Source organism: Delftia sp. DLF01 (assembly GCF_014852125.1).
In the GTDB taxonomy this organism is placed as follows: domain Bacteria; phylum Pseudomonadota; class Gammaproteobacteria; order Burkholderiales; family Burkholderiaceae_C; genus Comamonas; species Comamonas acidovorans.
On the sequence record NZ_JACVAZ010000002.1, the window covers coordinates 394,058 to 1,302,268 of the forward strand.

General features: G+C 67.9%; 833 protein-coding genes, 3 tRNA genes, 1 other RNA gene and 1 pseudogene (1 of these 838 running past the window's edge). 356 read left to right on the forward strand and 482 right to left on the reverse strand.

All coding sequences use genetic code 11. The annotated features are described in order from the left end of the window. Nucleotides 1-8 precede the first annotated feature (8 nt). Nucleotides 9-506: an outer membrane protein assembly factor BamE gene (gene bamE / locus IB269_RS10180; protein WP_012203765.1), complete on the reverse strand. Its 498-nt coding sequence runs from the start codon at nt 504-506 to the stop codon at nt 9-11. A gap of 46 nt (nt 507-552) precedes the next feature. Between bamE and IB269_RS10185 the strand changes: the two genes are divergently transcribed. The 10 genes from IB269_RS10185 (at nt 553) to IB269_RS10230 (ending at nt 7,600) form a co-directional block, all read left to right on the forward strand. Next, a complete protein-coding gene (locus tag IB269_RS10185) occupies nt 553-756 on the forward strand; it encodes a DUF3460 family protein (protein ID WP_012203764.1) in 204 nt (67 codons plus the stop codon). A gap of 75 nt (nt 757-831) precedes the next feature. Next, nucleotides 832-1,698: a segregation and condensation protein A gene (locus IB269_RS10190; protein WP_013803906.1), complete on the forward strand. Its 867-nt coding sequence runs from the start codon at nt 832-834 to the stop codon at nt 1,696-1,698. 59 nt (nt 1,699-1,757) lie between these two features. Further along, on the forward strand, nt 1,758-2,396 hold the full coding sequence (gene queE, locus IB269_RS10195; protein ID WP_192367094.1) for a 7-carboxy-7-deazaguanine synthase: 639 nt from the start codon (nt 1,758-1,760) through the stop codon (nt 2,394-2,396). Between the two features lie 8 nt (nt 2,397-2,404). Beyond that, nucleotides 2,405-2,770, forward strand: coding sequence for a 6-pyruvoyl trahydropterin synthase family protein (locus tag IB269_RS10200; RefSeq protein WP_012203761.1), 366 nt, complete (start codon nt 2,405-2,407; stop codon nt 2,768-2,770). A gap of 142 nt (nt 2,771-2,912) precedes the next feature. After that, nucleotides 2,913-3,293: an aspartate 1-decarboxylase gene (gene panD / locus IB269_RS10205; RefSeq protein ID WP_012203760.1), complete on the forward strand. Its 381-nt coding sequence runs from the start codon at nt 2,913-2,915 to the stop codon at nt 3,291-3,293. A gap of 27 nt (nt 3,294-3,320) precedes the next feature. Then, the gene (gene bioA / locus IB269_RS10210; RefSeq protein ID WP_192367095.1) at nt 3,321-4,643 is read left to right on the forward strand and encodes an adenosylmethionine--8-amino-7-oxononanoate transaminase; all 1,323 of its coding nucleotides are present in this window, start codon (nt 3,321-3,323) and stop codon (nt 4,641-4,643) included. Then, nucleotides 4,640-5,341 (forward strand): dethiobiotin synthase, encoded by a 702-nt coding sequence (bioD, locus tag IB269_RS10215; protein WP_192367096.1) that lies wholly within the window; start codon nt 4,640-4,642, stop codon nt 5,339-5,341. Before bioA ends, bioD begins: the two co-directional genes overlap by 4 nt. Further along, nucleotides 5,338-6,555: an 8-amino-7-oxononanoate synthase gene (bioF, locus tag IB269_RS10220; protein ID WP_013803911.1), complete on the forward strand. Its 1,218-nt coding sequence runs from the start codon at nt 5,338-5,340 to the stop codon at nt 6,553-6,555. Before bioD ends, bioF begins: the two co-directional genes overlap by 4 nt. Before the next feature lie 31 nt (nt 6,556-6,586). Beyond that, the gene (locus IB269_RS10225) at nt 6,587-6,946 is read left to right on the forward strand and encodes a 5-carboxymethyl-2-hydroxymuconate Delta-isomerase (protein ID WP_012203756.1); all 360 of its coding nucleotides are present in this window, start codon (nt 6,587-6,589) and stop codon (nt 6,944-6,946) included. A 15-nt stretch (nt 6,947-6,961) separates the two neighbouring features. Continuing rightward, nucleotides 6,962-7,600 (forward strand): tRNA-uridine aminocarboxypropyltransferase, encoded by a 639-nt coding sequence (locus tag IB269_RS10230; protein ID WP_192367097.1) that lies wholly within the window; start codon nt 6,962-6,964, stop codon nt 7,598-7,600. Nucleotides 7,601-7,647: 47 nt separating this feature from the next. On the opposite strand, the gene IB269_RS10235 is transcribed toward IB269_RS10230, so the two are convergent. From IB269_RS10235 to IB269_RS10255, 5 genes are all read right to left on the reverse strand, one after another. Beyond that, on the reverse strand, nt 7,648-8,631 hold the full coding sequence (locus IB269_RS10235; protein ID WP_192367098.1) for a Bug family tripartite tricarboxylate transporter substrate binding protein: 984 nt from the start codon (nt 8,629-8,631) through the stop codon (nt 7,648-7,650). A 138-nt stretch (nt 8,632-8,769) separates the two neighbouring features. Further along, nucleotides 8,770-9,390 (reverse strand): aminotransferase class IV, encoded by a 621-nt coding sequence (locus IB269_RS10240; protein WP_225614079.1) that lies wholly within the window; start codon nt 9,388-9,390, stop codon nt 8,770-8,772. 29 nt (nt 9,391-9,419) lie between these two features. Then, entirely contained in the window at nt 9,420-10,613 is a 1,194-nt protein-coding gene (pabB, locus tag IB269_RS10245; protein ID WP_192367100.1) for an aminodeoxychorismate synthase component I, read from the reverse strand. 189 nt (nt 10,614-10,802) lie between these two features. Continuing rightward, a complete protein-coding gene (locus IB269_RS10250; protein WP_013803916.1) occupies nt 10,803-11,114 on the reverse strand; it encodes a DUF4148 domain-containing protein in 312 nt (103 codons plus the stop codon). A gap of 221 nt (nt 11,115-11,335) precedes the next feature. After that, nucleotides 11,336-12,061, reverse strand: a complete 726-nt coding sequence (locus IB269_RS10255; RefSeq protein WP_043781030.1) for a Crp/Fnr family transcriptional regulator — start codon at nt 12,059-12,061, stop codon at nt 11,336-11,338. 165 nt (nt 12,062-12,226) lie between these two features. On the opposite strand from IB269_RS10255, the gene IB269_RS10260 reads away from it, so the two are divergent. The 5 genes from IB269_RS10260 (at nt 12,227) to IB269_RS10280 (ending at nt 14,936) form a co-directional block, all read left to right on the forward strand. Next, nucleotides 12,227-12,421 (forward strand): hypothetical protein, encoded by a 195-nt coding sequence (locus IB269_RS10260; protein WP_225614080.1) that lies wholly within the window; start codon nt 12,227-12,229, stop codon nt 12,419-12,421. Between the two features lie 26 nt (nt 12,422-12,447). Continuing rightward, nucleotides 12,448-12,783, forward strand: coding sequence for a hypothetical protein (locus IB269_RS10265; RefSeq protein WP_225614081.1), 336 nt, complete (start codon nt 12,448-12,450; stop codon nt 12,781-12,783). A gap of 87 nt (nt 12,784-12,870) precedes the next feature. Next, entirely contained in the window at nt 12,871-13,752 is an 882-nt protein-coding gene (gene panB, locus IB269_RS10270; RefSeq protein ID WP_012203749.1) for a 3-methyl-2-oxobutanoate hydroxymethyltransferase, read from the forward strand. 74 nt (nt 13,753-13,826) lie between these two features. Then, the gene (panC, locus tag IB269_RS10275; RefSeq protein ID WP_192367101.1) at nt 13,827-14,678 is read left to right on the forward strand and encodes a pantoate--beta-alanine ligase; all 852 of its coding nucleotides are present in this window, start codon (nt 13,827-13,829) and stop codon (nt 14,676-14,678) included. 45 nt (nt 14,679-14,723) lie between these two features. Beyond that, complete coding sequence (locus IB269_RS10280) at nt 14,724-14,936, forward strand: DUF3079 domain-containing protein (protein WP_013803920.1); 213 nt, start codon at nt 14,724-14,726, stop codon at nt 14,934-14,936. A 22-nt stretch (nt 14,937-14,958) separates the two neighbouring features. On the opposite strand, the gene IB269_RS10285 is transcribed toward IB269_RS10280, so the two are convergent. Continuing rightward, complete coding sequence (locus IB269_RS10285) at nt 14,959-15,888, reverse strand: LysR family transcriptional regulator (protein WP_013803921.1); 930 nt, start codon at nt 15,886-15,888, stop codon at nt 14,959-14,961. A 102-nt stretch (nt 15,889-15,990) separates the two neighbouring features. Between IB269_RS10285 and lysA the strand changes: the two genes are divergently transcribed. Next, nucleotides 15,991-17,244, forward strand: a complete 1,254-nt coding sequence (lysA, locus tag IB269_RS10290; protein WP_016454154.1) for a diaminopimelate decarboxylase — start codon at nt 15,991-15,993, stop codon at nt 17,242-17,244. A 178-nt stretch (nt 17,245-17,422) separates the two neighbouring features. Here the strand turns inward: lysA and IB269_RS10295 are convergent, their stop codons facing one another. From IB269_RS10295 to IB269_RS10310, 4 genes are all read right to left on the reverse strand, one after another. Then, entirely contained in the window at nt 17,423-18,433 is a 1,011-nt protein-coding gene (locus tag IB269_RS10295) for an NAD(P)H-dependent glycerol-3-phosphate dehydrogenase (protein ID WP_013803923.1), read from the reverse strand. A gap of 120 nt (nt 18,434-18,553) precedes the next feature. Further along, nucleotides 18,554-19,009, reverse strand: a complete 456-nt coding sequence (gene secB / locus IB269_RS10300) for a protein-export chaperone SecB (RefSeq protein ID WP_013803924.1) — start codon at nt 19,007-19,009, stop codon at nt 18,554-18,556. 129 nt (nt 19,010-19,138) lie between these two features. Then, on the reverse strand, nt 19,139-19,396 hold the full coding sequence (grxC, locus tag IB269_RS10305; protein ID WP_034390758.1) for a glutaredoxin 3: 258 nt from the start codon (nt 19,394-19,396) through the stop codon (nt 19,139-19,141). An 88-nt stretch (nt 19,397-19,484) separates the two neighbouring features. After that, nucleotides 19,485-19,892 (reverse strand): rhodanese-like domain-containing protein, encoded by a 408-nt coding sequence (locus tag IB269_RS10310; protein WP_013803926.1) that lies wholly within the window; start codon nt 19,890-19,892, stop codon nt 19,485-19,487. Nucleotides 19,893-19,990: 98 nt separating this feature from the next. Between IB269_RS10310 and gpmA the strand changes: the two genes are divergently transcribed. From gpmA to IB269_RS10330, 4 genes are all read left to right on the forward strand, one after another. Beyond that, on the forward strand, nt 19,991-20,734 hold the full coding sequence (gene gpmA / locus IB269_RS10315) for a 2,3-diphosphoglycerate-dependent phosphoglycerate mutase (protein ID WP_034390756.1): 744 nt from the start codon (nt 19,991-19,993) through the stop codon (nt 20,732-20,734). Between the two features lie 121 nt (nt 20,735-20,855). Continuing rightward, complete coding sequence (locus IB269_RS10320) at nt 20,856-22,292, forward strand: S41 family peptidase (RefSeq protein ID WP_192367102.1); 1,437 nt, start codon at nt 20,856-20,858, stop codon at nt 22,290-22,292. 76 nt (nt 22,293-22,368) lie between these two features. Then, a complete protein-coding gene (locus IB269_RS10325; protein WP_012203738.1) occupies nt 22,369-23,121 on the forward strand; it encodes a HesA/MoeB/ThiF family protein in 753 nt (250 codons plus the stop codon). 119 nt (nt 23,122-23,240) lie between these two features. After that, on the forward strand, nt 23,241-23,639 hold the full coding sequence (locus IB269_RS10330; RefSeq protein ID WP_013803928.1) for a response regulator: 399 nt from the start codon (nt 23,241-23,243) through the stop codon (nt 23,637-23,639). A gap of 88 nt (nt 23,640-23,727) precedes the next feature. On the opposite strand, the gene IB269_RS10335 is transcribed toward IB269_RS10330, so the two are convergent. After that, nucleotides 23,728-24,360: a response regulator transcription factor gene (locus tag IB269_RS10335; RefSeq protein ID WP_012203736.1), complete on the reverse strand. Its 633-nt coding sequence runs from the start codon at nt 24,358-24,360 to the stop codon at nt 23,728-23,730. A gap of 143 nt (nt 24,361-24,503) precedes the next feature. Here IB269_RS10335 and IB269_RS10340 point away from each other — a divergent pair, with 143 nt between their 5' ends. The 5 genes from IB269_RS10340 (at nt 24,504) to IB269_RS10360 (ending at nt 28,593) form a co-directional block, all read left to right on the forward strand. After that, the gene (locus IB269_RS10340) at nt 24,504-25,883 is read left to right on the forward strand and encodes a CHASE3 domain-containing protein (RefSeq protein ID WP_013803929.1); all 1,380 of its coding nucleotides are present in this window, start codon (nt 24,504-24,506) and stop codon (nt 25,881-25,883) included. Between the two features lie 360 nt (nt 25,884-26,243). After that, the gene (locus IB269_RS10345; protein WP_013803930.1) at nt 26,244-26,405 is read left to right on the forward strand and encodes a DUF1328 domain-containing protein; all 162 of its coding nucleotides are present in this window, start codon (nt 26,244-26,246) and stop codon (nt 26,403-26,405) included. A 111-nt stretch (nt 26,406-26,516) separates the two neighbouring features. Further along, nucleotides 26,517-26,906 carry a hypothetical protein gene (locus IB269_RS10350; protein WP_013803931.1) on the forward strand — a complete coding sequence of 130 codons (390 nt, stop codon included), beginning with the start codon at nt 26,517-26,519 and terminating at the stop codon, nt 26,904-26,906. A gap of 72 nt (nt 26,907-26,978) precedes the next feature. Then, nucleotides 26,979-27,299, forward strand: a complete 321-nt coding sequence (locus tag IB269_RS10355; protein ID WP_013803932.1) for a BON domain-containing protein — start codon at nt 26,979-26,981, stop codon at nt 27,297-27,299. A gap of 172 nt (nt 27,300-27,471) precedes the next feature. Further along, on the forward strand, nt 27,472-28,593 hold the full coding sequence (locus IB269_RS10360) for a putative zinc-binding metallopeptidase (RefSeq protein WP_192367103.1): 1,122 nt from the start codon (nt 27,472-27,474) through the stop codon (nt 28,591-28,593). 91 nt (nt 28,594-28,684) lie between these two features. On the opposite strand, the gene coaD is transcribed toward IB269_RS10360, so the two are convergent. The 4 genes from coaD to IB269_RS10380 all read right to left on the reverse strand — a co-directional run bounded on the left by coaD (nt 28,685) and on the right by IB269_RS10380 (nt 32,890). Continuing rightward, nucleotides 28,685-29,185, reverse strand: coding sequence for a pantetheine-phosphate adenylyltransferase (gene coaD / locus IB269_RS10365; protein WP_013803934.1), 501 nt, complete (start codon nt 29,183-29,185; stop codon nt 28,685-28,687). A 131-nt stretch (nt 29,186-29,316) separates the two neighbouring features. Further along, the gene (gene rsmD, locus IB269_RS10370; RefSeq protein ID WP_012203729.1) at nt 29,317-30,027 is read right to left on the reverse strand and encodes a 16S rRNA (guanine(966)-N(2))-methyltransferase RsmD; all 711 of its coding nucleotides are present in this window, start codon (nt 30,025-30,027) and stop codon (nt 29,317-29,319) included. Further along, nucleotides 30,024-31,385, reverse strand: a complete 1,362-nt coding sequence (locus IB269_RS10375) for a M16 family metallopeptidase (protein WP_141829973.1) — start codon at nt 31,383-31,385, stop codon at nt 30,024-30,026. The genes rsmD and IB269_RS10375 overlap by 4 nt, the downstream gene beginning before the upstream one ends. 26 nt (nt 31,386-31,411) lie before the next feature. Further along, nucleotides 31,412-32,890 carry a M16 family metallopeptidase gene (locus IB269_RS10380; RefSeq protein ID WP_192367104.1) on the reverse strand — a complete coding sequence of 493 codons (1,479 nt, stop codon included), beginning with the start codon at nt 32,888-32,890 and terminating at the stop codon, nt 31,412-31,414. Nucleotides 32,891-32,918: 28 nt separating this feature from the next. Here IB269_RS10380 and ftsY point away from each other — a divergent pair, with 28 nt between their 5' ends. Both ftsY and IB269_RS10390 read left to right on the forward strand, forming a co-directional pair. Next, nucleotides 32,919-34,139 carry a signal recognition particle-docking protein FtsY gene (ftsY, locus tag IB269_RS10385; protein ID WP_013803937.1) on the forward strand — a complete coding sequence of 407 codons (1,221 nt, stop codon included), beginning with the start codon at nt 32,919-32,921 and terminating at the stop codon, nt 34,137-34,139. 238 nt (nt 34,140-34,377) lie between these two features. Continuing rightward, nucleotides 34,378-35,367, forward strand: a complete 990-nt coding sequence (locus IB269_RS10390; protein ID WP_192367105.1) for a Bug family tripartite tricarboxylate transporter substrate binding protein — start codon at nt 34,378-34,380, stop codon at nt 35,365-35,367. Here IB269_RS10390 and cutA read toward each other — a convergent pair. The 11 genes from cutA to IB269_RS10445 all read right to left on the reverse strand — a co-directional run bounded on the left by cutA (nt 35,354) and on the right by IB269_RS10445 (nt 46,539). Then, nucleotides 35,354-35,752 (reverse strand): divalent-cation tolerance protein CutA, encoded by a 399-nt coding sequence (cutA, locus tag IB269_RS10395; protein WP_013803939.1) that lies wholly within the window; start codon nt 35,750-35,752, stop codon nt 35,354-35,356. The two genes, IB269_RS10390 and cutA, sit on opposite strands and share 14 nt — an antisense overlap. A 52-nt stretch (nt 35,753-35,804) precedes the next feature. Continuing rightward, nucleotides 35,805-36,830 (reverse strand): 2-dehydropantoate 2-reductase, encoded by a 1,026-nt coding sequence (locus IB269_RS10400; protein WP_192367106.1) that lies wholly within the window; start codon nt 36,828-36,830, stop codon nt 35,805-35,807. 18 nt (nt 36,831-36,848) lie between these two features. Further along, entirely contained in the window at nt 36,849-37,607 is a 759-nt protein-coding gene (locus IB269_RS10405; protein ID WP_026062083.1) for a class II aldolase/adducin family protein, read from the reverse strand. Between the two features lie 31 nt (nt 37,608-37,638). Next, nucleotides 37,639-38,184, reverse strand: coding sequence for a MarR family winged helix-turn-helix transcriptional regulator (locus tag IB269_RS10410; RefSeq protein ID WP_225614082.1), 546 nt, complete (start codon nt 38,182-38,184; stop codon nt 37,639-37,641). A gap of 154 nt (nt 38,185-38,338) precedes the next feature. Continuing rightward, complete coding sequence (gene yfaE, locus IB269_RS10415) at nt 38,339-38,647, reverse strand: class I ribonucleotide reductase maintenance protein YfaE (protein ID WP_097203338.1); 309 nt, start codon at nt 38,645-38,647, stop codon at nt 38,339-38,341. Beyond that, the gene (gene nrdB, locus IB269_RS10420) at nt 38,644-39,777 is read right to left on the reverse strand and encodes a class Ia ribonucleoside-diphosphate reductase subunit beta (protein ID WP_192367107.1); all 1,134 of its coding nucleotides are present in this window, start codon (nt 39,775-39,777) and stop codon (nt 38,644-38,646) included. The genes yfaE and nrdB overlap by 4 nt, the downstream gene beginning before the upstream one ends. A 14-nt stretch (nt 39,778-39,791) precedes the next feature. Next, complete coding sequence (nrdA, locus tag IB269_RS10425; RefSeq protein ID WP_192367108.1) at nt 39,792-42,071, reverse strand: class 1a ribonucleoside-diphosphate reductase subunit alpha; 2,280 nt, start codon at nt 42,069-42,071, stop codon at nt 39,792-39,794. A 507-nt stretch (nt 42,072-42,578) separates the two neighbouring features. Continuing rightward, nucleotides 42,579-43,814, reverse strand: a complete 1,236-nt coding sequence (locus tag IB269_RS10430) for a dienelactone hydrolase family protein (RefSeq protein WP_192367109.1) — start codon at nt 43,812-43,814, stop codon at nt 42,579-42,581. A 59-nt stretch (nt 43,815-43,873) separates the two neighbouring features. Continuing rightward, nucleotides 43,874-44,401, reverse strand: a complete 528-nt coding sequence (locus tag IB269_RS10435; RefSeq protein ID WP_096915392.1) for a flavin reductase family protein — start codon at nt 44,399-44,401, stop codon at nt 43,874-43,876. Nucleotides 44,402-44,415: 14 nt separating this feature from the next. Further along, complete coding sequence (locus IB269_RS10440) at nt 44,416-45,711, reverse strand: styrene monooxygenase/indole monooxygenase family protein (protein ID WP_192367110.1); 1,296 nt, start codon at nt 45,709-45,711, stop codon at nt 44,416-44,418. A gap of 36 nt (nt 45,712-45,747) precedes the next feature. Further along, nucleotides 45,748-46,539, reverse strand: coding sequence for an SDR family oxidoreductase (locus tag IB269_RS10445; RefSeq protein WP_012203717.1), 792 nt, complete (start codon nt 46,537-46,539; stop codon nt 45,748-45,750). A gap of 192 nt (nt 46,540-46,731) precedes the next feature. Here IB269_RS10445 and IB269_RS10450 point away from each other — a divergent pair, with 192 nt between their 5' ends. Then, the gene (locus IB269_RS10450; protein WP_016454133.1) at nt 46,732-47,739 is read left to right on the forward strand and encodes an AraC family transcriptional regulator; all 1,008 of its coding nucleotides are present in this window, start codon (nt 46,732-46,734) and stop codon (nt 47,737-47,739) included. Nucleotides 47,740-47,757: 18 nt separating this feature from the next. Here the strand turns inward: IB269_RS10450 and IB269_RS10455 are convergent, their stop codons facing one another. The 4 genes from IB269_RS10455 to IB269_RS10470 all read right to left on the reverse strand — a co-directional run bounded on the left by IB269_RS10455 (nt 47,758) and on the right by IB269_RS10470 (nt 50,665). Further along, on the reverse strand, nt 47,758-48,528 hold the full coding sequence (locus tag IB269_RS10455) for an SDR family oxidoreductase (RefSeq protein ID WP_013803947.1): 771 nt from the start codon (nt 48,526-48,528) through the stop codon (nt 47,758-47,760). 138 nt (nt 48,529-48,666) lie between these two features. Next, nucleotides 48,667-49,470, reverse strand: a complete 804-nt coding sequence (gene hpaH, locus IB269_RS10460; protein WP_026062081.1) for a 2-oxo-hept-4-ene-1,7-dioate hydratase — start codon at nt 49,468-49,470, stop codon at nt 48,667-48,669. A 10-nt stretch (nt 49,471-49,480) separates the two neighbouring features. Then, on the reverse strand, nt 49,481-50,167 hold the full coding sequence (locus tag IB269_RS10465) for a flavin reductase family protein (RefSeq protein ID WP_192367111.1): 687 nt from the start codon (nt 50,165-50,167) through the stop codon (nt 49,481-49,483). Nucleotides 50,168-50,206: 39 nt separating this feature from the next. Further along, nucleotides 50,207-50,665, reverse strand: a complete 459-nt coding sequence (locus IB269_RS10470) for a VOC family protein (RefSeq protein ID WP_012203712.1) — start codon at nt 50,663-50,665, stop codon at nt 50,207-50,209. Between the two features lie 152 nt (nt 50,666-50,817). On the opposite strand from IB269_RS10470, the gene IB269_RS10475 reads away from it, so the two are divergent. The 24 genes from IB269_RS10475 to acs all read left to right on the forward strand — a co-directional run bounded on the left by IB269_RS10475 (nt 50,818) and on the right by acs (nt 76,697). Continuing rightward, nucleotides 50,818-51,390 (forward strand): MarR family winged helix-turn-helix transcriptional regulator, encoded by a 573-nt coding sequence (locus tag IB269_RS10475; RefSeq protein ID WP_192367112.1) that lies wholly within the window; start codon nt 50,818-50,820, stop codon nt 51,388-51,390. A 267-nt stretch (nt 51,391-51,657) separates the two neighbouring features. Further along, on the forward strand, nt 51,658-52,473 hold the full coding sequence (locus IB269_RS10480) for a MetQ/NlpA family ABC transporter substrate-binding protein (RefSeq protein WP_016449091.1): 816 nt from the start codon (nt 51,658-51,660) through the stop codon (nt 52,471-52,473). A 47-nt stretch (nt 52,474-52,520) separates the two neighbouring features. Then, nucleotides 52,521-53,327 (forward strand): MetQ/NlpA family ABC transporter substrate-binding protein, encoded by an 807-nt coding sequence (locus IB269_RS10485; RefSeq protein WP_192367113.1) that lies wholly within the window; start codon nt 52,521-52,523, stop codon nt 53,325-53,327. A gap of 23 nt (nt 53,328-53,350) precedes the next feature. Then, complete coding sequence (locus IB269_RS10490; RefSeq protein ID WP_192367114.1) at nt 53,351-54,523, forward strand: methionine ABC transporter ATP-binding protein; 1,173 nt, start codon at nt 53,351-53,353, stop codon at nt 54,521-54,523. Next, nucleotides 54,495-55,157 carry a methionine ABC transporter permease gene (locus tag IB269_RS10495; RefSeq protein ID WP_012203707.1) on the forward strand — a complete coding sequence of 221 codons (663 nt, stop codon included), beginning with the start codon at nt 54,495-54,497 and terminating at the stop codon, nt 55,155-55,157. The genes IB269_RS10490 and IB269_RS10495 overlap by 29 nt, the downstream gene beginning before the upstream one ends. A gap of 83 nt (nt 55,158-55,240) precedes the next feature. Then, nucleotides 55,241-56,533 carry an SfnB family sulfur acquisition oxidoreductase gene (locus IB269_RS10500; RefSeq protein ID WP_192367115.1) on the forward strand — a complete coding sequence of 431 codons (1,293 nt, stop codon included), beginning with the start codon at nt 55,241-55,243 and terminating at the stop codon, nt 56,531-56,533. 5 nt (nt 56,534-56,538) lie between these two features. Beyond that, nucleotides 56,539-57,816, forward strand: coding sequence for an SfnB family sulfur acquisition oxidoreductase (locus IB269_RS10505; protein ID WP_192367116.1), 1,278 nt, complete (start codon nt 56,539-56,541; stop codon nt 57,814-57,816). 25 nt (nt 57,817-57,841) lie between these two features. Beyond that, a complete protein-coding gene (locus IB269_RS10510) occupies nt 57,842-58,666 on the forward strand; it encodes a MetQ/NlpA family ABC transporter substrate-binding protein (RefSeq protein ID WP_012203704.1) in 825 nt (274 codons plus the stop codon). Between the two features lie 25 nt (nt 58,667-58,691). After that, on the forward strand, nt 58,692-60,056 hold the full coding sequence (locus IB269_RS10515; RefSeq protein ID WP_192367117.1) for an LLM class flavin-dependent oxidoreductase: 1,365 nt from the start codon (nt 58,692-58,694) through the stop codon (nt 60,054-60,056). Between the two features lie 88 nt (nt 60,057-60,144). Then, on the forward strand, nt 60,145-61,455 hold the full coding sequence (locus tag IB269_RS10520) for an acyl-CoA dehydrogenase family protein (protein ID WP_192367118.1): 1,311 nt from the start codon (nt 60,145-60,147) through the stop codon (nt 61,453-61,455). 271 nt (nt 61,456-61,726) lie between these two features. Beyond that, complete coding sequence (msuE, locus tag IB269_RS10525; RefSeq protein ID WP_192367119.1) at nt 61,727-62,356, forward strand: FMN reductase; 630 nt, start codon at nt 61,727-61,729, stop codon at nt 62,354-62,356. After that, nucleotides 62,353-63,534 (forward strand): acyl-CoA dehydrogenase family protein, encoded by a 1,182-nt coding sequence (locus IB269_RS10530; protein ID WP_192367120.1) that lies wholly within the window; start codon nt 62,353-62,355, stop codon nt 63,532-63,534. The genes msuE and IB269_RS10530 overlap by 4 nt, the downstream gene beginning before the upstream one ends. Before the next feature lie 9 nt (nt 63,535-63,543). Continuing rightward, nucleotides 63,544-64,710, forward strand: coding sequence for a sigma-54 interaction domain-containing protein (locus IB269_RS10535; RefSeq protein ID WP_123692861.1), 1,167 nt, complete (start codon nt 63,544-63,546; stop codon nt 64,708-64,710). Continuing rightward, on the forward strand, nt 64,707-65,861 hold the full coding sequence (ssuD, locus tag IB269_RS10540; RefSeq protein ID WP_012203698.1) for an FMNH2-dependent alkanesulfonate monooxygenase: 1,155 nt from the start codon (nt 64,707-64,709) through the stop codon (nt 65,859-65,861). The genes IB269_RS10535 and ssuD overlap by 4 nt, the downstream gene beginning before the upstream one ends. A gap of 101 nt (nt 65,862-65,962) precedes the next feature. Beyond that, nucleotides 65,963-66,877 carry a LysR family transcriptional regulator gene (locus IB269_RS10545; RefSeq protein ID WP_012203697.1) on the forward strand — a complete coding sequence of 305 codons (915 nt, stop codon included), beginning with the start codon at nt 65,963-65,965 and terminating at the stop codon, nt 66,875-66,877. 167 nt (nt 66,878-67,044) lie between these two features. After that, nucleotides 67,045-68,418: an SLC13 family permease gene (locus IB269_RS10550; protein ID WP_192367121.1), complete on the forward strand. Its 1,374-nt coding sequence runs from the start codon at nt 67,045-67,047 to the stop codon at nt 68,416-68,418. A gap of 65 nt (nt 68,419-68,483) precedes the next feature. Beyond that, complete coding sequence (mdcA, locus tag IB269_RS10555) at nt 68,484-70,166, forward strand: malonate decarboxylase subunit alpha (protein WP_192367122.1); 1,683 nt, start codon at nt 68,484-68,486, stop codon at nt 70,164-70,166. Nucleotides 70,167-70,176: 10 nt separating this feature from the next. Next, complete coding sequence (gene mdcC, locus IB269_RS10560) at nt 70,177-70,509, forward strand: malonate decarboxylase acyl carrier protein (RefSeq protein ID WP_012203694.1); 333 nt, start codon at nt 70,177-70,179, stop codon at nt 70,507-70,509. Next, nucleotides 70,506-71,423: a biotin-independent malonate decarboxylase subunit beta gene (locus tag IB269_RS10565; protein WP_012203693.1), complete on the forward strand. Its 918-nt coding sequence runs from the start codon at nt 70,506-70,508 to the stop codon at nt 71,421-71,423. The genes mdcC and IB269_RS10565 overlap by 4 nt, the downstream gene beginning before the upstream one ends. A 5-nt stretch (nt 71,424-71,428) precedes the next feature. Beyond that, nucleotides 71,429-72,130, forward strand: a complete 702-nt coding sequence (locus IB269_RS10570; protein WP_097203377.1) for a biotin-independent malonate decarboxylase subunit gamma — start codon at nt 71,429-71,431, stop codon at nt 72,128-72,130. A gap of 14 nt (nt 72,131-72,144) precedes the next feature. Further along, nucleotides 72,145-72,843, forward strand: a complete 699-nt coding sequence (gene mdcG, locus IB269_RS10575) for a malonate decarboxylase holo-[acyl-carrier-protein] synthase (RefSeq protein WP_225614083.1) — start codon at nt 72,145-72,147, stop codon at nt 72,841-72,843. Further along, the gene (gene mdcB / locus IB269_RS10580; protein ID WP_192367124.1) at nt 72,840-73,700 is read left to right on the forward strand and encodes a triphosphoribosyl-dephospho-CoA synthase MdcB; all 861 of its coding nucleotides are present in this window, start codon (nt 72,840-72,842) and stop codon (nt 73,698-73,700) included. The genes mdcG and mdcB overlap by 4 nt, the downstream gene beginning before the upstream one ends. Continuing rightward, on the forward strand, nt 73,697-74,608 hold the full coding sequence (locus tag IB269_RS10585; RefSeq protein WP_192367125.1) for an acyltransferase domain-containing protein: 912 nt from the start codon (nt 73,697-73,699) through the stop codon (nt 74,606-74,608). The genes mdcB and IB269_RS10585 overlap by 4 nt, the downstream gene beginning before the upstream one ends. 106 nt (nt 74,609-74,714) lie before the next feature. Continuing rightward, a complete protein-coding gene (gene acs / locus IB269_RS10590; RefSeq protein WP_192367126.1) occupies nt 74,715-76,697 on the forward strand; it encodes an acetate--CoA ligase in 1,983 nt (660 codons plus the stop codon). Nucleotides 76,698-76,732: 35 nt separating this feature from the next. On the opposite strand, the gene IB269_RS10595 is transcribed toward acs, so the two are convergent. From IB269_RS10595 to IB269_RS10610, 4 genes are all read right to left on the reverse strand, one after another. Further along, nucleotides 76,733-78,070 carry an MmgE/PrpD family protein gene (locus tag IB269_RS10595; RefSeq protein WP_192367127.1) on the reverse strand — a complete coding sequence of 446 codons (1,338 nt, stop codon included), beginning with the start codon at nt 78,068-78,070 and terminating at the stop codon, nt 76,733-76,735. Nucleotides 78,071-78,141: 71 nt separating this feature from the next. Then, nucleotides 78,142-80,244 (reverse strand): acetate--CoA ligase family protein, encoded by a 2,103-nt coding sequence (locus IB269_RS10600; RefSeq protein ID WP_192367128.1) that lies wholly within the window; start codon nt 80,242-80,244, stop codon nt 78,142-78,144. Between the two features lie 4 nt (nt 80,245-80,248). Then, nucleotides 80,249-81,040, reverse strand: coding sequence for an enoyl-CoA hydratase/isomerase family protein (locus tag IB269_RS10605; protein ID WP_192367129.1), 792 nt, complete (start codon nt 81,038-81,040; stop codon nt 80,249-80,251). Nucleotides 81,041-81,073: 33 nt separating this feature from the next. Continuing rightward, nucleotides 81,074-82,051, reverse strand: a complete 978-nt coding sequence (locus IB269_RS10610) for a tripartite tricarboxylate transporter substrate binding protein (protein ID WP_192367130.1) — start codon at nt 82,049-82,051, stop codon at nt 81,074-81,076. 276 nt (nt 82,052-82,327) lie between these two features. Here IB269_RS10610 and IB269_RS10615 point away from each other — a divergent pair, with 276 nt between their 5' ends. From IB269_RS10615 to IB269_RS10660, 10 genes are all read left to right on the forward strand, one after another. Further along, complete coding sequence (locus IB269_RS10615; RefSeq protein ID WP_034390686.1) at nt 82,328-83,116, forward strand: IclR family transcriptional regulator; 789 nt, start codon at nt 82,328-82,330, stop codon at nt 83,114-83,116. 186 nt (nt 83,117-83,302) lie between these two features. Further along, nucleotides 83,303-84,247 carry an RNA polymerase sigma factor RpoH gene (rpoH, locus tag IB269_RS10620; protein ID WP_012203622.1) on the forward strand — a complete coding sequence of 315 codons (945 nt, stop codon included), beginning with the start codon at nt 83,303-83,305 and terminating at the stop codon, nt 84,245-84,247. A gap of 97 nt (nt 84,248-84,344) precedes the next feature. After that, nucleotides 84,345-85,337 carry a Bug family tripartite tricarboxylate transporter substrate binding protein gene (locus tag IB269_RS10625; RefSeq protein WP_034390683.1) on the forward strand — a complete coding sequence of 331 codons (993 nt, stop codon included), beginning with the start codon at nt 84,345-84,347 and terminating at the stop codon, nt 85,335-85,337. 19 nt (nt 85,338-85,356) lie between these two features. Continuing rightward, nucleotides 85,357-86,103: a sterol desaturase family protein gene (locus IB269_RS10630; protein ID WP_192367131.1), complete on the forward strand. Its 747-nt coding sequence runs from the start codon at nt 85,357-85,359 to the stop codon at nt 86,101-86,103. Further along, the gene (locus tag IB269_RS10635) at nt 86,100-87,035 is read left to right on the forward strand and encodes a fatty acid desaturase (RefSeq protein WP_192367132.1); all 936 of its coding nucleotides are present in this window, start codon (nt 86,100-86,102) and stop codon (nt 87,033-87,035) included. Before IB269_RS10630 ends, IB269_RS10635 begins: the two co-directional genes overlap by 4 nt. Before the next feature lie 15 nt (nt 87,036-87,050). After that, nucleotides 87,051-89,012, forward strand: coding sequence for a 3-oxoacyl-[acyl-carrier-protein] synthase III C-terminal domain-containing protein (locus IB269_RS10640; RefSeq protein ID WP_192367133.1), 1,962 nt, complete (start codon nt 87,051-87,053; stop codon nt 89,010-89,012). Continuing rightward, a complete protein-coding gene (locus IB269_RS10645) occupies nt 89,012-89,998 on the forward strand; it encodes a DUF6999 family protein (RefSeq protein ID WP_192367134.1) in 987 nt (328 codons plus the stop codon). The genes IB269_RS10640 and IB269_RS10645 overlap by 1 nt, the downstream gene beginning before the upstream one ends. A gap of 235 nt (nt 89,999-90,233) precedes the next feature. Then, entirely contained in the window at nt 90,234-90,917 is a 684-nt protein-coding gene (locus tag IB269_RS10650) for a Crp/Fnr family transcriptional regulator (RefSeq protein ID WP_192367135.1), read from the forward strand. A 47-nt stretch (nt 90,918-90,964) separates the two neighbouring features. Next, nucleotides 90,965-91,261: a type II toxin-antitoxin system RelE/ParE family toxin gene (locus tag IB269_RS10655; protein WP_192367136.1), complete on the forward strand. Its 297-nt coding sequence runs from the start codon at nt 90,965-90,967 to the stop codon at nt 91,259-91,261. Then, a complete protein-coding gene (locus tag IB269_RS10660) occupies nt 91,258-91,566 on the forward strand; it encodes an addiction module antidote protein (protein WP_063327131.1) in 309 nt (102 codons plus the stop codon). Before IB269_RS10655 ends, IB269_RS10660 begins: the two co-directional genes overlap by 4 nt. A gap of 16 nt (nt 91,567-91,582) precedes the next feature. On the opposite strand, the gene IB269_RS10665 is transcribed toward IB269_RS10660, so the two are convergent. From IB269_RS10665 to IB269_RS10685, 5 genes are all read right to left on the reverse strand, one after another. Then, on the reverse strand, nt 91,583-93,340 hold the full coding sequence (locus IB269_RS10665; protein WP_192367137.1) for a GGDEF domain-containing phosphodiesterase: 1,758 nt from the start codon (nt 93,338-93,340) through the stop codon (nt 91,583-91,585). After that, complete coding sequence (locus IB269_RS10670; protein ID WP_192367138.1) at nt 93,337-94,914, reverse strand: methyl-accepting chemotaxis protein; 1,578 nt, start codon at nt 94,912-94,914, stop codon at nt 93,337-93,339. The genes IB269_RS10665 and IB269_RS10670 overlap by 4 nt, the downstream gene beginning before the upstream one ends. A gap of 161 nt (nt 94,915-95,075) precedes the next feature. Then, complete coding sequence (locus IB269_RS10675; protein WP_034390671.1) at nt 95,076-95,690, reverse strand: SCO family protein; 615 nt, start codon at nt 95,688-95,690, stop codon at nt 95,076-95,078. A gap of 210 nt (nt 95,691-95,900) precedes the next feature. Further along, nucleotides 95,901-96,590 (reverse strand): SCO family protein, encoded by a 690-nt coding sequence (locus IB269_RS10680; RefSeq protein ID WP_192367139.1) that lies wholly within the window; start codon nt 96,588-96,590, stop codon nt 95,901-95,903. Next, on the reverse strand, nt 96,577-97,350 hold the full coding sequence (locus tag IB269_RS10685; protein WP_192367140.1) for an SURF1 family protein: 774 nt from the start codon (nt 97,348-97,350) through the stop codon (nt 96,577-96,579). Before IB269_RS10685 ends, IB269_RS10680 begins: the two co-directional genes overlap by 14 nt. Nucleotides 97,351-97,379: 29 nt before the next feature. On the opposite strand from IB269_RS10685, the gene IB269_RS10690 reads away from it, so the two are divergent. After that, a complete protein-coding gene (locus IB269_RS10690) occupies nt 97,380-97,622 on the forward strand; it encodes a twin transmembrane helix small protein (RefSeq protein WP_088166203.1) in 243 nt (80 codons plus the stop codon). 70 nt (nt 97,623-97,692) lie between these two features. On the opposite strand, the gene IB269_RS10695 is transcribed toward IB269_RS10690, so the two are convergent. The 7 genes from IB269_RS10695 to IB269_RS10720 form a co-directional block, all read right to left on the reverse strand. Further along, entirely contained in the window at nt 97,693-98,574 is an 882-nt protein-coding gene (locus tag IB269_RS10695) for a cytochrome c oxidase subunit 3 (protein WP_012203607.1), read from the reverse strand. Nucleotides 98,575-98,644: 70 nt separating this feature from the next. Further along, nucleotides 98,645-98,857, reverse strand: a complete 213-nt coding sequence (locus IB269_RS10700; protein WP_013803984.1) for a DUF2970 domain-containing protein — start codon at nt 98,855-98,857, stop codon at nt 98,645-98,647. After that, complete coding sequence (locus IB269_RS10705) at nt 98,854-99,474, reverse strand: cytochrome c oxidase assembly protein (protein ID WP_013803985.1); 621 nt, start codon at nt 99,472-99,474, stop codon at nt 98,854-98,856. The genes IB269_RS10700 and IB269_RS10705 overlap by 4 nt, the downstream gene beginning before the upstream one ends. A gap of 24 nt (nt 99,475-99,498) precedes the next feature. Continuing rightward, nucleotides 99,499-99,606, reverse strand: coding sequence for a cytochrome oxidase small assembly protein (locus IB269_RS29040; RefSeq protein ID WP_012203604.1), 108 nt, complete (start codon nt 99,604-99,606; stop codon nt 99,499-99,501). Nucleotides 99,607-99,629: 23 nt separating this feature from the next. Then, nucleotides 99,630-101,300 (reverse strand): cytochrome c oxidase subunit I, encoded by a 1,671-nt coding sequence (gene ctaD, locus IB269_RS10710; protein WP_012203603.1) that lies wholly within the window; start codon nt 101,298-101,300, stop codon nt 99,630-99,632. 35 nt (nt 101,301-101,335) lie between these two features. Then, nucleotides 101,336-102,517, reverse strand: coding sequence for a cytochrome c oxidase subunit II (coxB, locus tag IB269_RS10715; protein WP_013803986.1), 1,182 nt, complete (start codon nt 102,515-102,517; stop codon nt 101,336-101,338). A 664-nt stretch (nt 102,518-103,181) separates the two neighbouring features. Continuing rightward, nucleotides 103,182-104,084 (reverse strand): biotin synthase, encoded by a 903-nt coding sequence (locus IB269_RS10720; RefSeq protein ID WP_192367141.1) that lies wholly within the window; start codon nt 104,082-104,084, stop codon nt 103,182-103,184. An 89-nt stretch (nt 104,085-104,173) separates the two neighbouring features. Between IB269_RS10720 and IB269_RS10725 the strand changes: the two genes are divergently transcribed. From IB269_RS10725 to IB269_RS10735, 3 genes are all read left to right on the forward strand, one after another. Continuing rightward, entirely contained in the window at nt 104,174-104,908 is a 735-nt protein-coding gene (locus tag IB269_RS10725) for a ComF family protein (protein WP_013803988.1), read from the forward strand. 52 nt (nt 104,909-104,960) lie between these two features. Further along, nucleotides 104,961-105,458, forward strand: coding sequence for a tRNA (uridine(34)/cytosine(34)/5-carboxymethylaminomethyluridine(34)-2'-O)-methyltransferase TrmL (trmL, locus tag IB269_RS10730; protein WP_192367142.1), 498 nt, complete (start codon nt 104,961-104,963; stop codon nt 105,456-105,458). 183 nt (nt 105,459-105,641) lie between these two features. Further along, nucleotides 105,642-105,947 (forward strand): DUF4148 domain-containing protein, encoded by a 306-nt coding sequence (locus IB269_RS10735; protein WP_013803990.1) that lies wholly within the window; start codon nt 105,642-105,644, stop codon nt 105,945-105,947. A gap of 153 nt (nt 105,948-106,100) precedes the next feature. On the opposite strand, the gene IB269_RS10740 is transcribed toward IB269_RS10735, so the two are convergent. Together IB269_RS10740 and IB269_RS10745 are read right to left on the reverse strand one after the other, a co-directional pair. Further along, nucleotides 106,101-106,565 (reverse strand): MaoC family dehydratase, encoded by a 465-nt coding sequence (locus tag IB269_RS10740; RefSeq protein ID WP_034390662.1) that lies wholly within the window; start codon nt 106,563-106,565, stop codon nt 106,101-106,103. A 76-nt stretch (nt 106,566-106,641) separates the two neighbouring features. Continuing rightward, nucleotides 106,642-107,271 carry a LysE family transporter gene (locus IB269_RS10745; protein WP_012203595.1) on the reverse strand — a complete coding sequence of 210 codons (630 nt, stop codon included), beginning with the start codon at nt 107,269-107,271 and terminating at the stop codon, nt 106,642-106,644. Nucleotides 107,272-107,568: 297 nt separating this feature from the next. On the opposite strand from IB269_RS10745, the gene kefC reads away from it, so the two are divergent. Then, nucleotides 107,569-109,434, forward strand: a complete 1,866-nt coding sequence (kefC, locus tag IB269_RS10750) for a glutathione-regulated potassium-efflux system protein KefC (RefSeq protein WP_192367143.1) — start codon at nt 107,569-107,571, stop codon at nt 109,432-109,434. 10 nt (nt 109,435-109,444) lie between these two features. Here kefC and IB269_RS10755 read toward each other — a convergent pair whose 3' ends face one another. Beyond that, a complete protein-coding gene (locus IB269_RS10755) occupies nt 109,445-110,335 on the reverse strand; it encodes a LysR family transcriptional regulator (protein ID WP_192367144.1) in 891 nt (296 codons plus the stop codon). A gap of 106 nt (nt 110,336-110,441) precedes the next feature. On the opposite strand from IB269_RS10755, the gene IB269_RS10760 reads away from it, so the two are divergent. Then, entirely contained in the window at nt 110,442-111,041 is a 600-nt protein-coding gene (locus IB269_RS10760) for a short chain dehydrogenase (RefSeq protein ID WP_013803994.1), read from the forward strand. 78 nt (nt 111,042-111,119) lie between these two features. Further along, a complete protein-coding gene (locus IB269_RS10765; protein ID WP_012203591.1) occupies nt 111,120-111,578 on the forward strand; it encodes a DUF1841 family protein in 459 nt (152 codons plus the stop codon). A 69-nt stretch (nt 111,579-111,647) separates the two neighbouring features. Here the strand turns inward: IB269_RS10765 and IB269_RS10770 are convergent, their stop codons facing one another. After that, nucleotides 111,648-112,322 carry a c-type cytochrome gene (locus IB269_RS10770; RefSeq protein ID WP_012203590.1) on the reverse strand — a complete coding sequence of 225 codons (675 nt, stop codon included), beginning with the start codon at nt 112,320-112,322 and terminating at the stop codon, nt 111,648-111,650. Between the two features lie 116 nt (nt 112,323-112,438). Between IB269_RS10770 and IB269_RS10775 the strand changes: the two genes are divergently transcribed. The 6 genes from IB269_RS10775 (at nt 112,439) to IB269_RS10800 (ending at nt 121,660) form a co-directional block, all read left to right on the forward strand. Then, nucleotides 112,439-113,293, forward strand: a complete 855-nt coding sequence (locus IB269_RS10775) for an AAA family ATPase (RefSeq protein ID WP_012203589.1) — start codon at nt 112,439-112,441, stop codon at nt 113,291-113,293. Between the two features lie 11 nt (nt 113,294-113,304). Further along, nucleotides 113,305-114,015: a GNAT family N-acetyltransferase gene (locus tag IB269_RS10780; RefSeq protein WP_192367145.1), complete on the forward strand. Its 711-nt coding sequence runs from the start codon at nt 113,305-113,307 to the stop codon at nt 114,013-114,015. A gap of 31 nt (nt 114,016-114,046) precedes the next feature. After that, nucleotides 114,047-115,234 carry a vWA domain-containing protein gene (locus IB269_RS10785; RefSeq protein WP_012203587.1) on the forward strand — a complete coding sequence of 396 codons (1,188 nt, stop codon included), beginning with the start codon at nt 114,047-114,049 and terminating at the stop codon, nt 115,232-115,234. Nucleotides 115,235-115,310: 76 nt separating this feature from the next. Beyond that, nucleotides 115,311-117,161, forward strand: a complete 1,851-nt coding sequence (locus tag IB269_RS10790; protein WP_043824435.1) for an autotransporter assembly complex protein TamA — start codon at nt 115,311-115,313, stop codon at nt 117,159-117,161. A 2-nt stretch (nt 117,162-117,163) separates the two neighbouring features. Beyond that, a complete protein-coding gene (locus IB269_RS10795) occupies nt 117,164-121,507 on the forward strand; it encodes a translocation/assembly module TamB domain-containing protein (RefSeq protein WP_192367146.1) in 4,344 nt (1,447 codons plus the stop codon). A 78-nt stretch (nt 121,508-121,585) separates the two neighbouring features. Continuing rightward, nucleotides 121,586-121,660 (forward strand) — tRNA-Arg (locus IB269_RS10800). Between the two features lie 162 nt (nt 121,661-121,822). Here the strand turns inward: IB269_RS10800 and IB269_RS10805 are convergent. Both IB269_RS10805 and IB269_RS10810 read right to left on the reverse strand, forming a co-directional pair. Continuing rightward, the gene (locus IB269_RS10805) at nt 121,823-122,092 is read right to left on the reverse strand and encodes a hypothetical protein (protein WP_192367147.1); all 270 of its coding nucleotides are present in this window, start codon (nt 122,090-122,092) and stop codon (nt 121,823-121,825) included. A gap of 504 nt (nt 122,093-122,596) precedes the next feature. Continuing rightward, the gene (locus tag IB269_RS10810; protein WP_318652151.1) at nt 122,597-123,319 is read right to left on the reverse strand and encodes an SOS response-associated peptidase family protein; all 723 of its coding nucleotides are present in this window, start codon (nt 123,317-123,319) and stop codon (nt 122,597-122,599) included. Nucleotides 123,320-123,974: 655 nt separating this feature from the next. Here IB269_RS10810 and IB269_RS10815 point away from each other — a divergent pair. Next, complete coding sequence (locus IB269_RS10815; protein ID WP_192367148.1) at nt 123,975-125,222, forward strand: Ig-like domain-containing protein; 1,248 nt, start codon at nt 123,975-123,977, stop codon at nt 125,220-125,222. A gap of 323 nt (nt 125,223-125,545) precedes the next feature. Here IB269_RS10815 and IB269_RS10820 read toward each other — a convergent pair whose 3' ends face one another. Next, entirely contained in the window at nt 125,546-126,088 is a 543-nt protein-coding gene (locus tag IB269_RS10820) for a helix-turn-helix domain-containing protein (RefSeq protein ID WP_192367149.1), read from the reverse strand. A gap of 133 nt (nt 126,089-126,221) precedes the next feature. Here IB269_RS10820 and IB269_RS10825 point away from each other — a divergent pair, with 133 nt between their 5' ends. The 3 genes from IB269_RS10825 to IB269_RS10835 all read left to right on the forward strand — a co-directional run bounded on the left by IB269_RS10825 (nt 126,222) and on the right by IB269_RS10835 (nt 127,850). Continuing rightward, a complete protein-coding gene (locus IB269_RS10825; protein WP_192367150.1) occupies nt 126,222-126,902 on the forward strand; it encodes a hypothetical protein in 681 nt (226 codons plus the stop codon). A 78-nt stretch (nt 126,903-126,980) separates the two neighbouring features. Then, nucleotides 126,981-127,604, forward strand: coding sequence for a glutathione transferase (gene yfcF, locus IB269_RS10830; RefSeq protein WP_192367151.1), 624 nt, complete (start codon nt 126,981-126,983; stop codon nt 127,602-127,604). A 21-nt stretch (nt 127,605-127,625) separates the two neighbouring features. Then, nucleotides 127,626-127,850, forward strand: a complete 225-nt coding sequence (locus IB269_RS10835) for a hypothetical protein (protein ID WP_012203534.1) — start codon at nt 127,626-127,628, stop codon at nt 127,848-127,850. A gap of 33 nt (nt 127,851-127,883) precedes the next feature. Here the strand turns inward: IB269_RS10835 and IB269_RS10840 are convergent, their stop codons facing one another. Beyond that, nucleotides 127,884-128,417: a DUF2939 domain-containing protein gene (locus IB269_RS10840; protein WP_046987310.1), complete on the reverse strand. Its 534-nt coding sequence runs from the start codon at nt 128,415-128,417 to the stop codon at nt 127,884-127,886. 476 nt (nt 128,418-128,893) lie between these two features. Between IB269_RS10840 and IB269_RS10845 the strand changes: the two genes are divergently transcribed. Next, nucleotides 128,894-130,501 (forward strand): methyl-accepting chemotaxis protein, encoded by a 1,608-nt coding sequence (locus IB269_RS10845; protein ID WP_097203441.1) that lies wholly within the window; start codon nt 128,894-128,896, stop codon nt 130,499-130,501. A gap of 102 nt (nt 130,502-130,603) precedes the next feature. On the opposite strand, the gene IB269_RS10850 is transcribed toward IB269_RS10845, so the two are convergent. The 11 genes from IB269_RS10850 to IB269_RS10900 all read right to left on the reverse strand — a co-directional run bounded on the left by IB269_RS10850 (nt 130,604) and on the right by IB269_RS10900 (nt 143,937). Next, nucleotides 130,604-131,635, reverse strand: coding sequence for a sensor domain-containing diguanylate cyclase (locus IB269_RS10850; protein ID WP_192367152.1), 1,032 nt, complete (start codon nt 131,633-131,635; stop codon nt 130,604-130,606). A 170-nt stretch (nt 131,636-131,805) separates the two neighbouring features. Next, entirely contained in the window at nt 131,806-133,278 is a 1,473-nt protein-coding gene (locus IB269_RS10855) for an ATP-binding protein (RefSeq protein WP_192367153.1), read from the reverse strand. Then, the gene (locus tag IB269_RS10860; RefSeq protein ID WP_099734577.1) at nt 133,275-133,949 is read right to left on the reverse strand and encodes a response regulator transcription factor; all 675 of its coding nucleotides are present in this window, start codon (nt 133,947-133,949) and stop codon (nt 133,275-133,277) included. Before IB269_RS10860 ends, IB269_RS10855 begins: the two co-directional genes overlap by 4 nt. 60 nt (nt 133,950-134,009) lie before the next feature. Further along, entirely contained in the window at nt 134,010-134,414 is a 405-nt protein-coding gene (locus IB269_RS10865; protein ID WP_012203525.1) for a hypothetical protein, read from the reverse strand. A gap of 36 nt (nt 134,415-134,450) precedes the next feature. Continuing rightward, the gene (locus tag IB269_RS10870) at nt 134,451-135,938 is read right to left on the reverse strand and encodes an ATP-binding cassette domain-containing protein (protein ID WP_192367154.1); all 1,488 of its coding nucleotides are present in this window, start codon (nt 135,936-135,938) and stop codon (nt 134,451-134,453) included. Nucleotides 135,939-136,246: 308 nt separating this feature from the next. Further along, nucleotides 136,247-137,809 (reverse strand): Do family serine endopeptidase, encoded by a 1,563-nt coding sequence (locus tag IB269_RS10875; protein WP_096915297.1) that lies wholly within the window; start codon nt 137,807-137,809, stop codon nt 136,247-136,249. Nucleotides 137,810-137,904: 95 nt separating this feature from the next. Beyond that, on the reverse strand, nt 137,905-138,273 hold the full coding sequence (gene arsC, locus IB269_RS10880; RefSeq protein WP_192367155.1) for an arsenate reductase (glutaredoxin): 369 nt from the start codon (nt 138,271-138,273) through the stop codon (nt 137,905-137,907). Between the two features lie 31 nt (nt 138,274-138,304). Further along, nucleotides 138,305-139,621 carry a nucleobase:cation symporter-2 family protein gene (locus IB269_RS10885; RefSeq protein WP_012203521.1) on the reverse strand — a complete coding sequence of 439 codons (1,317 nt, stop codon included), beginning with the start codon at nt 139,619-139,621 and terminating at the stop codon, nt 138,305-138,307. Between the two features lie 206 nt (nt 139,622-139,827). Further along, nucleotides 139,828-141,213, reverse strand: coding sequence for an 8-oxoguanine deaminase (locus IB269_RS10890; RefSeq protein WP_013804017.1), 1,386 nt, complete (start codon nt 141,211-141,213; stop codon nt 139,828-139,830). 111 nt (nt 141,214-141,324) lie between these two features. Continuing rightward, nucleotides 141,325-142,233, reverse strand: a complete 909-nt coding sequence (locus IB269_RS10895; protein ID WP_012203519.1) for a LysR family transcriptional regulator — start codon at nt 142,231-142,233, stop codon at nt 141,325-141,327. 57 nt (nt 142,234-142,290) lie between these two features. After that, the gene (locus tag IB269_RS10900; protein WP_192367156.1) at nt 142,291-143,937 is read right to left on the reverse strand and encodes an ABC transporter permease; all 1,647 of its coding nucleotides are present in this window, start codon (nt 143,935-143,937) and stop codon (nt 142,291-142,293) included. 212 nt (nt 143,938-144,149) lie between these two features. Between IB269_RS10900 and IB269_RS10905 the strand changes: the two genes are divergently transcribed. The 4 genes from IB269_RS10905 to IB269_RS10920 all read left to right on the forward strand — a co-directional run bounded on the left by IB269_RS10905 (nt 144,150) and on the right by IB269_RS10920 (nt 147,783). After that, nucleotides 144,150-145,247: an ABC transporter ATP-binding protein gene (locus IB269_RS10905; RefSeq protein WP_013804019.1), complete on the forward strand. Its 1,098-nt coding sequence runs from the start codon at nt 144,150-144,152 to the stop codon at nt 145,245-145,247. 97 nt (nt 145,248-145,344) lie between these two features. After that, a complete protein-coding gene (locus IB269_RS10910; protein ID WP_192367157.1) occupies nt 145,345-146,730 on the forward strand; it encodes a SpoIIE family protein phosphatase in 1,386 nt (461 codons plus the stop codon). Continuing rightward, nucleotides 146,727-147,359 carry a DUF6272 family protein gene (locus tag IB269_RS10915; RefSeq protein ID WP_192367158.1) on the forward strand — a complete coding sequence of 211 codons (633 nt, stop codon included), beginning with the start codon at nt 146,727-146,729 and terminating at the stop codon, nt 147,357-147,359. The genes IB269_RS10910 and IB269_RS10915 overlap by 4 nt, the downstream gene beginning before the upstream one ends. Before the next feature lie 37 nt (nt 147,360-147,396). Further along, nucleotides 147,397-147,783 carry a DUF1987 domain-containing protein gene (locus IB269_RS10920; RefSeq protein WP_012203514.1) on the forward strand — a complete coding sequence of 129 codons (387 nt, stop codon included), beginning with the start codon at nt 147,397-147,399 and terminating at the stop codon, nt 147,781-147,783. Nucleotides 147,784-147,795: 12 nt separating this feature from the next. Here IB269_RS10920 and IB269_RS10925 read toward each other — a convergent pair whose 3' ends face one another. The 7 genes from IB269_RS10925 to IB269_RS10955 all read right to left on the reverse strand — a co-directional run bounded on the left by IB269_RS10925 (nt 147,796) and on the right by IB269_RS10955 (nt 153,260). Then, complete coding sequence (locus IB269_RS10925; RefSeq protein WP_192367159.1) at nt 147,796-148,272, reverse strand: GNAT family N-acetyltransferase; 477 nt, start codon at nt 148,270-148,272, stop codon at nt 147,796-147,798. 14 nt (nt 148,273-148,286) lie between these two features. Continuing rightward, nucleotides 148,287-149,036 (reverse strand): lysophospholipid acyltransferase family protein, encoded by a 750-nt coding sequence (locus tag IB269_RS10930; protein ID WP_043824190.1) that lies wholly within the window; start codon nt 149,034-149,036, stop codon nt 148,287-148,289. Nucleotides 149,037-149,200: 164 nt separating this feature from the next. Continuing rightward, nucleotides 149,201-150,496, reverse strand: a complete 1,296-nt coding sequence (locus IB269_RS10935) for a dihydroorotase (protein WP_043824192.1) — start codon at nt 150,494-150,496, stop codon at nt 149,201-149,203. Nucleotides 150,497-150,725: 229 nt separating this feature from the next. Further along, complete coding sequence (locus tag IB269_RS10940; RefSeq protein ID WP_012203510.1) at nt 150,726-151,688, reverse strand: aspartate carbamoyltransferase catalytic subunit; 963 nt, start codon at nt 151,686-151,688, stop codon at nt 150,726-150,728. 2 nt (nt 151,689-151,690) lie between these two features. After that, nucleotides 151,691-152,209 (reverse strand): bifunctional pyr operon transcriptional regulator/uracil phosphoribosyltransferase PyrR, encoded by a 519-nt coding sequence (gene pyrR / locus IB269_RS10945; protein WP_013804027.1) that lies wholly within the window; start codon nt 152,207-152,209, stop codon nt 151,691-151,693. Beyond that, entirely contained in the window at nt 152,206-152,664 is a 459-nt protein-coding gene (gene ruvX, locus IB269_RS10950) for a Holliday junction resolvase RuvX (RefSeq protein ID WP_012203508.1), read from the reverse strand. The genes pyrR and ruvX overlap by 4 nt, the downstream gene beginning before the upstream one ends. Then, nucleotides 152,661-153,260 carry a YqgE/AlgH family protein gene (locus IB269_RS10955; RefSeq protein WP_012203507.1) on the reverse strand — a complete coding sequence of 200 codons (600 nt, stop codon included), beginning with the start codon at nt 153,258-153,260 and terminating at the stop codon, nt 152,661-152,663. The genes ruvX and IB269_RS10955 overlap by 4 nt, the downstream gene beginning before the upstream one ends. 24 nt (nt 153,261-153,284) lie before the next feature. Between IB269_RS10955 and IB269_RS10960 the strand changes: the two genes are divergently transcribed. After that, a complete protein-coding gene (locus IB269_RS10960; protein ID WP_192367160.1) occupies nt 153,285-154,778 on the forward strand; it encodes a cryptochrome/photolyase family protein in 1,494 nt (497 codons plus the stop codon). Between the two features lie 15 nt (nt 154,779-154,793). Here IB269_RS10960 and IB269_RS10965 read toward each other — a convergent pair whose 3' ends face one another. The 8 genes from IB269_RS10965 to IB269_RS11000 form a co-directional block, all read right to left on the reverse strand. Then, entirely contained in the window at nt 154,794-155,186 is a 393-nt protein-coding gene (locus tag IB269_RS10965; protein WP_043824195.1) for a type II toxin-antitoxin system RelE/ParE family toxin, read from the reverse strand. Nucleotides 155,187-155,218: 32 nt separating this feature from the next. Further along, nucleotides 155,219-155,521 (reverse strand): type II toxin-antitoxin system Phd/YefM family antitoxin, encoded by a 303-nt coding sequence (locus IB269_RS10970; protein ID WP_043824197.1) that lies wholly within the window; start codon nt 155,519-155,521, stop codon nt 155,219-155,221. A 128-nt stretch (nt 155,522-155,649) separates the two neighbouring features. Continuing rightward, complete coding sequence (locus tag IB269_RS10975) at nt 155,650-162,042, reverse strand: Hpt domain-containing protein (RefSeq protein WP_192367161.1); 6,393 nt, start codon at nt 162,040-162,042, stop codon at nt 155,650-155,652. Nucleotides 162,043-162,092: 50 nt separating this feature from the next. Beyond that, nucleotides 162,093-164,342 (reverse strand): methyl-accepting chemotaxis protein, encoded by a 2,250-nt coding sequence (locus IB269_RS10980; protein ID WP_012203504.1) that lies wholly within the window; start codon nt 164,340-164,342, stop codon nt 162,093-162,095. An 18-nt stretch (nt 164,343-164,360) separates the two neighbouring features. Further along, nucleotides 164,361-164,888 carry a chemotaxis protein CheW gene (locus IB269_RS10985; protein WP_012203503.1) on the reverse strand — a complete coding sequence of 176 codons (528 nt, stop codon included), beginning with the start codon at nt 164,886-164,888 and terminating at the stop codon, nt 164,361-164,363. Between the two features lie 15 nt (nt 164,889-164,903). Then, a complete protein-coding gene (locus IB269_RS10990; RefSeq protein WP_013804030.1) occupies nt 164,904-165,269 on the reverse strand; it encodes a response regulator in 366 nt (121 codons plus the stop codon). Beyond that, nucleotides 165,269-165,667, reverse strand: a complete 399-nt coding sequence (locus IB269_RS10995; protein WP_012203501.1) for a response regulator — start codon at nt 165,665-165,667, stop codon at nt 165,269-165,271. Before IB269_RS10995 ends, IB269_RS10990 begins: the two co-directional genes overlap by 1 nt. A gap of 47 nt (nt 165,668-165,714) precedes the next feature. Further along, the gene (locus tag IB269_RS11000) at nt 165,715-165,867 is read right to left on the reverse strand and encodes a rubredoxin (RefSeq protein WP_013804031.1); all 153 of its coding nucleotides are present in this window, start codon (nt 165,865-165,867) and stop codon (nt 165,715-165,717) included. A 115-nt stretch (nt 165,868-165,982) separates the two neighbouring features. Here IB269_RS11000 and thiD point away from each other — a divergent pair, with 115 nt between their 5' ends. Together thiD and hemL are read left to right on the forward strand one after the other, a co-directional pair. Beyond that, on the forward strand, nt 165,983-166,939 hold the full coding sequence (thiD, locus tag IB269_RS11005; protein WP_141830131.1) for a bifunctional hydroxymethylpyrimidine kinase/phosphomethylpyrimidine kinase: 957 nt from the start codon (nt 165,983-165,985) through the stop codon (nt 166,937-166,939). 65 nt (nt 166,940-167,004) lie between these two features. After that, entirely contained in the window at nt 167,005-168,321 is a 1,317-nt protein-coding gene (hemL, locus tag IB269_RS11010; RefSeq protein ID WP_373681038.1) for a glutamate-1-semialdehyde 2,1-aminomutase, read from the forward strand. A 71-nt stretch (nt 168,322-168,392) separates the two neighbouring features. Here the strand turns inward: hemL and IB269_RS11015 are convergent, their stop codons facing one another. The 7 genes from IB269_RS11015 to IB269_RS11045 all read right to left on the reverse strand — a co-directional run bounded on the left by IB269_RS11015 (nt 168,393) and on the right by IB269_RS11045 (nt 174,119). Next, entirely contained in the window at nt 168,393-168,791 is a 399-nt protein-coding gene (locus IB269_RS11015; protein WP_043824200.1) for a hypothetical protein, read from the reverse strand. Between the two features lie 497 nt (nt 168,792-169,288). Then, the gene (locus IB269_RS11020) at nt 169,289-169,894 is read right to left on the reverse strand and encodes a DNA-3-methyladenine glycosylase I (RefSeq protein ID WP_192367162.1); all 606 of its coding nucleotides are present in this window, start codon (nt 169,892-169,894) and stop codon (nt 169,289-169,291) included. Nucleotides 169,895-169,896: 2 nt separating this feature from the next. Then, the gene (locus IB269_RS11025) at nt 169,897-170,418 is read right to left on the reverse strand and encodes a c-type cytochrome (RefSeq protein ID WP_192367163.1); all 522 of its coding nucleotides are present in this window, start codon (nt 170,416-170,418) and stop codon (nt 169,897-169,899) included. After that, nucleotides 170,418-172,016, reverse strand: a complete 1,599-nt coding sequence (gene purH, locus IB269_RS11030; protein ID WP_192367164.1) for a bifunctional phosphoribosylaminoimidazolecarboxamide formyltransferase/IMP cyclohydrolase — start codon at nt 172,014-172,016, stop codon at nt 170,418-170,420. The genes IB269_RS11025 and purH overlap by 1 nt, the downstream gene beginning before the upstream one ends. 44 nt (nt 172,017-172,060) lie before the next feature. Next, entirely contained in the window at nt 172,061-172,294 is a 234-nt protein-coding gene (locus IB269_RS11035; protein ID WP_013804037.1) for a Fis family transcriptional regulator, read from the reverse strand. After that, on the reverse strand, nt 172,291-173,361 hold the full coding sequence (dusB, locus tag IB269_RS11040) for a tRNA dihydrouridine synthase DusB (protein ID WP_013804038.1): 1,071 nt from the start codon (nt 173,359-173,361) through the stop codon (nt 172,291-172,293). The genes IB269_RS11035 and dusB overlap by 4 nt, the downstream gene beginning before the upstream one ends. Before the next feature lie 143 nt (nt 173,362-173,504). Beyond that, complete coding sequence (locus IB269_RS11045; RefSeq protein WP_192367165.1) at nt 173,505-174,119, reverse strand: hypothetical protein; 615 nt, start codon at nt 174,117-174,119, stop codon at nt 173,505-173,507. A 106-nt stretch (nt 174,120-174,225) separates the two neighbouring features. Between IB269_RS11045 and IB269_RS11050 the strand changes: the two genes are divergently transcribed. Next, nucleotides 174,226-174,750, forward strand: a complete 525-nt coding sequence (locus IB269_RS11050) for a YqaA family protein (protein WP_013804040.1) — start codon at nt 174,226-174,228, stop codon at nt 174,748-174,750. 40 nt (nt 174,751-174,790) lie between these two features. Here IB269_RS11050 and IB269_RS11055 read toward each other — a convergent pair whose 3' ends face one another. Continuing rightward, nucleotides 174,791-175,714 carry a LysR family transcriptional regulator gene (locus IB269_RS11055; protein WP_192367166.1) on the reverse strand — a complete coding sequence of 308 codons (924 nt, stop codon included), beginning with the start codon at nt 175,712-175,714 and terminating at the stop codon, nt 174,791-174,793. Nucleotides 175,715-175,816: 102 nt separating this feature from the next. Here IB269_RS11055 and IB269_RS11060 point away from each other — a divergent pair, with 102 nt between their 5' ends. The 6 genes from IB269_RS11060 to IB269_RS11085 all read left to right on the forward strand — a co-directional run bounded on the left by IB269_RS11060 (nt 175,817) and on the right by IB269_RS11085 (nt 181,742). Continuing rightward, nucleotides 175,817-176,521, forward strand: coding sequence for a pirin family protein (locus IB269_RS11060; RefSeq protein ID WP_012203489.1), 705 nt, complete (start codon nt 175,817-175,819; stop codon nt 176,519-176,521). 69 nt (nt 176,522-176,590) lie between these two features. Next, nucleotides 176,591-177,289, forward strand: a complete 699-nt coding sequence (locus tag IB269_RS11065; protein WP_192367167.1) for a hydrolase — start codon at nt 176,591-176,593, stop codon at nt 177,287-177,289. Between the two features lie 39 nt (nt 177,290-177,328). Then, nucleotides 177,329-177,601, forward strand: coding sequence for a XapX domain-containing protein (locus IB269_RS11070; RefSeq protein WP_012203487.1), 273 nt, complete (start codon nt 177,329-177,331; stop codon nt 177,599-177,601). 124 nt (nt 177,602-177,725) lie between these two features. Continuing rightward, nucleotides 177,726-179,624 (forward strand): amidohydrolase, encoded by a 1,899-nt coding sequence (locus tag IB269_RS11075; RefSeq protein WP_225614086.1) that lies wholly within the window; start codon nt 177,726-177,728, stop codon nt 179,622-179,624. A gap of 23 nt (nt 179,625-179,647) precedes the next feature. Continuing rightward, on the forward strand, nt 179,648-180,091 hold the full coding sequence (locus IB269_RS11080; protein WP_174549386.1) for a DoxX family protein: 444 nt from the start codon (nt 179,648-179,650) through the stop codon (nt 180,089-180,091). Beyond that, entirely contained in the window at nt 180,081-181,742 is a 1,662-nt protein-coding gene (locus tag IB269_RS11085; RefSeq protein ID WP_192367169.1) for an MFS transporter, read from the forward strand. The genes IB269_RS11080 and IB269_RS11085 overlap by 11 nt, the downstream gene beginning before the upstream one ends. Nucleotides 181,743-181,792: 50 nt before the next feature. Here the strand turns inward: IB269_RS11085 and IB269_RS11090 are convergent, their stop codons facing one another. The 9 genes from IB269_RS11090 to mdlC form a co-directional block, all read right to left on the reverse strand. Continuing rightward, nucleotides 181,793-182,431, reverse strand: a complete 639-nt coding sequence (locus IB269_RS11090; RefSeq protein WP_192367170.1) for a response regulator transcription factor — start codon at nt 182,429-182,431, stop codon at nt 181,793-181,795. Then, nucleotides 182,424-183,524, reverse strand: a complete 1,101-nt coding sequence (locus tag IB269_RS11095; RefSeq protein ID WP_192367171.1) for a sensor histidine kinase — start codon at nt 183,522-183,524, stop codon at nt 182,424-182,426. The genes IB269_RS11090 and IB269_RS11095 overlap by 8 nt, the downstream gene beginning before the upstream one ends. 203 nt (nt 183,525-183,727) lie before the next feature. After that, nucleotides 183,728-185,047 (reverse strand): TolC family protein, encoded by a 1,320-nt coding sequence (locus IB269_RS11100; RefSeq protein WP_192367172.1) that lies wholly within the window; start codon nt 185,045-185,047, stop codon nt 183,728-183,730. Nucleotides 185,048-185,058: 11 nt separating this feature from the next. Beyond that, nucleotides 185,059-188,232 carry an efflux RND transporter permease subunit gene (locus IB269_RS11105; RefSeq protein WP_192367173.1) on the reverse strand — a complete coding sequence of 1,058 codons (3,174 nt, stop codon included), beginning with the start codon at nt 188,230-188,232 and terminating at the stop codon, nt 185,059-185,061. Continuing rightward, nucleotides 188,229-189,440 (reverse strand): efflux RND transporter periplasmic adaptor subunit, encoded by a 1,212-nt coding sequence (locus tag IB269_RS11110; protein ID WP_192367174.1) that lies wholly within the window; start codon nt 189,438-189,440, stop codon nt 188,229-188,231. Before IB269_RS11110 ends, IB269_RS11105 begins: the two co-directional genes overlap by 4 nt. 445 nt (nt 189,441-189,885) lie before the next feature. Continuing rightward, nucleotides 189,886-190,884 (reverse strand): Bug family tripartite tricarboxylate transporter substrate binding protein, encoded by a 999-nt coding sequence (locus IB269_RS11115; protein WP_192367175.1) that lies wholly within the window; start codon nt 190,882-190,884, stop codon nt 189,886-189,888. 78 nt (nt 190,885-190,962) lie between these two features. After that, on the reverse strand, nt 190,963-191,937 hold the full coding sequence (locus tag IB269_RS11120; RefSeq protein ID WP_192367176.1) for a Bug family tripartite tricarboxylate transporter substrate binding protein: 975 nt from the start codon (nt 191,935-191,937) through the stop codon (nt 190,963-190,965). Between the two features lie 42 nt (nt 191,938-191,979). Further along, a complete protein-coding gene (locus IB269_RS11125; RefSeq protein WP_180318037.1) occupies nt 191,980-192,918 on the reverse strand; it encodes a ketopantoate reductase family protein in 939 nt (312 codons plus the stop codon). Nucleotides 192,919-192,946: 28 nt separating this feature from the next. Beyond that, nucleotides 192,947-194,494: a benzoylformate decarboxylase gene (gene mdlC / locus IB269_RS11130; protein ID WP_412523745.1), complete on the reverse strand. Its 1,548-nt coding sequence runs from the start codon at nt 194,492-194,494 to the stop codon at nt 192,947-192,949. A 229-nt stretch (nt 194,495-194,723) separates the two neighbouring features. On the opposite strand from mdlC, the gene IB269_RS11135 reads away from it, so the two are divergent. Then, complete coding sequence (locus IB269_RS11135) at nt 194,724-195,653, forward strand: LysR family transcriptional regulator (RefSeq protein WP_016453174.1); 930 nt, start codon at nt 194,724-194,726, stop codon at nt 195,651-195,653. Nucleotides 195,654-195,810: 157 nt separating this feature from the next. Beyond that, nucleotides 195,811-196,593 (forward strand): 3-hydroxybutyrate dehydrogenase, encoded by a 783-nt coding sequence (locus tag IB269_RS11140; RefSeq protein WP_097203509.1) that lies wholly within the window; start codon nt 195,811-195,813, stop codon nt 196,591-196,593. Nucleotides 196,594-196,620: 27 nt separating this feature from the next. Here the strand turns inward: IB269_RS11140 and IB269_RS11145 are convergent, their stop codons facing one another. The 8 genes from IB269_RS11145 to IB269_RS11180 form a co-directional block, all read right to left on the reverse strand. After that, nucleotides 196,621-197,625: a tripartite tricarboxylate transporter substrate-binding protein gene (locus IB269_RS11145; RefSeq protein WP_097203512.1), complete on the reverse strand. Its 1,005-nt coding sequence runs from the start codon at nt 197,623-197,625 to the stop codon at nt 196,621-196,623. Nucleotides 197,626-197,819: 194 nt separating this feature from the next. After that, nucleotides 197,820-198,701, reverse strand: coding sequence for a carboxylating nicotinate-nucleotide diphosphorylase (nadC, locus tag IB269_RS11150; RefSeq protein WP_192367178.1), 882 nt, complete (start codon nt 198,699-198,701; stop codon nt 197,820-197,822). A gap of 124 nt (nt 198,702-198,825) precedes the next feature. After that, the gene (locus IB269_RS11155; protein ID WP_034390572.1) at nt 198,826-199,776 is read right to left on the reverse strand and encodes an NUDIX hydrolase; all 951 of its coding nucleotides are present in this window, start codon (nt 199,774-199,776) and stop codon (nt 198,826-198,828) included. 198 nt (nt 199,777-199,974) lie between these two features. Continuing rightward, complete coding sequence (locus tag IB269_RS11160; protein WP_096915243.1) at nt 199,975-201,123, reverse strand: PDDEXK nuclease domain-containing protein; 1,149 nt, start codon at nt 201,121-201,123, stop codon at nt 199,975-199,977. 431 nt (nt 201,124-201,554) lie between these two features. Beyond that, nucleotides 201,555-202,433, reverse strand: coding sequence for an SMI1/KNR4 family protein (locus IB269_RS11165; protein ID WP_412523746.1), 879 nt, complete (start codon nt 202,431-202,433; stop codon nt 201,555-201,557). A 5-nt stretch (nt 202,434-202,438) separates the two neighbouring features. Continuing rightward, nucleotides 202,439-202,981 (reverse strand): CbrC family protein, encoded by a 543-nt coding sequence (locus IB269_RS11170; protein ID WP_192367179.1) that lies wholly within the window; start codon nt 202,979-202,981, stop codon nt 202,439-202,441. A gap of 160 nt (nt 202,982-203,141) precedes the next feature. After that, nucleotides 203,142-204,236, reverse strand: coding sequence for a redox-regulated ATPase YchF (gene ychF, locus IB269_RS11175; RefSeq protein ID WP_012203464.1), 1,095 nt, complete (start codon nt 204,234-204,236; stop codon nt 203,142-203,144). A 69-nt stretch (nt 204,237-204,305) separates the two neighbouring features. Further along, complete coding sequence (locus tag IB269_RS11180; RefSeq protein WP_180318044.1) at nt 204,306-205,172, reverse strand: MOSC domain-containing protein; 867 nt, start codon at nt 205,170-205,172, stop codon at nt 204,306-204,308. 174 nt (nt 205,173-205,346) lie between these two features. On the opposite strand from IB269_RS11180, the gene IB269_RS11185 reads away from it, so the two are divergent. From IB269_RS11185 to IB269_RS11205, 5 genes are all read left to right on the forward strand, one after another. Further along, on the forward strand, nt 205,347-206,492 hold the full coding sequence (locus IB269_RS11185) for an FAD-dependent monooxygenase (protein ID WP_172642969.1): 1,146 nt from the start codon (nt 205,347-205,349) through the stop codon (nt 206,490-206,492). A gap of 146 nt (nt 206,493-206,638) precedes the next feature. After that, nucleotides 206,639-207,355, forward strand: a complete 717-nt coding sequence (locus IB269_RS11190; protein ID WP_034390564.1) for a DsbC family protein — start codon at nt 206,639-206,641, stop codon at nt 207,353-207,355. A 130-nt stretch (nt 207,356-207,485) separates the two neighbouring features. After that, on the forward strand, nt 207,486-209,411 hold the full coding sequence (locus IB269_RS11195; protein ID WP_192367180.1) for a M61 family metallopeptidase: 1,926 nt from the start codon (nt 207,486-207,488) through the stop codon (nt 209,409-209,411). A 74-nt stretch (nt 209,412-209,485) separates the two neighbouring features. After that, entirely contained in the window at nt 209,486-210,265 is a 780-nt protein-coding gene (locus tag IB269_RS11200; RefSeq protein WP_012203459.1) for an enoyl-CoA hydratase, read from the forward strand. 129 nt (nt 210,266-210,394) lie between these two features. Further along, nucleotides 210,395-210,471: transfer RNA gene (locus tag IB269_RS11205), tRNA-Met, on the forward strand. Between the two features lie 94 nt (nt 210,472-210,565). Here the strand turns inward: IB269_RS11205 and IB269_RS11210 are convergent. The 4 genes from IB269_RS11210 to IB269_RS11225 form a co-directional block, all read right to left on the reverse strand. Further along, the gene (locus IB269_RS11210) at nt 210,566-211,768 is read right to left on the reverse strand and encodes a DUF1513 domain-containing protein (RefSeq protein WP_192367181.1); all 1,203 of its coding nucleotides are present in this window, start codon (nt 211,766-211,768) and stop codon (nt 210,566-210,568) included. After that, nucleotides 211,752-212,837, reverse strand: a complete 1,086-nt coding sequence (locus IB269_RS11215; protein ID WP_192367182.1) for an imelysin family protein — start codon at nt 212,835-212,837, stop codon at nt 211,752-211,754. Before IB269_RS11215 ends, IB269_RS11210 begins: the two co-directional genes overlap by 17 nt. Next, on the reverse strand, nt 212,837-214,348 hold the full coding sequence (locus IB269_RS11220) for a di-heme oxidoredictase family protein (protein ID WP_192367183.1): 1,512 nt from the start codon (nt 214,346-214,348) through the stop codon (nt 212,837-212,839). Before IB269_RS11220 ends, IB269_RS11215 begins: the two co-directional genes overlap by 1 nt. Before the next feature lie 104 nt (nt 214,349-214,452). Continuing rightward, nucleotides 214,453-215,649, reverse strand: coding sequence for an imelysin family protein (locus IB269_RS11225; protein WP_013804069.1), 1,197 nt, complete (start codon nt 215,647-215,649; stop codon nt 214,453-214,455). 727 nt (nt 215,650-216,376) lie between these two features. On the opposite strand from IB269_RS11225, the gene IB269_RS11230 reads away from it, so the two are divergent. Further along, a complete protein-coding gene (locus IB269_RS11230; protein WP_224986381.1) occupies nt 216,377-217,534 on the forward strand; it encodes an MFS transporter in 1,158 nt (385 codons plus the stop codon). 94 nt (nt 217,535-217,628) lie between these two features. Here IB269_RS11230 and IB269_RS11235 read toward each other — a convergent pair whose 3' ends face one another. From IB269_RS11235 to IB269_RS11245, 3 genes are all read right to left on the reverse strand, one after another. Then, nucleotides 217,629-218,039, reverse strand: coding sequence for a hypothetical protein (locus IB269_RS11235; RefSeq protein ID WP_043824879.1), 411 nt, complete (start codon nt 218,037-218,039; stop codon nt 217,629-217,631). 98 nt (nt 218,040-218,137) lie between these two features. Next, nucleotides 218,138-218,413, reverse strand: a complete 276-nt coding sequence (locus IB269_RS11240; RefSeq protein ID WP_192367184.1) for a hypothetical protein — start codon at nt 218,411-218,413, stop codon at nt 218,138-218,140. 190 nt (nt 218,414-218,603) lie between these two features. After that, the gene (locus IB269_RS11245; protein ID WP_192367185.1) at nt 218,604-219,431 is read right to left on the reverse strand and encodes a TOBE domain-containing protein; all 828 of its coding nucleotides are present in this window, start codon (nt 219,429-219,431) and stop codon (nt 218,604-218,606) included. 103 nt (nt 219,432-219,534) lie between these two features. Here IB269_RS11245 and modA point away from each other — a divergent pair, with 103 nt between their 5' ends. From modA to IB269_RS11290, 9 genes are all read left to right on the forward strand, one after another. Further along, nucleotides 219,535-220,296 (forward strand): molybdate ABC transporter substrate-binding protein, encoded by a 762-nt coding sequence (gene modA / locus IB269_RS11250; RefSeq protein WP_192367186.1) that lies wholly within the window; start codon nt 219,535-219,537, stop codon nt 220,294-220,296. A 151-nt stretch (nt 220,297-220,447) separates the two neighbouring features. Then, the gene (gene modB, locus IB269_RS11255; protein ID WP_013804076.1) at nt 220,448-221,128 is read left to right on the forward strand and encodes a molybdate ABC transporter permease subunit; all 681 of its coding nucleotides are present in this window, start codon (nt 220,448-220,450) and stop codon (nt 221,126-221,128) included. Next, nucleotides 221,125-222,255: a molybdenum ABC transporter ATP-binding protein gene (gene modC, locus IB269_RS11260; RefSeq protein WP_192367187.1), complete on the forward strand. Its 1,131-nt coding sequence runs from the start codon at nt 221,125-221,127 to the stop codon at nt 222,253-222,255. The genes modB and modC overlap by 4 nt, the downstream gene beginning before the upstream one ends. Before the next feature lie 52 nt (nt 222,256-222,307). Next, nucleotides 222,308-223,240 (forward strand): formate dehydrogenase accessory sulfurtransferase FdhD, encoded by a 933-nt coding sequence (gene fdhD / locus IB269_RS11265; protein ID WP_192367188.1) that lies wholly within the window; start codon nt 222,308-222,310, stop codon nt 223,238-223,240. A 73-nt stretch (nt 223,241-223,313) separates the two neighbouring features. After that, complete coding sequence (locus tag IB269_RS11270) at nt 223,314-223,712, forward strand: hypothetical protein (RefSeq protein WP_043783237.1); 399 nt, start codon at nt 223,314-223,316, stop codon at nt 223,710-223,712. A gap of 167 nt (nt 223,713-223,879) precedes the next feature. After that, a complete protein-coding gene (miaB, locus tag IB269_RS11275; RefSeq protein WP_012203445.1) occupies nt 223,880-225,208 on the forward strand; it encodes a tRNA (N6-isopentenyl adenosine(37)-C2)-methylthiotransferase MiaB in 1,329 nt (442 codons plus the stop codon). A 203-nt stretch (nt 225,209-225,411) separates the two neighbouring features. Then, on the forward strand, nt 225,412-227,700 hold the full coding sequence (locus IB269_RS11280; RefSeq protein WP_192367189.1) for a tetratricopeptide repeat protein: 2,289 nt from the start codon (nt 225,412-225,414) through the stop codon (nt 227,698-227,700). Next, entirely contained in the window at nt 227,697-228,944 is a 1,248-nt protein-coding gene (locus IB269_RS11285) for a hypothetical protein (RefSeq protein ID WP_192367530.1), read from the forward strand. The genes IB269_RS11280 and IB269_RS11285 overlap by 4 nt, the downstream gene beginning before the upstream one ends. Continuing rightward, complete coding sequence (locus IB269_RS11290; protein ID WP_034390537.1) at nt 228,941-229,615, forward strand: DUF1266 domain-containing protein; 675 nt, start codon at nt 228,941-228,943, stop codon at nt 229,613-229,615. Before IB269_RS11285 ends, IB269_RS11290 begins: the two co-directional genes overlap by 4 nt. Before the next feature lie 39 nt (nt 229,616-229,654). Here the strand turns inward: IB269_RS11290 and IB269_RS11295 are convergent, their stop codons facing one another. The 3 genes from IB269_RS11295 to ffh all read right to left on the reverse strand — a co-directional run bounded on the left by IB269_RS11295 (nt 229,655) and on the right by ffh (nt 232,195). Next, nucleotides 229,655-230,059, reverse strand: coding sequence for a helix-turn-helix domain-containing protein (locus IB269_RS11295; protein WP_192367190.1), 405 nt, complete (start codon nt 230,057-230,059; stop codon nt 229,655-229,657). Nucleotides 230,060-230,139: 80 nt separating this feature from the next. Further along, the gene (locus IB269_RS11300; protein ID WP_013804083.1) at nt 230,140-230,694 is read right to left on the reverse strand and encodes a C40 family peptidase; all 555 of its coding nucleotides are present in this window, start codon (nt 230,692-230,694) and stop codon (nt 230,140-230,142) included. Nucleotides 230,695-230,800: 106 nt separating this feature from the next. Continuing rightward, nucleotides 230,801-232,195 carry a signal recognition particle protein gene (gene ffh, locus IB269_RS11305; protein WP_012203439.1) on the reverse strand — a complete coding sequence of 465 codons (1,395 nt, stop codon included), beginning with the start codon at nt 232,193-232,195 and terminating at the stop codon, nt 230,801-230,803. 257 nt (nt 232,196-232,452) lie between these two features. On the opposite strand from ffh, the gene IB269_RS11310 reads away from it, so the two are divergent. From IB269_RS11310 to IB269_RS11355, 10 genes are all read left to right on the forward strand, one after another. Continuing rightward, entirely contained in the window at nt 232,453-236,388 is a 3,936-nt protein-coding gene (locus IB269_RS11310) for a response regulator (protein WP_192367191.1), read from the forward strand. Beyond that, nucleotides 236,381-237,307, forward strand: a complete 927-nt coding sequence (locus IB269_RS11315) for a diguanylate cyclase domain-containing protein (protein ID WP_192367192.1) — start codon at nt 236,381-236,383, stop codon at nt 237,305-237,307. Before IB269_RS11310 ends, IB269_RS11315 begins: the two co-directional genes overlap by 8 nt. An 83-nt stretch (nt 237,308-237,390) precedes the next feature. After that, nucleotides 237,391-238,206 (forward strand): inner membrane protein YpjD, encoded by an 816-nt coding sequence (locus IB269_RS11320; protein WP_012203436.1) that lies wholly within the window; start codon nt 237,391-237,393, stop codon nt 238,204-238,206. Continuing rightward, nucleotides 238,203-238,463: a PP0621 family protein gene (locus tag IB269_RS11325; protein WP_012203435.1), complete on the forward strand. Its 261-nt coding sequence runs from the start codon at nt 238,203-238,205 to the stop codon at nt 238,461-238,463. Before IB269_RS11320 ends, IB269_RS11325 begins: the two co-directional genes overlap by 4 nt. A 2-nt stretch (nt 238,464-238,465) precedes the next feature. Next, nucleotides 238,466-240,220 (forward strand): sensor histidine kinase, encoded by a 1,755-nt coding sequence (locus IB269_RS11330; protein WP_192367193.1) that lies wholly within the window; start codon nt 238,466-238,468, stop codon nt 240,218-240,220. After that, entirely contained in the window at nt 240,220-241,758 is a 1,539-nt protein-coding gene (locus tag IB269_RS11335) for a sigma-54-dependent transcriptional regulator (protein ID WP_192367194.1), read from the forward strand. Before IB269_RS11330 ends, IB269_RS11335 begins: the two co-directional genes overlap by 1 nt. Continuing rightward, nucleotides 241,745-242,380, forward strand: coding sequence for a 1,6-anhydro-N-acetylmuramyl-L-alanine amidase AmpD (ampD, locus tag IB269_RS11340; protein ID WP_192367195.1), 636 nt, complete (start codon nt 241,745-241,747; stop codon nt 242,378-242,380). Before IB269_RS11335 ends, ampD begins: the two co-directional genes overlap by 14 nt. A 529-nt stretch (nt 242,381-242,909) precedes the next feature. Continuing rightward, the gene (locus IB269_RS11345; RefSeq protein WP_013804092.1) at nt 242,910-245,831 is read left to right on the forward strand and encodes a ribonucleoside-diphosphate reductase subunit alpha; all 2,922 of its coding nucleotides are present in this window, start codon (nt 242,910-242,912) and stop codon (nt 245,829-245,831) included. Between the two features lie 206 nt (nt 245,832-246,037). Then, nucleotides 246,038-247,129 carry a ribonucleotide-diphosphate reductase subunit beta gene (locus IB269_RS11350; RefSeq protein ID WP_012203430.1) on the forward strand — a complete coding sequence of 364 codons (1,092 nt, stop codon included), beginning with the start codon at nt 246,038-246,040 and terminating at the stop codon, nt 247,127-247,129. Nucleotides 247,130-247,306: 177 nt separating this feature from the next. Further along, complete coding sequence (locus tag IB269_RS11355) at nt 247,307-248,287, forward strand: hypothetical protein (protein WP_063328011.1); 981 nt, start codon at nt 247,307-247,309, stop codon at nt 248,285-248,287. 97 nt (nt 248,288-248,384) lie between these two features. Here IB269_RS11355 and IB269_RS11360 read toward each other — a convergent pair whose 3' ends face one another. From IB269_RS11360 to IB269_RS11390, 7 genes are all read right to left on the reverse strand, one after another. Then, a complete protein-coding gene (locus IB269_RS11360) occupies nt 248,385-249,287 on the reverse strand; it encodes a carbohydrate kinase family protein (RefSeq protein ID WP_012203428.1) in 903 nt (300 codons plus the stop codon). Between the two features lie 35 nt (nt 249,288-249,322). Beyond that, nucleotides 249,323-250,714, reverse strand: coding sequence for a zinc-ribbon and DUF3426 domain-containing protein (locus tag IB269_RS11365; protein WP_192367196.1), 1,392 nt, complete (start codon nt 250,712-250,714; stop codon nt 249,323-249,325). A 75-nt stretch (nt 250,715-250,789) separates the two neighbouring features. Then, nucleotides 250,790-251,680: a 50S ribosomal protein L11 methyltransferase gene (prmA, locus tag IB269_RS11370; RefSeq protein WP_012203426.1), complete on the reverse strand. Its 891-nt coding sequence runs from the start codon at nt 251,678-251,680 to the stop codon at nt 250,790-250,792. An 84-nt stretch (nt 251,681-251,764) separates the two neighbouring features. Further along, nucleotides 251,765-253,129, reverse strand: a complete 1,365-nt coding sequence (accC, locus tag IB269_RS11375) for an acetyl-CoA carboxylase biotin carboxylase subunit (RefSeq protein WP_012203425.1) — start codon at nt 253,127-253,129, stop codon at nt 251,765-251,767. Nucleotides 253,130-253,261: 132 nt separating this feature from the next. Further along, on the reverse strand, nt 253,262-253,726 hold the full coding sequence (gene accB, locus IB269_RS11380; protein WP_012203424.1) for an acetyl-CoA carboxylase biotin carboxyl carrier protein: 465 nt from the start codon (nt 253,724-253,726) through the stop codon (nt 253,262-253,264). A 145-nt stretch (nt 253,727-253,871) separates the two neighbouring features. Continuing rightward, nucleotides 253,872-254,372, reverse strand: coding sequence for a TlpA family protein disulfide reductase (locus tag IB269_RS11385; RefSeq protein WP_034390512.1), 501 nt, complete (start codon nt 254,370-254,372; stop codon nt 253,872-253,874). A 46-nt stretch (nt 254,373-254,418) separates the two neighbouring features. Continuing rightward, nucleotides 254,419-255,027, reverse strand: coding sequence for a hypothetical protein (locus tag IB269_RS11390; RefSeq protein WP_013804096.1), 609 nt, complete (start codon nt 255,025-255,027; stop codon nt 254,419-254,421). A 244-nt stretch (nt 255,028-255,271) separates the two neighbouring features. Here IB269_RS11390 and mpl point away from each other — a divergent pair, with 244 nt between their 5' ends. Beyond that, a complete protein-coding gene (gene mpl, locus IB269_RS11395) occupies nt 255,272-256,711 on the forward strand; it encodes a UDP-N-acetylmuramate:L-alanyl-gamma-D-glutamyl-meso-diaminopimelate ligase (protein WP_192367197.1) in 1,440 nt (479 codons plus the stop codon). 74 nt (nt 256,712-256,785) lie between these two features. On the opposite strand, the gene IB269_RS11400 is transcribed toward mpl, so the two are convergent. Further along, nucleotides 256,786-257,103 (reverse strand): hypothetical protein, encoded by a 318-nt coding sequence (locus IB269_RS11400; protein ID WP_012203420.1) that lies wholly within the window; start codon nt 257,101-257,103, stop codon nt 256,786-256,788. 259 nt (nt 257,104-257,362) lie between these two features. Between IB269_RS11400 and IB269_RS11405 the strand changes: the two genes are divergently transcribed. Beyond that, complete coding sequence (locus IB269_RS11405; protein WP_097203576.1) at nt 257,363-257,731, forward strand: YqcC family protein; 369 nt, start codon at nt 257,363-257,365, stop codon at nt 257,729-257,731. Nucleotides 257,732-257,789: 58 nt separating this feature from the next. Here the strand turns inward: IB269_RS11405 and IB269_RS11410 are convergent, their stop codons facing one another. From IB269_RS11410 to rodA, 4 genes are all read right to left on the reverse strand, one after another. Then, the gene (locus IB269_RS11410; RefSeq protein ID WP_012203418.1) at nt 257,790-258,947 is read right to left on the reverse strand and encodes a 3-deoxy-7-phosphoheptulonate synthase; all 1,158 of its coding nucleotides are present in this window, start codon (nt 258,945-258,947) and stop codon (nt 257,790-257,792) included. Between the two features lie 440 nt (nt 258,948-259,387). Beyond that, nucleotides 259,388-260,008: a hypothetical protein gene (locus tag IB269_RS11415; RefSeq protein ID WP_013804100.1), complete on the reverse strand. Its 621-nt coding sequence runs from the start codon at nt 260,006-260,008 to the stop codon at nt 259,388-259,390. A gap of 93 nt (nt 260,009-260,101) precedes the next feature. Then, nucleotides 260,102-261,562 (reverse strand): metalloprotease TldD, encoded by a 1,461-nt coding sequence (gene tldD, locus IB269_RS11420; RefSeq protein WP_012203417.1) that lies wholly within the window; start codon nt 261,560-261,562, stop codon nt 260,102-260,104. A 352-nt stretch (nt 261,563-261,914) separates the two neighbouring features. Next, on the reverse strand, nt 261,915-263,084 hold the full coding sequence (gene rodA, locus IB269_RS11425; protein WP_013804102.1) for a rod shape-determining protein RodA: 1,170 nt from the start codon (nt 263,082-263,084) through the stop codon (nt 261,915-261,917). A 212-nt stretch (nt 263,085-263,296) separates the two neighbouring features. On the opposite strand from rodA, the gene IB269_RS11430 reads away from it, so the two are divergent. From IB269_RS11430 to ruvC, 6 genes are read left to right on the forward strand one after another with little or no spacing between them, the layout of a single operon-like run. Beyond that, complete coding sequence (locus IB269_RS11430) at nt 263,297-263,881, forward strand: YqiA/YcfP family alpha/beta fold hydrolase (RefSeq protein ID WP_012203415.1); 585 nt, start codon at nt 263,297-263,299, stop codon at nt 263,879-263,881. A 55-nt stretch (nt 263,882-263,936) separates the two neighbouring features. After that, complete coding sequence (locus IB269_RS11435) at nt 263,937-266,015, forward strand: ribonuclease catalytic domain-containing protein (protein ID WP_012203414.1); 2,079 nt, start codon at nt 263,937-263,939, stop codon at nt 266,013-266,015. A gap of 36 nt (nt 266,016-266,051) precedes the next feature. Beyond that, complete coding sequence (locus IB269_RS11440) at nt 266,052-266,915, forward strand: energy transducer TonB (protein WP_012203413.1); 864 nt, start codon at nt 266,052-266,054, stop codon at nt 266,913-266,915. Nucleotides 266,916-266,953: 38 nt separating this feature from the next. Continuing rightward, nucleotides 266,954-267,823: a shikimate dehydrogenase gene (gene aroE / locus IB269_RS11445; RefSeq protein WP_192367198.1), complete on the forward strand. Its 870-nt coding sequence runs from the start codon at nt 266,954-266,956 to the stop codon at nt 267,821-267,823. A 7-nt stretch (nt 267,824-267,830) separates the two neighbouring features. Next, nucleotides 267,831-268,547 carry a monofunctional biosynthetic peptidoglycan transglycosylase gene (gene mtgA, locus IB269_RS11450; RefSeq protein WP_012203411.1) on the forward strand — a complete coding sequence of 239 codons (717 nt, stop codon included), beginning with the start codon at nt 267,831-267,833 and terminating at the stop codon, nt 268,545-268,547. A 17-nt stretch (nt 268,548-268,564) separates the two neighbouring features. After that, the gene (ruvC, locus tag IB269_RS11455) at nt 268,565-269,113 is read left to right on the forward strand and encodes a crossover junction endodeoxyribonuclease RuvC (RefSeq protein ID WP_012203410.1); all 549 of its coding nucleotides are present in this window, start codon (nt 268,565-268,567) and stop codon (nt 269,111-269,113) included. Here ruvC and IB269_RS11460 read toward each other — a convergent pair. The 27 genes from IB269_RS11460 to dapF form a co-directional block, all read right to left on the reverse strand. After that, nucleotides 269,089-270,018: an alpha/beta fold hydrolase gene (locus IB269_RS11460; protein ID WP_012203409.1), complete on the reverse strand. Its 930-nt coding sequence runs from the start codon at nt 270,016-270,018 to the stop codon at nt 269,089-269,091. The genes ruvC and IB269_RS11460 overlap by 25 nt on opposite strands. A 6-nt stretch (nt 270,019-270,024) precedes the next feature. After that, a complete protein-coding gene (locus IB269_RS11465) occupies nt 270,025-271,332 on the reverse strand; it encodes a coproporphyrinogen-III oxidase family protein (protein WP_192367531.1) in 1,308 nt (435 codons plus the stop codon). Nucleotides 271,333-271,727: 395 nt separating this feature from the next. Then, complete coding sequence (locus IB269_RS11470; RefSeq protein ID WP_012203407.1) at nt 271,728-271,904, reverse strand: hypothetical protein; 177 nt, start codon at nt 271,902-271,904, stop codon at nt 271,728-271,730. Nucleotides 271,905-271,917: 13 nt separating this feature from the next. Then, a complete protein-coding gene (gene lpxC / locus IB269_RS11475) occupies nt 271,918-272,841 on the reverse strand; it encodes a UDP-3-O-acyl-N-acetylglucosamine deacetylase (protein ID WP_012203406.1) in 924 nt (307 codons plus the stop codon). A 93-nt stretch (nt 272,842-272,934) separates the two neighbouring features. Next, nucleotides 272,935-274,173 (reverse strand): cell division protein FtsZ, encoded by a 1,239-nt coding sequence (gene ftsZ / locus IB269_RS11480; RefSeq protein ID WP_012203405.1) that lies wholly within the window; start codon nt 274,171-274,173, stop codon nt 272,935-272,937. 119 nt (nt 274,174-274,292) lie between these two features. Beyond that, on the reverse strand, nt 274,293-275,522 hold the full coding sequence (ftsA, locus tag IB269_RS11485) for a cell division protein FtsA (protein WP_012203404.1): 1,230 nt from the start codon (nt 275,520-275,522) through the stop codon (nt 274,293-274,295). Between the two features lie 84 nt (nt 275,523-275,606). Next, the gene (locus IB269_RS11490) at nt 275,607-276,407 is read right to left on the reverse strand and encodes a cell division protein FtsQ/DivIB (RefSeq protein WP_013804104.1); all 801 of its coding nucleotides are present in this window, start codon (nt 276,405-276,407) and stop codon (nt 275,607-275,609) included. Beyond that, a complete protein-coding gene (locus IB269_RS11495; RefSeq protein ID WP_192367199.1) occupies nt 276,404-277,384 on the reverse strand; it encodes a D-alanine--D-alanine ligase in 981 nt (326 codons plus the stop codon). The genes IB269_RS11490 and IB269_RS11495 overlap by 4 nt, the downstream gene beginning before the upstream one ends. Further along, nucleotides 277,381-278,814 (reverse strand): UDP-N-acetylmuramate--L-alanine ligase, encoded by a 1,434-nt coding sequence (gene murC / locus IB269_RS11500; protein ID WP_013804106.1) that lies wholly within the window; start codon nt 278,812-278,814, stop codon nt 277,381-277,383. The genes IB269_RS11495 and murC overlap by 4 nt, the downstream gene beginning before the upstream one ends. Further along, a complete protein-coding gene (gene murG / locus IB269_RS11505) occupies nt 278,811-279,905 on the reverse strand; it encodes an undecaprenyldiphospho-muramoylpentapeptide beta-N-acetylglucosaminyltransferase (RefSeq protein ID WP_012203400.1) in 1,095 nt (364 codons plus the stop codon). The genes murC and murG overlap by 4 nt, the downstream gene beginning before the upstream one ends. Beyond that, nucleotides 279,902-281,167 (reverse strand): putative lipid II flippase FtsW, encoded by a 1,266-nt coding sequence (ftsW, locus tag IB269_RS11510; protein WP_012203399.1) that lies wholly within the window; start codon nt 281,165-281,167, stop codon nt 279,902-279,904. Before ftsW ends, murG begins: the two co-directional genes overlap by 4 nt. Beyond that, nucleotides 281,164-283,116, reverse strand: coding sequence for a UDP-N-acetylmuramoyl-L-alanine--D-glutamate ligase (murD, locus tag IB269_RS11515; protein WP_192367200.1), 1,953 nt, complete (start codon nt 283,114-283,116; stop codon nt 281,164-281,166). Before murD ends, ftsW begins: the two co-directional genes overlap by 4 nt. A 4-nt stretch (nt 283,117-283,120) precedes the next feature. After that, the gene (gene mraY, locus IB269_RS11520) at nt 283,121-284,299 is read right to left on the reverse strand and encodes a phospho-N-acetylmuramoyl-pentapeptide-transferase (RefSeq protein ID WP_012203397.1); all 1,179 of its coding nucleotides are present in this window, start codon (nt 284,297-284,299) and stop codon (nt 283,121-283,123) included. After that, nucleotides 284,290-285,705: a UDP-N-acetylmuramoyl-tripeptide--D-alanyl-D-alanine ligase gene (locus IB269_RS11525; RefSeq protein ID WP_192367201.1), complete on the reverse strand. Its 1,416-nt coding sequence runs from the start codon at nt 285,703-285,705 to the stop codon at nt 284,290-284,292. The genes mraY and IB269_RS11525 overlap by 10 nt, the downstream gene beginning before the upstream one ends. Further along, nucleotides 285,702-287,231 (reverse strand): UDP-N-acetylmuramoyl-L-alanyl-D-glutamate--2,6-diaminopimelate ligase, encoded by a 1,530-nt coding sequence (locus tag IB269_RS11530; RefSeq protein WP_192367202.1) that lies wholly within the window; start codon nt 287,229-287,231, stop codon nt 285,702-285,704. The genes IB269_RS11525 and IB269_RS11530 overlap by 4 nt, the downstream gene beginning before the upstream one ends. Continuing rightward, nucleotides 287,228-288,976 carry a peptidoglycan D,D-transpeptidase FtsI family protein gene (locus IB269_RS11535; protein ID WP_192367203.1) on the reverse strand — a complete coding sequence of 583 codons (1,749 nt, stop codon included), beginning with the start codon at nt 288,974-288,976 and terminating at the stop codon, nt 287,228-287,230. The genes IB269_RS11530 and IB269_RS11535 overlap by 4 nt, the downstream gene beginning before the upstream one ends. Continuing rightward, complete coding sequence (gene ftsL / locus IB269_RS11540; RefSeq protein WP_012203393.1) at nt 288,973-289,257, reverse strand: cell division protein FtsL; 285 nt, start codon at nt 289,255-289,257, stop codon at nt 288,973-288,975. Before ftsL ends, IB269_RS11535 begins: the two co-directional genes overlap by 4 nt. 37 nt (nt 289,258-289,294) lie before the next feature. Then, nucleotides 289,295-290,224: a 16S rRNA (cytosine(1402)-N(4))-methyltransferase RsmH gene (rsmH, locus tag IB269_RS11545; RefSeq protein ID WP_012203392.1), complete on the reverse strand. Its 930-nt coding sequence runs from the start codon at nt 290,222-290,224 to the stop codon at nt 289,295-289,297. A gap of 15 nt (nt 290,225-290,239) precedes the next feature. After that, entirely contained in the window at nt 290,240-290,668 is a 429-nt protein-coding gene (gene mraZ, locus IB269_RS11550; protein WP_012203391.1) for a division/cell wall cluster transcriptional repressor MraZ, read from the reverse strand. Nucleotides 290,669-291,036: 368 nt separating this feature from the next. Beyond that, nucleotides 291,037-292,356 (reverse strand): ATP-dependent protease ATPase subunit HslU, encoded by a 1,320-nt coding sequence (gene hslU, locus IB269_RS11555; protein ID WP_170962086.1) that lies wholly within the window; start codon nt 292,354-292,356, stop codon nt 291,037-291,039. Nucleotides 292,357-292,473: 117 nt separating this feature from the next. Next, complete coding sequence (gene hslV / locus IB269_RS11560) at nt 292,474-293,019, reverse strand: ATP-dependent protease subunit HslV (protein ID WP_012203389.1); 546 nt, start codon at nt 293,017-293,019, stop codon at nt 292,474-292,476. Between the two features lie 124 nt (nt 293,020-293,143). After that, nucleotides 293,144-294,925 carry an STAS domain-containing protein gene (locus IB269_RS11565; RefSeq protein WP_192367204.1) on the reverse strand — a complete coding sequence of 594 codons (1,782 nt, stop codon included), beginning with the start codon at nt 294,923-294,925 and terminating at the stop codon, nt 293,144-293,146. Nucleotides 294,926-294,970: 45 nt separating this feature from the next. Further along, nucleotides 294,971-295,465 carry an RNA polymerase-binding protein DksA gene (gene dksA, locus IB269_RS11570; protein WP_012203387.1) on the reverse strand — a complete coding sequence of 165 codons (495 nt, stop codon included), beginning with the start codon at nt 295,463-295,465 and terminating at the stop codon, nt 294,971-294,973. A 531-nt stretch (nt 295,466-295,996) separates the two neighbouring features. Further along, on the reverse strand, nt 295,997-297,112 hold the full coding sequence (locus IB269_RS11575) for a CobW family GTP-binding protein (protein WP_013804115.1): 1,116 nt from the start codon (nt 297,110-297,112) through the stop codon (nt 295,997-295,999). Nucleotides 297,113-297,246: 134 nt separating this feature from the next. Further along, entirely contained in the window at nt 297,247-298,338 is a 1,092-nt protein-coding gene (locus IB269_RS11580) for a tyrosine recombinase XerC (protein ID WP_192367205.1), read from the reverse strand. A gap of 14 nt (nt 298,339-298,352) precedes the next feature. After that, entirely contained in the window at nt 298,353-299,066 is a 714-nt protein-coding gene (locus IB269_RS11585) for a DUF484 family protein (RefSeq protein ID WP_012203384.1), read from the reverse strand. Beyond that, a complete protein-coding gene (gene dapF, locus IB269_RS11590; protein WP_013804117.1) occupies nt 299,063-299,923 on the reverse strand; it encodes a diaminopimelate epimerase in 861 nt (286 codons plus the stop codon). The genes IB269_RS11585 and dapF overlap by 4 nt, the downstream gene beginning before the upstream one ends. A gap of 115 nt (nt 299,924-300,038) precedes the next feature. Here dapF and IB269_RS11595 point away from each other — a divergent pair, with 115 nt between their 5' ends. The 4 genes from IB269_RS11595 (at nt 300,039) to IB269_RS11610 (ending at nt 306,557) form a co-directional block, all read left to right on the forward strand. Further along, entirely contained in the window at nt 300,039-301,709 is a 1,671-nt protein-coding gene (locus tag IB269_RS11595; RefSeq protein ID WP_192367206.1) for an MBL fold metallo-hydrolase, read from the forward strand. 63 nt (nt 301,710-301,772) lie between these two features. Beyond that, on the forward strand, nt 301,773-302,516 hold the full coding sequence (locus IB269_RS11600) for a pseudouridine synthase (RefSeq protein WP_012203381.1): 744 nt from the start codon (nt 301,773-301,775) through the stop codon (nt 302,514-302,516). 95 nt (nt 302,517-302,611) lie between these two features. Further along, nucleotides 302,612-303,934 (forward strand): sigma-70 family RNA polymerase sigma factor, encoded by a 1,323-nt coding sequence (locus IB269_RS11605; RefSeq protein WP_192367207.1) that lies wholly within the window; start codon nt 302,612-302,614, stop codon nt 303,932-303,934. Nucleotides 303,935-304,088: 154 nt separating this feature from the next. Beyond that, nucleotides 304,089-306,557 (forward strand): TonB-dependent siderophore receptor, encoded by a 2,469-nt coding sequence (locus IB269_RS11610; protein WP_192367208.1) that lies wholly within the window; start codon nt 304,089-304,091, stop codon nt 306,555-306,557. Between the two features lie 44 nt (nt 306,558-306,601). Here IB269_RS11610 and rnpB read toward each other — a convergent pair. Together rnpB and IB269_RS11620 are read right to left on the reverse strand one after the other, a co-directional pair. Further along, an RNA gene (gene rnpB / locus IB269_RS11615) (RNase P RNA component class A) lies at nt 306,602-307,034 on the reverse strand. A 56-nt stretch (nt 307,035-307,090) separates the two neighbouring features. Next, nucleotides 307,091-307,885: an AraC family transcriptional regulator gene (locus IB269_RS11620; RefSeq protein WP_043780839.1), complete on the reverse strand. Its 795-nt coding sequence runs from the start codon at nt 307,883-307,885 to the stop codon at nt 307,091-307,093. A 96-nt stretch (nt 307,886-307,981) separates the two neighbouring features. Here IB269_RS11620 and IB269_RS11625 point away from each other — a divergent pair, with 96 nt between their 5' ends. The 4 genes from IB269_RS11625 (at nt 307,982) to IB269_RS11640 (ending at nt 312,661) form a co-directional block, all read left to right on the forward strand. Continuing rightward, nucleotides 307,982-308,881 (forward strand): DMT family transporter, encoded by a 900-nt coding sequence (locus tag IB269_RS11625; protein ID WP_012203377.1) that lies wholly within the window; start codon nt 307,982-307,984, stop codon nt 308,879-308,881. A 274-nt stretch (nt 308,882-309,155) separates the two neighbouring features. Continuing rightward, nucleotides 309,156-310,475, forward strand: a complete 1,320-nt coding sequence (locus IB269_RS11630; RefSeq protein ID WP_034390465.1) for an MFS transporter — start codon at nt 309,156-309,158, stop codon at nt 310,473-310,475. Between the two features lie 87 nt (nt 310,476-310,562). Beyond that, nucleotides 310,563-311,240: a DUF2848 domain-containing protein gene (locus IB269_RS11635; RefSeq protein WP_192367209.1), complete on the forward strand. Its 678-nt coding sequence runs from the start codon at nt 310,563-310,565 to the stop codon at nt 311,238-311,240. Nucleotides 311,241-311,290: 50 nt separating this feature from the next. Beyond that, a complete protein-coding gene (locus tag IB269_RS11640; RefSeq protein WP_192367210.1) occupies nt 311,291-312,661 on the forward strand; it encodes an amidase in 1,371 nt (456 codons plus the stop codon). Nucleotides 312,662-312,681: 20 nt separating this feature from the next. On the opposite strand, the gene IB269_RS11645 is transcribed toward IB269_RS11640, so the two are convergent. After that, on the reverse strand, nt 312,682-313,617 hold the full coding sequence (locus IB269_RS11645) for a LysR family transcriptional regulator (protein WP_043822010.1): 936 nt from the start codon (nt 313,615-313,617) through the stop codon (nt 312,682-312,684). Between the two features lie 141 nt (nt 313,618-313,758). Between IB269_RS11645 and cysK the strand changes: the two genes are divergently transcribed. Both cysK and IB269_RS11655 read left to right on the forward strand, forming a co-directional pair. Further along, nucleotides 313,759-314,676 carry a cysteine synthase A gene (gene cysK / locus IB269_RS11650; protein ID WP_043822008.1) on the forward strand — a complete coding sequence of 306 codons (918 nt, stop codon included), beginning with the start codon at nt 313,759-313,761 and terminating at the stop codon, nt 314,674-314,676. A gap of 313 nt (nt 314,677-314,989) precedes the next feature. Continuing rightward, on the forward strand, nt 314,990-316,846 hold the full coding sequence (locus IB269_RS11655; protein ID WP_192367211.1) for an ABC transporter ATP-binding protein: 1,857 nt from the start codon (nt 314,990-314,992) through the stop codon (nt 316,844-316,846). On the opposite strand, the gene IB269_RS11660 is transcribed toward IB269_RS11655, so the two are convergent. Further along, nucleotides 316,843-317,589 (reverse strand): GntR family transcriptional regulator, encoded by a 747-nt coding sequence (locus IB269_RS11660; RefSeq protein WP_016448060.1) that lies wholly within the window; start codon nt 317,587-317,589, stop codon nt 316,843-316,845. The two genes, IB269_RS11655 and IB269_RS11660, sit on opposite strands and share 4 nt — an antisense overlap. Nucleotides 317,590-317,686: 97 nt before the next feature. Between IB269_RS11660 and pcaB the strand changes: the two genes are divergently transcribed. The 3 genes from pcaB to IB269_RS11675 are packed head-to-tail and all read left to right on the forward strand — an operon-like array spanning nt 317,687 to nt 321,544. Then, on the forward strand, nt 317,687-319,069 hold the full coding sequence (pcaB, locus tag IB269_RS11665; protein WP_192367212.1) for a 3-carboxy-cis,cis-muconate cycloisomerase: 1,383 nt from the start codon (nt 317,687-317,689) through the stop codon (nt 319,067-319,069). Nucleotides 319,070-319,113: 44 nt separating this feature from the next. Continuing rightward, entirely contained in the window at nt 319,114-320,106 is a 993-nt protein-coding gene (locus IB269_RS11670) for a tripartite tricarboxylate transporter substrate-binding protein (RefSeq protein ID WP_012203368.1), read from the forward strand. A 4-nt stretch (nt 320,107-320,110) separates the two neighbouring features. Then, the gene (locus IB269_RS11675) at nt 320,111-321,544 is read left to right on the forward strand and encodes a class II fumarate hydratase (protein ID WP_192367213.1); all 1,434 of its coding nucleotides are present in this window, start codon (nt 320,111-320,113) and stop codon (nt 321,542-321,544) included. Nucleotides 321,545-321,549: 5 nt separating this feature from the next. Here the strand turns inward: IB269_RS11675 and IB269_RS11680 are convergent, their stop codons facing one another. Beyond that, nucleotides 321,550-322,506 carry a tripartite tricarboxylate transporter substrate binding protein gene (locus tag IB269_RS11680; RefSeq protein WP_012203366.1) on the reverse strand — a complete coding sequence of 319 codons (957 nt, stop codon included), beginning with the start codon at nt 322,504-322,506 and terminating at the stop codon, nt 321,550-321,552. A gap of 1,091 nt (nt 322,507-323,597) precedes the next feature. After that, nucleotides 323,598-325,586 carry a gamma-glutamyltransferase gene (ggt, locus tag IB269_RS11685; protein ID WP_071954395.1) on the reverse strand — a complete coding sequence of 663 codons (1,989 nt, stop codon included), beginning with the start codon at nt 325,584-325,586 and terminating at the stop codon, nt 323,598-323,600. Nucleotides 325,587-325,917: 331 nt separating this feature from the next. Here ggt and IB269_RS11690 point away from each other — a divergent pair, with 331 nt between their 5' ends. Further along, a complete protein-coding gene (locus IB269_RS11690) occupies nt 325,918-327,702 on the forward strand; it encodes an NAD(P)/FAD-dependent oxidoreductase (protein WP_192367214.1) in 1,785 nt (594 codons plus the stop codon). Further along, nucleotides 327,699-328,268, forward strand: coding sequence for a VUT family protein (locus tag IB269_RS11695; protein WP_016454772.1), 570 nt, complete (start codon nt 327,699-327,701; stop codon nt 328,266-328,268). Before IB269_RS11690 ends, IB269_RS11695 begins: the two co-directional genes overlap by 4 nt. 155 nt (nt 328,269-328,423) lie before the next feature. Here the strand turns inward: IB269_RS11695 and IB269_RS11700 are convergent, their stop codons facing one another. After that, nucleotides 328,424-329,800, reverse strand: coding sequence for an amidohydrolase (locus IB269_RS11700; RefSeq protein ID WP_192367215.1), 1,377 nt, complete (start codon nt 329,798-329,800; stop codon nt 328,424-328,426). Between the two features lie 96 nt (nt 329,801-329,896). Between IB269_RS11700 and IB269_RS11705 the strand changes: the two genes are divergently transcribed. Both IB269_RS11705 and IB269_RS11710 read left to right on the forward strand, forming a co-directional pair. Beyond that, the gene (locus tag IB269_RS11705; protein WP_192367216.1) at nt 329,897-330,916 is read left to right on the forward strand and encodes a GlxA family transcriptional regulator; all 1,020 of its coding nucleotides are present in this window, start codon (nt 329,897-329,899) and stop codon (nt 330,914-330,916) included. A gap of 522 nt (nt 330,917-331,438) precedes the next feature. Next, nucleotides 331,439-331,708 carry a hypothetical protein gene (locus IB269_RS11710; protein ID WP_192367217.1) on the forward strand — a complete coding sequence of 90 codons (270 nt, stop codon included), beginning with the start codon at nt 331,439-331,441 and terminating at the stop codon, nt 331,706-331,708. A gap of 429 nt (nt 331,709-332,137) precedes the next feature. Here the strand turns inward: IB269_RS11710 and IB269_RS11715 are convergent, their stop codons facing one another. The 16 genes from IB269_RS11715 to IB269_RS11790 form a co-directional block, all read right to left on the reverse strand. Continuing rightward, nucleotides 332,138-333,133, reverse strand: coding sequence for a tripartite tricarboxylate transporter substrate binding protein (locus IB269_RS11715; RefSeq protein ID WP_043823801.1), 996 nt, complete (start codon nt 333,131-333,133; stop codon nt 332,138-332,140). Nucleotides 333,134-333,202: 69 nt separating this feature from the next. Beyond that, on the reverse strand, nt 333,203-334,132 hold the full coding sequence (locus IB269_RS11720; protein ID WP_192367218.1) for a 2-hydroxyacid dehydrogenase: 930 nt from the start codon (nt 334,130-334,132) through the stop codon (nt 333,203-333,205). An 8-nt stretch (nt 334,133-334,140) separates the two neighbouring features. Continuing rightward, nucleotides 334,141-334,911 carry a class II aldolase/adducin family protein gene (locus tag IB269_RS11725; protein ID WP_012203336.1) on the reverse strand — a complete coding sequence of 257 codons (771 nt, stop codon included), beginning with the start codon at nt 334,909-334,911 and terminating at the stop codon, nt 334,141-334,143. Between the two features lie 71 nt (nt 334,912-334,982). Then, nucleotides 334,983-336,527: a class I adenylate-forming enzyme family protein gene (locus IB269_RS11730; protein WP_192367219.1), complete on the reverse strand. Its 1,545-nt coding sequence runs from the start codon at nt 336,525-336,527 to the stop codon at nt 334,983-334,985. Nucleotides 336,528-336,613: 86 nt separating this feature from the next. Further along, on the reverse strand, nt 336,614-337,600 hold the full coding sequence (locus IB269_RS11735; RefSeq protein WP_012203334.1) for a tripartite tricarboxylate transporter substrate binding protein: 987 nt from the start codon (nt 337,598-337,600) through the stop codon (nt 336,614-336,616). 125 nt (nt 337,601-337,725) lie between these two features. Continuing rightward, a complete protein-coding gene (locus IB269_RS11740; RefSeq protein ID WP_034390428.1) occupies nt 337,726-338,658 on the reverse strand; it encodes an electron transfer flavoprotein subunit alpha/FixB family protein in 933 nt (310 codons plus the stop codon). A gap of 14 nt (nt 338,659-338,672) precedes the next feature. Next, complete coding sequence (locus IB269_RS11745) at nt 338,673-339,422, reverse strand: electron transfer flavoprotein subunit beta/FixA family protein (protein ID WP_012203332.1); 750 nt, start codon at nt 339,420-339,422, stop codon at nt 338,673-338,675. Between the two features lie 122 nt (nt 339,423-339,544). Continuing rightward, nucleotides 339,545-340,519, reverse strand: a complete 975-nt coding sequence (locus IB269_RS11750; RefSeq protein ID WP_192367220.1) for an NAD(P)H-dependent flavin oxidoreductase — start codon at nt 340,517-340,519, stop codon at nt 339,545-339,547. A gap of 7 nt (nt 340,520-340,526) precedes the next feature. After that, nucleotides 340,527-341,540: a Bug family tripartite tricarboxylate transporter substrate binding protein gene (locus IB269_RS11755; RefSeq protein ID WP_034390425.1), complete on the reverse strand. Its 1,014-nt coding sequence runs from the start codon at nt 341,538-341,540 to the stop codon at nt 340,527-340,529. 65 nt (nt 341,541-341,605) lie between these two features. Continuing rightward, entirely contained in the window at nt 341,606-342,625 is a 1,020-nt protein-coding gene (locus tag IB269_RS11760; protein ID WP_013804145.1) for a Bug family tripartite tricarboxylate transporter substrate binding protein, read from the reverse strand. 118 nt (nt 342,626-342,743) lie between these two features. Then, nucleotides 342,744-344,000 (reverse strand): CaiB/BaiF CoA transferase family protein, encoded by a 1,257-nt coding sequence (locus IB269_RS11765; protein WP_192367221.1) that lies wholly within the window; start codon nt 343,998-344,000, stop codon nt 342,744-342,746. A gap of 42 nt (nt 344,001-344,042) precedes the next feature. Next, complete coding sequence (locus tag IB269_RS11770) at nt 344,043-344,843, reverse strand: oxepin-CoA hydrolase, alternative type (RefSeq protein WP_047326166.1); 801 nt, start codon at nt 344,841-344,843, stop codon at nt 344,043-344,045. Nucleotides 344,844-344,859: 16 nt separating this feature from the next. Next, complete coding sequence (locus tag IB269_RS11775; protein ID WP_192367222.1) at nt 344,860-345,996, reverse strand: acyl-CoA dehydrogenase family protein; 1,137 nt, start codon at nt 345,994-345,996, stop codon at nt 344,860-344,862. A gap of 20 nt (nt 345,997-346,016) precedes the next feature. Beyond that, the gene (locus IB269_RS11780; protein WP_013804149.1) at nt 346,017-347,213 is read right to left on the reverse strand and encodes an acyl-CoA dehydrogenase family protein; all 1,197 of its coding nucleotides are present in this window, start codon (nt 347,211-347,213) and stop codon (nt 346,017-346,019) included. Between the two features lie 166 nt (nt 347,214-347,379). Then, the gene (locus tag IB269_RS11785) at nt 347,380-348,561 is read right to left on the reverse strand and encodes an acetyl-CoA C-acyltransferase (RefSeq protein ID WP_192367223.1); all 1,182 of its coding nucleotides are present in this window, start codon (nt 348,559-348,561) and stop codon (nt 347,380-347,382) included. Nucleotides 348,562-348,668: 107 nt separating this feature from the next. Further along, a complete protein-coding gene (locus IB269_RS11790) occupies nt 348,669-350,786 on the reverse strand; it encodes a 3-hydroxyacyl-CoA dehydrogenase NAD-binding domain-containing protein (RefSeq protein WP_192367224.1) in 2,118 nt (705 codons plus the stop codon). A 275-nt stretch (nt 350,787-351,061) separates the two neighbouring features. On the opposite strand from IB269_RS11790, the gene IB269_RS11795 reads away from it, so the two are divergent. Continuing rightward, nucleotides 351,062-351,973 carry a LysR family transcriptional regulator gene (locus IB269_RS11795; protein ID WP_013804152.1) on the forward strand — a complete coding sequence of 304 codons (912 nt, stop codon included), beginning with the start codon at nt 351,062-351,064 and terminating at the stop codon, nt 351,971-351,973. A gap of 1 nt (nt 351,974) precedes the next feature. Here IB269_RS11795 and IB269_RS11800 read toward each other — a convergent pair whose 3' ends face one another. From IB269_RS11800 to IB269_RS11850, 11 genes are all read right to left on the reverse strand, one after another. Further along, a complete protein-coding gene (locus tag IB269_RS11800) occupies nt 351,975-352,334 on the reverse strand; it encodes a YXWGXW repeat-containing protein (protein ID WP_013804153.1) in 360 nt (119 codons plus the stop codon). Between the two features lie 128 nt (nt 352,335-352,462). Beyond that, nucleotides 352,463-352,888 (reverse strand): type II toxin-antitoxin system VapC family toxin, encoded by a 426-nt coding sequence (locus tag IB269_RS11805; RefSeq protein ID WP_097203650.1) that lies wholly within the window; start codon nt 352,886-352,888, stop codon nt 352,463-352,465. Continuing rightward, entirely contained in the window at nt 352,888-353,145 is a 258-nt protein-coding gene (locus IB269_RS11810) for a type II toxin-antitoxin system Phd/YefM family antitoxin (RefSeq protein ID WP_180318095.1), read from the reverse strand. Before IB269_RS11810 ends, IB269_RS11805 begins: the two co-directional genes overlap by 1 nt. Before the next feature lie 154 nt (nt 353,146-353,299). Beyond that, nucleotides 353,300-354,178, reverse strand: a complete 879-nt coding sequence (htpX, locus tag IB269_RS11815; protein WP_013804154.1) for a protease HtpX — start codon at nt 354,176-354,178, stop codon at nt 353,300-353,302. An 83-nt stretch (nt 354,179-354,261) separates the two neighbouring features. After that, the gene (locus tag IB269_RS11820; protein WP_192367225.1) at nt 354,262-355,071 is read right to left on the reverse strand and encodes a DUF3025 domain-containing protein; all 810 of its coding nucleotides are present in this window, start codon (nt 355,069-355,071) and stop codon (nt 354,262-354,264) included. Next, a complete protein-coding gene (locus IB269_RS11825) occupies nt 355,068-355,979 on the reverse strand; it encodes an NYN domain-containing protein (RefSeq protein WP_012203316.1) in 912 nt (303 codons plus the stop codon). The genes IB269_RS11820 and IB269_RS11825 overlap by 4 nt, the downstream gene beginning before the upstream one ends. 33 nt (nt 355,980-356,012) lie before the next feature. Continuing rightward, nucleotides 356,013-357,053 (reverse strand): dihydroorotase, encoded by a 1,041-nt coding sequence (gene pyrC / locus IB269_RS11830; protein ID WP_043819970.1) that lies wholly within the window; start codon nt 357,051-357,053, stop codon nt 356,013-356,015. A 72-nt stretch (nt 357,054-357,125) separates the two neighbouring features. Then, the gene (locus tag IB269_RS11835; RefSeq protein WP_192367226.1) at nt 357,126-358,385 is read right to left on the reverse strand and encodes an alpha-hydroxy acid oxidase; all 1,260 of its coding nucleotides are present in this window, start codon (nt 358,383-358,385) and stop codon (nt 357,126-357,128) included. A gap of 2 nt (nt 358,386-358,387) precedes the next feature. Next, nucleotides 358,388-359,371 (reverse strand): Bug family tripartite tricarboxylate transporter substrate binding protein, encoded by a 984-nt coding sequence (locus IB269_RS11840; protein WP_065347864.1) that lies wholly within the window; start codon nt 359,369-359,371, stop codon nt 358,388-358,390. A 60-nt stretch (nt 359,372-359,431) separates the two neighbouring features. Continuing rightward, nucleotides 359,432-360,127, reverse strand: coding sequence for an RraA family protein (locus tag IB269_RS11845; protein WP_012203312.1), 696 nt, complete (start codon nt 360,125-360,127; stop codon nt 359,432-359,434). A gap of 23 nt (nt 360,128-360,150) precedes the next feature. Beyond that, the gene (locus IB269_RS11850) at nt 360,151-361,140 is read right to left on the reverse strand and encodes a hydroxyacid dehydrogenase (protein WP_192367227.1); all 990 of its coding nucleotides are present in this window, start codon (nt 361,138-361,140) and stop codon (nt 360,151-360,153) included. Between the two features lie 100 nt (nt 361,141-361,240). Here IB269_RS11850 and IB269_RS11855 point away from each other — a divergent pair, with 100 nt between their 5' ends. Next, complete coding sequence (locus IB269_RS11855) at nt 361,241-362,170, forward strand: LysR family transcriptional regulator (protein ID WP_013804160.1); 930 nt, start codon at nt 361,241-361,243, stop codon at nt 362,168-362,170. Nucleotides 362,171-362,186: 16 nt separating this feature from the next. Here the strand turns inward: IB269_RS11855 and IB269_RS11860 are convergent, their stop codons facing one another. Beyond that, complete coding sequence (locus IB269_RS11860) at nt 362,187-362,924, reverse strand: Crp/Fnr family transcriptional regulator (RefSeq protein ID WP_013804161.1); 738 nt, start codon at nt 362,922-362,924, stop codon at nt 362,187-362,189. A 153-nt stretch (nt 362,925-363,077) separates the two neighbouring features. On the opposite strand from IB269_RS11860, the gene IB269_RS11865 reads away from it, so the two are divergent. The 7 genes from IB269_RS11865 (at nt 363,078) to IB269_RS11895 (ending at nt 372,395) form a co-directional block, all read left to right on the forward strand. Next, a complete protein-coding gene (locus IB269_RS11865) occupies nt 363,078-364,142 on the forward strand; it encodes a porin (RefSeq protein WP_043819955.1) in 1,065 nt (354 codons plus the stop codon). 9 nt (nt 364,143-364,151) lie between these two features. Beyond that, the gene (locus tag IB269_RS11870) at nt 364,152-366,296 is read left to right on the forward strand and encodes an acetate--CoA ligase family protein (RefSeq protein ID WP_192367228.1); all 2,145 of its coding nucleotides are present in this window, start codon (nt 364,152-364,154) and stop codon (nt 366,294-366,296) included. Then, on the forward strand, nt 366,293-367,315 hold the full coding sequence (locus IB269_RS11875) for a Bug family tripartite tricarboxylate transporter substrate binding protein (protein ID WP_192367229.1): 1,023 nt from the start codon (nt 366,293-366,295) through the stop codon (nt 367,313-367,315). Before IB269_RS11870 ends, IB269_RS11875 begins: the two co-directional genes overlap by 4 nt. A gap of 25 nt (nt 367,316-367,340) precedes the next feature. Further along, a complete protein-coding gene (locus IB269_RS11880; protein ID WP_192367230.1) occupies nt 367,341-368,726 on the forward strand; it encodes a DUF1254 domain-containing protein in 1,386 nt (461 codons plus the stop codon). An 8-nt stretch (nt 368,727-368,734) separates the two neighbouring features. Next, the gene (locus IB269_RS11885; protein WP_192367231.1) at nt 368,735-370,084 is read left to right on the forward strand and encodes a DUF1254 domain-containing protein; all 1,350 of its coding nucleotides are present in this window, start codon (nt 368,735-368,737) and stop codon (nt 370,082-370,084) included. Beyond that, the gene (locus tag IB269_RS11890) at nt 370,081-371,334 is read left to right on the forward strand and encodes an alkyl sulfatase dimerization domain-containing protein (RefSeq protein ID WP_192367232.1); all 1,254 of its coding nucleotides are present in this window, start codon (nt 370,081-370,083) and stop codon (nt 371,332-371,334) included. Before IB269_RS11885 ends, IB269_RS11890 begins: the two co-directional genes overlap by 4 nt. 71 nt (nt 371,335-371,405) lie before the next feature. Next, nucleotides 371,406-372,395 carry a Bug family tripartite tricarboxylate transporter substrate binding protein gene (locus IB269_RS11895; RefSeq protein ID WP_192367233.1) on the forward strand — a complete coding sequence of 330 codons (990 nt, stop codon included), beginning with the start codon at nt 371,406-371,408 and terminating at the stop codon, nt 372,393-372,395. Between the two features lie 24 nt (nt 372,396-372,419). Here IB269_RS11895 and IB269_RS11900 read toward each other — a convergent pair whose 3' ends face one another. From IB269_RS11900 to IB269_RS11910, 3 genes are all read right to left on the reverse strand, one after another. Further along, nucleotides 372,420-373,448 (reverse strand): Bug family tripartite tricarboxylate transporter substrate binding protein, encoded by a 1,029-nt coding sequence (locus IB269_RS11900; RefSeq protein ID WP_192367234.1) that lies wholly within the window; start codon nt 373,446-373,448, stop codon nt 372,420-372,422. A 76-nt stretch (nt 373,449-373,524) separates the two neighbouring features. Next, nucleotides 373,525-374,541: a Bug family tripartite tricarboxylate transporter substrate binding protein gene (locus IB269_RS11905; protein WP_099734665.1), complete on the reverse strand. Its 1,017-nt coding sequence runs from the start codon at nt 374,539-374,541 to the stop codon at nt 373,525-373,527. A 14-nt stretch (nt 374,542-374,555) separates the two neighbouring features. After that, nucleotides 374,556-375,740 carry a M20 family metallopeptidase gene (locus IB269_RS11910; protein ID WP_192367235.1) on the reverse strand — a complete coding sequence of 395 codons (1,185 nt, stop codon included), beginning with the start codon at nt 375,738-375,740 and terminating at the stop codon, nt 374,556-374,558. A 77-nt stretch (nt 375,741-375,817) separates the two neighbouring features. Between IB269_RS11910 and IB269_RS11915 the strand changes: the two genes are divergently transcribed. After that, nucleotides 375,818-376,762, forward strand: a complete 945-nt coding sequence (locus tag IB269_RS11915; RefSeq protein WP_192367236.1) for a MurR/RpiR family transcriptional regulator — start codon at nt 375,818-375,820, stop codon at nt 376,760-376,762. Between the two features lie 55 nt (nt 376,763-376,817). Here the strand turns inward: IB269_RS11915 and IB269_RS11920 are convergent, their stop codons facing one another. The 5 genes from IB269_RS11920 to IB269_RS11940 all read right to left on the reverse strand — a co-directional run bounded on the left by IB269_RS11920 (nt 376,818) and on the right by IB269_RS11940 (nt 381,398). Beyond that, complete coding sequence (locus tag IB269_RS11920; protein WP_012203297.1) at nt 376,818-377,555, reverse strand: amino acid ABC transporter ATP-binding protein; 738 nt, start codon at nt 377,553-377,555, stop codon at nt 376,818-376,820. A gap of 25 nt (nt 377,556-377,580) precedes the next feature. Next, nucleotides 377,581-378,252: an amino acid ABC transporter permease gene (locus IB269_RS11925; protein ID WP_012203296.1), complete on the reverse strand. Its 672-nt coding sequence runs from the start codon at nt 378,250-378,252 to the stop codon at nt 377,581-377,583. A gap of 1 nt (nt 378,253) precedes the next feature. Then, nucleotides 378,254-379,006: an amino acid ABC transporter permease gene (locus IB269_RS11930; RefSeq protein WP_043819928.1), complete on the reverse strand. Its 753-nt coding sequence runs from the start codon at nt 379,004-379,006 to the stop codon at nt 378,254-378,256. 112 nt (nt 379,007-379,118) lie between these two features. After that, on the reverse strand, nt 379,119-380,018 hold the full coding sequence (locus IB269_RS11935) for a transporter substrate-binding domain-containing protein (protein ID WP_063327262.1): 900 nt from the start codon (nt 380,016-380,018) through the stop codon (nt 379,119-379,121). A 444-nt stretch (nt 380,019-380,462) separates the two neighbouring features. After that, on the reverse strand, nt 380,463-381,398 hold the full coding sequence (locus IB269_RS11940; RefSeq protein WP_170962088.1) for a LysR substrate-binding domain-containing protein: 936 nt from the start codon (nt 381,396-381,398) through the stop codon (nt 380,463-380,465). Nucleotides 381,399-381,604: 206 nt separating this feature from the next. Here IB269_RS11940 and IB269_RS11945 point away from each other — a divergent pair, with 206 nt between their 5' ends. From IB269_RS11945 to IB269_RS11955, 3 genes are read left to right on the forward strand one after another with little or no spacing between them, the layout of a single operon-like run. Continuing rightward, on the forward strand, nt 381,605-382,150 hold the full coding sequence (locus IB269_RS11945; protein ID WP_192367237.1) for a TRAP transporter small permease: 546 nt from the start codon (nt 381,605-381,607) through the stop codon (nt 382,148-382,150). Next, nucleotides 382,147-383,445: a TRAP transporter large permease gene (locus tag IB269_RS11950; RefSeq protein ID WP_043819923.1), complete on the forward strand. Its 1,299-nt coding sequence runs from the start codon at nt 382,147-382,149 to the stop codon at nt 383,443-383,445. The genes IB269_RS11945 and IB269_RS11950 overlap by 4 nt, the downstream gene beginning before the upstream one ends. Before the next feature lie 32 nt (nt 383,446-383,477). Next, a complete protein-coding gene (locus IB269_RS11955) occupies nt 383,478-384,521 on the forward strand; it encodes a DctP family TRAP transporter solute-binding subunit (protein WP_012203290.1) in 1,044 nt (347 codons plus the stop codon). 156 nt (nt 384,522-384,677) lie between these two features. Here the strand turns inward: IB269_RS11955 and IB269_RS11960 are convergent, their stop codons facing one another. Next, entirely contained in the window at nt 384,678-385,334 is a 657-nt protein-coding gene (locus tag IB269_RS11960) for a TetR/AcrR family transcriptional regulator (RefSeq protein ID WP_192367238.1), read from the reverse strand. Between the two features lie 116 nt (nt 385,335-385,450). On the opposite strand from IB269_RS11960, the gene IB269_RS11965 reads away from it, so the two are divergent. Continuing rightward, complete coding sequence (locus IB269_RS11965) at nt 385,451-385,882, forward strand: hypothetical protein (protein WP_318652152.1); 432 nt, start codon at nt 385,451-385,453, stop codon at nt 385,880-385,882. A 16-nt stretch (nt 385,883-385,898) separates the two neighbouring features. Here IB269_RS11965 and IB269_RS11970 read toward each other — a convergent pair whose 3' ends face one another. From IB269_RS11970 to IB269_RS12000, 7 genes are all read right to left on the reverse strand, one after another. Continuing rightward, a complete protein-coding gene (locus tag IB269_RS11970) occupies nt 385,899-386,846 on the reverse strand; it encodes a 2-hydroxyacid dehydrogenase (RefSeq protein WP_012203287.1) in 948 nt (315 codons plus the stop codon). A 106-nt stretch (nt 386,847-386,952) separates the two neighbouring features. Beyond that, on the reverse strand, nt 386,953-387,915 hold the full coding sequence (locus tag IB269_RS11975) for a PDR/VanB family oxidoreductase (RefSeq protein WP_192367239.1): 963 nt from the start codon (nt 387,913-387,915) through the stop codon (nt 386,953-386,955). Nucleotides 387,916-387,947: 32 nt separating this feature from the next. Continuing rightward, the gene (locus IB269_RS11980; RefSeq protein ID WP_192367240.1) at nt 387,948-389,048 is read right to left on the reverse strand and encodes an aromatic ring-hydroxylating dioxygenase subunit alpha; all 1,101 of its coding nucleotides are present in this window, start codon (nt 389,046-389,048) and stop codon (nt 387,948-387,950) included. A 30-nt stretch (nt 389,049-389,078) separates the two neighbouring features. Next, a complete protein-coding gene (locus tag IB269_RS11985) occupies nt 389,079-390,431 on the reverse strand; it encodes an MFS transporter (RefSeq protein WP_192367241.1) in 1,353 nt (450 codons plus the stop codon). Nucleotides 390,432-390,689: 258 nt separating this feature from the next. Further along, nucleotides 390,690-391,163 carry a MarR family winged helix-turn-helix transcriptional regulator gene (locus IB269_RS11990; protein ID WP_047326188.1) on the reverse strand — a complete coding sequence of 158 codons (474 nt, stop codon included), beginning with the start codon at nt 391,161-391,163 and terminating at the stop codon, nt 390,690-390,692. Between the two features lie 98 nt (nt 391,164-391,261). Then, the gene (locus IB269_RS11995) at nt 391,262-392,353 is read right to left on the reverse strand and encodes an aromatic ring-hydroxylating oxygenase subunit alpha (protein ID WP_013804187.1); all 1,092 of its coding nucleotides are present in this window, start codon (nt 392,351-392,353) and stop codon (nt 391,262-391,264) included. Nucleotides 392,354-392,468: 115 nt separating this feature from the next. After that, nucleotides 392,469-393,227 carry a GntR family transcriptional regulator gene (locus IB269_RS12000; RefSeq protein WP_012203281.1) on the reverse strand — a complete coding sequence of 253 codons (759 nt, stop codon included), beginning with the start codon at nt 393,225-393,227 and terminating at the stop codon, nt 392,469-392,471. Between the two features lie 230 nt (nt 393,228-393,457). Between IB269_RS12000 and IB269_RS12005 the strand changes: the two genes are divergently transcribed. Next, entirely contained in the window at nt 393,458-395,350 is a 1,893-nt protein-coding gene (locus IB269_RS12005; protein ID WP_192367242.1) for an alpha/beta hydrolase family protein, read from the forward strand. Nucleotides 395,351-395,402: 52 nt separating this feature from the next. On the opposite strand, the gene IB269_RS12010 is transcribed toward IB269_RS12005, so the two are convergent. Continuing rightward, the gene (locus tag IB269_RS12010; protein WP_192367243.1) at nt 395,403-397,229 is read right to left on the reverse strand and encodes an ABCB family ABC transporter ATP-binding protein/permease; all 1,827 of its coding nucleotides are present in this window, start codon (nt 397,227-397,229) and stop codon (nt 395,403-395,405) included. 41 nt (nt 397,230-397,270) lie between these two features. Between IB269_RS12010 and IB269_RS12015 the strand changes: the two genes are divergently transcribed. Continuing rightward, the gene (locus IB269_RS12015; protein ID WP_013804190.1) at nt 397,271-397,747 is read left to right on the forward strand and encodes an acyl-CoA thioesterase; all 477 of its coding nucleotides are present in this window, start codon (nt 397,271-397,273) and stop codon (nt 397,745-397,747) included. Between the two features lie 75 nt (nt 397,748-397,822). On the opposite strand, the gene IB269_RS12020 is transcribed toward IB269_RS12015, so the two are convergent. After that, nucleotides 397,823-398,488 carry a bactofilin family protein gene (locus IB269_RS12020; protein ID WP_012203277.1) on the reverse strand — a complete coding sequence of 222 codons (666 nt, stop codon included), beginning with the start codon at nt 398,486-398,488 and terminating at the stop codon, nt 397,823-397,825. Nucleotides 398,489-398,706: 218 nt separating this feature from the next. Between IB269_RS12020 and IB269_RS12025 the strand changes: the two genes are divergently transcribed. Both IB269_RS12025 and IB269_RS12030 read left to right on the forward strand, forming a co-directional pair. Next, nucleotides 398,707-399,174 carry a MarR family winged helix-turn-helix transcriptional regulator gene (locus IB269_RS12025; RefSeq protein ID WP_013804191.1) on the forward strand — a complete coding sequence of 156 codons (468 nt, stop codon included), beginning with the start codon at nt 398,707-398,709 and terminating at the stop codon, nt 399,172-399,174. Continuing rightward, on the forward strand, nt 399,171-400,550 hold the full coding sequence (locus IB269_RS12030; protein ID WP_043819903.1) for an MATE family efflux transporter: 1,380 nt from the start codon (nt 399,171-399,173) through the stop codon (nt 400,548-400,550). Before IB269_RS12025 ends, IB269_RS12030 begins: the two co-directional genes overlap by 4 nt. A 41-nt stretch (nt 400,551-400,591) precedes the next feature. Here IB269_RS12030 and IB269_RS12035 read toward each other — a convergent pair whose 3' ends face one another. From IB269_RS12035 to IB269_RS12105, 15 genes are all read right to left on the reverse strand, one after another. Continuing rightward, entirely contained in the window at nt 400,592-401,083 is a 492-nt protein-coding gene (locus IB269_RS12035) for a thioesterase family protein (RefSeq protein ID WP_043819902.1), read from the reverse strand. Continuing rightward, a complete protein-coding gene (locus IB269_RS12040; protein WP_013804194.1) occupies nt 401,077-401,871 on the reverse strand; it encodes an enoyl-CoA hydratase in 795 nt (264 codons plus the stop codon). Before IB269_RS12040 ends, IB269_RS12035 begins: the two co-directional genes overlap by 7 nt. Before the next feature lie 16 nt (nt 401,872-401,887). Continuing rightward, a complete protein-coding gene (locus IB269_RS12045; RefSeq protein ID WP_192367244.1) occupies nt 401,888-402,718 on the reverse strand; it encodes an acyl-CoA thioesterase in 831 nt (276 codons plus the stop codon). Nucleotides 402,719-402,755: 37 nt separating this feature from the next. Next, the gene (locus IB269_RS12050) at nt 402,756-403,658 is read right to left on the reverse strand and encodes an alpha/beta fold hydrolase (RefSeq protein ID WP_016451807.1); all 903 of its coding nucleotides are present in this window, start codon (nt 403,656-403,658) and stop codon (nt 402,756-402,758) included. Nucleotides 403,659-403,836: 178 nt separating this feature from the next. After that, entirely contained in the window at nt 403,837-405,033 is a 1,197-nt protein-coding gene (locus IB269_RS12055; RefSeq protein WP_043789926.1) for an acetyl-CoA C-acyltransferase, read from the reverse strand. Between the two features lie 23 nt (nt 405,034-405,056). Continuing rightward, the gene (locus IB269_RS12060; protein WP_012203269.1) at nt 405,057-407,459 is read right to left on the reverse strand and encodes a 3-hydroxyacyl-CoA dehydrogenase/enoyl-CoA hydratase family protein; all 2,403 of its coding nucleotides are present in this window, start codon (nt 407,457-407,459) and stop codon (nt 405,057-405,059) included. A 54-nt stretch (nt 407,460-407,513) separates the two neighbouring features. Next, on the reverse strand, nt 407,514-407,954 hold the full coding sequence (locus tag IB269_RS12065) for a DUF2147 domain-containing protein (protein ID WP_012203268.1): 441 nt from the start codon (nt 407,952-407,954) through the stop codon (nt 407,514-407,516). Between the two features lie 80 nt (nt 407,955-408,034). Next, entirely contained in the window at nt 408,035-409,840 is a 1,806-nt protein-coding gene (locus IB269_RS12070) for an acyl-CoA dehydrogenase C-terminal domain-containing protein (RefSeq protein ID WP_012203267.1), read from the reverse strand. A 63-nt stretch (nt 409,841-409,903) separates the two neighbouring features. Beyond that, entirely contained in the window at nt 409,904-410,611 is a 708-nt protein-coding gene (locus IB269_RS12075; RefSeq protein ID WP_013804200.1) for a TetR/AcrR family transcriptional regulator, read from the reverse strand. A 186-nt stretch (nt 410,612-410,797) separates the two neighbouring features. After that, nucleotides 410,798-411,493 (reverse strand): nucleoid occlusion factor SlmA, encoded by a 696-nt coding sequence (gene slmA / locus IB269_RS12080; protein ID WP_012203254.1) that lies wholly within the window; start codon nt 411,491-411,493, stop codon nt 410,798-410,800. A gap of 82 nt (nt 411,494-411,575) precedes the next feature. Next, complete coding sequence (locus tag IB269_RS12085; protein ID WP_123694099.1) at nt 411,576-413,063, reverse strand: sensor histidine kinase; 1,488 nt, start codon at nt 413,061-413,063, stop codon at nt 411,576-411,578. A 37-nt stretch (nt 413,064-413,100) separates the two neighbouring features. Next, the gene (locus IB269_RS12090) at nt 413,101-413,820 is read right to left on the reverse strand and encodes a response regulator transcription factor (RefSeq protein WP_012203252.1); all 720 of its coding nucleotides are present in this window, start codon (nt 413,818-413,820) and stop codon (nt 413,101-413,103) included. Nucleotides 413,821-413,941: 121 nt separating this feature from the next. Beyond that, complete coding sequence (gene argB, locus IB269_RS12095; RefSeq protein ID WP_012203251.1) at nt 413,942-414,832, reverse strand: acetylglutamate kinase; 891 nt, start codon at nt 414,830-414,832, stop codon at nt 413,942-413,944. A gap of 109 nt (nt 414,833-414,941) precedes the next feature. Next, nucleotides 414,942-416,045, reverse strand: coding sequence for a glycosyltransferase family 4 protein (locus IB269_RS12100; protein ID WP_081816121.1), 1,104 nt, complete (start codon nt 416,043-416,045; stop codon nt 414,942-414,944). A 5-nt stretch (nt 416,046-416,050) separates the two neighbouring features. Continuing rightward, the gene (locus tag IB269_RS12105; RefSeq protein WP_043819891.1) at nt 416,051-416,824 is read right to left on the reverse strand and encodes a glycosyltransferase family 2 protein; all 774 of its coding nucleotides are present in this window, start codon (nt 416,822-416,824) and stop codon (nt 416,051-416,053) included. 344 nt (nt 416,825-417,168) lie between these two features. On the opposite strand from IB269_RS12105, the gene IB269_RS12110 reads away from it, so the two are divergent. Then, nucleotides 417,169-420,960: a methyltransferase domain-containing protein gene (locus tag IB269_RS12110; protein WP_192367245.1), complete on the forward strand. Its 3,792-nt coding sequence runs from the start codon at nt 417,169-417,171 to the stop codon at nt 420,958-420,960. Here IB269_RS12110 and IB269_RS12115 read toward each other — a convergent pair. The 21 genes from IB269_RS12115 to IB269_RS12215 all read right to left on the reverse strand — a co-directional run bounded on the left by IB269_RS12115 (nt 420,883) and on the right by IB269_RS12215 (nt 442,234). Next, nucleotides 420,883-422,025 (reverse strand): acyltransferase family protein, encoded by a 1,143-nt coding sequence (locus IB269_RS12115; RefSeq protein ID WP_192367246.1) that lies wholly within the window; start codon nt 422,023-422,025, stop codon nt 420,883-420,885. The genes IB269_RS12110 and IB269_RS12115 overlap by 78 nt on opposite strands. 11 nt (nt 422,026-422,036) lie before the next feature. Continuing rightward, nucleotides 422,037-423,080, reverse strand: coding sequence for an acyltransferase family protein (locus IB269_RS12120; protein ID WP_192367247.1), 1,044 nt, complete (start codon nt 423,078-423,080; stop codon nt 422,037-422,039). A 7-nt stretch (nt 423,081-423,087) separates the two neighbouring features. Beyond that, entirely contained in the window at nt 423,088-423,948 is an 861-nt protein-coding gene (locus tag IB269_RS12125) for a class I SAM-dependent methyltransferase (RefSeq protein WP_192367248.1), read from the reverse strand. 31 nt (nt 423,949-423,979) lie between these two features. Continuing rightward, nucleotides 423,980-424,876, reverse strand: a complete 897-nt coding sequence (locus IB269_RS12130) for a class I SAM-dependent methyltransferase (RefSeq protein WP_192367249.1) — start codon at nt 424,874-424,876, stop codon at nt 423,980-423,982. A gap of 54 nt (nt 424,877-424,930) precedes the next feature. Further along, nucleotides 424,931-426,211, reverse strand: a complete 1,281-nt coding sequence (locus tag IB269_RS12135; protein WP_192367250.1) for an ABC transporter ATP-binding protein — start codon at nt 426,209-426,211, stop codon at nt 424,931-424,933. Then, on the reverse strand, nt 426,208-427,008 hold the full coding sequence (locus tag IB269_RS12140) for an ABC transporter permease (RefSeq protein ID WP_192367251.1): 801 nt from the start codon (nt 427,006-427,008) through the stop codon (nt 426,208-426,210). The genes IB269_RS12135 and IB269_RS12140 overlap by 4 nt, the downstream gene beginning before the upstream one ends. A gap of 219 nt (nt 427,009-427,227) precedes the next feature. Then, nucleotides 427,228-428,178: a peptidylprolyl isomerase gene (locus tag IB269_RS12145; protein WP_225614090.1), complete on the reverse strand. Its 951-nt coding sequence runs from the start codon at nt 428,176-428,178 to the stop codon at nt 427,228-427,230. 85 nt (nt 428,179-428,263) lie between these two features. Continuing rightward, nucleotides 428,264-429,778, reverse strand: coding sequence for a cell surface protein (locus IB269_RS12150; RefSeq protein WP_192367252.1), 1,515 nt, complete (start codon nt 429,776-429,778; stop codon nt 428,264-428,266). A gap of 284 nt (nt 429,779-430,062) precedes the next feature. Further along, entirely contained in the window at nt 430,063-430,491 is a 429-nt protein-coding gene (locus IB269_RS12155; RefSeq protein WP_192367253.1) for a hypothetical protein, read from the reverse strand. Nucleotides 430,492-430,558: 67 nt separating this feature from the next. After that, a complete protein-coding gene (gene gspD / locus IB269_RS12160; protein WP_192367254.1) occupies nt 430,559-433,015 on the reverse strand; it encodes a type II secretion system secretin GspD in 2,457 nt (818 codons plus the stop codon). Between the two features lie 20 nt (nt 433,016-433,035). Next, nucleotides 433,036-433,698, reverse strand: a complete 663-nt coding sequence (locus tag IB269_RS12165) for a hypothetical protein (RefSeq protein ID WP_192367255.1) — start codon at nt 433,696-433,698, stop codon at nt 433,036-433,038. Continuing rightward, nucleotides 433,695-434,288, reverse strand: coding sequence for a type II secretion system protein GspM (gspM, locus tag IB269_RS12170; RefSeq protein ID WP_192367256.1), 594 nt, complete (start codon nt 434,286-434,288; stop codon nt 433,695-433,697). The genes IB269_RS12165 and gspM overlap by 4 nt, the downstream gene beginning before the upstream one ends. Then, on the reverse strand, nt 434,285-435,394 hold the full coding sequence (locus IB269_RS12175; RefSeq protein ID WP_192367257.1) for a PilN domain-containing protein: 1,110 nt from the start codon (nt 435,392-435,394) through the stop codon (nt 434,285-434,287). The genes gspM and IB269_RS12175 overlap by 4 nt, the downstream gene beginning before the upstream one ends. A 125-nt stretch (nt 435,395-435,519) precedes the next feature. Beyond that, nucleotides 435,520-436,248, reverse strand: a complete 729-nt coding sequence (locus tag IB269_RS12180) for a helix-hairpin-helix domain-containing protein (RefSeq protein WP_225614091.1) — start codon at nt 436,246-436,248, stop codon at nt 435,520-435,522. Between the two features lie 38 nt (nt 436,249-436,286). After that, nucleotides 436,287-436,958 carry a prepilin-type N-terminal cleavage/methylation domain-containing protein gene (locus tag IB269_RS12185; RefSeq protein WP_192367258.1) on the reverse strand — a complete coding sequence of 224 codons (672 nt, stop codon included), beginning with the start codon at nt 436,956-436,958 and terminating at the stop codon, nt 436,287-436,289. Further along, nucleotides 436,958-437,362: a type II secretion system protein gene (locus tag IB269_RS12190; RefSeq protein WP_225614092.1), complete on the reverse strand. Its 405-nt coding sequence runs from the start codon at nt 437,360-437,362 to the stop codon at nt 436,958-436,960. The genes IB269_RS12185 and IB269_RS12190 overlap by 1 nt, the downstream gene beginning before the upstream one ends. Beyond that, complete coding sequence (locus tag IB269_RS12195) at nt 437,362-437,808, reverse strand: GspH/FimT family pseudopilin (protein WP_192367260.1); 447 nt, start codon at nt 437,806-437,808, stop codon at nt 437,362-437,364. The genes IB269_RS12190 and IB269_RS12195 overlap by 1 nt, the downstream gene beginning before the upstream one ends. Before the next feature lie 52 nt (nt 437,809-437,860). Beyond that, a complete protein-coding gene (gene gspG / locus IB269_RS12200; protein WP_043819862.1) occupies nt 437,861-438,301 on the reverse strand; it encodes a type II secretion system major pseudopilin GspG in 441 nt (146 codons plus the stop codon). A gap of 32 nt (nt 438,302-438,333) precedes the next feature. Continuing rightward, nucleotides 438,334-439,551, reverse strand: a complete 1,218-nt coding sequence (locus IB269_RS12205) for a type II secretion system F family protein (protein ID WP_192367261.1) — start codon at nt 439,549-439,551, stop codon at nt 438,334-438,336. Then, a complete protein-coding gene (gene gspE, locus IB269_RS12210; RefSeq protein WP_043819858.1) occupies nt 439,544-441,250 on the reverse strand; it encodes a type II secretion system ATPase GspE in 1,707 nt (568 codons plus the stop codon). Before gspE ends, IB269_RS12205 begins: the two co-directional genes overlap by 8 nt. Nucleotides 441,251-441,421: 171 nt before the next feature. Then, nucleotides 441,422-442,234 (reverse strand): type III pantothenate kinase, encoded by an 813-nt coding sequence (locus IB269_RS12215; protein ID WP_034390266.1) that lies wholly within the window; start codon nt 442,232-442,234, stop codon nt 441,422-441,424. 185 nt (nt 442,235-442,419) lie between these two features. Between IB269_RS12215 and lysM the strand changes: the two genes are divergently transcribed. Continuing rightward, a complete protein-coding gene (gene lysM, locus IB269_RS12220) occupies nt 442,420-442,890 on the forward strand; it encodes a peptidoglycan-binding protein LysM (RefSeq protein WP_013804236.1) in 471 nt (156 codons plus the stop codon). 60 nt (nt 442,891-442,950) lie between these two features. Here lysM and IB269_RS12225 read toward each other — a convergent pair whose 3' ends face one another. Further along, nucleotides 442,951-443,709: an Asp/Glu racemase gene (locus tag IB269_RS12225; RefSeq protein WP_318652153.1), complete on the reverse strand. Its 759-nt coding sequence runs from the start codon at nt 443,707-443,709 to the stop codon at nt 442,951-442,953. Nucleotides 443,710-443,861: 152 nt separating this feature from the next. Further along, nucleotides 443,862-444,836 carry a Bug family tripartite tricarboxylate transporter substrate binding protein gene (locus IB269_RS12230; protein WP_123694138.1) on the reverse strand — a complete coding sequence of 325 codons (975 nt, stop codon included), beginning with the start codon at nt 444,834-444,836 and terminating at the stop codon, nt 443,862-443,864. Between the two features lie 105 nt (nt 444,837-444,941). Between IB269_RS12230 and IB269_RS12235 the strand changes: the two genes are divergently transcribed. After that, complete coding sequence (locus tag IB269_RS12235) at nt 444,942-445,877, forward strand: LysR family transcriptional regulator (RefSeq protein ID WP_192367262.1); 936 nt, start codon at nt 444,942-444,944, stop codon at nt 445,875-445,877. 22 nt (nt 445,878-445,899) lie between these two features. Here the strand turns inward: IB269_RS12235 and IB269_RS12240 are convergent, their stop codons facing one another. The 6 genes from IB269_RS12240 to glyQ form a co-directional block, all read right to left on the reverse strand. Continuing rightward, nucleotides 445,900-446,340 carry a rhodanese-like domain-containing protein gene (locus tag IB269_RS12240; RefSeq protein ID WP_123694140.1) on the reverse strand — a complete coding sequence of 147 codons (441 nt, stop codon included), beginning with the start codon at nt 446,338-446,340 and terminating at the stop codon, nt 445,900-445,902. Between the two features lie 90 nt (nt 446,341-446,430). Further along, the gene (locus IB269_RS12245) at nt 446,431-447,366 is read right to left on the reverse strand and encodes a M48 family metallopeptidase (RefSeq protein WP_192367263.1); all 936 of its coding nucleotides are present in this window, start codon (nt 447,364-447,366) and stop codon (nt 446,431-446,433) included. A 16-nt stretch (nt 447,367-447,382) separates the two neighbouring features. Next, entirely contained in the window at nt 447,383-448,123 is a 741-nt protein-coding gene (locus IB269_RS12250; RefSeq protein ID WP_013804242.1) for a lysophospholipid acyltransferase family protein, read from the reverse strand. 150 nt (nt 448,124-448,273) lie between these two features. Then, a complete protein-coding gene (locus IB269_RS12255) occupies nt 448,274-448,843 on the reverse strand; it encodes a D-glycero-alpha-D-manno-heptose-1,7-bisphosphate 7-phosphatase (RefSeq protein ID WP_013804243.1) in 570 nt (189 codons plus the stop codon). A gap of 152 nt (nt 448,844-448,995) precedes the next feature. After that, nucleotides 448,996-451,107 carry a glycine--tRNA ligase subunit beta gene (gene glyS, locus IB269_RS12260; RefSeq protein ID WP_192367264.1) on the reverse strand — a complete coding sequence of 704 codons (2,112 nt, stop codon included), beginning with the start codon at nt 451,105-451,107 and terminating at the stop codon, nt 448,996-448,998. A 34-nt stretch (nt 451,108-451,141) separates the two neighbouring features. Continuing rightward, a complete protein-coding gene (gene glyQ, locus IB269_RS12265) occupies nt 451,142-452,080 on the reverse strand; it encodes a glycine--tRNA ligase subunit alpha (RefSeq protein ID WP_012203218.1) in 939 nt (312 codons plus the stop codon). Nucleotides 452,081-452,438: 358 nt separating this feature from the next. On the opposite strand from glyQ, the gene IB269_RS12270 reads away from it, so the two are divergent. Both IB269_RS12270 and IB269_RS12275 read left to right on the forward strand, forming a co-directional pair. Further along, nucleotides 452,439-453,554: an SPFH and helix-turn-helix domain-containing protein gene (locus tag IB269_RS12270; protein ID WP_192367265.1), complete on the forward strand. Its 1,116-nt coding sequence runs from the start codon at nt 452,439-452,441 to the stop codon at nt 453,552-453,554. A 73-nt stretch (nt 453,555-453,627) separates the two neighbouring features. Continuing rightward, nucleotides 453,628-454,803: a zinc ribbon domain-containing protein gene (locus IB269_RS12275; RefSeq protein WP_318652154.1), complete on the forward strand. Its 1,176-nt coding sequence runs from the start codon at nt 453,628-453,630 to the stop codon at nt 454,801-454,803. A 16-nt stretch (nt 454,804-454,819) separates the two neighbouring features. Here IB269_RS12275 and IB269_RS12280 read toward each other — a convergent pair whose 3' ends face one another. The 6 genes from IB269_RS12280 to IB269_RS12305 form a co-directional block, all read right to left on the reverse strand. Next, on the reverse strand, nt 454,820-455,935 hold the full coding sequence (locus IB269_RS12280; protein WP_192367266.1) for a TIGR03364 family FAD-dependent oxidoreductase: 1,116 nt from the start codon (nt 455,933-455,935) through the stop codon (nt 454,820-454,822). A 32-nt stretch (nt 455,936-455,967) separates the two neighbouring features. Further along, nucleotides 455,968-457,734, reverse strand: a complete 1,767-nt coding sequence (locus tag IB269_RS12285) for a putative 2-aminoethylphosphonate ABC transporter permease subunit (RefSeq protein ID WP_192367267.1) — start codon at nt 457,732-457,734, stop codon at nt 455,968-455,970. Then, entirely contained in the window at nt 457,731-458,804 is a 1,074-nt protein-coding gene (locus IB269_RS12290) for an ABC transporter ATP-binding protein (RefSeq protein ID WP_192367268.1), read from the reverse strand. The genes IB269_RS12285 and IB269_RS12290 overlap by 4 nt, the downstream gene beginning before the upstream one ends. 14 nt (nt 458,805-458,818) lie before the next feature. After that, nucleotides 458,819-459,862 (reverse strand): putative 2-aminoethylphosphonate ABC transporter substrate-binding protein, encoded by a 1,044-nt coding sequence (locus tag IB269_RS12295; RefSeq protein WP_192367269.1) that lies wholly within the window; start codon nt 459,860-459,862, stop codon nt 458,819-458,821. 162 nt (nt 459,863-460,024) lie between these two features. Next, a complete protein-coding gene (locus IB269_RS12300) occupies nt 460,025-460,774 on the reverse strand; it encodes a GntR family transcriptional regulator (RefSeq protein WP_192367270.1) in 750 nt (249 codons plus the stop codon). Nucleotides 460,775-460,784: 10 nt separating this feature from the next. After that, nucleotides 460,785-462,236: an NCS1 family nucleobase:cation symporter-1 gene (locus tag IB269_RS12305; protein WP_065345363.1), complete on the reverse strand. Its 1,452-nt coding sequence runs from the start codon at nt 462,234-462,236 to the stop codon at nt 460,785-460,787. Between the two features lie 213 nt (nt 462,237-462,449). Here IB269_RS12305 and IB269_RS12310 point away from each other — a divergent pair, with 213 nt between their 5' ends. Further along, entirely contained in the window at nt 462,450-463,331 is an 882-nt protein-coding gene (locus tag IB269_RS12310; RefSeq protein ID WP_192367271.1) for a LysR substrate-binding domain-containing protein, read from the forward strand. 6 nt (nt 463,332-463,337) lie between these two features. Here IB269_RS12310 and rfbC read toward each other — a convergent pair whose 3' ends face one another. The 10 genes from rfbC to IB269_RS12360 form a co-directional block, all read right to left on the reverse strand. Continuing rightward, complete coding sequence (gene rfbC, locus IB269_RS12315; RefSeq protein WP_192367272.1) at nt 463,338-463,886, reverse strand: dTDP-4-dehydrorhamnose 3,5-epimerase; 549 nt, start codon at nt 463,884-463,886, stop codon at nt 463,338-463,340. Continuing rightward, nucleotides 463,883-464,773, reverse strand: coding sequence for a glucose-1-phosphate thymidylyltransferase RfbA (rfbA, locus tag IB269_RS12320; protein ID WP_088166014.1), 891 nt, complete (start codon nt 464,771-464,773; stop codon nt 463,883-463,885). Before rfbA ends, rfbC begins: the two co-directional genes overlap by 4 nt. A gap of 41 nt (nt 464,774-464,814) precedes the next feature. Beyond that, complete coding sequence (rfbD, locus tag IB269_RS12325; protein ID WP_192367273.1) at nt 464,815-465,717, reverse strand: dTDP-4-dehydrorhamnose reductase; 903 nt, start codon at nt 465,715-465,717, stop codon at nt 464,815-464,817. Then, a complete protein-coding gene (gene rfbB / locus IB269_RS12330; protein ID WP_192367274.1) occupies nt 465,714-466,784 on the reverse strand; it encodes a dTDP-glucose 4,6-dehydratase in 1,071 nt (356 codons plus the stop codon). The genes rfbD and rfbB overlap by 4 nt, the downstream gene beginning before the upstream one ends. A 164-nt stretch (nt 466,785-466,948) precedes the next feature. Then, on the reverse strand, nt 466,949-468,172 hold the full coding sequence (gene fabB, locus IB269_RS12335) for a beta-ketoacyl-ACP synthase I (RefSeq protein WP_012203204.1): 1,224 nt from the start codon (nt 468,170-468,172) through the stop codon (nt 466,949-466,951). Beyond that, nucleotides 468,169-468,693 (reverse strand): bifunctional 3-hydroxydecanoyl-ACP dehydratase/trans-2-decenoyl-ACP isomerase, encoded by a 525-nt coding sequence (gene fabA, locus IB269_RS12340; protein ID WP_012203203.1) that lies wholly within the window; start codon nt 468,691-468,693, stop codon nt 468,169-468,171. The genes fabB and fabA overlap by 4 nt, the downstream gene beginning before the upstream one ends. 178 nt (nt 468,694-468,871) lie before the next feature. Next, a complete protein-coding gene (gene lnt, locus IB269_RS12345; RefSeq protein ID WP_192367275.1) occupies nt 468,872-470,524 on the reverse strand; it encodes an apolipoprotein N-acyltransferase in 1,653 nt (550 codons plus the stop codon). Between the two features lie 73 nt (nt 470,525-470,597). Continuing rightward, nucleotides 470,598-471,479: an HlyC/CorC family transporter gene (locus IB269_RS12350; RefSeq protein WP_013804259.1), complete on the reverse strand. Its 882-nt coding sequence runs from the start codon at nt 471,477-471,479 to the stop codon at nt 470,598-470,600. A gap of 105 nt (nt 471,480-471,584) precedes the next feature. Continuing rightward, complete coding sequence (locus IB269_RS12355; RefSeq protein WP_013804260.1) at nt 471,585-472,310, reverse strand: GNAT family N-acetyltransferase; 726 nt, start codon at nt 472,308-472,310, stop codon at nt 471,585-471,587. Nucleotides 472,311-472,447: 137 nt separating this feature from the next. Then, nucleotides 472,448-472,930: an Lrp/AsnC family transcriptional regulator gene (locus IB269_RS12360; RefSeq protein WP_012203199.1), complete on the reverse strand. Its 483-nt coding sequence runs from the start codon at nt 472,928-472,930 to the stop codon at nt 472,448-472,450. Nucleotides 472,931-473,305: 375 nt separating this feature from the next. On the opposite strand from IB269_RS12360, the gene IB269_RS12365 reads away from it, so the two are divergent. Together IB269_RS12365 and phhA are read left to right on the forward strand one after the other, a co-directional pair. Continuing rightward, nucleotides 473,306-474,388, forward strand: a complete 1,083-nt coding sequence (locus IB269_RS12365; RefSeq protein WP_225614093.1) for a Bug family tripartite tricarboxylate transporter substrate binding protein — start codon at nt 473,306-473,308, stop codon at nt 474,386-474,388. Nucleotides 474,389-474,452: 64 nt separating this feature from the next. Next, the gene (gene phhA / locus IB269_RS12370; RefSeq protein ID WP_063327318.1) at nt 474,453-475,349 is read left to right on the forward strand and encodes a phenylalanine 4-monooxygenase; all 897 of its coding nucleotides are present in this window, start codon (nt 474,453-474,455) and stop codon (nt 475,347-475,349) included. On the opposite strand, the gene IB269_RS12375 is transcribed toward phhA, so the two are convergent. Beyond that, entirely contained in the window at nt 475,298-476,296 is a 999-nt protein-coding gene (locus tag IB269_RS12375; RefSeq protein ID WP_192367276.1) for an esterase/lipase family protein, read from the reverse strand. The two genes, phhA and IB269_RS12375, sit on opposite strands and share 52 nt — an antisense overlap. A gap of 170 nt (nt 476,297-476,466) precedes the next feature. Here IB269_RS12375 and IB269_RS12380 point away from each other — a divergent pair, with 170 nt between their 5' ends. From IB269_RS12380 to IB269_RS12395, 4 genes are all read left to right on the forward strand, one after another. Next, nucleotides 476,467-478,167: an AMP-binding protein gene (locus IB269_RS12380; RefSeq protein ID WP_034390222.1), complete on the forward strand. Its 1,701-nt coding sequence runs from the start codon at nt 476,467-476,469 to the stop codon at nt 478,165-478,167. 86 nt (nt 478,168-478,253) lie between these two features. Continuing rightward, entirely contained in the window at nt 478,254-479,225 is a 972-nt protein-coding gene (locus tag IB269_RS12385; protein ID WP_013804265.1) for an MBL fold metallo-hydrolase, read from the forward strand. A 237-nt stretch (nt 479,226-479,462) separates the two neighbouring features. Then, nucleotides 479,463-481,763, forward strand: coding sequence for a catecholate siderophore receptor Fiu (locus tag IB269_RS12390; protein ID WP_192367277.1), 2,301 nt, complete (start codon nt 479,463-479,465; stop codon nt 481,761-481,763). A 79-nt stretch (nt 481,764-481,842) separates the two neighbouring features. Beyond that, complete coding sequence (locus IB269_RS12395) at nt 481,843-482,523, forward strand: Fe2+-dependent dioxygenase (RefSeq protein WP_192367278.1); 681 nt, start codon at nt 481,843-481,845, stop codon at nt 482,521-482,523. Nucleotides 482,524-482,537: 14 nt separating this feature from the next. Here the strand turns inward: IB269_RS12395 and IB269_RS12400 are convergent, their stop codons facing one another. Together IB269_RS12400 and IB269_RS12405 are read right to left on the reverse strand one after the other, a co-directional pair. Then, entirely contained in the window at nt 482,538-483,101 is a 564-nt protein-coding gene (locus IB269_RS12400; protein WP_088166004.1) for a DUF4124 domain-containing protein, read from the reverse strand. Nucleotides 483,102-483,209: 108 nt separating this feature from the next. Then, complete coding sequence (locus IB269_RS12405) at nt 483,210-485,189, reverse strand: lytic transglycosylase domain-containing protein (RefSeq protein ID WP_192367279.1); 1,980 nt, start codon at nt 485,187-485,189, stop codon at nt 483,210-483,212. A gap of 15 nt (nt 485,190-485,204) precedes the next feature. Between IB269_RS12405 and IB269_RS12410 the strand changes: the two genes are divergently transcribed. Beyond that, nucleotides 485,205-485,777 (forward strand): 5-formyltetrahydrofolate cyclo-ligase, encoded by a 573-nt coding sequence (locus IB269_RS12410; protein ID WP_012203191.1) that lies wholly within the window; start codon nt 485,205-485,207, stop codon nt 485,775-485,777. Nucleotides 485,778-485,930: 153 nt separating this feature from the next. Here IB269_RS12410 and queC read toward each other — a convergent pair whose 3' ends face one another. After that, complete coding sequence (gene queC / locus IB269_RS12415; RefSeq protein WP_192367280.1) at nt 485,931-486,680, reverse strand: 7-cyano-7-deazaguanine synthase QueC; 750 nt, start codon at nt 486,678-486,680, stop codon at nt 485,931-485,933. 97 nt (nt 486,681-486,777) lie between these two features. Between queC and IB269_RS12420 the strand changes: the two genes are divergently transcribed. Further along, the gene (locus tag IB269_RS12420) at nt 486,778-487,467 is read left to right on the forward strand and encodes a glutathione S-transferase family protein (protein WP_097203783.1); all 690 of its coding nucleotides are present in this window, start codon (nt 486,778-486,780) and stop codon (nt 487,465-487,467) included. A 43-nt stretch (nt 487,468-487,510) separates the two neighbouring features. Here IB269_RS12420 and IB269_RS12425 read toward each other — a convergent pair whose 3' ends face one another. Continuing rightward, nucleotides 487,511-489,052 carry a M20/M25/M40 family metallo-hydrolase gene (locus IB269_RS12425; protein ID WP_192367281.1) on the reverse strand — a complete coding sequence of 514 codons (1,542 nt, stop codon included), beginning with the start codon at nt 489,050-489,052 and terminating at the stop codon, nt 487,511-487,513. A gap of 94 nt (nt 489,053-489,146) precedes the next feature. On the opposite strand from IB269_RS12425, the gene IB269_RS12430 reads away from it, so the two are divergent. Then, entirely contained in the window at nt 489,147-490,400 is a 1,254-nt protein-coding gene (locus tag IB269_RS12430) for a multifunctional CCA addition/repair protein (RefSeq protein ID WP_192367282.1), read from the forward strand. A 25-nt stretch (nt 490,401-490,425) separates the two neighbouring features. On the opposite strand, the gene IB269_RS12435 is transcribed toward IB269_RS12430, so the two are convergent. Continuing rightward, nucleotides 490,426-492,378 (reverse strand): sensor histidine kinase, encoded by a 1,953-nt coding sequence (locus IB269_RS12435; protein WP_192367283.1) that lies wholly within the window; start codon nt 492,376-492,378, stop codon nt 490,426-490,428. 68 nt (nt 492,379-492,446) lie between these two features. Between IB269_RS12435 and IB269_RS12440 the strand changes: the two genes are divergently transcribed. After that, nucleotides 492,447-493,130: a response regulator transcription factor gene (locus IB269_RS12440; RefSeq protein WP_192367284.1), complete on the forward strand. Its 684-nt coding sequence runs from the start codon at nt 492,447-492,449 to the stop codon at nt 493,128-493,130. 42 nt (nt 493,131-493,172) lie between these two features. On the opposite strand, the gene trxC is transcribed toward IB269_RS12440, so the two are convergent. Beyond that, nucleotides 493,173-493,607, reverse strand: a complete 435-nt coding sequence (gene trxC, locus IB269_RS12445) for a thioredoxin TrxC (RefSeq protein WP_063327330.1) — start codon at nt 493,605-493,607, stop codon at nt 493,173-493,175. Between the two features lie 74 nt (nt 493,608-493,681). Next, on the reverse strand, nt 493,682-493,876 hold the full coding sequence (locus IB269_RS12450; protein ID WP_012203183.1) for a DUF2905 domain-containing protein: 195 nt from the start codon (nt 493,874-493,876) through the stop codon (nt 493,682-493,684). A 145-nt stretch (nt 493,877-494,021) separates the two neighbouring features. On the opposite strand from IB269_RS12450, the gene IB269_RS12455 reads away from it, so the two are divergent. Continuing rightward, a complete protein-coding gene (locus tag IB269_RS12455; protein WP_034398130.1) occupies nt 494,022-494,918 on the forward strand; it encodes a hypothetical protein in 897 nt (298 codons plus the stop codon). A gap of 27 nt (nt 494,919-494,945) precedes the next feature. Here IB269_RS12455 and IB269_RS12460 read toward each other — a convergent pair whose 3' ends face one another. Then, nucleotides 494,946-495,959, reverse strand: coding sequence for a class I SAM-dependent methyltransferase (locus IB269_RS12460; protein ID WP_012203181.1), 1,014 nt, complete (start codon nt 495,957-495,959; stop codon nt 494,946-494,948). A gap of 116 nt (nt 495,960-496,075) precedes the next feature. On the opposite strand from IB269_RS12460, the gene IB269_RS12465 reads away from it, so the two are divergent. From IB269_RS12465 to IB269_RS12490, 6 genes are all read left to right on the forward strand, one after another. Then, entirely contained in the window at nt 496,076-496,861 is a 786-nt protein-coding gene (locus IB269_RS12465; protein ID WP_012203180.1) for an SDR family oxidoreductase, read from the forward strand. 42 nt (nt 496,862-496,903) lie between these two features. Beyond that, nucleotides 496,904-497,275, forward strand: coding sequence for a dihydroneopterin aldolase (locus tag IB269_RS12470; RefSeq protein WP_013804281.1), 372 nt, complete (start codon nt 496,904-496,906; stop codon nt 497,273-497,275). Next, a complete protein-coding gene (gene ttcA / locus IB269_RS12475) occupies nt 497,269-498,261 on the forward strand; it encodes a tRNA 2-thiocytidine(32) synthetase TtcA (protein ID WP_043825704.1) in 993 nt (330 codons plus the stop codon). The genes IB269_RS12470 and ttcA overlap by 7 nt, the downstream gene beginning before the upstream one ends. A gap of 77 nt (nt 498,262-498,338) precedes the next feature. After that, nucleotides 498,339-499,034 (forward strand): DUF4136 domain-containing protein, encoded by a 696-nt coding sequence (locus IB269_RS12480; protein WP_065345344.1) that lies wholly within the window; start codon nt 498,339-498,341, stop codon nt 499,032-499,034. A 146-nt stretch (nt 499,035-499,180) separates the two neighbouring features. Further along, nucleotides 499,181-499,540 carry a type II toxin-antitoxin system RelE/ParE family toxin gene (locus IB269_RS12485; protein WP_034367349.1) on the forward strand — a complete coding sequence of 120 codons (360 nt, stop codon included), beginning with the start codon at nt 499,181-499,183 and terminating at the stop codon, nt 499,538-499,540. Continuing rightward, nucleotides 499,537-499,860, forward strand: coding sequence for a DNA-binding protein (locus tag IB269_RS12490; RefSeq protein WP_012203174.1), 324 nt, complete (start codon nt 499,537-499,539; stop codon nt 499,858-499,860). Before IB269_RS12485 ends, IB269_RS12490 begins: the two co-directional genes overlap by 4 nt. 27 nt (nt 499,861-499,887) lie before the next feature. On the opposite strand, the gene IB269_RS12495 is transcribed toward IB269_RS12490, so the two are convergent. The 4 genes from IB269_RS12495 to IB269_RS12510 are packed head-to-tail and all read right to left on the reverse strand — an operon-like array spanning nt 499,888 to nt 505,111. Then, complete coding sequence (locus tag IB269_RS12495; RefSeq protein ID WP_192367285.1) at nt 499,888-501,615, reverse strand: dipeptide ABC transporter ATP-binding protein; 1,728 nt, start codon at nt 501,613-501,615, stop codon at nt 499,888-499,890. Then, nucleotides 501,612-502,550, reverse strand: a complete 939-nt coding sequence (locus IB269_RS12500) for an ABC transporter permease (RefSeq protein WP_012203172.1) — start codon at nt 502,548-502,550, stop codon at nt 501,612-501,614. Before IB269_RS12500 ends, IB269_RS12495 begins: the two co-directional genes overlap by 4 nt. Beyond that, entirely contained in the window at nt 502,547-503,512 is a 966-nt protein-coding gene (locus tag IB269_RS12505) for an ABC transporter permease (protein ID WP_012203171.1), read from the reverse strand. The genes IB269_RS12500 and IB269_RS12505 overlap by 4 nt, the downstream gene beginning before the upstream one ends. A gap of 6 nt (nt 503,513-503,518) precedes the next feature. Next, nucleotides 503,519-505,111 carry an ABC transporter substrate-binding protein gene (locus IB269_RS12510; protein WP_099734726.1) on the reverse strand — a complete coding sequence of 531 codons (1,593 nt, stop codon included), beginning with the start codon at nt 505,109-505,111 and terminating at the stop codon, nt 503,519-503,521. Between the two features lie 355 nt (nt 505,112-505,466). Here IB269_RS12510 and IB269_RS12515 point away from each other — a divergent pair, with 355 nt between their 5' ends. Continuing rightward, nucleotides 505,467-505,958, forward strand: a complete 492-nt coding sequence (locus tag IB269_RS12515; protein ID WP_192367286.1) for a DUF2501 domain-containing protein — start codon at nt 505,467-505,469, stop codon at nt 505,956-505,958. Nucleotides 505,959-506,174: 216 nt separating this feature from the next. Next, nucleotides 506,175-506,816 carry a histidine phosphatase family protein gene (locus tag IB269_RS12520; protein ID WP_192367287.1) on the forward strand — a complete coding sequence of 214 codons (642 nt, stop codon included), beginning with the start codon at nt 506,175-506,177 and terminating at the stop codon, nt 506,814-506,816. Nucleotides 506,817-506,866: 50 nt separating this feature from the next. Here the strand turns inward: IB269_RS12520 and IB269_RS12525 are convergent, their stop codons facing one another. The 5 genes from IB269_RS12525 to IB269_RS12545 all read right to left on the reverse strand — a co-directional run bounded on the left by IB269_RS12525 (nt 506,867) and on the right by IB269_RS12545 (nt 512,626). Beyond that, a complete protein-coding gene (locus IB269_RS12525; RefSeq protein WP_192367288.1) occupies nt 506,867-508,321 on the reverse strand; it encodes a CsgG/HfaB family protein in 1,455 nt (484 codons plus the stop codon). Between the two features lie 26 nt (nt 508,322-508,347). After that, on the reverse strand, nt 508,348-509,010 hold the full coding sequence (locus tag IB269_RS12530; protein WP_192367289.1) for a hypothetical protein: 663 nt from the start codon (nt 509,008-509,010) through the stop codon (nt 508,348-508,350). A gap of 138 nt (nt 509,011-509,148) precedes the next feature. Beyond that, the gene (locus tag IB269_RS12535) at nt 509,149-510,288 is read right to left on the reverse strand and encodes a hypothetical protein (RefSeq protein WP_192367290.1); all 1,140 of its coding nucleotides are present in this window, start codon (nt 510,286-510,288) and stop codon (nt 509,149-509,151) included. Continuing rightward, nucleotides 510,279-511,433 carry a hypothetical protein gene (locus IB269_RS12540; protein WP_225614094.1) on the reverse strand — a complete coding sequence of 385 codons (1,155 nt, stop codon included), beginning with the start codon at nt 511,431-511,433 and terminating at the stop codon, nt 510,279-510,281. Before IB269_RS12540 ends, IB269_RS12535 begins: the two co-directional genes overlap by 10 nt. Nucleotides 511,434-511,621: 188 nt before the next feature. Beyond that, on the reverse strand, nt 511,622-512,626 hold the full coding sequence (locus tag IB269_RS12545; RefSeq protein ID WP_043825721.1) for a Bug family tripartite tricarboxylate transporter substrate binding protein: 1,005 nt from the start codon (nt 512,624-512,626) through the stop codon (nt 511,622-511,624). A 239-nt stretch (nt 512,627-512,865) separates the two neighbouring features. Between IB269_RS12545 and IB269_RS12550 the strand changes: the two genes are divergently transcribed. The 5 genes from IB269_RS12550 (at nt 512,866) to IB269_RS12570 (ending at nt 519,392) form a co-directional block, all read left to right on the forward strand. After that, entirely contained in the window at nt 512,866-514,746 is a 1,881-nt protein-coding gene (locus IB269_RS12550) for a lysoplasmalogenase family protein (protein ID WP_192367537.1), read from the forward strand. A 251-nt stretch (nt 514,747-514,997) separates the two neighbouring features. After that, the gene (locus IB269_RS12555) at nt 514,998-515,234 is read left to right on the forward strand and encodes a hypothetical protein (protein ID WP_012203161.1); all 237 of its coding nucleotides are present in this window, start codon (nt 514,998-515,000) and stop codon (nt 515,232-515,234) included. A 212-nt stretch (nt 515,235-515,446) separates the two neighbouring features. Continuing rightward, nucleotides 515,447-515,857 (forward strand): hypothetical protein, encoded by a 411-nt coding sequence (locus IB269_RS12560; protein WP_192367292.1) that lies wholly within the window; start codon nt 515,447-515,449, stop codon nt 515,855-515,857. An 18-nt stretch (nt 515,858-515,875) separates the two neighbouring features. Beyond that, nucleotides 515,876-518,635 carry a magnesium-translocating P-type ATPase gene (gene mgtA, locus IB269_RS12565; RefSeq protein WP_192367293.1) on the forward strand — a complete coding sequence of 920 codons (2,760 nt, stop codon included), beginning with the start codon at nt 515,876-515,878 and terminating at the stop codon, nt 518,633-518,635. 40 nt (nt 518,636-518,675) lie between these two features. Then, nucleotides 518,676-519,392, forward strand: coding sequence for an MgtC/SapB family protein (locus IB269_RS12570; protein ID WP_012203158.1), 717 nt, complete (start codon nt 518,676-518,678; stop codon nt 519,390-519,392). Nucleotides 519,393-519,399: 7 nt separating this feature from the next. Here the strand turns inward: IB269_RS12570 and ruvB are convergent, their stop codons facing one another. Both ruvB and ruvA read right to left on the reverse strand, forming a co-directional pair. Beyond that, a complete protein-coding gene (ruvB, locus tag IB269_RS12575; protein WP_063327342.1) occupies nt 519,400-520,485 on the reverse strand; it encodes a Holliday junction branch migration DNA helicase RuvB in 1,086 nt (361 codons plus the stop codon). A gap of 7 nt (nt 520,486-520,492) precedes the next feature. Then, nucleotides 520,493-521,065, reverse strand: a complete 573-nt coding sequence (gene ruvA / locus IB269_RS12580; RefSeq protein WP_012203156.1) for a Holliday junction branch migration protein RuvA — start codon at nt 521,063-521,065, stop codon at nt 520,493-520,495. 125 nt (nt 521,066-521,190) lie between these two features. On the opposite strand from ruvA, the gene IB269_RS12585 reads away from it, so the two are divergent. Continuing rightward, entirely contained in the window at nt 521,191-522,162 is a 972-nt protein-coding gene (locus tag IB269_RS12585; RefSeq protein WP_012203155.1) for a PhoH family protein, read from the forward strand. 76 nt (nt 522,163-522,238) lie between these two features. Next, nucleotides 522,239-522,697: an rRNA maturation RNase YbeY gene (gene ybeY, locus IB269_RS12590; protein ID WP_012203154.1), complete on the forward strand. Its 459-nt coding sequence runs from the start codon at nt 522,239-522,241 to the stop codon at nt 522,695-522,697. 14 nt (nt 522,698-522,711) lie between these two features. Here ybeY and IB269_RS12595 read toward each other — a convergent pair whose 3' ends face one another. Genes IB269_RS12595 through IB269_RS12605 form a run of 3 tightly spaced genes read right to left on the reverse strand, consistent with a single transcriptional unit; the run spans nt 522,712 to nt 525,990 of the window. Further along, nucleotides 522,712-523,698: an MDR family oxidoreductase gene (locus IB269_RS12595; protein ID WP_013804297.1), complete on the reverse strand. Its 987-nt coding sequence runs from the start codon at nt 523,696-523,698 to the stop codon at nt 522,712-522,714. Nucleotides 523,699-523,739: 41 nt separating this feature from the next. Next, nucleotides 523,740-524,996, reverse strand: a complete 1,257-nt coding sequence (locus tag IB269_RS12600; protein ID WP_192367294.1) for a CaiB/BaiF CoA transferase family protein — start codon at nt 524,994-524,996, stop codon at nt 523,740-523,742. Nucleotides 524,997-525,018: 22 nt separating this feature from the next. Beyond that, nucleotides 525,019-525,990 (reverse strand): tripartite tricarboxylate transporter substrate binding protein, encoded by a 972-nt coding sequence (locus tag IB269_RS12605; protein WP_013804299.1) that lies wholly within the window; start codon nt 525,988-525,990, stop codon nt 525,019-525,021. A 118-nt stretch (nt 525,991-526,108) separates the two neighbouring features. Between IB269_RS12605 and IB269_RS12610 the strand changes: the two genes are divergently transcribed. Continuing rightward, a complete protein-coding gene (locus IB269_RS12610; protein WP_192367295.1) occupies nt 526,109-527,053 on the forward strand; it encodes a LysR family transcriptional regulator in 945 nt (314 codons plus the stop codon). A gap of 190 nt (nt 527,054-527,243) precedes the next feature. After that, on the forward strand, nt 527,244-528,002 hold the full coding sequence (locus tag IB269_RS12615; RefSeq protein WP_192367296.1) for a sulfite exporter TauE/SafE family protein: 759 nt from the start codon (nt 527,244-527,246) through the stop codon (nt 528,000-528,002). Nucleotides 528,003-528,012: 10 nt separating this feature from the next. Here the strand turns inward: IB269_RS12615 and IB269_RS12620 are convergent, their stop codons facing one another. Further along, nucleotides 528,013-528,378, reverse strand: a complete 366-nt coding sequence (locus tag IB269_RS12620) for an Arc family DNA-binding protein (RefSeq protein WP_099734738.1) — start codon at nt 528,376-528,378, stop codon at nt 528,013-528,015. A gap of 156 nt (nt 528,379-528,534) precedes the next feature. Between IB269_RS12620 and IB269_RS12625 the strand changes: the two genes are divergently transcribed. Next, complete coding sequence (locus tag IB269_RS12625) at nt 528,535-528,900, forward strand: hypothetical protein (protein ID WP_225614095.1); 366 nt, start codon at nt 528,535-528,537, stop codon at nt 528,898-528,900. 126 nt (nt 528,901-529,026) lie between these two features. On the opposite strand, the gene IB269_RS12630 is transcribed toward IB269_RS12625, so the two are convergent. The 3 genes from IB269_RS12630 to IB269_RS12640 all read right to left on the reverse strand — a co-directional run bounded on the left by IB269_RS12630 (nt 529,027) and on the right by IB269_RS12640 (nt 532,426). Continuing rightward, nucleotides 529,027-530,850 carry a dipeptidase gene (locus IB269_RS12630; RefSeq protein ID WP_192367298.1) on the reverse strand — a complete coding sequence of 608 codons (1,824 nt, stop codon included), beginning with the start codon at nt 530,848-530,850 and terminating at the stop codon, nt 529,027-529,029. Nucleotides 530,851-530,972: 122 nt separating this feature from the next. Beyond that, complete coding sequence (gene dtd / locus IB269_RS12635; protein WP_192367299.1) at nt 530,973-531,443, reverse strand: D-aminoacyl-tRNA deacylase; 471 nt, start codon at nt 531,441-531,443, stop codon at nt 530,973-530,975. Continuing rightward, nucleotides 531,440-532,426, reverse strand: a complete 987-nt coding sequence (locus IB269_RS12640) for a cation diffusion facilitator family transporter (RefSeq protein WP_192367300.1) — start codon at nt 532,424-532,426, stop codon at nt 531,440-531,442. The genes dtd and IB269_RS12640 overlap by 4 nt, the downstream gene beginning before the upstream one ends. Before the next feature lie 73 nt (nt 532,427-532,499). On the opposite strand from IB269_RS12640, the gene IB269_RS12645 reads away from it, so the two are divergent. The 6 genes from IB269_RS12645 to IB269_RS12670 all read left to right on the forward strand — a co-directional run bounded on the left by IB269_RS12645 (nt 532,500) and on the right by IB269_RS12670 (nt 540,449). Beyond that, nucleotides 532,500-534,065, forward strand: a complete 1,566-nt coding sequence (locus IB269_RS12645) for a sensor histidine kinase (RefSeq protein ID WP_192367301.1) — start codon at nt 532,500-532,502, stop codon at nt 534,063-534,065. Further along, entirely contained in the window at nt 534,062-534,703 is a 642-nt protein-coding gene (locus tag IB269_RS12650) for a response regulator transcription factor (RefSeq protein ID WP_013804314.1), read from the forward strand. Before IB269_RS12645 ends, IB269_RS12650 begins: the two co-directional genes overlap by 4 nt. A gap of 160 nt (nt 534,704-534,863) precedes the next feature. Beyond that, nucleotides 534,864-535,367, forward strand: a complete 504-nt coding sequence (locus IB269_RS12655) for a GlcG/HbpS family heme-binding protein (RefSeq protein WP_192367302.1) — start codon at nt 534,864-534,866, stop codon at nt 535,365-535,367. Between the two features lie 172 nt (nt 535,368-535,539). Next, nucleotides 535,540-537,618: a putative bifunctional diguanylate cyclase/phosphodiesterase gene (locus IB269_RS12660; RefSeq protein WP_192367303.1), complete on the forward strand. Its 2,079-nt coding sequence runs from the start codon at nt 535,540-535,542 to the stop codon at nt 537,616-537,618. A 3-nt stretch (nt 537,619-537,621) separates the two neighbouring features. Then, a complete protein-coding gene (locus IB269_RS12665) occupies nt 537,622-539,118 on the forward strand; it encodes an AMP nucleosidase (RefSeq protein WP_012203132.1) in 1,497 nt (498 codons plus the stop codon). A gap of 98 nt (nt 539,119-539,216) precedes the next feature. Beyond that, complete coding sequence (locus tag IB269_RS12670) at nt 539,217-540,449, forward strand: GGDEF domain-containing protein (protein WP_225614096.1); 1,233 nt, start codon at nt 539,217-539,219, stop codon at nt 540,447-540,449. On the opposite strand, the gene IB269_RS12675 is transcribed toward IB269_RS12670, so the two are convergent. After that, entirely contained in the window at nt 540,446-542,038 is a 1,593-nt protein-coding gene (locus IB269_RS12675) for a GMC family oxidoreductase (protein ID WP_192367304.1), read from the reverse strand. The genes IB269_RS12670 and IB269_RS12675 overlap by 4 nt on opposite strands. Before the next feature lie 156 nt (nt 542,039-542,194). On the opposite strand from IB269_RS12675, the gene IB269_RS12680 reads away from it, so the two are divergent. Beyond that, nucleotides 542,195-543,043 (forward strand): 3-hydroxybutyryl-CoA dehydrogenase, encoded by an 849-nt coding sequence (locus tag IB269_RS12680; protein ID WP_013804319.1) that lies wholly within the window; start codon nt 542,195-542,197, stop codon nt 543,041-543,043. A 75-nt stretch (nt 543,044-543,118) separates the two neighbouring features. Here IB269_RS12680 and IB269_RS12685 read toward each other — a convergent pair whose 3' ends face one another. Together IB269_RS12685 and IB269_RS12690 are read right to left on the reverse strand one after the other, a co-directional pair. Continuing rightward, entirely contained in the window at nt 543,119-544,447 is a 1,329-nt protein-coding gene (locus IB269_RS12685; protein WP_192367305.1) for a HipA domain-containing protein, read from the reverse strand. Continuing rightward, nucleotides 544,444-544,848: a helix-turn-helix domain-containing protein gene (locus IB269_RS12690; RefSeq protein ID WP_016446553.1), complete on the reverse strand. Its 405-nt coding sequence runs from the start codon at nt 544,846-544,848 to the stop codon at nt 544,444-544,446. The genes IB269_RS12685 and IB269_RS12690 overlap by 4 nt, the downstream gene beginning before the upstream one ends. 213 nt (nt 544,849-545,061) lie before the next feature. On the opposite strand from IB269_RS12690, the gene IB269_RS12695 reads away from it, so the two are divergent. The 3 genes from IB269_RS12695 to IB269_RS12705 all read left to right on the forward strand — a co-directional run bounded on the left by IB269_RS12695 (nt 545,062) and on the right by IB269_RS12705 (nt 546,919). Continuing rightward, entirely contained in the window at nt 545,062-545,877 is an 816-nt protein-coding gene (locus tag IB269_RS12695) for a crotonase/enoyl-CoA hydratase family protein (RefSeq protein ID WP_012203128.1), read from the forward strand. A 93-nt stretch (nt 545,878-545,970) separates the two neighbouring features. After that, nucleotides 545,971-546,438 carry a MarR family winged helix-turn-helix transcriptional regulator gene (locus IB269_RS12700; protein ID WP_012203127.1) on the forward strand — a complete coding sequence of 156 codons (468 nt, stop codon included), beginning with the start codon at nt 545,971-545,973 and terminating at the stop codon, nt 546,436-546,438. A gap of 64 nt (nt 546,439-546,502) precedes the next feature. After that, a complete protein-coding gene (locus tag IB269_RS12705; protein ID WP_012203126.1) occupies nt 546,503-546,919 on the forward strand; it encodes an organic hydroperoxide resistance protein in 417 nt (138 codons plus the stop codon). On the opposite strand, the gene IB269_RS12710 is transcribed toward IB269_RS12705, so the two are convergent. Continuing rightward, nucleotides 546,920-547,729 carry a 2'-5' RNA ligase family protein gene (locus tag IB269_RS12710; protein ID WP_192367306.1) on the reverse strand — a complete coding sequence of 270 codons (810 nt, stop codon included), beginning with the start codon at nt 547,727-547,729 and terminating at the stop codon, nt 546,920-546,922. It lies immediately after the preceding gene. On the opposite strand from IB269_RS12710, the gene IB269_RS12715 reads away from it, so the two are divergent. Further along, nucleotides 547,728-548,792 carry a serine/threonine protein kinase gene (locus tag IB269_RS12715; protein ID WP_099753011.1) on the forward strand — a complete coding sequence of 355 codons (1,065 nt, stop codon included), beginning with the start codon at nt 547,728-547,730 and terminating at the stop codon, nt 548,790-548,792. The two genes, IB269_RS12710 and IB269_RS12715, sit on opposite strands and share 2 nt — an antisense overlap. A 116-nt stretch (nt 548,793-548,908) precedes the next feature. Continuing rightward, nucleotides 548,909-549,859, forward strand: a complete 951-nt coding sequence (locus tag IB269_RS12720) for a diguanylate cyclase (RefSeq protein ID WP_013804322.1) — start codon at nt 548,909-548,911, stop codon at nt 549,857-549,859. A gap of 48 nt (nt 549,860-549,907) precedes the next feature. Here the strand turns inward: IB269_RS12720 and IB269_RS12725 are convergent, their stop codons facing one another. Then, nucleotides 549,908-550,375 (reverse strand): hypothetical protein, encoded by a 468-nt coding sequence (locus tag IB269_RS12725; protein WP_071954279.1) that lies wholly within the window; start codon nt 550,373-550,375, stop codon nt 549,908-549,910. Nucleotides 550,376-550,695: 320 nt separating this feature from the next. On the opposite strand from IB269_RS12725, the gene IB269_RS12730 reads away from it, so the two are divergent. Beyond that, nucleotides 550,696-551,865 carry an MFS transporter gene (locus IB269_RS12730; protein WP_034390128.1) on the forward strand — a complete coding sequence of 390 codons (1,170 nt, stop codon included), beginning with the start codon at nt 550,696-550,698 and terminating at the stop codon, nt 551,863-551,865. A 23-nt stretch (nt 551,866-551,888) separates the two neighbouring features. Here the strand turns inward: IB269_RS12730 and soxR are convergent, their stop codons facing one another. Then, nucleotides 551,889-552,359: a redox-sensitive transcriptional activator SoxR gene (gene soxR / locus IB269_RS12735; protein ID WP_192367307.1), complete on the reverse strand. Its 471-nt coding sequence runs from the start codon at nt 552,357-552,359 to the stop codon at nt 551,889-551,891. Between the two features lie 129 nt (nt 552,360-552,488). Between soxR and IB269_RS12740 the strand changes: the two genes are divergently transcribed. The 7 genes from IB269_RS12740 (at nt 552,489) to ureC (ending at nt 558,563) form a co-directional block, all read left to right on the forward strand. Further along, on the forward strand, nt 552,489-553,016 hold the full coding sequence (locus tag IB269_RS12740) for a RidA family protein (protein ID WP_043825763.1): 528 nt from the start codon (nt 552,489-552,491) through the stop codon (nt 553,014-553,016). A 46-nt stretch (nt 553,017-553,062) separates the two neighbouring features. After that, nucleotides 553,063-554,301, forward strand: a complete 1,239-nt coding sequence (locus IB269_RS12745) for an MFS transporter (RefSeq protein ID WP_192367308.1) — start codon at nt 553,063-553,065, stop codon at nt 554,299-554,301. A 199-nt stretch (nt 554,302-554,500) separates the two neighbouring features. Next, nucleotides 554,501-555,418, forward strand: a complete 918-nt coding sequence (locus tag IB269_RS12750; RefSeq protein ID WP_192367309.1) for an urease accessory protein UreD — start codon at nt 554,501-554,503, stop codon at nt 555,416-555,418. Between the two features lie 17 nt (nt 555,419-555,435). Further along, nucleotides 555,436-555,738, forward strand: a complete 303-nt coding sequence (locus IB269_RS12755; protein WP_012203116.1) for an urease subunit gamma — start codon at nt 555,436-555,438, stop codon at nt 555,736-555,738. A gap of 11 nt (nt 555,739-555,749) precedes the next feature. Continuing rightward, nucleotides 555,750-556,361, forward strand: coding sequence for a HupE/UreJ family protein (locus IB269_RS12760; protein ID WP_034390122.1), 612 nt, complete (start codon nt 555,750-555,752; stop codon nt 556,359-556,361). A 27-nt stretch (nt 556,362-556,388) separates the two neighbouring features. Further along, a complete protein-coding gene (locus IB269_RS12765; protein WP_175403235.1) occupies nt 556,389-556,694 on the forward strand; it encodes an urease subunit beta in 306 nt (101 codons plus the stop codon). Nucleotides 556,695-556,859: 165 nt separating this feature from the next. After that, nucleotides 556,860-558,563 carry an urease subunit alpha gene (gene ureC / locus IB269_RS12770; RefSeq protein ID WP_192367310.1) on the forward strand — a complete coding sequence of 568 codons (1,704 nt, stop codon included), beginning with the start codon at nt 556,860-556,862 and terminating at the stop codon, nt 558,561-558,563. Between the two features lie 29 nt (nt 558,564-558,592). On the opposite strand, the gene IB269_RS12775 is transcribed toward ureC, so the two are convergent. Then, a complete protein-coding gene (locus IB269_RS12775; protein ID WP_192367311.1) occupies nt 558,593-558,799 on the reverse strand; it encodes a hypothetical protein in 207 nt (68 codons plus the stop codon). Between the two features lie 66 nt (nt 558,800-558,865). Here IB269_RS12775 and ureE point away from each other — a divergent pair, with 66 nt between their 5' ends. The 3 genes from ureE to ureG are packed head-to-tail and all read left to right on the forward strand — an operon-like array spanning nt 558,866 to nt 560,905. Beyond that, a complete protein-coding gene (gene ureE / locus IB269_RS12780; protein WP_192367312.1) occupies nt 558,866-559,534 on the forward strand; it encodes an urease accessory protein UreE in 669 nt (222 codons plus the stop codon). Next, complete coding sequence (locus tag IB269_RS12785) at nt 559,527-560,243, forward strand: urease accessory protein UreF (RefSeq protein ID WP_192367538.1); 717 nt, start codon at nt 559,527-559,529, stop codon at nt 560,241-560,243. The genes ureE and IB269_RS12785 overlap by 8 nt, the downstream gene beginning before the upstream one ends. Before the next feature lie 20 nt (nt 560,244-560,263). Further along, complete coding sequence (ureG, locus tag IB269_RS12790; protein WP_012203110.1) at nt 560,264-560,905, forward strand: urease accessory protein UreG; 642 nt, start codon at nt 560,264-560,266, stop codon at nt 560,903-560,905. A 37-nt stretch (nt 560,906-560,942) separates the two neighbouring features. Here the strand turns inward: ureG and IB269_RS12795 are convergent, their stop codons facing one another. The 4 genes from IB269_RS12795 to htpG form a co-directional block, all read right to left on the reverse strand. Continuing rightward, on the reverse strand, nt 560,943-561,695 hold the full coding sequence (locus IB269_RS12795; RefSeq protein ID WP_192367313.1) for an exosortase H-associated membrane protein: 753 nt from the start codon (nt 561,693-561,695) through the stop codon (nt 560,943-560,945). Nucleotides 561,696-561,705: 10 nt separating this feature from the next. Beyond that, complete coding sequence (gene xrtH, locus IB269_RS12800) at nt 561,706-562,257, reverse strand: exosortase H (RefSeq protein WP_063327363.1); 552 nt, start codon at nt 562,255-562,257, stop codon at nt 561,706-561,708. A 149-nt stretch (nt 562,258-562,406) separates the two neighbouring features. Beyond that, nucleotides 562,407-566,015: a DUF11 domain-containing protein gene (locus IB269_RS12805; protein WP_192367314.1), complete on the reverse strand. Its 3,609-nt coding sequence runs from the start codon at nt 566,013-566,015 to the stop codon at nt 562,407-562,409. Nucleotides 566,016-566,380: 365 nt separating this feature from the next. Continuing rightward, on the reverse strand, nt 566,381-568,333 hold the full coding sequence (gene htpG / locus IB269_RS12810) for a molecular chaperone HtpG (RefSeq protein ID WP_012203106.1): 1,953 nt from the start codon (nt 568,331-568,333) through the stop codon (nt 566,381-566,383). A gap of 243 nt (nt 568,334-568,576) precedes the next feature. On the opposite strand from htpG, the gene aqpZ reads away from it, so the two are divergent. The 3 genes from aqpZ (at nt 568,577) to IB269_RS12825 (ending at nt 572,535) form a co-directional block, all read left to right on the forward strand. After that, nucleotides 568,577-569,281, forward strand: a complete 705-nt coding sequence (gene aqpZ, locus IB269_RS12815) for an aquaporin Z (protein ID WP_192367315.1) — start codon at nt 568,577-568,579, stop codon at nt 569,279-569,281. Between the two features lie 215 nt (nt 569,282-569,496). Beyond that, complete coding sequence (locus tag IB269_RS12820; protein ID WP_192367316.1) at nt 569,497-571,722, forward strand: TonB-dependent receptor; 2,226 nt, start codon at nt 569,497-569,499, stop codon at nt 571,720-571,722. A 132-nt stretch (nt 571,723-571,854) separates the two neighbouring features. Beyond that, nucleotides 571,855-572,535, forward strand: coding sequence for a Fe2+-dependent dioxygenase (locus IB269_RS12825; protein ID WP_012203103.1), 681 nt, complete (start codon nt 571,855-571,857; stop codon nt 572,533-572,535). Nucleotides 572,536-572,559: 24 nt separating this feature from the next. On the opposite strand, the gene IB269_RS12830 is transcribed toward IB269_RS12825, so the two are convergent. The 4 genes from IB269_RS12830 to IB269_RS29045 form a co-directional block, all read right to left on the reverse strand. Next, entirely contained in the window at nt 572,560-574,971 is a 2,412-nt protein-coding gene (locus IB269_RS12830) for a TonB-dependent siderophore receptor (protein ID WP_192367317.1), read from the reverse strand. A gap of 118 nt (nt 574,972-575,089) precedes the next feature. Next, entirely contained in the window at nt 575,090-576,160 is a 1,071-nt protein-coding gene (locus IB269_RS12835; protein WP_192367318.1) for a FecR domain-containing protein, read from the reverse strand. After that, the gene (locus tag IB269_RS12840) at nt 576,160-576,657 is read right to left on the reverse strand and encodes a sigma-70 family RNA polymerase sigma factor (RefSeq protein WP_013804342.1); all 498 of its coding nucleotides are present in this window, start codon (nt 576,655-576,657) and stop codon (nt 576,160-576,162) included. Before IB269_RS12840 ends, IB269_RS12835 begins: the two co-directional genes overlap by 1 nt. A 195-nt stretch (nt 576,658-576,852) precedes the next feature. Next, on the reverse strand, nt 576,853-578,436 hold the full coding sequence (locus tag IB269_RS29045; protein ID WP_225614097.1) for a pseudouridine synthase: 1,584 nt from the start codon (nt 578,434-578,436) through the stop codon (nt 576,853-576,855). A gap of 545 nt (nt 578,437-578,981) precedes the next feature. Here IB269_RS29045 and IB269_RS12850 point away from each other — a divergent pair. Next, nucleotides 578,982-579,521: a hypothetical protein gene (locus IB269_RS12850; protein ID WP_013804344.1), complete on the forward strand. Its 540-nt coding sequence runs from the start codon at nt 578,982-578,984 to the stop codon at nt 579,519-579,521. A gap of 17 nt (nt 579,522-579,538) precedes the next feature. Here the strand turns inward: IB269_RS12850 and IB269_RS12855 are convergent, their stop codons facing one another. After that, a complete protein-coding gene (locus tag IB269_RS12855) occupies nt 579,539-580,405 on the reverse strand; it encodes an IclR family transcriptional regulator (protein WP_088165955.1) in 867 nt (288 codons plus the stop codon). A 57-nt stretch (nt 580,406-580,462) separates the two neighbouring features. On the opposite strand from IB269_RS12855, the gene IB269_RS12860 reads away from it, so the two are divergent. The 3 genes from IB269_RS12860 to IB269_RS12870 are packed head-to-tail and all read left to right on the forward strand — an operon-like array spanning nt 580,463 to nt 583,862. Next, entirely contained in the window at nt 580,463-581,632 is a 1,170-nt protein-coding gene (locus IB269_RS12860; protein ID WP_180318188.1) for an acyl-CoA dehydrogenase family protein, read from the forward strand. A 14-nt stretch (nt 581,633-581,646) separates the two neighbouring features. After that, complete coding sequence (locus tag IB269_RS12865) at nt 581,647-582,654, forward strand: Bug family tripartite tricarboxylate transporter substrate binding protein (RefSeq protein ID WP_192367319.1); 1,008 nt, start codon at nt 581,647-581,649, stop codon at nt 582,652-582,654. After that, entirely contained in the window at nt 582,654-583,862 is a 1,209-nt protein-coding gene (locus IB269_RS12870; protein WP_192367320.1) for a CaiB/BaiF CoA transferase family protein, read from the forward strand. Before IB269_RS12865 ends, IB269_RS12870 begins: the two co-directional genes overlap by 1 nt. Before the next feature lie 28 nt (nt 583,863-583,890). Here IB269_RS12870 and IB269_RS12875 read toward each other — a convergent pair whose 3' ends face one another. Then, entirely contained in the window at nt 583,891-584,619 is a 729-nt protein-coding gene (locus IB269_RS12875) for a Crp/Fnr family transcriptional regulator (RefSeq protein WP_012203091.1), read from the reverse strand. Between the two features lie 319 nt (nt 584,620-584,938). Between IB269_RS12875 and IB269_RS12880 the strand changes: the two genes are divergently transcribed. The 8 genes from IB269_RS12880 to IB269_RS12915 all read left to right on the forward strand — a co-directional run bounded on the left by IB269_RS12880 (nt 584,939) and on the right by IB269_RS12915 (nt 594,637). Then, on the forward strand, nt 584,939-586,876 hold the full coding sequence (locus tag IB269_RS12880) for an AMP-dependent synthetase/ligase (RefSeq protein ID WP_013804349.1): 1,938 nt from the start codon (nt 584,939-584,941) through the stop codon (nt 586,874-586,876). 14 nt (nt 586,877-586,890) lie between these two features. Then, nucleotides 586,891-587,676, forward strand: a complete 786-nt coding sequence (locus IB269_RS12885; RefSeq protein WP_012203089.1) for an ABC transporter ATP-binding protein — start codon at nt 586,891-586,893, stop codon at nt 587,674-587,676. Between the two features lie 10 nt (nt 587,677-587,686). After that, a complete protein-coding gene (locus IB269_RS12890) occupies nt 587,687-588,616 on the forward strand; it encodes a branched-chain amino acid ABC transporter permease (RefSeq protein WP_012203088.1) in 930 nt (309 codons plus the stop codon). A gap of 21 nt (nt 588,617-588,637) precedes the next feature. Then, nucleotides 588,638-589,702 (forward strand): branched-chain amino acid ABC transporter permease, encoded by a 1,065-nt coding sequence (locus IB269_RS12895; protein WP_012203087.1) that lies wholly within the window; start codon nt 588,638-588,640, stop codon nt 589,700-589,702. Nucleotides 589,703-589,781: 79 nt separating this feature from the next. After that, nucleotides 589,782-591,098: an ABC transporter substrate-binding protein gene (locus tag IB269_RS12900; RefSeq protein ID WP_012203086.1), complete on the forward strand. Its 1,317-nt coding sequence runs from the start codon at nt 589,782-589,784 to the stop codon at nt 591,096-591,098. A 173-nt stretch (nt 591,099-591,271) separates the two neighbouring features. Further along, entirely contained in the window at nt 591,272-592,105 is an 834-nt protein-coding gene (locus tag IB269_RS12905) for an ABC transporter ATP-binding protein (protein WP_016446597.1), read from the forward strand. Between the two features lie 53 nt (nt 592,106-592,158). After that, nucleotides 592,159-593,406 carry a phenylacetate--CoA ligase family protein gene (locus IB269_RS12910; RefSeq protein WP_012203084.1) on the forward strand — a complete coding sequence of 416 codons (1,248 nt, stop codon included), beginning with the start codon at nt 592,159-592,161 and terminating at the stop codon, nt 593,404-593,406. A gap of 241 nt (nt 593,407-593,647) precedes the next feature. Further along, nucleotides 593,648-594,637, forward strand: a complete 990-nt coding sequence (locus IB269_RS12915; protein WP_012203083.1) for a tripartite tricarboxylate transporter substrate-binding protein — start codon at nt 593,648-593,650, stop codon at nt 594,635-594,637. A 109-nt stretch (nt 594,638-594,746) separates the two neighbouring features. Here IB269_RS12915 and IB269_RS12920 read toward each other — a convergent pair whose 3' ends face one another. Together IB269_RS12920 and IB269_RS12925 are read right to left on the reverse strand one after the other, a co-directional pair. Beyond that, a complete protein-coding gene (locus IB269_RS12920) occupies nt 594,747-595,262 on the reverse strand; it encodes a hypothetical protein (protein ID WP_016446600.1) in 516 nt (171 codons plus the stop codon). Nucleotides 595,263-595,326: 64 nt separating this feature from the next. Beyond that, a complete protein-coding gene (locus IB269_RS12925) occupies nt 595,327-596,229 on the reverse strand; it encodes a LysR family transcriptional regulator (protein WP_192367321.1) in 903 nt (300 codons plus the stop codon). Between the two features lie 136 nt (nt 596,230-596,365). On the opposite strand from IB269_RS12925, the gene IB269_RS12930 reads away from it, so the two are divergent. Continuing rightward, the gene (locus IB269_RS12930; protein ID WP_192367322.1) at nt 596,366-597,349 is read left to right on the forward strand and encodes an aldo/keto reductase; all 984 of its coding nucleotides are present in this window, start codon (nt 596,366-596,368) and stop codon (nt 597,347-597,349) included. Nucleotides 597,350-597,371: 22 nt separating this feature from the next. Here IB269_RS12930 and IB269_RS12935 read toward each other — a convergent pair whose 3' ends face one another. From IB269_RS12935 to IB269_RS12945, 3 genes are read right to left on the reverse strand one after another with little or no spacing between them, the layout of a single operon-like run. Beyond that, nucleotides 597,372-597,701 (reverse strand): DUF1840 domain-containing protein, encoded by a 330-nt coding sequence (locus IB269_RS12935; protein ID WP_013804357.1) that lies wholly within the window; start codon nt 597,699-597,701, stop codon nt 597,372-597,374. 33 nt (nt 597,702-597,734) lie between these two features. After that, nucleotides 597,735-599,063 carry a class I SAM-dependent methyltransferase gene (locus IB269_RS12940; RefSeq protein WP_013804358.1) on the reverse strand — a complete coding sequence of 443 codons (1,329 nt, stop codon included), beginning with the start codon at nt 599,061-599,063 and terminating at the stop codon, nt 597,735-597,737. Between the two features lie 24 nt (nt 599,064-599,087). Then, on the reverse strand, nt 599,088-599,696 hold the full coding sequence (locus IB269_RS12945; RefSeq protein ID WP_192367323.1) for a hypothetical protein: 609 nt from the start codon (nt 599,694-599,696) through the stop codon (nt 599,088-599,090). 22 nt (nt 599,697-599,718) lie between these two features. Between IB269_RS12945 and IB269_RS12950 the strand changes: the two genes are divergently transcribed. Next, on the forward strand, nt 599,719-600,990 hold the full coding sequence (locus IB269_RS12950; protein WP_192367539.1) for an aminopeptidase: 1,272 nt from the start codon (nt 599,719-599,721) through the stop codon (nt 600,988-600,990). Here IB269_RS12950 and IB269_RS12955 read toward each other — a convergent pair. Further along, nucleotides 600,942-602,369 (reverse strand): ATP-binding protein, encoded by a 1,428-nt coding sequence (locus IB269_RS12955; RefSeq protein ID WP_123694264.1) that lies wholly within the window; start codon nt 602,367-602,369, stop codon nt 600,942-600,944. The genes IB269_RS12950 and IB269_RS12955 overlap by 49 nt on opposite strands. Beyond that, nucleotides 602,362-603,036, reverse strand: coding sequence for a response regulator transcription factor (locus IB269_RS12960; RefSeq protein ID WP_013804362.1), 675 nt, complete (start codon nt 603,034-603,036; stop codon nt 602,362-602,364). The genes IB269_RS12955 and IB269_RS12960 overlap by 8 nt, the downstream gene beginning before the upstream one ends. Nucleotides 603,037-603,171: 135 nt before the next feature. Between IB269_RS12960 and IB269_RS12965 the strand changes: the two genes are divergently transcribed. Next, nucleotides 603,172-604,938 carry a phosphoethanolamine transferase gene (locus IB269_RS12965; RefSeq protein WP_192367324.1) on the forward strand — a complete coding sequence of 589 codons (1,767 nt, stop codon included), beginning with the start codon at nt 603,172-603,174 and terminating at the stop codon, nt 604,936-604,938. A 24-nt stretch (nt 604,939-604,962) separates the two neighbouring features. Here the strand turns inward: IB269_RS12965 and IB269_RS12970 are convergent, their stop codons facing one another. The 6 genes from IB269_RS12970 to IB269_RS12995 form a co-directional block, all read right to left on the reverse strand. After that, on the reverse strand, nt 604,963-605,496 hold the full coding sequence (locus IB269_RS12970) for a nucleoside deaminase (RefSeq protein ID WP_192367325.1): 534 nt from the start codon (nt 605,494-605,496) through the stop codon (nt 604,963-604,965). A gap of 14 nt (nt 605,497-605,510) precedes the next feature. Continuing rightward, complete coding sequence (locus IB269_RS12975) at nt 605,511-606,278, reverse strand: ABC transporter permease (RefSeq protein ID WP_012203071.1); 768 nt, start codon at nt 606,276-606,278, stop codon at nt 605,511-605,513. Between the two features lie 16 nt (nt 606,279-606,294). Continuing rightward, nucleotides 606,295-607,137 carry an ABC transporter ATP-binding protein gene (locus IB269_RS12980; RefSeq protein ID WP_012203070.1) on the reverse strand — a complete coding sequence of 281 codons (843 nt, stop codon included), beginning with the start codon at nt 607,135-607,137 and terminating at the stop codon, nt 606,295-606,297. A 69-nt stretch (nt 607,138-607,206) separates the two neighbouring features. Further along, on the reverse strand, nt 607,207-608,244 hold the full coding sequence (locus IB269_RS12985; RefSeq protein WP_043825805.1) for an ABC transporter substrate-binding protein: 1,038 nt from the start codon (nt 608,242-608,244) through the stop codon (nt 607,207-607,209). Nucleotides 608,245-608,298: 54 nt separating this feature from the next. Continuing rightward, nucleotides 608,299-608,814: a nucleoside deaminase gene (locus IB269_RS12990; protein WP_012203068.1), complete on the reverse strand. Its 516-nt coding sequence runs from the start codon at nt 608,812-608,814 to the stop codon at nt 608,299-608,301. 10 nt (nt 608,815-608,824) lie between these two features. Further along, nucleotides 608,825-609,853 (reverse strand): ABC transporter substrate-binding protein, encoded by a 1,029-nt coding sequence (locus IB269_RS12995; protein WP_043780730.1) that lies wholly within the window; start codon nt 609,851-609,853, stop codon nt 608,825-608,827. Nucleotides 609,854-610,450: 597 nt separating this feature from the next. Here IB269_RS12995 and IB269_RS13000 point away from each other — a divergent pair. After that, nucleotides 610,451-611,473 carry an isopenicillin N synthase family dioxygenase gene (locus IB269_RS13000; RefSeq protein ID WP_192367326.1) on the forward strand — a complete coding sequence of 341 codons (1,023 nt, stop codon included), beginning with the start codon at nt 610,451-610,453 and terminating at the stop codon, nt 611,471-611,473. 82 nt (nt 611,474-611,555) lie between these two features. Here IB269_RS13000 and IB269_RS13005 read toward each other — a convergent pair whose 3' ends face one another. From IB269_RS13005 to IB269_RS13020, 4 genes are all read right to left on the reverse strand, one after another. Beyond that, nucleotides 611,556-611,810, reverse strand: coding sequence for an acyl-CoA-binding protein (locus tag IB269_RS13005; RefSeq protein ID WP_012203065.1), 255 nt, complete (start codon nt 611,808-611,810; stop codon nt 611,556-611,558). Between the two features lie 115 nt (nt 611,811-611,925). Further along, nucleotides 611,926-612,705 (reverse strand): ABC transporter ATP-binding protein, encoded by a 780-nt coding sequence (locus IB269_RS13010; protein ID WP_192367327.1) that lies wholly within the window; start codon nt 612,703-612,705, stop codon nt 611,926-611,928. A 61-nt stretch (nt 612,706-612,766) separates the two neighbouring features. Then, the gene (locus IB269_RS13015) at nt 612,767-613,975 is read right to left on the reverse strand and encodes a M20 aminoacylase family protein (RefSeq protein WP_192367328.1); all 1,209 of its coding nucleotides are present in this window, start codon (nt 613,973-613,975) and stop codon (nt 612,767-612,769) included. A gap of 26 nt (nt 613,976-614,001) precedes the next feature. Next, entirely contained in the window at nt 614,002-615,159 is a 1,158-nt protein-coding gene (locus IB269_RS13020) for an ABC transporter substrate-binding protein (RefSeq protein WP_012203062.1), read from the reverse strand. 198 nt (nt 615,160-615,357) lie between these two features. Here IB269_RS13020 and IB269_RS13025 point away from each other — a divergent pair, with 198 nt between their 5' ends. After that, on the forward strand, nt 615,358-617,436 hold the full coding sequence (locus tag IB269_RS13025; RefSeq protein WP_192367329.1) for a molybdopterin-dependent oxidoreductase: 2,079 nt from the start codon (nt 615,358-615,360) through the stop codon (nt 617,434-617,436). 90 nt (nt 617,437-617,526) lie between these two features. Then, nucleotides 617,527-619,302 carry an ABC1 kinase family protein gene (locus IB269_RS13030; protein ID WP_192367330.1) on the forward strand — a complete coding sequence of 592 codons (1,776 nt, stop codon included), beginning with the start codon at nt 617,527-617,529 and terminating at the stop codon, nt 619,300-619,302. Between the two features lie 209 nt (nt 619,303-619,511). Here IB269_RS13030 and IB269_RS13035 read toward each other — a convergent pair whose 3' ends face one another. From IB269_RS13035 to IB269_RS13045, 3 genes are all read right to left on the reverse strand, one after another. Next, entirely contained in the window at nt 619,512-620,486 is a 975-nt protein-coding gene (locus IB269_RS13035; RefSeq protein ID WP_192367331.1) for a Bug family tripartite tricarboxylate transporter substrate binding protein, read from the reverse strand. Nucleotides 620,487-620,567: 81 nt separating this feature from the next. Next, on the reverse strand, nt 620,568-621,581 hold the full coding sequence (locus IB269_RS13040; protein ID WP_192367332.1) for a TraB/GumN family protein: 1,014 nt from the start codon (nt 621,579-621,581) through the stop codon (nt 620,568-620,570). Next, on the reverse strand, nt 621,578-622,600 hold the full coding sequence (locus tag IB269_RS13045) for a fumarylacetoacetate hydrolase family protein (RefSeq protein ID WP_034390060.1): 1,023 nt from the start codon (nt 622,598-622,600) through the stop codon (nt 621,578-621,580). Before IB269_RS13045 ends, IB269_RS13040 begins: the two co-directional genes overlap by 4 nt. A gap of 126 nt (nt 622,601-622,726) precedes the next feature. Here IB269_RS13045 and IB269_RS13050 point away from each other — a divergent pair, with 126 nt between their 5' ends. The 8 genes from IB269_RS13050 to IB269_RS13085 all read left to right on the forward strand — a co-directional run bounded on the left by IB269_RS13050 (nt 622,727) and on the right by IB269_RS13085 (nt 632,369). Beyond that, nucleotides 622,727-623,506 carry an IclR family transcriptional regulator gene (locus tag IB269_RS13050; RefSeq protein ID WP_012203056.1) on the forward strand — a complete coding sequence of 260 codons (780 nt, stop codon included), beginning with the start codon at nt 622,727-622,729 and terminating at the stop codon, nt 623,504-623,506. 167 nt (nt 623,507-623,673) lie between these two features. Then, nucleotides 623,674-624,834, forward strand: a complete 1,161-nt coding sequence (locus tag IB269_RS13055; RefSeq protein ID WP_192367333.1) for a DUF3108 domain-containing protein — start codon at nt 623,674-623,676, stop codon at nt 624,832-624,834. Between the two features lie 205 nt (nt 624,835-625,039). Further along, nucleotides 625,040-625,333 (forward strand): DUF3567 domain-containing protein, encoded by a 294-nt coding sequence (locus IB269_RS13060; RefSeq protein WP_012203054.1) that lies wholly within the window; start codon nt 625,040-625,042, stop codon nt 625,331-625,333. A gap of 241 nt (nt 625,334-625,574) precedes the next feature. Further along, nucleotides 625,575-627,023 (forward strand): MFS transporter, encoded by a 1,449-nt coding sequence (locus IB269_RS13065; RefSeq protein ID WP_192367334.1) that lies wholly within the window; start codon nt 625,575-625,577, stop codon nt 627,021-627,023. 13 nt (nt 627,024-627,036) lie between these two features. Beyond that, on the forward strand, nt 627,037-628,578 hold the full coding sequence (locus IB269_RS13070; protein ID WP_192367335.1) for an FGGY family carbohydrate kinase: 1,542 nt from the start codon (nt 627,037-627,039) through the stop codon (nt 628,576-628,578). Beyond that, nucleotides 628,575-630,257 (forward strand): glycerol-3-phosphate dehydrogenase/oxidase, encoded by a 1,683-nt coding sequence (locus IB269_RS13075; protein ID WP_088165927.1) that lies wholly within the window; start codon nt 628,575-628,577, stop codon nt 630,255-630,257. Before IB269_RS13070 ends, IB269_RS13075 begins: the two co-directional genes overlap by 4 nt. Beyond that, nucleotides 630,251-631,801, forward strand: coding sequence for an FAD-binding oxidoreductase (locus tag IB269_RS13080; protein ID WP_012203050.1), 1,551 nt, complete (start codon nt 630,251-630,253; stop codon nt 631,799-631,801). The genes IB269_RS13075 and IB269_RS13080 overlap by 7 nt, the downstream gene beginning before the upstream one ends. Nucleotide 631,802: 1 nt before the next feature. Continuing rightward, nucleotides 631,803-632,369 carry a glycerol-3-phosphate responsive antiterminator gene (locus tag IB269_RS13085; protein WP_034390045.1) on the forward strand — a complete coding sequence of 189 codons (567 nt, stop codon included), beginning with the start codon at nt 631,803-631,805 and terminating at the stop codon, nt 632,367-632,369. An 8-nt stretch (nt 632,370-632,377) separates the two neighbouring features. Here IB269_RS13085 and IB269_RS13090 read toward each other — a convergent pair whose 3' ends face one another. The 12 genes from IB269_RS13090 to IB269_RS13145 form a co-directional block, all read right to left on the reverse strand. Next, a complete protein-coding gene (locus IB269_RS13090) occupies nt 632,378-633,472 on the reverse strand; it encodes an AbrB family transcriptional regulator (protein ID WP_043820322.1) in 1,095 nt (364 codons plus the stop codon). A gap of 71 nt (nt 633,473-633,543) precedes the next feature. Continuing rightward, a complete protein-coding gene (locus tag IB269_RS13095) occupies nt 633,544-634,122 on the reverse strand; it encodes a hemerythrin domain-containing protein (protein ID WP_192367336.1) in 579 nt (192 codons plus the stop codon). Then, complete coding sequence (locus IB269_RS13100; RefSeq protein WP_192367337.1) at nt 634,119-636,563, reverse strand: adenosylcobalamin-dependent ribonucleoside-diphosphate reductase; 2,445 nt, start codon at nt 636,561-636,563, stop codon at nt 634,119-634,121. The genes IB269_RS13095 and IB269_RS13100 overlap by 4 nt, the downstream gene beginning before the upstream one ends. Nucleotides 636,564-636,618: 55 nt before the next feature. After that, complete coding sequence (locus IB269_RS13105) at nt 636,619-637,296, reverse strand: carbonic anhydrase (RefSeq protein ID WP_192367338.1); 678 nt, start codon at nt 637,294-637,296, stop codon at nt 636,619-636,621. A gap of 14 nt (nt 637,297-637,310) precedes the next feature. Further along, entirely contained in the window at nt 637,311-638,132 is an 822-nt protein-coding gene (locus IB269_RS13110; RefSeq protein WP_192367339.1) for a peptidylprolyl isomerase, read from the reverse strand. 97 nt (nt 638,133-638,229) lie between these two features. After that, nucleotides 638,230-638,967: a respiratory nitrate reductase subunit gamma gene (narI, locus tag IB269_RS13115; protein WP_192367340.1), complete on the reverse strand. Its 738-nt coding sequence runs from the start codon at nt 638,965-638,967 to the stop codon at nt 638,230-638,232. Continuing rightward, a complete protein-coding gene (narJ, locus tag IB269_RS13120; RefSeq protein ID WP_047326399.1) occupies nt 638,964-639,677 on the reverse strand; it encodes a nitrate reductase molybdenum cofactor assembly chaperone in 714 nt (237 codons plus the stop codon). The genes narI and narJ overlap by 4 nt, the downstream gene beginning before the upstream one ends. 11 nt (nt 639,678-639,688) lie before the next feature. Further along, on the reverse strand, nt 639,689-641,230 hold the full coding sequence (narH, locus tag IB269_RS13125; RefSeq protein WP_013804387.1) for a nitrate reductase subunit beta: 1,542 nt from the start codon (nt 641,228-641,230) through the stop codon (nt 639,689-639,691). 18 nt (nt 641,231-641,248) lie between these two features. After that, nucleotides 641,249-645,103 carry a nitrate reductase subunit alpha gene (locus tag IB269_RS13130; protein WP_192367341.1) on the reverse strand — a complete coding sequence of 1,285 codons (3,855 nt, stop codon included), beginning with the start codon at nt 645,101-645,103 and terminating at the stop codon, nt 641,249-641,251. Nucleotides 645,104-645,150: 47 nt separating this feature from the next. Then, nucleotides 645,151-646,611, reverse strand: coding sequence for an MFS transporter (locus tag IB269_RS13135; RefSeq protein ID WP_012203039.1), 1,461 nt, complete (start codon nt 646,609-646,611; stop codon nt 645,151-645,153). A 16-nt stretch (nt 646,612-646,627) separates the two neighbouring features. Continuing rightward, on the reverse strand, nt 646,628-647,950 hold the full coding sequence (locus tag IB269_RS13140) for an MFS transporter (RefSeq protein ID WP_012203038.1): 1,323 nt from the start codon (nt 647,948-647,950) through the stop codon (nt 646,628-646,630). Nucleotides 647,951-648,106: 156 nt separating this feature from the next. Continuing rightward, on the reverse strand, nt 648,107-649,069 hold the full coding sequence (locus IB269_RS13145) for a helix-turn-helix transcriptional regulator (RefSeq protein WP_192367342.1): 963 nt from the start codon (nt 649,067-649,069) through the stop codon (nt 648,107-648,109). A gap of 130 nt (nt 649,070-649,199) precedes the next feature. Here IB269_RS13145 and IB269_RS13150 point away from each other — a divergent pair, with 130 nt between their 5' ends. From IB269_RS13150 to IB269_RS13160, 3 genes are read left to right on the forward strand one after another with little or no spacing between them, the layout of a single operon-like run. Then, entirely contained in the window at nt 649,200-651,194 is a 1,995-nt protein-coding gene (locus IB269_RS13150) for a TonB-dependent receptor (protein WP_192367343.1), read from the forward strand. Nucleotides 651,195-651,220: 26 nt separating this feature from the next. After that, nucleotides 651,221-652,288: a class I SAM-dependent methyltransferase gene (locus tag IB269_RS13155; RefSeq protein ID WP_192367344.1), complete on the forward strand. Its 1,068-nt coding sequence runs from the start codon at nt 651,221-651,223 to the stop codon at nt 652,286-652,288. Further along, nucleotides 652,285-653,526, forward strand: a complete 1,242-nt coding sequence (locus IB269_RS13160) for an MFS transporter (RefSeq protein WP_063327400.1) — start codon at nt 652,285-652,287, stop codon at nt 653,524-653,526. The genes IB269_RS13155 and IB269_RS13160 overlap by 4 nt, the downstream gene beginning before the upstream one ends. A gap of 4 nt (nt 653,527-653,530) precedes the next feature. Here the strand turns inward: IB269_RS13160 and IB269_RS13165 are convergent, their stop codons facing one another. Together IB269_RS13165 and IB269_RS13170 are read right to left on the reverse strand one after the other, a co-directional pair. Continuing rightward, complete coding sequence (locus tag IB269_RS13165) at nt 653,531-654,202, reverse strand: response regulator (protein ID WP_012203037.1); 672 nt, start codon at nt 654,200-654,202, stop codon at nt 653,531-653,533. 28 nt (nt 654,203-654,230) lie between these two features. Further along, on the reverse strand, nt 654,231-656,129 hold the full coding sequence (locus tag IB269_RS13170) for a type IV pili methyl-accepting chemotaxis transducer N-terminal domain-containing protein (RefSeq protein ID WP_192367345.1): 1,899 nt from the start codon (nt 656,127-656,129) through the stop codon (nt 654,231-654,233). A gap of 161 nt (nt 656,130-656,290) precedes the next feature. Here IB269_RS13170 and IB269_RS13175 point away from each other — a divergent pair, with 161 nt between their 5' ends. Next, nucleotides 656,291-657,166, forward strand: a complete 876-nt coding sequence (locus IB269_RS13175) for a ChaN family lipoprotein (protein ID WP_063327401.1) — start codon at nt 656,291-656,293, stop codon at nt 657,164-657,166. 51 nt (nt 657,167-657,217) lie between these two features. Here the strand turns inward: IB269_RS13175 and IB269_RS13180 are convergent, their stop codons facing one another. Continuing rightward, the gene (locus tag IB269_RS13180; protein WP_012203034.1) at nt 657,218-657,475 is read right to left on the reverse strand and encodes a DUF3297 family protein; all 258 of its coding nucleotides are present in this window, start codon (nt 657,473-657,475) and stop codon (nt 657,218-657,220) included. A 121-nt stretch (nt 657,476-657,596) separates the two neighbouring features. Between IB269_RS13180 and IB269_RS13185 the strand changes: the two genes are divergently transcribed. Further along, nucleotides 657,597-658,901 (forward strand): DUF445 domain-containing protein, encoded by a 1,305-nt coding sequence (locus IB269_RS13185; RefSeq protein ID WP_080736788.1) that lies wholly within the window; start codon nt 657,597-657,599, stop codon nt 658,899-658,901. Nucleotides 658,902-659,067: 166 nt separating this feature from the next. Here IB269_RS13185 and IB269_RS13190 read toward each other — a convergent pair whose 3' ends face one another. After that, nucleotides 659,068-659,235 (reverse strand): hypothetical protein, encoded by a 168-nt coding sequence (locus IB269_RS13190; RefSeq protein ID WP_192367346.1) that lies wholly within the window; start codon nt 659,233-659,235, stop codon nt 659,068-659,070. Between IB269_RS13190 and IB269_RS13195 the strand changes: the two genes are divergently transcribed. After that, nucleotides 659,234-661,261: a ligand-gated channel protein gene (locus IB269_RS13195; protein WP_160851602.1), complete on the forward strand. Its 2,028-nt coding sequence runs from the start codon at nt 659,234-659,236 to the stop codon at nt 661,259-661,261. The two genes, IB269_RS13190 and IB269_RS13195, sit on opposite strands and share 2 nt — an antisense overlap. Nucleotides 661,262-661,382: 121 nt before the next feature. Continuing rightward, nucleotides 661,383-662,327 (forward strand): siderophore ABC transporter substrate-binding protein, encoded by a 945-nt coding sequence (locus IB269_RS13200; protein WP_192367347.1) that lies wholly within the window; start codon nt 661,383-661,385, stop codon nt 662,325-662,327. Here IB269_RS13200 and IB269_RS13205 read toward each other — a convergent pair. Both IB269_RS13205 and IB269_RS13210 read right to left on the reverse strand, forming a co-directional pair. After that, nucleotides 662,303-663,304, reverse strand: a complete 1,002-nt coding sequence (locus tag IB269_RS13205; protein ID WP_192367348.1) for an arsenic resistance protein — start codon at nt 663,302-663,304, stop codon at nt 662,303-662,305. The two genes, IB269_RS13200 and IB269_RS13205, sit on opposite strands and share 25 nt — an antisense overlap. Before the next feature lie 113 nt (nt 663,305-663,417). Beyond that, nucleotides 663,418-665,100 carry a sigma-54 interaction domain-containing protein gene (locus IB269_RS13210; RefSeq protein WP_192367349.1) on the reverse strand — a complete coding sequence of 561 codons (1,683 nt, stop codon included), beginning with the start codon at nt 665,098-665,100 and terminating at the stop codon, nt 663,418-663,420. Nucleotides 665,101-665,322: 222 nt separating this feature from the next. Between IB269_RS13210 and IB269_RS13215 the strand changes: the two genes are divergently transcribed. The 6 genes from IB269_RS13215 to IB269_RS13240 are packed head-to-tail and all read left to right on the forward strand — an operon-like array spanning nt 665,323 to nt 672,071. Then, nucleotides 665,323-666,870: an acyl-CoA carboxylase subunit beta gene (locus IB269_RS13215; protein WP_012203030.1), complete on the forward strand. Its 1,548-nt coding sequence runs from the start codon at nt 665,323-665,325 to the stop codon at nt 666,868-666,870. A 28-nt stretch (nt 666,871-666,898) separates the two neighbouring features. Then, the gene (locus IB269_RS13220) at nt 666,899-667,924 is read left to right on the forward strand and encodes a tripartite tricarboxylate transporter substrate binding protein (RefSeq protein ID WP_192367350.1); all 1,026 of its coding nucleotides are present in this window, start codon (nt 666,899-666,901) and stop codon (nt 667,922-667,924) included. Nucleotides 667,925-667,934: 10 nt separating this feature from the next. Beyond that, a complete protein-coding gene (locus tag IB269_RS13225) occupies nt 667,935-670,043 on the forward strand; it encodes an acetate--CoA ligase family protein (RefSeq protein WP_192367351.1) in 2,109 nt (702 codons plus the stop codon). Beyond that, nucleotides 670,040-671,401: an acetyl/propionyl/methylcrotonyl-CoA carboxylase subunit alpha gene (locus IB269_RS13230; RefSeq protein ID WP_192367352.1), complete on the forward strand. Its 1,362-nt coding sequence runs from the start codon at nt 670,040-670,042 to the stop codon at nt 671,399-671,401. The genes IB269_RS13225 and IB269_RS13230 overlap by 4 nt, the downstream gene beginning before the upstream one ends. Nucleotides 671,402-671,412: 11 nt before the next feature. Beyond that, complete coding sequence (locus IB269_RS13235; protein WP_192367353.1) at nt 671,413-671,637, forward strand: acetyl-CoA carboxylase biotin carboxyl carrier protein subunit; 225 nt, start codon at nt 671,413-671,415, stop codon at nt 671,635-671,637. Continuing rightward, nucleotides 671,634-672,071, forward strand: a complete 438-nt coding sequence (locus IB269_RS13240; protein WP_192367354.1) for a PaaI family thioesterase — start codon at nt 671,634-671,636, stop codon at nt 672,069-672,071. Before IB269_RS13235 ends, IB269_RS13240 begins: the two co-directional genes overlap by 4 nt. Nucleotides 672,072-672,078: 7 nt before the next feature. Here IB269_RS13240 and IB269_RS13245 read toward each other — a convergent pair whose 3' ends face one another. The 3 genes from IB269_RS13245 to IB269_RS13255 are packed head-to-tail and all read right to left on the reverse strand — an operon-like array spanning nt 672,079 to nt 674,611. Then, the gene (locus IB269_RS13245; RefSeq protein WP_013804407.1) at nt 672,079-672,507 is read right to left on the reverse strand and encodes a hypothetical protein; all 429 of its coding nucleotides are present in this window, start codon (nt 672,505-672,507) and stop codon (nt 672,079-672,081) included. Nucleotides 672,508-672,542: 35 nt separating this feature from the next. Beyond that, the gene (locus IB269_RS13250; protein WP_063327408.1) at nt 672,543-673,925 is read right to left on the reverse strand and encodes a heavy metal sensor histidine kinase; all 1,383 of its coding nucleotides are present in this window, start codon (nt 673,923-673,925) and stop codon (nt 672,543-672,545) included. Beyond that, nucleotides 673,922-674,611, reverse strand: a complete 690-nt coding sequence (locus IB269_RS13255) for a heavy metal response regulator transcription factor (protein ID WP_169807217.1) — start codon at nt 674,609-674,611, stop codon at nt 673,922-673,924. Before IB269_RS13255 ends, IB269_RS13250 begins: the two co-directional genes overlap by 4 nt. 164 nt (nt 674,612-674,775) lie before the next feature. On the opposite strand from IB269_RS13255, the gene IB269_RS13260 reads away from it, so the two are divergent. The 7 genes from IB269_RS13260 (at nt 674,776) to IB269_RS13290 (ending at nt 684,315) form a co-directional block, all read left to right on the forward strand. Then, on the forward strand, nt 674,776-675,180 hold the full coding sequence (locus IB269_RS13260; protein WP_192367540.1) for a hypothetical protein: 405 nt from the start codon (nt 674,776-674,778) through the stop codon (nt 675,178-675,180). 167 nt (nt 675,181-675,347) lie between these two features. Then, nucleotides 675,348-676,682, forward strand: coding sequence for a TolC family protein (locus IB269_RS13265; RefSeq protein WP_192367355.1), 1,335 nt, complete (start codon nt 675,348-675,350; stop codon nt 676,680-676,682). 30 nt (nt 676,683-676,712) lie between these two features. Beyond that, complete coding sequence (locus IB269_RS13270; RefSeq protein ID WP_100566222.1) at nt 676,713-678,089, forward strand: efflux RND transporter periplasmic adaptor subunit; 1,377 nt, start codon at nt 676,713-676,715, stop codon at nt 678,087-678,089. Nucleotides 678,090-678,112: 23 nt separating this feature from the next. Beyond that, complete coding sequence (locus tag IB269_RS13275) at nt 678,113-681,286, forward strand: efflux RND transporter permease subunit (RefSeq protein ID WP_192367356.1); 3,174 nt, start codon at nt 678,113-678,115, stop codon at nt 681,284-681,286. Between the two features lie 219 nt (nt 681,287-681,505). Next, nucleotides 681,506-683,029 (forward strand): purine-cytosine permease family protein, encoded by a 1,524-nt coding sequence (locus tag IB269_RS13280; RefSeq protein ID WP_192367357.1) that lies wholly within the window; start codon nt 681,506-681,508, stop codon nt 683,027-683,029. Beyond that, nucleotides 683,026-683,778, forward strand: a complete 753-nt coding sequence (locus IB269_RS13285) for a carbon-nitrogen hydrolase family protein (protein WP_043820377.1) — start codon at nt 683,026-683,028, stop codon at nt 683,776-683,778. The genes IB269_RS13280 and IB269_RS13285 overlap by 4 nt, the downstream gene beginning before the upstream one ends. Before the next feature lie 186 nt (nt 683,779-683,964). Next, nucleotides 683,965-684,315 carry a DUF4148 domain-containing protein gene (locus tag IB269_RS13290; protein WP_012203017.1) on the forward strand — a complete coding sequence of 117 codons (351 nt, stop codon included), beginning with the start codon at nt 683,965-683,967 and terminating at the stop codon, nt 684,313-684,315. A 62-nt stretch (nt 684,316-684,377) separates the two neighbouring features. Here the strand turns inward: IB269_RS13290 and IB269_RS13295 are convergent, their stop codons facing one another. Further along, the gene (locus IB269_RS13295) at nt 684,378-684,800 is read right to left on the reverse strand and encodes a hypothetical protein (RefSeq protein WP_013804415.1); all 423 of its coding nucleotides are present in this window, start codon (nt 684,798-684,800) and stop codon (nt 684,378-684,380) included. Between the two features lie 118 nt (nt 684,801-684,918). On the opposite strand from IB269_RS13295, the gene IB269_RS13300 reads away from it, so the two are divergent. Then, on the forward strand, nt 684,919-685,941 hold the full coding sequence (locus IB269_RS13300) for a hypothetical protein (RefSeq protein WP_192367358.1): 1,023 nt from the start codon (nt 684,919-684,921) through the stop codon (nt 685,939-685,941). A 90-nt stretch (nt 685,942-686,031) separates the two neighbouring features. Here the strand turns inward: IB269_RS13300 and IB269_RS13305 are convergent, their stop codons facing one another. From IB269_RS13305 to purU, 3 genes are all read right to left on the reverse strand, one after another. Beyond that, nucleotides 686,032-687,543: an FAD-linked oxidase C-terminal domain-containing protein gene (locus tag IB269_RS13305; protein ID WP_192367541.1), complete on the reverse strand. Its 1,512-nt coding sequence runs from the start codon at nt 687,541-687,543 to the stop codon at nt 686,032-686,034. A 142-nt stretch (nt 687,544-687,685) separates the two neighbouring features. Beyond that, nucleotides 687,686-688,609, reverse strand: a complete 924-nt coding sequence (locus IB269_RS13310) for a LysR substrate-binding domain-containing protein (RefSeq protein WP_012203013.1) — start codon at nt 688,607-688,609, stop codon at nt 687,686-687,688. Nucleotides 688,610-688,628: 19 nt separating this feature from the next. Continuing rightward, a complete protein-coding gene (purU, locus tag IB269_RS13315) occupies nt 688,629-689,477 on the reverse strand; it encodes a formyltetrahydrofolate deformylase (RefSeq protein WP_013804418.1) in 849 nt (282 codons plus the stop codon). 73 nt (nt 689,478-689,550) lie between these two features. On the opposite strand from purU, the gene IB269_RS13320 reads away from it, so the two are divergent. Continuing rightward, nucleotides 689,551-691,506 carry a putative bifunctional diguanylate cyclase/phosphodiesterase gene (locus tag IB269_RS13320; RefSeq protein WP_013804419.1) on the forward strand — a complete coding sequence of 652 codons (1,956 nt, stop codon included), beginning with the start codon at nt 689,551-689,553 and terminating at the stop codon, nt 691,504-691,506. A 79-nt stretch (nt 691,507-691,585) separates the two neighbouring features. On the opposite strand, the gene hmpA is transcribed toward IB269_RS13320, so the two are convergent. Continuing rightward, the gene (gene hmpA / locus IB269_RS13325) at nt 691,586-692,812 is read right to left on the reverse strand and encodes an NO-inducible flavohemoprotein (protein WP_192367359.1); all 1,227 of its coding nucleotides are present in this window, start codon (nt 692,810-692,812) and stop codon (nt 691,586-691,588) included. A 120-nt stretch (nt 692,813-692,932) separates the two neighbouring features. On the opposite strand from hmpA, the gene norR reads away from it, so the two are divergent. After that, on the forward strand, nt 692,933-694,516 hold the full coding sequence (norR, locus tag IB269_RS13330; protein WP_192367360.1) for a nitric oxide reductase transcriptional regulator NorR: 1,584 nt from the start codon (nt 692,933-692,935) through the stop codon (nt 694,514-694,516). Here norR and IB269_RS13335 read toward each other — a convergent pair. From IB269_RS13335 to IB269_RS13355, 5 genes are all read right to left on the reverse strand, one after another. Continuing rightward, a complete protein-coding gene (locus IB269_RS13335) occupies nt 694,500-695,420 on the reverse strand; it encodes a DMT family transporter (protein ID WP_013804422.1) in 921 nt (306 codons plus the stop codon). The genes norR and IB269_RS13335 overlap by 17 nt on opposite strands. Before the next feature lie 88 nt (nt 695,421-695,508). Further along, on the reverse strand, nt 695,509-695,928 hold the full coding sequence (locus tag IB269_RS13340) for an FKBP-type peptidyl-prolyl cis-trans isomerase (RefSeq protein WP_016446675.1): 420 nt from the start codon (nt 695,926-695,928) through the stop codon (nt 695,509-695,511). Between the two features lie 33 nt (nt 695,929-695,961). After that, nucleotides 695,962-697,104, reverse strand: coding sequence for a pyridoxal-phosphate-dependent aminotransferase family protein (locus tag IB269_RS13345; RefSeq protein ID WP_192367361.1), 1,143 nt, complete (start codon nt 697,102-697,104; stop codon nt 695,962-695,964). A gap of 100 nt (nt 697,105-697,204) precedes the next feature. After that, complete coding sequence (locus tag IB269_RS13350) at nt 697,205-700,498, reverse strand: carboxyl transferase domain-containing protein (protein WP_192367362.1); 3,294 nt, start codon at nt 700,496-700,498, stop codon at nt 697,205-697,207. Nucleotides 700,499-700,514: 16 nt separating this feature from the next. Further along, nucleotides 700,515-702,110, reverse strand: a complete 1,596-nt coding sequence (locus IB269_RS13355) for an AMP-binding protein (protein WP_192367363.1) — start codon at nt 702,108-702,110, stop codon at nt 700,515-700,517. Between the two features lie 159 nt (nt 702,111-702,269). On the opposite strand from IB269_RS13355, the gene IB269_RS13360 reads away from it, so the two are divergent. Then, on the forward strand, nt 702,270-702,992 hold the full coding sequence (locus IB269_RS13360; RefSeq protein ID WP_013804427.1) for a TetR/AcrR family transcriptional regulator: 723 nt from the start codon (nt 702,270-702,272) through the stop codon (nt 702,990-702,992). Nucleotides 702,993-703,018: 26 nt separating this feature from the next. Next, a complete protein-coding gene (locus IB269_RS13365) occupies nt 703,019-704,287 on the forward strand; it encodes a branched-chain amino acid ABC transporter substrate-binding protein (protein WP_192367364.1) in 1,269 nt (422 codons plus the stop codon). A 38-nt stretch (nt 704,288-704,325) separates the two neighbouring features. Here IB269_RS13365 and IB269_RS13370 read toward each other — a convergent pair whose 3' ends face one another. Further along, nucleotides 704,326-705,051, reverse strand: a complete 726-nt coding sequence (locus IB269_RS13370; RefSeq protein WP_192367365.1) for a YggS family pyridoxal phosphate-dependent enzyme — start codon at nt 705,049-705,051, stop codon at nt 704,326-704,328. Between the two features lie 37 nt (nt 705,052-705,088). Here IB269_RS13370 and IB269_RS13375 point away from each other — a divergent pair, with 37 nt between their 5' ends. The 4 genes from IB269_RS13375 to IB269_RS13390 all read left to right on the forward strand — a co-directional run bounded on the left by IB269_RS13375 (nt 705,089) and on the right by IB269_RS13390 (nt 709,091). Beyond that, on the forward strand, nt 705,089-706,132 hold the full coding sequence (locus IB269_RS13375) for a type IV pilus twitching motility protein PilT (RefSeq protein ID WP_012202999.1): 1,044 nt from the start codon (nt 705,089-705,091) through the stop codon (nt 706,130-706,132). 31 nt (nt 706,133-706,163) lie between these two features. After that, nucleotides 706,164-706,796 carry a cyclic nucleotide-binding domain-containing protein gene (locus tag IB269_RS13380; RefSeq protein WP_012202998.1) on the forward strand — a complete coding sequence of 211 codons (633 nt, stop codon included), beginning with the start codon at nt 706,164-706,166 and terminating at the stop codon, nt 706,794-706,796. A gap of 121 nt (nt 706,797-706,917) precedes the next feature. Then, entirely contained in the window at nt 706,918-708,054 is a 1,137-nt protein-coding gene (locus tag IB269_RS13385; protein WP_012202997.1) for a PilT/PilU family type 4a pilus ATPase, read from the forward strand. 125 nt (nt 708,055-708,179) lie between these two features. Beyond that, a complete protein-coding gene (locus IB269_RS13390; RefSeq protein ID WP_013804430.1) occupies nt 708,180-709,091 on the forward strand; it encodes an NAD(P)-dependent oxidoreductase in 912 nt (303 codons plus the stop codon). Between the two features lie 199 nt (nt 709,092-709,290). On the opposite strand, the gene IB269_RS13395 is transcribed toward IB269_RS13390, so the two are convergent. From IB269_RS13395 to IB269_RS13405, 3 genes are all read right to left on the reverse strand, one after another. Beyond that, on the reverse strand, nt 709,291-710,022 hold the full coding sequence (locus IB269_RS13395; protein WP_063327425.1) for a BON domain-containing protein: 732 nt from the start codon (nt 710,020-710,022) through the stop codon (nt 709,291-709,293). Further along, nucleotides 710,019-710,627 (reverse strand): SIS domain-containing protein, encoded by a 609-nt coding sequence (locus tag IB269_RS13400; RefSeq protein WP_012202994.1) that lies wholly within the window; start codon nt 710,625-710,627, stop codon nt 710,019-710,021. The genes IB269_RS13395 and IB269_RS13400 overlap by 4 nt, the downstream gene beginning before the upstream one ends. A gap of 73 nt (nt 710,628-710,700) precedes the next feature. Then, nucleotides 710,701-711,117 carry a YraN family protein gene (locus IB269_RS13405; RefSeq protein ID WP_043820402.1) on the reverse strand — a complete coding sequence of 139 codons (417 nt, stop codon included), beginning with the start codon at nt 711,115-711,117 and terminating at the stop codon, nt 710,701-710,703. Here IB269_RS13405 and rsmI point away from each other — a divergent pair. After that, nucleotides 711,117-712,058, forward strand: coding sequence for a 16S rRNA (cytidine(1402)-2'-O)-methyltransferase (gene rsmI, locus IB269_RS13410; protein ID WP_192367366.1), 942 nt, complete (start codon nt 711,117-711,119; stop codon nt 712,056-712,058). The two genes, IB269_RS13405 and rsmI, sit on opposite strands and share 1 nt — an antisense overlap. Here rsmI and IB269_RS13415 read toward each other — a convergent pair whose 3' ends face one another. From IB269_RS13415 to IB269_RS13425, 3 genes are all read right to left on the reverse strand, one after another. Continuing rightward, the gene (locus IB269_RS13415) at nt 712,059-713,315 is read right to left on the reverse strand and encodes an Hsp70 family protein (RefSeq protein WP_043783186.1); all 1,257 of its coding nucleotides are present in this window, start codon (nt 713,313-713,315) and stop codon (nt 712,059-712,061) included. It abuts the gene before it with no gap. A 116-nt stretch (nt 713,316-713,431) separates the two neighbouring features. Next, nucleotides 713,432-714,256 carry a VOC family protein gene (locus tag IB269_RS13420; protein WP_192367367.1) on the reverse strand — a complete coding sequence of 275 codons (825 nt, stop codon included), beginning with the start codon at nt 714,254-714,256 and terminating at the stop codon, nt 713,432-713,434. Between the two features lie 25 nt (nt 714,257-714,281). After that, a complete protein-coding gene (locus tag IB269_RS13425) occupies nt 714,282-714,833 on the reverse strand; it encodes an OsmC family protein (RefSeq protein WP_013804436.1) in 552 nt (183 codons plus the stop codon). A gap of 252 nt (nt 714,834-715,085) precedes the next feature. Between IB269_RS13425 and IB269_RS13430 the strand changes: the two genes are divergently transcribed. From IB269_RS13430 to IB269_RS13460, 7 genes are read left to right on the forward strand one after another with little or no spacing between them, the layout of a single operon-like run. Beyond that, a complete protein-coding gene (locus IB269_RS13430) occupies nt 715,086-716,759 on the forward strand; it encodes a TIGR04028 family ABC transporter substrate-binding protein (protein ID WP_192367368.1) in 1,674 nt (557 codons plus the stop codon). Nucleotides 716,760-716,787: 28 nt separating this feature from the next. Beyond that, a complete protein-coding gene (locus tag IB269_RS13435; RefSeq protein ID WP_043820406.1) occupies nt 716,788-717,735 on the forward strand; it encodes an ABC transporter permease in 948 nt (315 codons plus the stop codon). Continuing rightward, nucleotides 717,732-718,688, forward strand: a complete 957-nt coding sequence (locus IB269_RS13440; protein WP_192367369.1) for an ABC transporter permease — start codon at nt 717,732-717,734, stop codon at nt 718,686-718,688. The genes IB269_RS13435 and IB269_RS13440 overlap by 4 nt, the downstream gene beginning before the upstream one ends. Beyond that, nucleotides 718,685-720,376 (forward strand): dipeptide ABC transporter ATP-binding protein, encoded by a 1,692-nt coding sequence (locus IB269_RS13445; RefSeq protein ID WP_192367370.1) that lies wholly within the window; start codon nt 718,685-718,687, stop codon nt 720,374-720,376. Before IB269_RS13440 ends, IB269_RS13445 begins: the two co-directional genes overlap by 4 nt. Next, entirely contained in the window at nt 720,357-721,487 is a 1,131-nt protein-coding gene (locus tag IB269_RS13450; protein ID WP_192367371.1) for a putative FMN-dependent luciferase-like monooxygenase, read from the forward strand. The genes IB269_RS13445 and IB269_RS13450 overlap by 20 nt, the downstream gene beginning before the upstream one ends. Then, entirely contained in the window at nt 721,484-722,179 is a 696-nt protein-coding gene (locus IB269_RS13455; protein WP_123694350.1) for a CMD domain protein, read from the forward strand. Before IB269_RS13450 ends, IB269_RS13455 begins: the two co-directional genes overlap by 4 nt. After that, nucleotides 722,176-722,763: an alkylhydroperoxidase domain protein gene (locus IB269_RS13460; RefSeq protein WP_013804442.1), complete on the forward strand. Its 588-nt coding sequence runs from the start codon at nt 722,176-722,178 to the stop codon at nt 722,761-722,763. The genes IB269_RS13455 and IB269_RS13460 overlap by 4 nt, the downstream gene beginning before the upstream one ends. A gap of 12 nt (nt 722,764-722,775) precedes the next feature. Here IB269_RS13460 and IB269_RS13465 read toward each other — a convergent pair whose 3' ends face one another. After that, nucleotides 722,776-724,281: a DASS family sodium-coupled anion symporter gene (locus IB269_RS13465; RefSeq protein WP_034389959.1), complete on the reverse strand. Its 1,506-nt coding sequence runs from the start codon at nt 724,279-724,281 to the stop codon at nt 722,776-722,778. 294 nt (nt 724,282-724,575) lie between these two features. Between IB269_RS13465 and IB269_RS13470 the strand changes: the two genes are divergently transcribed. Next, nucleotides 724,576-724,893 carry a hypothetical protein gene (locus tag IB269_RS13470; protein WP_012202980.1) on the forward strand — a complete coding sequence of 106 codons (318 nt, stop codon included), beginning with the start codon at nt 724,576-724,578 and terminating at the stop codon, nt 724,891-724,893. Nucleotides 724,894-724,975: 82 nt separating this feature from the next. Here IB269_RS13470 and IB269_RS13475 read toward each other — a convergent pair. The 25 genes from IB269_RS13475 to IB269_RS13600 all read right to left on the reverse strand — a co-directional run bounded on the left by IB269_RS13475 (nt 724,976) and on the right by IB269_RS13600 (nt 742,876). Beyond that, nucleotides 724,976-725,052, reverse strand: a tRNA-Met gene (locus IB269_RS13475). Between the two features lie 21 nt (nt 725,053-725,073). Further along, nucleotides 725,074-725,466: a 50S ribosomal protein L17 gene (gene rplQ / locus IB269_RS13480; RefSeq protein ID WP_012202979.1), complete on the reverse strand. Its 393-nt coding sequence runs from the start codon at nt 725,464-725,466 to the stop codon at nt 725,074-725,076. A gap of 186 nt (nt 725,467-725,652) precedes the next feature. Continuing rightward, nucleotides 725,653-726,651 (reverse strand): DNA-directed RNA polymerase subunit alpha, encoded by a 999-nt coding sequence (locus IB269_RS13485; protein WP_012202978.1) that lies wholly within the window; start codon nt 726,649-726,651, stop codon nt 725,653-725,655. Between the two features lie 112 nt (nt 726,652-726,763). Then, nucleotides 726,764-727,387 (reverse strand): 30S ribosomal protein S4, encoded by a 624-nt coding sequence (rpsD, locus tag IB269_RS13490; RefSeq protein WP_012202977.1) that lies wholly within the window; start codon nt 727,385-727,387, stop codon nt 726,764-726,766. Between the two features lie 90 nt (nt 727,388-727,477). Further along, nucleotides 727,478-727,882, reverse strand: coding sequence for a 30S ribosomal protein S11 (rpsK, locus tag IB269_RS13495; protein ID WP_012202976.1), 405 nt, complete (start codon nt 727,880-727,882; stop codon nt 727,478-727,480). Between the two features lie 18 nt (nt 727,883-727,900). Next, complete coding sequence (rpsM, locus tag IB269_RS13500; RefSeq protein ID WP_012202975.1) at nt 727,901-728,266, reverse strand: 30S ribosomal protein S13; 366 nt, start codon at nt 728,264-728,266, stop codon at nt 727,901-727,903. Nucleotides 728,267-728,288: 22 nt separating this feature from the next. Next, nucleotides 728,289-728,402, reverse strand: a complete 114-nt coding sequence (gene rpmJ / locus IB269_RS13505) for a 50S ribosomal protein L36 (protein WP_003050535.1) — start codon at nt 728,400-728,402, stop codon at nt 728,289-728,291. Nucleotides 728,403-728,534: 132 nt separating this feature from the next. Next, nucleotides 728,535-729,854, reverse strand: a complete 1,320-nt coding sequence (gene secY, locus IB269_RS13510) for a preprotein translocase subunit SecY (protein ID WP_012202974.1) — start codon at nt 729,852-729,854, stop codon at nt 728,535-728,537. Nucleotides 729,855-729,878: 24 nt separating this feature from the next. Continuing rightward, the gene (rplO, locus tag IB269_RS13515; RefSeq protein ID WP_012202973.1) at nt 729,879-730,310 is read right to left on the reverse strand and encodes a 50S ribosomal protein L15; all 432 of its coding nucleotides are present in this window, start codon (nt 730,308-730,310) and stop codon (nt 729,879-729,881) included. Between the two features lie 11 nt (nt 730,311-730,321). Next, nucleotides 730,322-730,504, reverse strand: a complete 183-nt coding sequence (gene rpmD / locus IB269_RS13520; protein WP_012202972.1) for a 50S ribosomal protein L30 — start codon at nt 730,502-730,504, stop codon at nt 730,322-730,324. A gap of 14 nt (nt 730,505-730,518) precedes the next feature. Next, nucleotides 730,519-731,040: a 30S ribosomal protein S5 gene (rpsE, locus tag IB269_RS13525; RefSeq protein WP_012202971.1), complete on the reverse strand. Its 522-nt coding sequence runs from the start codon at nt 731,038-731,040 to the stop codon at nt 730,519-730,521. Nucleotides 731,041-731,055: 15 nt separating this feature from the next. Continuing rightward, nucleotides 731,056-731,421, reverse strand: a complete 366-nt coding sequence (rplR, locus tag IB269_RS13530; RefSeq protein ID WP_012202970.1) for a 50S ribosomal protein L18 — start codon at nt 731,419-731,421, stop codon at nt 731,056-731,058. Nucleotides 731,422-731,432: 11 nt separating this feature from the next. Then, nucleotides 731,433-731,966 (reverse strand): 50S ribosomal protein L6, encoded by a 534-nt coding sequence (rplF, locus tag IB269_RS13535; protein WP_013804444.1) that lies wholly within the window; start codon nt 731,964-731,966, stop codon nt 731,433-731,435. Nucleotides 731,967-731,990: 24 nt separating this feature from the next. Beyond that, complete coding sequence (rpsH, locus tag IB269_RS13540; RefSeq protein WP_012202968.1) at nt 731,991-732,386, reverse strand: 30S ribosomal protein S8; 396 nt, start codon at nt 732,384-732,386, stop codon at nt 731,991-731,993. 20 nt (nt 732,387-732,406) lie between these two features. Further along, nucleotides 732,407-732,712, reverse strand: coding sequence for a 30S ribosomal protein S14 (rpsN, locus tag IB269_RS13545; RefSeq protein ID WP_012202967.1), 306 nt, complete (start codon nt 732,710-732,712; stop codon nt 732,407-732,409). 8 nt (nt 732,713-732,720) lie between these two features. Then, nucleotides 732,721-733,260 carry a 50S ribosomal protein L5 gene (gene rplE, locus IB269_RS13550; protein ID WP_012202966.1) on the reverse strand — a complete coding sequence of 180 codons (540 nt, stop codon included), beginning with the start codon at nt 733,258-733,260 and terminating at the stop codon, nt 732,721-732,723. A gap of 10 nt (nt 733,261-733,270) precedes the next feature. Further along, nucleotides 733,271-733,591: a 50S ribosomal protein L24 gene (gene rplX, locus IB269_RS13555; protein WP_012202965.1), complete on the reverse strand. Its 321-nt coding sequence runs from the start codon at nt 733,589-733,591 to the stop codon at nt 733,271-733,273. 10 nt (nt 733,592-733,601) lie between these two features. Further along, nucleotides 733,602-733,970: a 50S ribosomal protein L14 gene (gene rplN / locus IB269_RS13560; RefSeq protein ID WP_012202964.1), complete on the reverse strand. Its 369-nt coding sequence runs from the start codon at nt 733,968-733,970 to the stop codon at nt 733,602-733,604. Between the two features lie 687 nt (nt 733,971-734,657). After that, a complete protein-coding gene (locus IB269_RS13570) occupies nt 734,658-736,247 on the reverse strand; it encodes a glycerol-3-phosphate dehydrogenase/oxidase (protein ID WP_012202963.1) in 1,590 nt (529 codons plus the stop codon). 359 nt (nt 736,248-736,606) lie between these two features. Continuing rightward, entirely contained in the window at nt 736,607-738,340 is a 1,734-nt protein-coding gene (locus IB269_RS13575) for an ABC transporter substrate-binding protein (protein ID WP_012202962.1), read from the reverse strand. A 100-nt stretch (nt 738,341-738,440) separates the two neighbouring features. Beyond that, nucleotides 738,441-738,749 carry a DUF2160 domain-containing protein gene (locus IB269_RS13580; protein ID WP_043820414.1) on the reverse strand — a complete coding sequence of 103 codons (309 nt, stop codon included), beginning with the start codon at nt 738,747-738,749 and terminating at the stop codon, nt 738,441-738,443. Between the two features lie 182 nt (nt 738,750-738,931). Then, on the reverse strand, nt 738,932-739,747 hold the full coding sequence (locus IB269_RS13585; protein WP_013804448.1) for a carbohydrate ABC transporter permease: 816 nt from the start codon (nt 739,745-739,747) through the stop codon (nt 738,932-738,934). Nucleotides 739,748-739,822: 75 nt separating this feature from the next. Continuing rightward, the gene (locus IB269_RS13590) at nt 739,823-740,716 is read right to left on the reverse strand and encodes a carbohydrate ABC transporter permease (RefSeq protein WP_192367372.1); all 894 of its coding nucleotides are present in this window, start codon (nt 740,714-740,716) and stop codon (nt 739,823-739,825) included. Then, a complete protein-coding gene (locus IB269_RS13595) occupies nt 740,713-741,795 on the reverse strand; it encodes an ABC transporter ATP-binding protein (protein ID WP_192367373.1) in 1,083 nt (360 codons plus the stop codon). Before IB269_RS13595 ends, IB269_RS13590 begins: the two co-directional genes overlap by 4 nt. Nucleotide 741,796: 1 nt before the next feature. After that, nucleotides 741,797-742,876: an ABC transporter ATP-binding protein gene (locus tag IB269_RS13600; protein WP_192367374.1), complete on the reverse strand. Its 1,080-nt coding sequence runs from the start codon at nt 742,874-742,876 to the stop codon at nt 741,797-741,799. 270 nt (nt 742,877-743,146) lie between these two features. Between IB269_RS13600 and IB269_RS13605 the strand changes: the two genes are divergently transcribed. The 3 genes from IB269_RS13605 to IB269_RS13615 all read left to right on the forward strand — a co-directional run bounded on the left by IB269_RS13605 (nt 743,147) and on the right by IB269_RS13615 (nt 746,655). Further along, nucleotides 743,147-743,911, forward strand: coding sequence for a DeoR/GlpR family DNA-binding transcription regulator (locus IB269_RS13605; protein WP_012202956.1), 765 nt, complete (start codon nt 743,147-743,149; stop codon nt 743,909-743,911). 73 nt (nt 743,912-743,984) lie between these two features. Further along, a complete protein-coding gene (gene glpK, locus IB269_RS13610; protein WP_012202955.1) occupies nt 743,985-745,481 on the forward strand; it encodes a glycerol kinase GlpK in 1,497 nt (498 codons plus the stop codon). After that, on the forward strand, nt 745,450-746,655 hold the full coding sequence (locus IB269_RS13615) for an esterase-like activity of phytase family protein (protein ID WP_192367375.1): 1,206 nt from the start codon (nt 745,450-745,452) through the stop codon (nt 746,653-746,655). Before glpK ends, IB269_RS13615 begins: the two co-directional genes overlap by 32 nt. Nucleotides 746,656-746,662: 7 nt before the next feature. On the opposite strand, the gene IB269_RS13620 is transcribed toward IB269_RS13615, so the two are convergent. Next, nucleotides 746,663-747,358, reverse strand: a complete 696-nt coding sequence (locus IB269_RS13620; RefSeq protein WP_065345993.1) for a GntR family transcriptional regulator — start codon at nt 747,356-747,358, stop codon at nt 746,663-746,665. 96 nt (nt 747,359-747,454) lie between these two features. Here IB269_RS13620 and IB269_RS13625 point away from each other — a divergent pair, with 96 nt between their 5' ends. The 4 genes from IB269_RS13625 to proC all read left to right on the forward strand — a co-directional run bounded on the left by IB269_RS13625 (nt 747,455) and on the right by proC (nt 751,901). After that, nucleotides 747,455-749,152, forward strand: coding sequence for a thiamine pyrophosphate-binding protein (locus IB269_RS13625; RefSeq protein WP_071954198.1), 1,698 nt, complete (start codon nt 747,455-747,457; stop codon nt 749,150-749,152). A gap of 65 nt (nt 749,153-749,217) precedes the next feature. Then, the gene (locus IB269_RS13630; RefSeq protein ID WP_034389944.1) at nt 749,218-750,198 is read left to right on the forward strand and encodes a tripartite tricarboxylate transporter substrate binding protein; all 981 of its coding nucleotides are present in this window, start codon (nt 749,218-749,220) and stop codon (nt 750,196-750,198) included. A 39-nt stretch (nt 750,199-750,237) separates the two neighbouring features. After that, nucleotides 750,238-751,029 carry a VOC family protein gene (locus tag IB269_RS13635; RefSeq protein WP_192367376.1) on the forward strand — a complete coding sequence of 264 codons (792 nt, stop codon included), beginning with the start codon at nt 750,238-750,240 and terminating at the stop codon, nt 751,027-751,029. Nucleotides 751,030-751,061: 32 nt separating this feature from the next. Further along, nucleotides 751,062-751,901: a pyrroline-5-carboxylate reductase gene (proC, locus tag IB269_RS13640; protein ID WP_065345968.1), complete on the forward strand. Its 840-nt coding sequence runs from the start codon at nt 751,062-751,064 to the stop codon at nt 751,899-751,901. Between the two features lie 74 nt (nt 751,902-751,975). Here proC and ubiA read toward each other — a convergent pair whose 3' ends face one another. The 6 genes from ubiA to recG form a co-directional block, all read right to left on the reverse strand. Beyond that, nucleotides 751,976-752,845 carry a 4-hydroxybenzoate octaprenyltransferase gene (gene ubiA / locus IB269_RS13645; RefSeq protein WP_192367542.1) on the reverse strand — a complete coding sequence of 290 codons (870 nt, stop codon included), beginning with the start codon at nt 752,843-752,845 and terminating at the stop codon, nt 751,976-751,978. 126 nt (nt 752,846-752,971) lie between these two features. Beyond that, nucleotides 752,972-753,769 carry a phosphatase PAP2 family protein gene (locus IB269_RS13650; protein WP_012202947.1) on the reverse strand — a complete coding sequence of 266 codons (798 nt, stop codon included), beginning with the start codon at nt 753,767-753,769 and terminating at the stop codon, nt 752,972-752,974. 59 nt (nt 753,770-753,828) lie between these two features. Next, the gene (locus IB269_RS13655) at nt 753,829-754,434 is read right to left on the reverse strand and encodes a Dps family protein (RefSeq protein ID WP_043822499.1); all 606 of its coding nucleotides are present in this window, start codon (nt 754,432-754,434) and stop codon (nt 753,829-753,831) included. A gap of 120 nt (nt 754,435-754,554) precedes the next feature. Beyond that, nucleotides 754,555-755,520: a LysR substrate-binding domain-containing protein gene (locus tag IB269_RS13660; protein ID WP_013804463.1), complete on the reverse strand. Its 966-nt coding sequence runs from the start codon at nt 755,518-755,520 to the stop codon at nt 754,555-754,557. 226 nt (nt 755,521-755,746) lie between these two features. Next, nucleotides 755,747-756,520, reverse strand: coding sequence for an MHYT domain-containing protein (locus IB269_RS13665; RefSeq protein ID WP_192367377.1), 774 nt, complete (start codon nt 756,518-756,520; stop codon nt 755,747-755,749). A 335-nt stretch (nt 756,521-756,855) separates the two neighbouring features. Continuing rightward, nucleotides 756,856-759,090 carry an ATP-dependent DNA helicase RecG gene (recG, locus tag IB269_RS13670; RefSeq protein ID WP_192367378.1) on the reverse strand — a complete coding sequence of 745 codons (2,235 nt, stop codon included), beginning with the start codon at nt 759,088-759,090 and terminating at the stop codon, nt 756,856-756,858. 194 nt (nt 759,091-759,284) lie between these two features. Between recG and IB269_RS13675 the strand changes: the two genes are divergently transcribed. Together IB269_RS13675 and queA are read left to right on the forward strand one after the other, a co-directional pair. After that, entirely contained in the window at nt 759,285-760,544 is a 1,260-nt protein-coding gene (locus IB269_RS13675) for an HD-GYP domain-containing protein (RefSeq protein WP_192367379.1), read from the forward strand. Between the two features lie 97 nt (nt 760,545-760,641). Further along, nucleotides 760,642-761,742 (forward strand): tRNA preQ1(34) S-adenosylmethionine ribosyltransferase-isomerase QueA, encoded by a 1,101-nt coding sequence (gene queA / locus IB269_RS13680; protein WP_034389929.1) that lies wholly within the window; start codon nt 760,642-760,644, stop codon nt 761,740-761,742. Between the two features lie 182 nt (nt 761,743-761,924). On the opposite strand, the gene IB269_RS13685 is transcribed toward queA, so the two are convergent. The 9 genes from IB269_RS13685 to hpf form a co-directional block, all read right to left on the reverse strand. Continuing rightward, nucleotides 761,925-762,683, reverse strand: a complete 759-nt coding sequence (locus tag IB269_RS13685) for an ABC transporter ATP-binding protein (protein ID WP_034389926.1) — start codon at nt 762,681-762,683, stop codon at nt 761,925-761,927. After that, on the reverse strand, nt 762,680-763,678 hold the full coding sequence (locus tag IB269_RS13690) for an iron chelate uptake ABC transporter family permease subunit (RefSeq protein ID WP_012202939.1): 999 nt from the start codon (nt 763,676-763,678) through the stop codon (nt 762,680-762,682). Before IB269_RS13690 ends, IB269_RS13685 begins: the two co-directional genes overlap by 4 nt. After that, nucleotides 763,675-764,658 (reverse strand): ABC transporter permease, encoded by a 984-nt coding sequence (locus IB269_RS13695; RefSeq protein WP_192367380.1) that lies wholly within the window; start codon nt 764,656-764,658, stop codon nt 763,675-763,677. The genes IB269_RS13690 and IB269_RS13695 overlap by 4 nt, the downstream gene beginning before the upstream one ends. Nucleotides 764,659-764,704: 46 nt before the next feature. Then, nucleotides 764,705-765,715, reverse strand: coding sequence for a siderophore ABC transporter substrate-binding protein (locus IB269_RS13700; protein WP_192367381.1), 1,011 nt, complete (start codon nt 765,713-765,715; stop codon nt 764,705-764,707). Nucleotides 765,716-765,729: 14 nt separating this feature from the next. Next, nucleotides 765,730-767,496 (reverse strand): enterochelin esterase domain-containing protein, encoded by a 1,767-nt coding sequence (locus IB269_RS13705; protein ID WP_192367382.1) that lies wholly within the window; start codon nt 767,494-767,496, stop codon nt 765,730-765,732. A gap of 4 nt (nt 767,497-767,500) precedes the next feature. Next, nucleotides 767,501-769,690, reverse strand: coding sequence for a TonB-dependent receptor (locus tag IB269_RS13710; protein WP_192367383.1), 2,190 nt, complete (start codon nt 769,688-769,690; stop codon nt 767,501-767,503). 240 nt (nt 769,691-769,930) lie between these two features. Further along, nucleotides 769,931-770,887 (reverse strand): HPr(Ser) kinase/phosphatase, encoded by a 957-nt coding sequence (gene hprK, locus IB269_RS13715; protein ID WP_013804473.1) that lies wholly within the window; start codon nt 770,885-770,887, stop codon nt 769,931-769,933. A 40-nt stretch (nt 770,888-770,927) separates the two neighbouring features. Next, on the reverse strand, nt 770,928-771,401 hold the full coding sequence (locus IB269_RS13720) for a PTS sugar transporter subunit IIA (protein WP_013804474.1): 474 nt from the start codon (nt 771,399-771,401) through the stop codon (nt 770,928-770,930). Nucleotides 771,402-771,556: 155 nt separating this feature from the next. Beyond that, nucleotides 771,557-771,916, reverse strand: a complete 360-nt coding sequence (gene hpf / locus IB269_RS13725) for a ribosome hibernation-promoting factor, HPF/YfiA family (RefSeq protein WP_012202932.1) — start codon at nt 771,914-771,916, stop codon at nt 771,557-771,559. A 364-nt stretch (nt 771,917-772,280) separates the two neighbouring features. Here hpf and IB269_RS13730 point away from each other — a divergent pair, with 364 nt between their 5' ends. Then, nucleotides 772,281-773,204, forward strand: a complete 924-nt coding sequence (locus IB269_RS13730; protein WP_012202931.1) for a phosphoribosylaminoimidazolesuccinocarboxamide synthase — start codon at nt 772,281-772,283, stop codon at nt 773,202-773,204. A gap of 159 nt (nt 773,205-773,363) precedes the next feature. Further along, the gene (locus tag IB269_RS13735; RefSeq protein ID WP_192367384.1) at nt 773,364-773,948 is read left to right on the forward strand and encodes a DJ-1/PfpI family protein; all 585 of its coding nucleotides are present in this window, start codon (nt 773,364-773,366) and stop codon (nt 773,946-773,948) included. Between the two features lie 29 nt (nt 773,949-773,977). Here the strand turns inward: IB269_RS13735 and IB269_RS13740 are convergent, their stop codons facing one another. Continuing rightward, nucleotides 773,978-774,838, reverse strand: a complete 861-nt coding sequence (locus IB269_RS13740; protein WP_097204024.1) for a DMT family transporter — start codon at nt 774,836-774,838, stop codon at nt 773,978-773,980. Between the two features lie 94 nt (nt 774,839-774,932). On the opposite strand from IB269_RS13740, the gene IB269_RS13745 reads away from it, so the two are divergent. Next, nucleotides 774,933-775,829: a LysR family transcriptional regulator gene (locus IB269_RS13745; protein ID WP_097204025.1), complete on the forward strand. Its 897-nt coding sequence runs from the start codon at nt 774,933-774,935 to the stop codon at nt 775,827-775,829. A gap of 9 nt (nt 775,830-775,838) precedes the next feature. Here the strand turns inward: IB269_RS13745 and IB269_RS13750 are convergent, their stop codons facing one another. Next, a complete protein-coding gene (locus tag IB269_RS13750; protein ID WP_096914745.1) occupies nt 775,839-776,750 on the reverse strand; it encodes a LysR substrate-binding domain-containing protein in 912 nt (303 codons plus the stop codon). A 96-nt stretch (nt 776,751-776,846) separates the two neighbouring features. Here IB269_RS13750 and IB269_RS13755 point away from each other — a divergent pair, with 96 nt between their 5' ends. Next, nucleotides 776,847-777,653: an aminotransferase class IV family protein gene (locus tag IB269_RS13755; RefSeq protein ID WP_192367385.1), complete on the forward strand. Its 807-nt coding sequence runs from the start codon at nt 776,847-776,849 to the stop codon at nt 777,651-777,653. Between the two features lie 64 nt (nt 777,654-777,717). Here the strand turns inward: IB269_RS13755 and trxA are convergent, their stop codons facing one another. Further along, a complete protein-coding gene (trxA, locus tag IB269_RS13760; protein WP_012202925.1) occupies nt 777,718-778,674 on the reverse strand; it encodes a thioredoxin in 957 nt (318 codons plus the stop codon). Nucleotides 778,675-779,015: 341 nt separating this feature from the next. Here trxA and IB269_RS13765 point away from each other — a divergent pair. The 5 genes and pseudogenes from IB269_RS13765 to IB269_RS13785 all read left to right on the forward strand — a co-directional run. Then, a pseudogene (locus IB269_RS13765) lies at nt 779,016-779,936 on the forward strand (ABC transporter ATP-binding protein); the annotation flags it as partial. After that, the gene (locus IB269_RS13770) at nt 779,933-781,321 is read left to right on the forward strand and encodes a hypothetical protein (RefSeq protein WP_192367387.1); all 1,389 of its coding nucleotides are present in this window, start codon (nt 779,933-779,935) and stop codon (nt 781,319-781,321) included. The pseudogene IB269_RS13765 and the gene IB269_RS13770, both read left to right, overlap by 4 nt. A gap of 83 nt (nt 781,322-781,404) precedes the next feature. Further along, entirely contained in the window at nt 781,405-781,902 is a 498-nt protein-coding gene (gene purE / locus IB269_RS13775; protein WP_012202922.1) for a 5-(carboxyamino)imidazole ribonucleotide mutase, read from the forward strand. Further along, complete coding sequence (locus tag IB269_RS13780) at nt 781,899-783,062, forward strand: 5-(carboxyamino)imidazole ribonucleotide synthase (RefSeq protein WP_013804484.1); 1,164 nt, start codon at nt 781,899-781,901, stop codon at nt 783,060-783,062. The genes purE and IB269_RS13780 overlap by 4 nt, the downstream gene beginning before the upstream one ends. A gap of 11 nt (nt 783,063-783,073) precedes the next feature. Further along, nucleotides 783,074-784,072 carry an L-threonylcarbamoyladenylate synthase gene (locus IB269_RS13785; RefSeq protein ID WP_123694376.1) on the forward strand — a complete coding sequence of 333 codons (999 nt, stop codon included), beginning with the start codon at nt 783,074-783,076 and terminating at the stop codon, nt 784,070-784,072. A gap of 15 nt (nt 784,073-784,087) precedes the next feature. Here the strand turns inward: IB269_RS13785 and IB269_RS13790 are convergent, their stop codons facing one another. After that, complete coding sequence (locus IB269_RS13790) at nt 784,088-784,984, reverse strand: MurR/RpiR family transcriptional regulator (protein ID WP_034389901.1); 897 nt, start codon at nt 784,982-784,984, stop codon at nt 784,088-784,090. 100 nt (nt 784,985-785,084) lie between these two features. Here IB269_RS13790 and IB269_RS13795 point away from each other — a divergent pair, with 100 nt between their 5' ends. From IB269_RS13795 to IB269_RS13810, 4 genes are read left to right on the forward strand one after another with little or no spacing between them, the layout of a single operon-like run. After that, nucleotides 785,085-787,058 carry a bifunctional 5-dehydro-2-deoxygluconokinase/5-dehydro-2-deoxyphosphogluconate aldolase gene (locus IB269_RS13795; protein ID WP_192367388.1) on the forward strand — a complete coding sequence of 658 codons (1,974 nt, stop codon included), beginning with the start codon at nt 785,085-785,087 and terminating at the stop codon, nt 787,056-787,058. Continuing rightward, a complete protein-coding gene (gene iolB / locus IB269_RS13800) occupies nt 787,055-787,858 on the forward strand; it encodes a 5-deoxy-glucuronate isomerase (RefSeq protein WP_192367389.1) in 804 nt (267 codons plus the stop codon). The genes IB269_RS13795 and iolB overlap by 4 nt, the downstream gene beginning before the upstream one ends. A 44-nt stretch (nt 787,859-787,902) precedes the next feature. Beyond that, entirely contained in the window at nt 787,903-788,922 is a 1,020-nt protein-coding gene (locus tag IB269_RS13805) for a Bug family tripartite tricarboxylate transporter substrate binding protein (protein WP_192367390.1), read from the forward strand. Nucleotides 788,923-788,964: 42 nt separating this feature from the next. Continuing rightward, the gene (locus IB269_RS13810; RefSeq protein ID WP_034389895.1) at nt 788,965-789,945 is read left to right on the forward strand and encodes a Bug family tripartite tricarboxylate transporter substrate binding protein; all 981 of its coding nucleotides are present in this window, start codon (nt 788,965-788,967) and stop codon (nt 789,943-789,945) included. Nucleotides 789,946-789,955: 10 nt separating this feature from the next. Here IB269_RS13810 and IB269_RS13815 read toward each other — a convergent pair whose 3' ends face one another. Continuing rightward, entirely contained in the window at nt 789,956-790,930 is a 975-nt protein-coding gene (locus IB269_RS13815) for a LysR family transcriptional regulator (RefSeq protein ID WP_034398090.1), read from the reverse strand. An 82-nt stretch (nt 790,931-791,012) separates the two neighbouring features. Between IB269_RS13815 and IB269_RS13820 the strand changes: the two genes are divergently transcribed. Continuing rightward, nucleotides 791,013-792,551, forward strand: a complete 1,539-nt coding sequence (locus IB269_RS13820; RefSeq protein ID WP_013804491.1) for a CoA-acylating methylmalonate-semialdehyde dehydrogenase — start codon at nt 791,013-791,015, stop codon at nt 792,549-792,551. 64 nt (nt 792,552-792,615) lie between these two features. Here IB269_RS13820 and IB269_RS13825 read toward each other — a convergent pair whose 3' ends face one another. From IB269_RS13825 to dacB, 3 genes are all read right to left on the reverse strand, one after another. After that, on the reverse strand, nt 792,616-793,287 hold the full coding sequence (locus IB269_RS13825) for an OmpW/AlkL family protein (protein ID WP_013804492.1): 672 nt from the start codon (nt 793,285-793,287) through the stop codon (nt 792,616-792,618). 31 nt (nt 793,288-793,318) lie between these two features. Further along, a complete protein-coding gene (locus IB269_RS13830) occupies nt 793,319-794,452 on the reverse strand; it encodes an SGNH/GDSL hydrolase family protein (RefSeq protein WP_192367391.1) in 1,134 nt (377 codons plus the stop codon). A 252-nt stretch (nt 794,453-794,704) separates the two neighbouring features. Then, nucleotides 794,705-796,264 carry a D-alanyl-D-alanine carboxypeptidase/D-alanyl-D-alanine-endopeptidase gene (dacB, locus tag IB269_RS13835; RefSeq protein ID WP_192367392.1) on the reverse strand — a complete coding sequence of 520 codons (1,560 nt, stop codon included), beginning with the start codon at nt 796,262-796,264 and terminating at the stop codon, nt 794,705-794,707. A gap of 78 nt (nt 796,265-796,342) precedes the next feature. On the opposite strand from dacB, the gene tsaB reads away from it, so the two are divergent. From tsaB to corA, 4 genes are all read left to right on the forward strand, one after another. After that, a complete protein-coding gene (gene tsaB, locus IB269_RS13840; protein WP_034398089.1) occupies nt 796,343-797,083 on the forward strand; it encodes a tRNA (adenosine(37)-N6)-threonylcarbamoyltransferase complex dimerization subunit type 1 TsaB in 741 nt (246 codons plus the stop codon). Further along, the gene (gene rimI, locus IB269_RS13845) at nt 797,080-797,604 is read left to right on the forward strand and encodes a ribosomal protein S18-alanine N-acetyltransferase (protein ID WP_013804496.1); all 525 of its coding nucleotides are present in this window, start codon (nt 797,080-797,082) and stop codon (nt 797,602-797,604) included. Before tsaB ends, rimI begins: the two co-directional genes overlap by 4 nt. Further along, the gene (locus IB269_RS13850) at nt 797,595-798,530 is read left to right on the forward strand and encodes a uracil-DNA glycosylase family protein (RefSeq protein WP_192367393.1); all 936 of its coding nucleotides are present in this window, start codon (nt 797,595-797,597) and stop codon (nt 798,528-798,530) included. The genes rimI and IB269_RS13850 overlap by 10 nt, the downstream gene beginning before the upstream one ends. A 173-nt stretch (nt 798,531-798,703) precedes the next feature. Beyond that, a complete protein-coding gene (gene corA, locus IB269_RS13855) occupies nt 798,704-799,690 on the forward strand; it encodes a magnesium/cobalt transporter CorA (protein ID WP_013804498.1) in 987 nt (328 codons plus the stop codon). A 34-nt stretch (nt 799,691-799,724) separates the two neighbouring features. Here corA and IB269_RS13860 read toward each other — a convergent pair whose 3' ends face one another. Genes IB269_RS13860 through IB269_RS13870 form a run of 3 tightly spaced genes read right to left on the reverse strand, consistent with a single transcriptional unit; the run spans nt 799,725 to nt 801,955 of the window. Then, nucleotides 799,725-800,120, reverse strand: coding sequence for a RidA family protein (locus tag IB269_RS13860; RefSeq protein WP_043822535.1), 396 nt, complete (start codon nt 800,118-800,120; stop codon nt 799,725-799,727). Further along, nucleotides 800,110-801,252: a DSD1 family PLP-dependent enzyme gene (locus IB269_RS13865; RefSeq protein ID WP_192367394.1), complete on the reverse strand. Its 1,143-nt coding sequence runs from the start codon at nt 801,250-801,252 to the stop codon at nt 800,110-800,112. The genes IB269_RS13860 and IB269_RS13865 overlap by 11 nt, the downstream gene beginning before the upstream one ends. A 28-nt stretch (nt 801,253-801,280) precedes the next feature. Continuing rightward, on the reverse strand, nt 801,281-801,955 hold the full coding sequence (locus IB269_RS13870) for an HAD family hydrolase (protein WP_192367395.1): 675 nt from the start codon (nt 801,953-801,955) through the stop codon (nt 801,281-801,283). 72 nt (nt 801,956-802,027) lie between these two features. On the opposite strand from IB269_RS13870, the gene IB269_RS13875 reads away from it, so the two are divergent. Further along, nucleotides 802,028-802,936, forward strand: coding sequence for a LysR family transcriptional regulator (locus IB269_RS13875; RefSeq protein WP_192367396.1), 909 nt, complete (start codon nt 802,028-802,030; stop codon nt 802,934-802,936). 6 nt (nt 802,937-802,942) lie between these two features. On the opposite strand, the gene IB269_RS13880 is transcribed toward IB269_RS13875, so the two are convergent. From IB269_RS13880 to IB269_RS13935, 12 genes are all read right to left on the reverse strand, one after another. Further along, entirely contained in the window at nt 802,943-804,238 is a 1,296-nt protein-coding gene (locus IB269_RS13880) for an MFS transporter (RefSeq protein WP_071954170.1), read from the reverse strand. Between the two features lie 29 nt (nt 804,239-804,267). Beyond that, nucleotides 804,268-805,335, reverse strand: a complete 1,068-nt coding sequence (locus IB269_RS13885) for a porin (RefSeq protein WP_013804504.1) — start codon at nt 805,333-805,335, stop codon at nt 804,268-804,270. A 77-nt stretch (nt 805,336-805,412) separates the two neighbouring features. Then, nucleotides 805,413-806,372 (reverse strand): PDR/VanB family oxidoreductase, encoded by a 960-nt coding sequence (locus tag IB269_RS13890; RefSeq protein WP_192367397.1) that lies wholly within the window; start codon nt 806,370-806,372, stop codon nt 805,413-805,415. Beyond that, on the reverse strand, nt 806,369-807,394 hold the full coding sequence (locus IB269_RS13895) for an aromatic ring-hydroxylating oxygenase subunit alpha (RefSeq protein WP_012202896.1): 1,026 nt from the start codon (nt 807,392-807,394) through the stop codon (nt 806,369-806,371). Before IB269_RS13895 ends, IB269_RS13890 begins: the two co-directional genes overlap by 4 nt. A gap of 24 nt (nt 807,395-807,418) precedes the next feature. Further along, complete coding sequence (locus tag IB269_RS13900) at nt 807,419-807,640, reverse strand: recombinase-like helix-turn-helix domain-containing protein (RefSeq protein WP_012202895.1); 222 nt, start codon at nt 807,638-807,640, stop codon at nt 807,419-807,421. 184 nt (nt 807,641-807,824) lie between these two features. Beyond that, nucleotides 807,825-808,802, reverse strand: a complete 978-nt coding sequence (locus IB269_RS13905) for a Bug family tripartite tricarboxylate transporter substrate binding protein (protein WP_013804505.1) — start codon at nt 808,800-808,802, stop codon at nt 807,825-807,827. Between the two features lie 52 nt (nt 808,803-808,854). Continuing rightward, nucleotides 808,855-809,817, reverse strand: coding sequence for a VOC family protein (locus tag IB269_RS13910; RefSeq protein ID WP_192367398.1), 963 nt, complete (start codon nt 809,815-809,817; stop codon nt 808,855-808,857). Nucleotides 809,818-809,828: 11 nt separating this feature from the next. After that, nucleotides 809,829-811,304: an aldehyde dehydrogenase gene (locus tag IB269_RS13915; RefSeq protein ID WP_034389880.1), complete on the reverse strand. Its 1,476-nt coding sequence runs from the start codon at nt 811,302-811,304 to the stop codon at nt 809,829-809,831. Nucleotides 811,305-811,339: 35 nt separating this feature from the next. Continuing rightward, nucleotides 811,340-813,046 (reverse strand): thiamine pyrophosphate-binding protein, encoded by a 1,707-nt coding sequence (locus IB269_RS13920; RefSeq protein WP_043825870.1) that lies wholly within the window; start codon nt 813,044-813,046, stop codon nt 811,340-811,342. A 34-nt stretch (nt 813,047-813,080) separates the two neighbouring features. Next, on the reverse strand, nt 813,081-813,878 hold the full coding sequence (locus tag IB269_RS13925) for an SDR family oxidoreductase (protein WP_012202890.1): 798 nt from the start codon (nt 813,876-813,878) through the stop codon (nt 813,081-813,083). Next, nucleotides 813,871-814,764 carry an IclR family transcriptional regulator gene (locus IB269_RS13930; protein WP_192367399.1) on the reverse strand — a complete coding sequence of 298 codons (894 nt, stop codon included), beginning with the start codon at nt 814,762-814,764 and terminating at the stop codon, nt 813,871-813,873. Before IB269_RS13930 ends, IB269_RS13925 begins: the two co-directional genes overlap by 8 nt. Nucleotides 814,765-814,775: 11 nt before the next feature. Beyond that, nucleotides 814,776-815,546: an SDR family oxidoreductase gene (locus IB269_RS13935; RefSeq protein ID WP_012202888.1), complete on the reverse strand. Its 771-nt coding sequence runs from the start codon at nt 815,544-815,546 to the stop codon at nt 814,776-814,778. A gap of 808 nt (nt 815,547-816,354) precedes the next feature. Between IB269_RS13935 and IB269_RS13940 the strand changes: the two genes are divergently transcribed. Beyond that, the gene (locus IB269_RS13940) at nt 816,355-816,630 is read left to right on the forward strand and encodes a hypothetical protein (protein WP_012202887.1); all 276 of its coding nucleotides are present in this window, start codon (nt 816,355-816,357) and stop codon (nt 816,628-816,630) included. 367 nt (nt 816,631-816,997) lie between these two features. On the opposite strand, the gene IB269_RS13945 is transcribed toward IB269_RS13940, so the two are convergent. The 9 genes from IB269_RS13945 to IB269_RS13985 form a co-directional block, all read right to left on the reverse strand. Beyond that, the gene (locus IB269_RS13945; protein ID WP_192367400.1) at nt 816,998-817,753 is read right to left on the reverse strand and encodes a 5'-methylthioadenosine/adenosylhomocysteine nucleosidase; all 756 of its coding nucleotides are present in this window, start codon (nt 817,751-817,753) and stop codon (nt 816,998-817,000) included. Nucleotides 817,754-817,864: 111 nt separating this feature from the next. Beyond that, nucleotides 817,865-818,662 carry an aspartate dehydrogenase gene (locus IB269_RS13950; protein ID WP_192367401.1) on the reverse strand — a complete coding sequence of 266 codons (798 nt, stop codon included), beginning with the start codon at nt 818,660-818,662 and terminating at the stop codon, nt 817,865-817,867. 54 nt (nt 818,663-818,716) lie between these two features. Further along, nucleotides 818,717-819,523 (reverse strand): IclR family transcriptional regulator, encoded by an 807-nt coding sequence (locus IB269_RS13955; protein WP_012202883.1) that lies wholly within the window; start codon nt 819,521-819,523, stop codon nt 818,717-818,719. Between the two features lie 22 nt (nt 819,524-819,545). Further along, nucleotides 819,546-820,400 (reverse strand): alpha/beta fold hydrolase, encoded by an 855-nt coding sequence (locus IB269_RS13960; RefSeq protein WP_192367402.1) that lies wholly within the window; start codon nt 820,398-820,400, stop codon nt 819,546-819,548. A 149-nt stretch (nt 820,401-820,549) separates the two neighbouring features. Continuing rightward, nucleotides 820,550-821,080, reverse strand: a complete 531-nt coding sequence (locus IB269_RS13965) for a cupin domain-containing protein (RefSeq protein ID WP_012202881.1) — start codon at nt 821,078-821,080, stop codon at nt 820,550-820,552. 200 nt (nt 821,081-821,280) lie between these two features. Then, nucleotides 821,281-822,477 carry an MFS transporter gene (locus IB269_RS13970; protein WP_192367543.1) on the reverse strand — a complete coding sequence of 399 codons (1,197 nt, stop codon included), beginning with the start codon at nt 822,475-822,477 and terminating at the stop codon, nt 821,281-821,283. A 22-nt stretch (nt 822,478-822,499) separates the two neighbouring features. Then, on the reverse strand, nt 822,500-823,384 hold the full coding sequence (locus tag IB269_RS13975) for an NAD(P)-dependent oxidoreductase (RefSeq protein ID WP_192367403.1): 885 nt from the start codon (nt 823,382-823,384) through the stop codon (nt 822,500-822,502). Nucleotides 823,385-823,520: 136 nt separating this feature from the next. Next, nucleotides 823,521-824,111 carry a TetR/AcrR family transcriptional regulator gene (locus IB269_RS13980; RefSeq protein ID WP_013804518.1) on the reverse strand — a complete coding sequence of 197 codons (591 nt, stop codon included), beginning with the start codon at nt 824,109-824,111 and terminating at the stop codon, nt 823,521-823,523. A gap of 81 nt (nt 824,112-824,192) precedes the next feature. Further along, the gene (locus tag IB269_RS13985) at nt 824,193-824,684 is read right to left on the reverse strand and encodes an Lrp/AsnC family transcriptional regulator (RefSeq protein WP_016449824.1); all 492 of its coding nucleotides are present in this window, start codon (nt 824,682-824,684) and stop codon (nt 824,193-824,195) included. Nucleotides 824,685-824,827: 143 nt separating this feature from the next. Between IB269_RS13985 and IB269_RS13990 the strand changes: the two genes are divergently transcribed. Next, entirely contained in the window at nt 824,828-826,273 is a 1,446-nt protein-coding gene (locus IB269_RS13990) for an L-lactate permease (RefSeq protein ID WP_192367404.1), read from the forward strand. A gap of 68 nt (nt 826,274-826,341) precedes the next feature. Here the strand turns inward: IB269_RS13990 and IB269_RS13995 are convergent, their stop codons facing one another. Both IB269_RS13995 and dkgB read right to left on the reverse strand, forming a co-directional pair. Continuing rightward, the gene (locus IB269_RS13995) at nt 826,342-828,021 is read right to left on the reverse strand and encodes a long-chain-fatty-acid--CoA ligase (RefSeq protein WP_192367405.1); all 1,680 of its coding nucleotides are present in this window, start codon (nt 828,019-828,021) and stop codon (nt 826,342-826,344) included. Nucleotides 828,022-828,177: 156 nt separating this feature from the next. Beyond that, nucleotides 828,178-828,999: a 2,5-didehydrogluconate reductase DkgB gene (dkgB, locus tag IB269_RS14000; protein WP_099751626.1), complete on the reverse strand. Its 822-nt coding sequence runs from the start codon at nt 828,997-828,999 to the stop codon at nt 828,178-828,180. 141 nt (nt 829,000-829,140) lie between these two features. Between dkgB and IB269_RS14005 the strand changes: the two genes are divergently transcribed. The 3 genes from IB269_RS14005 (at nt 829,141) to IB269_RS14015 (ending at nt 832,407) form a co-directional block, all read left to right on the forward strand. After that, entirely contained in the window at nt 829,141-830,034 is an 894-nt protein-coding gene (locus IB269_RS14005; protein ID WP_192367406.1) for a LysR family transcriptional regulator, read from the forward strand. Between the two features lie 142 nt (nt 830,035-830,176). Next, the gene (locus IB269_RS14010; protein ID WP_192367407.1) at nt 830,177-831,430 is read left to right on the forward strand and encodes a M20 aminoacylase family protein; all 1,254 of its coding nucleotides are present in this window, start codon (nt 830,177-830,179) and stop codon (nt 831,428-831,430) included. Continuing rightward, nucleotides 831,427-832,407, forward strand: a complete 981-nt coding sequence (locus tag IB269_RS14015; RefSeq protein ID WP_192367408.1) for a tripartite tricarboxylate transporter substrate binding protein — start codon at nt 831,427-831,429, stop codon at nt 832,405-832,407. The genes IB269_RS14010 and IB269_RS14015 overlap by 4 nt, the downstream gene beginning before the upstream one ends. A 28-nt stretch (nt 832,408-832,435) precedes the next feature. Here IB269_RS14015 and IB269_RS14020 read toward each other — a convergent pair whose 3' ends face one another. The 3 genes from IB269_RS14020 to tkt all read right to left on the reverse strand — a co-directional run bounded on the left by IB269_RS14020 (nt 832,436) and on the right by tkt (nt 836,103). Beyond that, nucleotides 832,436-832,795 (reverse strand): tRNA-binding protein, encoded by a 360-nt coding sequence (locus tag IB269_RS14020; protein ID WP_026062619.1) that lies wholly within the window; start codon nt 832,793-832,795, stop codon nt 832,436-832,438. A gap of 151 nt (nt 832,796-832,946) precedes the next feature. Then, nucleotides 832,947-833,948, reverse strand: coding sequence for a type I glyceraldehyde-3-phosphate dehydrogenase (gap, locus tag IB269_RS14025; protein ID WP_012202871.1), 1,002 nt, complete (start codon nt 833,946-833,948; stop codon nt 832,947-832,949). Nucleotides 833,949-834,057: 109 nt separating this feature from the next. Further along, on the reverse strand, nt 834,058-836,103 hold the full coding sequence (tkt, locus tag IB269_RS14030; RefSeq protein ID WP_192367409.1) for a transketolase: 2,046 nt from the start codon (nt 836,101-836,103) through the stop codon (nt 834,058-834,060). A gap of 117 nt (nt 836,104-836,220) precedes the next feature. Between tkt and IB269_RS14035 the strand changes: the two genes are divergently transcribed. Both IB269_RS14035 and IB269_RS14040 read left to right on the forward strand, forming a co-directional pair. Beyond that, nucleotides 836,221-837,006: a nucleotidyltransferase family protein gene (locus tag IB269_RS14035; RefSeq protein ID WP_192367410.1), complete on the forward strand. Its 786-nt coding sequence runs from the start codon at nt 836,221-836,223 to the stop codon at nt 837,004-837,006. Between the two features lie 132 nt (nt 837,007-837,138). After that, on the forward strand, nt 837,139-837,975 hold the full coding sequence (locus IB269_RS14040) for a sulfite exporter TauE/SafE family protein (protein WP_192367411.1): 837 nt from the start codon (nt 837,139-837,141) through the stop codon (nt 837,973-837,975). Between the two features lie 57 nt (nt 837,976-838,032). On the opposite strand, the gene fba is transcribed toward IB269_RS14040, so the two are convergent. From fba to IB269_RS14055, 3 genes are all read right to left on the reverse strand, one after another. Further along, nucleotides 838,033-839,097: a class II fructose-bisphosphate aldolase gene (gene fba, locus IB269_RS14045; RefSeq protein ID WP_013804528.1), complete on the reverse strand. Its 1,065-nt coding sequence runs from the start codon at nt 839,095-839,097 to the stop codon at nt 838,033-838,035. 129 nt (nt 839,098-839,226) lie between these two features. After that, entirely contained in the window at nt 839,227-840,612 is a 1,386-nt protein-coding gene (locus IB269_RS14050) for a two-component sensor histidine kinase (protein WP_043825424.1), read from the reverse strand. After that, nucleotides 840,609-841,307 carry a response regulator transcription factor gene (locus tag IB269_RS14055; RefSeq protein ID WP_071957025.1) on the reverse strand — a complete coding sequence of 233 codons (699 nt, stop codon included), beginning with the start codon at nt 841,305-841,307 and terminating at the stop codon, nt 840,609-840,611. Before IB269_RS14055 ends, IB269_RS14050 begins: the two co-directional genes overlap by 4 nt. A 93-nt stretch (nt 841,308-841,400) precedes the next feature. Here IB269_RS14055 and IB269_RS14060 point away from each other — a divergent pair, with 93 nt between their 5' ends. Together IB269_RS14060 and IB269_RS14065 are read left to right on the forward strand one after the other, a co-directional pair. Beyond that, on the forward strand, nt 841,401-842,177 hold the full coding sequence (locus tag IB269_RS14060; protein WP_192367412.1) for a phosphatase PAP2 family protein: 777 nt from the start codon (nt 841,401-841,403) through the stop codon (nt 842,175-842,177). A gap of 12 nt (nt 842,178-842,189) precedes the next feature. Further along, nucleotides 842,190-842,759: a phosphatase PAP2 family protein gene (locus IB269_RS14065; protein ID WP_063327483.1), complete on the forward strand. Its 570-nt coding sequence runs from the start codon at nt 842,190-842,192 to the stop codon at nt 842,757-842,759. A gap of 75 nt (nt 842,760-842,834) precedes the next feature. Here IB269_RS14065 and pyk read toward each other — a convergent pair whose 3' ends face one another. Further along, the gene (gene pyk, locus IB269_RS14070; RefSeq protein WP_012202862.1) at nt 842,835-844,271 is read right to left on the reverse strand and encodes a pyruvate kinase; all 1,437 of its coding nucleotides are present in this window, start codon (nt 844,269-844,271) and stop codon (nt 842,835-842,837) included. Nucleotides 844,272-844,644: 373 nt separating this feature from the next. Here pyk and IB269_RS14075 point away from each other — a divergent pair, with 373 nt between their 5' ends. The 3 genes from IB269_RS14075 (at nt 844,645) to IB269_RS14085 (ending at nt 848,743) form a co-directional block, all read left to right on the forward strand. After that, nucleotides 844,645-845,628 carry a cyclase family protein gene (locus tag IB269_RS14075; protein ID WP_192367413.1) on the forward strand — a complete coding sequence of 328 codons (984 nt, stop codon included), beginning with the start codon at nt 844,645-844,647 and terminating at the stop codon, nt 845,626-845,628. Continuing rightward, the gene (locus IB269_RS14080; RefSeq protein WP_192367414.1) at nt 845,625-847,286 is read left to right on the forward strand and encodes an AMP-binding protein; all 1,662 of its coding nucleotides are present in this window, start codon (nt 845,625-845,627) and stop codon (nt 847,284-847,286) included. The genes IB269_RS14075 and IB269_RS14080 overlap by 4 nt, the downstream gene beginning before the upstream one ends. Before the next feature lie 191 nt (nt 847,287-847,477). Further along, complete coding sequence (locus IB269_RS14085) at nt 847,478-848,743, forward strand: TIGR03118 family protein (protein ID WP_012202859.1); 1,266 nt, start codon at nt 847,478-847,480, stop codon at nt 848,741-848,743. Between the two features lie 2 nt (nt 848,744-848,745). On the opposite strand, the gene IB269_RS14090 is transcribed toward IB269_RS14085, so the two are convergent. The 4 genes from IB269_RS14090 to IB269_RS14105 all read right to left on the reverse strand — a co-directional run bounded on the left by IB269_RS14090 (nt 848,746) and on the right by IB269_RS14105 (nt 851,915). Next, a complete protein-coding gene (locus IB269_RS14090) occupies nt 848,746-849,564 on the reverse strand; it encodes a hypothetical protein (protein WP_012202858.1) in 819 nt (272 codons plus the stop codon). Continuing rightward, on the reverse strand, nt 849,557-850,939 hold the full coding sequence (locus tag IB269_RS14095; protein ID WP_097204092.1) for an aminopeptidase P N-terminal domain-containing protein: 1,383 nt from the start codon (nt 850,937-850,939) through the stop codon (nt 849,557-849,559). The genes IB269_RS14090 and IB269_RS14095 overlap by 8 nt, the downstream gene beginning before the upstream one ends. A 100-nt stretch (nt 850,940-851,039) precedes the next feature. Next, complete coding sequence (locus tag IB269_RS14100) at nt 851,040-851,570, reverse strand: rhodanese family protein (RefSeq protein ID WP_088165822.1); 531 nt, start codon at nt 851,568-851,570, stop codon at nt 851,040-851,042. Between the two features lie 27 nt (nt 851,571-851,597). Further along, nucleotides 851,598-851,915: an ArsR/SmtB family transcription factor gene (locus IB269_RS14105; RefSeq protein WP_192367415.1), complete on the reverse strand. Its 318-nt coding sequence runs from the start codon at nt 851,913-851,915 to the stop codon at nt 851,598-851,600. 85 nt (nt 851,916-852,000) lie between these two features. Here IB269_RS14105 and IB269_RS14110 point away from each other — a divergent pair, with 85 nt between their 5' ends. Both IB269_RS14110 and IB269_RS14115 read left to right on the forward strand, forming a co-directional pair. Next, complete coding sequence (locus IB269_RS14110) at nt 852,001-852,897, forward strand: MBL fold metallo-hydrolase (RefSeq protein ID WP_192367416.1); 897 nt, start codon at nt 852,001-852,003, stop codon at nt 852,895-852,897. 55 nt (nt 852,898-852,952) lie between these two features. Continuing rightward, nucleotides 852,953-853,363: an OsmC family protein gene (locus tag IB269_RS14115; protein ID WP_065346860.1), complete on the forward strand. Its 411-nt coding sequence runs from the start codon at nt 852,953-852,955 to the stop codon at nt 853,361-853,363. A gap of 82 nt (nt 853,364-853,445) precedes the next feature. On the opposite strand, the gene IB269_RS14120 is transcribed toward IB269_RS14115, so the two are convergent. Next, nucleotides 853,446-853,742, reverse strand: coding sequence for a hypothetical protein (locus IB269_RS14120; RefSeq protein WP_012202852.1), 297 nt, complete (start codon nt 853,740-853,742; stop codon nt 853,446-853,448). 191 nt (nt 853,743-853,933) lie between these two features. Here IB269_RS14120 and IB269_RS14125 point away from each other — a divergent pair, with 191 nt between their 5' ends. After that, nucleotides 853,934-854,875 (forward strand): pirin family protein, encoded by a 942-nt coding sequence (locus IB269_RS14125; protein ID WP_192367417.1) that lies wholly within the window; start codon nt 853,934-853,936, stop codon nt 854,873-854,875. Between the two features lie 99 nt (nt 854,876-854,974). Here the strand turns inward: IB269_RS14125 and IB269_RS14130 are convergent, their stop codons facing one another. Continuing rightward, nucleotides 854,975-855,355 (reverse strand): HPF/RaiA family ribosome-associated protein, encoded by a 381-nt coding sequence (locus IB269_RS14130; RefSeq protein ID WP_012202850.1) that lies wholly within the window; start codon nt 855,353-855,355, stop codon nt 854,975-854,977. Nucleotides 855,356-855,727: 372 nt separating this feature from the next. Here IB269_RS14130 and IB269_RS14135 point away from each other — a divergent pair, with 372 nt between their 5' ends. Continuing rightward, entirely contained in the window at nt 855,728-856,609 is an 882-nt protein-coding gene (locus IB269_RS14135) for a gamma-glutamyl-gamma-aminobutyrate hydrolase family protein (protein ID WP_012202849.1), read from the forward strand. Here IB269_RS14135 and IB269_RS14140 read toward each other — a convergent pair. Next, nucleotides 856,511-857,530 (reverse strand): LysR family transcriptional regulator, encoded by a 1,020-nt coding sequence (locus IB269_RS14140; protein ID WP_192367418.1) that lies wholly within the window; start codon nt 857,528-857,530, stop codon nt 856,511-856,513. The genes IB269_RS14135 and IB269_RS14140 overlap by 99 nt on opposite strands. A 76-nt stretch (nt 857,531-857,606) precedes the next feature. Here IB269_RS14140 and IB269_RS14145 point away from each other — a divergent pair, with 76 nt between their 5' ends. Together IB269_RS14145 and IB269_RS14150 are read left to right on the forward strand one after the other, a co-directional pair. Next, nucleotides 857,607-857,948 (forward strand): protocatechuate 4,5-dioxygenase subunit alpha, encoded by a 342-nt coding sequence (locus tag IB269_RS14145; protein WP_012202847.1) that lies wholly within the window; start codon nt 857,607-857,609, stop codon nt 857,946-857,948. Between the two features lie 47 nt (nt 857,949-857,995). Further along, on the forward strand, nt 857,996-858,841 hold the full coding sequence (locus IB269_RS14150; protein WP_192367419.1) for a class III extradiol dioxygenase family protein: 846 nt from the start codon (nt 857,996-857,998) through the stop codon (nt 858,839-858,841). An 87-nt stretch (nt 858,842-858,928) separates the two neighbouring features. On the opposite strand, the gene IB269_RS14155 is transcribed toward IB269_RS14150, so the two are convergent. Continuing rightward, on the reverse strand, nt 858,929-859,399 hold the full coding sequence (locus tag IB269_RS14155) for an FKBP-type peptidyl-prolyl cis-trans isomerase (RefSeq protein WP_192367420.1): 471 nt from the start codon (nt 859,397-859,399) through the stop codon (nt 858,929-858,931). A 111-nt stretch (nt 859,400-859,510) separates the two neighbouring features. Next, complete coding sequence (locus IB269_RS14160; protein ID WP_192367421.1) at nt 859,511-860,413, reverse strand: LysR family transcriptional regulator; 903 nt, start codon at nt 860,411-860,413, stop codon at nt 859,511-859,513. A gap of 101 nt (nt 860,414-860,514) precedes the next feature. On the opposite strand from IB269_RS14160, the gene IB269_RS14165 reads away from it, so the two are divergent. The 3 genes from IB269_RS14165 to IB269_RS14175 are packed head-to-tail and all read left to right on the forward strand — an operon-like array spanning nt 860,515 to nt 863,387. Beyond that, entirely contained in the window at nt 860,515-861,531 is a 1,017-nt protein-coding gene (locus IB269_RS14165; protein WP_192367422.1) for a Bug family tripartite tricarboxylate transporter substrate binding protein, read from the forward strand. Between the two features lie 16 nt (nt 861,532-861,547). Continuing rightward, nucleotides 861,548-862,918: a lyase family protein gene (locus IB269_RS14170; RefSeq protein WP_192367423.1), complete on the forward strand. Its 1,371-nt coding sequence runs from the start codon at nt 861,548-861,550 to the stop codon at nt 862,916-862,918. A gap of 16 nt (nt 862,919-862,934) precedes the next feature. Further along, nucleotides 862,935-863,387: a carboxymuconolactone decarboxylase family protein gene (locus IB269_RS14175; protein ID WP_013804545.1), complete on the forward strand. Its 453-nt coding sequence runs from the start codon at nt 862,935-862,937 to the stop codon at nt 863,385-863,387. A 16-nt stretch (nt 863,388-863,403) separates the two neighbouring features. Here the strand turns inward: IB269_RS14175 and IB269_RS14180 are convergent, their stop codons facing one another. Further along, nucleotides 863,404-864,450 carry a pirin family protein gene (locus tag IB269_RS14180; protein WP_192367424.1) on the reverse strand — a complete coding sequence of 349 codons (1,047 nt, stop codon included), beginning with the start codon at nt 864,448-864,450 and terminating at the stop codon, nt 863,404-863,406. Between the two features lie 132 nt (nt 864,451-864,582). Further along, nucleotides 864,583-865,305, reverse strand: coding sequence for a glutathione S-transferase C-terminal domain-containing protein (locus tag IB269_RS14185; protein ID WP_071954138.1), 723 nt, complete (start codon nt 865,303-865,305; stop codon nt 864,583-864,585). 142 nt (nt 865,306-865,447) lie between these two features. On the opposite strand from IB269_RS14185, the gene IB269_RS14190 reads away from it, so the two are divergent. Beyond that, the gene (locus IB269_RS14190) at nt 865,448-866,434 is read left to right on the forward strand and encodes a Bug family tripartite tricarboxylate transporter substrate binding protein (RefSeq protein ID WP_013804548.1); all 987 of its coding nucleotides are present in this window, start codon (nt 865,448-865,450) and stop codon (nt 866,432-866,434) included. A 39-nt stretch (nt 866,435-866,473) separates the two neighbouring features. Here the strand turns inward: IB269_RS14190 and IB269_RS14195 are convergent, their stop codons facing one another. Then, on the reverse strand, nt 866,474-867,022 hold the full coding sequence (locus IB269_RS14195; RefSeq protein WP_013804549.1) for a DUF1439 domain-containing protein: 549 nt from the start codon (nt 867,020-867,022) through the stop codon (nt 866,474-866,476). A 294-nt stretch (nt 867,023-867,316) separates the two neighbouring features. Here IB269_RS14195 and IB269_RS14200 point away from each other — a divergent pair, with 294 nt between their 5' ends. From IB269_RS14200 to IB269_RS14210, 3 genes are all read left to right on the forward strand, one after another. Then, nucleotides 867,317-868,390, forward strand: a complete 1,074-nt coding sequence (locus tag IB269_RS14200; protein ID WP_192367425.1) for a porin — start codon at nt 867,317-867,319, stop codon at nt 868,388-868,390. A 280-nt stretch (nt 868,391-868,670) separates the two neighbouring features. Further along, a complete protein-coding gene (gene yjjJ / locus IB269_RS14205; RefSeq protein ID WP_192367426.1) occupies nt 868,671-870,041 on the forward strand; it encodes a type II toxin-antitoxin system HipA family toxin YjjJ in 1,371 nt (456 codons plus the stop codon). A 200-nt stretch (nt 870,042-870,241) separates the two neighbouring features. Beyond that, a complete protein-coding gene (locus IB269_RS14210) occupies nt 870,242-870,889 on the forward strand; it encodes a DUF924 family protein (protein WP_013804552.1) in 648 nt (215 codons plus the stop codon). 81 nt (nt 870,890-870,970) lie between these two features. Here IB269_RS14210 and IB269_RS14215 read toward each other — a convergent pair whose 3' ends face one another. The 4 genes from IB269_RS14215 to IB269_RS14230 all read right to left on the reverse strand — a co-directional run bounded on the left by IB269_RS14215 (nt 870,971) and on the right by IB269_RS14230 (nt 874,584). After that, nucleotides 870,971-872,119, reverse strand: a complete 1,149-nt coding sequence (locus tag IB269_RS14215) for an acyltransferase family protein (RefSeq protein ID WP_013804553.1) — start codon at nt 872,117-872,119, stop codon at nt 870,971-870,973. A gap of 510 nt (nt 872,120-872,629) precedes the next feature. After that, nucleotides 872,630-873,487, reverse strand: coding sequence for a tRNA-uridine aminocarboxypropyltransferase (locus tag IB269_RS14220; RefSeq protein WP_192367427.1), 858 nt, complete (start codon nt 873,485-873,487; stop codon nt 872,630-872,632). Nucleotides 873,488-873,495: 8 nt separating this feature from the next. Further along, nucleotides 873,496-874,107, reverse strand: a complete 612-nt coding sequence (locus IB269_RS14225; RefSeq protein ID WP_013804555.1) for a class I SAM-dependent DNA methyltransferase — start codon at nt 874,105-874,107, stop codon at nt 873,496-873,498. Nucleotides 874,108-874,197: 90 nt separating this feature from the next. Continuing rightward, complete coding sequence (locus tag IB269_RS14230) at nt 874,198-874,584, reverse strand: VOC family protein (protein ID WP_047326371.1); 387 nt, start codon at nt 874,582-874,584, stop codon at nt 874,198-874,200. 139 nt (nt 874,585-874,723) lie between these two features. Between IB269_RS14230 and sbcD the strand changes: the two genes are divergently transcribed. The 4 genes from sbcD to IB269_RS14250 all read left to right on the forward strand — a co-directional run bounded on the left by sbcD (nt 874,724) and on the right by IB269_RS14250 (nt 881,320). Beyond that, nucleotides 874,724-876,001 carry an exonuclease subunit SbcD gene (sbcD, locus tag IB269_RS14235; protein ID WP_065346845.1) on the forward strand — a complete coding sequence of 426 codons (1,278 nt, stop codon included), beginning with the start codon at nt 874,724-874,726 and terminating at the stop codon, nt 875,999-876,001. Continuing rightward, the gene (locus IB269_RS14240; RefSeq protein WP_192367428.1) at nt 875,998-879,483 is read left to right on the forward strand and encodes an AAA family ATPase; all 3,486 of its coding nucleotides are present in this window, start codon (nt 875,998-876,000) and stop codon (nt 879,481-879,483) included. The genes sbcD and IB269_RS14240 overlap by 4 nt, the downstream gene beginning before the upstream one ends. Nucleotides 879,484-879,565: 82 nt before the next feature. Then, complete coding sequence (locus tag IB269_RS14245; protein WP_192367429.1) at nt 879,566-880,504, forward strand: GSU2403 family nucleotidyltransferase fold protein; 939 nt, start codon at nt 879,566-879,568, stop codon at nt 880,502-880,504. Nucleotides 880,505-880,711: 207 nt separating this feature from the next. Further along, nucleotides 880,712-881,320, forward strand: coding sequence for a hypothetical protein (locus IB269_RS14250; RefSeq protein ID WP_192367430.1), 609 nt, complete (start codon nt 880,712-880,714; stop codon nt 881,318-881,320). 102 nt (nt 881,321-881,422) lie between these two features. Here IB269_RS14250 and IB269_RS14255 read toward each other — a convergent pair whose 3' ends face one another. From IB269_RS14255 to IB269_RS14265, 3 genes are all read right to left on the reverse strand, one after another. After that, nucleotides 881,423-881,881, reverse strand: a complete 459-nt coding sequence (locus IB269_RS14255; RefSeq protein WP_012202823.1) for an RDD family protein — start codon at nt 881,879-881,881, stop codon at nt 881,423-881,425. 113 nt (nt 881,882-881,994) lie between these two features. Next, nucleotides 881,995-883,059: an asparaginase gene (locus IB269_RS14260; protein ID WP_192367431.1), complete on the reverse strand. Its 1,065-nt coding sequence runs from the start codon at nt 883,057-883,059 to the stop codon at nt 881,995-881,997. Nucleotides 883,060-883,180: 121 nt separating this feature from the next. Further along, entirely contained in the window at nt 883,181-883,687 is a 507-nt protein-coding gene (locus IB269_RS14265; protein WP_180318300.1) for a glutathione peroxidase, read from the reverse strand. 231 nt (nt 883,688-883,918) lie between these two features. On the opposite strand from IB269_RS14265, the gene IB269_RS14270 reads away from it, so the two are divergent. Together IB269_RS14270 and IB269_RS14275 are read left to right on the forward strand one after the other, a co-directional pair. Beyond that, a complete protein-coding gene (locus IB269_RS14270; RefSeq protein WP_013804567.1) occupies nt 883,919-884,488 on the forward strand; it encodes a ferritin-like domain-containing protein in 570 nt (189 codons plus the stop codon). 163 nt (nt 884,489-884,651) lie between these two features. Then, nucleotides 884,652-887,177 (forward strand): penicillin-binding protein 1A, encoded by a 2,526-nt coding sequence (locus tag IB269_RS14275; protein ID WP_192367432.1) that lies wholly within the window; start codon nt 884,652-884,654, stop codon nt 887,175-887,177. Nucleotides 887,178-887,874: 697 nt separating this feature from the next. Here the strand turns inward: IB269_RS14275 and IB269_RS14280 are convergent. Then, nucleotides 887,875-888,654, reverse strand: a complete 780-nt coding sequence (locus tag IB269_RS14280) for a tyrosine-protein phosphatase (protein ID WP_043825450.1) — start codon at nt 888,652-888,654, stop codon at nt 887,875-887,877. 114 nt (nt 888,655-888,768) lie between these two features. Further along, complete coding sequence (locus tag IB269_RS14285) at nt 888,769-891,693, reverse strand: DNA topoisomerase III (RefSeq protein ID WP_043825380.1); 2,925 nt, start codon at nt 891,691-891,693, stop codon at nt 888,769-888,771. A 127-nt stretch (nt 891,694-891,820) separates the two neighbouring features. Here IB269_RS14285 and IB269_RS14290 point away from each other — a divergent pair, with 127 nt between their 5' ends. From IB269_RS14290 to IB269_RS14300, 3 genes are read left to right on the forward strand one after another with little or no spacing between them, the layout of a single operon-like run. After that, nucleotides 891,821-892,495 (forward strand): SET domain-containing protein, encoded by a 675-nt coding sequence (locus tag IB269_RS14290; protein ID WP_192367544.1) that lies wholly within the window; start codon nt 891,821-891,823, stop codon nt 892,493-892,495. Next, nucleotides 892,492-893,322 carry a biotin--[acetyl-CoA-carboxylase] ligase gene (locus IB269_RS14295; protein WP_192367433.1) on the forward strand — a complete coding sequence of 277 codons (831 nt, stop codon included), beginning with the start codon at nt 892,492-892,494 and terminating at the stop codon, nt 893,320-893,322. The genes IB269_RS14290 and IB269_RS14295 overlap by 4 nt, the downstream gene beginning before the upstream one ends. Nucleotides 893,323-893,357: 35 nt before the next feature. Next, nucleotides 893,358-894,113, forward strand: coding sequence for an SPOR domain-containing protein (locus IB269_RS14300; protein ID WP_192367434.1), 756 nt, complete (start codon nt 893,358-893,360; stop codon nt 894,111-894,113). A 75-nt stretch (nt 894,114-894,188) separates the two neighbouring features. Here the strand turns inward: IB269_RS14300 and IB269_RS14305 are convergent, their stop codons facing one another. Together IB269_RS14305 and IB269_RS14310 are read right to left on the reverse strand one after the other, a co-directional pair. Continuing rightward, nucleotides 894,189-895,121 carry an N-formylglutamate amidohydrolase gene (locus IB269_RS14305; RefSeq protein ID WP_034389801.1) on the reverse strand — a complete coding sequence of 311 codons (933 nt, stop codon included), beginning with the start codon at nt 895,119-895,121 and terminating at the stop codon, nt 894,189-894,191. Between the two features lie 176 nt (nt 895,122-895,297). Next, the gene (locus tag IB269_RS14310) at nt 895,298-896,266 is read right to left on the reverse strand and encodes a Bug family tripartite tricarboxylate transporter substrate binding protein (protein ID WP_012202811.1); all 969 of its coding nucleotides are present in this window, start codon (nt 896,264-896,266) and stop codon (nt 895,298-895,300) included. 109 nt (nt 896,267-896,375) lie between these two features. Here IB269_RS14310 and IB269_RS14315 point away from each other — a divergent pair, with 109 nt between their 5' ends. Then, nucleotides 896,376-897,386 (forward strand): LysR substrate-binding domain-containing protein, encoded by a 1,011-nt coding sequence (locus IB269_RS14315; protein ID WP_043825374.1) that lies wholly within the window; start codon nt 896,376-896,378, stop codon nt 897,384-897,386. On the opposite strand, the gene IB269_RS14320 is transcribed toward IB269_RS14315, so the two are convergent. The 3 genes from IB269_RS14320 to IB269_RS14330 all read right to left on the reverse strand — a co-directional run bounded on the left by IB269_RS14320 (nt 897,343) and on the right by IB269_RS14330 (nt 900,214). Beyond that, on the reverse strand, nt 897,343-898,845 hold the full coding sequence (locus IB269_RS14320; protein ID WP_065347270.1) for a sensor histidine kinase: 1,503 nt from the start codon (nt 898,843-898,845) through the stop codon (nt 897,343-897,345). The genes IB269_RS14315 and IB269_RS14320 overlap by 44 nt on opposite strands. Nucleotides 898,846-898,939: 94 nt before the next feature. Beyond that, complete coding sequence (locus tag IB269_RS14325; protein WP_012202808.1) at nt 898,940-899,614, reverse strand: response regulator transcription factor; 675 nt, start codon at nt 899,612-899,614, stop codon at nt 898,940-898,942. Nucleotides 899,615-899,713: 99 nt separating this feature from the next. Beyond that, on the reverse strand, nt 899,714-900,214 hold the full coding sequence (locus IB269_RS14330; RefSeq protein ID WP_012202807.1) for a MarR family winged helix-turn-helix transcriptional regulator: 501 nt from the start codon (nt 900,212-900,214) through the stop codon (nt 899,714-899,716). Nucleotides 900,215-900,361: 147 nt separating this feature from the next. Between IB269_RS14330 and recA the strand changes: the two genes are divergently transcribed. Next, nucleotides 900,362-901,465 carry a recombinase RecA gene (recA, locus tag IB269_RS14335; RefSeq protein WP_012202806.1) on the forward strand — a complete coding sequence of 368 codons (1,104 nt, stop codon included), beginning with the start codon at nt 900,362-900,364 and terminating at the stop codon, nt 901,463-901,465. 202 nt (nt 901,466-901,667) lie between these two features. Continuing rightward, complete coding sequence (gene recX / locus IB269_RS14340) at nt 901,668-902,144, forward strand: recombination regulator RecX (RefSeq protein WP_063327512.1); 477 nt, start codon at nt 901,668-901,670, stop codon at nt 902,142-902,144. Here recX and yddG read toward each other — a convergent pair. The 3 genes from yddG to argC are packed head-to-tail and all read right to left on the reverse strand — an operon-like array spanning nt 902,141 to nt 905,893. Further along, nucleotides 902,141-903,061, reverse strand: a complete 921-nt coding sequence (gene yddG, locus IB269_RS14345; protein ID WP_097205448.1) for an aromatic amino acid DMT transporter YddG — start codon at nt 903,059-903,061, stop codon at nt 902,141-902,143. The genes recX and yddG overlap by 4 nt on opposite strands. Nucleotides 903,062-903,083: 22 nt before the next feature. Beyond that, a complete protein-coding gene (locus IB269_RS14350) occupies nt 903,084-904,964 on the reverse strand; it encodes a hypothetical protein (protein WP_192367435.1) in 1,881 nt (626 codons plus the stop codon). Beyond that, nucleotides 904,961-905,893 (reverse strand): N-acetyl-gamma-glutamyl-phosphate reductase, encoded by a 933-nt coding sequence (argC, locus tag IB269_RS14355; protein ID WP_013804581.1) that lies wholly within the window; start codon nt 905,891-905,893, stop codon nt 904,961-904,963. The genes IB269_RS14350 and argC overlap by 4 nt, the downstream gene beginning before the upstream one ends. 436 nt (nt 905,894-906,329) lie before the next feature. Between argC and sucC the strand changes: the two genes are divergently transcribed. After that, nucleotides 906,330-907,490 (forward strand): ADP-forming succinate--CoA ligase subunit beta, encoded by a 1,161-nt coding sequence (gene sucC / locus IB269_RS14360; RefSeq protein ID WP_012202801.1) that lies wholly within the window; start codon nt 906,330-906,332, stop codon nt 907,488-907,490. 20 nt (nt 907,491-907,510) lie between these two features. Continuing rightward, a protein-coding gene (sucD, locus tag IB269_RS14365) for a succinate--CoA ligase subunit alpha (protein WP_012202800.1) crosses the window boundary here: on the forward strand, nt 907,511-908,211 show its 5' portion. 193 nt of this gene lie beyond the right edge of the window; the window shows 701 of its 894 coding nt (coding positions 1-701); its start codon is at nt 907,511-907,513; its stop codon lies beyond the right edge, outside the window.

Here is a 908,211-nt window from a genome sequence, read left to right on the forward strand (position 1 = left end):
GCCTGCTGTCAGGCGCCGCCGTGCAGTTTCTCGCGGCCCGCGCTGCGCAGCACGCGTCCGTCGGGCCCGAAGGTCACGGTGAACTCCATGTCGCGCGTGGGGGGATCGATGTAGTTCCAGTCCCAGTCGGTTTCCTGCTTGAGCTGGTAGGGCGTGATCTTGGCGGGCTTGCCCAGCATGCGGCGCACCTGCTCCTCGTCCATGCCGGGGCGGATCTTCTCGAAGTTGTGCGGCGCCAGCACCTGGCGCAGCGCGCTCATGCGTCCATCGGTGCCGATGGTGATCATGTAGTTGCGGCTGCCGGCGGGCTGGCGGTTGTACTCGAAGGTGCGCGAGCCGTCCGGCTCCGTCCAGATGCGTTCGGGCTCGCCAAAGCGGGCGCGGACGTCGGCCTCGGTGGACAGGCCTTCTTCGAGTTCCTTGATGTTTTGGGGATCGCAGCCGGGCAGCGAGAGCATGCCCATCACGGCGACGGCAACCCCCAGAAGACGGGAGACTAGGTTCATCGGCGGTGTCCCGGTAAAATCACGCGATTCAAGAGGTTATCAGACTATGTCATTCTTTCGCCGCCCCGACTATCGCTCCGACGCCACCAACTTCATCAACGATCTGAAGAAGCAAAAGCCCGAGCTGCCCAGCCAGCAACTGGCCGGCCGCTCTCTGCTGTGGGACAAGGACGTGAACCACGAAGTCTGGGAAGACCTGCGCGCCGGCCGCGTGGACCAAAAGCCCTACGTCTACCAGACGAACTCCTGATTGCCCATGCGATGAAAAATCAGCCTGTTCCCACCGTGCACCCTGCGCATGCGGCATTCGCCCAGGCAGCAAGGCATGGCCGAGGCTGAATCCGCGCTGGCGCCTGCGGGCGCCTCCGCCACATCCCCCCCTCCTGGCGACGGCACTCCGGTCGTGATCGACCAGGTGGCTTTGGCGCGCCTGTACGGCGAGCCGCTGTTCGCCCTGCCGCAGGACCTGTACATCCCGCCCGATGCGCTGGAGGTCTTCCTCGAAGCCTTTGAAGGGCCGCTGGACCTGTTGCTGTACCTGATCCGCAAGCAGAACTTCAACATCCTCGACATTCCCATGCTGGACGTGACGCGCCAGTACATGCGCTATGTCGACGAGATCCGCAGCCGCAACCTCGAGCTGGCGGCAGAGTACCTGCTGATGGCGGCCATGCTCATCGAGATCAAGTCGCGCATGCTGCTGCCGCCCAAGAAGCAGGAAGGCGGCGAAGAGGCCGAGGACCCGCGCGCCGAGCTGGTGCGTCGGCTGCTCGAGTACGAGCAGATCAAGCTCGCTGCCCACCAGCTCGGCCAGGTGCCGCACTACGGACGCGACTTCCTCAGGGCCCAGATCCACATCGAGCAGAACCTGCAGCCGCGCTTTCCCGATGTGGACGTGGCCGAGCTGCAATCGGCCTGGCGCGACATTCTCAAGCGCGCCAAGCTCGTGCAAAGCCACAAGATCACGCGCGAGGAACTCTCGGTGCGCGAGTACATGAGCCAGGTGCTCAAGGCCCTGCAGGGCCGGCGCTTCGTCGAGTTCGAGACCCTGTTCCAGCCCGAGAAAGGCTCGACCGTGCTGGTCGTGACCTTCATCGCCCTGCTGGAGCTGGCCAAGGAAACGCTGATCGAGATCACCCAGGCCGAAGCCTTTGCGCCCATCTACGTGCGCCTGGCCTATACGCCCGTCTAGCGGGCACGGACACAGGCACGCGCACACCGACAGGCCGGCTCCACCGGCCTCCATGCACCATGACTTACAGCGTCAAAGAAATCTTCTACACCCTGCAGGGCGAGGGCGGCCAGGCCGGCACGCCGGCCATCTTCTGCCGCTTTGCAGGCTGCAACCTCTGGACCGGCCGCGAGCAGGACCGCGCCAGCGCCATCTGCCAGTTCTGCGATACCGACTTCGTGGGCACCGACGGCACGCTGGGCGGCAAGTTCGCCACGGCCGACGCCCTGGCCGAACGCATCCTGTCCCAATGGCCAGCCGGCGACAGCCAGCACCGCATGGTGGTGCTGACCGGGGGAGAGCCCCTGCTGCAGGTGGACGAGCCCCTGATCGCCGCCCTGCATGCGCGCGGCTTTCGCATTTCCGTGGAAAGCAACGGCACCGTGGCCGCGCCCGAGGGAATCGACTGGCTGTGCATCAGCCCCAAGGCCGGCGCCGAATGGGTGCAGCGCAGCGGCCAGGAGCTCAAGCTGGTCTGGCCGCAGCCCGGCTTCGATCTGCAGGCCATCGAGGCCGGCACCCGTTTCGACCGCTATTTCCTGCAGCCCATGGACAACGTCCTGCAGGCCGACAACACGGCCGCCTGCATAGCGCAATGCCTGCAGCGCCCGGCCTGGCGCCTGAGCCTGCAGACCCACAAGCTCACCGGCATCCGCTGATTTTTGCCATGCAGTTCACCGTTCACCAGCGCTTTTTCTTCGATGCCGCCCACACGCTGGAGCGCGCCATCGAGACCGAGAGCAGCCGCCGCATCCACGGCCACACCTACTATGCCGAAGTCAGCGTCACCGGCCCGCGCAATCCGGACAACGGCATGGTGATCGACCTGGGCTACCTGCGCTCGCGCCTGAAGACCCTGGGCGACGCGCTGGACCACCGCTTTCTCGACGAAATCCCCGGCCTGGGCAAGCCCACGCTGGAAAACCTGTGCCTGTTCATTGCCGATTCCCTGGCCGACCTGCAGCCCGCTCCCAGCCGCATCCGCGTATGGCGCGACAGCATCGGCGATGGCTGCGTGCTCGACCTGAACTGAAGCCAGGCCCCGCAGCGGCGCCGCTGCCGTTGAACAACTTCACGGCCTTCATGGGATTTGTCCTTCGCATATAGACTTGGTGGCTTTTTTTGCCAGCCAAGGCCCCATCAAGACCGCGCAAAGCGCCCCTCGAGAGACAAACATGTTCCGCACCCTGCTCAAATCCAAGATCCACCGCGTCAAGACCACGCAATGCGAGCTGCACTATGAAGGCTCCTGCGCCATCGACGAGGACCTGCTGGACGCCGCCAACATCGTCGAGAACGAGCAGGTGCACATCTGGAACATCGACAACGGCGAACGCTTCGTCACCTATGCCATCAAGGGCCAGCGCGGCAGCGGCATGATCTCGGTCAACGGCTCGGCCGCGCGCCGTGCCGCCGTGGGCGACCTGCTGATCATTGCCTCCTTCGCCCAGGTACATGAGACCGACGTGGCCACGCACCAGCCGCAGCTGGTCTTCGTGGACGATGCCAACCGCCAGGTCGAACTGCGCCACCACGTTCCCACGCAGCAGCTGTGAGCTGCGCTGCGGTGTGACAATCGCGCGATGACTCAATCGCTTGCCGCCCGCAGCCTTGCGGCTGTGTGGCACCCCTGCACCCAGATGAAGCGGCACGAGGCCGCGCCCCCCATCGCCATCGCGCGCGCCCAGGGGCCCTGGCTCCACGACACCGAAGGGCGCCGCTACCTGGATGGCGTCAGCTCCTGGTGGGTCAACCTCTTCGGCCACAGCCATCCGCACATCCAGGCCGCGCTCACCGACCAGCTCGCCCGGCTTGACCATGTGATGCTGGCCGGCTTCACGCACGCGCCCGTGGTGGAGCTGTCCGAACGGCTGGCCACGCTCACCGGCCTGGGCCATGCCTTCTACGGCAGCGACGGCGCATCGGCCACCGAGATCGCCCTCAAGATGAGCGCCCATTACTGGCGCAACCTGGGCCGCCCCGCCAAGAGCCGCTTTGCCGGCCTGGCCGGCGGCTACCACGGCGAAACCGTGGGCGCGCTGGCCGTGACCGACATTCCCCTCTTCCGCGAAGCCTATGCGCCCCTGGTGCGCCTGGCCGACACCGTGCCCAGCCCCGATGCACGTGGCGCGCAAGGCGGCGAAAGCCCGGTCGATGTGGCACGGCGCGCCGCCGAAGGCCTGCGCCAGTGGCTGGAGCAGCACCACGAGACCACGGCCGCCCTCATCGTCGAGCCGCTGGTGCAGTGCGCGGCCGGCATGGCCATGCACGACCCCGAATACCTGCGCCTGGCGCGCGCCCTGTGCGACCGCTACGAGGTGCACCTGGTGGTGGACGAGATCGCCGTGGGATTTGGCCGCACGGGCAGCATGTTCGCCCACCAGCAGGCCGGCATACGGCCGGATTTCATCTGCCTGTCCAAGGGCCTGACGGGCGGCACGCTGGCCCTGTCGGCCGTGCTGACCACCGAGACCGTCTACGCCGCCTTCTACGACGATTCCGTGGCGCGTGGCTTTCTGCACTCGCACTCGTACACCGGCAACCCGCTGGCCTGCCGTGCGGCCCTGGCCACGCTGGAGCTGTTCGAGCAGACCGATGCCATCAACGCCAACCTCGCGCTGGCGCAAAGGCTTGACGGCGCCTTCGCCCCTTTGAACCAGCACGCCCGCGTGCGCCACGCACGGCGCCAGGGAATGATCTGGGCCTGGGATGTGCAGACCTCCCTGCCCGACTTCTCGCGCCGCTACAGCGCAGCCGCACTGGAGCGCGGGCTGCTGCTGCGCCCTATCAGCAACACCCTCTACGCCATGCCGCCCTATTTGCTGGACGAAGAGGCCATGCAGCACCTGGCGGCCAGCGCGCTGGCCGCCCTTGAAGACACCCTGGCCCAGGAGAACCATTCGTGAACGCCCACCGCACCATTGGCTGCTTTGTCACCGGCACCGACACGGGCGTGGGCAAGACCCTGGCCTCCTGCGGGCTGCTGCATGCGCTGGCCCGCCACCATGCCCGCGTGGTGGGCATGAAGGCCGTGGCCGCAGGCGCCGAGCCCGACGGCCAGGGCGGCTGGGCCAACGAGGACACGCTGGCGCTGCGCGCCGCCTCCACCCTGGCCGTGCCGCCCGAACTCGACAACCCCGTGCTGCTGCCCGATCCCATGTCGCCGCACATCGCCGCGCAGCGCGCGGGCCGCTCCATAGAGATCGCACACATCGTGGACAGCTACCGGCGCCTGGCCGAACAGGCCGACGCCGTGGTGGTGGAAGGCGCGGGCGGCTTTCTCGTGCCGCTGTCCGACCAGCTCTCGGGCGCCGACCTGGCCTGCGCGCTGGACCTGCCCGTGGTCATGGTCGTGGGCCTGCGGCTGGGCTGCCTGAACCACGCCGCCCTCACGGCCGAGGCCATCCGCGCGCGCGGACTGCGCCTGGCCGGCTGGATTGCCAGCCGCGTGGCTCCCGCCATGCTGGTGCCCGAGGAAAACATGGCCTGGCTGCGCCAGCACCTGGACCGGCAACTGCAGGCACCGCTGCTGGCCGACATCCCCTTCCAGCAGCACCCCGACCCGCGCGCCACCACCTATACCCTGCCGGAGCAATGGCAATGAGCGGCTCCTGGCTGGACGACATCCCCGCGCGCATCGCCGAGCTCGACGCGGCCCACCTGCGCCGGCGCCGCCGCGCCACGGCGCCGCTGCAGGGCGCCGCCAGCGGCGCCCACATGGAGGTGGACGGCCACCCCATGCTGGCCTTTTGCAGCAACGACTACCTGGGCCTGGCAGGACACCCCACCCTGGTGCGCGCCGCCTGCGCGGGCGCCCAGGCCTTTGGCGTGGGCTCGGGCGGCTCGCCCCTGGTCAGCGGCCACAGCACGGCCAACGCCGCGCTGGAGGAACAACTGGCGCACTTCGTGCAACTGCCGCGCGCGCTCTACTTCTATGCGGGCTACGCCACCAATGCCGGCATCGTGCCGGCCCTGGTGGGCGCGGGCGATGCCCTGTTCTCCGATGCGCTCAACCACGCCTGCCTGATCGACGGCGCCCGCCTGTCGCGCGCCCAGGTCCACCGCTATGCCCATGCCGACCTGACCGATCTGGCCGCGCAACTGGCCGCCAGCACGGCCCGGCGCAAGCTGGTCATCAGCGATGCCGTGTTCAGCATGGACGGCAACGTGGCCGACATCCGCGGACTGCTGGCGCTGTGCGAGCAGTACGACGCGCTGCTGCTGCTCGACGACGCGCATGGCTTCGGCGTGCTCGGCCCACAAGGCCGGGGCAGCCTGGCCGAGGCGGGACTGACGGGCGCAAACGCCTCGCCGCGCGTGCTCTACATGGCCACGCTGGGCAAGGCCGCTGGCGTGGCCGGTGCCTTTGTCGCGGGCAGCGACATGCTGGTCGAATGGCTGCTGCAAAAGACGCGCAGCTACATCTTCGCCACGGCCGCGCCGCCCATGCTGGCCAGCGCGCTGCAGGCCAGCGTGGCCCTGATCGAGGCCGAGGACGAGCGCCGCGAGGCCCTGGCCGAACGCATTGCCGAGCTGCGCGCCGGCCTCACGCCGCTGCTGGCGCGCACGGGCTGGCAGCTGCTGCCCTCGCGCACCGCCGTGCAGGCCCTGGTCATAGGCTCCAACGCCACGGCCCTGGCCGTGATGGAGGGCCTGCGCGAGCGCGGCCTGTGGGTGCCCGCCATCCGCCCGCCCACCGTGCCCGAAGGCACCGCGCGGCTGCGCATTGCGCTGTCGGCCTCCCACACGCGCATCGACGTACAGCTGCTGCTGACGGCGCTGGACGAGGTTTCGCGCCTGGCCCCACCCCTCCCCTGAATCCCTCTTCACCACCGGAACGGAGACATCCATGCCCCATCTCTATGTCGAATACACCGACAACCTCGCCGGCCTGCCCGGCCAGCAACTGCTGACCGAACTCAACGCCTTCGTCTGCGGCCACCCCAGCATCCTGGACGAGGCCGACGTCAAGGCCCGCCTGCTGCCGGTCAGCCAGTTCGAGATCGGCTCGGCACCGGCCAACCGCGGCTTCGTCCACGTGCAGCTGCGCCTGCTGGCGGGCCGTACCGACACGGCCAAGAAGGAACTGTCCGAAGGCATTGCCGCGGTGCTGCGCCGCCTCACGCCCCAGCCGGCCGGCATGATGGTCCAGCTCAGCGTGGAAATCGCCGACATGGACAAGCCCAGCTACTACAAGGGTCGCCTGTAAGGCAGGCGCCGGGCCTTGTCCGCCGTGAGCACCCGCGCACGCTGCGCGCAATGCCTGCGCCCTGAGCGCACCTGCCTGTGCCCCCTGGTGCAGCCGGTGCCGCATGCGGTGCAGCTGCTGGTGCTCCAGCATCCCGAGGAAGAACTGCAGGCCAAGGGCACGGGCCGGCTGCTGCACCTGTGCCTGCCCGCCAGCCGCCTGGCGGTGGGCGAAGCCTTCGAGCCAGCGCAGTTGCAGGCACTGCTGCACGCGCCCTGGCAGGCGGGCGACGCCCCGAGACAGGCCGTACTGCTCTATCCGGAAACACCGCACAGCGACCAGTTGGGCCTGGCCAGGCAAGCGCCCTGGCCGCAGCCCGCGCCATGCCCCGAGGACCTGCGCCTGGTGGTGCTGGACGCCACCTGGCGCAAGAGCCGCAAGATGCTCTACCTCAACCCCGGCCTGCAGGCCCTGCCGCGCCTGGCACTGCAGGGCGACCTTCCCGCCTCGCGCTACGGCGCCCTGCGCAAGGCCCATGCGCCGGGCCAGCTGTCCACGCTGGAGGCAGCGGCCTGCGCGCTGCAACGGCTGGCGCCTACCGGCCCGTCGCTGCAGCCGCTGCGCGATGCGTTCGAGGGGCTGCTGTCCCTGCATGCCCTGCACAGGCCCGAATGAAAAACGCCTCGGGGAGCGAGGCGTTTTTCATGGCAGCAGGCCGTGCTTCAGTTTTCCGGCGTGATCCTGGCGAACTTGACCAGTTCGGCGTACTTGCCCATGTCGGTACGGATGATCTGGGCCAGGTTTTCGTCGCCCGTGGGGGCAATGATGCCCGCCCCTTCCAGGCGCGCGCGCATCGCCGGATCGGCCAGGCCCGCCTTCAAGGCCTTCTGCAGGCTGGCCACCACATCGGCAGGCAGGTCCTTGGGTCCCGCCAGCCCGAACCAGCCGCTCAGCGCATAGCCCTTGAGCGCCGCGTTCTCGCCCAGTGCGGGCACATCCTTCATCATGGCGATGCGGTGGGCCGTGGTCACGCCCAGGGCCTTGATCTTGCCGCTCTGGATGAACGGAGCCGCCACCGAGGGAGAGACGATGGCGAAATCCAGGTTGCCGCCGGCCAGGTCGCTGGTCATCGCGGCCGATCCCTTGTAAGGCACATGGACGATGTCCACCCCGGCAATCTTCTTGATCAGCTCGCCCGAGAAATGCGGCGTGGACCCGATGCCCGGGCTGCCGTAGCTGTACTTGCCGGGATGGGCCTTGGCCAGGGCGATGAACTCGTCGATGGTCTTGGCCGGCATCTTGGTGCCGGCCACCCACAGGTTGGGCAGCACGCCGGTCAGCGCGATGCCGGTCAGGTCCGTGGCCGGGTCGTACTTCTGCGCGGCATTGACGAACTTCGTGCCCGCCAATTCGTTGCTGGAGCCTGCGAGCAGGGTATAGCCGTCGGCCTTGGCACCGACCACGCGCTGCGCGGCCACCACGCCGGCGGCACCGGGCACGTTGTCGACCACGACGGTCGCATTGAGGTGCTTGGCCAGGATGTCACCCACCACGCGCCCCACCAGGTCGACCGAGCCGCCTGCCGCGTAGCCGACGACGATGCGAATGGGCTTGTTGGGATAGGTGGTCTGGGCGCACAGTGGGCCCGCCGCCAGGACAGCCGCGGCGCCGATCAGCGCGCGGCGGGAAATACGGAATTCATGCATGGATCGATCTCAGGGGAGATAGGCATCAGCCAACAATCAAAATGATATTGCTCAACAATATTCAGCGATTGTCTGACATTACCTTGTGAAATCCATCCCTGAAAACCATGAGTTCCACCCGTGGCCCTAGCCTGCAATTCAGCGCAGAACTGCCGGCAGCCAACCGCGCAGGCTGTTGACGAAGGCCCAGCCCTGCACGCGCGGCAGATCGTCCAGCCGCACCGGGTGCTCCACCACGCGACCCTCGTCCAGCGCCACCGCGCGGCCCACGCCGGGCAGCAGGCCACTGGACAGCGGCGGGGTCACCCAGCGGCCCGCCAGCAGCACGGCGATGTTGCCGCGCGTGCCCTCGGTGATCTCGCCGTCCTCGTTGTGGAGCACGGTGTCGAACACCGAGGCATCGGTGGGCTGCAGGCTGTCGTAGTGCGCGCGGCGCGAGGTCTTGAAACGCACCCAGTCGCCACGCGCCACCGCATTGGCGATGGGCCGGTCGGCCAGCGCCAGCCGAACAGGCGTGGCGGAAGGCGGCAGCGGCGCCGCCTGGGTCTGTATCCGCCCCGTGGCATCCAGCGCCAGGCGCACGCGCCAGTGGCCGCTGGCGTGCGCCTGGCGCAGCTGCTGCAGTGCCTGCTCCAGCACGGCATCCGTGCAGGGCCGCCCGAAATGCCGCGCCGCGTCCTGCATGCGCGTCACATGGCGCTGCAGGTGGATGAAACCGCCATCCCGCAGGGCCAGGGTTTCCAGAATGTCGAAATCCAAGTCCGTATCCGCCATGGCTGCACGCCCTTTCACACCTTGTCCAGAAAAGCCCTCTTGTGGCGCCATTCCTGCCATTCGGCAGGCGCCTCGGCGCCCGAGGTGATGCCGCTGCCGATGCCGTAGCGCAGTTCCGTGCCACGCGCCACCACCGTGCGTATGGGCACATTGAAGGTGGCGTGCACGCGCCCCGCTGCGATGCCGGGCCGCACCACGCCCACGGCGCCGCAGTACACGCCGCGCGGACCCGGTTCCAGTTCGTGGATGAGCCGCATGGCCTGGCGCTTGGGCGCACCCGTGATGGAGCCGCAGGGAAACAGCGCCGCAAACACGTCCGCCAGGCCCGTGCCGGGCCGCGTGCGCGCCTGCACATCGGACGTCATCTGCCACACGGTGGGCAGGGGTTCGGCATGGAACAGGCGCGGCACCTGGACGCTGAAAGGCTCGGCAATGCGCGAGACATCGTTGCGCAGCAGGTCCACGATCATCACGTTCTCGGCCCGCTCCTTGGGCGAGGACCGCATGGCCTGGACATTCGCCTCGTCCTGTGCAGGCGTGGCGCCACGCGGCGCCGTGCCCTTCATGGGGCGCGTGAGGATGCGCTCGCCATCCCAGTCGAAGAACAGCTCGGGCGAGACGGACAGCACCTGCTCGTCGCCGCTGTCCATGCAGGCCACGTAGCCGCCGGGCTGGGCACGGCGCAGCGCGGCGAACAGCGATGGAATGTCGCCCAGCAGCCGGCCCATGAACTGGGCCGTGTAATTGATCTGATAGCAGTCACCGGCCGCAATCGCCTCGTGGATGCGCGCAATGGCGGCATCGAAATCCGCGCGCTCCAGGCCGGGCTGCCATTGCACCTGAGATTGCACCTGAGATTGCACCTGAGATTGCACCTGAGATTGCACCTGAGGGCCGGTATCGACTGCGTCCGCGTCTTCAGGCCAGGGCCGGGGGCCGTCGAAGACGGCAAACCAGGCCAGCGGCTCGCCTGGCGGCGTGGCATGCAAGGCGCCCGCGTAGGCCGCGTCAAACGCCGCCGCCGCCTCGTAGCGCACCCAGCCCAGGCACCACAGGCCGGCCTGGGCGGCCTGCTGCACGGCGTCAAGCACACCGCGCACCTGCTCGGGCGCATGGGCTGCCAGGCTGCGCAGCGGCGGCCCGAAGCCATGGCGCAGCCGGGCGGCCGAACCGTCATGGGGGTTGGGAAAATCGATCAGAAACTTCACAAAACGGTCGTCAACGCATGCTGTACTTGCATCAGCAGCTTCGCTATCGATAGCAGCCACTGACACGGGGCCGCCCAGTGTAGAGCGCGGGAAACAAAAAAGCGCCCCGAAGGGCGCCAAACCAAGCATCCCGAAAGGACGCTTTCCACCAACAGGCCCGGCACCATGCCGGACCCATATCCATTCACATCACTTCTGCGTGACGGTGTGCTGGCCTTCCAGGCGGGCCACGGCCTCGCGGTAGGCGGGGCCGCTGCGCAGTTGCTGGTAACGGGCCAGGCCGCGCTGGTATTCGGCCGAGTTGTAGCTGATGTCGCGGTCTGCCGAAGGCGAGGGCAGGTAGGTCATGCCCGCCTGGTGCCACATTTCGAGGTCGGCCAGCACTTCGGCACGGCTCAGGCCTGCGGTGGCGGAGGACGATGGGGAAACGGCTTCTTGGGCCATTGCAGTGCCGGCGAGGCCCAGGGTCAGGGCGGCCAGTGCAGCGGAGAGGGTACGCATGTCAGATCCTTTCAAAAGGCCGCTCGGCATTCATTTCCTCACGGCATGGACGTACTATGCGGCGCTGCAGCATTCTTCGTCTGTGCGTTTTCTCACGTGTTTTCGCATCCGGCCCGGGCGGCCCGCTGCCCTTTCACCCGTGCTCCCCTCGACAGAAGGCGAATTCACGCGTTCCTGAAACAGTGTTTTTCGCGGCTTGAAACAGCCGCGGCAGACAAGGCTCAGCGCGCTTCCTCGAGCAGCACGCGCAGGCCTTCGACATGGCAGATGCGCAGGTTGCGGCCTTCACGCCGCAGCAGGCCCAGGCGCACCAGGCGCGACATCTCGCGCGCCACTTCCTCGCGGCTGGAGCCCAGCATCAGGGCCAGGTCGGTCTGCCGGGGTGCGGGCGCCAGCAGGGCCTGCCCCTGGTCGATGCCCGCGCGCTCGGCACGTTCCAGCAACTGGGTATGCAGGCGGCTGCGCACCGACAGCGTTCCCAGATCCACCATGCGGCGCGCCAGCGCCACGGCCAGATCGCTGAGCCGGCCGATGAAGGCGCGCAGGACCTGGGGCTCGTTCATGAGCAGGGCTTCCACATCCTCATGGGCCAGCGAGGCAATCAGGCTGGGGACGCCTGCCTCGACCACCAGAGGCATGGCCGTGCAGCCCACCTGCTGCTGCGGCAGGCCGCCGAAGAACACGCCCTGGGCAATCTCGCCCAGCGTGAGCCCGCGCCCGTTGGGGGCATAGCTGCTGACGCGCAAGCCGCCCTGCACGAGCATGTAGAGACGCTGATCGGTGTACGCGCCCTCCAGCGTCTGGTGCAGCGCCAGATGCTGCCAGCGGCACTGCGCCGCCAGTTCGGCCAGTCGCTCGTCGGTCAGGCTTTGCAGCACATGGACCTGGCGCAGGCCCTGCCAGGCCACGGCGGGAAGAAGCGGAGATGTCTGTAAGGAACCGGACATGGTGCAACACCGTTGAAGCGCATCCGCAGGGCCTGTGCGGGCCCTGTCGTCCGTCGCGGGAAGTACAGCATAGCGGGATCGCATAGACTCGTCGCGCGCCGGGAATCGCACTGTCCGGCTCCCCGGATGGCCGCACCGCGCAGCACAGAAAAAAGGGAGGGCTTCATGGAATCGAGCATCGAATCGGCACGACTACCCGCGCGCCCGCAGGCCACCGTAGCGGCCTGGGCGCAATCCGTGGAACAGGCGATCGCCAGCCAGCAATGGCATGGCGCGTGGCGTGCACTCATAGACGCCGCCCTGCCGGCCGAAACCGCCGTGCAGCAGAGCCTGCTGACTGCGCTGGATGCCTGGTCCTGACCTTGCTTGGCAGCGTGCTGGCCGGGATGCTGGGAATCACCAGCCTCTATGTGCTGGGGCTGTTTCCGGCCGCGCTGATATCGGTCGCCTGGCTGCGCATCCGTGTGCTCAAGCGCCCCTGGGCCGGCGCGGTGCTGCTGGCCCTGGGCATGTCGCTGGCCCTGATATGGCTCGCCGCCGCCTGGTCCAAGTGGTCCGCACTGCTGTTGCCCCAACCCGCCGGCAGCGCAGGCCCCTGGACGGATACCCAGCACTGGCTGGACCTGCTGATGGGCGCGCCTGCCGTGGCAGCCAGCACGGCCATGCTCGTGGCCCTGCTGTCTCCGCTGTGGCGCCGATGGCGTGGCCTGCCCGAAAGGTGACGGAAAAGCAAAGGACAGCTCAGGGACAGGTGACCCCCGCGCGCATCGCATAGACTCGCGGCAATTCCATCCCCCTCCGAGCGCCCCATGACCCAAGCACCCGTCACCGCCGGCACGCCCTACGGCACCATCCCTCCCGCCTCGCCGCTGCCCCAGCGCCGCCCCGTGAGCCTTCCGCGCCTGGCGCAGATGCGCGAGGCCGGCGAGAAGATCACCATGGTCACCGCCTATGACGCCACCTTCGCGGCCGTGGCCGATGCGGCCGGCGTGGAGTGCATTTTGGTGGGCGATTCGCTGGGCATGGTCTGCCAGGGCCTGCACAGCACCGTGGGCGTGTCGCTGCAGGACATGTGCTACCACACGGCCAGCGTGGCGCGCGGTCTGCACCGCGTGCAGGGCACGGCCTGGCTGATCGCCGACATGCCCTATGGCAGCTACGCCGAAAGCCGCGAGCAGGCCATGCGCAGCGCCTGCGAGCTGATGCAGGCCGGCGCCCATATGGTCAAGCTCGAAGGCGGCGGCTGGACCGCGCCCACCGTGCAGTTCCTGGTCGAGCGCGGCGTGCCCGTCTGCGCCCACCTGGGCCTGACGCCGCAGACCGTGCATGCGCTGGGCGGCTACCGCGTCCAGGGCAAGAGCGACGAGGGAGCGGCCACGCTGCGCCGCCATGCGCTGGAGCTGCAGGATGCAGGAGCCTCCATGCTGGTGCTGGAGATGGTGCCGGCACAGCTGTCGCGCGAACTCACGGCCGAGCTGCCGCACTGCCACACCATCGGCATCGGCGCGGGCAGCGGCACGGCCGGCCAGGTCCTGGTGCTGCACGACATGCTGGGCGTGAACCTGGGCAAGATGGCCCGCTTCGTGCACAACTTCATGGCGGATGCGGGCAGCGTCAAGGGCGCCTTCGAGGCCTATGTGCATGCCGTGAAGAACGGCAGCTTCCCCGACGACAGCAAGCACGCCTGGTAGTCCGGCAGGCTGCACGATCCGTTTTTCCGCTTCCCGCTTCCCGTTCCCCCGTTTTCCCGTTTTCCCGTTTTCCCATGCAAATCGTCCACTCCATCGCCGACCTGCGCGCCATCCTGTCGAGCAAGGGCCGCCCCGCCTTCGTGCCCACCATGGGCAATCTGCACGACGGCCACCTGTCCCTGGTGCGCGCCGCGCGCCAGCACGGCGACATTGCCGTGGCCAGCATCTTCGTGAACCGCCTGCAGTTCCTGCCGCACGAGGATTTCGACAGCTATCCGCGCACCTGGGAGGCCGACTGCGCCAAGCTGGAGGCCGAAGGCTGCGACCTGCTGTTCGCCCCGCGCGAAGCCGATCTCTACCCCGAGCCGCAGACCTTCAAGATCCAGCCCGATGCGCAGCTGGCCGACATCCTCGAAGGCCATTTCCGCCCCGGCTTCTTCACGGGCGTATGCACCGTGGTGATGAAGCTGTTCTCGGCCGTATTCTTCGCCAGCGGCGGCGGAACGGCCGTGTTCGGCAAAAAGGACTACCAGCAGTTGATGGTGATCCGCCGCATGGTCGAGCAGTTCGCCCTGCCCGTGAACATCGTGGCCGGCGACACGGCGCGCGCCGACGACGGCCTGGCGCTGAGTTCGCGCAACGGCTACCTGAGCGACGACGAGCGGCAGCAGGCCATGGCGCTGTCGCTGGCGCTCAAGCAACTGGCCGATGCCGCGCGTGCGGGCCAGGCGCCGCTGGCCGAACTGGAAGCCTGGGCCATGCAATCCCTGGCCGCCCAGGGCTGGGAGCCCGACTACCTGACCGTGCGCCTGCGCCGTGACCTGCAGCCCCCCGCCGAGGCCGCGCAACTGGCCGGGGCGCCACTGGTGGCCCTGGGCGCCGCACGCCTGGGCAAGACGCGCCTGATCGACAACCTGGAATTCTGATCCAGCGCAAAATCCTGGCGGCCATGGCGGTCCAAGCTGGATGCCATGGCCAAGAAATTCCCCATCCACCCCGCCCATCCCGAGCGCACCTGCTGGGGGTGTGACCGCTACTGCGCCCGCGACGAGCTGGCCTGCGGCAACGGATCGGACCGCACACAGCACCCGGTGGAGATCTTTGGCGACGACTGGATGGAGTGGGGCCTGCCACCCGAGCCCGCTGCAGACAAGGCTCCCGGCCTGGACAGCGCGGCGCGCTGATACCGCACCCCGCCCTCTGCCCTCAGCCGACCGCGGCCACCTCGGCGGCGAGCGCGTCCACCAGCCACTGCACCTCGGCCACGGCCGGCCGGTGCAGCGGCAGCAGCGCATGGACCTGGAAGGGAATGGAAAACGCCAGCGGCCGCACCACCAGCTGCGGCCCGGCGCAGGCACGCGCCGTCAGCGGATTGACGATGGCCACGCCCAGGCCATGCTGGACCATGGCGCAGACCGCCACGGCGCTGTGGGTTTCCAGGTGCAGCTGGCGCTGCACGCCGGCCTGCTCGAACACGGCATCGATCTGCTGCCGATAGGGATCGTCGCGCGCCAGGCTGACAAAGCTTTCCCCGGCAAAGTCAGCCACCTCCAGCACCGGCCTTGCGGCCAGCGCATGGCCTGCGGGCAGCACGGCCACCTCGTCCATGGCGGGCAGCGCAAGGGCGCGCGTGCCCGGAGGCGCCTCGGCCAGCTCGGCCAGGCCCAGGTCGTAGCGCTGGGCGGCCATCCACTCCTGCAGCAGCGGCGCCTCCTGCGTGGCCACGCTGACGGCCACGGGGCCGTGCTCCGCATGCAGGCGCGCCAGCGCTGCGGGCAGCAGCGCATGGCTGAGGGCGGGCAGGCACAGCACGTTGATACGCGCCTGGTGCGGTCGGCCCAGGGCCAGCGCATGCTCCACCACCCGGTCCAGACCCTGCCAGCTGCGCTGCACCTCGGCCCACAGCGAGAGGGCGCGTGCCGTGGGCCGCAGCCGGCCCTGGGCACGCTCGAACAGGGCATAGCCCAGCAGGCTCTCCATCCGCGCCAATTCGCGGCTGACGGTGGGCTGGGAGCTGAACAGCATCTGCGCCGCCGCCGTGGCGCTGCCGCTGAGCATGAGCGCGCGAAACACCTCCAGGTGGCGATGGGAGATGCGGGGCTCGGGGGACGTGTGCGGCAGCGCGGGGTCTTGCATGGCCAAAGCATATCCAAATCAAATAGACACCATAAGAACAAGCATTGGACTGAATGACCCCCATCCGCCATCATGCGCGGCAGTTCCCCTGAAAGAGACACCATGTCCAATCCCTTCTCGCCCGCCCAGCTCTGGGCCCTGGCCGACCAGCACGGCACGCCGCTGTGGGTCTATGACGCCGCCACCATCCGCGCACGCATCGCCCAGCTCAAGGCCTTCGACACCATCCGCTTTGCGCAGAAGGCCTGCTCCAACATCCACATCCTGCGGCTGATGCGCGAGCAGGGCGTGAAGGTGGATGCGGTATCGCGCGGCGAAATCCTGCGCGCGCTGGCCGCCGGCTACGCGGCCGGCCATGGCGACGACCTGCACAGCGACATCGTGTTCACCGCCGACGTGATGGACGAGGCCACGCTGGCCTGCGTGGCCGAGCACAAGGTGCCCGTGAACGCCGGCTCCATCGACATGCTGCACCAGCTGGCCCAGGCCTCGCCCGGCCATCCCGTGTGGCTGCGCATCAACCCCGGCTTCGGCCACGGCCACAGCAACAAGACCAACACGGGCGGCGAGCACAGCAAGCACGGCATCTGGCACAGCGACCTGCTGGCGGCGCTGCAGGCCATCCGCGACGGCGGCCTGAAGCTGGCCGGCCTGCACATGCACATCGGCTCGGGCGTGGACTACGGCCACCTGCAGCAGGTCTGCGGCGCCATGGTCGAGCTGGTGCGCGCCACCCGCCAGGCAGGCCATGACCTGCAGGCCATCTCGGCCGGCGGCGGCCTGTCCATTCCCTACCGCGATGGCGACGCCACCATCGACACCGCCCACTACCACGGCCTGTGGGATGCGGCACGCAAGGACGCCGAGGCCATCGTGGGCCATGCGCTGGGCCTGGAGATCGAGCCGGGCCGCTTCCTGGTGGCCGAGTCGGGCGTGCTGCTGGGCCAGGTGCGCGCCACCAAGAACGCGGGCAGCAACCATTTCGTGCTGGTCGACACGGGCTTCAACGAGCTGATGCGCCCTTCCATGTACGGCAGCTGGCACGGCATGGAAGTGCTGCGCCGCGACGGCCAGGCCATGCCCCTGCGCGATGCCGTGGTCGCCGGTCCGCTGTGCGAATCGGGCGACGTTTTCACCCAGGGCGACGGCGGCGTGGTGCTGCCGCGCGCGCTGGCCGGCGCCTCGGTGGGCGACCTGCTGGTCATCCATGACACGGGGGCGTATGGCAGCTCCATGTCCAGCAACTACAACACGCGCCCGCTGGCCGCCGAGGTGCTGGTCGATGGCGACAGCACCCGCCTGATCCGCCGCCGCCAGACGGTGGAGGAACTGCTGGGTCTGGAGCTGGGCCTGTAACTGGGCATGTAGCGCGCCAGGCGCCAGGATTTCTGACGCAAAAAAGCCCCGGGGCCTTCCAGCTCCGGGGCTTTTTCATCGCCGGGCCGCCCCAAGATGAAAAAGCGCCCCCTCGGGGGGCAGCGGACCTTGCGCAGCAAGGGGAGCGTGGGGGCCATTTTTCATGAAGGTGCCGGACTCACTCGCCGCGCGGATCGCGCGCCATCAGGTGCTGCACGGCCTCGGCCGCCTGCAGCCGGCCGTCCAGCAGCTCGACCACGGTTTCGGTGATCGGCATCTCCACATTCAACAGCCGCGCGCGCGCCAGCACGGTGCGTGCGCTGTACACGCCCTCGGCCACATGGCCCAGCGAAGCCACGGCCTGCTCCAGCGTGCGGCCCTGGGCCAGCAGCAGGCCCACCTTGCGGTTGCGCGACAGGTCGCCCGTGGCCGTCAGCACCAGATCGCCCAGGCCCGACAGGCCCATGAAGGTCTCGGTGCGCGCGCCCAGGGCCAGGCCCAGTCGCGTCATCTCGGCCAGGCCGCGCGTGATCAGCGCAGCGCGGGCGTTCAGGCCCAGCTGCAGGCCGTCGCACAGGCCGGTGGCAATGGCCAGCACGTTCTTCACGGCGCCGCCCACTTCCACGCCCACGATGTCGGCATTGGCATAGACGCGCATGGCGCCGCCGTGGAAGGCGGCCACCAGGGCGTCATTGACCTGGGCATGGCGGCTGGCCGCCACCAGGGCCGTGGGCTGGTGGCGTGCCACCTCGGCCGCGAAGCTGGGGCCGCTGAGCACGCCGCACAGCAGATCGGGCGCCACCTCGGCGCAGACCTCGTGGGCCATCAGTCCATGGGCCGCGGCCGAAGCGCCTGCGGGCACGGCCTCGAAGCCCTTGCACAGCCAGGCCACGGGTGCGGGCACATGCTGCAGCCGGCCCAGCCATTCGCGCAGGGCAGCCATGGGCGTGCCGATCACGATCAGGTCGGCGGCCGCCAGATGGCCGTCGATCTCGCCATGCACCACCTGCAGCGCGGCAGGCAGTGCCACGCCCGGCAGGTAGCGTGCGTTCTCGCCGCTGCCGTGCATGGCCTGCGCCTGGGCGGCGTCGCGCGCCCAAAGGGTCACGACACGCCCGTCACCGCGCGAGGCCGCGCTCATCGCCAGCGCCGTGCCCCAGGCGCCTGCGCCAATCACCACTATGTTCATATCTGCTCGACGTTGAAGAAGCGACGTTGATGAAAAAAAGAGGCCCTCGGGCCTCTTTTCTTGTACCACAGCGATGCGACGCGCCTGGGCGCAAATCACATCGTCCGGGAATGGACCGGCTTACTGCGGCAGCGAGTTGCCGTCCGCCTGGGCGGCTGCCTGCTGCTGCTCGTACATGGCCTGGAAGTTGATCTCGGCCAGGTGCACGGGCGGGAAGCCGGCGCGCGTGACCACGTCAGCCACGTTGCCGCGCAGGTAGGGATAGATGATCTGGGGGCAGGCAATGCCGATCACGCCACCCATCTGGTCTTCGGGCACGTTGCGGATCTCGAAGATGCCGGCCTGCTTGGCCTCGACCAGGAAAACGGTCTTGTCCTGGATCTTGGTCTGCACGGTGGCGGTCACGGCCACTTCGTAGATGCCTTCGGCCACGGGAGTCGCCTCGACGCCAAGCTGGATGTCCACGCTGGGCTGCTCCTGCTCCAGCAGGATGGCGGGCGAATTGGGCTGCTCCAGCGACAGGTCCTTGAGGTAGACGCGCTGGATCTGGAAGACGGGAGTGTCCTGTTCGGCCATGGAATCAGTCTTTCTGGGCAAAAAACCCTGGTGCGGTGACCAGGGCATCAAAAAAATCACCAACAAAATGCCCGCTGCCAAGAGCTTGCGCAGCGGGCACCTGGGCCAGCATTATGCAGTGCCCGTGTTTCAGCTTTGCAGCAGAGGCACCAGACCGCCGTCGGCATCCAGCGCCATCAGGTCGTCGCAGCCGCCCACATGGTGGTCGCCGATGAAGATCTGGGGCACCGTGCGGCGGCCCGTGCTCTGCATCATCACGTCGCGCGCGGCCGGATCGGTGTCGATGCGGATCTCTTCGATCTGCTCCACGCCCTTGGACTTGAGGATCTGCTTGGCCCGGATGCAATAGGGGCAGACAGCGGTGGTGTACATCTTCACGGCTTGCATGTGCGTCTTTCTTCGAGTTTGCGGCGTGCCGGCGGCTGGCGTCCGGGGCGCGGAGCAGCGGCTTCCATCGCCGTCAGATGGGGGCGCCTCAGGCCTTTTCAACCGGCATGCCGGCATCGCGCCAGGCCTTCAGGCCACCGGCCAGGGCCTGGGCCTTTTCGTAGCCCAGCTTCTTCGCAATGCCTTCGGCACGGGAGGCGCGGTTGCCCTTGGTGCAGATCAGCACCAGCGGCAGCGCCTTGTTCTTCACGGTGGTGGGCAGCTTTTCCTCGAACTGGCTCAGCGGCACATTCTTGGCGCCGTTGGCATGGGCGGCCGCGTACTCTTCGGGCTCGCAGACATCGATGACAACGGCCTTTTGGCGGTTGATCAGTTGCACGGCCTGCGCCGCCGTCAGCGAGCCGCCGCCTGCGCCGCGCACCAGGGGCAGCAGCAGCATCACGCCGGAAGCCAGCGCGATCAGGATCAAATACCAGTTATCGATGATGAATTTCACGTCATTCCTTGGGTTGGCAAACCTGTCAATTCTAGAATGCTGGCTTTTGCCCCCGCGACAGCCCAGCTTTGTCGCATCGAGAGACTTAGAAAGCCGCCATGTACAAGCTCGTGCTGATCCGCCACGGTGAATCCACCTGGAACCTCGAAAACCGCTTCACCGGCTGGACCGATGTGGACCTGACCGCCACCGGCGTCGAACAGGCCAAGAACGCCGGCCGCCTGCTCAAGGCCGAGGGCTATGACTTCGACCTGGCCTACACCAGCGTGCTCAAGCGCGCCACGCGCACGCTGTGGCACACGCTGGACGAAATGGACCGCACCTGGCTGCCCGTGCAGCACAGCTGGCGCCTGAACGAGCGCCACTACGGCGGCCTGCAGGGCCTGAACAAGGCGGACATGGCCAAGCAATACGGCGATGCCCAGGTGCTGGTGTGGCGCCGCAGCTACGACACGCCCCCGCCGGCCCTGGAGCCGCAAGACCCGCGCAGCGAGCGCAGCGACGTGCGCTACGCACAGCTGGACCCCAGCCAGGTGCCGCTGACCGAATGCCTGAAGGACACGGTGGCCCGCGTACTGCCGTTCTGGAACGAGTCCATCGCGCCCGCCATCCTGTCCGGCAAGCGCGTCGTGGTCGCGGCCCACGGCAACTCCATCCGCGCGCTGATCAAATACCTGGACGGCATCTCGGATGACGCCATCGTCGGCGTCAACGTGCCCAATGGCATTCCGCTGGTCTATGAGCTGGATGCCGATCTCAAGCCCATTCGCCACTATTACCTGGGCGATGCAGAAGCTGCCGCCAAGGCTGCAGCCGCCGTGGCCGCACAGGGCAAGGCCTGAGCCGGGCCCGCTTGAGGTGAGCGCCTGCTGCGGAAATTGCGCTTGCTGCGCCGTTTTTAGGGAACCACGCGGGCGCTTGCCTTTCCAAGCGGGTGTATATTGACGCGGTTAAAGGGGTGATATGGGCCAGAAAATCAAAATTGCCGGCTGGGTTTCCGTAGGCGTAATCGCCGGAGCACTGACCACGGTTTCCTTGCAGACCGTGGCCCGCGGTGCCATGACCCCGCTGCCGCTGGAGGAAATCCAGCAGCTGTCCGCCGTCTTCGGCCTGATCAAGACCGACTATGTCGAGTCGGTCGATGACAAGAAGCTGATCACCGATGCCATCTCCGGCATGGTGTCCAGCCTCGATCCGCATTCGCAGTACTTCGACAAGAAGTCCTACAAGGAATTCCGCGAGGGCACCTCGGGCCGCTTCGTCGGCGTGGGCATCGAGATCACGCAGGAAGACGGCCTGATCAAGGTCGTCTCGCCCATCGAAGGCTCCCCCGCCTTCCGCGCCGGCCTCAAGACGGGCGACCTGATCACCAAGATCGACGACACGGCCGTCAAGGGCCTGTCGCTCAACGACGCCGTCAAGCGCATGCGCGGCGAGCCCAACACCAAGGTGCAGCTGACCATCCTGCGCAAGGATGAAAGCCGCAGCTTCCCCGTGACCATCACGCGCGAGGAAATCAAGACGCAGTCCGTCAAGGGCAAGGTGATCGAGCCCGGCTACGGCTGGATCCGCCTGAGCCAATTCCAGGAACGCACGGTGGACGACTTCGTGCGCAAGGTCGAGGAACTGTACAAGCAGGACCCCAACATGAAGGGCCTGGTGCTGGACCTGCGCAACGACCCGGGCGGCCTGCTGGACGCTGCCGTCGCCATCTCGGCAGCCTTCCTGCCGCCGGATGTGACCGTGGTCTCCACCAACGGCCAACTGGCCGAGAGCAAGGAAACCTACAAGGCATCCCCCAGCTTCTATGCCCGCCGCGGCATGGGTGACCCGCTGCAGCGCCTGCCCGCCTCGCTCAAGAAGCTGCCGCTGGTGGTCCTGGTCAACGAAGGCTCGGCCTCGGCCAGCGAGATCGTGGCCGGCGCACTGCAGGACCACAAGCGCGCCGTCATCATGGGCAGCCAGACCTTCGGCAAGGGCTCCGTGCAGACCGTGCGCCCACTGGGCCCCGACACGGGCCTGAAGCTGACCACGGCGCGCTATTACACGCCCAGCGGCAAGTCCATCCAGGCCAAGGGCATCGTGCCCGACGTGATGGTGGATGAGACGCCCGAAGGCGACCTGTTCGCCGCCCTGCGCATGCGCGAGGCCGACCTGGAAAAGCACCTGTCCAGCGGACAGGGTGCCGAGGTCAAGGACGAGGTGCGCGAGAAGGCCCGCGAGGAAGCACGCAAGCGCCTGGAAGAGGAAGCCAAGAAGCCGCCGGCCGAGCGCCGCCTGCCTGAGTTCGGCACCGAAAAGGACTTCCAGCTGCAGCAGGCGCTCAACCGCCTCAAGGGCCAGCCCGTCATGGTCAGCAAGACCCTGACCGAGCGCGAGCCCGAGAAGAAGGAAAACTGACAGCGCGGCGCGGACCGGGTCCGCGCCTGCACCAAGCCGGGCCTTGCGCCCGGCTTTTTCACGTCTGGAGACGCGAATGAACGACGATCAACTGCTGCGCTACTCGCGCCACATCCTTCTCGACGAAATCGGCATTGAAGGCCAGGAGCGCATCCTGGCAGCGCATGTGCTCATCATCGGCGCAGGCGGCCTGGGCGCGCCCGCCGCGCTGTACCTGGGCTCGGCCGGCATAGGCCGCATCACCCTGGTGGACGACGATGCGGTGGACATGACCAACCTGCAGCGCCAGATCGCCCACACCACGGACCGCGTGGGCCAGCCCAAGGTGGAATCCATACGCACGGCCGTGCATGCCATCAACCCCGGCATCCGCATCGACTGCCGCCAGCAGCGCGCCGACGACGCGCTGCTCGACGAGCTCGTGCCCCAGGCCAGCCTGGTGCTGGACTGCACGGACAACTACCGCACGCGCCACATGATCAACGCGGCCTGCGTGCGGCACAAGGTGCCCCTGGTGGCGGGGGCGGCCATCCGGCTGGACGGCCAGCTCATGGTCATGGACCCGCGCGACGAGAACTGCGCCTGCTATGCCTGCGTGTTCCCGCCCGATGCGCAGTTCGAGGAAGTGCAGTGCTCGACCATGGGCGTCTTCGCGCCCGTGGTGGGCGTCATGGGCACGCTGCAGGCGGCGGAAGCCCTCAAGCTGATCGCGGGATTTGGCACGCCTGCAACAAACCGCCTGACCATGTTCGACAGCCGCAGCCTGGATTGGAGTAGCATGCAAACCACTCGTGTACCGGAATGTCCCGTTTGCGGTAACAAGGCGTAGGAATCGGCTGACCCCGACGCCGATCCCCCACTGGCACAATCGCCCGCTGTCGCGCAGGACAATGGAGGCCGGGCTCCACCGGACTCCGATTGCCATCCGCGTCCCTATTGGATACAGCCGTGAAATTGCGCACCTATCTTGTTGAAGACAACCCTACGATCCGCGAGAACCTGATCGCCACGCTCGAAGAACTGGCCGATGTCGAGGCCGTGGGCATCGCGGAGACGGAGAGCGCGGGGACGGACTGGCTTCAGCAGAACCCCGACGCATGGGATCTCGCCATCGTCGACCTGTTCCTGCGCCAGGGCAGCGGCCTGGGTGTGCTCACCGCCTGCCGCGAGCGCCAGCCGCACCAGAAGATCGTGGTGCTCAGCAACTATGCCACCCCCGACATCCGCAGCCGCTGTGCCCAGCTCGGCGTGGATGCCGTCTTCGACAAGTCCAATGAAATCGACGCACTCATGGACTATTGCATGAATATCGATGCGGCGTCACTCAACCAACTCAAAACAGCCTGAACCCAAAGCACTGCATTTGATTTTTCACCAAAGAAAAAGGCTGCACGACTTGATAATCGTGCAGCCCGTATTTTCTATTGACTGAAAATCAATCGATCAGCCTGTTCTTCAGTGCGTAATACGTCAGATCGCTGTTGGACGACAATCCCATTTTCTCCATGAGTCGCGTGCGATAGGTGCTGACCGTCTTTACGCTCAGTGAAAGCGACTTTGCAATATCACCTGCGGTTTCGCCACGCGCGAGCTTGAGGAAGACCTGGAACTCACGCTCGGACAGCTGCTCATGCGCTGGCGCGTCATCCTTGCGGTTGAGCTGCTGGGCCAGCAGGTCGGCCACGGCAGGCGTCAGGTAGCGGCGGCCCAGGGCCACGGTGCGGATCGCTTCGGCAATCTCCTGGGGATCGCATTCCTTGTTCAGGTAGCCGCTGGCGCCTTGGCGGATCAGGTTGATCGCGTAGTGCTCCTCGGGATAGCCGCTCAGGATCAGGATGCCCATGTCCGGCGCCTTGGCGCGCAGCATGGCCAGCGCGTCGATACCGCTTTGGCCCGGCATGGACAGGTCCATCAACAGCACGTCGATCTCGTGGGCACGCACCAGATCGATGGCCTCGCGGCCATTGGCGGCCTCACCGACTACACGCAGGTCCACGTGTTCCGAGAGAAACTGACGCAGGCCCGAGCGCACAATTGCATGGTCGTCCACAATGCCAATTCTGATCATGAATACCTCTTTTTCGGGGGACCAGCGGGATCGCTGGTCGTGCAAACAATATATGGTAACGGCCGGCGCAGGAACTGCCCCGGCAGCCGATAACACGAATTATGCAGAATATCGGCGAAGATCTTGTAGGTGAGAGGATGCTTATGCGTTGGATAAATTTCCGAAGAATTGCGATCAGCCTGGCATTCGCCATCGTCGCGGCCGTGCTGCTGGTGAGCATTAACGAGGCCAGCTACAAGCGCTCCACCAAGGCGCTGGAGGCCATGACCCAGACCCAGAACACCCGCTCGGAGATCAGCCAGCTGCTGCGGCTGATGCTGGATGCGGAGACCGGCCTGCGCGGCTACCTGCTCACGGGCGAGGAGCGCTACCTGGAGCCCTACAGCAAGGCGATCACGGCCATCAACTACAACATGGACGAGCTGCGCCAGATCTTCATCTACGACCCGCAGGAGCTGGCGATCTTCACGCCGCTGGCGCGCCAGGTCGAACGCAAGATGAGCGAGATGGAACTCAGCCTGCGCCTGTACCGCCAGGGCAACGAGGAGGCCTGGCGCTTCGTCATGTTCACCGACGTGGGCATGGAGAACATGGACGCCATCCGCGACTACACGGGCAAGCTGCTGTCAGGCATAGACCAGCGCTCGGCCAAGAACCTGCAGGACATCGAGCACACGCTGTCGCTGTCACGCATAGGCATCGCCACGGTCACGGCCCTGGGCGTGCTGGGCTTCTTCATGTACCTGCGCCAGGCCCACGCGCTGCAGCAGGCCCACCAGCGCGAGCAGGAGATCCAGCGCGACGAGCGCAACCGCCTCGAAGCCCTGGTGCGCGAGCGCACGGCCACGCTGACGGAGCTGGCCAACCACTTGCAGCAGGTGCGCGAGGACGAGCGCGGACACCTGGCGCGCGAACTGCACGACGAACTGGGCTCGCTGCTGACGGCGGCCAAGCTCGACGTGGCGCGCCTCAAATCCAAGATCGACCTCAGCGCACCGGACGTGGGCGAACGCGTCAGCCATCTGGTGGAGACGCTCAACAGCGGCATCGCCCTCAAGCGCCGCATCATCGAGGACCTGCGCCCCTCCTCCCTGTCCAACCTGGGCCTGACGACGGCGCTGGAAATCCTGGCGCGCGAGTTCGGCGAGCGCAGCGGCATCGAAGTCACGGCCAACCTGGAGCAGGTGGAACTGCCGGAATCCACCCAGCTCACGGTCTACCGCATCGTCCAGGAGTCGCTGACCAACATCGGCAAATATGCCAAGGCCAGCCATGTCCTGGTCTCCGTGCACAACTATCCGACCTATGTGACGGTGCAGATCCAGGACGACGGCGAAGGCTTCGAGACCTCGGCCATGCGCCCCAACTCCCACGGGCTGGCCGGCATGCGCCACCGCGTGGAGGCCGCAGGCGGCCGTCTGACCGTCTCGTCCGAACTGGGCAAGGGTACGGCAATCTCCGCCGTCATCCCGCTGGCGCCGATCTCCACGGACAAAAGCGCCGGTACGGTCGCCACCGCCTGAAGCGGCAGCATCCGCCATGCAAAAGCCCCTGCGCGCCAACGCGCCAGGGGTTTTTTTCATCGCCGGGCCGCCCCAAGATGAAAAGCAGCCCCCTCGGGGGGCAGCGGACCTTGCGCAGCAAGGGTAGCGTGGGGGCCATTTTCCATGCGCGCTCCTGAATGGCTGCAGCCGGCGGCGGCTGCAAACCCTGTGCAGCCGGAGCATTCCTACACCACCCCCCCGCCTAACCCTGACGCCATGCCACGCCGGCCACCGTCAGATACACCTTTGGCGGCTCAGTACAGTCGAACCCATGCAAACAGCACTTGGCCCATCCGCCCCGTGCCGTTTCTTGGAAACGAACAACCCAAGGAGTTTTACATGCTGCACTACGCCATCGTGTTCTTCGTCATCGCCCTGGTAGCCGCCATATTCGGTTTTGGTGGTATTGCGGCAGGTGCTGTAGGCATCGCCAAGATCCTGTTCTATATTTTCGTGATCATGGCTGTCGTCACCTTTGTGATGAGCCTGATCAAGAAGTAGCGGCGGCGCCGCCTTCAGCCCCCTGCCAGCCCAAGCCCGCTTACCTCGGGCAGCCAGCCCGGCAGCCCGACCGCCTTTCGCATTCATGCCAGTTTTGAGGAGATAGAACCAATGAGCCAAGCCGAGAAAGCCGTGAACAAAGCCGCCGATACCGCCAAGGACGTTGCCCAGGATGTCGCGGATGCCGCCAAGGAAGCCGTCAACACCACACGCCGCACTGCAGCGAATGCGCTGGACAAGGCCGAGGAAGGTGTCCAGTCCATCGAGCGTGAACTGAACCCCGTCATCGATGACCTCGCGGCACGCGCCCAGGAACTGGCCACACGCGGCATCAACTTCTGCGCCGACAGCTCCGACCGCGCCCGCCGCCAGCTGCAATCGGCCACGGAAGCCACCACGCGCTACGTCATCGAGCAGCCTGGCCGCTCCATCCTGCTGGCTGCAGCCACGGGCGCTGCCCTGGCCACCGCGTTCTTCATGAGTTCCCGCTCGCGCAAGTGAGCTGCCGCCGAGTCCCCTGAGTTCCCTCGAGTCCCGTTACTCTCAATCTTCTTGTCCAGGAAAGAACTGATCATGCAAAAGTACACCCGTGCCATCGCTTTCGCTCTCGTCGCCGGTGCCACCGTGCTCGGTACCACCGCCTGCTCCGTGGCCCGCGACCAGCAGTCCGTGGGTTCGTATGTGGATGACGCCGGCATCACCACTGCGGTGAAGGCCAAGATGGCAGAAGACAAGAGTGTCTCGGCCACTTCCATCAGCGTCGAGACCCTGAACGGCACGGTGCAGCTGTCGGGCTTTGCCAAGTCCGAATCGGAAAAGGCCCGCGCCGCCGAGATCGCCCGCACCACCAAGAACGTGCGTGAAGTGCGCAACAGCATCGTGGTTCGTCCCTGATGCAGGCCCCTGCGGGGGCTGATCCAAGTACAAGGCCGGAGACTTCCGGCCTTTTTTCATCCAGGGCTCCAACTGCCGCACGGTCCGCCGCGAGGATTGCCGACCATTGCAGCCGACGGCAGGTACGACCCCTTTCCACCGTGCGCCGGACATACGGCGTAAAGTGACCGACATGCGAGTCTTCAACTGCGATGCCTGTGGCCACCCGGTCTTCTTCGACAGCGTTCAATGCGTGCACTGCGGCGCCACCCTGGCCTTCCTGCCCGAGCGACTGCATGTGGCCTGCCTGCGCCCGGTTTCCGGCACGCGGGACAGCGTACTGTGGGAGAGCCTGTCCTCGCTGACGAGCGGCAAGCCGCCAGGCCGGCTCTACAAGATGTGCAGCCACCGGGGTCCCGTGGGACAGTGCAACTTCGCCCTGCCCGCAGACGATCCCCATGCGCTGTGCGAGTCCTGCCGCCAGACACGCTGGCTGCCCGATCTGTCAGACCCGTCCAATGCGCTGCGCTGGACCCGGATCGAGGCCGCCAAGCGCCAGCTGTTCTACACGCTGGCCCGCCTGGGCCTGGGTCCCCGGCCTGGAGAGGATGGGCCGCGCTTCGAGTTGCTGGCCGACCTGCCGGGGCAGGCGCCCGTGATGACCGGCCATGCCAACGGCACCATCACGCTGAACGTGGTGGAGGCCGACGATGCCGAGCGTGCCCGGCGCCGCCAGGCCCTGCACGAGCCCTATCGGACGCTGGTGGGCCATCTGCGCCATGAATCCGGCCACTTCTTCTGGGACAGGCTGGTGGTGGGCGCGGGCCGCATCGAGGAATTCCGCCGCCTGTTCGGCGACGAGCGCCAGGACTATGGCCAGGCCCTGCAGAACTACTATGCGCGCGACCCGATGGATGAGCAGTGGCGCGACAACTTCGTCAGCGCCTATGCCACCTCCCACCCGTGGGAAGACTGGGCCGAAAGCTGGGCCCATTACCTGCACATGGTGGATCTGCTGGAGACTGCGGCCAGCTATGGCACCTGCATCACCATGCCTGGAGGCTCAGGGACAAGTACAGGCTCGGGCACGCAGCCTGCGCTGTGCGTGCAGGACCCTTTCGCGGTCCATGCACGGCCGGACTTCGGCACCATGCTGGACCAGTGGGTGCCGCTGACGCTGCTGACCAACAGCCTCAACCGCAGCCTGGGCCATGGCGATGCCTATCCGTTCGCCCTTTCGGCCGGGGCCAGGCGCAAGCTGGAATTCGTGCACGCCGCCGTGAATGCGAGCGCCACGCGGCAGGCTGCCTTCTAAGAAGGAACTTCGAGAGGGCCCTGGCCGCCCTTGCCGAGCCTCAGGACAGCCAGGCGGTCAGGGCATCAAGGCGCGCGATCGGCTCGTGCGATCACGAACCGCGATTGGCCTGCACCTTCTGCAGAAGGCGGGTACGCACGCTGGGAGAGACGAACTTGTCGATCTCGCCATCCAGCGTGGCGATCTCGCGCACGAAGGTGCTGCTGATGAACTGGTAGCGGTCGCTGGGCGTGAGGAAGACGGTCTCCACCTCGGGCATCAGCGTGCGGTTCATGCCGGCGAGCTGGAACTCGTAGTCGAAGTCGGTGACCGCACGCAGGCCGCGCACCATGGCCTTGCCGCCGCGCTCGACCACGAAGTCGCGCAGCAGGCCATGAAAGCTCTCGACCTGGACGTGGGGATAGATGGACACGGCCTCGCGCACCATCTGCATGCGCTCCTCAAGATTGAACATGGTCTTCTTGTGGTGGCCCGCCGCCACGGCGACGATGACGTGGCTGAACAGCTGGGTCGCGCGGCGCACCACGTCTTCATGACCCAGCGTGATCGGATCGAAAGTTCCGGGATAGACGGCAATCACGTCGTGGCTCATGGCGGTCGCTTTCATTGGCTGCGCGTGCCCTGTCCGGCACGGATGGCGCATTATGCATTGCGCTGCAGCATGGCCGGTCGGCTGTGCGACAGCCGCGCTCCTGCCAGGGAACGCGGCCGCCGCAGCGCCCTTTACTCGTCCTGCGGTGCCTTGCGCAGCAGGTGGGCGTGAACGGCGCCCGCCTTCAGATGGCGGAACAGCTGCAGGCCACCGGCCTCGGCCAATTGCTCCTCGGTCCAGGCCTGGGGCGCCTCCAGATAGACATAGCCCGTGGCGGACACCGCCTGCGCGGCGGCCTTCAGCGCAGGCTCGAACAGATCGGCATGGTCGAAGGGCGGATCGATCAGCACCAGGTCCAGCGTGCCCGGCGCCACCTGGCGCAGGCAGCCGATGCCATCGCCGCGCAGCACGCGCACGGACTGGGCGTCCAGGCGCTCGCGCAGGCGCTGCAACTGCTGGACCAGGGTGGCGTCCTGCTCGTTCATCAGCACATTGGTCGCGCCACGCGATGCGGCCTCGAAGCCCAGCGCGCCAGTGCCCGCGAAGGCATCCAGGCAATGCCAGCCCGTCAGGTCCTGGCCCAGCCAGTTGAACAGGGTCTCGCGCACGCGATCCGGCGTGGGCCGCAGGCCCGGGTGCTGCGCCACGGGCAGCCGCGTGCGGCGCCATTGGCCGCCGATGATGCGGACCTCGCCCGCGCCCACCGGCGCCGGCCGTCCGGCCTTCGCCTTGGCGGCAGCAGGTGCTGCGGCAGCTGCCTTGGGTGCTGCGGCCTCGGCCGTGGCCTTTTCCAGCCAGCGCTTGCCGGCAGGGGTATGAATTTTGATGCTGTTGCGGCTCATTGTTTGCCTCCCACGACGACGGTCACCATGCGCTCGGGCTGCAGCATGCGCTGCATGGCCTCGCGCACATCACGCACGGTGAGCGCCTGCACGCGCTCGGTCCAGTGCTCCAGGTAGTCCAGCGGCAAGCCGTTCCAGGCGATGTTGGACACATTGCCCAGCAGCTTGCGGTTGCTGTCGATGCGCAGCGCAAAGCCGCCGATCAGATTGTCCTTTGCGGCCTTGAGCTCCTTCTCGGTCGGGCCTTCGGCCACGAAGCGGCGCAGCGTGTCCTGCGACACCTTCAGGGCCTCGGCTGCCTGGTCAGGACGCGTCTGCAGGGCGATCGTGAAGGCGCCTGCGTCCAGGCCCGGCGAGAAATCGCTGTAGACGCTGTAGCTCAGGCCACGCTTTTCGCGCACTTCCTCGGTCAGCCGCGAGGTGAAGCCGCCGCCACCCAGGATGTGATTGCCCACCAGCACGGCCATGAAGTCCGGGCTGTTGCGTGCAATGCCGGGCTGGGCGATCAGCACCTGCGCCTGGGCCGAGGCGAAGGGGATGTTCTCGTTGACTGGCGCCTTGAGCGCCTGCACCTTGGGCACGTCGGGCAGGGGCGCGCAGGCACTGGCGTCCTGGCCCTGCGCCGCCTGCAGCGGAGCCAGCAGTTGCTGCACCAGCTGGTCGGCCTGCTCGCGGCTGACCGCACCGACGATGCTGACCTTGGCGCGGCAGGCCGCGATCAGGCGGCGGTGGAAGGACTGCATGTCGGACAGGTCGATGTGCGCGAGGCTCTCGCCCGTGGCGCGTGCGCCGTAGGGATGGGTGCCGAACACGCCCTGGCTCAGGGCCTTGCCGGCCACCGTGCCGGGGCGCGTGTCCGATTCCTTGATGGCCGCAGTCCAGCGCTCACGCTCGCGCAGCCACACGTCCTGCGGCCAGCTGGGGTTGGCGATCTGGCGCGCCGCCAGCGCCACGGCGCGCTGCAGCAGCGCAGGCTCGGTCAGGGAGCGCAGCCCGTAGCTGAAGCTGTCGCGGCCCGCCTGCGCGCCAAAGCTGGCACCCAGATCGGCCCAGGCCTGGCCCAGGCCGTTCTCGTCCAGCGCAGGCGCATCGCCCTGGGCGGTCACGCCCTTGGAGGCCATCAGCGCCACGGCGCTGGCCAGGCCGACCTGGTTGGCGGGATCGCGCCGGCTGCCGGCATCGAAGTCCATCTGCACATCGACCATGGGAATGCCCGGGCTGTCCACCAGCCAGACCTGCGCCCCGCTGGGCTGGGTCCAGTGCTGGATGGGCAGCAGGGCCCATGCGGACGTGGCACCAAAGCCCATGCCCACGCCTGCCAGCACCGTGCTGGCCACCATTTTTTTCATGTTCTTCATCTTCACTCCAGCGTGCTTCGGGGGCATCAATGCAGGGGTCCGCCGATGCCGGCACCCGCATCGGGGCGACGGGGCTTGCCGCCTTCGGGCAGGGGTTGCGGCACCAGGGTGCCCACCGTGAGCTGGTCATCGCCAAAGTACTTGGCAGCCACACGCTTGACGTCATCGGGCGTGATGGTGCGCAGCTGGGTCAGCAGTTGGTCTTCCGCATCCAGCGGCATGCCCTGTATCCAGTAATTGCCCAGGCTCTGGGCCTGGCCCATGACCGAATCGCGCTCATAGACATTGGAGGCCATCCACTGCGTCTTCACGCGCTCCAGCTCGGCGGGCTCCACGCCATCCTTGGCGACCTTGGCCACTTCGGCGCGCAACGCCGCCTCGACCTCGGCGGCGGTCTTGCCCGTGGCGGGCACGCCCGTCAGCATGAACAGGCCGGGGCCACGGCCCATGAGGGACATGGAGCTGCCCGCGCCGTCGGCCACGCGGCCTTCGCCCTGGACCAGGGCCCGCTCCAGGCGGGCGCCGTCATAGCCGTCCAGCACGGCCGACAGAACCAGCAGCGCCAGCGCATCCCGGTCATCGGCCTGCAGGTCGCTGACGCGCGTCAGGGAGGGCGCGCGGAAGGCCAGGGCCACCAGGGCCTGCTCGGCCGGCTGCTTGACCTCGATGCGGCGGATGCCGATCTGCGCGGGCTCGGTGCGCGGCTTGCGCACCGGCAGGGCGCGTGCGGAAATGCTGCCGTAGTACTTCTCGGCCCACGCGCGGACCTTGGCCACGTCCACATCGCCGGCAATGACGATGGTGGCATTGCCGGGCACATACCAGCGGCCATGAAAGTCGCGCACGTCGCCGGGCGTCAGCGCGTCCAGGTCGCTCATCCAGCCGATCACGGGGCGGTGGTAGGGCGAGGCCACGAAGGTCGCCGCCATCAGCTGCTCCATGAGCACGGCGCGCGGCTGGTCCTCGGTGCGCATGCGGCGCTCTTCCTTGATGACCTCGATCTCTTTCTTGAACTCGCTGTCGGGCCAGTGGTTGTTGGCGAAGCGGTCGGATTCGAGCTTCATCACGTCTTCCAGGCGGCTGGACGGAATCTGCTGGTAGTAGCCCGTGTAGTCGCGGCTGGTGAAGGCGTTCTCCTGGCCGCCCAGCGCGGCCACGCGGCGCGAGAACTCGCCGGGAGCCACCTTGCGCGATCCCTTGAACATCATGTGTTCGAGCGCGTGGGCCACGCCCGAGGTGCCATCGACCTCGTCCACGGAGCCCACGCGCACCCAGACCATGTGCACGGCCGTGGGCGCGCGCCGGTCGGGCTGCACGATGAGCTGCATGCCGTTCTTCAAGGTGAATTGCTGTGCCGAAGTGGCGGTGCGCGTGCCCCCGGCGGCCTGGCTGGCCACCGTCTGCAGCAGCGATGAAGGGATGGAAGAGGATGCATCCGGGGCTGCCAAAGCAGCCCCGGTGCCCATGCAGGCCATTAAGCCCAGGAGGGTGAGTGCATGTTTCATAGAATGCTGTGATTCTAAGAACCTGCCGATGTTCAGTTTTTTCAAGAAAAAGCCCACCCCCTCCGCCGCCGAGATTTCCCCGACGGACAGCAGCGCCGCGCCTGAAAAGGCCGGCATTCCCGCAACCCCACCGCAGGACAGCCCCCCTGCCCTGCCACCGGCCGCGCCAGCAGCGCCGGCCGCCGACACCGGCAGTGCCTGGTGGCGCAAGCCCTTTGGCGGCGGCAAGGGCGATGCCGCGCCGCCCGAGACCCCGCCTGCCCCAGCTGCTGCACCCGCGTCCACCATCGCGCCTGCGGACTTCATTGCCGCGCCCGAGCCCACGGCCAAGCCCGAGGCCGAAGGTGCCAGCCGCCAGAACTGGATGCAGCGCCTCAAGACCGGCCTGCGCAAGACCGGCAGCAGCATTGCCACGGTCTTCACGGGCACGCAGATCAACGATGCGCTGTACGAGGAACTGGAAGACGCCCTGCTGATGGCCGACACCGGCGTCAAGGCCACCGAGCACCTGCTCGCCGACCTGCGCCGCCGCGTCAAGGAGGCCAAGGCCACCGACCCCGCCGCCGTCAAGGCGCTGCTGGCCGATGCCCTGGCCGACCTGCTGCGCCCGCTGGAAAAGCCGCTGGTCATCGGCGAGCACCAGCCCACCGTGATCATGGTGGCTGGCGTCAACGGCGCGGGCAAGACCACCTCCATCGGCAAGCTGACCCGTCACCTGGCCGACGAAGGCCAGAGCGTGCTGCTGGCCGCCGCCGACACCTTCCGCGCCGCCGCGCGCGAGCAGCTTGGCGTCTGGGCCAACCGCAACACGGTGGAGATCGTCAGCCAGGAAGGGGGCGATCCTGCGGCCGTGAGCTTTGACGCCGTCACCGCCGGCCGCGCGCGCAAGAAGGATGTGGTGCTGGTGGACACGGCAGGCCGCCTGCCCACCCAGCTGCACCTGATGGAAGAGCTGCGCAAGATCCGCCGCGTGGTCAGCAAGGCCGACGCCACGGCGCCCCATGAGGTGCTGCTGGTCATCGACGGCAACACCGGCCAGAACGCGCTGGCCCAGGTGCGCGCCTTCGACGATGCGCTGCAGCTCACGGGCCTGATCGTCACCAAGCTCGACGGCACGGCCAAGGGCGGCGTGCTGGCCGCCATTGCCCAGGAACGGCCGATCCCCGTGTACTTCATCGGCGTGGGTGAAAAGGTCGAGGACCTGGAGACCTTCAACGCCCGGGAATTCGCGCAGGCGCTGCTGTCCTGAGGCCACCCGGCACACCACCACCCGAAGGAGCGCGCTGCGCTCCTTTTTTCATGGGCATGCGAGCGCAGCGAAGGCCCAGGCATGCAGGCAAGGGTTTTCCCTTGATTCGAATCAAGCCGCAGGTTTTATGCTTTGCATTGATTTATAAGAAGAACGTTGTTTTATACAAGAAACAACTGATAGCCCTCAGGCATTTCTTTTGCTTGTACCTGCCTTGCCTTGTTCCCCGGAGTTCCCCATGAAAGCCCCCACCTTGCTCGGCGCTGCCGCCCTGCTGGCAGCAGCCGCATGCCAGAGCGCCCTGGCCCAGGATGCCGCCGCGCAGCAGCAACTGGCCGCCAAGCCTTTCACCATCGTCGCGCCCTTTCCGCCCGGAGGCCCGGTCGATGCGCTGGCCCGCCTGCTGTCCACGGGATTGGCCGAGCGCTACAAGCAGACCTCGGTGGTGGAGAACAAGCCCGGGGCCAACGGCAATATCGGCATCGACATGGTCAGGCGTGCCGCGGCGGACGGCCATACGCTGCTGGTCGTGCCCCAGGGCAACCTGACCATCAATCCCACGCTGCTGGCCAGGCCCGGCTACAGCGTGGAGGCGGACTTTGCGCCCGTGGCCTCGCTGGCCAAGGCGGCCAATGTGATCGCCGTGCACCCTGGCGTGCCCGCCAAAACGGTGCAGGAGCTGGTGGCCCTGTCCAAAGCCAGGCCGGCCACCATCAGCTATGCCTCGCCCGGCGTGGGCTCCAGCCTGCATCTGGCCGGCGAGCTGTTCAAGCAGCAGACCGGCGCCGACATCCTGCACGTGGCCTACAAGGGCACGGCGCCCGGCCTCAACGATGTGCTGGGCGGCACGGTGCCAATGATCGTGGGCAATGTGCCCGCACTGCTGCCGCATGTGCAGTCGGGCAAGCTGCGCGCGCTGGCCGTGACCGACCCGGCCCGCAGCAAGTACCTGCCTGATGTGCCCACGCTGGCCCAGGCGGGCGTGCCGGGCATTGCCATCTCGTCCTGGTACGGCGTGATGGCGCCAAAGAAGACGCCGCCGGCCGTGCTCAAGCAGCTGGAGAAGGATATTCAGGAGATCTTCAACACGCCGGCCGTGGTCAGGCAGCTGGATCTGCAGGGGATCGAGCCGTGGGTGGTCACGGGCAGCGCCTTCGGCGAGCTGATCCGCAAGGAGACAGCGACCTGGGTGCCCGTGATCAAGGCCGCCAACGTCACGCCGCAGTGATGCGGGGCGCGGCGGCCATGTCTGCAGTGTCCGCCACGTCCCGGGTCGAGACCTGGGAGCGCAGCCACTGCGCATAGTCGGCCATGCAGCGCTCGGTGCGCATGGTGATCTGCGGCACGCTGTAGCTGTGCCCGGCGCGCAGCAGCCGGGCCAGGCGCTCCAGCACGTCGGGCAGGGTCTTGCAGACCAGCCGCCACTCGGGCGTGGCGTGCATCTCGCCCTCCCACACGTAGTGCGAGGTGATGGGCTCCACCTGCACGCAGGCCGCAGCCTGCTGCTGCACCAGGCTGCGCGCCAGATGGGCGGCCTCCTCGGCGCTGGGGACGGTGGTGGCCACCACGCACAGCGTGGACCAGGGCGAGGCGGGGTTCTTGGCGGAAGTCATGGAGGCGTAGTCTACGGTTGCGCGCTGCAGGCCGGTACGGGCCTTTGCGGCGTCAAGCCATCAGCCCCTTTTGCCGCGCCTGCAGCCGCGCCAGGCCCAGCAGCGCATCCGTGAAGGGCGTATCCACGCCGCACAGCTGGCCCATTTCGCGCACCGCGCCCACCAGGGCGTCGAGCTCCACGGGCTTGCCCGCTTCCACGTCCTGCAGCATGGAGGTCTTGAAGGCGCCCAGCTTGAGCGTGACCGCATGGCGGTCTTCGGGCGATTCGTTGATGGGCAGGCCGATGCGCGCGCCGATCTCCTTGGCCTCCAGCATCACGCGCGTGATCAGGCCGCGCACCAGCTCGTCGCCCAGGATGCGGTCCGAGGTGGCGCCCGTCAGCGCGCTGACGGGGTTGACGGTCATGTTGCCCCAGAGCTTGTACCAGGCGTCGCGCTGGATGTTGTCGGAGACCTTGGCCTCGATGCCGCCACGCTGCAGCAGTTGGGCCAGTGCCGCCAGGCGCGGCGTGGGCGGCTGGCCGGGCCCTGTGGCCAGGGGCTCGCCCAGGATGAGGCTGTTGCCGAAGTGGCGGCGCACCGCGCCGGGCGCATCGTTGGAGCAGCTGGCATGGACCACCGAACCCAGCACCTGGCCCAGCGGGATGGCTTGCGCAATGCGGCCTTCAGGGTCCACGGCTTTCAGCTGCCTGCCGCGCACGCTGGCATCGACACCGCCGTGCAGAAACCACCAGGGCACGCCGTTCATGGCCGTGAGCACCACGGTCTGCGGGCCGATCAGCGGGGCAATGCGCTCAGCGACATCGGGCATGCCCGGCGCCTTGACGGAGATGATGACCAGGTCCTGCACGCCCAGGGCGGCCGGGTCCTGTTCGGCGCGCAGCGCGAAGTGCTCGCGCTGCTCGCCGTGCACCAGGGTCAGGCCCTGGGTGCGCAGGGCCTGCAGCGCGGCGCCGCGCGCCACGGCGCTGAGCTGGCAGCCGGCGCGGGCCAGGGCCGCGCCCATCCAGCCGCCGATGGCACCGGCGCCGAAGATGCAGGCCTTGTCGAATGAAATGCTTGTCTGTTCCATGGTCATGCGCGGGAAGCTCCGGGTTCAAAGATCGAGATAGCTGCTGTCGCGCCGGTTCACGCGGCGCACCAGGTGGTCGAACACATCGCGGGCACCGCCGTGGCTGGCGTTGAAGGTCAGCGAGTCCTCGTTGCAGCGCTGGGCCATGGCGTCGGAGACCATGCGCGGCGCGCCCATGGACAGGGTGGCCATCTGCACGTCGCAGGCGCGCTGCAGCGTCCACAGCACCACGAAGGCCTGGGGCAGGTCGCTGCCCCAACTGAGCAGGCCATGGTTGCGCAGGATCACGGCCTTGCGGTGGCCGATGCTGGCCAGCAGGCGCGGCCCTTCGTCGGCATGGATGGTGATGCCCTCGAAGTCATGGTAGGCCACCATGCCGTGCAGCTGGGCGCTGTAGAAGTTGCTTTGCGACAGGCCCTGCTCCAGGCAGGCCACGCCCATGCCCGAGGTGGTGTGCGTGTGCATCACGCAGTGGGCGCCCGGCAGTCCGTCGTGGATGGCCGCATGCACCACGAAGCCGGCCGGGTTGACCGGATGCCGCGAGCCGTCCAGCACCTCGCCGCGCACGTTGATGCGTACCAGGTTGCTGGCCGTGACCTCTTCGTAGTGCAGGCCGAAGGGGTTGATCAGGAACTGCTTTTCACCGCCCGTCACGCTGTCGGGCAGGCGCACCGTGATGTGGTTGTAGATCAGTTCGTCCCAGCCCAGCATGGCAAAGACGCGGTAGCAGGCGGCCAGTTCGATGCGGGCGGCCCGCTCATCAGGGTGCATGGAGCAATTCATGGTGTGGGTTCTGAGGTGGGTCGTGGGGAAATCAGGCATCCAGCCCCTGGTCCAGCGCCTGGGAAGCACGGCCCAGCTTGTCCAGGATGCGGTCCAGCATGGCGCGCTCATCGGCCGTCAGGGCATTGAGCAGGGCCGCCTGGTAGGGGCGTGCGCGGGACAGCACCTCGTCGAAGAGCGCCTGCCCTGCCTCGCTCAGCTGCAGCAGGTGGCGCCGCGCGTGCTGCGGATCGGCGCGGCGCAGCACCCAGCCCCGGTCGATCAGCGGCTGCAGCGCGCGGCTGATCTGGGCCTTGTCCATCAGGCTCAGGCGCGACAGCGCGCTGGCGTGCAGCTCGCCATGGCGCTGGATCTGGCCCATGAGCCGCCACTCGGTCAGCCCCACGGGCGATGCTGGTGCGATGTAGTGGCGCGTCACCTGGGTCTGCAGCGCATTGGACAGCGCGCCCAGGCGGAAGGTGATGAAGTCCTCCAGCGCCAGCGTCTGGGGGCAGACCGGAGCACCACCATGCTGCGCACCACCATGAACAGGGCCTGCGGTATCGGAGCACAGAGGAGGTGGTGCATTTTTTGGCATGGTGCGGGAGGCTGCGACACGGCGTGGGGAGATGGGCGGATTGTGTTTTCATTGTTGACATATCAACAATGATGAAAACCCTGAGCCACTCTCCCGCCGGAAGGTACCTGTCGCCCTGCGCGTCCGGCACTGTCCCGCCCCTGCTCGCAAGGTGTCAGTCGTGAATGCAGATCACTTGCTGCAGGCAAGGCCCGTTGGAACAGGGAGGCTGCCGCAGCCGGCATTCGATGGAGACCGGTCCGGCTGCCACGCAGCAGCATGGCAGTATCTCGCCCTGCCCCACGAAAGCGAGCGGCGCCTGCCGGTAGACGACACAGCCGGCCTGCAGGGGAAGGCGGCAGGCGCCGCAATAGCCGCTGCGGCACTGGTACTGGACATCGTGTCCGGTCCGCTCCAGCCCCTGCAGCAAGGTCTCGCCTTCGTTCAGGCGAAAGCTGGACTCGCTGGTAGTGACCAGGCTCACAGTTCGATCTCCAGCAACTCGGCCGCCGAGACCTCGGCATTGATCTGGCCCACCAGATAGGAGCTGAGCTCGACCTCTTGAGGAGCCACCTGCACCGTGTCGGAAGCCAGCCAGGTATTGATCCATGGCAGCGGGTTGTGCCTGATGCGCTCGAACGCGGGCTGCAGTCCCACGGCCGCCATGCGCAAGTTGGTCATGTACTCCACGTACTGCCCCAGGATGTCGGCGTTCAGGCCGATCATGGAGCCATCACGGAACAGGTATTGGGCCCATTGCTTTTCTTGCAGCGCAGCCTGCCTGAACATGTCGGTGCACTGCGCTTGAGCCTCCTTCGCCACCTGGGCAAATTCGGGATCGTCCTGGCCCGAGCGCATGATGTTGAGCAGGTGCTGGGTACCCGTCAGATGCAGGGCCTCGTCCCGCGCGATGAGGCGGATGATCTTGGCATTGCCTTCCATGAGCTTGCGCTCGGCAAACGCGAACGAGCATGCAAAGCTCACGTAAAAACGGATGGCCTCGAGAATGTTGACGTTCATGAGGCACAGGTACAGCTTCCTCTTGAGTTCGTAGGCGCTGATGCTTCGCGTGCCGCCATTGACCCGATGCTCGCCCTCCCCCAGTTGCGCATACAGCATGCCGTCGTGGATGAGATCGTCGTAGTAGGACGCGATGTCGCTGGCCCTCAACTGGATATCCTCGTTGCGCACGATGTCGTCGAAGATGTCACCGGGGTCGTTGACGATGTTGCGGATGATGTGGGTGTAGGAGCGCGAGTGGATGGTCTCGGAAAACGCCCAGGTCTCTATCCAGGTCTCCAGTTCGGGCAGCGACACCAGTGGCAGCAAAGCCACATTGGGACTGCGGCCCTGGATGGAGTCCAACAGGGTCTGGTACTTAAGGTTGCTGATGAAGATGTGCTTTTCATGCTCCGGCAGGTTCTGGAAATCGATACGGTCCTGCGAAATATCCACCTCCTCGGGCCGCCAGAAGAATGACAGCTGCTTTTCGATCAGCTTCTCGAAGATGGGGTACTTCTGCTGGTCATAGCGGGCCACGTTGACGGGCTGACCAAGGAACATGGGTTCCTTAAGCTGATCGTTGCCGGCCTTGGAAAATATGCTGTAGCTCATGTGCGGCGCCTTCCTCAGATCCTGCAGGCGCCGCCTGCGCAGCCGTCGTCCCCGACCTGGGCCTGTGCGTCATCCGCGCCATCGCGGGTGTTGTGGTAGTAAAGCGTCTTGACGCCGTACTTGAAGGCCTGCAGCAGGTCCTTGAGCAGCTGTGTCATGGGCACCCGCCCGCCTTCAAAGCGCTGGGGGTCGTAGTTGGTGTTGGCCGAAATCGCCTGATCCACGAACTTCTGCATCACCCCCACCAGTCGAAGATAGCCGTCGTTGCCAGGCAGCTGCCACAGCAGTTCGTAGCGGTCGCGCAGTCTTCCCAGTTCGGGCACGACCTGGCGCAGCACGCCATCCTTGGATTGCTTGATGGACACCAGCCCGCGCGGTGGCTCGATGCCGTTGGTCGCATTGGCGATCTGGCTCGAGGTCTCCGAAGGCATGAGAGCCGTCAGCGTGGAGTTGCGCAATCCGTGAGCGCCGATCTCGGCGCGCAGTGCCTCCCAGTCCAGGTGCAGGGGCTCGCTGCAAATGCCGTCGATGTCCTGCTTGTAGGTATCGATGGGCAGCAGGCCGGCTGCATAGGTGGTGTCGCCAAAGGCCTGGCAGGGTCCCTGCTCGCGCGCGAGTTGCACCGACGCCTTGAGCAGGTGGTACTGGATGGCTTCGAACGTCCGGTGGGTCAGGGCCAATGCCGCAGGGTCCGAATAGCGTGTGCCGTTCTTCGCCAGATAGTAGGCATAGTTGATCACGCCAACGCCCAGCGCACGGCGCTTTTCCGTGGCACTGCGGGCCGCGGCCACTGGGTAGTCCTGGTAGTCGAGCAGCGCATCGAGCGCGCGTACGACCAGGTGGGAGAGGTCCGCCAATTCGTCGAGCGAATCGATGGCGCCAAGATTGAAGGCCGACAGCGTACACAGTGCGATTTCGCCCTGGGGATCGTGAAGATCCTGCAGCGGTGTGGTGGGCAGCGCGATTTCCATGCACAGGTTGGACTGGCGTACCGGTGCCTTGGACGGGTCGAAGGGGCTGTGCGTATTGCAGTGGTCCACGTTCTGGATATAGATGCGTCCCGTGCTCGCGCGTTCCTGCATCATCAGCGAGAACAGATCGACGGCGGGCAGGCTGCGCTTGCGGATGGCCGGATCCTGCTCGTAGCGCAGGTAAAGGCGCTCGAATTCATCCTGGTCGGCAAAGAAGGCGTCGTACAGGCCGGGCACGTCATGCGGCGAGAACAGCGTGATCTGCCGGCCCTTGACCAAGCGCTGGTAGAGCAGCCGGTTGATCTGCACGCCGTAGTCGAGATGGCGGACGCGGTTGTCCTCGACGCCGCGGTTGTTCTTGAGCACCAGCAGCGACTCGACTTCCAGGTGCCACAGCGGATAGAACAAGGTGGCGGAGCCCCCGCGCACGCCACCCTGCGAGCAGGACTTCACCGCAGCCTGGAACATCTTGAAAAACGGCAAGCAGCCCGTATGCTGCGCCTCGCCGCCCCGTATCTCGCTACCCAGAGCACGCATGCGTCCCGCGTTGATGCCTATGCCCGCACGCTGGGACACGTACTTGACGATGGCGCTGTTCGTGGCGTTGACGCTGTCCAGGCTGTCATCGCATTCGATCAGTACACAGGAGCTGAACTGGCGCATGGGCGTGCGCACGCCCGCCATGATGGGCGTGGGCAGAGATATCTTGAAACGCGACACCGCATCGTAGAACCGCGTGACATAGCCTAGCCTGGTGGTCGATGGATAGCGGGCGAACAGGCACATCGACACCAGCATGTAAAGGAATTGGGGGCTTTCGTAGATGTGCCGGCTCACACGGTTTTGCAGCAGGTACTTGCCTTCGAGCTGCTTGACGGCGGCATAGGAGAAATCCAGATCACGCCCGTGCTCGATCCGAGCATCCAGCGCGTCGAACTCGGCACGGCTGTAGTCCGCCAGCAAATTCCTGTCGTACTTTCCCAGTGCTGTCAGACGCTGTACATGGGCATGCAAGTGTGGCGGGTCGAATTGGCCAAAAGCCATCTTGCGCAAATGGAAGATGGCCAGGCGCGCTGCGAGAAATTGGTAATCAGGTGCTTCCTCGGAAATCAAGTCTGCAGCCGACTTGATAATGGTCTCATGGATTTCCGCAGTACGGATGCCGTTGTAGAGCTGGATTTTCGTCTGCAGTTCGACCTGCAAAGCAGATACGTTCGAGAGGCCTTCAGCGGCCCATCCCACGACTCTCTGGATTTTTTCAAGATCAATGTTTTCGATACGGCCATCACGCTTGGTGACAGTGATCGTCTGAGGATTCTTCATTCTGGATTTTCCATGGATGCAGGTGCGCCATACGACACGGTACGCAGGGGCTCAAGGGCGGCTTGGCCTAGCCACCGCCCGATCTGCGGACCCTTTGCCGAACTGCCCGAATCCTAGCACCAAACACTACATGTAGTGTTTTTCAAGACATCAAACACCATAGGTAGTGTTCATCGAACAACCCAAGCTCTATCAAGCGCCCTCATCAAGATCCATTTAACCCGGGCAAAATACCAGCAACATGTCAGAAAACTGCAAATCATCACACAACCCATGGTTTTGCTTGACATCGGACTACCACTCAATATCAGAGAATTGAAGACAAAATCCTTGGTAGATGGGTTTCAAAAAAACTACTGTCAATAGCCTGCATTTCTGTGAATTCTTGACATCTGAAAAAACAACCAATAGATAACAAAAAAAGGCCACCAAGGTGGCCTTTTTTTTATTAATCATCTACTCCCCATTAGCAGTGCAAAAATACCTTTTCACACATTCACGGAGAAATCAACGGGCGAGCAGCGTATTCGATGGCAGTGTCTCATCCAGCAGCTTGCGGGCCGTCTCCACGCCCGCCACGGGCAGCAGCGCCGGGTCCAGCAGGCCCACCTGCACCAGCACGCTGGCCTGGTCCCAGTAGATGTGCTCGTGGTAGAGCTTGTCGCCCCGGAACTTGACCACGGCCAGCAGCGGGATCTCCACGCGCCGCCCCGTGGGACGCACGCCGGGCAACATCCACGGGATCTCGGTGGTGTGCGTGAAGCAGAACAGCATCTCGTCCACCACCTGCGAGGCCCCCACCGTGCGTGAAATCGGCGTCAGCGACGTGTCGGGCGGATTGCTGTTGACGAAGTGGTTCGTATAGAACGCGTGCAGGTTGCTGAAGCCCACGCCGCCGGTCATGGTGGGGATGTGGTTAACATAGGGCTCGGCCACCATGGTGGCCATGGTGTCGTCCACGTTGCGCGTGGCGAACTCGTACTCGCAGTGCTTGTCCCACAGCGCGGCCAGGTCGAAATGCGGGCCGATGGCGGACTTGAGCGTGGCAATGCTGCGTTCGTGCGCCATCAGGGCCGAGGCGCGGTGGAAATGGTCGCCGCCCTTGCGCGCAAAGGCATGGTCCACGCCCGGATAGACATGCACGGCCACGCCGGGACGCCCGCCCAGCGCCTGGACGATGCGCTGGCGCGCCTCGGGCGGGCAGAAGGCGTCGAGCTCGGCCACATGCAGGGTGAGCGGGCAGCGGATGCGCTCGGCCTCGTCCAGCGCCGCCTCGATGCCCACGCCGTAGTAGCCGACCACCGCATCGGCATCGGTGCGGCAGGCGGCCAGGTAGGCCAGCTTGCCGCCCAGGCAAAAGCCCAGCACGCCGGCCTTGCCGTCCGTGACCTCGGGGCGCTGGCGCAAGGCGTTCAGGCAGGCCTGGATGTCCTGCACGCCCAGGGCCTCGTCGAATCCCTTGTAGAAACCGAAAGCGCGCTCCCAGTCCGCCGGCGTGTAGCCCAGCTCCACATCGGGCTGCTGGCGCCAGAACAGGTCGGGCACCAGCACCACGTAACCTTCTTCGGCGTAGTAGTCGGCCACCTCGCGCATGGTGGCGTTGACGCCGAAGATCTCCTGCGCCAGCACCAGGCCGGGGCCGCTGCCCGAGGCCGGCACGGCCAGGTAGGCGTTGAAGCTGCCGCTGCCGTCCAGCGCGTTGATGCGCACATGGCGGCTGGCCGGGGGTTCTTTCTGCTGCATGGGGTTGTCTCCGTTTCAAAGGGTGGGGAAAGCTGCGGTGCCGCTTTTTTCATGACCCGTCATACGCATTCGGGGTGCCGCACCGTCACCTGATAGTAGCCCGCGTGAAAGGCCAGGGGCTCGCCGTCGAAGCGTTCGCAGCGCTCGACCTGGCCGATGAAGATGAGGTGGTCGCCGCCATCGTATTGCCGGACGTTGCGGCAGACGAAGCGGGCCAGCACGCCATCGATCAGGGGCACGCCGGCCGGGCCTTCCGCGCAGTCCAGGCCGACGAACTTGTCTTGCTGCGGCGTGGAAAAGCGCCGCGACAGAAGGTGCTGGCCCGCAGCCAGCACGTGGATGGCGAAGTGGCTGGCGCCCTGGAAATCGCAGACGCTGGGCGCCTGGCGCGCCAGGCTCCACAGCACCAGCGGCGGGTCCAGCGAGACCGAGGAGAACGAGTTGGCCGTCATGCCCACGCGCCGCCCGTCCGGCGCGCGCGTGGTGATGACGGTCACGCCCGTGGTGAACTGGCCGAAGGCCTTGCGCAGCTCGCGCGGATCGAAGGAGCAGGCCGGGGCGGCGGCCGGGGTGTCGCATGTGCTCATGGCGGCCTCTGCGGCTAGGCGGGGACGGCTGCCATGGCGGCGATGGCCGCGCAGCTGTCGATGTAGTGGTCCGCCTCGCCCGCGTCCGCGAACCAGGGGAAGAAGGTGCGCGGATCGTCGAAGCCGTTGGCAAAGGCGCTGGCCAGCGGTGCCAGCGTGCCCGCGCTGGCCAGCAGCTTGAGCACATGGGGTGGCGGTGGCGCCAGCAGCATGTTGGTCCACTGCGTGACCCATTGCGCATAGCCGAACCAGTAGCGGTCGAAGGTCTGCTGCATCCAGGCGGCGTCGAATGCGCCATTTCCGTCACGATTTCCGTCACCATTGCCGCGCGCCAGGATGCTGCGCAGATAGGTGTCGGCGCACTTGGCCGCGTTGTTGGAGCCCTGGCCCGTGATGGGGTCGTTGAGCACCACCACGTCGCCCATGCCCAGCACCTTGCGCCCCGACGGCAGCGTGGCCACGGGCTTGCGTACCGTGGGGGCGAAGCGGCCCGCGAGGATGCCGTTGTCATCGGTCAGCGCAATGTCGCGGCAGCGCTCGGCCTCCCAGGGCACGAAGGTGTCGAGGATCCAGCGGCTGCGCTCCAGGTGCTGCTCCGGTGTCTTCACATCGCCCCAGCAGTCCATGGGGCCGCCGGGCACGCCCTCGAACACCATGATCTCGCAGGGCCCCGTGGTCGTCAGCGCCGGGAACACGAAATACTCGCCCACGCCCGGCAGCAGGTTGAAGGACACGGCGGAGAACGGCTCGCGCGGCCTCATGCCCGTCACATAGGTCAGCGCCAGCGCGCGCTGGGGCTGGTCGAAGCGCGAGCGGTGGGCATCGCGCTCGAACAGCCTCGATATCTCGCCCTTGCCGCTGGCGACCAGGGTCAGGTCATGGCTGCGCGTGCATTCCTCCAGCTCGGCGATGCCCGCGTCCTTGAGCACCAGCTCGCCGCCCTGGCGGCGGAAGTCGTCCATCCATGCGGGGATCTTCAGGCGCTGGTCCACGGACTGCGCGCCCGCGTTCAGACGCGCCGCCCAGTCGATGGCCTTGTCGACCGATTTCCCGCCGTGCTGCGCCGGCTGTGGCACGCACAGGCCGATGCCCTCGACCACCGGGCATTCGCGCGACCAGTGGTCCAGGCCCAGGCCGCGCTCTATCTGCAGCGCGCTGTCGAACATGCACTGGCTGGACATGACCCGGCCCTGGGCGATGTCCTGCGCCGTGCGGTTGCTCAGTATCGTGACCTGATGGCCCGCGGCCAGCAGGCCCAGGCCCAGTTGCAGGCCCGACTGGCCGGCTCCGACGATGGCGATTTTCTTCATGGCTGTCTCCTTGCGGCTCCGTGTCCGTACTGCGTACTAGTCCATCAATTGGGGAATGGCGGCCACGGCGCGCTCGGGCCCCATGGCGCCGTAGCCGCCGTCCACCGCGTAGTCGGCCCCGGTCACGAAGCTGGCATGGTCCGAGCACAGGAACAGCACCACCTGCGCCACCTCGTGCGGATCGCCCACGCGGCCCAGCAGGTGAAAGGGCGCGGCCACGCGGTCGGTCTTGGCGCGGTCGCCGCCACTGAGCCGGTCCATCACCGCCGACCAGGTCCAGCCCGGGCAGACGCTGTTGACGCGGATGCCATCGGCCGCCAGGTCCATGGCCATGCTGCGCGTGAGCTGCTTCATGGCCGCCTTGCTGGCCGGGTAGAGCCAGCGCCCCGTCTGCGCCGCTTCCGAAGAGATGCTGGTGAAATTCACCACGGCCCCGCCACCGGCGGCCACCATGTGCGGGTGCACGGCCTGCAGCATGGCCACGGCGCTGGCGACGTTCACGTTGAACGAGGCCAGCCAGTCGGCACGCGGCGACTGCAGGCCTTCGTCTACATACGAGCAGGCCAGGTTGACCAGGATGTGCACGCCGCCGTGCCGGCTGCATGCCTGCTGCACGCAGGCGGCGACCTGCGCGTCGTCGGTGATGTCGGTGCGCACGAAAAGCGCGCCCTCGCCCAGCGCATCGGCCAGCACCTGGCCGTTGTCGGCATCGATGTCGGCAATGACCACCTTCACGCCGGCCGCGTGCAGCGCACGCACCACGCCGGCGCCTATCAGGGTGGAGCCGCCGGTGACGATGGCGCTTTTGCCTTCGAGTCCCTTGAACATGACGCTTGTTCTCCCGTGTGGATGCCAGGCCGGGCTGGCCTGTGCAGCACACGTTACGGGGGGCCGGGCCGCGCAGGCATCCGGCAAGCGCAGGCGCTGTCCCTGGCGCGCAGAAATTGGCTCCCAGGGAATGGTCCGAATTGTGGGAGCGGGTGGTTTTTGCTACGTTCTGCCCAGCCTATGGAACACGCCATGCACACACCGCTGCCGCTGCAGCGCTACCGGCTTTTCGAGAGCCACGACATGGACGAGGCCCGCGAAAGCGTGGCGCGCGTCTTCTGTCCGCATGGCCTGGGCATGCTGCGCCCGCGCGCCGAGCTGGACGCCTGCCACCACAGCGCGCCGCTTTCCCGCAACGTCAGCCTGAACTATGTGCAGTACGGTCCCGGCGTGCACATCGAGCCCGGCTACCTGCGGGACTTCTTCCTGCTGCAGATTCCCCTGCGCGGCAGTGCCGAGATCCGCTGCGGCGCGCAGCAGGTGGATGCCACGCCGCGCCTGGCCTCCCTGCCCTCGCCGACCGAGCCGCTGTCCATGCGCTGGGCCGACGACAGCCCGCACCTGATCGTGCGCATGGCCCGCCCGGCCCTGGTGGCGCGGCTGGAGGCGCTGCTGCAGGCGCCCGCAGGCCGGCCCCTGGTGTTCGATCTGGGCGTGCCGCTGGACCAGCCGGCGCTGGCACCGCTGGTGCATTTCATCGACTGCCTGCGGCACACGCTGGATGCGGGCAACGCCCTGCAGGCCACGCAGGCACTGGCCCAGCATGCGGAGGAATACCTGCTGACCAGCCTGCTGATGTCGGCCACGCACAGCCACAGCCGCGCACTGGCCGGGGACAGCCGGCGCAGCCTGCTGCCGCGCGGCGTGCGCAAGGCCCAGGAGTACATGCAGGCCCATGCCGACCAGCCCCTGTCGCTGGCCGATGTCTGCCGCGAGGCCGGCTGCAGCGCGCGCACGCTGCAGGCCGCCTTCCGCCAGCACGCGGGCATGGGGCCCATGGATTTCCTGCGCCAGCTGCGGCTGGACCGGGTGCGCGCCGAACTCCAGGCAGCCAAGGGCCCGGGCGTCGCAGCCGGCTCCGGCGTGCGCGACGTGGCGCAGAAATACGGCTTCCTGCACCTGGGCCACTTCGCGGCCCAGTACCGCAGCCGCTTCGGCGAGCTCCCGTCCGAGACGGCGAGCCGCCGCGTGCAGGCCTGAGGGCCTGACTTTGCCGGTTCAGCCCCGGCCCACGAAGGGCATCTTGGTGGCCATCACCGTGTGGAACAGCACATTGGCCTCCAGCGGCAGGCTGGCCATGTAGAGCACGGACTGGCCCACCACATCCGCGTCGATCAGCGGCTCCACCGCGATCTCGCCATTGGCCTGGGGCACGCCCTTGGCCATGCGCGATGCCAGCTCGGTCATGGCATTGCCGATATCGATCTGGCCCACGGCGATGTCGTAGGCACGGCCGTCGAGCGCAGCGGTCTTGGTCAGGCCCATGACGGCATGCTTGGTGGCCGTGTAAGCGCTGGAATTGGGGCGCGGCGCATGCGCGGAGATGGAGCCGTTGTTGATGATGCGGCCTCCGCGCGGCGACTGGTCGCGCATGGTGCGAAACGCCTGCTGCAGGCAATAGAACATGCCGTTGAGGTTGACATCGACCACCTCGCGCCACTGCTCGGGCGTCCAGTCCAGGAAGGAGCCGGGCGGATTGCCCCGGCCGGCGTTGTTGAACAGCAGGTCCACGCGACCGAAGCGCTGCACCGTGCGCGCGAACAGCTGCTCCACGGCAGCCGGGTCGCTGACATCGGTGGCGATGCCCAGCATGCGCTCGCCCGCGCCGTACTTTGCCTGGGCCTCGGCGCAGGTCTCATCCAGCGGCGCCTGGCGGCGGCCCGCCACCACCACCTGGTAGCCCGCGCCCGCCAGGGCCAGCGCCACGGCCTTGCCCACGCCGGTTCCTCCGCCCGTGACCACGGCCGTCTTTGCGTTCTTCATCTCCATTGCTTGTCCATCCTGTAGTGCATGTATTGCAGCCGCCGCCCGCGCACCGGTGGCGGGCGGCGCCGCTGCATTGTCGGCGACGCGCGGGGCCTGCGGACTGTGCCGCAGGCGACACCATCGCCGCACTGCGAACGAAGCTCAGGCAAAGCGCCAGGCAATGGAGCCCAGCGGCCCGTAGTCCACATGGAAGCTGTCGCCGGCCTGGGCCGTGACGGGCCGCGTGAACGAGCCGGCCAGCACCACCTGGCCTGCGTCCAGCTGCTCATCCCATTGCGCGAGCCGGTTGGCCAGCCAGGCCACCCCCGTGGCCGGATGGTTGAGCACGGCGGCCGCCACGCCGGACTCCTCGATCACGCCGTTGCGCTGCAGCAGCGCCGACACCCAGCGCAGGTCCACCGCGTCGGGGCGCACGGGCCGCCCGCCCATGACGATGCCGGCATTGGCCGCGTTGTCGGCGATGGTGTCGCGCACCGTGCGCATGGCCTGGGTATCGCGGTCCTTTTGCTCGATGCGGGCGTCGATGATTTCCACGGCGGGCACCACCCAGTCGGTGGCGGCCAGCACATCGCACAGGGTGACGCCCGGCCCCTTGAGCGTGCGGCCCAGCACGAAGGCCAGCTCCACCTCCACGCGCGGAGCGATGAAGCGTGCAAAGGGAATGTCGCCGCCGGGCTCGAAGAACATGTCGTCCAGCAGGGTGCCGTAGTCGGGCTCGGTGATCTGCACGGCCTGCTGCATGGCACGCGAGGTCAGGCCGATCTTGTGGCCCCTGACCGTGCGGCCCTCGGCGCGCTTGAGCCGCATCCAGGCGCGCGAGATGGCGTAGCCGTCCTGCACCGTCATGTCCGGATGGCGGCGGGAAAAGTGCCGGACCTGCACCCGGCTTTTTTCGCTGGCGTGCAGCTCGGCCGCCAGGCTGTCTATGGTGTGTTGCGCAAGCATGGGCGGCCCTTCAGCGTGCGGCCGTGCCATCGTCGGCCCAGGCCAGGTAGCTGTCGGACACGCCCTGGCGCTGCATGGCATCCCACTGCGCCACCGAGGGCGTGGGCATCTGGAAGGCATCGCCCACGCGGCCATACCAGCCGGGGTTCTGCAACCGCGCGATCAGCTCCATGGGCGCGGGGTCGAAGTACATGAGCTCGCCATCGACCACGGCCGCGTCCATGACATGGGCGGCCAGCACGTCGGCCAGCACCAGGCTGCGCACGCCGTCGATGTCGATGAGCTGGCGCACGCGGCACTCGAAGGACGCAGGGCTGTCCACGATGCGCGGCGCCTTCACCCGCCGTGCATCGCCCAGGACCAGGCCGGCCTGGGCCGACTCGTCCACCTGCGCGCCGAACTCTATGGCCGTCACCGCCATGCGGCGCGCCAGCGGCTCGGACACCAGGTTCACCACGAACTCGCCCGTGGCCGCGATGTTGCGCGCCGTGTCCTTGAGCACGCCCTGGCGCGAGCCTATGCACACGCACAGCAGCGGCGGATCGCCCGACATGGCGTTGAAGAAGGAGAACGGCGCGACGTTGACCGTGCCGTCCCCGTCCACCGAGCTGATCCAGGCGATGGGACGGGGCAGAACCAGGGAGTGAAGGATGTTGCTGCGCTGCTCGCTGTTGAGCGATTGCATTTCAAAGTACATGGGATTCCGGAGGGGAAGGGAAAAAGGGAGGGCGTCGCGTCACTCGTTGCCGGCGCGCGCCGCGTCCTGCTCGGCCTGGGCGATGCCCGGGGCGCGCGCATTGGACTGGTGCAGTTCCACCAGGTTGCCGGCCGGGTCGCGCAGGAACAGCTGCTTGAGGCTGGGCGATGCCACGTTGTCCAGCGTGAAGTAATCGACGCCGCGCGCCTGCAGCTCCTGCTCGGCGCCGAGGATGTCGTCCACGGCCAGCGCGATGTGGTTGGACACGGGGTCCTTGCCAGGGCCCTGCGCATAGCGCGACGGCCCCTCGCTGCCGAGGATGTGCAACTGGCTGCCGTTAGGCAGGTTGATCCAGGAGCCGTAGATGCCGGGGATCTTCCAGCGCGCGGCGTCCTGGGGCAGGTTCAGCACTTCGCGGTAGAAGTCGAGCATGGCGTCGGCCTGGGCGTGGTTGACGCCGAATCCGACATGGTGGAGTTCCAGAACTTTGATGGGCATGGGATGTCCTTGCAGATTTGTGTGCCGCCAAATAATACGCTTAACGTACTATACACAAAGCGTAATATATGAAAGCCGTAAAATCAACCGCCCTTTCTTCTCCCGGCTTCAACCCGGCTTCAACCCGGTTTCACCCGCTTCCATCCACTCCCATGAGTCCGCGCAAGACCGCTGCCGCACCGGCCCCCGATTCCACCCCCCTCGCCAACGCCCCCGAAGCGCTGCGCCCGCACCTGGCCCTGATGGCCCAGACCGCGCAGCCCGGCACCGACACGCCGGCCGCCGGCCTGGGCCTGCTGCTGCTGTGGCTGGCCGATGATGTGGAGCAGCGCGCCAACGCATCGCTGCAGGCGTTCGGCCTGTCCGAGAGCAAGCTCGACGTGCTCATGATCTTCGGCCTGGCCGAGCGCGGGCTGCTGGGCGACACGGTGGTCACACCGTCCTATATCGCCAGCTACGTCGGCGTGACGCGCTCGTCGGTGACGGGCCTGCTGGACTGGCTGGAAAAGCGCTCGCTGCTGGCGCGCAGCCTCAGCCAGGAAGACCGCCGCAGCTTCGACCTGGCGCTCACCGATCAGGGCCGCGAGGTGCTGGCCCGCGCGCTGCCGGCCTTCTGGCGCATGTGCGAGTCCCTGGTCGACTACCTGGACGAGGGCGAGCGTGCCAGCCTGCAGTCCATCCTCTTCAAGGCCTGGACGAGGATGAAGGCGCAGCAGGGCGCTTGATCCTGGGAGCGCGGCAGGCCGCCCTGGCTGCTGCAAGCCTGCGCAGCCGGCACGGTGCCATATTTCGCGCGGGCATAAGCTCAATCTTGCTTGTGCAAAATTTCCTTTGCGATCAATGCCTTGCGCCGCGCATGGCTCGCTATAAGGAAATGTGAATTCCGTCGTGGTGCGCGCCGGGGCCGGGTGTTGCAATGCCTTCAGAGGCCATGCCGGCAGGCGCCATGTGGGCGCCGGCGCCGGGCCTGGCCGAGCTGGAGGAACCACGCCTTGCCCACGCGCAGAAACACATTGCTCTGGTCGCTCGCCGCCACGCTGGCGCTGCCCGGCCTTGCGGCCGCCGCCGCGCTGAAGATAGGCGTCACGCCCGGCTCGCTGGCCGACTCCGTGGAGGTCGCCGCCAAGGAGGCGCGCGCCCAGGGGCTGGACGTGCAGGTCATCGAGTTCACCGACTGGACCACGCCCAACACGGCACTGGCGGCCGGCGACATCGACCTCAACTACTTCCAGCACCAGGCCTTCCTGGACAACGCCATCCGCGAGCGCGGCTATGCCTTCACCAGCGTGGCCACGGGCCTGCTGCCCAACATCGGCCTGTACTCGCTCAAGACCCAGCGCTTTGCCGACCTGAAGGAGGGAGCGCGCGTCGGCGTGGCCAACGATCCCGTCAACCAGGGGCGCGGCCTGCTGCTGCTGGAGAAGGCCGGCCTGATCCAGCTGCGCGAAGGCAAGGGCCCGCGCGCGGGGCTGGACGACATCGTGTCCAACCCGCGCAGGCTGCGCTTTGTCGAGATCGAAGGGCCGCAGCTGGTGCGCGCGCTGGACGATGTGGACCTGGCCCAGGGCTACCCGGCCCACTTCGTCAACGCCGGGCGGCCGCAGGTGGCCGGCAATGCGCTGCTGTATTCGGGCATTGACGACCTGTACTACGCCATCCGCTTCGTCTCGCGCCAGGACAACGCCCGGGACCCGCGCATTGCGCAGTTCGTGCGCATCTACCAGACCTCGGGCGCCGTGCAGGCGCAGATCCACAAGTCATTCGCCGCCAACGACAGGCTGTACAGCCTGCCGTGGCGCAAGCCGTGACGCGGCCCCTTCCTGCCTTTTTCGAACCTTTTTTTCCGGAGATCCCGATGAAGCTTTCCCGTGCCCTGATCGCCCCGCTGGCCGCCCTGGCCCTGTTCTCCGCCCACGCTGCCGACAAGCTGCGCATCGGCGTGGTGCCCGGCGCCTACGCCGACTCGGTGGCCGTGGCCGCCAAGGAGGCCAAGGCCCAGGGCATCGATGTGCAGGTGGTGGAGTTCACCGACTGGACCACGCCCAACGTGGCCGTGGACTCGGGCGACCTGGACATCAACTACTTCCAGCACCAGCCCTTCCTGGACAACGCCATCCAGAAGAACGGCTACAAGCTGGCCAGCGCGGGCACGGGCATCCTGGCCAACGTGGGCCTGTACTCGCTCAAGCACAAGGCCATCGCCCAGGTGCCGCAGGGCGGCAAGGTGGGCATTGCCAACGACCCCGTGAACCAGGGGCGCGGCCTGCTGCTGCTGCAGAAGGTGGGGCTGATCAAGCTCAAGCCCGGCGTGGGCTACCTGGGCAGCCTGGACGACATCGTCGAGAACCCCAAGAAGCTCAGCTTCGTCGAGGTCGAGGGGCCTCAGCTGGTGCGCATCACGGGCGACGTGGACCTCGCCCAGGGCTACCCGCACTTCATCGTGGCGGCCAAGGCCTTCGATCCGTCCAGCGGGCTTGCGTATTCGGGCATCGAGGATGCGCGCTTTTCCATCCAGTTCGTGGTCAAGGCCAGCCGCACGCAGGACCCCGTGGTGCAGAAGTTCATCCGCATCTACCAGAACTCCGATGCGGTGAAGGCCGAGGCCCAGCGCGCCTTCTCCAACGACAAGCGCCTGTACAACCTGGCCTGGGTCAAGCCCTGAGCGGCACGGGGAGGACTTCAGCCATGTCAACCAGCATTGCAGCCAGGCAGCCCCTGGCGGACAGGCCGGCCCACGAGGCGGGCAGGCGCTCATCGGCAGCGGCCGGCACCACGCGGGAATCCATCCGTGGACCCGGCGCCGTGGCCTTCAGCGGCGTGGCCAAGACCTACCAGTCTTCGGCCGGGCCCGTACAGGCGCTGGACGCGATCAGCCTGGAGATCGCGCCGGGCAGCATCTTCGGCATCATCGGGCGCAGCGGCGCGGGCAAGTCCAGCCTGCTGCGCACCATCAACCGGCTGGAGCAGCCCAGCAGCGGCCAGGTGCGGGTCGACGGCGTGGACATCGGCACGCTGGACGAGGCGCAACTGGTGCAGCTGCGCCGGCGCATCGGCATGATCTTCCAGCACTTCAACCTGCTGTCGGCCAAGACGGTGCATGACAACGTGGCCCTGCCCCTGCAGGTGGCGGGCCTGCCGCGCGCACGCATCAATGCGCGGGTCAATGAGCTGCTGGCCCTGGTGGGCCTGCAGGAGAAGGCTGGCACCTATCCGAGCCGGCTGTCTGGCGGGCAAAAGCAGCGCGTGGGCATTGCCCGCGCCCTGGCCACCGACCCCGAGATCCTGCTGTGCGACGAGGCCACCTCGGCCCTGGACCCCGAGACCACGCAGTCCATCCTGGAGCTGCTGCGCACCATCAACCGCAAGCTGGGCATCACCATCGTCCTGATCACGCACGAGATGAGCGTGATCCGCGAGATCGCCGACCGCGTGCTGGTGCTGGAGCAGGGCCGCATCGCCGAGCTGGGCGAGGTCTGGAAGGTCTTCGGCAACCCGCAGCACCCGGCCACGCGCGCCCTGCTGGCACCGCTGCAGCACGGCCTGCCCGACGACCTGCGCCAGCGCCTGCTGAGCACCGCGCCCGCAGGCCGCCACGAACGCATCCTGCAGCTGACCTACCGCGGCGAGGACGGGCTGGAGCCCGACTTCCCGCGCATCGCCCAGGCCCTGGGCGGCCGGGTGCGCCTGCTGCATGGCGGCGTGGACCGCATCCAGGGCCATGCCCAGGGGCAGCTGCTGATCGCGCTGGGCGGCGGCACGGCCACGCATGACTGGCACACACTGACGCAGGGCCCGGCGGCCATTGCGCATGACATCAAGGATCTCGGATATGTCGCTGAATCTGTCCATTCCCATTGAGCGCTACGGCAACGCGCTGGCCGACACGCTGATGATGGTCGGCGTCTCGGGCGGCATCGCGCTGGCGGCGGGCATTCCGCTGGCGGTGCTGCTCATCGTCACCGCGCCCGGCGGCTTCCTGGCCTCGCCGCGCACGCACCGCGCGCTGGGCAGCGTGATCAACGGCTTCCGTGCCACGCCCTTCATCGTGCTGCTGGTGGCGCTGATCCCGTTCACGCGGCTGGTGACGGGCACCACCATCGGCGTGTGGGCGGCCATCGTGCCGCTGGCCATCAGCGCCACGCCGTTCTTCGCGCGCATCGTCGAGGTCAGCCTGCGCGAGGTCGATCCCGGCCTCATCGAAGCCGCCCAGGCCATGGGCTGCCGCAAGTGGGACATCGTGCGCCACGTCTACCTGCCCGAGGCCCTGCCCGGCATCGTGGGCGGCTTCACCATCACCCTGGTGGCGCTGATCAGCTCCTCGGCCATGGCCGGCGCCGTGGGCGCGGGCGGCCTGGGCGACCTGGCCATCCGCTACGGCTACCAGCGCTTCGACACCCAGGTGATGCTGCTGGTGATTGCCGTGCTGATCGCGCTGGTCACCGTGGTCCAGGTGCTGGGCGACCGCTACGTGCGCCGGCTGCGCAGCCGCTGACGCTGAAAACAGGCACCACGCCTTTCCCTCCGGGGCCGCCGCCTGGCGGCCCTCTCCCCACCGACTCAGCAACGAGGCACGGAATGACCACACCGGATGCCCTGGGCGCAGCCTTGCCCGGCAACACACACCACACCCCGGGCGGGGCGCTGCGGCGCCTGCCCCTGCCGCCCTCCACCCCGCACCGCATCACCAGCGAGGCCGAGGCTCTGCAGGCCGCCCAGGCCCTGGCCGATGAATGGCGCGTGGACGCAGCCGCCCGCGACCATGAGCGGCGCCTGCCCTGGCAGGAAATCGAGCGCCACACGGCCAGCGGGCTGGGCGCCATCACCGTGCCCCGCGCCTACGGCGGCCTGGGCGCCTCGTACGAGACGCTGGCCCAGGTCTTCGTCACGCTGTGCGCGGCCGACCCTTCGCTGGGCCAGATTCCGCAGAACCATTTCGCCGTGCTGCAGAACCTGCGGGACATGGGCAGCGAGCCCCAGAAGCGCCGCTGGTTCGCCGACGTGCTGGCCGGCCACCGCCTGGGCAATGCCGGGCCGGAGCGCAAGGGGCGCGCGGCCCATGTGCTGGAGGCCACGGCGCGCCTGTCGCGCGATGCCGATGGCGGCCTGCGCGTCAGCGGCACGCGCTTTTACTCCACGGGCTCGGCCTTCGCGCACTGGGTGCCGTTTCGCGCCCAGGACGAGGAAGGCCGCATCGTGCAGGTCTGGGTGCGGCGCGATGCGCCAGGCGTGACCGTGTTCGACGACTGGGACTCCTTCGGCCAGCGCACCACGGCCAGCGGCAGCGTGCAGCTGGACCAGGTGCAGGTACAGCCCGAGGACGTGGTGCCTGCCTGGCAGTTCGAGGCCACGCCCTCGCTGTCCGGCCCGGTGTCGCAGCTGATCCAGGCCTCCATCGACGCGGGCATTGCCCTGGGCGCGCTGCGCGACGCGGTGGACTTCGTGCGCGACAAGAGCCGGCCCTGGATGGACTCCGGCGTGGCGCGCGCCAGCGACGATCCCCACCTCATCCACGAGGTCGGCCAGCTGCAGATCGAGGTGGACGCGGCCCATGCCGTGCTGCTGGAGGCCGCGCGCACGCTGGATACGCTTGCTGCAACGGCTGGTGGCGCGGTGGACGAGCAGGCCAGCGCCCAGGCCTCGGTGGCCGTGGCCGAGGCCAAGATCCTCACCACCGAGGCCGCGCTGCAGGCCGGCGAGCACCTGTTCGCGCTGGCCGGCTCCTCGGCCAGCCGCGCTGCCCACCGCCTGGACCGCCACTGGCGCAACGCCCGCGTGCACACGCTGCACGACCCCGTGCGCTGGAAATACCACCTGCTGGGCAACTACCTGCTCAACGGCGCCCTGCCGCGCCGCCACCAGTGGAACTGACCGCCATGACACAGACATCGACCCAAGAGCTGCAGGCCCTGGCCTCCACACCGGGCAGCCAGCCCGCTCCCGCAGCGCCTCCCGCCCGGCCCGCCCACATCATCGGCAGCGAGGCCGAGGCGCTGGAGGCGGCCCGCAGTTTTGCCGCCCTCATCGCCCCCGGCGCCCTGGCGCGCGACCGCGACCGCCTGCTGCCCTGGCAGGAGGTGGAGCAGTTCAGCCAGAGCGGCCTGTGGGGCATCACCATTCCCCGGGAGTACGGCGGCGCGGGCGTGTCCACGGCCACGCTGACGCGGGCCATTGCCCTGATTGCGGCGGCCGATGGCAACTTCGGCCACATTCCGCAGAACCACTACTACTCGCTGGAAGTGCTGCGCGTGGGCGGATCGCCCGCGCAAAAGGCCTTCTTCTATGACCGTGTGCTGCGCGGCGAGCGCCTGGGCAATGCGCTGGCCGAGATCGGCCACCGCGACTTCCAGCGCCGCACCCGGCTGCTGCGCGAGAGCGGCGGCTGGTTAGTGCAGGGGCGCAAGTTCTATTGCACGGGCGCCCTGTTCGCGCACTGGATTCCCACCCTGGTCAGCGCGCAGGAAGAGGCGCCGGGGCAGGGCGAGCGCATGTATCTGGTCTTCATCCCGCGCGATGCGGCCGGCGTCACCGTCACCGACGACTGGGACGGCTTCGGCCAGCGCGTGACGGGCAGCGGCTCCGTGCAGTTCGATCGCGTGCGCGTGGAGCCCGAATGGGTGGTGCCCTTCACCAGTTCCTTCGAGCGGCCCACCACCATCGGCCCCTTCGCCCAGATCATCCATGCCGCCCTGGACGCGGGCATTGGCCACGGCGCGCTGCAGGCCGCCCTGCCCTTCATCCGCGAGCATGCGCGGCCCTGGGTGGACGCGGGCGTGGCCAGCGCCACGCAGGACCCGCTGCTGCTGCAGCAACTGGGCAATGTCCACGTGCGCCTGCGCGCCGCCGATGCCCTGGTGGCCCGCGCGGCCCTGGCCGTGGACGCCGCCCAGCGCGCGCCCACGGACGACAGCGTGGCCGCCGCCTCGGTGGCCGTGGCCCAGGCCAAGGCGCTGAGCACCAGCGCCAGCCTGCTGGCGGGCAGCAAGCTGTTCGAGCTGGCGGGCACGGCTTCCACCCTGGCGGGACAGGGCCTGGACCGCTTCTGGCGCAACGCGCGCACCCACACCCTGCACGACCCCGTGCGCTGGAAATACCACGCCGTGGGCAACTACGTGCTCAACGGCATACGCCCGCCGCGCCATGGCGCGCTCTGACCTTTACCAACGACACAGGAATGCAATGATGACAACGACCTCCCCCACACTCTGGCCCCGGCTGGCCGCCTTCCTGGGCGCTGCCCTGCTCGCGGGCAGCGCCCTGGCCGCGCCCCTGAAGATCGGCGTGGTGCCGGGCATCTTCGCGGACTCGGTGGAAGCCGCCGCCAAGGAGGCCAAGAAGCAGGGCCTGGACGTGCAGGTGGTGGAATTCACCGACTGGGCCACGCCCAACGTGGCGCTGGACGCGGGCGACATCGACCTCAACTACTACCAGAACAGCAACTACCTGGCCAATGCAGCGCGCAGCAAGGGCTTCAAGTTCACCAGCGTGCAGGCGGGCATCCTGTCCTATCTGGGCCTGTACTCCACGCGCCACAAATCCCTGGCCGACCTGCCCACGGGCGCCAAGGTGGCCATTGCCAGCGACCCCGTCAACGTGGGCCGCGGCCTGCGCCTGCTGCAGCACGCGGGCCTGATCACGCTGCGCCCCGACACCGGGCTGCTGGGCACCCAGGCGGACATCGTCTCCAACCCCAGGAAGCTGCAGTTCGTGGAGATCGAGGGCCCGCAGCTGGCGCGCACCACGCCCGACGTGGACCTGGCCCAGGGCTTTCCGTATTTCATCATCGCCTCCAAGGCCTTCGATGCCAGCAAGGGCCTGGCGTACACCAGCTACGAGGACGACTCCTGGGCCATCCAGTTCGTGGCCCGCAGCGACCGCGCGGCCGACCCGCGCATCGCCCGCTTCCTGGACATCTACAAAAACTCCGACGTGGTGCGCAAGACCATCCACGCCTTCTACCTGAACGACCAGAAGCTCTACCGCCTGGCCTGGTTGAAGAACTGACGCAACGGACTGCAGGACCCGCCCCATGACGCAAGCCAAGCGCCACATCCACGTCAACGCCTTCAACATGAACTGCGTGGGCCACATACACCACGGCCTGTGGACCCATCCGCGCGACCGCTCCACCGAGTACGGCTCGCTGGCCTACTGGACCCACATCGCCAGGGTGCTGGAGGAAGGCCTGTTCGACGGCATCTTCATCGCCGACGTGGTCGGCTACTACGACGTCTACCAGGGCGGCGTGGACCTGACCCTGCGCGAAGGCATACAGCTGCCCGTCAACAACCCCTGGCTGCTGGTCTCGGCCATGGCGGCGGTGACGCGGCACATCGGCTTCGGCCTCACGGCCACCGTGGGCGCGCACCAGCCCTATACCTTCGCGCGCGACGTGACCACGCTGGACCAGCTGACCAACGGCCGCATCGGCTGGAACATCGTCACCGGCTATGTGGACAGCGGCGCGCGCGGACTGGGCCAGAACGGCCTGGCCGAGCACGACAGCCGCTACGACCGCGCCGACGACTTCCTGGAGCTTTCCTACAAGCTCTGGGAAGGCAGCTGGGAAGAGGGCGCCGTGATCGCCGACAAGGCGCGGCGCATCCACGCCCTGCCCGGCAAGGTGCACCCGGTGGTGCACGAGGGGCCGTTCTACCGCGCCAACGCCATCCACATGAGCGCGCCCTCGCCCCAGCGCACGCCCGTGCTGTTCCAGGCCGGCACCTCGCCGCGCGGGCTGCGCTTTGCGGGCCGGCATGCCGAGGGCATCTTCATCGGCGCGCGCACGCCCGAGGCCGCGCGCGAGGCCTCGCGCCAGCTGCGCCAGGCCGCCGTGGACGCGGGCCGTCGTCCCGAGGACATCAAGATCTACGCCGGCGTGGCCGTGGTGCCCGGCCGCACCGAGGCCGAGGCGCGCGAGAAATACGCCGACTACCTGGCCCACGCCAGCGCGGAAAGCGGGCTGGCCCACTTTGCCGCCAGCACCGGCGTGGACTTTGCGCAGTACGGGCTGGACGACCCCATCTCCTTCGGCAACACCAACGCCATCCAGTCGGCGGCCCAGGCCGCGCAGAAGCAGGGCTGGACCACGCGGCGCAAGCTGCTGGAGCAGTTCACGCTGGGCAGCCGCTACGCCACCATCGTGGGCGACCCGTCCCATGTGGCCGACGAGCTGGAGCGCTGGATCGACGTGGGCGAGATCGACGGCTTCAACCTGACCCGCATCGTCGCGCCCGAGACCTGGGAAGACTTCGCCCGCCTGGTCGTGCCCGAGCTGCAGAACCGGGGCCGCTACCGCACCAGCTACGGCGAGGACGCCACGCTGCGCCAGCGCCTGTTCGGCCAGGGCGACCGCCTGCCCGCCAGCCACGCCGCCGCGCGCTGGCGGCGTTGAAGTCCTTAGCCACCCTCCCCCACCGGCCCGTGGCCCGGCCCTGCCTTGCAGGCAGGCCGGGTTGGCGGGCCTTTGAATTTGCAAAGCCATGACCACCACCCTCCCCTGCGCCACCGAGCCTGCGGCCTACGCGGCGCCCGGCCCAACCACAGACGGCCCGGCCGATCCCGACGCGCCCTCGCTGCCATCCCTGCAGGCGCGTTTTCGCCCCGTGTTCGACCGCATCGCCCAGGGTGCGGCCGAGCGCGAACGCACGCGCAGCCTGGCCCATGAACCCATCGCCTGGCTGCGTGACAGCGGCTTCACCGCGCTGCGCGTGCCGCGCCGCCTTGGCGGGGCCGGCGCCAGCGTGGAGCAACTGTTCGCGCTGTGGACCGAGCTGGCCGAGGCAGACTCCAACGTCGCCCAGATCCTGCGCCCGCACTTCGGCTTTCTGGACCGCGTGCTCATCGACCGCGATGCCGCCACCCAGGCCCGCTGGCTGCCGCTGGCCGCGCGCGGCGCCGTGTTCGGCAATGCCACCACCGAGGTGGGCACGGGCACCCTGGGCACGCTGCAGACCACCCTGGTGCCCGATGCGCAGCCCGGCTGGTGGCGGCTGGACGGGCGCAAGTTCTACAGCACGGGCACGCTGTATGCCGACTGGGTGACCGTGGTGGCGCGCGCGGTGGAGCCGGGCAAGCAAGACCAGACCGTGCACGCCGTCGTGCCCACCTCGGAGGCCGGCGTGCAGCGCTTCGATGACTGGCGCGGCTTTGGCCAGCGCCTGACCGGCTCGGGCACCACCGTGCTCAGCCAGGTGCGCGTGCCCGACGACGCCGTGATCCGCTTCCCGCGCGCCCAGCCCACGCCCCTGGTGGCCTATTTCCAGCTGGCCCACCTGGCCACCCTGGCCGGCATTGCACGGGCCTTGCAGCGCGATGCCATCGCCTATGTGCAGGCGCGCCGCCGCGTGTTCAGCCACGGCAGCGCCACCCTGCCCAAGGACGATCCGCTGGTGCAGCACATCGTCGGCCAGCTGGCCGGCACGGCCTACATCGCAGGCCTGGCCGTGGCCGACGTGGCCGCCGAACTGGGCCGCATCGCGCGCGAGCGCGAGGCCGGGCGCGAGGTGCCGCTGCAGCAGCTGCATGCCCTGGAGCTGCGCACGGCCCAGGCCCAGGTGGCCGTGGTCGATCCCGTGCTGCAGGCGGCCGCGCGGCTGTTCGAGGTGGGCGGCTCCAGCGCCCTGTCCGAAGACCTGGCACTGGACCGCCACTGGCGCAATGCGCGCACCCTGGCCTCGCACAACCCCGTGCTGTACAAGGCCCGCTCGGCGGGCGACATCCTGCTCAACGGCGCCGACCCCATCTACTACTGGCACGTGGGCGTGACGGGCGTGACGGGCGTGGCGGGCTGAAGGCCCTTGCGCGGCCGCGCTGCGCAGGGACGGGCGCAGCGGCCGTGCGCATATCGCCAGAACGCATTAGCACATGCCATGCGCCACAAAATTCCTTTCAGAAACAAGCACTTGCCAAGGCACCCAAACCGATAAGCAAATGCATTAAGTTTCTTTCGCCATACCGGCGTTCGGCCCTGTAATGAAGGCATCCATCCCACCTCATCCGGGCTGGCAGTCTTCGCAAACCGCATGCCGCGCTGCCTCCTGGAACCCACGCCAAGGAGTTTCCATGAGCCGATCGCTGAAGACTGTCATCGTCAATGGCAGCCTGAGCCGCCCCTCCCGCACCCGTGTCCTGCTGGACGCCCTGCATGCCCGCCTGGGCCAGGAGCTGCCGCTGCAGGCACAGGTCATCGACCTGCTGGACCTGCAGCCCCACTTGGGCGCGGCCCTGTCCAAGAACGACCTGCCGCCGGCCACGCTGCAGGCCATCGAAGCCATCGAGCAGGCCGACTTCCTCATCGTCGGCGCGCCGGTCTTTCGCGCCAGCCTGCCGGGCCTGCTCAAGCACCTGTTCGACCTGATCGACCTGGACGCGCTGCAGGGCACGCCCGTGCTGCTGGCCGCCACCGGCGGCAGCCCGCGCCACGCACTCATCCTGGACCACCAGCTGCGCCCGCTGTTCGGCTTTTTCTCGGCCCTCACCCTGCCCATTGGCGTGTACTCCACGCCCGAGGACATCCAGGACGGCCAGGTCCACAGCGAATCGCTGCGCCAGCGCATCGAGCTGACCGTGCAGCTGTCGGCGCCAGTGCTGCGCGGTGCGCTGCAGCAGCTGGTGCAGGCCCAAATCCAGGCCGAGGCAAAGCCGCCCGTTCCCGAAGCCGCCGACCTGGCCCTGGCCGGGCAGCCCGCGTGAGCCAGGCAGAGGCCGTCCCTGCGGACCCGATAGCCACTGCGCAGGATCTGGCGCAGTGCCTTGCCGCCACGGCGGCCCGGCGCGATGCCGCAGGCGGCACGCCCAAGGCCGAGCGCGATGCGCTGCGCGCCAGCGGCCTGCTGGCACTGAGCATTCCGCGCGAGCTGGGCGGCCTGGGCGCGGACTGGGTGCAGACGCTGGAGACGGTGCGCATCCTGGCCACGGCAGACGGCTCGCTGGCCCATGTCTACGGTTTCCAGCACCTGCACCTGGCCACCGTGCAGCTGTTCGGCCAGCCCGCCCAGTGGCGGCCCTGGCTGCTGCAGACGGCACGCCACCGCTGGTTCTGGGGCAATACGCTGAACCCTCTGGACCGCCGCACCACGGCCACGCGCCAGCCCGGCCACTGGGAGTTCTCGGGCAAGAAAAGCTTTACCTCGGGCGCGCTGGACTCGCAGATGCTGGTGGCCTCGGCCATCGATGCCGACAGCGGCCAGCTGCTGATCGGCGTGGTGCCCACGGAGCGCACGGGCATCACCTTGCTGCGCGACTGGGACAACATGGGCCAGCGCCAGACCGACAGCGGCTCGGCCCTGTTCGAGCGCGTGCGCGTGGAGGCGGCCGAGCTGCTGCTGGACCCCGGCCCGCTGTCCACGCCCCATGCCGCGCTGCGCCCGCTGCTGGCCCAGCTCATCCTGGCCCATCTGTTCCTGGGCATTGCCCAGGGCGCGCTGGAGCAGGCGCGCGGCTACACGCTGAACGAGGCGCGGCCCTGGTTCAAGTCCCCTGCCGATGCGGCCGGCGCAGACCCCCACATCCAGGCGCTGTATGGCGAGCTGTGGGCCGCGCTGGAAGGCGCGCGCCTGCTGACCCTGCAGGCCGCGCAGCGCTTTGACGCCGCCTGGCGCCGTGGCCCGGCGCTGACCGCCCACGAGCGCGGCGAAGTCGCCGTGGCCGTGACGGCCGCCAAGATTGCCACCACGCGCTCGGGGCTGGACCTGTCCAGCCGCATCTTCGAGGCAACGGGCGCGCGCGCCACGCACGCGGCGCTGCGCTTTGACCGCTTCTGGCGCAACCTGCGCACGCAGACGCTGCACGACCCGCTGCACTACAAGCTGCAGGAGCTGGGCGACTGGGTGCTCAACGGAACCCATCCGCAGCCCAGCTTCTACTCGTGACGCCGCGCCATGAACACCCGTCTGCCCACCTGGCCGCCCGGCAAGTCCTCGGCAACACCTGCGCCCGTACCTGCAACCGTGCATGCGCCCGCAACCTCTGCCGCGCACGATGACGGTGCCGCGCCCGCGCCGTGGATACTGCAAGACCCGGCCTCGCAGGCCCTGCTCAAGACCATGGGACAGGTGGCCGCCAGCGAGGCCGGCGTCCTCATCCTGGGCGACAGCGGCGCCGACAAGGAAATGGTGGCCCGCCACATCCACCGCCTGAGCCCGCGCCGCCACGGCCCCTTTGTCGCCGTCAACTGCGGCGCGCTGTCCGAGGCCCTGATCAACGCCGAGCTCTTCGGCCACGAAAGCGGTGCGCTGACGGGTGCCTTCGGCAACCTGCCCGGCCGCTTCGAGGACGCCCATGGCGGCACCCTGCTGCTGGACGAGATCGACGACCTGCCCCTGCACATCCAGAGCAAGCTGGTGCGCGTGCTGCAGGACAAGGCGGTCACCCGCATCGGCGCCAGCCAGCGCACGCCGGCCGATGTGCGCGTGCTCGCGGCCAGCAGCGCGCCGCTGCACACCAAGGTGGCGGCGCGGCGCTTTCGCGAAGACCTGTACTACCTGCTCGATGTCGTCACCCTCACCGTGCTGCCGCTGCGCCAGCGCCCGGCCGACATCCTGCCGCTGGCGCGCCACTTCATCGCGAGCTACTGCCAGCGCATGCGCTACGCGCCCATGGCACTCAGCCAGGACGCGCAGCGCAAGCTGCTGGAGCACGACTGGCCCGGCAACAGCCGCGAGCTGGAGAACGTCATCCACCGCAGCCTGCTGCTGACCCAGGGCATGCACATCGGTGCGGGCGACCTGCACATCGCCAGCAGCCAGGGCGAGCCCGATCCCGTCCCCACACGCGAGGCCGAACACGGCGCCCAGGCCGCCGCCGCCGAACTGGCCCTGGGCGAAGCGCTGGACAGCCTGTGCGACGTGCATGCCGAAGGCCTGGAGCAGCACGTGCTGGGCGCCCTGCTGCTCAAGGCCTGGCAGCGCAACCGCGGCAATCAGGTGCAGACCGCGCGCCAGCTGGGCATCAGCCGCAGCGTGGTGCGCGCGCGGCTGCAGCGCCTGGGCCAGGTGCCGGGCGAGGCCGCGCCACCGTCTTTTCCATCGTCCCCGGAGATCCCATGAGTCAAGACCCCCACGCATCGCCAGACATCTTCTGGTTCCTGCCCACCTCGGGCGACACGCGCTACCTCGGCACCTCCGACTTCGGCCGCGCGCCCACCAACGCCTACATGCGCCAGATCGCCGTCACGGCCGAGGAGCTGGGCTACGACGGCCTGCTGATCCCCACCGGCAGTTCCTGCCTGGACCCCTGGGTGGTCGCCTCCAGCCTGGTGCCCGTCACGCAGCGCATCAAGCTGCTGGTGGCCCTGCGCACCTCGCTGGGCGCGCCCGTGTCCAGCGCACGCCAGGCCGCCACGCTGGACCAGGCCCTGGGCGGGCGCCTGCTGCTCAACGTGGTGCCAGGGGGCGATGCCACCGAGCTGGAGGCCGACGGCATCTTCCTGGCCCATGACGAACGCTATGCCTATGCCGATGAATTCCTGACCATCTGGCGCCGCCTGCTCGCCGGCGAGGCCGTGGATTTCGACGGCAAATACTTCAAGGTCAAGCAGGGCCGCAACTTCTTTCCCCCGGTGCAAAAGCCGCATCCGCCGCTGTACTTCGGCGGCTCCTCGGACGCCGCCCACGACCTGGCCGCACGCCAGGTGGACGCCTACCTCACCTGGGGCGAGCCCCCCGCCGCCGTGGCCGAAAAGTTCGCCGACATCCGCCGCCGCGCCGCGCAGCAGGGCCGCCAGGTCCGCCTGGGCGTGCGGCTGCACGTCATCGTGCGCGAGACCAACGAGGAGGCCTGGGCCGATGCCGAGCGCCTGATCAGCAAGCTCACCGACGAGGACATCGCCCGCGCCCAGGCCGGCTATGCGCGCATGGACTCCGTGGGCCAGTCGCGCATGGCCGCGCTGCACGGCGGGCGGCGCGACCGGCTGGAGGTGGCGCCCAACCTCTGGGCCGGCGTGGGCCTGGTGCGCGGCGGCGCGGGCACGGCCCTGGTCGGCGATGCCGCCACCGTGGCCGAGCGCCTGCGCGAGTACGCCGCGCTGGGCGCGGACAGCTTCGTGCTTTCGGGCTACCCGCACCTGGAGGAATCCATCCGCTTTGCCGAGCTGGTCTTCCCCCTGCTCGGCAAGCGGGCCGTCACCACCAGCGACCAGGCCCAGACCGGCGGCGCCTTCGACATCCGCAGCATCCAGCGCAGCCAATCCGCATCGTGAGCCGGCCGGGGCCGCGGCCCCCGGACAGACCGGAGTCTGTGCACGCAACGCGATCAACGCCACAATCCGCCCGTCCCCCACGATGAGAGCGTGACGTTGCCATGAGCCTGAGAATCGATGACGAAATAACCTTCCGCAGACTGGAGGTGCTGCTCGCCTTCCTGGAGACAGGCAATCTCGCCAAGACGGCGGAACGGCTGGAGACCAGCTCGGTCAGCGTGCACCGCGCCCTGCATGCGCTGGAGGCCGGCATGCGCTGCGCCCTGTTCCGGCACGAGGGGCGCAACCTCAAGCCCACCGAGGCAGCGCAGACCCTGGCCGATGTCGCCAGGGAGGTGCTGGCCACCATGTCCGAGGGCATACGCGCCACGCGCGAGGTGGCAGGCTACTCGGCGGACCGCATCCGCATCGGCTCGCTGTACTCCCTGACCAACCGCACCGTGCCGGCGCTGGTGATGGCGCTGAAGCTGCGCCGCCCCGATCTGCAGACCGAACTGGTGCTGGGCTCGAACGCCGGCCTGCTGGAGCGGCTGCGCAACGGAACGCTGGACGCGGCGCTGATGGCCATGCCGGACAACGCCGCCGACATGCAGACGCAGCTGCTGTTCGAGGACGACATTTTCTTTGCCGCGCCCGTGGGCTCGCCCTATGCGCATCTGGCCGAGGTCGATCTGGGCGCCATGGCGCGCGAGAACTTCGTGAGCCTGGGCGAAGGCTTTGCGACCTATGGCGGCTTCATCGAGTCCTTCCGGGTGGCCGGCTTCACGCCCAACGTGGTGATGAAGACGGATGACATCTTCTCGCTGATGAACCTGGTCAGCGGCGGCGTCGGCTACACGCTGCTGCCCGGGCGTGTGCGCGGCGTGATGCCGCAGAAGGTGCAGCTGATACCGCTGCAGGCCAGGTACCTGATGCGCCAGACCATCGTGCTGACCTTTTTGCGCTCCCGCGAACGCGACCCCAACCTGCTGGCCCTGCTCAGCGTGTGCCGGCTCGCGGACGGGCAGCTCGGCTGACCCGCCATACCGGGGGCGACAGCCCCGCTTCGCCGGGTTAACCCTTCATTGTTTCTCTCTGCGTAATTGTTGGCGCTCGCGCTTTATTGATGCGCTCCGGGCCGCCGCGTACCGTGCATACCAGCATGCACACGTATTGCAGGCGCATAAAAAACCGGAGACATCGCATGAATTCCCATTGGATATCGATTGGCGCGTTGATAGGCATGTTCGTCCTGGCGACGGCATTGCCCATCAACATGGGCCTGCTGGCCTTTGTCGGGGCCTTCCTGGTCGGCACCCTGGTGGCCGGCATGGGAACCAAGGCCATCATTGGCGGCTTTCCCGCCGACCTGTTTCTGACGCTGGCGGGCATCACCTACCTGTTCGCGCTGGCGCAGAACAACGGAACCATCGACTGGCTGGTCCGCATGGCGGTGCGCGCCGTGCGCGGGCGCATTGCCGCCATACCGTGGATCATGTTCTTCATTGCGGCCCTGCTGACGGCGGTGGGCGCCGTCAGCCCTGCGGCCGTGGCCATCATCGCGCCCATTGCCCTGGGCTTTGCCGCCAAGTACGGCATCAATCCGCTGATGATGGGTCTGCTGGTGATCCATGGCGCGCAGGGCGGCGGCTTCTCGCCCATCAGCATCTACGGCGGCATCACCAACAAGATCGTGGCCAAGGCGGGCCTGCCGCTCAACGAGATGGCCACCATGCTGGCCAGCATGGGGGTCAACCTGGCCGTGGCCGTGCTGCTGTTCTTCCTGATGGGCGGCGCCCGGCTGATGCGCATGAAGGCCGATGCCGATGGCAGCGTGCCCGCCACGCCGCGCGTCTCGCATGCCCAGGGCGGCGCCCAGGTGTATGGCGACGCCGAAGGCGAGGCCCTGTCCGAGGAGCGCAACACGGCTGCACGCTCCAGCGACTCGCTGATGCGCGCCGCCCCTGAACAGGACGCCGCGCCGCAATCGCGCAGCTACCAGATGGCCACCGTGGTCGGCCTGCTGGCGCTCGCGGTCCTCACCCTGTTCTTCAAGCAGGACATCGGCTTTGTCTCCATCACCATCGGCCTGGTGCTGACGCTGATGGCGCCCAACCTGCAAAAGCGCGCGCTGGGCCAGGTGTCCTGGCCCGAGATCATGCTCATCGTGGGTGTCAGCACCTATGTGGGCGTGATGGACAAGATGGGCACCATCGACTTCGTCGGCCACAGCGTGGCGCAGCTGACCTCGCCCCTGGTGGCGGCCTTGCTGCTGTGCTTCGTGGGCGCCGTGGTGTCGGCCTTCGCCTCCTCGACGGCGGTGCTGGGCTCGCTGATTCCGCTGGCCGTGCCCTTCCTGCAGGGCGGCTCCGATGTGAGCGCCGTCGGCTTCATCGCGGCCATGGCCGTGTCCTCGACCATCGTGGATGTCAGCCCCTTCTCGACCAACGGCGCCCTCGTCCTGGCCAATGCCAAGGGCGTGGACCGCGACCGCTTCTTCCGCCAGCTGATGGTCTACGGCGGCCTTGTCACCCTGGTGGCGCCGCTGCTCGTGTGGCTGCTGTTCGTGGTCCTCTAGCCAGGCACTTCGACCGGACCGCCCGCCCCCTGCCCCCTCCATGTCACGCCAACCCCTGATATCCCATGACTGACCCCTCCTGGAACCTCAAAGCCGGGGAGCGCGCCGCCAGGCTGGCGCGCGCCCGGGCCGCCCTCGGGCCGCGCCTGGCCGGCAAGAGCGTCGATGCCGGCGCCATCACCGAGCTGCTGCACGCCGTGCTGGCGCCCGGCGACCGCGTCTGCCTCGAAGGCAACAACCAGAAGCAGGCCGACTTCCTGGCCCGCGCCCTGGTCCAGCTCGATCCGCAGCAGGTGCACGATCTGCACATGGTGCAGTCGGTGCTGGCGCTGCCGGAGCACCTGGATGTGTTTGAAAACGGCATCGCGCGGCGGCTGGACTTCAGCTTCTCCGGCCCGCAAGGGGCGCGGCTGGCCAAGCTGGTCTCGGCCCGGCAGCTGGAGATCGGGGCCATCCACACCTACCTGGAGCTGTTCGCGCGCTACTTCGTGGACCTGACGCCCAAGGTGGCCCTGGTGGCGGCCCACGCGGCCGATGCCCAGGGCAACCTGTACACCGGCCCCAACACCGAAGACACGCCGGCCATCGTCGAGGCCACGGCCTTTTCGGGCGGCATCGTCATCGCCCAGGTCAACGAGATGGTGGATGGCACCACCACGGCGCTGCCGCGCGTGGACATTCCCTCGGACTGGGTGCATTTCGTCGTGCAGGCGCCCCGGCCCAACGTCATCGAGCCGCTGTTCACGCGCGACCCGGCCCAGATCAGCGAAATCCAGGTGCTGATGGCCATGATGGCCATCAAGGGCATCTACGCCGAGTACGAGGTCCAGCGCCTGAACCATGGCATCGGCTTCGACACGGCGGCCATCGAGCTGCTGCTGCCGACCTACGGCGAATCGCTGGGGCTGAAGGGCCGCATTGCGCGGCACTGGGCGCTGAACCCGCATCCGGCGCTGATACCGGCCATCGAGGCCGGCTGGGTGGAGTCCATCCATTCGTTCGGCTCCGAGCTGGGCATGGAGGACTACATCCGTGCGCGCTCGGACGTGTTCTTCACCGGCGCCGATGGCAGCCTGCGCAGCAACCGCGCCTTCTGCCAGGCGGCGGGCCACTATGCCTGCGACCTGTTCATCGGCTCGACGCTGCAGATCGACCTGGACGGCAACAGCTCCACCGCGACGCTGGGGCGCATTGCCGGCTTCGGCGGCGCCCCCAACATGGGCGCGGACGCGCGCGGCCGGCGCCATGCCAGCGCCGCCTGGCTCAAGGCCGGGCGCGAGGCGCGGGCGGGCCGCAGCGGCGCGGCAGGCACGCCGCGCGGGCAAAAGCTGGTGGTGCAGATGGTGGAGACCTTCCGCGAGCACATGCAGCCCGCCTTCGTGGAGCGGCTCGATGCCTGGACGCTGCAGGAGCAGGCCGGCATGGACCTGCCGCCCATCATGATCTACGGCGAGGACGTGACCCACATCCTGACGGAGGAAGGCATTGCCAACCTGCTGCTGTGCCGCAGCGACGAAGAGCGCGAGCAGGCCATCCGCGGCGTGGCCGGCTACACGGCCGTGGGCCTGGCGCGCGACCGTCGCATGGTGGAGAACCTGCGTGACCGCGGGGTGATCCGCCGTCCGCAGGACCTGGGCATCGACCCGCGCCAGGCCACGCGCAATCTGCTGGCCGCGCGCAGCATGCGCGATCTGGCCCAGGCCTCGGGCGGGCTGTACCAGCCTCCCCGCCGATTCAGGAACTGGTAGGAGAGACGATATGAGCGAGATACCCGCAGGGCTGGAGTCCCTGAGCTATTGCTTCGCAGGCGGCCGGCCGGCCGGCGCCTTTGCCCCCGTCCTGGTCGGCGTGGTCGGCTCGGGCAACCTGGAGGTGATGCTGGAGAGCACGGGCGGCGATGGCTGCGAAGTGCAGGTGCAGACCTCGGCACACGGCTTCGGCGCCATCTGGCAGGCCGTGGTGGAGGATTTCCGCGAACGCCACCCCGTGGGCGGCGTGCGCGTGTCCATCAACGACATGGGGGCCACGCCGGCCGTGGTCAGCCTGCGGCTGGACCAGGCCCTGGCCGAACTGCAGGGAGGCCAGCCATGATCAGCTACGCGGAATGCACGGCGCGCGAGCGCCTGGCGAAGCTGCTGGATGCCGCCAGCTTCCATGAATGGCTGCCGCCCTCCGAGCGGCTGACCAGCCCCCATCTGGCACAGCTGGGCGTGCCCAGCGCCTTTGACGACGGCGTGGCCATCGGCCGGGGCCTGCTGGGCGGGCGCACGGTGTTCGTGGCCGCGCAGGAGGGCGAATTCATGGGCGGCGGCGTGGGCGAGGTGCATGGCGCCAAGCTCGTGGGCCTGCTGCGCCGCGCCCTGCTGGAGCGGCCCGCGGCCGTGCTGCTGCTGGCCGAGTCGGGCGGCGTTCGGCTGCATGAGGCCAATGCCGGGCTGATCGCGGTGTCGGAGGTCATGCGCGCCCTGCTGGACGTGCGCGCCTCGGGCATCCCTGTGGTGGTCCTCATCGGCGGGGCCAACGGCTGCTTCGGCGGCATGGGCATCGTGGCGCGCTGCGCCGACCAGGTGGTGATGAGCGACATCGGCCGCCTGGCCATGTCGGGACCGGAGGTGATCGAGGCCTCGCACGGCGTCGATGAATTCGATGCGCGCGACCGCGCCCTGGTCTGGCGCACCACCGGCGGCAAGCACCGCTGGCTGTGCGGCGACTGCGATGCGCTGGTGGCCGACGATGTCGAGGCCTTCCGCGCCGCCGCCATCGCCGCGCTGGACCACTCCCGTCCGGTGAGTCTTGAAGGGCTGCTGCAGGAGCATGCGCTGCTGCGCGCGCGGCTGGACACCCTGGACGCCCTCAAGGCGGGCAGCGCCATCGGCCCGCAGGACGAGGCCATGCGCCTGTGGCAGGCCCTGGGCGTGCCCGACGCCTGGCGCGTGCCCGACCTGGACGCCGCCGCCGTGCGTGCCTTGCGCACGACGCCCGCCACGGGCATTTCACAGGAGTAGCCGCCATGCAATGGAACACACTTGCCGAGCACCTGTTCGGCCCGGGCCACCAGATTCACGCCAACGGCGATTTCCTCGAAGGCCACGCCGTGTTCGATGGCCAGCCCCTCACCATCGTCGGCACCACGGGCCACGCGCCCATCGGCGTGCGGCTGGCCCTGGCCCAGGCCCGGGTGGTGCTGGAGACGGTCGGCGCGCACCCTGGCCGCCCCATCGTGCTGCTGATCGACACGCAGGGCCAGCAACTGCGCCGCCATGACGAGCTGCTGGGCATCAACCGCGCCATGGCCCACCTGGGCACCTGCATCGACCTGGCACGGCGCCGGGGCCACCGCGTCATCGGCCTGGTCTATGACCAGGCGCTGTCGGGCGGCTTCATCACCTCGGGCCTGATCGCCGATGCCTGCTACGCCCTGCCCGAGGCCGAGATCCGCGTGATGCGCATCCCCGCCATGTCGCGCATCACCAAGCTGCCCGAGTCCCTGCTCAATGCCCTGTCCGAGTCCAACCCGGTGTTCGCCCCCGGCGTGGGCAACTACGTGGCCATGGGCGGCGTGCGCGGCCTGTGGCAAGGCGATCTGCAGGCGGCGCTGCGCGACGCCCTGGCCCACAGCCCGCGCGAGGACATGCGCGCACTGGACGGCGCCGAGCGCGGCGGCCGCAAGCTGGCCGCCGAGGTGGTGCAGCGCGTCCTGGCCGCTGGATGAAGGCAGGCCGCAGCATGCTGGACACCCTGCACCGCCACCAGCTGGTGGACCTGGGCCCGCAGGCCTGGGCGGACCTGCTGGAACGCCCCTGGGATGCGCAGGCGCGCGAGATCCTCACGCACTGGCGCGACCATGCACTGCCGCTGGTGGTCGCGCGGCAGTCGGCCGACCATGCCGCAGCCGGCCTGATGGCGCTGGGCCTGCCTGCGCCCGGGCGCTGGCAGCGGCGGCGCATGGGCTTCGATGTGGCACGCGGCGCGGCCATGGGCACCCGCGAATTTCCCTCGCTGGATGGGCTGATGGCCTCGCACACGATCTCGTACTCGGCCTCGCCCCTCGCCACATACGGCGCCTTGCAGCACTGCCTGCGCGCTGCCGGGGCGACGGGCTTTGTCTTCGGCAGCCACGGGTGGCAGTGCATCACGGGCCTGCCCTATCTGCGGCCCGGCTCGGACATCGACCTCTGGGTTCCGGTCGATGGCGCCGAACAGGGCGATCGGCTGGCCAGCCTGCTGCAGGCCATGCCGCAGGACGGCCCGCGCGTGGATGCCGAGCTGGTGTTTCCCGGCGGCTGGGCCGTGGCCTGGCGCGAATGGGCCGCCTGGCGTGCAGGCAGGGTGCGATCGGTCCTGGTCAAGGGCCTGCACGGGGTGGCACTGCGTGAAGACCATGACTGGTGTGCGTCGGCTGCGGCGCCTGGAGTTCCTGCATGAAACCTGCACTTCTCCACCCGGCCCGGGCCTTGCCATCGACCGGGCATATCGGCCGCGCGGCCACGCTGGCCCTCTACGACGAGCTGTCGCTGACGCCCAAGCCCGGCCTGGTGACCCTGGTGGACCGCGGCAGCCATGACGACATGGATGCCCACAGCTTCATGCGCAGCCTGTTCGCGCTGCGCAGCTACTTCCCCAAAATGGCCCAGGCAGGCAGCCAGGGCGCATCGTTTCCCGTGCTGGAGCGCCTGGGCATCGAGGCGGAGCAGCGCATGCTGGCCGCCACCGGCGGCATCAACACCCACCGTGGCGCCGTCTTCATGCTGGGCCTGCTGTGCGCGGCCGGCGGCGCGGTGCTGGCCGAGCAGGCCTGCATTCCCGGCGCCGCATGGCTGCGCGAGGCCCTGTGCCGCCACTGGGGCGATGCGCTGCAGCAGCGCAGCCTGCGGGCCTCCGCCCTGCCCGGCGGCATCGCCGCGCGCCGCCACGGCCTGCGGGGCGCCTCGCAGGAGGCGGCCCTGGGTTTCCCCATCCTGTTCGACACCGCCGTGCCGGCGCTGGCCAGAGCGCATGCCAGCGGGCTGCCCGCTCCCTTGGCGCGGCTGGAGGCCCTGTTCCACATCATGGCGGTGCTGGACGACTGCAACATGGCCCACCGCGCGGGCATGCAGGGGCTGCGCCATGGCCAGGATGCCGCGCGGCGCTTTCTCCAGGCGGGCGGCTGCGCGCATCCCGAAGGCCTGTCCAGGGCGCAGGCCATTTGCGACGATTTCGTTGCGCGCCGCCTTTCACCGGGCGGCGCGGCCGATACCCTGGCGGCGGCCTGCTGGGTGCTGCGTGTCTGCGAGCGGCCATGAGCTTTGCACTGCTGTTTTCGGGCCAGGGTACGCAGCATCCCGCCATGCTCCCCTGGCTGGCGGACGATGCATGGACACAGGCAGTCTGCGAACAGCTGCAGGTTGCGCACTGGCGCGACAGGTTGGCGGATGCGCCGTGGGCCGAGTCCAACGCCGTGGCCCAGCCCCTGCTGGCAGGCCTGGCCATGGCCGCGTGGATGCAGCTGTCCCCGCAACTGCCCGCGCCTTCGGCCGTGGCGGGCTACAGCGTGGGGGAACTGCCCGCGTTCGGTGCCGCGGGCTCGCTGGATGCCTGCGACATCGTCGCCCTGGCCGCGCGCCGGGCGGCGGCCATGGACCGCTGCGCCCAGCAGATGCCCGGCGGCGGGCTGCTGGCCGTCAGCGGCCTGCCGCCCGCACGCATGGCCGCCCTGCTGGAGACGACCGGGCTGGCCGTGGCCATACGCAACGGGCCAGAGAGCCTCATCCTGGGCGGCCCCCATGCGGCGCTGGAGCAGGCGCAGGCGCAGGCGGTGCGCCAGGGCGCGCATGCCACCCGGCTGCGCGTGCAGGTGGCTTCCCACACCCCGTGGATGCGCCAGGCCGCCCAGGCCTTCGCACAGGACCTGGGCCAGGTGGCCGTGCACGCGCCCGCCGTGGCGCTGTTCAGCAACACGGCCCGGCGGGTGCGTGACGCCGCAGGCGCCCGGACGGCGCTGTCCGAGCAGATAGCGGGCACGGTGCACTGGGACGACTGCATGGACAGCATTGCCGCACGCCAGGTGCGGTGCGTTCTGGAAATCGGCCCCGGCCAGGCGCTGGCACGCCTGTGGAACCAGCGCCATCCGGACATTCCGGCCCGCTCCTGCGACGACTTCCGCAGCGCGGCGGCCATTGCCGGCTGGATAGGCCGGCACTGCGGGGACTGACGCCCCGGGGCCTTGCGCCTGAGCCTTTGCGCCGAAGCCTTTGCACCGGAGTTTTTTGCACCGGCTTCGTGACCCCCTTGATTTCTAGACCCAGGAGACAACCACCATGAGCCAAGACCTTGCACCGTCCCTTGCACCGTCCTATCCCCCATCTGCAGAGCTGGCCCGCAATGCGCGCGTGAGCGGGCGCGCCGCCTATGACCGGCTCGTCGCGGAGGCGGACGCCGACCCCCAGGCGTTCTGGGGCCGGCTCGCGCGTGAGTTCGTCGCGTGGAAGCGCCCGTTCACGCGCGTGCTCGATGAAAGCCGCGCCCCGTTCTACGAATGGTTCAATGACGGCACGCTCAACGCCAGCTGGAACTGCCTGGAGCGCAACATCCAGCGGGGGCTGGGCGAGCGCACGGCCCTCATCTTCGAAGCCGATGACGGCGCGGTGACGCAGGTGACCTATGCGCAGCTTCTCGCCAGGGTCAATCGCCTGGCCAACGCCCTGCGCAGCCTGGGCGTCGGTAAGGGCGACCGCGTCGTCATCTACATGGCCATGTCGATTGACGGCGTGGCCGCCATGCAGGCCTGTGCACGCATAGGTGCCATTCACTGCGTGGTGTTTGGCGGCTTCTCCGCCACGGCGCTGCGCGACCGCATCGCGGACACGGGGGCCTGCGCCGTCATCACGGCAGACCAGCAAGTGCGGGGAGGACGGCAATTGCCCCTCAAGAGCATCGTGGACGAGGCCCTGGCCCAGCCCGGCTGCGATCAGGTCCGCCACGTGCTGGTGGCACGGCGCACGGGCGGCGCCATCGCCATGCACCAGCCCCGGGACCTGTGGCTTGAAGAAATCACCGCAGCCCAGAGTGATGTCTGCGAACCGGAATGGGTGCAGGCCGAGCATCCGCTTTTCCTGCTCTACACCTCGGGCTCCACCGGAACCCCCAAGGGCGTCCAGCACGCCACGGGAGGCTATCTGCTGCATGCCGCCGTGACCTGCGCCTGGACCTTCGACCTGCAGCCCTCCGATGTCTTCTGGTGTACGGCGGACATCGGATGGGTGACCGGCCATACCTACATCGCCTACGGCCCGCTGGCGCTGGGCGCCACGCAGGTGGTGTTCGAGGGCGTACCCACCTACCCGGACGCGGGACGCTTCTGGAAAATGATCGAGGCCCATGGGGTGACGGTCTTCTACACGGCGCCCACGGCCATTCGCTCGCTGATCAAGGCCGCCGACGCCGATGCGCAGGTCCATCCCGCGCGCTACGACCTGGGCAGCCTACGCATCCTGGGGTCCGTGGGCGAGCCGATCAATCCCGCTGCCTGGCACTGGTACCACGAGCAGGTGGGCGGGGGCCGCTGCCCCATCGTCGATACGTTCTGGCAGACGGAGACGGGCGGGCACATGATCACGCCGCTGCCCGGAGCCACGGACCTCGTGCCCGGCTCCTGCACACTGGCCTTCCCGGGCATTGCCGCCGCCGTGGTGGACGAGGCCGGCAACGAGCTGCCCTGGGGCGACAGCGGCATCCTGGTGATCAAGCGCCCCTGGCCCTCCATGATCAGGAACATCTGGGGCCATCCCGAGCGGTTTGTCGCCAGCTACTTTCCCGAAGAATTCAAGGGCCGCTACTACCTGGCGGGAGACGGCGCGGTCCGCGATGCGCGCACCGGCTACTTCACCATCACCGGCCGCATCGACGATGTGCTCAACGTCAGCGGCCACCGCATGGGCACGATGGAGATCGAGTCCGCCCTGGTGGCCATGACCGACCTGGTGGCGGAGGCCGCCGTCGTGGGGCGGCCCGATGACACGACGGGAGAGGCCATATGCGCCTTCGTCGTCCTCAAGCGTTCGCGGCCCAGCGGCGCCGAGGCCGCCGACATCGCCAGGCTGCTGCGGGAGTGGGTGGCCAAGGAGATCGGGCCGATCGCCAAGCCCAGGGACATCCGGTTCGGGGACAACCTGCCCAAGACCCGCAGCGGCAAGATCATGCGGCGATTGCTGCGCAGCATTGCACGCGGCGAGCCCATCGTGCAGGACACCTCCACCCTGGAGAACCCGGCGATCCTGGAGCAGCTGTCACAGGCCTGCTGAAGGCCAGGCTGCAATCCACAAGCAATGCAGCCCTGTCAGGCCGCGAGGCCTGCAAGGCAGCCCGCCCGTTCAAGCTCCCAGATGTTGGAAAGCAGCTGCCGGGCACGTCCCTCGCCGGCGACGGGCGCGGCAAGCTCGATGAACTTGTCCTCCAGTTCCCCATCCGACAAAGGCAGCTCGGGATCGCCCTTGCGGTCCGGCTGGAACCAGCCATGGCGGCGGCCATCCCTGGTGACGATTTCCACGCGTGCCGATCTCTTGCCAGGGAAGGCCCGGTCGATTTGCGGGTCCACGGCCACCTGGACACGCCCAAGCAATGCGCGAACGGCGGGATCGGCCAGTCGCTCCGGGGTGTACGCCGAAAGCCGCACGCTGCCATGGACCAGGGCCGTGGCCACCACGAAACGAAGACTGAAGCGGGCTTCGTTTTCCGTCGCAGGATCGGTGTAGCAGGCGATATCCAGGGCCGGGCCATAGGTGGCCACGGCCACGCTGCAGATGTCGTCTGCCCGCAGGGCATGCTGGCTGCGCAAGGCCAGCGCGGCGTCGATGGCGGCGAACGTATGGCCGCAGCCGACGTGGTTCTTGAAGGTGAGCCGGGTGATGTGGAAGTCCCTGCCCAGCGTCGCACCGATGTCTGACCAGTCGGGCCCGTCGCTGACTGCGCGGCCCAGGCCCAGTTCTCCATCCAGCACGTCCAGCGATCCCGTCACCCCCTGGTGCGCAAGCTGCACGGCCAGCAGGCCGGCCTCCGCTGCGCGCCCGGCATGCAGGGGCTTGGACATCGAATCCATGCGAAATGCCTGCTGCAACCCGGCAGAGAAGGTGGCCGCCGTGGCCAGTGCATGGGCGAATTGCCCTGCATCCAGCCGCAGCGCATACCCTGCGGCAGCCGCTGCCCCGAAGACGCCCACGGTGCCGGTGTTGTGCCAGAAGCGGTAGTGGGCCCGGCCCAGGGTCACGCCGATGCGGGTGGAGACCTCATAGCCCAGCACCACGGCACGCAGGAAGTCCAGGCCACTGGCCCCTGCCTGCTGGCTTGCCGCCAACGCCGCCGCAATGGTTGCGGCCCCGGGGTGGTACATGGCATCGCGGAAGCTGTCGTCCACCTCGGCGGCATGGGCCGCCGAACCGTTGAACAGTGCCGCCGCCCGCGCCGTGGCCATGCGGCCGTTTCCAAGCCGGCAGGACCCGCGGTCCAGATCCTCGGCAAGCACCTGCTCCAACTGTGCAAGAGGGGCCGCGCCCAGCCCCGGGAACAAAGCGGCATACCAGTCGATTACGGCACGCTTGGCATGGTGGATGACGGCTTCGGGAAGCTCGGTACGGTGGTATTGAGCGGCAAACTGCCCGAACACTTCGGTCGCATGCATGCGTGGTCTCCTTGGATTGGCCCTCAATGAGGCCGTCTTTTTTTGGAAGAAATGTGCAGTACCTGGCACCCTCAGGCCAGAACCAGCACACCATCGGCCGCGCACACGCCCTGGCCCTGCGGCAGCACGAACACCGGGTTGATCTCCGCTTCGATCACGCGGTCGCCAAGCCGGGCGGCCATTGCAGAGAACGCGACGATGGCATGGGCCAGCGCATCGACATCGGCCCTGGGCCGGCCGCGAAAGCCGTCCAGCAGCGGCCAGGTCTTGAGCTCCCTGGCCATCTCCAGGGCGTCAGACAGGCTCAGCACCCCCAGCTGTGAGCCGTCGTCCGGCAGCAACCGCAGCGTGGTGTCCTGGAACAGCTCGGCCGTCACGCCTCCCATGCCCAGCATCACGGCGGTGCCCAGCGCATCCTTGTGCAGGCCAAGAATCAGCTCGGTGCCACCGGCCACCATCTGCTGCACCAGGAACCGGTCCGGGCGCACGCCCGCCCGGGCCTGCACGTCGGCCACCATCGCGCCCAACCGGGCACCTATGGTTTGCGCAGTCAGGCCGACGGCGACACCGCCCACATCACTCTTGTGCGTGATCCGGGACGAAAGGATCTTGAGCACCACCCGGCCGCCCAGTTCGCGCGCGGCGGCTTCGGCCTCTTCGGCGGTGCGCACCACACGCTCGGCCGCGCACGGCACGCCGAAACGGCGGAAAACGGCCTTGGCCTGCGCTTCATCGAGACAGCCGACGGGCAGGTCCAGTTCCTGCAGGGTGTCCTTGCCGACGACCAGCTCGGAAGGCGCACCCTGGAAGCCGTTGACGCGCAGCATGCCCGCCAGTGCGGCGGTGCAGCTTTCCGCCGCCGCGAAGGCCGGCACGCCGCGTTGCGTGAGCAGCGCGCCGATTTCCGGCGCATGCGGGCTGACGTAGGCCAGCACCGGCTTGTCGGAGTGGGGCAGGCAGTCCTGGATGGCGCCGGCCAGCAATTCAGGCATGGCCAGGCTGGAGGAGCCGACGATGATCACCAGCGCGTCGTAGCTGGGGCTTGCCAGCAAGGCATTGATGGCGCCGCGCAGCAGGTCGGGACGCAGGCCCGCCAGGGTCACGTCGATGGGGTTGCGGTCCAGCACAGCCTCGCTGCCGGTCTGCAGCGCGCGCAGTGCGTCGGCGGTCGCTTGGTCAGGGGCCGGCGTGTCGAATCCGGCCACGCCCAGATCGTCCGACACCAGGGTGCCCGCACCGCCGGTGGACGTCAGGATGGCGATGCGCCTGCCGCGCAGCCTGCGGCCCGTGGCCAGCGCAGCGGGCACGTCCAGCAGGTCGGCAAAGCTTTGCGCACGGATCACGCCGACCTGCCGGAACAGCGCGTCGTACATGCGATCCGCACCGGCCATGGCGCCCGTGTGCGATACGGCGGCCTTGGCGCCGGCCTCGGAGCGGCCGATCTTGAAGGCCACCACGGGCTTTCCGGCACGCGCGGCCTTCAGGCAGGCGGCACGGAACCTGGCGGGATGGCGCACCGTCTCCACATACAGCGCGATCACCTTGGTGGCCGGGTCATCGGCCAGGTGGTCTATGAAGTCAGCCAGTTCCAGATCGACTTCGTTGCTGGTGGAGATGAGCTTGGACAGGCCGATGCCACGCGCGGCGGCGCGCGACAGCAGCGAGCCCAGAATGCCGCCGCTTTGCGAGACGACGCCGATGCCTCCGACGGGGAACTCGTCCATCTCCAGCGCGCCCGAGGGCGACAGCACGATCCGGTCGGTCAGGTTGACCAGCCCGATGGTGTTGGGCCCCAGCAGGCGCATGCTGCCGGCCGCCTCGATCAGCTGCCGCTGGCGGTGCGCCCCGTCCTCGCCCGTTTCCGTATAGCCGCTGGCCAGCACGATGGCTGCCGCGCAGCCCAGCGCCGACAGCTCCCTGACGGCCTGGTGCGCACGCTCGGCGCCCAGCAGCACGACGGCCACATCGGGCACTTCAGGCAACGAGGCCACATCGGGATAGCAGGCCAGATCGCCGATGCGCTCCACGCGCGGATTGACGGGCAGAATGCGGCCGGCAAACCCGTGCTTTTGCAGGTAGGCCACCGGGCGACCCGTGGTTTTCTTCAGGTCGGCAGAGGCGCCTATGACGGCGACACTGCGCGGCGACAGCAGCTTGGCAATGGCTTCGCTCATGGCATCACTCCTTGCCGGCCGTCTTGGCCAGGAAGGCCTCCACCGATGCGCGGTGTTCACTGCTGGTGTAGCAGATGCCCTGGGCCTGGCTGCCCTGGGCGAAGACATCGTGCGAAGACAGCTCGAAGCTCTGGTTCAGGATGGTCTTGGTCAATGCCAGCGCGGTGGCAGAAGCCGAGGACAGCTCGCGCGCCCAGGCCTGGGCGTCTGCCACCAAGGTCTCGGCACTGGCCTGGCGGTCCACGATGCCCAGGGCCAGGGCTTCCGGCAGCTTGACCTGGCGGCCGGTGAAGATCAGCTCCTTGGCCTTGGCCAGGCCCACACGGCGCGGCAGGAAGTACATGCCGCCGCCGTCCGGGATGATGCCGCGCAGCACATAGCTCCACGCGAAGCTGGCCCATTCGCTGGCGATCACGAAGTCGCAGGCCAGCGCCGTGTCTGCCCCCAGGCCCGACGCTGCGCCGTTGACGGCGGCGATCACGGGCTTGGGCATGGTGTGCAGCAGGGCCTGGACATGGTGCACGCGCTGCTGGCGCTGCCAGCCGTTGAAGCCCACCTCGCCCGCGGGAGCATTCATGCGCCTTTGCATTCCGGCGATGTCCCCGCCTGCGCAAAATCCCTTGCCCGCGCCTGTCAGCACCAGGGCCTTGATGGCCTTGTCTGCCGCCACGCGCTCCAGGGCATCAATGAACTCGGTGCGCATGTCGTCACTCATGGCGTTGCGCTTGTCGGGGCGGTTCAGGGTCACGGTCGCCACCGCGTCGGCGACATTCAGTTGGATCAGTTCGTAGTTCATGGCGTGCTTTGAAAGCGATCGCAGGCCGTGCGATCAATCGGGATGGATGTTGTTTTGCTTGACGATCTGCGCCCAGCGCTTTTCCTCGGCCTGCACATAGGTGTCCAGTTCCGCCGCAGGTCCGGCATTGACCATCAGGCCCTCGTGCTCCAGCTTGCGAACGAAGTCCGGCGAGCGGGCCGCCTTGCGGGCTGCGGCGTTCAGGCGATCGATCACGGCAGCGGGCGTGGCGGCCGGCGCGTACAGGCCATACCAGCTCTCGACGCGGTAGCCCGGGACGGTGACGGCAATGGGTGGCACGTTCTTGAAGGCCGCAGACGGCTCGGCCGTGGTGACACCCAGCACGCGCAGCTTGCCGTTGTCGATGAAGGTGGATACCGCCGCCGCCGTGGCAAACATCATGTCCACCTGCCCGCCCATGAGATCGGTGAGCGCCGGGCCTGCGCCGCGGTAGGGCACATGGGTGAGCCGGACCTTGGCAAGGTTGGCGAACAGCTCACCCGCCAGATGCGCCGAAGTCCCGGCGCCCTGCGAGGCATAGGTCAGCTTGTCGGGACTGGCCTTGGCGGCGGCCATCACGTCCGCCACCGTCTTGTACGGGCTGGCGGCGGGCACCACCAGCACGTTGGGGCCGCGGCCGATCAGGATCACCGGGGCAAAGGCCTTGTTGCTCCCGTACGGCAGCTTGGCCTGCAACGCCGGATTGACGGCGTGCGCGAACGAAGCCACGACCACGGAATATCCGTCCGGCGCACTCTTGGCAACGTTGTCGGTGCCGATGATCGTGCCGGCACCGGGCTTGTTGTCCACGATGACGGGCTGGCCCAGGTCCTTGGCCATCTCGGCCCCCAGCGTGCGGGCGATCAGGTCCGTTCCACCGCCTGGCGCAAAGGGCACGACGAGGCGCACGGGCTTTTCGGGGAATGCTGCAGATGCTGCGCTGCAGACAGTCGCGAGCACGGCAATGAACGCAATGGCCCTTGCACAACGGCGGGCGGCGAAACTGGGCATGGTGTGTCTCCTGGTTCTATGGACAGAGGTCCGGTCACTGCGCCAGCGTTGCGATGACGTTGGCGACTGGCTTGTGAAAGCTTAGGGAAACGCACTGCACTTGTGACCCCCCATATTCCAACCAGTGAAATTCCAAAGCGAGCGCGTCAGAGCCTGCGGCTGCATTTCCCTTGCATTCGGTGGAATACTTGGCTTCCATCAGGCGCCCGTACCCGGGCAGGAAGAACACAGCTTTCGACATCGGGGCAAGCGCGTCCTCCCACCAGCGGCAGCAGCATGACGAACAGGCGATCCCCCATCCTCCATGACAAGCCGGGACAGTCCCCGAGCAACCGCTCCCTGGAAAGAGGCGTCGAAATACTGCGTGCGTTCAGGCCCGGCTCGGAACTGCTGGGCAACAGCGACCTGGCGGAACGCACCGGCCTGTCCAAGGCCACGGTCACCCGGCTGACGCAGACCCTGGTGGGCTGCGGCATGCTGCAGGCCGACCACCCGAGCCGGGCCTTTCGCCTGGCCCCGGCGGTCCTGAGCCTGGCGCACGCCATGCGCACGGGCTCGACGGTGCTGTCGATCGCGGCGCCCCTGATGCGCACCCTCGCCGAGACACGCCGGATCAACGTGGGCCTGGCATGTCCCGACAGGGACGAGATGGTCTACCTGGAATCCATCCGCTACAACCGCCGGATCGTGCTCAGGCATGTGGTCTCGGGCCAGCGTGTTCCCATGGAACTGACATCACTGGGGCGTGCCTACCTGGCGGCGGCGCCCTCGGCCAGGCGCAAGGCCTTGCTCGACAGCTTCAGGCTCAAGAGGGGCGCCCAATGGCCTGCGCTGGAGCAGCAGATCCAGGCGGCGATCAAGTCCGTGAAAAGCCAAGGCTTCTGCGCCGCATCGTGGCAGCCGGAAGTGGTTGCGCTGGCCACGCCGCTGGTGACACCCGATGCCATCTATGTCCTGAACTGCAGCGTCTCCACCACGGAGCCTTTGCCGGCCATCGTGCAGGAGCTGCACCCGGCCTTGCTGCAACTGGGCCGGCAGATTGAAAGCCTGCTGGAAAAACTGTAATGCTCTCCCAGCAATATGCGCCCACCGCTGGCAAGCAGGGTTTCCAAAAATCGCTCAGACTAGGCACAAACGACTTTTGGCACTCCAAAAATGAGTGCAACCGTCTGAAAAACCCACGGAACTTTGGCTTTAGCACTCGGTCATAACGAGTGCTAATATGAAGGAATGGAAGAAAGGAACTCTGCAATGACAAACGCCTCCGGCTCCATTGCGACCACCTTGGCACCCGCTAACCCCTGGGCCCTGGTGCCGCCTCTGGGCAATCTGGATGCCTACATTTCCGCGGTCAACCGCCTGCCCATGCTCACCCTTGAGGAAGAGCAGGACTACGCCCGCAAGCTCAAAGAACACAGCGACCTGGACGCCGCAGGGCGTCTGGTGATGTCCCACCTGCGTCTGGTGGTGTCCATCTCGCGCCAGTACCTGGGCTACGGCCTGCCGCACGGCGACCTGATCCAGGAAGGCAACGTGGGCCTGATGAAGGCCGTCAAGCGCTTCGACCCCGATCAGAACGTGCGCCTGGTGAGCTATGCCATGCACTGGATCAAGGCCGAGATCCACGAGTACATCCTGAAGAACTGGCGCATGGTCAAGGTCGCCACGACCAAGGCCCAGCGCAAGCTGTTCTTCAACCTGCGTTCCATGAAGCAGGGCCTGAAGTCCGACGCCGCCATGGCCGAGGACGGCGCCATGCTGCGTGACACGCTGACCTCGGGCGAGATCGACGCCGTGGCAGAGAAGCTCAACGTCAAGCGCGAAGAAGTCATGGAGATGGAAACGCGCCTGGCCGGTGGCGACGTGCTGCTGGACCCCTCGCCCAGCGACGATGGCGAGCAGGCCTTCGGCCCCATCGCCTACCTGGCCGATGGTGCACACGAACCCACGGCCATGATCGAGTCGCGCCAGCGCGACCACCTGGCCACCGACGGCATTGCCATGGCGCTGGATTCGCTGGACGACCGCAGCCGCCGCATCGTCGAGGAGCGCTGGCTCAAGGTCAACGACGACGGCTCGGGCGGCATGACGCTGCATGAGCTGGCCGCCGTGTACGGTGTCAGCGCCGAGCGCATCCGCCAGATCGAGGTGGCTGCCATGAAGAAGATGAAGAAGGCCCTGGCCGAGTTCGCCTGATGGCCTGACGGCCTGGGCTGACAGGCCGCTTCACGACAAACCCGGATAATCTCCGGGTTTTTTATTGCCCGCAGCCTTTGCGGCCCCCACGTACCCCATGCCCGCCAGCGCCATCTCGCCACTACGCCGCCTCTTCGCCAATGCCTTGGCCACCGCCCTGGCTTCGGCCCTGCTGCCTTGCGCTGCCGTGGCGGGCGATAACTGGCCCAGCAAGCCGCTGCACCTGATCGTCGGCTTTCCCGCAGGATCTTCCCCGGACCTCACGGCGCGCGCACTGGCCGAGCCGCTGGAAAAGCGCCTGGGCCAGCCCGTCATCGTCGAGAACAAGGTGGGCGCCGGCGGCAACATCGCAGGCGAGCAGGTGGCCCGTGCGCGCGACGGCCATACCTTCAGCGTGATGATCAACGGCAACCTGACGATTGCCCGCCTGCTCAACCCCGCCGTGCGCTACGACCCTGTGAAGGACCTGCAGCCCGTCAGCCTGATCGGCGTGGCGCCCCTGGTGCTGGTGGCTCCGGCTGGCGCGCCCGAGGGCCGCGCTTTCCTGGAGGCCGCGGCCCAGGCCGGCAGCCGCTGGAGCTACGGCTCCCCTGGCGTGGGCACGGTGGGCCACCTGGGCATGGAGCTGCTCAAGAGCCGCTCCGCGCTCAGGCCCGAACACATTCCCTACCCCGGCTATCCGCAGGTGTTCAACGCCATCCAGGGCGGCGACCTGCAGCTGTCCATGCTGCCGCCCGCACTGGCCATGGCCCAGGTGCAGGCCGGCAAGCTGCGCGGCGTGGCCGTGACCTCGGCCGCGCGCAGCCCGCTGGCGCCGGGACTGCCCAGCCTCAAGGAGCTGGGCGTGGGGGATTTCGATCTGGAGATCTGGAACGCCGTGGCCGCGCCCAAGGCCATGCCCGCCGCCCATGTGCAGAAGCTGGCCGAAGCGGTCAGCGAGATCGTGCGCTCGCCCGAGATGCGTGCACGCCTGGCCGCCCAGGGCTGGCAGGCTGTCGGCAGCTCGCCCGAGGGCCTGGCCCTGCGCATACGCCAGGACGTGACGGCACTGGGCCGCATCATCCGCGAACAGGGAATCCACGCGCAATGACGTGCTCGATCACACTGCCATGACCGCTGCCCAAGCCTTCACCGAACTCAACGCCTGGCAGGTCATGGCCTGGGGCCTGCTCTTCTTCGGCGTGCTGTACACGGCCGGCGGCTGGTGCATGACGGCGCTCACGCGCTGGCTGCAGCGGCGCGGCGTGGGCCGCGTGCTGGACACGCGCCCGCTCAAGCCCGACCAGTTGCGCCGCGAATGGCGCCAGTCGCTGCATTCGGTGCTGATCTTCGGCATCGGCATGATCGTGCCCTGGGGCCTTCTGCAATTGGGGTGGGCGCGGCTAGAGCCCGATGCAGGCCCCTGGCGCATTGCCATCGAAATCGTGGTGCTGCTGATCTGGAACGATGTGCATTTCTGGATCAACCACCGCCTGCTGCATACGCGGCTGCTGGGGCGCTTTCATGGTGACCACCACCGCTCCATCGTCACCACGCCGTGGTCCACCTACAGCTTCCATCCCATCGAGGCGCTGATGCTGGGCAACGTCATCCTGCTGCCCATGGTGGTGCATGACTTCAGCTTCTGGTCGCTCGCCTCGGTGCCGGTACTCAGCCTGCTGCTGAACGTCATAGGCCACTCCAACTATGACTTCTTTCCCGGGGTGTCCGACACGCATGCGCTGGCCGCCAGCCGGCGCCACCATCTGCACCATGCCCGGCCCAATGGCAACTACGGCTTTGCGCTGGCCTTCATGGACCGGCTGATGCGCACGCGCGTGGCACTGCCCGCCACGGCCCGGCCCAGGACGGAATGAGCCGACCGCCTGCTCGCCACGTCCAGCCCCGGCTGCCCCGGCTGCGCCACTGGCGCGACCTGCAGTCGCTGGCCTATCTGGTGGCGCTGCCGCTGATCGTGTGGTGGCAGTGGCAGCACGGCTGGAACCTGTGGCTCTACGGGATCGAGCTGTTCCTCACGCTGGGCGTGGGCGTCATCCACCACAACCACACGCATTTGCGCATGTGGCGCGGGCGCTGGGCCAACCGCTTCACCGACTACTGGCTGACCCTGCTGCAGGGCCACCCGACCTTTGTGTTCTGGCCCGCCCATGTGGCCAACCACCACCGCTTCCGCCACGGCCCGCGCGACATGGCACGCACCTACCGCTTCGGCGGCGACCACAACCATCTGCTGGGCTACCTGCTCCACCCGCTGCAGGCCGGCTGGGTGCTGTACCCGCTGTTCCTGCGCTGGCTGGGCCAGCTGCGGCGGCATTGGCCCGGCGCTTTTCGCTACTGCATGGGCCAGTACCTGCTGTGGCTGGGCAGTTGGGCACTGCTGCTGTCGCTGGATTGGCAGAAGGCCTTGCTGCTGGTGATCGTTCCCCAGCTGCATGGCCTGCACTGGCTGCTGGCCACCAACTACCTGCAGCACGCCCATGCCGATGGCCGGCCGCTGACGCGCGGCCAGCGGATGGACAGCGCCACGCCACTGAACTACGCGCGCAACTTCGAGGGCTGGGTCAATCCGCTGCTGTTCAACATCGGCCTGCACACGGCCCACCACGAGCGGCCCCAGGCCCACTGGTCCGAGCTCACGCGCCTGCACAGCGAACACTACCGCCAGCGCGTGGCCCCTGCGCTCAACGAAGGCGGACTGCTACCCTACATGGCCCGCGTCTTCGTGCTCGGCACGGTCTGGCCGCCGGCGCGCACGCGTGCGCAAATGCCTCCCGGAACATACGACTGATACGACCCTGAACCCATGCCCGTCGCCTATTCCAACGTCTATCTGCATGCCGCAGGCATGTTCCTGCCCGGTGAACCCGTGGACAACGCAGGCATGGATGCCTACGTGGCGCCGCTCAACCGCCTGTCCGAGCGCCTCAAGCGCCGCATCCTGGCCGAGAACGGCATTGTCCAGCGCCACTACGCCATAGACGCCGAAGGCCGCACCGTCCACAGCAACACGGCCATGGCCGCCCAGGCCATCCATGACTGCCTGGCGCAGGCCGGGCGTGCGCTGGGCGATGTCGGCTTCCTGGCCAGCGGCTCGTCGGGCGGCGATGCGCTCATGCCCGGCTTTGCCAACATGATCCAGGGCGAGATGGCCGCGCCGCCCATGGAGACCCTGTCCGTGCACGGCGTCTGCGCCGCCAGCGTGGGCGCGCTGCAGGCGGCGGCCCAGGCCGTGGACCGTGCGCCAGACTCGCTGGCCCTGGCCGTAGCCAGTGAAATGCCCTCGCGCCTGTTCAAGCGCTCGCGCTTCGCGGCCCAGGGATACAACACGGACTTCGACGCCCACTTCCTGCGCTGGATGCTGTCCGATGGCGCAGGCGCCGTGCTGCTGGGCGGCCCTCAGGCCCTGCCCCAGGCGCCGGGCCTGCGCCTGAAGCTGCGCTGGACGCACCTGCGCAGCTTTGCGGGCGACTACCCGGTCTGCATGCAGCTGGGCCTGACGCCCGACCGCGCCACCAGCCACCTGGACTTTGCCGCCTGGGGCGATGCCGAGGCCGCAGGCGCGCTGTCGCTGCGCCAGGACATCCGCCTGCTGCCGCACCTGTTCGATGTCTGCATCCACGAATACGCCCACCTGGCGCACACGGGCTGGGTGCCCGAGCGCGGCATCGACCATTTCCTGTGCCACTACTCGTCCGAGCGCTTCATCCCCGTGGTCGATGAGCTGCTGGGCAAGGCCCAGCTCGGCATCCCGCGCGAGCGCTGGTGGAGCAACCTGGCCTGGCGTGGCAACACGGGCGCGGCCTCCATCTTCGTGATGCTGTCCGAGTTCCTGCGCACGCAATCGGCACGCCTGAAGCACGGCGACACCGTGCTGTGCTTCATTCCCGAATCGGGCCGCTTCACGGCCGGCTACATGCTGCTGGAAGTGGAGGATGCGGCCCAGGCTCCCACCGCCACCCCGACCACCGCCGCAGCACGCAGTGCCACCGCCAAAGCTCCCGCTGCCCCGGACCTGCTGCCCGATGTCTCCACCATCGCCCCGCCCCACGATCCGAACCAGGCCCCGGCCACGCTGGCGCCGCTGCTGACCGAACTGGCCAGCCTCTGGCAGGACTACCGCTCGCGCGTGTGGCGCACGCCGCTGCTGCAGCGCATACGCACAGGCAGGCTGCAGACGGCGGACTACGTGCGCTGGATGAGCCACTGGGTTCCCCAGGTGCGCGAGGGCAGCCTGTGGATGCGCGAGGGCGCGGCCTCGCTGACTGGCGAACATGCGGCGCTGGCTGCGCTGATCGACGTGCATGCGGGCGAGGAGCAGAACGACTTCCGCATCCTGCACGAGGACTACCTCAAGGCCGGCGGCACCGAGACCGACCTCACCCGGCTGCGCCGCAACCCCGGCGGCGAGGCGCTCAACGCCTACCTGCACGGCCTGGCCGCCACGCCCAATCCGGTCGGCCTGCTGGGCGCCATCTACATCATCGAAGGCACGGGCCAGCGCATCGTGCCCAGCCTGCTGCCGCTGCTGCGCGCCAGCCTGCCGCTGCCGCCCGATGCCTTCCGCTTCCTGGAATACCACGGAGCCAACGACGAACACCACCTGGAGCGCTGGCTCATGGCCGTGCAGATGGTGATGGCGCTGGACGGCACAGACGACACAGACGGCAGCGGGGGCACGGCGGCGCAGGCCATCGTGCGCACCGCGCGCCACACGGCGGCGCTGTACCTGATGCAGTTCGAGCATGTCCTGCCCGAGGAGCACTGATGCAACCACCAGACTTCATCGAACCGCCCCACGACGAGCGCGACCCCAGCCCCTGGCGCGCGCTGTACCTGGACCAGAGCACGCCGCTGCCCGACGACGTCAAGGCCGCCTGGCTGCGTGACTGCAGCAGCGGCTCGCGCCAGTACCTGCTGCCCTTCCTGCGGCCGCTGGCACGCACCAGCATCGTGCTCATCCAGATCCTCAAGGTGCTGCTGCCGCGCAACTGGGCGCACTCCAGGCTGCTGCACCGGCTGCTGGCCTTCAGCATGAACCGCTTCGTCTCGCCCGAGGCCAACTGGCTCATCCTGCGCCACTTCCACCTGGGCTCGCAGATCCTGGCCTTTGTCGCGGCCAACGCGCCCACGCCCGTGTCCACCACACCGCTGGAGCCGGACAGCATCGACGACATCAAGGACGACCTGTTCCTCAGGCACGACCTGAATCTGTTCAACTTCGTCATCCGCCTGAACAACGCGCTGCGCGCCGCAGGCCAGGAACTGCAGCCGGTGGCCGAGCCCGACTTCGCCATGCTGCGCAACCCGCCCCTGCGCCTTGAGGACATGCCGCGCGGGCGCCTGAACCTGCTGGACCTGCAAAGCGCCATCGAGGTCTACACGCCCGTCTACCAGCTGCTGCTGACCGACAACGACTTCTGGCGCGCCAGCAACTCGCTGCAGCTGGACGAGACCGTCGCCATCTATGCGGCCAAGATCCTCGCCTCGCCCGAGCATCTGGTCATGCTCAACAACAAGCACCCGCTGGTGCCGCTGTCCACCCTGCGCGCCGGCCACCGCCTGGTGCTGCACGGCCTGTCCACCGAAATGCTGCACTGCCTGCTGATGAAGGTCGCCAGCGGCGACATCCCGCTGCCCGCCCGCGAGCTGGCACGCATGCGCGAGGCGGCCCGCGCCCACGGCAGTGGCAGCAGTGGCAGCAGCGGCAGCAGCGGCAGCGCCAACAACGCCGACAGCACCGCAGCCGTCTGACCCAGGTCAAGAAACAGCGGCAGATGGCCGCCATCCCGCGCGAAACGCGTTACATCGCGTTGCATTCAACGGCATAGCCCGCTAGCCTGCACGGCTTCTCCCGGGGCGCGCCGCCCGGGTCCACTGCCGGTGCCCTGGGTGGCTGTCTGCCCGCCCAGGCTGCGGCGCATCCTAGCCTGCGTGCCCCATGCCATCGTCGTCCTCCACGCCTTCAGCGGTTCGCTGCAGCGAATGCATGCGTTCGTCCCATTGCCTGCTGGGCCAGTTGCCCGCGCCCGCATTCCAGCAATGGCTGCCGCATATCCGCGAACGCGGCCTGGCCAAGGGCCAGAAGCTCCAGGCGCAGGGCAGCGTCGCCCATGAATTCCAGGTGATCAAGATCGGCTTCGTCCTGGCCATCCGCCGTGGCGGCGACGGCGTGCAGCGGCCTGTGGCGCTGTTCGGCAACGGCCACGCGCTGGGCAGCCCGGGCTGGCTGCAGCAGCCCTCGGCCATGCACTTCGAGGCACTGAGCCCGGGGCGCATCTGCTGCGTGGACATCGCCACCATCACGCGCCGCGGCCTGGTCGATGCCGCCTTCGTGCGCGCGCTGGCCACCAGCTACACCTGCAACAACGCCCTGCTGGCGGAATGGGCCCACATCGTCCGCATCCCCGGCGTGCTGCGCCAGCTGGCCGCCACCCTGATGCAACTGGCAGCTCTGCAGTCAAGCCTGCTCGTGCGCCTGCCCAGCCAGGGCGCATTGGCCGCCCTGCTGGCCACCACGCGCGAAACCATCGCGCGCAGCCTTGTGCGCCTGGTGCAGCTCGGCGCGCTGGAGCGGCCCGACCGATGGCACTGCGTGCTGCAGCCTGCGGTGTTGTTGAAGATCAGTGGGGGTGGGGTGAGGGATTTGGAGTACCAGGGGATGGGAGGCTGAACACCCATACCAGGCTTCTTTTGTAGCCAACTGGCTACAATCCAACCATGTACAGCGTCATCGAAACCGAGGCGTTTGCTGATTGGGTAGACAGCATTCGTGACATGCCAACTCGTATCCGCCTGCGTCGTCGCCTGGGCAAAGCCATGCGCGGAAACCTGGGAGACGTGAAATCCGTTGGCGAGGGCCTATGGGAGATGCGCGAGTTTTTCGGGCCAGGTTGGCGCATGTACTACATCCAACGCGATCATGTTCTGATCGTGATGCTTGGCGGCGGAGACAAGTCCAGCCAGGCGCAGGACATTGCTGCGGCCAGGGCGATGGCCAGGGAGATCAAGCTATGAGCAACATCAAGATGCGGCCATTCGACATGGCCAACTACCTCGGCACCGAAGAGGAAATCGTGGAGTACCTGCGCCAGGCGCTGGAAGACAACGATCCGGCCGAACTGGCTGCGGCGCTGGGCGACATCGCACGCGCGCGCGGCATGACTCAGCTCGCTCGCGACACCGGACTTTCTCGCGAAAGCCTCTACAAAAGCCTGTCTGGCGAACGGGCGCCCAGTTCCGAGACGCTGTTCAAGGTGATACAGGCCATGGGCTTCAGGCTCACCATCGCTCCTGCCGCATCGCAGCAGCCAGCAGCCTGACACTCGGGCCACCCGCTTACTGCACCAACACCGCCTCTGCAGGCCTTTGCAACAGAGGCGGAATCTGCTCTGCCGGCAGGGCGCGGGCGAAGAGCCAGCCCTGGTAGGCGTCGCAGTCCAGGATGCGCAGCAGGCGCAATTGCTCGGCCGTTTCCACGCCTTCGGCGACCACCTGCAGGCCCAGGGTTCGGGCCAGCGCGATCACGGCCTTGACGATCTTGGCGTCGGCCGGGCTGTCGAGCATGGGGCCGATGAAGGTGCGGTCTATCTTCACGCGCGAGACGGGCAGATCGCGCAGGTGGGCCAGCGAGGAGTAGCCGGTGCCGAAATCGTCCAGCACCACGCAGACGCCGGCCGCCAGCAGGCTGCCCAGCAGCTCGCGCGCCTGCAGAGGGTCGGTCATGGCGGCAGACTCGGTGACTTCCAGCTCCAACAGGTGCGGCGGCACGCCATGCCGAGCCAGGCTGGCCATGAGGCGCTGCTGCAGGTCGGCCTGGCGCAGTTGCTGGGCCGAGAGGTTGACCGCCACGCGCAGCGGCATGCCTGCGCGCAGCCAGTCGCCGGCCTGGCGGCAGGCAGCATCGATCACCCATTCCCCCAGGGCCAGGATCAGGCCCGTGGATTCGGCCACGGGCACGAAGCGTTCGGGCGAGACCCAGCCCATCTGCTCGTCGTTCCAGCGCAGCAGGGCTTCCACGCCCTGGACCTGGCCGCCCAGCACCTGCACCTGGGGCTGGAAGTGCAGGCTCAGCAGGCCCCGGTCCAGGGCACGCTTGAGGCGTTCGTGCAGCAGCACTTTCTCTGCCATGGCCTCGCCCATGGCGCAGGCATAGCGCGCATAGGAGGAGCGGCTGCGCTGCTTGGCGTCGTACATGGCCATGTCGGCATAGCGCATGAGGGTGGCCGCATCGCCCGCGTCCTGGGGATAGAAGGCTGCGCCCACGCTGGCACCGAAGTTCAGCGCGTAGTGGCCTATGGCGCAGGGCCGGCACAGCTCGTGCAGCAGCGCGTCGATGCGCTGGCGCAGATCGGGCTCGTTGCAGGGCTTCAGCAGGGCGGTGAACTCGTCACCGCCCATGCGCGCCAGCGTGGCCGAGCCGCCCAGCGCGACCTGCAGGCGGCGCGCCACCTCCTTGAGGACCTGGTCGCCCACGTCGTGGCCATAACCGTCGTTGATGGCCTTGAAGTTGTCGAGGTCGAGCAGCAGCAGCGCAAAGGACGCGGGGCCGGCGCCCGATTCAGACTGCGCCTGCGCTTGCGAGATCGCCTGTTCCACCTGCAGCCCGAACTGCCAGCGGTTGAGCAGGCCCGTCAGCGTGTCGTGGGTGGCGTGGTAGTGCATGCAGGCTTCCATCTGGCGCAGCTGCGACAGGTCGCGCACAAAGGCCACGGCCACGCCGCTGCCGTGCGGCGAGTGGCCCAGGGCGATGTCCACCGACAGGCGCTTGCCGTCCTTGCGCAGCAGCCACAGGTCCCGCCCCTGGCCCATGGGCCGGCGCGCGGGCTGGGCGAAGTAGGACTGCAGTTGCGGCCCGTGGGCCGCCTGCGCCTCGGCCGGCAGCAGCATCTGCAGCGAGTGGCCCAGCAATTCGGCGGCGCCATAGCCGCTCATGGCCTGCATGGCGGGATTGGCCAGCAGGATGCGGCCGCTGCGGTCCACAAGCAAGATACCGTCGGGCGCGGCCTCCATGGCCACGCGCTTGAGGTCTTCGTCCAGCGCCTCGCCCGGTGCGGTGGGATCGCCGGCAACCATGCTCCAGCCCGCCGCCATCATGCGGACGCCCCGCTGCCGTGAAAGACCGATGCCGCAGCCTCCAGCGCCTGCGCCTGTCCGGCCAGCAGCTGTGCGTGCCCGATGGTGTCGCGCGCCAGGGCGGCATTGTGCTGGGTCATCTGTTCGAGCTGCTGCACGGCGGCCTGCACCTGCTGCACGCCGCCGGCCTGGGCCTGGCTGGCGGCCTGCATGCCTTCGGCCAGCACCAGTTGCTCGCGCATATCGGCCTGCACGGCCAGCATGGCCTCGCCCACTTCACGCGCCATGGCGCAGCTTTGCGCCACCTGCTGCTGCGATGCCTCGATCAACGCCTTGATCTGGCGCGCGGCGTGGGCGCTGCGTTGGGACAGGCCGCGCACCTCATCGGCCACCACGGCAAAGCCCTTGCCGTGTTCTCCGGCGCGTGCCGCCTCCACGGCGGCGTTGAGCGCCAGCAGGTTGGTCTGGAAGGCGATGCCGTCGATGAGCGAGCTGATCTGCCCCACCTGGTCGCTGGTCTGGGCCACGCCGCGCATGCCCTGGTCCAGTTGCACGACCATGCGGCTGCTCTGCCCTGCCATGTCCACGCCGTGGCGCGCGCGGGCGGCGGCCTCGCCGGCCTGGGCGCTGCTGCGCTCGATGGCGCTGGCCAGGGCCTGCATGGCCTGGGCCGATTGCTCCAGGCTTGCGGCCGCGGCTTCGGTGCGATCGCTCAGTTCGGTACTGCCCTGCTGCACGGCCAGCGCGCAGCGGCGCACCTGGTCGCTCTTGCCCTGGATGTCGCCGACCAGGGAGACCAGGTTGAGCCCGGTCTGCCGCACGGCGCTGCCGATGGCACCGATCTCGTCCGTGCGCTGCAGGAACCGTGCATCGGTCTGCTGCCCGCTGGCCACGGCCTGGGCCTGGCCGCGCAGCGCCGCCAGGGGCATGAGCAGCCGGCTGCGCAGCCACTGCCCGGCCGCCACGCAGGCCAGGCTCCAGATCAGCCATGCCGGCCAGACCTGCGCCAGCGGCACGGCCGATGCCTGCAGCGCGGAAGACCACAGCCCGGCCGACCCCAGCAGCCACAGGCCGGCCACCACGGCCTGCACGCGCCAGGCCAGTGGCCGAAAGCGCCACCACCGCTGCAGCGCGCCCACGGCGCCGCGCCCCACGGGAAAGCCCCGGTGCAGGCCAAGCGAGCGCACGCCGGCATTGATCTGTTCATAGAGCGCCGCATGCTGCTGCACCTCGCGCGGCTCGGGCCGGGTGCGCACGGACAGGTAGCCGACCACGGCGCCCGCATGGCGTATGGGACTGGCGTTGGCGCGCACCCAGTAGTGGTCGCCGTTCTTGCGCCGGTTCTTGACCAGGGCGCTCCAGGGAAGCCCGCGCTGGATGGTGGACCACATGTCGGCAAAGGCGGCGGCCGGCATGTCGGGATGGCGCACGATGCTGTGGGCCTTGCCGTAGAGCTCGGCGGCCTCGAAGCCGCTGACGCGGATGAAGGCATCGTTGGCATAGACGATGCGCCCCTTCAGGTCGGTGACGGAAAGAAGCGTCTCTCCTTCGCTCAGAGGGTACTCACGCTGGGTGACGTACACGTTTCGCCGCATGGATCAGGTCTCTCGGAGATGGGCGGGGCGTCGGCATGACACCCCCAGGCGGGGCCCACTCTAAGCAGTCCTGAGGCGATGCACATCAGGGATGGTGTGCTGCAGCGCACCTAAACGCAGTCAATGTGACGGGGGTCACATTGACTGCGGCGCGCGCAGGATCAGGAACGCTTTTCCTGCAGCAGGGCCTTGACGTCGGCGCCCAGCACCTGCGGGCCGCCGCCGTAGCGCTCGTACACGCGCAGGCGGCCGGCCGTGTCATAGACATAGCTGCCGGCCGAATGGTCCAGCGTGTAGGTGCCTTCGGTCTTGCCGGGCACTTTCTTGTAGAAGAGCTTGAAGTCCTTGGCCACGGCCGCCGTCTCGTCCGGCGTGCCGTGCAGGCCGACGAAGCCGGGATCAAAGTTGCCCAGGTAGGCCTTGAGCACCTCGGGCGTGTCGCGCTCAGGGTCCAGGGTGACGAAGACGCCCTGCAGCCTGTCGCCATCGGCGCCCAACTGCTGCTTGACCTCGACCAGCTCCTGCAGGGTGGTGGGGCAGACATCGGGGCATTGCGTGTAGCCGAAGAAGACCACGACGACCTTGCCCGCAAAGTCCTTGATGCTGCGCTGCTTGCCGTCCACATCGCGCAGGGGAATGTCCTTGGCGTACTCGGCGCCCGTGACATCGACGCCCTGGAAACTGGTCTTTGCCTCGCGCGAGCATCCGCTCAGCGCCAGGGCGCCCCATGCCATGGCGGTCAAGCCCAGAACGCGCAGCGCTGTCCGTTTGTTCATGCTTCCTCAACAAGGTAGTTGCCGCAGGCTGCGTGGCCGCAAAGGCTGCGCTCCGGCCCGGGCTGGAAAGGGAAAAGGCGAAAGCATCCGCTGAAGGCGCTTTCGCACAGCCGCAAACCATAACCCATAACCGCAAGACCCCGGCGCTGCGGGGCCTGCCTGCCGGCCTACCGGGGTCTACCGGGGCGTACTAAAGCCTACTGGCCAGCCTTACTCGCCGTCGCCCGGACGCCCTGCCGTGTCCCAGGAGGCCGATGCACGCAGCAGCCGGTCCAGGTCGCGCTTGGCCTTGCCGGCATCGGCCATGCCCAGGCCTGCGGGCATGCGCATCATCCAGTGGCCCTGCGGGTCCACCACGTACAGGTGGTCCTGCAGCGCATGGCCGGGCGCGGGCTGCAGCCAGCCGCGCAGCACGGCCTCAGGCACGCGCAGCACCGTGGCCTGGCTCAGCGCAGGGCGCAGGTGGGCGGGCACGGGTGCGTCGTCGGAGATGAGCCAGACCCGGTCCAGCCGGTCCTTTTCGCGGCCCAGTGTCTCGCGCAGCTGGCGCTGCAGATAGAGATGGCTTTCGCAGGCGCTGCCGCAGGCACCGCCCGCCACGCTGAGAAGCAGCCACTGGCCCTTGAGCGATTGCAGCGGCAGCGGCGCGCCGTCCAGCGTGGTGGCCGTGGCCGAAGGCAGGGCCGGCTGGGCCGCGATCAGCTCGCCAAAGCTGCGCTGCTGGCCAGGCCGCAGCACGTAGTAGGTGAAATAGGAGGCCACCACGGGCGCGGCGCAGACCGCGAACACGGCCAGCATCTTCCAGCGGCCGCTGCGCGTGCGTTGCGCGCCGGCAAGGCCCGGCTGCAAGGGTGGCAGGCCATGGACAGTCATCTCCAGGGGAGTCTCAGGAGCGGGCATGGCGCGGGCGGACAAAGCGTCGGACGATTTGGAACCAGACATACAAAAGCGTGATCAGGGCCGCAAGTCCAAACCATTGGAACGCATAGCCATGGTGTTTCTCGACACCGGCCGTCACAACGGGCCAGTCGCGCCGCAGGCCTTCGCTGGCTTCGCCGGTCTGCAGCAGGCTCCATTCGCGCAGCGGCAGCCCGGAGGCCACGGCCCATTCGGCAATGTCCACATTCTGTCGGATGCGCGACTTTTGCCCATCAGGGTCTGCCCCTGCACGGCCGAATTCGTAGAGCCGGGACGGCGCGGCCTCCATGCGCCCCTCAACGGTCACCAGGCCTTCGGGCGTCTGCACCTCGGGCAAGGCCGTGCGGTCCATAAAGTTGCGCGGCACCCAGCCGCGCTGCACGGTAATCACCACATCCTCATGCGGTGCGGCCAGCCGCAGCGGCGTCAGCACAAAGAAGCCCGGCTGGCCCTGCATCTGGCGGTTGTCCAGGTACAGCGATTGCCCGGCAATCCAGTGACCCTGCAGTCGCACGGGCCGGTGCAGCCAGGGCGCCGCCTCGGTGTTCAGGGCAGCACCGGGTTGCATGGGCGCCAGCTGCGCGTTGTCCAACGGCGGCAGGCCCTGCTGGCGCTGCACGGCATCGAACAATTGCTGCTTGTAGGCCGCGCGCTGCAGTTGCCAGCGGCCCAGGGACAGTGTGATGGCCACGCCGATCAGCGCGGCCAAGGTGATCAGTACAAACCGCCAGCGGTCTGGCATTCTGGAAACACGCACCGGATAATCCACCCATGAAATTCGTGATCGTTCTCGCCCTGCTGGCCATTGTCGCCAGTCTGGGCAGCGCCTTGTTCTTCATGATGCGCCGCAATCCCGAAGACCAGGAGGGTGCGGGCGACGACAGGCGCCGCAGCCGCGCCATGTTCCGTGCACTGGCGCTGCGCGTGGGCCTGTCCATCGCGCTGTTCCTGTGCGTGCTGCTGGCGGCCAAGCTGGGCTACATCCATCCCACCGGCTGGACCGCCGGGCAATAGACAAGCCCCCTGTCCCCGCAAACAAAAAGAAGCGCCCTGGCGCTTCTTTTTGCATGGGGCGGGCAGACCCTCACATCCAGTACACAAGGACGTAGAGGAACAGCCAGACCACGTCCACGAAGTGCCAGTACCAGGCCGCGCCCTCGAAGCCGAAATGCCGCTCGGACGTGAAGTGCCCGGCATGCAGGCGCATGGTGATGAAGAACAGCATCAGCATGCCCACGAAGACGTGGAAGCCGTGGAATCCTGTGAGCAGGAAGAAGGTCGAGCCGAACACGCCCGAGGACAGCTTGAGGTTCAGCTCGGTGTACAGGTGGTAGTACTCGTAGCCCTGCACGCACAGGAAGACGAAGCCCAGGACCACCGTCATCCACATGAAGGCGATGGTGCGGGCGCGGTGGCCGGCCTGCAGCGCATGGTGTGCGATGGTCAGCGTCACGCCCGAGGTCAGCAGCAGCGCCGTGTTGATGGTGGGCAGCCAGAACGGGCCCACGGTCTGGAAGGGCTCGACGCTGTTGGCCGGCGAGGCCGTGGCGCCCGCTGCCATGCTGGGCCAGACGGCCTTGAAGTCGGGCCAGAGCAAGGCGTTGTCCAGGCTGCCCAGCGCGGGCACCGAATGCGAGCGCGCCCACCACAGGGCGGTGAAGAAGGCGCCGAAGAACATCACCTCGGAGAAGATGAACCAGCTCATGCTCCAGCGGAAGGACAGGTCGATCTTGCGCCCGTACTTGCCCGACTCGCTTTCATGCGCGGCTTCCCGGAACCAGAAAAAGAGCACGGCCAGCCACCAGACCAGGCCAAGGCCCAGGCTGTACATGCCCCATTCATGCCCATTGATCCAGTTGCCCGCGCCCAGGATCACGAAGAACAGCCCCGCCGCCGCCATGACGGGGTGGCTGGACTCGGCCGGCACGTAGTAGTAAGGCGTTTTGCCGTGGGTGGTTGCACTCATTGCTCAGCTCCTGAAATTCTTGGTTCTCGGTTTCCCGTCTATCACTCTCTGTCCCCGATGGCCGCGCCGCTCAGACCACGAGCTTGACCAGCGCGATCAATCCCAGCACCAGCACGAAGATGGCCGCCAGCCCCACCGCAATCACATGCAGCGGCGTGATGCGCTCCCCGTCCTGCTGGTACTCGCTTCCCCTGCGCACGCCGAAGAGCGACCAGGCCACGGCGCGCACCGTGCGCCACACGCTGGGCGGGCGGCGCGGCTCCCGTGGCTGCGGCGCATTCATGAGGCGGGCTCCTGCTTCGGCCCTGCCGCCACCGGCGCCTCGCCCGTGGGTGCGGCCGGCGTCCTGCCGCCCACCTCGAAGAAGGTATAGGACAGCGTGATCGTGGTCACATCCTTGGAGATGCGCGGATCGATCACGAAGGCCACCGGCCATTCGCGCTTTTCTCCGGGCTCCAGCGTGTACTGCGAAAAGCAAAAGCACTCCAGCTTGTTGAAATGCGCGGCCGCCTGGCGCGGCGCATAGCTCGGTATCGCCTGGGCCGCCATGCGGCGGTCCTGCACATTCTGGAACTCGTACATGACCGTGGCCAGCTCGCCCGGATGGACCTGGATGGAGCGCTGCGCCGGCTTGAAGTCCCAGGGCCCGCGCGCATTGGCGTCGAACTCCACGGTGATGGTGCGGCTCTTGTCCACCTGCGAGTTGGCGGGCAGCTTCACATCGCGCCCGGCCGTGCCGTTGCCCGGCACCTGGCGCTCGGACAGCGACAGGATGTTGATGCCCGTGAGCTCGCAGATGTGCTTGTAGATGGGAATCAGCACGTAGCCGAAGGCAAACATGCCCAGCGCCACCACGGCCAGCTTGCCCACCATCTTCGCGTTTTCACTGCGCACGCTCACGGACGTCCCTCCTGTTGCCTGCCCTCAATGGAGCACGGTGATCTTGATCACGAAGCCGGCCAGAAAGACCAGCGCCACCGATACCAGGATCAGCGCCAGCCGCAGGTTGGCTTTTCGTTGCTGTGCGTCCATGTGCATCTCCCTTGGGGCTTGCATCAACCGATGATGCGGGTGGCGGTGGCATCGAGCTTGGGCGGCGTCTCGAAGGTATGGAACGGCGCCGGCGAGGGCACTTCCCACTCCAGGCCCTCGGCGGCCTCCCAGGGCTTTTGCGGCGCCTTCTCGCCCTTGCCGCGCATGGCGGGCACGACGACGAAGAGGAAGAAATACACCTGCATCAGGCCAAAGCCCAGCGCGCCCAGCGAGGCCACCATGTTGAAGTCGGCGAACTGCATGGGATAGTCGGCATAGCGGCGCGGCATGCCGGCCAGGCCCAGGAAGTGCATGGGGAAGAAGGTGACGTTGAAGAAGATCAGCGAGCCCCAGAAGTGGATCTGGCCGCGCGTCTCCGAATACATCACGCCGGTCCACTTGGGTGCCCAGTAGTAGTAGGCCGCGAACATGGAGAACAGCGATCCGGCCACCAGCACGTAGTGGAAGTGGGCCACCACGTAGTAGGTGTCCTGCAGCTGGATGTCGATGGGCGCCATCGACAGGATCAGGCCCGTGAAGCCGCCCATGGTGAACACGAAGATGAAGCCCACCGAGAACAGCATGGGCGTCTCGAAGGTCATGGAGCCGCGCCACATGGTGGCCACCCAGTTGAAGATCTTCACGGCCGTGGGCACCGAGATCAGCATGGTGGCGTACATGAAGAACAGCTGGCCCGTGACGGGCATGCCGGTCGTGAACATGTGGTGCGCCCACACGATGAAGGACAGGATGGCGATGGACGAGGTCGCATACACCATGGAGGCATAGCCGAACAGCTTCTTGCGGCTGAAGGCCGGCACGATCTGGCTGATGATGCCGAAGGCCGGCAAGATCATGATGTAGACCTCGGGGTGGCCGAAGAACCAGAAGATGTGCTGGTACATCACCGGGTCGCCGCCGCCTGCGGGGTTGAAGAAGCTGGTGCCGAAATGGCGGTCCGTCAGCGTCATGGTGATGGCGCCGGCCAGCACGGGCATGACGGCGATCAGCAGGTAGGCCGTGATCAGCCAGGTCCAGGCGAACATGGGCATCTTCATCAGCGTCATGCCGGGCGCGCGCATGTTGAGCACGGTGACGATGATGTTGATGGCGCCCATGATGGAGCTGGCGCCCATGATGTGCATGGCCAGGATGGAGGTGTCCATGGACGGGCCCATCTGCAGCGTCAGCGGCGCATACAGCGTCCAGCCTGCGGCGGGGGCGCCGCCGGGCATGAAGAACGAGCCCACCAGCATCAGGCCGGCCGGGATCAGCAGCCAGAAGCTGAAGTTGTTCATGCGCGCGAAGGCCATGTCGGAGGCGCCGATCTGCAGCGGCAGCATCCAGTTCGCAAAGCCCACGAAGGCCGGCATGATGGCGCCGAACACCATGATCAGGCCGTGCATGGTGGTCAGCTGGTTGAACAGCTCGGGGTTGACGATCTGCAGCCCGGGCTGGAACAGCTCGGCGCGGATCAGCAGCGCCAGCACCCCGCCCACCATCAGCATGGTGAACGAGAACAGCAGGTACAGCGTGCCGATGTCCTTGTGGTTGGTGGCGAACATCCAGCGGCGCCAGCCCGTGGGCGTGGCGTGGTGGTGATGGTCGTCATGCCCGTGTCCATGCTCGTGCTCATGCGCATGTTCGTGGCCCTCGCCCGCAGGGCTGTGGATGGGGGGAAGTACGGCGCTCATGCTGTTATCTCCAATCGCTCATCTGTCTTGCGGGCTCACTGGCCGGGGAACTTGCCGGTGCGGGCGGCCACGAACTCGGCCGGCTGCACCAGCTGGCCGGTCTTGTTGGACCAGTGGTTCTTGGCAAAGGTGACCACGGCGGCCAGCTCGGTATCGCTCAGCTGTTTCCAGGCGGGCATGGCGCCGTTGGCACGGCCTTCCAGCACCACATGCATCATCTCGGCCGTGGGACCCAGGACGATGGGACTGCCGTCCAGCGGCTTGATGGGACCGGCGCCCTTGCCGTTGGCCTGGTGGCAGGCCGCGCAGTTGGCGGCATAGACCTTCTCGCCGCGTGCCATCAGGTCGGGCAGGCTCCAGACCTTGCTGGGGTCGTCCTTCTTGGCGGCGGCGATCTTCTTTTGCTCGTCTACCCAGGCCTTGTAGCCGTCGCTCGACAGCACCTTCACGTGGATGGGCATGTAGGCATGCTCCTTGCCGCACAGCTCGGCACACTGGCCGTAGTAGTCGCCGGTCTTTTCGGCACGGAACCAGGTGTCGCGCACAAAGCCCGGGATCGCATCCTGCTTGATGCCGAAGGAAGGCACCATGAAGGAGTGGATCACGTCATTGGCCGTGGTGATGATGCGCACCTTGCGGTCCACGGGCACGACCAGCGGGTTGTCCACCTTGAGCAGGTAGTCGTTGGGTGCCTTGGAGACATCGCCGCTGTCGGACAGCGCGCGGTGGCTGCTGTCCAGCGTGGAGATGAAGCTCAGGCCCTCGCCTTCGCCGTTGATGTAGTCGTAGCCCCATTTCCACTGGTAGCCCGTGGCCTTGATGGTGACATCGGCGTTGGTGGTGTCCTTCTGCGCCACCAGCACCTTGGTGGCCGGCAGCGCCATGAGCACGACGATGATGAAGGGCACGATGGTCCATACCACCTCGACCGTGGCCGATTCGTGGAAGTTCGCCGCCTTGGCACCGCGCGATTTGCGGTGCTTCCAGATCGAATAGAACATCACGGCGAACACGCCGATGAAGATCACCGTGCAGATGATCAGCATCATCCAGTGCAGGTAATGCTGCTCATGCGCGATGCGCGTGACCGCCGGATGAAGGTTGAGCTGATTGACGGCCGGGCCGCCTGGCAGATCTGTCGTCGCATGCGCAAGGGAGCCTCCCCCTGCCACACTCATCAAGCCCCAGAGAACCAGCTTGGTGGAAATGCTTTTCATAGTTTTCACTTACATCTAAGCCTCGGGTTATCCACTCGCTCCGCTGCGCCAGCGTGGGGGCCGCGCAGCCAGACCGTTCAACGCCTGCCCAAAGGGCAACTCCCGGCCTCAACTGTCCGAGCATGCATGAAAGCGCCGCAGATGTGCCTGCGCGCAATCACCAATAGCGTGCCAGCCGGCATCAACGGCAGCTCGGACGTGGGACCAGGATTCGGGCGTACAGCCATCCCCGCCTGCGCCTGCAGGCGCATGAATTCGGAGGACAGCAGCAAGGTGGACGGAAGAATGCGCGCACGCCGGCCATTCAGGGCATGTGTGCCATGGGGGCCGGGAGCGGATTGGAAAAGGGGGCGCATGCGGCCCGGCATGCGACACAGAAGAGGGGACAGCAGGGACAGAAAGACCAGTGCCCGCTCCCAGAGGAACAGGCACTGCTGCAGCCGGTGATGATCAAACTCGTGGGCAGGCCGCTCCTGGATGGGTCGGCCCGTTCTCGTTCCCGTGGCAAAACGAAACACCAAATCGTCTCCCCTTTCGGCCTGCGGACCGCTGGTCTTTTCCCGGCCCGGGAAAGCGAGCCCAGGGAAAAGCTGTTGTCTCTGTCAGCTCGGGAAAAGTGTAGACGTTTTTGTTTTCGATCAATGACCGGAAAGCGACATTGGGGCTATCGCAAACCCGTGTTGCGCGGCTGGCGCAGCATGCTGCGCATCTCCTCCAGCGATACGGCGCTGCTGGACTCCAGGCGCACGCGCGGCTGCGGCTTGTAGGCGTGGCCGTAGACGATCTCGAAGGTCAGCGCCAGCTGCCCGTCGGGGCCGGCCAGGCGCTCGCGCAGGGCATCGTGCAGGCGCTGCTGCCAGCGTCGGCCGCGCAGCGCGGCAAAGCGCTGCGGATGGAAGTTGCGGCCCAGCTCGCGCAGCTCCTGCAGCAGCCGCTCGGGTGTGGCAAAGGTCAGCGTGATGTGCTCCATGTCCATCACCGGCTCGCTGAAGCCTGCGTGCACCAGCATGTCGCCCCAGTCATGCATGTCGGTGAAGGCCTGGCCGGCGGGCGGCCAGCCGAGCTGGGCGTAGATGGCGTGCAGCTCGCGCAGCGTATCGGGCCCCAGGCAGGAGAACATCACATAGCCGTCCACGGATAGCGCCTGGTGCCAGCGCGTGATCAGCGCCTGCGGGTCGGCCTGCTGGTGCAGGGCCATGTTGGCCCACAGCATGTCCACGCCGGCAGGCTCGGGTTCGCCGAAGCGCGTGGTGCCCCCGGTCCAGCGCGCGGGCTGCCACCAGCGCGCGCCCAGCTGCTCGCGGGCGGCGGCCTCATGCAGCGGCGAGGCTTCATAGACCAGGCATTCGGACTGCGCATAGCGCTGGCGCAGCAGCGCATGGGCCTGCAGGCCGCCGCGCACGGGCTGCCAGTGGCACCAGCGCTGGGGCGGCTTGACGATCCAGTCCAGCCGCTCCTGCATGCGGCGCGCCACCTCCTCATGCAGCCACGGCGAGGCCGCAGGCGCGGCCTGCTGCCAGCGCAATGCGGCGGCCGGATCGATGGTGGGGGGCAATTCGTGGGACATGGCTGGGCGGGGAATCCGGGCTCCTCGAAAGACAGGCGCCCGGCCCCGGAGCAAAGGGGTGGCGGACGCGGCGCGAGTATATTGACTCCATGCCCAACCTGCCTGCGTCATGGCTTTCGCACTGGCATGCCGGCCTGCCCAGCCAGTGCGCCGTCTGCCGCCGCTGGCCGGCGCAGCGCCTGTGCCAGGACTGCCGCTTGCGCTGGGCCAGGCCGCTGCCGCGCTGCGGGCTTTGTGCCATGCCGCTGCCAGCGGGGCACGGCGCCAGCGGCGGCCAGCAGGTCTGCGGCGCCTGCCTGGTCAAGCCCCCGCCACTGACGCACTGCCTTGCCGCGCTGGACTACGCCTATCCCTGGCACACGGTGATCGGCGACTTCAAATTCCGGGGAGACACCGGCCTGGCACGCAGCCTGGCCGCCCTGCTGCTGGAGCAGCACGGGGCGCGCGAGCAGCTGGAGCAATGCGATCTGCTGCTGCCCATGCCCCTGTCTGCCCAGCGCCTGCGCGAACGCGGCTTTCACCAGGCCCTGGTGCTGGCCCGTGCGCTGTCCGGCCCATCCACCCGCGGCAAGCTGCGGCACCAGGCGGTGCAGCGCGCCCACACGGCACAGGCCCAGCATGACCTGCCGCGCGCCCTGCGCCTGCGCCAGCTGCGCGGGGTCTTCGCGGTGCCGCCTGCGCAACTGCCCCATGTGCGCGGCCGCAAGGTCCTGCTGATCGACGATGTGATGACCACGGGTGCCAGCCTGCATGCGCTGGCCACCTGCCTGCGGCGTGCAGGCGCGGCCGAGGTCAGCGCCCTGGTGCTGGCGCGCACTCCCTGATCGTGGGGGTTCGAGGCCCGGGGGCATAGGCCGCCGCGAGACAATACGGGCCATGTTCCATATCGTTCTCGTCGCGCCGGAGATCCCGCCCAATACCGGCAATGTGATCCGTCTGGCCGCCAACACCGGCTGCAGCCTGCACCTGATCGAGCCGCTGGGCTTTTCCATGGAAGACCGCCTGATGCGCCGCGCCGGCCTCGACTACCACGAGTACGCGCCCGTGCGCCGCCATGCCGACTGGCAGGCCTTCCTGCAGGACTGCCAGCCGGACCGCCAGCGCATGTTCGCCATGACCACGCACAGCAGCAGCCCCGCCCACGCCATCGGTTTCCAGCCTGGCGACTGGCTGGTGTTCGGCGCCGAAAGCAAGGGCCTGCCCGCCGAGGTGCGCGAGCAGTTCCCGCCGCAGCAGCGCCTGCGCCTGCCCATGCTGCCGCAGCAGCGCAGCCTGAACCTGTCCAATGCCGTGGCCGTGACCGTGTTCGAAGCCTGGCGCCAGCAGCAATTCGTGGGCGCTGCCCTGGCCGAGGGAGCAGCCGGCGCGGCCTGAGCGATCGGTCGGATCGGGCGGAAAGTTCCCGGCCGATTGTTTCAACAGCTGAAAAAGCGCATTGCCAATCCAAGGGTTTTTCCCGATTCCAAGCCGTCCTACATTTGAGTCATGGGCTCTACGTTACCAAGCGATTTCCGCAAAGAACGCCCTGTCCCAGAAACAAAACAAAGGACTTGAATCATGAAGAACACCCGCCGTTTTGCCGTCCTGGCTGCCCTCTCCATCTCCGCCATCGCCGCCCAGGCTGCCGGCTTCGACTACGCCGACAACAGCAGCTACCCGCCCGAAGTGAAGACCCAAAGCACGCTGACACGTGCCCAGGTCATGGCCGACCTCAAGGCCGCCCAGGCCAATGGCACCATGCCCTCCGTCGCCGAAGGCTACCTGCCCATCCAGAACACTGCCACCGCCACAGTGAGCCGCGATGAAGTGCGCCGCGAAGCCGCCGCCGCCGAGCGTTCGGGCCAGCTGAACTTCGGTGCCTGAGCCTCAGCCCCCGCAACCGCTGCCACCACGCAGCCAGCCCGCAGGTGCCCCCTGCGGGCTTTTTTCATCGCCGGGCCGCCCCAAGATGAAAAGCGCCCCCTTGGGGGGCAGCGGACCTTGCGTAGCAAGGGTAGCGTGGGGGTCAGTTTTCGTTCAAGCCTTGGCGCCGTAGTTGCGGGCCACGGACTCGGCCACGCAGGCGGGCTTGTCGGCGCCTTCGCGCTCCACGGTCACCAGCCAGGTCATCTGCAGGCCACCGGGTTCGATGGGCTCGGCAGCCTGCAGCGTCAGGCGCGCGCGCAGGCGGCTGCCCACGGGCACGGGAGAGGTGAAGCGCACGCGGTTGAGGCCGTAGTTCACGCCCATTTGCGCGCCTTCGATGTGAAAGCAGTTCTGGAAAAACTGGGGGATCAGCGACAGCGTCAGAAAGCCGTGCGCAATCGGCGCGCCGAAGGGGCCCTTGGACGCGCGCTCGGGGTCCACATGGATCCATTGCTGGTCGCCCGTGGCATCGGCGAACAGCTGCACCTGCTGCTGGGTGATGGTGATCCAGTCGCTGACGGCGACTTCCTGCCCCACGCAGGCACGCACTTCGGAATAGGAATGGAAGGTTTTCATGCCCCAAATGGTAGGGGCCGGTGCCGCGCGCTCCATGTCGGGCGCGCGACAGGCTAGGGTTAGTCCAGGGTGGATGTCACCTGGACGCGCGCTGAACAAAGAACAGGCCTGTGCCCACGGCCATCAGCAGTGCGCCAAAGACCCGGTTCTGGCTGCGCACCGCACGCGCGCTGCGCATGAAGCCGCGCAGGGCGCTGGCGCTGGCCGCATAGCCGTGCATGACCATGGTGTCCACGGCCAGCATGGTGGCGGCCAGGATCAGCAGTTGCAGCCACAGCGGGCGGCTGGTGGTCATGAACTGGGGCAGCACGGCCACCATGAAGATGATGCCCTTGGGATTGGTGGCGTTGGTCAGGAAGCCCGTGAGCACGCGGCGGCGCACACTGAGCTCGGGCATGGATTCCTGGGTGGCAAGGGGCGCGGCACCCGAGCGCCATTGGCTGATGCCCAGGTAGATCAGATAACAGGCGCCGACGATCTTCACGGCGTTGAACGCCCATTCGGAGGCCAGCAGCAGCGAGCCCACGCCCGCACCGGCGATCAGCAAGATGGTCAGCAGCCCCAGCTGCAGCCCGAAGATGGTGGCGCTGCTCTTGCGCACGCCATACGACAGGCCATGGCTCATGGACAGCACGGCGCCCGAGCCCGGGGAGACCGCAATGATCCAGCAGGCCACAAAGTAGGCGATCCAAGTATGCCAATCCATGCCAAACACCTTAAAAATACGGAGCAGGCCGGCATCTTAAAACTGTGCAGCCGATGTGGTGCACTGCCGCGGCAAAGCCGGATGGGGCGATGAAGCATTCGGTGGCATTTTTCATCGCCGGGCCGCCCCAAGATGAAAACGGCCCCCTCGGGGGGCGCCCGGCCAGGGGCAGCGGACCTTGCGCAGCAAGGGGAGCGTGGGGGGCATTTTTAACCCTGTCAGAAAGCTGACCCGGCTGTGAGAGTGACACAATCAATTGCCCCAGGGTAAACACCAACTCCAAGATCCCAAGCTCCCATGGAACACAGCGCCCCCATCTGGCTGACCTACGGCTTTCTCTATCTCACCGCCGCCGTGCTGGCCGTGCCCATTGCGCGTGCCCTGGGCCTGGGCGCCATCATTGGCTACCTGGGTGCCGGGATTGCCATGGGCCCCTGGGGACTGTCGCTTGTCAGCAATGTGGATGACATTCTTCATTTCGCCGAGTTCGGCGTGGTGCTGATGCTCTTCGTGATCGGGCTGGAGCTGCAGCCCAGCCGCCTGTGGGAGCTGCGCCGGCCCATCCTGGGATGGGGGCTGGCGCAGATGCTGGCCTGCACGGGCGTGCTGTTCCTGGCGGCCTGGGCCTTCGGCTTTTCCTGGCGCGTGAGCCTGATCGCGGGCATGGGCCTGGCCCTGTCGTCCACGGCCATCTGCCTGCAGGTCATGGCCGAGCGCAACCTCATGCGCACGCCCAGCGGCCAGGCCGGCTTCTCCATCCTGCTGTTCCAGGACGTGGCCGCCATTCCCATCCTGGCGCTGATCCCCATCCTGGGCGCGGTCAAGGCCGCCAATGCCACGCACACCGACAGCCACCTGTGGCTGCAGGTGCTCAAGACCGTGGGCACCATCGCCGCCGTGGTGGTGGGCGGCCGCCTGCTGCTGCGCCCCCTGCTGCGCTGGATCGCACGCAGCCGCACGCCCGAGATCTTCACGGCCACCTCGCTGCTGCTGGTGGTGGGCATTGCCATGCTGATGGTGCAGGTGGGCCTGTCCATGGCGCTGGGCGCCTTCCTGGCCGGCGTGCTGCTGGCCGACAGCGAGTACCGCAGCGAGCTGGAGACCAACATCGAGCCCTTCAAGGGCCTGCTGCTGGGCCTGTTCTTCATGGCCGTGGGCATGAGCATCGACTTCGGCGTGCTGCTGCGCGCGCCCTGGGCCATGGCCGCCATGGTGCTGGGCTTTCTGGCGCTCAAGGGCGCCGTGCTCTACACCCTGGCCCGCGTGCTGAAGCTGCCCTGGCGCGAGCGCCCGGTGTTCGCCCTGCTGCTGGCCCAGGGCGGGGAGTTCGCCTTCGTGGTGTTCCAGACGGCGGCGCAGTACAAGGTGTTCCACCACAGCATCTCGTCCATGCTGGTGGCCGCCGTGGCCCTGTCCATGCTGATCGGCCCGCTGGTGCTGGTGCTGATGGACAAGCTGCTGCTCAAGCGCTTTGCCGACATGAAGGATTGCCAGGTCGACGGCGCGGGCCAGACTGCCAGGCCCCATGAAATATCGGAGCCGCAGGACGCTCAAATCATCATTGCGGGCTTTGGCCGCTACGGCCAGATCGTGGCACGCGTGCTGCTGACCCAGGGCGTGCCGGCCACCATCCTCGACCACAGCGTGGAGATGCTGGAAGTGGCCCACACCTTCGGCTACCGCGTGTTCTTCGGCGATGCCACGCGCATGGACCTGCTGCGCATTGCCGGCGCGGACAAGGCGCGGGTGCTGGTCATCGCGGTGGACTCTTCCGAGCAATCGCTGAAGATCGCCGCCCGCGTGCGCAAGCGCTTTCCGCACCTGGAGATCGTGGCCCGCGCGCGCGACATGGCCCACTGGTACCAGTTGCGCGACCTGGGCGTGCACCATGTCGAGCGCGAAGTCTTCGAGTCCAGCCTGGTCTCGGCGCGCACCGTGCTGGAACTTGCGGGCCACAGCCCTGCCGAGGCCCAGCGCACCACCACGCGCTTTCGGGAGCACAACCTGGAGCTGATCGAGCGCATGTACCCCCACCACAAGGACCAGGCCCAGCTCATTGCCGTGGCCAAGCAGGGCCGCCAGCAGCTGGTCGAGCAGATGGCCAAGGAGCGGCAGGAGGCCCAGGCGCAGCAGGAGAAGGACCAGGCGCCGCCCGGCCCCTGAAAACCGGACCTCAGCCCGCGCCCAGCGCCCGCACCATGTGGTCCACGAACTGCGCCAGCTTGGGCAGCTGGCGGCGGTCCGGCAGATAGACCAGGTGCACCGGGCGCGGCAGTGGCACGCAGTCCTGCAGCACGGGCACCAGCCGGCCCGCGGCCATGTCGGCGGCCAGCAGCACCTCGGGCTGCAGGATCAGGCCCAGGCCGCGCAGCGCCGCATGGCGCAGCCCGTCGCCGCTGTTGCAGCGCAGGCGGGCGTCTTCGGGCCACTGCACCGAACCCGAGCCGTCGCCGCGCAGAATCCATTCCGAGCGGCGCTGCCAGACCGCGTAGCTCAGGCAGTCATGGCGCGCCAGATCGTCCACGCCACGCGGATGCCCGCGCCGCCGCAGGTACGAGGGCGCCGCCGCAATCACCATGCGATAGGGCTGCAGCGGCCGCGCCACCAGGCCTTCGCCGCCCACGGGGCCGATGCGCACGGCCACGTCGATGTTCTCGCCCACCAGGTCGGCCATGCTGTCGCTCAGTTGCAGGTCCACGCGCACCAGCGGATTGGCCAGCTGGTAGTCGGCCACCAGCGGCGCGATCACATGGTTGCCCAGCGTGGTCGGCGCGCTGATGCGCAGCAGGCCCTGCGGGGCGCTGCGGCTGCGCTCCACGGCAGACTCGGCCCAGCGCAACTGCTCGAAGACCTGGCGGCTGTCCTCGTAGAAGCTGCGGCCCACCTCGGTCAGGCTGTGGCGCCGCGTGGTGCGCTGCAGCAGGCGCGCGCCCAGGTGGGCTTCCAGTTGCTGCACATGCTTGCCCACCATCACGGCCGAGATATCCAGGCGCCGCGCGGCCTGGGCAAAGCTGCCGTCCTCGACCACGGCCATGAAGACCTCCATATTGCGCAGCTTGTCCATGGATTGCTAACCAATGCTTAGTAGTACAAAAAGATTTCGCTACTTTATGGCATGAGCGATTTGCAAAACACTGGAGGCCTGTTCACTCCTTCCGAAAGAAAAACGCATGAAGATCTTGCTCATCGGTGCCACCGGCACCATTGGCCGCGCTGTCCACGCCCTGCTGGCCCCGCGCCATGAGATCGTCACCGTGGGCCGCAACAGCGGCGACCTGCGCGCCGACTTCACGCAGCCCGACACGCTGCAGAAAATGTTCGAAGCCGCCGGTCAGGTGGACGCCATCGTCAGCACGGCCGGCAAACTGCACTTCGGCCCGCTGTCCGAGATGACGGCCGAGCAGTTCAACTCCGGCCTGCAGGACAAGCTGCTGGGTCAGGTGCGGCTCGCCCTGCTGGGCCAGCGCTGGCTGCGCGACGGCGGCTCCATCACGCTGACCAGCGGCGTTGCCGCCACCGAGCCCATCCGCCACGGTGCCAATGCATCGACGGTGAATGCCGCCCTCCACGGCTTCGTCACCGGCGCTGCGGTCGAATTGCAGCGCGGCCTGCGCATCAATGCCGTGAGCCCCACGCTGCTGACCGAATCGGCCCAGGCCTATGGCTCGGTCTTCCCCGGCTTCGAGACCGTGCCCGCCGCGCGCGTGGCCCTGGCCTACCAGCGCAGCGTGGAAGGCGCCCAGACCGGCAGGGTCTTCGAGGTGCTCTGATCCCTGTCTTGCGGCGGGCCCTCGGCAAAGTCCTTGCGTGCCCGCCCAAAAGGGCTGCGTGCTACGCTGCGCGCCACCATGTTCAACCCCACCCAAGCCGATGTGCGGCGCTTTTTCTGCGGCGTGCGCACCAAGATGCTGAACGGCGCGCCGATGGAGGCCATAGAGACGCTGGCCAGCCTCTGGATTGCCGAGCATCCCGAGTATTTCGATGACCTCGCCGACGTGGACGCCGCCCTGCTGCGTGACTACGACGCCACGCCCGGCGTGACCAATCCTTTCCTGCACCTGTCCATGCACCTGTCCATCAGCGAGCAGTGCAGCATCGACCAGCCGCGCGGCATACGCCAGGCCGTGGAGCTGCTCAGCCGCCGCCTGGACTCGCTGCATGACGCCCACCACGCCACCATGGAATGCCTGGGGCAGATGCTCTGGGAAAGCCAGCGCTCGGGCCGCCCCCCGGATGGCGAGGCCTACATTGCCGCCGTGCAGCGCCGCGCCACCAGCGACGGCGCCAAGGCCACGGGCGGCGCATAGTTCCGGCCCTTCATTGCCCTCAAGACAAAGCCCGCAACTGCGGGCTTTTGCTTTGGAGGAAAGGACGACCTACTGCGATTTCTGGCCGAGGCGGAAGTGGGGCTGGGGGAGGGTCTGCAGCTCGCCATCAAGGCTGCCGATGTAGTTGGCCAGCGCCTTGAGTTCGCTGTTGGTGAACTGCTTGGCAATGCCGGCCATCACGCCGTTGCTGCGGCCGATGTGGGGGTTGCCTTCGGTCTTGTAGGACTTGAGGGCAGAGTACAGATAGTCCGCATACTGGCCCGCCACCTTCGGATAGCTGGGGTCGATGGGCTTGGAAAAACCCTGGCCGTGGCAGGAGACGCAGGCCCCTTTTTGCAGCAGCGCGGCAACCTGGGTGCTGGGCTCGCGGACCTTGGCGTCGGCGGCCTTGGCCACGCCATGCTCGGCGTAGTAGGCGGCCACGTCGGCCATGTCCTGCTCGGTCAGCGGATCGGCGATGCCGCGCATGGTGGGGTGCTTGCGCTCGCCCTTCTGGTAGGCCTGCAGCGCGGCCACGATGTAGGGTGCGCCCTGTCCTGAAATCTTGGGGACCTTGTACACCTCGGGGAAGCTGGCCTGGTAGCCCTGGATGCCATGGCAGCCAATGCACATGGCGATCTTCCCCTCCCCTGCCTTTGCGTCACCTTTGCTTTGCTGGGCCTGTGCCACAGGGGTCACAGATGCGACAGTCAGCGCCAATACCGTGGTCAAAGTTTTTATCATTTTGCGCGCACAATCCTTCAAGAGTTCTGACGGATGCCTACTGCTGAGCGGGTAGCGCGAACGATTATGGCAGTCACCGTCAAGCGTCCCCATCAATACTTACGCTGATACCGCCCATGAAATTTCAAGGTTCCGAGAACTACGTCGCCACCCAGGATTTGATGCTCGCGGTGAATGCCGCAGCCACCTTGCAGCGCCCGCTGCTGGTCAAGGGAGAGCCCGGCACGGGCAAGACCATGCTGGCCGAGGAAGTGGCTGCAGCGCTGGACATGCCGCTGCTGCAGTGGCACATCAAGTCCACCACCAAGGCCCAGCAGGGCCTGTACGAATACGACGCCGTCAGCCGCCTGCGCGACTCGCAACTGTCCGACATCGACGGCGGCGAGCGCGTCAAGGACATCCACAACTACATCATCAAGGGCGTGCTGTGGCAGGCCTTCACGGCAGACCGGCCCGTGGCCCTGCTGATCGACGAGATCGACAAGGCCGACATCGAATTCCCGAACGACCTGCTGCGCGAGATCGACCGCATGGAGTTCTACTGCTACGAGACGCGCGAGATGATCCGCGCCAAGCACCGGCCGCTGGTGTTCATCACCTCCAACAACGAAAAGGAGCTGCCCGACGCCTTCCTGCGCCGCTGCTTCTTCCACTACATCAAGTTCCCCGACGCCGACACCATGCGCCAGATCGTGGCCGTGCACTTCCCCAAGCTGCAGGGCGAGCTGCTGACCGCCGCGATGAAGGTGTTCTACGACGTGCGCAACCTGCCCGGCCTCAAGAAGAAGCCCTCCACCAGCGAGCTGATCGACTGGCTCAAGCTGCTGGTGGCCGAGGACATTCCCGTGGAATCGCTGCAGACCGCCGAGGGCAAGGTCGCCGTGCCGCCGCTGGTGGGCGCCCTGCTCAAGAACGAGCAGGATGTGAGCCTGTTCGAGAAGCTGGTCTTCATGAACCAGCGCAACCGCTGAGGCCTGCGCCCATGCCCCATCCCGAACACACCAACGACACGGGCGTGCCGGCCCTCACCGGCCAGGTGACGACCATTCCCGTGGCCGGCGCGGTGGCTCACCAGGGCTTTGTGCGACCCGTGGTCATGCGCTTCAACGGCGTGCGGCTGGAGCCCCTGGCCCTCGCCCATGAAGCCGGGCTGCGCGAGGCCGTGCAGGACGGCCAGCTGTGGCGCATCCGCGTGACCTCGGCACCCGAGCCCGGTGATGTGCGTGCCTATATCGAAGCCGCCCTGGAGCAGCGCAGCCTGGGCAAGCGCTTCGCCTTTGCCGTGCTGGACGACGACAGCGGCAAGGTGCTGGGCACCAGCAGCTACCACGACATCCTGCCCGAGGTGCGCCGCGTGGAGATCGGCTACACCTGGTACGCGCGCAGCGTGCAGCGCACCCATGTCAACACCTCGGCCAAGCTCATGCTCATGGGCCATGCGTTCGAGACGCTGTCCTGCCATGTGGTGGGCTGGCGCACGGACTGCTTCAACTTCGCCAGCCAGCGCGCCATCGAGCGCCTGGGCGCCAGGAAGGACGGCGTGATCCGCGGCCACGCGCTGCGCCGCGACGGCACCATCCGCGACACCGTGATGTACAGCCTGCGCAGCGGCGAATGGCCCGAGTCGCGCGCCCAGCTGCTGGACCAGTTGCAGCGCCATTCGGACGGCAGCACCGCCGTGGCGCGCACATGAGGGCGCGTACGCCGGGCCCTCGGGAGATGCCATGCTGATCGACTTCTTCTACACCATGCGCGCGGCCAAGCTGCCCGTCTCGGTCAAGGAGTTCCTGACCCTGCTGGAGGCACTGCAGGCCGGCGTGGTCGGCCCCAAGAGCGACGACGCCTGGAGCCTGGACGACTTCTACCACCTGGGCCGCACCGTGCTGGTCAAGGACGAGAAGCACTACGACAAGTACGACCGCGCCTTTGCCGCCTACTTCAAGGGCGTGGAGATGGTGGCCGACCTCACGCGCGAAATTCCCCAGGACTGGCTGAAGAAGCTGCTGGAGCGCGAGCTCTCGCCCGAGGAAAAGGCCGCCATCGAGGCCATGGGCTGGGACGAGCTGATGGAGACGCTCAAGAAGCGGCTCGAAGAGCAAAAGGAGCGGCACGAAGGCGGCAACAAATGGATAGGCACGGGCGGCACCAGCCCCTTCGGCCACGGCGGCTACAACCCGGCCGGCGTGCGCATCGGCGGGCCGGGCCGCAACAAGAGCGCCGTCAAGGTCTGGGAGCAGCGCGCCTACCGCGACTACGACGACACGCAGGAGCTGGGCACGCGCAACATCAAGGTCGCGTTGCGCCGGCTGCGCAAGTTCGCCCGCGAAGGCGGCGAGCTGGAGCTGGACCTGCCCGACACCATCCGCAGCACGGCCGCCAACGCGGGCTACCTGGACATCAAGATGATCCCGGAGCGCCACAACAACGTGAAGGTGCTGCTGCTCATGGACGTGGGCGGCACCATGGACGAGCATGTGCAGCGCGTGGAAGAGCTGTTCTCCGCCGTCAAGAGCGAGTTCAAGCACCTGGAGTTCTACTACTTCCACAACTGCGTCTACGACTTCATGTGGAAGAACAACCGCCGCCGCTTCGCCGAGAAGTTTCCGACCTGGGACATCATCCGCAAGTACAACAAGGACTACAAGCTGATCTTCGTGGGCGACGCCACCATGAGCCCCTACGAGATCCTGCAGCCCGGCGGCAGCGTGGAGTACATGAACGAAGAGCCCGGCGCCGAATGGCTGCAGCGCCTGACGCATGCCTTCCCGCGCTTTGCCTGGATCAACCCCGAGCCGCCCGGCGTCTGGCAGTACCGCCAGAGCATCAGCATCATCCAGCAGCTCACGGGCAACCGCATGTACCCTTTGACACTCAAAGGTCTGGAAGACGCCATGCGCCTGCTGTCAAAATAGGCCGATGCCCAAGCTCCCCCCCGCGACAGCGCCGGCCCGAGGGCCGGCGTTTTTGTTTCTGTTGAGTGCAGCCCTGATGCTCGGCGGCTGCAGCCTCCTGCCGTCCAAGAATGATGACAAGGACACGGACCCGTCGCTGATTGCAGCGACCGGCGACCCGGCCTTCTCGCTCGTCGTCGATGCGCCCAAGGAAGTGCGCGAGCTGCTGGAAAAGCACCTCGAACTGCGCCGCTACCGCTACCAGAGCGATCTGCAGCGGCGCGAACTCACGCGGCTGCTGGGCGCCACCGACGCCAACGTGCGCGACCTGATCGGCACGCTGGGCTACTTCAGCCCCACGGTCACGGTGGAGATCAAGGAAACGCCCGAATCCGAAGAGGCCCCGCTGCAGGTCACCGTCAAGGTGGACCCGGGCGAGCCCGCCACCATTGCGCGCAGCCAGGTGCGCTTTGCGGGCGTCAATGCCGACGATCCCGACGGCGCCTCCCAGCGCGCCACCATCGAAGAGGACTGGCCGCTGCAGCCCGGCCAGCGCTTCAGCCAGTCCAACTGGAGCCAGGCCAAGAGCCAGGGCCTGCGCACGCTGCAGTCGCGCCGCTATCCGCTGGCGCGCATCGACTCCAGCCTGGCCGACATCGACGCCGACACGCATGAGGCCGATGTCAGCGTGGCCTATGCGCCCGGCCCGGCCTACACCTTCGGCCCGCTGCGCATCGAAGGCGCCCAGCGCTACGACCCCGTGGGCACGGCCCGCATCGCACGCCTGCCCGAGGGCGAGGAATACGACCAGACCGCCCTGGTCGATGCCCAGCTGCGCCTGGCCAGCAGCGGCTACTACGACTCCGTCTTCCTCACGCTGGCCAACGTGCCCCAGCAGGGAGAAAGCGCCGCCGAGGATGAGGAGGCCCTCAAGCGCAAGGGCGCCCAGGTCACCACGCCCGTCATCGCCCAGGTGCGCGAGGCCCAGATGCAGAAATGGGTCTTCGGCGTGGGCATGAGCACCGACACCGGCCCGCGCCTGAGCGTGGACCACATCCACAACCGCCTGCCCTGGCTGGGCTGGCGCGCCGTCACGCGCATGCGCTTCGACCGCAAGAACCCGCTGATCTCCACGCAGTGGACCGCCCTGCCCGATGAAACCCTGTGGCGCTGGTTCACCACGGCCAAGGCCGAGCGCGCGCCCTCGGGCGACTTCGATGTCAACAGCCTGCAGCTGCGCGCCGGCCGCACCAAATCCGAAGACCACATCGACCGCAACTACTACCTGCAGTACGACTACGCCAAGACCCAGGGCGAGGGCGCGCCGCCCTCCAGCTCATCGGTCACGGCCAACTACGGCTGGACCGGCCGCTACTTCGACAGCACGCTGGCGCCCTCCTCGGGCTTCGGCTTTGCCTGGGAAGTCGGCGCGGGCACCACGCTCACGCCCCAGCGCACGCCGTTCGGCCGCGTCTCCGGCCGCTGGCTCAGCCTGATTCCCATCGGCGAGGTCGATCCCGAGACCAAGCGCCGCAGCCGCCTGGCGCTGCGCGCCTCGGGCGGTGCCTTGCTGGCCCGCAAGGATGCCGACCTGCCCGTCACCCAGCTGTTCATCACCGGTGGCGACAACACCGTGCGCGGCTACGGCTACCAGAGCATTGGTGCGCGCACCGACAGCGGCAAGGTCATCGGCGGGCGCTACATGGCCGTGGGCAGCATCGAATGGCAGCGGCCCATCGTCATCAAGGGCAACACGCAGGACTGGGAGCATGCCGTCTTCCTGGACGCCGGCACCGTGGGCGATGCGCCCGACTCCATGTACATGCGCGTGGGCGTGGGCACCGGCCTGCGCTGGCGCAGCCCCGTGGGCCCCGTGCAGGCCGACATCGCCTGGGGCGCCCAGGAAAAACAGCTGCGCCTGCACCTGCGCCTGGGCTTCAACTTCTGACCATGGTGGATTCCCGCTTGAATACCCCTGCCTCCTCCGCCGCGCCAGATCAAAGCCCCCAGGCGTCCCCTCCCTCGCCTGCGCCCCGGCGCCGCCGCTGGCTGCGCGCCCTGCTCTGGTTCTTCCTGGTCCTGGTCCTGCTGCTGGCCGCCCTGCTGGGTTCCGCCTGGTGGTGGGCCGGCCGCGCCGATTCGCTGGCCTACACCCTGCAGCGCGTGGCCGGCTGGCTGCCCGCAGGCCAGAGCCTGCAGGCCAAGGAAGTCACAGGCACCGTGCTCCAGGGCGGGCGCATCGGCTGGCTGCAATGGCAAAGCCCCACCATGAAGGTGGAGCTGCGCGACGCCACCATCGGCTGGCAATTGCGCCCCCTGCTGTCGCGCACCGTGCGCCTGGGCGAAGTGCGCATCGCCGAGCTGAGCATTGCCAGCACGCCCGACCCCGAGGACAAGAAACCCGTCGAACCGCTGCAGCAGCTCGTGCTGCCCGTGAAGATCGACGTGCCCTTCCATGTGGAGCGCATCGTCTGGCAAGGCCCGCCCCAGGCCGAGGTGCTGGGCCTGCAAGGCCACTACGTCTACGACGGCAGCGAGCACCAGCTGGACGTGCGCGACCTGCAATGGGCCGATGGCAACTACCAGGCCAGGCTGCGCCTGCAGGCCCGTGCGCCCATGGCCATCCAGGCCGAGCTGCAGGGCGACCTGCAGGCGCCGGCCCTGGCTTCGGACGACGAGGCCTCCACGGCCAAGGCCCCCAAACCTGCACCGCTGGCCGTGCAGGCCAAGGCACAGATCGACGGCACCCTGGCCACCGCCGCTGCGCAACTGGGCATCAAGCTCCAGGTTGATGCCAAGCCCGGGACGGTGTCCGAGGAAACGCCCGCCCCTCCCGCCGTACAGAAATCCGCCAAGGCCGATGGCAAGAACGGCAAGGCCAGGGAGCGCAAGGAAGCCGCCCCCGTGTCCGAACCCATGCATGCGGACATCGAGGCCAGCATCCGGCCCTGGCAGCCCCAGCCGCTGCAGACCGCGCGCGCCCAGCTCAGCCAGATCGACATCGCCGCCTTCTGGCCCCAGGGACCGCGCACACGCATCAGCGGCGAATTGCAGGCCGGGCCGGATGGCAAGGCAGCTGATGCAGCCCAGGCACCAGCCACGACACCAGGAACAGCACCAGGCACGGAGCAGTCATCGGACCAGGCACCAGGCTCGGCCATCGCCAACACCGCCTGGCAGCTGACGACCCGCCTGAACAACGCCATGCCCGGTCCCTGGGACCGCCAGCGCCTGCCGCTGGACCAGATCGAGGCCGCGGTGCGCTATGACGGCCAGCAGTGGCTGCTGGAGCAGGCGCAGATCGCCATAGGCTCGGGCAGCATCGACGCCCAGGGCCGCTTCGAGCCCGCCACCAAGGTCTTCGAAGGCCAGGCCAAGGTCCAGCGCCTGGACCCCGCCGCGCTCTACAGCATCCTGGAAGCCGCACCGCTGCAGGGCGAGCTGCGCGCCAGCACCACGGCCGAGCAGCAGGTGGACTTCAGCGTGGACATCCAGGCCGCGGCCGCGCCCGCAGGCAAGCGCCAGCCCCTGCGCATAGAGAAACTCGCCACCAAGGGCCGCTGGGCCCAGCCCGTGCTCTCGCTGGAGAACCTGCAGCTTGATGCGCTGCAGGCCTCGGTGCGCAGCCGCAGCCTGCAGTTCGACACCGAACAGCAAAAACTGCAGACCGTGCTGAAGGCCGAGCTGCCCGGCGCCGAGCTCTCGCTGGATGGCCACATCAGCCCCGCCGCAGGCCAGGGCAGCAGCCAGCTCAAGCTGTCGTCACTCACCGCCCTCACGCAGTGGCTGCGCAAGCTGCCCGGCATGAAGGACCCGCTGGCCGGGGCCCTGGTCGAAGGCCAGGCCCAGCTGGACGCCAGCTGGCGCGGCGGATGGGGCGCACTGCAAAAGCGCATGAAGGCCGCCGTGGGCGACCCGCTTCCCGCCAGCGGCCTGCAACTGCAGGCCGACCTGCAGGCCGCCAAGCTGCGCTACCTGCCCGCCAACACGCCGCCCGAACAGGCGCTGGAGCTGCCCGAACTGCGCCTGGCCCTCAGGGGCTCGCCCGAGCAGGCCAGCCTCACCCTCACCGGCCAGGCGAAGCGTGGCACGCAGACCGCGCAGATCGACACGGCCCTGCAGGCAGGCCTTGCCACGGCGCGCGGTGCCGCGCCCCTGGACTGGCAGGCCAGCATCGACAGACTGCAGGCCCGGTTGAATCCGGGCCAGGACCTGCCCGGCCCCTGGCAGTTGCAACTGGCAGGCAAGCAGCCCGTGCAGATCGCCCAGCGCACCACGGGCCGTACCGTACTGTCCACCACGTTCACGGCGTCGGCCGGCAGCCTGCAGGTCACGCCGCCCACGCTGGCCCAGCGCCGCGCCAATGCCGAGGCGCCGCAGCCCGTGCTGCTGGCCTGGGACGACACCCGCGCCACCCAGGGCGGCGACGGCCGCTGGGCCCTGCGCAGCACCGGCCGCGCCCAGGCCCTGCCGCTGGCCTGGGTCGATGCCCTGTCCATGGCCGAGGAGCCTCCGCTGGCCGCCATGGGCCTGAGCGGCGACCTGAGCTTCAACGCCCGCTGGGACCTGGACACCACCGGCCCCGCGCTCAAGGCCGAACTGCTGGTCGAGCGTGCCGCTGGCGACCTGCGCCTGGCCGTGGAAGACGGCTCGGGCACCACCGTCATCCACACCACGGGGCCGCGCTCCAGCAAACCCGGCGAAGTGCGCACGCATACCGTGCGCGGCGCCGGCATGCGCGCCCACATCAAGCAGGCCCGCCTGAGCGTGCGCGCCCAAGGCGACGACGTGCAGGCCAAGCTCGACTGGGACAGCGAACGCGCCGGCACCCTGACCGCCCAACTGGGCACGCGTTTGGCCCAGCAAAACGGCACCTGGACCTGGCCCGAGAAGGCCCCGCTGTCCGGCCAGATCGACGCCCGCATGCCCGACATCGGCATCTGGGCGCTGTTCGCCCCGCCCGGCTGGCGCGTCACCGGATCGCTGCAGGCCAAGGCCGAGATCAGCGGCGACCGCCAGAACCCGCAGTGGCAGGGCAATCTCTCGGCCGACGGCCTGAGCATCCTGTCCGCGCTGGACGGCATCGACCTGCAAAACGGCGTGCTGCGCGCCCGCCTGCAAGGCAACCGGCTGGACCTGACCGAACTGCGCATGCAGGGCGGGCGCGGCAGCAATGCGCGCATCCTGGGCTACAGCGGCAACCTCACCACGGCACCGCGAGAAGGCGGCGAACTCACGGGCTCGGGCTTCGTGCGCTGGGACCCGCCCAATGCCGATGGCAGCAACTCCGGCCTGAGCATGGACCTGCGCGCCCAGGCCACCAGGCTGCAGGTGCTGGTGCGCGCAGACCGCCAGGTCAGCATATCGGGCGGCCTGCAGGCCAAGCTGGAGCAAGGCCAGTTCACGCTGCGCGGCGACCTCACCACCGACCGCGCCACCATCATCCTGCCCGAGGAATCCGCCCCCTCGCTGGACTCCGACGTGGTCGTGCACTCGGCCGCCTCGCGCAAGGCCGAGCAGGAAGCGGCGCGCAAGCAGCAGCAGGCCGACCGCAAGGCCCAGGCCCGCGCGGAAACCATCAAGCTGCCCGACATCCTCGTCAAGCTCGACCTGGGCCGCGACTTCGCGCTGCAAGGCTACGGCATCACCACCCGCCTGGAAGGCGCGCTGGAAGTGCAGGGTCCCACCGTGGCGGGCGGCCCCCCGCGCATCACGGGCGAGATCCGCACCGTGCAGGGCCGCTACCGCGCCTGGGGCCAGTCGCTGGACGTGGAGACCGGCCTCATCCGCTTCAACGGCCCCTACGCCAACCCCTCGCTGGACATCCTGGCGCTGCGCCCGAACATCGCCGTGCGCGCAGGCGTGCAGGTGCAGGGCACGGCCAACGCCCCGCGCGTGCGCCTGTACTCCGACCCCGAAATGCCCGATGCCGAAAAGCTCTCCTGGGTGGTCATGGGCCGCGATCCCGCCACGGGCGGCGCCGAAAGCGCCCTGCTCCAGCAGGCCGCGCTGTCCCTGCTCAGCGGCGGGCGCAACAACAGCGGCAAGATCGCCAGCAACCTGGGCCTGGACGAAATCGGCTTCAAGGGCCCGGGCGGCGAAGGCTCCACCGGCGCCGCCCTCACCCTGGGCAAGCGCCTGTCCAGCGACCTCTATGTCACCTACGAGCAAAGCCTCTCGGGAGCCATGGGCACGCTGTACATCTTCTATGACCTCTCGCGCCGCCTCACCCTGCGCGGCCAGACCGGGGAAACCAGCGCGCTGGACCTGATCTACACCGTGCGCAAGGACTGACGCCCCAGCGCCCCGCATGCCGCCCTCCCGGCGGTGCGCGGGGCGGGTCCGGCGTGGGTTTACAATCCCCGTTTGCTCCTCTCCGTAGTTCAATGGATAGAACGGGCGCCTCCTAAGCGCCAGATACAGGTTCGATTCCTGTCGGAGGGACCAGCATTTCCCAATTACAACAACCACTTACAGCGCATCAAGTGGTCGTCTGGGATACATGTGGGGACATGCGCAGCCGTTGAGAGTGGCTGGACTCGATACCCCACCCCTTCCGGCCATGCTTGGATTTCAGGTCTGATCAAGACAGCCGGGGCTCTGCCTGCCCTATCCGCCGAACTGCAAATGCAGGCCCACCAGCCGCTGCGCCAGCGTCTCTGCGTCGTGGCGCATGGCATGGAGGGATGTGGTGCCGATGCAGACGTGGCCATACCAAATATGGGCTCCCTCAAGACCAGACGCGGTGTGGGAACCGCAGCCTCGGATGGCGACCGAAATACTTGACGCCTCGAAATCGAAGAGTTCGACGTTCCCATGCAAGACTCGGGCTGTGTAGACACCAGAAACTTGCATGTCTATGTGCAGCGTGTAGATCATGGCTTGCCCGGCAGGGCACCCGGCGGGGCAATTGCGATGTGATCAATGCTCATGCGGGCATGGACTTTCACTTGACGGGCAATCCAGAGGGATAGAAATCGTCACCCCTCCTGGCCCAAATCTTGATTTGAACGGTACGACGCAACTCTATAAAACCCGCACCGGTGAGCCTAACAGCTATTTGGCGATATACCTGCCGGCCACGATGGAAATCGAAAGAATCATGACGAACCACAAAACATGAAACGATTTAAAAAATGGCTTTTTATTCACGCTGCAATATATGCAAAACAGTGCCACCAGAAATGCAAAACAACCCAATATCGATATAAAGTGCAACATCAAATCCAACCAATCATGACGGCTCAGTAAGTTCATATGCTGCACATAAACAAATAGCCTGCTTCGCAGAAGCCGGGATTGCCGAATTCTCCCAAAGAAATAATATTTCCTCTCCGGGAGGAAGCCTTGAAGTGCCAAAAGACAATGGTTGCAAGAGTTTGCTCAGCCTCCGGCCTTCAATGCCCGCAACTGTTCAACCGGCAGCAGCGCCTCCTCGGCCGGATTCTCCGCACCACTACGGAGTGCCCCCGGCGGTGGCAACTTGATCAGTGAGTCGGCCTGGGCAGCGGATCCATGCAGCCACGCATCCCAATCCCCAGGCTCCAGCATTACAACGCCCCTCTTTTCTCTTCCAGGCCTGTGCATGAGAGAGAGCACGGGATGCGCATCGGTCACTTGCGTAATCATCGTGTAGTTGGGCACCATTTCATCAGTCTGTGGATCAGACCATTCGCTGTAGAGCCCAGCCAGCATGGCCGGCTTTCCATCAGCACGGCGGAAGAGCCAACTGATACTGCGCCTGGATAGGCCTGAGTACGACTCTATCCAGCTATTTACCGGGATAAGGCATCTTTTGCCAGCATGCCATGCCGGTCCAAATATCGCATCAATCTCCAACGTCTCTCGACATGCATTTTCCGTGGTCATCGGTGAGCCGTCCGCCCTCAATGGCCGCCTCCCTGCAGAAGATTCCGGGATCATTCCCCACTGACCAACTTCCAGGATTCCACCTGCTTTAATATACGGCCCATTAGCCAGTGGCGTTATATAAATATCCCAAATCCTCTTCGGCGCAGGTCCTGTTATTGGATATGTTTTATCTATCTCAACGATATCTGGCGAACTATATCTGCTACACATTTCAACAGCTTTCTTAATAGCCATTCATAATGCCGCCCTCGCGGGGATGTACGCAATCTCCATCCAGAACCTTGCAATACACATTAGCTGGACAGATCTTGCATCGACCCATTCATATATACCGATATTCAATACGCAAAGTCATACGGTCAAATCCCTGCATCTCTATATCCGGATGTCAAATTTTGAGTGGAGGGCTTGTTGAAGAAATAATTAATCCCATCGACTCAATTCTATTGATAGCGCATTCTCATCATGCCTTAGGAGTATGAACCATGAACAGGGCATGCAAAAAATTAACATTTCTACGTGAAGTCGAGCAGACGCAAGCGGAGATGCGGCGCCGTTGGCAATGGCACTCTTCCAAGTGGGGCCATTGCCCCACTTCCAACAAGCACGCCATGCAACGTGGTCGTCTGGATGCACTTGCCTCCCCGTAAACGCCAAATCCCTTGTACCGAACCCTGCCTCGGTCCAACTCGTTTCATGCCACTCACCAGAATCGTTGACTGCCGAACTGCCGTCCCTCTACGCCCAGGAATTAGGCAATGGCGGCATCTCCGACAGTTAACATTTCATACACAAATGTTCACAAAAATTCACAAAACCCTCAATTGTCATCGCATCCAACCTCCTACATCATTGCCCGCTTCATAATCTTTGGCTATGGATAAAGTCAATGCATTTAATCAAAAGAAAATTGAAAGTGGCAGCATTCCTTGGAGCTATTTCCTGGATACCACACAGCCATGCGGCCACATTTTTGACATTCGTTGACAATCAACCGGAATTCTTGAAATCCATTGGCTCAGGAACCATCGCAACTGAAGAAGATTTCAAAACCGCAGTTGATTTAAAGCCAATTGGTAATTCAACCGCCCCGGACAGTTGGAATGGTTTCACGGTAACAGCGTACGGACCCAACAGGGGAAATTCCTGGTCACCATCCAAGTATTGCCGCTCCCTTGATTCTGGAAAAGGGGACCAGGACACTATCAAATCCTGCCTCTGGTGGAATACCGCAACTCCTTCAGACAGCGGCATTTTTGCAGCCGTGAACATTGACAATGGAATTTCACTCAAACCCGTTGATGTCACCACAGCAGCCTTTAGTTTTGACGTTGTGGATTGGAATGATTTTTCCGAGCGCTCGCATCTAATTATCACGACGAGCGATGGCACCAGCACAGTTGTCTCTGGCCCGATAAATAAAACCCATTTTTCCCCTCAAAATTTCGGGGTGACTCTGGCCCCCAAAGATATTGCCGCAGGTTTATATATAAAAGAAATTCTCTGGATTGGGAAAGATATATCTGGAGAGGTGGTGGGTTTCTACAACATACGAACCTACACCAACCCCGTCATCACCAACCTTCCACCGATTGCGAATCCAGACTCCTACACCATGGTCGGCGACTCGCTTAATCTAAGCCTGCTGACGAACGATACAGATCCTGACTCGGATGTTCTACAGGTTACCAGCATCAACGGCACACCCGTAAATCCGGGAACATCACAGAGCATTCCCGTTTCGGGAGGCACAGTAGAGGTTTCAGCGTCAGGGGTTATCAATTTTTCCTTTAAATCGAACGAATCTGAAGCCACCAGCATCACGTACGAAATATCAGATGGGCGAGGAGGTTCCTCAAGCAGTACGGTGACTATTTCGCCAAAAATCGAGGTAAACCCAGTCGCTCCTGTTAAACCCATCGCGCCTGTTGACCCCACCCCTCCTGTCGATTCCCTTCCTGTCGATCCCGCTCCTGTCAACCCCACCCTTCCTGCCAACCCTGCAGCACCTGTCAATCCCATCACCCTTGTTGACAACAACGTCACTGCAGTGCCGACTCTCAGCGAATGGAGCCTTATCTCCTTGTCTTCGCTACTGTTCTTATTCGGGATGTCACGCAGCAGGCGCCGAAGCTGAGGTGAGAAGGCAGCCATGACGGCCATCTTGTGAGAGCAGGCTGATTCCAGTGCGTTCATGGTGTCGCCGCGCGAGGCCAGGCAGCATGTATCAACCCTGCACCAGCAGCGTGGTCAGCCGCGAGCGGCTGACCACCGTCAAACCTCGACAGCGTCCAGGGCCATGCCGGACACGGCACCGCCAACACCGACGACCACGCCAAGCCGTCAGATCACGATGGCCAGTATTTGAACCACAGCCACTCCCCAATGAAGTTGGGCGAGATGGTGCACAAGCTCCCTATGCCGAACGTGGTAGTCCGGGCGAGATCGGAGCACAGACCCTCACCCCCGCCCGGCCAGCTCCGCCACCCCTCGCACCAGCGCACGCCCAGCGTCCGTCGCCTTGCCGTAGTGCTCCAGCAATGTCTGCACATCGGCGTCGGGCGGGGTGGAGCGCAGAGAGAGCAGCACGTAGCCGATATCGACGCCAGCGAGGTGCAGTTGCTTCAGCGCTGTGGCGTCGGGGACAAGGTCGCCGAACTCGAAGTACTTCAGGGTCTGTTTGTCCAGCCCAGCCTTGTGGGCCAGTTCGGCTTCGGTGAGGTTCAGGCGCTGGCGTTCCTGCTGCAGGCGGGCCGCGAGGGTCGGTTCGGAGCGCTCGTGCTGGATGGCGTTCGGGTCAAACAAACGTTGACCTGTTAGCAGGTAGGCAACGTCAACCCCTTGCTCCGCCACAGCCATGAGGTAACCCACATCAGGCTTTCTGACGCCCTTCTCATAGTTGAGTTGGGACATCTTTGACACTCCCGCAATAGCGCCAAACGCCTCTTGGCTAAGGCCCAGCCTATTTCTTTCCTCCGTCAGGCGCGCAGAGAAGTCAAACATTTTTTATATAAACTATTGACGATCAAATTTTCGTTTGATAGTCTATGAAGCGTTGTCACTACAAGCGCCAAATACTACCTGACCCCTCAGGCGGCTCCTTTGCTGCGCCCTGTACGTTGCTCGGAGGAGGTCCATGAAGCACGCTGCCGCAAAACCATCGCGCAAGAAGCTCGCCAAGGCGGACCGCGCGCTGTTCCTGCAGGCCGCTGAAGCACTCAAGCAGGCCGCGATGACCGATGAGACGCACCGGCACAGCGGGGAATCCGACCGCCTGCTGCGCATCGCCAGCGATGTGGCACGCCACGCGGCGCAGCCCGGCTCGACGTGCGATCTGCAGAACACGGCGTTTGATGTGGCCGCCTGCATCAATTCGGCGCGGCTGGTGCCCGGCGATGCGGAGTCCGGCCCACGCACTCGCCTGCTGGCAGAGGCGGCCCAGGCGCTGGCGCAGATATCAGAGACGCCGGTGGACGGGATCGTGTTTCCACGCACCACGCTGCACGAATTGCAATCCAGGCTGGACACCGGCGCAACGCCATCGCAGTGGCGCGAACTGGCCCGCGAGGCCAACTACGAGGTCCAGCAGTTGGCGCAGGTGCTGATGCAAATGGGCGACCACCAGAACACGGAGAGCCATATCGTGGCGCACGGCATGGCGGCACGCATCTCGCAGTTGTCGGAGATCGTTTACGTGGCGGCCGCCCTGCACGGCGAGCACCGCGATGAATGGGGTTCGCAGACCCTTCGTGACGTGCGCGATGTCTTTGAAGGCGGCATGGGCCGCATCTGCGGCGACCCCCCGGACGGCGCATGACCGATCATGGCCGATGCGCCCGGGCACTGGGCTACCATCAGTGCCCCAATCACTGATGCAGTCTCCCGAAAGGCCCTCATGCTGCTGTACGCCGATTCGCAATTCGCCTCTCCCTATGCCATGTCCGTATTCGTTGCGCTGAAGGTCAAGGGGATTGACTTCGAGCTGCGCACGCTGGACCTTTCGGCGGGACAGAACACCGGGGCGGACTATGTGGCCGCGTCGCTGACGGCACGGGTTCCCACACTGGTGGATGGCGATTTCAGCCTGTCGGAGTCTTCGGCGATTTCCGAGTACCTGCAGGACCGCTTTGGCGGCGCCCCGCTCTACCCCCAGGATGCGCAGGCGCGTGCCCGCGTGCGTCAGGTCCAGGCCTGGCTGCGCAGCGATCTGATGGCACTACGCTCGGAGCGCAGCACCGAAGTGGTGTTCTACCGCCCCACGCCCACGCCGCTGTCGGATGCGGGCCAGGCTGCGGCGCGCAAGCTGTTTTCGGTGGCGGGAGCCTTCATCCGCTCGGAAGATGACCACATCGCCGGCCCATGGTCGATTGCCGATGTGGATCTGGCGCTGATGCTCAACCGTCTGGTGCTCAACGGCGATGCCGTGCCCGCGCCGCTGGCCGCCTATGCGCGCCGGCAGTGGCAGCACCCCGCCGTCCAGCAGTGGCTGGCCCTGCCCCGCCCGCCCCTGGCAGGCTGATCCGAACGGATACGGCAGGCCATGGACAGCCTTCTCTACATGGGCGTGCGGATCACGCCCGCATCACTTCCCAGCGATGCCTCGCCAGGCGCCTGGCTGCCGCGCGCCACCTTGCTGGAGGTGGCCAGCGGCAAGGCCCTGGAGGCCGTCACCGATGACCAGCCCTGCGACACGCAGCCAGAGGCCGATGCCCGCGCGCTGCGGCTGGGCAAGCGCCATGTGATGAAGGTGCTGCATCAAGGCTGAGGGACCAGGGTGCAGGCGGCCTGCCCGCGCCCCTCAATCCATCTTCACGGCCACCAGCCTCCACCCCATCAGGCCTTCGCGCCTGAAGATGAAGCCGCCCGGCTCGCCGCGCGGGTGCACGAAGACCTTGGACCAGCCCTGGTACTCCACGGAGTAGTCCTTGCGCGGCGGCCCGCCCTGGGTGTCCACGCCCACGCCTGCGGCGGCCACGTCCGTGGGTTTGCCGGGCTTGCCTTTTTCCAGCATGAGCATGACGCCGTCGGGCGAGACCAGCGCCTCGGTGAACTGGCTGACCAGGCCTTGGGCCAGTTGCTGGCCAAAGCCGGCCAGGGGGTTGGAGGCGCTGTCGCCCGAGCCGCCCATCTGGGACTGCAGCCTGGCCATCATCTGGCCCTTGATGCTTTCGCGCAGCGCGGGAAAGTCCACGTAGCCGGACAGTGCCTGGGCATCGCGGCGCTCCACGGCCTTGCCGATCTGGTGCAGGGCGATGTAGGGCGATGCGTAGAGCAGTCCGGCCGCAGCCACGCAGAGGGCGGCCAACGCGCCGGCAAGGGTTTTGGGTTTCATGGATCTCTTTCGTGAAGGCAGGCCAGGGGCCTCGCGCAAGCGCGGATGAACGCGCATGCACAGCGCATAAAGGCGGATTCTAGGCGGGCCGTTCGGCGCCGCAGCCACTGCCAGGGCCGTTGCCGCCTGTATTTTTCATAGCGAAACAATAGCGAAGCAATACGCAGAGAACCCCTATCAGGCCAAGGCCAATGCCTGAAAAACTGGTATTGCCTGGCCCATTCGATTCATACTATAGTTTGTAACAAATAGTTTACAAACCAATACAACATGGATCGCCATTGGCCACGCTGGCCATCGGCAAGCCAGCATCGCCGTTTCCGGATGCCTGTGAGCATTTGTGCAGACCGGGCATTTCCCGTTAGTGAAATCTCATTTTCATTACCGATTCCGTTATGAGAGATGCGAGTCATCACGGAGCGGCCTGACAACGCGAGTACCCACCAACCATCCGCAATGCATGCAAAGGACGCAGTATGAATAATTTCAAGTTATCGACTCGCCTGACCGCCTTGATTGGTTTTCTCTCACTGCTCATGATCGTGATCGGCGCTTTTGGGCTATATGGAATCAGCGAGTCCAACCGCCGATTCAAGGTGGTCTATGAAGAGCGCCTGGTCGCACTGGGCGATCTGCTGGAAGTGCAGCGCCTGCTGCTGCGCAACCGCAATGCGGTCTCGGGCGCCATTGCCGTGCACCTGCCCGAGTACACGCAGCAAAAGCAGCAGGAGATACAGACCAACATCAACGACGTGAACAAGTTCTGGACCTCGTTCCGCCAGACCCGGCTGACCGAGGAAGAGGCGCAGCTGGCCGACCGCTTCGAGGCCGTGCGCGCGCTGTTCCTGCAGGGCTTTCTGAAGCCGGCCCAGCAGGCGCTGCAGTCCGGGGACCTGGCGCTGGCCCGGCAACTGCTGATCGACAAGGACGAGGCGCTGTACGCGCCGCTGCGTGATGTGATCGTGCAGTTGACCGCGCTGCAGACCCGCGTCGCCAAGGAGGAATACGACGCCGCGCAATCGCTGTACCAGGTGATTTTTGCGGTGGCCGTGGGCTCCATCATCGCGGGCGTGCTGCTGGGGGTGCTGCTGGGCTGGTCCATCATCCGCAACATGGCGCGGTCGCTGCGCCTGGCCATCCATACGGCCGATGCCGTGGCGGCGGGCGATTTGACACGGCACATCGATGTGCGCGGCAAGGACGAGGTGTCCATGCTGCTGCGCGCCCTGCAGACCATGCAGGAGGGGCTGCGCGGCGTGGTGCGCCAGGTGCACCAGGGATCGGTCAGCGTGGCAGCGGCCAGCGGGCAGATCGCGCAGGCCAACCAGGACCTGTCCTCACGCACCGAAAGCCAGGCCAGCGCCCTGCAGCAGACGGCCGCCTCCATGGAGCAGCTCAGCTCCACCGTGCGCCAGAACGCCGACAACGCGCAGATGGCCAACCAGCTGGCGCTGGGTGCCTCCACGGTGGCCGAGCAGGGCGGCGAGGTCGTGCGGCAGGTGGTGGACACCATGCGCGGCATCAGTGATTCCAGCCGGCAGATCGCCGACATCATCAATGTGATCGACGGCATTGCCTTCCAGACCAATATCCTCGCGCTGAACGCGGCCGTGGAAGCCGCGCGTGCGGGCGAGCAGGGCCGGGGCTTTGCCGTGGTGGCCACCGAGGTGCGCGGCCTGGCCAGCCGCAGTGCCGAGGCCGCCAAGCAGATCAAGCAACTGATCACCGACAGCGCCAGCCGCGTGCACAACGGCAGCGCGCTGGCCGACCAGGCCGGCACGACCATGGCCGAGGTGGTGGACGCCATACGCCGCGTGACCGATCTGATGGGCGAGATCAGCGCCGCCAGTTCCGAGCAAAGCTCGGGCGTGGCCCAGATCGGCCAGGCGGTCACGCAGATGGACCAGGCCACGCAGCAGAACTCGGCACTGGTGGAGGAGATGGCCGCCGCCGCCTCCAGCCTGCGCGGCCAGGCCGGCGACCTGGTGCGCACGGTGGGCGCCTTCAAGCTGGAGGCGGCAAGCGGCCATCAGCATGCCGCCGTGGAACTGCAGCGCAGGCAGCCCATGCTGGCAGCAGGCTGAGACGGCAAGAAAAAAGAGCGAAGAGCGCGCGCGAGAAACAGCGAGACAGGCCGGAGCAAGGCAGCAGCAGGCCCTGGCCGCCGGGCCAGGCCTGCGGCTGGCTCAATGCAGCGCGTTGCCCCTGGCTTCGCGGCTGCGCGCCATCTTGACGCGGTACATGGCCGCATCGGCCTTTTGCAGCGCGTCGTCGGCGTCAATGGAGTCCGGCCGCAGGCAGACCACGCCCACGCTGGCGCCGCCGTAGTCCAGCGTCTTGCCATCGGGCAGATCGACCTGGAAGGCCGAGGCATCCGACAGGCGCTGTTGCAGTTCACGCGCCACGGCATCGGCCTCGCTGCCGAACAAGGGCCCCACGCCGATGAAGACGAACTCGTCCCCGCCAAAGCGCGCCAGCATGTCGGCGCTGCGCAGGTGGGCGGACAGGCGTTCGCCCATGGCACGCAGCAGCGCGTCGCCGGCCTCGTGGCCGTGCTCGTCGTTGACGTTCTTGAAGCGGTCCAGGTCGATGAAGCCCACCACCACGCATTCCTGGCTGCGGGCGCACCGGGCGATGAGCCGGCCCAGCTCGTCGGTGAGACAGCGCCGGTTGGGCAGGCCGGTCAGCGGGTCCAGCAAGGCCAGCGCCGCCAGCTCCCGGTTGGTCCGGTTCAGGCTGGCGATGAGCTGCTCGCGCTCCACGCGCTCGGCAATCAGGTTGGCGAACAGGCGCAGCATGCCTTCGGCCTCGCTGCTCAGGGCCTGCGAGGACTTGCTGGCCGCGCACAGCGTGCCGTAGAGCTGGCCATCCGAAAAACGCACGGGCGCGCTGGCGTAGGTGCGTATGCCCAGTTCACGCGCGGCCTCGGAGTCTCCCCAGCAGTCGCCCACATCGGGCGTGTACATGCGGCCCTCATCCAGGGCGCGCTTGCACAGCGTGTCGCCCCAGGGAACGACCAGGCCCTCGGGAATCTGCATCTCGCTCGCGTTACGTGCGTAGAGCACGCGCTGCTGGCCCTGTTCTTCGTTGATGGTGGTGAGATAGGTGGACTCCAGATGCGTGCTCTCTTCGAGCATTTGCAGCAGGGGCCGCGTCAACTCTTCCAACGAATGCGCCTGGGTCACGGACTGGGACAGGCGCTGGACAAGGGACTCCATGAAATACCTCTCGAAATAACTACGGATGCAGACTGCCCGCGCGCCTGCTGAGGGAATGGCAAGGCAGGCGGGCCGGCACCAATTTGGGGATTGTGACCCGGCCGGACGCAGGCGGGAAGCATTCCCGCCGCGCGCTACACGCCGATAGGCCTGCGCGCCACGCGCCGCTGTCAGCGGCCCGACACAGGCGGCCACATCACCTGCACGCGCAGGCCGCCCAGCGTGGGCGAGCGGTCCAGCAGCAGGCGAGCACCGTGGCGCTCGGCAATGGTCTGCACGATGGCCAGGCCCAGTCCGCTGCCCTGCGCCGGCTGGCCCGCAGAAGCCGCTGAAGCCGCAGAGGGCCCACGCACAAAGCGCCGCAGCACCAGTTCGCGCTCGCTTTCGGCAATGCCGGGGCCCGAGTCCTCGACCACCAGCGCGCGGCCCTGGGCATCGCAGCGCCAGCCGACATCGACGCGGCCGCCTTGCGGAACGTACTTGACGGCGTTGTCCAGCAGGTTGCGCACCAGCATCTGCAAGGACTGTGCGTCGCCCGCCACGGCAAAGGACTGCCGCAGTTGCGGGGACTCGCTTAGCCCCATGTCCAGGCCATGCTGCTGGGCGGCCACGGCCTGGTCTGCCAGGGCCTGCTCCACCACCTCGCGCAGGTCCACGTCGGCAGGTGCGGCCGCGGCAGCGCCGTGCTGGCCCTGCATGCCTTGCAGGCCTGGGGCCGTGCCTTGTACCGTGCCTTGGGCTTCCTGCCGCGCCAATGTCAACAATTGTTCGACGAGCCGTGTGGCCCGGTCTATGCCGGCTGAAAGACGCTGCACGGCCTCGTCATGCGCGGCCACATCGGGCGCGCGCTGCAAGGCAACCAGTTGCAGCTTGAGCGCGGCCAGCGGAGAGCGCAGCTCGTGCGCGGCGTCGGCCACGAAGTGCTGCTGCGCCTCGAAGGCCTGGCCCACGCGCTGCAGCAGCGCGTTGAGCTCGGCCACCAGGGGCCGCACCTCGTCGGGCAGGCCCTCGGCCGGCACGGGCGCAAGGTCCTGCGGGCGGCGCGTGGCCAGTTCGCGGCGCACGCGCTGCACGGGCGCCAGCGAACTGCGCACCACCCACCACACGGCCAGCGCCAGCACGGGCGCCAGCAGAGCAATGGGCAGCAGGCTTTGCCAGGCGGCGTCGCGCGCCAGGGTGCGGCGCACGCGCATGTCCTGCGCCACCTGGATCACCTGCGAGCGCGTCTGCAGCGAGAACACGCGGTACACCGTGCCGCGCGCGGGCACGTCGGCAAAGCCCAGCACGGCCATCTGCGGCAGCGCGGCGCCCAGGGCGGATTCAAAAATGCGCAGGCCTTCGTTGGTCCAGACCTGGACGATGAATTCGTGGTTCTCATCCTCGGGCGGCGTGCCCTGGGGCCTGCCGCGCGCATCCACCGGCAGGCCGGCGCGCAGCGCAAAGGCGGTCTGCTGCATCTGGTAGTCGAACAGGGTGTCGGTCTGCAGCAGCGCATTGCGGTAGGCCAGCAGGCCCTGCAGCAGCGCCGTGAGCACGATGGCCGCCCCCAGGAACAGGAGCAGCCGCGTGCCCAGTGCGCCGGGCAGGCGGCTGCGCGCCCGGGCGATAAGGGAGGAAACAAGGGAGGAAGCCGGCGCCGTCATGGCTTGGGCACCATGTAGCCCACGCCGCGCACATTGAGGATCAGCCCCGCGCCCAGCTTCTTGCGCAGGCCGTGGATGTAGACCTCGATGGCGTTGCTGCTGACCTCGTCGCCCCAGCCGTAGAGCTTGTCCTCGATCTGCTGGCGCGACAGCGTGCTGCCCGGGCGTGCCAGCAGCGTCTCCAGCACCGCCCATTCGCGGCCGGAGAGCACCACGTCGCGCCCATCGACACTGGCCTCGCGCGTGGCGGGATTGAGCCGCACGCCTTCGCGCTCGTACAGCGGATCAACTGCGCCCGACGCCCGGCGCGCCAGCGCACGCAGCCGCGCGAGCAGCTCGTCCAGGTCATAGGGCTTGACCACGTAGTCATCGGCCCCCGCATCCAGCCCGGCAATGCGGTCGCGCACGGCATCGCGCGCCGTGGCCACCAGCACCGGCGTGCGGTCGCGGCGCCCGCGCAGATGGCGCAGCACCTGCAAACCGTCCTGCCCCGGCAGGCCCAGGTCCAGCAGCACCATGTCATAGCCATGGCCGCCACCCGGGCCGGGGCACAGGGCCGCATCGGCCTGCAGGCCGTCACGGACCCAGTCCACCGCATGGCCCTCGCCGCGCAGCAGGGTCTGCACGGCCTCGCCGATCATGGCGTCATCTTCGACAAGCAGTAAGCGCATGGTTGAAGAATAGCTCCCTGGAAGGCTGGCTCAGTTGGCGACTCAGGGGGTGAGCGGCGGCTACACCGCCGCTTCAATCTTAGGCATGGCCATCCGGGCCTTGGTCAGCGCCATGCCCAGGTTGGCCGTGCGCCGGCAGACGAAGACGGCCACGTAGTCGGGCATGAGCTTGCCGCGCAGGAAGACGTGGATGAGGTTGTCGCTGTTGACGATGAGCTCCTGGAAGTAGTGGTGGCCGTCGTCCTTGAGGCCGCGCGACTTCTTGAACAGGCTCTCGATCATCGAGACATTAGGGCCGTTGAACAGGTCGGCCGTGGCGGCGGCCACCAGGTCGATGACTTCGCGCGGATGCGAGTCCACCGTGCGGATGGCCAGCAGCATGCCGGAGGCGGCATCCACGTAGCCGATGGCCAGGCACTCGGGCACGGACCCGGCCACCTCGCTCAAAACGTTATCCAGGCTCATTGCAGCTTTCCTTTTTTTGTGAATGGATGTGATCGGTCAGCCCATCTTCAGCAGCAGTGCCACTTCGTACGCGTAGAGCAGGTCCTCCTGGGCCTGGGACTGCACGTACTGGGCGTCGATGAGGCGCACGCGGCGCAGCGCCTCGTCGGCGGTGAGGCCCTCGCGCACCAGCCATGCGGCCAGCACCGTGCCCGTGCGGCCCAGCCCGGCCAGGCAGTGCACGGCCAGCACCTCGCCCGCGCGCAGCATGGCCGACATGCGCGCCAGCAGCATCTGGATCTGGGCCACCGTGGGTGATTCGTGGTCGCGCACCGGCAGGTGCAGGTTGCGCAGGCCGTGCCGCTGCAGCGGCTCTTGCGGCAGGTCGTTTTCGGTCAGCGTGATCAGCACGGTGACGCCGCAGCCGCGCAGGGCCTTCAGGTCAAAGTCCATGGACTGCACCACGCCGGGCTGCGGCGCACCGGCCAGCCGGCCCGGCACCAGCCAGGCAAAACCGTTGGGGCCGCGGCTGGCGGGCACGGCCTGCGGGTCGGCGGCCAACGGCTGCCAGTCCACCAGCACGGCGGGATTGACGGCGCGTGGGCGGGCAGCGGGTGTCGGTGCGGGTGCAGGCATGGATGCAGGCACGGGCGCAGGCGCAGGTGCAGGCATGGGCTCGGATGCAGGCTCGGCGGCCACTGCATCCGACAGAAACTCGGAGATCGCGGCCACGGCCGCTGCAGGCAGCGGAGGAGGCAGGGGCACGCCCTCCTCCAGGTCTTCGGCCCGCGCATCGGGAGAAGCCACGGCACAGCTGCCGGTGCGCAGGAACTGCTGGCCCGCCAGCGACAGCGGCGCACGCTGAAAGGCTTCCATGGATTGCGCCTCGGCGATGCGGCCGCCGGCCAGCAGCAGCATGTCCTGCGCCACGGCCTGTGCGTGCTGCTGCTGGTGCGTGCTCATCAGCACGGCGGTGCGCTGACCCACCTGGCGCAGCAGTTCCAGCAGCACGAAGGCCTCGTAGCCCTCCAGCTCGGCCGTGGGCTCGTCCACCATCAGCAGCGCCGGCTCGGCCAGCGCCTCGCGCAGGATGGCCACGGCACGCTGCTGCACGGGGGACAGCTGCAGCGCCGGCTGGTCGAACATCAGCGCAAGCTCGGGAAAGCCGAAGGCCTGCACCTGGGCGCGGCACCAGTCGCGCAGTTCATGCGGCACCAGCTTGAGACGGGGGCGCGCCAGCTCCACGATGGCATCGAAGGTGCTGGCCATCATCAGCCTGGCCTGCTGCTGCACCAGGCGCGGCGCCTGCAGGCCGCTGCGCCATGGCTGGCCCGCGTAGCGCGTGCTGCCCCAGCGGCGAAAACGCGGGTTGGCGGCATTGAGATCGGCCAGCGTGCGCAGCAGGGTGGATTTGCCCGATCCCGAAGGCCCCAGCAAAACGGTGACTCCCCGGGCGGGCAGTGCGAAGTCCACCTCAGCCAGGATGACGCGCGCACCGAACGATGCGCCCAAACCCGCCACCTGCAAGCTGTAGTCCTGATTCAAAGCCGTGCCTTTCCTGTGATGCGTTGCGCCCCCAGGGGCCGTATTCCGTGAATCAAGACGGTCAGCGCACGCCTCGATGGGCCGGCAGTCTAAGCGGTTTCCCTTACATCAATCCGTCACAAAAAGAAACATTACTAACGCAAACGGGCGTCATTTCACACGATACAACCATCACATTGGCGTACCGATCCTTGGACCGCTGGCATTTTTCTCTGGGTTTTCCCAAAGCGATAGCCCCAGCGCATTCACGCCGGGGCCGTGCGATCAATCAAGTGTGTGGATGCTTCTGGTCCCTTACCTCCTTTCACTTACCCGAGACGTACGGGGACAAAGATCCTGTTGCCATCGCGCCAGATCAGCACGGCCACGGTCTTGCCGGCCTTGGCCATGGCGGCGCGCACGGCCTCGATATCACCGGCAGGCGTGCCGTTGATGGACAGCAGCACATCGCCCTGGGTGATGCCGGCCTCGGCGGCCGGGCCTGCGGCGTCGGCCACGACCAGGCCGTCCTTCACGCCGATTTGCTGCTTTTCCTCGGGCTGCAGCGGGCGCAGGGCCAGGCCCAGCTTGCCCTTGCCTGCGTCGGGCTTGTCCTTGGCCACCTTGGCGGCCTTGTCGCTGGCATCGCCCAGCACGGCGCTGAGCGTGCGCGCCTCGCCGTTGCGCCATATCTCCAGCGTGACCTTCTGGCCCGGCAGCGCCTGGCCCACAAAGGCCGGCAGATCGCCCGATCCCACGATGGGCTGGCCATCGATCTTGCGCACCACGTCGCCGGGCTCCAGGCCCGCCTTGGCGGCGGGGCCGCTCTTGTCCACGCTGGACACCAGGGCGCCTTCGGGACGGTCGAGCTTGAAGGAGTCGGCAAAGGCCTGGTTCACCTCCTGCACGGCCACGCCCAGCCGCGCATGCTGCACCTTGCCCGTGGCCACGATCTGCTGCTGCACGCGCGTGGCCACCTCGATGGGAATGGCGAAGGACACGCCCTGGTAGCCGCCCGAGCGCGAGTAGATCTGGCTGTTGATGCCCACCACCTCGCCGCGCGCATTGAACAGCGGGCCGCCCGAGTTGCCGGGGTTGATGGCCACGTCGGTCTGCAGGAAGGGCACGAAGGAGTCGTCAGGCAGGGTGCGGCCCTTGGCGCTGACCACGCCGGCCGTCACGCTGCTCTCGAAGCCGAAGGGCGAGCCGATGGCCAGCACCCAGTCGCCCACGCGCAGGTCGGCCGTCTTGCCCAGCGATACGGTGGGCAGGTTCTTCGCCTCGATGCGCAGCACGGCCACGTCGGTCTTGGGATCGGCGCCCAGCACCTTGGCGCTGAACTCGCGCCGGTCGGTCAGCTTGACAGTGACTTCCTTGGCGCCGCGCACCACGTGGGCGTTGGTCAGGATCAGGCCGTCGCTGGAGACGATGAAGCCCGAGCCTTCGCCGCGCGTGGGCACATCGCGCTGAGGCTGGCCCTGGCCCATGCCCGGCATGCCGGGCACGCCGAAGCGGCGGAAGAATTCAAAGAACGGATCGTTGGGGTCCATGCCCTGCAGTCCCTGACCTTGGCCCTGGCCCTGCCGTGCAGCGGCCTCGTCGCCATCCTCGCCCATGGCACGCGAGCTGCCGACCACGCTGATGTTGACCACGGCCGCGCCGTTGCGCGCCGTGATGTCGGCAAAGTTGGGCGCCACCACGGCGGCGGCGGGGGAAGCTGGAGAAGCGGTAGACGCAGGCTGTGCTGCAGGCGCAAACAGCGACGTGGCGGCACGCGCATCGCCATGCACCACACCAACCAGACCGGCGCCCGTGGCGCCCAGGGCGCCGATGGCACCTGCGGCCACCAGGGCCAGCACCAGACGGCGGGGAGTGGACAGAATCTTGTTCATCGCAGACCTTTCCTCAAAAGCAGCGTTCCTTGCTGCGTTGAGGAGAAGTCTGAAAGGGCAGACTTAGGCGAGGCTTAGAACCCTCGCCGTGCATCTCAGATCAGCGCCAGCACCTTCTCCGGCGGACGGCACAGCGCCGCGCCCTTGGGCGTGACGACGATGGGGCGGTTGAGCAGCACGGGGTGCTCGGCCACGGCGGCGATGAGCTGCTCATCGCTGACGGATGCCTCGCCCAGGCCCAGCTCGGTGTAGACGGCTTCCTTGCTGCGCAGCAGCTCGCGCACGGGCACGCCCAGCCGCCGGACCAGGGCCTGCAGTTGCGCAGCGTCCAGGGGCTGGGCGATGTAGTCGACGATGGTCGGCTCCACGCCGTTGTCGCGCAGCAGGGCCAGCGCGCCGCGCGAGTTGCTGCAGCGGTTGTTGTGGTAGATGGTGATGTCGGTGCGGGGTGCGGTGGTGTTCATGGGCCGCAGTGTAGGCCCATGAAAATGCGCATCAGGCCACGGCTTCCTCGGGATGGGCATCGACCTCGCGGCCGGGCAGCAGCAGGTTCAGCCCCACCGCGACCAGGGCGCCGACGGTGATGCCCGAGCCGAAGACTTCGCGCACGAAGGCAGGCATGCGGGACAGCAGGTCCGGACGCACCGTGACCGCCAGGCCGCAGCCCAGCGAGACCGCGATGATCAGGCTGGCGCGCCGCGAGTGCTCGGCGCCGCTGAGCATGCGGATGCCGGCCGAAATGATCATGGCAAACATCATCAGCCCCGCGCCGCCGAGCACGGGCTGCGGAATCGTCACCACCAGTGCGCCCAGCACAGGAAAGAGTCCGGCCAGCAGCAGCATGACGCCCGTCAGCATGACCACGTGGCGGCTGGCCACGCCGGTCAGCGAGACCACGCCCACGTTCTGGGCGAAGGTGGACAGCGGAGGGCTGGACATCACGGCGGCGAAGGCCGAGCCCACGCCGTCGCACAGCATGCCGCTGGACAGGCGCTTGCCGTCGATGCGCGTCTGCGTGGCCGCGCCCAGGGCCATGAAGGTGCCCGTGGTCTCGACGATGGTCACCAGAAAGGCGATGGACATGGCGACGATGCCGGCCACCGGGAACGTCATGCCGAAGGTCAGCGGCTGCGGGATGGCGAAGACCGCGGCCTCGCTCACCTGGGTGAAGTCGATCAGGCCCAGCGCCAGGCACAGCACATAGCCGCAGGCGATGCCCAGCACCACGGCCGAGGCAGAGACGATGCCCCTGCCCCACTGCACGAAGCCGATCACCAGCACCAGCACGAAGCCGGCGATGGCCAGGTGGCCGATCGCGCCGTAGTCGCTGCGGCCCACGCCGCCCGCAGCCCAGTCCACGGCGACGGGGGTCAGCGACAGGCCGATCATGGTCACGACCACGCTGGTCACGGTGTGCGGAAAGAAGCGGCGGATCACGGGCATGAAGTAGCTGCCCACGATCATCACCAGCGACCCTACCAGCGAGGAGCCCAGGATGCCGGCCACGCCATGCTCCAGCCCCACGCTGATGCCCGCGCCCACGAAGGCGAAGCTTGTGCCCATGACGCAGGGCAGCCGTATGCCCACGGGCCCCACCCCCCTGCACTGGACGATGGTGACCACGCCCGAGCCCAGCAGCGCTGCATTCACCAGCGCCACGATCTGGTCGGCCGGCAGCTTGAGCGCCCCGCCGAAGACCAGGGGCACGGCGATGATGCCGCCCAGCGCCGCCAGCAGGTGCTGCAGCGACAGAAGGACCGTGGTGATGAGCATTGGCGGTCGGTCTTCCACCTTGTAAAGCAGTTGTTCCATTGTCTTGTCTCCTTGTGTCCTGGCCGTCGGCCTCTTCAGAGGCGCTTGTATGTATGTCGGGGCAGTGGTGCCGGAAAAGGGTGGGGGTCCTGAAAGTGCTGTCCGGGTCTTCGAGCCTCCTGGAGATGCTTCGGGGAAATGGCGCAGGGCGGCAGGTCGGCACCCGCGATGGCCTGGGTGCCGGCCTGCCGCGCTGCAGGTTTATGTCAGTGGCCCGCTGCGCGCTCGAACAGCGTGCGGGCCAGTTCGCGGTGGCGGGTCAGCACGCGCGGCAGGTCGGCCGTGAGCAGGTGGCCGTCACGCACCACGACGCGGCCGTTGATGACGCTGGTGGACACGTCGGTGGGCGTGCAGAACACCAGCGCGGCCACGGGGTCATGGCCTGCGCCCGCGTAGCCCACGCCCGACATGTCGAAGGCCACGAAGTCGGCCGACATGCCCGGCGCCAGCGCGCCGATGTCGTCGCGCCCCAGCACGCGCGCGCCGCCCAGCGTGGCGATCTCCAGCGCCTCGCGCGCGCCCATGGCGGCAGGGCCGTGGCCCACGCGCTGCAGCAGCAGGGCCTGGCGCGCCTCGCCCAGCATGTGGGCGCCGTCGTTGGAGGCGCTGCCGTCCACGCCCAGGCCCACGGGCACGCCCGCATCGCGCATGGTGCGCACGGGTGCAATGCCCGAGGCCAGGCGCATGTTGGAGCACGGGCAATGCGCCACGCCCGTGCCCGTGCGCGCGAACAGCGCAATGCCCTCGGCATCGAGCTTGACGCAGTGGGCATGCCAGACATCGGGGCCGACCCAGCCCAGGCTTTCGGCGTACTGCGCGGGAGTGAGGCCGAATTTCTCGCGCGAGAAGGCGACGTCGTTGTCGTTCTCGGCCAGGTGGGTGTGCAGCGACACGCCGTGCGCACGCGCCAGCACGGCGGACTCGCGCATCAGCTCGCGCGTCACCGAGAACGGCGAGCATGGCGCCAGCACCACGCGCAGCATGGAGTGGCGTGCGCTGTCGTGGTACTGCTGGATCAGGCGCAGGCTGTCGCGCAGGATGGCTTCCTCTTCCTCCACCACCGCGTCAGGCGGCAGGCCGCCCTTGCTGCGGCCCAGGCTCATGGAGCCGCGCGCCGCATGAAAGCGCATGCCCATCTGCTGCGCAGCGGCAATGGAGTCGTCCAGCCGAGCGCCATTCGGATACAGGTACAGGTGGTCGCTGGTGGTGGTGCAGCCCGACAGCATCAGCTCGGCCATGGCGGTCTGGGTGGAGACGTGGATCATCTCCGGCGTGAGGTGCGACCACAGCATGTACAGGTTGGTGAGCCACGAGAACAGCTCCGCATCCTGCGCGGCAGGCACGGCGCGCGTGAGGCTCTGGTACATGTGGTGGTGCGTGTTGACCAGGCCCGGCATGACCACGCGGCCGCGCATGTCCAGCACCTGGGCCGTGCCGTCGTCCACCATGCGGCGGTACTGCGGCGGCAGATCGGCCGTGGCGCCCACCCATTGCACGGCCGGGCCGTCTGCCACCAGGGCGCCGTCGCGGATCTCGCGGCGCTGCGCATCCATGGTGACGAGTACATCGGCGTTCAGTGCGATCAAGGTCATGGCGTTCTCTTCTTCGAAATGGAAAAGCCGCCAGTCTAGGAAGGACAAGCCATTGCCGATAGCGCTGAATTCCGCCCGATGTGTCCACAAAAAGTGGACAGTGCCAAAGACTCACCGCCCCCCGGCAAACAGCCTTGCCAGCGCCTGGCCGATGGACTGGGCCATCAGCTCCCCCGCCGCGCTCAACTGCCCCCTGGCCCGGCCGGTCAGCACCAGCGTCTGCCGCCGCAGATGCGCATCGCGCAAAGGCACGAAGACCAGGGCATTGCGGCTGCGCTCCTCCATCACGTCCAGCGGGTTGAGCAGGGCAATGCCCTCGCCCAGCATGACCAGGCGCTGGATCAGCGCCATGGAGGTGGACTCGGCCACGGGCGTGACCTCGATGGCGTTGCGCGCAAAGGCTTCGTCCAGCAGGCTGCGGATGGACAGCGGCGGCGCGGGCAGGATGAGCGGATGGCCTATGCACTCGCTGAGCAGCACGGACGATTGGCGCGCCAGCGCATGCCGGGGCGGCACGATGGCGCCGATCTGCCATTCGCTGGTGGCCAGCGCGCGCAGCGCGGGGCGTTCGGACAGGTCGTAGGCCAGGCCCAGGTCGGCGTCGCCGCCTTCCACGGCGGCCGCGATGTCGCTCAAGGGCAGGTCGATGATGCGCACCACGATGCCCGGGTGGCGCTGGCGGAATTCATGCACCAGCGAGGGCAGCAGCGAGCCGGCCAGCCCCGTGGTCGCGGCCACGGTGATCTCGCCGCTGCGCGCGCCCTGCAGTTCGGCAATGCGCTCGCGCAGCGCCGCATGCTCGCGCAGCGTGGCGCGCACATGGGCCAGCACCATCTCGCCCGTCGGGGTGAGGCGCAGGCGCTTGTGGATGCGCTCGAACAGGGGCGTGCCCAGCTCGGCCTCCAGGTCGAGGATCTGGCGGTTGACGGCCGTGGGGGCCACGTGCAGATGTTCGGCCGCCTTGCGGATGGAACCGCGGCGGACCACTTCGTCGAGATAGCGCAGGACTCTGGCGTGCATGGCGCGAGCGTAGCGGGGTTTGCCGCGCCGCGCTTTGCAGCACCCGGCAGCGCAGGCTCAGCGGGCCGTGCCCGGGCGCTCGGCGCGCAGCGTGCGGCTGAGCATGATCACGGGGATCAGGCCCACCAGCACCAGGGCCAGCGACGGCAGGGCGGCCTCGCCCAGGCGTTCGTCGCGCGCGAGCTGGTAGGCCACGACGGCCAGGGTGTCGCTGTTGAAGGGGCGCAGCACCATGGTGGCGGGCAGCTCCTTCATCACATCGACGAAGACCAGCAGCGCCGCCGCCGCCGTGGAGCGCCTGAGCAGCGGCCAGTGCACGCGCGACAGCATGCCCCAGGCGCCCGTGCCCAGCATGCGGGCGGAGTCGTCCAGGCTGGGCGCGATGCGCGCATAGCCGCTTTGCATGGACTGCAGGGCCACGGCGCAAAAGCGCACCAGGTAGGCCCAGACAATGCCCACGGCGGTGGCCGTGACCAGGCCGGCAAAACCCCATTCGGGCCGCACCTGCTGCACCCAGCCCACGGGCAGCAGCAGGCCGACGACGACGACGGCGCCCGGCACCGCATAGCCCAGGCTGGCCAGTTGCACCACGCCGCGCGTGACGGCCGACTCCTTGTTGCGGCGCACGGCAAACGCCAGGGCCACGGCGATGATCACGGCCAGCACCGAGGTGATGGTGCCCAGGCGCACGCTGTTGAGCGCCCAGTCGAGGAAGCGGTCCCAGGGCAGAACCGACCAGTCGGCCGCCAGCGGGCGCAGCATGAAGAACACGGGCGCCACAAAGCCCATGAGCACGGGCAGCAGGCACGCCAGCCAGGCCAGCGCGCAGCGCCAGCCGCGCAGGCGCAGCGGCTGCGCCTCGGCCGAGCTGGCGCGGCCCGTGCTGCCGGTGACGAAGCGCATGCGCCGCTGGGCGCGCAGCTCCAGCTGCAGCAGCAGCACCACCAGCACCAGCAGGAAGGTCGCCAGCTGCGCGGCGGCAATGCGGTTGTCCATGGACAGCCAGGCCTTGTAGATGCCCGTGGAGAAGGTCTGTATGCCGAAGTAGCTGACCACGCCGAAGTCGGCCAGCGTCTCCATCACCACCAGGGCCACGCCAGCGGCCACGGCCGGGCGCGCCAGCGGCAGCGCCACCGACCAGATGCGCCGCGACAGCGGCGCGCCCATCAGGCGCGCGGCCTCCATCAGGTGCGCGGCGCGCTCGCCCAGCGCGGTGCGCGCCAGCAGGTAGACATACGGGTAGAGCGAGAAGATGAAGACCCAGACCGCGCCGCCCAGGCTGCGCACCTCGGGCAGGAGCCGGCCTTCCAGGCCATAGGTGTCGCGCAGCCAGGTCTGCAGCGGGCCGCTGAACTGCAGGAAGTCGGTATAGGCATAGGCCGTGACATAGGCCGGCATGGCCAGCGGCAGCAGCAGCAGCCATTCCAGTTGGCGCCGGCCCCGGAAGTCGAACAGCGTCACGGCCGCCGCCGTGCCCGTGCCCACGATGGCCGCGCCCAGCGCCACCAGCACGCCCAGCCAGACCGTGGTCCACAGATAGCCGGGCAGCACGGTGGCCGCCATCTCGCGCAGGATGGAGCCGGCCAGGGCATCGCCCTGCCCCACAGGCAGCCAGGAGCCGAGCACGGCCAGCACGGGCAGCATCAGCACCAGGGCCAGCAATAGCAGGGGAAGGGAGCGGAGTACGGACGACAGACGGCGCAAAGCGGAGGTCTCGGCTAGAGGATGAGGGGGAGGATCTGGCTGCCGGGCTATGGAACGGACCGGGATCCGCGGCAGCCACCGGCCTGTGGGCCGATGCGCCGCCGAGACCGGGCGTGCCTGCAGGCTGCTGGAGTCGGCGGGCTCCGGGCATGCCCCTGGCCCGCCAATGCAAATGCGAATTCTATTCATTTGCGCGGTTCTACAATCGCCGCATGTTTTTGACCGTCTCCCAACTCGAGGTGCGCTACCCGGGCCGCGACAGGCCTGCCGTGCAGGGCGTCACGCTGAATCTGGCCGCTGGCGACATCGGCGTGCTCATCGGCCCCTCGGGCTGCGGCAAGACCACGCTGCTGCGGGCCGTGGCGGGCCTGGAGCCCGTGAGCGGCGGCGAGATCCGCATCGACGGCCAGCTCGTGGGCAGCGCGGATTTCTCGCTCCCTCCCGAGCAGCGGCGCATCGGCATGGTGTTCCAGGACTATGCGCTGTTCCCCCATCTGAACGTGGGCCGCAACGTGGCCTTCGGCATCCACCATCTGCCCAAGGCGCGCCAGGCCGAGCGCGTGGCCGAGGTGCTGGAGCTGGTGGGCCTGGCCGGCAGTGCAGGGAGGTTTCCGCACGAGCTGTCGGGCGGCCAGCAGCAGCGCGTGGCACTGGCCCGCGCGCTGGCGCCCAGCCCGCAGCTGATGCTGCTGGACGAGCCGTTCTCCAACCTCGACGTGGACCTGCGCGAGCGCCTGGCGCATGAGGTGCGCGGCATCCTCAAGGCTGCAGGCGCCACGGCCCTGTTCGTCACGCACGACCAGCTGGAGGCTTTTGCCATCGGCGACATGATCGGCGTGGTCCACCAGGGGCAGCTGCAGCAGTGGGACGACGCCTATTCGCTGTACCACCGCCCGGCCACGCGCTTCGTGGCGGACTTCATCGGCCACGGCGTCTTCGTGCCGGCCACGCTGGCGCCTTCCGGGGCCGGCGGCGTGGTGGCGCGCACGGCGCTGGGCGATCTGGTCGATCCGGCCACCTGCCCGCTGCCCGCGCAGTTCCCGGGCGGCGAATGCGATGTGCTGCTGCGCGCCGACGATGTGGTGCACGACGATGCCTCGCCCGTACAGGCACGCATCCTGCGCAAGGCGTTTCGCGGCTCGGAGTTCCTCTACACGCTGGAGCTGGCCAGCGGCCACAGCGTGATGGCCCATGTGCCCAGCCACCACGACCATGCGGTGGGCGAGTGGGTGGGAATCCGGCTCGACATGAATCACGTGGTCGCCTTCCCACGAGAAACACAGGGCGCCCCGCAGTCCGCTGCAGCCTGAACCAGCGGCGTCCGCCGCGCCGTCCGGGCTTTGTCATTCGACGGTCACGGGTGGAACCCAGAATCAGTCACATCTTGTGACAATTCAAGGCCACCCCATGTTTGCTCTGGACCCCTCCTCCACGCAGCACCCCGCAGCGGATCAGCTACCTGACCCTGCACCCGTTCCCGCGCTGGCCCCGGCACCCGCCGCGCCGCGCCTCGTGGCCCGTGCAGGCCAGCTCAGCCAGCCCACGGCACCGATCGCGCCCGAGGCCAGCAACGAGGATGTGCACCGGCTGTTCAGCGAGCAGCCCCTGCTCGAAACCCTGGCCGTGGTGGCCGATGACCGGCCGCTGGGCCTGATCAACCGCCAGCGCTTCATGGAGCAGTACGCGCGGCCCTTTGCGCGCGACGTGTTCGGCCGCCGCAGCTGCCTGGTATTCACCGACACCGCGCCCATGGTGGTGGCGGCCGGCCTGCCCATCGACCAGCTGGTGCAGCAGGCGCTGGCCAGCGGCAGCCGCGTGCTCAAGGACGGCTTCATCACCGTGGAGGAAGGCCGCTACGCAGGCATAGGCACGGGCCACGCGCTGATGGCCGCCATGTCCGACATCGAGGCCGACAAGACGCGCCAGCTCATGGCCAGCATCGACTACGCCAGCCTGATCCAGCGCTCGCACCTGGTCGAATCCGACCGCGTGCTCGCCAGCCAGCTGGCCGACCACGGCCTGCTGTGGGAGCCGCGCGACGTGGTGGGCGGCGATGCGTATTTCTTCCGCGCCACACCGCAGGGCCTGCTGGGCTGCATGTTCGACTGCACGGGCCACGGCGTGCCGGGCGCCTTCATGACGCTGATTGCGCTGTCCTTTCTCGAACAGGCCGTGGCGCCTGCAGGTATCGGCACCGGCGCCGGCACCAGCGCCGCCATCGACCCCGGCGCCCTGCTGGGCCAGATGAACCGCTACATCAAGCGCGTGCTGCAGCAGCGCAGCCGCGACGTCCAGCCCGCCTGGGGCGCACCGGCAGCGCCCGCCGATGGCCTGCCCGCCGAAAAATCCTCCAGCGACGGCCTGGACGCCGCGCTGTTTCTGCAGTCTCCCTGCGGCACGCAACTGCGCTTTGCCTCGGCCCGGCTGGACCTGCTGGTGGCGCCGCCCGGCGTGCAGGAGGCGGCCCAGGTACAGATCCATGCCGGCGACAAGCTGGGCATAGGCTATGCGACCACGCCCGACGACGCGGCCTGGAGCACGCAGGAGCTGGAGGTCGCGCCCGGCTCGCTGCTGATGGTGGCCACCGATGGCGTCATCGACCAATTGGGCGGCCCGCGCCAGATCGCCCACGGCAGAAAGCGCCTGGCGCGCTTCCTGCACGAGCAGCACGACCGCCCCGCCGCCCAGGCCTGCGCCGAATTCCGGCAGGCCTTTGCCCAGTGGCAGGGCACGCAGCGCCGCCGCGACGATGTCTCGCTGCTGGTGTGGCGCAACCAGGCCCTGCAGCCATGAGCCCGTCCGAATTCGCGCACCTGCGCGCCCAGGCCGAGCACAACGGCCTGCTGCTGTACTACGCGGGCACCTTCAACCCCAATGTGATCCAGGCGGCGGCCGACACGCTCAAGTGCCGGCTGGCCAGCGAGGACGGATCCAGCAGCGCCAAGCGCAAGCTGTTTTCCACCTTCATCGAGATGGCGCAGAACGTGCTGCACTACGCGGCGCCGCTGCCTGCCTCTGACGCCGGAACCAGCCAGGCAATCGGCGAACCCGTGGCGCAGGGCGCCATCGGCGTGGGCCGCATCGATGCACCGGCCGGTACCCCGGACGCGGGGGCCGATCAGGCACAGGCGCGCTTCTGGATTGCCTGCAGCAACGCCGTGCGCCGCGAACATGTGCCGCGCCTGGCCGCCAAGCTGGATGCCGTGCGCGCCATGAGCCACCCCGAAATCAAGGCCGCCTACAAGGCCCAGCTGCACAACACCGACCACAGCGCCAGCGATGACATCAGCCGCGGCGCGGGCCTGGGCTGGCTGACCATTGCGCGCGACGCCTCGGCGCCGCTGCAGTACCACATCGCCACGGGAGAGGACGCCGCAGACACCGCGCCCCATGCCGTGTTCCACGTCAAGGCGCTGATCTGAGCGCCGGGACCCCTTCCCGAATCCGAATGACGCCGCCATGCAAGCACTGAAATCCGAACGCACTTCCGTCACGCCCGAAGTGGTCTTCTCGCCGGCCGAGCAGCTTTTGCGCATCGAAGGCGAGTGCTATCCCGAAAACCCGCTGCCCTTCTTCAACCCCCTGCTGGCCATGCTGGGCCAGTACTTCGAGGCCAGCCAGCCCGCACGCTTCGTGGCCGAGGTGAAGCTGCAGTACATCAACAGCGCATCGACCATGGGACTGCGCTCACTGTTCGAGCTGCTCGACCATGCAGGCAGCAAGGGCACGGACATCCGCGTGCTCTGGGCCTTCGACGAGGAAGACGACGCCATCGAGGAACTGGGCGCCGACCTGGTGGAGGACTTCGCCAACCTGGTGCTGGAGCGACAGCCCTACAGCAACTGAGGGGCCGGCCTTTCAGGCCAGCGGCTTGCCCATGAGCACCGTGGTCAGGCCGCAGTCCCATTCCTCGTCGGGATAGGTGTCCAGCGTGGCATAGCCCTGCGCCGTGTAAAAGCCCAGGGCCTGGGTGTTGAAGCTGTCGGTCTCCAGGCGCACCTGGGCGTGGCCGGCGGCGCGCAGAGCCTGCTCGGCATGGGCCAGCAGGGCACGGCCCACGCCGCGCCCCTGCCAGGCCGGCAGCACATGCAGGGCGCCGATGAAGTCATCCACCCAGTCCACGAAGCCGGCGACCACGCCGCCGCACTCGGCCACCCAGAACAGGTGGCCGCGCGACTGCACGTACTGCCCGGTCTTGCCGGAGGCGCAGAACTGCGCATGCTTGTCCGCCGTCAGCTGGGGCTTCCAGGTGCTCTCGTAGGTGGCCCAGAGAACGGCGTTCAGGGCAGCGGTTTCATCAGGCCGCGAGGGCCGGAGCGTGAGAGTGTCAGTCATGTCGCTGGCAGCGTTCAGGCCTGGCGCAGCCGGTCCACCTCGGCATGCAGGTCCTGGGCCCAGACGCGGCGGTCGCGGCCTTCGGCCGTCTGCGGCTGCCCATAGTGGACGACGGCCACCAGGTCGTCGGCACACAGCGTGCGCCAGATGGAGCCCAGCAGGGTTTCGTCGCCCTCGTAGCTGGGTGCGTGGCTGATCTGGCCGGTGGCGCCGTCGATGAAGCGCAGGCCCACGGGCAGCACGGGCGCATCGATCTGCACGGCCGCCTGCAGCAGGTTGGCATGAAAGGGCAGCAGCTTGCGGCCGTCGCCCGTCGTGCCTTCGGGGAAGATGGCCAGGATCTCGCGGCGCTGCAGGGATTCCTCCATGCTCTGCACCATGCGCCGGGCATCGCGGCGCGAGGTGCGCTCGATGTACAGCGTGCCCGCCGCCGTGGCCAGCGTGCCGATCAGCGGCCAGCCCTTGACGTCGGACTTGGAGATGAAGCGGCAGTGCCGCGCCGCATGCAGCACGGGAATGTCGAGCCAGGAAATATGGTTGCTGACCATGAGCATGGGGCCCTGGCGCGGCGGCTCGCCCTGGATCTCCAGGCGCACGCCCGCATGGGCCAGCAACTGCAGGGCCCAGGCCTGCACATGGGCGTGCTGGCGCGCCTCGGGCAGCTGCGGAAAGCGCAGGGCCACGATCCACAGCCCCTTGCACACATGGCCGAACAGGCGCGCTGCGCGCAGCGTGGCGCGCCCTCCATTACGCAAGCGTTTCATTTCAGCCATTCAAAGCGTTTGGCAACGCCCATGCCCGTGAAACAGGCACGCTCCATCTCAGGGACACCGAGGAAGGGCCGCCCCGCACCGAGGGTGTCGTCCCCCTCCCTCGCGTAGCGAGTAGAGAGGGGGAAGTCGCGAAGCGACTCAGGGGGCGCTTCATTTCAGCGGCGTTCGTAAGCGATACGGCCATCGACCAGCGTGCAGCGCACACGGGCCGGCAGCTCGTAGCCGCCGAAGGGCGTGCTCTTGCCCTGGCTGGCCAGTTCCTGGGGCTTCACGGTCCAGGCCGCCTGCGGATCGACGATGCACAGGTCGGCCACGCCGCCCTCGGCCAGACGGCCCAGTTGCTCCTGCAGCTCGCCCAGCGCCGATCCCAGCACCTGCACGGGCGATGCCGTGATGGCGGCCAGTGCGCGGTTCAGGGGCACACCGCTTTCCTGCGACCACTTGACGGCCAGCGACAGCAGCAGTTCCACGCCCGTGGCGCCGGGCTCGGCCTCGGCAAAGGGCAGGACCTTGGCGTCTTCATCGACGGGCGTGTGGTCGGAGACCAGGGCGTCGATGGTGCCATCGGCCAGCGCGGCAGACAGCGCATCGCGGTCGCGCTGCTGGCGCAGCGGGGGCGTGACGCGCGCGCTGCTGTCGAAGTAGCCGATATCGGTATCGGTCAGGTGCAGCGAGTTGATGGACACGTCGGCCGTGACCTGCAGGCCTTCGGCCTTGGCACGGCGCACCAGTTCCACGCCTGCGGCGCTGGACAGGCGGCACAGGTGCACGCGCGCCTGGGTGCCGCGCATCAGCTCGAAGATGGTGTGCAGGGCAATCGTCTCGGCCGCCACGGGCACGCCGGACAGGCCCATGCGCGTGGCCAGCGGGCCGCTGGCGGCCACGCCCTTGCCCAGGTACAGCTCCTGCGGGCGCAGCCACACGGTGTAGCCGTAGGTTGCCGCATAAGCCAGCGCGCGCTGCAGGGTCTGGGTGCTGGTCATGGGCACTTCGGCCTGGCTGAAGCCGATGCAGCCGGACTCGGTCAGCTCGGCCATCTCGGTCAGCACTTCGCCCTTGAGGCCCAGCGTCAGCGCGCCCAGCGGGAACAGGCGCGACTGGTGCAGCTTCTCGGCGCGGAACTTGAGCATCTCCACCAGGCCCTGCTCGTCGAGCACGGGGTCGGTGTCGGGCGGGCAGACCAGGCTGGTCACGCCACCGGCCACCGATGCAGCCATCTCGGACTGCAGCATGCCTTCGTGCTCGTGGCCGGGCTCGCGCAGGCGCACGGCCAGATCGACCAGGCCCGGCAGCACCCAGCAGCCGGCCGCATCGATCTCGCGTTCTGCGGCAAATCCCTCGGGCGCCTTGCCGATGGCCAGCACCTTGCCGCCGTCGATGGCCACGTCGGCCTGCTGGTCCAGGCCCCGTGCCGGGTCCATCACTCGGCCGTTGCGGATGAGTATCTTCATGGTTTGCTACCCCGTAGACCGCAGGCGGCGCATGGGCTGCGGCCTGCGGCGATCAAAAACATATGCATTCACAAAAAGCGCCTGGACTCAGTCCAGGACACCGGGCATGGAAAAAGCATGGCCCATCTCAGGGACGCCGAGCAAAGGCCGCCCTGCAGCGAGGGCGTCGTCCCCCTCCCGCGTAGCGAGAGAGGGGGAAGCGACGCAGTCGCTCAGGGGGTGCTTCATTTCAAGCCTCGTTACCGGCGACGATGGACATGACGGCCATGCGCACGGCGATGCCGAACGAGACCTGCGACAGGATCACGGCCTGCGGGCCATCGACCACTTCGGAGTCGATCTCCACGCCGCGGTTGATGGGTCCCGGGTGCATGACGATGGCGTCCGGCTTGGCCAGGCGCAGCTTCTCGGCCGTGAGGCCGAAGCTCTTGAAGTATTCCTGGCTGGACGGCAGCAGGGCGCCGCTCATGCGCTCGTTCTGCAGGCGCAGCATGATGATCACGTCGCAGTCCCGGATGCCCTCTTCCAGCGTGTGGAAGACGCGCACGCCCATCTGCGCCAGGTCCGGCGGCACCAGGGTGCGCGGGCCGACGACGCGCACTTCGGCCGCGCCCAGCGTGGTCAGCGCATGGATGTCGGAGCGCGCCACGCGCGAATGCAGCACATCGCCCACGATGGCCACGCGCAGGTTGGCGAAGTCCTTCTTGTAGTGGCGGATGGTGTACATGTCCAGCAGCCCCTGCGTGGGGTGGGCGTGGCGGCCGTCGCCGGCATTGACCACGTGGACATGGGGCGCCACATGCTGGGCGATGAGGTAGGGCGCGCCCGACTCGCTGTGGCGCACGACGAAGATGTCGGCGGCCATGGCCGAGAGGTTGGCGATGGTGTCCAGCAGCGACTCGCCCTTGCTGGCCGAGCTGCGCGCGATGTCCAGGTTGAACACGTCGGCCGACAGGCGCTTGGCCGCGATCTCGAACGTGGTGCGCGTGCGCGTGCTGTTCTCGAAGAACAGGTTGAACACGCTCTTGCCGCGCAGCAGCGGCACCTTCTTGACCTCGCGGTCATTGACGCTGACGAAGTTGGCCGCCGTGTCCAGGATGTGGGTGAGGATGTCCTTGGACAGTCCTTCGGTGGACAGCAGGTGGATCAGTTCGCCGTTCTTGTTGAGCTGGGGATTGCGCTTGTACAGCACGGTCAGGCCTCTTGGATGCGGAATTGGAAGACGCCGGCGTCATCGCGCGCCAGCGACAGCAGGCGGTCGGCCGGCAGCGCGATGCGCGCCGCGGCAAAGTCGGCCTGGAAGGGCAACTCGCGCCCGCCCCGGTCCACCAGCACCGCCAGGCGCACGCAGGCCGGGCGGCCGTAGTCATAGAGTTCGTTGAGCACGGCGCGCACGGTGCGGCCGGTGTAGAGCACGTCGTCCAGCACCAGGATGTCGGCGCCGTTGACGTCAAAGTCGATCTGCGTCTGGGCGCTGGTGGCCATGCCGCGCTGCGCGAAGTCGTCGCGGTGCAGGGCCGAGGACAGCACGCTGGGGTTGCCGGGCAGGTTCAGGTCCTTGTGCAGGCGCTCCACCAGCCAGGCGCCGCCCGAGGTGATGCCGGCCAGGCGGGTTTCAGGCCCCATGAGGCTGCGCACGCCGCGCAGCAGTTCGCGGTACAGGGCCTCGGCGTCCAGCACCAGGCTGCCGGCTCCCGCAATGGATTCACTCATGGAAGACTCCTCAAAAACTGTTCAAGAATGATGCAGGCCGAGGCCGCATCGGCATCCCTTGCGCCACCGGCCAGGGCCTCGGTGGTGCTGTAGCGCTCGTCCACCTCGTAGACAGGCAGGCCGAAGCGGCTCTTGAGCTGGCGGCCGAACTTCTTCGCCCGCGCCGTGTTCTCGTGCGCATTGCCGTCGGGGTGGTAGGGCACGCCGATGACCAGCGCATCGGGCTGCCACTCCTTGATGCGCTCGCCGGCCTGGGCCAGACGGGCCTCGCCGGCCTCGGCGCGGATGGTGGGCAGCGGGTTGGCCGAGCGCAGCATGCGCGTGCCCACGGCGCAGCCCGTGCGCTTGGCCCCGAAGTCGAAGGCCACGAAACTCTGGAAATGGGAGGGAACGGTGGGCGGCACGGCCGTGCCGGCTGCCGCTGCTGCCTGGGACTCGGGAGCGGGCAGGCTCATGCGCGCCCCGCTTCGGGCGAGATCATCCAGCGCTGCAGGCCCAGCAGGCCCAGGGCGCGGTCATAGCGGTCGTCGACCGGGGTGTCGAAGATGACGTTGGCGTCGGCGCCCACCGTGAGCCAGGCGTTTTCGGCCAGCTCCGACTCCAGCTGTCCCTCGCCCCAGGACGCATAGCCCAGGGTGACCAGCAGGCGCTTGGGGCCTGCGCCGTCGGACAGGGCTTCGAGCACGTCCTTGGAGGTGGTCATCTCCAGGCCGCCGGGAATGGTCATGGTCGAGGCGTAGGCGGACTCGTCGTCGGGCGCGCCTTCGATGACCATGGGATCGTGCAGCACAAAGCCGCGATCGGTCTGCACGGGTCCGCCGTTGAAGACACGGTTGCCGCGAAGGTCCTCGCGGCCCAGGGCCAGATCCACCTTTTCCAGCAAGCCTTCCAGCGTAAGCTGCGAGGGCTTGTTGATAATCAGACCGAGCGCACCGCGCTCGCTGTGTTCGCACAGGTAGATCACACTGCGCGAGAACGCTTCGTCTTCCAGGCCAGGCATGGCAATCAGGAAGTGGTGCGTCAGATTGATAGGCGCAGTTTCAGCAGACATAACCACGGATTTTACCGGCGATCCATGCCACCTTCTTACCCTGTGGGCTTGGTCTGGCTGCGGCGCGACCTGCGCCTGGCCGACCATGCTGCCCTCTACCACGCGCTGCGCCAATGTCGGCAGGTGCATTGCGTGTTCGTGTTCGACGACGACATCCTCGCCCCCCTGCCCCGTGCAGACCGGCGCGTGGAGTTCATCTGCCAGAGCCTGGGCGGGCTGGACGATGCGCTGCGCGAGGCCTCGGGCCGCGCTGACACCGGCCTCATCGTGCGCCGCGGCCGGCCCGCTGAGCAGATCCCGGACCTGGCACGGCAGCTCGGCGCCCAGGCCGTGTTCTGCAACTGGGACGACGAGCCCGACGCCCTGGCCCGCGACGCCCGCGTGCGCCAGGCCCTGGCCGCCGAGGGCGTGGCCCTGCACAGCTTCAAGGACCACATGGTCTTTGCGCGCGACGAGGTGCTGACCCAGGCCGGCGCGCCGTTCTCGGTGTTCACCCCGTACAAGAACGCCTGGCTGCGCCAGATCACGCCCTTCTTCCTGTCCGCCTATCCCAGCGAGCGCGACCTGCCCGAGCGCCTGGCCCCGCGCCCCGAAGGCGAGCGCCGCCCCGTGCCCACCGCAGCCGACCTGGGCTTCGAAGCCGGCACGCTGGACGGCCTGCGCCTTCCCACGGGCTGCGCTGGCGCCGAGGAACTGCTGGCCGACTTCCTGCCGCGCCTGCCGCGCTACAAGCAGGCGCGCGACTTTCCCGCCGTCAAGGGACCCAGCTACCTGAGCGTGCACCTGCGCTTTGGCACGGTCTCCATCCGCCGCCTGGCAAGGCTGGCCTGGGAACAGACGCAGAGCCAGCCCCATGATGCCGAGGGCGCCGCCACCTGGCTGTCCGAGCTGATCTGGCGCGACTTCTATTTCCAGATCCTGGTCCACCATCCGCACGTGGTGCACGCCAGCTTCAAACCTGCCTACGACGCCATCGTGTGGGACACCGGCCCCGAGGCCGATGCGCTGTACGCCGCCTGGTGCGAGGGCCGCACCGGCTATCCACTGGTCGATGCCGCCATGCGCCAGCTCAACACCACGGGCTACATGCACAACCGGCTGCGCATGGTGGCGGCCAGCTTTCTGGTCAAGGATCTGGGCATAGACTGGCGCCGGGGCGAGGCCTGGTTTGCGCGCCAGCTCAACGACTTCGACCTGGCGGCCAACAACGGCGGCTGGCAGTGGGCGGCCTCCACGGGCTGCGACGCCCAGCCCTGGTTCCGCATCTTCAACCCCATCACGCAAAGCCAGAAGTTCGATGCCGACGCGCGCTTCATCGAGCGCTACGTGCCCGAGCTGGCCCGCCTGCCCGCCGCGCTGCGCCACGCGCCCTGGCAGGCCCGGCCGCTGGAGCTGGCCGAGGCCGGCGTGGTGCTGGGCACGGACTACCCCCATCCCGTGGTGGACCACGCAGCCGCGCGCGAGCGCACGCTGGCCCGCTACGGCGTGGTCAAGCAGGCGGCCGATGACTCCAAATGATTCCCACTGCCCACCTCATCGCTGCAGGGTCCAGTGGTTCGGAAAATCGAAGGAAAGCTGCCTTTGGTGGCGGATCGAAAGCAGGTAAACCGTGCCCCTGATCCGCGCATACAGCAGCAGATAGTGGGCCATCACGTACTCACGCAGCTCGCCGTCCTTGTCGAGTGAGCCCAGTTGTTTCTTCAGACGTGCCAAGCCCCTGGCGCCCTCGACCGAGCGAGCCGGCAGCTCAAGAAACGAGCGACCCATGCCAGGGAAGCTTTCCAGATTGGGGATGACGGTCTCCGTCAGTTCGTCCAGCAGCGCGTCGAAGGCGTGCGGGGCCTGGGCCTCGATCAGGAAGTCCTCAAGCACTTGCAGGTTCCGCTCGAAGTTGCCCGTGAGCTTGACGGTGCTCCTGACTGCCATGCTGCGAGGCCGCGTTCAGGGCGTGCTATGCATTACCCGGCCGCCCTGGCAGCACGTCGGCGCTTGATGGCGCCCAGCGTGCTGCGCGCATCCTTGACCTCGCCCGCCGCCACATCCGCGAGGCCTTGGCTGGCATCGTCGATCAGCAGCAAATGGATTCGCTCGCGCTCCAGCTGATGGTAGTAGCCCAGCCGTTGGGCGTCGATGATGGCCACGTAGCTCTCACCGTTCTTGGTGATGATCTTCTCGGCCCCTGCCTTCACCTGGTCGGCCAGTTCAGACAGGTGTGCCCTGGCTTGCGACAGCGGAATCACGTCACCGGCAGAAATGGCCATGTTCGGCTCCCCCAGGAGTTGTACAGAATCCTGCACATCATAAGCACTTCGAAATGGGCCTCACGCACGGGCCGTTGAAACAAAAAAGAGCAGCGGATGCTGCTCTTTTTTGTTCAGGCCCCCAGCCTTCAGGCCCCTTCGCCCAGGGGCTCGCTGTCCACCTGCTGCGCCTGCAGCGACTGCGGCGCCAGCGGGCCGCCGCTGATGCTGCCGCCCTGCAGGGAGTAGTGCTGGATCAGGCCCAGCAGTTCCTCGTCCGAGTAGGGCTTGCCCAGGTAGTGGTTGGCGCCCAGCTGGCGCGCCATCTCGCGGTGCTTCTGGGCAATGCGCGAGGTGATCATGACCACGGGCAGGTCGCGCAGGGCCTCGTCGGCGCGGATGTTGCGCAGCAGGTCGAAGCCGTCCATGCGCGGCATCTCGATGTCGGACAGCACCAGGGTCGGCCGCTCCTCGGCCAGGCGCTCCATGGCCTGCAGGCCGTCGGCCGCCAGGGCCACGCGGTAGCCTTCGCGCTGCAGCAGGCGCTGGGTGACGCGGCGCACGGTGATGGAGTCGTCCACCACCAGCACCAGCGGCACCGAGGCCGGCCCTGCGCTGGCCAGCACGGCTTCGCCGTCGCCCTGGCCTGCGGCACGCTCGGCCTCTTCGGTCCGGGCGCGCACCTCGTCGCCATAGACGTTGGCCAGCGCCACGGGGTTGTAGATCTGCACCACGGCGCCCGAGGCCAGCACCGACATGCCGGTCAGGCCGGGCAGGCGGGCCAGCTGGGGGCCGAGGTTCTTGATCACCACTTCCTGGTTGCCCAGCACTTCGTCCACGTGCAGCGCAATGCGCTGCGCCGCGCTGCGCAGGATGACCACGGGGCGGGTACGGCCCACGGTTTCCTCGCTGCGCAGCGAGGACTGCCACAGCGCGCCGGCCCAGTAGAAAGGCAGGGTCTCGCTGCCGTCTTCGAAGCTGTGGCTTGCATAGGCCTGCTGCAGCAGCTCCAGCGGCGCGCGGCGCACGATTTCCACCAGGCTGGCGGGCACGCCGACCAGCAACTGGCCCGCGCGCAGCATGACCACCTGGGTGACGGCGGTCGTCAGCGGCAGCACGAGGCGGAAGGCACTGCCCCGGCCCGCCTCGCTGTGGGTTTCGATGCGGCCGCCCAGCGCGTTGACTTCGGAGCGCACCACGTCCATGCCGATGCCGCGCCCGGCCACGCCGGTCACCTCGGTGGCCGTGGTGAAGCCGGGCTCGAAGATCAGGCGGCCGGCGTCCTGCTCCGTCAGCGTCTGGTCCTCGGGCCACAGGCCCTGGGCCACGGCCTTGTCGCGGATGCGCTGCAGGTTCAGGCCGGCGCCATCGTCCTCCACCGACAGCGCCACGTCGTTGCGCTCCTGGCTCAGGATGATTTCAATGGTGCCCATGGCGGGCTTGCCTGCGACGGCACGCTGCTCGGGCGACTCGATGCCGTGGGCCACGCAGTTGCGCAGCAAGTGCTCGAAGGCCGGCATCATGCGGTCCAGCATGCCCCGGTCCATTTCAATGGTGCCGCCCAGGATGTTCAGCCGCACCTGCTTGCCCATCTCCTTGGAGGTCTGGCGGACCACGGCGTACAGGCGCTCGGCCAGGGAGTCGAACTCCACCATGCGCGTGCGCAGCAGGTCGCGCTGCAACTCGCGGGCCTGGCGGCCCTGAGCGACCAGGTCGTCCTCGGCGCCGGCCATGTCGCGCTGCAGGTTGCGCTGCACGGTGGCCACGTCGTTGACCGACTCGGCCATCATGCGGGTGAGTTCCTGCACGCGCGTGAAGCGGTCGAACTCCAGCGGGTCGAAGCCCACGGCCGAGTCCTTGGACAGGGCCAGGCGCGACTGCATCTGGCTCTCGGCCTGGACCTCGATGTCGCGCAGCTGCATGCGCAGGCGCTCCAGGTTGCCGGCCAGCTCATCCAGCGAGCCACGTGCCTGGGCCAGGCGCGCATCGACACGCGAGCGCGCAATCAGCACCTCGCCGGCCTGGCTGATCAGGCGGTCCAGCAGCTGGGCGCGCACGCGCACCGTCTGCTGGGCACCGGCGCGCAGCGGCGCAGTGACAGGCGCTGGCACAGGGGCAGCGGCCGCCGGTGATCCAGCCGCTGCCGATGCGTCGGAGGCCGCAGCCGCTGCGGGCTCGTCGAGGGAGATTTCATCGCCCAGGTCCAGCGGCGCTTCCTGCGCCTGCTCACCGGCCACGCGCAGCACGTCGAAGCCGGCCTGCAGTGCGTCGAAGCTGCCCAGCAAGGGCTCGATCTGCTCGGCGGTCGGAGATTCGCCATCGACCCGCTCCACGGCAGATTCAAGGCGGTGGGCCATCTCGCCCAGGCGCATGGCGCCCGCCAGCCGGGCACTGCCCTTGAGCGTGTGCAGGGCGCGCAGGGTTTCGTGGCGCGCCTCGTCCAGCGAGGGCCGGCCATGCCAGCGGCGCAGCGCGGCGCCCAGGCGGGGCAGCAGCTCGATGGCCTCTTCCTCGAAGATGGGGAACAGGTCGGGATCGACCTCGTCCAGCGCATCGATGTCATCGTCCAGGTCGCTGCCCACGGCCACGGCATGGGCGATGGCCTCGTCGATGCGGCGCTGCAGCTCGGCTTCGTGGCGCGCATCGTTGACCAGGGGGCGCATGGAGTAGGCCAGGGGCGCCACCGACGGTGTCTGCGCCTGGGCACCGGCGTCGAGCACGGCGTCCGTGCCATCGCTGGCGTCCTGAGGCTCCAGCTGGTCCAGTTGGTCCAATTGGTCCAGCTGCTCCAGCGCGTCCAGGCGGCTGTCCGGCGCGTCTGCGGCCTCGATGTCCAGCGCCAGCAGCGCCTGCAGGGCTTCTTCCACGCCCGGCTGGGGCGTCTTGAGGAAACCGGCGGCGAACTGGTGCAGCAGGCGCTGCACTTCGTCGGAGGCCGCCACGCAGGCGGCAACCTGGTCGGGCGTGCCACAGCGCTGCGGCTGCAGATGGGTCAGCGTATGTTCCAGCAGGCGCGCCAGGTCCGACAAGGCCTTGAAGCCCACGGTGGCCGAGCTTCCGGCCAGCGAATGCGCAAAGGCGACGGCGTCGTCGGGCACGGGCTCGCCGGGCTCGGTCGCCCATTGCTGCAGCGTCAGGTCCAGGCGGCGCGACCATTCGTCGGCCTCGTTGAGGTAGACGTTGTACAGCGGCGCGCTGATGCGCAGGCCATCCACGACCTTGAAGCCATCGGCGTCGATGCCGGACAGATCCTCGTCGCCGGACTCTTCGGCCTGCGGGGTTTCTGCCTCGGGCACCTCGGGCGCCGTGACCGGCTCGACTGCGTCGGATGCTTCAACCGCTTCTGGCGCTTCAACCGCTTCAACCGCCTCAACCGTTTCTGGCACCGCGATCATCTCGATCGCTTCGGCGGGTGCCGCTGCCGGGGTCAGGCCCAGATCCAGGTCCAGCCCCTCGAAGGGCGCCAGGGGCACGGCGGCTTGCGGTGCTTCAGTTTCAGTTTCAGTTCCAGCTTCGGCCTCGATGGCTTCGGCTTCGATGGCGGCGGCCTCGGGCAGCGCGGGCGGGTCGCCCGCGACGACGGCCAGGGCCTCCTGCTCGCTGTCGCGCATGGCGGCTTCGAAGGCCGCAAAGTCCAGTTCCTCGACGGCGTCGGTGGCCAGTTCGGCAGGCGCCTCGGGGGCTTGCGGCGTCAGTGTCTCCAGCGACTCCTGAGGCGCGGCGGCCGAAGGCTGGGGGTCCGGCTCCAGCAGGTCGAAGTCCAGCGCAAAGTCCAGCTCGCCAGAGGTCTGGACGGGCTGGGCGGGCGTGGCCTGCTCGAGCACATCCAGGTGTTCTGCCTGCGGCTCCTGGGCCACGGGCGCGAATTCCTCGATTGCGGCGGGTGCGGGCTCGAGTTCGGGTTCGGGCTGTGCGAGGGGCTCGGCACGCGGTGTGCGCGGCACCAGGGCCACGTCGGCGCGCAGGCCTTCCAGGCGCATGGCATCGGCCGCAGCGCGGAAAGGCGTGGCGTGCCAGGCGTCGGCCTGGTGGCGCTCTATGGCCGAGGCCCAGGCGCCAAAGGCGCGCAGCGCATCGCTGGCCAGCTCCTGCATGGGCTGGGGCATGGCCTTTTGCTCGGCCAGCCAGGCGTTGAGCATCTGCTCCATGGCCCAGCCGGCTTCGCCGAATTCATCCAGGCCCACCATGCGCGAACTGCCCTTGAGCGTATGGAAGGCGCGGCGCAGCGTGGTCTGCTCGCTGAGGTTGCCCGGCTCGTCGGCCAGGGCGCGCAGGGCCTGCAGGCCGTTGTCCACCACCTCGCGGGCCTCTTCCAGGAAGATGCCCAGCAGTTCGTCGTCCGAGTCTTCTTCCGAGACCGACAGGCCGGCCGGCGGGGGCACGGGCTCGGACACGGATGCAGAGACGAATTCAGAGACGGTTTCAGGCGCGGATTCGGCTGCGGGCTCTGGCTCGGCCAGGGACTGGTCCAGCTGGAAGACCGGCTCGGCCGGCGCTTCAAGGGCCTTGGCGAATTGCGCCAGTTCCGCGGCATCGGCCAGCGCGTCCTGCTCGGCGGCCGCGGGCTGCGCCAGCGGCTCGGTCGCGATGTCCACGGGAGCCGGGGGCGGCGGGGGCGGCGTGGAGGGCGCGGCAAATTGCGGCTCGGCGATGGCGTCCTGCGGCACGGGCAGCGGCTGGGCCACGGCAACGGCTTCGCGCTGCGGCGGCACGGCGGCGGTATCCAGGGCGGGCAGTTGCTCGGGCGCCTTGCCCGCATCATCGGCCCGGTGGCCGCGACGGCCCATGAGGATGCGCAGGCCGCCTTCGGCCTCGTCATAGACGAAGAGCTTGCGCGCCATGCTGCGCTGGTAGCTCAGCATGTCGATCAGAAAGCCCATGGCGCCCAGGCTGTTGCCCAGTTTCTCGAACACCTGGGGACGTTCTGCGTCGTCGATCTCACCCAGCACCAGCCGTTCCACGGTCTCGCGCATGCGCTGCATGGCCTGCGTGGCCTGGTCCAGGCCCAGCACGGACAGCACGCCGCGCATCTGGGCCATCTGGCCCGAGACGGGTGCCAGCACGGTGGCATCGGCAGGATTGCGGAAATACTGGTCCAGGTGCCGCTCGGCCTCGGCCAGCGTGGCACGCAGCTCGCCCACGACCGAGCCCATGGTCTGGTGGTCGCTGGCCTGGCGGTACAGCTCCTCCATCCAGGGCTCCAGCGGACGCGCGGGCGCGCCCTGCAGGGATTCCTCCAGGCGCTGGACCAGGTTGGCGGACTGCTCGGCCAGTTCCTCGTCGCCCATGTCCATGGTGGCAAAGGCCGCCTGCAGGTAGAGCACGGAGGTGGCCACTTCCATGGCCAGTTCGGCCGGTGGCGGCTCGCCGATGCGGGCCACGGTTTCGGCCACCTTGATCAGCATGCGCGCCAGGCCATGGCTGGCCGGGTGCAGCTTGACCAGGGATTCGGCCACCTGGGCGAACTGGTCCACCACGGTCTTGGTGCGGGCACGGTCGCCGCCGGCCAGGGCGGACCAGGTATCGGCTGCCGTGGTGATGCGCTTGCGCGCCTGCACCAGCACCGCCGGGTCGTAGCGGCCAAAGCGTGTCTGCTGGTAGTCCACCTGGGGCTGGGCCTGCATGCCGTAGGCCTGGCGCACCGCCTGCAGGGCGGCGCCAGCCTGCTCGGCAGGGCGGGCCTGGGCGCAGAAGAACAGCAGGTCCTGCAGCAGCCGCGCAGGCGGCGTGCGGTCGCCCTTGGCCATGGCCGCGTACTGCATGAGCACGCGCGAGGCCATGCGCTTGACGTACAGGTCGACCACGATCATCCCGCGCGACTGCGCGTCGAAGAAGCCGGCCGCCACCTTCCAGAAGCTGCGCGCGGTGACATCCTCGGTCTGGCCCACGGCAAAGCGCAGGCACAGGTCGCGCATCTGGGCGGCGGCCTCGCGGTCGTCGCTCTTGACCATGCGCAGCACCACGCCGTCGAGCAGGGCCCGGGCATCGGGGCCGTAGGCCAGCGGCTCGGGCTGGCGCGCCCACTCGGGCTCGCGCGCGCGGCGCTCGGCAGGCCACAGGTCGGCAGGGTGCACCTTGTCGTTGCCGGCCAGCGCCTGGGTGTCGCGGTATTGGGGAAACAGGGCCACGGCCGAGACGGTCTTGCCGGCCAGCACGGTTTCCAGGTATTCGATGAGCGCGAAGCTGGCGCGCTCCAGCGTGGCGGCAGCCTGGTCGGTGCACAGCTCGGGGCGCTGCACGAAGCGCTGCACGGCGCTTTCCATGCCGCGCAGCACCAGGGCCGGAGAGCCCAGGCCCACCATTTCGAGGGCGCCGCAGGCCTGGTGCAGTTGCTGGCGGGCGATGCGCAGGGCCGAGGTGTCAAGCTCCTCAAGGTCCGAGGCGCGCGCCGCATCGGCATCGCGCACGAAACGGGCCACCGCCTTGCTCGCCCCTTCCAGCGACTTGCGCAGCTCATCGAGCACCCAGGCCAGCGGGCCCAGGTCCTGTTCGGTGTGCGCGGCCTGCGCCGCGCCCGTTTGCGATTCGTCAACCACTGACATGGACAGTTCCCCAAGCCCCTAGGGCCTGTGCATAGCTATGTTGGACCGGGTCAGGCAATCTTGAAACGCGCCACCGACTGGCGCAGTTCCTCGGCCATGTGCGAGAGTTCGCGCACCTGCTGTGCCGTGGTGCGCGTACCTTCGCCCGTCTGCTCGGTCACCGCGAAAATGTGCTGGATGTTCTCGGCCACGTCGTTGGCCAGAACGGCTTCGCGCGAGGTGGACGAGGAGATCAGCTCGATCAGCTCGGCCAGATGGCGCGACACGGAGTCGATCTCGGTCAGCGCGGTGCCGGCGGAGTCGGACAGGCGGGCCCCCTCGACCACACCCTGGGTGGAGCGCTCCATGGCGGCCACGGCATCCTGGGTGTCGGTCTGAATCGCCTTCACCAGCGCCGCGATCTGGCGCGTCGCGTCGGCCGAGCGTTCGGCCAGGCGCTGCACTTCTTCGGCCACCACCGAGAAGCCGCGACCGGCTTCACCGGCCGATGCGGCCTGGATGGCGGCGTTCAGCGCCAGCACGTTGGTCTGCTCGGTAATGTCTGAAATCAGCTCGGTGATTTCGCCGATCTCCTGCGAGGATTCGCCCAGCCGCTTGATGCGCTTGGAGGTTTCCTGGATCTGGTCGCGGATGGAGTTCATGCCGCCGATGGCGTTCTGCACGGCCTTCAGGCCCAGGTCCGCAGCTTCCAGCGACTGGCGCGCCACCTGGGCAGATTCCTGCGCCTGGGTGGAGACCTCGTTGATGCGGCCGGCCATGTCCAGCACGGAGCGGCCGGTTTCGCGGATCTCGCGCAGCTGTTCGGTCGATGCGGCCAGCAGCTCGGTGGAGTTGGCATCCACCTCGGCCGTGGTCTGCGCCACGCGCGTTGCCGTGTTCTGCACGCTGCCCACCAGGGCGCGCAACTCTTCCACCGTGTAGTTCACCGAGTCGGCGATGGCGCCGGTGATGTCCTCGGTCACGGTCGCTTCCTGCGTCAGATCGCCCTCGGCCACCGACTGCAACTCGTTCATCAAACGCAAAATGGCGGCCTGGTTGGCGTCGTTGATGCGCTTGGCTTCATGCTCCTGCACGCGCGACTCTTCCTGGCGGCGTTCGGCAGCTTCCTGGCGCAGGCGGCTGTCGAGCAGCTGCACGCGGGACAGGCCCACGCCGCACAGCAGCACCAGCACGGTGGCCAGAGCCAGCAGGCCCATGGGCAGCGAGCCGATGCCGGCGCCGCTTTGCAGCTTGGTCTGCAGGTCTTCCAGCTGGCGGCGCAGCGGTTCGCTGTCGGCGTTGATGGCGGTCTGTGCCTCGCGGGCGGAGACCAGGCCCTGCAGGTTGCCCAGAATGGCGCTGGCCTCGGTGCGGGTCTCTTCGTAGAGCTTGATCAGTGCCTCGATCTGCTCGCGGGTCTGGGCGTCGCGCGTGGGGGGCAGGCGCAGTTCGCTGCTGCCGCCCAGCAGGCTTTCGGAGATTTCCTTGAACGAGTTCAAGTCCTTGCCCAGCAGGAACACGGCCTCGGGGCTCACGCCTTCGGCGGTCTGGAATTCGTTGGCCGACTTGCCGATACGCTGGGTCAACATCACCAGCTGGCCTGCGGCCGAGATCTCGGCGGGGCTGGCGCCCTGCTGCAGCTTGAGCGAGGAGATGGTTTCGGCGATCTCCAGCAGGTCCGAGGACTGGCGGTTGATGGTGCGCAGCGCGTCGCCGACCTGGGTCAGGATCTGCTTTTGCTCCATCACCACCTTGGCGCTTTGCTCGGCGCGCTCCATCAGCGGCATGATCTGGCCCAGCTCGTCGGCGTAGGCGCCGCCCAGCGGGCGCACGCCCATGGAGTCATCGCCCGAGGTGAGGGCGCGCACGTTGCGTGCCAGCACGCCCGCACTGTCTTGCACGTCCGCAAACGAAGGTGCCGCGCCGGTCAGCGCCTGCGACACCGACTTGGCAAGGCGCTGCGACTGCATCAGGGCCTGGCCGGTGGCGGCCAGCTGCTGTGCCGAGCCGTCCGCCTGGCGCAGAGCCCATGCCGCCGCCAGCACCAGGGCCAGCACGGAAACGCCCAGCAGCGTGGACAGCGTGCGCTGGTGGCGCGCGGCAGGCGCGCGGCCCAGCAGCGGCAGGACCACCGTTTCCTGGTCCAGGACTGCGCCGGCGTCGCCCGGCATGGCGTCGGGCGCGCCCTGCACGGTCATGGACGCATCGAGTGCGTACATATCCTGGGAGACGGTGTCTCCGAGCATGCTGTTGTCCGCGCCCGAGCCGGAGTCGGCCGGCTTGCGTTGGAAGCGATTTGCAAGACGTTGCAAGAATGACATGGGACGACCTTCAGAAACTCAGGCGCGAATGCTCAGAAACTCGGAGGTTTGGGACAGGCGCTGCAATTGCAGCTCCTGCCAGCGGTGGCCCGCTTCATCGATATGCACGGGGCCGAAAAAGGCGGGGGATTGCTCGGGCGCGGGCTCGGTGCGCACAAAGGCGTCGGCGCTGCGCAGGCCCTGCAGGCGGTCCACCAGCAGGGAGGCGTTCACCTCCAGCGCGGCATTGAAGGCCAGCAGGCTGGACTCGGCCAGCGCCGGTTCGCTGCGCGCCACGCCATGGCCCAGCAGGCTGGCCAGGTCGATCACCCCGGCCAGGGTGCCGCGCAGGTTGGCAATGCCCAGGAACCAGGGCTTTGTATAGGGCACGGGCTGTACGCCGGCCCAGGGAAAGATCTCGCCGGACTGGCCCAGCGGCATCAGGTAGTTGCGCCCGCCGGCCTGGACGGCCAGCCAGGCCGCCACCTTGACGCCTTCGCTGCGTGCGGCCTGGAGACGGCCGGCCAGACGGGATTGCAGATCGCGCAGTGCTTCACGGTTCGCCATGGCCAGCGCACCGCGTCAGTTCAGCGCCGCGATCTTGGCCTGCAGCTCGCCTGCATCCACCGGCTTGGTGATGTAGTCACGCGCGCCCTGGCGCATGCCCCAGACCCGGTCGGTTTCCTGGTTCTTGCTGGTGCACATGATGATGGGCAGGTCCGCGTACAGCGGGTCGCGCGTGATGGCGCGCGTGAGCTGAAAGCCGTTCTGGCCGGGCATGACCACGTCCATCAGGATCAGGTCGGGCCGGTCTTCGGCCAGGCTGCGCAGGGCTTCCTCGCCGTTCTCGGCCGTACGTACCTGCAGTCCCTGCTTTTGCAGCATGTCGGACAGAAACATCAGTTCGGTCTTGGAATCGTCCACGACCAGGACTTTGCGGATGGGCATCAAAGTGCTCCTATGGTTTGCTTGCCGAACTGCTCCACGGCCTGCAGCAGCTGGTCTTTGGTGAAGGGTTTCGTGAGGTAGTCCTGGCAGCCCACCATGCGCCCGCGCGCCTTGTCGAATACGCCGTCCTTGGACGAGAGCATGACCACGGGCGTATCGGAGAAGCGCGCGTTGCGCTTGATGATGGCGCAGGTCTGGTAGCCGTCCAGCTTGGGCATGAGGATGTCGCAGAAGATCAGCTGGGGCTGATAGTCGTTGACTTTGGACAGTGCGTCGAAGCCGTCGTCGGCCAGGAGCACTTCGTGCCCGCCCTGTTTGAGGAAGATTTCTGCGCTGCGGCGGATGGTATTGCTGTCATCCACCACGAGTACGCGCAAGGGTGCGCCCGATGTCGTCACTGAGAAACCTCCCGGAAATGTATGAGTCGGCGCGGGTGGTCCCGCGCTCAGATTTCGACCATCTCAAAGTCTTCTTTACGTGCACCGCATTCGGGACAGGTCCAATTCATGGGCACGTCATCCCAACGCGTCTGGGGTGCGATGCCATGCTCGGGGCAGCCTTGCGCCTCGTCATAGATCCACCCGCAGATCAAGCACATCCAAGTTTTAGGGTCGGTCACAGCTTAAAGGGCCTTCACATAGAATGCAACGATTGTATCTAGTCATAACCACCCGCCACGGCCTTCGCTGGCGGGGCGCAAACTGGGCTGAGCCATGGCATTGAACCCCTCCAACTCCCCCAGTCCCGACACCGAATTGGTGGACGAAACCGCTCCCGTATGCGTGCTGGTCTTCAACGCCAGCGACCCCAGCGGAGCAGGTGGCCTGTCGGCCGACATCGCCACCATCGCCTCGGTCGGCGGTCATCCGCTGCCCGTGGTCACGGGTGCCTACGCACGCGATTCGGCCAAGATCTTCGAGCATTTTCCCTTTGACGACGAGGCCGTGGCCGAGCAGGCGCGCGCCGTGCTGGAGGACATACCCGTGTCCGCCATCAAGGTCGGCTTCGTGGGCAGCCCGGGCAACCTGGCGGCGATCGCCGAGATAGCTTCCGACTATCCCGACATCCCCATCGTCTGCTACATGCCGGACCTGTCGTGGTGGGAGGAAGACCCGCTCGACCAGTACATGGACGCCCTCAAGGAGCTTGTGCTGCCGCAAACCTCGGTGTTGGTTGGAAGCCACAGTACGCTGTGCCGCTGGCTGCTGCCCGACTGGAGCAACAGCCGCAGCCCCACGGCGCGCGACATCGCCATGGCGGCCGAGGCCCTGGAAGTGCCCTACGTGCTGGTCACCGGCATCCCCCTGCCCGACCAGTTCGTGGACAACGTGCTGGCCACGGCGCAGTCCGTGCTGGGCAACAGCAAGTACGAGATGTTCGACGCCACGTTCACCGGCTCGGGCGACACCCTGTCGGCCGCGCTGGCGGCCCTGGTGGCCAGCGGCAACGACCTGGGGCTGGCCACGCAGGAGGCGCTGGAGTACCTGGACCGCAGCCTGGACAGCGGCTTTCGCCCCGGCATGGGCCACTTCATCCCGGACCGCATGTTCTGGGCCCAGCCCGAACCCGAGGACGAAGACGCCGAGGCCACCGAGCCGCTCACCGAGCTTGACGCCGACACCCAGGCCATCGAAGGCTTCGTGATGCCGCCCCATGACACCAAGCATTGAGGCAGGCCACCCCCTGAGCGGCCGGCACAGGCCCTTGCTTGGCACCTCTGGCTTGTTCCCCGCACATGGCAGACTCCTGCACTATGACCACTGACCTGAATATTCCCCTGTTCGAACGCGCCAAGGCCGTGATCCCCGGCGGCGTGAATTCACCCGTGCGCGCCTTCAACGCCGTGGGCGGCACGCCGCGCTTCGTGCGCCGTGCGCAGGGCGCGCATTTCTGGGACGAGAACGCCCAGCAGTTCACCGACTACATCGGCTCCTGGGGTCCGATGATCCTGGGCCACGGCCACCCCGAGGTGATGGCCGCCGTGCAGGCCGCCGCGCTGGAAGGCTTCTCCTTCGGCGCGCCCACGGAGCGCGAGGTCGTGCTGGCCGAGAAGATCCTCTCGCTCATGCCCTCCATGGACATGGTGCGCATGGTCAGCTCGGGCACCGAGGCCGGCATGAGCGCGCTGCGCCTGGCGCGCGGCTTCACGGGCCGCAACAAGATCATCAAGTTCAACGGCTGCTACCACGGCCATGCCGACGCGCTGCTGGTCAAGGCCGGCTCGGGCCTGGCGACCTTTGGCGCCTCCTCCTCTGCCGGCGTGCCGCAGGACGTGGTCAAGGACACCGTGGTGCTGGAATACAACGACGTGGGCCAGCTCGAGGAGGCCTTCGCCCAGTTCGGCGACCAGATCGCCTGCGTGATCATGGAGCCCATTGCCGGCAACATGAACTTCGTGCGCGCCAGCGTGCCCTTCACGCGCCGCATCCGCGAACTCACGCGCGAGCATGGCGCGCTGATGGTCTACGACGAGGTGATGACCGGCTTTCGCGTGGCCCTGGGCAGCGCCCAGAGCCTGTACGCCCAGCAGATCGAAGGCTTTGCGCCCGACATCACCGTGCTGGGCAAGGTCATCGGCGGCGGCATGCCCATGGCGGCCTTCGGCGCGCGCCGCGAGATCATGGAAAAGCTCTCGCCCCTGGGCCCGGTCTACCAGGCCGGCACCCTGTCGGGCAACCCCATTGCCACGGCCTGCGGCCTCAAGACGCTGGAGCTGATCAGCGAGCCGGGCTTCCACGACGCCCTGCACGCGAAGACCGGCCGCCTGATGGCCGGCTTCAAGGCCGAAGCCGACGCCGCTGGCGTGCCCTTCAGCGTGGACCACCAGGGCGGCCTGTTCGGCTTCTACCTGCTGCCCGAGCTGCCCAGCACCTGGACCGAGGTCATGAAGACCGATGGCGCACGCTTCAACCGCTTCTTCCACGGCATGCTGGAGCGCGGCCACTACTTCGCGCCCGCCCTGTACGAGGCCGGCTTCGTGAGCGCCGCGCACACGGACGCGGACATCGACAAAACCATCGAAGCCGCGCGCGAAGTGTTCAAGACGCTCTGATATCCGCAGATATCTTCCCTTGCACGCCAACGCCACCAACGCCGTGATCCGGCGCTGGCGTGCAGGTCACATCACTCGTCGTCGCCCTGGTCCACGAACTCCACCAGCTCCGGCAGCATCTCCAGCTGCTGGATAGCGTCCTTGAGCCGCAAGCCGAAGCGTGATTCCGGCCGCCCGAAGGCGCCCTGCGCCAGCCGCAGCGCCGCCGTTGCCTTGACCCATTCCACCTCGAAGGCATAGCGGTCCGCGTGCTGCTGGACACTCATGCGCTTGATGTGTTCCAGCGCCAGCTCCACGACGCAGTCCACATCGATTTCACTGTCGTCCCTGTCGGGATCGTCGGTCATCAGCTCGATCAACTGCTGCAGCGTGCTGTGCACCAGGCCCAGCGAAGCATGCATGGCCTGCTGCCAGGTGGGAAGAAGGGGTGGTTGGGGAGAGTTCGCCTGTACGGCGGTGAGAGGGTGCATGTCTTGGCTCCTACTTGCGCGCACGAACGCGCCAGCCCCAGAAATCTGGGTACAACAGAACCCCACTTTTCGCTGGGGGTCACAAACGCTGTTGAAAAGATGCTTCGACACACCGGGCCTTTCGGCCTCCCGCAAGTGTAGTAGCTGGATGTTTTCAAAACCAGGCCGAGCGCAGCGACGGCCCGCCCCCACTCCCCGTATGTCAGCGCCTGCGTCGGGCCGCCTGCGGGGTTGCAGTCCTGCCGAAGGACAGGACTGCTTCGTCAACTGACTCGCCGCAGTTGTTTGAACGGAGCGCGCAGCGCGCAGTGAGTTCTGCGGCGAACCCCGCAGGCGGCCCGACGCAGGTTGCCCGCAGCGAAGCGGAGGGTCGCGGACATTCGGGTCGCCTTCTTTGGCCACCTTTCTTGGCGGTCAAGAAAGGTGGTCGGCCGCCGGGCCGAAACCCGGCCTCGAAAAACAACCACCCGGCAGGGTCAAAAACGAAACCCCAGCCCTTACCGAGCGAAGGCGGAAAACGCCCCCCGCGCCCGCTCCACCTCACCCCTCACCACACACCCCAAAGCATGGTCATTGACCAACCCCATGGCCTGCATGAACGAGTAGACAGTCGTAGGCCCCACGAACTTCCACCCGAGCTTCTTCAGCTCCTTGGACAGCGCCCGAGACTCAGCCGTCTCGGACACGGGCCCGTCACCGGTCACAGGTGCAGGCGCATGGCGCCAGAAGAAGGCCGACAGCGAGCCTTGCGCCTCCACCATCTCCAGCGCCCGCTGCGCGTTGTTGATCACGGCCTCGATCTTGCCGCGATGCCGCACGATGCCCGCATCGCCCAGCAGCCGCAGCACGTCGTCTTCGGTGAAGCGCGCGACCTGGTGGAAGTCGAAGCCCGCAAAGGCCGCGCGGAAGTTCTCGCGCTTGTTGAGGATGGTCAGCCAGCTCAGGCCGGACTGGAAGCCTTCAAGGCTGAGCTTCTCGAACAGGCGCCGGTCGTCGGTGACGGGAAAGCCCCATTCACGGTCGTGGTAGGCCAGGTAGCCGTCCGTGGCGGCGCACCAGTGGCAGCGCGGCCGGCCGTCAGGGGCGGTGAACAGGCGGGACATGGTCAGGATTTCCCGGGCTCGGGAGAGGGGAGGGACAGCAGCCAGGCTGCCATCTGCAGGGATTGCGCCGTATCGAGGTGCGGGTGGCGCGGCATGATGGCGCGGCCCCATTCGCCGGCCCCGCCCTCGCGGATCTTGCGCGCCAGGTAGTCGGCGGCATCTTCGCGGGCCCGGTAGCGCTCGGCGATCTGCTGGAAGGACGGGCCCACGTAGTGGCGCACCAGGCCGTGGCAGCGCAGGCAGTCATTGCCCTCGACCAGGGCCTTGCCGGCAAGCAGCCGGGGGCCTGCATCTGTACCTGCACCTGCATTTGGATCTGCAGCTGCCGTCGCGGCAGCTGCCGGCAGGCCAGCAGCAGGTGCAACGGGCGCAACAGCCGGCCCGCGCATGATGCGCCAGCCGATGTTGAAGACACCCAGAGCCACCAGCAGCATGAAGACCACGAGCGCCCAGCCCAGCCAGCGGGGCCGGTGGGGGGCGTCGTCGCCTTCGTCGTCTGCGTCAGGAGGCAGTTGGCCGGCCATCAGTGGCGGAAGTGGCGCACGCCGGTGAAGACCATGGCGACGCCGCGCTCGTTGGCGGCGTCAATGACTTCCTGGTCGCGCATGGAGCCGCCGGGCTGGGCCACGCAGGTGGCGCCTGCGTCAACAACCACGTCCAGGCCGTCGCGGAAGGGGAAGAAGGCATCGCTGGCCACGACCGTGCCCTGCAGGCTCATCTTGGCGGCCTCGGCCTTGATGGAGGCGATGCGTGCCGAGTCCAGGCGGCTCATCTGGCCTGCGCCCACGCCCATGGTCATGCCGTTCTTGCAGAACACGATGGCATTGCTCTTGACGTACTTGGCGACCTTCCAGGCGAACAGCAGGTCCTGCAGTTCTTCGGGGGTAGGCTGCTTGACGGTGACGACCTTGAGGTCGGCCAGGGCCAGCTCATGGTTGTCGGCGGTCTGCAGCAGCAGGCCCGAGCCGACGCGCTTGGCGTCCATGGCGTTGCGGCCCTGGTCCCAGGCGCGCTCGCCGCCGGCCGGCAGGGCGATCTTCATGAGGCGCACATTGACCTTGGGCTTGAAGATTTCCAGCGCCTCGGCCGTGAAGTCGGGGGCCATCAGCACCTCGACGAATTGCTTGACCACGGCCTCGGCCGCTGCCTTGTCCACCGTGCGGTTGAAGGCGATGATGCCGCCGAAGGCGCTGGTGGGGTCGGTCTGGAAGGCCTTGGCATAGGCTTCGTGCGCGTCCTTGCCCACGGCCACGCCGCAGGGGTTGGCGTGCTTGACGATCACGCAGGCAGGCTGCTCGAAGCTCTTGACGCATTCCCAGGCGGCGTCGGCGTCGGCGATGTTGTTGTACGACAGCTCCTTGCCCTGCAGCTGCTCGCCCGTGACCAGGGAGCCGGGAGCCGGATACAGGTCGCGGTACAGGGCGGCCTGCTGGTGGCTGTTTTCACCGTAGCGCAGGTCCTGCACCTTGGTGAAGTGGCCGTTGCTCTGGCCGGGGAAGGGGCTGCGCTCGGGCACGTAGGTTTCGGACAGCTTCTCGTCCTCGAACTTCACGCTGGACAGGTAGTCGCTGATGGCGCCGTCGTACTGGGCGATGCGGTTGAAGGCGGCCACGGACAGCGCAAAGCGCAGCTTGTCGGACAGCTTTCCGTTGGCCTTGAGTTCACCCAGCACGGCCTCGTACTGGCCGGCGTCGGTGATCACGCCCACGTCGGCCCAGTTCTTGGCGGCAGAGCGCACCATGGCCGGGCCGCCGATGTCGATGTTCTCGATGGCGTCGGCCAGCGTGCAGCCGGCCTTGGCCACGGTGGCCTCGAAGGGGTAGAGGTTCACCACCAGCAGGTCGATGGTGTCGATGCCGTGCTCCTTGAGGGCCGCCATGTGGGCGGGCAGCTCGCGGCGCGCCAGCAGGCCGCCGTGGACCTTGGGGTGCAGGGTCTTGACGCGGCCGTCCAGCATTTCGGGGAACTGGGTGACTTCGGCCACCTCGGTCACGGGCAGGCCGGCCTCGGCCAGCAGCTTGGCGGTGCCGCCGGTGGACAGCAGCTTGATGCCCAGGGCGTGCAGGCCTTGGGCGAATTCGACGATACCGGTCTTGTCAGAGACGGAAAGCAGGGCGTTCATGGGCGTCAGTGCAGGGAGTTTGAAGAAATGGAGATTCGTGCCGCTCAGAGCATGTCGTGCTCGAGCAGCTTCTTGCGCAGCGTGTTGCGGTTCAGGCCCAGCCAGTCGGCAGCGCGGGACTGGTTGTTGTCGGCCTGGGTCATCACCACTTCCAGCAGCGGCTTTTCGACCAGGTGGATCAGCATGTCGTACATGCCGTTGGGCTTTTCGCCGTCGAGATCGCGGAAATACCCCTCCAGGCTTTCACGCACGCATTGTTCGATGTTCTGGTTGCTCATACTGTCATTCCTGCGGGCTCTCCGAATTCGGCGCTTGTGGCGCCGGCATCGATGGCGGCCGGTATCCGGTCCATCTGTGCGCCCAGGGCGTCCAGATAGTCGGCCACGGCCTGCCATTGCACCGCGCAGTCCTCGATGGTGTTGATGTGTTGTCTGAATGCTTCACCGCCCGGCAGGCTGCGCAGGTACCAGGCGATGTGCTTGCGCGCGCTGCGCACGCCGGTGCCCTCGCCGTACAGGCTGTAGTGGTCCTGCAGGTGGTCCAGCAGCAGCCGGCGCAGCTCGGCCACCAGCGGCGGGGCCATGTGCTCGCCCGTGGCCATGAAGTGCGCGATCTCGCGGAAGATCCACGGTCGGCCCTGGGCCGCGCGGCCGATCATCACGGCATCGGCGCCCGTGTAGGCGAGCACGTCGCGCGCCTTCTCGGGGCTGGTGATGTCGCCATTGGCCACCACGGGCACGCGCACCGCCGCCTTGACGGCAGCGATGGTGTCGTACTCGGCAAAGCCCTTGTAACCCTGCTCGCGCGTGCGGCCGTGCACGGTGAGCATCTGTATGCCCACCTCCTCGAAGCGGCGGGCCAGCACCACGGCGTTCCTGTGCGCGTCGCACCAGCCGGTGCGCATCTTCAGCGTGACGGGCACGCCGTGAGGGGCGCAGGCCTCGACCACAGCCTGGGCAATCTCCACGGCCAGGGCCTCGTTCTGCATCAGGGCCGAGCCGGCCCACTTGTTGCAGACCTTCTTGGCCGGGCAGCCCATGTTGATGTCGATGATCTGGGCGCCGCGGTCCAGGTTGTAGCGCGCGGCCTCGGCCATCATCTCGGCGTCCGTGCCCGCGATCTGCACCGCGATGGGGCCGGGCTCGCCTTCATGGTTGGCGCGGCGCGAGGTCTTGAGGCTGTTCCACAGGTCCTTGCGCGATGTCACCATCTCGCTGACCGCGTAGCCCGCGCCCAGGGCCTTGCACAGCTGGCGGAACGGCCGATCCGTCACCCCGGCCATGGGGGCGACGAACAGGCGATTGGCCAGGGCATGGGGGCCTATGGACAGGGGTGGGGAGGACATCGGAAAAGCCGGGAAAAACGCGCGCGCCGAGCACAAAACGGGCGGCAACAAAGGACCAAGATTGTACCTGCCCAAATTTTCAGCAGGGCTAAAACCGGGCCGTCAAGACGGCCAAGCAGCGAAAACAAGACAGTGCGCAGTTTTCATGGTGTGGGCACGAAGGTGCGCACCTGGCCCGGAACGGCCTGCAGCCCGTAGGCACCAATCCTGCCCTGCCACCAGCGGCGGTTGAATTGCACGTCGGGAGAGACCTGGTCGTCGGGCATGGGTCGCAGGCCGACCTTCTGCAGCCCGGCTTTCGGCTGCCCGGCTGCCTGCAGCCCAGTTGTCTGCGGCCCAGCATCCAGTCCCAGGTCCAGCGCCTCGCCGTCGGCCAGCGGGCCGCGCACCACGGCCATGGCCTTGCGCCCGTCGGTCACCCAGGCGTCCAGCACCAGGGCCGGGCCGGGCTCGGACCCGGCCAGGCTCACGCAGCCTTGCAGACGCGGCTCCAGGCCCAGCGGCTCCAGCTCGCGCTGCAGCTGCTCCAGCCTGTCGCCCACGGCCGGGTCCGGCAGGGTGCAGCCCTTGGCCTGCAGCGCCTTGCCCCAGGCGGAGGGCGGTGCAGCCTGGGCGGGCGGCGCCTGGGCAGCGGCCTGTGCCACCACGGTGGTGTCCTTGCCTGGCGATGGCTGCAACGCAGCGCAGCCGGCCAAGCCGGCTGCTGCCATTCCCAATGCCGCCCATCCCGCCCATCCTGCAATCCGCCCTGTCTGCATGACGCCCCCTGTGCTTGTGGTTCTGGAACAGGCCCCACGATAGCTTCAGGCCGACAAGGGGTCAGCCAGCGCAGACCTACACTTGGCAGCACCTATGGAATTCTGGATGCATCAACTGCTGGGCTGGCTGGCGCTGCCGCAGTTCGGCCTCAGCACCGTGTTCATCGTGGCCCTGATCTCGGCCACGCTGCTGCCGCTGGGCTCCGAGCCTGCGGTGGTGGGCCTGCTGCAACTCAACCCCGATCTGTTCTGGCAAACGGTCTTCGTGGCCACGGCGGGCAATACGCTGGGCGGCGCCATCAGCTGGTGGATGGGCCTGGGTGCGCACAAGGCCTGGCGTGCGGCCCGCGAGCGGCGGCGCGCCGGACTGCCCGAGGATCTGCGGGCCAAGCCGCCCCGCGCCCTGTCACGCCACGAGCGCCGCGCCCGCGTGTGGCTGCGCCGCCTGGGCGCCAAGGCCTGCCTGCTGAGCTGGCTGCCCGTGGTGGGCGATCCGCTGTGCGCCGTGGCCGGCTGGCTGCGGCTGCCGTTCTGGCCCTGCGTGTTCTACATGGCCATCGGCAAGTTCCTGCGCTATGTGGTGATGACGGTGGTGCTGCTGCAGTTGCTGCCGGCCTCCTGGGCCAGCTGAGGCCGAAGCCCTCCCACCGAAGCCCTCCCCTTTTTGCGATCTACGCCTGCGGCTCACGCGCCCAGGGCGCCAGCGCGAAGTGCGCAGCCAGGAAATCGATCAGCGCCTGCACGCGCGCCGGCCGGGCGCGCCCGGGTGGCGTGACGATGTGCAGGGCGATGGAGGGCACCTGCCAGTCGTCCATGCAGGTCTGCAGCGCACCCGATTGCAAATCTTCCCAGGCCAGGAATTCGGGCTGCAGGGCCAGGCCCAGCCCGGCGCGCAGGGCCGGCGCCAGGCCCTCGGCATTGTTCACGCGCATGGCCGTGGGAACGACCTGGGCGAACTCGCCGCGGCGCGCATGCACGAAGCGCCAGGCCTCGCCCAGGCGGCTGTGCACATAGCGCAGCGCGCGATGCTGCGCCAGCTCGCGCGGATGGGTGGGGCGGCCGTGGCGCTCGAAGTATTCGGGTGATCCCACCAGCAGCAGGCGCACCGTGCACAGGCGCCGTGCCAGCAGGCTGGAGTCGGGCAGCGAGGAGATGCGCAGCGCGATGTCGAAGCCCTGGGCCACGACGTCGATCAGTTCGTCGCTGAAGTGCAGGTCCAGCGTGACTTCCGGGTGCTCGGCCATGAAGGCGGGCACGGCCGGCGCCAGGTGCGAGATGCCGAACGACATGGGCGCCGCAATGCGGATGGGGCCGCGCAGGCTTTTGGACTGCTCGCTGATCTCGGCCTCCACGGCCTCGCCCTCGGCCAGGATGCGCGTGGCGCGCTCCAGCGAGGCCTGGCCGCTGGCCGTCAGCGACATGCGCCGCGAGGTGCGGTGGAACAGGCTGGTCTTGAGCCGCGTCTCCAGCCGCGTGATGGCCTTGGAGATGGTGGGCTGGGAGACGCCCAGGTCGGCGGCGGCCTTGGCGAAGGAGCCCGTTTCGGCCACCTTGGCGAAGACGGCCCAGGCTTCGAGGTCAGGAAGTCTTGGCATGAAAGTTTTGGAATAGATGTCTTTGCATATTTTCTATTCTCTTCTTGATCGGCAAAACATAAAGTTCATCCATCGCAACACACAACGCAGCAGGAGAACACCATGATCGAACGCCGTCCCTTCCAAGCCCTTGGCGGTGCCAACCACGGCTGGCTCGATGCCAAGCATCACTTTTCCTTCGCCGGCTACCACGATCCGGCCCGCATGGGCTGGGGCGCGCTGCGGGTGTGGAACGACGACACCATCGCCGCCGGCACGGGCTTCCCGCCCCATGCCCACGCCAACATGGAAATCATCACCTATGTCCGTGAAGGCGCCATCACCCACCAGGACAGCCTGGGCAACAAGGGCCGCACCGAAGCGGGCGATGTGCAGGTGATGAGCGCGGGCACCGGCATCCGCCACTCGGAATACAACCAGGAAAAGGACACGACGCGGATCTTCCAGATCTGGATCATGCCCGACGAGCGCGGCCAGCAGCCCCCGTCCTGGGGTGCCAAGCCCTTCCCCAAGGGCGAGCGCTCGGGCAGCTTCGTGGCCCTGGCCAGCGGCCTGCCCGGTGACGAGGACGCCCTGCCCATCCGCACCGCCGCCCGGGTGCTGGGCGCCACGCTGAAGGCCGGCGAGAGCACGGAGTACCGCATCGGCCGCGACCGCCTGGGCTACCTGGTGCCGGCCAGCGGCTCGGTGCAGATCGACGGCGTGACGCTGCAGGAGCGCGACGGCGCCGCCATCAGCGATGTGGACAGCTTCCGTGTGACGGCCCTGGCCGACACCGAGCTGGTGCTCGTCGACACGGCGCGCTGAAGCGCCCTGCCCGCCTCTTCCCAAGAAAACATTTCCCGTACCCCGTCCAACCCCTCACAGGAGATCACCATGACCGACCGCAAGTACCTCGAAGTCCTGACGCCCGCCAACAGCCAGATCATCTTCATCGACCAGCAGCCGCAGATGGCCTTCGGCGTGCAGTCCATCGACCGCCAGGTGCTCAAGAACAACGTGGTGGGCCTGGCCAAGGCGGCCAAAGCATTCGACATTCCCGCCACCATCACCACGGTGGAGACGGGCAGCTTCTCCGGCCACACCTATCCCGAACTGCTGGCCGTGTTCCCCGAGCACCCACTGCTGGAGCGCAGCTCCATGAACTCCTGGGACGACCAGAACGTGCGGGACGCACTGGCCAGGAACGCCGCCCAGGGCCGCAAGAAGATCGTGGTCTCCGGCCTGTGGACCGAGGTGTGCAACACCACCTTCGCCCTGTCGGCCCTGCATGACACGGACTACGAGATCTACATGGTGGCCGACGCCTCGGGCGGCACGTCGCTGGACGCGCACAACTACGCCATGGACCGCATGGTGCAGGCCGGCGTGGTGCCCGTGACCTGGCAGCAGGTGCTGCTGGAATGGCAGCGCGACTGGGCCCGCCGCGAGACCTACGACGCGGTGATGGACATCGTGCGCGAGCATTCCGGCGCCTACGGCATGGGCGTGGACTATGCCTACACCATGGTGCACAAGGCCGCCGAGCGCGTGCAGCATGGCGAGACCATGGGCCCGAACCCCGCCAAGGCCTGAGTACCAGCGCCGCCGCCGGCCCGCCAAAGGAGTCTCGCCATGAAGCTCTATGCACTTTCCCTGGGGGCCGGCCTGCTGGTCGGCGTGGTCTACAGCCTGCTGCAGGTGCGCTCGCCCGCACCGCCGCTGGTGGCCCTGGTCGGCCTGCTGGGCATCCTGGCCGGCGAGCAGATCGTGCCCGTGGGCCGGCATCTGCTGCAGGGCATGGACCTGCGCAGCGCCTGCAGCAAGACGCAGGCCACCGAGCATGTGCTGGGCCAGCTGCCCGGCCGCAAGAACGCCGATGCCGATGCCGATCGGCACCACGGCTGACCCCTCCCCCTCTCTCCAAGAAAACTGCACCATGACCACGCGCAGAAAAGTCCTGGGCTCCGCCGCCACCCTTGCCATGGGTGGACTGCTGGGTTGCACCACCAACGCTCGCCAAGGAGCCTCCATGTCCGATTCCACGCCCGAAGTCATCTTCCACAACGGCCGCTTCACCACGCTGAACAAGGCCCAGCCCACCGCCACCGCCGTGGCCGTGAAGGACGGCCGGTTCATCGCCGTGGGCTCGGACGCCGAGGTGCTGGCCCTGGCCGGCAGCGGCACGCGCCGCATCGATCTGCAGCGCCGCAGCGTGCTGCCCGGCCTGTTCGACAACCACACGCACGTGATCCGCGGCGGCCTGAACTTCAACCTGGAGCTGCGCTGGGACGGCGTGCGCTCGCTGGCCGACGCGCTGGACATGCTCAAGCGCCAGGTGGCCATTACGCCTGCGCCGCAGTGGGTGCGCGTGGTCGGGGGGTTCACCGAGCACCAGTTCGTGGAAAAGCGCCTGCCCACCATCGACGAGATCAATGCCATCGCGCCCGATACGCCGGTCTTCCTGCTGCACCTGTATGACCGCGCCCTGCTCAACGCCGCCGCCCTGCGCGCCGTGGGCTACACCCGCGACACGCCCCAGCCTGCAGGCGGCGAGATCACGCGCGATGCCAACGGCAACCCCACGGGCCTGCTGCTGGCCAAGCCCAACGCCACCATCCTCTACAGCACGCTGGCCAAGGGCCCCAAGCTGCCGCTGGACTATCAGGTCAATTCCACGCGCCACTTCATGCGCGAACTCAACCGCCTGGGCGTGACCGGCGTGATCGATGCGGGCGGGGGCTTTCAGAACTACCCCGACGACTACGACGTGATCCAGAAGCTCAGCGACGCCAACCAGATCACCGTGCGCCTGGCCTACAACCTGTTCACGCAAAAGCCCAAGGAGGAGAAGGCCGACTTCCTCAACTGGACGCAAAGCGTGAAGTACAAGCAGGGCAACGACTATTTCCGCCACAACGGCGCGGGCGAGATGCTGGTGTACTCGGCCGCCGACTTCGAGGACTTTCGCCAGCCGCGCCCCGACATGCCCCCCAGCATGGAGGGCGACCTGGAGGAAGTGGTGCGCGTGCTGGTGCAGAACCAATGGCCGTGGCGCCTGCACGCCACCTATGACGAGACCATCTCGCGCGCGCTCGATGTGTTCGAGAAGGTGCACCGCGACACGCCCATCGACGGCCTGAACTGGTTCTTCGACCATGCCGAGACCATTTCGGACAAGTCCATCGACCGCATTGCGGCGCTGGGCGGCGGCGTGGCCGTGCAGCACCGCATGGCCTACCAGGGCGAATATTTCACCGAACGCTACGGCGCACGCGCCACCGAGGCCACGCCGCCCGTCAAGAAGATCCTGGAGCGCGGCGTGAAGACCTCGGCCGGCACGGACGCCACGCGCGTGGCCTCCTACAACCCCTGGGTGTCGCTGTCGTGGATGGTGACGGGCAAGACCGTGGGCGGCCTGCAGATGTACCCCCAGCGCAACCTGCTGGACCGCGAGACCGCGCTGCGCATGTGGACCGAGAACGTGGCCTGGTTCTCCAACGAGGAAGGCCTGCGCGGCCGCATCCAGGTGGGCCAGCTGGCCGACATGATCGTGCCCAGCAAGGACTACTTCGCCGTGCCCGAGGACGAGATCTCCTTCCTCACCTCCGACCTCACCGTGGTGGGCGGCCGCGTGGTCTATGGCGCAGGCCCCTTCCAGCAGCATGACGACAACCCGCTGCCACCGGCCATGCCCGACTGGTCGCCCGTGCGGCGCTTTGGCGGCTACGGTGCCTGGGGCGAGCCCGAAGGCGCGGGCAGAAACTCGCTCAACCCCGCGCGCTACCGCAGCCTGGCGGCGGCCTGCGGCTGCGGCACCAGCTGCGGCATGCACGGCCACAGCCATGCCGACGCCTGGGCATCGAACGTGCCGGCCTCCGACCCCAAGAGCTTCTTCGGCGCGCTGGGCTGCTCCTGCTGGATGGCCTGAGGAGCACACGCATGACACCCGCCATGACCCAAGCCAGTACGTTCTCCGGCCGCCTTGCGGCCACCGCACGCCCGGTGTTCGGCAGCCAGGCCGTGCGCCTGGTGGCCTACCTGGGCCTGTGCGCCGCCTATCTGCAGGGCGGCCTGGTCAAGCTCACCGACTTTCCCGGTGCGCTGGGCGAGATGGCCCACTTCGGCCTGTCGCCGGCACCGCTGTTCGCGGTCCTGGTGATTGCGCTGGAGCTGGGCGCCTCGGCCATGATCATCACCGGCCGGCTGCGCTGGCTGGGCGCCCTGGCGCTGGCCGCGTTCACGCTGCTGGCCACCTTCGTTGCGCTGCGCTTCTGGGAGCTTCCCGCAGGGCAGGAGCGCTTCATGGCGGCCAATTCCTTCTTCGAGCATCTGGGCCTGGTCGGCGGCTTCCTGTTCGTCGCCTGGCATGACCTGGGAGAGCGCCATGACCGCTGATTCGAGCGCACCCGCAACCACCGCCTCCGGCAGCTTCGCGCCGCTGCGCCAGCCCGTGTTCGCGGTGCTGTGGGCCGCCACGGTGCTGGGCAACATCGGCAGCTTCATGCGCGATGTGGCCAGCTCCTGGATGGTGACCGAGCTGTCGGCCAGCCCGGCCGCCGTGGCCCTGATCCAGACGGCGGCCACGCTGCCCATCTTCCTGCTGGCGATTCCGGCCGGTGTGCTGTCCGACATCCTGGACCGGCGGCGCTTCCTGATCGGCATCCAGATCCTGCTGGCCGCCGTCAGCGCCAGCCTGCTGCTGCTGGCACGCACCAACACGCTGACCTTGGAGTACCTGGTGGCGCTGACCTTCGTGGGCGGCATAGGCGCGGCGCTGATGGGGCCGACCTGGCAGTCCATCGTGCCCGAGCTGGTGCCGCGCAGCGACCTCAAGAACGCGGTGGCGCTGAACTCGCTGGGCATCAACATCGCACGCGCCCTGGGCCCTGCGGCCGGCGGCCTGCTGCTGGCCAGCTTCGGCGCGGCGGCGGCCTATGGCGCGGACGTGGCCAGCTACGTGTTCGTGATCGCCGCGCTGGTCTGGTGGAAGCGCCCCAAGGCCGAGGCCTCGGCCCTGAACGAGCAGTTCTTCGGCGCATTCCGCGCAGGCCTGCGCTATGCCCGCTCCAGCCGCGAGCTGCATGTGGTGCTGCTGCGCGCCGCCGTGTTCTTCCTGTTCGCCAGCTCGGTCTGGGCCCTGCTGCCGCTGGTGGCGCGGCGCATGCTGGGCGGCTCGGCAGGGTTTTACGGCGTGATGCTGGGCGCCGTGGGCGCAGGCGCCATCCTGGGCGCGCTGGTGCTGCCGCGCCTGCGCAAAAGGCTGGATGCCGATGGCCTGGTGCTGCTGTCCTCCGTGCTCAGCGCCGCCGTGATGGCCGCGCTGTCCACCGCGCCGCCGCAATGGGCCGCCGTGCTGCTGATGCTGGTGCTGGGTCTGGGCTGGATCATTGCGCTGACCACGCTCAACGGCGTGGCCCAGGCGGTGCTGCCCAACTGGGTGCGCGGCCGCGGGCTGGCCATCTACCTGATGGTGTTCAACGGCGCCATGGCGGGCGGCAGCCTGGCCTGGGGGCTGTTTGCACAGGGTGTTGGCATTCCCACGGCGCTGCTGATCGGCGCGGCGGGCCTGGTGGCCATCTCGCTGGTGTTCCACCGCATCAAGCTGCCCACGGGCGAGGCGGACCTGCAGGCCTCCAACCACTGGCCCGAGCCGCTGCTGGCCGAGCCCGTGGCCCATGACCGTGGCCCGGTGATGATCCAGGTGGAGTACCAGGTGCGCCGCGACGACCTGCCAGCCTTCATCGAGGCCATGCAGCATGTGGCACGCGAACGCCGCCGCGATGGCGCCTATGCCTGGGGCATTGCCGAGCACACGGGCGAGCCGGGCCGGGTGATCGAGTGGTTCCTGGTGGAGTCCTGGGCCGAGCATCTGCGCCAGCACCAGCGCGTGTCCAAGGCCGATGCCGATCTGCAGGCCCAGGCGCTGCGCTTTCACATCGGCCCCGAGCGGCCCGTGGTCCACCACTTTCTGGCGCTGGATGCCGCCAGTGCAACCAGTGCCGCAAGCGGGCCCGCGCAGGCACCGGCGCACGGCCACGCCCACTGAAGCGTTGCGGCAGGCCGGCCCCTGGCATGCGCCCGGCCTGCCAGGACACCTCAGCGGATATCCAGCCGCTCCAGCGCACGCACCAGGTCGGCCAGCGTGCGCACCTGCATCTTGCGCATGGCCTGGCCACGCCGCACCTTCACCGTGATCTCGCTCACGCCCAGGTCTGCCGCGATCTGCTTGTTCAGCAGGCCGCGCACCACGCCCACGACCACTTCCTGCTCGCCCGGTGACAGCGATTGCCAGCAGGCGCGCAGCGCCTGTTCGCCGGCCTCCAGCGCGCGGCGCTGGCGGTCCAGGGCAATGCCCTGCTGTATGGCGTCCAGCAGGTCCTGGTCGCGGAAGGGCTTGGTCAGGAACTCGATGGCGCCGGTCTTCATGGCCTCCACGCTCATGGGAATGTCGCCATGGCCGGTGATGAAGATGGTGGGCATCCGAAGGCCCATCTCCAGCATCTGGCGCCGGAAATCCATGCCGCTCTGGCCGGGCATGCGGATGTCCAGCACCAGGCAGGCCGGACCTTGCGGCGGATTGCGCGTCCAGTCGTCCAGAAACTCGCGCGTGGCGCCAAAGGCGCGCACGCACAGGCCCACCGAAGCCAGCAGGTCCTCGATGGCGGCACGCACCGAGGCGTCGTCATCGACGATGTAGACAAGTGCCTCGGCTTCGGCCGCGGAGGGTTCAGCCATGGCGCAATCCCGTGGAAGACCTGTCGCCCGTGGCCGGGGCGCAGGCAATGGTGATGTGAAAGACCGTGCCGCCGCGCATGTCCTCGCGGTCCGTGGCCCAGATGCGGCCGCCGTTGGCCTCGGCCATGTGGCGGCAGATGTTCAGGCCCAGGCCCATGCCGTCGGGCTTGGTGGTCCAGAAGGCATCGAACAGGTGGGTGCGGGCCAGGGGCGACAGGCCTTCGCCCGCATCGGCCACGGTCAGCACCAGTTGCTGGCCCAGGGCCTGGGTGGTGACGGTGATGCGCCGCTGCGCGGCCGGCGTGCCCTGCATGGCATCCATGGCATTGATCAGCAGGTTGGCCAGCACCTGCTGGATGTGCACGCGGTCGGCCCAGGCCGGCTGCAGCGCGGGCGCCAGTTGCAGGTCCAGGGCCACGCCGCGCCGGTCCAGCTCGGCGTCCGACAGGCGCGCCATCTCGCGCACGGCATCGTTGAGGTCGAAGGGCTGGCGGCTGGGCGCCTCGCCGCGCGCCATGCTGCGGATGCGGGCAATGACATCGCTGGCGCGCTGCGCATCGCCCAGGATGCGCTCCAGCGCCTGGCCGGCCTTGGCGAGGTTGGGCGGGTCCTGGGCCAGCCAGCGCTGGCAGGCATTGCCGCTGGTGACGATGGCCGCCAGCGGCTGGTTGACCTCATGGGCGATGGAGGCCGTCAACTGCCCCAGGCTGGTGGTCTGGGTGATGCGCATCAGCTGGGTGCGCGCCTCATGGGCCGCGTTCTGGGCCGCCACCATCTTCAGGCCCAGATAGGCCGTGACGGCAATGGCCAGGATGCTGATCACCATGTTGATCAGGCCGGTGCGATAGGCACCGGCAGGCGTGAGCGCAAAGCTGGCCAGGGTCAGCACGATGCACAGCGCCGTGAGGCCGATGACCACGCGCGGGCTGAACCAGCGCACCGCCACCAGGATGATGGCAGTGTGGAACACGGCGGCCGCCACGGCGTAGTCGGTCAGCGTGTCCAGCGCGAAGATCGCGGCCATGGCGACGCCCATGGCCGCCAGGATCAGGGCCCGGGGCCAATGGGGAAAGCGGCGCAGAGCGGTGGTCATGGCGTGCAGGGAAAAGGAATGGACTGTCAGCTGCCAATTCTCATTCAAGAAGCCGCTGCACCTGAATGCAAGCTATACCCGAACCGTACGATACTGGCGCGACCCAAAACAAGGGACACCGAGGAAGGGACGCCCCGCACCGAAGGTGTCGTCCCCCTCCCGCGCAGCGAGAGAGGGGGAAGCCGCGCAGCGGCTCAGGGGGTTCACAACACTGGCCGCCGGCCCACGCTCAGCTGCAGCTCCACGGTGGCCTTGGCCAGCTCGGTCTCGGCCTCCAGCGATCCCAGGTAGGCCTCGTCGGCCGAGCGCTGGGCGGACAGCAGCTCCAGCAGCGAAGCCTCGCCATGCCGGTAGGACAGGCGCATGCCGTCCAGCACGCGCTGCGCATCGCGCAGCACGCCGTCGCGGTAGCGCTGCACGTTCTCGCGCGCGGCGGTCAGGCGAAAGCGCGCGCCGCGCACATCGGCCTCTGCCCGGTTCTGGGCCTGCTGCAGGGCCAGCATGGCCTGCGTCACGGCCGCCTCGGCCTGCGCCAGATCGCCCCGGTCCAGGCGCGACAGCGGCAGCGGCACGCTGACCGAGACCGACAGCGTGCGCGAGCGCCCGCCGCCATCGAAGGGATTGCCCTGGGCATCGGTGCCGGCCGCCGTGGACGGCACGGCGGCCATGCCCACGGCCAGCGTGGGATTGACCCAGCGGTTGGCCCGGGCCAGGCCCGCGTTGTCGCGTGCATGCTCCAGCGCCGCCTGGGCGATGCGCACCTCGGCGCGCGACTGCAGCGCCTGGGCGACCAGGGCATCGGCATCCTCCAGCCCCGAGTCTTCGGCCAATTCCATGAAGCCGCATTGCAGCGTGTCGCTGGCAAAGACTTCGGACAGGCGGCGCCCCAGCGGGACGGACAGCGCCAGCCGCGCGGTCTGCGCCTCTGCGCGCGCCTGCACCACCTCGGCCTGGAAGCGGTCGCGCTCCACGCGCGACTGCAGCCATTCCACGCCGCCGATGTCGCCGGCCTTGCGCCGCAGCTCGTTGGCCTGCACCACGTCGCCCAGCGCCTTCAGCGTCTGCTGCTTGCGCTCCAGCGCCAGCGAGTCGCGGCAGGCCTGGGTGTAGTCCTGGGCGGCATCGGAGAACAGCTGGCTGCGCACGCCTTCAAGGCCGGCCTCGGACAGGCGCACCTGGCTGCGTGCGGACTGGATGCGCGCGGCGCGCTTGCCGCCCGTCTCCAGCTCCATGCTGATCTCGTAGTTGCGCGTGGTGGGCCTGGGCTGGCCGGTGCGCACCTGCTCGCGCGAGGCGCCCAGCGTGAGGCTGGGGTCGGGGCGTATGCCGGCGATGCCGATGCCGGCACGCGCGGATTCCACGCCCTGCTCCTCCGAGCGCAGCAGGGGGCTGTGCTGCTCCACGGCGTTGAGGTAGTCGGAAAAGCGCAGGCCGGCGGACGGCGCCGTCTGCGCCTGGGCTGCGGCGCCAAGGCACAGCAGCAGGGCCAGGGCCTGCCTGGGGAAGAAAGGGGTCGTTTGCATGGCGACTCGCATCAATGGGGTTGGCTCGTTGCGGTGCGATGCCCGCCCTCGTCCTCGGCGGCATCCGGATCGCCGCTCTCACCGCGTTCAGCGGCACGGCGCTGGCGGCGTTCGGCAGCGCGGGCGGCACGGGCCTCGATCACGTAGTAGAGGTTGGGCAGCAGCAGCAGGGTCAGCAAGGTGGCGCTGAACAGGCCGCAGACGACGACGGTGGCCAGGGGCCGCTGCACGTCGCTGCCCAGGCCCGTGGCCAGCATGGCCGGCGTGAGGCCGAAGGCGGCGACGGTGGCCGTCATCAGCACGGGGCGCATGCGGCTGGAGGCGCCTTCGAGCACGGCTTCGCGCAGGCCCAGGCCGTCCTCGCGGCGCAGCCGGTTGATCTGCGAGACCATGAGCACGCCCGAGAGCACGGCCACGCCGAACAGCGCGATGAAGCCTACGGCGCTGGAGACGTTGAGCGTCATGCCGCGCAGGTGCAGGCCCGCAAAGCCGCCGATCATGGCCAGCGGCACCACGCCCAGCACCAGCAGCGGCTGGCGCAGGTTGCCGAACTCGCCGAACAGCAGCACCAGCATGATGCCCAGCGTCAGCGGCAGGATCATGAGCAGCCGCGCCTCGGCACGCTGCAGGTTCTCGAACTGCCCGCCCCACTCGATGTGCAGCTTCTGGCGGTCGTAGTCCAGGTGCTGGTCGATGGCGGTGTGCGCATCCTTGAGGAAGCCCGCCAGGTCGCGGCCGCGCACATTGAGCTTGACGAGGATGTGGCGCTCGCCCCCCTCGCGCACGATGACGCTCTGGCCCACGGTGGTGGTGATGCGCGCCACGTCGGCCAGCGGCACCTGGGCGCCGTTGGCCGCCGACAGGCGCAGCGCGCCGATGGCCTCGGGGCTGCTGCGCGTGTCGGGCGTGAAGCGCACGGCCATGTCGTAGCTGCGCTCGCCCACGTAGAGCTGGCCGATGGAGGCCCCGCCCACGCCGGTGGAGATGAGCTGCGCCACCTCGGAGGCATTGATGCCGTAGCGCGCGGCAGCGGCGCGGTCCAGCGCAATGCGCAGGTTGGGCAGCGGCGGCTCCACGTCCACGGCCACGTCGGCCGCGCCGGGCACTTTCTCCAGCACGGCCACCAGGGCATCGGCCACGCGCCGGTCTTCGGCCAGATCCTGGCCGAAGACCTTCACCGTGAGGTCGCTGTGCGCGCCCGACAGCTTGTCCTGCACGCCGTCGATCATGGGCTGCATGAAGCCCACGGAATAGCCGGGCAGCTGGTCGAAGCGCGCGGCCATCTTCGCGATCAGCTGCTGCTTGGTCAGGCCCGACTTCCATTCGCCATAGGGATGCAGGCCCACGCTGGCCTCGATGTGCGAGGGCGTCCAGTAGTCGGTGCCGTCATCGTTGCGCCCGGTCTGGGTGACGATGTAGGAGACCTCGGGGAACTCCAGCGCGGCGCTGCGCAGCGCGTCGGCCATGTCGCGCGCCTTGTCCAGCGTGATGCCGGGCGGCATCTGCACCTGCAGCCAGATGGAGCCTTCGTCCAGGTACGGCAGGAAGTCGCGGCCCATGGTGCCGGCCAGCACGCCCAGCGCCAGCAGCGAGGCCGCCACCGCCCCCGCCAGCCAGCGCACGCGGCCCACGGCCACGCCCAGGAAGCGGTCATAGCCCACGCCCAGCCGGTGCAGCACGGGGTTGTGGAAGATCTTGCGCGGCCTGCGGAAGGCCAGCCAGGCCAGGGCCGGCGTGAGCAGCAGGGCCACGGCCAGCGCCCCGACCAGGGCCGCGCCCACGGCGCTGGCCATGGGCGAGAACAGCTTGTACTCGATGCGCTCGAAGGCGAACAGCGGCAGGTAGGCGGCCGCGATCACGCACATGCCGAAGAAGATGGGCCGCGCCACCTGCAGCGTGGCCGTGATGGCGTCCCTGGGCGTGAGCGGCCGGTTCTGGTCGGCCTCGCGGCGCCGCAGGATGTTCTCGACCACGACCACGGCGCCATCCACCAGGATGCCGAAGTCGATGGCGCCCAGCGACAGCAGGTTGGCCGGAATCTTCGCGTGGTGCATGAAGATGAAGGCCAGCAGCAGCGCCATGGGAATGGTCAGCGCCACGATCAGCGCCGCGCGCGGGCTGCCCAGGAAGACCAGCAGCACCAGGGTGACGACGATCAGGCCTTCGGCCAGGGTCTTGCCCACGGTGTGGGTGGTGCGCTCGATCAGCGTGGTGCGGTCCAGGTAGGGCACGACCTTCACGTCGGGCGGCAGCAGCTTGCCGTTGAGCTCCTCCACGGCGGCGTGGATGCCCTCCAGCGCCTGCGAGGGGTTGGAGCCCTTGAGCAGCAGCACGATGCCCTGCAGGGTGTCGGAGTTGCCGTCCTTGCCCAGGATGCCGCGCCGCTCCACGTTGCCGTAGGTCAGCCGCCCCAGGTCCTTGACCAGCACGGGCGTGCCGCTGTCCGTGGTCTTGACGACCACGTTGCCCATGTCGTCCAGCGAGCCCAGCAGGCCCACGCCGCGCACCACATAGGAGACATCGCCCCGGTCGATGACGCTGCCGCCGCCGCTGGCGTTGTTGGCATTGATGGCCTCGATCACCTGGGACAGCGCCAGCCCGTACTGCAGCAGCCGCGCCGGGTCCAGCTCCAGCATGAACTGCGTGGTCAGGCCGCCGAAGTTGGTCACGTCCACCACGGACTGGGCCTTCTTCAGGCGCGGGATCACCACCCATTGCTGCAGCTCGGACAGCTCTCGCAGGCTGCGCACGGGGCTTTCCAGCGTGTAGCGGTAGACCTCGCCCGTGGGCGAGCTGTAGGGGTCCAGCCCGGCGCGGGCGCCATAGGGCAGCGTGACCTCGTCGATGCGCTCCTTCAGGCGCTGGCGCGCCCAGTAGCCGTCCACGCCGTCCTCGAAGACCACGGTGATCAGCGACAGCGCGAACAGGCTGCGCGAGCGCAGCACGTGCATGCCGGGCGTGGCCAGCAGGGCGCGCTCCAGCGGAATGGTGATCTGCTGCTCTATCTCCTCGGCCGCCAGGCCTGGCACCTGGGTGACGATCTGCGAGGTCACGTCGGCAATGTCGGGATAGGCCTCCAGCGGCAGCTGCTTCCAGCTGAACACGCCATACAGGGCCGCGAAGCAAAAGACCAGCCAGACCACGCCGCGGCGCGAAAAGCCGATGTTGACGATGCGCTCGATCATTGCAGCAGCACTCCCCCGTTGACCACCACGCGCTCGCCGGCCGCCAGGCCCGAGAGGATCTCGGCCTGGCCGTCCTGCTGCGCGCCGACCTGCACGTCGCGCGGCTCGAAGCGCCAGCCGCCCTTGTCCACGAAGACGCGCGTGCTGACCTGGCCCTGCAGCAGGGCCGCGGCCGGCACCATCACGGCCTGGCGCGCCGGGGCGTCGAAGCCCACGCGCGCAAACATGCCGGGGCGCAGCCGCCCTTCGGGGTTGTCCACGGCCACGCGCACCTTGACGCTGCGCGTGGCGGTGTCCACCAGCTCGCCCACGTACTGCACGCGGCCCTGCAGCTGCAGGTCGGGATAGGCGGCCAGCGCGATGTGGGCCTGCTGGCCCACGTCCACATGGGCCAGGTCGCGCTCGCTGACGCTGGCGCTGAGCCAGACCTTGCGCAGGTCGGCCACGGTCATGACGGAGGCATTCACATCGTTCCAGTAGCCGCCCTGCGAGCCCGCCATCTCCACCACGCGGCCGCTGATGGGCGACTTGACCACGTAGCTGCCGCGCGAGCCTTCCTGCACGGCCGCACCCAGCTGGGACAGATGATCGGAGGCAGCGCGCGCATCGGCACCTGCTGCGGCCAGCGACTGCTGCGCGGCCTCGTAGTCCTTGCGCGCGGCGATCTCGGCATCGAACAGCAGCTTCTGGCGGTCGAATTCCTGGCGCGCGTGCAGCAGCGCGGCCTGGGACTTGGCGTGCTCGGCACGCACGCTGGAGATCTCGGAGGAGTCCATGGTGATCAGCGCATCGCCGGCCTTCACCGCATCGCCCAGCTGGTGGTGCAGGCGCACCAGGCGGCCCGCCACGGGCGGCGTGATGCGGACCAGCTTTTCAGGCTCGGCCTCGATGGTGGCGGGGGCCGACAGGCGGGTCTGCAGCGGCTGCAGGGCGATCTCGGCCACCTGCAGGCGCTCGCGCAGCGGCGAGCCTTCGGGCACCACGATGAGGTTGCCTTCGCGGCGCACGGGGGCCGGCTGCGGGACGGCGGTGGCGGGGGTTGCCACTGCAGCCTGGGTTTCGGCCGGGCCGTTGCAGGCGGCCATGGCCACGCTGATCAGCAGCCCGCCCACAGGCCATGCAGCCGCCAGCAAGGGATGGCGCTGGTGCAGGCCATGTGGTTGGCCATGGGGTCGGCCTGGTCGTTCAGAAGCGAGAAAGCGGGTCATCCTGAGGTCTCCGGGTGCCACGGACCCGCGCAGACCTCTCGCCCCTTCAGGCGATCACAGGCCTCCGCCCGGGTCCGGGCAGATCAAGAAATGGAAGAAGGGAAAGACGGGAAGGGACGGCGCGGCAGCGCCTGGCAGGATCGGGATCGGAATCAGGATCGGGGTCCATGGGGTACTCCTTTGCGTGTGGGTGGCGCAGTCCCCGTGCAGGCCGGGAGCCCTGTTTGCTGCAGTGCAATATGTGCCCGGAATTATCAAAGGCGAAAGTGCCTGCGGCCAGCCTTTGTTGGGAAGGCTGGCCTGTTCATTGGTGGATGCGGGATATACCTTCGTATAGAAGATGGCCGGCACAAGGCCCCCCCTCGGCCCGGCCCAGCCCGGCCCGAAAAGCAAAAAGCCGCCAGCGCGGAGCGGGCGGCTTGCGGGCGATGGCCTGCGGGAAAGCTCAGTCCACTTTCAGGCCGATGGCTTTCACCAGTTCGCCGAAGCGCTCGCGCTCGGTGGCGTGGTGGTCGATGAAGGCCTTGCGGCTCAGGGGCGCGGGCGTGGCGCCCAGGGTGAGGATGACGTCGTTGACGTTCTTTTGCTCCAGCGCCTTGGCCACGGCAGTGCGAACGGCCTCGATCACCGATTCGGGCGTGCCCGTGGGCGCGTAGATGCCGAACAGCGTGTCCGCATCAAAGCCCGGCAGGCCGCTTTCGGCCAGCGTGGGCACGTTGGGGTACTGCGGCGAGCGGTGCGGGCTGCCGATGGCCAGCAGGCGCAGCTTGCCGGCCTCCACCTGCTTGAGGCCCGGACCCGGGTCGAACCAGAACTGCAGCTGCCCGCTGAGCACGTCGCTGAGCGCCGGGCCCGCGCCCTTGTAGGGGGCGTGCACGGCATCGACGCCGGCCATGCGCTTGAACATCTCGCCGGCCAGGTGCGGCGAGCTGCCCTGGCCCGGCGAGCCGTAGGACAGCTTGCCGGGGTTGGCCTTCAGGTGCTTGATGAACTCGGCCACGTTGGTGGCGGGCACGGCGGGATTGGTCTCCAGGAACACATGCACGCGCGCCACGGCAGCCACGGGCGTCAAGTCCTTTTCGGGATTGAAGGCCAGCTTGCTGTAGATCATCGGGTTGATGGTGATGGCCCCGCCCGAGCTGAGCAGCAGCGTGTAGCCATCCTTGGGCGCGCGCACGGTTTCGCTGATGCCGATGTTGCCGCCCGCGCCGGGCTTGTTGTCCACCACCACCGACTGGCCCAGCACCTGGGACATGGTGGGCGTGATGGCGCGCGCCAGCACGTCGGCCGCGCCGCCGGGCGCGAAGTTCACGACCAGGCGCACGGGGCGCTCGGGCCATTTTTCGCCGGCCTTCTGCGCCAGCGCAGGGACCGAGGCCGTCGCGCCCAGCAGGGCCAGCAGGCCCAGGCGGCGCCAGCGGCTGAAGGGATTTGTCTTGTGCATGAGCTATGTCTCCTTGGGTTATGAGTTCTTGAAAACGGTGAGGGCGCCTGAAGCAGCAGCGGCGCAGCGGCGCAACGGTCAATCCAGCCGTATGCCCGCCGACTCGATGACCTGGCCCCAGCGCCGGCTTTCGCTGCGCCAGTAGTCACGCATCTGCGCAGGCGTGCCGGGCAGCGGCTCCAGCGACAGCGCCTCGAAACGCGCCAGCACGGCAGGCGAGCGCAGCGCCTGCTGCAGCGCCACGGACCAGGCCTGTACGGTGGCGTCGTCCGTGCCTGCGGGTGCGACCAGGCCCTGCCAGGCATGGGCCTCGAAATCCTTCACGCCCTGCTCGGCCAGCGTGGGCACGGCCGGATGGCTCTTGAGACGCTCGGCGCTGGCCACGCCGATGACGCGCAGCTTGCCGGCCGCAATGTGCTGGGCCGCCGCCGCGCTGTCGGCCAGCATGAAGGGGATCTGGCCGCCGATCACATCGATCAGGGCCGGCCCCGCGCCGCGATAGGGCACATGGGACATCTTCACGCCCATGCGCTGCGACAGCAGTTCGGTGGCCAGGTGGTGGGGCGTGCCCAGCCCCGGGCTGCCGTAGCTGACGGGGCCTGGCTGGGCCTTCACCCACTGCGTGAACTCCTGCAGGTTGTGCACCGGCAGCTGGTTGCCGACCACGAGGAACAGCGGGAAACGCGCCAGCAGGCCGATGGGCACGAAGTCCTTCTCGGCGTTGTAGGCCAGCTTGCGAAACAGGTGGGGGTTGGCCGCCAGCGTGGCGAAGTCGGCCGTGAAGACCAGGCTGCCCAGCTCGCGCGTGCGCGCCGCATATTCGGCGGCGATGTTGGTGCCGGCCCCGGGCTTGTTCATGACGACCACGGTGCGGCCCAGGGCCTTGCCAAAGGACTCGCCCACGGTGCGCGCCACGGCGTCCGAGCCGCCGCCTGCGGCAAAGCCCACCACCCATTCGACGGGCTTGCCGGTCTGTGCGTGTGCCGTGCCCATGCCCAGCAGGGGCGGGGCGCCTATGGCCAGTGCGGCCTTGAGTGCTTGTCTGCGCAGCATCCTGTCTCCTTCTTGTAGTGGCTCGTTTTGCCTTGAGCGCGTTCAGCGCGGCGCGACGGCGCCCGCGTTCTCGGACAGGCTGACCAGTGCATGCAGCGTGCGCGTCACGGGAACGGCAATGCCCAGGCGGTCGGCCACCTGCAGCACGGCACCGTGGATGGCGCCCGTCTCGGTGGCACGGCCAGCCAGCAGGTCCTGCAGCATCGAGGGCTGGTGGCCCCGGTGGTGGTCCAACGCATCGCGCACGGCTGCGCCCACGCGCTCGGCACTGGCGGCGACGCCATGGGCATGGGCGACGGACAGCACCTCGTCCAGCACGCGCTGCAGCAGGGCCTCGCCCTGCGGATTGGCCAGTCCGTCCACGGTATGGCGCGTCACGGCGCACACGCCGTTGAAGGCGGCATTGAAGGCCAGCTTCTCCCAGATGGCTTCCTGCACCTGCGGGTCGATGCTGCAATGCATGCCTGCGCGGTTGAGGTCTTCCGCCAGCAGGTCGAAGACCGCGCTGCGCTGGCCATCGCAAGGCATGAAGCGGATACCGCCCTGCCCCATGGAGCTGACCTCGCCCGGCGACATCACGCGCGCAGGCCAGGTGGTCACGCCCACGGCGATGCGTTCGAGCGGCACCATTTCACGCAACACATCGGCATGGCCTATGCCGTTTTGCAGGCTCAGGAAGTGCGTGTCCGGCCCGATGAGATGGGCAATGCCCTGCAGCGCGGCCCGCGTATGGGCCGACTTGGTGAAGACCAGCCACAGCGCGGGCCCTGCCGTGAGCTGCTCGGCCCGCGCGGCATGCACGCGGGCCTGCAGCAGCCCCTCATCGGTGTGGCAGCGCGCGCCATCGCGGTTCAGGGCCTGCAGCAGCTCGTCGTTCACGTCGACCAGGGTCACGTCCAGGCCGATGCGGGCCAGCCGCGCGCCGAACAGGGTGCCCATGGCGCCTGCGCCGAGGATGCCTATGCTTCTTGTGTTTTCCATTGCCGTGTCTCCTGCAGGGGGCTTCGCCTCAGGCGACTTCGACCTCGACCACGATGGGCTTGGGATGGGCCAGCGCGCGGGCCAGCACATCGGCCAGCTCGGCCGCGTTATCCACATGCACGCCGTCGCAGCCCTGGCCACGGGCCAGCGCCACGAAGTCGATGTCGGGCAGTTCCGTGCCCTCGACCTTCTCGCCCTCGCGGTAGCCGAAGACATGGGCGAAGTCCTGCAGCGCCGCGTAGCGGCGGTTCTTGAGGATCACGAAGCTGATGGGCAGGCGCAGCTGGGCTGCGCTCCAGAGGGCCTGGATGGCATACATGGCCGAGCCGTCGCCGATGACGGCGACCACCTTGGCCTCGGGCTGTGCCAGCGCCACGCCCACGGCGGCCGGCATGCTGTGGCCCAGGCCGCCGCTGCACATGGTGTAGAAGGTGCCCGAGTGGAAGATGGGCAGGTAGGTCTGGATGGTGGAGCGCGAGCTGGGTGCCTCTTCCACCACGATGCTGCGCCGGTCACGCACCTGGGCCAGCGTGTGCATGGCAAAGGCCACCGACATGCGCTCGCCTGCGGCGGGCGCGGCCGGCACGGGCGCTGCGGGCCGGGGTGCGGGCGCCTGGCGCGGGGCGGGTGCGGGGCGCTGCAGCAGCTCCTCCACGCCCATGCGCACATTGCCCACGGCAGCCGTGCCCACGGGGGCCCAGGCGGCAATGGCCGGGTCCTCGATCAGCTGGTAGAGCGCCGTGCCTTCGGGGATGTGCGGGCCCTCGCCTTCCACGTGATAGGTGAAGGCGGCCGCGCCCACGGCGAAGACCACGTCATGGCCGGACAGCAGCTGCACGATGCGCTCGCGCATGGCGGGCAGGAAGCCGGCGAACAGGGGATGGTCCTCGGGGAAGCTGCAGCGCCCGCTCATGGGGGCCACGAAGACGCGGGCCTGGTGGCGCTCGGCCAGCGCGACCACGGCATCCCAGCCCTGGGCCCGGTCCACGGCCGCGCCCACGACCAGGGCAGGGGCACGCGCGGCGTCCAGCGCCTGGCCGATGAGGTCCAGCGTGCGCGGATCGGGCCGCGTCTCGAAGCCCACATGGCGCAGCGTGACGGGCTCGGCCGGCTTGTCCCAGTCATCGGCGGGAATGGAGACCAGCACGGGGCCGCACGGCTCCTGCATGGCGATGTAGTAGGCGCGCGCCAGCGCCTGGGGCACGTCTTCGGCGCGCGCGGGCTCGCAGCTCCACTTCACATAGGGCTTGGGCAGCTCGGCGGCCTGGTTGGAGTGCAGGAAGGGGTCGAACTGCAGCAGCGAGCGCGCCTGCTGGCCCGCCGTGATCACCAGGGGCGTGCGGTTCTTGAAGGCCGTGAAGATGTTGGCCATGGCGTGGCCCACGCCCGCGGCCGAGTGCAGGTTCACGAAGCTGGCATTGCGCGTGGCCTGGGCATGGCCGTCGGCCATGCCCAGGACGACGGTTTCCTGCAGGCCCAGCACATAGGAGAAGTCTTCGGGGTAGTCGCGGAACAGCGGCAGCTCGGTCGAGCCCGGGTTGCCGAAGATGCGCGTCATGCCCAGCTCGCGCAGCATGGCGATCACGGCATGGCGCACGGTGTAGGTCGGGGTGGAGGTCGCGGTGGAGGGGGACGCCTCGGCGGGCTGGCTGCGCGGTGTGGTGGGTGCTTGCAAGATGGGGTCTCCTGGGGAATGGGCCGGCCGCCCGGTGCGTGCCGCGCGGTGGCCATGGAAGTCGGTGCCCATGGTGCAGGCGCTTATGATTTCCAGCAATTGAATAAACTATCTAAGAGATATTCACCAAATGGATATCAAGAACCTGGACCTCAACCTGCTGCGCGTCTTTGACGCCGTGTACCGCCACTGCAGCGTCAGCCGCGCGGCTGAGGAGCTGGGCATGTCCCAGCCCGCCGCCAGCCAGGCCGTGACGCGGCTGCGCCTGCTGCTGGGCAATCCGCTGTTCGAGCGCGCGCACGCAGGCGTGCGCCCCACGCCGCGTGCCGAGCGCCTGGCGCTGGCCGTGCGCCAGGCGCTGGAGGTGCTCGAAGTCGCCATGTCCGAGGCCCAGAGCTTCGAGCCGCTGCAGGCGCGCCAGCGCTTTCGCATCCACCTGAGCGACATCGGCGAGGCGCGCTTTCTGCCGCCGCTGATGCAGGCGCTGCACCAGCGCGCCCCGCATGTGCAGCTGGAGACCCTGCCCATGCCGCTGGACGGCATTGCCGATGCGCTGGACCGGGGCACGCTGGACATCGCCATCGGCTTTCTGCCGGGTGGCACGCGGACCCGGCAGACCGTGCTGCTGTCCGACCACTACGGCGTGCTGCTGCGCAGCGGCCACCCCGCGCTGGCGCACCTGCCCGAAGACGCGCCACTGGCGCTGGCCACGCTGCGCCAGCTGGATTTCGCGGCCGTGCGCTCGCATTCGGAGACGCTGCGCATCCTGCAGGCGCTGCGGCTCGATGAGCGCATCCGCCTGTCGGCCGCACATTTCATGGCCGTGCCCTCCATCGTGGGCAAGACCGACCTGGCGGTGATCATGCCGGCCGAGATCGCGGCCGGCTTTGTCGAGCGCGGCGGCTATGCGGTGCGCGATGCCGACCTGCCCGATCACCGCTTCGACGTGTCGCTGCACTGGAGCTGGCGCTTCGAGCAGGAACCGGCCAAGCGCTGGCTGCGCGAACTGGTCTGCGAGCTGTTCCAGCAGCCCCGGCACCGCGAGGCCGCCGCGCCCTGAAGGGCCGGCCGTCACGGGCATGACTTGCGGGCCTGCCGACTCAGTTTCGTCTAAGAAACCGGCGCCAGACTGGTCCCTGCGCCGACAAGGGCACGCGGCCGGCCCCGCCGAAGATGGGCACCGGCCTGTTTCATCCACTCTCCAGGAAAGACTCACCATGCAACTCAAGGACAAGGTCGCCTTCATCACCGGCTCGGCCAGCGGCATCGGCAAGGAGATCGCCACGCTGTTCGCCAGCGAAGGCGCGCGCATCGTCATTGCCGACCTCAACAAGGAGGCGGCCGATGCCACGGCGGCCGAGCTGCGCGCCACGGGAGCCCAGGCCATGGGCGTGGCCGTGGACGTGACCGACGAGGCCCAGGTCAACGCCTCGGTCGAGGAGGCCGCCCGGGCCTTCGGCGGCATCGACATCCTGGTCAGCAATGCCGGGATACAGATCGTGCATCCGGTGGAGGAATTCAGCTTTTCCGACTGGAAGAAGATGCTGGCCATCCACCTGGACGGCGCCTTTCTCACCACGCGCGCCTGCCTCAAGCACATGTATGCGCAGGGCCGCGGCGGCAGCGTTATCTACATGGGATCGGTGCACTCCAAGGAGGCCTCGCTGCTCAAGGCGCCCTATGTCACGGCCAAGCACGGCCTGATCGGGCTGGCCAAGACCGTGGCCAAGGAAGGCGCCAAGCACGGCGTGCGCGCCAATGTGATCTGCCCGGGCTTCGTGCGCACGCCGCTGGTGGACAAGCAGATTCCCGAGCAGGCCCGCACGCTGGGCATCAGCGAGGACGAGGTCATCAAGAACGTGATGCTCAAGGAAACCGTGGACGGCGAGTTCACCACCACCGAGGACGTGGCCCGCGTGGCCCTGCTGTTCGCGGGCTTCCCCAGCAATGCGCTGACCGGCCAGTCGCTGGTGGTCAGCCACGGCTGGTTCATGCAGTAAGTCGCCAGTCGCCCACTCAATCGGCCCTCAATCGGCCTTCAGGCCCAGCGCACGCGTCACGGCGGCATAGCGGTCGATGTCGGCCGCGATCAGCGCCTGGAATTGGCCCGGTGTCTGCCGCGCCAGGGTGTAGCCCTGGTCGCGCAAGCCAGCGCTGACGGCGGGATCGGCCAGCGCCTGCTCCAGCGTGTCATGCAATGCCTGCACCGTGGCCCGGGGCGTGGCGGCAGGTGCCAGAAGGCCATGCCACTGCTCCACCGCAAAGCCCGGCAGGCCGCGCTCGGCCACCGTGGGAACGCCAGCCAGCTGCGGCAGTCGCTGCGGCGCCGTGACGGCCAGGGCGCGCACGCGGCCTGCAGCGATCATGGCCGCAGCACTGCTGGCCGTGACCATGCCCGCCGCCACCTGGCCTGCCGCCACGGCCGTGATGGCCGGGCCGCAGCCCTTGTAGGGCACATGCTGCACAAAGCGCTTCGCCTCCCGGGCCAGCATCTCGCCGGCCAGGTGCTGGGGCGTGCCATTGCCGCAGGAGGCGAACAGCAGCGGCCGTTCCTGGCGCGCCTGGGCCAGCGCATCCTCCAGCGTCTGCAGCGCGCTGTCCGCAGGCACGACCAGCACCGAGGCGATGGAGCCCGCGTTGAATACCGCCGTGAAGTCCTTGCGCGGGTCGAAATCCAGGCGTTCGTAGACACCGGGGTTGATGGCGAACGAGCTGTTGACCATCAGCAAGGTGCTGCCGTCCGCTGCGGCCTGGGCCACGGCATGGGCGCCGATGTTGCCGCTGGCGCCGGGCCGGTTCTCCACCACCACGGGCTGGCCCAGGCGCTGCTGCAGCTGCTCGCCCAGGCGCCGCGCCAGCAGGTCCGTGCCGCCGCCCGGCGGAAAGGTCACGACGATGGTGATGGGCCGCTCCAGGCGCGTGCCGGCCTTGCCGGGCGCCGCCAGCCACAGCCCCGATGCGCCGGCCAGCAGCGCGCAGGCCGCCAGCGTCCAGAGTCTCCGTCGCTTCAAGGTACGCCCTTCAAAAAACATGGCAACTGCTCCACTGGGCTAGGTGCAAAAAACCGGCGCAGCCCAACTCAGGGACACCGAGCAAGGGCCTAAGCCGGCCGCGCCGCCCCGCAGCCAGGGTGTCGCCGGTTGCCCGGACGCCCCCCTCCCGCGCAGCGAGAGAGGGCGCCGTGCACACGGGGGAAGCCGCGCAGCGGCTCAGGGGGTGCCTCATTTCAGGTGTCAAGGCCGATGTCGAGAACCCGGGCGCTGTGCGTGATCCAGCCCACGGCGATCTGGTCCACGCCGGTCTCGGCCACGGCGCGCGCCGTCTCGGGCGTGATGCGGCCCGAGGCCTCGGTCACCGCGCGCCCGCGCGCCATGGAGACGGCCGTGCGCAGCGTGTCCAGGTCCATGTTGTCCAGCAGCACCACTTCCACGCCCAGGGACAGCGCCACCTCCAACTGCTCCAGCGTGTCCACCTCCAGCTGGATCTGCACCATGTGGCCTACGCCTGCGCGCGCCCGGGCCAGGGCCTCGGCCACGCCGCCGGCCAGCGCGATGTGGTTGTCCTTGATCAGCACGGCATCGTCCAGGCCGAAGCGGTGGTTGCTTCCGCCGCCCACGCGCACCGCGTACTTCTGCAGCGCGCGCAAGCCTGGCATGGTCTTGCGCGTGCAGGTCACGCGTGCGCCCGTGTCGGCGATGGCCCGCGCGATCGATGCCGTGGCCGTGGCCACGCCGCTCAGGTGGCACAGGTAGTTGAGCGCCACGCGCTCGGCGGTGAGGATGGCGCGCGCGCTGCCGTGGATGCGCGCGATCTCCTGGCCGGGCGCCAGTTCGCTGCCATCGCGCAGCACCGGCTCGAAACGCGACTGCGCATCCAGCGCACGGAACGCCAGCCGCGCCATGTCCAGCCCGGCCAGCACGCCCTCCTGGCGCGCCACCAGGCGCAGTTCGGCCTGTGCGTTGGCAGGAACAATGGCATCCGTGGTCAGGTCGCCCGCGCGGCCCAGGTCTTCCAGCAGGGCCGAGCGCACCAGCGGCTCCAGCATCAGGTCGGGCAGCGGCGGTACCGGCAGGCGGGCACTGAGGGCATTGGCAGTATTAATGCTCATTTTGAGTATATTTAGGTCAAAAAAATGTGGCGCGCGGCCTTGCGGGCTTGAGCGAGGAACTTATGCTAGATACGAGCATAAGTGCTGTCAAGCCATTGTCACAATCGGGCAAGTGCCGTGCGGCTCAGGGAGAACCGTCGATACCCTTGGCCAGGGGCAGCTTGCTGCCGGAGATGGCGCGCTCCAGCAGCACATCGCTGCGAAAGCGGAACAGCTTGGCCGGCCGGCCGGCCGAGCCCACCGTGAGCTGGCCGGTTTCCTCAACCAGATCCTGCTGCTCGATCAGGCGGCGGAAGTTCTGCTTGTGCAGCCCGCGCCCGGCCAGGGCCTCCACCGTCTGCTGCAGCTGCAGCAGCGTGAACTCGGGCGGCATCAGCTCGAACACCACGGGCCGGTACTTGATCTTGGCGCGCAGCCGCGCCATGCCCGTGGCCAGGATGCGGCGGTGGTCGTGGTGCATGGCCTCGCCAGGCAGCATGGCGGCCGCGCCATGGACGCGGTGGGCCGCCTCCTGCACCAGCCCGGCCTCATACAGCAGCTCGTAGCGCTGCAGCACCATGTCCTCGTTCCAGGGCCCGCCGTCCAGGCCGAAGGCGATGTCCGCGCGCTGGCGCCGCAGCGCACGCTGGGCGCCGCGCGCCTCGGCCATCCAGGCATGCAGGCGCGGAGCGATGTGGGAGCGCAGCAGGGCCGGCTCGCCGCTGCGCCAGTCTTCCCAGGGAAAGTAGCGGTACCAGTCCTGCCAGACGGCCTGCCCCGCGCTGCGGTCCGCGGATTCGCGCGTCAGCCCCAGGTAGCTGACCGAGATCACACGCGCCCCGCTGGCATCGGTGCGATCGCCATCGGCAAAGGTGTAGAGCTGCTCCATGTAGCCCAGCGGGTGATGGGTCTGCTCCTCCACCCAGGCGCGCAGGCCGGCCTGCAGCGAACGGTGCCCCACCTCGAACGGCCCCGCCGGCAGCAACTGCCCGTCCGCCGTGGTCAGCACGCGCGGTGTGCCCTGGGTCACGGCCGCCAGCACGGCAACGAGTTCGGCATGGATGGGAGAGGCTGCGGGACTGGTGGGGTGCGGCACGAAGGTGAGGGAGGTCGGTTGGCGGGATGGGTGATTATGGTGGGTTGCAGGGGCAGCTTCGAGCCCGGCACAGCAGACCGCCACAGGCCATCAGACGGTCAAATTCAACCTGTTGAGCGCTGGCGTGTTTTTCTATCGCATGGCCACCCGCGGCGTTCGAGCTGTCGCAGGTACTTTTCCAGCAGCCCGGCGGTGTGCTCATTCATGCCCGCCTCCCAGCTCGCGCTCGATCTGTTCGATGCTGGGCAGGCTGCTTTGCAGGGTTTCCGGCAAGGCACGGGTGAGCTCGAAACCGGAAACGCCGATGGGCTTGTCCACGCCGCGCAGCGCATACTCGGCCAGCACGTGATTGGGTTTCTGGCACAGGATCAAACCGATGGTGGGTTGGTCGGTTGCGTGTCGCAACCTGTCGTCCACAACGTTGCAGTAGAAGTTCATCTTGCCCGCGTATTCAGGCTTGAAATCGCCCCGCTTGAGGTCGATGACCACGTAGCAACGCAGCTTGAGATGGTAGAACAGCAGGTCTATGTAGAAATCGTCTCCGGCAAGGTCCAGGTGATATTGGCGCCCCACAAAGGCGAAGCCCTGGCCCAGCTCCAGGAGAAATTTTTCCAGATGGGTGATCAGACCGGTTTCCAACTCACGCTCATGAAAACCTGATTCCAGCGTCAGGAAGTCGAACAGGTAAGGGTCCTTGAGCGTTTGCTGTACCAGGTCGGAATCCGGCGGAGGCAGGCGCAAGGCGAAGTTGCTGGCAGCTCTGCCTTGTCGCAGGTGCGCGGCTGTTTCGATCTGCATCAGCAGGACACTTCGGCTCCATCCGTTTTCGATGGCTGCGCACATGTACCAATGGCGTGCGCCCGGCTCCTTGACCTTGGCGATCAGCTCGGCATGGTGGCCCCACGGCAGGGACAGCAGAACATCAGCAGCAAACACCTGTGCGCCATCTGCCGCCACCCCCGGTGTCTGGCGGCTTTGTGCCACAGCCTGTGGCACTTTTTCGCTGGGGGCAAGTTGTGCCACGGCCTGTGGCACTTTCTCTGTGCTCCCGGCTGTGGCAGCCAGAGAGGGATACTCGCGATAAAAAGCCAACATGCGCTTGATGTTGCGCTCGGAAAAACCTTTTTCCTCCGGCAGTTCGTTGTGCAGATCCTTGGCCAGCCGAGGGATGACTGCGGCACCCCAGCCTTCCCGTTTCTGGCGCTGGTCGATCAGTGCCCCGATATCCCAATACAGGCGGATCAATTCGGCATTGACCGCCAGCATGGCCCGCGTCTGGGCATGGCGGACACGCTGCTTGATATCGGCCAGCAGTGCCGGATAGTCGGCGGGCAGGTGGGTGCTCATACTGCGCCCCCGCTGGTGGCCCTGAGTGGGTCCGGAGGGAATTCTTCGCGCACCTCGGTCCGGGCGTCACATCCAGCCTTTTCCATAGCCTGCGTGATGAACTTGGTACAGATATCGCGTTCGCCAAGCGCCTGCTTATCCATAGGACGTGATTCCTTTCTTGCTGGCGTTACCTTGCTCGGGCCTGTCTTTTCACCCTGTCGGGTGACGACGGGTCATCTTACGGCGCTCGCTCCGAAACAGCCTGGGCCTCTGCCAAGCAATCCAACACGATCGGAAGCTCAATGTCCAGGCACCCCGCGGGACATCTGCATTGCATTCCCGCAGAAGAGTTCGGCACGGATGGGAGGGGCTGCGGAACTGGAGGGGGGAGGCGGTCGGTTGGCGGGATGGATGACTATGGTGGGTTGAAGGCGCCAGTCTGCCCACGGTCAGGCGTGCGCGTTCACACTGCCGCCGATGTACTGGTCCACCATAGCCTTGGCCTGTCCCAGGCTGCAGCCATGCTCGCTCTGACAGGCCCTGATGGCCGCCATCTTCTGCAGGGGGTCGGCGGCAAGGGTGCGCCAGTCGATCTTTGCGGGCTCTGGCGCAGGGCCGGGCCGCGTGCCGCCCTCCTCCACCGAACGCACCTCCCAGCGCGCCACGACGGGAAAGGAAAGGTCCACGGCGGGCAGCCGGTCCAGTTCGGCCGCCAGTTCATCTTGTGAAATCAATGAAGCCACCTGGCGAACACGCGCCCGGGGCCCATCGCGCCAAGGCCTGATCCCCAAGGGGCGCCGGCAGAAATCCTGCAGATAGTCACCCAACTCCTGCGTCATGAAGCGCGCGGCCTGCGCGACATCGGCCCGCAACAGCTGCAAAGCCTCCGGCTGCGAGAAGTCATCCAGCTGATCGCTCAGGTCCGCAAAGGCCTGCAGAAATCCCGCACAGACAAAGTCATCGAAGCAGGCGTGCGAAACACTGCTGGCCTCGTCATCGTGCAACACCAGCGCCACGCCCACGCCATGCGTGTCCAGCGGCGTCAGGCACCAGGCATCGCCGGCGCCCGACTGGGCGAATGGCAGAAAGCTCCGGCCGTTCTGTGCGCCAGGATGAAGCCAGCCCTCGATGATTTCACGGCTGGCTTCGGCGTCTATCCATTCGAAGTCCTGCCAACTCATGAACAAGGGCGGGTCCTGCAGGCAGCGCTGGCGCCAGGTATCCGCCCAATCCGGACCGTAGACGGTCTTTCCCGATGCCAGGAGGTCGCTCAACAGCGGCGGCAGCGCAATGCCGGTTTGGGTGGAGAGGTCGGCGTAGGTGGTCATTGGATTCATCCCACGTCCATATGCAGCCGATGCCGGCCGCAATGCACGCACTGGAAAAGGCAACCGGAAATCATGCCGTCCGTGGACATGCGCTCCAGCATCCACTGCGCATCGTTCCTGTAGCTGCCTTCGATGTCGGGCAGGACTTCAGCAAGGAAAGGCTCGACGGCCTGCCTGTCGGCGTGACCCAGGAAGACACAGGGCGTGTTGCAGTGCGTGAGCCACACAGGCTGCTGCCAGGCCCTGTAGCCGGGCGTGCGCTGCGCGATCTCCAGCAGCAGTTCCCTGGCGATGGTGGGCTCGGGGTCTGACGGATCAGGCGACACGCCTTCGATATCGGTGTATCCCACAAGTTCGCCGTCGTATGTCTCGCAAGCCTGCCCGCTGGCAATGCACCAGGGACACAGGTAGTCGGGGCTTTGCTGGCTGTAGAACGGGCCTTCGTATTTGAGGCTGCGCCTCTTTCCGCAGCATGAGCACACACCGTCCTCTTGCTCGAAGACAGTTTCATAGGCGCCGGGGTGGAATCTGAAATGCGGGCGTTCCATTGCACGGACTCTCTTTCCCGATTGATTGGAAAGGCGCCATTGTCCATGGCGGCTCAGCGCGTGGGAATGAACGTTTCTGGCAAGAAAAAACCGCGCAAAGCGCGGTTTTTCCGAGAAGCGCGGGAGCTGCTTTAGCAGCCCCGCTGCAGCATGTGCCGCCTCAGACGTTGAACAGGAAGTTCATCACGTCGCCATCCTTGACGACATATTCCTTGCCTTCGGCGCGCATCTTGCCCGCGTCCTTGGCGCCTTGCTCGCCCTTGAAGGCGATGAAGTCGTCAAAGGCGATGGTCTGGGCACGGATGAAGCCGCGCTCGAAGTCGCCGTGGATGACGCCTGCGGCCTGGGGGGCGGTGTCGCCGACCTTGATGGTCCAGGCGCGCACTTCCTTGACGCCGGCCGTGAAGTAGGTCTGCAGGCCCAGCAGGCCGAAGCCGGCGCGGATCAGGCGGTTCAGGCCCGGTTCTTCCAGGCCCAGTTCCTGCAGGAACATGTCGCGGTCCTCGTCGCTCATCTCGGCCATTTCAGCCTCGATCTTGGCGCAGATGGCCACGACGGGAGCGCCTTGTGCCTCGGCATAGGCCTTGAGGCTGTCGAGCAGCGGGTTGTTCTCGAAGCCGTCTTCGCTGACGTTGCCCACGAACATGGCGGGCTTGGCGGTGATCAGGCAGAACTGCTTGAGCAGGGGCGCGTCTTCCTTGGAGACGGGCACCGTGCGTGCGGGCTTGCCCTGGTCCAGGGCAGCCTGGATGGGGGTCAGCAACGCCACCACCTTGGCGGCTTCCTTGTCGTTGCCCGACTTGGCGGCCTTGCTGTAGCGGTTCAGCGCCTTCTCGACGGTGGCCAGGTCGGCCAGGCACAGCTCGGTCTGGATGACCTCGATGTCGGCGATGGGGTCCACCTTGTTGGCCACGTGGATGACGTTCGGGTCTTCGAAGCAGCGCACCACGTTGACGATGGCATCGGTTTCGCGGATGTGGGCCAGGAACTGGTTGCCCAGGCCTTCACCCTTGGAGGCGCCGGCCACCAGGCCGGCGATGTCCACGAATTCGACGATGGCCGGGACGATGCGCTCGGGCGTGATGATGTCGGCCAGCTTCTGCAGGCGCGGATCGGGCACTTCCACCACGCCGGTGTTCGGCTCGATGGTGCAGAAGGGATAGTTCTCGGCGGCGATGCCGGCCTTCGTCAGCGCGTTGAAGAGAGTGGACTTGCCCACATTGGGCAGGCCCACGATGCCGCATTTGAGGCTCATGGCAGGGCTTTCTACAGGGATTCTGGGGACAAACCCCGTATTTTAGTCAACCGGGCATTTCCTGTCGTTTCAGGCGAACTGCCAGTCGCCGGCCACGGACTGGCCAACGACCAGTTCGGCCCCGTCGTGCAGGCCTTCCAGCACGGCATTCATGCCGAAGGTGATGGCGCCATCGACACGGTCGTCCTGGCGGTAGGTACGGATGGCGTCACCCACGGCGGTGCCCTGCACGGCCGTGACGGGGTCGATGTCGGGAATGGGGCAGCGTGTGCAGGGCTTGGCCATGCGCAGCCGCAGGCCCTGGGCATCGAGCACGTCGAGCCCGTCGACCCGGTCCTCGTCATGGGCCTCCAGCCCTTCGATCACGATGTTGGGGCGAAAGCGCCGTGCGTCCACCGCGGCGTGGCCGGCCGCCTGCAGGCGCTGGTTGAGTTCATCCACGGCCGCCTGGCTCAGTACCAGCAGCGGATAGCCGTCCGCGAAGTGCACCGGTGCGGCCTCGCCCCCGGTCCAGCGCTCGCTGGTGCGGCGCGGCGCCGCCGGGTCGAAGCGCACCAGGGCGCAATCCGCGCCCAGGGCCTGCGTCAGCCAGTGGGCGGCCTCGGGGCCCATGTCCCAGGCCTGCACCCAGTCCGACCAGACGCGCGCCCGGCGCTCCGGCCCCGTGGCCTGCAGCGCGATGCGCAGCGGCGGCTGCTGGGGAAAGTGCAGCACCAGGTGCCCGGCCTCCAGCTCGGGGCGTATCCAGGCCATGCGCGGATGGTCGCGCTGGGTCAGGAATTCGCCCTGCGCATCGACCACCATCCAGTGGCGGTCCCAGGCCAGGCCGGTGGCGCCGACGCCGCTGCTTTGCAGCGCGATGCCCGCGCAGGATTTGACGGGATATACCCACAACTGGGCAATGCGGCCCTGCACGTCTCTTTCTTGGTCAAACATCGGATATCTCTTTTTGGGAAATCTGGAGTGTGTATGCCATCCATGGCGCGAATGGCGCCATGCGATGGGCGGCAATATGCCAGATGGCGACGCAGGCTGCGGCAGGTCATGCCAAAGCCGGAGTTTGCGCCAGTTGGAATCCCCGGCATGGCCCGGACTCCTACAATGCCGGCCATGGCGCAAACCTTTGATGTATGTATACGCGGGGCCGGCATTGCAGGCCGGACCCTGGCTCTCCTGCTGGCCCGGGAACGGCTGCGCGTGGCCCTGGTGGTGGCCGCGCCGACCGGCAACGCGCCCGATGTGCGCGCCTACGCGCTCAATGCCAGCGCACGCGGTCTGCTGGACAGCCTGCGTTGCTGGCCCGATGACCAGCACGCCACGCCCGTGACGCAAATGGAAGTCTTTGGCGACCTGGACGGCCATGTGCTGTTCGACGCCGCCAGCCAGGATGTCGAGGCCCTGACCTGGATTGTCGATGTGCCCGCGCTGGAGCAGCGCCTGGCCGAGGCCGTGCGCTACCAGCCCATGGTCGAGGTGGTGGACCAGCCCGTGGCGGCGCCGCTGACGGCCATCTGCGAGGGCCGCGCCAGCCGCACGCGCAGCGAGTTCGGCGTGGACTTCGCCGTCACGCCCTATGCACAGCACGCCATCGCCACCCGGCTGCACTGCGAGCTGCCGCACGGACAGGTGGCGCGACAGTGGTTCACGCCCGAAGGCATCCTGGCCCTGCTGCCGCTGGACGGCCCGCAAGGCCACAGCGTGGCCGTGGTCTGGTCCATCGCCCGCGAGCTGGCCGACGGCTGGCTGGCCGCCGACACACAGGATTTCACCGCGCGGCTGGAAGCCATCAGCCAGGGCGCGCTGGGGCGGCTGGAGCTGAGCGCACCGCGCATGGCCTGGCCGCTGCAGCAGGCCGTGGCCGACCACTGGTGCGGCTCCATGCCCGACGGCGATGCACGCTCGGCCCGCAGCTGGGTGCTGGTGGGCGATGCCGCCCACAACGTGCATCCGCTGGCAGGCCAGGGCCTGAACCTGGGCCTGGGCGATGTGCAGGCGCTGGCACGCGTGCTGCAGGAGCGCGGCTACTGGCGCAGCACCGGCGATCTGCGCCTGCTGCGCCGCTATGAACGCGAGCGCAAGGCCGCGCTGGCGCCCATGGGCCTGGCCATGGACGGGCTGCAGCAGCTGTTCAGCCGCTCCGAGGTTCCGGTGCAGATGCTGCGCAACTGGGGCATGAAGGGCTTCGAGCGCTTCGGCCCGCTCAAGGACTGGATGGCGCGCCAGGCCATGGGCCTGGACCCGCGCAGCGGCGCCTGAGCCTGGAGCCAAGCCGATCCCGTGCCGTTGAACCCTTTGCCGTTTTGCGACTCGTACCCCTGCTCCGTGGCGCCCCGCGCCGCGCAATCCCCCTCAACCACGGCGCGGCCGGCCTGAACGCGGCCCCGCCCACCCACCGCATTGCCATGAAACTCTTCGCCTGCCTGCTGACGGCCGCCAGCCTGACCTGGAGCCTCGGTGTCCATGCCCAGGACGCCAACCTGCGCAAGACGCTGACCGAGCGCATTCCCCAGCTGGAAAAGATCGACGAAATCCGCCCCACGCCCATGTCCGGCCTGTTCGAAGTGCGCATCGGCACGGACCTGTTCTATACGGACGCCAAGGGCAACTACCTGATCCAGGGCGAGCTGATCGACACCAAGGCGCGCCGCAACCTCACCGAAGACCGCATGAACCAGCTGACGGCGGTGGACTTCAAGCAGCTGCCGCTCAAGGACGCCGTGACCATCGTCCACGGCAAGGGCGAGCGCAAGATGGCCGTGTTCGAAGATCCCAACTGCGGCTACTGCAAGCGTTTCGAGCGCGACCTGCAGACCGTGGACAACGTCACCATCTACCTGTTCCTGTACCCCATCCTGAGCCCCGACTCGGCCGAGAAGTCGCGCAACATCTGGTGCGCCAAGGACCAGGCCGGTGCATGGGCCGACCACATGCTGCGCGACAAGGTACCGGCCGCCGCCCAGTGCGACACCTCGGCCGTGCAGCGCAACCTGGCCTTTGGCCGCAAGTACAAGATCACGGGAACGCCCACCGTCATCTTCACCAACAACACCCGCGTGCCTGGCGCCATCAGCGCCCAGGAAGTCGAGAAGAACCTGGCCGCAGCCGCAGCCGCGCGCTGACCGCCACCGGGCGGGCCCGGCGCCATGGACGCCGGGCCCGCCCATCTGATCCCCCTTAGCCGGAGCTTCCCGGCTCCAGCCCGCCGCAGCGGGCCCGGGCAGCCTCCAGGCCACACCTGCAGGAGCCCGAATGACCTCTCCCCTCGCCGCCACCGCCACTGCCACTGCCGCAGCGGACATCCACTACCGCGTGCAGGCCCTTGATGTGGATGCGCACCTGTTCAGCGTGCAGCTGCACATCGCCCGCCCGGCCGCTGGCCAGACCCTGTCGCTGCCGGTCTGGATTCCCGGCAGCTATCTGGTGCGGGAATTCTCCAAGAACCTCCAGGGCCTGTCTGCCGAGCAGGACGGCCGCCCCGTCGCGCTGGCCCAGCAGGGCAAGAACCTCTGGCAGGCCGATTGCGCAGCCGGCGCGCCGCTGGTGCTCCACTACCAGTTCTGCGCCTATGACAGCTCCGTGCGCACGGCCTGGCTGGACCGCCGCCGCGGCTTTTTCAACGGCACCAGTCTGTGCCTGCGCGTGCACGGCCAGGAAGACACGCCGCACACGCTGCAGCTGCTTGCGTCGGGCGCCACGGCATCGTGGCAGGTGGCGACCGGCCTGGACGCCGTGGACACCGATGCGCGCGGCTGGGGCCTGTACCGCGCCGCCCACTACGACGAATTGGTGGACTGCCCCGTGGAGATGGGCAGCTTCTGGCGTGGCGACTTCGTGGCCGCGGGCGTGCCGCACAGCTTCATCGTCGCGGGCGCCGCGCCCAGCTTCGACGGCGCGCGCCTGATTGCCGATGCACGCAGGATCTGCGAGACCGTGCTGGCCTTCTGGCACGGCACGGGCGAGCAGGCCACGCCCGCGCCCATGCAGCGCTACGTGTTCATGCTCAACGTGGTCGATGACGGCTATGGGGGCCTGGAACACCGCAACTCCACGGCCCTGATCTGCGGCCGGCGCGACCTGCCGCGCGTGGGCGAGCGCAAGGCCGCCGAGGGCTACACCACCTTGCTGGGCCTGATCAGCCACGAGTACTTCCACACCTGGAACGTCAAGCGCCTGCGCCCGGCCGAATTCGCGCGCTACGACTACGGGCAGGAGAACTACACCGAGCTGCTGTGGTTCTTCGAAGGCTTCACCAGCTACTACGACGACCTGCTGCTGCGCCGCGCCGGCCTGATCGACAACGCCCAGTACCTCAAGCTCATCACGCGCACCATCAACCAGGTGCTGCAGACGCCGGGCCGACACCTGCAGTCCGTGGCCCAGGCCAGCTATGACGCCTGGGTCAAGTACTACCGCCAGGACGAGAACACGCCCAACCAGACCGTCAGCTACTACACCAAGGGCTGCCTGGTCGCACTGGCCCTGGACCTGCAACTGCGCCGCGAAGGCCGCAGCACGCTGGACGACGTGATGCGCGCGCTGTGGCAGCGCTGCCAGGGCGGCCCCATGCGCGAGGCCGACGTGCTGGCCGTGCTGCAGGACCTGGGCGGGCGCAGCTTCGCGCCCGAGATCACGCAATGGGTGCACGGCACGGACGACCTGCCGCTGGCCGAGCTGCTGGCCGCGCACGGCGTGCAGGCCAAGGCCGAACCGGCGCAGACTGCCCAGCGCCTGGGCCTGCGCGTGCAGGAAAGCCAGGGCATCACCATCAAGACCGTGCTGCGCGGCAGCCTGGCCGAGCGCGCAGGCTTCATGGCGGGCGACGAATGGCTGGCCATCGAGCTGCCCACCGGCGCCGAGGATTCACAGCCCGCGCGCTGGCGCATCACCCGGCTGGACGACGTGGCGCTGTACGCAGGCACGGCCCTGGACATCGTCGCCTGGGTGGCCCGCGACCGGCAGATCCTGACCTTGACCCTGCCCTGGGGCTCGGGCCTGCTGTCCGAGGCCGCCGCCATGGTGGAGAAAACGGACAACGGCGATGCAAAAGCTGCCACATCCGGCACCCTGGCGGCGCCCGCCCCCAGCAATCTCGGACTGGAAATCACGGACGAGGAGACCGCTGGACGCTGGCTGGCCGGGCACACGGGCAGCGCGCAGGCGCCCGCCATGCCCTGAACGGCGCAGGCCGTCCCGCGCCGCCGGCCGGTTATTCTTGAGGATCACGACGACAACCCCAGCAGGAGACTCCCTTGGCCTACGAAATGATTGAAGTTCGCGTCGAAGCCGACAAGGTCGGCATCATCACGCTCAACCGCCCCAAGCAGCTCAACGCGCTCAATGACCAGCTCATGGACGAGCTGGGCCAGGCCCTGCAGGCCTTCGATGCCGATGAGGCCATCGGCTGCATGATCATCACCGGCAGCGAGAAAGCCTTCGCGGCTGGCGCCGACATCGGCGCCATGGCCAAGTACAGCTTTGCCGATGCCTACAAGGGCGACTACATCACGCGCAACTGGGAAGCCATCCGCTCCATCCGCAAGCCCGTGATCGCCGCCGTCAGCGGCTTTGCCCTCGGCGGCGGCTGCGAGCTGGCCATGATGTGCGACTTCATCATCGCCGCCGACAACGCGAAGTTCGGCCAGCCGGAAATCAAGCTGGGCGTGATCCCCGGCGCCGGCGGCACGCAGCGCCTGCCGCGCGCCGTGGGCAAGTCCAAGGCCATGGACATGGCCCTCACGGCCCGCATGATGGACGCCACCGAAGCCGAGCGCGCCGGCCTGGTCAGCCGTGTCGTGCCCTTCGACAAGCTCATGGACGAGGCGCTGGGCGCCGCCATCATCATCAGCGGCTTCTCGCAGATCGCCGTCATGGCGGCCAAGGAATCGGTGAACCGCGCCTTCGAGGGCTCGCTGGCCGACGGCGTCATGTTCGAGCGCCGCCTGTTCCACGCGCTGTTCGCCACCCAGGACCAGAAGGAAGGCATGGACGCCTTCGTCAACAAGCGTCCCGCCAGCTTCAAGCATCTCTGAGCGGGCTGAAAGTCGCGCTACAATGCGCGTCTTCCGGCAAGGCGCAGCAAGCCTCTCGCAAAGAAATTTCGAGAAATTTGCACAACTTGCCGGACGGGCCGAAAATTCTGCATATAATTTAGGTCTTACGGCGCTTTAGCTCAGTCGGTTAGAGCGATGGAATCATAATCCACAGGTCCGCGGTTCGAATCCGTGAAGCGCCACCAAACAAAGAAAAGGGTCTACGTGCAAACGTAGACCCTTTTTCCGTTGGCGCTGCACTCCGCCAGAGCGCGCCGCTTGCGGCGCCGCCTCCGGCTGCTAGCTGCCGCGCTCCAACGCAATCCAGTGGTTGTCCAGCGCCATGCCAGGAACCGGCACCGTGCGCAGCACCTGGCCGCGCTGGCGCAATTGGGCCTGGCGTGCGCCGCCCATCCACAGCGCGGGCTCGGCAGGCAGGGGCCGACCCTTGGCATCCAGCGAGACACTTGCGTTGGCCACGCAGTACACGCCCAGCATGGCATCGCCGCGCAGCCAGCGGCCGCTGGCCTGGCTGCTGTCGGGCACCTGCCACCAGGTGACGGTGTTCACGCGCGGGCAGCTGACGGCAAAGAGCTGGCCGTCGCAACCGATATCGCCGCCATAGCCGGCCAGGGGCTCGCGCCCTTCGGGCAGGGGTACGGCATGCAAACGGTGGCCATCGAACAGGGCCAGCACGGGCGCAGCGGCGCGCGCTTCGGTGTCGCGGTGCTCGGCCTGCAGCGCAATGCCCAGCCAGCGGCGCGCGGGCGCGTGGGCGACCTGCGGGCCCCAGGCCAGGTGGCGCAGGCTCAGGCGGCTGTCGTCCAGCTTCCACAGGCCGGCACGGGCGCCGCCTTCGGCCGGCAGCAGCCGTGCGATGGACGAATCCATGTGGTCCAGCTGCAGCTTGCGCCGGCCGGTTTCGGACTGCGTGGGAATGCCGCCGTTGGCGACCATCAGCGTGCCGTCGGCGTCCAGCAGCAACTGGTGCGGGTCCATGCCGCCCGTGCGCCATTCGGCGATCTTCTCCAAGGTGATGGCATCGCGCACGCCGATCAGGCCCTGGGCATCTTCCAGGTCGGTCTCGGTGGTGTAGAGATGGCGGCCATCGGCGCTTTCGATGACATGGCCGTTGAAGAAGCGGTCGGGCTCGATCCACTGCCATTGCGCATCCTCGGCGGCCTGTCCCGGCTTCAGGCGCACCAGCCAGTCACCAGGGCGGCGGCTGGCGAAGACCACGGAGCCGTCGCGCAGCGCGGCCATGCCATGGGCGCGCGTGGGCACATCCAGGGCCTGCAGCACCTGCAGCGGCCTGTCCACCTGCGCACTGGCCTGCACGATGCCGACACGCATCTGCTCGCCCTGCATCCAGGCCGCAGCCAGCGACCGTGCCGGTCCAGACGGCCTGGCCGCATGGGAGGTTGCCAGCGGCATGGCAGCCAGCAGCCCCATGCCCTGCAGCCAGCGGCGGCGATTCAGCGCCTGCTCAATCCCCGTCGGCATCCGAGAACCCGATGTTGACTTCCAGCGCAGGCGCCACCTCGCCTTCCATGAGGCGCTTGAGGCGCGACAGTGGCTTGGTCGCGGCATCGACGGCCTTGGCGCTCGGCTCGGTCAGGGCGCGCATGCCGGCATCGGCCTCGTTGACGGCCTTGAGCCAGCGGTCAGCCAGCGGGTTGAGGCCACGGCCGCGCAGGTAGGACTCGATGGGCACGATGTCCACGCCGGGCTGGGGCACCTTGCGGTCCACGCTCACGGCCAGCGTGCGCAGGCCCTGCCAGTGCGCGCGCCAGATCTCAACGGTGCTGCCGCTGGCCAGGTGCTCCCAGGCGGGGGGCTTGCTGCCTGCACTGCGCAAAGGCTTTTCCATGTCCGCCCAGCGCAGGCGCTCCAGGCCGCCCACCCACTGGTTGATGAACTCGGCCATGGCTTCGGTGGTGGCATCGCCGTCCTCGGACCAATCCTGGGCCGCGAGCTTGGCAAAGCCGTTGCTGAGGATGCCCATCTCGGCGCCGATTTCCTCGGTCACCAGGGTGGCATAGGCGCAGGCCGGCGTCTGCGGCTCCACGGGCTGGGTCCACAGCAGGTTCTCGAGCGCCGGGTATCCCTTGGCGGGTGCGCCGATGCGCTCCATGGCAGCAAGATCGGCGGGGGCCGACTGTATGGCCTTCTTGAGCAGGGCCGGGCGCATGGGGCGGAAGTCCACCAGACGCGCCGAGCGGCGCTCCACCAGCGGCCCCAGGGCCACGGCCGAGAGGCTGCTCCACTGCCGCGACGATTGCACATAGGCCTGGCGCGCCGTCTGCAGCGTGGCGGCAGCCGATCCCGCAGGTGCCGCAGGTGCCGTGCAGTGCGCGCGCAGCGCCTGGCTCAGCGCCTGGGCAGATGCCTGCGCGGCCTTGGCCTGGGGCGAGAACCATTGGCCGTACAGCCCCTGCACGGCGTGGGCCGTGTTGTAGAAGGGAATGGCCATGTTGGCATCCACTTCCTGGGCATGGACCGGGGCGGCGGCCAGCAGCGCCAGGGCTGCGGCGCAAAGGATTTGGCGAGGGGTCATGCGCATGTCTTGCATCAGAGGGACTCCACAAATTTGACCAGGGCTTCACGGTCTTCGGCGCTGAACTGGCGCACCTGTTCGCGCGCGGCTTCGGCCTCGCCGCCGTGCCAGAGGATGGCTTCGAGCACGCCGCGCGCACGGCCATCGTGCAGCAGGCGCTGGTGGTTGTTGACATCGGGCAGCAGGCCTATGCCCCACAGCGGCGGCGTGCGCCACTGGCGGCCTGAGGCCTTGAAGTCGGGCCGGCCATCGGCCAGCGCATCGCCCATGTCGTGCAGCAGCAGGTCGGTGTAGGGCGCAATGGTCTGGCCCGACAACCCCTTGCTGCTGAGTGCCGGCGACAGCGCGGGGAACAGCTCCCCGCCGGTCTTGTACGAGGGCCGGTGGCACTGCGCACACTGGGCCTGGTGGAACAGTGCCTCGCCACGGCGCACGGCCGGGTCGCTGGCGTTGCGCCGTGCAGGCGGCGCCAGCGTGGCCTGGTAGAAGATCACGTCGTCCAGCACGCGGTCCTCGATCTCCACGCCCTCGGCGCCGTTGCCGTTGGGCGCGGCCAGGCAGTCCTTTTGTGCGGGCGTGCAGGCCTGGTGCGGGAAACGCTTCGATGTGATGCCGATATCGCCCAGGAAGGCCGAAGCCGTCTGGTGGGCAATGGAGGCCACGTTGGCCTTCCAGCCGAAGCGGCCCAGCATCATGCGTTCGCCGTAGGCATCCCAGACATAGTTGGGCTGACCCTTGATGGGGCCGCCCAGGGCCGCCTGGGCGGCAGCGTTGGCCAGGATCTCGGACTCCGGGATGTGCTCCAGCAGGCCCAGGCCGATGACCTGGGGCGCAATGCGCGGGCTGGTCATCAGGTTGGCAGCCAGGGGGCCGTAGTTGAGCGCAGCCAGCTCGTAGACCGGCTTTTCCAGCGTGTAGGCCGTGCCGTCGGCAAAGCGGCCATGCACCTGTTCATAACGGATGCGCAGCTGGCCCTCGCCCTTGACGCCCAGCACGCCCTCGGTATTGAACTGGTCGCCATAGACCGGGTCCGGCACCGGGCTGCCGTGCGGGCCTTCACCCGGAATGGACAGCCGCATGAGCAGGCCCGCGAAGGGCTGGGGCTTGAGCGGGTTGTGGAAGTCGGGCGGCTGGGCGCGGCCGTCCTGCACATGGCAGCCGCCGCAGGAGCGCGCCAGGAAGTGCGGGCCCAGGCCATCGCGCGCCGTGGTGGAGGCCGGCGCCTGCACCCAGTTGCGCTTGAAGAAGGAGTTGCCGATGACGAAGCGCGTGCGCTCTGCATCCTCCAGGTTGGCGGCGGGCAGCGAGAAGGCGTTGCGGCCCGTGGCGTGGACCGTGGTCTGGCCGCCCGGGGGCAGGGGCTCGCCGGGTGCCGCGAACAAAAGAGCTGGATCGGGAGCTGGATCGGAAGCAGGCTGCGGTGCTGGCGCGCGCGCTGGAGCGGCAGCCACCGTGTCCTGCTGTTGGGCCGAGCAGCCCATCAGGACCAGGGAGGCAGCGACCAGCAGCGAGGGGGAGAGATTCATGGGTGGGGACGTCCCTGGAAAAGCCAGGGCCGCCGAACCCTTTCGGGGGCGGCGGCCTTGGCACATGGGCGCAGGAATGGATGGACGCTGGCGTGGATGTTCTTTTAGTTGGCCTTGGGGTCCACCAGGTTGAGCTGGGTGATGCCGACGGCATTGGCCGCCTCCACCAGATCCTTGCTCTGCTGGACCAGGCTGTCGATGGTGGCCTGGATCTTGGCGCGCGAGGCCGAGTCGCGTGCGCCCTGGATGGCCTGGTCGAACGGCGCGGGAATGGCCTGGGCCGCCTGCACCGACTGCGTGATCTGGCGCGTGGTCCTGTCGGCCAGCGCGCTGTCCTTGGAGGCCACCCAGTCCTTGATGCCCGGGCCTTGCAGCTCGCTGCCATCCAGGCGCTTGTAGCTGCCCTGCCAGACGTTGAGGATGCCCTGGGCATTGGTCACGGCATCGCGATGCGTGTTGTCCGAGAAGCAGGAGTGCTCGTCTTCCTGGTCGCGGCTGGCCAGGGCCACCTCCAGGCGCTCGCCGGCCAGCTCGCCGCGCGACAGCGAACCCAGGCCCACGAAGATGCGGCGCAGCGCGTCATCGGGCTTTTTCTCGAACTGGGCGCGGAAGTTCTTGGGCGAGCCAGGCTTCCACTGGTCGGCCACGGACTGCAGGTCCTCGATCAGCAGCGCGGTCACCACCTTCAGGTACTCGCGGCGGCGGTCGGCATTGGACTTCTTGCCATCGACGAAGTCGGTGTACGGACGCGCGCCGGGCCCCTTGTCGTTCAGGTCCTGGCCCCAGAGCATGAACTCGATGGCGTGCCAGCCGGTGGAAACGTTCTCCTCGCCGTCATGCTCGTTGAGCTCGGCCAGGCGCTTCTTGGTGATGGCTTCCTTGCGGTTGTTGATGATGCCGGCGTTGGGGTTGCCTTCCACATAGTCCACATAGGACTCGTCCATGGGCCAGGCGTTGATCTGGCCTTCGGGGCCTTCATCGTTGTCGATGGGACCGGCGTAGAAGCGGAAGGCCTCGGTCTGGCCGTAGTACTCCCGGGCATCCAGCCAGGCCTTGCGCGCCTGGTTCAGGCCCTGCTCGCTGGGCGCCGCCAGAAAGGCCGCAATGGCTTTCTGCATGGTCTTGGCGGAGCTGATGGAGTCCGAGTAATTGGCGTGCACCAGGGTGCCGTAATGCTTGACCACCTCCGCAACGGAGAGGCTCTTCTTCACGGGCTGTTGAACGGTGCCGGCGGCTGCGGCCTGGCTCATCGGGGCGGCCGCGCCCAGGGCCAGGGCGGCTGCAATCAGGATGGGATGCATGGCAGAAAGGATCGGAGGTTGGAGAACTCGGAATGCCAAACTGTAATGAGAATTGTTTTTATTGGCAAAACCTGCGAGATATCGCCGCACTGCACCGCAAGGTCATAGACGGACCCGGGCAGTAATGGGGCGCGCCAGCGGCGCGATGGCCGCAGCGGGCGCCAGCCTAGCACGAGCACCCTTGGCGCCCCGGCCAAAGACCCAGCGCCCTGGCATAAGCCCCGCAGCTTGCCTTGGCTGGCGACTTGCCTTACCATTGCGCCCGCTCGCATGGGCCGCCCTCTCCTCGCAGGGCCTGCCCACAGCCTCCAAGCCCTGATCGCCCGGCCGATTTCAGGGCTTTCGCTTTTTGCAGAAGCGGTCTTTTGGCGCTGCACCTTGCGCTCTGTCTTTGCGCGCAGCCCCTGCCATGCTCCGGCATGCCGGCCGCCCAGCTTGTTTTCCCACCAGGATTTCCCGTGCCCATCGCCACTCCAGGATGCCGCACACGCGCAGCGTGCCCGCACGCCGGCCCAGCCGGCGGCGCAGGCGTTTTGCGTGGTGCCGCACCCCAGCGAGAGCGCGCGCCGTCCTGGCTTTCAAGGATTTTCACGTGACCACCACTTCCTCCGGGGCGCTCGCAGCCAATGCTGCCGGCGCCAGCACAGACACGCATGTCGGCACACATGCCACCCAGGTCAATGGCTACAGCTGGAAGGCCCTGGCCGGCTCCGCCGTGGGCTATGCCATGGACGGCTTCGACCTGCTGATCCTGGGCTTCATGCTGTCGGCCATTTCGGCCGACCTGCACCTCACGCCGGGCCAGGCCGGTTCGCTGGTGACCTGGACGCTGATCGGTGCCGTGTTCGGCGGCATCTTCTTCGGCCTGCTCAGCGACCGCTACGGGCGCATCCGCGTGCTGACCTGGACCATCATGCTGTTCGCAGTCTTCACGGGCCTGTGCGCCTTCGCCCAGGGCTATTGGGACCTGCTGGCCTACCGCACGATTGCGGGCATCGGCCTGGGCGGCGAGTTCGGCATCGGCATGGCACTGGCCGCCGAGGCCTGGCCCGCACGCCACCGCGCCCGCGTCTCGTCCTACGTGGCCCTGGGCTGGCAAATGGGCGTGCTGGGTGCGGCGCTGCTGACGCCGCTGCTGCTGCCCCTCATCGGCTGGCGCGGCATGTTCCTGGTGGGCGTGATACCGGCCGTGGTGGCCTGGGTGATCCGCAACAAGCTGCACGAGCCCGAAGTCTTCGTGAAGCGCCAGCAGTCCGCCACGCCCTCGGCCCGCGTGCCGGTGCTGCAAAGCCTTAAGCTGCTGGTGAAGGACCGCGCCACGACCAAGGTCAGCCTGGGCGTGATCGTGCTGACCTCGGTCCAGAACTTCGGCTACTACGGCATCATGATCTGGATGCCCAGCTTCCTGTCCAAGCAACTGGGCTTCAGCCTGACCAAGTCCTCGATATGGACTGCCGTGACCGTGGTGGGAATGATGGTCGGCATCTGGGTCTTCGGCCAGCTGGCCGACCGCATCGGACGCAAGCCCAGCTTCCTGATCTTCCAGCTGGGCTCGGTCATCATGGTCGTGCTCTATTCGCAGCTGTCAGACCCCACGGCCATGCTCTGGGCGGGGGCCCTCATGGGCCTGTTCGTCAACGGCATGATGGGCGGCTACGGCGCCGTGATGAGCGAGGCCTACCCCACCGAGGCGCGCGCCACCGCGCAGAACGTGCTGTTCAACATCGGCCGCGCCGTGGGCGGACTGGGCCCGGTGGTGATCGGTGCGCTGGCCATGAGCTATTCGTTCCAGGTGGCCATCGCCCTGCTGGCGGCCATCTATGTGCTGGACATGCTGGCCACGGCCTTCCTGATCCCCGAACTCAAGGGACGCGAGCTGTCCTGAGCGGATCAGATCCTCCGGCTCAGAAGAAGGCCCCACAATGCAAAGAGCTGCCGATGGCAGCTCTTTTTTTATCCGGCAACCGGCGTGCCCAGGCTCAGCCGCCTTCGCTGCACTCCAGGTTTTCGATGCGGTCTGCCGCCTCGCGGATGTCTTCCTGGAACATCTGGTCTCCCAGCATCACGGAGACCTGGCCCTCAAAGCCGCGCAGCTTGACCAGCGCTGCCTCGTAGCCGCCGCTGCCCATGCGCTTGAGGCCGCACAGCGCATAGAGCTTGGCCACGGGAGATCGGCGCGGATCGTCGATCACCGACAGCAGGACGGCATTGGCCTCGGGCCGCCTGAGCATGGCCTCCAGGTGCCGCTCCGCAGGCGAGATCTCGCCCGCGAACCCGACCAGCCCCAGGTTGAACTGCGAGGCGTCCAGCGGCGCCGGGTCCAGCGGACGGGACATGGCCGGGGTGGACAGGAGCAGGCAGATCAGGGCGGCGGACAGGGTGGTCTTCATGGCAGGGGCAAGGCCGTGGATGGCCTGGTGAGGCAGTCGAAAAGGATCTTCGATGCAAAGCGTGGCAGCAGGTTCCCACACCACCGCTTTCACCGCCTTCATCCGCCAAACAGCCACCCTGCGGCCAGCGTGCCGGCATAAAACAGCAGCAGGGTCACAGGCACCAGATGCCAGCCCCAGACCCGGAACCACCAGTGATTGAACCAGGTCACCAGCGCACCGATGACGGCGCAGATGGCCAGCGCATCCAGCCGCTGCTGAAAACTTTCAGCAACACCTTCGGACGCGAAGAAGATGAACGCCGCGATGAAGGAACACAGCAGGGCGGTGTAGACCGCCACTTTCTCTTGCCTGCGCAATTTCAGGATGCTCATGGAGGGCCAGGGAGGTTTCGATGATTCGGTCGCCAGAAAAGCCCGCGCCGCCAGAGCGCGCAGGTTTCACAGCGGCGCAATTCTTCGTATACCGCCCTGAATGCGCCATCAGACCCGTCCGAATCTGCAGCCACTGCTGCGCATGCGCAACGCGCTGCTGCTCCTTCAACACTCCATCCGCCCCACCCGCTCAATCAGCCACGGCCAGCACCACGGCGGACTCCGGCACCGTCAGCCAGACCTTGCGCCCTGCGCGCAAGGTCCAGGACTCGCCCTCTGCCGGTTCGGCCGCGTAACCCACGCCGCTACCGCCCCAGGGCAGTTGTGCCACCACTTCACGCGGCCCCGCCCTGTCGGCCCGGGCCACGCGCTGCACCTGGGCGGGCCAGGCATTGGCCTTGGCATGCACATCGGAGCGTGGCGCCGAAGGCAGCACCTGCACGGCTGCGGCCTTGCACAGCGCCATCACGGGCAGGCCCGGCGCCAGGCCCAGCAACTGGGCGCTTTCTTCGGTGATGCGTGCGGCAATGCCTGATGCATCCCCGCCGCCGTCGGGCAGCAGCCAGACGCGGACCTGGGCGCCCTGCGCCTGCAGGGCACCAACCCGGCAAGGCCACAGATTGCGCATGCTGGTGCGCAGGCCCAGCCCCAGCCCGGGAGGCGTCGAAGAAACGCCGGCGGGCCTGCCAAAGCGCTGCAGCACCTGCGCGCGCGCATGCTCCAGCGCATCGGCCATGGCCAGCAGGGACTGCCCGGCCTCGGTGATGCGCGCGCCGCCACCGCCGGCGCCGCCCACCGAGCGCTCCACCAGGGCACGGCCCGCCAGATTGGTCAGCACATCCAGCGCCTGCCAGGCCGCCTTGTAGCTGACACCCGCCTCGCGCGCAGCCTGGGAAATCGAATGCCCTGCCGCGATATGCCGCAGGATGGCGATGCGCCGGTCGGCCAGGTCATGGCCCAGCGCGGGCACCAGGTCTGAGGGAGAAGCGGGGGTTGCGGCTGTCATGCGCAGCATCATGCCCGCCAAGCGTTATTTCCCGCCAAGCAAAACGCCTGCACCCTGCATGCGCATTTTCAGGTCGTTACACTGCGCTATTCACCAACGGAATAGCGAGAGACCCATGAACGTGAACCAGCCCCTGCGTGCCACCGCCTTCACCGCCCTTGCCCTGTTCGGCTGGGCCGCCGCGCAGGCCGCCGAAGTGTCGGTGGCCGTCGCCGCCAACTTCACGGCGCCCATGCAGAAGATCGCCGCCGAGTTCGAGAAGGACACCGGCCACAAGGCCCTGCTGTCCTTCGGCGCCACGGGCAAGTTCTATGCGCAGATCGTCAACGGCGCGCCCTTCCAGATCCTGCTGGCCGCCGACGACACCACGCCCGAGAAGATCGCCAAGGAAGGCCGCGGCCTGCCCGATTCGCGCTTCACCTACGCCATCGGCCAGCTGGTGCTGTGGAGCCCCAAGGCCGGTTATGTGGACGACAAGGGCGAAGTCCTCAAGACCGGCGACTACAAGCACATCGCCGTGGCCAATCCCAAGCTGGCGCCCTACGGCACGGCAGCCATGGAAGTGCTGAACAAGCTGGGCATCACGGCCCAGGTGCAGCCGCGCATCGTCATGGGCGAGAACATTGCCCAGACCTACCAGTTCGCGGCCACGGGCAATGCCCAGCTGGGCTTTGTGGCCCTGTCGCAGGTGATGGAAAACGGCAAGCTGCGCGAAGGCTCGGCCTGGCAGGTGCCCGGCTCCATGCACGAGCCCATCCGCCAGGACGCCATCGTGCTCAACAACGGCAAGGACAACGAAGCCGCCACCGAGCTGATGAAGTACCTGCGCGCCGACAAGGCCCGTGCCATCATCCGCTCCTACGGCTATAGCTTCTGACACCTGTTGAGGCGCGCTTGCGCGCCTTCCCTCTCTCCTGGGGAGGGGTCGGCCGGCACGGGCCCGTGCTCAGCGTCGCTGAGCCGGGCCGCGCCGGTTTCGTGCGTTGAGTGAGATCCAACAGCGCTGCGAACCACTGAATTCTTCCCGCATGATTCTTACCGCCGACGACTACGCCGCCATACGGCTGACGCTGAAACTTGCCAGCGTGACCACGGTGCTGCTGCTGACGCTGTGCACGCCGCTGGCCTGGTGGCTGGCGCATACGCGCTCGCGCTGGCGCGGCCCGATTGGCGCCGTGGTGGCGCTGCCCCTGGTGCTGCCGCCCACGGTGATCGGTTTTTACCTGCTGGTGACCATGGGTCCCAACGGCCCCGTGGGGCAGCTGACGCAGGCACTGGGGCTGAGCACCCTGCCCTTCACTTTTCCGGGCCTGGTCATCGGTTCGCTGGTCTATTCCATGCCGTTCACGGTGCAGCCGCTGCAGCGTGCCTTCGAATCCCTGGGCACGCGGCCCATGGAGGCTGCGGCCAGCCTGGGCGCGGGGCCGCTGGACCGCTTCTTCACCGTGGCGCTGCCGCTGGCGCGGCCGGGCTTCATCACGGCGGCCGTGCTGACCTTTGCGCACACCGTGGGCGAGTTCGGCGTGGTGCTGATGCTGGGTGGCAATATTCCCGGCGTGACGCGCGTGGTCTCGGTACAGATCTACGACCATGTGGAGGCCATGGAGTACGCCCACGCCCACTGGCTGGCGGGTGGCATGGTGGTGTTCTCCTTCCTGGTTCTTCTGGCCCTGCACCTGTTGCAGCCGCGTGAGGAGCGCCGCGCATGATGACCGCCTTCTCTCCCTCCCTGATGTCCGGCGACGCGCACTCCCATCCCTCCTCGGAAATCATCGCAAACCTGGCACTGGAACGTGCCGACTTCCGCCTTGATGTGCAGCTGCAGCTGCCCGGGCGCGGCGTCACCGCCCTGTTCGGCCCCTCGGGCTGCGGCAAGACCACCTGCCTGCGCGCCCTGGCGGGACTGGAGCGCGCGCGCGGCCGCGTCGCCGTCAACGGCGAGGTCTGGCAGGACGATGCGGCCAGCCAATGGCTGCCCACGCACCGCCGTGCGCTGGGCTATGTGTTCCAGGAGGCCAGCCTGTTCCCGCACCTGACCGTGCGGCGCAACATCGACTACGGCATGCGGCGCACGCCGGCCGCGCGGCGCAAGGTGTCCCAGGACCAGGCCGTGTCCCTGCTGGGCATAGGCCACCTGATGGACCGCATGCCCTCCACCCTGTCGGGCGGCGAGCGCCAGCGCGTGGCCATTGCGCGGGCGCTGGCCACCAGCCCGCGGGTGCTGCTGATGGACGAGCCGCTGGCCGCGCTGGACGCCCAGCGCAAGGCCGAGGTCCTGCCCTACCTGGACCAGCTGCGCCGCGAACTCGACATTCCCGTCCTCTACGTCAGCCACTCCATCGACGAGGTCGCGCGCCTGGCCCAGCACCTGGTGCTGCTCAAGGCCGGTGGCCTGGTCGCCGCCGGCGCCACCAGCGAGCTGCTGGCACGGCTGGACCTGCCCCTGAGCATGGGCGACACGGCAGCGGCCATGGTCAGCGCACAGGTCCAGCAGCACGATCCCGATGCACACCTGAGCACGCTGTCCTTCGATGGCGGGCGTCTGCGCCTTGTCATGGCCTCCCCGCGCCCCGTCGGCGAAACCGTGCAGTTGCGCGTGCAGGCACGCGATGTGAGCCTGAGCCTGCAGCACCCGCAAGACAGCAGCATCCTCAACATCCTGCCTGCCACCGTGCAGGAGCTGCGCGAGGACGGCCCGGGCCAGGTCATGGTCTCGCTGCAGCTGGGCCCGTCCCGCCTGCTGGCACGCATCACCCTGCATTCCGCCCGGCAGCTGGGCATTGCGCCGGGCATGCATGTCTTCGCCCAGATCAAGGGCATGGCATTGCTGGACTGAGCACGCGCGGCGGCGCCGATATCATGCGGAAGCCGCCTGCGCGGCCCACGCCATGAACGCCACCACCGAACACGCCCCCGCACCCGTCCCCGCCCCAGACGCAGGCCCCGGCGCAGCAGATGCTGCATGCGCCGCCCCGCCTGCCATTGCCGCGCTGCGCACGCATGCGGTGGCGCGCCACCGGCTCGGTGAAGGCGGCGCCGTCAGCATCCAGGCCGAGCCGCAGGTGCTGGCCAGCGAAGTCCCCATCGCCCTGGTGTTCAATGGCATCTCTCACGCCGTGATGATGGGCACGCCCTCGGACCTGGAAGACTTTGCGCTGGGCTTTGCGCTCACCGAAGGCATTCTGGACAGCGCTGCCGACTGCTACGGCATCGAGGTGCACACCGTAGCTGCACAGGCCGCAGGCCTGCCGGCCGGCATGGACGGCATCGAGGTGCAGCTGGACGTGGCCTCGCGCTGCTTCGCCCGCCTCAAGGACCGGCGCCGCAGCATGAGCGGGCGCACGGGCTGCGGTGTCTGCGGCGTGGACAGCTTCGCTGCGCTGGACCTGTCCTTCGCCCCCCTGCCCGCGCACGACTGGATCGCCCGTGTCGATGCCGACACCGTCTGCGCAGCCATCGCGGCACTGCCGCCGCTGCAGTTGCTCAACGCCGAAGCCGGAGCCGTGCATGCCGCAGGCTGGGCAGGGCTGGACGGGCAACTGACGGATGTACTCGAAGACGTGGGCCGCCACAACGCGCTGGACAAGCTGGTCGGCCGCCTCTCCCGCACAGGCCGCCTGGGCGAGGCCGGTTTTGTCGTGCTCTCCAGCCGCGGCAGCCATGAGCTGGTGCGCAAATGCGCCAAGGTCGGCATCGCCGCCCTGGCCACCATCTCCGCGCCCACGGCCATGGGCGTGCAGATGGCCGAACTGATCGGCCTGCGCTTCTGGGGCCTGTGCCGCCCGCCCAAGGCGGTGCTGTATGCGCCGGGCCGCACCTGACCCAATGCCCGAGTGCCGCGCCTGCGCAGCGGCAAGTTCGTAGAATCGCGGGTTCAGCCCCTGGATGTACACCATGAACCGCTGCAAGCCCCATTTCTCTCCCGTCCGCCGCCTGTGTGCCGGCGCCCTGCTCGCCGGCCTGGCCTGCGCCAGCCTGGGCGTGGCCGCGCAGGGCCTGCCGTCCAACGAGACGCGCAATTTCCCGCCGCAGGCCCAGTTCGGCGAGCTGGTCGTGACCCAGTTCCCCGAGGTGGAGATCGACGGCAAGACCATTCGCACCAGTCCGGGCTTTCGCCTGTTCAGCCCTGAACGCACGCTGGTGCAGGCCATCAATTACCAGGGCAGCAAGCTCGTGGTGGGCTATGTGATCGAGCCGCAGACGCAGTGGCTGCACCAGGCCTGGATCCTGACCAAGGCCGAGGCCGACAAGCACTACAAGCCCAAGTCGATGCTGCAGCGCATCTTCAACTGAGCACCGCGCACACCACAGCAAGCGCACAGCACGTACACGGCTGACGCGGCCCGCGCCTCGCAGGCCGCAGCGGCCCGGCCATGGGGCACGCCGCCCCCTGGCCGAGCCACCTTCATTTTTTGCAGACCGCCGCTTGCAGTGCGGCGGCTGCCTGACGGAACCCCACCATGTCCAAGAAAGTCTTTATCAAAACCTTCGGCTGCCAGATGAACGAGTACGACTCGGACAAGATGGCCGATGTGCTGGGCGCAGCCCAGGGCTACGAATCCACCGACGACCCCGAGCAGGCCGACCTGATCCTGTTCAACACCTGCTCGGTGCGCGAGAAGGCGCAGGAGAAGGTGTTCAGCGACCTGGGCCGCTACAAGCACCTGAAGGAACGCGGCGTGCTCATCGGCGTGGGCGGCTGCGTGGCCAGCCAGGAGGGCGAGGAAATCATCAAGCGCGCACCCTATGTGGACGTGGTCTTCGGCCCGCAGACCCTGCACCGCCTGCCCGAGCTGCTCAATGCACGCGCCGCCAAGCACAAACCCCAGGTCGATATCAGCTTTCCCGAGATCGAGAAATTCGACCACCTGCCGCCCGCGCGCGTGGAAGGCTCCTCGGCCTTCGTCTCCATCATGGAAGGCTGCTCCAAGTACTGCAGCTACTGCGTCGTGCCCTATACGCGCGGCGAGGAAGTCAGCCGCCCGTTCGAGGACGTGCTCATCGAGGTCGCCGGCCTGGCCGACCAGGGGGTGAAGGAAGTCACGCTGCTGGGCCAGAACGTGAACGCCTACCTGGGCAAGATGGGTGACACGGCCGAGATCGCCGACTTTGCCCTGCTGCTGGAGTACGTGTCCGAGATCCCCGGCATCGAGCGCATCCGCTACACCACCAGCCACCCCAACGAGTTCACGCCGCGCCTGATCGAGGCCTACGCTCGGCTGCCCAAGCTGGTCAGCCACCTGCACCTGCCCGTGCAGCACGGCAGCGACAAGATACTCATGGCCATGAAGCGCGGCTACACGGCCATGGAATACAAGAGCACCATCCGCAAGCTGCGCGCCATCCGGCCCGAGATGGCCATGAGCAGCGACTTCATCGTGGGCTTCCCCGGCGAGACCGAGGAAGACTTCCAGAAGATGATGAAGCTCATCCACGACGTGCGCTTCGACAACAGCTTCAGCTTCATCTTCAGCCCCCGCCCCGGCACGCCGGCCGCCAACCTGCACGACGACACGCCGCACGAGGTCAAGCTGCGCCGCCTGCAGGAGCTGCAGGCCGTGATCAACAACAACATCAAGGACATCAGCGACGAGCGCGTGGGCACGGTGCAGCGCCTGCTGGTGGAAGGCCTGTCCAAGCGCGATGGCAGCGAACTCATGGGCCGCACCGAGTGCAACCGCGTGGTCAATTTCCCGGGCAACGAACGCCTGATCGGCCAGATGATCGATGTGAAGATCACCGAGGCCCGCACCTTCACGCTGCGCGGTGAAGTCGTGGTGCGCCACTGAGCCCAACCCGGCCCCGGCGGCCCAGCGTCCTCCTGCGTAACCCAAGCCCGGCAATGCCGGGCTTTTTTGCATGTAACAGGACGTGAAAACAGCCCGGCCACTCTGGCAGGGTGCCGGCTGGCCCGCTAGCATCGCGGGGTCGCCGCCCTGAGGTCCGTCGGCCTGCATGGCTTTTCCAGCTTCGCTTGCTTGCTATCGATTCCATGAACACCTCCCAGCCCGCCACCGCCCAGGCCGTCCTTGAGGGCGAAGCCCTGCATGCCTTCATGGACCAGGCGCACGACCTGCTGCAGCAGGAGGATGATGCCAGCCCCATCGCCCCGGCCGAACGCCAGGCGGCCGTCATGGAGCTGCTCTCCCAGCAGCGTTTCGCCCCGGCCACGGTGGGCGAGCTGGAGCGCCTGCACGATCTCTGGCTGGACCTGGAACGGCCCGAGACCGCCAACGCACTGCTGCGCGAACACCGCGCTGCCACGCTGCAGCCCTTGCAGGGCGACAACCACCTGCTGGCCACGGCCAGCCTGGCGCTCAGCGACATCCAGAGCCGGCTGCGCTTTGACCGTGAAGGCGGCGTGGCCCTGCTCGCGCCCGCTGCCGATCTCATGGGCCGGCTGCCGCATACCGGCGAGCCCTACCGCTACTGGAACGGCTGGCACTACCTGGCCCGCGAAGCCCAGGCCTGGGAGCTGGCCGAGCAAGGCGTGGACCTGCAGCGCAGCCACGAACGCAGCGACCCGGATGGCGAGGCCTCCCCCGCGCGCCGCGACGCGCGTGCCTGCCTGCGCAAGGCCGAGCTGGCCCGTCTGCGCGGCGATGTGCCCGCCACCGTGCGCCAGGTGCAGGCTGCCACGGCGCTGCTGACCCAGGCCGATGCAGAGCAGAACGTGGACTTCGACGACTGGCTGCACCTTGCACGCGAGGTCCTGCCGCTGGCCCCGCAAAGCGTTCCGGCCGTGCTCATGGCGGCAGAGCAGCACCTGGCCCGCACCGAAAGCCCCGCCGCATCGCAGGCGGTACGCACGCACCGCAAGGTCCATGCGGCCCGGCTGCAGGCCATGGCCTGCCATGCCATGGGCCAGCCCGAGGCCGCGCTGCAGCTGGCCGCGCTGGGCCGCTTCGGCCTGGTGGATGACTCCGACGATGCCTTCAGCGGCCTGGTGCTGCAGTGGCTGGAAGAGGCGGGCCGCCTGGCCGATGCGGCGGACCTGGCGCTGGAAAGCGTGCTGCACAGCCGCCCCGGATCGGCCCGTCAGGGCTATGAACTGGCCTTGCGCAGAGTGGACAGCGACACCGCCCATGCACCGGCCTGGGCGCTGATCCTGGCCTGGGCGGGACTGGATTCCGACATGCAGGAGATCCTGGAAGACAGCCCGGCTGCTCCGCGCAGCGCCGACGACTACCTGGCCCTGGCGCGCACCCAGGCGCCCGGCCACCCTCTGCTGGACCTGATCGACGGCTGGCGCCTGGCCAAGGACCGCCAATGGGAGCAGGCCCTGCCTCTGCTGGAGCGCGGCGTGACCGACCAGCCCCGGCACGCCAACTCCGAGCTGCTGCCCATGCTCTGGGCCGCGCGCTTCGCCGTGCTGCCCGCCGCGCAGGCGCTGCAGCGCCCCTTTGCGCAGGGCCATGGCGCCCACTGGTGCTATGCGGCGGGCGTGACCCTGGACGACGAGGACGACCTGGCCTCCCTCATGGGCGAAGGCCGGCAGGTGCCGGGCGACGAGGTGCGCGAGCCGCTGGTGCAGCGTTACTACGAAGAGGGCCTGGCCCGCTTCGAAGCCTTCTGGGCCACCGGCCAGGGCCGGTACAAGGACGCACACCTGCACGTCTACTCCATGCTCTGCAACAACCTGGCCATCAAGTACCGCTCGCAGCAGCGCTATGACGAGGCGGCGGCCCTGCACCACAAGGGCCTGTCCAGCAGCCCCTTTGCCGAACACCACGACGGCCTGCTGTGGTGCGCCATCCGCCGTGACGACCGCCCCGGCATCGTCACGGCGGCCGAGCAGCTGTGGCACTTCACCCAGGACTACGGCTACAGCCGCCACTGCCCCACGGACTACTTCCCCAGCGCGGCGCTGGCGCTCTACCAGCTGGGCCGCGCAGGCGAAATCGGCATCTGGCTGGAGCGCCTGGACCAGTGGTTCGAGGAACTGGACGAGGACGACCAGCGCGAACAGCGGCGCGACTACCTGGCCTCGCTGATGTCCCTGCTCGACTTCTTCTCCGAAAACCATGGCGAACTGGTGCGCCCGCGCCTGGACGCCCTGCTGCCCGAAGTGCGCGCCCTGGGCGAGTGCTACACGCTGCGCCGCCTGGCCTGCGCCATGGAAAGCTGCGGCCCCATCGACCAGGCCGTGGCCCTGCACCGCGAGGCCATCGCCAAGCTCACGCCCGACGACGGCGAGGCCGAGCACAGGATGGCAAAGGACGGCCTCAAGCGCTGCCTCAAGCTGCGCTCGGACAGCAAGCCCTGGTGGAAGCTGTGGTGAACCCGGGCGCCGGTGCCAACGCCGCCAGTGCCTATCGGCCGCGCGACGTGGTCAATGCGCCAGCCATCAAGCAGCGCATCCGCGAGCGCAGCGCTGCACGCGGCGACAGCGAGGAGATCGCCGCCTGGCTGGCCAATCACTTCTACCGCCATGTGATCGGCAACCTCGACGCCGATCCGCCTGCCGTGCAGCCCGTGTCCACGCAGGCCGAGCTGATGCGCCTGCACCGGCGCGCCGAGCCTGCCGCCTGGGCGCTGGAGCGCCTGCGCGAACATGCGTCCCGCCAGCCGCTGTCACCGGACAGGCCTGCGGCCGACGGCAGCGCGCCGCTGTGGTGGGTGGAGCCCGACAGCGCACCCCTGCTGGCGCTGGAGAGCCGGCTGCTGGAGTTCCTGTCCACCCGGCGCGGCACCGCGCTGGAGGGCAAGCTGCAGCGCATCAACTGCCCGCAGGCGCTGGCGCGCTGGACGCTGGAGCACCTGGCCTTCGCCCGGAGAAGCGACAGCGGCTGGGCCGAGCACCGGCCCGGCGCCGTGCGCCCGCTGCTGCGTGGCCAGCTGGGTGTCTTCGTCGAATTCGATGCCCAAAGCCCGGACCTGCGCGCCGAAATGGCCTATGAAAGCCAGATGATGCGCCACTGCCTGGGCCAGTTCAGCGAGCGCGGCGCACTGCGCGGCGGCTATGGCGAGCACTACGCCGAAGCCTGCGAGCAGGGCCGGCTGCGGCTGTTCAGCTACCGCACGGGCACGGCCCAGCCGCGCATCACCGTCAGCGCCCAGGTGCGGGAAGACGGGCGGCTGCGCATCGACCAGATCAAGGGCAAGCAGAACCGCCCGCCGATTGCGCGCTACCTGGCCGATGTGCTGGCCCTGCTCAATCACCTCGATACCGATGGCGAGGCGCCGGCGGACGCCCTGGCCATGGGCATCGTGCGCCGACCGGCACAGCTGCTGGCCACGGGCAGCGCGGCTGCCTGGTGCGCGGCCAGCGAGCTGCACACCGAGGCCGAGCAGCTGTGGCTGCTGCAGTCCCACCCGGCGCTGCTGGAGCAGCTGGACATCCGGTCGCCCCTGATGCAATGGCTGGTCGCGGCACGCCGCGACACCGTGCCCGTGCCCGCCTTCGAGCGCATGCCGCGCAGCGCGGCCCTGCAGCAGTCGCTGGAGCTGGCGCGCCGCCGAGCGGGATCGCCGGCAACACCGGGAACACCGGGAACGCCGGGCAGAACAGGAAATCCGCGATGAACGCCTTCACCCTTGTTGTGCTGTCTGCACTGCTCTGGTGGGCAGTGCGCGCCGGCCTGCGGCGCATGCGTGCGTCGCGCCAACGCGGCGACTTCAGCAGCTACCGCAGCGGTGACGCGGCACTGGACTGGGCCCTGGCCCTGGCCCATCCCATGGCCTTTCACGCCATCCAGGGCGGCTTTGCGGACCGGCAGCTCAACGGCGCCGACTCCGCCCTGACCACCCAGCTGCGCCCCATGGTGCTGCACCACCTGGGCCTGCGCACCGACCTGGACGATGCCCAGATCGCACGCCAGTTGCCCGACGGCCTGCGCCAGCGCTGGTTCACGCTGGACCTGCAGCGCCTGCAGGCCGGTGACGATCCCCATGCCGCCATGGCCTTTGCCTGCGCGCGCGTGGCCTTCCATGTGCGCTGTGCCTGGCTGCTGGGCTGGGTGGACGAGGCCCTGCACCAGCAGATCCTGCACCTGAACGCATGCCGCGCGCGGGACTGCTTTGACAGCTGGCAGGCCTTCGGCCAGGCCTACGCACGCGGCCGCAGCCAGTGGCTGGCCCGTGGCCGCGCCGACGTGCTGGGGCGCAGCGTGACGCCCGAGCAAGTGCAGCAGTGGGTGGCCGATCCGCGCCACCCCTGGCATGCCATGCCCTGGCAGCAGCAGGCCGTCCGGTGACTGACGCCAGGTGGGTGCGCTGCCTGCCCTGCCCGGTGCTCAGCCTTCGCCATGCACCTTGGCGAAGGTGAGGATCACCTCCCGCACCACCTGGCGCTGAGGCGCGGGCAGCTTCAGAAAGGCATCGAAGGTTTCGCGTTCGAGATAGCCCACGCCCGGCTCCTGGCATTCGAGCGGCGACGGCAGGGACGGCGGGGACCGGTGGGCCGACTCGCCATAGCGCAACACATCGGGCTCGACTTCGAGCAAACCCGCCAGCAGCACCAGCTTGTCCTGCTCGGGAACGGACTCACCATTGAGCCAGCGCGAGACCGCCTGGAACGAGATCGGCGGCCCCCAGTAACTGGAATTGAACAGCTTCAGAAGCACGCTGGGCCGGGGCTCCAGTCCCGCAGCCTCGATGGCCTGGCGCAGGCGCAGTGCGAATTCGAGCTTGTTACGCATTCCGACACCCTGGATTTCCCTGGAATCTTGATTGACTCATCGATTGAAGACCCGGCTCAAACCCGTCGCCCGGCCAGCGTTCAGGCGAAGATGCTGCGCGCCTCGGTGAAGCGCTTGGCGAAATAGATGTTGTCCATGCGCACGCGCTGCACCGTGCCGCCGCTGGACGGTGCATGCACGAACTGGCCGTTGCCCACAAAGATGCCCATGTGCGAATAGCGCGCGCCCAGGGTATTGAAGAACACGAAGTCGCCGCGCTGCAGGCTGCGGCTGCCCACGGGATTGCTGAACTGCGCCCACTGCGCCGTGGTGCGCGGCAGGCGGTTTTCGGTGATGCCGCCCACGGCCCACTGAATCAGGCCGCTGCAGTCGAAACCGCCTTCGGGCGAATTGCCGCCATAGGTATAGGGCGTGTTGACCACAAGCATGGTGCGCGCCAGCAGCGCCTCGCGCAATTCGCCGTCCAGATTGAGCGCCTGCGGCGAAGGCACCGGCGCCGGGCCCGCGCCCTTGCGCGGAGCGGAAGAGCAGCCAGCCAGCAGCACGGCGGCCGCCAGCAGACCCCAGTCACGGCGCGAGAGCCGCGCGCCGGTCACCGGAGACACCGCAAGGGAAGTCGAAACACCAGCCTTCATGGCGCTGCATGTTCTCACAAAGCCCTCGCGGCCAAAAGAAAAGCCGCAGGCTGCGCTGCGGCTTGGCGGGAAAGAGCGCGCGGCCCGGCGGCTCAGGCGGTGCCCATCAGAACGGGAGCTTGGGCATGCCGCCGCCACCGCCCATCATTCCCTTCATGGCCTTCATGCCGCCCATGCGCTTCATCATCTTCATGAGGCCGCCGCCCTTCATCTTCTTCATCATCTCCTGCATCTGCTCGAACTCCTTGAGCAGGCGGTTGACTTCCTGAACCTGCACGCCCGCGCCGTCGGCAATGCGCTTCTTGCGCGTGGCCTTGATGATCTCGGGCTTCTTGCGCTCCTTGGCGGTCATGGAGCAGATGATGCCTTCCTTGCGGCGGATCTCGCGCTCGGCCTTGTCCATGTCCACCTGGCCGGCCTTGGCCGTGAGCTGGGCCGGCAGCTTGTCCATGAGGTTGGACAGGCCGCCCATCTGCTTCATCTGCTGGATCTGGGCCAGGAAGTCGTTGAGGTCGAAGCCGTCACCGCTCTTGACCTTCTCGGCCAGCTTCTGCGCGGCCTCCATGTCCACGCCCTTGGTGACCTGCTCGACCAGGGCCACGATGTCGCCCATGCCCAGCACGCGCTGCGCGTGGCGGTCGGCGTCGAACACCTCCAGGCCGTCGATCTTTTCGGACACGCCGGCGAACTTGATGGGGGCGCCCGTGATCTGCCGCACCGACAGCGCCGCGCCACCGCGCGAGTCGCCGTCGAGCTTGGTCAGCACGATGCCGGTCAGGGGCAGCGCTTCCTTGAAGGCCTTGGCCGTGTTGATCGCATCCTGGCCCTGCATGGCATCGACGACGAACAGGGTCTCGACCGGCTTGAGCGTGGCGTGCAGATCCTTGATCTCGGCCATCAGCAGCTCGTCGATGGCCAGGCGGCCGGCCGTATCGACCAGCAGCACGTCAAAGAAGTGGCGCTTGGCGTAATCCAGCGCGGCCACGGCGATGTCGTGGGGTTTCTGGTCGGGCGTGGAGGGGAACCACTCGGCACCGGCCTGGGCGGTCACGGTCTTGAGCTGCTCGATGGCGGCGGGGCGGTACACGTCGCCCGACACGGTGAGCACCTTCTTCTTGCGCCGCTCGATCAGGTGCTTGGCCAGCTTGGCCGTGGTCGTGGTCTTGCCGGCGCCCTGCAGGCCGGCCATCAGGATGACGGCCGGCGGCTGGGCGTTGAGGTTGATGTCGGCCACGCCCTCGCCCATGGTGGCGGCGAGTTCCTTGTTGACGATGGACACCAGCAGCTGGCCCGGCTGCAGCGAGCCCAGCACCTCCTGGCCCAGCGCCTTTTCCTTGACGCGCGCAACGAAGTCGCGCACCACGGGCAGAGCCACGTCGGCCTCGAGCAGGGCCATGCGCACTTCGCGCAGCATGTCCTGCACGTTGGATTCGGTGATGCGGGCCTGGCCGCGCATCTCCTTGACGAGTCGCGAAAGTTTGTCGGTCAGAGCGGAGGCCATAAGCGGGGAGGAACTGGAGTCGTCGGAAAGGAAAAGGTGTGCTGCAGCGAGCCAGCCGGGGCCAGGTGGCCAAGTGGGGCCGGGTCGCGGCACGGACCCTGCAGATCCCGATGATTCTACCCGCTGCCCCTGCCGGGGTAAGTACCGGCCTTCCGTGCCCCACGGCAGGCATCGGCCAGCAGTAACATGCGCAATGTTTCCATAGTTTATGGCTATCACATTCCGCAATGCTGGCTTGCTACCGCCTGGGAGTCTTCATGCCTGATACGCCGTATCGCCAGTTCCTGGACCGTGTGCCCGACGGGTTTCTTCTGTTTGACGAGCAGGGCGGCCTGCTCGATGCCAATGCCCAGGCCTGCGCCAGCCTGGGCCATCACAAGGCCGCCATGCTGGGGCTGGGCATCATGGACCTATGGCTGGACCTGGATGGACGGCCGCGTGACTTCTGGCGGGACATGGTCGTGGACAGCCAGGCCCTTCTGCGAGGCCGATTGATCCGCCGCGATGGCACCAGCTTGCCCGCCGAGATCCATGTCCATTGCCTGTCACTGTCGGGCAGGCGGCTTTTCTTCACTACCTGGCACGACCTCAGCGAGCGCACCGGCCAGGACGAGCCGATCGGCCAGCCCAATGCGCAGCTTGAGCCGCACCTGCAAAACCGCACCTGGCCGTGGCAGGACTCGACGCGCCTGCTGGAGACCGTGATGCGCGAGACGCCCGACCTGGTCTTCGCCAAGGACCGGCAGGGCCGCTACACCTTCGCCAACCCCGCCACGGCGCGCTTTGCCGGGCGCGCGCCCGAAGACATCGTGGGCAAGACCGACCAGGAGCTTTTCTCCGACAGCAGCTTCACCGACAGCGACCGCCGGGTGCTGGACAGCGATGCGCCCGTGGTGATGGACGATCATCTGCTGGTCGACGGGCAGCGCCGCATCTTCCAGTCCACCAAGATTCCCTATCGCGATGCCGAGGGCCGGACCGTGGGCGTGCTGGGCATTGCGCGCGACATCACCCTCATGCGCCAGACCGAGTCCCAGCTGCAAAAAAGCTACGACGTGCTGCGCCAGGCCGAACAGCTGGCGCGCCTGGGCAGCTGGACATGGGAGCTGGACACCGGGCACTTTCAGGCCTCGGAGATGATGTATGTGATGAACGGCCTGGACCCCCAGGGTCCGCCACTGAAGCGCCATGCCCTGCGCGCCATGCTCGGGCCGCAGGATCTTGCACGGCTCACCGCTGCCGTGGATCTGTGCATCAGCACCGGCCAGTCCTACAGCATCGATGTGGTCCAGCGCTGCCCGGACGGCCGGCAGTTCGCTGCCCGCCTCATGGGCCGGGCCCTGCGCGACGAGCAAGGCCGCATCGTCGCGCTCAGCGGCACGCTGCAGGACCTGTCCGAACGCGAGGACGCACGCATGCGCCTCGAAGCCCTGGCCGACAACCTGCCCAGCGGCGCCATCTACCGCCTGGAAGGCGGCTTGACGCAACTGCGGCTCAGCTACATCAGCGCCGGCATAGAGAACCTGATCGGCGTGCCGGCCCACGCCATCATGGCCGATCGGCAGGTCTACCTGAATGCCATCCATCCCGAGGACCTGCCGCTCTACCAGGGGATGATGCAACGCTCGATCGATACGCTGCGGGTCTTCGATTGCCGCTTTCGCGTGATCAGGCCCGACGGAGAGATCCGCTGGCTGCGCTGCCGCTCGGCCCCCCGGCGCTGTCAGGAGGGCATGGTCTGGGACGGCATCATGCTGGACATCACCCGCGAGCGCGAGGCCGAGCAGGCGCTGCATCAGGCCAAGGAAGCCGCCGAAGCGGCCGAACGCGCCAAATCGGATTTCCTGGCCATCATGAGCCACGAAATCCGCACACCCATGAATACCGTCATCGGCATGACGCGCCTGGTGCAGCAGACCGCGCTGACATCGCGCCAGCGCGGCTACCTGGAGAAGGTGGAGCGCTCGGCCAGCGCCCTGCTGGCCGTGATCAACGACATCCTCGATTTCTCCAAGATAGAGGCGGGCATGCTGGCGCTGGAGGAAGTGGACTTCGCCCTTGACGATGTGCTGGAGACCGTGACGGCCTCCACGGCGCTGCGCGCAGAGGAAAAGGGCTTGGAAGTGGTCTATGCGCTGGACCCGCAGCTGCCGCCCCGTTTGCGCGGCGACCCAATGCGCCTGGGCCAGGTGCTGACCAACCTGGTCGGCAACGCCATCAAGTTCACCGAGCATGGCGAGGTGGTGATCTCCCTGCATCTGGAGCCGCCGCCGGTGGACGCGCCTGCCGATGCCGATGCGGACACCACGGCAGCACCCCTGCACCACCTGTGCGTGAGCGTGCGCGACACCGGCATAGGCCTGGATGCATCGCGGGCCGAGCGGCTGTTCCAGCCCTTCACCCAGGCCGACATCCAGACCACGCGCCGCCACGGCGGCACCGGCCTGGGCCTGGCCATCTGCCACAGGCTGGTGCAGCTCATGGGCGGCAAGATCGGCGTGTGCAGCCAGCCCGGCCAGGGCAGCGACTTCCGCTTCACGGCCAAGGTCCGGCTTGCCACGGATGCGTTGCCGGACGGCCACGACAACCTGGGCAGCACCGGCGTTCTCATCGTCGATGACAACGCCAGCGCGCGCGAGGCGCTGGCCGCCATGGTGCGCAAACTGGGCATGCGCTGCGATACGGCGGCGGACGGCATGCAGGCGCTGCGCATGCTTCAAGAGGCCGCACGCCAGGAATCTCCCTATGGCCTGGCCCTGCTGGACTGGCGCATGCCCGGCATGGACGGACTGGAGCTGGCACGCCGCATGCGCGAGCGACAGGACCTGGTCAAGACCCCGGCTGCGCTCATGGTCACGGCCTTCGGGCGCGACGAAGTGCAGCTGCGTGCCGCGCAGTTTGGCCTACTGGGCCTGCGGGGCCTGCGGGGCCTGCTGATCAAGCCCCTGACCGCATCGGCATTGCGGTCCTCCATCCGGGAGGCGCTGCAGGACCCCGAATCGACCCAGCCTGAAGACCCGGCGGCCGGCCCGTCGCCACAGCAGCGCTACCCGGGCCTGCCTGGGCGCAGGGTGCTGGTGGTGGATGACAACGTGCTCAACCGCGAGGTGGCCACCGAGCTGCTGGAGCAGGCCGGCATATCGGTACAGACTGCGCAAGACGGTCTGCAGGCGCTGCAGCTGCTCGACAGCCAGCCTTTCGATGCCGTGCTCATGGACGTGCACATGCCCGGCATGGACGGCCTCAGTGCCACGCGCGCCCTGCGCACGCGCAGCGCGCTGCGGCATCTTCCGGTGATCGCGCTGACTGCACAGGCCTATGTCGAGGAGCGCGCCCTGATCGAGGCCGCAGGCATGAATGCCCATCTGACCAAACCCGTTGACGATGTGCTGCTGTACGAGACGCTGCAGCGCTGCCTGCGCGCAGCCCCCCCGCCAACGGCAGCGCCTGCGCCGGCCCCGCCCTCCCGGCCCACGCCCCCAACCCCTGCCCCGGCCTGGGATCCTGTGCAGCTGCGGCAATGCCTTGCCAGCCAATCGCCGCGCATGCTGCATGCGATCGAAGGCTTTGCCCAGGACTTTGCCGATGCGCCGCAACAGCTGCGCCGCGCCGCGCGCAGCGGCAACTGGGCAACCGTGGCGTCGTTGGCGCATACCTTCAAGGGCAGCCTGGGCTACCTGGGCGCGAACCTGCTGGAGCAATGGTCGGCCATGGCCGAGACCGGCGCGCATGCCTGCCTGTCAGGCGACGGCAATGGCGGGAATGCCCGGCCCAGCGGTGATCTGCCATCCCTGGTCCAGGCGCTGGCCGATGGACTGCAGGGCCTGCTGGCGGAAATCGCCGTGCGGTCCAGGCATGCGGCCTTGCCCCCCCTGGCCACGGTGTCCAGCGCTGCGCCCTCGCAGCAGCAGCAGCCGCCGCAGCGGCAGCGGCAGCGGCAGCCGATGACCGCAGAGGAAGTCTCATCCACGCTGGCTCGGCTGCGGCTGCAGATTGCCGACAGCGACTATGCCGCCGTGGCCGAACTGGAACGGCTGCGGCCCCTGGTCAGCGGGCGCCATGCGTCCGTGCTGCAGCGCATCCAGCGCTGCACCGAGTCCCTGGAAACCGAGGCGGCGCTGCAGGCGCTCGATCAGCTGGCGCGGAGCATGGCCGCGAACCGGATGGCCCTACAGGGAGCTGCAGATGCTTGACGCCCTGACCGGGTCGGAGCTGCCCACGGTCCTCATCGTGGACGACGAGCGGCTGAACCGCAGCATGCTGGCCGAGCTGCTGAGCCCCCACTACCGAGTGCTGCTGGCCAAGGATGGCCCTGGCGCCCTGGTGGTCGCCCACCGCGAAGCCCACCGCCTGCAGCTGATCCTTCTGGACCTGGCCATGCCCGGCATGAACGGCTACGAGGTACTGGGTGCGCTGCGCGCGCAGGAGCGCACCGCCCATATCGCCGTCATCTTCATCACCGGACAGAGCAATGCCGAGGCCGAGGAATACGGCCTGCGCCTGGGTGCGGCCGACTATGTCTCCAAGCCCATACGCCCCGCCGTGGTCGAGGTGCGCGTGCGCAACCAGATCCGGCTGGCCCTGCAGCGCCAGGCCCTGGAGCGCCTGGCCATGGTGGACGGGCTGACCGGCCTGGCCAACCGGCGCCACTTCGACGACGTGCTGGAGCGCGCCTACCGCCGCAGCCTGCGCACGGGCGAGCCCGTGGGCCTGGCTCTCATTGATATAGACCACTTCAAGCAATACAACGACTGCTATGGCCATGTGCAGGGGGACGAGGCGCTCAAGGCCGTGGCTGTCACGCTGCAGCGCCATGCGCGCCGGCCCTACGACCTGGCCGCGCGCTTTGGCGGCGAGGAATTCGCGCTCATCCTCCCCGGCGAAAGCGACGCCCCGGCCATGGCCGAGCATTTCCGCCAGGAAGTGCTGCGCCTGTCCATCGCCCACGCCGCCTCTCCCACGGCGCCGCAGCTCACCGTCAGCTGCGGCGTACTCACCGTGCGGCAGCCGTCTGCCGCGCCTTTGGAAACCTGGCTGCAGAAGGCGGACGGCCTGCTCTACCAGGCAAAGGCCCAGGGGCGCAATCGCATCGAGGCAGCCGTGGAGCCCTGAAAATGCGCCCCGAACCACGGCATGGCACCCGGATTCTGAGCCTGCACAACCGGCGGCGGGAAAGCCACAGCTATCATTGAAAGATGCTCTCCGTCCCCCTGATTTCCGCCAACGTATCGCCCCTGGGCTGGATGCTGGCGCTTGCCGCAGCCGTGGCCTATGCCGTGCCAGCCGCCGGCGCCCGACGCATCAGCCAGGCCGGCGCCCGCATTGCCCTGCGCCTGGCCTGGGTGCTCCACGCCCTGGCCCTGGCCTGGGGCCTGCTCGGGGAGCAGCCTCATTTCGGCTTTGCACCGGCCCTGTCCATGACGGCCTGGCTGGTGCTCACCGTCTATGGCGTCGAGCAGCAGCTGTTCCCCAAGATGCGCGCGCAGCTGGCGCTGTCCGCGCTGGGCACGGCCGCCGTGCTCATGGCCGCGCTGTTTCCGGGAACGCCCCTGCATGTCAACGCCTCGCCCTGGCTGCCGCTGCACCTGGCACTGGGCATTGCCTCCTACGGACTGTTCGCGGCCGCCGTGGTCCACGCCTCGCTGATGACACGCGCCGAGCAGCACATGCGGCTGGGCGGCGGTGGCCATGACAGCGGCCTGCCGCTTCTCACTCTGGAGCGCCTGACCTTCCGCTTCGTGTCCGCAGGCTTTGTGCTGCTCACGGCCACGCTGGCCGCAGGCTGGCTGTTCGGCGAGCAGCTCTACGGCAAGGCCTGGGTCTGGAACCACAAGTCTGTGTTCTCGCTGCTGTCGTGGCTGACCTTTGCCGTGCTGCTGATCGGCCGTGCGCGCTTTGGCTGGCGTGGCCGCAGCGCCGTGCGCATGCTCTATGCAGGCGCCCTGCTGCTGCTGCTGGCCTATGCGGGATCGCGCTTCGTCATGGAAGTGCTGCTGGAGCGCACCACATGAAGTACCTGCTGGTCCTGATCGTCATCATCATTGCCGTCGGCGTCTGGCGCAGCCAGCGCCGTGCCGAGGCCCGCGAGCGGCGCCAGGCCGCTGCGCCGCGCAACCCGGCCAACCCGGCCAATGCGCCGCTGGCGGCTCCACAGGACATGGTCGAGTGCGCGCACTGCGGCCTGCACCTGCCGCGCAGCGAGGCCATCGAGGCGGCCGGCCGCAGCTACTGCAGCGCAGAGCACCGCACCCTGGCGCAACGGCGCTGAGCATGCAGGACGCTACCCCCCCCCAGCCACCCACCATCGACGAGGCTGCGGCGCAGTCGCCGCACGACGCCAACGCCCCCTTTGTCCGGCTATGGCAGGGCTTCCTGACCGGCCGCGTGCTCATCGCCACTGCGCTTTTGCTGCTGCAGCTGGCGCTGCTCAGCGTGCAGCCGGGCGGCAATTCCCTGGTCTGGCTGGTCTGCCTGGGTTACCTGGGGCTGACGCTGCTGCTGCGGCTGACGGCACGCGCCCAGCCGCCGTCGCCCCGCGCCGGCGTGCACTGGCTGCCCGTGATCGGCGTGGACATCGCAGTCATCTGCCTGCTGCAGATGCTGCAGACCGGACCGCTGAACTACTCGGCCCTGCTGGCCATTCCCATCCTGATCTCGGCCGTGCTGGGCAATCTGACGCTGGCCCTGGCCACCACGGCCAGCGTCACGCTGCTGACCCTGGGCTGGGTGGCATGGCAGGACGTGGCTGGCCGCATAGAAAGCACCCAGGCCTACTACCAGGCCAGCTTTGCCTGCGCAGGCTATTTCGCGGTGGCCTATCTGACGCACGAGCTGGCACGCCGCGTGCGGCGCGAGCGCCACCTGGCCCAGCACAGCAGCCGCAAGGCCCAGACGCAGGAACAGGTCAATGCCCTGGTGATCCGCCACCTGGGCGAAGGCGTGCTGGTGGTCGATCCCCAGTTCCGCGTGCAGCAGGCCAACCCGGCCGCGCTGCACCTGCTGGGGCTGGCCGACGCGCATGCCCTGCCCTTCGCCCTCAAGGAGCATTCCGGCTGGCAGCGGCTGCAGGACGCCGTGGCCCAGAGCTTTGCCCAGAACCTGCCCATCTCGGCCGCCATCCATCTGCAGTCCATCGGCCAGGAAGGCATGACGGGCCTGCATCTGCGCACCTGGCTGACCGAGGTCGCCACCCCATCCGACGCGGCCGAGCCCGCGCTGCTGCAGCAGCTGTGCGTGGTCTTTCTGCACGACCTGCGCGAAATGGAGGCGCGGCTGCGCACGGAGAAGCTGGCCTCCATGGGCCGCATGTCCGCCGCCGTGGCCCACGAGATCCGCAATCCGCTGGCCGCCATCACCCAGGCCAATGCCCTGCTGGCCGAGGATCTGGCGCAGGACCCGGCCCAGCAGCAGCTGTGCCGCATCGTGGGCCAGAATGCCGAGCGCCTGGCACGCATCGTCGAGGACGTACTCAACATTGCCCGGGCCCAGCAGCACATTGGCGAGGCGCATGCCGGTCTGCTGGCCCTGGACCAGCACGTGGCCCAGGTTTGCCAGGAATGGCAGGCCCAGGGCCAGCCCGCGCACAGCATCCAGCTCCTGCTGGACGCCAGGGACAAGACCGTGGTGTTCGATGGCGAGCATCTGCGCCGCATCCTGGTGAACCTGCTGGACAACGCCCGGCGCTACCGCAGCAACGCCCACGAGCCACACACGCTGCAGGTGCTGACCGGCGCGCCGGCCGGCGGCCAGATCTGGCTACAGGTCTGGAGCGACGGCGCCGCGCTGGAGCCCACGGTGCAACGCCATCTGTTCGAGCCCTTCTTCTCTTCGGAAAGCCGCTCCAGCGGCCTGGGCCTGTATATCTGCCGCGAGCTGTGCCAGCGCTACGATGCCAGCATCAGCTACCAGCGGCTGTCGCGGCCCACGCCGCACGGCCCTGTCGAGGGCAATGCCTTCAGCATCGTGTTCCGTGCCGGCCCGGCCTCGGCCCTGCCGGCCTCCCTGTTTGATCAGATTGTGGTGTGATGCCTTTGAACTCCCTGCCCACTGCCGCATCGATCCTTGTCGTGGACGACGAGCCGGATCTGCGCACCCTCTATGAACTGACCCTTCTGCGCGAAGGCTACCGCGTGGAAACCGCCGCCAGCGTGGGCGAGGCGCGCGAGCAACTGCAGACCCAGCGCTTCGACGTGGTCATCACCGACATGCGCCTGCCCGACGGCATGGGCATGGAGCTGCTGCAGGACCTGCGCAGCCAGCAGCGGCGCGAGCGCTGCGTGGTCATGACGGCCTACGGCTCCGCCGAGAACGCCGTCGAGGCCCTGCGCTCAGGCGCCTTCGACTACCTGACCAAGCCCGTGGACCTCAAGCAGTTCCGTCTGGTCGTGGCCTCGGCCGCCCAGGGCGTGGGCGGTGTGCCGGCCCCGGGGGTGATGCCGGCGCGCAACCCTTCGGCCGCTCCCGCCGCCAGCCCGGTCCTCAACGGCAGCGGCGCACTGGACGCCATGGTGGGCGACTCCCCCGCCATGCAGGCCGTCAAGCAGCGCATTGCCAAGGTGGCGCGCGGCATGGCGCCGGTGCTGGTGCATGGCGAGTCGGGCACGGGCAAGGAGCTGGTGGCCCGCGCGCTGCATGCCTGCAGCCAGCGCGCCCATGGCCCCATGGTGGCCGTGAACTGCGGCGCCATTCCCGAAAACCTGCTGGAGGCCGAGTTCTTCGGCGCGCGCAAGGGCTCCTATACCGGCGCCACCCAGGACCGCGACGGCTACTTCCAGGCTGCGCGCGGCGGCACCTTGTTTCTGGACGAGATCGGCGACCTGCCCCTGGCCATGCAGGCCAAGCTGCTGCGCGCCATCCAGGAGCGCCGCGTGCGCGCCCTGGGCTCCGCACAGGAGGAAGCGGCCGATGTGCGCATCGTCAGCGCCACCCACCGCGACCTGGCTGCCGATGTGCAGCAGGGGCGCTTCCGGCAGGACCTGTACTACCGCCTCAATGTCATCGAGGTGCTGCTGCCCCCGCTGCGCGAGCGCCGCGAAGACCTGCCTGCCCTGTGCCGCGCCCTGCTGGCACGGCTGTCGCAGGAATCCGGCCTGCCCATGCCCGAGATCGACGAGCGCTCGGTGCAGCAGATCGCCCGCCTGCCCCTGCCCGGCAATGTGCGTGAACTGGAGAACCTGCTGCACCGCGCCATCACGCTGGGCGAGGACGGGCCGCTGCGCATAGATCCCGAGATGCAGCTGCCCTGCGGCACACCGCCCGCACCGCCTGCATCCGCCTCGCCCTCTCCTTCGCTCTCGCCTTCGCGCCCCCTGCCGCCAAGCGGCCCGCTATCGCCAGAGCCAGCCGATGCCGACCTGCCCCGTGACCTGCAGGCCTGGCTGGACGAGCGCGAGCGCGGCATCCTGGTGCAGGCGCTGCAGGAAAACGGCTTCAACCGCACGGCCACGGCCGCGCGCCTGGGCCTGAGCCTGCGCCAGATCCGCTACCGCATCGACCGGCTGAACATCGCCCTGCCCGGCGATGCCAGCGCCGAGGCGGACGGAGGCGGCCATGGCGAGTCCTGATCCGCAGGCGCAAGCCACCCCGGCCCCGGCCTGGACCTGGCAAGGCGGCTGGCTGCAGCAGGCCCGCCACCTGCCCTCGCCCAACTTTGGCGAGCGCCCGGCCCAGGCGCTGGTCGATCTGGTCGTCGTGCACTCCATCAGCCTGCCCCCCGGCGAGTACGGCACGGGTGCGGTCCAGCAACTGTTCACCAACCAGCTCGACTGGGACGCCCATCCTTACTACCAGGGCATACGCGGCCTGGAGGTGTCGGCGCATTTCTTCATCACGCGCCAGGGCGAGGTCTGGCAGTTTGTGGACTGCGATGCGCGCGCCTGGCATGCAGGCGCTTCCTGCTGGCGGGGCCGCGACCGCTGCAACGACGACTCCATCGGCATAGAGCTCGAAGGCCTGGAGGGCCTGCGGTTCGAGCCGGCCCAGTACGCGGCGCTCGATGCCCTGTGCAACGCCATCGCGGCGCGCTACCCCGTGGCCCATCTCGCAGGCCATGAGCACATCGCGCCGGGCCGCAAATGTGATCCGGGCGCAGGCTTCGACTGGCACCGGCTGCGCGGGCTGCTGGCCCATCACCCTGCCACGGCGAACTGGCAGCTGCCGCCGGGCGCGGGCCAGCCCTCCACGTAAGCGCACACCCTCATCGCAGGCACCGCCAGGTCTTGCGCAAAACCCCGCTTGTCCACAGGCAGAGGACAAAGGCTGTGTCAATCCAGAAAGCAACCGATGTGGCGCGCCAGGCGCACGCAGCGGCTGCCTGATCATTTTTTACAAATTCACGCATGTGTCGCAGCCCCACTGTCCATGGGGCTTTCAGCGGTCCGACCGGCGCAGGGCCAAGGCTGCAGCGGCTTGCGGCGGACCATCGCCCGCAAGCCACGGCGCAGCGGGCCTTTGCTGCTATTGGCTTGTAGGTTGCGCACCCGTTTGGCGCAGCGCAAACAGCGGTTTTCCGGCTGTGAGTACCCCGTGTACATGAGACGGCGATACACTACAGGTAGTGCCCAGAAGCACGCTGGACACCATATCTAGTGTTCACAAGCTGTGCACACCCTGTGAAAACGGTGTGTACATCCGACCCCGATTCCATCTCCCAGCAAGCCTGCCCCAAGTGCAGGTCCGCGTCCGTTCTATCCACAAACACCCGTTGAGGAAACTCATGCAAGAAGCACTGAATTCTTTGGCTCCCGCTGCGCACGGTGATGCTGCCAATCCTTCCTCCGCCCATCACCTGTCCGTGCAGGACGGCTACCAGATCATCCGCCGCAGCGGCGATGTGGTGCCCTTCACGCCGCAAAAGATCGCCGTCGCGCTGACCAAGGCCTTCCTGGCCGTGCGCGGTGCCCAGGGCGCGGCCTCCGCCAGCGTGCGCGAGACCGTGGACGAGCTGACCCAGGCCGTGGTTCGCGCACTGCTGCGCTCGCGTCCGGGCGGCGGCACCTTCCATATTGAAGATGTGCAGGACCAGGTCGAACTGGGCCTGATGCGCGGCGGCCACCACGACGTGGCGCGCGCCTACGTGCTGTACCGCGACCGCCGCAACCAGGAACGTGCCGAGCAAAAGAAGGCCGCCGAGGCCGCAGCGGTTGCCGCCGCCGCACCGGCGCCCGTGCTGCATGTGACCGACAACGGCCAGCGTGTGCCGCTGGACCAGGCCCGCCTGCTGGCGCTGATCGAGGCGTCCTGCCGCAACCTCAACGCCGATATCCAGGCCGCCCCCATCGTCGCCGAGACGCTGCGCAACCTGTACGACGGCGTGCCGATCGAAGAAGTCTTCAAGGCCTCCATCCTGGCCGCTCGCACGCTGATCGAGAAAGACCCCGACTACACCTACGTCACCGCCCGCCTGCTGCTGCACACGATCGTGCGCGAGGTCATGGGCCGTGACGTGCACCCGGCCGACATCCAGGCGGCCTACGCAGAGTACTTCCCCGGCTTCATCCGCAAGGGCGTGGACAACGAGCTGCTCAACCCCGAGCTGCTGAACTACGACCTGCCCCGCCTGGCTGCCGCCATCAAGGCCGAGCGCGACGAGCAGTTCGACTACCTGGGCCTGCAGACCCTGTACGACCGCTACTTCCTGCACGTGCGCAAGACGCGCATCGAGCTGCCCCAGTCCTTCTTCATGCGCGTGGCCATGGGCCTGGCGCTGCAGGAAGAGGACCGCAATGCACGCGCCATCGAGTTCTACGAGCTGCTGTCGTCCTTCGACTTCATGAGCAGCACGCCCACGCTGTTCAACAGCGGCACGCTGCGCTCGCAGCTGTCTTCCTGCTACCTGACCACGGTGCCCGACGATCTGGACGGCATCTATGAGTCCATCAAGGAAAACGCCCTGCTGTCCAAGTTCGCCGGCGGCCTGGGCAACGACTGGACGCGCGTGCGCGCCCTGGGTTCGCGCATCAAGGGCACGAACGGCGAGTCGCAGGGCGTGGTGCCCTTCCTCAAGGTGGTCAACGACACGGCCGTGGCCGTGAACCAGGGCGGCAAGCGCAAGGGCGCCGTCTGCACCTACCTGGAGACCTGGCACCTGGACATCGAGGAATTCCTCGAACTGCGCAAGAACACCGGCGACGACCGCCGCCGCACGCACGACATGAACACGGCGAACTGGATTCCCGACCTGTTCATGAAGCGCGTCATGGAAAAGGGCCACTGGACCCTGTTCTCGCCCTCCGATGTCGGCGACCTGCACGACCTCTTCGGCGCCGCCTTCGAGCACGCCTACAAGGCCTACGAAACCAAGGCCGACAACGGCGAACTCAAGCTGTTCAAGCGCATCCCGGCCATGGACCTGTGGCGCAAGATGCTGTCCATGCTGTTCGAGACCGGCCACCCCTGGGTCACCTTCAAGGACCCCTGCAACGTGCGCTCGCCCCAGCAGCACGCCGGCGTGGTGCACTCGTCCAACCTGTGCACCGAGATCACGCTGAACACCAGCGACACCGAGACCGCCGTCTGCAACCTGGGCTCGGTCAACCTGGCGCGCCACATCGTCGATGGCGCCATCGACCACGGCAAGCTGCGCAAGACCATCACCACGGCCATGCGCATGCTGGACAACGTGATCGACATCAACTACTACGCCGTGCAGAAGGCCAAGGACTCCAACCTGCGCCACCGCCCCGTGGGCCTGGGCCTGATGGGCTTCCAGGATGCGCTCTATGAAATGCGCATCGCCTACGCCAGCGACGCGGCCGTCGAGTTCGCCGACCAGTCGATGGAAGCCATCTGCTACTACGCCTACTGGGCGTCCACCGAGCTGGCCAAGGAACGCGGCCAGTACTCCAGCTACAAGGGCTCGCTGTGGGACCAGGGCATCCTGCCGCTGGACACGCTGAACCTGCTGGAGAAGGCACGCGGCGGCTATGTGGAAGTGGACCGCTCCTCGCGCCTGGACTGGGATGCCCTGCGCGCCAAGATCGGCCAGCACGGCATGCGCAACTCCAACTGCGTGGCCATCGCGCCCACGGCGACCATCTCCAACATCGTCGGCGTCGATGCCTCCATCGAGCCCTCGTTCGGCAACCTGTCGGTCAAGTCCAACCTGTCCGGCGAGTTCACCGTCATCAACCAGTACCTGGTGCGTGACCTGAAGCGCCTGGGCCTGTGGGACGACGTGATGGTCATGGACCTCAAGCACTTCGACGGCTCGCTGCGCCCCATCGACCGCGTGCCCCAGGACGTCAAGAGCCTGTACGCCACCGCCTTCGAGGTCGAGCCCACCTGGCTGGTCGAGGCCGCTGCGCGCCGCCAGAAGTGGATCGACCAGGCCCAGAGCCTGAACATCTACATGGCCGGTGCATCGGGCAAGAAGCTGGACGACACCTACAAGCTGGCCTGGCTGCGCGGTCTGAAGACCACTTACTACCTGCGCACCACCAGCGCCACCAACATCGAGAAGTCCACGGTGCAAAGCCGCGTGCTCAACGCCGTGCCCTCGGCCGCCGCCGCACAGCCTGCCGCCGTGAACACCTCCAGCGCCCTGGAAGCCGCGGCAGCCGCCGCACGCGCCCAGGCACCGGCGACGGACATCAAGTTCTGCGCCATCGACGATCCCGGCTGCGAAGCCTGCCAGTAAGCCGCGCAGCGCGGGGCCTCGCCACGGCGCAGGCCCCGCGCCCTGCCCGCCAGCCAGCGCCATGCGCAGGATCTTCGCCATGGACCTTGGGCCTGCTCAACACGCCAGGCCACCCATGGTCCTACATTGACCGGAGCAGAAAGAGAGGACTCTTTCGCACCGAATGAACTGAACATATGCCCCAGGGCATGCCGGAGAAAATTGCAATGCTGACCTTTGACGACGACGCCACCCTCTCGAACACGCCCAGCGGCGCGGAGGCTGCGCCGAGCACCACACACAAGCGCGTGAATGCCGCCGACAAGCGCATCATCAATGCCAAGACCGACGTCAATCAGCTGGTGCCGTTCAAGTACAAGTGGGCCTGGGAAAAGTATCTGGCCACCTGCGCCAACCACTGGATGCCGCAGGAAGTGAACATGAACCGCGACATCGCCCTGTGGAAGGACCCCAACGGCCTGACCGAGGACGAGCGCCGCATCATCAAGCGCAACCTGGGCTTCTTCGTGACGGCCGATTCGCTGGCCGCCAACAACATCGTGCTGGGCACCTACCGCCACATCACGGCGCCCGAGTGCCGCCAGTTCCTGCTGCGCCAAGCCTTCGAGGAAGCCATCCACACCCACGCCTACCAGTACATCGTGGAGTCGCTGGGCCTGGATGAGGGCGAGATCTTCAACGCCTATCTCGAAGTCCCCTCCATCCGCGACAAGGACGAATTCCTGATCCCCTTCATCGAAGCGATCATGGACCCCGCCTTCAAGACCGGCACCTTCGAAACCGACCAGACCCTGCTCAAGTCGCTGATCGTTTTCGCCTGCCTGATGGAGGGCCTGTTCTTCTACGTGGGCTTCACGCAGATCCTTGCGCTGGGCCGCCAAAACAAGATGACCGGCGCCGCCGAGCAGTACCAATACATCCTGCGCGACGAGTCCATGCACTGCAACTTCGGCATCGACCTGATCAACCAGCTCAAGCTCGAAAATCCACAGCTGTGGACACCCGAATTCAAGGAAGAAATCACGGCGCTTTTCGTCAAGGCCGTCGAGCTGGAATACCGCTACGCAGAGGACACCATGCCGCGCGGCGTGCTCGGAATGAACGCATCGATGTTCAAGGGCTACCTGCGCTACATCGCCAACCGCCGCGCCACGCAGATCGGCCTTGAGGCCCTGTTCCCCAACGAGGAAAACCCGTTCCCCTGGATGAGCGAGATGATCGATTTGAAGAAGGAACGTAACTTCTTTGAGACACGCGTCATCGAGTATCAAACCGGCGGCGCACTTTCCTGGGATTAATCGCTTCTCTGCAGGCACAATGCGAACCATGACGCGCTTCACGCTTTTGCAATACCGATGGTGTTGCGGCGTGGGGCGTCTCCGTGTTCATTGCGATGCGTCACTCCACATCGCTTTGGATCGCTTCGGAGCCCCGTACCCCGAAGTGTTTTGTGCAAATCAACGAAGGAGAAGATGATGGCAACTGCGAAGAAGACGGCCTCCACCAAGGCCCCCACCGACAAGAAAACCACTGCCAAAAAGGCGGCTGCTCCCAAGGCTGAAACCGTGAAGAAAACCACGGCCACTGCCAAGGCAGCACCCGTCAAGAAGGCTGCTGCACCTGCTGTGAAGAAGGCTGCAGCTCCTGCTGCCAAGAAGGCCGCTGCACCTGCTGCAAAGAAGGCTGCCGCTCCTGCCAAGAAGGCTGCTGCTCCTGCTGCGAAGAAGGCTGCCGCTCCCGCCAAGAAGGCTGCTGCTCCTGCTGCGAAGAAGGCTGCCGCTCCCGCCAAGAAGGCTGCTGCTCCTGCTGCGAAGAAGGCTGCCGCTCCTGCCAAGAAGGCTGCTGCTCCTGCTGCGAAGAAGGCCGCCGCTCCTGCCAAGAAGGCTGCTGCTCCTGCTGCAAAGAAGGCTGCCGCTCCTGCCAAGAAGGCTGCTGCTCCTGCTGCAAAGAAGGCTGCCGCTCCTGCCAAGAAGGCTGCTGCTCCTGCTGCAAAGAAGGCTGCCGCTCCCGCCAAGAAGGCTGCTGCACCTGCCGCAAAGAAGGCCGCAGCTCCCGCCAAGAAGGCTGCTGCACCTGCCGCAAAGAAGGCCGCAGCTCCCGCCAAGAAGGCTGCTGCACCTGCTGCCAAGAAGGCCGCTGCTCCCGCTGCCACAAAGGCTGCTGCACCTGCCGCGAAGAAGGCCGCTGCTCCCGCCAAGAAGGCTGCCGCTCCTGCTGCTGCCAAGAAGCCCGCTGCAGCTGCCAAGCCTGCCGCAGCGCCCGCCAAGGCCGCAGCAGCTCCTGCCGCTCCCGCCAAGAAGGCTGCAGCCCCGAAGAAGGCCGCTGCCCCCAAGAAGGCCGCAGCAGCTCCCGCCGCTGCCGCGCCTGCAGCTCCCGCTGCCGCACCCGCGCCCATCGCGCAAACCCGCCTGGCTCCCCAAGCCGCATGGCCCTTCCCCACAGGCAACAAGCCCTGAGACTTTTCCGGTCTCAAAGCAAAAAGCCCGGCTCTTTGGAGTCGGGCTTTTTTCATTATGAAGACGGCGGCTGCGCCGCCGGCCGGTGATCCCGGCTTCAGGGCTGGGCGAAGTCCAGCACGTAGTTCTGCGGGCCACGGCTGGCAATCTTGAGCGCGCCCAGGCGGTTGCCCAGTTCGGCGCAACGCACCAGGTCCCAGCCACGCTCCAGGCCGAACAGCATGGCGCCACGCCATGCGTCGCCACATCCCGTGGGATCGACCACGGCGGCGGGCTGCACCGGCGCCACCAGGGTCTTGGCGCCTTGCACCCAGACCTCGCAGCCCTCTGCCCCCAGCGTCACCACCAGGCCTTGCACCTGCCCGGAAATCTGCTCCAGGCTCCAGCCCGTGCGCTCGCTGAGCATGCGGGCCTCGTAGTCGTTCACGGCCACCCAGTCAGCCTGCTCGATGAAGCTGCGCAGCTCCTGTCCATCGAACATGGGCAGGCCCTGGCCTGGATCGAAGACAAAGGGAATCCCGGCCGCCTTGAACTGCTGGGCATGCTCGAGCATGGCCTGGCGGCCATCGGGCGCAATGATGCCCACGCGCACCTGCTCCTTGAGCTCTGGCGTGATGCGGTTGCCGTGGGCCTGCATCATGGCGCCCGGGTGGAAGGCCGTGATCTGGTTGTTGTCACGGTCCGTCATGATCATGCACTGGGCCGTGTGCGTGTCCTGCAGCTGGCCGATGTGCGCGGTCTGCACGCCCAGTTCGTCGAGGCGCTGCACATAGTCGGCGCCGTCGCTGCCCACCATGGCCATGGGCCAGGCATCGCCGCCCAGCAAGCGCAGGGCGTAGGCGATGTTGCCGGCGCAGCCGCCGAAATCGCGGCGCAGCGTGGGCACCAGGAAGGACACATTGAGGATGTGCAACTGGTCAGGCAGGATCTGGTCGGCAAACCTTCCCTCGAAGGTCATGATGTTGTCGAACGCAAGCGATCCGCAGATGAGAGCGGCCATGGTGTGTCTCGGCTTTCTTGAAAAGTCAGGGGGATTCAGGGATAAAAAACCAGGGCGCGATAGCCGGCCACGGCCGCCTCCAGGCCTTGCACTTCGACCGGAGCCGTCACGCTCCACTCGCCATGGCCCTCGATCTGCGCGGGCGCGCCGAACTGATCAAGCCGGATCACGCGCCGCAGCAGCAGCTTGTCCTGGGCATCGGTGAGCGTGAGTTCGACAGCGGGCATGGCCACGGGGAAGTCGGAACGGTTCTCCAGGCTCAGGCTCCACTGGTACTGGCCGCTGCGCGGCAACTGCCGAAAGCCCGAACTGCCGATCACCACGTCGCCGATCTGGCGGCGCGGCTGCAGCTCGCAGCCCGCCATGGCGCACAGGGCCTGCAGCGCGGGCGCCAGCGAAGGATGCTGCACGGCCAGCGCATCGCGCTGGCCCCACATGACCTGGCCTGCCAAGGCGCCCACGCCCAGCAGGCTGCCAAGCACAAGCGCCACGCGCACGGCAGGCCGGCGCCAGAATGCCTTGCGCCGCGCCTGGCGCACAAAGCCGGGCTCGGCCTCGGGCAGCGCGGCCGCAGCCTCACCGCTGCCTTCGCCATCGCTGTCGGGCCAGCGGGAGAACTCCGGCGAAGGCACGGAGGCCTGCGCCTGCGGCTCCGATTCCCGCAGCAGGCCGGTTGGCACGGACGGCGCAGGCGCATCGGACGACTTGTCGGATGGCTTGTCAGATGGCTTATGGGGCCGTGTGAACGGCGCGCTTTCCTCATCCTTTGCCGGTGCGGGCACAGGAGCCGCAGTGTCAGGCTCGGGTCCGAGCAGGCCGTCAACGGCCTGCTCGGCCTGGGCAGCGGGCGGGGACTTCGGCGCTGCCCGGGACGCAGCCAGGATCTCGTCCACCAGCGACGCTCCAGGCAGCGCGCTGCCCGACTCTTCGGCGGCACTGGCGGAGGGGTCCTTCGCGGTCACGGGGGACGGAGGCGGAGCCTCAGGAGCCGGCACCTCGGCCGGCGGCATGGACGGCGAAGGCTCGGCCCTGGCAGCCGCAGCCGTGGTTGCGGTGGATACCGCAGGTGCGGCAGGTACGGCAGGTGCCGCAGGTACAGAGGGTGCAACAGGTGCAGCAGGCCCCGATGCGGCCCGCCCCGGCAATCCGCTCGGCGCCGTCGGCAGCCACATGGATTCCCTGAATTCGCGGATGTCATCGTCCTCGAATTCGGCCGGGTTGTGCGATGCCCCGCCGGCCACCGGAGTGCCGGCCACCGAGGTGCCGGCCGCGTTCACAGGTGCCGTGGGCAGGGGCTGCAGATCCTCGGAGGCATCGAACACTTCATGGCAGACGCCGCAGCGCACCCACCCCTGCGAAATTCGCAGCTGGTCGGCCACCACTTTGAAGCGGGTTCCACAGGCAGGACAGCGGGTGACTTGGCTCATCAGCGATCGATTGTAGGCAGCTGCTCGCGGCCCGCGCCACGAAGGCGGCGGCCGCGCGGGGACTCGGGCCGGAAATCAGGCCGCGCGGCGCGCGGTCATCAGGATCCAGCCATCTTCGCTGTCGGCCACTTCCAGCGCCAGGTACGGCGCATAGGCCTCCTTGAGCTCGTCGGCCTGGCGCTCCAGGATACCGGCCAGCACCAGGCTTCCACCCGCTGCCACGCGGCCGCACAGCAGCGGTGCCAGCACCTTGAGCGGCGTGGCCAGGATGTTGGCCAGCACGGTGCGGTATTCGCCGTTGCCGGCATCGGGCAGGCCCGCCTTCAGTTGCACGGCGTTGGCGTCGGCGTTGTAGCGCGTGGACTCCACGGCAGCCGGGTCGATGTCCACCGCGTCGATGTCGGTGGCACCGAACTTGGCCGCGCCAATGGCCAGGATGCCCGAGCCGCAGCCGTAGTCCAGCGTGCGGCCAAGACTGCCTTGGGGCTGGCGGGCGATCCAGCGCAGGCACATGCGTGTGGTCGGGTGCGTGCCCGTGCCAAAGGCCAGGCCCGGGTCCAGGCGGATGCTCACGCGCGCCTCGGGCGGCAACTCGTGCCAGGTGGGAACAATCCAGAATTCGGGCGTGATGTCCACCGGGGCGAACTGCGACTGCGTCAGGCGCACCCAGTCCTGCTCCGGCACCTGCTTGACGGCGATGATGCTGCAGCCCTCGAAGAAGTCCTGGGGCAGCAGCAGATCACGCGCCTCTTCGGCCGCTTGCTGCGAGGGGAACAGCGCCACCAGGCGGCTGCGCTGCCAGCCGTCCTTGGGCGGCGGCATGCCGGGCTCGCCAAACAGGGCTTGCTCGGCCTCGGTCTGCGCGTCGGCATCCTCCACCGATACGCTCAGGGCGTCCAGCGCATCCAGTGCATCGCTGACGGTCTCAACCCGGTCTTCCGGGCACAGCAGGCTCAACTCGAACATGGGCCCATCCTTTTCTATGCAATAAATGAAAATGCTGGCCGCCGTCGCCGGGGGCCAGCATGCAGGGTCAATCGGGCGACCTGCTCAACGCTTGTTGGCGTTGCGGTGCGCCAGCCACTCTTCCAGGTAATGGATGTTGGTGCCGCCTTCCATGAACTTGGCGTCCACCATCAGATCCTGATGCAGCGGGATATTGGTCTTGATGCCTTCGACCACGGTCTCCAGCAGCGCCGTGCGCATGCGCGCCAGCGCCTGCTCGCGCGTGTCGCCATGGACGATGATCTTGCCGATCATGGAGTCGTAGTTCGGCGGCACGAAGTAGTTGTTATAGACGTGCGAGTCCACGCGCACGCCGGGGCCACCGGGGGCATGCCACATGGTGATGCGGCCCGGCGACGGCATGAAGTTGTAGGGATCCTCGGCATTCACGCGGCACTCGATCGCATGGCCCTTGAGCTGAGCATTGATCTGGCGCTGGGTGAAGGGCAGCTTCTCGCCTGCGGCCACCATGATCTGGGTGCGCACGATGTCCACGCCCGTGATCAGTTCGGTCACCGGATGCTCCACCTGCACGCGGGTGTTCATCTCGATGAAGTAGAACTCGCCGTTTTCAAAGAGGAACTCGAAGGTGCCGGCGCCACGGTAGCCCAGCTTCTTGCAGGCAGCGGCGCAGCGCTCGCCGATCTTCTCGACCAGGCGGCGCGGAATGCCCGGAGCCGGCGCTTCCTCGATGACCTTCTGGTGGCGGCGCTGCATGGAGCAGTCGCGCTCGCCCAGGTAGACCGCGTTGCGGTGGTTGTCCGCCAGGATCTGGATTTCCACATGGCGCGGGTTCTGCAGGAACTTTTCCATGTAGACGGCCGGATTGCCGAAGGCCGCACCGGCCTCGGCCTTGGTCATCTGCACGGCATTGATCAGCGCCGCCTCGGTATGCACCACGCGCATGCCACGGCCACCGCCGCCGCCTGCGGCCTTGATGATCACCGGATAGCCCACGGCCTTGGCGATGCGGCGGATCTGCACGGGATCGTCAGGCAGCTCGCCATCCGAGCCGGGCACGCAGGGGACGCCCGCCTTGATCATGGCCTGCTTGGCCGAGACCTTGTCACCCATGGTGCGGATGTTCTCGGGCGTGGGGCCGATGAAGGTGAAACCGCTCTTTTCCACGCGCTCGGCAAAGTCGGCGTTCTCGCTGAGAAAGCCGTAGCCGGGGTGGATGGCCTCGGCGTCGGTCACCTCGGCGGCCGAGATGATGGCCGGCATGTTGAGGTAGCTCAGCGGCGAAGGCGCGGGGCCGATGCACACGGCCTCATCGGCCAGCTTGACGTACTTTGCGTCACGGTCGGCCTCGGAATACACCATCACCGCCTTGATGCCCAGTTCACGGCAGGCGCGCTGGATGCGCAGGGCAATCTCGCCCCGGTTGGCAACCAAAATTTTCTTAAACATGAAGGTCCTCGCGACTTGGTGCCTGCGCCGGTACGCAGGCCGAAGCCGTCAGTTGAGCCAATTGCTCTGTCGCGCCGCGGCATGCGTTCGCGCCAGGGCGTCGTGCCGCTTGCGGCATCGCTCGCCTGCAGGTTACTCGATCACGAACAGGGGCTGGCCGTACTCTACCGCCTGGCCGTTTTCGCCCAGGATGCGCGTGATCGTGCCGCTCTTGTCGGCTTCGATCTCGTTGAGAATCTTCATCGCCTCGATGATGCAGATGGTCTCGCCTTCCTTGACCTGGTTGCCCACTTCCACGAAGGGCTTGCCGCCAGGGCTGGAGGCGCGGTAGAAAGTACCGACCATGGGCGACTTCACCACGTGGCCGGAGACGGCTGCCTCGGCCGGTGCCGCCACGGGCGCTGCGGGGGCAGCGGCGACGGGTGCCGCCATCGGCGCGGCCATGGGAGCTTGCATGGGCGCTGCCACATAGTGCTGCACCACGGCGCCTTCGCTCTTGACGATCCGGACCTTGCCCTCTGCTTCGGTGATCTCCAGTTCCGACACGTTCGATTCGGACACCAGATCAATGAGGGTCTTGAGTTTTCGCAAATCCATGGGAGCTCCAGCGGCTAACAACTAAATAGGGCGCGAATTTACTCCAATTTCGCCCTTCTGCGTGCTTTGAGGCATATTTTTCATCAACGTCGCCATGGAATTCAGGGCATTTCCTGAGCTTTCACAGCTTCGATGATGCGAAAAATCAGCCTTTTGCGCTCCAGGAAGCCAGATCTTCGGTAGTAAGCTCACCTATTTTACGTTGCTGCACCATGCCATCTTCGCCGAGCAGCACGGTGAAGGGCAGTCCGCCCTGCAGATTGCCCAGCGAGCGGGTCAGGCCCAGACCGCCTTCCACCGCCAGCGCCACAGGGAAACGCAGGGGTGTGCGCCCCAGGAAGCGCTGCACGGCCTCTGGCTTGTCCACGGCCAGGCCAATGACCTGAATACCATGCTGGTTTTGGCGCGCCGAGAAGGCATCGAGCATGGGCAGCTCGCGCACGCAGGGCGGGCACCAGGTGGCCCAGAAATTGACCAGCACCGGCTTGCCGCGCCAGCGCGACAGCGTCATGGCCGAGCCATCGGGCGTGATGAAGCGCTGCTGCCACAGCTGCTCTTCGGCACTGGCATCCATGGCGTGCGGCTGAAAACGCCACCACGCAAACCCTGCCCCACCCAGGCCTGCGGCGGCGGCAACGCCGCCCATCAGCCAACGGCGGCGGGAAGATGTGTTTTGCCCTGCATCCACTGAATCAGCCACGGTCGGCCTCCTCTTCATCCTGATCCAACAGCCTGCGCAGCGCCTCGGCGCTGCCGCGCGGGCTGCGCCCCTGGCCGTCGGGCTTGAGTGCGCCACGCAGATCATCATGGTCGTACACCAGCAGATGCACGCCCACGGACTCGTTCAAAGGGCGGCAGAAGGCGTGGATGCTCAAGGCCTCCACGGCCTGCCCCGTAAAGCCGGTGACGGTGCTGGGCTCGTACTCCACATGCTGGTTGATCAGCGCGATCTCGGCCGACTTGGGATCGTCGCAGAACAGCTGCAGGTAAATATCGGACAGGCGGGTGGCTGTGCCGCGCCAGACGGCGCCGGCCAGATGGGGCCGGAATTCGGCCAGGCGGTCCATCCATTGCAGGGCCAGTTCGCGCAGGGCCTGCAGTTCCTGGGGCTGGGTGTCGGCGCAGAACAGGGCAATGTATTCGCGCACGGCCTCTTCCACCAGGTCGTTGCCCGGCAGCGCGGTGCGCGCGGGCAGCCCCAGCTGGCGAAGTGCGCGGTGCTTGGCAGCCCCCCATTCCAGCCCTTCCTCGACCACGAGGCGGGCCGCGGTCTGGGCAATTTCGGCAGTGGCTTGGTCCATGGCTTTCCGATCCGCTGTATCCCTACATATATATAAGAGGCCTTCCCTGTGGATGGCCCCGGGCCATTGTGACCCAAGCCGCGGCACCGCCGGCCGCAGACGGGCTTTGCACGTTCCCGCCAGCGCCTTGCACCGGCGATTTCGCAACCTTGTGTTTCCGGGACCCGGTGCCTGCTGGGCCGCAAGCTCCTGTTTTTGCAGGACAGCCCTCCCGGACATGACGGCAACCGTAGAATGCCCGGCCATGCACATACATATTCTGGGCATCTGCGGCACCTTCATGGGCGGACTGGCCGCACTGGCGCGCGAGGCAGGGCACCGCGTCACAGGCTGCGACGCCGGCGTCTATCCGCCGATGAGCGATCAGTTGCGTGCACTGGGCATCGACCTGATCGAGGGCTACGGCGCCGACCAGATGGCCCTGCAACCCGACATGTATGTCGTGGGCAACGTGGTCAGCCGCGCACGGCTGCCCGATGGCAGCCCCAAATTCCCGCTGATGGAGGCGATTCTTGAAAGCGGCGCCCCCTACACCAGCGGTCCGCAATGGCTTTGCGAACAGGTGCTGCACCATCCGTCCTGCCCGCGCCATGTGCTGGCCGTGGCCGGCACCCACGGCAAGACGACCACGACGTCGATGCTGGCCTGGATTCTCGAATGCGCAGGCCTGGCTCCGGGCTTTCTGGTCGGCGGCGTGCCACTGGACTTCGGCGTCTCGGCCCGCCTGGGCGCATCCAGCCGCCCGACGCCAGGCCAGGGGCCGGCCGGCGCGGAGCCCGTCTTCGTCATCGAGGCCGATGAATACGACACGGCCTTTTTCGACAAACGCAGCAAGTTCGTGCACTACCGCCCGCGCACGGCCGTGCTCAACAACCTGGAGTTCGACCACGCCGACATCTTCGAGGACCTCGGCGCCATCGAACGCCAGTTCCACCATCTCGTGCGCACCGTTCCCGCCTCCGGGCGGCTGGTGGTCAACGGCATAGAGGAAAGCATCACCCGCGTGCTGCACCAGGGCTGCTGGAGCGAGGTCTCCAGCTTCGGTGCGGTGGTCAGCGATTTCAGTGCCCAGGGCGATCCCAGCGCCTTCGACGTGCTGCACCGTGGCCACAAGGTCGCGCGCCTGGAATGGGCACTCACCGGGGAGCACAACCAGCTCAATGCGCTGGCCGCCATTGCAGCGGCCGAGCACGTGGGCGTGACGCCGGCGCAGGCCTGCGAAGCGCTGGCGCGCTTTCAGAACGTCAAGCGACGCATGGAGCTGCGCGGCATGGCGGGTGGCGTGTCCGTCTACGACGACTTCGCCCACCATCCCACGGCCATCCGCACCACGCTGGACGGCCTGCGCCGCAAGCTCGGCAGCCAGGCACGCATCCTGGCGGTGTTCGAGCCGCGCAGCAACACCATGAAGCTGGGCACCATGAAGTCGCAACTGCCCTGGGCCCTGGAAAGCGCCGATCTGGTGTTCTGCCACACGGCCGGCCTGGACTGGGATGCTGCCGAGGCGCTGCGCCCCCTGGGCGTGGGAGCCGGCCACAAGGCGCAGGTGGCTTCAGACATCGATACGCTGATCGGGCAGATCCGCGCTGCCGCCCGCCCCGGTGACCACGTGGTGTGCATGAGCAATGGCGGCTTCGGCGGCATTCACCCCAAGCTGCTGGCGGCGCTGCAGGCCGCAGGCTGACCCGGGCACGGCCCCCAATGAAAGAAGCCCGGGTCATGCCCAGGCTTCTTTGCTGTATCGCTATCTGTCCGTCGTCAGTAACTGATGGACATGGCCGGCACATCGACACGGATCAGCGGCTTGGACAGCACGGCCTGGGCGGCCACGGCATAGCTGTTGCGCCATTGCTCGTCGTCGAACAGCCCGGAGCGCGAACGCGCCGCACGCGCCACCACCACCAGCTTGTCGGCCAGCAGAACCTTGCCGCTGGCGCGCAGGGGTTCGCAGTCCATGGAGATGAACTGCTGGTCCAGCCAATGCCGTCCTTCATCGGAACTCATGGGGGTGAGCCCGCTGGTGTCCGTGCGGTACTCTTGTCCGGCATCCAACACCACAATCACTTCGCTGCGCATGGAACTCCTCTCTTCATTACGGGATACGACCCTGTGCCCGCTCATGCAGACAGGGCTGTCACTCATGCCCTGAGCTTAACCGCAAGCGCCTTTTCCACACCCCGGGCAAGCTGACATGCCTCAAGTGCCAGAGACTGGCACGGGCGCTGGAGTCGGCACTGCCGCCAGCAGGTGTTTCAAGGCCTGCCCGCGCCTGCCCAAAGGTGCAAACGTACAATGGCCGACAGATTTGGCCCCGTTTTTTCATGGACCTCACCGCATGACAACCGACACCACGCACCAGAAACTGCTCGACCAGTTGCAGCAACTCGAAGACGAGTTGCGCAGCCAGAGCCTCTGGTCGGCCGTGGCGCCCAGCCCTGAGGCCATGGCATCGACCATGCCGTTCATGTACGACACGCTCAAGCTGCAGGAATGGCTGCAGTGGGTTTTCCTGCCCCGGCTGCGTGCCGTGGTCGATGCCCGCGGCCAGCTGCCCTGCCAAAGCCACGTGCATCCACTGGCCGAGCATGAATGGAGCCAGCCCGTGGCATTCGACAAGCGCCAGTTGCTGGCTCTGCTGCTGGGCATAGACGACACGCTGAACCAGGGCGGACTGACCCCGCCGGACGCCACGCCGCCACACTGAACAAGCAAACCGGGACATGGAAAAAACGGGGCATGCAGGCCCCGTTTTCTTTTCCGGCTCAGGCGGCAACCAGGGCCGCAGCCGGCTCGGGATGCTTGACGCGGCGCTGCTGCACGGCGTCGGACAGCTCGGCCAGCGTTGCCAGGGAATCATCCCAGCCCAGGCAGGCATCGGTGATGCTCTGGCCGTAGGTCAGCGCAGCCACCTCATCCTTGCCGGGCGTGAACTTCTGGGCGCCGCCCACGAGATGACCCTCGATCATCACGCCGAAGACGCTGCGCGAGCCGCCGCTGATCTGTCCGGCGATGTCGCGTGCCACATCCTTTTGGCGCTCATGCTGCTTGGAGCTGTTGGCGTGGCTGCAGTCCACCATCAGCGTGGGAGGCAGGCCGGCCTTTTCCAGATCCTCGCAGGCAGCGGCCACGTTGGCCGCGTCGTAGTTGGGGGTCTTGCCGCCGCGCAGGATGACGTGGCAATCCTGGTTGCCCGCCGTGTTCACGATGGCAACCTGGCCATTCTTGTGCACGGACAGGAAGTGGTGGCCGCGGCTGGCCGACTGGATGGCGTCGGTGGCGATGCGGATGTTGCCGTCCGTGCCGTTCTTGAAGCCGATGGGCGCCGAGATGCCCGAGGCCAGTTCACGGTGGACCTGGCTTTCCGTGGTGCGCGCACCGATGGCGCCCCAGCTGATCAGATCGGCGATGTACTGGGGCGAGATCACGTCCAGGAACTCGCTGGCGGCCGGCACGCCCAGGCGGTTGATGTCGATCAGCAGTTGCCGCGCAATGCGCAGGCCTTCGTCGATGCGGTAGCTCTGGTCCAGGTAGGGATCGTTGATCAAACCCTTCCAGCCCACGGTGGTGCGCGGCTTTTCGAAGTAAACGCGCATCACGATCTCCAGCGTGTCCTTGTACTGCTCGCGTATGGGCGCCAGGCGGCGTGCGTACTCGATGGCGGCCGCCGGATCGTGGATGGAGCAGGGGCCGACGATGACCAGCAGGCGGTCATCCTCGCCAGCCATGATGTTGTGGATGGTGCGGCGGGTGTCGCCGATCAGGGTTTCGACGGCCGTACCGCGGATGGGGAAGAAGCGAATGAGGTGCTCGGGAGGGGGCAACACGGTGATGTCCTTGATACGTGCGTCGTCGGTTTGGCCAGTCTTTTGGGAACCGCCGCGATACCAGGAATCGGCGAGGGAAGCTTGATGAGCAGTCATTGCTTGCTTTCGTGAGGAAAGATGGATCGTGGAAAACGGAGCGAAGAATCGGGAGGGAAAAACAAAAAACCGCCGGGCTTTACAGCTTCGGCGGTTTTGAGGGAGGTTTGTTCGGGTGCGCGCGCTTACCTCTCTTCCGCCGGGGAGGAGAACCAAAAGTAAAAGTAGAAGGAGGTACGGGCTTGCATGGGGATCGAATGTAGCACAGTCATTTTTCGCAGTGCAACATGGACATGAAGGCGGGGAAGCTGCCGTTCACCGTGCCACAGAGAGAAAGCACAAAATCATTGACGCAATAAAACTGCTTTTTTCTCAGTTTCACGCAAAAATTCTTCATGCATATGTAGAAAATCACGATGCCATGCAGTTTTATTGCCATAAGCCATGAAAACGTGCAAACCCCGGGAAATGATGCATCTGCGCGTCACGCAGGGGCGCGATCAACGCCGCAGCAACGCGTCACGCAGCCTGCGCAGGGCCCGGCGCACGGCACTCAAGGGTTGCCATCGGCGCGCCTTGTAACCAGACAGGATGGAAGTCACATCGGCTTCGCCGGCCACGGCAGCGGATTCGGCAAACATGTCCGTCAGCAGGCAGGCATCGCCCAGCAGACGCCAGCCCAGGCGCTCGCAGCGGCGGAAGTGCTCGGGCTCCTGGGCATCGCCCACCAGCACGGACTGCTGCCAGGCGTGGACGGCCTCCCTGAAGCCTTTGAGCAGACGCTGGTAGGCAGGAAATTCGTAGAGGGCATGCCAGCCCGTGGCCAGCGTGGTGAGAAAGTGCTGGTGGTCCAGCACCGCCAGGTCAAGCTGCTGTATGGCGTCTTCCACCGCGGGGCGCGGGCTGCCCGCATAGCGCACGCGCACGGACTCGTCCAGCGCGACGGCCAGCAAGGCCAGTTGCTGGTGCATGGGCTGCAGGTCGCCCACGATCAGCTCATGCTGCCAGAAGCGGCTCAGCCGCGACTCGCCGGCCCAGGCACGCCATTGCTTCGGCAGGCTGCGCAGGGGATGGACGGAGGTCCGCGGGCCTGGCCGGGAGGAAAAGGAAAGCTGGGTCATGGAATCGGCGCCGGGCGGCGCCCACCGAACGCGGCGGGCCGCGTCAGGCAGGACAGGGCCCGGCCTGCCGTGCAGGGCGCGGGCATGGGACCGTCAGGCCGTGCCGCCCACCGTCAGGCCGTCGATGCGCAGCGTGGGCTGGCCCACGCCCACAGGCACGCTCTGGCCTTCCTTGCCGCAGGTGCCCACGCCGCTGTCCAGGCGCATGTCGTTGCCGATCATGGTGATGTGCTTGAGCGATTCCGGGCCGCTGCCCACGATGGTCGCGCCCTTGACGGGGTACTGGATCTTGCCGTTCTCGACCCAATAGGCCTCGCTGGCGGAGAACACGAACTTGCCGCTGGTGATATCGACCTGGCCGCCGCCGAAGTTGGTGGCGTACAGGCCCTTCTTGATCGAGGCCACGATTTCCTGCGGCTCCCGGTCGCCACCGAGCATGTAGGTGTTGGTCATGCGCGGCATGGGAATGTGGGCATAGCTTTCGCGGCGGCCGTTGCCCGTGGGCTTGACGCCCATCAGGCGGGCATTCATCGCGTCCTGGATGTAACCCTTGAGGATGCCGTCCTCGATCAGCACATTGCTCTGGCTGGTGCAACCTTCGTCATCGACGTTGAGCGAGCCACGGCGATCGGCCAGCGTGCCGTCATCCAGCACGGTGACGCCCTTGGCAGCCACGCGCTGGCCGATGCGGCCGCTGAAGGCGCTGGCGCCCTTGCGGTTGAAGTCGCCTTCCAGACCGTGGCCCACGGCTTCATGCAGCAGCACGCCGGGCCAGCCGGGGCCAAGCACCACGGTCATCTCGCCAGCCGGCGCGGGACGGGATTCCAGGTTGGTGAGGGCCGCGCTCACGGCCTCGTCCACGTACTGGGTGATCTGCTCGTCGCTGAAATAGGCCAGGCCGAAACGGCCACCGCCGCCGGCAGAGCCCACCTCACGCCGGCCCTTTTGCTCGGCGATCACGGTAACCGACAGGCGCACCAGCGGCCGCACGTCGGCCGCCAGCGTGCCATCGGCACGGGCCACCAGCACCACGTCGTACTCGCTGGCCAGGCCGGCCATGACCTGGACCACGCGCGGGTCCTTGGCGCGAGCCAGTTTCTCGACCTTGCCCAGCAGCTCGACCTTGGCCGTGCTGTCCAGCGTGGCGATGGGGTCCAGACCGGGATACAACGAGCGGCTTTGCGCAATCTTGGGAGCATTGGCGCGCACGCGCTTGCTCTGGGCCGCGCCCGAGATGGAGCGCACGGTGCGCGCGGCATCCAGCAGCGAGGCTTCGGAAATATCGTCGGAATAGGCAAATGCCGTCTTCTCGCCACTGACCGCACGCACGCCCACTCCCTGGTCGATGCTGAAGCTGCCGGTCTTGACGATGCCCTCTTCCAGGCTCCAGCCTTCGGCGCGGGTGTACTGGAAGTAGAGGTCGGCGTCGTCGACCTGGTGGCTGCGGATCTCGGCCAGTGCGCGCGCGAGATGGGTTTCATCGAGCCCGAAGGGCTCAAGCAGCAACTGGCGCGCTGTGGCCAGGCGTTCAATGGTGGGTTCGCGGGAGATCATTCACGCATTGTAGAGAGCCGGCCATGCCCTCGCCGTGCAACGGCTGCGGCCAGCGGCTTGCCAGCCCACAAAAAAGAACGGAATGCCGCTCCACCAGGCTGAGCGGCATTCCGTAGGCATGCATCCGCGTGGATGGCGAACATGCTGGCCCATGTCCGCACTTGCTTTGTAGCCTGCCCTGGCGGCGCTGGCAAGTGAGCAGACTCCCGTAGAAGCTATCGAAAAAGGAGCAACTAGCGCTTTTGGAGTCTCATTTTCCAAGCCAAATCGCAGGAAGGAATGCGACGCCCGATACCGCAGGCATCCAGACTCTTTGACATTTGCGGGCGCCTTTGGCGCCGCAAAGTGCGATTCAGAGCGGCCCGCCGCCCTCGCCCGGCAGCTGCCGCTGCGAGCGCGCCACCGACATCAGCACGCCCAGAGCCAGCCCCAGCGTGACCATGGCCGTGCCGCCATAGCTGATGAAGGGCAGCGGCACGCCGACCACGGGCAGGATGCCGCTGACCATGCCCATGTTCACGAAGGCATAGGTGAAGAAGATCATGGCCACGGCTGCCGCCATGAGTCGCGCGAACAGCGAGTTGGCCTGGATGGCGATGGCCAGCCCGCGCCAGACCAGCAGCAGGAAGGAGACGATGATGAACAGGTTGCCAACCAGTCCGAACTCCTCGGAATAGGCCGCGAAGATGAAGTCGGTCGTGCGCTCGGGGATGAACTCCAGGTGGGTCTGTGTGCCCGCCATGAAGCCCTTGCCCCAGACGCCGCCCGAACCGATGGCGATCATCCCCTGGATGATGTGGAATCCCTTGCCCAGCGGATCGCGCGTGGGGTCCAGCAGGGTGCAGACACGGGTTTGCTGGTATTCATGCAGCACAGGCCAGCGCACGCCGTCGGCGCACAGCTGGGGCTCGTACAGCACGATGAGCGTGATGCCGATGGCGCCGGCCAGCACGGGCGGCACGATGAGTTTCCAGGGCAGGCCCGCGAAAAAGATCACGGACAGGCCTGCGGCCATCACCAGCAGCGAGGTGCCCAGGTCAGGCTGCTTCATGATCAGCCCCACGGGCACCAGGAGCAGGACCATGGCGATCACGAAGTCCGTGCCGCGCAGCTGGCCCTCGCGGCGCTGAAACCACCAGGCCAGCATCAGCGGCGTGGCGATCTTCAGCAGTTCGCTGGGCTGGATCACCACGCCCACGTTGACCCAGCGCTGCGCCCCCTTCTTGGTGATGCCGAACAGCGCCACCGCCACCAGCAACGCCACGCCCAGCATGTACAGCGGCACGGCCACCTTCATGAGCTGCTGCGGGGGAATCTGGGCCACGACAAAGAGGATGGCCGCCGCGATCAGCATGTTGCGCCCATGGTCGGTGAAGCGCGTGCCGTGGTCGAAGCCCGAGGAGTACATGGCGATCAGCCCCGCCGACGCCAGCATGCCCACGAACAGCAGCAACCAGAAGTCAAAGCCCCGCAGCAGCGGGGCAACACGTTGCCAGAGGGAGGGCTTGTCGAATTCGGTCACGGGGATGGTCGGTCGCGGGCACGGGCCGCCATTATCCCGTGGCGCATGCGGCCCAGCCCGGCGCAGGGTTGCCCACGGAGGCGGTTGTCATCCAGCTGTCGGCCCGGGCCTTCCCTGCTGGGCGCCGCCTGCCGCAGCGGCCACAATGGGCCATGAGCCGTCCGGGCCGCATCCCGCGCCCGGCCCCAGCAACGCAAAGGAGAGCGCCCGCCATGACCACCACCCATTTGCTGTACCTGCACGGCTTTCGCTCCTCTCCCCAATCCAACAAGGCCCGGCGCCTGGCCGAGCATGTGGCCACGCGCCATCCCCATGTGCGCTGGTGGAGCCCGCAACTGCCCCCTTCCCCGCGCGAGGCGGCTGCCCTGATTGCCGATGGCATCGGCAGCTGGCCGCGCGAGACCATGGCCGTGATCGGCTCCTCGCTGGGCGGCTACTACGCCAGCTGGGTGGCCCAGCTGGCGCGCTGCCGCAGCGTGATGATCAACCCGGCCGTCAACCCGGCGCGCGATCTTGAAAAGTACATCGGCGAGCAGACTTCCTGGCACAACCCGGAGGAGCGTTTCTTCTTCCGCCGCGAATACATCGAGGAGCTGCGCGCGCTGGACACGCGCCACATGACACCGGCCGCCCCCGAAATGCTGCTGGCGGCCGAGGGCGACGAGGTGCTGGACTGGCGCGAGATGAGCGCACGTTATCCGCATGCGCTGCAGATCATCCAGGAGGGCGGCGATCACGCGCTGAGCAACTTCGAGGAGTACTTGCCTCAGCTGGACGAGTTCCTGAATCTGGCCTGATGCCGCGCAAGACTGCGCGGCAGCTGCCAGCCGCAGCATGGGAGAATGTCGGGCTATGCACGCATTGTTTGAAGAATCCGGCAAGTTCCTGGCCGGCCGCATCCTCTCCGAAGCCGACACCTCCGCCCAGGTGGAGCTGGACTCGGGCAAACGGGTCAAGGTCAAGTCGGCCAACATCCTGCTCAAGTTCGACAAGCCGGCGCCTGCCGAACTGATCGCCCAGGCGCAGGCGCAGGCCGCCCAGATCGATCTGGACCTGGCCTGGGAATTCGCCCCCGAGGAGGAATTCGGCTTTGCCGACCTTGCACGCGACTATTTCTCGGACAAGGCCACGCTGGCCGAGCAGGCCGGCGCGCTGTTCCGCCTCTACGACGCCCCGCACTACTTCCGCCGTTCCGGCAAGGGCCGCTTCAAGAAGGCGCCGGCCGAGATCCTGCAGCAGGCGCTGGCCGGCATAGAAAAGAAAAAGCAGATCCAGGCCCAGATCACGGCCTGGGCCGAGCAACTGGGCGCCGGCGAATGCCCCGGCCCCATCCGCGAGCAGCTCTACAAGATCCTGTTCCGCCCCGACAAGAACGCCGCCGAATACAAGGCCGTGGTCGAGGCCAGCCGCGCCACGCGCCTGGCCCCGCTGGACCTGCTGCACAGGGCCGGCGCCATTGAATCGGCCTACGAGTTCCACTGGAAGCGCTTCCTGTTCGACCACTTCCCCAAGGGCACGCAGTTCCCGGCCCTGCAGGCACCCCAGCCACCGGCCGACCTGCCGCTGGCCGAGGTCCAGGCGTTTTCCATCGATGACTCGGCCACCACCGAAATCGACGATGCGCTGTCGGTGCGCGGCCTGGGCACGGGCACGGTCACCGTGGGTATCCACATTGCCGCGCCCGGTCTGGCCATCGTGCCGGGCACGCCGCTGGACCAGCTCGGCCGCTCGCGCCTGTCCACCGTCTACATGCCCGGCTACAAGATCACCATGCTGCCCGACGAGGTGGTGCAGATCTACACGCTGGACGAAGGCCGCGCCAACCCCGCCGTGTCGCTGTACGTCACCGTGGACGAGGCCACGCTGGAGACCACGGCCAGCGAGACGCGCCTGGAGCGCGTGCCCGTGCAGGTCAACTTCCGCCATGACAAGCTGGACCACATCGTCACCGAGCAGTGGCTGGCCGACCCCTCCTTCGAGGTCGAGGGCACGCCCGAAGTGCTGCAAGGCAAGCGCGCCGAACTGACGTTCCTGCAGCGCTGGGCCAAGCACCTGAAGGCCGGGCGCGAACTGGTGCGCGGCAAGCCCGAGAACTTCAACCGCCCCGACTACAACTTCCGCCTCGTGGGCAACGGCGGCGCCGAGCCCCGCGGCAACGAGCAGGTGGAGATCAGCGTGCGCAAGCGCGGCGCGCCGCTGGACCTGATCGTGGCCGAGGCCGCCATCGTGGCCAACAGCACCTGGGGCGGCTGGATGGCCGAGCTCGGCGTGCCCGGCATCTACCGCAGCCAGGCCAGCCTGGCGCCCGGCATCAAGGTGCGCATGTCCACCAAGGCGCAGCCCCATGCAGGCATCGGCGTCAAGAGCTACGCCTGGGCCACCTCGCCGCTGCGCCGCTACGTGGACCTGGTCAACCAGTGGCAGATCATTGCCTGCGCGCGCCACGGCAAGACCGCCGCCCTGGCCGCACCGTTCAAGCCCAAGGATGCCGAGCTGTTCGGCATCATCAGCAGCTTCGACGGTGCCTACAGCGCCTACAACGGCTACCAGGCCGGCATGGAACGGTTCTGGACGCTCAAGTATCTGCAGCAGCACGCCATCACCGAGCTGACGGCCACCGTCATCAAGGAAGGCATGGGCGGCGGCCTGCTGGTTCGTGCCGATGACCTGCCCCTGGTCTTCCCCGTGCTGGGCGTCACCGGCCTGCCGCGCGGCGCCCATGTGCGCGTGCGCCTGGGCGAGATCGACGAGATCGCGCTCGATGTCTCGGGCACGCTGATCGAGCGCCTGGATGGCGATGCGGCGGCCGCTGCCGATGGCGCCGAAGACAGCGCCGAGGATGACGAGGAAGCCGTGGCCGGCCCCATCGCCATCGCCGTGGACATGAACGAGACCGATGGCACACCGGCGGCCGACCCCGCCCAGCCCTGACCTGCCTCACATCCGAGCAACTGCCCCAGATCTGACGTGAAACTGCCTACCGCCCTCCGTTCCCTGAGCACGCTGCAGTTGGCACTGGGCGTTTCCATCGCCCTGCATGCCGGGTTGTTCTCGTTCCGGTTCATCGACCCGGAGCGCTTCGACCGTGTGTTCCAGGACACGCCGCTGGAAGTCATCCTGGTCAATGCCCGCGCCAACGAGCAGCCCGACAAGGCGCAGGCCATCGCGCAGACCTCGCTGGCCGGAGGCGGCGAGGCCGACAAGGGCCGGGCCTCCAGCCCCATGCCCTACTCGGCACTCACGGCCGTGGGCGACGACTTCGAGGAACGCCAGCGCCAGATCGACTCCATGCAGGAGCAGCAGACCGTCTTGCTGACGCAGTTGCGCAAGCAGGTCGCGGCCCTGCCGCCGCTGGACCCGCGCGAGGCGGCCAAGCAGACCAAGGAGCAGCAGGCCCAGCAGGAAAAGCGCCAGCAGCTGGTAAAGCTGCTGGCCGAGATCGAAAAGCGCATCAACGAGGAAAACGCCCGCCCCAAGAAGCGCTATATCAGCCCGTCCACGCGCGAGGCCGTCTACGCCATCTACTACGACGGCCTGCGCCGCAAGGTCGAGGACAAGGGCACGGAGAACTTCCCCGAGCAGGCCGGCAAGAAGCTCTACGGCGAGCTGGTCATGATCCTCACCGTCAACCACGACGGGCGGGTGCTGTCCACCGAGATCGTGCAGGGCTCGGGCAACCGCCTGCTGGACACCCGGGCCGAGGCCATTGCGCGTGCGGCCGGCCCCTTCGGCCATTTCGGCCCCGCCATGCGCGCCAAGGCCGACCAGATCGCCGTGGTCTCGCGCTTCAAGTTCACCCGCGAGCAGACGCTGCAGACGACGGTGCAGTAGCGCCCTCCTCTTGTCTTCGCGCACTCTCCTTTTCCGACATGACTTCCGCCGCCGCCGCCGCCACCTCCTCCTCCGACCGCTACTGCGTCATGGGCAACCCCGTCGCGCACAGCCGTTCGCCCTGGATCCATGCCCGCTTTGCCGAACTGTGCGGGCAGGACCTGCACTACGAGCGCCAGCATGTGGAGCTGCAAGGCTTTGCCGAGGCCGTGCGCGGCTTTGTCGCGGCAGGCGGGCGCGGCTGCAATGTCACCGTGCCCTTCAAGCTGGAAGCAGCACAGCTGGCCACCACCTCCAGCGAGCGCGTGCAACTGGCCGGCGCCGCCAACACCCTGGTGCTGGCGGCGGACGGCATCCATGCCGACAACACCGACGGCCTGGGCCTGGTGGCCGACATCGTGCGCAATGCGGGCGTGCCGCTGGCCGGGCGCGACCTGCTGCTGCTGGGCGCGGGAGGCGCCGCAGCCGGCGCACTGGGCTCGCTGCTTGCCGAGCGCCCGCGCCGCATCGCCGTGGTCAACCGCACCTTCGAGCGCGCCCAGGCCCTGGTGCAGCGCCATGCCGCCATCGCCGCGCACCATGGCGTGGAACTGGTGGCGCTGGAGCAGCAGGCCGTGGATGAGGATTTCGACGTGGTCATCAACGCCACCGCCAGCAGCCTGGCCGGTGCCGAGGTGCCCGTGCCGGCCCGCGTGCTGCGGCCTGGCAGCCTGGCCTACGACATGATGTACGGCGCCGCAGCCCAGGGCTTCCTGCAATGGGCCGAGCACCATGGCGCCCAGGCCCGCGACGGGCTGGGCATGCTGGTGGAGCAGGCGGCCGAATCGTTCGCGCTGTGGCGCGGCGTGCGCCCCCCGTCGGCCCAGGTGCTGAACGAGCTGCGCGCCCATATTGCTCAAGGCGGCTGAGCGCTTTATGAAATCCCTGGCACGCGCCCTGCTGCTGGTGCTGTGCGCCGGCCTGCTGCTGCAGCTGTTCTTTGTGCTGCGCATTGCGCTGATGGTGGTGGTCGATCCTGAATCCACGGCCTTTCAGCGCTCCGAGGCCTGGCAGATGCTGCGCAGCTCCGAAGGCCTGCACTGGAGCCAGCAATGGCTGCCCTACGACCGCATCGCGCCCACGCTCAAGCGCGCCGTCATCGCCTCCGAAGATGACAGCTTCACCGAACACCACGGGGTGCAATGGGAGGCCATCGAGAAGGCCTGGCAGCGCAACCAGCGCGCCGAAGCCCGTGCCCAGAAGGCAGACAACGGCAAGGCTCCCAAGATCTACGGCGGCTCCACCATCACCCAGCAGCTGGCCAAGAACCTGCTGCTGTCGGGCGAACGCAGCCTGCTGCGCAAGGGGCAGGAACTGGTGCTGACCCAGCTGCTGGAACTGATGCTGAGCAAGCAGCGCATCCTGGAGATCTACCTCAACAGCGTGGAATGGGGCCAGGGCGTGTTTGGCGCGGAGGCTGCAGCCCGCCACTACTTCCGCAAGAGCGCCTCACAGCTCAGCGCGGCCGAGGCCGCACGCCTGGCCGTGATGCTGCCTCAGCCCAAGCGCTTCGAGAAGCTGCCCAACTCCGGCTATCTGCTGCAGCGCACGCGCACGGTCATGCAAAGAATGCCCAGCGCCGTCATCCCCTGAACGGCTACAGTCACGCCATGCGCATTCTTGGAATAGACCCCGGGCTGCAGACCACGGGATTCGGCGTGATCGACGTCGACGGCCACCGCCTGGCCTATGTGGCCAGCGGCACCATCCGCACCACCGGCATCGCGCTCGGCGACCTGCCGGGCCGGCTCAAGCTGCTGTTCGACGGCATCTCGGAAGTTGCCAGCCGCTACCAGCCCGACACCTCGGCCGTGGAAATCGTCTTCGTCAACGTCAACCCCCAGTCCACGCTGCTGCTGGGCCAGGCGCGCGGCGCCGCGCTCACGGCCCTGGTCAATGCGGGCCTGCCGGTCGCCGAATACACGGCGCTGCAGATGAAAAAGGCCATGACCGGCCACGGCCGCGCGGCCAAGAGCCAGATTCAGGAAATGGTGCGCCGCCTGCTGCAACTGCCCGGCCTGCCCGGCACCGACGCAGCCGACGCCCTGGGCCTGGCCATCACCCACGCCCATGCGGGCGCCGCCATGTCGAAGATGGCCGAGGTCACGCAGCTGCAGCGCCGCCAGCATGCCGTCTACAAGGGCGGAAGAGTGTATTGAGGCGCCTCGGAGCACTGCGCTCCGTCTCCCGCGAGACCGTGAGCAGGCTCTAAGGATGATGCGGCGCCGATCCTCAGCTTCATCCACTGCGCGATCCGTGGATATACGTCGGACTGCGCGTTGCCCGCCATCAACAGCCGGCTGTGACTGTAGTCCTCCTGAAAACAGGTGGCCTTGCCGCACAGCAGGAATTCGATGTCCTTACCTCCAAAAGCCCTGGCTAGAGCTTCGCACCCCTGCCAAGGGGCGATCACACGGTCGGCAGATCCCGCAAGCGCCAGAACGGGAATACGAACCTCGGTTAGCCTGCGCAAATAGTCCATGCCGTCATAACCGACGAATTTGCGCTGCAGGTTCCAATAGCACCACTGGCGCATCAGGCGGGCGCTTTCCCTCTCGGGACCGACCATGCCGCTCGCGGTAAGCCATTGTCTGCGGGCAATCCAGGCCCTGTAGCCCTTGATTGCAGCCCACGACGCAAAAGTTGCCGCCGCATGGGTCACCTGGGCGGCAAGCAGCACTAGGCCAGCCAGATACGCATGCGCCCGATCGGGCCGACGCGCAGCCCAGATGGCAGCGGCAATACCTCCACCGCTATGCCCTATGAGCGTCAAGCGCCGCCCCTCCTCTTGACGATGAATCTCACCGAGAGCGCTTTCAATGTCCTCTTCGGCCACCGTTTCTAAGTCGTAGTCGTGGGTGGTTGGCGGATTCAGCCCATGCCCGCGCCAATCAAACAGCCAAACGCCATAACCTTGTAAAGCGAGGAATCTACCTAGTCTCTTGCATGAGGTGACGTTAGAAAACGTGCCATGCGTCACGGCCACCACTGGCCCCTCCGAAGGGCCGATGCGCGTCAGCACGATGACATGGCCATCCCTGGTCGGTACATAGATTTTCTGCATGCGCCGTCAACCTTTTGAAATCTGGATGAAGCGCTTGCCTTCAGCCTGAATTGCATCGCGGCCCATACGCATCTCCTGCAAGCGGGCATGCGAGAACAATGATTGAATCATCGGAATCAAGAACCGCCCCAGACCCACCATGCGAATGGTAGACTCAGATTTCTCTATCCATTGCCGTGCATCCAGTTCATCCCATATGGGCGCATAGTCTTGGACTACCTCCGTACCAAATGCCTGCTCATAGGTAGTCCGATCAATCTTCATAGTCTGCAATTGTTGAAATATATAGACCAAACGAAGATCCTCCGGCGTATATTCGAAGTATTTTTCTACTGGCAAAATACCAGCATCAATGCATTCGAAGTAGCCCTGCATTGAGCGCTTGTTCATCTGTATCCAGTTTGGCCCGCCTTCATTTGGCCAAGTCATGCAGCCACTGATGGCCGCATAGCCGATGCCGACCATGTTGCAGGTCACCGCCATCACACCCTCGGTATCCTTTTGAAGAAATTCGCGAAGCTGCTGCTCATATTGATAGCGCTCGGCATTTTCATGCGAAAATCTCCCCGCCTCACTTTCGATGCGCTCCCAATCGTAAAGCGTTGCCTGACGGAAGCCACGCGATCCCAGATAGCTGCAAGCAGCTTCATACATCTCGTACGTATTCTCGAACGAGGGCAACAGATCTCGCTGCTGTCGGCTGAAATCACTTCGACCAGCGATATTGAGTTGATATAGCGTGATATGGCGCACACCGAGATCGCAGACTTCACGAAGATCGCGCAACATGTCATGCAAGGTTTGCTCAGGCCAGCCATAAATGAGGTCTACGTTGACGGAAAGGCGTGCAGCATTGAACTCTTCCAGGGCGCTGATCACCTGCTCATGGGTCTGCCTTCGACCACTGTATCGAATGAGCCTGTCGCTCATCTGCTGCACCCCCATGCTGACTCTGTTGAAACCCGCCTCTTTTATGGCTTGAACCTTGTCATGGTTGAAAAGTTGGGGAATACCTTCAAGCGTTCGCTCCACGCCTTCCGACGGTTCACCAAAAATACGCCTAGTGATATTCATTAGCCGAATATAGTCCTCGGCGTGCAACAAATTTGGAGTGCCTCCCCCCACATAAACAGATGAAAACCTATCATGGCGAAGATGACACGCCATCATCTGCGCCTCTTTCTCCAGATAATCGAGATATTTCAACATGGCGCCATTCCCGCCATAGTCCTGCGTGGGGAATAGACAGAAACCGCAATGATTTGGTGTAGTAGGGAGGCAATAAGGTATGCCTATATAGAAATTGGCATTCATTGAACGGGTATTGCTTGATTCTCTGCGCGCCTCCCAACGATCATTTTCTTCCCCATTCGAGCCCCTCCAATACAACGGACTCGGGTGGGCATGCAACACCTTGTTGCTCTGAGGACGTCTCATTTCTTCATTAATGAATCGATGGGCCTGCTCTCGGGTAATACAGCTGATATGCATGAAGTCTCCTTTAGCATTTTTTGCCCCGGCAGGCACTTGCCACAAGCGCCCGCCAGGTACCAAAAAGCTAAAAGATTCATGAGAATCGATAAATAGGACAGCTCTGAAAATATGAAGAAAAAGATCAGATATATCCTATTGAGCCCCACGCGTACTACGGTCTGGGTGTTTTCACCAAGCCTTGCCGAGTAGCTGAAGCCTGGAATCCGCTCAAGGTCTCAGACGATGCGTCCAAAGAACAGCACGGCGAAGAAGGTCACGCCGGCAATCACGGTCCACTTGAGGATGATGAAGCCCCAGCGCTTGTAGTGCGGTCGGCCAGTGCCCAGGTAGAACGCGAAGGAGACGGCCGAGGCCAGCAGCAGCAGGGTGGCCAGCCAGCGGAAGATCAGCATGGCGGCGCTCGCCTCACCAGGCCCGCGCGGGCTGGGCGAAGCCCTTGGGCGCCTGGCGCTCGCTGTCGAAGCTGACCAGTTCCCAGGCGTCAGGCTGGGCCAGCAGGGCACGCAGCAACTGGTTGTTCATGCCGTGGCCCGAGCGGAAGGCGCTGTAGGCGGCCAGCAGCGGCCTGCCGATCAGGTACAGGTCGCCGATGGCGTCGAGGATCTTGTGCTTGGCGAACTCGTCGTCGTAGCGCAGGCCGTCGCTGTTGAGCACCTTGTAGTCGTCCATGACGATGGCGTTGTCCATGCCGCCGCCCAGCGCCAGGCCATGACTGCGCAGCATTTCCACGTCCTTGGTGAAGCCGAAGGTGCGCGCGCGTGCGATGTCGCGCGTATAGTTGTCCTCGCCCATGTCGAACTCCACGCACTGGCCCGTGGAGTCCACGGCCGGATGGGCGAAGTCGATCTCGAAGCGCAGCTTGAAGCCGTGGTAGGGGTCGAAGCGCGCCCACTTGAGGTTCTGGCCCTCGCCCTCACGCACCTCGACGGGGCGGATGACGCGGATGAAGCGCTTGGGAGCCTTTTGCAGCTCGATGCCCGCGCTTTGCAGCAGGAACACGAAGGAGGCGGAGGAGCCGTCGAGGATGGGCACTTCCTCGGCGGTGATGTCTATATAGATGTTGTCGAGCCCGAGGCCGGCAATGGCCGACATCAGGTGCTCCACGGTATGCACCTTGGCGCCGCCGGTGCCGATGGTGGAGGCCATGCGCGTGTCGGTGACGGCTTCGGCCGAGATCGGGATGTCCACAGGCTCCGGCAGGTCCACGCGACGGAACACGATGCCGGTGTCGGGCTGCGCGGGTCGCAGCGTCAACTCGACGCGCTGGCCGCTGTGCAGGCCCACGCCAACGGCACGGGTGATCGTCTTGATGGTGCGTTGTTGGAGCATCCGGCTATTTTAGAACGCGGCAGCCGTGCGCAGGGCATGGCCCTGGCACGGCTTTCGCTATCACGGCTATGCAGCGACCGTATGGGCCGCTGCTCAGTCAGCCTGCTTGCGCAGGAAGGCCGGGATTTCCAGATCGTCCATGCCGCCGGAGGCCAGGGCATCGACGCGGGCAGCGGCCTGCGTGCGGTTGGTACGCCAGACGCTGGGGACCGACATGTTGTTGGCATAGTCGGCGCCGCCAGCGGCACCGCCGACCAGGCCGCCGGCTGCCGTGGCGGCACCCATGGAGGCCGAGGGCAGCTGGTAGCTCATGTTGTCGGTACCGGTGCGCAGACCGCCCTGCACCACCTGCATGTTCTGGCGGCGTGCGCTGGGGCGCGACAGGCCGGTGGCGACCACGGTGACGCGGATCTCGTCGCCCAGGGTGTCGTCGTAGGCGGCGCCGTAGATCACATGCGCATCGGGCGAGGCATAGGCATTGATGGTGCTCATGGCCAGGCGCGACTCGGACAGCTTGAGGCTGCCCTTGGCGGCCGTGACCAGCACCAGCACGCCCTTGGCGCCCGACAGGTCGATGCCCTCCAGCAGCGGGCAGGCCACGGCCTGCTCGGCGGCGATGCGCGCGCGGTCGGGGCCGGCGGCCTTGGCCGTGCCCATCATGGCCTTGCCGGGCTCGCCCATGACGGTGCGCACGTCTTCGAAGTCGACGTTCACATGGCCGTACTCGTTGATGATTTCGGCGATGCCGCCCACGGCGTTCTTGAGAACGTCGTTGGCATGGGCAAAGGCCTCGTCCTGCGAGATGTCGTCACCCAGCACGTCCAGCAGCTTCTCGTTGAGCACGACGATCAGCGAATCGACATTGGCTTCGAGCTCGTTGAGGCCGCTGTCGGCGTTGGCCATGCGTCGGCCGCCTTCCCACTCGAAGGGCTTGGTGACCACGCCCACGGTGAGAATGCCCATTTCCTTGGCCACGCGCGCGATCACGGGCGCAGCGCCCGTGCCCGTGCCGCCGCCCATGCCGGCCGTGATGAACAGCATGTGCGCGCCTTCGATGGCGGTGCGGATGTCGTCCTCGGCCATTTCGGCAGCCTCGCGGCCCTTGTCGGGCTTGCTGCCCGCGCCCAGGCCGCTGCCACCGAGCTGGATGGTGCGGTGGGCGCTGCTGCGCAGCAGCGCCTGCGCGTCGGTGTTGGCGCAGACGAATTCCACACCCTGCACGTTGCGCGCAATCATGTGCTCGACGGCATTGCCGCCGCCGCCGCCAACGCCGATCACCTTGATCTGCGTACCCTGGTTGAATTCTTCAACTTCAATCATGTCGATGGGCATGTTGGTTCTCCTGTAGCTCTCTGTAAGTGGTCACCACCGTCTGGGGAAAATTCTGTCTTCTGTCCGGTATTCGGAAGCCGGTGGGCGGGCCGGTAATGCGCAGTCGATGAAAGCACATATCAAAAGTTCCCCACGATGAAGTCTTTGAAACGGCCAAAAGCGGTCTTCATCGACCCACTCTTTTGTGCCACCTTGAAACCGCGCAGGCGAGCCAGGCGGGCCTCTTCGAGCAATCCCATCACGGTGGCGGCGCGGGGTTGGGCCACCATGTCTGCCAGAGCGCTCGAATACTTGGGGATGCCGCGGCGCACGGGCTTGAGGAAGATGTCCTCGCCCAGTTCCACCATGCCCGGCATGACGGCGCTGCCGCCGGTCAGCACGATGCCCGAGGACAGAACTTCCTCGTAGCCGGAATCGCGCACCACCTGCTGCACCAAAGAAAAGATCTCTTCCACGCGCGGCTCGATCACGCCGGCCAGCGCCTGCTTGCTGATCATGCGCGGGCTGCGGTCGCCCAGGCCCGGCACTTCGACCTGGGCATCGGGGTCGGCCAGCAGCTGCTTGGCATAGCCGCTTTCGACCTTGATGTCCTCGGCGTCCTTGGTCGGCGTGCGCAGCGCCATGGCGATGTCGCTGGTGATCAGGTCGCCCGCGATCGGGATGACGGCCGTGTGCCGGATGGCGCCGCCCGTGAAGATGGCCACGTCGGTGGCGCCCGCGCCGATATCGACCACGGCCACGCCCAGCTCGCGCTCGTCATCGGTGAGCACGGCCTGGCTCGATGCCAGCGGGTTGAGCAGCAGCTGCTCGACCTCCAGGCCGCAGCGGCGCACGCACTTGATGATGTTCTCGGCCGCGCTCTGCGCGCCCGTGACGATGTGGATCTTGGCTTCCAGGCGGATGCCGCTCATGCCGATGGGCTCGCGCACTTCCTGGCCGTCGATCACGAATTCCTGCGGCTCGACCAGCAGCAGCCGCTGGTCCGAGGAGATGTTGATGGCCTTGGCCGTCTCCATCACCCGCGCCACATCGGTGGCCGTGACTTCCTTGTCCTTGATGGCCACCATGCCGCTGGAGTTCAGGCCGCGGATGTGGCTGCCGGTGATGCCGGTGCACACGCGCTGGATCTTGCAGTCGGCCATCAGCTCGGCCTCTTTCAAGGCCTGCTGGATGCTCTGCACGGTGGCGTCGATGTTCACCACCACGCCCCGCTTGAGTCCGTTGCTCGGGGCCACGCCGAGGCCGGCGAGCTTGAGTTCGCCGTTGTACAGGACCTCGGCGACCACGACCATGACCTTGGCCGTGCCGATGTCCAGTCCGACGATCACATCTTTGTATTCTCTTGCCATATCAGCATCCGCCCCCGGTTGGTTCTGTCCTGTCGCTGTGTCGCTGCATGGTGTGCGTGTACATAGGTCTTTCCTCCCTCGTCTTCAGCGTCGGGGACGCACTGCAGCCGGCGCCTTGGCCGTGCCGGTGGTCACCCCGCGCAGCCTCAGCGCATATCCGTCTTCGTAGCGCAGGTCGGCCGACTCGATGGCGTCGGCCTTGCGCTTGTATTGGGTCGTGATCTGGGGCAGCGTGCGCACGAAGCGCTGCACGCGCTGCAGCACGGCTTCCACGCTGCCGCCACCCAGTTCGATCTGTGCATCATTGGCCAGCCTGAGCTGCCAGCTTCCGCGCGCATTGAGCGTGAGCCCGTCGATCTCCACATCCAGCGGCCCCAGCGCCGGCACCAGCAGCCGGTACATCTGCAGCATCTGCGGGGCGCTGTCCTCGGGGCCCTGCAGGCGCGGCAGGCCGTCGCGGTCGAGCTCGCCCAGGTTGGCCTCGAAGACCTCGCCAAAGCTGTTGATCAGGCCGGTGCCCGAATCGGGGCCCCAGAAGGCCTCGGCCACATGCTCGTGCAGGATGACGCGCAGGCTGTTGGGATAGTCGCGGCGCACCTGCGCCTCGCGCACCCAGGGAACCTGCTCGAATGCCGCCTTGGCCCCCTTGAGGTCCACGGTGAAGAAGTTGCCCGTGAGCACGGGCGCCACGTTGGCGCGCAGCGTCACCGTGTTGTTGTGCACCAGCTCGCCCTCGACCACGATGCGGCCGATGTTGAAGGCCGGGTGGCGCAGCGCCCACCAGCTCACCGCTGCCAGCCCCAGCGCAGCCACGCCCACGAACAGGACCGTGGCGGTCACGTTCATGAGCTTGACGTCGAAGGGGGCCGGCAGGGAGTAGCTCATGCGTGCTCCTGCTCCGGTTGCGCGGCGTCCAGCGCGGCGTTGGCCAGGATGCCCAGGCAGAGGTTCTCGTAGCTGACACCGATGGCGCGGGCCGACATGGGCACCAGCGAGTGGCCCGTCATGCCCGGCGAGGTGTTGATCTCCAGCAGGAAGGGCTTGCGATCGCTGGCGCGGATCATGATGTCGGCGCGCGACCAGCCGCGGCAGCCCAGCGTGCGGAAGGCCCGCACGACGATGCGCCGGATCTCGGCCTCTTCCTCGGCGGGCAGTCCGCTGGGGCAGTGGTACTTGGTGTCGTCGGTGAAGTACTTGTTCTGGTAGTCGTAGTTGCCTTCGGGGGCGACGATGCGGATCACGGGCAGCGCATGGGCGCCCTCGCCCGTGCCGAGCACGGGGCAGGTGGTCTCGTCGCCTTCGATGAACTCTTCGCAGAGCACTTCGGGGTCGTAGCGGGAGGCCAGCACATAGGCCTGCTCGCATTCCTCGGCCGTCCAGACCTTGGTCAGGCCGATGGTCGAGCCCTCGCGCGAGGGCTTGACGATCATGGGCGCGCCCAGCGCCTGCAGCGCGGCGCGCGTCTCGCCTGCGCTGGCGACCAGACGCCAGTCCGGCGTGGGCAGGCCCTCGAAGCGCCAGATGCGCTTGGTCATGATCTTGTCCATGGCGATGCTCGAGGCCATCACGCCGGGGCCCGTGTACGGGATGCCCAGCAGCTCCAGCGCGCCCTGCACCGTGCCGTCTTCGCCGTAGCGGCCGTGCAGCGCGATGAAGCAGCGGTCGAACCCTTCCTTCTTCAACTCGCCCAGGTCGCGCTCGGCGGGGTCGAAGGCATGGGCGTCCACGCCATGCGACAGCAGGGCCTTGAGCACGCCCGTGCCCGACATCAGCGAGACCTCGCGCTCGGCCGAGCGGCCGCCCAACAGCACGGCCACCTTGCCCAGGGCCTTGACATCGATCTGGGTGCCGAAGCTGCTCATTGCACAGCTCCCTGCTGCGCCTGCAGCTCTTGTTTCTGAAGCATTTCAACCAACTTTCCGGGCACGGCGCCAATCGAGCCTGCCCCCATGCACAACAACACGTCGCCATCGCGGGCATTGACGGCAATGGCCGCCGGCAGCTCGGCAACGTTTTCCACAAACACCGGCTCGACACGGCCGGCCACGCGCAGGGCGCGTGTCAGCGAGCGGCCGTCGGCCGCCACCACGGGCGCCTCGCCGGCCGCATAGACCTCGGTCAGCAGCACGGCGTCGGCCAGGCCGATGACCTTGACGAAATCCTCGAAGCAGTCGCGCGTGCGGCTGTAGCGGTGCGGCTGGAATGCCAGCACCAGGCGACGGCCCGGGAAGGCGCCACGAGCGGCGGCCAGCGTGGCCGCCATCTCGACGGGGTGGTGGCCATAGTCGTCGATGACGGTGAAGCTGCCGCCGTCGGCAGTCGCCAGTTCGCCATAGCGCTGAAAGCGCCGGCCCACGCCCTTGAAGCTTTCGAAGGCACGCAGCAGCGCGTCGTCGGAGATCTCCAGCTCCATGGCCACGGCCACGGCCGACAGCGCGTTGAGCACGTTGTGCTCGCCCGGCAGGCTCAGCACCACGTCCAGGTCGGGATAGCTCTGGCCGTTGCTGCGGCGCACCGTGAAATGCATGCTGCCAGCTTCGGCGCGCACGTTGAGGGCGCGCACCTGGGCATCCTCGGCAAAGCCATAGGTTGTCACGGGGCGGGCCACCTGGGGCAGGATCTCGCGCACGGCCGGGCTGTCCACGCAGACGATGGCTCGGCCGTAGAACGGCATGCGGTGCAGGAAATCGACGAAGGCGCCCTTGAGCCTGCCGAAGTCATGGCCGTAGGTTTCCATGTGGTCGGCGTCGATGTTGGTGACGACGGCCATCACGGGCAGCAGGTTCAGGAAGGAGGCATCGGACTCGTCCGCCTCGACCACGATGTAGTCGCCCTGGCCCAGCTTGGCGTTGGCGCCCGCGCTGTTGAGCTTGCCGCCGATGACGAAGGTCGGGTCCAGCCCGGCCTCGGCCAGCACGCTGGTCACCAGGCTGGTGGTCGTGGTCTTGCCATGGGCACCCGCGATGGCGATGCCCTGCTTGAAGCGCATGAGCTCGGCCAGCATGAGCGCACGCGGCACGACGGGGATCTTGCGCTCGCGCGCGGCCAGCACCTCGGGATTGTCGGACTGCACGGCGGTGGAGGTGACGACGGCGTCAGCCCCTTCGATGTGCGCGGCCGCATGGCCGACGTGGGTGGCGATGCCCAGGCCGGCGAGCCGGCGCAGCGTGGCGCTGTCGGACAGGTCCGAGCCCGAGATGGCGTAACCCAGGTTGTGCAGCACCTCGGCGATGCCGCTCATTCCGGCGCCGCCGATGCCGACGAAATGGATGTGATGAATGGCGTGCTTCATGCGGCCAGTTCCTCACAGGCGGCGACCACCTCGGCGGTGGCATCGGTCTTTTGCATTTTCTTGGCTTTTCCAGCGCGCTCCAGCAGCGTCGCACGCTGCATATTTTGTAGCATTTCGGCCAGGCTTTGGGCAGTCAGTGCGCTTTGTTGCATCAACCATCCACCACCGGCATCGACCAGGAAACGCGCGTTCGTGGTCTGGTGGTCGTCCACGGCGGACGGGAAGGGCACATAGATGGCTGCGGCGCCCACGGCCGCGATCTCGGTGACCGTGCTGGCACCGGCGCGGCAGACGATGACATCGGCCTCGGCAAAGGCGCGCGCCGTGTCGTCGATGAAGGGCGTCAGCTCGGCCGCGACGCCTGCGGCAGCATAGTTGGCGCGCAGGGCATCGATCTGCGCGGCGCCGCTTTGGTGCAGCACGACGGGCCGCACATCGGCAGGAATCAGGGCCAGCGCCTGGGGCACGATCTCGTTGAGCGCCTTGGCGCCCAGGCTTCCGCCCACCACCAGCAGGCGCAGCGGACCGCTGCGGCCTGCGAAACGCTGCTCGGGTGCGGGCTGCTCGGTGAAGGCCTGGCGCAAGGGGTTGCCGACCCAGCGGCCCTTGGGGAACACGTTGGGGAAGGCGGTGAAGATGCGGTGGGAGACGCTGGCCAGCACCTTGTTGGCCATGCCGGCCACGGAGTTCTGCTCATGCAGCACCAGGGGCTTGCCGGCCAGCACGGCCATCATTCCACCGGGGAAGCTGATGTAGCCACCCAGACCGACCACCACGTCGGGCTTGACGCGGCGCACCACGGCCAGCGCCTGCCAGAAGGCACGCAGCAGGCGCATGGGCAAAAAGGCCAGGGTCATGATGCCCTTGCCGCGCACGCCCGAGAACTCGATGGTCTCCAGCGGGAAACCCTGGGCGGGCACGATGCGCGACTCCATGGAGCCGGGCGCGCCCAGCCAGCGCACGTTCCAGCCGCGCTCGCGCAGGGCCTGGGCCACGGCCAGGCCCGGGAAGATATGTCCGCCCGTGCCGCCGGCCATGATCAGGGCCGTGCGCTGGCGTTGCGTGCCTTGGGAGATGGGCTGCTGTGTCATGCATGCCCTCCCTTCATCAGCAACTTGTTCTCGTAGTCCACCCTTAACACCACCGCTATCGCTATCAGATTCATCAAAATGGCCGAGCCGCCGAAACTCATCAGGGGCAGCGTCAGCCCCTTGGTCGGCAGCGCGCCCAGGTTCACGCCCATGTTGATGAAGGCCTGGAAACCCATCCAGATCGCAATGCCCTCGGCCACCAGCCCGGAGAACACCCGGTCCAGCGCAATGGCCTGCCGCCCTATGAGCATGATGCGGCGCGTCAGCCACAGGAAGGTGACGGCGATCAAGAGCACGCCGACCAGGCCGAATTCCTCGCCGATCACGGCCAGCAGGAAGTCGGTGTGCGCCTCGGGCAGCCAGTGCAGCTTCTCGACGCTGCGGCCCAGGCCCACGCCGAAGATCTCGCCGCGACCGATGGCGATCAGCGCATGCGACAGCTGGTAGCCCTTGCCCAGGGCGTGCTTTTCATCCCAGGGATTGAGGTAGGCAAAGATGCGCTCGCGCCGCCATTCGGAGGTGGCGATGATCAGCACGAAGGCCAGAACCACCAGGGCCGCGATCAGGAAGAACATGCGCGCATTCACGCCGCCCAGGAACAGGATGCCCATGGCGATCACCACGATCACCATGAAGGCGCCCATGTCGGGCTCGGCCAGCAGCAGCACGCCGACCAGCACCACGGCCAGCCCCATGGGCAGCACGGCGCGGAAGAAGCGCTCCTTGACCTCCATCTTGCGCACCATGTAGTCGGCCGCATAGATGAGCACGGCGAACTTGGCCAGTTCGGACGGCTGGAAATTCATGATGCCCAGCGACAGCCAGCGCCGCGCGCCGTTGACCACGGTGCCCACGTGCGGGATCAGCACGGCCACCAGCAGGACCAGGGACACCAGGAAGAGCTTGCGCGCCATGCGCTCCCAGGTGGCCATGGACACCTGGAAGGCCAGCAGCGCGCCGACGAAGGCCATGCCGATGGACATGGCATGGCGCATCAGGAAATGGGTGGGCGCGATCTTGCCGAAGCGCGGATTGTCCGGCATGGCGATCGACGCCGAATACACCATGATCAGGCTCCAGGCCAGCAGGCCTATGACCACCCAGATCAGGGCCTGGTCCAGGCCGAGCACGCTGGCCGGCGTCTGCGTGGGCCGGTGGTACTGGGGACCGCCCAGGCGCACGGGCAGCACGTCGATGGCCTTCTCCTGCGCGCCTCCGAACCAGGAGCGCATGCGGCCCAGGACCTGCGATACGGCGGTCATGCAGCACCTCCGAGTTCATGCCCGGCATCCAGCGCCAAGGCGCGCACGGCATCGACGAACTGATGAGCCCGGTCCTCGTAGTTGCGGAACATGTCCAGGCTGGCACAGGCGGGCGACAGCAGCACGGCATCGCCCTCATGGGCGCGCGAGGCGGCCAGCTCCACGGCGTCGGCCATGGTTGTGGCATCGACCAGGGGCACGCCGCAGTCCTGCAGGGCGGCGCGGATGCGGCCGGCGTCGCGGCCGATCAGCACGGCCGTGCGCACATGGCGCGACACAGGCGCGACCAGCGGAGAGAAATCCTGGCCCTTGCCGTCGCCACCCAGGATGACCACGATGCGGTGGTCAGGTCCCAGGCCGGACAGCGCGGCCACGGTGGCACCCACGTTCGTGCCCTTGCTGTCGTCGTAGTACTCCACGCCGTTGACGCGGCCAATGGGCTGGACGCGGTGCGGCTCGCCCCGGTACTCACGCAGTCCATAGAGCAGCGGCGCCAGCGTGCAGCCACCCGCGCTGGCCAGGGCCAGGGCGGACAGGGCGTTGATGGCGTTGTGCCGGCCGCGGATGCGCAGTGCGTCGGCAGGCATGAGGCGCTGGATGTACAGGTCTTCGGCGTTCTTGCCCTTGGCGGTTTCGTCGGCCTCATGGGCGCGCACCAGCCACGTCATGCCGCTGACCACTTCCAGGCCGAAGTCGCCGGGGCGGCGCGGCATGTCGCCGCCGAAGGTGATGTGGGCGCGCTGCTGGGGCTTTTGGCGCTTGCCCGGCGGCACCACGGGCGCCGGCAGCATGCGCATGACCTCGGGGTCTTCGCGGTTGAGCACCATGGTGCCGCTGCTGCCGAAGATGCCGGCCTTGGCATCGGCATAGGCGCGAAGGCTGCCGTGCCAGTCCAGATGGTCCTGGGTGATGTTGAGCACGGCGGCGGCCGTGGGCTCGAACATCTGCACGCCATCGAGCTGGAAGCTGGACAGCTCCAGCACCCAGGCCTGGGGCAGCGTTTCGGCATCGATGGCCTGCGTCAGCGTGTCCAGCAGCGTGGGGCCGATATTGCCGGCCACGGCCACGCGCAGGCCCGCATGCTCCAGCAGTTGGCCGGTCAGCGAGGTGACCGTGGTCTTGCCATTGGTCCCGGTGATGCCCAGCACCGTGGGACGGTAGCCATGGGCTGCGGCCAGGGCCTTGAGCGCCATGGCGAAGAGATCGAGCTCGCCGCCCACGGGCAGGCCCTGAGCGCGCGCCGTATCGACCACGGGCGCCACGGCGGCCGGGCTCAGGCCGGGTGAGCGGTAGACCAGGCCCAGGCTCTGGCCGTCCACCAGCTGCGCCGTGAACTCGCCGGGCACGAAGCGCACCTGGGGCAATTCGGTGGACAGCTGCTGCAGCTGGGGCGGTGCCTGGCGCGTATCGGCCACGATGACTTCGGCGCCGCAGCGCACGCACCAGCGTGCCATGGCCAGGCCCGAGGCGCCCAGACCCAGCACGAGCACGCGCTGGCCCTGCAGGTGCTGGACCTGCTCGCCGGGCCAGCCGGCAGCCACGGGCGGCAGCACCTGTTCGGATTCAACCGCCTCTTCGGCGGCAAGGGGCGTGACCTCGGCGTCGGACGAGTCGGAGATGCTGGGGTCCGCAAAGATCTGGGCCACGAAGGCGGCAGCATCCTTGGCTGCCGTCAGCGTGGCGATGTCGGGCACGGGCTCGGTCAGGGCCACAGACACCTGCGGCACCTGCGGCACCTCGGCGGCCGGAAGCTCCGCCTCGCCGTCGCCGGCTGGCACGGGAGCCAGTGAATCGTCCAGGACCGGGTCCGCAACCACCTGCCCCTCGGGAGGGAGGCCCGGCATTCCGGCCGGGTCCGCCAGCTCGACAAGCTCGGCAGGGGACGCCGGCACGACGGGCTCGGTGGCCGGCAGTGCGTGGAGGTCGGTCTTGAAGTCTTCGGTGTTCATGCACTCACCTCAGCTTCAGCGTGGACAGGCCCAGCAGGCACAGCAGCATGGTGATGATCCAGAAGCGGATCACGACCTGGGTCTCCTTCCAGCCACTCTTTTCGAAGTGGTGGTGCAGCGGCGCCATCTTGAGCAGGCGGCGTCCCTGGCCATAGCGCTTCTTGGTGAACTTGAACCAGGTGACCTGCAGCATCACCGACAGCGCCTCCACCACGAAGATGCCGCCCATGATGGCCAGCACGATTTCCTGGCGCACGATGACGGCAATGGTGCCCAGCGAGGCGCCCAACGCCAGCGCCCCCACGTCGCCCATGAACACCTGGGCCGGGTGGGCGTTGAACCAGAGGAAGGCCAGGCCCGCGCCGGCCATGGCCGCGCAGTACACCAGCAGCTCGCCCGAACCCGGGATGTGCGGAAACAGCAGGTACTTGGCGTAGCCGGCATTGCCGGTGACGTAGGCGAAGATGCCCAGGGCCGAGCCCACCATGATCACGGGCATGATCGCCAGGCCGTCCAGCCCGTCGGTCAGGTTCACGGCATTGCTGGCGCCCACGATGACCAGGTAGGTCATGATCACGAAGCCCAGCACGCCCAGCGGGTAGCTGACTTCCTTGAAGAAAGGCACGAGCAGGCCCGCCTTGGGCGGCAGGTCCAGCGCAAAGCCGGACTGCACCCAGGTGACGAACAGCTCGAAGACCTGGGCATTGGAGTTCTCGGAAATGCAGAACACCAGGTACAGCGCGGCCAGCAGGCCGATGACGGACTGCCAGAAGTACTTCTCGCCCGAGCGCATGCCTTCGGGGTCCTTGTTGACCACCTTGCGCCAGTCGTCCACCCAGCCGATGGTGCCAAAGCCCAGCGTGACCAGCAGCACGATCCAGACGAAGCGGTTGGACAGGTCGAACCACAGCAGCGTGGAAACGGCAATGGACAGCAGGATCAGCGCCCCGCCCATGGTGGGCGTGCCGCTTTTGGCCAGATGGGTCTCCATGCCGTAGCCGCGCACGGGCTGGCCGATCTTGAGCGAGGTCAGCATGCGGATCAGGCGCGGCCCGGCCAGCAGCCCGATGACCAGGGCCGTGAGCGCGGCCATCACGGCGCGCATCGTGAGGTACTGGAAGACGCGCAGAAAGCCGAACTCGGGGGACAGGCCCTGCAGCCATTGGGACAGCATCAGCAGCATGCGGCCTCCTTCTTGCAACCGCCATCCTTGCCGGCCGCCTCGACCGCCTGAACCACCTGCTCCATCTTCATGAACCTCGAACCCTTGACCAGAATGCTGCCCACCTCGGGCAGCGCGGCACAGGCTGCCTGCTGCAGCGAGGCCATGTCTTCAAAATGCCGCGCACCTGCACCGAATGCGGTGGCGGCGGATGTGCTTTGCGCGCCCAGCGTGAACAGCCGGGCAATGTCCAGGCTGCGCGCCAGCGCGCCAGCCTCGGCATGGAATTGCGGCCCCTGGTCGCCGACCTCGCCCATGTCGCCCAGCACCAGCAGCTGGGGAGCGGGCAGTTCGCGCAGCACCTCGATGGCCGCGGCCACCGAGTCGGGATTGGCGTTGTAGCTGTCGTCGATCACGGTGACCGTGCGGCCCTGCACCGAAACGCCCAGTGCGCGCGAACGGCCCTGCACGGGCTCGAACACGCTCAGGCCGCGTGCAATGTCGGCCAGCGGCACACCGGCTGCCTGGGCGCAGGCCGCAGCGGCCAGCGCATTGCGCACGTTGTGGCGGCCGGCAATGTGCAGGCGCACCGGGGCCTCGCCCTCGGGCGTGACCAGGGTGAACTGCCAGGCATCGCCCAGCCACAGCGCATCGCGCGCATGGACCTGGGCGCCATCGGCAGACTCGCCGAACAGCAGGCACTGGCGCGCAGCGGCCAGCTCGCGCCACAGCGGCGTGTAGGTGTCGCCGGCCGGAAACACGGCCACGCCGTCGGCGGGCAGGGACAGCAGCACGCTGCCGTTCTCGCGCGCCACGGCCTCGACCGTGTGCATGAATTCCTGGTGCTCGCGCTGCGCGTTGTTGACCAGGGCCACCGTGGGCTGGCCGATGGCGGCCAGCTCGGCAATCTCGCCGGGATGGTTCATGCCCATCTCCAGCACGGCCACGCGGTGCTGGGCGGTCATGCGCATCAGGCTCAGCGGCAGGCCGATGGAGTTGTTGAAGTTGCCGCGCGTGGCCAGGGCCGCCTCGCCCGCGTGGGCGCGCAGGATGGAGGCCACCATCTGCGTGACCGTGGTCTTGCCGTTGCTGCCGGTGACGGCAATCAGCGGCAGCGCAAAGCGCGCGCGCCAGGCCGTGGCCAGCGCACCCAGAGCGGCCAGCGAGTCGGGCACCTCGATGCCGGACAGGCCTGCGGCCTCCAGGCCGCCATGGGCCAGGGCTGCGGCAGCGCCGGCCTCGCGGGCCTGGGCCAGGAACTGGTTGGCATCGAAACGCTCGCCCTTCAAGGCGACGAACAGATCCCCGGCCTGCAGCGTGCGGGTGTCGGTGTGCACGCGCGTGAGCACGGCCTGGCCGTTGCCGACCAGCCGTGCCTGGGGGATATGCGACTGGATCAGCTCCAGCGCTTGTTGCAAGGTCATCATGACCGCTTCTTTCCTTCGCGGGCCGCCAGCGCCTTGTGCGCCTCGGCCATGTCGGAGAACGGATGGCGCTGGCCCGCCGTCTCCTGGTAGTCCTCATGTCCCTTGCCGGCGATCAGCACCACGTCGCGTTCGCTGGCGTGCGCAATCGCCTGGGCGATGGCCGCTGCGCGATCGGCCTGGGACTGCAGGTTCTCGCCCGGCTGCATGCCGGCCAGGATCTGGTCGATGATGCGGTCGGGCACTTCGCTGCGCGGGTTGTCGCTGGTGACCAGCACACAGTCGGCATTCTTCTGGGCGGCCTGCCCCATGAGCGGCCGCTTGGTGGCATCGCGGTCGCCGCCGCAGCCGAACACGCACCACAGCCGGCCACGGCGCTGCTCGGCGGCCGGGCGCAGGGCACGCAGGGCCTTGTCCAGCGCATCGGGCGTGTGGGCGTAGTCCACGGCCACCAGCGGCTGGCCGGGCTGGACGATCTGCTGCATGCGGCCGGGCACGGGCTCCAGGTGGGCGCAGGCCGCAACGGCCTGGTCCAGGGTCAGGCCCAGGCAGCGCAGCGCGGCCAGCACGCCCAGCAGGTTGGATACGTTGTACTGGCCCACCATGCGCGTGTGCATGCGCAGGCTGTGGCCGGCCTCGATCACGGTGAAGCTCAGGCCCTCGGCACCCAGCGCAATGTCCTTGGCCTGCAGGCGCGCCGCGCCTTCGATGGAAATGCTCCAGACGTCGAGCGCGGCAGGCTGCTTGCGCGACTGCAGCGTGGCCCACAGGCGTGCGCCATGCGCGTCGTCCACATTGACGACGGCGGCCTGCAGGCCGGGCCAGTCGAACAGCGCGGCCTTGGCATCCCAGTAGGCCTGCATGCTGCCGTGGTAGTCGAGGTGGTCCTGCGTGAAATTGGTGAACAGCGCCACGCGGATGCGCGTGCCGTCCAGCCGGTGCTCGACGATGCCGATGGACGACGCCTCGATGGCGCAGGCCGCCAGGCCCGCATCGGCGTACTCGCGAAACGCGCGCTGCAGCCGCACCGGGTCGGGCGTGGTCATGCCCGTGGATTCCATGGCGGGCGGAATGCCCACGCCCAGCGTGCCCACCAGGGCGCAGCCGCTGCGTTCCTGCAGCTTCACCTGGGCCAGCGCGTGCGCCAGCCACCAGGCGGTGGTGGTCTTGCCATTGGTGCCGGTCACGGCCAGCACGTCGATCTGGGCGCTGGGATGCTGGAACCACTGGTCGGCGATCAAGCCCGTGGCGGCCTTGAGGCCGGGCAGCGCCGCGATGTGCTCGCCGGAAAAACCGAAGGCTTCGACACCCTGCGCTTCGACCAGGCAGGCCATGGCACCGCGCTCCAGGGCCGAGGCCACATGGGCGCGGCCATCGGTGGCCGCGCCGGGCCAGGCGATGAAGGCGTCGCCGGACCGGACCTTGCGGCTGTCGGTCTGCAGCGTGCCGCTGCCTTGCAGGCGGGCGGCCAGCCATTGGACAGCCTCGGTGGCCGTGGACAGCACCCGCAGGGCTTGGGAGGAACTCATAGCGAGGGCTCCTCCACGGGGTTGGCGACGATCAAGGGCTTGACTTCCATATCGGGCTGCACGCCCATCAGGCGCAGCGTCTGCTGCACCACTTCACCGAACACGGGTGCCGCCACGGTGCCGCCGTAGATGGTGCCGGCACTGGGCTCGTCCACCATCACGGCGACGATGATGCGCGGGTTCTCGATGGGCGCCATGCCCGTGAACCAGGCGCGGTACTTGCCGGCGGCATAGCCCTTGCCCTGCTGCTTGCGGGCCGTGCCCGACTTGCCGCCCACCGAGTAGCCGATGGTCTGGGCGCGCTGGCCCGTGCCGCCGGGGCCGGCCGCCAGGGCCAGCATCTTGCGCACCTCGTTGGCCGTGCGCGGCGAGAACACGGGCACGCCCACGGGCGGCTCGTCGGTCTTGACCATGGTGGCCGGGATCACGCGCCCGCCGTTGGCAAAGACGGTGTAGCTGCGCGTCATCTGCAGCAGGCTGGCGGACAGGCCGTAGCCATAGCCCATGGTGGCCTGCTCCACCGGCCTCCAGGTCTTGTAGGGACGCAGGCGACCGCTGGCGGCGCCGGGGAAGGAGATCTGCGGCTTCTGGCCGAAGCCCACGGCCGAGAAGGTTTCCCACATTTCCTTGGCCGGCATCTGCAGCGCGATCTTGGTCGTGCCCACGTTGCTGGACTTCTGGATCACGCCGGCCACGGTGAGCAGGCCGTAGTTGTGGGTGTCGGAAATCGTCGAGCCCGTGACGTTGACGCGGCCCGGCGTGGTGTCGATGGGCGTTTCCGGCTTGAACCGGCCCGACTCCAGCGCCAGGCCGATGGTGATGGGCTTCATGGTCGAGCCGGGCTCGAAGGTGTCGGTGATGGCGCGGTTGCGCAGCTGCTCGCCCGTCAGGTTCTTGCGCTTGTCGGGCACGTAGCTGGGGTAGTTGGCCAGGGCCAGCAATTCGCCGGTGTGCGCATCCATGACCACCACGCTGCCCGCCTTGGCCTTGTGCGCGATGACCTGCTCCTTGAGCTTCTGGTAGGCGAAGTACTGGACCTTGCTGTCCACGGACAGCTGGATGTCTCGGCCGTCCTGAGGCGGCACTTCCTCGCCCACGCCCTCGACCACGCGGCCCAGGCGGTCCTTGATCACGCGGCGCGAGCCGGGCTTGCCGCCGAGCTCCTTGTCGAAGGCCAGCTCCATGCCTTCCTGGCCATGGTCTTCCACATTGGTGAAGCCCACGATGTGGGCGGCCGATTCGCCTTCCGGGTACTGGCGCTTGTATTCCTTGCGCTGGTAGATGCCCTTGATGTTGAGGGCATGGATCTGCTGGCCCACGTCCCAGTCGAGCTGGCGCTTGATCCAGACGAAGGTCTTGTCCTCGTCGGCCAGCTTTTCCATCAGCGCGGGCAGCGGCATCTCCATGAGCGCGGCCAGCTGCTTGAGCTTGGCCTTGACCTCGGGGTCGTCCTGCTCGACATCTTCGGGAATGGCCCAGATGCTGGCGGCCGGCACGCTGGAGGCCAGGATCAGTCCATTGCGGTCCAGCAGGCGGCCACGGTTGGCCGGCAGCTCCAGCGTGCGCGCAAAGCGCACCTGGCCCTGGCGCTGGAAGAAGTCGTTGCCGAACACCTGCACGTAGGCTGCGCGCGCGCCCAGGCCGACAAAGCCCAGGCCCAGCATGGCCACGATCATCTTGCTGCGCCACAGGGGTGTCTTGGACGCCAGCAGCGGACTGGAGGTGTAGAGCACGCTGCGCGTCATGGAGCCACTCCGGTGCGCGCATCGTCATTGACGTACTGGGCGATGGCCGGCGTGGCCGGCTTCATCTGCAGGCGCTCGCGCGCCATGACCTCAATGCGCTGTGGCGTGGCCTGGGCGCGCTTTTCCACCTGCAGGCGCTGCTGCTCGGTGGCCAGGCGGCGCGATTCGGCCACGGCGCGGTCCAGTTCGGTGAACAGGCGGCGCGATTCGTACTGGTTGTGCACCAGAAAGATGGCGCTGGCCATCACCGCCAGCAGCAGCACGAGGTTCAGGCGCAGCATGCCACGCCCTCCTCTTGCGCCAGACGGTGCATGCGCTTCATGCAGGCACCCCGGTGCGGCGGGCCACGCGCATCACGGCAGAGCGCGAGCGCGCATTGGCGGCGACCTCGGCCTCGCTGGGCTTGATGCGGCCCAGCGCTTCAAGGCGCATGGGCGTGGGCACGGCAAAGGGTGCGCGCCGGTCATAGACTTCCTTGGAGTGCTTGGCGATGAACTGCTTGACGATGCGGTCCTCCAGCGAGTGGAAGCTGATCACCACCAGGCGTCCGCCCGGCGCCAGCACGCGCAGGCTGGCCTCTAGCGCCTGTTCGAGCTCTTCAAGCTCGGCATTGATGAAAATCCGAAGAGCCTGGAATGTGCGTGTCGCTGGGTTCTGCCCAGCCTCGCGGGTCCGGACCGCGCCAGCCACGAGCTCGGCAAGCTCCGCGGTGTTGCGAAGGGGCCCCTGGCTTTCGCGCCGAGCAACAATCGCCTTTGCAATGGGGCCAGCAAACCGTTCTTCGCCGTAGTCACGTATCACCTCCGCAATCTGCTGGGCATCGGCTTCCGCCAGCCAGTCCGCCACGCTCTGGCCGCGCGTGGTGTCCATGCGCATGTCCAGCGGACCCTCGAAGCGGAAGCTGAAGCCACGCTCGGGGTTGTCGATCTGGGGAGAGCTCACGCCCAGGTCCATCAGCACGCCCTGCACGCTGCCGGCCGGCAGCTCGCTGAGGTGGCGAAACCCTTCGTGCCGAATCGAAAAACGCGCATCGGTGATGCGCGCTGCCTCTTCGATCGCGTCCGGGTCCTTGTCGAACGCCAGCAAGGCCCCATCCGGCCCCAGCCGCTGCAGGATGCGCCGGGAATGCCCGCCTCGCCCGAAGGTCGCGTCCACCCATTGCCCGGCAACGGGCTGTGCGGCGCCGTCCAGCAGCGCATCGACGGCCTCGTCGAGCAAAACGGTGATGTGTTGCAACGGCTGATTCAAGAAAACGCCTCTTTCCTAGAAAGCAAAATCCTGGAAGGCCGCAGGCATTTCTTCCTGCATGGCCTTCGCTTCATGTGCCTCATAAGTGGCCTTGTCCCACAGCTCGAAATGGTTGCCCATGCCCAGCAGCACGACCTCCTTGGTCAGACCCACGGCTTCACGCAGCTCGGGCGACACCAGCACGCGGCCGGTGGCATCCATGTCCACGTCCATGGCGTTACCCAGGAAGATGCGCTTCCACCACTGCGCCGACATGGGCAGTTGCGCGATCCGCTCGCGGAACTGCAGCCACTCCGTGCGCGGGAACAGCATCAGGCAACCGTGGGGATGTTTGGTGAGGGTGACCTGGCCCTGGGCCATGGCCACAAGGGCGTCACGATGCCGGGTCGGCACAGACAGCCGCCCCTTTCCATCGAGATTCAGCGAGGACGCCCCTTGAAACACGGTCAGTCACCCCGGTCGGTTGGAGCCATCGCGTCCCGGAAATCGGGGCACAAAGGCAACTTTCACCACTTAATTGCACTTTTTTGCACTGTAGCAGCAATTTGGCGTTTCACAACCCGGGAATGGACAATTATTTGCAATGAAATCAACAACTTAGAAGCCGAATGCAATGTGAGTGGTGACAAAAATCCCTGGCTTTACAAGTACTTAGAGGACTGACTGCAAGTGATCTCTCAAAGCCTGCATGCAATTGCAACGATTCAATTCGCTGGCGACCGGTTGCAACTCGGGCAACCCTCCTACAAAAAGTGACTGCCCGGCAATGCGGGCAGTCACTTCGGTGGCGGCTGCGCGGCAGCCGGCCCGTTTCAGAGGATGAAGCGCGAGAGGTCTTCGTCCTGGCTCAGGGACTGCAGACGCTGGTCCACGTAGGCCGCGTCGATGGAGATGGTCTGGCCCGACAGATTGGCCGCGTCGAAGCTGACCTCGTCCAGCAGGCGCTCGAGCACGGTGGACAGGCGGCGCGCGCCGATGTTCTCGGTGCGCTCGTTGACATCGAAGGCGATGCCGGCGAGCCGGGTGATGCCTTCGGGCGTGAATTCCAGCGTGACGCCTTCGGTGGCCAGCAGCGCCTGGTACTGCTTGACCAGGGAGGCATGGGTCTGGGTGAGGATGGCCTCGAAGTCCTGGACCGACAGCGAGTCCAGCTCCACGCGGATCGGGAAGCGCCCCTGCAGCTCGGGGATGAGGTCGCTGGGCTTGGACAGGTGGAAGGCGCCCGAGGCGATGAACAGGATGTGGTCGGTCTTGACCACGCCGTACTTGGTGGAGACGCTGGTGCCTTCGACCAGGGGCAGCAGGTCGCGCTGCACGCCCTGGCGCGAGATGTCGGAGCCGCTGGTCTCCTGGCGCGTGGCCACCTTGTCGATCTCGTCGATGAAGACGATGCCGTTTTGCTCGGCGTTGGCGATGGCGCGGGTGCGCACGTCTTCCTCGTTGACCAGTTTTGCCGCTTCCTCGTCGGTCAGCAGCTTCATGGCCTCGGCAATGCGCAGCTTGCGCGTCTTGCGCTTTTCCTGGCCCATGTGGCTGAACATGCCGCGCAGCTGCTCGGCCATCTCTTCCATGCCCTGGGGACCCATGATCTGCACCTGGGGCGGCGCGTCGGCGACATCGATCTCGATTTCCTTGTCGTCGAGCTGGCCCTCGCGCAGCTTCTTGCGGAAAACCTGGCGTGCCGTGTTGTCGGCGGCCACCTCGCCGCTGCGGGCCTGGGGCACGAGCACGTCGAGGATGCGGTCCTCGGCCGCGTCTTCGGCGCGCAGGCGCAGCTTCTTCATGTCGGCCTCGCGCGTCTGCTTGACGGCCACCTCGGCCAGGTCGCGGATGATGGCATCCACGTCCTTGCCCACATAGCCCACTTCGGTGAACTTGGTGGCCTCGACCTTGATGAAGGGCGCATCGGCCAGCCGCGCCAGGCGGCGCGCGATCTCGGTCTTGCCCACGCCTGTGGGACCGATCATGAGGATGTTCTTGGGCGTGATCTCCTGGCGCAGGCCGTCGGCCACGTTCTGGCGGCGCCAGCGGTTGCGCAGCGCGATGGCCACGGCGCGCTTGGCGCCAGCCTGGCCGACGATGTGGCGGTCCAGTTCGGAGACGATCTCCTGGGGGGTCATGGCAGAGGACATGGTGTGTATTCGATGCATTGCGCCGCCAGCCCCGTTGCCTGGCCGCTGGCGACTGTGAGTTTCAATGCCGTGCGTTTCGATCGCCGGCCTGCTGGGCGAGCCGGCGCCGCGCGGGTGTCAGAGCGTCTCGACCGTGTGGTGCATGTTGGTGTAGATGCACAGCTCGCCGGCGATGGCCAGCGACTTGCGCACGATCTCCTCGGCCGACAGCTCGGTATTGGTCAGCAGCGCCTTGGCCGCAGAGTGCGCGTAGGCGCCGCCCGAGCCGATGGACACGATGCCCTGCTCGGGCTCCAGCACGTCGCCGTTGCCGGTGATGATCAGCGAGGCCGATGCGTCGGCCACGGCCAGCATGGCCTCCAGACGGCGCAGCACGCGGTCGGTGCGCCAGTCTTTGGTCAGCTCGATGGCTGCGCGCGTCAGGTGGCCCTGGTGCTTTTCCAGCTTGGCCTCGAAGCGCTCGAACAGCGTGAAGGCGTCTGCCGTGGCGCCGGCAAAGCCGGCAAGCACCTTGCCGTGGTAGAGCTTGCGCACCTTGCGCGCCGTGCCCTTGACGACGATGTTGCCCAATGTGACCTGGCCATCGCCACCGATGGCGACCTGCACGCCTTCGGGGGTCTGCCGGCGCACGCTGATGATGGTGGTGCCGTGATACTGTTCCATAGCGGTGCCAGATGAGGGCGAAGGCGGCCTTCTCAAGGGCCTGCTCAAAGAATGCCCACGCGCTCTTCGCGGCGGGCGCGCCGTCCTGCCGCAAGGGGTGTGGCGCAGCCGCCGCGCGGCAGGATCAGTCCCGCCGTGGAGTGACCTGCGCGTGCTCCTGGATGCCGATCACATTGAAGAACACCGCCACCAGCTGGTGCAGCTGGCCGAACTGCAGCACATGGCCCAGCGACTGCATGTGGGCAGCCCAGTTGAGCACGGAGCCGGCCGCCGCAAAGTCCATGCGCACCAGTTGGGTGCAGTCGATGAACACGGGCTCGCCCAGGCTGGCCCCCTCCTGCACCGGGTCCAGCCAGGTGGAGGCATCGCCTTCAATGGTGCCGGCCAGCGCAAATCGCACGGCGTCCGCCGTGGCAGCAATGCCTGCCTGCAGGGGCGCATCCGCGCCCTCGGTTTCGACGGCTTGCGTCAGGCATTGGCAGACCGGGTCCACCCACGAGGGAGGCGAGACCTCATAGGTGACGCAGTAGTCCAGCGCCACCAGCTCGAAATCATCCTGCCGGTTCATCAAACGCAGCACCGCCATGCGCAACCGCCACCACAGCGTATCCACGCTGGAATCGCCCGAGGGAGCCAGCGTGCCCAGCAGCGCCAGCAGCCGGTCCGCATTGAGCAGCACGAACACGCCCTGCGAGCCCGCCCATTGCTGCAGCAGCGCCTCCAGGGGCGTGGCCGCCGCATCGTCGATGCCGGCCACGGCAGCCCAGTCCAGGCTCCAGGGACTGGAAGCCTTGGCCTGGGAGGCCTTCAGCGCCGTCACGGCACTCGGCGTGATCTGTGCAGGTGCGCTCCAGCGCAAGCCACGCCCTGCCGCTGCGCCCGGCATGGACACCACGGGGGCGGTGCGCTGTTGCGGCATCGCAAACCATTGTGGAGCGGAGCGGCCAAAGCGCGCCGCGAATTCGATGCCCGCTTTGTCGAACTGCAGCGGGCGGTCGGCCGCACGGTACAGGTCCAGCAAGGCCAGCCAGACCGGCAGCTGCGCGGGAACATCGCGCCGGTCGATCAGCTCCAGCATGCCCTGCTCGGCACCATCCACCTCGCCATTGGCAAAGAGGATGGCCGGCTCTTCCAGGTCGGGATCGTGCTCGAACACCACGAAGCAGGGCGGCACCATGTCCATGGGCTGCGGCGGAGAGACCTCGGTGGCCGCGAAGGCGGGCAGGAAATCGGTTGCCCCCTCCAATGGCCGCAGGGGGCGGGCCATGGGCATGGGGTCAATGATGGGAGCCGTCGAGACGGAGGGCACCTGCGGCGCAGGTGCCAGGCTCATGGGCAAGGTGGTGGCAAAGGCCGCCACGTCGCCGGCCGAGGCAATGGCCGGCGGCACCACGTCGCTGAGCATGGGAATCTGCCCAGACGGCGGCGGCTGCTTGCGAAACGAGGCCGGAGCGGGGTTGCCGCCCGCAGGCAGCGCCATGGGAATGGTGGTTGCATCGGCCGCCTGCTTGCCCCGCCACCATTGCTGGGACATCTGGGCCTCGATCTCGTCGATCTTCTTGAGCGTGACGGCGCGTTCACCGGAGGATTTGGAGCTCAGCAGGCTGCTGAGAAATTGCGAGCCCTGCGCGGCGGGGCCGGGCACACCGACCGGTGCGCTGCCGGGCCTGGAGGCCTGTTGCAGCTCGGCCTGGCGCAGGCGGCGCAGCTGGTCGAACTCGCGCTTGCGCACGAAATCGTTGCGGCGCTTGCGCTCGATCATTTCCTTGAGCGCCTGCTTGCTGTACTGGCTTTCCTGCTCCCCGTCCAGGCCGTCGAGGTCGGACCAATTGACCGTAGGGTGGCGCACAAAGCGCACCACCTTGGACAACAACCCCCCCGATTTGCTGCTCTCTTCTTTTGCCATGGCGAGTCAGATTAGCACCGACGGCCTGCAGGCCGTTGCTGCAACTCAATCCCCATACATCTTCTGCTTGAGCTCACGGCGCTGCTGGGCTTCCAGCGACAGCGTGGCCGTGGGGCGGGCCAGCAGGCGGCCCACGCCGATGGGCTCGCCGGTCTCGTCGCAGTAGCCGTAGTCGCCTGCGTCGATGCGTGCAATGGATTGCTCGATCTTCTTGAGCAGCTTGCGTTCACGGTCGCGCGTGCGCAGTTCCAGCGCATGCTCTTCCTCGATGGTGGCGCGGTCGGCCGGATCGGGAACCACCACGGTGTCCTCGCGCAGGTTTTCTGCCGTCTCACCCGCGTTGGTGTGCATGTCGTGCTTGAGAGTGAGCAGCTTGAGGCGGAAGAACGCCATCTGCTTCTCATTCATGTATTCGTCATCCGACATGGCCAGCACTTCGGCATCCGTCAGTTCTTCCACCGACTTGGTCTTCCAGGCATTGGCCAGCTTGGGGTCTCGTTTCGTCGATCCCGACGAAGGCGTTTGCGTAGTGGTAGGCATAGTGTTGGTTTCGCTAACTTAGTCCGCGCCGAGGGCTTCGGACGGGGCCATGGATGGTACTGTCAATCGGGGCGCCCGGGTCGAATGCCGTGTAGGACAGCCGATCGCCGCAGTTGCGGAACCTGCCGGCTTCCCCGTACGGCGGGGTGCGGCAATCCAGGCCGTGCGGCGGCCGTGCGTGCAAAGAGCCCTTTTGCGGTCAGCAAGGGACACCAGGTCGGCAACGCCGACCGCAGTGCGGACCGCGGCCTTCTGGCTTGCAGCCGGGGCCGGTGCGGCCACTGACGGCTTCTTGCTGGATTCGGCGCTCACTTGCTGTCTCCTCACGGTATGGGCGACCCCTGCGGGGCAGTCCATTGGGCTTGGGGGCTCTCTTCAGGGGCGCGATTGTATCGATGCTCTACAGGAGCGCAAGCCGTTGCACATACCCCACAGGAATGCAAAGGGGCCGCCCACGCATGCGGGCGGCCCCTGTGTCATTCAGATGTCAGCAAAAAGCCATCCGATTGCCCACAAAGGTTCACAAAAAACTCAGACCAGGCACTGCTCCAGGCCCTGCAGGAAGATGTCCTGGGGCAGGTCGATGCCAATGAAGACCATCTTGCTCTGGCGCTTTTCGCCCTCGGCCCACTGCGGTCCCAGGTCGCTGCCCATGAGCTGGTGCACGCCCTGGAAAATGACCTTGCGCTCCGTGCCCTGCATGTTCAGCACGCCCTTGTAGCGCAGCATGCGCGGGCCGTAGATGTTGACGATGGCGCCCAGGAAGTCCTCCAGGCGGGCAGGGTCAAAGGCACGGTCGGCACGGTAGACGAAGCTCTTGACGTCGTCATCGTGGTGATGGTGGTGCGGATGCTTGCAGTGCTCGCCATGCTCGTGGTCATGGGCGTGGTCGTGCCCGCAGTTCTCGTCGTGCTCATGGCCATGGTCGTGGCCGCAGTGCTCGTCATGCTCATGCTTGTGGCCATGGTCATGTCCGTGGTCGTGATCGTCTTCCTTGAGGAAGTCGGGATCGATGTCCAGCTTGGCATTGAGGTTGAAGCCGCGCAGGTCGAAGACTTCGTTCAGGGGCACTTCGCCGAAATGCACGGCGCGGATGGGCGCGCGCGGGTTCATGTGCTTGAGGCGGTGGATGAGCGCGTTCTTCTCGTCCTCGCTGACCAGGTCGGTCTTGGACAGGAACAGCTGGTCGGCAAAGCCCACCTGGCGGCGCGCCTCCTGGCGGTCGTCCAGCTGCTGGTTGGCGTGCTTGGCATCGACCAGGGTGAGGATGGAGTCGATCAGATAGGTCTCGGCGATCTCGTCGTCCATGAAGAAGGTCTGGGCGACGGGGCCGGGATCGGCCAGGCCCGTGGTCTCGATCACGATGCGGTCGAACTCCACCAGGCCCTTGCGGCGCTTGGCGGCCAGCAGCTGCAGGGTTTCGCGCAGGTCTTCGCGGATGGTGCAGCAGATGCAGCCGTTGCTCATCTGCAGGATCTGCTCCTTGGACTCCGTCCTGAGGATGTCGGTGTCGATGTTCTCTTCGCCGAACTCGTTCTCGATCACGGCGATCTTCATGCCGTGGGACTCGCTGAGCACGCGCTTGAGCAGCGTGGTCTTGCCCGAGCCCAGGAAGCCGGTGAGGATGGTGACGGGAATCAGTGCCATGGGATTGCTTTCAGAAAATTCAGCAAAGGGAAGCGGCAAGGCCCGTCCACCATGGACGGGCCTTGTCAAAAAGACGTTCCGAATAAGTTTAGCGAGCCTGTCAAGTGCCGTTTTGCCAGAGGGCTTGGCCTTTTTTATCGGAGGCCGCCCTTTTCATCGCTATCTCCATTGCAATCGCCACTGTCGCTGCCGTCCCCACTCTGGCGCCGCGCGCGCGGATGGGCGCTCTCGTAGGCCTGGGCCAGATGCTGGAAATCCAGGCGCGTGTAGATCTGCGTGGTCGAGATGCTGGCGTGGCCCAGCAATTCCTGCACGGCGCGCAGGTCGCCGCTGGACTGCAGCATGTGGCTGGCAAACGAATGCCGCAGCACATGGGGATGGACGCCGGCCGACAGCCCGGCCTGCTGGCCGCGCTGGCGCAGCCGCGCCCAGACCGACTGCGCGCCCAGGCGTTCGCCGCGCCGGCCGATGAACAGCGCCGGCTCCTGCCGCGCCGCCTGGGCCGCCGCGCCAGCCAGGCCCGTGTCCCGCAAGGCCAGCCAGCGCTGCAGCGCCTGCAGCGCGGCGACGCCCACGGGCACGGTGCGCCGCTTGCCGCCCTTGCCCTGCACATGGGCATCGGCGGCCTGCAAATCTATCCAGCCACGGCCCTGGCGCTGCGTGTCATGGCCGGGCGCCACGTCCAGGCCCACCAGCTCGCCCACGCGCAGGCCGCAGCTGTAGAGCAGTTCGGTGATGGCGGCGTCACGTGCCTCGATCCAGGGGTCGGCGTCGGCGTTGCTGAAGGCGGCCAGCTGCACGGCGTCATCCACGCCCAATGCCTTGGGCAGGGGTTTGGGGGCCTTGGGACCGCGCACGCCCTCGACGGGATTGAAGGGCACCAGCAATTGCTGGGCTGCCCAGCGGAAGAAGCTGCGCCAGCCAGACAGGATGAGCGCAATGCCGCGCGGACTGCGGCCCCGGGAATGCATCTGGGCCACGAAGCGGCGGATGTGGGCGGGCTGCAGCGCCAGCAGCTCCTGGCCGGCGTCGCGGGCCATGGTGCAAAGCCGGGCCATGTCCAGCGCATAGAGTGCGCAGGTGCGGTCGGCCAGGCGCTTTTGCACGCGCACATGCTCCAGATAGGCATGGACGGCGGCGGGGAGCATCGCCAGGTTTTCTGCCGCCAGGTTCTCTGCCGGAAGATCGCCTTCCGGGAGCCCGTCCCTGTCCGATGCTCCCGGCATGGGCTTTCAGCCGGTCAGCCGCGCGCCAGGGTCAGCGGCACGGGCCGCATGCGCGACAGGGCCGCGCTGGCCAGGGCCGAGATGCGCGAGAGGAATTCCGTGCCCATGGTGGCCTCGAAGCGCAGCGGATCGGGAGACCCCAGCACCAGCATGCCGAAGGCATTGGCCGGGTTGATGCTGTCGCCGTCATGCAGCGTGAGCAGGGCCAGGGACTGGGCCGCATCGGGATCGACCAGCCAGCCGCCGGGCTCGAAGCCCATGTTGGGGCCGCAAAACGGCATGGTCAGCGATGCCGCGAAGGACTTGGCGTCCTCGCTGACGCCCATGGTGTAGATGCTGCTGGTCTGGGCGCCGGAGACGTTCCACAGGCGCAGGGCCACCTGGGGCACCTCGAAGACATGCTGCAGGCTGGCCGTGAGCGCGTGGGGCAGCTCGCGCAGGTCCTGGACCTTGGCCAGGGCGCAGCTCCAGGCATGCAGCTTGTCGCCGATGGAGGCGTTCTCGCTGCTGTGGCGCATCATGTCCATGATGCGGTGCTCCAGGCCCTTGATCTTCTCGCGCAGCATCTCGGCCTGGCGTTCCTGCAGGCTGACGGTGCGCGGGCTGTGGCTGCTGACCAGCTGCACACGCGCGAGCATCTCGGCGTGGCGCTCGAAGAATTCCGGATGGTTCAGCAGGTAGTCGGCAATCGTCTCTTCGGTGACGGCGATATCGGTAGTGCTGTTCATGGCTGGTCGGGAACCTCGATCTGTCCTTCAAAAACAAACTCTGCGGGGCCGGTCATGCGCACTGCGCCGCCGTCCCACTCGATGGTCAGCCGGCCGCCGCGGGTGTGCACATCGACGCGTGCGTCGAGCAGCCCCCAGCGAATGCCGGCCACCACGGCCGCGCAGGCGCCCGTGCCGCAGGCCAGCGTCTCGCCGGCACCGCGCTCGTAAACACGCAGCCGGATCTGGCCGCGATCGACGATCTGCATGAATCCCGCATTGACGCGCTGGGGAAAGCGCGCATGGCGCTCGATCAGCGGGCCCCAGGTGGCCACGGGGGCATGGTCCACATCGTCCACCAGTTGCACCGCATGCGGGTTGCCCATGGAAACGGGGGCGATCCAGACCGTGGCCTCGTCGCCCAGCTGCAGGGGCCATTGCTGCGCCGCACCCAGCGGGCGGGGCACAAGGTCTGCACTATTGAAGGGCACCAGGGAGGGCTCCAGCACGGGCTGGCCCATGTCCACGGTGACGCGGCCATCGGCATGCAGCTCGGGGGCAATGAGGCCGGCCAGCGTCTGCACGCGGATGACGGACTTGCCGGTCAGGCCCTTGTCGTGCACATAGCGTGCAAAGCAGCGCGCGCCGTTGCCGCACTGCTCGACCTCGCCGCCGTCGGCGTTGTGGATCACATATTCGAAATCGATGCCTTCGGCGGGCGAGGGCCGCACCGTGAGGATCTGGTCGGCGCCCACGCCGAATTGGCGATGGGCGAGGAAGCGGTACTGGGCTGCGCTCAGGCCCAGCGGGCCGGCGGTTTCGTCGAGGACCACGAAATCGTTGCCAGCGCCCTGCATCTTGGTAAAGCGGATCTGCATCCGGCGATTATCCCCTGCACGGCAGCCTCATGGCGCAATCCGGGGCCATGCCCCGCAGCAGTACTTGCGTCTCTTGCGCAACAGCGGCGGGCGGGCCAATCCGCATAATGCCCCCATGACCCGCCCCAGCCAGCTCCTGCACCCCCAGCGCCAGCCCGTAGACACGCTCAAGGCCTCCACCGTCCTGCTGCTGCGCGACCGCGCCGATGGCCAGGGGCTGGAGGTGCTGATGACTCGGCGCTCGCCCAAGGCCAGCTTCGTGCCCAGCGCCTATGTCTTCCCGGGCGGCGGCATCGAGGCCCAGGACGCGGCCGAGGCCGCCCATGCCCGCGCCGACACCCGCCCCGCCCAGGCCGCTGATGCCTTGCGCATCACCCAGGCCATCGCCGGCCTGCGCGAGACTTTCGAGGAACTGGGCATTTTGCTGGCCCACGACGCCCAGGGCCGGCCGGTATCTGCCGCCGAGCTGGCCACGCTGGACCGCAAGGCGCCGCTGGTGCCCCAGTGCGAGGCACGCGGCCTGCGCCTGGCCGTGGATGCGCTGTGGTACCTGGCCCACTGGACGGCCGACCGCGACCAGCCCCGGCGCTTCGATGTGCCCTTCTTCGTGGCGCGCATGCCCGAGGATCAGGAACCCGACGCCGACGGGTCGGAACAGTTCGAGCCCATCTGGGTGCGCCCGCAGGAAGCGCTGGAGCGCCACCGCGCGGGCAGCTTCCCCATGATCTTCCCCACCATCCGCACGCTGGACCGGCTCAGCCGCTTCGCGGGCACCGAAGCCGTGTTCGCCGCCCTGCAAGGCGAGCAGCCGCTGTGGCAGTGCTGCCCGCGCACCGGCTTTCTCAATGGCAAGGAAGCCCGCCACATGGAGGACGAGGCCCCCTTCGGCGAGCTGGAAATGGTCTGCCCGGACGGCCAGATCCTGCACACGCTGGACTGGCAGAGCGAGCGCGCCGTGCCACTGCGCAAGAACCTGCTGCGCCTGACGGCACCCAACCCCGGCGTGATGACCGGCCCCGGCACCAACAGCTATCTGGTGGGCGATGCCGCCACGGGCTACGCCGCCATCGACCCCGGCCCGGCCGACGCCGCCCATGTGCAGCGCCTGTTCGATGCGGCGGGCGGCGACATACGCCACATCCTGTGCACGCATTCCCATGCCGACCACTCGCCGGGCGCCGCGCTGCTGCAGGCGCTGGCGGTGCAGGCCGGCAGGCCCAGGCCCGCCATTGGCGGCCTGCCCTCGGCGCCCACGGCCCGGCCGGCCAGCCGCTTCACGCCCGACTACGCACTGACCGACGGCCAGCGCATCGTGCTGCAGGATGCGCAAGGCGGCACCACCCACACCCTGCAGGCCGTGTTCACGCCCGGCCATGCGGCCAACCATGTGTGCTTTGTGCTGGAGGAAGACGCCCTGCTGTTCAGCGGCGACCACATCCTCAATGGCAGCACCACCATCATCGATCCGCCTGACGGCAACATGCGCGACTACATCGATTCGCTGGACAGGCTCGACGCGCTGTGCGCCGCGCACGATGCGCGCTTCATCCTGCCGGCCCATGGCTATGTGCTGGGCTTTGCGCGCCAGGCGATCGCCAAGCTCAAGGCCCACCGGCTGGCCCGCGAGGCCAAGGTGCTGGCCGCCATGCAAAAACAGCCTGACGGCAGCGTGCAGGACTGGGTGCGGCTGGCCTATGACGACGCCCCGCCGCAACTGTGGCCGATTGCCGAGCGCTCGCTGCTGGCCCATGTGGAGCGCATCCGTGCGCTGTGCGGGCGGCAATGACCAGCAATGACCGGCAATGACCGACGACGCGCGCGGGGCCTGGTATCTGGTTAAGCTGCGCGCATGTCTGAATCTGAAAGCGTTCGCCTGGCCAAGCGCCTGGCCGAACAGGAACAATGCTCGCGCCGCGAGGCCGAACTGCATATCACCGCCGGCAACGTCCAGGTGGACGGCAAGGTCGTGCAACTGCCCGAGACGCGCGTGCGCCCCGAGCAGCAGGTCACGCTGCGCAGCGGCGCCCAGCCCGAGGCCGTGCCGCCCGTCACCCTGCTGATGAACAAGCCTGCGGGCTATACCCAGGGCCGGCCCTATGGCCGGGTGCGCAGCGCCCACTCCCTGCTGGGCGAAGCCAGCATGGCCCAGGTGGACACGCCCATGCCGCTGCTGGTGCTGGCCCAGCACTTCAAGAACCTGGAATCCTTCCTGCCCCTGCCGCTGCCGGCCAGCGGCCTCATCGTCTACACCCAGGACAAGCGCGTGGCGCGCAAGCTGGGCGAGGAAGGCATGTGGCTGGAGCAGGAATGCATCGTCGGCGTCGAGGGCCAGATCCACGAGGACGGCCTGGAGCTGATGAAGGCCGGCCTGCCGATCGGCAAGCGCCAGCTGCCGCCCTGCCGCGTGAGCTGGCAGAACGAGAACCATCTGCGCTTTGCGCTCAAGGGCATCGCCCCCGACGAGATCGACGCCATGTGCACCGAAGTGGGCCTGCGCGTGGTCAGCCTGCGCCGCCTGCGCATTGGCCGCCTCTCTCTGGCCAAGGTGCCCGAAGGCCAGTGGCGCTACCTGATGCCCTGGGAGCGGTTCTAGGCCGGCATTGCCGGGTGCGCGGCGGGCAGCACATTCGGCAAATGAGAATCATTTCATAGAATGCGGGATTCCCGTGCTGCCTTCGGGCCTCCCGCATGCCTGCGCCCGCCTCTTCCTCTTCTTCCCTGCTGAGCACCTTCCAGGACAGCTACCACGAGCTGGTGCGCTTCGTGGCGCGCCGCGCCGGCCCGCAGGCCGCGCGTGACCTGGTGCATGACGCCTGGATACGCCTGGCCGAACGCCAGCGCGGCGAAAGCGATGCGCCCGCCGCGCCGGACAGTCCGCCAGGCGCCAGCCGCGCCTATCTCTACGCGGTGATGGAGAACATCGCCATCGACCACCTGCGCCATGGCCAGCGCACGGCCGAGCGCTTTGACACCTGCGCGAGGGACGGCGAGCCGCCCTCCCCCCTCAGCCCCGATGTGGCCGACACCCATTCCTACCGCCAGGCCCTGGCCGGGGTCGAAGGCGCCCTGGCGCAGCTGCCCGCGCGCTGCCGCGACATCTTCCTGGCCGACCGCATCGAAGGCGCCTCGCATGCCGAGCTGGCCGAGCGCCACGGCGTCTCGGTCAAAACCGTGGAACGCGAGGTCATGCGCGCCATGGACAGCGTGGAAGCCTCGCTGCGCCGCTGGCGCGGAGACACCGCCGCACCCGCACCACGCACGGGCCGCCGCCGCGCCCTGTCCACCCTGCTGGGGATGGCGGGCCTGGGTGTCGGCAGCCCGGCGATGTGGCTGGCCTGGCGCCAGTGGATGCCGCAGTACCAGGTGCGACTGGCCACGGCCACCGGCCGCCTGCTGAACCAGCCCCTGCCCGACGGCAGCAGCTTGACGCTGGACGCCGCCAGCCGTGCCGAGGTGGACTTCTACGCCACGCGCCGCCAGGTGCGGCTGCTGGCCGGCAGCGCCTTCTTCGCCGTGGCGCGCGACACGGAACGGCCCTTCGTGGTCCAGGCAGCGGACGTACAGGTCACCGTGCTGGGCACGCGCTTCGAGGTGGCGCTGGAGGACGATGCGGTGCTGGTCGCCGTCGATGCGGGCCGCGTGCAGGTGCGCGACGGCAGCGGCGCCCGGCATGAACTGGGCGCAGGCCAGATGCTGCGCCTGGCGCCAGGTCAGACGGCCGCCGTGCAAACGGTTGCGGCTGTGGCCGCCTGGCGCGAGGGCTGGCTGGACTTCCAGAACACGCCGCTGGCCGAGGTCGCTCGCCGCCTGGAGCGCTACAGCCTGCAGCCACTGCGCGTGGAGCCCGACGCCGCCGCCCTGCCCGTGCTCGGGCGCGTGCGCATTGCGGCGGCCCAGGGCTGGCTGCGCATGCTGCCGCGCACCCTGCCGGTCAGCGTGCAGGAAGAGGTGCAGGAAAAGGAGCAGGGCCCGGGAACCGGACGCACCCTGGTCATCCGCCGCCGCAGCTGATGCGCCGATGCGCCCATGGCCCCGGAATGCACGGCGCATGCGCACCAGGCGTGAGGGAATGTCTGCGCCCGTTCGTATAGGCATGAGGACCCGGGAACGCGACGCATTCGCAGCCCGGGAATCGCCATTGCCCAGATCCGCCACGGGACCTTCCATGTCTTCATTCCCCTCCAAGCCTTCCCGCCTTGCCTGCCACCATGCCGTTGCGGCGGCCATCGCGCTGCTGGCCGTGCAGCTTTCTCCAGCCGCGCTGGCCCAGGCGGCGCCGGTCACGGCCGTCAGCACCGACTTCCACATTCCCGCCCAGCCGCTGGACCAGGCACTGGCCCAACTGGCCCGCCAGGCTGGCCTGCAGCTGCTGGCCGCGCCTGAACTGGTGCAGGGCCGCCGTGCGCCCGCCGTGGAAGGGCGCCTGAGCACCGCCGCCGCCGTGGCCCGGCTGCTGCGCGGCAGCGGGCTGGAGGGGCATGTGAGCCAGGGCACGCTGGTGGTGGAAAAGCCCGCCGGCACCGTGGCCCTGCCCGAAGTCACGGTCTCCGCCGTGGGCGAGACCACGACCACCGAGGGCTCGGGCTCCTACACCACGGGGCTGATGAGCACCTCGACCAAGCTGCCGCTGTCCATCCGCGAGACGCCCCAGTCCCTCACCGTGGTCACCCGCCAGAAGATGGACGACCAGGGCATGCTGTCCATCGACGACGTGGCCAACAGCGCCACCGGCATCACCATCAACCGCTGGAGCGACGACCGGGCGCGCTATTTCTCGCGCGGGTTCGTGATCGGTTCGTTCCTGCAGGACGGCGTGCCCGTCTCGTATGAAACCGACACCTCCACCTACGACACCATGGCCATGTACGACCACGTGGAAGTGGTGCGCGGCCCCACTGGGCTGATGACGGGCGTGGGCGACCCTTCGGGCACGATCAACTTCGTGCGCAAGCGCGCGCCGCGCACCACCCAGCGCTCGGTCACCCTGCGCGGCGGCAGCTGGAACCAGGCCGTGGGCGAGGTCGATGTGGGGGGCGCCCTCAACGAGGACGGCTCAGCGCGCGGGCGTGTGGTGGCCTCGGCCCAGTCGCGCGACCACTTCATCGATGGCTACAGCAGCCGCCGCCAGCTGCTGTACGGCACCGCCGAGTTCGACCTGGGGCGCGACACCACGCTGAGCGTGGGCGGCTCCTATGTGAACGAAGACAACCCCGGCTCGCAATGGATGGGCGTGCCCATGGGCTTCGATGGCTCCTTCCTCGACATTGCGCGATCCAGGCGTTTCTCGCCCTCCTGGAGCAAATGGGACAAGAAGGAGGTCAGCCTGTTCGCCGACCTGGAGCACCGCTTCGACAACGGCTGGAAGGCCAGGCTGGCCGCGCGCGCCCTGCAGGCCAAGTCCGCGCTGGACGGCGCCTACCTGGTCTCGGGCGGCCTGGACGAACAGGGCCGCACGCGCTACGACGTGGCCGGCGGCCTGTACGACTACGACAAGCGCCAGCTCAGCCTCGATGCCTCGGCCCAGGGCCCCGTGCGCCTGTTCGGCCGCGAGCATGACCTGGCCTTCGGCGTCAGCCGCCGCACCATCCGCTGGAGCGACCAGGGCTACAGCTACCTGTCGCCCACGGGGGAATGGCTGATCGCCAATGGCGTCGATCCCTATACCTGGAACCCCGACTCGCTGGACCGCTCCGGCCTGCTGGCCGAAGACCTGTGGACGCGCCGCCAGAAGACCACGCTGACCTCGGCCTACGCCACGGGCCGCTTCCTGCTGGCCGAGCCACTGAACCTGATCGCCGGCGCGCGCCTGGACTGGTACGACTTCACCAACGTCCAGCGCCAGGGCAGCTGGAGCCGGGAGCGCGAATTCAGCGAGAAAGCCCATGCCACGCCCTATGCCGCGCTGACCTATGACATCAGCAAGACCTACTCGGCCTATGCCAGCTACACCAGCATCTTCCGGCCGCAGGATTTTCTGGATGTCTCGGGCAGCATGCTGGCGCCGGTGGAGGGCCGCAACTTCGAGCTGGGCCTCAAGGGCAGCTACCTGGACGAGCGCGTGAACCTGGCCGTTGCCGTGTTCAACACCACGCAGGACAACCTGCCCCAGGCCATCGCGGACATCAACTCCTGCACGGTGAAGACCAATTGCTACCGCTCGGTGGGCAAGGTCAGGAGCAAGGGGCTGGACGTGGACATCAGCGGCGAGATCCTGCCGCGCCTGAACGCCGGCCTTGGCTATACCTTCACCCAGGCCAAGATCGCCAGCGACAGCACCGAAGGCGCCAAGGGCGCGCCCTATGCCAGCTACACGCCGCGCCACCAGCTCAAGCTGTCGGCCATGTACCACCTGGGCGGCGAGCTGGGCGCATGGCGCGTGGGCGGCGGCCTGCGCTACCAGAGTCGCACCACGTCCGAGTCGCTGACCAGCGCCGAAGGCTATGCAATCCGCCAGTCCGCCTATGCCGTGGCCGACCTGGTCATCGGCTATCGGGTGAACCGGCAGCTGGACCTGCAGATGAACGTCAGCAACCTGTTCGACCGCCGCTATTTCGAGACCCTGGGCACGAACAACGGCGGCAACTATTTCGGCGTGCCGCGCAGGCTGCTGCTGACGGCCAAATACCAGTTCTGAACCGCCCATGAAAATGCCCCGCCGGTGGCGGGGCATGGAAAAAAGTGTGAAGCGCGCCGATAAGCCGGATTCTGTGCACGCGGTTGCCCGCATGTGACCGCCATTAATCTGGGCCGGGCGTCGCCGCCCGGCTCGGTGCTACCTACCCGCACACTCCGGGGGCCCCGTCAACGTGTGCCTACTTGGTATTGCTGCGCGTAGAGATTGCCCGTTTCACCCGGGGACGCGTTCCGCGTCCCCGGGTGGCTATGGGACCCAGGCTTTCGCCTGGGCGTCTGGCTTGCGCCATCCGTCGCCAGCTTGCGCTGGCACCCCATAGAACACCAAGTTGGCGGCACATGTCCCCGACTCGTCTCTGTTGCTCTGATCCTCACCTCACGGTGGACAGCCGTTAGCTGCTACGCTGCCCTGTGCAGTCCGGACGTTCCTCCAGTGCCGTGTTTCCACGATTGCACCAGCGGCGGTCTGGCGTGCTTCACGGGCGGCATTATCTCGCGGCTTGGGCCGGGCTGCAGGCAGATGGCGCAACAGCCTCACGGCGGCATGCAGAACTCGCGGCGGAATTGTTCGGGTGAGGTGCCGGCCTCGCGCTGGAACATGGCGATGAAGGCCGAGGGCGTGCTGTAGCCCAGGTCATAGGCGATCTGCTGCACGCTCAGGCCGGCCTCCAGCGCGTCGATGGCCAGCAGGTAGCGCATGCGCTGGCGCCATTCGCCCAGGCCCATGCCCAGCTCACGCTGGCAGTGGCGCGCCAGGGTGCGCTCGGTCATGTGCACGCTGGCGGCCCATTGGGCCAGGCTGCGGTGGTCCTCGGGCGCAGCGCGCATGCGGGTCAGCACTTCGACCAGGGCCGGGTGTTCGGCGGCCGGCAGATAGCCGGGCTCCACGGGAACGGCCCGCAACTGGTCGTAGAGCACACGGGCCAGGCGCAGGTCGGCATCCGTGGCGGGAATGTGCACGTCGCGCACGGCAAAGTCGGCCAGGATGGCCTTGACGATGGCACCGATGCGCATGGAGCACGGTTGCGCCGGCAGCTCCCTGCACAGCGCAGGCGCCAGGTAGACCGAGCGGTAGACCACGGCGTGCGCCACATGGCAGCTGTGCACCACGCCGGGCGGCACCCAGACGCCGTACTGCGGCGGCGAGACCCAGTGCTGGCCTGCCGTGTCCATGCACATGCTGCCGTGGGGCGTGTAGTTCAGGTGGCCCCAGCTGTGGCTGTGCGGCGGCACCTCGGTGTCGGCGCCGAATTCGTCGTAGCGGAAGTAGTACTCGCCCGGCACATCCTCGACGTTCTGGATGTGCATGGGCTTGCTGGGACGGGGCATGGCGGATGGTCCGGGTTGCGCTATCGATTGTCCGAAACCAGGGATGCACTCCAAGTCGGACAGAACGATCATAGGACCAGTCTTAGGAGTCTTCCAATGGGGTCTTACCTTTTCCCTTTGATCGCCGTGCTCATCTGGTCGGTCAATACCGTGGTCAGCAAGATGGCGGCCGACAGCATCGGCGCGGCCGAGATCGGTTTCTACCGCTGGCTGGTGGCGGCCGTGCTGTTCACGCCTTTCCTTTTGCCGTCCATCTGGCGCCAGCGCGCCGACATCCGGCCGCTGCTGCCGCGCCTCATCGTGCTGGGGATGCTGGGCATGGTGATCTACCAGAGCCTGGCCTATTACGCGGCCCATATGACATCGGCCACGCACATGGGCCTGATCGGTTCGCTCACGCCCATGATGGTGCTGGGCCTGTCCACCGCCATGCTGGGCCAGGCGCTGAGCCGGGGCGCCGTGCTGGGCTGCGTGCTGGCGATTGCGGGCGTGGCCCTGGTGGTGTCTTCGGGGCAGCCTGCCACCTTGCTCACCCAGGGCCTCAATGGCGGTGACGCGCTGATGTTCGTGGCCATGCTGGCCTATGCGGTCTACAACATCCTGCTCAAGCGCTGGCCCATGCCGCGCCTGGCCACGGTGCAACTGCTGTACCTGCAGATCCTGGTGGCCGTGATCGCGCAGCTGCCGCTGTTCCTGATGGCGCCGCGCACGGGGCTGAACGCGACCAACCTGCCGTTGGTGGGCTTTGCGGGCATCATGGCCTCCATCGCCGCGCCGCTGCTGTGGATGATGTCGGTGGCGCGCATCGGCCCGGGCCGCTCCAGCATGTTCTTCAACCTGGTACCCATCTTCACGGCCGTGATCGCCTTCATGGCATTGGGTGAGCCCCTGGCGGCCTATCACGCCGTGGGCGGCGTGCTGACCATCGGCGGCCTGCTGCTGGCCGAGCTGTGGAAGCAGCCTTTGCGCGCACCGCGTGCCGCCGCCACCGCCTGAAAAAATCAGGGTTTTCCCGAGCGCAAATGGTGCACGCATGCTGCATGCCGGTGCGGCGCCCGCACCAGCTCTGCCCATAAGAATTTGCATTCAGGCCTGCTCATAATTTCTTGTTGGACAGCCCTGTCCCGCCTTTCGATACTGCCGCCACAGGAACAGCTCCAGACGCCCGGCCGGTCTCACTGCAGACCCGCCAGCGCCTGAAGCCCCTAAGACACACAGGCCCCGCCCCGGTCCGTGTGCCCGCTGCACCGTCGAAGACAGGAGACACCCCATGAGCAGTCCGGCATCCGCCGCACATTCCCCCGCCCACGGCGCCGGCCAGGCATCGCCGCCCGACATGGACGCCACCTACCGCAAGATCGCCTGGCGCCTGATTCCCTTTCTGGTGCTGCTCTTCATCCTGGCGTGGATAGACCGCGTCAACGTCGGCTTCGCCAAGCTGCAGATGCTGGACGACCTGCAGTTCAGCGAGGCCATCTACGGCCTGGGTGCCGGCATCTTCTTCATCGGCTACTTTCTGTTCGAAGTGCCCAGCAACCTGCTGCTGGAGAAGATCGGCGCACGCAAGACGCTGGCGCGCATCACCATCCTGTGGGGCGCGGCCTCCATGGCCATGGCCTATGTGACCACGCCCACCATGTTCTACGTGCTGCGCTTCATCTTGGGCGTGGTGGAGGCCGGCTTCTTCCCCGGCGTGGTGCTGTACCTGACCTACTGGTTCCCGGCCCGCCATCGGGCGCGCGTCAACGGCCTGTTCATGACCTCGTTCGCCATTGCGGGCGCCGTGGGCGGCCCCATTGCGGGCGCCATCATGAATGGCATGCAGGGCGTGGGCCATCTGTCCAACTGGCAGTGGCTGTTCATCCTGGAAGGCATTCCCTCGGTGATCGCCGGCTTCTTCGTGCTGCTGTACCTGCCCGAGAAGCCCGCCAACGCCAAGTGGCTGAGCGCGTCCGAGCAGCGCGCCGTGACCGCCGCCGTGGAGGCAGAGAACCAGGGCGGCCACAAGCATGTGTCCTTCCTGGATGCCTGCCGCAACTACCGCGTGTGGCTGTGCGCTGCCGTGTATTTCTGCATCGTCAGCGGCAATGCCACCATTGCCTTCTGGTCGCCGTCCATCATCAAGGAGATCGGCATCCAGAACACGCTGCAGATCGGCCTGATCTCGGCCATTCCCTTCCTGGCCGGCACGCTGGCCATGGTCTGGAACGGCATGCATTCGGACAAGACGGGCGAGCGCCGCATGCACTGCGCCCTGTCCGCGCTGATCGCGGCGGCGGGCCTGATCCTCACGGGACTGTTCCTGCACAACGCCGTGCTCGCCCTGTGCGCGCTGACGCTGGCCTCCATCGGCATCCTCGCGGCCTTTCCCGTGTTCTGGTCGATTCCCGCCGCCTTCCTGGCCGGCACGGCGGCAGCCGGCGGCATTGCGCTGATCAACTCCATCGGCAACCTGGCCGGCTTCGTGGCGCCCTACATGATCGGCGCGCTCAAGACCAGCACGGGGTCGCTGTCCTCGGGCCTGTACTTCGTGGCCGCGCTGGAATTCATGGCCGCCTTCCTGGTCGTGCTCTTCGTCAAGAAGCAGTGATGCCTGCGCGCCGCACCGCGCGCGCCACTGCCCCCTCCTCTTTCCCACCGGGGCCTGCGGCCCCGCCTTTTTCCTGGATCGCCTGCCATGCAACTGCAGTTCACCACCCCCGAGGGCCAGACCTTCGCCCCTGAATTCGACACCCTGATCGTCGCCGGCTGGGCCGGCCGCGACCGCGAGGCCATCGAGCACCACATCGACGAGCTGGCCGCCATCGGCATCCCGCGCCCCAGCGCCGTGCCGCTGTACTACCGTATCTCCAGCAACCAGCTGAGCCAGCGCAGCGCGCTGCAGGTGCTGGGCCCGGACTCCTCCGGCGAGGTCGAGGTCTTCGTGTTCACGCACGAAGGCGAGATGTTCGTGAGCCTGGCCTCCGACCACACGGACCGCAAGCTGGAAGCCTACAGCGTGGCCTTTTCCAAGCAGGCCTGCGTCAAGCCCGTGGCCACCCAGGCCTGGCGCTTTGCCGACGTGGCCGGCCACTGGGATGAGCTGGTCGTGCGCTCGTGGATCGTGGAAGACGGCCGCGAGGTGCTCTACCAGGAAGGCACGCTGGCCAGCCTGCGCACGCCCCAGGACCTGATCGCAGGCTTCACGGGCGGCAAGGATCTGCTGCCCGCAGGCTGCGGCATGACCTGCGGCACGGTGGGCGCCATCGGAGGCATCCGCCCCTCGACGCAGTTCTCCATGGAGCTGTACGATCCCCGCAGCCAGCGTTCCATCCGCCACAGCTACCGCAGCGAACTGCTGGACGTCGTGGCCTGAGCCGCGACTCCGATCCGCCCACGCCCGCCTTCACCCACAGGACTTCCCACATGACCCAAGCCCTCCCCCTGCCCAGCCTGGAACTGGCATCACAGCGCCTGCATGGCGGCGAAACCACCTCGGTGCAGCTGACCGAGCAGGCCCTGGCCCGCACCATGTCGGGGGAAGGCCCCAAGGTGTTCACGCGCGTGTTCCAGGGCGCGGCCCTGGCCGAGGCCCGCGCCAGCGACGTGCTGCGTGCGGCCGGCCTGGCGCGCTCGCCCATCGAGGGCCTGCCGGTCTCGGTCAAGGACCTGTTCGACATCGCCGGCTTTCCCACGCTGGGCGGCTCGCGCCTGCTGGCCGACGCACCGCCCGCACAGCGCACGGCCGAAGTGGTGCAGCGCCTGCGCCAGGCCGGCGCCGTCATCGTGGGCACGACCAACATGACCGAATTCGCCTACTCGGGACTGGGCATCAACCCGCACTACGGCACGCCGCGCAATCCCTGGCAGCGTGACGAGGGCGGCGGCCGCATCCCGGGCGGCTCGTCCTCGGGCGCGGCCATCTCGGTCACCGACGGCATGGCCATGGCGGCCATCGGCTCGGACACGGGCGGCTCGGTGCGCATTCCTTCGGCGCTGTGCGGGCTCACGGGCTTCAAGCCCACGGCGCGCCGCGTGAGCATGGAAGGCGTGCTGCCGCTGTCGGCCAACCTGGACTCCATCGGCCCGCTGGCGCCCAGCGTGCGCTGCTGCGCCACGCTGGACGCCATCCTCAGCGGCGAACCGCTGGGCGAGCTGCATGCCGCGCCACTGCAGGGCCTGCGCCTGCTGGCACCCACCAACGTGGTGCTGGACGGCATGGACGCCACCGTGGCCGCCGCCTGGGAGCGCGCCCTGTTCCTGCTGTCGCAGGCGGGCGCCCACATCACCCATGCCGTGGTCGCGCCTTTCGGCGAGCTGGCCGACATCAATTCCAAGGGCGGCTTCACGGCCGCCGAGGCCTGGGCCTGGCACCGCCACCACATCGCCACGCGCCTGTCCGAGTACGACCCGCGCGTGGGCACGCGCATCCTGCGCGGCAAGGACATCAGCGCGGCCGACTACATCGACCTGCTGGCACGCCGCAGGCAGTGGATTGCCGCCGTCAGCGCCCAGATGGCCGACCATGACCTGATCGTCATGCCAACCGTGCCCGTGGTCGCCCCCAAGATCGCCGACCTCACGCAGAGCGACGAGGCCTACTTCGGCGCCAACGGCCTGATCCTGCGCAACCCCACGCTGATCAACTTCCTCGACGGCTGCGCCATCTCCCTGCCCTGCCACCGCGCAGGCGAGGCGCCCGTGGGCCTGAGCCTGGCCGGCCTCGGCGGGCAGGACCGGCGACTGCTGTCCGTGGCCCTGGCCGTGGAGCAGCTGCTGGCTTCGGCGCAGGGCTGATCGATCAGGCGGCCTCGGGCCTAGCCGCCCAGGCCGCTGCCCGGCAGCCGCGCCACGGCCTGGCCGTGGTTCAGCGCAAAGGCGGCGGCGGTCTCCTCGGCCGCGCGCGCCACCACTTCGGTCAGCGGGTTCTGGTGATCGTTGCGAAAGCAGGCCACCAGCGGCAGCGAGGGGAACTCCCGGTCCACGCGCAGCAGGCGCAGGCGCTGCTCGGCCAGCTCGCGCTGGATGATGGCCGGCGGCACGGCGGCCACGCCCAGGCCGTCGCAGACCACGCGGATCATGGTCGCCACCGAGGCGATGCAGTTCAGGTGCACCGAGGCGCTGCTTTCGGTGGAGAACAACTGCTCGATCACCGCATAGGGCTCGGAGCCGCGCGCAAAGCACATGATGGGAAAGGCCGCCAGCTCGGCCAGGCTCAGGGTCTCGTCGCCAATGCCCAGCTTGGGGCTGCCCACCCAGGCCATGGGAAATTCACCCAGCGACAGATGGCCCACGCCGGCCGCCGTCACGGGCTTGGCCTGCAGCGACAGGTCCAGCTGGCCCTTCACCAATTGCTCGGACATGTGCAGCGTGGTGTCGCAGGCGATCTCCACCTGCAGGCGCGGATAGCGCTGCTGCAGCAGCGCCAGGAAATCGGGAAACCAGCTGTGCACGATGGACTCGATGGCGCCGATGCGGATCACGCCGGCATAGGCCTGCTTGTCCAGCATGTCCTCGCGCATCTCGCGCATGAGGCGCAGCATGCGCTCGGCATGGACCAGGGCCTTGGCGCCGTCGGCCGTCAGCGTGACCTCGCGCACGCCACGGTCGAACAGGCGCACGCCGAACTCCTGCTCCAGCGTGGCGATGCGGCTGGAGACGGCGGCCTGCGTGGTGTACAGCCGCTCGGCCGTCATGCGGAAATTGCGCAGCTCGGCCAGCAAGACAAAGGTTTCCAGGAACCGTAGATTCATGCGGCGATGTTAGCCGTCCAGGCCATATCGATATAGCCCATGCATAGAACAGCTGCGTGCACAATGAATGCCTGGTTTTCGCGCAGCGTCTGCGCACCACCCCCGACTGTCCAACCACCACCCCAAAATCGCGGAGGTCCGATGAGAGCTGACAACATCCTGCAAACGATTGGCAACACGCCCCATGTGCGCATCAACCGCCTGTTCGGCGCCGGTGCCAATGTGTGGATCAAGTCCGAGCGCGGCAACCCCGGCGGCTCCATCAAGGACCGCATCGCCCTGGCCATGGTCGAGGATGCCGAGAAGTCCGGCGCCCTGCAGCCCGGCGGCACCATCATCGAGCCCACCAGCGGCAACACCGGCGTGGGCCTGGCCCTGGTGGCCGCCGTCAAGGGCTACAAGCTGGTGCTGGTCATGCCCGAGAGCATGAGCATCGAGCGCCGCCGCCTGATGCTGGCCTACGGCGCCAGCTTCGACCTCACGCCCAAGGAAAAGGGCATGAAGGGCGCCATCGCCCGCGCCCAGGAACTGGCCAGCCAGACGCCCGGCGCCTGGATTCCCCAGCAGTTCGAGAACCCCGCCAACATCGACGTGCATGTGCGCACCACGGCCCAGGAAATCCTGGCCGACTTCCCAGAAGGCCTGGATGTGCTGATCACCGGCGTGGGCACGGGCGGCCACCTGACCGGCGTGGCCAAGGTGCTCAAGGCCAAGTTTCCCCAGCTCAAGGTCTTTGCCGTGGAGCCTGCCGCCTCGCCCGTGATCTCGGGCGGCCAGCCCTCGCCCCACCCCATCCAGGGCATTGGCGCAGGCTTCGTGCCCAAGAACCTGGACACCAGCCTGCTGGACGGCGTGATCCAGGTCGAGGCTGAACCCGCGCGCGAGTACGCACGCCGCTCGGCCCGCGAGGAAGGCATCCTGGTCGGCATCTCCTCGGGTGCCACCCTGGCCGCCATTGCGCAAAAGCTGCCCGAGCTGCCCGCAGGCGCCAAGGTGCTGGGCTTCAACTACGACACGGGCGAACGCTACCTGTCGGTGGAAGGCTTTCTGCCGGCCTGACGGCGGCAAGCCCCGTCCGCTGCAGTGCACTGCACTGCGACATGAAACACAAGGCCTCGCAAGAGGCCTTTTTTGTTGCCGCCAGCGGCATGCTGCATTCCCCATTCGCGCATAACGAAGCGGCCCCGGACGCGGACAATCTTCCCCACGGCGCCGTGTTCCCCCCTGCACTGAAATCCGGGCGCGAACCCACGCGTATGACAGTTGTGTGGAGATTTCTTACAAAACATGTTGCGGCCCAAGGTCATGCTGAACGCGCATCGGGCAAACCCGACTCTGGCCTACGATGGTCTGACCAAGGAGTAAAAAAATCTTGTTCGGTTTCTTTGAAAAACGCGTTCCGCCCTATCCCAGCGTCGAGCCCACGGTCCCGCCCAAGGGCTTTTTTGCCTTCATCTGGGCCTGCACGCAAGGCATGCGCGGCTGGATCGCGCTGCTGACCTGCACCTCGGCGCTGCTGGCCGTCTACGAGGCGGCGCTGTTCGCCCTCATGGGCCATGTGGTGGACTGGTTGTCCACGGTGTCGCCAGCCGGTTTCTGGGCAGAGCAGCGCGGCACGGTGTGGGGCATTGCCGCCGTCCTGCTGTCCAGCGTGCTGTTGCTGGCCTTTCACACGGCGGTGATGCACCAGGTGCTGGCCATCAACTTCCCGATGCGGCTGCGCTGGGTGTTCCACCGGCTGATGCTGGGCCAGAGCATGTCGTTCTATGCCGACGAGTTCGCGGGCCGCATCACCACCAAGATCATGCAGACCGCGCTGTCGGTGCGCGAAGTGGTGTTCATGGTGGTCGATGTGCTGGTGGGCGTGAGCGTCTACATGATCGGCATCCTGATCCTGGCGGCCAGCTTCGAGTGGCGGCTGATGATTCCGTTTGCGCTGTGGCTGGCCGCCTATATCGGTGCCTGCTGCTACTTCGTTCCGCGCCTGGGCAAGATCGGCAAGGAGCAGGCCGATGCACGCTCCATGATGACGGGCCGCGTGACCGATGCCTACACCAACATCGCCACCGTCAAGCTGTTCGCCCACACGCGCCGCGAGGCCGAGTACGCGCGCAACGCCATGGAGGCCTTCAAGTCCACGGGCTATGCGCAGATGCGGCTGGTCAGCCAGTTCGAGATCGTCAACCACCTGATGATCACGATGCTGCTGGTGGGCTCGGCGGGCACGGCGCTGTACCTGTGGTCGGCCGGACAGGCCAGCGCAGGCGTGGTGGCGGCCATCATCGCCATGGCGCTGCGCCTGATGGGCTATTCGCACTGGGTGATGTGGCAGATGACGGGCCTGTTCGAGAACGTGGGCACCATCCAGGATGGCATCCTCACGCTGACCAAGCCGCGCACCATCGTGGATGCGCCCGACGCCAGGCCGCTGCAGGTCACGCACGGCGCCATCGCCTTCGAGGACCTGAGCTTTGCCTACAAGGACGGCGGCAAGCAGGTGATCGACCACCTGAACCTGCACATCCGCGCCGGCGAGCGCATCGGCCTGATCGGCCGCTCGGGCGCGGGCAAGTCCACGCTGGTGAACCTGCTGCTGCGCTTCCATGAAGCCCAGGGCGGGCACATCACCATCGACGGCCAGGACATCCGCACCGTCACGCAGGACAGCCTGCGCGGCGCGGTGGGCATGGTCACGCAGGACACCTCGCTGCTGCACCGCTCCATGCGCGACAACATCCTCTACGGCCGCCCCGACGCGACCGAGCAGGAGATGCTGGCCGCCGCGCAAAAGGCCGAGGCCTCGGACTTCATCGCCACGCTGACCGACCTCAAGGGCCGTGGCGGCTATGACGCCCAGGTGGGCGAGCGCGGCGTCAAGCTGTCGGGCGGCCAGCGCCAGCGCGTGGCGATTGCGCGCGTCATGCTCAAGGACGCGCCCATCCTGCTGCTGGACGAGGCCACCAGCGCGCTGGACAGCGAGGTCGAGGCGGCCATCCAGCAAAGCCTGGACAGCCTCATGCACGGCAAGACCGTGATCGCCATCGCCCACCGCCTGTCGACCATCGCGGCCATGGACCGGCTCATCGTCATGGACCAGGGCCACATCGTCGAGCAGGGCACGCACCAGCAACTGCTGGAGCTGGGCGGCATCTACGCCAAGCTGTGGTCGCATCAGAGCGGCGGCTTCCTCGCAGAGCAGGGCTCGGAAGCTGCCAACGCCAACGGCTAGACGCTCGCCAGATCCCGGTCCAGCTGCGTATGCAATGTGTAGCGGCTGGCCGGGTGCAAGGTCACACTGAGGTCCATCAACTCCCCATCGGTATCCAGGTAGCGGCGCACGATCTTCAGCGCCGCTGACCCGGCCGGGGCCTGCAATTCTTCCGACAGCGCCTCGGGAATGAGCGCCCCCACCACGGCCTGCCGCACCCGCGCGATGCGCAGGCCGTATTGCTGCTCCAGCAGGCTGCTGACCAGCAACTCGGGCGCGGCGCGCACGCGCTCGGCCAGTTCCTGCGTGTCAAAGCGCTGCGCATCCACATAGACCACGGTCCAGGCAATGGGCAGGTGCGGCGCGGCGCCGTCGCGGCGCAGGCTGCAGATGGCCAGCCAGCGGCTGCCGGCCGGGCAGTCCAGCTCGGCGGCCAGGTCCTGGTCCAGCACCACCTCCTCGATGCGCCGCACCTCGCGCACATGGGTGGCGCCGAACTGCACCAGGTCCTCCAGCGAGGTCAGCGCCTGGCGGTAGTGCGCATGGGGCTGCGCCGCCTCCACGCGCGTGCCCACCTTCTTGCGCCGCGATACCAGCCCCGACTGCTGCAGCTCGGCAATCGCCGCGCGCACGGTGTGGCGGCTCACGCCATAGCGGTCGCACAGCTCCAGCTCGGTGGGCAGCAGGGCGCCCACGGCGTATTCGCCCGAGGCAATGCGCTCGGACAGGTCGCGCGCCACCTGGGCATAGCGTGTCTCAGCCATGGGCGCAGGCCCTCACCCCAGGCAAACCCGGATGTTCGTAATGTACGTACATAAATGAAAATAACGATATGTCCGAACTTAATCGCAATTGCGCACCATGACCCTTCCGTCCTTCACCTCCAGCACCGCCATCGATTCGCTGCTGTTCCGCGACGCCTTCGGCACCCCCGACATGCGCGCCATCTTCGCCGACAGCGCGCTGGTGTCGCGCTACATCGAGGTCGAGGTCGCGCTGGCGCGCGCCCAGGGCCGCTGCGGCGTGATTCCGGCCGAGGCCGCACACGAGATCGCGCAGCGCTGCAGCCTCGACGCGCTGGACTTCGAGCTGCTGCGCAAGGAAACCGACATTGTCGGCTACCCCATCCTGCCGCTGGTGCACCAGCTGGTGAAACAGTGCGGCGACGCAGGCCGCTACATCCACTGGGGCGCCACCACCCAGGACATCATGGACACGGCCACCGTGCTGCAGGTGCGCGATGCGCTGGATCTGCTCGATGCCGACATCGCCGCGCTGCGCACCATCCTGGCCGACCTGGCAGAGCGCCACCGCGACACGCCCATGGCCGGCCGCACGCACCTGCAGCACGCCCTGCCCATCACCTTCGGCTACAAGGCCGCCATCTGGCTGGCCATGTTCGACCGCCATGCCCAGCGCCTGCAGGAACTGCGCCCGCGCATGCTGGTGGGCCAGTTCGCGGGGGCGGCAGGCACGCTGGCCTCACTGAGCGGCCGGGGCCTGGAAGTGCAGCAATTGCTGATGGAAGAACTGGGCCTGGGCGTGCCCGCCACCACCTGGCATGTGGCGCGCGACGGCCTGGCCGAGGCCGTGAATTTCCTGGCCCTGGTCACCGGCTCGCTGGGCAAGATCGCCTACGACGTGATGCTGCTGTCCTCCACCGAGTTCGGCGAGGTGTTCGAGCCCTTCGTCACGGGGCGCGGCGCCAGCAGCACCATGCCGCAAAAGCGCAACGCCATCTCCAGCGAGCTGATGCTGGCCGCCTCCAAGGCCGTGCGCCAGCATGCGGGCCTGATGCTGGACGCCATGGTCCAGGACCTGGAGCGCGCCACCGGCCCCTGGCACGCCGAATGGGTGGCCCTGCCCGAGAGCTTCGTGCTCTCGGCCGGCGCCCTGCACCAGGCGCGCTTCATGCTGGGCGGCCTCATCGTCGATCCCGAACGCATGGCCCGCAACCTGGACATGACCGACGGCCTGATCGTGGCCGAGGCCGTGATGATGGGCCTGGCCCCGCACACGGGCCGCCAGCAGGCGCACGACATCGTCTATGCCGCCTGCCGCAGCGTCAACGCCGAGGGCGGCACGCTGGCCGATGCGCTGGCCCGCCTGCCCGAAGTCACGGCCCATTTCGACCGCGCGGCGCTGCAGCGCCTCACCGACCCGCGCAACTACCTGGGCGAGGCCCCGCAGATGGTGGACCGCGCCCTTGCGCTGTCGCGCGCCCATACAGCCAGCGGCCGCTGAAACCCCGGCCCAGGACAGAACACAGCACTACAGGAGACAACACCATGCCTTTCCATCTTCCCCGCCTGCCACGCCTGGCCCTTGCCCTGGCCGCCACCACCTTCGCCCTGGCCGCGCACGCCCAGGGCGGCTACCCCGCCAAGCCGCTGACCTGGATCGTGCCCTTCGCGGCCGGCGGCCCCACGGACGCCATGGCGCGCGACATCGCCCAGCGCACCAGCACCCAGCTGGGCCAGCAGATCATCATCGAGAACGTTCCAGGCGCGGGCGGCACCATCGGCGCGGCCAAGGCGGCGCGCTCGGCGCCCGACGGCTACAGCTTCCTGGTCGGCCACATGGGCTACATGGGCGCGGCGCCGTCGCTGTACAAGAAGCTGGCCTATGACCCGGTCAAGGACTTCGAGGCGGTGTTCCGCTTCCCCGACACGCCGCTGGTGCTGCTGGTGGGCAAGAACTCCCCGTACAAGACGGCCGAGGAGCTGGTGGCCTTCGGCAAGCAGAACCCGGGCCGGCTGAACTTCGGCAACGCGGGCGTGGGATCGACCTCACACCTGGTGGCCGCGCTGTTCGCCAGCCGCGCGCAGATGGAGATCACCCAGGTGGCCTACAAGGGCGCGGCACCGGCCATGACCGATGTGATCTCGGGCCAGGTCGATGCCATGTTCGACCAGACCAACACCGCCCTGCCCCAGCTGGCGGGCGAGCGCATCCGCGCCATCGCCCTCACCTCGGACAAGCCCATGCCCCAGTTCCCGGGCGCGGCAGCGCTGGGCCAGAAGCTGCTGCCCGGCTTCGAGACCGCCACCTGGTACGGCATCTACGCGCCCAAGGGCACGCCGCGCGACGTGGTGCAAAAGGTCTACCAGGCCTACACCAAGGCGCTGGCCGACAAGGCCTGGACCGACAGGATGGCCGCCCAGGGCATACGCCTGCTGCCCGCAGATCAATACGCCCCCGAAGCCCTGGCACGCCACACGGCCGCCGAGGTGGAGCGCTGGCGCAAGGTGGCAGCCGACGCGAAGATCTCGCTGGACTGAGCCCATGGACCAGACACGCACCCAGGCCCAGGCACCGACCCAAGCTCATACCCGCATCGAGCACGATGCCTTCGGCCCCGTCCACATCCCTGCCGACCGACTGTGGGGCGCGCAGACCCAGCGCGCGCTGGAGCTGTTCACCATTGGCGAGGAGCGCTTTCCGCAGGGCCTGTACCGCGCCTTCGGGCTGCAGAAGCTGGCGGCAGCGCGCGCCAACCGGCGCCTGGGCGTGCTGGACGACGAGCGCGGCGCGGCCATCGAGGCCGCAGCCGCCGAACTGCGCGACGGCCTGCTGGACGCGCATTTCCCGCTGACCATCTGGCAGACGGGCTCTGGCACGCAGACCAACATGAATGCCAACGAGGTCATCGCCAACCGCGCCAACCAGATGCTGGGCCAGCCCCCGGGCACGCGCAGCCCGGTCCACCCCAACGACCATGCCAATGCCTCGCAGTCGTCCAACGACAGCTTTCCCACGGTGATGCACCTGGCCACGGCGCTGGAGCTGCGCGACCACCTGCTGCCCGCCCTGGAACAGCTGCAGCAGCGCCTGCAGGAACGCGCCCTGGCCTTTGCCGGCGTGCTCAAGGTGGCGCGCACGCACCTGATGGACGCCGTGCCCATGACGCTGGGCCAGAGCTTCGAGACATTCGCCCACCAGGTGGGCCACGGCATGGACCGGCTGCGGGCCACGCAACCTCGTCTGTGGAGCCTGGCCCAGGGCGGCACGGCGGCCGGCACGGGGCTCAACGCGCCGGCCGGATTCGACCGGGTCTTCTGCGAGGAGATACAGGCGCTCACGGGCCTGGCGGTCACGCCCAACCCCTGCAAGTTCGAAGGCATGGCCGCGCACGATGCGCTCATCGAGGTCTCGGGCGCGCTCAACGTGGTGGCCGGTTCGCTGGCCAAGATGGCCAATGACATCCGCCTGCTGGGCTCAGGCCCGCGCTGCGGCCTGGGGGAGCTGGTGTTTCCCGACGATGGGCTGAGCTCCTCCATCATGCCGGGCAAGCGCAACCCGACCGTGGCCGAGGTCGTGGTCCAGGCCGCCTACCAGGCCATGGGCCACCACCTCACCGTCACGCTGGCGGGCTCGGCCGGGCACTTCGAGCTCAACGTGGCCAAGCCCGTGCTGATCCACCACCTGCTGCGCGCCATGCGCGCGCTGGGCGACGCCAGCCGCGTGTTTGCCGAGAAGCTGGTGGCCGGCCTGCAGGCACACACCGAGCGGCTGGAGCAACAGGTCAGCCACTCGCTGCTGCAGGCCACCGCGCTCAACCCGGTGCTGGGCTATGACGCCGTGGCACGCATCACGCGCGAGGCCATGGCGCGCGGCATTGCGCCGCGCGAGGCGGCCGTGGCGCTGGGGCTGATCACGGCGGCCGAGTACGACCGGCTGGTGGACCCGCGGGCCATGGCCGGGCTGCCGCCCGCGTAGCGGCCTCAATCCTCCAGGCCTATGTTCTGCACGATCTTCTTCTCGTCCTCGAACGCCTTCCTGGCGAACGCCGTGTACTCCTGGCTGCCGCGGAACTGCGTGCGCACGCCGTAGTTGCCGACGACCTGGCGGAAGGCCGGGTCGTCCATGGCGGCCTTGATGGCGGCTTCGAGCTTGCGCACGATCTCGGGCGGCAGGCCGCGCGGCCCGGCAATGCCTAGGGGCGAGGGCACATCGAAGGCATAACCGGCTTCGCGGAACGTGGGCACGTTGGCAAAGGCCTCGGGCCGCACCTCGGAGGCCGAGGCCAGGGCGCGCAGCTTGCCCGAGCTCAGGTACGGCAGCACCGTGTTGGCGTACACGCCGGACTTGATGTGGCCGGCCATCAGCGAGTTCAGCGCCTCGGCATCGCCCTTGAAGGGCGCATGCGTGAAGCGTGCGCCCGTGGCCTGCTCCAGCAGCGCCATCACCACGTGGTTGGCCGTGAACTTGCCCGGTGTGCCGTAATCCACGGCGCCCGGATTCTTCTTGGCGAACTCGACCAGATCCTGCACCGTCTTGAACGGCGAGTCCTGGGGCACGGCCAGCACGAAGTCATAGGTCATGTAGGTGGCGATGTAGCTGAGATCGCGCACCGGGTCGTACTGCACCTTCTGGATGTGGGGCTGGCGGAAGATGCTCACGGGCGCCAGCGTCAGGCGGTAGCCATCGGGCTTGGCCGTGCGCATCTCCATCACGCCCATGGACGCGCCTGCGCCGGGCTTGTTCTCGATCACCACGGTCTGCCCCAGCTGCTTGCCCATGCCCTGGGCCAGCGCACGCGCCACCACGTCGGTCACGCCGCCCGCGCCGTAGGGCACGACCAGGCTGATGGGGCGGCTGGGATAGCTGTCCTGCGCCCATGCTGCGCCCGTCATCAGGACCGATGCGCACATCCATGCGCCAAACACTCGTCTTTGCATTTCCATCTTCCTCAGAGGCTCACGACCATCGAACTTGCTGCTGTTCAATTTAGATGGATGCATGCCAACCATGGATTCGGGCAAGCCCGTAGCGTTGGGGCTTGTGGGGAAAACGCGCAGCGTGGGTGCGGGACTGATGGCTCTATAGCAGGGGGTGGCGTGGTTGCTTGGTTTGCGGGGGGTGGTGGGGTGTTTTTTTGCGCATTGTGGGGGGTGGGGCATGTCTTTGAGGCGACAGTCATGGGGCGTGTGCCCTCAGAGGGGCTGCCATTCCGGGATGCTTTTTTGTCCCTGCCGGGGGGTTGTTTTTCGAGGCCGGGTTTCGGCCCGGCGGCCGACCTACCTTCTTTTGCTTCGCCAAAAGAACGTAGGCCAAGAAAAGGCGGCCCGGATGTCCGCGACCCTCCGCTTCGCTGCGGGCAACCTGCGTCGTGGCGGTTGCGGGGTTCGCCGTGAAACTCTCTTCGCGCTGCGCGCTACGTTCAAACAGTCACGGCGAGTCAGATGACGAAGCAGTCCTGTCCTTCGGCAGGACTGCAACCCCGCAACCACCACGCCGCAGGCGCTGACATACGGGGAGGTGGTGCGGGCCTTCGCTTCGCTCGGCCCCGGTTTGAAGCCGAGCGGAGCGATGGCGCCGGCTGTTGGCTGTTGGCTGTTGGCTGTTGGCTGTTGGCTGTTGGCTGTTGGCTGTTGGCTGCCCCCAGCCTCCCCCCTTCTGCCCACGCCTGCGTTGGGCGGGATGCGGGGTGGCAAGCCTGCCGAAGGACAGGCTTGCTTCGTCATCTGACTTGCCGCAGTTGTTTGAGCGAAGCGCGCCAGCGCGCAGCGAGTTCTGCGGCACACCCCGCATCCCGCACAACGCAGGTCGCCCGCAGCGAAGCGAAGGGTCGTGGGCAGTTTGGGGCGCGCTTCTTTGCCCCGCTTTCTTGTCGCGCGACAAGAAAGCGGGTCGGCCGCCGGGCCGAACCCCGGCCTCGAAAAACAACCACCCGGCAGGGTCAAAAAAAGACCCACCAGCAAACCAGCAAAAAAGGCGCCACCAGCATCCATGCCAGCAGCGCCTTCCTCAGTCAATCATCAGACCAAAATCAGCGAACGGTATCGCCCAAAACAAGCCCTTCACGGCGCGGATCAGCCCCACCTTCCAGCTGCGCCTGCCCATTGCGCTGCACCCGCAAGATAGTGCCAATACCGCTGGACTGCGCACTGATGGACACCACATGGCCCAGGGCACGCAGGCCGCTGACCAGCGGATCGTCGTTGCCGCCATTGGCCGTGTTGATGTTGGGGTGCTCGCCACCCACGTTGGTGGTCGGGCTGTTGGCCGCGCCGAAGTCCACCATCGATGTGGCCTGCTGCGCATCCAGACCCCAGTCCAGCGCGCCGACCAGGGTCTTGGTCACGTACTGGATGATGGTGCTGCCGCCCGGCGAGCCGGTGGCCATCTTGAAGTCGCCGGCGGTGCCGTCGGTCTTCAGGTCGAACACCAGCGTGGGCGCCATGGAGCTGCGCGGGCGCTTGCCCGGCTGCACGCGGTTGGCGACCGGGCCTTCGGTGGTGCTGGGGATGGCAGCGAAGTCGGTCAGCTGGTTGTTGAGCACGAAGCCGCGCGTGACGTGGAAGGAGCCCATGCTGGACTCCACCGTGGTCGTCATGCTCAGTGCGTTGCCCTTGGCATCGACGATGCTCATGTGCGTGGTGCCGGCCTCCTTGACATCGACCACGCCCTGCGAAGGCGTGCCGAAGTTGCCTGCCTGGGCCGTGCCCATGCTCTTGGTGGTGGAGATGAGTGCGGCGCGCTGGCGCAGGTAGCTCTTGTCCAGCATCAGCGCCGGCGAGCCGCCGGGCAGCGGCACGAAGTCGGTGTCGGCCACGTACTTGTCACGGTCGGCATAGGCCAGGCGCAGGGCTTCGCTGACCAGGTGCACGCCCATCACCGAGGGCTTGCCGCCCTCGCCATCGATGGCCGTGGGCGCATAGGCCTTGAGGTCGAAGTTCTCCAGAATGCCCATGGCCTGGGCCACGGCGATGCCGCCCGACGACGGCGGCGGCATGCTGCAGACCATGTAGCGCGCGCGGTAGGTGGTGCAGACGGCCTCGCGGCGCTTGGCCTCGTAGCTGGCCAGATCCTGCAGCGTGGTCTTGCCGGGGGTGATGGGCGCACCGTCCGAGACGGTCTGCGTCACGCCCACCTTGCTGACGATGGCCTGGGCCAGGTCGCCACGGTAGAAGGCGTCGGCGCCGCCATTGGCGATGCTGCGCAGCGTGTCGGCATAGGGCTGGTTGACGAACTTGGCGCCCAGCGCCAGCGGCTTGCCCTGGGCATCGAAGTACAGCTTGGCGGCATCGGCGTCGCGCGCCAGTTCCACCTTGGAGCCGTCCAGCGCCGCAGCCATGCGGCCGCTGATGGGAAAGCCCTTGCTGGCCAGGTCGATGCCCGAATTGAACAGTTGGGGCCACGCGGTCTTGCCGTAGTCCTTGTGAGCGAGTTCCAGCATGCGCACCACGCCCGGCGTGCCGATGGAGCGGCCGCTGGCGCGCGCCGAGGGCTTGGGCGCGGTCTGGTCGGCGGTGTCGTCCACGTAGCGCAGGTAGTTTTCCGTGGCGGCGGCCGGCGCGGTCTCGCGGCCGTCATAGGCCACGACCTTGCCCGTGGCTGCATCGCGGTAGAGCATGAAGGCGCCACCACCGATGCCGCTGGACTGCGGCTCCACCAGGCCCAGCACCATCTGCACGGCCACGGCCGCATCCACGGCCGAGCCGCCGGACTTGAGCACCTCGCAACCGGCCTTGGACGCCAGCGGGTTGGCCGTGACCACCATGTACTTGGAGGTGTGCAGGGCCTTCTTGCCGAGGCGGTAGCCCGACGAGGGTTCGGGTGCGGCCGGATCACCGGGCAGGCCCGAGCCCACGACCACGCTGCCATCGCCCGAGGTGATGGCACAGGCGGCCAGGTCGTCCTGGCCCGATCCGCCATTGCCACCGCCTCCGCACGATGCGAGGAACAGCGGCGTGGCGGCCGCAAGGCCGATCCACTGCCATGCGGGCAGGCGTTGCCTGGAAGGGGGTTGCTTCATGAAATGTCTCCTTGTGGTGCGTGGAATGCGTTGATCTTGTTCACCTGGGGCAGCACCCGCCCGCAGGCTTGCCGCGAGCTTACATCCGTTCCACCACCACTTCGCGCAGATGCAGCCACCCCATCAGAGCGGGACTGAAGGACCCCGCTCGCGGATGGCCGGCCCTGCATGCAAGGTCCGTGCCCGGACCGGGACGGCACCAGGACCAGGACCAGGAATATCTGGCGGAAAATCCGAACCCGAGCACACCCCAAGGCTGTGCGGCCCGCAGCCTGTGCGGTCGCCCACTTTGGCTTACTATCGCCGGCCCTCTGCTTGATAGGTACAAGCCATGATCCGCGTCTCTGAACTGAAACTGCCCCTGTCGGCGGTGCAATACCACCCCGACAGCCACACCGAATATCTGCCCCTGGAGCCGCTGCGCGCCCTGGCCGCGCGCCAGCTGAGCATCGCCGAGGAGGCCATTGCCTCCGTGCACGTGCACAAGCGCAGCTTCGATGCGCGCAAGGCCGAGCTGCTGGCCGTCTACATCGTCGACCTGACGCTGGCCGACGAGAGCCAGGAAGCCGCACTGCTGGAGCAGTTCTCCAGCCATGCCCATGTGAACCCCACGCCCGACATGCGCTGGCATGCCGTGGGCCAGGCGCCTGCCGACCTGCAGCGCCGGCCCGTGGTGGTGGGCTTCGGGCCCTGCGGCATCTTTGCGGCCCTGGTGCTGGCGCAGATGGGCTTCAGGCCCATCGTGATCGAGCGCGGCCGCTCGGTGCGCGAGCGCACCCAGGACACCTGGGGCCTGTGGCGCAAGCGCGAGCTGGCGCCCGAGTCCAATGTGCAGTTCGGCGAAGGCGGCGCAGGCACCTTCTCCGACGGCAAGCTCTACAGCCAGATCAAGGACCCGCGACACCTGGGCCGCAAGGTGATGCAGGAGTTCGTCACCCACGGCGCGCCGCCCGAGATCCTCTATGCCGCGCACCCGCACATCGGCACCTTCAAACTGGTGAAGGTGGTCGAGGGCATCCGCGAGGAAATCATCCGCCTGGGCGGCGAGATCCGCTTCGGCCAGCGTGTGTGTGACATGCGCATCGAGGGCGAGGGCGAGGACCGCCATCTCACCGCCCTGGAGGTGCTGGACCAAGACAGCGGCGAGCGCCAGTGGCTGGAAACCGACCATGCCGTGATGGCCCTGGGCCACAGCTCGCGCGACACCTTCGCCATGTTCTACGAACGCGGCGTGCACATGGAGGCCAAGCCGTTCTCGGTGGGCTTTCGCATCGAGCATCCGCAGGGCCTGATCGACCGGGCGCGCTGGGGCAGGCATGCCGGCCACCCGCTGCTGGGCGCGGCCGACTACAAGCTGGTGCACCACGCCAGCAACGGGCGCGCGGTCTACAGCTTTTGCATGTGCCCGGGCGGCACCGTGGTGGCGGCCACCAGCGAGCCCGAGCGCGTGGTCACCAACGGCATGAGCCAGTACTCGCGCGCCGAGCGCAATGCCAACGCCGGCATGGTCTGCGCCATCGACCCCTCCGACTATCCGCGCGATGCCAAGAGCTTTGCCTGGGCCTTCGACGGCAAGACCCATGGCGTGGAAGACCTCAAGGACGGCGAGCTGCACCCGCTGTCGGGCATCGTGCTGCAGCGCCAGCTGGAGACCAAGGCCTACCTGCTGGGCGGGCGCAACTACAACGCGCCGGGCCAGCTGGTGGGCGACTTCATCGCGGGCAAGGAATCGGCCGCGCTGGGCGAGGTCGAGCCCTCCTACCAGCCCGGCATCACGCTGACCAACCTGCACCACGTGCTGCCGGCCTACGCCATCGAGGCCATGCGCGAGGCGCTGCCCGCCTTCGGCAAGAAGATCCGTGGCTACGACATGCACGACGCCGTGCTCACCGGCGTGGAAACGCGCACCTCCTCGCCCGTGAAGATCGAGCGCGGCGCGGACTTCCACAGCCTGAACACGCGCGGCCTGTACCCGGCCGGAGAAGGCGCCAGCTACGCGGGCGGCATCCTGTCGGCCGGCGTGGATGGCGTCAAGGTGGGCGAGGCCGTGGCCTGCGCCATCCTGGGTCTGCCCCTGCCCTCGTCGGGCGCACGCGGCTCCGGTGGCGCAGCATGACACCGCGCCCGCCCCGTTTCGCCGCCCCCTCGCGCACCCAGCTGCTGGCCGCCATCGCGGCCATGGGCGTGGTGGTGCTGTCGTCCAACATCCTGGTGCAGTACGCCATCAACGACTGGCTGACCTGGGGCGCCATCACCTATCCGTTCGCCTTCCTGGTGAGCGAGCTGGTCAACCGCAGCTTCGGCCCGCAGCAGGCCCGGCGCGTGGCCTGGGTGGGCTTCGCCGTGGCCGTGGCCGCCTCGCTGGTGCTGGCGCCGCCGCGCATCGCGCTGGCCTCGGGCGCGGCCTTCATTGCCTCGCAATGGCTGGACATCGGCGTGTTCCACCGCCTGCGTGCAGGCCGCTGGTGGCGTGCCCCCCTGGTGGCCACGCTGCTGGCCGCCTGCCTGGACACCTTCCTGTTCTGGAGCATCGCCTTCGCAGGCGCCGCCGAGCCCTGGGTGACCTGGGCCCTGGGCGACCTGGGCGTCAAGCTGGTGCTGGGCGTGGCGCTGCTGCTGCCCTTCCGGCTCGCCATCGCCCGGTGGTGGAAAGGCCCATCGGCAATCGCTAGCGCCAAATAAAGCCGACGCGGCTCGCACAGGCCAGGGACACCGAGCAAGGGCCTACGCCGGCCGCGCCGCCCCGCAGCGCGGGTGCCGTCCCCCTCCCGCGTAGCGAGAGAGGGGGCGCCGTGCAACGGGAAAGCGGCGTCCGCCGCTCAGGGGGATTCCAATAACTATGGGTTGCGCTGCAGATAGTCCACAGCCAGCGCGGCAAGTGAACGCGCGCCCGTGGGCAGTTGCTTCTCGTCGATGTCGAACAGCGGCGAGTGGTTGGAGGGTGCCTTGGCAAAGTCCTGGCCTGCCGGCGGTGCGCCCAGGAAGTAGAAGAAGCCAGGCACCACCTTCTGGAATTCCGAGAAATCCTCGGAGCCGCTGACCTTGGGAATCACCATGGCCTTGCCGCCCATGGCCAGCTTGAGCGCGGGCAGCGAGGCTTCGGTCAGCGCGGCGGGGTTGGTGGTCACCGGATAGGCCACGGGACCGAAACGCACCTTGGCCTTGGCGCCGCTGGAGGCCGCGATCTGCTCGGCCGTGGCGGTGATGCGCTTGTGTGCCTCCTGGCGCATGTCCTCGTCGAAGGTGCGCAGCGTGCCCTGCATCTCCACGTTGTCCGGGATGATGTTGTAGCGCGTGCCGCCCTGGATGGAGCCGATCGTCAGCACGGCAGGCTCCAGGCTGATGTTGAGCTGGCGGCTGACCACGGTCTGCAGGCCCAGCACCACCTGACTGGCCGCGACGATGGGATCGACCGCATTCCACGGCGACGAGCCATGGCCGCCCCGGCCCTCGACCAGGATGCTCAGGCTGTCCGAACCCGCCATCAGCGGCCCGCTGCGATAGCCCACCATGCCCGAGGGCAGGTTGGCCGTGATGTGCAGGCCGTAGATGGCCTGCACGTCCTTGAGCACGCCGGCCTCCACCATGGCCTTGGCGCCGAAGCTGGGCACATGGCCGTGGGCATCGGCCTCCACCGGGGCGCCTTCCTCGGCGGGCTGGAAGATGAACTTCACCGTGCCGGGCAGCTTCGCGCGCATGCCGGCCAGCGCCTCAGCTGCGCCCATGAGCATGGCCACGTGGGCATCGTGCCCGCAGGCATGCATGACCGAAACCTCCTTGCCCATGTACTGGGCCTTGGCCTTGGAGGCAAAGGGCAGGCCGGTCTTCTCGGCCACGGGCAGCGCATCCATGTCGGCACGCAGCGCCACGGTCTTGCCCGGCTGGCCGCCACGCAGCACGCCCACCACGCCCGTGCCGCCCACGCCGGTCTGCACCTCCATGCCCAGGCGGCGCAGGTGATCGGCCACCAGCTTGGCCGTGCGTTCTTCCTGGCCCGACAGTTCAGGGTGTTGGTGGATGTCGCGGCGCCATTGCACCATCTTGGGCGCCAGCGGCTGGATGGCGGTATCCAGGGCCGCCAGGCCCTGTGCATCGAGCCCCTGGGCGCTGGCCGCCAGTGGCAGGCCGCAGGCCAGCAGCCCGGCCAGGGCGATGGAGCGCAGGCCAGTGCGCGGGAAGGAGGAAGGCTTTGTCTCGGCGCTGGTGTGGAGCATCTTCGTGGTCCTGGAAAGTGGCACAAGCAGCCATGCTAAAAGTGAAGCACGTATGACGGGCACGTCAAAATCGCCATTCGAGGAGCCAGAACCGCCATGCCCCGAGCCTTCATCATCGAGCTGCCCTGCCTGGAGCACAGCGCCATCGGCCATGCCGCGCACCTGGTCGAAATGCTGCGCAGCGCCAACCTGGTCGCCAGCCTGCGCCTGGGCCGGCGCGCGCCACGCTTTGGCTGGCGCTGGGTCGACGGCCAGGGCCGGCCCCTGCCTGCCATGCCGCATGCGGCCGAAGGCGCGGCAGCCGAGGGGCCCGCGCAGGCCGTCTTCGTGAGCGCGCTGCACTGCCCCGACATTCCCTCCATCCGCGACATCGTCGCCGCGCATCCGGCCCTGGTGCGCCGCATCACCACGGCCTTCGACCAGGGCCTGGCCGTATGCACCCTGGGCAGCGCCGCCTGGTTTGCGGCAGCGGGCGGCCGCTGCCAGGGCCGGCTTGTGGCCCTGCCCTGGTACTTCATGGGCGGCTTCGGCCTGGACTTCCCGGGCATCGAACTGGCCGAGGGCCAGCCCTTCGTGGACGACAGGCCCTGGCTCAGCGCCTCCCACCCCGAGGCCCTGGCACCCATGGCCGTCGCGCTCACACGCCATGCCTTCGGCGACGACCTGGCCGCAGCGCTGGCCGCCGTGCTGCAGCCCGATGCCCAGCGCGAACGCGCCACCCGCGCCGCCCTGCAGGACCGCCGCATTCCCGCCACGCGCAACAGCGTGCTGGCCCACGCCATCGCCTGGCTGGAGGCGCGCGTGGAGCAGCCCTATAACCTGCAGGCCCTCGCGGACGCGGCATCCACCAGCCCGCGCACCCTGCTGCGCCACTTCCAGCAGGAACTGGGCCACAGCCCGCTGGACCACCTGCACCGCCTGCGCTGCGCGCGGGCCCGGGTGCTGCTGGAGATCACGCTGGAGAGCGTACCGTCCGTGGCGCTGGCCTGCGGGTATGGGGATGCCTCGGCGTTTCGGCGGGTGTTCTTGCGGTATGTGGGAATGGCGCCTGCGGCCTATCGGGAAAGGCATGCGTTGAGGGCGCCCAGGAGGCGGTGGAGGGTGGGGGCTGCTTGATTGTTTTTGCCCCTGCCGGGGGGTTCTTTGCGAGGCCGAGTCTCGGCCCGGCAGCCGACTGCCCTTGATTCGCCAAGAAAGGGCAGATCAAAGAAGGCGACCCGAATGTCCGCGCCCCTCCGCTTCGCTGCGGGCAACCTGCGTCGTGGCGGTCGCTGCGCTCGGCCTGGGACTTTGGCCTCGCTTTCATTCAAAGCCTCTATCATTCCGAGTGGCCCCCAGTACAGGGGCTGGTGCGTAAGAACACCTTTTCTCAAAGCGGTGCGGCCTCCCCGTTAACGAGGCCTTGTCACGTCTGCATTGCCGGATCGTGGGTGTACGCCCACGTCCCTACGGTTATGGACGGGATGGGGCTACCCGCAAGGGCGTCCGCACGGCTTTGAGCGTGTTCTTAACATCCCGTCCACCTGTCTGCGCGTAAGAACGCGGATTGGTGGTTTCAAGTCTCTCAAAGGAGCACGGAACCATGCATACAGCGCCAATGATTCAGAGCGCCCTCACATTCACATGGAGGGCCATGCCATGAAGCAGGAAGTCCGACCCAGCAGCGCCAAAACCACGCAACTGACCATGGCCGTCGCCGAGATGAACGCCATGGTTCAATCAGGCTGCAACGAGGTCTCTGCACTATCTCAGCTCGCGCAGTCATGGCTGCAGACGCCAGAAGGCCTGCGCGATCCGGATGTGGTGATCAGCGCCTTGCGCACCATCCAGCACAGCGCCGAACGGCTGGCCACCTCCATGGACGACGAAATCCACGTCCTGCGCAACACCGCCAGGCCCGAACCCTGACGCCGCACCAAACTCCGTGAAAACAGCCGAGCGCACCAATGCGCATCGGCTGTTTGTATTTCTGGCTGTTGGCTGTCCTTCAGCCTCCCCCCCTTCTGCCCACGCCTGCGTTGGGCGGGATGCGGGGTGGCAAGCCTGCCGAAGGACAGGCTTGCTTCGTTGTCTAGCTCGCCGTGATGTTTGAGTGAAGCGCGCAGCGCGCAACGAGTTTCACGGCGCACCCCGCATCCCGCCCAACGCAGGTCGCCCGCAGCGAAGCGAAGGGTCGTGGGCAGTTCGGGGCGCGCTTCTTTGCCCCGCTTTCTTGTCGCGCGACAAGAAAGCGGGTCGGCCGCCGGGCCGAACCCCGGCCTCGAAAAACAACCACCCGGCAGGGGCAAAAACAGAAAAACAGACCGACGAACAAAAGGGTCAACGGACCAGCAAAACCTAGTCCACCGTCACCTTCGCCTCCCGAATCACCCTCCCCCACTTCTCCGTCTCTGCAGCAATGAACCGATCGCACTCCTCAGGCGTGGACCCCTCCGCAAACGTCCCCATCACCTGCTCCAGCCGCTGCGACACCTCGGCACTGCGGATGATGCGCGACACCTCGGCGGACATGCGCTGCACGATCTCGCGCGGCACGCCGGCCGGCGCGATCATGGCCGCCCAGGTGCTGCCCAGCAAGCCGTCGTAGCCCTGCTCCACGAAGGTGGGCACGTCGGGCAGCGCGGCCAGGCGCTTGTCGCTGGCCACGCCGATGAGGCGGATGCGGCCGGCCTTGGCGGGCTGGATGAGGTTGGGCGGCGGGTCCAGGAACAGCGGGATCTGGCCGCCCATGAGGTCGGCCAGCGCGGGCGCGGCGCCCTTGTAGGGCACGTGGACCATGTCCGTCTTGGTGAGCAGCTTCATCAGCTCGGTGGTCAGGTGGGCGCTGGAGCCGCTGCCCGAGGAGCCGAAGCCCACCTTGCCGGGATTGGCCTTGGCATAGGCGATCAGCTCGGGCGTGGTCTTGAAGGGCGCATTCATGGCCACGGCAGCGACCAGGGGCGAGACGCCCATGAGCGAGACGCCGACCAGGTCCTTCTTCGGGTTGTAGGGCAGCTTGGGATAGAGCGTGGTGTTGGCCGCATAGGCCGCGATGACCACGCCGAAGGTGTGCCCGTCCGGCGCGGCCTTGGCGATCTGGTCCACGCCGATGATGCTGTTGGCGCCCGGCTTGTTCTCCACGATGACGGGCTGGCCCAGGGCCTTTTGCAGGCCGACCTGCAGCAGGCGCGCCATCTGGTCGGTGAAGCCGCCTGCCGTGTAGGGAACGATGATGCGGATGGGCTTGGAGGGCCAGGGGCTCTGGGCCCAGGCCGAGGGGGCCAGCACGGTGGTGGCTGCTGCAGCGGCGGCAGCGGTCGATTGCAAAAAGCCGCGGCGGGAAGTCGAAGGCATGGTGTCTCTGGGTTCTTCTAAGGGAAAAAAACGCCGCGCAACAGCGCGGCGTTTGGTGGAAAACAAGGCTCAATACCCCCGCGCCACATCCACAAGGTTGAACAGCGGCTCGCCCGCGCGCAGGCGGCGCAGGTTCTCCAGGCACTGGCGCGCCACGGTGTCGGCCGAGGCCTGGGCCGCGATGTGCGGCGTAACAAAGGCCTTGGGATGGCCCCAGACCTTGTTGCCGGGCTGGGGCGGCTCGTCGCGCAGCACGTCCAGCGCGGCGCCTGCCAGGTGGTCTTCGTCGAGCAGGGCCAGCAGGTCGTCTTCCACCACCTGTTCGCCGCGCCCCACGTTGATGAAGTAGGCACCACGCGGCAGCAGGGACAGGGTGCGGCGGTCCAGCAGGTCGCGCGTCTCGGGCGTGAGCGGCAAGGCGCAGACCAGGATGTCGCTGGTGGACAGCAGCTGCTTCAGACCTTCGGCACCGCTGTGCGTGGCCAGGCCTGCAATGCTCTTGGCGCTGCGGCTCCAGCCTGCGACGGGGTAGCCGACGGCCTGCATGGCGCCGGCCACGAAGCGGCCGACCTCGCCCAGGCCCAGGATGCCCACGCGGCAGTCTGCGCTGGCGCGCACGGGGCGGCGCAGCCAGTCGCCGGCCTGCTGCTGGCGCGCGAACAGGTCCAGCTCGCGCGTGTGGCGCAGCGCGGTGCCGACCACGTACTGGGCGATCTCCACATGCTGCTGCGGATCGACCGTGCGCGCCACGGGCAGGCCGGCCGGCAGGTCGGGCACGGCCAGCAGCTTGTCCACGCCCGCGCTGGGCGCGCACAGCAGCTTCAGGCCCGGATAGGCCGGCAGCACGCCCGGCTTGAGGCTCCAGGCGAGCATGGCCTCGACCGCGTCGGCCGGCGCCTCCTCGCGGTGGCCCCAGACCTGCACGCCGGGCGCCAGCGCGCGCAGCGAGTCGACGATGGGCGCGCCCATGCTCGGGTGGATATTGACCAGAATTCCCATGGTTTCCTTCAGTCCTTGTAAGAAGGGTCTATGCGGTCCAGGCGGCGCAGCAGGCCGGGCCAGGCCAAGCCTGCGCCCTTGCCCTTGGTGACCTGGCGCGACTGGTTGACCGCATCGGCAATGATGTCCTGCGGGATGCGCGTGAGCTCGCCGCCGCCCGACTGCGCCAGGATCTGGATGCGGCAGGCCGACTCCAGCGTGTACATGGCCAGCACGGCCTCGGCCACGTTGCGGCCGCAGGTCAGCAGGCCGTGGTTGCGCAGGATGAGGAAGTTGCTGGCGCCCAGGTCATCGACCAGGCGCGGCTTCTCGTCGTCGCGCAGGGCCACGCCTTCGTAGTCGTGGTAGGCCAGGCGCGCCAGCGGGAAGATGGACTGCTGGGAGATGGGCAGCAGCCCCTCCTTCTGCGCCGAGACGGCCACGCCATAGCGCGTGTGCGTGTGCAGCACGCACTGCACCTCGGGACGGCCGTCGTGGATGGCGCTGTGGATGACGAAGCCGGCCGGGTTGACGTCGTATTCGGTCTCCATCAGCGGCCGGCCTTCGTGATCGACCTTGACCAGGCTGGACGCGGTGATCTCGTCGAACAGCATGCCGTAGGGGTTGATCAGGAACTGGTCGGGCTGGCCCGGCACGCGCGCCGAGATGTGGGTGAAGATCAGGTCGTCCCAGCCGAAGTGGGCGACCAGCCGGTAGGCGGCGGCCAGCTCGATGCGGGTCTGCCATTCCTCGGCCGTCACCTGGCGGCGGACCTCGGACATCGTGGTGTCGTTGCTCATGGGGTGTACCTCTTGGTGGACATCGTGGTGGACATCGTGGTGGACATCGTTTGCAGAAAGCATCCGCCGGTTCAGCGCCCCGTCGCGTACTGGTCGCGCAGCTCGCGCTTGAGCACCTTGCCGATGGCGCTGCGCGGCAGCTCGGCAATGAAGCGCAGGTCCGCCAGGCGCTGGGTCTTGCCGGCCCGCTGGTTGTACCAGCCCATGATGTCCTCGGGCAGGGCCGGCTGCCCCGCGCGCGACACCACGTAGGCCACGGGCGTCTCGCCCCATTGCTCGGAGGGCACGCCGACCACGGCCACGTCGTCCACGGCCGGGTGGGCGCGCAGCTGGGTTTCCAGGTCGCTGGGGTAGATGTTGAAGCCGCCGCTGATGATCATGTCCTTGCGGCGGTCGAACAGGGTGAGGAATCCATCGGCATCGAAGCGGCCTACGTCGCCCGTGCGGATGAAGCGCTTGCCCGTGGGGTCGAACCATTCGGCCTCGCGCGTCTTGGCGGGCTGGCCGTGGTAGCCGGTCATCATGCTGGCCGAATGGCCCACGACCTCGCCATCCTCGCCCGGGGCAACCTCGCGGCCGTCCTCGTCGATGAGGCGGATGTCATGGCCCTCGGCGGGCTTGCCCACGGTGTGCAGCTTGTCCTGGTGCAGATGGGCTTCGAGGATGCAGGTGCCGCCGCCTTCGGTCATGCCGTAGAACTCGGTCAGGCTGCCGGGCCAGCGCGCCACCACGTCGGCCTTGAGCTCGGCCCGGAACGGCGCGCTGGTGCAGAACTTGGCGCGGAAGCTGGACAGGTCATGCTCGCCGAACTGCGGCAGCGCCATGATGCGCTGGTACTGCACGGGCACCAGCATGGTGTGGGTGACGCGGTGCTGCTGGGCCAGCTGCAGGTAGCGGGCCGCGTCGAATTTAGGCATCAGTACCACGCAGCCGCCGCTGCCCAGCGTGGGGAAGAACACCACCAGCGTGGTGTTGGAGTACAGCGGCGTGGCCAGCAGCGTCGTGCCCTCGGGGCCGTAGCCGTAGACGCTGCCCCGGTTGATGTGGGCCCAGCGCATGCCGTGCGACTGCACGATGCCCTTGGGGGTGCCCGTGGTGCCCGAGGAATAGATGATGTTGAACGGCGCGGCCGGCTCCACGCTCACGGGCGCGGGCTGCGCGCCTTCGGGCGCCAGCCAGTCGTCAAAGGCCCGGCCGGGCGCGGCACCGTCCAGCGAAATGCATTGCAGGGCGCCGTCGGAAGGCACCAGGTCCTGGGCCGCCTTGTCGAGGAACAGGTGGCGCGCCTGGGCATCGCGCAGCATGGAGGCCAGGCTGTCGGCCGTGGAGGACGGCGCCAGCGGCGCAACCACCACGCCCGCGCGCAAAGCGCCCAGGAACAGGGCGGCATAGCGCACCGAGTTCAACGCGCAGATGGCAATCGCCTGGCCAGGCTGCACGCCGTCGCGCTGCAGCGCGGCGGCCACGCGGTCCATGAGGGCGTCAAGCTGCGCGTAGCTCAGCGTCTGCTGGTCGTCGCGCAGCGCGGCATGGGCCGGCTGCTGGCGCGCGTGGCTGCGGATCAGTTCGGCCAGCGTGGTGAAGGGCGCATCGGGCGAAGGCAGGGAGACAGTCATGAGGGACTCCGTTTCACGAATTCACGAATCTCAAGCGGACTGCGCCCGCCAGCCCCCTGGCCCTGCGGGCGCATTGGAGGACAGGCCTACTTGGCGGCCAGGCCCAGGCGGTCGATCAGGACCTTGTCCTTGGCATAGGCCTCGCGCACCCATTGCGCATAGTCGGCGCCGGAGCGGTACCAGGCGTCCTGGTTCAGCTGCTTGAGCACCTCGATGTGGCGCGGGTCATCCATGGCTTTCTTGAAGGCGTCGTGCAGCTTGCGCACCACGGCCGGGTCCATGCCCTTGGGGCCGGCCAGTCCGTAGGGCGAGGTGGAGACCACGCCATAGCCCAGCTCCTTGGCCGTGGGCACGTCGGGCCAGCGCTGGGTGCGCTTTTCGCCGAAGGTCATGAGCAGGCGCATCTGGCCGCCGTCCACATAGGTGTCCCAGCCCGAGGCATCGCTTTGCGCGGCCACGTGGCCGCCCAGCAGGGCCTGCTGCAGGTCGGCGTTGCCCTTGAAGGGCACGTGGTTGAGCGTGACCTTGGCGTTCTCGGCCAGTTCCTCCATCAGCAGGTGGGGCGAGGAGCCTATGCCGGTGGAGCCGTACTCGATCTTGCCGGGGCTCTTGCGCGCGGCGGCAATGTATTCGTTGAAGCTCTTGTAGGGCGAGTCCGAGCGCACCGTGAAGCCGAAGGTGTAGCCCGAGACGCCGATGATGTAGGTGAAGTCCGTGACCGGGTTCCAGGCCGTCTTCTGCATGTGCGCCATGCGCAGCATGGACATGGGGAACTGGGTGATGGTGTAGCCATCGGGCTTGGCCGTGCGGGACATGTTGCCCGGGCCCAGCGTGCCGCCCGCGCCGGGCTTGTTCTCCACGATGATGGTCTGGCCCAGCTGCTTGCCCGCGATGTCGGCCAGGGTGCGCATGTGGCGGTCGGTGGAGCCGCCTGCGGGGAAGGGCACGATCAGCGTGATCGGGCGCGTGGGAAAGTCGCTGGCCTGGGCCCATGCCGGTGCGCTGGCGCCCGTGGTGGCCACAAAGACAACAGCCGCAAGCGCAAGGCTGCGGCGGCCAATGGAAATCTGCATATCTGTCTCCTGCATCTCTGAACCAGGTGGGGCCGGGGCACATGCCTTGTGTGCCGCTCTGGCCAGGGCCCGGATACTTCACCCGGGCCCGTTGGCACCGCCTCCCGGTGCGGTGCCTTGCGTTCCTACAGCGACTGCACCAGCTCGGGCACGGCCTGGAACAGGTCGGCCTCCAGGCCGTAGTCGGCCACCGAGAAGATCGGTGCCTCGGGGTCCTTGTTGATCGCCACGATCACCTTGGAGTCCTTCATGCCGGCCAAATGCTGGATGGCGCCGGAAATACCGGCCGCAATGTACAGCTGGGGCGCCACGATCTTGCCAGTCTGGCCGACCTGCAGGTCATTGGGCGCATAGCCTGCGTCCACCGCTGCGCGCGAAGCGCCGATGGCGGCGCCCAGCTTGTCGGCCAGCGGGGTCATGACTTCGTTGAACTTCTCGCTGCTGCCCAGCGCGCGGCCACCGGAGACGATGATCTTGGCGGCCGTCAGTTCCGGGCGGTCGTTCTTGGTGACCTCGCGGCCCACGAAGCTGCTCTTGCCGTTGTCGCCAGCGGCGGCCAACTGCTCCACCTGGGCGCTGCCGCCCGTGGTGGCCGCTGCGTCAAAGCCCGTGCCGCGCACGGTGATGACCTTGATCTTGTCGCTGCTTTGCACCGTGGCAATGGCGTTGCCTGCGTAGATGGGACGCTCGAAGGTGTCGGCGCTGTCCACCTTGGTGATGTCGCTGATCTGGGCCACGTCCAGCTTGGCGGCCACGCGCGGCGCAGCGTTCTTGCCGCTGGCGGTGGCGGGGAACAGGATGTGGCTGTAGTTCGAAGCAATCGCCAGCACTTGCGCCGCAATGTTCTCTGCCAGGCCGTCCTTCAGGCTGGCGCCGTCGGCGTGGATGACCTTGGACACGCCAGCGATCTGGGCAGCGGCCTGCGCAGCGGCGCCGGCATTCTCGCCCGCCACCAGCACATGCACGTCGCCGCCGCAGGCCAGGGCCGCAGTGACGGTGTTGAGCGTGGCGCTCTTGATGGAAGCGTTGTCGTGTTCTGCAATAACGAGGGATGTCATGTCTGCGAATTCCTTTAGATGACCTTGGCTTCGTTCTTGAGCTTGCTGACCAGGGTCGCCACATCGGGCACCTTCACGCCAGCGCCGCGCTTGGCGGGCTCGGCCACCTTGAGCGTCTTCAGGCGCGGGGCGACATCGACGCCCAGCTCTTCAGGCTTGACCGTGTCCAGCTGCTTTTTCTTGGCCTTCATGATGTTGGGCAGCGTGACGTAGCGCGGCTCGTTCAGGCGCAGGTCGGTGGTGATGACGGCCGGCAGGCTCAGGGCCAGGGTTTCCAGGCCGCCGTCCACTTCGCGCGTGACATTCACCTTGTCGCCAGCGACTTCAACCTTGGAGGCGAAGGTGGCCTGGGGCAGGTCGGCCAGGGCCGCCAGCATCTGGCCGGTCTGGTTGGCGTCGTCGTCGATGGCCTGCTTGCCCAGGATGATCAGGCCGGGCTGTTCCTTGTCCACCAGGGCCTTGAGCAGCTTGGCGACGGCCAGGGGCTGCAGCTCCTCGGTGGTCTCCACCAGGATGCCGCGGTCGGCACCGATGGCCATGGCCGTGCGCAGGGTTTCCTGGCACTGGGCCACGCCGCAGGAGACGGCGATGACTTCGGTGGCCACGCCCTTTTCCTTGAGGCGAACGGCTTCTTCGACGGCGATTTCGTCAAAGGGGTTCATGCTCATCTTGACGTTGGCGATGTCCACGCCCGTGCCGTCCGACTTCACGCGGACCTTCACGTTGTAGTCCACGACACGTTTGACGGGTACAAGGATTTTCATGAGAAAGCTCTTTCCTGGTTTTTGAAGTACGACTTACGCAAGAAGGAACAAGGCAAGCGGCTTGCCATGGGGCGCAGCACGTTGTCGCATCCTGTTTGCGTAAGTCCTGTGAAGATGGGCGGTCAGCGGGCCAGGCCGGCCAACCGCTCGTTGATCAGTGCATGGGCCTGGTCCATGATGCCGGAGATCAGCTGCTGGACCGTGGGCACGTCGTGGATCAGGCCGGCCACCATGCCGCAGGACCAGACGCCTGCGTCCATGTCGCCGTCATGCATGATGCGCGGATAGACGCCGGCCACCTCGGGCGCGATGTCGGCAAAGGTGATGGCCGCGCCCAGCTCGCGCTCCTTTTGCAGCAGGCGCTCGGTGGCCGGGTTGGTCAGCACGCGCTCGGTGTTGCGCAGCGGGCGCATGACCAGACGCGTATCCAGCTCGCTGGCCGCGACGATGGCCTGCTTGACGTTGTCGTGCACGGGCGCTTCCTGGGTGGCGATGAAGCGCGTGCCCATGTTGATGCCCTCGGCGCCCAGCGCCAGCGCAGCCACCAGCGAGCGGCCGTCGGCCATGCCGCCCGAGGCGACAAAGGGAATCTTCAGTTCTTCGGCCGCGCGCGGCAGCAGGATGAAATTGGGAATGTCGTCCTCGCCCGGATGGCCGCCGCATTCGAAGCCGTCCACGCTGATGGCGTCGCAGCCGATGGCCTCGGCCTTGAGCGCATGGCGCACCGAGGTGCACTTGTGGATGACCTTGATGCCGGCTTCCTTGAGCGCGGGCAGCCATTTCTGCGGGTTGTTGCCCGCCGTCTCCACGACCTTGACGCCGCCTTCGATGATGGCCTTGACGTAGCCCGGGTAGTCGGGCGGATTGACCGAGGGCAGGAAGGTCAGGTTGACGCCGAAGGGCCTGTCCGTCATCTCGCGGCAGCGCGCGATCTCGCGCGCCAGCAGCTCGGGCGTGCGCTGGGTCAGGCCCGTGATCAGCCCCAGGCCGCCCGCGTTGGAGACGGCGGCGGCCAGCTCGGCCAGGCCCACATGGTGCATGCCGCCCTGGATGATGGGGTGCTCGATGCCAAAGAGTTCGGTGATGCGTGTCTTCATGTCGATGTCACTCCACTGCAATGCCCTTGTCGCGGATCAGTTGGCCCCAGCGCGTGTAGTCCTGCTGGATGCGCTGGCCCAGCTGGGCGGGGTTCTGGTAGGCGGCGATGGCGCCTGCGTTGAGCAGCTTTTCCTGGATGTCCTTGTCGGCCAGGATCTGCTGAACTTCGCTGGCGATGCGGTCGACCACGGCCTTGGGCGTGCCCTTGGGCGCCAGCAGGCCGCCCCAGGAGACGGCGTCGTAGCCCTTGATGCCCTGCTCGGCAATGGTCTTGGTGTCGGGCAGCATGGCCACGCGCTGGGGCGATCCCACGGCGATGGCGCGCAGCTTGCCGGCCTGGATGTGGGGCAGCGCGGCCACGAGGTCGGCATACATGATGGGCACCTGGCCGCCGATGGTGTCGGTGATGGCGGGCACGCCGCCCTTGTAGGGCACGTGCTGCATGTCGAAGCCGGCCATCTGCTTGAGCAGCTCCATGCTCAGGTGGCCGAAGCTGCCGGCGCCCGAGCTGGTGTAGTTGAGCGCGACCTTCTGCGCCTTGGCGTGGGCGATCAGGCTCTTGAGGTCGGTGACATCGGGCAGCAGCGTGGGATTGACCACGATGACGATGGGCAGGTCATAGACCGTGGCCACGGGCGTGAAGTCCTTGACGGTGTCGTAGCCGGCCTTCTTGTACAGGTGCGGCGCCAGCAGCGTGGGCGTGGCCAGCATCATCAGCGTGTAGCCGTCGGCCGGGCTCTTGGCGACCTGCACGGCCGCGATGGAGCCGGAGGCGCCAGGGCGGTTTTCCACCACCACGGTCTGCTTGAGACGCTCGCCCAGCTTCTGGCCCACGATGCGCGATGCCGTGTCGGTGGGGCCGCCCGCCGGGAAGGGCACGACCAGCCGCAGCATCTTGCTGGGCCAGCCGGTCTCGGCCAGGGCGCCGCCGGCCAGGCCGGCCAGCAGCGGGGCTGCGGCCAGGGCCAGAACGCTGCGCCGCGTGGGGCGTGCCGGGGATGCGGGATTGCGCGTGTACATGAAGTCTCCTCTCAAAGCTGTCTCAGCAGTCGTCGGTGGCGGCCCGCTGCCGCGGGCCGGAAAAATCAATCAAGCTTCGCGCCGGCTTCTTCCACCAGCGCCTTCCAGATCGGCATGTCGCGCTGGTAGTTCTCGCGGAAGGCCTGCGGGCTGTTCATCAGCGGCATGAAGCCTGCTCCCACGGTGCGCTCCAGCACCTTGGGGTCCTTGGCGATTTCGCGCAGGTGGCCGTAGAGCTGGTCCACGATCTCCTTGGGTACGCCGGCCGGTGCGCCCATGGCCACCCAGCCGTAGATGGCGTAGGCGTCGTCGGTGACGCCCTGCTCATGGATGGTGGGCAGCTTGGGCAGGATTTCCATGCGCTCCTTGCCCGTGACGCCGATGGCCTTGAGCTTGCCCGAGTCGATGAAGGGCTTGGTGTTGAGCGCGCTGGAAAAGCACATCTGCAGCTGGCCGCCGATCAGCTCCTGGATCATGGGCGCCTCGCCCTTGTAGGCGGCGTGGGTCATGTCGGCGTCCATGGTCTTGCTCATGTAGGCACCGGCCAGGTGGGCATACGAGCCCACGCCCCAGGAGCCGTACGAGAGCTTGCCCTTGTTGGCCTTCACGTAGGCCAGCAGCTCCTTCATGTTGTTGGCCGGCACCGAGGGATGGACCACCAGGGTGACGGGCGCCGCCGCGATCTGGGTGACCAGGGCGATGTCCTTTTGCGGGTTGTAGGGCAGCTTGGTGTAGAGGAACTGGTTGATCAGCATGGAGGTGCTGAGCGAGACCAGCAGGGTGTGGCCGTCGGCGGGCGCCTTGACCACGGCGTCCGTGCCCAGGATGCCGGCCGCGCCCGCGCGGTTGTCGATGACCACGGGCTGGCCCACGCGCTTGGCCAGGGCCTCGCCGATGGTGCGCGCAATGATGTCGGTGGCGCCGCCCGCGTTGAAGGGCACGACCACGCGGATGGGCTTGGTGGGCCACGCGGCCGGCTTGCCGGCCTGTGCGAGGGCGCTGGTGGCGCCCGTGGCCAGCAGGCTGGTGCCGCCGATGGCGGCCAGCCCTTGAAGAATGTCGCGGCGTGTGACTTGGTTGCTCATGGTTTTGTCTCCTGGGTATTGCTGTCTATGGGTGCCGTCTTGGTGCGGCATGCAAACCTGGCGGGTCGGGAGCCGGGCATCAATGGCCCCCGTGGAATCAGTCGCGTGATCGGTCCTCTTATCCCTGTTGCGCGGGGGTCTCGGGCAGGGTCAGCACGCCCTTGGACTGCAGCTGCTGCAGCTGCTCGTCGCTCATGCTCAGCAGCCGGTGCAGCACCTCGCGCGTGCCCTCGCCCAGCGTGGGCGGTGCATGGCGGATGGGCAGGCGCTGGCCGTCCAGGCGGTAGGGCGGCGCGAACACGGGCGTGGTGCCGACCACGGGGTGGGGCATGTCCTGCAGCAGGCCGCCACGGCGCGTGCGCTCGCTGGTCAGGGCCTCGTGCAGGCCGGCCACGCGGCCGCAGGGGATGCCGGCGGCCGTCAGGCGCTCCAGCAGCAGATCGCGCGGGAAGGAGCGGATCAGTTCCTTGAGCATGGGGCCCAGCTCCAGGCGGTTCTTGGCGCGGTTGACGTTGGTGGAGAAACGCTCGTCCTCGACGATGTCGGGGCGCATCACCACCTGGCGGCAGAACTTGTCGAACTGGGCGTTGTTGCCCACGGCGATGATCAGCGGGCCGTCGGCCGCCTCGTACATGCCGTAGGGAACGATGGAGGGGTGGGCATTGCCGTAGCGCTCGGGGTCATGGCCGAGCTGCATGGCATCCAGGCCGTAGTAGCCGGTGATCATGATGCCGCTGTCGTACAGCGCCATCTCGATGAGGCGGCCCTTGCCCGTGCGCTCGCGGCGGAACAGCGCGGCCAGGATGGCCTGGGCCGCGTACATGCCGGTCATGAGGTCGACCACGGCCACGCCGAACTTGAGCGGCGGCGTGCCGGCCTCGCCGTTGAGCGCCATGAGACCGGCCTCGCCCTGGATGACCAGGTCGTAGCCGGGGCGCTTGGCCTCGGGGCCGCTGCTGTCATAGCCGGCCACGGCGCAGTAGATGATGCCGGGCTTGATGGCCTTGAGCTGCTCGTAGCCCAGGCCCAGCTTCTCGGCGCCGCCGGTCTTGAAGTTGTGGATGACCACGTCGAACTGGGGCAGCAGGTCGTGGACGATCTTCACGCCCTCGGGGGTCTGCAGGTCCAGCGTGATGGACCGCTTGTTGCGGTTCATGCTGTTGTAGTAGGTGGTCTCGGTCTTGCCGATGCGCAGGCCCCAGTCGCGCGTGTCGTCGCCGCGGCCCGGGTGCTCGATCTTGACCACTTCGGCGCCGAAGTCGGCCAGCACCATGCCGCACAGCGGCCCCGCGAACACGCGCGAGAGGTCGAGCACGCGCACACCCTCCAGCGGGAAGTCGATGTCCTGGTTCTGATCGTTGTGGCTGTCGGCCATGTGCGTTGTCTCCTTGGAAAGTCTTTTAGGTCTTGAGCGGTTTCAGCCGCGCAGCTTGGTGAAGTCGGCGCTGCGCTTTTCGAGGAAGGCGCCAATGCCTTCGCGCGATTCCTCGCTCTCCTGAGAGCGCACCATGTACTGCGCCTCCAGCTCCAGCTGCTCTTCCAGCGTGTTGCGCGGCGCCTGGCGGCACAGGTCCTTGATCAGGGCCATGGCCTGGTCGGGGCCGGTGGCCACCTGGGCGGCCAGCGCCACGGCGTCGGCCTGGGCCTGGCCCGGTTCGGACAGGCGGTTGACGGGGCCCAGGGCATGCAGGCGCTCGCCGCTGATGCGCTCGCCGGTCAGGCACAGCTCGGTCAGCACCTGGCGCGAGACGAACTCGGCCAGGAAGGCGGTGGCGCCGCCATCGGGCGTGAGGCCGACCTTGACGTAGGCGACCGAGAACACGGCGTTCTTCGCGGCCACCAGCATGTCGCAGGCCAGGGCCAGCGACAGGCCCGCGCCGGCCGCCGCGCCTTCGACGGCGGCGATCACGGGCTTGGGAAAGTCGCGCACGCTGCGGATCAGGTCATGCAGGCCTTCGAGCTTGGCGCGTCGCTCCTGCACCGGCAGCTCGCGGCGCTTGGCCAGCTGGCGCAGGTCGCCGCCCGCGCAGAAGTGGCCGCCCTCGCCCGTGAGCACCACGGCGCCCACGGTGGGGTCGGTCGCCGCGCTCTTGAGCGCCGCCGAGACGGCCGCGTAGAACTCGGGCGACAGCGCATTGCGCGCGGCCACGTTGTTGTTGGACAGCACCAGCACGGCGCCTTCGCGGCGGGTCAGCAGGACTTGGTTCGCTTCGGTCATGGCGGCTTTCCTTGGCTCAGTGTTGCGAGCCGAGTGCGATGTAACGCGACAGATGGTGGTCCTCGTCGCCGAACTGGTGGTCGATCATGACCAGGCGCTTGGCGTAGTGGGCCAGGGGCAGCTCCCAGGTCATGCCGATGCCGCCATGCATCTGGATGCTTTCCTCGGCCACCAGGGTGCCGATGCGGCCGATGCTGTACTTGGCGGCCGACAGGGCCTTCTCACGCGCCACGCGGTCTTCGTCCGCAATGGCGGCGGCCGCGTTGATCACGGCCGAGCGCGCCTGCTCCACTTCCAGCAGCAGGTCGGCCATGCGGTGCTGCAGGGCCTGGAAGCTGCCGATGGGCACGCCGAACTGCTTGCGCGTGCGCAGGTACTCCAGCGTCTGGTCCTTGGCCACGTCCATGGCGCCCACGGCCTCGGCGGTCAGCGCCAGCACGGCGTAGCCGCTGACACGTTCCAGCAGGGGCAGGCCCCGGCCCTCTTCGCCCAGCAGGGCGTCTGCGCCGACCTGCACCTTGTCCAGCACCAGCTCGGCCGCGCGGCCGCCCTCGATGCGGTTGTAGCCGCGCTTTTGGATGCCTGCGGCATTGCCGGGGACCAGGAACAGGCTGATGCCGGCCTCGTCGTACTGGCTGCCCGAGGTGCGGGCCGAGACCAGCAGCAGGTCGGCCTTCTCGCCGAAGGCGACAACGCCCTTGGCACCGTTCAGCACCCAGCCGTCGCCGCTGCGCACGGCCGTGGTGGCGACGTTGTTGAGCTCGTAGTGGCTGCCGGGCTCGTCATGGGCCAGGGCCGCAATGGACGTGCCGCCGATGATGGCTGCCAGCTGTTCCTTTTGCGCATCGCTGCCGGCCGCGATCAGGGCCTGGCCCACGACCAGGGCGCCCAGCAGCGGCTCGGCCACCAGGCCGCGGCCCAGGCATTCGAAGACCACGCTGATGTCGAAGCCCTGGCCGCCAAAGCCGCCAGCGTCTTCCGGGAACAGCGCGCCGATGGCGCCGATGTCCGCGAACTGCCCGTACAGCAGCGGACTGTGGCCTTCCTCGCCATAGGCGACGTGGTTGCGCGCCTCGATGGCGTACTGCTCGGAGACGAAGCGGTTGAGGCTGTCCGCCAGCATGCGGCGGTCTTCGGTGTGTTCGAAGTTCATGTTCCGTTTTCCTTGCCGGATCAGAGGCCGAGGATCATCTTGGAGATGATGTTCTTCTGGATTTCGTTGGAGCCGCCGAAGATCGACAGCTTGCGGTAGTTGAAGTACGCGGCGGCGGCCGTGGCGGCAGCCGCGTCGCCGATGGCGGGCTGGTCGTAGCCGGCCTGCAGGGCCTCTTCGATGAAGGGCGCGGCGTACGGCCCCATGGCGCGACGCACCAGGGACAGGATTTCCTGGCGGATCTCGGTGCCGCGGATCTTGAGCATGGAGCTTTCGGCGCCCGGCACGCCGCCGCCGGCCACGGCGGCGATCACGCGCAGGTTGGTGGTCTTCATGTTCTCCAGGTCGATCTCGACCTTGGCCAGGCGGGCCGCGAACAGCGGGTCCTGCGTCAGCGGCTTGCCGTTGCGCAGCATGCGGCCGGCGACGGCCTTGAGCTTTTCCAGCCCGGCCACCGAGAAGCCCACGCCCGCGATGTTGGTGCGCTCGTAGGTCAGCAGGTACTTGGCGTAGGTCCAGCCCTTGTTCTCCTCGCCGACCAGGTTCTCCACGGGCACCCTGACGTCGGTGAAGAAGACTTCGTTGACCTCGTGCTCGCCGTCCAGCGTGATGATGGGGCGCACTTCCACGCCGGGCGAGTTCATGTCCACCAGCAGGAAGCTGATGCCCTGCTGCGCCTTGGCCTCGCGGTTGGTGCGCACCAGGCAGAAGATCATGTTGGCGTGCTGGCCCAGCGTGGTCCAGGTCTTCTGGCCGTTGACGATGTAGTGATCTCCATCGCGCACGGCAGACGTCTTGACCGAGGCCAGGTCCGAACCCGAACCCGGCTCCGAATAGCCCTGGCACCACCAGTCGGCGCCATTGAGGATGCGCGGCAGCCAGTGGGCCTTCTGCGCCTCGTTGCCGTACTTGATCAGGACGGGGCCCAGCATGCTCAGCCCGAAGGGCACGATGCGCGGCGTGCCCGCCAGTGCGCATTCATGCTCGAAGATGAATTTCTGCACCGCGCTCCAGCCCGGGCCGCCGTGCTGCTCGGGCCAGTGGTTGGCCAGCCAGCCGCGCTCGTTGAGGATGGCGTGCCAGCGCTCCATGTCCTGCTTGCTCAGCTGCAGGCCGTTCTTGACCTTGTGCGACAGGTCCTCGGGCAGCTTGTCCTTGAGGAAGCCGCGAACCTCGTCGCGGAAGGCCAGTTCTTCAGTCGTAAATTGCAAATCCATTGCTATTCCCCAGTAATCCGTGGCGTTGTAAGCCGTTTGCAGCCCTGAAATTGGCGTGCCCTAAGCGAGGGACGCCGAGCAAGGGCCGCCCCGCAGCAAGGGCGTCGTTCCCCTCCCGCGAAGCGAGAGAGGGGGAAGCGGCGCCAGCCGCTCAGGGGGTGCTTATTCAATAAATTTCGAACAGGCCTGCGGCGCCCATGCCACCTGCGATGCACATGGTGACCACGCCCCACTTGGCCTTGCGGCGCTGGCCTTCCAGCAGGATGTGGCCCGCCAGGCGCGCACCCGTCATGCCGAAGGGGTGGCCGATGGAGATGGCGCCGCCGTTGACGTTCAGGCGCTCGTTGGGAATGCCCAGCTTGCGCTGGCAGTACAGGGCCTGGGAGGCGAAGGCCTCGTTGAGTTCCCACAGGTCGATGTCCTCGACCTTGAGACCGTGGCGCGCCAGCAGCTTGGGGACCGCGAAGACGGGGCCGATGCCCATTTCGTCAGGCTCGCAGCCGGCCACGGCAAAGCCGCGGAAGGCACCCAGCGGGGACAGGCCCAGGCGCTCGGCCTGCTTGGCTTCCATCAGCACGCAGGCCGACGATCCATCGGACAGCTGCGAGGCATTGCCGGCCGTGATGAACTGGTCCGGGCCCTTGACGGGTTCCAGCTTGGCCAGGCCTTCCAACGTGGTGGAGGCGCGGTTGCAGTTGTCCTTGGTGGCGACCACGTCCCGGTAGGTGATCTCGCCCGTGTCCTTGTTCTTCTCGGCCATGCGCGTGGCGCAGGCAATGATTTCGTCCTTGAACAGGTCGGCGGCCTGGGCGGCGGCCGTGCGCTGCTGGCTTTGCAGCGAGAAGGCGTCCTGGTCCTCGCGGCTGATGCCGTAGCGGCGCGCCACGATGTCGGCCGTGTCGATCATGGCCATGTACAGCGCGGGCTTGTGCTCGACCAGCCAGGGGTCCATGTCGGTGGGCAGGTTGTTGCCGGGGCGGATGCCCGAGATGGTCTCGATGCCGCCGGCCAGCATGGCGTCCACGCCCTCGGCCACGATGCGGCCCGCCGCGATGGCGATGGACTGCAGGCCCGAGGCGCAAAAGCGCGTGATGGTCGTGCCCGCGATGGACAGGGGCAGCTCGGCGCGCAGCACGGTCTGGCGGCCCAGGTTGCGGCCCTGGAAGCCGTCGGGGTTGCCGCAGCCCAGGATCAGGTCCTCGATCATGGCCGGGTCGATGCCCGAGCGCTCGACCGCGGCCTTGACCGAGAAGGCCGCCAGCTGGGCGGCGGGCGTGACGTTGAACTCGCCGCGGTGCGACTTGGTCAGGGGCGTGCGGGCAGTGGAAACGATGACGGCTTCGCGCATGGTCGGTCCTTGCTTGTCTCTGGAAAATTGTTGTGGTTGTGCACGGCCCTGCCCGCTCTGCGTTGGACGGAGCGGGTCAAGGGCATGGCGGGGAAACGCGGGGCGGCTTACGCTGCCTTGTTCAGACTTTCGAAATCGCGGCCTTCGGCGACCAGCTTTTCGAGCAGGGGAGCGGGCTTCCAGAACAGCGCGTCTTCCTTGGCGAATTCGCGGATGTCGGCCAGCACCTTGTCCAGACCTTGCATGTCGGCCCACTTCATGGGGCCGCCACGAAAGCGCGGGAAGCCGTAGCCGGACAGGAAGGTCACGTCCACATCCAGCGGGCGCAGGGCAATGCCCTCCTCCACCACCTTGGCACCTTCGTTGACCATGGCGGCCATGTAGCGGCGCATGATTTCCTCAGGGGTGAACTTGCGCGGCGTCACGCCCTTCTTGGCGCGCTCGGCATCGACGATGGCCAGCACTTCGGGGTCGGGCTGGCCGACGCGCGCGCCCTGCGGGTAGAGGTAGAAGCCACGGCCCGTCTTCTGGCCGAACCAGCCGCGCTCGCAGACGCGGTCGGCCACTTCGACGTAGCGGGCCTTGGGATCGCGCGTGGCAGCACGCCGCTTGCGCGTGGCCCAGCCGATGTCGCCGCCGGCCAGGTCGGTGACCTGGAACGGGCCCATCGGGTAGCCGAAGCCGCGCACGGCCTCGTCGATCTCGTAGGGGCTGGCGCCGTCTTCCATGATGTAGTCGGCAGCCTGCTTGTAGACGGCCAGGATGCGGTTGCCGATGAAGCCGTCGCAGACGCCGGCGCGCACGGGCACCTTCTTCATGCGCTTGGCCAGCTCGAAGGCCGTGGTCACCACGTCGGGCGCCACCTTGGCGGGCACCACGATCTCCAGCAGCTTCATGATGTTGGCGGGGCTGAAGAAGTGCAGGCCGATCACGTCCTGCGGGCGCGAGGTGGCGGCGGCAATGGCGTCGATGTCCAGGTAGGAGGTGTTGGTGGCCAGCACGGCGCCGGGCTTGCAGACGCGGTCCAGTTCCTTGAACACGGCCTTCTTGACTTCGAGGTCCTCGAACACGGCCTCGATCACCAGGTCCACATCCTTGATGTCGTCATAGGAGGTGCTGGGCGTGTAGCGCGCCATGACGGCGGCCTTGGCCTCCTCGGTCATGCGGCCCTTGGCGATCAGGCCGTTGTAGACCTTCTCCACATTGGCCTGGCCGCGCGCGATGGACTCGGCGTCGCGCTCGATCATGGTCACCACAAGGCCCGCGTCCAGCGCGGACACCGTGATGCCGGCGCCCATGGTGCCGCCGCCGATGACGGCGATCTTGGCAAAGTGGCGCGGCGCAGCGGCCTTGGCTTCGGGAATCTTGGCGGTTTCGCGCTCGGCGAAGAAGGCGTGGATCAGGCCGGCGCGCTGCGGGCTGTTCAGACATTCCACGAACAGGGCACGCTCCTTGGCGATGCCTTCGTCGAAGGGCAGCTCCACGGCGGCGCGCACGCATTCCACGATCTTCAGCGGCGAGAACAGGCCGCGGCTCTTCTTGGCGGTCTCGGCGGCCAGCGCGTCGAGTTCGGCCAGGGCGGCGGCCTTGTCGGCAATCTCGATGTAACGCGTGCGGCGCGGCGCGGTATTGGATGCCAGCAGCTCGTTGGCGTAGACCAGGCCTGCGGCCGTGGCGTCGGTGCCGTCCACCAGCTTGTCCACCAGGCCGGCGGCCAGCGCGGCCTTGGCCGACAGGTGCTTGCCGCTGAGCATGAGGTCGGCGGCCGCCTTCACGCCCATCAGGCGCGGTGCGCGCTGCGTGCCGCCAGCGCCGGGCAGCAGGCCCAGGTTGACTTCGGGCAGGCCGAGCTTGGCAGCCGGCAAAGCCAGGCGGTAGTGGGCCGACATGGCCACTTCCAGGCCGCCGCCCAGGGCCGGGCCATGGATGGCGGCGACCACGATCTTGTCGGAGGCTTCGAGACGATTGAGCACCTCGGGCAGCGAGGGCGGCATGGCGGGCTTGCCGAATTCGCGGATGTCTGCTCCGGCGATGAAGGCCTTGCCCTCACCCACGATGAGCACGGCCTTCACGGCGGCATCCGATTCGGCCTGCTCCACGGCAGCCAGCAGGCCGGCGCGCACGGCCTGGCCCAGGGCATTCACGGGGGGATTGTTGATGCTGACCACCAGCACGGCACCATCAAGGCGGGTCTGGACCACGGAAGCCTGGGCTTGTTCGCTCATCTGTATGTCTCCGAACTTGGGTTTTCCACTCAAAACATCCATTCTTGCCACGACAATGGTTCTTTACAATCCCATGAATGATTGACAGACTGTAAAAAAATCTTTGACATTGAAGCGCTTGCGCGCCTTCCCCCCTCTATTTGCTGCGCGAGGAGGGGGACGACACCATCGCTGCAGGGCGGCACGGCCGGCGTAGGCCCTTGCTCGGTGTCCCTGGTTTTGGAGCCCCGCCCATTTCATAGGCTGTGGGCGAAGCAAAGTATCTGGACATATCCATGGATCTGAACTCCCTGACCCTGCTGGTGGAAATCATCGATAGCGGCAATCTGAGCCAGGCGGCGCGCAAGCTGAAGATGACGCGGGCCAATGTGAGCTATCACCTGACGCAGCTGGAAAAATCGGTGGGGGTGCAGCTGGTGCGGCGCACCACGCGGCGCGTGGAGCCGACCGAGGTGGGGATGCGGATGTACGAGCATGGCCGCGCGATCCAGAACGAGATGATGTCGGCGCGCGAGACGATCACGTCGCTGGGCCAGGGGATGGCAGGCCGCGTGGGGCTGAGCGTGCCCAGCGGCTATGGGCAGATCGTGATGAGCGACTGGCTGATCGAGTTCAAGCGGCTGTATCCGGGCATCGTGCTGGATGTGCTGTTCGAGAACCGCGCCGACCATTTGCGCGACGAGGTGGACATCGCCATCCGCGTGATCCAGGAGCCGCCGCTGTCGGTGATTGCGCGCAGCCTGGGCAATGTGCACTACGTGGCCTGCGCCTCACGCGAGTATGCGCAGCAGCACGGCCTGCCCACCACGCTGTACGAGCTGCGCAACAGCCCCCTGATCACGGCCGGCGTGATGGGCCGCCAGCTGCGCCTGTCGGCCTACCAGGGGACGGACCGCCAGGAGGTGCTGCTGGCGCCGACCATGATCTCCGAGCACTTCCCCTTCCTGCGCCAGGGCATTCTGGCGGGCCTGGGCGTGGGCCTGGTGCCCGACTACGTGGTGCAGGACAAGGTGGCCAGCGGCGAGGTGGTGCTGACCCTGCAGGAGTACCGGCTCAGCATCTTCGGCACCCACATGTACCTGCTGTACCTGCCCGACCGTCATCAGACGCGGGCCGTGCGCACCTGCATCGACTTCCTGCTGGCCAAGGCCGGCCAGGGCGGCAGCGGCGACGCCGCCGCCAGCTGACTCAGCGGCGGTACCAGCCGCCCGGGCGCTGGTACCAGCCACGCGGGCCATGGTCCCAGCCGTGCGGGCGCCAGCCATAGCCGGGGTGCGGCGGCGCGGCCCAGTAACCGGGGCGCCAGGCATAGCGGCCGCCACCCCAGCCCCAGGAGCCGCCGATCCAGACATGAACCGGCGAGGGAGCGACCGGAATGACCTCGGTCTGCAGCGGCGGCGGCGCCATGGGCGCGTAGACCACCTCGCCCGAAGGACCTACGGGATAGGCAGGCGCCACCACGCAGCCGGTCAATGCCACGGTGGCGGCAGCCAGGACCAGGGCCGGAGCCAGGCGACGACCCGGCGTTTGAATCGATACAGACTTCACGATGCACTCCTGGCCGCACTTTGGGCGGCCATGCAGATACAACGAAAAAGCCCCTGCCGGTTGTTGACAGGGGCTTGTGAAGCGTGGGTAAAGATCAAGTCTGGCTGTACGTGAGGTTGAAACGGGCCCTACATCCAAGGGTTCAAGACGCGCACTCCATGAACATGGAAGGGCTCGAAATCCTTGATGTTGCGGGTCACCACGCACAAGCCATGCACCTTCGCCGTGGCCGCGATCAGGCTGTCGGCCAGCGGCCGCGGCGCAGGCACGTGGTAGGCCGCGTTTTCCATGGCAACCATCGCATCCACTGGCAGCACTCGCCCCTGAAAGGCCGTGAACACGCGTTCCACCAGCCAGCGGCGCAGCACCTGCCCGGCAACCGGGTCTTGCCGGGCTTTCAACTGCACGCCTTTCTCCAGCTCCATCAGCGTGATCGCGCTGATGAAAAGGGAGTCGGCCGCGACCGATTGCGCCCAGGCCACAACGCCATCGTTCGCGCGGCCCGACGATGCCTTGCGCAGTTCGGAAACGATGTTGGAGTCCACCAGATACATCAGGACAGGTCCACGGCGCGCGGCAAATCCTTCGTGCGCTCAATGTCGAAATCGATATCGGCGGCCTCGGGCATGTCCAGCAATTGAAGAATGTTCCGGGTCTGCCCCGACAGTTCACGGAATTTCTCAATGCTCATCAGCACGTGGGCAGGTTGCCCCCGGTCCAGGATGTAGACCACGTCATCACCGCTGGCCGCTTTCTTGGCAGCGGAAACATGCTGGTTGAATTCACGGCTGCTGAAGGTCGAAATCTGCATGACGCACCTCCGTCAAAGAAAATGCTTGTACGTTACTACATTCGCATAAATGCAGCACCGGACAAGCATTTCTGATGGGGCTTCGGGAAGCGGAGCCCAGTCGATGACCGGGCCCCCACTGGACAGGTTCCAGCGTGTCGAACCTGATGCTGAATCAGAGGTTCTGCGCGTTCTGCAGCGCGGCAATGCGCTCTTCGATCGGCGGGTGGGTCGAGAACAGCTTGCCGATGCCGCCGGCAATGCCCATGGCGGCCACGCTCTTGGGCAGCTCGCCGGGGTGCATGCCGCCCAGGCGGGCCAGCGCATTCATCATCGGCTGCTTGCGGCCCATGAGCTGGGCGGCACCCGCGTCGGCGCGGAACTCGCGCTGGCGCGAGAACCAGGCCACGATGATGGCGGCCAGGAAGCCCAGCACGATGTCCAGCACGATGGTGGTCACGTAGTAGCCGATGCCGGGGCCCGAGCTGCTTTCGTCGTTCTTGCGCAGGAAGCTGTCCACGGCATAGCCGATGACGCGCGACAGGAAGACCACGAAGGTGTTCATCACGCCCTGGATCAGGGTCATGGTCACCATGTCGCCATTGGCGATGTGGGCGACCTCGTGGCCGATCACGGCCTCCACCTCTTCGCGCGTCATGCCTTCCAGCAGGCCCGTGGACACGGCCACCAGGGCCGAGTTCTTGAAGGCGCCGGTGGCGAAGGCATTGGGCTCGCCCTCGTAGATGCCGACTTCGGGCATGCCGATGCCGGCACGGTCGGCGAAGCCGCGCACGGTGTTGACGATCCAGGCCTCATCGGCGTTGCGCGGCTCGTTGATCACGTGCACGCCCGAGCTCCACTTGGCCAGGGGCTTGGAGATCAGCAGCGAGATGATGGCGCCGCCAAAGCCCATGATGAAGGCGAAGCCCAGCAGGGCCCCGAGGTTCAGGCCATTGGAAGTCAGGAAGCGGTTGACGCCCAGCAGGCTGGCGACGATGCCCAGCACCACCACGACGGCGACGTTGGTCAAAAGAAAAAGTGCGATGCGTTTCATCAGTGGGTTCTCCACAAAGTGGGGAAAAGGGGGAAGGATCTGGGCCCTGCAGCGTTGAAAAGTGAGGGCCCCACCGGCTGTTTTCAAGCCGGGTCCTGCGCCGTTGTCATTCCTTGTTGTGATGCTTGTGCGGAACGGGGCGCCCGGAACACGAGAGAGTCATCATAGAAGGAAAAGTTCTCGTTCTCGTGGCACCAGCCGGGCACGCCCAGCACGGGCAAGGGTGCAAAAGGCTTGCACGCCAGCGTGTCGGCCTCCAGCCAGATGCTGCCGGCCAGCCAGGCGTCGATGTCCGCCGTGGCGGGGCCTGCCGTGGCGCCTGCACCATCCGTGTGCACGCACAGCACATGGGCCGTGATGGGCTTGCGCGGCTGCACCAGCTTTTCCAGCAGCGCATGGCCTATGGGCAGCAGCCTGGCCTGGCGCCACAGCGCGCGCTGCTCCACGAAGAGCTGGTGCCAGCGCCGGTGGCGCAGCGCATCGCACAGCGCGGCCGGCGCCAGCAGCAGGGCGCCGTTCTCGTCCAGCACGGTGACGGCATCGCGCAGCGGCCCGCGCTGCGAACCCACGCCCGCCTGGGCAATGGCGCGGGCCTGCAGGGCATTGCAGCGCTGCTTGAGCGCGGGCCAGCGCAGCCAGATCAGGCCGTTGAAGAAGTCATGCAGGTTGTCGCGCGTGGGGATGCAGCGCGTCTCGAAGATGAACTGCTCGTAGGCCTTGCCTTCGGGCAGATCGTGCTGGGGCACAAAGCGCCAGGGCAGCGACTGTGCGTCGGCCAGTGACTGCAGGGCCTGCCAGACCGGCCGGCCCTGCGCCACCTGCAGGCAGGCCGCCCTGCCCTGCGCTTGCAGCCCCTGCAGCCAGGGCGCATTCCAGTCGATGGGAAACGTCAATTGCCGGACGGCCTGGACTGGGCCTTGGCCAGGCGCTTGTCGCGCACGGCCACGCGCGAGGTGCCTTCGTCGCGCATCTCGAAGGCCTGCGTGGCCGCCAGCAGCTTGGTGAGCGTGGCGTAGCCGTAGTTGCGCGCATCGAACGAGGCCTTGTTGCCGATCTGCGCGCCCACGGCGCCCACATGGGCCCAGCCGCTTTCATCCTGCGTGGCGTTGACGGCGCTGCGCAGCATGGCCAGCAGCCGCTTGTCCTGGCGCAGTTCCTGGCTGGGAACGCGCAGGCAGGGACGCTGGGGCTGGGCTTGGGGTTCTGCCGAGGGTTCGTTCTCGGCCTGGGCCGGCGCACGCTCCTTTCCAGCGCCGTTCGGCGGCTGGGGAGCGGTAGCCACTGCGGCTGCAGCCACGGGCGGCACCGCCGCCTGGCCCGCCTCATGCGCGGCGTCCTGGCCATTGCCGTTGGCGGGCGCCGCCTCGCCCAGCGCCTCCAGGTACAGAAAGCGCGAGCAGGCATTGACGAAGGGCTGGGGCGTCTGCGCCATGCCAAAGCCGTAGACGGCCGCGCCCTTGGAGCGCAGGTGCATGACCAGCGGGGTGAAGTCGGCGTCGGAGGAGACGATGCCGAAGGCGTCGGGCCGCTCGGTGTAGAGCAGCTCCATGGCGTCCACGGTCATCGCCATGTCGGTGGCGTTCTTGTGCTTGGAGTAGTCGAACTGCTGCATGGGCCGCAGTGCGAAATCGAGCAGCTTGCGCTGCCAGCCGCTGAGCGAATGCTTGGTCCAGTTGCCGTAGGCGCGGCGGATGTCGATGACGCCGAAGGTCGACAGCTCGGTCAGGATCTCGTCGATCATCTCGGCCGGCGCGTTGTCGGCGTCGATCAGCAGGGCGATGCGCGGTTGCGGCTCAGGCATGGCAATCCTCTGGCGGGTGGCAGTCCCGCCAGCTTAAACCAGCTTCCAGGGCAGGGCTTCGCCCGAGCGCAGCGGCTTCAGTTGCGCCTCGCCGAAGGCGAAGCTGTCCGGCGGCGTCCAGCTTTCGCGCACCAGGGTGATCTTGCCGGTGTTGCGCGGCAGGCTGTAGAAGTCCGGGCCGTTGAAGCTGGCGAAGGCTTCGAGCTTGTCCAGCGCGCCGGCATTGTCGAAGGCCTCGGCATACATCTCGATGGCGGCATGGGCGCTGTAGCAGCCCGCGCAGCCGGTGGCGTGTTCCTTGAGATGGGCCGCGTGCGGCGCGCTGTCGGTGCCCAGGAAGAACTTGGGCAGGCCGCTGGTGGCCGCCTCCACCAGGGCCAGGCGGTGCGTCTCGCGCTTGAGCACGGGCAGGCAGTAGTAGTGCGGACGGATGCCGCCCGTGAAGATGGCGTTGCGGTTGAACAGCAGATGCTGGGGCGTGATGGTGGCGCCCACGAAGCGGTCGGCCTCGGTCACGTACTGGGCGGCTTCGCGCGTGGTGATGTGCTCGAAGACGATCTTGAGTTCGGGGAAGTCGCGGCGCAGCGGGATCAGGTGCTGGTCGATGAAGGCGGCCTCGCGGTCGAACAGGTCGATGTCGCTGCTGGTGACTTCGCCGTGCACCAGCAGCAGCAGGCCTTCGCGCTGCATGGCTTGCAACGTGGGGTAGATCTTGCGCAGGTCGGTGACGCCGTGGTCGCTGTTGGTGGTGGCGCCAGCCGGGTAGAGCTTGCAGGCCACGACGCCGGCCGCCTTGGCGCGCACGATTTCCTCGGGTGGCAGGTTGTCGGTGAGGTACAGCGTCATCAGCGGCTCGAAGGCCATGCCCTCGGGCACGGCCGAGAGGATGCGCTGCTTGTACTCCAGCGCCTGCTCGGCGGTGGTCACCGGCGGCTTGAGGTTGGGCATGATGATGGCGCGCGCAAACTGCGCGGCCGTATGCGGCACCACGCTGCGCATGGCTTCGCCATCGCGCACGTGCAGGTGCCAGTCATCGGGACGGGTGATCGTGAGGGTGTTGGTGGAGGCGGTCATTCCGCCATTTTCCCATCGCCGCGAAACCGCGGGCCAATTGCGGGGCACGCCACCCTCGGGACTGGCACGTGGCTAACGCGGTCGCAGGTGCTGCGGCCCCAGCTCCTGCAGGCCTTGCACGCCGATCAGGGCCATGTTGCGCCGCATCTCGGCCGCCAGGATGGCGATGGCGTGCAGCACGCCGGCCTCGCCGCCCACGGCGCCCGCATAGTTGAAGGGCCGGCCCACAAAGACGAAGTGCGCGCCCAGGGCCAGCGCCACCAGCACGTCGTTGCCCCTGCGAAAGCCGCTGTCGATCATCACCGGGTAGTCCGGCCCCAGCGCCTCCACCACCAGGGGCAGCATGTGCAGGGGCGAGACCGCGCCATCGAGCTGGCGGCCACCATGGTTGGACAGGATGATGGCGTCGGCCCCGGCATCGCGCGCGGCCAGCGCGTCCTGCGGGCTGAGGATGCCCTTGACCACGAGGCGGCCCTTCCAGCGCCGGCGTATCAGGGCCAGGTGTTCCCAGCTCAGGTGGTCGCGTGCGCCGAAGTCGCGCGTGACGGTGGACGAGAGAATGGGCGCGCCGCGCGTGGCCTGCGAGTTCTCGAAGTGCGGCATGCCGTGCCGCACCAGGGTGCGCAGCGCCGTGCCCAGCAGCCAGCGCGGATGGGTGATGCCCTCCCAGGCCAGGCGCAGGCCGGGCCGCAGCGGCGTCGAGAAGCCCGCGCGGATGTTGTTCTCGCGGTTGCCCGACACGGGCGTATCCACGGTGACGACCAGGGTGGCGAAGCCTGCGGCCTCCACGCGCCCCAGCAACTGCACGATGCGTTCGGTCTCGCCGGGCACATAGGCCTGGAACCAGGCCTGGGGATTGGCCTGGACCACCTCCTCCATGCGGATCAGCGAGGTGCCGCTCAGGATGGCCGGGATGCGGGCGGCCGCCGCCGCGCGCGTCTGCACCAGGTCGCCCCGGTAGGCCGACAGCGCGCTGATGCCCATGGGCGCGATGCCGAAGGGTGCGGCCCAGGTCTGGCCCAGCAGCGGCGTGGCCAGCGTGCGCCGCGAAGTGTCGGTGAGCACGCGCGTCACCCAGCGGTGGGCATCGAAGGCCTCGCGGTTGGCGCGCAGGGATTTGTCGGTCTCGCAGCCGCCGCTGACGTAGGCGAAGATCGGCGCAGGCAGGTGGTGGCGCGCCGCCCGCTCGAAATCATCGAGCGACAGGATGCGCCTGAGCCTGCGCGGCGTGGAGGAGGCCTGGCCCGCGCCCAAGAGTGCGGGCAGGTGTGCGGGCAGGGGTGCGGAGGAACTGGGGGTGTCGAGCCGGTCGACCTCGATTGGGGCTGCCATGGTCAGTTGATCTGGAACTTGCCCTCGCGGATCAGCTTGCCCCATTTGGCGTGCTCGCTGCGAATCCACTCGCCGAACTGCGCGCCATTGGCAGGCGTGGCCATGCTGCCTTCCTGGGCCAGCTTCTCTTTGACCTCCTTGGTGGCCAGCAGCTTCATGGTCGCGTCGGCAATGCGCTCGGCGATGGGGGCGGGCAGGTTGGCCGGCCCCACCAGGCCCAGCCAGGTGGAGGCCTCGAAGCCCGGATAGCCCTGCTCGGCCACCGTGGGCACGTCCGGCAGGGACGGCACGCGCTGGGCCGAGGTGACGGCCAGCGCACGGATCTTGCCCGTGGCCAGCTGCGACATCACCGACACCGTGTTGCCGAAGTACAGGTCCACCTGCCCGCCCATCAGGTCGGTGAGCGCGGTATTGGCGCCCTTGTAGGGCACCTGCAGCACCTCGATGCCCGCGCGGCGTGCCAGCATTTCCCCGGCCAGGTGGCCTACCGTGCCATTGCCGGCCTGGGCGATGCCGTAGGTGCCGGGCCTGGCCTTGGCCGCCTTGATGAAGTCCTGCAGGTTCTTGAAGGGCGAGTCGCGCCGCACGGTCAGCACCACGGGCTGCAGGGCCACGCTGGCGATGGGCGTGAAGTCCTTGAGCGCATCGAAGGGCATCTTGGCGTAGAGGCTGGGATTGATGGCCAGGTTGGCGGCCTGCCCCATGCCGATGGTGTAGCCGTCCGGCGCGGCCTTGGCCACGGCATCCAGGCCGATGTTGCCGCCCGCGCCGGGCTTGTTGTCTATGACCATGGTCCAGCCCATGGCGATGTTGAGCCGGTCGGCCACCAGGCGTGAGGTGGCATCCGTGCCGCCGCCGGGCGGAAACGGCACCACCAGGCGCACGGGCCGCTGCGGCCATTCGCCCTGGGCCAGCGCCAGTGCAGGGAAGGCCGTGGCCAGGGCGGCGGCAGCGCCGCCCAGAAGATGCCGTCTGCGCATTGTCATTGTTTGTCTCCTTGGAATCGTTATGGCGGGAAAAGTCGGGCGCAGCCTGCGCGCGGGACGCTAGACCGGCAGGCCCTTGGCGCGCAGCACGGCGTCGAAGCGCTCGGGGTCGGCCGTGCCGCTGCGGTTGGTCTCGCGGATGACGGCCTCGCGGGCCAGGTGGGCCTGGCTGCGGCGCAGCACCTCGGCGGCCTCGGCCGCGGGCACGGCGATCACGCCGTCGGCATCGCCCACGATCAGGTCGCCGGGCAGCACGGCCAGGCCGGCGCAGGCCACGGGCACATTGATCTCGCCCGGGCCGTCCTTGCTGGGCCCGCGGTGCGTGTGGCCGCGCGCAAAGATGGGCATGCCGTCCTGCGCCCATTCGCACAGGTCGCGGATGGCGCCGTCGATGACCAGGCCGCCCAGGCCGCGCGCCAGGCAGGTGGTGCGCATCAGGCCGCCGACCAGGGCCTGCGAGACATCGCCGCCGCCGTCGATGACCAGCACATCGCCGGGCTGCACCATCATCAGCGCCTTGTGGATCATGAGGTTGTCGCCGGGCCGCACGCGCACGGTGACGGCGGGGCCGCAGAGAACGGCCTCCAGCCGCGCGTGGTACTGGCGCAGGCCGATGGCGCCGACATTGCGGCTCATGGCGTCGCCGATGGCGGCCACGGGAATGGCCTTGAAGGCCTGGACGACGCCGGCCTCGGGGCCTGCGGCGCGCGGATGGATGCGGTAGCCCGCAGGCCATTGGCTGGATGGGGTGGTCATGGCAAATCTCCGGGAAAAACAGCTCAGCGCAGAACCTCGGGGTTCACGCAGTGGGAAGGGTCGGCGGGGCTGCCCTGCAGCCAGCCCAGCACATTGGCGGCGGCCATGCCGGCCATGGCCGCCAGCGCGGCGGGCGTGGAGCCGCCCACATGGGGCGTCAGCACCACGTTGTCCAGCGCGGCCAGGGCGTGGCCCGCAGGCAGGGGTTCCTCGGCCATGGTGTCCAGGCCGGCGGCGGCCAGGTGGCCGCTGCGCAGGGCGTCGATCAGCGCCGCCTCGTCCACCACCTCGCCCCGCGCGGTGTTGACCAGCAGGGCGCCGCGCGGCAGCTGGGCGATGCGGCCGGCATCGAGCAGATGGCGCGTGCGGGCATTCAGGGGCACGTGCAGGCTGAGCACATCGGACAGGGGCAGCAGCTCGTCCACCGAGCCCAGCATGCGCACGCCCGCCACGGTGCCGGGCCCTGGGGCGCAGGCCGGATCGAAGGCCACCACCTGCATGCCCAGCGCCAGCCCCACGCGCGCCACGCGCTGGCCCACCTGGCCAAAGCCCAGCAGGCCCAGGGTGCGGCCGCTCAGCTCCAGGCCGTCCTGGGCGCGGGACCAGCGGCCGGCGCGCAGCTCGGCATCCATCCAGGCGATGCGGCGGGCGGCCGCGAACATCAGGCCCAGCGTCATCTCGGCCACGGACTGGGCATTGGCGCCCGGCGTCACATAGACCGGAATGCCCCGCTGGCTGGCCGCGGCCACATCGATATTGCTCACGCCCACGCCGTGCTTGGAGATGACCTTGAGCGAGGGACAGGCCGCGATGGCAGCGGCCGACAGCGTGGCCGTGCGCGAGATCACGGCATCGACGCTCTCGCGTGCCAGCACGGCGGCAACCTCGGCCTCGCCGCCGCCGTCTTGCAGGTACAGCACGCGGCAGTGCGCCGCCTGCAGGCGCTGCAGCCCGGCGGGCGCCAGGCGTGGCGCGGTCACGAAAACGGTGGGCGGGTGGGTAGTGGCGGTCATGGGAAAGGGCAATTCGCTTTGTCGATGCACCGCATTCTTGTGAGCGCCACCCATTCCGTCCATTCGATAATGTTCATTCAAACATCACTTTTATTCATCGATGGACCTGCACCTGCGCGACCTGCGCTTCTTCGAGATCGTGGCCGACCTCGGGCACCTGGGCCGGGCCGCAGAACAGCTGGGGCGCACCCAGCCCGCGCTGAGCAAATGCATACAGCGCCTGGAACTGACCGTGGGCGGCGCGCTGTTCGAGCGTGCCGGGCGCGGCATACGCCTCACGCCGCTGGGCGATGTGCTGCTGGCCCGCGCGCGCATGCTGCGCAATGCCAGCCAGGAGGCGCTGCGCGAGGTGCGCGACTTCAACGAAGGCCATGCCGGCCATGTGCGCATCGGCAGCGGGCCGGTGGCCGCCGACCACCTGCTGCCCGAGCTGTGCAGCAAGGCCCTGGCCGACGGGCGGCGCATCACCATCAGCATCGTGATCGGCCCCAGCTGGGAACTGCGCGACCGCCTGCGCGAGGGCCAGTTGGACCTGCTGATCGGCCTCACGGCCGAGGGCGATCCGGAGCTGGTCTCCCACCCGATCGCCGAGGACGTGGTGGTGGTCGCGGCGCGCCAGGACCATCCCGTCTTCGAGCGCCAGCGCATCACCATGGCCGCGCTGCTGCGCCATCCCTGGGCCCTGCCCAGCGCCAACATTCCCAGCCGGCAATGGCTGGACCAGGCCTTCACCTCGCGCGGCATGCCGGCGCCCACGGTGCAGGTGGAGGCGGGCTCCATCCCGCTGCTGCCGCGCATGGTGGCCAAGACCGATCTGCTGACCTTCGTCTCGCGCCACACGCTGCGGCTGGAGCGCAGCCGCACGCTCAGGGAAGTGCGCCTGCCTGCCACCACGCTGCGCCGCCACCTGGGCGTGACCTGCCGGCGCGACGGCTATCTGTCGCCCGCAGCCCGGCACATGCTGGAGCTGCTGCGCGCCGACGGCCAGGCCCTGTTCGGCGAGGATGCATCGCCTCTGGACGAGGACTGATTCCAGCGGACCGGGGCTAAGGCCCCGGCCGCGCGCCCGCATCGGCCAGGCGCAGCAGGCCCGCCAGGTCGACGATGGTCAGCCGGCCATAGGCGGCCTGCAGCAGGCCGCGCTGCTCCAGCAGGCGCAGCTCCTTGTTGATGGTCTGGCGCGAGACCGACAGCATGGCGGCCAGGTCGCTCTGCGAGATGCGCAGCACCACGCCCTGCCCGTCGGGCGCGGGCTGGCCATGCGTGGGGGCCAGCCGCGCCAGCAGCTCGGCCACGCGGTTGTCGATGTTGCTGAAGGCGTGGCGCTGCTGGACGACGATCAGCTCGTGCATGCGCGCCAGCACCAGCAGGCAGATGTCCTTCCACAGCGGCGGATGGGCATCGAGCAGGGCCAGGAAGGACTCGCCGGGTATCTCCACCAGCACGGTGGGCTGGTGCGCGTGGTAGTCGTAGACGAATTGCGTGTGCTCCAGCAGCCGCGCCAGGCCCACGATGTCGCCCGCGCTGTGCATGGACAGCACGAAGCGCGAGCCCGTGGCGTCCACGCCGCCCACTTCCACGCAGCCCGAAGCCACTACCAGCACCTCGCGCCGCTTGGGGTCGGCGGCGCGCACCTGCTGGTGGCGCTCGTAGCGGCCCAGGCGGGACAGCGCCGTCAGCTCATCCAGCACCTCGGGCGGCCAGTTGCGCAGCATGCGGCACAGGCCCAGGGCGCGGCGGATCAGCGCCGAAGGGTCGGCCACGGGAGCAGGCTTGGAGCGCATGGTTCTCTCACGATGTCGAAGGCCCCGGGTTAGTCCGGTGCCCATGTACCGCCATTTGTCAATGGCTTGACAGAGTGCATCCCCTGTCGCTCGGGATAGTAGCAAGCAAGCCACCGGGCAAAGCATCCGGGGCGCTACCAAGGAGACAAGTTCGTGAAGCACAAGCATTGGCTGGCCGCCGGCGGCATGGCGGCCCTGGGCACGTCCGCGTGGGCGCAGGGCAGCGTGGAGATGTTCGGCATCGTCGACGTCCACATCAACAGCGCAAGGTCGGGCGCCACGCGCCTGAGCCGGCTGGAGGACGGGGGCAGCGCGGCATCGCGCATCGGCTTTCGCGGCAGCGAGGACCTGGGCGGCGGCCTGCGCGCCCAGTTCATGCTGGAGGCCGGCGTGGCGCCCGACACGGGCCTGGGCACCATTCCCGGCCCGGGCCTGGCCTTCACGCGGCAGGCTTGGGTAGGACTGAACAGCGGCTGGGGCGCCGTGGAGATGGGCCGCATGTACACGCCCATGTTCGGCGCGCTGTTCCGCGCCGATCCGCTGGGCATGAACGCGCTGTTTTCCTCGCTGAACCTGGTGTCGGCCACCGATGCCCAGGCCGGCCTGCGGCCGTTTGCGGCGCGGGCCAACAACCTGGTGCGCTACCGCACGCCGGCAGGCCAGCCCTGGCTGGCGGACCTGGCCTATTCCTTTGGCGAAGTGGCTTCGCCGAACAGCAGCAACGGCCGCCTCTACGGCGCCACGCTGGGCTGGAACCAGAAGCCCTGGTTCCTGGCCTACAGCTTCCAGAAGTCCGTGGAAGGCAGCGCCGCCGCACCCGTGGCCGCGCCCGCCACCAGCCAGTACCAGGCACTGTCGGCCAGTTGGGAAGCCCTGGACGGCCTGCGCCTGACGGGCAACTACGTCATCAACCGCGTGGACCGTGCCGGCACACCCAAGGCGAAGCTGGCCCAGCTGGGCGCCGATTGGAGCGTGGATGCGCGCTCCAAGCTGCTGGTCTCGGTGGCGCGGCGCGAGGTGGGCGGCACGGACCGCGCCCAGAACACCTGGACGCTGGGCTACGACTACGCGCTGAGCAAGCGCACCGTGCTCTACGCGCGCTGGCTGCAGCTGGGCAACGCGGCCAATGCCTCGGCCGCCATTGCCAACGTGCCGGTGGCCGCCAACAGCGGCGACGGCGTGCGGTCCCTGGCGCTGGGTGTGCGCCACAACTTCTGAGGGACACCCATGACCGACAGCCATTGCTTTGACACTTCCCGGCTCGACGCGCTGTTCGCGCCGCGCTCCATCGCCGTGGTCGGCGCCTCGGACCAGGCCAGCAAGATCGGCGGCATTCCGCTGGACTACCTGCTGCGCTTCGGCTACGGCGGCGCGCTGTATGCGGTGAACCCGCGCGCCAGCCGCGTGCAGGGCCTGCCCGCGCACGAGCGGCTGGCCGCCATCGGCGCGCCGGTGGACCTGGCCATCGTCGCCGTGCCGCAGTCGCAGGTGACCGGCGTGCTGGAGGATGCGGCCGCCGCGCGCGTGCAGTCCATGGTGCTGTTTTCCTCGGGCTATGCCGAGACCGGCTCCGACGGCACGGCCGCCCAGCAGGCGCTGGCGCGGCGCGCGCAGGAGGCGGGCATACGCCTCATCGGTCCGAACTGCCTGGGCTTCATGCGCCCCGGCCACCAGGTCTACGCCACGTTCTCGCCCGCGCCGGGCGGCGGCCTCGTGCGGCCCGGGCGCATCGGCATGGTCAGCCAGTCGGGCGCCTTCGGTGCCTATGCCTACAGCCTGGCGCGCGAGCGCGGGCTGGGCCTGTCGCTGTGGGCCACCACGGGCAACGAGGCCGATGTGCAGCTGGCCGATGGCCTGGCCTGGCTGGCCCAGGACCCCGAGACCGACGTGATCATGGCCTACATGGAAGGCTGCCGCGACGGCCCCCGGCTGCGCGCGGCCCTGGCCCTGGCGCAGGAGCGCGGCAAGCCCGTGGTCATGTGCAAGGTGGGCACCAGCGCCCTGGGCGCGGCCGCCGCGGCATCGCACACGGCCTCGCTGGCGGGCAACGATGCCGTCTATGACGCGGTGTTCCGCCGCTACGGCGTGCTGCGCGCGCATTCCATCACCGACTTCTTCGCGCTGGCGGCCAGCGCCTCCATCGCGCGGGCCCCCAAGGGGCGGTCCATCGGACTGTTCACGGTCTCGGGCGGCGTGGGCGCCATGATGGCCGACGACGCCAGCGCAGCCGGCCTGGACGTGGCACCGCTGTCCGATGCGGCCCAGCGCCAGCTGCGCGAATGGGTGCCGTTTGCCGCGCCGCGCAACCCCGTGGACATCACGGGCCAGGTCACCAACGACATGACGCTGCTGGAGCGCAGCGCCCACCTGATGCTGGCCGACCGGCAGTTCGACAGCTGGCTGGGCTTCTTCGCGGCAGGCGGTCTGTCCGACGCCTTCTGGCCCGTGCTGCAAAGCCTGGTGCAGACGCTGCGCACCCACCATCCCGACACCCTGCTGGCCGTCAGCACGCTGTGCCCGCCCGAGCGCCGCGATGCGCTGGAGGCGCTGGGCTGCCTGGTGTTCGCCGACCCGGGCGCGGCCATACGCTGCATTGGCGCGCTGGCCCGCCTGCATGAAACACCGCAGGCTCTGCCCGCGATGGCCGATGCAGGCAGCGCACTGCACCTGCCGGCGGGCACGCTGTCGGAGCAGCGCAGCATGGCCCTGCTGGCCGAGGCCGGCGTGCCCGTGGTGCCGCACCGGCTGGTGCGCACGGCGGCCGAGGCAGCGCAGGCCGTGCAGGCCGTGCAGGCCGTGCAGGCCGCACAGGAGATGGGCGGACGCATTGTCCTCAAGGTCTGCAGCGATGCCATCGCCCACAAGTCCGACGTGGGCGGCGTGGCACTGAACCTGGCGGATGCGGCCGGCGCCCAGGCCGCCTTCGACCGCATCCTGGCCAATGCGCGCCAGGCCCGGCCCGATGCGCACATCGACGGCGCGCTGGCCGCGCCCATGGTGCAGGGCGGCGTGGAGTGCATCGCCGGCGTGCACCGCGACCCGGTGTTCGGCCCGGTGCTGATGTTCGGGCTGGGCGGCATCCATGCCGAGATCCTGCGCGATGTCTCGCTGCGCCTGCTGCCCATCACGCGCGACGACGCACTGGCCATGGTGCGCGAGCTGCGGGCCTTTGCCGTGCTGGACGGCGCGCGCGGCCGCCCCCGCGTGGACCTGGACAGCATTGCCGACACGCTGTGCGCCCTGGCCGGCTTTGCGCAGCGCGCAGGCGCCACGCTGGAAAGCGCCGAGATCAATCCCCTGATCGCCCGCCCGCGCGAGGACGGCGGCTGCGTGGCCGTCGATGCGCTGGTCATCGGCAGGGAGGCTGCATGAAAGCCAATGCCCATTCCATCTCCCACCCGGAGGCCATCATGAACACACCCCTGCTGCGCACCACCGCGCTGACCTGCCTTGCCCTGGCCTGCAGCGCCGCGCTGGCCCAGGACGGCTATCCCGCCCGGCCCGTGCGCATCGTCGTGCAATACCAGGCCGGCGGCTCCACCGACACCGTGGCGCGCATCCTGGCCGAGGGCCTGGCCAAGCGCCTGGGCCAGCCCGTGGTGGTGGACAACCGCAGCGGCGCGGGCGGCATCATCGGCACCGAGCATGTGGCCAAGAGCGCGCCCGACGGCCACACCCTGCTGCTGACCGTGCCCGGGCCCATCACGGCTAACCTGGTGCTCTACAAGAAGCTGCCCTACGACCCGCGCACCGAGCTGCGCATGGTCTCGGACGTGGTCTCGCCCTCCATGGTGATGGCGGTCAACCCGGCCGTGCCGGCCAAGGACTTCAAGGGACTGGTCGAGGCCGTGCGCCAGTCGCCGGGCAAGTACGCCATGGGTTCCTGGGGCGCGGGCACGCAGCCGCACCAGGTCCAGGTCTTCATGGACAAGGCCTACGGCCTGCAGTCGCTGCACGTGGCCTACAAGGGCGAGGGGCCCATGTCCATCGACCTGATCAGCGGCGTGATCCAGATGACGCTGGGCTCGGCCGCCACGCTCAAGCCCTTCATCGACGCCGGCAAGCTGCGCGCCCTGGCCGTGGCCGGACCGCGCCGCAGCAAGGCCCTGCCCGATGTGCCCACCTTTGCCGAGCAGGGCTACCGCGAGCCCGTGTATGCCATCACGGGATCGATCTCGCTGATGGCGCCCGTGCGCACGCCCGACGCCATCGTCGAACGCCTGGGCCGCGAGGTCGCCGCGGTGATGCGCGAGCCCCAGGTGCGCCAGCGTGTCGAGGCGCTGGGCCTGGAGGCCCAGGGCAACAGCCCGGCCGAGGCCAGCGCCGCCTACGCCGCCTTCTTGCCCGTGGCGCTGGACCTGGCGCGCTCCACGGGCGTGACCCTCGACTGACCCCCCTCCTGCCCTGAAGAAAACAATGGACATGAACCCGACCTCTCCCTCCCTGCCCGAAGTCCGCCGCGCCCTGGCGCGCTCCATCGGCCTGGCCGCCTTTGTCTACGGCTATCCGCTGATAGAGACCTACCGCACCTGCCGCCTGCAGACCGATGCCGGCGCCGCACGTGCCACCGGTTTGGGCCTGGACATGCGCGGCGACTTCGACACGCTGCACCACAGCCAGCGCCCCTCCACCCATGAGGACCGCGACGTGGTCACGCCCGCCAACGACCTGCTGTACTCGCTGGCCTGGATCCACCTGGCCGACGGCCCGCGCCTGCTGACCGTGCCCTCCAGCGCCGCGCATCCGGGCCGCTATTTCGTGCTGGCCCTGTACGACGCCTATACCGAGAATTTCGAGAACCTGGGCCCGCGCAACTGCGCGCCCGAAGGCGAGACCGTGGTCCTGGTCGGGCCGGGCGGCCAGGTGCCGGAACACCTGGCCGGCCACCGTCTGGTGCACTGCCCCAGCAACCTGGTCTGGCTCATCGGCCGCACCGTGGTGGGCGATGCGCCCGACTGGCCTGCAGCCCGCGCACTGCAGGCCGACATCCGGCTGGAGCCCGCGCCGGGCACGCCAAAAGGAGGCCGCCCGGCCGCCGTCACGAACTGGGTCGGCCCGCCCGTGGACGCCATGGCGGCCGCCTTCGAGAACCAGGAGCCTGCGGCCGAGGTTGCACCGCGCTTTTTCACCAACCTCTGCCATGCGCTGGCCGAGGCGCCTGGCCGCAAGGAGGACCAGGGGCTGCTGGCCTGGTTCGGCCAGGCCGGCCTGGTGGCCAGCGCCCACATGGCGTGGGAGCAGCTGGAGGAGCCCGTGCGCGAAGGTCTGACCGAGGGCTTTGCCGACGGCGTGCGCACCGTGGCCGCCATGGGGCGCAACCGCCGCCCCCGGCCCTGGACCATGACGCCGTCCACCGGCCGCTACGGCAGCGAGTACCTGGGCCGCGCACGCACCGCCTACCTGGGCCTGGGCGCGCTGGCCACAAGCGAGGCCATCTACGCGGCCGCCCACCACGACGCAGGCCTGCAGCCGCTGGACGGCAGCCAGCGCTATGTGCTGCGCTTCAATGCCGCCGACATGCCGCCGGCCGATGCCTTCTGGTCCGTCACCCTGTACGACGCCGACCGCTTTCTCTACGGCAACGAGATCGGCCGCCACTCCATCGGCGACCGCACGCCGGGCTTGCGGCGCGAGGCCGACGGCAGCCTGCAGATCGACCTGGGCCATGCCCGGCCGGCACAGGGCTCCGCCAACTGGCTGCCCACGCCGCACGGGCGCTTCTACCTCATCCTGCGCATGTACCACCCGCAGGCAGGCGCGCACCAATGGCCTGTTCCGCCCCTGCAGCCCGTGGCCGCATGAGACACGCCATGGACCTGAGCGCACTGGCCGAAGAGGCCGTCATCCACACCTGCCCGCTGTACGAGATGCGCCGCATGCGCGCGGCCACCTCGCCCCGGCGCAATGCGGCCGGCGAGGCCGCCCCAGCCCCGCAGCGCTGGTGCAACCAGTTCGTGCATGCGCGCCAGCTGCTGCGCGCCGGCACCAGCCGCGTGGTCACGCCCAACAACGACACGCTCTACACCAACGCCTGGCTGGACCTGGGCGCCGGGCCGCTGGTGATCGACGTGCCCGACACGGCGGGCCGCTACTACGTCCTGGGCCTGCTGGACTTCTTCACCAACCCCTTCGCCCACCTGGGCCAGCGCCTGACGGGCACGGCAGCGCGCTCCTTCCTTGTCACGCCGCCCGGCTGGCAGGGGGCGCTGCCGCCACCGTTCGATGCGCCCGGCGCACACATTGCCGCGCCCACGCCCTGGCTGTGGGTGATAGGCCGCATCCTGGTCGATGGCGAGCACGACCTGCCCGCCGTGCACGCGCTGCAGGACGGCTTTGCGGTGCGCCCGCTGGCCGACTGGCAGGCGGGCACGCCCTCGCAGGCCCGCGCCTTCGACCCGGACTGCGATCCCCAGGCCCCGCCAAATGCCGAGCACTATGCAGCCCAGGTGAATGCCGCCTTGCGCGACAACCCGCCGCCAGCAGGGCATGCCGCACGGGTCGCGCGCTTTGCGGCCGTGGGCCTGGGCGCCGGGCTGGGCGCACCCGATGCGCAACAGCAAGCCGCACTGCAGCGCGCCCTGGACAGCGTGCTGCCCCGGCTGCGCGCGGCCAGCACGGGCCGGCGCCTGGACTCGGGCTGGGAACTCCCCGCCCTGGTCGAAGGCAGTTTTGGCGACGACTTCCAGGCCCGCGCCGAAATTGCGCTCAAGTACATCGGCATGCTGGAAAGCCGCGAGGCCATCTACCCCCTGGCCTGGCATGACGCCCAGGGCCTGCCCCTTCACGGCAGCCGCCGCTACCGGCTGCGCTTTGCCCCAGGCGCGCTGCCGCCCGTGCAGGCCTTCTGGTCCCTGACCCTCTACGGCGCCCACGACTGCATGCTGGTGGACAACCCCATCGACCGCTATGCGATCGGCGACCGCACGCCGGGCCTGCGCCCCGACGCTGATGGCGATGGCGATGGCGATGGCGATGGCGATGGCGGGTTGACTATCCACATCAGCCACGCGCCACCGGCCAGCGAAGACCACCGCGCCAACTGGCTGCCCGCGCCGCGCGAAGGCTTTTACCTGTGCCTGCGCGCCTACATGCCACGGCCCGAACTGCTGGACGGCCGCTACGCCCTGCCCCCCATCGAACCAGACCCGGAGACCCCATGAACGCCAGAGACGACGACAAGCCCTTTTTGCTGGTTGGCACCGGCAGCGAAACCGTGGCGCCGGGCCTGCACATATTGCGCGGCCAGGGCCAGTCCTTCGTGGCCGAGACCGACGCGGGCCTGGTGGTGATCGACGCCGGCCCCGGCGGCAAGGTCAGCCAGGACATGATCGCCAGCCTGCGCCAGCTCAGCGACGCGCCCGTGCATGCGCTGTGCTACAGCCACGGCCACATCGGCTACAACGCGGGCGTGCCCGCCTGGCTGGAGCATGCGGCCGCGCGCGGAGAACCCGTGCCGCGCCTCATCGCCCACCGCAACCTGCCGCGCCGCCAGGCACGCTACCGCGAGACCCGGGCGCTGCAGCACCGCATGGCCGAGATCCAGTTCAACCGCAGCGCGGGCTTTTTCGAGCACCGGCTGGACATGCACGAGCCCACCGAAACCTTCGACACGCGGCTGGAGATAGGCAGCGGGGACGGCCGCATCGAGCTGTTCTGGGCGCCGTCCGAGACCGACGATGCCATCGCGCTGTGGAGCCCCGGCCAGCGCGTGCTGTACGGCGGCGCGGCGCTGCTGGACTCCATCCCCAACATCGGCACGCCGTTTCGCACGCTGCGCGACACCGTGCGCTGGGCCGACACGCTGCAGGCCATGGCCGCGCTGCGCCCGCTCAAGGCCGTGCGCGAGTTCGGTCCCGTGATCGAGGGCGAGCAGGCCGTGCAGCAGGTGCTGCTGCACACCGCACAGGCGCTGCGCTGGCTGCGCGCCGAAGTCGTGCGCCTGATGAACGAGGGCCTGAACGAGCAGCAGGTGCTCGCGGCCATGGACTATCCGCAGGAGCTGTTCGGCGTGGAGTGGATGAAGCCCACCTATGGCGACCCCAGCTACATCGTGCGCGACATCTACCGCTCGGAAAACGGCTGGTGGGACCGCAACCCGACCACGCTGCACCCGGCCCCGCCCGAGGCCGCAGGCGCCGCCATTGCCGATGCCATCACCGACAAGCCCGGTCTGGTGGCCAGCGCCCAGGCGCTGGCCGACGCGGGCCAGTGGCAGCTGGCCCTGCATGTGATCGACGTGCTGGCCACGGCGGCCGGCGACGCGCCCGAGATCGGCCAGGCAAGGCGCCTCAAGGCCGCCTGGCTGCGCGAGCGTGCGCGCGAGGTGGACAGCTATGTCTCGCGCAACCTCTACCGCGTGGGAGCCGACATGATCGAGCAGGGCACGCAGGCGCGCCTGGGGCTGCGCTGACGGGGCCGCGCACAGGAAAGGCGTCACAAGGCGTCACAAGGCGACACAAGGCGACACAAGGAGACAAGTGCATGAAGACGATGAAGAAGCACGGCATGGCCCTGGCACTGCTGCTGGCCATGGCCTGCACAGGCCACACCCAGCCGGCACAGGATGCCGGCAACTACCCCGCCCGCCCCGTCACGCTGATCGTGCCCACGGCCGCCGCCGGCGGCACGGACACCATCGCGCGGGTGTTTGCCGAAGGCCTGACCCGGCTGCTCAAGCAGCCCTTCGTGGTGGACAACCGGCCCGGCGCCAACGGCCTGGTCGGCGTGGAGCAGGCCGCGCGCAGTGCGCCGGACGGCTACCGGCTGCTGTTCACCTACACGGCGTCCATGGCCGTGAACCCCAGCCTCTACCGCAAGGTTGCGTATGACCCGATCAAGGACTTCGCACCCATTGCGCAGATAGGGCGCGCGGGCAATCTGCTGCTGGTCTCGCGCGATCTGCCCGTGCATTCGCTCAAGGAGTTCGTGGAGCATGTGCGCGCCCGGCCCGGCCAGCTCAGCTACTGCTCCTGGGGCCAGGGCTCGGGCGGGCACCTGACCATGGAATTCCTGCTCAAGCAGGCCGGCCTGCAGATGCAGCATGTGCCCTACAAGGGCAGCAGCCCCTGCGTGCAGGGCCTGCTGGGCGGGCAGGTGCAGGCCGCGTTTGCAGACACCTCTTCCACCGTGGAGCTGGTGCGTGCGGGCCGCGTGCGCGCCATCGCCCACAGCGGCGACAAGCGCATTCCCAGCCAGCCGGACCTGCCCAGCCTGACCGAGGCGGGCTACCCGTTCCACAACTATTCCTGGTACGGCGTCTTCGCGCCCGCCAAAACGCCGCAGCCCATCGTGGACAAGCTCAACGCCGCAATCAACCAGTTGCTGCAGGACCCGGCCACGGCCAAAAAGCTGGGCGAGCTCAACCTGACCGATCTGCCCCGGACCACGCCCGCGCAATTCGCCGACACGCTGCGCCAGGACCTGGCGGACTGGGGGCGGCTGGTGCGCGAGGTGGGCGTGCAGCTGGACTGAGGGCAGGCCCTTGGCGGGCCAGGCTCACTCGGCCACGATGCCCGTCCTGCGCACCACCTCGCCAAAGCGCTTCAGGCGGTCGGACATCATGGCCTCGAAGGCGGCGGGGCTCATTTCCTCGGGCGGGGTCACGCCACGGTCCTGCAGGCTGGACACCATGGCCGGCGCCGTGGCGGCCTGGCGCACGGCCTTGAAGAGGGCCTGCACCACGGGCGCGGGCGTGCCGGCCGGCGCGGCCAGGCCGGTCCATGAGCTCATATTCAATTGCGGGTAGCCGACCTCGGCCAGCGTGGGCACATCGGGCAGCTGCGCCACGCGCTGCTCGGAGGCCACGGCCAGGGCGCGCACCTTGCCCGCCTGGATGTGGGGCAGCATGGAGATGAGGTTGTCGAAGAACACCTGCACCTCGCCCGCCAGCACCGAGGTGACCAGCAGCGTGCCGCCCCGGTAGGGAACATGGGTGATGTCCAGGCCCGCATCGGCCTTGAACATCTCCATGTTGAGCTGGCCCATGCTGCCCGTGCCACCGCTGCCGTAGTTGAGCTGGCCAGGGTGCTTTTTGGCATAGGCGATGAACTCCGCGAAGCTGCGGATGGGCAGGCTCGCGGGCACGACCAGCACATTGGGCAGGCGGCCCAGGATGGCGATGTTCTCGAAATCCTTGATGGGGTCGTAGCCCACCTTGGGCTGGGTCAGCGGATTGGCCAGGTGGCTGCTCTGCGAGGACACGACCAGGGTGTAGCCGTCCGGCTTGGCGCGCGCCACGGCCAGCGCGGCCACCGAGCCGCCCGCGCCGGGCCGGTTCTCCACCACGATGGGCACGCCCAGGATGCGCGCCATGGGCTCGGCATACTGGCGCGCCATGGCGTCCACCGAGCCACCGGCCGGAAACGGCACGATGAAGCTGATCTGGCGCGTGGGGTAGCCGGCGGCCTTGCCTTCGGCGGCCAGCGCCGCAAGCGGCGCCAGCACACCCAGGCCCAGCCCCGCGCCGAGCACGCGGCGGCGGGAAGGGTGGCTGGCAGCCTGGCGGGCGATAGGGGTCATGCTCATGTCTCCTCCTTATGGAAATACGTCGGCTGCGCCCGGCCATCCGGCGCTCCCTGGGGGCACCCTGGGCGTGCCCTGCTTACTCGGCCACGATATGGGCCTTGCGCACCACCTCGCCGAAGAGCTTCAGGCGCTCGGCCATCATCTTCTCGAAGGCGGCGGGGCTCATCTCCTCGGGAGCGACCACGCCGCGCTCCTTGAGGCTGGCCACCATGGCCGGCGCCGTGGCGGCCTGGCGGATGGCCTTGTACAGCGTCTGGACGATGGCGTCGGGCGTGCCCGCAGGCGCCGCAATGCCGGTCCAGGAACTCATGTTGAGCTGGGGATAGCCGACCTCGGCCATGGTGGGCACGTCGGGCAGCATGGGCAGGCGCTGCTCCGAGGCCACGACCAGGGCGCGCACCTTGCCCGACTGCACGTGGGGCAGCATGAAGACCAGGTTGTCGAGGATGAACTGCACCTCGTTGCCGATGGCGGCCGTGACCAGCGGCGAGCCGCCACGGTAGGGAATGTGCGTGGCAAAGATGCCCGTGGCGGCCTTGAGCATTTCCACATTGAGCTGGCCCATGCTGCCGATGCCGGCGCTGCCGTAGTTGACCTGGCCGGGGCGCTTCTTCACGTACTCGATGAACTCCTGGAAGTTCTTCACGGGCAGGCTGGAATGCACCATCAGCGCATTGGGCTGGCGGCCCAGGATGGCAATGTTCTCGAAGTCCTTGATGGGGTCGTAGCCCACCTTGGGCTGGGTCAGAGGATTGGCCAGGTGGCTGCTCTGCGAGGACACGACCAGGGTGTAGCCGTCCGGCTTGGCGCGCGACACGTACTGCGTGGCCACCGAGCCGCCCGCGCCGGGCCGGTTCTCCACCACGATGGGCACGCCCAGGATGCGCGACAGGGGCTCGGCGTACTGGCGGCCCATGATGTCCACCGAACCGCCGGGCGGAAACGGCACGACCAGCGTGATCGGGCGCGAGGGGTACTTGTCATCGGCGCGTGCGGCCAGCGGCGCCAGCGCGGACAGGCCCGCCAGGCCAAGGCCTGCGCCCAGCAGTTTGCGGCGGGTGGGGACGGAGGGGTTCACGGACAGGTTCTTCATGGGTATCAGCGCAATCAGGGGTGATCAAAGATGGCGAGGGCCACGGCCTGCGCGCGCGGCACGAAGGTGGCCAGCTCGCAGTACTCGCGCTCGGTATGGGGATGGCCGCCCACGGGGCCGGTGGCGCACAGCGTGGGCACGCCCACCGACGCGGTCAGGCCGCTGTCGGCCGCGCCGCCCGTGAACTCGCCCTGCACATCGAAGCCCAGCGACTGCGCGCCGCGCCGGTACAGCTGCAGCAGCGCATCAGGCGTGGGCGCCATGGGCAGGGTGCGGCGCACGGCGGTGACGCGGCCCTGGGTGCGGGGCACGGATTCTTCCTCCACGATGGCGCGGATGCGCTCCATCAGCGCATCGGGATCGGTCTGGGCCGTGTAGCGCACATCGAGCTCGGCCTTGGCGTGGGGCGCCACCATGTTCGGCACGATGCCGCCCTGCAGCACGCCCACATTGGTGGTCGTGCCCGTGGCGGGATCGGTCAGCGCATGCAGGGCCAGCAGCTTGCGCGCCATGGCCTCCAGCGCGCTGGCGCCGGCTGCGTGGTTGATGCCCGCATGGGCGGCCACGCCCTGCACCTCGAACTCCACGGCCATCGATCCCTTGCGGCTGGTCACCAGGTTGCCACTGACGCGGCCGGGCTCGGCATTGAAGACGGCGCGCGCGCCGCGCACCGTGTCCATGATGGTCTGGCGCGTGGCGGGCGAGCCGATTTCCTCATCGCACGAGAAGAACAGCTTGAGCGGCGCGCCCAGGCCGCCGCAGCGCGCAAAGGCCTCGGCCACGAAGACGTTGAGCACCAGGCCCGACTTCATGTCGGCCACGCCGGGACCGTAGGCCCTGCCCTCTTCCACGCGGAAGGGGCGGCGCGCCACGGTGCCCGCCGGAAAGACCGTGTCCATATGGCCCATCAGATAGATGGGTGCGCCTTCGGCCGGGCCGTCCCCGTCGGGACCGGCGACATCGGCATGCAGCAGCACGCCGTAGCCGGGCACGTCCTCGAAACGCACGGCCACGCCGGCCGCCTCCAGCCGCTCGCGCAGCGCCTGGGCCACGGCCAGGATGCCGGCTTCATCGCGGCTGCCGCTGTCGATATCGACAATTTTGTGCAACAGGTCTTGCATGGCCTGCTGCTGACCGCCCAGCCAGTCCAGCAGTCTCGCGCGCTGCTGCACGCGGCTTTGTTCGAGGGTATCGTGCATGGTGGAATCTCCAGAGTGCATGCAGTGTTGCACGCGACCCCCTATTTTGCAACACACGTTGCATATACAAGAAAAATATGAAATCACCATTGCAAAAAGCCACACTGCTGCTGCCGCAGCGCCTGGCGCAGCAGGGCGCGGAGCTGACGGCCAGCGAGCTGACGCTGGCCCAGACCCTGGGCAGCAACTACCCGCATGCGCTGCTGGAGTCGGCCACGGCGCTGGCCGCGCACACGGGCACCAGCGCATCGACCGTGGTGCGGCTGTTCGCCAAGCTCGGCTATGCCAGCTATGCCGAGGCCCAGCGCGAGGCGCGCGGCGAGGTGACGGCGCTGCTGCAGACGGCCGCCCAGCGCGCGCCCGTGCTGCTGGGCGCGCAGCGCAGCCTGAGCGAGTGCGTGGACGATGCGCTGCTGCACGACCAGCACAACATCCAGGCCACGCGCGAGGGGCTGGACATGGCGGCCTTCGAGGCCATGGCCCGCAAGCTGGCCCAGGGCGAGGGCCGCGTGTTCGTGCTGGCCCAGCTCAACAGCTCACCGGTATCCGCCTGGCTGGCCCTGCACCTGAACATGTGCCGCCCCGGCGTGCAGGAGCTGGATGCCGGAGCCATCGCGCCGGCCGACCAGCTGCTGTGGATCGGCCCCTCGGACACGCTGCTGGCCTTCAGCGTCAGCCAGTATTCGCGCGGCACCTTCGAGATAGCGCAGCGCTTTGCCGACGCCGGCGCCCAGGTGCTGGCCATCACCGACAGCCCCGCCGCGCCGCTGGCCACCGTGGCCCACCACTGGCTGCAGGTGCGCACGGCCAATGCCTCGCCCTTTCACTCCTACACGGCGGCCTTCTACCTGTGCAACGCCCTGGTCTCGGCCGTGGCCCAGCTGCGCCACAAGGATGTGTCCGAGGCCCTGGCCCGGCGCGACGCGCTGTGGAAGGAGTTCAACCACCAGTTGATCAGGACGCCCGAGCCGCGCACCGCCGCACGGCGCAGCCCCGGCCGCTCCAGAGCGGCAAAAGACTAAGGGCGCCGAAGCGCCCTTGTCTTGAGATGGCCTGCTGCCTGCCGGCAGCAGCCGATCAGTGCTGCAGGATCTTGTTGAGGAATTCCTTGGTCCGGGGCTGGCGCGCTTCCGGGTTGCCGAAGAATTCGTCCTTGGAGCAGTCCTCCAGGATCTTGCCGCCCACGTCCATGAAGATCACGCGGCTGGCCACCTTGCGTGCGAAGCCCATTTCGTGGGTCACGCACATCATGGTCATGCCTTCGTTGGCCAGGCCGATCATCACGTCCAGCACTTCGCCGACCATTTCGGGGTCCAGCGCGGAGGTGGGTTCGTCGAACAGCATCACGATGGGGTCCATGGACAGCGCGCGCGCAATGGCCACGCGCTGCTGCTGGCCACCCGACAGCTGGCCCGGGAACTTGTCCTTGTGCGCCGTCAGGCCCACGCGGTCCAGCATCTTGAGGCCGCGCTTCTTGGCATCGTCCGGGCTGCGACCGAGCACCTTGATCTGGGCGATGGTCAGGTTCTCGGTCACCGACAGGTGCGGGAACAGCTCGAAGTGCTGGAACACCATGCCCACGCGGCTGCGCAGCTGGGGCAGGTTGGTCTTGGGATCGTGCACGGCCACGCCGTCCACGAAGATCTCGCCCTTCTGGAAGGGCTCCAGCGCGTTGATGGTCTTGATCAGCGTGGACTTGCCCGAGCCCGAAGGGCCGCAGACCACCACGACCTCACCCTTCTGGATGTTGGTGGAGCAGTCGGTCAGCACCTGGAAGCTGCCGTACCACTTGGAAACGTTCTTGAGTTCAATCATTGCAATTCCTCAATGGGGTGCTGGCTCATCGAATGATGGCAATCTTTTTGTGCAGGCGCTTGACTGCCCACGAGAGCGAGTAGCACAGCACGAAGTAGGTCACGCCAGCGGCCAGATAGGATTCGATGGGACGGCCATAGTTCTTGCCCGCCACTTCGAAGCCCTTGAGCATGTCGTAGGCACCGATGGCATAGACCAGCGAGGTGTCCTGGAACAGGATGATGGTCTGCGTGAGCAGCACCGGCAGCATGTTGCGGAAGGCCTGGGGCAGGACCACGAGGCGCATGTTCTGGCCGTAGGTCATGCCCATGGCCTGGCCCGCGGAGACCTGGCCGCGCGGGATGGACTGGATGCCCGCGCGCATGATCTCGCTGAAGTAGGCCGCCTCGAAGGCGATGAAGGTGATGATGGCCGAGACCTCGGCGCCAATGGGCCGGCCGATGATCAGCGGCATCAGCAGGAAGAACCACAGGATCACCATCACCAGCGGCACGGAGCGCATGCCGTTGACGTAGAGCGTGGCGGGCACATCAAGCCACTTCTTGCCGGACAGGCGCATCAGCGCCAGCACGGTGCCGAAGAGCACGCCGCCGATGGTGGCGATGACGGTCAGCGTCAGGCTGAAGTACAGGCCCTTCAGCACGAAGTTGCTGAACAGGTCCCAGGTGAAGAACGACCAGTCGATTTGCAGGTTCATGTCAGTGTCCTCCGCCGCTGGCAGCGATCAGGCCGGGGACGCGCGAACGCTTCTCGATGAAGGCCATGATGCGGTTGATGGCAAAGGCGGAAATCACATACAGGCCGGTGACGGCCAGATAGATCTCGATGCCGCGCGAAGTCTCTTCCTGCGCCTGCATGGCGAACATGGTCAGCTCGGCCACGGACACGGCGAAGGCCACGGACGAGTTCTTGAACACGTTCATGGTCTCGCTGGTCAGCGGCGGGATGATGATGCGGAACGCCATGGGCAGCAGCACGTAGCGGTAGTACTGGAACGTGGTGAAACCCATCGCCATGCCCGCATAGCGCTGGCCGCGCGGCAGCGCCTGGATGCCCGAACGCACCTGCTCGGCGATACGCGCCGAGGTGAAGAAACCCAGCGCCAGCACCACGAGCACGAAGCCCGGCAGCGACTTCAGCGCAGGAACAAAGGACGGAACCACGTGGTACCACATGAAGATGTGGACCAGCAGCGGAATATTGCGAAACAGCTCCACCCAGGCATTGCCCAGCCGCACGATCCACGGCCGGCCCTCCAAAGTGCGCAGCGTGCCGATCAGCGATCCGACGACCAGTGCGATCACCAGCGACAGCAGCGACACGGAAATGGTCCAGCCCCAGGCCGACAGCATCCAGTCCAGGTAGGTGATATCGCCGTTCTTGCCGAAGCAGCTTTGACCGACCTCTTGGGTAATGGTGTCCTGGCAGAACACCTGCCAATCCCAACTCATAGGAGCACCCCTTCATTCAAAACACGAAATGCGTGCCGGCAGAAAAACCGGCGACGCAACAAAAAACGCCCCTTCCAACCGCATGGCAGAAGGGGCGGCATTCAGCTGGTGCTTACTTGACTTCGTACGACTCCATGGGCTTGTCGTTGGGGTGGGCCCATGCGTCCTTGGTGGCGTCGGACAGTGGCAGGCCGACCTTCACGTTGGCCGGGGGAATCGGCTGCATGAACCACTTGTCATAGAGCTTGGCCAGCGAGCCGTCGGCGATCTGGCGCTTGATGGAGTCGTCCACGGCCTTCTTGAAGGCGGGGTCGTCCTTGCGCAGCATGCAGGCGATGGGCTCGACCGACAGGGTTTCGCCGACGATCTTGTACTCGGCAGGTGCCTTGGACTTGGAGATGTTGGCGGCCAGGATGGAGCCGTCCATGATGAAGGCGTCGGCACGGCCGGTTTCCAGCATCAGGAAGCTGTCGGCGTGGTCCTTGCCCATGACTTCCTTGAAGGTCAGGCCGTCGGCGCGCTTGTTCTTGCGCAGGGTCTGCACCGAGGTGGTGCCCGTCGTCGTGACGATGGTCTTGCCGTTCAGGTCCTTGATGCCGGTGATGCCGGAGTTGCCCTTGACGGCAATGCGCACTTCTTCCACGTAGGTGGTCACGGCGAAGGCCACATCCTTTTGGCGGGCCTGGCTGTTGGTGGTGGAGCCGCACTCGATGTCCACGGTGCCATTGGTCACCAGGGGGATGCGGTTCTGCGAGGTGACGGGCTGGTACTTGATGTCCAGCTTGGCCAGGCCCAGTTCCTTCTGGATGTCGGCCAGCACGCGCTCGCCCATCTCGGTGTGGAAGCCCACGTACTTGCCATTGCCCAGCGTGTAGCCCAGGCCGGAGGATTCACGCACGCCCAGCGTCACGGCGCCGGAGGACTTGATCTTGGCCAGGGTGTCACCAGCCTGCGCGAAAGCGCTGCCTGCAGCCAGGGCGGTCACGGCGATGGCCAACAAATGCTTCTTCATACGGGTCTCCTGAGATGAGAACGAAAACGGTCTTGATGAGAACGGTCGAGTCGCCTTGTGGGCTTGCTCGAACTATCAACGATGTGACACATATTGTGCAATCACGCACGGTGCTGGAGCACCGACACGTGCTAGGGCTTTCCAGCACGTCAGCCGGATTCAGGTAAGCAACTGCCGTGCCATGGCACGCGTTTTTTGCCCGATCCAGCGCACCGGCGGTCCTGCACACGGCGTGGTTGCTGTGCGCGCACTCTAATGCCAGGGCCGGTGGCACAGCCAATGCCGTTTGCAAAAGCCCTTATGCATGCTATGCATAATAGGTGTTTACCCTAGACATAACCCGTGCACCAAGTCGGGCTCTTGCCGGGCACCCGCATGCACCAACGTGCAGCAAAAAGGGGCTGCGAGAGCCCCTTTTTTTCCTGATGCGTGCCGTTTGGCGTGTCAGCCGATGGTCTCGCCCTGCTCCAGCAGGAAGTTCCACAGCGCGCCGGCCACGCCCTGGGGCGCGTCCTTGCTGGCGGGTTTTTCACGGTAGGCGCGCACTTCCATGTCCATGCGAAAACCGTTGTCGCCCGCAGGCGCGGCGCTGACCAGGCGCCCGGCCTCCAGCTCGTTGCGCACGGCGCTGAACGGCAAGAACGCGACGCCATGGCCTTCCAGCGCCATGGCCTTGAGGCCTTCGGCCATGTCGGTCTCGTAGACGCGTTCCAGGTGCACGGCCTCGGCCGCTTCCTTGAGGATGAGCTCCGTCACCCGGCCCAGGTAGGCGCCGGGCGCATAGCCCAGATAAGGCAGCGGCTGGCCCTGGCGGCCCGGCAGCTGGTGCAGCGGCAGGCCGTCGGCGTCGGGCTTGGCGTAGGGGGCGAGCACCTCATGGCCCAGGCTGACCATCTCGTAGCGCGCCGGGTCAAGCTGGAAGGGCTGGGACGGATGGAAGTAGGCGATCAGCAGGTCGCAGCCGCCTTCGACCAGGCGCATCACGGCGTCATGCACATTGAGCGCGAACAGCCGGCTGCGGAACGGCCCGAACTTGGCCTGCACGCTGGAGACCCAGTTCGGGAAGAAAGTGAAGGCCAGCGTGTGCGGCACCGCAAACCCCACCATGCCCTTGCCCGCGCTGACGTGGGCACGCAGCATGGTGCGCGTGCTCTGCAGCGACTGCAGCATCTCCAGCGCCTGGTCATACATGGTCTTGCCGGCCGGCGTGAGCCGGGTCGGGTAGGAGCTGCGGTCCACAAGGTCGGTGCCGGCCCAGGCCTCCAGTGCCTGGATGCGGCGCGAGAACGCAGGTTGCGTCACGTGCCGCAGTTGGGCGGAGCGGCTGAAACTGCGTGTTTCAGCCAGGCTGACGAAATCTTCTAGCCATTTGGTTTCCATGGGCCTCATTATCCGCCGGGCCGTGACGGGTGCCTGACAGGGCAGGGATGGTCCCTCTGGCACACCGCATGGATGCGCACATAATGGCGCTGCGCCGCATTTACCCAATGTGACATTTTTTCCTCACGGCCCCCGGCACACGACGCCGAGGAAGCTCAGTGACTGCATCTGCCCCGCCATGTGTAATTTTCTGACTCCCCGCGTCCATGTCATCCCCTCCCACCGAAAACGGCGCCGCTGAGACGCCTTCGCAGCCGGACGAGCCGCGTTCGCTGCGCATCGAGGACTGGCTCACCGTGGTGATCATGGCCCTGCTGGCCCTGATCACCTTCGCCAATGTGCTGGTGCGCTACTTCACTTCCTCCTCCTTCGCCTGGACCGAGGAAATCTCGGTCTTCCTGATGATCCTGCTGGCCATGGTCGCGGGCTCGGCGGCCGTGGCGCGCAACGCCCATATCCGCATCGAGTACTTCGCCGAAGGCGGCAGCGCCCTGCGCAGGAAGCGCCTGGCGCGCTTCGGCACGCTGATGGTGGCCCTGCTGTTCGCCGTGATCGCCGCACTGAGCGTGCGCGTGGTCTGGGACGACTACCGTTTCGAGGAAACCTCGCCCGGCATCGGCGTGCCGCAGTGGTGGTATTCGATGTGGCTGCCGATTTGCTCGGCCCTGATCACGCTGCGCGCGCTGCAGCTGTTCCAGCGCCAGGGCCGCCCTGGCGCCTTCGATGACAGCACCGGGGAGAAGGCGCAATGATCGCAACCCTGCTCTTCATCGCCTTCCTGGGCCTGATGTTCCTGGGCGTGCCGATCGGCGCGGCCCTGGGCCTGGCGGGCGCCGCCGCCATCGCGCTGGCCAGCCCCGACACGCAGTGGTTCGGCCTGCTGGCCGTGCCGCAGAACTTCTATGCGGGCCTGGGCAAGTACCCGCTGCTGGCGATTCCGATGTTCGTGCTCGTGGGCTCGATCTTCGACCGCTCTGGCGTGGCGCTGCGCCTGGTGAACTTCGCCGTGGCCATCGTCGGCCGCGGCCCCGGCATGCTGCCCCTGGTGGCGATTGCCGTGGCCATGTTCCTGGGCGGCATCTCGGGCTCGGGCCCGGCCAATGCCGCCGCCGTGGGCGGCGTGATGATCGCGGCCATGAGCCGCGCCGGCTATCCGGGCAGTTTCTCGGCCAGCGTGGTGGGCGCGGCCGCGGCCACCGACATCCTGATCCCGCCGTCCGTGGCCTTCATCATCTACTCGGTGCTGGTGCCCGGCGCCTCGGTGCCGGCGCTGTTTGCGGCCGGCATGATCCCCGGCATCCTGGCCGGCGTGGCGCTGATCATTCCCGCCGTGTGGATGTCGCGCAAACACAAGATGGGTGCGCTGGAATCGTCCATGCCGCGCCCGCCGTTCTGGCGCAGCCTGCGCGAGGCCTCCTGGGGCCTGGCCGCTCCGGTGCTGATCCTGGGCGGCATGCGCGCCGGCTGGTTCACCCCCACCGAGGCCGCCGTGGTGGCCGTGTTCTACGGCCTGTTCGTGGGCATGGTGATCCACCGCACCATCACGCTGCGCGACCTCTACCCCATCCTGCGCGAGGCCGGCGAGCTGTCGGCCGTGATCCTGCTGGTGGTGTCGCTGGCTGGCATCTTCGCGTTCTCGCTGTCCACGCTGGGCGTGATCGATCCGGTGGCCAAGGCCATCGTGGACTCGGGCCTGGGCGAGTACGGCGTGATGGCGCTGCTGATCCTGCTGCTGATCACCGTGGGCATGTTCCTGGACGGCATCTCCATCTTCCTGATCTTCGTGCCACTGCTGCTGCCGATCATGCAGCACTACAACTGGGACCCGGTGTGGTTCGGCGTCATCCTCACGCTCAAGGTGGCGCTGGGCCAGTTCACGCCGCCGCTGGCCGTGAACCTGATGGTGTCCTGCCGCATCGCGGGCGTGCGCATGGAGTCCACCGTGCGCTGGGTCGGCCCCATGCTGCTGGCCATGTTCCTGGTGATGATCGCCGTGATCGCCTTCCCGCAGCTGGCTCTCTGGCTCCCAGCACGCCTGGGCTACTGATTTCCCAAAAATTCAACAAGGAGACCTTCGCAATGAAACTTCGCACTTTCCTCGCCAGCGGCCTGGCCGCGGCTGCGGCCCTGGCCCTTTCGTCCGCTCCCGCAGTGGCGCAGACTCCGGCCAAGTACAAGAGCGAGTACCGCATGTCGCTGGTGCTGGGCACGGCCTTTCCCTGGGGCAAGGGCGGCGAGATCTGGGCCAACAAGGTGCGCGAGCGCACCAACGGCCGCATCAACATCAAGCTCTACCCGGGCGTGTCCCTGATCCAGGGCGACCAGACGCGCGAATTCAGCGCGCTGCGCCAGGGCGTGATCGACATGGCCGTGGGCTCCACGCTGAACTGGTCGCCCCAGATCAAGGAGCTGAACCTGTTCGCCCTGCCCTTCCTCATGCCCGACTACGCCGCTGCCGACGCGCTCACGCATGGCGAGCCCGGCAAGCGCCTGTTCCAGCGCCTGGAAAAGGCCGGCGTGGTGCCGCTGGCCTGGGGCGAGAACGGCTACCGCGAGATCAGCAACTCCAAGCACGCCATCAAGACCCCTGCCGACCTCAAGGGCCTGAAGATCCGCGTCGTGGGCTCGCCGCTGTTCCTGGACACCTTCACCGCGCTGGGCGCCAACCCCACGCAGATGAGCTGGGCCGATGCCCAGCCCGCCATGGCCAGCGGCGCCGTGGACGGCCAGGAAAACCCCGTCTCGGTCTACATGGCCGCCAAGCTGCAGTCCGTGGGCCAGAAGCATCTGACGCTGTGGGGCTACATCAACGATCCGCTGATCTTCGTGGTCAACAAGGACATCTGGGCCACCTGGACCAAGGAAGACCAGGACATCGTGCGCCAGGCCGCCGTGGACGCCGCCAAGGAGCAGATCGTGATCGCGCGCAAGGGCATGATCGAGGCCGACAAGCCCCTGCTCAAGGACCTGGCCGCCAACGGCGTGACCGTGACCCAGCTCACGCCGGCCGAGCGCGAAGCCTTCGTCAAGGCCACGCGCCCTGTCTACGACAAGTGGAAGCAGCAGGTCGGCACCGACCTGGTGGATGTGGCGGAGAAAGCCATTGCCGCGCGAACTCGTTAGAATGCTATCGGTTGATCGCACACTCCGGTAGAAGCAAAAGGCCCCGCTCTGCGGGGCCTTTTTTTCGCCATCCTCCTGCGCAGGAACGGCCCGCGCCTCCGGCACGCCATCAACGAACGCCATGCCCCATGATGACCTCGGCGAATGGGACAGCCTCTATGAGGCAGCAGCGCCGGCGCCCTGCACGCCCCCCAGCAACATGTCTGTCCCCATCTCGCACAGCAGCTCCTCCAGTGCGCCCGAGGCAATCAGCGGCGAGGCCTCCAGCGAGGCGAAGCGCACCGTGCCCAGCACGGCCCGCGTGGCCACGTAAAGGCGCGCATAGGACAGCGAGGGGCCACCCCAGCGCTGCAGGTGCGCGGCCATGCGCTCGGCGGTCTCGCGCATGGACAGGGCAATGCGCTCGTCACCATCCTGCCGCCAGGCAAAGCGCGCCAGCTTGCGCCGCGCAGGCGTGCGACCCGCAAAGCCCTCGACGATGCAGGCGACCACGCCGCGCGCCACGGCCTCGCGCGGCAGGCCCTGTTCCGACGCCTGCTCCAGCCAGGCCTCGATGGCCGCGACGGCCGCACGGCGCTGGCCATCGACCATGGCGCGGAAAACGGCCTGCTTGTCGGGGAAGTACTGGTAGAGCGTGCCGATGGAGACACCTGCGCGCTCGGCAATGCGGTTGGTGGTGAGCGCGGCTTCGCCCTCCTTGACCAGAATCTGAGCTGCTGCCTGAAGAATGGCCTGCAGCGTGCGCTGCGCACGGGCCTGTACGGGCTGTCTTCTTCTCTGGGATTCAGTGGTAGCGGAGGTATGGGAGGGCATGCGGCAAAACCTGAGCACAAGGCGAGTTTTCTGCCCGGAGTTTAAGCACTACAGTGGCCGGCCATTGCAGCAAATCCCAAGGAATACACCATGAAGAAGCATCAGCACACCGGCGCGTGGGAAGCCCTGGCGTGAAGGGCGTGCAACTGCTGGCCCTGGCCGCCGCCCTGTTCGACACGGCGGCCGCGCTGGCCCACTTCGCCTGCATCGTCTGGGGGGGACGTGGGCTGCGGCTCATGGGTGCCGGCGAGCGCATGGCGCGCATGGCCGAGGCGGGGCACTGGTATCCGCCACTGGTGTCGGCGGCCATCGGCGTGGTGCTGTCGCTGCTGGCGGGGTATGCGCTGGCAGGCGCGGGCCTGCTGGGTCCCCTGCCCTTCATACGCCCGGTGCTGGCCGGGGCCGGCCTGGTGCTGGTGGCGCGGGCCGTGGCCTATCCGTGGCTGAAGCCGCGGTTCCCGGACAACAGCGACCGCTTCTGGCATGTGTCCTCGGCCATCTGCCTGGTCATGGGACTGCTGCACCTGGCAGCAGCCCTTGGGAGGTAAAGGGCTGAATCCAGCCTCAGGCCGTGACGGGCGAGACCAGCGGGCGGCCTTCCAGGTGGCAGCGCATGTTGGCGATGAAGCGGTCCACCGAGGCCTGCACGGCTTCGGGCGACCAGCCGCCCACATGGGGCGTGAGCACCACGGCGTCCAGGTCCAGCAGTTCGGCCGGGGGCGCGGGTTCGCTTTCGTAGACATCCAGGCCCGCTCCGGCAAGGCGGCCTTCGCGCACGGCGGCGGCCAGGGCGGCGGTATCGACCACGCTGCCGCGCGCGATATTGACCAGATGGCCCTGCGGGCCCAGCGCATCCAGCACCTGCGTGTTGATGAGGTGGCGCGTGCCCGGGCCGCCCGGCGTGGCGACCAGCAGCACATCGGCCCATTGCGCCAGGGACAGCAGGTCGCCGAAGTAGCGGTGGGGCAGCTCGCTGCGCTGGCTGCGGTTGTGGTAGCCGATCTCCATCTCGAAGCCCAGCGCGCGCTGGGCGATCTTGGCACCGATGGCGCCCATGCCGAGGATGCCCAGGCGCTTGTGCGAGACATTGGGCGGCAGCGGCATGGCAGTGCGCCAGACGCCGTCGCGCGTGGCGCGGTCCAGGCGCACCAGGCCGCGCACGGAGGCGATCAGCAGCCCCATGGCGTGGTCGGCCACGCAGTCGTCATTGGTGCCCGCGCCATTGCCCACGGCAATGCCATGGGCCTGCGCATGGGCGACATCGATGTTCTCGTAGCCCGCGCCCAGCGCGCAGACCAGCCTGAGGGCCGGCATGCGCTGCATCTGCGCGGCCGACAGGCCGATGGAGCCGATGGTCAGCACGGCCTGGATGCGTGCGCCGTGCTCGGCGAGAGCCGCCTCGCATTGGCTGGCGTCGGGCGCGTAGAGCAGGTCGAAGGAGGGAAAGGCCTGGGCCATCTGGCGCAGATGGCCTTCGGCGTTGAAGTTCAGGACAAGCAGGGCAGGTTGCATGGCGAAAGAGCGGCGCCCGCTGCCGCAGGGAAATCAGCGGCTTCAACGGGCTGTGGGCAAGGGAAAACCCATTGTCCACCCGCCAGGGGCCCTGCGCAGTGCCGCCCTACAGGTCCAGCACCAGCCGGGCGGATTTGGCGCGCGAGCAGCAGGGCAGGAACTGGTCGCAGGCGGCCTGTTCGTCCTCGGTCAGGTACATGTCGCGGTGCTCGGGCTCGCCCGAGAGCACGCGCGTGAGGCAGGTGCCGCACACGCCCTGCTCGCACGAGGTCTGCACCTCCACGCCGATACCGGCCAGCGCCTGGACCACGGTCTGCTCGGGCGCCACGCGCACCACCTGGCCGGTGCTTGCGATCTCGATCTCGAACCCGGCATCGCCCTCGCGCTGCACGGCCTCGCCCGCGAAGAACTCGTAGTGCAGGCTGTCCTCGCCCCAGCCCGACGCGCGGGCATGGCCCAGGGCCGCGTCCATGAAGCCGCGCGGGCCGCAGACATACAGGTGCAGGCCCGCCTGCGGGGCGCCGAGCAGTTGCGCCATGTCGAGCGCGCCCTCGCCATCCACATGCAGGTGCACGCGGTCGGCCCAGGGCATGGACTGCAGCAGGGCCGTGAAGGCCATGCGCTCGCGCGAACGCGCGCAGTAGTGCAGTTCGAAATCGGCACCCTCGCGCGCCAGCTGGCGCGCCATGGCCAGCACGGGCGTGATGCCTATGCCGCCGGCCAGCAGCAGATGCCGCGCAGGGCCGTCTGCATGCAGCGCGAAGTGGTTGCGCGGCGCGCCAATGGCGATCTGCTGGCCTTCCTGCACCTGTTCGTGCACGGCGGCCGAGCCGCCGCGCGAGGCGGCCTCGCGCAGCACGCCGACCACGTAGCGGCCGGTGTCCTGCGGGTCGTTGCACAGCGAGTACTGGCGCACCAGGCCGCCGGGCAGGTGCAGGTCGATGTGCGAGCCGGCCGTGAAGGCGGGCAGGCTCTGGCCGTCCAGCGGCACGAGTTCAAGGCTGCAGATGTCCTGCGCCTCGGCGCATTTGCGCGCGACGCGCACCTGGAGGATGGGGTTGGCTTGCATGGGAAACGTGGGAATGGAGGGGTTCGGAAAAATCAGGCCGCCGCCAGCGCACGTGCGCTGGCCTCGCGCAGCCGGTGGATCACGCGGCGCGCGCGGTTGGGGCCTGCGTCCACGTGGATGTCGATGACGGGGCGCGCGCCAAAGCGCTGCTGGTTGCGGAACTGGGCCTCGATGACGACCTTGTCCTCCTCGAAGGTGGCGGCCGTCTGGTCGATGACCAGGCGCGTGGTGTCCTGCATGTCGGGATGCGGGTTGGTGGCGATGGTCCAGAAGTAGTGGGCCGAATGCTCGGTCTCCGGCGTCACGCCGTGAAAGCCCCGCATGTGAAAGCCTTCGCGCTGCGGGTCGTCCAGCTGCCCGCTGCCCGCATCCATGGCGCCGGTCCAGATGCGCACGTGCGAGGGGTGGAACTCCACCTCCTGCCAGCGGTCGATGCGGCCCGCGAACGGCCAGGCCGCCGCATAGGTGGGCGGCGGGTCGGAGTCGGGCATCCAGCGCAGCACGGTGACGCTGTCGCCCTCCTGGCGGACCTTGAGCTCGGCATTCATGTGGACGCCGGCATTGCCGCCAATGGTCTTGAGGTGCACATAGCCCAGGTGGCTGAGGTCCAGCAGGTTGTCGTGGATGAGCTGGTAGGGCGCGTCGTAGTGGTAGACATCGCCGCCAAAGCGGTAGCGCGCATCGCCGTGCACGGGATAGGCGGGCGGCTCATGCGCGGGCACGGAATCGGGCGTGGCGCCCATCCAGATCCAGAGGATCTGATCACGCTCGCGCAGGTCGAAGGACTTGACGCAGGCCTTGGGCGGTATGCGCTGCTGGCCCGGAATCTCCAGGCACTGCCCGGCGCGGTCGAACAGCAGGCCGTGGTAGCCGCAGCGCAGGCCGCGCGCCTCCACCGTGCCGCAGGACAGCGGCAGCTCGCGGTGGCAGCAGCGGTCTTCCAGCGCGGCGACGCTGCCATCGGGCGTGCGAAACAGCACGACGGGCCGGCCCAGCAGGGTGCGGGCCAGCGGCGCGTCCTGCAGCTCCCAGGCAAAGCCGGCGACATACCACTGGTCCAGCGGGAAGGCGGGCGTGGAGGAGGGTGTGGGGGCAGGCGTGGAGGCAGGTGCAATGGTGGTGCATTCGGTCATGGGGTTCTCCTTCTTGTCTGCAAGTCGCGCTCAATGCGCCGACAGCGTGCGGCCCGTGGCTGCGGGCCTGCCGGCTTCGGGCCCTTGCAGCCGGTGCAGCGACACGATGCAGGCCGCGAACACGAAGGCCGCGCCATAGCCCACGTACAGCTGGCTGGCCGACCAGGAGGCGTCGAGCAGCGAGCCCGCGACCATGGGCGAGACGATGGCGCCGATGCGCCCTATGCCTATGCCCCAGCCCACGCCGGTCACACGCACCTCGCCGCCATAGACCATGGGCGCGATGGCATAGAGCCCGGCCACGCAGCCGTTGACGAAGACGCCGATCAGAAAAGCCAGCGCATACGACAGCAGCAGCGAGCCCGGATTGCTCACGATGAAGCACAGCAGCACGGCCGTGGCCAGCATGAAGCCGGCCAGTGCGCGGTGCACGGGATAGCGCGCCGCCAGCAGGCCCAGCAAGGTGGCGCCCAGGATGCCGCCCAGACTCAGCAACACGCCGCCGGTCACGCCCTGCTCGGGCGTGAGGCCCGAGGCGGCCAGCAGCTTGGGCGTCCAGCTCATGACGAAGTAAAAGCCGAACATCACCGCGAAGAAGGACAGCCAGACCAGCAGCGTGGGCCGGCGCAGGCCCGGCGCGAACAGCTGCAGCGGGCCACGCCGCGCCGGCCCCGCCGATGCGGGCGCGGCAGGCGGCAGCGCCACCAGCGTGGGCAGGCCCAGCCGGCCGACCAGGGCGTTGAGCCGCTGCAGCGCGCCGGCCGGGCGCCGCGCCAGCAAAAAGTCCATGGATTCGGGCAGTCGCCACCAGGCCAGGACCAGCACGCCCAGCGTCACGCAGCCGCCGAACAGGAAGACGGCGCGCCAGTCATGGCGCCCCAGCAGCCACACCGCGATGGAGCCGCCAATGCTGGCGCCCAGCGCATAGCCCGTGGACTGCAGGGTGACGGCCAGGCTGCGCCAGCGCTGCGAGGCGTATTCGCTGGCAATCACGTTGCTGCAGGCCAGGATGCCGCCCACGCCCAGGCCCGTGAGCACGCGCAGCGCCGCAAGCTGGATGGCGCTGTGGCTGAAGGCCGAGCCCAGCATGCCCACGCCCGAGAGGGCCAGGCAGGCCAGGATCAGCGGCCGGCGGCCCAGCCGGTCGGCCCAGGGCGCGATCAGCAGCGATCCGCCCGCCATGCCGAACAGGCCCGCGCTGAGCAGAAAGCCCAGCTGGGCGCCGCTGAGCTGCCAGTGAGCCGACACGGCCGAGGCCGTGAAGGCCATGACCAGCACGTCGAAGCCGTCGATCATGTTGAGCACCATGCACAGGGCTATGACCGACCACTGGAAGCGTGTCATGGGCCGCTGGTCCACGCTGGCGCGCAGATCGGCGCTCATGGCCGCACCCCCTGCGAAAAGGGGATGGAAGATGCGGCGGCGCGGGGCCGCTGCAGGTGAGGGGCAAGCAGGCAGGCAGTCATCGTGGGTCTCCTTGGGGTGGAAGCTCTGGCCGAGCTTTCTTGTGTTTTCAGCCGTTTTCAGCAGTTCATTACGTATGCTGAATGTGATTCAGTTTACTGAATGATGATGTACGTCAAATACCGGGTTTCCCCGATCAGGGTCGGCTCGCCATGCGCGCTGGCGGCCAGGCCGCCCTCAGTCGGCGGACGATGTTTCCGTGGATTCGCGCACGTCGTGCAGCTGCACGAACTTGCGCAGCAGGCGCTTGAACTCGGCCTGCTCTTGGGGTTCGAGCGCGGCCAGCATGCGCTCGTGCAGTTCGTGGACATTGGGCACGAAGCCGGCCAGCATGGTCTCGCCCTCGGCCGTGAGCGTCAGGCGCCGCTGGCGCCGGGGCAGGATCTCGCGCAGCACCCAGCCCTTGGCCTCCAGGCGCGCCGCGATGTCGGCCGTGGTGGAGTTGTCCAGCGCCACCAGCCGCGCCAGCGTCACCTGGTCGATGCCCGGCTTTTCCTGCAGCATGCGCAGGATGGCGTACTGCACGGGCGTCACGTCCGGCCCCAGCACGTCGCGGAACAGCTGCGCCGCGATCTGCTGCGCGCGCCGGATCAGGTGGCCCGGCTGGTCGTAGAGGTCGATGGAAAGCGGATCGGAGGCGGAGTGGACCATCGGTGGCGGCAGGCCTTGCGGCCCTGGGGTTGAAGCCCGCCGAGGTTACCCCATCCCCGGCACCGCCCGCGCCTGCTGGCCTGGCCATGCCGGCAGCCTCAGGCCACGGCGGCGGCAGGCTGGGCCGCTGCTGCGGCCACCGCCGCCGCCTGCTGCTCCTGCGCAATCCATTTGTCGATGACCTTGCGCGACTGCACACCGCCCGCATCGATGTTGAGCTTGAGCAGCTTGCGGTCGGGGTGGGCACTGAGGTTGCGCTGCTGCAGCTCCAGCATCTGCAGGTCTTCGCTGAAGATCTTGTGCTGACCCTCGCGGATGCGGTCGGTGACTTCGGCATCGCCCGGATTGAAGCGGCGCGCCATGCCCCAGAAGTACCACATGGACTCCTCGGTCTCGGGCGTGATGAAGTCCACCACCATGCTGTAGACCTTGTGTTCGTCGGGCGCGTCGTAGCCGCCGTGGCCTGCATGGGCCACGCCGACCTCGATCAACACATGGCTGGGCGGGGTGAAACGGCAGACCTGCCAGCGGTCCACGGGCACCTCGTCGGCCAAGCCGTTGCTGCGCAGCGCCATCTTCCAGAACGGGGGAGCGGGGATGTCGTTCATGAAGCGGCTGGTGACGACCTCGACATCGGCGCCCTCGCCGCGCGTCTCGGTCTTGCAGGGCGTCTCGTCAATCTCGGCCTGGCCGATGGAGCTGGCGTGCACATAGGTCTCGTGCGTCAGGTCCATGAGGTTGTCGATCATCAGCCGGTAGTCGGCCTGGATGTGGAACATGCCGCCGCCGTAGGCCCATTCGGGGTTGTCGTGCCAGGGCAGTTTCGGAATCAGGGCGGCATCGGCCAGCGCCTTGTCGCCGGGCCAGACCCAGATGAAGCCGTGGCGTTCCTCGACGGGATAGCTGCGGATCTCGGGGAAGCCGCGCACGCGCTGGCCCGGCATGGCAATGGTCTTGCCGTCGCAGCCCATCTCCAGCCCGTGGTAGCCGCAGACCAGCTTGCCCTCGCAGACAAAGCCCAGCGACAGGGGCGCGCCGCGGTGCGGGCAGAAATCCTCCACGGCGGCAACGCCGTGCTGCGCGCGGTAGAACGCAATGCGCTCGCCGCAGATGCGACGGCCCAGCGGCTTGTCCTGGATCTCGTCGGACGTGGCGGCCACGTACCAGGTGTTCTTGGGGAATGTGCTCATGGGGGTCTCCTTTATGGGTGGGGTCCGCAGTCCTTGGCGCTGCGGTGGCTGGGGCACGGGCGGCCGAGGCCGCCGGCACGTATCAAGCGCAGATCAAGCGCGGATCGGGCTCGAATCAGGCTCGGATCAACTGCACGCCAGGAACCGCGTGGCTGCCGGGCTCGCTCACGGCCTCGCGCAGGTTGCGGCGCGCAATGCGCGAGTGCTCTTTCATCAGCGCCTCGGCCCGGGCGCCCTCGCGCGCGGCAATGGCGTCCAGCACCTGGCGGTGCTGGTCCTGGGCCACCATCAGGCTGTGGCGCGCACGCGGGGATTCGGCCCGCGCCAGCACAAAGCCCGAAGGCGAGGCGAAGGGCATGCGCACCACGCGCTCCAGCTCGCGCTGCATGACGCTGCTGCCGGCCATGGAGTGCAGCAAGTCGTGGAATTCGGAGTTCAGCGCCACATAACGCGAGAAGGCCTCATCGCCCCAGTCGGCCGTCTCCAGCACACGGTCGATGGCATCCAGGCAGCGGCCGGCCTGGGCCAGCAGCGGCTCGGCCACGCCGCGCTCGGCCGCCCAGCGCGCGGCCAGGCCTTCCAGCGTGCCGCGCAGTTCGATGGCATCGGCCACATCGGCCTCGGAGAACAGCCGCACGCGGTAGCCGCGCCCGCCGGCCATGGCTTCGAGCAGGCCTTCCTGCTCCAGCCGCATCAGCGCGGCGCGCACCGGCGTGCGCGAGATGCCCAGGCGCTGCACCACGGTGAGCTCGGCGATGCGCTCGCCTGCGGGCAGTTCGCCCGCAAGAATCATCTCGCGCAGTTGCAGCTGGGCCTTGATGACCTGGGAGTGGCTTTCCGCTTCGGAGGCGGCGGGGGCAAGCTGGGGGCTCATGGGGCTTTGTCTGGATGGAATGGCGTGAATGTATACATCCAAGGCGATTCATGGTGCATTTTTCCGCAAAAACACGGGAAAACACCAATCAAATGTATACAACCAATCCCAGCAAAGACAGTGACCCGCCTGTTTGTATACATCGCCATGGCATCATGGCCGGCTCCCTTTTTCCCCTGCCGCTGCAACCCAGGAGGTCACCCTTGCCGACGTTTTCCCGACACCCCGCCATGGCCGCCCACATCCTCAACCTGGCACGGGATGCCAGCGCCGATGCGCAGGCTCCGCAGGCCTATCCGATCAAGGACTTCTTCCGCAATCCGGAGCGCGGCTTCTTCCGCCTGGCCGATGACGGAAGCATGCTGGGCTTCATGCAGCCGGTCAGCGTGGACGGCCATCCGGCGCGCATGAACATTCATGTGCAGGCACTGGAGGGCAGCACCCCTGTGGGCGAGCCGCGCCGCATCACGGCCGAGACCGAGCGCGACATCAGCAACTTCTTCTGGAAGGGCTCGGATGTGGTGCTCTATCAGAAGGACTTCGGCGGCGACGAGAACTTCCACGTGCAGGCGGTCAACGCGCGCAGCGGCCAGGCCACCGACCTGACGCCCTGGGACGGCGTGCGCGCCAGCATCGAGGACGACCTGGAAGACGACCCCGACCATGTGCTGATCAGCCACAACCAGCGCGATGCCGAGGTCTTCGACGTGTACCGCGTGAATGTGCACACGGGCGCGGCGCAACTGGTGGCGCAGAACCCCGGCAACATCGTCGGCTGGCAGACCGACCACGCAGGCCGCGTGCGGGCCGCCGTGGCCAGCGACGGCCTGAACAGCGCCCTGCTCTACCGCGACGACGAGGCCGGCGAGTTCCAGCCCCTGATCACCACCGACTACCGCACCAGCGTCAGCCCGGCCTTCTTCACCTTCGACGACCAAAAGCTCTACGCCCTGTCCAACCGGGGCCGCGACAAGCTGGCCCTGGTGGTCATCGACCCGGCCCGGCCCGACGAGGAAGAGGAAATCTTCGTGCCCGAGGAAGTCGATCTGGGCGCGGCGGCCTATTCGCGCAAGCGCCGCGTGCTCACCCTGGCCGCCTACCAGACCGACAAGCCGCAGTACCGCTTCTTCGATGCCGAGACCGAAGCCCTGTACGGCCGGCTGGCCGCGCAGCTGCAGGGCTACGACTTCGCCATCCAGGGCGCCAACCGCGCCGAGGACAAGTTCATCGTCGCCGCCTTCAACGACCGCACGCCGGGCGCGCGCTACATCTACGACGCGGCCGCCGATGCGCTGACCAAGCTGGCCGACATCAACCCGGCCATTCCCGAGTCCGCCATGTCGCGCGTGCAGCCCGTCAGCTACACCAGCCGCGACGGCCTGACCATCCACGGCTACCTGACCCTGCCGGCCGGCCGCGAGCCCAGGAACCTGGCCTGCATCATCAACCCGCACGGCGGCCCCTGGGCCCGCGACGGCTGGGGCTACAACCCCGAGGTACAGTTCCTCGCCAACCGGGGCTTTTGCGTGCTGCAGGTGAACTTCCGGGGCTCCACGGGCTATGGCCGCGCGTTCTGGGAAGCGGGATTCGGCCAATGGGGCCTGAAGATGCAGGACGACATCACCGATGGCGTGCACTGGCTGATCGACCAGGGCATTGCCGACCCTGCGCGCATCGGCATCTACGGCGGCAGCTATGGCGGCTATGCCACGCTGGCCGGCGTGGCCTTCACGCCCGACCTGTATGCGGCGGCCGTGGACTATGTGGGCGTGTCCAACCTGTTCACCTTCATGAAGACCATTCCGCCCTACTGGAAGCCGCTGCTGGACCAGATGCACGCCATGGTGGGCGATCCCGAGCGCGACAGGGAGCGCCTGGCCGCCACCTCGCCGGCCCTGCATGTGGACCGCATCAAGGCGCCGCTGTTCATCGCCCAGGGCGCGCGCGATCCGCGCGTGAACAAGGACGAGAGCGACCAGGTGGTGAAGGCGCTGCGCGAGCGCGGCGTCGAGGTGCAGTACATGGTCAAGGACAACGAGGGCCACGGCTTTCACAACGACGAGAACAAGTTCGAGTTCTACGAGGCCATGGAGCAGTTCCTGGTCACGCACCTCAAGCCCTGAAGCCGTCCAGGCGCCCGGCCACCCGGCCACCCAGTCCCTCGGCCGCCCCGCGCTACAGCACGGCGGGCTCCCCGCTTTGCTGCAGCGCCCACATGTCCGCATAGCGCCCGCCCGCCGCGACCAGCTGGGCGTGGGTGCCGCGCTCGACGATGCGCCCGGCATCCATGACCAGGATCTCGTGCGCATCGACCACGGTGGACAGGCGGTGGGCAATCACCAGCGCAGTCTTGTTGCGCGCGGCGCTTTGCAGCTCGGCCTGGATGGCGCGCTCGTTGGCCGAGTCCAGCGCCGAGGTCGCCTCGTCAAAGATCAGGATGGGCGGGTCCTTGAGCAGGGTGCGCGCAATCGCCACCCGCTGCTTTTCGCCGCCAGACAGCTTGAGGCCGCGCTCGCCCACGCGCGTAGCATAGCCCTGGGGCGTGGCCTGGATGAAGTCGTGGATGCGCGCGGCGCGCGCGGCGGCCACCACCTGGTCGCGGCTGGCGCCGGGGCGGCCGTAGGCGATGTTGTATTCCACCGTGTCGTTGAAGAGCACCGTGTCCTGCGGCACGATGCCCACGGCGCCGCGCACGCTGTCCTGGGTCAGCTCGCGCAGGTCGTGCCCGGCGATGCGCACATGGCCGGCCTGCACGTCGTAGAAGCGGAAGATCAGCCGCGCCAGCGTGCTCTTGCCCGAGCCCGAAGGGCCGACCACGGCCACGGTCTTGCCGGCCGGAATGGTGAAGCTCACGTCCTTGAGAATGGGGCGCTCGGGGTCATAGGCAAAGTCCACATGCTCGAAGCGCAGCTCGGGCGGCGCGCCGTCGGCCGGCAGGGGCCGGGCGCCGGGCGCGTCGGCCACCTCGCGTTCCTTGTCCATGAGGGTGAACATGCGCTCCAGGTCGGTCAGGCTCTGCTTGATCTCGCGGTAGATCACGCCCAGAAAGCCCAGCGGGATGTAGAGCTGGATCATGAAGGCATTGACCATGACCAGGTCGCCCAGCGACAGCCGCCCGTCCACCACGCCCTGCGTGGCGCGCCAGAGGATGGCGACCAGGGCCGTGGCGATGATCAGCTGCTGCCCGCAGTTGAGCATGCTCAGCGTGGTCTGGCTCTTGAGGCGCACGCGGCGCAGCGCCTCCAGGTTCTCGTCATAGCGCCGCGCCTCGAAGCCCTCGTTGCCGAAGTACTTGACGGTCTCATAGTTCAGCAGCGAGTCGATGGCCTTGGTGTGCGCCGCCGACTCCTGGGCATTGGCCTCGCGCCGAAAGCGCGTGCGCCACTCGGTCACCGTGACGGTGAACGTGATGTAGAACACCAGCGCCGCCAGCGTGATGACCGCGAACCAGATGTCGAAGCGCAGCGCCAGGATGCCCAGCACCAGCGCCATTTCGATGAAGGTGGGCAGGATGCTGTAGAGCGAATACGAGATCAGCGACTCGGTGCTGCGCACGCCGCGCTCGATGTCGCGCGTCATGCCGCCGGTCTGGCGCTCCAGGTGAAAGCGCAGGCTCAGCGCATGCAGGTGCTCGAAGGTGGACAGCGCAATCGCCCGCGAGGCGCCCTGCGTGGCCTTGGCAAAGACCAGGTCGCGCAGTTCGGTGAACAGCGAGCTGGAAAAGCGCAGCAGCCCGTAGGCCAGCAACAGGGCCACGGGCACGACGAGCACCGCGCGGGCGTCGCCGGCCTTCAGATCCAGCGCATCGACCAGGTGCTTGAGCAGCACCGGCACGCCCACGTTGGCGAGCTTGGCCCCGATCATGAAGCCCAGCGCCGCCAGCACGCGCCACTTGTATTGCCACAGGTAGGGCAGCAGGCGCCGCAGCGCGTTCCAGTCCCGCGACGGTGCCGGGGTTGGGACTAAGGGTAAATCCGTAGGGGAAGCGCTCTCGCGTCGCATGAAAGACAATTCTCGGTTGTTATATTGACCCGATTGTGCCCATGCCACCCCGCCCCGACCTCCCGCCCCATCCCTTGCCCGCAGACAAGGAGCTGGTTCTCAAGGTCATTCCCATGCCCGCCGATGTCAACGCCAATGGCGACATCTTCGGCGGCTGGGTCATGGCGCAGGTCGACCTGGCAGGTTCCGTGCTGCCCTCGCGCCTGGGCCAGAGCCGCATGGTCACCGTGGCCGTGAACGAGTTCATCTTCAAGCAGCCCGTGCGCGTGGGCGACATCCTGTCGTTCTACTCCAGCGTGCAGCGCGTGGGCCGCACCTCGGTCACGGTCGATGTCGAGGTCTATGCCGAGCGCTTTGCCGACCAGGGCCGCTTCGTCAAGGTGACCGAAGCCCTGCTGACCTACGTGGCCATCGACGGCCAGGGCAAGCCCCAGTCGCTGCCGGACAACGACCAAGTGCGCTCCTGGCGCGCATCGGCCGAGCGCAATGCAGAACGCAAGCAGCAGCAGGCCGGCTGAACCCGCCCCGCCTCTGCAGCCATGAAAAAAGCGACCTTCGCAGGTCGCTTTTTCATTTCCGGCAGCAGAGATGGCTCATGCCAGCGACGGCGTGACGCGCGGCTGCAGCGAAGCCGCTGCGGTGGCCGCAGCCAGGGCAGCGGAACTGCTGGCGGCGCTGTCGCTGGAGACGGCCGACGAGGAAGAGGACAGGCTGGAGGCGCTGGACGCCACGGCCGAACCCGAAGATGAACGCGGCGAGGAGCCGGCCTCGATCTGGCCCGTGAGCTCGCCGCCCTCTTCGATCACCACCTTGCCGTAGCGGATCTTGCCGCTGACCTTGCCCGTGCCGTAGATGACCAGCTTCTCGCGCACGGTCAGCGTGCCGTCGAACACGCCATGGATCTCGGCGATATCGATCTCGGCCGTGCCATGGAAGGCGCCCTGCTCGGCGATCTGGATCACGCGCGAGTCCATGGTGGCCTCCACCGTGCCTTCGACCACCAGCGTGTCGCAATCGGTGATCTCCACGCCCTTGAGCTTGATGTTGGGGCCCACGGTGAGCTTGCTGCCCGGAGAGTCCTGCGACACAGGCGAGGCCTGGCGCTGGGTGGATGCCGGGCTGCTCACGCTGGAGCTGGGCATGACGGCTCCCGAAGGGCTGCCGCCCGTGCTGGCGGCGCCTGTGCCGCTGCCCAGGGTGTTGCGGGAGGTGAAAGCATCGTTGTCGCGCTTGCCAAAGAACGGGTTCTGAACAGCCATGGGTGGGTCTCCTTCGGAAAAATCCGATGCTACGCACACGAACTGGCAACAAATGCCGGCATCTCGCAAGAACGGTAACGAGATGGTTCTCCCGTTTCATGTGCTTGCAAGCCTTTCTCGATCACACACCGCGCATGCGCAGGTCGCGCAGCGGACATGCGCAAATCAATAGGTGCATCTACACTTATTTCCATTCCAGGCCACCTGCCCCACGCCCCATGACCTCCTCCACCTCAAGCGCCGCCAGTCCGGTCTGCACCTGCTTCATGGTGCGCAGCCTGTCGCGCAAGATCTCGCAGCTCTATGACGACACGCTGGCGCCCAGCGGCCTGCGCGGCACGCAGTTCAGCCTGCTGGTGCAGGCACGCAATGCGCCCGACGGCCCGCCCACGGTCTCGGCCCTGGCCGAGCAGTTGCACACCGACCGCACGACGATGACGCGCAACCTGCGCACGCTGCAGCAGGCCGGCTTCATCGACCTGGTTCCCGGCGCGGATGCGCGCAGCCGCTGCGTGGTGGTCACGCCCGAAGGCCGCGCCCGCATCCGCGAGGCTGCCGCCCTGTGGCGCCAGGCCCAGCAGCGCGTGCGCGAGCTGTGCGGCAGCGAGCAGATCGGCGCGCTGGAAAGCCTGGTGCTGGGCATGCTGCCCGTGCTGGAAACGGCCACGCAGGAGAGCGCGGAATGAGCGCCGCCCTGCCCTCCGCAGCCCCTGGCGCTGCGGCCAGCGGGTCCGCGCATCCGTTGGTCAGCGGCCCCATCGCCTCCACCCTGATGCGCCTGGCCGTGCCCAACATGGTGGCGCTGAGCATGTCGGTGCTGGTCGCCGTGGCCGAGACCTACTACGTGGGGCAGCTGGGAACCGTATCGCTGGCGGCCATGGCCCTGGTGTTTCCGCTGGCCATGCTCACGCAGATGATGAGCAACGGTGCCATGGGCAGCGGCGTGTCCTCGGCCATCAGCCGCGCGCTGGGTGCGGGCGACGGCGCGCGTGCCTCGGCACTGGCCCTGCACGCCATCGTGATCGGCGCCATCGCAGGCCTGCTGTACTCGCTCATCTTCGTGCTCTGCGGCGCCACCTTCTACGGCTGGCTGGGCGGGCGCGGCGAGGTGCTGGCAGCGGCCACAGGCTTTGGCGCCGTGCTGTTCAGCGGCGCCATCCTGGTGTGGCTGTGCAATACGCTGGCCTCGGTGGTGCGGGGCACGGGCAATATGCGCATGCCGTCGGCCGTGATCTTTGCGGCCTCGCTGGTGCAGATCGCCGTCGGCGGCACGCTGGGGCTGGGCCTGGGGCCCATGCCGCGCTGGGGCATGCCGGGCGTGGCCGTGGGCAACATCGTGGCCATGGTGCTGGCCGTGGCGGCCTTTCTGGCCTACCTGCAGTGGGGCCAGCAGCGCCTGCAGCTGGACTGGCGCACGCCGCGCCTGGCCTGGCCCATGTTCCGCGACATCCTGCGCGTGGGCGCCCTGGCCTGCCTGTCGCCCGTGCAAACGGCGCTGGCCGCGCTGCTGCTGACAGGCATGGTCGCCCGCCTGGGCCCGCTGGCCCTGGCCGGCTACGGCATAGGCCAGCGGCTGGAGTTCCTGCTGATCCCCATGGCCTTCGGCGTGGGCATGGCCGCCGTGCCCATGGTGGGCATGGCCATGGGCGCCGGCCAGGTGGCCCGCGCGCGCCGCGTGGCCTGGTCGGGCGGCGCCATGGCCGCCGCCCTGCTGGGCGTGCTGGGCCTGGTGGTCATGGTCTGGCCGCAGCTGTGGTCAGGCATCTTCACCGGCGACCCGGCCGTGCGCGCCTATGCCGACCTCTACCTGCGCACCGTGGGCCCGGCCTTCGGGCTGTTCGGCCTGGGACTGGTGCTGTACTTCGCCTCCCTGGGCGCAGGCCGCGTCTGGGCTCCCGTGCTGGCCGGCACGGTGCGCCTGCTGATCGTGGTGGTGGGCGGCGGCTGGCTCATGTCCAGCGGCCTGGGCAGCGCCCAGTCGCTGTTCATCCTCGTGGCCGTGGCCATGGCCGCCTATGGCGCAGGCACGGCCTGGGCCGTGTGGCGCGCGCGCTGGGGGTGAAGACACGCAAAAAAGAAGGCCCGCAGTCAGCGGGCCATGCTTCAAGAAACGATGTACGCCGCCGTCCCCGTGGACAGCAAGCTGCCATCGGCCCCCAGGAATTCCATGCGCGTGTTGGCCACGCGCGAACCCAGCCGCAGCACCTCGGCGCGCAGGATGAATTCGCTGCCTATGCCGGGGCGCAGGTAGTCCACGCGCAGGTCGATGGTGCCCAGGCGCGAGAAGCGGTGCAGGCGCTGCAGCGGCGCATCGTCCATGTGCTTGGCGCCGATGGCGGCCATGACGGCCAGGCCACCCATGGAGTCCAGACCGGCGCTGATCACGCCGCCGTGGATGCGCTGGTAGGCGGCGTGGCCGATGAGCTCGGGCCGCATGGTGATGCGGCCTTCAACCCGCTCGGGCAGCACTTCGGTGATGCGCAGGCCCAGCACCTGGTTGAAGGCGATCTGGCGCTCGAACACTTCGCGCAGCCCGGCGATGAACTCGGGCTCGAACTGCACGGGCGCCTCGGAGGCCTTCGTGGATTTCAGCACTGGCTGAAGTCCGGCTTGCGCTTTTCCATGAACGCGGTGAACGCCTCCTTGGCAGCAGGCCCGCCCATCAGCTTGCCGAAGCTCGCGCCCTCCTCGGCCATGCGCTCGCGCACCAGGCCGGACTGGCCGGCCTTCATGAGGCGCTTGGTCTCGATCAGGGCCGACAGAGGCTTGGCGGCCAGCTTCCTGGCCTGGGCCTGGGCCAGCGCATTGCATTCGCTGGGCGGCACGACGCGGTTGACCAGGCCCACTTCCAGGGCGGCTTCGGCCAGGAAGGGCTCGCCCAGCAGCAGGGCCTCGGCCGCGCGGTGGTAGCCGAGCATCTGGGGCAGCAGCAGGCTGGAGGCCGCTTCGGGGCACAGGCCCAGGTTCACGAAGGGCAGCGAGAAGGCCGCGTTGTCGCCCGCATAGACCAGGTCGCAGTGCAGCAGCAAGGTGGTGCCGATGCCCACGGCCGGGCCGCAGACGGCGGCGATCACGGGCTTGGGAAAGGCGGCGATGTTGTGCAGGAAGCGCCAGACGGGGCGCTGCTCGCCCTCCGGCCTGGCGGCGCCGCCGGCCGACTGCTTGAGGAAGTCGGCAATGTCGTTGCCCGCGCTGAAGATGGCCATGTCGCCCTGGAAGACCACGCAGCGCACGGCGGCGTCTTCGCCGGCCTGGGCCAGCGCATCGGCCATGCTGGCGTACATGGCCTCGGTGATGGAGTTCTTCTTGTCTGCGCGGTTGAAGGTGATGGTGCAGACACCGGCTTCGGTGTGCACGAGGATGTCCTGGGTGGTTTCGCTCATGATGGTCTTGCCTTGCTTATTCCTTGAAATACACGATCTGGTGGCTGCTCGCCAGCATCACGCCGGCCTCGCTCCACAGCTGGGCGCTCTGGTCGAAGAAGCCGTTGCGAAATTCCTGGCCGCGCGCCTGGGCCAGCAGGTGGCCCGTGCCTGCGGCGGCCAGTTCCTCGCGCCCCGCATGGAAGTAGACGGTGATGGACACCGTGCCCGCCGGGGTGCGCTGTGCGCGGCGCAGCCACACGCGCGGGAAGAATACGTCAGCCAGGCCGGCCAGCGCGCAAAAATCCAGTGCGCGCGGCGGCTCGTCGCGCACCCACAGGCGCGTGAGGCTGTCGGTCTCGCGGCCATCCCAGGTCTGGGGAATGATGCCGTCGAGAAAGCGCATGTCGTAGCGGTTGAGCCATTCCACGCCGCCCAGCGGCGGCACGCGCGGCACGGTGGCGGGCGCAGGCACCTCGGGCATGGCCAGGTCGGTGCCGCCCCAGGTGCTGCGCCGCACGGCCGTGACGGCCGTGGCCGTGGTGACCACCTGGGCATCACCATCCTGGTCGGGCTGGGTGATGGTCAGCAGCCAGTGCTGGGTGGAGCGGTTGGTGCGAACGGGGCGGGCTTCGATGTCGAAGCGCCCCGCGCCCAGCGCAGCTGCGTAGTTGACGGTGATGGACAGCGGATCGCCCAGGCACAGCGGATGCTGCTGGATGGCCTGCACCAGCGCGGCGGCGGTGATGCCGCCGTACGGGCCCACCATGTTCCAGTAGTCCTGCGTGGTCTGGCCCTGGTAGTGGCCAACGGCGCCGGTGGGCGTGAGCGCCACGGCCTGGTCGAGAGGATGGATGTCTGTGCTCATGGCAAACGAGTGTGATGGCAAGCGGGGCCCGCGTCCGTCAAGCCGGCGACTCTGCGGGTGAGGGAAAGCGCGGGTGGGCCGCGGCTGCCGGCGCCTTGGTCCAGCCCGAGAACACGTCCACGGCCCGGCCCCAGAGCGCGTCGCGCATATCGGCGCGGAAGAAGCCGAAATGCCCTATGCGCCGCAACTGCAGGGCCTTGGGCTCGATGCGCTCGATGCGGCTGGGGGCATTGGCGTAGAGCGCGAACAGGTGCTCGGTGCCGCGCCAGGTCATGAGTTCGTCGTCGCTCATGGACAGCGCCATCACCGGAAAGCGCACGGCGGCGTAGCTGCGCGCGGCGGCCTCGCCCTCGGCACCCACGCTGTAGCGCGGGTTCAGGCACCAGCGGCGCCACTGCAGCATGACGCCGGCCGGCAGGTCGCCCACCTTGCGCAGGCGCCGGCCCGGAAAGTAGCCGCACAGGCGCGTGGCCACGGGCACCAGCACATGCCAGAAATAGGGAACCATGCGCTTGAGGCGAGGCGCATTGTCACGCCAGTAGCCGCTGCCGGCCGCAATGCTCAAAAGGCCGTCCACCAGCTGCGGGGAGCGCAGCAGGCCCGGCAGCTGGGCGCCCAGGCTGTGGCCGATCAGGAACAGCGGCTGGTCCGGCAACTGCGCCTTGGCATGGGCGATGACTGCCTCGTAGTCGCGCGCCCAGTCGCACAGGTCGGCACGCACCTGGCGCAAAGATCCTTGCAGGGAATCGCCATGGCCCCGGTAGTCAAAGCTGGTCACCCGATAGCCCTGGCCAGCAAGCCAGGTGGCAAAGGCCTCGTAGAAGGCCTGGCGCACCCCCATGGCCCCGCCGATGACCACGCTGGCGCGCGGCGGGCCAGCGGGCGTGTAGACGCGCAGCGCCAGCGTGGCGCCGTCGCTGCTGAGTTGGTGTTGTTCCATGGCTGTCTCCTGGTCGGTGCCGCAATGTGCTGACACCAAGTCAAAAACCGGCGCGGCCCCACGCCAGAGACACCAAGGAAGGGCCTAGGCCGGCCGCGCCGCCCCGCACCGAGGGTGTCGTCCCCCTCCCTCGCGCAGCGAGTAGAGAGGGGGAAGCGGCAAAGCCGCTCAGGGGGTGCTACATCCTCTCGAAGATGCCGGCGGCGCCCTGGCCCATTCCGACGCACATCGTCACCATGCCGTAGCGCAATTGCTTGCGGCGCAGCGCATGCACCACGGTGGCCGAGCGGATGGCGCCCGTGGCGCCCAGCGGGTGGCCCAGGGCAATCGCGCCGCCCATGGGGTTGACCTTGGCGGGGTCCAGGCCCAGCGTGTTGACCACGGCCAGCGACTGGGCTGCAAAGGCTTCGTTGAGTTCGAACCAGTCGATGTCGTCCTGCTTGAGGCCCGCATAGCGCAGCGCGGCCGGAATGGCCTCGATGGGGCCGATGCCCATGATGGCCGGCGGCACACCCTTGCTGGCATAGCTCACGAAGCGCGCCAGCGGCGTGAGGCCGAAGCGCTGCACGGCAGCGCCGCTGGCCAGGATCAGCGCGCCTGCGCCATCGCTGGTCTGCGAGCTGTTGCCGGCCGTCACCGAGCCGCGCGCCGCGAACACGGTGCGCAGCTTGCCCAGGCCTTCCAGGCTGGTGTCGGGGCGTGCGCCCTCGTCCAGCTCCACGGTGCGCGTGCGCACCACGGGCTCGCCCTTGGCCAGGTCCAGGCCCCGGTCGGTGACCTCGATGGGCGTGATCTCGTCCTTGAACTCGCCGGCCTGCTGCGCGGCCAGGGCACGGCGGTGCGACTCCAGCGCAAAGGCGTCCTGCGCATCGCGCGAGACCTTCCACTGCTGGGCCACCTTCTCGGCCGTCAGGCCCATGCCGTAGGCAATGCCCACGTCGCCATCGCGCTCGAAGATGGATGGCGACAGCGAGGGCGCGTTGCCCATCATGGGCACCATGCTCATGCTCTCGACGCCGGCCGCGATCATCACGTCGGCCTCGCCCACGCGGATGCGGTCCGCCGCCATGGCCACGGCCGATAGGCCCGAGGCGCAGAAGCGGTTCACGGTGATGCCGCCCACGCTGGTGGGCAGGCCCGCCAGCACGGCGCTGATGCGCGCCACGTTCAGGCCCTGCTGGGCCTCGGGGATGGCGCAGCCGCAGATGATGTCCTCGATGGCAGCCGGGTCCAGCCCCGGCACCTGGGCCAGCGCGGCCTTCAGCGTGGTCGCCAGCAGGTCGTCGGGACGGTAGTTGCGGAAAAAGCCCTTGTGCGACTTGCCGATGGGCGTGCGCGTGGCGGCGACGATGTAGGCGTCTTGGATTTGTTTCATGTCTTGTCTCTCCTCGATCTGCCTCAATTGCGGACGGGTTTGCCGGTGTTCAGCATTCCTAGAATGCGTTCATGGGTCTTCGGATGGCCGATCAGGTGGCAGAACGCCTTGCGTTCGAGCTTCATCAGATATGCCTCGTCCACCAGGGTGCCCGCATCCACGTCGCCGCCGCAGACCACGTTGGCGATCAGGCTGGCCACATGCTGGTCGAACTCGCTGATGAAGCCGCCGTCACGCATGTTGACCAGCGAGCCCTTGATGGTGGCCACGCCGCTGCGTCCCGCCACGGGGAAGCTGCGCGGCAGCGGCGCGCGCCAGCCGCCTGCGGCCATGGACTTGGCCTCGTTGATGGCGACGAAGAGCAGCTCGTCCTTGTGCGGCACGATGAGGTCGCTGTCCAGCAGGTAGCCCAGCTTGCGCGACTCGATGGCACTGGTGCCCACCTTGGCCATGGCCGCGGCCGTGAAGCCTTCGGTCAGGAAGGGCAGCAGGTCCTTGCCCGTGCTGGTGGCGGCGTTCTCTGCCGCACGGCGCGCGATATAGGTCAGGCCGCCCGCGCCGGGCACCAGGCCCACGCCGACTTCCACCAGGCCGATGTAGCTTTCCATATGCGCCACGCGGCGCGCGCTGTAGACGGCCAGCTCGCAGCCGCCGCCCAGCGCCATGCCATGGATGGCCGCAACCACGGGCACCTGGGCGTAGCGGATGCGCAGCATGAGGTTTTGCAGCTCCTGCTCCACGCTTTCGATGGCGTCGGCGCCGCCGATCACGAAGGCCGGCATGGTGGCTTCCAGGTCGGCGCCCACGCTGAACGGCGCATCGCCCGACCAGATGACCATGCCCTGGAAGTCGGTCTCGGCCACGTCCACGGCTTCCATCAGCGCTTCCATGACTTCGGGGCTGATGGCGTGCATCTTGTTCTTGATGCTGGCGATCAGAATCTGGCCGTCCAGCGTCCAGGTACGCAGCGCCTTGGATTCGGCGATCGTGGTGCCGGCCGTCTTCCAGTCGGGCAGGCTGTCTTCGCCCAGCAGCTTCTCGGGGAAGATCTGGCGCTCGTAGACGGGCAGCACGCGGCGGGGCACGAATTGGCCCTTGGCGGGGCTCCACGAGCCCTGCGCCGTGTGCACGCCGCCGGCCTCGGCCACCGGGCCTTCGAAGACCCACTTGGGCAGAGGCGCCTTGCTCAATGCCTTGCCGGCATCGATGTCCTCCTGAACCATCTTCGCCACTTCCAGCCAGCCCGCTTCCTGCCACAGCTCGAACGGGCCCTGCTTCATGCCGAAGCCCCAGCGCATGGCCTGGTCCACGTCGCGGGCGGACTCCGCAATGCTCTCCAGGTGGATGGCCGCGTAGTGGAAGCTGTTGCGCAGGATGGCCCACAGGAAGCGGCCCTGTGCGCCCTCGGCATTGCGCAGCAGCTTCAGGCGCTCGGCCGCGGGCTTCTTGAGCATGCGGCCATAGACCTCGTCGGCCTTGCCGCCGGCGGGCACGTAGTCCTCGCTGTCCAGCTCGAACTGCAGGATGTCGCGGCCGACCTTCTTGTAGAAGCCCTTCTTCGCCTTCTGGCCCAGGTTGCCAAGCTCGATCAGCTTGGCCAGCACGGGCGGCGTGCCGAAGCTGCCGTAGAAGGGATCGGTCTCGGCGCTGAGGTTGTCCTGCAGCGTCTTGATCACATGGGCCATGGTGTCCAGGCCCACCACGTCGGCCGTGCGGAAGGTGCCGCTGGATGCGCGGCCCAGCTTCTTGCCGGTGAGGTCATCGACGACGTCGAAGGTCAGGCCGAAGTTCTCGACCTCTTTCATGGTGGCCAGCATGCCGGCGATGCCGATGCGGTTGGCGATGAAGTTGGGCGTGTCCTTGGCCCGCACCACGCCCTTGCCCAGGCCGCTGGTGACGAAGGCTTCGAGCTGGTCCAGCACCACGGGCTGCGTGGTCGGCGTGGCGATCAGCTCCACCAGCGGCATGTAGCGCGGCGGGTTGAAGAAGTGGATGCCGCAAAAGCGCGGCTTGATCGCGTCGGGCAGCGCCTCGGACAGCTTGGTGATGGACAGGCCCGAGGTGTTGGACGCCACGATGGCGTGCTTGGCCACATGGGGCGCGATCTTGGTGTACAGGTCGAGCTTCCAGTCCATGCGCTCGGCAATGGCCTCGATGATCAGGTCGCAGCCCTTGAGCAGCTTGAGGTGCTCCTCGTAGTTGGCGGGCTGGATCAGGTCCGCGTCCTCGGCCACGCCGATGGGCGAAGGCTTGAGCTTCTTGAGGTTGGCGATGGCGCGCTCGGCAATGCCGCTTTTCGGGCCTTCCTTGGCAGGCAGGTCGAACAGCACCACGGGCACCTTGACATTGACCAGATGGGCCGCGATCTGCGCTCCCATCACGCCAGCGCCGAGCACGGCGACTTTCTTCACATTGAATCGGGACATGGATGTTCCACAAGTGGGAGGAAGGCGGCCGCTGCGGCCGCCCTCCGGAATGGTTTACTGCACTCGCACCCAGGTCTGGGTGCGGCCGAAGGGGCCGATGGAGCCGCGCACCTCGAGCTTGGCGCCGCCCTCGATGGGCGTCAGGCGCAGCGTGTAGGTCTTGCCGTTTTCAGGGTCGAGGATCTTGCCGCCTTCCCAGACGTCCTTGCCCTCGGCCTTCTTGGCGCCGCGGATGATCTCCAGCCCCTTGAGCGGCTGGCCCTTGCGGTCGTCAGAACACTCGGTGCAAGTGGCGGCCGGATCGGCGCCCTTGCGCAGGATCTGCTCGATGCGGCCTGTGACCACGCCGTCGTTCTCGGCCACGCGGATCTCGGACTTGGCTTCGCCGCTCTTGTCGTCCACGCTCTTCCACAGGCCCACGGGCGTCATCTGCGCCTGCGCTGCGGCAGCCGTGAGGCCCAGGACCATTGCTGCCAGTGCTTGATATGCCTTCATTTCAAACCCCTTTCGCCTAGAAAGGCGCGCAGGCCACGCTGATGCGCACAGCCCGCGCTCCCATGTTGGAGTGAAGCCGTTCAGGCCAGCGCTGCGTCCGTGTCCATCAGGGACTTGCTGCCCGCGCGGGCCGTGCGCATGAGCGTGGCGGTCTCGGGCAGCAGCTTGGCGAAGTAGAAACGCGCGGTCTGCAGCTTGGCCTGGTAGAACGGGTCGGTGTTGCCCTTGGCGATTTCGCGCAGCGCCACCTGGGCCATGCGGGCGAAAAAGTAGCCGAACACCAGGTGGCCCGCCACACGCAGGTAGTCCACGGACGCGGCACCCACCTCGTCGGGGTTTTGCATGCCCTTGAAGCCGATCTCGGTGGTGAACTTGGTCATCTGGTCGCCCAGGTAGGCGATGGGGTTGATGAACTCGGCCATCTTCTCGTTGACGCCCTCTTCCTCCACCAGTTGCGCCACCAGCTTGCCGAACTTCTTGAGCGAGGCGCCCTGGTTGCCCAGCACCTTGCGGCCCAGCAGGTCCAGCGCCTGGATGCCGTTCGTGCCTTCATAGATCATGTTGATGCGCGCATCGCGCACGAACTGCTCCATGCCCCATTCGGTGATGAAGCCATGGCCGCCATAGACCTGCTGGCTCATAGTGGTGGCCGTCCAGCCGTTGTCGGTGATGAAGGCCTTGACAATGGGGGTCAGCAGCGCCACCAGCTCGGCGCTGTCCTTGCGCACCTTTTCGTCGGGGTGGTTGAACTCCTTGTCGATCAGGAAGGCGCAATAGGTCACCAGCGCGCGGCCGCCTTCGGCATAGGCCTTGGCCGTCAGCAGCATGCGGCGCACGTCGGGGTGGACGATGATGGGGTCGGCCGGCTTGTCCTTGGCCTTGGTGCCCGACAGGCTGCGCATCTGCAGGCGGTCCTTGGCATAGGCCAGGGCGTTCTGGTAGGCCACCTCGGTCAGGCCCAGCGACTGGTTGCCCACGCCCAGGCGGGCGGCATTCATCATCACGAACATGGCCTGCAGGCCCTTGTTCGGCTGGCCCACCAGGGTGCCGATGGCGCCGTCGATATTGATCTGTGCCGTGGCATTGCCATGGATGCCCATCTTGTGCTCCAGCGCGCCGCAGAAGATGGGATTGCGCTCGCCCAGCGAACCATCGGCCTTGACCACGAACTTGGGCACCACGAACAGGCTGATGCCCTTGGAGCCGACCGGCGCATCGGGCAGGCGGGCCAGCACCAGGTGGACGATGTTGTCGGTGAAGTCGTGCTCGCCCGCGCTGATGAAGATCTTGTTGCCGGTGATCTTGTAGGTGCCCTCGGGCGCGCCGGCCACGGGCTCGGCCTTGGTGCGCAGCAGGCCCAGGTCGGTGCCGCAATGGGGCTCGGTCAGGCACATGGTGCCGGTCCACTCGCCGCTGGTCAGCTTGGGCAGGTACAGCTTCTTTTGCTCTTCCGTGCCGTGCACATGCAGGGCTTCATAGGCGCCGTGCGACAGGCCCGGGTACATGGTCCAGGCCTGGTTGGCGCTGTTGAGCATCTCGTACACCGCCGAGTTCACCGCAAAGGGCAGACCCTGGCCGCCATAGGCCGTGTCGCAGGACAGCGAAGGCCAGCCGCCTTCCACATACTTCTGGTAGGCCTCCTTGAAGCCCTTGGGCGTGGTGACCTCGTGGGTTTCCTTGTTGAGCACGCAGCCCTCTGCATCGCCGCTGATGTTCAGCGGAAACGTCACATTGGCCGCAAACTTGCCCGCCTCTTCGAGCACGGCATTGATGGTGTCGGCATCGACCTCGGCATGCGCCGTCATCTGCTGGTAGTCGTCCGTGACCTTGAACACCTCGTGCATGAGGAATTGCATGTCGCGCAGGGGCGGGTTGTAGCTGGGCATTTGTCTTCTCCTGTGATGGCGGGGTTTGCGGTGGATGCGGTGAAAACGGTGGAAGCGAAAAAATCAGGCCGGGCTGGCGTAGCGCGCCAGAATGCTCTCGAAGCCGTCGATGGCGCGCTGCATGGAGCCTTCGTTGCGCAGAAAGCGTGCCTCGTAATGCAGGGCCAGGATCAGGCCGTGGATCTCGAACAACAGCTGGTTCTCGTCCAGGTCGGCACGCAGGTCGCCGCTTTCGCGGCACTGCACGATGGTGCGGCGCATGGCTGCATGCCAGGTCTGGACCGAGGCCGTCAGCGCATCGCGCACCGGCCCCGTGCGGTCGTCGAACTCCACGGCGCCGCTGATATAGATGCAGCCCGAGTCCAGCTCGATCGAAGTGCGCTTCATCCAGTTGTCGAACAGCGCCCGCAGACGCGCCACGCCGCGCGGCGCCTCCAGCGCGGGAAAGAACACTTCCTGCTCGAAACGGTCGTGGTACTCATGCACCACGGAAATCTGCAGCTCCTCGCGCGAGCCAAAATGCGCGAACACGCCGGACTTGCTCATGCCCGTCAGCTCGGCCAGAGCGCCGATGGACAGGCCCTCAAGCCCGATGTGCGTGGCCAGGTTGAGGGCAGCCTCCACAATGGTGGCCTTGGTCTGCTGCCCCTTGTGCAGCGCACGGCGCGGCGCGGGCGCAGCGGCTTCGTGCACGGAAGAGCCCGCCTTGGGATCGGCCGTGGCGTCAGCGGTCAAACGGGTGGTGCGGCGTGGGGCGGAAACGCTGGACATGCGAAATTCTTGTTAAAACGAACGTTCGTGCTATTTTGCATGGAAAGCTTGTCGCGGCGAAGACATGCGGGGGAAAACACCTAGCCACCCGATGCAGACCCATCCACCGCGCGCCCATGAAAAAAGCCACCGGCGCAAGCGGGTGGCTTTGCTGCAAAGCGGACTCTGGGATCCGCTGGCCCATGTTCAGACCATCAAGGCCAGGCTGGCTTCCAGATGCTCAGTCGGCAGGCGGCGGAAACCCGAGCGCGCGTAGCGCTGCAGGCGGCCCAGCGCGAACGATGTCAGCACGCTGGCGGCCACCTGTGCATCGACCGTCGGGGCGGAGGAGCCCAACGCACCGGCGGCGGGGCGCAGGCACTGGCGCAGCGTGGATTCGATGCGGTCGAAGAACTGGTTCATGCGGGCCTGCAGGCGCTCGTGCTCGAAGACGATGGCATCGCCCACCATGACGCGCACCATGCCGGGGTTGCGCTCGCCAAACTGCAGCACCAGGGAGATCACGCGGCTGGCCTGGCGCATTCCATCCACTGCGGGCCGCTCTTCCTCCGGCACATCCCGCCCGACGATCTGCTGCACCAGCGTGAAGACGGATTGCTCGATGAACTCGATCAGTCCTTCGAACATCTGGGCCTTGCTGGCGAAGTGGCGGTACAGGGCTGCCTCGCTGACGCCCAGATGGGCTGCCAGCGCTGCCGTGGTGATGCGTTCTGCGCCCGGCTTCTCCAGCATGGCCGCAAGCGCCTGCAGGATCTGCTCGCGCCGCTCCCCGGGTTTGGGGCGTTTGCGCGCAGGCGTAGGGGCGGAAGCGGAGGCGGCTTCGTCGGAAACGACATCAGCGCCAGGAGCGGATAAAGGCGACAGAACTTCAGACTCGGACATAAGCAGATCAACTATTTGTAAGTAATTCTCTCACAGCCCTCGGCGGCAACTCCGCACAAAGCTGTCCCCATGAGCGCAACCGTCAGGATCGCTTGCCTGTTGCTTGCGCTGCTATTGTTTCCGAGAGCATGGCCGGCATTTGCAATGGAAGCTCCAAGCGTACCAGCAGGCCCTTTCCCTGCGCTGCGGCGCCAAAGGCCAGAGTGCCCTGGTGCAGCAGGGCGATTTCTTCGGCAATGGCCAATCCCAGCCCCGTGCCGTCGCCGGCCGCGCCCTGCGCGCGGTAAAAGCGCTGCGTGATCTGCGAGCGCTCGGCCTCGGGCACGCCGGGGCCGTCGTCCTCGATCTCCAGGAAGGCCCAGCCTTGCGGTTCATCCGCAGACTGTGCCGCGCCATGGTACATGCCGCAGCGCAGCGTGACGCTGCCGCCGGGCGGCGTGTACTTGATGGCGTTGTCCACGAGGTTGGACACCAGTTCGCGCAGCAGCCAGCTGTGGCCCCAGACACTGGCCGGAGCAACGTCAAGGCCGAAGTCCAGCCCCTTGGCGCTGGCCTGGTCGAAGAACATTTCCAGCATGCTTTCGCACAGGTCCTTGAGGTCCACCTTCTGCAGCGGCTGGACTTCGGCATTGCGGGCGTCGGCACGTGACAGCGCCAACAGCTGGCGTGCCAGCTGCGAGGTGCGCCGCGTGGCATCGCGCAACTGCTCGATCTGCGTCACGCTGAGCACCACCTGGGCCTCGGTGCCCTTGCGCCGCGCCTCGGCCTGGGCAGCCTGCGCGCTCAGCGCCCAGGCCTCGACCTGGGCCTGCAAGGCCGCCAGCGGCGTGCGCAATTGATGGGCCGCATCGGCCACAAAGCGCCGCTGGCCTTCGGCCTGTGCATTGACCAGCGCAAATAGGCGATTGAGCGAGCGCACCAGCGGACGGACTTCGGCCGGCGAGCTGTGCTCCGAGATGGGACTGAGGTCGCGCGGCGAGCGCCGCTCCACTGCCTGGGTCAGGGTCAGAAGCGGCCGGAAAGCCCGGCTGACCGACCAGTAGATGGCGATGCCGGCACCCGCGATCAGCAGCACGCTGGGCAGCAGCACATGCAGCAGCAACTGGCGCACCCATTGCTGACGCACATCACCGCCATCGGCCAGCACCAGCACCATTTCACCGGCGCCATAGGTTTCGGCACGCATGACGGCCACGCGGTAGGTCAGGCCGTCATGCTCTTGGCTGTGGAACTCGGCCAGCGGCGTGGAAGGCACGTCGAAGCGGATCCAGGTGTCGCCAGCAACGACATGGCCCTGCAGGTCACCTATGGCATATCCGACGTCGTCGCCGCGCTGGCGCAAGACGTCCTCGATGGCGGGCGTCAGCGCCACCAGGGGCGGCGTTCCCTCGGCGATCGACGGCGCCAGCACCGAATCGGCCAGCGCAGGCAGCAGGCGCAAAAGGCGCTGGTCATGCTGGGTGGAGGCTTCGTCTGCCGAGCGATAGCCGAACCAGCCGCCCATCAGTGCCAGCAGCGTCAGCGGCACCACCAGCAGCACCAGCAGGCGAAGGCGCAGATTGGCCGTCATGGGCGGTCAGCGCCTGGGGCCATGCGCCATGTACGCATCAGGCGGCAGTATGCGAGAGTTCCAGCCGATAGCCGAAGCCACGGATGGAACGAAGCGCCACGCCATGCGGCTCCAGCTTGCTGCGCAGGCGCGAGACATAGACCTCGACGGCATTGGGCGTGATCTCGCGGTCCCAGCCCGTGAGCGCCTGCAGCAGCTTGTCCTTGCTGGCGGGCTTGGGCGCGTGGATCAGCAGGTATTCCAGCACGGTCCATTCGCGCGGACCCAGGTCGATGGGCAGCAGTTTTCCCTCGCTCTCATCGTCTTGCGCAGGCTGGCGTGCACCGGCGCGGCGGCCCGCCGTGTCCAGCTCGATGGGACCGAAGCTCAGGACGGCCGATGTGGCTGCCTGCGAGCGGCGCAGCAGCGCACGCAGCCGGGCCAGCAGTTCGGGAAGCTCAAAGGGCTTGACCATGTAGTCGTCGGCGCCCTGGTCCAGGCCCTGCACGCGGTCCTGCAGCGCATCGCGCGCCGTCAGGATCAGCACGGGCATGGCCGAGCTCTCCACCGCGCTGCTGCGCAGGCGGCGTGTGAGTTCCAGCCCGTCGATGCCCGGCAGGCCGATGTCGATCACGGCCAGGTCGAAGGCTTCCTGGGCCAGCACCTCCAGGGCGCGCTCGGCACTGCCGACCCAGTCCACGGCATACCCCGCATCGGACAGCCCCAGCTTGATGCCGCTGGCCACCATCACATCGTCTTCCACAAGAAGCAAACGCATATCAAACCTAAAAAACAAAAGCCGCCCAAAGGCGGCTTGCAGCAAACCGGCCCAGGCCGTCAGACCACGCCCGGGCCATGCGCGATGGTAACGCGAACCGCAAAGTCCGCGCCATCGGGCCTCAATGGCTGCGGATCATGGTGCCGTAGGCCTGGTCGGTCAGGATTTCCAGCAGCATGGCATGCGGCACGCGGCCGTCGATGATGTGCACGGCGTTGACGCCGGCCTTGGCGGCATCCAGGGCGCCGCTGATCTTGGGCAGCATGCCGCCCGAGATGGTGCCGTCGGCGAACAGGGCGTCGATCTCGCGCGCCGTGAGGTCGGTCAGCAGGCTGCCCGCCTTGTCCAGCACGCCGGGGGTGTTGGTCAGCAGCACGAGCTTTTCGGCCTGCAGCACCGTGGCCAGCTTGCTGGCGACCACGTCGGCATTGATGTTGTAGCTCTCGTTTTCCTCGCCAAAGCCGATGGGGCTGATCACGGGGATGAAGGCGTCATCCTGCAGCGCGCGCACCACGCTGGGGTCGATGGAGACGATATCGCCCACCTGGCCCACGTCGTACTCGATGTTCGGATCCTTGTTGTCGACCATCTTGAGCTTGCGTGCGCGGATCAGGCCACCATCGCGCCCTGTCAGGCCCACGGCCTTGCCACCGGCCTGATGGATCAGGCCCACGATGTCCTGCTGCACCTCGCCGGCCAGCACCCATTCCACGACTTCCATGGTTTCCGCGTCGGTCACGCGCATGCCCTGGATGAACTCGCCCTTCTTGCCCAGGCGGTTGAGGGCCGTCTCGATCTGCGGCCCGCCGCCATGCACCACCACCGGATTCATGCCCACCAACTTCAGCAGCACCACGTCTTCCGCGAAGTCGGCCTGCAGGGCCGGATCGGTCATGGCGTTGCCGCCATACTTGATGACCATGGTCTTGCCATGGAACTTGCGGATGTAGGGCAGGGCCTGGGCGAGGATTTCGGCCTTGTCGCGGGGGGCAATCGAGAGGATATCGTTCATGGTGCTAGCCCTGGGGCGTGGAAGTAGTCAACAACAAGGCGGGCATTGTGCCGCAACTGCGCGGCAGTGTTGCATGCCCGGATGACGGAACGCCCATGGCGCCCAGACATCATCCATTGTTCTGCATCCAGCCAGGCAGCTTGAAGCGCACGATGGCCAGATAGGCGATCACATAGCTGACCACGAACAGCAGGCAAAAACCCACCAGAACGGGCGTGTTGCTCCAGAACAGCAATGCCGGCACCACGGTCAGCAGCGTGAACGCCCACAGGTAGGGCGAAGTCCGGTTATTGCGACGCAGCATGCGCCGTGCCAGATCGTCGTCGAACACGCCGCGCACGATGCGCCGGTAGATCAACTGGTGGAAATGCAGGGCATCCGCCATGCCCGGCGACATGCCGCGCATCAGCTTGCGGTAAATGGAAAACACCGTCTCCCAGACCGGATAGATCAACAGCAGCATGGGAAACCATGGCGAGACTGCGGAATTGCGCTGCACCAGGGCAATGCTGGCCAGGGCAATCGCCAGCCCCCAGACATAGGCCCCGCCATCGCCTGCAAACATCATGCCGCGCGGGTAGTTCCAGACCAGGAAGCCGCAGGTGGCGGCGGCCAGCGTCACCAGCATGGCGGCCAGGGTCCGGTCCCCCACCTGCAGTGCCACGTGGGCCAGCGCCAGGCAGATGATGGTGGCCACCATGCCGGCCAGCCCGTTGTAGCCGTCGATGATGTTGAAGGCATGGGGCAGGCCCGTCAGGGCCAGCACGGCCAGGCCCATGCCCAACCAGGGCATGGCCGGACCCAGTGCCTGCTCCAGCCAGGGCCAGCCGAGCCGGGGCACAGTGAGGCCGCACAGCAAAACCGCCAGCACGGCGCTCAGCAGGGTCAGCACCAGGCGGTAACGCACGCTCAGGCGCTGCGATACATCCTCGATGATCCCCCCGACCACAGCCGGCAGCATGGCGGCCAGGCACACGACAACCCACAACTGCATGCGCAGCGAAGAAGGATCTCCGCGCATGCTCAGCCAGGTGCCCACGCCCCAGGAGACAGCCAGTCCGAGGTACATGGGCACGCCGCCCAGCCGTGGCACCTCGCCCACATGGAAACGCTGCGGCTTGTCGTAACCGTAGGAACTCTTCGCGTACCGCCCGGCCCAGCGCACCAGCAGTGCACAGCCGGTGCAAGACACCATGAAGGCCAATACCGCCATCCAGATCACGATGACTCCCCGTGCAGACTGCGCAGCGAGGGCGCTGCCTGCGGCAGGGCTCGGGCCTTGCGGTAGGCCGGACGGCTCCACAGCCGCAGCAGGCTGGCCACGTGCCATGCGCCATGGCGCAGGCTGCGCCGGCTCGCCCTCTGACCCGCATGGACGACAGGCAACTCACCGCGCCGAAGCTCTCCGCCCAGCACCCGCAGGCGAAGGCACAGATCCACATCCTCACAATACATATAGAAACCTTCGTCAAACCCACGCAGCCGCATCCAGCTGTCCCGGCCCAGCACCAGGCAGGCCGCATTGACCCATTCCACACGCTGCTCCACACGTCCGTGCAACTTGCGTCGCAGCAAATTCCAGAAAGATGGCAGCTCCCGCTCGAAATCCTGCAGCGTGCCGTCTTCGCCGATCTGCGGGGGATAGGCCAGGGCCAACCCCGGCCGGGCCGCCAGCGCCAGAAGCTCTTGCAGCGGCTCTTCCTGCGCTCCCCAGTACACGTCAGGATTGATCACGCAGACAAACGCCTCCCGGGCATTCGCCAGCGCCCGGTTGTGGTTGCAGCCAAAACCCAGGGGTTGCGCATTGCGCCGGATCTCCAGGACAAAAGGCCAGCCGGTCGCTGGAGCCAGGGGCTCCGGTTCGGGAATATTGAGCGTCAGCACCACGCGGGACATCGGCGCAAGGCGCGCCGAACCCAGGCATTCAAGCAGCCTCTGTATATGAGCGCCATGTCCGTGGCTCACCACCGACACGACCAACGATGAACCCATCAATGCCGCCCTTCAGATCTTCAAATTCCAACCCGCACACCTGCGCCGAAAAAACGGCGGCTCCGAGTATTCAGCGGAAGGCGCCCGGAAGGCGTCAGCGGGTATGCCGTGATGCAAGGAAATGCAACAGCCGCACAAAATGTCATTAACCCGCCATGCCATGCAATCACTGCGGTGGCCGGGATTATGATGCGCGACAATCTGCCGCCCGGACTTCCGGGATTTTTTGCGCCTGGCGTGGGCGTGCTCCGCCGCTCTCTGCGGACCGGCCACGGTCGACTGGCGCAGATGAATATGACGGGCGATCGATCCCTGCCCGGACCGCGCCTGGCACCTCATTTCCTATGACCACACCCATTCCCGATCCCCACGTCTACCTGCGCACCGTCGATCTGAACGAGCGCACGTCGCTGTCCGTGCTGGCCGGCCATGTCCGGGCCCAGGCGCACATACTGGATCTGGGCTGCGGCAGCGGCGCGCTGGGCGCCTTTCTCGCCGAGCACAAGCAATGCGTCTGCGACGGCGTCACCCTGAGCCAGGAAGAGGCACGCCATGCCGCGCCCTTCTACCGCCATGTCCATGTGGCCGACCTGGAGGACTGCGACCTGGACCAGCTCTTCGGCGACGCGTGCTATGACTACATCGTCTGCGCCGACGTGCTCGAGCACCTGCGCCAGCCCGAGCGCATCCTGGCTGCCTGCCGCAAGCGGCTGACACCCGAAGGCCGGCTGCTGATCTCCGTACCCAACGCAGGCTACAGCGGCCTGGTGGCAGAACTGCTGCATGGCGAATTCCGCTACCGCGAAGAAGGCCTGCTGGACCGGACCCACCTGCGCTTTTTCACGCGGCGCTCGCTGTCGCGCTTTCTGGCCGAACAAGGCTGGCAGGTCGATGGCATCGACACCATCGAGCGCGCTCTTCCCGAGTCGGAATTCCGCGTCGCCTACGACAGCCTGCCCCCGGCCGTTGCCCGCCACCTGCTGGCCACGCCCGATGCACTGGCCTACCAGTTCATCGCCAGTGCGGCGCCCGCCGCCCAGGCGCTGCCCATCGAGCCGCCGCTGAACTACCCCCAGGGGCATGCGCTGTTCACGGCCCAGCTCTACATGGCGAGCGCTGGCCGCTATGACGAAGAGAGCAAGCTCTCCACCACCGGCATCATTGGCCAGGCACGCCAGACCCTGCGCTTTGCACTGCCCGACCACAACACTTCGCTGAGCCATCTGCGCCTGGACTTGGCCGACCGGCCGGGCTTCGTACACCTGCACCGGCTGGCCTTGCTCGATGCGCAAGGCGCCGTCGTCTGGCAATGGCTGCCCGAGGATTCGGACGCCGCCTTGCTGGGGCAACGCCCGCACCATCAGCTCGTGTGGAATGGGCTCCATCCGGCAGGCGCATTCGCGCTGATGCTGCTGCTGACCGGCGATGACCCCTGGTTCGAACTTCCCATTCCCGCAGAAACCCTGACCCCCTTGCGTGGCGCCTCGCTGGAGATCGAGATGGGATGGCCCATGTCGGCCGACTATCTGGCGCTGGCCGGGGCCGTGCAGCCGCTTGAGCGGCAGATCGCGCAGGAACGCAGCAGGGCCAATGAGCTGCAGGACCAATGGCACACACAGCGCATGCTGCTTGAGCAGCAGCATGCGCAGGATGTCCAGCAGTTGGAGGAACGCAGTGCTTCGATCCAGCGCCTGCAGCACCGCAATGCCTTGTTGGAAGACAGCCACCAGTCACAGAGCAAGGAGCGCGCCATCTGGCAACAGGAGGCCACCCGCGTACAGCGGGATTTCGCGCGCCTGGAACAGCACCTGCGCGACATCGAGAACTCCACCGTCTTCCGGGCCACGCGCCCCCTCGTCCACGCCAAGATGCGCATTGACCGCCTGCTGGGCCGCACGCCCGTGCCTGCCCCCGTCCTCCATACCCCCGTACCCCAGCCGATGCCCCAGCAGCCTGTCGATGTGATCGTGCCTGTGTACCGGGGCCTGGACGACACGCGCAACTGCATCGAATCCGTTCTGGCCAGCCCCTGCCGCACGCACTGGCAACTCGTGGTCATCAACGATGCCAGCCCGGAGCCCGAAGTCACGGCCTGGCTGCGCGAGAAGGCGGCACAAGAGCCCCGCATCACCTTGCTGGAGAACGAGGAAAACCTCGGCTTCGTCGGCACCGTCAACCGAGGCATGGCACTGAACACCGCCCATGACGTGCTGCTGCTCAACAGTGACACCGTGGTCGCCAATGACTGGCTGGATCGCATCCGCCAGGCTGCCTACGGCGATGCACGCATCGCCTCCGTCACTCCGTTCTCCAACAACGCCACCATCTGCAGCTACCCGCGCTTTTGCGAGGGCAACGACCTGCCGCCCGGCATGGATACGGCCGCCATCGACGCACTGTGCGCGCGCACCAATCCCGGCCAGGTGGTGGACGTGCCGACCGGCGTGGGCTTTTGCATGTACATCCGCCGCGACAGCCTGAACGCCGTCGGCCTGTTCGACACCGAGCACTTCGGCAAGGGCTATGGCGAGGAAAACGACTTCTGCCAGCGTGCCGCAGCCGCTGGCTGGCGCAACCTGCATCTGCTGGACACCTTTGTGCTGCACACAGGCGGCGTGAGCTTCGGAGAAAGCAAGAGCCCGCGTGAACGTGCCGCCATGGAAACCCTGCGCCGCCTGCATCCGCGCTACGAAGCCGATGTCATGGCCTTCGTCCAGGCCGACCCTGCGCGCACCGCGCGCCTTGCGCTGGATGTGGCACGCCTGCAGGCACAAGCCGCACACCAGCCTGTGGTGCTGGCCGTGCTCCACGACCGGGCGGGCGGCACAGTGCGCCATGTGCGCGAACTGGCGCAGTTCCTGCAAGGCAAGGCCCTGTTCCTCATGCTGTCCCCGGCCGCCGGTGGCGTCGTGGTCCTGCGCCGTGCCGAGGAGAAGGAAGCATTCGAGCTCGCCTTCCGCCTCAACGACCAGATGGAGGAGCTGGTGCAGGCCCTGCGCCAACTGGGCGTGGTGCACGTGCACTACCAGCATCTCCTGGGCCACAGCGAAGCCATCCTGGACCTTCCCGCCCGTCTGGGTGCGGCCCATGACTTCACGGTCCATGATTTCTATACCTACTGCAAGAACATCTCGCTGACGGGCATCGACAACCGCTACGTCGAGCCGCCCCGTGCGGGCGAGTGCGGCTGCTGCGAACCCACGGATACAGCCCCCTACGCCGGCACCGTGGCCCAGTGGCGCCACCGCAATGCGCTGCTGCTGAACAACGCGCGCCATGTGCTGGCCCCCAGCCAGGACACGGCCAACCGGATTGCCGGTTTCGTGCCCGGTGCACGCGTCCAGGCAGTTGCCCACACCGACCTGCCAGCACAGCTGCCGGCCCCGGTGGCACACCCGCTGACTGCCACGGCCCCGCTCAAGATCGTCGTACTGGGAGCCATGAGCGCCATCAAGGGCGCAGACGTACTGGAAGCCGTGGCGATCGAAGCCGCCAAGCGGGGAGCTCCTGTGGAATTCCATCTGCTCGGCTATGGCTACCGCAGCCTGCAGACCCAGCCGCGCGCACGCCTGACCGTGCACGGCGGCTACAAGGAAGAAGAACTGCCTGCTCTGCTGCAGTGGTTGCAGCCCGATCTGGCCTGGTTCCCCGCCCAATGGCCGGAGACCTACAGCTACACCCTGAGCGCCTGCCTGGCCGCCGGGCTGCCGATCGTCGCGCCCGACATAGGGGCCTTTCCCGAAAGGCTGGCGGGCCGCGACTGGTCCTGGGTCATGCCCTGGGACACCAGCACCGCCCAATGGCTGGACTTCTTCGCGCAAATACGCGAACGCCACTTCATTGAAGGGCAGCCACCGCAGCAACCCGCCGCAGCAGGGAGTGCGGCCGCCCAGCCGGGAGCCACTTTCTATGGCGACGGTTATCTCCAGGGGCTGCGGCCGCGCGATCAGGCCCTGCTCCAGCCACTGGATGCGGCCTTCCTGGCCACACATCGCCTGCAACGCCAGGACCATGCTGCAAGATCGGGGGCCTTGATCCTGCTGGCCCACCTGCGCTCGCTACCCATCCTGCGCGGCGTGGCCAGGCGCATTCCCGCGCACTGGCAGCGCCGGGTCAAGAATTGGCTGCAGGCCTAGGCGCCGCCCAGGCAACGCCAGCCATCGCTGCGCCATCCGGATGCAGGGCCGCTCCACGCCATACCATGACATCAAGGCCAGGCCCAATGTCAAGGCAAGCGACAGCAGCATGCAGATGCCCAATGACCAGCCCTCACGCAGGCAAATGGCCGTCATGGCCTGCTGGACGGGGAAGGCGTAGATGTAGACGCCATAAGAAAGATCGGTGCGCCAACGGTGGCTTGCGGCCACATGGCCTGCATGGGCAAGATAAAAACTTGCGCAGGCCACCAATCCCCATACTGCCACTTGGCGCATCCAGGTGCTGGCGGTGAGCAATGCGCATACAGCCAGCACCAGCGCGGCTGCAGCCATCCATGTGCGATGGCGTATGCCATACGCAGCCATCGTGCTTCCCAGAAAGAAGGGAACACCAAATCCGCAGAAGTCCCGCCAGCGGAACATATCGACCAGCGGGGTGTGGATGGCACCCAGGCCCTGGTCCCACCCCTTGACTCTGGACATCTGCCACAGGATCGCCAGTACGCCAGCCATGAGGGGATGGATCCAGCGCTTGCCTCTTGCAAGCCATGCCAAGGTGGCCAGCACAAGGTACATCGCCAGCTCATACCGCAACGTCCACAGGGACCCGTTGACCGTATAGGCAAAGGGATTGGATTCGAATACGCCCGGCAGTATCTGAACCGTGGCCTGCCCTGTCATGTTGTTGATCAGATGACTCCAGGTTTGCGGTGACTGCCAGTACTGCAGCGAATCAAGCGAGGTCATCGCCCAGCCGATGACGAAAACCGAGAAAACCACGGCCATGATCAGGCCCGGAAAAATCCGCATCAGCCGCCTCAGCCAGAAGGCATGCCAGACCGGCTCGCGCATCCAACTCTGGCATACCAGATACCCGCTCATGAAGAAGAATACATAGACCGCAAGCGACCCCAGGCTGTGGCCGGCAAAGGGTTCGGCAAGACGCAGGCGGTAAAGAAACTCTCCGTGCGCAACAAACACTGCAAGCGCCGCCGTCAAGCGCAGCATGTCAAAGCGGTTCCCCCTCTCTTCAACGCTGCGCATGACACTCCCTTCTAGGTGCGGAACACCAAGTGTTTGAGCCGCAGCATCGGCGACTCGACCAAGTGCCAGGAGGCATAACCAGCAGCCAGCGCAAGCAGCCATGCAAGCGCCAGACTGGAGTGGAATGGCAGCTGAGGCCACAGTGCCTGAACTGCCTGCTGGATGGGACAACCCAGCACGTAGACACCATAAGAAGGATCTCCGAGTCGATGCAACCCGGAAAACACCCTAGAACGCATGGAACCCAAATAGATGAGCAGCGGCGGCAGCAGCAGCAGGCCGGCAGAGTGCTCCAGCTTCAAGCCAAAGAAAAGCACCGCAGCCACAGGTGCCAGGATCAACAGCAAGCTTCGACCATGGGCAGCAAAGGCAGGCTGCAATAGCGCGATCAGCGAGCCATAGGCGAAATAGGCCGGATACTCGAACCAATGAAACATGGTTCCAGCCAAATCGGCATTGCGCTGTGTCAGGAAAAAGACCAGATATCCGGCTGCGGCCAGGCTGGCAAGAAGCCTGGACCGCAGCACGCCCAATATGCCCAGTGCAGCAAGCACCACGTAGCACATCAGCTCGATGGGGATGGTCCACAAAGGGCCGTTCATCAGCCCTGGCAGCGGATTGGAAGAAAACACGCCCGGCATGAAGGCGTAGTCCTTGATCAGCAGCAGATTGCGCCAGTGATCCAGGGTCTGCGGATGAAGCCAGAACTCCTTCAGTGGCAATGAAGTAAATGCCGGGCCGAACAGCAGCACGCCAGCCACAACAGCCACCAGCATGCCCGGCCACAACCGCAACAGACGCTTGGCCATGAAGGCCGCCGCCCGAGGATCACGCAGCCAACTCAACGTGACAAGAAAGCCGCTGATCGTGAAGAAAGTCATCACTGCCACGCCGCCCACCATGTCAGCATGCAGCCACGATGGCGGTCTGGTGCCCGTGATATGGAAATGATGGCTGTAAATGACTGCAGATGCAGCGGCTATGCGCAGTGCATCAAAGCCATTGGAATATGCAGGCCGCACGGGTGAAGAGATCGTGGGTGCCGGCTCCTGCATGGCTTCGTCAGGTCTTGCCCAACAACAGCAAAATCTCGTTGTTGCGCAGCCACTCCTCGGGATAGCGCCCCGCTAGCGCCTCGGGAATGGCCATGTCCACCTGGCGCCGCTCCTCGCGCAACACCTCAAAGCCGGCCTGACGAGCGATATCGACCAGTTCGTCTGCTGTCAACCGGTTCAGCGCTTGGTACTCCTTGAAGACAAAGCGCTTGTAGCCATCGACACCGAAATCGGCAAAGCCGAAGTCCACCTCGGCGGCGTCCAGCGGACCTTCATGCTTTTCGATGATGCTCCACAACTCCTCCTCCGACGCCAGCAAGTGGTGCCAGGGCACATCGTCGTAGCGGCGCAGGTGCGAGCCCCAGGGAGAATGAAACAAGGGCTCGATCTGCAGGAAGAACACGCCTCCCGGGCGCAGGCAGGCATGCAGGTCGGACAGGATCGGCAGCACCTTGTCGCGCTGCACATGCTCGAAGGTAGACCAACTGAGCAATCCGTCATAGTTCGCATGCCGGCCGGCCAATGGCGAATTCGGCACGATGGTCTCGAAGCTCAGCGCAGCGGGAATGCGCGACATGCCCAACTGCTCGCGTGCAATGCGCGGCAGCTTGGCGTACTCCTGGCGGATATCGATGCCATGGATGGAGGTTGCGCCATGGCGCAGCACCAAAGCCAGATCGGTGATGCCATCGCCGCAGCCGAAATTCAGCAACCTGGCCTTGGACAAATCCAATGACTGTCCCAGCCAGTCATGGGCCAGATCCGCTGCATAGTTGAAATGCGCACGAAACCACTCATCGGTGATCTTGCCGGCATCCCATGGTGCCAGGCCAAACAGCCTTTCCTGCAAACGCAGCATCCAACTCATGCAATCGTCCTCTCTGTTCTATATACAGCGCTTACAGCCGCTGCAGCACATAGGCATCCTGGTGGTTCCAGAAATGCACAAGTGATCGATGGCACAGCGCATCGGCGCCCCAGGTTTCGGCAATGCGGTCCAGGACGAATTGCTCGGAAGTGAACGCCGTTCCATACTCATTGGCATCGATGGCATTCGACTCGCTGGACGGGGCAAAGAAAAATCCCTCGTCATCCAGCTTCACGCTGTCGAAATCTGCGGCCTTCATGCCGTGCGTGCTGAAAACCAGCAACCCGCCAGGAGCCACCGCATCGCGCAGCACCTGCAGCCAGCGCGTCCAGGTCGAGCGCGGCAGATGGCTGAACAGCGAGAGCACGAACACCAGTTCGTACTGCTGCGGCCAGCGTACCTGCTCTGGCACGCTGGCCGACGCAAAGCCCTTCACGCCGAAGGTCTGCTGCGAAAAATCCACAGCATCGACCACGATGTCTGAGACCGTGACCCGTTCCGCCCCCAGCGCCTTGACTAGGTGCCGCGTAAAGCGGCCGTGACCACTCGCGAACTCCAGGACGCTGGCCGTGCGCAGCAAAGGCTTGTCCACAGCCTCCAGCAGCAGCATCAGTTCCGACAGCGTGCGCCAACCGTCGGCGAAGTAGTCGCGCAGAGGATTGACGCTGGAAGGGTGGCCACGGAAGAAGCCGAAGATATCGTCCTGCGCAGAAATCCGGCAATCGAGTCCCGTCATGTTGGAAAACGAGCCCACCAGACCATTGGCCTCGATCAGGGAATGCGCCTCCAACAGGCTGTCGTCTATTTCGCGGGCACGGGCTAGGACCTGTGCCGCACCAGCCCGGTCGCCGCTTGCCAGCAATTGCAGGGCTTCATTCAGCAAACGCTGCCCATCGCTGATGGGAGTAGAAGAGTTGTCAGATGTCATGGGGTATGGAATAGGGAGACAGCCGAGCCGCTTGCGCGGGCGTGGCGGAGCCGCTCAGCTCCAATGGTGAGGCAGGCGCACCAGTCCAGGCAGGGGCTTGGGGAAAATAAAGCGCAGGTGCAGGAACTGGAACCATTCGTCATAGACGGCCAGCCCGGTTTCATCGAACAGGAAGGCGCTGATCACATAGTCTCCGCTGTGCAGAGGCAACTCGGGAAAGGTCAGCACGGTCTGCCAGCTTCCGTCTGGCAATTGCCGCGGTGCCGCACCATCCTCATGCGTTGCCAGCGAAGTAATGCCCACGCCCTTGGACTGCTCGATCATGAAGCCGATGTGCGGCCTCTCGTTGCCACGTCCTCTCGCGGTAATGGTCACAACCAGATCCTGGCTCTGCAGCAACCCTGGCTGATCCCCCACAGGCTCGGCCAGATCCTTCACATCCACGGACAGGATGCAGGCTGTGCCGCTGTCCACGGCAGCGACCGGCGCGGGAGGCACTTCATCCGCAGCAGGCGCTGGCACAGCTGACTCCCCTTCAACAGGCAGCATCTCCCCGCACAAAGCCCTCTGCTCGCGCTCCTGGCGCTCGCGGGTATGTGCATCGTAAGCGGCCAGCACTGGCTCGGTCGCACCGAACTGCGCCACATGCCCCCCGCGCAGCCACAGGGCTGCATCGCAAAGATGGCGGATGTGATAAGGGCTATGGGAACAAAACAGGATGGTGCAGCCGCTGTTGCGGAAGGCCATGATGCGCTCAATGCACTTCTTCTGGAAATGCTGGTCGCCTACAGCGAGCGCCTCGTCAATGATCAGCACATCGGGCTGCACGGCCGTCACCAGTGCAAACGCCAGGCGCACAGCCATCCCCGAAGAGTAGGTCTTGACCGGCCGCTCCAGTGCTTCGCCCAACTCCGCAAAAGCGGCGATTTCGGGCTCCAGCTCACGCATGCACTCAGGGGAGATACCAATCAGGCTGCCACCGAAATACAGATTGTCGCGCCCGCTGAAATCAGGGTGAAATCCCGCTCCCAACTCCAGAATGGCCGTGACCCGCCCCACACGCTCTATTTGCCCGCAACTGGGCTGCAAGGTGCCAGCCAGCAGCTTGAGCAGCGAGCTCTTGCCTGCGCCGTTGTCGCCAATCACACCAATGCACTGGCCGCGGCGCAATTCGAATGACACATCCCGCAATGCCCAATGGCTTTGGTGCGTGGCGACCCCGGTCAGCAGGGCCTTGAAGCGCGCTCGCGGCGAGGAATAAAGTTTGTATTCCTTGCCCAGATTGCGCACACGCAATACCAGGTCATCAGGCAATTCGACATGCTTGGCGTTCATAGCCAGTCCACCAGTTGATCACGGCTGCGTCGCACCAAGCCATTGAGCAGCACAGCCAAAACCAGAATCCAGATGCCCAAAGCCGCCCAGACCGCCATTTGAGGCCACAGCCCCTGCAGCAGCACATTCTGGTAGCCAAGAACCAACGCCGTCATGGGATTGGCCCATAGCACCCAGCGCCAGCGCTCAGGGAACAAGGCCAGCGGAAAAAGAATGGGCGAGAGATAGATACCGACAGACAGAAAGAAGGTCACAAGCTGCCCCACATCGCGCAGTGCCGCCGTCAGAATAGCTAGCGCATAAGCCAGCAGGGCGCACAGCAGCAGCTGACCCAGCAACAGGGGGATGAGTGCCACAAGCGACCAAGTCAAGCCGTGCTGGGGCAGATAAGCCAAGGCCACCAGCAACAGCAGGGGTCCGAAGATCACACTGCTGGCCAGTACCGCCCGCATGGGAAACAGCACTGGCGGCAACGGATTCTTTTGCAGAATGCCACCCGCCTCGACCAGACTGTTCATGCCACGTGCCGTAGCGTCGCAAAACGCCATCCACGGCAAGGCGCCCACAACAAGAAACGCTCCCACGGCATGTGTGGGTGCGTTGTCGCCAAGGCGCATCGAAAACACCACGTCGAACACGAGGTAGTAGGCCGCCACGGTGAGAAGAGGCTGCAGATAGGGCCAGAGCACGCCCGCGGCCGTGCCTGCGTGGCGGGCAGCCACTTCGCGCCGGGTCATCACCCACAGCAGGCTGCGGGCCTGCCACAGCGCGCGGCATTCGCCAAACAAAGAGTACATGCGTCGTATGCAAAAGTGCCGCAGCTTCACCTCGGCAGCGGCACTTCAGTTCATGCCAAACCTGGCATTCTCGCGCATCGGGGCGCAACGCGCCAGCCAATCAAGGAAAAGCTTGCAAATGCTTGCAACAGAAGTCCTGTGCCCGCCGCAGAAGATGCATCAAGCATCCGTGCGGCAGGCTGTATGAGAGCCAGAGCTCTCAGGCCGGACAATCCTCGATCAAGGCTTCGAGGTGTTCCCGGACACAAAGGCCTCTACGGCCGCGTCATTGGTCTTCGCATCCTTGCGAATCTTCTCCGCAGCCACAGATCGTGCATTCTGCGTCGCCGATGCCTGGATTTCCTTGACCAACTCGTCTCGCACTTCTTCAAAGGGCTTGGTGCCCGCAGGGCGAAGTTCCACCAACTGGATAACATGGAAGCCGAACTGCGATTCCACCACGCCACTGAGTTCACCGGGCTGCTTCAACGCAAAAGCCGCCTTCTCGAACTCAGGCACCATGCGGCCTCGTTCGAAGAAGCCCAGGTCGCCACCTCGCGCCCCGCTTCCCTTGTCACTGGAGCGTTCCTTGGCCAAGGCCGCAAAATCGGCGCCACCCTTGAGCTCTTCCAGCAGCTTGTCTGCCGCTGCCCGCGCATCGGCATCCTTGCCGCCAATCAAGATATGCCGGACATGGACACTTTCATCCACTTTGAAACGCTCAGGCTTAGCCAGGTAGAGACTACGCGCCTGCTTCTCCGCAGATGCGACATCAGGCCGGTTCTTTTCATCCAACGCCGCCATCCACGCCTCGGCCAGCGCACGGTCGCGCGCCACCTGCATCGCCGCCTTCACCTTGGGATCACGATCCAGGCCCTGCTCGTGAGCCATCTGCGCCATGCTTCGAAAAACAAAGAGGTCGGACGCCATTCTTTGCACATTCGTAGGGCGGACAAGGATGGAGTTACGCACTTCGGGTGGAATGCGCTGGGCGTCGGCTTGTATGTCAAACCCAGTGATGGCAAGCCCCTTGCCTTCGACGAGCGCAGCAGACGCGGCGGGCTCGGCCGAAGGCTGAGCGGCCGGCTGTGCTGCTTTTGCACTCTTGTCCGCCGCCTGTACGCCTGACCCCAACAAAGACACAGCCAGCACCAGGGAAACGGCACTCATACGTTGAATGGAAACAGTCATAAGTCCTATACATCGATAAAAGCAAAAAAGGCGGGAGTTTCCTCCCGCCTTTTCTTGGATCACACTTGCGCGTGAAAGTGCCCGATTACTGAGCGGTACCGCTGTAAGCGTGGGGCCAGGTGATGCCGTACGTGCCGGAAGTGCCAGGAGCAGCCTCGGGGTTGGTCAGCTTGATGAACGCAGCGCCCAGCACAGGAGTGGGAGCGGAGAAGTTCACTTGACCCCAGCCGTTCATGTAAGGAGCAGCCACGGACTGGCGAGCAACCGATGCGGCAAGAGCCGAGTTGTCGGTCGAGAAGCCCAGAACGTTCACTTCACCGCACAGCTGCGTCTTGGTGATCTGACCAGGCGAGAACACTGCGCCGTCTTCTTGGAAACGCTCTTCGCGATCATAGAAGGTTTGGCCCGAAGCTTCCACGCAGATCTGACCAGCAGTGTTGACCGTGGTGTTGCTGGAGCTAGCGGTGAAGATGTTGTCCGACACAGCCGTGTTGAACAGACGGTACGAAGTACCGGCATCGTTACCACCACCGAACGAAGCACCAGGAGCCTTCACGTCCCAACCCAGATTGTTGGAAGCAGCTTGCGCCGTACCAGCAGCATAGTTGGCAGCAATGGAGTAACGACGTGTAGGCATCGAGAACACCCAGTCGGTCTTAGCCGAGATGGTGGTGTCGGTAGCGTACTGGTTGACCACGGAGGTACGAGCGATAGCGTCGGTCAGAGCCTTAGCCTGAGCGTCAGCAGCAGCCTGGGTAGCACCAGCGCCGGAGACAGTGTAAGGCGTGGACAGATCAGGCACGTCATAGTGCTGAGCCGTGATCACATTGGCCACCATCAGCGGATCGGAAGTCTTCAGTGCAGCAGTGCCTGTCTTTTGCGGCGAGAAGACGTTCACAGGAGCGTCACCCGTTGCAACGATAGCAGCCATGGCGCCGGAGAACGTCGTGGTTTGAGCGACGTTCATCACGTACCAAGCACCCGTCAGACCACCAGTAGGAGCGCCGATGTTAGCGTTGTCCGTGCCGGGGGTGTAGTTCAGGGTTGCATTCAGAGCGGTGGAAGTGCAAGGAGCCTTGCCGTCCACGTGCTTGATGGCCTTGTACAGATCGCTGTCGGTCTTGATGTTGGCCATAGCCAGCACTTCGACGTAACCTTCGCGGGTCTGAGCGGCCTTGTCGGCAGCAGTCCAGTCCTTCTTGGACAGACGGTCAGTCACGAACTTGACGGGCGTGCCAGCAGCGATGCGGGGCAGCGTGCAGGTGTTGTCGGAAGTCACCAGCTGAGCCAGGCCGCTAGCGTCTGCAGTCACTGCAGCAGTCCAGACGTCGCCAGGCGACATGAAGACTTGGAAGTCAAGCACGTCGTCGGAGTTGGAAGCGCCGCGGAAACGCACCTTGACAGCCTTGCCGACGGTGTCGGTGTTAGTCAGGTGGAACACGGACATGTTGCCATTCTGGGCGTTGTAGTAAGGAGCCAGCAGAATGTGGCCCGTGCCGCTCTCGTTCACAGCGAACGTAGGAGCAGCAGCAGCAGCGCCTGCAAAGCCCAGGCCACCAACCATGGCAGCAATGCTCAGGGCCAGAACATTTTTCTTCATAAGAACTATCTCCAGTAAAAAGATAAGGTAGTTGCAACCACCACGATTGATCGCCAGGGAATCGTAGCACAGCCAATCGTGCCCCCATACCGCTTTCTGGAGGCGCCGAAGCGTTGTTTTGAAAAAAAACAACACTTCCCTGGCGAGCACCGGGTCAGGGACGGCGCATTATCACAAACATTGCCTGCTTCGCCTATCCCGCCCGATCTTCCGCAGCGCCGAACGATGCCGACACGCGAAACACTGAACGGCAAGCCACCATCAGACGTGGCTTGCCAGAGCTACTACTGAACGAACAGCCACCACTGTCCATCCTCTTTGATCCACACCTCTCCGATGGAGATCGGGATGCGAGCACCTCGCATCATCGGGGTGGATGTAGTGAAGTCTTTGCGCACCTCGCAGCGTTCCTGCTCGCATGTCACCGACGCGATCTCGCCGCCCTTGAGCGCAGGAATGACGCCATGGTCAAGGCGATACTTTTCCTGATCATTCACGGCACGGTAACCAGGCGAGGTGAACGCGTACGCCTTGGGCACTTCGCCGGCCATGCGCGCCTTCCAGAAAGCATTGGAGCGCTGGGTCACGGCTTCTTCAGGCGTCGTGCTGCCCATGGAGGCGCAGCCTGCCAAGACGGCAGCACAGGCCAGGCCGAGGCCCCACTTCAGCCAGTGCAGGCGCGAGGGCACAGCATGCTTTGTCGACTTGCTCATATGTGTTTGAACTCCAAAAAAAACGTTGGAACAACTTGAAGGCCGAATGTTCCGGCCTATGCGTGCCTTAACGCCGCTCGGGCGTGAGGGGACCGATTTCCACGGAGGCCTTGCCGCCTTCATCAAAAGGAGCAGGCGCTGATGCTGGCGTCTTCAGCATGGGCGTCAGGGAGCGCATCTTCTCCCGCAGATCATCGCTGACCTCACGCACATCGATATCGGTACGCACCACACGTGGCGTGATGATCACTATCAACTCAGTGCGAGCGCCCGAGTTGTTGGTAGTACCGAACAGATTGCCCACGACCGGCAAGTCATACAGATAGGGAATTCCGGAGCGCCCGGAACTGGAGTTTTCCTGTATCAACCCCCCCATGACAATGGATTCGCCCGAGCGAACAGCCACTCGGCTCGATATCTGGCGCTGCAGGAAAGAGCGTTGGCTGGTCACCTCATCCTTGCTTCCAACATCGGTCACAGATTGGTTGACTGTCATGGTGACCAGATTGCCCGCATTGACCGACGGAGTGACCTGCAGGTTCACACCCGTGTCCTTGTATGCGTAGTTGTTGATCGGAGTTCCCGAGGTGCCAACCACCGTGGTTCCAGATTGGTAGGGTTGCTGTGTGCCAACAGAAATTGCGGCCTGGTGGTTGTCCAGCACCATCAGTGTGGGGCTCGCCACCACCTTGACCTGGGTCTTGCCAGCCAGGGCGGTAAGAACAGCCTTGATGTTTCCCAGAGAGTTCTTGAGCGTGTAGTTGAAGCCTTGACCGAGCGTAATTCCCCCTAACCCTCCACTGTCGGTCAGAGAGGAAGCTCCGGGCGGGGCGTCCGTGCCTCCGGCCCCCAAGAGCCCGCCATTGCCTGTGTAGCCCTTGTTGCCCACATCACCACTGAATGCCCATTGCAGGCCATACCGCAGCGTGTCGTTGAGCGTCACTTCCACGATGCTAGCCTCGATCAACACCTGGGTCGGCGGCAGATCAAGCTTCTTCAAAGCAGCCTCGATACGTTCGAACTCCGCAGACGTACCCCAGACCAGCACGGAGTTGTTGAGCTCGTCGGCCATGACGCGGATGCTGCCGATACTGGCCGCCACAGGAGATGCACCTTGCACACCACCAGTCTGGCCCATCGTCCCGGACTGTCCGAAGGCGGTGCTGCCAAAGCGCGTTCCGGAACCGCTGTTGCCGAAACCACTGTTGCCGAAACTACCGCTGCTGCCAAAGCCGCTGTTGCCAAAACCGCTGGTATTGCCAAAGCCGCTGGTGCCCCCAAAGCTGTTACTGCCTCCGAACCCACTGGTTCCCATGGTGGAGGTGCCCAAGCCCGGAGCGACACCGCTATTGGCCGTAGTCCCGCCACCCGTTCCACCAAAGATGCCGGACAACACGCTTGCAAGATGCCTGGCATTGCCGTTTTGCACACGGTAGATGTTCAGTTGCGGTAGCGCACCACCCGAACCAGGCTGATCAAGCTTGGCAATCCAGCGGCGCGCCTCGTCCAGATACGCAGCGCGCGGCGTGATGACCAGAATGCTGTTGAGCCGTTCGATCGGCATGATGCGCAATGCTCCGAACAAGGGGTTCCCCTCCCCCAGAGCCGCTGCTGCAGGCGCAGCGCCCGCGGCAGCAGGCCTGCCCGCGGATGCGCCCCCTGGCACGGAAGCTCCCGGTTGAGCCGCCGCCCCACCGCCGCCGCTCATCAACTGCAGCGCCGTGCTGACTTCCTGAATGGATACATACTTGAGCGGAAATACCCCGACCGACATGCCTTCCAGCAAGTTCACGTCGAAGGTGCGCACCATTTCCAGCCAGCCTTCGGCCTGGGCACGCGAACCGGACATCACCAGAACGTTGCGCACCGCATCTACGCGCAATATGGCATCGGCCGGCACCATGGGCCGCAGGATGGCGGCCATTTCGTTGGCCCCGATATAGTTCAGTGAAATAACGATGGCTCCAAAACCAGGAGCCAGCGCAGTGGACTGGGAAGCCTGCCGCACCGATGCACCCAGGCTCTTGAGCACGTCGGCCCGTCCCACGTGATAGGTGCCCCTGGCATCACGCACCATGGCCAAGCCATTGGCCTGCAAGGCGGTCTCCAACAGATAGAGGGCCTGGTCACCCGGAATGTTCTTCTGCGTGCTAAGAGTCACTGTGCCACCGATGGGCGGATGCAGCACGTAGTCCAAACCAAGGATGTCGCCCAGCACGGTTCGCACGACCTGGGAAAGGGGAGCATCCTCGAAGCTCAGCTTGACCGAGGCTTCTTTCACTGCTGGCACCGGCTTGGCCTCTCCCAGCAGTTTTCCAGTACCTGTCAGGATACGCGGCTCTGCCTTGTCCTCTTTGTCAGAGCTGTCCTTGGGAGGAGCTTCCTCGTTGAAAACATAGCTCTGCGAGGCGTCCGCTCCGAAGTGGCTGACGAAATTATTCTTGGCGGGCTGGGCGCATGCCAGCAGCATTTGACAGACTGCCAACGCCATTGCGGTACGGATGGGACGGTTATGCAATTTCATGGTTTCTTGACCAGTCTTTCTCATTTCTTTGCGGGCACACTGGTTCCGCCAAAGACGGCTTGCGGCTCCTCGGGCTTGGCTGATGTATCGGAGGCGCCCTCAGGCTCCTGCGCCTGAACGGGGACCCGCAGCACAGGTGGCACCCTCATGCCGGCAGGGATGTTAGGCCCTTTGTCCACCGCAGCCTTCACCAGTTGCAACGTACGCGTCTGTCCGTTGCTTTCCAGAACGACATTGCGGCCCTGCAGGCTTTGCAACTTCCAGCCTGCAAAATTCTGGTTGAGCAGCAAACGCCGCTCCTTGCCGTCCAGCGAGAAAATGATTCCGCTGACCTGCCCTTCAAAAATTCCGGTGACGCGGGCCTGCTGCCAGATATCGGGCACTTCTTGTTGCGCCTTTTTCTCTGGAGCTGGCGGTGGCGGAGGTGGTGGCGGTTTGCGGCTGATGGCGAAGAGCGGCCGCTCCTGCATTTCCAGCAATTGCTGCTCGTCGCGCTTGCTCTGGTCTTCAGGTACGTTTGCAGGAGGAACGAGCGCCTTGATGTCCGCCTTCAGGGGCTGCGGCGGTATCCACGCAATGTTTTTCAGTTGCAACTCAGGCGTCAGCCATGCCCAGGCCAGCGCTCCCCCCAGCAACGCCGCAGGCAGAGCCAGTCCCGTGGTCCAAAGAATGCGCTGGTTCACGGCTTGCTCCGCAGAATGCTGAAAGTGAATTGCGCGCTGAGCTTTGGCGCCACCTTGGGATTGTTGCTTTCAAGATTGCCCAGCAGATTGAGCTGCAAGTCATCCAGCCACACGGTGGGGGAGACGTCCCGCAGGGACAGCAAGGCCAGCTGGATTGCAGGCCATCCACCTTCCGCCGTCATGGAAACTGCTATGCGCTCATACGGACCCAGGCTCTGACTCTGGTCTTCCGACTCCGAGGAGGGCCGTACCTGGCTGCTCACCACAGAAAGGCCCGCCTTGTCGAGAAGCGCCCGCAGTCGCTGCTGCACCGCATTGCCCGTTTGCGTGCTGTCTTGCTCTGCTGGATAGATGTGCAGCGCCTTCACGGTCTCTATCTGCTCCAGCGCCTCCTGGATTTCCTGCGCCTGCTCCTGAATACCGGCAAGTCTTGCGTAGCGGGGCTCCAGGGTCTCCACTTGCTCCTGGGCCCATACATGCTTGGAGTAAACCCAGGAGCTCAAGGCGGCAAGCGGCACAATCAGAATCAAGCCGATTCCCCCCAGCAGCAACCACTGGCGAGGTGTGAGTTTCTGCGAGCCGGCGGTCATTGGGCCTCCTTGGCATCCGCGTCGGCATCAGCAGACGGTTTTTCTTCTTCGGTCTTGGCCAGCAAACCCAGAATCTGGGGATCGACACTGGCTTCCAGTACAAAATTTTCCTTGCCTGACCCCGGTACACGCGTGACCGCTGTAGGTAACCGTACATCCTGGAATCCCGGCGTCTTAGCCAGCAATGCCACGACATTGGATGCGTTGTTGGTCAGGCCTTGGACGGTCAACTTGGTCCCCCGGAACACTACGCGCTGGGCCGCTGCATCATCGGGCAACACCTTGGTCAGAACGGCCAGCACCCGCAGATGGTTCAGTTGCTGCTGCAGTCGCTCCTGCAGTTTGCCAAGATTCTGTCCACCTTCGACCAGCTCCTGACGCTGGGCCATGACCTCGGCCGATGACTTCGTCAATGCGGCAAACTGTTGGCTGGCATCGATGGCCCTCATCCTCAGTTGCAGCGATGGAGTAACAACCAATGCCACGCCCAATGCCAACACGATGCCCAGGCCCATCAAGATCCAGTTGCGTCGCTTGGCTTCGCTGCGCAGGCGCGCAGGCTCGCCAAAGCCCGGCAAGACAACCAGTTCCGCGCCGGCAGGAGCCCAGACTTCGGGATGGCCATCTCCAGGCAACCTTGCTGACTGCAGTCGCAGCGCCTGCTCCACCTGATTTCGCGATGCGATCACCACCTCGACCCGCTGCCGACCCTGGGCTTTGGCCAGAGGACGCTGGACATATGACCAGAGTGTGTCCTGGGGCGCAAATGGCGTCATGGTCTGCACGTCGAGTTCAACGGCGCTGCGCAGGGCTGCAGGTGCCATCGGAGGCAGCGTCAGGGAACGCTGCAACACCTGCTCGGAATCCAGCAGAACTGCGGTATGAGTGACGCGCTCGAGCACATCACTGGATAAATCGGCCCATTCGATGTGCATACCCTGGGCTCTGGCGCCAGCGATGGTTGCTGCATCGCCAGCCACCTTCACAAGGGTAACCGGCATGGCTCTGCGCAGCCAGGGCAGGCGCACCAGCTTGTGGAACGCATCGTGCAGCTCCGCAGTCAGCTCGCGCAGATCCAGGCCAAACAGCTTGGCATCGGATGTCATCAGTCCCATAAAACGCCGCATCCGTTGAACAACATTGCTTTCAATTCTTTCTTCCTTCTTGCTACTGCAGCACCATTGAAACAGGCACTTGGCAGCGCCTACCCAAGGAAATGCCCAAAGCCTCGCTATATACGGCCTACCCAGGACTGCGTGGCCGAAAGCAACGTCCAGGGCAACGAGCCCCGACTGCCACCGCCGATGACATCGGCGTCCCGCACCACCATGACCGATCCACCATCGAACACCACCCGTGCGGTCAGACGATAGCGGGGACTGGAAAGACTCTCCTGAAAGGCTGCGCCGCCGGTGCCATCCAGCGCGGCCAAAAGAGCAGCAGGTGCCGCCTTGGGGTTGATGCCAGTGCGCCCATCGGTATCCGCCACGATGAAGGGTCGAATCTGTGCGTAGATGCCATAGGTCACACCGGGAATCTGCAGCAGATCTTCGGGCGCCTCCCACGCCACGCTATTGACCACCCCTTTTCCTGCCTGACGGAACTCGACCAAGGCCTGTGCAAGCGCCGCGCCCTGCCCCAAGCCCATGCGTGTGAACAGTGATCCCAGCAATTCCGGCGAAGCCGCATTGATATTGACCAGACCGCTCCAGGGCAGAATTTCGACCTCTATTATCTGCCCCCCCCATGGAACCTGCTCCACCCTACGTTCGCTGAATTCCTGGGGCTTGAGTGCAATCTGTTGCAAAACCTGATAGATGGCTGCTTCTCCCCGGGCTCGTCCAGCAGCCATGTCGCGCGTAACACCAACCACCGAGGCCTCCTGGCGGACCACCTTGCCCAAACTGGTGGCAAAAATGGAAAGTGCTGCAACGATCCAAAGTACAAGCACCAACGCCATGCCCTGGTGTCTCTTCATCCCGCCTGCGTACTGCCGGCTCATCGGCGGCTCCCACCGAATACGGCGCCGCCGCTGCCAGAGCTTCGGTTGGTGGCAGGAGGGGTGTAGAAGGCAATCGCCATCAACGGCCAGACACCACCGGCCGATTCCAGCTGAATCTGGACCGCAGAAGGCAGCTCCTTGTCATCAACCCACTGCGGCTGCCATTGCGCAACGCCCGATTTCGCGTTCTGGTAGCTCAGCACGAAGGCCGTGACGGCCCGCTCCAGGACATAGGATTGGCCCTGCCCCCAGTCAGGAGCGACGTCCACCCCTTTCCAGGGAGCGAAGCGCAGCACCAAGGCGTCACCGTCCAAGGCCAACTGGAAATGGGTTCGCCCACCCATGCCAAACCGGGCCGGCATGATTCCCAGCCACTGCATTCCCTTGGGTCCGCCTTCAAAGAAATACTCGCTCTCTCCCTGCTTTCGCATACCGGTCTGCCTCTGGGCAGCGGAAATCTGCCCCAGCACAGAGCGCAAGAACCCGATCGACACCCGCTGATGGTCCATGCGGTCAAGCCGGGCATCCACACGTTCCTGCGTCTGCGAGACTGTTGACATGACCGAGGCCAACCCCAGGGTGAGCATGGACAGCAGCACCATGGCCACAAGAAGCTCCACCAGCGTAAAACCTTGCGCACGGGGACGAGGTGCCTTGAACCTCCTCATCACCTTGTCACCTCGCCAGGTTGCAGCGGCCGCTGAGGACGAAGTGTCTCGAACACCCAAGTGCGCCCCTCAAAAAGTATGGTGATACGCAGGGCATGCAAAGGAGCCGCAGTTTCCGGCAAATCACCTGGCGAAAATGGCGCCGAAATCACCTGCCAAGCATACGAACCATCCTGCCCGGAGGCCTGGTTTCCGCCGGGATCGACCATGGGAAAAGCGTCCATCAGCGATTCGGCCAGCATGGCCACGCCCTGGGTCTGCTCCAGCTTGGCCACGCCACGCGCAGAACCGCCAACGGCGCGATAGATCAAAGCGACCGATATGGCCATGATGGTCAGGGCGACCAGCAGTTCCAGCAGGGTCATACCCCGCGCCGCAGCGCGGGAGCCAGAGCGTTGCGGCATCACAGTGTCTCTTTGGTGACCTGGCCGGACAGCCAGTCCACCCGCAAGCGCACGCCACCACCGCTTTCACCTCGTATCAACGAGATGCTGCCGCCCGTCGCGCCTCCCTCGGGCAGGAAAACAATGGTCTGACTGCCGTCGGCAAGTGCGGCGCCGGCCGCCGTGACGAGCTGCACCTTCAGGCCTTCGGGTACTTTCGCAGATGCCTGCCCGGCAATACCGTATTGCTGGCTCACTGTGTTGAAGGCAAACGCCACGGGCATGCCCTGCAGCGTCGCCTGCTGCCGAGCCTTGCGCAGCAGGGCCGTGACGTCCTGCACGGTCTGGCGGTAGGCGACGGCATCTCGCAGCTTGCCCATGGCGGGCGGCACGATGCCGATGATCGCGGCAAGGATGCCGAAGACCACCAGCAACTCGATCAGCGTGAAACCATGGGCGCGCTTCAAGACATATTCCCGGCACGGAGGCAGCGTTGCACTACGGCGTCAGACCAGCAACTTACTTGGTGTTGCGGATATCGGAGGCCTCGCCGTCGCCACCGGGTGTGCCATCGGAACCCAGCGAGAGGATCTCGAGGTCGCCATTGGCAGCCGGGTAGGTGTAGCGGTAAGGGTTGTTCCAGGGATCATTCGGCACGCCGCCCTTCAGGTAGGGGCCCGCCCAGCCGGCAACGCCGGCAGGCTGCTTGACCAGCGCGTCCAGGCCCTGCTGCGAGGTGGGATAGCGGCCCACGTCGAGCTTGTACAGCTCCAGCGCCTTTTCGATGTCGGCGATCTGCACGCCGGCCGTCTTGGTCTTTGCTCCACCCAACTGGTTCAGCACCTTGGGGCCGACCAGGCCGGCCAGCAGGGTCAGGATGGCCAGCACGACCAGCAGTTCGATCAGCGTGAAGCCACGCTTGCGGGCGCGGGAGGACAGTTGCTTTTGCATGCGCATCATCTTCTACATACCTTTCAGACAATTCAGATTCATCAGACGGCCAGATCGTTGACGGACAGGATTCCGAGCAGGATCGACACGATGATGGAGGCGATAAGGATACCGAGGACCAGGATCAGCGCCGGCTCCAGCATGGTCAGGAGGCGTTTGATCGCGTTTTCGACCTCGCGGTTCAATATGTTGGACAGCTCCAGCATCATGTCGCCCAGGCGGCCGGTTTCCTCGCCGACCCGCACCAGATTCAGGGCCAGGGGCTCGAATTCTCCGGTTTTCTGGGCGGCATGGGCCATGCGATGGCCCTCCTTGACCATGGGGCCCATTTTTTCCAGGCGCTCGCGGATGGCGACGTTGGAAACCGTGTCGCTGGCAATGCGCAGTGCGGTCAGCAACGTGACGCCGTTGCCCAGCAGCGTGCCCAGCGAGCGGCTGAACAGGGTGAGCTGGTACTTGCGCACCACGCCACCCAGGCCCGGCAGGCCCAGCAGCCACGATTGCCAGGTCTGGCGGCCCTTGGGGCTCTTGGCCCAGCGGGCTAAGACCCAGCCCAGCGCGCCCATCACGATGAACACCGCCCAGCCGTAGCTGCGAAACGCATGGCCCAGCCCCATCACGAATTGCGTGGGAAGGGGCAGCGCGTCACCCATGTCGTTGAAAAGCTGTTCGAACTGCGGCACCACGAAGCCCAGCATGGCCACCAGAGACAGCACGGCCACGCCCAGCAGGATGGCCGGATAGATGGTGGCCGAGACCACGCTGTCGCGCAGGGCACGCTGGCGCGCCATGTGTTCCACCAGCCGGTTGAGCACGCCCGACATCTGGCCGCTGGCTTCGCCCGAGCGCACCATGTTGATATAGAAGTCGCCGAACAGGTCGTGGTGCTTGCCCAGTGCCTGGCTCAGCGGCATGCCGGCCTTGACGCTGTCGAGCACGGACTGGAGCATGGCCTGCATCTGCACCTTGTGGCTCATCTCGACCAGGACCTTGAGCGCGTTGTCCAGCGACAGGCCGGCCCGCATCATGATGGCCAGCTCGGTGGTCATGCCCTGGATGTCGTCGGCCTTGATGCGGCCTTTCTTGAGCGCACGCGCCGCCAGCGGCACATTGCCCAGGCTTGCGGCTTCCTCGACCTTGATGGGCGACAGGCGGCTCTTGCGCAGGTGCACCACCACCTCGGCCACGGCCGCAGCGGAAAAAGTGCCCTTGACCATCTGACCGCGGCTGTCCACGGCCTCCCAGCTGTAATCAGGCATCGCTTTGGTCCTGGGTCACGCGCAGCACTTCGTCCAGCGTGGTGGCGCCCGAGGCCACCTTGCGCAGGCCGTCGTCGTAGAGGCTCAGCATGCCGCTCTTGGCCGCCATGGCATGCAGGGCGTTGGCGTCCTGGCCTTCGATGATGGCGCGGCGCAGCGGCTCGTCGATGACCATGAGTTCATGGATGCCGGTACGGCCCTTGTAGCCCGTGCCCCGGCAATGCTCGCAGCCGACGGCGCGGTAGATGGGCGAGCCCTCGCGCAAAAAACGCTTGAGGCCGCTGCCCTCGACGGCGGCCGCCGGTAGCGTGTCGGGCTGCTTGCAATGCGAGCACAGCGTGCGCACCAGGCGCTGGGCCAGCACGCCGTTGACCGAGGACGTGATCAGGTAGCTCTCCACCCCCATGTCGCGCATGCGGGTGACGGCGCCTGCGGCCGTGTTGGTGTGCAGCGTGGACAGCACCAGGTGACCCGTCAGCGCGGACTGCACGGCGATCTGCGCGGTTTCTCCGTCACGCATTTCGCCGATCATGATGATGTCCGGGTCCTGGCGCAGGATGGAGCGCAGGGCGTTGGCAAAGGTGAGGTCGATCTGCGGATGGACCTGGATCTGGTTGATGCCATCGAGCTGGTACTCGACCGGGTCCTCGACGGTGATGATCTTGTTGGAAACCGCGTCGATCTTGGACAGGGCCGCGTACAGCGTGGTGGTCTTGCCCGAGCCCGTGGGCCCCGTGACCAGCACGATGCCGTGCGGCTTGGCCAGCAAGGTGTTGAAGCGCTCCAGCGTATCGACCTCGAAGCCCATGCTTTCCAGGCGCAGGCGCACGTTGGCGCGGTCCAGCACCCGCATGACGATGCTCTCGCCATGCACCGTGGGTGCGGTGGAGACACGCAGGTCCAGTTCGCGGCCCTTGGCGCGGGTCTTGATTCGGCCGTCCTGCGGCAGGCGCCGCTCGGCAATGTCCAGATGGGCCAGCAGCTTGACGCGCGAGCCCACGGCCGCGCTCAGCCGGGGCGGCACGAGTTCGGCCGCATGGATCACGCCGTCCATGCGGTAGCGCACCTGCAGGCCGGCCTCGAAGGGCTCCAGGTGGATGTCGGAGGCGTGCAGCTCGATGGCACGGGAAATGATGCCCGTGACCAGGCGGATGACCGGCGCCTCGCTGGCCAGGTCCTTCAGGTGCTCGACGAAGTCGCCACCCGTGGCGTCCGACTCCCAGTCCTGGCCTTCTTCGCCTTCGGGTTCCTGGCCGGCTTCGGACAGGGCCTTGCGGATATCGGCTTCCAGCGCCAGCACGGGCTTGATCTGCAACCCGGTGGCCAGGCGCAGCGCCTTGGTGATGAAGGGGTCCTGCGGCACGGACATGGCCACTTCGAGCACGCCGTCCTGCAGCGAAATGGGGCAGACGCACTGCGCATCCAGAAAGCTGGCCAGCAGGCCCGGCACATCGGGCAGCAGGTCGGGAAACTCTTCCGCGCGCAGCCAGCGCATGTGCAGCTGCTCGGACAGCGCCTGGGCCACGTCGGCTTCCGCCACCACGCCCAGCTGGACCAGCACCTGGCCCAGGTAGCCGCCCAACTCCTGCTGCGCCTGCAGGGCGTTTTGCAGATCGCGCTCGTTCAGCTTGCCGGCGGAAAGCAGGCGTTCGCCCAGCCGCCCCTTGATCGGGGCTTCGACACCGGCAATCGGTTCCATGACGTGATTGGTGGAAGACATTGCCGCGGATTATCCACTGTCGCCGCATCCCCCGCGAAAGGCTCCGGATGCGGGGTCCAAGGCCGCCCCTGCACCCGGCACCAGCGCTGTCATCAACTGTTACGCAACGGATATAACGGCGCGATGCTGCGCCGCACGATCGAAGTGGCCTCAGGCCGCTTTGACCGCGTCGGCAGGCAGGCCGCTGGCATCGCCCCAGCGGCGCTGCGCCATGACCAGCAGGCCTTCGAAGATGAGGTTGTCCACCAGCTCGAAGGGCCGCGTCATGCTGGGCACCATCTTCCAGCCTGCACCGCCGGCCATGACGCAGGCAGGCTCCATGCTGCAGTGCATGTACAGATGCTGGTACATGCGCTCCACGGCCCCGGCGATGGCGTAGGTGCCGCCACTGGTCAGCGCGTCGCTGGTGTTGGTGGGGAATGGCGTGACTGCACCCGTGGGTACGTGCAGGCCGGCCGTGCCGCTTTCCAGGGCGCGCAGCATGATGCCGTGCCCCGGCAGGATCAGGCCGCCCATGAAGTGGCCGTGCTGGTCCAGCGCATCCACGGTGACGGCGGTGCCGATCATGACCACGATCAGGGGCCGCTCTGGCCCGCGCTGCAGGATGTGCTGGCGCGCGCCGATCATGGCCACCCAGCGGTCCGCCCCCAGGCGCGAGGGGAAGTCGTAGCCGTTGGTGACTCCGGCCTCGGCCGCGCCGGGCACGGCCCACTGCGGCTCGAAATCCCATCCCAGCATCATGTCGATCTGGTCGTGCACGCGCCGGCGCGCCGTGTCGCCGGCCACCACGCAGCCCAGCATGCGCGTAGGCGTGGGCAGGTCGCTCCACGGCCCTTCGGCCAGGTGCTCGATGTGCTCCAGGAACTCCGCGCCGTGCGCCAGCAAAGCGGCACCAGGCCGATGCGCGTCGTACATCGCCCATTTCAAGCGGGTGTTGCCGATGTCTATGGCCAAAAAAGTCATGGGCGCGATTATCGGAGTTTTCCGGAGGATAGCGTCAGCCATGGACGACAACTGAGTGAGGACGTGAACGCAAGAATGGCGCAAATGTCAAAAATCCGGGAGCGCTCCTGCCCGGCAGCGCGCGCTGCCACTGTTAGGCGTTACATTGGCCTTTCCGTTTTTCCACCCACCAACAGGAGTCACCCATGGGACTTTTCAGTTTCATCAAGGAAGCCGGCGAAAAGCTGTTCGGCGGCAGCGCCGCACAGGCAGCCGAGCCTGCGCAAGACCTGAATGCCAAGGCCGCCAAGGCCATCGAGACCTATATCGGCACGCAGAACCTGGGCGTCAGCGACGTGAAGGTGCAGTTCGACGGCTCGCAGGGCAAGGTCACGGTGCTGGGCACGGCGCCCACCCAGGCGGTCAAGGAAAAGGTAACGCTGTGCTGCGGCAACGTCTCCAGCGTGCAGTCGGTGGACAACCAGATGACGGTGACCAACCCCGAGCCCGAAGCCCAGTACCACGACGTGGTGCGCGGCGACACGCTGTCGGCCATTGCCAAGAAGTTCTATGGCGATGCCAACAAGTACCCCGTGATCTTCGAGGCCAACAAGCCCATGCTGAGCCACCCCGACAAGATCTATCCCGGCCAGAAGCTGCGCATTCCGGCGCTGTGATCTCTTTGCCTCCGTGAAAAAACCGCCTTCGGGCGGTTTTTTCGTGGGCTCAGTCAGTAGTCAGTATTTACCGCTCAACAGCGCACCGAATCCCGGAACAGCTGTCGGCAAGCCCAGGCGCTTGAGCATCATGAACGTCGTGGCCACCGAGGAAGACAGTACCGGCAGGCCCACGCGGTCCTCGATGGGCTGCACCGAGGCCAGCGAGGGCATCTGCACGCAGGCCGAGGCGATGACCGCGTCGGCGTTGGCCGTGTTCAGGCGCCGCGTGATCTCGATGGGTGCGCGCGCATCCTGGGCGCCCACCTGCAGGTTGTCGGCAATCTCCAGCGAGATGCTGTCCACCACTTCGATGCCTTCGTTCTCTATGTAGTCGATGACCAGTTGCGTCAGCGGCTTCATGTAGGGCGCCAGCAGCGCCACCTTCTTCGCGCCGATGGCGTGCAGGCCATCGATCAGGGCGCCGGCGCTGGTGACCACGGGCGCGGGACCGCCGTTGTCCACGGTGCGCTGGTGCAGGCGCGCTTCCGAGACACGGTGATAGCCGCGCCCCATGCTCATGATGGCCACCAGGCAGGCATAGCCGAGCACATCGACACGCGCATCCGACAGTTCCAGCGCGCAGCGGTCGCTATCGCCGTCCATGGCGGCCAGTTCCTCCTTGGTCACGTGCTTCATGCGCATGCGGCTGGAGTGGAAGGTGAAACGTTCGGGCGCCAGCGCCTCGCGGGCGCGCAGGATGGCGGGGATCTCGGTCTCCATCGTGGTGTTGGAGCTGGGCACGATCTGCCCGATGCGGAAATGGGTTTTGCTAGTCATATCAGTTCTTCATAGCGCTGGACATAAAACTTGCGCGCCCCCACTCAGAGACACCGAGGAAGGGCCGCCCCGCCCCGAGGGTGTCGTCCCCCTCCCCCGCGAAGCGGGTAGAGAGGGGGAAGCGGCGTAAGCCGCTCAGGGGGTGCCACCCATCAATCCACCGTGATGTGGTTGGCCTTGATCACCTTGCCCCAGTGGTCCGTCTCCCGCTGGACCAGGGCGCCCAGCGCCTGCGGGCCGAGGAATCGCGGCTCCACGCCCTGCAGGGCCGCGCGCTTTTGCACGTCGGGCGACTCCAGGGAGGTCTTGAGCGCGTCCGACAGTCTGGCGATGGCCTCGGGCGGCGTGCCCGCAGGTGCGAACAGGCCGACCCAGGCTTCCAGCTCGAAACCCGGCAGGCCCGCTTCGGCCGTGGTGGGCACATCGGGCAGCATGGGATGGCGCGTCTTGCTGGTCACGGCCAGGGCCCTGAGCTTGCCCGTCTGCACATGGCCCAGCACCGAAGGCGGTGTGGTGATGAACATCTGCACCTGGCCGCCCAGCACGTCCTGGATGGCCGGGCCGGACCCCTTGTAGGGCACATGCGTGATCTGGGTCTGGGTCACCTGGGCGAACACGGCCGTGCCCACATGGGATAGCGAGCCATTGCCCTGCGACGCGTAATTGACCTTGCCCGGGTTCTTGCGCAGATAGGCGATGAACTCCTGCAGATTGTTCGCCGGAACGGAAGGATGAACGGCGATTACATTGGTGGCGGCCACGATCAGCCCCACGGGCGCCAGCTCGGACTGCGCCCAGGGCAGCTTGGGGAACAGTGCCGGATTGCCCACGTGGTAGGCCGAATACGAGGCCAGCAGCGTGTAGCCGTCCTTGGGCGACCGGGCCACCATCTGGTAGGCAATGTTGCCGCTGGCGCCGCCCCGGTTGTCCACCACGACCGACTGCCCCAGCAGGCGCGACAGCGGGTCGGACGCCAGGCGTGCCGCCGTGTCCACCACGCCGCCGGGCGGGTTGGGGACCACGAGGGTGATGGACTTGGTTGGAAAGGCCTGGGCCTGGACGGTTCCTGCGCCCAGCAGGGCGGCCGCTGCCAGGCCGGCGGCCTGCAGCACAATGCGTCGATTCATGCTTGTCTCCATGTTCTCTTTGTACCGGCGCATTCTTGCGGGCCTGCACGCGGCCGAACAGCCGTATCTCGTTGATCCATCCTTCGTCTGCGGTGGAGGATGGGAATGATCAACCTGCACCGATTCGATCTGCTGACGCTGCGCCTGTATGTGGCCGTGGTCGATGCCGGCAGCCTGACGGCCGGCTCGCGCACGCTGGGGCTGTCATTGGCGGCCGCCAGCAAGCGCGTGGCCGAGCTGGAGCAGCACTGCGGCGTGACCCTGCTGGTGCGCAGCAAGCGCGGCGTCACGCCCACGCCCGCCGGCCAGAGCATGTACCACCATGCCGTGGACGTGGTGGCCCGGCTGGAGCACCTGGCCCTGGCCATGGACGACTTTCGCAGCGGCGCCACGGGCCAGTTGCGTCTGTGGGCCAACAACTCCGCATTTGCGGGATTTCTGCCCCGGCTGCTGGCCGACTTCATGGCGGCCCACCCGGGTGTGTCGGTGGACCTGGAAGACGCGCTGAGCGAGGAGTCCGTGCGCGCCGTGCTCAGCGGCGTGGCCGAGCTGGCTATCATCGGGGAGAACACGCCCCTGGAAGGGCTGAGCACCCAGGTCTGCGATGTGGACGAGCTGGTGCTGGTCATGCCGCGCGGCCATGCGCTGGACACGGACGACGCCTCCCCCGTGCCCCTGGCCACCGTGCTGGACCACGACTTCGTGAGCCTGGCCCGCTCCACCTCGCTGATGCGGCGCATTGCGGCCGAGGCCGAATCCATCAACCGGCCCGTGCGAATCCGCATCCAGGTGCGCAGCTTCGACGCCATGTGCCACATGGTCTCGGTCGGGCTGGGGCTCGCCATCCTGCCGCGCGCGGCCACCGCGCCGCACCTGGCCGCGCGGGCACTGCGGCTGCGCCCGCTGGGGGCGCTCAACACCCGGCGCCGGCTGCTGCTGGCCATGCGCTCGCAGGCCACGCTGTCAGGACCGGCCCAGGCCCTGGTGGACATGGTGGCTGCCCGGGCGGCGGCGTTGGGATTCGCGGAGCCGCAGCCCTGAACGACGCCAGGTCGGCGCCGGCTTACTGGCGCCAGGGCAGGCCGCGCAGGCGCCAGCCGCCGACATGGCCGCGCTGGCCGTTGGCGTCCACATCGCCCTCGAAGCCTTCGAGGATGTTGTAGGCCTCGATGCCCAGTTGCGCCGCGCGCTGGGCAGCGGCCACCGAGCGCACGCCGCTGCGGCACAGCAGGACCACCTTGCCGCCTTCAGGCACGGCGGCGCGCAGCTGGCTGTCGAAATCGGGGTTCATCGCCATGGACGGCCACTGCTTCCAGGCCACGGCCACGGCACCCGGTACGCGGCCCACCCAGTCGCGCTCTGCATCGGTGCGCACATCGACGAGCACGGCTTCGCCGGATTGCTGCCATTGCCAGGCGAGTTCGGCAGGAATGTCGCCTGCATAGCCCTGTGCGGGCTGGACGGTCAGGGGAATGGCTGCGGGAACGGGAGCGTTTGCGGACATGGATTGGCTTTCTTGATAGGACGCGGTTGTGTGCCCGGCAAGAATAACCGTCCAGCCCGACTGGCGCCGGCTCGCCGGTGCCCGGATCGCCTACTCCCAGGGCGGCAGCAGCCTGTCGCGCAGCACCTGGCGCTGCGCCTCCCAGCCCGGCATCACGCTGGCCACCGTGGCCCAGAAGCGCGGGCTGTGGTCCATGTACCGCAGGTGGGACAGCTCGTGCACGACCACGTAGTCGATGACCTCGGGCGCGTGCTGCATGAGCCGCCAGTTCAGCCGGATGGCGCCGGCCGTGTTGGCACTGCCCCAGCGCGTGCTTGCGCTGGTCAGTCTCAGGCTGGTCCACTGCACGCCCAGGAGCGGCGCGTGGCGCTGCAGGCTGGCCGTGAACCAGGAGCGCGCCTCGCGCAGCATCCAGGCCTGCACGCAGGCGCGCACCTCGGCGGCCGATGCCCCGGGCGCCAGCGGCAGGTGCAGGGACTGGCTGCCGTCGGCCGCCTGTTCACGGTGTACCTGGCGCGTGCGCAGCGGCTGGGTTTCGCCGCCGGTCAGGCACAGCTGCAAGGGGCGGCCCAGATAGCCGATCTCTGCGCCGTGCTCCCAGCGGATGCGTGCCGCATGCTGGGCTTGCTGGCGCTGGCCGGCCTCATGCAGCTTGCGCAGTATCCAGCCCGATTTCGCCTCCAGCGCCTGCGCGATGGCAGCCATGTCGACCCAGGCAGGTGCGCTGACCACCAGCCCCTGCGCGCCGATGGTGAAGCCTATGGTGCGCCGGCGCGAGCGCTGCAGCCGGTAATGCAGCACCTGCCCCTGGAGGACCGCCTGCTGGTTGGCCTCCGGGTGGACGCGGGGACTGGGCTCGGGGATGGCGGATGGAGATGGGAGAGATGTAGGAGAAGGAGGAAGAGGCGCGGACGAAGGCTGGGCGGGGGCAGCAGCCCCGTCACGGCGCGGCTTCAGCCCGCCGTCCTGCGTTTGCACGGCAGGTGGCAGCAGCCAATCCCAACTGCGCTGTGCCGGGTCCGCCATGCCGCTCTCCGGCGCCTCAGGCGCGGTAGGCCTCGGGGTCGAGGCGCTGCATTTCGGCCTCGATCCAGTTTTCGACTTCCACCATCAGCTCCTCGTGCTTGCGGCCCACGGAAGGAATGGGCTTGCCGATGGAGACATCGACCACGCCCGGCGTCTTGATGAAGGCCTTGCGCGGCCAGCACTTGGCCGAGGTGACGGCCACGGGCACGACCGGCACGCCGGTCATGATGGCCAGGCGCGTGGCGCCGGTCTTGTACTCGCCCCTTTGGCCGCGCGGGATGCGCGTGCCTTCGGGAAACATGATCACCCAGGTGCCCTGGCCCAGCAGGCGCTTGCCCTGCTCGACCACCTTGTGGAAGGCGCGCGAGCCGTGCTTGCGGTCGATGTGGATCATGTCCATGCTGCCGATGGACCAGCCGAAGAAGGGCACCATGAGCAGCTCCTTCTTGAACACATAGGCCAGCGGGCGCGGCATGATCGCCGGCATGAGGAAGGTCTCGTAGGTGGACTGGTGCTTGACCAGCAGCACCACGCCCTGCTTGGGGTCGGTGGGCAGGTTCTCCATGCCCTGCACGCGGTGGCGCACGCCCATGATGACGCGGGCGCTGTCCACCGACAGCTTGAGCCAGGCGCGCGCCACGGCATAGACGCGGCGCGGCCCGCCGCCCAGCCAGCGCGTGAGCAGCACGGCCAGGGTGTAGGGGATCACGGTGATGCCCATCCAGAGCATGTGGAGGGTGGAGCGGATCAGGGACATGGCGGCAGTGTGGTGCAGAAAGCGGCGCAGGGGCCGGGCGGCAGGCCCGGGCCTTGCGCCCTCAGGAATCGGAATTCACAAAGATAGCATTGTGCGCACGACGGCAGGCCGGCGGCGCATGGGCAAAGCGCCGTTCGGGCGTTCAGGCGTTCAGGGAGCGGGTGCGGCATCTGCCGGAACCAGCGCATCGGCCAGCGCGGCCAGGCTGGCGTGGCGCTGGGTGCCGGGCGGCAGTCCGGGCGGCAGCGCCCCGTCCAGAGACACTCCGGCGCTGGCGCCCGTGCAGACCAGGTGCAGGCGCGCGCCCATGGCGGCGCCGGCCTGCAGGTGGGCCACGCAGGAGCCGACCACCCACAGCTGGTGCCCCTCGACGCCGAAGCGCTCGGCAATTTGCTCGAACAGCGCCGTGCCGGGCTTGCGGCAATGGCATTCCTCGTCCGGGGCATGGGGGCAGTAGAAAACCGCATCGACGCGCGCGCCTGCCGCAGCCATTTCGCGGTGCATGCGCGCGTGCACGGCATTGAGCTCGGTCACGTCGAACAGGCCCCGGCCCAGGCCCGGCTGGTTGGTGGCGACCACCACATGCCAGCCGGCCCGGTTCAGGCGCGCCACGGCTTCCAGCGCCCCGCGCTGGGCCTTCCAGGCCTCGGCCGAGCCGATGAAGCCCTCCTCACCGATCTGGTTGAGGGTTCCGTCACGGTCCAGGATCGCAATTTTCATGGTCGGGTCCCAAGAATGTCAGAACTCAATTGCGCGCGTCCCAAGACGAGGGACACCGAGGAAGGGCCGCCCCGCACCGAGGGTGTCGTTCCCCTCCCTTGCGAAGCAAGTAGAGAGGGGGAAGGCGCAAAGCGCCTCAGGGGGTGCTCCATTTACGCCAGACGAGACAGGTCGGCGACCCGGTTCATCGCTTCATGCAAAGTCGCCAGCAGGCCCAGGCGGTTGGCCTTGAGCGCCGGGTCTTCGGCGTTGACCATCACATGCTCGAAGAAGGCATCGACCGGGGCGCGCAGCGCGGCCAGGGTCTGCAGGCTGGCCGTGTAGTCGCCGGCAGCAAACTGCTGCTGTGCCTTGGGCGCCACCGATTGCAGGGCTGCGTACAGGTCCTTCTCTGCCACCTCGGCCAGCACGGCCGCATTGACCTGGGCCTGCACGGCCTGGTCGGCCTTCTTGAGGATGTTGCCCACGCGCTTGTTGGCGGCGGCCAGAGCCGGTGCCTCGGGCAGCTCGCCGAAGGCGCGCACGGCCTCCAGGCGCTTTTGCACGTCGGACAGGCGCTGCGGGCGCAGGGCCAGCACGGAGTCCACTTCCTGGGCCGAGAAGCCCTGCTCGCGCAGGTTGCCGGCCAGGCGGTCGTAGATGAAGTCGGCCAGCTGGGGCGTGGCGTCCTCGATCTTGTCGCCGAAGGCAGGCAGCACGCTGACCAGCAGGGTTTCCAGGTCCAGTGCCAGGTCCTTCTCGACCAGCATGCGGATCACGCCCAGCGCATGGCGGCGCAGCGCGAACGGGTCGCGGTCGCCCGTGGGCAGGTTGCCGATGCCGAACATGCCGACCAGGGTTTCCAGCTTGTCGGCCAGGGCCACGACCACGCCGGCGTTGCCGCGCGGCAGTTCGTCGCCCGCAAAGCGGGGCTTGTAGTGGTCCTCGATGGCATCGGCCACGGCCACGTCCAGGCCGTCGTTGAGCGCGTAGTAACGGCCCATGGTGCCCTGCAGCTCGGGGAACTCGCCCACCATGTCGGTCACGAGGTCGGTCTTGGCCAGTTGCGCGGCCAGATCGGCCTGCTGGGCCAGGCCCGTGTCGCCCAGCTGGCGCGCAATGCTCTTGGCGATGGAGCGCACGCGCTCCACGCGCTCGCCCTGGGTGCCGAGCTTGTTGTGGTAGACCACCTTGCCCAGCCCGTCCACGCGCGAGGCCAGGGTCTTCTTGCGGTCCTGGTCGAAGAAGAACTTGGCGTCGGCCAGGCGCGGGCGCACCACGCGTTCGTTGCCGCCGATGACGGCGCTGGCATCCTGGGGGCTGATGTTGCTGACCACCAGGAACTGGTGGGTCAGCTTGCCGGCGGCGTCCAGCAGCGGGAAGTACTTCTGGTTGGCCTTCATGGTGAGGATCAGGCATTCCTGCGGCACGTCGAGGAATTCCTTCTCGAACTCGCAGACCAGCACATTGGGACGCTCGACCAGCGCCGTGACCTCGTCCAGCAGGGCATCGTCCTCGATGGGACGGACACCGCCGCCCACGCGCTCGGCAGCGGCCTGCAGCTGGCGCGCGATCTCGGCACGGCGCTCGGCGAAGCTGGCGATGACGGCGCCTTCCTCGCGCAGCTGCGCGGCGTAGTCATCGGCGGAGCGGATGACCACGGGATCGACCGCCGCCTCGAAGCGGTGGCCATGCGTGGCCGTGCCGGCCGTCAGGCCCAGGGCCTTGACGCCGATCAGCACCTCGGTGCCGTGCAGCACCACCAGGCCGTGGGCCGGGCGCACGAAATGGACGCTGCTCCAGCCGTCAGCCAGCTGGTAGCGCATGACCTTGGGGATGGGCAGCTTGGCAATGGCTTCGTCCAGCGCCTTTTGCACGCCGTCGGCCAGCATCACACCGCGCACGGTGGAGGCGTGGAACAGGGCTTCGGCCTTGCCTTCGCCCTGGCGGGCCAGGCTGGCAACGGCTTCTTCGCCGGCACCCAGGGCGGCCAGCTTCTTGATCAGGGCGGGCGTGGGCTTGCCGTCGGCGTCCAGGCCCACGGAGACGGGCATGAGCTTTTGCGACACGGCCTTGTCCTCGGCCTGGGGCAGGACTTCGGTGATGTGGGCGGCCAGGCGGCGCGGCGAGGCATAGGCCGTCAGGCGCGCTTCGCTGGAGGCCAGCAGGCCCTGGGCCTTGAGCTGCTCGAACAGCACGCCGGCAAAGGCGTCGCCCAGCTTTTGCAGCGCCTTTGGGGGCAGCTCTTCGACAAACAGTTCAACAAGAAGATTCGATGCGTTCATGGTCTGGTGTTCTCTCGGTGCAGCGGTGTCCGCCTCAGGCGGCCTTCTTGCCCTGTTGTTCGGCGGCCTTGGCCAGCTCGGCCAGCACTTCGTCGGCATGGGCCTTGGGCGCCATGGGGAAGCCCAGGCGCGCACGGCTGTCCATATAGGCCTTGGCCACGGCGCGGGCCAGGTTGCGGATGCGGCCGATGTAGGCGGCACGCTCCGTCACGCTGATGGCGCCGCGCGCATCGAGCAGGTTGAAGGTGTGGGCGGCCTTGAGCACCTGCTCGTAGGCCGGCAGCGCCAGCTGTTCACCGATCAGGTGGTTGGCCTGCTTTTCGTAGGCGCCGAAGGCGGTGAACAGGAAGTCGGCGTCCGAGTGCTCGAAGTTGTAGGTGGACTGCTCCACCTCGTTTTGGTGGTAGACGTCGCCGTAGCTCAGGCCGTCGGTCCAGGTCAGGTTGTAGACGTTGTCCACGCCCTGCAGGTACATGGCCAGGCGCTCCAGGCCGTACGTGATCTCGCCCGTGGCGGGCTTGCAGTCGATGCCGCCGACCTGCTGGAAGTAGGTGAACTGCGTCACCTCCATGCCGTTGAGCCAGACTTCCCAGCCCAGGCCCCAGGCGCCCAGCGTGGGGTTCTCCCAGTCGTCCTCGACGAAGCGGATGTCGTTCTTCTTCAGGTCGAACCCCAGGGCTTCGAGCGAGCCCAGGTACAGCTCCAGGATGTTGTCGGGCGCGGGCTTGAGCACCACCTGGAACTGGTAATAGTGCTGCAGGCGGTTGGGGTTGTCGCCATAGCGGCCGTCCTTGGGGCGGCGGCTGGGCTGCACGTAGGCGGCCTTCCAGGGCTCGGGGCCCAGGGCGCGCAGGAAGGTGGCGGTGTGCGAGGTGCCCGCGCCCACTTCCATGTCATAGGGCTGGAGCAGCGCGCAGCCCTGGTCGGCCCAGTAGGACTGCAGCTTGAGGATGATTTGTTGGAAAGTGAGCATGACTTGTTTCAGGCGTCGCACGCAGGCCGGGGCCGCGCCGGTGAATGAGAGGCGGCTCGCGCCGCGCAAACGACGATTTTAAGGCGCCGCCCGGCCGTGCGCCGTGGCGCGGGCCTGCGGCCCCACGGCAGACGCTCCACAGGGCGATCTGCATCAAAAAACGGAGCAGGCGACACATGCCGGCAAAGGCCGTGGCGCGCGAAGCCCCGAAAGCCCGCCTTGCACGACGCATCCGGATCATTTTTTGACAATTCACCAGGGCAGCGGCCGGTGACCGTTCGCCACGCCGCCATGCACGCCCCCTAGAATGGCCCACTGACCTTTTTTGTCGTGGACCACCACCGCCCCGGAGCCTGCCATGAACCTGATGAACATCATCACCAAGCAACTGATAGAGATCATCGAGTGGACCGATGACTCGCGCGACACGCTCTCCTACCGCTGGCCCGATGACGACAAGGAAATCAAGAACGGCGCCCAGCTCATCGTGCGCGAGTCGCAGCAGGTGCAGTTCGTCTCGGCCGGCCAGTACGCCGACCTGTTCAGCCCCGGCAAGCACACGCTGACCACGCAGAACATTCCCATCCTGTCCACCATCCAGGGCTGGAAGTACGGCTTCAACTCGCCGTTCAAGTGCGATGTCTACTTCATCAACACGCGCCTGTTCACGGGCAACAAATGGGGCACCTCCAACCCCGTGATGGTGCGCGACAAGGACTTCGGCGCCGTGCGCCTGCGCGCCTTCGGCACCTACGACTTCCGCATCGTCGAGCCGGCCAAGTTCCTCAAGGAAGTGGCGGGCACGGACCAGAACTTCCGCATCGACGAGTTCGCCGACACCATGCGCTCGCGCATCATCAGCGTGTTCACCGAGTCGCTGGCCAAGGCCCAGGTGCCCGTGCTGGACGTGGCCCAGCGCTATGGCGAGCTGGGCGATGCGCTGCTGCCGCTGATCAACCCGGCCATGACGGACAAGTACGGCCTGGAGATCACCAGCTTCGTGCTGGAGAACGTGTCCGTGCCGCCCGAGGTGGAGCAGGCCATCGACAAGCGCTCCAGCATGACGGCCATCGGCAACCTCAACGACTACGTCAAATACCAGATGGGCCAGGCCATGACCACGGGCGGCGAAGGCGCTGCCGCAGCCACCCTGCCCGCCACCATGGCCATGGGCTTCGGCATGGCGCAGGAGATGATGAAGAGCATGCAAAACGGCGGCGGCGGTGGCGTACCGGCCGGCCAGGGCCAGGCGTCCGATCCGTTCTCGCCCGCTGCCGCACAGGCGGCCCAGGCCTCCGCAGCGCCCGCCGCCGGTGGACTGCAGGTGCTGACACCGGCGCAGGCGGCCCAGGTGCTGGGTGTGAGCGAGGCCGATGTGCTGGCCGAGATCCAGGCCGGCAACCTCAAGGCACGCCAGATCGGCAGCCAGTGGCGCATTGCGCAAGCCGCACTCGATGACTTCCTGCGCGGCTGACATTTCCGTGGTTTGACCCTTTGCGGCGCCAGGCCCTGCCTGGCGCCGCGTCCCGTTTTCCAGGACCGATGCCGTGAGCGCGCCCTCCTCCAGTTCCTCCAGCACCTCGACTTCCCCCGCCTCCGGTTCCTGGGAGGCCGCAGCCGCCGCGCCGACCATGGTGCGCAAGCACCCCTGCCCCGAATGCGGCGCCAACCTCGAATGGAATGCCCAGGCCCAGGCGCTCAAGTGCCCGTACTGCGGCACTACGGTGCCCTGGAGCGAGGAAACGCGCGAGGAACTGGGCCGCGATGTGATCGAGCAGGACCTGGCCGAGGCGCTGCGCAACCCCAAGTCCGGCCGGGGCTGGGGCACGGAGGACCGCTACGAGGTCCAGTGCCAGAACTGCCGCGCGATCTCGGTCTTCGTGAACCGCACCGTGGCCCAGCGCTGCGACTTCTGCGGCTCGCCCTCCATCGTCGCCCATGAGGACCAGGGCGATGCCATCACACCGCAGAGCATCCTGCCCTTCAAGATCAGCGACGGCCAGATCCGCGACCGCATCCGCCAGTGGTACGGCAGCCGCTGGTTCGCGCCCAACCGCCTGAAGTCCGCCGCGCTGACCGACACGCTGCACGGCGTCTACCTGCCCTACTGGACCTTCGACGCCCACGCCAGCGCCGACTGGCAGGCCGAGGCGGGCTTCTACTACTACACCACCGAGTCCTACCGCGACAGCAACGGCAACGTGCAGACGCGCCAGGTGCGCCATGTGCGCTGGGAGCCGGCCTCGGGCAGCCTCGCCCATTTCTTCGACGACGAACTGGTGCCCGGCACCGTGGGCGTGCACGCCAACCTGCTGCGCCAGGTGGAGCCCTTTCCCACCACCACCGACCTCAAGCCCTACACGCCCGAGTTCGTGCGCGGCTGGACCGTGGAGCGCTACCAGATCGACCTGGGCAAGGCCGCCCAGGTCAACGTGCAGGACATGGACGAGCAGCTGCGCGCCCTGTGCGCGCGCCAGGTGCCCGGCGACACCTACCGCAACCTGCAGATGCAGCGCGAGTACCAGGGCCGCACCTTCAAGCACATCCTCGTGCCGGTCTGGCTGGTGGGCTACACCTACGGCAGCAAGACCTTCCAGATCATCGCCAACGGCTACACGGGCCAGATTGCGGGCGAGCGCCCCTACAGCGCCCTCAAGATCACGCTGGCCGTGCTGGCCACGATCATGGTGCTGGCGCTGCTGTGGGTGATGTTCGGCAAGTAAGTAGGCCGGCTGCCGCTCACCACGCGCTCCAGACCTCCTCGGCCAGACCGAACGCCGTGCTGGCGCCGGACCCGCCCGTGACAGCGACCACGCGTGTGGCCTCGTCGGGCGCATGCACCACGCAGGGCGCGTCCTGCGCACTCGGGTAGACGCCCACCCAGCGCTCCACCACCTGCGCATCGCGCAGGTGCATGGCCTCGTTCATGTGGCGCAGCATCAGCCGGTCCACGGCTTCGCTGGCAAAAGGCGGGGGCGCTGCGCCGTAGTGGTGGGAATCGCCCACCACCAGGCTGCCGTCGGCGCTTTGCACGGCGATCAGGTGGATGCCGTGGGCCAGGCTTTCGCCCTCCTCCCGCTCCAGTTCGGCGCGCAGCGCGGCGGCTTCGGGCAGGGCGCTGTAGCCCTCGTATCTGACCATGCTCAGGTCTCCCATGACCGAGCCCTTGAGCCGAAAGCCCGGCTGCGGCCGCACGCGCAGCATCTGCAGCTGGCACAGCTGGATGCAGTGCGGCGCCCACAGGCCGGCGAACAGGCCGCCAGGGTCGGCGTTGTTGCAGACCACCACGCGTTCGCCGTGGTAGCTGGCGCGCGTGCTGCGCACCCGGGGCGCGGCCACCTCGAGCACGGCCTCGCCAAAGCGGAAATCCACGCCCATGGCCTGCTCCAGCCACTGCGCCAACCTGGGAATGGCCGTGCGCGACTCCACGCGCAGTTCATGCGGGCTGTAGAGCACGGCGGACAAATCCTCGGTACGCAGTGCAGGATGGCGCTCGGCGGCCTGGGCCGGCGTGAGCAGCTCGCAGCGCTCGCCCATGGAGGTGCTCAGAAAGGCGTGGAGCACGGCCTCGGCGCTGGGGCGGCGCGCCGTCAGCCACAGGCCACGGTGCACGACCTCGATGCCGGCCTGCGGCGCGATCTCGGCCCAGGTGTCGCGCGAGCGCATGGCACGCCGCCAGTGGGCACCGGCCTGCTGGCCCGTGACGGTCACAAAGCCGAAGTTGCGGATGGAGGCGGAGATGCATGCCGCGTCGCGCTCGATGACAAGCACGCTGCGGCCACGGCGCGCAGCCGCATAGGCGTGGGCCAGGCCGACAATGCCGGCCCCCACCACGATCAGGTCGTAGTTCTTCATGGGAAAAAACGGAGGAAGGAAGAGAGAAGGGATCAGCGCTGGCGCCAGCGCTGCGTGCGCCGCTGCACCCAGGCATCCAGCGCCGCGATCTGCAGCCGGCCCGTGGCGGCGGTGGCAAAGATCAGCGTGGCCATGGCGGCAGCGGGCGCGGTGTCGCCCGCGTCGTCCATGGCCAGCACGGCCACCGAGGCCAGCGTGGTCTCGGGCGAGTAGAGGAACACCACGGCCGACACCGTGGTCATGGCGTTGACGAAGAAGTAACCGGCCACCTGCATCACTACGGGCATGCACACCGGCAGGTGCACGCGCCACAGCAGTGTCCAGAAGGCCACGCCCAGGGAATCGGCCACGCGCTCGTATTCGGCATCGAGCTGCTGCAGCGCGGCCAGTTGCGTGATGTGCGCCACCGAGAAGAAATGCGCCACCGAGCACAGCACCAGGATGGCCATGCTGCCGTACAGGAAGTGCAGCGGATTGCCCTGGGCATTGAAGAACAGGATGTAGCCCAGGCCCAGCGCCAGCCCCGGCACGGCCATGGGCAGCGTGGCCACGGCATGCAGCCACTGGCGCGTGCGCGCCCAGCGCTGTGGCTTGGCCACCAGGTAGGCGGTCACAAAACTCAGCACCGCCCCCACCACCGCCGTGGCCAGCGCCATGGACAGCGAGTTGCCATAGCTGGCCCAGCCGCCGCCGTCCATCATGTCGAAGCGGTAGTTCTTGAACGTCAGCGTGAGGTTGTAGGGCCAGTAGCTGACCAGGGAGGCCAGCACGGCCGTGCCCATGACGGCCAGCAGCGCCAGCGCCACCAGCGCGCAGTACGCAAGCAGCGCGCGGTCCAGCGGCGCATGGGGCTGGGGCACCAGCGGCACGGAGCGCACGCCCATGGTCGCCGCCTGCCGCGCACGCAAATGGCGCTCTGCCGCAAAGGCCAGGCCGGCCGGCACCAGCAGCAGCATGGCCACCACGGCACCCATGGACAGCTTTTGCTGGCCGATGACCTGCTTGTAGATATCGGTGGCCAGCATGGCCGTGTTGCCCCCGATGACCTTGGGCACGCCGAAGTCGGTCACCACGAGCACGAAGACCACGATCCAGGAAATCATCAGCCCGTAGCGGCTGGCCGGCAGCGTGACCTGGCGGAAGCTGCGCCAGCGGCTGGCGCCCAGCGTGGCGGCCGCCTCGTACAGGCGCGCATCGCCCGAGGCCAGCGTGGTGCACAGGATCATCAGCGCATGCGGAAAGGTCCAGAGCACCGAGCCCACGATGATGCCGAAGGGCCCGTAGGCCGAGCCCCCCTGCAGCCAGCCCTTGAGCAGGCCCTGGCTGCCGAACAGGTAGATCAGGCTGATGGCCATGAGCAACGAAGGCGCCAGCAGCGGCACCAGGGCCAGGCCCCGGAACCAGCGCGCCAGCGGCATGCAGCTGCGCACCACGCCATAGGCGTAGACATAGGCCAGCAGCACGCAGACCGTGCTGCTCACGGCCGACAGCCACAGGCTGTTGAACAGCGATTGCGCCACGCCCGGCATGCGCGCATAGGTGATGAACTGGGCCAGGCCCGTGAAGCGGCCCTCATCGTCCCAGAAACTCCTGCCCAGCAGGCTGGCGACCGGCAGGGCGATGGTGGCCAGCAGCCAGGCCAGTGCGCCCAGCACCAGGGCGCCCAGCCACCAGCGCTCCCAGCCTGCGCTGCGCCCCTGCGGACGCACGGGCCCTGCAGGCGCGCTGCGGCGGGCGCAAGCGGAGCGGCCCACCGGCACGGGCACGGAAATGGCCGTGTCCATGGGATGCGCGCTCATGCGGCCTTCCTCACGTCGGGCGCCGCCAACGGCTGCAGCGCGGCGGCGGGCAGCTCCATCAGCACCTCGCCCTGCAGCCAGTCGGGCAGGCCCACGTCGTGGCGCAGGGGCCACTGGGCGTCAACCTGGCATTGCAGCGTGGGGCTGAACAGGCGCACCAGGGCCATCGATCCCAGGAAGGAGGTCTCCACCACGCGGGCGCGGAACAGGTTGGCCAATGCCGTGGGCTGGGCCGGGTGCAGCACCACGCTTTCGGGCCGCACGCCCACCAGCAGGGCAGCGCCAGGCTCGAAACCGGCCAGCGCGCAGTGCAGGCTGGTTTCGCCGATGCGCACCTGGTCCGCCGATTCGGCCGTGGCCGGCAGCAGGTTCATGCGGCCCACGAAGCCGGCCGCGAACTGGCTCACGGGCCGGGCATAGAGCTGCTCGGGCGAGCCCTGCTGCTCGATTCGGCCCTGGTGCATGAGCACCACGCGGTCGGCCATGGACAAGGCCTCTTCCTGGTCGTGCGTGACCATGATGGAGGCAATGCCCAGCTGGCGCTGCAACTGGCGGATCTCGCTGCGCAGCTCGGTGCGCACCTGGGCGTCCAGCGCGGACAACGGCTCGTCGAGCAGCAGCAGGCGCGGCCGGGGCGCCAGCGCACGGGCCAGGGCCACGCGCTGCTGCTGGCCGCCCGACAGCTGGGCGGGGTAGCGCTGGGCCTGCGCGCCCAGACCCACCAGGGACAGCATCTCGGCCACACGCTCGCGCGCCTGCGCCGCAGGCTGCCCGTTCAGCCCGAAGGCCACGTTCTGCGCGGCCGTGAGATTGGGAAACAGCGCATAGCTCTGGAACACCACGCCAAAGCCACGGCGCGCGGCCGGCCAGCGCGTGATGTCATCGCCCTGGAACAGCACCCTGCCCTCGTCAGGCATGTCGATGCCGCAGACGATGCGCAGCAGCGTGGTCTTGCCGCAGCCCGAAGGGCCGAGCAGGCTGACGAACTCGCCCGCCTCCACGTTCAGGTCAATGCCGCGCAGCACCTGCTGCTCGCGGTAGCGCTTGGCGATATGGTCTATGCGCAGCATGGCGTGGCTCCGGCTTACTTTTTCTCTGCCTTGGCTTCGTAGCGGCGGCTCCACTCGGCCAGGATGCGGTCGCGGTTATCGGCGGCCCAGTTGAAATCGTTCTTCGCCAACCGCTTTTCCAGATCGGCGGGAATGAACTCCAGCCTCTCCTGCGCCTCGGGCAAGGCCAGCACGGCGAAGTTGGCGGCGTAGAGCTTGTTGGCCTCTGGCGTCACGGCCCAGTCGGCCAGCGCCTTGGCGGCTTCCTGCTTCTTGCTGGTCTTGAGGATGGCCGTGGCCTCCACGTCCCAGCCCAGGCCTTCCTGCGGGAAGACGATGTCGATGGGCGCGCCGTCCTTTTTGGTCTTGCTGGCGCGGTACTCGAAGCTCAGGCCCACGGGAAACTCGCCGGCCCCCGCCTGGCGGCAGGGCTTGGAGCCGCTGTGCGTGTACACGCCCATGTTCTGGTGCAGGCCGTCCATGTAGGCCCAGCCCTTTTCCTCGCCCATGATCTGCAGCCAGGCCGCGACCATCAGGTAGCCCGTGCCGCTGGAGGCCGGGTGGGGCATGGTGATCGTGCCCTTGAACTCCGGCCTGACCAGATCGGCCCAGCTGGCGGGCACCGGCAGCTTGCGCTTGCCGGCCTCCACGGTGTTGAAGCAGATGGCCGAGGACCACAGGTCCATGCCCACCCAGGTCGGCTGCGCGCGCGGATCGCGCATGTTGGCGCGCACCTTGTCCAGGCCCTTGGGCGCGTAGGGCTGGAGCATGCCCTGCTTGTCCAGCAGCATCAGCGAGGTGGCGGCCACGCCCCAGATCACGTCGGCCTGGGGATTGGCCTTCTCGGCCAGCAGGCGGGCCGTGATGATGCCTGTGCTGTCACGCACGAACTTGAGCTCGATCTCGGGATGGGCCTTCTCGAAGCCGCTCTTGTAGGCCTTGATCTGGTCGGCCTCCAGCGCGCTGTAGACCAGCAGCTCGGTCTTGGCCGCGTGGGCAAGGGTAGCGAATGAGGCGACGGTCAGCGCCGCAGAGGCAATGGCGAGGCGGAGGCCCAGGGAGGCAAGGGTGTGGCGCATGGCGTGGCAGTTCCGTTGTGGGTTCGTGGACAGGTGGCAGGTTCACCACCTCTGACATCCACTTTAGGAAGCGCAGGTGAAACGCCCGTGTCACACAACGGAAATTTGACGAAGCGGGTATTGGCGGATTTGGGTGCCCCACCCATCGCCCACCCCGTCTCTTCAGCCGCGCGGCTTGCCCCTGCCTGTGCGCGTTGCCTGGGCGGCCTGGGCCGCCTGGGGCTGCAGCGCATCCAGCAGCCGGTCCTGCAGGCGCGCGCGGTAGGCAAGGTTCTGATCCAGCCTGGCGGCCAGCGCGTCGATGTGCTCGCGCATCAGTTGCTCGGCGCGCGCCATGTCGCCGGCCGCCAGCGCATCGACGATGGCCTCGTGGTCGGCATTGGAGTGCTGTGCCTCGGTCTGCGACTGGTACAGCGCAGACACCAGGGTGGTGCGCGCCGACAGGTCGGCCATCATGGCCGTGAGAAAGCGGTTGCCCATCTGCTCGGCCAGGCAGACGTGGAAGTCGGCCAGCAGCACGCTGCGCTGGCCGGCGTTGTCGGCCTCTGCGATGGCGCCGCGCTCCTGTGCCACATGCTCGCGCAGCGTGCGTATGGCCGCCTGCAGCGGCCGGCCCGCGTCGCGCAGCATGCCGGACTCCAGCACGCGGCGCGCGGCATAGGTTTCCTGGGCTTCCTCGAACGAGGGCTCGACCACGTACCAGCCCTGGCGCGAGCGCACCTCGACGAAGCCGCGCGCCTGCAGCTGCATCAGCGCCTCGCGCACCATGGTGCGGCTCACGCCGAAGACCTCGGCCAGTTCCTTTTCGCCCAGGCGTTCGCCAGGACGCAGCTTGCGCTCGACGATGGAGCGCATCACGCGCTCGGCGATCAAGGCCGGCCCGGTGGCCGGCGCATCCTGCGGCTCGGACATGGCAGCCTCCTCAGGCCGCGGCCGGAATACGGCGCGGGCGCAGCGTGGCCATCACCCAGTACACGCTGCCGCCAATCAGCACGCCGAAGAACCAGCCGTAGGTGCCCCACCAGACCGGCAGCAGGCTGGTGAAGTTGGGCAGGATGGTGGAGAACACGCTGCCGATGCCCGTGGCGATGAGCGCGTTGACGTTCCAGCCGCCCTCGTAGCGGTACTCGCCATGTTCGTCATACAGCGCGGCCACGTTGATGTTGCCCTTGGCCACCAGGTAGTAGTCCACCAGAATGATGCCCAGCAGCGGCCCCATAGTGGCGCCGATGGCGTTCACGAAGTGGGCAGCGCCGCCCTCCCATGGTGCAAAGGGGTAGAGAGCCAGGGCGATCAGTGCGGCGATGTATCCGCCGCGCTTGAAGTCGATGCGCTTGGGAAACACGTTGGAAATATCGAAGGCCGCCGAGACGAAGTTGGCCACCACGTTGATGCCCAGCGTGGCCACGGCAAAGGTGACGGCGGCCAGCAGGGCCAGCACCCAGCTGTCGAACTTGGCCGAGATCTGCTCGGGGTGCAGCAGCACCTCGCCATAGACCTTGAAGGCCGCAATCGTGGTGATGCCGGCCACCAGCGAGAAAGCGATCAGATTCACGGGCAGGCCCCAGAGGTTGCCCTTGGCGACCGCTTCCTTGTTCTTCGCATAGCGCGAGAAGTCGCAGAAGTTCAGGTACAGCGCCGCAAAGTAGGTGATCCAGGTCGCGCCCACGGCCATCAGCGCCCAGAAGCTGCCCGGCGCGCCGCTCACCCCCGCATCCTTGGTCTTGTCCAGCAGCACATCCATGGGAATGCCGTGGTCGAAGCTGAAGCCGCCGGCCTTCACGCACAGGCCGATGGCCAGCACCAGCATGGCGATCCACACGGCAGGCCCGGCCCAGTCCTGGAATCGCCGCACGGTCTCCATGCCCCTTTGGATGATCAGCAGCTGCAAGGCCCAGATGACCACGTAGCAGATCACCTCCAGTCCCGAATGGCCCAGCCAGTGCGTGGTCTGGTGGAAGGACAACAGGGCGTCATTGCGCACCAGCAGCGCCACCATGGCGCCCGAGGCGGCCGCCGTCTGCGCGCCATACCAGAAGCAGGCCACGACGGCGCGCACCAGCGCCGCCAGATTCGCCCCCCAGACCCCGAACGAGGCACGCGCCAGCACCGGGTAGGGCACGCCGGTCTTCTCACCCGCATAGCCCACCAGGTTCATCAGAAAAAAGATGACCAGGGAGCTGATGCCGATGGCGATCAGAAAATTGACGAAGCTGCCGCACAGCAGAAACAGGCTGGCCGCCAGGTAGTAGCCCCAGAGGCTATGCACGTCCGAAGTCCAGACGTTGAAGATGCTGAAGGCGCCCCAGCGGCGGTCCCTGGTGGGCGCCAGATCTTCGTTGTAGAGACCTGGCGAGGGGTTGCGGATGTCCATTGATGCGCTCCTTGACCACGAGTAATCACTGACACAAGACCAGCCGAAAACCATGATCAGCTGGCACACAAACTGGCACGCAAACTGGTATGCAAGAAGTGTGCCTTTGGGCGCAGGAGTTTTTTCCCGGGACATACCCGGCCACCGCAGGCCTTCGGGCTGCGGCGACATGGTGAAATATGGAGCCGGACCTACCCTCCCTCCAGCCCCGCCATGTTCGTCACGCAGCTCAAGTCCTTTTTCTGGGTCGCCCGCCTTGGCAGCATCACGCAAGCCGCGCGCCAGCTCGCACTGAGCCAGCCCACCGTGACCACCCAGATCCGCGCGCTGGAAGAACACTACGGCGTGGAACTGTTCCATCGCCAGGGCGGACGGCTGTCCATCACCGATGCCGGCTTGCGCCTGCTGCCCCAGGTCGAGCAATTGCTGCTGCAGACCATCCAGCTGGAGTCGGCGCTGCGCCATTCGGGCGATGCCAGCCAGGGCCAGCTGCGCATAGGCGCGACGGCGCCCTACTACGTGCTGGACATCGTCAAGCGCTACCAGCGGCGCTTCGAGCGGGTGGAAGTGGCCATCGTGGGCGGCAACTCGCGCCAGATGGTGCAGGCGCTGGTGGACTACCAGGTGGACCTGGCGACCTCGTCACACCTGGAGAGCGATCCGCGCCTGCTGCGCGTGGAGCTGGGCCAGGACCCGCTGGCCCTGCTGGTGCACCGCAGCCACCGGCTGGCGCAGCGCACCATGGTGCAGGCGTCCGATCTGGTGCACGACACGCTGATCCTGCGCGAGCGCGGCTCCATGACGCGCCAGCTCACCGAACAGATGCTGGCCGCCGCCGGCCTGGCACCGCGCCACGTCATGGAAATCGCCAGCCGCGAAGCCATCCGCGAGGCCGTGATCCGCGACATGGGCATCAGCGTCTTCGCCCGGCATGAAGCCTCGGCCCACCCCGACATCGTCGTCCTGCCCTTCGCAGGCCCCGTGCCGCGCCTGCCCGAATACCTGTACTGCCTGCGCGAACGCCGCCAGGCCCGACTGATTGCCGGCTTTCTGCAAGAGGCCGTGCCGGGCGGGGTGCTGCCGGACCAGATGTGAACCGGCTCAGGCCAGCTCGGCATCCGCCAGCAGCGGCTGCCTGAGGTCCTTGTCCGACAGCGACATCTCCACATCGAACTGCGGCCATTGCACGCCGATGGCCGGGTCATCCCAGGCAATGCCGCGATCGGCCTGGGGCGCGTAGAAGGCCGTGGCCTTGTAGAGAAAGTCGGCGCTGTCGCTGAGCACCACGAAACCGTGGGCAAAGCCTGGGGGCACCCACAGCTGGCGGTGGTTGTCTTCCGTCAGCTCGGCGCCCACCCATTGGCCGAAGGTCGGCGAGCCCTTGCGGATGTCCACGGCCACGTCGAACACGGCGCCGCGCACCACGCGCACCAACTTGCCCTGGGCATGGGGCGGCAGCTGGTAGTGCAGGCCGCGCAGCACGCCTTTCTTGCTGCGGCTGTGGTTGTCCTGCACGAACTGGTGGTCCGTGCCCGTGGCCTGGTTGAAGGCCTGCTGGTTGAAGCTTTCGAGGAAAAAGCCGCGATCGTCACCAAACACCTTGGGCTCGATCAGCATCACCTCGGGAATGGCCAGGGGTGTTGCCTTCATGCGTGCACCTTTTCCTTGAGGATCTGCAGCAGGTACTGGCCGTAGCCATTCTTGGCCAAGGCCTGGCCCAGCGTCTCGAGCTGGGCGCGATCTATCCAGCCCTGGCGGAAGGCGATCTCCTCCGGACAGGAGACCTTCAGGCCCTGGCGCTGCTGCAGGGTGGCAATGAACTGGCCAGCCTCCAGCAGGCTGTCATGCGTGCCCGTGTCCAGCCAGGCATAGCCACGGCCCATGAGTTCCACATTGAGCTGGCCCTTGTCCAGGTACAGGCGGTTGAGGTCGGTGATTTCCAGCTCGCCGCGCGCCGAGGGCTTGATGGACTTGGCCAGCTCAACGACCTGGTTGTCGTAGAAATACAGGCCCGTGACCGCGTAGTTGCTCCTGGGCTGCTTGGGCTTTTCCTCCAGGGAAAGAACCCGGCCCTGGGCATCGAACTCGGCCACGCCATAGCGTTCCGGGTCCTGCACATGGTAGGCAAACACCGTGGCGCCTTCGCTGCGCGCGTCAGCGCGTTCGAGCAGGCGGGGGAAATCGTGTCCGTAGTAGATGTTGTCGCCCAGCACCAGGGCGCTGGGGGCGCCGGCCAGGAAGTCTTCGGCGATCAAAAAGGCCTGGGCCAGGCCATCCGGGCTGGGCTGGACGGCGTACTCCAGCTTCAGGCCCCACTGCGAGCCGTCGCCCAGCAATTGCTCGAAGCGCGGCGTGTCCTGCGGGGTGCTGATCACGAGGATTTCGCGGATGCCCGCGAGCATGAGGGCGCTCAGCGGGTAGTAGATCATCGGCTTGTCGTAGACCGGCAGCAGTTGCTTGCTGATGGCCAGCGTGGCCGGGTGCAGGCGGGTGCCGGAGCCGCCAGCGAGGATGATGCCTTTGCGTTGCGCGTTCATGGGGTGGGTCCTGTCGTTCGTGCTGAGTCGCGAGACCGCGCTCAGATGATTTCCTGCAGCATGCGGTCCACGCCGGCCTGCCAGTGGGGCAGGCGCAGGCCGAAGGTCTGCTGCAGCCGCTCGGTGTTCAGCCGGGAATTGTGCGGACGCTGCGCCGGGGTGGGAAAGGCGCTGGTGGGCACGGCAGCTATGCGCTGCACCTTCCAGGGGCGTTCGGGCGCGAGTTCGCGCGCCTTGGCGATCACATGGCTGGCGTAGGCGTGCCAGGTGGTCTCTCCACCGGCCACCAGGTGGTACAGGCCCTGGTCGCCGGGTTGGCGCTGCAGCTGGCGAATGGCATGGGCCGTGACGTCGGCGATGAGGTCCGCGCCCGTCGGTGCGCCCCATTGGTCGTCGATCACGCTCAGTGCCTCACGCTCCTGGGCCAGGCGCAGCATGGTCTTGGCGAAGTTGCCGCCGCGCGCCGCATAGACCCAGCTGGTGCGAAAGATCAGGTGGCGGCAGCCCGAAGCCTGGATCAGCTGCTCGCCTTCGAGCTTGCTGCTGCCATAGACGGACAGCGGCGCCGTGGCCTCGGTCTCCGTGCGCGCGGCGCTGCCGCTGCCGTCGAAGACGTAGTCCGTGCTGTAGTGCACCAGCAGCGCACCGGTCTGCGCCGCCTCGCGGGCCAGCACCTGGGGTGCCAGCGCGTTGAGCAGCCGCGCCTGGTCAGGCTCGCTTTCGGCCTTGTCCACGGCCGTGTGGGCGGCGGCATTGACGATGACATCGGGACGCAGAGCGCGCACGGTGCGTGCAAGCTCATCGAGGCGCGAGAGATCGCCGCACAGGCCCTGGCCACCGGCGTCGCCCTGGCGGTCCAGCGCAATCAGTTCGCCCAGTGGCGCCAGGCTGCGCTGCAGCTCCCAGCCCACCTGGCCATTGCGGCCCAGCAGCAGCAGCTTCATGCGCCGGCTCCCTCCGTGTACTGGCGGCTGACCCATTCGCGGTAGGCGCCAGACTGCACATCAGCCACCCATTCGGGGTTGTTCAGATACCACTGCACGGTCTTGCGGATGCCGGTCTCGAAGGTCTCGGCGGGCTTCCAGCCCAGTTCGCGCTCGAGCTTGCGCGCGTCGATGGCATAGCGCCGGTCATGGCCGGGGCGGTCCTTCACATAGGTGATCTGTGCGCTGTAGCTGGTGCCATCGGCCTTGGGGCGCAGCTCGTCGAGCAGCGCGCAGACCGTGTTCACGATCTCGACGTTGGGCTTCTCGTTCCAGCCGCCCACGTTGTAGGTGTCGCCCAGCCTGCCGGCCTCCAGCACGCGGCGGATGGCGCTGCAGTGGTCGCGCACATAGAGCCAGTCGCGTACCTGCATGCCGTCGCCATAGATGGGCAGCGGCTTGCCGGCCAGGGCGTTGACGATCATCAGCGGGATCAGCTTCTCGGGAAAGTGCAGCGGGCCGTAGTTGTTGCTGCAGTTGGTCGTCAGCACGGGCAGGCCGTAGGTGTGGTGCCAGGCGCGCACCAGGTGGTCGCTGGCGGCCTTGCTGGCCGAGTACGGGCTGTTGGGCTCGTAGAGGTGGTCTTCGGTGAAGGCCGGTGCCGCAGGCGCCAGGCTGCCGTAGACCTCGTCAGTGGAGACATGCAGGAAGCGGAAGGCCGCCTTGGCCTCGGCATCCAGCGCGCTCCAGTAGCCACGCACGGCTTCGAGCAGGCGGAAGGTGCCGACCACGTTGGTCTGGATGAAGTCCTCGGGACCATGGATGGAGCGGTCCACATGGCTCTCGGCCGCGAAGTTGACCACGGCGCGCGGCCTGTGCTCGGCCAGCAGTCGGGCCAGGGTCTGGCCGTCGCCGATGTCGGCCTGCACGAAGACATGGCGCGCATCGCCTTGCAGGCTCTCCAGGCTTTTGAGGTTGCCGGCGTAGGTGAGCTTGTCCACGTTGAGCACCGGCTCATCGCCGGTAGCCAGCCAGTCCAGCACGAAATTGGCGCCGATGAAGCCAGCGCCGCCTGTGACAAGAATCATGGTTCAACCTTGCAAAATTTCATTGTTCTTGGGGCGGGGATCCGGCAGCAGCATGGGGTGCTGCCTCCCGCGCGACCTGGGCATTGTCGGCGCTCACCAGTAAAAAAGCCCGCAGGAGGCGGGCTTTTTCCTTCAGGACACGCCTTTTACACACCAGGGCGTGTTCACTGGCCCTGCCAGCGGCGCAGCACCAGCGAGGCGTTCGTGCCACCGAAGCCGAAGCTGTTGGACAGCACGGTGTTCAACTGGGCATCGCGCGTGCGGGTGACCAGGGGCATGTCGCCCAATGCCGGATCGGGCGTGTCCACGTTGACCGAGCCTGCGATGAAACCCTTGTTCATCATGATCATGCAGTAGATGGCTTCCTGCACGCCGGTCGCACCCAGCGAGTGGCCGGTCAGCGACTTGGTGGAGGAGAACGGCGGCACCTGGTCGCCGAACAGCGCGCGCATGGCGCGCACTTCCTGCATGTCGCCCACAGGCGTGGAGGTGCCGTGGGTGTTGATGTAGTCCACACCGCCTTCGATGCCTTCAAGGGCCTGCTGCATGCAGGCGATGGCTCCGTCGCCCGAGGGCGCGACCATGTCCTCGCCATCGCTGGTGGCGCCAAAGCCCACGACTTCGGCCAGGATGTTCGCACCCCGGGCCTGGGCGTGCTCCAGGCTTTCCAGCACCACGGCACCGCCGCCGCCTGCGATCACGAAACCGTCGCGGTTGGCGTCATAGGCGCGCGAAGCCTTTTCGGGCTGGTCGTTGTGCTTGCTGGACATGGCACCCATGCCGTCGAACAGCAGGGCCATGCCCCAGGACAGCTCTTCGCCGCCACCGGCAAACATCACGTCCTGCATGCCCCAGGCAATCTGCTGTGCCGCAGCACCGATGCAGTGCGCCGAGGTGGAGCAGGCCGAGGTGATGGAGTAGTTGATGCCCTTGACCTTGAAATTGGTCGCCAGGCAGGCCGACACCGTGGAGCTCATGCAGCGCGTGACCTGGTAGGGACCGACGCGGCGAATGCCCTTCTCGCGCAATGTGTCAGCCGCCTCGATCTGGTTGGCCGGCGAGCCGCCGCCCGAGCCCATGATCAGGCCCGTGCGCGGATGGCTGACCTGCTCGGGAGCCAGGCCGGCCTGGGCGATGGCATCTTCCAGCGCGATCTGCGCATAGGCTGCCGCATCGCCCATGAAGCGCAGCTGCTTGCGATCGATCCGTGCCTCGACGTCGATCTCCGGCACACCGGCCACCTGGCTGCGCATGCCCAGTTCGGTGAACTTCGGCATGGCCTTGATGCCCGTGCGGCCCTCGCGCAGCGAGGTCTCCACGGTATCGAGGTCGTTGCCGATGCACGAGACAATGCCCGCGCCGGTGATGACTACGCGACGTTTGGTCATGCTGCCGTTCCCTGGCCTTCACCCTCGCGCAGGAACAGACCCACGCGCAGGTCATTGGCCACGTAGATTTCCTTGCCATCGGCCAGCAGGCGTGCATCGCCGATGGCCATGTTGAGCTTGCGCTTGATCACGCGCTTGATGTTGATTTCGTAGGTCACCAGCTTGACGTCAGGACCCACTTCGCCCGTGAACTTGACCTCGCCGGCGCCCAGGGCGCGGCCGCGGCCGGGAAGGCGCAGCCAGGTCAGGTAAAAGCCGATCAACTGCCACATGGCGTCCAGGCCCAGGCAGCCGGGCATGACGGGATCGCCCCGGAAATGGCAGTCGAAGAACCAGAGATCAGGCTTGATGTCGAGTTCGGCGACGATCTTGCCCAGGCCGTGGGCGCCACCATCGGTGTCGATGTGCGTGATGCGGTCGAACATCAACATGGGAGGCAGGGGAAGACGTCCGCTGTCTGCGGAAAACAGCTTGCCTTCGCCCGAAGCGATCAGTTGCTCATACGAAAAAGAATCGGCCATTGTCTAACTTGCTCCACGGCGGCACTGACGCCACCTCTATCTCTGAATGGGTGCGGCCCGCAGCGGACCATGCAGCCGCGCATTATCGGGGTTGAACGTTGCCAGACTGCAACAAAACCCCGAGGCCGCATCAAAACTCTGCCACAAAAGCCACGCCGACCCAGGTCGCGGGCCTTGGCTACAGCCCCTGGACCGGCCGCTTGCGGCGCCTGATCCACGCCACCGCCAGCACCGCCAAAGCAGCCAGACACAGCGGCACCAGACCTGCCGCGTGCACCCAGCGCGCGAATGGCGTCAAGGCCTCGCGCCCCTGCACGCTGGCCTGCAGCACGGCGCGCTCGTAAGGCACCAGCGCCTGCGTGACCACACCCCGGTGGTCGATGGCAACTGTGGCGCCGGTGTTGGTGGCGCGCAGCATGGGGCGCTCGAATTCCAGCGCGCGCATGCGGCTGATGGCCAGATGCTGGTCGATGGCCACGCTGTCGCCAAACCATCCGATGTTGCTGAAATTCACCAGCACCGTCGGCGCCGTCGCCGCGTTGCCAAAATGCGCACCCAGCTCCTCGCCAAACAAATCCTCGTAACAGATGTTGGGCGACAGACGCTCGCCGGCCCAGGCCATGGAGGGCTGGCCCAGCGCGCCGCGGTTGAAGTCGCCCAGCGGTATGTTCATCATCTGCGTGAACCAGCGGAACAGCGGCGGGATGAACTCCCCGAAGGGCACCAGATGGTGCTTGTCGTATTGGTAGTCCTGGATCTGGCCGGGCTGCCAGCCCACGACCGAGTTCGTGTAACCGGCCTCTTCCGACCCCAGGGGAATTCCCAGCAGCGCTGCCTGCCGGCCGTCCTTCTTCAGATACGGTTCGCGCAGCAGGTCCAGGTATTCCTCGGGCAGTTGCTGGGGCAGCAGGGGTACGGCCGTCTCAGGCGCCACCACCAGTTGCGCGGTGGCCGCGCGCAGCTCGCGCCCGTACCAGCCCAGCGCCAGAGGAATGCCGCTGCCGGCCTCGAATTTCTCATCCTGCGGGATATTGCCCTGCAGCAAGGCCACGCTCAGCGCCGGCCGTTCGGCCGACGGTGCATTGATGGCGGCATCGCGAAGCCACCACAGCCCGCCCCAGGCCAGGACCAGCGCCACTGCAGTGGCCACCAGGCGGACGGGCCGGAGACCCTGTCTGTCCAGCAAGGCAGCCAACCCATACGACAGCCCATATGCCAGCCAGGCCGCCACGGCCCCCGTGCCATAGACGCCAATCCAGCGCGGCAGCACGGACAAGGGACCTTCCACATGGGCATAACCGCCCGCGCCCCAGGGAAAGCCGGTCCACAGCCAGCCACGCGCCAGTTCGGCCAGCAACCAGACGGCGGAAAACAGCAGCGCGCCACCCGCCGCACCAGCAGGGCGCAGCCTTTGCCAGCCCCAGGCTGCCACCGCGTAGTAGCTGCTCAGAAACGCCGCAAGCGCCAGCACGGCGGCAACGGCCAGCGGCGCAGGCAGGCCGCCATAGACATGCATGGAGATGAACAGCCACCAGAAGGTGGCCACCAGCCAGGCCGTGGCGAACAGCATGGCACGCCCTGCCGCCTGGGCCGGACGCTGCGCCGTCTGCAGGGCGCGCGCCAGCACGGCCAGCGACAGAATCTGCAGCCACCACAGCGGGCGGCCATAGCCGCCGATGAGGCTCAGCGGCCCGTCACCTTGCCCGCGCGCCCAGGGCCAGGCCAGTGACAGGGCCTGTGCCGCACCCGCGACAAGCAGCAGCATGCCCTGGGCGAACCGGCCCATGCGCCGGCCGTCTTGCGAGAAAGCGGAAGAACTGGACAGGGGCATCGGCCGGTTGTGCGCAAAAAGAGGTAGGTCTCGGGTGAGAGAGGTCCAGCCAAGGGCAGGTTCAGGCGCAGCCTCAGCTGCGCAGCAGGCTGTCGGCGGCGGGATCGCGCACCACCTTGAACCAGCGCACGGCGCCGCCCTTGGTGTGCAGCACGGTGAATTCCAGACCCGCCAGATGGATCTGCTCGCCGCGCTTGGGCACATGGCCCATTTCGTGGGCGATCAGGCCGCCGATGGTGTCGAACTCATCGTCGGGATCGCGGGCATGCAGGGCGACCTCGAAGGTCTCGTTGACATGCTCGATGGTGGTGTCGCCCGCCACGCGGTAGCTGTTGTCGGCCAGGGCGAAGATGTCGCCCTCGTCCTCGGGGATGTCGAACTCGTCCTCGATCTCGCCGACGATTTCCTCCAGCACGTCCTCGATGGTCACAAGGCCCGCCACGCGGCCGAACTCGTCGATGACCACGGCGAGGTGGTTGCGGTTGCCCCGGAATTCGCGCAGCAGATCGTTCAGGCCCTTGCTCTCCGGCACGAAGGCGGCGGGGCGCAGCAGGGCGCGGATGTTCAGGTCCGGCGAACGCTGCAGCTTGAGCAGGTCCTTGGCCAGCAGGATGCCGATGATGTTCTCGCGCTCGCCCTGGTAGACCGGGAAGCGCGAATGGGCCGTGGTGATGACCTGGTGCAGCAATTCATCGAACGGCGCGTCGATGTTGACCAGGTCCATGCGAGGGGCTGCGACCATGACGTCGCCGGCCGTCATGTCGGCCATGCGGATCACGCGTTCGAGCATGACGCGCGACTCGGGGCCGATGACCTGATTGTCCTCGGCGTCGGCCAGGGTCTCGATCAGCTCGTCGGGAGAGTCGGGGGCCGGGTGAATGAACTCGGCCACCTTTTGCAGGAAGCTTCGCTTGCTTTCCTTCTCGGAAGAGCGCGCAGGATGGGGGTCGGACACTGTCTTGGAGTGCAGGACGTGCGGTAGTGAAACAAGCTGCAAGGATAGCGGATTGCTCCGTCACCCCTGCATGCGCTGCGCCAATTCCCTTGCGGCGTTTTGCGCTTATTCGCCGGCCTGGTGGCGGCCATCCTGCACGCCACGGCGGATTTCCTGCACGTCGGCCAGGAAATCCCAAAACTGCTTGGCCTGCTTCTTGAACTGGTAGTCCACCTCGCCGATGTGCTCGGTCATCAGAGACGCCATGTGCGTGTCGATGCCGGCGGGCGGCAGTTGCAAGTAGGCCTCGGATTCGGAGCCATCGCGCTTGATGGTGGCGCCGGCCTTGCGCGCAATCCTGAGCATGGCCGTGTTCTCCGACAGCGCGTGGATGAACATCATGGACACGCCCTTGGTGCGTGCATGGATCACGGCGCGGTTGAACAGGCGCCCGCCATAGCCACGGCCACGTGCCTGCTTGAGCACGGAGACGCCGAATTCGGCGCAGCTCTTGTGCTCGGGATGCGAGGCAAAGGCCAGGTGCGCCATGGCGATCAGTTCGAGACGGCGGTTGTAGATGCCGAAGATGTCATCGCGCTCGAAGTCGAGCTGCATGGCATAGCGGCGGACCTGCTCGTCGCTGGCGGCATAGCCGAAGCGCAGGTAGCGGTCGCCTTCATCGAGCTTGAGCAAATGCGCCACCACGCGCTCGCGGTGGGACGGGCCCAGCGAACGAATGGGCACCATGGACGCGGAGCGCCCATCGGGACGGTGCGGCTGGCCTGCGCTCGCACGCAACATGTCCCGGCCGGCCTGCCAGGACGCCTTCAACCAGTCTTTGGATGCATTCATGGCTCAAATATAGGTAAAAACCCGATGTCGAGCAACGGAGATATTGCAATGCAACAAAACCGTAAGGTTTTGGCATGCAAACCAATTTTCCCTCCCTGCACCTCTCGACGGCCAGGCCCCTGTCCGAGCCTTCGTGGCTACAGAGGCACCGCCGTGGTCACCTTCACCCGGTCCATCACGAAGCTGGTCTTGCAGTCCTGCACGCTGGGGTGCTTGAGCAAGGTGTCCATGACGAAGCGCGTGTAGTGCTGCATATCGGCCACGACCACGCGCATCAGGTAGTCCATTTCGCCGGTCAGTGACACGCATTCCACCACCTCGGGCCAAGTCTGCACGCTGGCGCGGAACACGTCCATGGGGTTGCGCTTGCTGGTCTCGGTGTACTTTTCCAGGCGCACGTTGAGATAGGCGGTCAGCCCCAGGCCCACCGTCTCGGGCTGGACCAGGGCCACGTAGCGATCGATCACACCGCCGTCTTCCAGGCGCTTGACCCGGCGCAGCACGGCGCTGGGAGACAGGCCGACCTGCTCCCCGATGACGTCATAGGTTTCCCGGCCGTTGGCCTGCAGGCGGCGCAAAATGGCCCGATCCAGTTTGTCGATGTTGTGCGTGGCGCTCATGGCGGTGGACTCGTAAATAAGTACGGATTTCTTCAGGGTTAACCCGAATTAACCAGTTAAATTGCGATAAACGAAAGAATTCCGCAATTTTCATGCATTTCGCATTTTCCCTCCACGGGCAAACGGCAAAAAGCTGAAGCCCCTCCCGCCTACAGTGACAGCACCGATCGAGAAGACGCAGGCGCCGGCCATGGCGCCCGTCCGACTGTCCTGCACTGAACTGGCCGGAGATCCCCATGAATGCCCCGCTGAACCAGGCTGCCGCCCAGGCCTGCGCGCAAACAGTCAAGCGCCAACGGGACATGCATCGTCCACGCCTTCCGGCCTGCCCACGCTGCCTATACTGCGGGGATCGCCTCCATTTCGCTTCACGCCATGACGCCCCGCCACGACGCCAACCGCGCCATGTCACGCCATGCCCGAGCGCCTGCGCCAGCCGGCCCGCAGCCGTCGGCCCGGTTGGCGCGGCGCAGCCTGCTGGCAGCACTGGCCGCCCTGCCCTGGCTGCCTGCGGCGGCGCAGGCCCAGCCGCTCTCCGCCGCCCAGACGCGCGATGCGAAGTCCGACTCCCTGACCCTGATCGTTCCCTATGCGGCCGGCGGCCCGCTGGACCGCACGGCACGGCCGCTGGTCGAGGCCAGCACCGCGAAGCTGGGAGCCATCCAAATCCTCTATGTGCCGGGCGACGGCGGCGCCAAGGGCTCCAACATGGTGGCCCAGGCCACCGCCCAGGACCGCTTGCTGCTGATGGGCGCGGCCGCCACCCATGCCGTGCTGCCCTGGCTGCAGCCCCAGCTGGGCTACGACCCGCTGCGCGACTTCCAGCCGCTGGTGCTGGTGGCGCGCATGCCCAATGTGCTGGTCATGCGCAGCGATCTGGCACGCCAGTGGCGCATACGCACGCCGCTGGACCTGCAGCGCTTTCTTGCAAAGCACCGCCAGCCGCTGCGCTATGCCTCGGGCGGGCCGGGCAGCAGCGGCCACCTGTCGGGCGAGATGTACCAGATGCTCACGCGGCTGCCGCTGCTGCACCTGCCCTTCGGCGGCACGCAGCCGGCACTGTCGGCCCTGCTCGACGGCTCGGCCGACCTGCTGTTCGACAGCCTGGCGTCTTCGCTGCCGCACATCCGCGCAGGGCGGCTGCAGGCCCTGGCCGTGACCACGCTGGAGCGCGCGCCCCTGCTGCCCGAGGTGCCCAGCCTCAACGACACGGTGCAGGGCTTCAACATGGCCAACTGGTTCGGCCTGTTTGCGCCGGCCAGCTGGCCCGCGGAACAGGCGCAGCGCCATGCCGCCGCGTTCTCGCAGGCCATGCGCAGCCGCCCGGTGCAGGACACCCTGTCCGCCATGGGCGCGCTGCCCGAAGAACTGCAACTGCAGGAGTTCGCGCGCTTTGTGCGTTCCGAGCACAGCAAATACGGCCTGCTGGTACAGGCCGCCCGAATCCGCCAGCTCTGAGCCGCGCAGGTGCCTTGCCTGCCCCCGGCCCGGGGCGGCAATGACAAGATCCTTGGAGAGCACCATGATGAGCACCGCAGCGACCCCCACCTCGTCCCACGCCCCCGCCCACGCCCCCGGTGTGGCACCCGTGGTCTACGGCCAGGCCGATCGCCCCCCGCGCGGCGACTACAGCCGCGCCAGCGACGACTACACCTGCGCGCAGGACTACGACGCCTACACCGAGGCCGACCACGACACCTACCGGCGCCTGTACGAGCGCCAGTCCGCCCTGCTGCCGGGCCTGGCAAGCCAGCACTTCATCGACGCCCTGCCCTCGCTGGGCGCCAAGGACCGCATTCCGCGCTTCGAGGAAGTCAACGAGCGCCTGCGCCGCGCCACGGGCTGGGAGATCGTCGGCGTGCCCGGGCTGATTCCCGAGGTGCCCTTCTTCTCGCTGCTGGCCAACCGCAAATTCCCGGTTACGGACTGGATCCGCAAGCCCGAGGAGTTCGAGTACATCGTCGAGCCCGATGTCTTCCACGACCTCTTCGGCCATGTGCCGCTGCTGTTCAACCCCGTCATCGCCGACTACATCCAGGCCTACGGCCAGGGCGGGCTCAAGGCGGCCGAGCTGGGCGCCTGCGAGATGCTGTCGCGCCTGTACTGGTACACCATCGAATTCGGCCTGATCCGCGAACAGGGCGGCCTGCGCGCCTATGGCGCGGGCATTCTCAGTTCATCGGGCGAACTCAACTACTCGGTGCGCAGCCCCGAGCCGCAGCGCCTGCCGCTGTCGCTGGAGCGCGCCATGCGCACGCTCTACAAGATCGACAGCTACCAGCACACCTACTTCGTGATCGACGACCTGCAGCAGCTGTTCGACCTCACGGCCGCCGATTTCGAGCCGCTGTACCGCCAGCTGCGCGATCAGCCCACCGTCGCGGCAGATGCGCTGCTGCCGGGCGAGGTCGCTCTGTAGGAATCGGCGCTGCAGGAATCTGCAGCCTGAAGCCGCTCGCGCAGCGCCAGGCAAAAGCGCCAGACGCGCTCGTCGAACACCAGCTGCACGTGGGCCACATCGTCCAGGCGGTGCGCATCCTGCCCTGGCAGCGTGGCCACGGGGAATGGAAAGACGATGTTGTCGCAGCAGCTCCACCAGCAGCTGAAGGGCACGTCCGAGGGCGGCGGTCCCAGGCGCTGCAACCAGGCGCTGTCCGTGCGCATCTGCAGCGCCGGCAGGCCATGGGCGAAGCGCGCCATCCAGGTGCCACGGTGCGGCGTGGCCAGCGTCACCACGTGGGCCGCCAGTTGCGGGCGCTCCTGCGCCGACAGTTGCCCCAGCCAGGCCCGCACCACCAGTCCACCCATGCTGTGCGCCACGATCAGCGGAGCGCGCCCCGTGGCCTGGGCCATGCGGCGCGCGCAGGCGTCAAGGTCGGCCACCATGGCGTCGATGGATGCGCCATGCGCCGGCTCCAGCGTCATGGCAGCGCAGGCAATGCCGCCTTTCTTGAGCCGCCGCAGCCAGGGCGCCCAGACCGCGCGGTTGCAGAAGAACCCGTGGACCAGCACCACGCCCACCTGGCCCATCGCACCCACTTGGCCGGTGGTGCCGCCGTCAGGCCAGCCATCGGCCTGGGCAAGGGCGCGAAACGGCAGCCGCCAGCCAAACACCTGCACGGCCAACCGCCACTCGGCCAGCCAGGCCGCCGCCACCGTGCGCCATGACGGCACGGGCGCGCCCGCCTTGCGCACCACGCGGCGCATCAACACCATCTGCAGGCCCAGGTGCAGGCCCGGCCAGCACAGGCCCAGCAGCGCCCCCGTCAGCGCCAGCCCGGGTGAACGCGGCCACCACCATGCCAGCCAGGCCGCGGCGCCCGCCAGCGTGCCCAGCGCCACCATTTGCAGAATGCGTGCGTTCACGGCAGCCCGTCCCCAATGAAAAAAGAAGCCAACGTAGCACAGGCCCTAGGACAACCCCGTGTAGACCGCAAAGCACCCGCCTGACCAGAATCGGCCGCAGCGGTGGCCGGCCGACCGGCGCCTGCAACTTCGCTGTCCCCCTGTCTTCCCAGCAACCCAAGGTACCCTGCATGGACGCTGCGCCCTGGCTCAAGAACTATCCCGCCGATGTGCCTCACGAGGTGCATCCCGAGCAATACCGCTCGCTCACACACCTGCTGGAGGAGGCCTTCACCCAGCATGCGGACCTGCCCTTTTCGGTCTGCATGGACCGCTGGATGAGTTACCGCGAGCTGGACCAGCTGTCCACCCGCCTGGGCGCCTGGCTGCAGGGGCTGGGCCTGGAGCCCGATGCGCGCGTGGCCATCATGCTGCCCAATGTGCCGCAGTTCGCCGTGAGCATGGCGGCCGTGCTGCGCGCCGGCTACACCTGCGTCAACGTCAATCCGCTGTACACCCCGCGCGAGCTGGAGCACCAGCTCAAGGACTCGGGCGCCACGGCCATCATCATCCTGGAGAACTTCGCCCACACCCTGGCCGACGTGATCGAGCGCAGCGCCATACGCCATGTCTGCGTCACGGCCATGGGCGATCTGCTGGGCGGCATGTACGGCAGCTGGATCACCTTCGCCGTGCGCCACCTGGCCAAGATGGTGCCGGCCTACAGCCTGCCGCTGGACGGGGCGGGCGGCACGGTGCGCGAGGTCACGACCTTTTCCCAGGCGCTGGCGCGCGGCGCCCAGAAAGAGCTGCGGCCCAGCCAGGCGGGGCTGGATTCGGTGGCCTTTCTCCAGTACACGGGCGGCACCACGGGCCTGTCCAAGGGCGCCGTGCTCACCCACCGCTGCATCGTGGCCGCCACGCTGCAGGCCCATGCCTGGTTCACGCCGGCGCTGCATGGCCGCGTGAAGGCCCAGGACACGCACATCATCGCGGCGCTGCCGCTGTACCACATCTTCGCGCTCACGGTGAGCCTGTTTGCCATGCGCATGGGCGCCAGCCTGAGCCTGATCCCCAATCCGCGCGACATCCCCAAGTTCGTCAAGGTGCTGCAAAAACGGCCCTTCCACATCCTGCCGGCCGTCAACACCCTGTTCAACGCCCTGCTCAACAACGCCCAGTTCCGCGAGCTGGACTTCTCGCAACTGCGCGTGTCGCAGGCCGGGGGCATGGCCGCCAGCGAGGGCACAGCGCGCCAGTGGCAGCAGGTCACGGGCAGCGTGATGATCGAAGGCTGGGGCATGAGCGAGACCTGCGCCATCGGCACCAACAACCCCGTCATCACCACCTCCTTCAGCGGCACCATCGGCCTGCCGCTGCCGGGCATCTCCATCGCCATCAAGGACGACGAAGGCCGCGACCTGCCCATGGGAGAGGCCGGCGAGCTGTGCATCAAGGGCCCCAACGTCATGCGCGGCTACTACAACCAGCCGGACGAAACCGCCAAGGCCTTCACGGCCGACGGCTACATGCGCACCGGCGACATCGGCGTGATGGACCAGGAGGGCTTCACCCGCATCATCGACCGCAAGAAGGACATGATGGTGGTCAGCGGCTTCAACGTCTATCCGAACGAGCTGGAGAACGTGATCTCCATGTGCCCCGGCGTGCTCGAATGCGCAGCCGTGGGCGTGGCCGACGAGCGCCAGGGCGAGGCCATCAAGGTCTACGTGGTGCGCAGCGACCCGGCACTGACCGAGGACCAGGTGATGCGCTTTTGCCATGACCAGCTCACCGGCTACAAGCGCCCGCGCACGGTGGAGTTCCGCGACGAACTGCCCAAGACCAACGTAGGCAAGATCCTCAGGCGCGCCCTGCGCGATCCCGCCTGAAACCCGCACGGCCGCAGCTGTAGCCCACGCGTCAGCCGTGGCTGCCTGCGGCTGTTAGCCTTGGGCAAAAGCCGCCCCGCCTCCTCATGACAACTTCCGCCCCAACCAGCGACAGCGCCGCGCTGCCCCCCGGCATGACCGTGCTGGAGCGCGGCTGGCTGTCGGCCAACAACATCGTCTTCGCCGCCGATACCGATGTCCCTGTGGACGACCCGCAGGACGACGGCGCTGCCGTGGTCGATACCGGCTACGTCAGCCATGCCGGGCAGACCGTGCTGCTGGTCGAGCAGACGCTGGCCGGCCAACCGCTGGCACGCATCCTCAACACCCATCTGCACAGCGATCACTGCGGCGGCAATGCTGCCTTGCAGGCGCGCTGGCCGCAGGCCCGGACCTACGCCGCACCGGGCCAGGCCGCCTTCGTGCGCGACTGGAACCCCGCTGCACTGAGCTACACGCCCACCGGCCAGGAATGCCCGCAATTTGCGCTGACCGGCGTGCTGCAGCCCGGCACCAGCGTGCGGCTGTCGGGGCGTGACTGGCAGATCCATGCCGCGCCCGGGCACGATCCGCACTCCATCATCCTGTTCGAGCCCGCCAGCCGCACCCTGATCTCGGCCGACGCGCTCTGGGAAAACGGCTTCGGCGTGGTCTTCCCCGAGATCGAGGGCCTGAGCGCCTTCGACGAAGTGGCCGCCACGCTCGACGTGATCGAAGGCCTGGCACCGCTCACCATCGTCCCCGGCCACGGTGGCGTTTTCACGGGAGTGGCCGCCGCGCTGGACACGGCGCGCCGCCGCCTGGACGGCTTTGTGCGCGCCCCCGAGCGCCACGCGCTCTACGCGGCCAAGGTGCTGCTCAAGTACCGGCTGCTGGACTGGCAACGCATACGCACCACCGATCTGCTGGCCTGGCTGGCCGCCACGCCCTACTTCGGCATGCTGCATGCAGGCTATTTCAGCCACGAAACCGCCGAGCACTGGAGCCGCACGCTGGTGGATGCACTGGTGCAATCGGGCGCGGCGCAGCGCGAGGGCGAATGGGTTCACAACGCCTGAACGAAACAGATCTGCGATAGACGTAAAAGAAATTAAGAATGCTCTGATAGATTTCACAAATGGCAATGACTAGCATTCGCTGATCAGCAAAAAGGCGCTCCTGACGTCCACGGGAATCGCACTGCAGGCCAAGTGCCTGCGCTGATCAGAGCGAGCCTCAGGCCTGCCACATGACGCGCTCCGCGTCCAGCCGCCCCGCCAGCCAGCATCCAATCCTGCACAGCGAGGGAGGCGGGCATGGCTCACCACACCAATCACATCACCGGCCGCAAGCACTGCGCGGCTGCGACACGGCCGCATGCCGTGGGCATCGCCGCCACGCTGATGGCACTGAGCCTGCCGATGCAGATCCAGGCGCAGCCCGCCACGCCAGCTCCGCTGGACCAGACACTCGGGGAAGTCCAGGTCCGCGACCGCCATGACGGCGGCTACAAGGCGCAAAAGGCAGCATCCCCCAAGTTCACCCGCCCGCTGGTGGACACGCCCCAGACCCTGTCGGTGATACGCCGGGAAGTCATGGAGGAACAGGAAGCAACCACCTTGCAGGAAGCCTTGCGCAACACGCCCGGCGTGACCCTGTTGCTGGGAGAAGGCGGCAACTCCAACAGCAAGGACAACATCTTCATGCGCGGCTTCGACACCACAGGCAGCATCTTCATCGACGGCGTGCGCAACCTGGGCAGCTCGGTGCGCGACACCTTCAACATCGAGGACATCGAGATCGTCAAGGGCGCCTCGGGTTCCGAGTACGGGCGCGGCGCGCCTTCCGGCAGCATCAACATGCGCACCAAGCTGCCGATGCTGGGCGATCTGTCGCAGATACGCCTTGGCACCGGCACCGCCGACACCAACCGCGCCACTGCAGACCTGAACCGGCAGCTCGGCGACACCGCCGCCCTGCGTCTGAACGCCATGGTCCAGAGCAGTGGTGTCGCAGGCCGCGACTTCGTGCGCGACCAGGGCATGGGCATGGCGCCATCGCTGGCCCTGGGGCTGGGCACGCCCACGCGCCTCATCGCCGACATGCAACTGCTGCAATACGACAACCGTCCCGATGGCGGCGTGCCCACCGTGGGACTTCCAGGCTTCTACAACGGCGCATTGTCCATACTGGGCATCAAAGACATACAGCCCGTGGACCCGTCCAACTTCTACGGCAGCCTGGACGACTTCAGCAAGACCGAGCTGAACCAGGCCACCGTGCGCTTCGAGCACGACCTGTCACCCGGCACCACGGTGCGCAACATCACGCGCGTGGGACGCAGCAAGATCGACCAGTTGCTCACGGGCACCTCGGGCATCGTCAGCGACGGAAGCGGCGCAAGCGCCGTGGGTCGCCCGGACCCCGCCACCTGGACTGCCTCGCGCTCGCGCCAGTTGCGCTGGCAATCCAACCAGTTGTTCACCAACCAGACCAGCCTTTCATCGAACTTCAGGAGCGGCGGGCTGCAGCATGCGCTGAGCGCGGGCCTGGAGCTGATCTACGAGAAGCAGACCTCCCGGGGGCGCACGGGCGCAGGCGCCATGGCGCCCGCCAATCTCTACGATCCCAGCGTCAGCGATGCGATCACGGGCCAGGACATCCGCTATACCGGCCAGCTCAACGAAGGCGATACCAAGACCCTTGCGCTGTACGCCTTCGACAGCATCGAGTTCAGCCCGCAGTGGCAGCTCAACGGTGGCCTGCGCTGGGACCGCTACCGCAGCGCCAATGACAACACCACGGCGCCCAATGCCAGCACGGGTGCGCAGACCACCACCCAGTTGGGCAGCAGCGGCAGCCTGCTCAGTGCCAAGCTGGGACTGGTCTTCAAGCCCGTGGAGTACGGCAGCATCTACGCCGGCATTTCGACGTCGCAGCAGCCGCCGGGCGGCAGCAACTTCGCGCTCAGCGCCACCGAGGGCAACATCAACCACTCCGCCATGGACCCCTCCAAGGCCACCAACCTGGAAATGGGCACCAAGTGGGACATCCTGGACAGGCGGCTGCTGCTGACGGCCGCGCTGTTCCAGACCACGGTGCGCAATGATCTGGGCACCCGGGACAGCGTCACCGGCGTGGTCACCCAGTACGGCAAGAAGCAGGTCAAGGGCATTGAGCTGGGCGCCGTCGGCCAGATGACGCCGGCCTGGAACATCACGGCCGGCCTGGCGCGCATGAACACCAACATAGCGCAGGGCACGTCCTCCCAGACCGGCGCGCACCTGAACTGGTCGCCCAGGCTGAGCTTCACCAGCTGGAGCACCTACCGCTTCGGCAACGGACTGACCCTGGGCGGAGGAGCCCGCTACATGGACAGGATGGCACGCCTGGTCAGCAACTCCGCCGTGCAGGCCACCACCAATATGCCCAGCGCCCAGGCCTACTGGGTGTATGACGCCTTCATGGCCTACGAGGTCAGCAAGAACCTGCGCCTTCAGCTCAATATCTACAACCTGGCCGACAAGAAATACGTGGCCAGCCTCAACAACGGCGGCGCGCGCTACATCCCGGGTACGGCACGCTCGGCCAGACTGGTCGCGACGCTGAAGTTCTGAATGCAAGGGCCGGGCACCCGGCCATCGCCCCCGTCAGCCCCTCTCCCCGCCGGGGCTTCCCGATGCAAGGACATACACCATGATGCTGCACATTCCCCATGTGCTCACGCGCGAGCAGGTTGCCGCCATCCGCTCGGCCATCGATGCCGCCGACTGGGTGGATGGCCGTGCCACGGCAGGCAGCCAGGGCGCCCGGGTCAAGCGCAACCGCCAGTTGCCCGAAGACTCGCCCGTGGCACTGGAGCAGGGCCGCATCATCGAGCAGGCGCTGGCGGCCAATGCGCTGTACTTCAGTGCCGCCCTGCCCGCACGCACCATGTCGCCGCTGTTCAACCGCTATGCGGACAGTGAAACCTATGGCCTGCACGTGGACGGTGCGGCGCGGCGCCTGTCAGGCGCGCAGCAGTGGATGCGCACCGATGTGTCCTGCACCCTCTTCCTCTGCGATCCCGAGGACTACGACGGCGGCGAGCTGGTCGTGGCGGACACCTACGGCACGCACGAGGTCAAGCTGCCGGCCGGCGATCTCATCCTCTACCCCTCCACCAGCCTGCACCGCGTGGAACCGGTCACCCGGGGCGAGCGCGTGTGCTCCTTCTTCTGGGCGCAGAGCATGGTGCGCGACGACACACGCCGGGCCATGCTGTTCGAGATGGACCAGACCATACAGCGCCTGCGCGAAAAACTGGGCGAGACCGACGAAACCCTCAGCCTCGCGGGCCAATATCACAACCTGCTGCGCATGTGGGCGGAGACCTGAGGAATCGGATCGCTTCAGGGCTTGTGCTTTTCGGCACAGCCGATCAGGTGGTTGTAGCTGTTGGACATGCACTGGTACATGGCCTTGGAGCGGCCCGTGGAGGCCTGGCAGTCGGCCACGGTGGCGTGCGTGCGCGCCTCGCGGAACTTGCCCGCGGTTGCATCGAACTGCGCCTGGGTGATGTAGCCGCCCTTGACGTTCTTCTGCCCGTTCTCGACCATGGTGTCCACTTGGCTGCGGATGTTGTCCACGGCGGCGGCGCAGTTCAGCGGCACCTCCTTGGAGTCGACCTTGCTCAGGCCCTTGGCCACGCCGTCCGCCATCTCGCGCACCTGCTTGGGCAGCTTCTTCGTGCCGTCGGGATTGCGCTCTTCGCCAAACCGGCCCGAGCCTGCGCCCGAGCTGCCATTGGGCGATACCTTGATCTGGCCGGCATCGGCCTGGTCGGTGGGCAGCTGCGATCCGTAATGCGTGCGCCCTTCCGCGTCCACCCATTTGTAGACCGGCTGCGCTGCCGCCGTGCACGCCCATGCAAGACCCAGCGCGGCCCAGGCCGTGCGGCTCCATGTTGTTGTCATTGTTGAAACCCCTGCGGTATCCGGGGCCGCGGCATGCGGCCCGCCAGTCGGTAACCAAGTGTAGCGCCGACAGGCATCGCCGCACCCCGCAGGAATGTCAAGTGCGGCTCAGGGCAGGTCCTTGCTGGGGTCGGGCGTGGCTGCGTCGCGGGGGCCGATGGTGCCCAGGCGGCTCTTGAGCGACTGGGGCTGGCCCGTGATGAGCGCCGCGTAGTTGGTGGTGTTGGACAGCACCTTCTTCACGTAGTCGCGCGTCTCGGTGAAGGGCACGTTCTCGGCCCAGATGGCGGCGTCGAGCACCGGGCCGTTGCGCCAGTTGCGCGGGCGGCCGGGACCGGCGTTGTAGCCGGCCGCAGCCAGCGCCATGGAACCGTCGAAATCGTCCAGCGCCAGCTTTAGATAGGCGGTGCCGATGGTGATGTTCACCTCGCGGTCATTGATCATGGACGGGGAAAAGTCCGTCATGCCGATCTTGCGCGCCGTCCAGCGGGCCGTGGCCGGCATGACCTGCATCAGGCCCGAGGCGCCCACGCCCGAGCGGGCGTCCATGATGAAGCGGCTTTCCTGGCGGATCAGGCCATAGACGTAGGCCGGGTCCAGGCCGATGGAGCGCGAGCGCGCCAGCACCGTGTCGTGGAAAGGCATGGGAAAGCGCTGGTTCCAGTCGGCAAAGCTGCGGGTGCGCTCGCTGGTGTTGATGCAGCGGTCCCAGACCTGCTGGTGGCAGGCCAGATCGGCGGCGGCCAGCAGTTCGCGGTCGCTCATGCCGCCGGCCTGGTGCAGGTTGGTGGCGTAGTTCCATTCGCGCACGCCTTCGCTGCGCAGGCCGTTCTGGATGGCGTAGAGGCCGCGCACCAGGCTGGGGTTGGCGCGGGCGGCGGCCTTCTCCTGTGCCGTGGGCGGCGCAGGCGGAGGTGGCGCCGCCACGCGCTGGCCGATATCCTCCAGCGCCAGCTGCTCGTAGAAACTGCCGGGGCCGGCCATGTCCTCCAGCAGTTGGCGCGCCTCGGAGCGCTCCTGCTCGCTGGGGCGGCCTGACAGCAGGGCACGCGCCTTCCAGTAGGTCCAGGTGGGATCGGTACGCTCGGCCCCCATGGCGTCGATGGCGCGGCGCACCGTGCGCCAGTCGCCTGCACGCAACGCGGCGCGCACCTTCCAGCCCAGCAGTTCATCGCTGAGGTCGCCGTCCTTGCGCACCTTGCCGAAATAGGTCGCCGCCTCGGGCTGCAGCTTGAGTGCTGCCTGCTTGCCGATCACGCCCCAGGCCCAGTTGTTCTCCTCGGCCGTCAGCCGGGCACCCCAGCCGCCTTCCAGCTGGGTGGCCGCCGCCGCCGGGTCGCTGGAGGCCATGCGGATCAACGCCAGCAGCGCCAGCTCCTTGGGCACGGCACCGCGCACGCGCGTCTGCCCGGCCAGGTACTTGGCGGGCGAGGCAAAGACCTGTGCCACCTGGGGCAAGGCCTCGGGAGCGACGATGGCCACCGCATCGCGCGTGGCCTTTTGGCGATTGGCCTCGGCCGCCTGGCGCGCCTTGCGCCAGACTTCGGGTTCGCTGATCTGCTTGGCCGCGTACAGCTCGCCGGCGGCGTAGGTGCAGCCGTCGTCGGCGTCGCGCTGGGCCCACCACAGGTCGCGCACCTGCTGGCCCAGGTTGGCAGCAGGCTGGCCCTTGATGCTGTCGATCAGCAGGGCGTAGCAGCTGACGGAGCGGTCATCGCGCATGCGAAACGCACCATGCACCTGGTCGAACATGCCCCAGTCGCGGCGCTGCCCCAGCAGCAGCAGCCAGTCGTTGCGCAGCCGGTCTTCCTGGTAGGTGCCGGGCCAGCGCTTGAAAAACCCCAGAATCTCATCGGCACTGGCTTCATCCAGCCGGGCCTTGAGTTCCCAGTACGCGGCCCAAGGTTCGAGCACATGGCCACGCGCAGAAGGCAGCAGCTGCGTGAGCTTGGCCTTGTCGCCTTTGCGGAAGGCCTGCTGCATTTCCAGCAAGACATCGTCGCCACGGTTTTGCGCCAGCGCAGGCGTGGCTGCGGTGGTCCAGAGGGAAGCCGCCAAAAGCGGTGTCAAAATCTTCAGCCAGTGCATGGAGGAAATTATCTGATGGACAAAGCAGCCCTGCGCCGCAGCTTGATAGACCAGCGCCTCAATCTTCCCGACCGACTGCAGCGCGCCGACGCACTGCAGCAGGTCATGCGCTTTTGGCTGATACAGCGGCCCGACACCGTGATCGGCGCCTATTGGCCGATCAAGGGAGAGTTCGATCCGCTGCCCGCGCTTCACCGCTGGAAGGAAGATGGCGAGCTACAGGGTACCCCACAAAGGCGCCGAATCGGACTGCCGGTGATTGACAAGCAGCGTAAGACACTCAGCTTTCACGCCTGGTACCCGGGCTGTCCCATGGAAGAGGATGCCTATGGCATCCCTAAGCCCAAGGACACCGAAACCCTCACCCCCACCCTGCTGTTCGTGCCCTGCGTGGGCTACGCGGCTGGTGGCTACCGCCTGGGCTATGGCGGCGGTTTCTACGACCGCACCCTGGCCGAGCTGCAGCCCAAGCCCTTCACCGTGGGCCTGGGCTACGGCTGCGGCTATGTGGACGAGTTCGAGCCCGAGCCACATGACCTGCCGCTGGACGCCATCCTGAATGACCATGGGGTCGTCTGGCCGGTGTAGCAAGCTCCCCCTGAGCGGCTTCGCCGCTTCCCCCTCTCTACTCGCTGCGCGAGGGAGGGGGACGACGCCCTCGGCTGGGCGCCCCCGCCGCGAGGCGGCTCTTGCTCGGCGTCCCTGGTTTTGGGCTGCGCCGGTTTTTAGCGCTGTGCTTCTTTAATTTGCTGTCTCGCGCTGAGCCCGCCATTGGGTCCAGCCGCGCGAGCGCAGGTCGCAGGCTGGGCAGATGCCGCAGCCGTAGCCCCAGTCGTGCAGTGTCTCGCGCGTGCCCTGGTAGCAGGTGTGGGTGTCGCGCTGGATGAGGTCCACCAGGGTGTCGCCGCCCAGGTCGTGGGCCATTTGCCAGGTTTGGGCCTTGTCTATCCACATCAGGGGCGTTTCGATGCGCAGGCGCCGCTCCAGGCCCAGGTTCAGGGCGAGCTGCATGGCCTTCATGGTGTCGTCTCGGCAGTCGGGGTAGCCAGAGTAGTCGGTCTCGCAGACGCCGGTGACGATCACCGACAGGCCGCGCCGGTAGGCCAGCGCGCCGGCCAGGGTCAGGAACAGCAGGTTGCGGCCGGGCACGAAGGTGTTGGGCAGGCCGTCGGCCTGCATGGCGAAGGCCACGTCCTCGGTCAGGGAGGAGCCGCCGATCTGTTGCAGCACGTCCAGCGAGAGGACATGGTCATCGCCCAGGCGCGGAGCCCATTGGGGAAAGTCCCTGGACAGCCGCTCGCGCACCTGCTGGCGCACCTGCATTTCCACGCTGTGGCGCTGGCCATAGTCAAAACCCAGGGTCTCGACGCGCTCGTACAGCGACAGCGCCTGCGCCAGGCAGGTGGTCGAATCCTGGCCGCCGGAAAACAGGACCAGCGCAGCCGTGTGGCGCGCCGCTGGCGCCTGGGGAGAAGAGCTATCGTTTTGCATGGCACGCATTAGAGCGCGCCCAGGCAGCGCCCGGCTCCTACATGGGTTTTCCTGCCATGCTTGCTAAGCTGTAGGGCCTATCGCGGAGGTTGCGGCCATGCTCACGCTCTATATCGGCAACAAGAATTATTCGTCCTGGTCCATGCGCCCCTGGGTGCTGATGCGCCAGGCCGGCATTGCTTTCGAAGAGGTCATGCTGCGCTTTGACAGCTTCGACGAGCAGTCCGCCTTCAAGCAGCGCGCCCGCGCGCTCTCGCCCTCGGGCCGCGTGCCCGTGCTCATGGATGAAGGCATGGCCATCTGGGACAGCCTGGCCATCTGCGAGTACCTGGCCGAGAAATTCCCTGAAAAGCACCTATGGCCCACGCTGGCGCTGAACCGCGCCCGCGCGCGCAGCCTCTGCGCCGAGATGCACAGCGGCTTCGGCGCCCTGCGCTCGCTGTGCCCGATGAACATCGAGGCCCAGCTGCCCGAGGTCGGCGCGCGGCTATGGGCAGAGAACGCCGCACTGCGCGACGATGTGCAGCACCTGTCCGAGCTGTGGCAACCGCTGCTGTCCACGGCCAGCGGCCCCATGCTGTACGACCAGTTCAGCATCGTCGATGCCTTCTTCGCCCCCGTGTGCATGCGCCTGGCGACCTATGAGCTGCCCGTGGCACCGGCCATTGACGCCTACGTGCGCCGCGTGCGCGCCCTGCCGGGCGTGCAGGACTGGGTGCAGGGCGCACTGGCCGAGCATGATTTCCGGCCCTTCGAGGAGCCGTACCGCACGGCTGCGGCGGGCTGAGTGCCGCCTGTCTGCTGCCAGTCTGCCGCCTGTCTGCCGCCTGTCAGAACGGCTCGGCCAGCAGATGCACCAGGCTGTGCACGCCATCGAAGTAGTTGCCCAGGCGCATGTTCTCGTCAAAGCTGTGCTGGTTGTTGTCGGCATTGACCAGGGGCACGATGACGAAGGGAATCTTCAGCGCCTGAACAGCCGCGCCCGTGGGCACGGTGCCGCCCATCATGCGGATCTGCACCGGGTCGCTGTCCCAGGCCTTGTTCATGCCCTTGCGCAGCCACTGGCCGACAGGGGCATCCAGCGGTGTGCGAACGGCAGAGCCGGAGGCTGATACACCGCCCAGCTTGAGGGTGGCCAGCTTGGGGTGGCTGGCACGCTGCTCGGCCGTGGGCGGGCCATCGGCCAGATGGAAGCCCTGCGCCTCGATATGGGTGCGCAACAGCTTCTCCAGCCGCTCGGGAGGCGTCTCGGGTACGGTGCGCATGTCGATCTCGGCCACGGCCACGGAGGGCACCACGGTACGCGCCTTGCTGCCCACCTCGGCGCTTTGCAGGCCGCGCACGTTCAGCGAGGGGTATTGCATGGACTCCTGGTAGTTGCGTCCCACGGTCTCGGCCTTCGCAATGCCCAGGCGCTTGCGCAGCGCAGCCTCGTCGTCGGGCACGGCCTGCATCACCTCGCGTGCCTGCGCATCGAACTCGATGCCGTCGTAGTAGCCCTGGATCAGCACCTTGCCGTCATCGCCCTTCATGCTGGCCAGCAGGCGCGCCAGGGTCTGGGCCGGATTGGCCGCGTAGTTGCCGTAGTGGCCGCTGTGCAGTTCCTGGCTGGCGCCATAGACAGTGAGCGTGGCCTGGGCAATGCCCCGGTTGCCGAACACCAGGGTGGGCCGGTTGCTGGCGTGCATGGGACCGTCGAGCACCACCATGGCATCGGACTTCAGCGCAGCCAGGTTCTCACCGATCACGCGGCCCAGCGTGGGAGAGCCCTTTTCCTCTTCGGAATCCAGCAGCACCTTGATGTCCACGCCCGGCTGCTTGCCCTGGGCCTTGAGCGCATCCAATGCCGCCAGCAGCATGACGATGGGCGCCTTGTCGTCCGATGACGAGCGCGCAAACACGCGCCACTGCGGATCGGGCTGCTCGCCGTACAGCTGCTCCAGCGGCAGCGCGGCCCAGCGGCCGTCGGGCTGGCGCTGCTTGAGCGTGGCCTGCCAGGGGCTGGCCTGCTGCCACTCCTCGGGCTTGACGGCCTGGCCGTCAAGGTGGGCGTAGAACAGCACGGTCTTGCGCCCGGGCCCAGCCGACGGCAGCGTGGCCATGAGCATGGGCTTGTCGCCATTGGCCAGTTGCCGTACCTCGAAGCCCCGCCGCTCGAAGGCCTTGGCAAACCAGGCCACGTTCTTCTGGATGTCGGCCGGCACATTGGCGTCGTTGGGCAGGGCCAGCACCTCGACCCATTCATGCAGGCTGGCACGGGCCGCCTGCCGGGTGGTGTCGGCCAGCGGTGCGGCGCTGGCTGCGGACAGCAGGCCGGCAGCCGCCAGGCCCAGGATCAGGGCGGGAACACGCGGTCGAAAGGACCAAGCCATGGTTTTGTCTCCAAATGGGAAATGGGCATGCGGCGCCCCTCGGCGCCCGGTGCAGCCCGCCATCATGTCACCGCCCAGGCCGTACCATTGCGGGATGAGCGAATTTCAGGTGTACATGGTGGGCGGCGCGGTGCGCGACCGCCTTCTGGGGCGGGCCGTGCATGACCGCGACTGGGTCGTGGTCGGCGCCACGCCCGAGCAGATGGCCGAGCGCGGCTTCATGCCCGTGGGACGGGACTTCCCCGTCTTCCTGCATCCCGAAACCCACGAGGAGTACGCCCTGGCGCGCACCGAGCGCAAGAGCGGGCCAGGCTATCGCGGCTTCGTCGTCCAGGCGGCGCCCGACGTCACGCTGGAGCAGGACCTGGCCCGGCGCGACCTGACCATCAACGCCATGGCAGCCCCCCCGGATTGGGATGGCAAAGGCGCCATCGACGATCCCTACGGCGGCCAGGCCGACCTGCAGGCCCGGGTGCTGCGCCATGTGACCGATGCCTTTCGCGAAGACCCGGTGCGCATCCTGCGCGTGGCGCGCTTTGCGGCACGGTTCCACGAATTCACGGTGGCACCGGAAACCATGGCCCTGATGCAAGAGATGGTGGCCGCCGGCGAGGTGGATGCCCTGGTGCCCGAACGCGTCTGGCAGGAGATCAGCCGGGGCCTGATGGAGCGCCAGCCCTCGCGCATGTTCGAGCTGCTGCGCGAATGCGGTGCGCTGGCCGTGCTGCTGCCCGAGCTGGAGCGCCTGTGGGGCGTGCCCCAGCGTGCCGAATACCACCCCGAGGTCGATACCGGCGTGCACGCCATGATGGTGCTGGACATGGCCGCGCAGCTGGAAACCCCGCTGCCCGTGCGCTACGCCTGCCTGGTGCACGACCTGGGCAAGGGCACGACACCGGCCGATGTGCTGCCGCGCCACATAGGACACGAGCACCGCAGCGCCCGCCTGGCCGAAAAGGTGGGCGAGCGGCTGCGCGTGCCCACCGACTGCCGAGAACTGGGCGACGTGGTGGCGCGCGAGCACGGCAACATCCACCGCAGCGGCGAGCTCAACGGCGCCGCCATCGTGCGCCTGCTGGAGCGCTGCGACGCCATCCGCAAGCCCGCGCGCTTCGAGCAGGCCCTTGCGGCCTGTGAATGCGACGCGCGGGGGCGCCTGGGTTTCGAGGACCGGCCCTACCCCCAGCGTGCCCGCCTGCGCGATGCGCTGGCTGCCGCGCTGTCCATCTCCACCTCGGACATCGCGGCCCAGGCCGCCGCGCGCGGCAAACAGGGCAAGGCCATAGGCGAGGCCGTGCAGGCAGCCCGCGCCCAGGCCGTGGCCGATTGGCTGGCGCAGGCGGCCTGAGCGCAAAGGCCACCACACACGGGAATCAGGCTCGCGCCACGGGCAGGACCAGTCGCAGGCACACGGGCTGCTCGCCTCCTGCCGTCAACAAGGCCACGCTGCCGCCCAGCCGCTCGGCGATGCGCCGCACCAGGTACAGCCCCAGCCCGGCGCCGGGCCGGTGCTGGGCGTTGCGGCCACGGTAATACCTTTCGAACAACTGGTCCTGGTCCGCCTGGGCAATGGGCTCGGAGGGGTTCGAGACCTGGATCTCCAGACCCTCACCCTGCCTGGTCACGTCCAGGCGGACCGATTCGCCCTCGGGCGTGTGGCGGTCTGCATTGGCCAGCAGATTGCGCAGCGCGATGCGCAGCAGGCCGGCATCGGTGATCAGTTGCTGCGTGCCCCCGCCCAGGTGGCAGACGATGCGGCCGGGCGCAAAGTCCAGGCACAAGCCATCCACCAGCGCATGCAGGTCGCAGGGCTGCAGGCGTGGCTCGGCATGGGGCTGGGGATCGGCCATGCGGTCATCGGCCAGGCAGTCGTCCACCAGGGCCAGCAGGCGCTGGGCGGCTTCGCGGATGTTGCGGCTGCGTGCCAGCGTCTTGTCGGGCGGTGCCGCCAGATTGCGCGCCAGTTGCTGCGCACTGGTCAGGATGATGGCCAGCGGTGTGCGCAGTTCGTGCGAGACCATGGCGACAAAGTCGCGCTGCTCCTGGCGGACCCTGCGCTCCAGCACCAGCGCCTCGCTGAGTTCACTCTCGCGCAACTGGCGCTGCACAAGCTCGGCCTCCAGCAGCACCTGCTCCCGCTCCCGAACGCGGCGCCTGTGCTCGTATCCGCCGATGATCCAGCCGCTGAGCAGCAGCATGTGCGCCATGGTGCCCAGCGCGGACGCATGCGTGGACACCAGCGCGGTCAGCGCATTCATGGGCAGCCAGCCCAGGTTGCGCAGAAAAGAGATCAGCACGCCGGCATAGAAGATGCCGAACGCCAGCATGAAGAACCGTGCCGGGGCATGGCCGCGCCGCCAAAGCCAAAGGGCGAACGCGAGAAAGCCCAGGGTCAGCGGCAGGGTCATGGCCTGCACCGGGACCATGCCCGCCGAGTAGTGCCCCGACACCACCAGCAGCATGCAGCACAGGCTGAACAGCCACAGCAGCGGCACGATCTGGCGCACCAGCCGCGGGTACAGCGACGCCAGGTCCAGCTGCCTGCAGGCCAGTTGTATGGAGATCGCAAGGGCGGCGGCAATGCCGCATCCCAGCAGGCGGTCGCTCCAGAACCCGGGCAGGCCCGTCAGCTGCTGCACCAGCCCCAGCGATACCACCTCATTGAGCACGCAGACGCTGAGATAGGCCAGGAACAGGCCGCTCAAGGGGGCCCGCGTGCCCAGCCAGAACACCAGCTGCACGCCGATCAACAGCAGGTACAGCCCGAAATACAGGCCGAACGACAGGGCCTCGCGCCGCGTGTGGTTGTCGAACGCCAGTCGCTGCCACAGATCGATGCGGGTGACGAGCGCGTTGCGCGCGCGCAGGCGCACCAGCAACTCGTAAGACCCGGCGGCAGGGGGCTCGAACTGGAATGCCGGACTGCGGTAGTCCACCGGCCAGGCGTGGCGCGGCACTTCTTCGCCGCTGCGCCCCAGCAGCTGCCAGGGGCCACCGGATCTGCGCACGTGGACCTCCACCTCGTCCAGCAGGGCATTGCCCAGCAGCAGCATCCAGCTGCCGGGCTGCTCCACCTGCAGCGGCATGCGCAGCCAGACCGCCGCCTGCGTGAAACTGGCGTTCAGGTGCCCGGGCAGCGGCTGCCATCCAGGGGCGGCGTCGGCCTGCCCGGCGTCGAGCAGGCCAGCGGCGTCATCGAGCCGCTGCCACTGACCGGCGGTCTCCAGCATCGGCACATCGGGGTTCAGCAGGAGCGCCTGGGCCTGGGTCAGCAGCGGACACAGCAGCCAGGCCAGCAGCAGGAGGGTTGCACGGTAATATCGCATCGGAGGTCCACCACAGGGCCGCCAGCGTACACCAGCCTCCCGGCCTCGCCGCTCAGCCCCCTTCCCCCATGCTTGATGTGATCCTGCTCGAAGACGAGCCCGTGCTGCGCCATGAACTGGGTGAATTCCTGGAGGGCCTGGGCTACGCGCCGCAATGCGTTGCCAGCCTGCAGGAGTTCGACCGCCACTTCGACGCCCGGCGCCACCGCCTGGCCATCATCGACATCGGCCTGCCCGATGGCAGCGGCCTGGCCCTGATCCAGCGCCTGCGCCAGCAGGGCCAGCAACTGGGCATCATCGTGTTCAGCGCGCACAACACCAGCGCCAACCGCATCCACGGCCTGGAAAACGGAGCCGACCATTACCTGGGCAAAGGCTGTGATCTGGACGAGCTGGAGGCCACGCTGGCCGCGCTGGTGCGCCGCCTGGGCCTGCAGCAGCGCCAGGCGCGCTGGCTGTTGCAGCTGGGTCCGAGCCGCCTACTGCCCCCATCGGCCCCGCCGGTCGCGCTCTCCCAGCAGGACCTGCTGGTGCTGCAGTGCCTCATGGGCCAGGCAGGCACCGAGGTGAGCCGCCGAAAGATCGTGCAGGCCCTGGGCGGCGACTACCTGGTCTACGACCAGCGCCGCCTGGACACCCAGATGCGCCGGCTGCGCCGCAAGGTGGAGGAGGCCAGCGGCCAGCAACTACCCGTCAAGACGCTGCGCAACAGCGGCTATTGCTTCTACCAGCCGGGCGAAGTGCAGGCCTGAGGGCGGGCCTGAAGGCGCCCGGCCTTGGGCCCCGCAGAGAAATCAGACGACCGAACGTACCCAGCGCACGATCTCGCCGGCCGGCAAAGCGCCGGAGACACGGGCGATCTCGCGCCCTTCCTTGAACACCACCATGGTCGGGATGCTGCGGATGTTATAGGGCGCGGCAGCCTGGGGATGGGCTTCGGTATCGAGCTTGGCCAGCTGCACGCCGGGCGCCAGCGCCTGCGCCGCCTGCTCGAAGGCCGGCGCCATCATGCGGCAGGGGCCGCACCAGGGCGCCCAGAAGTCCACCACCACCGGCGCCTGGCTGCGCCCCACATGCTTGGCAAAGCTTTGCGCATCCAGCGCCACGGGCTGGCCGGTGACCAGCGGCTGGTGGCAGCTGCCGCAGTCAGGCGCGCTGCCGAGCTGGTCGGCCGCAATGCGGTTGGTGGTGTGGCAATGGGGGCAGACGAAATGCAGCTTGTCGGACATGGGCGGCCTCTTGTTCGGAAGTCATGGGGCAATGCCTGCATATACGGGCGGCGCGCCCGTGCTTCAAGCCATGCTCAGACCAGCTTGGCGATCAGGGCGGCAATCACGCTGAGCAACACGGTGCTGGCAATGGGCAGAAAAATCACGCGGCCGAACAGGCGAAAGCGGAAGTCGCCCGGCAGGCGGCCCAGGCCTATGCGCTCCAGCCAGGCGTGCAGGCCATTGAACAGCAGCAGGGCCAGGAAGATGACGAGGAGCCAGCGGATCATGGCGCCGAGTGTACGGCGGCGGCGCGTCATGGGCAGGACACATGGGCGTCCTACATTGGGAAAGTCCCGTGGCGGGAGGCTTCGGGACCATTCGCGACACGCCCCCTTCGTCCATGGCTCCATGCCGCAACAAGACAAGCCCACCATGCAACACACATCCAGGCGCCTTCTTCTCGCCATCCTGCCTGCCGCCCTGCTGGCGGCCTGCGCCAGCGCTCCGGCCCCCACCACGGCAGCCGCAGCGTCGGGCGCCATCGACAACAGCGCCCTGCAGCGCAGCGATTTCCGCGCCCACCAGGCCACCTATGGCCTGGTCTACCGCCTGCCGGCCGATGCCACGGCCATCATGGACAGCCAGGTCACGCCCGTGGTGCACGAGCAGTTGCTGCGCCTGAAGCTGGTGGCCGAGGCCAACACCTTCAACCTGCCCCATGTCACCGTGGTGCATATCCACAGCGCCGACCCGACCACGCCGCGCAAGATGCTGGCCGCCCTGCCGGCATTGCCGCCCGTGCTGCAGGACGTGCACCTGAAGAATTTCTACACCACCGAGGCCGCCAAGGGCGCCGGCAAGCCGTGGTGGCTGGACCTGGGCATCGTCAAGTCCGGCCCGGCCTACGAGGCCATGATGGACTTCAACACCCGCGCCACCGCCGCCATGGCACCGCTGCGCGACGGCCCGCTGCCACGCGTGACGGGGCCCGTCTATGCCCGCATGAACGATTCGGCCAAGGCCATGGTGCAAAGCGTGGGCGTCAGCGGCATCAACCAGGTGCAGGCCGGCAAGGAGGTGCGCAGCCACAACCCGCACAACACCCTGGTCTACAGCGAAGCCACCTTCACGCCCGAGATCGAGCGCGCCATGGGCGAGACCGCCGCGCGCCTGAACCGCATCCTGCCCGGCGGCTTCACGACCACGTTCGAGAACCTGTCCATCGTGGAGCTGGGTTTCTCGGGCAACGTCACGCGCGAGATCTACCGCATCAACCTCAAGGACCAGACGGCCTACGAGGTGAGCAACGGCCGCAGCGTCCAGCGCTGAGGCCCGGGGCGGAGCTCTGGCCGGCGGCTACAGGCGGTGCGTGCGGTCGCCGCGCACAAAGCCCATGGCGTCCCAGGGCTCCACGCCCTTGGCCAGGCCGATGACCTTGAACAGCTCGCCCATCTCGTGCTCCATCATCAGCTTGGTGGCCATGGCGCGCGGCCCCTGGGCCAGGGCGTCGAGCTTGGGTCCCAGGCCGCAGTTGATGAGGAAGTGGGCCTGCGAGGTATAGCCCAGCACCTCGAAGCCGGCCTCCTGCGCGGCCACGGCCGTGCCCGTGAAGTTCACGTGGGCCGTGATGTCCTTGAGGCCGACCTCGGCCAGCGGGTCGTCGTCCACCTTGTGCAGGCGGTGGCACACCAGGGTGCCCATGTGGCGCTGCGGATGGAAGTACTCGGACTCGCCGAAGCCGTAGTCGATGAAGAAGGCAGCGCCGCGCGCCATGCGCTCGCCCAGCGTGCGGATGAAAGCCTCTCCCTGCAGATGGATCTCGGTCAGGTAGTCGTGCTCGCCCTCGATCTCCATGGGCGGGCGCAGCTGCGTGGGCCTGTCTTCCCAGCCCAGGCTGCCGTCCGGCTGCAGCACCACGCCGCGCTCGTGCCAGACACCTGCCTTGCGCACCAGCAGTTGCACGGGCATGGCATCCAGCACCTCGTTGCCGATGACCACGCCTTCGAGCCGCTCGGGCAGGGCATCGGCCCAGTGCACCAGTCCTTCGTACTTCACCAGCCTGAGCTGCTGGCGCGCGCGCAGCGTGCCCGACAGATCGACGATGGTGTAGCGGTCCGGCCGCACGCCCAGGGCGGCCAGCTCGTCCAGCACCTGCAGCGCCAGCGCGCCCGTGCCGGCACCAAACTCCCAGACTTCGCGGGTATGCGTGCGCTGCAGCGCCTCGGCCACCTGGGCGGCCAGCAGCTGGCCGAAGACCGGGGACATCTCGGGCGCGGTCACGAAATCGCTGCCCGACGATGGCATCAGCCCGAACTTGGCGGTGTCATTGGCGTAGTAGCCCAGGCCCGGCTCGTACAGTGCCAGGGCCATGAAACGGTCGAAAGCCAGCCAGCCTCCAGAGGACGCAATCTCTTGCGCAACACGGGATTGCAGGGCGGCCGTTAAAATTGAGGGTTCTGTCGTCACGATCCGTACATTGTCCTCGAATGTCCACACCTGCCCGAACACGCACCGTTTTGGTGACCGGCGCGGCCCGCCGCCTGGGGCGCGACATCGCGCTCGCGCTTGCCAGCGCCGGCTGGCAAGTGGCCGTGCACTACCGCGACTCGCACGACGAGGCGCTGGAGACGGCCGCCGCCTGCGCTGAACTGGCCGGCGACAGCGCCGCCCTGGATGCCGATTTCTTCAACGAGGATTCGGTGCGCTCGCTGGTGCCGCGCGCCGTGGCGCACTTCGGCCACCTGGATGCCGTGGTCAACAACGCCTCGCTGTTCGAGCATGACGATGCAGGCAGCTTCAGCTACGTGGCCCTGGAAGCCCACCTGCGCAGCAACACCGGCGCGCCCATCCTGCTGGCCCAGGCGCTGCATGCCCATATCGAGGACCGCGTGGCGGCCGGCGAGGAGCATGCCAGCGGCGCCGTGATCAACATGCTGGACCAGAAGCTCTGGAACCAGAACCCCGATTTCCTCAGCTACACGCTGTCCAAGGCGGCTCTCGAGGCCGCCGGCACCATGCTGGCGCTGGCGCTGGCCCCGCGCGTGCGCGTCGTCGGCGTGGCCCCGGGCCTGACGCTGACCAGCCACATGCTGAGCCAGGAGCGCTTCGAGTCGCTGCACCGCCTCAGCCCGCTGGGCCGCTCGTCCAGCGCGGCCGACGTGGCCGCCACCGTGTGCTTTGCGCTGGACAACCAGTCCATCACCGGCACCACCTTGCTGGTCGATGGCGGCCAGCACCTGCAGCGCTTCGAGCGCGACTTTTCCATGATGTAGGCGCCCGCGCGCGCCACCCCAAACACTCCACGGCTTTTCCCCATGCACTCCGCCACCGGACAACAGATCCTGACGCTCACGGGTTTGCGCTTCGACGCCAACCTGGGCATCCTCGCCCACGAAAAACAGATGCCCCAGCCCATCCAGGTCGATGCCGAGCTGAGCCTGGGCACCCAACCGCTGGCGCCGCGCGACGACGACATCCTGCATGTGCTGGACTACCGCAAGGTGCGCCAGATCATCATCGATGAATGCACGGCCGAGCATGTGAACCTGCTGGAGAGCCTGATCGGCAAGCTGGCCCAGCGCCTGATGCAGCTGCCCGGCGTGCTGGGCGTGCGCGTGAAAATCGCCAAGCTGGAAATCTTTGAAGACTGCGAAGTGGCCATTCGCATAGAAACCGGACAATGGTGAACCCCATGAATGCAGTGACCGACAACCCCTGGCTGGCCGAAGAAGCCGCCCCCGAAACCGCCGCCGCCGATGCGGATGCCCAAGCCAATACCGCGAACGGCAACCGCATCAAGATCGAGCGCGAGCAGGTCAAGCTGGAAAAGCGCCTGTGCCGCGAGGTGGGCCGCGCCATCACCGACTTCAACATGATCGAGGAAGGCGACAAGATCATGGTCTGCATGTCGGGCGGCAAGGACAGCTACACGATGCTGGACGTGCTGCGCAAGCTGCAAAAGCGCGCGCCCGTCAAATTCGAGCTGGTGGCGGTGAACCTCGACCAGAAGCAGCCCGGTTTTCCCGACCATGTGCTGCCCGAGTACTTCAAGAGCATCGGCGTGGACTACCACATCGAAACGCAGGACACCTACAGCGTGGTCAAGCGCGTGGTGCCCGAGGGCAAGACCACCTGCGGCCTGTGCTCGCGCCTGCGCCGCGCCATCCTGTACAAGGTGGCCGACGAGCTGGGCTGCACCAAGGTGGCCCTGGGCCACCACCGCGACGACATCGTGCAGACGCTGATGCTCAACATGTTCTACGGCGGCCGCATGAAGGGCATGCCCCCGAAGCTGGTCTCGGACGACGGCAAGCATGTGGTGATCCGCCCGCTGTGCTACGTGCCCGAGAAGGACACCGTCCGCTGGGCCCAGTACCAGAACTTCCCCATCATCCCCTGCAACCTCTGCGGCAGCCAGGACGGCCTGCAGCGCGTGGCCGTGGGCGAGCTGCTGCGCGAATGGGACAAGAAATTCCCGGGCCGCGTGGAAAGCATGTTCCGCGCCATGGGCCACATCGTGACCACGCACATGATGGACCCCGAGCTGCACGACTTCAAGAACGCCAAGGCCACCGGCATTGCCGACCCCAACGGCGACATGGCCTTCGACCATGAAGAGATGCCCGTCTCCGCATCACTGCCCGGCCTGCAGGTGGTACAACTGTCGTCCTGACGGCTGAACCTATAACAATCGCCCCACTCCAACCAAGGCCCGTGCAAACGGGCCTTTTTTCGACCAAGGAGTACACCATGAAGCTGCGCTGCATCCATGTCCTGGCCATCGTGGCCACGGCCTTGCTCACGGGCTGCGCCAGCGTGCGCGAAGTCCAGAGCACCGTCCAGAGCTATTCCACGCTGGGCGCCCTGCCCGCGCCGCCCACCTACCGCCTGGAAGTGCTGCCCTCGCAACGCGAGGCGCAGACGCATTTCGCGGCCATCGAATCCCAGGCCCAGCAGGCCCTGGGCCGCGTGGGCCTGCAGCGCGACGACTCCCGGGCCAGCCTGATCGTGCAGATAGGTGCCGACGCACGCTATGCGCGCGACTACGCCGCCTGGCCCTACTACGACCGCTGGGGCGGCCCGCGCTGGGGTTGGGGCGTGGGCTACGGGCGCGGCTGGGGCATGGGCTTTGGCGGCAGCTTCATGTTCGACGGCCCGCCGCTGGAGTACTACCGCGCCGTCAGCATCGTGATGCGCAACGCCACCACGCAGCAGATCGTCTACGAGACCTCGGCCCAGCGCCAGGATGTCTGGACCGACGACCCGGCCATCTTCGGCATCCTGTTCGACGCCGCCCTGACCGGCTTCCCCAACCCGCCCAAGGGCTCGCGCGTGGTGCGCACCACCATCGGTCCGGTGCAGCAGGGTGGCGCACCGGCGCAGCCGCCGGCCCAGGGGGCGCCTGCAGCGCAGGCAGCACCGGCCACGCCAGCACCCGCCCGGTAAGCCATCGTGTCTCAGAAGCAAAGGCCTGCATCCGCAGGCCTTTTTTGGGTCCATCGCTGTCATTCGTTCCTGGGAACATGAGAACGCTGTAGGTCATGTGGACAGCGCTTTGCAGCACTGGTAACTCATAAGTTACCATCCAGTCCATGCGAATCCAGCTCCAGGAGTACATCCGCGAAGACGGCAGCAGCGCGTACCAGACATGGTTCAACGGGCTGGATGGCCAGGCGGCCGCCAAGGTGGCCGTCGCCATGGCCCGCATGGAGTTGGGCAACACCTCCAATATCGAATGGTTCCGGGGTATTGGCGAATACAAGATCGACTGGGGCCCGGGCTACCGCATCTATCTCGCCAAGGACGGGGAAAGATTGATCATCCTGTTCGGGGGCAGCACGAAAAAGGGCCAGCAGAAGGCCATCGACGAAGCCGTGGCCCTGCACAGCGAATACAAGGCTCGCAAGAGGCAACGCCCCTCGGACAATGCCAAAAAAGGAACGAAGGCATGACGCTCACCCGCGATTTCAAACAAACGGTCATTCAGCGCATTGAGCGCGACCCTGCTTTCGCACAGGCGCTGCTTGATGAGGCGGCCACTCTTTTTCTGAGCGGTGAGCCAGAAACGGCACGCCTCGTCCTGCGCGATCTCGTCAACGCAACGGTGGGATTCGAGACGCTGGCCGACCTCACGCACAAGCCGAGCAAGAGCCTGCACCGCATGCTTTCGCCGAAAGGCAACCCCAGCATGGACAATCTTGCCGCGATCTTTGCCGCCATCAAGAACTGGCTTCAGGTCCGGTTCGACGTGCGGGTCGTTGCCGCGACCTGAACGCCAGGCTATGGCAGTGCACCCGCCTCAGTGCACATGCTCCATATCAGGCACGGCAGCCATCAGCGCGCGCGTGTACGCATGCTGCGGTGCATCGAGCACGGCGCCGGCCTCGCCGGCCTCGACCAGGCGGCCGCGCTGCATGACGCCGATGTCGTCGCACATGTGGCGGATCACGGCCAGGTTGTGGCTGATCAGCAGATAGGTCAGGCCGAACTCCTCCTGCAGGTCGCGCATGAGGTTGAGCACCTGGGCCTGGACCGAGACGTCCAGCGCCGAGGTGGGTTCATCGCAGATGATGAACTCGGGCCGGCTGGCCAGGGCGCGCGCGATGGCGATGCGCTGGCGCTGCCCGCCCGAGAACTGGTGCGGGTACTTGCGCGCATCGTCGGGCTTCATGCGCACGCGGCGCAGCGCCTCCTGCACGCGCTCGGCCGTCTCGTCCTTGCCGGCCGTCAGGGCCAGCACCTGCAGGGGCTCGGCAATCAGTTCCTGCACGGTCCAGCGCGGGTTCAGGCTGGCATACGGGTCCTGGAAGATCATCTGGAAGCGCCGGCGCATGGCCACGGTCTGGGCGGCCGGGCTCCACTTGTCCACGCCGTCGAACAGCACGGTGCCGCTGGTCGGGGGCGTCAGCCCCGCCACCATGCGCGCCACCGTGGATTTTCCCGAGCCGGACTCACCGACCAGGCCGAAGGTGGAGCCCCTGCGGATGGAGAAGCCGACGCCGTCCACGGCCTTGAGGATCTTTTTGTCCTCGCGCGCCAGCAGCCGGGACAGCCAGCCGCTGGACAGGTCGAACTCCTTGCACAGATCCCTGACCTCCAGCAGGGCAGCCGCGGGCTCCTGCGCACCGGCCCCGGGCTGCCAGGGCACGGCGGGCGCGGCCGGGCCGCCGCCCACCTCGGGCACGGGCAGGCGCTGCACGCGGTGGTGCACGCTGGGAATGGCGCCCATCAGCACCTGGGTGTAGGGCTGCTGCGGTGCGTCCAGCACCTGGCGCACGGGGCCGGTTTCCAGCACGCGGCCCTGGTACATGACCATGACGCGGTCGGCCGTCTCGGCGATGACGCCCATGTCGTGCGTGATCAGCATGGCGGCCGCGCCGCGCTCCTTGCACACGCGGCGCAGCAGGGCAATGATCTGCGCCTGCACGGACACGTCCAGCGCCGTGGTGGGCTCGTCGGCAATGATGAGTTCCGGCTCGGCGCACAGCGCCAGGGCGATGGCCACGCGTTGGCGCATGCCGCCCGAGAACTGGTGCGGATACTGGGCCATGCGCTCGCGCGCCTGCGGGATCTCCACCTCTTCGAGCAGGGCCAGCGCGCGCGCCTCGGCCTCCTTCTCGGAGACGGGCAGGTGCGTGCGGATGGTCTCCACCAGGTGCCGGCCCACGGTATAGACCGGGTTCAGGCTGGTCAGCGGGTCCTGGAAGATGGAGCCTATGCGCCGGCCGCGTATGCGCCGCAGGTCCTCGCCGCGCAGCGTGTCGATGCGCTCGCCGCGCAGCTGCACCGTGCCGGCCGAGATGCGGCCCGGCGGCTCGATCAGGCCGATCACGGCGGCGCCCGTCATGGACTTGCCCGCGCCCGACTCGCCGACCACGCCCAGGATCTCGCCGGGCGCGATGTCGAAGGACACATCATCCAGCACCTGCACGGGGCCCTTGTAGGTGTCGAAGGTGACAGACAGGCCGCGAACGCTCAGCACCGGAGGCTGTGCAGGGGGCTGCCCGGATTCTTGTGTCGTGCTCATTGCAGCTTGGGGTTCAGTGCGTCGCGCAGCCAGTCGCCGACGAGGTTGACGGACAGCGCCAGCGCCAGCAGCACCAGCGAGGGAAACAGCAATATCCACCACTCGCCCGAGAACAGGAAGCCCTGGCCGATGCGGATCAGCGTGCCCAGCGAAGGCTGGGTGGGCGGCAGGCCCACGCCCAGGTAGGACAGCGTGGACTCGGCCACGATGGCATGCGCGAAGCTGATGGTTGCGATCACCAGGATGGGCGCCAGCAGGTTGGGCAGGATGTGGCGCACCAGGATGGCCACGCGGCTGCGGCCTATGAGCTGGGCGGCCAGCACGTAGTCCTTGTGCTTTTCCACCATCACCGCGCCGCGCACGGTGCGTGCGTACTGCACCCAGTCGGACAGGCCGATGGCCACGATGATCACGAAGACCGCCATGTCGTCGCGGTAGCCCTCGGGCAGCAGGCCGCGTGCGATGCCGAAGACCAGCAGCGCCACCAGGATCACGGGAAAGGTCAGCTGCACATCGGCGATGCGCATCATCAGCGTGTCGAACCAGCCGCCCGCATAGCCGCAGACCAGGCCCAGCGGCACGCCGATCAGCAGGGACAGCCCCACGGCCGACACGCCCACCAGCACCGACATGCGCAGCCCGTAGAGGATGGCGCTCCAGACATCGCGGCCCTGGTCGTCCGATCCCAGCGCGTACAGCGTGCCGCTGGTGCCCGCCTGGCCCGGCGGCGTGAAGGCATCCATCAGGTCCAGATTGGCCGGATCGAAGGGGTTCTGCCAGGCCAGCCAGGGCGACAGCAGCGTGGCCGCCACGATCAGCGCCAGCACCAGCGCCGCCGCCTGCACCAGGCGCGAGCGTGCAAAGGCGCGCTTGACCGGCGAGTCGCTGGCGCGCCAGCCCGTGGGAGGGATTGCTTGTTTGGCGGAATCGGTCATCGGTTTCTCAAGCGGGGGTCCACGATCACGTACAGGAAATCGACGAGCAGGTTGATGCCCACGTACAGCAGCGCGATGAACATCAGGTAGGCGGCGATCAGCGGCACGTCCACGCCCTGGATGGAGGAGATGAACAGCAGGCCCACGCCGGGCCACTGGAACACGGTCTCGGTGACGATGGCAAAGGCGATCAGCGAGCCGATCTGCAGGCCCGCGATGGTGATCACGGGAATCAGGGTATTGCGCAGCGCATGGCCGAAGTACAGGTCGCGCTCGCGCAGCCCGCGCGCGCGGCCGAAGCGCATGTAGTCGGCGCGCAGCACCTCCAGCATCTCGGCGCGCACCAGGCGCATGATCAGCGTCATGTTGTAGAAGCCCAGCGTGATGGCCGGCAGGATCAGCGCCGACCAGCCTGAAGCCGTCAGCAGCCCGGTCTCCCAGCCGCCCAGCTTCACCGTCTCGCCGCGCCCGAAGGACGGCAGCCAGCGCAGCTCCACGGCGAACAGGTAGATCAGGGCGATGCCGATCAGGAAGGTGGGCAGGGACACGCCCACCAGCGACACCGTCATGATCGAGCGGCTCAGCCAGCCCTCGCGCCGTATGGCCGTGTACACGCCCAGCGCCACGCCGATGACCAGGGCGAACAGCGCCGCCGTCATCGCCAGCTCCAGCGTGGCGGGCAGGCGCTCGGCAATGATCTCGGTCACGGGGCGCTTGAGCCGGTAGGAGATGCCCAGGTCGCCCTGCAGCACCTTGCCCACATAGCCCAGGTACTGCAGAGGCACGGGCTTGTTGAAGCCCAGGCTTTCCGTCAGCGCCTCGCGCTCGGCAACCGTCGCGTCCTCGCCCAGCAGGCTGATCGTGGGATCGCCAATATGGCGGAACACCATGAACGAGACAAAGGAAACGGCCAGCAGGACCAGGGCGGACTGGCCCAGCCGGCGCAGCAGATGGACCAGCATCGGCGCTTACTTCTTCTCGAACTTGACGAACTTGAAGTGCAGCGCGTTGTCCGGGTGCACGGGCACATTGATCCGGGGCACGGACGCGAAGTGGATCACCTGGTCATGCAGCGCAATGTAGAAGCGCTCCTTTTGCACCGTCTCCCAGATGCTCTTGATGGTGGCATCGCGCTTTGCCTTGTCGCTCTCCGAGGACAGGGACAGGATCTTGGCATCCACATCGGCATTGCTGTAGTGCGTCGCGTTCTGCGCGCCACGGCTGTCCTTGCCGCGCGTGTGCACCAGGAAGTCGAAGATGTAGGCCGAGTCATAGGTGGGCACGCCCCAGCCGTACAGGTAGAAGTCGCTGTCCGCCTTGGTCAGCGAGACGCTGTGCATGGCGATCGGCCGGGCCGAGACTTCGGTCTTGATGCCGATGCGGCCCAGGAAGCCCGCCACTGCCGTGGCAATCGCTTCGTCGTTCACATAGCGGTCATTGGGCGTATTCAGCGTGATGGTGAAGCCGTTGGGGTAGCCCGCCTCGGCCAGCAGCTGCTTGGCCTTGGCGGCATCCGCCTTGGGATAGGCCGCAAAGGCCTTGTCGTAGCCATTGACGAACGACGGAGCGATCACGCCCGTGGGAATCGACAGGCCGCGCATCACCGAGCGTTTGATCGCATCGCGGTCGATGGCCAGCTCGATGGCCTGGCGCACCTTGGGATCGGCCAGGGGATTCTTGCCCTTGACGTTGCTGCTCTTGAGCTCGGCCGCACCCACGTTCAGGCCCAGGAAGATGGAGCGGTTCTCGGGGCCTTCATTGATGCGCAGGCGCTTGTCCTGCTTCAGGCGCGCCACGTCCTGCGCGGGAATGTCCTGGGCGAAGTCCACCTCGCCCGACAGCAGGGCCGCCACGCGCGTGGCCGGGGACTTGATGGGCAGGTAGATCAGCTCGGTCACCTGCAGCGGGAACTGGCCCTTGCCCCAGTAGTCGGGGTTGAGCTTCATCACCGTCCTCGAATCGACCTCGCGGCTGGCCAGCACATAGGCGCCCGTGCCGTTGGCCGCGCGCGTGGCGCCGTTCTCGGTCTTGCTGGCCGTGTCCTGCGTGGTCTCGGCGCCGTTGGCCTTGGACCACTTCTCGCTCATGATGAAGAGGTTGGTCAGGTTGTCGGGGAAGATCAGGTTCGGGCCCTTGGTCTTCACCTGCACCGTGAGATCGTCCACGGCCTTGGCCTCCTCCATCGAGGACAGCAGGGACTTGACCTGGGCGTTCTCGCCCTTGGCGCGGTTCAGCGAGAAGACCACGTCGCGCGCCGTGAACGGCGTGCCGTCATGGAACTTGACGTTGGGACGCAGCTTGAACTCCCAGACCGACGGGTCGGAGGTCATCTTCCACGAGGTGGCCAGCGTGGGCACCAGCTTGCCGTCGGCCGAGCGGATGACCAGGGTTTCGTAGATCTGGTGCAGCAGCACGAAATTGGTGCCCACGTTGAAGGCATGCGGGTCCAGCGAAGTCGGATCGGAGCCGCGCGCCCAGCGCACGGTCTCGGCCTGGGCCAGCGCGGCCGAGGTCAACAGGCCTGCGGCCAGCAAAGAACTGCCCAGAATCTTCATGATCATTTGTCTGCTCCCCTGTGGATTGATTGGAAGGGCGGCGGTCATGCGACGCAGCAGCCCGGGCGCCGCAAGAAGCGGGCCATATAGGTGCGCCCCACTGTAAATAACTTTTACAGCTTGTTGAATTGATTTTTATACTTAAAAGCCATTTCCAAATAACAAGACCGCCGCCTGCGGCCCGCCATTGGCGTGCGGCCATCATGGACAGGCCAACGGCTTTGACAGCTAGTGAAAACGCGAAAGACCGCCACGGCCCGCTCTGGCAAAGGTTTGCAATCGGGCACAGGTCTGCGCTGCACGGCGTGCTAATTTCAGGCCCTGTATCGAGCCTGCGGGTTGCCGCGGAAAGGAAGCATCCATGAAGACATCCATTGCCAGCGCACTGCTGTGCGCCATGCTGGGCCTGGGCGCCCTGCCTGCCCAGGCGTCGGGCCTGGGCGACTCGCTGCGCCAGGCCTCGGGCCTTGGCGGTGACAAGGCCGCCGCCAACAGCGAAGGCGCCGGCTCCGGCCTCGGCGGCATGCTGGGTGCGGGGGCGGGCGGTGCGGGTGCGCTGTCCGCCCTGGGCCTGAGCCCCTCGGCCACGGCCGGCAATGCGGCAGGCGTCATCTCCTACTGCATGAAGAACAACTACCTCAATGCCGACAAGGCGGCCCAGGTCAAGGACCAGTTGCTGGGCAAGCTGGGCATGCAAAAGCAGGAAGAGCCCAAGGACACGGGATTCCAGAACGGCCTGGGCGGCCTGGTCACCGGCTCCAACGGCAAGAGCTTCAGCATCGACAAGCTCAAGGGCGACCTCAAGGAAAAGGCCTGCGACTTCGTGCTGAACAACGCAAAAAGTCTTATTTGATCCCCCTGAGGCGCTGCGCGCCTTCCCCCTGAGGGGGACGACACCCTCGGTGCGGGGCGGCCCTTCCTCGGTGTCCCTGGGTTTAGGGCGCGCCAGTTTCGCCTTTTAGTTGACTATGCCAAGGATCCACTTGGCCTGCGCACCTGGGCCATGCAGACTCCCGCAGCTTGCAGGACAATGCCTGCTCTTTTTGCAGCTTCCCCACGCCAGCCCCTCATGCAAGCCACGCGCATCATTGCCATCCGCCACGGAGAAACCGCCTGGAATGTGGACGCCCGCATCCAGGGCCATCTGGACATTCCTCTGAACGACATGGGACTTTGGCAGGCCGCCCAGGCCGGCAAGGCCCTGGCGGGTGAGCCGGTGGCCGCCATCTACAGCAGCGATCTGCTGCGTGCCTATGTCACGGCCGAGGCCGTGGCCGCGACCACGGGCGCATCGCTGACGGCCGACAAGGGTCTGCGCGAGCGCTGCTTCGGCAGCTTCGAGGGCCAGACCTTCAACGATATCGAGGCGTCCCACCCGGAAGATGCGCTGCGCTGGCGCAAGCGCGATCCCGAGTTCGTGCCCGCTGGCGGCGGCGAGTCGCTGCTGATGCTGCGCGACCGCATCTCGGCAACGGTGAACCGGCTGGCCAGTGGCCATCCCGGCCAGCAGATCGTGATCGTGGCGCATGGCGGCGTGATGGATGTGCTCTACCGCCTAGCCACGCACCAGGAAGTGCAGGCGCCGCGCACCTGGGCGCTGGGCAACGCGGCCATCAACCGCCTGCTGTGGACGCCCCAGGGCCTGGGCCTGGTTGGCTGGGGCGATGTGCAGCACCTGGAAGGCGGTGCGCGCGACGAGGTTTTCAGCTAAGCACCCGCACGGGGAAGGGCGCCGCTGCGCGCCTTCCCGCCGCTTGTCGCTTACCAGTTGTCGTCGTCCTTCTTGCCGACCGGGGCATCGGCCTCCTTGGCGGGCGATGCCGCGCGGCGTGCTGCGGGCGGTTGTGCAGCACGTGCCGGTGCGGCCTGGGGCTCAGCGGCCGCGGCCATATCACCTGATGCAGCCTGTGCAGCCAGCACGGGCGCGGCGGATGCCTTCAGCACCTCACGCACCTGCAGCCCGCCCGGTGGCAGGTCTTCCATGCCGCCACGCATATTCTCCAGGTGGCCATAGGAGAGGTTGGGGGTCACGCGATCGACCACCAGTTCGCAGCACGGTGACTCCAGGCGCCCCAGGCTTTGCCCTGTCTGCGGGTCCTTCATCTCCTTGCCCATGGCCACCACCTGGTAGCGCGCGCCCTCCTTCACGGCCTGGCCGCCCTGGCTCAGCACCACGCTTTCGCCATCGCGGGCGACCACGGTCAGCGGAAAGGTGCGCTGCAGGATGGAGCTGACCACGCCGGCGACCAGCGCATCGCTCATGTCGGTCATGACCTTGTTGCCATCCACGCCCGCGCCCAGCGTGGTCGGAGCCATGGAAGGGACGGAGCCGCGCAGCGAATCCGAGGCCGTGACCTGGCGCGTGGCCACGTTCACCAGCTTCTGCGACAGGGCCCAGCCGCCCGAGTAGCTCACCAACTGGTGGTCGCTGGTCTTGAGCTGGCGGGCATGGCGGTTGTAGGCAAAGCTGCTGACGCGGGCGCTCCACACCAGATCGGCGCTGGCAGCCTGGGACAGCTTGGCCAGCTCGGCGCTGGGCGCCTGGCCCGTGGCGATGATGGCCAGTTCCTGCTCGATCTCGGGGCTGAATTCGCGGTCCAGCACGGCAAAGCGGCCCGTCTGCACCAGGGCGTCGCTGATGCGTTGCCTCAGCGTTGCACCCACCTCGGCGGCGGAGACGCTGCGGTCGCCCATGGGCAGCGAGGCCTGCTCGAAGCGCACCGGGCCCACAACGACCTTGATCTTCTGCATCTCGGCCGAAGGCTTGAACTTGGAAATGTTGGCCTTGATGGTGTACTTGTAGCGCTTGGCCCAGGGCTTGGGCTCTTCCAGATCCACCACCTGGACCGACTGGATGACGCCACCGGACTTTTGCTTGACCACCTCGGCGAAGGCGCTGGCGCGCAGCGAGGCGGCGTCCTGCCCCAGCGCCACGTCGAGGCCGTACTTGGCCGTGACCGAGGCGGACTGGATCACCGCGCCATTGACCTGCAGCAGCGCCATCTGCAGCGCCTGCGCCATGGCTTCGCCAGGAGACTGGCCCAGGCCGATGACCTGGACCTCGACGGTCTCCAGCTTGCCCACGTCGGGCACGGGCGGGGCGACGCTTTGGGGTTGTTCAGGCGCGTCGGTCCTGGGCTGCTCGGACGGCTTGTCGCCACAGCCGGACATGGCGGCGCAGGCAGCCACGACGGCCGCAATGATGCGGATACGCATAGAAGGTGCTCCTTGCCTGTACCGGATCACAGCTTGAGTGTGCCCAGCGCGGCCGTGGCGTCAGCCGCATTGGCCGGCACCTCGATGTCGTTGGCCCGCGCGAAGGCAATGGCCGTCTGCACGGTGCTGAACAGGTCGGAGGCCGAGCCGGGGAACTTGGACACCACCCAGGCCGCGGAGGTGAGCTTGGTCAGCTGCACGGGGTTGGCGCTTTGCAGGCTCTTGCCCATGACCGACACATCCTTGCCCATGCCGGCGTACTTCACGCTGCCGTTGACCAGGTGCACCAGCCCCTCGGCGAAGGTGGCCTTGGACGCGGCATCAAGCACGGGCTTCTTCGCCATGGACTCGGCAATCGCGCCGCTGGTGTCCGAGACCACCTTGTTGCCATCGCCCAGCGCGCCGATGGTCGCGCCATCGCCCAGGCTGTCCGCCGTGCTGGCGGCGCTGGCGGCCTGCTCCTTCAGGCCCAGGGCCGTGGCCATCTTGGCATTGGCGCTGAGCACCTCCTTGCTGGCGCCCACATAGCTGCGCACCAGGGCGTCGCCCTGGCCGGCCACGTCGGCAGAGCCGCTGCCGCCCATGAGCTTGCCGACACCCGGGATGGAGGGCATGGAGAACTGGGCCTGTGTCAGGGCGGGGCTGGCCATGGCGGCGGCAACGGCGACGGTGGTGAAGAGCTTTTTCATGGAGATGGACTCGGGTTGCAGCAGTCCGTGAACGCGGACGGCGAAGATAAAAACGAGGAAAGCGTGGAAAGCGTGGAAAGCGAAAGAACGGAAAAAAGGTCCGGCTGCATGGCAGCCGGACCTTGGAAGCCGCAGCGCTCAGCGCAGGCCCAGATTGGTGACCTGGCTGGTGAGATCGCGGGCCGCGTCGTTGGCGGCCAGCTTCAGCGCGTTGTTGCGCGCCTCATCCTCGGACGGGCCCATGCCCGCGTACAGCACGGGGCCGACGGCGGCAATCGTGTCGGGAATGGTCTGGGCGATGTCCAGGATCTTGGCGTTGACCGTCACGCTCACGCGCATCAGGCCGGTCTGGGGATCGGGCTCGCCCATGCCCACATCCAGCGTGCCCAGGGCGATGTAGGGAATCTGCGCCGTGCGCATGCCGGCCACCATGGCCGCCAGCGTCGAGGGCTGCAGGTCCATGCCGCTCTTGTAGTCGTTCTCCACGGCCGCGACCTTGAAGTGGCCGCCCGTGTAGGGCTCCACCATGGCAGCCTCTGACACCTTGAAGCCGGCCTTGGCGAAGTTGGACGAAAAGACCTGGGACAGGTTGGCGCTGGGGATCACGCGCCAGGTGGACTCGGCCGAGCGGCGCGTCGTGCTGCCGCCGGTCTCGGAAGTGCGGCTGCTCTTGACCGAGGCGGTGCCCGAGGTCGCCGTGGAGGCATTCGTGCTGATGCGTCCGCCACGGATGGATTCACCCTCGCTGCCCTTTTCGGAAGCGCTGACCTGGGCCTTGACGTCCTCGGTCTCGTCCACGCGCTTGTAGGCGCGGTCATCGAAGGACTTGGTCGTGGCCACCTGGCGCGAGACGAACATGAAGGCCAGCGGCGACCGGCCTGCGGGACCGCCCCTGGCCACGGCAGAGTTGGCCTTGACGGCATTGCGCAGATTGGCCACGTTCAGCGCCACGCGCACGGAGACCGTGTACTGCTTTCTGTCGGCGTTGTCCTCTTCGCTGAGCACGGTGTGCTCAAGGATGTAGCGATCGGGGTTGGCCAGGATCTTGTCGCGCACGGCGTCGAAATTCTCGGCCTCCGACTGGCCCGCTTCGGCGTAGTAGAACTCCACGGCCTTGAGCTGGGCCGCCATCAGCGCACGCTCCTTGTCCTGCGGGCTGACCTTTGAATCCTGGTAGCTGACCGAGGCCTTGCCGCGTGCCTGCTGCACCTGCGCGCCCGCACCGGCCGCGAACAGCGCCATGGAAAGGCACAGGAGGATTTTCTGGATTACTTGCATAGATTCATCAGGTCTTTTGTTTTGACAATTTGCGCTTCGATGTCGCTCTCGGCAGCAGCCGACTTGAGCCAGTCATTGCCCCGTCCAGCCGCCACCGTCTCGGCCAGCTTCACGAAAAGGCCGTTGAGCGAGTCATAGAACGCCGGAAAATCATCGACATGGGTTTGCGTGGAAGGCACCACCTTCACTTCCGCGTTCTTCAGCGAGGCGCCGAGAAACACCGGCCCATTGGGTTCCTGGATGCGCATATCGGCAAAGGTGCCGTAGACATAGCTGGTGCCGGCGCTGGATTCCTTGAACTTGAGCTTCTTGAATCCCTTGAAATCGACGCTGATGGCGTAGTCGGCACTGGGCAGCTGCAGCGTGTAGACCTCTCCGTCAAGCACCTGCATGCGCATCACATTGCCCACGGCATAGCCCAGGGCAAAAGGAATGATGGGCACACCAATGCGGCTGGAAATGGCCTCGCCCACGATATCGGCGGCCCAGGTCTTGTGCACCTGCGGGTCCTGCAGATAGCCGGGCAGCATCTCGGCCATGGCGGCGGGAATCTGGATATCGGTGACCTGCAGGAAACGCGGAGTCTGCGAGGGCACGGTGGCCGTGGCCAGCACCTGGGCAAAACGGCCGAAGATGCCGGGCTTGCCTCCCGCGCCTTCGTATACCTTGGCCACGCGCTCCATGATTTCCTCTTGCGACGGCTCGTGGCGCAAGTTGTCGATGAAGGCAAAGCTGAGCGGATACGAACGCACCGCCGTCATGGACTTGAAGTCGAAAAACAGGGCCTGTCCACGAATCAGGATGAACAGCTTGCGCACGCCGCCAAAGCTTTCCACGGAGACCGTCTCGGAATTGAGCACCAGAGAAACCACCAGGGCCTGGTCGCGCCCCTTGAGCTCATCGATGGGATTGGTGGATATCTGCAGGTGCTGTGCAGGCGCCTGCTGCACGAATGCCAGTGCCCGCGCATAGGCGCTGTGCCCGGCGGCCTTCAGGCGGCTCTCATACTGCTTTGAATAAGGGAATCGCTGCTGCTGCGAACTGGCGTCGCCCGAATAGGCGACTCCCGCAAAAGTGACAGTGGGCCGGTCCTCGGCCATTGCAGCGCCCGACGCTGCAAGCGCAAAAAGCCAGAGCCATGCCATGGCCCGGCGCATGATTTTCTCCACCCCCACACCGCCCCCTTAAAAATGTAAGCGGAGAGTAACAGATTTCACACACCAATACGTGGCACTCGGCGCACAAAAGGCGACTGCAGACAATGCCGCCGATTTCACCGGCCCTGTCTTCATTCAATGGAAAAAAGCGGTCACCCGCTGACCGCCAGCGCGGCCTATTCCACCTGGATATTGGCGGACTTGACGATCTGCGTGTAGCTCGCCTTTTCCTTTTTCAGGAACTGGGCGAACGTGGCCGGCGTGCCCGAGCCGGGCGTGGCGCCACTGTCCTGCAGGCGCTTGCGGACCTCGGGCAGCTTCAGCACCTCGGCCAGTTCGGCGGCCAGGCGGCTGACCACGGGTTCGGGCGTGCGGGCGGGGGCGAACAGGCCGGTCCAGGCTTCCAGCTCGAAGCCCTTCAGATCAGGAGCCTCCGCAAAGCTCATCACCTCGGGAATCACGTCGATGCGCTGTGCCGAGGTCACGCCCACGCCTTCCAGCTTTTTCTGCTGCACCAGCGGCGTGGCACCGGTGGTCATCAGAATGCCCAGATCGACCTGGCCGCCCATGACCTCGCTGGTCACCTGGGCCACGCCGCGATAGGGCACATGGACCAGGCGGATGCGGGCGCGCTCCTGCAGCCGTTCCATGGCCAGGTGCAGCACCGTGCCCACGCCCGGCGTGGCATAGGTCAGCGCGCCGGGCCGGGCGCGGGCCATGCTGATCAGCTCGTTGAGGTTGTGCACCGGCAGGCCCGGGCGGGCCACGATCACCATGGGCGCCGCGGTGACCAGGCCCACGGGCGCCAGATCTCGCTCGGCGTCATAGCGCACGGAGGAGTTCACCAGTTGCGCAATGCTCACCGGCCCGTCAAAGCCCAGCAGCAGCGTATAGCCATCGGCGTGCGAGCGTGCCACCTTGCTCACGCCCAGCACGCCGCCGGAGGCCGGCACGTTGTCCACCACCACCGACTGGTGCAGCCGCGCACCCAGCTTTTCGGCGATCAGCCGCGCCGTGGCGTCCACATCGCTGCCCGCGCCAAAGGGCACGATCAGGGTGATGGGCCCGGCTGCCGGCCAGGGCTTGCCCGCGCCCGGCGCGGCATGGGCGGCGGGTGCAGCGGCAAGGGCCGCAGCCAGTGAGGCGGCAGCCGATAGCAGGGAGCGGCGGGACAAGGGCATGGGGCTTGGGCATGCAAGGCGCATGCCGGCAAAGGCGGTGCGGGCTGGCGATGGCCTGCAGGGCAAGCACGTCCAGCGCGTGGAAAGCGGGCGATTCTGCCATAGGGCGCAATTTTCCTGCCATGCGCTTGCCATGAAGCCCCATTTATTGCAATCCGTTTCAACCCTTGTGATTCCGTGTCCTAGGGTTCACGCCTAAGGCGCCGCACAACGGCCCTGTCCAGAATTGACGGGCCATGATGCCTTCACCCAGCCAAATCATCGTCTTCGCCACGCCGGCCTTTTTGCTGCTGATCGCGCTGGAATGGGGCGTGAGCCTGTGGCGCGGGCGCAATGCCTACCGGCTGGCCGATGCCGTCAGCTCCATCAGCCTGGGCATGCTCAGCCAGACCAGCGCCGTCTTCACCCAGCTGCTGCGCATAGGTCTGTACACAATGGCCTTCGATTATGTGGCGCTGTGGCGCAACGATGCCTTCTGGACCAGCATTCCCGGCTGGCTGCTGGCCCTGCTGCTCTACGACTTCTGCTATTACTGGCTGCACCGCATGGGCCATGAGGTGGCCGTGCTGTGGGCAGCCCACGCCGTGCACCACCAGAGCCAGGACTACAACCTGTCGACGGCGCTGCGCCAGACCAGCTCGGGCGCGCTGCTGGGCTGGCTGTTCTACCTGCCCATGGCGCTGGCCGGCGTGCCGCCGCTGGTGTTTGCCATCGTGGGCCTGATCGATCTGCTCTACCAGTTCTGGGTCCATACCGAGCAGGTGCGGCGCCTGGGCTGGTTCGACCGCTGGTTCTGCGCGCCCAGCAACCACCGCGTGCACCACGCCGTCAATGACTGCTACCTGGACAGGAACTACGGCGGCATCCTCATCGTCTGGGACCGCCTGTTCGGCACTTTCAAGCCCGAGGACGACAGCGAGCCATGTGTCTACGGCACGCGCGGCCTGCTGCAAAGCTGGGACCCGCTGTGGGCCAACGCCGTGGTGTACCGGCAACTCATCCATGACAGCTGGCATGCGCGGCGCTGGGGCGACAAGCTGCGCATCTGGCTCAAGCCGCCCGGATGGCGCCCTGCCGATGTGGCGCAGCGCTTTCCCAGGCCGGCCTTCGACCTGGACGCGCACCGCGTGCTCTACGCACCGGGGATGGAACGCGGCCTGCGCTGGTTTGCAGGCCTGCAGTTCGTGGCGCTGATCGCCGGGGTGTCGCTGTTTCTGTGGCATGCCGACCAGTCCTCGACGGCCCGCAATGCACTGTGGTTTGCCGTGCTGCTGGCCTGCCAATGGGCGCTGGGCGCAGCCATGCAGGGGCGTATCAGCCTGTGGCTGGCACTGGCCGTCGAGGCCGGCGCACTGGCCACCGCCACCGCCACCGCCGCGCTGGACATGCTGCACTGGCACTGGCTGTTCAAGCCGCTGACCATGGTCTTTGCGCTGATCGCCGTCATGCAGCTGTGGCGCGGCAGCACGGCCTTCTCGGCACTGGCGAAACCCGCGCGCGGCGCCTGCTGGCTGGCCGCGGCACTGGCGGCATCCCTGGCGGGCGACGTGTTCCTGATGCTGCCCGATCTGTTCATCCCGGGCCTGGCCAGCTTTCTGCTGGCCCACCTGGCCTATATCGTGCTGCTGCGCCAGGATGCGCCCTGGTTTGCACACCGGCCCTCGCTGGCCGCCACGCTGGCCCTGGGCGCGGGCATGTATGCCGTGCTCTGGCAGGGTGGCCTGCCCGCCGCGCTGCGCCTGCCCGTGGCCGCCTATGTGCTGGTCATTGCGCTGATGGCGGCCCAGGCCCTGGGCCGCGCGCGGCATCTGGGCGGCAAGGCGGCCTGGCAGGTGGCCATGGGTGCCTGCTTCTTCATGGCCAGCGACTCGCTGCTGGCCATCAACCGATTTGTGCAGCCCTTCGACGGCGCGCAAGCCGGCGTGCTGTCCACCTACTACGCGGCGCAACTGCTGATCGTGCAAGGCTGGCTGGCCCGTGGCGCATCGACATCAGGGTTGACCCGAAGCAGCTCGCAAGGCACAATCGAAGGATCGCATTTTCAGGAGTCCTCCGTGGACAGTGCCAGTTCAACCAGTGACAAACAGCGCGCCGCAATGGCTTCGCTGCTGGCTGACTGACCGACTCCTGTGATGGGAGCGGCCATGTCGGTCGGCTTCCATCCATTGCCGCGTTTCCCCTTGGATCTTCGCGCCGCCCGGCGCTGCAGTGGCGCTTGGCATGCATCAGGCACGCCGCTCCTGCACCGAAGATTCCAATGGCTGTTGATCACTGACCGCGTGCCCGTGTGGCTGCCATCGAGCAGCGCCCGGCCCACGCTGCTTGACGGCCCTGCCTACGGCGGTCTTCCTGGTTCGCCAAGGAGAAAGCCATGTCCACACCGTTCGTCCGCCCCGCAATGCAACGCCTGCAGCCTGCCACTGCCGCGCCCTGCCCCGGCGCCACCGGCACGCGCGTGGCTGCCTCCCAGGCAGCAATGCAGGCCAAGGCACAGGCACAGATGCAAGCCCAGGCCCCTTCGGCCATGGAGCACGCCATGCACCTGGACCTGCAGACCCACTGGCCCACGCACCGCATCCGCAGCTTTCTGAGCCTGCAGCCGCGCTGAACGCGCCGCCCGCCTTGTCCGTCCCCTCGTCAGAAAGGAGCTCCCCCATGGACCCCGATCCGAGTCGATCTTGCCCTGACCCCTCCGACACGGTCCGGCCGCACATGCCTGCGGCCCTTCCGCCTCATCCCAAGGCCCCGGCCGGGAGACCCGCGCACGTCCATTGACGGATAGTTGCCGGGCTTCTTCCGCCGCAACGAAAGAAGCCCGCCATGCAACACGTCATCACCGCGCTGCGCACCACGCCGGCAACCACGCCCGCCACAGCACCCGTCTCCACGCGCGCCAGCCACACCTCCCGCGCCAGCACCCTGCAGCTGGCCCTGCAAGCCGCCATTGCGGCGCGCCACACCGGACAACTGCACGCCCTGCTGCAGCAACACGGCCCCGATCTCTTCGCCCACGCCCTCGTGGCGCTCACGCAGCGCCAGCAGGCCGACGTTCTGTCCCTGCTGGCGGCGCAGGAGCGCGCCGAGGTCTACCGCCACCTGCCTGCCCATGCCCGGCGCCAATGGCTGCAGTCGGCCACCGTGACCCGCCCGCCGCTGCGCCGCCGCCTGCTGTGCGCCTGCCAGCGCAACTGGCACTGGCTGCGCGCCACCCTTCGTTCGAGCCAGGCCTGAGCCGCCAGGGAGGTCACCATGAAAAGCCTCAAGCACCTGTTCCAGGCGTTTCTGCGCAGCCGCCACGCCCTGGGGCTGTTCCGGCGCAATGCCCTGCCCTCGGGCACGGCCGTGCACCACTCGCGCTCGGTATCGCCGACCCTCACGCGCGAGCTGCTGCGCGCCTCGCGCGATGACATTGCCGCCGTGCTGGCGCGCACCGGCTCCAGCGAGGACGGCCTGACCCGCGCGCAGGCCCGCGCCGCGCTCACGCGTCTCGGCCCCAACGAGGTCGAGCACGAAAAGCCGCTGCCCGGCTGGCTGCACCTGTGGTACTGCTACCGCAATCCCTTCAACCTGCTGCTGACGCTGCTGGCCGTGGTCTCCTACGCCACGGAGGACATGAAGGCCACGGTCGTCATCGCCTCCATGGTGCTGCTGTCCACGCTGCTGCGCTTTGTGCAGGAAGGCCGCTCCAACCGCGCCGCCGCGCGGCTCAAGGCCATGGTCAGCAGCACGGCCACAGTGCTGCGCCGCAATGGCGGCCCCACGGCGCCGGCAGATGCCGACTCCGCAGACGCCCCGCACAGCGGCTTCGGCCAGCAGGCGCGCCGCTACGAGGTGCCACTGCGCGAGGTCGTGCCCGGCGACTTCGTGGTGCTGTCGGCCGGGGACATGATTCCTGCCGACTGCCGCGTGCTCAGCGCCAAGGACCTGTTCGTGAGCCAGTCCGCCATGACCGGCGAATCCCTGCCCGTGGAAAAGCGCGCCGACGCCAGTGCATCGAATGGCACTGGCGTGCTGGATGCCAGCAACCTGCTGTTCATGGGCACCAACGTGGTCTCGGGCACGGCGCTGGCCGTGGTGCTGGCCACGGGCAACCGCAGCTATTTCGGCACCATTGCCACGCGGGTGACCTCCAACGACCGCGCGCCCACGGCCTTCGAGACCGGGGTCAACAGCGTCAGCTGGCTGCTGATCCGCTTTGCGGCGGTGATGGTGCCCGTGGTGCTGTTCATCAACGGCTACACCAAGGGCGACTGGGCCGAGGCCTTCCTGTTCGCGCTGTCCGTGGCCGTGGGCCTGACGCCCGAGATGCTGCCCATGATCGTGACCTCCACCCTGGCCAAGGGCGCCGTGGTGCTGTCGCGCCGCAAGGTCGTGGTCAAGCGGCTGGACGCCATCCAGAACTTCGGTGCCATGGACGTGCTGTGCACCGACAAGACCGGCACGCTGACCCAGGACCGCATCGTGCTGGAGCGCCACACCGACGCCTTCGGCCAGCCCTGCGACGAGACGCTGCGCTTCGCCTACCTCAACAGCCACTACCAGACGGGCCTGAAGAACCTGCTCGACCATGCCGTGCTGGAACACGTGGAGCTGCACACCCAGATGCGCGTGGCCGAGGACTACCGCAAGGTCGATGAGATCCCCTTCGACTTCGAGCGCCGCCGCATGTCCGTGGTGGTGGCCGAACGCAACCACCACCACGAGCTGATCTGCAAGGGCGCGGTCGAGGAGATCCTGGGCGCCTGCACCCGGCTGCGCGAAGGCGACGGCACGCGCCCGCTGGACGAGGAGCAGCTGGCCCGCGTGCGCCGCGTGACGCGCGAACTCAACCGCGAGGGCCTGCGCGTGGTCGCCGTGGCCATGAAGGAAGTGCCGCCGCACAAGAGCGACTACGGCGTGGCCGACGAGTCGGAGCTGACCCTGATCGGCTACATCGCCTTCCTGGACCCACCGAAGGAAACCACGGCCGAGGCGCTGGCCGCCCTGGCCGCGCACGGCGTGGCCGTCAAGCTGCTGACCGGCGACAACGAACTGGTGGCCGCCAAGGTCTGCCGTGATGTGGGGCTGCCCGCAGACCACATCGTCCTGGGCACGCAGATCGAGCACATGAACGACGAGATGCTGCGCCAGACCGTGGAACGGCACCAGCTGTTCGCCCGGCTCACGCCGCTGCACAAGGAGCGCATCGTGCATGCGCTGCGCGCCAACGGCCACATCACCGGCTTCATGGGCGACGGCATCAACGACGCCCCGGCCCTGCGCGCGGCCGACATCGGCATCAGCGTGGACAGCGCCGTGGACATCGCCAAGGAAGCGGCCGACATCATCCTGCTGGAAAAAAGCCTGATGGTGCTGGAGCAGGGCGTGATCGAGGGCCGGCGCACCTTCAGCAACATGCTGAAGTACATCCGCATGACGGCCAGCTCCAACTTCGGCAACGTGTTCTCGGTGATGGTGGCCTCGGCCTTCATCCCCTTCCTGCCCATGCTGCCGCTGCACCTGCTGGTGCAGAACCTGCTGTACGACCTCTCGCAGATCGCCATCCCCTTCGACAACGTGGACGACGAACTGGTGCGCCAGCCGCTGCGCTGGAACCCGGCCGACCTGGGCCGCTTCATGGTGTTCTTCGGGCCCATCAGCTCGCTGTTCGACATCCTGACCTTCGCGCTGATGTGGTTCGTCTTCGCGGCCAACACGCCCGAGCAGCAGACGCTGTTCCAGTCGGGCTGGTTCGTCATCGGGCTGCTCACGCAGACGCTGATCGTGCACATGATCCGCACGCCCAAGATCCCCTTCCTGCAAAGCCGCCCGTCCTGGCCGCTGCTGCTGGCCACGGCGGCCGTGATGGCGGCCGGCATCTTCCTGCCGATGGGGCCGCTGGCCGGCTACTTCAAGCTGCAGGCGCTGCCGGCGGCCTACTTCCCGTGGATGATTGCCATATTGCTGGGCTACGCTTGCCTGGCCACGCTGCTCAAGCGCGTCTACATCCGCCGCTACGGCTGGCAGTGACGCACCCTTCAACCCATTCACCAGGAAAGCCCGGAACCCCATGCAGGCCCTGCAGAACCTCAACCCCGGCGCCATGCTGGACACCTTCGTCAGCCTGACCACGGCCTTCGTGTTCGGCGCCCTCATCGGCCTGGAGCGCCAGGTGCGCCAGCGCACGGCGGGGCTGCGCACCAACACCCTGGTCGCCGTGGGGGCGGCCGTCTTCGTGGACCTGGCCGTGCGCCTGGGCGGGGCCGAGGGCGCCACGCGCGTGGTGGCCTACGTGGTCTCGGGCGTGGGCTTCCTGGGCGCGGGCGCCATCATGAAGGAAGGGGCCAACATCACCGGGCTGAACACGGCGGCCACGCTGTGGGGCTCGGCCGCCGTGGGCGCCTGCGCGGGCGCCAGCCTGGTGGCCGAGGCCGGCCTGGCCACGCTGTTCGTGCTGGCCAGCAACACCTTGCTGCGCCCCGTGGTCAACCGCATCAACCGCCGCCCGGTGGATGACGAATCCACGGAGTCGACCTACTACGTCTACGCCATCTGCCACCGCGGCGCCCAGGGCGATGTGCGCGAGCAGATGCTGGAGCTGCTGGAGAACGCCAGCTACCCCGTGCGCGGCGTGGAAACCCACGCCTTCGGCCCGCAGGACACGGAGATCGAGGCCATGCTCTACGCCACCTCGGTGGACTCCGACGAGCTCGACCGCGTGATCGCCGCCATCGAGGCCCTGCCCGGCGTGCTGCAGGCCTTCTGGAACGCCGGCACGGAGGAGTGAGCCTGCGTCAGCTGGCGTCGTCGCCCGGCACCGGCAACCCGAGGTGGCGGTACGCCGCCTGGGTCGCCATGCGCCCGCGCGGCGTGCGCTGCAAAAAGCCCTGCTGGATCAGGTAGGGCTCGATCACGTCCTCGATGGTGCCCGCTTCCTCGCCGATGCTGGCCGCGATGTTGTCCAGGCCCACGGGGCCGCCGTCGAAGCGGTGCACCACGGCCTCCAGCAGCTTGCGGTCCATGATGTCGAAGCCCTGGGGATCGACATCGAGCATGGCCAGCGCACGGTCGGCCAGCTCGCGCGTGATGCTGCCGTCGCCGCGCACATCGGCATAGTCGCGCACGCGGCGCAGCAGGCGGTTGGCAATGCGTGGCGTGCCGCGCGAGCGGCGCGCGATCTCGAAGGCACCCTCGTCGTCAATCGGCGCGTTCAACAGGCCTGCACTGCGCCGCACGATGCGCGCCAGCTCCTCGGCCGTATAGAACTCCAGCCGCGCCACGATGCCGAAGCGGTCGCGCAGCGGGTTGGTCAGCATGCCCGCGCGCGTGGTCGCGCCCACCAGCGTGAACGGCTGCAGGTCCAACTTGATGGAGCGCGCCGCCGGCCCCTCGCCGATCATGATGTCGATCTGGTAGTCCTCCAGCGCCGGGTAGAGGATTTCCTCGACCACGGGCGACAGGCGGTGGATCTCGTCGATGAACAGCACATCGTTGGCTTCGAGGTTGGTCAGCAGCGCCGCCAGGTCCTTGGGCTTTTCCAGCACGGGGCCGCTGGTCTGGCGCAGATTCACGCCCAGCTCGGCCGCGATGATGTGCGACAGCGTGGTCTTGCCCAGGCCCGGCGGGCCGAACAGCAGCACATGGTCCAGCGCCTCATTGCGCTTTCGGGCCGCGCCGATGAAGATCTCCAGCTGCTCGCGCGCCTTGGCCTGGCCCACGTACTCCTGCAGCAGCTTGGGGCGCAGCGCGCGCTCCATGGCCTCTTCCCCGCGCGAGACCGGCGCTGCCGAAATCATGCGCGGCTTGTCCGGTGCCTTGTCTGGCGGGAAGCCGCCCTGCGCAAAGCCGCCCTGCCCGAAATCGTCGGTATGGATGCTCATGCGCCGCTCACTTGGCCAGCGCCTTCAGCGCCAGCTTGATGCCTTCGGTCACGCCCACGTCGGGCGGCAGCTTCTTGAGCGCGGCGGCCGCATCCTTGTCGGAATAGCCCAGCGCCATCAGCGCCTGCACGATGTCGTTCTGGTCGTTGTTCACGAACAGCGACTGCGCGCCCGTATCGGCGCCGATCTTGCCCTTGAGCTCCAGCAGCAGGCGCTCGGCCGTCTTCTTGCCGATGCCCGGCACCTTGACCAGGCGGCCCACCTCCTGCAGCGTCACGGCCTGGGCCAGGTCCTCCACGCTCATGCCGCTGAGCACCGACAGCGCCATGCGCGGGCCGATGCCGGTGATCTTGATCAGCTCGCGGAACGCCTGGCGCTCGCTGTGCGTGCCAAAGCCGTACAGAAGCTGCGCATCCTCGCGCACCACGAAGTGCGTCAGCAGGCTGACCTTGGCCCCACTGGCGGGCAGGTTGTAGAAGGTGCTCATGGGCACCTGCACCTCGTAGCCCACGCCGCCGCAGTCCACCAGCACCTCGGGCGGGTTTTTTTCCAGCAGCGTTCCTGTCAATTTGCCTATCATTGGTGTCCTTTGCCGCCCTGGGGGCGGCTTTTCATGCCCGTCCGCAACCGAACGCCGGCCCATTCACAGGGTATGGCACCACGCCCTCGCGCTGGCCGCCGCCCGGAATCTCTGGAATTATCCGCGTGATCCTGCGCCACACCTTCACACCCCACGACAACAACCGGTTGAGCCACGTCTGCGGCCCGGCCGACGCGCACCTGCGCACCATCGAGATCGCAATGGGCGTCAAGATCGCCCACCGCCACGAGCAATTCAAGATCGACGGCCCCAAGGCCAAGGCCAACGACGCACTGGAGCTGCTGCAGGCCCTCTACGAGATGGCCGACGACCCCATCCTCGACGACTCCCTGCAACTGATGCTGGCCGGTGACACCGAACTCATCGAGCAGCCCCAGGACGCCATCCAGCTGTCCACGCGCCGCCCCGACCTGCGCGCGCGCACGGCCAACCAGTCGGCCTACCTGGAGAACATCGCCCGCCACGACATCACCTTCGGCATCGGCCCGGCCGGCACCGGCAAGACCTACCTGGCCGTGGCCTGCGCCGTGGACGCGCTGGAGCGCAGCGCCGTGCAGCGCATCGTGCTCACGCGCCCCGCAGTGGAAGCGGGCGAGCGCCTGGGCTTCCTGCCCGGCGACCTCACGCAGAAGGTCGATCCCTACCTGCGCCCGCTGTACGACGCGCTCTACGACCTCATGGGCTACGAGAAGGTGCAAAAGGCGTTCGAGCGCAATGTGCTGGAGATCGCGCCGCTGGCCTTCATGCGCGGGCGCACGCTGAACAACGCCTTCGTCATCCTGGACGAGGCGCAGAACACCACGCCCGAGCAGATGAAGATGTTCCTCACGCGCATCGGCTTCGGCGCCCGCGCCGTGGTCACGGGCGACGTCAGCCAGATCGACCTGCCCAAGGGCGCCCTGAGCGGCCTGATCGATGCCGAGCGCGTCTTGAAGCGCGTCAAGGGCATCGCCATCAACCACTTCACCAGCGCCGACGTGGTGCGCCACCCGCTGGTGGCACGCATCGTGGACGCCTACGACGCACGCGGACAGGCCCCGGCACGCCGTGCCGCACCGCGCCTTGCAGCGCATTGATCCCGACAGCCAAAGCAGACGCCCGCCCACGGGCGCTCCAAAGCTCAAGCCCAAGCACACGCCCACGCACTCCCCCATGTCCCTGAACCAACTGCAACTGTCCCTGCAATTCGCGCGCTTTGCCGAGGCACCTGTCCACCGCGCCGTGCTGTCCCGCAGCAAGGTCACGCGCTGGATACGCCATGCCCTGGCCGTCGATGCCGAGATCACCGTGCGCATCGTCGATGCCGAGGAAGGCCAGCAGCTCAACCGCGAGTACCGGCAAAAGGACTACGCCACCAACGTCCTGACCTTCGACTACCAGCAGGAGCCCACGGCCATGGCCGACCTGGTGCTGTGCGCCCCCGTGGTCGAGCGCGAGGCGCGCGAGCAGAACAAGACGCTGGAGGAGCACTACGCCCACCTGCTGGTGCATGGCACGCTGCATGCCCAGGGCTGGGACCATGAGACCAGCGAGCAGGACGCCGAGGAAATGGAAGCCTACGAGACCGAGATCATGGTCGAGCTGGGCTTTGCCGACCCCTACGCCAAGTAGGCCCCGCGCAGGCCTCAGCGCGCCGTATCGATGACGACCCGGCCGCGCACCTGGCCGGCAAGCAGCCTGGGCGCCAGCGCAACCGCATCGGCCAGGCCCGCCTCTTCGGTATTGCGCTCCAGCACCTCGCGCGGCAGTTCGGCAGCCAGCCGCGCCCAGGCCTGCTCGCGCCGCGCCTGCGGCGCATAGACGCTGTCGATGCCCAGCAGCGACACGCCGCGCAGGATGAACGGTGCCACGGAAGCCGGCAGGTCCAGCCCCTGGGCCAGTCCGCAGGCCGCCACGCAGCCGCCGTAGCGCAGGCTGGCGCACACATTGGCCAGCGTATGGCTGCCCACGCTGTCCACGGCCGCCGCCCAGACCTCCTTTTGCAGCGGCTTGCCGGGCGCATCCAGGCTGCTGCGCTCCACGATCCGCGCCGCGCCCAGCGCCTTCAGGTGCTCGGCCTGTTCGGGCCGCCCGGTGCCGGCGTGCACCTCGAAACCCAGGCGCGACAGCAGGGCCACGGCAATGCTGCCCACGCCGCCATTGGCCCCCGTCACCAGCACCGGGCCGCTGGAGGGCGTGATGCCATGCGCCTGCAGCGCCATCACGCACAGCATGGCCGTATAGCCGGCCGTGCCTATGGCCATGGCATCCCGTGCGCTGAAGGCCTCGGGCCGGCGGATCAGCCAGTCGCCGTTCACGCGCGCCTGCTGGGCGAGCCCGCCCCAGTGGGTCTCGCCCACGCCCCAGCCGTTGAGCAGCACGGCATCGCCGGGCTGGAAACGCGCGTCCTCGCTGTCCAGCACCGTGCCGGCCAGGTCGATGCCCGGCACCATGGGGAACTGGCGCACCACGGGCGAGCGCCCCGTGATGGCCAGTGCATCCTTGTAGTTGAGCGTGGAATGCGAGACGGCCACGCGCACCGTGCCGGCGGGCAGGCTGGCTTCGTCCAGCTCCACACACTCGGCACGGGTTTCACGCGGTACGGGTTGGGTCAGCAGCAAGGCTTTGAACATGGGGTCTCCAGCAAGGCAGTGGCAAAGGAATCCAAAGGCAATCAGGACTGCGGCGCGCCCAGCACGCCGCTGCGGCACAGGCGGGCGATGGCCTCATCCGGCATCCCCAGTTCCCGCAGCAGCGAAAGGTTGCCATCGCCCAGGGCGGGGGCCGGCGCACCCGGCAGGGGCTCGGCATCCATCCACCGGAACCCCAGCCCCGGAGTGTCCACCGCAGCGCCGCCGGCGCCATAGCTCACAGGTGACACGGTGCCGGCGGCGCGGGCCTCGCCCAGAAATTCACCCAGGCGCCGCACCCTGGCGGCAGGCACGCCCACGGCGTTGAGCCGGGCTTCCATGTCCCGTGCGCTGCGTGCGGCGAAGGCCTCGGCCAGACATGCCTGCAGCCGCTGCAGCGCGGACGTATCACGCGCGGCGACAAAGCCGCCCTCGGGCGCATTGAAGGCATCGAGGTCCAGCAGCGTGGCGTCCTCGCACAGGGCATCGAGCTCCAGCACGCTGGCGAGCCTGCGGAACTGCTGCGGCGTGTTGGCGGCCGTGGACAGCCAGCCGTCGGCGCACCGGTAGGTGTCGGCCGCCGGGCTCCCCGTATAGCCCCGGTTGCCCACGCGCCGTGGCTCCACGCCATGGGTGAGATAGGTACAGGCATGCGGGTACATCAGCATCAGCGAGGCCTGCAGCATGGAGGCATCGATGTGCTGGCTGCGCCGCTCGCCAGGCGCCCGTGCGTTGCGCTGGTGCAGGGCCGCCGTGACCGACAGCGCCCCCAGCATGCCCACCGCCACGTCGATCACGGGAAAGCCCACCTTCACGGGCGGCGCTTCCTCGTCGCCCCCCGCCATCATCATCATGCCCGTGAGCGCCTGCACCACATGGTCATAGGCGCCCCGCCCGGCCCACTCGCCCTGCTGGCCAAAGCCCGAGATGGAGCAGTACACCACGTCGGGACGCACCGCCCGGATGTCCTCGTAGCCCAGGCCGTGGCGCGCCACCACGCCGGGGCGGAAGTTCTCGATGAACACATCGGCCGTGCGCGCGAGGGCACGCACGATGTCCGCACCCTCGGGCTGGCGGATGTCCACCGCCAGCGAACGCTTTCCCGCATTGAGCGCCACGAAGCCCGAAGGCATGCCGCCCCCGGGCTCGCCGGGCGCCCGGCTGTTGCGCATGACCTCGCCACGCGTGGGCTCGACCTTGATGACCTCGGCCCCGAGCTGGGCCAGGTAGTGCGAAGCCAGCGGCCCCGCGATCACATGCGACATGTCGATGACGCGCACTCCTTGCAGCGGCTTGTCCATACCCGTCTTGCCTTTCCCTGGTTCAACTGTTGGCGGTGATGCCGGCCAGCTCGATGATGGCGGCCCACTTGCGGTTCTCGCTGCGCACGAAATCGGCGAAGGCCTGCGGCGAAGCGCTGGCCGTGGCCTCGTTGCCGACAGCCTCGAACGAGGCGCGCAGCGCTGGCTGGGCGGCGGCCTGGCGCACGGCGGCGTGCAGGCGCTCGACCACGGCAGGGGGCGTCCTGGCCGGAGCCCACAGCCCGAACCAGGACTCCTGCACCGCCAGCTCGCTGCCCAGCACCTCCTGCAGCGTGGGTACCTCGGGCAGCTGCGCCAGGCGCTTGCGGCTGGTCACCGCCAGGGCCCGCAGCTTGCCGCCCTGCACCTGGGGAATGCCGGTGCCCGCCACCGGAAACGCATACTGCGTATCGCCGCGGATCAGCGATGCCGCAATCTCCACCGATCCCTTGAGCGGTATATGCGTGACCTGCAGGCCCGCCAGCGAGGCCAGCGTGGCGCCCGCCAGATGGGCCGAAGTGCCTATGCCGCCCGAGCCGTAGTTGGCCTGCGCCGGCTGGGCCTTCAGCCCCGCGATCAGCTCCCGGGCCGTTCGCCAGGGAGCATCGGCACGCACCACCAGCACCGTGGGCGACGAGGCCAGGTTGCTGACGGGCGTGAAGTCGCCGATGGGGTCGAAGCGCAGGCCCGGTTGCAGCAGCTTCTGGATCAGGTGGGTGTTGGAGCCCATCAGGCAGGTGTAGCCATCGGCGGGCTGCTGCGCCACATACTGCGCGGCCAGCACGCCGGCCGCGCCCACCTTGTTCTCGATCACGATGGACTGCCCCAGGATCTCCCCCAGCACCGGGCCGGCCTGGCGCAATTGCACATCAGGCCCCCCGCCCGCCGCATACGGGGAAATCACCCGCACCGGCCGGCTCGGAAAATCGCTGGCCCGCACCAGCGGAAGCGCGGCAGCCGCCAGGCTGCCTGCCAGAAAGACGCGTCTGTCCATGATCCTGTCTCCTTGTCGCTTGTCGTCGTGGGGTCACGATAGAACGGCAGGCCCATTTCCAATAGTGATATGTTTGGATGGATGGCAAACCTCCGGTAATCACTCCACCCTCGGGAACATGCACGACTTCGACCCGCAACGCCTGCTGTCGCGGCTGCGCTTCAAGCACCTGCAGCTCCTGCTGGCCCTGCACCAGGGAGGCAGCCTGCGCGCCGCCGCCGGCCTCATGCATTTGACCCAGCCCGCGCTGAGCAAGGCCCTGGGCGAGATCGAGGCGGCCTTCGGCGTGACGCTGTTCCTGCGCAATGCGCGCGGGCTCGAACCCACGGCCCAGGGCGAGATCGCCATACGCGGCGCGGCCATGCTGCTGGCCGAGCTGCGCCATCTGGGCAGCGAGACCGCCCAGCAGCCCGCCATCACCTTGCTGCGCATCGGCACCCCGCCCTTCGTGGCACAGGGCTACCTGCCCGGCGTACTGGCGGACCTGGCCGCACAGCAGCCCCATGTGCGGGTACAGCTCAAGGAAGAACGCGTGCCTTTGCTTGTGCAATGCCTGCTGGATGGCGAGCTCGATGCCCTCATCACCAGCTACCCCACCGAGCTGCCCGAGGCTGCAGGCCAGCCGCTGCGCTACGAAAAACTGTTCGACACCGGCTTCACCGTCATCGCCCCGCCGGACCACCCTGCAGGCCACGCGCGCAGCAACCGCTGGGAGGAGCTGGCGCGCCAGCGATGGATCCTGCCCACGCGCAGCTCCATGCTGCGCCGCATGATGGAAGAGGTGTTCCGCCGCGAAGGCGTGATCGCGCCCACGCCCGTCATCGAATCCACCAGCCCCTTCACCAACCTGCAACTGGTCCGGGCCGGCCTGGGGCTCAGCGCCGTGCCCGACTCCACGCTGCAGACCTCGCCCCGGTCGCTGGGGGTGCGCAGGGTGCATGTCACACCCGCCATCTCCATGGGCCCCGTGGCGCTGATCTACCGCAGCGCCGTCGCCAACCCACGCGTTGCCCTGCTGCGCGCCACGCTGGGCCTGCCCGGCCCGGTGGTGGAGCCGCCCTAGTCGCCAGGCGGCCACCACGCCGGCGCGATCCTGTCCTTTTGCGCAAAGCAGCCCTGACCCCGCCGCCATGCCGGTGCGACAGCCCGCCCGATGGTCCGGCACTAAGATCGGCCTCGACCTATAACACCGGCCTGGCCGCGCAAGGCCACGGCGGCCTGCCGATGCCCGGCCCCAGGAGGAGACAACACCCATGTGGGACATCGCACTGCTCATGGCTGCCGCCTTCGTGGCCGGCGCGCTCAATGCCGTTGCCGGAGGCGGCAGCTTCCTCACCCTGCCCGCCCTGGTCTTCACCGGCGTGCCGCCCGTGGCCGCCAACGCCACCGGCACCGTCGCCCTGCTGCCCGGCTACATGGCCGGTGCCTGGGGCTTTCGCCAGGACATGGAGCCGCCGCCCGGCCTGGGCATGCGCGGCGTGATCGTGCTGTCGCTCATCGGCGGCTCGCTGGGCGCGGCCCTGCTGCTGGTCACGCCAGACCACCTGTTCCGCAAGGTCGTCCCCTGGCTGCTGCTGGCCGCCACCGCCATGTTCGCCTTCGCGCCCCAGCTCAGGCGCATGGCGTCGCGCGGCAGCGCCGAGCATGCCGCCCATGCATCGCCCTTGAAGGCCGGCGCCGGCATGCTGGCCGTGGCCATCTACGGCGGCTACTTCAACGGCGGCCTGGGCATCCTGCTGCTGGCCCTGTTCGGCCTGCTGGGCCAGACCAGGCTGCATGCCATGAACGGCATGAAGAACCTGGTCTCCGCCCTGCTCACGGCCATTGCCGTCGCCATCTATGCGGCCGGCGGCGTCGTGCAGTGGGAGCAGGCCCTGGTCATGATGATTGCCGCCACCGCAGGCGGCTACGGCGGCGCCCGCCTGGCGCGCCGCATCCCGCCCGAATGGCTGCGCGCAGGCATCGTGCTGACGGGGCTGGTGATGGCGGGGGTGTTTTTCTGGCGGCAGTGAGGCCAGAAAGCTACTTCTTCGGCGCCGCACTCTGCGCTGACTTCGATACGCGCTTGCCTGTGGATTTTTCCGGCGTCGCCGCATCCGTGTCTGGCTGAGGGCCGCGCTGTGGCAGGGCCAGGGCTTGCGCAAGCGATTGCAACCGCTCTTCGATACGCTTCACGGTTTCCAGCGTTTCGTCACCGACGCGTGTATCCAGATTCATTTGCGAACTACCGCTGTCCATGCCCGAAACGCGCGGCGCCGCAAAGGTCTGCTGTAGCCGAGACACGACCTCGGCAGTCATTGAGCGCCGGTTCTCTTCAGAAGCGGCATCCAGCAGATCCTTCAACTCCTGAGGGATACGCATGTAGATGGTTGGGTCGTCGCGTGCCATCCGCGCACTTTGCCATGGAACACGCTTGCCATTTTCTATGCACAATGCATAGAATATTGAGTGCATAGATCGTGCATAGAAAGCCCGAGTCATTGAAGCGACGACAAAGGAATCGATATGACTGCGTCACGGCACTCAACGAACAAGCCCTGCACGATGGACACCGCTGCCTGGCCCACCATGCAGCAAATGATCGCCCTGTCCATTGCCCGCGCAGAGATGGGGCTGGTTGCCCTGATCGAAACACGCTGCGCCGACATGGATTGGCATGACGCGGATGTAGAGGTGGACCTGGCCGCAGACCTGGCGCTGAATCACATCCGGCAAATTCGGCACAAGGTATTCGAGGACGCCAGCGAATTCGACAACGAGTGGTACCTCGCCCGCGCAGCCATCGCCCTGGCCGCCAAGTCCTTCCGCCGGCCACAGAGCCTCTACGCTCGGCACCTGAAACTGCTCTTGCAACTGTTTGATGAAGCACCGTCCTTTGTGGAGCACGCGGAGCATGGCCCGGAGGGCTGAATGCAGGCAGGCCTGTGCCGCATCCAGGGCAGTCGGCTTTCATGTGTCGAATGACTGGGCGGAAGTGGATGAAAAAAAGCGCCTTGCTTTCACAAGGCGCTTTCGCATTTCAATAGCCGAAGAGTGTCACTGCATCTGCTTCAGATTCCCGATGCGCACCAGCATTTCCGTGAACATCTGCATGTCGGCGCGCAGGTCGGGCAGCTCCTTGTATTCGAGCGCGTTGTGCGCCGTGTACTTCTTGCCGGGCATGGCAGGGCCGAAGTTGATGGCGTTGGGCATGAGCTTGGCCGTGGTGCTGCCGGCCGTGGGCACGGGCTTGGCGTCCAGGCCCGTGGTGTCGCCGAAGATGTTGAGCAGGGTGGACAGCCAGGCGCCCTTGGGGTCGCGCGCCATCCAGTTGCCCTGGGTGTATTGCAGGGTCAGGGGGACCTTGGCGGCCGCGCTCCAGCGGGTGATGCGTTGCTCGACTTCGGTGCGCAGTTGCTCGGGCGTCTTGCCGCGCGGCATGCGCACGTTGGTGGTGACTTCCAGCTTGCCGTCTGCCGCCTTGATGAGGTTGGGCGACAGGGTCAGCGGGCCCATGAAGTCGTCGGCATAGGCAACGCCCAGCTGCTTGCCGAAGTAGTCGAGGCCGAAGGCGCCGTTGATGTAGCGCAGGGCGTTGCTGTAGGCATTGGGCTGGACCAGGGCCACGCCATCGGTGGGCATGAGCACCTGCTGCAGGAACAGCGTCAGGCGCGGCACGGGGTTGACGCCTTCCTCGGGGCGCGAGCCGTGGGCCGAGGTGCCCGTGACCTTGACGGTGGCCGTCGCGCCGCTGTGCTGTATGTCGATGGTGAACGGTCCGCCCTGCCCGGCATAACTGGTGGTGAAGTCACCCTTGGCCGCCTGCAGGCGCGCGGCGATGGCGGCAATGGCGGCTTCGTCGCTGGCCGTGATGGTGGCGGTGGCGGTCTGCGCAATGGCGTTGGCCGAGGCGGCGCCGGCCATGGCGGTGATGGCGGGCTGGGCGGGGTCGGCCTTCACGTCGTCGAACACGGCCTTGAGCGCGCCCGAGCCTTTTTCCGCGACGACGGCCGGGTACTTGCTGTCCAGCACGATGTTGTAGGCGGGCAGCGTGGTCTTGCCCTGGTAGTACTTCATGGCGTCGCCGCCGGTTTCCTCGGTGGTCTCGATCATGAGGCGTATGCCGCGCGACAGGGGCAGGCCGCTGTCCTTGACGGCCTTCATGGCGAACAGCACGGTGGCGATGGAGCCCTTGTCGTCGATGGTGCCGCGCCCGTAGATCCGATCAGGCATGGGTGGGACAAGCACCGGGGGATGGCTCATCAGGGTGAGCCCGCTGTTGCCGGGCACAAAGGTAACCTCGAATGGGTTGATTTGCTTGCCGTCCAGCACCCATTCGGCGGCCACGGCAGGTACGACGTCGGCATGGGTGAGGATGCCGAATTCATCGGTGCCCGCGTTCACTGCGTTCGCAGGCAGGGTGACCTCGAAGATGCGGTTGTCCACGTTGCGGTACTGCAGGCCGAAATCCCTGGCCATCTGCTGCACCAGTTCGCCGAAAGCCAGGATGGCCGGGCTTTCGTGCGGCGGCACCTTGGCATCGCGCACCGTGGGCAGGGCGACCATGCGCTCGATGCTGGCCAGCACGGCCTGCTCCTGCGTGAGACGTGTGTACAGGCCCAGCAGGCGGGCGATGTGGTTGAGTTCATCCCCCGTGAGCGCGGCGCCTGCGGCATGGCGCTGCACGGCCTGGGCGATGGCAGGCTGCGCGGCCGCAGCCTGCTTCAGGAAGCTGGCGAAGTCGGTGGGTGCCGGCTGCGCCTGGGCCAGGGCGTCCAGCGCGGGCTTCTTGAGGGTGTCGGCGCCGGCCGCGCCGCTCCACGCCAGGGCCATGCTCATGGCAAGGGCCAGGGTGGAGGCTTTGAACGGATGGTTCTTCATGGTCGTCGGTCTGTCGATGAATGCTGAGGCCGCAAGAATACGGGCTTTGCAGGGCTTTTCCGGCCAAGACGTGCTCGCAGATCGCGCCAGAATCCGCCCCAGAACAGCAGGTCTGCGGCAGGCTATGCCGCGGTGGCCGGAGCTATCGACAGCGGGATGGTCACGGGCCCGTCGTTGAGCAGGTGCACCTGCATGTCGGCCCCGAAGCGGCCCGTGGCGACTTCCGGGTGCAGGGCGCGCGCCCGCTGCACGATGTAGTCGTACAGGCGCTCGCCCTCGGCCGGCGGCGCCGCGCGCGTGAAGCTGGGGCGGTTGCCGCCGCCGGTGTCGGCCGCCAGCGTGAACTGGCTGACGATGAGCAGGCCCCCGCAGGCGCCCTGCCCGTCCAGGTCCTGCACGCTGCGGTTCATCTTGCCCGCGTCGTCGGCAAAGATGCGCAGCTTGAGCATCTTGGTCAGCAGCTTGTCGGCTTCGGCCTCGGTGTCGCCGCGCTCTGCGCAGACCAGGGCCAGCAGGCCGGGGCCTATGCTGCCTGCGACCTGGCCATCGATTTCCACGCGCGCCTGTTTCACGCGCTGCAGGATGCTGATCATTGTTCGGGGTTCTTGTCGGTGGATGGGGAAGGAGTGTCCGCCTGGCCTGCCGCCTCGATGGCGGCTTCCATGGCGGTCTGCATGCCCAGGGGCAGCAGCTCGATGCGCGCATACAGGCCGGGCACGGCCTGCAGCAGTTCGGCCTCTATTTCGGTGCGCAGCCGGGCGGCGCGGGCCACGCTCCAGTCGCCGGGCACATGCATGTGCAGGTCGGCAAAGCTGCGCTCGCCGGCGCGCCGGCTGGAGATGTTGTCGAAGACCACACCCTGCTCGCGGTGCGCGTGGCGGTCCAGCACGATGTCGATGCGCAGGCGCTCGGGCGCGTCCAGCGCCTGGTCCATCAGGCCCTGGGAAGATTGCCAGACCAGTTGCGCGCCCTGCACGCAGATGTTGATCGCAACCCCTATGGCCACGGCCGCGTCCAGCCACAGCCAGCCTGTGAGCGATGCGCCGATCAGGCCGATGACGACGCCGGCCGAGGTCCAGACATCGGTGAGCAGGTGGCGGGCATCCCCCTCCAGCGCCATGGAGCGGTGCTGGCGCGCCGATCGCAGCATGGCCACGGCCAGCAGGCCGTTGAGGGCGGAGCTGACCACGGACAGCGCCAGGCCCCAGCCCAGTTGCTCCAGCGGCTGCGGGTTCCACAGCCGCGCCAGCGCCGCCCAGGCGATGGCCAGGCTGGCGCCGATGACCAGGATGCCCTCGAAGCCCGCAGAGAAGTACTCGGCCTTGTGGTGGCCATAGGGATGATCGGTGTCGGCCGGCCGCTTGGCGATGGTGACCATGGTCAGCGCGAACACGGCACCGGCCAGGTTGACGAAGGATTCGAGCGCGTCCGACAGCAGGCCCACCGAGCCCGTGAGCCACCAGGCCAGGGTCTTGAGCACGATGGTCAGCAGCGCCACAACGACCGAGATGCGCAGCAGGCTGTGCGGCGCCATCCAGTCGGGTGCGTTGGCGGTAGATGGAGTGGACTCGGCCATGCTGCGCTGCGATAGGTGGGGGTGCTGCGGATTAGACCACTGCCTGCGCGGGCCGCATGCCAGAATCCGCGCCATGAATGGATGGCAGCGATCAGCGGGGTGGGTGCTGGCCTGGGCCGTGGCCGCAGGCTGCGGCGCGGCCTGGCTGGCGCATGGGCGCCTGCAGTCGCTGCGCGAGGTCTTCGATACCGATGCCCGCATTGCCCACCGGCTGCTGAGCCAGCGCATGGTGCAGCACGATGCCATCCTGGGCACGCTGGCGCTGCTGCAGCCGCGCCAGCCCGCGACCGACCAGGCCTCGTGGAAGCAGTTGCCGCGCCTGTATCCGCAGGTGCTGGATGTGGCGCGCCGCTCGGCCGCCGCAGGCGAGTCCTGGCCCGCGCCCTGGCCGCACGGCATGGCCGAGGCCGAGCGCCGCTCCCAGGCCAGCGGCCATGCCGAACTGGCCCTGGCCGATCTGGCCCGGGGCCGCCTGTACCTGGTGCAGGCCGGGCTGCCGGCCAGCTATGCATTGCTGCTGGACCTGCGCTCCACCATTCCTGCCGACGAATGGCCCATGCCACCGGCCACCAGCCCGGTGCGCGCCTGGCTGGCCCTGGGCGGGCAGGAATTCCTGATCCAGCCCGGCAGCACCGGCTCGCCAGGCTGGAACACATGGTCCTGGGAGGTGAGCAAGACCCTGGCCTCGCCCAGCCAGCCGCTGGTGCTGTACCTGCGCCAGCCGCTGGACGCCTCGGTGCTGCCCTGGACGGCCATGCTGGGCTGGGCCCTGGGCTGCGCGCTGGCCGTGGCCGCGCTGCGCGCCCTGCTGCGCCAGCGCGTGGCCCGCCGCCGCGCCGAGCAGTTGCTGCAGCTGGGCCAGGTGGCACGGCTCAATACGCTGGGCGAACTGGCCGCAGGCATGGCGCATGAGCTGAACCAGCCGCTGACGGCCGTGCTGTCCAACAGCCAGGCCGCGCGCCGCCTGCTGGCCGAGGACCCGCCCGAGATGGACGCCGCCCGCCAGGCCATGACGCAGGCGGCCGAGCAGGCCAAGCGTGCGTCCGCCGTGGTAGGCCGGCTGCGCCGCCTGGTGGAGCAACCGGGGCTTGCGCCCCAGGCCGAGCCGCTGGATCTGAACCAGGCCGTTGCCGAAGCGCTTTATCTGCTGGAGCCCGAGCTGCGGCGCCGCCAGGTCCAGGTCAAGGTGCAGATGAAAGTGCAGGCCGCCGATCTGCCCGCCGCCCAGGCCGACCCCGTGGCCGTGCAGCAGATACTGCACAACCTGCTGGTCAATGCATTGCAGGCCATGGACGAGCAGCCGCCCGCAGCCCGCCATCTGCGGGTGGAGCTGGAACGACGCGACACCCGCCTGCTGGTGGCGGTGCAGGACAGCGGACCCGGCGTGGCGCCCGAGATGCGCCAGCGCCTGTTCACCCCGTTTGCCACGGGCCGCGCCCAGGGGCTGGGCCTGGGCCTGACGTTGAGCCAGAGCCTGGCCGAATCCATGGGCGGCAGCCTGGAGCTGGCCGCCTCGGGACCGGGCAGCGGAGCCCGCTTCGAACTGCTGCTGCCTGCAGCGTGCGCCAGTGCATGCGCCAATGCATCCACGGCACGCGCCGCCCCCACCGCATCCACACCACCACCTCCGAACCCATGACCGCCGCGCCTGCCCAAGACCTGTCCCCGCTGATCCATCTGGTCGATGACGACGAGGCCGTGCGCGACAGCCTGGCCCTGCTGATCGGCACCGTGGGCCTGCGCGTGCAGTGCTGGGCCGATCCGCTGGCCTTTCTCGAAGGGCTGGACCGCCAGGGCATAGGCGCCATCGTGATGGACGTGCGCATGCCCGGCATCGGCGGACTGGCCCTGCTGGGCCGGCTGGTGGAGCAGGGCGTGGACCAGCCGGTGATCATGCTCACCGGCCATGGCACGGTGGACATGTGCCGGCGCGCCTTCAAGGCCGGCGCGGCCGAGTTCCTGGAAAAGCCCGTGGACGACGAAGTGCTGATCGACGCGCTGCAAGGCGCCGTGCGCCAGCATGTGCAGTCGCGCGAACGCCAGCAGGCCGACCGCGATGCGCAGCAGCGCTTCGCCCAGCTCTCGGCACGCGAGCGCGAGGTGCTGGCGCTGATCGTGCAGGGCCTGACCAACAAGGAGATAGGCCGCAGCCTGGAGCTGTCGCCGCGCACGGTGGAAACGCACCGGGCCAACCTCTTCGCCAAGCTGGAGGCGCCCAGCCTGGCCCAGCTCATACGCCGCTACGCCAGCCTGGCGGACACGGCGGCAGGCGCCTGAGGCGCCACCTCCTCGCCCAGCAGCACGCCCGTCTTCTCCGTATTTCTACGCAGCGCCGCGCGTAACCGTCCGAATGGTGCGCGGCGGCGGCATTTTCTACAGTGCATGCATGCCGTCCGGGCTTGTGGCCCGGGCCGTACTGCCCCCCAAGGAGAAGACCATGCAACGCCACGCCACCAAGCTCGCCACCCTCGCTGCCCTGACCCTGGGCCTGATCACCACCGCCGCCCAGGCCGAGGCCGTGCGCACGGAAAAGAACATGTCGCTGGAGCTGGCCAACCAGATCGCCGCACGCAGCGTGGCCGCCTGCGCCGCCGACGGCTATGCCGTCACCGCTACCGTGGTGGACCGTGCCGGCACCGTGCGCGCCGTGCAGCGCGCCGACAATGCCGGCCCCCACACGCTGGAGGCCAGCCGCCTGAAGGCCTATACGGCCGCATCGGCCAAGAACAGCACGCTGGCCATCATGGAAGGCGCGCAGAAGAACCCCGGCGCCGCCAACCTGGTGAACATTCCCGGCTACCTGCTGCTGGGCGGCGGCCTGCCGGTGAAGGCGGGCAACGAGGTGATCGGCGCCGTGGGCATCGGCGGCGCGCCCGGCGGCCATCTGGACGACAAGTGCGCCCAGGCTGCACTGGGCCAGGTGCAGGACCTGCTCAAGTAAAGAAGCCGCGCCGCACGTGATGCGGCGCTGCAAAAAAAAGACAGGCCGCCACGGCCGCCCCGGAGGCTCGACAGCCGCACGCGCTCCCACGCGTCAGCGGCCGCTCACCCTCGCACAAGAGCGCTATCAAAATCTCGGCGATTCCGCTATAAATCCCCAGCGAGGGGGACGCATGCCAGAGAACATCGATGCGCAAGACACGGGGCCCGACGATGCGCTGTTGCGGCTGATAGCAGATACGGCTCCGGCCATGCTGGCCTACTTCGATGCGCGCACGCTGCGCTGCCGCTTCGCCAACATCAACTACGCACGCAATTTCGGATTGACGCCCGCCGAGGCAGTCGGCAAGACCGTGCGCGAGATCGTGGGCGAAGCCGTGTGGCAGCTCATCGCGCCGCAGGTGGAGCGCGGCCTGCGCGGCGAGCATGTGCGCTACGAGCGCGAAGTGCCCCAGCCGGATGGACCGCCTCGCCATATCGAATCGCTGCTGATGCCGCACTTCGAGCACGGGCAGCTGCAGGGCGCCGTAGTGCAGATCACCGACGTGAGCCACCACCACCATGTGGCGCAGAAGGTGCGCGACAGCGAAGAGCGCATGCGCAAGTTCACCGAGGTCACGACCGAGGCCATCGTCATGCACCGCGATGGCCTGATCATCGACGGCAACGAGGCCCTGTCCCGCCTGGCCGGCTACACGCTGGACGAGCTGACCGGCCGCCCCATCCTCGACTACATCTGCCCCGAATTCCGCCTCTACGCACTGCAGTACATGCGCAGCGGCCGCGAGGACCGCTTCGACGGCGCCATCCAGCACAAGGACGGCCACCGCATCCCCGTGGAGATCGAGGCCAAGACCATGCCGGCCGAGGGCGGGCCCTACCGCATCGTGCTGGTGCGCGACATCACGCTGCGCCAGCTGGCGCAGGAGCGCATGGACTTCCTGGCCCAGCACGACCAGCTCACCCAGCTGCCCAACCGCGTGCGCCTGATCCAGATGCTGCGCCAGGCGCTGTCGCTGGCTTCGGTCAAGCGGCGCGCCCTGGCCGTGCTCATCATCGACCTGGACCACTTCAAGACCATCAACGACTCGCTGGGCCACCAGGCCGGCGACCTGCTGCTGTGCGAGGTCGCCCAGCGCCTGCGCGGCAGCGTGCGCGCCCACGACCTGGTGGCGCGCGTGGGCGGCGACGAGTTCGTGGTCGTGCTCACCGACGACCCCGATCCGCAGGAAACCGAGACACAGGCCAGCCACCTGCAGCGCATCATCGAGGCGCCCTGCGCCATCGATGGCACGCCGCTGGTGATCTCGCCTTGCATGGGCATCGCCATGTACCCCGGCGACGGGAAAAACGCCGAAGAGCTGCTCAACCGCGCCGAAAGCGCCATGCACATGGCCAAGGACAGCGGCCGGCGCAACCTGCAGTTCTATGCACCCGCCCAGGACGGCCAGGCCACCCAGGCCCAGATGCTGATGCAGGAGCAGCAGCTGCGCGGCGCCCTGGAGCGCGGCGAGTTCGAGCTGTACTACCAGCCCCAGACCTTCACGGCCGATGGCCGGCTGGCGGGCTTCGAGGCCCTGGTGCGCTGGCGCCACCCGCAGCGCGGCCTGGTGCTGCCCGGCGAGTTCATCGGCTTTGCCGAGGCGCGCGGCCTGATCTCGGCCATAGACCACTGGGTGCTGCGCGAGGCCTGCCGCCAGGCGCGCCAGTGGCAGGACGAGGGCCTGGCGCCGGTGCCGCTGTCCGTGAACCTCTCGGCGTTGGAATTCCGCCAGCGCGACATGGCGCGCGAGGTGGCACAGGTGCTGGAAGAAACGGGGCTGGAGGCGCGCTGGCTGCACATCGAGCTGACCGAGTCCACGCTGATGCACACCAGCGGGCAGGTGCAGGACACCTTGCAGGCGCTGCAGGCCCTGGGCGTGGGCCTGGCCATCGACGACTTCGGCACCGGCTACTCCTCGCTGGCCTACCTGCGCCGCCACCCGATCAACCAGCTCAAGATAGACCGCTCCTTCATCGCCGACGTCCCCGATAGCGAGGACGACACGGCCATCGTCACCGCCATCGTGCAGATGGGCCACAGCCTGCACCTGGACATCGTGGCGGAAGGCGTGGAAACACCTGCCCAATTGGCGCTTTTGCGCGAGCTGGGCTGCGGCATGATGCAGGGATACCTTGTGGCGCCACCCCTGCCGGCCGAGAGGGCGCGCGCCTGGCAATTGCACAACAGTCATCCAGTCCAACGACAATAGCCCATGGTTTTGCTTCACAACCCCTCGCAGGCCTCCAGGGCCGCAGCCACCTTGCACACCGACCCCCAGCGGGCCCTGGAGCACGTACAGCAGATCTACCGGGAGCAGATAGAGCACCTTCGCTCGAACATGCAGCGCTTCGTCTCCGGCGAAACCCCGGCCGCTCCCGTCCACGCCTACTACCCCTTCGTTCGCATGCACACGAGCACCGTGGCGCGAGCCGACACGCAGCTGGCCTACGGCTTCGTCGAGGGCCCGGGCACGCACGAGGCCACGCTCACGCGGCCCGACCTGTTCTCGCGCTACTACGCCGAGCAGTTCCGCCTGCTGATCAAGAGCCACGGCGTGCCGCTGGAGGTGGGCCTGAGCGATAAGCCCATTCCCATCCACTTCTCGTTCGCCGAGAACGACCACATCGAGGGAACGCTCACGCGCGAGCGGCGCCAGCTGATGCGCGATGTGTTCGACCTGCCCGACCTCGAAGCCATGGACGACGGCATTGCCAACGGCACCTGGCGCCCGCATCCCGGCGAGGCCCTGCCGCTGTCCCTGTTCACCGCCCCGCGCGTGGACTACTCGCTGCACCGCCTGCGCCACTACACGGGCACCCAGCCCGAGTGGTTCCAGAACTTCGTGCTGTTCACCAACTACCAGTTCTACATCGACGAATTCATCCGCCTGGGCCACGCCGAGATGGCCCGGGAGGACAGCGAGTACGTGGCCTTCATCGAGCCCGGCAACGTGGTCACGCGCCGCACCGGCCTGCCGGCCCAGCCCAATGACGAGCTGGGCACGCCGCCGCCGCGCCTGCCGCAGATGCCGGCCTACCACCTGGTGCGCGCCGACCACAGCGGCATCACCATGGTCAACATCGGCGTGGGCCCGGCCAATGCCAAGACCATCACCGACCACATTGCCGTGCTGCGCCCGCACGCCTGGATGATGCTGGGCCACTGCGCGGGCCTGCGCAACAGCCAGCAGCTGGGCGACTACGTGCTGGCCCACGCCTATGTGCGCGAGGACCATGTGCTGGACGAAGAGCTGCCGCTGTGGGTGCCCATTCCCGCGCTGGCCGAAATCCAGCTGGCACTGCAGCAGGCCGTGGCCGACGTCACGCAGATGGACGGGCCCGACCTCAAGCGCATCATGCGCACCGGCACCGTGGCCAGCACCGACAACCGCAATTGGGAGCTGCTGCCCAACAACCTGCCCCAGCTGCGCTTCAGCCAGAGCCGCGCCGTGGCGCTGGACATGGAAAGCGCCACCATCGCGGCCAACGGCTTCCGCTTCCGCGTGCCCTATGGAACGCTGCTGTGCGTGTCCGACAAGCCGCTGCACGGCGAGATCAAGCTGCCCGGCATGGCCAACCACTTCTACCGCGAGCGCGTGGACCAGCATCTGCGCATCGGCATGCGCGCCATCGACATCCTGCGCGAAGGCGGCACCCAGCGCCTGCACAGCCGCAAGCTGCGCAGCTTCGCGGAGGTGGCGTTCCAGTAGCGCCCCGCCACCGGCCACCGCTTCTCACGGGCCACGCTTCGCACCGCCATCCAGGGACGCACATGCCATCCACGCTGCCTACCCTGGACTTTTTCTCCATGACCGCCGTCGTGGCCATCAACATGATGGCCATGTCGGCCGCCCTGCCACTGGCCATGGGGCGTCGCGTCAGCGGTGCGGCGCGCCATGCGCAGCACTTCTTCCTGATGCAGGCCCTGGCCTGGACCCTCATCCTGATCGCCAGCCGCCTGCCCCACGGCCTGATGGGACGTGACCTGCTGTCGCTGGGCGCGGCGGCGTTGGCCGCCACCGCCCAGTGGCAGATGGCGCGCGCCCTGCGTGAATGGCTGGGGCCGCGCCCGATGCTGCTGGAGCGCGGCCTGATCGCGCTGTGCGTGCTGGGGCCGCTGGGCTTTGCGCTGCTGCTGCCCCAGGCGGCCCTGCGCACCGGATGGTTCAGCGCCGTCCATGGCCTGTGCCTGATGGCGCTGGCCGGCCTGTGCCTGGACCCACAGCGGCCCGTGGCGCGCAGCTGGCGCTACCTGATGTGCGGCGTGGCCGCCTTCATGGGGCTGATGCTGTTCGTGCGCAGCTACCTGGCCCTGGCCACGCCCTTCCTGCCCAGCTTCACCGCGGACAGCGGCGCCAACCAGATCTTCGCCCTGCTGACCACGCTGAGCAGCACGCTGCTCATGGTGGCCGTGCTCGTGGCCTGGCGCGACGAGACCAGCCAGCAACTGCGCGACCTGGCCTTGCAGGACATGCTCACCGGGCTGCCCAACCGCCGCGCCCTGCTGGAGCGCGCACCCGCCATGCTGGCCCATGCCCAGCGCCACCGCCAGGCCCTGGCCCTGGTGATGCTGGACCTGGACCACTTCAAGCATGTCAACGACGAGCACGGCCACGCCGTGGGCGACCAGACGCTGTGCCTGTTCGCCCGCCTGCTGCAGCAGCAGCTGCGCAGCGACGAAATCGCTGCGCGCTGGGGCGGCGAGGAGTTCTGCCTGCTGCTCTACACCACGGACGACGGCGTGGACACCCTGTGCACCCGCCTGCAGTCCGCGCTGCTGCAGGCCTCGCGCAAGGTGCTGGGCTTCGAAGTGCGCTTCAGCGCCGGCTGCGCCCACGCACCCCAGGCCTGGAACGGCCTGTGCCTGGAACTGATGCTGGCCCCCGCAGACGCCGCCCTCTACGCCGCCAAGCGCCGCGGGCGCGACTGCTGGACGCAGGTGCGGCTGAGTCCGGTGGCCGCGTCCGAGGAGCAGGGGCCGCAGCCGTCGGCCTCCATCCCGGAGCAGGCCATGGCGCACGGGCGCACGCCAGGCACCTAGAGGGATCCCCCGCGGATCATGTCCACCGCCTTCTCCGCGATCATCACCGTGGGCGCATTGGTGTTGCCGCTGACGATGCGCGGCATGACCGAGGCATCGACCACGCGCAGGCCCTTGATGCCGTAGACACGCAGCTGCGCATCGACCACGTCCATGGGCCCCGGCCCCATGCGGCAGCTGCCCACGGGGTGGTAGATGGTGTCGGCATGGCTGCGAATGAAGGCCTCGATGCCTGCATCGTCCTGCGCGCCGGCCGAGGCCGGCATCTCGCGCCCGCCCAGGGCCGCCAGCGCAGGCTGGGCCAGGATCTCGTGGGCGCGGCGCACGCCGTTCACCATGCGCCGCAGGTCCTGCGCGTCGGAGAAAAAGGCCGGATCCACCAGCGGCAGGGCCAGCGGGTCGGCACTGGCCAGGCGCAGGCTGCCCCGGCTGGCCGGCTGCAGCACGCAGACATGCAGCGAATAGCCATGGCCCCAGACCGTCTTGCGCCCGTGGTCCACCAGCTTGGCGACGACGAAGTGCAGTTGCAGATCGGGCGCAGGCTCGCCAGGGCTGCTGCGGATGAAGCCGCCCGCCTCGGCAAAGTTGGTGGTCAGCATGCCGCGCCGCTGGCTGCGCCATTGGCCCACGGCGGCCAGCAATCTGCGCGCACCGCCCAGTGACAGGCCGAAGCTGTCGGTCAGCTGCGCGCCATCGACCACCAGCACCACATCCGGGTGGTCATGCAGATGGGCGCCCACGCCGGGCAGATGGTGGACCACATCGATTCCCAGCGAACGCAGGTGATCGCCCGGCCCCACGCCAGACAGCATCAGCAGCTGCGGCGACAGCAGTGCGCCGCCGCAAAGCAGTACCTCGCGCCGGCAGTGCATTTGCTGCACCGTACCGCCCTGCAGGTACTCCACGCCCACGGCGCGCCGGCCCTCGAACAGAATGCGCAGCACCTGGGCACCCGTTTCCACGCGCAGATTGGGCCTGGCACGGTGCGGCGCCAGATAGGCCTTGGCGACGTGGTGGCGCTCGCCGTTGCGCTGGGTGACCTGGTACAGGCCCACACCCTCCTGCGCCTGGCCGTTGAAATCCGCGTTGTGCGCATGGCCGGCCTGCACGCCAGCCTGCACGAAGGCCCGGGACAGCGGGTTGGGATCGCGCAGGTCGGCCACGTTCAGCGGCCCGTCCGCGCCATGCCAGGCATCGGCGCCGCGTTCATTGTGTTCGGCGCGCAGGAAATAGGGCAGCACCTCGCTCCAGCTCCAGCCCGGGTTGCCCTGGGCCGCCCAGTGGTCGTAGTCGGTCGGCTGGCCGCGCACATAGACCATGGCGTTGACCGCGCTGGAGCCGCCCAGCACCTTGCCGCGCGGCTGGTGGCCACGCCGCCCGTCCAGGCCCGGTTGCGGCACGGTGGACAGGCCCCAGCTGTGCCGCCCGCCCTTGGCCATGGCGGCCATGCCCGCCGGACAGTGGATGAGCACGCTGGAGTCGGGGGGCCCGGCCTCCAGCAGCGCCACCTGCGTCTCGGCATCCTCGCTGAGCCGCCCGGCCAGCACCGAGCCCGCCGATCCCCCTCCGATCACGATGAAATCCAGCATGTCTCCCCTCCCCTGCGGTGTAGCCATCCACTGTTGCAGTCGCCTGCGCGGCGCCGCAAGCCGGGGCAAACCCGGTGGATGCTCCGAATCCCGCTACGATCGCCGGATCGCATTCACGTTCGCATTCACTTTGTTCGTTTGAGGAGACTGACAGTCATGGCAATTCAAACCGTAGGCATCATCGGCGCAGGCACCATGGGCAACGGCATCGCGCAGGCCTGCGCGGTATCGGGCATCGACGTGGTCATGGTGGACATCTCTGAGGCCGCCGTCCAGAAGGGCGTGGCCACCGTCTCGGGCAGCCTGGACCGCCTGATCAAGAAGGAAAAGCTGACCGAGGCAGAGAAGACCGCCGCCCTGGCCCGCATCAAGACATCGACCGACTACGCGGCGCTGAAGGGCGCGCAACTGGTCATCGAGGCCGCCACCGAGAACTACGAGCTCAAGGTCAAGATCCTCAAGCAGCTGGACGCGCTGCTGGATGCCGACGTCATCGTCGCCACCAACACCTCGTCCATCTCCATCACCCAGCTGGCCGCCGTGACGGGCCGTGCCGACAAGTTCATCGGCATGCACTTCTTCAACCCCGTGCCCATGATGGCGCTGGTGGAGATCATCGTCGGCCTGCAGACCAGCGACGAGACGCACGCCACGGTCAAGGAACTGTCCGAGCGCCTGGGCAAGAGCCCCATCACCGTCAAGAACGCCCCCGGCTTCGTGGTCAACCGCATCCTGGTGCCCATGATCAACGAGGCCTTCTTCGTGCTGGCCGAAGGCCTGGCATCGGCCGAGGACATCGACGCCGGCATGAAGCTGGGCTGCAACCAGCCCATCGGCCCCCTGGCCCTGGCCGACATGATCGGCCTGGACGTGTGCCTGGCCGTGATGGAGGTCTACCTCAAGGAATTCGGCGACAGCAAGTACCGTCCCTGCCCCCTGCTCAAGGAAATGGTGGCCGCCGGCCGCCTGGGCCGCAAGACGGGCCGCGGCGTGTACAGCTACTGATACACGGCCCCCAAGGCCAAGCGAAGGCGAAGGCAGCTCAGGCTGGCCTTCGCCTTTTGTTTTGGTGGCAGCGCGCTACTTGGTTTTGCGCACCAGCGCCAGCATGTCCTCGATGACGATGTGACGTATCGACCTGAGCATTCTCAGGTGGGCACTTCTTGTGGAATGGTCCATTGCAGAGTCGGCAGGCTGGTGGAGCTGGCCAGCCTCGAATTCTGCGATCAACGCATCGGCCTGCGGAGCCAGCATGCCAAGCATCCTGTCGAGCACACGTCCGCTTGTGCTCTGGGTCAAGCCCAAGGCCGTACCTGCGGCCATCAGCTTTCCGTAGGTCACGTCGGCAAAGAAGGCCGCACCCGCAAGCGGAACCGTCAGCCGCTCCTGTGGCCATACCGCATGTTCATCGGCGTAAGCCCGCGTGTGATAGACGGCGGTGCTCAGGAGATCGTAGAACGGCGCCAGCCTGACGCCGCCCCGGTCCACCAGGAACGACAGATTCTTCAGATGACTGTCGCTGTTGCCCACCAGGGTGTTGAACAGCAGCCACTGATAGATGCCCATCCGGGCTTGCGCCTTTTCGCGGCAGCGGTCCATCAACGACGCCAGTGTCTGGATGCTGGCTCCTTGATATTTGAAAGTCCGGGCCAGGTCGAGCAGTTGGCAGGCATCCACCACATGCAGTCGCAGCCACTCTTGGGACGCTTCATCAAACACGCGGTCAAAGCGGTTGATGACATAGGCCGGCTCGGGCGTGTACAGCAGGTGTACCGGCGGCACATCAAGCCCCAGGCGCCCGGCAAGCTTCATGGTGAAGGCCTCGTTGACGGTCGAGTGCGGATAGCCTTCGGCCGTGGAGTCCGGCTTGAGGATATGGCTGGAAGCCGTCCCTTGGAAGGGTTCCTGCAGGCGAGCGGTTTTCTCGTCGTACAGCACCACCATTTTGTGCTGCGCTCCAGCCAGGGACATGCGCTTGGGTGATCCGGCATGCAAGGACGTGCGCGGCAAGTTCCTGAGTCTCAGTGACAGTTCGCCGAACTCCAGCCTCCTTGCGCCGCGCTCGGCTGCACCCGCCCCAGGCGGCAGCAGGACCAGGGATCCGGCCGATTCCGCGCCAAGGGCCTGCAAAAGGCCGAAGGCATCGTGCTCATTCACCTCCAGCTCTTTGCTGATCGCACTGCGCAGTGCTTCCTCGGGCAGCAGGTTGTCGAAGAACCATTGGACGCTGCGGTGCGTAGATCCGTCGATGTGCCTGCGCTTTGCCAAGGAAATGCCGGGCGCCAATGGGAAGGCGCGAGGGTCGCCCATCCACTCCTCCTCATAGGCAAAGCCCCAGACATCCCTGTTTTCGACCAGCTTTCCGGCAAGCCGGCCGTTGATGAATACGTCCAGGATGCGTGCGGTCACGGCCTGTTCTTTTCGAAGGCAGTGCGGAAGAACGCATCGTCCGAGTCACGGGCACCGGGCTCCTCCCTGACTTCAGCGGCTGGCCCTCCGTCCGGCGCGCCCTGGCGCGTTCGGTACTCGTGGGAACCATGGGACTCAGGTGGCAGCCTGGCCTGGCGGCGCTGCAGATAGGCCTGCTCGGTTCCCTCGGGAAGGTCGATGAGCACCTCGATTCCCAGTTCGGACAGCAGTTGCAGCACGCGCCCGAATTGGACCGTGGGCTTGCCGCGCTCCACGTCCCGCACAAAGACATGGCTCACGCCTGCGGCGCCTGCTGCATCGTCCTGGCGCAAGCGTCGCGCCTTGCGAACGGCCCATACCGCGTCACCGAGTGCATCCACAGAGTCGATGGAGATCTTCATGGCTTCAATGAAATCGAAAGCATGGTTTCGATCTTATCGATCGGCAACGGCGCTGGCAATGAATCGAAACGATCTTATCGATTTTCTATCGAGCAGCTTCCCAAACCCCAGAAAACGAAAGCATTGCTTAGATATTCATTCCGTTTTCTACCGTCCTCTGCGCGACTGCACCCATCCCTGGCCTGCACTAAGGTCCATGCGCAGGAGACAACCATGGACATCAACACCCCCACCCCGCCGCCCGAAGGCTGCATCAGCTGCGAAGTGCGCGGCCATGTGCTGCTGATCGGGATCAACCGCCCCGCCAAGCGCAACGGCTGGACGCCACCCATGTTCCAGCAGTTGGCCGAGGCCTATACGCGCCTGGACGACGATCCCGAGTTGCGCGTGGGCGTGCTGCATGCGTTTGGCAGCCATTTCACGGCAGGGCTGGACCTGCCGGTGATGGCGGAGTACCTGCGCTCGGGCAGGAAGGCCATCCCGCAAGGCCTGGTGGAGCCGCACGACTACGGCCTGGTCGGCTACCGGCGCCGCGCCAAGCCCATGGTGGTGGCGGTCAAGGGCATTTGCTTCACCGTGGGCATCGAGCTGATGCTGGGCGCCGACATCGTGGTCGCGGCCGATGACTGCCGCTTTTCCCAGCTGGAAGTGCAGCGCTGCATCATGCCCACGGGCGGCGCCACGCTGCGCATGGCCGAGCGTGCGGGCGTGGGCAATGCCATGCTGCACCTGCTCACGGCCGATGAGTTCGACAGCGCCGAGGCCTATCGCCTGAACTTCGTGCAGAAGGTGGTGCCAGCGGGCCAGGAACTGGCCGAGGCCCTGCGCATTGCCGAGCGCATTGCCGCCCAGGCCCCGCAGGCCGTGGTGGCCACGCGGCTCAATGTGCTCAAGGCCATCGAGCTGGGCCAGGCCGCCGCCGTGGCCGACTTCATTCCAGTGCAGCAGCGCCTGGCCAGCAGCGAGGATGCCGCCGAAGGCGTGCGCTCCTTCATCGAGAAACGCCCCGCGCGCTTCACGGGCCGATAGGCCTTTCTCGCCCTCCCGATCTTCCCCCTCCGATCTGGAGGGATTTCATCAATTAAGTTGTGCACAATTTAATTGACAGCAATAATTCAACCCATGCCACGCAACGCCCTGCCCACCGACACCCCCGAGCTTCTGCGCCTGGACAACCAGGTCTGCTTTGCGCTGTACTCGGCGTCGCTGGCCATGACCAAGCTGTACAAGCCCCTGCTCGACGGCATCGGCCTGACCTATCCGCAGTACCTGGTGATGCTGGTGCTGTGGGAGCGCGACGGCCTGACCGTGTCGGAGATCGGCGAGCAGCTGACCCTGGATTCGGGCACGCTGACGCCGCTGCTCAAGCGGCTCGAAGGCGCGAACCTGCTGGAGCGGGTGCGCGATGCACAGGACGAGCGCCGCGTGCGCATCACGCTCACCCCGCAAGGCCGGGCACTGCGCGATGCGGCTGAAAAGATTCCCGCCTGCGTGCTGCAAAGCACGCAGTGCACGCTGCCCGAGTTGCAGGCGCTGACGCAGCAACTCGGCGCACTGCGCGAGCGGCTGGCGCCGCGCCGCAGCGACTGACAACGGATTGCCGATTTCCTCCACCCGTCCGCACAGCCGGACAACTTTGCAAAAGGAAGACACCATGGCCCAGCTCGAAAAAGTCCTGTACACCGCACGTGCCCACACCACCGGCGGCCGCGACGGCGCCTCGCGCACCGATGACGGACGCCTGGACGTGACCCTTTCCTCGCCAGGCACCAGCGGCACGGGCACCAATCCCGAGCAACTGTTCGCCGCAGGCTACTCGGCCTGCTTCATCGGCGCCATCAAGGCCGTGGCCGGCAAGCAGAAGATCAGCCTGCCGCAGGACCTGTCCATCGACGCCGAAGTGGACCTGGGCACCATCCCCAACGCCTACGGCATCGCTGCCCGCCTGAAGGTCAGCCTGCCCGGCATGGACAAGGCCGCCGCCCAGGCCCTGGTGGACGCAGCCCACCAGGTCTGCCCCTACTCCAACGCCACGCGCGGCAACATCGACGTGCAGATCACCCTGGTCTGATCAGACCCAGCCCGGCCGCTCCCGCCATTGCAGCCTGCGACCCCGGAGGTCGTAGCGTGCATGGCAGGTCAACGGGCCGTGCAAGGCGTCGGCCGCATAGCTGACCAGCGCGATCTCGCCCACGGCGGCCTGCCAGTGCTCCAGCACCGGCAGGCCGCTTATCCATTGCAGCACCTGGGCGCGTGGCCAGGCGGCGTTCCAGGCGCCCAGCGTCACATGGGGCACGTAGGGGCGCAGTGCCTCGGTCAGCGCCAGTTCGGGTCTTGCCGGCCTGAGTGCGCCATGCAGCATGCCCAGCGTGGGCCCGCCCTGGCTGCGGTCGCGCACCTGCAGATACGGCGCCATCTCGAAACTGCCCCAGCCGCCGAATTCAAGTTGCAGCGGTGCGGCCGGCAGGTCCTGCAGCGCGCGCAAGTCGCGCGATAGTTCCGCCGCGCCGTAGGCGTCCGGCAGGGCCGCATCGCCATCCAGAAAGCCGGCCGTGGCCAGGGTCACATGCAGCTGCCGCTCGTACCGAGGAACCAGCGCAGCGGCCAGGGCCTGGCACGCCTGCGCACAGGCGCGGCGCACGGCTTCGCCCTCGCCAGGGCCCAGCGCATGGAGCTCCAGCACCCAGACCGCATAGCGGCGCCGGCCCAGGTGCCAGCCGTTCCAGTCGTCGGATGCGCCTGCCGCACTGGAGCTGGAGCTGGCGCTGGCGCTCGCTATGGCATGGGATTGCAGGAAATGGGACAGCAGCGGCACGGCGGGCGAATCGGCGAAGGCTAGGCAGCCGCACAGCTTAAGCCAGCCCGGCGACAATCGGCCCATGTCCGCCACACCGCACGATCCTGATCTGAATGTCGTCCCCGACGACGACTCGCACGCCTATGCCCGCCTCACGCCCGACGTGGTGCTCGACGCCCTGGCCTCGGTCGGCCTGTGGGGCGACGGCCGGCTCACGGCCCTGGCCTCCTACGAAAACCGCGTCTACCAGGCCGTACTGGAAGACGGCGATCGCGTCGTGCTCAAGTTCTACCGCCCGGGCCGCTGGAGCCGCGATCAGATCCTGGAGGAGCACGCCTTCAGCGCCGAGCTGACGGCCGCCGAAGTGCCCGCCGTGCCCCCGCTGGTGCTGGAAGGCGCCACGCTGCACAGCCACGCGGGCTTTGATTTCTCGGTCAGCCCCTGGCGCGGAGGCCGTCCGCCCGAGCTGGACGACTTCGAGGTGCTGGAGTGGACCGGGCGCTTCCTGGCACGCATCCACACCGTGGGCGCGGCCCGGCCCTTTGCACACCGGCCGGCGCTGGACCTGGCCAGCTTCGGCCACGACTCCATGCAGTGGCTGCTGGACCGGCAAATGATTCCGCTGGAAGTGGAATCCACCTGGAAGGCCGCCTGCCAGCGCGCCCTGGACCTGATGGCACCCGCCGCCGACGGCATGAGCGCAGCCGGCCACTTCGGCCTGCACAGCGCGCGCACGCTGCGCCTGCATGGCGACTGCCATCCCGGCAACGTGCTGTGGACGCCGCTGGACGACGAAGGCCGCGGCGGCCCGCATTTCGTGGACCTGGACGATGCGCGCACCGGCCCGGCCGTGCAGGACCTGTGGATGCTGCTGTCGGGCGACCGGGGCCAGCGCACGCGCCAGCTGGGCGCCCTGCTGGATGGGTACGAACAGTTCCGCCCCTTCGACCGCCGCGAGCTGGCCCTGATCGAGCCGCTGCGCACGCTGCGCCTGATCCACTACAGCGCCTGGCTGGCGCGGCGCCAGGACGACCCGATCTTTGCCATCAACTTCCCCTGGTTCGGCACTCCCGACTACTGGCGCGGGCAGGTGGACATGCTCAACGAGCAGATCGAGGCCATGCAGGAAGAGCCTCTATACGCCTGAGGCCACCGGGCTGCCTGCCTCCCGAAGACAGATATCTTTACAAATTGTCCATGCCCGCGGCGCCCTATCCAGGGCTGCGGGTTCCGGGGTATTCTCGGCCCGAAATCCCATCGGCCATGCCCTACTCCGCCTTCCCACCATCGCTGCCCAACCCGCTACAGCCCTTGCCTGCCGCGCAAAAGGTGCTGGTGGTGGACGACGTTCCGGACAACGCCACCATCATCTGCCAGGTGATCAAGGATCTGTGCGGCCCGCTTGTGGCCTACACCGGCGAGGAGGCGCTGGCCCTGGCCCGCCAGTACCTGCCCGACCTCATCCTGCTGGACATCCGCATGCCGGAGATGGACGGCTTCGAGGTCTGCCGCCGCCTCAAGGCCGACCTGCAGACCGCGCATATCCCCATCATCTTCCTCACCGCGCTGACCGAGCCCCATTGCGAGGAACTGGGCCTGAACCTGGGCGCCGTGGATTTCGTGACCAAACCCTTTCGCCCGGCCGTGCTCAAGGCACGCGTGCGCACGCATCTGGAGATTGCGCAGCAGCGCCAGATGCTGCAACTGCTGTCGCACAGCGACGGGCTGACGGGCGTGGCCAACCGGCGTTTCTTCAGTGCCCAGCTGGAGCGCGAGTTCATGCGCCTGCAGCGCCTGGGCGAGCCGCTGTCGCTGGTGATGATGGACGTGGACCACTTCAAGGCCTACAACGACCACTACGGCCATCTGGTCGGCGATGAATGCCTGAGCCAGATCTCCCAGGCCATTCAGGGCGCGCTGCACCGGCCGGGCGACCTGCTGGCGCGCTATGGGGGGGAGGAATTCGTCTGCCTGCTGCCCCATACGGCGCTGGATGGCGCGGTGCTGGTGGCGCAGGGCATCGTCGATGCGCTCAGGCTGCTGGACCTGCCCCATGCCGCCTCGCCCCTGGGCCAGGCGCTGACCGTGAGCCTGGGCGTGGCCTGCATTGCGCCTTCGCCCACCAACAGTGCCCAGCAACTGCTGGCCGATGCCGATCGGCGCCTTTATCTCGCAAAAAACGCTGGTCGCGACCGCATCGTCTGGGCTGGGTGACAGGAAACACCCCCTGAGGCGCTACGCGCCGTTCCCCTCTCTCGCACCTCAGCAACGTCCATCGACGCGGCAGGTCGGCACGACCTGACCGCTGGCATCACGCCATTGCACCTGGCCGGCCGGGGTCTGAGGCGGGGCGGCAGGCGCTGGCTCCTGGGCCGGTTGAACGTTGGAGCGCTGCGGATCGTGCAGCACGGTGGATGAACCCACGCCCACGCCGACCCGCGCGCCGCCCACACCCGTGGAGGCGCCCACGCCTGCGCTGCCCAGCACCTGGCCGCTCTGGTTGACGCCGACGCCAACGCCGACCGGGCCCACGCCCGTGCCGACTCCGGCACTCAGCCCGCCGCTGCCCAGCCCCACGCCCACCGACACGGGGCCGACCGGAATTCCGATGCCCACGCCGCCGCCCACCGAGCCGCAGCCGGCCAGCAGCAGCGCGCAGGCGCCAAGCGCGGTCCACGCTGCCTTGCGGGATGGCTGGGAGGTCATGAAAGCGGAGGATGGAACTGGCATGCCGGACTCTCTGGACAAGGGAAAACACAGGGACGGCCACAGGGTACACCCGCCCGCCAGGCGCACGTTGCCAGCGGTATGCCCGGGTCCATGCCAGGGGCTCGGAGGCAGCGAAACACCCAGGACACGCGGGTTTCTTAGAATTCACCCATTGGCCTGCGGGTCATTCCAGATTCCATGCGCTCCCGGACAGTGCCGTGGCGCCCCGGTGGCGCCAGGCCTGCGCGGCGCCGCTTTCCCCTTCGCTTTCTTCGCGCTCCCTTTTCGCTCCCTTTTCTATGCAAACCCGTTGGCCACCCTATGCGTGGGTGTGTTTTTCCATGTGCGTGGGTGTCATGGGCACCGCCCTGGCCAGCCCGCTGTACCCCCTGTACCAGCAGGCCTGGGGGCTGCAGCCCAGCCACATCACGCAGATCTTCGTGGCCTATATGTTCGGCGCGCTGGCCAGCCTGCTGTTCCTGGGCCGGCTGACCGACCGATTCGGCTTTGTCACCGTGCTGCGCGCCGGGCTGATCCTGATGACGCTGGGCGTGCTGGCCTCCGCCGTGGCCTGGAACGTGCCCAGCTTTGCGCTGGGGCGCGTGGTGATCGGCGTGGCTTCGGGGTTGATCACCACCTCGGCCTCGGTGGGCATGACCCGGCTCAACAACCGGGGCGACCTGCAGCGCGCCGCGGCCACGACCAGCCTGACCATTGCCTTCGGCTTCGGGCTGGGCCCCGTGGTGGGCGGGCTGATCGCGCAGTGGCTGCCCTGGCCGCTGGTCACGGCCTACATCCCCTCGCTGGGGCTGGGGCTGCTGGCCGTCTATGCGCTGTACCAGGTGCGCATTGCCGAGCCGGCCGAGCTGGCCTCCACCCAGGCACGCGCGCTGCACTGGCGCGATTTCATGCCCACCATCACGCTGCCGGAGCGCCGCTTTGCGCGCCACTACGCACTGGGCGGCATGTGCGCGTTCTGCGCCTTCGGCATGTTCAGCCTGTTCGCATCGCTGGCGCCCAGCTTCATGCAGCGCATGGTGCCTTGGCACGGGCCGGCTGTCTCGGGCCTGTCCATCGGCGTGATCCTGTTCCTCTCGGCGGGCTTCCAGTACCTGGCGCGCCCGCGCCCGACCAAGGGCTCGGCCATTGTGGGCTTTGCCTGCCTGGTGGCCTGCAACCTCCTGCTGCTGGTCAACAGCTTCGCGGGCTCGGCCCTGCTGTTCGCGCTCAGCGTGATCACCACGGCGGCGGGCCACGGCCTGTGCAACCTGGCGGGCATGTCCATCGTCAACAAGGTCTCGACACCGGCCACACGCACGGGCCTGCTGTCCACGTACCTGGTGGTCGGCTACCTGGGCACCATCGTGCCCATCCTGGGCCTGGGCTGGCTCTCGGACCATATCGGCATCACCGAGGCCCTGGTCGCCTACTGCATCGTCATGGGTGCGCTGGCCGGCTGGCTGTGCTGGATGTGCACGCGCACGCCCACGCTGCCCATGCCCAAGCACTAGTTCCGCCAAGGGCGCATGCCTGTTCAGCGAAAGTGCGGTCCCGGCCCGTCTTCGGCCAGGCAGTCGCCGTCATTGCGCAGCGGGCAGACCTTGAGGGACAGGCAGCCGCAGCCAATGCAGCCGTCGATCTGGTCGCGCAGCTGGGTCAGGCCCTGGATGCGCGCATCCAGGGCATGGCGCCAGCGCGCGGACAGCGCGGCCCAGTCGACCTGCGTGGGCGTGCGGCCGCTGGGCAGGTCCTGCAGCGCCTCGGCAATCTCGGCCAGCGGCACGCCCATGCGCTGGGCCACCCTGATGACCGCCACGCGCCGCAGCACGGCACGCGCATAGCGGCGCTGGTTGCCGGGCGTGCGCAGGCTCTCGATCAGCCCCTGGCGCTCGTAGAAATGCAGGGCCGAGACGGTGATGCCGCTGCGCCGGGCGACTTCGCCCACGGAGAGGATGGCCGGCCCGTCATGGTCGGACGCGGTGACACCGGCAGAAGACAGATTCATGGCAGCAGGAAAATAGGCGCAGGAAAAATAGGTCCAAGCAGGCCTGCATTTGACCTCAACTTTGGTTGAGGTTTCACACTGGCAAGCCTCGCCGCCCGGTCCGGCCCACTCTCAGACTCCAAGCCATACATGCCACACGACGCACTTGCCACCTCCTCGGCACAGCCCGCAGCTTCCACGGCCCCGCAACTGCAGCATCTGCAGCCCGCCGGCCTCTACGACGCCACGCCCAACGGCTACACCCATGTGGTCACCGTGCACGGGCCGGCGCAATGGGCCTTCGTCTCGGGCCAGGGGGGCGAGAACCAGGCGGGCGACCTGCCCGACAGCTTCGCGGTCCAGGCGCAGCAGGCGCTGTCCAACCTCAAGCTGGCGCTGCAGGCGGCGGGCGCAGACATGGGCCAGGTGGTCAAGCTGACCCTGCTCATCGTCGACCACTCGGAGGCCCGCTTCAACGACTGGCAGGCCGCCGTGCGCCTGCATTGGAGCGACGGCGCCCCCGGCGATGGCGCCCCCGGCAATACCCTGCCGCGCTTTCCGGCCTGCACCCTGATCCCCGTGCCCCGGCTGGCCCTGCCCGGCATGCTGATCGAGGTCGATGCCGTGGCCGCACTGCCCGCCCACGCCCAGCCCGCACGGCCGCCGCTGTGGGTCTGAGCCATCCGTTTGCCACCCATAAGCAGATAACACAGGCATTCGTCCGATGAACAGATCCTCCCCGGCCCCCGCCCTGCCCTCGCCGCCCATGCAGGCCACCGCCACGCCCGTGCTGCCCCAGAGCACCCTGCTGCTCATGGCCACGGCCTGCGGCCTGTGCGCGGGCGCCAATTACTTCAACCAGCCGCTGCTGCACTCCATCGCCATCGACCTGGGCATCAGCGAGGCGCGTGCCTCGCTGACGGTAACCATGGCCCAGGTCTCCTATGCGCTGGGGCTGCTGCTGCTCGTGCCGCTGGGCGACATGCTGGAACGCCGCCGCCTGGTGCTGGGCCTGATGCTGCTGGCCGCGCTGGGCATGCTGGCCAGCGGCATGGCGCACAGCTTTGCGCTGCTGGCGGCGGGCACGCTGATGACGGGGCTGTTCTCGGTCGCGGCCCAGGTGCTGGTGCCCATGGCGGCCAGCTTTGCGGCGCCCGGCGCCAGCGGGCGCGCCGTGGGGCTGGTCATGAGCGGGCTGCTGATCGGCATCCTGGCGGCGCGCAGCGTGGCGGGCCTGCTGTCGGAGCTGGGCGGCTGGAATGCCGTCTACTGGGTGGGCGCCCTGGCCACGGCCGGCGTTGCCCTGCTGCTGCGGCGCGCGCTGCCCCTGGCGCAGCCGGCCCAGCCCATAGGCTATGGCGCGGTGATGCGCTCCCTGCTCACGCTGGCGAGCGAGCAGCCGCGCCTGCGCAGCCGGGCGCTGATCGGCGGCATGGGCTTTGCCACGGTGAGCGTGCTGTTCTCGACCATGGCACTGCTGCTGGCCGGGCCAGGCTACGGGTTTGGCGATGCGCAGATCGGCCTCATCGGCCTGGTCGGCGTGGCCGGCGCCCTCATGGCCAACATGGCCGGCCGGCTGGCCGACCGGGGGCTGGAGCAGCGCACCACGCTGGCAGGCGGCCTGCTGATGCTGGCGGGCTGGGGGGCGCTGTGGCTGGGCGGCACCAGCCTGTGGTGGTTTCTGGCGGGACTGCTCATCGTCGATGCCGCGCTGCAGGCTCTGCACATCAGCAACCAGAACGTGATCTATGCGCTGGCACCCTTGGCGCGCTCGCGCATCAATGCGGTCTATATGACGGGCTATTTCATCGGCGCCTCGGCAGGCTCGGCCGTGGGCTCGGCGGCCTGGCTGCACTGGGGATGGACAGGTGCCAGCATGGCGGGCCTGATTCTGAGCCTGGCCACGCTGGCCGTCGTGGCCTGGGACAGAAGCCTGGCGCGTCAGACCCGGGCAAACGCGTAAGAAAGAGCACCAGCCTGCGGCACGCTGCGCAAGAATGCACTGCAAACGTGCCGTCTTGCGCGCCTTGCCATGCAGGAAACGCACCAATCCGATGCGCCAGCGCACCAGCATGGCGCAACCGCCACTGCACCGGATTGGCACGCTAAATGCATGACAAAGGCCGTTACAACCACCACGCCCTGTACCGCCCGTCACGCCCATGTCCGCAGCGCTACCGATCACCGCCGTGCCCGCTTGCGCCTCGGGCTGGCAGGCCATGCTGGACCTGCGCTTCGGGCACCGCGCCGGCCAAGGCAGCGTGCTTTCCCACGCACGCCACAGCGGCCCGCTGCGCGTGCAAAAACCGCTGCACCCCGAAGGCCCCGGCATCTGCCATGCCGTGCTGCTGCACCCGCCCGGCGGCGTGGCCGGCGGCGACCAGTTGCAGATCAATGTGACCGTGGAGCCCGGCGCCCACGCCCTGCTGACCACACCGGGCGCCACGCGCTGGTACAAGTCCCAGGGCCGCCCGGCCGCGCAGCGCGTGCGGCTGCGCGTGGAAGAAGGCGCCATCCTGGAATGGCTGCCACAGGAAAACATGCTGTTCGCCGGTGCCGACGCCACCATGGCGCTGGACCTGGATCTGGCGCCGGGCGCGCGCGCCATCGGCTGGGATGCCGTGGTGCTGGGCCGCTATGGCGCGGGCGAGCACTGGAACCACACCGGCGCCGCGCCCACCGCTGCCGCGCGCCTGCAGCTTCACAACCGGCTCGCATGCGGCGGACGGCCGCTGTGGCTGGAGCAAGGCGAACTGCACGCCGGCCATGCCCTGCTGTCCAGCCCCGTTGCCTGGGCAGGCTTGCCCATACAGGCCAGCCTCTGGGCCGTGGCCCCCGAACCCCTGGCGGCCATGGAGCCATTGAGCGAGCAACTGGCCGCCAGCCTGCCCTGGAGCGATGAAGTGCGCGCCGGCGCCAGCCTGCTGGCCGGCCAGGGTGGCGCGCCCTCGGTGCTGCTGCTGCGCGTGCTGGCCCGGCGCATGGAGGCGGCACGGGCCGTGCTGCATGAAGGCTGGCGCCTGCTGCGCCCGGCACTGCTGGACATGCCTGCCCGCCCTCCCCGCCTCTGGGCCACCTGATCAACGGAGACTCATCCATGGAACTCACCCCGCGTGAAAAAGACAAGCTGCTGCTGTTCACCGCAGCCCTGGTGGCCGAGCGGCGCAAGGCGCGCGGCCTGAAGCTCAACTACCCCGAGGCCGTGGCGCTGATCAGCGCCGCCGTGCTGGAGTGGGCACGCGACGGCAGGACCGTGGCCGAGCTCATGCACCTGGGCACCACGGTGCTGACGCGCGCCGATGTGATGGAGGGCATTCCAGAAATGATCCCGGACATCCAGGTCGAAGCCACTTTCCCGGACGGCACCAAGCTGGTCACCGTTCATCACCCGATCGTTTGAGGAGATCCGCCATGTTCCATCCCCGCCTTCTGCTCGCCCCGGCCCTGCTGGCCGCCGCCACGGCCGCCAGCGCCCATACGGGGGCCGGCGCCCACCTGCACGCCGGCGACGGCGCCATGCAGGCCCTGATGGCCGGGCTGTCCCACCCCATCGCGGGCCTGGACCATCTGCTGGCCATGCTGGCGCTGGGCCTGTGGTGCGGGCTGATGCTGCAGCGCCAGTGGCTGCCGCCCGTGGCCTTTGCCGCCTGCATGGCGCTGGGCCTGGCGCTGACGCAGACCCCGCTGGAGCTGCCGGCCGTGGAGCCCATGGTGGCCGCCTCGCTGCTGGCCTTCGGCCTGCTGCTGGTGGCCCAGCGCCGCCTGCCCGTGGCCCTGGCCATGGTGCTGGCCGGCGCCTTCGCGCTGTTTCACGGATACGCGCATGGCGAGGTCTTCCCCCACGCGCTGCCCGCAGCCGTGTTCTGGGCCTACATGGCGGGCATGGTCGCCACCACGCTGGTGCTGCATGCGCTGGGCGTGGCCTTTGGCCGGGCCATGCGCGGCGGCACGGCATCGGCCTGGGCCGCACGCCTGGCCGGAGTGGCCGCCATGGGCTACGGTGCCGTGGCGCTGGCAGGCTGAGCGCGGGAGCCGCACATGACCGAGCGCATCATCCCCGGCGAGCTGCTGGCCGAGCCCGGCGAGATCCTGCTGAACGCAGGCCGGCCCGTGCAGACCCTCACGGTCACCAACACCGGCGACCGGCCGGTGCAGGTGGGCTCGCACTTTCATTTCTTCGAGGTCAACGAGGCCCTGCACTTCGACCGCGCCGCCGCACGCGGCTGGCGGCTGAACATCGCGGCCGGCACGGCCGTGCGCTTCGAGCCCGGGCAGGAGCGCACCGTGGAACTGGTGGAAATCTCCGGCGACCGCATCATCTTCGGCTTCAACGCCAAGGTGATGGGCAGGCTTTGAAGTACCCCCTGAGCGGCTACGCCGCTTCCCCCTCTCTCGCTTCGCGGGAGGGGGACGACACCCTCGGTGCGGGGCGGCCCTTCCTCGGTGTCCCCGGGTTGGACCACGCCGGTTTTAAGTACAACGAGCAACGCATAGCGTCGTAGACAACAGAAAGGGAATGCTATGGCAAGCATCACGCGCCAGGCCTATGCCGAGATGTTCGGCCCCACCGTGGGCGACCGCCTGCGGCTGGCCGACACGGCCCTGGTCATCGAGATCGAGAAGGACCACACGATCTACGGCGAAGAGGTCAAGTTCGGCGGTGGCAAGGTCATCCGCGACGGCATGGGCCAGAGCCAGCGCATGGCCGCCGACTGTGCCGACACCGTCATCACCAATGCCGTGATCATCGACCACTGGGGCATCGTCAAGGCCGACATCGCCATCAAGAACGGGCTGATCGCAGGCATAGGCAAGGCCGGCAACCCGGACATGCAGCCGGGCGTGACCATCGTCATCGGCCCCGGCACGGAAATCATTGCGGGCGAGGGCATGATCGTCACGGCCGGCGGCATCGACACGCACATCCACTTCATCTGCCCGCAGCAGATCGACGAGGCGCTGACCAGCGGCGTAACCACCATGATCGGCGGCGGCACGGGCCCGGCCACGGGCACCTTCGCCACCACGGTCACGCCCGGCCCCTGGCACATGGAGCGCATGCTGCAGGCCGTGGACGGCTACCCCATGAACATCGGCCTGCTGGGCAAAGGCAACGCCAGCCAGGCCGCGCCGCTGCGCGAGCAGATCGCGGCAGGCGCCATCGGCCTGAAGCTGCACGAGGACTGGGGATCGACGCCCGCCGCCATCGACTGCTGCCTGGGCGTGGCCGACGAGACCGACACCCAGGTCGCCATCCACACCGACACGCTCAACGAGGGCGGCTTCGTCGAGGCCACGGTGGCCGCCTTCAAGGGCCGCACCATCCACACCTACCACACCGAAGGCGCGGGCGGCGGCCACGCGCCCGACATCATCAAGGTCTGCGGCGAGGCCAACGTGCTGCCCTCGTCCACCAACCCCACGCGGCCCTACACGGTGAACACGCTGGACGAGCACCTGGACATGCTCATGGTCTGCCACCACCTGGATGCCTCGATTGCCGAGGACATCGCCTTCGCCGAAAGCCGCATCCGCCGCGAGACCATCGCCGCCGAGGACGTGCTGCACGACCTGGGCGCCTTCTCCATGATCTCCAGCGACAGCCAGGCCATGGGCCGCGTGGGCGAGGTCGTGCTGCGCACCTGGCAGACCGCACACAAGATGAAGGTCCAGCGCGGCAGCCTGCCGGGCGACAACGCGTGCCACGACAACTTCCGCGTCAAGCGCTACGTGGCCAAGTACACCATCAATCCCGCACGCACGCATGGCATCGCCCATGTCGTGGGCTCGGTCGAGGTCGGCAAGCTGGCCGACCTGGTGCTGTGGCGGCCGGCGTTCTTCGGCGTCAAGCCCAGCCTCATCCTCAAGGGCGGCAGCATCGCCAGCGCCGCCATGGGCGACCCCAACGCCAGCATTCCCACGCCCCAGCCCGTGCACTACCGGCCCATGTTCGCGGGCCAGGGCAGCGGCGTGGCGGCGGCCAGCCTGACCTTCGTCTCGCAGGCCGCCCAGCAGGCCGGCGTGGCAGACCGCTACGGCCTGCGCAAGCGCACCGTGGCCGTGGAAAACTGCCGCAGCGTCAGCAAGCGCGACATGGTGCACAACGACTGGCAGCCCGACATCAGCGTCGATCCCGAGACCTACCAGGTCGTGGCCGACGGCCAGCTGCTGACCTGCGAGCCCGCCACCGAGCTGCCGATGGCGCAGCGGTATTTTCTGTTCTGACTATCTGGTCATCCCTATGCAGAGCAGATTCACACGTTTGCATCGCCTGAAGAAGATGTACCCGTACCACCCGGAAGATGATCATCCGGGTCATAGGCAAAAAAGGTGACACTGCCGTTCGCAGACTCCCTCATGTACAAACGGTCACCTTCGCCGAGCTTCAAACGCCTCAGCAACTCCTCGGGAAAGATCAATCCCAAGGCATCTCCTACCTCGATCAGTTTGACGGCGAACATGATGACCCCTCCTTTGCTGTCTTCGGTTGCGTCACGCGGTACCCACTCTTAGTAAAAAGCAAATCCATGCTCACCGTCAACAAACACATGCCCCAGGGCGGCGGCCTTGCCGCCGTGCTGGTCAGGCGCGCCGCCACGCTGGAACTGGACTGGGACATGCGCCAGAAGAGCCGCTTTGCGGCCATCGACTCCACGGGGCGCGAGCTGGCCGTGGTGCTGGCGCGCGGCAGCGTGCTGCGCGGCGGCGATGTGCTGGTGGCCGAGGATGGCAGCCTGGTCGCCGTGCGCGCCGCGCCCCAGGCGGTGTTGCGCGTGACGGCGGCCACGCCGCTGGGCCTGCTGCGTGCGGCCTACCACCTGGGCAACCGGCATATCCCGGTGGAGGTCACGCCCACGCACCTGCACCTGGAAAACGACCCCGTGCTGCACGACATGCTGCTGCGCCTGGGTGCGCAGGTGGCCCTGGTGGATGCGCCCTTCGAGCCCGAAGCAGGCGCCTATGGCGGCGGCCACCGCCACGGCCATGACGCCAGCTTTGCCGAGGACCAGGCGCTGGCGCAGAGCGTGTATGCGCTGCATGACCATGGGCACGAACACGGCCATTCCCACGACCATTCCCACGATCATTCCCACGGGCATGAGCATGGCCACGACCACAGCCATGACCATGACCATGACCATGACCACAAAGGCTGCTGCGGACACGGGCACGGCCACGACCATCCGCATGGCTGACCTGTCGATACAGGGGCTGTGCGCCCTGCTGCACCTGGCATCGCCCCAGCTGCCCGTGGGCGGCTTCAGCTATTCGCAGGGGCTGGAGGCCGCCATCGAGCACGGTCTGGTCACGGATGCCGGCACGGCGCGCACCTGGATTGCCGATGCGCTGGCCCACGGTTTTGCACGCTGCGAGGCACCGCTGTGGCTGCTGCTGCGCCGGGCCTGGAGCGCAGGCGACGAGGGGGCGGTGCACGAATGGAACCAGTGGTTCATTGCCAGCCGCGACAGCCGCGAGACCCGTGCCGAGACGCTGCAGATGGGCTGGTCACTGCACAGCCTGCTGCGCTCCGTGCCCTGGGGCGGCGAGGCCTTTGCGCCCCGCATCGCACAACTGTGCGCCCTTGTGGAGGGGCCGGGCCTGGCCTATCCCACGGCCTTTGCCTGTGCCTGCGCCGCCGTGGATACAGACGAGGACCATGCCCTGCTGGCCTATGGCTTTTCCTGGCTGGAGAACCAAGTGGCCGCCGCCATCAAGGCCGTGCCGCTGGGCCAGGTGGCGGGCCAGAGCCTGCTGCTGGCCCTGCATCCGCTGCTGGAGCAGGCCGTGGGCGAGGCACGCCGCCGCGCCAGCGAGGCGCCGCCCCGGCTGGACACCATGCTGCCCCAATGGAGCGTGCTGCAGGCGCGGCACGAACACCAGTACTCCCGGCTCTTCCGGTCCTGATCACTCACCCCAAGTCCACCATGAACACCCGCACCAAGAAACTCCCCCCGCTGCGCGTCGGCATCGGCGGCCCTGTCGGCTCCGGCAAGACCACGCTGCTGGAGATGCTGTGCAAGGCCATGCGCGCCCACTACGACCTGGTGGTCATCACCAACGACATCTACACCAAGGAAGACCAGCGCCTGCTGACGGTGGCCGAGGCCCTGCCGCCGGAACGCATCATGGGCGTGGAGACCGGCGGCTGCCCGCACACGGCCATCCGCGAGGACGCCTCCATCAACCTCGAAGCCGTGGACCGCATGCTGCGCCAGTTCCCCGAGGCGGACATCGTCTTCATCGAAAGCGGCGGCGACAACCTGGCCGCCACCTTCAGCCCCGAGCTGTCGGACCTGACCATCTACGTGATCGACGTGGCCGGCGGCGAGAAGATTCCGCGCAAGGGCGGCCCCGGCATCACCAAGAGCGATCTGCTGGTGGTCAACAAGACCGACCTGGCGCCCTACGTGGGCGCCAACCTGTCCATCATGGAAGCCGACACGCAGCGCATGCGCGCCCACAAGCCCTATGTGATGGGCAGCGTGAAAAGCGGCAAGGGCCTGCGCGAGGTGATCGACTTCATCACCGAGCGCGGCCTGCTGCCGCCCATGCCCGCGCAGGGCTGAGAAAACAGGGCCTGCCCGCCAGCCGGGAAGTGCAGGCCTACTGCGCCGGCCCCGTGGTCTTGGCCTTGGCCCGTGGCAGGGTGGCTGCGCTGCTGGAGGACACCAGCGGGTTGCCGGTGGAGGTGGCCGCGCCATCCGTCTGGCGCCATGCCGAGGGCTTGGGCGCCACCACGGGCTGCGGTGCGGCGGCAGCACGGCTGCGGTTCCAGGCCGGCAGCAGCACGCGGCGCACAAAGCCCATGTCCAGCACCAGCCACAGCAGAACAGGCGCCAGCGTGGGCACCATCAGGCCCCCCATCTGGTAGCCGTAGACAATGGCATTGAGCTGCCATCCCTGGAGACCCAGCACATTGAGGTCCAGCTTGGCAGCCAGGCACAACTGCATCAACACCTGCGTGACCACACTGAAGGTCTGCAGCGGCAGCAGCGCCACATACCCCACCAGGATGCGCCACCACCGGCCCGGACCCCAGGCCGCCAGCAGCATGGCCACCAGCACCGGCAGGCCGTAGCCGTAGCGGGCAGGATCGACCTCGACGATGGCCTCGGCGCGGCGCCAGCCGGTCTGCTCGTTGGAGACCTGGACCGAGGAATTGACGACCAGGTTGCGGGGCGTCTCCAGGTCCACGCGCTGCACCCAGCCGTTGGCGGCGTTCTCCAGCACCCACTTGCTCATGCCGGACACCGGCACGGCCAGCCAGCCGGCCGCCAGCGTCCAGGCCAGGGTCAGCACCACGATGCCGCCCATGGCCAGGGCCGCGAAGCGCGAGATGGGATTGCGTCCGATCATGGCCTGCTCCTCAAGCGGCCACGGCGGCGGAAGCTGCAGCGGCGGGCGGCAGCGGCGGCTGGCCGCCGTCATCCTGCGACGGCGCCTTGCGGCCGCTCCAGCGCACCCACAGCAGCCAGAACACCAGCACGTCCAGCATGATCAGCGCCTGCCAGAGGTATTCATGCGCGAAATTGAAGGCCGTGGTGCTCCACTGGCCCAGGTAGAACAGGCTGATGACGCGCAGCACGTTGATGGCCTGCACGGCCACGAAGCCGGCCAGCAGGCCCACCAGCTTCTGGCGCCATGACGAGGGGAAGGCCATCACGGCGGCAAACAGCACGATGTAGGCCTCCAGGCCGTTGCAGCCGGCCTCGATGGAGACGCCGAAGCCCGTGGCCGTGTTCCACAGCACCTTGCCCGTAGCCGAGGCCGTGCTGTCGAACCAGGTCACCAGCGAGGCGCAGATGTGCGCCAGAAAGGACGTCCAGGGCAGCACGATGTGCTGCTGCACCCAACTGAGCAGGTTCAGCCCGAACATCGTCAGCTGGATGGCCAGAAAGATCAGAAAGAAGCGCAGCATGGCAGGTCTTGGAGTGTTGGTTGCCGGGCTTGCGACCTGGCAGTTGCGAAACAGTGTCCCTCTATAGGCTCGCATTATCTTCGGACCGCTCAAAGACGACAAAGGCCGGTGCGTGAATCACGCCACCGGCCCTTGCCGTCACGGGCGCATCACCGACGCTCGCGCCTGCGCATGGTCCCCAGCGCCATCAGCGCCAGCAGGGACGACATCAGCATCAGGCCCCACTGCGACAGCGTGGGGATGCTGGCCGTGGTGTCCGGGCCCGGCTTGAGCGGCGTGGTGGTCGTGCCCTTGTCGTTGTCGGGATTGCCGTCACCGGGCACCGAGACCGTGGCCGAGTTGACCAGCGGGCGGGCGCCCTTGTAGGGCTTGTCCAGCTTTGTCTCCAGCGTGAAGACCGCCGTGCCGCCCTGGGCCAGCTGCGGCACGCTGCAGGTCACGGTGCGCGTGCCGCTGGCGTAGCTGCAGCCTGCCGAGGCCGAGACGAACTCCAGCCCGGCGGGCAGCACGTCGGTCACCGAGCCGCCCGCGGGCGACTGCGGATCGCGGCCGTAGTTGGTGACGGTCAGCGTGTAGCTGGCCGTGTCGCCATCGTCCAGCGGGCCGGCGGGGCCCTGCTTGCCGATCCCCAGGTCCACGGCATTGCCCTGGCGGCTGGTGGAGGTCCGGTCGGTAGTGGTGTTGTTGACGATCACATCGCCGCCATTGCTCAGCCATTCCGTCTCGAAGGGCTTGACCGAGGCCTCGTGGTAGATGGTGCCGCCCGATGCCTTGTCGGGCAGGGTCTGTGCGCGCATCTTGAACTTGATGGTCATGCTCTGGCCCGGAGCCAGCGCCGGGATGGTGCACTGCAGCGGCCCGCTGGTCGCGTTCAGCGCCGGCTGCACGCCGCACCAGGATGCGGAGGCGCCGGGAATGCCGGCCAGCGCCAGGCCGTTCTGGTAGCTGAAGGTGGCCGTGGAGCCCGATGCGGGGAACTTGTCGGTCACGACCACCTGGGTGGCGTAGGAGGGGCCGGAGTTGGTCACCGTGATGGTGTATTCGGTGTCCTCACCCAGCACCAGGCCGTCCGCCGTGTGGCGCATGCTGATGTTCACATCCAGCTCGGCGCGCTTGAGCCGGGCCTTGGCCTCGGCCTGGTTGTTGGCCTTGGTCAGTTCCTCTGTGGTGGTGTCCACGGCGACCGTGTTGAGGATCTCCGTATCGGCCGCCAGATCGCCGCGCGAGCGCATCTTGTAGCTCACGGTGTACTGCGAGCCTGCAGCCAGCGGATTGGTCCAGGCGCATTCCAGCGTGCCGCCCTGCACGCCATCGGTGGCAGCCGGAGTGCAGGTGCCGCCGCCGGTGACCGTGGGCGTGCCGATGAAGATGGCGTCTGCAGGCAGCACGTCCTTGAGCGTGACATTGGCGGCCGACGAGGGGCCGTAGTTGGGCACCGTGACCGTATAGGTCAGAGGCTCGCCCGCAGCGGCCACCTTGGGCGAGACCTGCTTTTGCGCCGCGATTTCCGCGATGGCCTGCACGGTGATGCTGGCCGTAGAGGAATCGTTGCCGGGATCGGCATCATGGATGTCCAGGGACTGGGCCGAGGCCGCGTTGGCATAGTTGCCGGTGGTGGCGCGCTTGGGGCGGATCTTGACCTCGATCACCACCTCGGCCTCCGGGGCCATGGAGGAGATGTCGCAGGTCAGATCGCGCGTCTCGCTGTTGACGCCGCCCGAAGGGGTGCCGCAGCTGGCGTTGGCGCCGGAGACGATGCGGCTGGAGACAAAGCCGCCGCCCGGGTAGGTGTACGGCACGGGGTTGCCGGCCTCGTCCACCGGGTTGCCGCCCACGATACGCACGCCGTCAATTTGCTTGACCAGGGACTGCAGCGCGTCGCGCACGCGGACATTCGTCACCGTGGTGCTGGCCGAGTGGTTCTTCACCACCAGCTGGTAGGTGACCTCTTCACCGCTCTTGATGGAGGCTGGCGGCACAGGGCTGACCACGCTCTTGACGATGCCCACATCCACCTTGTCGGCAGACACGGTGACGGTCGCGGAGGTGGTGGCCGATGCATTGTCCCGGCCGATCACGCCAGCGGAGGCGTTGTTGGTGAAGTCCAGATGGCCCGAGGCCAGCGTGACCTTGGCCCTGACCGTGATCTGGCGGCTGGCGCCCACGGCCAGGCCCGCGGTCGAGGTGCAGCTCTGGGCGACGCAGGTCCAGTCACCCGCGCCGGTGCCCGCACCGGACATGCTGACGATGGCCATGCGGCCGTCTGCGGGGTTGTCGGTCACGGTGATCTGCTGATTCGGCAGCACGGGCATGGGGCCGGTGTTGGTCACGGTGATCGTGTACTCGAACTCCTGGCCTGCCAGCACCGGGCGGCCAGGGCCTGCCTTGGCCAGCCTCAGCCGCGCATCGTTGCTGAAGTCCACGGCCGCGCTGGCCGTGTTGTTGGTCGTATTGGGCTCGTTGAGGCCAGGTGCCACACCGATCACGCCCTGGTTCACCAGCTGCGTGCCGGGTGTCCCACCCGCAGCCACGCTGGCCTTGAAGCGGATGGCCTGCATGTTGGCGTAGCCGGCCACCGGGTACTCGCCCGCGTGGGTGCAGGTGATGGTGCCGCTGCTGTGGCCGCAGTTCCAGGGCGCCGTGCTGCCGTCGAAGCCCGTGAAGGTCACGCCGGCCGGCAGGGTGTCGGTGACGGTGAGATCGCGCGGCACGAGCGAGCCGCCTTCGCGGCGCGGCTGCAGCGTGTAGGTGACCTCGGTCGCCTGCAGCGCATCCAGCACCGTGGGCGCCACCTGCTTGCGCAGCGAGACATCCACGAACTCGCTGCCGCTGGAAACCACGGCGGCGCTGGCGGTGTTGTTGCCGGACTGGCCGTCGGGCATCTCGGTGCTGGCGTCCTTGTAGCCCTTGACGCTGGCAGCGCCGGCAATGGTGCCGCTCATGTTGGCGATGGCCGGCACGGAGATGGAAGGCAGCACGGCGCCGGGCAGCACCGGGCCGCCGCGCGTGCAGCTGAGCTCGCCCGAGATCAGCGGATAGCCCGAGGCGGGCGTGCAGCTCCAGCCGCTGCCTGAGGGCACGCCCGTGACCACGGCGCCGTTGGGCACGGGGAAACGCACCACGGTACGGCCCCCGGCGGGGACCTCGGACGGGCCCTTGTTCTGCACGTCGATGGTGTACTGGAAGGCGCCGCCGTTGGCGACGCTGGCGGGAGCCGCCATCGCGATGGCCAGATCGGCGGCCTCGGTGGTGGTGAAGTTGCGGTCCAGCTGCGTGTTGTTCTGGTCGTTGTCGTAGTCGGGCGAGGCCATGCGCGCGCTGGCCACGGCGCGCCAGTTGGTGCCGACGGTCGGCAGGATGACCTCGAAGCCCACGGACTTGAAGCCGTCGGCGGGCGCCAGGTTGCCGATGTTGCAGACCAGCGTGTTGTTGCCTGCGGTGAGCACCGTGCCGGCAGCCGGTGCCGTGCAGGTGATGCCGCCCGGGCTGCTGCTGTAGCCCTGGAACACGGCTCCCACGGGCAGCACCTCGGTCAGGGTGACGCCTACGGCGTCGGGACCGATGTTGTTGTGCCTGACCTTGGCCACATAGGTGAAGTTGCCGCCGGCAGGGCCTGCCGATGCGTCCTGTCCGTCATAGAGACCGTCCTGGTTGACCAGGATGTCGGTGTCGGCCGGCGCCGCCACGGCAGCCGCTGTTGCCAGCAAGCCGCCGGACAGCAGCGCACGCGCCAGCCAGCCCTTTCTCGTGAAAGCCATACAAACCTCTCTTTTGCTTCGTTGACAGCGCCGAATGCCGCAGGCACGGACGCACGAGGTGCCCGGCTGGAACAGCTCTGTCAGAAAGCCGACTACCGGACGCACCAAAAGGAGGCATGATGGTTCTTTATTACCAAAAGTAAATATGATCTGGAATTTTTAACAAAAGTGAGTATTTAGAGGTATTTGTGAGTTTTTCGTGAGTCGACCTTTTCCGGTCGGTTTTCCTCACGGCACGCAGACGTGAAAAAGCCGGTGGCAGCTTGGCTGGCACCGGCTTGCAATGCTGATCTGCCGCGCGCTGGCGCGGCAGTGAGCAGACACTAAGGCCTAGGGGATGCGGCGGGGCAATCCTTGTGAGGAACTCACGCCAGCAGCGCGTTCACGCGCCTGACGTAGGCAGCCGGGTCCTCGGGCATGCCGCCTTCGGCCAGTACGGCCTGGTCGAACAGGATGTTGGCCAGGTCATGGAAATGCACCGATCCGTCCAGCTTCTTGACCAGCGGATGCTCGGGGTTGACCTCCAGCACGGGGCGGGCGTCCGGCGCCTGCTGGCCGGCCTGCTTGAGCAGGCGCGCCAGTTGCAGGCTCATGCCGCCGTCCTGCACCACCAGGCAGGCGGGCGAGTCCACCAGGCGCGTGGTCACGCGCACGTCCTCGGCCTTGTCCTTGAGCGCTTCCTTGAGCTTGGCCAGCAGGGGCTTGAAGGTCTCGGCCGCTTCCTCGGCGGCCTTCTTTTCCTCTTCGTCCTGCAGCTTGCCCAGGTCCACGGCGCCCTTGGCCACGGACTGCAGCGGCGTGCCGTCGAATTCGGTCAGGTAGCCCATGGCCCATTCGTCCACGCGGTCGGCCATCAGCAGCACTTCGATGCCCTTCTTGCGGAAGACCTCCAACTGCGGGCTGTTGCGTGCGGCGGTCAGGGAGTCGGCCGTGATGTAGTAGATCGCGTCCTGGCCTTCCTTCATGCGGGCCTTGTAGTCGGCCAGCGAGACGATGGCCTCGTCCTGGCTGGTGGAGGAAAAGCGCAGCAGCTTGGCGATGCGTTCCTTGTTGGCAAAGTCCTCGCCCAGGCCTTCCTTGAGCACGGGGCCGAACTCAGCGTAGAACTGGCTGTACTTGCCTTCCTTGGCCTTGTCCTCTTCGCTGACCACGTCGGTGACGCCGTCGGCCGCCGCGTCAGCGGCAGCGTCGTGGCGATCGTGCTTGGCCAGGTCTTCCAGCATGGACAGCACGCGCTTGGTCGAGCCGTCGCGGATCAGGCGCACGTCGCGGCTTTCCTGCAGCAGCTCGCGGCTGACGTTCAGCGGCAGGTCGGCCGAGTCGATCACGCCCTTGACGAAGCGCAGGTAGCCGGGCATCAGCGCCTCGGCGTCATCCATGATGAAGACGCGCTTGACGTAGAGCTTGACGCCGGCCTTCTTGTCGCGGTTGTAGAGGTCGAACGGCGCCTTGGCCGGGATGAACAGCAGCTGCGTGTACTCGGTGTTGCCCTCGACGCGGTTGTGGCTCCAGGTCAGCGGGTTCTCGAAGTCGTGGCTGATGGCCTTGTAGAAGTCCTGGTACTGCTCGGCCGTGATGTCCTTCTTGGGACGTGTCCACAGCGCGCTGGCCTTGTTGATGGTCTCCCACTCGCCCGTCTTCTCCATGGTGCCGGGCTGGTCGTTCTCGCCGTCCTTCCACTCCTCTTTTTCCATGAGGATGGGCAGGCTGATGTGGTCGGAGTACTTGCCGATGACCTGCTTGATCTTCCAGGCGTTGAGGAACTCCTCGGCCTCGGGGCGCAGGTGCAGCGTGATGCTGGTGCCACGCTGGGGGCGCTCGATCTGCTCGACCTCGAACTCGCCCGTGCCGCCGCTGGTCCAGCGCACGCCTTCGGAGGCCGGCAGGCCCGCGCGGCGCGTTTCCACGGTGATCTTGTCGGCCACGATGTAGCCCGAGTAAAAGCCCACGCCGAACTGGCCGATCAGCTGCGAGTCCGACTTCTGGTCGCCCGACAGCTTGTCCATGAAGGCCTTGGTGCCGCTCTTGGCGATGGTGCCCAGGTTGTCGATGGCTTCCTGCTCGCTCATGCCGATGCCGGTGTCGGCAATGGTCAGCGTCTTGGCAGCGGCGTCGAAGGACACGCGCACTTCCAGGTTGGGCTGGTCCTCATAGAGGGAGGCATCGTTCAACGCCTCGAAGCGCAGCTTGTCGCAGGCGTCGGAGGCGTTGGAGACCAGCTCGCGCAGGAAGATCTCGGGGTTGGAATACAGCGAATGCGTGACCAGGTGCAGCAGCTGTGCAACTTCGGCCTGAAAAGAATGGGTTTGCTTGCTCATGCAGACAGTGTCCTATGTCCTATGGGTTCACAACAGGGAAAAAATCAGCCCTCATCTCGGGCCGGCGAGCGCATTATCAAGACCCCGCCGCCCCTGTGGCGGCGCAGGCTCTGGACGATTGTTCACTTTTTCGCCCTCACGGCGGGGCTGGCGCAGGGCTATAACTGCGCCACTTTCCGCTGTGCGGCGGACGGTGCGCGCAGGGCCCGGGCGCAATGGCGGGCCTGCTTCAGGAGATTTTCCATGCACAGCTCTGTTCAAAAATGGTCCGCAGAATTCCTCGGAACCCTGTGGCTGACCCTGGGCGGCTGCGGTGCGGCCGTGCTGGCCGCCGCCTTCCCGCAGGTAGGCATCGGCCTGGTCGGCGTCTCGCTGGCCTTCGGCCTGACGGTGCTCACGGGCGCCTATGCCTTCGGGCCCATCTCGGGCGGGCACTTCAACCCGGCCGTCTCCGTGGGCCTGGCCATGGGTGGGCGCTTTGCCTGGAGCGAACTGCCGGGCTACATCGTCTCGCAGGTGCTGGGCGCCATCACGGGCGCGGCCATCCTCTATGTGATCGCCACGGGCAAGGCCAGTGCCGACATCGGCGGCTTTGCCACCAACGGCTACGGCGCGCATTCGCCGGGCGGCTACGGCATGACGGCAGCCCTGGTCACCGAAGTGGTGATGACGGCCTTCTTCATCCTGGTCATCCTGGGCGCCACGGCCAAGCGCGCGGCAGCCGGCTTTGGCGGGCTGGCCATCGGCCTGTGCCTGACGCTGATCCACCTGATCTCGATTCCCGTGACCAATACCTCGGTCAACCCCGCGCGCAGCACGGGCCCGGCCCTGTTCGGCCCCGAGATCGCCATCTCGCAACTGTGGCTGTTCTGGGTGGCCCCCATCGTGGGTGCGCTGATCGGCGCCGTGATCTACAAGGCCCTGCTGGCCAACCCGGCCAACGAATAAGGCCAGGGACGGGCGCTGCAGGCGCCCCGCAGCAGACTCAAGCGGCTGGCGACAGCCGCTTTTTTCATTGGATCTTTGGTGAAACACGGTTTTCGTTTGTTGCATGGCGGCAACGCGAAGGACTTTCACCCGGCACAAACCGGTCAACTTTACGAAACAGAAACCGAACGCTAGTGATTCGCAATAACAATTCGCGGGCTTTCATCGGAGTGAACATGAGCAAAATCCAACAAATCCTCCCCCCCGCGAACGTCACGCAGCTGGCCCTTGCCGCTGCCCTGTGCCTCGCGGGCACCTCGGCCTTCGCGCAGACCAGCACCACGCTGGGCACCGTGAACGTGACGTCTTCGACCGAAGCGCCCGTCAAGACCGACAACGCCTCCTCGGCCAAGTTCACGGCCCCGCTGGTGGACACGCCCAAGACGGTGCAGGTCATCAACGAGGAAATCATCAAGCAAACCGGCGCGACCAGCCTGCAGGAAGCCCTGCGGTCCACGCCCGGCATCACCTTCGGCAACGGCGAAGGCGGCAACCCCTCGGGTGACCAGCCCTTCATCCGCGGCATGGATGCCCAGGCCAGCACCTTCGTGGACGGCATGCGCGACATTGCGGCCGGCACGCGCGAGGTGTTCAACCTGGAAGCGGTGGAAGTCATCAAGGGCGCCGATTCGGCCTATGCAGGCCGTGGCGGCGCTGGCGGCTCCATCAACCTGGTGACCAAGAAGGCCAGGAACGAGAACTTCATCAGCGGCGACGTGGGCCTGGGCACGGACAGCTACCGGCGCGCTACCATCGACGCCAACCGCGTGCTGGGCGAAGGCGTGGGCCTGCGCCTGAACGCCATGGTGCACGACGCCGACGTTCCCGGCCGCAGCGGCCCCGAGAACAAGCGCTGGGGCATTGCCCCCACGGTGACCTTCGGCATGGGCACGCCCACCGAGGTCTCGCTGTCCTGGCAGCACCTGCAGACCGACAACATTCCCGATGGCGGCGTGCCCTACCTGTACAGCAGCACGGCTGCGGCCGGCCTGCGCGGCGGCAGCGTGGTGCGTCCCACCTACGGCAACAACCGCGACAACTGGTACGGCCTGACCAGCCGCGACTACGAAAAGGAAAAGAGCGACCTGTTCACGGCCACCGTGGAGCACAAGTTCACCGACACCCAGAAGTTCCGCAACAGCCTGCGCTACAGCAAGACCGAACAGGACTACCTGTGGACCCAGCCCGACGACAGCAAGGGCAATGTCGTCAACGGCTATGTGTTCCGCCGTGGCAATGCACGCGTGGCCGACATCAAGACGCTGCAGAACCTCTCGGAATTCACGGGCAAGGCCCAGACCGGCAGCGTGGGCCACAGCTACTCGTTCGGCCTGGAACTGTCCAAGGAAAAGGCCGAGTCCCGCACCGCCGCGCTGCAGACCACCAACACCACCTGCACGGCCGCCAGCCTGTGGTGCGCCTCGCTGAACAACCCCGACAGCAGCCCGCTGTGGAACCTGCCCGTGACGCTGGGCGACCCCAGCCACAACCAGATCGACACCGTGGCGCTGTACGGCTTCGACACGCTGAAGTTCAACGACCAGTGGTTGCTCAATGCCGGCCTGCGCATGGACCACTACAAGATCAGCTCCTCCGGCCCCGCCGGCCGCACCACGCCGGCCTATGATCTGAGCCGTTCGGACACATTGTTCAACTACCAGCTGGGCCTGGTCTACAAGCCGGCCACCAACGGCAGCATCTACGCCAGCATCGGCACCTCCTCGCGCCCCGGCGGCTCCATGCTGGGCAACGGCAACGAGGACCTGGGCATCTCCACCGACCAGCTGGCCAACCTCGCTCCCGAGAAGACCCGCTCGCTCGAGCTGGGCACCAAGTGGGACCTGATGGAAAAGCGCCTGGCGCTGACGGCCGCGCTGTTCCGCAACGACGTGACCAATGCGCGCATCACCGAAAACGGTGTCACCTACATGGGCGGCAACAAGGTGGTCAACGGTGTGGAGCTGGGCTTCACGGGCAGCGTGCTGCCGGGCCTGAGCGTCTTCGGCGGCTACACCTACATGGACAGCGAGCAGAAGAACGCAGGCGCGGGCAGCGTGGCCAATGGCCAGCCCTTCCCCAACACGCCCAAGCACAGCTTCAGCCTGTGGACCAGCTACAAGCCCATGGCAAAGCTGACCGTGGGCCTGGGCATCTACGCCCAGAGCAGCGTGAACCAGAGCTACATCCTGTCCACGGTGGATGGCGGCATCGTCACCAAGGGTGCCAGCGGCTATGCGCGCTACGACGCCATGGTGGCCTACCAGATCGACCGCAACCTGACCGTGCAGCTGAACCTGTACAACCTGGGCGACAAGGTCTACTACAGCGGCATCCGCTCGCCCCACTACGCGACCATGGCCGCAGGCCGCTCGGCCGTGGCCTCGCTCAAGTGGACGTACTGATCTGCTGATCGCCCCGCGCGAACGCGCAGCGGCTTGACGCTGCGCAGATCACCGCAAAGCCCCGCAGGCCATCGCCGCCTGCGGGGCTTTTTTGCGGGACACTCGCTGATTCCCCCCTGAGGACCGCCTGCCATGATGCTCCGCATACCCGCCCTGCTCAGCCCCGACGAAGTGCGCCAGTGCCGCCAGGCGCTGGAGCAGGCCCCGTGGCAGGACGGCCGCGCCACGGCCGGCCCTCTGGCGGCCCAGGTCAAGGCCAACCTGCAGCTGCCGCTGGACAGCCAGGCCGGCCAGGCGATAGGCAACCTCATCCTCGACAAGCTGGGGGCCAGCGCGCTGTTCATGTCGGCCACCCTGCCGCTGAAGGTGCTGCCGCCGCGCTTCAACCGCTACGAAGGCGGCGGCACCTACGGCAACCATATAGACAACGCCATCTTCACCATCCCCGGCACGGCCATCAAGGTGCGCAGCGATGTCTCCACCACCGTGTTCTTCAGCGAGCCCGACGAGTACGAAGGCGGCGAGCTGATCGTGGAGGACACCTTCGGCCACCAGAGCGTGAAGCTGGCCGCAGGCGACGCCATCGTCTACCCCGGCACCAGCCTGCACCGCGTCAACCCCGTCACGCGCGGCACGCGCTACGCCAGCTTCTTCTGGACGCACAGCCTCGTGGCCTCGGACGAGAAGCGCCGCATCCTGTTCGACCTGGACCAGCAGATCCAGCAACTGACGGTGCGCCACCCGGGCGACCCTGCGCTTTCCGCGCTGTCCGGCACGTACCACAACCTGTTGCGGATGTGGTCGCAGGCCTAGTGGCACAGCCGCCAGGCAGCCGCATCAGAACCTGTAGCGGGCCGTGACCAGCACATTGCGCGGATCGCCATACACGCCTGTGCCATAGGAGCCCAGGCCCGGCATATAGGTCTTGTCGAACAGGTTGTTGACGTTCAGCGTCACCGACCACTGGCGGTCCACGTCGTACCGCGCCATCAGGCCCACCAGCGCATAGGCGCGCTGGTCGGCGCGTGCATAGGGGGCGGAGGATTGCTGGTAGTAGGTCAGGCTCTGCCAGGCCAGCGAGCCGCCCACGGTCCACTGCGGGTTGAGACGGTAGCTGGTGCTGAGCTTGAACAGGTGGCGCGGCTGGTTGGTGTTGACAGCGCTGAGGATCACATCGGGCTGGGCCGGTGCGCGCGAGGTACGGTAGGTGTAGCCGCCGTAGATGTTCCAGGCCGGCGTGATGCTGCCTGAGACTTCCATCTCCACGCCCTTGCTGGTCACGCCGTCGATGGCCGCATAGACCTCTTCCCCGGTTTCCGGATTGGCGCTGACGTACTGCGCGGCATTGCGCTGCTGGATGTGGAACAGCGCCAGCGAGGCGTTGAGCCGGCCGTCCAGGAACTCGCCCTTCACGCCCACTTCGCGGCTGCGGCCGGTGAGTGGCGGCAGCGGGCTGCCGGCTGCGTCCTTGTAGTAGGTCTGCGGATTGAAGATATCGGTCTGGCTGGCGTACAGCGACAGCTGGCGGTTCAGGTCATAGACCACGCCTGCATAGGGCACGGTCTTGTGCGCCACGCGCAGCGCGTTGTTCACGCCGTAGCTGCCGTCCAGGCCCGTGGTGTCGTCCAGCATGTCGTACCAGCTCACGCGCGCACCCAGGATCACGGACAGCTCGTCCGTGGGCCGCAGGCGCGCGGCGCCGAAGACGCCCTTTTCCACGATGCGCGTCATGCGGTGGTCGCGCAGCTGGAAATCGGGCCGGGGCACCTGGCCGTCCCACTCGAAGTAGTTGCCCACGGGGCCGTAGGCGTTGGTGTAGCCGGGCGCATGGCGGCGCTGGCGCGACCAGCTGGCGCCGAACGACAGCTCGTGCTCGCGCCCGAACAGCTGCAACGGCCCGGACAGCGCCGCATTCACGGCCTGCGTGGTGGCATCGGTGGGAATCTTGTTGGACAGCATGTTGATGCCCAGGCCGCTGACCGGGTCCACCATGCCGTGGGCGGCCACGCCGACCTCCACGTCGCGCGACTGGCGCAGCCGGCTGGCCGACAGGTCCGCCTTCCAGCCATTGCCGAAACTGTGCTTGAGTTCGGCAAACAGGTTGGTGCTGTCGTTGTCCCAGTACGACCAGCGCGCGGCCGGGTTCAGCGAGGTCGGGAAATGCGTGCGGCTGCCATCCTTGAAGAACAGCGGGATGTGGCCGAAGCTGGCCCCGTTGGCGCGCGTCTGCATGTGGTCAATGCCCAGGCTGGCCACGGTGCTGGGACCCAGGTCGGCCTCGATGATGCCGTACAGGCTGCGCACGTTGCGGCTGTAGTCGTCCACATGGGACTTGGCGTTCTGCGCCACGGCCACCACGCGGGCGCGCACGCGGCCGTCCTCGGTCAGCGGCGCGGAGATGTCGCCCACGCCGCGCAGCCGGTCATGGCTGCCGATGGCCGCCTCGGCCGAGGCCTGGAAGGTCTTGGTGGGCCGCTTGCGCACCAGGTTGACCACGGCCGACGGATAGCCCGCGCCCGTGAGCAGGCCGGTCGCTCCCTTGACCACTTCCACGCGGTCATAGATGGCGCTGTCGGCCAGCGAGGTGGTGTACTGGTTGGCCGAGTCCATGGTGTTGGGCACGCCGTCGAACTGGAAATTCTCGATGGCATAGCCGCGCGAGTAGAAGGTGGTGCGCTCGCTGTCGTTGCGGCCCACGGTGATGCCGGGCGTCTTCTCCAGCACCTCCGGCAGGCTGGTCAGGCCCTGGTCGTCCATGAGCTGGCGCGTGACCACGCTGACGGACTGCGGCGTCTCGCGCTGCGACAGGCCCAGCCGTGTGGCCGTGCTGGACTGGCGCGTGGCGTAGGAGCCCGTGCCTTCGGAGACCGCGCTGCGCTCGGCAGCCGCCGTCACGTTGACCGTGGCCAGCGTGGCGCCTGCAGCGGCAGCGGGCACCACCTGCTCCACGCGCCGCAGCGCATAGGCGCCGCTGGCCTGGCGCACGGCCTGCCAGGCGGTGCCGGCCAGCAGTGCCTCGAAGGCAGCCTCCACCGTGTAGCTGCCGCGCAGGCCCGCGCTGCGCTGCCCGGCCGTCTGATCGGCCGTGAAGATCAGGGCCACGCCGGCCTGGGCGGCCGTGCTGCGCAAGGCGGCATCCAGCGGGCCGGCAGCGACGTCATAGCTGCGCTGGGCCTGGGCCAGCACGGCGGCAGGCATGAGCGCGATGGCCAGCGCCAGCGCGGGGCGGGGCATGAAAAGGGGTTGCATGGTCCTGGGTTCTCCCTGTGTTCCGATGTCGAAAATCAAAGCTCTCGGAAGCAAGGAAGCGCGGCGCGGGAAATCGGGTCACCCCCGGCGCAAAAAAAACGAAAAGGAAGAAAAAGCCTCAGCCGCGCGCCTGCGCAGGCTCCACCACCACCCACCAGCGCGTGCGCCAGCGCAGTTGCACGGGCAGCGCACCGGGCAGCATGGCCAGCACGGCGTCCGTGCCATCGATGCCGCCTTCGTCCAGCGGGAACACGCCTGAGAACCGCAGCCCGGCCACGGCCGGATCGGCGTGCAGCCAGCCGGGGCGGTAGCGGTTGAGCTCGGCCAGGAAGTCGTCCAGGCGCTGGTTGTCCACCCACAATTGGCCCCGGCTCCAGGCGTCGTCCGCAGGGCCGGCCGGCTGCACCGTGCTCCAGCCCGTGCGCGTGAAGTCCATGGCCTCGCCCGCCTGCAGACGCCGTGCGGATGCGCCTGTACCGGCCGTGCGCAGTTCCACGGCGCGCTCGAACACCGCCACGCGCGCACCTGCATGGTTGCTGCGCACCATGAAGCGCGTGCCCAGGGCGCGCACGCGGCCGTGGGCGGTCTCCACCACAAAGGGCAGATCGCCCAACGTTCCTGCGGGATGGCCGGTGGTGAACAGCGCCTCGCCAGCCAGCAGGCGCAGCCGGCGTTCGCTGCCGTCGAACTGCAAGGCCACGGCGCTGCCGGGGCCCAGCAGCATGTCCGTGCCGTCGGGCAGGGTCCAGCGGCGGCGCTGCGTGCCCGAGGCGTAGTCGGCCGCCATCTGCTGCCACTGCGGCGTGCGGCTGGCCAGCCAGCCCGCGCCGGCCGCCGTGCCCAGGCCCGCAAACAGGCCCAGCAGGCGCCGCCGCGCAGCCCGGGGAGCGGCGGACAGGCTGCGATAGCCCGCGCCACCGGCGTTGAGCCCCGTCAGCGCGCCCGTGACGGCCTGCAGATGGGCCCAGGCGCGGCCATGGTCGGCGTCTTCATCGAGCCAGCGCTGCCAGCGCGCCCTGTCGGCGGCCGAGGCCTGGCCCGATTGCAGCAGCGCAAACCAGCCGGCCGCCGCCCGCGCCACGCCGGCCGGCAAGGGCCGGCCCAGCGCCTGGGGCGCCTGGATACTGCTGCCGGGTAGCGGCGCGGCGCTGGACAGGCGCCGAGGATCGGAAGGAGGCACCGGCGCCATCAGGACAGCGCCAGCACGAAGCAGCGCTCATAGCCCTGGGCCAGGTAGCGCTTGACGCTGGTCATGGACACGCCCAGGCGCGTGGCGATGTCCGCATAGCTCAGGCCTTCGAGGTGGGCCAGCAGGAAGGCCTCGCGCACCTTGGGCGCCAGCGCGTCCAGCGCCTGGTCCACGGCCTGCAGCGATTCGAGGGCGATCAGCCGCTCTTCGGGCGAAGGGGCAAGTTCAGCGGGCAACAGGGCCAGGGTGTCGAGATAGGCGCGCTCCAGCAGCCGGCGCCGGTGCTGGCGGATCACAAGATGGCGGGCCACGGTGGCCAGAAAGGGGCGCGGCTGCTCGATGCGGCCGGCCATGCCCGAAGTGATCACGTTGACGAAAGTGTCGTGCGCGATATCGGAAGCCTCGAACACATTGCCCAGCTTGCGGCGCAGCCAGCCTTGCAGCCAGCCGTGGTGTTCGACATAGAGGGTGTGTACGGGATCGGCCGGTGCGCGCATGAAAAGACGGACGCGCCCCGGACTGGCGTGCCGCAGCGCTGAAGCTCGTTTGAGAATGGTTCGCATTCTAAACACGAGCTCAAAACCGTCGCTGCCCAAATCAGGGGCACCGAGGAAGGGCCGTCCCGCACCGAGGGTGCCGTCCCCCTCCCGCGAAGCGAGAGAGGGGGAAGCGGCGCAGCCGCTCAGGGGGTGCTAAAAATTCTCGTGTGCACCCAGGTAGCGCCACTGGCCCACAGGCAGATTGCCCAGCGTCACGCGGCCGATGCGGATGCGCTTGAGGCCCACCACGCGCAGGCCCACCAGTTCGCACATGCGGCGGATCTGGCGCTTCTTGCCTTCGGTCAGCACAAAGCGCAGCTGCTCGGGGTTCTGCCAGTCCACCTTGGCGGGCTTGAGTGCCTCGCCGTCCAGCGACAGGCCATGGCACAGGCGTGCCAGCTGCTCGGCCGGGAACACGGATTGCACGTCGATGTCGCGGTCGCCGTAGGTCACGCGCACCAGGTACTCCTTGTCCATCTCCGAGTCTTCGCCAATGATCTGGCGCGCCACGCGGCCATCCTGGGTCATGACCAGCAGGCCCACGGAGTCGATGTCCAGCCGGCCGCAGGGCGCCAGACCCTTGAGCTGCGCGAAGTTGAAGCGCGTGCGGCTGGTGTCCTGGTTCCAGTGGTTCTGGGGCGTGACCAGGACCACGGCGGGCTCGTGGCCGTCCTCGGCCTGGCCGCTGACATAGCCCATGGGCTTGTGGATCAGGATGGTGACCTGCTGGTCCTGGCGCTCGCGCGCTTCGCGCTCGACGGTGATGCGGTCGGCCGCCACCACGTTCTGGCCCATCACGGCGAGTTCGCCGTTGACGCGGACCCAGCCCTTGTCCACCCACTCGTCGGCTTCGCGGCGCGAGCACAGGCCCATGTCGGCCAGGCGCTTGTTGATGCGCACGCCACCGGGAACCTGCTCCTGCAGCGGCTCAGGAGCACGCTTGACGGGGATTTCGCGGCTGGCGCCACCGTCGGCGGGACGGTAGGTGCGGATGCCGCTGAGCGGACGGTAGGCGGGCTCGGCCTGGGGCGCCTCGTCGCGGCGCGGGCCACGGGCGTCATCACGGCGGGGACCACGGGCGTCGTCGCGGCGCGGTCCGCGCGCATCGTCACGGCGGGGGCCGCGGGCGTCGTCACGGGGACGGTCGCGGAAACCACCTTCACGCGGGCCGTCACGGGGACCGTCGCGCTGGCCATCACGCGGACGCTCATCGCGCTGGCCATAGGGCCGGTCGCGGCGATCGTCCGGGCGGGGCGGGCGCGGGGGGCGGGCATCGCGCATGTCGCGCTGCTCGCGCGGGGCACGGTTCTCGCCGCTGCCCTGTTCGCGCCAGTCGCCACGCGGCTGGGAACGGTCCAGGTCCTCGGCACGGCCGAAACCGCTGCTGCGCGGGCGCTGGTCACGGGCGTCGTCGCGGGGTGCTGCACCGCGGGGGGCATCGCCTCGGGGAGCCGCACCGCGGGCATCGCCGCGAGGGGGGGCATCACGGCGGTCGGAGCGCTCGTAGCGATCATTGCGGCCGCCACGGTCGCCGCCACGTTCATTGCGGTCGTTGCGGTCACTGCGCGGGCCGCCGCGTGCGCCCGCAGATTTGCCCGCGCCACCCGAAGGACGGCGGGCATCGCCAGCCGGCTCGGCCTGTGGCTTTTCGGGGCGGCGCAGCACAGGGCGCGCGGAGGGCGCTGCCGCCTCGTCGGCGCCGGGCCGGGACGGTTTGGAAGAAGTAGGGGATGACATTAGACCGCCATTGTCGCGCGGCAAGGCCCGCAGCGGCTGCGCCCTGCGGCCAATACGGGCATTGCGCTCGGCTATCGGGCGGCCTGCGGGCAGGCCGCCAGGGGCCCCTTGCCAGCCCCGCCGCCCGGCCCTGCGCCCCGGCGGGCTCGCCATGTTCCGCACCACTCATTCATGTCCATGCAATGCGCCTGGCGGCCGACCCATCCCAATCGCTGTATCCGGCGCGATATGCACAACCGGATGAATCCTCAATGAAAAATCGACAAGAAGCGAATCACATCGGAAAAACATCTTCAATCCGGCCGATTAGGATCTTGCAATGCACGGCATGCGATATGTAAAAAACTGTATTTTATTTGGGCGATTTCATTCATTGGCGATTGCAAATCAACCCATTGGGCTTGCCATTGCCCATACATCTCCCCATAGAATGGCGCCCGTCCAGAAACGGGGGGCTTTTTCGAGACAACAGCCCTTCGCGCAGCGCCTGCTGCGGTATCCAGACCATCCCGCCCGGACTCCCGCCTCATTCAACAAGGAAAACCATGAGCGATACACCCAACCTATCGAATTCCACTCCATTGAAAGAACAATTCAAGGCGCTGCTTATCACCAAGCCGGACTTGACTGGAATCGAGTGGTCCGATATGGAGACCGCCATCGGTCCGAATGCTGAAAAATACCGGCCACTGTGGGAGCGCATGGTCAGCGGGAAAAAGGGCTTTTTCGCATCCATGAGTCCCTGCTGGACCGCCATTCCCTTCATGGGCGTTTCCTGGGCCATTGCGCGCCGCGTCTACGCCTATGCCGTGGTGGCCTTCATCACCCTGTTGATCATCAATCTGCTGATGCCCGGCACGGGCGGCGCCGGGCGCGTGCTCGGCATCGCGGTGGCCATCTCGTTCACGGTCAAGCGCACCTACCTGCAATGGCTGGTCACGCGCATACAGCAGATCAACCAGAGGGGCCTGGTGGGCGCTGCGCGCGAAGAGGCGCTGCGCCAGATCGGCGGCCTGGACCAGAAGAACGGCTGGATCTCCTTCGGCGTGCTGCTGGCCATCGGCATCGTGCTGGCCGCTTTCTGAAGCGCCAGGCCCGCAGATCAGCGGTCCACGGGCAGCCGGTCGCACAGGGCCACCAACTGCGCCAACTGGGGGCCCACATCCCGGATCAGCGTGCGGGCCGGCATGCGCAGGCCCGGCACAGCGCAGTTGAACAGCAGGCGGCGCGAACCATAGCGGATGCGCGAGGCCGCACCCACGGCGCACACGCCCAGGCCGGAGTCGCCCATGTTGACCGCGAAGCCCCGGGCGGCATAGTGCGCCAGGCTTTCGCTGGCGTTGTCCCTGCAGCGCGCATATTCCTCGGGCCGCTGGCTGCGCACGCGGTCCAGGAAGCGCTGCAGTTCCCCTGCATCGAGCTGGGCCAGCCCTGCCCGGCCCATGGCCGTTTCCAGCACGCCGCGCACGGCGCCCACGCCGGGTCGCTTGAGCGTGCCGCCCTCCCAGGCGCAGGTATCCAGATAGACCACATCCAGGTCCATGACCACGCCCACCGACACCGCCCCCTTCACACGGTCGGCCAGCGCCTGCATGGGCAGGCGCAGCGGGCCGAGCAAGGGCGTATTGATCACATAGGGGTAGCCCAGGGCGACGGCGGCCGGGCCGACGAAGTAGCGGTCCAGCCGCTCGTCATGGTCCAGGTAGCCCATGGTCTGCAGGCTGCGGCACAGCCTGGACACGGTGGGGCGCGGCAGGCCCAGGCGGCGGGCCAGCTCGCTGTTGGCATGCGGGCGCGGGTCGCTGACGAAGCACTGGAGAATCATCAGCCCCTTGGCCAGCGTGCCCGCGAAATACGGGTCCTGCTCGCGGATGCGGCAGACATCCTGCGAGTCCCTGGGTTGGTGGGCAATGGGGGTGTGGGGCACGTGGCGATTGTGCGGACCACGGCCGCAAAGCCGCAACTGCATTTCAATATTTGAAACTGCATTGCAGCCCTGGTGCCCGCGCTTCCTACAGTGCGGCCCATGAGCCAAGCCCCCACCCCCCATCCCGCCGACGCCCGCCTGCAGGCGTTGATTGCAGACATCCGCCATTTCGTGCGCCACCGCTGGCATCCGCTCGAAGAGCAGATCGAGCGCGACGACAGCATTCCGCCCGCCGTGGTCCAGGAGCTGCGCGACAAGGGCTATTTCGGCTGGAGCATTCCCCAGGCCTATGGCGGCCTGGGCCTGAGCACCGAGGAGCTGGTGCGCTGCGCCTTCGAGCTGTCCCAGGCTTCGGTGGCGCTGCGGGCCCGCGTGGGCACCAACACCGGGATTGGCTCGGAAGCCCTGGTGGCCGACGGCACCGAGGCGCAAAAGCAGCGCTGGCTGCCGCGCATGGCGCGCGGCGAGCTCACGGGTTGCCTGGCGCTGACCGAGCCGGACGCGGGCTCGGAGGCGAGCAACATCCAGACCACGGCGCGCCGCGAGGGCGACCACTACGTGCTCAACGGCAGCAAGCGCTTCATCACCAATGCGCCGCTGGCCGATGTCTTCACCGTCATCGCCCGCACCGGCGAAGGCAGCACGGGCAGCGAGGGGCTGACGGCCTTCTTCGTGGAGCGCTCGCCGGGCCTGGTGACGGGCCAGCCCTATCGCAAGATGGGCCAGGCGGGCTCGCCCGTGTCCGACGTGCATTTCCAGGACTGCCGCGTGCCGGCCGACCAGATCATCGGCGGGCGCGAGGGCCAGGGCTTCAAGACCGTGATGAAGGTGCTCAACAAGCAGCGCCTGCACCTGGCCGCGCTGTGCACGGGGCCGGCGATCCGCATGCTGGACCTGGCGCTGGCCCATGTGCGCCAGCGCGAGCAGTTCGGCCAGCCGGTGGCGAACTTCCAACTGGTGCAGGCCATGCTGGCCGACAGCCGCACCGAGATCTTCGCGGCGCAATCCATGATCCTGGAGGCCGCCCGCGCCCGCGACCGGGGCGAGGACGTGGCGCTGTCCGCCTCCATGTGCAAGTACTTCGCCTCCGAGATGTGCGGCCGCGTGGCCGACCGCGCCGTGCAGATGTTCGGCGGCGCGGGCTATGTGGCCGACTTCAGCCCCATCGAGCGCTACTTCCGCGACGTGCGCCTTTTCCGCCTCTACGAAGGCACCAGCCAGATCCACCAGCTCAACATCGCCAAGCTCATGCTGCGCGAGAGCGCCTGACACCGGAGGCCCCCATGACACACCCCCTCACCTCGAAGCACCTGGCCACCCTGGGCCTGCTGGCCGCGCTGTGTGCCTGCGCGCAGGCTGCCCAAGCGGCCCAAGCGGCACAGACGGCCCAGGCGACTTTTCCCGATCGGCCCGTGCGCGTGATCGTTCCCTTTCCCGCAGGCGGCAGCACCGACCTCGTGGCCCGCGCGCTGTCGGTGGAACTGGGCCAGGCCCTGGGCCAGCCGGTGGTGGTGGAGAACAAGCCGGGCGCGGGCAGCCTGGTCGGCTCGGAACTCGTTGCGCGCGCGGCGCCCGATGGCTACACCCTGCTCATGGCGGGCCTGAGCAATGTCTTCCTGCCCCATGTGCACGCCAACCTCAAGTGGAACCCGCTGACCGACTACGAGTACATCGGCCTGGTGGCCGACCTGCCCAACGTCATCGCCGTCAACGCCAAGACCCCCTACCGCACGCTGGCCGAACTGGTGGCGGCCGACAAGGCCAGGCCCGGCACGCTGTCCTTCGGCTCGGCCGGCACGGCCACGCCCTCGCACCTGGTCTGCGAGATGGTCAACCACCGGCTCGGCACGAAGATGCAGCACCTGCCCTACAAGGGCAACGCCCCGGCCGTCAACGACCTCATGGCCGGCCACATCCCGGTGATGTGCAACAACCTGGGCGGCACCCTGCCCTACATGCAGGGCGGGCAGATCCGCATCCTGGCGCAGACCGGCAAGAGCCGCTCGCCCGCAGCGCCCGACATTCCCACCTTTGCCGAGCTGGGCGTGGCCGGGCTGGACACCGGCCTGTGGGTGGGTCTGGCCGCGCCCAAGGGCACGCCGCAGCAGATCGTGGCCACGCTCAACCAGGCGCTGGCCAAGGCCATGGCCTTGCCCGAGACACGCGACAAGCTGGCGCGCCTGGGTGCCACGCCGCTGCCCACGCAGACGGCAGACTTCCACAAGCGCGTGGCCGAAGACCGCCGCGCCTGGGAGCCCGTGCTGAAGAACGTGGACCTGAAAGGCAACTGATGCAGCGCCAAGGCTATCCGCTGGAGGGTGTGCGCATCCTCGACATGGCCACGGTGCTGGCCGCCCCCTTCTCGGCCACGCTGTGCGGCGACCTGGGCGCCGATGTCGTCAAGCTGGAGTTGCCCGGCGGCGGCGACACGCTGCGCAGCCTGGCCCCCGTGCACGACGGCCACGCCGTGTTCTGGAAAACCGCCAACCGGGGCAAGCAGGGCATCTCGCTGGATGTGCGCAAGGCCGAGGGCCGCATGCTGTTCCTGCGGCTGATCGAGGATTTCGACGTGCTCGTGGAGAACTTCCGCACCGGCACGCTGGACCGCTGGGGGCTGGACCTGGCCACCTTGCATGCCCGCAACCCGCGCCTCATCGTGCTGCGCCTGACGGGCTTCGGCCAGACCGGCCCCTATGCGCGCCGGCCGGGCTTTGCGCGCATCTTCGAGGCCATGAGCGGCTTCGCCCACCTCACGGGCGAGGCGGGCGGCCCGCCCCAGCACATGAACTACCCGCTGGGCGATGCCGTGGCCGGCCTGTTCGGCGCCTTCTCCATCGCGGCCGCACTGGCCGAGCGCAACGCGCAGCCGCCGGGCGAACGGCGCGGTGTGGAAATCGACCTGTCGGCAACCGAAGCCATGCTGCGCCTGCTGGACCCGCTGGCGGCCGAATTCCAGCTGGGCGGACAGGCACGCAGCCGCACGGGATCGTGCGCGGGCTACACGGCGCCCTCCAACGTCTACCGCACGCGCGACGGCGCCTGGCTCACCGTGGTCGCCACGGGCGACGCCATCTTCACGCGCCTGTGCCAGGCCATGGACCGCGCCGAGCTGGCCGCCGACCCGCGCTTTGCGGACAACGCCGCGCGCATACGCCACCTACAGGCGCTGGATGCGCAGATCGTGCAATGGTGCGCAGCCCTGGACTGCGCCCAGGCCACGGCCGCGCTGGCCGCGCACGACATTCCGTTCAGCAAGGTCTGCTCGGCCGAGGACGCGCTGCAGGACCCGCATTTCGTGGAGCGCGGCAGCTTCATCACCCTGCCCGACCCTGACCTGGGCCCCCTCACCGCCCCCGCGCCCGTGCCACGCTTCACGGGCCGCCAGGCCCCTTCGCCCCGCAGCGGCCCGGCCACCGGCCAGGACAATGCACGCATCTATGCGGCGCTGGGGCTGGATGCGCAGCAGCAGGAGAGGCTGCGGCGCGAAGGCGTGATCTGAGGCCGCAAGTCAGTGGCAGCGGGCAGCGTCAGGCCGCCCGCCGCGCCGCCGCAAACAGCCCGCTGCGCAGCGCTTCCAGGTCAAGCACGCGCAGGCCGCCGTACTCCACGACGATGGCGTTTTCGCGCTGCAGCACGGACAGCGCCTCGTTGACGCGCTGGCGCGACAGGCCCACCAGGTAGGCCAGCTCCTGCTGGGTGATGCGCAGCACCTCGCCCACGCCCGGGTACAGCAGCGGGTGAAAGAGCGCGGCCAGGCTGCGGGCCACGCGCAGGTCGGGGTTGGTGAGGCGGTCGATTTCGCGGGCCGAGATGAACTGGCCCAGGCGCTCGTTGAGCTGGCTCATGACGAAGCGGTTGAAACCGATGGAGTGGTCCAGCAGCCAGTGGAAGGTCTCGATCGGCAGGCCGCCGACCACGCTGCGGCGTATGGCCTGCACGTTGTAGCGATAGGGCTCGCGCTTGACGGCCGTGCCTTCGCCGAACCAGCCGCCCGGGGGCAGGCCGGCCAGGGTCATGCTGGCGCCATCGGCGCCGTCGGTGTTCATCTTGAGCAGGCCTTCGACCACTCCGAACCAGTAGGTGGGCGCGCGGCCGGTGCGGCAGACATAGTCGCCGGGCTGGGCGTCGCCGACGACCAGCGCCTTCTGGGCCCGTTCGCGCTCGGCGGGCTGGAGTACGGCCAGCCAGGGAATGCCTTCGAGTTCCTCGGGCCGGGGCGCGCGGCGGCGCTGGTGCAGTGACAGTTCTTGGCTCATGGAGTCGCGGCGAGGGTGCGCGGATCAATCATCAAAACCACCCAAGCATTGCCCGAGCCCGGTGGCTGGCGTGAGCGGGATTTCCAGAAGGACCGCGGCACGCGCACATTCCCGGATGCGCAAGCCCCCAAGCGGGACATGAGACCGTTTTGGCACCTTTTGTTACGGCGCGTTTTCCCGATGATGAGTTTCCCGCGGATTGTCGTCAAACAGACACCACGGCGTCAAAGCCAGTCCTAGGATGCAGTCCAAGCCGGTAGGTCACAGCCTGGGCATCTGCACCATGCGACCACCATTCACGAACATCCAAGGACATGGAATGACGACCACGTTCCCGCACCTGCTGCTCCAGCATGCCGCCCAGCGCCCCCAGGCGCCGGCGCTGCGCGAGAAGGAATACGGCATCTGGCAGACCTGGAGCTGGAGCGAGGCCGCCGAGACCGTGCGCCACATGGCCTGCGGCCTGGCGGCGCTGGGCCTGGCACGCGGCCAGAATCTGGCCTTCATCAGCGACAACCGGCCCCATGTCTACATGGGCTTCATTGCCGTGCAGGCGCTGGGCGGCGTACCGATCCCGCTGTACCAGGATGCCGTGGCCGCCGAGATGCGCTTCGTCATCGAGGATGCCGAGATCGACTTCGCCTTTGCCGAGAACCAGGAGCAGGTCGACAAGCTGCTGGAGGTGCGCGAGAGCGTCTCCGGCCTCGGCCACATCATCTATGACGACCCGCGCGGCCTGCGCCACTACGACCAGCCCGGGCTGATCAGCACCGAGGCGCTGCTGCAAAAGGGCCAGGAGTGGGATGCCGCACACCCGGGCGCCTGGGATGCGATGCTGGCCGCGCTGTCGCCCGACGATGTCTCGGTCATCCTCTACACCTCGGGCACGACCGGCAAGCCCAAGGGCGTGTGCCAGACGCACCGCAGCTTTGGCGAGTCGGCACGCGGCGGCGTGCAGGTGGACCGCCTGGGCCCCGGCGACAACGTGATCTCCTACCTGCCACCGGCCTGGGTGGGCGACCACCTTTTCTCCTTCGCGCAGTGGCTGGTGGCGGGCTTCACCATCAACTGCCCGGAGTCGGCCTCGACCGTGTCCATCGACCTGCGCGAGATCGGCCCCAGCTACTACTTCGCGCCACCGCGCATCTTCGAGGGCATGCTGACCTCGGTGTCCATCCGCATGGAGGATGCCGCGCCCTTCAAGCAATGGATGTACGGCCGCGCCATGGCCGTGGCGCGCCGCGTGGGCTCGGACATCCTGGACGGCAAGAAGGTGGGTACGCTGGACCGCCTGAAGTACGCGCTGGGCGACCTGTGCATCTACGGGCCGCTGCGCAATGCCATGGGCCTGTCGCGCATCCGCGTGGCCTACACGGCGGGTGCGGCCATCGGGCCCGAGCTGTTCCGCTTCTTCCGCTCCATCGGCATCAACCTCAAGCAGCTCTACGGCCAGACCGAGACCTGCGCCTATGTGTGCATACAGCGCGACGGGCAGGTGGAGCTGAGCAGCGTGGGCCAGGCCGCACCGGGCATCGAGCTGAAGATCGCCGACAACGGCGAGGTGCTGCTCAAGGGCGTGTCCGTGCTCAAGGAGTACTACAAGCGCCCCGACGCCACGGCCGAGGTGGTGGATGCCGACGGCTGGTTCCACACGGGAGATGCCGGCGTGATCGACGCCAGCGGCCAGCTGCGCATCATCGACCGCGCCAAGGACGTGGGCAAGACCAGCCGGGGCGCCATGTTCGCGCCCAACTACATCGAGAACAAGCTCAAGTTCTTCCCCCAGATCAAGGAGGCGGTGTGCTTCGGCCACGGCCGCGACCAGGTCTGCGCCTTCATCAACATCGACTACGAGGCCGTGGGCAACTGGGCCGAGCGCCAGGGCCTGCCCTATGGCGGCTATGTGGACCTGGCATCGAAGGCCAAGGTACTGGAGATGGTGGCCGACTGCGTGGCCCAGGTGAACGCCGACCTGGCCGCCGAAGCCGGCATGGCCGACACGCAGGTGGCGCGCTTCCTGGTGCTGCACAAGGAGCTGGACCCCGACGACGACGAGCTGACCCGCACGCGCAAGGTGCGCCGCGGCTTCATTGCCGACAAGTACGGCGTGCTGGTCGATGCGCTGTACACGGGCAAGCGTGAGCAGTTCATCGAGACACAGGTCAAGTTCGAGGACGGCCGCACCGGCAGCGTCAGCGCCACGCTGTCCATCATCGATGCCAAAACCCATTCGGTGGCTGCCACCGCCAGGGCCTGACCGGAGCCGCTGACATGACCCACAAGAAGATCGGCGATGTCATCCTCGACATCAAGAACATCAGCCTGCGCTTCGGCGGGGTGAAGGCGCTGACGGACATCTCGTTCGATGTGCGCGAGCACGAGATCCGCTCCATCATCGGCCCCAACGGCGCGGGCAAGAGCTCCATGCTCAACTGCATCAACGGCGTGTACACGCCGTCCGAGGGATCGATCACCTTCCGGGGCAAGACCTTCAGCCACATGAACAGCCGCCAGGTGGCCGAGATGGGCGTGGCGCGCACCTTCCAGAACCTGGCGCTGTTCAAGGGCATGAGCGTGATCGACAACATCATGACCGGCCGCAACCTGCAGATCAAAAGCGGCATCCTGATGCAGGCCCTGCGCCTGGGCCCGGCCCAGCGCGAGGAGATCCGCCACCGCGAGTTCGTCGAGCACATCATCGACTTCCTGGAGATCCAGGCCTACCGCAAGACCCCCGTGGGCCAGCTGCCCTACGGCCTGCAAAAGCGCGTGGACCTGGGCCGCGCCCTGGCCATGCAGCCGCAGGTGCTGCTGCTGGACGAGCCCATGGCCGGCATGAACGTGGAGGAAAAGCAGGACATGTGCCGCTTCATCCTCGATGTCAACGACGAGTTCGGCTCCACCATCGTGCTGATCGAGCACGACATGGGCGTGGTCATGGACATCAGCGACCGCGTCGTGGTGCTGGACTACGGCAAGAAGATCGGCGACGGCGCACCCGACGAGGTGCGCCAGAACGAAGACGTGATCCGCGCTTACCTTGGCACAGGCCATTGAGGGGACTGACATGGGATTTTTTCTGGAAACCTTGTTCGGCGGCCTCATGGTGGGCACGCTGTACGCGCTGATCGCCATCGGCTTCGTGCTGATCTTCAAGGCCTCGGGCGTGTTCAACTTCGCCCAGGGCGCGATGGTGCTGTTCTCGGCCCTGGCCATGGCGCGCTTTTCCGAGTGGATTCCGAAGTGGATCGGCATGGAGCCGGGCTGGTTCACCAACCTGCTGGCCATCTGCGTGTCGCTGGCCATCATGGTGGTCGTGGCCTGGGTGATCGAGCGGCTGGCGCTGCGCCACCTGGTCAACCAGGAGCCCATCACGCTCTTGATGGCCACGCTGGGCATCGCCTACCTGCTGGACGGCCTGGGCCCGATGATCTTCGGCAGCGCCGTCTACAGCATCAACGTGGGCATGCCCAAGGACCCCATGTTCATCCTCGAGGGCCTGTTCCAGGGCGGCGTGCTGCTGAGCCAGGAAGACCTGTACGCGGCCTGCATCGCCGCGCTGCTGGTGGCCGCGCTCAGCGTGTTCTTCCAGAAGACCAAGACCGGCCGCGCGCTGCGCGCCGTGGCCGACGACCACCAGGCGGCCCAGTCCATCGGCATCCCGCTGTCGCGCATCTGGGTCATCGTCTGGTCGGTGGCCGGCGGCGTGGCCCTGGTGGTGGGCATCATCTGGGGCTCCAAGCTGGGCGTGCAGTACTCGCTGTCGCTGGTGGCCCTGAAGGCGCTGCCCGTGGTGATCCTGGGCGGCCTGACCTCGCTGCCCGGCGCCATCATCGGCGGCCTGATCATCGGCGTGGGCGAGAAGCTCTCCGAGGTCTACCTGGGCCCCATGGTCGGCGGCGGCATCGAGACCTGGTTCGCCTACGGCCTTGCCCTGTGCTTCCTGCTCGTGCGGCCCCAAGGGCTGTTCGGCGACAAAATCATTGATCGCGTTTGACCGTTACGGAGAACTTGCACCATGTTTTATCGTGAGAACGGTCAATTCAAGACGACCTACGCATCCGACCAGCAGATCTTCGGCGTCGCCCAGGACCGCTGGGCCATCGTGGCGCTGCTGGCCGTCGCCTTCCTGGTGATTCCCTTCAGCGTCAGCGACTACACCTTCCAGGCCGTGCTGATCCCCTTCCTGATCATGTCGCTGGCGGCGCTGGGGCTGAACATCCTGGTCGGCTACTGCGGCCAGATCTCTCTGGGCACCGGCGCCTTCATGGCCGTGGGCGCCTACGCGGCCTACAACCTGCAGGTGCGCTTCGAGGGCATGCCGCTGCTGGTGGCCCTGATCGGCGGCGGCGTGCTCGCCATGGTCTTCGGCGTGATCTTCGGCCTGCCCAGCCTGCGCATCCGCGGCCTGTACCTGGCCGTGGCCACGCTGGCCGCCCAGTTCTTCGTGGACTGGCTGGCCAGCCGCGCGGCCTGGGTGACGAACAACTCTTCCTCGGGCTCGGTGAGCGCGGGTCCGCTGTCCATCATGGGCTGGAAGATCGACACGCCCATGGAGAAGTACCTGCTGTGCCTGGGCATCCTGTGCGTGCTGGGCCTGGCCGCCAAGAACCTGGTGCGCGGCGCCATCGGCCGCGAGTGGATGGCCATGCGCGACATGGACGTGGCCGCCAGCGTGATCGGCATCCGCCCGACCTACGCCAAGCTCAGCGCCTTTGCCGTGAGCAGCTTCATCGTCGGCGTGGCCGGCGCGCTGTGGGGCTTCGTTCACCTGGGCGCCTGGGAGCCTGCGGCCTTCAGCCTGGACCGCTCGCTGCAGCTGCTGTTCATGATCATCATCGGCGGCCTGGGTTCGGTGGTGGGAAGCATCTTCGGCGCGGCCTTCTTCGTGCTGCTGCCGCTGCTGCTCACCCAGGTGCCGCACTGGATGGGCCTGCCGCTGTCCACGGCCACGGCGACCTACCTGGAGCACATGATCTTCGGTGCGCTGATCGTGTTCTTCCTGATCGTGGAGCCGCATGGCCTGGCAAAACTGTGGGCCACAGCCCGCCAGAAGCTGCGCGTCTGGCCCTTCCCGCATTGAGTTGATCTGTATCGAGACAGGGCGCCACAGAGTGCCGGATAACCGGGGAATCTTCCCCAGCCAACTAGGAGACAACGTCATGATGTTCAAGAAAGTCGCCATCGCCGCTGCCACGGTCGCTGCTGGAATCGGCGCTCTCGTGGCCGCCCCTGCCGCACAGGCCCAGGACCAGTTCGTGCCGCTGCTGGTCTACCGCACGGGCCAGTTCGCGCCGCTGGGCATTCCATGGGCCGATGGCAAGCAGGACTACATCAAGCTGGTCAACGCCAAGGGCGGCATCAATGGCGTGAAGATCGCCTACGAGGAATGCGAGACGGCCTACGACACGGCCAAGGGCGTGGAGTGCTATGAGCGCCTGAAGGGCAAGGGCGGCGGCGCTGCCGGTTTCGATCCGCAGTCCACCGGCATCACGTTCGCCGTGACGGACAAGGCGCCCGGCGACAAGATGCCCATCATCACCACGGGCTACGGTCTGTCGCAGTCGGCCGACGGCAAGGTCTTCGAGTGGAACTTCCCGCTGCTGGGCAACTACTGGACAGCGGCCGATTCCATCATCCAGGACATCCTCAAGAAGGAAAAGGGCAGCCTCAAGGGCAAGAAGATCGCCCTGGTCTACCACGACTCGCCCTACGGCAAGGAACCCATTCCGCTGCTGCAAAAGCGCGCTGCCAAGGAAGGCTTCGACCTGACCCTGCTGCCCGTGACGGCGCCCGGCGTGGAGCAGAAGTCCACCTGGCTGCAGATCCGCCAGCAGCGCCCCGACTACGTGCTGCTGTGGTCGGCCGGCGTGATGACGCCCACGGCCGTGCGCGAGGCGCAGGCCACCGGCTATCCGCGCGAGAAGATGTACGCCATCTGGTGGGCCGGCTCGGACCATGACGTAAAGGACATCGGCGCCGGCGCCAAGGGCTACAACACCGTGACCATCCACAACACGGCCGAGCACGACAAGGTGCACGACGAGGTCAAGTCCATGGTCTACGACAAGGGCCAGGGCACGGCCACCGACGCCAAGGAACTGGGCGCCATGGCCCACACGCGCGGCATGGTGATCTCCATGCTGCAGGTGGAGGCCATCCGCACGGCACAGGAAAAGTACGGCAAGGGCAAGGTCATGACCTCCGAGCAGGTGCGCTGGGGCCTGGAGAACCTGAACCTCACGCAGGAGCGCCTCAACGAGCTGGGCTTCGGCAAGATCATCCGCCCCGTCAAGACCAGCTGCGACAACCACCTGGGCACCGACTGGTCGCGCATCGCCCAGTGGGACGGCGCCAAGTGGAAGGTGGTCTCCGACTGGTACCAGGCCGACAAGTCCATGGTCGAACCGCTGGTCAAGGAGTACGCGGACAAGTACGCCAAGGAAAAGAACGTAAAAGCTAGAACTTGCACCCCCTGAGGCGCTTGCGCGCCTTCCCCCTCTCTACCCGCTTCGCGGGGGAGGGGGACGACACCCTCGGTGCGGGGCGGCCCTTCCTCGGTGTCCCTGAGTTGGGGCATGCCCCGCGCAGAGATGCTTCGAGAGTTGCGGCCCCGCACTCCGCTTTCGTATCAACGCCCATGGACGACGCCATGACCACCGCACCCACCTCCGCCCCGGCCGCCAGCGATCCGCTGCTCGTGGTCAATGGCATCGAAGTCATCTACAACCATGTGATCCTGGTGCTCAAGGGCGTTTCGCTCCAGGTGCCGCGCGAGAGCATCGTGGCCATTCTGGGCGGCAACGGCGCGGGCAAGACCACGACGCTGCGCGCCATCTCCAACCTGCTCAAGGGCGAGCGTGGCGAGGTGACCAAGGGCACGATCGAGCTGGAGGGCGAGCGCATCGAAAGCCTCACGCCCTCCGAGCTGGTGCAGCGCGGCGTGGTCCAGGTCATGGAGGGGCGGCACTGCTTCGCCCACCTGACCATCGAGGAAAACCTCATGACCGGCAGCTACACGCGCACTGACAAGGGCGAGATAGCAGCCAACCTCGAGAAGGTCTACAACTACTTTCCGCGCCTGAAGACGCGCCGTACCTCCCAGGCCGCCTACACCTCGGGCGGCGAGCAGCAGATGTGCGCCATCGGCCGCGCGCTGATGGCCAATCCGCGCATGGTGCTCCTGGACGAACCCTCGATGGGCCTGGCCCCGCAGATCGTCGAGGAGGTGTTCAACATCGTCCGCGACCTCAACAGCAAGGAAAAGGTCACCTTCCTGCTGGCCGAGCAGAACACCAACATGGCGCTCAAGTACTCGGACTACGGCTACATCATGGAAAGCGGCCGCATCGTCATGGACGGCGCGGCCTCGGACTTGGCCAGCAACGAGGACGTCAAGGAGTTCTACCTGGGCGTGGGCGGCGGCGAGCGGAAAAGCTTCAAGGACGTCAAGAGCTACAAGCGCAGAAAACGTTGGCTGGCCTGACCGGCGGACATTTCCCAGCCCCTGCCCCAGACCCTTCTTCCACAGGACTAGCCATGAGTGCCTTCTACGACGCGCTGGAGACGCGCACCCCTGACGAACGCGAAGCGGCGCTGCTGTCCGCCCTGCCCCGGCAGATCGCCCATGCGCAGCAACACTCTGCCGCCTTCGCCCAGATCCTGGCCGGCGTCGATGCCGCGCAGATCACCAGCCGCGAGGCCCTGGCCCGCCTGCCGGTGACGCGCAAGTACGAGCTGCTGCAGCGCCAGGCCGAGCAGCGGCCCGCGCAGATCTTCGGCGGCTTCAACGCCATTGGCCTGGGCCAGCCCATGCCGCGCCTGTTCTGCAGCCCCGGCCCCATCTACGAGCCCGAAAGCCGCCGCCCCGACTACTGGCGCATGGCGCGCGCGCTGCATGCCTCGGGCTTTCGACCCGGCGAGCTGGTGCACAACTGCTTCAGCTACCACTTCGTGCCTGCGGGCTCGATGATGGAAAGCGGCGCCCATGCGCTGGGCTGCACGGTGTTCGCAGGCGGCACGGGCCAGACCGAGCAGCAGGTGCAGGCCATGGCCGACCTGCGGCCCGCCGGCTACGTGGGCACGCCCAGCTTCCTCAAGATCATTGTGGAAAAGTCCCTGGAGATGGGCCTGCCCATCCCCTCCGTGACCAAGGCCATGGTCTCGGGCGAGGCCTTCCCGCCCTCGCTGCGCGACTGGCTGGCCGAGCGCGGCATCGCGGGCTACCAGTGCTACGCCACGGCCGACCTGGGCCTGATCGCCTACGAGACCGAGGCCCGCGAAGGCCTGGTGCTGGACGAGCAGGTCATCGTCGAGATCGTGCGCCCCGGCACGGGCGACCCGGTGGCCCCCGGCGAGGTGGGCGAACTGGTGATCACCACATTCAACCCCGACTACCCGCTGATCCGGTTCGGCACGGGCGACCTCTCTGCCGTGCTGCCCGGCCAGTGCCCCACGGGCCGCACCAACGCACGCATCAAGGGCTGGATGGGACGCGCCGACCAGACCACCAAGGTGCGCGGCATGTTCGTGCACCCGGGCCAGATTGCCGACGTCGTGCGCCGCTTCCCCCAGGTGGGGCGCGCGCGGCTGGTGGTCACGGGCGAGATGGCCAACGACCAGATGCAGCTGCTGGTCGAAACCCGCGAAACCTCACCGGGCCTGGCCCAGCAACTGTCCGATGCCGTGCGCGAAGTCACCAAGCTGCGCGGCGATGTGCAGATGGTGCTGCCGGGCACCCTGCCCAATGACGGGAAGGTCATTGAAGACGCGAGGTCGTACAAGTAGCCACCGGGGTGCGGGGACGGCGGCCTCGCCGCCGAGCAGCATTCGCAGACCCTGAAAACATGACGCCTGTCAAGACTCCCAGGGTTTGCACTAGATCAATGGCAAGGGAATCTGCTGCGGCGCAATAGAAACAATTCTTAAAATCCGTCTCCTCGTGCATTCGGTTTCTCTTGCGTGTTTGCCCTCGAAGGCAAATGCGCATCGCCCCCTATCATTTGCACGCTATTTACTTGGAGACACTATGAAAGCATTGTTCAAGATCGCAGCCATTGCGCTGGCAGCCGGTGCAGCCCTTGGCGCCCACGCGCAGGACTATCCTGCCGCAGGCAAGACGATCACCCTCATCGTGCCGTTCACCGCAGGCGGCCCGACCGACAAGGTGGCCCGCGATCTGGCCGAGTCCATGCGCAAGCAGTTGAACAATGCCACCATCGTGGTGGACAACGCCGACGGCGCCGGCAGCACCATCGGCACGGCCAAGGCCGCACGTGCCCGTCCTGACGGCTACACGCTGCTGATCAACCACATCGGCATGTCCACGATCCCGTCGCTGTACCGCAAGCTGTCGTTCAACGTGCTCAACGACTTCGAGTACGCCGGCATCATCAACGACGTGCCCATGACCCTGATCGGCCGCCCCAGCCTGCCGGCCAAGAACTTCGCCGAGGTCAAGGACTGGATCGGCAAGAACCAGGGCAAGGTCAACCTGGCCAATGCCGGCATCGGTTCCGCCTCCCACCTGTGCGGCCTGATGCTGCAGGCGTCCATGAAGACGGAAATGACGCCCGTGCCCTACAAGGGCGCCGCCCCCGCGATTGCCGACCTGATCGGCAACCAGGTGGACCTGCTGTGCGACCAGACCACCAACACCACGGGCCAGATCACGGCCAAGAAGGTGCAGGCCTATGCCGTCACCACGCCCAAGCGCCTGACCATGCCCGCGCTCAAGGACCTGCCGACGCTGGCCGAAGTGGGCGTGCCCGACTTCCAGGTCACCATCTGGCACGGCCTGTACGCGCCCAAGGGCACGCCGGCCGACATCGTCAAGAAGGTCAACGAGGCCATGAAGGCCGCCCTGAAGGACCCCGAGTTCATCAAGCGCCAGGAAGCCCTGGGCGCCGTGATCGCCAGCGACGGCCGCATCGAGCCCGAAGGCCACAAGAAGTTCGTCCAGGCCGAGATCGAGAAGTGGGGCAAGGTCATCAAGGCAGCCGGCACCTACGCCGACTGATCCCGAGGACCACCACCGCGACGGATCGCCCGGTTGCAACCACGATCAAGCCCGGCTTCGGCCGGGCTTTTTCGTTGGCGGGAGCCGCGCGACAGCAGAGATGCAGGGCTCAGGGCGCCGGCCCGCGCAGCGCCATCACGGCCTGCCAGCTGCCGCCGCGCTGGCTTGCGTTGTAGAGGTTGCTCTGCGTGTTGCCGGGACCTTCGTAGTAGCTGCCGCGCATCAGGCATTGCGATCCCGAGGCCGTGCAGTGCACGAGCTCGACGCCGAACATCAGCGCCGGCCGGCCGCTGGCCCGGTCCAGCACCTGCTCGCCGCCCTTGCCCACATCGCAGGCCGAAGCCGGCCGCACCTGGCTCTGGCCGCTGAGCAGGGCCAGCGTGCCCGCATCGGGGTCCAGCAGCGCCCATCCCCGGCCGTTGCCTATGCAGTAGGCCGCCGCCTTGGGGCCGAGGTTGGAGGCGTTGTCCAGAAACAGCAGCGAATACACGGCAGCCGCCGCTCCCGGGGGCGCCTGCGGGCCGGTGGGCGCCTTGGGCCTGTCGGCACAGGCGGCCAGCGCCAGCGTGGCGGCCAGCGCGCCCAGCCAGGGCAGGAATCGGGAGGAATGACGGAGGCGGTGCATGGAAGTCCTTTCTTTCTCGCAATCTGCGTGCGTGTTTAACACGGCGCGCGGCCCCTGCTGCGGCTCAGGCCGGGCCTTCGAGTTCGGCATGCCGCCGCTCGAACAGTTCAATGAGGTGGTCGGCCACGGCTCGCACGCGCCGCGAATGGGCAAGGTCGGCATGCATGGCAAGCCAGATCGGCTGGTCGGTGCCCAGCTGCGGCTCCACGCAGACCAGCCCCGCCTGCCGCGCCAGGAAATGCGGCAGCACGGCCAGGCCCAGGCCGGCCTGGGCCGCGGCCAGCTGCGCGGACAGGGTATTGGTCTCCAGCCGGCAGGGACGCCCGTGCAGGGCGCGCGCCATCCAGCGTGCGGCGGGCAGGTGGGCATGGCTGTCGTCCCAGCCGATGAAGGCGTCGCCCTCGAACGGGTCCGAGCCGTGGGTGCCCGCGCTTCCGTTTTCGCCTGCGCGGCCTTGCACATAGCCGGCCGATCCATACAGGCCGAAGCCCAGCGTGCCCAGGCGCCGTATCGTGAGGTGGCCGGCCTCGGGCTGGGTCATGCGCACGGCCAGGTCGGCGTCGCGCCGGTGCAGGTTCAGCGTCTGCACGCCGCTGACCAGCTGCACGCGCAGACCTGGATGGCGGGCGAACAGAGGGACCAGCGAGGGCGCGATCAGCGGGTTGGCCAGGTTCTCGGCCGTGGCCAGCCGCACCACGCCGGCGACCTGCGCCTGGCTTTGCGCGGCATCGCCCAGGGCCTGGGCCGCCTGCTCCAGCGCCTCGGCCGGGGCCAGCAGCGCCTGGCCGTCAGCGGTGAGCCGATAGCCGCTCTGGTGGCGGCTGAACAGCGGCATGGCCAGCGCGGACTCCAGCCGGTCCAGCCGGCGCGAGACCGTGGCCACGCCCAGCCCCAGCGCGGCCGAGGCACCGCTCAGGCTGCCGGCGCGGGCAATGGCCAGGAAGATGCGGGCGTCGTCCCACTGCAATGGAATGCTCCTTTGTTTTCGGGAATATTTTTCGGAAATGCTTTCCGAAAACGGAAGATCAAAGCGCGATTTTGTCAGTAGGCAAGGCTGCTTCGGAAAACCATACTGGCCCCTTGTTTCAGCAAGAGGATATGCAATGCAACAACGCAAACTTGGCCACGACCTGCAGGTGTCCGCCCTGGGCCTGGGCTGCATGGGCATGAGCGAGTTCTATGGTCCGCGCGACGACGCCCTGGCGCTGCAGGCGCTGGACCATGCCGTGGAGTCCGGCATCGACTTCCTGGACACGGCCGATGTCTACGGGCCGCACCACAACGAGGAGCTGATCGGCCGCTTCCTGGCCACGCGCCGCCCGCGCGTGAAGATCGCCACCAAGTTCGGCATCGTGCGCAAGGCCGGCGAGTACCGGCGCAGCATCGACAACAGCGCGCAGTACGCACGGCAAAGCTGCGAGGACTCGCTGCGGCGCCTGGGCGTGGAGCGCATCGACCTGTACTACGTGCACCGCGTCGATGCCACGCGCCCCATCGAAGAGACCATGCAAGGCCTGGCGCAGCTGGTGCAGGAAGGCAAGATCGCCCGCATCGGCCTGTGCGAAGTCAGCGCGGCCACGCTGCGACGAGCCCATGCCGTGCACCCGGTGGCGGCGGTGCAGACCGAGTATTCGCTGTGGACGCGCGAGGTGGAGGACGAGGTGCTGCCCGCCTGCCGCGAGCTGGGCGTGGGGCTGGTGGCCTATTCGCCGCTGGGGCGCGGCTTTCTCACGGGGCGCTTCCATGCAGGCACGGCCTTCGAGCAGGGCGATTTCCGCGCCAGCCTGCCGCGCTTTCAGCCTGGCAACATCGACACCAACCAGGCCCTGGTGGGCGCCGTATCGGCCCTGGCGCAGCGCAAGGGCAGCACGCCCGCGCAGATCGCCCTGGCCTGGCTGCTGGCCCAGGGGCCTGACGTGGTGCCCATTCCGGGCACCCGGCGCATCGCCCATCTGCAGGACAACCTGGGCGCGCTGTCCGTGGCACTGACCCCCGCCGAGCTGGACGAGCTGCAGCGCGCCAGCGACGAGCTGCCCGTGGCCGGGCAGCGCTATACGGAGGAAGGCATGAAGGGCATCAACGCCTGAAGGGGCCGGTGGGGCCGCCGGCTTACCAGGTGACGTCGCTGTTCTCGGCGGCGCTGCGTCGCAGCATGTCGATCATGGGCGCGGCGCGCTGGCGCAGGCTGACGGCGTCGCGCGCGCCCGCTGCGGCGCTGTCCTGCTCGCCGTCCTGGGACTCGTCTTCATGGCTGGCCTTGCGGCGGGCGTCGTCGTCGGCGACGGCGGCCTCCAGCGCCTCGATGGCGGCGGGAATCTGCTGCACCGTGATGATGCCGCTGGCGCCGGGCGTCTTGCCGACGATCTCCAGGACCTGGCGGCCGTTGGATTCGAGCATGATGACGTCGGCCGTGGCACGGGACTTGAACTTGTAGAGCATGGCTATCCTTTTTCTGTGTGGCGTGTCATGCACTCAGCGGTACATGTACTCGCGGTTGAAAGCATAGTCCGATTGAGCCCCCACCATGGGTCCCGACTGGAGCCGTCCATCGGGATGCGTGCACAGCATCTGGTGCAGGGCGATCCAGCCGCGCTCGAATCCCATGGCGCAACCCGCCAGATAGAGCCGGTAGGCGCGCAGCACCTTGGCGGCACCTTCGGCATCGGCATGCTGCTCAAGGATACGCTGTGCCTGCGGCAGCCGGGCTTCCAGTGCGTCGGACCAGTTCCACAGCGTGCGTGCGTAGTGGGGCCGCAGGTTCTCCGTGTCCACCATTTCCAGCCCGCTGTGGCCCATGTCGTGCAGCACGCGGCTCACATGCATCAGCTCGCCGCCGGGGAAGATGTAGCGGTCGATGAACTCGCCCATGCCTGCGCCCAGCTCGGTGTTGTCCACGCCGCCCGCCGTGATGCCGTGGATCAGCGCCATGCCGCCCGGGCGCAGCAGGCGGTGCACGGTCTGGAAGTACTCGGGCAGCTGGGCCTGGCCCACATGCTCGAACATGCCCACCGAGCCTATCTTGTCGAAGGGCTGGGCGGGCGCCAGCGCGCGGTAGTCCAGCAGTTGCATGTCCACCTTGCCCTGCAGGCCGCGCTCGGCAATCAGCTGCTGCACGTAGCGGTGCTGGTTGTGCGAGAGCGTGATGCCCGTGGCCGTGACGCCGTAGTGCTCGGCCGCCCACAGCAGCAGCGCGCCCCAGCCCGCGCCGATGTCCAGGAAGCGCTCGCCGGGCCGCAGGTCCAGCTTGCGGCAGATGTGCTCCAGCTTGGCCTCCTGGGCCTGGGCCAGCGTCATCTGCGGATCGCGGAAATAGGCGCAGGAATAGACGCGGCGCGGGTCCAGCCACAGGCCGTAGAAGTCGTCGGAGATGTCGTAGTGGAACTGGATCTGCTGGGCGTCGCGCGCCAGCGTGTGCGCGGCCATGGAGCGCATGCGGGCCATGGCATGCCCCCACCAGTGCGATGTGCCGCGCACCGGATCGGACTGCAGCAGGCTGGCGGCCACCGCCATCACGTCGCGCATGCGGCCATCGATGCGCACCAGCCCTTCCACGATGGCACTGCCCAGTGTCCCTATCTGCCCGGCCGCCAGGCTGGCCATGGCCGACATGGTCTGGAAATGCAGCACCACCTGCGCATCCGCAGGACCAGCGCGCTGGCCGGAGGGCAGGATCACGGCCACGGGGACAGGGAGAGACGCCAGCCGCGCCTCGATGGAGCTCAGCACTTGTGTCATGGCGTTCATTTTTGACAGCAAGGCGCACTGCGTCAATCGCAGCCTGGGCTGTGCATGGCGGGGCATGGCGCTCCGCCACAGCGGGAGTGATCAGGCGATCAGCTGCCTGTAGTCGCGCCGTGTCTGATCCGTCACCGAAGCAAGCACTTGCTCGAAGGGCGTCTTGTGCCGTGCGACCAGCCGCAGGGATGCCACGGCGCGCGATTTGCAAAACCAATGACAGGTGTACTGCATGAGCAACAGCTCGGCCGTCATCGTGAAGGCGCGCGCACGGCGTTCGTCCTCGTTGCGGCTGTCGGCTACGCGCACGGAGGCAATGCCGCGCGCATGCAGCTGCATGGCGTCGCGCAGATCGAAGGACGACGAGGGAAAGAGCCGGTCCAGATAGGGCAGCGCCACGGGCAGCGTGCTCACGCGCGTGAGCTGCGGATCGGCCGTGGCCATCTCCTTGGCAAAGCGCTGGAACTGCTCGGCCAGGTTGGCCTCGGTGTTGTCCAGCACGGTCCAGATCTGGGCACGGCGCTGCTCGTCGCTCTCACCCAGGGCGCGCAGATAGCCTTCGATCAGGCCGCCCATCAGCTTCTCGATCTGGAATCGCCCCAGATACTGGGCCAGCAGCAGGGTATGCCGGCGCTGTTGCTGCGTCTTGAGCAGGTAGATTGCGATGAAGACAATGATCGCCAGCGTGAAGAAGTCCATGAAAGCAGCAAGGGGGCCAAGGGTGCGAGAAGGCTTGAGTGTAGTCAGGCGCGGCCTGCCCGCGATTTTGGTGGGCATAGGCCTGCTGCTGGGCGGCTGTGCCAGCCGGGGGGCCGGTGGCGACGGACTGGGCTATTACTGGCAAAGCCTGCGCGGGCAAATGCACCTGCTGCAGGCCAGCCGCCCGATTGACGACTGGCTGCAGGACGAGAACCTTGCGCCCGCACTGCGCGAGCGCCTGCTGTCGGCCCGGCGCATGCGCGCCTTTGCCGTGGAGCGCCTGGGCCTGCCCGACAACGCCAGCTACCGCCGCTATGCCGATCTGCAGCGGCCGTTTGCCGTATGGAACGTGGTGGCGGCGCCGCCCGACAGCCTGGAGCTGCACCGCTGGTGCTTTCCCGTGGCCGGCTGCGTGGGCTACCGGGGCTACTTTGCAGAGGCCGACGCCATGGCCCAGGCACGGCAACTGGCCGACCAGGGCCTGGAGTCCGGCAGCTACGGCGTACCCGCCTATTCCACGCTGGGCTACCTGAACTGGCTGGGCGGCGATCCGCTGCTCAACACCTTCATCGGCTGGGGCGAGGGCGAGTTCGCCGGCCTGCTGTTCCACGAACTGGCCCACCAGGTGGTCTATGTGGCCGGCGACACGGCCTTCAACGAATCCTTTGCCACCACCGTGGAGCGCCTGGGCACGCCGCTGTGGCTGGCCACCGAGGCCGGCCCCGCCGCCCGCGCACGCTGGGATGCAGGCCAGCTGCGGCGCGCGCAGTGGCGGGCGCTGACCGGCCACACGCGCCAGGCGCTGCAGCAGCTCTACCAGGACCCGCAGCAGCGCGGCCCCGCCATGGCGCAGGCCAAGGCGCAGATCTACCAGCAGTTCCGCAGCGACTACGCTGCGCTGCGCGCGCAATGGCGCAGCGCCGATGCGGCCCTGCTGACCACCGATGCACAGCGCCAGCTCTACGACCGCAACCAGGCGCGGCTGGACCAGTGGGTGGCCGATGCCAACAACGCCAGCTTTGGCGCGCTGGCCGCCTACGACGACTGGGTGCCGGCCTTCACCGCGCTGTGGAAAAAGGCGCAGACCCAGGCGCAGACCCAGGCCGGCGGCGAGGCCGCCCAGGGCTGGCAGCGTTTCTATGCCGAGGTAGAGAAACTGGCCGCCCTGCCTGCCTTGCAGCGCAACACAAGGCTGTGCGGTCTCATGCCCGCCGATGCGCTCCTGCCGCCTGCCTGCGCCCCGGATCAGGCCGGGGCGTCGGAATCCGCGGACGGATCGCGCCCCGGCAACTGAATGCGTGCCAGCAGGCCGCTGGAGCTGCCAGGCGGTGGCGACTGCAGCTCCAGGCTGCCGCCGTGCTGGGCCACGATCATGGACACGATGGACAGGCCCAGGCCGTAGCCCGGCGACGCCAGCTCCCGCACGGTGCCCTGGGGCAGGCGCAGGTCGTCCACATGGCGCACATGGCGCTCGCGCGCGGTGCTCAGCGCCGCCGCATCCATGCCCGGCCCCTCGTCGCGTACCTGGACGGTGTGGCTGTCGCAGACTTCGAGCAGCACCTCCGAGCCATCGCTGTAGCGCAGCGCGTTCTCCACCAGGTTGCGCAAGGCGATGGCCAGCGTGTCCACATCGCCCGCCACCGGCCCGCAGGGCTGCTCGGGCAGCACCACGTCCAGCCGCAGCTGGGTGGATTCGTCCTGCTGCCAGAACTCGGAGGCCACCATGCTGGCCAGCGCGTCCAGCCGCACCTCGTCCTGCGCCAGCGCCGAGCCCGAGGCCGCGCGCGACAGCTGCAGCAGCTTTTCCGTGCGCTGGCGCAGCCGCTCCAGCGCCTCATAGGCCGCGCGCACATCGGTGTTGTCCACGCCCCTGTCCAGGGCCGTCTGCAGGCGCAGCGTGGCCACGGCCAGCGGAGTGCGCAGCTCGTGGGCCGCATTGGCCGCCATGGAGCGCTCCACCTGCAGCGCATGCGACAGGCGCTGCATCAGGTGGTTGATGCCCCGGCCCAGCCGCCACAGCTCGCGCGGCATGGCGTCCAGGTCCAGCGGCTCCAGGTTGGAGCCGCCGCGCTCGCTCAGCTGCAGCTGCATGTCGCGCAGCACGCGCAGGCGCCGCCGCGCGGTCACGCGCAGCGCCCAGCCCATGAGGGCGAGCATGACCAGCATCACCGCGCCCAGCGCCAGCAGCGCCCGCTGCAGTGCCTCGCTGCGCTCGACCATGGGATCGGCCAGCATCAGGAACAGCGGCTGCCGGGGATGGGCCACCACATAGATGCGCCAGCCCTCGCGCTCGTAGAAGCCCTCGCGCATGGGCACGGCAAAGGCTGCCACGGGGGCGGCCTGGGTGCGCAGCAGCACGTTGCCGCGGCCGTCCTGCAGCTGGTAGACCAGATCCTCGGCCTCGTCGCCCGGCTGCGAGGCCACATGCGGGCGCTGCACGCCCTCTCGCGAGTGGTCCTCCTGTTCCAGCTGGTGCACGGCCACCTCCAGCAGGCGGTGGCCGCTGTCGATCATTTCCTGGTCGAAGTTGTGGTGCACGATGTGGCTGACATACCAGGCCAGCGCCAGCACGCAGGCCAGCCAGACGGCGGCCAGGGCCAGTGTCAGCTCGCGGGCCAGCTGGTCGGCCAGACGGGGCGGCAGCGCCAGGCTGTAGCGCTGCGGCTCATCCATGCTCGAGGGCCAGGCGGTAGCCGGTACCGCGCACGGTCAGGATGCGGTCGCGCCCGAGCTTGCGGCGCAGCCGGCTGATGAATACTTCCAGCGTGTTGCTGTCGGCCTCGGCATCGAAGCCGTAGAGCGCATCGAGCAGATGCTCGCGCGCGTGCACACGCTGCGGCTGGGCCGTGAGCACGCGCAGCAGCGCCCATTCCTTGGGCGTGAGCAGCAGGGTGCGGCCCGCATCGCGCACCATTTCGCGTGCCAGGTCGATCTCCAGCGTGCCCATGCGCAGCACGGCGTCCTGCCCGGCCTGCATGCCGCCGCCGCGCCGGCTCACGGCGCGCAGGCGGGCCAGCAGCTCCTCGGGGTCGTAGGGCTTGACCAGATAGTCGTCGGCCCCCGCGTCCAGCCCGCGGATGCGGTCGCTGACCTGGTCGCGTGCCGTCAGCACGATGGTGACGGGAGGCTGCTCCAGCCGGCGCAGCGTGGGCATGAGCGCCAGGCCGTCGCCGTCGGACAGGTGCAGGTCCAGCAGCACGGCCGCGTAGCTGGCACCGGCCAGGCAGGCGCGCGCCTGGGCCAGAGAAGGCACGCTGTCGATCAGAAAGGCCTTGGAGCGCAGATAGCTGCCCACCGCCTGGGCCAGTGCCTCATCGTCTTCGACCAGCAGGATTCGCATGGGAGGCTGGGCCTTCGCACATCAGGGTGTGCACCGGGTACGGGCGCAACAGAGGGGACGGGAGGGGTTCAAGCTGAACGGAGTCTGAACGCGGGGTTCAGATGTTCTTAAGCTGCGAATTCTACGCTCGCGGCCATGTCAGAACGCCTGCTCGCCCGCCCCCCCTTTGCCGGCTCCTCCGGCACCGGCCAAGCCCCGGCCCCATCTTCTGTCCAGCCTGCCCAGGCGGCCCCCGCCAGCCTCCCGGCACGGCTGCGCACGGCCTGGAGCGCCCCGCGCTCGCCCCAGGCCGTGGCCGTGGTGCTGGCGCTGTGGCTGCTGGCCACCGCGAACTGGGCGCTGTGGCTGCGCCTGCCCCACCTGGAAGGCTATGACGGCAGCCTGGCCACCCTGGTGCTGCGCCTGCTGCCGCTGGGCCTGGGCGGCATCCTGCTGCTGCTGTCGCTGACGGCCTGGCCGCGCGGCATGAAGCCGCTGTGGATCGCCCTGCCCTGGATTGCCGGCTCGGCCCAGTACTTCATGACCGCCTACGGCACGGTGATGGACGGCGGCATGATCAACAACATCCTGCAGACCGACCTGCGCGAAAGCAGCGACCTGTTCAACCCCCAGTTGCTGCTGCAGCTGCTGCTGGTGGCCGGCCTGCCCACGGCCTGGCTGCTGCGGCTGCGCATCATCCGCCCGCGCCGCAGCACGCAGACGGTGCTGCGCACGCTGGGGCTGCTGGCCGCCTCGGTGGTGCTGCTGGCGGCATCGGTCTTTGTCTCGTACCGCGAGCTGGCCCCCGTGATCCGCAACAACCTGTGGATGCGCCACATGCTCAACCCCGTGAGCCCCGTGCTGGCCTCGCTGGACGCGGTGCTCAAGCCCATCCTGCGGCCCAAGCGCCCGTTTGCCAGCATTGCGGCCGGCGCCACGCTGGGCGCCACCTACGCGGCCGAGCGCAAGCCGCCGCTGTTCGTCATCGTCGTGGGCGAGACGGCGCGCGCCGCCAACTGGGGCCTGAACGGCTATGCCCGCGACACCACGCCCGAGCTGGCCAGGCGCAAGGTGCTCAACTGGAGCAACGTGACCTCCTGCGGCACCAGCACGCGCGAATCCGTGCCCTGCATGTTCTCGCACCTGGGCCGCACGGGCTTCTACAAGAGCAAGGTGGACTACGACAACCTGGTGGACGTGCTGTACAACGCCGGCCTGGCCGTGCTGTGGGTGGACAACCAGGCTGGCTGCAAGGGCGTGTGCGAACGCATTCCCAACGCCAGCACGGCCGACCGCCTGAACACGCCCGACGGCAAGGCCCTGTGCTCCAGCGACGGCGAATGCCTGGACGGCATCCTGCTCAGCGGCATCGACGAACGCATCGCCGCCCTGCCGCGCGAGCGCCGCGAGCGCGGCGTGGTGCTGGTCATGCACGAGATGGGCAGCCACGGCCCGGCCTACTACAAGCGCTCCACGCCAGAGACCAAGGTCTTCCAGCCCGAATGCCTGACCAATGCGCTGTCCAGCTGCTCGCGCGAGCAGGTGGTCAACGTCTACGACAACTCCATCCGCTACAACGACCACTTCCTGTCGCAGACCATCGACTGGCTGGCAAGCCAGCAGTCGCGCTACCAGACCGGCATGGTCTACATGTCGGACCATGGCGAGTCGCTGGGCGAGATGGGCATCTACCTGCACGGCATGCCCTACGCCATGGCGCCCGAGGAGCAAAAGCACATTCCCATGATTGCCTGGCTGGGCAACCTGGGCGAGCGCACCGGCGTGTCCGAGCGCTGCGTGCGCGGCCAGCTGGACGCGCCGCTGTCGCACGACAACCTCTACCACACCACCCTGGGCCTGCTGGACGTGACCAGCCCCACCTACCAGAAGCCCCTGGACGCGCTGGCCGGCTGCCGCAGTTGAGCGGGCGCGGGGCGCAGCCGCCGTTCAGCGCTGCTGCCAGAAGCCCCGATGCGGCTCCAGCATCTCCTCGTGCAGCGCAGGCACCGGACCGATGACCTGCACGGCGCGCTGCCCTCGCGCGAAGACCTCCCGGCAAGGCAGGGACAGCGTGGGATTTTCGGGATGGTCGCCCGTCAGCGCCAGCAGCGCCGTTTCCTCGGCGCCGTAGAGCACACGGCCTATGCCGGCCCAGTAGATGGTTCCGGCGCACATGGCGCAGGGCTCGAAGGTGGTGACCAGGGTGCACTGCGCCAGGTAGGCGCCCGGATAGTTGGCCGCCGCCGTGCGCGCCAGCGTGGACTCGGCATGGTTCACCGTGTCGATGTTGCCCTGCTCGGCCAGCACGGTCTCGCCGTCGGGCGCCAGCAGCAGCGCGCCAAAGGGGTGGCGACCCATGGCCATGGCCCGCCCGGCCACGGCGCCTGCGCGGCGCAGCTGGCGGGCCGCCTGTTCGTCGGTCAGGAGCATCATGGGCGTCACGGGCGTCATGGGCGGCGGCGTCGTGGGTGCGGGCATCATGGCCGGATTCTCACTCACTCACCCTGCGAGCCGCGCCGGGCCCAGCCGGTGGTGCGCTTTTCGATGGCGCTGAACAGCTCGTACATCACCATGGCCATGGCGCCCACCACGATCAGGCCTGCAAAGGCCAGGCCCATCTGCATGGACGAGCCGGCCGACACCAGCAGGTAGCCGATGCCTTCGTTGGCCGCCGTCATCTCGCTGACCGTCGTGCCCACGAAGGCCAGGGTGATCGCCACCTTCAGCGAGCCGTAGAAGTAGGGCATGGAGCGCGGCAGGCCGACCTTGATCAGCACGTCCCAGCGCCGGGCGCCCAGCACGCGCAGCACATCCTCCAGCTCGGGCTCCAGCGTGGCCAGGCCGGTGGCGATGTTGACCATGATGGGAAAGAAGCTGATCAGGAAGGCCGTGAGGATGGCCGGCCCCGCGCCGATGCCGAACCAGACCACCAGGATGGGCACGAAGGCCGCCTTGGGCAGCGCGTTGAAGGCCGTCATCAGCGGATAGAACGCCGCATAGGCCAGGCGCGAGGAGCCGATCAGAAAGCCCAGCAGCACGCCCACCACGATGGCGATGCCAAAGCCCGCCATGGTCACCCAGTAGGTGCGCCAGGCGTGGGCGGCGATGATGCCGCTGAACTCGGCCAGCTGCCGGCCGATGGCCCAGGGGCTGGGGAAGATGAATTCCGAGACCTCGAAGGCCGAGCAGATGACCTGCCACAGCAGGATGACCGCCAGCAGCAGCACCCAGGGCGCCCAGCGTTCCGCGTATTTCTTGTGCATGTGAATCTCCCCCATTCTATTGTTGGATGGCCGCGCCGGTCTTGCGCATGGCGCCGATGTGGCCGCGCAGCTCGTGCACGATGTCGGTGAATTCGCGCGTGTAGGTCAGCTCCAGCTCGCGCGGGCGCGGCAGCTCGATGTCGCGGCGCACCACGAAGCGGCCCGGGCTCTTGCTCATCACATACACGGTGTCGGCCAGGAAGACGCTTTCGCGCAGGTCGTGCGTGACCAGGATGACGTTGAAGCGCTGCTCGGCCTGCAGGTCGCGCAGCACGCACCACAGCTCCTCGCGCGTGAAGGCGTCCAGCGCGCCGAAGGGCTCGTCCAGCAGCAGCATCTGGGGCTCGTGGATCAGCGCGCGGCAGATGCTGGCGCGCTGCTGCATGCCGCCCGACAGCTGCCAGGGGTACTTGTCCTCGTAGCCGCCCAGGCCCACCTTCTGCAGCAGGGCGCGCGCACGCGCCTCGTACTCCTTGCGCTTTTGGCGGAACAGCGAGCGGTGCGGCTCCACGATCTCCAGCGGCAGCAGCACGTTGTCCACCGTGGTGCGCCAGGGCAGCAGCGACGGCGCCTGGAAGGCCATGCCCGAGATCTTCAGCGGCCCGGTCACGCGCTCGCCGTTGACCATGACGCGGCCCATGGACGGCATCTTCAGCCCCGTGGTCAGCTTCATGAAGGTGGACTTGCCGCAGCCCGAGGGGCCGACGATGGCGATGAACTCGCCGCGCCGCACCTGCAGGTCGATGGCCTCGACCGCGAAGTGGTTGGCGCGCAGCAGCTCCTCGTTGTAGGCAAGCCAGACGTCGCGGAACTCGACGAAGAAGGCGTCGTCATCGCCGTGGGATGTGGAGGAATTCATGGCAGGCAGCAGGCAAGGGCCGTGCGCGCCACCCGCTGGCGCACGCGCACGGTGTCAATCACTTTGTCGTCACTTCTTGGGCAGGATGTTCAGCTCGGCCGCAGACGGCAGGAAGCTGCCGTTCCAGACCTCGGCCGGGTTCACGCGCGTCTTGGTGGCGTAGACATCGGAGACCTGCGACGCCATCAGCGACAGGCGTGTGGGCACGACCTGGCCAAAGCCCTCGGCACGCGCGTCGGCGCTGTTGACCACGGTGTCGATGGCCAGCTGCAGGCGGCGTGTCTCGAGTTGGGTGTTGACGATGCCGTCGCGCTCCTTCACGTAGGCAATGGCCGCGCCCGGGTTGGCGATGACTTCCTTGGCCCCCTTGGCGAAGGCCTGCAGGAAGGCCTTGATGGCGGCCGGGTTCTCCTTGATCAGCTTCGGGCTGGCGATGATGGCGTTGCCGTACAGCTTCACGCCGAAGTCCGCATAGGGCATGACCACCACGTCGGCGGCCTTGATGCCGCGCGCCTCCAGGTTCAGCAGCGAGGTGAAGGTGAAGCCCGTGATGGCATCCACATCGCCGCGCACCAGCATGGTCTCGCGCAGCGGCGGGTCCATGGCCGTCCACTGCACGGTGCCGACCTGGTTGGCCTTGGCGAACAGCGGGAAGGCGCGGCGGCCCGCATCGAACACGGGCGCGCCCAGCTTCTTGCCGGTGAGGTCGGCCGTCTTGGCGATGCCGCTTTTCTTGAGCGCCATCACCGAGGCCGGCGTGTTGTTGTAGACCATCATCACGGCCACGGGCTTGTTGGGCATGTCCGGGTTGTTGGCCTGGAACTCCATCAGCGCCGCGATGTCGGCAAAGCCCAGGTCATAGGCGCCCGAGGCCACGCGCTGCACCACGCCGCCCGAGCCGCTGCCGGCATCGACCGTGACATCCAGGCCCGCGTCCTTGAAGTAGCCCTTGGCCACCGGCTGCAGGAAGAAGGCGGCCGGCCCCTCGAAGCGCCAGTCCAGCTGGAACTTCAGCGGCGTGGCCGCGTGGGCCTGTGTATGGGCCGTTGCCAGGCCCGCGCTGGCGGACAGGGCCAGGACGGTGTGCAGGAACAGTCGTTTTTGCATGGTGGGCTTCCTCTCTGGTGGTCAAAAGAAACGGGGGGACGGAACGGGGCCGGGTCAGCTTTTCCAGGCGCCCTGGTGCGAAGCGGCGGCCTCGCCGATCAGCGCCGGGCCTATGCATTCGATGGCGTGGGACGAGGCGGCGAACACATCGCGGCAGGACAGCTCGGCATCCTTCTGGTCCAGGCGCTCGCCGCGGAATTCGCGCAGGCGCACCGCGTCTATGCCGTAGACCACGCGGCCTATGGCCGACCAGAAGATGGCGCCCGCGCACATCACGCAGGGCTCGGCCGATGAATACAAGGTGGCTGCGGACAGCGCCTCGCGGTCATGCAGCGGGCTGGCCAGGCGGATGGCCGACAGCTCGGCATGGGCCGTGCAGTCGCCGCTCTCGCCATTGGCGTTGGAGGCCTCGGCGAGCACGCGGCCATCGGCGGCCACGATGAGCGCGCCGAAAGGGCGGTTGCCGCGCTGGCGCGCGCGGTCGGCCATGGCGATGGCGCGGCGCAGGTACAGGCCGTCGCGCTCGTCGAGCGAGGCCTCAAGGGGCAGTGAAACGGTGGCGTGGTCCATGTGCGATCCCTCAGGCCTTGGCCATGCGCGCGGCCAGCGGCGGCAGCAGGCTGCGGTTGAACAGCGCATCGGCCGACACGGGTGCCTTCAGGCCGAAGGCCTGGCTGACCTGCTCGGCCTGGCGGGCCAGCAGCTGCGGGTCGATGTCGCCCAGGCCGTGGCGCTGCGTATCGGGCGCGGCCAGGTATTGCGAGGTGATGGCCCAGCGCGCCAGTTCCAGCTTCTCATCCAGGATGGGCTCGCGCTGGCGCACGGCGGCCACGGCCAGCGCGGGCTGGGCCAGGCATTCGATGAGGGCGCGGTTGCTGGCGCGCAGGAATCCCGCCACCAGCGCCGGCTGCTCGGCCACCAGCGCGCTGGAAGCCAGGATGGCGTTGCCATACAGCTGCACGCCCGCATCGGTATAGCGCAGCACCGACAGCTCCTCGGGCTTGATGCGTGCGAACAGCGACACGGCCGAGTCATGGAAATAGGTGGCCGCATCCACATCGCCGCGCACCACCACGTTGTCGCGCGCCGAGAACTCCGTCGTGGTCCAGGCGAACAGGTCGGCCGGCAGGTTCTGGCGCTGCGCGACCAATGGCCAGACGCGGCGCGTGGACTCCACGGCGGCGGCGGCCACCTTCTTGCCCTTGAGGCTGGCGAACTCGCCCGTGATGCCCCGGTCCTTGCGGCCGATGATGGCGAACGGCGCGCGGTTGTAGTACTGGTAGACGGCCTGCACCCGCGCCGCGCCCGCGTTCTGCGCCTGGAACTCGATCAGCGAGCTGATGTCGCCCAGGCCCAGCTGGTAGGCGCCACTGGCCACCCGCGTGATGGATGCCACCGAGCCCGAGCCCACGTCAATGCTCACGTCCAGCCCCTCGTCGCGGTAGTAGCCCTTTTGCAGCGCCACGAAAAAGGGCGCGGTCTGCGAGGTCACGCGAAAGTCCAGCGTGAACTTCAGCGGTGTCAGCGCCTTGCCCTGGGCGAAGGCGCCGGGCATCACGGCACTGGCAGCGGGAAGGGCGGCAGCGGCAAGGAAATGGCGGCGTTGCATGGTGGAACTCTCAGTCGCTATCAACATGGGGACCGGCCGCTGGCATGGGGCCGGGCGGCTGGCGTGACATGAGCAATTTCCGGGCAACGCGCACTGGGCGCGTGCTGAACGCTTCTACTCAACGATGCTTGTATGCAAAGTGCGTACCACCCCCTGAGTCGCTTCGCGCCTTCCCCCTCTCTCGCTGCGCGGGAGGGGGACGACACCCTCGGTGCGGGGCGGCCCTTCCTCGGCGTCACTGGGCTGGGCCGCGCCGGTTTTCGACGCGGCGGGCATGCATCAGATTGGTGCCAGACGGTTCCGATGCGGCGCGTGCACCAAGCTGCCCGGCCCTCTTGCACCACGATGGAACGCAGGCGGCCATGAACCGGCCTGCGCGGGCTGGCGCGCTGTTTGCTTGGGTGGTTGGCAAGAGTAGAAGCGTTCAGCTTGCCGGCCTGTGCCGGCGCGGGTCATTGCTCTTGAAGCGGGTGCGGGAGCGGCGTGGCTGCGACCTGTGCCCTGTCAGCCACTTCAAGAGCGACGGGCGGGATCGGTGTCTTTTTGCGCCGGCCGCCGCGTGCCTTGCCACTGCCTTTGCGGCAAAGGAAACAGACCATGAACATGCTTGCCAACCCCACCCTGCCTTCGGCACCGGCTTCAGATTACGCGCTGGGCGAACTCGCCAAGGAGGCCCGCATGGGCGGCCAGGGGCAGGAGACGCGCGCACGGGAGGTGCGGGTGATCGACATCTCCGACTTTGACCGCCGCAAGGCCGAGATTGCCGATGCGATCTGGCAGGCCTCGGTGGAGATCGGCTTCTTCCAGGTGTCGGGCCACGGCATTCCCCAGCCCGATATCGATGCGGCCTTCAGGCGTGCCGAGCAGTTGTTCGCCCTGCCGCGCGAGGTGAAGGCGCAGTGGCCGCTGTCGCGCAATGCGGGCTGGGAGCACAAGGCGCAGATCCGGCCTTCCACGCGCACGCCCGACCAGAAGGAGTCCTACCAGATGACGCGCCCGCGCATGGCCGGCCTGTGGCCCACGCAGCAGGAGCTGCCGGGCTTTCAGCAGGCCACGCTGGCTTTTGAGCGCCAGTGCTGGCAGGTGGGCATGCAGCTGCTGTCGTGCTTTGCGCACAAGCTGGGCTTTGATGCGGAATTCTTCACGCGCGCCCACGACCCTTCGGTGCCCGCCTACCAGAGCACGCTGCGCATGCTGCACTACTTCGCGGTCGATCCTGCGCTCAAGGACGAGCTGGGCCTGTGGCGCGCAGGCGCCCACACCGACTTCGACTGCCTGACCCTGCTGTTCCAGCGCGCGGGCCAGGGCGGCCTGCAGGTGCTGCCGGGCAAGGAGATGGAAGGCCAGCAATGGACGCCCGTGGACCCCGTGGAAGGCGTGATCACCTGCAACATCGGCGACATGCTCACGCGCTGGAGCGACGATCAGCTGCCCAGCAACTTCCACCGCGTGCGCAACCCCCTGCCCCATGAATACCAGGGCGCGCGCTACAGCCTGGCCTTCTTCTGCCAGGCCAACGAGGACGCGGTGATCGAAGGACCGCAAAAGAAGTACCCACCCATCACGGGCGCGGAGTACCTGCGCCAGCGCATCAGCGCGAACTTCTCGAACAAGTACTGAACCCGGCCAGGGCCGTGGCCGGAAACGACAAGGCCCCGGAGTCCGGGGCCTTGTCTGTGTCTGCGATCGGTGGTGGTGTTGATCAGCGCAGCGACTCGATCAGGTCGATGTACTGCTGCTTGGCGTCGTCGGCCGAGGTGTCCTTGAGCTTTTCCCAGGCGTCCCACTTGGCGCGGCCGACCATGTCGGTGAAGCTGGGCTTCTTGGCCTCGTTGTCGCCTTCGGTGGCCTGCTTGTACAGCGCGTAGAGCTTGAGCAGCGTGGCGTTGTCGGGGCGCTCGCTGATCGAGGTGGAGTTCTTGACGGCGGCCTCGAAGGCGGCGTTCAGATCGGACATGGCGGGTCTCCTGGTGGGCGGTTCGTGTAGCGGCACAGTGTAGCCAAAAAAGCAGGAATTTAGAACGACCGTGCTTTTTTCACCGTCATCCAAACCGAGACCGGCCATGCCGCTCCTACGCTGCGCTGCACAGGTGCCCGGTCACGGGCCATCGGTCGGCCTCGCAAGGCACGGGGGTCGGCACCTGGCCCCGGCCGCTGCCCGGTTGCAGGATGCGGCCGTGCTCCATCACGACCACGCGGTCGGCGACGGCCAAGGCCTGCTGGCGGTCCTGGGTCGCATAGACGGCCGTACAACCCAGGCTGCGCAGCAGCCGGGGAATTTCCTCGCACAGGCGCTCGCGCAGGTTGCAGTCGAGGCCGGACAGGGGTTCGTCAAGCAGCACCAGGCGCGGGCGCTCCACCACGGCGCAGGCCAGCGCCGCGCGCTGCTGCTGGCCGCCCGACAGGCTGCCGGGAAGGCGCTCGCCCATGCCCTGCAGCCCGACCAGGCCCAGGGTCTGCTGCACCCGCTCGTGGATCTGCGCGCGAGGCAGGCCGCGCATCTCCAATGGGAAGGCCACGTTGGCCTGCAGGCTCATATGGGGCCAGAGCGCATGGCCCTGGAGCACCAGGCCCAGCTCGCGCCGCTCGGGCGGCAGGGACTGCGAGGCGCTGGCCATGCACTGCCCGCCCATCCAGACTTCGCCGCGGCTGGGCTGCTCCAGCCCGGCCAGGATCTTGAGCAGGGTGGTCTTGCCGCAGCCCGAAGGACCCAGCAGGGCCAGCACCTCGCCGGGGGCGATCTGCAGGCTGATGTCCTGGAGCACGGCGCGCTCGCCGTGGATGCGCTTGAGCTGCCGGGCTTGGACGGCCACGCCCTGCGCGGCGGCCGTGGAGGAATCGATGGAGGTCACAGGGACCGCATGCTAGGTGCGGTGTGTGACATGCCGGTGTCGGCCGGACCCTGCAAGGGCCTCAGCGCGTGGGCTCGCTCAGCCAGCGCTGGGCCAGCTTCACCCAGAACGTGGCGCCCTGCGGGATCAGCTGGTCGTTGAAGTCGTAGCTGGGGTTGTGCAGCGTGCAGGGACCGCCGCCGTGGCCGATGGCGCGGTGGTCGCCGTCGCCATTGGCGATGAAGCAGTAGGCGCCGGGCTTTTCCAGCAGCATGAAGGCGAAGTCCTCGGCGCCCATCGAGGGCTCCTGGGGCAGCACATTGGCCTCGCCCACGACCTCGGCCATGACGCGGCGCGCGAACTCGGCCTCGGGGGCGGAGTTGATGGTGGGCGGGTAGTTGCGCACGAACTCGAACTCGCAGCGCGTGTCATGCGCCGCGCAGATGCTCTCGGCCAGGGTCTTCATGCGCCGCTCGATCAGGTCCAGCACCTCCAGCGTGAAGGTACGCACCGTGCCCTGCAGCTCCACGCTGTCGGGCACCACGTTCGTGGCCTCGCCCGCGTGGACCATGGTCACCGAGACCACGCCGGCCTCGATGGGCTTGACGTTGCGGCTGACGATGGTCTGCAGGCCCAGGATGAGCTGTGCCGCCACGGGCAGCGGGTCGATCACCATGTGCGGCATGGCCGCGTGGCCGCCCTTGCCGCGCACGACGATGCGGAACTCGTTGCTCGACGCCATGGCCGGGCCCGGGCCCACGGCCATGGTGCCGGCCTTCATGCCCGGCCAGTTGTGCATGCCGAACACGGCCTGCATGGGGAACTGGGTGAACAGGCCGTCCTCGACCATCTCGCGCGCGCCGCCGCCGCCCTCTTCGGCCGGCTGGAAGATCAGGTGCACCGTGCCCTCGAAGCTGTCGCGGTGCGCGGCCAGGTACTGCGCGGCGGCCAGCAGCATGGCGACATGGCCGTCATGTCCGCAGGCATGCATTTTTCCGGCGTGGCGGCTGGCGTGCTCGAAGGTGTTGAACTCCTGCATGGGCAGGGCGTCCATGTCGGCGCGCAGGCCGACGGCGCGGCCGCTGGCGCCGCCGTCACGGCCGTGGATGGTGCCCACCACGCCTGTGCGGCCCAGGCCGCGGTGCACGGCGATGCCCCAGCCTTCGAGCTGCCGGGCCACCAGGTCGGCGGTGCGCAGTTCCTCGAAGCACAGTTCGGGATGGGCGTGTATGTCGCGGCGCAGCGCGGTGATCTCGGGTGCGCGGTCCAGCAGTTCCTGCAGCAAGGCCATGGGGTTCTCCTTCGAATACAGCAAGCCTACACCCGGACCTTGCCGTCGCCGGTCAGCATGGACAACTCCACGAAGCGCGGCTTGCCGGACTGCGGCTTGAAGACCAGCGGGAAGCCGGCCACCTGCTGGCCATGCATGGCGTCGAGCGCGGCCACCAGGCCGTCGCGCGTGGGCTTGCCCGAGGCCGATGCCTGGCGCAGCGCATCGGCGAACACGCGCGCCGCCAGATAGCCTTCCATGCTGGAGTAGTTGGGCGTCAGCTTGCCGCCGCCCTTCTGGATGGCTGCCAGGAAATCGCGCGTGATCTGGCGCGAGGTCTGGAAGGGCGAGGGCACGACCTGGGTGACGACCACCCCTTCGGCATCCTTGCCCAGCGTCTCCGACAAAGCCTGGGCACCCACGAAGGACACGTTGTAGAACTGCCCGCCAAAGCCCGCCTGGCGCGCCGCGCGCACAAAGGCCGCGCTGGCCGAGTAGGTGACGATCTGCACGATGACATCGGCGCCCAGCGGCACCAGCGTCTTGACGGCCGCCGCCACATTGTTCGAGTTGCGCTCCACCGTGGCCGCGCCCACGGGCTCCAGCCCCTTGGCGGCCAGCGCCGCCTTGACACCGGCCAGGCCTGACTCGCCATAGGCATCGTTCTGGTGCAGCACGGCCACCTTCTTCAGGCCCAGGCCCGTGAGGTGGCGCACCATCAGCGCCGTCTCGTCGGCGTAGGAGGCGCGCACGTTGAAGACCAGGTGGGCCAGCTGGGGCTGGCGCAGCGCATCGGCGCCCGTCAGCGGTGCGAACAGGGGCACGCGCGCCTTTTGCAGCAGCGGCAGCGCGGCCATGCTGGTGGAGGTGCCCACGTAGCCGAACAGGGCGAACACGTCGTCGGACAGGAAGCGCTGGGTATTGGCCGCGCAGCGCTCGGGCTCGTAGCCGTCGTCCATCACGCGCAATTCGATGTTGCGCCGGGCAATGCCCCCCTGCGCGTTGAGCTGTTCGAAGTACAGCTTGGCGCCTTCATGGAAGGGCTGGCCGATCTGTGCCGCGGGGCCCGTCATCGGGCAGGACTGGCCCAGCACGATGGTGCCTCCCGCGTCCTGGGCGCGCACTGCGCCGGTCCAGGTGGCGGCAGCAGCCGTGCTGGCTGCGATGAACTGTCTGCGGCTGAACGCCGTCTTGGGTCGGAGCATGAACTTGCCTGTTTTTGTCACTGGAATCGGCGCCGTTGCTGCGTGCAGCCGGCTGCAAGGGTCCGCATAATAAAGACAAGCGGCGATTGCGGCATGCAAGACCGGCACCGCCCCTTGCCCGTGACGGCCTTTTCCTGTTTTCCCGGCTTTTCACGGTTTTTTCGCAAAGTACCCACCCTGTCCGAGACCGCTGCCACCATGTCCTCCGCCTCGTCCCCACTCCAGGCCACCTCACAGGTGCTGGGCGCCTGCCCCCATGACTGCCCCGATACCTGCTCGCTGGTGACCACGGTCGAAGACGGCATCGCCAAAAGAGTCCAGGGCAACCCCGCCCATCCGCACACGGGCGGCGTGCTCTGCGCCAAGGTCAGCAAATACACCGAGCGCAGCTACCACCCCGAGCGTGTGCTCACCCCGCTGCGCCGCGTGGGCCCCAAGGGCTCCGGGCAGTTCGAGCCCGTGGGCTGGGACGAGGCGCTGGCCGACATCGCCGCGCGCCTGCAGTCCCTGGCGGCGCGCGACCCCGAAACCATCCTGCCCTACAGCTACGCAGGAACCATGGGCCTGGTGCAGGGCGAGAGCATGGACCGGCGCTTCTTCCACCAGCTCGGCGCCTCGCTGCTGGACCGCACCATCTGCTCCAGCGCCGGGGGCGAGGCCCTGAACCTGACCTACGGCGGCAAGCTGGGCATGCGCGTGGAGCATTTCACCGAAAGCCGGCTCATCCTCATCTGGGGCAGCAACAGCATCGGCAGCAGCCTGCATTTCTGGCGCTATGCGCTGGAGGCCAAGCGCAACGGCGCACGCCTGGTGTGCATCGACCCGCGCAAGACCGAGACTGCCGACAAATGCCACGAGCACCTGCAGCTGCTGCCCGGCACCGATGCCGCCCTGGCACTGGCCCTGATGCACGAGCTGATCACGCACGGCTGGCTGGACCATGACTACATTGCGCGCCACACGCTGGGCTGGGAGGAACTCAAGGCCCGCGCCCTGCAGTGGCCGCCCGAGCGCGCGGCCCAGGTCTGCGGCCTGCCCGTGGAGCAGATCCGCCAGCTGGCGCGCGACTACGGCACCACCACGCCTGCCGCCATCCGCCTGAACTACGGCGTGCAGCGCGCGCGCGGCGGCGGCAATGCCGTGCGCGCCATCGCCTGCCTGCCGGCCCTGGTGGGCGCCTGGCGCCACCGTGCGGGCGGCCTGCTGCTGTCCGCCTCGGGCGCCCTGCCCGCGCAGCGCGCCCGACTGCAGATGCCGCACCTGATGGGCGAGCGCCGCCCGCGCTCCATCAACATGAGCACCATCGGCGACGCCTTGCTGCACGAAGGCGGCAACGGCTTCGGCCCGCGCGTGGACGCCATCGTGGTCTACAACAGCAATCCCGTGGCCGTGGCGCCCGAGTCGGCCAAGGTGGTGGCCGGCTTTGCGCGCGAGAACCTGTTCACCGTGGTGCTGGAGCAGTTCATGACCGACACGGCCGACCTGGCCGACTACGTGCTGCCGGCCACCACGCAGATCGAGCACTGGGACATCCACGGCAGCTACGGCCATACCGACGTGCTGCTCAACCGCCCCGCCATCGCGCCGCTGGGCCAGGCGCGCAGCAACGGCCAGATCTTCCGCGACCTGGCCGCGCACATGGCGCGGCATGACGACGCCTTTGCCGCCGCCCATTTCCAGACGGGAGACGAGCAACTGTGCCGCGAAGCCTTCGAGGGGCGCGGCGTGGACTTCAACGAGCTGCTGGACAAGGGCTTTGCCACCCTGACCCTGCCCGAGGCCCCCTTTGCCGAGGGCGGCTTCGCCACGCCCTCGGGCCGCTGCGAATTCACCAGCGCCGAGCTGGCGCGGCGCGGCATGGACCCGCTTCCCGACTACCTGCCCAACTACGAAACCGCCGAAACGGATGCGCGCTACCCGCTGGCCATGATCTCGCCGCCGGCACGCAACTTTCTCAACAGCAGCTTCGTCAACGTCAAGAGCCTGCGCACCATGGAAGGCCGACCGCTGGTGGAGCTGCACCCCGACGACGCCGCCCCGCGCGGCGTGGCCGAGGGCGACCGCGTGCGCGTCTTCAACGACCGGGGCAGCTACGAATGCCACGCCACCCTCAACGGCCGCGCGCGCCGGGGCGTGGTCAACGGCCTGGGCATCTGGTGGCGCAAACATGGCGACAACGGCACCAATGTCAACGAGCTGACCCACCAGCGCCTGACCGACCTGGGCCGCGCGCCCAGCTTCTACGACTGCGCGGTGCAGGTGCAGCGGCTGGCCTGAGCCCCGCCCCGGAGACGGGCGATTCCTGCGCAATGGCGTCTGGCGCATCGGCACAATGGACCGCATTGCCACCACCGACAGGAGATGCCCATGCTGCAAACCGCCGTGGTCGCCGTGCGCGACCGTGCCCGGCTGCAGGAAATCGTCGGCGTGCTGCTGCGCTTCGGGCTGGCCGACCTGGTCGACACGCTGGGCCTGGCCCGCTTCGCGCCGCGCGGCAGCCAGCCCCATCCCGAGCATCCACTGGATGCCAGCCGCCCCGAGCGCCTGCGCATGGCCCTCGAACACCTGGGTCCCAGCTTCGTCAAGCTGGGCCAGATCATGGCCACGCGCTCGGACCTGCTCGCGCCCGAATGGACGGCCGCCCTGCAGCAATTGCACAGCCACGCCGCCCCGCTGCCCTGGGAGACGGCCCAGCCGTTGATCGAGCAGTCGCTGGGCCTGCCCGTGGAGCAGGTGTTCACGCATTTCGATCCCGTGCCGCTGGCCTCGGCCTCCATGGCCCAGGTGTACCGCGCGCGGCTGCCTGCGGCTGAAGACCGGGATGACCGGCAAGACCAGGAGGACGGCAGCGGCAGCGGCAGCGGCAGCGACAGCGACAGCACCCCTGCGGCCAGCGCTGCCGACATCGAAGTCGTGGTCAAGGTCCAGCGCCCCGGCCTGCGCCCCCAGATCGAGGCCGACCTGCGCCTGCTAGAGCACCTGGCGCTGCTGGCCCAGGAACAATGGCCGCAGCTGGCACGCTACCGCCCGCGCGAGGTCACGCGCCAGCTGGGCCAGGCGCTGCGCGAGGAACTGGATTTCACCGTCGAAGCCCACAACGGCGACGCCGTGGCGCGGCACTTCGCGGCCCAGCCCGAGATCGTCGTGCCGGCCATCCACTGGGCATTGAGCGGGCCGCGCCTGCTGGTGCAGGACTTCGTGCCGGGCGTGCCGGCCTCGGCCGTGGGTGCGGACCCCGCGCTGGACGGCCCGCTGCTGGCGCGCCGTGGCGCCTGCGCGTTTTTGCAGATGGTGCTGCGCGACGGCCTGTTCCACGCCGACCCGCACCCGGGCAACCTGCTGGCCCTGCCCGGCAACCGCGTGGGCTTCATCGACTTCGGCATGGTCGGGCGGCTGTCGCCCCAGCGCCGCCGCCAGGTGCTGGGCCTGATGCGCGCCCTGGTCGAGGGCCAGGGCCGCAGCCTCTCGGGCGTGCTGCTGGAATGGGCTGCCGAAAGCGAAATGCCCGGCCGCGCCCCGCCCTCGGCCGCGCGCATCGAGGCCGCCGTGGACCGCTTCGTGACCCGCCATGGCCCCGGCGCCAGCAACGGCCGCCTGGTCATGTCCCGCGCGCTGCAGGACTTCATGGCCCTGGCCCGCGAAACCGGCGTGGCCCTGCCCGCCGACATGGCGCTGCTGCTCAAGGCCCTGATCACGGCCGACCAGGTGCTGCTGCAGCTGGACCCGCAATTCGACGTGGTGCAGACGGCCACGCCCCTGGTCAAGGCCCAGCTGCTGCAGCGCTACTCCCTGCGCAGCCTCGCGCGCCAGCGCCGCGCCGCCATGGCGCAGTGGCTGGAACTGGCCGACGACGCGCCGCACACCCTGCGGCTGGTGATGCAAAGACTGCGCTCGGGCCGGCTGCAGGCCGACCTGGACATACGCCATATCGACCGGCTTTCACTGGCATTGGAACGCGCCGCCACCCGCCTGGCCCTGGCCGTGGTCTCCGGCGCCTTCATCCTGGGCCTGGCCCCCGGCCTGCTGACCATGGGCCCGCGCCTGTGGGGCATCCCCCTCTTCGCCGCCCTGGGCGTGGCCGGCGCCGCCGCCAGCCTGGCCGTCCTGTTCACCACCATGCGCAGGCAGAAGGCGCTGGATTGATCGCTGGATTGGCGATGAGCAACGCCCAAAGGCACCAGCGCCCAAACCCGCCACGGCCCAACCCAGAGACACCGAGGAAGGGCCTACGCCGGCCGCGCCGCCCCGCACCGAGGGTGTCGCCGGCTGCCCGTACGCCCCCTCCGCGAAGCGAGAAGGGGCGCCGTGCAACGGGCGACGTGCAACGGGAAGGCGCGCAGCGCCTCAGGGGGTCAGTCCAGCTTCACGCCCGCGCTCTTGATGATGGCGCCCCAGCGCTTGGACTCCGCACGCGACATGGCCAGGAACTGCTCGGGCGTGCCGGGCAGCGCCTCCATGCCGAAGTCCTGCATGCGCTTGACCACGGCGGGGTTGGCCAGCGCCTTGTTGAGTTCGGCGTTCAGGCGCTGCACCACGGCGGGGGGCATCTTGGCCGGGCCCAGGATGCCCTGGAAGGCATAGACCTCGGTATCGGGCACGCCGACCTCGGCCAGCGTGGGCAGCTCGGGCAGGCTGGGCACGCGCTTGCCCGTGCCGATGGCCAGGGCGCGCACCTTGCCCGACTGGATCACGGGCAGCCCAGAGGCCAGGTCCAGGAACATGCAGGGCACCTGGCCGCCCATCACGTCGGCCAGCGCAGGCGCCGCGCCACGGTAGGGGATGTGCGTCAGGAAGGTGCCCGTGCGGTTCTTGAACATCTCCATGGCCAGGTGGTGGGGCGAGCCGTTGCCGGGCGAGGCGTAGTTGACCTGGCCCGGATGCGCCTTCACGTAGGCCAGGAATTCCTTGAAGGTCTTGGCCTCGAAGTTCGGGTTCACCACCAGCGCCATCGGGAAGCGGCTGATGCCGCCGATGTAGGTGAAGTCCTTTTCGGGGTTGAAGAACAGCTTGCTGAACAGGTGCTCGTTGTAGGCCAGCACGGCGTTGTCGGCCGACATGATGGTGTAGCCGTCGGGCTTGGCCGTGGCCACGATCTGGGCGCCGATGTTGGTGGAGGCGCCGGGGCGGTTGTCCACCACGATGGTCTGGTTCAGCGTCTGGCGCATGGCCTCGGCCACGGTGCGCGCCAGCACGTCGGTGCCACCGCCGGGCGGATAGGGCACGACCCAGCGGATGTTGCTGGCGGGCCAGTCCTGCGCCTGTGCAAAAGGCGCGGCCATGCCGGCGGATGAGGCCGCCACGGCGGCCAGGAATTGTCTACGGTCCATTGTTGTCTCCTGTGGGATGGGTGTGGATGGGTCCTGGCCGCGCCCTGTTGCTTTTGTTCATGGAGGCGGCGGCCGTGTGTTTCAGGGCGGGCTGGCTGCGGGGAACTCCACGCGCTGCACCTTGAAGCCCTGGGCCGCCAGCAGCGCCGGCAGGCCGCGCGTGCCCACCATGTGCAGGGCGCCCACGGCGGCGAACACGCTGCGGCCGGAACGGATCTGCCGCGCCACTTCGCGCGCCAGGCCGGGGTTGCGGCCATAGACCATGCGGTCGTAGTCGGCGCGCTCGGCGGCATTGGCCATGCAGTCGCACCAGTCGGGCAGGCTCTCCAGCAGGTGGATGCGGCCATCGGCCCAGACGCGTGCGATCAGGCCCAGCTTCTGGGAGGCGATGCCGCTTTCCAGCTGGCGCAGGCCGGACTCCACCGTCTCGGCCACGCGCGCGGGGTCGTCCGAGACCAGCTCGCGCAGTTGCAGCTCGGGTGTCTCCAGCGACAGCACGGGCTTGCCCAGGGCCAGCGCCACGCCGGCCAGCGAGAAATCGATGCCATAGGACGCGTCCAGCGCCTCGCTGCGGCCGGCCAGCGACAACAGGGAGATCACCTGGGCGTCGGGGCGCAGCAGGGCCAGCTCGGGGCCGGCGCAGGCCAGGCGCCTTTGCTCCTCAAGCCGGCGCTGGAGGTCGCCGCGCAGCGGCGGCGCATCGGGCCGCGCCTGCATGCCTGCGAACAAGACCTTCATGACCTCGGGATCGAGGATGTTCAGCTCCAGCGCCAGGCTGTCGGAGGCGCGCAGCGCGTCCGCCACCGTGGGGCCGGGCACGCTCCAGTCAAGCTTGGCCGCGTGCATGGTCCCGTAGAGCCAGCTGGTGCGGCCCCGGTGCTCGATGCGCCACAGCAGTCCACGGTCCTGCGCCTTGCGCTGCATGGCGCGGATCTCGTCCGGGCTGGGCATGCGCGCCTCGGGCGGGCAGGTGACGGGATCCGCGGCCGGGGGCGCCGCGAATGCCGCGGCCAGCGGCGACAGCGCCAGCGCGGCCAGGCCGGCGCGCAGCGACCTGCCCGCCAGGCGCCACCAGGGTGCGCAGACGCGGCTCATTCGGCAGGCTCGACGATGTTCTGGTCGATGGCGCCGAAGATGCTCTGGCCGTCCTTGCCCTTCATCTCGATGCGGATGGTGTCGCCGAAGCGCATGAACTCGGTCTTGGGCGCGCCGTCCTGGATGGTCTCTATGCAGCGCTTCTCCGCAATGCAGCTGTAGCCCTTGGGCCACTCCATGCGCCGGTTCTTGCCCTTGCCGCTTTCCACGCCCTTGTTGCTCACGGTGCCGCTGCCCACGATGGAGCCGGCGCGCACATTGCGCGTCTTGCAGATATGGGCGATGAGCTGGCCGAAGTGAAAGCTCATGTCCTCGCCCGCATCGCACATGCCGACCTTGCGGCCGTTCCAGGTGGACTGCAGCGTCAGGTGCAGGCGGCCGCCCTTCCAGGCGTCGCCCAGCTCGTCCAGCGTCACGGCCACGGGGCTGAAGGAGGTGGCGGGCTTGGACTGGAAGAAGCCGAAGCCCTTGGACAGCTCATTGGGGATCAGGTTGCGCAGGCTCACGTCGTTGGCCAGCATGACCAGGCGCACGCCGCCCAGCGCACGCTCGGGCGTGGCGCCCATGGGCACGTCGGCGGTGATGACGGCGATCTCGGCCTCGAAGTCGATGCCCATGGACTCGCTGGGCACCACCACATCGTCGCAAGGGCCCAGGAAATCGTCGCTGCCGCCCTGGTACATCAGCGGGTCGGTGTAGAAATTGGCGGGCACCTCGGCGCCGCGCGCCTGGCGCACCAGCTCCACATGATTGATGTAGGCCGAGCCGTCGGCCCATTGGTAGGCACGCGGCAGCGGCGCCATGCACTGGCGCGGATCGAAGGCAAAGGCATGGACCGCCTTGCCGCTGTTGAGCAGGTGGTACAGGTCCTGCAGCTGGGGCGCCATGTAGCTCCAGTCGTCGAGCACCTGCTGCAGGCGGCTCGCTATGCCGGTCGCATAATGGGCCTGGCTCAGGTCGCGTGACACCACGACCAGTTGCCCGTCCCGCGATCCGTCCTTGTATGTGGCAAGTTTCATGCTGCTCCCCCGTGCCGCCGCCGCGCGCCACGGCATCCGGGCAGCGGCCTGGATACCCATGGCGACGCAGCCACGAATTACGATAAGTTAAATTGATTTAACTAAACAAAACCAAATTCTATTGCAATGGACAAGGAACGCGCAGGGATTCAATCGGTCGAGGTCGGTTTTACGTTGCTGGAGGCGCTGACGCGCGCCCGGGGCCCGCAGATGCTCAAGGACCTGGCGTCCGACGCCGGCATGAGCGCCGCCAAGGCCCACCGCTACCTCGTGAGCTTCCAGCGCATCGGCCTGGTCACCCAGGACGCGCGCACCTCCCGCTACGACCTGGGCCCGGCCTCGCTCAAGCTGGGCCTGGCCTCGCTGGCCCGGCTGGACCCCGTGCGGCTGGCGCGCGAACGCATGCCCGCACTCATGGAGCGCATCCACCACACGGCGGCCATCGCCGTCTGGGGCAACCACGGGCCGACCATCGTGCACTGGGAGGAAAGCGCCCAGTCGGTCACCGCCAACCTGCGTCTGGGCGATGTCATGCCCATGCTGGCCTCGGCCACCGGGCGCTGCTTCGCGGCCTGGCTGCCGCGCGAGGTCACGGCCCCGCTGCTGGAGCCCGAAGTGGACAAGGCCCGCCGCATCCAGCGCAAGGACCTGCCGCTCACGCCCGAGGCCATAGACGCCATGCTGGCCGAGGTGCGCGAGCGCGGCACCGCCCGCGTGGTCGATACCGTGCTGCCCGGCATCGTGGCCTTTTGCACGCCGGTCTTCGACTCCTCGGGCCATATCGTGCTGGGCCTGACCACGCTGGGCTCGATTGCCACCTTCGACCCCGAATACGGCGGCGCCATCGATGCGCCCCTGCGCGAAGCCTGCGTGCAGCTGTCCCAGGACCTGGGCTGGAATGCCTGAGATGAAGCTACACCCCCTGAGTCGCTTCGCGCCTTCCCCCTGGAAGGGGGACGACAGCCTCGCTGCGGGGCGGCGCGGCCGGCGTAGGCCCTTGCTCGCTGTCCCTGGCCTTGGGCCGCGCCGGTTTCATGGGCTGTGGGTGGCGCGCAGCACTATGGATAACTGACATGAGCCTACGCCAGCGCGCCCTGCCCGCCCTCACCGCCATGGTGCTGGGCGTGCACGCCCTGGCCCTGCTGGGCCTGCCGCTGTGGAGCCAGGTATCGGCGCCGCACACCGAGGTGGCAGCCATGCAGACGCGGGCGCTGTCCCTGCCCGAGCCACCTGCCCCCCCGCCTGCAGCGCCCGTACCCGCACCGAAGGCGCCTGCGCCCAAGCCGCAGCAGCCTCGCCCCAAGATCCAGCACCCGGCACCCGCCGCGCCCACCGCACCCGCGCCCGAGCCGCTGGACACGCCCATCCGCGAAACCGTGGAGCCCTTGCCGATGGCCGCAGCGCCGGAGCCTGCCGCATCGGAAGCCTCTGAAACCGCCGATGCCGGCAGCGGGGCAACCCCGGCCACGCCGTCGGCGCCGCCCGCTCCCAAGCCCGAACCCGAAACACCGCCCACTCCCTCGGCCGGCCCGGCCCAGGGCATGGCCATCACCTCGCCCGATGGCACGCCGCTGGCCTCCGACGCCCCCGTTCCCGTGCAAATGCCCGATCCCGCGCGGCTGTCGTTCGCCGTCACCGGCCAGGCCAAGCGCTTCAACTACTCGGCCAGTGCCGAGCTGGTCTGGCGCCATGCCAACGGCCAGTACCAGGCCAGCCAGGAAGTCAGCCTGTTCCTGCTGGGCTCGCGCTCGCAGACCAGTGAAGGCCGCATCACCGACAGGGGCCTGGAGCCCAGCCGCTTCAACGACAAGGCACGCAAGGAGCAATCGGCGCAGCTGGCGTTCGACCAGAACCTGGCGCACTTCAGCACGGGCGCGCCCGATGCCGCCATCGCGCCCGGCGCGCAGGACCGGCTCAGCGTGTTCCTGCAACTGTCGGCCCTGCTGGCGGCGGCGCCGCAGCGCTACCCGGCGGGCACGCAGATCAGCTTCATCACCGTCAGCGCACGGCGCGCCGACCGCTGGACCTTCCGCGTGGGCGAGACCGAGACGCTGGACCTGCCCTCGGGCAGTACGCAGGCGCTGCGGCTGGACAAGATCGCGGCGGCCGGCGATGACCAGCAGGCCTCGCTGTGGCTGGCGCCGTCCATGCAATACCTGCCCGTGCGCATCCGGCTGGCGCAGGACAACGGCGACTTCGCCGACCTGCAGCTCAAGGGCCGCCAGGCACCCTGATCGCGGGTAGGCCGGCACTTGCAGGCACCGCTGCCGCCCGCCTACCACAGCGCGGCCTGCGGCGCACGCCGCCGCGCATGCCAATCCGTGGAATACTGCATGCAAGTGCCTGTGATAGATCGGGACCCCCACGGTTCTTGAAATCCGGCGCTTCGCAGCCATGTAGGCTGTGCGACGCCCGGCAACGGGCCAGAAAGGGAACACCATGCAAATGCTTTACGACTCCGAATCTTTTGTGGTGCTCCATCTGCGTCCCGACATGGATCCGGATGCAACGGCTGGCAATGAGGCAGTCGACACCGCCCGCCAACTGCCACGCCACGGCTTCGAGATCGTGGACAAGCGCTCGGGCAAGGAGGTCTACCTGGACGGTTCCTGGGCCGAGATGTTCCAAAAGCAGATCATTGCCTGGCAGCTCGACGCCCCCACCGAGGAAGAGGTGGAAGACGCGCTGGATCGCTACGCAGGCCTGGCCCAGCAGCCCGTCGTGGTCCACTGACAGCACACAGCGCACGGCCCCCTGAAGGGGCCGCGTGCCAAGCCCGCCGCAGGTTCTCTGCGGCGGGCTTTTTCTTTGGGCGCGGCCATTGCGCGGACCCTGGTGCTTTCACCGATCCGCAGCCTGCGCCTCCTGCCTAGAATCCTGAGCGCAGGTTCAAGATTTGAAGACCATCTGTGAGATGGTCTTGTCACGCCTGTGTGGTGTGCGCCGGCCTCTTGCAGACAACCAGGAGGCAGCGATGCAAACCACAGGCCACAGCATTCGTGGCGTTCAGGATGTCATCTCGTACATCGACGCACGCCAGGGCATTTCAGGCCGCGCCGGCACCATCTGGTGGCTGGCACTCGGCGGCCTTTTCCTCGACGCCTTTTCCAACTCCGCGCTCAGCGTGGGCCTGGGGCCCATGACGCGCGACCAGCAGCTCACGCCGACCGAGGTGGCCTGGATGACGTCGCTGGCTTCCTGGGTGTCCATCGCCTTCAACCCCATCGGCGGCTGGATGGCCGACCGCTGGGGCCGCATGCGCCCCCTGGTCATCGCCAAGGTGCTGGCCGTGGCCGGCGCGCTGCTGGTCAGCATGGCGCCCGACTACGCCACCATCCTCTTCGGCCGCTTCTTCGTGGGCGCGGCCTATGGCATCGACTTCGCCATCGCCATGGCGGTGCTGGCCGAGTTCACGCCCGCCCGCCTCAAGAGCCGGCTCAATGTCTGGCAGGGCATGTGGTACATGGCCGTGTGCAGCAACCTGGTGCTGGCGCTGTGGTTCCACTCCTGGGACGTGGGCGATTCGCTGTGGCGCTACTCGGTCGCGGCCACGGCCGTATTCGGCGTGTTCATCCTGGGCATGCAGGCCGCGCTGCTGGTGGAAAGCCCGACCTGGCTGGCACGCAAGGAGCGGCTGGACGACGCGGCCCGCGCCATGACGCGCATCTATGGCCAGACCTTCAGGGCAGCGCCCCTTGCCGAGCGCCTGCCCGTGCTCAACCCGGCCCGGCGCGGCCTGGCCAATGTGCTGCTGATCTTTCGCGGCATCTACCTGCCGCGCACGCTGCTGGCGGCCACGGTGCAGATAGGCCAGTCCATCCAGTACTTCGCCGTGGGCTGGTACCTGCCGCTGATCAGCGCCTCGCTGTTCGGCAAGGATTTCCGCGAGGCCACGCTGGGCGCGCTGGTGTTCAACGTGTTCGGCATCGTCGGCGGCTTCCTGTCGCCCGTCATCGGGCGCCGGCTGGGCCTGCGGCGGGCCTCGGCCTTCGGCTTTGCGCTGGTGTTCCTGATGCTGCTGGTGCTGGGCCTGTTCAACGGCCGCATGCCCATCTGGCTGGCCGTGGCCGTGCCCTCGCTGTTCATCCTCTTTCACTCGGGCGGGCCCGGCGCCAACGGCAAGAGCCTGTCCACGCTGTCGTTCCGCAGCGAGCTGCGCGCGGGCGCCAATGGCGTGATCGGTGCGCTGGGCGCCATGGGCGCGGCGCTGGGGCTGCTGGTGTTCCCGCTGTTCCGCCAGCAGTACGGGCTGGAGAACACCTTCCTCATCCTGTCCGTGGTGCCGCTGCTGGCCAGCATCGTCTGCTTTTCCATCCGCTGGGACCCCACGCGCACCACGGTGAATCCCGACGACGAGCCCGGCGCGCCCCAGTTCGCGGAAGACACCGCCCCGCCCGCCAAGGTCGCTCAAACCACCGCCTGAAAGAGACCACCCCATGCACCATGAAGCCGTGATCCTTTGCATAGACGAAGGCACCTCGGGCACGCGCGCCGCCGTCGTGGGACGCGACGGGCAGGTGTCCGCCCAGGACTATCTGCCGCTGGAAATCCACTGCCCGCGCCCCGGCGTGGTCGAGCAGGACGCCGACCTGCTGCTGGAGCGCACGCTGGACGTGTGCCGCCGCGCCATCGCCCGCGCCCAGGGCAGCGGCCAGCAGATCGTGGCCCTGGCCATTGCCAACCAGCGCTGCTCGGCCGTGCTCTGGGACACGGCCACGGGCCGGTCGCTGGCGCCCATCATGGTCTGGCAGGACTCGCGCTACCGCGACGAACTGGCCCTGCTGGCCGGCGACTGGGATGCCCGGCTGATCCGCCACGCGGGCCGGCCCGTGGGCGTGCGTTCGCCCTACCTGTGGGCTGCGCGCAAGCTGCGTGAGGATGCGGCCGTGGCCCGTGCCTGGCAGCAGCGCCGCCTGGCCTTCGGCACCATCGACTCCTGGCTGCTGTGGCATCTGTCGGATGCGCGCGCCGTGGTCACCACGCCCACCAATGTGACCTCGGGCAACGCCTATGCATTGGGCGATCACCGTTATCTGCAGGACTGGCTGGACGCGCTGGAGTTTCCCGCCGAGCTGCTGCCCCGCCTGTGCGAGGACGTGCAGGACTTCGGCCGCACGCGCACCGAGCTGCTGGGCCTGGCCGTGCCCATCCTGGCCTGCGCAGGCGACCAGCATGCGGCCGCCGTGGGCCTGGGCTGCCTGGAGCGGGGCCAGGCGCTGTGCGTGCATGGCACGGGCAGCTTCGTCGATGTGCTCACGGGAACAAAGCTGCCCGCGCATGACGCGGCCCATGAAAGCTCGCTGACCATGACGGCGCGGCGCATGGGCGGTGTCTCGCGCTATGCCATCGAGACCTATGTGCCCACCACGGGCTCGGCGCTCAACTGGATCTGCGAGAAGCTGCAGTGGTTCGACAACCCGCAGCAGATCAGCAACCTGGCCCGCGAGGCCGAGACGCCGGCCGACCTGGTCTTCATCCCCGCGCTCACGGGCCTGCGCCTGCCGGCCATGGAGCCGGGCGCGCGGGCCTCGATCTCGGGCGTGTCCATGGCCACCTCGCGGCCTCAGCTGGCGCGCTCCATCCTCGAAGGCATTGCGCATTCCGTGGCCTCCTGCGTGCAGGCGGACGAGGCGGCCTCGGGCACCGAGGTGGGCGAGCTGCTGGTGGGCGGCGGCCTGTCGGGCAGCGATGCGCTGCTGCAGATCCAGGCCGACCTGAGCGGCCTGCCCGTGCGACGCCTGGCCGATACCGACAAGGCCAGCCTGCGCGGCATCGCCTTCATGGCCGGCAGCGCGGGCCTGCTGTGGGACGGGCTGGAGCAGGCCTGCGCCACGCTGCGCACCGAAGCGGTCTTCACCCCGCGCATGGCCGCCGACGAGCGCGGCGAGCGCCGCCGCATCTGGCGCGCCCGCGTGGGCGACGAACTGGCCCGCGCCCGGGCCCCCGGCCGCAGCGCCGCCCTGGAGGGCTGCGCATGATGCAATGGCCCTTTGGCAAGGAGCGCAGGGACAGCGCCGCACTGACCCAGACCGCGCCGCTGCAGCTGCAGCGCGCGGACCAGCTCGCGCGGCTGGGTGACGAGGCCTTCGACCTGTTGGTCATCGGCGGCGGCATCACCGGCGCCTATGCGGCGCTGGACGCCAGCCTGCGCGGCCTGCGCGTGGCGCTGGTGGAGAAGGACGACTTCGCCTCGGGCACCTCGTCCAAGTCCTCCAAGATGGTGCACGGCGGCCTGCGCTACATCGAGCAGGGCAACCTGGGACTGGTGCGGCACTCGCTGCTGGAGCGCCAGCGCCTGCGCCGCAATGCGCGGCACCTGGTGCAGCGCCTGCCCTTCCTGTTTCCCGTGATGGAGCGCGACGGCGTCTTCGACGCCCGCCTGGCCAAGGCCTTCGGCAGCCTGCTGTGGACCTACGACCTGGCCGGCGGCTGGCGCGAAGGCATCCTGCACCGCAAGCTCGGCAAGGCCGAGGTGCTGTCGCACTGCCCGAGCTTTCGCGAAGAGCAGCTCCTGGGCGGCTACATGTACTTCGACGCGCGCGTGGACGATGCGCGGCTCACGCTGGCCGTGGCGCGCACCGCAGCCTTCCACGGCGCGGCCGTGCTCAACCACTGCCAGGCCACCGCCGTCACGCGCAACGCCCACGGCCGCGTGGATGGCGCCATCGTCCAGGCCGATGGCCGCGAGATCACGGTGCGCGCGCGCAGCGTGGTCATGGCCACGGGCGTGTGGCTGCGCGACTGGGATGGCCGCAAGCCCGGCCAGGAGCCCCGGCTGCACGTGCGCCCCGCAAAAGGCGTGCACGTGGCCATTCCCTGGCTGCGCATACGCAACGACTGCACCGTCACCATTCCCGTGCCGGGCCGCAGCCGGCGCGCCACCATCACGCGCTGGGGCGATGTCTCCTACCTGGGCACCACCGACGAGGACTACGCAGGCGGCCTGGACGATGTGCACTGCACGCGCACCGAGCTGGACTTCCTGCTCGAAGGCGCGCGCTCCGCACTCAGGGTGGACCTGTCGCCCGAGGACGTGGTCGGCTCCATCGCCGGCTGCCGCCCCCTGGTCGGCCCGCCCGGCGGCAAGACCGTGGAGATGAAGCGCAACCACGAAATCCATGTGGCGGCCGACGGCCTGGTCACCATCGTGGGCGGCAAGCTCACCACCTCGCGCCACATGGCCGAGCAGACCGTGGACGCCGTCGAGAAACTGCTGGGCCGGCGCACGCGCTGCACCACCACCTCGGCCTTTGTGCTGGGCGCAGCCGGCTACGACGCCCAGGCCATCACGGCCACGGGCGGCCTCTCGGCCCACCTGGGCGAGCGCTACGGCACGGAGGCGCGCTTCGTCAGCGACCTGCTGGCCGCACGCCCCGAACTGGCCCGGCCCATCGTCCAGGGCCTGCCCCATACCGAGGCCGAGGTCCTCTACGCCGTGCGCCACGAAATGGCGGCCAGCGTGGACGACGTGCTCTCGCGCCGCCTGCGCGCCCGCCTCATGGCGCGCGATGCCTCGGCCCACGCCGCGCAGCGCGTGGGCGACATCCTGGCCGATGAACTGGGACTGACACCCGCGCAGGTCGCGCAACAGGTCCACGACTACCGCCGCGCCGTGGAGCGCGAAAAACAGATTTTGATGGGAGACATCCAATGCTGAGCAAAGACGCAATCGCCCGCGGCTACAACCGCCGCAACTACGTGGTGGGCGCCCCCACGACACCGGGCTGGGCGGCGCAGGCTGCACCCGCAGCCGACCGCCCTGCCTCCGAAGGTCCTGCCTGCGGCCTGCAGCACGAACCCGTGGCCGTGCCCGAGGCTGCGCTCGCCGCGCTGCGCGCCGCCTGCGACCGCGTGCAGACCGAGCGCGCCGACATCGTCGCCGGCACGCGCGACTGGTGGGCCCGCACCATGGTGGCCGAGACCTCGGGCCACCCGGCCACGCCGCAGGCCGTCATCGCCCATGCATCCACCGTGGAGCAGGTGCAGGCCGTGATGCGCATTGCCGATGCGCACGCCATTCCCGTCACCGTCTCGGCCGGGCGCAGCAACGTCACGGGCGCGGCCCTGCCCCTGCGCGGCGGCATCGTGCTGGACCTGTGCGAACTCAATCGCTTCATCGCCATGGACGAGCAAAGCCAGATCGTCGAGGTCGAGGCCGGCATGTTCGGCGACGTGTTCGAGGAAACCATCCAGCGCCGCCACGGCATGACCATGGGCCACTGGCCCTCGTCCTTCGGCATCAGCACCGTGGGCGGCTGGGTGGCCTGCCGGGGCGCGGGCCAGCTGTCCACGCGCTACGGAAAGATCGAGGACATGGTCCACGGCATGGACGTGGTGCTGGCCGATGGCCGCCTCGTCACCGTGGGCGGCTATGCGCGCGCGGCCATCGGGCCGGACCTGCAGCAGCTGTTCATCGGCTCGGAAGGCACGCTGGGCGTGATCGTGCGCATCCGCTTCAAGCTGCACCGCCTGCCCGACCACGGCCGCGCCATCGCCTATGGCTTCGCCAGCTTTGCCCAGGGCCTGGAGGCCTGCCGCCAGATCCTGCAGCAAGGCGCCAACCCCGCCGCGCTGCGGCTGTATGACGCGCTGGAAAGCGGCGTGCAATTCGGCCGCAGCGACCTCAACGTGCTGCTGATCGCCGACGAAGGCGCGCCCGAGATCGTCGATGCCGTCATGGCCATCTGCGAACGTGTGTGTGCACCCTTGGGAGAACGGCTGGACGGCGCCGCCACCCTGGAGCGCTGGCTGGACACGCGCTACCTGACTGGCAAGAGCGCCGAGGGCTTCAAGAAAGGCCCGGGCTTCGTCGCCGACACGCTGGAGATGTGCGGCCCCTGGAAAGACCTGCCGGCCATCTACGAGGAAGTGGTCGCCGCCCTGCAGGCCATCCCCGGCACCCTGGCCGGCTCGGCCCACCAGTCGCATGCCTATGTGGATGGCGCCTGCCTGTACTTTTCGCTGCGCGGCGAGGTGGCCGTGGACCAGCGTGCCCAGTGGTACCGCGCAGCCTGGGACGCGGCCAACGCCGTGCTGCTGCGCCACGGCGCCACGCTCAGCCACCACCACGGCGTGGGCCTGCTGCGCGCGCCCTACATGCGGCAGTCGCTGGGCCCGGCCTTTGCCCTGCTGGAGGCCACCAAGCGCATGCTGGACCCCAAGAACCTGCTCAACCCCGGCAAGCTGGGGCTGGACCTCTGACATGGGCCGCCCGGACAACTCCCTGGGCGCGCGGCTGGCGCGCCGCCCCGTCATCGCCACCCTGTACGGGGCCGAGCAGATGGACGCGCTGCTGGCCAGCCAGGCCGAAGTCGCCATCGTCGCCAACATCGAACTGCGCCGCCTGCGCTCGGTGATCTCCACCATCACCGGGGCGGGCAAGATCGCCATCGTCAACATCGACAGCTGCGACGGCATCTCGCCCGACAAGGGCGGCGTGGACTACCTTGTGGACCTGGGCGCCAGCAGCCTGCTGTCCACGCGCGTGGCCACCATCCAGCGCGCCAACAAGGCCGGGCTGCTGACCATGCAAAAGGTCTTCGTCACCGACCGCTCCACCTGGCCGCGCAGCATCAAGGCCGTGGAGCAGAGCGACCCCAACCTCGTGCAGATCATGCCCGCCCCCATGCTGGCCCACATCACCGAGGCCGAGCGCCGCATCCTGCCGCCCCTGGTGGCCTCGGGCTTCGTCTGCAGCCAGGACCAGGTCCAGCAGGCGCTGGCCGGTGGTGCGATTGCGGTGTCTACCAGCGACAGTGGGCTGTGGTGAGGTGGGCCCTAGGCCGTGCGCGACGCGGCCGGCCCGCGCGCCTCCACCCAGCGGAACAGCGGCGCCACCAGCAGCAGCACGGCGATCAGCCGGCAGACCTGGAAGGCCGTGACCACGGGCACGCCCAGCTGCAGCACCTTGGCGGTGATGGCCATCTCGGTGATGCCGCCCGGCGAGGTGCCCAGCAGCAGCGTGACCCAGGGCAGGTCCACGGCCAGGTGCAGCAGCCAGGCAAAGCCCGCGCAGATCGCCATGAGCCCCACGGTGCCCACGGCCACGGAGCCCAGCCAGCGCGGCGCGGTGTGCAGGAATTCGCGCTTGAAGCGCACGCCCAGGCTGATGCCGATCACCAGCTGCGCCGCATTGACCAGGGCCTGGGGCACGGCTGACAGTTCCTGGCCGCACATGGTCAGCAGCATGGACACCAGCAGCGCGCCCAGGAACCAGGGGTTGGCCCGCTTGAGCCGGTCCATGGCCCAGGCGCCCAGGCCCGTGAGCACGGCCAGCAGCGCCAGCCCCGGCCATTCGACGATGCGGATGCTGGGCGGCGTCAGCCCCTCCAGCCCGTGCAGGCCGCTCCACTGCAGCGCAAACGGAATGCTCACGGTGACGATGACCAGGCGCAGGCTGTGGCTGGCCGCCACCAGGTCGGTGCGCGCGTTCTCGCGCTCGGCCAGCAGCGTCATCTCCGACGCCGCGCCAATGGCGCCCGCGAAATAGGTGGTGGCGCGCATCTCGCCCGCCGGTATCTGCGGCATGCGCGGCGCATGCACGCGGTACAGCCAGGCGCCGAAGCCCCAGCCCAGCAGCAGCGCCCAGACGATGGCCACGGCAATCGCCCACCACAGCCCCGCGATCAACTGCACCACGGCCGGCGTGAAATACAGGCCCAGCGAGGCGCCGATGATCCACTGCCCCCCGTTGCGCAGCCGGCCCGCGCTGGCCGTGGGCGCGCCCAGGATGGAGGCCAGCGAGGTAGCGATCAGCGGCCCCAGCATCCAGGGCAGCGGCGTGCGCAGCCACAGGCACAGCTGGGCGGCGGCAAAGGCGCCCAGCAGGGTCAGTGCGATGCGAAGCAGGAAAATGGGGCGGCGCTCGGGCATGGCAGGCGAGGCGGGACAGGTTCAAAGCCTGCGAGTATCGCCGCGCCGGCTCCCGCGCGCTGCCGGCGGCGCTATCTCCGTGACAGGTCCGCGCCGCGCCGCACGGCCATCTCACGGCCCATGGCCGCCTGCGTTGCCTCTGGCAGCAGGCCGCGCGCCCGCGGGTAGGCCAGCCGCTCTTCATTCTCGACATGGCTGGCATAGCAGGCCGCGAAGCGTTCGAACACCGCCTCGTCAGCCGCGCCAAAGCCCTGGCAACGCCCCTCGGCCATGTCCAGCAGCGGCTGGCGCGCCAGCGCCCAGTCGGCGCTCATCAGGCCGTGCTCGCGCTGCAGGCGCTGCACCAGGGCCACGGTCTGCGCATCGCCCTGCTCCAGCAGCGGCGGGAAGACATGCAGCTCCTCGTCCTCATGGTGCAGCGGCGCCGCCTGGTCGAAGTAGCGCAGGATGTCGCGCGCCGCCTGGCGTGCGCTGTCGTCGCAACCTTTGGTCTGGAGATGCACGCGCAGCCGGTCCAGCAGCGCCAGCATGCGCAGCACGCGCTCGTGGCAGGCTTCGAGCATCTCGAAGGGCTGGTCGAAGCCCGTGCCGGGCGCGCGCCAGCCGGGCACGGCATCGCCCTGCGGGCGCGGGGCCACGAACACTTTCATCCACAGCTCCCCAGATGGCCGCAGGCCGTGCAGTACTCGCAGCCGTCCTTGCGGATCACGGCATGGGCGCCGCATTCCTCGCATTTGCGGCCGGCCATGACCATGGGGTCGGTGGCCAGAGCTTCGGGCTCGGGCAGCGGCGATGGGGCGGGCGGTGCGCCGCTGCCGCGCCGGGCCAGGATGTTCTGCACCGCATAGGCGATGGCGGCCACCTCGGAGTCGTGCCACATGGGCACGCGCGCGCCGTCTTCGCGCTGGTGGGTGCCCAGGCGCACAGGGCCCCGGTCCCAGGCCACCTTGCGCATGTCGCTCAGGGCGCGCTCCAGGAAGCCGCCGCGCGCGGCCAGTGACAGCAGGCGCATGCTGGAGGTCACCCATTGCTGGGATTCGCCGCTCTGGCCCACGGGCATGAAGAATTCGATGGCGCGGTCCACCGTGCGGCCATCGGGCAGGACCACGGGCAGGAAGGAGACGACCAGGTACAGGCGCTTGGGGCCTTGCTGGGTCCAGTACTCGATCTTCTCGGCCACGGCGTCCAGCGCGCCCTGCGGGCGGCTTTCTATCACGGTGCGCAGCGGGTCGGGTGCGGAAGCCGCGGCCCCTGCCGGCGCGGGGGAGGCCGGCTTTTCAGCAGATTCGGGCGCATGGGTCTCGAGCACAGCGCCCAGGATGGTGTTGGGCCGGTAGGTGGCCAGGCCCTTGAGGCCGGCCTTCCAGGCCTGGCGGTACAGGTCCTTGAAGTCCTCATAGGGATAGTCGGCGGCCACGTTGACGGTCTTGGAGATCGCCGTGTCCACGAAGGGCTGCACGGCCTGCATCATGGCGATGTGGCCGGCCGCAGGCATCTGCAGCGCGCTGACGAAGTAGTCAGGCAGCTGCTGCACGTCGCCGCCCAGCGAGCGGTACAGGCGCCAGGCATGGTCTTCGACCGCGTACTCGGCGCTGCCGCCATCGGCCGTGCGTTTCTTGCGCTTGTAGGTCCAGGAGAACGGCGGCTCTATGCCGTTGGAGGCGTTGTCGGCAAAGGCCAGGCTGACCGTGCCCGTGGGCGCGATGGACAGCAGGTGGCTGTTGCGTATGCCGTGCTGGCGTATGCGCTGGCGCAGCGCCTCGGGCAGGCGGCTGGCGAAGGTGCCTTCGGCCAGGTAGCCATCGGCGTCGAACTTGGGGAAGGCCCCCTTCTCGCGCGCCAGCTCCACCGAGGCGCCGTAGGCCGCATCGCGCATGCGCTCGGCAATGCGCGCGGCCATGGCCCGGCCCTCGGGCGCGTCGTAGCGCAGGCGCAGCATGGCCAGCGCATTGCCCATGCCGGTGAAGCCCACGCCGATGCGCCGCTTGGCCTCGCTTTCCTCGCGCTGCTGCGGCAGCGGCCACCAGGTCAGCTCCAGCACGTTGTCCAGCGCACGCACCTGCACGGCCACGGCGCGCTCGAAGGCCTCGAAGTCGAACGCAGGCTCGCCCGCGAAGCCGAACGGATGGCGCACGAAGCGCGTGAGGATGACGGGGCCGAGGTCGCAGCAGCCGTAGGGCGGCAAGGGTTCTTCACCGCAAGGATTCGTCGCCGCGATCTCCTCGCAGTAGCGCAGGTTGTTGTCGTCGTTGATGTGGTCCAGGAAGAGGATGCCGGGCTCGGCGAAGTCGTAGGCCGAGCGCATGATGGTGTCCCACAGCGTGCGGGCGGGCAGGGTCCGGTAGACCCACTGGCCGTCGGCGCGCTGGTGGGCACCCTGCTCCAGCAGGGCGGTGCCGGGGCGGGCGCGGTGCACCAGGTGCCAGGGCTGGTCTTCGGCCACGGCTTGCATGAAGGCGTCGCTGACGCCGACCGAGACGTTGAAGTTGTTCCAGCGGCCCGGCGTGCGCTTGGCGGTGATGAATTCGAGCACGTCGGGGTGGTCGATGCGCAGCACGCCCATCTGGGCGCCGCGCCGCGCGCCCGCGCTTTCCACGGTGGCGCAGGACTGGTCGAAGACGTTGATGTAGCTGCACGGGCCCGAGGCCAGCGAGGCGGTGGCGCGCACCTCAGCGCCGCGGGGGCGGATGCGCGAGAAGTCGTAGCCCACGCCGCCGCCACGGCGCATGGTTTCGGCGGCTTCGCGCAGGGCTTCATAGATGCCGGGGTAGCCGCCGTCGTCCACGCCCTGGATGCAATCGCCCACGGGCTGCACGAAGCAGTTGATCAGCGTGGCCTGCAAGTCGGTGCCGGCCGCGCTCATGATGCGCCCCGCGCCTATGGCGCCGGCCTGCAGGTTGGCCAGGAACAGGGCCTCGCATTCGGCGCGGCGCGCTTCGGGCTCGACCGAGGCCAGGGCGCGGGCCACGCGGGCGTAGAGCTCGCCCACGCCGGTCTCGCCGTCCTTGAGGTATTTCTCGCGCAGCACATCGAGGCTGATGGGCTGCAGATCCGCCGCGTCCTGCGCGCGGCCCAGGTTTTCGCGATGCATTGGCATGGCTCCCGTGTTGACTTGCCTGCCGCCGTCCCTGGCACTTGCTCGGGCCTCAGTCGACAAGCACTTGTCCATCATGCTCCACGTAGGGCGGGTACGGCCCGGTGCCGCTGTGCGGAGCTTGAGATGCCGCAACAAAGCGGCCGGTCTGGACATCGAAGACATGGACTTCGCCGTCTTCGATGACATAGTGCCATCCGTGCAGGCTGAGCTGCCCGGCCTCTACCCGCGATCGCACCATGGGATAGTCCATCAACCGTTCGAGCTGCAGCACGACGGCGCGCTGCTCGGTGCGGCGCAGCGCCTCGGGGCCGGCCTGCACGGGCAGCACGGCCTCGCGGCCCAGGTCCAGCCAGCGCTGCAGGTTGCGCGCCTCGGGCGAGACCTCTCCATACAGGGCCTTGATGGCCCCGCAGTGGCTGTGGCCGCAGACCACGATGCGGCTGACCTGCAGGTTGAGCACGGCGAATTCGATGGCCGCCGCCGTGCCGTGGTGGCCGTGCGATCCGTCGTACGGCGGCACGAAGGCGCCCACGTTGCGCACCAGGAACAGCTCGCCCGGCGGCGCCCCCGTGAGCAGGTAGGGCACCAGGCGCGAGTCCGAGCAGCCGATGAACAGCGTAGTGGGATGCTGGCCCTTTTCGACCAGGGTGCGGAACTGCGCGCGGTACTGCGGGAAGGCGTGCTCGTGGAAGCGCCGCAGGCGCAGCAGCAGTTCGTCATCGGGCATGGGCACGTCCCCGGCTATTGCACCAGCGGCGAGTCGGCCGCAGCGATGCGCACGCCCACCACTTCGGACTGGCCGGCCAGCAGTTGCAGGTACTGGTGGAGCGCGCTCACCCAGGTCTGCTGGTGCAGGGCCTGGGCGACGGCCGGGCGCGCCTGCTGCCAGTCGGGCAGAACGCCCGCCTCGCGCGCGCAGACCTCAACCACGTGCAGGCCGAAGCGGCTGTGCACCAGGCGCGGCAGCACGCCGATTTCCTGGGAGGCAAAGACATCGCGCGCGAATTCGGGCGCGCAATCGCTGCGGCCCAGCCAGCCCAGTTCGCCGCCGTGCTGGCCGCTGGGGCAGTTGGACCATTGGCGCGCGGCCTCGGCAAAGCGCAGGCCGCCGTCGTCGGCGCAGCGCAGCTCGATCAGCAGGGTCTCGGCCCGCTGGGTGAGGGCGCGCACGTCCACGCCGGGCGTGACGGCAAACAGCACGTGACGCAGGCGCACGCGCTCGCCCTGGGCGAAGCGCGCGGGGTTGGCATCGAAGTGGCGGCGGCAGGCGTCCTCGCCGGGCTCGGGCAGGTGCAGCGATTGCTCCAGCAGCTGCTCTATGGCCTGGGAGGCGCGCTCGCTGATGACGCCGTCGTCGCCGGCCGCATCATCGGCGCCCAGCAGGCCTTCACGCTGGGCCGCCTGGCGCAGCAGCTCGGTGCAGGCGCGCTGGCGCAGTTCGCGCTCGGGCGGGCGCTGTCCGGGTGCGTGCAGCGGCGTGTTGTTGATGCGGGCCACCTCGGCACCGGCCTCGCCCACGGGCTGGAAGGCCGGCACTTCGGGAATCGCCGGGAGATCCCCCATCGGGGCAGAAGAAGAAGAAGAAGAAGAAGGGGTTGGAGACGCGCAGCCGCAGTGGCCGCCGCCCGATCCGTTGCATCCATGTTCCATGTCGATCTCCTCAATGGCCGGGCTTGGCGTCACGGCGTGCCGCTGATGCGGGCAGGCCCAGGCGGCGCGAGCGCACCAGCTGGTAGGGGCGCAGCAGGTAGACCAGGGTGCCGAAGCCGCTCCAGACGTGGACCAGGCGCGTGAAGGGGAAGACCAGGAAGATGCTCATGCCCAGGAACATGTGGGCCTTGAACACCCAGCCGGCATCGGCCAGCAGTTCGGCAGCGCCGCCACGGAAGGTGACGATGCGCTGCGCCCATTCGGCCAGGGCCATCATCATGGAGCCGTCCATGTGCTTTGCCGACAGCGGTATGGTGGCCAGGCCCAGCAGCAGCTGCAGCCACAGCAGCCAGAGGATGGCGATGTCGCTGAACCTGGAGTTGGCGCGGATGCGCACGTCCGACAGCCGGCGGTGCAGCAAGATGGTGAGGCCGATGAAGCCCAGCGTGCCCGCGATGCCGCCGCTGACCATGGCCAGCAGCTGCTTGGCGCCTGCGGCCATGAAGGGCTCGTAGACGAAGTGCGGCGTGAGCATGCCCACGGTATGGCCGAAGAACAGGAACAGCACGCCGATGTGGAACAGGTTGCTGCCCCAGCGCAGGCTGCCGCTGCGCAGCAGCTGCGATGAATCGCTCTTCCAGGTGTACTGGTCGCGGTCGAAGCGCAGCCAGCTGCCGATGAAGAACACGGCCAGGCAGATGTAGGGGTAGAGGCCGAAGAGCAGGTGGTCTATCCAGGAGGGGGTCATGTCAGGCTCCTTTGGCGGGGTCCTTGGGCTTGGGGCGCCGCCGTGCGGCGCACGAAATGCACGGGCTGCTCGGCGCCGGGGCGGGATTTGCCCTGGCTGCTGCAGCCGTCGAAGGCGGCGGGTTCGGCCCAGGCCTCGTCCATGGCGGGCTCGGGGCGGATTTCCACGCGCTCGGCCCTGTGGCCGGTGATCTCCAGCACGGCCGCGATCACGCTGGCGTAGGGGCTGTCGCGCCGCGCCAGCGCCGTGAACAGGGCGTTGAGGATGTGGGCCATCTCGCCCAGGAATTCACGGGCGATGGCCGGCGGCTGGGTGGAGGCGAACTCCAGCACCACGGCCAGGTGGTCGGGCAGTTCGTCGGCCTCGAAGGCCAGGCCCGCGCGCTCGTAGGTCTGCTGCAGGTCGATCAGCGCCGGGCCCCGGTCGGCCGAGTCGCCGTGCACATGCTCGAACAGATGCAGCGAGGTCTGGTGGCCCCGGTCGAAGGTGTCCACGTAGCGGGCCTCGGCCTCGAAGGGGTCCATGGCCTGCAGCTGCTCGGCCAGCTGCTGCAACTCGCGCAGCCGCGCGGGCGCCACGGATTGCTCCAGGCGCAGGGCGTCGATCAGGCCCGGCAGCAGGGCGCGCAGCTCGGCGCCCGGGTAGCCGATGAGGCAGGCCAGCGCGCGCAGCGTCAGGCGCACGGGGGTGGAGGTGTTGTGATTGAACATGGCGGCAGTCCTCACATTTGCGCGCGGATGGGGATGGTGCGCGGCTTCTTGCCGCCGAACAGGCTGGCGTCGGTGTTGCCGTCGGAGCAGCCGTTGCCGAACGAGAAGCCGCAGCCGCCGCGCAAATCGAACGCGCTTTCGGCGTATTCGCGGTGGGCCGAGGGGATGACGAAGCGGTCCTCGTAGTTGGCGATCGCCATGGTCTGGTACATGTCCTCGACCTCGTCCACCGTCAGTCCCGCGTACTGGAGCACGGCCAGGTTCTGTTCCTGGTCCACGTGCTTGCTGCGCTGGTACGCGCGCATGGCCAGCATGCGCTCCAGCGCGCGCACCACGGGCGTGGTGTCGCCGGCGGTGAGCAGGTTGGCCAGGTACTGCACGGGGATGCGCAGCTGCGAGACATCGGGCAGGTCGCCATTGATGGGGCTGCGGCCGACACTGTCGAGATGCCCGGCGTTCGCCGCCGAGGTGATGGGCGACAGCGGCGGCACATACCAGACCATGGGCAGGGTACGGTACTCGGGGTGCAGCGGCAGGGCCACCTTCCAGTCCACGGCCATCTTGTAGACGGGGCTGGACTGGGCAGCCTCGATCCAGGCGTCGGGGATGCCGTCGATGCGGGCCTGGCGGATGACCTCGGGATCATTGGGGTCCAGGAAGATGTCCAGCTGCGCCTGGTAGAGGTCGCGGTCGCGCTCCACGCTGGCCGCTTCCTCGATGCGGTCGGCGTCGTACAGCAGCACGCCCAGGTAGCGGATGCGGCCCACGCAGGTTTCGGAGCAGACGGTGGGCTGGCCGGCCTCGATGCGCGGGTAGCAGAAGATGCATTTTTCGGCCTTGCCGCTTTGCCAGTTGTAGTAGATCTTCTTGTAGGGGCAGCCGGAGACGCACATGCGCCAGCCGCGGCACTTGTCCTGGTCGATGAGGACGATGCCGTCCTCCTCGCGCTTGTAGATCGAGCCAGAGGGGCAGGACGCCACGCAGGCCGGGTTCAGGCAGTGCTCGCACAGGCGCGGCAGGTACATCATGAAGGTGTTCTCGAACTGGCCGTAGATGTCCTTCTGGATCTGCTCGAAGTTCACGTCATGGCTGCGCTTGCTGAATTCGCCGCCCAGGATTTCCTCCCAGTTCGGACCCCATTCGATCTTCTCCATGCGCTGGCCCGAGATCAGGCTGCGCGCGCGCGCCGTGGGCGCGGCCTTGCTTTCCCTGGCCGACTGCAGGTGCTCGTAGTCGTAGGTGAAGGGTTCGTAGTAGTCGTCGATCTGGGGCAGGTTGGGGTTGGCGAAGATGCGCATCAACAGGCTCCACTTGCCGCCCTGGCGGGGCGCGATGGAGCCGTCCGTGCGGCGCATCCAGCCGCCGTTCCACTTGGCCTGGTTTTCCCACTCGCGCGGGTAGCCGATGCCGGGCTTGGTCTCGACGTTGTTGAACCAGGCGTATTCGACGCCGGGGCGGCTGGTCCAGACGTTCTTGCAGGTGACGGAGCAGGTGTGGCAGCCGATGCACTTGTCCAGGTTCAGCACCATGCCGATCTGTGCGCGGATTTTCATCGTGTTTCTCCTTGTTGTTCAGGCATGGGCGGCTGCGCCGGCCGGAGCTTCGTCATCCAGCCAGTCGATGCGGCGCATCTTTCGGACCAGGACGAACTCGTCGCGATTGGTGCCGATGGTTCCGTAGTAGTTGAAGCCGTAGCTGTACTGCGCGTAGCCGCCGATCATGTGGGTGGGCTTGAGCACGATGCGCGTGACCGAGTTGTGGATGCCGCCGCGCGTGCCGGTGATCTCCGAGCCCGGCGTGTTGATGGTCTTCTCCTGCGCGTGGTACATCATCACCATGCCCGGCTTGACGCGCTGGCTGACCACGGCCCGCGCCGCGATGGCGCCGTTGGCGTTGTACAGCTCCACCCAGTCGTTGTCGGCGATGCCGGCGCTCTTGGCGTCGTCCTCGCTGAGCCAGACGATGGGGCCGCCACGCGCCAGCGTGAGCATCATCAGGTTGTCGCCATAGGTGGAGTGGATGCCCCACTTCTGGTGCGGCGTGATGAAGTTCAACGCGATCTCGGGGTGGCCGTTGGGCTTTTGGCCCTGCACTTCCTGCAGCGCCTTCATGTGCACGGGCGGGCGGTAGCTGACGAAGCCCTCGCCGAAGTCGCGCATCCACGGATGGTCCTGGTAGAACTGCTGGCGGCCGGTGAGGGTGCGCCATGGGATCAGCTCATGCACGTTGGTGTAGCAGGCGTTGTAGCTGACCTTCTCGCTTTCCAGGCCCGACCAGGTGGGCGAGCTGATGATCTTGCGCGGCTGGGCCTGGATGTCGCGAAAGCGGATCTTCTCGTCCTCGCGGTGCAGGGCCAGGTGGGCGTGTTCGCGCCCCGTCTGCTTCGACAGCGCCTCCCAGGCCTTGACGGCCACGTGGCCGTTGGTCTCGGGCGCCAGCATCATCACCACCTCGGTGGCGTCGATGTCGGTGACGATGCGCGGGCGGCCCTGGCTCACGCCTTCCTCGCGCACCAGGCCGTTGAGCTCGCCCAGCTGCTCCACCTCGGTCTCGGTGTTCCAGCCGATGCCCTTGCCGCCGTTGCCCAGCCTGTCCATCAGCGGGCCCAGGGCCGTGAAGCGCTTGTAGAGGTTGGGATAGTCGCGCTCGACCACCGCAATCTGCGGCGCGGTCTTGCCGGGGATCAGGGCGCACTCGCCCTTCTTCCAGTCGCGCACGCCATCGGGCTGGGCCAGCTCGGCGGGGGTGTCGTGCATCAGCGGCGTGAGCACCACGTCCTTTTCCACGCCCAGGTGGCCCACGCAGACCTCGCTGAAGGACTTGGCGAAGCCCTTGTAGATCTCCCAGTCGCTCCTGGCCTGCCAGGCCGGGTCCACGGCCGCCGACAGCGGATGGATGAAGGGGTGCATGTCGCTGGTGTTGAGGTCGTTCTTCTCATACCAGGTGGCCGTGGGCAGGACGATGTCCGAGTACAGGCAGGTGGTGCTCATGCGGAAGTCCAGCGTGACCAGCAGGTCCAGCTTGCCTTCGGGCGCCTTGTCGTGCCAGCGCACTTCCTGCGGCTTGGCCGAATGGCCGGCGCCGGGCCGCCCCAAGCCGGCCGCCCCCTGGGGGGAGGCGCGCAGCGCATCGGGGGGGTCTTGTTCTCCAAGGTCTTTTCCTTGCACGCCGTGCGTGGTGCCCAGCAGGTGCTTGAGGAAGTACTCATGGCCCTTGCCCGAGCTGCCCAGGATGTTGGAGCGCCACACGAACATGTTGCGCGGCCAGTTGGCCGGGTGGTCGGGGTCCTCGCAGCTCATGGACAGCGAGCCGTCCTGCAGGGACTGCACCACGTGGTCCTTCACGTCCAGGCCCTGGGCCTGGGCGTCGCGCACCAGTTGCAGCGGGTTGGCCTGCAGCTGCGGGGCGCTGGGCAGCCAGCCCATGCGCTCGGCGCGCACGTTGTAGTCGATCATAGCGCCGCCGTACTGGCTGCGGTCGGCCAGCGGGGACAGCACCTCTTCCACGCCCAGCTTCTCGTAGCGCCACTGGTCGGTGTGGGCGTAGAAGAAGCTGGTGGAGTTCATCTGGCGCGGCGGGCGCAGCCAGTCCAGCGCAAAGGCCAGCGCGGTCCAGCCGGTCTGCGGGCGCAGCTTTTCCTGGCCCACGTAGTGCGCCCAGCCGCCGCCGCTCTGGCCTATGCAGCCGCACAGCATCAGCATGTTGATGATGCCGCGGTAGTTCATGTCGCAGTGGTACCAGTGGTTCATGGCCGCGCCGATGATGACCATGGACTTGCCGCGCGTCTTCTCGGCGTTGTCGGCGAACTGGCGCGCAATGGCGATCACCTGGTCACGCGGCACGCCGGTGATCTTTTCCTGCCAGGCCGGGGTGTAGGGCGCATCGGCGTCATAGCCGCCATCAGCGCCCTCGCCGTCCAGGCCGCGGTGGATGCCGTAGTTGCCCGCCAGCAGGTCGAACACGGTGGCCACGATGGCCTCCTCGCCGTCCAGCACCATGCGCGAGACGGGCACGCGGCGCAGCAGCACATCCGTGCCCTGCTCGTTGGCGTCGAACCCCGGCGACTGCAGGCCGCCGAAGTAGGGGAAGGCCACGTCGGCCACTTCACTGTCCACGCCCTGGCCGTCCAGCACCGAGAGCTTGAGCTGCACGTCGTTGCCCGTGCGCGCCTCCTTGGATTCGAGGTTCCACAGGCCCTCGTCGGCGCGGCCGGCCTCGCCCCAGCGAAAGCCGATGGAGCCGTTGGGCAGGGCCACGCCGCCGTCCTCGCCGTAGGCCACGGTCTTCCATTCGGGGTTGCTGTCCTGGCCCAGGTGGCCGTCGAAGTCGCTGGCGCGCACATAGCGCTCGGGCACCAGGGCCGTGCGGCCATCGGGCAGTTGCTGGCGCTTGAGGCGGATCAGCAGCGGCAGGTCGGTGTAGCGGCGCGCATAGTCCTCGAAATAGGCCGGCCGGCCGCGCTCGCCGAAGTAGAACTCCTTGAGGATGACGTGGCCCATGGCCATGGCCACGGCCGCGTCCGTGCCCTGCTTGGGGTGCATCCACAGGTCGGCCAGCTTGGCGACCTCGGAGTAGTCGGGCGTGACGGCCACGACCTTGGCGCCCTTGTAGCGGACCTCGGTGAAGAAGTGGGCGTCGGGGGTGCGCGTCTGGGGCACGTTGGAGCCCCAGGCGATGATGAAGTTGGAGTTGTACCAGTCGGCGCTCTCCGGCACGTCGGTCTGCTCGCCCCAGGTCTGGGGGCTGGCCGGCGGCAGGTCGCAGTACCAGTCGTAGAAGCTCATGCACACGCCGCCGATCAGGCTCAGGTAGCGGCTGCCTGCGGCATACGAGATCATGGACATGGCCGGAATCGGCGAGAAGCCGATGATGCGGTCCGGCCCGTGCTTCTTGATGGTGTAGACGTTGGCCGCCGCGATCATGCGGTTGACCTCTTCCCAGCTGCTGCGCACGAAGCCGCCCAGGCCGCGCTGCTTTTGCCACTCGCTGCGCGCATCCGCGTTCTCGACGATGGCGGCCCAGGCATCGACCGGGCTCCTGGCCACGGCCAGTGCAGCACGCCAGTGCTTGAGCAGCCGGCCGCGCACCATGGGGTATTTGACGCGGTTGGCGCTGTACAGGTACCAGCTGTAGCTGGCGCCGCGCGCGCAGCCGCGCGGCTCGTGGTTGGGCAGGTCGGCGCGCGTGCGCGGGTAGTCGGTCTGCTGGGTCTCCCAGGTCACGATGCCGCCCTTGACGTAGATCTTCCACGAGCACGAGCCCGTGCAGTTCACGCCGTGCGTGGAGCGCACCACCTTGTCATGCGCCCAGCGGTCGCGGTAGGCGTCTTCCCAGGTGCGGTCCTCGCCCGTCACCTGGCCATGGCCGTTGGAAAATTCCTGCCGGGGCAGGGAGAAGTAGGAAAGCTTGTCCAGAAAATGGCTCATCGCGGGACTCCTTGTTGTTCGTTGCGTTGCGGTCTGCGGCCCGGGGCTCAGCAGGGCATCTCGGCGTTCCTGCGCGCGTAGTACCACCAGGTCACGCCCACGCACAGCACATAGAAGGCGGCAAACACCCACAGCGCCAGCTCGGGCCCGCCCGTGGCGGCGATGGAGCTGCCGTAGCTCTTGGGGATGAAGAAGCCGCCGTAGGCTCCCAGCGCGCCCGCAAAGCCCAGGGCGGCCGCGCCTTCGGTATTGCCCTCCTTGAGGGCATGGGCCTGCGCTTGCTCGCTGGGATGGGCGCCCAGTTCGCGCTGCTTGAGGGCCAGGAAAATCGCCGGGATCATGCTGAAGGTCGATCCGTTGCCGATGCCCGTGGTCAGGAACAGCACGAGGAACATCAGGAAGAAGCCCATGAAGCTGCCCTCGGCAGGGCCGAAGCCCAGCGCGTAGCCGCCGCTGCCCTTGGGCAGGAAATACAGCACGCCCACCACGGCCACGGCCATGACGAGGAAGTTCCAGAACGTCACGCGCGCGCCGCCCGCCTTGTCGGCCAGCCAGCCGCCAAAGGGCCGCGACAGCGCGCCCAGCAGCGGGCCCAGCCAGGCATAGGCCAGCGGATTGACGGCCGGGAACTGGCTCTTGATCAGCAGCGGAAAGCCGGCGGCAAAGCCGATGAACGAGCCGAAGGTGCCCAGGTACAGCAGGCACATCACCCAGTTGTGCTTGCGCCGGAAGATGGCGGCCTGGGCCGCGAAGCTGGCCTTGGCGTCGGCGATGTCGTTCATGCCGAACCAGGCGGCCAGCGAGGCGATGGCGATCCACGGCACCCAGATGAAGGCCGCGTTCTGCGCCCACACCCGGGTGGTCTCGCCGGCCTTAGTGATGGTCTGCGCATCGCCGCCGAAGACGCCGAAGATGCCGGCCGTGATCACCAGCGGGCTCAGGAACTGCACCACCGACACGCCCAGGTTGCCCAGGCCCGCGTTCACGCCCAGGGCCGAGCCCTTGCGCTCCTTGGGAAAGAAGAAGCTGATGTTGGCCATGCTGGAGCTGAAGTTGCCCCCGCCCAGGCCGCACAGCAGGGCCAGGATCAGCATGGTCGGATAGCCGGTGCTGGCGTCCTGCACGGCGTAGCCGATGCCGATGGCCGGGATCAGCAGCGAGGCCGTGGACAGCGCCGTCCAGCGGCGCCCGCCCATCAGCGGCACCATGAAGGAATAGAAGATGCGCAGCGTGGCGCCCGACAGCGCGGGCGCCGCCGCCAGCCAGAACAGCTGGTTGGTGGAGTAGGTGAAGCCCAGCGCGGGCAGGTTCACGGCCACCACGCTCCAGACCTGCCAGATGGCAAATGCCAGGAACAGGGCGGGCACCGAAATCCAGAGGTTGATCCTGGCGATGGCCTCGCCCTCGCGCTCCCAGAACTGCCTGTCCTCGGGGCGCCAGAGGGTCAGCACGCTGCCGGGGCGGCTGCGCGCGGATGCCTTTGCGGCGGTCTTGGTGTTCGCATGCATGTGCAACTCCTGCGGTTCAGCGCGCGGCCGGCTGCACATCGCTGTGGCCGCCGTGGCTGTTGAGCACGTCGGTGCGGCGCACCTCGGTGAAATACATCCAGATCAGCGACACCCAGACCACGCCGTACAGCAGCATGAAGGCGCTGGAGCGGATGCCCGTCCAGTCCAGCAGCACGCCGAACAGGATGGGCAGGATGAAGCCGCCCATGCCGCCGGCCAGGCCCACGATGCCGCTGATGGCGCCGATGTTTCCGGGGTAGTCGTCGCTGATGTACTTGAAGACGCTGGCCTTGCCGAAGGCCATGGCAATGCCCAGCACGAACATCAGCGCGGTGAAGGCATAGACGTTCAGGCCCAGGTGAAAGCGGGTGCTGCCCTCGGTGGTGAGCACCGTGAAATCGGTCTGCGGATAGGACAGCAGGAACAGGCAGATCCAGCACACCCAGAGCACCCACCAGGTCACGCTGTGCGCGCCGTACTTGTCTGACAGCCAGCCGCCGATGGCGCGCAGCACGCCGCCCGGCAGCGAAAAGCAGGCCGCCAGCAGGGCCGCCACGCGGATGTCCAGGCCGTACTCGCCCACGTAGTACTGCACCATCCACAGGCTCAGCGCCACATAGCCGCCGAAGACGATGCTGTAGTACTGGCAGTACTTGAGCACGCGCGGGTCCTTGAGCGCCTTCAACTGGTCGCTGAAGCGCACGTTGCTGGGCACCAGGTGGGCCGGGTCGCTGTGGCTGAACAGCCAGAACAGCACCAGCGCGCCCAGCATGATGGCCGCATAGGCATGCGGCACGGCGGCCCAGCCGAAGGCCACCAGGATCACCGGCGCCACGAACTTGTTGACCGCCGCACCCGAGTTGCCCGCGCCGTAGATGCCCATGGCCATGCCCTGGCGCTCCTTGGGAAACCAGCGCGCCACATAGGGCGTGCCCACCGAGAACGAGCCGCCCGCCAGGCCCACGAACAGGCCGATGGTCAGGAAGTGCCAGTACTCGGTGGCATAGCCCATCACCCAGATCGCGGGCACGGTGACGGCCATCAGCACCGCCATCACGATGCGCCCGCCGAAGCGGTCGGTCCAGATGCCCAGCGGCACGCGCACCAGCGAGCCCGTGAGCACGGGCATGGCCGTGAGCAGGCCGAACTGCGTGGCGTTCAGATCCAGCATCTTCTTGATGGGGATGCCGATGATGCCGAACATCATCCAGACCATGAAGCAGACGGTGAAGGCCAGGGTGCTGACGGCCAGGACCGACCAGGCCTGGCGGTCGTGGCGTGTGCCTGTGCTGGTGCTCTTTCGGGGGTCGCCCTGTGCGGTGGGCGCTGTGTTTGCCATTTTGTTTTCCTCGTGGGGGCTATGGCATCCATGGTCCCGCGCGAGGGCCGCGCCGCACATCCGCCAGCCGTACGCTCGGACAAGGCGGAAGAACTAGGAGCGCGCAGGCGGGCCTAGTTCCAAAGAACTATCGGGGACAAAAAGGCTTGACGCAGATCAGGAGCGGCGGCCGAAGACCGATTTCGGGCTGCGCCTATAGAACCGCGTGAACGCAGCACTGAAGTTCGACGGATGGGCATAGCCCACCTGCCAGCCGGCCTGGGCGACCTGGCAGCCGGTCTCCAGCAGCGCCCAGGCGCGGCGCATGCGCAGCTCCAGCAGCAGGGCCTGGGGCGTGGTGCCGAAGACGGCGCGAAAGCCCTGCTTGAGCCGGTGCTCGCCCAGGCCCACGGCGGCGCTCAGGTAGGCCAGGGTCAGCGCGCGGTCCATCTGGGTGGACAGCAGTTCGCGCGCCTGCTCCAGCCGGGCCAGTTCGTCGGCCGACCAGCGCGGTGCCGCCTTGGCCGGCTGCGGCGCAGGAGCGAGATGCCGCAGCTCCAGCGCGGCCAGGCTCAGCATGGCGATGTGGCGGTCCAGCGCATCGGTGGGCTGGTGCCCGGGCGGCTGGGCCAGGCGCCGCGCCAGCGCCAGGCTGGCCGGCAGGCTGGCACGGTGGTCCAAGGGCCGCACGCCGGCCGCGCCGTCCACCTGGGTCAGGCGCTGCGAGAGTTCAGGCCCCAGATAGCGGTCGAGCGCCGCGCCCGACAGCAGCAGGCGCAGCTGGCGCACGGTCTGGCCTGCCGCATAGCGGCGCTCGCCCTGGCTGCCGCGAAAGGCTGCCAGCGTGGTCTGCCCCGCGCCGAAGCGAAGCGCCGCGCCCGTGCGCGCCACAAAGCCCGATTCGCCGGCCAGCCCCAGCGTGATGACCAGGGTGCGGCCCTGGTCCGAGGCATCGGCCTGCACGCTGTCCTCCACCAGGTCGCGCAGCGGGCAGTAGTGCGAGCGCGCCAGCACGATGCCATCGCCCAGCGTGAAGCGCTCCGCATGGCAGTCGCCCAGCTCGGCGGGCAGGGCATGCCGCGTCCAGCCCGGCGCACAGGGCTGGGACAAGGCAAGCGAGGAAGGGATGCGGGAGGTCATGGGAGAGGAATGGATGCGCGCTTCGCATAGGAAATGCTCCGGCGCGCATACGTTTTCAAATGATAGCGATTCTCATCTTCCCTAGCATCGGTCTCCAACGAGATTCCCTTTTGGAGAGGACGAGAAAACCATGGCATTCCCCCTTCGCTGGCCGGCCGCGCTGGCCCTGGCCCCCTTCACGGTGGCGGCCCAGGGCCAGGCGCCCGAAGCCGCCCTGCCCGAGATCACGGTCACGGTGAACAAGCAGGCCGAGAGCCTGGACGCCGTGCCCGCCAGCGTCTCCGTCTTCGACGGCGCGGCGCTGGAGGCGGCTGGCGTGCGCGGGCTGGACGCGCTGTCCGCCCAGGTGCCGGGCTTTGTGTTCCAGGCCTTCGGCCAGTCGGGCGTACAGCCGCCCGTGATGCGGGGGCTGACGGCCAACTTCGTGTCGTTCTCCTCGTCCACGCTGCTGCTGGTCGATGGCGTGCCCACGCTGATGGCCCAGGGCTTCGAGCACAACCTGCAGGGCGTGGACCGCGTGGAGGTGCTGCGCGGCCCGCAATCGACCTTGTACGGCCGCAATGCCGAAGCGGGCGTGGTCAGCATCGTCACGCGCCAGCCCGGCGACGCGCCCTATGCATCGATCAGCGCCGAGGCCGGCAACCACGGCCAGCGCGCGGGCAGCTTCGAGCTGGGCCGCGCCCTGGTGCCGGGCCAGCTCTACATCGGCCTGTCGGGCGAGTGGCGCGCGCAGGACGGCTTCATACGCCAGCAGGCGACGGGAGCGCGCGTGGACGACCGCGAGCGCGCCAGCGGCCGCCTGGCCCTGCGCTGGACGCCCACGGCCGAGACCGAGGCCACGCTGCGCTACGCCCAGCAGCGCTGGGACGACGGCGCCGCGCAATGGGGCAGCATTGCCGCGCCGCGCGCCACGGTGAACTCGGGCACGGACAGCTGGAACCGCTCGCGTGGACAGACGCTGTCGCTCGATGTCTCGCATCGCTTTGCCTCGGGCCTGCGGCTGCGCTCCATCACCGCGCGCAACGTCTTCGACGATCGCGTGCTGCAGGACACGGACTTCCAGCGCGCCGACCTGCTCCACGTGCGGCGCGACTACCGCCTGGCCACGACCTCGCAGGAACTGCGCCTGGAGGGCGAGGCCGCAGGCCTGTGGAACGCGCGCTGGCTGGCCGGCCTGTACCTGGACCGCGACGACCATGACCTGCGCTACGAGCAAAAGCTGCCCGCCGCACTGATGCGGCCCACGGCCGGACTCAAGGGCAGCACGGCGGCGCTGTTCACGCACTGGACCGTCCCGCTGTCCGAGCGCTGGACGCTGGCGGCCGGCGCGCGCGTGGAGCGCAACCGCGTGGAACTGGCCCCCGTGGGCGCGGCGGCGCGCAGCGACGACTGGTCGCGCTTGAGCCCCAAGCTCTCGCTGCAATACCAGTGGTCGCCCCAGGGCCAGGTCTACACCAGCCTCAGCGAGGGCTACCGCGCGGGCGGCTTCAACGTGTTCTCTCCGGCCATGGGCTATGCGGCCTACGAGCCAGAGACCGTGCGCGCCTGGGAGATCGGCGCCAAGGGCCGGCTGCTGGGGCAGCGCCTGCGCTATGCGGCCTCGGTCTACACCCAGCAGGTGCGCGACATGCAGGTGCAGCAGATGGGCCTGCCAGGCGTGGTCTACATCACCAATGCGGCGCGGGCGCGCTCCACGGGTGCGGACTTCGAGCTGGACTATGTGTTCGGCGGCGGCTGGCAGTTGCAGACGGCCCTGGGCCTGAACCGCACGCGCTTCGGCAGCTTCCGCGACGGCGCCGCCGTCTACGACGGCCACCGCAACCCGTTTGCGCCCGACATGACGGCCCATGTGGCCCTGCGCTACGACGCGCCCGGCCGCTGGTGGGCGCAGGCCGCCGTGCAGGGCACGGGCAAGGTCTACCTGGACGCCGCCAACGCCTACCGCCACCCCGGCTACGGGCTGCTCAACCTGTCGGCCGGCTATGCCCAGGCGTCCTGGGAAATCGCCGCCTACCTGCGCAATGCCGCCAACCGCCGCTACGACGCCGTGGGCTACCTCAACGGCCAGGTCGTGGTCTACAGCCCGCCGCGCGAATTGGGCGTGCGGCTGACCTGGCGCATGTGACTCCCTTTCGTGAAAAGGACCTTCCGATGAATACACCCCGCTGTGAATCCCCTACCCACGCCCCCTCTCACGCCCTGCAACCGCTGTGGGACCTGGCCGCCGCCCAGGTCCAGGCCGAGGCCCTGGTGCTGGCGCTCGAATCGGGGGCGCTGGACCGGCTGGCCACGCCCCAGACGCCGGCCGAGCTGGCCCAGGCCCAGGGCTGGAACGAGGCCAATACCTCCCACTGGCTGGAATTGCTGTGGAGCATGGGCCTGCTGCGGCGCGGCCAGCACGAGCCCGTGAGCTACCTGTTGGCCACCGATGCGCTGCGCTACCTGCACAGCGCATCGCCCGAGTCCTGCGGCGCGGCCTGGCTGTTCCGCCTGCGCTCGCTGCGCCACTCCGCCACGCTGCTGCGCGGCCTGGTCGAGCACGGCCCTGCCGGGGACGGCTCGGCCTGCAGCGCCCCCTTGGCTACGGGCAATGCCGAAGGCTGGGCCGCTGCCGCGCGCGCCCAAATCGGCCAGGAGCAGCGCGCCGTCAGCGTGCCTGCCGCGCTGAACCTGCTGCAGCAGGTTCCCGAGGCCGGCGCTATGCGCCGCATGCTGGACCTGGGCGGCGGCCCCGGCTGGATCGCGCTGGCCCTGCTGCGCCAGCAGCCCGCGCTGCAGGCCAGCGTTTTCGACTGGCCCGAGGCCGTGGCCGTGGCGGCGGACAACGCCCGCCAGTCCCGCCTGTCCGACCGCTTCACCGCGCTGGGCGGCAACCTGGCCACGGACGGCATAGGCAGCGGCTACGACCTGGTCTGGTGCTCGTCCGTGCTGCACTTCGTGCCCGATGCGGCAGCCGTGGTGGCCAAGGTGTTCGACGCGCTGGCGCCCGGCGGCGTCTTCGTCTGCGCCCACGCCGAGGTGGATGAGACGCCCGAAGCCGCCCTGCGCACCCTGCCCTACTACCTGCCCATGCGCCTGCTGGGCCGCAGCGTGACCCGGCGCGGCGAGCTGCAGGCGCTGCTGGCGCAGGCGGGTTTCGAGCGCATCGAACGCATCGAGTCGCGCGAGTTTCCGATGGCGCCGCTGGCCGTGCTCATTGCCCGCAAGGCCGCGCCATGAAGGCCGCAGCTCCCCGCCCTGTCTGGCTGCTCCAGGCACTTTTCGGCTGGCTGCACCTGGCGCTCACCGCCCCCAGCGTCTACCTCTGGCTGGGCCTGCCCCTGGTCATGCGCCAGCATGGCTGGTCGGGCACGGCCATCGGCCTGTTCCAGCTGGCGGGCCTGCCCGCGCTCATCAAGTTCGCGCTGGCCGCGCCCGTGGAAGCGCGCAGCGCGAACGGCCAGCCGCGCTACCGCGCCTGGGCGCTGGCCCTGTGCCTGGCCTATGCGGCCGTGCTGCTGGCCCTGGGCTGGCAGCAGTTGCTGGCCGAGCGTCTGTGGCTGTTCGGCCTGGCCTTCGCGGCCGCGCTGGCCGCCACCTGGGCCGACATTCCCGTCAGCGCCCTGGCCATCCGCCTGCTGCCCGCGTCCGAGCGCATGCGCGCCGGGGGCGTGCGCGCAGCGGCGCTGTCGCTGGGCGCCATCGTGGGCGGCGGGATGATGCTGCTCATGCAGGCGAAATGGGGCTGGCGCGCGCCCTTCCTCTGCCTGGCCGGCGCGCTGGCCCTGGGCGCCCTGCTGCTGGCCTGGGTGGTGCGCCATGAGCCCGGGGATGCGCCCTCGCCTGTGCTGCTGCCTGCGCCCAAAGCTGGACTGGCCGCCATGGTCCGCGGCTATGGCGCCCAGCCCGGCGCCTGGCGCTGGACCCTGGTGCTGGTCAGCTACTTCCCCTTCATCGGCGCGGCCTGGTTCTACCTCAAGCCGCTGATGCTGGACCATGGCTTCGCGCCGGCCCAGGCTGCCCTGCTGGCCGGCATGGGCGGCGGCGTGGTGGCTGCGCTGGCGGGCGCGGCCTCGCCCCTGCTCACGCGTCGCCTGGGCACCCGGCGCGCCCTGCCCCTGTATGCGGGCTGCAACGTGGCGGCGCTGGCGCTGCTGGCGGCCGTCATCGCAGCCGGCGCTCCGCCCCCGGGCCTGGTCGCGGCCGTGGCCTGCGTGGCAGCAGCCATGGGCGCCTCCTCGGCCTGCGTCTTCGGACTGATGATGCAATTCGCCCGCCCGCGCTGGCAGGCCTTCGACTACGGCCTGCAGGCCAGCCTCTTCGCCGCCAGCCGCATGCTGGTGCCGCTGGCGGCCGGCGTGGCGCTGGACGCCATGGGCGCGGCGGCCATGCTCACCGGGCTGACCGTGGCGGCCGCGCTGGCGTGGGTGTGGGCGCTGCGGTGTGCGGGGGATGGTTGGGCTTCAGCCACAGCGTAGCCCGCTAATCCCGCTGCCGCTCCGACGCATACACCGCCGCCTGCACGCGCGAGCTCAGGCCGAGCTTGCGCAGGATGTGTTGCACATGGATCTTGACCGTGGTCTCGGCAATGTCCAGCGTGCGGGCGATTTCCTTGTTGCTGGCGCCTCGGGCGATCTGGACCAGCACCTCTTCCTCGCGCGGGGACAGCGGCGAGGCCGGGGCCTCGTCCGGCTCGGGCGCCTGGGGCTCGGGCGCGCCCTGGGACTGGAAGGCGGCCACCAGCTTGCCCATCATCTCGGGGCTGACCACGGGCTCGCCGCGCGCGGCGCGGCGCAGGGCCTCGGACAGCAGGTCGCCGTCGATGGTCTTGAGCAGATAGCCCTGGGCGCCGTTGCGCAGCGCGGCCGCCAGGTCCTGGCCGTCCTCGCTCACGGTGAGCATGACGACGCGGCTGCCGGGCGATGCGGCCCGCAGGCCCGCGATGGCATCGACGCCCAGCACGCCGGGCAGGTGGTTGTCCAGCAGGATGACCTGGGGCGCCAGCGCGGGCACCAGGCGCAGGGCCTCGCCCGCGTCGCCGGCCTCGCCGACCACGCGCAGGCCTGCGTCCTGGGCGATGAGGGCGATCAGGCCGCGGCGGAACAGCGTGTGGTCGTCGATGACGAAGACGGAGATGGGGCTGGAGAAGGACATGGGGCGGTCTTTTTCTTGCGGGAGCGTGTCACGCGTTCGAGGGGAGGGCCTGCGCTGGCGCGCCGGCCGAGGCCGACGGCGGCAGCTCGATCAGCACGCGCGTGCCCTCGCCGGGGCGGGAGTGGACATGGACCAGCGCCTGCGCCAGCAGGGCGCGCTCGCGCATGATGCCCAGGCCCACATGCAGCGAGTCCGGCGCAACGGCGGCGGGGACGAAGCCGCAGCCGTCGTCGCAGACTTCGAAGCGCCAGGGGTGGCGTCCCACGCGCAGCTCCACATGCCTGGCATCCGCGTGCTTGCGCACGTTGGACAGCGCCTCCTGCACCATGTGCAGCACCTGGATCTGCACGTCGGGCGCCAGCGGCAGGCCCTGGCCCGACATGCTCAGCGAGGTGGCAATGCCCGTCTGGTGCTCGAACTTGGACAGCGTGGCGCGCAGCGCGGCCTCGATGTCCTCGGCGCTGGTGCGCGTGCGGAAATGCACCAGCAGCTCACGCACGTCGGCATAGCATTCGCGCACGCCCACTTCCAGCTCGCCCAGGCTGCGGTCGCGCGCCTCGTCGCGGCCCTTGGCCACGGCGTCGCGCAGCAGCTGGGTCTGTATCTTGAGAAAGGCCAGCGACTGGGCAATGGAGTCATGCAGCTCGCGCGCGATCAGGCCGCGCTCCTCGGCCACGGCGGCCTCACGCTCCAGCGCCGTGGCGCGCAGGCTTTCCATGGCACTGGCCAGGTGGCGCGCCATGGCGGACAGCAGGTCGCGCATGTCGTCCGTGAGCACCACGGTGGAGCGAAAGAACAGGTTGACCTCGCCCAGCAGGCGCTGCTGCAGTTGCACGGGGATGCTGACCACGGTCTGGAAGCCGGCCTCGCGGCAGTGCGGCAGCTGCAGGGCGCTGGCCGGCGTGATGGGGATCACGCGCAGCCGCGCCTGCTCGCGCGGCTGGCCGCACAGGCAGGCGCCCGTGTGCAGGCAGTGCTCCTGCACCGACATGGACTGGGGCAGGCCGTCGCCGGCCAGCAGCACGTAGCGCTCGTTGGCCTCGTCGGACCAGCGCACCGTGGCCGCATCGGCCTGGGCCGCCAGGCGGACCTGGCGCACAAAGCCTTCGGCCAGGGACTGCAGGCTGGCGGCCTCCGACGCCTGCACGCTGACCGCGTACAGCGCCTGCAGCTGCTGGTGCTGCACGTTGAGGCTGGCGGTCTTCTCGCGCACCTTGTCCTCCAGTTCGGCGTGAGAGCTCTGCAGCGACTGGGCCATGAGGTTGAAGCCTGCGGCCAGCTGGCCGAACTCGTCATCCACCTCCACGCTCATGCGCGTGTCCAGGTGTCCGCGGCGCATGCGCTCCAGCGCCGAGCGCAGCTGGCCCACGGGATGCAGCACCAGCCAGTAGCTGGTGGCCATGAAACTCACGGCCGCGATGATGGCCAGCGCCATCAGACACATCTGAAACAGGTGCAGGATGGCCGTCCAGCGCGAGAGCCGGTCCTCGATGGCCTCGACAAAGCCGTCCACCTCGCGCACGAAGGCATCGGCGCTGCCCATGATGGCCTGCGCATCGACATGGTCCTCGGCCTGCCACTGCGTGCGCAGCGCACTCCAGTCGCCGCGTATGCGCTCGTAGCGCGCGCTGACCGCATCGCTCCAGGGCACGAACAGCGGCCGCGACATGTCGCCGCTGCGCAGCAGGTCCAGGCTGGCGTCGAACTGCCGTGCGCGCTCCTGCCACTGCGCAGGCGCCTCGTTCTGGCGCGCCATGGCCATGCGCACCATGCTCATGCGCAGCCGCCCGGCCTCGTTCACCGCCGCCGCACCGCCTTCCAGCTGCCAGGCCACCCACAGCGTGAAACCGATCGATGCCACGGCCGCGAGCAGGCAGGCCGCGCCCATGAGCAGCAGCTTGGTCGAAAGCGAGGGCTTGCCATGCATGGTTGCACTGTAGCCACGGCACATTTGTGCGTCTTGACCTGAATCAAGCGCCGCCCGTTTGCGCCGTGCCCCCGCCCCGATTCCTAGGATCCTTTCAACTGCCCCCAACGCCCACAGGGCCTATGGCGTCCCCGGGCGAGGCCAGTGTTTAGCATGGGGCCATGCAAGTCCGCTCCATCCCCCGCCCCTTCATCCGCACCCCGCGCCTTGCCGGCCTGGCTGCGGCCGCATTGCTGGCGGCAGCCCTTGCCGGCTGCGCCAGCTCCTCCGCCCCGGCGCGGGACTGGACGCAGCAGCTGCAGCGCTGGTCCGACGCGCCCATCGTGCTGCTGGGCGAGCAGCACGATGCGGTCGCCCACCAGGCCTGGCAGCAGGCCACGGTGGAGCAGTTGGCAAAACAGGAGCGCCTGGCCGCGCTGGTGATCGAGATGGCGCCGCGCACGGGCTCCACGGCCAGCCTGGCGCGCGATGCCTCCGAGGACGCGGTGCAGCAGGCCCTGCAATGGCAGGACGCGGCCTGGCCCTGGCCGCGCTACCGCGGCGTGGTCATGGCCGCCGTGCGCGCGGGCGTGCCCGTGCTGGGCGGCAACCTGCCGCGCGCCGACATGAAGCAGGCCATGCGCAACGAGAACCTGGACACCCACCTGCCGCCCGAGGGCTGGCAGCGCCAGCTCGACGCCATCCGCGAAGGCCACTGCGGCCTGCTGCCCGACACCCAGCTGGCGCCCATGGCCCGCATCCAGCTGGCCCGCGACGCCAGCATGGCCGAGGTGGCCAGGGCCGCTGTCAAGCCCGGCAAGACCGTGCTGTTGGTGGCCGGGCGCGGCCACGTGCTGCGCGGCGTGGGCATTCCCAGCTGGCTGCCCGAGGCCGCAGGCGCCAAGGTGGCCGTGGCGCAGGCGGGGGAGACATCGGTGGCGCAGGCCTCGGATGTGGATTGGCTGCAGAAGACGGATGCCCTGCCCGCCAAGGACCACTGCGCCGAGCTGCGGGAGAAGTTCAGGAACCCGCCGGCGCCGCGGGCCGATGCGGGCTGAAGCCCGCTGATTCCTGAAGAGGTTGCGGCCGGCCTTGCGACCGGCCGGAAATCAGCGGTAGAAAGCTTCCACGGCGCCCTTGAGCTTGATCAGCAGGGGCCTTCCCTTGCGGTCCACCGTCTTGCCGGCCGGCACCTTGATCCATCCCTCGCTCACGCAGTATTCCTCCACATCGAAGCGCTCGTTGCCGTTGAAGCGGATGCCGATGTCGTGCTCGAACACGGCGGCCACATGGTGCGGGCTGCGCGGGTCGATGGACAGGTGGTCGGGCAGTGCGGGGCGATCGGCGGGTGCGTTGGCGTCGGTCATGGTCTTGTTCTCGCAAGAGGGTTCTGAAGAAAGCCGGTATTGTCCGCGCAATTCGCAGGCAGGCGCTGGCTGACAGGCTTTGGCGGCAGGCATCGTCATGCGGATGGCGGACGGGCGTCGTATGCTGCGCTCCATGCTGTCGCCAGAGCAACGTCAAACACTGAAGTCGGCCAAGCGCCTGCCGCTGGCGCTGCTGCTGTTCGTGGCGCTGGGCTTCGTGGCCTCGTCCGTGGCGGCGGGGCACTGGCAGCAGGTGCCGCTGTGGCTGGCCTGCATCAAGGCCGTGACCGAGGCCTCGCTGGTCGGCGCGCTGGCCGACTGGTTTGCGGTGTCGGCGCTGTTCCGGCGCATTCCGTTGCCCCTGGTCGGGCGCCATACGGCCATCATCCCGCGCAACAAGGACCGCATTGGCGAGAACCTGGCGAACTTCGTGCGCGACAAGTTCCTGGACGGCCCTTCGCTGGTGGCGCTGATCGAGCGCCATGATCCCGCGCGCGTGCTGGCCGGCTGGCTGACCACGCCGGCCAACAGCACGCTGCTGGGGCGGCAGGTGGCGCGGCTGGCGCTGGCGGCGCTGGAGATGGTGCAGGACCGGCAGGTGGAGCGCTTTCTGACACAGGCATTCAAGGCCTTGCTGGCCCAGGTGGACCTGCCCCGCGCGGCGGCGGATCTGTTGTCGGGCCTGACCAAGGACGGCCGCCACCAGGCCGTGCTGGACGATGTGCTGGCCCGCGTCAGCGGCGTGCTGCGCGAGGCCGAGACCCATGTGCTGATCGCCCAGACCATCGTGCTGTGGCTCAAGCGCGAGCATCCGCTCAAGGAAAAGATGCTGCCCACGGACTGGCTCAGCGACAAGGGCGCCAGCGCCATTGCGGGCGCACTCGACAGCCTGCTGCAGGACATTGCCAGCAATCCCGAGCACCACATGCGCAAGGCCTTCGACGCCTCCGTGGACCGGCTGGTCACGCGGCTGCAGTCCGACCCCGCCATGTCCGAGCGCGCCGAGCGGCTGCGCCACTACCTGCTGCACGACGAGAAGCTGGCCGGCTACCTGCGGGCGCTGTGGCTGGGCCTGCGCGCCAAGCTGCAGGCGGACCTGGCCAACGAGCATTCGCAGGTGGCGCGCAAGACCGCCGCCATGGGCCGCTGGCTGGGCCAGTCGCTGGCGCACGACGAGGCGCTGCGCAGTTCCATGAACGAGCGCCTCAAGCGCTGGGCCCAGGCGCTGGCGCCCGATGTCTCGCAGTTCCTGGCCCAGCACATCGCCGATACCGTGCGGCGCTGGGATGCGCGCGAGCTGTCCGAGCTGATCGAGCTGCACATCGGCAAGGACCTGCAGTACATCCGCATCAACGGCACCGTGGTCGGCGGTGCCGTGGGGCTGGTGCTGTTCCTGGTCTCCAATGCGGGGCGGCTGTGGGCCTGATCTTCGTATCAGGATGTTGCCTGCCGGCCACATCGGGCCAACTTTACAAAGCCGCCGTGCTCGCCGGAACGCCGTGAATCGGGCCGGGCGCTGCACGCGCCCAGGCACTGGCGGCCCTGCATGTCATTGATGAACAAGGCAACATTCAGCATCCTGAATGAATTGCTCACAGATCGGCCCGCTTGTAAAGAAAAACAGCAGCTGCGCTGCCGTCGGCCAGGCCGTTGTCGACGGAAAAATAAAATAAGAACGATTCGCACTCATCAAAAACAACAGAGCGGATGCGCACCCCGGTCGTTCGACCGTCCGTGATTCTTCTTGCGAGCTTTCCCATGCACAACTGCACAGCCCCCGCGGCGGGCCGTGGCTTTGCCCTGTCCGCCCTTTGCACCTCCCTGCGTGCTTCGTTTCCCTCCACCGTCGTTCCCCTGCGCCGCACCGCGCTGGGCGCCTGCCTGGGCCTGCTGGCCTCGGGCAGCGCGCTGGCCCAGGCAGCAGGCGGGGCGACGCTGGAAACCCTGGTCGTGACAGCCAGCGGCTTCGAGCAGGAGATCAGCCAGGCGCCGGCCTCGATCTCGGTGATCACGCGCCAGGAACTGGAGCAGGGCGCCTACCGCAACCTGCACGATGCCCTGCGCGATGTGCCCGGCGTGATCCTCACGCCCTCGGACAACAACTCCAACGACATCTCGTTGCGCGGCATGGGCGCCAACTACACCCTGATCCTGGTGGACGGCAAGCGCATGAGCACGCGCGAGACCCAGACCAACGGCAGCACCGGCACGGACCAGAGCTGGATTCCGCCGCTGGAGGCCATCGAGCGCATCGAGGTGGTGCGCGGCCCCATGTCATCGCTGTACGGCTCGGACGCCATGGGCGGCGTGATCAACGTCATCACGCGCAAGGTGGCGAAGAACTGGCATGGCTCGGTGCGTGCCGACGCCACGCTGCAGGAGCGCTCCACCTCGGGCGATGCCTACCAGACCAACTTCTACCTGTCAGGCCCGATCAAGACCGACCTGCTGGGCCTGAGCCTGTACGGCAACTACAGCAAGCGCGACCAGGACCGCATCTACCAGGGCTACAACAAGAGCGACAACCGTTCGCTGAACCTGCGCCTGGCGCTGACCCCCAGCAAGGACCACGACCTGATCGCCGAGATCGGCACTTCGCGCCAGCACTTCGTTTCGTCGCCTGGCATGACCCTGCTGCCCACCGATGCGCCCAGCGACCGCAAGTTCGAGCGCGAGAACTACTCGCTGCAGCACAAGGGCCGCTGGGGCTGGGCTTCCTCCGACACCTATCTGCAGCGCGAGGAAACGCGCAACCTGTCGCGCGACATGACCATCAGGAACACGGTGTTCAACAGCAGCTGGGTGGCGCCGCTGGGCCGCCAGCACCTGCTGACCACGGGCGTGTACTACAACCAGCAGGACCTGCGCGACACGACGACCAATACGCTGCCGGGCTCGGCGCGCACCACGGCCGATCGCACGCAGTACGCCTGGTTCGCCGAGGACGAGTGGCGCCTGCGCGAGAACTTCGCCCTGACCGGCGGCCTGCGCTACGACCACGACAGCAAGGGCGGATCGCAATGGAGCCCGCGCCTGTATGGCGTGTGGAACCTCGACGCGCAATGGACCGTCAAGGGCGGCGTGTCCACCGGCTTTCGCGCGCCCTCGTTGCGCCAGACCCTGGGCGACTGGGGCCAGTCCAGCCGCGGCGGCAACATCTACGGCAACCCCGACCTGAAGCCCGAAACCTCGCTGAGCAAGGAACTGGGCGTGCTCTACAACAACGGCGCCGGCCTGTCGGCAGGCCTGACGGTGTTCGACAACGAGTTCAACGACAAGATCACGCGCATCGCCTGTCCCGAGTGCGGACCGGCCAATTCCTCGGGCAACACGCCCACCACCAACGTCAATATCGACAAGGCCATCACGCGCGGCATCGAAGCCACGTTCAAGGCCCCGCTGGCGCGCACGCTGGACCTGAGCAGCAGCTACACCTTCACCAAGTCCGAGCAAAAGAGCGGCGAGTTCGCGGGGCAGCCGCTGAGCCAGCTGCCGCGCCACATGCTCAACCTGGCGCTGAACTGGAAGCCTTCGCAGCAATGGGCGGGCTGGGCCAAGTTGTCCTACCGGGGCAAGGAAAGCCAGCCCACGGGCGGCCGTTCGGCGCGCACCTGGGTGGCTGGCAGCTATGCCATGTTCGACATGGGCGGCTCCTACAACTACAGCAAGGACGTGACCTTCTACGCAGGCATCTACAACCTGTTCGACAAGGACGTGTACTACGAGGACTACGCCACGGTGCAGGACGGCCGGCGCTACTGGATCGGCATGAACGTGAAGTTCTAGGCATCCCGGCCGCAAGGGCGGCCGCTGCCCGTGGCCTGCGGATCAGGCCGCGCCGCTTCCCGGCGCGGCACCCGCCTCCGGAGGCCGGAACTCCTTTCATTTTTTCCTGGGATTCTTTGCCATGACCTTCGATATCACGCGCCGCGCGGCGGCGCTGGCCTTGCCGGCCTTGTTCCTGGGGACTGCGGTGGCAGCCCCGCTGTCCGTGCGGCATGCCGGGGGAGCGGCCAGCCTGCCCGGCGCACCCCGGCGCGCGGTGGTTTATGACCTGGGGGCGCTGGATGCACTGCATGCGCTGGGCGTGCCCGCGTCGGCGGTCGCAGGCGTGCCCCGGGCGCAGCTGCCCCGGTATCTGGACAGCTTCGCGCAGCGGCCTGCGGCGGGCGGGCTGTTCGAGCCCGACTACGAGGCGCTGAGCCGGCTGGCGCCCGACCTGATCATCGTGGGCGGGCGCTCGGCCGGCAAGGCCGAGGTGCTGGGACGCATCGCGCCCACGCTGGACCTGAGCGTCAGCGGCAAGCACATGCTGGCCGATATCGAACGCAACATCGCCACGCTGGCGCTGCTGTTCGGCCGCCAGGCGCAGGGCCGTGCGCTGGTGCAGCGCATCCACGCCGAGCTGCAGGGCCTGCGTGCCCAGGCCTCGCAGGCCGCGCCGGGCCTGCTGCTGATGGCCGTGAACGACAAGCTCCTGCCGCAGGCGCCGGGATCGCGCTTCGGCTTTCTGTTCGATGTGTTCGGCGCGCGCTCGGCGCTATCGGCTGCGCAACTGCCAGCCCGCGGCACCGCCTACGGCTTCGATGATGTGGCGCGGCTGGACCCCGAGTGGATCTACGTCATCGACCGCAACACGGCCACGGGCCAGGCGGCAGGCGGCGGCGAGATCATGGCTTCGCGCAAGGTGTTCGACAACGCGCAGATCCACGCCACGGCGGCCGGCCGCAAGGGGCAGGTCGTCTTCCTCGATCCCAAGGGCTGGTACCTGATGGGCAGCGCCGGGCCGACAGCGCTGCTGGACAACATGGCGCAGCTGCGCCAGGCCTATGGCGCGGCGTCATCGCGTTGACCGCGGGCCAGGGCCGGCTCCCGGTCCCGGCCCCACAGCGCAATCACGCGCACATAGGCCAGCTCGGCCAGCAGCTCCACCAGCGTCTGCGTGACGATGACGGCCGGCAGCACGGGAATGGCGCCGGGCACGGCCAGGGCCAGCGGCAGCACGACCAGCGAATTGCGCGTGCCCGCGCTGAACGCGACGGCGCGGCCTGCGGGCGCAGGCAGTCGGAAGACACGCGCCACCAGCCAGCCCAGTGCGGGCGCCGCCACCGCAAAGGCCGCATAGACGGGCACCATGCTCCAGGCGGCCTGCGTTGCCGGGCCCAATTGGGGCAGCACGGAGGCGATCACCACGAACAGCACCAGCGCGGTGGCCGGCACGGGCAGCAGGCCCAGCCATGCCGAGGCGCGGGCGCCGCGCCGGCTGCGGGCCGCCCATAACTGGGTGGCAGCGGCCAGGGCCAGCGGCACGGCGATCAGCCACACGAACGCATGCAGGAAAGGCCCCGCCTGGACCAGCCGCGCCGCGTCGTCGCCCAGGAACAGGCCCAGATAGCCGGGCAGGGCCAGCATCTGCGCGATCAGCAGGGCCGGCGTGGCTGCCAGCAGCAGGCGCGCATCGGCGCGTCCCAGATGGGAGAAGGTGACCACGTAGTCGATGCAGGGCGCCAGCAGCACCAGCAGCGCGCCCAGGCGCAGCAGGGGGTCGGCGGGCAGGAACTGCAGCAGGGCCCAGACCAGCACCGGCACCACGATGAAGTTGGCCACCATCAGCGCCGCCAGGAAGCGCACCTGGCCGAAGGCGCGCCGCAGCTCGGCCACGGGCACCTGCAAGAAGGTCACATAGAGCATCAGCGCCAGCGCGGGGTTGATGGCACGCTCCAGCACGCCCGTGCCGGGCAGCGCCCAGGCGGCAACTGCGGCCAGGGCCACGGCGGCGAAGTAGATGGGGATCTGGCGCTGTTCGAGCGCGTCTCGGGTGTCTTGCATTCAGGAGGCCGGTGGCGGCGGGTACGGGGCGGGGCGGATGTGGGGCGCCTAGTATGGCAACGGCACAGCCGGCCCGCTGCTTCATTCCCCTGCCGGCCCTGGGCCCGCAGGGATCAGCCCTGGTTTGCCGCGCCCAGCACCTTGTACAGATAGGAGCGCGAAATGCCCAGCTCCTGCGCGGCCAGCTTCTTGTTGCCGCCGCAGCGTGCGATGGCGTCGAGGATGGCGTTGCGCTCCTGGTCCTTGAGCGGGGCCACGGCGCCGGTGGAGGGCATGTCTGCCTCTGCAACGGGCAAAGGTCGTGCGCCGGCCAGCGGGTCCTCGTGGCGCGCGAAGTTGTCCACGCCCAGCAGGTGGCCGTCGCAGAACACCAGGGCCTCTTCCACGCGCTGTCGCAGCTGGCGCACATTGCCGGGCCAGGCCTGGCGGGCCAGGTAGGGCATGACACCGGGCGCGATGCGGGGCAGCGCAATGCCGTTGCGCTCGCAGAACGACTGGGCAAAGCGCTGCACCAGGGCCGGGATGTCCTCCAGGCGCTGGCGCAGGGCGGGCACATGCAGCACCACGCCGCTGAGGCGGTAGAACAGGTCCAGCCGGAAGCGGCCGCTGTCGATGAGGCCGCGCAGGTCGCGGTGCGTGGCGGCCACGATGCGGAAGTTCACCTGCCGGCCGCTGTGCGCGCCCAGGCGCTGCACCTGGCGGTCCTCCAGCACGCGCAGCAGCTTGACCTGGATCTCCATGGGAATGTCGGCCACTTCGTCGAGGAAGAGCGTGCCGCCCTCGGCCTGCTCCAGCTTGCCGGGCTGGCCCTGCCTGCGCCCGCCCGTGAAGGCGCCGGCCTCGTAGCCGAACAGCTCGGACTCGATCAGCGTGGCCGGCAGGGCCGCGAGGTTGAGGCTGACCAGGGGCGCGTCGGCATCGCGCCCGCGCGCATGCAGGGCCTGGGCCACCAGCTCCTTGCCGCTGCCGCTCTCGCCCAGGATGAGCACGGGCACGTCCAGCCGCGCCACGGCGTCGATCTCGCGTGCCAGCCTTTGCATGGGGGCGCTGGCGCCCACCATCTGCGCCGTGGGCGTGCCGCCGCGCAACTGACTCAGTTCGCGCTTGTAGTGCTGCACCTCGTCGTGCAGCTGGTTCAGGCGCTGCTGCATGCGGTTGAGTGCCTCCACGCCGCTGAAGCTGACCTGGCCCACGGCGCCCACCACGGCGCCGCCCTCGTAGACCGGCATGCGGTTGACGATGCGGCTCACGCCGGGCCCCAGCTGCTGCAGGTCGCCGATCTCGGCCCGGCCGCTGCGCACCACGTGGGGCAGGCGCGAGTTGGGGATCACGTCCTCGGCGCGCCGGCCTGTGGCCGTGCCGGGCGCCAGGCCGAAGAACTTCTCGTGCACGGGGCTGATGTAGCGCATCAGCCCTTCATGGTCGGCCACCGTGATCGCCTGGTACGGGTTGGTCAGGAACATGTTGAGGATGGCGAAGGCGAAGGGCACGCTGGCCACCATGTCGAACAGCGCCGCCGCCTCGTCGGCCGGGCGCAGCAGGGCGACCTCGCCCTCGGCATCGGCCAGCACCACGGCCACATGGCGGGCCACCGTGCCGCGCGGGCCCGGTGTTTCCACGTGCAGCAGCTGGCCATGGCCGATGGGGTTGTGCCCGTCGCCGTGCGCGCGGGCCAGGGCCTCGGTGACGGCTGCATGCAGCAGCGGCTCCTGCGCCAGGCCCAGCCGCGCCACGGGCTCGGGCGAGTCGCGTCGCCACACGAGAACGCCGAATCGGTGGTCGGGGGAGCTGGGCATGGGCATGGCAGGCAGTGGCTGGGGTGAACGCACTCTAGCGGCGCGCAGGCCACGGGTCTGTCCCCGTGGTGTCTCCATTGAAGACAGTGCCCAACCCGTGTCTTCGAGGCTGTCCTTGATGTGGACACGTGAAGATCGACTGTGGAAAAAATCCTTTGAATTCAACGCACTGCGTTCTGGCACGCCTTGTGCATCTGTGCTGGCACAAGGAGACACGACGACATGAGCTGGCAACCCGAAGTGGACGAGATCGCATACCGCCGCGCACTGGCGGCCAAACTGGGCGGAGAGGACAAGGTGGCGCGGCACAAGGCCGCGGGCAAGCTCACGGTGCGCGAGCGCATCGATGCCTGCACGGACGCGCAGTCCTTCGTGGAGGTGGGCTCGCTCACCGGCTCGGGCCAGTACGACGGCCTGGGCAGGCTGACGGACTTCACGCCCTCCAACCTCATCATGGGCCGGGCGCGCGTGGGCGGGCGGCCCGTGGTCGTGGTGGGCGACGATTTCACGGTGCGCGGCGGCGCCAACGACGGCGCCGTGGGCGACAAGCTGATCTTTGCCGAGAAGATGGCGCACGACCTGCGCCTGCCCATGGTGCGCCTGGTGGACGGCACGGGCGGCGGCGGCTCGGTGCGCAACATCGAGACCAAGGGCTACACCAGCGTGCCCACCATGAAGGTCTGGAGCCAGGTGGTGCAGAACCTGTCCACCGTGCCCGTGGTCTCGCTGGCCCTGGGCTCGGTGGCCGGCATGGGCGCGGCGCGCGTGGCCTCCAGCCATTACTCGGTGATGGTCAAGGAGACCGCCCAGCTGTTCAATGCCGGCCCGCCCGTGGTGGCGCGCATCGGCCAGAACGTGACCAAGAACGAGCTGGGCGGCAGCCAGGTGCACACGCGCAACGGCGTGGTCGATGACGAGGTGGCCACCGAGCAGGAGGCCTTCGAGCGCGTGCGCCGCTTCCTGTCCTACCTGCCATCGTCGGTGTACGAGCTGCCTGCGCGCACCGCGCCGCAGGACGACCCGCGGCGGCGCGACGAATGGCTGCTGTCGGCCATTCCGCGTGATGGCCGCAAGGTCTACAAGATCCGGCCCATCGTCGAATGCCTGGTCGATGAGGGCTCCTTCCTGGAGACGGGCCGCCACTGGGGCCGGGCCATCGTCACCGGGCTGGCGCGCATCGACGGCTGGCCCGTGGCCGTGGTGGCCAGCGACCCGTACTTCTACGGCGGCGGCTGGGACGGCCCCTCGGCCGAGAAGTTCACGCGCTTCGTGGACATGGCCCAGACCTTCCACCTGCCTGTGGTCAACCTGGTGGACATCGCGGGCTTCCAGATCGGCGTGGAGGCCGAGAAGGCCGGCGTCATGCGCTACGGCGTGCGTGCCCTGGCCGCCGTCTACCAGGCCACCGTGCCCTGGTGCAGCATCCTCATCCGCCGCGCCTACGGCGTGGCGGCGGCCGGCCACCAGCACATGGGCCGCTTCAACTTCCGCTATGCCTGGCCCTCGGCCAACTGGGGCTCGCTGCCCATCGAGGGCGGGCTGGAGGTGGCCTACAAGGCCGAGATCGAAGGCGCCGACGACCCCGTGCAAAAGCGCGCCGAGATCGAGCAGCGCGTGCGCAGCCTGACCTCGCCCTTCCGCACGGCCGAGGCCTTCGGCATCGACGAGGTGATCGATCCGCGCGACACGCGCGCCCTGCTCAGCGAATTCGTGGAACTGGCCGCGCCGCTGCGCGAGGCCGGAGCGCCGCAGTTCGGCCTGCGGCCCTGAACGCATAAAAACCCAAGGAGACAAAGCAATGGCAACCAGACAACCGCGCGCGCCCTCGCGCCGCACCACCCTGGCCCTGTGCCTGGCGCCGTGCCTGACCCTGTGCGCCGCGACGGCGGCCCAGGCCCAGGCCCAGGCCCCCCAGGAGGACAAATGGCCCACGCGCCCCGTGCGCATCGTGGTCGGCTTTCCTGCAGGCTCGTTCACCGACACCATTGCACGTGCGCTGTCCGAGCCGCTGAGCAAGTCGCTGGGCCAGCCCGTGGTGGTGGAGAACAAGCCCGGCGCCAACGGCGCCATCGGCGTGGGCGAGGTGGCGCGCGCCGCGCCCGACGGCTACACCCTGCTGGTCACCAACTCCAGCAGCATCACCATCAATCCCCAGATCTACAAGAAGATCACCTACCGCGCCAAGGACTTCGCGCCCATCACCATGGTGCTGGATGCGCCCTTCATCCTCACCGTCAACCCCGAGTGGGCGCAGAAGAACCAGATCCGCTCGGCCAAGGATGTGATCGCCTTCGCCAAGGGCCATCCCGACAAGCTCAGCTACGGCTCTGCCGGCCCCGGCAACATCGCCCACCTGGCCTATGCGGCCTGGAGCAACCGCACGGGCGTGAAGACCACGCATGTGCCCTACAAGAGCGCATCGCAGGCCCAGATGGCCGTGCTCAGCGGCGAGCTGGACACGCAGTTCGACACCTGGAGCGCGCTGCCCCACATCGCCAGCGGCAAGCTCGTGGCGCTGGCCGTCACCGCGCCCCGGCGCATGCAGCAGCTGCCCGAGGTGCCCACCATGGCCGAGGCCGGCTATGCCGATTTCGACGTCACCTTCTGGGCCGGCCTGCTGGCGCCCGCGGGCACGCCGCCGGCCATCGTCAACCGGCTCTACGAGGCCTCCAGGGGCGTGCTGCAGGACGCACGCATCCGCGCCGTGCTCAGCAGCCAGGGCGAGCCCGTGATGATGCCGCCCGCGCCGTTCGGCCAGCGCATCGCCAAGGAAGTGGCCGACTGGGGGCAAGTGATCCAGCGCGAAGCACTTTCCCTGGATTGATGAGGTACGCATGTCACTGTTGCAAGCACTGACCCCCCTCTCCGTCGCCATCCTTGGCGCCTCCGACAATCCCATCAAGGCCGGTGGCCGGCCCATCGATTACCTGCGGCGCCATGGTTTCGCGGGCCGCATCCTGCCCGTCAATCCCAAGCGCGCCGAGGTCCAGGGCCTGGCCGCCTACCCCTCGCTGCGCGCGCTGCCCGAGGCGCCCGATGCCGTGGTCATCAGCCTGCCCGGCGAGGATGTGGCCGCCGCCATCGACGACTGCGTGGCCGTGGGCGCGCGCCTGGCCGTGATCTATTCGTCCGGCTTTGCCGAACTGGGCGAGGAGGGCCGCCGGCAGCAAGCCGACCTGGTGGCGCGGGCGCGCCGGGCGCCAGGCGGCGGGCTGCGCCTGTTCGGCCCCAATTGCCAGGGCGTGGCCAACTTCGCCACGGGCGCCATCCTCAACTTCTCGACCATGATCAACGAGAACGCGCCGGCCGACGGCCCCGTGGCCATCGTCAGCCAGAGCGGTGCGGGCGCGGCCATTCTCTACGGCGGCCTGCGCCGCGCGGGCATCGGCGTGCGCTACATGCTGTCCACGGGCAACGAGGCCGATGTCTGCGCAGCCGAGGCCGTGCGCGCCGTGGTCGAGGACGAAGGCATCCGCTTGGTCGTGCTCTACATCGAGACGCTGCGGCAAAGCGCCTGGCTGGCCGAGGCCGCGCGCCTGGCGCATGCGCGCGGCGTCACCATCCTGGCCGTGAAGGCCGGCCGCACGCGCGCAGGCCAGGCCACGGCCAGCTCGCACACGGGCGCGCTGGCGGCCGAGGACGCGCTGGCCGATGCCTTCCTGCGCCAGCACGGCATACCGCGCCTGGCCGACTTCCGCGAGCTGATCGACTACGCGCCGCTGTTCCTGTCCCAGCCCGCGCCGCGCGGTCGCCGCGTGGTCAGCATCAGCAATTCGGGGGCCACCTGCGTGCTGTCGGCCGACGCGGCCGAGGAATACGGCCTGGCCCTGGAGCCGTTCGATGCCGCCACGCTGGACGGCCTGTCCCAGGCCCTGCCGTCCTATGTCACGGCGCGCAACCCCATCGACATGACCACGGCCCTGCTGGGCAGGCCGCAGACCTTTGGCGACACGCTGCGGGCCTTGTCGGGCAGCGGTGCGGCGGACCTCGTTCACGTGGGCTTCCCGATCGGCGGCGAGGGCTATGACTTCGCCGACTTCGCGGGCCAGGCCAGCCGCTTTGCGCGCGACACCGGCGTGCCCATTGCGGTCAGCGTCAACCAGGACTGGGTGGCCCAGGCCTTCCAGGACCAGGGCGTGCCCACCTTCTGGAGCGAACGCGCCGCCATGCGCGGCCTGGCGCTGCTGGCCGAGCAGGCCGTTGGCAGGCAGGCACAGGTGCCGTCTGCCGAGGCATCGGTGCCGGCGGCGGCCTCCCGCTCCCTCACGCTGGACGAGCCCTCCAGCCTGTCCGAGCTGGCCCGCGCCGGCCTGCCGGTGATGCGCCATCTGGTCTGCAGGAGCGAGGACGAGGTGCGCGCCGCCATCGAGTCCCTGCCCCGGCCCCTGGTGGCCAAGGGCGTGTCCGCCGATCTCTCGCACAAGTCCGAGCATGGCCTGGTGCGGCTCAACATCCGCGAGGCGGAGCAGGCGCTGCAGGCCTTTGGCGACTTCGCCGCCACGCTGGCCCGCCTGGGCGCGGCCGATGGCGGCCTGCTGCTGGGCGCCCAGCACAGGGCCGACTTCGAGCTGGCGCTGGGTGCCCATGTGGATGCCGAGTTCGGCGTGGTGGTCATGGTCGGCCAGGGCGGCGTGCTGGTGGAGGCGCTCAGGGACGTGCAGTTCCTTGTCGCCCCCTTCAGTGCGCGGCAGGCGCAGGATGCCCTTGCGCGCCTGTCCATCGCCCCGGCCTTTGCGGCCGTGCGCGGCATGCCGGCCGTGGAGCTGGAGGCCGTGGCCGCCATGATGGTGCGGCTGGGCGACTGGATGCTGGCCCAGGGCGGGCGCGTGCAGTCGGTCGACGCCAATCCCGTGCTCGTGGCACGCGGCGCACAGGCGCCAGTGATCGTCGATGCGGTGGTGGCCGTGGCCGCTGCGCCAGCTGCGACCTCGGAGGCGGCATGAGCGGCGCCCCGCACCCCATCCGCCGCGTGCTGGTCGCCAACCGGGGCGCCGTGGCCGCGCGCGTGATCCGCACGCTGCGGCGCATGGGCCTTGAATCCGTGGCCGTGTACTCCGAGGCCGATGCCGGCCTGCCCTATGTGCGCGCGGCCGACCAGGCCGTGTGCATAGGCCCTGCGCCCGCCGCGCAAAGCTATCTGGACCAGGCGCGGCTGCTGCAGGTGGCGCGCGAGACCGGCGCCGATGCCGTGCACCCGGGCTACGGCTTTCTCTCCGAGAACGCGGAGTTCGCCGAGGCCGTGCAGCGCCAGGGCCTGTGCTTCATCGGCCCCTCGCCGCACTGGATACGCAGGCTGGGCCACAAGACCCAGGCGCGGGCCTTCATGGCCGCCCAGGGCATGCCGCAGGCGGCCAGCTCGGCCGTGCTGCACAGCCTGCAGGAGGTGCAGGCGGAGGCGGCGCGCATCGGCTTTCCCGTGCTGGTCAAGCCCGCAGGCGGGGGCGGCGGCATCGGCATGCTGCCCGCGCACGATGCACCTCAACTGGAGGCCGCCTGGTCCAAGGCCAGCGGCATTGCCGCCAAGTACTTCGGCACGGCCGAGCTGTACCTGGAAAAGCTGATCGAGGCGCCGCGCCACATCGAGTTCCAGGTGCTGGCCGACCGCCATGGCGAGGTGCGCGTGCTGTTCGAGCGCGACTGCTCGGTGCAGCGCCGCCACCAGAAGGTGGTGGAAGAGGCCCGCCCCGCAGGCATTCCCGCGCAGGCTCTGGCCGACATGCGGCAACTGCTGGCCGGCCTGCTGGCGCGCACGGGCTATGACGTGATCGGCACCGTGGAGATGCTCTACACGCCGCAGCACGGCTTTGTCTTCCTGGAGATGAACACGCGGCTGCAGGTCGAGCATGCGGTGACCGAGGAGATCACGGGCATCGACATCGTCGAGGCCCAGATCCGCCTGGCCGCCGGCGAGCGCATGCGGGAGGTGCTGCCCGCCGAACCCGTGGCCCGCGGCCATGCCATCGAGGCACGCATCTATGCCGAAGACCCCGTGCGCTTCCTGCCCTCGCCAGGGCGCCTGGACCGCTTCGAGATGCCCCAGGGCGAAGGCCTGCGCGTGGAGACCGGCTATGCCCAGGGCTGCAGCGTCACGCCCTTCTACGACCCCATGGTCGCCAAGCTCGTGGCCCATGGCAGCGACCGCGCCCAGGCCATCGCACGGCTGCGCCAGGCGCTGGCGCAGACCCGCATCGAGGGCGTGAAGACCAACATCCCCTTCATCGAACGCATCCTGGGTCACGCCGATTTCCTGGACCTGCGCATCGACACCGGCATCGCCCAGCGCGTGCTGGCCCACCTTTGAAAGCCCTACCCATGACCACCATCCCGAACATGATCACAAGCCCCATCGCCGGCCTCGTGGCCGCTGTGGAAGCCGCCGAAGGCGGCACCGTCGCCCTGGGCGACACCCTCATCATCGTGGAGTCCATGAAGATGGAGATTCCCGTGGAAAGCGAGGTGGCAGGCGTCGTGCGCCGCATGCTCGTGGCCGTGGGCGAGCCGGTGGCCGAAGGCCAGGCGATTGCGGAGATCGGATGAACGCCGTTGGAACTTCCACCGCCCCGGACCTGGAGGCCGCCGCGCTGGCGCGCGGCTACTTCGGCATCGACGTGCCCTTCATGTCCCATATCGGCCTGGAGCCCGTGAGCCTGGCGCCCGGCCTGGCGCGCACGCGGCTGCCCATGCGCCCGCACCTGGCCAACAGCCGGGGGCATGGCCATGGCGGCGCGCTGATGAGCGCGCTGGACTTCACGCTGAGCGCGGCCGCGCGCTCGTCCAACCCGCTGGGGCTGGGCGTGGTGACCATCGAGATGAGCACGCATTTCCTCGCCTCGGCCACCACCGACCTGCTGATCGAGGCCCGCGTGCTGCGCGCAGGCGCGCGCACCGTGTTCTGCGAGGGCAATGTGCTGGACAGCGCGGGCCAGGCCGTGTGCACGGCGCGGGCCGTGTTCAAGCTGATCGCGCTGTAGCCTGGCTTCAGGCGCCGTCGCCTTCGGGCGCCGGCGGCAGCAGGTGCTGGCCGATCTGCTGCCAGGCCTTGGCCGCGTCATGCTGGCCGCCGAACATGTGGCAGCTGGCCGCCGTCATGGCCAGGCGGCCGTTTTCGGGTTCCAGGTCGAACGCCAGCTCGCATTGCGCGGCGGCGTTGCGCCACATCACCACGGCGTCTGGCGATTCTTCCTTTTGCAGCGCATGGGCTTCGGCCATCCAGGCCTGGGCCAGGCGAAACGCGCCCTCGGCCTGGTCGGGGTCGGCCTTGTGGGCCAGGTAGAACTGCTTGCCGGCCTGCTGCCACAGCGCCCGGGCCTGGGCGAAATCCTGGGTGGCGGCCCGCTGTGCCTGGGCCACCAGGGCATTGCCTTCGGCCAGCAGCGTTGCGTAGGAGGAGGGGGCGTCTTGCGTCATGGGGCGCCATTGTGCCGCCGCTCCGGTGCCTGTGTTCAGGCCGGGGAATCGCGCGGCGGGCTCGGGCTGTCGGGCAGTTCCAGGCCGATGCGCGTGAAGCCGCCTTCGGACTCGGCAAAGCAGCGCCCGCCATGCATGCGCGCGATGGCAGCCACGATGGCCAGGCCCAGGCCATGGTTGCGGTCGGCCTGGCTGCGCGCGGCGTCGGCCCGGTAGAAGCGGTCGAACAGGCGCGGCAGGTCGGCGGGAGCTATGGTCGGGCCCCGGTTGAGCACCGCCAGCGCCACATCACCGGCGCCACCGTGGTGGGCACAGGGCCGAGCGCCTATCTGCACGGTGATGGTGGAGCCGCGCTGTGCATAGCGTGTGGCATTGCCCAGCAGGTTGGACAGCGCCCGGCGCAGCAGCCGCGCATCGACCTCGGCGGCCGCGTCGCCCTGGACGACGACCTGCAGGTCGGCCTCCTGCAGCGCGGCCTCGTGGAAGTCGATGACCTCATGGGCCAGCGCGGCCAGGCTGGCCCAGGGCGCCAGGCGCGCGCCCTGGCCCCGGTCGGCCTGCGAGAGAAACAGCATGTCGGCCACGATGCCGGCCATGCGCCGCAGGTCCTCCAGGTTGGAAGCCAGCACCTCGCGCAGCTCGGCCTCGCTGCGCGGCTTGCGCAGGGCCAGCTCGCAGCTGCTGATCAGCGTGGTCAGCGGCGTGTTCAGTTCATGGGCCACGTCGGCGTTGAAGGCCTCCATCTGCCGGTAGGCCACGGCCAGCCGTTCCAGCAAGGCGTTGAATTGCGCGATCAGCGGGCGCAGTTCCTGCGGCTGGCCGCTGTCGTCCAGGCGCCGCTGCAGGTCCTGGGCCGACAGCTTGCGCGTCTGCTCGGTCAGTTCGCGCAGCGGCGCCAGGCCCAGGCGCACCAGCCAGATGCCGGTCAACGACACCAGCAGCGCGCCGCCCACGGCGGCCAGGGCCAGCGTCCAGGCCAGCAGGGACAGCTGCCGGTCATCGTCGGCGCGGTCCAGGGTGAGCTGGGCCTGTGCATGCTGGCCACTGTCGGCCAGCACCACCTCGAAGCTGCGCTGCAGCGTGCGGCCCGGTGTCTTGGGAATGCGCAGGCGCTCGTAGATCACGCGGCCCTGCAGGTCGGTGATGCGCAGCGACATCTCGTCCAGGCCCGTGAGAAAGTCGTCCAGCATGTGGGCCAGACCGGCCTCGTTGTGGGCGCTGCGGCTTTCCGTCATCAGGTGCAGCACTGCCTGCTGCTTGAGGTCCAGCGTCTCGTGCTGGTGCTGCTCCAGCGTCATCGATGCCACCCCGTAGACGGCCGCGCACACCAGGCCCAGGCCCAGCATGGTCTGCAGCGCCAGCCAGCGCGACAGGCGCCGGCCCAGGTGGGGAATGTCGGCGGGGGCCTTGGCGTTCACGGTGCGCGCGACTCCAGCACATAGCCCATGCCGCGCACCGTGTGCAGCAGCGGCTGCTCGAAGGGCTGGTCCAGCTTCAGGCGCAGGCGGCGCACGGCCACCTCGACCACATTGGTCTCGCTGTCGAAATTCATGTCCCAGACCTGGGAGGCCAGCTCGGTGCGCGAGAGCACCTCGCCCTGGCGGCGCAGCAGCAGGCTCAGCAGGTTGAATTCCTTGGCCGTGAGGTCCAGGCGCTGGCCGGCGCGCGTGGCGCGTCGGCGGATCAGGTCCAGCTCCAGGTCGGCCATGCGCAGCATGGTGGCCTCGGCGGCCGGATGCGCCGTGCCGACACTGCGGCGCAGCAGCACATGCATGCGCGCCACCAGTTCGGAGAAGGCAAAGGGCTTGACCAGGTAGTCGTCGGCGCCGCCCTGCAGGCCGCGCACGCGGTCTTCCACCTGGCCGCGCGCCGTCAGCATCAGCACCGGTGTCTGGCGCGACTGGCGCAGCGCCGCCAGCACGGCCAGGCCGTCGATGCCGGGCAGCATGCCGTCGAGCACGATGAGGTCGTAGGCCAGCTCGGTGGCCAGGTGCAGGCCGTCGATGCCGTCGTGCGCGACATCGACCACGAACCCCTCCTCGGTCAGGCCCTTGCGGAGGTAGTCCGCCAGCTTGATTTCGTCTTCGATGACCAGGACTTTCATGCCGAGCATTGTCGGGGAAGGGCATGGTTTGCCAAGATGACAAATTTGTCATGTGCCCGACAGCCACAGGTCGCCGCACGGCCCTAGACTCGCCGGCTTGGGGGAGTCGTGGTTGTGGGCAAACGCCATGCACGACAATCCCCACCTGCCCCATGCCCTCCTCCATGACCCGGCCCCGTCTCGCCGCCCTCGCCGTCCTCGTGATCGCGCTGCTGTTCCAGTGGAGCTGGATGGCGGCCGCTGCACTGTGCCGGCACGACGGGCATGAGACCCGGCACTTCGGCCACCATGTCCACGGCGTGAGCCTGCATGGCATGGGCGCCGAGCGCCATGCCAGCGCAGATCCGGGCGCTGGCGCCGAACCGGGGCAACCGGCAAAGAAGTCGGACCAGGGCCAGCCGTCGTCGCTCAGCGTCGATTGCTCCATGTGCCATGCCTGGGTGGCCGTCGCCACCCACTACGCCAAGGCCGCGCCGGTGGCGCCTCCCCCCATGCCATTCGCCGAGCCGCTGCGCCGCCATGCCTCGGCCGTGCTGCTGCGCCCAGATCGGCCCCGCTGGCAGGGCTGACGCCCCCTGCAGCCGCCGGCCGGGCATGGCCCTGTTTCTGCCCCGGACCGGCATTCCCCTGAAATCCCCTCGCGCTCAGCGGCCATGGGCCGTGCGCGCCCGCCGCAGCGGCCTGACCGGCTGATGAACGATCAGGCCTGACCTGCGCGCGGGCAAGGAGTCCGTGTATGTCTTTCCCTTCGTCCTTTCCGTCGAGGACGGCTTCCCACGCACCATGGAGCGCCTGGCCCGGGCCGCGCGCCCTGCTGGTGATGGCCGTGCTGACCGCTTGCGCCGCCGTGCAGGCGGGCGAGCCTGCCGATGCGGCTGCGCCATCTGCAGCCCCTGTTTCCGAGTCCACACCGGCCGGCCCGCCGCTGGACCTGCAGCAGGCCCTGGCCCTGGCGCTGGACGGCAACCCCGGCCTGCGTGCGGCCCGCCGGGCGCTGGAGGCCAGCGATGGCGCCGTGCTGCAAAGCCGTGCCCGGCCCAACCCCGAGCTGGCCTGGTCGCAGGAGGACACGCGCCGCAGCACCCGCACGCTGACCGTGCAGCTGAACCAGACCCTGGAAGTGGGCGGCAAGCGCGAGGCCCGCATGCGCGTGGCTGAGCGCGGGCGCGACCTGGCTCAGGCCGAGCTGGCGGGGGCCGAGGCTGCGCTGCGCGCCGACGTGGGCACGGCCTTCTTCGGCGTGCTGGCTGCGCAGCAGCGCGTGGTCCTGGCCGGGCAGACGCTGGAGATCGCCAGCAGCGCGCGCGAGGCCGCAGCCCGCCGCGTGGCCGCCGGCAAGGTGGCGCCGCTGGAGGAAACCCGGGCCCGCGTGGCCGAATCCGGCGCCCGCCTGGAGCAGGCCCAGGCCCGCTCGGGCCTGCGCGTGGCGCGCGGCCAGCTGCAGGCGCTGTGGGGCGAGCGAGTCCGCCCCTTCGGCCAGGCCGAGGGCGCGGTGGACGCCCTGCCCCAGCTGCCTGAGCTGGCAGCCCTGCAGCAGCGCATCGAACAGGCGCCCGCCGTGCTGCGTGCGCGCCAGGCGCTGGAGCAAAGCCGCGCCACGGCCGACCTGGAGCATGCGCGGCGCCTGCCCGATCCCACCGTCAGCCTGGGCGTCAAGCGCGCCACCGAGGTCGGGCGCAACCAGCTCGTGGTCGGCGTCTCCGTGCCCCTGCCCGTGCTCGACAGCAACCGGGGCAACCAGCTGCAGGCCCTGCGCCTGGCCGACCAGGCCGAGGAGCAGTTGCTGGCCACGCGCGTCCAGCTGCAGGCCCAGCTGTTCGAGGCGCGCGAGCTGCTGCAGGCCAGCCGCGAGCAGGCGCGCCAGCTGGCCGAGGAGGTTCTGCCCACGGCGCGCACGGCCTACGAGCTGGCCTCGCGCGGGTTTGCGCTGGGCAAGTTTGGCTACCTCGACGTGCTGGACGCACAACGCACCTGGTCCGAGGCGCGCAGCCAGTACCTGGACCAGCTGCTGGCCACCCACCGCGCCGCCGCCGACATCGACCGCCTGCTGGGCACCGAATCCGGCCTCTGATTCCGATAGCAACCTGATTGCATCCAGACCATGAACACCAAGCCCTCCTCCTCCCCCCTCGGACCGCGCCGCACCCTCGTGGCCATTGCCGTCATCCTGGCCCTGGGCGCGCTGGCCGCCACGCTGATCCTGCGCAGCGGCACGCCGGGCGCTGCCAAGGCCGACAGCCATGGCCACGGCCACAGCGAGGCCGCAGGCCATGCCGATGGCGAGCACCACGGCGCCGCAGCAGCCGCAGCCGATGGCCACAAGCACGATGAAGGCCATGCCGACGATGAACACCATGAAGACTCCAAGGCGGAAAAAGCCGAGGCCAAGCCTGCCGCCCAACCTGCCGCCAAACCGGCTGCAGAAGCCGGCCATGGCGACGACGAAGGCCTGATCGCCATGGACGCCCAGCGCATGCAGGCGGCCGGCGTGCGTCTGGCCGAGGCCGGTCCGGCCACCGTGCGCTCCGTGCTGCAGCTGCCCGGGGAGATCCGCTTCAACGAAGACCGCACGGCCCACGTCGTGCCGCGCGTGGCCGGCATTGCCGAGAGCGTTCCCGCCAACCTGGGCCAGAACGTGAAGAAGGGCCAGCTGCTGGCCGTGCTCAGCAGCGCCGCCGTGTCCGAGCAGCGCAGCGAACTGCTGGCCGCCAGCAAGCGCCTGGAGCTGGCCCGCACCACCTACGCACGTGAAAAGCAGCTGTGGGAGGAAAAGGTCTCGGCCGAGCAGGACTACCTGCAGGCGCGCCAGGCGCTGCGCGAGGCCGAGATCGCCGTCTCCAACGCCCAGCAGAAGCTGGCCGCCACGGGCGCCGGTGCCGGCGGTGGTGCGGGCGGGCTCAACCGCTTCGAGCTGCGCGCGCCGTTTGACGGCGTGATCGTGGAAAAGCACCTGTCCGTGGGCGAGGCCGTGCAGGACACCACCCAGGTCTTCACCATCTCCGACTTGCGCAGCGTCTGGGCAGAGATGCGCGTGGCCGCGCCCGACCTGCCCGCCGTGCGCGTGGGCGAGAAGGCCACGGTGCGCGCCACGGCCTTCGACTCCTCGGCCACGGGCGAGGTGGCCTATGTGGGCGCACTGATCGGCCAGGACACGCGCACGGCCCCCGCGCGCATCACCCTGCCCAACCCCGACGGCGTGTGGCGCCCGGGCCTGTTCGTGAACGTGGAGCTGACGGCATCGTCCCGGCAGGCGCCTCTGGCCGTGGCCACGCAGGCGCTGCAGAAGATGGAGCAGCAGACCGTGGTCTTCGTGCCCGTGCAGGGGGGCTTTCGCGCCCAGCCGGTGCGCGTGGGCCGCGCCGACGGCAAGACCACCGAGGTGCTGGAAGGCCTGAAACCCGGCCAATCCTACGTGGCCGAGGGCAGCTTCATGCTCAAGGCCGAGCTGGGCAAGGCCACGGCCGAGCACTCCCATTGATGCGGGCATGAACGGAGAACTCCATGTTTGAACGCATCATCCGATTTGCCATAGAGCAGCGCTGGCTGGTCCTGCTGGCCGTGCTGGCCATGGCAGGGCTGGGCATCTACAACTACCAGCGCCTGCCCATCGACGCCGTGCCCGACATCACCAATGTCCAGGTGCAGATCAACACCCAGGCCAGCGGCTACTCGCCGCTGGAGACCGAGCAGCGCGTCACCTATCCCATAGAGACGGTGATGGCCGGCCTGCCCCACCTGGAGCAGACGCGCTCGCTGTCGCGCTACGGCCTGTCCCAGGTCACCGTGGTGTTCAAGGACGGCACGGACATCTACTTCGCACGGCAACTGGTGGGCGAGCGCATACAGCAGGCGCGCGACAGCCTGCCTGCCGGCATCACGCCCACGCTGGGCCCCATTTCCACGGGCCTGGGCGAGATCTACCTGTGGACCGTGGAGGCCGAGGACGATGCGAAAAAGCCCGACGGCACGCCCTACACGCCCATGGACCTGCGCGAGATCCAGGACTGGGTCATCAAGCCACAGCTGCGCAACGTGCCCGGCGTCACCGAAATCAACTCCATCGGCGGCTACGCCAAGGAGTACCTGGTGGCGCCCGCGCCCGAGAAGCTGGCGGCCTACGGCTTCACGCTGGCCGACATCGTCACCGCCCTGCAGCGCAACAACAGCAACGTGGGTGCGGGCTATATCGAGCGCCAGGGCGAGCAGTACCTGATCCGCGCGCCGGGCCAGGTCGGCGGCATCGCCGACATCCGCGAGGTCATCGTGGGCTCGGCCCAGGGCCAGCCCATCCGCATCCGCGACCTGGCCGAGGTCGGCCTGGGCCAGGAGCTGCGCACGGGCGCGGCCACCGACAACGGCCGCGAGGTGGTGCTGGGCACGGTGTTCATGCTGATCGGCGAGAACAGCCGCACCGTCTCGCGCGCCGTGGACCAGCGCATGACCGAGATCAACCGGGGCCTGCCCCCGGGCGTCAAGGCCATCACCGTCTACGACCGCACCAACCTGGTGGACAAGGCCATCGCCACGGTCAAGAAGAACCTGGTGGAGGGCGCGGCCCTGGTGGTGGTCATCCTCTTCCTGTTCCTGGGCAACCTGCGCGCGGCGCTGATCACGGCGCTGATCATCCCGCTGTCCATGCTGTTCACCTTCACGGGCATGGTGCACTACAAGGTCAGCGCCAACCTCATGAGCCTGGGGGCGCTGGACTTCGGCATCATCATCGACGGCGCCGTGGTCATCGTGGAGAACTGCGTGCGCCGCCTGGCCCATGCGCAGGAGGCGCGCGGACGGTCGCTGACGCGCAGCGAACGCTTCCATGAAGTCTTCGCCGCCGCGAAGGAAGCGCGCCGCCCGCTGCTGTTCGGCCAGCTCATCATCATGGTGGTCTACCTGCCCATCTTCGCGCTCACGGGCGTGGAGGGGAAGATGTTCCATCCCATGGCGCTCACGGTGGTCATCGCGCTGGCCGGCGCCATGCTGCTGTCCATCACCTTCATCCCGGCGGCGATTGCGCTGTTCATGGGCGACAAGGTGGCCGAGAAGGAAAACCGCCTCATGGGCTGGGCGCGCCGCGGCTATGCGCCCGTGCTGGCGCGCGTCATGGCCGCGCCCGCCGTGGTGCTCACGGCCGCCGCCGTGGCCGTGGCGCTGAGCCTGCTGCTGGCCACGCGCCTGGGCAGCGAGTTCGCGCCCAACCTCAACGAGGGGGACTTCGCCATCCAGGCGCTGCGCATCCCCGGCACCAGCCTTACGCAGTCGCTGGAAATGCAGATGCAGATCGAGAAGGCACTCAAGAAGGAGTTCCCCGAGATCGACCGCGTGTTCGCGCGCACCGGCACGGCCGAGATCGCCTCCGACCCCATGCCGCCCAACATCTCCGACGGCTACATCATGCTCAAGCCGCGCAGCGAGTGGCCCGACCCGGCGCGCCCGCGCGATGAGCTGCTGGCCGCCGTGCAGGCGTCGGTGGACCGCATCCCGGGCAACAACTACGAGTTCTCCCAGCCGATCCAGCTGCGCTTCAACGAGCTGATCTCGGGCGTGCGCAGCGACGTGGCCGTGAAGATCTTCGGCGACGACATGGCCGTGCTGGAGAAAAGCGCCCAGACCGTGGCCGGCATGCTGCAGCAGATTGCGGGCGCCTCCGAGGTCAAGGTCGAGCAGACCACGGGCCTGCCCATGCTCACCGTGCAGATCGACCGCGAAAAGGCCTCGCGCTATGGCCTGAACATGGGCGATGTGCAGGACGCCATCAGCACCGCCATGGGCGGCACCGAGGCGGGCACGGTATTCCAGGGCGACCGGCGCTTCGACATCCAGGTGCGCCTGCCGGACGCCGTGCGCAACGACCTGCAGGCCTTGAGCCGCCTGCCCATCGCCCTGCCGCGCGGGGCGGACGGGCGCATCGGCTTCGTGCCGCTGTCGGCCGTGGCCACGTTCGAGACCGCGCCCGGCCCCAACCAGGTCAGCCGCGAAGACGGCAAGCGCCGCATCGTGGTCAGCGCCAATGTGCGCGGGCGCGACATGGGCTCCTTCGTGGGCGAGGCACAGCAAAAGCTGCAAGGCCTGTCGCTGCCGCCCGGCTACTGGACGCGCTGGGGCGGCACCTTCGAGAACCTGGAGTCGGCCACGCGCCGCCTGCAGATCGTCGTGCCCGTGGCCCTGCTCATGGTCTTCGTGCTGCTGTTCGCCATGTTCGGCAATGTGCGCGACGGGCTGGTGGTCTTCACGGGCATTCCGTTCGCGCTCACGGGCGGCATCCTGGCGCTGTGGCTGCGCGACATACCGCTGTCCATCTCGGCGGCGGTGGGCTTCATCGCTCTGTCGGGCGTGGCCGTGCTCAACGGCCTGGTCATGATCTCCTGGATCAGAACCTTGCGCGAACAGGGCGCCAGCGTGCCCGACGCCGTGACCGAAGGCGCGCTCACCCGGCTGCGCCCCGTGCTGATGACGGCCCTGGTCGCCTCGCTGGGCTTCGTGCCCATGGCCATTGCCACGGGCACGGGCGCCGAGGTGCAGCGTCCGCTGGCCACGGTGGTGATCGGCGGCATACTGTCGTCCACGCTGCTGACCTTGCTGGTGCTGCCGCTGCTGTACCGTCTGGTGCACCGCAACGACCCGTCGGAGGCGGACGCCGCAGGCACAGTGCCCACGGCATCGGCACCAGCCGCTTAGCACGCCACCCACGCCCCCATGCCGCCTGGCAGGCCCTGTGGCCGCCAGGCGGCGCGGGGCTTTTTTCCATGCCCGGCCGCCTCGGCACCAGGGGCTGGCCGGCTGGCCAAACATCTTTTCCAGTCGATGTGAACGTCGCGCATCAGGCATGGAGCGGCGGCAGGCTCCTGCCTAGAATTTGTCCCACAACAGCAAGGACAACGGGAGGGAGACAAGGCCATGAACAGCCCCGCCAGCGGACAACACGGTCGTGCCCGCATCGCCGTGGAGAGCCGGTCCATCGACTGCATTCCCGACAGCGAGCGCCATGCGCGGCTCGCCGACCAGGGGCCGTTCTGGTTCCTGGGCAACTTCCACTTCTTCACGCTTTCCATCGGCTTCGTCGGCCCGTCGCTGGGGCTCTCGGCGCCCTGGAGCGCCCTGGCCGGCACGCTAGGCATCATGTTCGGCACGCTGTTCATGGCGCTGCACGGCGCGCAGGGGCCGCAGCTGGGGCTGCCGCAGATGATCCAGTCGCGCGCGCAGTTCGGCTTTCGCGGCGTCACCCTGCCGCTGTGCGCCACGCTGCTGGTGTTCACGGGGTTCAACGTCGTCAACGTCTCGCTCATCATGCAGGGCATGCAGGCCGTGTTCGGCCTGCCGCCAGCGCCCACGGCCTGCGTGGCCGTGGCGGTGGGCGCCTTGCTGGCGGTCTGCGGCCACGATGTGATGCACAGGGCCTTCCGCTGCGCGCTGATGCTGGCGCTGCCGCTGTATGCGCTGGCCACGCTGGCGTTGCTGGCAGGCGTGGGCGAGCCCGCCTTGCACGTTCGGCCGGAGCCATTGCCAGGATTCGCATGGAGCGCCTTTGCCGCGCAGTTCACCATCGCGGCCAGCTACAACATCTCCTATGCGCCCTATGTGTCCGACTATTCGCGCTACCTGCCGCGCCATACCGCGCCCCGGCGCCTGATCGCGGCCATCTTCCTGGGCGCCTCGCTGTCCGGGGCCTGGATGATCGGGCTGGGCGCGTGGATGGCGCAGCGGCTGCAGGCCGGCGACGCGCTGGCGGCGCTGGGACGGATCGGCACCGGCCTGTTCCCGGTCGCGGACCGGCTGCTGCCTGCCCTGGCCGTCGTGGCCTTCGTGCCCATCATCGCCCTCAACACCTACAGCGCGGCGCTGACCGTGCTCACGGCGGCGGATTCGCTGGGCGGCCTGCGCCCCACACGCAGCGCACGCGGTGCACGCGAAGCACTCGGCACACTCGGTGCACGCATCGGTGCCATCGCCGCCATCAGCGCCACCATCCTCGCGTGCGTGCTGTCCATCCAGGGCAGCGGCGTGGCATTGCTGCATTCCTTCCTGGCGCTGCTGCTGTACTTCCTGGTGCCGTGGACGGCGGTCAACCTCGTGGACGACTTCCTGGTGCGCAAGGGCCGCTACGCCATCGCCGATTTCTTCACGCCACAAGGCATCTACGGCGCCTGGGGCTGGCGCGGCATCTGCGCCTATCTGGGCGGCTTTGCGGCCATGGTGCCCTTCTTCCACATCCACGACGCCACGGACGGCCATGCGGTCTTCATCGGCTGGGCTGCGCAGCGGCTGGGCGGCGTGGACTTCGCCTGGCTGCCGGGCATTCTCGTAGCCGGCAGCCTTTACTGGGTGCTGGCCCGCAACCTGGATCTGCAGGCCGAGGAGGCCGCCAGTTGCCAGTCTCGGCAGGACAGCCACCCTTTGCATCTCAAGGAGCGCACACCATGACGGAGCACCGCATCCGCATCATCCAGCCCCGTCTGCGCGACGGCGACATTGCCGGCAACCTGGCGATGACGCTGAAGACGATCAGGGCCAGCGCGGGTCAGGCCGACCTGCTGGTCTTTCCCGAAACCTGCATCAGCGGATTTCCCCGGCCGGACAACGTGGCGCAGCTGGCAGAGCCGCTGGATGGCCCCTCGGCCACTGCGCTGCGCGAAGCCGCGCGGCAAGCCGGCGTGGCCGTCGCCATCGGCCTGGCCGAAGCAGACCAGGGCCGCCACTTCAATGCCGGCCTGCTGATCGATGCCGATGGGCAGGTGCTGCTGCACTACCGCAAGACCATGCTCTACGACTCGGACCACGGGGTCTTCGAAGCCGGGGATCGCCAGCCCGTCTGCACATGGCGCGGCCTGCGAGTGGGAATGCTGATCTGCTTCGACATCGAGTTTCCGGTACCGGCCCGCGCCCTGGGCGTGCAGGGCGTGGACCTGATCGTGCTGATGGACGGGATGATGCACCCCTACGGCCACATCCATCGCCACGCCGTGCCCGTGCGCGCCATGGACAACCAGTGCTACATCGCCATGGCCAACCGCGCCGGTCCCGGCGACAGCTACGCGTTCTGCGGCGAAAGCCAGTTCGCCGATCCCTTCGGCCAGACGCTGGCGCGCATCGCGGGCGATGCCGAGGGCCTGCTGGACGTGCGCCTGGACCCTCTGGCGCCCGGCCGCGCGCGTGCGCAGTACCGGGGGTGACGAGCGCCGAGGCGCCGCAGTGTCTCGGTCATCGCGGTCATCTGTGCCGGTTGTATGACAGCAATGTCACCATCCTGTGGGGCTGGTGTGGGCACGTGATTTCTACATTGGAGTCCTCTCCTCGGCGTTCCGCATCGCGGGGCGTGGGGAGAACGAATTACCAACGTGCCTGAAAGGAATCACATCATGTCGCAACGCCGCTTCACCCCCGCCACCCTCATCGCCGGCCTGGCCGCATCGGCAGCGCTGCTGCTGCCCGGCATGGCATCGGCGGCCGGATACATCCACCCGGCCAACAACGAGGCGGGCGCCGTCGTCCACCCCGAGCATTTCAAGAGCAGCAAGACACGCGCCCAGGTGATTGCCGACGCCGAGGCAGCCGTGCGCCAGGGCGGCACTTCGCGCTTCAATGCCAGCGTCTATCCGGCTCCCGCACCGCAGACCGGCGCGGGCAAGACACGCCAGGAAGTGATCAATGAACTGATCAACGAAACGCCCGCCCAGCGCGATGCACGCCAGCGCGCCATGGGTGGCTGATGCGCAGGCGGGGCCCGTGCCCCGCAGGTGCCGGATCAATGCAAACCCGACGCGCCGCCTGGCTACGAGCCTGCGGCGCGTTCCGCTTCCTCGGCATCATGGGCGCGCGCAATGGCCAGGATCACGTCGCGCGCCAGCCGGCGCTTGGGCACGGGAAGGCGCAGGTAGATCTTGAACAGCTCGTTGTCCTCATAGCCCAGGCCTGCGGACCAGGCGCTCTTGGGTTCGCGCACCTCGCGAACCTGCTGCGGCGAGCGCAGGAACTCCTCCAGCGGCACCTGCAGCCAGTCGGCCAGCGCAGCGAGTTTCTTGGCGTTGGGCATGGTCTTGCCGACCAGCCAAAGGCGCACGCCGTGCTGGGACATGGGCTTGCCCCAGAAACGGGAATTGAACTCGTGCTCCAGCACGGCAGGCCTGGCTTCATAGCCCTGGGCCTGCATCGAATCACGTAATTTTTGAGCAAACCGCTGCTTTGCATCCTGCATGCGCGAACGCTATGGGATTGGTCTGATTGAGATGTGAGTATTGATAAAAATCACATCTCTTTTTTATTGATAGTTAATATCAACCATCGATCTGGAAATCACATGCACGGGGGAGCAAATGCGTTGGCAACGAGTGTGGCTGCTGCCCTCGAGCCTTGTACTGGTGCTGGGCGGTTGCGGCGGTGACGACGACGATGTCCTCGCGGTCCGGGCCGCGTCCTGGGGCGGTGCATCGGGGGTCTCGATAGGCCAGGTGCTCCAGGAGAGGAACGCATGCGCGCGCAGTGCATGGCGCAGCGTGGGCGATGGAAGCGGCGGGCGCATCGTCGAGTACACCTGCGAGAGATCAGGCACGCATGGATACCTGCAGCTGCGTCTGCGCCAGGATGCCGAGCAGCTGCAGCAAGCGGCCGATGGCGAGCAGGCACGGTTCGAGGCCCGGCTGCGTGGCGGCTGGCGCGAATTGCTGATGCTGGAGCGCCAGCGCCAGGAGATGCTGGGCCGCCATCGGCTTGAGGCGCAGAAGGACGCGGAACGCATGCGCCTGCACCTGGAAGACCTGCGCATGCTGGAGGAAATGACAGACTGCCGCAGCTTCCGTCCGCAAGGGCTGGGCGCCGAAGCAGCTCCGCAGCGGCTGGTGCTGGCCGCCGACGCTTGCGTGCGTTCCGGGCGCCTCGCCGAGCCGGTCTACGCACGCGAACGCAAGCAGACGCTGGAGCGCATGCGCGCAGCCCTGCCGCGCTACGACGAGGCCCGGCTGGGGCGCGAGGCGGCTCTGCGAGCACTGGAGCGCACGCTAGAGCAGCAGGAGGCGGCACTGCGCAGACTGGAGGAGGACCGACCCGAGACAGGGGAGCGCATCCGCAGATCCCTGGCCGAGCGGCTGGAGGCGATGCGCCTGCGGCTGAACCAGGTCGGCCGTGTGCGCGAACTCACGCGCTGGGGCGTGGCCGGTGCGCGCGTGGCCTACCTGGACACCGCCTTGGCGATGGAATGCGGCATGCGCACCCTGTCCCATGCCGTACCACTGGAGGCCATGATCGAAGACCTCGCGGAGGACCTGGCCGTGCCCCGGCAGGAAGCTGCGCTGGCCCGCGCGCTCGATGGGCTGTGGCTGCGCTGCCTGCAGCAGCCGTGACCAGCGGGTTGCATGGTGCTCGTTGCACGGAGCCGGTTGCACCGCGCCCGTTGCACGTCGCCGGTTGCACCACGCCCGTTGCACGTCGCCTCAGAATCTCGGCAGGTCCGGGTGGGAGATCTGGCCGCCGCGCACCAGCATCTTTCCGTACTCGGCGCAGCGGTTGAGCGTGGGAATCACCTTGCCGGGGTTGAGCAGGGCCTGCGGGTCGAAGGCGGCCTTGAGCGCGAACATCTGGTCGTTCTCGGCCGTGGTGAACTGGGTGCACATGGAGTTGAGCTTTTCCACGCCCACGCCATGCTCGCCAGTGACCGTGCCGCCCATGGCCACGCTGGTCTCCAGGATGTCGGCGCCGAACAGCTCGCAGCGGTGCAGTTCGTCGGGGTCGTTGGCATCGAACAGGATCAGCGGGTGCAGGTTGCCGTCGCCCGCGTGGAACACGTTGGCGCAGCGCAGGCCGTATTTCTTTTCCATCTCCTGGATGGCCAGCAGGATGTCGGCCAGGCGTTTGCGCGGGATGGTGGAGTCCATGCACATGTAGTCGGGGCTGATGCGCCCGCTGGCGGGAAAGGCGTTCTTGCGCCCGCTCCAGAAGCGCAGGCGCTCGGCTTCGCTTTCGCTCACCGTGATGGCCGTGGCGCCCGCGCCGCGCAGCACTTCGCTCATGTGGGCGATCTCTTCCTCGACTTCCTCGGGCGTGCCGTCGCTCTCGCACAGCAGGATGGCCTCGGCCGTGAGGTCGTAGCCGGCCTTGACGAAGTCCTCGACGGCGGCCGTCATGGGCTTGTCCATCATCTCCAGCCCGGCCGGGATGATGCCGGCCGCGATCACGGCGGCCACGGCGTCGCCGGCCTTGCGCACGTCTTCGAAGCTGGCCATGATGCAGCGCGCCAGCTGGGGCTTGGGGATCAGGCGCACGGTGACTTCGGTGGTCACGGCCAGCATGCCCTCGCTGCCGACCAGGACGGCCAGCAGGTCGAAGCCCGGCGTGTCCAGTGCCGTGGAGCCGAACTCCACCGGCTCGCCCTCCACGGTGAAGCCGCGCACCTTGAGCACGTTGTGCACCGTCAGCCCGTACTTGAGGCAGTGCACGCCGCCCGAGTTCTCGGCCACGTTGCCGCCGATGGTGCAGGCGATCTGGCTGCTGGGATCGGGCGCGTAGTACAGGCCGAAGGGCGCGGCGGCCTCGCTGATGGCCAGGTTGCGCACGCCGCACTGCACCACGGCCGTGCGGCTGGCCGCATCGACCTGGAGGATCTTGTTGAACTTGGCCAGCGACAGCGTCACGCCCATGGGATGGGGCAAGGCACCGCCCGACAGCCCGGTGCCCGCGCCGCGTGCGATCACGGGCACCAGAATGGCGTGGCAGGCTCGCAGCACGGCCTGGACCTGGGCCTCGGTCTCGGGCAGGCAGACCACCAGCGGGCGCTGGCGGTAGGCCGTGAGGCCGTCGCATTCATAGGGCGTGGTGTCCTCGGCATTCCACAGCAGGGCGTGGGCGGGCACATGGCGGGCCAGCGCGGCCACGACCTCGGCCTGGCGCCGTGCGCGCTCGGAGACTGTGGGCTGCTGGTGGGCCGCATCGGCGGCGGCCGACGCCATGGCGCCGGGAGCGGGGCTGGCTGGGGAGCTGGCGGAAGTCATGGAGCCTGACTTTAGGCGATGCTGCCGTCTTTGTGCAGCGGGACTGCGCTGATGTTTATTGCAACGGCGCGTGAAATCCGCGAAATCAGTTATGGGCGCCTCAGCAGGCCATCGCCCTCTTCAACCATTCAGCAAAGGCCGCGCATTCCCAGCGGTCCATGGTGCCGGTACGCCAGCACAGGTAGTGGGCATGGGGACTGGCCGTGTCCACGTCGAACAGGCGCACCAGGGTGCCGTTGTCCAGCCAGGGCGCGCCCAGCTTGTGGCGCACCAGGGCGATGCCCATGCCGGCCGAGGCAGCATCGCACATCAGGCCGATGTCGTTGAACTGCGAGCCCTCGTGCGGCTCGGGCCAGTCCAGGCCGGTGGCGCCGAACCAGGTGCGCCAGGGCTCCAGCGGGCTGCGCAGCAGGGGCATGCCTTCCAGGTCCTGGGGCTGCTCGAAGGGGCCGTGCTCGCGGATGAAGGCCGGCGAGGCCAGCGGCGTGACCACGTCGCGCGCCAGCTCGATGTGCTCCACATCGGCATAGTGGCCGGGGCCGAAGCGCACCATCAGGTCGGCATCCTCGGCCACCACGTCCAGCAGCGGGATGGAGACCTGCAGGGCGATGTCGATCTCGGGATAGGTTTCCGTGAACTGGCGCAGGCGCGGGATCAGGATCACGCGCGCAAAGGTGGGCGTGACGGCGAGCTTGAGCCGGCGGCGGCCCGGCGCCGTCACCTCGCCCGGAAAGCGCTGCAGCGCGCCCAGGCCCTCGCGCACGTGGGACAGGTAGGCGCTGCCTTCGGTGGTGAGCGAAAAGTCCGAGCGGCCGAACAGCCGCGTGCCCAGGATCTGCTCGAGCTGGCGCACGCGGTGGCTGACGGCGCTGGGCGTGACGCACAGCTCCTCGGCCGTCTGCGTCACGCTGCGCAGCCGCGCCAGCGCCTCGAAAGTGAGCAGGCACTGTATGGGCGGAATGCGGCGGGCGCCGCTGCCGGGCGGGGCAAAGCCGCTGCCGGCGGCAAGGGTCACGTTCGCCATGGGCGGCCGGGAACCGGCTTCAGCGGAAGACCACGGTCTTGTGGCCGTTGAGGATGACGCGGTGCTCGCTGTGCCACTTGACGGCGCGGGCCAGCACCTGGCTCTCGGTGTCGCGGCCGCGGGCCGTGAGGTCCTCCACGGTGTCGGTGTGGTCGGCGCGGGCCACGTCCTGCTCGATGATCGGGCCTTCGTCCAGGTCGGCCGTCACATAGTGGGCCGTGGCGCCGATCAGCTTCACGCCGCGGTCATGGGCCTGGTAGTAGGGCTTGGCGCCCTTGAAGCTGGGCAGGAAGCTGTGGTGGATATTGATCGCGCGGCCTGCCAGCTTGGTGCACAGGTCGTTGGACAGCACCTGCATGTAGCGCGCCAGCACCACGAGTTCGGCGCCTTCGGCCTCGATGATCTCGAACTGCTTTGCCTCGGCCTGGGCCTTGGTGGCAGCCGTGACGGGGATGTGGTGGAAGGGGATGTTGTAGCTGGCCGCCAGCTGGTAGAACTCGCGGTGGTTGCTGATGATGGCGCGGATGTCCACCGGCAGCAGGCCGCTCTTCCAGCGAAACAGCAGGTCGTTGAGGCAGTGGCCTTCCTTGCTGACCATGAGCACGGTCTTCATGGCTTCGGCCTTGGTGTGCAGGCGCCACTTCATCTGGTACTGGCCGCCCAGGTCGGCCAGGGCCGCCCTCAGAGCCGCGGGATCGCAGCCGTTGCAGGCAAATTGCACGCGCATGAAGAACAGTCCGGTGGCCGGGTCGTTATACTGCGCGGCCTCTTCGATGTTGCCGCCTTGCTCGAGCAGAAAGCCCGAGACGGCATGTACCAGACCGAGCCGGTCGGGGCACGAAAGGGTAAGAATATAGGCTTGGGTCATAGCGGCGCAATTGTCGCAGCATGGACACGACCCTGCGCAAGTCACACGTTCTGGGAACGTTCTGAGGAACCACATGCAAGATCAGGGAGAGCAGCCCCGAATACCGCTCTGGGGCGCAATGACCCTGTACGTGTGCGCAGGTCTGCTGTGGCTCTGGGGCGTGGAATGGCTGCTGGCGCACCTGCAGATTCCGCCCGAGGCGGCGGCGCAGCGGCGCATGCTGTCCTCGGTGACCCTGGTGCTGGTCACGGCCGTGGGCGGCGGCTGGCTGCTGTGGCGCATGCGCCGTGGAGAGCGCACTGCCCATGCCGCGATGGCCGCCGGGCGGGAGGCCGACGAACGCCAGCGCCTGGCCGCCGCCGTGGTGGACAACACCATGGAGGGCGTGGTCGTCACCGACGCGCGCAGCCGCATCCTCTCGGTCAACAGCGCCTTCACGCGGCTGCTGGGCTATACCGAGCAGGAGATGCTGGGCAAGACCCCGCGCATGTTCAAGTCAGGCCGCCACGACAAGGCCTTCTACGAGGCCATGTGGGACAGCATGCAGGCCACGGGCCACTGGCAGGGCGAAATCTGGAACCGCCGCAAGAACGGCGAGGTCTTCCCCGAGCGCATGTCGCTCAGCGCCGTCAAGGACGCACAGGGCAAGGTCACGCACTACGTGTGCATGTTCACCGACATCTCGGCCGAGAAGGCGCGCGAGGCCCAGCTCGAATTCCTGGCCCACCGCGACATGCTCACCGGCCTGCCCAACAGCGTGCGCTTCACAGCGCTGCTGGAAGACGCCGTGGCCGAGGCGGCCGCCGAGCAGGGCACGCTGGCCGTGATGCTGCTGAACATTGATCGCTTCAAGGACGTCAACGACAGCTACGGCCACGCCATTGGCGACCAGGTGCTGCGCCACATCGCCGCCCGTGTGCACGATTCCCTGGGTCCCCAGGACCTCATAGGTCGCATGGCCGGTGACGAACTGGCCGTGCTGTGCAAGGGCATGAGCGAGCGCGGCGACGCCATCGCCCGCGCACGGCAACTGATCGCGGCGGCCGGCCAGCCCTGGAGCTCGCCGGACGGCCTGTCCGTCATGGCCGGCGTCAGCGTGGGCATCTGCATGTATCCCTCCCACGCCGGCAATGCCCAGGACCTGCTGCAGGGCGCGCATGCCGCCGTCTACGGCGCCAAGTCGCGCAGCGGCCGTGCCTGGTGCTTCTTCGAGGAAGACATGACCTCGGCCGCGCGCGAGCGGCTGGCCATGGAGGCACGGCTGCGGCAGGCCATAGACCTGGGCCACCTGCGCCTGTACTTCCAGCCCCAGATCGACCTGGCCACGGGCCGCCTGGTGGGCGCCGAGGCCCTGGTGCGCTGGCTGGACCCGGACGAGGGCCTCATCTCCCCGGCACGCTTCATTCCCGTGGCCGAAAGCTCGGGCGTCATCGGCGCGCTGGGCCTGTGGGTGCTGCGCGAGGCCTGCGCCCAGGGCCAGCGCTGGCGCGATCAGGGCCTGCCCGAGATGACCATCGCGGTCAATGTCTCGCTGCACCAGTTCCTGCTGACCGACATTGCCGGCGCCACCGCCGACGCGCTGGCCGCCACGGGCTTCGCCCCGCACTGCCTGGAACTGGAAATCACCGAAAGCGCCCTGGCCGAGCGCCCCGAGGAGGCCCTGGCCGTCATGCGCCGCCTGCGCGCCCAGGGCCTGCGGCTGGCCATCGACGACTTCGGCACCGGCTATTCCTCGCTGGCCCACCTCAAGCGCTTTCCGCTGGACCTGCTCAAGATCGACCAGGGCTTCATCCGCGATATTCCGCACAGCGCGGACGACATGGCCATCAGCGGGTCGGTGATCGCGCTGGGGCATGCCATGGGGCTCAAGGTTCTGGCCGAGGGCGTGGAGACGGCCGAGCAACTGGCATTCCTGCGCGGCAAGGGGTGCGACTTCTTCCAGGGCTATCTGTGCAGCAAGCCCTTGCCCGCACAGGCGTTTGGGGAGTGGGTGTCGGACAACCAGGGCATGTGGGCCGTGCAGGGCTGATCGCCCGATGCACGGCGGGCCGAGGCACGGCCCCTGCTCCACCACTCAGGCCAGGGGACCCGAGCGGATCGACGGCAAATCAGGCCAACGCCTCCGCCGGCCCAAAGAATTCATAGCGGACCTGCCCTTCCGGCACCCCCAACACCCGCAACGACTCCTTCACCGACCGCATGAACGGCCGGGGCCCCAGGAAATACACATCGGCATCCACTGAAGGCAGCCACTCCCCCAACTGCCGGGCGGTCAGCAGTCCCTGCGCATCGACCTCATCGCCCTCCTCCACCCGGTCATAGCAGTAGTACCGGCTGAGCTGCGGATGCACTGCGGCCAGCGCATCCACACGTTCACGGAAGGCATGAACACCGCGCTCACGCGCGCAGTGGATGAAGACCACGGGACGCTTGCTGGGCAAGGCCGCATCCAGCATGGGCAGGGTCGGCGTGATGCCCACGCCGCCGCTGATCAGCACCAGCGGACGCTCGCCGGGCTGCAGCGTGAAGTGGCCTGCGGGCGGGAACAGCTGCAGCGTGTCGCCGACCTGGGCCCGGTCGTGCAGGAAGTTGGAGACCTTGCCGCCTGCCTCGCGCTTGACGCTGATGCGCAGGCTGCGGCCATCGGCGGGCGCGGACAGCGAGTAGTTGCGCCGCTGCTCCTGGCCGTCCACCACCAGGCGCAGGCCGATGTACTGGCCGGGCTGGTGGGCGATGACGGGGCCGCCATCGGCCGGCACCAGGTAGAACGAGGTGATCTCGGCGCTTTCCGCCACCTTGTCCTCGACCACGAAGGCACGCTCGCCGCGCCAGCCGCCTTCGGCCGCCCCCGTGCGGTCATAGGCCTGGCGCTCGGCGCCGATCAGGATGTCGGCCAGCTGCTGGTAGGCGGCGCCCCAGGCATCGATGACCTCGTCGGTGGCGATCTCGGCGCCCAGCACTTCGCGGATAGCGCGCAGCAGGCAGGTGCCGACGATGGGGTAGTGCTCGGGCTGCACCTGCAGCGCAACATGCTTGTTGATGATCTGCGCGGGCAGATCGCCCAGGGCCTCGAGCCGGTCGATGTGCTTGGCGTACATGAGCACGCTATAGGCCAGGGCACGCGGCTGGGCACCGCTTTGCTGGTGGGCCATGTTGAACAGGGCGCGCACCTCGGGGTACTCGCCCAGCATGGTCTGGTAGAAGTGGGTGATCAAAGCCTCGCCGCCGGTTTCAAGCAGCGGGACGGTGGATTGGACGATGGCACGTTGGCGGTCGGTCAGCACAAGAAACTCCTTGGGTACGGGGACGGGCATGCCCGGTGCGATGCCGGGCATGCCTTGACAAAGGCAAGTGCCGTGCCAGGACTGCAGCCCTTGCAGAACAAGGGTTTGGCGTTTCATGCGTCAATATGACCTTCGTCAAATCGAGTCTTTTTGACAGCTATTGCAGTCCTTATGACCACATCCACCGCCCTGCATGCCCTGACCCCTCTGGTGGCCGACCTGGCCCAGGACCTGCCCGAGCGCGAGCGCTTTCGCCGCCTGCTGGCAGCCCTGCGCGCCGTGCTGCCGGCCGATGCCGCCGCCCTGCTGCGGCTGGAGGGCGAGTGGCTGCGGCCCGTGGCCATCGATGGCCTGGTGCCCGATGCGCTGGGCCGGCGCTTTCGCATTGCCGAGCACCCGCGCTTCGCCCAGCTGCTGGCGGCGGGCCAGGCCATGCGCTTTGCGCCCGACAGCCCGCTGCCCGATCCCTATGACGGCCTGGTGGCCCAGGGTCACGGGCCGCTGGAGGTCCACGACTGCATGGGCTGCGTGCTGCAGACGGGCGGCCTGCCCTGGGGCCTTCTCACGCTGGACGCGCTGGACCCGGGGCGCTTTGCCGACCCGGCCGCGCTGGCGGCGCTGCAGGCCTTCAGCAACCTGGCGGCGGCCACCGTGACCACGGCCGAGCGGCTGCGCCGGTTGGCGCGCAGTGCGCGCGCCCTGCCCGCGCCCGGCGCCGCCCCGGGGGGCGAGTCATCGCGTCCGCTGATCGGCCAGAGCCCGGCCATGCGCGCGCTGCAAAAGGACATCGCCCTGGTCGCGGCCAGCGACCTCAATGTGCTGATCACGGGCGAGACCGGCACGGGCAAGGAACTGGTGGCCCAGGCCGTGCATGCGCAGTCGGCGCGTGCGGGCCGGGCGCTGGTCAGCATCAACTGCGCGGCCCTGCCCGACAACCTGGTCGAAAGCGAGCTGTTCGGCCATGTGCGCGGCGCCTTCACGGGCGCGCTGTCCGAGCGCAGCGGCAAGTTCGAGCAAGCCGACCAGGGCACGCTGTTCCTGGACGAAGTGGGCGAGCTGTCCCTGCCCGTGCAGGCCAAGCTGCTGCGCGTGCTGCAAAGCGGCCAGCTGCAGCGCCTGGGCTCGGACCGAGAACACCATGTGGACGTGCGCGTGATCGCCGCCACCAACCGCGACCTGGCCGCCGAGGTGGCGGCAGGCCGCATGCGCGCCGATTTCTTCCACCGCCTGAGCGTCTACCCGCTGCGCGTGCCCGCGCTGCGCGAGCGCGACAGCGACGTGCTGATGCTGGCCGGCTTCTTCCTCGAGGAAAACCGCTCGCGTCTGGGCCTGGGCGGCCTGCGCCTTCACCCCGCCGCGCAATCGGCCCTGCTGGCCCAGGACTGGCCCGGCAATGTGCGGGAGCTGGAGCACCTCATCAGCCGCGGCGTGCTGCGGGCGCTGAGCCGTGCGCCCTCCGCCGCTCCAGCCGGTGGCCGGGCTCGCATGGTCACGCTGGGCCAGGCCGATCTCTGGGATGACGCGCAGCCCCCGGCGACGGCCACCCCGTCCCTGCCCGTCCCACAGGCCGCATCGCCCGGCGCCAGCCCCCAAGGCCTGCGCGAAGCCGTGGAGAGCTACGAGCGCCATCTCATCGACGCCAGCCTGCAGCGCCACCAAGGCAGCTGGGCCGCCGCCGCACGCGAACTGCAGATGGACCGCGCCAACCTGCAGCGGCTGGCGCGGCGGCTGGGACTGGTCAGGCAGGACGCCTGAGCGACATCAGCCACCCATACCCGCTCACCAGTAGCACCCCCGCCAGCACCATCAGTGCCCCGGCCAGGAAGTTGGGCTCGATGGGCTCGCTGAGCAGCCAGGCACCGAAGACCACGCCGAAGATGGGCGTCATGAAAGAGAACACGCCCAGGCGAGAGGCCAGGTATTGGGTGAGCAGCCAGAACCAGACCAGGAAGCTCACGAAGCAGACCAGCACGGACTGGAAGGCCAGGCCGGCCCAGGCCAGCGGCGTGGGCTCGAAGCGGGTCTGGCCCAGCAGGAAGGCGGCGGGCAGGAGCAGCGCAAAGCCGGTGGCCAGCTGGTAGAGCAGGGTCTGCGCGGCGGGCAGCGATGCCAGCCGCGTGGTGCGGATGGCCACCGTGGTGGCGCCCCAGGCCACGCCGGCGGCCAGGGCCAGCAGGTCGCCCAGCAGCATGGCGGCGCCTGCTGCCTTCGAAGGCTTGCCGCCGCCCAGGAAGGCCAGCGCTATGCCGGCAAAGGCCAGTGCGATGCCCAGCCATTGCAGCGGCGCCAAGCGCTCCGAGGGCAGCTTCCAGTGCAGGCCCAGCGCCGCGAACACGGGGGCGGAATACAGGAAGACCACCACATGGGCGGCCGAGGTGTGGTTGATGCTCTCGCCCACCAGCAGGAATTCCAGCGCAAACAGCGTGCCCACGGCCAGGCCCGGGCGCCAGCTGCCGTCGCCCCACTGCACGCGCATGCCGCGCCAGCGCATGAACAGCCACACCAGCACGGCGCCCACGCCCGAGCGCAGCGCGATCTGCAGCGTGGGCGCAATGGCATCGGCCGTGGCCTTGAGCAGGATCTGCTGCAGGCTCCAGATCAGGCACAGCATGAGCATCAGCGCGGCGGCGCGCGCGTCCAGCGGTTTGCGTGAATCCACGGCATATCCCTTTCAACGACCGTAAAAAAGCCGGCCCGCAGGCCGGCTTTGCATCAAGCGGGGGCTGGCCCGGCCAGCGGGCCGGCCATCACTTGATGCCCAGCAGTTCCACCTCGAAGTTCAGCGTGGCGTTGGGCGGGATCACGCTGCCCGCGCCACGGCTGCCGTAGGCGATGGAGGGCGGGCAGGTCAGCTTGGCCTTGCCGCCGACCTTCATCTTCTGCACGCCTTCGGTCCAGCAGGGAATCACGCCGGTCAAGGGGAACTCGATGGGCTGGCCACGCGTGATGGAGCTGTCGAAGTCCTTGCCCGTGTCGGGGAAGTAGCCGCGGTAGTGCACGCGCACCGTGTCGCTGGCCTTGGGACTGGCGCCCGTGCCTTCCTTGAGGCTTTCATAGACCAGGCCGCTGGCCGTGGTGACGGGTTCGGCCGCATGGGCCGCCACGCCGGTCAGTGCGGCGAGCATCAGGCCGCAGGAGGCGGCCAGGGTGGTGAGGGTCTTGTTCATGAGGGTTCTTTCAATGCAATGTTTGCAGCGGGTTCACGCCTTGGCGGGGACACCGATATCGTCCAGCGCTTTGGCGATGTGGCCGACGGTGCGGTCCACGTTGTGCCATTTTTCCAGGCCGAACAGGCCGATGCGGAAGGTCTTGAAGTCCGGGCCTTCGTCGCACTGCAGGGGCACGCCCGAGGCGGTCTGCAGGCCGGCTTCCATGAACTTCTTGCCGCTCTGGATGCCGGGGTCGGTGGTGTAGCTGACGACCACGCCGGGGGCCTTCCAGCCTTCGGCCGCCACGCTGGGAAAGCCGCGCGATTCCAGCAGGGCGCGCACCTTGGCGCCCAGGGCGATCTGCTCGTCGCGCACCTTGGCGAAGCCGTAGGCACGCGTCTCCAGCATCACGTCGCGCAGGCGGACCAGGGCGTCGGTGGGCATGGTGGTGTGGTAGGCGTGCTGGCCCTTTTCGTAGCCCTCGGCGATCTGCATCCACTTCTTGAGGTCGCAGGAGAAGCTGGAGCTTTGCGTGTGCTCGATGGCTTCGCGCGCGCGCTGCGAGAGCATGACCATGGCGCAGCACGGCGAGCTGCTCCAGCCCTTTTGCGGCGCGCTGATCAGCACGTCCACGCCGGTCTTTTCCATGTCCACCCACATGGCGCCCGAGGCCACGCAGTCCAGCACGAAGAGCGCGCCCACCTCGTGCGCGGCATCGGCCACGGTGCGCAGGTAGCTGTCGCTGAGGATGATGCCGCTGGCCGTCTCCACATGGGGGGCGAACACGACCTTGGGTTTTTCAGTGCGGATGGCGGCGGCCACGTCCTCGGCCGCGCAGGGCGCCCAGGGGTCCTGGCTGCCCGGTCCCTGGCGACGCGCCTTGCAGACCACGGCGCCACCGCCCAGGCCGCCTTCCTCGAAGATCTGCGTCCAGCGGTAGCTGAACCAGCCGTTGCGCACGATGAGCACCTTTTCGCGGTTGGCGAACTGGCGCGCCACGGCCTCCATGCCGAAGGTGCCGCTGCCCGGCACCAGCACGGCCGTGTGGGCGTGGTAGACCTCCTGCAGCGTGGTGAGGATGTCCTGCATCACGCCCGCGAAGCGCTTGGACATGTGGTTGAGCGCGCGGTCGGTGTAGACCACCGAGAATTCGAGCAGGCCGTCGGGATCGATATCGGGCAGAAGTCCGGGCATGGGGAGTCTCCAGAGGCAGCGGGGCCTGCACCGCAGGCCCGCCATCATGTTCGTCGGAAAGGCGGCCAGCTTAGCATGCCGTCCGTGGCGTTTTCAGGGCCTACCAGGTGTCCACGAAGCCGGCTTGGGCAGGCGCAACGCGCACCCCTGCCAGGCCGCGCGACAGCCAGGCGCGCGTGTCGGCGGGGTCGATGACGGCGTCGATCTCCAGCGTGCCGGCCATGTGCATGGCCTCGCCGTGGGCGTACTGCTGGGCCAGCAGCCGGTCGAACAGGGCGTTGCGTTCGGCGCCCTCGGGCAGGGCCTCCAGTTCCTTGCGAAAGCCCAGGCGCACGGCGCCTTCCAGACCCATGGCACCGAACTCGCCCGTGGGCCAGGCCACGTTGAACACCGGCGCATGGAAGCTGCCGGCCGTCATGCCCATGGCCCCCAGGCCGTAGCCCTTGCGCAGCACCACGCTGAAATACGGCACGCGCAGCTTGGCCGCCGTGACGAACAGGCGGCTGACATGGCGTACCTGGGCCGTCTTCTCGATCTCGGGGCCGACCATGAAGCCGGGCGTATCCACCAGGCTCACGATGGGCAGGCCATGGGCATTGCACAGCTGCATGAAGCGCGCGGCCTTGTCGGCCGCATCGGCGTCGATGGCACCGCCCAGGTGGGAGGGGTTGTTGGCCATCAGCCCCACGGGCCGGCCTTCGATGCGCGCCAGCGCCGTGTGGATGCCTGCGCCAAAGCCCGTGCGCAGCATCAGCAGGCTGCCTTCGTCCACCAGATGCGCCATGGCCGCACGCGTGTCGTAGGCACGCAGCCGGTTCTCGGGCACCACATGGCGCAGGGCGCGCGTGTCAGGCGCGGTCCACTCCGTGGTGCGGCCCTGGAAGAAGGACAGGTAATGGCGCGCGGCGGCCACGGCTTCGGCCTCGTCCTCGACCAGCACGTCGATCACGCCATTGGCATGCTGCACGCTGCTGGGACCGATCTGCTCGGGCCGGAAGACGCCCAGCCCGCCGCCCTCGATCATGGCCGGCCCGCCCATGCCGATGCAGCTGGCGCGCGTGGCGATGATCACGTCGCTGCAGCCCAGCAGGGCCGCGTTGCCCGCGAAGCAGCGGCCATGGGTGATGCCGATCACGGGCACCTGGCCCGACAGGGCCGCATAGGCCGCAAAGGTGTGCACATGCAGGCCCGCGACCACGGGCGTGTCGGTGTCACCGGGCCGCCCGCCGCCGCCTTCGGCGAACAGCACCACGGGCAGCTTCTGGGCCAGCGCAATGCCCAGCATGCGGTCGGTCTTGGCATGGTTGCGCGCGCCCTGGGTGCCCGCCAGCACGGTGGCGTCATAGGACATGACGACGGCGCGCGAGCGCTCCTGGCCGAACTGTGCGCCGTTGATGGAGCCCATGCCCGTGACCATGCCGTCGGCCGGCGTGTTGGCGATCAGGTCGTCCATGCTGCGCCGGCGCGTCTGCGCGGCAATGGCCAGCGCACCGTATTCGATGAAGCTGCCGGCGTCGCAGAGGTCGGCGATGTTCTCGCGCGCGCTGCGGCTGCCCTGGGCATGGCGTTTGGCCATGGCCTCGGGCCGGGCAGCATCGCGCGTGAAGGCATGGCGGTCGATGACGCGCTGCAGGTCGGCGCGGATGTGGTCCGGGTCCTGTGCGGACTGCTGCGCGCGTGCATCGGCCTGCACGCCTTCGGCGGCGGCCAGCACCAGCAGGGGCTGGTCCTGGGCCACATAGGCACCGGCCTCGGCCAGCCGTTGGGTGATGGTGCCGGCCTGCGGCGCCAGCAGCACATGCTCCATCTTCATGGCTTCGAGCACGCCCAGTTCGGCGCCTGCGGCCACGGCATCGCCCACGGCCACGCTCCACTGCACGATGCGCGCGGGCATGGGGGCCGTGAGGGCGCCTTCGGGGACGGGCGCGCCAGCAGCCTCGGCCGCCGCCGGAACCTCGGCGGCCACAGCCGTGCGGCGCGCGCCTTCGGCCAGCGCCTGGGCGTCCGCCACCAATTCGGGAAGGGCCTCTTCAAGCCAGCGTGTGTGCACGGCCTGCGATGCCATCTCGGGCCGCCGGGCCAGCGCCTGCAGCAGCGGCAGGTTGGTGGCCAGCCCGTCGATGCGGCATTCGTCCAGCGCGCGACGTGCGCGGCGAAGCACGTCTTCAAAGCGCGGCGCGCTGCTGTGCACGATGAGCTTGGCCAGCAGCGTGTCGTAGTGCGGCGAGGGGCTGGCGCCCGCCACCGCATGCGTGTCGATGCGGATGCCGGGGCCGGCCGGCCACTGCAGTGTGCCTATGCGCCCGCTGCCGGGGCGCGACTGGCCTGCGGCATCCAGCGTCTCGGCATTGATGCGCCACTGCATGGCATAGCCGCGCGGCGCGGGCGGTGTCCTGGCATCCAGGCCCAGCTCTCCGAGGTGATCGCCGGCCGCCACGCGGATCTGGGCCTGCACCAGGTCGATGCCGAAGACTTCCTCGGTGATGGTGTGCTCGACCTGCAGGCGCGGGTTGGCCTCGATGAAGACATAGGGCAGGGAGTCGGAGGCGGCATCGACCAGGAATTCGAAGGTGCCCAGGCTCTCGTAGCCGATCTCGGCGGCCATGCGCAGCGCGTCGCGCGTGATGCGCTCGCGCAGCGGCTGCGCCAGGCTGGGGCTGGGCGCGATCTCCACCAGCTTCTGGAAGCGCCGCTGCAGCGTGCATTCGCGCTCGCCCAGCGCGATGGGGCCTGCGCCGCCGTCGCCCAGGATCTGCACCTCGATATGGCGTGCGCCCGTCATCAGCCGCTCCACATAGACGCCGTCCACGCCGAAGGCGGCGCGCGCCTCGCTGCGGCAGCGCTCATAGGCGGCAGGCAGGTCCTCGGCGCGCGCCACAGCGCGCATGCCGCGCCCGCCGCCACCGCCGATGGCCTTGACCATGATGCCGCTGGCGCCCCCGGCCTGCTGCGCCTCGAAGAAGGCCTGGGCCTGTTCCAGCGTGACAGCCTCGCTGCTGCCCGGCATCAGCGGCACGCCGCAGCGGCGCGCCAGATCGCGTGCGCGGGCCTTGTCGCCCAGCAGCGCCAGGTGCTCCGGCGCGGGGCCGATGAAGCGCAGGCCCGCATCGGCGCAGGCCTGGGCAAAGCCGGCGTTCTCGCTGAGAAAGCCGTAGCCCGGATGGATGCCGTCGCAGCCGTGCTCGCGCGCAATGCGCAGCAGGTGGGCGCCGTCCAGGTAGGCCGAGGGGCCGCTGGCGTCCAGGGGCACGGCTGCATCGGCAGCGGATACATGGGGCGCCTGCGCATCGTCTGCGGCAAAGACGGCCAGGCTCGGCACACCCAGCTCGCGCAGCGCACGCACGATGCGCAGCGCGATCTCGCCGCGGTTGGCAATCAGGATCTTCTGGAACATGGGACTTCGGTCTTTCTCATTGATCGCGCAGCAAGCGACGCAGCACCTTGCCTGCGCCGGTGGCGGGCAGCGCCTCGATGAAACGCACCTCGCGCGGCGCCTTGTAGCTGGCCATGTTCTCGCGCGACCACTGCACCAGGTCCTCGGCCGCGATCTGCTGGCCCGGCCGCGTGACGATGAAGGCGCGCACGACCTCGCCCTTGTGCGGGTCGGGCACGCCGATCACGGCGGCCTGGGCCACGGCCGGATGCTTGATGAGGATGGCCTCCACCTCCTCGGGGAAGACGCTGTAGCCCGAGACCTTGATCATTTCCTTGAAGCGGCCGATGAAGGTCAGGTAGCCATCGGCGTCGATGCGGCCCATGTCGCCCGTGTGCACCCAGCCGTTCTTCAGGGTCCTGGCCGTGGCCTCGGGCTTGTTCCAGTAGCCCTTGAAGTTGCCGGGGCCGCGGATGGTGATCTCGCCCACTTCGCCGGCCGGCAGCGGCTCGCCGGTCTCGGGGTCGATGATGCGCACCTCGTTGCCAGGCAGCGGCTTGCCGTGCGTGCCCCAGCGGATGGCGTCGCCCGGCATGGAGGTGTCCATGGTGTGGGTCTCGCTCAGGCCATAGGCCGCCTCGCTGGAGATGCAGTTTGGGGTGAAACGCTTCCACTGCCGCGCCAGCTCCTCGGTGTAGGCAATGCCGAAGCTGGTCACCGTGTTGCGGCGCAGCGCGGAAAAGTCCATGGCCTCCACGCCCGGCAGCTGCATCACGGCCACGTTCATGGGCGCGATGCTGTACCACCAGGTCACGCGGTAGCGCTCCAGGGCCTGGGCCACGGCCAGCGGGTCGAAGCGGTGCAGCAGCACGCAGGTGGCGCCGCTGTGCACGGGCATGTTCACGCCCATGGACATGCCGGCAATGTGATAGAGCGGCGCCACGGCCAGCAGCATGTCCTCGGCGTTCACGCCCGTGGCGCTGGAGGCGCCGGCCGTCTTGCTGGCCGCGTTGCCGTAGCTGAGCATGGCGCCCTTCGGCAGGCCCGTGGTGCCCGAGGTATAGGTCATCAGCGAGACATCGTCCATGGCGACATCGACGGGCACGGGCTTGGCGCCGCTGTGCATGACATCCCAGAACGATTCCACGCCCTCGGGCAGCGGCTGCACGGGGGCCTGCAGTTCGGGCGGTAGCGCCAGCGTGGCCGATTCAGGAAGCCAGTCGCCATAACGCACGGCCAGCACATGCCTGAGCGCCGTGCTGGCGCGCACCTTGTCCACCACGGGCAGCAGCACATCGGCCGCGACGATGACGCGGGCCTTGAGGTCATCGAGCTGGTACTGCAGCTCATGCTCCTTGTTCAGCGGCCCGCAGGGGCAGACGATGGCGCCGATCTTCTGGATGCCGTAGTGCGCCACGATGCACTGCGGGCAGTTGTTCATGAACAGCGCCACGGGCTCGCCCCGGCCCACGCCCAGCGCCTGCAGCCGTGCGGCAAAGGCGTCGCTGGCCGCATCCACCTCGGCCCAGCTGATGTGGCGGCCATACCAGATGTAGGCGTCGCGGCCGGGGTGGTTGTGCGCATTGCGGCGCAGGGCCTCATGCAGGGGAATGAGGGTCTCGGAATCCGCCATGCTTGTCTCCTGGGTGTCTGGCCATCCCGGAACCAGTCCTAAGGGATAGCCTTGATTTGTTTTGGGGTCCAGCGGCTTGCCAATATATACCCGCTGGTAGAACATTGCTACCCATCGGTATAACCATCGCAGCCACCGACGCGACACGAGATTTCCCGCATGCCCAAGCCCCCTGTCACCCCGCGCGGCCGCCAGCGCCTTCCCACGGCCGGCTCCGATGAAAAGCGCGAACGCATCCTCAAGGCGGCCGAGGCCCTGTTCGACCGCAACGGCTACGCCAACACCACGATGGAGCAGATCGTCCAGGCCCTGGGCGTGACCAAGCCCTTCGTCTACTACTACTTCCGCAACAAGCAGGAGATCTTCGAGACCCTGTGCTGGGCGCCCACCGAGGCCTGTTTCACGGTGCTGGACTTCGCGGCCGACGATGCACGCGCCGCGCACGAGAAGGCCGTGGACGGCCTGCAGCGGCTGATCGCGGCCACCATTGCCCACTATCCGGCGGCCTTCTTTCCGTACCGCGAGCCCCAGGCCTTCAGCCCTGCGTACATGAAGGCCTCGCGCACGCTAGCGCGCCAGTTCTACCGCCAGTTCTGCGCGCTGCTCGAAGAAGGCCGCGCCAGCGGCCATCTCGATTTCCGCGAGACACGCATCACCGCCCAGGCCGCCTGCAGCCTGCCGGGCTTTCTCTACAACTGGTACCGCCCCGGCGGCCGCCTGGGCACGGCCGAGATGGTGGCCGAGCTGACCGAGCTGGCCAGCCGCGTGCTGGGCCTGCGCACGGCGCCAGCCACCGCGCCCGAAGCCATTGCCGCATCCCCCGCGAAAAAGACGCCTGCACGGCGCAGCCGGCCCCGCGCCGAGCCGCCCGGCAAGGACTGACGACCATTCCTTCGAGGAGACAAGACATGCCCGTACGCCGCTTTTCCCGGCCATCCATCGTTCTCGCCGCCGCCCTGCTGTGCGCCACGGCCGCCCACGCCCAGGGCGGCGAGACCTTCAAGATCGCCTTCATCGACCCGCTGTCCGGCCCCTTCGTCAGCACGGGCGAGCTGATGCGCGACCACGTGCAATACGCGGTCGAGGATGTGAACGCCAAGGGCGGGCTGTTCAACGGCGCGAAGCTGCAGCTGCTGCAGTTCGACAGCAAGCTCTCGGCCCAGGAAAGCCAGGCCGCGCTGCAGGCGGCCATAGACCAGGGCGCGCGCGTGGTGGTGACGGGAGGTTCGGGCTCTTCGGTGGTGGCGGCGCTGGTGCAGGCAGCCTCGCGCCACAACCAGCGCAATCCGGGCAAGGAGGTGCTGGTGCTCAACCACTCCTCCATCGACCCCGAGCTGACGGGCAAGGCCTGCAGCTTCTGGCACTTCATGTTCGATGCCAACACCGCCATGCGCATGCAGGCGATTGCCAGCTACATCAAGACCCAGCCGGGCATCCGCAAGGTCTACCTGCTCAACCAGGACTACGCCCACGGCAAGCAGTGGGCGGCCTACGGGCGCCAGATGGTGAGCGCCGCCCGGCCCGACATCCAGTTCACAGGCGAAATGCTCCACCCCATAGGCCGGGTCAAGGACTTCGCGCCCTATGTGGCCAAGATCAAGGACACGGGTGCGGACTCGGTGATCACGGGCAACTGGGGCCAGGACCTGACCCTGCTGCTCAAGTCAGCCGCCGACTCGGGCTATGACCTGCGCTACTTCAACCACAGCGCGGGCGGCATGCCGGGCACGGTGACATCCTTCGCCCAGACCCGCATCGGCCAGCTGACCTGGGTGGCCGAATGGCACCCGGGCCAGGCCGGCCGCCCGCTGGCCGACGCCCGCGCCCAGGAATACAAGGCCCGCATGGGCAAGGACTTCCTGGCCCCGCGCATGGACCTGGTGCCGCGCATGCTGGCTGCCGCCATGGCCAAGGCACAGTCCACCGAACCCGTGAAGATCGCGCTGGCCATGGAGGATTTGCAGATGGACACCGTGGTCGGCCCCGTGCGCATGCGCGGCAAGGACCACCAGCTGCTGCTGCCCCAGGTGGTCAACACCATCGCGCCCGTGGACGGCAAGCTGGTCAAGGCCGGCTGGGAAGGCACGAACTACGGCTTTCGCACCGATGCCGTCTACACGCCCGAGCAGATGGAATTGCCCACTGACTGCCAGATGAAGCGGCCCGGCGGGCGCTGAGGCGGCCTGCCCCGCCAGCCAAGCCAGCTACGCCCTGGTCAGCGCGGGGCGTAGTTTCGTTGGCCAAAGATGCCGCTGCCCACGCGCACCATCGTGCTGCCTGCGGCCACGGCCGCTTCCAGGTCGCCGGTCATTCCCATGGAAACCGTGTCGAAGCGCTCCAGCCCCGGCAGGCCGCTGGCGCGGATCTGTTCGAAGACGGCGGTGGCGCGGGCATGCACCTCGCGCTGGGCCTCGAAGCCCGCCACATCGTCGGGAATGCTCATCACGCCGCGCAGCACCAGGCGCGGCAGCTGCACGATGGCGGCGGCCAGCTCCAGCGCCTGCTGCGGCGCCACGCCGGCCTTGGTCTCGCCGCCATCCACGTTCAGCTGGATGCAGACCTGCAGCGGCGCCAGGCCCTCGGGGCGCTGGGCCGACAGGCGCTCGGCGATCTTCAGGCGGTCCACGGTCTGGGCCCAGTCGAAATGCTCGGCCACCAGGCGCGTCTTGTTGCTCTGGATGGGGCCTATGCAATGCCATTGCAGGGCCTCGCCACCCCGCAGGCCCATGGCGCGCACGGCGGCGATCTTTTCCACGCCCTCCTGGATGTAGTTCTCGCCGAAGCTGCGCTCGCCGGCCAGCACGGCCTCGCGCACGGCGTCGGCGCCGAAGGTCTTGGAGACGGACAGCAATTGCACCGAGCCGGATGCCCTGCCCGCCTGCGCGCAGGCCGAGGCAATCCGTTCGTGAATCTGTTGAAGCTTGTTTTCAATCGTCGTCATAATTGCCGCCAGCGTACCAAACGAGGGAGCGAACTCCGTGGACATCACCCAATTGCTGGCATTCAGCGTCAAGAACAAGGCCTCCGACCTGCACCTGTCCGCGGGGCTGCCGCCGATGATCCGTGTGCACGGCGATGTGCGCCGCATCAATGTCGATCCGCTGGACCACAAGACGGTCCACGCCATGGTCTACGACATCATGAGCGACTCCCAGCGCAAGGCCTACGAGGAGTTCCTGGAGGTGGACTTCTCGTTCGAGATCGAGGGGCTGGCGCGCTTCCGTGTCAACGCCTTCAACCAGTACCGGGGCGCGGCCGCCGTCTTCCGGACCATTCCCAGCAAGATCCTGACGCTGGAGCAGCTCAACGCGCCACGCATCTTCGGCGACCTGGCCCTGAAGCCGCGCGGCCTGGTGCTGGTGACCGGCCCCACGGGCTCGGGCAAGTCCACCACGCTGGCCGGCATGGTCAACCACCTCAACGAGACCGAGTACGGGCACATCCTGACGGTGGAGGACCCCATCGAATTCGTGCACGACTCCAAGAAGTGCCTGATCAACCAGCGCGAAGTCGGGCCGATGACGCAGTCGTTCTCGGCCGCCCTGCGCTCGGCGCTGCGCGAGGACCCGGACGCCATCCTGGTGGGCGAAATGCGTGACCTGGAAACCATCCGCCTGGCCATGACCGCGGCCGAGACGGGCCACCTGGTCTTCGGCACCCTGCACACCTCCAGCGCCGCCAAGACCATCGACCGCATCATCGACGTCTTCCCCGCCGAGGAAAAGGAGATGGTGCGCGCCATGCTCTCCGAATCGCTGCAGGCCGTGATCTCGCAGACGCTGTGCAAGACCAAGGACGGCCAGGGCCGCATCGCGGCCCACGAAATCATGCTGGGCACCAGCGCCATCCGCAACCTGATCCGCGAGGCCAAGGTGGCCCAGATGTACTCCACCATCCAGACGAGTCAGAATGTGGGCATGCAGACGCTGGACCAGAACCTGACCGATCTGGTGCGGCGCAACCTGATCAGCCCGGCGGAAGCCCGCGCCAAGGCCAAGATACCGGACAACTTCCCGGGCTGACCGCCACCCGCCCAGCCTCTCGCCACGCGCCATGAAAAGCATTTTCCGCAAGCTGCGAAGCGGCCAGGAGCCTTCGGCCCCGGCCTCCGAGTCGGCCTTCTTCACGACCACGCTGGCGGCGCATGGCTTCATGGACCCGCACACTCCTCCCGTTCCCTGGGAGGCGCGCGCCATCGAGGTCGGCGCCACGCGGCTGCCGCGCGGCGGCGGGGGCCAGCTGGAGCAGCTGTGGTCGCGCGACCGCTACCTGGGCCAGCTGGATGCGGCCAGCCTGCAGCGGCTGAGCGAATATTTCATCTACGCGGCCGTGGCACCGCAACGCGACGTGATCCGCCAGGAAGAGAACGGCAGCTTCATGGCCGTAGTGCTGTCCGGCCAGATCGCCGTGGAGCGCCAGCAGCCCTGGGGCGAGCGCATGCGCCTGGCGCAGACGCGGCCCGGCGACATCCTGGGCGAGATGTCCCTGCTGGACGGCGGGCCGCGCTTTTCCAGCTGCACCACGCTGACCGACTGCGAGATCGGCGTGCTCAGCGCCGAGGCGCTGGACGAGATGATGGCCAAGGATGCCGCGCTGGCCGCCAAGCTGATGGCGCTGCTGGCGCGCAAGCTCTCGTTCCGGCTGCGCGCCATCAGCGTGCGCCTGGGCGAAGAGCAGCACACATAGACAGTGAGTGAGTGAGTTGAATATGAGGACGCCTGGCCCCTGCGGGCCGGACCGGCCTACCTGCAAATAACAAAACAACCTGCGCGCCACAACGGCGCGCAATGCCCGGGGGAATACGGCAATGGAAAGAGATCAGGCCACCAAGTTCATCAACGACCTGCTCAAGCTCATGGTCAGCCGCAACGGCAGCGACTTGTTCATCACGGCGGAATTCCCGCCGGCGATCAAGATCGACGGGCGCATCACCAAGGTGTCGCCGCAGCCGCTGTCGCCCGTGCACACGCTGACGCTGGCGCGCTCGGTCATGAGCGACAAGCAGATCGCCGATTTCGAGCGCACCAAGGAGTGCAACTTCGCCATCTCGCCGCCGGGCATAGGGCGCTTTCGCGTCAACGCCTTCATCCAGCAGGGCCGCGTGGGCATGGTGATGCGGACGATTCCGCTGGCCCTGCCCACCATCGACAGCCTGGGCGTGCCCCAGGTGCTCAAGGAGGTGGCCATGACCAAGCGCGGCCTGTGCATCCTGGTCGGCGCCACGGGCTCGGGCAAGTCCACCACGCTGGCCGCCATGGTGGACTGGCGCAACGAGAGCTCCTACGGCCACATCGTGACCATCGAGGACCCCATTGAATTCGTGCACCCGCACAAGAACTGCGTGGTCACGCAGCGCGAAGTGGGCCTGGACACGGACAGCTGGGACGCGGCGCTCAAGAACTCCCTGCGCCAGGCGCCCGACGTGATCCTGATGGGCGAAATCCGCGACCGCGAGACCATGGAGCACGCCATCGCCTTCTCGGAAACCGGCCACCTGTGTCTGGCCACGCTGCACGCCAACAGCGCCAACCAGGCGCTGGACCGCATCGTCAACTTCTTCCCCGAGGACCGCCGCCCGCAGCTGCTGATGGACCTGTCGCTGAACCTGCGCGCCATGGTCTCCCAGCGCCTGCTGCCCAAGCAGGACAGCAAGGGCCGCGTGGCCGCCATCGAGGTGATGCTCAACTCGCCGCTGATCTCCGACCTGATCTTCAAGGGCGAGGTCACCGAGATCAAGGAGATCATGAAGAAAAGCCGCAACCTGGGCATGCAGACCTTCGACCAGGCGCTGTTCGACCTGTTCGAGTCCAACCTGGTCACCTACGAGGATGCACTGCGCAATGCCGACTCGGTCAACGACCTGCGGCTGCAGATCAAGCTGGGCAGCCAGCGCGCCAAGTCGCTGGACCTGGCGGCGGGCACCGAGCATTTCGCCATCGTCTGAGGGGCGTGCCATGCACGCCCTGACCGCGCCTTCAGTGCGCTGAGCCGGCATGCCGGCTCCTTCCAGGGCCGCGCCGGACGCGGCCCTGCGCCACCCGCCTCCCACCACCTCTCAGGATTGCTTCCATGTCCGACTCCTCCATCGCCGCCCGCAGCTATGCGGACACCGCCCCTCTTTCCGTGGCCTTCCTCGGGCTGGGCGTCATGGGCTACCCCATGGCCGGCCACCTGGCCACGGCGGGCCACCGCGTCACGGTCTACAACCGCACGCCGGCCAAGGCCCGCGCCTGGTGCGAGGAGTTCAACGGCGGCCATGCGGCCACGCCGCGCGAGGCCGTGGCCGGCGCCGACATCGTGTTCAGCTGCGTGGGCAATGACGATGACCTGCGCTCGGTCGTGCTGGGCCCGGACGGCGCCTTCGCGGGCATGCGCCGCGGCGCCATCTTCGCCGACCACACGACGGCATCGGCCGAAGTCGCGCGCGAGCTGCATGCGGCCGGGCTGGAGCTGGGCCTGCAGTTCATCGACGCACCCGTCTCGGGCGGCCAGGCCGGCGCCCAGAACGGCCAGCTCACCGTGATGTGCGGCGGCGACCAGGCCGCCTTCGCCACCATGCAGCCCGTGGCCATGGCCTTCTCGCGCGCCTGCACGCTGATGGGCGACAGCGGCGCCGGCCAGCTCACCAAGATGGTCAACCAGATCTGCATCGCGGGCCTGGTCCAGGGCCTGTCCGAGGCCATCGCCTTCGGCCAGCGCGCGGGACTGGACATTCCCAGCGTGCTCGATGTCATCGGCAAGGGCGCCGCCCAGAGCTGGCAGATGGACAACCGTGGCCGCACCATGGCCGAAGGCAAGTTCGACTTCGGCTTTGCCGTGGACTGGATGCGCAAGGACCTGGGCCTGGTGCTGGCCGAAGCCCAGCGCAATGGCGCCCGTTTGCCCGTCACTGCCCTGGTGGACCAGTTCTATGCCGATGTGCAGCAGATGGGCGGCAGGCGCTGGGATACATCGAGCCTCATCAAGAGGCTCACCCCCTGAGCGGCTTACGCCGCTTCCCCCTCTCTACTTGCTTCGCAAGGGAGGGGGACGACACCATCGCTGCGGGGCGGCCCTTGCTTGGTGTCCCTGGCTTTAGGCCCTGCCAGATTCAAGTGCTATGCCCTGAGGAACGAGATCTTCCTATGTCCAAAACAAAAAGCCGGAACATGTTCCGGCTTTTGCTTTCAGGCGGCGGTGATCACTTCACCGGGGTGGCGGTGGCGCCTGCAGGGGTGGACAGGCTGCTTTCCGAGAGGCTGGTGGGAGCGCTGGCTGCGGCGGCCTTGCCGGAGTCGTCGGTGACCACGGGGGCGGACTGGGGCTGCATGCGGGCCAGTTCGTCCTCGGAGATGACTTCCACCACGCGCACGACCTTGGTCACGTCGTTGATGCCGCGTGCAATCTCGGCGCCGCGCTTGGCTTCGCGCGGGGTGACGATGCCCATCAGGAAGACGACCTTGTTCTCGGTCACGACCTTGAAGGCCGAGGCCTGGATGTCCTTGGCGTCCAGCAGGCTGGCCTTGACCTGGGTGGTGATCAGCGTGTCCTTGGAGCGCTGGCTCAGCGTGGAGGTGAAGGGAGCCACTACCACTTCGTTGAAGACATTGCGCACCGTCGGCTGCTCGCGCACGAGCTTCTCGATGGTCTGGCGGTCGGCCTCGTTGCCGGCCTCGCCGGTCAGCAGCACCTGGCGGTTGTAGCTGGTGACGTTGACATGGGCCTTGTCGCCCAGCACTTCGGCGATGCGGTTGTTGGCGCGCAGCTCGATGCCCTGGTCTTCCACCTGGGTGCCGGTGGTGCGGCGGTCCGCCACCGACATGCCGGCCATCACGGCGCTGCCGCCCACCAGGGCGACGCAGCCCGACAGGGCGGCGCCCAGGGACGCGACGGCGAGCACACCGCAGGCGGCGCGGGACCAACGGAACTTCATAGAGGCATCTCCTGTTCACCAAGTAACTGGGCATCCACGCCGTCGCACAGGCAGTGCAGCACCAGCGTATGGGTTTCGCGCACGCGCGCCGCACGGTCGTGCGGCACGCAGATCAGAACATCGGTCTCGCGCACGCGGCCGGCCAGGGAGCCGCCCGTGCGGCCGGTCAGCACCACGGCCATCATGTCGCGCTCATGGGCGGCATCCAGCGCCTCCAGCACGGCCACGTCGTTGCCCGTGGCGGACAGCACCAGCAGCAGGTCGCCGGGCTGGCCCAGGGCGCGTATCTGGCGCGCCAGGTACTGGGTGGCGTTGCCGCCCGAGCCCGTGGCGCCCACGGTGCCCAGCAGGCCGCCGTCGGAGACCAGGGCCACGGCAGCCAGCTCGGGCCGGTCGCGTTCGAAGCCGGCCACGCACAGGGCGGCGAAGAGTTGGGCATCGCTGGCAGAGGCGCCCGCGCCGCAGGCCAGAACCTTGCCGCCACTGGTCACGCAGGCCAGCATGGCCTGTACTGCCGCCGCAATGGGCTGGCTCAGCGCCTGGGCGGCCTGGTATTTCAGGTCGGCGCTGTCGATGAAATGCTGTTGGATACGTTGCTCAAGCATGGAGGCCCGATGATAACTGCCGCCCTTGAAGTCTTTCGTAGCCAGGCGTTATTTGTGCTGCAGCGGTAACGGATCAGGCGCCTTCGGCGTCAAAGGCGGCCTGAAGCCACTGCACAGAGGGCCCGGCACCGGGCTCGACCAGCACCACGTCGAAGCGGCAAGGCGGCGGCGCGGACCAGCGCATCAGGTAGTGGCGCGCCGCAAATACGATGCGCCGCTGCTTGGTGGCGCCGATGCTGGCGCCGGCACCGCCGAAGGCGCGCGTGCCGCGGCTGCGCACCTCGACGAAGACCACGGTGCCGTCGCGCGCCTGCACGATGAGGTCGATCTCGCCGCCGCCGCGGCCCGGCGTCCGATAATTGCGCTCGACCAGACGCAGGCCGGCCGCCTGCAGATGGGCCAGCGCCGCATCCTCGGCCTGCTGGCCCCGATGCCGGGTCGTGAGGGCAGACGGCCCCGCGCCTGCCGGCTTTTTCGCAAGGAAACCCATTGACTACCTCTTTCGCCACCGCGCTGGGCGCAGCCAAGGATGCTGCGGCATCCCAGCATTATCCGCAGGGTGCCCTCTACGTGGTGGCCACTCCCATCGGCAACCTGGCCGACATCAGCCTGCGCGCCCTGCATGTGCTGCAGCTGGTGGACTGCGTGGCCTGCGAGGACACGCGCCACACGCAGGGCCTGCTGCGCTCCTATGGACTGGACCGGCCCGGCAGCCAGCTGCTGGCCGTGCACCAGCACAACGAGGCCGAGGCGGCCCAGCAGATCGTGGCGCGGCTGCAGCAGGGCCAGCGCATCGCCTATGTCAGCGATGCGGGCACGCCCGGCGTCAGCGACCCCGGCGCACGCCTGTGCGCCGCCGTGCAGGCCGCGGGCCTGCGCTGCATTCCGCTGCCCGGCGCCAGCAGCATCACGGCCGCCATCAGCGTGGCAGGTGCGGTCACGCCTTCGCAGGGCGAGGGAGGTTTCGTCTTCGCAGGCTTTCTGCCCACCAAGTCGGCCGAGCGCCTGGCCGCCGTGCAGCAACTGGCCCTGCAGCCGCGCTGCACCGTGCTGCTGGAAGCCCCCCACCGCATTGCCGACCTGGCCGCCGCCCTGGCCACGCTGGGCGAGCGCCCGGTGACGCTGGCACGCGAGATCACCAAGCAGTTCGAGGACATTGCCACCATGCCCGCCAGCGCGCTGCCGGCCTGGCTGCAGGCCGTGCCCCAGCGCAGCAAGGGCGAATTCGCCGTGGTGCTGCACCCGGTGGCCCTGGGTGGCGATGAGGCCGACGCCGACGCCCTGCGCGTGCTGCGCCTGCTGCTGGCCGAGCTGCCCACCAAGACCGCCGTGCGCCTGGCCGCCGAGATCACGGGCGCACCGCGCAACCGCCTCTATGACGCCGCGCTGGCGATCAAGCAGGCCGCCGAGGAGGACGGCGACGCGGAGTGATCAGGCATACGCGAGGCCGGTGGCGACGCCACCGAACAGGTCGCCTTCGACCTGCGGCACGCCGGGGAAGGCCTCGCGCAGCGCATCGCGCAGCGTGCGCAGGGCCGATGAGCCGCCCGTGAGGTAGATGGCGTCCAGCGCCTGGGGCGCCACGCCGGCCAGGCGCAGGCAGTCCTGGGCGCAGGCCACGACCTGTTGCAGCGGGCCTTGCAGCTGCTCGTGCAGCACCTCGGGCGAGATGGCGGCGGACAGGCCCGATTCCAGCCAGCCCAGCTCGATGGCCGCTTCGGCATGGCGCGTGGAGGCCTCGATCTTGGCCTGCTCCACCACGGCGGCCAGGCGGTGGCCTTCGCGCAGTTCCAGCACTTCCATCAGGCGCTTGTGCAGGCGCTGGTCGCTGTAGTCGGTGCGCAGGTTGCGCGCCTCGGCCAGGGCCTTGGGCGAGTACAGCCACTGGATCAGGTGCCAGGTCGAGAGGTCGAAAAACACGCGGCTGGGCACTTCGCGGCCGCTGGGGCCGATGTGCCGGTAGCCCAGCAGCGGCATGAGCTGGGCCAGGTTGAGCCGGTGGTCGAAGTCCGTGCCGCCGATGTGCACGCCGCTGGTGGCCAGAATGTCGTCGCGGCGGTCGCTGCGGCCGGCCTGCTCGGGACCCAGGCGCACGACGGTGAAGTCGGAGGTACCGCCGCCGATGTCCACCACCAGCACCACGGATTCCTGCGTGAGGCGCTGCTCGTAGTCCAGCGCGGCGGCAATGGGCTCCATCTGGAAATCCACTTCGCCCAGGCCTGCGGCGCGCGCGGCATCGGCCAGGGCCTGCTGGGCCTGGCGGTCGCGCTCGGGATGGTCGTCCACGAAATGCACGGGCCGGCCCAGCACCACGCGCTCGGGCAGGCGGCCGTCCAGCGAGGCACGCGCCCGGTCGGCCACGCGGCGCAGGAACAGGCCGATGATGTCCTGATAGCTCACGAACTGGTCGTGCACCGCCGTCTTTTCCTGCAGCAGCGCACTGCCCAGCAGGCTTTTGAGGGAGCGCATGAGCCGGCCCGGCTCGCCGTCCAGGTACTGGGCCATGGCGTCGCGCCCGAAATGGGTGCTGTGCTCGTCCGTATGGAAGAACAGCGCCGTGGGCATGCCGCAGGCATCGCCCTCCAGCGGCAGCAGGCGTGCGGTCTGGCCGGGGGCGCGCCAGGCCATGGCGGAGTTGGAGGTACCGAAATCTATGCCCAGCGTGGCAGGAGTGGAAGCAGTCGTCATGGCAAGCAGCGCCGCGCCGCGGCGCCCCTCAAGGGAGGCCGCGGCTGCAACGAAAACGCCCACCGGGGTGGGCATGGGTGTCAGCGGGGCGCCATTCTAGCGCCCACGCATTTCGCCTAGGCGGCGGCGGTTTCCCTGGCCGGGGAAACCTGGGCCAGCACGATGCGCGCGCCATGCGTGGCGGTCTCGTCCAGCGCCAGCGCAGACGCGGGCTGGCGCACCTGCAGCTCGATGGCATAAGGGCCTTCACCGCGCGTGGCCAGACGGTGGCCCAGGGTGCCCGTGGCAACGCCCTGGGCAGGCGCAGCCAGCACCAGCGCAGTGGCGCCCAGCCTCAGCGATGCGCGGTAGGCGCTGCCGTCGTCCGACAGCCGGGCCTCGCCAATGTCTGCGCCCTCGCCCAGCAGCGCGCGCCAGCGTGCCAGGCTGGCGCGCAGGTCATGCACGGCCACGTACAGCCGGGCCACGCCGGTGGCGCCGTTGGGGTGCACGCGCGCCTCCCCTTCGGGCACCCGCAGGGCGCGCGGCGTGAGGTCGCCGCAGAGAAAGGGCAGGTCCTGGCTGCGGGCGCGTGCATTGCGCCAGCGCAGCTGCGCGCCGTCGGGGCGCAGGCGGCCGCCTTCGTAGGGCGCCTCGTAGTCCAGACCGCGCGCCTGGGCGGCGGCAACCACGGCGCCGGTCTCGGTGGGCAGCAGCGCGAAATCGACAATGCCCTCTCCGTGGCGCTGCAGCTGCTGCCACCAGCGCTCCTCGGGCGCGGGCGCCCGCCAGGCAATGAGTTCAAAGTAGGCGCCGTCGGCAAACACCACCAGGGCGTTGTGCGTGGAGCGGCCCGGATGCTCGCCGCCGCGCAGCACGTTGAAGCCCAGCGCGGTGTAGTCGGCAATGGTGCGTTCCAGGTCCTGGACCGCGATGACGATGTGGTCGAGTGGCAGGGTCATGGCAGGGGTGCTTTCCGCACGGTGTTCAGGCTGCCAGGCGCGCGGCTGCGCTGGAGTCGGTATGGCGCACTTCGGCGCGGATGTTCTGCGGATTGCGCAGCAGGTTGAGGATGGGGCAGGTGCGCTCCACAGCCTCGAACAGCGCATCGATCTCGGCGCGGCTGGCGGGCGAGTCGATGTGCACGGTGTAGCCGATCTCATGCGGCCAGATGGGCGTGGCCTCGTGGCCGGGCTTGCCGCCGCGCGGATCGATGATGCCCGTGACCTCGACCTCCAGGCTCTCCACGGGCACCTGGCGCTCGGCCGCCTGGATCAGAAAGATGTGGGTCACGCAGGTGCCCAGCACGCCCAGCTGCAGCTCGGGCGAGCTGGGGCCGAGGTTGTAGCCCGCGAAGTCGGGCGGGCTGTCGCTGATGACCTGGTGCTCGCGGATGCGCAGGCGGCGCACGCCGCTGCGGCCCTCGGCGCGCACATGGGCCTTGAGGTGGGCGGGCTGGGCCGTGCCGGCCGCGACGGCGGCGCTGCGGGCGAGCACGGCGGCGCGCTTTTCGGCGAGGTATTCGTTGAGATGGCTCATGGACGGGCTTTCGGTGAAGGAAGTACCAGCCCATTGTTGGGACCGCCGCATGCGCGGCAAACAAACGAATCCGTCTGCGCTTATGCACTGGGCAGATATGCGGGGGCCCCCATCCCTTAGTCGTTTTCCAAATAACGATGCAACTCGATATATGAGCGCAAATATTTGGCATCGATAGCATGAAAGACATGGAGCCGGTCCTGTGGCCGGCAGTCTTGTTTTTCAGCGCCCCAGCGGCGGCGAGGTACGAACGTGTTTTCCCAATCGAAGACGGGTCAGGTGGCATGGAAGGCCGCGATAGCGGTATTGGCGGGCAGCAGCCTGCTGCTGGCGGCGTGCTCCAGGCAGGCCGATACGGCCCAGGCGGGCGCGGCTGCGGGCCCCGTGGAAGGCGGCACCCTGGTCTACCTGGAGCAGCAGGCCCATACCAACCTCTATCCGCCGGCCGGAGGCTTCTATCCCAACGGCGGCGTGCTCAACCAGATCACCGACAAGCTGACCTACCAGGACCCGAAGACGCTGGAGATCCAGCCCTGGATCGCCGAGTCCTGGACCGTGAATGCCGACGCCACCGAGTACCGCTTCAAGCTGCGGCCCGGCGTCACTTTCTCCGACGGCACGCCGCTGGACGCGGCGGCCGTGGCGCGCAACTTCGACACCTATGGCCTGGGCAACAAGGCGCTCAAGCAGCCGGTGTCCGAGGTGATCAACAACTACGAGCGCAGCGAGGTGGTCGACCCGCTGACGGTGAAGTTCTTCTTCAGAAAGCCTTCGCCGGGCTTTCTGCAGGGCACTTCGGTGATCGGCTCGGGCTTGGTCTCGCCGGCCACGCTGGACCGCCCCTTCGAGGAGCTGGGCGACGCCACGCGCATCATCGGCTCCGGCCCCTTCGTGGTGGCCAGCGAGACGCTGGGCAAGGAGCTGGTGCTCAAGGTGCGCAAGGACTATGCCTGGGGTCCCGCCAAGCTGGCCCACCAGGGCCGCGCGCGGCTGGACGAGGTGAAGTTCATCGTCACGCCCGAGGACAGCGTGCGCATCGGCGCGCTGCTGGCCGGCCAGGCCGGGCTGATCCGCCAGATCCAGGCCTACGACGAAAAGCGCGTCGAGGACCAGAAGTTCAGCATCTACGCCCCGCCCACGCGCGGCGTGAACAACAGCGTGGCCATCCGCCCGGACAACGCCCTGGTGGCCGATCTCAAGGTGCGCCAGGCGCTGCTGCATGGCACCAATGCCAAGGAGATCGTGGAGACGCTGTTCTCGCCGCGCTATCCGCAGGCGCGCTCGGTGATTGCCTCCACGGCGGCCGGCTTCGTGGACCTGTCGGCCAAGCTGGCCTATGACGAGGCCAAGGCGAAACAGCTGCTGGACGAGGCCGGCTGGACGCTGGGCGCCAACGGCCTGCGCCAGAAGGACGGCCGCGATTTCGTGCTCTCCACCTACGAGTCCCTGCCCCAGCCGCAGAACAAGGAGACGCTGCAGCTCGTGGCCCAGCAGTGGGCGCGCATCGGCGTCAAGCTCAACGTGCTGTCGGGCGACGCGGGCAGCCGCGCGGTGGACACGCTGGACCCCGACAAGACCGGCGTGCTGCCCGGCATGGTGGGCCGCGCCGATCCCGACGTGATCAAGAGCAACTACTACCCGACCAACCGCAACGTGCTGCTGCAAAAGGGCGGCGTGAGCCAGAAGGTCAAGTCCTTCGAGGACACCAAGCTCAACGGCCTGTTCGACGCCATCGCGGCCGAGACCGATGCCGCCAGGCGCCTGGCGCTGGCCGGCGAGGTGCAGAACTACCTGATCGACCAGGCCTATGTGATCCCCATCTTCGAGGAACCCCAGGCCTTTGCGGGCGCGGGCTGGGTGCGCGACGTGGGCTTCGAGGCCGTGGGCCGGCCCAGCTTCTACAGCACCTGGCTGGCCAGGCGCTGACCGGATCGCTTCCTGAGGAACCGCTCCCATGCCGCGCCGCTATCTGCTCAGCCGCATCGCCCAGGCCGCCCTGGTGCTGTGGGCGGCCTTCACGGTCTCGTTCATCCTGCTGCAGCTGCTGCCGGGCGATGCCGTGCTGATCAAGTTCCTGAACCCCGAGCTGGGCCTGGGCCCGCAGGAGATTGCCGACATCCGCGCCGCCTACGGCTCGGACCAGCCCGTGTGGCAGCAGTACCTGCACACGCTGGGCCAGTTCCTCACGGGCCATTTCGGCTATTCGCTGCAGGCCGGCGTGCCGGTGAGCCAGGGCCTGGCCACCAGCCTGCCGCCCACGCTCAAGCTCGCGGCCCTGGGCTTTGCCGCAGCCGCGCTGCTGGCCGTGGCGCTGGCGGCGGCTGCCAGCCTGGCGCCCCTGTCCTGGCTGCGCAACGCGCTGTATTCGCTGCCTTCGGTCTTTGTCTCGGTGCCCGTGTTCTGGCTGGGGATCATGCTGATCCAGGTGGTGTCGTTCCGCCTGGGCTGGATCGCCGTGATCAATCCCGGCCCCTGGGAAGGACTGGTGCTGCCCACGCTGACCCTGGCCGTGCCGATCTCGGCGCCGCTGGCCCAGGTGCTGCTGCGCAATATCGACGCCGTGCTGGCCCAGCCCTTCGTGGCCGTGGCGCGGGCCAAGGGCGCCTCGCGCCGCTGGGTGCTGCTGCGCCATGTGGCACGCAATGCCCTGCTGCCCACGCTGACCATTGCCGGCGTGCTGTTCGGCGAGCTGCTGGCCGGCGCCGTGGTGACGGAGGCCGTGTTCGGCCTCAACGGCCTGGGCACGCTGACCCAGCAGGCCGTGGGCAACCAGGACACGGCCGTGCTCCAGGCCGTGGTGGTCGTCTCGGCCGCCGCCTTCGTACTCATCAACCTCGCCGTGGACCTGCTGTACCCGCTGCTTGATCCGCGCCTGCGCCATTCCGTGGAGAACCGGCCATGAACACTGCCGTCTCAAGCGCTCTTTCCCCGGCCCTGGATGCCCAGGCCGCGCCCGCCACTCCTACTCCCATTCCCATGGCGCTGCCAGCGTCGTCCCTGGCCCCTGCGCCAGCCGCCCCGCGCCGCAGCTTCGCCCTGCCGGCCCGCTTGCAATCCCTGAAACGCCTGCCGCCCACGCTGGCCCTGGCCTGGCTGGTGATTGCCGTGGCCGCGCTGTGGGCACTGGCGCCCGGCTGGTTCGCCCACCAGAACCCGATCGCGGGCCAGGCCGGCCAGCAGTTGCTGGCGCCCAGCGCCGCGCACTGGCTGGGCACGGACGCGCTGGGGCGCGACCTGTGGGCGCGCGTGGTGCATGGCGCCGTGCATTCGCTGTCGGGCGCCTTCGTGGCCGTGGGCGTGGGCCTGGCCGTGGGCACGCTGATCGGCCTGCTGGCCGGGGCCACGGGCGGGCGCACGGAAGATGCGCTGATGCGCCTGGTCGATGTGCTGCTGGCCGTGCCTTCGCTGCTGCTGTCGCTGACCATCATCATCGTGCTGGGCTTTGGCACCATCAACGCGGCCATTGCCGTGGGCGTGGTCTCGGTGGCCAGCTTCGCGCGCCTGGTGCGCTCGGAGGTGGTGCGCGTGCGCCGCTCCGACTACGTGGAGGCCGCCTTTGGCAGCGGCGGGCGCTTTGCCGCCGTGCTGTGGCGCCATGTGCTGCCCAACTCGCTGACCTCGGTCATCGCCATGGCCGCGCTGCAGTTCGGCTCGGCGATCCTTGCGATTTCCACCCTGGGTTTTCTGGGCTACGGCGCGCCGCCGCCCACGCCCGAATGGGGGCTGCTGATCGCCGAGGGCCGCAACTACATCGCCACCGCCTGGTGGCTGACCACGGCGCCGGGCCTGATCGTGGTGGCCGTGGTGCTGGCGGCCAACCGCATCGCCACGGCCTTCGCTCGGAGGCCTGCATGAGCGCCGCCATCGAGGAACGCATCCACGCCGCACCAGCGGTGGCAACCACCGCCCCCGTGCTCGAAGTGCAGGACCTGGCCGTGGCCTACCGCGATGCCGCAGGCCAGGCGCAGCGCGTGGTGCACGGCGTGTCGTTTTCCGTGGCGCCGGGCGAGGTCGTGGCCCTGGTCGGCGAATCGGGCTCGGGCAAGACCACCACGGCCCAGGCCGTGATCGGCCTTTTGGCCGACAACGGCCACCGCGAGCACGGCAGCATCCGCCTGCGGGGCACCGAGGTCTCGGGCTGGCCGGCCGCACGCTGGAACGCCATCCGCGGCCGCGTGGTCAGCCTGGTGCCGCAGGACCCCACCATGTCGCTGAACCCCGTGCGCACGGTGGGCGACCAGGTGGGCGAGATCCTGCGCATCCACGGCCTGCGCGACCGCACGGCCGTGGAGGCGCGCGCGCTGGAGCTGCTGGCCCGCGTGGGCCTGTCCCAGCCCGCGCTGCGCGCACGCCAGTATCCGCACGAACTGTCGGGCGGCATGCGCCAGCGCGTGCTGATCGCCATCGCCATCGCGCTGCGGCCCGCCCTCATCATTGCCGACGAGCCCACCAGCGCGCTGGACGTGACCGTGCAGCGGCGCATCCTGGACCTGATCGACGCGCTGCGCCGCGAGACCGGCACGGCCGTGCTGCTGGTCACGCATGACCTGGGCGTGGCGGCCGACCGTTCGCACCGCCTGGTCGTCATGCAGGGCGGCCGCATCCAGGAGCAGGGCCCCACGCTGGAGCTGCTGCGCAATCCGCAAAGCGCCTATACGCGGCGGCTGCTGGCCGATGCGCCTTCGCTGGCGCCCGCGCCGCGCCGCACGCCCAGGCCCGCCACGGCCGATGACTGGGCCATCGAGGTCGAGGATCTGGTGCACGAGTTCGCGGCCCCCGGCCATGCCTCCGCCCACGGGCGCGGCATCTTCCGCGCCGTGGACGGCGTGTCGCTGCGCGTGCGCCGGGGCAGCACGCATGCCATCGTGGGCGAGTCGGGCTCGGGCAAGACCACCACCATCCGCGCCATCGTGGGCCTGGGCCGGCCCACGGCGGGCCGCATCCGCATCGAAGGCACCGAGGTCACGGGCCTGCGCGGCGAGGCCCTGCGCCAGCTGCGCCGCCGCGTGCAGCTGGTCTACCAGAACCCGTTCAGTTCTCTGGACCCGCGCCAGAGCGTGTTCGACATCATCGAGGAGCCCCTGCTGAACTTCGACCCGCTGCCGGCCGATGAGCGCCGCCGGCGCGTGCACGACATGCTGGAGCGCGTGGGCCTGCCGCCCGGCGTGCTGCAGCGGCGCCCGCATGCGCTGTCGGGCGGCCAGCGCCAGCGCGTGGCGATTGCGCGCGCCCTGGTGCTGCAGCCGCAGGTGCTGGTGCTGGACGAGGCCGTATCGGCCCTGGACGTGACGGTGCAGGCGCAGATCCTGGCCCTGCTCGCCCAGCTGCAGCAGGACCTGGGGCTGACCTATCTCTTCATCTCGCACGACCTTGCCGTGGTGCGCCAGATCGCCGACACGGTGTCGGTGCTGCGCGCGGGCCGGGTGGTGGACGCGGGCAGCGTGGAGGAAGTGTTCCAGCGCCCCACCAGCGACTACACGCGCGAACTCATGGACGCCATTCCCGGCAAAAGGAGCATTGATTTTGTCCCTCATACCGCCTGACACACACGCTGGCGCCGCCCCCCGCAACGGCCCACGCCTGGGCTTCTTCAGCCGCCTGCTCGACGACGCGCCGGCCGGCGAGCGCTACCGCCTGGTGGCCGAGCAGATCGCCCATGCCGAGGCCCACGGCTTCGACTCGGCCTGGGTAGCCCAGCACCATTTCCATGAAAGCGAGGGCGGCCTGCCCTCGCCCTTCGTCTTTCTGGCCCATGTGGCGGCGCGCACGCGGCGCATCCGCATCGGCACGGGCGTGATCACGCTGCCGCTGGAAAACGCGCTGCGCGTGGCCGAGGACGCGGCCGTGCTGGACCTGCTGACCGGCGGCCGCCTGGAGGTGGGCCTGGGCACGGGCGGCACGGCCGAATCCTTCGAGGCCTTTGGCGTGCAGGGCGCCGAGCGCGGCGCCGTCTTCGCACGCAACTTCGGCGTGCTGCAGGACGCCTGGGCCGGGCGCGCGCTGGCCGGTGGCGTGCGCCTGTACCCGGCCGCGCCGCAGCTGCTGGAGCGCGTCTGGCAGGCCACGTTCTCGGCCGAGGGCGGCGCGCGGGCCGGGGCCAATGGCGACGGCCTGATGCTGTCGCGCACCCAGCCACGGCCCGAAGGCGCGCCGCAGGCCACGCTGTCCGAGATCCAGAACCCCATCATCGACGCCTACCTCGCCCGCCTGCCCGCAGGGCGGGCGCCGCGCATCCTGGGCTCGCGCACGCTGTTCGTGGCCGACCGCCGAGACGATGCGCTGCGCTGGGCCGAGGCCGGCCTGCGCCGCGTGGCCCTGCGCCATGCGGCCCAGCCCTCGCAATGGGCGGCCCGCGTCGATCCGCAGGCGCCGCTGGCCGATCTCATCGCCGCCTACGACGTGCATGTGGGCACGCCGGACGAGGTCATCGCCTCGCTGCGCGCCGACACGGCGCTGGCGCGCGTGAGCGACATCGTCTTCCAGGTGCATTCCATCGATCCGCCGCACGACGCCATCCTGCGCTCCATCGAGCTGACGGCCGCCCATGTGGCACCGGCCCTGGGCTGGCGCCGTGCCGATGAGTCCACATCCACGTCCACCCCAGCGCCCTCTTCCCTCCCCGCAGTCCGGGCCGGACTGCTGCAAGCCGCATGACCATGAACACCACCGCAACGCCCCGCTTTCCCGGCGACGTGATCGACCACCTCGCCGACATCACCCCCGGCAGCGCCCTGGACCGCGTGCGCCGCCACCGCACCGAGGCACGCACGCAGGCCCAGCAAAGCTTTGCCGCCCTGTTCACGCCCGCCGAGCCTGTGCCCGGCACGGTCTCGCTGCGCGAGCGGCTGGCCCTGGCCGCCTTCACGGCCGGGCTGCATGGCGAGCCGCGCAGCGCCGTCTTCTATACACGCGCGCTGGCCACCGAGGATGCGGAACTGGCCGCCGTGGTGGCGTCCGAAGTGGTGCGTGGCCGCGCCCAGAGCCTGCAGGCCGGCAGCGGCCCGCACGGCCCCTACGGCAGCTACCCGGCAGGCCCGCTGAGCCGCGAGGACCAGCCCGGCCCCGCCTATGCCGTGGACCCGGCCCACGCCGCACTGCTGGGCGCGCGCCTGGCCGCGGCGCTGGCCCATGCCCACCTGCTGGCCTACCACCCGCGCGACGCCAGCGCCGGGGCCCTGCAGGCGCTGCAACAGGCGGGCTGGAGCGAGACGGACATCGTCATCCTGTCCCAGCTGGCGTCCTTCCTGTCCTTCCAGATCCGCGTCGTGGCGGGGTTGCGCGTGCTGGCTGCACGCCCCGCGCCCCAGGCAGCCCATCAACCCACCACCCTGCAAGCCCAGCCATGACCTCAACGAACTCCGCCGCTCCCCAGGTCTTCACCCAGGAACAGCTCGACTGGCTGCCCTGGATTGAGCCACTGGAAGAAAGCGAACTGACCGAACGCCACCATGCGGGCCTGGTAGATGCCTCACGCGCGCAGTCGCCCTACTTCCGCCTGCTGGCGCGCGACCCCGACACGCTGGGCGCACGCACACGCACCGACAAGGACATCTTCTACAACCCCGACGCCGGCCTGCCGCGTGCCGAGCGCGAGCTGGCCGCTGCGGCCACCTCACGCGCCAATGGCTGCATCTACTGCGCCTCGGTGCACGCACGCTTTGCCACGCACTTCTCGCGCAGGGGCGGCGACGTGCAGCGCCTGCTCGACGAAGGCCCGGGCACGGACCTGGGGCCGCGCTGGAATGCCATCGTCACGGCGGCCGTGGCGCTGACCCAGACGCCGCCTGCGCTGGAGCCCGCCCACATCGATGCACTGCGCACCGCAGGCCTGGACGATGCCGCCATCTCCGATGTGCTGCACGGCACGGCCTTCTTCAACTGGGCCAACCGGCTCATGCTGTCGCTGGGCGAGCCACGGACCACGGCTTGAGGGCGCCCGCCCTCACCACAGGCCCAGCAGCTTCCACCAGACACTGCCGACCACGGCAAAGATCAGCAGCTCGATCACGCACATGGCCGCACCCACGCGCCACCAGTTGCCCAGCGTGACGTAGCCGCTGCCGAAGATGATGGGCGAAGTGCCGGTGGCGTAGTGGGTCAGCGTCATCATGATGGCCGAGCCGGCCGTCATCATCAGCATGAAGGGCACGACATAGTCGGCCGGAATCAGCTGCGCGCCCACGGTCAGGAAGGCCAGCATCATGGCGCTGATGTGGGCCGTGGTGCTGGCGAACAGGTAATGCGAGAACACGAACACGCCCACCAGGATGGCCGCCACCGGCAGCCAGTCCAGGCCGCTGGCGACGATGGCGTTCTTCATGCCCACGGCAAACCAGGACACCACGCCGAGCTTGTTGAGCTGCTCGGCCAGCATCACCAGGGCGCCGAACCAGACCAGGGTGTCCCAGGCGCTTTTCTCGGACAGCACGTCATCCCAGTCGATGGTGCCCGTGATGATCAGCACGAACAGGCCCAGGAAGGCCACCACGGTGGGGTCCAGCACGAAGGCCGGGCCGAACAGCATCTGCGGTACGTTGGCCCACAGCAGCAGCATCAGGCCGAAGGTGCCCAGCATCACGCGCTCCTTGCCCGACAGCGGCCCCATGCGCGCCATCTCGCTGCGGGCGTACTCCACGGCATTGGGCGTGGCCTTGAGCTCGGGCGGCGACAGCAGGTAGATCACCAGCGGCATCAGCAGCAGGCACAGCAGGCCCGGCAGCAGCATGTACAGCGCCCAGGTGGTCCAGCTCAGGTGCAGGGCCTGGCCCGTCGCCTTGGCCACGAAATCCACCACCAGCGGGTTGGGCGCGGTGGCGGTCAGGAACATGGCCGAGGTGATGGGATTGGCGTGGTAGTTGACCAGGGCCAGGTAGGTGCCCACCTTGCCCTGCGTGCCCTTGGCCGGGTCCGACTCGAAGGCATTGGCGATGGACTTCATGATCGGGTGCACGATGCCGCCGCCGCGCGCCGTGTTGCTGGGCGTGAACGGAGCCAGCACCAGTTCACAGATCGCCAGGCCGTAGCCGATGCCGATGGTGCGCTTGCCCAGCAGGGCGATGAACATCAGGCCGATGCGGCTGCCCAGCCCCGTCTTCTTGAGGCCGCGCGAGATCAGGATGGCCACCACGATCAGCCAGATCAGCGGGCTGGAAAAGCTGCTCAGCGCATCGGTGATGGCACCCTTGGACGAGCCGGAGGTGACCTGGGACAGCGAGACGATGACGATGGCCATCAAGGCCATCACGCCAATGGGCATGACCTTGAGGATGATAGCCACGATGGTGGTCAAGAAAATGGCGACCAGCTGCCAGCCCTTGGGCGTCAGCCCCTCGGGCACGGGCATCAGCAGCAGGCCGAACAGCACGGCGGTGGCAATCAGTGCCGGCACCAGCCGGAACGGCACGGCCGCCTTGAAATAGCGGAACAGCGAGGCGATCTTCTCGAGCATGTGGATCCTTTGCGTTGCCGGAGCGGCGCCGAGAGAGCATGGCCTGCCGGGAGCAAAAGCCCACCAGCCTGCACGGGCACTGGCGGCCGCGCCGCATGACTGACATCATGATGCAGTGCAGCATGAGCCCGGCTTCCAGCGGGCGCCTGCGCCACCGAAGTTTGACAGGCATCAAGGCCGGGCCAGTAAACCTGGCGACCCAGGCCACCGAGCCCCGCTCACATGACAGCATCCCCAGACCGGGTGCCTTTCGCCCCGGTGTACCCATGCAGTGAAAAAAGGAGAAAAGCCGACATGCCAGCCAACCGATTCTTGCCCGAGGAATGGGAATGCCGGCTCCAGGAAATCGACCTGGAGATCGCCCGCCACGCCGTCATATGCAAGATCCCGCTGCTGCAGGCCGGTGTGGTGGAGCGCGTGCTGGCCAATGACGCCAGCGTCTGCGGCGCCGAGCACGAGGCCGCATTCAAGACCCTGCGCGGCCTTCTGTACATGCACTACACCGAGCTGCTGCACATCAGCGAAGTGCTCAGCCCCGAGGTCGCCCAGGAAATCGCCCACCGCGTGCGCCTGCGGCTGGGCCAGCGCATCGGCAACCAGCTGGGCGGCTGATGCCGGGCTGCCCGCCTGGCCTTTGCCCTGGCGCGAGGGCATGAAAAAAGGGCTACGACAGTTGTCGTAGCCCTTTTCAATTTGGTTGCGCGAGAAGGATTTGAACCTCCGACCTTTGGGTTATGAGCCCAACGAGCTACCAGACTGCTCCATCGCGCGGTATTCCAAAATTATAGCAGATTATTCAGCTGCCTTGGCTTCGGCGGCGCCTTCTTCAGCGCGCTCGACCAGTTCCACGAAGGCCATGGGGGCGTTGTCGCCCACGCGGAAGCCCATCTTCAGGATACGGGTGTAGCCACCAGGACGCTTTGCGAAGCGGGGGCCCAGCTCGTTGAAGAGCTTGGTCACGCTGTCGCGGTCGCGCAGGCGGTCGAATGCCAGGCGGCGGTTGGCAACGGTGTCGACCTTGGCCAGGGTGATCATGGGCTCGATCACGCGGCGCAGTTCCTTGGCCTTGGGAACGGTGGTCTTGATGGCTTCGTGCTCGATGAGCGAATTCATCATGTTCTTCAGCATCGCCAGGCGGTGCGAAGAGGTGCGATTGAGTTTGCGGAGGCCGTGACCGTGACGCATGGTGCTTTATTCCTAAAATTTGTAATTAGGGCTTGCGCAAACAAGGATGCAAGCCTGGACCCGTTACCGGATCTGCAGCTTGCCTCAACCGAATTTGCGCAAGTTGTTGATTAATTCGTGCAGCCGTATCAGGTACTGCCCGAGGCACTGAGGCTCTCCAAAAAGGAGAGCCTGCAATTATAGTGCTTAGCGCTTTTCCAGGCCAGCAGGCGGCCAGTTCTCGAGCTTCATGCCCAGCGTCAGACCGCGGGAAGCCAGGACTTCCTTGATCTCGTTGAGCGACTTGCGACCCAGGTTGGGGGTCTTGAGCAGCTCGTTTTCGGTACGCTGGATCAGGTCGCCGATGTAGTAGATGTTCTCTGCCTTGAGGCAGTTGGCCGAACGCACGGTGAGTTCCAGCTCGTCCACGGGACGCAGCAAGATGGGATCAAAGGCGGTTGCGGCACCACGGCCACCGGCCGGAGCATCGAAGACGCTGGCGATATCGCCGCCGTCCAGCTGAGCGAACACGGCGAGCTGTTCCACCAGAATCTTGGCGGAGGCGCGCACGGCGTCCTCGGCAGTGATCGCACCATTGGTTTCGATCTCCACCACCAGCTTGTCGAGGTCGGTGCGTTGTTCAACGCGGGCCGATTCGACGGCGTAGCTCACGCGCTTGACGGGCGAGAACGAAGCGTCCAGCACAATGCGGCCGATCGACTTCGTGGACTCGTCGCCATAGCGGCGCACGTTGCCGGGCACATAGCCGCGGCCCTTCTCCACCTTGATCTGCATGTCCAGCTTGCCGCCTTGCGACAGGTTGGCGATGACATGATCAGGGTTGATGATTTCCACGTCGTGGGGCGTCTGGATGTCGCGCGCCGTCACGACGCCTTCGCCATCCTTGCGCAGCGAGAGCGTGACCTCATCGCGGTTGTGCAGCTTGAACACCACACCCTTGAGGTTCAGCAGGATGTTGACCACATCTTCCTGGACACCGTCGATGGACGAGTACTCGTGCAACACACCAGCAATCGTCACTTCCGTCGCTGCGTAACCCACCATGGACGAGAGCAGGACACGGCGCAGGGCGTTGCCCAGCGTATGGCCGTAGCCACGCTCAAACGGCTCCAGAACAACTTTGGCGCGATTGTGGCCAAGCTGCTCGACATTGATCGTCTTGGGCTTCAGCAAATTGGTTTGCATGCAGACTTCCTCTCAATACCCCCGGCTCGTTACACCGGTAAGGCTGGTGAAGCACCCCAGCGCGATGCCTCGCGGCTGGGGGACGGTTTTACAGAAATGTCGCTGCGCGGAATTAACGCGAGTACAACTCAACGATCAGGGATTCGTTGATGTCTGCACCGAACTCGTCGCGGTCAGGCGACTTCTTGAACGTGCCTTCAGCCTTGTCGGCAGACACTTCCACCCATGCGGGGAAACCGACTTGACCAGCCAGTTGCAGGGCTTCGACGATACGAGCCTGCTTCTTGGACTTTTCACGCACGGCGACCACGTCACCCACCTTCACCATGTAGGAAGGGATGTTGACGGATTGGCCGTTGACCGTGATGGCCTTGTGCGACACCAGCTGACGCGCTTCCGAGCGGGTCGAGCCGAAGCCCATGCGGTACACCACGTTGTCCAGACGCGACTCCAGCAGCGACAGCAGATTGGCACCGGTGTTGCCCTTCTTCTTGTCGGCGGCTTCGAAGTAGCGGCGGAATTGCTTTTCCAGCACGCCGTACATGCGCTTGACCTTCTGCTTTTCACGCAGCTGCAGGCCGAAGTCGGAAGTACGCTGACCGGAAGTGCGGCCGTGCTGGCCGGGCTTGGTGTCGAACTTGGACTTGTCGGCGATCGAGCGACGTGCGCTCTTCAGGAACAGGTCAGTGCCTTCACGGCGGGAGAGTTTGGCCTTGGGGCCGATATAGCGTGCCACTTGATTTCCTTTGTGTCATCTGCCGTGCACAAGCACGGGAGCCGCCCGCGATGTTACACATCTGGGCGGCGGTGGGCTTGGTGAAAAAGCTTAGATACGACGGCGCTTTTGAGGGCGGCAGCCGTTGTGGGGAACCGGCGTCACGTCCGCGATGGAAGTGATGCGGATGCCCAGGGCGCCCAGGGCGCGAACCGAGGATTCACGGCCAGGACCGGGACCCTTGATTTCGACGTCCAGGTTCTTGATGCCCTGTTCGATGGCAGCACGACCAGCCACTTCCGAAGCCACCTGGGCAGCGAAGGGAGTCGACTTGCGCGAACCCTTGAAGCCCTGGCCACCCGACGAGGCCCACGACAGAGCGTTGCCTTGGCGGTCGGTGATGGTGATGATCGTGTTGTTGAACGAAGCGTGCACGTGGGCAATGCCGTCCGAAATGTTCTTACGGACTTTCTTGCGAACGCGCTGTGCAGCGTTGTTTGCGGGAGACTTAGCCATAGTGATCTTTCAATCTCTTTATTTCTTCAAAGCCGCGGCACCCTTGCGCGGACCCTTGCGGGTACGTGCATTCGTGCGGGTACGTTGACCACGCATGGGCAGGCCACGACGATGACGGAAACCGCGATAGCAACCGATGTCCATCAAACGCTTGATGTTCATCGTTGTTTCGCGACGCAGATCACCTTCCAGAGTCAGGGAAGTCAGCTGATCACGGATCTTTTCCAGATCACCGTCAGTCAGTTCCTTGATTTTCTTGGAATATGCGATGCCAGCGGCTTCGCAGATCTTGCGTGCAGTGGTGCGACCGATCCCATAGATAGCGGTCAGGCCGATTTCAGCGTGCTGATGCGGCGGGATGTTAATGCCAGCGATACGTGCCATTATTCGTCCTCAAACTTTCCTATCAACCCTGGCGCTGCTTGTGGCGCTGGTCCGTGCAGATCACTCGCACCACACCTTTGCGGCGGATGATCTTGCAGTTACGGCAGATTTTTTTGACCGAAGCCGAAACTCTCATTTCATTCTCCTAAAACTCTACATCCGTTACGGCCTATCGACCGGGAAACATGCCCGCGATGGATAGATCGAGTGGGCGTCTACTAACTCTTACTGGACCCGCCGGCACCGCCGGCCAGGCCCATCACTTAGTTCAATTGCCAAGTGTCGCTTTGAAGTTCGCCTTTTTGAGGAGCGATTCGTACTGTTGCGACATCATGTAGTTCTGCACCTGGGCCATGAAGTCCATGGTCACCACCACAATAATCAGCAGTGATGTACCACCGAAGTAGAACGGAACGTTGTACTTCAGGATCAGGAACTCGGGCAACAAGCACACGAATGTGATGTACACCGCGCCAGCCAGGGTCAGGCGAACCAGGATCTTGTCAATGTAGCGGGCCGTCTGGTCACCGGGACGGATCCCGGGGATGAAGGCACCACTCTTCTTCAGGTTGTCGGCGGTTTCCCGGCTGTTGAACACCAGGGCCGTGTAGAAGAAGCAGAAGAAGATGATGGCAGTGGCGTAGAGCATCACATAGATCGGCTGACCGGGGGTCAGCGTGCTAGCAATGTCCTTCAGCCAGCGCATGGATTCCCCTGCACTGAACCAGTTCACAACGGTCGCCGGCAGCAAGATGATCGAGGAAGCGAAGATGGGAGGAATGACCCCCGCCATGTTCAGCTTCAGCGGCAAGTGCGAAGACTGGCCACCATACACCTTGTTACCCACCTGACGACGCGCATAGTTCACCAGGATCTTGCGTTGTCCCCGCTCGACAAACACGACGAAGTACGTCACGGCTGCCACCACGAGAACGATGAAGATCGCGGCCAGGATGCTCATGGCACCGGTGCGCACCAGCTCCAGCAGACCACCGATGGAGCTCGGCAGACCTGCGGCGATACCTCCAAAGATGAGGATCGAGATGCCGTTGCCCAGACCACGTTCCGTGATCTGTTCACCGAGCCACATCAGGAACATGGTGCCGGCCGTCAGGCTGACCACCGCCGTGAGGCGGAAGCCGAAGCCAGGGCTCAGAACCAGACCTGCGGAGCTTTCCAGAGCCACGGCAATTCCCAGGGACTGAAAAATCGCCAGGCCCAAAGTGCCGTAGCGGGTGTACTGGGTGATCTTGCGACGACCCGATTCACCTTCCTTTTTCAGCTGCTCGAATGTAGGGACCACGTAGGTCATGAGCTGCATGATGATCGATGCCGAGATGTACGGCATGATCCCCAGTGCGAACACCGTGAAGCGCGAGAGCGCCCCACCCGAGAACATGTTGAACAGATTGAGAATGCCGCCCTGCTGGCCATTGAACAGCTGCTGCAGCTGCGCTGGATCGATGCCCGGCACGGGGATATGAGCCCCGATCCGGTAAACGACCAGCGCGAGCAACAGAAAAACCAGACGGCGGCGAAGATCGCCGAATTTTCCGGTTTTTGCAATTTGAGCTGCGCTAGTAGCCACGGATGTCTTCTTTCAGATCATTAATCAGGCGATGCTGCCACCGGCAGCTTCGATGGCAGCCTTGGCGCCGGCGGTAGCGCCGATGCCGTTGAGCTTGACAGCCTTGCTGATTTCACCGCTCTTGATGATCTTGACCACCTTTGCGATTTCACCAACCAGACCGGCTTGCTTCAGAGCTGCCAGATCGACTTCGGCCAGGCCCAGCTGTTCCAGAGCGGACAGGGTCACTTCTGCATTGAACTTCAGCAGATGCGACTTGAAGCCACGCTTGGGCAGACGGCGCTGCAGAGGCATTTGACCGCCTTCGAAGCCCACCTTGTGGTAGCCACCCGAACGCGACTTCTGACCCTTGTGACCACGGCCGGCAGTCTTGCCCAGGCCGGAGCCGATGCCGCGACCGACACGGCGCTTGGCGTGCTTGGAGCCCTCTGCAGGCTTGATGCTATTGAGTTCCATCATCAATCCTTTCAGAGAACTTTGACCAGGTAGCTGATCTTGTTGATCATGCCGCGCACGGCAGGCGTGTCCTGCAGTTCGCTGATGCTGTTCAGCTTGCGCAGGCCCAGGCCACGGACGGTGGCGCGGTGCGATTCCTTGGTGCCAATGGGGCTGCGCACCAGTTGCACCTTCACGGTTTGTTGCGTTGTCATGTGATTGACTCCGATCAGGCGGTGAAGATGTCTTCAACCGACTTGCCGCGCTTGGCTGCCACTTCCGAAGGGGTCGTGGAGTGCTTCAGAGCGTCAAAAGTCGCGCGGACCATGTTGTAGGGATTCGACGAACCATGGCTCTTGGCCACGATGTCGGTGATGCCCAGCACTTCGAAAACGGCGCGCATCGGGCCGCCGGCGATGATGCCGGTACCCTTGGGAGCGGGGTTCAGCATCACGGATGCTGCGCCATGCTGACCCATCACGGTGTGATGGATCGTGCCGTGCTTCAAAGACACCTTGATCATGTTGCGACGGGATTCTTCCATCGCCTTTTGCACGGCTGCAGGCACTTCCTTCGACTTGCCCTTGCCCATGCCAACGCGGCCATCACCATCGCCAACCACGGTCAGTGCAGCGAAGCCGAGGATACGACCGCCCTTCACAACCTTGGTGACGCGGTTCACCGCGATCATTTTTTCGCGCAGACCGTCGTCACGACCTTCGTCTTGCACCTTGGGAGAAAACTTTGCCATTTCTATCCGCTCCGCTTAGAACTGCAGGCCGGCTTCACGAGCGGCTTCTGCCAAAGCCTTCACGCGGCCGTGGTATGCGAAACCAGCGCGATCGAAAGCCACTTTCTCCACGCCGGCAGCCTTCGCCTTCTCGGCAATGCGCTTGCCAATCAGCGTAGCGGCAGCCACGTTGCCACCCTTGCCGATGGCGCCCAGTTGGGTGCGCACTTCGGCTTCGGCGGTGGAGGCCGAAGCCAGCACCTTGGTGCCGTCTTCCGACACCACGCTTGCGTAGATGTGGAGGTTCGTACGGTTCACGCTCAGACGTGCCACGCCTTGCTGTGCAATGCGGATGCGGGTCTGGCGGGCACGACGGAGACGCTGCTCTTTCTTGGTCAACATAATGCAGCTCCTTACTTCTTCTTGGTCTCTTTGATCACGACCTTCTCATCCGAGTAACGGATGCCCTTGCCCTTGTAGGGCTCGGGAGGACGAACGGCACGGATCTCAGCAGCCATTTGGCCAACGGCCTGGCGGTCAGCACCCTTGACCAAGATTTCGGTCGGTGTGGGGGTGGTGACAGTGATGCCGGCCGGCATTTCGAAGTTCACCGGGTGCGAAAAGCCGATCGCCAGGTTCAGCTTGGAGCCCGAGGCCGAAGCCTTGAAACCCACGCCAACCAGCGACAGCTTCTTCTCGAAGCCCTTGCTCACGCCCACCACCATGTTGTTCACCAGCTGACGCATGGTGCCGCTCATGGCGTTGGCTTCGCGCGAGTCATTGACGGGCTCGAAAGACAGCTTGCCTTCGTTGTTGGAGATCTTCACCAGAACGTTCTGGGCTTGCGACAGCGTGCCGCCGGTGCCCTTCACATTGATCTGGTCGTCTTTGATGGACACATCCACGCCTGCGGGGATGGCCACGGGAGTCTTTGCTACGCGAGACATTTCAGTATTTCTCCTTAATGTCCGTTAGGCCACGTAGCACAGCACTTCGCCGCCCACGCCAGTGGCGCGTGCCTTGCGATCCGTCATCACGCCCTTGGGAGTGGTGACGATGGCAACGCCCATACCGTTCATGACCTGGGGGATTGCGTCACGGCCCTTGTACACGCGCAGGCCGGGACGGCTCACGCGCTCGATGCGCTCGATCACCGGACGGCCGGCGTAGTACTTCAGGGTAATTTCGAGTTCGGACTTGCCAGCGTCGGTCTTCACTTGGAAGCCGTCGATGTAGCCTTCATCCTTCAGCACCTGGGCGATGGCAACCTTGACCTTGGAGGAAGGAGCCGTCACGGTGGTCTTGGAGACCATTTGTGCATTGCGGATGCGGGTCAGCAAGTCAGCGATGGGATCACTCATGCTCATGTTTAATCTCTCCTGCTTGCTTACCAGCTGGCCTTGGTGACACCGGGGATGTCGCCAGCGAAGGCCAGTTCACGGATCTTGGCGCGGCCCAGACCGAATTGACGGAAGGTGCCACGGGGACGACCCGTGATCTCGCAGCGGTTGCGCTGGCGAGTGGGGTTCGCGTTACGGGGCAGCTTCTGCAGGCCCAGGCGAGCGGCGTCGCGCTCTTCGTCGCTGCGCTTTGCGTCAGCGGCGATTGCCTTCAGTTCTGCGTATTTGGCAGCGTACTTGGCTGCCAGCTTTTCGCGCTTGAGTTCGCGCTGGATCAATGCAACTTTAGCCATGCGCCACCTCAGTTCTTGAAGGGGAAACGGAAAGCGGCGAGCAGTGCCTTGCACTCATCGTCGGTCCGAGCTGTCGTCGTGATGCTGATGTTCAGACCACGCAGAGCGTCCACCTTGTCGTACTCGATTTCGGGGAAGATGATCTGTTCCTTGACGCCGACGTTGTAGTTGCCGCGACCGTCGAAAGAACGGCCGGAGATACCACGGAAGTCACGCACGCGGGGCAGAGCCACGGTGACGAAACGGTCCAGGAATTCATACATCTGAACGCCACGCAGGGTCACCATGCAGCCAATGGCCTGGCCTTCACGGATCTTGAAGCCGGCGATAGCCTTCTTGGCCTTGGTCACCACGGGCTTCTGACCAGCAATCTTGGTCAGGTCAGCCACGGCGTTGTCCATCACCTTCTTGTCGGCCACGGCTTCGCTCACACCCATGTTCAGGGTGATCTTGGTCAGACGGGGCACTTCCATGGAGGAGGTGTAGCCGAACTTTTCCTTGAGTTCAGCCGCGATCTTTTCGCGATACAGTTTTTGCAGTCGTGCCATGTGTTACCCCTTAGGCCGCCTTGATTTCGGCGCCGCTGGACTTGAACACGCGAACGCGTGTGCCGTCGGCCTGCACCTTGATGCCCACGCGATCAGCCTTGCCGGTCGCTGCATTGAAGATGGCCACGTTGGATTGGTGGATAGGCATGGCCTTTTCCACGATACCGCCGGTGGTGCCCTTCATGGGGTTCGGCTTGACGTGCTTCTTCACCATGTTGATGCCATCGATCAACAGGTGGGAGTCGTCCTTGCGAGCCGAGACCACGCCTTGCTTGCCCTTGTCACGGCCGGTCAGCACGATGATTTGGTCGCCCTTGCGAATCTTGTTCATGGTGCTTCCTTTAGAGAACTTCAGGTGCCAGGGACACGATCTTCATGAACTTTTCGTTGCGCAGTTCACGAGTCACGGGGCCAAAGATGCGGGTGCCGATAGGCTCCAGCTTGGCGTTCAGCAGAACGGCGGCGTTGCCGTCGAACTTGACGAGCGAGCCATCAGCACGGCGAATACCCTTCGCCGTACGCACCACGACCGCGCTGTAGACCTCGCCTTTTTTGACGCGTCCACGCGGTGCAGCTTCCTTGATGGTCACCTTGATGATGTCACCAACACTCGCATAGCGACGATGAGAACCGCCCAGCACTTTGATGCACTGAACAGACTTCGCGCCGGTGTTGTCGGCAACCTCTAACCGAGATTCTGTTTGGATCATTTCAATATTCCCAACTTGCTCCAGCAAACACTCGACAGCCCCAGAGTCTTCTCAAGGGCCGCGAGCAGCCAGTCAGTCTTGGGCCCGTCGTCCACGCCGAAAACCATTTCTCGGCGCTTCCACTGGGCAGATAACTTCACGATTTTCACGTGAAGCATGGGATTGTCCCAGAAATTCCTTTGCGCGTCAAACCCTTAGCTGCCTTTTCCACCCCTGGCCGGCAGCGTTGCGCAACCCCCACAAGAGCGCTATCAACCCAGGAGCAAGCTGGGCCTGCCGATGGCCGCACACCATCGGAAACGCCCATAAAAAAGCCGAGCCTGGCGGGCTCGGCAAAGGGTGGCAGACTCAACGCAATCGTCTGCTGCCGGCTGGCCGCGCGTGCTACGGCGGCGCAGACATCGCAGCGGCTTGGGGCCACCGCGTTGGGTTCGGGCACGGCCCTGACCCTGCGGAAAACGGACTTTCAGGCGCTTTCTTCATCATTCCCCCTCCCTCGTCAGCCTTGTGCTGGCTGCTGTTCGCCGGCACCGTTACGAGATGCCATGGGCAGCATTCTGATTCATAAAAACAATCAAAGATAGATATCCATCAATTTTGACAATCTTTCCTTGGCTTGCATCTGCCTCCAAAAGCAAAACGCCCTGCAGTGCAGGGCGTTTTGCTTGAGAGGGACTTCAGCCGCAATCAGGCCGGCAGGTACTGGGCCGCCAGCGGCATGAAGTCCGCCAGGCCGGCGTCCTGCCCCAGCTCCTCCTGGAGGATGGCTGCCACGCGCGGCGCCACCTCGGCGGCCTTGCGCGCATCGAGGAACAGCAGGCGGCTGCGGCGCGCCAGCACGTCTTCCACGGTGCGCGCGTACTCGAAGCGCGCGGCAAAGCGCACCATGGCTTCGTTCAGGCCGTCTGCCAGCCATTCGTCGTTGCCCGGCAACGCCTCCACCGCCGAGGCTTCCGTGCCATAGGAGTGCAGGCCCTGGACCTGGTTCATGCGGTGGTGCACGGCGGACTCGGCCGGGGCGCCGGCCAGCGGCAGGCGGGCCGTGACGCCGCCGGGGCGGTGCGGCAGGCGGCCGATGGCAAAGCATTCGGAGAGCACGTCTTCGGCCATGGCACGGTAGGTGGTCCATTTGCCGCCCGTGACGGTGACCAGGCCGGTGCGGCTGGACATGACCGTGTGCTCGCGGCTGATCTTCTTGGTGTTCTCGCCGTCATCGTCCTGGGGCTTGACCAGCGGGCGCAGGCCGACCCACATGCTGCGCACGTCGGCCAGCGTGGGCTGGCGCGTGAGGTAGCGTCCGGCCTCGGTGAGGATGAAGTCCAGCTCCTCGGGGAACGGCAGGGGCTCGCGCGCCAAGTCGTTGCGCGGCGTGTCGGTGGTGCCCAGGATGACCTTGCCCAGCCAGGGCACGGCAAAGAGCACGCGGCCATCGGCCGTCTTGGGCACGAGCAGGGCGTGATCGCTGGGCAGGAAGTCGCGGTCCACCACCACGTGCACGCCCTGGCTGGGCGCGACCATGGGCTTGACGGGTCGGCCCTGGGCCTCGGCATCCTGCTGGCGGAACAGGTCCACCCAGGGGCCGGTGGCGTTGACCACGCATTTGGCGCGCAGCGTGAAGCGCCGGCCCGATTCCGTGTCTTCGCAGACCAGGCCGGCGACCTTGCCGCCTTCGTGCAGCAGTTCAAGCGCGGGACAGTAGTTGACCAGCAGCGCGCCCTTGGCGGCGGCCGTGCGTGCCAGCGCCAGCGCCAGGCGGGCATCGTCGAACTGGCCGTCCCAGTATTTGACGCCGCCCTTGAGGCCTTGCTGGCGCACGGTGGGCAAACACTTGACAGTGCTGGAGCGCGAGAGGAATTCGGTGGCGCCCAGGCCTGCCTTGCCGGCCAGCGCGTCATACATCTTGAGGCCGATGCCGTAGAACGGCGTGTCCAGCAGCTTGTAGGACGGCATGACAAAGGCCAGCGGCTGCGCCAGGTGGGGCGCGTTGTGCAGCAGCGTGGTGCGCTCATGCAGCGCTTCCCGCACCAGGGCAATGTTGCCCTGGGCCAGGTAACGCACGCCACCATGGACCAGCTTGGTGGCACGCGAGGACGTGCCCTTGGCGAAGTCATGCGACTCCACCAGCACGACCTTGAACCCGCGCGCCGCCGCGTCCAGGGCTACGCCCAGGCCGGTGGCACCGCCGCCGATGATGGCCAGATCGTAGGTTTCAGGCTGGGCCAGGCGTTCCAGCAGGGCGGCGCGGCCGGTGGGCAGAGGGGAAGCAGCGAGGGACATGGATCTTCGACGAAGGAATGTGGGGCAAGTTAACAGGGCGCCATGTAGCCGCCATGTCAGCACCCGGGACGCCACGCCTGCGCCCAATGCGAAGGGGACGGAATCGGGTTTTCCGCTATTTTCGCTCGTTTTTGTATTTTTTTCTTCGCTATCTTTCGTTTTGTGTTTTTGGCGACCCAGGACGCCCCAACGATGGACTGCGATGCCAGCACAGGGCATGCCGTCCAAAACCGACAGGGCCCAACTCAGGGACGCCGAGCAAGAGCCGCCTCGCGGCGAGGGCGTCGTCCCCCTCCCCCGCGAAGCGGGTAGAGAGGCGCCGTGCCACGGGGGGAAGCCGCGCAGCGGCTCAGGGGGTGTCACCTCACCTTGCCGTTTTTCCAGGCATTCAGCAGCGTGTCATACGCAATCGTCTCGCCCTTGGGCTTTTCATTGGCCAGCTTCTTCCACGGCGCCTGCTTGTCGCTGAGCCACTTGGCCGGGTCGCCCTTGGGGTTGAGCTTGGGCGCGCAGTGCGCCATGCCGGCACGCTGCAGGCGGGACATGACCTGGTCCATTTCCTCGGCCAGGTTGTCCATAGCGCCCTGGGGCGTCTTCTCGCCGGTGACGGCCTGGGCCACGTTCTTCCACCACAGCTGGGCCAGCTTGGGGTAGTCGGGCACGTTGTTGCCGGTGGGCGTCCAGGCCACGCGGGCGGGGCTGCGGTAGAACTCGACCAGGCCGCCGAGCTTGGGCGCCATGTCGGTCATGGCCTTGGAGCGGATGTCGCTTTCGCGGATGGGCGTCAGGCCGACGATGGTCTTCTTGAGGCTGGTGGTCTTGGCGGTGACGAACTGCGCGTAGAGCCAGGCGGCGGCCGTGCGGTTGGCGTCATGGTCCTTGAAGAAGGTCCAGCTGCCCACGTCCTGGTAGCCGTTTTGCATGCCGTCCTTCCAGTACGGGCCGTTGGGGCCGGGCGCCATGCGCCATTTGGGCGTGCCGTCGGCATTGACCACGGGCAGGCCGGGCTTGGTCATGTCGGCCGTGAAGGCGGTGTACCAGAAGATCTGCTGCGCGATATGGCCCTGGGCCGGCACGGGACCGGACTCGCCGAAGGTCATGCCCATGGCTTCCTTGGGCGCGTATTTCTTCATCCAGTCCACGTACTTGGTGAGCGCGAACACGGCGGCCGGCGAGTTGGTGGCGCCCCCGCGCGAGACCGAGGCGCCCACGGGCGTGCACTTGTCGTCAGCCACGCGGATGCCCCATTCATCGACGGGCATGCCGTTGGGAATGCCCTTGTCGGCCGCGCCGGCCATGGACAGCCAGGCATCGGTGAAGCGCCAGCCCAGCGACGGGTCCTTCTTGCCGTAGTCCATGTGGCCGTAGATGGGCTTGCCGTCGATCTGCTTGACGTCGTTGGTGAAGAACTCGGCGATGTCCTCGTAGGCGCTCCAGTTCAGCGGCACGCCCAGCTCGTAGCCGTACTTGGCCTTGAACTTGTCCTTGAGGTCCTTGCGCTCGAAGAGGTCGGCGCGGAACCAGTAGAGGTTGGCGAACTGCTGGTCGGGCAACTGGTAAAGCTTGCCGTCGGGCGCGGTGGTGAAGCTGGTGCCGATGAAGTCCTTGATGTCCAGGCCCGGATTGGTGAAGTCCTTGCCGGCACCGGCCATGTAGTCGGTCAGGCTCATGATGCGGCCGTAGCGGTAGTGCGTGCCGATCAGGTCGGAGTCGGAGATCCAGCCGTCATAGATGGACTTGCCCGACTGCATCGAGGTCTGCAGCTTCTCGACCACGTCGCCTTCCTGGATCAGGTCGTGCTTGACGGTGATGCCCGTGATCTCGGTGAAGGCCTTGGCCAGCGTCTTGCTCTCGTACTCGTGCGTGGTGATGGTCTCGGAGACCACGGCGATCTCCTTGACGCCCTTGGCCTGCAGCTTCTTGGCCGCCTCGATGAACCACTTCATCTCGGCCATCTGCTGGTCCTTGGACAGCGTGCTGGGCTGGAACTCCGCGTCGATCCACTTCTTGGCTTCCGCCTCTCCGGCCCAGGACGCCTGCCCCGCCGCCAGCAGGGCTGCCGCGAGGGCGATGGTATGAAGTCGTTGTTTCATCTGCCGTCTCCTAGATTCTTGCTGTCTCCCCGACATGCACATGCACCAGCGGGCCCCGGGGGAGCTTCGGACCCGGCTGTCGATAAATGGAATGAAGTGATCAGCCTTTGCGCATCACGACGGCCAGCACGAGCATGGACAGCACCAGGCTGATCCACACCGAAGGCTCGGCCTCCAGCGAGAACCACTGCACCATCCTCTCGCCCAGGCCCACCCAGGCCAGATTGACATAGGCCGCCAGCAGCAGCCCGATGAACAGCCGGTCCCCGCGCGTCGTCGCCATCGGCAGCCAGCCCTTGCGCATCACGGTCGGGCTGCGCAACTCCCACAGCGTCATGCCCACCAGCATCAGCACGATGCAACTGAAGAACACCGCCACCGGCAGCGTCCAGGCCATCCAGGAAAACATTGACGAGTCCTTTCAGAAATCCAGCATCAATCCCGCAGCTTCTCGAAACCGGCAGAGCCCAGCCCAGGGACACCGAGGAAGGGCCTACGCCGGCCGCGCCGCCCCGCCCCGAAGGTGTCGTCCCCCTCCCCCGCGGAAGCGGGTAGAGAGGGGGAAGCGGCGTAAGCCGCTCAGGGGGTGCCTCAAACCCTTCCCATTGCGAACCCCTTGGCGATGTAATGCCGCACAAACCAGATCACGATGGCGCCCGGCACGATGGTCAGCACGCCGGCCGCCGCCAGCGTCGCCCAGTCCATGCCCGAGGCCGAGACGGTGCGCGTCATGGTCGCCACGATGGGCTTGGCATTCACGCTAGTCAGCGTGCGCGCCAGCAGCAGCTCCACCCAGCTGAACATGAAACAGAAGAAGGCCGCCACGCCCACGCCGGCCTTGATCAGCGGCAGGAAGATGGTGAGGAAAAAGCGCGGGAAGGAGTAGCCGTCGATATAGGCCGTTTCGTCGATCTCGCGCGGGATGCCGCTCATGAAGCCCTCCAGGATCCAGACGGCCAGCGGCACGTTGAACAGCAGGTGGGCCAGGGCCACGGCGATGTGCGTGTCCATCAGGCCCACCGTGGTGTAGAGCTGGAAGAAGGGCAGCAGGAAGACGGCCGGCGGCGTCATGCGGTTGGTCAGCAGCCAGAAGAACACATGCTTGTCGCCCAGGAACTGGTAGCGCGAGAACGCATAGGCCGCCGGCAGCGCCACCGTGAGCGAGATCACGGTATTGATGGCCACGTAGATCAGGCTGTTGATGTAGCCCGAATACCAGGAGGCGTCGGTGAAGATGGTTTGGTAGTTGGCCCAGGTGAAATGCTGGGGCCACAGCGAGAAGCTCGACAGGATCTCCTCGTTGGTCTTGAAGCTCATGTTGACCATCCAGTAGATGGGCAGCACGGCGAACAGCAGGTAGGCCACGAGGAACAGCGTGCGCTTGTGGAAACGGCGGTCTTCAGTCATGTCCGGCCTCCCGCAGGGCCGCCCCAAGGGAGGCCGAGCCCCCTCGGGGGGCAGTGAACGAAGGGAGCGTGGTGATCATTCTTTTACCCCTTCCTTGTCTGCCGTGCCCACGCGCTGCATCCAGTTGTAGAGGATGAAGCACAGCAGCAGGATGATGAGGAAATAGATCAGCGAGAAGGCAGCCGCCGGCCCCAGGTCGAACTGGCCCACGGCCTTTTGCGTGAGGTACTGCGACAGGAAGGTGGTCGCATTGCCGGGCCCGCCGCCCGTGAGCACGAAGGGCTCGGTGTAGATCATGAAGCTGTCCATGAAGCGCAGCAGCACGGCAATCATCAGCACGCCGCGCATCTTGGGCAGTTGGATGTAGCGGAACACCGCGAACTTGCTGGCGCCGTCGATGCGCGCGGCCTGGTAGTAGGCGTCGGGAATGGAGCGCAGGCCCGCGTAGCACAGCAGGGCCACCAGCGGCGTCCAGTGCCAGACATCCATGACCAGCACGGTGAGCCAGGCATGGGCGGCATTGCCCGTGTAGTTGTAGTCCACGCCCAGCGCGTTGAGCGCCGCGCCCAGCAGTCCGATGTCGGCACGGCCGTAGATCTGCCAGATGGTGCCGACCACGTTCCACGGAATCAGCAGCGACAGCGAGACCACGACCAGCACGGCCGAGGCCTTCCAGCCCTGGGCCGGCATGGACAGGGCCAGGGCGATGCCCAGCGGAATCTCCACCAGCAGCACGGCCAGCGAAAAGCCGATCTGGCGCAGCAGGGCCGAGTGCAGTTCCTCGTCGCGCATGACCTGGGCAAACCACTCCGTGCCCACGAACACGCGCCGGTCGGGACTGATGATGTCCTGCACCGAGTAATTCACCACCGTCATCAGCGGGATGATGGCCGAGAAGGCCACGCAGATGATGACCGGCAGGATCAGCAGCCAGGCCTTCTGGTTGACGGGCTTGACGGTCTGGCTCATGCCTGCAGCTCCTCGTTGACGTAGTAGCAGGTGTGGGGGCCCTGCAGCTGTACCCATACCGTTTCACCCACGGCGGGCAGGAAGGCATCGGCGCCGCAGCGCAGCTTGAGCAGCCGCTCGCCCAGGCGCGCCACCAGCAACTGGTGCGTGCCCACGTCCTGCACGCGCTCCACCGTGCAGGCCACGGCGCCGGGCGCGTCGGCCGAGGCCAGTGCCAGGTACTCGGGGCGTATGCCCAGGCTCAGGGGCAGACCAGGCGCCACACTGGCCAGTGCGGCGGGCAGGGACAGGTACTGGCCCTCGGCCAGCAGCCGGCCGCCGTCCTGCTGCAGCGGCACGAAGTTCATGCCCGGCGAGCCGATGAAGTGGCCGACAAAGGCGTGGCTGGGCCGCTCGAAAAGCTGGGCGGGCGTGCCCACCTGCACGGCGCGCCCGCGCGTCATGACCACAACGTGCTCGGCAAAGGTCAGGGCCTCCACCTGGTCGTGCGTCACATAGATCAGCGTGAGCCGCAGTTCATGGTGGATCTGCTTGAGCTTGCGGCGCAGCTGCCACTTGAGCTGGGGGTCTATCACCGTGAGCGGCTCGTCGAACAGCACGGCCGACACATCGGGCCGCACCAGGCCCCGGCCCAGCGAGATCTTCTGCTTGGCATCGGCAGACAGGCCGGCCGCGCGCTGGTCGAGCTGGCCGCTCATCTCCAGCATCTCGGCGATCTGGCCGACCCGCGCGCGGATGCGCTCCTCGGGCATGCGGCGGTTCTTCAGCGGAAAGGCCAGGTTCTCGGCCACGGTCATGGTGTCGTAGATCACCGGGAACTGGAACACCTGGGCGATGTTGCGTTCCTGGGGCGTGGCGCGCGTCATGTCGCGGCCGTCGAACAGCACCTTGCCCTGCGAGGGGACCAGCAGGCCCGACATGATGTTGAGCATGGTGGTCTTGCCGCAGCCCGAGGGGCCGAGCAGCGCATAGGCGCCGCCGTCCTCGAAGACCATGCTCAGCGGCAGCAGCGCATAGTCGCTGTCCTGCTGCGGGTTCGGCTTGTAGGAGTGGGCCAGATCGAGTTCTATGCGGGCCATCTCATCGTCCTCCGGGCCGCGCCGGCGCCAGCAGCAGCGCGCCGTCCGTGCCGAACACGTAGGCATGGGCCGGGTCCAGGTGCAGCGTGACCGTGCTGCCCAGGTCCAGGTGGTGCACGCCCGTGACCTGGGCCACCAGCTCGCCCCAGGGCGTGGTGGCATGCACGAAGGTGTCGGAGCCCGAAATCTCGGCCAGTTCCACCACACCCTGCAATGCCAGATCGCCGGGCCGGGACTGCAGGCGCAGGGCGCTGGCGCGCAGGCCCAGGGTCAGTGGACCGGACACGGCCAGGTCCGCAGGCAGCGCCACGGGCAGCCGCGCGCCGCCCGGCAGTTGCAGCCCGCCCTCCACGGCACTGGCCGCGATCAGGTTCATGGGCGGATCGCTGAAGGCGCGCGCCACGCGCAGCGAATTCGGCTGATGGAAGACCTCGGCCGTGGGGCCGTACTGCAGCAGTTCGCCCTCATGCAGCACCGCCGTGTAGCCACCCAGCAGCAGGGCCTCGCCGGGCTCGGTGGTGGCATAGACCACGGTGGAGTCGCCCGTGGCGAACAGCTGGGTCAGTTCCTCGCGCAGTTCCTCGCGCAGCTTGTAGTCGAGGTTGACCAGGGGCTCGTCCAGCAGCATCAGCGGAGCGCCCTTGGCCAGGGCGCGCGCCAGCGCCACGCGCTGCTGCTGGCCGCCCGACAGCTCGGCCGGGTAGCGGTCCAGGAACATCTCGATGTGCAGCCGCTCGGCCAGGGCGCGCACGCGCTGCGCCACGTCGCGGTCGCCGCGCAGCTTGAGCGGCGAGGCGATGTTGTCCGCCACCGTGAGCGAGGGATAGTTGATGAACTGCTGGTAGACCATGGCCACGTTGCGCTCGCGCACGGGCATGCCGGTCACATCGACGCCATCGGCGCGCACACGGCCTTCGGTGGGCACGTCCAGGCCGGCCATGATGCGCATCAGACTGGTCTTGCCGGCCTGCGTGGCACCCAGCAGCACGGTCACCGCGCCGCTTTCCAGTTCAAGGTGCATGGGGTGCAGCCAGGTCTGGCCGCCCACGCGTTTGCTGATTCTCTCCAACACCAGTTCCACGACCGCCCTCACTGACGAGGCCGCCTCGGGGGCAGCGATTGAACAAGGAGAAACATCTCGCTCAAGGCGGCGATTGCGCGCCATCCGAAAGCAAGAACGTGATCATTTTTGTTCTTTCCAGATCGCAGCCCATCAACACATACCCTAGGTGCTGTTCTTTTTTCTTCGTTTTAAAGTTCCCCAACCCACGGCCGGCCAGGGGCAAATGCGCTATAAACCGGTCGCCCCGCCTTGTTTGCCTGAGAACGCACCAGATCTGGAATCGCCGCCGTGAACACCAATCCCCGACAACTACAGCTGCTCGACGAAGTGCGCAGCCGCCAGTCCACTTCGGTGGAGCAGCTGGCCGAGATCCTGGGCGTGACCCTGCAGACCGTGCGCCGCGACATACAGAAGCTGGCCGATGCGGGCCTGATGGTGCGCTTTCACGGCGGCGTGCGCGTGCCCAGCGCCACGGTGGAGAACCTGGGCCACACCCAGCGCCAGGTGCTGCATGCCGAAGGCAAGTCGCGCATTGCGCGTGCCGTGGCCGAGGCCATTCCCAACGGCTGCTCGCTGATCCTGAACATCGGCACCACCACCGAGGCCGTGGCCCAGGCCCTGCTCAAGCACCGGGGCCTGCGCGTGATCACCAACAACCTCAACGTGGCGGCCATCCTCAGCTCCAACGCCGACTGCGAAGTCATCGTGGCAGGCGGCGTGGTGCGCACGCGCGACCGGGGCATCGTGGGCGAGGCGGCCGTGGACTTCATCCGCCAGTTCAAGGTGGACATCGCCCTGATCGGCATCTCGGCCATCGAGCCCGATGGCAGCCTGCGCGACTTCGATATGCGCGAGGTCAAGGTGGCCCAGACCATCATTGCCCAGTCGCGCGAGGTCTGGCTGGCCGCAGACCACAGCAAGTTCCACCGCCAGGCCATGGTGGAGCTGGCACGCCTGGACCAGATCGACCGCCTGTTCACCGATACCGCGCCCCCCGCCCCGTTCGATGCCCTTCTGCGCGAAGCAGAAGTGCAATGCGTGGTGGCGCAATAAGTTTTCCGCAGCCGCTGCGCCACCGCCCGCACAGGACACGCGCACCGGCCCTGCTTTTCCTGGATACCGCACCATGACCTATCTGCTTGCCCTGGACCAGGGCACCTCCAGCTCGCGCAGCATCGTCTTCGACACCCAGGGCCGCATCGTGGCCTCGGCCCAGCTGGAGCTGCCGCAGATCTATCCCCGGCCCGGCTGGGTCGAGCACGATCCGCGCGAGATCTGGCGCACCCAGCTGGCCACGGCGCGCGAGGCCCTGGCCAAGGCCGGGCTGGCGGCAGCCGACATCCGTGCCCTGGGCATCACCAACCAGCGCGAGACCACCGTGGTCTGGAACCGCGCCACGGGCCAGCCCATACACCACGCCATCGTCTGGCAGGACCGCCGCGCCGAGCCGCTGTGCGCCCAGCTGCGCGAGGCAGGCCATGCCGACACCATCCAGCGCAAGACCGGCCTGCTGATCGACGCCTATTTCTCGGGCACCAAGCTGCGCTGGATCCTGGACAACGTCAATGGCGCACGCGCCGCCGCCGAGCGCGGCGAACTGGCCTTCGGCACCGTGGACAGCTGGCTGATCTGGCAGCTCACAGGCGGGCGCCGCCATGTGACCGATGTCTCCAACGCCAGCCGCACCATGCTGTTCAACGTCCACACCAACCAGTGGGACGACGATCTGCTGGCGCTGCTGGAGATTCCACGCGCGCTGATGCCCGAGGTGCTGCCTTCCGCCGCCGATTTCGGCCGCACGGCAGCCGAGGTGCTGGGCGGCGAAATCGCCATCGGCGGCGTGGCCGGCGACCAGCAAAGCGCCCTCTTCGGCCAGGCCTGCTTTTCGGCCGGCATGGCCAAGAACACCTATGGCACGGGCTGCTTCATGCTCATGCACACGGGCGGCGTGTTCCAGACCTCCGCCAACGGCCTGCTGACCACCGCTGCGGCACAGCCCACCGCTGCGCCGGCCTATGCGCTGGAAGGCAGCGTCTTCGTGGGCGGCGCCGTGGTCCAGTGGCTGCGCGACGGGCTGCGCGCCATCGAGCACAGCGGCCAGGTGCAGCAACTGGCCGAGAGCGTGCCCGATTCGGGCGGCGTGATGATGGTGCCGGCCTTCACTGGCCTGGGCGCCCCCTACTGGAAGCCCGATGCGCGCGGCACCATCACGGGCCTGACGCGCGGCACCACCATCGCCCACATCGCGCGGGCCGCGCTTGAATCCATTGCCTTCCAGAGCGCCGCCCTGCTGCTGGCCATGAGCCGCGACGCGGTGGCCAGCGGCGGCGCGCCGGTCAGCGAACTGCGCGTGGACGGCGGCGCCTGCGTCAACAACCTGCTCATGCAGTTCCAGGCCGACCTGCTGGGCATTCCCGTCGTGCGCCCGGCCTGCGTGGAGACCACGGCCCTGGGCGCTGCCTACCTGGCGGGCCTGTCCTCGGGCGTGTACCAGAGCACCGAGGAACTGTCGGCGCTGTGGAAGGCCGAGCGCCGCTTCGTGCCCACGCTGGACAAGCACCGCGCCGACGAGCTGATGGCGCGCTGGGAGCATGCGGTGGCCCAGACCGCACTGGCGGCCTGACAACGGGCTCACGGCCTTGTTCAAGGCGGCCAGCCTGGTGCTTTCCGGCCTGCTGCTGGCCGGCTGCGCCGCGCCGCCCCAGGCCCTGCCGGCCCCACAGCCCACGGCATGCGCGCGCCTGCAATGGCTGGGCAGCACCACGATTGCGCGCGATGAACCCATCCATGGCGCCACCACCGGCGGCATCTCGGGTCTGGACTATGACGCCCGGCGCGGCGACTTCGTGGCCATCAGCGATGACCGCTCGGCGCGCGGCCCCGCGCGCTGGATGCGCCTGCGCATAGAGCAGCTGGACGCCGGCCAGCGTGCCGGCCCCAACCCCTGGCAGGCGCAGGTCACCGAAGTGCACCCGCTGCTGGATGCCGAGGGCCGCTGGTTGCGCCCGCGCCATGCCGCGCCCGCCACCCAGCCCGTGCCCGACCCCGAAGCCATCCGCCTGCTGCCGGACGGCGGCCTGCTGTGGACCGATGAAGGCGACCCGGGCCGGGGCTTTGGCACCTCGCTGGTGAAAGCCGATGCGCAGGGCCGCCAGCTTGCGCGCTGGTTCCATCCCTTCAAGGACGGGGCCGGCGTGCCGGGCCTGCGCGCGAATTTCGGCTTCGAAGGGCTGGCCGTGACGCCGGACGGCCAACAGGCCTGGCTGGCCCTGGAAGCGCCGCTGCGCCAGGACGGCCCGCGCGCCAGCGCCGCCACGGCAGGCGCGCCCGTGCGCATCAGCCTGGTCAGCCTGGACGATGGCCGGCTGCTGCGCCAGATCGCCTACCAGCCCGATGCCGTGCCGGCCGCCAGCTGGGCCCTTCCCCAGCGCGAGGTCAACGGCATCAGCGAAATCCTGCCGGACGGTCCCGACCACCTGCTGGTGCTGGAGCGCTCCTACAGCCCGGGCCACGGTTTTGGCGCGCGGCTATACCGCATCAGCCTGGATGCGCTCAATACGCTGGCCATGGACAGCTTTATGCGCAACCCGCCACAAGTGGCGGTCAAGCAATTGGTGGCCGATCTGTCCACCCTGCAGCCCGGCAGGCTGGACAACATGGAAGCCATGTCCTGGGGCCCGCCGCTGCCCGATGGCACCCGCGTGCTGGTGTTCGCCAGCGACGACAACTTCAACCCGGCGCAGGCCAACCAGATCCTGATCACCGCCTACCGGCCCTCGCCGCCCTGCGCACCCTGAAGGCGCTTCAGGGCGTGGCCTGCACCTGCTCCTGCGGCAGGTAGATGCGCGTCAGACCGCGCGCAATCGCCTCCACGATCTGCTCGCGCCGCAGGCCGATGTGCTCGGCCATCAGGCGCTCGCTGGCCTGGGCGTCGCGCGCGCGCAGGGCCTGCAGGATTTCCAGGTGCTCGTGCTGGGTGGAGGCGCGCCCCACGCTCTCCATGTCGATCCACCGGATGAAGCGGATGCGCTCGTTCAGGCTCGCCAGCATGCGCCGCAGCTCGGCGTTGCCGGCCATGTCGGCAATGCGCAGATGGAATCCCTCGTCCAGGTCCACCAGTTGCCGGATCGGCGTATCGGAGGCCACGCGCTGGCTCTGCTCCAGGTAGGCCAGGGCCTCGTCAAGCTGGGCATCGGTGGCGCGCTCCACGGCCAGCCGCACGCATTCGCGCTCCACGGCCACGCGGGCCTCGTACAGGTCCAGCGACTCCTTCACGTCCAGCTCGCGCCGCATGTAGCCGCGGCTGGCCGGCAGCAAAAAGCCATCGGCCACCAGCCGCGTCAGCGCCTCGCGCACGGGCGTGCGGCTCACGCCCAGGCGCAGCGCCAGTTCGCTCTCGCTCAGGCGCTCGCCTGGCTTGAACTCGTAGGAGATGGCCATGTCACGCAGCGTGCTGTAGACGCTGGAGCCCCGTTCATGGCGGATGTTGGAGATTTTCATGGCGCCATTGTGCCCTTTGGCGCTGCGCATTCTTTTAAGTATACTGAAATGGATTCTTAAAAATCCCGTCACCCAACCTGCCTGGAGACTCCCGACATGACCACCGCTTTCAATGGCGCCGACGCCATGGTCCGCATGCTGCAGCTCAATGGCGTCAAGCACATCTTCGGCCTGTGCGGCGACACCAGCCTGCCCTTCTACGACGCCATGGCGCGGCTGGACCACGGCATGGACCACATCCTCACGCGGGATGAGCGCAGCGCAGGCTACATGGCCGACGCCTATGCGCGCGTCACCGGCAAGGTGGGCGTGTGCGAAGGCCCCAGCGGCGGCGGCGCCACCTACCTGCTGCCCGGCCTGGCCGAGGCCAATGAGTCCTCGGTGCCCGTGCTGGGCATCACCTCGGACGTTTCCGTGGGCGCACGCGGCAAGTTCCCGCTGACCGAACTGGACCAGCAGGCGCTGTACAGGCCCCTGACCAAGTGGAATACCACCATCGACCGCGTGGACCAGATTCCGCACGCCGTGCGCAGCGCCTTTCGCGCCATGACCACGGGCCGGCCCGGCGCCACCCATATCTGCCTGCCCTATGACGTGCAAAAGCACACGCTGGATCCGGCCGATGTCTGGGCCCAGCCAGGGCATGACCACTATCCGGCCTACCGGTCCGCGCCCGATCCGGCGGCCGTGGCCGAGGCTGCCGACCGCCTGGTGGCGGCCCGCTGCCCCGTGCTGATCTGCGGCGGCGGCGTGCTCATCGCAGGCGCCAGCGCCGCACTGGATGCGCTGGCCACCTTGCTCAATGCGCCCGTGTGCTCCAGCGTCAGCGGCCAGGGCAGCCTGGCGGGCAGCCATCCGCTCAATGCCGGCGTGGTGGGCACCAATGGCGGCGTCGAGGCCACGCGCGCCGTGGTGGCGCAGGCGGACCTGGTGATGTTCATCGGCGCCCGTGCCGGCTCCACCACCACCGAGCACTGGCAGATGCCCTCGCGCAAGGTCACCATCGTCCATCTGGACGTGGACGCCATGACCATAGGCACCAACTACCGCACCGACGTGGCCCTGGTGGGCGACGCCCTGCTGGGCCTGCAGGCGCTGCACGCGGCCGTGCAGCAGCGCATCGCCCGCCGCCCCGCTGATGCCGCAGACGGCGCCGCGCTGGCGGCCACCGCGCGCGCCGCCAAACAGGCCTTCTTCGCGCCGCTGGCCGCCTCGCTGGAGCGCCCCATCAAGCCCGAGCGCGTGGTGGACACACTCAACCGCCTGCTGCCCGCGCGCGCCATCGTGGTGGCCGACCCCGGCACGCCCTGCCCCTACTTCACGGCCTATTTCGACGCACCCCAGGCCGGCCGGCACTTCATCACCAACCGCGCGCACGGGGCGCTGGGCTTTGCCATGTCCGCCGGCTTTGGCGCCGCCATCGGCCAGCCCGATTCCGTGGTGGTCGCGGTCATGGGCGACGGCAGCTTCGGCTTCACCTGCGGCGAGCTGGAAACCATCGTGCGCCGCAATGTGCCGCTGAAGATGATCGTGTTCTCCAACAGCGTGTTCGGCTGGATCAAGGCCAGCCAGAAGTCCGGCTACGATGAACGCTACTTTTCAGTCGACTTCAACCGCACCCACCATGCCCGCGTGGCCGAGGCCTTCGGCGTCAAGGCCTGGCAGGTGCATGACCCGGCAGATCTCGAAGCCGCGCTCAAGGCCGCGCTGATGCACGACGGCCCGGCGCTGGTGGATGTGATCTCGCAAGAGCTCCAGGACACGGCCGTGCCGGTGAGCCAGTGGATGGGTTGACTCCAGGCCCCACGCACAGATTCCCGATTTCCTGCCCGCCAATGCGCTTGAAAAGGAGCCTTCCCATGCCCCATCCACCCTCACGCCGCCAGCTGCTGCTGGCCACGGCCGCCGCATGCCTGCTGGGGCCGGCCGGCACGGCATCCGCGCAGGGCGCCGCCCCGCTCAAGCTGGTCATCACCTTCCCGCCGGGGGGCAGCACCGACATCGCCGCCCGCATACTGCAGCCGCGCCTGGGCGAAGTGGCCGGCCGCCCGGTGATCGTGGAGAACCGCCCCGGCGCCGCCAGCCAGATCGCCACCCAGTACGTGGCCAAGTCCGCCCCGGACGGCAACACCCTGCTGTTCAGCTTCGACACCCATGCCATCAATCCCATCGCCAAGTCCCGGCTGCCCTACGACACCTTCAAGGACTTCACGGGCGTGTCGCTGGCGCTGCGCTTTCCGCTGGTGATCGGTGCCTCGGCCTCGGTGCCCGCCAGGGACCTGGCCGGCTTCCTGGAGCTGGCGCGCCGCAACCCGGGCAAATACAGCTACGCATCGACCGGCCTGGGGTCCATGAACCACCTGGTGATGGAGGACATCAAGCGCCGCTCGGGCACCTACGTGCTGCACGTGCCCTACGGCGGCGGCGGCCCGGCCGTGCAGGCCGTGCTCGGCAATGTGTCCGACCTCACCCTGCTCAGCTATGCGGCGCTGCGCGGCCAGATTTCGGCGGGCAAGATCAAGCCGCTGGCGGTGACCGGCCTCAAGCGCCTGCCCGAGCTGCCCGACGTGCCCACCGTGGCCGAGTCAGGCTTCCCGGGCTTCGAGGCCTACTCGTGGATCGGCGTGTTCGCACCTTCCGCCACGCCGGCAGCCACGGTGCACAAGCTCACCGAAGACTTCCAGGCCACGCTGAACACGCCCGACATCCGCAGCAAGCTCATGCAGTCGGGCTTTGAAGTCATGGCCACGGACGGACCCGCCCTCGACCGCTGGGTGCGCCAGGAATATGAGCGCTGGGGCCGCTTCGTGCGCGACAACAAGGTCCAGCTCGAAGACTGAGAATCCGGACGGCACCCCCTACACCACACAGGAGCATTCATGGCACTTCCGCTGGACCACATCGTCATCGCCGTGCAGGACCTCGAGGCCGCCGTGGCGGACTACCGCGCGCTGGGCTTCCAGGTCGCCATCGGCGGCCGCCATCCGGGCCGCACCTCGCACAACGCACTGGTCGTGTTTGCCGACGGCGCCTACCTGGAGATCATTGCCTGGACCGCCCCGGCGCCCGAAGAGCGCTGGTACCGCACGCTGCGCGACCATGGCGAAGGGCTGGTGGACTTCGCCCTGCTGCCCCAAAGCACCGCCCAGGCCCTGGCCGAGGCGCGCGGGCGGGGGCTGGATACCCTGATCGGCCCCGTGGACGGAGGCCGCGTGCGCCCCGATGGCGCGCAACTGCTGTGGCAGACGGCGCGCCACGCCACGCCCGACTTGCCCTTCCTGTGCGGCGACGTCACGCCGCGCGCCCTGCGCGTGCCCGAGGGCAGCGTGCGCGAGCATCCCAACGGCGCGCTGGGCGTGGCCTCGCTGACCGTCGCCGTGCACGACCTGGACGCCAGCCTGGACCGCTACCGGGCGCTGCTGGGCCCGGGCCTGCCGCTGCAGAGGCTGGACGACCAGGGCGCGCGGCTGGCATTGCCGGGCTTCGATCTGCTGCTGCAAGGCGCGCAGGCACTGGAGGCCTCCGACGCACTGCGCCAGCGCCTTGCCACGCGCGGAGAGGGCCCTTGCGCGCTCACCCTGCGCCAGCGGCCCGGCGCCCCGGCACAGCCCCTGGACCTGGCCACCAGCCATGGCGTGGACATGCGCTGGCACGGTGGGAACACGCTCTAAACTCTTCGTTTTCCTTCTCCACCGCCACCAGCATGAACACCGTTTCCACAGCCTCCCCTGTCATCGCCTTCATCGGTGGCGGCAACATGGCCAGCGCCATCATCGGCGGACTGATCGGCCAGGGCCAATCCGCAGACCGCATCGTCGTCGTCGAACCCTTCGAGGCTGCACGCGACGCGCTGCGCACGAACTTCGGCATCACGGCGCATGCCGATGCCGCGGCCGCCGCCAGCGCGCTGGACGGTGCCGGCATCGTGGTCTGGGCCGTCAAGCCCCAGACCTTCAAGGAAGCCGCCCAGGCCGTGGCGCCGCACACCGCCCAGGCCCTGCACCTGAGCGTTGCCGCCGGCATTCCCACGGACTCCATCGCCCAGTGGCTGGGCACGGGCCGCATCGTGCGCGCCATGCCCAACACGCCAGCCCTGGTGGGCAAGGGCATGACGGGCCTGTTCGCATGCGCCCAGGTCGATGCCGCAGGCAAGAGCGCCGTCGAGCAGGTGGTGGCCACCACGGGCCAGTTCGTCTGGGTCGACCAGGAAGCGCACCTGGACGCCGTGACCGCCCTGTCGGGCTCGGGCCCGGCCTATGTCTTCCTGTTCCTCGAAGCCATGACACAGGCCGGCGTGGACATGGGCCTCACGGCCGAGCAGTCCTACCGCCTGGGCGTGGCCACCTTCCAGGGCGCATCGGAACTGGCCGCCCGCTCCACCGAAAGCGCCGACGTGCTGCGCCAGCGCGTGACCAGCAAGGGCGGCACCACCCACGCCGCCATCACCCACATGCAGGCGCAACAGGTGCCCGAGCATTTCGTGGCCGCCATGCGGGCAGCGGAAACACGGGCCAAGGAGCTGGCCGCCGAGTTCGGCCGCTGAGCCCGGCGCAGCGCGCCCCAGGCTCCATGCAAAAGGGAGGCACCGGCCTCCCTTGTTTTTTCAGCCCTGAGCCCTCAGCGCAGCGCAAACCCCAGCGCCACGCCCGCGAACAGGCTGGCACCGATCCAGTGGCTCTTGCTGAAGGCGACGAAGCAGCCCTCGCGCGTGCGGTGGCGGATCAGGGTGAAGTGCCAGATCACCTGGGCCGCGGCCACGGCCAGGCCCACCCAGAAAGGCCAGGCCAGGCCATAGGGCGCCAGCGCCCAGACGGTGAGCAGGCCGCAGAGCACGAAAAAGCCCATGACGGCCACCACGTCGAAGCGGCCCAGGGTGATGGCCGAGGTCTTCATCCCGATCCTGAGGTCGTCGTCGCGGTCCACCATGGCGTATTCGGTGTCATAGGCCAGCACCAGGAACATGTTGGCCAACCACAGAATCCAGGCCGTGGCCGGCACCTGGCCCTGCACGGCGGCGAAGGCGATGAGGATGCCGAAGTTGAAGGCAATGCCCAGGAAGGCCTGGGGCATGGCGAAGAAGCGCTTGGTGAACGGGTAGAGGATGGTGAACAACACGGCGGGCACGGACCAGGCCACGGCCTCCCAGCGCGTGGTCAGCACCAGGCCCAGCGAGACCAGGGCCAGGGCTGCGCCCAGCAGGGCGGCCTCCTTGACCGAGACCAGTCCCGAGGTGATGGGCCGCTGCGTGGTGCGCTTGACGTGGCGGTCGAAGTCGCGGTCGGCGATGTCGTTGATGCAGCAGCCGGCGCTGCGCATCAGCACCGTGCCCAGCACGAAGACCACCAGCAGATGCCAGCCCGGAAACCCGCCCGCCGCCACCCACAGCGCGGCCAGCGTGGGCCAGACCAGGACCAGCCAGCCGGCCGGCCGGTTGAAGCGGACCAGGTCCAGGTAGAGCGACAGTTTGCTGCGCCGGGGCGCAGGCATGGGCGTAGAGGAGGTGGTGGGCATGGCGTCTGGGCGCCGATGGCGGCCGTGGGCCGACCATCGCACGCATCACATTCGAAAATGCCCGCATTGTCGCCGCTGGGCGGGCGGGCTCGGCGGCGCGCCTCAGCAGCGCCTGCCGGCAACGCGGGTTTGCGCCCACTCCACGGCACAGATCACCAGCGCCATCCAGGCCAGGCCCAGCAGCCAGCCGGCCAGCACATCGCTGGCATAGTGCACGCGCAGCACCACGCGGCTGGCGCCCACGCCCAGGGCGACAGCCAGGGCCGCCAGGCCCACGGGCCAGCGCCAGGCCGGGCGCAGGTACGGCAGCAGCAGCCAGGCCAGCATCAGATAGAGCACGAAGGTGCCCGCGCTGTGGCCGCTGGGGAAGCTGAAGCCGCCTTCAGGCACCCAGCCACCCACGGGGCGCGGACGGCCCACGCTGGTCTTGATGGCGCGTATCCACAGGCCCACGCCAGCCGTGGCCACCACCCAGGCGGCCGCATGCAGCCAGTCGCGCCGCCACAGCAGCAGCGCAAGCACGGCGGCCGACAGCGACACCATCCAGGCCACATTGCCCAGTTGGGTGAAGGCGACCACGGGGCGCACCCAGGCATCGGTGGCATGGCCGGCCAGCCACAGGTGCAGGGCCTCGTCGAGCACCGGCCAGTCGGTGCAGGTGGCGCAGCCTGCGGGCTGGGCCAGGCCCAGCATGTCGCGCACCATCACGGCCAGTGCCAGCAAGGCCAGCACGCCGGCGGCAGCCAGGCCCAGCCATGCGGCCCGCGGCATGGGCAGGCCTGCATGGCGCAGCCGGGCCGTGGCAGGCAGGCGCAGATAGAAAAAAAGGCCGCCCAGGGCGGCCAGTACCAGGCACAGGCCGCCCGTGGCGGCGTGTGCGTCAATCCAGGTCCAGAGCATGCGTTGGCATCACTCCCGGGCCAGGGTGGGTACGCGGGAAGACTGGGGTTTGCGCAGCATCAGTCTTCGAGCAGGGCGCGCAGCATCCAGGCGGTCTGCTCGTGCACGGTCAGGCGCTGGGTCAGCAGGTCGGCCGTGGGTTCGTCGCTGGCCTTGTCGGCCAGGGGGAACAGGCTGCGCGCCGTGCGGGCCACGGCCTCGTGGCCGGCGACCAGGATGCGCACCATCTCCAGGGCCTTGGGCGGATCGTGGGGCACGTCGGCCAGGCTGGTGAGCTTGCCGAAGTCGGCATAGGAGCCCGGCGCGAAATGGCCCAGCGCACGGATGCGCTCGGCGATGGGGTCGACGGCGTTCCACAGCTCCGTGTACTGCCCCATGAACATGGTGTGCAGCGTGTTGAACATCGGGCCGGTGACGTTCCAGTGGAAATTGTGCGTGGTCAGATACAGCGTGTAGGTGTCGGCCAGCAGGGCCGACAGGCCCTTGGCGATGGCCGCGCGGTCCTTGTCGCTGATGCCGATATGGATGGCGGAGGAGCGCACGGACGCCGGTGCCACGTCGGCCAGTGCGGCCTTTGCAGGCTGCACTGCCTTGTCCGCCTTGTCGGCCTGCACGGCCTCTGGCTTCTTTGCACCGGACTTGTCTTTGCTGGCATTTTTGGCCATGGGATCCCTTTCAGCTTCGTACAAACGGAAGATGCTCCCGGCAGGTCGCCCGGGAGCCAGTTGCAACGATAACGCAAGCGCAGCGGCCCCACAGGCCCGGAGCGCGCGCCGGTGCGGTCATCAGGACAGGCGTTTGACGCCGGGCAAGGCGCAGGCGTAGACCGCGTTGCGCAGGGCGGCGATGGCCTCGTAGCGCGTGAAGCTGCGGCGCCAGGCCAGGACTACGCGGCGTGTCGGCGGGGCCGAGCCGTCGTCCTCGAGGATGGGCAGGTAGCGGATGTGCGGCTCGTCGGTCTTGCGGCGGCGCGCCGTGGTCTCCAGCGCATCGGCGGGCACGGACAGGCGCGGCACCAGGGTCACGCCCATGCCGGCGGCCACCATGTGCTTGATGGTCTCCAGCGACGAGCCTTCGAAGGTGCGGCGAATGCCTTCGGCATTGCTGGCATAGCGTGCGAACTCGGGGCAGACCTGGAGCACATGGTCGCGGAAGCAGTGGCCCGAGCCCAGCAGCAGCATGGTCTCGTTCTTGAGATCGCTGGTGGAGACATGGTCCTTCTGGGCCAGCGCATGGGTGCTGGGAACGGCGGCCATGAAGGGCTCGTCGTACAGCGGAGCCAGCGCCAGGCCGGTGTCGGGGAAGGGCTCGGCGACGATGGCGCAGTCGATCTCGCCGGTGCGCAGCATCTCCAGCAGCTTGATGGTGTAGTTCTCCTGCAGCATCAGCGGCATCTGCGGCGTGCGCATGATGGAGTTGCGCACCAGGTCCGGCAGCAGGTAGGGGCCGATGGTGTAGATCACACCCAGGGTGAGCACGCCGGACAGCGGGTCCTTGCCGCGCTTGGCGATTTCCTTGATCTCGGCGGCCTGCTCCAGCACGCTTTGCGCCTGACGGATGATCTCCTCGCCCAGCGACGTGACCGACACTTCGCCGGCACTGCGCTCGAAGAGCTTGACATCGAGCTCCTCCTCCAGCTTCTTGATCGCCACGGACAACGTGGGCTGGGACACATAACAGGCTTCGGCGGCGCGGCCAAAATGCTTTTCACGTGCCACGGCCACGATGTATTTGAGTTCGGTAAGTGTCATTGGCGAGCTGTGTCTGGGAGGGAGCCTCGGAAAATACGATGGTCTTACACCAAGAACCTGTGCCGGAACCTTTGTGCAATCAGGCCTTGCGGCCCGCTTGCCGGGGTGCTCCCCTCAAAAGTTCCTGCACAGGTTCTAGGATTTGTCCTAATTCGATTGTGCCAGTCCTCGTCCGCGCATGACCACTGCGCGCTCCCCGACCCGCCGGCTTTTTGTATTTATCCACCTAGTGCAACGGCCGGCGCATCCGGTCGCGTTGCTGCATGAGCTGGTCCATGCCTATCAATGCAGCCAGGCCTATGGCCACGATCACGGTAAAGACCGGAAGGTCCAGGGCGCTGATCACGGCAAAGCCTTGCGGCCTAGCATAACGCTGTGTCTCTGAAATGCATACGAAGTCCGCTGCGGCCATGCCGGTGTAGTGCATGGAACAGACCGCCGCGCCCATGACGGCGGCGGCCAGCGCACGCATGCCCGGCGAGCTGGTGCGAAACGACAGCCACAGCGCGGCGCTGGCCGCGGCCACGGCGATGCCCACGGACAGCAGCACGGTGGGAACGGACCAGACGATGAAGCCCGGAAAGCGCATGCCATACATGCCCAGGTAATGCATGAAGGCCACGCCCAGGCCCAGCAGGGTGCCCGCGCCCAGCACGCGCGCCCCGCTTTCGGGCCGCCGCGCGACAAAGGCCAGCGCCACCGAGGTGGCGGCAACGGCGGCGCACAGGGACAGCAGGGTTTCGACCATGGAGTAGCCCGAACCCATGCCCAGGTTCAGCGCCAGCATGCCCGTGAAATGCATGGACCACACGCCGATGCCGCCCAGCGCCGTGCCTGCCGCCAGCAGGTTCAGCCAGCTGATGCCCTCGCGTCCCCGGATGCGCTGCGCCGCAGTCAGGGCCACGAAGGAGCCCAATACGGCAATGCCATAGGACAGGGCCACCAGGCCCATGCGCCAGGAGGTCTCGACGATCTCATTCGCTTGCACGGCTTCATTCATGTTGGCAGCTCCTCATTCGCAGAAAAATGGGACAACACAAGAGTGATCGTGGCCGTCCTCCCCGTGGGGGAGGCTTGGCAGGCCATCCCCTCCCGGATGGAGCTACCCTGTTTTTTGTGACTCAATGTACCAAAAGGTCACAAATATTCAATGCCGTAACGGGACGGCGCTGTCACCGCCAGGACGGCATGAAGCGCTCCATTTCGATGGCTACAACGCGCGTGGGAACCATGTCTGGCGCGGGCTGCAGGCCTGCGGAAGATGCAGCCGCCAGGCCACGCCTGGACACGTAAAAATACGTAACACAACCACCCGGCAGGAATGGAACGAACCGATCAGGCCTTGAGGAATTCGGCCTTGCCGCCCAGCCAGCGGCCCACATGGCGCTGGGCCAGTTGCGGGTGCTGCTCCAGCATGCGCGGCGCCAGCTCGCGGGCCCAGTCGAGCAGCATCAGGTCCTGCTCCAGATCGGCGAAGCGCAGCATGGGAGCGCCGGACTGGCGCGCGCCCAGGAATTCGCCGGGGCCGCGGATCTCCAGGTCGCGCCGCGCGATCTCGAAGCCGTCATTGGTCTCGGCCATGGCACGCAGCCGGTCCTTGGCCGTCTCGCCCAGGCGCCCACTGTCTCCCACCGAATACAGCAGCACGCAGGCCGAGGCCGCTGCCCCCCGCCCCACGCGCCCGCGCAGCTGGTGCAGCTGCGACAGGCCGAAGCGCTCCGCATGCTCGATGACCATGAGCGAGGCGTTGGGCACGTCCACGCCCACTTCGATCACCGTGGTGGAGACCAGCACGCCCATGACCCCGGCGGAGAACAGCTCCATCACGGCCTTCTTCTCGGCCGTGGGCATGCGCGAGTGCAGCAGGCCGACCATGACGTCGGGCAGCATCTCGCTCAGATAGGCATGGGTGGCCGTGGCGTTGGACAGGTCCAGCGCCTCGCTTTCCTCGATCAGCGGGCAGACCCAGTAGACCTGGCGCCCTTCCGCGACCTGGGCACCTATGCGCTCGATGACCTCGTCCTTGCGGCTGTCGGCAATGAGCTTGGTGACGATGGGCGTGCGGCCCGGCGGCAGCTCGTCGATGGTGGACACATCCAGGTCGGCGTAGTAGCTCATGGCCAGGGTGCGCGGAATGGGCGTTGCGCTCATCATCAGCAGATGGGGCTCCATGCCCGAGGCCGCGAGCTTCTGGCGCAGCGCCAGCCGCTGGGCCACACCGAAGCGGTGCTGCTCGTCGATGACGGCCAGCGCCAGGTTCTTGAACTGCACCTGGTCCTGGATGACGGCGTGCGTGCCCACGACCAGGGCCGCCTCGCCGCTGTGGACCAGCTCCAGCATGGCGGTGCGCTCCTTCTTCTTCTGTGCGCCGGCCAGCCAGGCCACGCGCTTGCCCAGCGGGGCCAGCAGCGGCTCCAGCCAGCCGACCAGCTTGCCGAAATGCTGCTCGGCCAGGATTTCGGTGGGCGCCATCAGCGCGCACTGCCAGCCGGCCTCGATGCAGGCCACGGCCGACAGCGCCGCCACCACGGTCTTGCCCGATCCCACATCGCCCTGCAGCAGCCGGTGCATGGGCATGCGGCGCTCCATGTCGGCAAGGATCTCGGCCACCACGCGCTGCTGGGCGCCGGTCAGGCCAAAGGGCAATTGGTCCAGGAACTGGCGCGCCAGGCCCTGGGCGCTGTCCATGGGCTGGGCGCGCAGCACGGGTGCCCTGAGCCGCGCGCGTTCGCGCTTGGCCTCGTATTGGGACAGTTGCTGGGCCAGCAGCTCCTCGGCCTTCAGGCGCTGCCAGGCCGGATGCGAATGGTCTTCCAGCGTGGCCAGGGCCACATCGGGCGTGGGGTGGTGCAGGAACTGCAGCGCATCGCGCAGGCTGAACAGCGGCGGCAGCCCGCCGTTGCCATGGAACTGCGCCACGGGCGGATGCTCGCCCTGGGGCAGCGTATCGGAGAGATCGGCGCGCAGCATGGCCGTGACCGCCGCGCGGCGGATGTAGGCCTGGGGCAGGCCCGCCACCGTGGGATAGACGGGCGTAAGCGCCGTGGGCAGGTCGCCGCCCGCCGCGCGAAACGCCGGGTGCAGCATCTGCCGGCCCCAGAAGCCGCCCTTGACCTCGCCGCGGATGCGCAGCCGCGCGCCCACGGACAGGGTTTTCTGGTGCGAGGGGTAGAAGCTGAAGAAGGTCAGCACGCATTCGGCCGTGCCATCGTCCACGGTGACCTTGAGCATGCGGCGCGGGCGCAGTTGCACCTCGCTGTGGGTCACCGTGGCCTCGATCTGCACCGTGTCGCCCTCGCGGGCATTGCGCAGCGCAGTGATGCGCGTCTCGTCCTCATAGCGCAGCGGCAGGTGCAGTGCCAGATCGATGTCGCGCACCAGGCCCATCTTCTGCAGCGCCTTCTGCGCGGCGCTGGCTGCGGGCTTGGCGGGCGCTGCGGGCTTGTCTCCCGCCTTCTCCGCTGCCTTGCCACCCTTGCCTGCTGCCTTGCCCTTGCCGGTACGCGCGGCCTTGCCGCCGGGGGCGTCGCGCCCCAGATCTGGGAAGGCAGAGGAGACGTTCAAGGGCATGGGCTATCCTGTTTCAGAGCATGCGCATGGGCATGGACGGGCATGCAGCATAGTGTATGAATATACAGGTGTAGGCAACACGCCACGTTCATGCCGGATGCCCTTGCCCAAAGCACCCTTGAGGCCCCGGGTCTCTGGGGAAGCCGCTACCATGCACGCTGACGTTACGTAGTGTTACCCCGCCACCGAATGCCATGTTGAAGCGTATCAATGTCCAGCATGTCACTCTGGGCATGTTCCTGCACGAGTTCTGCGGCTCCTGGATGGAGCATCCTTTTTGGCGAACCCGTTTCCTGCTCCGCTCCGAGGCCGACCTCCAGCGCCTGCGCTCCACCTCCATCCAGGAGGTCTGGATCGACGTGCGCAAGGGCCTGGACGTGGGTGTCCAGGTGCCTTGCCTGCGCTTTGACCCGCAGGACGAGCTTCGCCACCAGATCCCGGACAGCGCCCGCCCTGTCTCCGAGCAGAGCACGGCCCCCATTTCCACCGCCACCGAGCTGCGCCGCGCCGCGCAGACCTGCGTGCAGGCCAAGCAATTGCTCAGCCGCCTGTTCAGCGACGCGCGGCTGGGCCGGCCCGTGGACGCCACGGCCGCCGGGCAGCTGGTGGACGATGTGACGGCCTCCGTGGCGCGCAATCCCCACGCCCTGATCGGCCTGGCACGGCTGAAGACGGCCGACGACTACACCTACATGCACAGCCTGGCCGTGTGCGCGCTGATGGTGGCGCTGGCCAAGCGCATGGGCCTGGACGACCACAGCCTGCGCAAGGCCGGCATGGCCGGTCTCATGCACGACCTGGGCAAGACCGCGATCCCGGTCGCCGTGCTCAACAAGCCGGGGCCGCTGGACGATGCCGAATGGTCGCTGATGCGCGCCCACCCACGCCATGGCGAGCAGCTGCTGCGCCCGCTGGGCCTGGACGACGAGGTCATCGATGCCTGCCTGCACCACCACGAAAAGGTGGACGGCAGCGGCTACCCCGACGGACTGCAGCAGGGCGACATCGGCCTGCTGGCGCGCATGACGGCGATCTGCGATGTCTACGACGCCATCACCTCGGACCGGCCCTACAAGAAGGGCTGGCCGCCCTCGGAGGCGCTGCGGCGCATGGCCGAGTGGAGCCCCCGCCATTTCGACAAACGGCTGTTCGAGCAGTTCGTGCAGACCGTTGGCATCTATCCGCTGGGCTCGCTGGTGCGCCTGCATTCGCAGCGCCTGGCCGTCGTGGTCGATGCCTCGCCGGGCAGCCTGCTGGCGCCGCGCGTCAAGGTGTTCTATTCGCTGCGCCAGGCCTGCCGCATCACGCCCGAGATCGAGGACCTGTCCGAGAGCCAGGGCAACGACCGCATCATCGCGCGCGAGGACCCGGCGAACTGGGACTTCCCGGATCTGGAGACGCTGTGGCTGGAGTTCGAGCGCCAGCCCCAGACACAGGCCCAGATGGCCAAGTGACCGCCGCGAAATTCCGGGATGACCCCAGGGTTTGCGACAATGGCGGACTTCCGTTCAACGAACTTGGAACGGGCCATGTCCGGCCCTCAAGCACTGCATGTCCTCCCTGTCCCGTGTGTTTTCGCTCAGCGATTTCGACTTCGAGCTTCCTGAGAACCTGATCGCCCAGCATCCTGCCGCCCAGCGCAGCGCCTCGCGCCTGCTCGACGGCCGCGACGATGCCACCCCGCCCACCGACCGCATCTTCCACGAGCTGCCCGACCTGCTGCAGCCCGGCGACCTGCTGGTGTTCAACGACACGCGCGTGCTCAAGGCGCGCATCTTCGGCGAGAAGGCCAGCGGCGGCCGGCTGGAGCTGCTGGTCGAGCGCGTGCTCGAAGGCAACGATGTCGTGGCCCACATGCGCGTCAGCAAGAAGCCCCTGCCCGGCTCACGCATCCACCTGTGCGGCGGCAAGAACCGCGGCGGCTTCGACGCCGTGCTGCGCGGCCGCTGGCCCGACGAGAACGGCCCGCTGTTCCACCTGAGCTTCGAAGGCCCGCGCGGCGAGACGCCGCACGAGCTGATGGAGCGCTTCGGCCACCTGCCGCTGCCGCCCTATATCGAGCGCCACCAGGACACCGGCAACGACCCCGATGCCGCCGAAGACAGCGAGCGCTACCAGACCGTCTTCGCGGCCCGCCCCGGCGCCGTGGCCGCGCCCACGGCCGCCCTGCACTTTGACGACGCCGTGCTGGCCCGCCTGGCCGAGCGCGGCATCGAGCGCGCCAGCGTCACGCTGCACGTGGGCGCCGGCACCTTCCAGCCCGTGAAGACCGAGAACCTGGCCGACCACCAGATGCACAGCGAGTGGTACGAGATCCCGCTGGCCACGCTGGCTGCGCTGGAACGCTGCCGCCAGCGCGGCGGCCGCGTCGTCGCCGTGGGCACGACCACGGTGCGCACGCTGGAGTCCTGGGCCCAGACAGGCCAGTTCTCCGGCGACACGCGCATCTTCATCACGCCCGGCTTCGAGTACCAGGTGGTCGATCTGCTGATCACCAACTTCCACCTGCCCAAGAGCACGCTGATGATGCTGGTCAGCGCCTTCGCGGGCTACGAGCAGGTGATGGCGCTGTACCGCCATGCGATTGCGCAGGAGTACCGTTTCTTCAGCTATGGCGATTCCATGCTGCTGAAGAAGAAAAGCACCCCCTGAGTCGCTTCGCGCCTTCCCCCCGTTGCACGGCGCCTCTCTACCCGCTTCGCGAGGGAGGGGGGGCGTACGGGCAGCCAGCGACACCCTCGCGGCGGGGCGGCGCGGCCGGCTTAGGCCCTTGCTTGGTGTCCCTCGCCTCAGGCCGCGCCAGGTTCAAGCGCCAAGCCCGAAACGCCGCATGTTCAACCAAAGTAATGGCAGAGCCTGCGGCCCTTGACCTCGTGCACGCTGACGGGGATGCCGTAGAGGGTGCTGAGGACCTCGTCCTGCACAACCTCGGCCGGCGTGCCCGCCACGGCCAGGCGTCCGTCCTTGAGCGCGATGATGTGGTCGGCGTAGCAGGAGGCGAAGTTGATGTCGTGCAGCACCATGACCACGGTCTTGCCGCGCTCGGTGACGGCGCGGCGCAGCAGGCCCATCATGCTGACAGCGTGGGCCATGTCCAGGTTGTTCAGCGGCTCGTCCAGCAGGATGAAGGGCGTGTCCTGGCACAGCACCATGGCGATGTAGGCGCGCTGGCGCTGGCCGCCTGACAGCTCGTCGAGAAAGCGCTCGGCCAGCGGCGTGAGCTGCAGGTACTCCAGCGCCTCGTCCACATGGCGCAGGTCTTCGGGGCCCAGCCGGCCCTTGCTGTGCGGAAAGCGGCCAAAGCCCACCAGGTCGCGCACCGTCAGGCGCAGCGTGCTCTGGTTGTCCTGGCGCAGGATGGCCATGATGCGCGCCAGCGCCTCGGTGGGCGTGGTGGCCACGTCGAGGCCGGCCACCCGCACCTTGCCCGCCGTGATGGGCATGAGACGGCTGACCAGGGACAGCAGCGTGGACTTGCCCGCCCCGTTGGGCCCGATGATGGCCGTCAGCGCCCGCTCGGGCACATCGAAATTGAGCTCCTGCAGCACTGCCGTGCCGCCATGGCGCTTGAGCAGATCACGCACCTCGATCATTGGGTCCCCTTGCGCATGAGCAGCACGATGAAGACGATTCCACCCAGGAACTCCACCACGATGCTCAGCACGGTATTGAATTGAAAAAGCTGCTCCAGCAGCACCTGCCCGCCCATGAGCAGCACGCAGCCCCAGAGCACGGCCGCAGGCAGCACCCAGGCATGGCGGCGCGTGCCCATGGCGTGATAGGCCATGTTGCTGACCAGCAGGCCGAAGAAGATCACCGGGCCGACCAGGGCCGTGGACACGGCCACCATGCAGGCCACCACGGCGAGCAGCCGCAGCACGCGGCCCTCGTAGTCCAGGCCCAGGCTGACGGCGGCATCGCGCCCCAGCGAGATCACGTCCAGCACGCGGCGCTGCCGCCAGATCCAGGCGCTGCCCAGGGCGATCAGCAGCAGCGACGGCAGCAGCAGCTGCAGGTTCACCGCGTTGAAGTTGGCGAACATGCGGTCCTGCAGCGCCGTGAACTCATTGGGATCGAGCACGCGCATGGCCAGCCCGGCCAGGCTGCGAAAGAAGATGCCTCCCACCATGCCCACCAGCAGCATCAGGTGCAGGCTGCTGGCATGGCCCACGAACAGCCAGCGCATCAGCAGCACGCTGAAGCCCATCATCAGCACGATGTTGAGCGCATAGCGCCCGACCTCGCCCATGGCGGACACGCCCGCCGCGCCCAGCATCAGCACCATGGACGCCTGCACGAACAGGTACAGCGCATCCAGCCCCATGACGGAAGGCGTGAGGATGGTGTTGTGCGACACGGTCTGGAACACCACGGTGGACAGGCCGATGGCACAGGCCACCAGCGCCATGGTCAGCACCTTGGCGCCCCGGTGTTCCAGCACGAAGGCCCAGTCGGTCTTGACGCCCACGGTCATGAAGGCCAGCAGGCACAGCAGGGCCAGCGCGCCCAGCAGCGCCAGGCGCGCGCCATGGCCCCAGCTGCGCGCTGCAGGCCCATCGGAAGCAACGGATTGCGGCAGGCTGCTCATGCACGGTCCTTGCGGCGGCGCAGGATCAGCGCCAGGAACAGGGCACTGCCCAGCACGCCCAGCACGGTGCCCACGGGAATTTCATAGGGAGCGATCAGCAGCCGCCCGACCAGGTCGCACAGCACGGTCAGGCCCGCGCCGATCAGCGCCACCCACAGCACGCTGCGGCGCACGTTGTCGCCCAGGACCAGGCGCACCACGTTGGGCACGATCAAGCCCACGAAGGGCAGGCTGCCGGCCGTGACCACCACGGCCGAGGTGGCCACGGCCACCACCACCAGCCCCTGCCACACCAGGCGCCGGTAGTTCAGGCCCAGGTTGGTGGCAAAGCTCTCGCCCAGGCCCGCCACGGTGAAGCGGTCGGCCGCCAGGCAGGCCAGGGCCGTGACGCCCAGCGACAGCCACAGCAACTCGTAGCGGCCTTGGACCACCAGCGAGAAATCGCCGTTGGACCAGGACTTGAGCGCCTGCATCATGTCGAACTGCAGCGCCAGAAAGCTGGCGGCTGCCTCCAGCACGCCGGCCAGCACCAGGCCGACCAGGGGCACCATCCACGACGAATGCAGCCGGATGCGCGAGAGCACGGCCAGGAACAGCGCCGTGCCCAGCAGCGCCGCCACGGCCGAAATCCCCATCTTGGCCATCACCGGCCAATGCGGCACCCAGAGGAACGCGGCCAGCATGCCCAGGCTGGCCGACTCCACCGTGCCCACGGTGGAAGGCTCCACGAAATGGTTGCGCGCCAGCATCTGCATGAGCAGTCCGCAGACCGCCATCGATGCGCCGGCCAGCACCAGGGCCAGCGTGCGCGGCACGCGGCTGTACACCAGCACCTGGCTGGCCAGGTCGTCCTCGCTGCGCGACCACAGCACGCTCCAGTGCATGTCGCCGGCACCCACCATCAGGCTGGCCAGCGACAGCGCCAGCAACAGGCCCAGCGCGAAAAGCCAGGCAAGGGCCTGGCGCGATGGGCGTGACATGGGCGCGGCGTGCGCGGTGGCGACAGGCGGGCTCAACGCTTTAAGGTCATGTGCGGGTGAAGGCATCCGACAGTTGCTGGATATTGGCTTTCAGCGCGCCCGGCCCGGCGTTGGACAGGGTGTACCAGTTGGCCGCATTCAGATAGACCACCTGCTTGCCGCGCCATGCCTTGGTGGCACGCACCAGCGGGTTGTCCAGCAGTTGCTGGGCGGTCTTGCCATCCTGGCCGATGGCCACGTCACGGTCGATGACGAACAGCCAGTCGGGATTGGTCTTGAGCAGGAACTCGAAGGAGACCACCTGCCCATGGCGCGCCACCGTCAGGTTGTCGATGGCCGGCTTCACGCCGAACACATCGTGCAGCATGCCGAAGCGCGAACCCGGCCCATAGGCACTGAGCTTGCCGCCCGAGGTCAGCAGCACCAGCCCCTTGCCGGCGTCCTGCGCCTTCCCATGCAGTGCGGTAATGGCCTGCTCCACGGACCGGACCTCGGCCTCGGCCTTGTCCTGCAGGCCGTAGACGGCGCCCAGCGTGCGGATGTTGCGGTAGATGTCGGCCATCTGGTGCTGGTCGCTGACACTGAGGTCCAGCACGGGCGCGAAGCGTGACAGCTCCTTGTACTTGGCTTCGGAGCGGCCGCCCACGATGATGAGGTCGGGCGACAGCGCCTTGATGGATTCGTAGTCGGGCTCGAACAGGCTGCCGATGCGCGCATACCTGGCATCGGCATAGCGGGCCAGCAGCGGCGGCATCTTGAACTCGGGCACTCCCCGCACCTCGCCGCCCAGCGCCTGCAGCGTGTCCAGCGCCGCCAGCTCGAACACCAGCACGCGCACGGGCTTGAAGGGCACCTGGATCTCGCCCTTGGCATGCGGCACGGTCACGGTCTTGCCAGCCGCTGCCGTCTGGGCATGGGACATCTGCGCCGCCAGCGGCAGCGTGACCAGCACGCCCAGGCCCTGGCCCATCTTCGCCAGGATCCGGCGACGGGAATGATTTGCATTCATGGTGTTCATCTTTACAGTGATTGCTGTATTGCCAGGAAGTTCAAACATTGGCCTTTGCGGCATCAGGGAAGTGCGGGCGTGCCGTCCGGCATGCGCTCGCAGGCCGGCAGGCCCTGGGCAAAGCGCCCGGGGTTGAGCAGGGCCACCAGGCCGCAGGCCAGCGAGCCCTGCCACTGCAGGTAGTCATGGCTGGTCTCGTGCTCGGCCTGGGTGACCTCGTAGCCCTTGGCGCGCAGCACATCGGCCAGGTGGCGGTTGGTTTCCAGGATGCCGTCCTGCCCGCCGCGTGCGCGCTCGTAGCGGCCCGCATCCAGATAAAAGCGCACGGGCTGGCGCGGCTCCTGGGCATAGCGGCGCTGCACCCAGCCCGGCACCTCGCCGGCCGGCGACCACCAGAACGATCCCGACATGCTCAGCACGTTGCCAAACCAGCGCGCATTGACCAGACCCGCATAGGCCGAGGCCAGGCCGCCAAAGCTGGAGCCACCGATCACCGTGCGCGCCGCCGGCTGGCCCAGGCCCTGTTCACCCACCCAGGGCATCAGCTCCTCATCCAGAAAGCGCGCGAAGGCGGTGTTGGGCGGCAACTCCCTGCCGCGCGCCTGCGGGCTGGCGTTGTCCACCAGCACCACGGCCGTGGGCGGGATCAGCCCGTCGGCCATGAGGTTGTCGATGAGGGTGGGCGTGGACACCTGCTTCGCATAGGCGTTGCCGTCGAACAGCACCAGAAGCGCCTCGGGCGCCTGGCCGCCCGCCGGGCGGTAGGTCCAGACATCGCGGCTGTTGCCCAGTACGCGGCTGGACAGGCGGTGCTGCACCAGCGCCCCCTGGGCCACGCCCGCGCGTGGCGCCACCCAGGGCTGGGGTGGGGCCTTGGGCAGCTCCAGCACGGAGGCGCCCTGGAAGGCGTCGATGAAGCCCCCCTCGGGGGGCTGCGGAAACACCTTGGGATTGAGCGGATCGCGCTGCGCCGTGGCCAGCAGGGCGCGGCGCTGCTCCATGGCCGAGCCTGCGATCAGCGGCACATCGGGCGCCAGGCGGTAACTGAGCCGCGCGTTGTCGGCCATGCGGAAGCTGGCCCACCAGACATCGCTGCCGTCGAGGTGCTGCAAGGGATCGTGATTGCCGGCCGGGCTGCCGAAAAGGCGAACCCCCTGCATGCCGGCGCGCGGCTGGCCACGCCACAGGAAGGTGACCAGGGACTGGCCGCCGGGCAGCGGCTCCACCATCGGCGCGCCCTCCTCCTGCACGCGCCGCCAGAAGGCGTCTGCCGCCACGCCCGAACCCGCGCCGCGCTGGATAGCCTGCGCCAGGGCCTGCAGGCGTGGGCTTTCCAGCGCAGGCCGCTCCGGGGCCTGCACAGCCTTGGCGCCCAACGGCGCCAGACTGGAGGTCAACCGCAGCGCAAAGCGGCCGGCTGCGGATTTCACCTCGCCGGCCATCAGCGCGTCCGTTGCGATGTGGCGCGCCACCAGCCTTTGCCTGCCGGCCCCCTCCGTGACCCACATCAGCGACTGCGCACCGCCATCGGGCCGCGCCAGGCGGCGCAGGTGCCGGCCCTGGGCATCCTCCAGGTCCAGGGCCACGCCCTGCCCTTCGAATTCACCCTGGACCACGTGGCCGGCGGGCAGATCGACGCGCCAGGACTCGCGCCCACCGGCAGCCAGGACCCCTGTGGCCGCCTGGCCCGGCGCCAGCGTGCCCGACCGTGCGGCCAGGGCCTGCCCCGATGCGGCTGCCGTCATGTCTTCACCGGCATGGACGGCTGCGCCCAGCAGGCACAGCAGCGAGGCGGCCAGGCACAGGCCTTGTCTTGCAGCTTGCGCCATGGCGTCAGAAGTCCACCGTGGCCGAGACACGCACCGTGCGCGGGCCGCCCGTGGTGGCGAAGTTGTCGTTGAAGCTGCCGGCCCAGTAGGACTTGTCGAACAGGTTCTCCACCGTGGCGCGGAAGGTGACGGGTTTGGCCGCGATGCGGGTGGCATAGCGCGCGCCCACGTCCACGCGGGTCCAGCTGGGCATCTTCAGCGTGTTGGCCGAATTCACCCATTGCGCACCCGTGTAGATCAGGCGGCCGGTGAGCGTGGCGCCCGGCAGCGCGGGCACGTCCCATTCGCCGCCCAGGTTGGCCGTCCAGCGCGGCACGCCGTAGACGCCGAAGCCATCGCGCGCGCCGCCCTGGGTCTTGCTCTGGATGGCCTGGGTGTAGGCCAGGCCGCCCAGCACGCGCGTGCCGCGCAGCGGCTCGCCGAACACATTCCACTCCAGGCCCCGGTTGCGCTGCTCGCCATCCATCAGCAGGCGGTTGGTCGCGATCTCCACCACGGACGAGGGCCGCTCGATCTGGAACAGCGAGACCGTCTGCGTGAAATCACCCGTGCGCCACTTGGCGCCGATCTCGAACTGCTTGGTCTTGTAGGGCGCGAACACTTCGCCGGCATTGGCATAGGTGGCGCCGACGATGGAGCCCGCGCTCAGGCCCTGCACATGGTTGGCATACAGCGAGACCGCATCGCCCCAGGGCTTGACCACCAGGCCCAACGCGGGCGAGACGGCCTGCTCGTTGTAGCCCGCCATCTTCTGGTTCACGCGCTGCAGGCGTGCGCCCACGGTCAGTTGCACGGCATCGCCGCCCCAGCTCAGCGTGTCGGCCAGGGCCAGGCTGCTGAGCACATCGTCGCGCTCCTGCTTGATGGCGCCGTAGGGGCCGGCCAGCGTGATGGGCGCGGGGTTGTAGATGTTGGTGATGTAGCTGGCGCTGGTGGCCACGGCCGCGCGTCCACCCTTCTGGTTCATCCAGTTCAGGGAGGCCACCAGCAGGTGGTTCACGCCGCCCGTGCGCAGGCGCCCGCGCACGCCGAACTCGGCCGCCGTGCTGTCGGTATAGCCGTACTGGTTGTAGGTCTGGCCCACGGCCGAGCCGTCGCCCTGGGCGCGCAGCACCACGCGCGTGCCGTTGAGCATGCCGTCGTAGGCATGCTGCGCCGTGCCTGCGGAGCCGAACAGCGTCCAGTCCGCGCCCAGGTCCACCGAGCCGCGCAGCATCAGCGCATCGCTTTGCTGCTTGGCGTGTATGCCGGGGAACAGGTTGGTCGTGGCGTCGGGCGCCGCGATGACCTGCTTGAGGTTCTGCATGCTGACCATCATCGGGCTGCCATCGCGGATGGTGGAGCGGTAGCTGTAGGCATCCAGGCCGAGCGTGAAGCCGTCGCCCTGGTAGTCCAGCGCCAGCGCGCCCAGGCCATGGCGGCGGTTCTGGCCGTCGATCTCGGTGTCGCCGCTCGAGGTGCTGCCGTTGACGCGTATGCCCAGGCGGCGCTCGGGGCCGAAGCGGCGCGAGACATCGGCCTGCAGGCCCAGCTGCGAGCCGCTGCTGAACATGGTGGTCACGCGCGTGAGATCCTGGGCCAGCGGGCGCTTGGTCACCAGGTTGATGGTGCCGCCCACGGCACCGCCGGGCGTCATGCCGCTCATCAGCGCACCGGGGCCCTTGAGCACCTCCACGCGCTCGATCATCTCGACGGGCACGTGGCCGTCGGGCGCCAATCCATACAGGCCGTTGAAGCCCAGCTCCGAGGCATTCACCCCCAGGCCGCGGATGGTGAAGTTCTCGTAGGCATGGCCGGTGTTGGTGGTGAATCGCACCGAAGGATCGTTTTCCAGCACCGACATCAGCGTGGCCGCGTTCTGGTTGGCAATGCCTTCGGCCGTGTAGGAGGTGATGTTGAACGGCGTGTCCATCACATCGCGCTGGCCCAGCACGCCCAGGCCCGCACCCTTGGCCACTTGGCCGCCCGGGGCCACCGCGGGAAGGGTCTGGGGATCGGTGGTGCCGCGCACCGTGACCTCGCCCAGCTCAGCGTCAGCGGCCCAGGCGCCGGCGGGCAGCGCCGCGGCAGCCACCATGGCGCAGACACGGGCAATGGTGCCCAGGCGGTGGAGCGTGCAAACAGGGGTGCAAACAGGGGTGAAGGGGCTGACAGCGCCTGCGCGCGGCAGGCCGATGCGGGTACGGGAAGACATCCGGGAGGGCTTTCGAGACGGAAGGAAATGCGCCGCATCCAGCCCGGAGCCACTCGGACACACTCGGACACAGGCCGGATACGGCATCTGCCCGAATTATAGAAAATGAGAATTATTCTTATTAAGAAAGCGGCAACAACGCACCGCGCGCAAACATGGGCGCACGGCCAGCAAACAATCGCGTTGAAAACAGTGGGGGCCAGGCAACAGGCGGCCCGGCCTCGGCGACGCCAGCGGCCGCTAGAAGGTGTCGCCGCGCTCCATGGCGCGGCGGTGGCGCTGCACGAATTCCTGGTAGGTGTCGATGCCGCGCAGCTGCAAGATGGCATTGCGCACGGCGGCCTCGACCAGCACGGCGATGTTGCGGCCCGCCACCACCTGGATCACCACCTTGCGCACGGGCACGCCGAGCACATCCTGCGTCAGCGGCTCGGCCGGCAGGCGCTCGTACTCGCGCTCCATGGTTTCCTTGCGCACCAGGTGCACGATGAGCTTGAGGCGCATCTTGCGGCGCACGGCCGTCTCGCCAAAGATGGCGCGGATGTCCAGCAGCCCGATGCCGCGCACCTCCAGCAGGTTCTGCAGCAGCTCGGGGCACTTGCCCTCGATCGTGGTCTGGTTGATGCGGTACAGGTCCACGGCATCGTCGGCCACCAGGCCGTTGCCGCGCGTCACCAGTTCCAGCCCCAGCTCGCTCTTGCCCAGGCCCGACTCGCCCGTGATCAGCACCCCCATGCCCAGGATGTCCATGAACACGCCGTGCATGGTGGTGCGGTCGGCGAAATGCTTGGCCAGGTAGGCGCGCAGCACATCGATCACGAAGGCCGACTGCTCGCGCGTGGAGAACATGGGAATGTGGGCGCGCTCGCACATGGACAGCAGCGCATCGGGCGCCGTCTGCCCGTCGGCCAGCACCAGCACGGGCGGCTCCAGCGTGACGATGCGTGCCACGCGGCGCTGGCAGTCCTGCGGCGTGGCATTGCTCAGATAGGCGATCTCGCGCTCGCCCAGCACCTGCAGCCGGTAGGGATGGATGTAGTTCAGGTAGCCGACGAGGTCCGCGCCGGAGCGCGCCGAGCGCACGGCCATCTCGTCGAAACGGCGCTCCGAGGCTCCCAGGCCCGCCACCCACTCCCAGCGCAGGCTGGAGCGGAACTCCTCGAACAGGACATCGGCGCTGATGGCACTGGGTCTCATGGCAAGGCCCGTGAAAAAGGGAAGGAAAAAGTCTGGAAGACTAGACCAGGGGCGCAGCGGAGGACTGCCAGCCGGCAATCATTCCATGCAGCCGGGCCGCATCGGCGCAGGACTTCAGGCGCTCGCGCAGCTGGCTGTCGCTGAGAAGCTCGGCGATTTCGGACAGGATTTCCAGATGCTTCTGGGTGGCCGCTTCGGGAACCAGCAGAAAGATCAGCAGGCCCACGGGCTGCTCATCGGGAGCATCGAAACCAATGGGATTGTCCAGTTGGAACACGGCCGCCATGGGAGCGGTCAGGCCCTTGATGCGCCCATGGGGAATGGCCACGCCGTGGCCAAGCCCCGTCGAGCCCAGGCGTTCGCGTGCAAACAGGCTGTCGGTGATGAGTGCGCGGGACAGGCCATGCAGGCTCTCGAAGAGCAGACCTGCTTCTTCGAAAGCGCGCTTTTTGCTGGTGACGTCGACGCTCACGAGCACTTGAGCGGCGGGCAGGATGGAGGCAAGACGGTTCATGGTTCGGGAAACAATTATGCACCGCAGTGCCGGAAACCGTGGGGAAACCCTGACCCCCATCAAAAACCGCCCCGAAGGGCGGTGGTCGTGCGTGGCTCATCAGCCACAAAAGCGCAGGTATTGTAAGCGCCCGCACAGGGCTGGCGCCTTACCTGTCACCCGACTGACGCCAAGGTCAGCCCAGCATCATCGAGTCGCTTGGCCGAACCATAGCGGCTGCCCTGCTGGCGGGTCTTGTAGCGCACCACCACGCGGTCCAGCTTGTCAGCCAGCGCATCGACGGCGGCGTAGAGATCGAAGTGAGAGGTCTCGACAAAAAGATCCTGGCCCTTGACGCGCAGCGTGCAACCGGCACGTTGGCGCTTTTCCTTCTCCTTTTGGTTATGAACGGTCAGCAAGACCTTTACATCCACCACCTGGTCAAAGTGTCGAAGAATGCGTTCGAGCTTGGCCATGACGTAACTGCGCAGCGAGGGAGTGACCTCCAGGTGATGCCCACTAATCGTCAGATTCATATCTAAACACTCCTTGCTCTGGATGAAAACAGCCCGGTCCACCGGGAGACGATCCGCCGGGACAGGTGCTTGCAGGCCGGAATGCGCATTCGTTTGCTTGCGAATCCACTATGCGCCGGGGTCTGCCCAAAAGCAACGCCGCAAGCCGATAGCGCAGGACGGTGCAGGGCCTTGGAGGCGGGTTTTGCGCGCCATGCAATTGGGCGCACAATCGGCGGGTTTGCCAGGCTGCGCCCCTGGGGTGGGGCTTGCCACGGGCCGCCCGTCACCGTGAGGCGCCGTTGGTTAGAATCGCGCTCCTGCGCGTGCCGCTTGCAGCCATCCGGCCGCTGCAGCCTCTTTGCCAGATTGCCCCTTGCCTCACATGACCACCCAGTCCCGCCCCTCCGCCCTGCACACTTCCAACATTGCCTCGCTGCCGCTGCTCGCGCGCGGCAAGGTGCGCGACAACTATGCCGTGGGCGATGACCGCATCCTGATGGTGGCCTCGGACCGCCTGTCGGCCTTCGACGTGATCATGGGCGAGCCCATCCCCGGCAAGGGCGAGCTGCTGACGCAAATGGCGCTGTTCTGGTTCGACAAGCTCGGCCACATCTGCCCCAACCACCTGACCGGCGAAGCGCCCGAGTCCGTGGTCACGCCCGCCGAAGTGCCCCAGGTCACGGGCCGCTCCATGCTGGTCAAGCGCCTCAAGCCCGTGCTGATCGAGGCCGTGGTGCGCGGCTACCTGGCCGGCAGCGGCTGGAAGGAATACCAGGAATCGCGCTCGGTCTGCGGCGTGCCCCTGCCCGAAGGCCTGACCAACGCCGCCAAGCTGCCCGAGCCCATCTACACCCCGGCCGCCAAGGCCGAGATGGGCGACCATGACGAGAACATCACCTACGAGCGCACGGTGGAGATGGTCGGCGAGAAGCTGGCCTCCCAGATCCGCGATACGGCCATCCGCATCTACAAGGAAGCTGCGGCCATCGCCCTCGAAAAGGGCATGATCATTGCCGACACCAAGTTCGAATTCGGCCTGGACGAGAACGGCGAACTGGTGCTGATGGACGAAGTCCTCACGCCCGACAGCTCGCGCTACTGGCCCGTGGAGGGCTATGCCCAGGCCCTGGCCAATGGCGAGAACCCGCCCAGCTACGACAAGCAGTTCGTGCGCGACTGGCTGGAGCAGGCCCAGGTCAACGGCAAGCCCTGGGACAAGAAGGCCCCGGCCCCGCGCCTGCCCCAGGAAGTGACCGAGAAGACGGCCGCCAAGTACCGCGAAGCCCTGCAGCGCCTGACGGCCTGACGGCCCGCCGTAGCCCGGCCCCGCGCGCCTTTCCCCGCAAAAGAGAGCTTCGGCTCTCTTTTTTTGTTGCGGGCCTGCGTTTTTGCAGCCGGTCATGCCTGCGTCACCAACGCTGCCACAATGTTCGCTTCCTCTGGCTTTTTCTGAAGGAGCAAGCACATGGCTGGCAAGAAGATTCTGATGATCTGTGGCGACTACTGCGAGGACTACGAAACCATGGTCCCCTTCCAGACCCTGCAGGCCGTGGGACACACGGTGCATGCGGTCTGCCCCGACAAGAAGGCCGGGGAACACATCAAGACGGCCATCCATGATTTCGAGGGCGCGCAGACCTACAGCGAAAAGCCCGGCCACAACTTCACGCTCAACGCCAGCTTCGCCGACATCAAGCCCGAGCAGTACGACGCCCTGGTGATCCCCGGTGGACGCGGCCCTGAGTACCTGCGCAACTACGACGCCGTGCGCGCCGCCGTGCGCCACTTCTTCGACAACAACAAGCCCGTGGCCGCCGTCTGCCACGGCGCCCAGCTGCTGGCCGGCGCCGGCGTGCTCAAGGGCCGCACCTGCTCGGCCTACCCGGCCTGCCGTGCCGAGGTCGAACTGGCCGGCGGCACCTATGCCGACATCGGCGTGGACCAGGCGCACACCGAAGGCAACCTGGTCAGCGCCCCCGCCTGGCCGGCCCATCCGGCCTGGATCGCCCAGTTCCTGACGCTCCTGGGCACGCGCATCAGCCACGGCTGAGCACGCAGCGGCCGTTGGCGCCGGGCGGCTCAACCGCCCCAGCGCACCAGCACGATGCCGCCGAAGACCAGGGCCGAGGCCAGCATGCGCACGTGGCCCAGGCGCTCGCGCATCAGCCATGCGGCAATCCAGCCCGCAAACAGCACGCTGCTTTCACGCAGCGCAGACACCAGCCCCATGGGCGCCTGCGACAGCGCCCAGGTCGCCATCCAGCTGGCGCTCAGCTGCATGGCGGCGGCCAGGGCGCACAGGCGCCAGGTGCGGGCATCGGCGCGCAGCACGGCGGGGCCGCGCCGCCAGGCGACGATCAGCACCGTGGCCAGGCCATCGCCCAGCGTGAGCAAGGCCGCATAGAACAGCGCGGAGCCGGATGCGCGCGCCCCCAGCCCGTCGATGACCGTATAGCAGGCAATCATGGCGCCCGTGGCCAGCGCATAGCCGCTGCCGCCATAACCGCTGGCCGCGCCGCTGCGCACCGACAGCGCCAGCACGCCCAGCGACAGGCACAGCACGCCGGCCAGCCCGGGTACGCCCGGCCACTCACCGGCCAGCAGCGCCGCGCCCAGCGTGACGAACAGCGGCGCACTGCCGCGTGCCACCGGGTAGACCACGCCGAACTCGCCATGCTGGTAGGCGCGCGGCAGCACGAAGTGATAGACGGTGTGCACAGCCACCGAGGCCGCCAGCCACCACCACACCGATGCGTCCCACAGCCCCGCCGCGCGCCAGTCCAGCCAGGGCAGCATCAGCAGCGACCACAGGCTGGCCAGCCCCGTGGTCAGCGCCATGGCGACCATCTTGTCGCCGCCCAGCTTGATGGCGCTGTTCCATCCCGCATTCATCAGCGCGGCCCCCAGGGCCGCGGCCAGCACCGCATTGCTCAATTCCATTCCATGGCCTCGTTCTTGATACGGGACGGGATGATGGATTCGCACCCAGATTAGATAAAGTCGAATCTTCGGAACATCATCTTCAGGAAACCTGATGCGACGCCTGAACCTTGACCAGCTCCAGACCCTGGTGGCCGTGGCCGACCTGGGCACGCTGGCTGCCGCCGCCCAGGCCCTTCACCTGTCGCCGCCCGCCGTCAGCCTGCACATCCAGGAGCTGGAAGCTCGCTTGGACACACCGCTGCTGGTGCGCGGCAAGCGAAAGGCGCAGCTGACGCCCGCAGGTGCTCTGCTGGCCGAAGGCGGACGCCGCCTGCTGGCCGACAGCGAATCCCTGCTGCGCCAGGTGCGCAAGCGTGCCGAGGGCTTTGGCGCCAGCGTGCGCATAGGCGCCTCGGCCGGCGTCAGCCCCTTGCTTTTGCCCGAACTGCTGCAATGGCTGGCCGAGCACGCGCCCGGCGTGGAACTGCGCCTGGAAGTCGTGAGCTCCGCCCAGGCCATGCAGCGCCTGGCGACTGGCCACCTGGACCTGGCCCTGGTCGGACTGCCCCAGCCCTTGCCTTCCGGCCTGGAAATGCGGGCCTGGCGCAACGACCCCATGGAGCTGTTCGCCTCGCCGCAGATGGCGCTGCCCGACCAGATCACGCCCGAATGGCTCAACGCCCAGCCCTGGATAGGCTTTGCCGCCGGCACCCAGATGCACCGCCTGCTGTCCCAATGGTTCGCCCAGGCGGGCCTGCTGCCGCAGCCGCGCATGGAAATGAGCTTTCCCGAAGGCATACGCGCCCTGGTCGCAGCAGGCCACGGCCCCACGGTCCTGCCGCGCGAGGAGCCCATGGACGCCGTCAGCCGCACGCTGCAGCAGCGCGGACTCAGCCCCGCACTGACACGCCCGCTGGGACTGGCCTGCCGCAGCGCCGCGCAACAAGACCCGGCCGTGCAGGCCGTGGTGCGCGGGTTGATGCGATTTGCCGATCCCGTACGGCAGTAGGCGTAGGCGCTACAGCCCCGCCTCCTGCAGCACCCACGCACGCAGCGCCTCGATGGCCGGCTGGCCCTGGCTGCGCCGGGGGTAGAGCAGGTGGTAGGCATAGGCCGGGCCCAGGCCCACGGCGATGTCGAACAGGCGCACCAGGCGGCCACGGGCCAGGTCTTCGGCCACCAGGTCCTGCTCGACCAGGCCCACGGCGCCGCCGTCCAGCACGGCCTGCACGACGTGGCTGGAGTCGGTGAAGGCGATGCAGCGGCCTGCGTCCAGGCCCTCCACGCCGGCCGCCGCCATCCACATCGGCCAGTTCGGCCAGACCTGGCCGTCCACCCTGCAATCGACATGGCACAGCGTGTGCGCCAGCAGGTCAACGGGCCGGGCCAGCGGCGGGCCGGACTGCAGCAGGGCCGGGCTGCAGACGGGGATCACCCTGGCATCGAACAGGCGCACCGCCAGGGTGTGCGGATCACGGCCGGTGCCGAAGCGGATGGCGGCGTCGATGTCATCGGCGTCGAAGTCGCGCACCTCGTCGCAGATGTCGAAGCTCAGTTCGATCTGCGGATGCGCGGCGCGAAAGCGCGGCAGCCGGGGCAGCAGCCACTGCGTGGCAAAGCGCGCGCCCAGCGACAGACGCAGCCGCGTCTCGCCCCGGGCCAGTTGGCGCGCCCGGCCGGTGGCGCGCCGCAGCAGGCCCAGCGCCTCGGCCGTGGCCTCCAGCAGCACGCTGCCTGCGGGCGTGAGCTGCATGCTGCGGCTGTTGCGCGTGAAGAGGACGAGGCCCAGCTGTTCCTCCATCTCCTTGATCTGGTGGCTGACCGCCGCCGGGGTCAGCCCCAGTTCGTCGGCCGCGCGCGTGAAGTTCAGGTGGCGCCCTGCAGCCTCGAAGCTGCGCAGGGCGCGCGTGCCGGGTGGAAGCTGGCGCATGGATCTTCAAATTTTTCTTGATGAAGTGCCGAATACTACTTGCTTCCTCTTTTGGGACCGCCATCGAACAATCAAGAAAACTTGATGGATGAACCCATGGAAACCGCCTCTTTCTTCACCAGCCTTATCGATGGGCAGCCCGCTACGGCGGCCGAACTCGCCGCCCTGGCCTTTGCCGGCCATGCCCATTTCACGGCCATGCAGGTGCGCGGCGGCCGGCTGCGCGGGCTGGACCTGCATCTGCAGCGCCTGCGCCAGGCCTCGCTGGAGCTGTACGGCCAGGCCTTGTCCGATGACCATGTCAAGGCGCAGCTGCGGGCGGCGCTTGCCGGTGGTCCGCAGGATGTGTCGCTGACCGCCACGGTGTACTCGCCTGCCGGGGAATTCACGGCCGCCGATGCGCGGCCGCGCATGCTGGTGCGCACCTCGGCACCCGCCTCGGGCCCCGCCGGGCCCTTGAGCCTGGCGCTGTTCGAGCATGAGCGCATGCTGCCCCACCTCAAGCATGTGGGCGAGGTGGCCAAGACGCATCTGCTGCGCCGCGCCGTGGCCCAGGGCTTTGACGACGCCGCCTTTGCCGACCGCCACGGCCGCATTGGCGAGGCCACCATCTGGAACCTGGCCTTCTGGGATGGAGACGCCGTGGTCTGGCCGCGCGCCCAGGTGCTGCCGGGCACGACCGAGTCCATGCTGCGGCGCCAGTTGCAGCGCCTGGGCGTGGCGCAGCGCCAGGCCGTGCTGACCCGGGCCGACCTGCCATCCCTGGCCGGCGCCGTGGTGATGAATTCGTGGTCCCCGGGCATTCCAGTCAGGCGCCTGGCCGATGTGCATCTGCCCGATGCGCCCGGCTTCGTGCAGTTGCTGCACCGCGCGCATGCGGCCGAGGAACCGGTTGCGCCCTGAGCCCTCGCCATGAAAAAAGGGAGCCGCAAGGCTCCCCCGTCTCTTCACCCGTGCAGCGCCGGTCTCAGTTCAGCGCCATGCTGAGCTTGCGGCGGTAGCTGTTGACCAGTTGCGTGGCTTCGTCCTGCTCGGCGCCAGCCTTGCCCAGCAGCTCGATGCCGCCGCTGCTCTTGCCGGGGATGGCGTCCTGCTTCTTGGGCTTCGGGGGCGTGAGCAGCTCCAGGATGCCCACGTAGAGCTTGCGCGCGGCCTGGCCGTTCCAATCCTTGTCGCGCATGATGATTTCCAGCAATTCGTCCATGCTGGCTGCCCATTGGCCTTCGGCGGCCAGGGCCCGGGCCTTGCCGAAGCGGGTGTCGAAGTCGCGCTTGTTCTGCGCGATGACGGCGTCGAACTGCGCAAACTCCCAGTTGCCACGCTCGTCGTTGTGCACGAACAGCATGCACTGCAGCCACTGGTTGAGCGCCTCGAAGCGCGTGGCCTGAGGAATGCGCTTGAGCGGCTCGGCCAGCAGGGCGCCGGCCTCTTCGTAGCCGCCCGTGGCGATCAGCAGGCGCACGTAGTCAAAGCGCGCATCGTCGTTGGCCGGGTCGGCGGCCAGGGCGTCGGCCAGCTTTTGCAGGGCGGCCTGGGTGTCGCCGGCTTCCAGCAACTGGTGGGCCTCGTCGGCTTCGGCCTCGGCGGCCAGCTCGCCTTCGGAGGGCAGGTGCTTGTCGAGGAACTCGCGCAGCTTGCCTTCGGGCTGCGCGCCCATGAAGCCGTCCACGGGGCGGCCGCCCATCATCAGAATGCAGGTCGGGATGGAGCGGATGCCGAACATGCCGGCCAGTTGCTGCTCCTGGTCGGAGTCGATCTTGACCAGCTTGAAGCGGCCTTCGTAGGCCACTTCGAGCTTTTCCAGGATGGGGCCCAGCGTCTTGCACGGGCCGCACCAGGGCGCCCAGAAGTCGACGAGCACCGGCACCTGCATGGAGGCGGCGACGACTTCGGCTTCGAAATTCTCAATGGTGACATCAATCATGTGATCAGACCCTGTGGCAAGGCGCGCGGCCAGGGCGCGCGGACTGTGGCGGTTCGGAGTTCGGCGGCCGAATGCCTCCGATGCGGACCGTGTGATTCTCCAGCAATTCCAAGGCCCAGGGCGTGAACGCCATGGGCGGCAGCCACCCCAGATGGGAGCAGGCTGCGCGCATTTCAAGCCGCCCGGCCGAGGGCGCGGCGCGGCAGCGCTGGGCTATATTGGCGCGCTGTGCCGCCATTGCGGCCTGCCATCAACGCAATGAGGGAGGGCTCGCCTTGATCAAGGTTTCGCAGCTGGTGTTCGAGTACCCCGGCCACCGCGCGCTCGATGGCGTCAGCGTCCATATCGCCGCAGGCACCGTCACGGCCCTGGTGGGGCCCAACGGCGCCGGCAAATCCACGCTGATGCGCTGCATCGCCGGGCTGGACCAGCCGCTGTCGGGCCAGGTCCAGGTGCATGGCATTGCCGTGCAGGAGCAGCCCCGCGAAGTGCACCGGCACCTGGGCTATCTGTCGGATTTCTTCGGCCTCTATGACCGCCTGAGCGTGCGGCGCTGCCTGCAGTACGCGGCCCTGTCCATGGGCGTGCCCCCGTCCGAGGCGCCCCAGCGCGTGGCGCACGTGGCCGGGCAGCTGGGCCTGGCCGATCTGCTGGAGCGCCTGCCCACCGAGCTGTCTCGCGGCCAGCGCCAGCGCGTGGCCATCGGCCAGGCCATCGTCCACCAGCCGCGCGTGCTGCTGCTGGACGAGCCGGCCAGCGGCCTGGACCCCGAGGCCCGCGCCAGCCTGTCCCAGCTGATGCGGGCGCTGCAGGCCCAGGGCATGACCCTGATCGTCTCCAGCCACATCCTCAGCGAACTCGACGAGTACTGCACCCACATCCTGAGCCTGCGCGGCGGCCGCGTGGAAAGCCACGAGGCCCTGCACGGCGGCATTCAGGCGCCGGCCGCTGGCGGCGATGTGCCGCTGGCGCTGTACGCGCTGGAGCTGGCACCGCCCCCGGGCGCCTCGGCCGGGTCGCTGGCGCGGCAGCTGCACCAGGTCCTTCCCGACACCCCTGTGCCGCCGCCCGATGACCAGGGCCTGGTGCATCTGCAGCTGTGGCTGCCCACCCTGCCGCGCGAACGCGCCGACCTGCTGGCACGCCTGGTTGGCGCCGGCCTGCCCGTGGCCAGCCTGGCGCCTGTGCGCGAGCGCCTGCAGGACCGCTACGCACGCGGCCTGCAGGCCGCAGCCCCCCTCACCCCTGCGGAGCAGCCATGACGCACAACCCGGAATTCCAGCGCCAGCTCTGGCTCAACTGGCGGCCCGCCCAACTGGGCTGGAGCCTGCTGCTCACCGCCTTGCTGCTGGCCACGCCAATGGTCCTGGTCCAGCCCAACGATCGCCTGCATGCCCTGCTGGTCGCCGCCCTGATCGGCATGTGGATCGCCGCGGCCGGCCTGGGCAGCGTGCTGGCCGGGCGCGGCCTCAACGAAGAGGCGCACCAGCACACCTGGGACTGGCAGCGCCTGTCGGCCCTGACGCCCTGGCAGATGGCCTGGGGCAAGCTGCTGGGCGCCCCGCTGGCGGCCTGGCTGTACACGCTGTGGTGCGCGCTGGCCGTGCTGGCCACCTCGGCGAGCCAGCCGGGCGGGCTGGCCTGGGGCGTGCACGCCGTGCTGCAGGCCGCGCTGTGGGGCCTGGCCCTGCAGGCCTGGAGCATGCACTCCGTGCTCATGGGCTGGGGGCCGAAGGAGCAGCCCGCGCGCCGCATCCGCTTCGTGCTGGTGCCGCTGCTGTTCGTGATGGTGCTGCCCGGCCCCATCCTGGGCCGGTTGACCGAGCAGCTGGGCCGCGAAGAAGGCCGCCCTGTGCTGTGGTGGTCCGTACCGCTGCACGGGCGCGGCGCCATCTACCTGTTCGGCGCCATCGCGCTGGGGCTGGGCCTGCTGGCCCTGTGGCGGCTGCTGTGCACGCGGCTGGATGTGCGCACCCTGCCCTGGGCCTGGCCGCTGGGCCTGTGCGTGGCGGGCCTGGCCTTTGGAGGCATGCACCTCGATGCAATGCAGTTGCAGGGCCCCGGCCCGGCCTCTTTCTTCGCTTGGACCACCGGGCTGGCGCTGGCGGGCACGGCCTATGTCTGCCTGCACGGCATGGACGAGGGCCTGCGCAGCTGGCGCCAGGTGCAGTGGGGCGTGCTGCAGGGGCGCTGGCGTGGCGCGCTCGAAGCGCTGCCGCTGTGGCCCGTGAGCTGGCTGCTGGCCGTGCTGGCCTGCGCGCTGTGGCTGCTGTGGCCTGCGGGCGGCCAGCCCATGGTGCCGGGCGCGGCCCAACTGGCGGCGCTGGCCACGGCGCAGTTGCTGCGCGATGCCGCGCTGGCCACGGGCTTTTCCCTGCTGGCCGGGCGCATCAAGTCGCCGCTGGCCGCGTTTGCCGTCACCTGGCTGCTGGTCAACATCGTGCTGCCGCTGCTGGCCTTTGGCCTGGCCGGGGCCGATGCCGCCGTGCTGGCCCAGCCGCTGGCAGCCGGCCTGACAAAGCCCGTCACCAGCGGAATGTGGCTGTCGCTGGTCGTGCAGGTGGGGCTGGCCCTGGCCTGGCTGACCCATGTGTTTCGCCAGCGCGTGCTGGGTTTTGCGCGCGAGCAGCACACGGCTGTGCGGTGATTTGGCGCATGGATTACGCGAATTAGGACTAAAAAAGTAAAATCGCGGGTTCCACTAGGCCGGGCCGCAGGCGCCCTCACGACATGAACTCCATCCAGATCGGTGTGGTCATGGGCTCCAGCAGCGACTGGGAGACCATGCAGCACGCAGTTGCCATTCTTCAGCAATTTGGCATTGCCCATGAAGCCCAGGTCGTCTCGGCCCACCGCATGCCCGACGACATGTTCGCCTACGCCGAGGCCGCTGCCGGCCGTGGCCTGAAGGCCATCATCGCGGGTGCGGGGGGCGCTGCCCACCTGCCCGGCATGATCGCCGCCAAGACCGTGGTTCCCGTGCTCGGCGTGCCGGTGGCCAGCCGCCACCTGCAGGGCGTGGACTCGCTGCACTCCATCGTGCAGATGCCCAAGGGCGTGCCCGTGGCCACCTTTGCCATCGGCGCGGCCGGTGCGGCCAATGCGGCCCTCTTCGCCGTGGCCCTGCTGGCCAATGAGGACCCGGCCCTGCGCACCAGGCTCGAAGCCTTCCGCGCCGAGCAGACCGCCGCAGCGCGCGCGATGACGCTTCCCCCGGTGGCCGTATGAGCGCAGATGTGATCCTGCCGGGCGCCACGCTGGGCGTGCTGGGTGGCGGCCAGCTGGGCCGCATGTTCGTGCAATCGGCCCAGGCCATGGGCTATTTCACGGCCGTGCTCGACGCCGACCCGACCAGCCCTGCCGGCCTGGTCAGCCACCACCACATCCGTACCGGCTACGAAGACCCGCAGGGCCTGGCCGAACTGGCGCGCCTGTCGGCCGCCGTCACCACCGAATTCGAGAACGTGCCCGCCGCGGCGCTGAACCTGCTGGCCGCCCAGCGGCCGGTCTCGCCGGCCGGCTCGTCCGTGGCCATTGCCCAGGACCGCGCCCAGGAGAAGGCCCACTTCGTGCGCTGCGGCGTGCCCTGCGCGCCCTATGCGGTGATCGAGACGCCCGCCCAGCTTGCGGCCGTGCACGCCAGCCTGCTGCCCGGCATCCTCAAGACCGCCCGCATGGGCTACGACGGCAAGGGCCAGGTGCGCGTGAAGAACGCCGCCGAGCTGGCCACCGCCTGGGAGCAACTGGGCCGCGTGGCCTGCGTGCTGGAAAAAATGCTGCCGCTGGCCCATGAATGCTCGGTCATCGTGGCGCGCGGCCGTGACGGCTCCATGGTCAACCTGCCCGTGCAGCGCAACCTGCATCGCGAAGGCATCCTCTCCGTCACCGAAGTCTACGAAGGCAACCTGCCGCAGGCCCAGGTCGAGCAGGCGCTGGCCGCCGCGCGTTCCGTGGCCGACGGCCTGGACTACGTGGGCGTGCTCTGCGTCGAATTCTTCGTGCTGCAGGACGGCATGCTCGTGGTCAACGAGATCGCGCCGCGCCCGCACAACAGCGGCCACTACAGCCAGAACGCCTGCGATGTCTCGCAGTTCGAGCTGCAGGTGCGCTGCATGACCGGCCTGCCGCTGACGCAGCCGCGCCAGCACAGCCCGTCCATCATGCTGAACCTGCTGGGCGACCTGTGGTTCAAGGACGGCGAACAGGCCAAGGCGCCGGCCTGGGACCAGGTCCTGGCCCTGCCCGGCTGCCACCTGCACCTGTACGGCAAGCACGACGCCAAGCGCGGCCGCAAGATGGGCCACCTGAACGTCACCGGCCCCTCGCCCGAGGCCGTGCGCTCCACCGCCCTGCAGGCCGCTGCCATCCTGGGTATAGAGCCGTTCTGAAGGCCCGCGCGATGATTCTTGATGGAACGCTGGCGGCCTCTGTCCAGGCCGCCGCACAGGCGCTGCAGCGCGGCGAACTGCTGGGCCTGCCCACGGAAACCGTCTACGGCCTCGCGGCCGACGCCGACAACGACGCGGCCGTCGCGCAGATCTTCACCGCCAAGGGCAGGCCGCCCAACCATCCGCTCATCGTGCATGTGGCCGACAGCGGCGCCATCACGCGCTATGCGCGTGAAGTGCCGCTGTTCGCGCAGCAACTGATCGACGCCTTCTGGCCCGGCCCGCTGACCCTCATCCTGCCGCGCATGCCCCAGGCCGCCCGGGCCTCGACCGGCGGCCAGGACAGCGTGGGCCTGCGCTGCCCCTCCCACCCCGTCGCCCATGCCGTGCTGGCCGCCTGCCAGCGACTGCAGCCGCCCGTCTGGGGCGTGTCGGCGCCCAGCGCCAACAAGTTTGGCCGCGTCAGCCCCACCACGGCGGCCCATGTGGCCGGCGAGTTCGGCGACGCGCTGCTGGTGCTGGACGGCGGCGCCTGCGAAGTGGGGATTGAATCGACCATCGTGGACTGCACGCGCGGCGTGCCCGTGCTGCTGCGCCCCGGCGCCATCACGCGCGACGACATCGAGCGCGCCTGCGGCCAGCGCCCCCTGTCCAAGGAAGAGCTGCAGGAGAACACGCCACGCGCCTCCGGCACCCTGCTGGCCCACTACGCGCCCAACGCCCAGGTGCGCCTCATGGACGCAAAGCAGCTGCAGGCCGGGCTGGACGTGCTGGGCGCCGACGCCAGGAACCTGGCCGTCTACCACCGCACACCGCTGCGCACCGCATCGCGCGCCGTCACGCTGCGCGCCATGCCCGCCGACGCCGCCGCCACCGCGCGCGAGCTGTTCGGCGCCCTGCGCGACTTCGATGAAGTCGGCGCCAGGCTGATCTGGATCGAGACCCCGCCCGACACGCCGGACTGGGAAGGCGTGCGCGACCGGCTGCTGCGCGCGGCGGCGGCCGGATAACACAAACACCCTCTTCTAAGGCTTGCGGGACGGCTCGTACGCCAGCTCCATCCGGTAGGCCAGCGCCAGGAACAGCGACTGCGCCAGGGTCAGCGTGCTGGTCAGGGAGCGGAAGCCGAAGGTGGCTGCGTCCTGGGCCAGCAGGGTGACGGTGGCGCGGGATGCCAGGGGGCTGAGCTGGCTGTCGGTCAGCGCCAGCAGGCGCGCGCCGCGTGCCAGGGCTGCGTCCACCATTTCCAGCGTTTCGGGCGCATAGGGCTCGAAGGAGACGGCCAGCATCACGTCGCCGGGCGCCAGCGCGCGCAGCTCGCCCTTTTGCATGGCGCCCAGGCCGTGCAGCCAGTGCACGGGCTTTTCGGTGTGCTGCAGCGCATAGGCCAAATAGGCGCCCACGGGGAAGGCGCGGCGCGAGGCGGCCAGCCACAGCGAGGGGGCATCCAGCATGAGGTCCACCGCCGCCTCGAACTGCTCGGGCGGCAGGCCGCGCTGCAGGGCCTGCAGGCTTTCGATGCTGCCTTCGATGACCTCGTGCGCCAGGCGCGCGCTGCTGCGTGGCTCGTTGCCCGAGGCGATCAGGCCCCGGATGCGGTCCTGGTAGTCATGCTGGGCCGAGAGCTGGCGCGCCGCATCGGCGCGGAACAGCGCCTGCAGTTCCGAGTACCCCGAGAACCCGAAATGCTTGGCAAAGCGCACCACGGCCGAAGGCTGGACGCCACATTGCTCGGCCGTGGCCTGGATGCCGTCGAAGGCCAGGCGATCGCCCTGCATTTCCACATGGCGGCCGATGGCCTTGAGCTGGCGGCTCAGGGCCTCGAAGCCTTCGCGCAGCACGGTGAGGAAGGCGGCGCGGTCGGCGTAGGGGCCGGCCAGCGAGGGGGCGCCTGCATCGCCAAGGGTTTTTCTATTTTTCATATATATGGAAAACTTTTTCTATTTCGATCTATGATCGCATGCACGCAACGATTATGGACAGGCCCGCACGCGGGTGTCCGCAACGCACAGGCCTATGACGATGAGCATGCTGAACTTTCCCTCCGACCGGCCGCTGGATGTGGCCTGCCTGGGCCGACTGGCCGTGGACCTTTACGCGCAGCAGATCGGCTGCAGCCTGGAGGAGGCCGGCAGCTTTGCCAAGTACCTGGGCGGCTCCTCGGGCAACATGGCTTTCGGCACGGCGCGCCTGGGGCTGCGCTCGGCCATGATTTCGCGCGTGGGTGATGAACAAAATGGCCGCTTCCTGGTCGAGACGCTGCGCCGCGAGGGCTGCGACACCAGCCAGGTGCAGGTCGATGCCCAGCGCCTGACCGGCATGGTGCTGCTGGGCATCAAGGACCAGGAGACCTTCCCCCTGCTCTTCGCCCGCGAGAACTGCGCCGACATGGCCCTGGACGCCGAGGCCATCAGCGAGGCGTTCCTGGCCCGCTGCCGCTGCCTGGCCATCACGGGCACCCACCTGAGCGCACCCGGCGTGCTGGCCGCCAGCCGCAAGGCACTGGAGATGGCAGGCCGCCACGGCCTGGTGCGCGTGCTGGACATCGACTACCGGCCCGTGCTGTGGGGCCTGGCCTCGCGCGGCGACGGCGAGACGCGCTATGTGGCCAGCGCCGAGGTCAGCCGCAGGCTGCAGGCCGAGCTGGGCCAGTTCGAACTCATCATCGGCACCGAGGAGGAATGGCTGATCGCCGGCGGCGTGGAGGGCGACCTGATCGCCAGCCTGCGCCGCGTGCGCGAATGCAGCCGCGCCGTCTTCGTGGTCAAGCGCGGGCCGCTGGGCTGCTCGCTGATCGAGGGCGAGGTGCCCGATGCGATCGCCGATGCGCCCACGGTGCTGGGCGAGCGCGTGGAAGTGCTCAATGTGCTGGGCGCGGGCGATGCCTTTGCCTCGGGCCTGCTGTCCGGGCTGCTGCGCGGCAAGAGCCTGGAGGAATCTGCGGCGATTGCCAACGCCTGTGGCGCCATCGTGGTCTCGCGCCATGGCTGCGCGCCGGCCATGCCCACGCAGGCCGAGCTGGCGCACTGGTTCTCGGGCCACCGCCATCCGCGTCCCGACCAGGACCCCGAGCTGTCCCACCTGCACCGCGTCAGCCGCGCGCGGCCGCAGTGGCCCGCGCTGTGCGTGCTGGCCTATGACCACCGCAGCCAGTTCGACGATCTGGCGCGCGAGGCCGGCGCAGCGCCCGCGCGGCTGCGCCCGCTCAAGCGGCTGATCAACGAGGTGGTCGCCCAGGTCGAGCGCGACCCGGGCAACGCGGGCCGCATGGGCGTGCTGATCGACGGCCGCCATCACCTGGGCGAGGCCGCGCTGCACGACGCCACGGGACGCGGCTGGTGGATAGGCCGGCCCATCGAGCTGCCGGGCTCGCGCCCGCTGCGCTTTGACGGCACGGACTCGCTGGCTTCCGAGCTGCTGCACTGGCCGCAAAGCCATACCGTCAAATGCCTGGTCTTCTACCACCCCGACGACACGCCCGCACTGCGCGCCGAGCAGGATGCCTGGCTGCAGCAGGTCTGGACCGCCACGCGCGCCAGCGGCCATGAGCTGCTGCTGGAAGTGATCCCGCCAAAGGACACGCTGGCGCCCGACGACCGGGGCGAGGCCGTGCTGCGCGCCATACGCCATTTCTACGACCTGGGCCTCAAGCCCGAATGGTGGAAGGTCGGCACCATGGCGCGCGAGAACTGGGAGGCGCTGGACGCCCTGGTGAACGAACGCGATCCCTGGTGCCGGGGCGCCGTGATCCTGGGCCTGTCCCAGCCCGTGGAGCAACTGGTGCAGGGCTTTGCCCAGGCGCGGGCGCCCGTGGTCAAGGGTTTCATGATCGGCCGCAGCGTCTGGGCCGGACCCGCGCTGCAGTGGCTGCGCAACGAGCTGGACGACGCCGCGCTGCGCGATGCCGTCGCCGCCAACTTCCGCGCGCTGATCGCGGGCTGGGATGCCAGCCGCGTGGACGCGCGCCAGGACATCACCGAAGGAGCCGTGGCATGAGCCTTCTCGTCAAGGCCGCGCCCGGCCGCGTCGTCACCGACATCACGCCCGCCAGCGCGGGCTGGAAGCACATCCACTTCAAGGCCCTGAGGCTGCAGGCGGGCGAGGTGGAGGTGCTGTCCACCGGCCCGCTTGAATACTGCATCACCGTGCTCACCGGCCAGGTGGATGTGCAGGTCGGCAGCCAGGCGTTCAGCGCCCTGGGCAGCCGCGCCAGCGTGTTCGAGGAGAGTGCGCCCACGGCCGTCTACGTGCCGCCCGGCCAAAGCCTGCGCATCACGGCGCGCGGCCCGGCCGACGTTGCCTTGAGCGCCGCACCCGCCACGGGCCGCCATGCCACGCGCGTGATTGCGCCCGAAAGCATGCGCCGCAGCGTGCGCGGCCAGGGCAGCAACACGCGCCATGTCTGCGACATCCTGCCCGAGACCGAGGCGGCCGAGTCCCTGCTGGTGGTCGAGGTCATCACGCCCGCAGGCAACTCGTCCAGCTATCCGCCGCACAAGCACGACAGCGCCGACCCCGCCGCGCCGGACGCCGAGACCGTGCTGGAGGAGACCTACTTCCACCTGCTCAACCCCAGCCAGGGCTTTGCCTTCCAGCGCGTCTACACCGATGACCGCAGCATCGACGAAGCCATGGCGGTGGAGCACCGCGACACCGTGATGGTGCCGCGCGGCTACCACCCCTGCGTGGCCCCGCACGGCTACGACCTCTACTACCTCAACACCATGGCCGGGCCCGAGCGGCGCTGGGCCTTCCGCAACGACCCCGCGCACGAATGGATGCTGCGGCCGCGCTGACGTACGGCGCAACAGACACCCATAAAAACCACCGGAGACAAAAAATGCTGTTCAACCCAATGGCCCTGCACCGCCAGGCCTGGCTTTCCTGCGCCCTGCTGACGCTGGGCATGGGCACCGCCCAGGGGCAATCCGCCCCAGCCCCGTCCTCCCAGAGTGCGTCAGCCTGGCCCACCCAGCCCGTCAAATGGGTGGTGCCCTACGCACCGGGCGGCACCACCGACGTGATCGCGCGCCAGCTGGCCGTGCAGATGGGCAAGGACCTGGGCCAGCCCGTGGTGGTGGACAACCGTCCCGGCGCGGCCAGCATCATCGGTGCCACGCTGATCGCACGCGCCCCGGCCGATGGCTACACGCTGGGCACGGCCGACTCGGGCACGCTGGCCTTCAACCCCGCCATGTATGCGCGCCTGAGCTATGACGCGGGCAAGGACTTCAGCTACATCGGCGGCCTGGGCCGCATGCCGCTGGTGCTGGCCGTGCACCCGTCCTTCCCTGCGAAGAATGTGCAGGAATTCCTGGCGATGGTGCGCAAGGAGCCGGGCGGCATCTCCTCGGCCTCGTCGGGCCCGGGATCGCCGCTGCACGTGGCTCTGGAGCTGTTCAAGCAGCGCACGGGCACCCAGATCCTGCACGTGGCCTACAAGGGCTCGGCGCCGGCGCTGCAGGACCTCATGGCCGGCCAGATCCAGTCCATGTTCGTGGACCTGCCGCCCAGCATCTCGGCCATCCGCGCGGGCAAGCTGCGCGTGCTGGCCGTGGCCACGCCCCAGCGCCTGCCCATCCTGCCCGACGTACCCACCATGGCCGAGGCCGGCGTGCCCGGCTTCGAAGCCTATGCCTGGCAGGGCTTCGTCGGCCCTGCCCACCTGAGCCCCGCGCTCACCGAGCGCCTGAACAAAAGCCTGGCCACCGCCCTGCGCCACCCCGAAACGCGTGCCAAGCTCGAAGAGATCGGCATACAGCCCATGGAGATGACGCCGCAGCAGTTCGCAGGCTTCGTGCGCTCGGAACAGGCGCTGTGGAGCGGCGTGATCAAGGCCGCCAACATCAAAATGGATTGAAGCGCAGACATCGCCACATAAAAAAGATCCCGGAGACAAGCCATGACCCTCGCATCCCGCCGCCAATTCATCCACTCGCTGGCCGCCCTGGCCGCAACGCCGGTCCTGCCCGCCATGGCGCAGGCACCGGCCGGCGCCTGGCCCCAGCGCCCCATTGAACTCATCGTGCCCTTTGCCGCTGGCGGCGGCACCGACGTGCTGGCACGCGCGCTGGCCGAGGTGGCGCGCAAGCACCTGCCGCAGGACCTGATCGTGCTCAACCGCGCGGGCGCCAGCGGCGCCGTGGGCTGGACCGAACTGGCCAATGCCCGGCCGGATGGCTACAAGATCGGCATCATCACCGTCGAGCTGACCATGATCCCGCACATGGGGCTGACCAAGATCAGCTCCGACGCCGTGCTGCCCGTGGCCCGCCTGAACGCCGACCCCGCCACCATCGCCGTGCGTGCCGACTCGCCCTATCGCAGCATCGAGGAACTGATCGCCGCCGCGCGCAAGGACGAGGCCGCGGTGCGCATCGGCAATGCCGGCCCGGGCTCGCTGGGCCACCTGGCCGCCGCCGCGCTGCAGGACAAGGCGGGCGTGAAGTTCAACCACGCGCCCTACCGCGGCGCCAACCCCGCCGTGCTCGACCTGCTGGGCGGCCACATCGAGGCCGTGGCCGTCACGCCCGTGGAGGTGGCCACCTATGTGGCGGCCGGCAAGATCCGCCCGCTGGCCATCATGGCCGAGCAGCGCATACAGGCCGGCTGGGAAGCCGTGCCCACGCTCAAGGAGCGCGGCATCGACCTGCTCATCGGCGGCTGGCGCGGCCTGGCCGTGCCCCGCAACACGCCCGACGCCGTAGTCCAGACCCTGCGCAAGGCCATGGCCCTGACCCTCAAGGACCCCGCTCTGCGCGAAACCATGGCCAAGCAGAACATGGGCGAGGGCTACCTGGACCAGCCCGAATTCAAGGCCGTGATCGACCGCGACAACGCGGTGTTCAAGCAATTGGTGGACAAGCTGGGGATCAAGGCCTGAGGGCTCGCCCTCAGCGAATGAACCCCGCCGCAAACGACGCCCGCAGGAACTCCACGAACACCGCCACCGCGCGCGGCACGTGGCTGGCGTAGGGGCGTATCGCGAACAGGTGTTCGCCGAAGGCATCAACGGGCCGCCAGCCGGGCAGCACCTCGCGCAGGTGGCCGGAGGCCAGGCCCGATTGGGCGCTGAAGTCGGGCACCAGGGCGATGCCCAGGCCTGCCATGGCGGCGTCGCGCAGCATTTCGCTGTTGTTGGCGGCAAAGCCGCCGGCCACGGGAACGACGGTGCGTACTGCGTCTGCACTGGCGTCTGCACCGGCGTCCGCACCGGCATCGGCGGGCACGAAGCTCCAGGCCATGGCGCCCTGGGTGCGCGGGTAGTGCAGGCACTGGTGCGCGGCCAGGTCCTGCGGGGTGGCCGGGGTGCCGTGCGCGGCCAGGTAGTCCGTGCTGGCCACCAGCAGCGAGCGCGTGGGCGCCAGCGCCCAGGCCACATGGGTTTCGGGCGGGGTGGAGGCATGGCGCACGGCGATGTCGAAGCCCTCCATCGCCAGCGAGCGCAGGTGGTCAGACAGGTCCAGCTCCAGCCGGATCTGCGGATGGGCGCGCAGGAAGGCCGGCAACCGGGGCATGAGCTGCTGGCGCGAGAAGGCCACGGGCGCGGTCACGCGCAGCAGGCCGCGCGGCTCGGCCGCCAGGTCGCGCACGCCCGCAAAGCTGTCGGCGATGTGCTCGAAGGCGCCGCGCGTCTCGTCCACCAGGCGCTGGCCCGCTTCGGTCAGGCGCACGCTGCGTGTGGTGCGTGTGACCAGGGCCACGCCGGCCGCGCGCTCCAGCTCGGCCACGCGCTGGCTCATGGCCGCCTTGCTCACGCCCAGGCGCGCGGCGGCCGAGGTAAAGCTGCCTTGCTGCTCCAGCACGACCAGCCAGTGCAGGTGGCTCCACAAGGCCTCGGCCTTGGCATCGGGTTTTTCATTTGCCATGCAGGGATTGTTCAGCAAAATGAACAATCAATTCAAGCACAGCGCCTAGGCAGGCCGAAGGCGCACTCCTAGACTGGCCGGCATGAACACCGCAAACACCTCCTTCGCTTCCATCGTCCATTACGTCAACGGCCAGCGCACGGCAGGTGCCAGCGGCCGCGAGCAGGACGTGACCAACCCGGCCACCGGCCAGGTCACGGGCCGCGTGGCCCTGGCCTCGCGCGCCGATGTCGATGCCGCCGTGGCGGCCGCCCAGGCGGCCTTCCCCAAGTGGGCCGACACGCCGCCGCTGCGCCGGGCGCGCGTGATGTTCCGCTTTCTCGAACTGCTCAACCAGCACAAGGACGAACTGGCCCACGCCATCACGGCCGAGCACGGCAAGGTCTTCACCGATGCGCAGGGCGAGGTCAGCCGCGGCATCGACATCGTGGAGTTCGCCTGCGGCATCCCGCAGCTGCTCAAGGGCGATTTCACCGACCAGGTCTCCACCGGCATCGACAACTGGACGCTGCGCCAGCCGCTGGGCGTGGTGGCGGGCGTGACGCCGTTCAACTTCCCCGTGATGGTGCCGATGTGGATGTTCCCGGTGGCCATTGCGGCGGGCAACACCTTCGTGCTCAAGCCCAGCCCCATCGATCCCACGCCCTCGCTGCTGATCGCCGACCTGCTCAAGCAGGCCGGCCTGCCCGACGGCGTGTTCAACGTGGTCCAGGGCGACAAGGAAGCCGTGGATGCGCTGATCGAGCATCCCCAGGTGAAGGCCGTGAGCTTTGTCGGCTCCACGCCCATTGCCAACTACATCTATGAGACGGGCGCGCGCCACGGCAAGCGCGTGCAGGCCCTGGGCGGCGCCAAGAACCACATGGTGGTCATGCCCGATGCCGATATCGAGCAGGCCGTGGACGCGCTGATCGGCGCCGGCTACGGCTCGGCCGGCGAGCGCTGCATGGCCATCAGCGTGGCCGTGCTGGTGGGCGACGTGGCCGACCAGCTGCTGCCGCGCCTGATCGAGCGCACCAAGGCGCTGAAGGTGCTGGACGGCGAGGACCTGGCTGCGGAAATGGGCCCCATCGTGACCCGCGCCGCGCACGATCGCATCAGCGGCTACATCGACCTGGGCGTCAAGGAAGGCGCGCAGCTGCTGGTCGATGGCCGGGGCTTCGACGGCAAGGCGGCCGGCGCCGCCACGGGCACCGACACCTCGGGCGGCTTCTGGCTGGGCGGCACGCTGTTCGACCACGTCACGCCCGACATGCGCATCTACAAGGAAGAGATCTTCGGCCCCGTGCTGGCCGTGGTGCGCGCCAAGGACTTCGCCGAGGCCGTGCAACTGGTCAACGACCATGAGTTCGGCAACGGCGTGGCCTGCTTCACACGCGACGGCAACGTGGCGCGCGAGTTCGGCCGCCGCATCGAGGTCGGCATGGTCGGCATCAACGTGCCGATTCCCGTTCCCATGGCCTGGCACGGCTTTGGCGGCTGGAAGCGCAGCCTGTTCGGCGACATGCATGCCTACGGCGAGGAAGGCGTGCGCTTCTACACCCGCCAAAAGAGCATCATGCAGCGCTGGCCCGAGAGCACGCCCAAGGGCGCGGAATTCGTGATGCCCACGGCCAAGTAGGCACAGGCCCGCTCCATGAAAAAACCAGCCCGCGGGCTGGTTTTTCTTTGGGGACTGCGACCTGTCAGAAGCGGTATCCGATGCCGATGGCGTAAACGTTCGGGTTGAGCTTGAGCGACACGCTCTGGCCCGAGGACAGGTGTGCCGTGGTCTTCAGGAAGCTCTTGTAGTAGGCCACGTCCAGGAACCAGCGCTCGTTGAAGTTGTAGACGAAGCCGATCTGGGGCGTCAGGCCCCACTTGCTGTCCACCGAGGCCGTGGTGGGGTTGGCCAGCGTGCCACCGGTCAGGCCGTTGAGGGAGGCCGTGGTGCGCTCGCCGAAGAACTTGGCATAGGTCACGCCCAGGCCCAGATAGGGACGGAAGGCGGAGTTGGCCTCGCCGAAGCGGTACTGCGCGAACACGGTGGCGGGCAGCACCTTGGTGCGGCCGAGCTTGCCCGTGCCGGAGATGGCGCCATCGCCCACGAAGTCGTGCTTGAACGGCAGGCCCATGGGCACGTCGATGGCCCAGTTGTTGGTGACCATGTAGGTCACGCCGCCCGTGAGCTGGCTGTTGGCCTTCACGTCCACGCGGGTGTCGGGGAAGCTGGGCGTGCTCAGCCAGCCGCTGCTGGTCTGGGGATCGATGCGCGTGGCGCCCAGGCGCACGCTCCAGGTGCCGGCGGACTGGGCGGTGGCGGCCATGCAGGCCGTGGCCATGGCCACGGCGGCGGTGATACGCAGGAATGTCTTCATGGATGTGTCTCCTCGTGCTGCGTGTCTGCTATCACAGCCAGCCGGCGCGGGCCAGGGTGCGGGAGGCCAGCTGGCTCATCTGCTGGTGGCCATAGGGCGTGGGGTGGAAGCTGTCGGCAAAGGCATAGCTCTTCCACCAGTTGGCGCTGGTCTCGCCCACGGGAATGGAGGCGGACAGCGCGGCCTCGGTGCAGGTCGGGAAGCTGTAGGTGGGCAGGCCGTCGGCGCCCACGCCGGTGGCCGGGCAGGCCGCCTTTTTCACGTTGGTGTAGGCGTACTGGGCGGGGTCGGCCATCTGCTGGCGGAACTCGCTGTAGAAGTCGATGATGGCCACGCGGTTCTCCCCCGTGAAACCGGCCGCGACCTGCTGGTTGAAGGCCTTGACCCAGCCGTCGAACACGGTCTCCAGCTGCGCGGCGGCGGCCGAGCCCTGCTGCTGGGCCACGGACTGCAGCACCAGCTGGAAGCGCGGCGTCAGCGTGATGGCGGGCACGTTGAGGATGGCCACGCGCGTGGCGCCCTTGCCCAGCACATTGGTCTGGATGCTGGAGACAAAGCCCTTGGCCAGGTTCTGCATGTACAGGCCACCGGCCTGGGCCATGCCGGTCTGGCCCTGCTGCAGCAGCGCGCCCAGCGTGGCCGCGTCGATCTTGGTGGACAGCAGCGCCTTGAAGTTGGCGCCCTGGTCCCTGGAAGCGGCCAGGAAGGCGCCGATCACATCGGCCGCGTCATTGGCGCCACCGTCGATCACGGCCAGGTCATCGGCCGTGAAGCCTGCCGCGCCGGCCAGCAGGATCTGCTGCGTGATGGAGATGGGCGCCGTGGGCGCGCTGGTGTAGTTGATGCGGCCGCCGCCCACGGCGTAGTTGTTGCACGAGGTGTTGGGCGTGAAGGCCGTGCCGTTGAAGCGCGGGCACAGGGAGATGTTGTACAGGCCCGCCACGCGCTCGGCCCAGACCTGGTTGGAGCCGGCGCCCGTCAGCGTGGCGTTCTGGACGGTGAACTTGTAGCCGAAGGTGCCGCTGTCGGAGAGGCTGTCGCCCATCACCTTGACGGAAGTGATCTTGGCGCGGGGGGTGGTGTCAGCGCCGCTGCCGCCGCCGCAAGCGACCAGCAAGCCGGCCGTGGCCAGAGCGGCCGCGAGGATTCGATAACGATTTGCCAAGATGGAATCTCCGTGAAGTGTTATGAATAGCACGACCGTGCTTTTTTGCTAAAGCCATCGTAACGACACTTGCGCATTGGCGACACCGGGCAACTACGGATAGAAATCGCACGCCGACAAGGCAATTCGCACGCGGGCGAACAGACGATAAGGATCGCCGCATGGCCCGTGGGTAGGACAACGTCCTTGCTGGAAAAACAATGAAAAAGGGCCTGCGAAAGCAGGCCCTGCACAAGACGCGAAGGCGCCCGGTCAGCGGTCGCGCGCCGTCCAGTCCACCAGCGCATCCCAGGCCGCGCGCGCGGCCGGGGCGTTGGTGTGGTTGGCCATGGCCACCAGCACGTAGCGGCGGCCGCTGGCCCCGTCCACATAGCCGGCCAGGGCCGAGGCATCGCGCAGCGTGCCGGTCTTCAGATGCGCCATGCCCTGGGCCCGGCTGAGGCTGCGGCGCAGCGTGCCATCCACGCCGACGATGGGCATGGAGGCCACGAACTCCGGCATCACCGGCGAGGCCCAGGCCTGCTGCAGCATGCGGCCCAGGCCGGAGGCGGTGATGCGCGCCTCGCGGCTCAGGCCGGCGCCGTTGTCGGCCACAGGCTGCTCGGCCGCGCCCCAGCGCGCCTGCCACCACTGGCCCAGGGCCTGGCGCGAGGACTCGAAGCTGGCCACGCCCGTGCGCTGCATGCCCATGGTCAGGAACACCTGCTGGGCCATGACGTTGTTGCTGTACTTGTTGATGTCGCGCACCACCTCGGCCAGCGAAGGCGATTCGCTCTGGAACGCTGGCTGCAGCCCGGCCGGCACGCGGCCGTCGTGCACGGTGCCGGTGAGCTTGCCGCCCAGCTCGCGCCACATGCCCTCGATGGCGCGGGCCGCGAAGGCCTCGGGCTGGGCCGGCGCCAGCGACCAGCTCTTGTCGCCGCAACTGGCCGGGAACGGGCCGGCAAAGGCGATGCGCAGCGGGTCGGCCATGTCCAGCTGCAGACGGGCGCGCCAGTCGCCGCATTCGCTGCCGGCCGGCGCCAGCGGCACGGTTTCCTGCTGCTGGATGCCGGCCAGCGGCGGATCGTATTGCAGCCGCGCCACGCCCGCCGCCGCGTCGGGCGTGAAGCCCACGGTCACGGCCTTGTAGTTGACCAGCAGCGCGTCGGGCGCCACGTTGTAGGGGCGCCAGGGCTCGTTGTCGAAGGTGGCCGCGTCATGGCCGCTCACGGAAAACGCGCTGCGGTCCAGCACGATGTCGCCCACGATGACCTTGATGCCCATGCCCTGCAGGCGGCGCAGCATCAGCCACAGCCGCTCCATCACGAGCTTGGGATCGCCCTGCCCCTGGATGTACAGCGGCCCGCGCAGCACGCCGTCCTGCACCGGCCCGCCCAGGAAGACGGGCGTGCGCCAGACATGCGCGGGACCCAGCTGGTCCAGCGCCGCATAGGTGGTGACCAGCTTCATGACCGAGGCGGGGTTCATGGCCACGTGGCTTTGCCAGTCCAGGCGCGGGGCGGCCCGGCCATCGACCTCGACCACCAGGGCCGAGACCGCGTCGCGCGGCAGCTTGGCGCGCGCAAGCGCTGCCTCCACGGCCGGGGGCAGCCGGCTTTCGCGTGCAGTCTTGGTGGACAGCGAGGCCGGCGAGGTGGGCGCATCTGCCTGGGCGCTTGCCACGCCGGGCAGGACAGACGCCGCCAGCAGCGCGGCCGCCAAGCCTCGGCGTGAACGCGGCGTTCCGAGTGAGAAGGCGGAGGAAATCGAGGAAATAAGGGAAGAAGACGTCGAAAGATGCAACATGGCCGGCAAGTCTACGCCGGTCATTGCAGCCCTGCCGGGCGCGGGACGGGCGGGGCACCGATAATCCTGCACTTGCTGCGGCACCGCCGCCTGCCCCACGCCATGAATCTTCTTGCCCTAGACACCAGTACCGACACCCTCTCCATCGCCGTGCAGCGCGGCGATGCCGTCTGGGAGCACAGCGGCCCCGGCGGTCCGCAGACCTCGACCGAGCTGATCCCCGCCATCCTGGCGCTGATGGCCCAGGCCGGCCTGGAATTCGCCGAGCTGCAGGCCATCGTCTTCGGCCGGGGTCCGGGCTCGTTCACGGGCCTGCGCACGGCCTGCTCCGTGGCCCAGGGGCTGGCCTTTGCCGCCCGCGTGCCCGTGCTGCCCATGGACAGCCTGCTGGCCGTGGCCGAGCAGGCCCGCATGCAATACGGCTGCACCGACCTCATCGCCGTGATCGATGCGCGCATGAACGAGGTCTACCACGCCGCCTATCACTGGAGCGACGGCCGCTGGAACGACATTGGCGAGCAAAGCGGCGACTTCGGCCTGTGCGCGCCCGAGGCCCTGCAACTGCCGCCCGGCACCGTGGTGGCCGGCAACGCCCTGGCCGCCTACGGCGAGCGCCTGGCGCCCCAGGCCAGCCACCTGGCCGCCCTGCCCACCGCCGCCGCCATGCTGCGCCTGGCCCCGGCCCTGCTGGCGGCCGACCGCGCCTTGCCGGCCGACCAGGCCCTGCCGCGCTACATCCGCGATAAAGTCGCGCAGACCACGGCCGAGCGGGAGGCTGCCAAGGCGGCCGCCGCGCTGGCCCTGGCCACGCCCACTCCAGAGGCCACCCCACCCGCACCATGAGCACGCACACGCCACAGCCCTCGCGGCCGCAGCCGCCCCTGACCGACGCTCCGGCGCCGGAGCGGGACAGCGTGCGCTTCGAGCCGCTGAACGTGCTGTCGCTCGACATGCTGCTGCCCGTGGAGCAGCAGGCCTACTCGCATCCCTGGTCCCGTGGCAACTTCATCGATGCCATGGCGGCCGGCAATGAAGCGCAGCTGCTGGTCGATGCGCGGGGCGAACTGGTGGGCTACTTCGTCGCCATGATCGTGCTCGACGAGGTCCATCTGCTCAACATCACCGTGGCCCCGTCGCGCCAGCGCCAGGGCTGGGCCCGCATCCTGCTGGACGCGCTGGCCCTGTGGGCGCGCCAGCGCAAGGCCCAATGGATCTGGCTGGAAGTGCGCGAGAGCAATGTCCGCGCACGCAGCATCTACGCCGCGCATGGCTACCAGGAGGTGGGCCTGCGCAAGAACTACTACCCCATGCACGACGGCCCGCGCGAGCATGCCGTGCTCATGAGCCTCAAGCTATGGCCCTGAATCTAGACACCCGCCAGCGGGCCATGCTGCACGCCATGGGCATCACCGTCTGGCTGCCCGAGCCCGAGACCGCACCCGCCGTGCTGTCCGAGGCCCTGGCTGCGCCCGCCGATGCGCCTGCAGCGGCGCCCCTGGCGGATCCGCCGGCGGCCCGCCCCGTGCCGCCGCCCGTGCAGGAGGCGCCCTCCCCGGCGCCTGATGCACCGGCGCCTGTCGCCGCGCCAGCGCCCGCACGCGTTCAGGCGCCATCGCCTCCCGCACCCGTGCACGCCTCTCCCGCACCCGTCATCCCCGAACGCGAACGCCCGCCGCGCCGCTACGTGCAGCAGCCCGTGGCCGGCGCCCCGGGCCTGGGCTGGCGCCTGGGCCCCGTGCGGCCCGTGTATGCGGCAACCCCGCCTGCCGGTGATGGCGGCGAAGGCGGCTGGCTGATCCTGCTGGAGCCGCCCGCCAACTCCCTGCCCCTGCCACCCGCCCAGCGCCCCGGCCCCGACTGCGCGCGCACCGCGCTGGAAGGCGACGCGGCCCGGCTGCTGGACAACATGCTGCGCGCGCTGAACCTGCAGGACCATCCGCGCCTGTACAGCGCTGCCCTGCACCGCGTGCAGCCTGCGGCCGAAGGACAGGAGGCGCCCGAGGTCCCGGCGCTGCAGCCATCGCTGGAGGCGCTGCTGCGCGATCTGCGCCCGGCCTGCGTGCTGGTGCTGGGCCTGGCCACGGCGCGTGCCGTGCTGCAGCGCCAGGAGGCGCTGGGCCGCCTGCGCGCCGAGCCGCACCGCATTGCGGGCGTGCCCGCCGTGGTCAGCTACGACCCCAACTACCTGCTGCGCGCGCCCCAGGCCAAGGCTGGCGCCTGGGCCGACCTGTGCCATGCCCAGGCTTTTGTGACAGGCCGCCAGATGCCCCCTGGAGCCGCTTCCGAATAGCGCAGCCGGCCCGCATGCTGCAGCGCAACGCTGCATAATCCAACGCTTTGCATCTTGGAGAAAGCTCCGTGGAAACCTACCCCAGTTGGTAGCTTTCAACTCCCGGTTGGCCTGTGGGGTTGAAAGCACCTCCGATACCCCGCACGCCTGAGAAGAACACCTGGAGTGAGCCTATGCTCAACATCTTTACGCTGGCCAATGGCCGCCTGGTTCAAGAAGAGATCGAGTCGCTGGAGGAGCTGTCCCGCTTCAAGCCGATCTGGGTGGACCTGGAGTCGCCCACGGTCGAGGAAAAGCGCTGGATCAAGCAGCACTACGAGCTGTCCATCCCCGAGGATGCGATGGACGACGACATCGAGGAATCCGCCCGCTTCTACGAAGAAGACAACGGCGAGCTGCACATCCGCAGCGACTTCCTGATCGACGATGACGAGGACCCGCGTTCGGTGCGCGTGGCCTTCATCGTCAACGAGCACAACAAGAACCTGCGCAGCTGCGGCGTATTGTTCTCCATCCACGACGAGGACGTGCCCGTCTTTCGCCTGCTGCGCATGCGCGCGCGCCGCGCGCCGGGCCTGATCGACGAGGCCAAGGACGTGCTGCTCAAGCTCTTCGACGCCGACGCCGAATACTCGGCCGACACGCTGGAGCGCATCTACGACGACCTCGAAAAAGCCAGCCAGATGGTGCTGTCCGGCGACGTGACCGACGACGTGGCCCGCGAGGTGCTGGGCGCCATCGCGCGCCAGGAAGACTTGAACGGCCGCATCCGCCGCAACGTCATGGACACGCGCCGCGCCGTCAGCTTCATGATGCGTTCCAAGATGCTCAATGCCGAGCAGTTCGAGGAAGCGCGCCAGATCCTGCGCGACATCGAATCGCTGGACAGCCACACGGCCTTCCTCTTCGACAAGATCAACTTCCTGATGGATGCCACGGTCGGCTTCATCAACATCAACCAGAACAAGATCATCAAGATCTTCTCGGTGGCCAGCGTAGCCCTGCTGCCGCCCACGCTGATCGCCAGCGTCTACGGCATGAACTTCAAGTTCATGCCCGAGCTGGAATGGGAGTTCGGCTATGTCTACGTCATCGGGCTCATGGTGCTCAGCGCCGTGGGGCCCATGCTCTACTTCCGCAAGCGCGGCTGGCTGAAGTAGCGGCAGCCGGCCCCCCTCGGGCCGGAACGCCTTCTCAGGCCAGCGCCACGGCCTCGATCTCCACCTTCAACCCGAAATGCAGCGCCCCCGTGGGCACCACGGCGCGCGCGGGCCGGTGCGCGCCGGCCCAGTCCGCGTAGATGCGGTCGAAGGCCGGCCAGTGCGCCATGTCGTCCAGGTACACGCGCACCTGCAGCAGCCGCGGCACGCCGCTGCCGGCCAGCTCCAGCGCCGCTGCCAGGTTGGCCAGCGCCTGCCGGGCCTGATCCTCGAAACCGGCATCCACCAGGCGCGTGCCGTCGGGCCGTATGGGCAGCTGCCCTGACACGAAGACCAGCCCCTGGCCCGTGGCCGTGTGGCTGTAGTGGCCGCCCGGCGCAGGCAGGTTCGGCGATGCATGGCGCAGATCGATCCCGTTTTCACCAGCCATGGAGCCGCTCCCAGGTTTGCACCGAGCCATCTGCCGCCAGCGCCTGGTAGGCCGGGAACTGCGCGCCCGTGGCGCAGGCATGGTTGGGCAGGATGCGCAGCCGCGTGTCCAGGGGAAAGCGCGTGGCGATGTCGGCCTCCGCCGCGCCATCGGCCCGGGCCAGAATGCCGTGCTCCTGGTTGGCGCCCGTGAGCACGAAGCCCGGCATCACCCGCCCCTGCAGGTCGCAGACCTGGCCGTAGCCGAAATCCTGTTTCTGCCGGGCCGTTCCGCGGTCGCGGCTCATGGCCATCCAGCCCGCATCCACGATGGCCCAGCCCTTGTCGGCCTGGTGGCCGATCACGGTGGCCAGCACCGACAGCGCCACGTCCTCGGCCGTGCACACGCCGATGTTGCGCATCACCAGGTCGAAGAACACGTAGACGCCTGCGCGCACCTCGGTCACACCGTCCAGCCGGCTGGCCGCCAGCGCCGTGGGCGTGGAGCCCACGCTGACCACGGGGCACGGCAGGCCGGCCGCGCGCAGGGCCTCGGCGGCCTGCACGCAGCCGGCGCGCTCGCGCTCGGCCAGGGCCTGCAGCGCCTCGGGCGTGTCCAGCTCGTAGCTGGAGCCCGCATGCGTGAGCACCCCGCCCAGGCGCATTCCGCCGTCGTGCAGCGTGCGGCCAATGGCCAGCAGCAGCGGCGTGTCGTCTGCGCCCACGCCGGAGCGGTGGCCGTCGGTGTCGATCTCTATCCATACCTCGAAGGCCTCGCCCTGTTCGCGGCCGAACGCGGCAATGGCCTGGGCCGCCGCCACGCTGTCCACGATGAGCTTGAGGTCGCAGCCTCGCCGGCGCAGTTGCAGCGCATGCGGCAGGCGGTGCGGCGCCATGCTGACTGCATAGAGGATGTCGGTGGTGCCTGCCGCAAAGAACTGCTCGGCCTCCTTCAAGGTGGAGACCGTGATGCCCGAGGCCCCGGCCGCACGCTGCGCGGCGGCCACGGGCACGCTCTTGCTGGTCTTCACATGGGGGCGCAGGCGCACGCCCTGCGCGTCCATGCGCTGCTGCATGCGGGCGATGTTGCGCTGCATGCGGTCGAGGTCGATCACGGCAGCGGGCGTGTCCAGCGTCAAAAGGGTGTCTTGCATGGCGGCTCCTGAAAAAGACTTGACACAGTCAGCGGCCTGCGGCAAAGCCGCGCAGCCAGGGCAAGGCGGGGGCCAGGGTGGCGGCTTCCCCCTCGGCGGCGGGCGCGCCCGCAGGCCGAGACAGGCCCACGCGGTTGTGCCAGAAGGTGCGCAGGCCCACGGCCGAGGTGCCGAACAGGTCATAGCCCGAACCGGCCACGAAGGCGGCCTGGTCCGCAGGCAGCCCCAGCCGGTCCAGCGCCAGCTGGTAAGGCCGGGGGTCGGGCTTGTAGAAGCCCGCTGCTTCCGAGGTCACCACCACATCCCAATCCACGCCCAGCAGCGCGGCGGCGCGCAGGCCCAGGCGCTCGGAGCAATTGGTCACCACGGCCAGGCGGCAGTGCGGGCGCAGGGCGGCCAGCAGCTCGCGCGCGCCATCCCAGGGCTGCAGCTGGTCCCATTGCGCCTCCAGCCGGTCGGCGGCCGAGGCGGGCAGGCCCCGGTTGCGGGCCGCGTCGCGCACCAGGTCTTCATAGGGCTGGTAGGCGCCGCAGCCATAGGTCAGGCGCAGGTACTCGGCGCGCCAGTCGCGCCCGGCGGCCTCGCTGCCGGCAGCGCTGTTCCATACCGCCCAGGAGTCGAGCAAGGCGGTCAGCAGGTCGAAAAGCACGGCACGGGGCCAGGCGGCGGCGGTCGGTTCCGTCAGTGGGGCTGGGGTGTTCATGGCCTGGAACTGTACGGATGGAACCTGTGCCCGTGGTTAAATCCGCCGTCACCAATCGTTAAGGTAAATTGAATGATTGCCATCGAAGACCTGCAGCTTGCCGCCGCCCTGCTGCGCGAAAGCTCGCTGAGCGCCGCCGCCCGTGCGCTCGATGTGACGCCGCCTGCCCTGTCCATGCGGCTGCGCCGGCTGGAGGCCGAACTGGGCCTGTCCCTGGCCAACCGCAGCGCGCGGCGCCTGGCGCTGACGCCCGAGGGCGAGCGCTTCGCCCGCGAGGCCGTGCGGCTGCTGGGCCAGATCGAGGAGCTGCGCGACTCGCTGCACGGCGATGCCCGCCAGCTGGGCGGCACGCTGCGCATTGCCGCGCCCTTTGGCTACGGGCGCAGCCGGCTGGCCCCGGCCCTGGTGCCCTTCACGCGCCAGCACCCGCAACTGAAACTGCAGCTGGACCTGCGCGAAACGCCCTTCCCCGACCGCCACGATGCCGACGCCGTGGTCCACATCGGCGCGGTGCGCGACTCCTCCTGGGTGGCGCGCGAACTGGCTGCCAACAACCGCTGGCTGTGCGCCAGCCCCGACTACCTGCGCCGCCACGGCACGCCCGCCACGCCGCGCGAATTGCTGGAGCACGCCTGCATCTGCATCCGCGAGAACGAGGAAGACGTGACGCTGTGGCACCTGCGCCCGGCCGCCAGCCGGCGTGCCGTGGACGGCCAGACCCTGCGCGTGACGCCGTCCTACGTCACCAACGACGGCGGCGTGGCCCGCCACTGGGCCGAGCAGGGCCTGGGCCTGGTGCTGCGTTCGCAATGGGACATGGAGCAGGCCGTTGCCGAGGGCCGGCTGGTGCGCGTGCTGCCCGACTGGCATTTCGGCAGCGCGCCCGTCACCCTGCTGGTGCCCACGCGCAAGGGACGCACGGCGCGCGTGCAGGCCCTGGTGACGTTTCTGGAGCAGTGCGCCGCAGCGGGCGCGCTGTAGTGCAGATCAGGCCGTGCGCGCGGACCTGTCCCGGGCATCGCTGGCACCGTCAGCGCCCTGGCCGCGCTCGCGCAGCCACAGCACCAGGCCGCAGACCATGACCACCAGCTGCGTGCCCACCAGCAGGCTGAAGCCTGCGACGAACCCGCCACCGGCCGAATGCGAGGTCCAGCCGATGACGGCCCCCATGAGCGCAGGCATGAAGCCCGCCACCAGGGTCGCCGTGCCGTTGACGACGCCGTAGGCGCTGGCCACATGCTCGGGCCGCGCGCAGTACTGCACGGTGCTGGGAATGGCGGGGCTCATCAGGCCCCAGCAGAAGTTGGCGGCGATCAGGCAGTAGGCCGCCGCGTAGCGGTCTTCCATGTGGATGGCCAGCCAGATGGCCAGCGCCAGGCCCAGGCTGCCGCCGACGAAGATCAGGGGCACCTGGCGGCGCGGCAGGCGGTCGATGACGATGCCGCCGACCAGCACGGCCAGCACCGTGGCGTACTGCGGCAGCGAGGCCAGCCAGCCCATCTCGCGCAGCGAAAAGCCGCGCGACTCCAGATAGGCCGGCAGCCAGTTGCTGCTGCCCCAGAGGTAGGAGAAGAAGGCCGCCGACAGCACGGCCACCAGCACCAGATAGCGCGTGTGCATGGCGCCGCGCACGATCTGGCCGACCTGGCCCACCGCCTCGCCCAGCGAGCGCGGGCGCGGCATGCCGGTGTCCACGCGGGGCATGCGGATGAAGGCCAGCACCAGCGGAATGCCGATGGCCACATTGATCAGGCCCAGCACGTGGAACGAGGTCTGCCAGTCGTGGCCGGCCACCAGGTAGCCGATCAGCGGGTAGCCCACCGCCAGCCCCAGGCCCGTGCCCATGTTCACGAAGGAGTTGGGCAGGCCGTTCTCATGGCTCTGGAAATGCGCCTTGATGTAGCTGCCCGCCAGCGAGTACAGCGGCCCTTCGGAGATGCCCAGCAGGATGCGCGAGGCCAGCAGCAGGCCGTAGCTGTTCATGGCCGGGGACAGAAAGGACACGGCGCCCCACAGCAGCAGGCCGACCACCAGGCTTCGGCGCACGCCGAAGAGCGCCGCGCAAAACGGCGTCAACACGAAGGAAGAAACGCCGTAGCCCACCATGAAGGCCGTGGCCAGCAGGCCCTGGCGCGTGCGGTCGTCGTGCGTCAGCCCGATGTGGTCCAGAAATCCCTGGTCGAGGATGAGGATCGAAAGGTTGATCCGGTCCACATAGGAGATGGCGACGATGATGAAGAGGCTGATCACCCCCCACCAGCGGGCCGCACGCATATCTTTCATGGCAAGTCTCTATCGCCCGATGGGCTGTATCAGAAGAAGTGGCGCACGCCCACCTCGAAGCCGGAGGAGCGGCCGCCCAGCGTGGTGCCCGGGGCCGACAGGCCCTGCACGCCGATGGACTTGGCCGCGCCGTCCTTGTTCTTGAGGAAGGCCACCGTGCCGTAGACCTGGGTGCGCTTGGACAGGTTGTGCCCGTAGCCCACGCTGATCTTGTTCCAGTCGGCATTGCTGCCGTCGGTGTTGTAGTGGCCGTAGGAGGCCTTGAACTCGCCCATGCCCACGGGCGCGGTCACGCCCAGCTGCAGGGCGGTGACCTTGAGGGCGCCGCGCTTTTCGCTGGCCCACAGCAGCATGGGCTTGGCCACGCCGAAGTCCCAGCTCAGGCCCACGTTGCTGGCCGTGAGGTTGGTCGCATCGCTGTCGCCATAGAACTTGCCCGTGGCCAGCGCGCCGTTGAAGGGGCCCTGGCGGTAGCCGAAGCGCAGGCCGCGGTAGTCGCCCTGGTTCTTGTTGGGTGCGCTGCGCGCCTGCTCGCCCATGGCCACCTGCACCTGGCCGTAGAAGCCGCCCAGGTTCTGCGGCAGGAAGTAGCTGACCGCGTTGCTGATCTGGATGGGCGCGCCGCCCGTGGCCGTGCCCGTGCCGGGAATGCCCAGCATGGTGAAGCCCATGGTGCCGCCCACGCCGTTGGTGAGGAAGGGGTCGAAGATCAGCGTGCTCAGGAAGGTGGCCGAATCATCGCGGCCCAGGCGCACTTCGCCGAAGTCGCCCGACAGGCTCACGGTGGAGCGGCGGTTGAAGCTCAGGCCGCCACCGCTGGCCTTGCCCGAGCCGCTGTCCACGTCCATGCCCGCCTCCAGCCAGAAGCCCGCACGCAGGCCGCCGCCCAGCTCTTCCGTGCCGCGAAAGCCGAGGCGGCTGATGTTGGCGCCGCCCGTGGACAGGCCGGTCTTGGACGGGCCGGAGCCGTTCAGGTGCGTGACGCCGACATCGACGACGCCGAAGATCTCGACCTTGGACTGCGCCGAAGCGGCACCGGGCAAGGACGCCAGGCAGGCTAGCGCCACGCCCAGCATGGGCGTATGGATGGTTTTCATGGGGTTGTCTCCTCTGGGGTGGTGGCTTGGGGGGCTTGGGGGTGGTGGGTTGTTGCCGTGCAGGTCTGATTGCCTGCTCAGATATCGAGCACTAAACGTTCGCTCTTGCAGCCGGAAACGCAGACCATCATCACTTTGTTGCTGGCCTTTTCCTTGGGGCTGAGCACCGAGTCGCGGTGGTCCGGAATGCCTTCGAGCACGCGCGTCTCGCAGGAGCCGCAGACGCCTTCGCAGCAGCTGTGGTCCATCTGGATGCCGGCATCCAGCAGGGTGTCGAGCAGCGACTTCTCGGGCGTGATCTCGATGAAGCGGCCGCTGCGCTTGAGCTCCACTGTGTAGTTGCTGCGCGCATCGTCGGCGGCCTTGACCTCCACGGGCGTGAAGCGCTCGACGTGGGCGTTGGCGTGGCCCAGCTCGACGCAGAACTTCTCGAAGGCGTCCAGCATGGGCGTGGGGCCGCAGGCGTAGTGGTGCGTGCCCGCGTCGGGCTGCCGTTGGGCCAGCAGCGCGCGCAGGTCGGGCGGGCCGCCGGCCTCGCTGTCGAAGTGCAGGTGCAGCGGCATGCCCAGCGCCTGCAGCTCTTCCAGGAAGGCCGCGCCCTTGCGCTCGCGGGCGAAGTACAGCATCTCGAACGAGCGGCCCTGGCCCTTGAGCCGGCGCGCCATGCACAGCAGCGGCGTGATGCCGATGCCGCCGGCCACCAGCACGGTGTGCGCGGCGCTTTCGTCCAGCGCGAAATGGTTGCGCGGCTCGGAGATGGTGATGGGCATGCCCACGCGCAGCGACTCGTGCACGCAGCGCGAGCCGCCGCGGCTGGCGCGGTCGCGCAGCACGCCGACCACGTAGCGGTGGCGCTCTTCGCTGGGGTTGCTCAGCGAGTAGCTGCGCACCAGGCCGTTGGGCAGGTGCAGATCGATGTGCGAGCCCGGCGTGAAGGCGGGAAGCTCCCCGCCCGCCACGGGCCGCAGGTCCACGCTGATGGTGTCCTGGGCCTCGAAGCGCAGCGTGTGCACGAAGGCCTGGAGGTTGGTGCTCATGATGCGGCGCCTTCGTCGATCTGCTCCTGGGCCAGGCGGCGCAGGTGGCGGCGCAGGCGCACCAGGCCGATGTCGTGCTGGTAGAGGTTCTCGCGCTCGTTGGCGTCCAGCTCCATCTGCTCCATCATGATCCGGTCCTGCTCCAGCACGGCCCAGTGGCGCGCCTCCAGGCGGTTGCGGTACAGAAAGCGCCAGGTGTCGCGCATCCAGCCCTGCACCTTGCGGCAGCGCCAGAAGAACACGGCGCACAGGTCGGCGCTGATGGGCGTGACGCAGGCCACGATGGCGAAGTTGCCGCCTGGGCCGCCGGTCTTGGGGTACGGAATCTCCAGGCGCATCCAGTGCACGCCCGTGCTGCCCCACTCGGTCCAGTCGAAGTTCACGCCGCGCTGGCCCACCTTCTCGAAGACGAAGCCGTCATCGGTCTCGCGCACCTGGAACGTGGCCTTGCTGTCGCCCTCGGCCATGGAGTGCGACTGCTTGTGCAGGAAGGTGCCGTGCATGGGGTCCATGACGTTGTCCAGCGCATAGCGGTAGTCGCTGCGCCACTCGGCATAGCACAGGAAGTTGGAGTACTCGGGCGAGGTCAGCTCCTCGGGCAGCGTGAACTCGGGCGCCTCGTCAACGGCCTTGTCGCTGTTGTAGAGAAAGATGGCGCCATGGGCCTCGCGCGCATGGAAGGCCAGCGCCGCGCGCGAGCCTTCGAGCTTGCAGCCGGGGCTGCCGGGCACCTTGGTCACCGTGCCGTCGCCGCGCACTTCCACGCCGTGGTAGGGGCAGGCCAGGCGGTCGCCCAGGATCACGCCCTGCGACAGCGGCGCGCCGCGGTGCGGGCAATGGTCTTCCAGCGCATGGACCTGGCCGGCGGCATCGCGCCACAGCGCGATCTTGCGGCCGAAGCGGCGCACGGACACGGGCTGGGTCTTCACGAAGTCCGAGGGGCAGACCGCGTACCAGAGGTTCTTCAGGCCTTTGTTGAGCAGGCCGTCCACCGGATCGATGGTGATGGTTTGTACGTTCATGGGGCTCTCCAGTCCTGCTCGGTATCAATAGCCCAGCCGCGCCATCAGCGCCTGGAAGCTGTCTTCGGTCCAGGCCTGGCCGTTCTCGCCGGCGGGGCCGCTGCGGTTGAGATAGGCCACCAGTTCGGGCAGGGTCTGCACGCCTTCGCCGAAGGCGCGTTCGATGGAATCGCCCAGCAGGTCTTCCATCAGGGTGGGGGCACGTTCGCGCGCCTGGTGCGGCTCGAGATAGCGATCAGCGGCCATGGTTCTCTCCTTCGAAAACTGTCTTGAATCGTGGTTCGGCTTCATTGCCCGGAGCGTCGCCCGCCACCCATATCGTGTGAAACCGGCGCAGCCCGACCTCAGGGACACCGAGGAAGGGCCGCCCCGCACCGAGGGTGTCGTCCCCCTTGGGGGAAGGCGCGAAGCGACTCAGGGGGTAGGTCATTTAGTCAGCGCGGATGTCCAGGTCTTTGATGAGCTTGCCGAAGCGGTTGAAGTCCGCTGCATTGGTCTTCTCAAGCCTCGCGGGCTCGCCGCCTGCTGGCAGCGCGCCGAAGGTGGCCATCTTGGAGACCACGTCGGGCATCTTCAGGATCTCGTTGAGGTGCGTGTTCAGCAGCTTCACGGTCTCGGGCGACATGCCCTTGGGGCCGAACAGGCCCTGCCATGCGGACACTTCCACGTCCTTGACGCCCAGCTCGGCCAGGGTGGGCACATTGGGGGCCAGCGCGCTGCGCTGGCTGTCTGCCACGGCCAGGGCGGTGACCTTGCCGCCGATGTAGGGCGCAATCGGGCCCCAGGTCATGAAGGTCGTGGGCACATGGCCGCCGATCAGGTCGTTGACGGCGGGCGCCACGCCCTTGTAGGGAATGTGGGCGATGCGCGTGCCGGCGGCGCGGTTGAACATCTCGCCCAGGATGTGCATGGGCGAGCCGCTGCCGGGGCTGGCGTAGGTCAGGCCGTCGCGCTTGCCCTGGGCGATCAGGGTCTTCATGTCCTTGATGCCCGAGGCCTGGTTGGTGGCCACGAACATGGGCTGCACGCTGGTCTGCACGATGGGCGTGAAGCCGTGCAGCACGTCGTAGCTGGAGCCCGAGGCCGTCTTGAGCACGAACTGCGCGATGGCGAAGGTATTGGGCGCCAGCAGCAGGGTGTAGCCGTCCGGCGCGGCTTTGGCCACATGCACGCTACCGATGGTGCCGCTGGCACCGGGGCGGTTGTCCACCAGCACGGGCTGGCCCAGGCGCGTGGACAGCTTCTCGGCATACAGGCGCGCCATGGCATCGGTGTCGCCACCGGCCGGATAGGCCACGATGATGGTGATGGGCTTGGCCGGATAGGCCTGGGCCATCGCGGTGCCGGACAGCGTGGCTGCAGCCAGGAATGCAGCGGCAAGAGAAACCTGGCGACGTGTCTTGTTCATGGTGGGGGCCGTGGGGTGGTTGGGTTGTGGGGGTAGGCCGTCAGGCGCGGTCTCAATGCCGCTTGTCGGTGATGAACTTGCCGTCCGATGTGCCAACGCCCTTTTGGCGCCGGGTGTTGCCGTCGATGCCGCCATCGATGGCCCATTCGGCAAACACCGTGGGGCCGGGCTCGAACTCGCGCGGCTGCCAGTCGGCGGTGAGCTGGTCCTCGTCGGCGTAGTACTCGACCAGGGCGCCGGCCGGATTGCGGAAGTACCAGAAATAGGCCGAGGACACGGGATGGCGGCCCGGGCCCAGCTGGGTGTCCCAGCCGCAGCGCGAGATGTGCATGCCGCCGCCGAAGACCTCGTGGATGTCGCGCACCGTGAAGGCCACGTGGTTCAGGCCCGCGTCCTTGGCCGGGCGCTGCAGCAGGAAGATGTCGTGGTGGCCGCCGTCAGGCGCGCAGCGCAGGAAGGCGCCGCGCTCGGGGTAGCGGTCCGAGGCTGCGAAGCCGAAGTTGTCCACGTAGAAGCGCTCGCAGGCCTGCACGTCCTTGACGAAGAACACCACATGGCCGACCTCGATGGGCTGGGCGCGTTCGTAGGCCGGGCTGGCCTGGTTGACGCGGTCCTTGCGGTTCCAGGTGTTGTAGGCAGCACCCTGCACGTCGACATCACGCTTTTGCGTGACCTGCAGGCGCACGGACAGGCCGTTGGGGTCGGTGCAGCCTATGCGCCCCTGGCCCTGCGAGAAGCCTGGCAGCGCGGCAATGCGGCTGGCGTACAGCGCCAGATCGGCCTCGCTTTCCACACCCCAGACCACTTCGCGCAGCGTGGGGCCGGCCTCGATGGCGGGCGGCAGATCGGGATGGTCCACGGCGGCCACGATCACGCGGCAGCCGTTGAGGGTCTCGAACACCAGCCGGTCGTCCGCTTCCTGCACCAGCGCCAGGCCCCAGTCCAGGAAGAAGCGGCGGCAGGTGGCCAGGTCGTCCGCGCCGTAGGTGATTTCGTCTATGCCCAGTACGCTCATGTCGTGCTCCTTCAATTTGCCCAAGCGATGGGGCTCTCGTTCAAGCCCCAGTACATGCTCTTTTGCTCCATGTACTGCTGTATGCCCAGCCGTCCCTTCTCGCGGCCCAGGCCGCTGTCGCGCCAGCCGCCGAAGGGCGTGGAGATGGAAAACTGCTTGTAGGTGTTGATCCAGACGGTGCCGGCCTGCACGGCGCGGCCAATGCGCCAGGCGCTCTTGTAGTCGCGCGTCCAGATGCCGGCGGCCAGCGCGTAGACGCTGTCGTTGGCCTGGGCGAGCAGGTCGTCCTCGTTGTCGAAGGGCATGGCCACGAGCACGGGGCCGAAGATTTCCTGCTGGCAGATCTGCCAGTCGTTCTTCACGCCGTCGATGATGGTCGGGCGGTAGTAGTAGCCGCGCTCGAACTGCGCGCCCTCGGGCCGCTGGCCGCCCGTGAGCAGCCGGCCGCCCTCGGACAGGCCCAGGGCCACATAGCTCTCTATGGATTCGCGGTGCTTGGCGGTGATCAGCGGCCCCATCTGCGTGCGCTCGTCAGCCGGGTCGCCCACCTGCAGCGCGGCGGCCTTGGCCGTCAGGCGCTGCATGAATTCGGCATGCAGGCTGCGCGCCACGAACAGGCGCGAGCCCGCAATGCACGACTCGCCCGAGGAGCTGAAGATGCCGTAGAGCACGCCGTTGACGGCATGGTCGATGTCGGCATCGGCCAGCACCATGGTGGCCGACTTGCCGCCCAGCTCCAGCGAGACCGGCATCATCTTGTCGGCCGCGATGTGGGCGATGTGCTTGCCCGTGGACGTGCCGCCCGTGAACGACACGCGCTTGACCAGCGGATGCTTGGTGATGGCGTCGCCAATCACCGAGCCCCGGCCCGGCAGCACGCTGACCAGGCCCTTGGGCACGCCGGCCTCTTCGCAGATCCTGGCCAGCTCCAGCGCCAGCAGCGGCGTGGCCTCGGCGGGCTTGACGACCACGGCGTTGCCGGCGGCCAGCGCCGGAGCGAGCTTTTGCGCCTCGCTGGCGATCGGCGAGTTCCACGGCGTGATGGCCGCCACCACGCCCATGGGCTCGTACACGCTCATGGTCATGAAGTCGCCGCGCGAGGGCGTGATGGTTTCTTCCATGGTCTCGCAGGCGGCTGCAAAGAACTGGAAGGTGGCGGCGGCGCTGGCCACCAGCATGCGTGTTTCCTTGATGGGCTTGCCGTTGTCCAGGCGCTGCAATTGGGCCAGGGGCTCGGCGCGCTCGCGGATCAGCTGGGCCACGCGGTGCAGCACGGCCGCGCGCTCATGGGGCTTTTTCTGGGCCCAGCCGCTGGTGCGGAAGGCGTGGTCGGCCTTCTGGATGGCCTCTTCCACATCTTCCAGGCTGGGCGCGCGCAGGCGGCCCACCACTTCGCCGGTGGCGGGATAGAGCGTGGTGGATTCGCCACCGCCGCCCAGGCGCCATTCGCCGGCGATATTGATGGGGAGCAGTTCCAGGTTCGACATGGTGAGCCTCTCTCGTTCGTTCGAATCCAGCCGCCTCAGGCGGCCTTGGACGCCGTGGTGGTGGCCGGGATCTGGTCCAGCTTGTTCACGGGCGGGCCCGAGAACGTGGCCTTGAAATTGCCGATGGCGCGCATGTCGATCTCCAGCAGGAAGGGGCCCTTCTTCGGCCAGGCCGAGGCCAGCACGGCGGGCAGCTCGTCAAGGTTCTGCACGCGGGCATGGGGCAGCTGGATGGAGGCGCACAGCTGCGCGTAGTCGGGCGTGTGCAGCTCCACATAGCAGCGGCGGCCGCCGTAGGAGGCGTCCTGGATGTTCTGGATCACGCCGTAGCGCTGGTCGTTCATCAGCACGATCAGGGTGTCGCACTCTTCCTGCACCAGCGTGGCCAGCTCGCCCAGGTTCAGGATGAAGCCGCCATCGCCCGCCAGGCCCAGCGTCTTGCGGCCCGAGCCGCTGACCGCCGCGCCCACGGCCGCGCCGATGGCCATGGGCATGCCCATGCCGATGCCGCCGCCCGTGGCGTGCACGCCCGCGTTGGGCTCGAAAAAGCGCAGCTCGCGGTTGCCCCAGGTGCTGTTGGAGACGGTCACGTCGCGCACCCAGTTGAAGTTGCGGCCCACGGCCTTTTGCAGCTCCTGCACCAGCACGCTGTACGGGCCCAGGCCGTCGCGCATGGTGGCCACGGCCTCGTCGTGCACCTGGCGCAGGTCGGCCAGCAGCTCGGGGTCGGCCTTGTAGCCGCGTGCCTCCAGCCGGTCGGCCAGGCCCGTCAGCGCCAGGGCCGAGTCGCCGCAGACAAAGCCGTCATCGGCATAGCAGCGGCCCTGCTGGGCAGCGTCCACATCGATGCGCAGCAGCGGGCGCGGCAGCTTCAGTTCGTACTTCAGCGTCTCATTGCTGCGCAGGCGCGTGCCCACGGCCAGCATGGCGTCGCAGCGCTGGTAGAAGGCCTCCACGGGCTTTTGGATGTTGTAGGCGCCCAGCGAGGCCGGATCGTCCTCGGCCACGATGCCGCGGCCCTGGCCCGTGCTGACGATGCCGAAGCCCAGCGCCTTCAGGCGCTGCACGGCAGCGACTGCGTGGCGTGCGCCGCCACCCAGCCACAGCAGCGGGCGACGTGCCTTGGCCAGCGTGTCGGCCAGCGCATCCAGCGATGCCTCGCTGGGGGCCAGCACGGCCACCGGCAGCGGCGACAGGTCGGCCGGCATGTCGATCACGGTCTGCTGGATGTCGATGGGAATCTCCACGCTCACCGGCCCCGTGGGCGCGGTCATGGCGGCCTGCACGGCGGCCTTCAGGGTGGACAGGCAGGTCTCGGCGCTGCGCACGCGGAACGCCGCCTTGGACACGGCGCCCAGCATGGTCAGCTGGTCGGGCGCCTCGTGGATGTACGACAGCTTCTGGTCCAGGTACTGCGTCTCGATCTGGCCCGTGATGTGCAGCAGCGGCGTGCCGGCCGTATAGGCCTCCACCAGGCTGCCGGCGATGTTGCCCGCGGCCGGGCCGGTGCTGGTGATGCACACGCCCAGGCTGGAGGTGGAACGCGCGCAGGCATCGGCCATGTTGCCGGCGCCGGCCTCGCCGCGCGCCATCACGAAGCGGACATGGCCGCGCGCATTCATCGCGTCCAGGATGGGCATGTTGTGGATGGAGATCACCCCGAACGCGGCCTGCACGCCGCAGTGTTCGAGGAACTGGGCCACAACGGCGCCGACGGTGATTTTGGATGCGGAAGAAGTCATGTTCTGCTTTGAATCGGGTGAAGGGGCTGGAGCACTACGCTTGCCGTGCAAGACCACCGGAGACGTCGATGTGGCTGCCGGTCGTGTAGGAGGACAGGGGCGTGGCGAGATAGAAGATGGCGCGCGCGGCCTCGTCGGGCGAGCCCAGGCGGCCCAGCGGAATGGACTTCTTGCGGGCGAGGTCGGCGCTCCAGGCGTTCCAGTCCTGGCTGCGGTCCTCGCGCGCCTCGAAGCGGCGGCGCCACTGGCCGGACTCGATCAGGCCGACCAGGATGCCGTTGACGCGCACGCCCTTGGGCGCGAACTCGGTGGCCATGGAGCGCACCAGGTTCTTGAGGCCGGCGCGCGCGGCCGAGGTGGCCACCATGTGCGGCTCGGGCTGCGAGGCCAGCAGCGAATTGACGCAGACGATGGCCGGCTGCGCCGTGCGCTCGAGCTGCGGCAAAAAGGCGCGCGTGGGATGCAGCACCGAGAAGAACTTCAGGTGCAGCTCCTCGGTCCAGGCCGCATCGTCGGTGCTGGCAAACGTCGAGACCCGGCCCTGGCCCGCGTTGTTCACGAGGATGGAGGCGGGACCCAGCGCAGCCTCGCTGTCGCGCGCGAATTGCTGCACCTGGGCGGCGTCGAGCACGTCGCAGGCCTGGGCGAACAGGCGGGCCTCGGGATGGCGTTCGCGCAGCTGCTGCACGGCCTGCTCCAGGCGTTCGGCGCTGCGCCCGCACAGGGCGACACGCGCGCCCTGCGACAGCAGCAGATCGACCGTGGCCAGGCCAATGCCCGAAGAGCCGCCGGTGACGACGGCCGTGGTGTCCTTGAGTTGGGAATCAAACATGGCCGCCTCCTGCGCGCCGGGAATTGAGGGAAAGCAGCTGTGCCGTCTGCGTTTGCGTTTGCGTTTGCGGGCGGTAGTTCAGCAGCTCGGACAGCTCGGCCGCCGCGTCGCAGACGCCGGCGATCAGGGTCTCGGCACGGCCCTCCTCCACATGGGGCGCGGGGACCGTCGTGCCCAGCGCCGCCACCACGCGGCCGCTGTGGTCGCGCACGGGGGCGGCGATGGTGCAGATGGAGCTTTCGTAGAAGCCCTCGCTGAACACATGGCCGCGCTCGCGGTCGGCCTCGACCAGGTTGAACAGGTCCAGCACCGTGCGCGGCGTCTTGGGCGTGTGCGCTTCCAGGTGCTCCTCGGGGTAGAGCGCGCGCAGCTCGGGTAGGGACAGGTCGCCCAGCAGCACGCGGCCCAGGGCCGTGGCATGGGCAGGCAGGCGCGTGCCCACACGCACCGAACTGGTCAGCGGCGTGGGCGGCGTCACCTTGGCCACGTAGACGATGGAGCGGCCATCGCGCACCACGATGTTGCAGGGATAGCGGATCTCGCCGCACAGCCGCGCGATCACGGGCTGGCCCAGCTCGGTCAGGTCCATGGACGACAGGAACTCGAAGCCCAGGCGCAGCACGGACAGGCCCAGCCGGTAGTCATTGCTACCCTCGGCACGCTGCAGAAAGCCCATGGCCTCCAGCGTGTTGAGCATGCGGAAAATCGTGGCGCGCGGCAGTTGCAGGCGGCGGGCCAGCTCGGGCGCGCCCAGCGTGGCATTGCCGCGCCCGAACTCCTGCAGCAGGCGCAGGCCGCGCTCCAGCGCGGGCACCATGTACTTGTCGGCGCCGTTGTCCGCGCTCTCGGCGCTCTCGGCATTCCCGGAAGAGGGGGTGTCGGTCATGGCGAACCCCTTCAATTCATGACGAAGCCGCCGTTGACGGGCAGCACCTGCCCCGTCACGAAGCGCGCGCCATCGGACAGCGCATAGGCCACGGCGCCCGACACATCCTCGGGCCGCTGCTCGCGCTGCAGCGCGCGCTGGTCGATGTACAGGCGGTGGCGGTGCTCGGGCACGTACTCCGTGGCCTCCACCAGCACCAGGCCCGGCGCCACGGCGTTGATGGTGATGCCGTCGGCGCCCAGCTCGCGCGCCATGGAGCGCGTCATGGCCATCACCGCGCCCTTGCTGGCCACATAGGCCATCAGGTTGGGGGCGCCCCACATGGCGGTGTCGGACGCCAGGTTGACGATGGCGCCCCGGCCGCTGTCGCGCAGCGCGGCGCGGCAGGCGCGCGTCATCAGCCACACGCCGCGCACGTTCACGTTCATCACCTGGTCCCACTTGTCCAGATCGATGTCGTCCATGCCCTTGCCGCCCGAATCGGTCACGGCCGCGTTGTTCACCAGGCCGTCCAGCCCGCCCAGCGCCTGCACGGCCTGCTGCGCGCAGCGCTCTATCGACTCCGGATTGCCGGCATCCAGCCCGAAGCCATGGGCCTCGAAGCCCTGCGCACGCAGCCGGGCCACGGACTCGGCCAGCAGCTCCTCGCGCAGATCGGCCATGGCGACACGCGCGCCCTGCTCGCAAAAGGCCTTGGCGAACGCAAAGCCCAGGCCGCGCGCCGAGCCTGTGACGAGGATGCGGCGGCCGGCAAGCTGGCCTGTGGAGGGCGTGGTGTTCATGGCGTACCTCAATCGAAGGGGGTTTGTGTCTGTTTCAAATTTGAAATGACACTTTTTTCTTGAAACAAGCGTGAGTTTAGGACTGATGGTTCGGGGTGGGATTGGGGAAAACACGGAGGCGTGTGGGAAATGGATGACAGAGGTGTGTCTGGGTGTGTTTGGATGAGGGGCTTTTTATGGCTTGTGAGGGCATGCCCGCCCTGCGGGCGGGAGCCGGGTTTCGGCCCGGCGGCCGACCGACTTTCTTGCCGCGCGGCAAGAAAGTCGGCAAAGAAACGCGCCCAAATGCCCGCGACCCCTGCGCTTCGCTCCGGGGCTACCTGCGTCGTGGCGGTTGCGGGGTTCGCTGCGGAACTCGCTGCGTTCACTGCGTGAACTCCGCTCAGACAACCGCAGCGAGTCAGATGACGAAGCAGTCCTGTCCTTCGGCAGGACTGCAACCCCACAACCACCACGCCGCAGGCGCGTTCATACGGGGAGTGGGTGCGGGCCGTCGCTTCGCTCGGCCTGGGGTTTGAGGCGGGGTTGTGGAATGCCTCTATGATTTCGGTGGCCCCCTGTTCCGGGGCTGGTGCTTGAAAACACCATCAACACACAGCGGCAGAGCCTCCCCGAAAGAGAGGCCTCGTCACGTCTGAACACTTGGACAGTGGGCATCGCACCCGCACGTCCACACGGTTTTGGATGGGATGGGGCTACCCGCAAGGCTGCCCGCACGTCTGTGTGCGTGTTTTCAACATCCCATCCACCCTTTCTGCGCTTGAAAACGCAGGTCGGGTGTTTCCGTCTCGCACAGGAGTACGAAAACATGAACGATCAGCGCACCGCTCTTCCCACGCGCGCCAGCTTCGAGCAACTGGCTCGCACCATCACCGACACCAATGGATGGGTACAGGAAGGCTGCAACGAAATATGGGCCCTGGCCCAACTTGTGTTGGCCAGCCTCAATGCACCAGAAGACTTGCGACGTCCGCAAGCCATGGCTCACGCACTGCGCGCCATCCGCGACGGCGCTGAGTCACTGGCCGACTATGTGCAAGGCGAAGCCAGAAGCGTAGGTTGCGACCACACTCAAAGCCCATAGCCACGAGTGCGGCCACATCCGGCCGAGCGCAGCGAAGGCCCGAGCAAACTCCCCGTATGTCAGCGCCTGCGTCGGGCCGCCTGCGGGGTTGCAAGCCTGCCGAAGGACAGGCTTGCTTCGTCATCTGACTCGCCGTGATTGTCTGAACGTAGCGCGCAGCGCGAAGTGAGTTTCACGGCGAACCCCGCAGGTGGCCCGACGCAGGTTGCCCCGTAGCGCAGCGAAGGGGTCGCGGACATTCGGGGTGCTTTTCTTTGCCTACTTTCTTGTAGCAAGACAAGAAAGTAGGTCGGCCGCCGGGCCGAACCCCGGCCTCGAAAAACAACCCCCCGGCAGGGTCAAAAAACGCCCCCACCAGGGTAAAAAATCAAACAGCAAGCCGCCGCAAAAACCCATCAACAACCCGCAACGCATACCGACTCGCCACCACCCGCACAAACTCCGCAAAGTCCACATGCGCACTGTCATCCGCCCGATCGGAAACCGTCCGCATGGCCGCAAACGGCACGCCATAGTCCAGGCAGGCCTGCGCCACGGCGGCGCCTTCCATCTCCACCGCCAGCACCTCATGCCCTGCAGCACGCAGGCCCTGCGCCAGCGCGGAAGAGGCGCCCGCCGTGCCCACGAACTGGTCACCGCTGGCAATCAGCCCCTGGTGCGCGCGCGGCGCCGTGGTGGCGTGGGCGGCGCGCAGGTCTTCGCCCGCCTCGGCCACGAAGGCCTGGGCAGCGGCCAGCAGCGCGGCGGTCATTTCGGGGTCGCAGGGCAGGCGCGTGCGTCCGTAGCCGGGCATTTCCCAGCGCGGGAAGATGGGCGAGGCGTCCAGGTCGTGCTGCAGGTATTCGTCGGCCACGACGACATCGCCCACGCGCACGCCTTCGCCCAGGCCACCGGCCACGCCGGTGAAGGCGATGCGGCGCACGCCGAAGCGCTCGATCAGTGCCGTGGCCGTGGTGGCGGCCGCCACCTTGCCTATGCCCGACAGCGCGCAGACCACGTCGTGCCCATGCAGGCGCCCGCGCCAGAACATGCGGCCGGCGTGGGCCGTGCCCTGGGCGTCGGACATGGCATGGACCAGGCCTTCCTGTTCCTGCGGCAGGGCACTGAGGATGGCGATGGTCATGGTGGCTTCTCTTTCAACGTTTCAACGGCACAGGCAAAAAGCAAAGGCGGCCCGGGGGCCGCCTGCGGGGCGAAAGCGCCCATTGTGCCGCGAGCCTGTGCCCGGTGCGGCTCAGATGGCGATGGCCGTGGCCTGGTTGAGCACGGCGCGCACCACGCTGTAGACGGTGAGGGCCGAGGTCTTGGGGTTGGCCTCCAGCGGCTTGCCACGCATGGTCAATTCCATGGACCCGAAGGCGCCGCGCGCGGCCACATGGTGCACGTTCTCGTCCACGGCCGGGTCGGCGTACAGGCGCACCGTGGTGCGGTCCAGGCCCATGCCGGCCAGCGACAGGGTGGCGGCCACGTTGGCGTTCTTGGGGTAGAGCTGGGCGGCCTCGCGTGCGCTGCCTTCGAAGATGCAGAAGGCTTCCTTGAGGCTGGCGAGGTCGCAGCGCTGTTCTGCGGGCGTGCCGGTCCAGGCCAGGGGCGGCTTGCGGCCGGTGTAGACCACTTCGTCCAGGCCGCCGATGCGGGCTGCGGCCAGCGCATCCACGCCGCCGATGGCGCCCGACAGCAATTGCACCTGGGTGTCTCCGGCCTCGGCCGCCGCCTGCACGGCCTCGGCCATGCCGGGGGCGCTGAGTGCGCCGATGGAGGCCACGACGGCAGGAATGCCGCGCCGCAGGGCGGGCAGCACATGCTCTTCGATGGCGGTATGGCCTGCGCATTCGACGATGAGGTCGGGCCGGTCTTCAGTCGTCAGCGCAGGCAGTGCGCGCGCGTGGGGCGCATGCCGGGCCAGGGTGGCGCGCACGGCGTCCGTCACTTCGGGCACAAGCACCCAGCCCACCTGCACCGCGGCATGGCCCTTGAGCAGTTCGAGCACGCTGGCGCCAATCGCACCGCAGCCAATCACAGCAATATTCATCGTCATTTCTTTCTGAGCAAGAACGCGCTGAGGGCCGGTGGGAGCACCAGTTCCTCAGCGCAGAAAACCAGGATGCTGGGTGCGCAGGTGGCCCGTCAGTTCGACGGCGGCCTCGCGCACCTGTTCCACCCAGTGCGCCATGCGCCCGGGTGCGATTTCGGTAAAGGCCACGGCCATGCCCAGGCCCGCGATGATGCGGCCCTGCGCATCGCGCACGGGCGCGGCAATGCTGGAGACGCCGGGCTCGTAGAAGCCCTCGCCCATGGCGTAGCCGCGCTCGCGGTCCTGCAGCAGCAGCTGCTGCAGTTGCTGCACGTCACGCGGCGTGCTTTCCGAGAATTGCGGCAGCTCGCTGCCGCCGAAGAGTTCGCGCAGCTGGTCTGCGTCCATGTCCTGCAGCAGGGCGCGGCCCAGCACGGTGGCATGGGCCGGCAGGCGCGAGCCCACGCGCACGGCGCCCTGGAAGGCGCCGGCCGGCGCAATGCGCGCCACGTAGACCACGGAGGTGCCGTCCAGCAGCGCCAGGTTGGTGGTGAAGCCCAGGCGCTCGCACAGCGCCTGCAGCACGGGCTCGGCCAGTTGGGCCAGCGGCTGGGTGGACAGGTAGTCGTAGCCCAGGCGCAGCACGGACAGGCCCAGCCGGTACTCGGTGCCCGAGCGTTGCAGATACCCCATGTTCTCCAGCGTCGTCAGCATCCGGAACACCGTGGAACGCGGCAGCGCCAGGGTGCGCGCCAGGTCGGGCGCGCTCCACACGGGCTGCGAAGGCGTGAAGCAGGCCAGCAGGCGCAGGCCGCGCTCCAGCGCAGGGACGGTGTAGCGGTCGTTGTCGTTCGAGAGGGTTTCGGAGGTGTCGCTCATCGCAATTCGGGCCGGTAGGCCATCAGGTCAGCAGGGTGGCCAGCCTCTGTGCGACATCCGCAGGTTGTTCGACGACAGAGGCATGGCCGGCTGCCGCAAGCGTAACGTACCGCGCGCCCAGCCTTGCGGCCCAGGCCGCGCAGGCAGCGGGCGGCGTGACCACGTCGTGCTCGCCCACCCAGACCTCGACCGGCATGGCCAGTTGCCCCGCCGCCTGCCCCAGGTCGCTGCCGCACAGCAGCTCCACGGCCTGGGCGTAGCCGGCAGCATGCAGGCGCGCCGTGTTCCAGCGCACCCATTGGCGCACGGGCTCGGGCGCGGCGGGCGAGACCAGGCGCTGGTCGATGGCGGCGGCCAGGCCTTCGATGCCTTTTTCCTGCAGGGCCGCAAGACGGCCCTGGCGTACCTTGGCCTGCTGCTCGCCCATGCCGGGTGCGCCATAGCCGCCAGCGGGGCTGATCAGCACCAGTTGCTGCACGCGCCCGGCACCGGCCTGCACCGCCCAGGGCGTGCCCATGAGCGCACCCAGCGAGTGACCCACCAGCATGCAGCGGCGCACGCCCAGCGCCTGCAGCGACTGCTCCAGCACGCGGGCGTAGTCGGCGCCCGTGGGCGCGTCGGGTGCCAGCGGCGTGGAGCGGCCATAGCCGGGCGCGTCCCAGGCCAGCACACGCGCGCGCGGCGCCAGCGCCAGGGCCACGTCCAGCCAGGAGGCGGCGCCCGAGCTGATGCCGTGCAGCATCACCACGGCAAAGTCCGAGGCCGTGTCGCCGGCCTCGCGCCAGGCGACCTGGGCGCCACCGGGCAGGGCGATGAGATGTTCGGGGAACTGCGCCTGAAGGCGCTGCTCCATGCATGCGGTTACCGAGGGGGTCATTTCAGTTATCCATGGCGATGGCATGGCCCTTCAGCCATGAGACTGGCACGATCCACGCCAGGGACAGCAGGCAAGGGCCGCCCCGCCGCGAGGCTGTCGTCCCCCTTTCAAGGGGGAAGGCGCGAAGCGCCTCAGGGGGTGCTCCATTTCTAACGTTTGATTTTTGCCAGGGGGTGTTCTGGGGGATAGGTGGGCGTGATGGGCTTCTTGGCGCCCAGCATCACGCACATCAGCGCGTCTTCGTCGCCGATGTTGATTTCCTCGCGGTACACGCCGGGCGGCACGGAGACCACGTCGCGGTCGGTGAGGATGGTCTCGAAGCGCTGGCCGTCCTTCTCCAGCACGAGCTTGAGCTTGCCGCGGATCAGGAAGAAGACTTCCTCCACATCGGTGTGCAGGTGCGAGGGGCCTTCATTGCCGGCCGGGATGACCATGGTGGAGAAGGTGAAGTTCTCGGACGGGATGGTGTTGCTGTCCGCAGCCACGCCCGTGCCGCCCGTGCCGATGTAGCGCATCTGGCCACGGCGGTACTTGGGGTCGAAGTCGGCCTGGAACTTCAGCGCGTCGAAGTCGTACTTGCGCGTGGAAAACCGCGCTACGCGCGATTCCATCCATTGTTCGAAGCTGGAGCCTTCCGGCTGGTCCCAGGTGCGGGGCGTGTTCTGAGCGGATTCGGACATGTGTCTCTCCATCAACGTCGGTGGATCATGGCGGGGAAGGCGCCATTTGTTTTATCCATGAATCACAGTTCATGGGGTAAAACAATTATAGGAAGATTGATCGCACGCAACAAGGGCCACATGCGCAGCGGCATGTGGCCCCTTTGCTGCCCAGTCTGTTGAGGGAACAGCGATGCGGGTGCAACAGCGATGCGGGTGCCTCAGGCAGCCATGCTGCGCCGCCCAGGCCGAAAGCCCGCCTGGCTGGCCGGCCAGACCACGGACAGGCAGGCCAGCGCCAACACCGCCAGCGCCCAGGGCAAGGCGCGGGCACCCAGCCAGCCCAGCAGCAGTCCGCCGGCCACGCCGCCGCTCGCCACGGCCAGGTTGAAGACCGTCACCAGCATGGACTGGGCCACGTCGGCGCCCTCGCCTGCCGCATCGGCCAGCGCGGTCTGCAGCAGCGTGGGTGCGCCGCCAAAGCTCAGGCCCCAGGCCGCAACCCCGATCAGAACGGCCACGGCCGACTGCCCGGCCAGCCCCAGCACCAGCGCAGACACGGCAAACAAGGCCAGGCTCAGCACGGTGAGCGCGCGCAACCAGCGGTCCACCAGCAGGCCCGTGAGCCAGATGCCGGCAATGGCCGCAAGGCCGAACAGCAGCAGCACCCCATCCACCCTTTGCCCCAGACCCGCCGAAGCCAGGAAGGGTGCGATGAAGGTGTAGAGCATGTTGTGGGCCAGCATCCAGCCGAACAGCGCCAGCAGCACGGGGCGCACGCCGGGCACGAGCAGGATGCGCGCCACGGGCTGGCGTTGGTGCGCCGTCTGCCCGGCGTAATCCGGCACACCCAGCCGCACCCAGGCCAGCAGCAGCAGGCACAACGCCGACAGCGCCCAGAACACGCCGCGCCAGTCGAACAGGCTGCCCAGCCAGGCGCCCAGCGGCACGCCGGCCGCCAGGGCCAACGGCTGGCCCACGCCCGCCACGGCCAGTGCACGCCCCTGCAGATGCGGCGGCACCATGCGCCGCGCATAGCCGGCCACCAGCCCCCAGATCACGCCCGCAGCCATGCCTGCGGCAAAGCGGGCGACCAGGGTCAGGCCGTAGTGGCCGGACAGCGCGGTGAGGCTGTTGAACAGCAGCAGCCCGCCCACCGCCGCCATGAACAGCGGCCGGCGCCTGAGCCCGCGCGTGGCGGCCACGACGGGAATGGCGGCCAGTACCGAACCCAACGCGTACAGCGTGACCATCTGGCCGGCCATGGCTTCGGACACTGCCAGTCCCGTGCCGATCTGGGGCAGCAGGCCGGCCGGCAGGGTCTCGGTCATGATGGCCAGAAAGCCTGCCATCGCCAGGGCCAGCAGCCTGCCCAGCGGCAGGCCCGTGTCGCCGGAGGTGTCCATGGGCTGGTTCATTGCCTTTTCCTCGCTGCGCATCTCAGGCATGGGAGGCTGGATGGGATGCCAGGTGGGATGCCGCCATGTCCTTGTCGCCATGCCCGGCGGCCAGCGCGCGCTCGAAGCGGCGCAGCCCGGCCTGGGCGCCATCCAGCAGCAGGCCTGCGCCGGCTGCGGCATCGGCCACCAGTTGAGCGTCCTTGACGGCATTGGCCACGGTGAAGCTGGCGTCGTAGCGGCCTGACAGCATGGCAGCGGCCTTGGCCTGGAAGAAGCCGCTGTCCATGGGCCCGCCCGTGACGGCTTCGACCACCAGGGCCGGTTCTATGTCCAGCCCCTTGGCCAGCGCCAGGCTTTCGGCCAGGCCATGCGTGAGTGCGAAGGCCCAGTGGTTGAGCGCCAGCTTGAGCCGGCTGGCGGCGCCTGCCTGCTGCGCAATCCACAGGCTGCGTTTGCCAATGGCATCGAACACCGGCTGCACCTGGCCGCGCTGCGCCAGCGGGCCTGCGGCCAGGATGACCAGCTGGCCCTGCTCGGCCGGCTGGCGCGTGCCCTGCACGGGGCAGTCGTAGAACACCAGGCCATGCCGATCGGCGAACTGCGCCAGCGGCGCGATGGCGTCCACACCCACCGTGCTCAGTTGCAGCCACAGTGTGCCCGGCTGCAATGCGGGCGCTGCAGCCTGCATGGCCTGCAGCACGGCCGGCCCGTCCTTGAGCACGGTGACGACGATGCGGGCGCCACGCACGGCGTCGGCCGCATCGCCACAGGCCTGAACGCCGTCGGCCGCAAGGGCCTGGGCCTTGGCGGCCGTCCGGTTCCAGGCGCGGACGGTGAAGCCCTTGCGTTGCAGGTTGCGCGCGACGGGCGCACCGATCAGGCCCGTGCCGAGCACGGCAATGGTGGTTTGAAGGTTTGAATGCATGGGAACTCCAGGGTGATGAGAGAGTGAAACAGACAAGGAAAACTGAAATCCGGATTACTGGAACGATCATTCCAATTCAAGGAAAATAAAAACCCGCAACGGCACGACATGCGCGCGGCGGGTGGCGGGTGGCCGGCTACTGCGCCTGCAGCGCCATGTCGACCACGTCGACCACGTCCATCAGGCACTGGCGGCGCTGCGGCGCGCTGCTGCCCTTGCCCAGCACGCGCAGGCCCTGCACGGTGTTCAGGACGAAGCGCGCCAGGGCGCGCGGCTTTTTGCTGTCGGTGATGTCGCCTTCCTGCTGGCCGCGCAGGATGAGCTTTTCCAGCGCCTTTTGCAGGCGCTGGAAGTTGCCGGCCACCCTCTCGGCCACGGCCTCGTCATGGCCGGCCAGCTCCAGCGCGGCATTGGCGACCAGGCAGCCACGGCGCCCGGCATCGCTCAATTCGTCCTGCACGATGCGCAGCAGCAGCTGCCGCACCAGGTCCCGGGCGCGTCCCGGGCCGGACAGCAGTTCCACGTTGGAGGTGGTCACGGCCTCATAGCGGCGCAGCGCATGCTGGAACAGCCCCTGCTTGTTCTCGAAGGTGCCGTACAGGCTGCTGCGCGACAGGCCCGTGCCGTCCACCAGGTCCTGCACCGAGGTGGCCGCGTAGCCGCGCTGCCAGAACACCTGCATGGCGGCGTCTGCGATGTCATCGGGGTCGAAGTCCTTGGTGCGCATGGTGGCTCATTGAATTGGAACGATCATTCCATTCAATGTAGGCGGCCGTTTCGCGGCTGTCAAGATTGCGCCAAAGGGCCTTCACTCGCAGGGAATTTCCAGCCCCACCTTCACGCGGTCCAGCGCCACGATGGTCTTGAACCATTTGACGTTGGGGTTCTCGGCGAACAGGCGCCGCGCCAGGGCCTCGTACTCCTGCATGGTGGCCACGGTGAGGACGAGCACGAAGTCCACCTCGCCCGTGACGTAGTAGCACTGCTGGACCTCGGGCACGGCGAAGTGCGACTTCATGGCGTTGAGCGCGTCGATGCTGGTGCGCTCGGTCATGACCTCCACGATGATGGTGATGGGCCGGCCCACGCGCGTGGGGTCCACGGTGGCGGCCTGGCCGGTGATCACGCCTTCGGCCTGCATGCGCTTGAGGCGGCGCTGTACGGCGGCCGTGGACAGGTTGACCTGCTCGGCCAGCAGGCGCAGCGGCACCGTGCTGTCGCGCTGGACGATGGCCAGGATGGCGCGGTCGAAGCCGTCCAGGTCGGCCAGGTGAGCAGGGTGGGCGGTGTGCTTGGTCATGGGAAGCGAGGACTTTTGGAGGGTGAGAAATTTTCTCGCAAACATCCCCAATTCAGAGACCAAAAAACAGGTGCCGCGAAATAGTATTTCGTCGTTTTCCGCATCCAACGCATGCGGACCTGCCTGCCGAGAAAGCCCATCCCATGGCCACCCTGCTCCACCTGTCTCCCGTGTTTCTTGTGATGTCCATGCTCATGGTTTTGCGCCGCCCGCCTGTGCAGGCGGCCATGGCCGGGGCGGCGCTGGTCGCCCTGCTGTGGCTGGTCGATGCCTGGATGGCGACGGGCACCGCCGCTTCCGGCGCCGCCCTGGCCGCAGCGCGCGACACGGGCGTGCTGTTCCTGAGCACGGCCTTCGTGATCGTGCCGGGCCTGGGCTTTGTGATCCTCATCGAACGCATGGGCGTGAACCAGGCGCTGAGCCAGTGGGTGCGCTCGCTGGGCCTGGGGCCGGCCGATCAGGTGGTGTTCATCGTGCTGGGCCTGGCGCCGCTGCTGGAGGCGATGACGGGCTTTGGCGTGTCGCTGATCGCCACCGTGCCGCTGCTGCTGAGCCTGTTCGAACGGCGCGCCGCGCTGCGCATGGCGCTGGCGGGCATGGCCATCATGCCCTGGGGCACGCTGGGCCTGGCCACGGTGATCGGTGCCTCGCTGGCCCATGTGGACGCGGCAGCGCTGGCCGCTGTGTCCTCGCTGACCAGCGCGCCGGTGTTCCTGGTGCTAGGCGCCCTGTCCCTGCATCTGGCCGGCGAGCGCGGTGCGCGGGCCTGGCTGCTGCTGGGCGGCTTTGGCCTGCTGTTCGTGGGCGTGCTGCATGGCATCAGCCGCTGGATGGGCCCCGAGGTGGCGGGCGTGGGCGCGGGCTTTGCCGTGGCGCTGGGTATGCTGGTGCGCGCGCTGCTGCTGCGCGGCACGGCCCAGGCGGCACCCGGCTGGCCGCGACAGGCCTGGCCGTATCTGGCGCTGGCTCTTGCCATCGTGCTGCTCAAGCTGCTGGCCCTGGCCACGCAGTGGGACCAGCGCTGGATCGTGCAGGGCGCCCAGGTGGCCTGGAAGCCGCTGGCCTCCCCGGGCGTGGCGCTGACCCTGGTGCTGGGCCTGCTGCTGGTGCGCGGCGCCGGCCGTGGCGCTGCCCTGGCTGGTGCTCTGGCCGCCCGCGCCAAACGCCCGCTGCTGACCATCTTCTTCTTTCTGGCCATGTCCCAGATGATGGTCAAGGCCGGTTTTCTGTCCGGCCTGGTGCAGCTGCTGGCCGAGCTGGCGCCCGCTGCCCTGGCGCCCATCGTGGCGGCCTTCGGCGCGCTGGCCGGCTACATGACGGGCTCCAACGTGGGCGGCAACGCGATCTTCATGCCCGCCATCGCCCTGCTGCCCGAGTCCTCGCGCCTGCTGCTGGCCGCCGTGCACAACAGCGCCGCCGGACATGCGGCCCTGGGCTCCCTGTCCATCGTGATGCTGGTGCTGGGCCTGGCACGTACCAATGCCCAGGAAGAAGGCGAGCTGGTGCGCTTCGGCTTTGCGCTGGCGTGCCTCAATGCGGCGGCCGTGGCACTGGCGGCGCTGGTCCTGGCGGGTCTGGGCGTGTTCTGAAGACGTGTTCCCTCCCAATGAAAAGAGGCGCCGCAGCGCCTCTTTTCAAACACGGCAAGCCGCCTGCGTTACTTGCTGTCGCGCAGCTCCCGGCGCAGGATCTTGCCGACCGGGGTCTTGGGCAGCTCGGTGCGGAACTCGATCACGCGAGGCCGCTTGTAGCCCGTGAGGTTGTCGTGGCAGAAGTCGCGCACGGCCTGTTCGGTGAGGCTGTCGTCCTTGCGCACGATGACCAGCTTGACGGCCTCGCCGGTCTTCTCGTCGGGCACGCCGACCACGGCGCATTCGAGCACGCCGGGGCAGTTGGAGACCACGTCTTCCACTTCATTGGGATAGACGTTGAAGCCGCTGACCAGGACCATGTCCTTCTTGCGGTCCACGATCTTGAAGTAGCCGCGCTCGTCCATGGTGCCGATGTCGCCGGTGCGGAAATATCCGTCGGCGGTGAAGACCTTGGCGGTTTCGTCGGGACGCTGCCAGTAGGCGGCCATGACCTGCGGGCCCTTGATGGCCAGTTCACCGCGCGCGCCCAGTTCGGTCACGTCGTTGCCGTCGTCATCGACCAGCTTGAGATAGGTGCTGGGCAAGGGCACGCCGATGGTGCCCGAGAACTCGGTGGAGGTGACCGGGTTGCAGCTGACCGTGGGGCTGGTCTCCGACAGGCCATAGCCCTCGCAGATGGGGCAGCCGGTCTTTTGCAGCCACAGCTGGGCCACGGCGCTTTGCACCGCCATGCCGCCGCCGACCGAGACCTTCAGGTGCGACCAGTCCACGGTGTTGAAGTCCGGGTGGTTGGCCAGGCCGTTGAACAGCGTGCTCACGGCCGGGAAGCTGTGAAAGCGCTGCGTGGACAGTTCCTTGAGCGTGGCCTTGAGGTCGCGCGGATTGGGAATCAGGATGGTTTTGCCGCCCGTGCGCATGGACAGCATCATGTTCACCGTGAAGGCGAAGATGTGGTACAGCGGCAGCGCGCAGATGCTGGTGGGCTGCTCGCCGGCCGGCACCTTGCCCATGGCGGGCTGGTTCCAGGCCTCGGACTGCAGCACGTTGGCGATGATGTTGCTGTGCAGCAGGACCGCGCCCTTGCTCACGCCCGTGGTGCCGCCCGTGTACTGCAGCAGGGCCATGTCTGAGGCCTGCAGCTGCGGCGCCTGGAAGGGCGAGCGCATGCCCTTGGCCAGCGCGTCGTTGAAGCGCACGGCCCCTGGCAGCGAGAACGGCGGCACCAGCTTCTTGACCTTGCGCACCACGTAATTGACGATGGCGCCCTTGAGCATGCCCAGCTGGTCGCCCATGGTGCACAGCACCATGTGCTGCACGGGCGTGGCGGCCTTGCAGGCCTGCAGCGTATGGGCGAAGTTCTCGATGATGACGATGGCCTTGGCGCCCGAGTCCTTGAGCTGGTGCTCCAGCTCGCGGGCCGTGTACAGCGGGTTGACGTTGACCACGACGAAGCCCGCACGCAGCACGGCGGCCACGGCCACGGGGTACTGGGGAATGTTGGGCATCATCAGCGCCACGCGGTCGCCGCGGGCCAGGCCCAGGCTCTGCAGATAGGCGGCGAAGGCGCGGCTTTGCGCATCGACCTGCGAGTAGGTCAGCTCCTTGCCCATGAAGGAATAGGCCACGCGGTCCGCGTAGCGGCTGAAGGCCTCCTCCATCAGGGCCACCAGCGAGGGGTATTGGGAGGGATCGATGTCGGCGGGCACACCTGCCGGATAGGCACCCAGCCATGGGCGGTCACTCATGCTGCTCGTCTCCTGGTTTCTCGATTGAACGTGCATTCTCATAAAAAGCACGGTCGTTCGATACTGTGATAACCCTAGTACTACCCCTAGGGTCACCATTGCGTTGCTCCAGGTCAAAGCCCGCCGGGCCGCGCAGGCCCCCGATCCCAGCCCCGTTCAATCCCAGGCGGGAGCCAGGCCGTCAGGGCTGACCTGGCGGTCGCCGCATTCCAGCGCGGCGATGCGCTGCATGTCTTCGGCGCCCAGCACCAGCTGGCAGCTGTCCAGGTTGGCCTGCAGGTGGGCGCGCTGGGTGGACGAGGGAATGACGGCATAGCCCATGGCCATGGCCCAGGCCAGCGCCACCTGGGCGGGCGTGGCGCCGTGGGCGGTGGCGATGTCGGCCAGCACGGGATCGGCCAGCAGCTTGCCGTAGCCCAGCGTCATGTACGAGGTGGTGTGAATGCCCTGCTGGCGTGCGAAGTCGGTGACGGCACGGTTTTGCAGATAGGGGCTCAGTTCGATCTGGTTGGTGGCGATGTTCGCGGCGCCCACGGCGGCAATGGATTGCTGCAGCAGCGCGATGTTGAAGTTGGACACGCCGATGTGGCGCGTCAGCCCCTGCTCCCTGGCGCGCATGAGCGCGCCCAGGCTGTCCTCCAGCGGCACGCTGCGCGAGGGCCAGTGGATCAGCGTCAGCTCCACATGGTCGGTGCGCAGGGCTTCAAGGCTGCGCTCCAGGCTGGGGATCAGCGCGTCGGCGGACAGGTTCTCGGTCCAGATCTTGGTGGTGAGGAAGAGCTGATCGCGCGGCACGGCGCTGGCGGCGATGGCGGCACCCACATCGGCCTCGTTGCCGTAGATCTGGGCGGTGTCGATGGCGCGGTAGCCCACCTCCAGGGCCTGGCCCACGGAGTGGCGCACCACCTCATCCTTGAGGCGGAAGGTGCCCAGGCCGAACGCGGGCACCACGGAAGCGAGAGAGGCAGTCGATGTCATGCAGGTCCTTCAAAAAAGCAAACAAGGCGCGGAACCACGCCCCGAAGACTGCAGTCTGGCGGGTTAACGCTTGCAGATAAAGCCTGGTATCAGCAGAAAATATTTGACGCTGCAGCAACAATTGCGCCAAGCTGGCGCCCCATGAAAACCACCCTGGACGAGTTGCAGGCCTTTCGCGCTGTGATCGACTGCGGCAGCATCACGGCGGCGGCCGAGCAGTTGGGACAGACCACCTCGGGCATCAGCCGCAGCCTGTCGCGCCTTGAGAAAAAACTGGCCACCACCCTGGTGCGGCGCACCACGCGCAGCCTGGAACTGACCGAGGAAGGCGCGCGCTTCCTGGCCCGCGCGCGCGAGGTGCTGCAGGCCCTGGACGCGGCCGAGGAGGAACTGGCCGCGCGGCGCCAAGCGCCGGCCGGGCTGCTGCGCGTCAATGCGGCCTCGCCCTTCATGCTGCATGCCATCGTGCCGCTGGTCGGCGAGTTCCGCGCGCTCTATCCGCTGATCACGCTGGAGCTGAACACCGATGACCTGCACATCGACCTGCTGGCCCAGCGCACCGACATCGCCATCCGCATCGGCGAGCTGCGCGACTCCACGCTGCATGCGCGGCTGCTGTGCCACAGCGTGCTGCGCGTGCTGGCCAGCCCCGCCTACCTGCAGGCCCATGGCCCAGTGGCGAGCGTGGCTGCGCTGGCGCGCCACCAGCGCATTGGCAACAGCCAGGTGCCAGGCCTGAACCACTGGCCGCTGCGCACGCCCGATGGCGGCGACCGCTGGGATGCCGCGCCCCAGCTCACGGCCTCCAGCGGCGAGACCATGCGCCAGCTGGCCCTGGCAGGCCAGGGCGTGGTCTGCCTGGCCGACTTCATGACCGTGCGCGATCGCGCCCAGGGCGAGCTGGTGCAGGTGCTGGCGCGCGAGACCGTGCAGCAGCGCCAGCCCATCCACGCCGTCTACTACCGCAACACGGCGCTGGCCGCGCGCATCACGGCCTTCCTGGACTTTCTCGCGCAGCGCATGGCGCAGTCCTGAGGGCCGTGTGACGTCCGCCTGAACGGCCTGAACGGCTTGATCGGCCCGTTCGGCTTGTGCATGCAGGGCGCATGCATATGCGTTTTGCTTCGTTGCCACAGGGCTGGCGGTTTTACAGAATCCGGGATTCGCCGCAGCAGGCATGGGCCGGCTGCGGCCGGAGACCGCCTTGCCCCACCTGATCGAAAGCTTTGCCGACATGGCGCCCTTCGTGGCCCTGCGGCGCGACCTGCATGCCCACCCCGAGCTGGGCTTCGAGGAACACCGCACCTCGGCCATCGTGGCCGAACGCCTGGCCTCCTGGGGCGTGGAGGTGCACACCGGCCTGGCCGGCACGGGCGTGGTGGGCGTGGTGCACGGCAGGCATACGGACGCAAGCCATGGCACGCGCACCATCGGCCTGCGCGCCGACCTGGATGCGCTGCCGCTGCAGGAAGAAAACCGGTTTGCCCACCGTTCGCAGCACGCAGGCCGCATGCATGCCTGCGGCCATGACGGCCACACCACCATGCTGCTGGCCGCGGCCTGGCATCTGGCGCGCACGCGCGACTTCGCGGGCACGGTGCACCTGATCTTTCAGCCCGCCGAAGAGATGGGCAAGGCCGGCGCACGCAGGATGATCGACGAAGGCCTGTTCGAGCGCTTCCCCTGCGATGCGGTCTTCGCCCTGCACAACTTCGCGCTGGACCGCGTGGGCAGCTTCGCGCTCAACCCGGGCGCGCTCATGGCCTCCAGCAACACCTTCCGCATCGTGCTGCATGGGCAGGGCACGCATGCCTCGCTGCCGCACACGGGCATCGATCCGGTGGCCGCCACCATTGACCTGGCCCAGCAGCTGCAGACCCTGGTCGCGCGCCATGTGGATTCGCGCGAACGCGCGCTGCTGGCGGTGACGCAGATCCAGGGCTCGGACGCGCCCAACGTGATTCCCGACAGCGCCTGGGTGGGCGGCACGGTGCGCACCTTCTCCGTGGCGGCGCTGGACATCCTCGAAGCCGCCCTGCGCCGCCAGGCCGAGCACACGGCCCTGGCCCATGGCTGCAGGGCCGAGATCCATTTCCGCCGCGCCTCGCCGCCCCTGGTCAACCACGCGGCCGAGGCCGCCTTCGCCGCCGCCGTGATGCGCGAGATCGCGGGCGACGACGCCGTGGACACGCAGTTCCCCGGCGTGCTGGCGGCCGAGGACTTCGCCCACATGCTGCAGGCGCGCCCCGGCTGCTACGCCTTCATCGGCAACGGCCAGGGCGATCACCGACTGCCCGGCCATGGCGACGGCCCCTGCCTGATCCACAACCGCTCCTACGACTTCAACGACGACATCCTTGCCATCGGCGCCAGCTACTTCGTGCGGCTGGTGGAGCGGTGGCTTGCCGTCACCCAGGAAACTTCCCCATGAAAACCTCTCACCCTTCTCCCGTCACCCGCCGCGTTCTGCTGGCAGCAGCCCTGGCCCTGGCCCTGGGACTGGCACCGGCCGTGCATGCCGAACGCGTGATCCGCATCGTCGTGCCCTTCGGCGCAGGCGCCACGCAGGACACGGTGGCACGCACCTTCAGCAATGAACTGGGCCAGGCCCTGGGCGCCACCGTGGTGGTGGAAAACCGGGCGGGCGCGGGTGGCAGCGTGGGCACGGCCCAGGTGGCCAAGTCCGCGCCGGACGGCAACACCCTGGTGCTGGCTGCGGCCAGCCACAACCTGGCCGGCCATCTGTACGCGAAGCTGCCCTATGACCCGCTCAAGGACTTCGTGGGCGTGTCCTTCCTGGGCCGCACGGGCTATGTGGTGGGCGTGCCGGCCGCCTCGGGCGTGCAGACCCTGGGCGAGCTGCTGCAGCGCGCCAGGGCCCAGCCCGGCCAGCTCAACTATGCGTCGGCCGGCAATGGCAGCGCCTCGCACCTGGCCTCGGCCTCGCTGGCCGCGCAGGCGGGCATCAAGCTGCAGCACATCCCCATGAAATCCACGGGCGATGCCACCACCGAGCTGCTGGCCGGCCGCGTGCAGCTGGTCACGGGCGCCACCATCGGCATGCTGGCCTTCCAGAAGGATCCGCGCGTCAAACTGCTGGCCTACTCGGGCAAGCAACGCTCGCGCTTCCTGCCCGATCTGCCCACGGTGGCCGAGTCCGGCGTGCCCGGCTATGCCTTCGACTCCTGGCTGGGCCTGCTGGCACCGGCCGGCACGCCGCCCGCCGAAGTGGAGCGCATCAACGCCGCCGTGCGCAAGGTGCTGGCCGAGCCCGTGGTGCAGGAGCGCCTGGCCCGCGTGGGCGTGGAAGCCGCCACCCTGCCGGCCGCCGAATTCCAGCGCCTGCTCAAGGACGACTGGGAAGCGTCCGGGCGCATCGTCAAGGCGGCCGACGTGCGCATCGAATAGTCACCCAGGCCAATAGTCACCCAGGCCGTCACAGCAGCTTGGTGCCCAGCGGCACCTCGCGGTCGGGCACGCACAGTGCGACCTCACCGTTCTCGTTGTGGAATCCCGTGACCAGGCATTCCGAGCGCATGGGACCGATCTGCTTGCTGGGAAAGTTCAGCACGGCCACCACCTGGCGGCCTATCAGTTCCTCGGGCCGGTACAGCGCCGTGATCTGGGCGCTGGATTTGCGCAGGCCCAGTTCGGGGCCGAAATCGACCTGCAGCACATAGGCGGGGCGGCGCGCCTCCTTGAACACCTGGGCGTCCACGATGCGGCCCACGCGCAGCTCCACCTTGAGGAAGTCGTCAAAGCCAATGGTCTCGTGCAATGCGGATGAAGTAGTCATGCGGCCATGATGCCGCGCCGCCGGTGCCCGCTTTGTCGAGCAACGCTTGCAGTGCCAGGGCACACTGTCCGCCATGAAAAAGGCCGGCATCGCGTCCGATGCCGGCCTGGTGCGGGGCCCTCGACAGGCCCCGCAGCGGTTCGCGCCAGGATTACTTGGCGGCGACCACGCGCACCATTTCCAGGCACTTGTTCGAGTAGCCCCACTCGTTGTCGTACCAGGACACGACCTTCACGAAGGTCTTGTCCAGGGCGATGCCGGCTTCGGCATCGAACACCGAGGTGCAGGACTCGCCGCGGAAGTCCGTGGCCACGACCTTGTCTTCGGTGTAGCCCAGCACGCCCTTGAGCGCGCCTTGCGACTGGGCCTTCATTTCGGCGCAGATCTCTTCGTAGCTGGCTTCGCTGTTCAGCTCCACCGTCAGGTCCACCACCGACACGTCGGAGGTGGGCACGCGGAAGGACATGCCGGTCAGCTTCTTGTTGAGCTCAGGAATCACCACGCCCACGGCCTTGGCTGCGCCCGTGCTGGAGGGAATGATGTTTTCCAGGATGCCGCGGCCGCCGCGCCAGTCCTTGTTGCTGGGGCCGTCCACGGTCTTTTGCGTGGCGGTGGCAGCGTGCACGGTGGTCATCAGGCCGCGCTTGATGCCCCACTTGTCGTTGAGCACCTTGGCCACGGGAGCCAGGCAGTTGGTGGTGCAGGAGGCGTTGGAGATCACGTCCTGGCCGGCGTAGGTCTTGCAGTTCACGCCGAAGACGAACATCGGGGTGCTGTCCTTGGAAGGCGCGGACATGATGACCTTCTTGGCGCCGGCAGCCAGGTGCTTGCGTGCGGTCTCGTCGGTCAGGAACAGGCCGGTGGCCTCGATCACGATGTCGGCGCCGACTTCGTTCCACTTCAGGTTGGCGGGGTCGCGCTCCTGCGTCAGGCGGATGGTCTTGCCGTTGACGATCAGGTTGGAGCCCTCCACCGAGACCTCGCCCTTGAAGCGGCCGTGCACGCTGTCGTACTTGAGCATGTAGGCCAGGTAGTCGGGCTCGAGCAGGTCGTTGATGCCCACGACTTCGATGTCGCTGAAGTTCTGCACGGCAGCGCGGAACACCATGCGGCCGATGCGGCCGAAGCCGTTGATACCGATCTTGATCGTCATATTTGCCTCTTGGATTGACGGATTGCGAAAAACGGAAAAACTGAAACGGTGAGGGCCAGGCCGGGCCTGGCGGGCGGCAAAAAGGGGCCACAGGCCCCTTCTCGCAGCTTTACTTGCCGGCGCGCTGCAGCGCAGCCTGCACGGTGTCGGCCACGTTCTCGGCCGTGAAGCCGAAGTGCTTGAACAGCACGGGCGCTGGAGCCGATTCGCCGTAGGTGTCGATGCCGACGACGGCGGCGCAGCCGTACTTCCACCAGAAGTCGGTCACGCCCATTTCCACGGCGATGCGCGGCAGGTTGGCCGGCAGCACCTGGCTCTTGTACTTGGCGTCCTGCTTGTCGAAGGTGGTGGTGCTGGGCATGGAGACCACGCGCACGGCGACCTTGCGCTCGGCCAGCAGCTTCTGGGCGGCCAGGGCCAGCTGCACTTCGGAGCCGGTGGCGATGATGACGGCCTGGGCCTTCTTGTTCAGGCCGACGGCCTTGGGCTCGGACAGCACGTAGGCGCCGCAGGCGATGTCGTCCAGCGCGTCTTCGGTCTTGGCTGCGTAGGCCAGGTTCTGGCGCGACAGCAGCAGGGCCGTGGGCTTGTTCTTCTGGCTCAGGGCCACGGTCCAGGCGACGGCGGTTTCCGTGGTGTCTGCAGGGCGCCAGACATCCAGGCCAGGGATCAGGCGCAGCGAGGCGGCGTGCTCGATGGACTGGTGGGTGGGGCCGTCTTCGCCCAGGCCGATGGAGTCGTGCGTGAAGACGTGGACCACGCGCTGCTTCATCAGCGCGGCCATGCGGATGGCGTTGCGGCTGTAGTCGCTGAAGGTCAGGAAGGTGCCTGCGTAGGGGATGTAGCCGCCATGCAGGGCGATGCCGTTCATGATGGCGGCCATGCCGAACTCGCGCACACCGTAGTTGATGTGGCGGCCGATCTTGCCGTCTTCGGTCAGGACCACGGCACCCTTGTCGTCCACGCGCAGCGAAGGCGTGCTCTTGGTGTTGGTCAGGTTGGAGCCGGTCAGGTCGGCCGAGCCGCCCAGCAGTTCAGGCAGGGCTGCGGTCAGGCCTTCCAGGGCCAGCTGGCTGGCCTTGCGGCTGGCCACGGTGGCGCCTGCGTCATGCGCGTCGGAGGCGATCTGCGCGGCGATCTCGCCGAAGTTGGCAGGCAGGTCGCCGGCCATGCGGCGCGTGAAGTCGGCAGCCAGTTCGGGGAAGGCCTTGGCGTAGGCGGCGAACTTCTTGTTCCAGGCCGCTTCGGCCTTGGCGCCGGCGGCCTTGGCATCCCAGTCGCCGTAGACGCTGGCGGGGATGTCGAAGGGGCCGTGCTCCCAGCCCAGGGCCGCGCGGGTCAGCGCGATTTCCTCGGCGCCCAGGGGCTCGCCGTGGGCCTTGGCCGTGTCCTGGCGGTTGGGCGAGCCCTTGCCGATGCTGGTCTTGCAGCAGATCAGCGTGGGCTTGGAGCTGTTCTTCTTGGCAGCGGCGATGGCGGCATCGAGGGCCTGGACGTTGTGGCCGTCCACGTCGCGGATCACGTTCCAGCCATAGGCTTCGAAGCGGGCGGGCGTGTTGTCGATGAACCAGGGGGCGACCTTGCCGTCGATGGAGATGCCGTTGTCGTCGTACAGCGCCACCAGCTTGCCCAGCTTCCAGGCGCCGGCCAGGGACGCGGCCTCGTGGCTGATGCCTTCCATCAGGCAGCCGTCACCCAGGAACACGTAGGTGTGGTGGTCGACGATGGCGTGGCCGGGACGGTTGAATTCGGCAGCCAGCAGCTTTTCGGCCAGCGCGAAGCCCACGGCATTGGTGATGCCCTGGCCCAACGGGCCGGTGGTGGTTTCCACGCCGGGGGTGATGCCCACTTCGGGGTGGCCGGCCGTCTTGCTGTGCAGCTGGCGGAAGTTCTTGAGCTCGTCGATCGGCAGCGCGTAGCCCGTGAGGTGCAGCAGCGCGTAGATCAGCATGGAGCCGTGGCCGTTGGACAGGATGAAGCGGTCACGGTCAGCCCATTGCGGGTTGACGGGGTTGTGCTTGAGGTGACGGCTCCACAGTGCCACGGCCATGTCGGCCATGCCCATGGGGGCGCCGGGGTGGCCGGAGTTGGCTTGTTGAACGGCATCCATTGCGAGTGCGCGGATCGCATTCGCCATTTGTTGAGTGTTGGCCATCAGGGCGCTCCGTGAAGGAGGGGGTAATCAGAATAAGCCGGCCATTTTAAAGGACTGGGGTTTTCGGCTCCCGGGCGCGGGGCAATGGCCGCTGGCAATGGTCTACAGTTGCCCTCCATGACCGCCCAGCCCATCCCGCCGTTCCCCGCCGCCAAGGCGCTTTCCCTCACCGAACAGCCGCCTGCCATGCTGCTGGCCGCAGGCCGTGGCGAGCGCATGCGGCCGCTGACCGACACCACACCCAAGCCCCTGCTGCAGGTGCAGGGCCAGCCGCTGCTGCAGCACCACATGCATGCGCTGGCCCGGGCGGGCGTGCGCCGCGCGGTGGTCAATACTGGCTGGCTGGGCGCGCAGATTCCGGCGCGATTCGGCCCCCAATTCGTGCCTGACAACGGGGGCGAGCCGCTGCAACTGGCCTATTCCCCCGAGCCCGAGCAGGCGCTGGAGACCGCTGGCGGCATTGCACGCGCGCTGCCGCTGCTGGGCGATGTGTTCTGGCTGGCGGCCGGCGATGTCTACGCGCCCGACTTCGATTTTCCGTTCGAGGCCGCCCGGGAATTCGCGGCCAGCGGCCGCCTGGCCCATCTGTGGCTGGTGCCCAACCCCGAGCACCACCCGCGCGGCGACTTCGGCGTGGACGAACTGGGACTGGCCTGCGACTGGCCCGAGGGCGATGCCCGCCCGCGCCAGACCTACGGCACCATTGCGCTGCTGCGCGCCGAGCTGTTTGCCGCGCCCTGGTGCGACATCCCGCCCGGCAACCCCGAGGGATGGCGCGTGCCGCTGGTACTGCTGCTGCGCCGCGCCATGGCGGCCGGCCAGGTGGGGGCCAGCCTTTATACGGGCCGCTGGACCGACGTGGGCACGCCCGAGCGGCTGGAACGCCTCAACGCGCCGGGCTGAGACACCGTGCGTCGGTGAGTGCGGCCTGGCGATCGGCGGCTTGGCGCCCTGCCCCCTGCACCTGCAGGCAGCGGCGCGCGCTTCGTGATAGCGTCGCCGGTTCGGCGCAGCGGCGCGCCAGAAAGCCTTTCGATGAGCGTGATCCAGTATGTGATGTTCCTGGCCCTGGTGGGCCTGGCGACGTTTTGCCAGAACCTGACGGGCTTTGCCTTCGGGCTGATCTTCGTGGGCGTGGCCGGTGCCACGCACCTGATGGGCATTGGCGATGCGGCCAACGTGGCCTGCCTGCTGTCCGTGGTCAACGGCGTGGCCTACCTGCGCGCCCACCGCCAGGTGCCGCAGTGGTCCCTGCTCAAGCCCATGCTGATCAGCAGCGTCATCGGCGTGATCGGCGGCGTGCTGCTGCTGCAGTGGCTCAGCGGCAATGCGCTGAGCGGGCTGCGCATGCTGCTGGGCCTGGCCATCGTGGCCTGCGCGCTGTTGCTGTTGCTGCAAAAGCAGGTCAACGCGCAGGTGTCGGGGCCGGTGTCGCTGTGGGTGGCCGGTGTGGCATCGGGGGTGCTGGGCGGGTTGTTTGCCACGCCGGGCCCGCCCATGGTCTACCACCTGTACCGCCAGCCGCTGGACCGCCTGGTGGTGCGCCAGTGCCTGTTTGCCATGTTCCTCACCTGCGCGCTGCTGCGCCTGGTGATGGTGGCCTGGGAGGGCGAGATCACCGCCAGCGTGCTGCTGGCGGCGGCCCTGGCCTTTCCCGTGGTGACGGTGGTGACCTGGCTGCACATGCGCCATCCGCCCGCCCTGCCCAAGCGGCTGGTGGAATGGATGGTCTGCCTGCTGCTGGTGCTGTCGGGCACCAGCCTGCTGGTGTCGGGCTGGAACGCCAGCCACCCCCAGCCCGTGGTGCCCGATGACGAGATGGCCATGGCCGTACCCCAGCGGACCCCGGCCGCAGCCCCCGCGCAGCGCTGACAACAAAAAAGCCCGCCGGGCGGACCGGCGGGCTTTTTTTGAAGGGGAAGGAACCGATCAGTTCACGACCTGCTGCAGCGAACCGGCAGCGTACTTGGCGGCCATCTGCTCCAGCGTGTAGCCCTTGATCTTGGCGCCCTGGCCTTCGCAGCCGAACTCGATGTAGCGGGCCTTGCAGATCTGCTTGGCGGCTTCGCGGGCGGGCTTGAGCCATTCGCGGGCGTCGAACTTCTCGGGGTTCTCGGCCAGGAACTTGCGCACGGCGCCGGTCATCGCCAGGCGGATGTCGGTGTCGATGTTGATCTTGCGCACGCCGTGCTTGATGGCTTCCTGGATTTCCTCGACGGGCACGCCGTAGGTTTCCTTCATGGCGCCGCCGTACTGGCGGATGATTTCCAGCAGTTCCTGGGGCACGGAGGAGGAACCGTGCATGACCAGGTGGGTGTTGGGCAGGCGGGCGTGGATTTCCTTGACGCGCTGGATGGACAGGATGTCGCCCGTGGGCTTGCGCGTGAACTTGTAGGCGCCGTGGCTGGTGCCGATGGCAATGGCCAGCGCGTCCAGCTGCGTGGCCTTGACGAACTGGGCCGCTTCCTCGGGGTCGGTCAGCAGGGCCGAGTGGTCGAGCACGCCTTCGGCGCCCACGCCGTCTTCCTCGCCGGCCATGCCGGTTTCCAGCGAACCCAGGCAGCCGAGCTCACCTTCGACGGTGGCGCCCAGCTTGTGGGCCATTTCCACGACCTTGCGGGTCACGTCCACGTTGTATTCGAAGGAGGAAGGCGTCTTGCCGTCTTCCATCAGCGAGCCGTCCATCATCACCGAGCCGAAGCCCAGGTTCAGCGCGCCCTGGCAGATGGCGGGCGAGGTGCCGTGGTCCTGGTGCATGACCAGGGGGATGTGGGGATACTGCTCGGCGGCGGCCTGGATCAGGTGCTTGATGAAGGGCTCGCCGGCGTACTTGCGGGCGCCTGCGCTGGCCTGCAGGATGACGGGCGCGCCCACTTCGTCAGCGGCCGACATCACGGCTTGCACCTGCTCCAGGTTGTTGACGTTGAAGGCGGGAAGACCGTAGCCGTTTTCGGCAGCGTGGTCCAGCAGTTCGCGCATCGAAACGAGAGGCATGTGTAGGGTCCGTATCAAGTTGTTGAGAGGGGGATGCCCCTGCCGCATGGCAGCCGCCGCTGCGTCATGGGTGCGCTGCGGGGCCACGGCCGGGGGATCGCGGCAGTAACCGCTTGGTAACTGGCGATTTTAACCAGCTGCCGCCAACCCTGTCCCGGGCATTCCCATGCGGTAGCAGGTCGTGAAGCCTTCGGGCGGCGCGGCCTCGCCAAAGCTTCCCTGGTGGGCGCGCAGCACGCGCGCCACGATCTCGTGGCCCAGGTGCAGGCTGTCCACGGGCGCTGCCGCGCGCTCGGCGCCATCGCGGCGGCCGTCGCTACGGCGGCCGTCGTCGCAGACCTGCAGCCAGACCTCGCCGTCGGGCCCCTGCCCGGCCTGGACTTCGATCTGCGTGCCGTGCGGCGTGTGCTTGAGGGCGTTTTCCACCAGATTGCGCAGCGCCAGCTCCAGCAGCACGGCATTGCCCATCACGCCCAGTGCCTCAGGCGCCTGCACGGACAGGCTGCAGTCGCGCTGCCAGGCCGCCTGCGCATGGGCGGCCACCACCTGCCGGGCCAGCGCGGCCAGGTCCACGGGCACGGGCGGCTCGGCCAGCATGGCGCGGCCGGCGCGCGCCAGTGCCAGCAGCTGGCTGAGCACATGGCCGGCATGCAGCGCGTCCCGGCCTATCTGCGCCAGCGCCTGGCGTTGGGCCGGGGCGTCCATGGCACCGGCCGGCGCATCGCCCAGGGCCCGCGCCTGCAAGGCGATGGAGGCCAGCGGCGTGCGCAGTTCATGGGCCACTTCGTTGGCCAGGCTGCGCTCGCGCTCCAGCGCCTCCTGCTGGCGGTCCAGCAAGGTGTTGATGGAGTTCACCACGGGCATGAATTCCCGCAGCGCGTGGCGGTGCGAGACGCGCTCGGCCTGGGCCAGGTCCAGGCGCTCCACCTCGCGCGAGAGTTCGTTGAGCGGCCGCATGCCCCGGCGAATGGCCAGCCCCAGCGCCAGCGCCACCACGGGCAGCAGCCACAGGCCGGGCTCGACCATCTGGCCGGCAATGTCGTCGGCCAGTTCGTCGCGCTCCTGCAGCTCGATCATCACGCTGACCTTGCGCGCATGGTCGCGGCTCCACTGGGTGAAGCTGCGCCAGGCGCGGCGCTCCGGGCCCAGGCGCAGCGTGGCAAAGCCCTGCTCGGTGTCGAAGGAGGGCTCGGGCGCATCGCCCGTGCGCGAGATGAGCCGGCCGGAGCCATCCCACAGGGCCACGCTCAGCGACTGCTGGTAGTCGTGGGCCATGAGGCCGGGGGGCTCATGCACGGGCGTGGCTGCTCCCTGGCCTACGGCGCCTGCGACTTCCAGATTGAGCACCAGCGCAGCCACACCGGCCAGGTGGCCGTCGGTGAGCTCGTCTGCCTCATGCACGCCGGTCTGGTAGCCCAGCGCCACGAAGCTGGCCCAGACCACGACCAGCGCGCCCAGCATCCAGGCCATCAGATGCCAGATCAGCGAGGGGCGGCGGTCCGGCGCGGTGCTCATGTGTTCTCCACGGGCAGGAAATAGCCCACGCCACGCATGGTGACGATGCTGGCATTGCCCAGCTTCTTGCGCAGGTGGTGGATGTGGACTTCGACGGCATTGCTTTCCACGGCCGTGCCCCAGCTGTAAAGGTGCTCTTCGATCTGCTGGCGCGAGAGCACGCGTCCGCGCGCCTGCAGCAGCACCCAGAGCACGGAGAACTCGCGCGGCGACATCTCCACCAGCTTTCCGTCGCGGCGCACGGTGCGCGCGGCCGGGTCGACTTCCAGCTCGCCATGGCGGATCACGGGTGCCGCCTGCCCGCCTGCGCGGCGCAGCATGGCGCGCAGCCGCGCCTCCAGCTCGTCGATGTCGAAGGGCTTGACCAGGTAGTCGTCGGCACCCAGGTCCAGCCCGGCGATGCGCTCGCGCACCTGGTCGCGCGCGGTCAGGATGAGCACGGGCGTGTTGGGGTCCGGCAGGGCCTGGCTGTCGCCACCCGGGCGGCGCGGGCCCCGCAGGCGGCGCAGGATTTCGCTGCCGTCGCCATCGGGCAGGCCCAGGTCCAGCAGCACGGCATCGAAGCGCTCCATCTCCAGCGCATGCCAGGCCTCGGCCACGGTGGCGCAGACATCGACCGCGTAGCGGCGCTGTTGCAGATTGGCCTGCAGGCCTGCGGCAATGCCCGCGTTGTCTTCGACGACCAGTATTCGCATGCGCGCATTGTGCAATGGCCGCTGCCGGCTGCGGCGCCAGACGATGGCCGCACGCCGGGGCATGCGTTAAGACGGGTTTAAGCCGCGCTTCTCATGCTGCCGGCCATGCCGACACCTGAACCCCGAGATTTCTCCGCAGCCCCCGCGCAGGGCCCCTCCTTCAAACGCACCCTGCTGTGGACCCTGGCGGCCCTGGCCGTGGTCCTGGCCTGGGATGCCAGCGCCCTGGACCTGGCCATGGCCCGCTGGTTTGGCGACGCCGATGGCTTTGCACTGCGTTCGGACTGGTTCTTCGTGAACATCGCCCACGAAGGCGCACGCCGCATGGCCTGGCTGGTGGTGCTGGGCCTGACGCTGTGCGTCTGGCGGCCCGTGGGCCCGCTGCGCCTGCTGCCCCATGGGCGGCGCGTGCAGCTGGTGGCGGGCATCTTGCTGTCGCTGGCCCTGATCTCGCTGCTCAAGTACACCAGCGCGACCAGCTGCCCCTGGGACCTGGCCGAGTTCGGCGGTGTGGCGCGCCATGTCTCGCACTGGTCGCTGGGCCTGGCCGATGGCGGGCCGGGCCGCTGCTTTCCCGCAGGCCACGCCTCGGCAGGCTTTGCCTTTCTGGCCGGCTATTTCGCGCTGCGCCGCCATGCACCGCGCGCAGCCTGGATCTGGCTGGCCGTCTCGCTGGCCGCAGGCCTGTCGATGGGCCTGGCCCAGCAGGTGCGCGGCGCCCATTTCATGAGCCACACGCTGTGGACCGGCTGGCTGTGCTGGACGGCTGGCTGGCTCTTCGACCTGGCGGTCACGCGTGCGCTGCGCACCCGGGACAGCGCGCCCGACTCCCTGTGGCCCGCCGCCAGTCTTCCGCCTTCCGCACCCTGATCGAGCATTGCCATGCTGCCCCTGGACCCCGCCCTGTTCACGCTGCTGAACGCCAACGCGCAAACGCCCGCCATCTCGATCGAGGCGGCGCGCGCCATCTCCTCCTGGCTTCCCTCGCTGTGCGCCCTTCCCGTGATGGCCGGGCTGCTGCGCGGCTCGCCCGCCCTGCGCCGCACGCTGGTGCTGGCCCTGCTGTCCATGCTGGCCGCCTGGGCCGTGGCGCGGCTGATCCGCTGGGGCTTCCCGGCGCCGCGTCCTGCCCAGCTGGGCATGGGCGTGCAATGGGTGGATCACGCGCTGCGGTCCAGCTTTCCGAGCATGCATGCCACGGGCGCCTTTGCCCTGGCCCAGGCGCTGACCCTGGGCTGCACGCGCCACCGCCGCTGGGTCATGGTGTCAGCCTGGTCGCTGGCCCTGGGCATGGCCTGGAGCCGCGTGCACCTGGGCGTGCACTTCCCGTCCGATGTGGTCGGCGGCGCCATCGTGGGCATCTGCAGCGCCACCCTGGTCTGGCATGCCGCGCTGTGGCGCCGCCGTGCAGGCGGGCCGCTGCTGGCACGCCTGGGCTCAGGCACGCTCTGAAACAAAAAACCCGGGAAGGCCTGTGGGCCTGTCCCGGGTGGGTTCAATCACTGACGCGCAGCGGATGCGTGCGCATCAGTTCACACGACATATCTTCAGCATGTTCGTGCCACCGGGCTGGCCCATGGGCTCGCCGCAGGTGATGGCATAGACATCGCCGCTTTGCACGATGTTGCGCGCGCGCAGATGGCCTTCGGCCTGGTCCAGCGCGGTGTCGCGGTCGGCGCTGGTGTCCATGAGCAGGGGGCGCACGTTGCGGTACATGGCCATTTTGCGCTGCGTGGAGATCTTGGGCGTGAGCGCGTAGATGGGGATGTGGATGCGGTGGCGGCTCATCCACAGCGCGGTGGAGCCGCTGTCCGTCATGGCGACGATGGCCTTGGCGCCCAGGTGGTGGGCCGTGAACAGCGCGCCGATGGCGATCGACTGGTCGATGCGCGAGAACTGGCGGCCGGTGAACTCGGCATCGCTGTCCGGGTCTTCGGCGGCTTCCGCGGCGGCGCAGATCTTGGCCATTTCCTGCACGGTCTCCAGCGGGTACTTGCCGGCGGCGGTCTCGGCGCTGAGCATGACGGCGTCCGTGCCGTCCAGCACGGCGTTGGCCACGTCGCTGACCTCGGCGCGCGTGGGCACGGGGTTGGTGATCATGCTCTCCATCATCTGCGTGGCGGTGATCACGAACTTGTCCATGTCGCGCGCCATGCGGATCATCTTCTTTTGCAGCGCGGGCACGGCCGCGTTGCCCACTTCCACGGCCAGATCGCCACGGGCGACCATGATGCCGTCGGAGACATGCAGGATCTCTTCCAGGCGCGGAATGGCCTCGGCACGCTCGATCTTGGCGATCAGGCCGGGCTTGTGGCCGTACTGGGCCGCAGCCACGTTGCACAGCTGGCGCGCCATCTCCATGTCGGTGGCGTTCTTGGGAAAGCTCACGGCCACGTAGTCGGCCTGGAAGCTCATGGCGGTCTTGATGTCCTCCATGTCCTTGGCCGTCAGCGCCGGGGCCGTCAGGCCGCCGCCCTGCTTGTTGATGCCCTTGTTGTTGGACAGCTCGCCGCCCAGCTTGACGGTGGTGTGCACCTCGTCGCCGCGCACATGGTCCACGGTGAGCACGATCAGGCCGTCGTTGAGCAGCAGCACATCGCCGGGCTTCACGTCGCGCGGCAGCTCCTTGTAGTCCAGGCCCACGCCGCCCAGGTCGCCGGGCGCTGTGCGCGATGCGTCGAGCACGAAGCGCGCGCCGGGCTCCAGCATGACCTTGCCTTCGGCGAACTTGCCGACGCGGATCTTGGGGCCCTGCAGGTCGGCCATGATGGCCACCTCGCGGCCTGCGCGCTGGGCCGCCTCGCGCACCATGGTGGCGCGGTCGATGTGGTCCTGCGCCTTGCCGTGGCTGAAATTCAGGCGCACCACGTTGACGCCTTCACGCACCATCTGTTCCAGCAGTTGCGGGTCGCTGGAAGCGGGGCCCAGGGTGGCGACGATCTTGGTGGCACGGCGGACTTGCATGGAATGTCTCTCGCTCAGGGTTTGTAATCGGGTTTCAATTCTCACACGAATGCGGTTACATGAAGGCAACATTCCGGCATGTGGCCAGGGGCTGAAAGCCAGGCCCCAGGCACCCCGCAGATCGCGCAGGCGCGGCACGCAGCGCATCGCAAAGCACCGTGGCGTCTGGCCTTTGCCGCTATGGGTTTTGATGCTGCAGCGCAGCATCGCGGGCGCAGGCACGCCGCCATGCCTGCCGCCTGTGAAAGCAGTTTTGCCCGGGACGTTCGCAATGCCTGCCGTCCGCGTGTCGAACCCGCGACAGCCTCGCGCCCCTCCTGGCGTTTGAATGCCCTGCGCGCCTTGTTCGACAAACCAACGACAGGAGACAGACATGGGACATGCTCACGACCATGGACACACGCACGACGACGCCCCGCTGATGGAGGATCTGCTCAGGAACGCTCCCAGCAACTGGGGCCGCTGGGGACCCGACGACGAGGTCGGGGCGCTGAACTTCCTCACGCCCGCCGAGGTGCTGCGCGGCGTGTCCCACATTCGCTCGGGCGAGACGTTCACGCTGCAGCGGCTGATCGGCGACCCGCGCGGCGATCCGGTCTGGCCCGGTCGCACACCGGCCGAGCGCACCATGGTGTTTGACGAGTCCAGCTGGGACGGCCCCGATGCACCCCGGTTCCCCGGCGGCCTGCACTATGCCGATGACAAGCTGGACGCCTTCCTGCAGGGATCGACCCAGTACGACGCGCTGGGCCATGTCTGGTACGGCGGGAGCATCTGGAATGGCTATGACGCACGCACCACCGTCGGCGGGCTGGACAAGGCCAGCGTGGAGGCGCTGGGCGCGCGCGGCATCGTGGGGCGCGGCGTGCTGCTGGACATGGCACGCCACCGCGGCAAGGCAGCGCTGGAGCGTGCCGAGACCTTCACGCACGAAGACCTGATGGCCTGCGCCAAGGCCCAGGGGCACACCATAGAAAAGCACGACATCCTGATCGTGCGCACCAATTTCCTGTCGGGCTTCTACGAAGACCAGGCGAGCTTCTACAACGACTTCTGCGAGCCCGGCCTGACCTACTCGCCCGAACTCGTGGACTGGTTCCATGCGATGGAGATCCCCAACCTGGTCACCGACACCATCGCCAACGAAGTCACCATGGACCCCGTGCACGGCGTGGCCCTGCCGCTTCACTGCGCGCTGATGCGCAACCTGGGCGTGACGCTGACCGAGATCTGCGACCTGGAGGCCCTGGCCGACAGCTGCGCGCGCGACGGCCGCTACACCTTTCTGTACGTGGCCGCGCCGCTGAAGATCCACCGCGCCACGGGCTCGCCCGTCAATCCCGTGGTGATCAAATGAGCGCAGCCCCATCGCACGACAGGCCCTGGCTGGGCCTTTACGCGCCGGGCCAGCCGGCCGAGATGCGGCCGCAGTTCAGCAGCATGCTCGACCTGTTCGAAGCCTCGCTGGCTGCGGCACCCGGCTGCGCCATCGTGCGCTACTTCGACGGCGGGCTGAACCTGCGCGAACTCGACCAGGCCGCCAGCGCGCTGGCCCATGCGCTGCAGGCGCGGGGCTTTGCGGCCGGCGACCGGCTGGCCCTCTATACGCAGAACAATCCGGCCTTCGTCATCGGCCTGGTGGCGGCCTGGAAGCTGGGCGGTATCGCCGTGCCGGTCAATCCCATGAACCGGCAGCGCGAGCTGCACTACATCCTGCACAACGCGGGCGCCCAGGCCCTGCTGTGCCTGGACCAGCTGTACCTGGACGTGGCCCGCGAAGTGCATGCGGCCGGCGGCCTGCCGCTGGCCACCGTGGTCACCACATCGGCGCTGGACTGGCAGACGCGCGGCGATGCGCGCGTGCTCGGCGACGGTCCGCGCCTTCCCGTGGCCGATGGCACGCTGGACCTGCTTGCGCTGGTGCAGGCCGGCGGCCAGCCCGCGCCGCTGGCGCGCCGGCCCGCGGCGGGCGATACGGCCGTGATCACCTACACCTCGGGCACCACGGGCCAGCCCAAGGGCGCCATGAACACGCATGGCAACCTGGCCTTCAATGCCCAGACCTACCGCGACTGGATAGGCATCACGGCGGACGACAGCGTGCTGGGCCTGGCGCCGCTGTTCCACATCACCGGCCTGGTCGGCCATGTGGCCCTGGCCCTGCTGGTGCCCTGCCCGCTGGTGCTCAGCCACCGCTTCCATCCCGAGACCATGCTCGAATCCATGCGCGAGCACCGGCCCAGCTTCACCATCGGCGCCATCACCGCCTTCGTGGCGCTGATGAACCACCCGGGCGTCTCGCGCGAGGATTTCCGCAGCTTCAAGGCCTTGTACTCCGGCGGCGCGCCCATTGCCCCGGCCGTGATCCAGGCCTTCGAGCAGTTGTCGGGCCTGGTCATCCACAACGCCTTCGGCATGACCGAGACCTGCTCGCCCACGCACTTCGTTCCGCTGGGCGCGCGGGCGCCGGTGGACCCGGCCTCGGGTGCGCTGTCCATCGGTGTTCCGGTCTATGGCACGGTGGTACGCATCATCGACGACCAGCACCGCGAGGCCGCGCCGGGCGAGATCGGCGAGATCGTCTCGGCCGGCCCGCAGATCATGTCCGGCTACTGGAACCTGCCCGAAGCAACGGCCGACGCCATGTTCGAGGGCGGGCTGCGCACGGGCGACGTGGGCTTCATGGACGAGCGCGGCTGGTTCTACCTGGTGGACCGCAAGAAGGACATGATCAACGCCGCCGGCTACAAGGTCTGGCCGCGCGAGGTCGAGGACGTGCTCTACACCCATCCCGCCGTGCGCGAGGCCGCCGTCATCGGCGTGCCAGACGACTACCGGGGCGAGACCGTCAAGGCCGTGGTCTCGCTGAAAGCGGGCCGGCAGGCCGCGCCCGAGGAACTCATCGCCCATTGCAAGGCGCACATGGCCGCCTACAAGGTGCCGCGCATCGTCGAGCTGCGCGAGGAACTGCCCAAGACCGTGACCGGAAAGATTCTGCGCAGGCAGCTGCGCTGAGTCCTCCTGCATCGCTCTGCAGAATCAGACGGGGCCGCATTGACCCGGCAGGCGGCCTCTCTCTAGCATCGCCTGTTCATATCTGCGGCCCCCCAGGGTTCGCAGGCAGCAGCCAGAACATCCGGTGCCCCTTGGTTTCGCATGCTCAGCCAACCCATCCACCGCTTTGCCATGCCACCAGAAAATCCAACATGCTCGACCGGCGACATTTTGTTCTGAGCGCCCTCGCCTCCTCGGCGCTGACCGCCTGCGGCGGCGGCGCACCCGCCAACCGCTACCTCCAGACACCCCTGCTCGCCAGCCATGCTGGCTACGGCGCGCGCTTCACGGAACCCGACTTCGTCAACGGCTGGGGCATTGCCATCCGCCCGGCAGGCGCAGGCGGCCATTTCTGGATTGGCGGCGGTGGCACTTCCTGGCAATTCCTGGGTGACGTCTCGCGCTCGTCCGAGCCAAGCCTGCGCACACTGCGTCAGGACGGCCTTCGCAAGGTGGCCGTGCCCCAGTCGGACTCCCGCATCGACGACGGCAGCGCAGGCAAGGTCACTGGCGTGGTCTACCACGGCGCGCCCCTGGAGTCCCACCTGTTCCGAGTGCGCAGCCAGCCCGCAGGCGGGCGCCTGCTCGACGGCGCGGCGCGCTTTGTCTTCGTGACCGACAGCGGCAGCGTCAGCGCCTGGACCGAGCGCGACGCCGAGACGGGCGCCATCGTGCGCGTGGACGGCCCAGCCGTCGAGGTCTTCGATGGCACGGGCCGGGGCATGGCCTTCTTCGGCGCGGCCCTGCATACGGGCCGCTGGGACCGTCTGTGGCTGGCCGATTTCGGCGACCAGCCTCAGATCCGCACACTGGACGCGCAGTGGCAGCTCACCCCCACCCAGGGCTTCGTCAACCCCTTCGCCAGCGGCCCTGCCGGCGTTGCCAGACCTGGCGATCCCGTGCCGTTCAACATCCAGGTTGTCAACGACGGCTCAAGAGACCGCGTCTTCGTGCTCTACGCCATGAGCCAGCCCGACCCCGAGGACGCCAGCGCCTTCTTCGCGGGTGAGGAAGATGCCATGGATGCAGAGCGCGAGGCCGCAACCGGCAACCGCCCCGCGCGCGGCAAGCTGGCCGAGTTCGATCTGGACGGCCGCCTGCAGCGGATCTATTCAGACGATGGCAGGCTCAACGCGCCCTGGGGCGTGGCCATCGCACCGCCCGACTTCGGGCCGCTATCGGGCCGGTTGCTGGTGGGCAACTTCGGCGGCGCGGGCCGCATCTGCGCCTTCGACCTGGACAGCGGCAGCTACGTGGACGAGCTGCGCGATGGCCAGGATCGCCCGGTCGCCATACCCGGCCTGTGGGCGCTGCAGTTCGGCAACGGCGTGGCCCTGGGCGACAGCAACGCCCTGTACTTCGCGGCCGGCCCCAAGGATGAGACCGAAGGCTTGTTCGGCTCGCTGAGGTTTGGCTAGAGTCACACCAGCCCGTGCGAGAGCAGATAGGTGATCGCATGGGCCACCATGGCCGCCTCCAGGCCATAGCGCCAGAACAGGAAGCCGCCCACGGCACCGTGGACGATTTCGAACAGCAACAGCTGCAGCACCAGCCCGTCCGACAGGCCGCCCCAGGTACCCCAGGCCAGCGCCAGCTGCAGCAAGCCCCAGAGCAGGGCCGACAGCATCACCGACCACCAGCCCAGCATCCAGCCCGGGCGGCGGTCGGTGCGCCCGCTCAGCCGCCACAGCAGCCACATCACCAGCGTCATGCCGCCCAGGCGCATCACCAGCTCGGCCGTGATGCCCGCGTACAGGATCTTGGCGCCCAGCGGCATGGCGTAGACGGGGTCGATCAGGGTCAGGTCGTCGGGCCAGGCCAGGGCCAGGGTCACCAGCCAGGCCGCGCCGACCACGCCGCCAGCCAGCCCCGGCAGCGTGAGGTAGCGCACGGCGCGCTGGGGCGAACGCCCGGCCACCCAGGTGGTCAGCAGCGGTGCGGACAGGCCCAGCCTTGGCCCCAGCCACACCCCGACGCCCACGGGCAGGGCCAGCAGCGCGGCCATCACGCCAATGCCGGCGAGCGGCGTGGCCAGCGGCTCCACAGGCAGGCCCAGCAGGCGCATCCAGTCGGGCAGCACGAACCAGGCCATGGCCGCCACGCCGGGCAGGCCCAGCAGCCAGAGCACCGTGAAGATGCGCCAACTCAGCCGTGGCAACGCGGGCGGGACATAGGCCGATGGGGCGGGCATGAGGGTGGACACGGGGCCGGTGGTGGGCAGGCTGGCGTTGTCAGTCACGCATCAAGGCTTCTATCTCGTCGGGCTCCACGGGCACGCCGCGCGTGATCAGCTCGCAGCCCGTCTCGGTGACGATGGCATCGTCCTCGATGCGGATGCCGATGTTGTGGAACTGCTCGGGCACGCCGGCCGCAGGGCGCACGTAGATGCCCGGCTCGATGGTGGTGCACATTCCCGGGCGCAGGATGCGGCTGGGGCGGTTGGTGATGGTCTCGCCCGACAGCGGGTCCTTGCGCTCGTGCGACTGGCCCAGCTCCGAGGGCTCCACATAGCTGCCGCAGTCGTGCACGTCCATGCCCAGCCAGTGGCCCGTGCGGTGCATGTAGAACTGGAAGAAGGCGCGCTGCTCGATCACGTCCTGGGCGTTGCCATAGACCTTTTTGTCCAGCAGGCCCAGGTCCAGCATGCCCTGCGCCAGCACGGCCACGGTGGCGTCGTGCGGATCGTTGAAACGCGCACCGGCGCGCGTGGCCGCCACGGCGGCCTTCTGGCTGTCCAGCACCAGCTCGTAGAGCGCGCGCTGCGGGCCGGTGAAGCGGCCATCGGCAGGGAAGGTGCGCGTGATGTCGCTGGCGTAGCCGTCGAGCTCGCAGCCCGCATCGATCAGCACCAGCTCGCCCGCATGCACGGGCGCCTTGTCGGCCTGGTAGTGCAGCACGCAGGCGTTGGCGCCGGCCGCCACGATGGAGCCGTAGGCCACGTACTGCGAGCCCTGCTGGCGGAATTCATGCAGCAGTTCGGCGTCCAGGTGGTATTCGCGCACCTCCTGGCCTGCGCGCAGCATGCGTGCCGAGCGCTGCATGGCGCGGATATGGGCCTGGGCGCTGATGGCGGCGGCGCGGCGCATGATGTCCTGTTCATGCGCGTCCTTGACCAGGCGCATCTCGTCCAGCAGCGTGCACAGGTCGCCCTGCTCGGCCGGGCACAGCGCGCCGAAGCGCACGCGCGCGCGCACCTGGCCCAGCCAGCCTTCCACGCGCACGGCCAGGCCTTCATGCGTGGCGAACGGATACCAGAGGCGGCCCCGGTTCTCCAGCAGGCGGGGCAGGCGCGTATCGATCTCGGCGCTGGAGAACGCCTGGCTCACGCCCAGCGTGGCCACGGCGGCCTCGGGGCCCAGGCGGATGCCGTCCCAGATTTCGCGCTCCAGGTCCTTGGGCTGGCAGAACAGCACGCTGGTGCCGTCGGCGGCCAGCACCAGGCAGGCATTGGGCTCGGCAAAGCCGGTCAGGTAGTAGAAGTAGCTGTCGTGGCGGTACAGGTAGCCGGTGTCCCGGTTGCGCTGGCGCTCGGGAGCGGTGGGAATGATGGCGATGCCGCCAGCGCCCAACTGGGCGGCCAAGCGTGCGCGGCGTTGAGCGTAAACAGATGTCATACAGCTATCGTACTGCCGTCCGGGGTTCTCCACAGTCCCCTGAACAGGGGAACTTGGGGGTCGGACAGCAGGCGTCAGGCTGGATTCAGTGCAGGCGCCATCACTGCCCCAGGGCGCGCCGGTTCCAGGGCGCCTTCATCAGAACGCGCGCCAATCCGCAAAAGCCCGTGGCACCGGCCACGATCAGGCCGCAGCCCACGAAGGCCGACAGCAGGTGCCACCACGGGGACACCGTGGCGCCGAGCACGGCGCCCAGCAGCGCCAGCCCGCCCGCGCCCAGTTGCACCTGGCGCTGCAGCTCCAGCGGCTGGCGGCTGTCGCGCAGCACGGGCAGGCCTTGTGCCTTCCAGGCGTCCAGGCCGCCGTCGAGCACATGGCCGGCACAGCCGGGCGGCAAGGCTGCCGCCAGGGCCTGGGCGTTGAGGCGCGTGCGATGGCCGGAGCGGCAGTGAAACACCACGGCTGCGGGCGCGCCGGCCAGGGCTCCCGCCGCCAGGCGATCCATAGGCAAGCTGCGGGCGCCGCCTATGCGTTCGCGAGCATGTTCGTCCGGCGCGCGGATGTCGATGAGCCAAGCGCCCTGCTCCTGCATCTGGCGGGCGGCTTGGGAGGAGACGGAGGAAAGGGACATGGATCAGCTCCTTGGGAACAGAGGATTTCAGGCGCAGAAGATGCTCTTGAGCGTGGCCACCAGCTTTTGCACATCGGGATTGGCGATGCGGTAGTACAGCGTCTGCGACTCGCGGCGGTAGGCGACCAGACCCTCTTCGCGCATGCGGGCCAGGTGCTGGGACAGGGCCGACTGGCTCAGCGGGATCTCCTGCAGCAATTCGCCCACGGACAGCTCGCCATGCTCGATCAGCAGGCACAGCACCAGCAGGCGCCTCTCGTTGCCCACGGCGCGCAGCAGCGCGGCGGCACGTGCAGCGCCTTGCTGCAAAAAGGCCTGTTCGGGAGAGAGCGTCGGTTCGGTCATGGTTGATCAAGAACAATCTAATTTAGCAAATTCTAATATAATTGCCGACAGGCTGCACACGAGCCATCGAACCAGGAGTGCCTTCATGACATCACCGCTGCGCATTGCACCGTTCTTCGACGCCAACACCCACACCGTGACCTACCTGGCCTGGGACGCGGACACGGCCGAGGCCGCCGTCATCGACCCCGTGCTCGACTACGACCACGCCAGCGGCCAGGCCCACGCCGGCTCGGCCGATGCCGTGCTGGACGCCGCGCAGGCCCAGGGCCTGCGAGTGCGCTGGATCCTGGAAACCCATGCCCATGCCGATCACCTCAGCGCGGCCCCGTACCTGCGCGAGCGCACGGGCGCCCCGATTGCCGTGGGCGAGCACATCCGCGAGGTGCAGCGCATCTTCCGCCCCGTCTTCAACCTGCCCGCGTCCGGCGGCGACCAGCCCTTCGACCGGCTGCTGGCCGACGGCGACAGCCTGCCGCTGGGCGGGTTGCGCATCGAGGTGATGCACACGCCCGGCCATACGCCGGCCTGCGTGTCCTACCGCATCGCGGACGCGGTCTTCGTGGGCGATACGCTGTTCATGCCCGACTACGGCACGGCGCGCGCCGACTTCCCCGGCGGCGACGCGCGCACGCTGTTCCGCTCCATCCAGCGCCTGCTGGCCCTGCCGCCCGCAACGCGGTTGTTCATGTGCCATGACTACAAGGCGCCGGGCCGCGACCGCCATGCCTGGGAAACCACGGTGGACGCGCAACGCGCCGGCAATGTGCATGTGCACACGGGCGTGGACGAGGCCAGCTTCGTGGCCATGCGCAACCAGCGAGACGCCACGCTGTCCGCGCCCGCCCTGCTGCTGCCCGCCATCCAGGTCAACATGCACGCAGGGCATTGGCCTGCGGCCGAGGCCAATGGCGTGCACTACCTCAAAATCCCGCTGCGCATGAAGCACCGGCCCCGGGCAGCGGACGCAAAGCAGGCGTAGAGTCGTCCGTTGCCTCTCCCACCCCTCTTGCGACACCCCAGGACAAGGACCTTCCATGATCCACAGCGCCCACGCCACCAGCACGGACACCCCCTATCGCGTCACGCTCGGCGACCCCCAAGGCCACCGCTGGCATGTGGACGAGCCCGCGGACAAGGGCGGCGGCGACACGGCGCCCAACCCGCTGCAGCTGCTGCTGTCGGCCCTGGGCGCCTGCACCACGGTCACGCTGCAGATGTACGCGGCGCGCAAGCAGTGGAAGCTGGAGCAGGTGGACGTGCAACTGCGCCTGAACCCCGAAGGCACGCCCGCCAGCGGCAACCTGATCGAGCGCCAGATCACGCTGCAAGGCGCGCTGGACGACGAGCAGCGCCAGCGCCTGCTGCAGGTGGCCGAGGCCTGCCCCGTGCACAAGCTGCTGGCCGGCGAGGTGCACATCCAGACCGCGCTGCAGCTGCCGGCCTGAGCCCGGGCCGGGCCACCATGCAAAAAGCCCTGCAGCTGTCAGGCCGCAGGGCTTTTGGGAGTGGATGGGGACATGGCCGGCGTCAGGCTTGGCTGACCTCGATCTCCCCGGTATCGACATAGAGCTCGAACTCGCGCTTGGCCAGCGACACGGTGATCGGCTGCTCGTCCTGGGTCCAGGACAGCACATAGCTTCCAATGGCCGTGGCCACCTGCACACGGGTGCCACGCGGAATGTCTTCCAGGGGGCCGTCGCCTACCCGGTGCTGCACATTGCCGGTGACCGTGGCTTCGAACTTCTCGGGGAATCGCTGGACTTCCACGGCGCTCTGGACCGCCTCTTCAGCGGCTTCGGCTTGCGTCTGTACGGATGTATTCATGGCGTTTTCTCCTGTAAGAGTGAGGCCGGCGCCCGCCAAAATGGCGGGCGCCGGTCCGTTCTTCGAATGTAAACAATGTTCCTGAGAACGCGCTGTCAGCGAACAGGCCCAATCCATGCGAGCCGCGTTTGCCTGCTGCGCCGCGCTGCACGACACTGGTGGCTTCCCCCACGAAACAGGCCGATCCGACCATGTCCGACACGTCCCAACCCCAGCACCTGCCCACCCGCACCGCCGATGTGGGCGGCATTCCCATCCAGCGCGCCATTCCCCAGCGCGCCCTGCGCAAAGTCGGCGCCTGGTGCTTTCTCGACCACGCCGGTCCTGCCGACCCCGCGCCACCGGGCATGCAGGTCGGCCCGCATCCGCACATCGGCCTGCAGACCTTCACCTGGATGATCCGCGGCGAAGTGCTGCACCGCGACAGCCTGGGCCACACCCAGATCATCCGCCCCGGCCAGGTCAACCTGATGACGGCCGGCCACGGCATCGCCCATTCCGAGGAAAGCCAGACGCCCTCGCACATCCACGCCGCACAGCTGTGGATTGCGCTGCCCGAGTCGCACCGCAACGGTCCGCCACGCTTCCAGCACTACCCCGAGCTGCCCAGGACCACGGTGGGCGACTTCACGGCCACGGTGCTGGCCGGCGAAGCGCTGGGCCTGACATCGCCGGCCGAGGTGCACACGCCCCTGATGAGCGTGGACCTGCATGCGGACAGCGCAGGCAATGGCAATGCCGTCGCCACGCTGCCGCTGCGCGCCGATTTCGAGCATGCCGTGCTCAGCCTGGAAGGCAGCGTGAGCGTGAACGGCCAGCCCCTGCCGGTGGAGGAACTGCTCTACCTGCCCCTGGGCACGGCCTCGGTCGCCATCGAGACCACGCCCGGCAGCCGCCTGCTGGTCATTGGCGGCGAGCCCATGGATGAAGCCATCTTGCTGTGGTGGAACTTCGTGGCCCGCACCAGCGAAGAAATCGCCGAGGCCCGCGCGCAATGGGAAGCGGAGGCCGGTCAGGATGCGCAGGCCCTGCCCGCAGGTGCGGCGCGCCGCTTCGGGCCGCCGCTGGCATCGCCCCTGAAGCCGCTGCATGCGCCTTCGCTGGACGGCGTGGTGCTGCGCGCCTCGCGCTGAACGCGCTTGCTGCGGCGATCGACCTGCAGCCATGGCCCTGCCCAACAAAAAGGCGCCCCAATGGGCGCCTTGCCGTTTGTGTTGCGGGAATTTCGAGGGTCAGGCCGGGCTGGCCGCATCCACCTCGGTGCCGTCTTCCACGCCGCGAACGCTCTCGCGGCCGTTCTTGTCCTTGAGCTTGCCCAGGTCGGTCTCCACGGCCCGCTTCAGCTTTTCAATGGCCGCGTTGAAGGCATCCTTGACCTTTTCAGCCTCGGCGTTCACGGCGATCGGCGGGCGGCCATTGGCCCGGGTCTCCAGAACGCAGCGCTTGCCGGGAGCGCCGGAGGTCTTGAGCGCATCGACGCCGGTGAGGAAAACCTCCACGCGTACCACGTAGTCCTTGAATCTCGCCAGCTTGGCGTTGATCTCTTCCTGCGCCCATTGCGCCAAGGACTCGCCACCCTGGATCGAATCGTCGGCATGAACCTGAACTTGCATGCATATCCTCCTAGTCGCCAAAAGCCGCACCACCGGCGCGGCGGGGTTGTCGGGGCCATTGATGAACTGGCGAATCCATCGTAACGCCATGCGGGCTGCCTGCACAGCAAGTCGCACCCTGCGTCGTCAGGTTTTTCGCGCTGCAGCATCCGCAGCCCCAACCCCTGCCTACAGGCTACACCCGCGGGCGGGGCGCCTGCACGAATGGACCGAAAAAGCTTGAGATGCCTCAAGACAACTCTTGCATTCACCTACACCTATTTGCAGTGATGGCCCTGCGCCGGTCGCGGGCGTTCAACCCCTTCCTACAGGTCGCAGGCACGATTGGGCTTACAACGTGACCATCAGGACTTTCCCCTTGCCCACCACCCCATGAGCCCACTTGCCTCACGCCGCCTCAAGATCGGCCTTTCGGCCTGTTTCTCCCATGCGGACCCGCAGCGTCCGCTTTTCACGGGCAAGACGCTGCAGTACGTGGAGCAATCGATAGCGCACTGGATCATGTCGGCCGGCGCCATGGTGGTGATGGTGCCCTGCCCCACAGGCGAGACCGCGCGCGGCGACGTGACGCTGGAGCACTATGCCGAGTGGCTGGACGGCGTGGTCATGCACGGCGGCGCCGATGTCTGGCCCGGCAGCTATGGCGAGGAGCCCATGCGCCCCGAATGGCTGGGCGACCGCGTGCGCGACCTCTACGATCTGGCCGTGGTCGAGGCGTTTTCCCAGGCCGGCAAGCCCATCTTCGGCGTCTGCCGCGGTCTGCAGCTGATCAACGTGGCCTTCGGCGGAACGCTCTATCAGGACATCGAGACCCAGGTGCCCGGCTCGCAGCTGCACCGCAATCCCACCGAGTACGACCGCCACTACCACGACATCGCCATCGTGCCCGGCAGCCGGCTGGAGGCGCTGTACCCCACGCTGGACCGCGCACGCGTGAACAGCATCCACCACCAGGGCATCAAGGACGTGGCGCCCGAGTTCGATGTGGAGGCCTGGAGCCTGCCCGACCGCATTCCCGAGGCCATCTTCCGCAAGCCCGGCACGCTCAAGAGCTATATCGCGGCCACGCAGTGGCACCCCGAATTCCAGTTCCGCAACCCGGACACCAGCACGCTGGATGACAGCGTGCTGCTGCGCGACTTCCTGGCCGCCTGCTCACGCGCCCGCGTGAGCCCGGCCGTGAGCCACAGCCCCTTCCAGATCCGCAACCGCGCCGCGCGCCTGCTGCGCCGCGCCTTGCTTCGCAGGCATTGACGGCCCGGCGCCGCCAAGCGCCTGCGCCACCACCTGCTGCAACTGCCCGCGCAGCCACGCATGGGCGGGATCGGCCTGGTGGCGCGCGTGCCAGATCATGAACATGGGCAGCGGCGGGCAGTCCACGGGCACGACAAAGCTGGCCAGCGATGACAGGGCCGTGCGGCCCAGCAGCGACGGCGCCGTCGCCAGCAGCGGCGTGCCGCGCACAAAGGCGGCCAGCGCCGCAAAGCCCGGCACGCGCACGGCAAAGCGGCGCTCCAGCCCGCGCGCCTGCAGTTGCAGGTCCAGGTCCAGCGCCTGGCGGTCGGCATAGGCCACGGTGGCGTGGTCGGCCTGCAGATAGTCGGCCAGGCTGGCCGGCGGCTGTCGCACGGCGCTGTCATAGAAGACTGCGTACTCATCGCTGAACAGGCGCTTTTGCACGATGTCCGTGGCATCGGGCGGGCGCGGGCTGATGGCCAGCAGGCAGGCGTCCGAGCGCAGCAGTTCGGCATCCGGCGCGCCGCTGTCGATCACGCGCAGCACCGTCCCGGGCGCGGCTGAGCGCAGGCGCCGGGCCAGCGCGGGCAGCAGCAGTTCGCGCTGCAGGTCGTTGGCGGCAATGGTGATCTCGGCACGCCAGTGCGCGGGGTCAAAGCTGGGCCCCTGGCCGAACTGCTGCATCTGCCGCAGCAGCTCGCGCGCCGGGTCCTGCAGCTCCAGTGCATGGGCCGTGGGCGCAATGCCCCGCCCCTGCCGCACGAACAATCGGTCGCCCGTGATGGCGCGCAGCTTGTCCAGCAGATGGCTGACGGCCGACTGCGTCACGCCCAGGCGCTGCGCCGCCGCCGTGACGCTGCCCGTCTCCAGCACGGCCAGCAGCAGTTGCAGCAGCCGGCCGTCCAACTGCGATCCATCGATTCGTCTCATGCATTCCATGATTGGCCGCCGCTTTATCTTTGGCAACGCGGGCCGGACACTGCCGCTGATCCAACGCAAATACCGGAGACAAAACATGGCCGATCAGCCGCAGATTCCCGGCACCACCCTGTTCGATGGCAGGCAGGCCCGCAAAGGCTATGCGCTCAACAGCATGTGCTTTTCCTTCAACGAGCTGGCCAACCGCCAGGCCTTCCTGGCCGACGAGGAGGCCTATATGCGCAGCTACGGGCTGAACCAGGAGCAGGCCGATGCCGTGCGCGCCCGCAACGTGCTGCAGATGATCGCGGCCGGCGGCAACGCCTACTACCTGGCCAAGCTGGCCGGCATCTTTCACCTGGACATGCAGGACATAGGCGCCCAGCAGACCGGCATGACCAAGGCCGAGTTCCAGGCCCTGCTGCGCTCGCACGCCTGAGCCCCGCCGCAGACCACACGCAAGACACAGCACAGGAGACACCCACCATGGCACATCTCATCGGCGGCCTCGGCACCTCGCACATTCCCGCCATCGGCAACGCCATCCACAAGGGCCTGCAGAACGAGCCCTACTGGAAGCCCTTCTTCGACGGCTTCCCGCCCATCCGCGAATGGCTGGCCACGCAGCGCCCCGACGTGGTGGTGATGTTCTACAACGACCACGGCCTGAACTTCTTCCTCGACAAGATGCCCACCTTCGCCGTGGGCGCGGCCGAGCGCTACTGCAACGCCGACGAAGGCTGGGGCATTCCCACGCTGGCACCGCTGCGCGGCCACACGGAGCTGTCATGGCACCTGATCGAGTCCCTGGTGCGCGAGGATTTCGACGTGGTCAGCTGCCAGGAGATGCTGGTGGACCACGCCTGCACGCTGCCGCTCAAGCTGTTCTGGCCCGAGGGCGACTGCCCTGTGGCCGTCGTGCCGGTGTGCATCAACACCGTGCAGTTCCCGCTGCCCTCGGCGCGCCGCTGCTATGCGCTGGGCCAGGCCGTGGGCCGAGCCATCGCGCGCTGGAACAGCGACCAGCGCGTGGCCGTCATCGCCTCAGGAGGCCTGTCGCACCAGCTCGATGGCGAGCGCGCGGGCTTCATCAACAAGGCCTTCGACCTGCAGTTCCTTGAAAGCATGGCCACCAATCCCGAATGGGCCACGCAGTTCAGCGTGCATGAACTGGTGGAAAAGACCGGCACCCAGGGCGTGGAACTGCTGATGTGGCTGGCCATGCGCGGCGCCCTGTCCGCGGCTGCGCCCGGCGTGCGCCGCGTGCACGGCAACTACCACATACCGATCTCCAACACCGCCACGGCGCTGCTGGCGCTGGAGGCGGTCTAGTCGGAAAACACAAAGGCCGCCGGGCATGCCAGGCGGCCTTTGTGCTTTGCGGGGCCGTGCGGACCGGGTGCATCCCGGCCCTGCCTCTCAATGGTGGTGGCCGTGGCCGCCGTGCACGTGGCGGTGCTCGATTTCCTCGGGCTTGGCCGCGCGCACTTCGGTGACCTTGCAGGAAAAGTGCAGCGCCATGCCGGCCAGCGGGTGGTTGCCGTCCAGCAGCACCACGGGGCCCTTGATCTTGACCACGTGGAAGATCTGGGGCTGGCCCTGGTCATCGGTGCCGCGCAGCTGGCCGCCGACCTTCACGCCGGGCGGGAACTCGCCCTTGGGGATGGTGCGGGTCAGGCTCTCGTCGCGCGCGCCGAAGGCGTCTTCCACGGCCAGGTCCACGGTCAGCGTGTCGCCCACGGCCTTGCCGTCCAGGGCGGCTTCCACCTTGGCGAAGATGTTGTCGTAGCCGCCGTGCAGATAGGCCACATCGCCCTTGTCGAGCAGCTTGCCCAGCTTGTCGGTGATCTTGTAGTTGATGGTGACGGCGGTGTCTTTGGTGATGTTCATGGCAAAGGCCTTGGAAAACCGCAGCGCAGAAGGCGCGCCGCGCAAAGCTGCCATTGTCGGCGACCTGGGGCATTCCAGCGTCGCGGCCGTGGGTTCACCGGCCGCCCAACCTCAAGCCAGGCACTCGCGCGCACATTCGAGCAGGCTGCGCGCCCAGCGCGCGCGGGCCGAGGTGTTGAGCCACAGCAGGCCGACCTTGCGCGCATCGGCGGGGCGGGAGCCAGCTCCGTCCGCAGCAGCGCCCTGCTCCGGCAGCGCCAGCACGCGCACGTCGCGGCCCTGGGAGAGCACGGGGCCTATGTCGGGCACCAGGCCCACGCCCAGGCCCTGGTCCACCATCATGGCCACGGCCAGCACCGAGTTCAGTTCCATGCGCTCCAGCGGCGCAATGCCCTGGGCGCGCAGGTAGCGGTCGGCCAGCCGGCCACCGGCCAGGGATCGGTCGTAGCGCACCAGGGGCCGGGTGCGCAGCAGGGCCAGCGGGTCCTGCTGCGCATCGCGGGCGCGGCACAGCACGACCAAAGGCTCCTGGCGCAGCTCGGCCCAGCACACGGTCTTGGGCAGGTCGAACGAGGGTTGCAGGCAGATCAGCACGTCCAGCTCGGACTGGACCAGGGCCGTGTACAGCTCGGGCGTGAGGCCGGCGCGCACGCTGATGCGCACCTCGGCGTGGCGCGCCACGAAGGCCCGCATCACGGCGGGCACAAAGCCGTGCAGCGCCGTGTTCACGGTGCCCAGCCGCAGCTCGCCGCCGTCCGCGTCCGAGGCCACCCACTCGCGCAGGCCCTCGAAGTCCTGCAGCAGCTGGCGGCCACGCTCGAACAGCCGCTCGCCCGCCTCGGTGGCGCGCACGCTGCGGCCATGGCGCACCAGCAGCGGCGCGCCCAGCTCGCCTTCCAGCACGCGCATCTGCTGGGCAATGGCCGAGGGGCTCAGGTCCAGCTGGCGAGCGGCTTCGGACATGGAGCCGGCGTCCACCACTCTCAAGAAATTGTGTATGTATCTCACGTCCATTTCACACATTTTCTTGAATCACAACGCAGATGCAACTGCTGTTTTCCCAGGCTGCGCTGCACCACACTGCGTGACAACGACTATTTTCAGGAGACAGACGCATGGATTCCCGGCCCACCTCTCAAACCGCTCAAGCCTCTCAGACCTCTTTGCCGCGCCGGATGTGGCTGTCCACCGCCGCCGCCGCGCTGGCCGCCTGTGCGCTGCCGGCCTGGGCCCAAAAGCGCGGCAGCCGCCTGGTGGTGCCGTTTGCGCCGGGCGGCGGCAACGATGTGTTCGCGCGGCAGATGGCGCATGGCCTCAACGAGTCCTTCGGCTACGGGATGATCGTGGAGAACAAGGCCGGCGCGGGGGGCAACCTGGGCACGGAAGCCGTGGTGCGTGCGGCCGGCGACGGCAGCACCTGGCTGCTGGGCCACACGGGCACGGTGTCCATCAATCCCTCGCTGTATCCGGGCCTCAAGTTCAATGCGGCCACCGATCTGCAGCCGGTGGCCATGTTCGCCTCGTCGGCCCTGCTGCTGGTGGTGCCGGCTTCCTCGCCCGCGCGCAGCGTGGCCGACCTGGCCGAGCAGATGCGCAAGCGCAGCGGCGAGATGAACTACGCCTCCAGCGGCTCGGGCACGGGCGGCCACCTGACGGGCGAGATGTTCGCCCACGCGCTGGGCGCCAAGGCCATCCACGTGCCGTACAAGGGCACGGCCCCGTCGCTGACCGACCTGGTGGGCGGCAATGTGGACTTCAGCTTTGGCGTGATTCCCGCGGCCATGGCCCTGGTGAAGGCCGGCAAGCTGCGCGCCCTGGCCGTGACCGGCGCCAAACGCCAGCCCCAGCTGCCCGACGTGCCCACGGTGGCCGAGTCCGGCGTGCGTGCGCTGGCCGACTTCGAGAGCTCGCTGACCTACGGCATCCTCGCGCCCAAGGGCACGCCTGCCGAGACGGTGCGCGCGCTGGGGCGCGACATCCTCAAGGTGGCGTCTTCCGAATCCTTCCAGTCGCGCCTGGGCATCGAGGGCGCCGTGCCGCTGCTGGGCGATGGCGCGCAGTACGCGGCCCGCATCCAGGTGGAGAGCGCCAAGTGGGCGGCCGTGATCAAGGCCTCGGGCGCCACGGCCTGAGACCGGCAAGGACAGCATGTCATTGGTGAAGGACTATCTGGGCCCCGCCGACAGCGGCCACTGGTTTGCAGACGCGCGCTGGCTGGACGCGCTGCTGCGCTTCGAGAGCGCGCTGGCCCAGGCCCAGGCCGACTGCGGCCTGGTGCCGCGCCCGGCCGCCGAGGCCATTGCGCGCGCCTGCGCGCAGGCGCCGCTCACGTGCGAAGGCGTGGTGGAGCAGGCACGCGCCAGCGGCGCGCTGGGCCTGGCCGTGGTGCGGCCGCTGCAGCAGTGGCTGCAGGCCCACGCCCCGGAAGGCCTGCCCTGGCTGCACTGGGGTGCGACCACGCAGGACGCCGTGGACACGGCGCAGGCCCTGCTCACGCAGCAGGCCCTGCAGGCGCTGCTGGCCGAGCTGGGCGCGCTGCAGTCCGCACTGCAGGCCCTGGCCCGCACGCACGCGGCCACGCCCATGCTGGCGCGCAGCCTGCTGCAGCCCGCGCAGATCACCAGCTTCGGCTTCAAGTGCGCGCAGTCGGCTGCCGCCGTGGGGCGCAGCATCGAACAGCTCGAAAGGCTTGCCACCGCTGCGCTGTGCGTGCAATTGGGCGGCGCCGTGGGCAATGGCGCCGTGCTGGGAAGCCACCGTGCCGAGGTGGAGCAGGCACTGGCCCGGCGCCTGGGCCTGTCGGCCTGCGGCCGCAGCTGGCATACCCAGCGCGACGACTGGATGCGCCTGGCCATGGAGGCCGCCGTATGCGGCGGCAGCCTGGCCAAGCTGGCCAAGGACTGGTCGCTGATGTCGCAGTACGAGGTAGGGGAGATCGCCGAGGCGCCGCGCGGCAGCACCTCCAGCGCCATGCCGCACAAGCGCAATCCCGTGCACCTGATGCAGGCGGTGGCACAGGCCCAGGCCGTGCCCCAGCTTGCGGCCCTGCTGCTGGGCTGCATGGCCCAGGCCCATGAGCGCGCGCTGGGCGAGTGGCAGGCCGAGGTCGCGCACTGGCCCGACCTGTGGCGCCATGTGCATGGCGCCGCCGCCGCATTGCGCCAGGCCGCGCAGTCGCTGCAGGTGCATCCGCAGCGCATGCTGGGCCATGTGCGGGGCCTGCACGGGCTGGTGTTTTCAGAGGCCTGCGTGCACGCCATGGCGCCCTGGACGGGCAAGCCCGAGGCCCTGGCCGCCGTGGAGCTGCTGGCCCCGCAGGCGCTGGAGCAGGGGCGCGAGCTGCGCCTGCTGCTGGCCGAATGGGCCGCGCCCCGGCTGAACGCAGCGGCCCTGCAGGCGCTGCAAGATGCGCTGGCCCGGGCCTGCGACCCGGCCCGCGCCGTGCAGGCATCGCATGATGCATGCTTGGCGCTGCTGGCAGCGCCGCAGATCCACGCCAATGCCCATTCCCATGCTTGACACAGGAACCCCCGCCATGACCGAACCTTCCGCCGACGCCCTGCAGCGCGGCCTTGCCAACCGCCGCCGCGTGCTGGGCGATGAATGGGTGGACCAATCCGTGGCGCGCGCCAACGAACTGAATGTGGAGTTCCAGCGCATGATCACGGCCTATGCCTGGGACGGCATCTGGAGCCGCCCCGGCCTGGAGCGCCGCACGCGCCGCATCATGGTGCTGGCCATCACGGCATCCATGGGCCGCTGGGAAGAGTTCGAGCTGCACATCCGCACGGGCCTGCTGGCCGACCCGGCCGATGCCGAGGCGGCGCCGCTGGACCTGGACACCATCCGCGAAGTGCTGCTGCAGACCGCCGTCTATGCCGGCGTGCCCGCAGGCAACACCGGCATGGCCATCACGCTGAAGATCCTCAAGGAGCTGGGGCGCACGCCCGCGCCGGCCAGCTTTCATCCACCCGCAGACACGGCCTGACGCGGCCTGACCGGACTCAGGCGGCCGGAGGCTGCTCCTCGGCCGCAGCGCCCGGGTAGCGCGCAAAGCGCCGGTTCTCTGCGCCATGCACCGGGTCCTGCTCGGCCCAGGGCCACCCGCCGAACTGGGTACGCCGGTAGTCCTGCATGGCCTGCATGATTTCCTGCTGCGTGTTCATCACGAAGGGGCCGTACTGCGCCACGCTCTCGCCAATGGGGCGGCCCTGCAGCACCAGGCATTCCACGGCGTCGGCGCCGCTGTTGTGCAGCTCCCAGTCCTGCGTGGCATCCACATGCAGGGCCGCATGCTGTACCAGCGCCGTGGGCCCGACCTGCAGTGCCTGGCCTGCAAAGAAATACAGCATGCGCTGCGTGTCCACGCCGGCTGCGCGCGGCAGCGTCCAGCGCGCGCCGGGCTCCAGGCGCAGCGTCCAGATGGCCACGTCGCCCTCGGGTTGCGAGGCCCAGGATTCGGGCGGCGGCGGCAGGGCGGCCGCCGTGCCGGGCAGGCTGCCTGCCACCACGGTGACCACGGTCCTGCGGCCTGCGGCGTCTGCGTGCTCCAGGCGCGGGATGCGCTCGTTCCAGAACATGGTGAAGTGCGGCTCCACCATCTTGGAGCGCGCAGGCAGGTTCAGCCAGATCTGGAACAGCTCCAGCGGATTGGGCGCGTCGCTGTTGAGCAGCGGGAACATCTCCGAGTGCTGGATTCCCTTGCCGGCCGTGAGCCACTGCACGTCGCCGCCGCCAAAGCGCGCGGCCGCGCCCAGCGAATCGGAATGGTCGATCAGGCCCTTGCGCACCAGGGTCACGGTCTCGAAGCCGCGGTGCGGGTGGCCGGGAAAGCCCGGCACGCCATCGCCGTGGTACATGGAAAAGCCGTCCTTGCGGCTGAAGTCGCTGCCCATCTGGCGGCCCTCCAGGTCCACGGCCTGCACGCCCAGGCGGCCATCGCTGGGCGGATAGGCATCGTCATGGTGGGCACAGAACAGGAAGGGGTCCATGGTGGGCCACAGCGGGCCCAGCGGCTGGCTCTGGAGGACGGGGGTGGTGGCTGCGGTCATCGTGGCTCCTGTGAGGCTGCGCCCGCAAGAAAAAAGGGGGCGCTGCATTCTCGGACAGATGCGGCCCCCGCGCCGGTTTTGAAAGCCACCATGGCTGGGACAGTGCGGCCCAGGAATGCAACGCCCGCCAGGTCAGTTGCGCGGCGGCGTCACCAGGCCCTTTTGCACGGCCGGGCGCGCCACGAAGGCGGCCAGCACGCGCTGCAGCTCGGGAAAGCGCTCCCAGCCCAGCAGTTCGGCCGCGTTGTAGCCCTGCTCCACCACCATGTTGCGCACCCAGGGCCACAGGGCGATGTCGGCAATGGTGAACTGCTCGCCCATCACCCAGGCGCGGCCTGCGAGGCGGCGCTCCAGCACACCCAGCAGGCGCACGGACTCGTTCACGTAGCGGTCGCGCGGGCGCTTGTCCTCGAAGTCCTTGCCCGCGAATTTGTGGAAGAACCCCAGCTGGCCGAACATGGGGCCGACGCCACCCATCTGGAACATCAGCCACTGCAGCGTTTCATAGCGCGCGGCCGGGTCGGCGGGCAGCAGCGGGCTGCCGGACTTCTCGGCCAGGTAGACCAGGATGGCGCCCGATTCGAACAGCGCCAGCGGCTTCCCGCCCGGGCCTTGCGGGTCCAGGATGGCCGGTATCTTGTTGTTGGGAAAGGTGTCCACGAACTCGGGCGAGAGCTGGTCATTGCTCTCGAAGCCTACGCGGTGCGCCTCATACGGCAGGCCCATCTCCTCCAGAGCGATTGACACCTTGACGCCGTTGGGCGTGGGCAGGGAATACAGCTGGATGCGGTCCGGCTGCGTGGCCGGCCACTTGCGCGTGACGGAAAAGGCGGAAAGCGGATTCTGTGAAGTCATGGGGCACCTTGAAGGCTGGACGGGTTCGCCAAGAAATCGATGGCCGCTGCATCGTAACGTTCGGCGCCCAGCCATGCTTGGCACGCTAAATAATGGCGGACCCGGCCCTGCCGCCGGGTCATAACAATCAACGGAGACATGCATGACAAGACATTCCACCCGCCGCCACGCACTGGCCCTGCTCGGCACCACCGCCGCCGCCTGGGCGGCCCTGCCCCTGGTCGCCACAGCGGCCGGCTACCCCGAGCGCCCCGTGACCGTGGTCGTGCCCTACTCGCCCGGCGGCGGCGTGGACATCATCACGCGCCTGGTCACGCCGCCCATGGCCGAGCTGCTGGGCCAGTCCCTGGTGGTGGACAACAAGCCAGGCGGCGGCACCAACATCGGCATGGGCGCGGTGGCACGCGGCGCGGCCGACGGCTACCTGCTGCTGACGGCATCCAACACGCTGACCACCAACAAGGCGCTGTACGCCAAGCTCAATTTCGATCCGCTCAAGGACCTCATCCCAGTGGGCCGCATCGGCGAGGCGCCGCTGGTCGTGGTGGTCAACGCCAAGTCGCCCCACAAGAACCTGGCCGAACTGATCGCCGCCGGCAAGGCCAAGGCCGGCGCCCTGTCCTATGGCACGGCTGGCGTGGGCAGCTCGGGCCACATGGCCAGCGCCCTGCTGGAGCGCGCAGGCGGCTTCCAGGCCGTGCACATTCCCTACAAGGGCGGCTCGGCGGCCGTGACCGACCTGCTGGGCGGGCGGCTGGACTTCATGGCCATCAACCCGCTGGAGGTGGCAGGCCATGTGGGCAGCGGCGCGCTGCGCGCCCTGGCGGTGCTCAACCACAATGGTTCGCGCCTGCTGCCGGGTGTGCCCACGGCACGCTCGCTGGGCGTGAACGTGCAGGCCACCGTGTGGTGGGGCCTGGTGGCGCCGGCCGGCACGCCGCCGGCCGTGGTGCAGGCGCTGAACCAGGCTTTGAACAAGAGCCTGGCCCAGCCCGCCGTGCTGCAGAAGCTGGCCGACATCGGCGCATCGCCCATGGGCGGCACGCCGGCCGAGTTCGGCGCCTTCATTCAGGCCGAGAGTGCCGAGCTGGGCGAGGTGATTCGCGCCGCCAATATCCGCGCGGACTGAGGCGCGGGCGAAGGGAAGGTCGAAGGCGCGCCGCTGCGCTCAGCGCGGCGCGACGGGCTTCTGGACCAGGGCCACGCTCAGGCCGTCCGGCGTCACCGTGATGGCGCCGGGCTCCATGTTCAGCGAGTCCATCAGGGCCAGTTCCTTGTCCTGCAGCTGGTAGAGCACGAGCTGGCCCAGCGCCTGCTCGGCCAGCGCGCTGGCGTAGGTGGTGAGCATGTCGCTCATGGCGGGCGCCAGGTCATTGATGACCAGGCTGTTGACCTTGATCTGGTGGGCGCGCAGCGTGCGGTCCGTGGGCTCGTAGCGCAGCGCGAAGTCCAAGTTCAGATGGCCGCCATAGCCCTGCTTGAGCACGGGCCCCGACAGATCGGCCTGCAGCACCGCATTGAGCGCGTTGCGCTCGGGCAGCAATCCCAGCACCGGCGAATGCAGCTTGAGCTGCAGCATGCCGGCCACGGGGAACTGCCGGGGAAAGCGCTGGGCCACCACCTCCTGCAGCCTTTGCCGCGAAACCGAGACATTCCCAGGTCCGGACTTTCCCGAACATCCGGTCGCGGCCAGGCTCCAGCCCGCTGCCACGACCATCAACAAAAAGCGGCGATTCATCACGACAGCACAAGCCTCAGAAAGCCCGACACGAAACTCTGAAGCGCCATGCATGCCATACGCATGGCGCTATGTTTTTTGAGAGCGACATTGTCCCGCCAGGGGCTATTCCCTGTCCCTGCAGTGGGTGTTGCCCGGCACCTGCGCGCAGCCACTTCGAGAACGAAACGACATAGCAGCTAGTGCCCGCCGGACATAGGCAGTACCGGCTCCCATACGGAAACTCGGCCGCTCGCAAAGTTCCCGCCTTCCAGAAGAAATCAAGGAGACACCATGAAGAAGAACATCGCCCTCGCCCTGCTGGCCACAGGCTGCGCGGCCGGCCCCGCCCTGGCGCAGTCCACCAGCAGCGTGAGCCTGTACGGCATCATCGACGTGTCGGTGCGCGCGCAAAGCGGCCTGTCGGGCGCCAATGCGCCGGCTGCGGGCAGCATGGGCTCGGTCAACAGCGGCGTGGGTCCCACCAGCCGCTGGGGCATACGCGGCAGCGAGGACCTGGGCGGCGGCCTGCGCGCCATCTTCAACCTCGAATCCACGCTGGGCGCCGACGTGGGCGGCATCGGCGGCGTGGCCGGCACCTTCGACCGGGCGGCCATCGTGGGCCTGGCCGGCCACTGGGGCGCGATCACGGCTGGCCGGCAGAACACGCTGATCTCCGACTCCGTGGGCCTGGTCGATCCCATCGCCCTGCGCTTTGCGGGCCTGAACCCCAACATCCAGGTCACCAGCCTCACGGGCCACGGCCTCAACAACGAATGGGGCGCCACCAACACCAAGGTGGGCTCCAACCGCGTCAACAACTCCATCAAGTACTCGGGCAGCTTTGGAGGCCTCACGGCGCGCGCCATGTACAGCTTCGGCGAGACCGGCGTGTCGGCCTCGCGCCTGGACACGCGCGGCCTGGGCCTGGACTGGCGCCAGGACGACCTGGTGCTGACCAGCGCCTACACCCAGTTCCACGACGCCAGCGGACGCACGCTGGACGCCGCCAACATCGGTGGCGCCTGGAGCCGTGGCGACCTGCGCCTGATGCTCAACTACGGCCGCAACAAGGCCGAGACCAGCGACACCGCTAAAACCACGAACAAGATCCTGGCACTGGGCGCGCGCTACGCCATCACACCCGTCATCGGCCTGAACGGCGGCTACTACAAGGTGGACCGCGAGCGCACGGGCCAGGGCGACGACGGCTTCCAGCGCCTGATCGGCTTCGTGGACTACCAGCTGTCCAAGCGCACCAGCCTGTTCCTGGAGCTGGACACGACCAAGTGGAAGAACGGTTACCAGGGCGCAGGCAACAAGACGCGCGCCAGCGGCATCAGCCTGGGTATCACGCACAATTTCTGACCCCCTGAGCGGCTGGCGCCGCTTCCCCCAGGGGACGACGCCCTCGGCTAGGCGCCCCCGCCGCGAGGCGGCTCTTGCTCGGCGTCTCTGAGTTGGAGCACGCCAGTTTCACAGGCTGTGATCGTGATTCGCAGACCTGCAAGCCGCCGCGAAATCCAGCTTTGCCGCGCCCTTGGGCGCGGTTTTTTTATCTATTCATATATCCATTCATGGATTTGCATAAATCCTTGATTTTCAATAAATTAACCCCTTGTTTCATCCATTCATGAATTGATTCCCCATGCCCACTGAAGACCCCTCCCTGCAGGTGCTGGCAGCACTGCGCCGCCAGGGCGGTGCGCTGGCGGCGCGCGAGTTGCAGCAGATGCTGGGCGTGAGCCAGCCCACGGTGTCGCGCGCGCTGGCACCGCTGATCCAGTCAGGCCAGGTGCGCAAGGTGGGGGCGGCGCGCACACAGCGCTATGTGCTGCCGCGCCAGGTGGCGGGCGTGGGCGCCGAGGTGGCCATCATGCGCGTGGACACCGAAGGCCATGCATCGCCCTTCGGCCGCATGATCGCCCTGCACGGCGGCGGCTTCTGGGTGGATGAGGCCGACGGCCTCAGCGAGCAGCACGACGGCCTGCCCTGGTTCCTGGACGACATGCGGCCCCAGGGCTTCATCGGCCGCAGCTTTGCGCACAGCCACCCCGAACTGCAGCTGGGCGGCGACCCGCGCCAGTGGGGCGAGGACGATGTGCTGCGCGCCCTGGCCCGCTTTGGCGAAGACCTGCCGGGCAACCTCATCGTGGGCGAAGCCGCCTTCGAGCGCTTCCACTCCCTGCCCGTGCGCACGCTGCGCGCCGCCTCTGCGGCCGACTATCCGCGCCTGGCCATGCAGGCCATGCAGGGCACGCATCCGGGCTCGTCGGCGGGCGGCGAGCAGCCCAAGTTCTGCTGCATCACGGCCGGGCGCAGCGTCATCGTCAAGTTCTCCCCGGCAGGCAACGCGCCGGCCGAGCAGCGCATCCGCGACCTGCTGGTCTGCGAGCACCTGGCACTGCAGACCCTGGCCGAAGACGGCCTGCCCGCAGCGCGCACGCGGCTGTTCCTCGATGGCGGCCGCGCCTTCCTCGAATCGGAGCGCTTCGACCGCAGCCAGCCGGCGCCGGGCGATGGCGATGTGCCCGTCTCACAGGCCCACCCGGGCAGCAACCCGGGACGCATCGGCATGGTGTCCCTGCAGGTGCTCAATGCCCAGTACGTGGGCGAGGTGGACAACTGGGCAGCCACGGCCAACCGCCTGGCCGCACGCGGCCTCATCACCGAGGCCGACGCGCGCAGCCTGCGCCTGCTCGAAGCCTACGGCCAGCTCATCGCCAACACCGACCGGCACTACGGCAACATCTCCTTCGTGCTGCCGCAGCCCCATGGCGACTGGGCGCTGTCGCCCACCTACGACATGTTGCCCATGCTCTACATGCCCATCAACGGCGAGATCGTGGAGCGCGACTTCGGCGCCCAGCCCCAGCGACCCACGGCCGCCACGCTGGCCGAATGGCCGCATGCCCAGGCGCTGGCACGCCGCTTCTGGCAGACAGTGGCGCAGGATGCGCGCATCTCCGGGGACTTTCGCAGCATCGCTGCGCGAAATCTTGAATTCATGAGTGCCTGATTGACAGGCAATAGCAATGAGATTCAGATGCAAATCTGTGGATAACACCGGTAATTTCTCTTGAAAAACCTGTGCACATACTCTTGAGAAACATTTGCACAAGCTGTGCTTTGACTGCGCAAAACCTGCCATCCACAAGGGCAGTACGCCACCGCCTGCACAATCGAAGGCTTCCTCATCCGACAAGAGCCTGGCCACCGATGACAAGCATTGCCCCTTCTCACGCCGCAGACCCGCGCATCGCCGACGTGCTCAGCTACTGGCTGGGCTCCGCGCATCCTGACAACGCGGGCGCCCTGGCCTGCAAGAACCTGTGGTTCATCAAGTCCGATGCCACTGACGACCAGATCCGCGAGCGCTTCGGCGCCCTGGTCGAAGATGCGCTGGCCGGCCAACTGGACGGCTGGGCCGGCACGGCGCTGGGGCGGCTGGCGCTGATCGTGTTGCTGGACCAGTTCACGCGCAACCTGTTCCGGGGCACGGCACGCAGCTTTGCAGGCGACCCGCAGGCGCTGCAACTGGCGCTGGACGGCATCGCCCTGGGCCATGACCGGCATGCCGACCTGCCAGCCGTGGCGCGCATCTTCTGCTACCTGCCGCTGGAGCATGCCGAAGACCTGGCCCTGCAGGACCGCAGCGTGGCCGCCTTCCAGGCCCTGGCCGACCAGGCCGGTGACGCTGGCGGCGAGGGCGTGCGCGAGTTCCTCGCCGGCACGCTGGACTACGCCCACCGGCACCGCGACGTCATCGTGCGCTACGGCCGCTTTCCGCACCGCAATGCCATCCTGGGCCGCACCAGCACGGCCGAGGAACTGCAGTACCTGTCCCAGCCCGGCTCAGGGTTCTGAGAGCGCAGCGGATCTCCTTCACCCACAAAAAAAGGGAACGTGCCAACGTTCCCTTTTTTGCTTTCGGCGCGCTGCCGGCATTCAGGCCGGCTGCGCCTGCGGCTGGCGCTCGCCGCCCTTGCGCTCGCCATCGCGCATGCGCAACGCCCAGCGCTCGATCGTGTAGAACGACAGCGCCGACAGCGCCACCGAGATCGCCAGTCCCAGCGCCACCACCACGGGCCACGAGAAGTCGGCGCGCAGATAGCGCACCACCGGGTAGTGCCAGAGGTAGACGCCATAGGACAGGCGGCCCAGCTTCACCAGCGTGGGCGACGACAGCATGTCGAAGACCAAGCCCGAGCCCTGGCTTGCCGCCACCAGCAGCACCACGGCGGCGCATTCCACCACGGTGATGCCCCAGACCATGGCGTCCTGGTTGTCCCATTGCAGCGCCATCAACAGCGGCACGGCCAGCGGCACCCACATGGCGTGGTGCATGCGCGCCTTCAGTGCAGCGATGAAGTCGGGCCGCTCGATCATCACCGCCGCCAGCAGCGCACCGGCGAACAGGCCCGAGGCACGGGTGTCGAAGCGAAAGAAGATCTCATAGAAGTGCTGGCCCTGGTCCACCCAGTACACGCGCCACAGCCAGCTCAGCGCCCACAGCAGGGCAATCGGGCGCCACAGACGGCCCGGCTTGGAAAAGCGCAGCAGCAGCACCAGCAGCGGCGGCCAGATCAGGTAGAAATGCTCCTCCACCGACAGCGACCACATGTGCAGCAGCGTGTCCGGGCTGTCGAAGAAGGCGATGCCGTAGTCGGCCAGATAGAGGATGGAGACCAGCGCATCGGTGTAGATGTCGTTCAGGTCCGGCCACAGCAAGGGCGCGAAGATGCAGTACGCGCCCAGGAACAGGGCCAGCGCCGGCATCAGGCGATAGAAGCGGCGGCGGTAAAAGCGCCAGAAGCCGATGCGGCCTTCGGATTCGTTCTCCATCAGCAGCAGCGAGGTGATCAGATAGCCGCTGAGCACGAAGAACAGGTCCACCCCGAAGAATGCGCCATCGAACAAAGGCGCATGGGAGTGCGACAAGATCACCAACAGGATCGCCACGCCCCGCAGCCCGTCAAGGGCGGGGTTGTAGTGCAGTTTGAAATCCTTGACCACCAAAACCGGACACCTTTCCAACGCCGGGGCATACGCCCCGGGCCATGAACAAACCCCATGAAAAATGGAGCACGCGGACATGGCGCAGCCGTCCCCGGGAGGGTCGCAACGCATGGTCCAGCGCGATAAGAGAGACGGCACGCCCCAAGGTTCCCGGCGGATGCTGTGACCAGCAATCCGCGAGCCGCGGCTGCGGCGCACCTGGAGGATGCGGGCCGCCTCTACGGGCGGCCCTGCGTGCACGAACATGCCCTGCAGTACAGGGCAATGGCTGATGAATTTCAGCGAAATCCGATTTTAGCCATCACCGCCTGCGGGCCAGGTTCGATGGACATTCGGCCTGGAGTCCTGGGTCACCCCGCCCCGCCGCCTGTCCACCTCTCATCGCACGCCGCGAGTATGGGCAGCGCACCGCGGCCGGAACGTAACAGGAAGTTGTCGCCGACACTGCTGTGCCCGGCCTCACGCCGCCCTGCGCCGCCCTGTTGAGCCACTGGCGAACACAGGGCAAGGGGAGTTGGATGCGCTGTCAACAATTTGGAACAAAACGCCACCAATCCCAATGAACACCAGCATCTTCCGCTATCGTTTTTAACAAGCAGGCGGACAAACGGAAGAGATCGCGTCCTGCAGACCACGGCGCGCGTCACTGTCTGTCTGCACCGGCTGCTGGTTCTTGGCGCGCAGATAGTGCTCGGTGAACAGCGCCAGGTAGCTCTCCAGCGCGCGGCCTGCGCGCCGGTCCCCGCCGTCGCCCGTCAGCTCCAGGCACAGGGCCGCCACCTCGCTGGTGCAGAAATGGTCTTCGCGCTGGGAGCGGCGCAGGCGGTACTGCGAGACCTGGTCCGGGTGCAGGCTCAGCACCGGAAAGCGGTCCAGGTAAGGGCTCTTGCGGAACATCTTGCGCGCCTCGGGCCAGGTCGCGTCCAGCAGGATGAACAGCGGGCGCCGGCCTTGGTTCGGTTCAGTCCCGGCCTGGGCTCCGGCCCGGGGCGCCGGCAGCGTATGCACCACGCGCTGCGGCGGCTCCACGAACTCGCCGGGAAACACCACATAGGGCTGCCACTGCGGATCATCGAGCAAGGCCAGCAGGCCCGCATCGGCCTCGGTGCGCGCCCAGCCGAAGGCATGCGTCTGCTCCACCACATCGGCGATCAGCCAACCCGTATTGCTGGGCTTGAGCGGCTCGGCATCGTGCATCAACAGGCAAAAGCCCGCCCGCGTCGGCAGCATGGGACGCAGCGCGCAAAGGCAGTGCGAAGGCCGCAGCCGGCAACCCTCGCAGCGCTCGCCGCGCGGCCCGCCGCGTGACAGAAAGGGCCGCGTGCTGCGCGCCAGCCGCTGCGTGCGCAGCCGCGAGACCGCATGCGGCGCCACGCCGGAGTCCACGCCGCGCAGATAGGACAGAGGCACGCAGGCATCCTTCGCCGCAGCAGGCACTGCTGACATTTCCAGGCTCATCCCACGCTTTCCAGCTCGAACAGCGGCAGCTCGGCGCGGCGGCTCAGCCACACGCCGCCGCCCAGTTCCTTGAAATGCTCGGCCAGCCCGCGCCGGTATAGATCGGCCCGGTGGCGGAACAGGCGCGGATCGGTCAGATCCTCATCGATCACGCCGCGTTCGTAATCCTCGCGCGCCACCGCCTCCACATACAGACCGCCTCGGCTCAACCGCCCCAGATTGGCCAGCGCGCGCTTGAGATCCGGCGGGCTCAGATAGGGCAGCACGCCCTGGCAGATCACCAGATCGAAGGGCTCTGCAGGATCATGCGCCGCATAGTCCACCACCGAGCCACGCTCCCAACCGAAGCGCCCGCACAGGTACTCGCTGAACTCCACGCCGTGGTAGCTGGCACCGGGGAAGTGGCGCTGCACCGCCTCGCGCCACAGACCGATGCCGCAGCCCACATCCAGCACGCGGCGCACGGGCACGCGCACATAACTCAGGTAGGAACAGACGAAAGCGCCCAGACGGTTCACATGCTCGGTATCGACCACGCTGGTCTTCTTGTCGAAGTAGTAGCGCTGGTAGTACGCCTCGTCGAACCACTGGTCACTTGCTGATTGCACGCATTCTCCTTGGGGGTGAGCGCCCGGCGGGCGCGTTCGGGCGGGAGTATGGCGCAGAGGGGTTTGTATATGCCGGGATGCGGTATTCGCTCAGGCCTTGGGCGGCCGATGCAACAGGCACAGCTTGTTGCCATCCAGATCCCGCACATAGGCCAGGTACAGCCGGCCACCGGGCGAAGCCTCGCGCCAGCCGGGCGGATCCTCGCAGGTCACGCCCCCGGCTGCCACGGCGGCGGCATGGGCCGCGTCGGCCTGCTCGGGCGACTGCGTCGCAAAGCCGATGGTCGCGCCATTACCGTGGCAGGCAGACTCGCCGTTGATCGGTGTGGAAATGGCAAACGTGCCGCCCGCGCTGCGGTAGAAATAGCGGTTCTTGTTGGCCATGCCCGGCGCAATGCCGAGCGCTCCCAGGAATGCGTCGTAGAACTGCTTGGATTTTTCGAGGTCGTTGACCCCGACCATGACGTGGCTGAACATGCCTGTGTCTCCTTGGTTGATGCGAACCGGGATGTTAGCTGCGGCCCGCCGTCCTGCTGTCACCCATGCGCGCCAGCGACCATACTGTCGCCCCCGCCACAGCCGGCGGACATTGCACCGATACCGCGATACCGAAACCATGCGCCTTCTTCACACTTCCGACTGGCACCTGGGCCAGCACTTCATGGGCAAGAGCCGCCAGGCCGAGCACGCTGCGCTCATCGACTGGCTGCTGGAGCAGGTCGATGCCCAGGCGGTCGATGCCGTGCTCATCGCGGGCGATATCTTCGACACCGGCGCGCCGCCCAGCTATGCGCGCGAGCTGTACAGCCAGCTGGTGGTGCGCCTGCATGCGGCGGGCGTGGCCCTGTTGCTGCTGGGCGGCAACCACGACTCCGTGGCCACGCTGGCAGAGAACCGCGAGCTGCTGGCCTGCCTGGACACCACCGTGGTTGCCGCCGTGGGCGAGACGGCCAGCCACGTGGTCGAGCTGCCGCTGCGGCGCCGGCCGGGGCAGCCGGCCGCGCCCGGCTGCATCGTCTGCGCCCTGCCCTTCATGCGCCCGCGCGACCTGGTGCTGAGCCAGCCCGGCCAAAGCGCCGAGCAAAAGCAGCAGGCGCTGCAGGCCGCCATCGAGTCCTGCTACCGCAGCGTGCACGACGCCGCCATGGCACGCCGTGACGCGCTGGCCGCCGCATCCGGCCAGCGCCTGCCCATCATCGCCACGGGCCATCTCACCACCGTGGGCGCCAGCAGCAGCGAGTCCGTGCGCGAGATCTACGTGGGATCGCTGGACGCCTTCCCCACCTCGGCCTTTCCGCCCGCCGACTACGTGGCGCTGGGCCACATCCACCAGCCGCAGAAAGTGGGCGGCCTGGAGCACATCCGCTACAGCGGCTCGCCCATTGCGCTGAGCTTTGACGAGGCCCGCCAGTCCAAGCAGATGCTGCTGGTGGACCTGGGCCCCGAAGGGCTGCAGGCCGTCACGCCGCTGCCCGTGCCCTGCTTTCAGCCCATGGCATCGGTGGCAGGCAGCCTGACCGCATTGACGGATCTGATGCGCGCCACCGCCCAGGCCGGCAGCCCTGCACGGCCCGTGTGGTTGGAGGTGGTGGTGGAGCAGGACGACTACCTGCCCCAGCTCACCGACCGCGTGCAGGCCCTGGCCGATGAGCTGCCCGTGGAACTGCTGCGCGTGCGGCGCCAGCGCGGCCGGGCGGTGGCCGGCATGGCCGCCGCCGCTGGCGAGTCGCTGCACGAGATCAGCCCCGCCGACGTCTTCGAGCGCCGCCTGGCGCTGGAAACACTGGAGCCCGGTCTGGCCCGGGCCCTTACCCGGCGCTACCAGGAAGTGGTGGCCGGGCTTGATGCGCCCCAGCCAGGCGCCGGCGAACACGGCGAGGAGGCCCGCGCATGAAGATCCTTACGCTGCGGCTCAAGAACCTCAACTCGCTCAAGGGCGAATGGCGCATCGACTTCACGCAGGCACCGTTCGCGGGCAACGGCCTGTTCGCCATCACCGGGGCCACAGGCGCGGGCAAGTCCACCCTGCTCGATGCCATCTGCCTGGCGCTGTACCACCAGACACCCAGGCTGAACAACATCTCGGCATCGGCCAACGACCTCATGACGCGCCACACGGCCGACTGCCTGGCCGAGGTCGAATTCGAGGTCAAGGGGCAGGTCTACCGCGCCTTCTGGAGCCAGCGCCGCGCACGCGACAGGCTCGATGGCGCGCTGCAGGCGCCCAAGGTGGAACTGGCCCGTGGCGACGGCAGCATTCTCAGCAGCCAGACGCGCGACAAGCTGGAGCAGACCGCCGCCATCACCGGCCTGGACTTCGAGCGCTTCACCAAGTCCATGCTGCTGGCCCAGGGCGGCTTTGCGGCTTTTCTGCAAGCCAATGCCAATGAGCGCGCCGGCCTGCTGGAAGAGCTGACAGGCACCGAGATCTACGGCCTCATCTCGCAGAAAGTCTTCGAACGCGCCCGCGATGCGCGCCAGCGCCTGGACCAGCTCAAGGCCCAGGCCGATGGCGTGGAGTTGCTGACGCCCGAGGCGCGCGATGCCCTGCAGGCCCAGGCCGACAGCCTGGTGACGGAGCAGGCCGCGCTGCAGGCCGACTACCTGCGCACCCAGGCCCAGCACCAATGGCAGCAGCAACTGGCCCAGGCCACCCAGACACTGCAGGCCGCCCGCACCGGCTGCGCAGACGCCGCCCAGGCACTGGAGCAGGCCACGCCCGAACTGGAAAGCCTGGCCCATGACGAGCCCGCGCAGGCGCTGCAGCCGCTGCACCAGGCCTGGCAGCGCAGCACCGCCGCCTGCGATGACAGCCGCCAGCAACTGCAGCAACTGCGCGAGCACGAACAGCAGACCCAGGCCCGCCTGCTGCTGCAGCACCGCCATGCCCAGGCCCTGTCCGCCCGCCTGGCCCAGGCCGCGCAAGACACCCTGGCCCGCCAGCAGGCCGAGCACCAAACGCTGGAACAGTTCTGCACCCACCATGCCGCCCATGCCCTGCTGGGCGAGCGCCTGGGCAGCTGGCGCCAGCAGTTCAAGCTGCGCGCCAGCCAACAACAGCAAGCGGCCAGCCAGCAGCAGGCCCTGCGCAAGCTGGATGCCGAACAGGCCCGCATGGCGCAAAGCGCCGAAGCCGGCGCGGCCCAGGTCCAGGCCGCCACCGACGCCCAGGCCCGCGCCAGCGCCGCACTTCAGCACGCGCAGGACGAACAGGCGCAGCGCCTTCAAGGCAGCGGCGGCATGGCCGAGCTGCGCGCCCGCGAGCAGGCAGAGCAGGACCGCCTGCACCTGTGGCGCCAGGCAGAAACCCAGGCCGCGCAGCGCCGCGAACTTGCGCGCCAGCAAGCTGCGCTGGAGCAGGAATTGCGCGATGGAGAGGCACAGGCGCGGGCGCAGGACACATCGCTGCAAGCCCTGCGGCAGCAGTACAAGAGCGTCAAGGAACAGGTCGCGGACAAGCAGACCCTGCTCCTCCAGGAGCAGCGCATCCAAAGCCTGTCCGAGCACCGCCACGCCCTGCAGCCCGGCCAGCCCTGCCCGCTGTGCGGCGCGCACGAGCACCCGGCCGTGGCCGCCTACGAAGCGCTGGACGCCTCGGCCACCGAAGCCGCGCTGCGCCGCAAGCAGGATGAACTCGACGCCCTGCAAACCCAGGGCGAAACCGCCCGCGCCACGCTGGCCGCCACCACGGCCGCGCAGGCGGCGCGCCAGCGCCAGGCCGACGAGCTGGAACAAGACATCGCACGCTGGCACGACACATGGCAGGGCCTCACGCAACCCCTGCAACTCGCGCCAGACAGTTGGCAACAGGCCGACACCCTCGCCGCATCGGCCCAGGCCTGCGCCCGCCAGCTGGACACGCTCAAACGCGCCGTGCAGGCCGCCGAGCAAGGCGAGCAGGCCGTGCAACAGGCCAAGGACGCCGCCCAGCACAGCCGCCAGTCACTGCAGACCGCGCAAGGCCAGCTTGCGCTGCAGCAGCAGGCCCTGGCCGACCACAGCGCACGCCGCGAAGAACTGCAGCAATCCATCGCCGGCCTGCAGGCCGAAGCCCAGGCGCTGAACGCGCAGTTGCAGGCCTCACTCGGCGAGGCCGGCCACACCCTGCCCGACGACGCCCAGCCCTGGCTTGACGCGCGCGAAGCCGAATGGCAGCACTGGCAACAGGCCCGGCACGACCTGCAGCAACTGGCCCAATCCATGGCCTTGCAGCGCAAGGAATGTGAGGCTGCCGAGGCCGATGCGCAGCGCTGGAAAAAACAGTGGGAAACACAGTGGGAGGCGCAGTGGGAGGCGCAGAGAACGGCGCAGCCCCATCCCGCCGATACGGCTGTGGCAGAGCCGCCTTCCCTGCCCTTGCCGCCCGTGGAACAGCTGCCGCAGGCCCTGGCCGAATGCGCCAGTGACATCGCCGCTCTCACGCGCCAGCAGGATGCCCTGCAAGGCCAGCAGCAACAGGCCCAGGCCACGCTGGCCCGCCAGCGCGAGGAAGCGGCCCAGGCCGAATCCGCATGGCAGGCCGCCCTGCGCACCAGTCCCTTTGCTGACGAGCCCGCCTTCCTGCAGGCCCTGCTGCCCGCACCCGAACGCCAGCGCCTGGTCTCGCTGCGCCAGCAACTGCAGGCGGCACAACAGCGCGCGGCCACCCTGCTGGAAGCCGCGCAGCGCGAGCACGCGGATCTGCAGGCCCAGGCCCTGACCGACCTGGCACCCGAAGCCATCCAGGCGCTGCTGCAAACACTGCAGGAGCGCCATACGACACTCAGCGAACAGCTGGGCGGCGCCCGCGCCCAGCTGGCCGACGACCAGCGCCGCCGCCAGGGCCAGCAGGCCCTGTTCGAGCACATCGCCACCCAGGCCAGCGACAGCGACCTGTGGCAGCACCTGGACGGCCTCATCGGCTCGGCCAAGGGCGACAAATACCGGCGCTTCGCCCAGGGCCTCACCCTGGACCACCTGCTGCACCTGGCCAACCTCCACCTGGCGCGCCTGCACGGCCGTTACCTGCTGCGCCGCAAGCCCGAGGGCGAGCTGGAACTGGACATCGTCGACAGCTGGCAGGGCGACACCCCGCGCGACACGCGCACGCTATCGGGGGGCGAAGCCTTCCTCGTCAGCCTGGCCCTGGCACTGGCCCTGTCGGACCTGGTCAGCCACAAGACCTCCATCGACTCCCTGTTCCTCGACGAAGGCTTCGGCACGCTCGATGCCGACACGCTGGAGATCGCGCTCGACGCACTCGACCGGCTCAACGACAGCGGCAAGATGATCGGCATCATCAGCCACGTGGAGGCGCTCAAGGAGCGCATCGCCGTGCAGGTGCGGGTGGAGAAAGGCGGTGGCGTGGGGCATTCGAGGTTGGTGGTTTCTTCGTGATCCGAAGCGTTTCAAAATCTCTTAGGCTGTTGTTTTTAAAAGAATTTCGGTATAAAAGAGAAATTCTCGAAAAAATACCGAAATGCAAGACCTCCAGCCATCAGCGGCCCGCCAGTACATAGACGCCGTATCCACCTTCGAAGCCCTGGAAGAAGCCCGGGATGAAGGGGCTCAAGTACGCGGTGGCATGTATTGGCATGCGGGTCCGGCGTCGTCTCCTCAATCCAGCTACCTGATCCGCACCACGCCTGCGGGCGCCGAAACCAGCCTCGGTCTTCGCACGCCGGAAACCGAAGCCATCTATGAACGCTTCATGCAGCGCAAGCAGGAAAGCGCCGAGCGTTTGGCCGGGCTCAAGGCCGCATTGGCCCAGCACCAGCGACTGAATCGCGCGCTGCGCGTAGGCAGGGTGGACCCGCTGGTGGTGGAGCTGCTCAACCGTCTGTCGATCACCGGGCTGAGTCCGCACTTTCGCGTGGTAGGAACGCATGCGCTTTACGCCTACGAGGCGGCAGCCGGCTTGCGGCTACAGGCAGATGCCCTGGCCACGCGCGACATGGACCTGTTGTGGGATACCCGCAAGCGGCTGCAATTTGCCACGCAACTCGCCCGCGTAGACAGCTCCATGCTCGGCGTACTGAAGAAGGTGGACAGCACGTTCCGCCTGCGCAAAAGCCAGCTCTACACGGCCGTCAACAAAGACGGTTTTGAAGTGGACATCATCCGTCGCGAACGTGTGGCAAACGATCCCCACCCCATCAAACTCAGCGACGCCGAGGAAGACTTCTGGGTGGCCCAGGCCAGGCGTGCCAACGTGCTGCTGGATGCGCCACCGTTTTCAGCCGTCATCGTCGCCAGCAATGGAGCCATGGCGCGCATGCATACCGTCCACCCGGCAACCTTCGTCGCGTTCAAGCGATGGATGGCCGGCCTGCGCGAGCGAGAGGCCATCAAGCGCAGGCGAGATGTACTGCAAGCGGACGTGGTGCAAGCGCTGGTGGACGGGTACTTGCCTCCATGAGTGCTTTCGGATACGTCTGAGACCTGTGCAATCTGTGAGCAGGCAGGTCTGGGCTCAACGCGCATACGGGAAGTCATTGCGCGCCACTGCTCTGCTCGCAGGCTGCAGCTCAATACGGAACTGTCACCAAACTGCCGCCCAACGCCTGCACCATCCTGCGGGCACGGCCTGCCTGGCCGCCGTTCACTCCTTTTCAAGGACCGCTCCATGCAAGTGCGCTTTCCCAATCCCTTCGGCCTGTCCCTGCCCGACGCCCAGGCGGTGCGCGACTACCAGGCCGCGCAAGGCTTCTCCGACGCCTACGCGCAGTTCCTGATCACGCAGAACGGCCTGGACTTCGACCGGCTCGAAGCGGAGCCCGACCGCGAGGACTACCTGCAGGCCGACGACGAGACCGGCGACAACCACGCCTGGCTGCGCACCCTGCACCACTTCCGCGCAGGCTCGGAGCACTGCGACGTGGAGGACCACCAGCGCGAGAACCTGTTTGCCGCGCACTTCATGGTCATTGGCCATGACCCTGGCGGCAACCCCTTCGTGGAAGTGCTGCACGGCGCCTTCAAGGGCCGCATCGGCAGCCTGGACCATGAGCTGTTTGCAGGCTGCGAGGACCTGGAGCAGTTCCTCGAAGAAATGGAACTGAGCGGCTTTGCCGCCGCCAGCGTGGACGAGCAGACCGACATACTTTGCGACGAAGACCAGGGCCTGATCTGGTTCCACGCCAGCAGCATGGACAGCTTCTTGCAGCAATGCGTGTTCTGCGACGAGGACGGCTCGGGCTTCGTGGTGGACGAGCCGGGGTTGGAAGAGGATTGAGCCACGGGGCGGGCCTTGCCCGCAACCTGGCAGACAGCCCGAAGGCGTTGAAGCAGGCCGAGGCACAAACGGCCAGCGCGCTGGAGCAGTGCGATGTGGATATCAGCGGAACTTCACCGGCTGCACCCCCCGGTGCTTGGGCCTGACCACCACGGTGCCCGCAATCTTGTCGTGCCAGCCTTGCTTGCGCGGGTCAAAGGCCACCCAGATCAGCCCCAGGCACAGCGGGATGATGGACACGAAGTAGGCCAGGTAGCGAATGATGGCCTGCCGTGTGCTCATGTCCGCGCCGGTCTGCGCGTCCACGATCCTGGCGGCGATGAGCATCTTGCCCGGCGTGGCCTGTTTCTTGATCCAGAAGATGACGACGGCAATGGCAGGCAGCACCCAGGAGATGACGAAATCGGCCGGGCCGTGCAGCAGTTTTTCGGATTCCAGGTATTCCCAGCCATAGATGGAGATCAGGGCCGGAAGCATGAGCACGAGCAGGATCACGGTGTCGATCAGCGCGGCGCCGGTACGGGCCCAGAAGCCCACGTACTCGAGATCGTCATCCTGCATGGTGCGCCCTGGTTGGCATATGAGGCTGCCAGTGTGCCACCTCGGTGCCCCGCCAGAAATGCCGCGCAAGGCCAGGGCCTGCGCGGCAGGGTTGCGGCGGCCTGTCGGTCGAACTATCGATCGAATACTGCCTGCAGGTCCTTCTGCCCCGTCACGCCGGACTGCAGCGCCAGCATCAGCAGGATCCGCGCCTTGGGCGCGCGCAGATCGTCGGCCATGACGGCGCCGGCCTCGAACGAGGTCTTGCCGCCGCCCTCGAAGCCGTAGCTGGGCATGACGCGCCCGTTGTGCACGCGCGTGCTGACGACCACGGGCACGTTCTTGCCGATGGCGTACTTGGCGGCATCGAGCATGGCGACGTTCATGTTGCCCATGCCCAGGGCGTCGATGACGATGCCCTTGACGCCACGGTCCACCGCTTGGCGCACGGCCTGGCCGTTGGCGCCGCCGTACATGGGGAAGATTTCCACCTCGGGCATGGTCTGCGCCTGGATGGGCAGGTGCTGGCGGCGCGCGGGGGCGGAGGCGAAGCTGACGCGGTCCGGGTAGACCTCGCCCAGAAAGCCGAATTCACCCGAACGGAAGGTCTCCACGTTGGCCGTGTGTGTCTTGGTGACGTAGCGCGCGGCGTTGATCTGGTTGTTCATGGCCAGCATGGCGCCCTTGTCGCGCGCCTTGGGGTCCACGGCGATGCGCACGGCGTTGAGCAGGTTGCGCGGCCCGTCGAAGTCGGACACCGAGGCATTGCGCTGCGCGCCGATGAGCACGACGGGCTTGGACGACTGCACGGTCAGGTCCAGCCAGAAGGCGGTTTCCTCCAGCGTGTCCGTGCCGTGCGAGACGATGGCGCCAGCCACCTCAGGGCGGGCCAGCGCGGCCTGTACGGCCTGGGTGAGCTGCACCCAGCGGGCCGGGTCCATGTAGTCGGAGGGCACGTTGGACAGGTTGTTGACCTGGATGCGCGCGTACTTGCCCACGTCGGGCACGGTGGCCAGCAGGTCGTCGCCCGAGATCGCGGGCACGGGCGCGTTCTTGACCGGGTCGATCTTCATGGCGATGGTGCCGCCCGTGGCAATGAACTGGACCACGGGCTTTTCCTGGGCGGCGGCGCTGGTAGCAATCATGGGCAAGGTGCAGGCAGTGAGCAGGGCGAGGGCGGTGCGGCGGAAGGCTTTCACGGGTGTTGTCTCCTTGTTGTGATGTCAAGGAGCATGCTAACCATGGCGTGCGGCCGGCCCGCGCTGCCGGCCCTGCGTGAAACCCTGATGGACAGGCGCGATCAGCGCGCATCAACGCGCATCAAAGCGCCAGCGCGGCCTCGATGTCCGTGGACAGCTTGGCCGGCGCATCCTGCGGCGCATAGCGGCGGATGACCTGGCCGTCGCGGCCAACGAGGAATTTGGTGAAGTTCCACTTGATGGCCTTGGTGCCGAGCACGCCCGGCGCCTCGGCCGTGAGCCAGCGGTACAGCGGGTGGGCGTTGGCGCCGTTGACGTCGATCTTGCCCATGAGCGGAAAGCGCACGCCAAAGTTCAGGTCGCAGAAACTGGCGATTTCCGATTCGCTGCCCTTTTCCTGGGAACCGAACTGGTTGCACGGGAAGCCCAGCACCACCAGGCCGCGCCCGCCGTACTGCTCATGCAGCGCCTGCAGGCCCGCGTACTGCGGCGTGAAGCCGCAGGCGCTGGCGGTGTTGACGATGAGCAGCACCTTGCCGCGGTAGTCCGACAGGGGGACGGCCTGGCCCGTGATGGAGGTGGCCTCGAAGTCGTAGGCCGAGCGGGGCGCGGCGGCGGTGTCATTCATGCGGGTGCTCCTGGAGTGGAGCGCCCATGGTAGCGCCGGGACACCCAGGGGCGCGCTGGCCGGGCATGGGGATGCGGACTTGTCTCACAGACAGCAGGCGACCAAAAACTTACCTTGGAAGGCAACAGGCGGGCACATCGGCCCGCCTGGTCCCGTTTCGCTGGCAGGTGTTTACAAGCCGCATAGGCGCATGCCTGCCGTAGTTTCCGTCCCACGATGAAGAGACCACGTATGAACCCCAACAGCACCCCCACGAAGCAAGCCAAATCCAACGCCGGCAACGGCCACCTGGCGCTGGACCCCAAGGCCCTGGAGGCCGCCAAGCACAGCCTGGACGATGGCGCCGTGACCCCGCACTTCGGACCCTGGCGCGAGGACATCATCAAGCTGCTCAATGACTCGCTGGCCACCGAGCTGGTGTGCGTGATGCGCTACAAGCGCCACCACTTCACGGCCGTGGGCCTGGCTTCGCCCGCCATTGCCGACGAGTTCCTGGTCCATGCCAACGAGGAAATGGCCCACGCCGACAAGCTGGCCCAGCGCATCGTGCAGTTGGGCGGCGAGCCCGACTTCAACCCCCAGACGCTGACCCAGCGCAGCCATGCCGACTACAACGGCGAGATGGACCTGAAGGCCATGATCCGCACCAACCTGATCGCCGAGCGCGTGGCCATCGAGGCCTACAGCCAGATGATCGACCTGATCGGCGACAAGGACCCGACCACGCGTCGGCTGATCGAATCCATCCTGGAGCAGGAGCAGGAACATGCGGACGAGCTGTCCGACTGGCTGGAGAAATAAGCACTTCCCGCCAGTACCCGCCAGCCCGACAATACCGGGGCTTGGCCCATAGGCAAGGCACCCCGCGCGAGCGGGGTGCCGTTTTTTTGGGCATTCTCTCGGCTTCGCGGAATGGTCCCGCCCTATCGGCCCTGATGTCCTGTCATCAGGGCCGTCTTGCAATATGCGCTTTTCTTTCAATGAATTGAAGCTGCCCGACGCTGTGCTCGCAGCCTGGCAAAGGCTGCTGGCCAGCCGCATCGGCCAGCGCGTGGCGGCCCTGCCCTGGTGGCACCGCTGGCCCACGCGGCGCGAATGGCTGCTGTTCGCCGCCGCGCTGCCGCTGCTGTTCGCGCTCTATGTGCTGGCCCTGATCCCGTTCACGCCCGGCATCCGCGACATACGCAAGGCCAAGCTGGAGCAGCCCGCCCAGATCATGAGCGCGGATGGCAAGCAGCTCGCGCAGTTCAAGCGCAGCAACCGGCAGTGGGTGAAGCTCGACGAGATGTCGCCCTCGGTGATCAAGGCGCTGATCGCCACGGAGGACCACCGCTTCTACGAGCACCACGGCATGGACTGGCGCCGCACGCTGGGCTCGGTGGTGCACACGCTGCGCGGCGATCCGCAGGGCGGCTCCACCCTCACCCAGCAGCTCGCACGCAACCTGTACCCGACCGAAATCGGCCGCGCGCCCACGCTCAACCGCAAGCTCAAGGAGGCGATCACGGCCTTCAAGATCGAGGCGCTCTACACCAAGGACGAGATCCTCGAGACCTATCTGAACACCGTGCCCTTCCTCTACAACGCCTTCGGCATAGAGATGGCGGCGCGCACCTATTTCGACAAACCGGCCGCGCGGCTGACGGTGCTGGAAAGCGCCACGCTGGTGGGCATGCTCAAGGGCACGAGCTACTACAACCCCGTGCTCAACCCCGACCGCGCGCTGTACCGCCGCAACACGGTGCTGTCGCAAATGGTCAAGCGCGGCGTGCTGCAGGAGGCCGAGTTCGCCCAGCTCAAGAAGCGCCCCATGCGCATCAACTTCGAGCGCCAGGAAGAGCCCCTGGGCATGGCGCCCCACTTCGCGCAGCAGCTGCGCAAATGGCTGATCGACTGGGCCGACCGCAACGACTACAACATCTACACCGACGGCCTGGTGGTGCACACCACCATCGACTCGCGCCTGCAGAACTGGGCCAACCAGGCCGTGGCGCGCCAGACGCGCACGCTGCAGGGCGTGGCCAACGGCGCCTGGAGCCAGCGCGACGGCTGGAATGCCGCCAACCCGCTGGTGCAACAGCTGGTGCGGGAGACCCCCGCCTGGCGCGCGGCGCGCAAACGCGCGGACGGCCAAGGCAAGGACAAGGCAACGGACAAGGACAGCGAGGAAGACACCCTCAAGGCCCTGCTGGCCGACAAGGCCTTCATGAAGCAGCTGCGCGAGGACAAGACGCGCGTGCAGGCAGGCTTTGTGGCGCTGAACCCGGCCACCTCCGAAGTGCTGGCCTGGGTGGGCAGCCGCGACTTCACGCAGGACGCCTACGACCATGTGCAGCAGGCACGGCGACAGCCCGGATCGACCTTCAAGCCCTTTGTCTATGGCGCCGCGCTGCAGCAGGGCGCCACCCCCGACGACAAGCGCGTGGACGGCCCCGTGGAAATCAAGCTGCCCGGCGGCGAAGTCTGGCGCCCCACCGACGCCACGCCACCCACGGGCCGCGAGATGACGCTGCGCGACGCCCTGGCCTACTCCAAGAACACCATCACCGCCGAAGTCATGCAGTCCGTGGGCCCCGCCCGCGTGGCACGCCTGGCGCGCGCCCTGGGCGTGCGCCAGAGCCCGCTGGACGAAGTACCCGCCCTGGCCCTGGGCAGCAGCCCGGTGTCGCTGCTGGAAATGGTCAACGCCTATGCCAGCCTGGCCCACGGTGGCCGCTGGCTGCCGCCCATGATGGTCACGCGCATCGAGGACGCCGAGGGCAAAGTCATTGCCGAATTCAGCCCGCCCAAACCCGAGCGCGCGCTGGACGAAGACCACGCCTACGCCCTGGTGGACATGCTGCGCGCCGTGGTGGACAAAGGCACGGCCGTGGCCGTGCGCCAGCGCTACGGCATCCACGCAGACGTGGCCGGCAAGACCGGCACCACCCAGGGCAATGCCGACGGCTGGTTCATCCTCATGCACCCGGAAATCGTCACCGGCGCCTGGGCAGGCTTCAACGACCCGCGCATCACCCTGCGCAGCGACCGCTGGGGCCAGGGCTCGCGCAGCGCCCTGCCCATGGTGGGAGACTTCATGTCCCGCGCCCTGCGCAGCCCCGTCATCGACGCCAAGGCCCGCTTCGAGCCGCCCGAACAAAGCCACTGGTGGTCCGACATGGTCGGCCGCCTGCGCGAACGCATGCAGGACTGGTGGCCTGACCAGCCGCCGCCCGCACAGCCCGGCCAACCCACCACCCCGGAGCCAGCACCGGCTCCAGAACCCGCACCCGAGCCCACGGAGCCACCCGGCCCGGGCCTGTCGCCCGGCGAGGAAATCATAGAAAGCACCCCCGCCCTGCCCGCACCCAGCATCCCACTCACCCAGGGCACGCTGGGCCCCACGGACCAGCGCGCAGTGCAGGAAGCCCCCCTCGCCACACCCGCCCTGCCCGGCGGCGAAGACGCCCCCGCAGGCACCGGCGTGGTGATCACGCCGATCCAGCCCTGACCCGGTTGGCTGTTGGCTGTTGGCTGTTGGCTGTTGGCTGTTGGCTGTTGGCTGTTGGCTGTTGGCTGTTGGCTGTTGGCTGTTGGCTGTTGGCTGTTGGCTGTTCCCCAGCCTCCCCCCTTCTGCCCACGCCTGCGTTGGGCGGGATGCGGGGTGGCAGCCCTGCCGAAGGACAGGGCTGCTTCGTTGTCTAGCTCGCCGTGATGTTTGAGTGAAGCGCGCAGCGCGCAACGAGTTTCACGGCGCACCCCGCATCCCGCCCAACGCAGGTCGCCCGCAGCGAAGCGAAGGGTCGTGGGCAGTGCGGGCGCGCTTCTTTGCCTACTTTCTTATCGCGCGATAAGAAAGTAGGTCGGCCGCCGGGCCGAAACCCGGCCTCGAAAAACAACCACCCGGCAGGGACAAATCCAGCGAAAGAATCAAAGCACAAAGAGTCACCGCGAAGTCCGCGTATGACTCACATTGGCATCCACAGTCCCAAACACCGTCACCCCACTGCCACTGGACGCCTGGCTCCCCGAAACATCCCCAGGCACGCCGCCCGCACAGCCAGCCAGCCCCACACTCAAGGCCACCAGCACCATCGCGGCCAGCCCACGCATGCCGTACTTCATCGCAATCTCCTTCATCTCCGGCACAACCGACCGGCACAGCCCATGTTAGCCGCGCCAACCCGCCGCCCCGTGAGCGAAGGTAATCAACCTTCCAGGTAAAGCGCAGCCAGCCGCTCGCGTGCAGCGCTGTCGATGCCCAGCGCATCCCGCAGATACCCCTGCATTCCACCGAAGTCGGCCCGCACCATGTCGGTGGCCGCCGCCAGGTAGGACGCCTGCACGCGCCACAGCACATCCATCACCTCGGCCGGCATGGGAGCGAAGGTGGTGGCGGGGCGCTGGTAGAGCTGGTTGGTCAGCAGGTAGTCCTGCATCACGGTGTCCTCGTCCACGCCCAGCGCGGTGAGCAGCAGGGCGGCGGCCCAGCCCGTGCGGTCCTTGCCGGCCGTGCAGTGGAAGACCAGCGGGTCCTGGCTGTCCAGCAGCAGTTGGAACAGCTGTGCAAAGCGTGGCGCGTAGTCGTGCACGAAGCTGCGGTAGGTGTCCTGCATCAGCTCCTCGGCATGGGCGGCCGTGAGGTCGTTGCCTGCGGCGATCAGGGCGCTGGCGCGCTGCACCACGGTGGGCTCGACGATGAGCGCATGGCGGGCAATGCCCGGCCATTCGTAGGCCAGGTGGGCGCTTTCCATCTTGCCCCGGAAGTCCGCGCTGCGCGCGAGCTTCAGGCCCTGCAGCACGTCCAGGTCCGCTGCGCTGAGGCCAGCCAGGTGGTCGGCACGGAACAGCGTGCGCCAGCGCACGCGCCGGCCATCCAGGCCCGTGTAGCCACCGAGGTCTCGGAAGTTGGAGGCGCCGTCCAGGCGGATGGAGCGCGAGGGCGCCGGGGAGGAAGCAGCGGCGGCAGCCGCTGCCGGGGTGAGCATTTCGGTATCCATGCCCGCTAGATTAGCCCAAGCATGTGTTGTCCCCGTGTCAGGCCGGCGACCCGCTCCGGCAAGGTGCAGAAGCGGGTCGCAGGATCAGGTCAGGCAGGCGCCTTACGCCAGATGCTTGCCCACGATGCCGGCCAGCTCGAACATGTTCACGCTGTCCTTGCCGAAGACGGGGCGCAGCTTGTCGTCGGCGCGGATGACGCGCTTGTCCTTGGGGTCCTGCAGGTTCTGGGCCTTGACGTATTCCCACAGCTTCTTGACCACTTCGGTACGCGCCACCGTGCCTTCGCCGATGACGGCGGCCAGGGCCGCGCTGGGCTGCAGCGTGCCGGCAGCCGGCTTGCGCGCGGTCTTGGTGGCGGTCTTGGTGGCCGTCTTTGCCGTGGTCTTGGCTGCAGCTTTCTTGGCAGGCGCCTTCTTGGCCGGCGCGCTCTTGGCGGCCGCCGTCTTGCGCGGCGGGTACTTGCTGTCGCGCTGCTCGAACTCGAAGTTCACCTTGCCGGCCGCGCCATCCCAGACCAGGAAGGCCTTGAAGCTGCGGCGCGTGCGGTTGGAGACGAACTTGTCCAGCAGGTCGGTCTTGCCGGTCTGCAGCAGCTTTTGCATCTGCTCGCGCTCTATGGGCTGCTGCAGGATGATCTGGCCGCTCTTGAAATCGCAGCTGGGCGTGGCCTGGGCCAGCGTGGGCACGGCCTTGGCGCAGACGTAGTTGCTGCCGTGCTCGAAGACCGGCGCGCCGCACTTGGGGCAGGGGCCCAGCGATTGCTGGCTGGCAAAGTCCACCAGCTCGCCCGTGTCTTCGGAGGCGGCGTCGTCGCCGAAGTCGAACTCGAGCTTGTAGTTGCCGCCTTCCTCATCGTGCACGATGGTGACCTCGGCCACGAAGGGCCAGCCGGCCTTGGAGCGAAAGCCGTCCAGCGGGCCCAGTCGGCGGTCGCGCAGCAGTTGCTCGGCCTCGGCCGTCTCGAAGGTGCGGCCTGCAGGCGACTTGGTGAACGAGAAGCCGCAGCCTGCGCCCTGTCCGTCGCTGCCCGTGCAGCCGTAGCGGCGGTAGTTCTCCTTGACCACGCCGCCGCAGTTGGGGCAAGGCGTGGACAGGGTGGCGTAGTCGCCGGGCACGGTGTCCCGGTCGTATTCCTTGGCCTTCTTGACCAGCTTTTCCGTCATGGACTGGATCTGCTGCATGAAGGCATCGCGCGAGAGCTGGCCCTTTTCCATCTGCGCCAGCTTGTACTCCCATTCGCCGGTGAGGTCGGCGCGCGAGAGTTCTTCCACGCCCAGGCCGCGCAGCAGGGTCATGAGCTGGAAGGCCTTGGCCGTGGGAATCAGCTCGCGGCCTTCGCGCAGCATGTACTTTTCGGTCAGCAGGCCTTCGATGATGGCCGCGCGCGTGGCAGGCGTGCCCAGGCCCTTTTCCTGCATGGCCTCGCGCAGCTCGTCGTCCTCGACCTGCTTGCCGGCGCTTTCCATGGCGCCCAGCAGCGTGGCTTCGGAGTAGCGCGCGGGCGGCTTGGTCTTGAGGCCCTTGGGATCGACCTGGCCGGCGCGCGGCTGCTCGCCGGGCTGCACCGCGACCAGAGGCTGGCCCTTGTCGCCGTCCTTGCCGCCTTCGACCTCGTTGGCGGCTTCTTTGCCGTAGATGGCCAGCCAGCCGGGCTTGACCAGGATCTTGCCCTCGGTCTTGAAGCTGTGCTGCTCGACCTTGCTGATGCGCGTGGTCACCTGGTGCTCGGCGCTGGGGAAGAACACGGCCATGAAGCGGCGCACGACGAGGTCATAGAGCTTTTGCTCGGCCTCGGACAGGCCGCTGGGCGCCTGCGTGGTCGGGATGATGGCAAAGTGATCCGACACCTTGCTGTTGTCGAAGATGCGCTTGGTCGGGCGCACATAGTTCTCGTCCAGCGCCTGCTGGGCAAAGGGCGCCAGGTGGCGCATGCCACTGCCGGCCAGCATGGCGAAGGTCTGGTGCGCCACGGGCACGTAGTCCTCGGGCAGGGCACGCGAGTCGGTACGCGGGTAGGTCAGGGCCTTGTGGCGCTCGTACAGGCTTTGCGCCAGCGACAGCGTGGTCTTGGCCGAGAAGCCGAACTTGCCGTTGGCCTCGCGCTGCAGGCTGGTCAGGTCGAACAGCAGCGGGCTGGCCTGGGACGTGGGCTTGGACTCCTCGGTGACCTGGGCCGGCTTGCCGCGCACGGCGTCGGCAATGGCCTGGGCGTCGCGCTGGTTCCAGATGCGGTCGGCGCGGGCTTCCGCATCCTCGCTCTTCTTCCATTGGGGATCGAACCACTTGCCCAGGTACTGCCCGGCCTGCGCATCGAAGGCGGCATGCACTTCCCAGTAGTCGCGGCTCACGAACTTGCGGATCTTTTCCTCGCGCTCCACCACCAGGGACAGCGTGGGCGTCTGCACGCGGCCCACGGTGGTCAGGAAGAAGCCGCCATCGCGAGAATTGAAGGCCGTCATGGCGCGCGTGCCGTTGATGCCCACCAGCCAGTCGGCCTCGGAGCGGCTGCGCGCGGCGCTGGCCAGGCCCAGCATCTGCGCGTCGCTGCGCAGGTTCTGGAAGCCGTCGCGGATGGCCTGCGGCGTCATGGACTGCAGCCACAGGCGCTTGACCGGCTTGCCCAGGCCCTTGCCGTCGGGCTTGGCGCCTGCGGCGTACTGCTCGATCAAGCGGAAGATCAGCTCACCCTCGCGGCCCGCGTCGCAGGCGTTGATGAGTTCGGTGACATCCTTGCGCTTGGCCAGCTTGACCACGGCATTGAGCCGGCTCTTGGTCTTGTCCACGGGCTTGAGGTCGAAATACGGCGGAATCACCGGCAGGTTGGCAAAACTCCATTTGCCGCGCTTGACGTCGAACTCCTCGGGCGCCTGGATTTCCACCAGGTGGCCCACGGCGCTGGTCACGACGTAGTGCTCGCTCTCGAAGTATTCATCGTGCTTGTCGAATTTGCCCGCCACCGGAGTCAACGCGCGGACGATGTCCTGCGCGACCGAAGGCTTCTCAGCAATCACCAGGGTCTTTGTCATTGTGTGTACTCGTCATTCCCCGCAGGACCTGCATGTCGCAGCCTGCGCTTCTACAATCCATGGCTCACGCGTGTACGTACGTGTACGCGCACGCGCATGTGTGCCTATTCAAGTTATCAGAGAAAACATGCCCCGCACAGCTTTGGCCCCTTCCGGCGGCCGCCGTATCCAGACCCGCCGCTCGGGTGTCCATGGCAAGGGCGTCTTCGCCGCGCAGGATCTTGCCGAAGGCGAGGTCCTTGTCGAGTACGTAGGGGAAATCGTCAGCTGGCAGGAAGCCCAGGACCGGCATCCGCACGACCCCAGCCAGCCCAACCATACCTTCTACTTCCACGTGGACGAAGACCGCGTGATCGACGCCAACTACGGCGGCAACTCGTCGCGCTGGATCAACCACAGCTGCGCTCCCAATTGCTACACCGATGAGCGCGATGGCCGGATTTTCATCGTCGCGCTGCGCAACATCGCCGCCGGCGAGGAGTTGAGCTACGACTACGGCCTGATCATCGACGAACCCTACACCAGGAAGCTGAAGGCCGAGTATCCATGCTGGTGCGGCGCGGCCACCTGCCGCGGCACGCTGCTGGCGCCCAAGCGCGGCTGGCGCCCGCCCATGCCCGGCGATGCATTGCCGGCCAGCGCAAAGCCGGCATCGGAACAATCTGAAAAGACAAAGCGGGCCAAAAAGCAGCAGGTCAAAGCGGAAAAGCCTTTGGAAAAGCCCTTGGAAAAGCCCTTGGAAAAGGCCTCCCAAAAGCCAAGGAAAAAATCCCGCAAATCCTCCACAAAGGCCGGCGCATGATGGCATCGTCCCCCATTCACTGGCCTGCGGAATCGCTGTGGCAGGCCATCGAGCCGCGACTGCCGGGCTTTTCCGTGGAGATCGTGCCCAGCATCGGCTCGACCAATACCGAGTTGATGGCGCGTGCCCGCGATGGCCGCAACGAACCCGTGCTGCTGGTGACCGAAGTGCAGACCGCCGGCCGAGGCCGGCTGGGCCGCCAGTGGACCAGCGGCGTGGGCGATTCGCTGACCTTCTCGCTGGGCATGCCGCTGGCGCCTGCCGACTGGTCCGGCCTGTCCCTGGCCGTGGGGCTGAGCGTGGCGCAGAGCCTGCAGCCGCAATTGCCGGCCCCGGGCTCGCAGCGCCCGCGCATCGGCCTCAAATGGCCCAACGACCTGTGGATCGACGGCGACCGCAAGCTCGGCGGCATCCTGATCGAGACGGCCAGCTTTGTCGGCAGCGCCGCGCATGAACCCGGCACGCCGCGCTACGTGGTCGTGGGCATCGGCCTGAACGTGCGCCCGCGCCCCGGCGACGGCATGCGCACGCCCCCGGCCAGCCTGCTGGAGCTGGACGAGCGCCTGGACGCGCCCACCGCCCTGGCCTGCGTGCTGCCGGGCCTGGTCTCCGACATCCAGACCTTTGCCGCCCAGGGCTTTGCGCCGCTGGTGGAGCGCTTTGCCCAGCGCGACCTGCTGCGTGGCCGCGCCGTCAATCTCAGCGATGGCGAAAGCGGCACGGCCGAGGGCGTGGGCCCCGATGGCGCGCTGCTGGTACGCACGGCGCGCGGCCTGCAGGCCATCACCAGCTCGGAAATCAGCGTGCGCCCGGCTGCTGTAGGCTAGGGCGGGTGACTCATCACTAGGGCCCAAGAAACGACATGCTGCGAATCGCCTTCCTGCTGCTGGTGCTGGCCAATGCCGGCTACTACCTCTGGAACCACGGCCAGCTCCAGGCCCTGGGCCTGGCACCGCCATCCCAGACCGAGCCCGAGCGCCTGGGCCAGCAGGTGCGCCCGGAGGCGCTGAGCCTGCTGAGTGTGGACAACGCGCCAGCCCCCTCCTCGGCCACCCCGGCCACGGCTCCTGCATCCCCTGCATCCCCTGCGGCACCCGCAGCACCTGCTGCCCCTGCCAGTGGCGAGGAACCCGCCGCACCGGCTCGCCCCGAGAAAGCCGCGGGCCAGCCCACCAGCTGCCTGGTGGCCACGGGCATCGAAGACCGCCATGCCGAGGCGCTGCGCCGCGGCCTCGTCGCCCAGGTCGCCAGCGACCAGTGGGACCTGAGCAGCACGCACCAGCCGGGCCGCTGGATGGTCTACATGGGCAAATTCCCCGATGCCGAGTTCCTGGAGCGCAAGCGCGCGGAACTGCGTGCACGCAAGATCGACTTCGACCGCGCAGGCGGCGCGCTGGAGCCGGGCCTGTCGCTGGGCCGCTTCTCCTCCGAGGAAGCGGCCACGCGCGAGCTAACCAACGTTGCGCGCCAGGGCGTGCGCACGGCCCGCGTGGTGCAGGAGCGCCCCGACATCACCCTCTACACGCTGCGCCTGCCCCAGGCCACGCCCGCGCTGCGCAGCCAGGTCGAGTCCATGGGCGGCAAGGCCTTCGAGGGCAAGCCGTTCAGGCCCTGCTGAGCCCCGCCAGGGCACGATGAAAAAAGGCCCGCGATCCTGTGATCGCGGGCCTTTTGCATTTCACTCGCAGGGGCTTCAGAGCGTACGCGGATCGGTGGCCATCAGTTGCTCCACCAGCACCTTCAGGTCGGTGGTCAGGCGCAGGTAGCCGGCCTGGTCGAGATCCAGGGTCTGCTCGTTCATGTAGAGCTTGCGGTTGATCTCGATCTGGATGCTGTGGCGGTGCTCGGCGGGCTTGCCGTAGCGGCGCACCAGCTCCACGCCCTTGTAGGGATGGTTGTAGTCCACGCTGTAGCCGCGCTCGCGCAGGAAGGCGCAGATGCGCTCGGACAGCGCCGGGCTGGCCGTGCTGCCGTCGCGGTCGCCGATGACGAAGTCGGCATGGACCAGGCCCGGGTGCAGCGTGGCGTGGCTGGCTGCGACGGAAGGCATGGAGTGGCAGTTGATATGGATGCTGTAGCCATGGCGCGCATGGGCGCCGTCGATGGCGCGCTCCACGGCGGCGTGGTAGGGCTTCCAGCAGCGCTCGATGCGCTGCAGCAGTTCAGCGGCGGGCAGCTGGCGGTCATAGATGGGCACGCCCTCATCGGTGAACTTCCAGATCAGGCCCTTGCCCAGGCGCACCTTCTGCAGCACGACCTGGTCGGTGGTGACGGGCAGCGGCCACTGGCCCTCGATCATGGTGGTGTCGATCTCGGTGGTGTCGCGGTTGGCATCCAGGTAGATGCGCGGGAAATGCGCCTCCACCCAGCTCACGCCCAGGCCCGGCGCAAAGGCGTAGATCTTCTCCACATGCGTGTCCTCGGCCTGGCGCAGCGTGGCCAGCGGCAGGCAGGAGCCGAAGTCCGCCGGGTAGACCGTGCCGCTGTGCGGCGAGTCCAGCACCACGGCACTGGCGCCGGCAACGCTGGTGACCATGGGCGGCGCGGCATCGGCCGCGCCGGAGCCTGCCGCACCGGGCAGGGATTGCAGGAAGTTCTGACTGATCAGTCGCAGGACGGGATGCATGAGGAAGTGGTCTATCTCGGTTACGCATTGCACCGCTGCGCTGCGGCCAGCCCGCCATGAAACTGGCGCGTCCCAGGCCAGGGACGCCGAGCAAGGGCCGCCCCGCAGCGAGGGCGTCGTCCCCCTCCCGCGAAGCGAGAGAGGGGGAAGGCGCGAAGCGCCTCAGGGGGGAGCCTTTAATCCAGCTGGATCTGGGCCGTGGCGGCAATCTTCTTCATCTTGGCGACTTCGCTGGCGATCTGCTTGGTGAAAGCGTCGCTGCTGGTGCCGGAGATGTACAGGCCCTGGGCCGCCATGCGCTTTTGCACGGCCGGGTCCTTGAGCGCGGCCGCGATGGCCTTTTGCACGCGGGCGATCTGCTCGGGCGGCGTGCTCTTGGGGGCCACCAGGCCGAACCACGAAGGATCATTCAGGTCGGCATGGCCGGCTTCGGCGTAGGTCTGCACGTCGGGCAGCACGTCCAGGCGCTCATGCCAGGACACGGCCAGGGCCTTGACCTTGCCGCCCTTGATGTGGGGCAGGGAGGAAGCCACCTGGTCGAAGTACACGGGCACCTGGCCGCCGAGCACATCGTTGATGGCCGGGCCTGCACCGCGGTAGGGAATGTGCTGCATCTCGGTGCCCGTGCTCTTCATGAACTGGGCGCCCCACATGTGGCCGATGGTGCCGTTGCCGGGGGTTGCGAAGCTGACCTTGCCGGGGTTGGCCTTCAGGTACTTCACGAACTCGGCGAAGTTGTTGGCGGGCACCAGCTTGGGGTTGATCACGATCACGCCGGGCGCCTTGACGATCTCGGTCACGCCGACGAAATCGTTGATGGCGTCGTAGGGCAGCTTCTTGAACACGGCGGGGTTCACGCCGTGCGTGGACAGCGTGGCGATGCCGAAGGTCACGCCGTCGGTGGCACGCGCCACTTCGGCCATGCCGATGGAGCCGCCAGCGCCGGCCTTGTTTTCGATCACCACGGCCTGGCCGCCCAGCAGCTTGGGCAGCACGTCCTGCATGTTGCGCGGGACCATGTCGGTGGAGCCACCAGCAGGGAACGGAACGACGATGCGCAGGGGACGGGAGGTGTCCTGGGCGAAGGACATTCCAGGAACGACAGAAGAAGCGGCGATGGAAGCAAGGAAATGACGTCGTTGCATAGGATCTTTCTTACAAACAAGTTCAGATTAAAAGAAATCTGCTCACAAAAAAAGCAAATACTGTGCCTGTTAATATTCCAAACAGGAATACTTTCATCATATCCCTGTCATGAGTTTGCGCCGCCTCAACCCGCCCACGCATCTGCTGCGCGCTTTCTCCACCGTGGTGCGCTTCGGGGGCGTCTCGCGCGCGGCCGAAGCCTTGCACCTGACGCAAAGCGCAGTCAGCAAGCAGATCCAGGAGCTGGAGAAATGGGTGGGCGTGCCGCTGTTCGAACGCGAGCGCAAGCGCTTGAGGCTGACGCCCGCGGGCGAGCGCTATGAGCGCGCAGTGCGCGCCCTGCTGGGCCAGCTGGAGGCAGCCACCCTCGAACTCATCACCAGCGATGACAGCCGAGGCGCGCTGCACCTGTCATCGCTGCCGACTTTCGCGGCCAAGTGGCTGATCCCCAGGCTGCCCCAGTTTCAGCAGCGCTATCCACAGATCACGCTGCACTTTGTACCCTACGTACACAGCTACCAATTTGACAGTCCGGGGCTGGACTGCGCAATTTTGTTTGGCGACGGGCACTGGAATGGCGCGCATGCCCACTATCTGGTGGGCCGCCAGGTGGCGCTGATCGCACCGCCGCGCGGCGCGGGCCCCGAGGCACGCATCACCACCCCCCAGGACGTGGCGCGCTGCACCCGGCTGCGCCATGTGACCATTCCCGATGCCTGGGCACGCTGGAGCGAGGCCCATGGCGTCAACGGCATCAGCCCCCTTGCGGGCCCGCAGTTCGACCAGTTCCAGACCATCATCCGCGCCGTCATGGCCGGCATGGGCATCGCCCTGGTGCCGCGCTGCCTGGTGCAGGACGAGATCGCGGCAGGCCTGGTGAACGAGCCCCTGCCCCAGCACGGCTACCAGAGCGCACTGGGCTACTGGCTGTGCTATCCGGCCGACCGCGCCAACCACGGCACCCTGGGCATCTTCCGCAACTGGCTGGTGGACCATGCAGCGCAGACGCCGGGACGGATCGCGGTGGCGCCTGTGGCTCCCGGGGAATCTGCGGCAGCCGGGGATGCCCCGCCACCTATGCCGCAGGCTTGGGCGACGGCGGCGAGCGCAGCGCCGTGAAGCGCACGCTGAAACGCGCACCCGGCGGCTGCTGGCCAGGATGCGCATCTTCCAGCACCACCTGGGCGCCATGCTGGCGAGCGATCTCCAGCACGATGGGCAGGCCCAGGCCCGAGCCATCGGCCTCCGAGCCCAGCACGCGGTAGAACGGCTGGAACACCAGCTCGCGCTCGGCCTCGGGCACGCCGGGCCCCGAATCCTCCACCTGCAGCAACAGGACCTGGCCGAAGGGATCGGCCAGCACGCGCACCGTGACCATGCCGGGCCGGCTGCTGCTGGAAGGCGTGTAGTTGATGGCATTGTCCACGAGGTTGCGCACCAGCTCCGTCAGCAGCGTGGCGTTGCCTTGCAGCCAGACGCCGGTGGCCGATGACTCGGCGCCGTCGTATCCCAGGTCCACATGCTTGTCCATGGCGCGCGGCAGGCAGTCGCGCACCACGTCGGTGACGATGCGCACCAGGTTGCAGGGCTGCATGGCCAGGCCGCGGCCCACGCCGGCGCTCTCGGCGCGCGCCAGCGCCAGCAACTGGTTCACCGTGTGCGTGGCGCGAATGCTGGAGCGCGCAATCTGTGCCAGGGACTGCCGCAACTCCTCCGTGCTCACGCCCTCGCGCTGGGCCAGTTCGGCCTGCATGCGCAGCCCGGCCAGCGGTGTCTTGAGCTGGTGGGCCGCGTCGGCCAGAAAGCGCTTTTGCGTGGCCAGCGAATCACCGAGCCGGCCCAGCAGGTCGTTGACCGAGTCCACCAGCGGCACGACTTCCAGCGGCACGTCCTTGTGGTTGATGGGCGAGAGGTCCTCGGGCCGGCGCGCGCGGATGCGCTCCTCCAGCCGGTGCAGCGGCTTGATGCCGCGAGCCAGCGCCAGCCACACCAGCAAGGCGGCCAGCGGCAGGATGACGAACTGGGGCAGCATCACGCCCTTGATGATTTCCGTGGCCAGCACGCTGCGCTTTTCGCGCGTTTCGGCCACCTGGACCAGGGCCTGGGGCTCGTCGGGCAGGGGCATGCGCACCCAGACATGGGCCACGCGCAGGTCAATGCCGCGAAACTCCGCATCGCGCAGTTGCACGGCCCCGCCGGTCGGTGCACCGCCGGGCGATAGATCGCCGGATGGCGGATCGTCGGACTCGGGCGGCAGCGGCAGATCGCGCTCGCCGGCCAGGTATTCGCCCTTCACGCCCAACACCTGGAAATACACGGTGTCCGACTCGTCGGCGCGCAGGATCTCGCTGGCCGATTGCGGCAGGTTGAACAGCACCTTGCCCTGCTGCACCATCACCAGCTGCGCCAGCGCCTGGGCGTTGTACTCCAGCGCACGATCGAACGGCTTGTTGGCCAGGCCCTGGGCCACCAGCCAGGTCAGCGCCAGGCTCACGGGCCACAGCAGCAGCAGCGGCGTGAGCATCCAGTCAAGGATCTCGCCGAACAGTGAGCGCTGTTCACGCTGGAAGATTTTCATCGGCGGGCAGCCCTCACGACGGGTTCACGGCCCCGTGGCATCCGCCACTATGCGCAGGCAAGCCAACCCGGGCCTGACAGCCAGGGCAGCGGCCTCAGGAAGCGATCTTCTCAAGGCAGTAGCCCAGGCCGCGCACGGTGGCGATGCGGATGGGGCCGCGCTCTATCTTCTTGCGCAGGCGGTGGATATAGACCTCGATGGCGTTGTTGCTGACCTCGTCGCCCCATTCGCACAGGCGCTCGACCAACTGGTCCTTGCTGACCAGCCGGCCCGCACGCTGCAGCAGCACTTCCAGCAGGCCCAGCTCGCGCGCCGACAGCTCGACCATCTTGCCGTCGATGGTGGCCACGCGGCCGGCTTGGTCGTAGACCAGGGGGCCGTGCTTGATGGTGCTGCTGGCGCCACCCATGCCGCGCCGCGTGAGAGCGCGCACACGCGCCTCCAGCTCGGACAGCGCAAACGGCTTGGCCATGTAGTCGTCGGCGCCGTAGTCCAGCCCCTGCACGCGCTCTTCCACGCTGTCGGCCGCCGTGAGGATGAGCACCGGCAGCGCATCGCCCCGGCCGCGCAGCTTCTTGAGCACTTCGAGCCCGTGCATCTTGGGCAGGCCCAGGTCCAGGATGAGCAGGTCGAACTCGCTGCTGGTCATCAGCGCGGTATCGGCCTCGCTGCCGTTGGCCACATGGCTGACCACGGCGCCCGAGCCGCGCAGGCTGCGCAGCAGACCATCGGCCAGGACCTGGTCGTCTTCGGCAATCAGAATGCGCATGGGGTTGTCTCCTGAAATACAGACGCGCTCTGGATGTTGGAAATGCGCGTCTTTGATTCCTAGGATTCTAGGATGCGCCCCGCCCCACGGGCAGGGACCTTACCCGAGTGAGCCGCCGCCCGCATAGGCCTCCAGCCCCAGCGCCACCACGGTGGCGATGTCGTCGCCGACTTCCTCGCGGAACTCGGCCTCGGCCTGGGACACGGCGTCATGGAAGGCTTGCAGCCATGCCAGGCCCGCAGGCGTGAAGCGGATGCGGCGTGCGCGCGCATCGCGCTCGTCGCTTTCGCGCGTGACCAGGCCCCAGGCCTCGCACTGGGCCACCAGGTCGCCCATGGACTGCTTGGTCATGCCAGCGCGCTCGGCCAGGTCGGTGAGCCTGTCGCCAGCCAGCGACAGATGCCGCGTGATGTGGATGTGGGCCGCACCCACCTTGTCGCGCGCCGCAAGATTGGACAGCGCCAGCGGCACCTCCACATCGCGCGCCATGAGCTGCAGCACACGCGCGTCGAACCGCCGCATGGCATGGCCGAGCAGGCGGCCCAGGTGGGTCTGGCGCCAGGCGTCGGCGGGCGGCGTGACGGGGGAAAACTCACTCATGGATGCATTGTGGAGGCAAATCCAACAAGTCAGGAAAACTGACTAAAAACACCAACAAAACAAACCAACAAGCCCATAAACTACTGTTCAAGCATCCAGCCTGAATGCAAATACAGAGCTGAAACCCCAGCCAACCCAGGAGTCCGCATGAACACCGCCGTCACCACCGCCAACAGTGAAAAAGCCAAGGCCCTGCAGGCCGCACTCGCCCAGATCGAAAAGCAGTTCGGCAAGGGCACGATCATGCGCCTGGGTGAAGGCGAAGCCATCCAGGACATCCAGGTCGTCTCCACCGGCTCGCTGGGCCTGGACATCGCCCTGGGCGTGGGCGGCCTGCCCCGTGGCCGCGTGATCGAGATCTACGGCCCTGAATCCTCGGGCAAGACCACGCTGACGCTGCAGGTCATCGCCGAAATGCAAAAGCAGGGCGGCACCTGCGCCTTCATCGACGCCGAGCACGCACTGGACACCAGCTACGCCCAGAAGCTGGGCGTGAACCTCAACGAAGTGCTGATCAGCCAGCCCGATACCGGCGAGCAGGCCCTGGAAATCGTGGACAGCCTGGTGCGCTCGGGTGCCGTGGACATGATCGTCGTGGACTCGGTGGCCGCCCTCACACCCCGGGCCGAAATCGAAGGCGAGATGGGCGACCAGTTGCCCGGCCTGCAGGCCCGCCTGATGAGCCAGGCGCTGCGCAAGCTGACAGCCACCATCAAGAAGACCAACTGCATGGTCATCTTCATCAACCAGATCCGCATGAAGATCGGCGTGATGTTCGGCAGCCCCGAAACCACCACGGGCGGCAATGCGTTGAAGTTCTACGCCTCGGTCCGCCTGGACATCCGCCGCACCGGCACCATCAAGAAGGGCGACGAGGCCATCGGCAACGAGACCAAGGTCAAGGTCGTCAAGAACAAGGTCTCGCCTCCATTCAAGACCGCCGAGTTCGACATCCTCTTCGGCGAAGGCATCTCGCGCGAAGGTGAAATCCTGGACATGGGCGTCAACGCCAAGATCCTCGACAAGTCGGGCGCCTGGTATGCCTACAACGGCGAGAAGATCGGCCAGGGCCGTGACAACGCTCGCGAATTCCTGCGCGAGAACAGCGGCTTGGCCGTGGAGATCGAGAACAAGGTGCGCGACAGCCTGGGCATCGCCCTGCTGCCCACGGCCGGTGGCGATGCCCCCGAAGCCAAGGCCGCCAAGGCGGGCAAGGCCAAGGCCGACAAGGACGGCGTGATCGAAGCCTGAGCGGCCTGACCCCTCACTGCAGGCGCTGCCGCGCCTGCACACACTGTGTTTGCCATCTTGGCGCAGGCTCACGTCTGCGCCTTTTTTATCGCCGGGACGCCCCAAGGCAAAAAAGCGGCCCCCTTGGGGGGCAGCGGACCTTGCGCAGCAAGGGGAGCGTGGGGGCCTTTTTTATTCGGGACGATTCAGGAGACATTGCCGCATGGGATTCGCCAAGCTGTCGCTCAAGGGCCGGGCGCTCAAGCTGCTGGGCCAGCGCGAACATTCACGGCTGGAGCTGGAACGCAAGCTCGCCCCCCATGTGGAGGAAGGCGAAGACCTGGGCGCCATGCTCGACGCGCTGGAGCAGCGCGGCTTCATCAGTGCCCAGCGCGTGGCCGAGTCCGTGCTGCACCGCAAGGCCGCGCGCTTTGGCACGGCACGCGTGGTGCAGGAGTTGCGCAACAAGGGGCTGGACGACGGACTGGTGCGCGCCGCCGCAGAGCAACTGCGCGCCACCGAACTGCAGCGCGCCCTTGCCGTATGGCGCCAGCGCTTCGGCGCACCACCGGCCACACCGCAGGAACGACTCAAGCAGATGCGCTTTCTGGCCGCCCGCGGTTTTGGTGGAGAAATTGCGAGCAAGGTGCTGCGGGGCCGCAGCGAAGACTGGGATGCAGGAGCAGAGGACGAAGGCTAGTCTGCGCGCCGGGTCGCACCCCAGCACACCAGCGACCCCACGGTCACCAGCACCACGCCCTGCCAGAAGCCCCAGCCCGGCTGCACCTGCAGCCAGGCACTGGCCAGCAAGGCAGAGAACACGGGCGTGAAGTACGACGCTGCAGCCATCACGGCCAGATGCCCGTGCTGTATGCCGTGCTCCCAGCAGCTGTAGCCCAGGGCGGTGAGCCCGCCCACGGCCAGCAATTGCAGCACCACGGTGCCCGACCATTGCATGCCTCCTTCACCGCCCAGCCACAGCCATTTGATCCACAACGCCAGCGCGGTCCATATCAGGAAAAGGCCCACGGCATTGTGGCCACCGCCCCAGCGCCGCGCAGCCAGCGAATAGCAGGGCCACAGCAGGGCGGCGCCAAAAGCGAGTCCATACGCCAGCGGGTTGGACAGCATGTGGTCCGCCATGCCCCGCAGTTGCAGCGAGTCGCCGCCCAGCACGCGCGTCAGCCCCCACAGGCACAGCAGCACGCCGGGCCACAGCCACCAACGCGCATGCTGCTGGCGCAGCAGCACGGCCAAAACGATGGTCAGGCTGGGCCACAGGTAATTGATCAGCCCCAGCTCCAGCGCCTGGGCGCGGTCCTGCGCCAGGCCAATCGCCAGCGACAGGCAGATCTCGTAGACCGCAAACAGCAGGCCGCAGCCCCAGAAATAGGCCGGATGCATGGCCCGCCACTGCGAGGGCCTGGGCAGGCCGCGCACGGCGGCCACGCACAGTGCGCTGACCGTGTAGAGCATGGCGGCGCCGCCCACGGCGCCCAGCGGCTCGGCCACCGAGCGCATCAGGCCCACGGTGCAGCTCCAGCACACCACGGCCAGCAGTCCGATGGCGGTGGCCCGGCCGGCGGCCACGGGGGAGCTGTTCTGCAGGGAAGACACGTCGATGGCTGCGCGCGGCAGATCAGTGCGGCTGCAGCAGCTGGCGCAGCGAGTGGTACAGCGCATCCGAGCCATGCGCGGTGTTGTCCGCATCGAACGAGAACTCGTTGCTGGACTGCGTGCCCGTCGCATCCTCGGGCCGGGCTTCCATGAAGAAGGACAGGAAGCGCGCACCCTGGCGGCGGTGCATGGTCAGCACTTTCTCCAGCCGCTGCGGCGACAGGGCCACCAGCGGATGGAACTCCGTCACGCCATAGGCCGTGTGGCCATAGCGGCGCAGCATCTGGCCGACCAGCGGGCCGTAGGTATCTTCGCCGTACAGGCTGACACCCAGGGACAGCCCCGGCATGCGCTGCAGGCTGCGCTCCACGGCGTAGCGGTTGGCGTCCCAGCTCGGATTCGCATGGGGGTTGAGCTGGTGGGCAAAGCGAGGAACCCGGCCCAGGCAGCCGTGGCCGATGTGCTCGGAAAAGCCCTGGATGTAGTCGGCCACCTGCTGCTCGCGGAAATCGTTCCAGTCCGTGACCAGCGGGTTGTAGAACAGCGCCAGCCGGTCCTGCGGGCTGTCCACCCAGAATTCCACGCCGTCCGGCAGCTTGCCGAAGTCGGGCAAGGCCTCGGCGGCATGGGGCCTGGGCTCGCCCTGGTTGCGGTCCATCACGGCGATCTGGCGCGTGGCCAGCAGGCCCAGGCTGCGTCCACCGGCCTGCAGCACCACGTCGATGCGGTGCAGGCCCTCCCCCAGCGCCGGATAGCGGATGTCGGCACGCCAGCCCACATCGGGCGTGAGGAACCCGGGCTTGGCCTGTGCCACGTCTTGGCGGTGCATGTGCACGGGGGCGTGCGAGTAAGGATGCCCGTCCACGAAGACGGCCACGGCCAGCTGCTTTTGCAGCTTCGCATCGGGCGAGTGGACCCAGCCGGACACGGGCACGGTGCCGGCTGCATAGCTGTCGATGTGCTGGAAAAAGTTCTGCAGCGGCTCGCTGCGGATGTTGCGCGACGGCGGCTCGACCGCTTCGAAGCTGTCAAAGCCGGACTTCAGGTGGGCATTGAGCCGTGCGATGTCGCCATAGCGCTGGCGCAGGAATGCATGGAAGCCCGCCACGGAGGCCGGGCTGTAGTCGGTGACCGCATAGCCTTCGGCCGCGAATCCCATGCCGGCCTCGAATCCCGGGAACAGCTGGTGCGTCTCGCCAAGCACGGTGAGGGCGCGCAGCTGGTGCATGGCGGCATCGCCTGCGGCGCACATGCGCTCGGCCAGGGCATCGACGACCAGTTTGCGCACGCGCGTGACTTCGTTGTCCTGCCGGGCGACCGACCACGGGAAGATGCGCGCGCCCAGATAGCTGTCCAGCGGCAGCGGCCCCTTGGGGGTCCACGCAAGATTGGCGGGATCGGCGGCCAGGCGCTCCTCGGCCTTGGAGTGCACCTCGAAATGCGTGGCGAACAGATACAGCACCACGGGTCGGTGCGCCTGCGCCACCGTGCGCACCACGCGGTCCAGCGCCTCGCCCCGGACTTCCCAGGCCTGGCCATTCCACTGCACATAGCGCAGCAGCGGCACGCTGAGCGTATAGCCCAGGTCCAGTTCACCCTGGGGCCGGCCCAGGCGCTGCAGCGTGGCTTTCACCATTTCTGCGGCCGAGCCCTGCGGACCCAGGCAACTGGCGGGTATCTGCTGAAATTCCTTGGGAAAGTCCTCGCGCAGCCCGTCCTGCACCAGACAGGCCTCCATATTGCCCAGCAGCGGACTCAGCAGCAGGCGCGATGAAGACGGCAATGCAGGCCGCAGCTTCCAGGCAAACACAACGACCAGCAGGCACAGCACGGCCAGGGCCAGGACATGGCCCCAGACCGGACTGCGCCGGCCCGGCAAGGACGGGGGCGCGGGGGGCCTCACAGGCCCAGCATGATCTGCAGGTTCTGCACGGCGGCGCCGCTGGCGCCCTTGCCCAGGTTGTCCAGGCGGGCGATCAGCACGGCCTGGCGGTACTGCTCATTGGCGAACACGCGCAGCTCCAGCTTGTTGGTGTCCGTCAGCGTGTCGGCGGCCAGCTTCATGTCCTCGGTCGGCGGCAGCACCGACACCCATTGCTCCGGCGTGTTGGTGGCCGCGTAGTGGGAGGCCAGCGCATCGTGCAGGTCGGCCGCCTTGGGCGCGCCCGGCAGCAGGTCCAGATGCAGCGGCAGCTGCACCAGCATGCCCTGGCGGAAATTGCCCACGGCGGGAATGAACACCGGGCGACGCGTCAGGCCGGTGTATTGCAGGATCTCGGGAATGTGCTTGTGCGTCAGGCCCAGCGCATAGGCCTCGTAAGGCGCGGCCGTGCCGGCCTCATAGGCTTCGATCATGCTGCGGCCGCCGCCCGAATAGCCGGACACCGAGGGCAGGCTCAGGCCGTGGTCGGCGGGGATGAGGCCCGCGGCAACCAGCGGGTGCAACAGCGCGATGGCTCCCGTCGCATAGCAGCCGGGGTTGGACACACGCTTGGCAGTCTTGACCGCCTCAAGCTGGCCGGAACGCAGCTCCGGAAAGCCATACACCCAGTCGGGCGCCACGCGGTGGGCCGTGGATGCATCGATGATCTTGATGGTGCGGCCGGTCTCGGCCTCGATGGAATCGACCATGGCCACGGTCTCGCGCGCGGCATCGTCATGCAGGCACAGGATGACCAAGTCCACGCCGGCGATCAGCGCACGCTTGGCGGCAGGATCCTTTCGCAGCTCGGGGGCAATGCTGACCAGCTCCACGCCGGACAGATCGACCAGACGCTCACGGATCTGCAGCCCTGTCGTGCCTGCTTCGCCATCGATAAAGACTTTTGCCATCGCTGTATTTCTCCTGCTGCGCGGCCCTCCTGGAGCCGCTGCGGCACCATTGCCGCGTTCCAGCTGCGGATTCTCACCGAAACCGGGTCCCCCTGCGCCCGTTGTCGCAAAACGGTTGGCAGTGGCAATCAAGGGCGCGCTGACATGCGCCTGTTACAAACGGCGGGCAGCGCCGTCTGCAGATCCTCTATAAGACAAAAGAGCTGTGGCGTCTGAAAGAAATGTCGGGAAACCGTCTTTTCCCTGACATATCAATGCATTGCACAGTTCCTGACATGCTGCTTGGCCCGCAGGAAATTGTGGATTCTGCGCATGGGGGCGTGTCGGATGGCGCAGTGCAGCATGGTACATTCGGCGATTGCCAGGTCACTCCGCCTTGAGGCAGCACCCCAGGGCTACCGGGTCAATCCCCCCCTATTTGTTTGAGAGAGACATCATGAAGATTCATGAATACCAAGGCAAGGACATCTTGCGTCAGTTTGGTGTGCCTGTACCTCGCGGTATCCCTGCGTTCACAGTGCAAGAGGCCGTCGAGGCCGCCCAGAAGCTCGGCGGCCCCGTGTGGGTCGTGAAGGCCCAGATCCACGCTGGTGGTCGCGGCAAGGGCGGCGGCGTGAAGGTTGCCAAGAGCATTGACGACGTCAAGGCACTGGCTGGCCAGATCCTGGGCATGCAGCTGGTCACGCACCAGACCGGCCCCGAAGGCCAGAAGGTCCGCCGCCTGTACATCGAAGACGGCGCCGACATCCAGAAGGAATACTACCTGTCGTGCGTGACCGATCGCGGCACGCAGAAGGTGGCCTTCATCGCTTCCAGCGAAGGCGGCATGGACATCGAGGAAGTGGCCCACTCCACTCCCGAGAAGATCATCACCATCTTCGTTGACCCCCTGGTCGGCCTGACCCAGGCCCAGGGCGAAGAACTGGCCAAGGGCATCGGCATGCCTGCCGACTCCACCGCCCAGTTCATCGACATCTGCCAGAAGCTCTACAAGTGCTACATGGACACGGATGCCTCGCTGGTCGAGATCAACCCGCTGAACCGTGACAGCAAGGGCAACGTGGTTGCCCTGGACGCGAAGTTCAACTTCGACGCCAACGCCCTGTTCCGCCTGCCCGAAATCGTGGCCCTGCGCGACCTGGACGAAGAAGATCCCGCTGAAGTCGAAGCCTCCAAGTTCGATCTGGCCTACATCTCGCTGGACGGCAACATCGGCTGCCTGGTCAACGGTGCAGGTCTGGCCATGGCCACCATGGACACCATCAAGCTGTTCGGCGGCGAGCCGGCCAACTTCCTGGACGTGGGCGGCGGCGCCACCCCCGAGAAGGTCACCGAAGCCTTCAAGATCATGCTCAAGAACCCCAAGGTCGAAGGCATTCTGGTCAACATCTTCGGCGGCATCATGAAGTGCGACACCATCGCCACCGGCGTGATCACTGCCTGCAAGGCCGTGAACCTGCAAGTGCCCCTGGTCGTGCGCATGAAGGGCACGAACGAAGAACTGGGCAAGAAGATGCTGGCCGAGTCCGGCCTGCCCATCATCAGCGCCGACACGATGGCCGAAGCGGCCACCAAGATCGTCGAAGCCGTCAAGTAAGCAGGCCCGGAGAAAACACCATGTCGATCTACATCAACAAAGACACCAAGGTCATCACCCAAGGCATCACGGGCAAGACGGGCCAGTTCCACACTGAAAAGTGCATTGAATACGCGAACGGCAAGAACTGCTTCGTGGCCGGTGTGAACCCCAAGAAGGCCGGCGAAAAGATCTTCGACGTGCCAATCTACGCCTCCGTCAAGGAAGCCGCGCAAGGCACGGGCGCCACGGTCTCCGTGATCTACGTTCCCCCCGCAGGCGCTGCCGCCGCGATCTGGGAAGCCGTGGAAGCCGACCTGGACCTGGCCATCTGCATCACCGAAGGCATCCCCGTCCGTGACATGCTGGAAGTGCGCAACAAGATGCGCGCCAAGGAAGCCGCAGGCGGCAAGCGCACCCTGCTGCTGGGACCCAACTGCCCCGGCCTGATCACGCCCGACGAGATCAAGATCGGCATCATGCCCGGCCACATCCACAAGAAGGGCCGCATCGGCGTGGTCAGCCGCTCCGGCACGCTGACCTACGAAGCCGTGGCTCAGCTGACCGAACTGGGCATTGGCCAGTCGTCGGCCGTGGGCATCGGCGGTGACCCGATCAACGGCCTCAAGCACATCGACGTGATGAAGGCCTTCAACGACGATCCCGACACCGACGCCGTCATCATGATCGGCGAAATCGGCGGTCCCGACGAAGCCGAAGCTGCCCGCTGGTGCAAGGACAA

Coding starts and splice junctions, on each gene's coding strand:
- xrtH (WP_063327363.1), bottom strand. CDS start 562,257: ATGCTGCGCTTCTTTCTGATCTTTCTGGCCATCCAGCTGACGATGTTC.
- IB269_RS10190 (WP_013803906.1), top strand. CDS start 832: ATGGCCGAGGCTGAATCCGCGCTGGCGCCTGCGGGCGCCTCCGCCACA.
- IB269_RS14290 (WP_192367544.1), top strand. CDS start 891,821: ATGCCCCGCACAGCTTTGGCCCCTTCCGGCGGCCGCCGTATCCAGACC.
- IB269_RS12440 (WP_192367284.1), top strand. CDS start 492,447: ATGCTTGATGTGATCCTGCTCGAAGACGAGCCCGTGCTGCGCCATGAA.
- IB269_RS12465 (WP_012203180.1), top strand. CDS start 496,076: ATGTCCACACCTGCCCGAACACGCACCGTTTTGGTGACCGGCGCGGCC.
- IB269_RS13865 (WP_192367394.1), bottom strand. CDS start 801,252: ATGCAAGACACCCTTTTGACGCTGGACACGCCCGCTGCCGTGATCGAC.
- IB269_RS11950 (WP_043819923.1), top strand. CDS start 382,147: ATGATCGCAACCCTGCTCTTCATCGCCTTCCTGGGCCTGATGTTCCTG.
- IB269_RS11765 (WP_192367221.1), bottom strand. CDS start 344,000: ATGGCCGACAGCCACAACGATCAGAACCAGGACATCGACTTCCCGCTG.
- IB269_RS13790 (WP_034389901.1), bottom strand. CDS start 784,984: ATGAAAAATAGAAAAACCCTTGGCGATGCAGGCGCCCCCTCGCTGGCC.
- IB269_RS10685 (WP_192367140.1), bottom strand. CDS start 97,350: ATGCCAGACCGCTGGCGGTTTGTACTGATCACCTTGGCCGCGCTGATC.
- IB269_RS11355 (WP_063328011.1), top strand. CDS start 247,307: ATGGCAACTGCGAAGAAGACGGCCTCCACCAAGGCCCCCACCGACAAG.
- IB269_RS13695 (WP_192367380.1), bottom strand. CDS start 764,658: ATGTCACGCCCATCGCGCCAGGCCCTTGCCTGGCTTTTCGCGCTGGGC.
- hpf (WP_012202932.1), bottom strand. CDS start 771,916: ATGAATCTGACGATTAGTGGGCATCACCTGGAGGTCACTCCCTCGCTG.
- ffh (WP_012203439.1), bottom strand. CDS start 232,195: ATGGCCTCCGCTCTGACCGACAAACTTTCGCGACTCGTCAAGGAGATG.
- IB269_RS10910 (WP_192367157.1), top strand. CDS start 145,345: ATGTTTGCTCTGGACCCCTCCTCCACGCAGCACCCCGCAGCGGATCAG.
- IB269_RS13460 (WP_013804442.1), top strand. CDS start 722,176: ATGACCTCAACGAACTCCGCCGCTCCCCAGGTCTTCACCCAGGAACAG.
- modB (WP_013804076.1), top strand. CDS start 220,448: ATGATTCTTACCGCCGACGACTACGCCGCCATACGGCTGACGCTGAAA.
- rplX (WP_012202965.1), bottom strand. CDS start 733,591: ATGAACAAGATTCGCAAGGGCGACCAAATCATCGTGCTGACCGGCCGT.
- IB269_RS11115 (WP_192367175.1), bottom strand. CDS start 190,884: ATGCACAAGACAAATCCCTTCAGCCGCTGGCGCCGCCTGGGCCTGCTG.
- IB269_RS12175 (WP_192367257.1), bottom strand. CDS start 435,394: ATGACATCCGATGCCAAGCTGTTTGGCCTGGATCTGCGCGAGCTGACT.
- IB269_RS12745 (WP_192367308.1), top strand. CDS start 553,063: ATGAACAGATCCTCCCCGGCCCCCGCCCTGCCCTCGCCGCCCATGCAG.
- ftsA (WP_012203404.1), bottom strand. CDS start 275,522: ATGGCAAGAGAATACAAAGATGTGATCGTCGGACTGGACATCGGCACG.
- IB269_RS11605 (WP_192367207.1), top strand. CDS start 302,612: ATGCCTGCGCCCGCCTCTTCCTCTTCTTCCCTGCTGAGCACCTTCCAG.
- IB269_RS13615 (WP_192367375.1), top strand. CDS start 745,450: ATGCGGTGGCCCAGACCGCACTGGCGGCCTGACAACGGGCTCACGGCC.
- IB269_RS12410 (WP_012203191.1), top strand. CDS start 485,205: ATGGACAAAGCAGCCCTGCGCCGCAGCTTGATAGACCAGCGCCTCAAT.
- corA (WP_013804498.1), top strand. CDS start 798,704: ATGCTCAACATCTTTACGCTGGCCAATGGCCGCCTGGTTCAAGAAGAG.
- aqpZ (WP_192367315.1), top strand. CDS start 568,577: ATGCACAGCTCTGTTCAAAAATGGTCCGCAGAATTCCTCGGAACCCTG.
- rpsH (WP_012202968.1), bottom strand. CDS start 732,386: ATGAGCATGAGTGATCCCATCGCTGACTTGCTGACCCGCATCCGCAAT.
- hpaH (WP_026062081.1), bottom strand. CDS start 49,470: ATGCTTGCGCAACACACCATAGACAGCCTGGCGGCCGAGCTGCACGCC.
- IB269_RS12130 (WP_192367249.1), bottom strand. CDS start 424,876: ATGACATCTGACAACTCTTCTACTCCCATCAGCGATGGGCAGCGTTTG.
- IB269_RS13950 (WP_192367401.1), bottom strand. CDS start 818,662: ATGAATATTGCTGTGATTGGCTGCGGTGCGATTGGCGCCAGCGTGCTC.
- IB269_RS11805 (WP_097203650.1), bottom strand. CDS start 352,888: ATGTATCTGGTGGACTCCAACATCGTTTCCGAACTGCGCAAGGCATCG.
- IB269_RS11940 (WP_170962088.1), bottom strand. CDS start 381,398: ATGGAAACCAAATGGCTAGAAGATTTCGTCAGCCTGGCTGAAACACGC.
- IB269_RS12785 (WP_192367538.1), top strand. CDS start 559,527: ATGGCTGACCTGTCGATACAGGGGCTGTGCGCCCTGCTGCACCTGGCA.
- dtd (WP_192367299.1), bottom strand. CDS start 531,443: ATGATCAGCATCCTGCAGCGCGTGAAACAGGCGCGCGTGGAAATCGAT.
- IB269_RS12890 (WP_012203088.1), top strand. CDS start 587,687: ATGGGATTTTTTCTGGAAACCTTGTTCGGCGGCCTCATGGTGGGCACG.
- lysA (WP_016454154.1), top strand. CDS start 15,991: ATGTCCAATCCCTTCTCGCCCGCCCAGCTCTGGGCCCTGGCCGACCAG.
- IB269_RS10510 (WP_012203704.1), top strand. CDS start 57,842: ATGATGACAACGACCTCCCCCACACTCTGGCCCCGGCTGGCCGCCTTC.
- IB269_RS13400 (WP_012202994.1), bottom strand. CDS start 710,627: ATGCTTGAGCAACGTATCCAACAGCATTTCATCGACAGCGCCGACCTG.
- IB269_RS10430 (WP_192367109.1), bottom strand. CDS start 43,814: ATGCAGCAGAAAGAACCCCCGGCCAGCCGCCATGTGCGCATCAACGCG.
- IB269_RS13850 (WP_192367393.1), top strand. CDS start 797,595: ATGGCCCTGAATCTAGACACCCGCCAGCGGGCCATGCTGCACGCCATG.
- ruvX (WP_012203508.1), bottom strand. CDS start 152,664: ATGAGCCTGCCCGCTCCCGAGTCCCAGGCAGCAGCGGCAGCCGGCACG.
- IB269_RS13585 (WP_013804448.1), bottom strand. CDS start 739,747: ATGACTGAAGACCGCCGTTTCCACAAGCGCACGCTGTTCCTCGTGGCC.
- gspE (WP_043819858.1), bottom strand. CDS start 441,250: ATGGAACCGATTGCCGGTGTCGAAGCCCCGATCAAGGGGCGGCTGGGC.
- recG (WP_192367378.1), bottom strand. CDS start 759,090: ATGCCCTTGAACGTCTCCTCTGCCTTCCCAGATCTGGGGCGCGACGCC.
- IB269_RS12010 (WP_192367243.1), bottom strand. CDS start 397,229: ATGCGACGCGAGAGCGCTTCCCCTACGGATTTACCCTTAGTCCCAACC.
- IB269_RS14330 (WP_012202807.1), bottom strand. CDS start 900,214: ATGAGTGAGTTTTCCCCCGTCACGCCGCCCGCCGACGCCTGGCGCCAG.
- IB269_RS12955 (WP_123694264.1), bottom strand. CDS start 602,369: ATGGATGAGCCGCAGCGCTACAGCCTGGCGCTGCCGCCCCGTCTGGCC.
- rplQ (WP_012202979.1), bottom strand. CDS start 725,466: ATGCGTCACGGTCACGGCCTCCGCAAACTCAATCGCACCTCTTCGCAC.
- IB269_RS13675 (WP_192367379.1), top strand. CDS start 759,285: ATGTTGAAGCGTATCAATGTCCAGCATGTCACTCTGGGCATGTTCCTG.
- IB269_RS12125 (WP_192367248.1), bottom strand. CDS start 423,948: ATGAGTTGGATGCTGCGTTTGCAGGAAAGGCTGTTTGGCCTGGCACCA.
- recA (WP_012202806.1), top strand. CDS start 900,362: ATGAACACCGCCGTCACCACCGCCAACAGTGAAAAAGCCAAGGCCCTG.
- mgtA (WP_192367293.1), top strand. CDS start 515,876: ATGAAAAGCCTCAAGCACCTGTTCCAGGCGTTTCTGCGCAGCCGCCAC.
- IB269_RS14200 (WP_192367425.1), top strand. CDS start 867,317: ATGAAGAAGAACATCGCCCTCGCCCTGCTGGCCACAGGCTGCGCGGCC.
- IB269_RS10740 (WP_034390662.1), bottom strand. CDS start 106,565: ATGAAAACCTTCCATTCCTATTCCGAAGTGCGTGCCTGCGTGGGGCAG.
- IB269_RS14075 (WP_192367413.1), top strand. CDS start 844,645: ATGGGACATGCTCACGACCATGGACACACGCACGACGACGCCCCGCTG.
- IB269_RS13130 (WP_192367341.1), bottom strand. CDS start 645,103: ATGAGCCATTTTCTGGACAAGCTTTCCTACTTCTCCCTGCCCCGGCAG.
- IB269_RS11165 (WP_412523746.1), bottom strand. CDS start 202,433: ATGACCACCTACGCCGACCTCTCCACCCAAACCGGCATTGCGCTGCCG.
- IB269_RS13795 (WP_192367388.1), top strand. CDS start 785,085: ATGAGCATGCTGAACTTTCCCTCCGACCGGCCGCTGGATGTGGCCTGC.
- IB269_RS13060 (WP_012203054.1), top strand. CDS start 625,040: ATGCAAATGCTTTACGACTCCGAATCTTTTGTGGTGCTCCATCTGCGT.
- IB269_RS13265 (WP_192367355.1), top strand. CDS start 675,348: ATGTCTTTCCCTTCGTCCTTTCCGTCGAGGACGGCTTCCCACGCACCA.
- purH (WP_192367164.1), bottom strand. CDS start 172,016: ATGAACGCCCTGCTTTCCGTCTCTGACAAGACCGGTATCGTCGAATTC.
- IB269_RS11240 (WP_192367184.1), bottom strand. CDS start 218,413: ATGAGCATCCTGAAATTGCGCAGGCAAGAGAAAGTGGCGGTCTACACC.
- IB269_RS11060 (WP_012203489.1), top strand. CDS start 175,817: ATGATCGAACGCCGTCCCTTCCAAGCCCTTGGCGGTGCCAACCACGGC.
- IB269_RS10925 (WP_192367159.1), bottom strand. CDS start 148,272: ATGACTGACACTCTCACGCTCCGGCCCTCGCGGCCTGATGAAACCGCT.
- IB269_RS13755 (WP_192367385.1), top strand. CDS start 776,847: ATGGAAACCGCCTCTTTCTTCACCAGCCTTATCGATGGGCAGCCCGCT.
- nrdB (WP_192367107.1), bottom strand. CDS start 39,777: ATGAGCTACAGCATATTTTCCAAGGCCGGCAACGATCAGCTTAAGGAA.
- IB269_RS12620 (WP_099734738.1), bottom strand. CDS start 528,378: ATGGCACGCGACGACCCAACCATCTACATGCGTATCCCTCAGGAGTTG.
- rimI (WP_013804496.1), top strand. CDS start 797,080: ATGAGCACGCACACGCCACAGCCCTCGCGGCCGCAGCCGCCCCTGACC.
- IB269_RS12150 (WP_192367252.1), bottom strand. CDS start 429,778: ATGAAGAAAAATGTTCTGGCCCTGAGCATTGCTGCCATGGTTGGTGGC.
- IB269_RS11400 (WP_012203420.1), bottom strand. CDS start 257,103: ATGCGCAGCGAAGTGATTGTGGTGTTGGATGCCGGACAAGAGTACCGC.
- ureG (WP_012203110.1), top strand. CDS start 560,264: ATGAACACCCGCACCAAGAAACTCCCCCCGCTGCGCGTCGGCATCGGC.
- IB269_RS13945 (WP_192367400.1), bottom strand. CDS start 817,753: ATGACCATCGCCATCCTCAGTGCCCTGCCGCAGGAACAGGAAGGCCTG.
- IB269_RS13900 (WP_012202895.1), bottom strand. CDS start 807,640: ATGGCCGCTGATCGCTATCTCGAGCCGCACCAGGCGCGCGAACGTGCC.
- IB269_RS10700 (WP_013803984.1), bottom strand. CDS start 98,857: ATGAATGCGCCGCAGCCACGGGAGCCGCGCCGCCCGCCCAGCGTGTGG.
- IB269_RS11775 (WP_192367222.1), bottom strand. CDS start 345,996: ATGAACTTCGAACACACCGAAGACCGCCGCATGCTGGCGGACAGCCTC.
- IB269_RS14285 (WP_043825380.1), bottom strand. CDS start 891,693: ATGACAAAGACCCTGGTGATTGCTGAGAAGCCTTCGGTCGCGCAGGAC.
- fba (WP_013804528.1), bottom strand. CDS start 839,097: ATGCCTCTCGTTTCGATGCGCGAACTGCTGGACCACGCTGCCGAAAAC.
- IB269_RS13425 (WP_013804436.1), bottom strand. CDS start 714,833: ATGAGCCATCTCAACGAATACCTCGCCGAAAAGCGCGCCGCCGTGCTC.
- IB269_RS13305 (WP_192367541.1), bottom strand. CDS start 687,543: ATGGCGTCGGCCGCCGCCGATGCGGCCCACCAGCAGCCCACAGTCTCC.
- ftsW (WP_012203399.1), bottom strand. CDS start 281,167: ATGACCGCCGTATCGCAGGTCCTGGGCCGCATGCGCTCCTGGTTCGGA.
- IB269_RS12755 (WP_012203116.1), top strand. CDS start 555,436: ATGGAACTCACCCCGCGTGAAAAAGACAAGCTGCTGCTGTTCACCGCA.
- IB269_RS13395 (WP_063327425.1), bottom strand. CDS start 710,022: ATGAAGTTCCGTTGGTCCCGCGCCGCCTGCGGTGTGCTCGCCGTCGCG.
- IB269_RS13700 (WP_192367381.1), bottom strand. CDS start 765,715: ATGTTTGAACTTCCTGGCAATACAGCAATCACTGTAAAGATGAACACC.
- IB269_RS12830 (WP_192367317.1), bottom strand. CDS start 574,971: ATGCAACCCCTTTTCATGCCCCGCCCCGCGCTGGCGCTGGCCATCGCG.
- IB269_RS10745 (WP_012203595.1), bottom strand. CDS start 107,271: ATGGATTGGCATACTTGGATCGCCTACTTTGTGGCCTGCTGGATCATT.
- IB269_RS11495 (WP_192367199.1), bottom strand. CDS start 277,384: ATGAGCAGCTTCGGCACCCAGATCGATGTCAAGGCCCTGGGCAAGGTG.
- IB269_RS10285 (WP_013803921.1), bottom strand. CDS start 15,888: ATGCAAGACCCCGCGCTGCCGCACACGTCCCCCGAGCCCCGCATCTCC.
- IB269_RS10865 (WP_012203525.1), bottom strand. CDS start 134,414: ATGAGCCTGGATAACGTTTTGAGCGAGGTGGCCGGGTCCGTGCCCGAG.
- IB269_RS13435 (WP_043820406.1), top strand. CDS start 716,788: ATGCCGCGCCGCTATCTGCTCAGCCGCATCGCCCAGGCCGCCCTGGTG.
- IB269_RS10360 (WP_192367103.1), top strand. CDS start 27,472: ATGCGAGTCTTCAACTGCGATGCCTGTGGCCACCCGGTCTTCTTCGAC.
- IB269_RS14055 (WP_071957025.1), bottom strand. CDS start 841,307: ATGCGAATACTGGTCGTCGAAGACAACGCGGGCATTGCCGCAGGCCTG.
- IB269_RS11835 (WP_192367226.1), bottom strand. CDS start 358,385: ATGGCAGCCCCAATCGAGGTCGACCGGCTCGACACCCCCAGTTCCTCC.
- IB269_RS14065 (WP_063327483.1), top strand. CDS start 842,190: ATGCTGCCCCTGGACCCCGCCCTGTTCACGCTGCTGAACGCCAACGCG.
- IB269_RS12060 (WP_012203269.1), bottom strand. CDS start 407,459: ATGTCCCGATTCAATGTGAAGAAAGTCGCCGTGCTCGGCGCTGGCGTG.
- IB269_RS11870 (WP_192367228.1), top strand. CDS start 364,152: ATGACCGACAGCCATTGCTTTGACACTTCCCGGCTCGACGCGCTGTTC.
- IB269_RS10550 (WP_192367121.1), top strand. CDS start 67,045: ATGAATTCCCATTGGATATCGATTGGCGCGTTGATAGGCATGTTCGTC.
- IB269_RS13910 (WP_192367398.1), bottom strand. CDS start 809,817: ATGAGCGTACTGGGCATAGACGAAATCACCTACGGCGCGGACGACCTG.
- mdcC (WP_012203694.1), top strand. CDS start 70,177: ATGAGCGAGATACCCGCAGGGCTGGAGTCCCTGAGCTATTGCTTCGCA.
- IB269_RS12725 (WP_071954279.1), bottom strand. CDS start 550,375: ATGCCAGTTCCATCCTCCGCTTTCATGACCTCCCAGCCATCCCGCAAG.
- IB269_RS11690 (WP_192367214.1), top strand. CDS start 325,918: ATGATCCGCGTCTCTGAACTGAAACTGCCCCTGTCGGCGGTGCAATAC.
- IB269_RS12775 (WP_192367311.1), bottom strand. CDS start 558,799: ATGTTCGCCGTCAAACTGATCGAGGTAGGAGATGCCTTGGGATTGATC.
- IB269_RS13005 (WP_012203065.1), bottom strand. CDS start 611,810: ATGTCCGATCTGAACGCCGCCTTCGAGGCCGCCGTCAAGAACTCCACC.
- IB269_RS11365 (WP_192367196.1), bottom strand. CDS start 250,714: ATGAGCCAAGTCACCCGCTGTCCTGCCTGTGGAACCCGCTTCAAAGTG.
- IB269_RS11530 (WP_192367202.1), bottom strand. CDS start 287,231: ATGAGTTCCTCCCAAGCCCTGCGGGTGCTGTCCACGGCCACCGAGGCT.
- IB269_RS12980 (WP_012203070.1), bottom strand. CDS start 607,137: ATGAATTCCTCCACATCCCACGGCGATGACGACGCCTTCTTCGTCGAG.
- IB269_RS13025 (WP_192367329.1), top strand. CDS start 615,358: ATGTCCTCCGCCTCGTCCCCACTCCAGGCCACCTCACAGGTGCTGGGC.
- IB269_RS12250 (WP_013804242.1), bottom strand. CDS start 448,123: ATGTCCCTGATCCGCTCCACCCTCCACATGCTCTGGATGGGCATCACC.
- IB269_RS11245 (WP_192367185.1), bottom strand. CDS start 219,431: ATGATGCTGCGCATGACAGCCGCAACCCCCGCTTCTCCCTCAGACCTG.
- IB269_RS12075 (WP_013804200.1), bottom strand. CDS start 410,611: ATGTCCAGCGTTTCCGCCCCACGCCGCACCACCCGTTTGACCGCTGAC.
- panD (WP_012203760.1), top strand. CDS start 2,913: ATGTTCCGCACCCTGCTCAAATCCAAGATCCACCGCGTCAAGACCACG.
- IB269_RS12500 (WP_012203172.1), bottom strand. CDS start 502,550: ATGACCGATTCCGCCAAACAAGCAATCCCTCCCACGGGCTGGCGCGCC.
- IB269_RS11575 (WP_013804115.1), bottom strand. CDS start 297,112: ATGGCACTGATTCCCGTCACCATCCTCACCGGCTTCCTGGGCTCGGGC.
- ruvC (WP_012203410.1), top strand. CDS start 268,565: ATGCGCATTCTTGGAATAGACCCCGGGCTGCAGACCACGGGATTCGGC.
- IB269_RS14140 (WP_192367418.1), bottom strand. CDS start 857,530: ATGGAATGCATGAGACGAATCGATGGATCGCAGTTGGACGGCCGGCTG.
- IB269_RS13955 (WP_012202883.1), bottom strand. CDS start 819,523: ATGAGCGACACCTCCGAAACCCTCTCGAACGACAACGACCGCTACACC.
- IB269_RS13365 (WP_192367364.1), top strand. CDS start 703,019: ATGCCCGTACGCCGCTTTTCCCGGCCATCCATCGTTCTCGCCGCCGCC.
- IB269_RS12795 (WP_192367313.1), bottom strand. CDS start 561,695: ATGATCGGACGCAATCCCATCTCGCGCTTCGCGGCCCTGGCCATGGGC.
- IB269_RS10185 (WP_012203764.1), top strand. CDS start 553: ATGTCATTCTTTCGCCGCCCCGACTATCGCTCCGACGCCACCAACTTC.
- htpG (WP_012203106.1), bottom strand. CDS start 568,333: ATGAGCAAGCAAACCCATTCTTTTCAGGCCGAAGTTGCACAGCTGCTG.
- kefC (WP_192367143.1), top strand. CDS start 107,569: ATGGAACACAGCGCCCCCATCTGGCTGACCTACGGCTTTCTCTATCTC.
- IB269_RS11120 (WP_192367176.1), bottom strand. CDS start 191,937: ATGCTGCGCAGACAAGCACTCAAGGCCGCACTGGCCATAGGCGCCCCG.
- nrdA (WP_192367108.1), bottom strand. CDS start 42,071: ATGAAGAATCCTCAGACGATCACTGTCACCAAGCGTGATGGCCGTATC.
- IB269_RS10980 (WP_012203504.1), bottom strand. CDS start 164,342: ATGTCATTCTTGCAACGTCTTGCAAATCGCTTCCAACGCAAGCCGGCC.
- glyQ (WP_012203218.1), bottom strand. CDS start 452,080: ATGCTCACTTTCCAACAAATCATCCTCAAGCTGCAGTCCTACTGGGCC.
- IB269_RS12895 (WP_012203087.1), top strand. CDS start 588,638: ATGTTTTATCGTGAGAACGGTCAATTCAAGACGACCTACGCATCCGAC.
- IB269_RS12940 (WP_013804358.1), bottom strand. CDS start 599,063: ATGCCCCGCCATGCACAGCCCAGGCTGCGATTGACGCAGTGCGCCTTG.
- IB269_RS10860 (WP_099734577.1), bottom strand. CDS start 133,949: ATGCGCTTACTGCTTGTCGAAGATGACGCCATGATCGGCGAGGCCGTG.
- IB269_RS10920 (WP_012203514.1), top strand. CDS start 147,397: ATGCAAGCACTGAAATCCGAACGCACTTCCGTCACGCCCGAAGTGGTC.
- ftsL (WP_012203393.1), bottom strand. CDS start 289,257: ATGCTGCGCCTGAACCTCGTGCTGCTGCTGGCGGTGATGGCCAGCGCC.
- IB269_RS13255 (WP_169807217.1), bottom strand. CDS start 674,611: ATGAAAGTCCTGGTCATCGAAGACGAAATCAAGCTGGCGGACTACCTC.
- IB269_RS11085 (WP_192367169.1), top strand. CDS start 180,081: ATGACCGCTGATTCGAGCGCACCCGCAACCACCGCCTCCGGCAGCTTC.
- IB269_RS10595 (WP_192367127.1), bottom strand. CDS start 78,070: ATGCATGCGACCGAAGTGTTCGGGCAGTTTGCCGCTCAATACCACCGT.
- IB269_RS12960 (WP_013804362.1), bottom strand. CDS start 603,036: ATGCGAATCCTGCTGGTCGAAGACGATGAGGCACTGGCCCAGGCGGTG.
- IB269_RS11715 (WP_043823801.1), bottom strand. CDS start 333,133: ATGCCTTCGACTTCCCGCCGCGGCTTTTTGCAATCGACCGCTGCCGCC.
- IB269_RS13235 (WP_192367353.1), top strand. CDS start 671,413: ATGACCACCATCCCGAACATGATCACAAGCCCCATCGCCGGCCTCGTG.
- IB269_RS11320 (WP_012203436.1), top strand. CDS start 237,391: ATGCTCTCCGTCCCCCTGATTTCCGCCAACGTATCGCCCCTGGGCTGG.
- IB269_RS14245 (WP_192367429.1), top strand. CDS start 879,566: ATGCAAGACCTCCAGCCATCAGCGGCCCGCCAGTACATAGACGCCGTA.
- IB269_RS13970 (WP_192367543.1), bottom strand. CDS start 822,477: ATGAACCAGCCCATGGACACCTCCGGCGACACGGGCCTGCCGCTGGGC.
- IB269_RS11170 (WP_192367179.1), bottom strand. CDS start 202,981: ATGGAACGCCCGCATTTCAGATTCCACCCCGGCGCCTATGAAACTGTC.
- IB269_RS12525 (WP_192367288.1), bottom strand. CDS start 508,321: ATGCGTATCCGCATCATTGCGGCCGTCGTGGCTGCCTGCGCCGCCATG.
- IB269_RS12615 (WP_192367296.1), top strand. CDS start 527,244: ATGTGGGACATCGCACTGCTCATGGCTGCCGCCTTCGTGGCCGGCGCG.
- IB269_RS10320 (WP_192367102.1), top strand. CDS start 20,856: ATGGGCCAGAAAATCAAAATTGCCGGCTGGGTTTCCGTAGGCGTAATC.
- rplF (WP_013804444.1), bottom strand. CDS start 731,966: ATGTCTCGCGTAGCAAAGACTCCCGTGGCCATCCCCGCAGGCGTGGAT.
- IB269_RS12885 (WP_012203089.1), top strand. CDS start 586,891: ATGACCCACAAGAAGATCGGCGATGTCATCCTCGACATCAAGAACATC.
- IB269_RS11180 (WP_180318044.1), bottom strand. CDS start 205,172: ATGTTTGACCAAGAAAGAGACGTGCAGGGCCGCATTGCCCAGTTGTGG.
- IB269_RS12280 (WP_192367266.1), bottom strand. CDS start 455,935: ATGAAGAACTACGACCTGATCGTGGTGGGGGCCGGCATTGTCGGCCTG.
- IB269_RS12870 (WP_192367320.1), top strand. CDS start 582,654: ATGCAGCGCCAAGGCTATCCGCTGGAGGGTGTGCGCATCCTCGACATG.
- IB269_RS10535 (WP_123692861.1), top strand. CDS start 63,544: ATGAACACCCGTCTGCCCACCTGGCCGCCCGGCAAGTCCTCGGCAACA.
- IB269_RS11050 (WP_013804040.1), top strand. CDS start 174,226: ATGCATCAACTGCTGGGCTGGCTGGCGCTGCCGCAGTTCGGCCTCAGC.
- queE (WP_192367094.1), top strand. CDS start 1,758: ATGACTTACAGCGTCAAAGAAATCTTCTACACCCTGCAGGGCGAGGGC.
- IB269_RS14005 (WP_192367406.1), top strand. CDS start 829,141: ATGAAAACCACCCTGGACGAGTTGCAGGCCTTTCGCGCTGTGATCGAC.
- IB269_RS13245 (WP_013804407.1), bottom strand. CDS start 672,507: ATGACGCAAGACGCCCCCTCCTCCTACGCAACGCTGCTGGCCGAAGGC.
- IB269_RS12945 (WP_192367323.1), bottom strand. CDS start 599,696: ATGGACTTCTTCACGCTGGCGATCATTGTCTTCATCGCAATCTACCTG.
- IB269_RS13890 (WP_192367397.1), bottom strand. CDS start 806,372: ATGAGCACCAACCTCCAGGCCTTCGTGCACACGCTGCGCTTCGAGGCC.
- IB269_RS10235 (WP_192367098.1), bottom strand. CDS start 8,631: ATGCATGAATTCCGTATTTCCCGCCGCGCGCTGATCGGCGCCGCGGCT.
- IB269_RS13280 (WP_192367357.1), top strand. CDS start 681,506: ATGAACAGCCCCGCCAGCGGACAACACGGTCGTGCCCGCATCGCCGTG.
- IB269_RS12540 (WP_225614094.1), bottom strand. CDS start 511,433: ATGGCATGGCTCTGGCTTTTTGCGCTTGCAGCGTCGGGCGCTGCAATG.
- IB269_RS10990 (WP_013804030.1), bottom strand. CDS start 165,269: ATGCCCATCCGCAAAGTCCTGGTCGTGGACGATTCCAAGACCGAACTG.
- IB269_RS10735 (WP_013803990.1), top strand. CDS start 105,642: ATGAAGAACACCCGCCGTTTTGCCGTCCTGGCTGCCCTCTCCATCTCC.
- IB269_RS11055 (WP_192367166.1), bottom strand. CDS start 175,714: ATGCCAAGACTTCCTGACCTCGAAGCCTGGGCCGTCTTCGCCAAGGTG.
- IB269_RS10765 (WP_012203591.1), top strand. CDS start 111,120: ATGTTCAACCCCACCCAAGCCGATGTGCGGCGCTTTTTCTGCGGCGTG.
- IB269_RS10355 (WP_013803932.1), top strand. CDS start 26,979: ATGCAAAAGTACACCCGTGCCATCGCTTTCGCTCTCGTCGCCGGTGCC.
- IB269_RS11840 (WP_065347864.1), bottom strand. CDS start 359,371: ATGACAATGCGCAGACGGCATCTTCTGGGCGGCGCTGCCGCCGCCCTG.
- IB269_RS10885 (WP_012203521.1), bottom strand. CDS start 139,621: ATGGAACAACTGCTTTACAAGGTGGAAGACCGACCGCCAATGCTCATC.
- IB269_RS10955 (WP_012203507.1), bottom strand. CDS start 153,260: ATGTCTGCTGAAACTGCGCCTATCAATCTGACGCACCACTTCCTGATT.
- IB269_RS12050 (WP_016451807.1), bottom strand. CDS start 403,658: ATGGAACAACACCAACTCAGCAGCGACGGCGCCACGCTGGCGCTGCGC.
- IB269_RS11945 (WP_192367237.1), top strand. CDS start 381,605: ATGTCATCCCCTCCCACCGAAAACGGCGCCGCTGAGACGCCTTCGCAG.
- purE (WP_012202922.1), top strand. CDS start 781,405: ATGAACTCCATCCAGATCGGTGTGGTCATGGGCTCCAGCAGCGACTGG.
- IB269_RS13000 (WP_192367326.1), top strand. CDS start 610,451: ATGAACATGCTTGCCAACCCCACCCTGCCTTCGGCACCGGCTTCAGAT.
- IB269_RS13380 (WP_012202998.1), top strand. CDS start 706,164: ATGAAAAGCATTTTCCGCAAGCTGCGAAGCGGCCAGGAGCCTTCGGCC.
- trmL (WP_192367142.1), top strand. CDS start 104,961: ATGTTCCATATCGTTCTCGTCGCGCCGGAGATCCCGCCCAATACCGGC.
- rfbA (WP_088166014.1), bottom strand. CDS start 464,773: ATGAACGCGCAACGCAAAGGCATCATCCTCGCTGGCGGCTCCGGCACC.
- IB269_RS12070 (WP_012203267.1), bottom strand. CDS start 409,840: ATGCCCAGCTACAACCCGCCCCTGCGCGACATGCAATTCCTCATGCAC.
- IB269_RS14155 (WP_192367420.1), bottom strand. CDS start 859,399: ATGAACATCACCAAAGACACCGCCGTCACCATCAACTACAAGATCACC.
- IB269_RS11350 (WP_012203430.1), top strand. CDS start 246,038: ATGCTGACCTTTGACGACGACGCCACCCTCTCGAACACGCCCAGCGGC.
- IB269_RS13300 (WP_192367358.1), top strand. CDS start 684,919: ATGCGTTGGCAACGAGTGTGGCTGCTGCCCTCGAGCCTTGTACTGGTG.
- rsmD (WP_012203729.1), bottom strand. CDS start 30,027: ATGAGCCGCAACAGCATCAAAATTCATACCCCTGCCGGCAAGCGCTGG.
- IB269_RS11630 (WP_034390465.1), top strand. CDS start 309,156: ATGAGCAGTCCGGCATCCGCCGCACATTCCCCCGCCCACGGCGCCGGC.
- IB269_RS12470 (WP_013804281.1), top strand. CDS start 496,904: ATGCACTCCGCCACCGGACAACAGATCCTGACGCTCACGGGTTTGCGC.
- mtgA (WP_012203411.1), top strand. CDS start 267,831: ATGAAATCCCTGGCACGCGCCCTGCTGCTGGTGCTGTGCGCCGGCCTG.
- rfbD (WP_192367273.1), bottom strand. CDS start 465,717: ATGAAGCTGCTGCTGCTGGGCCGCAATGGCCAGGTGGGCTGGGAGCTG.
- IB269_RS12485 (WP_034367349.1), top strand. CDS start 499,181: ATGCGAATCCAGCTCCAGGAGTACATCCGCGAAGACGGCAGCAGCGCG.
- IB269_RS11595 (WP_192367206.1), top strand. CDS start 300,039: ATGACCCGCCCCAGCCAGCTCCTGCACCCCCAGCGCCAGCCCGTAGAC.
- IB269_RS10390 (WP_192367105.1), top strand. CDS start 34,378: ATGAAAGCCCCCACCTTGCTCGGCGCTGCCGCCCTGCTGGCAGCAGCC.
- IB269_RS29040 (WP_012203604.1), bottom strand. CDS start 99,606: ATGGACGCACAGCAACGAAAAGCCAACCTGCGGCTGGCGCTGATCCTG.
- IB269_RS11675 (WP_192367213.1), top strand. CDS start 320,111: ATGGACCAGACACGCACCCAGGCCCAGGCACCGACCCAAGCTCATACC.
- IB269_RS11070 (WP_012203487.1), top strand. CDS start 177,329: ATGAAGCTCTATGCACTTTCCCTGGGGGCCGGCCTGCTGGTCGGCGTG.
- IB269_RS13155 (WP_192367344.1), top strand. CDS start 651,221: ATGAATACACCCCGCTGTGAATCCCCTACCCACGCCCCCTCTCACGCC.
- IB269_RS11730 (WP_192367219.1), bottom strand. CDS start 336,527: ATGACTGTCTCCCTGCCTTCGCCCGATGCGCCCTTCACCACGCTGGCC.
- IB269_RS13040 (WP_192367332.1), bottom strand. CDS start 621,581: ATGAGCCGCGTCTGCGCACCCTGGTGGCGCCTGGCGGGCAGGTCGCTG.
- IB269_RS12985 (WP_043825805.1), bottom strand. CDS start 608,244: ATGCAAAAACGACTGTTCCTGCACACCGTCCTGGCCCTGTCCGCCAGC.
- IB269_RS12245 (WP_192367263.1), bottom strand. CDS start 447,366: ATGGCGGACCCGGCACAGCGCAGTTGGGATTGGCTGCTGCCACCTGCC.
- modA (WP_192367186.1), top strand. CDS start 219,535: ATGAACGTGAACCAGCCCCTGCGTGCCACCGCCTTCACCGCCCTTGCC.
- IB269_RS10375 (WP_141829973.1), bottom strand. CDS start 31,385: ATGAAGAACATGAAAAAAATGGTGGCCAGCACGGTGCTGGCAGGCGTG.
- yjjJ (WP_192367426.1), top strand. CDS start 868,671: ATGCCCACTGAAGACCCCTCCCTGCAGGTGCTGGCAGCACTGCGCCGC.
- rpmD (WP_012202972.1), bottom strand. CDS start 730,504: ATGACAACGCAACAAACCGTGAAGGTGCAACTGGTGCGCAGCCCCATT.
- IB269_RS14295 (WP_192367433.1), top strand. CDS start 892,492: ATGATGGCATCGTCCCCCATTCACTGGCCTGCGGAATCGCTGTGGCAG.
- pyk (WP_012202862.1), bottom strand. CDS start 844,271: ATGCAAGTCCGCCGTGCCACCAAGATCGTCGCCACCCTGGGCCCCGCT.
- IB269_RS12215 (WP_034390266.1), bottom strand. CDS start 442,234: ATGACTTTTTTGGCCATAGACATCGGCAACACCCGCTTGAAATGGGCG.
- IB269_RS10490 (WP_192367114.1), top strand. CDS start 53,351: ATGTCAACCAGCATTGCAGCCAGGCAGCCCCTGGCGGACAGGCCGGCC.
- IB269_RS11435 (WP_012203414.1), top strand. CDS start 263,937: ATGCACGCATTGTTTGAAGAATCCGGCAAGTTCCTGGCCGGCCGCATC.
- IB269_RS12850 (WP_013804344.1), top strand. CDS start 578,982: ATGAGCGATACACCCAACCTATCGAATTCCACTCCATTGAAAGAACAA.
- IB269_RS13660 (WP_013804463.1), bottom strand. CDS start 755,520: ATGACACTTACCGAACTCAAATACATCGTGGCCGTGGCACGTGAAAAG.
- IB269_RS12600 (WP_192367294.1), bottom strand. CDS start 524,996: ATGGACAAGCCGCTGCAAGGAGTGCGCGTCATCGACATGTCGCATGTG.
- IB269_RS13445 (WP_192367370.1), top strand. CDS start 718,685: ATGAGCGCCGCCATCGAGGAACGCATCCACGCCGCACCAGCGGTGGCA.
- sucC (WP_012202801.1), top strand. CDS start 906,330: ATGAAGATTCATGAATACCAAGGCAAGGACATCTTGCGTCAGTTTGGT.
- IB269_RS13075 (WP_088165927.1), top strand. CDS start 628,575: ATGATGCAATGGCCCTTTGGCAAGGAGCGCAGGGACAGCGCCGCACTG.
- IB269_RS12310 (WP_192367271.1), top strand. CDS start 462,450: ATGTTCGTCACGCAGCTCAAGTCCTTTTTCTGGGTCGCCCGCCTTGGC.
- IB269_RS13030 (WP_192367330.1), top strand. CDS start 617,527: ATGCTGCAAACCGCCGTGGTCGCCGTGCGCGACCGTGCCCGGCTGCAG.
- IB269_RS12390 (WP_192367277.1), top strand. CDS start 479,463: ATGGCTCACCACACCAATCACATCACCGGCCGCAAGCACTGCGCGGCT.
- IB269_RS14135 (WP_012202849.1), top strand. CDS start 855,728: ATGAGCCCACTTGCCTCACGCCGCCTCAAGATCGGCCTTTCGGCCTGT.
- IB269_RS11065 (WP_192367167.1), top strand. CDS start 176,591: ATGACCGACCGCAAGTACCTCGAAGTCCTGACGCCCGCCAACAGCCAG.
- IB269_RS10400 (WP_192367106.1), bottom strand. CDS start 36,830: ATGACCATGGAACAGACAAGCATTTCATTCGACAAGGCCTGCATCTTC.
- IB269_RS13620 (WP_065345993.1), bottom strand. CDS start 747,358: ATGAAAATCTCCAACATCCGCCATGAACGGGGCTCCAGCGTCTACAGC.
- IB269_RS11195 (WP_192367180.1), top strand. CDS start 207,486: ATGACCTCTCCCCTCGCCGCCACCGCCACTGCCACTGCCGCAGCGGAC.
- IB269_RS11810 (WP_180318095.1), bottom strand. CDS start 353,145: ATGCAGATTTCGACCTTCAGCAGCCGTGAATTCAACCAGCATGTTTCC.
- mdcB (WP_192367124.1), top strand. CDS start 72,840: ATGAAACCTGCACTTCTCCACCCGGCCCGGGCCTTGCCATCGACCGGG.
- IB269_RS11470 (WP_012203407.1), bottom strand. CDS start 271,904: ATGCTGATCTTCCGCTGGCTGGCCACCCTGCTGCTGCTGGCCTCGGCC.
- IB269_RS10825 (WP_192367150.1), top strand. CDS start 126,222: ATGAAGCACGCTGCCGCAAAACCATCGCGCAAGAAGCTCGCCAAGGCG.
- IB269_RS10930 (WP_043824190.1), bottom strand. CDS start 149,036: ATGAAACGCTTGCGTAATGGAGGGCGCGCCACGCTGCGCGCAGCGCGC.
- IB269_RS13100 (WP_192367337.1), bottom strand. CDS start 636,563: ATGCATCGCGAAAACCTGGGCCGCGCGCAGGACGCGGCGGATCTGCAG.
- IB269_RS11910 (WP_192367235.1), bottom strand. CDS start 375,740: ATGCACGATACCCTCGAACAAAGCCGCGTGCAGCAGCGCGCGAGACTG.
- IB269_RS13420 (WP_192367367.1), bottom strand. CDS start 714,256: ATGACCCTGCCACTCGACCACATCGTCATCGCGGTCCAGGACCTGGAA.
- IB269_RS10850 (WP_192367152.1), bottom strand. CDS start 131,635: ATGGAGTCCCTTGTCCAGCGCCTGTCCCAGTCCGTGACCCAGGCGCAT.
- IB269_RS10905 (WP_013804019.1), top strand. CDS start 144,150: ATGTTTTTGACCGTCTCCCAACTCGAGGTGCGCTACCCGGGCCGCGAC.
- IB269_RS10280 (WP_013803920.1), top strand. CDS start 14,724: ATGGCCAAGAAATTCCCCATCCACCCCGCCCATCCCGAGCGCACCTGC.
- IB269_RS14185 (WP_071954138.1), bottom strand. CDS start 865,305: ATGACTTCACAGAATCCGCTTTCCGCCTTTTCCGTCACGCGCAAGTGG.
- narI (WP_192367340.1), bottom strand. CDS start 638,967: ATGACCCCCTCCTGGATAGACCACCTGCTCTTCGGCCTCTACCCCTAC.
- IB269_RS10470 (WP_012203712.1), bottom strand. CDS start 50,665: ATGCCCATCAAAGTTCTGGAACTCCACCATGTCGGATTCGGCGTCAAC.
- IB269_RS13145 (WP_192367342.1), bottom strand. CDS start 649,069: ATGACCTCCCGCATCCCTTCCTCGCTTGCCTTGTCCCAGCCCTGTGCG.
- IB269_RS10655 (WP_192367136.1), top strand. CDS start 90,965: ATGTACAGCGTCATCGAAACCGAGGCGTTTGCTGATTGGGTAGACAGC.
- IB269_RS10615 (WP_034390686.1), top strand. CDS start 82,328: ATGACGAACAGGCGATCCCCCATCCTCCATGACAAGCCGGGACAGTCC.
- mdcG (WP_225614083.1), top strand. CDS start 72,145: ATGCTGGACACCCTGCACCGCCACCAGCTGGTGGACCTGGGCCCGCAG.
- IB269_RS14230 (WP_047326371.1), bottom strand. CDS start 874,584: ATGTTCAGCCACGTCATGGTCGGGGTCAACGACCTCGAAAAATCCAAG.
- IB269_RS12385 (WP_013804265.1), top strand. CDS start 478,254: ATGACAACTTCCGCCCCAACCAGCGACAGCGCCGCGCTGCCCCCCGGC.
- IB269_RS12605 (WP_013804299.1), bottom strand. CDS start 525,990: ATGGACAGACGCGTCTTTCTGGCAGGCAGCCTGGCGGCTGCCGCGCTT.
- IB269_RS12900 (WP_012203086.1), top strand. CDS start 589,782: ATGATGTTCAAGAAAGTCGCCATCGCCGCTGCCACGGTCGCTGCTGGA.
- hslU (WP_170962086.1), bottom strand. CDS start 292,356: ATGTCCTCTGCCATGACCCCCCAGGAGATCGTCTCCGAACTGGACCGC.
- IB269_RS10970 (WP_043824197.1), bottom strand. CDS start 155,521: ATGGCCATTTCTGCCGGTGACGTGATTCCGCTGTCGCAAGCCAGGGCA.
- IB269_RS12015 (WP_013804190.1), top strand. CDS start 397,271: ATGCCACCCCGCCCCGACCTCCCGCCCCATCCCTTGCCCGCAGACAAG.
- IB269_RS13385 (WP_012202997.1), top strand. CDS start 706,918: ATGGAAAGAGATCAGGCCACCAAGTTCATCAACGACCTGCTCAAGCTC.
- IB269_RS12420 (WP_097203783.1), top strand. CDS start 486,778: ATGCTCACGCTCTATATCGGCAACAAGAATTATTCGTCCTGGTCCATG.
- ampD (WP_192367195.1), top strand. CDS start 241,745: ATGGCGAGTCCTGATCCGCAGGCGCAAGCCACCCCGGCCCCGGCCTGG.
- IB269_RS11980 (WP_192367240.1), bottom strand. CDS start 389,048: ATGACCGAATGCACCACCATTGCACCTGCCTCCACGCCTGCCCCCACA.
- IB269_RS11710 (WP_192367217.1), top strand. CDS start 331,439: ATGAAGCAGGAAGTCCGACCCAGCAGCGCCAAAACCACGCAACTGACC.
- soxR (WP_192367307.1), bottom strand. CDS start 552,359: ATGAATCTGTCTTCTGCCGGTGTCACCGCGTCCGACCATGACGGGCCG.
- IB269_RS14100 (WP_088165822.1), bottom strand. CDS start 851,570: ATGTCCCTTTCCTCCGTCTCCTCCCAAGCCGCCCGCCAGATGCAGGAG.
- tkt (WP_192367409.1), bottom strand. CDS start 836,103: ATGGCCAACACTCAACAAATGGCGAATGCGATCCGCGCACTCGCAATG.
- rpsE (WP_012202971.1), bottom strand. CDS start 731,040: ATGGCAAAGTTTTCTCCCAAGGTGCAAGACGAAGGTCGTGACGACGGT.
- IB269_RS12865 (WP_192367319.1), top strand. CDS start 581,647: ATGACACACCCCCTCACCTCGAAGCACCTGGCCACCCTGGGCCTGCTG.
- IB269_RS12240 (WP_123694140.1), bottom strand. CDS start 446,340: ATGTCCGCAAACGCTCCCGTTCCCGCAGCCATTCCCCTGACCGTCCAG.
- IB269_RS11390 (WP_013804096.1), bottom strand. CDS start 255,027: ATGGACCAAGCCACTGCCGAAATTGCCCAGACCGCGGCCCGCCTCGTG.
- IB269_RS14325 (WP_012202808.1), bottom strand. CDS start 899,614: ATGCGCATTCTGATTGCCGAAGACGACCAGGTCCTGGCCGATGGTCTG.
- IB269_RS12860 (WP_180318188.1), top strand. CDS start 580,463: ATGAGCCAAGCCCCCACCCCCCATCCCGCCGACGCCCGCCTGCAGGCG.
- IB269_RS10960 (WP_192367160.1), top strand. CDS start 153,285: ATGCCACCTTCTTACCCTGTGGGCTTGGTCTGGCTGCGGCGCGACCTG.
- glyS (WP_192367264.1), bottom strand. CDS start 451,107: ATGAACGCATCGAATCTTCTTGTTGAACTGTTTGTCGAAGAGCTGCCC.
- IB269_RS13935 (WP_012202888.1), bottom strand. CDS start 815,546: ATGAACACCACGCCCTCCACAGGCCAGCTTGCCGGCCGCCGCATCCTC.
- rpsM (WP_012202975.1), bottom strand. CDS start 728,266: ATGGCACGTATCGCTGGCATTAACATCCCGCCGCATCAGCACGCTGAA.
- IB269_RS10790 (WP_043824435.1), top strand. CDS start 115,311: ATGCTCGGCGGCTGCAGCCTCCTGCCGTCCAAGAATGATGACAAGGAC.
- IB269_RS13050 (WP_012203056.1), top strand. CDS start 622,727: ATGGACAAGGAACGCGCAGGGATTCAATCGGTCGAGGTCGGTTTTACG.
- IB269_RS13655 (WP_043822499.1), bottom strand. CDS start 754,434: ATGGCCAAAAATGCCAGCAAAGACAAGTCCGGTGCAAAGAAGCCAGAG.
- mpl (WP_192367197.1), top strand. CDS start 255,272: ATGCACATACATATTCTGGGCATCTGCGGCACCTTCATGGGCGGACTG.
- msuE (WP_192367119.1), top strand. CDS start 61,727: ATGAGCCGATCGCTGAAGACTGTCATCGTCAATGGCAGCCTGAGCCGC.
- IB269_RS14160 (WP_192367421.1), bottom strand. CDS start 860,413: ATGGACGTGAGATACATACACAATTTCTTGAGAGTGGTGGACGCCGGC.
- IB269_RS12675 (WP_192367304.1), bottom strand. CDS start 542,038: ATGCTGGATTTCATCGTGATCGGAGGGGGATCGGCGGGCTCGGTGCTG.
- rfbC (WP_192367272.1), bottom strand. CDS start 463,886: ATGAAGGCAACACCCCTGGCCATTCCCGAGGTGATGCTGATCGAGCCC.
- IB269_RS12535 (WP_192367290.1), bottom strand. CDS start 510,288: ATGCAAGTAATCCAGAAAATCCTCCTGTGCCTTTCCATGGCGCTGTTC.
- IB269_RS12840 (WP_013804342.1), bottom strand. CDS start 576,657: ATGCGCGCACCGGCCGATCCCGTACACACCCTCTATGTCGAACACCAC.
- IB269_RS13580 (WP_043820414.1), bottom strand. CDS start 738,749: ATGTTTTCCTGGATGGCCTGGACGCTGCCGGTGGCGGTGTTCTTCAGT.
- queA (WP_034389929.1), top strand. CDS start 760,642: ATGTCCTCCCTGTCCCGTGTGTTTTCGCTCAGCGATTTCGACTTCGAG.
- IB269_RS14250 (WP_192367430.1), top strand. CDS start 880,712: ATGCAAGTGCGCTTTCCCAATCCCTTCGGCCTGTCCCTGCCCGACGCC.
- IB269_RS11090 (WP_192367170.1), bottom strand. CDS start 182,431: ATGGCTGAACCCTCCGCGGCCGAAGCCGAGGCACTTGTCTACATCGTC.
- IB269_RS12040 (WP_013804194.1), bottom strand. CDS start 401,871: ATGAGCGAAACCACCCAGGACATCCTCGTGCACACCGAAGCCGGTGTC.
- IB269_RS12640 (WP_192367300.1), bottom strand. CDS start 532,426: ATGGCCGAGTCCACTCCATCTACCGCCAACGCACCCGACTGGATGGCG.
- IB269_RS10725 (WP_013803988.1), top strand. CDS start 104,174: ATGCCCAACCTGCCTGCGTCATGGCTTTCGCACTGGCATGCCGGCCTG.
- gspG (WP_043819862.1), bottom strand. CDS start 438,301: ATGATGCGCATGCAAAAGCAACTGTCCTCCCGCGCCCGCAAGCGTGGC.
- IB269_RS10335 (WP_012203736.1), bottom strand. CDS start 24,360: ATGATCAGAATTGGCATTGTGGACGACCATGCAATTGTGCGCTCGGGC.
- ggt (WP_071954395.1), bottom strand. CDS start 325,586: ATGAAGCAACCCCCTTCCAGGCAACGCCTGCCCGCATGGCAGTGGATC.
- IB269_RS13985 (WP_016449824.1), bottom strand. CDS start 824,684: ATGACCAAGCACACCGCCCACCCTGCTCACCTGGCCGACCTGGACGGC.
- IB269_RS12295 (WP_192367269.1), bottom strand. CDS start 459,862: ATGCGCCACACCCTTGCCTCCCTGGGCCTCCGCCTCGCCATTGCCTCT.
- IB269_RS14125 (WP_192367417.1), top strand. CDS start 853,934: ATGTCCGACACGTCCCAACCCCAGCACCTGCCCACCCGCACCGCCGAT.
- IB269_RS11215 (WP_192367182.1), bottom strand. CDS start 212,837: ATGCAAGACATGCGCATGACCCCTCGCCAAATCCTTTGCGCCGCAGCC.
- IB269_RS12455 (WP_034398130.1), top strand. CDS start 494,022: ATGCAACACACATCCAGGCGCCTTCTTCTCGCCATCCTGCCTGCCGCC.
- IB269_RS10200 (WP_012203761.1), top strand. CDS start 2,405: ATGCAGTTCACCGTTCACCAGCGCTTTTTCTTCGATGCCGCCCACACG.
- norR (WP_192367360.1), top strand. CDS start 692,933: ATGACCACATCCACCGCCCTGCATGCCCTGACCCCTCTGGTGGCCGAC.
- IB269_RS12880 (WP_013804349.1), top strand. CDS start 584,939: ATGACGACCACGTTCCCGCACCTGCTGCTCCAGCATGCCGCCCAGCGC.
- IB269_RS10855 (WP_192367153.1), bottom strand. CDS start 133,278: ATGACGGCGCCGGCTTCCTCCCTTGTTTCCTCCCTTATCGCCCGGGCG.
- IB269_RS14060 (WP_192367412.1), top strand. CDS start 841,401: ATGCTGCCGGCCATGCCGACACCTGAACCCCGAGATTTCTCCGCAGCC.
- IB269_RS10675 (WP_034390671.1), bottom strand. CDS start 95,690: ATGAACAAACGGACAGCGCTGCGCGTTCTGGGCTTGACCGCCATGGCA.
- IB269_RS12430 (WP_192367282.1), top strand. CDS start 489,147: ATGAGCGAATTTCAGGTGTACATGGTGGGCGGCGCGGTGCGCGACCGC.
- IB269_RS12510 (WP_099734726.1), bottom strand. CDS start 505,111: ATGATCATGAAGATTCTGGGCAGTTCTTTGCTGGCCGCAGGCCTGTTG.
- IB269_RS12090 (WP_012203252.1), bottom strand. CDS start 413,820: ATGCGTTTGCTTCTTGTGGAAGACGATGTGATGGTGGCCAGCGGCATC.
- hemL (WP_373681038.1), top strand. CDS start 167,005: ATGGCAGACTCCTGCACTATGACCACTGACCTGAATATTCCCCTGTTC.
- IB269_RS10610 (WP_192367130.1), bottom strand. CDS start 82,051: ATGCCCAGTTTCGCCGCCCGCCGTTGTGCAAGGGCCATTGCGTTCATT.
- ruvB (WP_063327342.1), bottom strand. CDS start 520,485: ATGAGCATCCATACCGACGATTTCGGGCAGGGCGGCTTTGCGCAGGGC.
- IB269_RS10325 (WP_012203738.1), top strand. CDS start 22,369: ATGAACGACGATCAACTGCTGCGCTACTCGCGCCACATCCTTCTCGAC.
- IB269_RS11525 (WP_192367201.1), bottom strand. CDS start 285,705: ATGATGACCTTGCAACAAGCGCTGGAGCTGATCCAGTCGCATATCCCC.
- IB269_RS11770 (WP_047326166.1), bottom strand. CDS start 344,843: ATGACCGAAGCGAACCAAGTCCTGCTGACCCGCCGCGAAGGCGCCGTG.
- IB269_RS13065 (WP_192367334.1), top strand. CDS start 625,575: ATGCAAACCACAGGCCACAGCATTCGTGGCGTTCAGGATGTCATCTCG.
- IB269_RS11330 (WP_192367193.1), top strand. CDS start 238,466: ATGCAGGACGCTACCCCCCCCCAGCCACCCACCATCGACGAGGCTGCG.
- IB269_RS12855 (WP_088165955.1), bottom strand. CDS start 580,405: ATGCAGTTGCGGCTTTGCGGCCGTGGTCCGCACAATCGCCACGTGCCC.
- bioA (WP_192367095.1), top strand. CDS start 3,321: ATGACTCAATCGCTTGCCGCCCGCAGCCTTGCGGCTGTGTGGCACCCC.
- IB269_RS12570 (WP_012203158.1), top strand. CDS start 518,676: ATGCAGGCCCTGCAGAACCTCAACCCCGGCGCCATGCTGGACACCTTC.
- IB269_RS13165 (WP_012203037.1), bottom strand. CDS start 654,202: ATGTCCTTCTCCAGCCCCATCTCCGTCTTCGTCATCGACGACCACACG.
- IB269_RS11295 (WP_192367190.1), bottom strand. CDS start 230,059: ATGCGTAACAAGCTCGAATTCGCACTGCGCCTGCGCCAGGCCATCGAG.
- IB269_RS10440 (WP_192367110.1), bottom strand. CDS start 45,711: ATGAAGAAAATCGCCATCGTCGGAGCCGGCCAGTCGGGCCTGCAACTG.
- IB269_RS11535 (WP_192367203.1), bottom strand. CDS start 288,976: ATGACGCGCAGCGTGCTCTACACCTCCAGTCCGCTGCTGGCGTCCAAG.
- IB269_RS11300 (WP_013804083.1), bottom strand. CDS start 230,694: ATGAAGGCTGGTGTTTCGACTTCCCTTGCGGTGTCTCCGGTGACCGGC.
- IB269_RS13785 (WP_123694376.1), top strand. CDS start 783,074: ATGATTCTTGATGGAACGCTGGCGGCCTCTGTCCAGGCCGCCGCACAG.
- IB269_RS10755 (WP_192367144.1), bottom strand. CDS start 110,335: ATGGACAAGCTGCGCAATATGGAGGTCTTCATGGCCGTGGTCGAGGAC.
- IB269_RS12695 (WP_012203128.1), top strand. CDS start 545,062: ATGGACATCAACACCCCCACCCCGCCGCCCGAAGGCTGCATCAGCTGC.
- narJ (WP_047326399.1), bottom strand. CDS start 639,677: ATGTTCAATCACAACACCTCCACCCCCGTGCGCCTGACGCTGCGCGCG.
- IB269_RS10625 (WP_034390683.1), top strand. CDS start 84,345: ATGCCCGCCAGCGCCATCTCGCCACTACGCCGCCTCTTCGCCAATGCC.
- IB269_RS11025 (WP_192367163.1), bottom strand. CDS start 170,418: ATGGCCGGCCAACTGCCTCCTGACGCAGACGACGAAGGCGACGACGCC.
- IB269_RS14035 (WP_192367410.1), top strand. CDS start 836,221: ATGACCGCCCAGCCCATCCCGCCGTTCCCCGCCGCCAAGGCGCTTTCC.
- IB269_RS13470 (WP_012202980.1), top strand. CDS start 724,576: ATGCCAGCCAACCGATTCTTGCCCGAGGAATGGGAATGCCGGCTCCAG.
- aroE (WP_192367198.1), top strand. CDS start 266,954: ATGACTTCCGCCGCCGCCGCCGCCACCTCCTCCTCCGACCGCTACTGC.
- panB (WP_012203749.1), top strand. CDS start 12,871: ATGACCCAAGCACCCGTCACCGCCGGCACGCCCTACGGCACCATCCCT.
- iolB (WP_192367389.1), top strand. CDS start 787,055: ATGAGCCTTCTCGTCAAGGCCGCGCCCGGCCGCGTCGTCACCGACATC.
- IB269_RS11900 (WP_192367234.1), bottom strand. CDS start 373,448: ATGAGCATGACCCCTATCGCCCGCCAGGCTGCCAGCCACCCTTCCCGC.
- IB269_RS11625 (WP_012203377.1), top strand. CDS start 307,982: ATGGGGTCTTACCTTTTCCCTTTGATCGCCGTGCTCATCTGGTCGGTC.
- ureC (WP_192367310.1), top strand. CDS start 556,860: ATGGCAAGCATCACGCGCCAGGCCTATGCCGAGATGTTCGGCCCCACC.
- IB269_RS12805 (WP_192367314.1), bottom strand. CDS start 566,015: ATGGCTTTCACGAGAAAGGGCTGGCTGGCGCGTGCGCTGCTGTCCGGC.
- IB269_RS10450 (WP_016454133.1), top strand. CDS start 46,732: ATGCACACACCGCTGCCGCTGCAGCGCTACCGGCTTTTCGAGAGCCAC.
- dksA (WP_012203387.1), bottom strand. CDS start 295,465: ATGCCTACCACTACGCAAACGCCTTCGTCGGGATCGACGAAACGAGAC.
- IB269_RS14320 (WP_065347270.1), bottom strand. CDS start 898,845: ATGAAAATCTTCCAGCGTGAACAGCGCTCACTGTTCGGCGAGATCCTT.
- cysK (WP_043822008.1), top strand. CDS start 313,759: ATGAGAGCTGACAACATCCTGCAAACGATTGGCAACACGCCCCATGTG.
- IB269_RS11855 (WP_013804160.1), top strand. CDS start 361,241: ATGGACCTGCACCTGCGCGACCTGCGCTTCTTCGAGATCGTGGCCGAC.
- IB269_RS12665 (WP_012203132.1), top strand. CDS start 537,622: ATGGTTTTGCTTCACAACCCCTCGCAGGCCTCCAGGGCCGCAGCCACC.
- IB269_RS13995 (WP_192367405.1), bottom strand. CDS start 828,021: ATGAGTGACCGCCCATGGCTGGGTGCCTATCCGGCAGGTGTGCCCGCC.
- IB269_RS13260 (WP_192367540.1), top strand. CDS start 674,776: ATGACCCGGCCCCGTCTCGCCGCCCTCGCCGTCCTCGTGATCGCGCTG.
- IB269_RS12480 (WP_065345344.1), top strand. CDS start 498,339: ATGAAGCTGCGCTGCATCCATGTCCTGGCCATCGTGGCCACGGCCTTG.
- IB269_RS11405 (WP_097203576.1), top strand. CDS start 257,363: ATGACAACCGACACCACGCACCAGAAACTGCTCGACCAGTTGCAGCAA.
- IB269_RS10465 (WP_192367111.1), bottom strand. CDS start 50,167: ATGTACTTTGAAATGCAATCGCTCAACAGCGAGCAGCGCAGCAACATC.
- IB269_RS11290 (WP_034390537.1), top strand. CDS start 228,941: ATGAACGCCTTCACCCTTGTTGTGCTGTCTGCACTGCTCTGGTGGGCA.
- ureE (WP_192367312.1), top strand. CDS start 558,866: ATGCTCACCGTCAACAAACACATGCCCCAGGGCGGCGGCCTTGCCGCC.
- IB269_RS10455 (WP_013803947.1), bottom strand. CDS start 48,528: ATGGAGATGAAGAACGCAAAGACGGCCGTGGTCACGGGCGGAGGAACC.
- IB269_RS10720 (WP_192367141.1), bottom strand. CDS start 104,084: ATGTCCCACGAATTGCCCCCCACCATCGATCCGGCCGCCGCATTGCGC.
- mdlC (WP_412523745.1), bottom strand. CDS start 194,494: ATGCTGCGCGAGCTGGGCATGACGCGCATCTTCGGCAACCCGGGCTCG.
- IB269_RS11635 (WP_192367209.1), top strand. CDS start 310,563: ATGCAACTGCAGTTCACCACCCCCGAGGGCCAGACCTTCGCCCCTGAA.
- modC (WP_192367187.1), top strand. CDS start 221,125: ATGATGACCGCCTTCTCTCCCTCCCTGATGTCCGGCGACGCGCACTCC.
- rplN (WP_012202964.1), bottom strand. CDS start 733,970: ATGATCCAAACAGAATCTCGGTTAGAGGTTGCCGACAACACCGGCGCG.
- IB269_RS11110 (WP_192367174.1), bottom strand. CDS start 189,440: ATGACCCGCTTTCTCGCTTCTGAACGACCAGGCCGACCCCATGGCCAA.
- IB269_RS13195 (WP_160851602.1), top strand. CDS start 659,234: ATGCACAACTGCACAGCCCCCGCGGCGGGCCGTGGCTTTGCCCTGTCC.
- narH (WP_013804387.1), bottom strand. CDS start 641,230: ATGAAAATCCGCGCACAGATCGGCATGGTGCTGAACCTGGACAAGTGC.
- IB269_RS13135 (WP_012203039.1), bottom strand. CDS start 646,611: ATGCATGCGAACACCAAGACCGCCGCAAAGGCATCCGCGCGCAGCCGC.
- IB269_RS12140 (WP_192367251.1), bottom strand. CDS start 427,008: ATGTACTCTTTGTTTGGCGAATGCCGCGCGCTGTGGCAGGCCCGCAGC.
- IB269_RS12610 (WP_192367295.1), top strand. CDS start 526,109: ATGCACGACTTCGACCCGCAACGCCTGCTGTCGCGGCTGCGCTTCAAG.
- IB269_RS13360 (WP_013804427.1), top strand. CDS start 702,270: ATGCCCAAGCCCCCTGTCACCCCGCGCGGCCGCCAGCGCCTTCCCACG.
- IB269_RS11280 (WP_192367189.1), top strand. CDS start 225,412: ATGAACACCTCCCAGCCCGCCACCGCCCAGGCCGTCCTTGAGGGCGAA.
- IB269_RS14310 (WP_012202811.1), bottom strand. CDS start 896,266: ATGCAACGACGTCATTTCCTTGCTTCCATCGCCGCTTCTTCTGTCGTT.
- IB269_RS13390 (WP_013804430.1), top strand. CDS start 708,180: ATGTCCGACTCCTCCATCGCCGCCCGCAGCTATGCGGACACCGCCCCT.
- IB269_RS10485 (WP_192367113.1), top strand. CDS start 52,521: ATGAAGCTTTCCCGTGCCCTGATCGCCCCGCTGGCCGCCCTGGCCCTG.
- IB269_RS13310 (WP_012203013.1), bottom strand. CDS start 688,609: ATGGCGAACGTGACCCTTGCCGCCGGCAGCGGCTTTGCCCCGCCCGGC.
- IB269_RS11850 (WP_192367227.1), bottom strand. CDS start 361,140: ATGACCGCCACTACCCACCCGCCCACCGTTTTCGTGACCGCGCCACGC.
- IB269_RS12490 (WP_012203174.1), top strand. CDS start 499,537: ATGACGCTCACCCGCGATTTCAAACAAACGGTCATTCAGCGCATTGAG.
- IB269_RS13190 (WP_192367346.1), bottom strand. CDS start 659,235: ATGGGAAAGCTCGCAAGAAGAATCACGGACGGTCGAACGACCGGGGTG.
- IB269_RS12235 (WP_192367262.1), top strand. CDS start 444,942: ATGATCAACCTGCACCGATTCGATCTGCTGACGCTGCGCCTGTATGTG.
- IB269_RS13930 (WP_192367399.1), bottom strand. CDS start 814,764: ATGACCGACACCCCCTCTTCCGGGAATGCCGAGAGCGCCGAGAGCGCG.
- IB269_RS13085 (WP_034390045.1), top strand. CDS start 631,803: ATGGGCCGCCCGGACAACTCCCTGGGCGCGCGGCTGGCGCGCCGCCCC.
- IB269_RS11580 (WP_192367205.1), bottom strand. CDS start 298,338: ATGCCGGGAGCATCGGACAGGGACGGGCTCCCGGAAGGCGATCTTCCG.
- IB269_RS13210 (WP_192367349.1), bottom strand. CDS start 665,100: ATGCCCAGCTCCCCCGACCACCGATTCGGCGTTCTCGTGTGGCGACGC.
- ftsZ (WP_012203405.1), bottom strand. CDS start 274,173: ATGCCCATCGACATGATTGAAGTTGAAGAATTCAACCAGGGTACGCAG.
- IB269_RS10775 (WP_012203589.1), top strand. CDS start 112,439: ATGAAATTTCAAGGTTCCGAGAACTACGTCGCCACCCAGGATTTGATG.
- IB269_RS13920 (WP_043825870.1), bottom strand. CDS start 813,046: ATGACTTCTTCCGCATCCAAAATCACCGTCGGCGCCGTTGTGGCCCAG.
- IB269_RS13080 (WP_012203050.1), top strand. CDS start 630,251: ATGCTGAGCAAAGACGCAATCGCCCGCGGCTACAACCGCCGCAACTAC.
- IB269_RS12655 (WP_192367302.1), top strand. CDS start 534,864: ATGCAACGCCACGCCACCAAGCTCGCCACCCTCGCTGCCCTGACCCTG.
- IB269_RS11920 (WP_012203297.1), bottom strand. CDS start 377,555: ATGATTGAACTCAAGAACGTTTCCAAGTGGTACGGCAGCTTCCAGGTG.
- IB269_RS11640 (WP_192367210.1), top strand. CDS start 311,291: ATGACCCAAGCCCTCCCCCTGCCCAGCCTGGAACTGGCATCACAGCGC.
- thiD (WP_141830131.1), top strand. CDS start 165,983: ATGGCATTGAACCCCTCCAACTCCCCCAGTCCCGACACCGAATTGGTG.
- IB269_RS14130 (WP_012202850.1), bottom strand. CDS start 855,355: ATGCAAGTTCAGGTTCATGCCGACGATTCGATCCAGGGTGGCGAGTCC.
- IB269_RS12065 (WP_012203268.1), bottom strand. CDS start 407,954: ATGAAGGCATATCAAGCACTGGCAGCAATGGTCCTGGGCCTCACGGCT.
- IB269_RS12190 (WP_225614092.1), bottom strand. CDS start 437,362: ATGCCGCAACGCTCTGGCTCCCGCGCTGCGGCGCGGGGTATGACCCTG.
- IB269_RS11035 (WP_013804037.1), bottom strand. CDS start 172,294: ATGAGCAACCAGAACATCGAACAATGCGTGCGTGAAAGCCTGGAGGGG.
- IB269_RS13215 (WP_012203030.1), top strand. CDS start 665,323: ATGAGCTGGCAACCCGAAGTGGACGAGATCGCATACCGCCGCGCACTG.
- IB269_RS14115 (WP_065346860.1), top strand. CDS start 852,953: ATGATCCACAGCGCCCACGCCACCAGCACGGACACCCCCTATCGCGTC.
- coaD (WP_013803934.1), bottom strand. CDS start 29,185: ATGAGCCACGACGTGATTGCCGTCTATCCCGGAACTTTCGATCCGATC.
- IB269_RS11095 (WP_192367171.1), bottom strand. CDS start 183,524: ATGACCACCGCTCTGCGCCGCTTTCCCCATTGGCCCCGGGCCCTGATC.
- murD (WP_192367200.1), bottom strand. CDS start 283,116: ATGAACACCGAAGACTTCAAGACCGACCTCCACGCACTGCCGGCCACC.
- IB269_RS12110 (WP_192367245.1), top strand. CDS start 417,169: ATGACCACACCCATTCCCGATCCCCACGTCTACCTGCGCACCGTCGAT.
- IB269_RS12255 (WP_013804243.1), bottom strand. CDS start 448,843: ATGAAAATTGCGATCCTGGACCGTGACGGAACCCTCAACCAGATCGGT.
- IB269_RS10605 (WP_192367129.1), bottom strand. CDS start 81,040: ATGAACTACGAACTGATCCAACTGAATGTCGCCGACGCGGTGGCGACC.
- IB269_RS10505 (WP_192367116.1), top strand. CDS start 56,539: ATGACACAGACATCGACCCAAGAGCTGCAGGCCCTGGCCTCCACACCG.
- IB269_RS14105 (WP_192367415.1), bottom strand. CDS start 851,915: ATGACCGAACCGACGCTCTCTCCCGAACAGGCCTTTTTGCAGCAAGGC.
- IB269_RS12105 (WP_043819891.1), bottom strand. CDS start 416,824: ATGGGTTCATCGTTGGTCGTGTCGGTGGTGAGCCACGGACATGGCGCT.
- IB269_RS12910 (WP_012203084.1), top strand. CDS start 592,159: ATGAGTGCCTTCTACGACGCGCTGGAGACGCGCACCCCTGACGAACGC.
- IB269_RS10435 (WP_096915392.1), bottom strand. CDS start 44,401: ATGAGCACATGCGACACCCCGGCCGCCGCCCCGGCCTGCTCCTTCGAT.
- IB269_RS11345 (WP_013804092.1), top strand. CDS start 242,910: ATGCAAGAAGCACTGAATTCTTTGGCTCCCGCTGCGCACGGTGATGCT.
- IB269_RS10520 (WP_192367118.1), top strand. CDS start 60,145: ATGACCACCACCCTCCCCTGCGCCACCGAGCCTGCGGCCTACGCGGCG.
- IB269_RS10665 (WP_192367137.1), bottom strand. CDS start 93,340: ATGATGGCGGCGGGCTGGAGCATGGTTGCCGGCGATCCCACCGCACCG.
- IB269_RS11860 (WP_013804161.1), bottom strand. CDS start 362,924: ATGCGCTCCAAGCCTGCTCCCGTGGCCGACCCTTCGGCGCTGATCCGC.
- queC (WP_192367280.1), bottom strand. CDS start 486,680: ATGCAAAACGATAGCTCTTCTCCCCAGGCGCCAGCGGCGCGCCACACG.
- IB269_RS12030 (WP_043819903.1), top strand. CDS start 399,171: ATGAGCGCCGCCCTGCCCTCCGCAGCCCCTGGCGCTGCGGCCAGCGGG.
- IB269_RS13045 (WP_034390060.1), bottom strand. CDS start 622,600: ATGAAACTTGCCACATACAAGGACGGATCGCGGGACGGGCAACTGGTC.
- IB269_RS13730 (WP_012202931.1), top strand. CDS start 772,281: ATGACCACCCAGTCCCGCCCCTCCGCCCTGCACACTTCCAACATTGCC.
- miaB (WP_012203445.1), top strand. CDS start 223,880: ATGTCCAAGAAAGTCTTTATCAAAACCTTCGGCTGCCAGATGAACGAG.
- IB269_RS12970 (WP_192367325.1), bottom strand. CDS start 605,496: ATGATGCCCGCACCCACGACGCCGCCGCCCATGACGCCCGTGACGCCC.
- IB269_RS12915 (WP_012203083.1), top strand. CDS start 593,648: ATGAAAGCATTGTTCAAGATCGCAGCCATTGCGCTGGCAGCCGGTGCA.
- IB269_RS10410 (WP_225614082.1), bottom strand. CDS start 38,184: ATGCCAAAAAATGCACCACCTCCTCTGTGCTCCGATACCGCAGGCCCT.
- IB269_RS14085 (WP_012202859.1), top strand. CDS start 847,478: ATGCTCGACCGGCGACATTTTGTTCTGAGCGCCCTCGCCTCCTCGGCG.
- IB269_RS12000 (WP_012203281.1), bottom strand. CDS start 393,227: ATGAGCCCCCAGCTTGCCCCCGCCGCCTCCGAAGCGGAAAGCCACTCC.
- IB269_RS12205 (WP_192367261.1), bottom strand. CDS start 439,551: ATGCCTGATTACAGCTGGGAGGCCGTGGACAGCCGCGGTCAGATGGTC.
- IB269_RS12835 (WP_192367318.1), bottom strand. CDS start 576,160: ATGGCGCCGGTGCCTCCTTCCGATCCTCGGCGCCTGTCCAGCGCCGCG.
- IB269_RS11915 (WP_192367236.1), top strand. CDS start 375,818: ATGAAATCACCATTGCAAAAAGCCACACTGCTGCTGCCGCAGCGCCTG.
- rpmJ (WP_003050535.1), bottom strand. CDS start 728,402: ATGAGAGTTTCGGCTTCGGTCAAAAAAATCTGCCGTAACTGCAAGATC.
- IB269_RS11140 (WP_097203509.1), top strand. CDS start 195,811: ATGCAACTCAAGGACAAGGTCGCCTTCATCACCGGCTCGGCCAGCGGC.
- prmA (WP_012203426.1), bottom strand. CDS start 251,680: ATGTTCGAGTTGAGCCTGCTGTGCCCGGAAGACCGGGTTGAGACCGTC.
- IB269_RS12285 (WP_192367267.1), bottom strand. CDS start 457,734: ATGAGCGCGCATCCCATGGACACGGCCATTTCCGTGCCCGTGCCGGTG.
- dacB (WP_192367392.1), bottom strand. CDS start 796,264: ATGACCGGCGTAGACTTGCCGGCCATGTTGCATCTTTCGACGTCTTCT.
- hslV (WP_012203389.1), bottom strand. CDS start 293,019: ATGGAACAGTATCACGGCACCACCATCATCAGCGTGCGCCGGCAGACC.
- IB269_RS14015 (WP_192367408.1), top strand. CDS start 831,427: ATGAAAACCTCTCACCCTTCTCCCGTCACCCGCCGCGTTCTGCTGGCA.
- argC (WP_013804581.1), bottom strand. CDS start 905,893: ATGGCAAAAGTCTTTATCGATGGCGAAGCAGGCACGACAGGGCTGCAG.
- IB269_RS13035 (WP_192367331.1), bottom strand. CDS start 620,486: ATGGACCGTAGACAATTCCTGGCCGCCGTGGCGGCCTCATCCGCCGGC.
- grxC (WP_034390758.1), bottom strand. CDS start 19,396: ATGCAAGCCGTGAAGATGTACACCACCGCTGTCTGCCCCTATTGCATC.
- IB269_RS12460 (WP_012203181.1), bottom strand. CDS start 495,959: ATGGCCCTGGCACTGTACGAGCCGGGCCTGGGCTACTACGCCAATGAC.
- IB269_RS13710 (WP_192367383.1), bottom strand. CDS start 769,690: ATGTCTTCCCGTACCCGCATCGGCCTGCCGCGCGCAGGCGCTGTCAGC.
- IB269_RS10660 (WP_063327131.1), top strand. CDS start 91,258: ATGAGCAACATCAAGATGCGGCCATTCGACATGGCCAACTACCTCGGC.
- IB269_RS13415 (WP_043783186.1), bottom strand. CDS start 713,315: ATGACGACTGCTTCCACTCCTGCCACGCTGGGCATAGATTTCGGTACC.
- IB269_RS11955 (WP_012203290.1), top strand. CDS start 383,478: ATGAAACTTCGCACTTTCCTCGCCAGCGGCCTGGCCGCGGCTGCGGCC.
- IB269_RS11080 (WP_174549386.1), top strand. CDS start 179,648: ATGACCCAAGCCAGTACGTTCTCCGGCCGCCTTGCGGCCACCGCACGC.
- IB269_RS11930 (WP_043819928.1), bottom strand. CDS start 379,006: ATGAGTTGGGATTGGCAGGTGTTCTGCCAGGACACCATTACCCAAGAG.
- IB269_RS10795 (WP_192367146.1), top strand. CDS start 117,164: ATGGTGGATTCCCGCTTGAATACCCCTGCCTCCTCCGCCGCGCCAGAT.
- IB269_RS10670 (WP_192367138.1), bottom strand. CDS start 94,914: ATGCGGCGAAACGTGTACGTCACCCAGCGTGAGTACCCTCTGAGCGAA.
- IB269_RS12230 (WP_123694138.1), bottom strand. CDS start 444,836: ATGAATCGACGCATTGTGCTGCAGGCCGCCGGCCTGGCAGCGGCCGCC.
- IB269_RS11490 (WP_013804104.1), bottom strand. CDS start 276,407: ATGAGCTACTCCCTGCCGGCCCCCTTCGACGTCAAGCTCATGAACGTG.
- IB269_RS10875 (WP_096915297.1), bottom strand. CDS start 137,809: ATGAACAAGATTCTGTCCACTCCCCGCCGTCTGGTGCTGGCCCTGGTG.
- IB269_RS14240 (WP_192367428.1), top strand. CDS start 875,998: ATGAAGATCCTTACGCTGCGGCTCAAGAACCTCAACTCGCTCAAGGGC.
- IB269_RS10600 (WP_192367128.1), bottom strand. CDS start 80,244: ATGAGCGAAGCCATTGCCAAGCTGCTGTCGCCGCGCAGTGTCGCCGTC.
- IB269_RS12290 (WP_192367268.1), bottom strand. CDS start 458,804: ATGCTGCGCATAGACCATATCGCCAAGCGCTACCGCGAGCAGCAGGTG.
- mraY (WP_012203397.1), bottom strand. CDS start 284,299: ATGCTGCTGATGCTGTCCCAATGGCTGCAGGGCCTGTCCCCCGAGTTC.
- IB269_RS14280 (WP_043825450.1), bottom strand. CDS start 888,654: ATGCTCACCCCGGCAGCGGCTGCCGCCGCTGCTTCCTCCCCGGCGCCC.
- IB269_RS13095 (WP_192367336.1), bottom strand. CDS start 634,122: ATGAAAGTGTTCGTGGCCCCGCGCCCGCAGGGCGATGCCGTGCCCGGC.
- IB269_RS12530 (WP_192367289.1), bottom strand. CDS start 509,010: ATGAAAAAGCTCTTCACCACCGTCGCCGTTGCCGCCGCCATGGCCAGC.
- IB269_RS12905 (WP_016446597.1), top strand. CDS start 591,272: ATGACCACCGCACCCACCTCCGCCCCGGCCGCCAGCGATCCGCTGCTC.
- hprK (WP_013804473.1), bottom strand. CDS start 770,887: ATGAGACCCAGTGCCATCAGCGCCGATGTCCTGTTCGAGGAGTTCCGC.
- IB269_RS11415 (WP_013804100.1), bottom strand. CDS start 260,008: ATGACCCAGCTTTCCTTTTCCTCCCGGCCAGGCCCGCGGACCTCCGTC.
- IB269_RS11845 (WP_012203312.1), bottom strand. CDS start 360,127: ATGACCACCCCATCCAGCCAATGGCCTGCGGGCTACCGCATCCATCCG.
- dkgB (WP_099751626.1), bottom strand. CDS start 828,999: ATGACATCGACTGCCTCTCTCGCTTCCGTGGTGCCCGCGTTCGGCCTG.
- IB269_RS11100 (WP_192367172.1), bottom strand. CDS start 185,047: ATGCAAACGACCCCTTTCTTCCCCAGGCAGGCCCTGGCCCTGCTGCTG.
- IB269_RS11875 (WP_192367229.1), top strand. CDS start 366,293: ATGAAAGCCAATGCCCATTCCATCTCCCACCCGGAGGCCATCATGAAC.
- IB269_RS12995 (WP_043780730.1), bottom strand. CDS start 609,853: ATGCAACGCCGCCATTTCCTTGCCGCTGCCGCCCTTCCCGCTGCCAGT.
- IB269_RS10500 (WP_192367115.1), top strand. CDS start 55,241: ATGACCACACCGGATGCCCTGGGCGCAGCCTTGCCCGGCAACACACAC.
- IB269_RS12820 (WP_192367316.1), top strand. CDS start 569,497: ATGAGCAAAATCCAACAAATCCTCCCCCCCGCGAACGTCACGCAGCTG.
- accC (WP_012203425.1), bottom strand. CDS start 253,129: ATGTTTAAGAAAATTTTGGTTGCCAACCGGGGCGAGATTGCCCTGCGC.
- IB269_RS13750 (WP_096914745.1), bottom strand. CDS start 776,750: ATGCGCCAGCTTCCACCCGGCACGCGCGCCCTGCGCAGCTTCGAGGCT.
- IB269_RS11925 (WP_012203296.1), bottom strand. CDS start 378,252: ATGAACCTGCAAATCGACTGGTCGTTCTTCACCTGGGACCTGTTCAGC.
- IB269_RS10965 (WP_043824195.1), bottom strand. CDS start 155,186: ATGGCAGTCAGGAGCACCGTCAAGCTCACGGGCAACTTCGAGCGGAAC.
- IB269_RS12300 (WP_192367270.1), bottom strand. CDS start 460,774: ATGTCCGAGCCGCAGGATGCGCCGGCCACCGGGCCGGCCTTGATCGCC.
- IB269_RS11410 (WP_012203418.1), bottom strand. CDS start 258,947: ATGACTGCTCATCAAGCTTCCCTCGCCGATTCCTGGTATCGCGGCGGT.
- IB269_RS11895 (WP_192367233.1), top strand. CDS start 371,406: ATGAAGACGATGAAGAAGCACGGCATGGCCCTGGCACTGCTGCTGGCC.
- IB269_RS12435 (WP_192367283.1), bottom strand. CDS start 492,378: ATGCGATATTACCGTGCAACCCTCCTGCTGCTGGCCTGGCTGCTGTGT.
- IB269_RS11315 (WP_192367192.1), top strand. CDS start 236,381: ATGCTTGACGCCCTGACCGGGTCGGAGCTGCCCACGGTCCTCATCGTG.
- ssuD (WP_012203698.1), top strand. CDS start 64,707: ATGAGTCAAGACCCCCACGCATCGCCAGACATCTTCTGGTTCCTGCCC.
- IB269_RS12365 (WP_225614093.1), top strand. CDS start 473,306: ATGACGCCCCGCCACGACGCCAACCGCGCCATGTCACGCCATGCCCGA.
- IB269_RS12360 (WP_012203199.1), bottom strand. CDS start 472,930: ATGAGCGCCACGCACAACATCGACAAACTGGATCGGGCCATTTTGCGC.
- IB269_RS10340 (WP_013803929.1), top strand. CDS start 24,504: ATGCGTTGGATAAATTTCCGAAGAATTGCGATCAGCCTGGCATTCGCC.
- IB269_RS11705 (WP_192367216.1), top strand. CDS start 329,897: ATGCCCCGAGCCTTCATCATCGAGCTGCCCTGCCTGGAGCACAGCGCC.
- tldD (WP_012203417.1), bottom strand. CDS start 261,562: ATGATCTCCCGCGAACCCACCATTGAACGCCTGGCCACAGCGCGCCAG.
- IB269_RS13110 (WP_192367339.1), bottom strand. CDS start 638,132: ATGGGGGATCTCCCGGCGATTCCCGAAGTGCCGGCCTTCCAGCCCGTG.
- IB269_RS12100 (WP_081816121.1), bottom strand. CDS start 416,045: ATGGCGGTATTGGCCTTCATGGTGTCTTGCACCGGCTGTGCACTGCTG.
- IB269_RS13960 (WP_192367402.1), bottom strand. CDS start 820,400: ATGACCCCCTCGGTAACCGCATGCATGGAGCAGCGCCTTCAGGCGCAG.
- IB269_RS12120 (WP_192367247.1), bottom strand. CDS start 423,080: ATGCAGGAGCCGGCACCCACGATCTCTTCACCCGTGCGGCCTGCATAT.
- IB269_RS14275 (WP_192367432.1), top strand. CDS start 884,652: ATGCGCTTTTCTTTCAATGAATTGAAGCTGCCCGACGCTGTGCTCGCA.
- mdcA (WP_192367122.1), top strand. CDS start 68,484: ATGACTGACCCCTCCTGGAACCTCAAAGCCGGGGAGCGCGCCGCCAGG.
- IB269_RS13875 (WP_192367396.1), top strand. CDS start 802,028: ATGATTGCCATCGAAGACCTGCAGCTTGCCGCCGCCCTGCTGCGCGAA.
- IB269_RS10895 (WP_012203519.1), bottom strand. CDS start 142,233: ATGCACGCCAGAGTCCTGCGCTATCTCGACGAAGTGGTCCGCCGCGGT.
- IB269_RS11230 (WP_224986381.1), top strand. CDS start 216,377: ATGGACGGCTTCGACCTGCTGATCCTGGGCTTCATGCTGTCGGCCATT.
- IB269_RS12045 (WP_192367244.1), bottom strand. CDS start 402,718: ATGAGCACAGACATCCATCCTCTCGACCAGGCCGTGGCGCTCACGCCC.
- IB269_RS12660 (WP_192367303.1), top strand. CDS start 535,540: ATGCCAGAGAACATCGATGCGCAAGACACGGGGCCCGACGATGCGCTG.
- IB269_RS14165 (WP_192367422.1), top strand. CDS start 860,515: ATGGATTCCCGGCCCACCTCTCAAACCGCTCAAGCCTCTCAGACCTCT.
- phhA (WP_063327318.1), top strand. CDS start 474,453: ATGATGAGCACCGCAGCGACCCCCACCTCGTCCCACGCCCCCGCCCAC.
- IB269_RS10585 (WP_192367125.1), top strand. CDS start 73,697: ATGAGCTTTGCACTGCTGTTTTCGGGCCAGGGTACGCAGCATCCCGCC.
- IB269_RS10260 (WP_225614080.1), top strand. CDS start 12,227: ATGGAATCGAGCATCGAATCGGCACGACTACCCGCGCGCCCGCAGGCC.
- IB269_RS14305 (WP_034389801.1), bottom strand. CDS start 895,121: ATGCATCCCGTCCTGCGACTGATCAGTCAGAACTTCCTGCAATCCCTG.
- IB269_RS13720 (WP_013804474.1), bottom strand. CDS start 771,401: ATGAACCGTCTTGCCTCCATCCTGCCCGCCGCTCAAGTGCTCGTGAGC.
- IB269_RS10835 (WP_012203534.1), top strand. CDS start 127,626: ATGGACAGCCTTCTCTACATGGGCGTGCGGATCACGCCCGCATCACTT.
- IB269_RS13685 (WP_034389926.1), bottom strand. CDS start 762,683: ATGATCGAGGTGCGTGATCTGCTCAAGCGCCATGGCGGCACGGCAGTG.
- IB269_RS12145 (WP_225614090.1), bottom strand. CDS start 428,178: ATGACTGTTTCCATTCAACGTATGAGTGCCGTTTCCCTGGTGCTGGCT.
- IB269_RS10640 (WP_192367133.1), top strand. CDS start 87,051: ATGCCCGTCGCCTATTCCAACGTCTATCTGCATGCCGCAGGCATGTTC.
- IB269_RS10635 (WP_192367132.1), top strand. CDS start 86,100: ATGAGCCGACCGCCTGCTCGCCACGTCCAGCCCCGGCTGCCCCGGCTG.
- IB269_RS13160 (WP_063327400.1), top strand. CDS start 652,285: ATGAAGGCCGCAGCTCCCCGCCCTGTCTGGCTGCTCCAGGCACTTTTC.
- IB269_RS12380 (WP_034390222.1), top strand. CDS start 476,467: ATGGACGCTGCGCCCTGGCTCAAGAACTATCCCGCCGATGTGCCTCAC.
- IB269_RS14110 (WP_192367416.1), top strand. CDS start 852,001: ATGACATCACCGCTGCGCATTGCACCGTTCTTCGACGCCAACACCCAC.
- IB269_RS13340 (WP_016446675.1), bottom strand. CDS start 695,928: ATGAACAAGACCCTCACCACCCTGGCCGCCTCCTGCGGCCTGATGCTC.
- IB269_RS10495 (WP_012203707.1), top strand. CDS start 54,495: ATGTCGCTGAATCTGTCCATTCCCATTGAGCGCTACGGCAACGCGCTG.
- IB269_RS14215 (WP_013804553.1), bottom strand. CDS start 872,119: ATGTCCGCGTGCTCCATTTTTCATGGGGTTTGTTCATGGCCCGGGGCG.
- IB269_RS11695 (WP_016454772.1), top strand. CDS start 327,699: ATGACACCGCGCCCGCCCCGTTTCGCCGCCCCCTCGCGCACCCAGCTG.
- IB269_RS11270 (WP_043783237.1), top strand. CDS start 223,314: ATGAACCGCTGCAAGCCCCATTTCTCTCCCGTCCGCCGCCTGTGTGCC.
- IB269_RS12405 (WP_192367279.1), bottom strand. CDS start 485,189: ATGCACTGGCTGAAGATTTTGACACCGCTTTTGGCGGCTTCCCTCTGG.
- IB269_RS14095 (WP_097204092.1), bottom strand. CDS start 850,939: ATGACATCTGTTTACGCTCAACGCCGCGCACGCTTGGCCGCCCAGTTG.
- IB269_RS12680 (WP_013804319.1), top strand. CDS start 542,195: ATGGCAATTCAAACCGTAGGCATCATCGGCGCAGGCACCATGGGCAAC.
- IB269_RS13440 (WP_192367369.1), top strand. CDS start 717,732: ATGAACACTGCCGTCTCAAGCGCTCTTTCCCCGGCCCTGGATGCCCAG.
- IB269_RS13020 (WP_012203062.1), bottom strand. CDS start 615,159: ATGCTCCGACCCAAGACGGCGTTCAGCCGCAGACAGTTCATCGCAGCC.
- IB269_RS11740 (WP_034390428.1), bottom strand. CDS start 338,658: ATGACATCCCTCGTTATTGCAGAACACGACAACGCTTCCATCAAGAGC.
- IB269_RS13940 (WP_012202887.1), top strand. CDS start 816,355: ATGAACGATCAGCGCACCGCTCTTCCCACGCGCGCCAGCTTCGAGCAA.
- sbcD (WP_065346845.1), top strand. CDS start 874,724: ATGCGCCTTCTTCACACTTCCGACTGGCACCTGGGCCAGCACTTCATG.
- IB269_RS10770 (WP_012203590.1), bottom strand. CDS start 112,322: ATGATAAAAACTTTGACCACGGTATTGGCGCTGACTGTCGCATCTGTG.
- IB269_RS11725 (WP_012203336.1), bottom strand. CDS start 334,911: ATGAGCAACGACACCACGATGTCCGAGGTCCGCCGCCAGGTGACGGCC.
- IB269_RS12560 (WP_192367292.1), top strand. CDS start 515,447: ATGCAACACGTCATCACCGCGCTGCGCACCACGCCGGCAACCACGCCC.
- rplE (WP_012202966.1), bottom strand. CDS start 733,260: ATGGCACGACTGCAAAAACTGTATCGCGAAAAGATCGCGGCTGAACTC.
- IB269_RS14010 (WP_192367407.1), top strand. CDS start 830,177: ATGGGCCGGCTGCGGCCGGAGACCGCCTTGCCCCACCTGATCGAAAGC.
- secB (WP_013803924.1), bottom strand. CDS start 19,009: ATGGCCGAACAGGACACTCCCGTCTTCCAGATCCAGCGCGTCTACCTC.
- IB269_RS12505 (WP_012203171.1), bottom strand. CDS start 503,512: ATGCTGGTCCATCTGCTGCGCCGGCTGGGCCAGTCCGCCCTGGTCCTG.
- IB269_RS13055 (WP_192367333.1), top strand. CDS start 623,674: ATGAGCCTACGCCAGCGCGCCCTGCCCGCCCTCACCGCCATGGTGCTG.
- IB269_RS13860 (WP_043822535.1), bottom strand. CDS start 800,120: ATGGCTGGTGAAAACGGGATCGATCTGCGCCATGCATCGCCGAACCTG.
- IB269_RS10380 (WP_192367104.1), bottom strand. CDS start 32,890: ATGAAACATGCACTCACCCTCCTGGGCTTAATGGCCTGCATGGGCACC.
- IB269_RS12555 (WP_012203161.1), top strand. CDS start 514,998: ATGTCCACACCGTTCGTCCGCCCCGCAATGCAACGCCTGCAGCCTGCC.
- IB269_RS12520 (WP_192367287.1), top strand. CDS start 506,175: ATGCAAGCCACGCGCATCATTGCCATCCGCCACGGAGAAACCGCCTGG.
- IB269_RS12920 (WP_016446600.1), bottom strand. CDS start 595,262: ATGCACCGCCTCCGTCATTCCTCCCGATTCCTGCCCTGGCTGGGCGCG.
- IB269_RS10295 (WP_013803923.1), bottom strand. CDS start 18,433: ATGAACATAGTGGTGATTGGCGCAGGCGCCTGGGGCACGGCGCTGGCG.
- IB269_RS10805 (WP_192367147.1), bottom strand. CDS start 122,092: ATGATCTACACGCTGCACATAGACATGCAAGTTTCTGGTGTCTACACA.
- IB269_RS13270 (WP_100566222.1), top strand. CDS start 676,713: ATGAACACCAAGCCCTCCTCCTCCCCCCTCGGACCGCGCCGCACCCTC.
- IB269_RS13320 (WP_013804419.1), top strand. CDS start 689,551: ATGCAAGATCAGGGAGAGCAGCCCCGAATACCGCTCTGGGGCGCAATG.
- pcaB (WP_192367212.1), top strand. CDS start 317,687: ATGACCCTTCCGTCCTTCACCTCCAGCACCGCCATCGATTCGCTGCTG.
- fabA (WP_012203203.1), bottom strand. CDS start 468,693: ATGGCCGATTCTTTTTCGTATGAGCAACTGATCGCTTCGGGCGAAGGC.
- IB269_RS13205 (WP_192367348.1), bottom strand. CDS start 663,304: ATGCAAGACACCCGAGACGCGCTCGAACAGCGCCAGATCCCCATCTAC.
- IB269_RS13665 (WP_192367377.1), bottom strand. CDS start 756,520: ATGAATGAAGCCGTGCAAGCGAATGAGATCGTCGAGACCTCCTGGCGC.
- IB269_RS13290 (WP_012203017.1), top strand. CDS start 683,965: ATGTCGCAACGCCGCTTCACCCCCGCCACCCTCATCGCCGGCCTGGCC.
- IB269_RS11210 (WP_192367181.1), bottom strand. CDS start 211,768: ATGCCGACGGGGATTGAGCAGGCGCTGAATCGCCGCCGCTGGCTGCAG.
- IB269_RS13770 (WP_192367387.1), top strand. CDS start 779,933: ATGACGCACAACCCGGAATTCCAGCGCCAGCTCTGGCTCAACTGGCGG.
- IB269_RS13485 (WP_012202978.1), bottom strand. CDS start 726,651: ATGCAAACCAATTTGCTGAAGCCCAAGACGATCAATGTCGAGCAGCTT.
- IB269_RS11760 (WP_013804145.1), bottom strand. CDS start 342,625: ATGAGCAACCAAGTCACACGCCGCGACATTCTTCAAGGGCTGGCCGCC.
- trxA (WP_012202925.1), bottom strand. CDS start 778,674: ATGATTGATGTCACCATTGAGAATTTCGAAGCCGAAGTCGTCGCCGCC.
- IB269_RS13975 (WP_192367403.1), bottom strand. CDS start 823,384: ATGCATTCAAACCTTCAAACCACCATTGCCGTGCTCGGCACGGGCCTG.
- argB (WP_012203251.1), bottom strand. CDS start 414,832: ATGAACGATATCCTCTCGATTGCCCCCCGCGACAAGGCCGAAATCCTC.
- IB269_RS12550 (WP_192367537.1), top strand. CDS start 512,866: ATGCCTTCACCCAGCCAAATCATCGTCTTCGCCACGCCGGCCTTTTTG.
- bamE (WP_012203765.1), bottom strand. CDS start 506: ATGAACCTAGTCTCCCGTCTTCTGGGGGTTGCCGTCGCCGTGATGGGC.
- accB (WP_012203424.1), bottom strand. CDS start 253,726: ATGGATTTGCGAAAACTCAAGACCCTCATTGATCTGGTGTCCGAATCG.
- IB269_RS13745 (WP_097204025.1), top strand. CDS start 774,933: ATGCGACGCCTGAACCTTGACCAGCTCCAGACCCTGGTGGCCGTGGCC.
- IB269_RS13570 (WP_012202963.1), bottom strand. CDS start 736,247: ATGTCCCTCGCTGCTTCCCCTCTGCCCACCGGCCGCGCCGCCCTGCTG.
- IB269_RS11105 (WP_192367173.1), bottom strand. CDS start 188,232: ATGATCGAGCGCATCGTCAACATCGGCTTTTCGCGCCGCGGCGTGGTC.
- IB269_RS11745 (WP_012203332.1), bottom strand. CDS start 339,422: ATGAAAATCCTTGTACCCGTCAAACGTGTCGTGGACTACAACGTGAAG.
- ybeY (WP_012203154.1), top strand. CDS start 522,239: ATGTCCCTGAACCAACTGCAACTGTCCCTGCAATTCGCGCGCTTTGCC.
- IB269_RS12670 (WP_225614096.1), top strand. CDS start 539,217: ATGACCGCCGTCGTGGCCATCAACATGATGGCCATGTCGGCCGCCCTG.
- IB269_RS11430 (WP_012203415.1), top strand. CDS start 263,297: ATGACCACCACCCATTTGCTGTACCTGCACGGCTTTCGCTCCTCTCCC.
- IB269_RS13805 (WP_192367390.1), top strand. CDS start 787,903: ATGCTGTTCAACCCAATGGCCCTGCACCGCCAGGCCTGGCTTTCCTGC.
- IB269_RS12055 (WP_043789926.1), bottom strand. CDS start 405,033: ATGAAACAAATCCAAGACGCCTACATCGTCGCCGCCACGCGCACGCCC.
- IB269_RS12545 (WP_043825721.1), bottom strand. CDS start 512,626: ATGCCCTTGTCCCGCCGCTCCCTGCTATCGGCTGCCGCCTCACTGGCT.
- pyrC (WP_043819970.1), bottom strand. CDS start 357,053: ATGACCGCCTCCACCAACACCCTCACGATCACCCGTCCCGATGACTGG.
- IB269_RS13885 (WP_013804504.1), bottom strand. CDS start 805,335: ATGAAAACCATCCATACGCCCATGCTGGGCGTGGCGCTAGCCTGCCTG.
- rplR (WP_012202970.1), bottom strand. CDS start 731,421: ATGTTGACCAAGAAAGAGCAGCGTCTCCGTCGTGCCCGCCAGACCCGC.
- IB269_RS11335 (WP_192367194.1), top strand. CDS start 240,220: ATGCCTTTGAACTCCCTGCCCACTGCCGCATCGATCCTTGTCGTGGAC.
- IB269_RS13735 (WP_192367384.1), top strand. CDS start 773,364: ATGGCTGGCAAGAAGATTCTGATGATCTGTGGCGACTACTGCGAGGAC.
- IB269_RS11660 (WP_016448060.1), bottom strand. CDS start 317,589: ATGGCTGAGACACGCTATGCCCAGGTGGCGCGCGACCTGTCCGAGCGC.
- IB269_RS13595 (WP_192367373.1), bottom strand. CDS start 741,795: ATGGCCCGCATAGAACTCGATCTGGCCCACTCCTACAAGCCGAACCCG.
- IB269_RS10890 (WP_013804017.1), bottom strand. CDS start 141,213: ATGACCTTGATCGCACTGAACGCCGATGTACTCGTCACCATGGATGCG.
- IB269_RS13225 (WP_192367351.1), top strand. CDS start 667,935: ATGTCACTGTTGCAAGCACTGACCCCCCTCTCCGTCGCCATCCTTGGC.
- rpsN (WP_012202967.1), bottom strand. CDS start 732,712: ATGGCTAAAGTTGCATTGATCCAGCGCGAACTCAAGCGCGAAAAGCTG.
- dapF (WP_013804117.1), bottom strand. CDS start 299,923: ATGCAGATCCGCTTTACCAAGATGCAGGGCGCTGGCAACGATTTCGTG.
- IB269_RS10345 (WP_013803930.1), top strand. CDS start 26,244: ATGCTGCACTACGCCATCGTGTTCTTCGTCATCGCCCTGGTAGCCGCC.
- slmA (WP_012203254.1), bottom strand. CDS start 411,493: ATGTCCGAGTCTGAAGTTCTGTCGCCTTTATCCGCTCCTGGCGCTGAT.
- IB269_RS10820 (WP_192367149.1), bottom strand. CDS start 126,088: ATGTTTGACTTCTCTGCGCGCCTGACGGAGGAAAGAAATAGGCTGGGC.
- IB269_RS11670 (WP_012203368.1), top strand. CDS start 319,114: ATGCCTTTCCATCTTCCCCGCCTGCCACGCCTGGCCCTTGCCCTGGCC.
- IB269_RS11235 (WP_043824879.1), bottom strand. CDS start 218,039: ATGAAGACCACCCTGTCCGCCGCCCTGATCTGCCTGCTCCTGTCCACC.
- IB269_RS11790 (WP_192367224.1), bottom strand. CDS start 350,786: ATGAGCGAACAAGCCCAGGCTTCCGTGGTCCAGACCCGCCTTGATGGT.
- htpX (WP_013804154.1), bottom strand. CDS start 354,178: ATGAAACGCATCGCACTTTTTCTTTTGACCAACGTCGCCGTCGTGGTG.
- IB269_RS13905 (WP_013804505.1), bottom strand. CDS start 808,802: ATGAACAAGACACGTCGCCAGGTTTCTCTTGCCGCTGCATTCCTGGCT.
- coxB (WP_013803986.1), bottom strand. CDS start 102,517: ATGAAAAGCATTTCCACCAAGCTGGTTCTCTGGGGCTTGATGAGTGTG.
- IB269_RS12395 (WP_192367278.1), top strand. CDS start 481,843: ATGATGCTGCACATTCCCCATGTGCTCACGCGCGAGCAGGTTGCCGCC.
- IB269_RS10565 (WP_012203693.1), top strand. CDS start 70,506: ATGATCAGCTACGCGGAATGCACGGCGCGCGAGCGCCTGGCGAAGCTG.
- IB269_RS11135 (WP_016453174.1), top strand. CDS start 194,724: ATGGATATCAAGAACCTGGACCTCAACCTGCTGCGCGTCTTTGACGCC.
- purU (WP_013804418.1), bottom strand. CDS start 689,477: ATGACCCAAGCCTATATTCTTACCCTTTCGTGCCCCGACCGGCTCGGT.
- IB269_RS11890 (WP_192367232.1), top strand. CDS start 370,081: ATGAACGCCAGAGACGACGACAAGCCCTTTTTGCTGGTTGGCACCGGC.
- IB269_RS13350 (WP_192367362.1), bottom strand. CDS start 700,498: ATGTTCCAGAAGATCCTGATTGCCAACCGCGGCGAGATCGCGCTGCGC.
- IB269_RS13915 (WP_034389880.1), bottom strand. CDS start 811,304: ATGTCGAACCTGGAACTGCTCCCCATCAATATCGCCGGCGAATGGCGC.
- IB269_RS10405 (WP_026062083.1), bottom strand. CDS start 37,607: ATGAATTGCTCCATGCACCCTGATGAGCGGGCCGCCCGCATCGAACTG.
- IB269_RS14315 (WP_043825374.1), top strand. CDS start 896,376: ATGAGTTTGCGCCGCCTCAACCCGCCCACGCATCTGCTGCGCGCTTTC.
- IB269_RS10915 (WP_192367158.1), top strand. CDS start 146,727: ATGAGCCCGTCCGAATTCGCGCACCTGCGCGCCCAGGCCGAGCACAAC.
- IB269_RS10935 (WP_043824192.1), bottom strand. CDS start 150,496: ATGAAGATACTCATCCGCAACGGCCGAGTGATGGACCCGGCACGGGGC.
- IB269_RS10515 (WP_192367117.1), top strand. CDS start 58,692: ATGACGCAAGCCAAGCGCCACATCCACGTCAACGCCTTCAACATGAAC.
- IB269_RS12710 (WP_192367306.1), bottom strand. CDS start 547,729: ATGGGCCGATTGTCGCCGGGCTGGCTTAAGCTGTGCGGCTGCCTAGCC.
- rfbB (WP_192367274.1), bottom strand. CDS start 466,784: ATGATTCTTGTCACAGGCGGCGCTGGCTTCATCGGCGCCAATTTCGTG.
- IB269_RS10645 (WP_192367134.1), top strand. CDS start 89,012: ATGCAACCACCAGACTTCATCGAACCGCCCCACGACGAGCGCGACCCC.
- IB269_RS13345 (WP_192367361.1), bottom strand. CDS start 697,104: ATGCCCGGACTTCTGCCCGATATCGATCCCGACGGCCTGCTCGAATTC.
- IB269_RS11680 (WP_012203366.1), bottom strand. CDS start 322,506: ATGCAAAGACGAGTGTTTGGCGCATGGATGTGCGCATCGGTCCTGATG.
- IB269_RS14195 (WP_013804549.1), bottom strand. CDS start 867,022: ATGGTCGTGGCAGCGGGCTGGAGCCTGGCCGCGACCGGATGTTCGGGA.
- IB269_RS13070 (WP_192367335.1), top strand. CDS start 627,037: ATGCACCATGAAGCCGTGATCCTTTGCATAGACGAAGGCACCTCGGGC.
- IB269_RS12705 (WP_012203126.1), top strand. CDS start 546,503: ATGGCCCAGCTCGAAAAAGTCCTGTACACCGCACGTGCCCACACCACC.
- IB269_RS12965 (WP_192367324.1), top strand. CDS start 603,172: ATGTCAGAACGCCTGCTCGCCCGCCCCCCCTTTGCCGGCTCCTCCGGC.
- IB269_RS13355 (WP_192367363.1), bottom strand. CDS start 702,110: ATGGCGGATTCCGAGACCCTCATTCCCCTGCATGAGGCCCTGCGCCGC.
- murG (WP_012203400.1), bottom strand. CDS start 279,905: ATGACACAGCAGCCCATCTCCCAAGGCACGCAACGCCAGCGCACGGCC.
- IB269_RS13810 (WP_034389895.1), top strand. CDS start 788,965: ATGACCCTCGCATCCCGCCGCCAATTCATCCACTCGCTGGCCGCCCTG.
- IB269_RS11780 (WP_013804149.1), bottom strand. CDS start 347,213: ATGGATTTGCAATTTACGACTGAAGAACTGGCCTTCCGCGACGAGGTT.
- IB269_RS13705 (WP_192367382.1), bottom strand. CDS start 767,496: ATGGCGCAAGCTGCAAGACAAGGCCTGTGCCTGGCCGCCTCGCTGCTG.
- IB269_RS11015 (WP_043824200.1), bottom strand. CDS start 168,791: ATGCACCCTCTCACCGCCGTACAGGCGAACTCTCCCCAACCACCCCTT.
- IB269_RS12715 (WP_099753011.1), top strand. CDS start 547,728: ATGTCCGCCACACCGCACGATCCTGATCTGAATGTCGTCCCCGACGAC.
- IB269_RS13825 (WP_013804492.1), bottom strand. CDS start 793,287: ATGAAGACATTCCTGCGTATCACCGCCGCCGTGGCCATGGCCACGGCC.
- IB269_RS14040 (WP_192367411.1), top strand. CDS start 837,139: ATGAGCGTGATCCAGTATGTGATGTTCCTGGCCCTGGTGGGCCTGGCG.
- murC (WP_013804106.1), bottom strand. CDS start 278,814: ATGAAGCACGCCATTCATCACATCCATTTCGTCGGCATCGGCGGCGCC.
- IB269_RS11795 (WP_013804152.1), top strand. CDS start 351,062: ATGGATCTGAACTCCCTGACCCTGCTGGTGGAAATCATCGATAGCGGC.
- IB269_RS12645 (WP_192367301.1), top strand. CDS start 532,500: ATGAATGGATGGCAGCGATCAGCGGGGTGGGTGCTGGCCTGGGCCGTG.
- IB269_RS11045 (WP_192367165.1), bottom strand. CDS start 174,119: ATGCAGACAGGGCGGATTGCAGGATGGGCGGGATGGGCGGCATTGGGA.
- IB269_RS13630 (WP_034389944.1), top strand. CDS start 749,218: ATGCCCCATCCACCCTCACGCCGCCAGCTGCTGCTGGCCACGGCCGCC.
- IB269_RS10630 (WP_192367131.1), top strand. CDS start 85,357: ATGACCGCTGCCCAAGCCTTCACCGAACTCAACGCCTGGCAGGTCATG.
- IB269_RS11125 (WP_180318037.1), bottom strand. CDS start 192,918: ATGGAAAACACAAGAAGCATAGGCATCCTCGGCGCAGGCGCCATGGGC.
- gspM (WP_192367256.1), bottom strand. CDS start 434,288: ATGACCGCCGGCTCGCAGAAACTCACACCTCGCCAGTGGTTGCTGCTG.
- IB269_RS11985 (WP_192367241.1), bottom strand. CDS start 390,431: ATGAGCGCCGATCTGCGCGCCAGCGTGGACCAGCGGCCCATGACACGC.
- IB269_RS13625 (WP_071954198.1), top strand. CDS start 747,455: ATGACCACCGCTTTCAATGGCGCCGACGCCATGGTCCGCATGCTGCAG.
- IB269_RS10545 (WP_012203697.1), top strand. CDS start 65,963: ATGAGCCTGAGAATCGATGACGAAATAACCTTCCGCAGACTGGAGGTG.
- IB269_RS11905 (WP_099734665.1), bottom strand. CDS start 374,541: ATGAAGAACCTGTCCGTGAACCCCTCCGTCCCCACCCGCCGCAAACTG.
- IB269_RS12180 (WP_225614091.1), bottom strand. CDS start 436,248: ATGGCGTTGGTGCTTGTACTTTGGATCGTTGCAGCACTTTCCATTTTT.
- IB269_RS13295 (WP_013804415.1), bottom strand. CDS start 684,800: ATGCAGGATGCAAAGCAGCGGTTTGCTCAAAAATTACGTGATTCGATG.
- tsaB (WP_034398089.1), top strand. CDS start 796,343: ATGAATCTTCTTGCCCTAGACACCAGTACCGACACCCTCTCCATCGCC.
- IB269_RS11385 (WP_034390512.1), bottom strand. CDS start 254,372: ATGGGCGGCGTTGCCGCCGCCGCAGGCCTGGGTGGGGCAGGGTTTGCG.
- IB269_RS11645 (WP_043822010.1), bottom strand. CDS start 313,617: ATGAATCTACGGTTCCTGGAAACCTTTGTCTTGCTGGCCGAGCTGCGC.
- IB269_RS10785 (WP_012203587.1), top strand. CDS start 114,047: ATGCTGATCGACTTCTTCTACACCATGCGCGCGGCCAAGCTGCCCGTC.
- IB269_RS10350 (WP_013803931.1), top strand. CDS start 26,517: ATGAGCCAAGCCGAGAAAGCCGTGAACAAAGCCGCCGATACCGCCAAG.
- IB269_RS10780 (WP_192367145.1), top strand. CDS start 113,305: ATGCCCCATCCCGAACACACCAACGACACGGGCGTGCCGGCCCTCACC.
- IB269_RS13285 (WP_043820377.1), top strand. CDS start 683,026: ATGACGGAGCACCGCATCCGCATCATCCAGCCCCGTCTGCGCGACGGC.
- trxC (WP_063327330.1), bottom strand. CDS start 493,607: ATGTCCGACAAGCTGCATTTCGTCTGCCCCCATTGCCACACCACCAAC.
- IB269_RS12355 (WP_013804260.1), bottom strand. CDS start 472,310: ATGAATGCATCCAAAGACTGGTTGAAGGCGTCCTGGCAGGCCGGCCGG.
- IB269_RS13140 (WP_012203038.1), bottom strand. CDS start 647,950: ATGGCAAACACAGCGCCCACCGCACAGGGCGACCCCCGAAAGAGCACC.
- IB269_RS11565 (WP_192367204.1), bottom strand. CDS start 294,925: ATGGCAAAAGAAGAGAGCAGCAAATCGGGGGGGTTGTTGTCCAAGGTG.
- IB269_RS11825 (WP_012203316.1), bottom strand. CDS start 355,979: ATGCCTGAGCCGCAACCGCGCATCGCCCTGCTGATCGACGCCGACAAC.
- IB269_RS12760 (WP_034390122.1), top strand. CDS start 555,750: ATGTTCCATCCCCGCCTTCTGCTCGCCCCGGCCCTGCTGGCCGCCGCC.
- IB269_RS11755 (WP_034390425.1), bottom strand. CDS start 341,540: ATGTACACGCGCAATCCCGCATCCCCGGCACGCCCCACGCGGCGCAGC.
- IB269_RS13780 (WP_013804484.1), top strand. CDS start 781,899: ATGAGCGCAGATGTGATCCTGCCGGGCGCCACGCTGGGCGTGCTGGGT.
- IB269_RS14190 (WP_013804548.1), top strand. CDS start 865,448: ATGACAAGACATTCCACCCGCCGCCACGCACTGGCCCTGCTCGGCACC.
- IB269_RS13105 (WP_192367338.1), bottom strand. CDS start 637,296: ATGCCCGATGACGAACTGCTGCTGCGCCTGCGGCGCTTCCACGAGCAC.
- IB269_RS13650 (WP_012202947.1), bottom strand. CDS start 753,769: ATGCTCTGGACCTGGATTGACGCACACGCCGCCACGGGCGGCCTGTGC.
- IB269_RS12155 (WP_192367253.1), bottom strand. CDS start 430,491: ATGAGCAAGTCGACAAAGCATGCTGTGCCCTCGCGCCTGCACTGGCTG.
- IB269_RS12595 (WP_013804297.1), bottom strand. CDS start 523,698: ATGTTCAAAGCCTTGCTGCTGACCCAACCCGTACCGCGTGAAACCCGT.
- IB269_RS11995 (WP_013804187.1), bottom strand. CDS start 392,353: ATGAGCACATTCCCCAAGAACACCTGGTACGTGGCCGCCACGTCCGAC.
- IB269_RS11325 (WP_012203435.1), top strand. CDS start 238,203: ATGAAGTACCTGCTGGTCCTGATCGTCATCATCATTGCCGTCGGCGTC.
- IB269_RS13925 (WP_012202890.1), bottom strand. CDS start 813,878: ATGTTTGATTCCCAACTCAAGGACACCACGGCCGTCGTCACCGGCGGC.
- IB269_RS12450 (WP_012203183.1), bottom strand. CDS start 493,876: ATGATCCGCTGGCTCCTCGTCATCTTCCTGGCCCTGCTGCTGTTCAAT.
- IB269_RS11460 (WP_012203409.1), bottom strand. CDS start 270,018: ATGCAGAAAATCTATGTACCGACCAGGGATGGCCATGTCATCGTGCTG.
- IB269_RS11700 (WP_192367215.1), bottom strand. CDS start 329,800: ATGCTCCACACCAGCGCCGAGACAAAGCCTTCCTCCTTCCCGCGCACT.
- IB269_RS11000 (WP_013804031.1), bottom strand. CDS start 165,867: ATGTGCTTGATCTGCGGGTGGATCTATGACGAGGCGCAAGGCTGCCCC.
- IB269_RS13990 (WP_192367404.1), top strand. CDS start 824,828: ATGGCCACCCTGCTCCACCTGTCTCCCGTGTTTCTTGTGATGTCCATG.
- IB269_RS12185 (WP_192367258.1), bottom strand. CDS start 436,958: ATGAGGAGGTTCAAGGCACCTCGTCCCCGTGCGCAAGGTTTTACGCTG.
- IB269_RS10815 (WP_192367148.1), top strand. CDS start 123,975: ATGCATTTAATCAAAAGAAAATTGAAAGTGGCAGCATTCCTTGGAGCT.
- IB269_RS10570 (WP_097203377.1), top strand. CDS start 71,429: ATGCAATGGAACACACTTGCCGAGCACCTGTTCGGCCCGGGCCACCAG.
- IB269_RS10840 (WP_046987310.1), bottom strand. CDS start 128,417: ATGAAACCCAAAACCCTTGCCGGCGCGTTGGCCGCCCTCTGCGTGGCT.
- IB269_RS11225 (WP_013804069.1), bottom strand. CDS start 215,649: ATGCATCCCATCCTGATTGCAGCCGCCCTGGCCCTGGGCGCGGCCGCC.
- IB269_RS12875 (WP_012203091.1), bottom strand. CDS start 584,619: ATGAGCCAAGAACTGTCACTGCACCAGCGCCGCCGCGCGCCCCGGCCC.
- IB269_RS10690 (WP_088166203.1), top strand. CDS start 97,380: ATGAAATTCGTGATCGTTCTCGCCCTGCTGGCCATTGTCGCCAGTCTG.
- IB269_RS13965 (WP_012202881.1), bottom strand. CDS start 821,080: ATGTCCGAATCCGCTCAGAACACGCCCCGCACCTGGGACCAGCCGGAA.
- rpoH (WP_012203622.1), top strand. CDS start 83,303: ATGACAAACGCCTCCGGCTCCATTGCGACCACCTTGGCACCCGCTAAC.
- fdhD (WP_192367188.1), top strand. CDS start 222,308: ATGAACGCCACCACCGAACACGCCCCCGCACCCGTCCCCGCCCCAGAC.
- IB269_RS14270 (WP_013804567.1), top strand. CDS start 883,919: ATGAACCCCAACAGCACCCCCACGAAGCAAGCCAAATCCAACGCCGGC.
- IB269_RS13275 (WP_192367356.1), top strand. CDS start 678,113: ATGTTTGAACGCATCATCCGATTTGCCATAGAGCAGCGCTGGCTGGTC.
- IB269_RS11600 (WP_012203381.1), top strand. CDS start 301,773: ATGTCTGAATCTGAAAGCGTTCGCCTGGCCAAGCGCCTGGCCGAACAG.
- IB269_RS13690 (WP_012202939.1), bottom strand. CDS start 763,678: ATGAGCAGCCTGCCGCAATCCGTTGCTTCCGATGGGCCTGCAGCGCGC.
- ubiA (WP_192367542.1), bottom strand. CDS start 752,845: ATGCCTGCGCCCCGGCGCAGCAAACTGTCGCTCTACCTGGACCTGGTC.
- IB269_RS11750 (WP_192367220.1), bottom strand. CDS start 340,519: ATGAAGACACGCATCACCGAACTCTTTGGCATCGAGCACCCCATCATC.
- IB269_RS11935 (WP_063327262.1), bottom strand. CDS start 380,018: ATGAAGAAGCATTTGTTGGCCATCGCCGTGACCGCCCTGGCTGCAGGC.
- IB269_RS11975 (WP_192367239.1), bottom strand. CDS start 387,915: ATGCAAGCCAACCCCATCCTCCAGGTGCGCGTCGCGCGCAAATGCGCC.
- glpK (WP_012202955.1), top strand. CDS start 743,985: ATGACCTATCTGCTTGCCCTGGACCAGGGCACCTCCAGCTCGCGCAGC.
- yfcF (WP_192367151.1), top strand. CDS start 126,981: ATGCTGCTGTACGCCGATTCGCAATTCGCCTCTCCCTATGCCATGTCC.
- rplO (WP_012202973.1), bottom strand. CDS start 730,310: ATGGAACTCAATAGCATCAAGCCTGCAGAGGGCTCCAAGCACGCCAAG.
- IB269_RS11610 (WP_192367208.1), top strand. CDS start 304,089: ATGTCTTCATTCCCCTCCAAGCCTTCCCGCCTTGCCTGCCACCATGCC.
- IB269_RS13980 (WP_013804518.1), bottom strand. CDS start 824,111: ATGCGCACCAAGGACTTCGACCCCGATGACATCGCAGACGCCGCCATG.
- gspD (WP_192367254.1), bottom strand. CDS start 433,015: ATGAAATTGCATAACCGTCCCATCCGTACCGCAATGGCGTTGGCAGTC.
- IB269_RS11735 (WP_012203334.1), bottom strand. CDS start 337,600: ATGCAGATTTCCATTGGCCGCCGCAGCCTTGCGCTTGCGGCTGTTGTC.
- IB269_RS11720 (WP_192367218.1), bottom strand. CDS start 334,132: ATGGGAATTCTGGTCAATATCCACCCGAGCATGGGCGCGCCCATCGTC.
- IB269_RS14120 (WP_012202852.1), bottom strand. CDS start 853,742: ATGAATACATCCGTACAGACGCAAGCCGAAGCCGCTGAAGAGGCGGTC.
- dusB (WP_013804038.1), bottom strand. CDS start 173,361: ATGTCCTCCCCACCCCTGTCCATAGGCCCCCATGCCCTGGCCAATCGC.
- IB269_RS12935 (WP_013804357.1), bottom strand. CDS start 597,701: ATGCTCTACAAGTTCAAGTCCCGTGCCACGGCCGACGTCATCATGCTC.
- IB269_RS13635 (WP_192367376.1), top strand. CDS start 750,238: ATGGCACTTCCGCTGGACCACATCGTCATCGCCGTGCAGGACCTCGAG.
- IB269_RS13150 (WP_192367343.1), top strand. CDS start 649,200: ATGGCATTCCCCCTTCGCTGGCCGGCCGCGCTGGCCCTGGCCCCCTTC.
- IB269_RS12020 (WP_012203277.1), bottom strand. CDS start 398,488: ATGGCTGTTCAGAACCCGTTCTTTGGCAAGCGCGACAACGATGCTTTC.
- IB269_RS14150 (WP_192367419.1), top strand. CDS start 857,996: ATGGCACATCTCATCGGCGGCCTCGGCACCTCGCACATTCCCGCCATC.
- lpxC (WP_012203406.1), bottom strand. CDS start 272,841: ATGCTCCAACAACGCACCATCAAGACGATCACCCGTGCCGTTGGCGTG.
- IB269_RS11145 (WP_097203512.1), bottom strand. CDS start 197,625: ATGTTTTTTGAAGGGCGTACCTTGAAGCGACGGAGACTCTGGACGCTG.
- ychF (WP_012203464.1), bottom strand. CDS start 204,236: ATGAGCCTCAAATGCGGCATCGTGGGCCTGCCCAATGTGGGCAAGTCC.
- IB269_RS13170 (WP_192367345.1), bottom strand. CDS start 656,129: ATGCATGGCAAGCCCTCGCTTTCGACCAAGCTGCTGCTCATGGGCGCG.
- IB269_RS11360 (WP_012203428.1), bottom strand. CDS start 249,287: ATGGCCGCTCTCATCTGCGGATCGCTTGCGTTCGACAACATCATGACC.
- IB269_RS13820 (WP_013804491.1), top strand. CDS start 791,013: ATGAACACCGCAAACACCTCCTTCGCTTCCATCGTCCATTACGTCAAC.
- IB269_RS12990 (WP_012203068.1), bottom strand. CDS start 608,814: ATGGACCACGCCACCGTTTCACTGCCCCTTGAGGCCTCGCTCGACGAG.
- panC (WP_192367101.1), top strand. CDS start 13,827: ATGCAAATCGTCCACTCCATCGCCGACCTGCGCGCCATCCTGTCGAGC.
- ttcA (WP_043825704.1), top strand. CDS start 497,269: ATGGTGAACCCCATGAATGCAGTGACCGACAACCCCTGGCTGGCCGAA.
- IB269_RS13575 (WP_012202962.1), bottom strand. CDS start 738,340: ATGAAACAACGACTTCATACCATCGCCCTCGCGGCAGCCCTGCTGGCG.
- IB269_RS13405 (WP_043820402.1), bottom strand. CDS start 711,117: ATGGGTTTCCTTGCGAAAAAGCCGGCAGGCGCGGGGCCGTCTGCCCTC.
- IB269_RS10845 (WP_097203441.1), top strand. CDS start 128,894: ATGAATAATTTCAAGTTATCGACTCGCCTGACCGCCTTGATTGGTTTT.
- IB269_RS14020 (WP_026062619.1), bottom strand. CDS start 832,795: ATGACTACTTCATCCGCATTGCACGAGACCATTGGCTTTGACGACTTC.
- IB269_RS11785 (WP_192367223.1), bottom strand. CDS start 348,561: ATGCGCGAAGCCGTCATCGTTTCCACTGCCCGCACGCCCCTGACCAAG.
- IB269_RS13815 (WP_034398090.1), bottom strand. CDS start 790,930: ATGGCAAATGAAAAACCCGATGCCAAGGCCGAGGCCTTGTGGAGCCAC.
- IB269_RS13895 (WP_012202896.1), bottom strand. CDS start 807,394: ATGAACGTACAAACCATCACCATCGATCCGGTGGACGGCCTGCTCAAC.
- IB269_RS11880 (WP_192367230.1), top strand. CDS start 367,341: ATGGACATGAACCCGACCTCTCCCTCCCTGCCCGAAGTCCGCCGCGCC.
- IB269_RS10985 (WP_012203503.1), bottom strand. CDS start 164,888: ATGGCGAACCGTGAAGCACTGCGCGATCTGCAATCCCGTCTGGCCGGC.
- IB269_RS12225 (WP_318652153.1), bottom strand. CDS start 443,709: ATGACTAGCAAAACCCATTTCCGCATCGGGCAGATCGTGCCCAGCTCC.
- IB269_RS11020 (WP_192367162.1), bottom strand. CDS start 169,894: ATGTCCCGCCTGTTCACCGCCCCTGACGGCCGGCCGCGCTGCCACTGG.
- IB269_RS13185 (WP_080736788.1), top strand. CDS start 657,597: ATGCTGCGCTCCATGCTGTCGCCAGAGCAACGTCAAACACTGAAGTCG.
- IB269_RS10650 (WP_192367135.1), top strand. CDS start 90,234: ATGCGTTCGTCCCATTGCCTGCTGGGCCAGTTGCCCGCGCCCGCATTC.
- IB269_RS11310 (WP_192367191.1), top strand. CDS start 232,453: ATGCCTGATACGCCGTATCGCCAGTTCCTGGACCGTGTGCCCGACGGG.
- hmpA (WP_192367359.1), bottom strand. CDS start 692,812: ATGCCCGGCATCGCACCGGGCATGCCCGTCCCCGTACCCAAGGAGTTT.
- IB269_RS29045 (WP_225614097.1), bottom strand. CDS start 578,436: ATGTCATCCCCTACTTCTTCCAAACCGTCCCGGCCCGGCGCCGACGAG.
- IB269_RS11075 (WP_225614086.1), top strand. CDS start 177,726: ATGTCCGATTCCACGCCCGAAGTCATCTTCCACAACGGCCGCTTCACC.
- fabB (WP_012203204.1), bottom strand. CDS start 468,172: ATGACCAAACGTCGCGTAGTCATCACCGGCGCGGGCATTGTCTCGTGC.
- ftsY (WP_013803937.1), top strand. CDS start 32,919: ATGTTCAGTTTTTTCAAGAAAAAGCCCACCCCCTCCGCCGCCGAGATT.
- nadC (WP_192367178.1), bottom strand. CDS start 198,701: ATGAGCATTAATACTGCCAATGCCCTCAGTGCCCGCCTGCCGGTACCG.
- gap (WP_012202871.1), bottom strand. CDS start 833,948: ATGACGATCAAGATCGGTATCAACGGCTTCGGCCGCATCGGCCGCATG.
- IB269_RS12085 (WP_123694099.1), bottom strand. CDS start 413,063: ATGACGGCCAATCTGCGCCTTCGCCTGCTGGTGCTGCTGGTGGTGCCG.
- IB269_RS10255 (WP_043781030.1), bottom strand. CDS start 12,061: ATGTCCGGTTCCTTACAGACATCTCCGCTTCTTCCCGCCGTGGCCTGG.
- IB269_RS13090 (WP_043820322.1), bottom strand. CDS start 633,472: ATGCCCGAGCGCCGCCCCATTTTCCTGCTTCGCATCGCACTGACCCTG.
- IB269_RS12720 (WP_013804322.1), top strand. CDS start 548,909: ATGCCCTACTCCGCCTTCCCACCATCGCTGCCCAACCCGCTACAGCCC.
- IB269_RS12400 (WP_088166004.1), bottom strand. CDS start 483,101: ATGACAACAACATGGAGCCGCACGGCCTGGGCCGCGCTGGGTCTTGCA.
- IB269_RS12625 (WP_225614095.1), top strand. CDS start 528,535: ATGGACACCGCTGCCTGGCCCACCATGCAGCAAATGATCGCCCTGTCC.
- IB269_RS12305 (WP_065345363.1), bottom strand. CDS start 462,236: ATGGACATCCGCAACCCCTCGCCAGGTCTCTACAACGAAGATCTGGCG.
- IB269_RS10250 (WP_013803916.1), bottom strand. CDS start 11,114: ATGCGTACCCTCTCCGCTGCACTGGCCGCCCTGACCCTGGGCCTCGCC.
- IB269_RS14255 (WP_012202823.1), bottom strand. CDS start 881,881: ATGCAGGATGACGATCTCGAGTACGTGGGCTTCTGGGCCCGTACCGGC.
- IB269_RS12495 (WP_192367285.1), bottom strand. CDS start 501,615: ATGAGCACGACACAAGAATCCGGGCAGCCCCCTGCACAGCCTCCGGTG.
- IB269_RS11585 (WP_012203384.1), bottom strand. CDS start 299,066: ATGAACAGCACTACCGATATCGCCGTCACCGAAGAGACGATTGCCGAC.
- IB269_RS10680 (WP_192367139.1), bottom strand. CDS start 96,590: ATGCCCGCTCCTGAGACTCCCCTGGAGATGACTGTCCATGGCCTGCCA.
- IB269_RS12005 (WP_192367242.1), top strand. CDS start 393,458: ATGGCCGCCCACATCCTCAACCTGGCACGGGATGCCAGCGCCGATGCG.
- IB269_RS13175 (WP_063327401.1), top strand. CDS start 656,291: ATGCAAGTCCGCTCCATCCCCCGCCCCTTCATCCGCACCCCGCGCCTT.
- proC (WP_065345968.1), top strand. CDS start 751,062: ATGAACACCGTTTCCACAGCCTCCCCTGTCATCGCCTTCATCGGTGGC.
- IB269_RS13590 (WP_192367372.1), bottom strand. CDS start 740,716: ATGAGCCAGACCGTCAAGCCCGTCAACCAGAAGGCCTGGCTGCTGATC.
- IB269_RS12025 (WP_013804191.1), top strand. CDS start 398,707: ATGACCTCCTCCACCTCAAGCGCCGCCAGTCCGGTCTGCACCTGCTTC.
- IB269_RS11160 (WP_096915243.1), bottom strand. CDS start 201,123: ATGAGCACCCACCTGCCCGCCGACTATCCGGCACTGCTGGCCGATATC.
- IB269_RS12740 (WP_043825763.1), top strand. CDS start 552,489: ATGCCACACGACGCACTTGCCACCTCCTCGGCACAGCCCGCAGCTTCC.
- IB269_RS13870 (WP_192367395.1), bottom strand. CDS start 801,955: ATGAACACCCCAGCCCCACTGACGGAACCGACCGCCGCCGCCTGGCCC.
- IB269_RS13455 (WP_123694350.1), top strand. CDS start 721,484: ATGACCATGAACACCACCGCAACGCCCCGCTTTCCCGGCGACGTGATC.
- IB269_RS12515 (WP_192367286.1), top strand. CDS start 505,467: ATGAAGACATCCATTGCCAGCGCACTGCTGTGCGCCATGCTGGGCCTG.
- IB269_RS13230 (WP_192367352.1), top strand. CDS start 670,040: ATGAGCGGCGCCCCGCACCCCATCCGCCGCGTGCTGGTCGCCAACCGG.
- IB269_RS11185 (WP_172642969.1), top strand. CDS start 205,347: ATGGCGCAAACCTTTGATGTATGTATACGCGGGGCCGGCATTGCAGGC.
- gpmA (WP_034390756.1), top strand. CDS start 19,991: ATGTACAAGCTCGTGCTGATCCGCCACGGTGAATCCACCTGGAACCTC.
- IB269_RS10225 (WP_012203756.1), top strand. CDS start 6,587: ATGCCCCATCTCTATGTCGAATACACCGACAACCTCGCCGGCCTGCCC.
- pyrR (WP_013804027.1), bottom strand. CDS start 152,209: ATGAGTGAATCCATTGCGGGAGCCGGCAGCCTGGTGCTGGACGCCGAG.
- IB269_RS11990 (WP_047326188.1), bottom strand. CDS start 391,163: ATGGTCCACTCCGCCTCCGATCCGCTTTCCATCGACCTCTACGACCAG.
- IB269_RS12690 (WP_016446553.1), bottom strand. CDS start 544,848: ATGAAGATCTCCATCGACTCTGTGGATGCACTCGGTGACGCGGTATGG.
- IB269_RS10760 (WP_013803994.1), top strand. CDS start 110,442: ATGAAGATCTTGCTCATCGGTGCCACCGGCACCATTGGCCGCGCTGTC.
- IB269_RS13880 (WP_071954170.1), bottom strand. CDS start 804,238: ATGAAAGATATGCGTGCGGCCCGCTGGTGGGGGGTGATCAGCCTCTTC.
- IB269_RS12135 (WP_192367250.1), bottom strand. CDS start 426,211: ATGAACGCCAAGCATGTCGAATTGCCTGATGACCTGGTATTGCGTGTG.
- recX (WP_063327512.1), top strand. CDS start 901,668: ATGGGATTCGCCAAGCTGTCGCTCAAGGGCCGGGCGCTCAAGCTGCTG.
- IB269_RS12630 (WP_192367298.1), bottom strand. CDS start 530,850: ATGAAGAACCATCCGTTCAAAGCCTCCACCCTGGCCCTTGCCATGAGC.
- IB269_RS10265 (WP_225614081.1), top strand. CDS start 12,448: ATGCTGGGAATCACCAGCCTCTATGTGCTGGGGCTGTTTCCGGCCGCG.
- IB269_RS12700 (WP_012203127.1), top strand. CDS start 545,971: ATGCCACGCAACGCCCTGCCCACCGACACCCCCGAGCTTCTGCGCCTG.
- bioF (WP_013803911.1), top strand. CDS start 5,338: ATGAGCGGCTCCTGGCTGGACGACATCCCCGCGCGCATCGCCGAGCTC.
- IB269_RS12825 (WP_012203103.1), top strand. CDS start 571,855: ATGATGCTCCGCATACCCGCCCTGCTCAGCCCCGACGAAGTGCGCCAG.
- IB269_RS13015 (WP_192367328.1), bottom strand. CDS start 613,975: ATGGCCTTGCTGCAGGAACTGCTGGACCGCGCACCCGAGATCACCGCG.
- IB269_RS14175 (WP_013804545.1), top strand. CDS start 862,935: ATGACCGAACCTTCCGCCGACGCCCTGCAGCGCGGCCTTGCCAACCGC.
- IB269_RS13240 (WP_192367354.1), top strand. CDS start 671,634: ATGAACGCCGTTGGAACTTCCACCGCCCCGGACCTGGAGGCCGCCGCG.
- IB269_RS12975 (WP_012203071.1), bottom strand. CDS start 606,278: ATGCACAAGAAATACGCGGAACGCTGGGCGCCCTGGGTGCTGCTGCTG.
- IB269_RS14170 (WP_192367423.1), top strand. CDS start 861,548: ATGTCATTGGTGAAGGACTATCTGGGCCCCGCCGACAGCGGCCACTGG.
- lnt (WP_192367275.1), bottom strand. CDS start 470,524: ATGCCCCTGTCCAGTTCTTCCGCTTTCTCGCAAGACGGCCGGCGCATG.
- IB269_RS11620 (WP_043780839.1), bottom strand. CDS start 307,885: ATGCCCCGTCCCAGCAAGCCCATGCACATCCAGAACGTCGAGGATGTG.
- IB269_RS14180 (WP_192367424.1), bottom strand. CDS start 864,450: ATGACCGCAGCCACCACCCCCGTCCTCCAGAGCCAGCCGCTGGGCCCG.
- cutA (WP_013803939.1), bottom strand. CDS start 35,752: ATGACTTCCGCCAAGAACCCCGCCTCGCCCTGGTCCACGCTGTGCGTG.
- IB269_RS10695 (WP_012203607.1), bottom strand. CDS start 98,574: ATGAGTGCAACCACCCACGGCAAAACGCCTTACTACTACGTGCCGGCC.
- IB269_RS11960 (WP_192367238.1), bottom strand. CDS start 385,334: ATGCCCTCCCATACCTCCGCTACCACTGAATCCCAGAGAAGAAGACAG.
- IB269_RS12750 (WP_192367309.1), top strand. CDS start 554,501: ATGTCCGCAGCGCTACCGATCACCGCCGTGCCCGCTTGCGCCTCGGGC.
- IB269_RS13220 (WP_192367350.1), top strand. CDS start 666,899: ATGGCAACCAGACAACCGCGCGCGCCCTCGCGCCGCACCACCCTGGCC.
- IB269_RS14300 (WP_192367434.1), top strand. CDS start 893,358: ATGCTGCGAATCGCCTTCCTGCTGCTGGTGCTGGCCAATGCCGGCTAC.
- IB269_RS14265 (WP_180318300.1), bottom strand. CDS start 883,687: ATGAATGACACCGCCGCCGCGCCCCGCTCGGCCTACGACTTCGAGGCC.
- IB269_RS13180 (WP_012203034.1), bottom strand. CDS start 657,475: ATGACCGACGCCAACGCACCCGCCGATCGCCCCGCACTGCCCGACCAC.
- IB269_RS13465 (WP_034389959.1), bottom strand. CDS start 724,281: ATGCTCGAGAAGATCGCCTCGCTGTTCCGCTATTTCAAGGCGGCCGTG.
- IB269_RS12270 (WP_192367265.1), top strand. CDS start 452,439: ATGAACCTGATGAACATCATCACCAAGCAACTGATAGAGATCATCGAG.
- IB269_RS13370 (WP_192367365.1), bottom strand. CDS start 705,051: ATGACGACGATTGAAAACAAGCTTCAACAGATTCACGAACGGATTGCC.
- IB269_RS14080 (WP_192367414.1), top strand. CDS start 845,625: ATGAGCGCAGCCCCATCGCACGACAGGCCCTGGCTGGGCCTTTACGCG.
- IB269_RS13200 (WP_192367347.1), top strand. CDS start 661,383: ATGACCTTCGATATCACGCGCCGCGCGGCGGCGCTGGCCTTGCCGGCC.
- ruvA (WP_012203156.1), bottom strand. CDS start 521,065: ATGATAGGCAAATTGACAGGAACGCTGCTGGAAAAAAACCCGCCCGAG.
- IB269_RS14145 (WP_012202847.1), top strand. CDS start 857,607: ATGGCCGATCAGCCGCAGATTCCCGGCACCACCCTGTTCGATGGCAGG.
- IB269_RS12930 (WP_192367322.1), top strand. CDS start 596,366: ATGCAACAACGCAAACTTGGCCACGACCTGCAGGTGTCCGCCCTGGGC.
- IB269_RS12425 (WP_192367281.1), bottom strand. CDS start 489,052: ATGGCTTGGTCCTTTCGACCGCGTGTTCCCGCCCTGATCCTGGGCCTG.
- IB269_RS10810 (WP_318652151.1), bottom strand. CDS start 123,319: ATGGCTATTAAGAAAGCTGTTGAAATGTGTAGCAGATATAGTTCGCCA.
- IB269_RS11970 (WP_012203287.1), bottom strand. CDS start 386,846: ATGCAACCTGCCCTGCTTGTCCTGAACTTCAACGCCGAAGGCCATCTG.
- IB269_RS11190 (WP_034390564.1), top strand. CDS start 206,639: ATGAAACTCTTCGCCTGCCTGCTGACGGCCGCCAGCCTGACCTGGAGC.
- IB269_RS11465 (WP_192367531.1), bottom strand. CDS start 271,332: ATGAATGCCAATTTCTATATAGGCATACCTTATTGCCTCCCTACTACA.
- IB269_RS12730 (WP_034390128.1), top strand. CDS start 550,696: ATGTGCGTGGGTGTCATGGGCACCGCCCTGGCCAGCCCGCTGTACCCC.
- IB269_RS10445 (WP_012203717.1), bottom strand. CDS start 46,539: ATGTTCAAGGGACTCGAAGGCAAAAGCGCCATCGTCACCGGCGGCTCC.
- IB269_RS12115 (WP_192367246.1), bottom strand. CDS start 422,025: ATGCGCAGCGTTGAAGAGAGGGGGAACCGCTTTGACATGCTGCGCTTG.
- arsC (WP_192367155.1), bottom strand. CDS start 138,273: ATGAACACCACCGCACCCCGCACCGACATCACCATCTACCACAACAAC.
- lysM (WP_013804236.1), top strand. CDS start 442,420: ATGGGACTTTTCAGTTTCATCAAGGAAGCCGGCGAAAAGCTGTTCGGC.
- rpsK (WP_012202976.1), bottom strand. CDS start 727,882: ATGGCTAAGTCTCCCGCAAACAACGCTGCACAGCGCGTTCGCAAGAAA.
- IB269_RS11220 (WP_192367183.1), bottom strand. CDS start 214,348: ATGAATCTCTCCCCCTCGCTGCTGGTCGCTGCCTCCCTGGTCCTGATG.
- IB269_RS14050 (WP_043825424.1), bottom strand. CDS start 840,612: ATGAGCACCGCGCCGGACCGCCGCCCCTCGCTGATCTGGCATCTGATG.
- acs (WP_192367126.1), top strand. CDS start 74,715: ATGAGCCAAGACCTTGCACCGTCCCTTGCACCGTCCTATCCCCCATCT.
- IB269_RS12650 (WP_013804314.1), top strand. CDS start 534,062: ATGACCGCCGCGCCTGCCCAAGACCTGTCCCCGCTGATCCATCTGGTC.
- IB269_RS14210 (WP_013804552.1), top strand. CDS start 870,242: ATGACAAGCATTGCCCCTTCTCACGCCGCAGACCCGCGCATCGCCGAC.
- ctaD (WP_012203603.1), bottom strand. CDS start 101,300: ATGAGCGCCGTACTTCCCCCCATCCACAGCCCTGCGGGCGAGGGCCAC.
- IB269_RS14220 (WP_192367427.1), bottom strand. CDS start 873,487: ATGTCAGCAGTGCCTGCTGCGGCGAAGGATGCCTGCGTGCCTCTGTCC.
- IB269_RS13740 (WP_097204024.1), bottom strand. CDS start 774,838: ATGGAATTGAGCAATGCGGTGCTGGCCGCGGCCCTGGGGGCCGCGCTG.
- IB269_RS10475 (WP_192367112.1), top strand. CDS start 50,818: ATGAGTCCGCGCAAGACCGCTGCCGCACCGGCCCCCGATTCCACCCCC.
- IB269_RS11885 (WP_192367231.1), top strand. CDS start 368,735: ATGGACCTGAGCGCACTGGCCGAAGAGGCCGTCATCCACACCTGCCCG.
- IB269_RS10975 (WP_192367161.1), bottom strand. CDS start 162,042: ATGTCAGTGGTTGACGAATCGCAAACGGGCGCGGCGCAGGCCGCGCAC.